The sequence below is a fragment of the Herbidospora sp. RD11066 genome, assembly GCF_054661255.1.
Genome location: NZ_BAAGDO010000002.1, coordinates 165,549 through 1,088,294 on the forward strand (window position 1 = coordinate 165,549; position 922,746 = coordinate 1,088,294).

The following is a 922,746-nucleotide window of genomic DNA, read 5'->3' on the forward strand; positions in this document are numbered from 1 at the left end:
GAACTGACGCTCACCGAGGTGCACCCCGGGGTGGACCCCGGCCGGGCCGTGGCCGCCACCGGCTGGCCCCTGGCCGTCGCCGCCGGCCTCCGGGTCACCGAACCACCCACGGAGGCGGAGCTCACCGCGCTGCGCCGCCTCACCCAAGGAGCACCCGATGCCTGACCCGCAGGACGTGATCTCCCGCGAGATCGCCGAGCTCGCCGCCAAGTCCGACGGCGCCGACCACCCCTCGCGCGACTACCCGCCCTACCGCTCCAGCGGCCTGCGGCACCCGCACCGCGCGCTCGTCGCCCCGCCCGAGGCGTACGCCGAACTGCGCGGGCCGGTCTTCGGCGCGACCGACGTCACCCCGCTCGACGCCGACCTCACCCGCCAGCACGCCGGCGAACCGCTCGGGGAGCGCATCACCGTGACCGGCCGGGTGGTCGACCGCGACGGGCGCCCGGTGAGGCACCAGCTCGTGGAGGTCTGGCAGGCCAACGCGTCGGGCCGCTACCCGCACCAGCGCGACCAGCACCCCGCGCCGCTGGACCCCAACTTCAGCGGAACCGGCCGCTGCCTCACCGACGCCGACGGCCGCTACAGCTTCACCACGATCAAGCCCGGCGCCTATCCGTGGAAGAACCATGTCAACGCCTGGCGCCCGGCCCACATCCACTTCTCGGTGTTCGGTACGGCCTTCGCCCAGCGGCTCGTCACCCAGATGTACTTCCCGGGCGACCCCCTGTTCCCGTACGACCCGATCCTCCAGTCGGTCACCGACGAGAAGGCCCGCGAACGGCTCGTGGCCGCCTACGACCACGACCTCTCGCAGCCCGAGTGGAGCCTGGGGTACAGATGGGACATCGTCCTCGACGGCCCGTCGGCGACCTGGATGGAGGAAGGCCGATGAGACCCACCCCCTCACAGACCGTGGGCCCCTTCTACGGCTACGCGCTCCCGTTCCGCGACGGCGGCGACCTGGTGCCCCCGGGCCACCCGGGCGCGATCTCCGTCCACGGATACGTCTACGACGGCGCCGGTGACCCCGTCCCCGACGCGCTGCTGGAGTTCTGGCAGGCCGACGAGGCCGGGAAGCCCGGATCGATGCGCCGCGACGAGGTCGACGGCTCGTTCGCCGGCCGCGACGGGGTGACCCTGACCGGTTTCGGCCGTGTTGCCACCGACCTCGACGGCCACTGGGCCGTCCGGACCGTCCGGCCGCGCGAGGTCCCCTACATCGCCGTGTGCGTCTTCGCGCGCGGGCTCCTGCACCACCTGTACACCCGCATCTACCTGGAGGACTCCGGCGACGCACTGCTGGAGTCGCTGCCCGGCGACCGCCGCTCGACGCTCGTCGCTCGTTCGGAACGCGACGGCGTGTACCGGTTCGACATCCGCATCCAGGGCGACGCGGAGACGGTCTTCCTCGACCTGGGCTGACACCCCGGAGGTTCTCTTGATCGCGGCTGACGGCCTACTCGGCCCGGCCTGGGCGGGCACCGCCGCCGACGAGGCGACGGCCGACCGGGCCGTCCACCGCGCCCTGCTCGACGCGGAGGCGGCCCTGGCCCGCGCCCAGAACCGCCCAGACCTGGCGGCGCGGATCACCTCGATGGCGGAGTCCGGCGGCGAGGGCCGGACTCGGCACAGCGGTGGGAATCCGGTGATCCCGCTGGTCAGAACGCTGCCCGAAGGTGCCCACGACGGCGCGACCAGTCAGGACATCCTGGACACCGCGCTCATGCTGGTCGCCGCCCGGACCCGGCGGGTCATCCTGCGTGACCTGGCCGCCACAGCCACGGCGCTCGAAGCCCTGGCCCGCACGCACCGGGACACCCCGATGCCCGGCCGCACCCTGACCCAGCACGCCGTGCCGACCACGTTCGGGCTCAAGGCCACGGGCTGGCGGTCGCTGGTGGTCGACGCCCACGAGCGGCTGGCCGAGGTGACCCTGCCCGCGCAGCTCGGCGGCGCCGGGGGCACGCTGGCCACGCTCTCTGTCCCGCTCATGGAGCGGTTCGCCCAGGAGGCCGGGCTGGCCGCGCCGCTGCTGCCCTGGCACACGCTGCGCACCCCGGTCGCCGACCTCGCGGGCGCGCTGGCGTTCTGCTGCGGAGCGCTCGGCAAGATCGCGGCCGATGTCCTCGTCCTGTCCCGTACGGAGATCGCCGAGGTCACCGAGGGCGACGGCGGCGGCTCGTCGGCGATGCCGCACAAGAGCAACCCCGTCCACGCCACCCTCATCGCCGCCTGCGCCCGCCAGGCCCCCCAGTTGGCCGCCACGCTCTACGGCGCCCTGGCCGCCGAGGACGAACGCCCCGCCGGAGCCTGGCACGCCGAATGGGAACCCCTCCGCACCCTGCTCCGCCTGAGCGGGGGAGCGGCCTTCCACGCTCGAGCCCTGGCGGAGGGCCTCCAGGTCCACCCGGCCAGGATGCGGGAGAACCTGTCCCTCACCGGCGGCCTGATCGTCGCCGAACGCGTCCTGAGCGAGCTGTCCCGGAAAATCGGCAATAAGGCTGCGCGAGACATTCTCGAAACCGCGTCCCGTGACGCCGCCCGGTTGCGGATGCCGCTGATTCAAGCCCTCGACGCCGATCTCGATCCCGCCCTTTTCGATCCGACCGGCTATTCCGGCGCGGCAGGGGAACTCGTCGACCGTGCTCTCGACCGGCCCCTCAAGGAGATCGCCGATGTTGAACTTCCGCGTTGACGGCCCCGCGCACGCCCCCGTCCTGCTCCTCGGCCCGTCCCTGGGCACCTCGCTCCGGGTCTGGGACGCGCAGGCCGTCGCGCTGTCGCGCCACTTCCGGGTCATCCGGTACGACCTCCCCGGCCACGGGTGGTCGAAGGTCGTCCAGGGGGCGACCACGATGGAGGCCCTGGCCCGGCTCGTGATCGACATCGCCGACGAGACCGGTGCCGACACCTTCCACTACGCCGGCATCTCCCTCGGCGGCGCGATCGGCGCCTGGCTGGCCCTGCGCCACCCCGGCCGGGTGCTCTCCCTCACCATGGTCTGCTCCGCCGCCAAGTTCGGCACGGAGGAGAGCTGGCACGAACGCGCGGCGCTGGTCCGCGACCAGGGGACCGCCGCCCTCGAAGAGGCCACCCGGGGCCGCTGGTTCACCCCCACAGCCGACGAGACCGTCGTCCAGGCCATGATCGACGACCTGCTCGCGGCCCGGGACGAGGGCTACGCCGAGTGCTGCGAGGCCCTGTCGGGCTACGACATCCGCGCCGAGCTGCCGAACATCACCACGCCCACCCTGGTCATCGCCGGCTGCGACGACCCGGCGGTCACGCCCCCGGTCGCCCGCGAACTCGCCGACGGCATCCCGGGCGCCACGCTCGTCGAACTCCCCGGCGCCGCCCACCTCGCCCCGGTGGAACGGCCCGACGCCGTCGTGGCCGCGATGCGCTCCCACCTGCCGGAGACCGACGGCCAGACCGTGCGCCGGGCCGTGCTCGGCGACGACCACGTCGACCGGGCGGTCGCCAACACCACCGACTTCACCGCCGACTTCCAGGACCTGATCACCCGCTACGCCTGGGGTGAGATCTGGACCCGCCCGGGTCTCGACCGGAAGACACGCAGCTGCATCACCCTGACCGCGCTCGTCGCGGGAGGCCACCACGAGGAGCTCGCCATGCACGTCAAGGCGGCCGTCCGCAACGGTCTCACCCCCGACGAGATCAAGGAAGTCCTTCTCCAGACCGCGATCTACTGCGGCGTCCCGGCCGCCAACGCCGCCTTCGCCGTCGCCCAACGCGCCCTAGGGAGCCTCGAATGACCCACACCACGGTCGCGATCATCGGTGGTGGCCCGGCGGGCCTGCTGCTCGCCCGCCTGCTGCACAACGCGGGCGTCGACTCGGTCGTGCTGGAGAGCCGCGACCGCGACTACGTCGAGCAGCGCCAGCGGGCCGGCATGCTCGAACAGGCCACCGTCGACGCCCTGCGCGAGTGCGGCGCCGGAGCGCGGATGAACCGCGAAGGGCTCCCGCACCGGGGCATCGAGCTGCGGTTCGACCGCCGGGTGGTGCGGCTCGACTTCCCGGCCCTGACCGGCGGCAGCACCGTCATGATCTACGCCCAGACCGAGATCGTGAAGGACCTCGTCGCCCTCCAGTTGGCGGAGGGTGGCCCGCTGCTGTTCGAGGCCCAGGCCACCGGCATCGGCGACGGCTACGTCACCTACCGCCACGACGGCCAGGAGAAGACGCTGACCTGCGACTTCATCGTCGGCGCCGATGGCTTCCACGGCATCTCCCGGGCCCACGTCCCCGGCGCGCGGACCTACGAGGCCGAATATCCCTACTCGTGGCTGGGCGTGCTGGCCGACGTCGCCCCGTCGACCGACGAGCTCATCTACGCCCACTCGCCGCGCGGTTTCGCGCTGCACAGCATGCGCTCGCCCACGGTCAGCCGCCTCTACCTCCAGGTCCCCAACGACACGAACCCCGACGACTGGCCCGACGACCGGATCTGGGACGAACTCGACCTCCGGTTCGCCGTCGACGCCGACTGGAAGCTCTCCCGGGGGCCCATCACGTCCAAGGCCGTCACCCCGATGCGCAGCTTCGTCACCGACCCGATGCGGCACGGCCGCCTGTTCCTGGCCGGGGACGCCGCCCACATCGTGCCCCCGACCGGCGCCAAGGGGCTCAACCTGGCCGTCGCCGACGTGGTGGTGCTGGCGCAGGCGCTCGACCACTGGCGGCGTACCGGGAAGAGCGATCTGCTCGCCTCCTACGCCGACACCTGCCTGCGGCGGGTCTGGCGGGCCGAGCACTTCTCCTGGTTCATGACCACGATGCTGCACCTGAAGCCGGGCCAGTCGGAGTTCGACACCCGGCTCCAGCTGGCCCAGCTCCACCGCATCGCGACCTCCGAGGCGGCGGCGGCGGAGCTGGCGCTCAACTACACCGGAACGGTCTGATCTGGGCCTATACCAGCCCTATACAGGGCCTTCCTAGGTTCGGCCGCATGTCGATGATCAGGAGAGCAGCCGCCGCCCTCGCTGCGGCCGGTTTCGCCGCCGCACTCTTCACGCCCGCTCCCGCCTCGGCGGAGGAGTGCGGCTACGGGTTCTGCGGGAAGGTCAAGAACAACCTCCCCGGCTACTTCACGGTCAAGGTCGCCCGGTTCGGCGTGGGCAGCGAGACCTGCTGGACCTACAACGCCGGGTCGTTCACCTGCCAGACCTACTGGCTGCCCAGCGGGAAGCTGAGCAGCGACATCGGGGTCAAGGACGCCGACGGCTTCATGATCGAGTCGCCGTTCGTCCACGGCTACATCGGCGGCACCAGCCTGCCCGCCTACACCTGGGTCAAGATCCCTTCGAACATCACGGCCTTCTGCAGCCTCCTGAACGGCGCGAGCAAGCCCAACTGCTACCAGTAGGCGCTACTCCGGCAGGAACGCGCACAGCAGCCGGTCGTCGCCCTCCTGCCACAGCGTGCCGATCTCGGTGAAGCCCGCCTGGGTCAGCGCGGTCACGTGGACGGCGAGGTGCAGCGACTCGAAGCCGTGGTGCGCGGCCATCGCGCGGCGCTTCTCGCGGTCCTCGCACAGGGCGGTGAGGCCGGGGTCCTCCTCGACCGCCGCCCACCACGCGGCCCAGTCCTCGGGACGTCCCCCGGGGAAGCGCCGGTCGGTGGCACGGCCCGCGACGGCGCGTTCGAGCGCGGCCAGGCGGGTGCCCTCCGGTGACTGCATGTGGTCGCCGTTGAGGAACACCCCGCCCGGCCGCAGCACCGTGGACAGCTCCCGGTAGACGAGGGACAGGGGCTCTTCCGGGAGCCAGTGGAGCGCGGTCGTACTGACGGCGGCGTCGGCGGGGCGGGGAAGCCCCGCGACCGCGCTCCACCCGGGGACGCGCAGGTCGGCGTCCACGAACCGGATGCCGTCGTAGGCGGCCCCGCCGAGTGCCATCAGCAGCGGGTCGGTGTCGAAGCCGACCACGGTCGCCTCCGGCAGCCGCTCCTTGATCCGGGCGCCGAGCGAGCCGGGCCCGCAGCCGAGGTCCAGGACGAGCGGGTCGGGCCGCCCGGCGCTCTCCACCAGGGCATCGATGAGGGTGGCGAACCGCGCCTCCCGGCTGGGCATGTAGCCCTCCTGCTGGCGGTCCCAGCGGTCGAGCCAGCGTCGGGCGTGGTCACGGGTGAGCGTCACGGCTGCTCCCTTGTGTAACTGTCGTATAAGCTGTCGCCGGTTACCGTAATCTCGAAGAATGTAACTGGTCAAGTGAACTTCAACAGTCACACCGATGCGGTCGTGGCCATGGCCGTGACCCTGGTGAACACGCTGACCCCGGGGGAGCGGCGGGGGCGGCCCTACGACGTGCCGGAGAGGGCCGAGCTGTCGGCCGAGCTCGGCCACGACCTCACCGACGCCGACGTGACCGAGCTGTCCGGCCACGCCGCCGAGCTGCGGGCCGCCTTCTCCGGCGACCTCGACCGCGCCTGCACCACGATCAACCGCCTGCTCGCGGCCACCGACGCCCGCCCCCACCTCACCGGCCACGACGGCGAGCCCTGGCACCTGCACTTCCACGGGACCGGGGGCACCTGGGGCGGCAACTGGACCGCCTCCTGCGCCACCGCGCTCGCGATCGTGCTGGGCGGGGAGTTCCACGACCGTCTGGGTGTCTGTACGGCCGACCGCTGCGACCGCGTCTTCGTCGACGTCTCCCGGAACGGCACCCGTCGCTTCTGTTCCACGGCGTGCCAAAATCGTACGAAAACCGCTGCTTTTCGTGCCAGGACGTGATTTTTCGTCATTCCGGCGTGGTAACGACGACAGGAACGTTCCCAAAAGGGCGATACCGTCATTGCATGCGACTAGGTGTCCTCGATGTCGGGTCCAACACGGTGCATCTCCTCGTCATGGACGCGCACCGGGGGGCGCGGCCCCAGCCGGCGTTCTCCCACAAGGTCGACATGAAGCTCGCCGAACACATCGACGACCACCACCTCTCCGCCGAGGGCGCCGAGCAGCTCACCGCCTTCGTCCGGGAGGCGCTCCAGTTCGCCGAGGACAAGGGCTGTGAAGACCTGGTGGCCTTCGCCACCTCCGCCGTCCGCGAGGCCCGCAACGGCGAGGCGGTGCTGGCCGCGATCAAGGGGGAGACCCAGGTCGACATCCAGGTCCTCTCCGGCGCCGACGAGGCCACCCTGACCTTCCTGGCCGTCCGCCGGTGGTACGGCTGGTCGTCCGGCCGCCTCCTGGTCCTGGACATAGGTGGCGGGTCGCTGGAGATCGCCTCGGGCATCGACGAGGCCCCCGACGCCGCCGTGTCGCTGCCGCTGGGCGCCGGGCGGCTGACCCGCGACTGGTTCACCCAGGATCCGCCCACGCCCGAGGAGATACGGGCCCTGCGCCGCCACATCCGCACCGAGATCGGCCGCCGGGTCGGCGACGTCACCCGTTACGGGCCGCCCAACCACGCGGTGGCGACGTCCAAGACCTTCAAGCAGCTCGCCAGGATGGCGGGCGCCGCGCCGTCGAGCGAGGGCTCCTACGTCCGCCGCAACCTCACCCACGAGGCGGTGTCCACGTGGGCGGCCCGCATGGGCGAGATGTCCACCGACCGCCGGGCCGCGCTGCCGGGCGTGTCGGCGGGCCGGGCGGGCCAGCTGCTGGCCGGAGCGCTCGTGGCGGATGCGACGATGGACCTGTTCCAGGTGCCGACGCTGGAAATCTGTCCCTGGGCACTGCGCGAGGGTGTGATCTTCCGGCGCCTCGACGGCCTGGGGGGTTCTGACCTCGCCCCTGAGTAAGGAATGAGAATGGTCATTACGGGCAAAACGGCCCCATGATCGAGCTACTGGGTATCGGCGCCATGCTCGCTTCGATCCTCGCGATGGTGATCGCGGCGCTTCTTATCGTCTCCGTCCTGATGATCGTGGGCCTGGCCCTCATGGCGCTGAGTACCTTCCTCCCGAAGCGCCGCGCACATCAGGAAATATCCGAACACCACTTGAAACCGGCGGAAAACAGTAGGTTCTGGGGAAGCCGACCTGACAGGAGCTCCGGTGAGCAACCCCAAAATCGACACGACCGTCCCCCATTCGGCCCGGATGTGGAACTACTGGCTGGGCGGCAAAGACCACTACGAAGTTGACCGCGTCGCCGGCGACCAGTTCGCCGAGGCGTTCCCCGACATCGTGGCGATCGCCCGGCTGTCGCGTTACCTGCTGTCCCGGGTCGTGCGCCACCTCAGCGTCGAGGCCGGGGTCACCCAGTTCCTCGACGTCGGCGCCGGCCTCCCGACCGTCGACAACACCCACGACCTGGCGCAGCGGATCAACCCCGCGGCCCGGGTCGTCTACGTCGACAACGACCCCCTCGTGCTCGCGCACGCCCGCGCCCTGCTGGTCGGCACACCCGAAGGCCTGACCGGCTACATCGACGCCGATCTGCAGGACCCCGAGCGGATCCTCCAGGGCGCGGAGAAGTCCCTCGACTTCGAGCGCCCGGTGGCGCTGATGCTGATGGGCATCCTCGGCTACGTGGCCGACGCCGAGGAACCCGGCGAGATCGTCAGGAAACTGATGGAGCCGCTGCCCTCCGGCAGCTACCTGGTCATCTGGGACGGCTCCAACGTGGTGACCGGCGAGGCCCTCGACAAGGCCCAGGAAGAGCTCAACGACGGTCCCGCCGTGCCCTACACGCTGCGGAACGCCGAGGAGCTCGGCCGCTTCTTCGACGGCTTCGAGCTGGTCGAACCCGGGATCGTGCCGATCACCCAGTGGCACCCCGACCCCGACCCGTTCGGCCCGCCGTCTCCGGTCGACGCCCTGGTCGGGGTCGCCCGTAAGCCGTAGCCGGTGCCTGCGGCCGGCCGGGGCCCGCCGCGGGCCCTTAGAGGGCGTCGATGCACTCCCGGAGGATCTCGCTCGTCGAGGTCGCCGGTTCGGCCTGGGCGGCCGTCTCGTTGAGCAGGTGAAGATAGGGCTGGACCTCGGTCTGCTTGGTCAGATACTGCGCGTCGGCGAGCCGCTCCAGGTAGACGACGTCGGGCAGGGCACTCTGCGCGAACCGCAGCAGGGTGACCGGCCCGATGCCGCGCGAGACGTAGTTGGAGTCGAGCGGCACGATCTGCACGGTCACGTTCGGCAGCCGGTTCATCTCGTCGAGGTGGCGCAACTGGGCGCGCATCACGCCGGGGCCGCCGACCACGCGCCGCAGCGCCGCCTCGTCGACGACCGCCCACAGTTTGGCCGGGGCCGCCCCGGCCAGGATGCGCTGCCGCTGCATCCGCAGCTCGACCCGGCGGTCGATCTGGGCCTGGTCGTTGATCCGGTGGGCGTGGGAGACGACCGCGCGGGCGTAGTCGGGCGTCTGGAGCAGACCCGGGACGAACTGGATCTCGTACGTGCGGATCAGCTCGGCGTCCGGTTCGAGGCCGAGGCACGCCTCGAACCAGGAGGGCACGATGTCGCGCAGCGGGTGCCACCAGCTCGGCTGGTTGGCCCGCCCGGCCAGAATCATGAGCGCCTGCCGTTCCTTGTCATCGGTCACCCCGTAGAGGGTGAGCAGGTCGGCCACGTCACGCGGCTTGAAGGTGGCCTGGCCCGTCTCCATGCGGCTGATCTTGGAGGCGGAGGCCCGGATGGTGAACGCGGCGTCCTCGCGGCTGATCTCCCGCGCCTCGCGCGCCTCGCGCAGCTGCGCGCCGACGAGCAGTCGCAGGGCGGTCGGACCGGGAGTACGGAGATCCTGACCGGCTCCGTGAACAGGCATTGCGTGAGCTCCCAGATACTTACCGACACAAGTGGACCCGGCGATAGTGCCATGCGAATCCACCTTTGGCATGTCATTTCGTGGCATTGTCTAATCGCGTCGATAATCTGGCCATGCACTTAATCGCCATTGTTTCGTCCTATATTCGCCCTATACAGGTGTGGCCGTAAATCAGCGCCGTGGAGTTTCGCCTGCTCGGCCCCGTGGAAGTTCTGACGCACGGCGCGGCCGTCCCCCTCGGCGGGGCCGAACCCCGGACCCCGCTCGCCGCGCTGCTGCTGGAAAACGGCCACGTCGTGCCGACCACCCGGCTCATCGACGTCGTCTGGCCCGACGATCCGCCCAACAGCGCCCACGCCACCCTTCAGACCTACGTCAAGACCCTCCGGCGCTCCCTCTCCCGGCAGGGCTCAGAAGAGGTCATCGTCACCCGCACCCCCGGCTACCTCGCGCTGGTCCCCGACGGCTCGCTCGACACCGCCCGCTTCCACGACCTGGTCACCCGCTCGCGGGCGGCGGCGACGCCGCAGGAGGCGGCCGGGCTGCTCGACGCCGCCCTAGCTCTGTGGCGCGGCCCCGCGCTCGTGGGCCTGGAGGAGACCCTGCTGGCGGGGGAGGCCGCCCGGCTCAACGAGCTCCGGCTGACCGCCACGGAAGACCGGATGGCCGCCGGGCTCGCCCTCGGCCAGCACGGCCGCCTGGTCTCCGATCTGGCCGCGCTGGTCGGCAGCCATCCGGCCAACGAGCGGCTGCGGGCGCAGTACATGACCGCCCTCTACCGGCTCGGCCGCCAGTCGGACGCGCTGGCGGTCTTCCGCGAGGGCCGCGACGTGCTCGCCGAGGAACTCGGCGTCGACCCGGGCCCCGAGCTCACCGAACTGCACCACGCGATCCTGCGCGGCGACCCCCGGCTCCAGGGCGGAGAGCCTCCCCGGGTGGTCCCGGCACAGGTGCCGCCCGCCCCGGCCGACTTCACCGGCCGCCACGCCGAGACCGAAGGACTGGTCGCCGTTCTCGGCACCGGAACCGTCCAGGTGATCGCGGGGCGCGGCGGGAGCGGCAAGTCGGCGCTGGCCGCCCACGTCGCCCACCGGGCCGCGGGGGCGTTCCCCGACGGCTTGCTCCACGCCGACCTGCGCGGGCTGGGAGACACCCCGGCCGACCCCGGCGAGGTGCTCGGCCTGTTCCTGAAGGCGCTGGGCGCCGAGCCGGTGCCGGAGGGCCCGGGGGAGCGGGCCGAGCTGTTCCGGCGGCTGGCGGCCGGGCGGCGGATGCTGGTGCTGCTCGACGACGCCGCCGACGAACGGCAGGTCCGCCCGCTGCTGCCGGGAGGGGCGAGCGGGGTGCTGATCACGTCCAGGAACCGGCTGGGCGGGCTGAGCGGCGTCGGGCGGACCGATCTCGACGTGCTGGAGCCGGGCGAGGCGGTCGAGCTGCTCGACCGCATCGTCGGCGCCGGACGGGTCGCGGCCGAGGAACCGGTCGCGCGTGAGATCGCCGAGCTCTGCGGGCGGCTGCCGCTGGCGCTGCGCATCGCCGGGGCGCGGCTGGCCACCCGGCGGCGCTGGCCGCTGCGGCTGCTGGCCGACCGGCTCGCCGACGAACGCCGCCGCCTCGACGAACTGGCCATCGCCGACCTGGAGGTGCGCGCCGGGTTCGAGCTCAGCTACCGGGCGCTCGACCCGGCCGCCCGGCGGGCGCTGCGCGGGCTCGGCCACCTCGGCACCCCCGAGTTCGCCCCCTGGGTCGTCGCCTGGCTCACCGGCGAGGACGGCCGGGCCGCCGAGGACACCGTCGAACGCCTCGTCGACGCCCAGCTCGTCGACTTCGCCCGCGTCGACGGCCTCGGCACGCCGCGCTACCGCGTCCACGACCTGGTCCGCATCTACGGCCGGGAACGCGCCGAGGCCGAGGAGCCGGGGGAGGAGCTGAAGGCGGCCGTCGGCCGGGTGCTCGGCGGCTGGCTGACCCTCGCCCGTCACGTCGCCTCCGACGAGATCGCCCGCCCGTCCACCCCCGGCCCGGACGTGCCGGTCTCAGCGGAGCTGGTCGCGCAGGTGGTGTCCGCGCCGCACGACTGGTTCGACTTCGAGCAGACCGCCCTGGTCACCGGTCTCGAACGGGCCGCCGCGCTCGGCCTGCACGAGCTCGTCTGCGCGTTCGCCTCCGCCCGCCTCGGGCCCTCGTTCCTCGGCGTCAACCGGTTCGTCTCCCGCGAGCGCATCACCCAGGCCGCCCTGTCCGCCGCCCGGCAGGCCGGGGACCCCCACGGCGTCGCGACGATGCTGGCCGAGCTCGGCCGCCTCCGCTACGACCAGGACCGCTTCGCCGAGGCCCGGCAGGTGCTCGACGAGGCGCTCGCCGGCTTCCGCGACCTCGGCGACCCGCGCGGGCAGGCGGTCGCGCTGGCCACGCTCGGCGTGATCTGCCGGGAGACCGGCCGCCTGGTGGAGGCGCTGCACTTCCTCGACGCCGCCCGCGGCCTGCTCGGCGACGACCCCGCCGCCCTCCATCCGCTCCGCCTCGCCGCCTCCGTGCGGCTCGAACGCGGCGACTTCCCCGCCGCGTGGGCGGGCCTCCAGGCGTGTCTGTACGGCCACCGCGAGGCCGGCACCCTCAGAGGCGAGGCCCTGACCCTGCGCACGATCAGCCTGCACCACCGCGCCACCGGCGACCACGAACAGGCCGTGGAGACGGCGGAGGCCGCCCGGGTGATCTTCGCCCGCCTCGGCGACCCCCTCATGGAGGCCTACTCGGTGCGCGCCCGCGCCAAGGCCGAACTCCGCCTGGGCCGCCTCGGCACGGCGCTGCCCGCCCTGGAGGAGGCCCTCGCGGTCTGCCAGGCCATGGGCGACCGCTGGGGCCTGGCCGCCACCCTGCGCACCCTCGGCGAACTCCACCTGGCCGCCGGACGGCTCGACGACGCCGAGGCCTGCCTGACCACCGCCCTCCAGGTCTGGGACGAACTCGACGTGCTGGTCTGGAGAGCGCGTACAGAAAGGGACCTGGCCCTGCTGCACGACGCCAGAGGCGACCACGACGCCGCCCGCCTGACCCGCGACCGGGCCCTGAAGGTCTTCCGCGACCAGGGCGCGCGGGAATTCGGGGAGATGAACCGCTGAAACCGGCCGGTCCGCGCCCTTCCATCGAAGTTCCAGCGGGCCGGCCGAACCTTCCAGATGTCACCCCGGCACCACCTGGAAGGGCATCACGAAAATGCGCGTTCTCTCCCGCTCACTCGGCGTCCTGGCCGCCCTGGCGATGGGCCTCACCGGACTCACCCTGACCACCGCCCCGGCGCACGCCGACTCGGCCGCCGGCGGCCAGATCACCCGGTCGGAGGTGCTCGCCCGCGCCCAGAACTGGGTCGACCGGCAGGTCCGCTACAACCTGACCCGAGTGCAGAGCAGCCTGACCACCGACGCCGACGGCGGCCACCGCTACGGCCCCGACTGCTCCGGCCTGGTCTCGATGGCCTGGCACATCACCGCCAACTCGGGCAAGGGCGGCAACAGCACCGACGACTTCGAGACCTGGGGCGGCAAGCACTTCCTCGCCAGCCTGCACGACCTCAAGCCCGGCGACGCCATCCTCACCGACGGCCACATCGAGCTGTTCGCCCGCTGGAAGGACACCGGCGACCACACCAAGGGCGCCTGGACCTACTCGCTGAACGGCGGCGCCGACCCCGACGGCGACGGCTGGCGCGACGACTGGGCCAAGGGCCCCACCCCCAACTCGCGGGGCCGGGTCGGCGACGAGTCGTGGTCGAGCATGACGGCGAACTACCGGCCGATCCGCTACAACAACATCGTCGACGACACGGTCACCCCGTCGCGGCCCGTGGTCGACCCGCAGGCCCGGCGCCTGGTCGACTTCGACGGCGACGGGAAGCCCGACTTCCTCGGCCTCGGCACCTCGGGCGACGACCTGTGGTTCATCCCGAACACCAGCACTCCCGGCTCCCCGTCCCGGGGCGGCAGCACGAGGCTGTCGACCGGCTGGAAGACGGTCACGAGGTACTGGCTGGCCGACTACGACGGCGACGGCAGGACCGACCTGCTGGGCCTGAACGGCACCGACCAGATGCTCGTCTGGCGGAACACCAGCACTCCGGGCGCGCCGTCGCTGGCCGGTTACGTCGGTCTCGGGACGAACTGGTCGACCCTCACCAAGCTCGTCATCGCCGACTTCACCGGTGACGGCAGGGTCGACATCGCGGGCTTCGACTCCGGCCTCGCCGACACGTTCTGGGTCGTCCCGAACACCTCCTCGCCCGGGAACCCGTCGCGGGGCGGCAGCATCCAGGTCTCCTCGGGCTGGAAGACCGTGACCCGCTTCTGGGTCGCCGACTACGACGCCGACGGGAAGACCGACCTGCTGGGCCTCAACGGCACCGACCAGATGCTCGCCTGGCGCAACACCGCCACGAACAACACGCCGTCGTTCGCCCCCTACGCCGACCTCGGCTCCGCCTGGTCGACCCTGACCAAGCTCGTGATCGGCGACTTCACCGGTGACGGCAAGGTCGACCTCGCCGGGTTCGACGCCGGGAGCGCCGACGCGTTCTGGGTCGTGCCCAACACCTCGACCGCCGGGAACCCGTCGCGGGGCGCGAGCTTCCAGGTGTCGACCGGCTGGCGGACGGTCACCGAGTTCCTCGTCGCCGACTACGACGCCGACGGCAGAACCGACCTGCTCGGCCTGAACGGCACCGACCAGATGCTCGCCTGGCGCAACTCCCCGGCCGGAGGCCGCCCGGTCTTCGCGCCCTTCACCGGCCTCGGCACCGCCTGGTCGACCCTCGGCCACCTCCCCACCGCCCAGTAACCCCCCGGCCACCTCAGCCGCCCGGTCACCCCGACCGGGCGGCTGCCCGCGTATCGAAAGGACGACCCATGCTCCTTCTCTCCGACCCCGTCGTCGCCCGGACCCCTGTCCGGGAGTCGGGCGAACCGCTGATCGATCTGCGCACCGTCCCGGCCCTGCGGGTCGACCCCCGGATGGCCGGGACCGGCCCCGGCCACGCCCACCTGCGCCACGGCGTGGTCGACCGGCTGGTGAGCGCCCAGACGTTCCTCCCACCCGGCCTGTTCTTCCTCGTCGTCGAGGGCTTCCGGCCCGTCGAGCTCCAGACCCGCTACTTCGACGCCCACGTCGACCGCCTCCGCGCCGCCCATCCGGGGGAGGACGAGCACTGGTATCACGAGCGGGCCGCCCGTTACATCTCCCCGCCGGAGGTGGCCCCCCACGTGGCGGGCGCGGCCGTCGACCTGACCCTCTGCGACGTCGACGGCCGGGAACTCTGGCTCGGCACCGAGGTCAACGACACCGACACCGAGGACTGCCACACCGCGAGCACCGGCCTCCATGAGGAGGCGGCGCGGCTCCGGGGGGTGCTGACGTCGGCGCTGACGGCGGCCGGGTTCGTCAACTACCCGACGGAGTGGTGGCACTGGTCGCACGGCGACCGCTACTGGGCCTGCGTGACGGGAACGGAGCACGCCCGCTACGGACCCGTCCCGAGTTGACACCCGGTTGAGCTTGCCCGGACCCCCGCCCGGGGAGGTCGGCAGCATGGAGGAACAGCGGCGGGACATCTGGGTCGTCATCGGCGCGCTGATGCTGTCGCTGCTGCTCGCGGCGCTCGACCAGACCATCGTCTCGACCGCGCTGCCCACCATCGTGCGGGAGTTCGGCGGGCTCGACCACCTGTCGTGGGTGGTGACGGCGTACCTGCTGGCCTCGACCGTCTCCACCCCGCTCTGGGGCAAGCTCGGCGACCAGTACGGCCGCAAACCCCTCTTCCAGGCCGCCATCGTGATCTTCCTGGCCGGTTCGGCGCTGTGCGGCCTGGCGGGGAACATGACCGAACTGATCGCCTTCCGGGCGCTCCAGGGGCTCGGGGGCGGCGGGCTGATCGTCCTGGCGATGGCGATCGTCGGCGACGTCGTCCCGCCCCGGGAACGCGGGCGCTACCAGGGCTACTTCGGCGGCGTGTTCGCCGTGGCCAGCGTGGTCGGGCCGCTGGCGGGCGGGCTGTTCGTCGACCATCTGAGCTGGCGCTGGGTCTTCTACGTCAACCTCCCGATCGGGGTGGCCGCCCTGGTCGCGGTCGCGATGACCCTGCCCGCCAGGCCCGGCCGGACCCGCCACGTGATCGACTACCTCGGCGCGGTCCTGCTCACGGTCGCGGTCGGCTGCCTGGTGCTGGTCACGACCTGGGGCGGAACCGTGTACGAGTGGAGCTCACCCCCCGTGCTCCTGCTGGCCCTGGCGGCGGTCGTCTTCGGGGCCCTGTTCGTCGTGGCCGAGCGCCGGGCGGCGGAGCCGATCCTGCCGCTGCGCCTGTTCCGGCTGCCGGTGGTCGCCGTGACGTCGGCGATGGGCTTCGTCGTGGGCTTCGCGATGCTGGGCGGGCTGGCCTACCTGCCGCTGTTCCTCCAGGTGGCGCACGGGGTGTCGCCGACCCTGTCGGGGGTGTACCTGCTGCCGATGATGGGGGGCCTGCTGGCGACGTCCATCACCACCGGGCGGGTGATCAGCCGGACCGGCCGCTACCGCCGCTTCCCGATCGCGGGCATGGCGATCATGACGGTGGCGATGCTGCTGCTGCGCACCCTCGACGAGACCACGTCGATGTGGCTGGTCGGGACCTACCTCTTCACGCTCGGCGTCGGCATCGGGCTGGTCATGCAGGTGCTGGTGATCGCCGTCCAGAACGCGGTCGACTACGCGGACCTGGGCGTGGCCACCTCGACGGCGACCTTCTTCCGCTCGATCGGCGGGTCGTTCGGCGTCTCGGTCTTCGGCTCGATCTTCGCCGGGGAACTGGCCGCCCACGGCGGCACCGCCGCGGGTCCGCACGGCTACGCCGAGTCGATCGCCGCCATCTTCACCTGGGCCGCGCCGTGGCCCTGATCGGCTTCGCGCTGTCGCTGTTCCTCAAGGAGGTCCCGCTCCGTGCGACCACCGGCGCCACCGCGACCGAGTTCAGCCCCCACCCGAACTCCGCCGACTCCTCGCAGGCCGAGATGGAGCGCGCGCTGACGCTGCTGATGCGCCGCGACCCCTGCGCCCGCGACCTCTACACCGACCTGGCCCACCGGGCCGGATACGACTTCTCCGCCGGAACCGCCTGGGTGCTCTGCCGCGTCGCGCGCGACGGCCGGGTCTCCCGCCGGACCCTGGCCGAACGCGCGGGCGTGCCGGTCGACGGAGGCACGCCGTACACGCAACCGCTGGTCGACCGGGGCCTGATCGAACGCTCCGGCGACACCCTGACGATCACCGAGGCGGGCCGGAGGGCCGCGCGGCGGCTCGTCGGCGTCCGCAGGGCCGCGCTCGCCCGGCACCTCGACGGCTGGAACCCCGACAGCAACCCCGAACTGACCGCCCTGCTCACCCGCCTGGCCGCCGAGACCGTCGGCGACGACACCGGGGCGAAATCCCTCTAATCATCCTCCTCGGTCAGCGCCTCCAGCATTTCGGTGAGGTGGGCGACCTGGTTCTCCAGCCCCCTGACCCGGGCTTCGAGCTCCGCGACTGTCACCTGCTGGTACGCGCTGGCGATCTGCCTGCTCATGGTGCCTCCGGCGGGCGGAATATCGAGTCGCACGCCCAAGCGGCGCGCCATTCAAGCCTCACTTCCCTGTATATCCCGGTTCGCACCTCGGGCGGGTAAAGTCTCACGCCGCAGTAACCTGCGGGGATGAACGTCTGGCAGGTCCCCACCAAAATCGTGGCCGGAAAGGCCGCCGGGACCCTGATCTGTCTGCTCCTGATCGTCTACGGCTGGCTCGCCGGCGACTACCGGCTGGTGATCCTGGTGACGGTCGCCGCGATCGTGCTGGCCGCCTTCACCGCGCGTGACCTGCTCGCCCGGGTACGCCTGGTCGCCGACCCCAGTGGTCTCATCGTCGTGGCGGGCTTCGCCGGGCGCCGCCGCATCACCTGGGGCGAGATCGAACGCATCCGGGTCGACGAACGCGCCCGCTACGGCCTGCGGTCGGCCCTCCTGGAGATCGACACCGGCGACGACGTCCACCTGTTCAGTCAGTTCGACCTCGGCGAGCCGGTGGTTCCGGTGGCCGAAACCCTCATCAGAATGCGACCGTAAGTCACGGATTGTCGGTGATCGCCCACGGTCCGCGCGCCGGTGAGGTATGCCGGAGGCATCCCCCTACGGAAGGACCCCAGGATGCTGGCGGAGACCCTCACGGCGCTGGCCGCCACGGCCGGGAGCGCCGTCGTGACGGCCATGGCGACCGACGCGTGGGAAGACGTGAAGGCCCGGTGCGCGAAGCTCCTCGGGCGCGGCGACGAGACGGCGGGCGAGCGGCAGGCAGAGCGCCTGGAATCGGCCCGCGCCGAGCTGCTGGCCGCGGACGACCGCGAGCAGACGGCCGGGGCGCTGGAGGCGGCGTGGACCGTCCGGCTCCGCGACCTGCTCGAAGACCACCCCGACGCCGAGGGCTCGCTGCGTGAGCTGGTGGAGTTCGCGCGGGCGCAGTCCCCGGTGAGCGCGGCCGGTGCGGTCCAGGTCAACGCCACCGCCCACGACCAGGCGCAGCAGGCCGTGCAGGGGCAGGGCGTGCAGCACAACACCTTCGGGCCGCCCCGCTGATGACCGGGGGCAGCGGGGGTGAGGTGCACGCCTCCGCCCACGGGCACGCCCAGATGGCGGTGCTCGGGCAGGGCGTGCAGAACATCTACTTCCAGAACGGCTCCCGCCCCGAGGCGGCGCAGCGCGCTCTGGTCGCCCCGCCCGAGATGGTGGGCCGCGACCGCGAGATCGCCGATCTGGTCGCCAGGCTCCGCGGCGACCGCGAGGCGGGCCGTCCCGTCGTGATCTCGGCGCTGCACGGCATGGCCGGGATCGGCAAGACGGCGCTGGCCCGCGCGGTCGCGGCCGAGATCAAGGACGACTTCTCCGACGCCTGGGTCGAGGTCGACCTCTACGGCCACACCCCGGGCCTGCGGCCCGCCGACCCCGAGACGATCCTGGCCGAGCTGCTGTCGTGGGCTGGCTACCAGGGCGCCGACATCCCCGCCGGGGCCGACGCCCGGATGCGGCTGTGGCGCGGCTGGCTCTCCTCGCGCCGGGTCCTGCTGATCCTCGACAACGCGCGGTCGGCCGACCAGGTCCGCCCGCTGCTCCCGCAGCACGCCCCCGGCTGCGCCACCCTGATCACCAGCCGCGACGACCTGTCCGACCTGCTCGACGCCGACCACATGAGGCTCGACACGCTGGCGCCGCCGGACGCGGTCGACCTGCTCCGCCGGCGGGGCGGCCGGGCCGTGGCCGACGCGGTCCTCCACGAGATGGCCCTGCTGTGCGGGCATCTGCCGCTGACGCTGGAACCGGTCGGCCTGCTGCTGGCCCGGCAGTCGCCGGAGTTCGTCCTGCGGGCGTTGCGCGGGGCCCGCGCCCAGGGCAGGGAGCGGTTCCAGCACCTCCCCGACCTGCGGCAGAAACTCCACGCCGCGTTCGCGGTCTCGTTCGAGGCGCTGGACCCCGACCGGCGGGAGACGCTGCTGTGGTGCGCCCGTCACCCGGGGCCCGACTTCGACGCGACCTCGATCGGCGCGATGGCGGAGGCGCCCGACTACGTCGTCGCCTTCCGGCTGGAGGACCTGGCGGCCAAGGCGCTGCTCTCCCGGCTTCCGCAGGGCCGCTACACCTTCCACGACCTGTTCCTGGAATGCACCCGCGCCCGGGACACCGACGCGGGCGCCGGGCGGCAGGGCCGGACCCGCCTGGTCGCCCACCTCACGGCGCGCGTCGGCGGAGCGGCCAATTTCCTCCTGTACGGCCGATCGGCCCCGGCCGGCTTCACCCGCCTCGAGGCGGCCCGCGAATGGCTGACGGCCGCCAACGGCGAACTCGGCGAGGCCCTGAAGGTGGCCCGCTCCGGCCGGTTCGCGGCCTTCCACGGCCTGGTGAGATCGCTGGTGAGCTGGCTGCGGGTCAACGGCCAGTACGCCCGCGCCGAGGCGCTCTACCGGGAGGTCCTCGACCTCGCGCGGGGGGACGTGCCGGTCGAGGCCGAGGCGACGGCCGGTCTGGCCGCGATGGCCTCCGCGCGCGGCGACGACGCGCGGGCCGTGGAGTTCTACGACCGGGCCCGGGTGCTCTACGCCGACATCGGCGACCGGTCGGGCCTGACCGCCGCCCTGCTGGGCCTGGCCGAGGTGGCCTCCGGCCGGGGCGACTACGAGCAGGCGGCCCAGCGCTACGGCCAGGCCCGGGTCCTGCTGGAGGAGACGGGGAACCGCGAGAGCCTGGCCCACGCCGTGAAGGGCCTGGCCGACATCGCGTCGTGGCAGGGCGACCACGCCGAGGCGCTCGCCCGCTACGACGAGGCCAGGAGCATCTACCGCGAGACCGGCAACCGCCGCGGGCTCGCCCACGTCGCCAAGGGATTCGGCGACCTGGCCGACTCCCGGGGCGACCGGGAGATCGCCGACGAGATGAACGAGCTCGCCCGGTCCCTCTACGAGGAGATCGGCGACCGCCACGGCGTGGCGAGCACGATCAGGAGCCTGGCCGACCGCGCGTTCTCCCGGCGCGAGTACGACCGCGCGGGCGACCTCTACGACCAGGCCCGCGTCATCTTCGAGGAGATCGGGAACCGGCGCGGCCTGGCCCACACCCTCCTCCTGCTGGGCGACACCGCCGCCTACGGCCCCGGCCGCGGCTCGCCGTGGGGCCTCTACGAGCGGGCCCTGGCGGAATACGAGGCCATGGGCCACGAACAGGGCATGGGCTACGCCCGCCTCGCCATGGCCCGGCTGGCCGACGCGAGCGGAGACCGGGAGAGCGCCCGCCGCGACTACGAGGCGGCGCTGGAGCACTTCGAGACGTCCCGGACGTGGCGCTGGGCGACCTTCTGCCGGTCCAGGATCGCCGATCTCGGCGACGACGCCCCCTGACCGGAACCTCCCGTTGTGTGATCATTGCCACATGCGGATCTCCGACATCGCCGGTACGGAACTGTTCGCCGAGGGCCCACGCCAGATCGTGCGGGTGACCCTCGAAGGCGAGGAGCCCGCCGAGGTGGTGATCACCGGAGACGCGTCGGGCGCCGCGACCGGATCGGGCGTCGTCGAGGTCCCCGTGACGACGGCGAAGGCCCCGGGCGAGACCGCGCACATCGTCGTGACCGCCGGCGGCGAGAGCCTGCCGGGCACCTTCGAGGTCGCGGAGCCCGGCTGGACCGTCTGGATGGTCTCGCATTTCCACTACGACCCCGTCTGGTGGAACACCCAGGCCGCCTACACCACCACGTGGGACACGGCGGGCGAGGCCGCCCAGGCCAGCCGTTCGGCCTTCCAGCACGCCGGGTTCGAACTCGTCCAACTGCACCTGGAAACGGCCCGCCGGGAACCGGACTACAAGTTCGTGCTGGCCGAGGTCGACTACCTCAAGCCCTTCTGGGACGCCCACCCCGAACACCGCGCCTACCTGAAGAGGCTCATGGACGAGGGCCGCGTCGAGATCATGGGCGGCACCTACAACGAGCCCAACACCAACCTGACGGGCGCCGAGTCGACGATCCGCAACCTCGTCCACGGCACCGGATTCCAGCGGGACATCCTCGGCGGCGACCCGCACACCGCCTGGCAGCTCGACGCCTTCGGCCATGACCCCCAGTTCCCCGGCCTGGCCGCCGCCGCGGGGCTGACCTCCAGTTCGTGGGCGCGCGGGCCCTTCCACCAGTGGGGGCCGATGCTGGGCGGCGGCGACCCGAAGCGGATGCAGTTCCCGGCCGAGTTCGACTGGGTCGCCCCGTCGGGCGACGGCGTGCTGACGCACTACATGCCCGGCCACTACAGCGCGGGCTGGTGGATGGACTCCTCGACGACGGTCGACGAGGCCGCCGCCGAGGTCTATACGTGGTTCCTCGCGCTCAAGCAGGTCGCGGCGACGCGGAACGTGCTGCTGCCGGTCGGCACCGACTACACGCCGCCCAACAAGTGGATCATGGACATCCAGCGCGAGTGGAACGCCCGCTACGTCTCGCCGCGCTTCGTCTGCGGGCTGCCGAGGGAGTTCTTCGCCGCCGTCCGGGCCGAGAGTGCCGAGTTCCTGCCGCAGACGCGGGACATGAACCCCGTCTACACCGGCAAGGACGTGTCGTTCATCGACACCAAGCAGGTGCAGCGGCGGGCCGAGGTGCTGGTCGCCGACGCCGAGAAGTTCGCCACGCTCGCGTCGGTGACGAAGGGGGCGGCGTATCCGTTCGCGCTGATGGACAAGGCCTGGCGGCAGCTCGTCTACGGCGCCCACCACGACGCGATCACCGGTTCGGAGTCGGATCAGGTGTACCTCGATCTGCTGACGGGGTGGCGGGAGGCGTACACGATCGGCACGGAGACCCTCGACGGCGCCCTGCGGGTGCTCGGTGCGGGGCTGGGCGGGGTGGTGGTCTGGAACCCGTCGTCGTGGGCGCGCACCGATATTGTTCGTGTACGTTTTTCGCCTCCACCCGGTTGGCGCGGGATCGCCGAGGCGGGGCTGGTCGAGAACGCGGTGCTCGACGACGACGGGTTCCTCGTCGAGGCCGATGTGGTCTTCCTGGCCGAGGACGTGCCGCCGCTCGGCTACCGGACCTTCTCCTTCACCCCGGGCGACAACGCCGGCTGGCTGCCCTCCGGCGGCACCACCATCGCGGGCTCCGGGCACGCCATCACCGCCGACCCCGCGCGGGGCGGCGGGGTGACGAGCTGGAAGGTGGACGGCAGGGAGCTGCTCCAACCCGGGCAGGTGGGCAACGAGCTGGTCGTCCACGACGAATATCCGGCTCATCCGAAATTCCACGAGGGGTCCTGGCACCTGGTGCCCAAGGGGACGAAGGAAGGGTCGTCGGCGCACCCCGCCGAGGTGGTCGCCGAGCGGTCGGCCGCCGGGGAACGGCTGGTGGTGCGCGGGGCGTTCGGGGCGGTCAGGTACGTCCAGGAGATCACCCTCTGGCACGGGCTGTCGCGGGTCGACCTGGTCACCCACCTCGACTTCGACGGGGCCGACCAGCTCGTCCGGCTCCGCTGGCCGGTGGAGGCCGACGGGGCCCTGCCGGTCAGCGAGGTCGGGAACGCCGTGGTCGGACGCGGTTTCGCGCACATCGACGCCGACACCGCCGACCACCCGTGGACCCTCGACAACCCCGCCCACCACTGGTTCGCGCTGTCCACGACGTGCCGCATCGGCGGCCGCCCGATCGGCGTGGCCGAGATCGTCGCCGGGCCCGACGTGACGACGTCACAACTGCGGGCGCTCGCGGTGGCGCTGGTGAAGCAGGGGGTCACGTCCACGGTCTCGCGCGCCGACGGCCCCCGCTACGGGAACCTCGCGGTCGACTCCAACCTGCCCGACGTCCGGATCGCCGTCGGCGAGACGCCCTGGCCGAAAGGGTGGCATCCGGCCGCCAAGCCGCTCACGGAGGTGTGGGTCCCGAGCGCCGACCTCACCGCCGACGATGCGCTCCCGGTCCTGTCGATCGGCGCCGACGGCATCGACGCCCTGATCGACGACCTGGCCGACGCGGTGGTGGAGATCGAGGGGGAGTCGTACGAGCCGTACACGGTCGGGCTGATCAACCGGGGCATCCCCGGCTTCGCGGTCGAACCGAACGGCGCCCTCAACCTCTCGCTGCTCCGGTCGTGCACGGGCTGGCCCTCCGGCATCTGGATCGACCCACCCCGCAGGACCGTCCCCGACGGCAGCAACTTCCAGCTCCAGCACTGGACCCACAGCTTCGAATACGCCCTGGTGGCGGGCCTCGGCGACTGGCGCGCGACCGGCCTGGTGCGCGAGGGCCACGACGTGAACCACCCCCTGATCGCCGTCGACCAGGGTGTCCAGGGCGAACCGGCCGCCGCCTCACTCCTGGAGGTACCCGAGGGCCTCGTGCTGACCGCGCTCAAACCGGCGGGCAACCCCCTCGCGACCGGACGACTGCCGAGCGAGTTCGCCGGGATCACGATGCGGCTGTACGAACCGCATGGGCGTACCGCACAGATCGACCTGCCCGGATGGCGCCGCACCGACCTCCTGGAGACACGCGACGAGCCCGACCGCCCGGTGACCGGCATGGACGTGGTGACCTACACCAAGGACGCCCAGGGCGGCGACGCGCTCCCCGGCGCCGAGCCGTTCCAGCCCGTTTTCACCCGCTACTGGCTGCACAACACCGGCCCCGCCCCCGTCGGCAACCTCCCGCTCGCCGTGCACATCACCCCCGAGACGGTCACGGTCGCGTCGTCGCTGGTGGAGGACATGGTCGCGGGCACGATCACCCTCGACGGCACCGAGACCCGCGACTTCGTCCTGAGACCCGGCTCCTTCGAGACCTGGCCCAACGAGGGCTGGAGCACGGTCAGCCTGAAGTGCTACGGCCAGACCTTCGAAGACCGCCTAGGCGACGCCACCATCGAAGCCACGACGGAGACCCCGCACCTGACTCTTCGCGCGGGCGAACGCTCAGAGCTCGTGATCACCCTGACCTGCGACGTTCCGGTGCAGGCCCAGCTGATCAGCCCGTGGCACACCTACGACCTGCTCCCGCTGTGGAACACCGGCGCGGCCCCGGGAACCACCGAACTCCGCTTCCCCGTCGTCGGCGGCCACCGGCCGGGGACCTGGTGGGCCCTGGTCAAACTCGCCTACGCCGGCAAGGTCCACTACACCGAGCCGGTCACCATCGAGGTCCTCCCATGATCGCCGCGACGGTAGGGGACGAGACCATCTCGGTAGCCGAGGTCGACCAGCGCCTCCAGGACCTGTACGAAGGCCCGCTCGCGCCCCGCCTGCCCCACCCTTCTTCCCCGGAAGGCCGCAACCTGCGCCGCTGGCTGGTCCAGCTCATGACGATGGAACGCGTGGTCGCCCAAGAGTTCGGGCACCTGCGAGTCGGCGGCCACCGCGATCAGGTGAGGCGGATCACGCTCCCCCTCGCCCTGCGCACCGGGGGAGTGGTCGCCTCGGTCCTCGCCACACCCGCAGGTCAGGCCCTGTTCGCCCGCGTCGAAGCAACCGTCCCGCCCGACGAGATCCGCTCCTACTACGACCGCAACCGCGACCGCCACCCCGCCCCGTTCGACCAGGAGAGCGGGGAGATCGAAGCCCGGCTCGTACAGGCAAGAAAGGAAACCCTGTTCGCCCGGTGGCTGGAGGCGCGGCACCGGGAGAAGGTGACGCTGATGCCCGGTTTCGAGCATCCGGGCGACCCGCGTCAGCCCGATGCGACACACCGTCACTGAGTCGTGCATTTCATGACTCGCCCCGGGTCGAGATGGGCAATGATCCCAGCATGGGACGGCAACTCAGCGCGCTCGACGCACAGTTCTTGAACTTCGAAACCGCCACGAACGTGGCGCACATCGCCAGCCTGGCGGTGCTGGAGGACGCGTCGGTCACCCGTGCCGGGATCATCGACCTGCTCCGCTCGCGCCTCCACCTGGCCCCGCCGCTGAAGCGTCGCCTGGTCCGTGTCCCCTTCGGCCTCGACCACCCCTATTGGGATGAGTCGAAGGACGTCGACTTCGACTACCACGTGCGGGAACTGGCCCTCCCGGCCCCCGGCGACGACCACCAGCTCGCCGAACAGGTCGCGCGACTGCACGCCCGCAGACTCGACCGCCACCGCCCGCTCTGGGAGATGTACCTGGTCCACGGCCTGGAGGGCGGCCGCTCGGCCATCTACACCAAGGTCCACCACGCGGCGATCGACGGCATCGCCGGCGCCGAGGTCCTCGCCACCCTGATGGACCTCGCCCCGGAACCCCGCGAGGTCGCACCCCCGGAGGACCTCCCGGTCAGGGCCCCCGAACCCGCGATCATGCTCGGCCGCGGCGTCGAACGCTTCCTCGACAGCCCCCAGGCGCTGCTGAGATTCGTGGCCGGCGCGATCCCCAGGCTCGACGAGATCCCCGTGGTGTCGCAGATCCCCGGCACCGGCATGCTCTCGCGTTTCATCCGCGGCGCCGGCTGGCCCGGCGACACCGGCTCGGTCCTGCCCGACCTGCCGAGACTGACCGTCCCCGCGACCCCGTTCTCCGGCCCGATCTCCGGCCACCGCCGCTTCGCCTTCGGCCGACTGCCCCTGGACGAGGTCAAGAAGGTCAAGAACGAACACGGCGTGACCGTGAACGACGTCGTCATGGCCGTGGCCGCCACGGCCCTGCGCCGCTGGCTGTCCCAGCGCGACGAACTCCCGGTGGAGCCCCTGGTGGTGGGCATCCCGTTCTCGTCGAACATGCGCCCCGACCTGGGCAACCAGGTCCTCCTGGCGACCACGACGCTCCCCACGAACGTCTCCGACCCGCAGACCCGCCTGAGCATGATCAGCGCCAACATGGCGACGGTCAAGGAACGCTTCTCTGTGGCGCCTGCCCGCTGGCTCCTCGACTTCAGCCAGGCGATGCCCGCAGCGCTGAGTGGGCTGGCCGACCGGGCGGCTTTCCGGCTGGCGTCCGGGACGGTGTCGGCGATGAACCTGATGGTCTCGAACGTGCCGGGCCCGCAGCTCCCGCTCTACATCCTGGGCTCCAAGATCGTCGCCCATTACCCGCTGTCGGTGATCACCGACGTGAGCGGCGGCCTCAACATCACGGTCTTCTCGTACGACGGCTTCCTGGACGTCGGCATCGTCGTCGACCGCGACATGGTCCCGGACGTCTGGGACTTCATCGACTACATGAGAGACGCCCTGGCGGAACTGTGAAGACATCGGGATAACCCCGTCGCCGTGCGAGCGCGGCGAGCTTAGGCTCCGAGTGGCCCCGGGTCTCCACTCCAGCGAGGCGACATGACCGACGGAACCGGACGCTCGTTACGAACCACCATCTCCGAGATCGCCGGCATCATCGCCATGCTCACCGGCATCGCCAGTCTCTTCGTCGCCGTGCTGGCGCTTCAGCACGACAAGGAGGTCTCCACGGGGAGTGTCACCACGCCCCCGGGCATCTCCTCGCCACGCCCCCCGGTCGTGCCCGAGACGACGACCCGGGCCCCTGCCACGCCGACGGCGGCCCCGAAGCCGAGCGGCACTCCATCGGCGGCCGCGCCGGACGAGCGCGAGTCGTTCTGGTCGTGGAGCCACCTGCTCCGGCACATCATCCCGTGGGTCATCATCCTCGGCCTGTTCGGCATCGGTGCCCTGCTGGAGATGGTCGGATCGGGAGACTTCTTCTTCGGCCTCGGCGCCGTGCTGCTGGTGATCTACATCTTCATCTACCCGGTCGTCGCCGTGGCGGTGTTCGTGTGGGGGCTCTTCGCGGGCTAGCCCTTGGCCACGCGGTCGGCGGTGCGCTGGAGGTGTTCGCGCATGATGGCGCTCGCCCTGGCCGCGTCCTTCGCCTCGATCGCCGCGACGAAGTCCTCGTGTTCCCCCGCGCCCCGGTGGCCCATCAGCGGCGCGAGCGACTGCGCCTCCTGGAGTGATTTCAGCAGCGGGCCGTGGAAGCTCTGGACCAGCATCTCGATGGCGGCGTTGTGGGTGCAGGCGGCGACCCTCGTGTGGAACTCGGCCGACAGGGTCATCGTGTAGTGGTCGTCTTCGAGGGCCGCGCGCTGCTTGGCGCAGATCTCCTTGAGCGCCGCGATGTCCTCAGGCGTCGCGCGTTCGACGACCATCGGGACGATGCCCAGCTCGAAGACCATGCGGGCCTCGGTGATCTCGGACGAGGTGAGCGGGCTCAGCGTGATCAGGTCGGCCAGGCCCTCGCCGAGGCGGGTGTTGGTCGGGGTGGTGACGAAGGCGCCACCGTGGGCGCCCACGCGGATGTCGACCAGCCCACCCGCTTCCAGGACGCGGAGCGCCTCGCGGACGGTGACGCGGCTGACGCCGAAGCGGGCGCACAGTTCGCGTTCGCTGGGGAGGCGGTCGCCCGGCTTGAGCTTGCCCTCGCGCATCAGGAGGCGGATCTGGTCGACGATGGCCTGGGAGATGCGCGCGAGGCTCACCGGGGCGAACAAGTCGGGTCCCGACTCCGCGGGGGCGGTTCGGGACTTCTTGTCGGCGACCATCAGGCCGTCCTCTCCTGTTGTGGGGCGACTACGCCAGCCGGTGAATAGTGTACGGCGCCACCGGCCTGTGGTCATACCAATAGTCTATTTGCCCACTTCAGGTCGGGTGCGGCGCAGCATCGGGGTCACGGCGAGCGCCGCCCCTGCGGCCGAGACGGCGCCGAGCCAGAGGCCGGCCTCCGGGCCCCACCGTTCGCAGACGAAACCCGTGATCGGGCCGCCGATCGGGGTGCTGCCCAGGAAGACGAGGCTGTGCAGGGCGATGACGCGGCCCTGCATCGCGGGTTCGGCGCCGACCTGGAGAAGGGTGCGGGCCAGCGTGTTGAACATGATGTTGGCGACGCCGAGGGCGACGACGACGAGCAGCGCCGCCGGGAGCCACGGGGTGAGGGCGGCGGCCGCGCTGACCGCCGCGAACACCCATGACCAGCGCAGCAGCGACCAGGCGCTCACCGACCTGCGGGTGGCGCTGGCCAGCGCGCCGATGATCGCGCCCACGCCGAGGGCCGAGGTCAGCCAGCCGTAGAGTTCGGGGCCGCCGCCGAAGGTGTCGCGGGCCAGCAGCGGGAAGACCACGCGGAAGTTCTGGCCCAGCAGGGCGATCACCGCCACCAGGAACAGGCAGGCCAGCAGCTCTGGACGTTTGCGGACGTACCTGATGCCTTCTCTGGCCTGCCCCCGGAGCCTGGTGACCTGCGGGTTGCGGTGGAGCGTGGCGGGGTTCATGCGGGCCAGGCCGTACAGGACCGCCGCGAACGATACGGCGTTCACGGCGAACGCGACGCCGACGTCGACGGCGGCGATGAGGATGCCCGCCAGGGCCGGGCCGACCAGGCGGCCGGTGTTGTGGACGGTCGAGTTGAGCGACTGGGCGTTGATGTAGTCGTCCGGGCCGACGAGGTCGGTGACGAAGGCGTGCCGGGCGGGGGTGTCCAGGACGGTGACCAGGCCCAGGCCCAGCGCGAACGCGTACACCATCCAGAGCCGCACGACCCCGGTCAGGACGATCACCGCCAGCCCCGCCGCGAGCAGGGCGCTCACCAGTTGGGTGACCATCAGCAGGCGGCGGCGGTCGAACCGGTCGGCGATGACGCCGCCCCACAGGCCGAAGAAGAGGGTCGGCAGGAACTGGAGCGAGGAGGAGATGCCCAGGTCGACGGCCGATCCCGACAGGCTGAGCACCAGCCAGTCCTGGGCGACGCGCTGCATCCAGGTCCCGGCGACGCTGACGGCGTGCCCGGCGAAGTAGAGGCGGTAGTTCGGGATGGACAGCGACCGGAAGGCCCGCCGCAACGCGGCCCCGATATCCCATCGTCGCGGCACCACACCTCCCAAATTGGGCTAATGGTATTACATTCACCCGTTATGGAATCAATAGTCGCGGTGATCGGCCTCGGAGCCATGGGCCTGCCGATCACCCGCCACCTGCTGGCCGCCGGGGTGCGGGTGGCCGTACACGACCTCGACCCGGCAGCCGTTCGTGAGGCGGCAGCCCTCGGCGCCCGCCCGGCGGACAGCCCCGCCGACGCCGCCCGAGGCGCGGCGGTCGTGGCCGTCTTCGTCCCCACGGATCAGGACGTGCTCAACGTCTGCCTCGGAGAAAGAGGCGTCCTGGCCGGCATCGAAAGGGGCATGAGTGCGCCAACCGGCGAGAACATAGTCGCCCCCGACCAGGCCACCCCGGCGCACGCCGCTCGTGATCAGGCCGCGCTTCGACGGCGCGGTGCCGAGTCGGGCCCGGTGGTTCTGCTCTGTTCTTCGGTTCGGCCGGAGACGTGTGTTCACGTCGCCCAAGCCGCGCCGCCCGGGGTGGACGTGCTCGATGCGGCGCTCACCGGGGGAGTACGGGGTGCCGAGGCGGGGGCGATCAATCTGCTCGTCGGCGGAGATGTCGAGGTGCTGGAGAGAGTCCGGCCGTTGCTGGCTCCCTGGACCGCCGCCGTGCACCATCTCGGGCCGCTCGGGGCGGGGCAGGTGGGGAAGACGGCGAACAACCTCGTCCACTGGGCGCAGATCTGTGCCGTCACCGAGGCGCTGGAGCTGGCCCGCCGCGCCGGGGTCGATGTCGAGGTTCTGCGTCGCGCTCTGCTGGACGGGCCCGTCGCGTCGCGTACCCTTCGGGAACTCGAATACATGCGGCTGACCTGGCATGCGAAGGACCTGGCCAATGCGGCGAGGCTCGCGGCCGAGGTCGGCATGGAGATCCCGGTCGCGGAGACGGCGCGGCGGGTGATGGCCGGAATCGGCCCGGCCGACGTCGCGCGGCTGCTCGCGAACGGGCCCCTGAACCGCCCCGTAACACTTGAGTAACATCCCGGACCAAAGGTTAGACCTTTAGCCCTATGAGGAGTGTACTCGACCACACACGGCGTTCAGGAGGAATAAAAGTGCGAGATGAGTATCTAAAGGGCGTCCTGGCCAGCGAGAAGAAGAACCGGGACTCCTCGGAGATCGCGGCGCGCGACGAGTTCAACAGGAAGCACCCCCAGATCAAGGGTCTCGTCGTCCCGCACGACCTCCGCACCATGGACCTGCCGGAACGGCCGTGGCGCAACAACCGGGGCCACTACTTCGACCTGGGCGACTACGAGGTGCTCAACGCGCACCTGTCCGAGCTCAAGCCGGGCGGCCAGTCGGTACGCCACCGCCACACCACGGAGGCCTACCTCTACATCGTCAAGGGCAACGGCTACTCGCTCATCAACTACGACGACGACCCCGTCGAAGTGGTCGAGTGGTCCGAGGGCACCCTCTTCGCCCCGCCGCGCTGGGCCTGGCACCAGCACTTCAACCTGGAGCAGGACGACTCCTCGCGCTACCTCGCGATCCAGGACACCGGCCTGCTGCGGACGATGCGGCTGCACAACATCGAGCGCCACTCGGTTCAGCTCACCAAAGAGCAGGGGTTCGAACTCCTGCGCGCGGCGATCGACGACGGCACCGTCCACGGTGGCCGCACCCGCGGCTGAGACGCCGCACACCTCGGGGGAACCGGAACCACGCACCGCAGGAGCTGCACATGCGACACCCCTCGATCATCACGACGGCCGCCACCCTCGCGGCCGCCCTCCTCCTCACGGCCTGCGGCGCGTCCCCGACCGCGACCGGCACCACCCCCGGCGCGCAGGGCGGCGACACCAGCGCGAAGACCGAGGTCTCCGCCAAGGCCCAGGCGGTGTACGACCAGCTCAACGGCCTGACGGGCGAGGAGCGCAAGAAGAAGCTGGAAGAACTGGCCCTCGCGGAGGGCAAGCTCTCCATCTACACCTCCAACACCGACATCGACGACGTGATCTCCGGGTTCGAGGACACCTACGACATCGAGGTCTCCGTCTACCGGGGCAACTCCGAGTCGGTGCTCCAGCGCGTCCTCCAGGAGCAGGAGGCCAACTACTTCGGCACCGACTTCGTCGAGACCAACGGCGGCGAGCTCAACATCATGAACAAGGAGGGGTTCTTCTACCCCTACCTCGGCACCCTGCGTGACTCGGTCCGCAAGGAGGGCCAGGGCGACAACTGGACCGCGACCCGGTTCAACGCCTTCGTGGTGGGCTGGAACACCGACAAGGTCACGCCGGGCCAGGAGCCCGCGGCCTTCGCCGACCTGGCCGACCCGAAGTGGAAGGGCCAGGTGTCGATGGAGGTCGGCGACGTCGACTGGTTCGCCGGTCTCTACACCTACCTCCTGAGCCAGGGCAAGACCGACGCCGAGGTGAAGGACCTGTTCACGAAGGTCGCCGCCAACTCGAAGATCGCCAAGGGTCACACCACCCAGGGCGAGCTGCTGTCGGCCGGCCAGTTCGGGATCACCGCGTCGTCGTACAGCCACACCATCGACAAGGCCGCCAATGACGGCGCGCCGGTGGCCTGGCACAACGGATCGGGCACGCCGGTGCAGCCGATCGTCATCCGGCCCAACGGCATGGCGCTCATGAAGACGGCCACCAACCCGGCCGCCGCGATGCTGTTCGCCGACTACGAGCTCACCGAGGGCCAGAAGGCGCTGGCGGAGTCGTTCCGGATGGGCGCCATCGCCGGCCCCACCGACCCGTTCGCCGGATTCACCGTGGTGACCGTGCCGGAGCAGGACCTGCTCGACAACCCCAAGAAGTGGGACGACCTCTACGAGCAGGTCGTCAGCGCGGGCCAAGAAGTGAAGTGACCGTTCGCACCCGCCCGTCGCAAGGAGAGATGGGGTCATGTCGACGACATCACCCGTTATGTCCGCCAACCGGTCGGCGCCAGTGACGCCACACCGTCGCTGGTGGCCGTCCCCAAAACTGATCGTCATCGTGGCGGTCGTGGGCGTGATCGGCTATCTGGCCCTCGTCCCGCTGTACTACCTGGTCTGGGGCACCTTCTTCGACGCGAACGGCTTCACCCTCCAGGGGTTCGCCAACGCGTATGGGGACGCCCGGATCGGGAGCCTCGTCAGCAACTCGCTCTGGTTCGCCTTCGGGTCCGCGGTGCTGTCGCTCGTGGTGGGCACCGGGCTGGCGTATCTGAACGTGCGGACCGACGTGCCGTTCAAGGCGCTGTTCTTCGCCGCCTCGATCATTCCGCTGATCATCCCGGGCATCCTCTACACGATCTCGTGGATCTTCCTGGCCAGCCCCGACATCGGGCTGATCAACACGATGCTCGAACCGGTCTTCGGGCCCGGGGCCGTGGACGTCTTCACCATCGGCGGGATGATCTGGGTCGAGGGGCTGCACATGTCGCCCATCGTCTTCCTGATGATGGTGGCCGCGTTCCGGTCCATCGACCCGTCGCTGGAGGAGTCGGCGCTGATGTCCGGGGCGACCCGGATGCAGGTGTTCCGCCGGATCACGGTGCCGCTGACCCGGCCGGCCATCGTCGCGGCCGTGCTGGTCATGACGGTACGCAGCCTGGAGAGCTTCGAGGTCCCCGCGCTGCTCGGCCTGCAGAACGGCATCTACGTCTTCACCAGCAAGATCTACTTCGTGCTGCGCACCTATCCGCCCGACCTGGCGGCGGCCGGGGCGCTGGCCATCGGCCTGCTCGTGATCGCCGTCATCGGGGTCGCGGTGTCGAACTTCGCCGGACGGGCGAGCAAGAACTTCCAGACCGTGACCGGCAAGGGCTTCCGGCCCCGCCCGATCGAACTGGGTAAGTGGCGGCCCGTGATGGGCGTGGTGATCGTGGCGTACTTCCTGGTCACCGTCGTGGCGCCGCTGGTCGTGCTGCTCTACACCTCGTTCCTGAAGTTCTACCAGGCGCCCTCACTGGCGGCGTTCCAGTCGATGTCGTTCGACAACTACGCCGCGCTGCTCGACATGGGGAGGACGGCGGGGCGGGCGCTGCGCAACTCGCTGATCCTCGGGCTCGGCAGCGCGACGATCGTGATGGCCATGATGGCCATCGCCGCCTGGATCGTGATCCGGTCGAAGATCCCCGGGCGGCAGCTGGTCGACCAGGTGTCGTTCGTGCCGATGGTCATCCCCGGGCTGGTGCTGGGTCTCGCGCTGTCGTTCGTCTACCTGCGCAGCCCGATCCCGATCTACGGCACGATCTTCATCCTGCTCATCGCGTACGTCACCCGCTACATGCCCTACGGCATGCGCTACTCGCTCACCTCGATGCAGCAGATCGCCTCGGAGCTGGAGGAGTCGGCGCAGGTCAGCGGGGCGAGCTGGTGGCAGACGTTCCGGCGGGTGCTGCTGCCGCTGCTCGCCCCCGGGCTGCTGGCGGGGTGGATCTACATCCTGGTGGTGTCGTTCAGAGAGCTGTCGAGCTCGATCCTGCTCTACAGCCCCGGCAGTGAGGTCCTGTCGATCCTCATCTTCCAGCAGTACGAGAACGGCCAGTTCACCGTGCTCGCCGCGCTCGGCGTGGTGATGGTGCTCACCCTGGTCGTGCTCGTCGCGATCGCCTACAAACTCGGCGCCAAGGTCGGCCTGCAAAATAACTAGGAGGGGTCGCGATGCTTCGCGTCGACAATCTCGTCAAATCCTTCGACGGCGAACGCCGTAAATCCGAGAAGTCCGACCGGGTCTTCGCCGTCAACAACGTCAGCTTCACCGTCACCGAAGGGCAGATGTTCACCCTGCTCGGGCCCTCGGGCTGCGGCAAGACGACCACGCTGCGCTCGATCGCCGGGCTGGAGCGGCCCGACTCGGGCACCATCGAGGTCGGCGGCCGGGCGCTGTTCAAGACGCAGGGCGCCAAGACCCTCAACGTGGCCGCCAACGAGCGCGGCCTCGGCATGGTCTTCCAGTCGTACGCCATCTGGCCCCACATGACGGTCTTCGACAACGTCGCCTTCCCGCTCCAGGTGCGCAAACGCGGGCAGCGTCCCGGCAAGAAGGAGATCGCGCAGCGAGTCGAGCGGGTGCTCGCCACGATGGAACTCGGCGAGTACGCCGGACGCCAGGCCACCAAGCTGTCCGGCGGCCAGCAGCAGCGCCTCGCGCTGGCCCGCGCGCTCGTCATCGAGCCGCCCTTGCTGCTCCTCGACGAGCCGCTGTCCAACCTCGACGCCAAACTGCGGGAGTCGCTCCGGTACGAGCTCAAGAGGCTCCAGCGCGAACTGGGCATCACCTCCGTCTACGTCACCCACGACCAGACCGAGGCGCTCGTGCTCAGCTCGGCCATCGCGGTGATGCGCAAGGGCAACATCGTGCAGCTCGGCAAGCCGCGCGAGATCTACCAGAAGCCCAACAGCCGGTTCGTCGCCGAGTTCATCGGCACCTCGAACTTCATCCCGGCCAAGGTGACCGCCCGCACGGGCGACCGCTACAGCGTGGTCACCAAGGAGGGCCCGCTGGTGCTCGACTCGGCGGCCGGTGTCCCCGCCGGTGGCGACGTGATCGTCTCGATCCGCCCCGAGGCCGTCGAGGTCTCCGGCGAGCCGGGCTCCGGCGTCAACGAGTGGCGCGGCCAGGTGGTGACCCGCGCCTACCTCGGCGAGGCCGTCGACCACGTGGTGCGCGTCGGCTCGACGGAGATCCGGGCGCGCGGCAACCCCTCGGTGTCGATCCCGCCCGGCACCGACGTCGTCGTCCGGCTCGACCCGGGCAAGCTGTCGCTGGTGCCGGTTGACTGAACGCGCGGTCCTGCGCAACCGGGACTTCGGGCTCTACTGGGCGGGTGTCGTCTTCTCCCAGATCGGCACCCGCGCCGCCGTCGCCGCCAACCTCTTCCACGTGTACGCCCTCACCGGCTCGATCGCGCAGACGGGGCTGGTCGGGGCGGCGCAGGCGGTCGCGCTGGTCGTGCTCAGCCCGCTAGGCGGGGCGCTGGCCGACCGGATGGACCGGCGGAGGCTGCTGGCGATCGCGCAGGGCGTCGCGCTGGTGGTGGCCGCCGCGCTGGCCTGGGTGACCCTGACCGGGCGGGTGGAGGCGTGGCACGTGCTGGCCGCCGTGGTGTTCACCACGGCGGCGGCGACGTTCGACCAGCCCGCCCGCCAGGCGCTGATCCCCGCGCTCGTGCCCCGTGAACAGATCGGGCAGGCGATCGCGCTGCTCAATCCGTCCAGGGAACTGGCGGTGCTGGCCGGTCCGCTGCTGGCGGGCGCGCTGATCGGGCTGTCGGGACCGGGTCTCGTGTACGCCGTCGACGCCGCCACCTACGCCGTGCTCGTCGTGGGGCTCGGGCTGCTGCGGATCCCCTCCACCAAGCCGGAGGGCGAACCTCCGTCGATCCTGAGGTCCATCGCCGAAGGCGCACGATATGTCCGGGATCGGCCGCTCGTCGTCAGGCTCATGCTGCTCGACCTGGCCGCGACCGTCTTCGGCGCCTACCGGGTGCTGCTGCCGGCCTTCGCCCTCGACGTGCTCGGGGTGGGGGCCGGGGCCTACGGCGTGCTCGCCGCCGCCCCCTCCGCGGGGGCGCTGCTGGCGGGCTATGTCGTGTTCCGGACCATCAAGAAGAGCACGCGCCAGGGCGCGGTGCTGCTCACGGCCACCGCTCTGTACGGAGTCGCGGTGCTCCTGCTGGCACACGCGCCCCTTTTCGTCTTGGCGGTCGGTGCGGCCGGGCTGGCCGGGGCCTGCGACGCCATGGCCACCACGATCCGCCATGCCGCCGTGCAGCTCGACACCCCCGACGAGCTGCGGGGACGGGTCACCGCGTTCTACCAGATGTCCTCGCGGGGCGGCCCGGCCGTCGGCGACACGCTCATGGGCGCGTTCGCCGGGGTGGTCGGGCCGGTCGCGGCGCTCACCGTGGGGGCGCTGGGTCCCGTGGTCGTCTCCGCCGTGTTCTGGGCGCGGGACGGTGTCGTGAGGTCGTACCGGAACTGAAAAGGGCGGGTGCGATGCGCACCCGCCCTTCGGCGGTGTCTCAGGAGGAGGCGGGCTCGAAGTAGTGGACGTTGTCGTAGCCGAGGTGCTTGAAGACCCGGTTCTGCGCGTTGAACAGGCGCAGAGGAGTGCCGTCGGCGGCGAAGATCTGGCAGATGTGGTTCTGCGGGACGTAGAGGGTGTCGCCGCGGGTGATCTCGTAGCGCTTCGGCTCCAGGGCGACGCGCGCGTAGTACTTCTCCGCGATCTCGGCCTCGACCTCCCACTGGAGGGCGTAGCCGCCGCCGTCGAGGACGTAGTAGACCTCGTCGGCCATCTTCCAGTACTTCCCGCTGCGCCCACCTGCGGGGATGTCGAGCTCGAAGGCGTCGATGCTGAAGATGCGCCCGTCGGTGTGGGCCGGGGAGGCCATCACGCGGACGCGGCCGAGCTCGGTGTCCTCCCACTCGGTGTCGGCGGGGCTGATGACCTTCTTGCGCTCCAGCACACCCGGGGTCCAGATGCGCGACCAGTCCTCCCGTTCGCCGAACTCCGCCGGGCGGTCGATCGGCGCCGACCGGCCCTGCTGGATGAGGCCCATGAACATCCAGGTGCTCTTGGCCTTCACGACCAGCGCGACCGCGCGCTCCAGGTAGGGGTTGAAGTGGCGGTGCACCGAGTCGGTGTGCACGTAGACGAGGTCGTCCTTGGCCCAGTCGTAGCGCTGGTCGTCGTGGATCTCGTAGCCGGCGCCCTCCAGGATGTAGAAGGCGGCCTCGTTCTGGTGGCCGTGCCCGTGGTTGGACGACTCGGGCGGCAGCTCCACGAAGTGGACCTGGATCGTCTGGGTGAGGAATTCCTCGTCGCCGGGTCCGATGCGCCACCAGGTGCGGCTCTTCTCGCTGTCGCCGGAATGGCCCACCTTCGCGTCGTCGACCACGACGCTGTCGTCGCGGACCCGGTTCCACGTCAACTGGCGGTTCCTGAACTCGTTCAGCCCGTAGGTCTGCGACGTCAGGCCGCGTACGAAGACACGTCCGCTCTTACCCAATGTCTTCTCCGTTCCTCGTCTCTCACTGGTCGAATGGTATAACCATTCCACTAGCTATCACAACCTCTCAGAAGGTATTATGGTTAGACCATTGAGAGGACGGTCAGAGTGCCTACGGTCACCTTCATCGCGGTCGACGGAACCCAGCGCACCGCGGACGCCCGTGCCGGAGAGTCGGTCATGGCGGCCGCCGTCCGCACCGGCGTCCCCGGCATCATCGGCGAGTGCGGCGGCAACGCCTCCTGCGCCACCTGCCATGTCTACGTGGACGCCGACTTCGCCGGGCTGGTGGGCCCCCCGAACGACATGGAGGACGACCTGCTCGACCTGGGCGTCTCGGACCGCCGCGAGACGAGCCGCCTGGCCTGCCAGATCAGCCTCACCGACGCCCTCGACGGCCTGGTCGTGACGACCCCCGAGGAGCAGCCGTGACCGCCGGGGTGCTGGTCGTCGGCGCCAGCCAGGCGGGCGTCCAGGTCGCGGTCTCCCTGCGCGACCTGGGCTACGACGGGCCGATCACCCTCGCCGGGGCCGAGCTCCACCCGCCCTACCAGCGGCCTCCGCTGTCCAAGGCCTACCTGAAAGACGCCACCGCCGCCCTCGACCTGCGCGACCCGGCCTTCTACGCGAGCCGCCGCATCGACCTGCTGACCGGAGAGCGGATCACCGGCTTCGCCGATCGGGGCGTCGCCCGCACCGACCGTGGCCACCTCCTCGCGTTCGACCGCCTCGCGCTGACCGTCGGCGCCCGGCCCCGGCGGCTGACCGTCCCCGGCGCCGGCCTCGACGGCGTCCGCTACCTGCGCGACCGCGACGACGCCGAGGCGCTGCGCGGCCACCTCGCCTCGGCCCGTCGCGTCGTGGTCGTCGGCGGCGGCTTCATCGGCCTGGAGATCGCGGCGGCGGCCCGGTCGCGGGGCTGCGAGGTGACCGTGCTGGAGGCCGCGCCCCGTCTGATGGGCCGCGCGGTCGACCCGGTGATCTCGGCGTTCTACCTGCGGGCCCACACCCGGCGGGGCGTTTCCGTGGTGCTGGACGCTCGGCTCGCCCTGATCGAAGGAGACTCCCACGTCACCGGGGTGAGACTGGCCGACGGCACCCGGCTGCCCGCCGATCTCGTCGTCGCGGGCGTCGGGGTGGTGCCGCGCACCGAACTCGCCTCGGAGCTGGGTCTGCTGGTCGACGGCGGGATCGTCGTCGACGCCCGCGCCCGCACCAGCGACCCCGAGGTGGTCGCCGCCGGAGACTGCACCGTCCAGCCGAACCCGCTGACCGGCGCGGGCCGCATCCGCATCGAGTCGATGCCCAACGCCATCGCCCAGGGCCGGGCGGCCGCCGCGACGCTCGCGGGCGCCCCGTCGCCCGCCGCCGACGTGCCGTGGTTCTGGTCCGACCAGTACGACCTCAAGCTCCAGATCGCGGGCGTCGCCGACGGCCACGACCAGGTCGTCGTGCGGGGTGATCCCGACGGGGAGTCGTTCTCGGCGCTCTACTACCGCGACGGCGAACTCCAGGCCGTCAACGCGGTCAACCGCGCCGCCGACTACCTGGTGGTGCGCAGGGCGCTGACCGGGCGCATCCCGCTTCCGGCGGATCTCGCCGCCCGCGCTGACGTGCCGCTGAAGGAGCTGCTCGCCGTGTCAGCACGGTGACCGGGCCGTATCAGGAGGGTCCGCGACCGTAGGACCCATGAACGGAACCGCGATCGCGGCCACGGGGCTGCGTAAGTCGTACAAGGACAAGGTCGTGCTCGACGGCATCGACCTCGACGTCCGGGCCGGCACGATCTTCGCGCTGCTCGGGCCCAACGGCGCCGGCAAGACCACGACGGTCAACGTGCTCAGCACCCTCCTCACCCCCGACGCCGGAACGGTCGTCGTCGGCGGGCACGACGTGACCGCCGAGACCCGGGCCGTGCGCGCCGCGATCGGGGTCACCGGGCAGTTCGCCGCGGTCGACGACCTCCTCACCGGCGAGGAGAACCTGCTGATGATGGCCGACCTCCTGCACCTGCCCAAGGCCGAGGGACGTCGGCTCGTCGCCGAGCTGCTGGCCCGGTTCGAGCTCACCGAGGCGGCGGGCAAGCCCGCGGTGTCCTACTCGGGCGGCATGCGCCGCAAGCTCGACCTGGCCATGACGCTGGTCGGCCAACCGAAGATCATCTTCCTGGACGAGCCCACGACCGGCCTCGACCCGCGCAGCCGCCGGACCATGTGGGAGATCATCCGCGAGCTCGTCGCCGACGGCACGACCATCTTCCTCACCACCCAGTACCTCGACGAGGCCGACCAGCTCGCCGACCGGATCGCCGTCCTCGACCAGGGCCGGATCGTCGCCGAGGGCACCGCCGCCGAGCTCAAGCGCCGGGTCCCGGGCAGCCACATTCGCCTGCGCTTCGCCGACCGGCACGAACTCGACGTCGCCGCCCAGGTCCTGCCCGAGTCGTCCCGCGACGACGACGAACTCACCCTGCGCGTGCCCGGCGACGGCGGGGTGCGCTCGCTCCGCGCCCTGCTCGACCGCCTCGACTCCCGCTCTGTGGACGTCGAGGACCTCTCGATCCACACCCCCGACCTCGACGACGTCTTCCTCGCCCTGACCGGAGGCACCAAGTGACCACCCTCGCCGACTCCACGACCATGCTCCGCCGCAACGTCCGGCACGCCGTCCGCAACCCGGTCGCGGTCATCAACGCCCTGCTGCTGCCCCTCTTCCTGATCTTCCTGATGGTGTACGTCCTGGGCGACGGCTTCGACGTCGGGATCGACTACATCGACTACGTGACCCCCGGCCTGATCATCATGACGATCTGTTACGGCGTCACGTCCACCACGATCGCGGTGAACTCCGACATGACGACCGGGTTCATCAACCGACTGCGGGTCATGGACATCTCGCGGGCCGCCGTGCTCAACGCCCACGTGATCGTGAGCGCGGTGCGCAGCCTGCTGGCCATCGCGGTCGTCGTCGGGATCGCGTTCCTGCTGGGGTTCGACCCGGCCGCCGATCTGGGGCAGTGGCTCGGCGCGGTCGGTGTCATCGTGCTGGCGGTGGTGGCGATCACCTGGCTGACCGTGGCGTTCGGGCTGGCTGCCAAGAACCCGGAGAGCGCGAGCATCATCGCCGTCCCGCTGATGCTGCTGCCCTTCCTGAGCAGCGCGTTCGTCCCGGCCGAGAAGATGGGGCCCGGGGTCGCGCAGTTCGCCGAATACCAGCCCTTCAGCTCGATCATCGACGCCCTGCGCGGGTTGCTGGCAGGGGCTCCCTCGACCGGGTCGGTCGTGGCGGCCGTCGTCTGGTGCGTGGCGATCACGCTGGTCAGCTACGTGTGGGCGCGGGCGACCTTCAGCAAGCGAGTGTGACCTCGGCCAGCTCGCGCCAGTCACGGCGCCTACCCTCGTCGATCGCCTCGGTGAACACCCGTTCGCCGAGGCGATCCTGCGTCGTGGCGGCGATCCTGACGGCGTCGGGCAGCGAGCGGTCGGGGGTGCCGCGCACCGCGTCGGCGGCCCCGAGCAGCCGGGCGGCCTGCTCGTGGTCGCCCTGGCGCAGGGCGAGGTCGGCGAGCCCGACCAGCGCCATGGCGATCATCGGCGGATAGCCGCTCGCCTCGGCGGCGCGGTAGGCCTCGGTGCGGTAGCCGAGGGATTCGGCCAGGTCGTCGGCCAGGTAGCCGTACATGTCCATGGCCGAGGATCGCAGCCAGCCCGCCAGGTCGTCGTCGCCCAGCAGCGTCCCCGCCGTGGCGAGCCGGCGGCGGGTCTCCTCGGGCTCACCCCGCCAGCGGGCGAGCTGGCCCTGCGCGATGGCCAGTTCCGCGAGGACGTTGGGCCAGGTGATGCCCTCGACGAGCCGCTGCGCCTCGGCCGTCGCGGCCGCGCTGGCCGCCTCGTCGCCGAGCAGCCAGTGGAGCTGGGCCTGGCGGGCGCGGAGGCCGACGACGTCCTCGGTCGAACCCACCTCGGTCAGGGCGGTGACCGCTTCGTCCAGGAGCCCGCAGGCGCGGTCGAAGTCGCCGCGCATGGCGAGCCGGTCGGCCAGGAAGGCCAGCGCCGACGAGATGCCCCACCGGTCGCCCACCGCCCGGAACCCCGCGAGGGAGATCTCGACGTCGGCGTCGACACCGGTCGCGTCGCCGCCGACCGTGAGCCGCAGCCGGGCCCGGCTGAGCCTGGCCTGCGCGCTCACCCACGGGTCGTCGTCGGAGACCAGCGGGTCGAACGCGGCCAGGAAGTTCTCCGGATCCCGCAGCATCCGCTCCAGCGGGACGATGAACCCGAGCATCTGGTGCCGGTAACCGCCCTGCACGGCCAGCCGGTGCCCCTCCAGGATCCACCGCTCCGCCTGGTACTGGTCGCCGCCGAGCCCCGAGGTGACGAACATCGTGACGATCATGTACGCCCGCGCCCGCACCTCGTCGGACACTTCACCGGGCAGCGAGGCCGCCGCGACGCTCAGCTCGGTGCCCTCACCCCGGTGCCCGGCCAGATACCAGTACCACCCCGCCGCCGCGGCCAGCCGCATCGCCTCCTCCGCCCAGCCCCCGGCGATGGCGCCGCGCAGGGCGGCGCCGATGTTGTCGTGCTCGGCCTGGAGCGTGGCCAGCCAGACGAGCTGGTCGGCCCGCCGCAGGTGGGGGTCGGCGGTCTCGGCCAGTTCGGTGAAGTAGGCCAGGTGGGCCCGGTGGGCCTCCTCGGTCTCCCCGGCCTCGGCGAGCCGGTCGGCGGCGTACTCCCTGATGGTGCCGAGCATCCGGTAGCGGGGCGTGCCCGTGTCGTCGGCGAGCAGCAGCGACTTCTCCACCAGCGCGGTCAGCAGGTCTTCTTCGCCGCCGACCCGTTCGGCCGCCTCCAGGCCCGCGCCGCCCGCGAACACCGACATCCGGCGCAGCACGCCGCGTTCGTCGTCGGTCAGCAGGTCCCAGCTCCAGTCGACGACCGCGCGCAGGGTGCGGTGGTGGGGGAGCGCCGTGCGGCTCCCGCCGGTCAGCAGGCGGAACCGGTCGTCGAGCCGGTGGGCGAGCTGGTCGACCGACATCGTGCGCAGCCGGGCCGCCGCCAGCTCGATCGCCAGCGGCATGCCGTCGAGCGCGCGGCAGATCCGCTCCATCGCCGCCAGGGCGGTCTCACCGTCGCCGGCGTCCTTGCGCACCAGGGACGCGCGGTCGCGCAGCAGCCGCAGCGCGGCGTCAGGTCCGAGGGGCTCGACCTGCCAGAGCACCTCGCCGGTGATGCCGAGCGGCTCCCGGCTGGTGGCCAGGATCCGCAGGCGCGTGCACTCGCCGAGCAGCCGGTCGGCGAACGCGGCGGCCTCCTCGATCACGTGCTCGCAGTTGTCGAGGATCAGCAGGATCGCCCGCTCCCGGAGGGCGGCGATCAGGCGGTCGACGGGCTCCCCGGCGCGTACACCACCCAGAAGTGCCTGGTCGCGCAGGCCGATCGCGGTGAGCGCGGCCTGCGCCAGGTCGCCGCCCGCCGCCACCGGGGCCAGTTCGACCAGCCAGGCGCCGTCGGGCAGGCCGGCGAGCAGGGTGCGGGCGGTCTCGGTGGCGAGCCGGGTCTTGCCGGTGCCGCCCATGCCGGTCAGGGTGACCAGCCGGTGGTCGGCGGCGAGGGCGGCGAGTTCGGTGACCTCGGCGTCCCGGCCGACGAGGCTGGTCAGCTCGGCGCGCAGGTTCGTGCGGCGCCGCTCGGTGCCCGCCTCGCCCCGCAGCAGGGCGGTGTGCAGCGCGGTGAGCTCGGCCGACGGATCGACACCGAGCTCCTCGGCGAGCCGTTCGCGCATGCGCTGGTAGACCGTCAGCGCCTCACTGCCCCGCCCCGCCTCGGCGAGCGCCCGCATCAGCGCCGCCGTGAACCCCTCGTGCAGCGGATGAGTGGCGACCAGGCCGGTCAGCTCGGAGACCAGCTCGGCGCCGTGACCGAGCCGCAGATCGGCCTCGACCCGGTCGCCGAGCGCGGCGAGGTGGAGATCGGTGAGCCGGGCGACGGCGGCGTCGAAGGTGTCGCTGCCGTGCAGCGCGATGTCGGCCAGGGCCGTGCCCCGCCAGAGCTCCAGCGCCGACCGCAGCAGTTCGGCCCGCGCGGGCGGTTCGGCGGCCCGCGCCCGGGCGACCAGCCGCTCGAACCGGGAGACGTCGACCGCGTCGGCGCCGACCGCCAGCCGGTAACCGCCGGCCTCGGCCGCGATCACGCCGTCGGGCAGCACGCGGCGCAGCCGGGACACCAGCGCCTGGACGGCGTTCACCGAGTCGGAGGGCGGCTGCTCCCCCCAGATCCAGTCGACCAGCCGCGCCCGGGTGACGATCCGGCCGGGTTCGAGGGCGAGCGCGGCCAGCAACGCCCGCAACCGGGCTCCTGGAACCTCCACCACTGACCCATCACCGTGACGGACCTCGAACGGTCCGAGCAAATCAACGCGCACCCGGCTAATAGTGCCGAACCTAGAGCCCTGCCGCGTTCAGCCGGGCGTCGAGACGGGGGTAGACGCGGCGCGCGTTTCCCTCCAGGATCTTCGTTCTGTCTTCTTCGGGGAGATCCAGGTTGTCCATGTAGCGCTTGGTGTCGTCCCAGTGGTGGCCCGTCTCCGGGTCGACGCCGCGGACGGCGCCGAACATCTCCGAGGCGAAGAGGATGTTGTCGGCGTCGATGACGCGGGCCAGCAGGTCGATGCCCGCCTGGTGGTAGACGCAGGTGTCGAAGAAGACGTTGCGCATGACATGGTCGGCCAGCGGGGGACGGCCGAGCCGGTCGGCCAGGCCCCGGTAGCGCCCCCAGTGGTAGGGCACCGCGCCGCCGCCGTGCGGGATCACGAACCGGAGCGCAGGGAACCGGGTGAAGAGGTCACCCTGGACGAGCTGCATGAACGCGGTCGTGTCGGCGTTGAGATAGTGGGCGCCGAGGGCGTGGAAGTTGGGGTTGCACGAGTCGGAGACGTGGATCATCGCCGGGACGTCGAGGTCGACCATGGTCTCGTACAGAGGAAACCAGAACGGGTCGGTGAGCGGCGGCCCGGACCAGTGACCGCCCGAGGGATCGGGGTTGAGATTGAGCCCGACGAACCCGAGCTCCTCGACGCAGCGCCGCAGCTCGGCGATCGAGCCGTCGAGCCCGCCGCCGGGGGTCTGGGGGAGCTGGCAGACGGCGGCGAAGTGCTGCGGGAACAGCTCGGTGACGCGGTGGACGAGGTCGTTGGAGGTCTCGGCCCAGTCACGGGCGATGTTGGGATCGGGGACGTGGTGGGCCATGCCCGACGCCTTCGGCGAGAAGATCATCAGGTCGCCGCCGCGTTCCCGGAGCATCTTGAGCTGGGTGTTCTCGACGCTCTCGCGGAGCTCGTCGTCGCTGATGACCGGTCTCGCCGGGCGGGAACCGGCGAGCTGCGCCTCGCGGAAGGCGGCCAGCGCCGGGGGAGCGGTGGTGTAGTGACCGTGGCAGTCGATGATCATTCGCCGGGCTCCTTGTCGACGTAGACGAGACCCTTGCGGGCCAGCCGCTCCCGCATCCCGCCGACGTCGAGGCTCAGCTCTCCGGCCTGGTAGCGGGCACGGGAGCGGGCCTCCTTGTCCTCACGGGCACGGGAGGCGGCCAGGACGCCGGGCGCCTTCTGGCGCGGCACGACGACGACCCCGTCGTCGTCGGCGACGATCAGGTCACCGGGGTTCACGAGCTGACCGGCGATGACGAGCGGGCGGTTGACGTCACCGAGGGTCTCCTTGACGGTCCCGAAGGCGGAGACGCACTTCGACCAGACGGGGAACCCCATGGCGGTCAGCTCGGCCACGTCCCGGCAGCCCGCGTCGATGACCAGGCCCCTGACCTTCCGGGCGCGGAGCGCGGTGGCGAGCAGCTCCCCGAAATACCCGGCATCGGACGGCGTCGTGGGGGAGACGACCAGCACGTCCCCCTCCTGACACTGCTCGACGGCGACGTGGATCATCCAGTTGTCCCCGGGCGGCACACTGACCGTGACCGCAGGCCCGCAGACATGGGCACCCGCGTAGATGGGCCGCAGCCGAGAGTCCAGCAGCCCGGTCCTTTCCTGAGCCTCGTGAACGGTGGCGACCCCCAGCCCGACGAATCCGTTGACGATCCCGGCCCCAGGCCGAGGGATGTCGCGAACGACGATGCTCATGACCGGCCTCCTGTGCAGGCGGCGACCGTTCCTCGGGCAAGGCGCATGTCGTGGCTTGCTCTGGCTCTCCCGCTGGGCTCTGCGTTGCCCGCTGTGCGAAGGCGGACGGTCGCTGCTCGGGCAAGGCGTGTGTCGCCTGCAGCGATGACTTTCCGTTTAGGCTTCGTCTTTTCCGCTGTCCCAAGGCCAATGATCGCTCCTGGCTTGGGGCGCGCGATCTTTCGTACCGGAAATTTCATGACATGCCTTCGTTCGGCAAAACGGAGACGTGGATGACATCCGGGTCGCCCTCGCCTGCGACCGTTCTGACCGCTTTGTCGACGTCGCGTAGGCCGAACGTGTGCGTGGTGAGGAGGTCGAGCGGGAAGCGGTCGGAGGCCAGTTGGGCCAGGGCGAGTTCGCACGAGCGGAAGCTGTGCCCACGGGCGCTCTTGATGGTGATGGCCTTCTCGGTCACCTTCTTCACCGGGAAGTCGGGGAAGGCGGCCATCTCGCCCTGGATCAGCAACGTCCCGGCGCGGCGCTTGAGGGCGTCGATGCCGAGCAGGACGGGGGTGGTTCCGGCGCCGGAGGTGCAGTCGAGGACGACGTCGACGCCCCGGCCAGCGGTGACGTCCATGATCTGGGTCAGCGCGTCGCCCCGGGTCACGTCGATGACGTGGTCGGCGCCGAGCGTCTTGGCGAGTTCCAGGCGGGCGGTGTCGCGGGCGGTGCCGGTGACGATGATGGTCGAGGCGCCGGCCTGCTTGCACGCCACCGTCTGGGCGAGTCCCTGCTGGCCGGGCCCCTGGATGAGCACGGTCGAGTCGTAGCCGACCTTCGCGTCGAACAGCGCCCACTCGATGCCGTTCGACATGGGCGTCGCGATCCCGGCGCGCTCGGCGGTCACACCGTCGGGGACCCGGTGCAGGATGGCGTTCCAGGGCAGGTACATGTACTGGGCGAAACCGCCCCACAGGTGGAAGGGCTTGTCGGCCGAGGTGTAGCCGTAGCGGCGCGCGTCGGGGTTGGTACGCCAGTCGGTGTTCTCGCAGTGGCGGTATTCGCCCTGGTGACACCATTCGCAGCGGTGGCAGGCCACGTAGTGTTCGACGAAGACCCGGTCGCCCTCCTGGAGCCCCTGCCGTTCCAGGAAGGTCTTCCCGGCGCGGGCGATCACGCCGACGTTCTCGTGGCCCATGATCACCGGTTCTTCGATGACCGGTTTCCGGTACATCTTCACGTCGGTGCCGCAGATCCCTGCCACCTCGACCTTGAGCAGCGCTCCGTCGTCGGGGACGTCGGGCATCGGGTATTCACGGAACTCCGTGGTGCCTGCGGCGGTGCGCACCGCGGCCAGAACATGCTCTGCCATGGACGACACCCTAGCGAAGGTCTATTGGTATTACCATAAGACGTGCTACGGTCTCTCGTCATGGCGCTCTCCATCGTGACCCGCACCCAGGGCAGCAACGAAGCCCTCAAGAGCGGCGCCGTCGTCCCCGACGGCTTCACGCTCGACTTCCACGAGGTGCCCGTGCTCGTCCAGGCGTTCCGCCGGATGGTGCGCACCCTGGAGTGGGACGTGTGCGAGATGGCGTTCACCACCTACCTGTGCGCGAAGGAACACGGCGCCCCGTTCACAGCCCTTCCGATCTTTCTTGTACGCGGCCTCCACCACGCCGCCATCCTCCGCTCCGAGACGGTCAGAACCCCCGCCGACCTGCACGGACAACGGGTCGGCGTCAACCGCGGCTACACGGTGACGACGGGTGTCTGGGCCCGCGGCATCCTCGCCGACGACTACGGCGTCGACCTCGACCAGGTGACCTGGGCGCGCTCGTCCGACGAGCACGTGGCCGGCTACGAACCCCCGCCGAACGTGGTCGACCTGCCGGGGGGATCGGATGTGGCCGCGCTGGTCGCGTCCGGTGACCTGGCCGCGAGCGTCGGCACCGAGTCGGATACCCTCCCGACGCTCATCCCGGACGCCGAAGAGGCGGCCTACGACGCCCTGCTCCGTCGGGGCCTCTACCCGATCAACCACCTGGTGGTCGTCAAGGACGGCCTCCTGGCCGAACATCTCGACCTCGCTCCGGCCTTGTTCGAGGCGTTCTCCGAGGCCAAACGGCGCTATGTCGACCGCCTGGACGCGATCGCCTCGCCTTCGAAGGTCGATCTCCTGCACCGCAGGGTCAGGGACATCACCGGCGAAGACCCGCTGCCCTACGGTGTCGCCCCGAACCAGGCGATGATCGACGAACTGATCCGGCACGCCCTGCACCAGAAGATCATCAAACGGGCGCCCGCCATGGCGGAGCTCTTCGCGACCGTTTAGGGGCCGAAATGCGCATCGCCCTCGCCGCCGACCACAACGGCATCGCCATGAAATCGCGCCTGGTGGCCTGGCTAACCGACCAGGGCTACGAGGTCGACGACCTGGGCTCTCACGCCGGCGATCTCGGCCCTCGCGGCACCGACCTGCCCTCCCATGGCGCCGATCTGGCCTCTCATGGTCATGGCCTCGGCTCTCGTGGGGGCGGCGTGGTTGACTACCCGGCCCTGTGTGTGGCCGTCGCGGGGCGGGTGACCTCTGGCGCTTGTGAACGCGGCATCGTCGTCGGTGGCACTGGTGGCGGTGAGGTCATCGCCTGCAACAAGATCCGGGGAATCAGGGCCGGGCTCGGTCACTCGGTGTTCCTGGCGGAGATCTCCGCCGCCCACAACGACACCAACGTGCTGGTCCTGGGCGCGAAGGTGATCGGCGAGGATGAGGCGCTGCGGATCGTCGAGGTCTGGCTCACCACGCCGTTCAAGGGCGGCGTCCACCAGAATCGGCTCGACCAGATCGCCGCGCTGGAGCGGTAGCCACCTCTGCTATTCAGCGTTACTATGTACTAGTAGCTAGCGACGCTGATTAGCTTCCAAGGGGGTGCGGTGGGCAAGCAGTTGACCGAGATGCTCAAGGGAACGCTCGAGGGCATCGTCCTCGCGATCCTGCTCGGGCGGCCGGCCTACGGCTACGAGATCACCGCCTGGCTGCGCGACCAGGGCTTCTCCGACATCGCCGAAGGCACCATCTACGCGCTGCTGGTCAGGATCGAGCAGCGCGGCCTCGTCGACGTGGAGAAGGTCCCGTCCGAGAAGGGGCCGCCGCGCAAGGTCTACTCCCTCAACGCCACCGGACGGGCGTACCTCGAAGAGTTCTGGAGGAACTGGAGCTTCCTCGCCGAACGGCTCGACCAGCTCCGCGAAGGAGAAGCACGGACATGACGACGGAATCGGGCGAGCAGAAGAACCGCTACCTGAAATACCTGGAGGTCCTCACCGGATCTCTGGCCCAGAAGCGGCAATACCGCGAGGTCAAGGCGCGGATGGAGCGCCTGCCGGCCGGATATCGCACGTCGATCGAGGCACTCCAGCGCTACATGATGTTCTTCGGACCGGGCAAGGCCGACAGCCTGCTGACGATGCTGGAAGATCTCACGGATCTCTTCGAGCAGAGCGCGGCGTCCGGAACCCCGATCCGCGAGGTCGTGGGAGACAACCCGGTCGAGTTCGCCGAGGAGTTCCTCCGCAACTACCCGGAAGGCCAGTGGATCAGCAAGGAACGGGAACGCCTCACCAACGCCATCAACCAGGCTGCGGCCGACCGGTCATGATGTCAGGCCAGTGATGTCGTACCAGTGCGCCATGCCAGTAAAGGCCTAGAGATGCCGGCCTAGAGATGCCGGCCTAGAGATGCCGGGCCAGTCGGTCCGGAGCTCGTGGTGGCCAGTCAGACAATTCGGGCGTAGGTCGTTGTCGGAGAAACTCCGGCCTCTCGTTCTAGGAACTGAGAGGCGCTTTTCGGGCTCGCGTTCGCGGTCTTCTGAGGGATCGCGTTCGAGGTGCTCCGTGGGATGGGGCCCGAGATGGGGTGCTCGCCCGGCTCCACTTGACTCGGCTTGCCCTGCTTGATGCATGGCCCGTTAGGTCTCCTAGCTCAGGAAGGTGAGCAGCCGCTCCGTGACGGCCTCCCTGGTCTGGCCCGCGACAGGCATGTCCCAGTAGTCGGCCTGCGGGAGACATTCCTGCAGGTAGCGGGCGGCAGACGGGGCGTGTGAGGCATCTTCCCCCGGGACGATCAGCGCGGGGATGTCGAGCCGCATCAGGTCCTCCGGCTCGGGTCCCGGCACAGTGTCCCGGTCGAACATCGTCCGTGCCAGACCGGCCACGAGGGCGAGGTACCGGCCCTGGTCCAAGCAGGTGAACGCCTCCGCGAACTCCGCTTCACGCCGCAGAACGGTCACCCACGGCCCCGGCCGAGGGTCCTTCGTGAACCCCGCCGTCGTCGCCAAAGCCAACTCGACCGCACCTGCCAGCCCATGCTCACCGACATAAGCGATATGTCGGGCGAGCCGCTCATGCTGGGCGATCCGGTAGCGCGGACCACCGGCAGGAGAGAAGAGCACCATGCCCTGGGTCGCCGACGGATAGTTGACCGCGAACACGGCCGTGATGGAGCACCCGACACATCCCCCCATCACGTGAGCACGCTCGACCCCGAGATGGTCGAGCAGCCCTTTGCCCTGCCTGGCGTAGTCGAGCCACGTGACCCGCTCCACCCGGCCCCCCGACCGCCCGGCCTCCCGCCGATCGAAGGTGATCAGCGTGAACCGATCCGACAGCTCGTCGAGCAGCCCAAGCCGCTGGTAAATCCCGTGGGACCGCCAGTTGTCCCGCACGGCGTTGAACCCCCCGGGCGAGAACATCAGCAGCGGCGGTCCATCCCCGATCGTCTCGTAATCGGTGACGATGCCGTCGACGAGCACGGTAGGCACGGTGTTCTCCAAACGGTCGCGCTGTTCATGGTGGGTAGTGCGGGCAGTGGAGGTGGACTCACGGCCGACCCGGTCCCCACGTGGGCGTGCTCGGGTTCAGGTGCGTGCCCCGCCCTTGATCTGCTGGCCGGCCCGCACATCGGCCGCGTAAGCGGAGAGGGCGTCGTAGCTGATCTGGGCGACGTTCGCGTAGGTGTCGGCCGGTTTGTCGAGGGAGGAGGCCGCGTAGCCGATCGCCGCGGTGGCCATGCGCATGCGGCCGTCCAGCCACGGACCACCGCCATGCCCGCCGACCACCGGGATCGACACCGCCGCCGCGACCGCGGCACCCGCCACCGGCCCCGAGTTGGTGAAGTTCAGCAACGAAGCCCCAGCGGCTTCGAGCGCGCGGGCCTCCTCGACCAGGGCGTCGGTCATCTCCGGCGGCACCTGAAGGCTCGCACCGGGATCGGACGCATACGCCACCCCGTACCGCAAAGCAGTCTGCGGCGTCACCCCGAACTGGGCGAACACCGGAATCCCGGCCCGCTCCACCGCGCGAACGGCATCCAGGTGGTCAGCGGCGCCGTCGAGTTTCACCAGGTCGACCCCGGCCTCCTTCACCAGCCGGATCGCCGCCCGCACCGCCTCCGCGGGCCCTTCCTGAAGCGGCCCGAACGGGAAATCGCAGGTCACCAGCGCCCGCGACACCCCCCGCCGCACCGCCTGCGCCACCACGATCATCTGGTCGAGCGTCACCTCGAGCGGGTTCGGCTGCCCCCACAGGTTGATGCCGACCGTGTCGCCCACCGACACGATGTCGACGCCCACCCGGTCGACGATGCGGGCCATCTGGTAGTCCCACGCCACCACGCCGACGATCTTGCGGCCGTCGCGCTTCATCCGTCCCAGCGAGGGGATGGTCACCTGTTCCACGTCACGCCCTCAACGCCGTCAGAATCTCGACGACGTCGTCGTCGTCCTCGGTCACCAGCAGGACCCGGGCGTGCGGGCGCAGTGCCGCCACGGCCAGGCGCGTGTCGTGCCCCTCGGCCAGGACCAGCCCGGCGGTCATGATCCCGGACACGGTGCAGGCGTCGCCGATGGCCGAGGCCACCGCCGCGCCGTCGTTGGCGGTGGCGACCATGACGACGGAGTCGACCCCGGTCAGTTCGTCGCTCAGCCACGTGTCCACGCCCTCGACCGATCGCAGCACCACGTCGGCGACCTCACCCGGTGCGGGGGCGGCGCCGGTGTAGAAGCGCGCGGTGTGCCACGGGAAGTCCGACGCGCGCCGCACGACCTCCGCCGCCGCCGGGTCGAGCGCCACCACCCGGGTCGCGCGGGCGGGCACGAGCGGGGCGTCGATGCGGAACCGGGCCTCGGCCGCCGTGGCGGCGCGGGCGCAACTGCTGAGCAGGATGGGTTTCACACCGACGCCTGGGGGACACCCGGCATGACCGTCACCGCGTCGCGGCAGGCCTCCAGGAACGACTCCTCCTTGGGCAGCACGACCGCGGCCGACCGCACCCGGTGGTGCGCGGGGTCGACGCCCGGCGGGGTCACCCCCTGGTCGCGCAGCGCGATGGCCGCCTTGCGCAGCTTCTGCCGTGCCTTGATGATGCCGCTGTCGGCCGCGACCAGGCGTTCCTTGGTCCGGTCGACGATCGGGCCCATGCTCTCCTGCAATGAGGAGTCCTGGATGGCGATGCCCTTGATGCCCGAGTAATCTTCGCCGCGCTTCTGCGCCTCGCGGTCCATCAGGTAGTCGTTGTCCTTGTTGCGGACCGGCCGGTACGTCCCGGGGATGTTCTCGCTGTGCACGCCGAAGCCGTCTTCCATCGCCTGCCGTTCCGCGCCGGTCAGCGCCCGCACGGGGTGGTAGTCGAAGGTGTAGACCCAGCAGTTCTCGTCGTCGATCGGCACCCAGAAGTGGCCGTGCACGGGGTGGTCGCCGCGCGGCGGCACCATCGTGAAGCTCGGCATGATCCAGGGCGTGATGCGCCAGTAGTACTCACCGTCGTCGGCGTTGCGCCGGGCGCCCACGAACAGCCCGCCGTCGGCCTCGGCGACCTCGAAGAACGGCTTCAGGTCGGCCATGTTGTAGCGGTTGCCGCGCGCCCCCTTGAACAGCGGGTCGGTCTTCAGCGAGCCCGAGTGCAGCCAGGAGACGTGACTGGAGTCGATGCCGCCCTCCAGCGCCTGCAACCAGTTGCACTCCTGCCACCGCTTCGAGGTGAACGTCTGCTCGGCGGGCACCTGTGTGAACTCGAACTCGGGCAACCCTGGCTGCTCGGCGGGGTCTCCCATGTACGTCCAGAGAATGTCCCCCACCTTGACCAGCGGATAGGCGGTGAGCTTGACGTTCCTGCAGAAGTTGCCGTTCTCCGGCTCCGACGGCACCTCGAGGCACTGCCCCGTCACGTCGTACTTCCAGCCGTGGTAGCTGCACCGCAGCCCGCCCTGCTCGTTGCGGCCGAACCAGAGAGAGGCCCCCCGGTGCGCGCAGAACTCGTCGATCAGCCCGTAACGGCCCTCGCTGTCGCGGAAGGCGATCAGGCGCTCGGAGAGGATCTTCACCCGCACGGGCGCGCAGTCGTCCTCGGGGAGTTCCTCCGCGAGGAGCGCCGGCACCCAGTAACGCCGGAACAGGCTCCCCATCGGAGTGCCCCGCCCGGTCTGCGTCAGTAGCTCGTTGAGCTCCCTTCTGAGCATCGGCCGTCCTTCCTCTCACGAGCACGTCATCAAGTAAGAGCTAATCATCAGACCATTCGACAATTTACGCAAGACACCGACCAAGCCGGTCGCAAGGTCGCTCCAAGTGGTGATCCCTACCGTCGTGACCATGAGGAAGACACTGATCACCCTGGGACTGGCCGCTCTCGCCCTCGTGGCACCGGCCCCGGCGCAGGCCGCCGCGGGCATCCACTGGGGCCCCGTCGAGTCGACGAACGGCCGCGTCGCCGCCGACGTGTGGATCACGCCGTTCAAGGCCCAGACCTTCGTCGTGTACGGAAAACTGCGCGACAAGGCCCCCGGCTACTGCGCCTACATCCGGACGCGGTTCCACTACACGGGCGGCGGCACTGGCTGGAGCCGGGCGAAGACGACGTGCTCGACGGCGTCGTTCCGGCAGAGCTCGGACGGCTCGATCAAGCGTGCCGACGTGAAGGTCTGCCTGTACCGGGCGAAGACCATCTCACGCTGCTACACCGAGAAGATCACGCCCGAGATCATCGCGAACTGGCCTCAGTAGGCGCTGAAGTAGGACCCGTCGCCCGACTTGCCGGGCACCGCGCCCACACACCGGAAGTAGTGGTCACCCTTCGCGAACGCCTCTTTCGTCGGCGGCAGGATGTCGGGTGACCACCGGTCGGCCGTCACCTTCACCGCCGCCCCCTGACGGGACGCCAGCAACGTCCGCATCGAGCAGAGCTTCACGATCGTGGGGTGCTTGACCAGCTTGTTGGCGTCCCACGTGAGGGCGTCGGTCGGCAGCGGCGCGATCGCGTAGGTCTCCCAGGCGTGCTGTGCCTCGCAGCCCACGCGGGGCGCGGTGACCGACCCCTGGAGGCTGAGGATGCTCTCCCAGCACTCGGGCTCCTGCACGCACGCGGCACCCTTGACCACCTTGGCGGCCGCGCAGTTGTCCGTGTACGTCGCCACACCCGCCCCCACCGCCGCCGGGGCGGCACCGCCCTCGGCCGCGTTGACCTGCAACGGCCCGTCGGTGACGGTCTCGGTGGCCGCCTGGCCCTCGATCACGTAGTAGGCCACGCCGCCGCCCAGTAAAAGGGCGAAGAACACCGCGGCGATGATGAACCCGACCGGCGAGGTCCGCCGCGCGGGCGGGGGAACCGGCGGGCGGTAGGCGGGCCGCTGCCCCGGGTGGGTGGGCGCGTAGTGCTGCACCGGCCCGTGGTGCGGGCTGACCGTGGCGGGCCCCCCGACACGTACATCTTGGAAGGGAGGCCGCAGGGGCGGCGGCTGGTAGGGCGGCGGCGCGGGCACCGGCGGCACCGGCCGCGCGGCGGTCGCGTTGCCGTCGAGGTCGAGCGCGGCCAGCGCGTCGCGGAGCTCGGCGGCGGTCTGGGTGCGCTGCGTGGGGTCGGTGACCAGGGCGTGCCGCAGCACGTCGAGCAGCCCCTGCGGAACGCCGGGGACGTCGGGCACCGGCTGCCGGTGCAGCGCCATGATGACCGCGATGTTGGCCACGCCGTTGGCCGGGAACCGGGGCGGCCGCCCGTTGAGCAGCGCGTAGAAGGTCGCGGCCAGCGAGTAGACGTCGCCCTGGGCGGTCGGCTCGACCAGCTCGAACGCCTCCGGCGGCGCGTAGGCCGGGGTGAGCGACTCGCGGGTCACCGACAGCTCGGCGCCCTCGCCCTTGGACGGCATCGTCGCCAGCCCGAAGTCGGAGAGGGCGACGTGGCCGTAGGCGTTGATGAGGATGTTGGCGGGCTTGATGTCCCGGTGGAGCACCCCGTTGGCGTGGGCGGCGGCCACGGCATCGGAGATCTTGATCCCGATGTCGCGCACCTCACGTACGGAATAGGGCCCCTGGTTCTTCAGCCGGTCGGCGAGCGACCCGCCGGGACACAGCTCCAGCACCATGAACGGGCGCCCGTCGCCCAGGACGCCGGCGTCGTAGACGTCGGCGACGTTGGGGTGTCCCGACAGGGCCCCGGCCGAGGTGACCTCGCGCATGAAGCGCCGCCGGTCACGGTCGTTGACCAGGACCCGATTGTCGATCTTCAGCGCGACCTCACGGCCGACGGCGAGCTGCCGGGCCCGGTACACGATCCCGAACCCGCCCTGGCCGAGGATGCCGCTCACCTCGTAGCCCTGGACGAGCGGGGCGCTCGCCTCACTCATGACCCCGGACATTACCGTAGAAAGTCACTCTCCGAATCGGGACAACCGCCCTTTGGACCGGGCGTGCCGCAGCGTCGCGGAGTAGAGCCACAGCGCCACCCCGACGTAGACGACGTCGAGCCCCATCGCGAGCGCGAGGGTGTCCCACGGAACCGGGGCGCCGCCGAGCACCGCCCGCATCCCCTCGAAGACGTGCGTGGCGGGCACCGCGGAGGCCAGCCACTGGAGCACCTCGGGGAGCACCGAAACGGGGTAGAACACCCCCGCGATCGGCTGGAACACGAACACCAGGCTCCACGCGATGACCTGCGCGCCCTCGCCGAACCGCAGCACGGCGGAGATCGCCACCAGGGCCAGCGCCCACCCGAGCACGAGCAGCACCGCCATGAACGGGATCAGCCCGATGCCGATGGTGAACAGCCCGAACCCGTAGAGGACGTAGGCGAGCATCGTCATGACCGCCAGACCGCCGGCGATCTTGATCAGCGAGAACAGGATCAGCCCGGTGACGTACTCGCCCGGGGTGACCGGGGTGACGTGCAGGTTGATGAGGTTGCGGCTCCAGACGTCCTCGAGGAAGCCGATCGACACCTCGTTCGACGCCCGGTGGAGCACCTGCCACAGGAGCACGGCGCCCAGCAGCATCGACACCACGAAGGGCACCTTGTTGGCCTGGAGGAAGAGGGTGACGTACCCCCATACCACCAGCTCGATCACCGGCCAGAACAGGATCTCGAACACCCGCACCGGACTGCGCCGCATCGCCGCGAGGTCCCGGTAGACCACTCCGGCGATCCGCCGCCACCGGGCGTTGGCGCTGTGCGGCTCGAACGCGATGGCCGTCACGCCGGCACCCCCTCACGCGCGACCTTGAGGAACACCTCTTCGAGATCGACGACCCCGAAGTCGGAGGCCAGCGACGCCGCCGACCCGCTGGCCACGATCCGCCCGGCGGACAGGAAGTGGATGGTGTCGCACATCCGCTCGACCTCCCGCATGTTGTGGGACGTGATCAGCAGCGCCTTCCCCGTCTCCCGAGCCACCCCCACGAGCAGCGCCCGGATCCGCTCACCCGCGTCGGGGTCGAGAGCGGCCGTGGGCTCGTCGAGGATCAGCAGTTCGGGGTCGTTGAGCAGCGCCTTGGCGAGCTGGATGCGGGTGTGCTGCCCTGAGGACAGGTCGGCCGTCCGCCGCTTGAGCAGCGGCCCGATCTCCAGCAGCTCGGTGACGTCGTCGACCCGCTTGCGCGGATCCCGCAGGCCGTAGAGCCGCGCGAACGAGTTGAGCACCTCCCGGACGTGCAGCACCCCCGGCAGCCCGAGATAACTGGCCGAGAAGTTGACCCGGCTCAGCACCTCGGTCCGGTGGCGCTGGAGGTCGAGCCCGAACATCGTGACGCCGCCGGAGTCGGGGGTGACGAGCCCGAGCAGCATGTGGAGGGTGGTGGACTTACCGGCCCCGTTGGGCCCGAGGAGTCCGGTGATCTCGCCCTGCCCGACGGTGAGACTGACCCCGTTCACGGCATGGACCGCCCCGAACCTCTTGGTCAGGGATTGGGCTTCAAGGATGGCCACCGGGCCACGATCCGTTGCAGAACCACCCCGCCGCAACGCATTTTCGCCGCCGTCGGCTTTCCCGCCGCCGCGCGGAGAAGAGCTCTTTTTCTTTACGGCTCCCGCCGCCCCTTCCACCGACCGACCTCACGACGTGGCCGCCACCGGAGTGGTGAGCCCCCCGCGTTCCAGCAGGTGGACGCCCGCCGCGCACCCCAGCCCGAGCAGCGCCAGCGCCGCCCAGACGGCGGTCCCGCCCACCAGCGCCCCCACGCCCAGGTTCCCCAGCGCGATCCCGACCCCCGCGATCGAGTTGTGGAGCCCGTAGTGGGTGGCGACCAGGCGCCCCCCGGACAGCGCCACCACCGTGTCCATCTCGAACGGGAACGCCAGTGCCGTCCCCACCCCGAGCAGGGCCGCGCACACCAGGACCGGCCCGATCCCCGTGGAGACCGTCAGGGGCACGAAGGAGAGCCCCATAAGGGCCAGCCCCGACGTGATCGCCTGCGCCGGGGTGAACCGGCGGCGGGCCCAGGCGGTGATCCACATCTGACCGGCGACGGCCACCCCGCCCGACACCACGAACAGCGACGCCACCGCGCCCGTCGACCCGAGCGTCAGCGGCAGGGCCAGGTAGACCTGGAACGACATCACGTACGACCCCGCCATGGCGGTCGAGAACAGCACGAACGGCCGGTTCGTCAGCACGCTCCGCCAGTCGCCCGTCGTCGGCCTCCCGGTTCCCGGGCACTCCGGCAGCGCGACCACCTGGAGCACGGTGAGCAGCGCGAACACCCCGGCCGCCACCGCGCACACCCACCGGAAGTCGAAGGCCATCAGCCCGAGCCCGATCAGCGGGCCCAGCAGGATCCCCGCCTGGTAGGCCACGTTGAACCGGGCGAACGCCTCCACCCGCCGCTCCCCGGCCGCGTGGGCGAGATAGGCGCGTACGGCCGGATTGAACAGCGCCCCCGCGAACCCGGTCAGCACCGACGCGAGCAGCAGCACCGGCAGCGACGCCGCGAAGCCGAGCAGCGCGAACCCGAAGGTCCGCAGCAGGCACCCGGCGATGATGACGGGGCGGTAGCCCAGGCGGTCGGCGAGGGCCCCGCCGAGCAGGAACAGCCCCTGCTGGCTGAGGTTGCGCACCCCGAGCACGAGCCCGACCGTCCAGGCGGCGAAGCCGAGCCCGCCCGACAGATGCCCGGCCAGGTAGGGCATGAGCATGTAGAACGCCACGTTGATGGTGAACTGGTTGACCATCAGCAGCCGGACGGGGCTCACCGCGTCACCATCCGCGTCCACCGGGTGACCTCGTCGGGTGTCTTGATCTCGTCGGGTTCGTCGGCGGGCGGCCGGTCGAGGAGGCCGTGGCGGGCGCAGTAGGCGTCGTCGTAGATCGTGGCGTGGTAGCGGGCCGGGCCGTCCGGGAAGATCGCGACGATCCGGGTGCCGGGGGGCGTCGTGCGGCCCAGCCACGACGCGACGACGGTGACGGCGCCGACGCTCCAGCCGCCGGTGGTGAAGTGGGTGGCGGCCAGGGTGCGGCAGGCCCAGACCGCCTCGTGGGGCGCCACCCAGTGGATCTCGTCGAACTCCTCGTGGGCGACGTTGCGCGGGTGGATGCTGCTGCCCAGGCCGCGCATCAGCCGGGGCCGCGCGGGCAGGCCGAAGATCGTCGACCCGATCGAGTCGACCCCGACCAGGCTCACCCGCGGATCGAGCGCCTTGATCACCCCGGCCGAATGGCCTCCGGTGCCCACGCTGCACACCAGCACGTCGACCCGCCCGAGCTGCTCGACCAGTTCACCGGCCAGACCTGCGTAGGCCTCGACGTTGTCCGGGTTGTCGTACTGGTTCGGGCAGTAGGCCCCCGGATGCGCGGCCATCAGCGAACGCACCCGGTCGAGCCGGGCACGCTGCCAGCCTCCGGCCGGATGCGGCTCCGGTACCGTCTCGATCCGCACGCCGTAGGCGGTGAGCAGGCGGTGGACGAGTGGCTCCATGCCGGGATCGGTCACCACGGTCACCGGATGGCCGTACACGATCCCGGCCAGCGCCAGGCCGAGCCCGAACGTGCCCGACGTCGACTCCACGATCATCGCGCCGGGCGCGAGGTCGCCCCGGGCGCGGGCCCGCTCGACGATGTGCAGGGCGGCCCTGTCCTTGAGACCGCCGGGGTTCACCCCTTCGAGCTTGGCCCAGAAAGGGCCGAACGGCTCGCCGATCAGGCACACCGGGGTGCCGCCCACCAGGTGAGAAGCCATGGTCACCCAACGTAACAGGCCGACGACACGCCGCTCCGGATGCCGTCGCGGGTGTCGCGACCGGCGGATAATCGATCGCCCCCCTCATGCCGATCAAGGAGGGGCCGTGACCCTGTCACGCCGCGCGATGCTCACCGGCCTGCCGCTGTCGGTCCTGTCGATCCGGTCGATCCAGGCGGCCCCCGCCACCGCCCTCGCCCGGCCGTCCGGGAACGAGTCGTACTGGCAGGGTGTCGCCCGGCAGTTCCGGGTCAGCCCCGACTTCGTCAACCTGGAGAACGGCTACTTCGGGAGCATGCCCGAGCCCGTGCGGCTGGCCTACCACGCCTACGCCGACCTGCTCAACGCCGAGAACAGCCGCCTGCTGCGCACCCAGTACCGGCAGAAGGCGGACGACATCGCCGCCCGCGTCGCCGGACTCCTCGGCGTGACGAAAGAGGAGATCGCCTTCACCAGGGGCGGCACCGAGGCGCTCCAGAACCTCATCACCGGCTACCGCGGCCTGACCCCGGGCGACGCGGTCATGTACGCCGACCTCGACTTCCACACCGGCCAGTCGGCCCTGCGCTGGCTCGCCGCCCGGCACGGCGCCCGCGTCGAACGCCTGGTCATCCCCGAACCGGCCACCCGCGAGGCCGTGCTCGACACCTACGCCGCCGCGCTGGAGACACCGCGCCTCAAGCTGCTCCTGCTGAGCCACATGAACAACATCACCGGCCTGGTCGTCCCGGTGCGGGAGATCGTCGCGATGGCCCGCGAGAAGGGCGTCGACGTGATCGTCGACGCCGCCCACTCCTGGGGCCACCTCGACTTCACCCTGCCCGACCTCGGCGCCGACTTCGGCGTGTTCTCCCTGCACAAGTGGATGGGCGCCCCGCTCGGCAGCGGCTTCCTCTACATCCGCAAGGAGCGCCTGAACGCCATCGACCCCGTCTTCGGCGACGAGTCACAGAAGGCCGACATCCGCTCCCGCGTCCACTCCGGCACGATGGACGTCGCCCCGATCCTGAGCGTCGGCGCCGCCCTCGACTTCCACGAGACCCTCGGCGCCCCGGTGAAGGAGGCCCGCCTGCGCCACCTGCGCGACCGCTGGGTCGGCCAGGTCCGCGACCTGCCGATCGAGATCCTCACCCCCGACGACCCGTCGATGTACGGCGGCATGACCGCCTTCCGCCTCAGCGGCCGCACGTCGGAGGCCGACAACACCGCGATCGTCGACCACCTCTACGACCGTCACCGCATCTTCACGGTCCGCCGGGGCGGCCTCGCGAAGGGCGACTGCGTCCGCGTCACCCCGGCCCTGTTCACCACGACCGCCGACGTCGACCGCCTCGCCGCCGCCCTGCGGGAGTTGACTCAGGGGGTCGGCAGGTCGTCGAGGGCCATCCGGGCCTCGGCCGCGACGTCGTGGCCCGAGTCGGCCGCGACCTGGTAGGCCGCCCGCGCCGCCTCGATGTCGTCGAGGTTCTCGTAACAGATGCCCAGGTAGTAGGCGGCTTTCGGGGCGAAGTGGGGGTGGCCGGAACCGACGGCGAACAGCAGGGCCGCCTCCTCGCCCGCGCTGTCGTCGAGGGAGCCGAGCATCACGCCGAGGTTGAACGCCGCCCACGGCGCCTGCGCCGGATGCCCCGAGTCGATGGCCGCCTGGTAGGCCGCCCGCGCCCCCTCGTGATCACCCTGCTCGTCGAGGACGTACCCGAGGTTGTAGGCCGCCTGCGGGCTGTGCTCGGCGTGCCCCGCCTCGACCGCGCGCCGGTAGGCGGCGATCTCGCCCGCGACGTCGCCCATGTCGCCGAGCAGCACGCCCAGGTTGTACGCCGCCATCACCGACCGATCGGGATCGCCCAGGTCGATGGCGCCCTGGAACGCCGCCCGCGCCCCCTCATGGTCGCCCTGCTCGACCAGCAGGAACCCCAGATTGTTGCCCGCCGCCGACGCGTGACGTACATGACCGGAATCGACGGCCAGCCGGTAGGCGGCCCGCGCCGCCGGGACGTCGCCCAGCTCCCGGTAGACGATGCCGAGGTTGTACGCCGCCATCGGCGCGTAGTCGGCGTGACCCGAGTCGATCGCGCGCCGGTAGGCGGCGATCTCGCCCGCGACGTCGCCCAGGTCACCGAGCAGCACGCCCAGGCTGACATACGCGTTGGGGGTCTCGTCGGGATGGCCGGAGTCGATGGCGGCCTGGTAGGCGGCGCGCGCCGCGTCGAACTCCAGCGCGTCGTAGAGGAGTTCGGCCAGCCGCATCGCGGCGTCGGGAGCGTGGTCGGGATGGCCCGACTCCATGGCCACCCGGTAGGCGGCCCGCAGTCCGTCGGCGCAGCGCTCGTCGGTTGTGCCGGGCCTGGTCGCGGCCAGCACCGCCTCGTCGAGGATCTCGTCGAGGACGTCGGGCGTCAGCGCGAGCAGATCGTCGTCGGTGAGGCCGTCGAGATAGACCAGCCCCGGCCTGCCGTCGGAGAACGGCAGGCCGTCTTCGACCATCGCGGCCAGCGCCCGGCCGGACGCCGGAAGCAGCACCGGGGTGTCGGCCGGAAGGGTCGCGCGGATCGCCTCGAACAGGTCGTGGGCCGCGCCCGGCCCCGAGACCAGCACGAACGGGTAGGTCGGCTCGTCGACGTCGAGCGCGGCACGGATCGCGCCGTCGTCGGACGCGGAGGAGTGGGCGGTGCCCGCGGCGCCGAAGTGGGCGTGGCCCAGTTGCTCCAGACGGGGAAGCATGAGAACCCTCCAGGGATCGGCGCCGAATGGTGCGGGGGTCATGCCTCCACCGGGAGATTAGCCGCGATCCGTCAACGGCAGCGGCGGGAACCGGTATTCCCGCCACAAAGCCCGGGAGACCTCCTCCGGGTAGGCGCCCACCGTCGAGGGCGTGTCGAAGATCCTGGTGAGCCGCCGATCGGGGTCGTAGGCGGGCCAGCCCGGGTCGCCGTGCGCGGCGAAGGCCGTCCACGCCTCCCGGATCTCCGCGGACAGCTCGGCCGCCTCCGGGGAGGGCGGGTCGCCGATCAGCATGGCGGTCTGCCCGCTGCCCAGGTTGCCGAAGACGAGCGGCACGTCCAGCCCGTGGCAGGAGCCGAGCGCGCCGCCCATGCCCGGGGCGGCCCAGGTCAGCTCGTAGAGGTGGGCCCGCCCGCCGCCCGCCACCTGCGCGTCGGCCAGCAGGACGCTCGGCATCCGGAACAGCCAGTCGGCGTTGACCAGCTCGTACACCTCCTCGTCGGAGGCGTCCGGGAACGCCTCGCGGTAGGCGGTGCCGGGGGCGAGGGCGTGCAGGGCGGCCTCGGTCTGCTCGCGGGTGACCTGGCCGAGCACGCCGTCGATCAGGCTGAACAGCCGGTGTTCGTCCCGGGTGTGCCCGACGAGGAGCTCGACGTCCCGGGCGGCGCCGCCGGCCAGCGCGGCCCACGGGGTCGCCGGCAGCACGTCGCCGTCGACGACGGGCGCGTACGGGATCGGCCGGTGGGTGATCCGACCCCAGCGCTCCCGCCACTGATCCATCTTGGCGAAGACCGCGTCACCGGCGACGGGCAGCAGTTCGGGGTCCACCGTCGACAGCCCGGCCACGGTGGGCTCGACCCCGAGTTCGGCCGCGAAGGCGGCGGCGAGGTCGGCGGCCAGCTCGGGGGAGAAGAACGTCCCCGGCACGCTCTGTGCGACCGCCCGGTGGAACAGTCCGGCGGCGCGCGGCATCGCGAGCAGCGCGGCGACCGACCCGCCGCCCGCCGACTGCCCGAAGACCGTGACCCGGCCGGGGTCACCGCCGAACGCCCCGATGTTGTCCCGCACCCACTCCAGCGCCGCGACCTGGTCGAGCAGCCCCCGGTTGGCCGGAGCCCCCTCGATCTGCGCGAACCCCTCGATCCCGAGCCGGTAGTTGAGCGTCACGACCACGGTCCCGCTCGCGGCCAGGTGGGCGCCGTCGTAGTCGGGCAGGCCGGAGTGGCCCATGGCGTAACCACCGCCGGGGATCCACACCATCACCGGCAGCCCGGCGTCCCGGTCCAGTGAGGGCGTCCAGACGTTGACCGTCAGCCAGTCGTCCCCGGTGGTGCTCGACGTGGTGGCGAGCACGGCCGACTGGGGAGGCGGCGGCCCGTAGGCGAGGGCCGGGCGCACGCCGTCCCAGCTCCGCACCGGCCGCGGCGCGCCGAACCGCAGCGCGCCGACCGGCGGTTCGGCGAACGGGACGCCGCGGAAGACCGCCAGTCCCGACTCGCGGTCACCACGAAGGGTTCCGGCCGTCGTGCGGACCTCGGGCGGGGACGTGCTGGATGCGGACATGGCGATGTTCTTCCTCTCGTGTGCCTGTGCGGCCGAGCATCCTCGCGGGCGAGATCGGGCGGCAATCCATTTAGGGCCACTTCGGATGTTCTCATCATCTGGATGGTGGGAGTATTCTCTGGTGCCCATGGAGATGCTGGTGCTCAACACGCTGCGCTGCATGGGCTTCACCACCCTGCCGCGGCTGGCGCAGGCGACCGGGCGCGGCGAGTCCGACGTCCAGTCGGAGCTGATCGACCTGGCCGTGGCCGGGCTGGTGATCTACGAACCGGGCTATTTCGGCGGCTGGGGCGTCACCCCGGCCGGAAAGACCGAGCACGCCGCCCGCGTCGCCGCCGAACTCGACGCCGCCGGTGCCCGGCCCGCCGTGACCGAGGCCCTCGACCGGTTCCTCCCGCTGAACACCGAACTGCTCGACCTCTGCACGGCGTGGCAGACGGGCACGGCCGGCGACGCCCGCGTCCTCTCCCTGCTGGCCGACCTCGACCGCCGCGCCGACACGGTCCTCGCCACCCTGGCGCGGGCGCTGTCCAGGTTCGCCGGATACCGCCCGAGACTCACCGAGGCGCTGACCAGGGCCAACGCGGGGGAGCGGGAGTTCGTCACCGACGACATGGCGTCCTACCACGTCATCTGGTTCCAGCTTCACGAAGACCTGCTGGTCACGCTGGGCATCCCGCGATGAGGTGGATCCACCCGCTCACCTCGGAGGCGCCGGTCGAGCTCCTCGGAGGCAAGGCCCACGGCCTCGTCGTGCTGGGCCGCCTCGGTCTGCCCGTACCGCCCGGCTTCGTCATCGGCACCGACGCCTGCCGCGCCTATCTGCGCGACCGCTGCCTTCCCCCCGGCCTCGCGGAGGAGCTCTCCACCGCCGTGGCGGGCCTTCCCGCAGACAGGGTCTCGGTACGATCCGGCGCGAGCGTCTCGATGCCCGGCATGATGACCACCCTCCTCGACCTCCCTGCTTCTCCGTTGCCGGAGGCGGTGGTCGAGGTCTTCGAGTCGTGGCACACCCCCCGGGCCAGGACCTACCGCGACCTCCACGGCATCCCCCACGACCTGGGCACCGCCGTGATCGTTCAGACCATGGTGTACGGAGACCGCGACCCCCACAGCGGCACCGGCGTGGCCTTCACCCGCGATCCGTCGACGGGCGCCCCGGCTCCGTCCGGCGACGTCCTGTTCGCCCGCCGGGGCGACGCGGTCGTCTCCGGCCGGGAACATCCGTGGGGCCTCCACGACCTGGCCGCCCGCGAACCCGAGGTGTGGGCCGACCTGACTCATGCGATGGCGCGCGTCGAGGCGCACTACCGCGACGCCTGCTACCTGGAGTTCACCTACGAGAGCGGCAGGCTGTGGCTCCTCCAGGTCCGACCGGGCCGCTTCACCGGCACCGCCGCCATCCGCGTCGCGACCGACCTGGCCGACGAGGGCCTCATCGACCGCGCCGAAGCGCTCCGGAGGGTGACCCCCGACGACCTCCGGCAGATACGCACTCCCCGCATCGCCCACCCCGCCGACGTCCTGGCCCGGGGCCTGGGCGCCTGCCCCGGCGTGGCGACGGGACGCATCGCCACCAGCTCGGAGGCGGCCGTCCGCATGGCGGCGGAGGGTCCGGTCATCCTGGTCCGCCCGGAGACCTCCCCGCTCGACCTGCGCGGCATCGCCGCCGCCACCGGCATCGTCACCGCGAGGGGCGGCCCGGCCAGCCACGCGGCGGTGGTCGCCCGCGCGATGCGCAAACCCGCCGTGGTCGGCGTCGCGGGCCTGACCGTGGCGCCCGGCTCCATCCAGGTGGGCGCCCGAGTCCTCGAGGAAGGCGACGTCCTCAGCCTCGACGGCACCGGCGGCGAGATCGTCGCCGGCGAGGTCGCCGTCACGACCTCACCGGCCGAGGCTCACGTCAACCGGTTCCTCGAATGGGCGGCCTGCGCCAGATTCTGAGTTCGGTGTCCGGTAGCCGTTCGGCGAAGTCTCCGTCCGCTGACAGCAGGGCGCGCAGGTCGCGTTCGAAGTCGGCCAGGCGGTCGCCGAACAGGTGGGGGGCGGAGTCGGAGCGGGAGAACGTCCACGCCACCAGGTCGTCGGTGGTGCGGGCGATCAGGTCTCCGGCCGGGACCACGTGGCGTTCGAAGTCCACGAACCCGGCCCGTGCCAGGACGAGATCCTCCCGCCCCGGTGTGCCGTTCACGAGCACGCCCTGGCCCGCCCGCCGCACCGGCCCGAGGTAGCGCCGCACCAGCTCACCGATCCGCTCGTACTGCGGCCGCGGCACGTCTTTCACGTTGCCCACCTGCACGAACGCGCCCCCGGGAGGCAGCATCCGCAGCACGGCGGCGGCGACGGCGTCGCGGTCCACCCAGTGGAACGACTGGGCGAAGATGACGGCCTGGAACCCTCCCAGGTCGCCCGGCAGGTCCTCGGCGCGGCCGGGGACCCAGCGGACGTTGGTCACGCCGCGGCGGGCCGCCTGGCGGGCGGCCTCGGCCAGCATGTCGTCGTCGGGGTCGAGGCCGATCACCTCAGCGGCGAACGGGGCCATGGCGAGGGCCACCGTCCCCGGGCCGCAGCCGACGTCGAGCAGGCGGCTACCGGCGTCCAGGCCGAGAAGGGCGGCCAGGCGTTCGGGGTAGCCGGGGGCGTAGGGGAGCCGGCCGCGCTGGTAGTGGGCGGCGGCTCCCCGGAAGAGCGTGTCGTCCCACTCCCAGCTCATGCCACTGCGGGCTTCGGCGGAACCGGAGCGGGCGCGGGCGGAGGTGGAGGCGGGGCAGGGGGTGACGCGGGCGGGCCGGAGTCGGGGGAGCGGCCCTGGGCGTTGCGGATCAGGGCCACGATCACCGAGGTCACCGGGGCCGCCAGGAACGCGCCGATGATGCCCGCGACGACGCTGCCGACCGTCAGGGCGAGCAGGATCACCGCGCCCGGCAGGTCGAGCGCCTTCCCGTAGATCATCGGGGCCAGCACGTGGCCTTCGAGCTGCTGCACGAGGATCGTCACCGCGATCACGATCACCGCCACGATCCAGCCCTTGGCCACGAAGGCGACCACCGCTGCCAGCAGCCCGGCGAACAGGGCACCGATGACCGGCAGGAACGCCCCCACGAACGTCAGCACCGCCAGCGGCAGGGCGATCGGGACCCCCATGATCCACAGCGCCATGCCGATGAAGAACGCGTCGACGAAGCCGACCGCCGCGACGCCCCGGACGTAGCGCCCGACCACGTCGAACACGATCCGGCTCGTCGTCATGATGTGCGCGCGGCTGCCGCGCGGCGACAGGTCGGCCACCCACCTGACCAGCTGGTCGCCGCCGTGCACGAGGTAGACGGCCAGGATCAGCGCCAGCACCGCGCCGACCATGATCTCGCCGATGGTCTGCAGGCCCGTCCACGCGCCGGAGGCGATCTCCTGGCCGCGGTCGGTCACCCACTTCTGGCCCTCCTGGACCAGCACCTGGATGCGCGCCTCGTCGAAGCCGAACCCGGCCGCCGTGACCTGGAGGTCGGTGATCACCTTGCCGACGCTGTTGCTGAGCTCGGCGAAGCCGTCGATCGTCGGCGGCACGAGCAGCGCGATGAACCCCGCCAGCACGGCCAGCACCCCGACGAAGGCGAGCAGCGTCGACAGCGTCCGGTTCAGCCCCCATTGTCGCAGTCTGCGCGCCGGGGGCATCATCAGCGCGGTGATGAAGATCGCGAACACGACGCTGATCGCGACGGCTCTGACCTGGTAGACGATCCACAGGATGACCGCCGTCAGGGCGATCAGGATCAGGATCCGTCCCGCCGTCGCACTGGCCCTGCGCAGGCCGTCCCCCGTTGGCGCCGGATCTGTCATCGGCGTTCCCCTCCCGCTGCGTTCGGTGCCCGCCGATGATCCCACCGATGGAGGGGAGGGGCTACACGCCGTCGTGGTCGGGGTCGACGTTGAAGGTGATCGCGCCCTGGTAGCCGTCGGCGGCCGCGACGGTCTTCATGACCATGCCGCTCCGGAAGATCGAGTCGTTCTCGTTGCGGGTGTCCCGCTCACCCCGTCCCGTGTACGGCTCCGCCGCCATGACCACGTCGTTCAGGGCCTCGTCGAACATCATCTGGGTGGTGAGGGTCCGGTCCTGCCCCACGTGGACCATGGCATGGATGTGCACGGTACGACCCCGGTACCACCCCGGCCAGATCGTGGTGAACGTGACGATCCCCTCAGCGTTGGTCACCTGCGCCCCGCGCAGATAGCGGTGGTCATCGGTGGGCACCAGATCGCCCGTGCCCCCGCCGCCGGGTCGTCCCGCCGACTGCGATTCGGCGCCCGAGTAGTTGCCGCCCGCGTCGCAGTGCCAGATCTCCACCACCGCGTCCTTCAGCGGCTCGCACGTCTCGCTGTCGCGCACCCGGATCGCCACGTCGAGCCGCTTCCCCGGCCGATCTTCGCGGATGTCCGACCGGATCTTGTCCGCGTCGAAGTAGTAGGGCCCCTGGGTGGTGGAGGCGGTCAGGGTACACGTACCGGAGGATTCGAAGAGTGCCGTCAGGTCACCGGAAGCGGCCTGGGGAGTGATGGTCGCCGTTGATCCGGTGGAGGTCGTCACCGGGGTGGAGCCGCCCGATCCGCACGCCGCGAGCAGCGCGCCCAGGCCGATCGAACCCACCCCGGCGATCATCGTGCGCCGGCTGACCCGTTTGCCTTCGTCGTGGTCTGTCATGACGTTCACGCTAGGAAGCACGGATGAAGACCACGTGAGAACCGCCTTTGAATCTACGATGTAAAGGCGCCGTAAGTTAAGGGGTCGGAGCCACCTCCAGGTCCTCCTTCACCTGAGGGTCACCGGCGTCGGCGGTGTAGTCGGAGGGCGCGGTGCCGTCCACGCCGTCGGCCGACCCGAGACGCCGGGCCAGCAGCGTCGCCACGACGGCGACGACCAGGTTGACCAGCAGCGCCAGGAACCCCGCGTAGATCGTCATCGACGTGTCGAAGCCGAGCTTGCCCAGCGGGAACGCCGAGCCGCCGAAGTGGGCGTGGCCGTTGGCCGGGTTCGAGATGTTGTAGAGCAGCACCATCCCGGCCGTCATCCCGGCCGCCCAGCCCGCGATCAGCCCCACGCGGTGGAACCAGCGGGTGAACAGGCCCAGCGCCACCGACGGCAGCGTCTGCAGGATGATCACCCCGCCGATGAGCTGGAGGTCGATCGAGAACTGCGGGTCGATCAGCAGGATGCACAGCACCGCGCCGACCTTCACGACGAGCGAGGTCAGCTTGCTGACCCTGGCCTCCTGCGCGTCGGTGGCGTCCCTGCGGAGGTACTCCTTGTAGATGTTCCTGGTGAACAGGTTCGCCGCCGCGATCGACATGATCGCCGCCGGCACCAGCGCGCCGATGCCGATGGCCGCGAACGCGACCCCGGTGAACCAGTCGGGGAACATCTGGTCGAACAGCTGCGGCACGACCGTGTTCACGTCGGTCCCGATCGGGGTGACCCCGGCCGCGATGGCCATGTAGCCGAGCAGCGCGATCAGCCCCAGCAGGAGGCTGTAGGCGGGCAGCGCCGACATGTTCCGCTTGATCACGTCGCGCGACCGCGACGCCAGCACCCCGGTCACGCTGTGCGGATAGAGGAACAGCGCCAGCGCCGAGCCGAGCGCCAGGGTGATGTACTGCAGCTGGTTGTTGGCGTTGAGCAGGATCCCGTCACCGGGCGCGGGCGTCGCGGCGAACTTGGCCTCGGCCGCGTCGAAGATCGACCCGAACCCGCCCAGCCGCGCCGGGATGTAGATCACCGCGACGAGGATCACGACGTAGATGAGGATGTCCTTCACGAACGCGATCAGCGCCGGAGCCCTCAGGCCACTCTGGTAGGTGTACGCCGCCAGGATCGCGAACGCGATGATCAGCGGCAGGTCCCCGGTCACCCCCATCGTCTTCAGCACGGCCTCGATGCCGATGAGCTGCAACGCGATGTACGGCATCGTCGCCACGATCCCCGTGACGGCGACCAGCAGCGCCAGGGTCGGCGACCCGAAACGTACCCGCACGAAATCGGCCGGTGTGACCAGCCCGTGCACGTGCGACACCGACCACAGCCGGACCAGCACCAGCATGACCAGCGGATAGACGATGACCGTGTAGGGAACCGCGAAGAACCCCATCGCCCCGGCCCCGAACAGCAGCGCGGGCACCGCCACGAAGGTGTACGCGGTGTAGAGGTCGCCACCCACCAGGAACCAGGTGATCCACGACCCGAAGTTGCGCCCGCCCAGCCCCCACTCGTTGAGCGAGGCCAGGTTGTCGGCCCGCCGCCACCGCGAGGCCACGAAGCCCATGCCGCTGACCAGCAGGAACAGCGCCGTGAAGACGACGATCTCGGTGATGTGCTCGTTCATCGGCGGGTCACCCGGTAGACGATCAGGGTCGCCGCCACGCTGACCAGGATGAAGACGAGCTGGAGCCAGTAGAACAGCGGGATGCCGAGCAGCCGGGGTTCCTCATGGTTGAACAGCAGCGGGACGAGCGGGATGACGACGGCGGGCAGCAACACCCAGTTCCACGGGCTGCGGTCCGATCTGGGGGAGCGTGGTTCCGTCAACGGACTCTCCTTCCGACAAGTTGTCGATTGGAGCGTAAAGTGACCCGTGTCACACCGGTAGATCACCGGGGGAGCTCCCGTCGACAAGCGGCAGACTGGGCGCGCCGAGCGGTCACCCGCCCCCCGACGGAACGGACACGCCGAGTCGCCGCCTGCCCACGCATTTGCCCGACATGCGGGGCCGCGCGTGTTATCGTGTGCGACATGCGAATTCCTCAGCAGCAGTGGTGGCGCCGCTAACGGCGGCCCCTAGCTCAGGTTTCTCGCGAATCGAAACAGGCCGCCCCGGGAATGAGGGCGGCCTTCTGTGTTTCCGCCCCCGGGGCCTCAAGTGGATCAAGGGGCGACAGTGGAGACCAGCGGTTACACCACGGCGGGCGGCATCGGGGTCGAGCGCGTGGTGCGCGCCGTGCCCGAGGCGGCTCTGGAGGAGATCGTCGACTCACTCGGCACCCGCCGGGGCGGGGCGTTCTCCTCGGGCATGGACTATCCGGGCAGATACAGCCGATGGGCCTTCGGCTACGCCGACCCCTGCCTCGAACTCGTCGCGAAGGGCCGCCGCATCTCGGCCCGCGCGCTCAACGACCGGGGCGCCGTCGTGCTCCCCGCCGTCGCGGCCTGTCTCCGCGCCGCCGGAGAGGTCGTCGGCACGCCCACCGACACCTTCACCGAGGTCGAGGTCCACCCGTCCGACGAGTGGCTCCCCGAGGAGATGCGCTCCCGGCGGCCGACGGTCTTCACCGCGATCCGCGAGGTCATCGCCGCGTTCAAGGGCAACGACCCGCACCTCGGCCTGTACGGCGCCTTCGGCTACGACCTGGCCTTCCAGTTCGAACCGATCCGGTACGCACTGGAACGCCCCGCCGACCAGCGCGACCTGGTCCTCCACCTGCCCGACCGCCTCGTGGTGATCGACCGGGTGAAGGAGACCGTGCTGGAGTACACCTACGAGTTCTCCTACCAGGACGCCTCCACCAAGGGCCTGCCGCGCTCCGGCGACTCCGCCGAGCTCACCAAGGCGACCGACATCCCGGCCGACCCGGTCAGGGGCACCTACGCCGACGTCGTCGCCAAGGCCAAGGAGAAGTTCAAGCGCGGCGACCTGTTCGAGGTCGTCCCCGGCCAGGTCTTCCACGCGCCCTGCGACGACCCGCCCGCCTTCTACCGTGGCCTGCGCACCAGCAACCCGGCGCCCTACGAGTTCATCATCAGCATCGGTGAGGGCGAGCACCTGGTCGGCGCCTCCCCGGAGATGTACGTCCGCGTCAGCGGCGAGCGCGTCGAGACCTGCCCGATCTCCGGCACGATCGCCCGGGGCGCCAACCCGGTCGAGGACGCCGAGGCGATCCGCACCCTCCTGTCCAGCGTGAAGGAGGAGTCGGAGCTGACGATGTGCACCGACGTCGACCGCAACGACAAGTCGCGCATCTGCGTCCCGGGCTCGGTCAAGGTCATCGGCCGCCGCCAGATCGAGATGTACTCGCGGCTGATCCACACCGTCGACCACATCGAGGGCTACCTGCGCCCCGAGTTCGACGCCCTCGACGCCTTCCTCACCCACATGTGGGCGGTCACCGTCACCGGCGCCCCGAAGACGTGGGCGATGCAGTTCATCGAGGACAACGAGGCCACCACCCGCCGCTGGTACGGCGGCGCGGTCGGCTTCATCGGCTTCGACGGCTCGATGAACACCGGCCTCACCCTGCGCACCGCCCAGATCAAGAACGGCGTGGCGACCGTCCGGGCCGGCGCGACCCTGCTGTTCGACTCCGACCCCGACGCCGAGGAGCGCGAGACCGAGCTCAAGGCCAGCGCGCTGCTCGGGGCGCTCGCCGCAGTGGGGAAGAGCGAGGAGGTTCTCACCGCCGTCGAAAAAGACCTGCCGGGCGAGGGCCACACGGTCCTGCTCGTCGACCACGAGGACTCGTTCGTCAACACGCTGGCCGACTACTTCCGCCAGCAGGGCGCCACGGTCGTCACGCTGCGCCACGGCTTCCCGATCGCGATGATCGAGGAGATCGCGCCGACCCTGGTCGTCCTGTCGCCCGGCCCCGGCTGGCCCACCGACTTCGGCACCGACGCGCTGGTCACCGCGCTGTATGACCGGAACCTGCCCGTCTTCGGCGTCTGCCTCGGGCTCCAGGCCATGGTCGAGCAGGCGGGCGGCCGGCTCGACCTGCTGCCCTACCCCGAGCACGGCAAGCGCGGCCAGGTCAAGCGCGAGGGCGACAGCGCGCTGCTCGACGGCCTGCCCGAGGCGTTCACCGCCGCCCGCTACCACTCGCTGCACGCCAAGCACCCGGGCGTGCAGGGGTTCACGGTCACCGCGGCGACCGCCGACGGCGCCGTGATGGCGATCGAGGACGTCGTCAACCGCCGCTTCGGGGTGCAGTTCCACCCGGAGTCGATCCTCACCACCGAGGGCGGCGCCGGAGCGAAGATCATCTCCAACGTGCTCAAGCTGGCGCGGTAAAGATCGCACCGAACGCCTGACCGCCCGGCGCCACCGGCCCTAAAGTCCTGACCCTGTTACAAGAGGCCGTAACGAGGGGGACGAAGGAAATGACGCCGGTGTTGCCGGGTCCGGTCCGGGCGGCGCTGGCGGCGCCTCTCGTCGACCACCACTGCCAGGGTGTCCGCCGCGACACCCTGGTCAGGGCGCAGTTCGAGACGCTGATCACCCGGGCGGGTCATTCCGCGCCGCCCGGGACGACCCATTTCGACACCCCCGAGGGCGTCGCGATCCGGCGCTGGTGCGCGCCCGTCCTGGGTCTCGACCCGCACGCGCCGGCCGCCGTCTACCTGGCCAGGCGCGCCGAGCTGGGCGCCGCCGAGGTCAACCGCACGCTGCTGCGGGCGGCCGGGGTGGTCGCGTTCCTGGTCGACACCGGCACCGAGGCCGCGCCCGACCTGCTGTCGGTGGCCGAGACGGGACGGCTCGGGGGAGCGGCCTCCGACGAGATCGTCCGGCTGGAGCGGGTAGAGCAGGAGGTCGCGGAAGAGGGGCTCAGCGCGAGCGGCTACCTCGACCGGCTGCGCGGCGAGGTCGCCGCGCGGGCCTCCCGGGCGGTCGGGCTGTCGACCGTGATCGGCTACCGCTGCGGGCTCAACATCGACCCGGTCCGGCCCGCGCGCGGCGCGGTGCTGGCGGCGGCGGGGCGGCGCACGGCCGAACCGAAGGCCGTCCTGACCGACCCGGTGCTGCTGCGGTATCTGCTCTGGACCGGGGTCGACGTGGCGCGCGAGCGGGCGATGCCGCTCCAGATCCCGTGCGGCCACTCGGGGGTCGAGCTGGGGGTGCTGCACCGGTCCGACCCGACCCTGCTGGCGCCGTTCGTCCGGGCGCTCGGGCCTCTCGGGGTGCCGGTGATCCTGCTGCACTGCTCGCCGTACGAGCGTCAGGCCGCCTTCCTGGCCGCGACGTTCCCGCATGTGCACATCGACGTGCGCGACGGGCTGGCCCAGGTGCTCGACCTGGCGCCGTTCCACAAGATCATGTTCGGTTCCGGCGGATGGGGCGTGGCCGAGACCGTCTACCTGGGGGCGCTGCGGCACCGGACCGTCCTGGCCCGTGAGCTGGCCGCGCGGGTCGAGGCGGGCGACTGGTCGGCGGGTGACGCGGAACGGGTCGCAGGGATGATCGGGTCGGGGAACGCTCGTCGGATCTACCGACTCTAAATCGTCTTCAGGTAGGAGGAATGGATCGATCTTGGCGTAAAGACTTGAAACGCCATGACTGCCATAGAGATCCGGAACCTCAGCAAATCGTTCGGCGCCGTCCGCGCCGTCGACGACGTCTCCTTCACGGTGGAGGCCGGAACCGTCACGGGCTACCTCGGTCCGAACGGCGCCGGTAAGACCACCACTCTTCGCTCCCTGCTCGGCCTGGTCACCCCCGACTCGGGGGAGGCCCTGGTCAACGGCCGGCGGTACGCGTCGCTCTCCCATCCCCTGAACGAGGTCGGTGCGGTTCTGGAGGCCACCAGCTTCCACCCGGGCCGCACCGCCCGCGACCACCTGCGCATCCTCTGCACGGCGGCCGGGCTCCCGGCCACCCGTCCCGACGAGGCGCTCGACCAGGTCGGGCTCGCCGACGCCGCCGCCAAGCGCGTCGGCGGCTTCTCGCTCGGCATGCGCCAGCGCCTCGCCCTCGCGGGCGCGCTGCTCGGCCAGCCGAAGATCTTCATCCTGGACGAACCCGCCAACGGCCTCGACCCGGCGGGCATCCAGTGGCTGCGCGGCTTCCTGCGGCACCTGGCCCGCGACACCGGCGCGGCCGTGCTGGTCTCCAGCCACGTGCTGGCCGAGGTCGAGCAGACCGTCGACAACGTCGTGATCATCGCCAAGGGCCGCATGGTCCGCCAGGGCACCCTCGCCGAGCTCACCGGAAACGGCAACGGCGGCGGCGCGGTCCGCGTGAAGACCAAGGACGACTTCGCCCCCGCCCTGCGCGCCGCCGGAGCCGAGGTCGAGGAGACCGAACCGGGCGTGCTCCGCGTCAAGGGCCTGGACGCCGAGGAGATCGGCCGCCTGGCCCTCGACCAGCGGGTGCTCCTCACCGAGGTCATCCACGAGCGCTCCGACCTGCAGAGCGTCTTCCTCGAACTGACCGGCGAGGAGGTCAAGCCGTGACGAACCTGATCCGCGCCGAACTCCAGAAGCTGTTCACCACCCGCCTGTGGTGGGCGATGGCCCTGGTCATGTTCGCCTTCACCGCGTTCGGCCTGGCGTTCCTGATCGCCTCGGCCGGGTCGGCCCCCGCCAACGGCGCGCCCGGCCTGCCCGCGCTCGACGACCCGGCGTGGCTGCCGCTCGCCCTCAGCTTCGCCTCCGGGGCCAACATCTTCACGATGATCCTGGGCATCGTGCTGATGACGAGCGAATACCGCTACCAGACGATCACCGGCACCTTCCTGACCACTCCCAAGCGGGGCCGCGTCATCGCCGCCAAGCTCGGCGCCGGAGTGATCATCGGGGTGTTCTTCGCGGTCATCTCGCTGCTGTTCACCGCCGTCGTGTCCATCACCGCGGTGCTGATCGGCGGCGGCGAGATCGACCTGACCTCCGGCCGCATCCCGCAGCTCACCATCGGGGTGTTCGCCACCCTGGTCCTGTACGCCCTGTTCGGCATCGGCCTCGGCGCGCTCGTGCGCAACCAGGTCGCCGCGCTGATCGGCGGCATCGTGTGGGCCTACGTCATCGAGTCGATCCTGGCCGCCTTCCCGGCGCTCCAGCCGGTCGGCAAGTGGCTGCCCGGCGGCGCGTCCCAGGCGTTGCTGAGCATCGACATCGACACCGGGCTGGGGCAGTCGAACCTGCTGCCCGCCTGGGGCGGCGCGCTCGTGCTGGTCGGCTACGCCGTGGTGTTCGCCGTGGTCGCCAACCTCACGACCACGCGGAGAGACATCACCTGAGAACCATGGCTAGGCTTCTGGCCCATGGTGAAGTTGCAAAGTGACGTATCCGTTGAACTGGTCAAACACAGCGCGTCCGACTCGGACGTGCTGTGGGCGGCCCGGGTCTCGACGGCCGGTGAACAGTCTCTGGAGGAGATCCACAAGGACCCCGAACGGTCCAAGGGCCTGATCAACTTCCTGATGCGCGACCGGCACGGTTCCCCGTTCGAGCACAACTCGATGACCTTCTTCATCAGTGCGCCGATCTTCGTGTTCCGCGAGTTCCACCGCCACCGCGTCTGGTCGTACAACGAGGAGAGCGGCCGTTACCGGGAGCTCCAGCCGGTCTTCTACGTGCCCGGTCCCGACCGCCAGCTCGTGCAGCAGGGCCGTCCCGGGAAGTACGAGTTCGTCGACGGCACCCCCGAGCAGCACGCCCTCGTCTCCGAGACGATGGAGGAGTCCTACCGGGCGTCCTACGCGGCGTACCAGAAGATGCTCGAGGCCGGAGTCGCCCGTGAGGTCGCGCGGGCGGTCCTGCCCGTGGGCCTGTTCTCCTCGATGTACGCCACGTGCAACGCCCGCGCGCTGATGCACTTCCTGTCGCTGCGCACCAAAGACGACCGGGCCGCCGTGCCGTCGTTCCCGCAGCGCGAGATCGAGATGGTCGGCGAGAAGATGGAGGCGTTGTGGGCGGGCCTCATGCCGCTCACCCACGCCGCCTTCAACGCCAACGGCCGCGTCTCGCCCTGAACCCGGCGCTAGTTGAGCGCGGGCAACACGTAGACCTCGGCGCCCGGGGGGAGCTCACAGTCGAGCCCGCCCAGGCGCCGGGCGTTCTCTCCGCACACGAAGATGCCGATGTGCCGCCGCAGCGCGCCGTATTCGTCGCGCAGCCGCCCCTCCAGATCGGGATGGGTGCGGCGGAGCGTGTCGAGCGCCCCGCCGAGCGTCGGGGTCTCCGACGCTCCGGGGGCGACGGCGAACACCTTGACCTCGGTGTCGTCACCGATCCAGTGGCGCAGGGTACTGGGCAGCACGAAGGTCACCAGCGTGACCGGCCGGGCGTTCATCCGCTTATCGTGCCAGGGCGCGGCCCTGTCGGGGGCATGCTTCAGGGTTCACCCTGAATCGCGTCCCGGTGGATGCTCGCCAGCGGCACCCCGCTGTCGAGCAGCCGCCGCACGGTCGCGTTCACCATCGTCGACGGACCGCACACATACACTTCGTGGCCCGTCCACGAACTGATCCTCGGCACCACCTCGTCGAGGTCACCTCTCATTCCCGTGTACGAATCCTGTTGCGACACCACCGGCAGCACGCTCAGCCACGGGAAGCCCGACTCCATTCGGCGCAGGTCGGGCAGGTCGTAGAGCTCGGCCGCCCGGCGGGCGCCCACGATCATCGAGATGTTGGGCCGCCGCCCCGAGGCGATGACCTGCTCGACGATGGCCTTCAGCGGGGCCAGGCCGGTGCCGCCGGCCACGCAGAGGATGTCGCGCTCGCCCTCGGGCGGCGCCATGGTGCCGACCGGCGGCCCGAGGAGGACCTGGTCGCCGATCTTGGTGTGCTGCGCGAGCGCGGTGCTCACCCAGCCGCCGGGCAGGGTGCGCACGTGCAGCGTGATCGTGTTGTCGGCCCGCGGCGCGTTGGCGATGGAGAAGGTCCGCCAGACGCGGGGCCAGCGGGCGACCTGCACGTTGACGTACTGACCAGGCGTGAAGTCCATGCGCTGGCCGGGCCGCAGCGTGACGACGGTGATGTCGGGCGCGCGGCGGTCGTGGTCGACCACCTCGGCCAGCCACCAGGCGGGGTTCACGCCCGCGTCGGCGTCGGCGGCGCCGATCATGAGATCGGCCGCTGCGGTGTAGGCGGCCACCCACGCCGCCTCGATCTCCGCGTTCCAGATTTCGGCCGCGAAGCGTTTGATGGTCGCCAGCAACGCGTTGCCGACGGCGGTGTAGTGCTCGGCCATCACACCGTACTTACGGTGGTCACGACCGAGTTGTCCCAGATACCCCCCCAGGCTGTCCGGGCTGTCCAGCATCCAGACGATCCGGGTCAGCGAGCCGAAAAGACGGTCTCGCGTGATGTCCATCGCCGGGGGGAACATGCCCCGGAGATGCGGACTCTGCGCGAACAGGCGGCCGTAGAAGTACGCGGCTGCTCGCTCCGCGACAGGCTCGACGACGGAGAAACTCTCTTTGACGAGGCGCGGATTCAACGACATGTATTGGTCCCACCCTTGTGACCGGAATAGGTTCTTCCGGTCTGCCGATCCACCTCCCTGACGGTTCCGGGTGAATGAGCGTGGCGGCCCCCCGGCACATCCGTTCGCTCATTTGGGAGTCTTCCACTCGGAGATGGACGTCACAACTGATTCACCTCAAAGGAGACTGTTGGTAACGGCGACGTGATCCTCCGTAGGCGCCGGGAGCGACATTTTCGGACAAGGAACGCGAACGCGATTCGCATTGCCGGGAGGGGGGTCGGTGAATCTGCTGAAGAAGCGTGGGATACGTGACAAAACCGAAATCATGTGCGCCATGATGGGCATGCCGTCGCGCGCAACCTACTGGAGACTCCATGGCTCGTCCGATCATTGGCATCACCAGCTACCTTGAGGCCGCCCGCTGGGGTGCGTGGGTGCGGGAGGCCGTGGTCTCGCCGCAGGGCTACTCGCGGGCCGTGGAGAAGGCCGGCGGCGTGCCCGTCCTGTTGCCGCCGCTGCTCGCGGCCAATGTCGACGACCATCTGCGCGGCCTCGACGGTGTCCTGCTGGCCGGCGGCATCGAGCTCGACCCGGCGTTGTACGGCGAACCCCGCGAGTCGCGGGTCGACGAGCCCCAGGCCCACCGCGACCGTTTCGAGATCGCCCTGGCCAAGGCCGCCGTCGCGGCGGGCAAGCCCGTTTTGGCCGTCTCGCGTGGCATGCACGTGCTGAACGTGGCTTTGGGTGGTTCGCTGATTCCGTGGCTGCCCGACGTGGTGGCGCACGACCGCCACTCGGGTGCGCGGCACACCGTGATCGTCAGTGTGTCCAGCAAGATCGGCAAGGCCGTCGGCGACCGCATCGAGGTGAACGCGCCGCACCACCAGGCGGTGAAGAAGCTCGGCCAGGGCCTCCTGGCGGTGGCGTGGGGCGACGACCAGATCGTGGAGGGCATCGAGCTCCAGGGCCACCGGTTCTGCGTGGGCGTGCAGTGGCACCCGGAACGCGGCGCCGACAACCGCCTGATGGAGTCCCTGATCGAGGCCGCCCAGCCCTTCTGACGACGACCCGGCCGGATGCGCCCGGATCCGACCGGGAGTAAGCCCTACCCGGGGACCTGGATCAGCTGGCTGACGGCGGTGGCGGTGGCGGTCGTGCCGAGGAGGAGCGTCAGCGCGCGTTCCCCGGCGCGCCGGGCCACGGTGGCGCCGAGGAGGGCCCCCGCGATCCCGCCCACCCCGGTCGCGATCCCGATGTGCCAGACGGGCGCGGCCGGTGGCGTGCCGATGTGGAACAGGTCGAACAGGCTGTAGGCGACCAGCCCGCAGACCGACGTCGACAGCGTCGAGGTCAGCGCGAGCGGCGCGGCGGCCTGCACGGTCCGGCGCGCCACCGCGACGAGCACCGGCGCCAGCAGGGAACCCCCGCCGATCCCGATCGCCCCGCCGACCGCCCCGGTCACCAGCGCGAGCACGACCAGCGGCACGACCGGCACGACCGACAGAGGTTGCGGCTCGGGCTCCGCCTCCCGCGCCTTCCGGAAGGACCGCACGAGAAGCTGGACCCCCAGCGGCGCGAGCACCGCGATCACCAGGATGCGGAACCTGGCCGGATCGGCGAACAGCGTCACCCGTCCGTACGCTCCGAGCACCGCCGCGGGCACGCAGGCCGCACCGACGACGACCAGCTCGGCCGACCTGGCCCGCACGCCGGGCGCGCGCAGCAGGGCCAGCGGCGTCGACAGGGTGTTGAAGACGAGGTTGGTCGCGCTGACGGCCGGACCGGTGACGCCGAGCAGGCTCCCCTGCAACGGCAGCAGGAACACCGCGCCGGAGACGCCGACCGGGGTGCCGAGCGCCGCGACCACGAAGCCGGCCAGCAGCCCCAGCAGCACTTCCGTCATGTTCCGGGCTTCCCGGTCGAGTGATATTTCCTTCTATCCTAGTAGGAAATATCACTGATAGGGGTCGGTGATCTCGCGGAGGCGTTCCAGGGCCCGGCGCAGTTCGGTGGCGCCGGGCTCGCCCAGGTGGGCGACCCATTCGGCCTCGACCTCCGCCTCGACCTTCCTGGCGACGGCGACCCCGGCCCAGCCTCGTTCCGACAGCCGGACCAGCCGCGCCCGCGCGTCGGCCGGGTCGGGCACCCGCTCGACGTAGCCGAGCCGCTCCAGCTGGTTGACCAGGAACGTCGCGCTCTGCTTGGTGACCCCGGCCTGCTCGGCGAGGTCGCCGACCCGGGTTCCCTCGGGGCCCACCCGGGCCAGCATCCGCCCCTGGGCGATCGTGAACGCGTACCCCGCCGCCTCGACGGCCGCCATGACGCGGGCCTCCATGGCCCGGTAGGGGAAATAACAGAGCAGCCCGAGGTTCATCCGCGCACCCGTTGACAATAGACAGAGAATCGAACCATATTGGTTCGAGGCTCGAACTATACCAAAGGGGGTCCTCATGGACGCGGAGGCCGTATGGCACGCCATCGACGAGGAGCGCCGCGGGCTGGCCCTCCTCCTCGACGAACTCACCGAGGAGGAGTGGGAGACCCCGTCGCTCTGCGCGGGCTGGCGGGTGCGCGAGGTCGCCGCCCACCTCACCCTGGCCCACACCCGGCCGGTCAGGGCCGTATGGGACCTGCTGAAGGCCGGGGGGAGCTTCGACCGCATGATCCACGACACGGCCGTCCGGGCGGCGCGGCGGCCCGTCGAGACCTACGCCGAGGACATCCGCGCGATGATCGGCTCCCGCCGCAAGGCCCCCGGGATCACCCACCTCGAACCCCTGATCGACGCCCTGGTCCACGGCCAGGACATGGCCGTCCCCCTCGGCCGGGAGCGCCCGATGCCGGTGGAGCCCGCGATGGCGGCGGCCGACCGCGTCTGGACGATGGGCTTCCCGTTCCACGCCCGCAGGACCTTCGCCGGTCTGGAACTGGCCGCGACCGACTGTGACTGGCGGGTCGGCTCCGGCCGCCGCATCGAGGGGCCGATCGCCGGCCTGCTCCTGCTGATCACCGGCCGGGGCACGGTGCACCCCGGCCTGCGGGGGCTGCGACTCTCGGTCGGCGACGGTGTCTGACGGGCGATTCATCGGATGTCTCGTCTAATGTGCGGTACATGACACTGCACGACCGCGCCCGCGCGTACCTGGACCTATTCCCTCCGGCCGTCGACTACGTCCCGCCGACCCTCGCCGAGATCCAGGAGAGCCGTCCGATCGACGGCGACGCCGAGGGCCGGAGCCCGCGCATCCCGCTCCACGAGGTCCTCGACACCGAGATCGCCGGGGTGCCGGTCCGGGTCTTCCGCCCGGCGCCCGGCGACCTGCCGGTCGTCGTCTACATCCACGGCGGCGGCTTCGTCTTCGGCAGTGCCGACGTCGACGACCCGATGTGCCGTGACCTGGCCGTCCAGACCGGCGCGCTGGTGATCTCGGTCGACTACCGGCTCGCGCCCGAGCACCCGTTCCCGGCCGCCGTCGACGACTGCTGGGCCGTGCTGGAGCGGGTGCTGGCCGACCACGAGCGGGTCGCGGTCATGGGCGAGAGCGCGGGCGCCAACCTCGCCACCGTCTGCGCCGCCCTCGCGCGCGACGCGGGCCTGCCCCTCACGCACCAGATGCTCATCTATCCGTGTACGGAGATGCGTACCGACACCCGGGGTTTCGAGGAGGAGGGCCACCACAACCTGGAGACCGCCCGCGTGGCCTGGATGTTCGACCAGTACGCCGACGCCGCCGACCGCGCCGACCCGCGCTTCGCCCCCGCCCTGCTCAAGGACAAGTCGCGGATGGCCCCGGCCACGGTCATCACCGCCGAGCACGACCCGCTGACCGCCGAGTGCGAGCGCTACGCCGCCGACCTCGACGCCGAATACCGCTGCTTCGACGGCTCGCTGCACGGCTTCTTCGGCCTGCCGGGCTTCTTCCCCGAGGCGGCCGAGGCCAGGAAGCTCGCCGCCGACCGCCTCAGGGCGTCGTTCTAGAACGACCGGGGCAGCCCCAGCACCTGCGTCGCCATGTAGTTGAGCAGGAGTTCCTCGGTCACCGGCGCCACCAGCCCGATGCGGGCGTCGGCCAGCAGCCGGGCCACCGGATACTCCAGCGAGTAGGCCATCCCGCCGTGCGTCTGGAACGCCGCGTCGGCCGCCTCCCAGAACGCCTGGGAGGCGGTCAGCTTCGCGATGTTCGCCTCGGTCCCGCACGGCTCGCCCCGGTCGAACAGCCAGGCCGCCTTGTAGAGCATGAGCCGGGCCAGTTCGATCTTCGCCTTCACCCGTGCCAGCGGGAACGCGATGCCCTGGTTCGAGCCGATGGCCCGCCCGAACACCTCACGCTGCTTCGCGTAGTCGACCCCGACCCTCAGCGCGACCTCCGCGCCGCCGAGCGCGGAGGCGCCGAGCAGGATGCGTTCGGGGTTGAGGATGTCCCACAGCACGACGGCCCCGGCGTTCACCTGACCGACGACGTTCGCGGCGGGTACCCGCAGGTCGTCGAAGAAGACCATGTTCGAGGGCGTCGTGTTCGCGCCCATCTTGGGGATCGGCCGGTAGGTCAGCGTCCCCGCCGCCACCGCCTCGGGCACGTTGACCAGCAGCACGGTCATCCCGCTGGTGCGGGGCCTGGCCTCCTCGGCCGGGATCGTGCGGGTGACCAGCAGCATCCACGTGGCCCGCTGCACCCCGGTGATCCAGATCTTCTGCCCGTTCACCACGAACTCCGACCCGTCGAGCCGGGCCGAGGTGGTGATGGCCAGCGAGTTGGACCCCGCGTCGGGCTCGGTCAGCGCGAAACACGTCTCGATCTCCCCGGCCGCCAGCCGGGGCAGCAGATCGGCCCTCTGTGCCGGGGAGCCGTGCCGGGCGATCGTCAGAGCCCCGAATCCGGGCGTCAGGACATAGGTGAACGCCGACCCTCCGGCCGACCCCGACGCCGACAGCGTCTCGGTCGCCACCGCGAGTTCGAGCAGCCCCTGCCCGCCGCCACCGAACTCCTCGGGAACGGCGAGGCCGAGCCAGCCACCCTTGGCCAGCTCGGCCCAGACCTCTTCAGGCCACTTCTTCTCGGCCTCGCACCGCTCCCAGTAGGACATGTCGTAGTGGGAGCAGATCTCCCCGATGCCGTCCTGTACGGCCCGCGCGCTCTCCGGCAGCCTGAAATCCATGCCGCATTCTAGAACGTGTTCTTCCGGGGCCGGCGGGCGTGGTAGACGAACGCCGGAGGCAGGTTCGGCCACACGGTCCGCCCCATCACGACCTCCTCGAACGAGCTGAACAGCGTCCGCCGGATCCGCAGCGCCGGGGGCAGCAGCATCGCGTGGACGTAGGCGAACATCGTGAACGCGCCGCCCGGGTTCAGCGAGCCGAGGATCGCCTTCATCAGGCTGTCCTGCAGTTTCGGCGAGAACGCGGCCCACGGCAGGCCGCTGATGATCACGTCGGCCTGGGCCACCCCCCGGTCGGACAGCAGCGTCGGCAGCCCGCACGCGTCGTCGACGACGACCTCGACCCCCGGGTGGCGGTCGGACAGATGGGCCGCCAGCTTCGGGTTGAGCTCGACCGCCAGGTGCCGTCCCCGGCCGCCCAGCCGGCGCTGGATCTCGGCGGTGAAGGGACCTGTTCCAGGACCCAGCTCGACCACCACGGGGTCGCCCTGCTCCGGGATCGGCACGCACACCTGCTCGGCGAGCCGCCGGGAACTGGGGGCGATGGCGCCGACGGAGGCGGGGGAGCGCAGGAACTGCCCGAAGAAGAGGGCTGATTCGTTGGCCATACCTGGAACCTAGGCGGCCGAGGGGGGTGAGCGTGCCGTCCTACCGGCCGAGTGACCGGCCACTTGGCGGAGGCGAGACGGGATCCGCTGCCCATTTGGGCCGCTACCGTGCATTCATGTCATACCTCCGGTGGCGCGTCACCTGGTGGCCGGACCTCGTCCTGGCCGCCTCCGGTGCCGCGCTGTCGGTGCTCGCGAGCGAGTCGTGGACGGGCGCGCCGACCCCGCACGGCTACCAGGTGATGCTGATCGCGGTCTGCACCGGCCTGCCGCTGGCGTTCCTGCGCCACCGGCCGATCGCGGTCGCGTTCGCGCTCGCCGGGCTGCTCCTCGTGTTCGACAACGTGGGGTCGGGGCTGGTCGACGGCGTGCAGATCCTGCTGCCGATAGTGGTCGGCGTGGTCGCCCGCCGGCGCACCCTGGCCTGGACGGCCGTCGCCGCCGTCGCCGCGTGCCTGGCCACCGCGGTCAACCTGGCCGATCCGGGCGTCGCCTTCACCAGGAACTACTGGTACTACGTCGTCGGCATCGTGCTGCTGCCGGTCCTCATCGGGCGCTATCTCCAGGGCGCGGCCGACCGCCGCGACCGGGGCGAGGAGGCCGCGCCGCTGCTCGACGTGCTGTTCGCCGCCGGGGGAGTCGCCTACGCCGTCCTCGGCACCTGGTCCTACTGGGACGGCCACGACCTGCGGGTCGGCGGCGTCGGCCTGCTGGCGGTGCTGTCGGGGCTGGCGCTGGGGGCGATCCGGTGGCTGCCCGGGGCGGTGCTGCTGTTCGAGAGCGCGCTCGTGCTGGTGGCCGACAACCTGGTGCCGCCGGTCGCCGACAGCCTCCGGGTCGTGCTGTTCGTGGCGCTGGCCGTGTTCGCCAGCCAGGCCACCTGGCGCTGGCTGGGCGCCGGATACCTGCTGACCTGCGGGGTCACCCTGGCCACCGTGATCGACTCCCGGAGCGACGTCACCGGGCTGACCTACGGGGTCGTCGCGACCATGGTGGTGGCTCCGGCCGCGATCGGGGCCTATGTGGGCGCACGGCGTACAGCCGCGAGAAGAGAAGAGGAGCTGCGGGCCGAACGGGCCCGCAGCGACCGGCTGGCCGAACGCGAGCGGATCGCCCGCGAGGTCCACGACATCGTCGCCCACCACGTGGGCGCGATGGTGCTGCGGGCGGGCGCGGCCCAGTACGCCGGGGCGGGCGGACCGGCCGCCGAGGCGCTGGCCGACATCCGCGACACCGGCCACCAGGTCCTCGACGACCTGCGCGGCCTGCTGGCGGTGCTGCGCGACCCCGGGCCCGGCGGGATCTCCGGCGCGACCCTGCCGGTGGCCGACCCCGACGAGGTCATGCGCGACGCCGCCGCCCGGGTGACCGCCGCCGGGATCGAGGTGGTCCTGGAGATCGCCCCCGAGACCGCCCGCGCCGCGCTGGTGGCCCGCGCGTCGGCGGCCCGGATCGTCCAAGAGGGACTGACCAACGTGCTCAAGCACGCGGGAGAGGGAAGCCGGGCGACGGTGAGCGTCACGGCCGATGAGAAGGAGCTCGTCGTAGAGATCCGCAACACCCCGGGTACGGCTCCGATGGAGCTGCCGTCGTCGGGGCACGGTGTGGCCGGCATGCGCGAACGCGCGCGCGCCCTCGGCGGACGGCTGACCGCCGGTCCGCTGCCCGACGGCGGCTGGCGCCTGGTGGCCACCTTCGGGGTGGTGGCCCGATGATCCGCGTCGTGGTCGCCGACGACCAGGCGCTGGTCCGGGCCGGGGTGCGCATGATGCTGGAGGCCGCCGGAGACGTGGCGGTCTGCGGCGAGGCCGCCGACGGCGTCGACGCGGTGCGGGTCGTGGAACGCGAACGGCCCGACGTCGTCCTGATGGACCTGCGGATGCCGCGCGTCGACGGCCTGGAGGCCACCCGCCGCATCCTGGCCGCCCACCCGTCGGCCCGCGTGGTCGTGCTGACCACCTTCGCCGAGGACGAGAACGTGTACGCCGCGCTGCGGGCCGGCGCGATGGGCTTCCTGGTCAAGGACGACCCGCCCGACCGCATGGTCGACGCCGTCCGCCGTGCCGCCCACGGCGAGCAGCTCCTGGCCCCCTCGGTGCTGCGCCGCGTGGTCGCCCGCGCCCTAGCCGCCGAAGACCAGCGCGCGCCCGAGCGTCCCTCGTTCCTGACCGACCGCGAGACGCAGGTGCTCACCCTGGTCGGCACCGGCCTGTCGAACCAGGAGATCGCCGCCCGGCTGCACGTCGGCGTGACCACGGTGAAGACCCACGTCGCGGCGCTCATGGAGAAGCTGCGGCTGCGCAACCGCACCCAGGTCGCCGTGGTCGCCCACCGCCTCGGCCTGGTCGGCCCCGACTTCCGCCCGGCGGACGGCTTCGCGCAACCGCCGCGCATGTAGGGTCGGGGTCGTGACTACCGGCGAAGACCGGATCTGGACGATCCCCAACCTGCTGAGCTTCCTGCGTCTGCTCGGCGTCCCGGTCTTCCTGTGGCTGATCCTCGGCCCGAAGGCCGACGGCTGGGCCATCGCCCTGCTGATGGTGGCGGGCTTCTCCGACTGGCTCGACGGCAAGCTCGCCCGCGCCTGGAACCAGACGAGCAAGCTCGGCCGCCTCATCGACCCGGCGGCCGACCGCCTCTACATCCTGGCCACCCTCGCGGGCCTGGTGCTGCGCGACATCATCCCGTGGTGGCTGGCCGCGCTGGTCATCGGCCGCGACGTCCTGCTGCTGTTCACCGTGCCGTTCCTGCGCCGCATGGGCTACGGCTACGCCCTGCCCGTCCACTTCCTGGGCAAGGCCGCCACCGCCAACCTCATGTACGCCTTCCCGCTGCTCTTCCTGGCCGCCCACCAAGGGTGGTATGCGGAGATCTCGGCGATTTTCGGGTGGGCGTTCGTCATCTGGGGTACGGGTCTGTACTGGTGGGCAGGGGTGCTTTACGTGGTGCAGGTGCGGCAGCTCGCACGCGTTTCCTGAAGAGGGTGATCATCCCGTGAAGGCCGTGGTGATGGCGGGCGGGGAAGGAACCAGGCTGCGGCCGATGACCGCCAACCAGCCCAAACCCCTCCTCCCCGTGATCAACCGGCCGATCATGGAACACGTGCTCCGGCTGCTCAAGCGCCACGGCTACACCGAGACCGTCGTGACCGTCCAGTTCCTGGCCGCGCTGATCCGCAACTACTTCGGCGACGGCGACGAGCTCGGCATGACCCTCCACTACGCCACCGAGGAGAGCCCCCTCGGCACCGCGGGGAGCGTCAAGAACGCCGCCGACCGGCTGCGGGAAGACCGCTTCCTGGTCATCTCGGGCGACGCCCTCACCGACATCGACCTGACCGACATGCTCCGGTTCCACCGCGAGCACCGGGCGCTGGTCACCATCGGCCTCAAGCGGGTGCCCAACCCGCTGGAGTTCGGCATCATCATCGTCGACGACCACGGCCGCATCCAGCGCTTCCTCGAGAAGCCCACCTGGGGCCAGGTCTTCTCCGACACCGTCAACACCGGCATCTACATCATGGAACCGGCCGTCCTCGACGAGGTGCCGGCGGGCCGGTCGGTCGACTGGTCGTCCGATGTGTTCCCCAAGCTGCTGGAGCGCGGCGAGCGGCTGTTCGGCTACGTCGCCGACGGCTACTGGGAGGACGTCGGCACCCACGAGAGCTATCTGAAGGCCCAGGCCGACGTGCTGGAGGGCCGCGTCAAGATCGACTTCGACGCGTTCGAGCTCTCGCCCGGCGTGTGGGCCGCCGAGGGCGCCTCCGTCGACCCCGAGGCGGTGCTCAAGGGCCCCCTGTTCATCGGCGACTACGCCAAGGTCGAGGCTGGCGCCGAACTGCGCGAGTACACCGTGCTCGGCAGCAACGCCGTCGTCAAAGAGGGGGCGTTCCTGCACCGCGCGGTCGTCCACGACAACGTCTACGTCGGCCCGGCGGCCAACCTGCGCGGCTGCGTGGTCGGCAAGAACACCGACGTCATGGCGGCGGCCCGCATCGAGGAGAACGCCGTCGTCGGCGACGAGTGCGTCATCGAGGCCGAGGCCTACGTCTCCAGCGGCGTCAAGATCTACCCCTTCAAGACCGTCGAGGCCGGCGCCGTCGTCAACACCAGCGTCATCTGGGAGTCCCGGGGCCAGCGCAGCCTGTTCGGCCCGAGGGGCGTCAGCGGCCTGGTCAACGTCGAGATCACCCCCGAGTTGTGTGTACGCCTGGCCAGCGCCTACGCCACGACCCTCAGCAAGGGCGACACCGTCGTCACCAGCCGCGACGGCTCCCGGGCCGCCCGCGCCCTCAAGCGCGCCGTCATCAGCGCCCTCAACGCCAGCGCCATCAACGTGGTCGACCTCGAGGCCGCCGCCATGCCGGTGGCCCGCTTCCACACCTCCCGCGAGACCGTGAAGGGCGGCATCGCCCTGCGCACGACGGCGGGCGACCCCCAGAGCGTCGACATCGTCTTCATGGACGAAACGGGTGCCGACCTCTCCCAGGCCGCGCAGCGCAAATTGGAACGCGTCTTCTCCCGCCAGGAATACCGCCGCGCCTTCCCCGGCGAGATCGCCGAACTGTCCTTCCCGGCCCGCGCCCTCGACACCTACTCGCGCGACCTGGTCCGCTGCGTCGACATGACCGGCGTGAAGGACGCCGAGATGAAGGTCGTCGTCGACTGCGCCGGCGGCACCGCCTCGCTGGTGCTGCCCAGCCTGCTCGGCCGCGTCGGTGTGGGGGTTCTCACAGTGAACAACCGGCTCGACGACGCCTCACCCACCGAGACCTTCGCCGAACGCCGCCGTGACCTGCAACGGCTCGCCGAGCTCGTGGCCTCCTCGCGGGCCGCCTTCGGAGTCCGTTTCGATCCGGTGGGGGAGCGGGTCTCCCTCGTCGACGAGAAGGGCCAGCTCATCAGTGAGGAGCGGGCCCTTCTGGTAGTGCTCGACCTGGTCGCCGCCGAACGCCGGGGCGGCCGCGTCGCCCTGCCGGTGACCACGACCCGCGTCGCCGAGATGGTCTGCCGCTTCCACGGCGTCCACGTCGACTGGACGGCCACCAGCACCGACGCCCTCACCACCGCCTCGCGCCACCCGGAAATGGTGTTCGCCTGCGACGGCCGGGGCGGCTTCATCGTGCCCGAGTTCGGCCCCACGGTCGACGGCCTGGCCGTCTTCCTGCGGCTGCTCGGCCTGGTCGCCCGCACCCGCCTGTCGCTCAGCCAGATCGACGCCCGCATCCCCGAGACCAAGCTCCTGCGCCGCACCGTCCCCACCCCGTGGGCCCACAAGGGCGCGGTCATGCGCTCGGTCGTCGAGGCCGCCGAGGGCGACCGCATCGACACCACCGACGGCGTGCGCGTCGTCGGTGAAGACGGTAGCTGGGCGCTGGTGCTGCCCGACCCGTCGGAAGCCGTCACCCACCTGTGGGCCGAGGGTCACGACATGGACACCGCGCAGTCGCTTCTCGAACGATGGGCCGACGTGGTCGAGCGGGCCGCCGGTTCGGCATGAAACGATAGCCTGACCCGAAACGGTGATCACATGTGGTTGGTGTGGCGCCATGGACCGTGGCCGGTGCCTGACGATAGCGTTGGGTGGCCATTGTCCGGCGCGTCTGCCTTGACCTATGTGCCTGATCAGCGTAAGTTTCGGCATTCGCAAGTTTGAGCTAGTCGTGAGAGAGGCCGAGCCGTTCGATGCCCAGCGTCTACTGCACGCAGTGCGGTCACCCCAACCCCGAGGATGCCCGTTTCTGTTCGCGATGCGGTTCGCCGCTGAGCCCACCGGCACACACCCAGGCTCCTCCCAACCCCTATTCGACGGGTCAGGGCTTCGTCCCCGACAACACCTCGACGATCTCCCTTGAGGCCATCGAGGAGGCGACCGGCCAAGGCCTGCTTCCGGACCGTTCCGCGATCGAGCAGCTGCCGCCCGGCACCGCCCTCCTCGTCGTGATGCGCGGCCCCAACGCCGGCAGCCGGTTCCTGCTCGACAGCGACCTCACGACGGCCGGCCGGCACCCCGAGAGCGACATCTTCCTCGACGACGTCACCGTGTCGCGGCGGCACGCCGAGTTCTACCGGCGCGGCGGCCAGTTCACCGCCCGTGACGTCGGCAGCCTCAACGGCACCTACGTGAACCGGGAGCGCATCGAGGAGTTCCCCCTCGCGGGGGGGGACGAGGTGCAGATCGGGAAGTTCCGGCTGGTGTTCCTGACCCGGGGCTGATCATGGGCGCCGAGGCGGCCAGGGCCTTCATGAGCATCGGGGAGGTGCTCGCCCAGCTTCAGGGCGAGTTCCCCGACGTCACGATCTCCAAGATCCGGTTTCTGGAGGGCGAAGGGCTCATCGAGCCCGAGCGCAGCCCCTCCGGCTACCGCAAGTTCACCCCGGGCGACGTGGAGCGGCTGCGGTTCATCCTGACCGCCCAGCGCGATCGTTACCTGCCGCTGCGCGTGATCAAGACCCAGCTCGACGAGTCGTCGCGCCCACGGGGGGTCGACAGCGAGCCGGTGGCCGTGCGGCTCAGCAGGGAAGAGCTGCTGGCCGCGGCCGAGATCGACGAGGAGACGCTGGCCGAGCTCGAAGACTACGGCCTGATCACCTCGACGGCCCGGTTCTACGACGAGGCGTCCCTCGAGATCGCCCGCAGCGTGGGCGCGCTGGCCTCCTTCGGCCTGCACGCCCGGCACCTGCGCACGGTCAAGGCCGCCGCCGAACGCGAGGCGGGCCTGGTCGAGCAGGCCGTCGCACCTTTGCTGCGCCGCCGGGCCCCGGGGGCCATCGACCATGCCGGGGAATCGGCACGGGAGATCACCGGGTTGTTATTACGTATCCACGCCGCGCTGCTGGAAGGGGCCGTCCGCGGCTCACTCGGCCGTTGACGCGGGTCCGGCGCGTGGGTGTTACGTTGAATGCCTGGTGAGTTGAATACCTGGTGAAATGCCGCATCCCGGAGAGTGAGCGCCTGTGTTGCAGATGGAGTTCGTGGGGGTCCGGGTGGAGATGCCCTCGAACCAGCCGATCGTCCTTCTCAAGGAGGCGAACGGCGACCGCTACCTGCCGATATGGATTGGGATGACCGAGGCGACGGCGATCGCGCTCGCCCAGGCGGACGAGCCACCGCCCCGACCGCTGACCCATGATCTTTTCCGCAACGTGCTGGGCGCGCTCAAGGTCTCACTCGAACGCGTCAACATCGTCGCGTTGCGTGACGGCATCTTCTACGCCGACCTGGTGTTCTCCAACGGCGTAGAGGTAAGCGCACGTCCTTCCGACTCCATCGCCCTGGCCCTCCGGACCGACGCGTTGATCTTCGCCAGCGAAGACGTGATGCGGGAGAACGGCGTCAGCATGGCCGATGACCAGGAGGACGAGGTCGAGAAGTTCCGGGAGTTCCTGGACAACATCAGCCCCGAGGATTTCGGCCGTGCGGGTTGAGTTGAGGGGTTATCTCACCTTCACGACGCGCCGGGGGCGGTCGTTGACTGTGCCTTTCCCCAGTCCTACGGTGCAAGTGAATCCACGGTTGTAGTTCGCGTACCCCCAGATCAGACCGTGGGATGAGAGAAAGCCGGAGGTCCGCAGTGGCGGTCAGCAGCGGCGAGGGTAACAAAGCCGACCAGCACGACGCGGTTCAGCGTGAGTCGGCGCGGGAGCGCGCCGGTGAGCAGGGCCTGCTGTTCGACGAGCGGCCCGCGGCGGTGCGTGACGACATCGGCTACCGCGGTCCCACGGCGTGTTCCGCCGCCGGGATCACCTACCGCCAGCTCGACTACTGGGCGCGCACCGACCTGGTGCAGCCGACGATCCGGCCCGCCCAGGGCTCCGGATCCCAGCGGCTCTACAGCTTCCGCGACATCCTGGTGCTCAAGGTCGTCAAACGGCTCCTCGACACCGGGGTCTCCCTCCAGCAGATCCGCACCGCCGTCCAGCACCTGCGCGACCGCGGGGTCAACGACCTCGCCCAGATCACCCTCATGAGCGACGGCGTGAGCGTCTACGAGTGCACCTCCGCCGACGAGGTCATCGACCTCCTCCAAGGAGGGCAGGGGGTCTTCGGCATCGCCCTCGGCCGGGTCTGGCGCGAGGTCGAGGGATCACTCGCGGAGCTGCCGGGGGAACTCGCGGTCGGCCCCGACAGTGACGAGGCCGACCACCCCTCCGATGAACTGGCCCAGCGGCGGAGGGCTCGGAAGACCGGTTGAGACCCCAGCTCAGGGGTACGGGTAAGGTGGTTGTAGCCATCGACCCTGCGCGGGAGAGTCCCCATCTGCACTGAATGGGGCGCCGAAGGAGCAAACCTCCCCGGAATCTCTCAGGCACCCGTACCGCCAGGCGAGGCAGCTCTGAAAAGCAGGTCCGCCGTCCAGGCGGCGCCTCACCGAAGGGGAAAACCGGCCGTCGTCGTCCGGTGAAGCTCTCAGGTTCCATGACAGAGGGGGAGACCGCCCGGTCTCGCCTGCCCTGGAGTTCCCTGTCATGACCGACCGCACACCGCTCCGTGACCTGGACGCCCCGCCGTTCGCCACCCGCCACATCGGTCCTTCCGACGCCGCCCAGGCCCGCATGCTGGAGGCCGTCGGCTACGAGACCGTCGCCGACCTGGTCGCCGTGGCGGTCCCCGACTCGATCCGCACCGCCGGGGCCCTCGCCCTGCCGCCCGCGCTGTCCGAGCCCGAGACGCTCGCCGAACTGCGCGCGCTGGCCGCCCGCAACACCGTGCTGACCTCGATGATCGGCCTGGGCTACCACGACACGATCACGCCGGGCGTGATCCTGCGCAACGTGCTGGAGAACCCGGGGTGGTACACGGCCTACACGCCGTACCAGCCGGAGATCTCGCAGGGGCGCCTGGAGGCGCTGCTCAACTTCCAGACCGTGGTCAGCGACCTGACCGGCCTCGACGTCGCCGGCGCCTCCCTCCTGGACGAGGCCACCGCCGCCGCCGAGGCGATGACGCTGGCCCGCCGGGCCTCCAAGGTCAAGGCCGACGTGTTCGTGGTCGACGCCGACGCGCTCCCGCAGACCAAGGCGGTGCTCGCCACCCGCGCCGAGCCGCTCGGCATCACCCTCGTCGAGTCCGACTACACCGGTGAGCTGCCCGAATGTTTCGGGATCCTGGTGCAGTATCCGGGGGCCTCGGGCCGGGTGGCCGACTTCCGGGCGCTGGCCGCGAGCGCCAAGGCGGCCGGGGCGGTCGTGACCGTGGCGGCCGACCTGCTCGCGCTGACCGTGCTGGAGGCGCCCGGCACCCTCGGGGCCGACATCGCGGTCGGATCGTCGCAGCGCTTCGGCGTCCCGCTCGGGTTCGGCGGTCCGCACGCCGCCTACATGTCGGTACGTGAGGGCCTCCAGCGGCAGATGCCCGGACGCCTGGTCGGCGTGTCGATCGACGCCGACGGCCGCCCCGCCTACCGGCTGGCGCTCCAGACCCGCGAGCAGCACATCCGCCGCGAGAAGGCGACCAGCAACATCTGCACCGCCCAGGTCCTGCTGGCGGTGATCGCGTCGATGTACGCCGTCTACCACGGCCCCGAGGGCCTGCGCCGGATCGCCCTGCGGGCCCACCGGCACGCCGCCGTGCTGGCCGCGGGGCTGCGCGCGGGGGGCGTCGAGGTCGTCCACGACGAGTTCTTCGACACCGTGACCGCCCGCGTGCCGGGCCGCGCGGCCGCGGTCGCGGCGGCGGCCCGGGACCTCGGCGTCAACGTCCGCGAGGACGGCGACGACCACATCGCGGTGGCCTGTGACGAGAAAACCACCTCCGCGCACCTGAGCGCCGTCTGGACGGCCTTCGGCGTCGACGGCCCCTCCGTGGACGATCTCGACATCTCCACCGACGACGCGCTGCCCCAGGGCCTCCAGCGGACCACCGGCTACCTGACCCACCCCGTCTTCCACGACTACCGGTCGGAGACGGCGATGCTGCGCTACCTGCGCAGGCTCCAGGACAAGGACATCGCGCTCGACCGGTCGATGATCCCGCTCGGGTCGTGCACGATGAAGCTCAACGCGACCACCGAGATGGAGCCGATCACCTGGCCCGAGTTCGCGTCGATCCACCCGTTCGCGCCCGCCGAGCAGACCGACGGCTACACCGACCTGATCCTCAGCCTGGAAGACTGGCTGGCCGAGGTGACCGGCTACGACGCCGTCTCCATCCAGCCCAACGCCGGGTCGCAGGGCGAGTTCGCCGGCCTGCTGGCCATCAGGGCCTACCACCGTGCCGGGGGCGACCACGAGCGCGACGTCTGCCTGATCCCGTCGTCGGCCCACGGCACCAACGCCGCCTCCGCCGTCATGGCGGGCATGCGGGTCGTCGTGGTCGCCTGTGACGCCGACGGCAACGTCGACATGGCCGACCTCGACGCCAAGATCGCCAAGCACGCCGACCGGCTGGCGGCGATCATGGTCACCTACCCGTCGACCCACGGCGTCTACGAGCAGACCATCGTCGACCTGTGCGCGAAGGTCCACGAGGCCGGCGGGCAGGTCTACGTCGACGGCGCCAACCTCAACGCCCTCGTCGGCCTGGCCAAACTGGGCGAGTTCGGCGCCGACGTGTCCCACCTGAACCTGCACAAGACCTTCTGCATCCCGCACGGCGGCGGCGGCCCCGGCGTCGGCCCGGTCGCGGTCAAGGCCCACCTGGCCCCGTTCCTCCCGGGACGCGGCGTCGTCGGCCCGGTCTCGGCCGCGCCGTTCGGATCGGCGGGCATCCTGCCGATCTCGTGGGCGTACGTGCGGATGATGGGCGCCGACGGCCTCAAGGCCGCGACCGAGCAGGCGATCCTGTCGGCCAACTACCTGGCCCGGCGGCTCGCCCCGCACTACCCCGTCCTCTACACCGGGCGCGAGGGCCTGGTCGCCCACGAGTGCATCATCGACCTGCGCGCCATCACCCGCGAAACGGGGGTGACCGTCGACGACGTCGCCAAGCGCCTGATCGACTACGGCTTCCACGCCCCGACCATGTCCTTCCCCGTGGCCGGGACGCTGATGATCGAGCCCACCGAGTCGGAGGACCTGGCCGAACTCGACCGCTTCGCCGACGCCATGATCGCGGTGCGCGGGGAGATCTCCAAGGTCGCTTCGGGCCTGTACGACGCCAAGGACAACCCGCTGCGCAACGCCCCCCACACGGCCGACGTGCTGACGGCCGACGAGTGGGACCACCCGTACACCCGGACCGAGGCGGCCTACCCGGTGGCCTCGCTGCGCGACCAGAAGTACTGGGTGCCGGTCCGGCGCATCGACCAGGCTTACGGCGACCGCAACCTGGTCTGCGCCTGCCCGCCTCTTTCGGCCTACGAGGACTGAACCGGCTGACCCTTCCCTGAAGGGGGAGACAGAAACCCATCACCTTCCGCATGTCTGCCGCCTAATGGGGGACCCGGTCGTTAGGATCTTCGCAATCCCTTTCGGCCCGGTTCCCTGGAGGCCCCCCGAGATGACGGCCATCGACTCCGGACGGCAGATCGACGAGGCCCGGCGCCTCTATGACGCCGGGGACCTCGACGCCGCGGCGGCGATCTTCGCGACGCTCGCCGCCGACACGGCGGCCCCCGACCAGGCCAGCGCCGCGGTCGGCCTGTCGGTCACGGCCGAGCGCATGGCCCAGATCCTGCTGGAGGAGAACGCCCCCGCCGAGGCGGCCGACCTCCTGCTCCAGGCCCTGGCCGTCCCGGGCGTCGCCGACGCCGCACGGCTCCGTGTCCTGCTGGGCATCGCCCACCTGGAGATGGCCTGCGCCGAGTTCGAGGTCGCGGTCGAAGCGGGCCCGGACGCCGACACGGCCGCCCTGGCGATCGAGCTGCTGGCCCGCACCCTGCCGCTGCGCGGGCGGGACGCCGACGCGGAAACGGTCTGGACCTACGGCCTCGACCACGAGGACGCCGACTTGGCCGCCCAGGTGGAAATGCGCCGAGGCCGGGCGTAGCCCCGCAACGGGAAATGGCGCCGAGGCGGATCGCCGTCGGCGCCGGGTGGCGCGGAACCTAGTTGCGCTTGCGGCGGATGGCTGCGGCCATGTTGACCAGGACGATGCCGCCCCAGGCCAGGAGCAGGCCGAAGCTGCCCGCCTGGGAGGCGGCGATGGCGGTCAGCGGGATGCCGATGCCGAGGGAGCCCAGGGCGATGGGGATGTGGCTGTTGTCGGGCTTGGGGGGCTTGACGTCCCCTCGCCGGGCCACCTCGGCCTGGACGCGCGCGGTGATCTCGTTGTCGAGTTTCTCGATGAACGAGTCGACCAGGGCGTCTTCGTAGGCCGGGCCCAGGTCGCGGCGGGCCGCCAGGGTGGCGCGCAGGTCTTCATGCGGAAGAGATGTGTCAGGCACGTCCCCAAATCTGGCACACCCCCTCCGAGGCGTCATCATCCATTCGGATGACACCTCGGTCATGCGGTGGAGGGACCCGCGATAACGTGCGGTTATGGAGATCGACACACCTCACGGGCCGGGTCGGGCGGAGATCGACGACCCGGGCCGGGCGGGCATGGTGCTGCTGCTGACCCACGGCTCGGCCGGGGGAGTGGACGCGCCCGACCTGCTCGCGGTGCGCGACGCGTGCGTGGGGGAGAACATCGCCGTCGCCCGGATCACCCAGCCGTTCCGCCTCAGGGGGGCGCGGGCGCCGGGGTCGGCGGTCCGGCAGGACGAGAGCTGGATCGCCATCGCCACGGCGATCAAGGAGCGCTTTCCGGGACTGCCGATCGCCCAAGGGGGGCGGAGCAACGGGGCGCGCGTCACCTGCCGTACAGCCAAGGACGTGGGTGCCGTCGGGGTGGTGGCGCTGGCGTTTCCTCTGCATCCGCCCGGTCACCCGGAGAAGTCACGGGTCGCCGAACTGCGCGGCGCGGGGGCGGGGGTACTGGTGATCAACGGTGACCGTGATCCGTTCGGGGTGCCTGATGAGGCGGACGCGGAACGGCTGGTCGTGCTACCCGGAGAGAATCATGATCTCCGTAAGAACCCCGCCCTGATCGGGGCGGAGGTGGCGCGCTGGCTGCTGGCGCGCCGGTGATCCCCCGTGAGTCGCCGCGTCAGGCGGCGGTGATGGCCATGTCGGTCGGCCGGTGCGGAGCGATGATCGCGCCGTTGGGGAGCAGTTCGCCGGTGTCCTCGAAGAGGACGACGCCGTTGCAGAGGAGGCTCCACCCTTGTTCGGGGTGGGCCGCCACTGTGCGGGCGGCTTCGCGGTCCTGCGCTTCCGCGTGAGGACAGCAGGGCTCATGAGGGCACATCGCCGGGGCTCCGTGTCTTTCTCTTGTCGCTCGTGACGTGGATCCGCCCAGCGAAGTGGGGGACGAGCGGTATGGGGTTTAGTTGACGCAAATTGGCCTACACCACGTGTTGGCCTACACCAGTGTGCGCCAGGTCACTCCACAAGGACATAGCCCGTTCGGACGATTTCGCCCACACCCTGGTAGGGGGGTGTGATCATGTGTGTGACCTACGACACAAGGGTGCCCGATGCACGATAACACCCCAAGCGCGACACGCCGTCACTTCGGTAAACGAGCCGTTACGAGCTCTCCAAACCGGTGAGCACCGCCGTCAATCCGCGCTCGAAATCGGCGTCGCCCGTGGCCACCCGCGCCTTCTCCACCTCGGCGTCGGGATCGGCCCAGCCGGAGGCCTGCATCTCGACCGCGACCGCCCCGTAGACGTAGGCGCGCAGAGTCTGCACCGCCTCCTGGGGCCGGCCGAGACCGGCGTCTCTCAGCTGTTCGACCTGACTCGACATGGCCAGCAGGGCCATGCCCTTCGGGGGTTTGGTCAGCGCCAGCGACAACACCCCGGGATGCTCCATCAGGGCGGCCCGCGCGGCGCGCGCCCAGTCGCGGGCGATCTCCTGCCAGGAGGCCTCCCTCGGCTCGACCTGGACGGCCGTCACGTGTTCCGCCAGCGCGTCCATCAGCGCCTCCTTGCCCCGAGGGAGGTGGTGGTAGATCGCCATCGCCTCGACCTGGAGCGCGTCGCCCAGCCGTCGCATGGTCAATCGGCGCAGGCCCTGCCCGTCGGCGATGTGGAGGGCGGCGTCGATGATGCGTTCGCGCGAGAGCGGTGTGGGAGGGCGCTTGGCAGGCATGCGATCATCCTGCCATCCCGGCCGGACAGGGGAGGGTCTACGCTGTCGACCAGTGCGTTTCAATCAGGACTGAGGGGTTGACGATGGCGTTTTTCCGTCCGCGGGTGAGCCGGGAGGCGGAGGTCAGGTTCCACGCCGACCAGGAGATCTCCAAGAGCTACGGTGACCTGCTCGACAAGGCCCGCCAGGCGGAGGCAAACCTGCGCGCCCGCCGGGCCGCCGGTGCCTCCGAGGCCGAGCTGCGCGAGGCCGGGATCGGCTACGACCAGGCGCTCACCGCCGCTCTGCGGGCCGCCGAGGCGGCGCAGCGGGCGGTCTTCGGCGTGAAGGCCTACGACGACCGCATCCGCCGCCGCAAGGGCCGGGCGACCCCCGACGGCGCCAAGTGGACCACCGAGGTGAGCAAGCTGCGCACCCTCCGCGAGGAGAACCGGCTGAGCGGTATCGTCCGCCTGCCGCGTCCGGTGCCCGCCGCGGCCCGCTGATCCGGGTGAAGAAGTGCGCCTGACGCGGCCCGGCGGTCGCGTCGGCGCATGGACGCTTGGTTAAGAAATACCTACCGGGAATATCCGGGGCGTCAACGCACCGGCACGCTGCGCCGTCTAAGGATTACCTTGGGGTCAGGGAGGCCGGAGAGATGCCCGGACGGGTGAGATACGCGGCGGGCCGGCCGTGCTGGGTCGAGGTCGGCACGGCCGATCTCGCGCTCAGCGAGCAGTTCTACCACGGCGTGTTCGGCTGGGATTTCGAGCCGCGCGGGCGCAGCGCCTCCACGGCGCTCCTGCGCGGCGAGCCGGTCGCCGGGCTGGGCCCCGCCCGTCCCGGCGGGCCGGCCTGGCTGGTCCACATCGCGGCCGACGACATCGACGAGTCGACCCGCCGCGCCGACGACGCCGGAGCCCAGGTCCTCACCGGCCCCGAGCGGATCTACGACGAGGGCCGCGAACAGGGCTGGCGCAGCATCCTGGCCGACCCTTCGGGGGCCGAGTTCGCGTTATGGGAGCCCGTGGCGCTTGAAGGTGCGGGCGCGCGCGGGGTTCCGGGTGCCTTCTGCTGGACGGAACTCGCAGCCCGCGACGCCGACGAGGCTTCGGCCTTCTACGGCAGGGTCTTCGGCTGGAACGGCCGCCGGGCGCCCTTCCTGAGCGGCAGCGGCAGCTACACCGAGTTCGACCTGAAACGGTCGAAGACCACGGTTGCCGGAATGGTCGAGATGACCGACTCCTGGCCCCCGGAGATCCCACCCCACTGGATGGTCTACTTCGCGGTGGCCGACTGCGAGGAGTCCTGCCGCGTCGTGGCCGACCTGGGCGGGACGGTCCAGGTCCCGCCGTTCGACCTGCCCACCGGCTGGGCGGCGGTCGTGGCCGACCCGGCGGGCGCGGTCCTGTCCCTCATCGAACTGACCTCATAGCGGTCTGCCGGAGCCGGTTGCGAGCGGGTCAGAGTCCGAACTGGAGCTTGACGCCGCCGATGAAGGTCGCGTCGTCGGTGGCGGCGCGGGTGGCGATCAGGTCGGCCGCGTACGGCCCCGCGGTGTAGCGGAGCCGGTCGGTGCCGTCGGTCACCGCCTGGTAGACGGTCTCGGCGACGACCTCGGGTTCGTCGCCCCCGGTGCTCATCTGCCCTTGGGCGGCGAAGAACGCGCCGACGAGCTTCTGGTATTCGGTGAGGGTCTCGTCGTTGGTGAAGTCGAACGAGCGCCCGCCGAAGTCGGTGTTGACGAAGCCGGGCTCGACGATTTTGACCTTGACGCCGATCGCGGCCAGTTCGTAGTGGAGGGCCTCGCTCAGCCCTTCGACGGCGAACTTGGTGCCGTGGTACAGCGTGCCGAGCGGGAAGGTGACCTTGCCGCCGATGGAGGAGACGTTGACGACCGTGCCGCCGCCGTTGGCGCGCAGGTGCGGCAGGACGGCCCTGGTCGTCTCCAGCAGGCCCAGGACGTTGACGTCGAACTGACGGCGGATCTTGTCCATCGGGGTCGCCTCGAGCAGGCCGTAGGCGCCGTATCCCGCATTGTTGAGCAGGACGTCGATCCGGCCGAACCGCTCCAGGCCGGCGTCGACGGCCGCGGTGATCGAAGAGGAGTCCTGCACGTCGAGCCGGGTGACGAGCACGTTCTCCAGTTCGGTGAGTCCGGTCTCGCGCTCGGGGTCGCGCATGGTGGCGATGACGTTCCAGCCCTGCTCGTGGAAGTGCCAGGCGGTCGCCCGGCCGATGCCGCTGGAGCTTCCGGTGATGAGGATCGTGCCGGTCATGATGGTCTCCGTCTGTTCGCGCCGCCCGCCGCTGCGGTGGCCGTGTCCCCAACGTTAGGGTCGGCGGCGCGTCAGGGAACTAGCGGATGACGCCTTCCTTCTTGCCGTTCGCGCCAACTGAAGATGGCGCCTTCGGCAAGCCGGATGGCGCTTCCGGCATGTCCGCCGTGGACGCGGAGACCTAGCATGGGCTGATGGCCTCAGAGCGGTTCACCCTCGACCCGGGCACGCGTGCGCTCCTGCACGACCTCGGGATCTCCGTCGCGCGGGTGCTGCGGCGGGCCCGGTTGCCGGCCGGGGTCTTCGCGCAGGGCGCGGTCACCCTGACGCCCGCCGAGTACTACCGGTTCTGGGACGCGGTCGACGCCGAGGCGGCCGATCCCGACCTGGCGGCGAAGATCGGAGGCGCCATCTCGGTCGAGGCGTTCAACCCGCCGATCTTCGCGGCGCTGTGCAGCGCCGACCTGCGTACCGCGGCCGAACGCATCGCCGCCTTCAAGCCGCTCATCGGCCCGGTGCACCTCGACGTCACCACCGGTCACGACGGGCTGGCCATCACCTTCCGCTGGCCCGACGGGCCGCCGCCACCACGGCTGCTGGTGGCGGGCGAGTTCGCGTTCTGGGTCGCGCTGGCGCGCATCGGCACGCGGCGGGAGGTGCGGCCGACCCGGCTCGCGATGCGCGGGGCTCCGCCGCCTTCGGCCGAGATGACCTCCTATTTCGGCTCGCCCATCGTCGAGGCCGAGGTCGACGGCCTGACGTTCTCCGCCGGGGACGCCGCGCTGCCGTTCCTCACCGAGGACGAGTCGATGTGGACCTTCTTCGCGCCGGAACTGCGCCGCCGCCTGTCCGAGATGGAGGCGTCCGCCACCACCGCCGACCGGGTGCGCGCGGCGCTCCACGAGCGCCTTCCGGCCGGGGAGAGCTCGATCAACGCCATCGCGGCCCAGCTCATGCTCAGCCCGCGCACCGTCCAGCGGCAGCTTCAGGCGGAGGGGACCAGTTACCAGGCCGTGCTGAGCGACACCAGGGAGAGGCTCGCCCGCGGCTATCTGGCCGACCGGTCCCTCACCACGGCCCAGATCGCCTATCTCCTGGCCTACGACGACGCCAATTCCTTCTACCGCGCCTTCCGGCGCTGGACCGGGCTCACCCCCGAGGCGGCACGCCCCTGAGGGTCACGTTTTGGCTGGCCCGGTCGAGCGGAGTGTAACCGGGCCAGCGTCGGGGACGGTGCGGGTCGGGAGTGACCCCCGTACCGGGAGGTTCTAGCTCGCCCAGTCGAGCAGTGGGCGGGCGTTGCTCGGGTGGCGGAGCTTGGAGAGGGATTCCTTCTCCAGCTGGCGGATGCGCTCTCTGGTCAGGCCGAGGTGCTTGCCGATCTCGTCGAGCGTGTGGGGCTTGCCGTCGGCCAGGCCGAAGCGCAGGGCCATGATCTTGGCCTCGCGCGGCGACAGGTTGTTCAGCACGCCCTTGAGCTGCTCGGCCAGCAACTGCCGGTCGACCACCTCGGAGGCCTCCAGAGAGTCGACGTCCTCGATCAGGTCGCCGATGCGGGTCTCGCCGTCCTCGCCGATGGTGCTGTCGAGGCTGATCGGCTGGCGGCTGGTGCGGAGCAGGTCCTCGATCTGGTCGGGGGTGCGGTCGAGCTCCGTGGCCAGTTCCTCGGGCGTGGGTTCGCGGCCGAGGCGCTGGTGCATGTCACGCTCCACGCGGGACAGCTTGGAGAGCATCTCCAGCACGTGGACCGGGAGCCGGATCGTCCGGGCCGAGTCGGCGAAGCCGCGCTGGATGGCCTGCCTGATCCACCACATGGCGTAGGTCGAGAACTTGAAGCCCTTGGTGTAGTCGAACTTCTCCACGGCCCTGATGAGGCCGAGGTTGCCCTCCTGTACGACGTCGAGCAGGGCCATGCCCCGGTCGGTGTACTTCTTGGCGACCGACACGACCAGCCGGAGGTTGGCCTCCAGCATGTGGTCCTTGGCGCGGCGGCCGTCTTCGATGACCCATTCGAGGTCCTCGCGGGCCAGCGCGGAGAGGCGCTCGCCGCTCTCCTCGGCCGCGTCGAGCTTGTATTCGGCGTACAGACCGGCCTCGATGCGGCGGGCGAGCTCGACCTCCTGGGCGGCGGTGAGCAGCGTACGGCGGCCGATCGACTTCAGGTAGGTGTGGACGGAGTCGCCCATCGCCGAGGAGTTGTCGTCGAGGTCGCCGGCGGCCTCGATCTCGGCCTCGGTCACCTCGTCGTCGTCCTTGACAGGGGACGTACCCTTCGTGGTGTCTTCGGCGGTTTCTGCGAGGCTCACCCCGGCCTCGGTCAGGCCGCGCAGGATCCCACGGGCCTTGGTCGCGCTCACGCCGGCGTTCACGAACGCCTCGCGCAGCTCGGTCAGGGAAAGGCGACCCTGCTTCCGGCCCCGCTCCAGGAGCTGGTCGAGAGTCGTCGGAATGGCCTCGCGCGCGGGCGAGGTAGACGCCACGGCGGTTCGGGGCATGAGGACACCTCCTCCTTCGCGGAGATCAAATTTTCGTCGTCAATGAGTTCTCGGCAATGCCGGGGCGCCCATGCGCCACCACGGCTGCCTTAGTAAGAACGCCAACGCCGGATATTTGTTCCCGTGTTACCTAAACCGCACAAAAACCGGCGCAGTCGTCAGTTGAGGGTGACCTCGACGCGGGGGATCTCCATCGGCTCGGCCTGCTCGAGGTTCTCGGGGGTCCAGTAGCCGCTGACCTCTTCGGGGTCGGACTCCAGCTCCCTGACCACCACGTTGGAGGGGACGGGCTCGGGCGTCGGCGTCGCGACGTCCTTGCTGCCCTCGACGGTCTTGAGCAAACGCTGCTGCTCGATCTGGAGCCGGCCGTCGGCCGCGGCGGCCGCCACGGTCAGGCCTCCGACGACGATGACACCGACGATCCCCGCGGAGATCAGCGTCTTCGGGGTCGGGATCATGGGAGTGGTTCCTTTCGTCAGGACTACCTGATCGTAAGACGGATGATTGTCACACTTGGTTCCGTATGGCGACCATATCGGGTTTGCCGTTGGGGAGCAGGGGAAGCGCTGTGACCTGCACCAACACCTTCGGTGCGGCGTACGCGGGCAGTTCCGATTTGGCATGGCTGCGCAGTTCCTCGAGCGTCGCCTCGCCCGCCACGACGGCCACCACGACCTGGCCCCATTCGGGGTCGGGGCGGCCGATCACGACGACCTCGCGCACCTTGGGATGGGTCGCCAGGATGTCCTGGACGACCCCGGCGACGACCTTCTGGCCGCCGGTGTTGATCACGTCGTCGGCGCGGCCCAGGACCTTCAGGCGGCCGCCGGAGAGGTCTCCGAGGTCGTTGGTGGTGAACCACTTGTCCGTGTGACGGGGGCCGAGGCGCAGGCCGTTCATGAGCGTGGGACCGGCGATCATGATGCGGCCGTCGGGGGCCAGTTGCAGATCTACATTGTCAAGGGGGCGGCCGTCGTACACGCAGCCACCGCAGGTCTCCGTCATGCCGTAGGTGGTGAAGATCCTCGGATGGCGGGCCAGCAGGTCGGGGGTGGCCGCCGCGCCGCCCAGCAGGATCGTGGCGAACGCCGACACGTCGGGCAGGCGGCGGAGCTGGGTGGGCACCAGCGAGACGTGGTCGGCGCCGGAGGCCATGACGTCCACGGGATCGAAGCTGTCGTGGACGATCGGGTCGGTGCCGCACAGGAGCGCGCGGGTGATGACCTGGAGCCCTGACACGTGGGAGGGCGGCAGGCAGCACAGCCAGCGGTCGCCCGGCTTGGCGCCGATGCGGTCGAGCGAGGCCCGCGCCGAGGCCAGCAGGGCCCGCGCCGACAGTTCGACGCCCTTCGGGACGCCCGTCGAGCCCGAAGTCGCGATGATCACTGCGGTGTCGCCGTCGGCGGGGACGCCCTCCGGGAGCACGGTCGTGCCCTCGGATGTGGTGACATGGGTCGGCCGCAGCGTGTCGAACAGGGCCCTGACCGCCCGATCGGGCAACGATGGCGCGATCGGCAGGACCGCCGGACCGGAGCCGTCGAGCGCGGCGCCCACGGCGTCGGCGAGGGCTGGGCCTGGCGGCAGGATGAGTGCGTGCACCGGACGATCGACCACGTGGTCAGGGTAGCCGGGCCGGTGCCGGAGAGCGGGGAGGGTGGCGTGGAGCTGCGGGTGTTCCGGATTCCCATGGTGGTCCGGTTCCGGGGGCAGACCGCACGGGAGGGCATCCTGATCAGGGGCCCCTACGGCTGGGGGGAGTTCTCGCCGTTCCCCGAATACGGCCCGGCCGAGAGCGCGCGCTGGCTGGCCTGCGCGCGGGAGGCCGCGTTCGAGGGGTGGCCACAGGGGCTGCGGGAGGCGATCCCGGTGAACACGACGGTGCCCGCGGTCGGGCCGGAGAAGGCCGCCGCGATGGTGCGCGCCTCGGGCTGCTCGACCGCGAAGGTCAAGGTCGCCGAGACGGGCCAGACGCTCGCCGACGACCTCGCCCGGGTGGAGGCGGTCCGCGACGCGCTGGGTCCCGGAGGACGGGTCAGGGTCGACGCCAACGGCGGCTGGGACGTCGATCAGGCCGTCCACGCGATCAAGGAACTCGACCGGTTCACGCTGGAGTACGTCGAGCAGCCGTGCGCCTCGCTCGGCGAACTGGCCCGGGTGCGGCGGCGGGTCGAGGTGCCCGTCGCGGCCGACGAGTCGATCCGCAAGGCGGAGGACCCGCTCAAGGTCAGGGCGGCCGGGGCGGCCGACATCGCGGTGGTGAAAGTGCAGCCGCTCGGCGGGGTGCGGAACGCTCTGCGGGTGGTCGAGGCGTGCGGCCTTCCGGCGGTCGTGTCGTCGGCCGTGGAGACCTCGGTGGGCCTGGCGGCGGGGCTGGCGCTGGCCGCCGCGCTGCCGGAATTGCCGTACGCTTGCGGACTCGGGACCATGTCGCTTCTGGCTGGAGACGTCGTCGCCGATCCGCTCGTCGAAGAGCGAGGGGTCATCCGTGTCCGGCGTCCTCAGGTTGATGACGACGCCCTGGCGCGTTTTGAGATCGAGTCGCCGGAGTGGATTCGGCGGATGGAGGGGGCCGCCGTGTGAACCCGGCTACCGCACTGGCGACCGTACTCGTTGACGAGCTGGCGCGGTGCGGAGTCTCCGAGGCGGTGGTCGCGCCGGGGTCCAGATCGGCGCCCCTGGCCCTGGCGATCCACGACGACCCGAGGATCCGCCTGCACGTGCGGACCGACGAGCGCTCGGCCGGATTCCTCGCACTGGGGCTGGCCAAACGGCTGGAGAAGCCGGTCGTCGTCGTCACGACGTCGGGCACGGCCGCCGCGAACCTGCATCCGGCCGTGATCGAGGCCGGTGAGGCGGGCGTGCCGCTGCTGGTGCTCACCGCCGACCGGCCCCCGGAGCTGCGCGGCACCGGCGCCAACCAGACGATCGACCAGGTGAAGCTGTTCGGCTCGGCCGTGCGGTGGTTCGCCGAGATCGGCGTGCCCGAGGAGCGCCCCGGGCAGGTGGCCTACTGGCGGTCGCTGGCCTGCCGCGCCTTCCAGCGCGCCGAAGGCCCCGGCGATCCCGGTCCGGTGCACCTCAACGTGGCGTTCCGTGAGCCGCTCGTCCCCGACGGAAACGACGACTGGCCCGAGACGCTGGAGGCGAACGGGCCGTGGGTGCGGGCCAGGGTGGCGCCGCCGTCGTCGGCGCTGCACATCCCGGCGACCCGGCGCGGGGTGCTGGTGGTCGGCGACGGCGCGACCAACGTGCGGCGCTACGTCGCGGCGGCCGGGATGGCCGGCTGGCCGGTGCTCTCGGAGCCCAACGGCGGCGGCCGCTACGGCGACACCGCGATCTCGACCTACCACTTCCTGCTCGGCACCCCCGGCTTCGCCGAGGCGCACCAGCCCGACGTGGTCGTCACCCTCGGGCGTCCCGGGCTGTCGCGGCCGCTGCTGGCCTGGCTGAAGCGGGCCCAGGAACACGTCGTGGTCGCCCGCGACCTGACCCGGTGGCCCGACCCGACCCGGTCGGCCACGCAGGTGGCGCAGGCCGTGGAGATACCGGTGGCGGCGGGCGGCGACCAGTGGCTCAACGCGTGGCGGCGGGCCGAGATGGCCTCCCGGCACGCGATCGACGACGTGCTCGACGCCGGTGGGCTGAGCGAGCCCCGGCTGGCCCGCGACCTGGCGGCGATCATCCCCAACGGGTCGCTGCTGTTCTGCGGCTCCTCGATGCCGATCCGCGACCTCGACCAGGCGATGCGGCCCCGGCGCGGGGTGCGGCTGATGGCCAACCGGGGGGCGTCCGGGATCGACGGCCTGGTGTCGACGGCGGCCGGGGCGGCGCTGGCCCACCACGGGCGCGCCTACGCCCTGCTGGGCGATCTGTCCTTCCTCCACGACCAGAACGGCATGGTCATCGGGCCCAGGGAACCCCGGCCCGACCTGTGCGTCGTGGTGGTCAACAACGACGGCGGCGGGATCTTCTCCCTGCTGCCGCAGTCGTCGCTGGGCGGCTCCTTCGAGCGGATCTTCGGCACCCCCCACGGCGTCGACCTGGGATATCTGGCGGCGGCGACGGGCACGCCCTACAGCGTCGTGTCCGATCCCGACGACCTGGAGAAGGCGATCCGGGGTGAGGGGCCCCGCCTGGTGGAGGCCCGCACCGACCGGAACGCCAACGCGGCGGTCCACGTCGCGATGCGCGACGCCGTACGGGCGGCGATCAGCTAAGGAAGTCGCATGCACCTCGAACAGTGGCTGGAGCAGATCCCGGACGTCTGGGTCTACGTGGTCGTCGGTCTCGTCGTCGGGATCGAGAGTCTCGGGATCCCGTTGCCGGGGGAGATCGTGCTGGTCAGCGCGGCGCTGATGGCGGCGAAGGGGTTCGTCGACCCGCTGCTGGTCGGGGTGTGCGCGACCGGCGGGGCGATCGTCGGCGACTCGATCGGCTTCTACATCGGCCACCGGGGCGGCCAGGGGCTGTTCGACCGGCTGGGACGGCGCTTCCCCCGGCATTTCGGGCCCGATCACGTCGACCGGGCCAAGGCGCTGTTCCGGCGCTGGGGCGTGTGGGCGGTGTTCTTCGGCCGGTTCGTGGCGCTGCTGCGGATCCTGGCGGGGCCGCTGGCCGGGGCGCTGCACCTGCCCTACTGGCGGTTCCTGGTGGCCAACGTGCTCGGGGCGATCGTGTGGGCCGGGGGGACCACGGCGGTGGTCTTCTATCTGGGCATCGTGGCGGAGAAGTGGCTCAGCCAGGCGTCGTGGGTGGCGCTGGTCGTGGTGGTCGTGTTCGGCGTGGTGAGCATGGTGTGGGTTCGGCGGCGAGCCCGGTCGTAATCGGTCGATCCGCTCCGTAAGCGGACACGACCATATTCCCTACTATATTGACAGGTTTTAGGGGTATTTCTACGATGAGGAGAACTGATCGAGAGGAACCCCATGTCAGCGAAGCGGTTGCTTTTCACGCGGGTCCGGGTGACGGCATGACCGCCCTTTCGGATTTCCCCCGCCCCCGGCTCGGCGGGCGTCGCCCCGAGACGCCGGAACCCCCTGGAGATGGGAACATGTCGGTCTCTCCTGAAGCCGGAACGGACATCCGCGACCTCTTCCGCAGTGCCTTCCGCCGGCACGCCGCCGGGGTGGCCGTGGTCACCACGGCGGGCCCGGTCGGGTTCACCGCGACCTCGCTCGCCTCGGTCTCGGCGGAGCCTCCGCTGGTCACCTTCGGCATCGGGCTCGGCTCGTCGAGCTGGCCCGCGATCCGCGACCAGGACAGTTTCGTCGTCCACATCCTCGGTGAGTCCCAGCGCGACCTGGCCGCCCTGTTCGCGCGCAGCGGGGCCAACCGGTTCGGGCCGGAGACGGCCTACACCTCGCTGCCCACCGGCGAACCGGTTCTGCACGGCGTCGCCGCGTGGTTGCGGTGTGAGATCAGGGAACGTTTCGTGGCGGGGGACCATCGGCTGGTGGTGGGCCTGATCACCGAAGGGGAGACCATCCCCGGGCGCCGGCCGCTGCTCTACCACGACGGAACCTTCGGATCTTTCGCATAGGGGGCCCGGGTTGTCCTTTCACGAACCGCTGCACCACGTCGTGCCCGCCGGGCTGTCCGACGAGACTGCCCAGTCGTCCGGGATGCACCGGCGGGCGGCCATCAGCGGGCCGACCGTCGGGGCGGCCAGGCTCTGGATGGGGCAGACCCACGTCGCCCCGTCCACCCGGTCGGCCGACCACCACCACGGCGACTCCGAGACGGCGATCTACGTCGTCAGCGGGCACCCGTCGTTCGTCTTCCTCGGCGACGACGGCGAGGAGGTGCGCCTCGACACCTCGCCGGGTGACTACGTCTACGTGCCGCCGTTCACGCCGCACCGCGAGGAGAACCCGTCGCCCGACGAGGAGGCGGTGGTGGTGATCGCGCGGTCGTCCCAGGAGGCGGTCGTGGTGAATCTGCCCTCCCTGAGATCGGGATAGCCTGGCGCGGTGCCGTACAAGACCCTCGACAACGTGGTCGAACACGAGACCGAGGTGCGGCGGTCGCGGTTCGTCTGCGCCGTCGCCCCCGCCCCCTCGGAACAGGCCGCCCGCGAGTTCATCACGGCCCACCGCGCGCTCTACGCCGACGCCACCCACAACTGCACCGCCTACGTGATCGGCACCGGAATCCGCCGCTCCGACGACGACGGCGAACCCGGCGGCACGGCCGGCACCCCCATGCTCGACGTGCTCCTCAAACGCGGCTTCGCCGACGTGGTCACCGTGGTGACCCGCTACTTCGGCGGCATCCTGCTCGGCGCCGGAGGTCTCGTGCGCGCCTACGGCGGCGCGGTCGGGGAGACCCTCGACCGGGTCACACCGGTCACGATGGTCGAGGCCCACCTGGTGACGGTGTCGATCGACCACGCCCACGCGGGCCGTCTGGAAAACGATCTCAGGGTCCGTTACGACGTGCGCGAGGTCGCCTACGGATCAGAGGTGGCCTTCGACGTCGCGGTGACCGACTTCGGCGGGTTCGAAGAGTGGCTCGCCACCGCCACGGCCGGGCGGGCGAAGGCGTCAGCCGGCGGCACGCTGTTCGTGCGGGCGGAAGACGCCTGAACAGAAGATCACGATGATCCCCGCGACCGGCACGACCAGCAGCCCGACCCGCAGCGAACTCGCGTCGGCGATGAGCCCGACCAGCGGGGGCGTGAGCAGGAACCCGGCCCGCAGCAGCCACGACAGCAGCGTCAGCCCGGTGCCCGGCCGGAAGCCGGGAAGCTGGTCGGCGGTGTGCATGGCGCCCGGGATGAGCGTGGCGCTGCCGAACCCGGCCAGGCCGAACCCGGCGATGGTGCCGGGCACGCTCGGGAACGCCAGCGCGAGCCCGAAACCCACCGCGATGAGCAGCCCGCCGACCCGGGCGACGGCACGCTGGCCGTAGCGGTCGACGAACCGGTCGCCCAGCGCCCGCCCGACGAACTGCGCCCCCACGACGGCGACGAGACCGAACGCCGCGATGCCGGGCGCGGCCCCCAGCGACCCCGACAGGTAGACGGCCGCCCAGGTGCCGCCGGCGTCCTCGACGGTGGCGCCGCAGATCGCGATGACCGCCAGCAGCGCCAGCGCGCCGTAGGCGATCGACCTGACCGGCAGTGCGGGTCCCTCGGTGACCGCCTCGACGATCGGATCCTGCGGCTCGGGGCCGGGGAGCAGGAACCGGTAGGCGACCAGGTTGATGATGACGAACGTCACCGCCGAGATGCTGAGGTGCAGCCCGAGCGACATGCCGAGCGCCGCCGCGCCGCCGCCCATGAGCCCGCCGAGCACGGCGCCCAGGCTCCAGATGGCGTGGAAGGAGTTGATGATCGACCGCCCGTAGAGCCGCTGCACGCGCAGGCCGTGGGTGTTCTGGGCGACGTCCACGACCGAGTCGAGCGCCCCGACGACGAACAGCGCCCCCGCGAACAGCGCCCAGCTGGGCGCGAGCCCGGCCAGCAGCACGAACCCGCTGGTGAGGATCATGCCTCCGACGGCGACCCGTGACGACCGCAGGCGCCTGATGAGGATGCCCGCGAGCAGACCGGAGGCCAGCGACCCGGCGGGCACGGCGGCGACCGCGAGCCCGAACTGGGCGTTGGAGAGCTCCAGGGCGTCGATGATGGCGGGGTAGCGCGGCATCAGGTTGGCGAAGATCGCCCCGTTGGTGAGGAACAGCAGGGCGACGGCGATCCGGGCACGGCGATCGGCGGGGGAGATCAGAGGTCGGCCCTCCAAGGGGGCGGCGGAATGTCGGGGGCCGGGTCAGCCTTCGAGGGCGTATTGCATCGCGCGGAACTTCGACTGGGCCTCCGCGAGTTCGGCCGCCGGGTCTGATCCGCCCATGATGCCGCATCCTGCGAAAAGGCGGGCGCGGGGGCCGTCGAGCTGGGCGCAGCGCAGGGCGATGCCCCACTCACCGTCGCCCCGGGCGTCGATCCAGCCGACCGGGCCGGCGTAGCCGCCGCGGTCCATGTTCTCGAGTTCGGGGATCAGCCCGACCGCGACGTCGGTCGGGGTTCCGCCCACGGCGGCGGTGGGGTGGAGGGCGGCGACGACGTCGAGGACCGACGCGCCGTCGCCGAGCTTTCCGGTGACCCGGCTGGCGAGGTGTTGCACGTTGGGCAGCGAGAGGAGCTCGGGTTCGGCCGGTACGTCGAGTTCCGCGCACAACGGCTTGAGCGCGGCCTCGACCGACGCGACCGCGCAGGTGTGCTCATAGCGGTCTTTGGGGGAGTCGAACAGGGTCGCCGGATCGGCGCCGCTGGGGATGGTGCCGGCCAGCACGAGCGACTCGATGGCCGACCCGGTGTGCCGCACGAGCAGTTCGGGGGTGGCGCCGATGAGGCCGCCGACGGAGAAGGTGTAGCACTCGGGGTAGCGCGCCGCGAGCCGGGCCAGCGGCACGCGAGGGTCGATGTCGGCGCCCGCGGTCGCGATGAGATCCCGCGCCAGGACGACCTTCTCCAGCCCGCCCGAGGTGATGTGTTCCACCGCCCTCGCGACGGCGTGTTCCCAGCCGGGGGCGGTGAGGGCGCCGTCGGAGTAGCGGATGCGGCCGGGCGGCACGGCGGGCGTGACCAGCCCGAGGTTCTCCTCGCCGACCGTGGTCAGCCAGGCCTGGCCGTCGCGGCGGGCGACCACCACTTTGGGCACGACGAGAACCGACCCCGGCGAGGCGGGGTCGAAGGTGAAGCTGCCGAAGGCGACGGGCCCGGAGCCCGGTCTGCCCACCCGGTCGTCGACGTCGGCGTGGCCGAACGCGGTGGCCAGCCACTCGCGGGCCCACGCGAACCGGCCGGGCCCCGGCGGTATCGTCACCCGCAGCGCCTCTCCCCAGGCCACCATGCCGTCGCCGTGGTGCACCCACGTGTAGGAGGCGGGGCCGGGCAGCAGGGAGATGAGGTCACCGGGGTCGCGCACCGGGACCGTGCGGACCACGAGCGGGGGATGGAGTCCGAGGGCGACGCTCACCTCACCCACTTTACGCAGAAACTGAACGTGTTCGACATTTGGGGCTCCATTCCCGTACGTGTGTGTCAAGGCCCGATAGCAGCTTGGTCATGGAAGAGACGCCTGCCGCCTCGGTAATAGAGCCTGGCCGTTCGTGATCTCTACCTTTGGCTCCCGGAGGTGTCCATGATCAAGAAGATCACGCCGGTGGCGGCGGCGGCCGCGCTGCTCGTGTGGCCTGGAACGGTCCAGGCGGCGGCCGCCGAGCCCATCACGATGGCGGCGCTCGGCGACTCGATCAGCGCGGGCTTCAACGCCTGCGGCTGGTACGTCGCGTGCACGTCGCGCTCGTGGTCGGCCGGCGACCACAAAGACGTCGACAGCCACTACCTGCGGCTGCTGGACGGCGGGGCCGACGTCAAGGGCCGCAATCGCAACTTCGCCTACAACGGCGCGACGAGCGAAGACCTGATGGAGCAGACGGAAGAGGCCATCGCGGCCAAGGCCAACTACGTGACGATCCTCATCGGCGCCCAGGACGCGTGTGTGCGGACCGAGCAGCAGATGACCCCGGTGGCCACTTACCGGGCGCGGGTCGACGCGGCGCTGGCCAAGCTCGCTCCCACGGGCGCCCAGGTGCGCATCGTCAGCATCCCCGACCTGAAGCGCCTGTGGAAGGTCGGCAAGGACAACGCGATCGCCCGCGCGTTCTGGGGCATCGCCCGGATCTGCCAGACGATGCTGGCCAACCCGACCTCGACCGCCCAGAAGGACGAGGACCGCCGCGACCGGGTGCGGGCGCGCGTGATGGCGTACAACAACGAGATGGCCAAGGCCTGCGCCGCCTACGGCGCGAACTGCCGCTATGACAACGGTGAGGTGTTCAAGTTCCCGTTCACGCTCTCGATGGTGAGCAAGTGGGACTACTTCCACCCCAACGCCGTGGGCCAGCGGACGATCGCCCGGCTGTCGTTCGACGCCGTGGAGGTGCCGGTCTAGAGCCAGCCGTTCTGCCGGGCCACTCCGGCGGCCTCGACCCGGTTGCGGGTGCCGGTCTTGCCGATGGCCGACGACAGGTAGTTGCGCACCGTGCTCTCCGACAGGTGCAGCCGGGCGGCCAGGTCGGCGATGGCGGCGCCGTCCCCGGCGATGGACAGGATCTCCCGCTCCCGTTCGGTCAGCGGGCTCGGCCCGGCCGACAGGGCGGCGGCGGCCAGCGCGGGGTCGACGACGCGTTCGCCGCGCAGCACCCGGCGGATGGCGTCGGCGAGGTCCTCGACCGGGCCGTCCTTGACGAGGAAGCCGCGCGCCCCGGCGTCCATGGCGCGGCGCAGGTAACCGGGGCGGCCGAACGTGGTGAGGATGAGCACCCGGCAGGAGGGCAGCCGGTCGCGGAGGTCGGCGGCGGCGTCCAGGCCGCTGCGGCCGGGCATCTCGATGTCGAGCAGGGCGACGTCGGGGCGGGCCTCCAGCGCCGCGGGCACCACCCGCGTGCCGTCGCCGACCTGGGCGACGACCTCGATGTCGGGTTCGAGCCCGAGCAGCAGAGCCAGGGCGCCGCGCATCATGCCCTGGTCTTCGGCGAGCAGCACGCGGATCACGGTGTTCCTTCCTCGGGGACGGCCACGGTCAGCCGGAACCCACCTTCGGGGAGACGTCCGGCGGTCAGGCGCCCGCCCGCCGCCTCGACGCGTTCGCGCAGGCCGTCGAGCCCGTTGCCCATCGGTTGGGCCGCGCCGACGCCGTCGTCGGTGATCTCCAGGCCGCCGGCCTTCACCGTGACGGCGCACGTGCGGGCGGAGCTGTGCCGGATGACGTTGGTCACACCCTCGCGGACCGCCCAGCCGAGCAGCGCGTCGGTCTCCGGCGGGAGGTCGGTCTCGTCGGCCTCGACCGTGAGGGCGATGCCCGCCGTGCCGAGAGCCTCACGGGCGCCGTCGAGCTCCGCCTTCAGGCCCCTGCCCCGGTAGCCGGTGACGGCGGCGCGGACCTGGGTGAGGGCCTGGCGCCCGATCTCCTCGATGTCGGCGGCCTGCCGGGCGGCGGCCTCGCCGTCGCGGGGCGCCAGCCGCCGGACGACCTCCGCCTTCACCACCATCACCGACAGCGTGTGGCCGAGCAGGTCGTGCAGGTCACGAGAGAACCGCAGCCGCTCCTCGGAGACGGCCACCCGGGCGAGCTCCTTGCGGGTGGCCTGGAGCTCGGCGATGGTGTCCCAGAGCTGGACGATTATCCACGGCACCAGCCCGGCGACGAACACCCCCCAGGCCGAGAACCCGACGAGCAGCCCGCCGACGCCGGTGCGCAGGCTCGCCGCCACGGCCACCGCCGTGAGCGGGATCAGCAGCAGCACCCCGGGAAGCTTCCTGACGATCCCCCCGGTGGCGACGGCGGTCATCGTGAGGGTGAACGTCCAGGCCCCGCCGAAGGCGAGCGCGCCTCCGGCGGCGGCGAGAGTGAGCAGGGCCAGGCCGAGGTGGGTCTGCGCCCGGACGGTCCACACGTAGAGGGCGGCGATCGCGGCGAGCAGGACCCAGGCCACGAGGGTCGGCCGGGTGAGGGTCTCGAGGACCGGGAAGGCCATGAGCAGGACCCAGACGGTGAATCCGCCTGAGCGCGTTCTCATGAGGTCCTCCCGGCGCGGCGAAAGCCGTACACAGCGTAGAGCGTGAAGGCGGCGCTCCAGCCCAGCAGAGTGAGCAGCGACTGCGGCGAGGGGGCCTCGCCGAACAGGACCGCGTAGGGCAGCTTCGCGTAGGCGGCGACCGGGCTCCACTCGCTGACGGCCCGGAGCCAGTCGGGGAAGCCCTCGATGGGGAACCACAGGCCGCCGAGGATCGACAGCGAGAGATACCCGGCGAGGTTGGCGGCGGCGGAGTTCTGCGGGCTCAGCAGGTAGGCGTTGCCGAGCGCGAACAGGCTGAACGGGAGGGTGCCGACCCAGAGCAGCAACGTGATCGCGACCCACTCGAACGGGGTCAGCGGCACCCCGTTGACCAGCCCGCCCGCGGTGAGCACGAGCAGGATCGACGGCACCACGATGATCGCCCCCGTCGCGGCCTTCCCGGCGATCACCCGCCAGGGCGGGATGGGTAACACGGCGAGCTGGGCCAGCCAGCCGAGCGCCTTGTCCTCACTGGTCCCGGTCCCGTTGCTGAACGCACCCCCGAGCGCGCCGTAGGCGGCCATCCCCACCATGCTCCACGCGGCGGCCGCGGCCTGGGCCTCGGCGGTCTGGGCGCCGAGCGCGAGGTTGCTGAACAGCAGGTACATGACGACCGGCAGGGTCAGGCTCATGACGATGAACCCGTGGTCGCGGAGCATCTTGCGAACTTCGAGCCGGATATAAGCGGTCATGCGGTTCTCCTTGGGAAACGAAAGGGCGATTTATCGGGAGTTATGCGTTGGGGTTCCGGGCGAGTTCAAGGGGCGCGGTTCGGGTCAGGCCAACCTTCCGCTGACCAGGGCGAGGAAGGCGTCTTCGAGGTCGCCGCCCTTCTTGATGGCCTCGCCGGTGCCGTCGGCGACGATCCGGCCGTGGTTCATGACGACGATGCGGTCGGCGAAGCGGTCGGCCTCGTCGAGGTAGTGGGTGGAGAAGACGACGGTGCGGCCGGCGGCCGAGAGGCCGTCCCAGAACTCGCGGCGGGCCTCGACGTCGAGACCGGCGGTGGGTTCGTCGAGGACCAGCAGCTTCGGGTCCCCGGCCAGGGCCATCGCGAAGCGCACCCGCTGGCGCTGGCCGCCCGACAGCCGGTCGACGCGCTGCCGGTCCAGGCCGGTGAGGCCGGTCTGGGCGACGATGTCGTCGTAGGGGAGGGGCGCGGGGTAGACCGCGCGGGCGAACCGGATCAGTTCGCGGACGGTCACGCGGGGCGGCATCCCGATGTCCTGCTGCATGACCCCGACGAGTCCGGCGCGCAGCGCCGGGCGGGGGTCCTGCCCGAAGAGGGCGGCGGTGCCGGCGTCGGGCGGGAGCAGCCCGAGGAGCACGTTGATGGTGGTGGTCTTGCCCGCGCCGTTGGGGCCGAGCAGGGCGAGGTGCTGCCCCTGGGGGACCGTCAGGCTGAGGCCGTCGACGGCGATGACGTGCCGGTAGGCCTTGCGCAGGCCGTGGATGACGATGGCGTCGGTCATGGAGACGACGCTATTTCCGGCGGTGGCGCGGCTGTAGGGAGCCGAATCCCGGGTTCGGCGGTACAAAAGTCCTGTTGGAAATCTACTTTGTAAAGGCGCCGGTTCGAGAGAAAACGATCTTCAGCGCAAAACCAGGACCTTCGACGGTCGGGGAAGCCGGGTTTGCCCGGGCGCGGTCAGCGCGAGCGAGGACCTTAACGGCCGAAGAGCCCGAGCTGCTCCGGCTCCGGAGCCTTCGCCTCGGGCGGAGGGGCCTGTCGCACCATGCGCTCCCTGATGCCGTGTTTGCGGGCCAGTTCGGCCACCTGGGTGCTGATGCGCTGCTGGTAGGCCTTCGGGGCGTAGGCGCCACGGCCGTAGAGCTCCTGGTAGCGCGGCACCAAACGGGGGTGTTCGCGGGCCAGCCACTGGAGCCACCATTCGCGCGCCCCCGTGCGCAGGTGCAGCACGAGCGGGGTCAGCCCGGTCGCGCCCGCCTCGGCGATCTCGCGCACGGTCGCCTCCAGCTGGGCGGGGGAGTCGGTGAGGTAGGGCAGGATCGGCGCCATCAGCACCGAGCAGGGCACACCGGCCTCGTTCAGGGTCGCGACGGCGTGGAGCCGGGCGCGCGGGCTCGGGGTGCCGGGTTCGGTCGCCCGCCAGGCGTCGGGGTGGGTGGTCCCGATCGACATGGCGGTCGAGACGCGGGTGCGCGCGGCCGCCTCGGTGAGCAGGTCGAGGTCGCGGAGAATGAGCGTGCCCTTCGTCAGGATCGAGAAGGGGTTCCGGTGGTCGGCGAGGGCCCGGATGATGCCCGGCATGAGCCGGTAGCGCCCCTCGCACCGCTGGTAGGGGTCGACGTTGGTGCCCATCGCGATCGGCTCGCCCCGCCAGCGCGGCCCGGACAGCTCCCGGCGCAGCAGCTCGACCGCGTTGGTCTTCACGATGATCTTCGTGTCGAAGTCGTGGCCGGCGTCGAGGTCGAGATAGGTGTGGGTGTTGCGGGCGAAGCAGTACACACACGCGTGGGTGCACCCCCGATAGGGGTTGAGGGTCCATTCGAACGGGACGCGGCTGGGGCCGGGCACGCGGTTGATGATCGATCGGGCCTGGATCTCGTAGAAGGTGACGCCGCGGAACTCCGGTGTGTCGATGGTCCGGACGACCGCACCCTTGGTGATCAGGGCATTGTCCGGTTGGTCGGGGATGAGTTGCAGGTTGTCCCAGCGCATCCCATGATTGGAACACCTGTTCGATCATGATCGCAACGGAAAGCGGAGGCAAATCACGCGTCACCAAACGGCTAACGATCTTCTTTCGGGGGAACGACCTCCGCACACACCTTGCATCCCTGGGAGGTGCGCCATGGCCTGGTCGCAAGACGAGGAGCGGATGCTGGCGATGATCGAGCGGCACCTCACCGATGAGGATCCGAGGCTCGCCGCCCGTTTAGAGTCGTTCAACGAGCGGGTGGTGCGAGGCGAGCGCAATCGCCGCCGCACCGACAAGAAGAAGCGCCGGTGGCGGCGGTCGACGGTGGTGATCGCGGTGAGCTGGTTGCTGATCGCGACGTTGATCGCGACGCTGCTGGTGATGGCATTCCACAACGACGCGGCGGCGGTGCCCTTCTAGCTCCGCTGCCGTGCGCGGGTCCGGTCCGGTGCTCCTCTCGCCGTGCCGTCCATAAAGGCTTTCTTCCGTTACGGCTCCGCCCACCCCGCACTGACCGCCGCCCCCGGTCCCCACCGCCTCCGGCGCCCGGCACCGCCCCCCGGATCCCGCCGTCACGACTTCCGGACATCCCTCTTCCGACTTACCGGCCTAGCCCCCAGACCTGGAGCCCTTGGTGCCCGTGGTCCGGCTCCATAGCATCGCCGGGTGGAAGACCCGCGAGTCCGATTCGCCCGCCGGATGCGGACACTGAGAGAGGCCACCGGCGTCTCCCTCAACGGTCTGTCGATCGCCAGCGCGGCGACCCCGCGCCGCCGTCCCGGCCAGGAACGGATCAGGCTGCACCGCAGCACCATCGACGGCATGACCAGCCTGAAGCGGCCCGCCCGTCCCGAACGCCACAACTTCGAGGTCTTCGTCGACACCTGCCTCCGGCTCTGCGCCGAACGGGGCGTGGAGGCGCCCGGCGACCGCGACTCCTGGGACGCCGCCTACCGAGAGCTGCGCGACGAGACCGACGACCGCAGGCCACCGCGCCCGACGCCGGTCACACCCGACCCGCCACGCTCCCCCTACCAGGGCTTGGCCGCCTTCGGCGCCGACGACGCCGGTTACTTCTTCGGCCGCGACCGGCTGACCGCCGCCCTGCTCGACCGGATCTCCGGCACGGGCGGGCTGCTCATCGTGATGGGCCCCTCGGGGTCGGGGAAGTCGTCGCTGCTGCGGGCCGGTCTGGTGCCCGCGCTGATCAGGTCGGGCGTGCCCGAGCCGGTCGTCGTCACCCCCGGCGCCGTGCTCGGTGAACCGGTCGCCCGGCTGCGCCGCCGCTGGGCGGGCCGGCCGGTGATCATCGACCAGTTCGAGGAGGTCTTCACCGAGGGCGTCGACCGCGACGCGTTCGTCGAGGTCGTCACCGCGCTCGGGGCCGAGGGGCCGATGGTGGTCGTGCTCGGTGTACGGGCCGACTTCCTCGGCCACTGCGCCCACCATCCGGGCCTGGTGCCCGCGCTCGAACGTCCCGTCGTGGTGACGCCCATGAGCCGCGACGAGCTGCTGGCCGCCATCGAGGGCCCGGCGAAGGTGGCGGGCCTGACCGTCGAAGACGGCCTGTCGGGCCAACTGCTGGAGGAGCTGCGCGGCGACGGCGACCACGCGGGCACGGTCGGCGTGCTGCCGCTGCTGTCCCACGTGCTCCGGGAGACCTGGATCCACCGCGACGGCGACGTCCTCACCCTGGCCGCCTACCGCGCGACCGGTGGCGTCGTCGGCGCGCTCGCCCAGACGGCGGACACCGTGGTCAACGAGCTCGACCCGGCGGCGCGGGTGACGGCCCGCCGCCTGCTGACCCGGCTCGTGCACCTCGGCTCCGACACCGCCGACACGGCCCGGCGCATGCCGCTCACCGACCTGCCCGCCGAACCGCCGGTCCAGCGGGTGCTCGACCGGCTGGCCCAGGCCCGGCTGGTGACCGTCGACGCCAAGAGCGTGCACCTCACCCACGAGGCCCTGATCCGGGGCTGGCCCCGGTTGCGCGTCTGGATCGAGGAGGACCGCGCCGAACTCGTCGTGCTGCAGCGCCTCGACACCGACGCCGCCTCCTGGGACGCCGGGGGACGCGACCCCGGTTACCTCTACCAGGGTGCGCGGTTGAGCTCGGCGCGGGCCGTCCACGAGGCGACGGCCGGGAGTCATCCGGCCGCCCACGCCTTAGCCGCCGCGTTCCTCGCGGCCTCCGCTGCGGCGGAGGTCCAGGGGAAGAGGTCGCGGGTCCGCCGCCGACGGCTGTCGCGCGCGGCGGTGGCGGTGGTGACCGTCCTGGCCGTGGTGGCCTCGGTGGCCGGGGTGCTGGCCACCCGGTCGGCGACCCGGGCGGAGGCCCAGCGGAGGGAGGCGCTGTCGCGTTTGCTGAGCGCGCGGGCCGACGTGACCAGGCCTTCCGATCCGGTCCTGGCGGGGCTGCTCGACGTGGCGGCGTCTTCGTACCAGCCCACCGACGAGACCAGGGCCGGTCTGCTGGCCTCTCTCACGACCCCGCTGCGGACCGTTCTGCACCATCCGTCGGAGGTGACCGCCGTCGCCGCGTACGGCGGAATGGTCGCCACGGGTGGGACGAACGGGGACGTCCAGATGTGGGACGACGACGGGCGGCGCCTCTGGGGACCACTCACGGATCACGCATCGAGCGTCCACCCCCTGCGGTTCAGCCCGGACGGGAGGATCCTGGCCTCGGGGGACGACGTCATGCTGGTCCGTGAGGCCGCCACCGGAAAACTGCTCGCGCCGCCGCTGACCGGGCATCGGGGCGAGGTGACCAGCATCGTCTTCAGCGCCGACGGGGCCACGATGACGACCGCCGACGCGCACTCGATCGTGCAGCGCTGGGAGACCGCGACCTGGCGGCGGCTCGGCCCGGTCCTCGGGCCCTTCCGGGACGGCCCCGAAGGCTGGTCGGTCCTCAGCGCCGACGGCTCGACCGTGGCGGTGCGGCACGACCGCTTCGCGCGCAAGTCGTCGTGGCAGGTCTGGAACCTGGACACCGGCCGCCCGAAGGGCCCGCCGTTCGAGGCGGGCGAACTGGCCCTCAGCCCCGACGGGCGGACCGCCGTCACCGCCAACCACAACCTCGGCGACGCATCCGGCCTGATCCAGCGATGGGACCTCGCCGAGGGCGAGCCGACCGGCGACCCGTTGCGCATCGGGCAGTCGGTCTACGCGATCACCTACCACCCCGACGGCCGGACGGTCGCCCTCGGCACCGCCGACGGCGGTGTGCGCCTCGTCGAGGCCGCCACGCTCCGGCCTGCCGGCGGTCTCCCGCCGAGACACGGCACCGGCGTCGAAGACCTGGCCTACTCGCCCGACGGCACCCGCCTGGTGACCACCGCGCGCGAGTCGAACGCCCTGATCTGGGAGCCGGAGATGTGGACGAGGATCCCGGGCCCCGCACCCGAACCCGGACCGGGCCGGGTGATCGCCGCAGCGGTGATCAGCCCCGAGGCCCAGGTGACGACCGTCGAGATCCGGGTGGGCGACCTCGACGACCGGACCGGCGGCACGATCCGCCGCCTCGACCCGCCGGGCGAGATGGCCCTCCCACCAGGCGCATCCCGGGTCTTCGCCCCGCCCCTGGGCGCCGCCCTCGACACCTCCGGCCGCTTCCTCGTCGTCGCCCTCGTCCTCGCCCGAAGTGGACCGGACGCCCTACCAACGGGGGCGAGGCTGGCGGTTCTCGACCGGGCGGACGGCCGCCAGATCGCCGTGCTGGACGACTCGCCCGAGGTGGCCCGAGGCGCCGCGTCGGGCGGCATCGGCTGGATCGGCGCGATGGCGACCGGCGCCGGGGTCGTCGCCACCGCCCGCGTCCAGCAGCGGGACATCACCCTCAGAGACCTCCACGACCTGCGGACCATCTCGACCTCACCTCCCCAGCCCGTGGCGCCGGAGGCGCTGGCCGCGACCCCCGACGGCAAGGCGATCCTGATCGCCGAGAACCTCGAATCCGGCCAGGGCGGCCTGGTCCGGATGGTGGCGGTCGAGGGGTGGGCCCAGATCGGCGAGGTGTTCTTAAGCCCGGTGCCGGTGACCGCGATGGCCGTGAGCGCGGACGGCGCCGTGCTCACGACCGCGGGCGACGACGGGTCCCTCCGTCTGTGGGACGTCCCGTCCCGGCGCCAGATCGCGGTCACCCCGGCGGTGGAGGCCGCCGAGGCGCCCGCCTACGTGACCTTCGGCGCGGGCGGCACCTCGGTGCTGGCGATCACCGACGAGGGCGCCACCGTGCGGTGGCCGATCGCCAGGCCGGCCGATCCGGTCGCCCGGATGTGCGCGGTGGCGGGCCGGTCCCTCACCGAGAAGGAGTGGGAGGAGGTCCTGCCCGCCGACGAGCCGTACCGCGACACCTGTCCCTGATCAGCCGCAGTAAGGGTCGTCCGCCGAGACCGCCCCGAACTTGATCGGGACCGTGAACCCGATCTTGGCCTGGACGACGAAGCACCCGCCCATCGCGGCCGCGTTGGAGATGTGCCGCTGGGCCCGCGTGTACGGAATCCCCACGGCCACCCCGCAGGCGACGCGCACGAACGGGTTGGGTATCCGCACGCAGACCAGCTCGACGAGCGCGGGCGCCACCCACCCGACCCGCTCGCCGGCCTGGACCATGGAGGCCGTCCGGGCCTGGGAGAAGTAGAACCGGCACGAGAACCCCGAACAGGCCGACCGGACACTGGGCGAGGTGGCGGCCTGTGCGGGCGGAGCGGCCGAGACGAGGGTGGTGGCCGCGATCAGCAGGGCCGCGGCGGCGAGGGAAAGGCGCATGGATGCTCCAGGAGGATGCGTCTGATGGACGCCTCCGACCATCGGCCGCCGCCCCGCCGTCCGGCCACGTCCTCCGGACGGCTTCCGGTTTCCGCCCGGCGAAGCCCAGCTCAGCGGCCCCGCGAAAGTGTCCGGAGCCGCCGGACGCCGTTAAATGCTTTGTCTCACCGATGGCCCTCTGCATAGGGTGCCGCGCATGGCCTCCAACTTCTGCTGCCCCGTTTTCATTCGCATCCGCACCAGCCGGGCTCTGGCCCGCTAGCGGACGCGATCATTCTCTGATCCAGGGCATTTCGCGTCCCCGGCGCGCCCAGGGCCCCTTCGAGAACCGTTTCGTCTCGAGGACCCTGAAAGGGCAGTGCTGTGGCGCAGAATTTCGCGCACGGAAATTATTCGCATACCCAGAAGAAGGTCGGGAACAGTGGCGGCCGCACGCCCGCCGACAGGGCGCGGCGTGAGCTGTCGCAGAACTTCCTGGCCGACCGGCACGCCGTCGAACTGATGGTCAAGGCCGCCGCACCCGAGGGGCTCGTGCTCGAGCCGGGTGCGGGGGAGGGAGCGCTCACCTTCGCGTTGGCCGAAGCGGGGGCGCGGGTGGTCGCCTACGAGATCGATCCCCGGCTGGCGGGGATTCTCGCATCCCGTACAGAAACCAACGAGAACATCGATGTGGTCAGAGGTGATTTCACGCGTGCGCGGGTACCACGGGAGCCGTTCGCGGTGGTGGGGAACATTCCGTATTCGGTCACTTCGAAAATCGTCGAATGGTGTCTACGGGCGGCGGATCTTTCGTCGGCGACGCTCCTGACGCAACGCGAGTACGCGCGCAAACGCACCGGTGACTTCGGCCGGTGGAGTCTGGTCACCGTGGAGTCGTGGCCGTGGTTCGACTGGCGGCTGGGGCAGACGATCGGCCGGGAGGCGTTCCGGCCGGTGCCGTCGGTCGACTCGTCGATCCTGCGGATCGAGCGGCGGGCCGAGCCGCTGGTGTCCGACCGGCGGTCGTACCGGGAAATGGTCGGCCTCGCGTTCCGCGGGGTCGGCGGGTCGGTGCGGGCGTCGCTGAAGCCCCGTTACGACGGGGTGGACGCCGCGCTGGCGGCGGCGGGGGTGCCGCGTGACGCGGTGGTGGGATACGTCCACCCCGACCAGTGGGTGATCCTTTGGCGGCTGCTGTGCTGATCAGGCCAGCCAGATCGAGGCGAGCTGGCGGGCCGCGAGGGCCGGGGGCGTGGCGCGCAGGAACGCGTCGCGGACCCAGGCCCCCGCGCCCGTCCGGGTCGTGACCCGCGACTGGCGGGCCGAGGCGGCCATGAGTTTGTTGGCCCTCGGGCGCCGTTCGGCGTCGTAGCGGCGCAGCCGGTCGGCCGCGTCGCCGGGTCCGGCGCCGTTCAGGTGCCGGACCAGCGCGGCGGCGTCCTCGAAGGCCTGGCTCGCGCCCTGCCCCAGGTCGGGGGTCATGCCATGAGCGGCGTCTCCGAGGAGAGCGACGGTCCCGGTCGTGTACGACTCCAGCGGCCTCGCCAGGCAGGTGATGGGGTCGACGTGGATGTCGGCGACCGGGGTGGCCCGCAGGATCGCGGGCACCGCCGGATGCCAGCCGGCCATGAGCTCGATCATCTGGTCACGGGCCTGCTCAGGGTCCGGGACGGTCGCGGGCAGCTTGGAGTCGGTGAACCAGTAGAGCCGGGAGACGCCCAGCGGGAACAGCCCGAACATGGCGCCGCTGTGCCGGTCGATGAGGATCGCGGTGCTGAGTTCGTCGACGCCGGGGATCCGGTCGAGGGTGCCGCGCAGGTCGAGGCGGCCGGTGCGGTGGGTGCCGGGGTGGTCCGGGAAGAGACGGGCGCGCAGGCGGCTGTGGAGACCGTCGGCCACGACGATCGCGTCGGCACCGACCGCGGCGAGGTCGTCGACCGGGGTGCCGGTGCGGATCCGGTCGGCGGGCAGTCCGGCGCGCAGCATGCGGTGGAGCACGGCCCGGTCGATGACGATGGTCGGGCCGTAGCGTTCCTGGGCCTTGGCGGCGTCGGTGACCAGCAGCGGGCGTCCCTTCCGGTCGCGCAGCCCGCCCTCGGCGGTGGGGGCGGCGTGGTCGCGGATGCCGTCGGCGAGGCCGAGGGAGTCGAGGGCCTTGAGGCCGTTGGGCATGACGACGATGCCGGTGCCCGTTTCGCGCAGGTCGGGGGCGCGTTCGTAGAGGGTGACGTCGTGGCCGGTGAGGTGGAGGCCGGTGGCGGCGCTGACGCCGCCGAGCCCGGCGCCGATGATCGCGATTCTCATGGGGGTCCCCGTCATTCACTACGGTCGTACTACTACGTCTATTGGTAGCATGGCCGGGTGCCGCCCACCAATCCGGACCGCCGCCGCGCCCTGACCGACGCCGCGATCGCCCTGCTGGCCTCGTCAGGGGTCCACGGCCTGACCCACCGCTCGGCCGAACGCGCGGCCGGGCTGCCGACGGGAACGGCCTCCAACTACTTCCGCAACCGCGAGGCGCTCCTGGTGGCGGCGGCCGAACGCGTGGTGGAACTCCACCTGGAGGACATGGACCTGGCGGCCGCCCGCCAGGTGGGCGAACCCGACCTGATCGCCCTGCTCACCGAGTCCCTGTTCGACGCGGCCACCGTCCTGCGCGGCCGCTACCTGGCGATCTTCGAACTCCGGCTGGAGGCGGTCCGCCGCCCCGAACTCAACAAGGCCCTGGAGGGGTTGCAGGCGGTTGCGACGGTCTTCACGGCCGGGCACCACGCGCAGCTCGGGCTGGCCATTCCTCCCGAGAACGTGCCCGGCTTGATGGCGCTCTACGGGGGAGCGCTGTTCACCCTGGTCACCGCACCGCCGGAGATGGTCACGAGGGAGGGCGTGGAGATGATCGTGCGGGCGATGGTGTCCGGCGGAGCGCCGACCGCCGTATAAAGCTTCTGCGCCGTCGCCGGCTTCGAAGGCTCTTTTCCTTTCATCTGGTCACGAAGACCACGACCCTGGTCGTCAACGGGGCCGGCATCCCCGCGCCTGCGGACATCGCTGTCGTGAAGACGGATATGACCCCATATCCAGCGGCGCCGTCTTCGGCTGGGACATCTTCTTCCTGCCGACCTCGCAGCCGACTGTCATACCCGGCGGCACGGATATCGTGGAGAAGCTGCACTATGACGAGGCGGGTCGCGAGATCGAACGGCGGATGCCCGCCTCCTCGGGAACCGACGAAGACCACGTACTACACAACGGCCGACAACTCGTCGATTCCGGTCTGCGGCGGCAAACCTCAGTGGGCGGGACTTCTCTGCCGCATGGGGCCTGTGGGGACAGTGGCCCGTCGCCACGGCGAGCACGAGCGCGTCTGCCACTGAGGTGGACGCCTGCGCAGAACAGACCGGATTCGGGCTCGATCGCGTGAGTAACCCCAACGACCGCTACGAATGGCTGGGAGGCGCCCAGCGAGCGAGCGACATGCTTGGCGACTTCGTGCTCATAGGTTCGCGCTTCTAGAACCCGATGACCGGGCGCTTCCTGCAGGTGGACCCGGTCATGGCCGGCAGTGCGAATGATAACGAGTACTGCAATGGGGATCCCGTGAACTTCTCTGATCCGTCGGGGAGGCGCCGTATCGCACATGGTTCGTCGAGCGGACCAGGAACTATGGTTGGACCAACATCGGCTGCGTCCCCATAGAGGTCCAGGACAGTACTCCGGTACAGGCGCTTGATCTCGTCATCAATTTGGCCTCCGTGCTAGTTACCGCCTCCGACTGGTAGTACCCGTGGAATCTGCAACGACGGTTCCTGGTGAAGCGCTGGAAATACAGATGGGTTGAGTACTACTGCGGCTCTCGAAGGGTCAGCCTGGCAACCATGCTCTGCCTCGGCCTGAAGTTCCCCAAGACCGTGATCAAGGCCAATACAAATACTCCCTGACCCCCCAGTTCCGTGCCTGGGCCATCGCCAACGGAAGAGTAAGGATTACCAAGAAGCGAAAGAAGCTGTTCGGCCAATGGGTGTACTCGGGGACCACGGTCACCTGGCATACCTCCAACCCGCATGGCTGATGTCGACCACCAGGGCGGGCTCATTCGCTCGCCCTGGTCCCATGACCAACAGGAGCAGCGAAGTATGGGGTCTCAGAACTCGTCGGCCGTCACTTCGAGCCGGCCGCTGGCGGACGGCGAGAGCCCGCCGCGGGGGCGATCGCAACGGCTGGCCCGCACCCTGCTCTTATGGATCCCGCTGATTCTCGGGCCGGTGGCATTGGACCGTACTCTCGCGTTCGCCTTGGACGTGAGCTCGCTGAACACGGCGCAGCTGGTCGCTCGCGATCTTCTTATCGCGTTGCCCATCATTCCCATGTTGCTCATCGCGCGGCGGGTGTCCTATCGCCGACGTGACTGCCTCATCTACGTTCTCGTGCCGATCGGCATGGTCTTCGCGTTCATCCTGTTCTGGCGACTGTCCTTCCTTCCGTATCGGGATTGGAGTCCCCGACCGGACGAGGCTGCTGACTGGGAGCGCGTGGAGCTCGAGGGGAGCGACCAGACCCTTTTCAAGAACAGAAAGTGAAGCTTTCGCGTTCCTTCTGATTCAGAGCGCCGGAGACTTTCAAGGTGCAACCGGCCTTCGCTCGTTGTGGTGAAGAGAGTTGGCCATGAGGCCATCCACCCTGAAGCGGTCCGGGATCAGTGGAGGGTCTGGTGTTCCCCGGCTTCCCGGCAACCCGAGAGGTCGCCGGCCGATCCAGCAGGTCCTCACCGTCGCCGACCGGGTCGACCGGGACTTCCACCGGGACGCACCCGACACGTCATGGGTCCCGGAATCACCGAGCACCTCACCCGAGAAGGCAAGGTCTACTGCTGCGTCGTCCTGGACGTCTACTCCCGCCGCGTCGTGGGCTGGTCCATCGACTCGACCCAGACCGCGGCCTTGGTGACCAACGCGCTCGGAATGGCCATCCACAACCGCGCGCCGCAGCCGGGCGCTCTGACCCAGTCCGATCACGGGATGCAGTTCACCTCATGGGTGTTCACCCGCCGTGCCGGCGAATCCGGGCTCGTCACCTTCATGGGATCGGTCGGCGACTGCTCCGACAACGCCGTCATCGAATCCTTCTGTAGCCACCTCCTCGGCCAGGTGGTCGCGGATCAACAGCACCTGCTTCGCTCGTAGGAGGGCAGGTCTCCAGAGCCCGTCAAGAAAGGTAAGAAATTCGATCCGTGCCTGCCGGTCGGACGGCGTACAGGAGACGATCAGGGCTCTTGGCGGGTGATGGACGGGTGTAGCGCGATGACCACCCGATGATCGCGGCCCCCCGGGGCCTGGTCGTCGTGGTAGCGCGAGACCAGGGACGCCACGGTCGCCGACAGTTCTTCGGCGAAGGCCGCTCGGTCGTGGGCGTTGGCGAAGCGGATGGTGCCGTCGACGGCGAAGGTGGCCACCTTCTGCTGGGCGCGCTCCGACCGGGTGATCAGGGTGCCGACGTCCTTCACGAGCTGGGCGGCCAGGGCCAGCAGCCACGCCGCCGACAACCGGTCGGGGCGCCTGGCGGGGTCGGGTTCGACGGCGGCCAACGCGGCGGGGGAGATGACGTAGGCTCCGGCGGTCGCGCGCATCACGCGCTCGGTCACGTTGCCCTTGCGGCGTTCTTCGACCAGCTCGACCAGGCCGTGCTTCTCCAGCGTTTTGAGGTGGTAGTTCACCTTCTGCCGGGGCAGGCCGATCTTGACGGCGAGCGTGGTGGCCGAGCCGGGCTGGGCGAGTTCCGACAGGATGCGGACGCGCACCGGGTCGAGGGACACCTCGGCGGCCGCGGGGTCGTCGATCACCGCCACTTCGAGCATGGCGCCAGCGTCCCACCGACAATAATATTTGTCAAAGAGGTCAGAAGCCGCGCAGGAAGTCCGCCGCCACCGGGGCGGCCACCTTGCCGCCGCCTCCGCCGCCCTCCACGACGATCGCGAACGCCACGTCGCCCCGATAGCCGTGGAACCACGCGTGGGAGGGCAGTTCGGGGCCGCTGCCGTATTCGGCGGTGCCGGTCTTGCCGTAGGCGCCGCTGGGGAGCCCGGCCGCCTTGGCGGTGCCCTTCGACACCACGGCGTGCATCATGCCGCGCAGTTCGTCGGCCACGCCGTCGGGCAGCGGCCGCTCCTCGGCCTTCTGCTTCAGGCCCGGTACGAGGGTCGGCGGGCGCCAGGTGCCGTCGGCGATGGCGGCGGCGACCGAGGCCATGATCAGCGGGCTGGCGATGATCTTCGCCTGGCCGAACGACTCGGCGGCCAGCTCGGCGTCGGAGGTCGCCTTCGGCATGCTGCCCTTCGAGGCCGGGACGCCGATGTTCAGCGGCTGGTTGAACCCGAGGTCGCCCGCGGCCTTGTAGAGCCCGTCGGCGCCGAGGTGCTCCTGGGCCAGCGGCGCGAAGGTGGTGTTGCAGGAGTAGGCGTAGGAGTCGCTGAAGCTGATCGTCCCGTATTCGGCGTTGTCGCTGTTGCGGATCTTCAGCCCGCCGACGTTGGCGTTCTCGGGGCAGGTCACGCTCTCGGTGGGGCCGACGCCCTTGGCCAGCAGCGCGGCGGCGGTGACGGTCTTGAAGGTCGAGCCGGGGGCGTACTGACCGTTCAGGGCGCGGTTGAAGTCGCCCCGGTTGTTGGCGATGGCCAGGATCTCGCCGGTCGCGGGGCGGATCGCCACCAGCGAGGCGGGCTTGTCGAGGTCGCGGATCGCGTTGGCGGCGGCGTTCTGGACGGTCATGTCGAGACTCGTCTTGACCGGCTCGCCCTTCTTGCCCTTGATCGACTCAAGCGGCGTGTCGCCGGCCATGACGTCGGTGGTGGGCGTCCCGGCCAGGCGCTTCTGGAAGGTCTCCTGGAGGCCGCCGCGTCCGATCGCCTGGTTCTTGCGGTAGGCGGGGCCGAGCTTGGCGATGTCCTTGGCGGTCGCCTTGTCGAGGAACCCGGCCAGCTGCTGCACCGAGCCGCCGACGTCGGTGCCGTCGATGCGGTTGCCCTGGGCGTCGGTCAGCGCGGCCCGCTCGGGCCAGGTGGTCTTCAGCGCCAGCTTGGACGTGCCGTCGATGCCCGGGTGGAAGGTCTGCGGTTTCCAGTCGACCTTCCACTGCCGGTCGAACACGACCAGGCCGAAGGTGCCCTCGTACGTCCAGGGCCCCACGTCGGCGATCTCCAGCGTCGCCGTGTAGGACGCCTCGTAGCGGTCTTCGCCTGCGGGCGCCACGTTCCCCAGCTTGACGTCCTTGAACGTCGCCTTGAGGTCCTTGGCGATCGAGGAGCTGACGGTGTCGAAGGCCGCCGGCACCGGAGTGACCAGCTGTGTCTTCATCGCCGTCAGATCGCCCGCGGCCCAGGCCGCGGTGTACTGCCGGGCCGTCTCCTGAGGGGTGCCGCGCGTGTGCAGCACCCACCAGGCTCCGGCGCCGCCGCCGCCCGCGGCGGCGACCACGCCGGCCACCGAGATGATCGCTATCGTTCGTCCCCGCACGCGGACGAGCTTAGCGAACCCCATTCGTTACAAAGTGGGATTTGTTACGTGCTGGGACGTTTGGCGTAGCTGGGCACGTACTCCTGGCCGGAAAGTTCGCGGATGGCGTCCATGATCTGGTCGGTGACCTCACGCCGGTCGCGCGCCTTGGACGCGTCGCCCTCGAACGTCATCGGCTTGCCGATCTTGACGCTGATGCGGTGGATGCGCGGCACGGTCGCGCCGGTCGGCAGGACCTTGTCGGTGCCCTCCAGGGCCACCGGGATGACGGGCGCGCCGGTCGTCAGGGTCAGCCACGCCACGCCGATCTTGCCCTTGTAGAGGCGGCCGTCGGGGGAGCGGGTGCCCTCGGGATAGATGCCGAACAGGCCTCCGTCGCCGAGGATCCCGGCGGCGGCGTCGAGCATCGCCTGGGCGGCTCCGGCGCTCTCACGGTCGATCGCGATGTTCCCGCTCATGATCATGCGGGTGATCGGGTTGCCGGTGAAGTATTCGTTCTTGGCGACGTAGGTGACCGGCCGGGGAAGCAGCGCGGGCAGGAAGAAGGAGTCGAGCGCGGACAGGTGGTTGGCGGCGATGATCGCCGGGCCGGTGTGCGGGATGTGTTCCATCCCCTCGACACGGGGCCGCCAGACGACGTGCATCACCGGCACGCTCACGACCTTGGCGACGCGATAGAACAGCGACGACAACGGGGGCTCCTCCCTCGGTTGACCGCTCCAAGCCTAGGTGTCGCCGCGGCCCGGACACGACGATGCCCCGCGCGGTGGCGGGGCATCGTGGCGAACGCTTTAGGCCGGTGTGGTGGTCGCCTCCTCGGCGAGATGCACAACACGGTTCCAGCCGAACGGTATTCCGTGAAGGCGGTATATGCGGCCCGGGGGACACATCCACACCGGCACTACGTAGTTAACCACACGCGGGGGCCCGCTGTTCCCGGGCCCGTAGGCTGGCGGCATGGCGATCACGATCCGTGCCCTCAATCGCGCCCTGCTGGCCCGGCAGGGACTGCTGGAGCGGATGGCGCTTCCGCTGCCCGCGGTGGCCGAACGGATCGGCGCGTTGCAGATGCAATACTGGCCCGCGCTGGGCCCGGCCCTCTGGACCCGCACGTTCGCGTGCCCGCCCGAGTCGCCCTGGCAGGCCCACGAGACCGGCGATCTGGTGACCGGCACCCTGCTGCGCGGCACCATCCACACCGTCACTCCGGGTGACTATCCGGCCTACGCGGCGGTGGCGGCGGCGTCCAAAGTGGGGTCGTTCCGGGCGGGTCCCGAGCCGGAGATCGGCGACCTGCTCGACATGCTGCGCGAACTCGGCGACACGCCGAGGCCGGGCGCCGATCTGGTGTCCGCGATCGACGTGTGGGTCTCCGAGCACCCGGGCGTGTTCTCCGACCGCGAGATCGAGCTCCAGCGCCTCTACAGGTGGACGTCGGTGGTGATGCGGGTCGGCTTCATCCGCGTCCCGGCCGAGGGGGCGTGGTCGCGCCGCACCCCGGTCCTCTACGCGCGCGGCCCGGCCAAGGACTTCCCGCCGCTGCCGGAGGCGCTGGAGTTCGTGCTCCGCCGGCATCTCGGCGCGTTCGGCCCGGCCGCCGCGGAGGACGCGGCGTCGTGGATCGCCTGGAACATCACGCCGGTACGCGCCGCGCTGGAGGCCATGCCCGATCTGGTGCGCCTCACCGACGAGACCGGCCGCACCCTCTACGACCTGCCCGGCGCCCCCCGCCCCGGAGAAGACGTGGAAGCGCCGGTGCGGCTGCTGCCGTGGTTCGACAGCACCCTGCTCGCCTACGCCCCCGGCCGCCGCACCCGCATCCTGCCCGACGCCCACAAAGACGACGTCTACGTGAAGGCCAACGGCCAGATCAAGCCGTCGTTCCTGGTCGACGGCCAGGTGGCCGGGCTGTGGACGATGACGTCCACCAGGGCGGGGGCGGCGCTGATCCTGACCCCGCTGGAGGCGGTGCCGATCCTGGCCAAGGCCGAGCTCATCGCCGAGGCCAAGCGGCTGCTGGAGTTCGCCCACCCCGACGCCGCCTCCCACGAGGTGGTGTTCCGGGGTTAGAGCCCCAGGGCCATGCGCCGCCTGCCCAGATGGAGGCCGACGGCGGCGGTGATGACGGCCGCGAGGGCGCCGTACAGGACCGGGGTTTCGAGGAACCCGCCGGTGAACAGGGCGCGTTCGGCCTCCACGATGTAGGTGACGGGGTTGATCGAGGCGGCCACCTGGAGCCAGCCGGGCCCGTTCTCGACCGGCAGCAGCACCCCCGACAGCAGGAGCAGCGGGAACATGACGATCTGGGTGACGCCGTAGAACAGCTCGCCGCCGGGCGCCGAGATGATCGCCAGCACGAACGAGATGCACCCGAGCCCGATCCCGAACACGACCAGCAGCGCCAGCCCGGTGAGCACCCCCGGTACGTGCAGGTCGAGGCCGAGCGGGACGGCCAGCCCGATGATCAGCGCCGCCTGGACGAGCAGGACGACGAACTCCTTGAGCGTGCGGCCGATCAGCAGGGCGGTCCGGCTGACCGGGGTGACCAGCAGGCGCTCCATCGAGCCGCCTATGAGGTCGATGAGAAGGAAATATCCGGACATCAGTGGCCCGGACAGGCACATCATGATCAGGATCCCCGGCACGAACCACTGCCAGGCGGGGCCGGGCGTGGCGGTGCCGCTCTCCAGCAGCGGGCCGAACAGATAGAGGAACAGCAGCGGCTGGGCCATGGTGAAGACCATCGAGAGGGGGTCGCGCCAGACGGGGGCGAACTCGCGGGAGAAGATCGTGGCGGTGTCACGGAAGAAGGCCATGGGGGCTCCAAAGGGGTAGGGCCGTTTGTCCAGCAGATCTCGGACAAAGATTCAGGCGTCTTCCTCCCGGATCGTCCGGCCGGTCAGGGCGAGGAAGACGTCGTCCAACGTCGGACGGGAACTTTCGGCGGTGTCGACCTTCAGCCCGGCCGCGTCCAGCACCCGCACGAACTCGGGCAGGGCCCGGTCGGCGGCGGCCACCCGCAGGGTCAGCTTCGGCCCGTCGGGGGTGACGTCGGCCGCGCCGGGCAGGCCTTCCGCGAGGTCGGCCGCGCGGGGGATGTCCGCCGCGTCGTGGAGGGTCACGGTCAGGCGGTCGCCGGCCAGGTCGGCCTTCAGCTGTCGGGCGGTGCCGTCGGCGATGATGCGGCCCTGGTCGATGACGATGACGCGTTCGGCCATCGCGTCGGCCTCGTCGAGGTAGTGGGTCGTCAGGAACAGCGTGGTGCCGTGGTCGGCCCGGAGCTGGAGGATGTGGGCCCAGATGTCGGCGCGGCTGGCCGGGTCGAGGCCGGTCGAGGGTTCGTCCAGGAAGAGCAGGGGTGGGCGGTTCATCAGGCCGAGCGCGATGTCCAGGCGGCGGCGCTGGCCGCCGGACAGGGTGCCCGGCTTGCGGGCGAACAGGCCGTCGAGGCCGACCACGGTCAGCAGCTCCTCAGCGCGGGCCTTCGCCTCGCGCCTGGGCATGCCGTGGCAGCGGCCCTGGGTGACGAGCTCGTCGCCGATGCGGAAGGTCTCACCGGCGCCGTTCTTCTGGCCGATGTAGCCGATCCGGGCGCGCACGGCCGCGCGCTCGGTCGTGACGTCGTGCCCGGCCACCCGGGCGGTCCCCGACGTCGGCGGGAGCAGGCCGGTCAGCATGCGCAGGCAGGTCGACTTGCCGGCGCCGTTCGGGCCGAGGAAGGCCACGAGCTGGCCGGGTTCCACGTCCAGGTCGACGCCGCGCACGGCCTCGACGGTGGTCTTCTTGAGTGTGTACGTCTTGGTCAGGCCACGAGCGTGGATCACGAGTGCTCCTTCTGCGGGCATGCCGAAAAACCCCTGGTGGGGGGCGGGAAGGGATCGCTCCATGGTGACCCGCCCGGAGCTTCCCGGCAAACGTGAAATGTACGTTCACGTTCGCTCTGACCTGCGGAAACGCCGGAGGGTACTGATGACGTACATAGGGTGAAAATGGGCGTTGAGCTGCGCGGCAATCACTTTTTGAAGATTTTTTGATCGGGGGCGATACGGTCGGATCCATGAAGTACGCGTTGATGATCTACGGCAACCAGGCGGGGTGGGCGGCGTTCTCTCCGGAGGACTTCCAGACCCTCGTCGATCGTCACGACGCCTGGATCGCCAAACTTCGCGAAACCGGCGAACTCATCCAGGCACAAGGGCTGGAAGGGGAGGAACAGGCCAAATCCGTAAGGCTGCGCGACGGCGTCCCGGTGGTGACCGACGGGCCGTTCGTCGAAGCCAAGGAGTTCCTCGCGAGCTTCTACATCGTCGAGTGCTCACCCGAGCGCGCGATCGAACTGGCGGCCATGCTGCCGGAGGCCGAATTCTCGGCCGTGGAGATACGGCCGGTGTTCGAGGGCCCATGACCGGTCTCGACGCGGTGACCGACCGCCTGCTGCGCGAGCTGGCGCCGCAGGTGCTGGCGGTGCTGGTCCGCCGCTGGGGCCGCTTCGACGCCTGCGAGGACGCCGTCCAGGAGGCCCTTCTCGCGGCGGCGCTCCAGTGGCCCATGGACGGCATCCCGGCCAACCCGAAGGCGTGGCTGGTGACGGTCGCCTCCCGGCGCCTGGCCGACGAGGCGCGCTCCGAGCAGGCCCGCGAACGCCGCGAGGAACGCGTCGCGGCCATGCCCGGCCCCGGCGACGACGTCGAGCGCCACGACGACACCCTCACCCTGCTCTTCCTGTGCTGCCACCCGACGATCTCGCCGTCGTCGCAGGTCGCCCTCACGCTGCGGGCGGTCGGCGGCCTGACGACCGGCCAGATCGCGCGGGCGTTCCTCGTGCCCGAGGCGACCATGGGGCAGCGCATCAGCCGCGCCAAGCAGTCGATCAAGGGCGCCGGGGCCCGGTTCGAGCCACCGGCGCCGGAAGAGTGGGAGTCGCGGCTGGCGGTCGTCCTCCACGTCCTCTACCTGATCTTCAACGAGGGCTACGCCGCCAGCGCGGGGGCGGGGCTGCTCGACGTCCAGCTGACCGCCGAGGCGATCCGGCTGACCCGCCGCCTCCACCGCCTGCTGCCCGACGACGGCGAGGTGGCCGGGCTGCTGGCCCTGATGCTCCTCACCGACGCCCGCCGCCTCGCCCGCACCGGCCCCGGCGGCACCCTCATCCCCCTCGCCGACCAAGACCGGTCGCGCTGGAACAAGATCCTCATCAGCGAGGGCATCGCCCTGATCACCGACACCCTCCGGTCGGCCCCGCTGGGCCCCTACCAGGTGCAGGCGGCCATCGCGGCCGTCCACGACGAGGCCCCCACCGCGGGCCAGACCGACTGGGAACAGATCCTGGTCCTGTACGAAGCCCTCCAGCGCCTCTGGCCCGGCCCCATGGTGTCCCTCAACCACGCCGTCGCGGTGGCCATGGTCGACGGCCCCGCCGCCGGGCTCGACCTGGTGACCGCCCTGGAGGAGGACGCCCGGCTGAAGGGCCACCATCGGGTGGAGGCGGTCAGGGCCCACCTGCTCGACATGGCCGGAGACCGCGACGGCGCCCGCGTCGCCTACGCCAAGGCCGCCCGGCAGACCGCGAGCCTGCCCGAACGGCGCTACCTGGAGCACAAGGCACGCCAGGCCGACCCCAGAATGGACTGGTGACACGAGAACTCGCCGGCCTGGTCGGCGACGGGGGCGTGGTCGTCCTCAGCGGAGCGGGCCTGTCCACCGAATCGGGCATCCCCGACTACCGGGGCGAGACCGGCCGCGCCCGCAAGGCCGACCCGATGACCTACCAGACCTTCACCACCAGCGCCACCGCCCGCCGCCGCTACTGGGCCCGCAGCCACGTCGGCTGGCGCCACATGGGCCGCGTCGAACCCAACGCCGGCCACCACGCCGTGGCCCGCCTGGAGCATCTCGGCCTGCTCGACGGCGTGGTCACCCAGAACGTCGACGGCCTCCACCAGGCCGCCGGCAGCCGCCGCGTGATCGAACTCCACGGCGGCCTCGACCGCGTCGCCTGCCTGTCCTGCCGCGAACGCACCCCCCGCACCGACCTCGACGCCCGCCTGAAAGCCGCCAACCCCGGCTTCGACGCGGCCGTCGGCCCCATCAACCCCGACGGCGACGCCGTCCTCCCCGACGACCTGGTGGCCGGGTTCACCGTGGTCGACTGCACCGGCTGCGGCGGCCTGCTCAAACCCGACGTGGTCTTCTTCGGCGAGAACGTCCCCCAGCCGAGGGTCGACGAGTGCTTCGCCCTGGTCGCGGCCGCCCGCCTGCTCCTGGTCCTGGGCTCGTCCTTGGCCGTCCGCTCGGGCCGCCGCTTCGTGGACCGCGCGGAGACCCTCGGCATCCCGATCGCCATCGTCAACCAGGGCCCCACGGGCGGCGACGCCCAGGCGCTCCTGAAACTCGACGCGCCCCTCGGGAAGACGCTGACGGAGCTGGTTCAGACCTGACCGGCCTTCGCGCGCATCGTCGCGAACGTCTCGACCGGGTCGCCGTAGACCTTCCACGGGTCCTCGGTGACCACGTCGCCCAGCAGGGCGAAGGTGGTGCGGGCCGATTCGTGGTCGCCCGACATGACGAACGCCAGAGCGAACCACGACAGCGACAGCGGCCTGACCGGGCCGCCGAGGCGGGCGGGGTGCAGGACCGAGGCCAGGGCGGCGGCGCGGAGTTCCGAGACCACCTCCGGGGTGCGCAGCGTGTCGGCGTCGCCCGACCACAGATGGTCGAGGTGGGCCATCGGGATCAGGGCCGGAAGGTGGGTGCCCGCGCGGGCCGACTCGCGGGCGAAGGCGAACATCTCGGCGTGGCTGCCGCCCCACGTCGCGCTCAGGTTGCGCAGCCGGGCGACGTGCGCCTCGTGGAGGCCGGGTTCGCGCTTGAGCGCCTCGTCGAACCGATGGGTGGCCTCGGCGCGGTCGAGGCCGCGGCCGGTGGCGGTGCCGAGCAGCCACGTCCAGGGGAGCGGGTCGTCGACGTCGGCCTCGGCGGCGCGGGTCAGGTGGCCTTCGGCGGCCTTCAGCCGGGCGGCGAACGCGCCCTGGCCCTCGGCGGGCCGCGCCCGCCAGGCGGTGATCACGTCATGTGCGCCCCTGAGCAGTGACGACGCCGCGTCGTCGTGGCGGCCGAGCAGGTCGGGAAGGTCCGGCCGGGCGGCGGCGACCCGGACGGTGAACGCGCGGACGTCCGGACCCGCCCCTGCCAGCGTCGCGCGGGCCGAAGGCCAGTCGCGGCGGTCCAGCGCGGCCGTGACCTGGGCGGTGATCGGCTCCCCCAGCGCGGGGTCGAGCACGAGGCGGGGGATCATGGGGCGGGATGTTAACGGCCGTACATCTCGACCGTATTTCAACACTTCGGCCGGGTCTGACGTCTAGGTCATGTGAGCCCTGACCCCGACTTCGCCGCGTTCGCCGCCGAACGCGCCGACGCCCTCTTACGGTACGGCTACGTCCTGAGCGGCAACCCCCACGACGCGGCCGACCTGACCCAGGAGGCGCTCGCGCGCCTGCACCGGGCGTGGCCGCGCGTCCGGCGTCGCAGCGACCCGGAGGCCTACGTACGGGTCACGATGGCCCGCCTGCACATCAGCGTGTGGCGGTGGCGGCGCCGCGAGAATCTGGCCTGGGAACCGCCCGACGCCGCGTGGGACGACGACCGTCCCTCCGACCGCGAACAGGGGCTCTGGCAGGCGCTGGCCGGACTGCCCCGGAAGCAGCGCGCGGTCCTGGTGCTGCGCTACTACGAGGACCTGACCGACGCCGAGATCGCCCACCTGCTGGGCATCTCCCGGGGCACCGTACGCAGCCACGCCAGCCACGGCCTGGCCCGCCTGCGCGCGATCGTCGGAGACACCGAGACCGACAGGAGCCTGCGATGACGCTCGAAGACGACCTGCGCACCACCCTCCGGCGGGCCGCCGTCCGGGCTCCCCTCGCCCCGCCCGGACTGGTGGCCGGAGTCGAGCGGCGCAGCCGCCGTCGTGCCCGCGTCCGGGTGCTCGCGTCGGCGGTCGCCGTGGCGGTGATCGCGACCGGGACGGTGCTGGCGGTCCGGCGCGACACGGCCGAGCCCGTGGTGGTCACCCCGCCCCTGCCCGCCATCACCCGGGAGCGCGTGGGCTCCTCGCCGCCGATCGAGGAGGTGTGGCCGGGCGCGGTCCGGACCGTCCCGATGTCCCTGGACGACGGCACCAGGCTCCGCCCGCTGATCATCGCTGACGACCGGACCACGCTCATGTCCGGCTGGTCCGTCCCGGACGTCGTCTACGCCTACGACCACGTCACCCGGACCTTCCGTACGGTCGTCGACCTCCCGGCGCGGAAGGGATGGGTCCCCGGTCACTTCCTGGTCGCGGGCGACCATCTGATCTGGGATCTCGGCAGCGACACCGGGACGACCCTGTGGCGGGCGCCGCTCGCGGGAGGTGAGGCCCGGCGGATCACCGACGAGCTGCCCCACACGACCATGGCCCTCGCCCTCGCGGGCGACCGGATCGTCTACTCCGCGGCCGGAGGCGGCGTCTACACGATCCCGGTCACGGGCGGTCTCCCGGCACCCGTGCCGGGCGGCGACGGCCTGTTCCTGCTCGAGTGGCCGTGGGCCGGAAGCCCGTACATGCCCAAAGGCCCGGACGACGCCCGCTACCGGCGCCTGGTCGATCTCGAGACCGGCGTGGTCTCCGACGCCGTCGTCCACCTCGGTGAGAAGGAGGTGGTGTGCGGGGTGACCACCTGCGTCGGAGAGCGTCCCGACGGGCGGGCGTTCGTTCGCGGGCGCGACGGATCGGCCGAGCGCCCCCTGCCGGAGCTCCCGTCCGGCCTGGGCGACGACCGGTTCATGGGCCTGCTCGCCGAACGTTCCGGCCGGACCGAGCAGTACCTCGTCGACGTGTCCACCGGCCGGTCCGGGAGCCTGGGGACGGACGGCCGGCCGGAGAATCGGCGGTTCCCGCTCAGCGTGCTCGTCGAGTCGCGGACGCAGATCACCTACCAACGTGGGCATGACTACGTCTTCGTCGATCTGCGGCGGATACCCTCGGGCTCGTGATGGACGCGATCGGCGCCCTGGTGGCGCGTCATCTGGGCCGTCCGGCCGGCTCGGTGGTCAAGCTCGGCGAGGGCTGGGACAACGTCGCCTTCGAGGTCGACGGCGACCTCATCGTGCGCGGCAGCAAGGAGGGCGGCCCCGAGGAGGTCCGCCGAGAGGCCAGGCTCCTGGCCGTCGTCGCCGAGGTCTCGCCGGTGCCCACCCCCGAGGTCCTGTTCGTGGACGAGGACGCGGGTGTGATGGCGTACCGGAAACTGGCGGGGGAACCCCTCGACAGCCGGCTCGGGATCGCGGTCGCCGAGCCACTGGGGGCCTTCCTCGCCGCCATGAACGCGGTGCCCGCCGACCGGGTCGCGGGTCTGGTCGAGGTCGACGACGACCCGTTCTACGCCTGGCTGGCCGGGACGATCGAGGAATACCACGAGACCGTGCGCGACCACGTGCCCGACGACCTGCGCGGACCGATCGAGAAGTTCCTCCGCGCCGACCCGCCGCGCAACGACGCGAAGCGGCTGGCGTTCTGCCACAACGACCTCGGCTGCGAACACGTGCTGACCGACGGCACCACCGTCACCGGCGTCATCGACTGGACCGACGCCGCCATCTCCGACAGCGCCTACGACCTCGGCCTGATCCTGCGCGACCTCGGCCCCGACGTCTTCGCCGAGACCCTGCGCCGCTACCGCGACCACGGCGGCGACGCGGGCCCCGACGTGGAGACCCGCGCCCGCTTCTACGCCCGCTGCGCGATCATCGAGGACATCGCCTACGGCCTCACCCAGCCCGGCGCCCACCACTACGCCGAGGAGGGCCTGTCCCACCTGGCCTGGACGTTCGCCAGCTGACGCAGCACCCGCACCGTGTCGTCGGCGCGGTCGGGCGGCACGAACAGGTGGTCGTGGAAGTAGGCCGACACCACGTTGGAGGGGATCCCCTCGTCGGCCAGCGCCGCCGCGATCACCGCCAGCATCCCCACGGCCGCGAGCGACGAGTGCACCCTGAGCGTGATCCACCGGCAGGGGAACACCCCGTCGGCCTGACCTTCGGGCACCACGAGGGTCAGGCCCTCGGGCTCGGCGAACGTCAGCACCGGCGTGACCCCCGGCGGCACCTCCGGAGCGGTCACGAAGACGTAGGTTCCGTCGTGCAGCACCGGATCGAGGCTCGCCAGCAGCGTCGCGAGATCGCGCTCACCCGGGGTCATCCGATCACCGCCGCGACGATCTGCGACGGGTCGCGCTCCAGGTTGTCGCGGCTGTGGATGTAGATGTCGGTCGTCGACGAACTGGCGTGCCCGAGCGCCTGCTGGAGCTGTTTCACCGACGCCCCCCGATCACTGGCCACGGTCGCGAACGTGTGCCGCAGCGCGTGCGGCGTGACCTTCGACTCCAGCCCGGCGGCCTTGGCGACCTTCACCACCAGCCGATAGGCGTCGGCCCGGTCGAGCGCCCGCCCCCCGGCGGTCGCGAACAGCGGCCCCTTCAGCTGCTCCCTGGTGATCTCGGCGAGCCGGGCGCGCTCGTCGAGGTAGACGTCGAGCGCCGCCGCCGTGGCCGGAGGCAGGTTCCTGACGCGGGTCTTCTGCCCCTTACCCACGATCTTGAGTGTACGGTGGCCACGCTGATGCCCCAGGTCGTCGATGGTGGCCGCCAGCGCCTCCGACACACGCGTGCCCAGCTCGATCATCAACCGCACGAACGCGGCCGTCCTCTTGGCGGTCGGCCCCGTGGCGGCGTCGGCGGCGGCCACGAGGGCACGCGCCTCGTCTTCGGTGAGGCCGACCGTCTCCGACTGGAAGCGTTCGACCTTGGGGCGGCGTACCCGCGTGAAGGGGTTGGCCTCCAGGAGGCCCTCGTCGGTGGCGTAGGCGTACCAGGAGGAGATGGCGGACAGCTTCCTGGCGAGGGTGCGCGGGGAGACGGGTTCGAGCCAGCGCGCGAACGCGTCGCCGTGGACCCGGATGACGCGGAGCGGGTGGATCTCGTGGCGCTCACAGAAGGCCAGCCATTGGGCCAGGTCGGAGGCGTAGGCGGAACGGGTGTGAGGTGAGCCGAACGAGAGGAGCCAGGCCTGGGTGAGCCGGTCGAGCACGGCCTGCCCGTCCCGGGCTATGACACCGTCGATCACACGTTCGGGCACACTCATGATCGCCAGAATACTCCGCGGCGGGCATCGATCAGCGAGTCTGCAGGGGGCGCTGCGCTGATCGGTTCGGGTTGGTTGAAGTGGTCAGGCCGGGTTGTGATCGTCAGGGGGTTTCGGCGCGGTTGAGGAGGAGGGCTCGTTCGCGTTCGTTTCGGGTGAGGTCGGCCGCTTTGCGGAACTCGGCTTTGGCCTCTTCGGTGCGGCCCAGTTTGGCCAGGAGGTCCCCTCGGACGCTGGGGAGCAGGTGGTAGCCCTCCAGGGCGGGATCCTCGGTCAGTTCGTCGACCAGGGGCAGGGCGGCATGGGGGCCGTAGGCCATCGACAGGGCCACCGCGCGGTTCAACTCGATGACCGGCGACGGGACCTCTTCGGCCAGCCGTTCGTACAAGGCCGCGATGCGGGGCCAGTCGGTCGCCTCGGCGGTCGCGGCACGGGCGTGGCAGGCGGCGATGGCGGCCTGGAGGGCGTAGGGGCCCTGGCCCGCGCGTTCGAGGGCGGTCAGGCCTGCGGTGATGCGGGACTGGTCCCATTTCGTACGATCTTGGTCGAGGAGTAGGATCGGGTCGCCGGCGGCGTCGGTGCGGGCGTCCAGGCGTGAGGCCTGGATCTCCAGGAGGGCTCGCAGGCCGTGGATCTCGGGTTCCTTCGGGAGGAGGTCCTCCAGGAGGCGGACCAGACGCAGCGCCTCCTCGCACAGGTGGGGGCGGATCCAGTCGCCGCCCGCGGTCGCGGTGTAGCCCTCGTTGAAGATCAGGTAGATGACCTCCAGCACCGCCTCCAGCCGTTCGCCCAGTTCCTCGCGGGGCGGAACCTCGAACGGGATGCGTTCCTTCGCGAGGGTCTTCTTCGCACGGGAGATCCGCTGCGCGAGGGTGGCCTCCGGGGTGAGGAAGGCGCGGGCGATCTCGTCGGTGCTCAGGCCGCCGAGCAGGCGCAACGTCAACGCCACCCTGGTCTGGGTGGTGAGCACCGGGTGGCAGGAGATGAAAACCAGGCGCAGGACGTCGTCCTCGATCACGTCGGGATCCGGCTGTTCCTCGACGTCCGTGACGCGCCGGGCCAGTTCGGCGAGCTTCTCGTCGTGGCGTTCCCGGCGGCGGAACTGGTCGACGGCGCGGCGTTTGGCGACCGTGGTCAGCCACGCCCCCGGATTGTTCGGGACGCCGTCGCGGGGCCACTGTTCGAGGGCGGTCACCAGGGCGTCCTGAGCCAGTTCCTCGGCCAGGCCGACGTCGCCGGTGAGGCGGGTCAGACCGGCGATGACCCTGGCCGCCTCGCTCCGCCAGACCTCTTCCGCAACGTGGTGCGCCTTGTTGCTCACCGGGACATTCCACCAGACTGGGCGGATGCGATTCATGATCATGGGCCGGGGGAGCGAGGCCAGCGAGGCCGGGGTACTGCCCAGTGACGACCTCATCGAGGCCATGCGCGCCTATAACGCGTCGATGACGGAGGCCGGGGTGCTGCTGACCGCCGAGGCGTTGCACCCGATGTCGACGGGGGCGCGGATTTCGTACCGGAAAGGAAAGGCCGTCGTCATCGACGGCCCGTTCACCGAGACCAAAGAGGTCATCGCCGGGTTCTGGATCATCGAGGTGGCCTCGAAGGAGGAGGCGGTGGCTTGGGCCTTGAAGATGCCCTACGTCCAGGACGGCGAGGAGGGCATCGAGATCCGCGAGGTCTTCGAAGTGCCTGAACTGGACGAACGCGTGGCGGGGGAGCGCGAGCGAGGGGAACGCTAAGAGCTCCTGGCGAAAGGAAGCTGGCTGAATTTGGCACCTCGGGCCGGTCTCGGCGAGGCGGCCGTCTATGACCAGACCGCAGACCGCCGGTGATTACCTGGTGCGCTCAGTGCGGTCGTCGTACTCTTCGCGGGCGGTGATGACTTCTTCGATGTGCAGCACGGACCACTCCGTGAGCGCCTTCAGTGGTTCCCGTAGCGTCTGGCCGAGCGCGGTCAGCTCATACTCCACGTGCGGCGGCACCTCTGGGTAGACGGTCCGGCTGACCAGCCCGTCGCGTTCGAGGGTGCGCAGCGTCTGGGTGAGCATCTTCTCGCTCACGCCCGCCAGCGCCTGCCGGAGATGACCGAACCGGGAGGTCCCGTTCCGGCCGAGTTCGCCCAGCACGAGGACCGCCCACTTGCTGCCGATCTGGTCGAGCAGGTCCCGCGACGGGCAGCCGCGCTCGTACGGATCGAATGACGGCATGGGCCCGGCTCACCTCGATGCTTTCGCTGTGGTAAGTACCGTACTAGAAGGTGGCTACTCCCCAACAGAGAGTGTTCAGGTCATTCTGTGTTCCATCCCGCGGCGGACGGACCGCGGCAGGCGTGCGAGGCACGCGCGGAAGGAAGGAATGACCATCATGCCGATCGTCGTCACCGGAGCCGCCGGCCAGCTGGGCAGGCTCACCGTCGAGGCACTGCTGCGGCGCGGGATCCCGGCTGCGGACATCATCGCGACCGGCCGGGACATCGCCGGGATCAAGGATTTGGCCGACCGAGGCATCACGGTACGCCGCGCCGACTTCGCGGACACGGATGGCCTGGCCGAGGCGTTCGCGGGGGCGGACAGGCTGCTGCTGATCTCGGCCTCGGTCCCCGTGGGCGAGCGGGTCGCCAACCACCGCCGCGTGATCGACGCCGCGGCATCCGCAGGCGTGTCGCTGGTGGCGTACACGAGCACGACGCACGCGGACACGGCCACCACCGTCATCGGTGTCACGCACGGCGAGACCGAGGCGTATCTGCGGGACCGCGGAATCCCCAGCGTGCTGCTGCGCAACGGCTGGTACCTGGAGAACTACACCAGCCAACTGCCGCAGATCCTGCAGAACGGCGTGGTCGTCGGCGCTGCGGGCGAGGGGCGGATCAGCGCCGCGTCCCGCGCCGACTACGCCGAGGCCGCAGCGGTCGCCCTCACCACCGAAGGCCACACCGGCGCCGTGTACGAGCTCGGCGGCGACGAATCCTTCACCCTGACCGAGCTCGCCGCCGCGATCTCCGCTGCGGCCGGAAAGCAGGTTACCTACGCTGACCTCCCGGTCGCCGACTTCGCCCAGGTACTGGACGCCGCGGGCCTACCCGCCGAGCTGGCGGAGGTCCTCGCCGACGCTGACCGCGGTATGAACCGCGGCGAGATGTACACCGACTCCGGCGACTTGCGCCGCCTGATCGGCCGCCCGCCCGTGACCCTGGCCGAGGCACTCGCGTCCGCCCTGCATCACTGAGGTCGAACTCGTGATGTGGCGGCGTTGCTCAGGTAGGTCTGATTGCCAGGCCGGTCTCGGCGAGGCAGCCGTCAATGCGTTCGCTGCGGTACTGGATGTGCCGTAGGCCGCGCCGGATGCGCTGGACGAGCCGGCCGCGTCGCAGGAGGGAACAGATCCCCTCGACTGGGTTGAGGTCGGGTGCGTAGGGCGGCAGTCCCGGGCCTCGGCGAACTTGTGCAGGTCGGCGGCCTTGTGGACGTTGAGGTTGTCCCAGACGAGAACGATCGGGCCACCGAGCTGCTGGTGTGCTGTGATCAACAGGTCCCGGTAGTCGCGCCAGGAGAAGCTCTTGCGCCCATCGCGACGGCCGTCGTCATGGCGGGGCCGGTAGATGAGCTTGGCGCGGCGACCGGGTTTGTAGCAGCTCGGCGCGGCGATGGAGATCCGTCCGCGGGAGCGGCCGCAGACCTGCACCACCGGGGTCCGGCCGCGCTGTGACCAGGTCTTCGCGCGCGGCGGCGTCATGGAGAATCCGGCTTCGTCCGCGAAGACGAGCCAGGCTCCACGGGCCGCCGCGAGTCTTCCGCGCAGGGCCACACCTCCTTGACCAACTCCGGCCACCACCCCGTCGTCCCGCTCCATGGCCCGTCGGGCGAGAGGCCGAGGGGGCGGCGTAGGTAACCTGTTTTCCGGCCGCAGCGGAGATCGCGGCGGCGAGCTCGGTCAGGGTGAAGGATTCGTCGCCGCCGAGCTCGTACACGGCGGCGGTCGTGGCTTCGGTGTGCGGGCGGCCGGGTGGCATTGGCCCGGCGGACGACGGGGACGAGGGTGGTCGCCGAGCATCGCGGCTCGTCCGGCCCCGCACCGGCGACCCCAAGACCCCGCACCCCCTAACCTGCCCGGCTGACCACTGCGGTCACCCCGGCGACACCGGGCGACCGGCACCGTCGTGGATCCCGTGGGCGTTAATCGGTGGGAATCGGGCGTTGGGCCCGGCATCGTTGGTCGTATGTTCGATGATCGTCTGGCTGAAGGTGCCGCGGTACCCGTCGATGGATGGGATTTCTCCTGGTTCGACGGGCGGGCCACCGAGCAGCGGCCCTCGTGGGGATATGCGCGGCTGCTCGCCGACCGGGCCGCGTCGGCGAAAGCGCTGCTCGACGTGCAGACCGGTGGGGGTGAGGTGCTGGCGTCGGTTCCGGTTCTGCCGCCGGTGGTGGCGGCGACCGAATCGTGGGAGCCCAACCTGGCCATCGCCCGGCGGAACCTCGGCGGGACCGTCGCCCATGTCGCCGACGACGCCGACCTGCCCTTTCCCGACGGCCACTTCGACCTGGTCGTCTCGCGGCATCCCGTCACCACGCGATGGGACGAGGTCGCGCGGGTGCTCACGCCCGGTGGACGATATCTGGCCCAGCACGTCGGGTCGGGGTCGGTGCGTGACCTGACCGAGTTCATGATGGGACCCGTCACCGGAGGCCGCCGCGCGGCGGACCCGCTGACAACGCATTCCGGCGTCGACGTCGTCGGGCTCGTGACCGCCGCCGAGCGTGCCGGGCTCACCGTGACCGACGTGCGGCACGAGGCGCTCCGGATGGAGTTCTTCGACGTCACCGCCGTCGTGGTGTTCCTCAGGAAGGTCATCTGGACGGTCCCCGGATTCACGGTCGAGGCCTACCGCGACCGCTTGAAGATCTTGGACGGCTTCATCGAGCGGCACGGCCCCTTCGTGGCGCACTCGCAGCGGATGCTCATCGAGGCGGTTCGCTGATCAGACCGGCGTCGTGGACGAGCAGGGCGATCTGCACCCGGTTGTTGAAGCCGAGCTTGGCCAGGATGCTCGACACGTGGGTCTTGACCGTCGGGACGCTCAAATAGAGCTCGGCGCCGATCTGGGCGTTCGACCGGCCGTGGCCGACCGCGACGGCGACCTCACGCTCGCGGGCGTTGAGGGTCTCCAGCCTCCCTGTGGCGACTGCTTTGCGCCGGTCGGGGCCGGTTTCGGCGACGCGGTCCATGAGACGCCGGGTCACCTGCGGCGACAGGACGGGGTTGCCGCGCGCCACCTCTCTGACCGCCTCGACGATCTCGGCCGGTGGGGTGTCCTTCAGCAGGAACCCGGCCGCGCCCGCCCGTAACGCCCGCAGGACGTGTTCGTCGGCGTCGAACGTGGTCAGGACGATCACCTCCGGCGCATCGGGCCGGGCACGAAGGAGCTCGGTGGCGGCCAGGCCGTCCATGACGGGCATGCGGATGTCCATCAGGATCACGTCGGGCGCCAGCGTGTCGACGAGCCCGGCGACCTGGGAGCCGTCTGCGGCCTCACCGGCGATGCGCAGGTCGGGGGACCCGCCGAGCATCATCGTCAGGCCGGCTCGGACCAGGGGGTCGTCGTCGACGATCAGCACGGCGATGGTCATGTCGGCCAGGGTAACCAAGCCGCCAGCACCCAGCCGCCGCCCGACCGCTCACTGTGGATAAGCCTGCCCCCGGCCAGCGCCACCCGCTCGGCCAGCCCCACCAGACCCTGCCCGCCGGAGTGGACGGTGGGCCCGCCGGGCGCGCGGCCGTTGCGGACCTCGACCGTCAGCCCCAGCCCGGCGGCGCCGGTGACCTCCACCTCCACGGCCGCGCCGGGGGCGTGTTTCCGGGCGTTGGTCAGGCCTTCCTGGACGATGCGGTAACCGGTGCGCCCGATCAGCCCGGGCACCTCACCCTCGATCTTCTCGGTCAGCGTCACCGCCATACCCGCCCGCGCCGACTCCTCGGTGAGGCGGCCGACCTCGGCGAGGGTCGGCTGCGGAAGCTCCCGTACGGGGGCGCGCAGGACACCGATCACATCGCGCAGATCCTGGAGGGCCTGATGAGCGCTCTCTCTGATGATCTTGGCGGCACGGGCGACGTCTTCCGGCGGCGCGTCGGGACGGAACTCCAGCGCGCCCGCGTGCACGCTGAGCAGCGACAACCGATGACCCAGGACGTCGTGCATCTCCCTGGCGATCGCCTCACGGGCCTGCATCTGGGCCTGCTCGGCCCGCAGCCGCACCTCCGTGGCCATCTGCGCCTCCCGGTCGCGCCGGGACACGACGAGCTGCCGCCGGTGGTGGATCACCATGCCCCAAGCGGTGACCATGCCGTAGATGGACGCACCCAGCGAGAACACCACCAAGGCGGGATCACTCGGTTCGGGGCGCAGGATGGCGTAGGCGACACACGACAGCAGGCTGAGCCCGAACACCGCTCCGGTGATCCGCGGTGGACGGTGCACGGCGACGTTGAACAGCGCCACGATCGTCGCCCCGGCGATCAGCTCCGACCACGACCCGATCACGACCGTGACGAGGGCCAGCTCGACCGGGAACCGGCGACGCCACCAGACGGCCGCACATCCCAGCACGCCCAGCACCTGGTCGAGGTGGAACAGGACGGGGTGCAGGAGCTGGTGGCCCGTCGTGATCCGTCCCCAGGCGGCGGCCAGGCCGAACGCGACCGCGAAGCCGAACAGCAGCGAGTCGACGATCCAGTCACGGGTGCGGCGGGGGGAGGTGTTCATCGCGTTCGAGCGTAACCACCGTGGCTTTTCCGCGGCCATGCGCCGATGGTCGCTCACGCGCCGACTTTGGTCGTGGCGGACCTCGCGGCGAGGACGGAGGCGCCGGCGGCCAGTACGAGGCAGGCGGCGATCACGCCCAGGATGAGCGGCCAGGGGATCACGAGGGGGACGTCCGCGCGCATGGCCGTCGCGAAGGCGCCGCGGATCCCGAGCAGGGCGGGCAGGGCGACCACTGCTCCCAGCCCGGCGCCGAGCAGCACCACCAGCACCGACTCGGCCGCGAGCGTGCCGCGCACCTGCTGGGGCGTCGCCCCCGAGAGCCGCAGCACCTCGAGGTCACGGCCCCGACCGGCGGCCGACATGACCATCGTGTTCACGATCGCCACCCCCGCGTAGGCGGTGGAGACCACGACCAGGAGCAGGGTCGCGATCCACACCAGCCGGTCTTCTTCGGCGTCGGCTTCGGCGGCGAAAGCCGTGACGTCCACGACCCGGGTTCCCGGGCCGGGCGCCGGGGCGGCCCCGACGACGAACGCCTCGTCGGCGAGGACGGCCGGGTCGTGCCGCCGGAGCAGATCCCGGGAGATCAGCACGTCGGCGCCCGCGTCCTGGACGGTGCCGGCGACGGTCAGCCGTGCCGAGGTGCCGTCTTCGAAGGACACCGGCAGGGTCGAGCCGATCTGCAGACCGCGGTCTTCGGCCAGCCAGTCGGCCACGAGGATCCGGTCGTCGCGTCTGAGCTCCTCGAGCGGACCGGTCGTGTTACCGGCGAGTGACAGGAGTTCGGGGGTCGCACCGATGGCGCTGAGAGGGTCGCCGTTCGGTTCGAACAGCGCGCTGAACAGGGACGACTCGCCGCTGGACGCGTCGGTCAGGCCGGGCGTGCCGTCGGGCACGATGACCGCGTCGGCCCGGATCGTGGTGGCGCGGACGGCGGCGAAACCGGCGGCGGTCGTCTGCACCATCCCCGTGATCAGCACCGCGCAGCCCACGGTGACCAGCACCGGCGTGGCCGTGGCGGCGGTCCGGCGGACCGAGGTCCGGGCGTTCTCCCGCACGAGCATCCCGATCGCCCCCCGGCCTCTGGTAAGCGGCCACGACAGGACCCGCGCCAGCGGCGGGACCACGACGGGGGACAGCAGCGCCAGGCCCGAGATCACCCCGATGGCGGCCACCAGGCCCGACATCACGAATGCGCCCTCGGGGTCGGAACCGGCCGCCGAGGCCACGCCCAGCGCGCACAAGGCCAGCCCGATGATCCACCGCACGCGCGGCATCGGACGGTCGTCCACCTCGGCCTCCCGCAGCGCCTCCAGCGGGGCGACCTTCGCGGCCCGCCGGGACGCCGACCACACCGCCACCAGGGTTCCGGCCACTCCGGCGGCGAACGACCCCGCGATCGGGAGGGGCGACAGCGCGACGGTGAAGCCCTCCGGCTCGAAACCGACGTCGACCAGTACGGCGCCTAGCAAGGGGGCGAGCAGCGCACCGGCCGCCACGCCCGCAGCTGTTGCGGCGACGCCGACCACGAGAGCTTCGCCGTACACCATGGCCCGAACCTGGCGCGGTGTCGCGCCGATGGCCCGGAGCAGCCCGAACTCACGCCGTCGCTGCGCCACACCCACGGCCAGCGTCGACCCCACCACCAGAACCGACACGAGCGCCGACAGCACGGCCATCCCGGTGAGAACCTGAAGCCCGATCCACCGGGTCCGCTCGTCGTCCTGCGGCTCCAGAGCGCTGCGGTCATCCCCGGTGAGGACGACGGCGACTGCCAGCGGCTCGGTTGCGGATCTCCTCTCATGAGCGGTAACGGCGATGCTCGCTCCCGGCTTTCCTATGGTCGGCCTCTGCTCGCTGATCCCCTTGGCAACGGCCATTGTGGTGATGCTTGCTTCGGAGCTGGAGTCACTGCCACTGGGCAGCCGCTGCTTATCGGCCAGATCTGAATCGCCTCCCTCAACTCCATCCGAGGAGCCGACGTCAGCTCCTGATGTCCCAGACATCTCAGTGGTCGGCTGCTGCTCGCCGCCTTGGGCTCGGTGCTTGGAAGCGGTGTGAGTTTCTGGGGCTCGAGCCGAGCCGGTCTGGCTCCCAGTGGCGGGTGGCTGCTTGACGATCAGGCCGGAGTCGTCGCCATGTGCTCCGCGCATCGAAGCGAGGTCAGTTTCTGCACCCTGGGCTTGGTGCTTGGAAGTGGTGTGAGTTTCTGGGGCCCGAGCCGAGCCGGTCTGGCTACCAGTGGCTGGTAGCTGCTTGACGATCAGGCCGGAGTCATCGCCATGGGCTCCGCGCATCGAAGCGACGTCAGTTTCTGCTGACCGAGCCGTGCCAGCTTCGCTGCCAGAGGCTGGCAGGTGCTTGCCGCTGAGATCGGAGTCGTACCGTTCGACTTGATCCGTTGAAACGACGGCTCCTCCGCGATTCCCCGCCCTGATGGGGTGACCGCCCACGGTTGCCGCTTCGGAGTTGCTGCCCGCGATCGGTCGATGCTCGCTGATCAGACCGGAGTTGTTTCGCTCTGCTTTGGCAATGCCTGCACTTGATTCCCAAGCTGGCGCGGAGACACGTCTCGCCGCATCCGCGATCGATGGGATGTTCGCTCCTGGTGCCGTGATCAGGCCGATCGCGCGGATTCCGGCCGAGATGCGGGCCGCTTCGGAGTCGTTCAAGTAGACGCCGGGGCCGTCGACCGTGCCGGACACGGTGTACGTCGCCGGGCCGTGCACGGTCAGCACGGATACCTGTGCACCCGGAGCGAGACCCAGGGACCGGTTCAGAACCACCTCGCCCTCGCGAGGGGCCGCGCCCGCTGTAAGCGGGTAGGGCGCGAGCATGGCCGTCGACCAGGCGTGGCCTCGCTCGGAGGGTGCGGGGCGGCCTTCGATGATCGGTTGTGCGTAGAACGTCTGGTCGGGGATGGCGTGGGTCACCTCGGGGATCGACTTCAGTTGGTTCAGTAAGGCCGTTACCTGCGCGGGTGACCAGGGGCGGTCGGGCGCGAAGTTGCCGTCTGCCCGCTCGGTCTTCGGCACCGTGACGAACACTGGGGTCCCGGCCAGCCGGTCGGGTACGCGTGGCCCTGCCGAGGCCAGGGCCAGGACGCTCATCGAGACCAGGGCCGTGCCGAGGAACAGGACGACGAAGCCGCCGGCGAAGGTGTGCCAGCGCTCTCGGACGGTCGCGAAGCTCAACATGTGCCCGCCATCCGGGCCGCGATGCTCTCGGCGGTGAGGGTGCCGGTGAATTCGTCGACCACGCGACCGTCTTCCAGGTAGAGGACCCGGTCGGCGTAGGAGGCCGTCACCGGATCGTGGGTCACCATGATCATCGTCTGTCCGTGATCGTCGACCAGGCCGCGCAGCATGCCGAGGACCTGGCGTGAGGTGGCGGTGTCGAGCTGGCCGGTGGGTTCGTCGGCGAAGACCACGGCGGGGCGGGTGATCAGCGCCCGGGCGATGGCGACCCGCTGTTGCTCGCCGCCCGACAGGCCGTTCGGCCGGTGGCGGGCGCGGTCGGCGAGGCCGACCTCCGCCAGGGCCCGGTGCACGAGGTCGGGGGAGGCCGGGCGACCGGCCAGGCGCAGGGGCAGGGCCACGTTCTGTTCGGCGGTCAGCGCCGAGACCAGGTTGAACGCCTGGAAGACGAAGCCGACGCGCTCACGCCGCAGCACGGTCAGGCCGTGTTCGTTGAGCGAACCCAAGTCGGTGCCGTCGATGACGACCGTTCCCTCGGTCGGGCGGTCGAGACCGGCCGCGCAATGTAACAGGGTCGACTTCCCCGAGCCGGACGGACCCATGATCGCCGTCAGGGTGCCCGCGTCGAAGGCGGACGTCACGCCGTCGAGCGCCGTCACCGTGCCGTAGGTGCGGCGTACCGCTTCCAGTCGAACTCTCATGGCGTCCAGCGAACTCCACCCGCACCGGCCGGCGCATTGGTGCTGCGGCGAGGGACGACAGTAGTCCTGGCACTACCGTGCCCGCCCGGCCTGATCGGTTACGGTCGGGGCGTGCTGATCCGAACCGCCATGTCGGCGATGACGCTTCGGCCACTGGCTTTCCTCAGCTCGTCATGGCCGTGGCGTTCCCTCGCCTATCTGCTGTGCAGTGCGTTCTACGCGGTGACCGCGTGCCTGCTGATCTACACGGCCTACCTCTATGGCACGGGGGTGGCGACCCTCGCCGCCGTGCTCGTCCTGGTGGTGCTGGCGCTGCCGGCGGCGGCGTTCGAGCGGTGGCGGCTACGGCTGGTCGACCGTGTTCCCGCAGGCCGGCCGCATGTGAAGCCGCCGAAGAAGGGTCTGCGGGCCTGGTTCTCCACGCGGGCGCGGGAGCAGGCCACCTGGCGGGATCTCGGGTTCACGGTCGTCGCGTTGACGGTGCTGTGCTGGATGGATCTGGGGTTGGTCTCCTCCGCATTCTGGTTGCCGCTGTTGCTGATGTCGGGGCCGTTCCAGCCGAGCATGCACTGGACCGACGGCCTGCCGCTGGCCTTGGCCGGGGTGCTTCTGGTGCCGCTCTCGGCTTACATGCTGACGGCGTGGGCGGGCACCCGGGCCATGATCACGCGGGCGGTGCTCGCACCCGGCGACGCCGAGATCATCCGCTCGCGGGCCCGGCTGGTCGACGCGTTCGAGGCCGAACGCCGCCGCATCGAGCGCGACCTCCACGACGGCGCCCAGCAGCGGCTGGTCTCCCTCAGCATGAAACTCGGCCTGGCCCGGCTCGACCTGCCGCGTGGTTCGCCCGCCGAGAAGCAGATCGCGGAGGCTCACGAAGAGGCCAAACGCGCCTTGGCGGAGCTGCGGGAACTCATCCGTGGCATCCACCCACAGGTGCTCACCGACCGGGGGCTGGGTGCGGCCGTGGAGGACGTGGCGGGGCGGGCGCCCATCCCCGTCGACGTCGACGTCTCGCTTTCCGGCCGGTTGCCGCCGCCGGTCGAGGTCACCGCCTACTACGTCGTCTCCGAAGCGATGACGAACATCGCCAAGCACAGTGAGGCCCGCCAGGGCTTCGTGTATGTCCGGCTCCACGATGGTGTGCTGGTGCTGGAGGTCCGCGACGACGGAGTGGGCGGCGCCGACCCGGCGGCCGGATCGGGGCTAGCGGGTCTGGCCGACCGCGTCGCCGTCACCGACGGCGTGATGACCCTGTCGAGCCCGCGAGGCGGCCCTACTTCGCTGCGGGTGGAGATTCCATGTACTGTCTCCGGCTAGCCCGGCGGCGATCATGCCTCCATGCCGGGGAGCGACGTCAGACGAACCCGGTGGAGATCCCGTGCCGCGCCTTCGAGTAGCTCTGGCCGAAGACGACGTGCTGCTGCGCGAGGGGCTCGTCGGGCTCCTCGCCCGGTTCGGTCATGACGTCGTCGCCTCGGTCGGCGACGGCGACGCGCTGGTCACCGCCGCGACGGAACACGAACCCGACATCGTCGTCACCGACGCCCGCATGCCGCCCGGCTTCAGCGACGAAGGTCTGCGGGCCGCGCTCGCCCTGCGCGCCGCCCGCCCACGGATGGCGGTCCTGGTGTTGAGTCAGTACGTCGAACAGACCTACGCCGCCGAACTGCTCGACTCGGGTGGCGGCGCGGGCATCGGCTACCTGCTGAAGGACCGGATCGGTGACGTGAGCGAGTTCGTCGACGCGGTCGAACGCGTCGCCGCCGGGCACACGGTCGTCGACCCCGAGGTGGTGCGGCAACTGCTCGGCCGCCGCCGCGAGCCGCTCTCCCGGCTGACCCCGCGCGAACGCGAGGTTCTCGGTCTCGTGGCTGAGGGGCGGTCGAACGCCGCCATCGCCCGTGCTTTGGTGGTCACCGAGGCGGCGATCGCCAAGCACATCGCCGGCATCCTGACCAAGCTCGACCTTCCCCCTGCCGAAGACGACCACCGGCGCGTGCTGGCCGTGCTCGCGTACCTGAGAAGACGCTGATCAGAGGAAGCGGCTCGGGCACCGGATACTCCGCAGCTGGCATCCCGAGGTGTTCGCCGAGTCGGCGTTGGGTGGAGCCCGGGCCTCCGCCGAGCTGAAGCGGGCCGGTGTGAGGCATCGGCTCACGATGGGGGTGTCAGCTCGAAACCAGCCTCTGTGCGTGCCGATTCGGAAGCAGGTTCGGAAGCGAGAACGATCCGCTACTTGTCCGGCTGTCCGTCCAAATGGGGTGGCGGCCGGGACAAAGCATGGCGATCTGGTGCTGGCGGGTTTGGCTGTCCGGCTGCCGGAGGGTTAGGCCGCTCGCGCGGTGGGCTCGGCACGAAGATCCACCTGGCGGTCGACGGCCGATGCCGCCCCTTGTCGTTCCTGCTCACTGAGGGGGCAAACCGGTGACAGCCCGCAGGCGAGTGCGGTGCTCGACCGCATCCGGGTGCCGCTCATAGCTGCAAGCCCCGGCCCAGGACCCGCCCGGTCAGCGTCGCGGCCGACAAGGCCTACAACTCCCGGGCCAACCGCTTCGATCTGCGCCGCTACACCATCCGGCACATCATTCCCGCGCCCGACGACCAGAAGGCGCATCGCCGCCGGCAGCGGGTCGGTCGATGGCCGTCCGCTGGTTTCGATCCGGTCCGTGACGTGGGCCGCGACATGGTCGAGCGGGCGATCAACCGGCTCAAGCAGTTCCGGGCCGTTGCGACCCGCTACGACAAACGATGTACACATAGACCGGCCCGCTCAACCCCGCGAAAGCGCGATGCAGGTCCGCGACCGCATATCGCCGGATGCCATGTTCCACCAGGTAGTCGTGCTCGGAGTCGGCCCCGGCCCGCTCCCCAGCGATGATCACCTGTTCAGGTCTCAGGGGCCGGGCAGGCACCAGCCCCGCTGGCCCGTCGTCCAGCAGCGCCCGGACGACCATCCCGTGAAACGTCCCCGATGGAAGCGCAGAAGGCCTGTACACATCAGGGTGCGCGTCGATCCACAACACCGTGAGCAGTAAAGGGCATGCGCAGCAGCGACGCAGTCCCCGCCTACGGCGAGGACGCGATCGTCGATCTCCGCGAGCATCTCGACGGTCCGTTGGTGGATCTCGATCAGGGTGTCCCGGGCGCGGATCCCACCGGCCTTCGGCGAGGTCCCCGGCACCGTGACGACGGGCATCCCGGTCGGAGCCGCAGTCCTCCGCCAGGCGAAACGCCCAGTCGGACGCCGAGCCTGCGGTACGCACAGAACCGTCGCCATCCAGGATTTCCCATCCCAAAGTCGAGCCGCCCGGCGACCTTCGGCCGAGCCCCCGTGACCGGTGCCACCCCTACCGTCGACCCATGCGTAAAGTCCCCCGGCTGCTCGGTCTGCTGCTGTTCGTCATGGGTGTCAGCGGCACGATCGACCATCTCGCCGTCCAGCCGTTCATGGGCATTCTGTTCAACGCCCCCAACCGGTGGATCTTCGAGCGGCTGGAGTTCTTCGAGGGCCGTGAGATCTTCGCGAACCTGTCGCTCGCGTTCGTCGGGGTCATCTTGGTCGCCTTCTCGCTCCGGCGCTAACCTTCCCTATCGTTCCCTATAATGGGGAAGATGCAGCCCTATTCCGTCGAGCAGGTCGCCAATCTTCTGGGTCTTCACGTCAAGACCGTTCGCAACTACGTGCGTGACGGGAAGCTGAAGGCGGTCCGCATCGGCAAGCAATATCGCATCACCCGCGACGACCTGGAGGCGTTCACCGGTCAGCCGGTCGTTCCCGAGACGGTGCGGCGGCAGCGGGGGGTCGAGGTGTCGGCCGTCGTCCAGATCGACGCGATCAGCCGGGATCGGACCGATCGGCTCTCCAACGCGCTGATCGCGGTGGCCAACTCCGGTGGGGAGCAGCAACTGCGGGTCGAGACCATCTACGACGAGGTCAGGGCCACGTTGAAGATCATCGTCATCGGGGGCGCGGCCGACACCGCCGCGCTGCTGACCATCATCGACACCCTCTCCAAGGACTGACCGTGCACTACGTTCTCCCCGCCGACGGGCCCCTGATCGCCACCGAGGCCGACGCGCTCGACGTCATCGGCGCCACCTTCGGACAGGACGTCACCTGGGTGGTCATCCCGGCCGAGCGGCTCGCCGACGCGTTCTTCTCCCTGCGGACCGGGCTCGCGGGTGCGATTCTGCAGAAATTCGTTCAGTACGGCTTCCGCCTCGCCGTCGTCGGAGACGTCTCCCGCCACATCGAGGCCAGTGACGCCTTCCGCGATCTCGTCCGGGAGAGCAATCGGGGGAACCAGACCTGGTTCCTGCCGACGCTGGAGGAGTTCCAGGTCAGGGCACCCCGATGAGACGCAGCAGGGCCGTGGTCGCGGCCGCCGCGATGACGATCACGGGGAACGGGGCCTTCCGCAGGGCCAAGACGCCTGCCACGACCACCCCGGCGGGGCGGGCGTAGCCGCCGAACGACGACGTCACGACCAGGGCGAACAGCAGCACCAGTGCCGCGGTGGACAGCAGGGCCTCGAGGCGGGGCGGAAGACGTACACGATCACGGAAAAGGGGGCCGGCCAGCCGGAACGCGAGCGTTCCGGCGGCGAGGGCCGCGATGGCGGCGATCGGCATGTCCATCTCAGGACTCCTTGGGGCGGGCCAGCAGGCCCAGCAGCGAGAGCAGGACCGGCACCCCGGCGGGGAAGACCGCCGAGGCGGCCAGGGCGATGACGCCGCCGGTCAGCACGGGGATCCGCACGCCCTTTTCGGTCAGGGCGGGCATGATCAGGGCGACCAGGACGGCGGGGAAGGCCGCGTCCAGGCCGAACGCCGCCGTGTCGCCGATGACGGTTCCGGCGAACGCGCCGACCACGACCGAGGCGTTCCAGGCGGCGAACAGGGCGAGACCGCTGGTCCAGAAGTAGTCGTGACGTTCCCTCGCGTCGCGGCCCTTCAGGGCGAACGCGACCGTTTCGTCGGTGATCAGGTGGACGCCCGCAAGACGGCCCTTCACCACGTCGGCGACGGCGAAGCCGAAGGGGAGCAGCCGGGCGTTCAGCACCAATCCGGTCGCGACCGCCGCGACGATCCCGCCGCCGCTCATGACGATGCCAATTGCGGCGAACTGGGCGCCTCCGGCGAAGACGATCAGGGACATCACCACGGGCACCCACGGGTCGAAGCCGCCGGAGACGGCGATCGCGCCGAAGGAGGCCCCTACGATGGCGTCGGCCACGCAGACCAGGGTGATGTCGCGCAGGGCCGTTCGCGATATCGAACGCATGGCCATTAGAATGAACACAACGGACATCGTTCGTCAAGGCGAACAATCGGACTCGTGGAGCGAACGCTTGGACACCTCCGCCGCGTTGATCACGCTCATCGCCGCGTCGATCCGCCGGGAACGCGAACGCACCGCGCTGTCGCTGACCGAGCTGGCCAAACGCGCCGGGATCGCCAAGTCGACACTGTCACAGCTCGAATCGGGCGCCGGGAATCCCAGCGTGGAGACCCTGTGGGCGCTCGCGGTCGCGCTGGACGTGCCGATCAGCCGCCTGATCGATCCGCCCCGGCCGCATGTGCGGGTGATCCGCGCGGGGGAGGGGCCGGTCACGCACTCCGAGCGGGCCGACTACGCCGCGACGCTGCTGGCCTCCTGCCCGCCGGGGGCGCGGCGCGACCTGTTCCGGATCGACGCCGAACCGGGGGAGGCGCGCACCTCCGACCCGCACAATCCGGGCACGATGGAGCACGTGATCGTCGGACGGGGACGGGCGCTGGTCGGGCCGAACGAGGGGCCCGTGGAGCTCGGACCGGGCGATTACATCACCTACCCTGGCGACGTGCCGCATGTCTTCCGGGCACTGGAACCCCAGACCACCGCCGTGATCGTCATGGAGCACGTGTGACCGACCTGCACGCCGACTGCGGCTCCTGCGCAGGTCTGTGCTGCGTGGAGCTGCCGTTCACCAAATCGGCCGATTTCGCCGTCGACAAGCCGGCCGGGAAGCCCTGCGCCCACCTGGCCGGCGACTTCCGCTGCCGCATCCACGACCGGCTGCGCGAGAGCGGCTACCAGGGCTGCGTGACCTTCGACTGCTTCGGCGCCGGTCAGCGCGTCACCCAGGCCCGGCTCGACGTCGCGCTCTTCCCGCTGATCCGCCAGCTGCACGAGCTGCTCTGGTACCTCGAAGAGGCTTCCCGGTACGGCTACGCCGCCGACCTGCACAAAGAGACCGAAGCGCTGGCGGCGTCCCCGGTGATCGACCCAGCACAGATCGGCGAGTTGCGGGGCCGGGTCGGGGTCCGGCTGGGGGAGATCAGCGAGCAGGTACGCGGCCGGGTCAAGGAGATGCGGCGTGATCTCGTGGGGGCCAAACTGCGAGGTCAGGACCTGCGGAACGTGAGCCTGCGCGGGCGTCTGCTCATCGGGGCCGACCTGCGCGGCGCCGATCTCCGGAAGGCCGACCTGCTGGGCGCCGACCTGCGCGGGGCCGATGTGCGGGGAGCGGATCTGCGGGGCGCGCTGTTCCTGACCCGCCCTCAGGTCGCCGCCGCCCGAGGCGATCAGGCGACCCGGCTCGACCTCGAACGTCCCGCGCACTGGGTCTGAACCTTACTTTGTTAAGGACTCGGCCGGGGTGAGCGGCGCCGATCTCATCTCCCGCCATTCCGGCCGCAGCCCCGTCAGTGTCGTCGTCAGGAAGTACGCCACCCCGCACGCCACCAGCACCGGAACCAGCCCCGTGGCCGCAACTGCGGCACCGGCCAGCAGTCCGCCGAGGGGGATGCCCGACCACGCCACCGCGTCGCTGAGCGAGTTGACCCGGCCGAGCATCGCCCGGGGGACCCGTTCGAAGTAGATCGCACCGATGATCGGGTTGAGGAAGCCGCCGCCGAAGCCGCCGATCGCGAAGACCGTGATGACCGCCCACAGTGGCACGTCCACGGCCAGGATCAGGAACCTCGGGGCGCCGATGACCAGGAAGCCGAGGAAGAACACCAGCCGCCGGGGCAGCCGGTGGGCCACCATCGCCGCGATCAGCGCGCCCGCCACCGCCGAGATGCCCATGGCGCTGGAGGCCAGGCCGATCGCGGCCGGGCCGCCGCCGCTCTCCTTGGCCCAGACCGGGAGCAGCAGGGAGCTGAACGCGGCGTCGAGCAGGTTCGTGACGCCGACCATGATCGTGATGGTCAGCATGAGGCGCTCGCCTCGCAGGAACGCGAAGCCCTCGCCGAAGCGGCGCCAGTAGCCGGTCCGCGGGCCCGTTTCCGCGGGTCGGTGGCCCATGTCCCTGGGCAGGACGGTCGCGACGATCACCGAGCCGAGCGCGAAGCAGACGGCGTTGACGACCAGGCCGACCATCGGCCCGGTCAGTGCCACGAGCACGCCGGCGACGGCGGGGCCGACCGTGGAGGCCAGGCGTTCGGCGACGCCAGCGAGCCCGGCGGCCCGTTCGAGGGGGATGCGGCCGCGTTCGGCCGCCTCGGGGACCATGATCTCTTTGGCCAGGTCGCCGGGGCCGCGTACCCCGCCGATGACCGCCACCAGGACCAGCAGCAGCGGGAACGACAGTAACCCCGCGACGTGCAGGGCCGGGATCGTGGCGGCCGCGGCGGCGCTGACGGCGTCGGCCCGCCAGGAGATCTTGCGTGGCCCGACCCGGTCGACCACTGGGCCGGAGAGGGCTTTGACCAGCACGTACGGGGCCATCTCGCAGAACGCGACCAGGCCGGTCTGGGCGACGCTGCCGGTGGTGACCAGCACGAACCAGGGGATCGCGATCGACGAGACGCGGGTGCCGGTGAGCGCGACGAGGGAGGCGGCGAACAGGCCCGCGACCGGGCGCCAGGTGCGGGTCATGACGGCTCCGGCAGGGAGTGGATGACGATCACCACGCGCTCGGCGTCGTCGGGGGCGGTCGCGCCGTCTTGGCGGTAGCGGCGGACGACGGCGTGGAGCTCTTCCATGAGGCCGTTGGCCTCCTCGGGGGTGACGCGAAGCGACCAGTCGCTGAGGTCGAAGATGTCGCGCCACTCACGGGGCATCGTCTGGTAAGCGGCCAGCGTGCGCTCGGCGCGCTGATGCTGAGTGGTGGCGACCGACTGGAGGTACATCAGCGCGGCCTCGGGCTCCTGGTCGGCGAGGTCGCGGTCGGTGAACTCGGTACTCCAGTGGACCGCCCGCCACCAGCGCTCGCGGCCGTTTCCGCGGTTGACGTCCTCGTCGACGAACCCCGCCGCGGCGAGTTGCCGCAGGTGGTAGCTGGTGGCGCCGGAGGTGAGGCCGAGGCGGTCGGCCAGACCCGTGGCGGTGTGGGGGCCGTAGAGCCGCAGCAGGCCGAGCAACTGCACCCGCAGCGGGTGGGCGAGCGCGCGGAGGCCCTTGGCGTCGAGCGAGACGGCATCGTTCATGCGGACCACCATAAACCGCAAACAACTCTTTGCAAAGAACTCTTTGCGGTCGAGGTGCGGCGCCGCTCGCGGTCTCTTCTTTGCTCCGTTACGGCTCACGCCCACCCCGGCACCGCCCGCCGCGCCCGGCCCGCTTCGTATCCGGCGCCAACCGGTCGCGGTCGGATCAGCCCGAAACGGGTATTCGTGTGCGCAAATAGGAGCATGCGCGCATTCGTCATCACAGGGCCGTTTCGGGGCGAGGTTCAGGACGTCGAACCGCCCGTCCCGAAACCCGGAGAGGTGATCGTCCGGGTCGAGCGGGCCGGGGTGTGCGGGACCGACGCCGAGTTCTTCACCGGTGAGATGGCCTACCTGCACGACGGGCAGGCCCGCTACCCCCTCCGCATCGGCCACGAGTGGTGCGGCGTGGTGACCGCCCTCGGCGCGGGCGTCTCCGGCGAGTGGCTCGGGCGCCGGGTCACCGGGGACACCATGCTCGGCTGCCAGAAGTGCGCGAGGTGCGATGCCGGCCGGCAGCACCTGTGCGCGGAGAGGTTCGAGATCGGGATCCGGTACGGCTACCCGGGTGCCCTGGCCGAATTCCTTCCCGTCCCGGTCTTCGCGCTGCACGCGCTACCCGACAGCGTTGGGCCGACGCTGGGCGCGCTGGTCGAGCCGGGCGGGAACGCGCTGCGCGCCGTCCGGGCCGCCCAGGTGAGGCCGGGCCGGCGGCTGCTGATCCTCGGGCCGGGGACGATCGGCCTGCTGGCGGCCATGTTCGCGGTGGCCGAAGGCGCCGAGGTCCATCTGCTGGGCCTGTCGGCCGGGTTCGCCCGCTCGCTCGGTTTCACCTGCCACACCGAGGTGCCCGACCTGCCGTTCGACGCCGTGATCGACGCCTCCAACGCCGCCGCGCTGCCCGCTCTGGCCGTCGACGTGGTCGAGCCCGGTGGCAGGGTCGTCTTCATCGGCCTGGCCGGGGAGCCCAGCCTGGTCGACACGCGGGTGATCGCGCTCAAGGACCTGCGGGTCACCGGGGTGCTCAGCGCGTCGGGCGGCCTGTCGGGCACGATCGACCGCTACGCCTCCGGCGCCGTCGACCCGACACCTCTGGTCGCCGCGACCGTCGGCCTCGACGACGTGGCCGGGGTACTGGACGGGGTGCTGGCCGGGAAGCCGCACCCCGACCGGCCACCCAAGATCCACATCGACCCGGTCAGTCGTTGACGGACCTCTTCAGCAGGCGCAGCAGCTTCGGGTACGTCGGCAGCCGCCGGACCTCGGCCAGCGCCGCCCGGTATTCCGGGGTGGCCAGCAGCGGGTCGAGCGCCGGGTCGAACGGCGACTTGGGGTCGACGTTCCGTAGGTAGGTGCGCAGGTCGGCGCCGTCGATCCGGATCGACTTGTACTCGTCGAGCAGCCGGGGCAGCGACGGTTCGATCATGGTCGCCCGCCCCGACAGGGCGAGTTGCCGCAGGAAGTTGAGCTTTCCGGCTTTGACCAGGTAGTAGGCGGTCTGTCGGTCGGGTGCCGGGCGGGCCTCGGCCGATGCGGGGGAGAGCACGGCGGAGACGGCGAGCGGCAGGATCGCGATGGCCAGTCGTCGCAGCGTAGTCCTCATGCGGCCGACCCTAGGGACGCCGGCCCCGTGGAAGCGCGCGACAGGACGGCGGCTTTCTCAAATCCACACGGAACGATCGTCCACATAAGGGGCGAGCAGCCCCGCCATCAGAGGGTCGCCCTCGCCGTGCAGGTCGTCGGCCGCGATCCCGCGCGCGATGCCCGCCAGCAGGTCGGCCACCTGGATCCGGGCGTCGAGGTGCGAGTCCTCAAGGCGGAGTTCGGCCAGGGGACCGGCCTGTTTGAGCAGGTCGATGCGGGCCTCGGTGAGGGTGGTCTGGCGGTCGTGCACGATCGTCACCGGGCGTCCACCGCCCCAGTATTCGACGGCCCGCACGATCGCCGGCAGCAGCGGATCGAGCGGCGCGGCGGTGGCGGGGTTGCGGGCCAGCCGGGTCCGCAGGTCCTCGACCTGCGGGCGGGCCTTGCCCAGGCGGCGCATCAGGTCACCGGCCTCGCCGGGGATCAGGGACAGTTCGTCGACCAGCGCGAACACCTCGGCGACCGGCCGGTCGGTGTAGGGGCGCATGAGATCGTTGAACCCCTCCAGCAGCTCCTTCCATCGGCCGCCGAACGCGGCGGGGCCGAGCAGGTAGAGCCGGTCGCCCTCGTCGCCGAACAGGTCGGCGATGCGGCGGGTCATGTAGAGGGTCTTGTCGGTCAGATGGACCCGAGCGTGGCCGTGGAGGGGCCCGGTCGGGCCGAGCAGCCACTGGAGCGCCAAGCGGTGTTTGGCCCGGCGGATGACGAACGACTTGTACTCGGTGATGGGGGAGGGCGCGCGGTGCCGGACCTCGTCCATGCAGGCGGCGGCCTGGTCGAGGGTGAGCGCGACACCGGCGTGGGCGAAGACGTCGGTCACCCCGCCGATGAGCTTCTCGCCCTCGGCGCCCGACTCGTCACACCCGATCTCCATGTCATCAATTAGACATGACGGGCATTACGGTGCAGTTCATGGAGCAACCCGAGTGGTGGAGACTCGAACGCAGCGCCGCCCGCGCCTGGCCGGCCGCCCACTCCGAGGAGCGCGACGGCTGGCTCCTCCGCAGCACCCCTGCCGTGGCCCGGCGCCGGACCAACTCCGCGCTGCCCCTCCACGGAGCCACCCCCTCGATCGACGCCGTCGAGCGTTACTACCGCGACCTCGGCCTGGCGGTCTGCGTCCAGATCAGCCCGGCCGACGCCCACACCGAACTCGACGGGACGCTGGCGGGCCGGGGCTACCGCCGCGACGCCCCGACGCTGATCCTCACCGCGCCGGCCTCGGGCTTCGCACCCGGCGAGGCCGCCGCTCACATCGACCGGGACCGCTGGCCCGAGATCTTCCACGCCCTCGACGACCGGTCCACCACTCTGGGGGTCATCCTGCGGATGCCCGAGCCGGTCGCGATGTTCGCCGCGACCGTCGAGGGTGAGGTCGCGGGGATGGGCGTCTTCGCCGCCGATGGCGACTACGCCGGGGTGTTCTGCATGGTCACCCATCCGCGTCACCGCCGGAAGGGGGTCGCCTCGGCGGTGCTGGCGGCGGGGGCGGCCTGGGCGGGGAAGCAGGGCGCCCGGTGTCTCTACCTTCAGGTCGAGGAGGACAATCCGGGCGCCAGAGCCCTCTACGCGCGGCACGGGTTCACCCTGTCGCACGGATACCACTACCGGATCCTGGCTACCGGCTGAAGACCTCCGACAGCAGCCGCTCCACCGCCTTGTGGAAGGGGGCGGCCAGCGACATCTCGGCGTCGTCGACGTAGGTGACCGAGGCGGTGAGGGTGGTGGCGGCGTCGGGCGTGCTGTACATCAGGGTCGCGTAACCGGTGAGGCCGCCATTGTGGAACAGCAGGGCGCCGTCCTCCTGCACGAACAACCCGAGGCCGTAGCCGATCTTGGGGTCGGGGGTGCGCATCTCGTCCAGCAGAGCCTCCGGGAGGAGCCTCCCGGTGACCAGGGCGGAGATGAACGTGTGGAGGTCCGCGGTGGTGGAGATCATGTCGCCGCCGGTGGCGACCCACGAGGGGTTCTGGCGGGTGACGTCGACAATCGTCTCCCGGCCGTCCTCCTCGTAGCGGTAGTAGGCGTGGGCGTGCGGGCCGGGGATCTCGGTGCCGGTGCCGGGGAGCGAGGTGCCGGTCAGGCCGAGCGGGGCGATGATCAGGCGGTCGGTCTCGTCGGCGAGGGAGCGGCCGGTGACGTGCTCGACCAGCAGCCTGGCCAGCACGTAGTTGCTGTTGGAGTAGCTCCAGCCGGTGCCGGGCTCGAACCGGGCGGGCTTCGACAGGGCCAGCCGGGCCAGTTCTTCGGGGGTGTACGTCGTGAAGCGCGCCTCCACCCACTCCTTGCCGAGCACGGTGATCCCCGGGGCGATCGTCCCGTCGTCGTAGACCTCGCCGGTGTGGCTGAACACGCCGCTCGTGTGCTGGAGCAGCATCCGCACGGTGATCCTCGGGTCGAGGTCGAAGCCGGGCAGGTGGTCGGCCACCGAATCGTCCAGGCCGAACCGGCCCTCGGCGACGAGCTGGAGCACCACGGTCGCGGTGAAGGTCTTGGTGACGCTGCCGACCCGGAACAGGCCGTCGGCCGGGGGTTTCTCGGTCCCGCCCAGCTCGCGGACCCCGGCGGTGCCGGTCCACGCGCCTTCCGGGGTGGTGACGCGCAGCTGCATGCCGACGAAGCCGGTCTCGACGATGTCCTCGATGGTGCTCTGAAGGTCCATGGGGCAACCGTCGCCGACCGCGCTGACACCGGGCGGACACGGCGCTGACACGACTACTCCGGCGGATGTATTCCGGTGACCCTCCCGCGCACGACGCGGCGCGCGCCGGGCCCCGCGACGCTTGCGACGTTGACTTTTCACGTGGGGAGACCACCGATGAACACGGCTTATCTGGGCGCGCGGCGCATCCTGGCGATCGTCCTCGCCGCCACGCTGCTCATTCAGGGCATCACCGCCGGCCTGCTGCTGGCCACGCCCGGCGGGCGGGGCATCCACCGCGCCACCGCGATCCTGGTGGTGCTGGCGGTGATCGGCTCACTCGTGGTGGCGATCATGGCTCGCGACCGGAAGCTCATCATCCCCGCGGTGATGATGCTGCTCTTCGTCTTCCTCCAGATGTACTTCGGATTCGCCCACTTCAAGGCGTTGCACGTGCCGATCGGCATGATCATGTTCGGGGGCGCGGTGCACGCGCTGAGCACCCTCTACCCGGCCAGGCAGCACGTCCCGGCATGAGGCTCACCCGACGCGAGGCGCTGGCCACGATCGGTTTGGGCGGTTTCGCCCTGGTCACGGGGTGCTCGCTGCTCGCGGGCACCCCGGTGCCGCAACTGCTGCGCAGCACCGCGAAGCTGCCGCAGCCGTTCGCCGTGCCGCTGCCTCTCCCGCCGTTCGCCCGCCCCACCCGGCGCGGCGATGCCGACCACTACGACCTCACCGCACGCCAGGCCGTCGCGAGCATCGTCCCCGGGCTGCGCACGCCCATCTGGGGTTACGACGGCCGCTTCCCCGGGCCGATCATCGAGACCCGCCGGGGCCGCCGGACCGTCGTGCGGCTGACCAACGGGCTGGGTGAGCCGACCGTGCTGCACCTGCACGGAGGCCACACGCCGGCCGCCTCCGACGGCGATCCGACCGATCTCGTACGACCGGGGGAGACCCGCGAATACGACTTCCCGATGACGCAGCGGGCCGCCACGCTCTGGTATCACGACCACCGCATGGACTACACCGGGCCGCAGGTCTGGCGCGGCCTGGCCGGGATGTTCCTGGTCCGCGACGACGAGGAGGACGCGTTGCCCCTCCCGAAGGGCGAGCGCGAGATCCCCCTGGTGATCTGCGACCGCTCCTTCGCCGCCGACGGCACGATGCCCTACCCCGGCCAACCGGGCAGACCCGGTGCGAAGGAGGCCTACATGGGCGGCGTCCTGGGCGACGTCACCCTGGTCAACGGCGCGCCGTGGCCGGTGCTGAAGGTCGCCCGCGCCCGCTACCGGCTGCGCGTCGTCAACGCCTCCAACGCCCGCCCCTACGAGCTGTCGACCGGTGGCCCGATCGTCCAGATCGGCACCGACGGCGGCCTGCTGCCCGCTCCGAGAACCCTCGATTCCGTACGCCTGTCGCCGGGCGAGCGGGCCGATCTCGTCGTCGACTTCGCCGCTCACCGCATCGGAGCACAGGTGGAACTGCGTGACCTCGCCGACGACGGCCGGGTCATGCGGTTCGACGTCGACCGTGACGAGCCCGACGACTCGTCGATCCCGCCGGTCCTGGCGAAGGTCGACCGGATCGACCCCGCGACGGCCACGGTGACCCGCGACTTCGAGTTCACCAGCGGCAACCTGCACGGCGGCACCGGCTGGCTCATCAACGGCAAGCCCTACGACGCCAGCCGGGTCGACGCCACGGTGAAACTCGGCGCCACCGAGATCTGGCGCTTCACCAGCGACGTCAGCCACCCGATCCACCTGCACCTGGCCCACTTCCAGGTGATGACCGACGGCACCCCCGACCCGGCCTGGAAGGACACGGTCGAGCTCCGGGAGGCCCAGACGATGGAGGTGATCGCGAAGTTCGACGGCTATCCCGGCCGGTACGTCTTCCACTGCCACAACCTCGAACACGAGGACATGGCCATGATGGCCACCTTCGAGGTCATCCCCTGAACCGGGGCACCACCAGCCCCGACTCGTAGGCGGCGACCACGGCCTGCGTCCGGTCGCGCAGGCCGAGCTTGCCCAGCACCCGGCTGACGTGGGTCTTCACCGTCTCCTCGGTCACGGTCAGCCGCGCGGCGATCTCCGGATTCGACAGCCCCTCGGCGAGCAGCCGCAGCACCTGCGTCTCGCGGGGTGTCAGGCCGTCGACCGAGACCTTGGGCCGGAGCTGGGCGAACTCGCCGATCAGCCGCCGGGTGACGGTGGGCGCCAGCAGCGCCTCCCCGGCGGCCACCACTCTCACGGCGTCGAACAGGCGCTCGGCGGTGACGTCCTTCAGCAGGAATCCGCTGGCTCCGGCGCGCAGGGCGTCGTAGACGTATTCGTCGAGGTCGAAGGTGGTGAGGATGAGCACCCTGGTCTCCGGGGACAGCCGCCGGGTGGCCTCGATGCCGTCCATGACGGGCATTCGCACGTCCATCAGCACGAGATCCGGCGTGGTCGCGGCGCAGACGCGGACCGCCTCCGCGCCGTCGGAGGCGGTGCCGGCGACGATGAAGTCGGACTGGGTGGCCAGCAGGTCGGCGAACGCCGACCGGACGACGGGGTGGTCATCGGCGATGACGATCCGGATCATGCCGTCCTGCCCGGAAGAACCGCCTCGACCATGAAACCTCCACCTCTCACCGCTCCGGTCCGCAACGTCCCGCCCACTGCGGAGGCGCGTTCGCGCATGCCCACCAGGCCCAATCCGTCGGCCGGACTCTCCACGGCGGGCCCGTTGTCCCTGACCACCACCCGCAGCGTGTCGTCTCCGTAGGAGAACTCCACGTCGACCGCCGCGCCCGGCGCGTGCCGCCGCGCGTTCGTCAACGCCTCCTGGACGATCCGGTACGCCGCCAGTTCCGCCACCGGATCGAGCGCGATCGGCGCTCCGCGCAGGATCAGCCGGGTCGCCCCGCCGGAGGCCTCGCGAGCGGTGTCGACCAGGGCGACCAGCTCGCGCAGGCCCGGCTGAGGGGCGCGTTCGGGCTGGTCGGTGTCCTCGCGGAGCACGCCGAGCAGGCGCCGCATCTCGGTCAGCGCGCTGCGCGCCGTGTCACCGATCGCGCGCAGCCGGTCGGCCCCGGCGGGCGGCAGACCGGGGGTCGCCAGGCGGGCGGTCTCGGCCTGGACGGCCACCATCGAGATGTGGTGGGCCACCACGTCGTGCAGCTCACGCGCGATCCTGGCCCGCTCCCCGGCCGCGCTGCGGCGCAGCAGGCTCTCCTCGACGACGTCGCGGGCGGCGGCGCTGACCCGGGCCTTCCTCCTGGCCTGCCAGGTGATCCCGGCCATCGCGGCCGACGGCGCCAAGGCCAGCACCGGCGCGTGGACGATCAGCGCCAGGCACGGGACCGCGCAGGCCAGCGCCACCCGCTCGGAGGTCTCGCCCAGGCGGAACAGCGCGATCATGGTGGCGGCCAGACCGGCGTACGCCGGATCGCGGAACGCCGTCAGCGCCAGCACCGTGGCGACGGTGACGAGCACGGCGGCGGCCGTACGCTGCGGCCAGAGCAGCACCAGTGGCAGCGTCGTCGCCAGGCCCACCAACCCCAGGGCCATCGACGTGGACACCCCCAGGACGAAGGCCGCCACCACGAGGACACCTGCGACGGCACGTCCGTTCACGCAGGTCATTCTGCCCGGTGCGGGGTGAACGGACATCCCTCGTACGAGCTAGGTGAAGACCGCTCCCAGGCGCGACGCCGTGCGGAGGCCCCGAGCCTAGGGTTCCGGAGCATGGACGTGACTGTCACCGGGCTCCGCAAACGCTTCGGGCCCACGCAGGCTCTCGACGACATGACCTTCACCGTGAAACCGGGCACGGTCACCGGGTTCGTCGGCCCCAACGGGGCGGGGAAATCGACCACGATGCGGGTCGTCGTCGGTCTCGACCGGCCCGACGAGGGGTCGGCGCTGGTGGGCGGGGTGGCGTACACCAGCCTGAAAAGGCCGTTGACCCACGTCGGCGCTCTGCTCGACGCGTCGGCGCTGCAGCCGAGCCGGACCGCGCGCAACCACCTGCTCTGGCTGGCCCAGTCGCAGGGCCTCGGGGCGCGCCGGGTCGGCGAGGTGATCGGCCAGGTCGGCCTCGGCACCGCCGCGCGCCGCCGGGCGGGCGGCTACTCCCTCGGGATGCGGCAGCGGCTCGGCATCGCGGCGGCCCTGCTGGGCGACCCGCCGGTACTGCTGTTCGACGAGCCGTTCAACGGCCTGGACCCCGACGGGATCGTGTGGATCCGCGGCCTGCTGCGCTCACTGGCCGCGGAAGGGCGGGCGGTCCTGGTGTCGAGCCACCTGATGAGCGAACTCCAGGACGTCGCCGGCCACCTGATCGTGGTCGGGCGGGGCCGGGTGGTCGCCGACCGGAGCGTGGCCGACCTGATCGCCGCCGCCTCCGACGGCCGCATCACCCTGCGCACCACCGCGCGCGAGGACGCCATGGAGGCGCTGGCCCGAGCGGGCGCGACCGTGACCGTGACCGGCGCCGACGCGCTGACCGTGTCGGGGCTGTCCGGTGCCGAGACCATTGCGCTGCTGACGGCGGCCGAAGTGGCGTTCGCCGAGGTCAGCGCCCATCGAGCCACCTTAGAAGAGGCCTACATGGAGCTGACCCGAGAGAGCGTGGAGTTCCGGTGATCCCCGTCCTGAGGTCCGAATGGACCAAGTTCCGCACGGTTCGCGGCTGGGTCGCCGGATCGATCGTCGCCGTGCTTCTCACGGTCGGCGTCGGGCTGCTGGGCGCCGCCGGTACGGTCCGCTCGTGCGAGGGCCCCCAGGGGAACGTCTGCCCGGAGACCCCTCTCGGGCCCGGCGGGCAGGCCGTCAACGACCGGTTCTCCTTCTACCACCAGGCACTCTCCGGCGACGGCTCCATCACGGCCAAGGTCGCCGAGGTCAGCGGCGTGATCACCTATCCGCCACCCGACCACGACAAGATCGTTCCCGGGGTGGTGCCCTGGGCGAAGGTCGGCCTGATGGTCAAACAGGACCTCCGGCAGGGGTCCGCCTATTCGGCCGTCATGGTCACCGGCGGGCACGGCACCCGGGTCCAGGACGACTTCGTCAACGACCACGCCGCCGGACGTGACCCCTGGCTGCGGCTGACCCGGACCGGCGCCACCCTCACCGCCTCGACCTCACCCGACGGCACATCATGGCGGGTCGTCGCCGAGAAGACGCTGTCCGGACCCGCGCTGATCGGCCTGTTCGCGGCCTCCCCCTGCGACGTCACCCTCTCCCAGGGCGCACTCGGCGGGACCATCGGCGCCTGCCGGCTCACCAACGTCACCGCCGCGTTCGACGACGTGACCGTCGAGGGGGCGTCCGGCGGATGGACCCACGACGACGTCGGGGGCGAGCCCGGGGCACCGTCGCTGTCAGTCGGTTCGGCGCGGGCGTGGGGGACCACGATCCAGCTCACCGGTTCCGGGGACATCTCACCGGCGGGCATGGAGGGCGGCGCGGTCGTCGAACGCACGCTGACCGGCGCGTCCATCGGCCTGATCGCCGTGATCGTCGTCGGGGTGCTGTTCATGACGGCCGAATACCGGCGCGGCCTGGTCAAGGCGACCATGGCCGCGACCCCCGGACGGACCGGGGTACTGCTGGCCAAGGCCGCCGTCATCGCGGCGGTGACGTTCGCGGGCGGGCTGGTCGCGGCGGCGGTCGCGGTCCCGGTCGGGATCCGCCTCATGCGGGACAGGAACAACGACATCGCGCCGATCACCGCCCTCACCGAGGCCCGCGTGATCGTCGGCACCGCGGCCCTGCTGGCCGTGACGGCCGTGCTGGCCCTCGCCTTGGGCGCCCTGTTCCGGCGCAGCGCGGCGGCGGTCATCACCGCGATCGCCCTGGTCCTGCTGCCCCAGCTCCTCGCGACCGCGTCGGTGATCCCGTCGTCGGCGGCCCAGTGGCTGCTGAGGGTGACCCCGGCGGCGGGATTCGCCATCCAGCAGAGCATCCCGGCGTATCCGCAGGTCGAGGACTACTACATCCCCGCCCTGGGCTACTACCCGCTGCCCCCGCTGGGCGGCTTCGCGGTGATGTGCGCCTACGCGGCGGCTGCGCTGGTGGCGGCGATCGTGCTGCTGAGACGGAGAGACGCATGATCGGCTCGGGCCGGGTCTCAGCGGCCAAGTCAATGTCCGGTATCGCACTCGAAGCAGAGGCCGGCGCGGCCCTCGCCGAAAGGACGCGTGATGACCCGCGCACCCTTCATTTGTCCGAGGGATTTTGGACAAATATTTCGGGCGGAATGGACGAAATTCCGTACCCTCCCCGGTCTCCCTTGGCTCGTCTTCCTGCTGGTCGTGCTGACCGTCGGCACCGGTGCGGCCGCCACCGCTCTCGTTCCCTGTTGTGACGTGCTCCCCTCGCGGGTGTCGCTGGCCGGGGTGCAGGCCGGGCAGATCGGCGCCGTGGCGCTGGCGGTGGGGGTGATGGCGGGGGAGTACTCCAGCGGCATGATCCTTGTCAGCCTCCTCGCGGTCCCCGGAAGGGGGCTGTTGCTGGCGGCCAAAGTGCTGATCGTCGGAGGTGCCACGCTGGCCGGGGCGGTCGTCGCGGTGTCCGTGTCGGCGCTGATCGGTCCGGGCGCCACGGCGACGGCGTTCTTCGGGTCGATCGCCTATCTCGTGCTGGTATCGCTGCTGGCTCTGGGGGTGGCCGCCGCCGTGCGGGACACGGCGGTCGCGATGGGGGTCACGCTCGGGATCCTGTACGGGTTTCCGTTGGTCATCCGGATGCTGGGAGACCCCGTCTGGCAGGAGCGGCTGGCGTGGATCTCGCCGATGGAGGCGGGGATGGCCGTCCAGGGAGGAGTGCCCCTCATCGGGCCCTGGGCCGGGCTCGCGGTCGTGACCGGCTGGGTGGTGGGTGCGCTCGTGATCGGCAGGCTCAGAGTGGGCCGAAGTGTCGGAGCCGTCGTCTAGGCTCTCCGACCGTGCTGAATTCCCCCAACGCATCGCTCGCGGCCGACTCCCACAGCATGATCCAGGTGCGTGGGGCCAGGGAGAACAACCTGGCCGACGTCTCCCTCGACATTCCCAAGCGTCGCATCACCGTCTTCACCGGGGTCTCCGGGTCGGGCAAGTCGTCGCTCGTGTTCGGCACCATCGCGGCCGAGTCACAGCGGATGATCAACGAGACCTATGCCGCGTTCGTCCAGTCGTTCATGCCCTCGCAGAGCCGTCCCGACGTCGACGCGCTCCACAACCTGAGCGCGGCCATCGTCGTCGACCAGGAGCCCATGGGCGCCAACTCGCGCTCCACGGTCGGCACCGCGACCGATGCGTACACGATGCTGCGGATCATCTTCAGCCGTCTCGGGCAGCCCCACATCGGGCCGTCGACGGCGTTCTCGTTCAACGTGCCCGACGGCATGTGCCCGAACTGCGAAGGGCTCGGGCACGTGTCGACGGTCGACGTCGACCAGCTCGTCGACCGCGAGCTGTCCCTCAACGAGGGCGCGATCACGGTCCCGCAGTTCCACGTCGACAGCTGGTATTGGCAGGTCATGGCCCATTCGGGCTTCTACGACCCCGACAAGAAGCTGAAAGACTTCACCGAGGAGGAGTGGGAGACCTTCCTCCACCAGCCGGTCACCAAGGTCAAGGTCGGCACGATCAACGTCAGCTACGAGGGCCTGGTCGTCAAGGTCAACCGCATCTACCTGACCAAAGACCGCGAGTCGATGCAGGGCGCCATCAAGGCGTTCGTCGACCGCGCCGTGGTGTTCGCCCAGTGCCCGGTGTGCGAGGGCACCCGCCTGACCCAGGCCGCGCTCTCCTCGAAGATCAACGGCGTGAACATCGCCGAGTGCTCGTCGATGCAGGTCAACGACCTGGCCGCGTTCCTGCGGGGCATCGACGACCCGGCCGTCGGCCCGCTGCTCACCAACCTGCGCGAACTGCTCGACTCCCTGGTCGGCATCGGCCTGGGCTACCTCAGCCTCAACCGCTCCTCGGGCACCCTGTCGGGCGGCGAGGCGCAGCGCGTGAAGATGGTGCGCCACCTCGGCTCCAGCCTCAGCGACGTCACCTACGTCTTCGACGAGCCGACCGTCGGCCTGCACCCCCACGACATCCGGCGGATGAACGAGATCCTGCTGATGCTCCGCGACAAGGGCAACACCGTCCTGGTCGTCGAGCACAAGCCCGAGGTCATCGCCATCGCCGACCACGTCGTCGACCTCGGCCCCGGCGCCGGCGAGAACGGCGGCCACCTCTGCTACACCGGCGACGTCCCCGGCCTGCGCGCCTCCGGTACCCTCACCGGCCGCCACCTCGACCACCGGGCCAAACTCCGTGATCGTGTACGCACCCCGTCAGGCCACCTGTCCATCTCCGGCGCCACGCTCCACAACCTGAAGAACGTGTCGGTCGACGTGCCGATGGGCGTGCTGACCGTGGTGACCGGCGTCGCCGGTTCGGGCAAGAGCTCCCTCATCCACGGCTACCTGTCCGGCCGCGACGGCGTGGTCGTCGCCGACCAGTCGGCGATCAGGGGCTCGCGCCGCAGCAACCCCGCCACCTACAGCGGCCTGCTCGGCCCGATCCGCACCGCCTTCGCCAAGGAGAACGGCGTCAAGGCGGCCCTGTTCAGCGCCAACTCCGAAGGCGCCTGCCCCGGCTGCAACGGCATCGGCCTCATCTACACCGACCTCGCGATGATGGCCGGGGTGTCGTCGGTCTGCGAGCAGTGCGAGGGCCGCCGCTTCACCGCCGAGGTGCTCGGCTACACGCTGCGCGGCAAGAACATCCACGAGGTGCTCGGCATGTCGATGACCGAGGCCCGCGACTTCTTCACCACCGGCCAGGCCCGCACCATCCTGGCCCGCATGGTCGACGTCGGCCTCGGCTACCTGCGCCTGGGCCAGCCCCTCAACACCCTGTCGGGCGGCGAACGCCAGCGGCTGAAGCTGGCCATCCACATGGCCGAGAAGTCCTCGATCTACGTCCTCGACGAACCGACGACCGGCCTCCACCTGGCCGATGTCGACCAGCTGCTGAGCCTGCTCGACCGCCTGGTCGACGACGGCAACTCGGTCGTCGTCATCGAACACCACCAGGCCGTGATGGCCCACGCCGACTGGATCATCGACCTGGGCCCGGGCGGCGGCCACGACGGCGGCGAGGTCATCTTCACCGGCACCCCGTCCGACCTGATCACCACCGCCGACACCCTGACCGCCCAGCACCTCAGGGAATACGTGGCCTGATCTTTTGGACCTTCGCGTTGGGGACATATCGTGACGGGCGGAGGTGGCGTCCATGTTCCGGAAGCGGCCCAAGCCGGAAGCCGTCATGCGTGAGCTTCTCTATGGCGATGTCCCGCTGGAGAGGTGGGCCGAGAACGATCCGGTGTTCTCGGCGGTCCGGGGTTCGGTGGCCGTGGGCGACGGGGCTCAGGCTCGGTCGGTGCTGCACTCGATCCTGGCCAGCCCCGATCGGCCGTCCCGCGACCATCTCCAGGCCTGGCACGTGCTGCGGCTGCTCGGCGAGGAGCCGGATGATCCCGCGTATGTCCATGGCGTCGTCGTGGACATGCCGGTCGGCAAGGGCCTCGACACGCTGGCCGTCTACCGCGACGGGACCTGCCGCTACCTGAACCACTCGGGCAAGATCCTGGTCTGGGAGGCGTCCGACGCCGGGATCGACGCCCTGGCGGCAGACGTGGTGGCCGCCGGTGCCGCGATCGCGTCGCGCATCGGGCCGTGGATCGGCCCCCGGCCGCCGTTGCCGCAGGGGGTGCTGCGGCTGAGCATGCTGTGTTCGGGAGGTCTGTACTTCGGTGAGGGTCCCGCGTCGGCGCTCATGGCCGATCCGATGGCGGGTCATCTCGTCAACGCCTCGGTACGACTGCTGGAGGCGCTGACCAGCCGAGCGGGTGCGTAGGCTCTACCGGTAGTCCTTGAGGGTGATCGCGGTCGCCGCCTTGCGGATCGGCTCGGTCACCCGCTTGATCATGCTGTTCTTCCCCGGCAGGTGGGGCATCAGGCGCAGCATGAACATCTGCACCCGGATCTGGCCCGCCGACTTCATCACCATCCCCTTGAGGTTGGCCTCGGCGAGCTTCTGGTTCTCCTCGACGAAGTGCCGCATGTCGTGCTCGTAGGCGGCGAACGCGGCCCGATGGTCCCCGGCCGCCGCGGCGAGCGACCCCGCCAGGACGTACGCCCCCACCAGCGCCAGGCTGGTCCCCTGCCCCGAGGCCGGCGAAGGCCCATAAGCGGCGTCACCAACGAGGACCACCCGACCCGACGACCACCGGTCCATCCGGACCTGGCTGATCGAGTCGAGGTAGAAGTCGGGCGCGTCCGCCATGGCGTCCAGGAGCCGGGGCACCTCCCAGCCCTGCCCGGCGAAGACCTCGGCGAGGAGTTTCCGCTGCTGGGCGGAGTCGCGGCGGTCGTAGGCGAGCGGGGGTGAGGAGAAGAGGAACATCGCCTTGGCGGCGGTGTCCTGGCGGGTGCTGTACATGCCCATGCTGCGGCCCGGCGCCGGGTGCATCATCTCGGTGCGGTCGAGGCCCAGGTGGTTGGGCACGGTGAAGATCGAGATGTAGTGGCCGAGGTCGTGGATGTACGGCGACTCCTCCCCGAACGCCAGCGACCGCACGTTGGAGTGCAGGCCGTCGGCGCCGACCACCAGGTCGAAGGTCCGCTCGGGGCCGTTCTCGAAGGTGACCCGCACGCCGTCGGCGGTCTCGGTCAGCGCGGTGACGGAGTCGTCGAAGAGGTATTCGACGTCGTCCCTGGTGGCGTCGTAGAGGATCCGGGCCAGGTCGCCGCGCATGATCTCGATGTCGTCGCCCTCGCGGCCGCCGAACAACTGGGCGCTCATGGTCGCCAGCTGCTTCCCGGTCGCGTCGACGAACCGGGCCACCTGCATGTCGGTGCCATGGCGGGCCACCTCCTCACGCAGGCCCATGCGGTCGACGACCTCGAGGGCCGCGCCCCGGACATCGATCTTGTAGCCGCCGGTGCGCAGCTCGGGGGCGCGCTCCACGACGGTCGGGGTGAAGCCGTGGCGGCGCAGCCAGAAGGCGAGGGCGGGGCCGGCGACGCTGCCGCCGGAGATCAGGATGTTCGTCATGTCCCAGACTGTACAAACGTCTCATTCGATTGTCTAGGACGTTTGTGCAAGACATCTGTACGACTCTCCGATACGCTGGTGAGCATGGGAAATCGTGAAGATCTGCTCGCCGGCGCGAAGCGGTGCCTGATGGAGAAGGGCTACGCGGGCACCACGTCCCGCAACATCGCCGAGGCGGCGGGCACCAGCCTGGCCGCGATCGGCTACCACTTCCGATCGACGAAGGCGCTGCTGAACGAGGCCCTCATCGAGGCGATGGACGACTGGGGCAAGGAGATCGAGCAGGCCCTCACGACCGAGGCGCCGCCCGGCGCGACCCCGTTGCAGCGCTTCGAGGCGATCTGGACGCAGATCATCGCGTCCTACGTCAGGCTCCGGCCCCTGTGGGCCATCCAGTTCGAGCTCATCGCCCAGATGGACCGCCTGCCTGAGGTACGCGAGGCCTTCGCCAACGCCAACCGCCAGGCCCGGCTGGGCCTGGCGGCGCTGTTCGAGAACCTCGACCCTGCCGCCGACGAGAAGCAGGCGCTGGCCGTCGGCGCGTTCTACCAGGCGCTACTGGCCGGGCTGGCGACCCAGTGGCTGGTCGACCCCGACAGCGCCCCCACGGCCCAGGACCTCGTCCAGGCCCTCCAAACGATCACGACGGGCCGCGACGCGTGAAACGTCAGGGGATGCGCGTGCCCAGCACGAGGGCCGAGCCCGCCACCAGCATCCCCGCCAGCACGGCCGCGATGATGAACCGCTGGGTGATCTCCTGGTGCACGACCCGGTAACCCAGGCTGGTCCCGATCTGGGCGTACACGTCCCGCAGTTCGTCGCCCGACTCGGCGGTGTAGGCGCGCCCGTTGGTCCCGTCGGCGAGTGACTGGAGGGTCTGCTTGTTCACCGGCACCTGCACGCTCCGCCCGTCGATCGCGACGGTCCCCTCGGGTGTGCCGTAGGCGATGGTGGAGACGGGAACCTTGCCCCCGGCCGCCGCCTCGACGGCCTCGTTCACCGATCGGCCCGAGGTGTTGTCGCCGTCGGAGAGCAGGACGATCGCGGCGGGCGGGGGGTCGGTGACGGCCTGCTGGTCGAAGGAGCGGATCGCGTCGAGGGAGTTGAAGACCGCCTCGCCGATCGCCGTACCCGGGCGGGTCGTGAGGTTGCGGATCGTGTTGATCACCGCGGCGTGGTCGGTCGTCGGCGGGATCGCGACGGCGGCCGAGCGGGCGAAGGACACCACGCCGACGTTGAAGCGCTCGGGCAGGTCCTGGACGAACCGCTCGGCGGCCTGACGCGCGGCGACCATCCGGGTGGGGGCGACGTCGGCGGCCTCCATCGACAGCGAGATGTCGACGGCGATCATGATGGTGGCGCGGTCGCGCGGCACCCGCACCTCGTCGGCGGGGCGGGCGGCGCCCAGCACCAGCAGGCTCATCATGGCCAGGAACAGGCCCGCCGTCAGATGGCGGCGCCAGCCGGGCCGTTCGGGCGCGACCAGTGACAGCAGCGCCAGGTTGGTGAAGCGGACCGCGTAGCGGCGCCGGATGTACTGCATGACCACGTAGAAGACGGCCAGTGCGACCAGCGCGGCGAACAGCCAGAGCCACGCGGGGGACAGGAAGATCATGCGCGGGCCCTCCGGGCCATCAAATGGGCGGTTCGGCGCTGCCGGAGTACGAACTGGGCGATGTCGGTCATCCAGTCGCGGTCGGTGCGCAGGACGAGGTGGGCGGCGCCGGCCCGGCGCAGCGCCGACCGGTTGTTCTCCCGCTGTTCGGCGGCGGCCTCCGCGTAGCGCTCGCGGATGCGGCGGGTCAGGTGGATGTCGCGGTAGCGGCCGGTCTCGGGGTCGAGCAGGGTGATCTGGCCGACGTCGGGCAGCTCCAGCTCCCGCGGGTCGATCACCTCGATGGCCAGCACCTGCTGGCGGGCGGCCAGCCTGCGGATCGGCCGTTCCCAGTCGCCGGGGTCGTCGAGGAAGTCGGAGACCACCACGCGCATGCCGCGGCGCCGGTGGGCGGCGGCGAGCATCTCGACGGCGCCGCCCAGGCTGCTGGTCCCCTGCGAGCGCGGCGCGTCGGTGAGCGACTGGAGCAGCCCGAACAGGTTGGCCCGGCCGGGCCTGGCCGGATAGCGGTGCACCTCCTCGCCGTGCAGCACGTAGGCGCCGAACCGGTCGCCGACGCGGCTGGACAGGAAGCCGAGCGCGCCCACGGCGTGGATGACCAGGGTGCGCTTGTCCATGTCGGCGGTGCCGAAGTCCATGCTCGCGGTCAGGTCGACCAGCGCCCACGTCTCCAGCTCGCGGTCGGAGATCAGGTCCCGCACGTGCGGGACGGTGGTGCGGGCGGTGACGTTCCAGTCCATCCGCCGCGTGTCGTCCTCGCCGGGGACGTACACGCGGGTGTCGCCGAACTCGCTGCCGGGCCCCGGGAGCAGGCCCAGGTGCCCGCCCTGGAGGAGACCGTCGAGCTTGCGCACGACGGTCAGCTCCAGTTTGCGCAGCGCGGAGTCGGCGCCCTTCATCGCTGGCCCTGATTCCAGACCACGAGGGGCGGCGGCACGGAGTGCAGGATCTGCTTGACGACGTCTTCGGGCTCGATCCCGTCGGCCAGCGCGTCGAAGGTGAGCATCAGCCGGTGGGACATCACGTCGACGGCGACGTCGCGGATGTCGTCGGGCAGCAGGTAGTCGCGCCCGCGCAGCAGCGCCAGCGCCCGCCCGGCCGAGACCAGGCCCAGGGTGGCGCGGGGGCTGACCCCGATCTCGATGGTCTCCTCCAGGTCGCGCAGCCCGTAGTCGCCGGGCGCCCGGGTGGCCATCACCAGGCGCACGACGTAGTCGGCGACGAGCTGGTGGACCGACACGGCCTCGGCCGACTTCTGCAACGCGAGCAGGCGCGGCGCGTCGAGGACCGGGTCGGGCGTCGGCGGGGTCACGCTCATGCGGTGCAGGATCTCCAGCTCCTCGTGGGCGCTGGGATGCTCGACGCGGACCTTGAACAGGAACCGGTCGCGCTGCACCTCGGGCAGCGGGTAGACGCCCTCCGACTCGATCGGGTTCTGGGTGGCCAGCACGATGAACGGGCGCGGCAGCGGATGCGTCACGCCGGCGAGCGAGACCTGGCGCTCGGCCATGACCTCCAGCAGCGCCGACTGCACCTTCGCCGGGGCGCGGTTGATCTCGTCGGCCAGCAGGAAGTTCACGAACACCGGGCCGAGCTCGACGTCGAAGCGCTCGGTGCCGGGGTGGTAGACGCGGGTGCCGACGATGTCGCTGGGGACCAGGTCGGGGGTGAACTGGATGCGCGCGAACGTGCCGCCCACCACCGTGGCCAGCGTCGAGGCGGCCAGCGTCTTGGCCACGCCCGGGACGCCCTCCAGCAGGCAGTGCCCGCGCGCCAGCAGCGCGACCAGGAGCCGCTCGACCATGTGGTCCTGCCCCACGATGACCCGCCGGACCTCCGCCAGGGCGTCGCGCAGCGCGCCCATGTCGGCATCGGTGGAGGCGCCGCCACCTGCGGTCATCTTCGCCGGGACGACGGACGTCCCCGGCCCTTCATCAGCAACCATCATGCGTGTTATTCAATCGTGACTTGGCGGGAAAGACCATGGTCTCACCCTGCCCGTTGCGATCGCCGGAAACACCCTGTGTGTTTTGATGGGGTGTGGCCACTCCTCTCCAGTATGGCGACCCGCCGCGACTGGGTCCGTTCGTGTTGCAGGCGCGCCTGCAGTCGGCCCCCGCCGGACTGGTCTACCTGGGGCAGGCGCCCGACGGCCGGGCCGTCTCCGTGGTCGTGCTGACGAGGGGCGCCGCGCTCGACGCCGCGGCCCGCGACCGGTTCGTCACGGGGATCAGGGAGGCCGAGGCCGCCCGCACCGGCGTGCGGGGTCTTCTCTCCCGTGTACGCCTGGCGAACCCCGCCACCCCCTATGTGGTGGCCTGGGACGGCGGCGAGGCCCCGTGGGCCGCCACGCCCTATCTGCCGGGCGGTCCGGGGGCGGAGAAGTTCCTCGAACCGGTCATGGTGTCCGGGATGCTGATCGGCGACCGCCTCGGCCCCGACTTCGTGCCCTACTGGCTCGGCGACCGCAACCCGGCCCTGCCCGCGCCGCCCCCTCCGGCTCCGCCGCCCACGGCGACGCCCCGTCAGGTCGCGCTGGCCTCGGCGGCGCTGGCCGTGCTGGTGCTGCTGCTCATGGTCATGGTGTGGATGTTCCTGTTCCGCGGTGACGGTGACGCCGAACCGGCGCAGCCGCTGCCGCCGACGATGTTCGTGCCGACCCCGCCGCCGGTGCCCGAGCAGTCGGAGCCGACCCAGCCCTCGCCGTCTCCGGGCCAGAGCGAGGGCGGCCCCTCGCCGACGCCGATGCCGGGTGGGTCGGAGGATCCCGGCGACGCGATCTGAGCAAACGCTTAGTAGTCTGCTCGTCATGGAACTCTGGGACACGGTCGAACCCCCGGCCGCGCGCCGCCTGGTCGCGGGCGCGGTCGACCTGTTCGCCGAGCGCGGTTTCGGCGGCGCCTCGACGCGGGACATCGCCACGGCGGCCGCGCTGAGCCCGGGGGCGATGTACGTCCACTTCCCCTCCAAGGCCGAACTGCTGACCCGGATCGTGCTGATCGTCCACGAGGCGGCCTACCGGGTGGTGAGCGGCGCCGCTGAACAGGCGGAGGGCCCTGTCGCGAGAACCCGCGCCCTCGTCTACGCACTGGCCCGCTTCCACGCCGCCCACCAGCGCGGATGCCGGGTCGTCCAGAACGAGCTCGGCGCCCTCGCCCCCGAGGACTGGGCGCGGGTCCGCGAGGAGCGCCGCCGGGTCGACGCCTTGTTCCGCGACGAGGTGGCCGCCGGGGTCGCCTCGGGCGCCTTCGAGGTGGCCGACGTCGCCGGTACCACCCGCGCGATCGTGTCGATGTGCGTCGACGTCTCCCGCTGGTACCGCCCCGGCGGCACCGACACCCCCGAAGACGTCGGCGCGCTCTACGCCCATCTGGCCCTGCGGATGGTGCGGGCGCTACCCTGCTAAGCGATCGCTTACCAGGAGGTGGCCATGCGGCGGACGATCTACGCAGCCGATCACGAGGCGTTCCGCGAGTCGGTCCGGGAGTTCGTCACCCGCGAGGTCACCGAACAGGAGGTCATCGGGCCCGACGTGTGGCGCGCCGCCGGACGCCAGGGACTTCTCGGGCTGGAGATCCCCGAGGAGTACGGCGGCTCGGCGGCCGGTGACTACCGGTTCAACGCGGTGCTGCACGAGGAGCTGGCCGCCCACGGCATGGCGCTGGCCTCCGGGTTCGGCATCCACTTCGACATCGTCGCCCCCTACCTGGTCGACCTGACCACCGAGGAGCAGAAGAAACGCTGGCTACCGGGCTTCTGCTCCGGCGACCTGGTCACCGCGATCGGGATGACCGAACCCGGCGGCGGCTCCGACCTGGCGGCCCTGACCACGAGCGCCGTACCCGATGGGGACCACTGGGTGCTCAACGGCTCCAAGACCTTCATCACCAACGGCCACCAGGCCGGGCTGGTGATCGTCGCGGCCCGCACCAGCCCCGGCAAGAAGGGCATCACGCTGTTCGGCGTCGAGGCCGGAATGCCCGGTTTCGAGCGCGGCCGCAGGCTCGACAAGATGGGCCAGCACGAGACCGACACCGCCGAACTGTTCTTCCGCGACCTGCGGATCCCCGCCGGGAACGTGATCGGGCGGGTCGACGGCGGGTTCGTCGCGATGATGGAGCGGCTGCCGCAGGAACGGCTCGGCGCCGCCGTCGCCAACCTCGCCCACGCCGCCTCGGCCCTGCGCGAGACCCTCGCCTACGTGAAGGAGCGGCGGGCGTTCGGGCAGCCGGTCGGGTCGTTCCAGTACAACAAGTTCACCCTCGCCGACCTGGTCACCGAGCTGGAGGTGACCCGCGCCTACGTCGACCAGTGCGTCGCCGCCCACGCGATCGGGGAACTCACCCCGGTCGAGGCGGCCAAGGCGAAACTGTGGTCGTCGGAGGTGCAGGGCCGGGTCCTCGACGCGTGCGTCCAGCTGTTCGGCGGATACGGCTACATGCGCGAATACCGGGTGGCGCGAGCCTGGGCCGACGCGCGGGTGACCCGCATCTGGGCCGGTTCGAACGAGATCATGCGCGAGATCATCGGCCGGGACCTGGGGCTCTGAATGCGCTACGCCCACTGGGACGAGATGCCGACCCGCTGGCGGGACAACGACGTCTACGGCCACCTCAACAACGTCGTCCACTACGAACTCATGGACTCGGTGATCAACCGCTGGCTGATCTCCGAAGCGGGCTTCGCGCCGCTGACCAGCGTCGCGATCGGACTGTGCGTCGAGTCGCGCTGCTCCTACAAGGCCGAGGCGGCGTACCCGTCGGTGATCCGCGTCGGGCTGCGGATCGGGAAACTCGGAAACACCTCGGTCCGGTACGAACTGGGCCTGTTCGAAGGAGAACGGCTGCTGGCGGAGGGGGAGTTCACCCACGTGTTCGTCGATCGGGTCACCCGCCGCCCCGCCCCGATCGCCGGGGGGATGCGGGCGGCGATGGAGAGGCTGGTGATCGCGTGAAGGTCCGTTCGGCCGTGCTCGTGGAGTCGGGGAGATCATTTCCGTACGCCCTGAGCAGGCCCCTCGACGTCCGGGAGCTGACGCTCGACCCGCCGGGCAGCGGGGAACTGCTGGTCAGGATCGAGGCCGCCGGGCTGTGCCATTCCGATCTGTCGGTGATCGACGGCTCGCGCCCCCGTCCGCTGCCGATGGCGCTCGGGCACGAGGCGGCCGGGGTGGTCGCCGCGTCGGAGTCGCCGGAGTTCGCGCCCGGTGACCACGTGGTGCTCACGTTCGTGCCGGCCTGCGGCTCGTGCGCGGCGTGCACGGGAGGGCGGCCCGCGCTGTGCGGCCCGGGTGCGGTGGCCAACCGGGCGGGGACCCTGCTCGGCGGCGGCAACCGGCTCGGCGGGGTGTTCCACCATCTGGGGGTGTCGGCGTTCTCCGAGTACGCCGTGGTGTCGGCCCGTTCCGCCGTGAAGGTGCCGGCCCACCTGCCGTTCGAGGTGGCGGCGCTGTTCGGATGTGCGGTGCTGACCGGCGCCGGGGCCGCGCTGCACGCCGCCGGGGTCGGGCCGCGGGACAGCGTGGCGGTGTTCGGGCTCGGCGGGGTCGGGCTGTCGGCGCTGCTGGCGGCGAAGGCGGCCGGGGTGACCACGCTCATCGGGGTCGACCTCGTCGCGGGCAAACGTGAACTGGCGCGTTCGCTGGGGGCCTCCCAGGTCGTCCACGGGGGAGAGGACGCCGTCGAGCGGGTCAGGGAGCTGACCGGCGGGGGAGCGGTGAAGGTCGTCGACACGACCGGGGTGGCGGCGGTGCTGGCACAGGCGTATGCGGCCACCGCGCCGGGCGGCGTCACCGTCACGGTCGGGCTGCCCGCGCCGTCGGCCGCGCTGACGATCCCGGCGCTGTCGCTGGTCGCGGAGGAGAAGACGCTGCGCGGCAGCTATCTGGGCTCGTGCGTGCCGCGCCGCGACGTGCCCCGCTTCATCGGCATGTACGAGGCAGGGGTGCTGCCCGTCGACCGGCTGCTGTCCGACCGGCTGACGCTCGACGAGGTCAACGAGGGGTTCGACCGGCTGAAGACCGGTGAGGCGGTCCGGCAGGTCGTGTTCATGCGTTGAGCCTGACGTTACGTCGGACATCGAGAGCGCGCTGCTGCGCGCCTGGGACCACCAGGTCGCGGCGGTGCCGGGCATCAAGGCCGCCGACACCGTGAACGTGCTGCTCGTTCTCGGCAACCCCGACGACGCCTACTTCATGCAGACCGGCCACGGCTACCTCGGCATGGGCGGCATCCCCGGCTGGATCCACCTGACGATCTGGCCGACGGAGGAGGCCCTCGCCGGGATCGTCGGCTGCGCGGTGCACGAGTTCCACCACAACGTCCGTTACGCCAACGTCGTGTGGGACCCGCCCACGGTCCGGCTGGGTGAGCAGATCGTCTCCGAGGGGCTGGCCGACGCCTTCGTCGCCGAACTGGGCGGGGCTCCCGGCTACTGGGCCGGGCCCGTCTCCGAGGAGGCGTACACGACGATCGTGGGGAACCTGTCGCTGACCGGGATGCACAACTTCGCGGCCTACGTCCTGGGCGACGAGGCCGCTACGCGGTTCGGCGGCACACCGGCCGGGCTGCCGCCGATGGCCGGATATCCGGTCGGCCGCAGGATCGTCGAGGCCCATCTGGCGGCGACCGGGCTGACCGCGGCGCAGTCGACGGCGCTGCCCAGTGCGGAGATCATCGCGAACGCGGGGCTATAGTTCTCGCCCGTGACCGGGGGACAAATCGCACTTTTGCTGCTGGCCGCAATGGCGGCCGGATGGGTCGACGCCGTGGTCGGCGGCGGCGGGCTGCTGCAACTGCCCGCGCTGCTGCTGGCCGGGCTCACCCCGGTCGAGGCCCTGGCCACCAACAAGAGCGCCTCCGTTCTCGGTACGGCCAGCGCCGCCTACACCTACGCCCGCCGCACCGGGGTCGACCGGCGGATCGCGATCCCGGCCGGGGTGGCGGCCACCCTCAGCGCGGCCGGGGGAGCCCTGCTGGCCGCGCTGCTGGATCCGGCGTTCCTCAAGCCGCTGATCATCGTGATCCTGGTGGGGGTGGCGGCGTTCGTGGCGCTGCGGCCCTCGTTCGGCGCGGTCGCCGATTTCGGTCGGCGGACCCGCGCCCGGATCGTCGCGGTGGTGCTGGTGGCGGGCGGGCTGATCGCCTTCTACGACGGGCTGATCGGGCCCGGCACCGGCACCTTCCTGATCATCGCGTTCACCTCGATCATCGGCATGGACTTCGTGCACGCCTCGGCCACCGCGAAGATCATCAACATGGGCACCAACATCGGCGCCATCACCGTCTTCGCCCTCCAGGGGCACGTGGTGTGGGCGCTGGGGCTGGCGATGGGCGTGGCGAACATCGCCGGCGCCCAGCTCGGCGCGCGGATGGCGCTCAAGCGGGGCGCCGGCTTCGTCAGGGTCGTTCTGCTGACAGTGGTGTCGGCGCTGGTGCTGCGGCTGGGCTGGGACCTGATGTAGGCCGCAGCGCCCCCGCCGCCAGCGCCACGAACAGGGCCATCACCGCCGGGACGCCCAAGGCGAACGGCAGCCCGGTGAGCTCGGCCAGGCCGCCGATCAGCACCGGACCGGCGAGCAGACCGGCGTACCCGAGGCTGGCGACCCGGGCCAGCGCCCGGCCGCTCGTGGCCGGGTCGCGGTGCCCGGCGGCGGAGAACACCTGCGGGATGATGCACGACAGCCCCGCCCCGAACAGGCCGAACCCGATGACACCCGCCACCGGGTGGCCGATCAGCAGCGCGACCAGCAACCCGGAACCGGCCAGCGCGCCGCAGCAGCGCACCAGCACGACCGGGCCGAGTCTGGCGGCCAGCCAGTCGCCGGCGAACCGCCCGGCGGTCATCATGATCGAGAAGGCGGCGTATCCGGCGGCGCCCACGCTCTCGTCGGTCAGCAGGTCCTCCACCAGGTAGACCGAGCTCCAGTCGGCCATCGACCCCTCGCCGACCAGGCAGCAGAAGGCCAGCACGCCCAGGAACAGCACCCACCCGGCCATCGCGTTGCCGGTCTTGCCGGGCGTCTGCTGCGCGGGGGCGCGCGACAGGTCCAGCTCGTCGGGCAGCGCCAGGCGGGCGCAGACGATCGAGACGAGGAGGATGACCGCGCCGACCGTCCCGAACGTCACCGGCACGCTCGCCCCCACGTGGGCGAACAGGCCGCCGGTGGCGGCGCCGAGGAAACCGCCGACGGAGAAGACGGCGTGGAAGGACGACATGATCGGGCGGGCGTAGTGACGCTCGACGATGACGGCGTTGGCGTTCATGGAGACGTCCAGGACGCCGTGCACCACCCCGAACGCGAGCAGCGCCGCCGCGAGCCCGATCAGCCCCGGCGCGACCGAGGGCAGCACCAGCACCGGACCCTGGAGCAGCGCGACGGGGATCATGACGCGGCGGGAGCCGTAGCGGTCGACGAGCCGGCCGACGGCCTGCATGCCGGCGATGGCGCCGGTGGCGATGCCCAGCAGGGCCAGGCTGAGCTCACCGTCGCCGAGATGGAGGTCGGCCTTGATGGCGGGGATGCGGGAGGTCCAGGTGCCGAGGGCGACACCGGAGACGAGGAACAGTCCGTACACGGCGATACGGGCGCGCAACAGCATGTGAGCCTGCTTTCAGGCGGTGTGGGGACGGGGTGGGGCGACGCTCGCGCCGTGAGACGTCGTTTCGTGCGGTTGTTCTCAGGCGGTGATGACGGTGACGCCCGCTCCGGTGAGGGCGTCCTTCTCGTCCGGCGGGATGCCGGTGTCGGTGACGACGACGTCGAGCCCGGTGAAGGAGCAGACGGCGCCGAAGGCGGTGCGGGTGAACTTGCCGGAGTCGCAGGCGACGATGACCCGGCGGGCGGAGGCGATGGCGGCCTGTTTGACGGCGACGTCCTCCAGGTCGTGGGCGGTGACACCGTTCTTGGCCGACAGGCCGCAGCAGCCGATGACGGCCGTGTCGAACCGCAGCGCTCTCAGGGACGCCTCGGTCAGCGGGCCGACGAAGTTGAGCTCGACCGGCCGCACCTCGCCGCCCGGCAGGACGAGCTTCACCCGGGGTGCGGTGGCGAGTTCGTCGGCGCAGCGCAGCGCGAGGGGGAGCACGGTCAGCCTGCGGTCGTGGACGGCTCTGGCCACCTCCAGCAGGGTCGAGCCGCCGTCGAAGACGACCGCCTCGCCGTCGGCGAGTAACGCGGCGACGGCCTGGGCGATGCGTTTCTTCGCCTCGACGGCCTCGCGTTCCCGGACGCCGTAGGGCGGCTCCTCGCCGCGCAGCAGCAGGCTGAGCGCGCCGCCCCGCACCCGCCGCACGACGCCCTGCTGGGCGAGTTCGTCGAGGTCGCGGCGGATGGTCATCTCGGACACACCGTGGTGCCCGGCCAGCTCGGTGACCGTCACGCTGTCGGCGGTCCGGAGCCGGCTCATGATCGCGTTGAGCCTGTCGGCACTTTCCATGTGTTCATTTGAACATGGCTTATGTTCGATGAGCAATATGGGACAGACTGGGACGCATGCGTGCCAGCCGGTTGCTCTCCCTTCTCCTGCTGCTGCAGACCCGGGGACGGATGACGGCGGCGGAACTCTCCGCCGAGCTGGAGGTCTCGATCCGGACCGTCTACCGCGACATGGACGCGCTGTCGTCCGCCGGGGTGCCCGTCTACGCCGACCGGGGGCCCGCCGGCGGCTACCAGCTCCTCGACGGCTACCGCACGAAACTCAACGGCCTCACCGAGGCCGAGGCCTCCTCCCTCTTCCTCGCCGGGCTCCCCGGCCCCGCCGCCGACCTGGGCCTGGCGGAGGTCGCCGCGGCGGCCGAACTCAAGCTGCTGGCGGCGCTGCCCCCCGGCCCCCGCTCGCAGGCGGCGCGGATGCGCGAACGCTTCCTCCTGGACGTGCCCGGCTGGTATCGCGGGGCCGAGGACGTGCCCTTCCTCGCCGAGGTGGCCGCCGCCGTGTGGGACCAGCGGCCCCTGCGGCTGACCTACCGCCGGTGGGGGCCCGCCGACGTGATCCGGGACGTCGAGCCGTACGGGCTCGTGCTCAAGGGCGGGTCCTGGTATCTGGCGGCCGAGTGTGACGGGTCGATGCGCACCTACCGGGTGTCGCGGATCCTGTCGCTGACCGGGCTGCCGGGGCGGTTCGAGCGGTCGGCCGACTTCGACCTGCCGGCGTTCTGGGAGCGGTTCTCGGCCGAGTTCGCGGCCCGCCTGTACACGGGGACGGCACAGATCCGGCTGGCGCCAGGGGGTGAGGGGCTGCTGACGTACACGATCGGGGAGGAACGGACGGCCCCCGCACTCGCGGAGGCGGTGCCCGACCCGGAGCGGCCGGGGTGGAAGATACTGGAGATCCCGGTCGAGGGGCTCAACGGCGCGCGGTGGACGTTGCTGCGGCTGGGGGCGCTGATCGAGGTGCTCGGGCCGGAGGACCTGCGCGAGATGATGGCGCAGTCGGTGCGGGAGATGGCCGTGATGTACCGCTGAAACTTACTTTGTAAAGCCGCTGGCTTGTTGGCCTTAAATCGTTTGCTCCCACCCCGGCCCGCTCGCGACCATGAGCGGGGGCGCTCTGCCACGGGGGCTGGAGCGCCCCTTGATCATGTCTGGAGACATCGTGGGTGTGTGGTTCGAAGAGGCGGGGGCGGGAGCCCCTGTGGTACTGCTGCATTCGAGCGTCGTCGACGCGCGGATGTGGGATCCGCTGTGGGAGGGGCTGACGGCGCGCCACCGGGTGGTGCGACTGGATTTCCGCGGGTTCGGGCGCAGCCCGTGGGCGGCGGACAAGCCCTACACCGACGCCTCTGACGTGGCCGACGTGCTCGACTCGCTGGGCGTGTCGGGGGCGGCCGTCGTGGGTGCCTCCCACGGCGGGCGGATCGCGCTGGAGCTGGCCACCGCGCGCGCCGACCTGGTCGGGCGGCTGGTGCTGCTGTGCGCGGGGATGGGCCTGCCGCCCACGCCGGAGCTGAAGGCCTACGGTGAGGCCGAGGGTGCGCTGATCGAGGCGGGGGACGTCGAGGGGGCCGTCCGGCTGAACGTCGACACCTGGCTCGGGCCCGCGGCGGGGGAGCGGGAGCGGGTCTGGGTGGCGGACATGCAGCGCAACGCGTTCGAGCTGCAGCTGGCCGCCGACCCGGAACCGGAGGCGGGGCATCTGCCGCTCGACCTGGCGGCGATCGCGGCGCCGGCCGTCGTGGTGGCGGGGGCGCACGATCTTCCGTACTTCCGGGAGAGCGCCCGCGTGATCGCGGCGGGGCTGGCGTCGGCCGAGCTGGTGGAGCTCGACTGGGCCGGGCACCTGCCCTCGATCGAGCGGCCCGAGGAGATCGCGCGGCTGCTGCCGGGGTGGCTCGGCGACTGAAGCCGTTTCTAACTTACTTTGTAAAGCCGGTGGCTCTTTTCACTACACTCACAGGACACTTCAACCCCCGCAACGACGGGTGAGCCGATTTTGTCGGTGGCGGGGTGCACTATGGCGGGCATGGCCACGTGGCAGGAGCTCGAGAACGACGCCCCAGAGTTCGCAGCACGCTTTCTGAGGCTGTTCGATGGCGGTAAGCACAAGACGATGGCGACGCTGCGCCGAGACGGCTCGCCGCGGATCAGCGGCACGGAGACCCAGTTCAAGCAGGGGGAGCTGTGGCTGGGGTCGATGGCGGGGGCGGTGAAGGCGGCCGATCTGCTGCGTGACGGGCGGATGGCGATCCACGGCCCGTCGACCGATCCGGGCGTGGAGGGCGCCGGCACCTGGCCGGGTGAGGCGAAGCTGTCGGGGCGCGCGGTCGAGGTGACCGATCCGCTGGTGGTGAAGGCGGTGGTGGGGGCGGATCCGGATGGGTCGCATCTGTTCCGGGTGGACATCGCGGGTGCGGTGATCACGCGGGTGGAAGAGGCGATGCTGGTGGTCGAGAGCTGGGCGCCGGGCCGTGGGGTGAGTGTGGTCCGTCGCCGCTAGTGCCCCATCGGCCGCCCGTTCTTCCCCCTCCGGCGGGCGGCCGATGGGTACGGGTGGCGTCGTTTCGATGCCGGGGATACCGGGTGGACTCGCTGGGGTCGCGTGGAGCCGGCCACCGTGCGCTCCGACCGCATCCGTTCGGAGGCCGAAGACGGCGTCGCCAGTGCCGAACGCCGGGTCGAGGGCGCCGGGGCTGCCGGCCGGCTGGCTGGGAGAACTCGCCACCCGCCTGACCGTCGGTTGGCCGGAGAATCCTCGTTACGTGGCGAAGCCAGGCGCGGCCGGTTGGCGTTCGGCTGCGGCGCGGGCCGGAGACGGCGGGCGGTGCCGGGTGGGCGGAGCCGTAACGGAAGAGAAGAAAAACCCATGAGCGGCGCGGAAAGCTGCCTGCCGCACCGGAACCCGGGCGGCGGTCAGCTGATGGAGAAGCCGCCGTCGACGCAGATGGTCTGGCCGGTGACGTAGGCGGCGGCGTTGGAGGCGAGGTAGACGGCGATGCCGGCGAAGTCTTCTGGGTGGCCGTTGCGGCCGATGGCGGTGCGGGCGGCGAGGGCTTCGACGCGGCCGGGGATGGCTTGGGCGGCTTGGGTGAGGGGGGTGAGGACGAAGCCGGGGATGATGGTGTTGGCGGTGACGCCGCGTCGGCTCCAGGCTTCGGCCTGGGAGCGGGAGAGGCCGCCGATGGCGGCTTTGCTGACGCCGTAGGCGCCGCTGTTGCCGAAGGCGCGGTGGGTTTGCTGGGAGCCGATGTTGATGATGCGGCCCCATCCTCGGTGGGCCATGCGGGGGGCGTGGTGCTGGCCGAGGCGGTAGGGGGCGGTGATGTTGACGGCCATGGTCTGGTCGTAGTCGGTTTCGGTGAGGTCGCCCATGGGGTGGCGGATGTTGTTGGCGGCGCTGGTGATGAGGATGTCGACGTCGGGGACGGTGGCGCACAGGCGGGTGACGTCGTCGGGGTTGCTCATGTCGGCGCTGATGGCGGTGGCGGTGACGCCGTGGCCTCGGAGGCGGGTGAGGGCCTGGTCGAGGTCGTATTGGCGGCGGGCGGCGATGGTGATGTGGGCGCCGGCGCGGCCGAGGGCCTGGGCGATGGCGTGGCCGATGCCGCTGCTGCCGCCGGTGATGAGGGCGGTGCGGCCGTGGAGGCCGAACAGGTCAGTGAGGTAGGTGGTCGCCGCATCGCTCATGGTCGGACAGCCTATCGTCGGATGATCCCAGTTCTTCGTCGATGGCGTCGCGGATTCGTTGCATGACGCGTTGCATGTCGCGCAGGGTGTCGAGGTCGAGGCGGGTGAGGAGCTGGCGCCAGTTGGCGGTGCCGGCGTCGAGCATCTCGTCGGTGAGGGTGCGGCCTTCGGGGGTGAGGGTGAGGCGGCGGACGCGGCGGTCGGTGGGGTCTTCGCGGCGGGTGAGGAGGCCGTGGGCGACGAGGCGGTCGACGATGCCGGTGAGGGTGCCGAGGCCGATGCCGAGTTCGCGGGCGAGTTCCTGGCCGGAGGCCGATTCGTGGAAGGACAGCGCGACGATGACTTTGAGTTGCTGCATGGTGAGGGTGGTGGCGAGCAGGGGGAGGGAGCGGTCGCGGGCGAACAGGCGGCCGAGGCCGCGCTGTGTGTCGGCGATCCAGTCGATCAGGTGTGCTCGCTCGTCGTCGTTCACCGGTGTCCTCAGCTGGCTGTCGCAAACCTGAGAAGGTTATCAGGAACGCCATGCCACATTAAATATTCGTGCGAGGCGAAGTGTTAGGGTGAGGCGCATTAATCTTCCGGCCCTCATCTGTCAAGGAGCCCTCGCGCCATGACCTTCCTGGCCAGGCTGAGCCTCGCCAACCGCACTCTTGTGATCATGATTGCGGTGGTGGCCAGCGCTTTCGGCGCCTTCGCCATCCCCTCGCTGAAGCAGCAGCTGTTCCCGTCGCTGGAGTTCCCGGGGGCGTTCGTCGTGGCGCCGTATGCCGGTGCGGCGCCCGACATCGTGGAAGACCAGGTCGTCAAGCCGATCGAGAGCAGCTTCCAGGGTATCGCCGGGGTGACGCAGGTCAGCTCGACGTCCCGTGAGGGCATGGCCTCGATTCAGGTGGCGTTCGAGTTCGGCACCGACATCGACGAGGCCATCGGCCAGATGCAGCAGGCGATCTCGCGGATCGATGCGCAGCTGCCCTCCACGGTCGACCCGCAGGTGATCGCGGGCAGCACCGATGACATCCCGGTGGTGGTGCTGGCGGCCTCGGGTGGCGATGAGGCGACGCTGCTCGACCGGCTGGAGCAGACGGCGCTGCCGTCGCTGCAGGGGATCGAGGGGGTGCGGGAGGCGGAGGTCACCGGTGCCCGCGGCAAGCAGGTGACGATCACGCCCGACACCGAGGAGCTGGTGAAGAAGGGGCTGTCGCCGGCGGCGATCCCCGAGGTGCTGCGCGCCAACGGTGTGGCGATCCCGGCCGGGTCGGTGACCGAGGACGGGGTGAACCTGACCGTCCAGATCGGTGACCGTGTCGCGACGGTGGAGGATCTGAAGAATCTCTACCTGACCCCGCCCGCCGCCCCGGCCGTTCAGCCGCAGGCGCAGCAGCCGCAGGTGCCGGGCCGTCCGGTGGCGGCGGTGCGCCCGCCGGCGCCGCCCAAGCCGGTGACTTTGGGGTCGGTGGCCGATGTCGAGGTGGTCGACGCGGCGGCTTCGACGCTGACGCGGACCGACGGCAAGCCGAGCCTGGGTGTGTCGATCACGATGAAGCCCGACGGGAACGCGGTGGCGATCTCGCATGCCGTCCGTGACCGGATTCCGGAGCTGACGACGGCGCTGGGCGCGGGGTCGGCGCTGACGGTGGTGTTCGACCAGGCGCCGTTCGTCGAGCGGTCGATCCACGACCTGACGACCGAGGGCCTGCTGGGCCTGACGTTCGCCGTGATCATCATTCTGATCTTCCTGCTGTCGATCCGCTCGACGCTGGTGACGGCGGTGTCGATCCCGCTGTCGGTGGTGATCGCGCTGATCGCGCTGTACGTCGGCGACTACTCCCTCAACATCCTGACGCTGGGTGCGATGACGATCGCGGTGGGCCGGGTGGTCGACGACTCGATCGTGGTGCTGGAGAACATCAAGAGGCATCTGGGGTACGGCGAGCCGAAGAAGGAGGCGATCCTCAACTCCGTCCGTGAGGTGGCGGGCGCGGTGACGGCGTCCACGCTGACGACGGTGGCGGTGTTCCTGCCGATCGCGTTCGTCGGCGGCATGGTGGGCCAGCTGTTCTCGCCGTTCGCGGTGACGGTGACGGTGGCGCTGCTCGCCTCGCTGCTGGTGTCGCTGACGGTGATCCCGGTGCTGGCCTACTGGTTCCTGAAGGCGCCGAAGCTGTCGCCGGAGGAGGCGCTGCGGGTCCGCGAGGAGGCGGAGGCGAAGGAGCTGCGGTCGCCGCTGCAGCGCGCTTACCTGCCGGTGCTGCGGTTCGCGACCCAGCGCCGCTGGATCACCCTGGCCATCGGCCTGGTGATCTTCGCCGGGACGATGGGCCTGGCCGGGGGGTTGAAGACCAACTTCCTCGACTCGGCCGGCATGGACAGCATCAACGTCACCCAGCGGATGCCCGCGGGCACCAACCTCGACGTGACCGACGCCGCCGCCCGCAAGGTCGAGGAGGTCATCGCGGCCGAGCCCGGTGTCGCCTCCTACCAGGTGACCGTCGGCGGCGGCAACCAGTTCATGGGCGGGGCGGGCGGCAGCGCCGACCGCGCCTCCTTCTCCGTCACCCTGGATGAGGACGTCGACGCGACGGCGGTGCAGGACGTCCTGCGCGGCAAGCTGACCGCGCTGGGTTCGGGCGTGGGTGAGGTCGTCGTCGGTGGCGGTGGCGGGGGAGGGCTGTCGGGCAGCCAGCTGCAGGTGATGCTGCAGGGCCCCGACGTCGACCAGCTGCGCACCGCGTCGGCCACGGTCGCCGAGGCGCTGGCCACGGTGCCGGGGCTGCGTGACGTCGCCTCCAACCTGGAGGACAGCGCCGAGCGGATCGAGGTCCACGTCGACCGCGAGAAGGCGGCCGAGAAGGGCCTGACCGAGGCCGGGATCGGCCAGCAGGTCGCCCAGGCGTTCCGCGGCGCCCCGGTGGGGTCGATCGACATCGACGGCCGCTCGGCCGACATCATCCTGCGCACCGGCGACGCCCCTGAGGACCTGGCCGGGGTCCAGGATCTGGAGCTGCCGACCGCGACCGGCATGGTGAAGCTGACCGACGTCGCCGAGGTCGTCAAGGAGGGCGGCCCGACCCAGATCAGCCGTCTCGACGGTGAGCGCACCGCGACCGTCTCGGGTGACGCCGACGCCTCCAACCTGGGCGCCGTCACGACGGACGTCCAGGCCAAGCTCGACACGCTGAAGCTGCCCGCCGGGATCACCGCGACCGTGGGTGGCGCCTCGGCCGACCAGGCCGACGCGTTCGCCGACCTGGGGCTGGCGATGGTGCTGGCCATCGCGATCGTGTTCATGATCATGGTGGCGACGTTCTCCAGCTTCGTCCAGCCGCTGATCCTGCTGGTGTCGATCCCGTTCGCGGCGACCGGCGCCATCGGCCTGCTGCTGATCACCGACACCGCGCTGGGCGTGCCCGCGCTGATCGGCATGCTGATGCTGATCGGCATCGTGGTGACGAACGCGATCGTGCTCATCGACCTGATCAACCAGTACCGCGAGCAGGGGATGGGCATCGTCGAGGCCGTCCTGGAGGGCGGCCGCCGCCGCGTGCGCCCGATCCTGATGACGGCGCTGGCCACGATCGGCGCGCTCACGCCGATGGCGGTCGGCCTGACCGGCTCGGGCGGGTTCATCTCCCAGGCGCTGGCGATCGTGGTGATCGGCGGCCTGGTGTCCTCCACGCTGCTGACGCTGGTGCTCGTCCCGACGCTGTACGTGATGGTCGAGCGGGTCAAGGAGCGCTTCCGCCGCACCCCCGGGCCGGAGCGCGAGCTCGAGGTGTACGACGAGCAGACCCTGGCCCCCACGCGGTAACCCGGGTGACGTGGGGGGATGCGCGGCTTCGATAAACTCGGGGAACGTGACCGACAAGCCGCGCATCCCCAACGTCCTGGCCACCCGCTACGCCTCGCCCGCCCTGGCCCGCCTGTGGTCTCCCGACCACAAGGTGGTTCTGGAGCGGCGGCTGTGGGTGGCCGTGCTCAAGGCCCAGGCCGACCTCGGGATCCCGGTCCCCGCCGACGTGATCACCGCTTATGAGAAGGCGGCCGACACCGTCGACCTGACGTCGATCGCGGCCCGTGAACGCGTCACCCGGCACGACGTGAAGGCGCGCATCGAGGAGTTCAACGCGTTGGCCGGCCACGAGCACGTCCACAAGGGCATGACCTCGCGCGACCTGACCGAGAACGTCGAGCAGCTCCAGGTCCGCGACAGCCTCCTGCTGGTCCGCGACCGCGTCGTCGCCCTCCTCGCCCGCCTGGCGCACCTGGCGGGGGAGTACTCCTCGACCGTGATGGCCGGGCGTTCCCACAACGTCGCCGCCCAGGCCACCACCCTCGGCAAGCGCTTCGCCACCGCCGCCGACGAGCTGACCGCCGCGTTCGAACGCCTCGACGACCTGATCGCCCGCTACCCGCTGCGCGGCATCAAGGGCCCCGTCGGCACCGCCCAGGACATGCTCGACCTCCTCGGCGCCGACCACCTCGCCGACCTGGAGGACCGGGTCGCCGCCCACCTAGGGTTCTCCCGCCGCTTCACCAGCGTCGGCCAGGTCTACCCGCGCTCCCTCGACTACGACGTGCTCACCACGCTCGTCCAGCTCGCCGCCGCCCCCTCCTCCCTGGCCAAGACCATCCGCCTCATGGCCGGCCACGAACTGGTCACCGAAGGCTTCCAGGAGGGCCAGGTCGGCTCCTCCGCGATGCCGCACAAGATGAACACCCGCTCCTGCGAGCGCGTCAACGGCCTGACCGTCATCCTGCGCGGCTACGCCTCCATGGCGGGCGAGCTGGCCGGTGACCAGTGGAACGAAGGCGACGTGTCCTGCTCGGTCGTCCGCCGCGTCGCCCTCCCCGACGCGTTCTTCGCCTTCGACGGCCTGATCGAGACGATGCTGACGGTCCTGGACGAATTCGGCGCCTTCCCCGCCGTCATCGAGGCCGAACTCGACCGCTACCTGCCCTTCCTCGGCACGACCAAGATGCTCATGGCCGCCGTCAAGGCGGGCCTGGGCCGCGAGGTGGGGCACGAGCTCATCAAGGAACACGCCGTCGCCGCCGCCTTGGCGATGCGCCAGGACGGCGGGGGCAACACCCTGCTCGACCGGCTCGGCGCCGACGCCCGCTTCCCGCTGTCCCGCGCCGACCTCGACGCGCTGCTCGCCGACCGCGTCTCCTTCACCGGCGCCGCCGCCGACCAGGTCGCCGCCGTCGTGGCTCATGTGGCGGAGATCACGGGCCGTTTCCCCGAGGCGGCCGCGTACCGGCCGGGCGCCATTCTGTGAGAGAACTGCGCCACCTGGACGAGGTCGTCACCGCCACCGGGGGAGACGACCTCGTCGTGTGGACCGCCCAGCGGCTTCCCCACGGGGGAGCGCGGGCGTGGGCGCTGGGGGACGCGGTGGTGGTGGCGTGCCCGGCGGTGTCCAAGCATGATCGCCTCGCCGTGTGGGGGGAGGCGGGGGACCGAGGTCTGGCGCGGCTCGTCCGGGAGGCGTGGCGGGAGCTCGGCACCGGATACCGGCCGTTCGGCGACCGGGAGGTCGTTCACCGGCTGGTGGAACAGATGCGGGGTGAGCTGGGACCGGCGGGGAACTTCACCTGGATGACCGTGGATCCGGGCACGGTCCGGCTTGGGGTCACCGAGCGGGAAACCGCGGGTACCGGCCGGTCGCGGGACGAGGAGGGAGCAGGAAACCTCGGTGGGTCCCGCCCGGCCGCCTCGGATCAGAGAGCATTCACCCGGCCGGACCGGCTCGATCCACACCGTCCTGGCGCGGGTGGGGAGTCGCCGGGTCCCGTTTCCCCTGCCGCCGGGACCGCGGGCGGAGGGCTTGACGTCGGTGCGGTAGCGCCGGGTCCTGCTGCTCCCGCCGACGGAAGGCTTGGCGGCGGCCCGGTGTCACCCGATGCCGCCTCACCTACGTTCGGACTCGCGGGGGAGAGAACCGGCGCGACTGCGCATGACGGCCGAGTGGCCGAGACCGGCACCGCATCACCAGTGCCATCTTCCCGGCCGTCCTCCCTGTTGTCTTCTCAGTTGTCTTCTCTGCGGCCGAGGACAGGGCCGCCCGGATCGCCGGTGAACGGGTCACTCTCGGTGGCCGCCGACGTCAGGTGGCTGGAGGCGGGCGCCGAGGCGGAGGTCGCGCGGGTGCTGGCCGTCGCCAACCCCGACGCCTACGCCCGGCCCGGGATGCCCGGCGTCACCCGCTGGGCCGGGATCCGCGACACCACGGGCCACCTGGTCGCGGTCGGGGCCGACGCCTGGTCGGCGCCCACCGTGGGATTCGTCGGCGGCGTCGCGACCCTCCCGCAGGCGCGGGGGAGCGGCCTGGCCGGGACGATCTGCCGGTTCCTCACCGCCACGCTGCTGGAGCGGCACGGCCGCGTCTCGCTCATGGTCGACGACGTCAACGCCGCCGCGCTAGCGGTTTACCGGCGGCTCGGATACGCCCGCAGGCTCGTGGCGGCGACAAGAGTACCCGACGCATAAAACCAGGTGAGCGGCGCGGCAACACCATGCACAGTGAAGGAATGATGTCCGCTTTCGTTCCCGGCCTGGAGTTGTCCCGCGCCTACTACCACGACGTGGTGCGGCCGCTCCTGGACGACGTCCCCCATAGCTCCGCCCTCATCGGGCCCGGCTCGGAGGTGCTCGGCTTCGACACCGCCCGCTCCGCCGACCACGACTGGGGCCCCCGCGCGCTGGTGTTCGTGCCGTGCGGCCGCGCCGAGGAGATCCGCGACCGCGTGTGGAACCGGCTGCCCGCCGAATACGGCGGCTTCCCGACCGCGTTCGGTTCCGACATCCATCCGGTACGCCCCGGCGTCACCATCACCGAATTCACCCCCTGGGCCAGACAGCAGCTCGGCTTCGACCCCAGAGACCCCATCAGCGTGGACGACTGGCTGTCCGTCCCCTGGCAGCGCCTCGCCGAATTCACCGGCGGCGACGTCTTCCACGACGGCCTGGACGTTCTGTGCGCCGCCCGCCGCCGCCTGCGCTGGTACCCCACCGACATCTGGCGGTACGTCCTGGCCTGCCAGTGGACCCGCATCGCCCAGGAGGAGAGCTTCCCCGGCCGCGCCGGAGAGGTCGGCGACGACCTGGGCTCGATCCTGGCCACCGGCCGCATCGCCCGCGACCTGATGAGGTTGACCCTGCTCATGAGGCGGCGCTATCCGCCGTACACGAAGTGGCTCGGCAGCGCCTTCAACCGCCTGTCAGGCTCGGCCGAACTCGGCGACGCCCTCAGCGGAGCGCTGCGAGAATCGACGTGGCAGGGCCGCGAACGCCACCTGTCGGCCGCCTACCTTCGCGTGGCCGCCCTCCACAACCGTCTCGGTCTGACCGACCCCGTCGATCAGGGCCTGCGCCCCTACCATGATCGGCCTTTCCAGGTGCTCGGCGGCCACCGCTACGCCCGAGCCCTCATGGACTCCGTCACCGACCCCGCCATCGCCCGCCTCGACCTCATCGGCACCGTCGACCAGGTGGCCGACAACACCGACGCCCTCACCCACCCCTGCCGCGCCCGCAACGTCGCCGCCGCAGTCCACCTCAAAGCCGCATGACCCGAACAACGACCCGGTCATGATCGCGGGGCCGGACCGGGAGTCCCGGGGGAGCGCCACGGCGTCTCCCGGACGAAACCCACCACCGGCCTCGCCCCCGAAGCCCGCCGACCTCATCCGTGGTCGACGTTGTGCAGGCGCGTGCAGGTGAGGCCGAGGTAGCCGATGACCTGTGTATGGCCACAGACCGATGCCGAACCGGTCGTCACGCTGCGCGGCGATGGCCAGCGGCGTCCATCGTGCGGCCCTGGCTTTCCGAGCGGAAGCGACCGGGACAACCGCCGCATGCCTGTGCGTTGGCGCTTTGAAGGGGAACGGACGCGGTTGTGAGGGCGGTCTGCCGTGTTCCGATCGTCGCTGGTCCGGCGGTGGACACGCCTACGGCTGTCAGGAGAGCCGGGGGGCGTGCGTAGGGAAAGCCAGGCAGATGACCGACCCGACAGACCTCAAAGATCGTTGACGTCCGCCAATGTCATGGGCTGGGCGGGCGTGCGCAGCTGAGACAGGGGCGGCAGCCGTTCACCAGCGCCTGGAGTGAACCACACCCCGTCCAGCGGAAACAGAATCAGACCAGCGCCAATGGACGCACCGACGCCAGCGCCGGCAGCAGCGCCGGGAGCTCCAGAAGGGTCCGGATCGCCGGGACCCCCGCCGGGGCGGGAACCGAGCCGTAGCGGTCGAGCCAGACGCCGTGCATGCCCGCCCGGGTCGGGCCGATCGCGTCGAGGTTCAGGTTGTCGCCCACCAGGACGATCTCGGCTGGGTCCAGCCCCAGCTTCGACGCCGCAGCCGTGTACACCTCGGCCGACGGTTTGAAGTTGCCGCCCAGCGCGTCGGGGGTCAGCACCGGGTCGAGCCGGTCGAGCAGGCCCAGGCGGCGCAGCTTCGCCTCCTGCTGCACCGGCTGCCCGTTGGTCAGCACCCCCAGCGTCACACCTGTGCCGGAGAGCTGGTTCACGACCGTGGTGGCGTCGGGAAACGCCGTCCACGCCTGCTCGTAGAGGTCGAGGAACTCCGCGTAGGCGCCGTCGAGATTCATCGGGACCGCCAGGCCCAGCATCCGGCAGTAGTCACGCAGCCGGCGCCGCCGCTGCTCACCGAAGGAGCACTCGCCCCGATGCCAGGCGGGGAGGTGGACGTCCTCCAGCCGTAACCACAGGCCCGGCCCCTCGGCCAGCAGCGGATGGAACGGAGACCGCTCGGCCGTCCACGCCGTCACCGCGTGCGCCACCGCCGCCCGATGATCGAACAGCGTCTCGTCCAGGTCGAAGAGAATGGCCCTGATCATGCCGCCCATCCTCCGGAACCCCTATTACAACGGCGTTTCCACGATGTGAAAGGGGAAACCGGGCTTACCCACAACCAGTCACGCCCATCATGACAAAGATCACACAACCCCGCCCGGAAAACCGAAAAAACCGCCAAACCGACAAAACCCAAGCCGAGCAGACCCCACCACCTCGAAGAACCAGGCATCCACCAGCGCCCACCCCACCTGCCGAGAGCTCTCGGAATGCGGGCTGAACACCGAAAAGAGCCTCCAGCCCGGCCGGTCCACCGACACGGATCTCCTACACCCCAACGTGAAAGAATCATCGATTCCACGCCCGGCCTGACCAAGAAGGAGGCGATTGATCGATCGGCCCGGATACCTGTCGCGGAGGAGATCGCATGATCGGCAGACGGATAGGCCTGATGCCTTGGAGGCCCAAACAAAATGGCTCCGATGCCCGGCAACTCGCCTTTGCCAGGTGCCGCCGATGCAGGTGACACACCTCGCCGCACCGGCGCCGGGCCAGCTAGCTTCATTTTGTTAGGAGCTCTTGACCGGCCGATGTGGGGGAGAGGGGACAACCCCGCCACACAGCAGTCCCATGCCGGTCGCGGTCGGCAGCTCCAGGTCCTGGACCCCGGCCAGGTCTAGTCAAAGAGCACCATCCTCGTGGCCGAAGCCCCTACGGAACGGCTCGATCGCGCCACAGTCCATCGCTGCCCAACACCGCCCATGCACGAGACGCACTTCGCCGCACCGGCGCAGACTTCAGAGCGCCACTAACGGACACTGAAGCCTCCCCAGCGGAGCAGACGGTGGCGGCCGTCGAATCCCGACGCAGCACCGGCGAAGTTCGACTCAGCACGAATGAGCGCATCCGGCGGGCTTCCAAGTGCGAACGGGAGTAGTGACACCTGCGTGGTGGGTGACCCGCAGGCGGCAGGGGCGGCTCCGTTGTCGGCAGAGCCAAACGATCCCCAGCTGGCCTTCCATCGCGCGAGATGCGGTCGCGGCTCGCTGCACCAACCTCCGGCGTCGTCACCGCCCCGCCGACCGGCCACGCGTGGAGCGGAACCCGGGGGAGGCCGCTACCGGTTGGCTCCGGCGTTGGCGGTGATCGAATCGCGGATGTAGGTCGCCAGACCCTCGGCCACCGCCTCGTAGTTGCGGGCGAACCTCTCATCGGCCACGTACATCTCGCCCAGGCCCACATGGATCTCATACGTGCACGTGTAGAACCACCGGCTGATGTGCTCCCGGTGACGCTCCGCCACCCTCGTCGCCTCCGCCGACTCCGCGGGCACGCCCCCCGCGAACAGGCCCGCCCACTCTTCCACCAGCCCGCCGGCCTCCGACTTGATCCGCTCCCAGTCGGCCTTCCCGTACGACGACGTGCGACGGCGGCTCTCCGTCCACGCCGGCGTGCCGCCCCACCTCTGCTCGGCCTCCTCCGCGTGATCCTCCGGGCGGAACTCACCGAACACCTCGTAACGCTCCTGCGGCGTCAACGCGACCCCCATCCTGGCCGCCTCCAAAGCGACCTCCACCGCCACCACCAACGCCTCCAGCCGGGTGATCCGCCGACGCAGCAGCTCATGCTGACGCCGCAGATGCGTCGCGGCGTCCACTCCCGGATCATCGAGGATCGTGGTGATCTCCTCGAGGGGGAAACCCAGTTCCCGGTAGAACAGCACCTGCTGCAGACGCTCCAGATCCGGGTCGGCGTAACGCCGGTAACCGGCCGCCGTGCGCTCACTCGGCGACAACAGGCCGATCTCGTCGTAATGGTGCAGCGTGCGGACCGTCACACCGGCGAACGCCGCCACCTGACCCACCGACAAACCCGCCATGATTCCCCCTCCTCTCCTGACGCCGACCAGCCTGTGGCCTCCCGTTACGTGAGAGTCAAGCCTTATACGGGTCTCTACCGCCCCGCCTAGACACCCGTATCGTGGGCAAGCGGATGGGCGCGCATCGCCGCCTCCAGCTCGCCCGGCAGCTCATCGCGATAGCGCCCCAGCGTCGTCAGGTCACTGTGGCCCAGGACTCGCCGCACGGCGTCCATGTCGGTGCCGCCCGCCAGCAGATGCGTCGCCGTCGTATGCCGCAGCCCATGAGGCGTCACCGAACGCCGCCGCTCCGGATCGACCCGCGCCTGCACCCGGTCGATCACCCCCTGCACGTCACCCCGCGCCAGCCGCCGCCCCCGCCACGACAACAGCAACGCCTTGTCATCACCCTGCCGCACCTCCAGATAGGCGGCCAGGACGTCGGCCACCAGCCGGGGGAGCGGCACATCCCGCGTCTTCCCGCCCTTACCGAAGATCCGCCAGTAACGATCACCGTCGTTGGTGTAGAAATCCTCCACATTCGCCCGCACCAGCTCCGACACCCGCGGACCCACCAATGTCAGCAACAACACGATCAACGCGTCACGGACCTCCGTCCGCTGATCACGCCGCCCTCGCACCTCCTCGGCCGCGGCGGGAGAGGCGGCCGCGCCGATCAACCCCTGCGCCTGCTCCTTCGTCAGCGCCCGACGCTCCGCCCGCAACCCGCCGCGCTCCTTGGCCACCACCGTCGCCGACGCCATCGGATTCAGCTGCACCCACCCCGCCAGCGCCGCATGCTTGAACAACGCCGACACCGACCGCCGGAACCGCGCCTGCGACGCCGCACTCTGCAACTCCGCCCCACCCGCCGGCTCCCTGCGCCGCTCATCGGGCTTACGGGCGAACGCCAGCAGAACGGCGTCGACATCGTCACCCGCCAGATCATCGAGCACCGCCGACAGACCACACGCCCGCGTCAGCCGGACGAACGTCTGCACATCACGCGCATACACCTCGGCTGTCGCCCGAGACAGACCGCCCGTCACCACCTTCGCACGGACCAACTCCACATAACGATCCGCCGCCTCTTCCACCGACAACCGATTCAGCTCCGCGGGACGCATGACCCCAGACCCTAACCCCGCCCACCGACAATCCCAGCTCAGTGGCATGATCGAAAACATGACATATCCGGAACCGCGCTACCTGGGGGACGCCGGGGACATCAACGCCACCTACCTCCCCGCAGGCGCCCCACCCGACATCACCTACCGCAACGGCGGCAGCTGCACCTACCTCGCCACCGGCGCCACCACCGACGGCAAATTCGGCCTCTACCGCTGGGACATGGGCGCCCAGCCCAGCGGCCCCGCACCCCACTTCCACCGCAGCCTCACCGAATCCTTCTTCATCCTCACCGGAACGGTCCGCATCTATAACGGCCAGGAGTGGATCACGACCGCGCCAGGCGACTTCGTGCACGTGCCCGAAGGGGGGATCCACGGGTTCCGCAACGAGTCGGGGGAACCGGCCAGCCTGCTGCTGATGTTCTCGCCGGGGGCACCACGAGAGGGGTACTTCGAGGGGATCGCCGAGTGGGCCTCTTCCGGACGAGCGGCCGACGACCAGGACTTCTTCGTCCGCCACGACACCTTCTGGGTGGACGAGAAATAGGGCCGCCACGGGGGAGATGGCCCAGCGGGTCAGACGGCGCTTCTTTGAGGTCCTAACAAATGACCCCGGCACTCGGGCCGCTCGCCGTTGCCTTGCGCCGAGAGGAGTTCGTGTCCTTGAGAGCCGCTACGCGGACAGGTCGTTGAATGCAGGCATTCGGGGAAGCCGCAAGATCACGCGGGGCCTCGCCGTAGGGGAGCGGCGGCCATCGGGCAGGTACGATCTCGACACCCGAGACCCAGTGCCTCGCCGAGCGAGGTGTGGAAGCGGGTGAGCGAGCCCTCGTCGCGGAGTGGAGGAGCCCTCCAGGGGTCGGTTCGCGTGGTCACCGTGCTCTCGGTGGCCACGCGCGATGGTGTAGTCGGTCGCCTCGTTGGCGGAGGTGGTCCGTTCAAGGACGGCTTCGATCACGGAGGGCCGACTCCACCGCAGTGATCAGGTAGGGATCGCGCAGGAGCTCGAGAACGACGCCCCAGTTCGCAGCACGCTTTCTGAGGCTCTCAACGTGTGGTCGCGTCGCACGGCATCCATATCCATGTCGGTGCCGCCCGCCAGCAGATGCGTCGCCGTCGTGTGCCGCAGCCCATGAGGTGTCACCGAACGCCGCTGCCCCGGAGCATGGCAATGGCGAGCGGTCTTCGTTTCCGGGGGAATGTGGATGGATCGCTGTCAGACGGGATTCTCTTGCCCGGGCCTCGTTGCCCGGCGAGCCGGGCGCCGCTGGTTGGCGCCGGGTGCGGGGCGGGCCGGAGGCGGCGGGCGGTGCCGGCCACGCGAAGCCGTAACGGAGCAAAAATACCATGAACGAGGCGGAAAGTAGCAAGGCGACCACCAGCATGCGCCTGCGCTCTTTGGCTGCTCGCCGACGAGGGGGATCGTGGGGCCGGGGACAAGTGTGCTGACCAGCGGATTCGGTCACCTGACGGTCAAGAGAAGTGCATCCGATACCAAACAGAATCCACCTTCTGTCTGGTATCGCCATCTTTTGCCCAAATGACCGCTTAGATGAGGCCGACGAAGCCTTCGGCCTGTTCCTGGTTCATGCCGGTTTCGCCGCGCACCAGGAAGATCGCTTGTTCGGTCCGGCCCGCCTCCTTGAGCTCGCGGACCCTGGTCGCCAGGTCGGGGCCCGTCTGGAGGGCGCGTTCGGTGCTGGTGGGCAGGTAGCGGCCGGCGATGATCGATTCGGTGACGAATTTGGCGTCGCGCAGGCCCAGGCCGGTCTCCTGGCGGACGACCTTGATCGCTTCGACGAGGCGGTTCTCCGCTCCGAGTTCCCGCACGCGTTCGCGGACGGGTTCGGCGATCTGCGGGATGACGCCGGGTGCCCAGTAGGCGACTTGTGCGCGGGGTCGTCCGCCGGCGGCGCGGACCGCCAGCAGGATGATGCCGGCGATGGCGCCGAGGATGATCAGCAGGATGATGAGTTCGGTGCCGCCCATGGCTGTGATCTTACGGTGGCTTTGCCTGCTTGATAATGAACATTATGTCAAGTTGGCTGGGCGGGGTGAACGGTTCACCGCCCGGGCCTGTCCCCTGCCGTGCGGTTGTGCTGGTGGGTGCGGGTTCGGCGCGGGTCGTGAGCGGGTCTCGGGGTTGACCGGTGCGGGGGTGGTCGCCGAGCATCGCGGTTCGTCCGGTTCGGCGGGCGTGTGATTGTGGCGGGTTCGGGTGGCTTCGGTGTGCGGGTGGCTGGGCGCGGCGGTGCCGGTCGCCTGGAATGTCGCCGGGGTCGCCGCGGTGGTGGGCCGGGTGGGTTACGGCGGTGGCCTGTGCCTGGTTCGTCCCCGTCGCCTGCTGGGGCCGGTGCGTGTCGGGGGGCCTTCTTCTTGTCGTGTACGGAAGGGGGCCCCTCCCCTCTCCCCCGGTGTGCCGGCCCGGGGTGTTTAGGCTCGTGCCGTGCGTTCGGATCTTGATCTTCGGATGGTGCGGTATTTCGTGGTGGTCGCGGAGGAGCTGCATTTCGGGCGGGCGGCGGCGCGGTTGTTCATCGCGCAGCCGAGTCTGTCGGCGCAGATCCGCCGTTTGGAGGTGCAGTTGGGGGCTCCCCTGCTGGTGCGGACGTCGCGGCGGGTGGAGTTGACGGCGGCGGGGGCGCGGTTTCTGGAGGTGGCGTATCGGCTGCTGGCGGTGGCGGCGGAGGCGCGGGAGTCGGTGTGGGAGCGGCGGCCGGTGCGGGTGGCGACGATCGTGGATGGTTTGGACACGTTGCCGCTGGTGTTGCGTGAGTTGAGGCGGGTGTCCCCCGGTGTGGGGGTGCGTCAGGGGTTGGCGGGGATGCCGGCGCAGGTGGCGGGGGTGCGTGCGGGGTCGCTGGATGTGGCGTTGGGGCGGCGGAGTGTGCTGGCGCCGGAGTTGGCGGGTGAGGTGGTGCGGGCGGATCCGGTGCGGGTGGTGTTGCGGGCCGATTCTCCGTTGGCGGTGAGGGATCCGATTCCGCTGGTGGAGTTGGCGGGGGCGCATTGGGTGTTTGGGAATGCGGAGCATACGCCGGATTGGGTGGATTTCGTGGTGGGGTTTCTGCGGCGGGCGGGGATCGATCCGGGCCCGGTGTCGTCGGGGCAGGTGCCGTTGTCGGCGATGTTGGAGCAGGTGGTGGAGGAGGCGGGTGTGGCGGCGTGGCCGGATTCGTGTCCGCGTCCGGGGGCGGGGCTGGTGGTGCGGTCGATCGTGCCGGAGCCGGTGTTCGTGTGGGAGCTGGTGTGGTTGCGGGAGTCGGCTGGGGAGCCGGTGGTGGTGGCGTTACGGGAGGCGGCGCGGGCGGCGGCGGAGCGTCATGGGTGGCTTACCAGGGAAGTGGGGCCGGTGGCTGAGGGATGAGGCCGCCGGTTTTTTCGATGGCGTCGAGGAGGTGGGCGTGGGAGGCGTCCAGGAGCGGGATGTGGTGGGCGGGGTCGGCGAGGAGTTTGCCGTGGCGTTTGAGGATGCGTCCGGCGACCAGGACGGTGTCGACGTTGCCGGTGTGGGCGTGGAGGGTGACGGCGGCGACGGGGTCGTTGACGGGGAGCATGTTGGGGGCGTCGGCGCGGATGACGATGAGGTCGGCTTCTTTGCCTGGGGTGAGGGTGCCGATGCGGGTGTCGAGGCCGAGGGCGCGGGCGGCGTTGATGGTGGCGCCTTGGAGGTGGGACAGGGCGGTGGGGGTGATGTGGTCGGGTCCGTGGTGGTCGTCGAGGTGGATGGCGTTGCGGCGCATGCGTTCGGTTTGGAGGGCGAGGCGGAGTTGGGGGAACAGGTCGCCTGAGTTGTTGGAGATGACGTCGCAGCCGAAGGTGCATTGGCCGCCGGCGTCCATGAAGCGGCCGTGGGCGGGGGCGCCCATGCCCATCTGCATTTCGGTTTCGGGGGTGGTGGACAGGGAGCCGCCGGTGTCGGCGACGAGGCGGAGTTCGGCGTCGGTGGTCTGGTTGAGGTGGACCCAGAGGAGGTCGGGGCCGAGGAGTCCGGCGTGGTGGAGGAAGGCGACTTCGGAGACGGGTTGGGGGAACATGACGGCGTTGGCGTGCAGGGTGATGCGCAGGCCGAGGTCGCGCGAGGCGGCGACTTCTTCGGTGACGCGGTCGATGCCGGCGACGAGGACGTCGCTGAGGCTGATGCCCATGGTGATGAGGGCGGTGTCGGAGGACAGGTCGCGGGTGCGGAGGGTGCGGGCGTGGTCGAGGCGTTGGGTGAGGGTGGTGAAGGTGGCGCCGGGGGCGTCGTTGAGGCCGAGGGCGTAGACGGAGCGGATGCCGGTGTCGCGGGTGCCGTCGAGGGCGGCTTCGGCGTGTTCGGGGGTGTTGATGCAGTGGGAGAAGTCCAGGACGGTGGTGATGCCGGCGTCGAGGGCTTCGAGCATGCCGAGGTGGTTGCCGGCGTACATGTCGGCGGGGCGGTAGTGGGTGGCGGCTTGGAAGCGGATGGCGCGGATGTAGTCCTTGAGTGACCAGTCGTGGGTGACGCCGCGGAGTTGGGTCTGCCAGACGTGGCGGTGGGTGTCGATCATGCCGGGCATGACGATGCAGCGGGTGGCGTCGATGGTGTGGGCGTCGGGGTGGTCGATGGTGGGGGCGATGGCGGTGATGCGGGTGTCCTCGATGAGGATGTCGGCCGGGTGGGGGGTGGCGCCGGGTTCCATGGTGAGGACGGTGCCGTTCTTGACGACGATGCGGTTGCGCATGGGGTCAGGAGATCACCGGGGTGGGGCGGGGGTCCAAGACGTGTGGGGGCGGGGCCGATAGGCGGTGCCTATGGGTCAGGGCAGCCGGTAGTCGAGGGTGTAGTGGTGGCCGTCGTCGTTGATGATCTGGCCGGTGCCGGTGATGCCCGCCAGGTCGCCGGTTCCTGAGGTGGCGACGATTTCCCAGCGCATCCAGGGGGTGCCGTCCGCTCCCCCGCCGGCGCTGTGGGCCAGGACGAAGGTGCCTGTGCGGCCGTGGAGGGTGGCGTCGACGTGTTCGATGCCGGTGTAGGCGGCGGGTCCTTCGGGGGTGGCGACGGTGAGGATCTCGGTGGTGGAGGTGCCGGTGAGGTCGCCGGTGAAGGTTTTGGTGAGCCGGTGGCGGGTGATGGTGGTGCCGGTGTGCTCGTGGGTGTCGAGGGTGGTCCAGGTGGTGATGTCGAAGGTGCCGGTGGCGTTCATGGGGGTGAGTGTGGCGGGGGTTCCTGCCAGGTTCTGTCAGGTGGTGTACGTGGTGGGTAGGGAGTGGGCATGAGTGTGCGGTTGACGGTGTCGGCGGAGGCCGATGTGCCGGCGGAGCGGTTGTTCTCGGTGATGACCGACTGGCCTCGGCATCGGGAGTGGATGCTGCTCACGGATGCGAAGGTGACGCGGGGTGACGGCGTCGGGGTGGGGACGCGGTTGTCGGCGTTCACGGGGGTCGGTCCGGTGGGGTTCACGGACACGATGGAGGTGACGGCGTACACGCCGGGGTCGAGGGTGGAGGTCCGTCACACGGGGGCGCTGGTCCGGGGCGGCGGGGTGTTCCATGTGGAGCCGCTGCCGGAGGGGCGGAGCCGGGTGGAGTGGGTGGAGGACCTGGAGTTGCCGTTCGGCGCGCTGGGCCGCCTGGGGTGGGTGGTGGCGCGTCCGGTGTTCGCGGCGGCGCTGAGGGTGTCGCTGGAGCGGCTGACGCGGCTGGCGGCGAAAGGTTAGAGGGCGTCGGTGGTGCGGGCGCGGAGCTGGGCCTCACCGGCGGGGTCGGTGTGGAGGGTCAGCTGGAGGCCGGTGCGGGCGGCGACGGCGAAGATGTCCAGCAGGGTGGCGTACTGCTCGGGGGGTTCGGCGCTGAGGAGTTCTTCGGCGTGGACGATGGCGAGCAGGGTGGTGCCGGCGCGGAGGGCATCGCCGAGGGAGTCGGCGAAGGCGTCCCAGTTGCGGCCGAAGTAGGCGGGGAAGCGCAGGACCCGCGCCGTCTCGTCGAAGAGGGCGGCGCGGGTGCGGCAGGCGCGTGCGTCGATGACCGCCGGCGCCGGGCCGGTGGAGATGGTGAGCCAGGTCGGCAGCGGGCGGGCGGTCATGGTGGTCTTCCCCGGTTTTCTAGAGGCGGTAGAAGTTGGCGTAGTGGTCGGGCGTGAACCAGGTGGCGCCGGTGCTCTTGTTGACGACGATGCGGTAGGCGTCGCGGGCGGCGCCGCGGTTGCGCGGGTAGACGTCGTATTCGTAGTAGGTGGCGTTGGTGGGCAGCTGGCCTTCGCGGTTGTAGTGGCGGCCGCCGGCGTAGTTGTACTTGCCGCCGCTCCAGGTGTACCAGCCTGCGGTGGTCGGGTAGCCCTTGCCGCGCCAGGTGGTGTTGGCGGTGCGGGCGTCGGCGCAGCGGGTCTGGGTGCAGCTGCTGTAGACGGCGGCCTGGGCCGGGGCGGGGGCGGCCACGGCGATGAGGGACACCAGGGTGGCGGCGATGAGGGTCAGGCGGGCCGACCAGGCGAGCCGGGGGCGATGCGGGGTGTGCACAGGGCCTCCTTGGGGAGCGTGAACGGTCATCCGGAAGGATCACTTTCGGATGCAGTCAAGTGCAATGTAAGACGATCAACAGGAAGATGAACAGTTGGAGGCGTTTCCGGCGCGGTTTCGCCGGTGGCGGTCTGACTGGTTTCGGATGGGTTGTCAAGGCGTACAGGCGACGAAAACGGGGGTGGGAATAGGTCAGGTCGCGGGGCGGGGAAAACGGGTTGCAGAACTGTCGGTGGGCGGGGCTAGGGTCGGGTCTCGTGGCTGAGGAACCGTTGATTTACGCCCGCGGGCTGGTCAAACGCTTCGGTGATTTCACGGCGGTCGACGGGATCGACGTGTCGGTGGAGCGGGGTGAGGCGTTCGGGTTCCTGGGCCCCAACGGGGCGGGGAAGTCCTCGACGATGCGGATGATCAGTTGTGTGTCGGCGCCGACGGCCGGTGAGCTGCGGATCCTGGGGATGGATCCGGTGCGTGACGGGGTGGCGATCCGGGGGCGGCTGGGGGTGTGCCCGCAGCTCGACAATCTCGACGCCGATCTGTCGGTGTTCGAGAACCTGACGACGTATGCGCGGTATTTCGGGTTGTCGCGGGCCGAGGCGCGGCGGCGGGCGGCGGAGCTGCTGGAGTTCGTGCAGCTGGCCGACCGGTCGGCGGGGAAGGTCGAGCCGCTGTCGGGGGGGATGAAGCGGCGGCTGACGATCGCGCGGGCGATGGTGAACGACCCGGAGATCATGCTGCTCGACGAGCCGACGACGGGTCTCGATCCGCAGGCGCGGCATCTGCTGTGGGAGCGGCTCTACCAGCTGAAGCAGCGGGGGGTGACGCTGGTGCTGACGACCCATTACATGGACGAGGCCGAGCAGCTGTGCGATCGGCTGGTGGTGATGGACGCGGGGCGGATCGTCGCGGAGGGGTCGCCGCGTGAGCTGATCTCGCGGTATTCGACGCCCGAGGTGGTGGAGCTGCGGTTCGCGGGCGGGGCCGACGTGGCGGCCAAGCTCGACGGTGTGGGTGAGCGGGTCGATCCGCTGCCCGACCGGCTGCTGGTCTACGCGCGTGACGGGGATGCGGCGGTGGCCGAGGTGCACCGGCGGGGGTTGGAGCCCTCCAGTGTGCTGGTGCGGCGTTCCACGCTGGAGGATGTGTTCCTGCATCTCACGGGCCGGACGCTGGTGGAGTGATGGCGTTCTCGGCGGTGGCGGTGCTGGAGCGGCATCTGACGCTCTACCGGCGGCTGTTCTGGGCGTCGGCGTTCTCCTCGTTCCTGCTGCCGGTGCTGTTCCTGGTGAGCATCGGGCTGGGCGTCGGCGGCTATGTGGGTGACCTCGACGGGGTGACGTATCTGCAGTGGATCGTGCCGGGGGTGATGGCCTCGACGGCGTTTCAGATGGCGCTGGGTGAGACGACGTTCCCGGTGCTGGGTGACTTCAAGTGGACGCGCGGCTATCACGCGATGCGGGCCACGCCGGTGCGGATCGGCGACATGATCGCCGGTCAGGTGCTGTTCCTGATGGTGCGGGTGCTGCCGCAGACGGTGGTGTTCCTGCTGGTCGTGCTTTTGTTCGGCGGGCTGCGGTCGTGGTGGTCGGTGGTGACGCCGCTGGTGTGCGCGGCGGTGGTGGTGGCCTCGGCGCTGCCGGTGATGGGGTACGCGTCCCGGATCGACAACGACGGCTATTTCGCGCTGCTGTTCCGGTTCGTGATGATCCCGATGACGTTGTTCGCCGGGGTGTTCTTCCCGGTCGACCAGCTGCCGGTGGCGGCGCAGTGGCTGGCGTGGGTGTCGCCGCTGTGGCACGGGGTGGAGTTGTGCCGGTCGGCGACGCTGGGGGTGGCGCCGCCGTGGCCGATCTGGGCTCACGTGCTGTGCCTGGTGGCGTGGTCGGCCGGGGGCGCCTGGTTCGCGATGCGCGGGTTCGCCCGCCGGTTGGCGGTGTAGAGCCGATGATGACGGTGATGGTGGCCGGGCGTGCGGTCCGGCGCGGGGTGTCCCCCGCGCGGGTGGGTGCGGTGGTGAACCGGAACGTGGGGGCGCTTCGGTCGGGGCCGGCCTATTGGCTGGTGTTGTTGTCGGGGTTCTTCGAGCCGCTGCTGTATCTGCTGTCGATCGGGGTCGGCGTGGGGGCGCTGGTCGGGCAGGTGCCGGCCGGTGGGCGGATGGTCGACTACGCGGTGTTCGTCGCCCCGGCGATGCTGGCGGTGTCGGCGATGTCGGGGGCGCTGGCCGAGACGACGTTCAACGTGTTCTGGAAGTTCAAGTACGCCAAGACGTATGACGCGGTGCTGGCGACGCCGGTGCGGCCGCTGGAGATCGCGCTGGGTGAGCTGACGTGGGCGCTGGTGCGCTGCCTGTGTTACACGGTGCTGTTCCTGGTGGTGATGGTCGCGCTCGGGCTGACGTCGGTGGGTGGGGCGCTGGCGGCGTTCCCGGCGACGGCGCTGGTCGGGGTGGCGTTCGGGGCGACGGGGATGGCGATCTCGACGTTCCTGCGCGGCTGGCAGGACTTCGACCTGCTGACGACGGGCCAGTTCACGCTGTTCCTGTTCTCGGGGACGTTCTCGCCGGTGCAGGACTACCCGGTGGTGTTCGAGGTGGTCGTGTCGCTGACGCCGCTGTATCACGCGGTGGAGCTGGTGCGGGGGCTGGCGGTGGGTCCGGTCGGGTGGACGCTGCTGGTGCACGCCGGCTATCTGCTGGCGATGGCGGTCGGTGGGTTGTGGGTGGCGTCGCGGCGGATCGAGAAGCTGCTGCTGGTCTAGCGGTCGGCTGTCGCGCGGACGGCTGCGGCCATGAGGGCGAGGACGGCGGCGACGATGGCGGCCTGGCCGATGAGGTTCGGGGTGGTGGACTTGCCGGTGATGGCCAGCAGGTAGAAGCCGGTCCAGAGCGGGGTGACCGCTGCTCCGGCGGCCAGGCAGGTGATGTGGTGGCGCGACCAGCCCTGGCGGGTCGACCAGTGGGCGATGACGGCGGTTCCCGCGGCCAGGACGGCGACGCCGAATATGAGGCCGGGCCAGGTTTCGGGGCGCAGGGTGTAGGCGGTGATGGCCAGGGCGGCGGCCAGACCGGCGAGCCAGGGGCGGGGTGCCGGCCGGAGCGCGGGGCGCGGTGAACCCGGCGGGGTGTCCACGTCGCGTGGGGTCGGTGAGTGCGGGACGGGTCCCCCAGGAAGGCGGGCTTCGCGGCTGGGGGTTCCGGGGCCCTGGGTGTCGAGGCCGCGGCTATTGGCGCTGTGGGTTTGGCGGCCGTGGGTTTCCCCACTTCGGGGTTCCACGCTGCGGGGTCCCGCGCTGTGCGATTCCGCGCTGTGCGATTCCGCGCTGTGCGATTCCGCGCTGTGCGATTCCGCGCCACGGATCTCCAGGCTGCGGGTTTCCGCGCTGCGGGTTTCCCGGCCGTGAGTTTCCGCGCCATGAGTTTGGGGGCCGTGGGTGTCCATGCTGCGGGTGTCCGCGCCGTGGATCTCCATGCTGTGGATTTCCCGGCCGCGGGTTTCCAGACCGCGGGTTTCGGCGCCATGGATGGGGTGCCGCTCCCCCACCATCGCGTCGGCGGGCTCGGTCTCTGGGTGGCGGGTGCGGGGGAAGCTGAATGCGGCCACGACCAGCAGGGCGACCACCGCGGCGGAGACGCCCAGCTGCGCCGGGCTGGTGTGGAAGCCGCTCTTCTGGAGTTCCCGGTAGATGATCCAGGATCCGGCGGTGAACAGCAGGGTCGTCACGATCAGGCCGGGGATACGCAGCCAGGGTTCGGTGGCGCGTTGGCGGGCCAGGGCTTCCATGAGGACGATCGGGATGGTCAGGCTCGTGATGGTGTGGCCGACGGTGAAGGTGACGAGCAGGCCGGGGTCCATGCCGAGGGCGGTCAGGTAGGTGGGGGCGGCGGTGAAGTCGTGGCCGTCGAAGGACGGGTTGAACAGCGACTGGTCGATGATCGAGGGCTGGAGCAGGCCGTAGGCGGCGGCCAGGGTCACCAGGGTGGGCCAGCCGCGTCCGGTGCGGAGGGTGAGTTCGCGGATGAGGAGGGCGGCGCCGCCGTACATGGGGGCCAGCACGATGATGGCGGGCAGTTCGGCGGCGGGGACGTTGCCGATGAGGTACTCCCCCATCAGCGGGGCCAGGAAGAACAGGCCGGCGGCCAGGGCGATCCGGGTCATGTCGGCACCGTATGAGCCGGGTGGTGGCGGGCGGATCGGGCGGGAGGCTGGGGCGGGCCGACTTTGGTCGGGTGGTGCGGCGACTTTGGTGGGCGGGGTCTACAGTGGTGCGCCGTATGTACTCATCTGATTCTGGCCCTGTTGGGCGATTGGCGGCATTCGGTAACCAGCTCGTCGAGGTGCACCTGTGGTTGCGCGACGAGCTCGATCGGCTGGTGGACGGGGATCACGACCCTGAATCCGCGGGGCGTGACCTGCGGGCCCACTGCCTGGCCTTCTGTACGGCGCTGGAGCGCCACCACGTCGGGGAGGACACCCTCGGGTTCCCCGCTCTGGAGAACGACTTCCCCGAACTCGGTCCGACGCTGGAGTTGCTGCGGCGCGACCACGACATGATCTCCGGCATCCTGTCCCGGCTGGCCTCACTGGCCGAGCAGACCGATGACGCCGGGGAGGCGCGGTTCGCCGGGGAGGTGGCGGGGCTGGCGGCGATCGTGACCTCGCACTTCGCCTACGAGGAGCGCACGATCGTCGCGGCGCTCAACCGGCTCGACATCCCCGAGTGGCGCGACAATCCCCCGGACTTCCTGCGGCAGTTCGACTAGAACCGCCACGGCCGGGCCGGGACCGGGATTCACGGCGGGGTGGGTCTGCAGACTTGTCGCGCCGCCCGCCTCGCCGCTGAGGAGCCCCAACCGACACCTGTGAGGAGCCCCGGCCGACACCTGGCTGGCACCTGGACGCGCCGGATGGTCCGGCAAGACCAGATGGCCCGGCAAGACCAGTGGCAACTCACCTGGCTCGAGTTCGCGTCGATCCGCCCCTTCGCCCCCGCCGAGCAGACCGACGGCGCCGGACCTCCCGGCAAGACCGGGTCGCTGGGGTGACCTACGCGTCATCGCCCATCGGCCGCCCGTTCTTCCCCCTCCGGCGGGCGGCCGATGTGCAGGCGGAGCTATCAGGGCGCACGGTGGCGGTGACCGATCCGGCCACCGCCTTCACCACCAGAAACGGTGCCGCTCGCCCGGATGGCTGGGCAGTGGTCGGTGGTCGCCGCCCCGATGGGCACCCGGCTGCGTGACTTCGACGCACTGGCCACCGTGCTGTGCGGGAACACGGGATCGATCCTGATGGGCGGCCGGCGGGGGTCAGGTGTCGGAGTTGGTGAGTTCGCGGGCGCGGTCGGCGGGGTCGGCCGGGTCGGTTTTGGCGGGCCGGGAGCGGCGGTGTATCACGTACCGGACGATTTCCACGATGGACGTCACGGTCAGGGCGATGCCGAGGCCGAGCAGGAGGCCCTTGAAAGGGTTGTCCTCGAAGGCGGCGCCGCCGAGGTAGCCGATCAGCGCCGAGTAGCCCGCCCACGACAGGACGGCGATGCCGTCGAAGAAGGCGAAGCGGTGCAGGGGGTAGCGGACGACGCCGGTGGTGAGGGTGACGGCGGTGCGGCCGCCGGGGATGTAGCGGGCGACGACCAGGAGCAGGCCGCCGCGTTCCTCGAAGGCGGCGTGCGCCCAGACGATGGCTTTGCGGTGCTGGATGCGGGTGCCGGCGGCGCGGCCGATCTGGTAGGAGATGTTGTCCCCGATGAAGGCTCCGGCCGCCGCCGCCGCGATCACCAGGCCCAGGTGGAGGGCGCCTTCGGAGGCGGCGAACACCCCGGCGGTGATGACGGCCGTTTCGCTGGGGACCACGGGGAAGAAGGCGTCGATCACCGAGATGCCCAGCAGGGCGATGTAGACCCACGGGGATGTCATCACATCGTGCAGGAAGGTCATGATGGCATCGGTCATGGCAGCCGACCCTAGGGAAGACGTCGGTGGGGGCGCCCCCGGCGATGGTCGCCTCGCAGACCTGTCTTTCGGCAGGGGTGGTGTGCGACCTGGGGATGAGGCCGGGTGGTGCGGGCGGCGGTAGCGTGCTGGGGTGCCCCGTCTGAAGGACCTCGCGTTGTGGCTGGTGTTGTGTGTGCCGGTGGTGTTCGCGCCGGTCAACCCCTACGACTGGCGGCCGCAGGCGGGTAACACGCTGGTGGTGGCGGTCGCCGCCGGGTGCCTGATTCTGGCGGGTGCGGTGGCGGTCGCGCGGGCGCGGCCGCTGGTGGCGCTGGTCGTGGCGCTGGTGATGGGGCCGTGGGCGTCGAGTGAGGCGCTGGCGACGGTGCAGCTGTGGCCGATGAACCATTCGGCGAAGATCGGGCCGTTGAACGGCTTCACCCCGGCGGTGATCACGCTGAGTTATCTGGCGGGGTTGCGGATGGAGCGGGCCCGTCCGGCGGTGTGGTTGTACGGGGTGATCGTCGTGGTGGGCGGGGTGTGCGCGGCGATCTCGACGCTGGGGCCGGCGCCGTCGCTGGAGCCGAACGTGTGGGTGTCGGGGTTGTCGGGGGTGCTGATCTGCAGCCTGCTGCCGTGGACGGTGGGGCGCAGCGTCCGGCATCGCGGCCAGGGGCGGGTGCGGGAGCGGCGCATGGTGGAGGAGCAGGCGCGGTTGCGGGAGCGGGCCAGGATCGCCCAGGACGTCCATGATTCGCTCGGGCATGAGCTGGCGTTGATCGCGTTGCGGGCGGGGGCGATGGAGATGGCGGCCGATCTGCCGTCCCGGCATCGGGAGGCGGCCGCGGGGTTGCGGGAGGCGGCGGGGGATGCGACGGAGCGGCTGCGGCGGGTGATCGGGATGCTGCGGACCGAGGACGAACCGGCCAGCCTGCTCCCCCACGCGCGGGCGGGCGGGATCGCCGACCTGGTGGCGCGGGCCCGCGCGTCGGGGATGACGGTCACCCTGGACGGCGACGCCGATGGCGGTGATCCGCTGGGTGCTGCCTATCGGGTGGTGCAGGAGGGGTTGACGAACGCGGCCAAGCATGCGCCGGGCGCGCCGGTCGTGGTGCGGCTCGACCGGCGGGAGGGGCGGATGACGGTGACGATCCGTAATGACGTCGGGCCGGGTGGCGAGGTGGCGGCGCCGGGGACGGGCCTGGTCGGGCTGTCGGAGCGGGTGCGGCTGGCCGGGGGGACGTTCCAGGCGCGGGCGGAGGGCGGCATGTTCGAGATCACCGCCGGGATCCCCGACGAGGCCCCGGCATGACGATCAAGGTGCTGCTCGCCGACGACGAGATGCTCATCCGCGCCGGGGTGAAGGCGATCCTGGACGCCGATGCGGGGATCGACGTGGTCGCCGAGGCGTCCAACGGGCGGGAGGCGGTGGAGCGGACGCTGGCGCACCGGCCCGACGTGGTGCTGATGGACATCCGGATGCCGGTGCTCGACGGGCTGGCGGCCGCAGCCGAGATCCGCAAGGTCGCGCCCGCGACCGGGGTGGTGATGCTGACGACGTTCGGTGAGGACGAGTACATCGCCCGTGCGCTGAAGGTCGGGGCGGGCGGGTTCCTGCTGAAGTCCGGCGATCCGCGGGAGCTGCTGGCCGGGATCCACGCGGTGGCGGGCGGGGCGGCGTATCTGTCGCCGAAGGTCGCGGCGCGGGTCATCGCCGAGCTCAACAACCGCGACTCGGGGCGGGCGGCGGCCGCGCGGGGGCGGGTGTCGGCGTTGACGCCGCGGGAGCGTGAGGTGCTGGAGCTGGTGGGGGCGGGGTTGTCGAACCAGGCGATCGCGCGGTCGCTGCGGCTGACGGAGGGGACCGTGAAGACGTATGTCAGCGCGATCCTGACCCGGCTGGGGGTGACCAACCGGGTGCAGGCGGCGATCGTCGCCTACGAGGCGGGCGCGGTGTCCTTCGACGACTGAACGCGACTGAGCGCGGCTGCGCGGCCGGTCGGCGTTCGGCTGCGGCGTGTGCCGGAGAGGCCTCCGAGGAGGATCGAACCGGATTTTGGCGGTAGGGAAATGAAGGCGACGGAGTGCTCCGGCGCTTCGCAGAAACGGTCCATTCTGCGACCCCGGCCGAGGTCGAACGGCAGCCGTGCCCCCGATGCGACGTCCAACCCGGATCGCCCTGCAGATCCCGATCCGGTGCAGTCGCCGGGACTTATCACACACGGCTGCGGGCACCTCCCACTTGGCGTTCGGGGCCGGTTTTCGCTGCTCATCCGCAGGATCAGTTCGGCGCGCCGCTACGGCTGGCTCGGGGCCTGCCTCCACTCGGCGGAGACCTTCGACGCGACCGTCCTGATCGGCGTCCGCCTCTACGACCCGGGGCCTGTGCCGCTACCGCCAGCCCGGCCCGGCGGCCAACCCCTACGAATCCTGGTCCGGCGACACGCTGAACCAGCGAAATAGATCCGATATACATCGTGCTCGGAAACTCGCCCTATGACACTCATCGGTAAGACGGCCCGGAGAGCGGCCACCGCGGCGGCGGGGGTCGCCCTGCTCCTCGGCGGGCTGGCGGCCACCGCGACGCCGGCCGACGCGGCCGAGCCCTGCGGCATCTACAACCTCATCGGCGGCAAACTCACCCCGCACACGCTGGGTGGATATCGCGTCTACCTGTGCTACAGCGACATCGCCCCCGGCCCCTACTTCCCCTTCGCCCCGTTCACCGCCTGGGCCAAGGCCAAGGGCCTGCCCGCGGGCGCGATCCTGTCGATCGACCGCAGCAAGAGCGCCATCACCAACACGGAATGGCCGACGACCAGCCAGGTCAGCGCGTCGGGCGGCTGGACGTACAAGGAGAGGACCAGCGCCGGAGGCGCCGGCACCTGGACCGAGGTGGGGGAGATGGAGGCGTACAAGAACGCGGTGCGCATCTGCCTGCGGCTGAGCGGCACGCTGTACTGCCAGAGCACCTGGTTCGCCGACCAGGACTACTGACCGTGAGAGCGGGCGGGCCCGATGGGCCCGCCCGCTTCCTGCTCAGAAGTAGGGATTGAAGCGCTGGTTCCAGTCCCCGTGACAGGGATAGTTCTGCAGGACGACGCCGTTCCCGTAGCCGTAGCCGCGGGCATCCAGGCAGGTGTTCCATTGCACGCTGACCAGCTCGACCCAGTTGCCGTTGATGGTGGACACCCGCACGGCCCGCCACTTCTGGCTGGCGCTGGAGTCGCAGGTGTACTGCCGGACGGTGTTGTCGCCCAGCGCGCTCGGAGGGCCGGCGGTGAGGCACTTCCCGGAGTGCACGTTCTGGAACGTGAACTGGCCGAAAGGCGCGGAAAGGGAGGTGGTCTGGGTGATGCGCCACCGCTGGTTGTTACCGGTGCTCCACAGCCACAGCTGCGCCGCGCCGCCGTTGGCCATGGAGTAGTCCTTGATGTCGATGACCACCGGTCCGATCCCACTGGGAGTGGGCGGATTGAGGATGCTGACATAGGTGGTGTACGTAGAGGCGAACGCCGGCGTCGCCGGCACCACGACCAGGGCCGCCATCGTGGCGAGTCCCGCCACCATGGCGGCGAGTTTTCGTCCCATGCGCATGGAGCTTCCTTCTCGTTCATCCCAGATGGAGCGATTCGGGCGAAGCGTCGGATACGGCTGTATACGTTCGGTATAGGCACTGGTAGAGCGGACAGTCCAGGTCGCCACCCCGCCGCCGCCGACCTGGCCGAGGCCCGCGACTACAGCCCCCAGCTCGTCGCCACCAACGCCGCGGTCAACACCGCACTGCCCGTCGCCTACGCGATCGACCGCGGCTGGCACCTGATCACGGCGGCCCCGGCCTACTACCGCCGCATCGACGGCCTGCGGTTGGAGATCCTGCCGTAGGCCGAGCCCGATCACGGCCCGCCGACCGGACCTCACCAGCAGGTCCTTCTTCCTGCCACTCGGCCCATGCCGCAGGCGTACATCTGGAACGGTGCGAACGCCTCCAAATCGGCGTCGGCCAGCTGCCGCGCCCGCCACTTCCGGTGGCCGTCCACCCAGAGGAAGACCTGGTCGAGGTCGGGCACGCCGTAGCCGCCGGCCAAGTCGACCAGACAGCCCCATCGGCCGTGCCGCCGCCATTCTCACCGCCGGCACCGCTCCCGCGCCCAAGGCTCCGATCTCGTGCCTTCTTCGGAGGAGTACGTAGCCGCTTCAGCTCCGAGACCCGTCTTCCCTCGGGCGCATCAAGCAGACCGGTCAGCTGCGCTCGCAGCTGACCGGCACGCTCGGCGAGCAACCGGTACAGCCACGCGTTTCCCCGGCCACGTACCTCGCTGATCAACCGGGTCAGGGTAGTGATCCCGGCCGGGAGCAGGATGCCCGCGCTCAGCATGTGCACCACGGCCCGGTCGAACAACGCCCTCGGTCCCTCCACAGTCGACCCCACCCGCGCGGCCAGGTGGTCGCGCATCGGTCAGGAAGGTGCCGAGCATGCGCACGGTGCCCCACTGCACCGCCCACCCCAGCTTCGCGGCCGGACGGCGCTCACCGGCTGGCACCTCCAGCGCTCGGGCATCCAGGTCGACACCTCGCCACGGAACCGGCGGTAGCGGGCCACCTGCTCATCCAAGAGGAAATCCACAGGCACGAGAAGGGACGCTATGACGGCCAACCAGGGCAAATATCCGCCGCCACCGAATCGTCGTCAAGATCACGTTCCTGCCGTCAAAATCCGGTCCGATCCTCCTCGAAGGCCGAGACGGCGGGCGGTGCCGGCCACGCGGAGCCGTAACGGAAGAAGGAGCTCTTAGGTTTGGAGGCTGAACGGGGTCACCGCGGCCACCGCCGGGACCGGGAGCGGGCCGTAGATGTGCGGGAACTGCTCCGCGGTGCCTTCCGGGGACTCCAGGACGACCGGGACCGACAGTTTCGACTCGTCGATGTGCAGGAGCAGCAGCGGCTCGGTCACCTCGGAGTAGAAGCGGGCCGCGACGGTGCGGGCCTGGGCCAGGTCGCGGGAGGCGTGGATGAAGCCCTCCTCGTCGAGGGTGCGTCCCAGGGTGGAGATCCGGTATTCCCCGTCTTTCTGGGCGTGGGCCCAGTCGGAGGCCAGCGCGAGATGAAAGATCACACCTCGACCCTACTTCAGTGGCTTCCGGACAGGTTCAGCAGGACGACCCCGCCGATGATCAGCGCGATGCCGCCCGCTTTGACCAGGGTCATGGTCTCACCCAGGAAGACCGCGCCGATGGTCGCGATGACGGCGGTGCCGACCCCGGCCCAGACGGCGTAGGCGACGCCGACCGGCATCTGGAGTTTCAGCGCCCGCGACAGCAGGGCGAACGAGGCGACGTAGCCGATGACGACGACGATCGACCAGAGCTTGTGGGAGAAGCCGTTGCTGAGTTTCAGCGCGGTCGTGGCGAGCACCTCGGACACGATGGCTCCCGCCAGGAAAATCCACGCCACGGCCGTTCCTTCCGACTTTTTGCTGGTTTGTGACACGGTATCGGTGCGCGCGTCCGGGTGGCGAGGAGGGTCGAATGCGTGTTCTACTGGCTGTATGCGTTGGGACGCACCCACCCTGCACGAGCCTGGGCCCGCGCGCCCCCGGGTCGAACGGCAGGCGATCACCCGCGAGTTCGGTGACATCACCTGCTACGAGGTGGCCGCCCGCACCGCGATCGAGGCCGTCCCCGCGGCCGCCGAACTGCCTTATGCGTGGGCGGTCAGTCCCTACCGCGGCTGCCAGACGGGGTGCCGCTACTGCGCCGCGCGCCGGGGGCACCGCTATCTGGGGCTCGACACCGGCGACGACTTCGACACGAAGATCGTGGTGAAGACCAACCTGGCCGACCGGCTGCGGCGCGAGCTGGGCGCGCCCAAGTGGCGGGGCGAGAGCGTGGCGCTGGGGCTCAACGGCGACTGTTACCAGGGAGCCGAAGAGGTCTACCAGCTCATGCCGAAGATCATCAAGGCGCTGGCCGACGCCGCCAACCCCTTCACCGTTCTGACCAAGAGCCCGCTGATCCTGCGTGATCTGCCGCTGTTACGGGAGGCGGCCAAGGTCACGCGGGTGTCGGTGGCGGTGTCGGTCGGGTTCGTCGACGACCGGCTGCGGCGCGGCCTGGAGCCGGGGGCGGTCTCGCCGCAGCGGCGGCTGGAGATCTGCGCGGCTTTGAACGAGGCGGGGGTGCCGTGCGGGGTGCTGATGGCGCCCATCCTGCCGCTGATCACCGATTCGGCCGATTCCCTGCAGGCGACGGTGCGGCGGGCGGCCGAGGCGGGGGCGACGTCGCTGGTGCCCGGGGTGCTGCGGCTGCCGGCGGGGGCGCGCGATCCGTTCATGGCGTGGCTGGGGCGTGATCATCCGGGGCTGGTGCCGCGCTATGAGGAGCTCTACGGCGCGGGGGCGCTGACCCCGGCCGACTACCGGGCGCGGATCGCGGCGCAGGTGGAGGCGCTGGCGGCGGCTTATGGGATCGGGCGGGCGTCCAAGCAGTGGAAGCGCCGCCGCTCCCCCGACCGGCAGCTCACCCTCGTCTGAGCCGGGTCCGCCGGACCTCCCGGTCGACCGCCCAGGCGTCCGCCACCGGGCCGAGATGGCCGAGTTTGTCGGGGTTGATCACCGAGCGGATCGCCTGGATCCGCCCGCCGGTGATGTCGAGGGTGATGTCGAGGGTCAGCACGTGCAGGATCCGGCCGTCGCGGTCGCGGAAGATCGCGCCCGGGAGGCCGTTCACCTCGTGGGGGGTGAAGGTCACCCCGGCTCCGGTCATCGGCGGGAACACCGCCGCCAGCAGGCGGGCCACCTTCTCCGCGCCGACGAGGGTCCTGGCCAGCTGCGGGGCCTTTCCGCCGCCGTCGCCGACCATCGACACCTCGGCGGCGAGCAGGTCACGCAGCCCGTCGACGTCGCCCTCGCTCAGGGCGGCGAAGAAACGGGAGGCCAGCTGCTCCCGCTCCTCGCGGACGGGGGCGAACCGGGGGCGGCCCGCCTGCATGTGCCGCCGCGCCCGCACCACCAGCTGGCGGCACGCCGCCTCCGACCGGCCGACGGCCTCGGCGACCTCGTCGAAGCCGAAGCCGAACACCTCCCGCAGGACGAACACCGCCCGCTCCAGCGGGCTGAGGCGTTCCAGCAGCAGCAGCGCCGCCATCGACACCGAGTCGGCCAGCTCCGCCGCCCGGGCCGGATCCTGGTAGGGGTCGCTCAGCAGCGGTTCGGGGAGCCACGCCCCCGCATAGGTCTCCCGCCGCACCCGCGCCGAGCGCAGCACGTCGATCGAGATCCGGGTGACCGTCGTGGACAGGAAGGCCTTGGCGGACACCGGCGGTTCCCGGAGGGCGGCGAAGCGCAGCCAGGTCTCCTGGACGGCGTCCTCGGCCTCCCCCACGCTGCCCAGGACGCGGTAGGCGATCGAGAACAGCAGCGGCCGCAGCCCCTCGAACTCCTCGACTCTGGTCACACCGCATCCTCTCCTGCCGGCCCGTCACGGAAGAAGACGATCAGTGGACGTGGCCCGGCACGTAGTCGCCTGCCGGCTGGCGGGTGATGATGTTCAGCCGGTTGGCCGCGTTCATGAACGAGATCAGCAGCACCAGCGCGGTGAGCTGCTCCTCGTCGTAGTGCTTGGCGGCGTGCTCCCACACCTCGTCGCCGACCCCGCGGGGCAGCGTGGTGCCCGCTTCGGCCAGGGCGAGCGCGGCCCGCTCGGCTTCGCTGTAGACGGTGGCCTCGCGCCAGGCCGCGACCAGGTGCAGCCGCACCGGCGTCTCCCCGGCGGCCGCGGCGTCCTTGGTGTGCATGTCGAGGCAGACGGCGCAGCCGTTGAGCTGGCTGACGCGCAACGCCACCAGCTCCTGCGTGGCGGCCGGAAGCGGCGACTCCTTCAGGGTCCGGCCGGCCGCCATGAGGTGGCGGATGGCGGGGTGCCGGGTGAAGACCAGGCGTGCGTCCATGGTGGGGCTCCCTCATCGGTGGACTGTCGCCCTCTGAGACGAGACGGCCCGGCGCCCTGTGACACACCGGGCGATAAATGGTTGGTCGGCGCGGGCGGATCTGAGTACCGTCGCGGCCATGTCCGCGCCCTTCTCCGCCGCCGATCTCGACGCGTTCGCCCGTGACGGCTTCCTGAAGCTGCCCGCCATCGTCCCCCGCGAGGTCGCCGACGGCGCCCGTGACATCCTGTGGCGGCAGATCGCCCTGTCCCCCGACGACCCCGCGGGCTGGACCCGGACCGTCGTGTGGACCGCCGACCCCGCCGGGTTCGGGCCGTTCGGGCAGATGATCGGCTCGCCGCGCCTGGCCGCCGCCCTCGACCAGATCGCCGGACCGGGCCGCTGGGGCAGGCGCACCACGCTCGGCAACATCCCGGTGCGTTTCCCGAACCTGCCCGACGCGGGCGACACCGGCTGGCACATCGACCTCAACGCGGGCGCCGACTGGTCGAAGATCGCCGTGCGGTCGCGCAGCCTGCTGCTGCTCACCCTGTTCTCCGAGGTCGGCCCCGACGACGCCCCCACCCGCATCCGCGCGGGCTCCCAGCGCGACACCGCCGCACTGCTCGGCGACGACGAGGTCGACCTGATGGCCTACGGGGCCCGCCTCGACGAGGCCAGCCGCGACCGGGCCGTCGCCCATGCGACCGGTGAGCCGGGCGACGTGTACATCTGCCATCCGCTGCTCGTCCACGCCGCCCAGACCCACCGGGGGACCAGGCCGCGGTTCATGTCCCAGCTCCCGATCACCCTCGACCCGCTGCTCGACCCGGCCGAGGACACCCCGCTCGGCGCCGCCCTGCGCTAACTGCATTTTCTTCCGTTACGGCTCCGCCTACCCTGGCCCCGCCCGCCGCCGAGGGCGCGCACCGCAACCGAACGCCGACCGACCGCGCCCGCCCGCGCCGCAACGGCGGGCGCGCTAGTGGCGGCCGGGCGCGAACACCCCTTCGGGGTCCAGCGCGTGCTTGATCCGGCCACGCACCACCCCGTCACGTCCCGGAGCCGGATGATCCACGTCATACCGATACGGGTGATACCGGGCGGCGGCGAACTCGGTATGCAGCACCGACAGCGTCTCGTGAGCGGCGGCGGCCGCCACCTCGTCACCGGGATCGAACCCGATCGACACCAGGTGGTCGAGGGTGTCGGCGTCCAGGACGTTCATGATGACCCCCGGCCGCCCGATCGGCCCCCGCGCCGCCCCGGACGCCAGCGCCCCCGCCCGCACCGCGTCCACCCCCGTGAACGGGATGAGCGGCAGGAACAGCAGCAACCCCCGCCCGTCGACCGCCTCGGCCCCACCCGCCGACTTCCTGGCGAAGAACGTGTCGTCAGGATCGGGCAACCCGGAGTAGGCGGCCCGCACCGCCTCCCCCGCAGCCGCCGGAGGACCGGGCGCCAGCCAGGCAGGAGCGAGCGACGCGAGAATCCCCGCCACGGCCTCCACCAGCGCCGACGCCCCGCTCAGGCAAACCTGCGCCAGGCACGACCCGTCGGACACGTACCCCCGCGCCGTGACCGGGTTGTAGATCTTGGAGCAGGGCGGCACGAGCCGCTGCGCCGTCCACTCCCGCAACAGGTCGACCGCGTCGGCCAGCCGTTCCTCCGGAAACGTGAACGGCAGAATCCGCACCGCCTCAGGCCGAGGCGGCAACCGGACGACCGCGGCCGTGACCACCGCCAGATCCGACTGCGTGAACAGGTGGTTCAGCGACGGCCCCACCCCGTGCGGATACACCGCGGCGGGATGCGCGGTGTCGGGCCACCAGCCCACCCGGGCCACCGTCCCGTCGGCCAGCACCACCTCGAGCCCGGCAAGGTCCTCGGTCCGCTGCCGGTGGAGGCCGACCCCGCGTTCGACGAGGTTCCCCAGCACGCTCGTGCTCAGCGAGGCGCCGGTCAGGTTGGGCATCCGCCCGGTCCCGGCCAGCGCCGCCGCGAGCGCCTGTTGCGTCACCCCTGGTTCGACGATCGCGTACCCCGCCCGGACGTCGACCTCCCTGATCTGGGAGAGCCCCGACAGATCCAGCAGCGCCGTGCCGTCGGCCACCGGCTCACGCGACCCGAGCCCCCAGTTGCGGCCGGTGCTGACCGGGTGCAGCCGCAACCCGCCGGCCCGCGCGGCGACCACCGCCGCCACCGTCGAGGCGACATCGGCCGGACGCAGGACGGCCGTGATGTCACGCTGCCGGAACCGGCCCGCGTTGGGGCCCAGAAGCAGAGTCATCGGGGTCAGTCCCGCGCGATCAGGCGCAGCCGCTGACGGGCGAGCTTCTCGGCCGAGGCGACGCCCGTCTCCGGTGTGGACGCCTGCTCCATGAGCAGGCTCGGCCCCTCCGAGCCGCCGAACCGGTCGCACACCCACAGATGGGCGTCGTAGAGGTCGGTCATCGCCGCGTTCAGGGCACGTCCGGTCGCGGGGGTGAGGGCGTCGATGACGCCGTCCTTCTTCAGCCGCCGCAGCGCCACCACCAGCGCGTGATGGTCGCGGGTCTGCAGCCCGCTGAACCCGGCGTTGACCGCCGGAGGCGTCATCGTGTCGCGCACGATCTCGTACAGGGCGGCGGGGAAGTCGGCGGCGTAGCGCATCGACAGCGCCGCGCTGCGGCACAGCCAGCCGAACGTCTGCACCGTCTCGGCCTGCCGCATCGCCGACTCCGCCCCGTGCAGCTGCCGCACGACCACGACCAGCAGCTGCAACTGCACGAAGAACCGCTGATGCCCCACCAGCCAGCGGTGGTCGGCCGCGGCGACGTCGTCGGCGGCGCCCCAGGGCGCGACCTTGGCGGCGGGCGTGATCAGACCGGTGAGGAACCCGGTCACCCCCAGCAGCATGTTGTCGGGGTCGGCGTCCAGAGTGCTGCCGCTGGAGGCCAGGTCGTCCATCACCAGCAGGTCGCTGACGAGCAGCGCCCCCGCCAGCAGTTCGGCGGCGTCGCCGGCGGCGCGGGCGACGTGGAAGAACCGGTCGTGGACGCCGCTCCCCCGGGCCTCGGTGTCGCCGGGATCGCCGCCCTGCCCGAGATGGCCGCCCGCCCAGGCGAGCAGGTCGGCGCGGATCCGCGCCGCTTCGGGGCCGGTCGTCATGGCCGCGTCGTAGTCGTGCGGCAGCGCGCCGAGCAGATCGCGCAGCCGGGCCTCCACCTCCGGCAGCTCCGACGGCAGCGCGTCGGGCATCGGCAAAGTCAGCCCTGATTCCATGGTCGGCGGCCACTCCAAACGTAACTAAGAGTAATGACAGCGATACTATAAGTCACCATGACGGATTCACTGGTGCCCACCATGACGTTGACCCCGATCCCGCTCATGGACCTGACCACGGGCTTCTGGCGCTTCAAGGTCCTCGCCGCGGGCGTCGACCTGGGCCTGTTCACCCTGCTGTCCCGCCACCCCGACGCGACCGCCGCGAAAGTCGCCGCCCAACTCGGCCTGCACCCCCGCCCCGCCCGGATGCTCCTCAGCTCCTCGACGGCGCTCGGCCTGCTCGACAAGGACGGCGACACCTACCGCAACTCACCGATGGCCGAGGAGTTCCTCGTCACCGGCCGCCCCGCCTACTTCGGCGGCTTCGTCACCTACTCGGACGTCTACGGCTACCCGGCCTGGCACCGCCTCCAGGAGGCCCTGCACACCAACCGCCCCACCACCTGGGATTCGGCCGCCCAGGAGAGTGCCTTCGTCACCCAGGACCCCGGGATCCTGGACAGCTTCTGGAAGGCGATGTTCACCCTGTCGTCCTTCACCGCCGACGCGCTCGCCCATGCCCACGACTTCGCCCGTCACCGCAGGCTCCTCGACGTCGGCGGCGGCGCGGGCCCGTTCCCTGTCGGGCTGTGCCGCGCCTACCCGCACCTCACCGCGACCGTCTACGACCTGCCGAGCGTCGCCGCGATGGCCCGCGACCGGATCGCGGAGCTGGGCATGTCCGACGCGATCACCGCCGTCGACGGCGACTTCCACGCCGACGGCCCCCTCCCCACCGGCCACGACGTGGTGCTGCTGAGCATGATCCTGCACGACTGGGACGAACCGGCCTGCCGCCGCCTGCTCCACAAGGTCTGGACCGCCCTGCCCGAAGGGGGCGCCGTCATCATCTGCGAACTCGTCCTCGACGACGACGAAACCGGCCCCGCACCGGCCGCGATGATGGGCATCAACATGCTCATCGAGACCGCGGGCGGCTACAACTACACCTACGCCGAATACCGCACCTGGCTCCTCGAAACGGGCTTCACCGACATCCGCACCCTCCCCCTGGAAGCGGCCGGCGCCAACGCGGCGATCGTCGCCTACAAACCCCACCCCGCCGAAGGCTGAGCAACGCGGGAAAGCGCGGCGCCGTCGCCGGAGTTTTTCTTTCTTCTCCCGTTACGGCTCCGCCCACCCCGGCACCGCCCACCGCACCGGGTTCCGCACCGTATCCGGCGCCAACCGGCCGCGCCACCACGCCCCGCGACGCCGAAGGTATCGGCGAACAGCAAGACCCACGCCCGGCGGATCGGGTGCACCTGCCAGACGGGAGGCGAACTTGAGAACGTTGCTCCCACTCTGCGAGGACGAACGTAACACGAGGATGGTTATCTCTTTGTTCCGTTCGAAAATAACAAGATTTGTGTGGGCCCGGAAAATCCGCACCCTCATGATGGGTAAAACGGTTTTGCAGTAGGTTGGAGGTGTGGCGCGGACGACGATCGGCGAAGAGCCTGTGGGCGGGCCGGTGGAGACCGTGCTGGGCTTCGTGAACTCGCGCGCCGACGGCACGGGCCGCACCGAACGCTTCGGCAGCGCGGCCGACTTCTCCGCATGGGCTCGCGAACGAGGGCTGATCGGCGACGAGACCGTCAGCGAGTCCGAAGCGGTGGCCGCGCGTGAGCTCCGCGCGGCGCTGCTGATGATGCTCCTGGCACACTCCGCCCACCAGGAGGCCACCCCGGAGCAGATCATGGCCGCCGAACGCCAGCTGACCCACGCAGCGGGCCTCTACCCGGTGCGCATCGCCATCTCGGCGGCCGGATCCACCGTCACCGGCCACAACCGCGGCGCGGCCCACGTGTTCGGCGACGTCCTGGCCGCCGCGAACGAGATCATCCAGCGCGGCGACTGGCACCGCATGAAGGCCTGCTGCAGCCATCCCTGCCGGCACGGCTTCATGGACCGCACGAAGAACGGAGCCCAGATGTACTGCGGCTCCACCTGCTCCTCCCGCGCCGCGATGCGCACCATGCGCGAGCGCCGCCGCACGCAACAGGACACGTCGCCTACCGGCACCTGATGACGGGCGGTCACCAGCAGCGCATCGGGCGTCAGAACAGGGTCGCCTGTTGCGGGGGGTCGGGCCGGCCGCGGCGGCCGTGCAGGGCGAACTTGTCGTCGGTGGCCCGGTCCGGCAGCGGGATCCCATACCGGGTCAGGAGCGGGAACAGGCGGGACCGGACTTCCTCGCGGTAGGCGGGCTGAACTTCCGAGCCGTGCGAGTACAGCCGCGTGTAGGTCTCGACGAGTTCGGGATGGTGGGCGCGCAGCCACGCCATGAACACGTCTTTCACGCCCGAGGCGAGATAGAGCGGCGTCCAGTGCACGCCCGTCGCGCCGGCCTCCGCCACCGCCCGGACGATCTCCTCCAGCTGCTCGGGGCCGTCGCTCAGTCCGGGCAGCACAGGAGCGAGGAAGACCGTGCAGTCCAGGCCCGCCTCCCGGATCGCTCGCACGGTGTCCAGCCGAGCCCGGGTGGTCGCGGTGCCCGGCTCCACGGACTGCTGCAGCTCGGGGTCCGGCAGGGAGACCGAGATGCCCAGGTGCACCGTCGTCACGGCGCTCGCCTTGACCAGCAGGGGGAGGTCCTGCCGGATCAGGGTGCCCTTCGTCAGGACCGAGAAGGGCACCCGCGCGGCGGTGAGCGCCTCGATGATGCCGGGCATCAGCCGGTAGCGGCCTTCGGCGCGCTGGTACACATCGGTGTTGGTGCCGAACGCGACGCGCGGCGGCAGCTTCCGCTTGCGCGCCAGCTCACCCTTGAGCACCTCGACGATGTTGACCTTCACGATGATCTCGCGGTCGAAGTCTTCGGCCATGTTCAGGGCGAGATGGGTGTGGGTGGGCCGGGCGAAGCAGTAGCGGCACGCGTGCGAACAGCCCCGGTAGGGGTTGAGCGTCCATTCGCCCGGCAGCATCCGCGCGTCGTCGGGAACCTTGTTCAGCGCGCTCTTGGCCAGGACCTCGTGGAAGGTCACCCCCTGGAACTCCGGCGTCCGCACACTCCGCACCAGGTTCGACATGCGGGCCAGCCCCGGCAGCGCGGCCTCGTCGACGGCATCGGTCCGCTGACGATCCCACCGCATCGGCGTGCCCGCACCACCAGAGGAGCGCCCACCATTCGGAGACGTCGTCATACCCTGCACCTCCGCCTTCGATCGACCCGACCACACCGCACCAAGAGCCCTTGCCGGTACGGAGAGATTCACCGACTTCCGGTCCAGCATGACCTAAACCGTTTCGTCCATCACGAACACGTCGCCCAACCCTAATCGCTCCACTCATGTTACCTGCAAAGGCGAATTTGAGCCTAACCGGCCCTGCATAAAATGCCGGGAAGGAGGGAGATTCCATGCCTGTGGTCACCGGCGCGGAGTTTGGCCCGTCTCGCGCAGGATGGCCTCCACACGGTGCTTGCCGCCGTGTTCGGCCCAGCCGAGTGGGGTCGCGTTGAAGCGCGTGTCCCTGATCGTCGGGTCGGCGCCGAGATCGATCAGCGCGGTGACCGTGTCCACGTCGTCGTTCCAGGCCGCGTCGTGCAGCGGCGTGGACTGGTGGAGGTGGTCGACGTCGAAGCCCAGTGAGGCCAGCAGCCGCACCGCCGCCGTCTTCCCCTGCCCCGCCGCCCGGTTGATCAGCTCCGGATGAAGCGCGAGCGCCCGGGCCGACAGCTCCGTGCCGAACCCGGTGACCGCCTCGGCGTCGGCACGCATGCACGCGGCCGTGAACGCCTCCATCTCCCCCAGCTCCGCCGAGGCACCAGCCTCAAAGAGGAGGTCGGCGACCTCGGTGTGCCCGTTGAGCAGGGCGAGCTCATACGGAGTCCGCCCGCCAAAGGCCGGATGCGCGCCCACCGCGTCTATGTCCACCCCATGCGCGAGAAGCAGCCCGGCCCGGCGCGGACCACCCCGGAGCGCCGCCGTCGCCAGTTCCTCACGCAACAACCGTCCCGGAGACTGGATCGTCGGACCGAGCCTGGCCTGCCACGGCCCCCGCCGGTCGCGTCCCAGCCCGAACTCCAGCAGCAGGTCGAGATGCGCGGTGTCATCGGTGAAGGACCCGCCGAGCCCCAGGTTGTAGAGGGTCTGTCCGTCGTTGGGATCGGCGCCCGCCTCCAGCAGCACCCGCGCCAGCGCGAGCCCCTGCGGATGCGCCGGCTGGTCGCCTTCTCCACCTCCGAACGCCCCGGTCAGCGCCGTGAACGGCGAGGTCAACCCGTCCCACAGGAACCCCGCGTCCGGGTCGGCGCCGTGCCGGAGCAGGAGCCGGGCCGCCTCGACGGACCGGCCGGGGGCCTGGAGGCGGGCGTAGGTCAGGTAGAGCAGCGGCTCCCAGTCGAACGGGCCGCCCTGCGCGCGGGCGAGCGCGGGATCGGCGGCCAGCGCGTCGGCCAGGGCGTCGGAGGAGCCGGTGGCGGCCATGGTGAAGACGTTCGCGGTGGCGAGGTCCGGCTGGCGGGCCAGCAGCAGGTCGGCCTGCCCGGTCCGGCCCGGATGGTCGGCGCCGTAGGTGAGGCAGGCCAGGCGCAGGAACTCGTCGGGGAGGTCGCCGCGGGGCTCGACCAGGTGCGGGGAGCGGGAGTAGCGGGCCACGGTGCCGAGGTGGTCGCGCAGCCGGGGCCAGCTCGCGAAGCCGTAACTGCGGGCGGTGACGAGCTGGGCGTCGGCCAGCTTGAGGGCCTGCGGCGGCCGGGGGTGGAACGCGGCGACGAGCCCGAGCGCCTCGGGGTCACCCGCCTTCGCCGACCGCAGGAGGGTCTTGGCCTGCTTGCGCAGCCATTCGACGCTGGGATTGTCGGGCAGATGGCGCAGGGACACCGGAACCTCGTTTCCATCTGGCCTGGCATCCGCAGTGATCAGGCCGGAAAAGAGGTCGGGCCGGGTCGTTCGAGGAACATCAGGTGGGCTCGGCCCTTCCCGCGGATCGGTCGCGCCCTGAGCGCGCCACCCAGCCTACGCCTATCCGCCCTTGGTGATGTTCGCAGCGGGCAGCGACTCCTGGAGTGCCGCCTCCGACCCGACGACGGCGTTGAGACCACCGTTGACGACCTGCGCGGCGGCGTCGCCGGAGACGAAGGGTTTCGAGGTCTGACCGTCGACTCTGATCAACATCCTGGTGGGGGTGCAGAAGAGGGAGACCTCACTCTGCATGGACGTGGCCGCCGCCGATTCCAGCGGACCGGAGAACCCGTTCTCCCGTGTCGTCTGCCCCTCGGCCTTGGTCAGGTCGATGTTCATGCTCCAGTCGGAGCCGGCCAGCCCGCACAGACCGGAGGGGTGGATCCACGCGATCAGGTCGTGGGAGCCGACTTTGATCCGCGCCAGCGCCCGCTCCGCCTCGTCGGGCAGCTGTTCCGGCCGGTCGGCAAAGCCCGTCAACCGGGCCAGCGGCCACTGGGACGGGTCTTCCAGCAACGGTTTCACGTCGGGCTCGGAGCACGCCGCGAGGACCGGTAACGAAAGGAAAGTGAGCACGGCGAGCGCGATGCGACCGATCACTGCGATTCCCCGTTCGTGCGATCCAGCCCCCGCCCAAGTCTACGAGCCGTTGTCGAGGCCGCGGCGCTCCTGCTCGGAACACCATACCCGCCATAGTGCACCTCGCCACCGACAAAATCGGCTGCTGCCGCTGCCTGATGTGCGCGGCCACGAGGAAGCGCTCGGGCGGTTCGGCGCTGCGCCGGTTCAGGAGACGGCCACGTCGAGCTCATGGGGATCGTGGGCGCTGAACACACGTACATCGGCGGGAAGTTCACGGAGCCGCGCCACGTTCTCCAGGCGCTGCCGGTGGTCGTTGGCGATCACGCGCTGGGTGAACGACAGGGCGCGCGGGCAGTGGGGCGGTGAGGCGACCTCGCCGTGGAACCAGTAGGCGTCGCCCGCGTGCAGCAGCCAGCCGTCCCCCGTGTCGACCGCCACCCCCGAATGGCCGCGCGAGTGCCCCGCCAGCGGGATCAGCGCCATGTGGGGAAGGTCGTGCAGGGGGCGGATCGCCGACAGGCCGAACAGGGTGTCGCCGCCCCGGTCGTCGTAGGTCATCCAGTCGACCCCGTGCTCCCACTGGCGCGACCGGTACCGCCCCTTGTCGGCGGAGTTGGTCGGCCGGGTCGCCGCCGCGTGTTCGGCGGCGTGCAGGTGGACGCGGGCCCACGGGAAGTCGCGCAACCCCCCGGCGTGGTCGACGTCGAGATGGGTCACCACGATGTCGCGGACGTCGCGCGGGTCCAGGCCCAGCGCGATCACCTGGTTGAGGGCCGCCTCCGAGTCGGCCAGCACCGGGCGGACGAGCGGCCGGTAGTAGCCGGGCAGGGCGCCGAACGTCGCCTCTCCGATGCCGAAGCCGGTGTCGACGAGGCACAGGCCACGGCTGGTCTCCAGGAGCAGGCAGTGGCAGACGATGGTGAAACCGCCCGGGGGGCGCATCGTGCCGCAGTTGAGGTGGTGAACCTTCACCGACCCATAGTGGCGGCTAAGGGTAACGTTGGGGCCATGTTTGCGCGTAAGCCCCTGGAAGAGCGGATCGCCGACCGGGTGGCCAAGCGGCCTCCACTGAAAGAGGGCCGGCACTTTGAGCACCGGCCCGCGTTCATCGTCTTCTGCGTCGTGATCAGCGTCGTCGTGATCAAGTTCGTGGGGGCGTTCTTCCTGATGAAGATCGGAGTCCGTTAGGCCACCTGTTACGCCTCCAGGGCGCTGCCCTGCTTCCACTTGGCGAACGACATCTGCCAGTAGCCCCAGCCGTTGTTCCACTCCAGCTCACGGTTGGTGCCGGTGATGTCGACGACGTCACCGCGCTGGAAGTGGTCGTAGAACCACTTGGCCTGCGTCGGGCTGGCGTTGATGCAGCCGTGGCTGACGTTGGCGCGGCCCTGCGAGCCGACCGACCACGGCGCCGAATGCACGTACTCGCCCGAGTTGGAGATCCGCACCGCGTGGTTGACGATCTCCTTGTAGTAGCCGGGATCGCCCTCCTTCTTACCGGGAGAGATCATGATCTCGGGGTTGTGCCGCGACATCGTGAGGTGCACGCCGCTGGTGGTGGTGTATTCGCGGGTGTCGCCCTTGCCGGCGCTGATCGGCATGCGCAGCTTCACCTTGCCGTCGACGCGCACGACCATCTGGTGGGTGCGGGTGTCGACCTTGCTGATCTGCGAGGCGCCGATCTTGATCGACTGGGTGTACGACTTGGTGCCCCACATGTCGCCCGCGCCGCGCACCCCGGCCAGGTCGGCGGTGAAGACGACCTTCTGGTGGGCCGGCCAGTATTTGGCGGTGCGATACATGACCACCCGGTCGGAGATCCACCGCCACGCGCCCACGGCCTTCTTCTGCGACTCCACGACCAGGGCGGCCTCGACGGCGGCCTTGTTGGTGACGTCGTTGTTGAAGGTGACCGTGATCGGCATGCCGACGCCGACGGTCTCCCCCTTGATGCCGGGGGTGATGTCGATGACGGCCAGTTCCCGCTTGGGCTTCAACGTGGTGAACTCGCTGGTCAGAGCGGCCGGGCCGCCCGCACCGGTCGCCTTGGCCGACACCGTGTAGGTGGTGGAGGGCTTCAGCGGCTTGTTGGAGGTCCACTTGGTGCGGGTGGCGTCGAGTTCACCCTCGATCTGCGCGCCCTGCGACTGGACGGTCACCTCGTCGAGTTCGCCACCGGCGGCCACCACGACGACCTTCTTGTCGGGGCGGACCTTCACGGCCCCCTCCGCGGGTGACACCTTGAGCGTCGGCGCGGCCACGGCGGGCTTGTCGCCGCCGCCCTCGGCCGTGCCGCCCCCCGGCGTCGTCGGCGTGGTTCCCCCCGAGCATGCCGTCAGTACCGCCGTCATCACGACGGCGGCCGTGACGAAAGGCAGTTTCCAGCGACTGGTCTTGCTGTTCACAACTACTCCCCCACAGTGGCAAAGCGCATACAAAACCCTATTAGGGCTTACCTGGCTTGTGAGCCACTTTCACCTGACTTGACTCACAATTCGGTAGCGATGCCACAACTGGGTCCTGACCTGCGGGTAAGACCCGGGTCAGAGCAGCCGGTGAGTGAGCCCGGTGTGCCGGCGTCCGGCGCCCTTCACGCGAACCGCCTGGCCGAGCGCCCGGCGCGAACCCACCACGACGACCAGGCGCTTGGCCCGGGTGATCGCCGTGTAGAGCAGGTTCCGCTGCAGCATCATCCATGCGGAAGTCGCCAACGGTATGACCACCGCCGGATATTCCGACCCTTGAGACCTATGGATGGACACGGCGTAGGCGTGGGCGAGTTCGTCCAGCTCATCGAAGCTGTAGTCGACGCTCTCGTCCTCATCCGTCAGGACGGTCAGCTTGCCGTCGTCGGGCAGGATCGCGGTCACCACGCCGACGGTGCCGTTGAAGACCCCGGCGGCGCCCTTGTCGTAGTTGTTGCGCAGCTGGGTGACCTTGTCGCCGACGCGGAAGACCCGCCCGCCGTACCGGCGTTCGGGCATCCCTTCCCTGTACGGGGTGAGCGCCTCCTGCAACGCCCCGTTGAGCGCCCCGGCTCCGGCCGCACCCCGGTGCATCGGGGCTAGGACCTGGACGTCGCGGCGCGGGTTGAGGCCGAATTTGCCCGGGATGCGCTTGGCGACCACGTCCACGGTGAGGGCGGCGATCTCGTCGGGGTCCTCGGCGGGGAACAGGAAGAAATCGGGGAACTCGCGCACCAGCGGCATCTGGCCGCCGTTGACGCGGTGGGCGTTGACGACCACGCCCGACTGCTGGGCCTGGCGGAAGATCTGGGTGAGCCGCACGCGTGGCACGTCGGGCGCGGCCAGCAGGTCGCGCAGCACCTCACCGGCGCCGACCGAGGGAAGCTGGTCGACGTCGCCCACGAACAGCAGATGGGCGCCCGGAGCGACCGCCTTGGCCAGTTTGTTGGCCAGCAGCAGGTCGAGCATCGAGGCCTCGTCGACCACGACCAGGTCGGCGTCGAGCGGGTTGTCGCGGTCGAAGGTCGGGTCGCCGCCGGGCCGCAACTGCAGCAGGCGGTGGACGGTGGTGGCCTCGTGCCCGGTCAGCTCGGCCAGCCGTTTGGCGGCGCGGCCGGTCGGGGCGGCCAGGATGACCTTGGCGCGCTTGGCGCGGGCCAGGGTGACGATCGAGCGGACGGTGAAGCTCTTGCCGCAGCCGGGCCCGCCGGTCAGCACCGCGACCTTCTCGGTCAGCGCCAGCCGCACCGCCTGGTCCTGCTCCCGGGCCAGGTTGGCGCCGGTCTGGGTCTTAAGCCAGGTCAGCGCGGTCGTCCAGTCGACGTCCTCGAAGACCTTCAGCCGGTCGCGGGAGGAGTGCAGCAGCCCCAGCACCGTGGTGGCCAGCGAGCGTTCGGCGCGGTGGAAGGGCACCAGGTAGATCGCCGGGACGGTCCCCTCGGTCACCGGGATCTCCTCGCGGACGACCCCCTCCTCGACGACCAGTTCGTCGAGGCAGCGGGAGACCAGATCTGGCTCCAGGCCGAGGATCTTGACGGCGTCGGCGACCAGGTTCGGCGCCGGAAGGTAGACGTGGCCGTCGTCGGCGGCCTGGGACAGGGTGTAGCGCAGGCCCGCCTTGACCCGCTCGGGGCTGTCGGCCGCGATGCCGACCGCCTGGGCGATGGTGTCGGCGGTCTTGAAGCCGATGCCCCACACGTCGTCGGCCAGCCGGTAGGGCTCGGCGCGCACGACGTCGATGGAGGTGTCGCCGTACTCCTTGAAGATCCGGACCGCGATGGACGTGGAGACGCCCACCCCCTGCAGGAAGATCATCACCTCTTTGATGACCTTCTGCTCCTCCCACGCGGCCGCGATCAGCTTGGTCCGCTTGGGCCCCAGCCCCGGCACCTCGACCAGGCGCTTGGGCTCCTCCTCGATGACGCGCAGGGTGTCGACGCCGAAGTGGATCGTGATGCGCTCGGCCATCTTCGGCCCGATCCCCTTGATCAGCCCCGAGCCCAGATAGCGCTGGATGCCGGCGATCGTCGCCGGGAGCACGGTGGTGTACGACCAGACCTCGAACTGCCTGCCGTACCGCGGATGGGCGGTCCAGCGGCCGGTCAGCCGCAGCGACTCGCCCGGCTGCGCACCCAGCAGCGGGCCCACCACCGTGAGCAGGTCGGTGCCCGACCGCTCGGTGGCCACCCGCGCGATGGTGTAGCCGGTCTCCTCGTTGGCGTAGGTGATCCGTTCGAGGACGGCTTCGATCACGGAGCCCGATTCCACGCGCCAGAGCGTAGACCATAGCCTGACCCCATGGTCTTGGAGAGTACGGCGCGTGCCCTCGCGCTACGCGTGGCCACCGAGCAGGCCACCGCGCGCATCCCCGCCCTGGCGGTCGTCCTGACCCGCGGCGGAGAGCTGATCTGGTCCGGCTACCGGGGCCGCGTGGGGGACGCCCCACCGACCGCCTCCACCCAGTTCAGGATCGGGTCGATCACCAAGAGCATGGTCGCCGTCATGATCATGCGGCTGCGCGACGAAGGGCTCCTCGACCTGCTCGACCCCCTCGACAAGCACCTGCCGGGCACCCCGTCGGGCGAGGTGACGATCGCCCAGCTGCTGTCGCACACCTCCGGCCTGACGGCCGAGCCGCCAGGGCCGTGGTGGGAGCGCACCCCCGGCGTGCCGATGGCCGACCTGGTGGCCATGCTCGACCCGATGACCAACCGCCACCGCCCGGGGCGGCGCTTCCACTACTCCAACATCGGTTTCGGCTTCCTCGGCGAGGTGGTCGCGCGCAAGAGGGGCCGGGGGTGGGCGGACATCGTCCAGGAGGAGGTTCTGCATCCCCTGGGCATGCGCGACACGACCGAGCGGCCGCGCGCCCCGCACGCGACCGGATACGCCGTGCACCCGTGGGCCGACGTGCTGCTGCCCGAACCCGAGCACGACGCCGTCGCGCTGGCGCCGGCCGGGCAGTTCTGGTGCACCCCGGCCGACCTGGCCCGCTGGGCGGTCTTCGTCGGCGGCGACGGCGCCGGGATCCTGCGCCCGGCCACGATGGCCGAGATGCGCGAGCCCGCCACGATCGAAGACGGTCCGGCGTGGACGTCCGGCTACGGCCTGGGATTGCAGGTGCGCCGCCACAACGGGCGGCGGCTGGCCGGGCACACCGGGTCGATGCCCGGCTTCCTGGCCACCGTCTACACCGACCCCGGCGACGGGGTGGGCGTGCTGTTCCTGGCCAACACCACCAGCGGCGTGCGCGGCAACGCCCTGACCGGCGACCTGCTCGACATTCTCGACGCCCACGAGCCGCCGCTGCCGGCCGAATGGCGGCCCGCGCCGATCGACGACGACCTGCTGGCCCTCACCGGCCCCTGGTACTGGGGACCGGCCGCCTACGTCATGCGCGCGCTGCCCGGCCGGGGCCTGGCGCTGGCGCCCGTGGGCGAGACCGGCCGCGCCTCCCGGTTCGCCGCGCTCGCCGACGGCACCTGGCTCGGCCTCGACGGCTACTACGCCGGCGAGACGCTGCGCGTGGTCACCACCGGCGAGGGTGTCCACCTCGATCTCAACACGTTCGTCTTCACCCGGGAGCCCTACGGGCCGCCCGGTCCGGTGCCCGGCGGCGTCGACCCCGACGGGTGGCGCTGACGTTACTCCCCCACTGAGTTGATTGTCCAAGTTTGACCGTTTTTAGGAGTTGTACTACCTTCTGGGGAACTCGAGGCGGTGTGACCTGCATAACTGCAGGTCGGCCGCCTAAGGACGACAACTAGAGATCGCCGAATCCGCGCGCCCCGCGCGGAACCGGGGAACCAGCGAGGACCCGGTGATCCCTCTCCCGATCACCAAGCACACACCGGGTCCTCTGGGGTGAATCGGCCTGAACCTCCCCTCAGGACAGGCCGTAGGGCGGCTTCCACGCCCGAATCCGTCAGCTAACCCGGTAGGCGCATGGAAGCAAGGAGTCAACCCCACCCATGCGAGCCCCCAAACCTGGAATTCGCGCTGTCCTGCTCTCCGGCGTACTGACGTCGACCATGGTCACCGGCGGCACCATCGCCGCCGTCGACCTCACCCCCGCCGTCGCCCACGCCGAAGCCGCCGCCCCCGCGGGAGCGGCACCCGGAGGTGTCGCCCTGGCCTACAGCCCTCTGCTGGAGGTCGCCAAGCGACTGCCGAAGGTCAGCGCCCAGCAGGTGCTCCACCTCGCCAAGAGCCAGGTCGGCGTCAGCGAGAACATGTACGGCGGCGGAACCAAGTTCCACGACTGGTACATGAACTCCGAGCGCGCCGGCGAGACCGTCCTGCGGGACGGCGGCAACCGCTTCGCCTATGCGAACGCCCCCTGGTGCGACATGTTCGTCAGCTGGGTCGGCGACCAGCTCGGCATCAGCCCCGTCATGGGCGAGGACGCCTACACCGTCCGCCACGCCGAATGGTTCGAGCAGAACAACCGCTGGGGCACCGCCCCCGTGCCCGGCGCGGTCGTCTTCTTCGACTGGAACGGCGGCAAGAACATCCACGACATCCAGCACGTCGGCTTCGTCGTCAAGGACAACGGCGACGGCACCATCGAGACCGTCGAGGGCAACACCGGCAACGGCGCCGTCGAAGTGCGCGAACGCCAGTCGGCGGACGTCGTCGGCTACGGCTACCCCGTCTACACCGGCTAAATCGACACGGGCTAGATCGACCCCAGCCAGCTCTGCCAGGCCGCCACGGCCTGAGCCTCGGGAATCTCCCCGGGAAACGCGTGGTGCTCCGCGACGACGGCGTCGCGGTAGCCGTGGACGAGCGTGAACAGCGACGTCGCGGTCACCACACACAGGAACCCCGCCTCGGCGAACACGACCTGCGCGTCGTCGGGGTTCAGCCCGGGAACGCTGACGCGGCCCTTCTCCGGTGGCTGCCCCAGGGAGAAGGCGTCGAGAAAGGCCGCCCACATCCTCGCGGCATCGGGGGTGGGGCGGCCGATCTCGAACAGCGCGTAATCGGCGGTCACGCCCGGGAAGTGCGTCAGATAGGCGTGGAGTTTGCGCAGGTAGAGGCCGTCGCCCACGGACAGGGCGTCGTACTGGTCCTCCCAGTCGCCGGTCAGCACCCCACTGTGGACGAACCGCAGGACGGTGCTCCCGCCCTCGCGGCCCTCCAGCAGATATTCGAACGCCATGAACGACCCGTCGGCGGCCTTCTCGCTCTCGTAGGCCAGCCGCTCACCCGGCTCCCATCCGGTGACGGCCGAATGGGTGGTGAACCCGGCCACCGTCAGCCGCCCCGCCCCGCCGACGCCCGGCTCCAGATCGTTGGCGCCCATGAACCACGAGTCGATGCCCGGGCCGGTCGCGATCGCCTCCCACACCTCATCAGGAGACGCGGGCAGGACGATTTCCTCACGGACTTCGAACTCGTGTGACATACCGGTCAGCCTAACGAGAGGGGATGGTCCCACCCGGCCCGACCGGAACACTCCTTCAATTAGACCGGAACACGGAGCCCGGTAACGCCGGTGGGGGCTGGGGCGGATATGGCGGTAGGCACCTGCCCCACGCGAAGAAAGGGCAGCCCATGACCCGCGCAGTCACCCGACCCGACCTGTCCGGACAGAGAGGAGGCGTGCTGGCCTGGGCAGTGCTCGACTTCATCAAGACCCTGCCCGGCCCGGACGCGGCCATCGGCCCGATTTCCCACGCGCCGCAGAGCTGGCGCTCTCCTCAGGGGATGTGCTTCGCCGGGTGGACCGCCGAGCTGGCCGGTGGAACCTGGTGCACCGAAACCGGCAACTGGCTCAACGACTACCTGGTCGCACGCCCCGACGATCCGCCGCTGTCCACGCACCTGGCCCGCCTTCTGCCTGTAATGGGCAAACGGCTTACGTCCATTGTCCGCTGGCAATTGACGATCATGGATGTGGACGAGACCCAAGGGGCGCGGCCTGTCCCGGACGCACAGCAGCCGATACGTATCATCCACGCGTCCAAACGCGCGGCGCACGCGCTCGAACTCAACACGGACGACCCCCTGCACCATCCCTTGTTCGCCTGCTTCACCACGACAGAGAGCCTGGAATACCAGCTTGAAGGCCTGTACGGCCCCCGCACTGGCGGCACCTAACGGGACAGGTTCCGGTAGGCGCGGACCGACAGCGGCGCGAACACCGCCGTGATCACCAGCGGCCAGGCCAGCGCCAGTTCGACCGCGTGCGCCGCCGCCCACGTGTCGTTGGCCCAGCCCGGGTTGCCGAACAGCTCCCGGGTCGCCGCCGCCGTCGACGACAGCGGGTTCCAGTCGGCGATCACGCCCAGCCAGCCCGGCATCGTCTCCGGTGAGGTGATCGCGCTGGACAGGAAGCCGATCGGCCACACCAGGATCTGGATCGCCATCACGGCCTCCGGGTTGCGGATCTTCAGCCCGAGCCAGATGCCCATCCAGAGCAGCGAGAAGCGCAGCCACAGCAGCAGCCCGACCGCCGCCAGGGCGTCGCCGAACCCGTTGTGCGCGCTCCAGCCGACGGCCAGCCCGCAGACGATCAGCACCGCCAGCGACAGCACCGAGGTCAGCATGTCGGCCGCCGCCCGCCCCGACACCACCGCGGATGAGGCCATCGGCAGTGAGCGGAACCGGTCGGTGACGCCCTTGGTGACGTCGTTGCCGATCGCCGTGAACGTGCCCTCCAGGCCGAAGACCATGGTCAGGGCGAACATGCCCGGCATGAGGAACTCGCGGTAGCCCCCGCCGGGGACCTCGATCCCCCCGCCCAGCAGGTAGGCGAACAGCAGCACGATCATGACGGGGAACAGCAGCCCGGCGATGAGCGTGCCGGGGCGGCTGGTCCAGTGGGTGACCTCCCGCCGAGTGACGGTCCATCCGTCGGCGAAGGCCCAGGTCAGACGGTTCATGCGTGACTCCTCGTCGAGGGGGAGGCGGAAGCGGATGAGGAGCGCCGGATGCGGCGGGAGGCGGGGGCGGCGGGCGGTGCCGGCCACGCGAAGCCGTAACGGAGAAGAAGGAATGTCACGCGGCGGCCTTGGTCAGGTGGAGGAACACCTCGTCGAGGGTGGGGCGGCGGATCGCGATGTCGTCGGCGGTGATCCCGGCCTTCTGCAGGTCCTGGACGACCGTCGTCAGGGTCGCCATGCGGTCGGGGGCGGGTGCGCTGACGCGCCGGGTGTCGGGGTCGGTCTCGGCGTCGGGGCCCAGCAGTGCGGCCGCGGTCGGCAGGTCGGCGGGGTCGTGGACGACGATCTCCACGCGGTCTCCCCCGACGATCTTCTTCAGTTCTTCGGGGCTTCCTTCGGCGACCTGGCGGCCCTCGTTGACGACGCTGACGCGGTGGGCGAGCTGGTCGGCCTCCTCGAGATACTGCGTGGTCAGCAGCACCGTGGTGCCCCGGGCGACCAGGTCGCGGACCGCCGCCCACACCTCGGCCCGGCCGCGCGGGTCCAGGCCGGTGGTCGGCTCGTCGAGGAACAGCACCGGCGGCGACAGGATCAGCCCCGCCGCCAGGTCGAGACGGCGGCGCATGCCGCCCGAATAGTCCTTCACCGGCTTCTTGCCGGTGTCGGCCAGGCCGAACTGGTCGAGGAGTTCCCCGGCGCGGGCCTTGGCGGTGCGCAGGTGGGACAGGCGGCCGAACATCTCCAGGTTGGCCCGGCCCGACAGGGCCTCGTCGAGGGCGGCGTGCTGGCCGACCAGGCCGATGTGGCGGCGGACCGCGCCGCCGTCGCGGAGCACGTCGAACCCCGCCACGCGGGCGGTGCCGGCGTCGGGGCGCAGCAGGGTGGTCAGCACCCGGACCGCCGTGGTCTTGCCGGCCCCGTTGGGGCCGAGCAGGCCGTGGACCGTCCCCTGCGGGACGGCCAGGTCGAACCCGTCGAGGGCGGCCCGCGCGCCGTAACGCTTGACGAGCCCGTGCGCCTCTATCGTGTACGTCATGCCGTACAGCGTACCGTACGCCGTACGGATAAGTGACGTGAGTACGCTGAGCGCCATCATGACCACGGAATACATCGGACGAGGCGACCCGGCCCGCACGCTGGCGCTGCTGTGGCGCGACCCGTCCCGCGCCAGGGAACGCGCCCCCCGCAAAGGCCGCACCGACCTGACCGCCGACCGCGTCATCGCCGCCGCGATCGAGGTCGCCGACGCCGAGGGCCTGGCCGCGCTGTCGATGCGCAAGGTCGCCGACCACCTGGGCGTCGGCACGATGTCGCTCTACACCCACGTCCCGGGCAAGGCCGAACTGCTCGACGTCATGCTCGACACCGTCTACAAGGAACCGTGGACCTCCGCCGAGACGCCGGAGGGCTGGCGGGCCCGCGTCGAGCTGATCGCCCGCGACAACCTGGCGATGTACCGCCGCCACCCGTGGATCCTCCAGGTCGCCGTCAGCCGCCCCCCGCTCGGCCCCGGCACGCTGGGCAAATACGAACACGAGCTGTCCGCCCTCGACGGCATCGGGCTGACCGACCTGGAGATGGACAACGTCCTGACCCTGCTGGCCGCCTACGTCCACGGCGCCGCCCGGGGCGTGATCGAGGCCGAACGCGCCGCCCACGAGACCGGCATGACCGACGAACAGTGGTGGAAGGCCCACGAGCCGTTCCTCGCCGCCGTCGGCGACTTCTCCGGCTACCCCCTCGCGGGCCGCGTGGGCACCGCGAGCGGCGAGACCTACAACGCCGCCGGCGACCCGGCCGGCGCCTTCGAATTCGGCCTGGCCCGCCTCCTCGACGGCATCGCCGTGCTCATCGAGGGCCGCCGGGGGCGATCACCGGAGGCACCCGCACGGCCAGCATGACCAGGTCGTCGACGTTGCCCTCCGGGCCCGCCGCCTCGTCGAGCAGGGCGCCCAGCGGCCGTCCGGCGTGCCCGGCCAGGGCCGCGATGAGACGGTCGGTCGCGATGTCGGTGTCGGTGCCGGGGGTCTCGATCAGGCCGTCGGTGAACATGATCAGCAGCGTGCCGGGGGTCAGCAGGCGGCGCGACTCGGTGCGGGCGGCCTGGCCCTCGGGCAGCAGGGTCGGGAAGAACATCAGGTCGTGGGTGGTGAGCTCCTCGGCCCGGCCGCCCGGGTGGAACAGGATCGGCGGCGGATGGCCGGCGTTGGTCCAGACGAGCTCCCAGCCGTCGGCGCCCGGGATCAGATGGCCGTGCACCAGGCTGCCGGTGGCCTGCGGCAACACCAGACGGCACGCGTGTTCCAGCGCCGCCAGCGACTTGGCCGGGCCCCCTCCGGCGAAGTCGGAGTCGGCCTGGCGCAGCATGCTGCGGACCTGGCCCATCAGCGCGGCGGCGGCCATGTCGTGGCCGGTGATGTCACCCACCGTGACGGCCAGGGCGCGCGGCCTCATCGGGTCACGCCGGTCGGGGAGCTCCAGGAAGTAGGCGTCGTACCAGTCGCCGCCGACCAGGTCGGCCGTCCGCGCCGGGCGGTAGAGCGCGGCCACCTCCAGGCCGGGGACCTCGGGCAGGTCGGTCAGCATCGCCCGCTGCAGCCGCTGGGCGACGGTGACCCGCTGCTGGAGCAGCTGGGTGCGCTCGACCGCGCGGGCGGTGTAACCGGCCACCGCGACCAGGATCTCCCGCTCCTGCGCGTCGATCGCGTGGGGCCGGTCCCAGCCCAGGACCAGCACCCCGACCGGGCCCGCCACCCCGGGCAGCGGCAGGCACACCGCCGACGCCAGGCTCAGGGCGTCGAACGCCGACAGGGCGGCGTCGTCGTAGTCGTCGCGCAGCAGGTCGGCGGTGACCTCGATCACCTGCCGGCGCTGGTAGCAGTCGAAGGTGGGCCAGCCGGGGCCGATGTCGTATTGGCGGGCGAAGGTCTCCACGGTGCGGGGGATCTCGTCGTCGATGATCCGGCGCAGCCGCCGGTCTTCGGCCAGGACCAGGCCGACGTAGACCGGTTTCAGGTCGGTGGCCAGCAGGTCGCGGACCCGGCGGCGGATGTCGACCAGGTTGGTGGTGTCGGCCAGGTCTTCGGCCACGCGCAGCAGCAGCGCCACCCGCCACAGGGCGCTGTCGAGCCGCCCCGCCTCGTCGTGCCCGTCCCGCGCCACCTGCCGACTCCTTTCCCGATCATCCTCCCCTACCCGGAATCGGGCTCAGGTCGCCACGCCCATGGCATGGCCGATGGTCGAGGGTTGGTCGATCATCGCGAGCATGGCCGCCGCCACGTCGGCGCGCGAGATCGTCAGGCCGCGGGGCAGGTTCCGGTCGGGGGCGGTGCGGTAGCGGCCGGTTCCGGGCTTGTCGGTCAGGCGGGGCGGGCGGACCGCCGTCCAGTCGAGGCCGCTCTCGCGCAGGACGTCTTCGGCGGCCGACAGATCGGCGTACACGGTCGGCAGGACCCGCTTGATGATCGGGGTCAGCAGGTAGCGGGTGATCGGTCCCTCGCCCGGGTCGTGCTTGGGGGCGTCGGGGTTGCCCGGAGTGGGGATGGTCGAGACGGGGGCGGCGCTGACGATGATGATCCGGCGGGCGTGGGCGGCGTGCATGGCCGCGGCGATCACGCGGGTGGCGGCCGTGACCACCCCCCGGTCGTGCTTGGGGGAGCGCGGGCCGATGCCCGACAGCACGGCGTCGGCGCCCTCGCAGGCCAGGATCAGCTCCTTCTTGTCGGGGGCGATGCGCAGGTCGGCGACCATGACGTGGTGCGGCTCCAGCGACAGGCGGCCGGCGTCGCGCACGACCACGGTGACCTCGTGGCCGGCCTGCATGGCCAGCCGCAGGCACTCGCTGCCGATTCCGCCGGTGGCGCCGAATATCGTGATCTTCACGGGTTCCTCCGAAACGCGAATAGTATGAGAGTCGTATTATATGGTTTCCATACCTTCCATCCAGGATGCGCTACGCGCGTTGACCGCCCAGGTCTCGCTGCTCAACCAGCAGGTCGGCGGGCGGCTCGACCTGCGCCCGGTCGACCGCGACTGCCTCTACCTCATCGCCCGGCACGGCCCGATGACCCCCTCGGCGCTGGCCAGGATGACCGGCCTGCACCCCGCGACGATGACCGGCGTGCTCGACCGGCTGGAGAAGGGCGGCTGGATCGCCCGCGAACGCGACCCCCGCGACCGGCGCGCGGTGCTCATCCGGCCGCTCCATGACCGCGTCCCCGAGATCGTCTCCCTGTACGCCCCCATGACCCACTCCATCGACGCCATCTGTGACGGCTACTCCCCCGAGGAGCGCGCGCTCATCCACGACTTCCTCACCAAAGTCACCGATGCCGCATTCATGGCGAAAGAATCCCTATGACTCCCTATCAAAGGGAGTGATACGGTGTCTTCATGGACATCTTCGTTTCCCCCGACGCCGGGCGCGCCCTCCTGGCCCGCTACAGCGACCTGCTGGACACCTGGCCGGTCCCGGCCGAGCGGCTGACCGTGCCGACCACGCTCGGCGACACCTTCGTGGTGGCGTCCGGGCCGCCCAACGCGCCGCCCGTGATCCTCGTGCACGGCGCGATGGCCAACTCCCTCACCTGGTTCGGCGACATCGCCGCCTGGTCGGAGTGCCACCGCGTCTACGCGGTCGACATCCCCGGCGAGCCCGGCCTGTCGGCCCCCAACCGGCCGCCGATGGGCGACTATCCGGGCTGGCTCGGCGAGGTCATGACCGGCCTCGGCATCGAGGCGGCCACGCTGGTCGGGCTGTCGCTGGGCGGCTGGATCTCCACGGGACTGGCCGTCCGCGACCCTCACCGGGTCGAGAGGCTCGTGCTGATCTGCCCGGCCGGCATCGGGAAGGTCCGGCGCGGGATCCTGCTGCTGGCGCTGCTCCTGCTGGCGGTCGGGCAGCGCGACCGGTCGCAGCGGCTCATCCTGGGCGCCGACCTGAAGGGAACGGGGTGGTTCGGCGAGTTCTTCGACCTGATCAACCGCGACTTCAAGCCCCGCCGCTCCGACCTGCCGATCTACGGCGACGCCGAGCTGGCCCGGCTGACGATGCCGCTGCTGGTCATCGCGGGCGACCGCGACGCCCTGATCAACGGTCCCCAGACCATCCGGCGCTTCCGCGCGAACGTGCCGAAGGCCGACGCCCGGCTGCTGCCCGGCGTCGGCCACCTGGTCACCGGGCAGACGGCCACCATCGGGGAGTTCCTGAACTCCTGACCAGATCGGTGTGTCCAGCGGCCACGACCACCAGCAGGGGCACGGCCGCCCACCACCAGCCCGACCCGATCTCCGACCAGGTGCCCACCCCGGTGGCCAGCAGCGGCGCGGCCCCCGCCAGCGCCACCGCCCTGCCCTCAGCGCGCCGCACCGCCCACCCGGCAGCGGCCAGTGCCAGCAGCAGAGCGGCCAGCGCTTCCCCCGCCAGGCCACCCGGCGCCACCTCCGGCACGTCGGCCAGCCACCATGCCAGCGCCCACGTCACGACCGCCACCACGGCGGCCATCAGCGTGCGCGTCCACTGCCGCACCCAGCGCGGCACCGGCGTGGCGGCGGTCGACGCGGCCATACCGTCGACCAGCGCGAACGCCGTCGCGGCGGCGAGCACCGCCCCCGCCAGCCGCAGCACCGCGACGGCGAACTCGGCGGGGATCAGCCAGGCCCCGACGAGCACGAGCGGGACCGTGACGGCCAGCGGCGCCCAGTCGATCGCCCTGGCCAGCGGGATCAGCAGCGCCCTCATCGGGTGACCGGTTCCGGGCAGGGGTGGGCCGAGGTCACCGGGTCGATGCCCAGCAGCGGTCCGGCTTCGACGGTCGTGGTGGCCGGGTCGGTCAGCGTGGCCCAGTGCGCCCTGATCCGGTCACCCGCGGCGGAGTCGCGGAGCAGGGCGCGGGCGTTGGCCAGGTCGGCGCCGTCGTAGACGGTCCCGTTCAGTCGTCCGATCACGTCGCGGGCGTTGCCGCTGTCCGACATCGGAATCTTCGACCAGCCTTCGGAGGGCGCGGGGGCACGCGGGTCCCACACCGTCGGGGCCGACTGGTCGTGCGGTACCACCAGGCCGGTCAGCCACAGTGCCACGACCGTCTGCGACCGGCCGCACGCCCGCGCGGAGTCGAGCCCCGCCACGCTCACGGCGACCTCACCGGCGAGGGCGCGCTCGCTCACCCCCGTCAGCCAGACCTGCGGCAGCGCTCCGTGGGAGTCCTGGCTCAGCTCCGGAACCCGGGCCAGTGCCTCCGGCGGCACGGCCGAGGTGATCGGGCGCAGCGCCGCCGCCCACCGCTCGACCCACGGCTCATATCCGGTACGCGGGCAGTAGGTCAGCCCCTCTGCTTTCTGGCAGGGCACCGGCGGGGGTTTGGGCAGGTGGTCGGCCTGGGCGATCACCGGGACCGCGACCGCCAGCGACACGGCGGCCACGCCCACCGGGATCAGACGGAGGCCGTGCCGGAGCAGCGCGACCGCGCCGAGGGCGACCGCGACCAGGGCCAGATAGGGCAGGTGGGCCGCCGACGGGCGCGGGCCGAGGGTCACGTCGTGCAGGGGGACCCACGGCAGGGCCCAGCCGCCGTATTCGCCCGCGCCGTTGACGAAGATCAGCGCCAGGAACGCGAAGATCACCAGCACGGGCGTGAACGGCCACGGGATCCAGCGGGCCAGCGCCGCGCCCAGCGTCGCGGCGAACGCCGCCAGGGCCAGGCCGTTCAGGGCCTCCCAGCCGTCGAGGTATCCGGCGGCGGGGGCGCGGAGCAGGCCGTACACAACCAAGGGAACGATCACCGCGGCGGCGGCGAGCATGCCGACGAGCGGCGCGGCGAACAGGACCGCACGGGTGCGGGACGGCGCGCGGCCGGGCAGCGCTTCCAAGGTCTCCGGGAAGCGCCGGTCGCGTGCGGCGGCGAGGTTGGCGACGACCAGCACGGCCCCCGCGACCAGCGACGACGCGGTCACCGCGTGCAGAGTGACGTAGGTCAGGTCGGGCCACCACTGCGCGGCCTGCAGCCCCTCCAGGGCGATCGCGGCGACCACGGCGGCCCAGATCAACGGGTTGCGGAGCATCCGGCGCAGCTCGAACACGGTGAGCGTCACGCGGTCACCTGCTCCCGGCCGAGCAGCAGCAGATAGCCGTCCTCGACGCCGGGCTCGCCCGGCACCGCCCCGGGCGGCGGGGAGCCGAGGGTCCGGTAGCGGCCGTCGGGGGTGCGCCAGAACGTCCCCTCCGGCGGGGCCGTCGTCAGCCACACCTGCCCGGCCGCCACCCCCGCGAGCTCTCCGGGGGTGCCCTCGAACACCACCGAGCCGGACTTCATCACCACGACGCGTTCGCACAGGGTCGCGACGTCCTCGGTCTGGTGGGTCGACAGCAGGACGGTCCGGGTCGCGCCCAGTTTCGACAGCAGCGCCCGGAACCGCATCCGCTGCTCCGGATCGAGCCCCACGGTCGGCTCGTCGAGGATGATCAGGCCGGGGTCGCCCAGCAGGGCCTGGGCCAGGGCCAGCCGCTGGCGCATGCCACCCGACAGTTTGCGCACCTTCGTGCGGGCGCGGTAGGCCAGGTCGACCTCGGCCAGCACCCGCCGCACCTCGTCGTGGCGGGCCCGCCGGTCGTCGAGCTCCTTCAGGATCGCGACGTACTCCACCAGCTCGAACGCAGTGAAGTGGGGATACACGCCCGGGTTCTGCGGCAGGTAGCCGAGCCGGCGGCGGATCGCCGTGCGCTGCTCGCGGTCGGCCGGGTCGAGCCCGAACGCCCGGATGCCGCCCCCGTCGGGTGCCAGCGTGGTCGCCAGGATCCTGATCAGGGTGGTCTTCCCGGCCCCGTTGGGGCCGAGCAGCCCGGTCACGCCCGTGCCGAGCGACAGTGACACGCCGTCGAGGGCGGTCCGGCGGCCGAACCGCCGGGTGAGGTCGTGGACGGTCAGAGTCGGTTCCATCGTCGTGCCCCCAGATAGATGAACGGAAGAAGGGCCAGCGCGTAGACGGCCTGGGCGGGCGGCCCGAACACGGCCTCTCGCGCCGACAGCACCGCCACCAGCCACCCGGCGGCCAGCAGCGCCGAGGCGCGGTGCGGCGCGATCCACGTGCCCAGAGCGAGCGCGGCCCCCGCCAACGCCAGCGCGGGGAGCAGCCAGGCCGCGGTGAAGCCCGGCAGCGCCGGGGTCGCCGCCCCGGTGATCACGACCGCCGCCACCAAGACGGTCAGCGCGCGCAGCAGCAGAACCCGGGTGCGCCTGATCGGGGCGGCGCCGGTGAGTTCGTACAGGGGATCGACACGCGCGCCGTAGGCGGCGGCGATGCCGAGCAGCGGCAGCACCGGCGCCACCGCCAGGAAGACGATCATCGACCGGTCGGCGGTGTGCGCGGCGAACACCGCGAACCCGAGCGCCGCCGCGACCGCCAGCAGCCACGAGCGGGTCAGTCCGGGAGTCGCCGACAGCAGCACCGCGACGTGCTCCCGCACCCCGAGAGCGGTGAGGAACCGGGTCAGCGGGCGCGGCCGGGGCCGGTCGACGATGTCGGCGATCGCCGCCCAGCTCGCCTCCAGCCACGGTTCGTCGGCGGGGAAGGCGACCTGGCAGGCGGGGCACGACTCCACGTGGGCCTCGACCGACATGGCCGTCGGCTCCGGCAGGTCCCCGCTCAGGTAGGCCGCCCGCAGATCGTCGGGCACATGCCAGCCGTTCATGTCAGCAGCTCCCTGAGCTGGGCCTTGGCCCGCATCACGCGGGTCTTCACGGTGCCTTCGGGGATTCTGAGAAGGTGCGCGGCCTCTTTCACGGTCAGGCCGTCGAGGATCGTGGCCTGGATGGCCGCCCGCAGTTCGGGTGAGAGGCGGGCCAGGGCGGTCCCGAGGTCGCCGTGCTCGACGGCGCGCAGCACCACGTCCTCGGCCGATTCGGTCACCCCGGCCTCGGCGGTGACGGGCAGCGGTCGGCCGCGCAGCGCGCTGACCAGCTTGCGGATGGCGATCGTCCACAACCACGCCCCGGCCGCGCCCTCGGAGGGGCGGTAGCGGCCGGCGTCCCGCCACACCGCCACGAAGGTGTCCTGCACCGCCGTGACGACGAGATCGGGGTCGGCGCACCGGCGGGCCAGCCGGGCCCGGATCCACGGCGCGTGCCGGTGATGGAGGATGCGGAGCGCCTCGACCTGCCCGCCCGCCACGGCGGCCAGTAAGGCGTCGTCGCTGTCTGGGCTCATGTCTCCTCTATCGCGAGCAGAGGAGCGAACGGTTCCCTCAGACGGCGAAGCGGCCCCGGCGCCACTGCCAGTGACGGCCCGACTGAAGATGGTCGATGATCGCCCGTTGGAGCACGGTGCCGCGCGGCAGCCGGTCGAGCGGTGTGGTCAGGCTGCGGAAACCGAACCGCAGCATCTCGACGTCGGCGTCGATCCCCTCGGGCTCCTCATAGGGGTCGAGCTCGAACCTGCTCTGGAAGCGGACGATGTTGGAGTCCTCAGGCAGGTACTCCCGCAGTTGCGGGTCGAGCAGCCACGACCCGCAGGCGAACGCGGTGTACGTCTCACCGGGGAAGTGGCGCGGGAAGAACGCGCGGGCCCGGTTGAGCGAGGCGTCGATGGCAGCGGGGGTCATCGGGCCCGACTCGGGGATGTGCAGGTCGAGGCTGGTGCCGCCGCGGTGGAACTGGAGACGGCCCAGTTCGTAGATGGCGCCGCGGGCGTGCAGGGTCAGCCACGCCTGCATGACCGGCCAGCCCTCGCGGTTCATCCGCCGGTCGACGGCGAGGTTGCGGCCCAGGTCGGCCAGGCTCCGCCACGACACGTCGTCGGGCACGCCGTGGGCGCGGTGGTAGCGGGTGACGATGTCGAGCAGGGCCAGGTAGGCGTACACGTAGAGGTGCCGCCAGGCCGGGCCCCGGTCGCGCGGCAGTTCCGGGCCCGGGGGCAGCCACAGGTGGCCGCCGAGGTCGGCGCGGACCAGCGCGGTCGAACGGTCGAGCAGCCAGCGCAGCTCCGGCGTCCACAGCGGGGAGTCGGGGTCGGGCCAGCCCTCCAGGATCTCGGCGGCGTCATCCGGCCGCACCGCGAGACGGTCGAGGAGCGCGGGGGCGTCCTCTCTGGCGGGCGGCGGGGCCGACGGCAGGTCACCAGCGAGGCGGTGCACGCGGTCGACGTCTTCGACGGGCACCCCGAGGCGGGTGGCGATCTCGTCCAGATCCACGGACACGATGCTACGTGTGATCTGACAAATCAGGTGAAGACCGGCACCCAATCCCGCTACCTTCTTGATCGTGACCAAGCTCAACCAGATCCTCGCCGTGGAGAAGGGCGTCAAGTCCGACGTCCAGCGCAAGGTGACGGACGCCTACCATCTGATCCAGAAGGCGCCGCTGCTGTCCGGCATCTCCCGCACCTACCAGCCGATCGACGACGAGGGCGAGACGCTCCCTCCGGAGTCGACCCGCGTGCAGGTGCAGGCCGAGCAGGTGCTGAAGGACGTCGCGGTCACCCTCACCCGGCTCTTCGACGTCACCGCCACTAAGGACGTCGCCAACTGCACCGCGCGCGCCGACGTCGTCGTCGACGGCGACGCGCTGCTGCGCGACGTGCCGGTGACCTACCTGCTGTTCCTCGAGAAGCAGCTCACCGACCTGCACACCCTCATCGGCAAGCTCCCCACGCTCGACCCGTCGGAGACCTGGTCGCTCGACGGCAACACCGACACGTGGCGGACCGAGCCGGTGAAGACCACCCGGACCAAGAAGGTGCCGCGCAACCACGTGCTCGCCGAGGCGACCGAGAAGCACCCCGCCCAGGTGCAGGTCTTCACCGAGGACGTCGTGGTCGGCTACTGGACCCGCATCGTCTTCTCCGGCGCGCTGCCGCAGCGGCGCGTCAACGAACTGCTCGGCCGCCTGACCAAGCTCCAGGAGGCCGTGAAGTTCGCCCGCGAGGAGGCCAACGGCACCGAGATCACCGACCGGAAGATCGGTGAGGCCGTGTTCGGCTACCTGCTCGCGTAGGTGGCACCCCACAGACCCCCGCTCGCAAGAGCGGGGAGCGCGATGAGCGCAAGCTGAAACTGAAGCAGTAAGACTGAACAGCGGTGACAGCGCAGGTTCGACTCCTGCCCCTCGCACCCATCACGCGAGGGTGGCCCAACCCGGAAGAGGCAACCGTTCAATCTCAGGCTCTCGCTCCAGACTCAGCATCGCCGCCGGTCACCGGATCGACCGGCCACAGACGAAAGTCATCAGGTTGCGGGTTCAAATCCCGCCGGGTGCTCTCCCTGCGCCCGTGGCTCAACCGTAGAGCGGGTGACATGATCATGATCTGTGGCCTTAAAAGCCGCCGGTGACGCGATATGGCGGCATTACGGCCCCCAGGATTTAGGGCATTTCCTGGGGGCCACCGCCATTTCTCAGGGCCTCGATCCGCCGGGCGGTCTTGGCCCGCCAGACCGGGTCGACGTCGGGGCCCAGCCGGTCGTGACACGCGGTGAAGTGCCGCAACGCCAGTTCGGGATCGCCCTGGCGGTGGTGGATCTGGCCCAGGACGTAACTGGTCAGCGCCTCGCCCTGCACGTCGCCCGACCGCGCGAACATCTCCGCGCACTCCGCCAGCATGCGCAGCGCCTGGTCGTCGTGGCCGAGCGCGGCGGTCGCCTCGCCGAGCCGCCGCAGCGCCATCCGCTCCCCCTTGGGCCAGCCGATGGCGCGGCTGATGGCCAGGCTCTCGCGGTAGCAGGCGATGGCCCTCTCGGGGTGACCGGTGTCGAAGTGGCTGATGCCGAGCAGGCGCAGGATCCAGGCGCGGCGCAGCGGATGCTCCTCCCCCGCCGCCTGGAGCGCGGTGCGGCAGGTGGTGACGCCCTCGTCGTAGCGGGCCAGGTAGACCTCGGCGGCGGCGAGCACCGTCCAGGCCACCAGGCGCGGTTCCAGGTGTCCGGCCAGCAGACCCACGGCTCTTTCCGCTTCTGTACGTGCCGACTCCAGATCCCCCCGCTGGAACTGGCAGGTGGCCAGGCCGGCCAGCGCGCGACCGGCTTTCACGTGGTCGCGGCCGTCGAAGTGGTCGAGCAGGACGCGGAACTCCCTCTCGGCGACGGTGGTGCGGCGGCGGTCGACCTCGGCCTCGGCGCGGTGCAGCCGGGCGGTCATGTCATCGGGCCGGGCGTCGATCACGGCGTCCAGGGCGAGGCGGGCGTCGTCGTGCAGGCCGTACACGACCAGATGAGGAGCGGTCGCGGCGGCCAGGGCGGCGGCCTCGGCCGACAGGCCGCGCTCGGCGGCGGTCGTGACGGCGGCGGCGAGGATCTCGCGTTCGGCCAGGATCCACGTGCGGTCGGCCGCTCCGATCCGCTGGACGGCGGCCGTCACCAGGCGCCGCACGGCCGCCTGCGGGTAGGCCGCGACCTCGGCGGCGTAGCGCAGCAGCAGGCTGTGCATGCGATAACGGGTCTGACCCGCGGCGTCCCACTCTCCGGCGGTCACCAATCCGGCGGCGGTGAGCTCCTCCATGGCGAAGTCGACGGCCCGTTCCGGCTCACCCAGCAGCGCCGCGATCGACCAGGCGGCCAGGCCGTCGACCCCGAGGTGCCCGAACGCGCGGAACGCCCGCCTCGCCTCCTCCGACAGGGCGGCGTAACTCATCGAGAACGGGCTGCGGATCGACAGCCGCCCCCAGCGCAGCTCGTCGAGGTGCGCCCCGGTCAGCCGCCGCGCGAGCTCGGCCGCGGGCCAGGCCGGACGGGTCGTCAGCCGGGCGCCCGCGATCCGCAGCGCCAGGGGTAATCGCCCGCAGGCCCGTACGATCGCCTCGGCCGCCACCGCGTCGGCCGCCACCCGCGCGGCCCCCGCGACCTGCGCGAACAGGGCGTACGCATCGGCGGGCGGCAGGACGTCGAGCGGCACCGGCGTCGCCCCGGCCAGCAGGGGCAGCGGTCCCCGCGAGGTCACCACGACGGCCGAGCGCGCGGTACCGGGCAGCAGCGCCTGCACCTGGGCCTCGCTCCCGGCGTCGTCCAGGACCACCAGCACCGCCCGGTCGGCCAGTCGGGCCCGGTAGAGCGCGGCCCGCTCGTCGGCGGTCGGCGGCAGCGCCGCGCCGTCGACACCGAGGGGCCGGAGCAGCTCCGCCAGCAGCGCCGCCGGGTCACGCGGCGCGGCCGAGGCGCCGTCGAGACGGACGAAGAGCTGGCCGTCGGGGAAACGCGCCCGCAGGTCGTGGGCGACGCGCACGGCCAGCGTGCTCTTGCCGACCCCGGGCGGCCCCGACACGACCACGATCTGAGGCGCGCCCCCGGTCGTGCGCAGCGCCTCGGTGATGAGACCGGCCTCCCGGCGCCGCCCGACGAACCCCGCGATGTCCGGCGGCAGCAGGCACGGGCCCTTCCGCTTCTGCGGCTCGTCGAGGGAGCTGTCGAGCAGCGCGGCGTGCAGGCGGCGCAGCTCCGGGCCCGGCTCGACGCCCAGTTCGTCGACCAGCGCGGCACGCGCCCGCCGGTAGGTCTCCAGCGCCTCGGCCCGGCGGCCGGCGCCGTTGAGGGCGCGCATCAGCTGCAGCCACAGGCGCTCGCTCAGCGGAGCGGCCTCCACCAGCGTCTTGAGCTCGCCGACCAGGTCGCTGTGGTGACCGGCGCGTAATCGCAGGTCGATCCAGTCGAGCCGGGCGGCTGCGGCCTGCTCCTCCAGTTCGCTGACACGCGGCACCACGGCCGCGCCCAGCGCGACGTCCTCGGCCGGGCGCCCCCGCCACAGGCCGAAGGCGTGCCCGAACAGCCGGATCGCCTCGGCCGGATCGTCGCCGCTGCTCTGCCGGGCCCGCCTGACCGAGTCGGTGAAGGCCAGCAGGTCGAGACGGGCCGAGTCGAGCGGCAGCCGGTAGCCGCGCTCGTGTGTCTCGACCTCGATGTCCTCCTTGCGGAGCAGCGAGACGTAGCTCTGCAGGTTGGCCATGGCCGATGCGGGCGGTTCGTCCCAGACGCACATCATCAGACGGTGCTTGGACACGATCGCGCCCGGATGGAGTAGCAGTGCGCCCAAGACGGCCCGTGCCTTGGGCGGCAGACTGATCGGCTCCCCCGATCGCAGGGCACGTACCGGCCCCAGAATTCCGAAATCCACTCACGCCCCCGTGAGAAAACCCGAATATGGCTCCACTATAGAGAATCTGTGCTTATGCCAGGAATGATGCTTTTGGATGACTCTCTACATGGATGACGCATCCAGCCGCCCCCGCAATGCCTGCGCCAGCTCACCGGCCGAGGCGATCTGATCAGGGCTGAGCGCGTCGACGAACAGCTCACGGATAGCGCGCAGGTGCGGAACGGTGGCCCTCCCGAAGGCGGAGGCCCCCTCCTCCGTAAGGACGACCTCGGCTCCCCGGTTGTCCGAGGTGCAGTTCTCCCGCCGGATCAGTCCGCGCCTGTCCATGCGGCCCAAGTGGTGGGACAGGCGGCTGCGCTCCCAGCCGATTGTGGCGGCCAGGTCGGAGGAGCGCAGCCTGCCGCCGTCGGCCTCGCTCAGCGCGAGCAGGACGGCGTAGTCGCCGATCGACAGGGCCGAGTCGCGCTGGAGCCGCGCGGCCATCTCGGCCCGCAGCGCGTCGGTGGTCTCGATGAAGTCGCGCCAGATCCGCAGTTGCTCCCGATTCGGTAGCTGGGTCACCGCGTCGCCTCCGGAATATAATTGACATGTCAATCATTCTCCAGTGTATGACCGACCTCACCTTTGGGCTCGACACCTTCGGCGACGTGCCGCAGGACGACACCGGAGTCCCCGTTTCCCACGCCGCCGCGATCCGCCAGGTCCTCGACGAGGCCGTGCTCGCCGACGAACTCGGGGTCGACGTGATCGCCCTGGGAGAGCACCACCGGCCCGAATACTCGATCTCCTCGCCCGAGACCGTGCTGGCCGGCATCGCGACCCGCACCTCCCGCATCCGCCTGGCCTCCGGCGTGACGGTGCTGAGCTCCGACGACCCCGTGCGGGTGTTCCAGCGTTTCGCGACGGTCGACGCCCTGTCGAACGGCCGGGCCGAGGTGATCCTCGGGCGCGGCTCCTTCACCGAGTCGTTCCCGCTGTTCGGCTACGACCTGGCCGACTACGACGTGCTGTTCGAGGAGAAGATCGAGCTGTTCGCGGAGCTCCTGAAGGAGAAGCCGGTCACCTGGAAGGGCACCGTCCGCGCCCCGCTCGACAACGCCGACGTCTATCCCAAGACCGAGTCGGGCCGCCTCACCACCTGGGTCGGCGTCGGCGGCTCGCCCCAGTCGGTCATCCGCACCGCCCACTACGACCTGCCGCTGATGCTCGCCATCATCGGCGGCGCCCCCGACCGGTTCGCCTCCTACATCGACCTCTACAAGCGGGCCGCCGACCAGTTCGGCACCACCGCCCACCCGGTCGGCATGCACTCGCCCGGCTTCATCGCCGACACCGACGAGGAGGCCGCCGAGGGCTTCTGGCCCGGCTACAAGATCATGCGCGACCGCATCGGCGCCACCCGGGGCTGGCCGCCGATCCGCAGGTCGGAGTACGACGCGGAGATCGCCCACGGCTCCCTCTACATCGGCTCCCCCGAGACCGTCGCCCGCAAGATCGCGGGAGCCGTCGACCGCCTGGGCGTCGCCCGGTTCGACCTCATCTACAGCGTCGGCCCGCAGCCGGCCGGCGCCCGCCTCAAGGCCGTCGAACTGTACGGCTCCAAGGTCATCCCCATGGTCCGCGACCTGCTGAGCGAGCGGTCATGACGACCATCGGCATCCTCGGGGCGGGCAAGGTCGGCACCGTCCTGGCCCGGCTGGCGCTGGCGGCCGGATACCGCGTGCTCATCGCGGGCTCCGGCGACCCCGCACGGATCGCCCTCATCACCGAGGTCATCACCCCCGGCGCCGTGGCGGTCACCTCGGCCGAGGCGGCGGCCGGAGCCGACGTGGTGATCCTTGCGCTCCCTCTCGGCAAATACCGGACGATCCCGGCCGGGGCGCTGCGCGGCAAGCTCGTCGTCGACGCCATGAACTACTGGTGGGAGGTGGACGGCGTCCGCGACGACCTGGGCAACTCCAGCGAGATCGTCCAGGAGTTCCTGACCGGCGCGAGGGTCGTGAAGGGCTTCAACCACATGGGCTACCACGACCTGGAGGACGGCGCCCTCCCCGCCGGAGCCCCCGGACGCCGCGCGATCGCCGTCGCCGGTGACGACCCCGATGACGTGGCGGCCGTCGCCGGGCTCGTCGACGCGTTCGGCTTCGACCCCGTGCCCGCCGGGCCACTCGCCGAGGGCGTGCGCATGGAACCCGGGACCGCGGCCTTCGGCGCGAACGTCGAGGCGGACGAACTCCGCGCGATGCTGGCCGCATCGCCCGGAAATGTTCGCCATCATGAGAGACAACGGGAGGGGACAGGTTGACCCTGGGGGTTCCGGCCGCGGAAAGCACGGCCGACACGTTGAGTTATCCGCCGGGCGCGCTGGTGATCCTGACGGGTCTGCCGGGTGCCGGGAAGACCACGCTGCTGCGGCGGCTCTACGACCTGCGCGGCGACGAAGTGCGGCCGGTCGACCGCAACGGGCTGACCGTCATCGACAGCTACCAGTCGCGGCTGCGCTGGGCGGTCAAGCTGGCCTGGGCCCCCAAGCCGATGAGAACCGCCGTCGTGTGGTTCACCCACATGTCCCGCATCTCCCGGGCGATGCGCACTGGCCCGGTCATCGCCCACAACCGGGGGTGCGCGACCCTCATCCTGCACATCCTGTCGTGGCTGGCCGTCCGGCGCGGCACCCGGCTGCACCTGCTGCTGCTCGACACCCCGCCCGAGCTGGCGGTGGAGGGGCAGCAGACCCGCGGGCGGGTGGTGCCGAAGGCCGCCTTCGGCCGGCATCTCCGCAGGTGGGGGAAGCTTCTTGGCCGCGTACAGGCAGGAGACCCCGCGCCCGCCCTCACGGCACACGTGATCACGCGGGCGGGGGCCGACCGGCTCAGGCAGGTGCGGTTCGACCGTTGACGATCTCCAGGTAGTGGCGGTTGTACATGATGCCCAGCACGTTGCCGAAGGGGTCGGTGACCGCCGCGGTGACGAAGCCGTCGCCGCGCTCGGTCACCGGCATCAGGACGACGGCCCCCAGTTCCACCAGCCGGTCGAGGGTCTTCTCCACATCGGACACCGCCCAGTGCACGACCGCGCCACCCGGGCCCTCGCCCAGGTCGCCGGGGGCGTAGCGGCGGTCGGCGATGCCCAGTTCGGTCTGGTAGTCGCCGATGCGGAACTCGATATAACCGGGGACCTCGAAGTAGGGCTCCATCCCGAGCAGCTCGGTGTACCAGCTCTTCGCCGCGGGCAGGTCAGCGGCCCAGAACATGATCGTGGCCGGTCCTCGAAGCATGCGCGTCTCCCTCAGCTGGATTTCCAGGCGTCCACGGTCGCCTCGGCGATCATCTCGACGCGGCGGCCGTACGCCTCGTGTCCGTCGGAGACGAAACTCCCATCGATGACGGGCAGCCCGCTGAAGGATTCTCGAAAACGCCCGGGGATGTTCGTCGGCAGAGGGTCGTACTTCTCGAACGGCGCCAGGTCGTAGCCCTGCCGCCGGTTCCGCTTCCTCTGATAGGCCGCGACCCGCACCACCGCGTCGATCCCCTGGTCGATCAGCAGTTGCAGCCAGCGGAACTGCACGTCGAGATACTTCTCGTGGACGTCGCCGGGATGCTGGAGCAGATAGGCGCACACGACCGGCGCGTGCCACGGCCACATGGCCGGGTCGCGCTGCTCCTCCGACAGGATCGCGTGGTAGTAGTCGGCGCACCCGCCCAGCGGGCCCGGAGCCGCCCCGCACTCACAGGTCATGGCCGGTCATGGTGTCACGATCACCCCGCTTCGCGCATGGGGAAAACCCTCCCGAACCTGTAGGGGCGGCACCGATGATCGGGCACCCCCGGTTTCCTAGCGTGATGGTCAGCAACGACCAACAGGAGGAACCATGCTGAAGAAATCGGGCGCGCTGCTGGCCGCCGCACTGTTAGCGCTTCCCGCCCTCGCGGCGCCCGCCTCGGCCAGAGCCGCGGTGACCGCCGGAACCTGCGCTCTGGGGACGGGCGGCCTCGCCACCTACACGGCCGCGCCCGGCATCGCCAACGACCTGACGATCACCCAGGTGGGTGACGGCATCCGGCTGGAGGACGAGGCCGGGACGATCACCGGCTGCGTCGCCGAGAGCCCGACCACCGTGGTCGCCCAGCTCGCCACCAGGATCAAGATCGTGGTCGGCGACGGGGACGACGTCGTCGTGGTGAACCTCCCGGCGCTGGGCAGGCCGGTGGCCGTCTTCGGCGGCGACGGTGACGACGAGCTGCGCGGCAGCGGCAACGCCGACGACCTGCGCGGCGGGAAGGGCGACGACACCCTGCGCGGCAACGGCGGCGACGACACCCTCCGGGGCGACGCGGGCGACGACGAACTGCGCGGCGGAGCAGGAAACGACGAGCTCAACGGCGGCGCGGGCGGCGACGACCTCAGCGGTGGAGCCGGGACCGACGAGCTCAACGGCGGCAGCGGCGACGACGAACTACGCGGAGACGCCGACGCCGACGAACTCAACGGGGGCACCGGCGCCGACGAACTGAACGGCGGCCCGGGAGATGACAGCTGCAACGGCGGCCCCGGCACCGACACCACGACGCGGTGCGAGTAGTCAGCCGACGGTGGCGGAACCCCGCGCGTAGAACGACCACGGGGTGCGGACCGGCGGGAAGTTGTATCGCCGCAGGTCGACGATGGTGAACCCGGCTCCCTCCACGGCTGTCACGATGTCCCGCGAGGTGTGGCAGCCACCCGCGAGAGGGGGCCAGACGGTGGCGTCGAGGGCGCGCTGGAAACGTACGAGACCAGCGGAATCGGCCCTTCCGTGCTCCAGGAACCTGATCTGACCCCCCGGCTTCAGCACCCGCCGGGCCTCGGCGAGGGCCGCGTCGATGTCCGGGACCGTGCACAGGACCAGGCAGAACACGACGGTGTCCACGCCGCCGTCGGGAGCGGGGAGCCTCCCCGCCGACGCGTCGCTCACCTCGACCGAGACGGGCGCCCTGGCCGCCGCCTCGGCGGCGAGGTTGCGTAACCTCGGCTCGGGCTCGACCGCCAGGACCCGGGTGACGGTCGGCGGATAGTGCGCGAAGTTGGCGCCGTCACCCGCCCCGACCTCGAGGACCTGCCCGGTGAGGCCCGCCAGCAGAGCGCGACGGTGGTCGGTCATGCCACGGCGGTCGAGGGTCTGCCGCATCCGGGGCCACATACGGGCGAAAATCGACGAGGTCACCCTTTCATCATGGCCTTGAGCCGGGCCGCCTGAGCGATCAGATAGTGGCGTTCCGGTTCGCTCGTGGTCCTGGCGGCGGCCGCGCGGTAGTGCGCGGCGGCGGCCTCGGTGTCGCCGAGCAGGTCGAGCAGATGGGCGCGGACGGCGTCGAGCCGATGATGACCCGGCAGCCGCTCCCCCAGCGGTCCGAGCAGGTCGAGCCCGGCCCGCGGCCCGTGCACCATCGCCATGGCGACGGCCCTGTTCAGGGTCACCATGGGATTGCCGGTCAGCCGTTCGAGCAGGCCATAGAGGCCGAGGATCTGCGGCCAGTCGGTGTCGGCCGCGCTCCCGGCGGTGTCGTGCAGCACGGCGATCGCCGCCTGCAACTGGTATTCACCGACGACGCCACCCGCCATCGCGGTCGCGGCGAGCCGCACCCCCTCGGCGATCGCCGCCCGGTCCCACCGTGAGCGATCCTGGTCGGCCAGCGGCACGAGCTCGCCCCGCTCCCCGGTACGCGCCGGCCGCCGCGCGTCGTTGAGCAGCATCAACGCCAGCAGCCCGGTGACCTCCCCCTCTTCGGGCAGCATGGCGTGCACGAGCCGGGTCAGCCGGATCGCCTCCCCCGACAGGTCGGCGCGATGAAGCTGGGTGCCGCCGCTGGTGGCGTACCCCTCGTTGAACAGCAGATACAGCACGTGCAGCACCGACCCCAGCCGCGCCCCGAACTCGCCGGGCGTGGGCATGCGCACCCCCGCACCCTTGATCTTCTGCTTGGCCCGGCTGATCCGCTGCGCCATCGTCGTCTCCGGCACCAGGAACGCCGCCGCGATCTCCGCCGTGGTCAGCCCCGCCACCGCACGCAACGTCAGCGCGATCGACGAAGCGGGCGTCAGCGCCGGATGACAGCACATGAACAGCAGCAACAGGGTGTCGTCGTGCTGCACCGGCTCGGCCCCCGGCACCTCATGCGACGCGACCGACTCCTCGCGCCGCCGCCGCGCCACCTCGCTCCGATACTGGTCGGTCAGCCGCCGCACCGCCGTCTGGATCAGCCACCCCCGCGGATTGTCCGGCAGCCCTTCGGCCGGCCAGTGCAGCGCGGCGGCCAGCAACGCCTCCTGCACCGCGTCCTCCGCGGCGTCGAAATCGCCGTAACTCCGCACGACCGCGCCGAGGACCTGCGGCGCCAGCTCACGCAGCAGGCCCTCGATCCGGTCAGAGGTCATCGCTGGAGAACCCGCCCATGACCTGCCGGACCTCGATCCGCTGCCGCAGCGGCACACCCCCCGGCCCCGGCGCCGCCGACACCAGCGCCGCGATCTCCACCGCCCGCGCGTCGTCCTCGACATCGACCATCTGGTAACCGGCCAGCACCTCCTTGACCTCGGTGAACGGCCCGTCGGTGACGACCCGGCCCTGGTCTCCGCCCGCCATGACAACCCTGGCCATCTCGGGCCCGGTCAGCGCCCTCACCTCGACGAGCTCGCCGTTCTCGATCAGGGCCTGGTTGAGTTTCCGCAGGTAGTCGAGGTGGGCGTGCATGTCGTCAGGGTCCCAGGTGGACATGGGGCCGACGCCGAGGTCGTCGTCGTATTTGGTCAGCAGCATGTACCTGGGCATTTCAGCTTTCCTTCCGGGACGCGAGCATGAGGTCTTCGACGGCTTTGGGGATCGTTGTTTCAAAGTCGAGGAGTTTGGCCCAGTCAGGTTCGATGGTGATGATGACCATCTGGTGGTACAGAGCCCGAACCCCGTGCTCCCACCCGTCGAAGTGCTCGACGGGAACCACCTTCCTGGACGCCTCGATGTACTCCTCGGGGACACCGTCGACCAGCTCCAGGCTTGCCGCTCCGCGGATGAGGAGCACCCTGGGGGGCCAGGCGTCTTGGGTGTCGATGGTGAGGGCGACCCTGGGATTCTGCCGCAACGCTCTGACCTTCGCCGATTTCGGGACGGTGGCCATGACGATGTGGCTGCCGGTCCACCAGAAGCCGATCGGGATGGCGCGGGGGTCGCCGTCGAGGGCGGTGTAGGCGAGGCGGGCGGGGATCGAGGATGCCAGCAGGTCTTTGGAGATGGGTTTGGTCAGTTCTTCTTCGACGTTCATGGGCGTCTTCCCTCCTTGGGGGCGCGTTCATGAGTCAGACGGAGCCGACCGGACGTTCTCGACATCGCCACCGGCATGGATTTCAAAAATTGTTGGAACTCGCCGCGCCCGGCTGCGACCGGCGGGTCGACTCTGGCCGCTGGCCTGGGTGATCAACTGCTCCGGCCCGTGACCACCCGGATGTCTTGCTCCACTCCAAAGGGCCATTCCATGCCATGACGGGCCACCTAGTTGTGGGCATGCCCATCCTGTCGAAGGCAGTCGGACGGGCCGCATCGCGGCGTCGACATCAAGGCAGGGACTGTCGTCTTGCTTGTCTTGGGGACAGCAGTAACCCAACGACGGCGGCACGCTTCAGCCGTCGGATCGCTTTGGTACCGAATCCGCCGCAGGGGCGACCAAAAGCTTGCCCGCCTGGCAGCCACATCGACGTCAGCGGTTTCCAGTGGTGGCCACTATCAAGAGGCGGAGCTGGCTAGGGATCTCCAAGAGAGTGGTTCAGATGTCGGCGGGCCGTACCGCAAGACGACACCAACGTCGCTGAAGGTGTCGCCGCAGAGGGATTGCCATCGCCACCACTTCCCGCGCTCAGGCGCCTGAGGGCTGGCGACATCGAAGGAATTGAGCGAGTGCGCTGTCCGTAGTCCGGCCTGACCAACTGGCCAAGTGCCACGGCGCGACCTTGTTCGCCTGTGTTGGAGCCAACCGCACCTGGGAAGACCTGCACAAAGTTGTTCTCAGATGCCGTCATGATCTCCACCTGAGCCCTCCTAGCCACCTTCGTCGAGAAGCGGTGCGGCTCGCCACCGCCGGAGGTGAAGCGACAAGACCGCCAATGCGCCGATGAAGTCTTCATACGCGGGCAGTCGCTGGCTTCGGGACTTTGAGGTCCTAACAGAATGACGCGCGGCCTTGGCGGCCCATCGATGTTGAGCGCCGACTCCGCAGGTGACGAACTGCGCAGCACCAGCGCCGGGACCAGCCAAGTTCATTTCGTCAACCGCTCTTACAGGCCCTAGCAAAGTGGCTCCGGTATCCAGCAACTCGCCGTTGCCGAGCGCGGCCGATGCAGGTGAACGCATCTCGCCGCACCGGCACCGGGTTCAGCTGGCTTCATTTGTTAGGAGCTCTTAGGTGGTTCCTGAGCGCCCGCTCGTAGCTCGGCCGCGACCGCCCTCTCCCGCAGGACCGCCGCTTCTGTACGTGCCGACTCCAGTTCCCCCCGAAGATCGCTCAACCGAGCCCGCTCCAGCGCGAGCTCCGCCCGAACCGTGGCCAGGGTCTCCTGCCCGGCCGCACGCTCGGCCCGAAGCTGCGCCACCTCACCCTGAGCCGCTTCCCCGCTGGCCTTCAACACCGCCCCCTCACTCTGGCTGACCTGCAGAGCAGCCGCCAGCGTCTCCCGCTCGGCCTGCGCCGCAGCCGCCGTCTGCTCCGCTTTCGTCAGCAGCCCCGTGAGCCGCGCGGCCTCCGTCTTCGCCTCGGCAGCCGCCGTAGCGGCCTCGGCCCGGGCGTGATCGGCCACCTCCGCCCGCGAGGTGGCCCGGTCGCGCTCGGATTCGGCCGCGTCGGCGCGGGCCGTCGCCGCCGCTGTCTCCTTCTCCGCACCGGCCAGCTCTTTCCGAGCCTCCTGTACGTCCTTCTGCGCCGCAGCCGCCTTCACCTCCGCCCGACGTGCCTTCTTCTCCGCCTCGGTAGCAGCCACACGAGCCGCCTGCGTCTCAGACTCGGCGTGGTCCCGCCGGGATTCAGCCTGCTCAGCCCGGCGCCGAGCCTCGTCAGCCGCCTGCTTGGCCACCCGCTCGGTCGCGGCAGCCTCCCGGAGGGCGGCCAAGGCCTGCTCCCGAGCGCTCTCGGCGTCGGCGAACGCGGTGTCCCGCTCGGCCTCCGCCTCCTCGGCCCGCCGCCGCGCCTGCTGAGCGCTGTCACGAGCCTCCTCGGTGGCGGCCCGCGCCATGCGTACCTGCTCGAAGGCCTGCTCCCGCTCCGCCCGCGCAACCGCGACCCGCGTGTGCGCCTCGGCCTGCACCGCGGAAAGCCGCGCCTCGACCCCAGCGGGCGACAGCTCGTCGGCGAGCACCTGCGCCAGCGGGGCGATCGCGGCGGACAGGCCTTTCTCCATGCGCTCGTAGAGCTCCTCGGCCCGGGCTAGCGATCCGTCGAGGCCGGGGGTGGCACGGCGCAGCTCCCGGGATTTTTTGGCGGCGGCCTGACAGTCGCTCTCGGGACAGTACTCCTTGGGGCGGCCCCGTCCCTGCCGTAGTTCCAGGGCCCTGCCGCAGTGCTTGCACGTCACGAAGATCACCCTAGCATTTTCGATTTTCTGGAAACAGAAAATCGAAAATAGGGATCCGTTGCGTCGGAAGGTTAGATGATCTTCCAACATAATCCTCGTTATGTTGATGGAAGCTCAATGTGACTCGAAGTATCCGAGTCGTCACTTGTCCTGGCCCAGTTGTTGAACGCGAACTTTTCGACACTGGATGCGCGGACTTACTGACACCGCGAAGCCGCGGTTGACGGCGTTGAGCCTGCCTGGACCATGGATCGCGCCTGCTTCTCTCATCAAAGCCCGACGTTGCGCATGGCGTTGTCGCGCCAGCGGTCCACGGCGCGGATGTAGCCCAGAATCACCGGGGAGTTGGGTGCCCAGCGGCCGTGTGCGGCGATGACGGGGACGCCGACGGCGTAGGCGACGGTCGCTCCCCGGCGCGCAGGCTGTGCGCGGTGACCGCCTCAGCGTTGGGAACCCCGGCGCGGACGGCCAGGTCGCCGACGATGACGTTCACTGAATCGCCGGTGAGCGAGGGGCCGATCGCGCCGTGCCGATTGACGCGGCGGAGCAGCTTCCCGCTCTTTTGACGGCTGTCGTCGCCCAGGCCCTGTTCCGCTTGATTCAGGACGTGGAGCCAGTCCTGCCAGGCGGCGGAAGGCTCGGTCAGCGGGATGGCCACGATCTGCCCGGCTGAGTCCTTGTCGGTCTTGGAGGTGCCGATTCGCACTTCAAGGCCGTCGGTGACCTCACGGACGTCAGCGCGGGTGAGTGCGACCAGTTCACTGCGTCGGCCCATGAGCGCCAGGCCGAGTACCAGCAGCAGCCGGTCGCGTAGCCCGATCACGACAGGTCGCGCGGTAGGGCTCGGTGGGGATGTACTCCCGCCACTCGGCCGCGGTGAGACCCTCGCCCGCGAGATCGCAGACGGCTTCTGCCAGGTCGGCGGGCACGGCCACGTCCCAGGTCCGCACCACACTGTCGTCGGAGAGACTGACCAGGTGCTTCCCGTCGCCGGTGAAGGCGACCGATCGCACCATCGTGGTGGGTCCGGTCAGGGGCAGCCCCAGCGGGCGGCCGGTCGCAACGTCCCACATCCGGATCGAGCCGTCCTCGGAGGCGCTCGCCAGGCGGGAGCCGTCGGGGCTGAACGCCAGTGAGGTCACCACTTTGGTGTGGCCGACAAGTGGCGGCCCGATCGCAGTGGCGGTGGTGACGTCCCAGAGCTGGACCGCACGGTCGTAGCCGCCGCTCGCCAGCAGAGTCGAGTCCGGGCTGAACGCGGCGGCCGACACGCCACCCGGGTGCCGGCCGACCTGTTTCCTGGCGCTGCCGGTCCACAGGGTGAGCGCGCCGTCGTCCCCGCCGCTGAGCAGGCGGTCACCCGAGGGGTCGAAGGTCAGAGACGTCACATTCGCCGGTTGCGTGCCCAGGGTCCGCGGGCGCCCGCCCGACACGGAGACGAGCACGTTGTCGTCGGCGACGATCAGCCTGCCGCCGTCCGGGCTGAGGGCGATCGCCGCCACCCGGCGTTCCGAGGCGGGATAGCGGAGCACGGGCGGGGTGCCGGTCGTGGAATCCCACACGACGACCGACCCGTCCAGCCCGGCGGCGGCCAGGTAACGGCCGTCAGGGGTCGCGGTGACGGTGGCGTCGGCGACGGTCTTGAAGGACGCGGTGACCGCCGTCGCCGAGCGCAGATCCCAGATCCGGACCAGGCCGTCAGAGGTCGAGTCGACCATGTGGACACCACCGGGGACCAGGCTTCCGCCGGCCCAGCGGTCGACGTGAGCGGTGAACGGAAGACCCGCCTGACGGTGCCGGGCCATGTCCCACACCCGGACGGTGCCGTCGTAACCGGAACTGGCCAGACGCCTCCCCGCGGGGTCGAACTCCAGGGTGGTGATCACGCCCGCGTGGGCCGCGATCGGGGCGCCGGTCTGCGGGCCGCCGGGAGGGTCCGCCATCCACCGCGCCCCGGACCGCGCGCCGGCCGCGCCGGTCTGCCGGCCGGTGGCCAGATCCCAGGTGCGGATCACCCCGTCGCTGCCTCCCGTGGCCAGCCGGGTGGTGTCGGGACTGATCGCGGCCGAGGACATCTGACCGGAGGGTACCTCGATCGGGGTGCCGATCTCGCGGCCCGATTTCAGGTCCCAGGTCCGGGCCGTGTCGTCGAAGCCCACGCTGACCAGCCGGGCACCCGTCGGATCGAAAGCCACCGCGACGATGCTCTCGGTGTGAGCACGCAACGCGGGTCTGCGGGGCCGGCCGGTCCGGCTGTCCCACAGGCGCACGGTCCCGTTCCCGCCGGCGGTCGCGATCGTACGATCATCGGGGCTGAAGACGATCGAGTCGACGTACCCCTGGTCGCCCTTCATGGGCCCGCTCACCAGGCGGCCGGTCGCCGCCTCCCAGACCCGCACGACGCCGACGACGTCGGCCGCCGCCAGCAGCGTGCCGTCGGCGCTGAAGGCCAGCGCCGAGACCTGGCGCGTCCCGCCCCTGTAGGTGGTCATCCGCCGGCTGAGGAGATCCTCGACCTCGGCGACGGGTTCGCCTCCTCGCGCCAGTCGGCGGCCGTCGGGGCTGAAGGCCAGCGCGACGCCCTGACGCACCCGCCCGAATTGGGTCCGGCCGCCGGTCGCCAGGTCCCAGATCTCCACCGGCCCCTGCTGCCTGGCGACCGCCAGCCGTCGGCCGTCGGGGGCGAACGCGACCGACCAGGACGGGTCGCCCAGGCCGCTCAGCGTGCCGCGGCCGGGCTGGCTCAGCAGGGCGGCCAGGCTCCAGCGCGCCTCCGGGGTCTGGGCGATGGATCAGGAGGCCGCCGCAAGGCGGGCGGCGGTCATGGGCGCGTCGTAGCGGGAGGGGGTGTCCAGGGCGACCTGGCGGGAGACGGCCTGGGCGCCGGCCGTCCGGGCGTCCTGGCCGAAGCGGACCGCCGTGACGGCGGTGATCAGCGCGATGACCGTCAGCACCGCCAAGACCGTGGTGACCGTGCGGTTACGCCTGCGGGCCTGGGTGGCCGCCCTGGAGCCTGCGTGGAGGAAGGCCGTGGCCGCCGGTGGGGGTTCCAGGCCAGGGTAGCGGGCGGGGTCGGATCGCCAGCGGGTGACGGCCTGGGTGACCTCCTCAAGTCGTACACCCCGATAGAGGAACGACGGGTCGTGGTGGCGGACCGACCATTCGGCCGCGTCCTGGACGAGTTCGCCGTGCACGATCCGGTCGGCGCGTCCGGCCGCGAGCCAGGTGCCCAGGCGGGGCCAGGCGGTGAGCAGGATGTCGTGGGCCAGTTCGGCGGTCTGCTCGTCGGTGACCATCAGGCGGGCCCGGGTGAAGACCTCGACGACCGGTCCGGCCAGCTCGCCCAGAGGGACGCGGCGGCGCGACACCCGGCCCTCCGCGCCGGTGACCGTCATCGCCGTGATCGTCTGACGGGCCTGTTCACGCAGGTCGCGCGGCAACGACCGGTAGGTCTCCTCGGCGGCGTGCCGCACGGCCGAGGTCACCCCGCCCGACCGGTCATAGCCGGTACGGGTCAGGCGGCCGCCTTCGCGGTTGTCCCAGGTGCGGACCATGGCCATCGACAGCAGCGGCAGCGCGCCGGCGCCGGTGGCCAACTCGCTGACGATCAGTTGCGGCAGGCCTGTCTCGAACCCGAGCCCGGCCGCCGCCGCAGGACCGGTGATGGTGCGCTGGAGTTCCTGCTCGTTCATCGGCCCCAGGACGAAAGCGCGCGCCTGGAGCGCTCCAGCCAGCGCCGGATGATCGGCGCACCGGTCGACGTAGTCGCCGCGGACCGACACCACCACCACGGCCTGACCGGCCAGCGCCTCAAGAAGAGGGACGAAAGCCTCACCGGCGCCGGACAGCGTGAACAGCTCCTCGAACTGGTCGACCACCACGATCAGATGACGGGCCCGGTCGTTGCCGACCCGGTCGGCGGCGACGACCTGACGGGCGCGTGCGGCCGGGTCGGTGAGCGGGGCGTCGGGGTCGGCGCCGACCCGCAGGGCGAGCTGGGCGGTGAGTTCCCTGACCGGGTCGGGCCCGGGGGTGAAGGTGACGGCCACCCACTCACCGGAACGGGTCAACCCGGGCAGCAGACCGGCGTGCAGGACAGACGACTTCCCCGCGCCCGACGAACCGGTGACCACGATCAGCCCGCCATCGCGGTGGGCGGTGACCAGCTCACGCAGCCGCGCTGTCGCCTCAGTACGGCCGTAGAACACCCCGGCCTGCGCCGCGCCGAACGGGGCGAGGCCCTGATAGGGGCACTCCCCTTCCCAGGTGGACGCGCCGGGCAAGCCCCGGCAGGAAGGCAGCCGGTCCAGGATCTCGGTCAGCAGGACCGTCTGTTCACGGTTCTCGTTGAACTGGCGGCGAACCGAGAACAGGATGTTCTCCAGCCGGGTGTCGACGCTGCCGAGGAAGCCGCTGTCGAGCGTCTCCTCCATGACGACCCGGGTGACATCGGCCCGGTCCAGCAGGTCGGTCAGCGTGTCGGCCAGCGCCGCGTCCTTCTCCAGCGCCTTTTCCAGCAGGCGGGCCAGTTCCGCCTCCAGACGTTCGGGCGGCGCGGTCAGCGCGGCGCCGATGATGCCCGACAGCAGGTTGGCGCCCACCGAACCGACGATCCCGAACACCGCCGCGACCACCGCCGCCCCCGGCTCGGTGACCGCCAGCGGCGCCAGCGCACTCGCCGACAACGACGCCAGCAGTGCCGTCCGGGTCGCCGGCCACGCCCCCCGCCGCACCCACGCCCGCACCCCCTCTTGGGCCGCCGCCCGCTGCTCGTCCTCCACGCCACCCCTCAAGCCGGGCATTCACGATTCGTAATCAACCGGTTGCAGATCGGTAAAGCCGTACTCTACCGGGGGCGTTTCGGCACCTCTGGGTTGCGGAGCTTCAGGCCGAGCCAGATTCCCGTCCAGAGTTCCCGGGTCGCCGCCGACGAAGACGGCAGGTTCGATGGCCTTCAGCCCCGACGACCATCGCCAGGCCGCCCGACATGGTGGCCGACATCGACCGCCAGACCGGCTACCGCACCATGCTGCGCGACTCGGGCCTCCGCTCGATCGATCACCGCCAGTTGGTCGGCCAGCAACCGGATGTCGGTCGCCTGCCGGTACTGCAGCTCCACCGACACCCGAAGGCCTGCGCCGGTCTCGTCCATCTGGGCCCGGATCCGCCGCAGCTGCTCCGCCATCTCGGTCGCCACGAACCCGAATTCAGGAACCGTTCGCCCACCTCCGCCAGCTCCGTGGCCAGCTCTGCCTGCAACGGCCGATCACCGCTGACCACGGCCTGCTCGATGGCCACCCCGATCTGGTCGTGGTCTCGGATGACAACCGCGAGTTCGGCCCACGGCAGCTCGGCTCTCTCACCTCCGTAAACTAACGTGCCCATCGCTCCGGCTCTGACCGAAGCGGCGGGGGCCTCCGACAAAGTCGCGCTCACCAGCGGGACCCTCTCTCCCTCGGTGAAAGCCAGCCCAACTCCGACACCAGAGTCTTGGGCGTCGATCACATGCCTTACAAGATCACATTGCTTCTGACCTGCGAGAAGAACTCATTAACCCAGATAACGATGGTGCCGACGGCGTTCGGCTGACCGCTCACCAGGTACGCCAGGGCGCGGCTCAAGCTGCTCGCGCCACTCCGGTCGTGGTACTGGCCGGGCTGAGCGCCGCCGCGCTGCCCCGGTGAGGCCCTGGCCCAGCCTCTTACGTTCGCGCCACGCCACCTGGTCGAATGCCACGGCGAGCGTCTCACGAACTGACCAGGGTGGCTGATGCGACAAAAGTGATATGTGCACTTACCGCAGTGTGTACGATCCACTACGGTTGGTGGGGATCCTCCGGGCCGTCATGAGCGCGGCTCCCCCGGCCAACATGGCGATCGGGCAGGGTCCGGCGAGAGGTAGCGGGTGCACGTCAAGTCATTCCACATTCGCAATTTCCGCAGGCTGAAGCACGTGAGGGTCGACCTTGAAACGGCGACGACCATCTTCGTGGGCGCCAACAACAGCGGGAAGACCTCCGTCTCCCATGCTTTGCAGTGCTTCCTCAACGGCAGGGAGACGTTCTCCCTGTACGACTTCACCGCCAGTTGCTGGCCCGACTTCAACGCCCTCGCGGAGCAGACCTCGCTTGGGGAACAGAGCTTCCCGCGGATCTCACTGGACATCTGGTTCACCGTCGATGTCGACAGTCTCCACCTCGTCAAGCATCTGATTCCGACTCTCGACTGGAGAGAGACACCGGTCGGCATCAGGCTGGAGTACGGCCCCAGAAGTGACACGTCCCTCATGGACAACTACCGGGCGGCGAAGGCGGCAGGCTCGTCCCAGGGGGCGACCTACAAAGCGTGGCCTCAGAGCATGACGGCCTATCTGGAAAAACGCCTGCGCAGCGAGTACGAGGTCCGCTATTCGATCCTCGACCGCACCCAGCTTGGCGACGACGACGAGTTTCCCGAGGACTATCAACCAGCCTCGTTCGCCTCGGCCGCCGAAGGCCAGCGGGTTCTGGCGTCACTGCTCCGAGTCGACTTCATGGACGCCCAGCGACATCTGTCCGACGCGTCCTCGCAGAGCCGCGCAGAGGATCTGTCCAGGAAGCTCGGCAGTTTCTATCGGCGCAATCTCGACAAGTACGAGATCGACCCCGATGCGCTCAAAACTTTCGCGGAATCCGAGGCCAGCCTCAACACCCACTTCGCCACGGTCTTCGACCCCACTCTCAACGACATCAGGACGCTCGGTTATCCGGGGTTCTCCAACCCGGAGATCGTGGTCAAGACCTCACTCAGGCCGGAAACGCTGGTGCAGGAGAACACGGGAGTTCATTACGTGTTGCCGGGCGTACCGCAGAGTTCCGACGGTCAACCGGCGACACTGCCCGATCGATACAACGGCCTGGGCTTCAAGAACCTCATCTACATGGCGATCGAGATCCTCGACTTCCACAAGGCCTGGAAGGAAACGGAGGACGATCGCCCGCCCGTCCATCTGGTGATGATCGAGGAACCAGAGGCGCATCTGCACGCCCAGCTCCAGCAGGTCTTCACCAAGAAGATCCGAGCGATCTTGCCGGATCCTCCGGGCGGCAACACGCAACTGGTGCTCAGTACACACTCGGCACATGTCATTTACGAGAGCAGCTTCCGCCCCATCCGCTACTTCCAGCGCCGCGATGACGGCACCGGCGTCCCGGACACGGACGTCAAGAACCTCTCGCGTTTCTGGGAGGACGAGAAAACGACCCGCGACTTCCTGTTCAAGTACTTCAAGCTCACTCACTGCGACCTGCTCTTCGCGGACGCGGCCGTCTTCGTCGAGGGCAACGTGGAGCGTCTACTGCTCCCTCTCATGATCGAGAAAGACGCTCCCGAGTTGAAGTCGCGTCACCTGACGCTTCTGGAAGTCGGTGGAGCCTTTGCGCACAAATTCGAGAAACTCATCGAGTTCCTGGGACTCACCTCCCTGATCATTACCGACCTCGACAGCGTCCACCCCAAGGCGACAACCCCCTCTGAGAACACCGCCGACGTTGACCCGGAGGTCGCCACGCGGGTGCCACAGCCTTCAGGCGCGCCCTGCCGGGCCGGAACCCCCGATGCGCTCACCGACAACCCGATCCTCACCACATGGGTACCGCGACTGACCTCGATCACCGACCTCTTGGCGGCATCAGACGAGGAGAAGCTCGCCAAATCCCTGTCGTACGTGAGAGTTGCCTACCAGACACCCGCCGCGACGGAGTGGCAAGGTAAGAGCGAGATCACCACGGGCCGGACTCTGGAGGAGGCCTTCGCTCTCCAAAATCTCGAATGGACTCAGGACAAGGCCCAGAAGGATCTCGGGCTGAGAGTCGTCACGCGCAACGAGGCGCCAGCCGAAATCAGCGAGATGCACCGGCGAATATTCGAACGGGTACGCCATCTCGACAAGACCCGCTTCGCCATGAATCTGATGACCGCCGACCCGGCGGCCTGGGTGACACCCACCTACATCGCCGAAGGGCTCCGGTGGTTGTCATCGCAATTAGGTGCCGAACTTGTCGCCGAGACCTCCGGCCTCACCGTAAGCACCGACGCATGACCTCTCGGATCGCCTCACCCGACACCGATGCCGACCGGCGTCTACGTGCACTCCTCGATCAAAGACCTCTGCGGTGCTTCCAGGTCATCGCGGGCGCGGGCTCCGGTAAGACCACCACCCTGGTGAAAGCGCTCGCTCACGTCGCCGCCACGCATGGCAAGTCCCTCCGCGCGAGATCGCAGAAGATCGCCTGCATCACTTACACCGAGGTCGCGGCCGACGAGATCCGCTCAGACGTCGAGCACGGCTCCATCTTCCATGTCTCGACCATCCACACCTTCCTCTGGAATCTGGTCAACCCATACCAGCACGACATCGGTCTGTGGGCGGCGGAGCGGGTCCAGGAAAGGCTGAAGAAGGAAATCGAGACGCAGGGTTCCTTCAACGACCGCACGAAGGCCGACAGGCGCGAGGACACGAGAAACCGCATCGAGCGTTACCAGCAGCAGGTCAAGGAGCTCGAATCCGTCCGTCGCTTCACCTACGGCACGGGCAGCAATTACGGCAAAGGCATCTTGGGGCACGACGATGTCATCAGAATGGCGACCGCGATGGTGGAGCGCCACCCGCTCTTGGCCCGATTAGCAGTCGCCGAGTACCCCTACATCTTCGTCGACGAGAGCCAGGACACCTTCCCTGGCGTCGTGAAGTCCCTCAAAACGCTCGCGCTCACCCACAAAGGCAAGCTCTGTCTCGGCTTCTTCGGTGATCCCATGCAGCGGATCTACACGACGGGCATCGGTCCCATAGGTCTCGAGAAGGACTGGCAGACCATCGAGAAGCCCGAGAACTTCCGCTCGCCCCTGCGGGTGCTGACGGCGATCAACGCGATCCGCTCAGGTGGCGACACCTTGGTTCAGCAATCGGGACTCTCCGTCGAGAGACAACGCGACGGCGACGTCACCGTCATCGTCGCCCCCCGCTCCGAGGACAGCCTCACAACGCTGGCTCACGTTCGGAACTGGTTGGCCGACCGGTACGGATCCCGTGCCTGGCTGAGCGATGGCGCCGAGTCGGCGCTCAAGGTACTCGTCATCACTCACCGAATGGCCGCCCGGCGACTCGGCTTCGAAGCCCTCTACGCCTGCTTCCACGACAATGCTCCAGCCGGCCTGAGTCAGGCTTTCGACGAGGGTACGGCCTGGCCGCTCACGCCCTTCCGCACAGCGATCCTGGCCATGGCGGCAACCCCTGTGAGCTCCTCCGAGGCCATGACATTGCTCCGCGCCCACTCTCCGCGGCTTCAGAACATCCAAGCCGGCGACGATCTCGCCGGCGTCCTCGCCTCTCTCAAGAAGGGCCTCGCCGAACTCACACGCGTCGTCGCGGAGGGCGGCCCGGACTCCGTCGAGAAGGCCCTCCGGATCGTCTTCGACTACGAACTCGTCCAATTGGACGAACGCTGGAACCAGCATCTGACCGGCAGCGGCGATGGGCACGTTCTCGACGCCTTCCTGACGTGCGACATCCATGAGTTGAGCGGCTATTTCACCTACGTCAACCGGGAGTCGCCCTACTCCACGCAGCACGGGGTGAAGGGCACCGAGTTTCCCAATGTCCTGGTCGTTCTGGACGACGCCGAAAGCACCCACACTCAGTTCTCCTATGACAAGCTGTTCCGCTTGCGGGGGCTCTCCAGAGCTGACGAGAACGCGCGCAAGGAAGGTCGTGACAGCGTTCTGGAACGAACTCGCCGCCTGCTCTACGTCTGCTGCTCCCGCGCCACCGAAACTCTCACCGTTCTGCTCTACGCGGATGACGTGCCCGATGCACTGGACGCGCTGCGACGATCCACGCTTGCCTCGGCCGGTCAGATCATCGACTTCGCTGACATAGAGGTCATGCCTTCACCTTGACCGAACTGCCTCGCGCCGACGCGCCGGAAGGTCCTTGAGCCATGTGGGAAGGAAGCGGTCGATCAGCAGGCAGGTGGCCACCAGCGCGGCGGTGACGAGCGCCGGGTAGAGCACCACGACGACTGCGGGCGCCCCGCCGAGCCAGCCCGACAGCCCCGTGTGCAGCAGAGCGAGCAGCGGCATGTGGATCACGTAGATCGGCAGGGTGCGCCGCCCCAGCCAGGCTGATCCCCACGGAGGGCACCCGGATCCCGGACGCGTCGTCTCCCGACAGCAGCACGACCACCCTCCGCTCGTCGAACTGGACCCACCAGACTTCGCCACGGTGCACAAGTCCTCCAGACACAGGACGGCAGACAGACGCCGCGCGAGCCTGACACGCTGTGGAAGACGGGTGCGACCAGCGTTGATCATTGGTGTGTGAAGACTGAAGATCAACAGTGGCCGCAGTTCACAGCGTAAGCCCTGCCCACTGGCGGAGGCGTTCGAGGGCCTGATGAGCCGGATAGCGGGACGGTTCACGCGGGTCGAATCTCGGCACCGAGACCGGAAGCTGGTACTCGGCCCGCTGTTGGACCTACCGCGCAAAACCGCTGGACCATCGCCGAGTGGGCGTTCCTGGACCTCCTGTCCCGACCGCTGCCGGGCCGCCGGACTCGGTGCTATCTGCGAGACCCGGCCGGTGGCGACCTCAGCCTGCTGCTGCTGGTCGGCGGCGGCGCCGACGTCCAACGAGCTTGCGCAACCTGGAAGGGGAACCGCTTGTCAATCTCGTCATCTGATTACAACCTTGCGCGCAGCCAAGGCAAAGCCGGGCCGAATGCACAGGAATTCTCGGGTTATCCGCAGGAAAACGCTTCATGATCGACGCACGCGCCGAGAGTCCTCCATTGCCGTGCCCAGGCTCGGGGTGCCATGTCGGCGCCGCGGGCATCGCCGAGGCCTACGAGAGGTAGGCCCCGGCTCCCTGGGACGCTATCCCGTTGGCTCGACGACGGTGACCACGTGATTGGTGCTCGTTCCCTTGACGGTCGAGCTCCCGACCAGCGTGACCGTGTAGGTGTGCGTCCCGGCCGTGGCCGGCGTGTCGGTGAAGGCGAACGTCCCGTCGGTGGTGGCGGCCAGCTTCTGACCCTTGGTGGTGACGGTGCCGTCCGGCGCGACGGCTCTGCGGCTGACGGTGACGGTCGTGCGCGGGTAGACGACGCCCTCGGCGGCGAAGGAACCGCTGAACTCAAGCAGCTCGCCGACTGCGCCCGTCGCGGGCCCGGTCACCGTGAGCGCCGGTTCGTACCTGGCCACCGTGACGGTCGCCGTCGAGTAGGCCCCGTAGTACCAGGAGTTGCCCGGCCAGTACAGGCGATACCTGAACGCCCCGATGCCTGGTGGGATGTCGGTGAACTCGTAGGTCCCGTCCGCCGCTGTGGTGACCTCCCGGAAGGGTCGGTCGGTGCCGTCGGGGAGCCAGCTGTGCATTTCCAGCGTCTGCACGCCGGGGGTCGCCCCGGTGCTGAGCGTGAGCCGTCCGCTGATGGTCAGCGGCTTGAGCGCGTTCGCCTCGGCGGGCGCCGTCAGGGTCAGGGCCGAGGAGTGGTAGGGCGCGGACGGCAGCCGCCATAGGTGCATACGCCCGGTGCCGGGCTCCTTCAGTACCGCGAAGGTGTAGATGCCGTAAAAGCCGATGCTGCCCGGCACCAGCGCCTTTCCCTGGTGGCCGGCTGCGTAAATCACCTCTCTCGTGGTCGCGTCGTAGACCACGAGCTCCGCCGCGTCACCCAAGGCGGAGTTCCAGCCGCCCACGACGTAGTAGCCGTTCTCGCTGGCCGCGACGGTGGCGGCCAGGTCGTGCCCGGCCGGCCCCTTCTCATCGTAGGCCTGGGTCCGGTCGAAGGTCGTGGTGTCCCAGGCGTCGAAGCGTTGGGCGCCGGACGGCACCGGCAGCACCGCCGACCCTTGGTAGGCGAGGGCCAGGTCCTCCAGGGGCGGCAGCCCGTTTGCGTCGCCGAGGATCTCGCCGAGCGGGTTGCCCGGGTCGCTGTTGACGTCGTACAGCCTGACGGTGGCGGGGCTGACTCCCGGCTCCGACACGGCGAGGAAGGCGCCGGCGACCGCGACCAGCGGAGGCCTGGTCGTGGCCGGCCCGACCTTGGTGAGGATGGGGGTGGCCCGCACCTCGAGCGCGACGACCCCTCCCTCACCCGGCCCTCCGCAGCCGTACCCGATCCACAGCCGGTTGTGGGCCTGCGCCAGCGTGGACGGGCATGGATAGGCGGACAGATCGATGCGCCGGGTGACGGCGACCGTGGCGGTGTCGATCTCGATCACCTCATGCGTGCCGCTCAGCGTCGCGTACACCTTCCTGGCGCCGTCCGGCGCGGACAGGGCGGTGACTCCGGACAGGCCGCCGATCGTGGTGACGGCCTCGCCGTCGATGCGCGTGACCACGATCCGGTCGTCGGCGGCGACGAAGACCTTGCCGTGGCCGGCCACCAGGTCCCCGCCCATGCCCGCGACCCCGAGGTCGGCGATGAGATCGGCGGCCGCGGCGGGGGCTGGGACGGCGAGCAGGCTCGCCGCCAGGAGCAGAGCCCCGGCCGAGGCGGCTAATCGGCTGATGCGTTCAGAGGCTGAAGGACGCACATGCACTCCGTTCCGAAAGACGATCTTCTTTATTCGAACGTATATTCGCATTTTGTGCCATCGTCGTGAAGGGCCAGTCGCCGAGTTTCTGAATGCGGTCCTTAACCAGGGTGGTCGCGATGGCCGCCTTGTGCGGCTGCCCCTTGAGGAACGCCCGGGCGAAACTCTGGCCTGGTCGGGGCCCTGGGTCGTTCCGGACCAGGGGCGGCCGCGAGCGCCGTCACGAGGCGGCGCTGTTCTTCCTGGTCAGTGGCGTCGGCTTGGTGCTCAGCTCTGCGCCGCTCTGGATCTCCCGGTACGTACTCGACCTGGAGACCCCGGACGTGAGCGTGGTGACCCAGGAGATCGCCGACTCATAAGCGCACAGATCGTCGGCACGCTAATCGCCATGATCTTCCGCTTCTGGGCGCTCAGGAAGTGGGTCTTCCCCGACGAGAAGCCCTCAGTCCGACAGCGTGCGATTGGCTCCCGCTCCCGGCTCCACGGACGAGGCGGCTTGATGACAGCGAATCCAGAAGCCGTTTCGGCGGATGGACTGCTTCATGCCGCTGATCCGGAAGGATCGACCTTCGGCATCCTCGTCGGCGGGCAAGCTGCTCGTGGTTCTTGCCGAGCTGGGTGATCGCGGTGGTCTTCCCCGTTCTGGTGACACCGGAGACGATCAGCCCTCGGCGGGCCGAGCGCTGGTGCCTATTGAGCAGGATCCGTTGTCGGCCGGTCGCGGTGACATGCCGGACGGTCGGCGTCGAGACGATTACGAGTTGGGCATGGTAGTCCTCCAAGGTCGTGTAGTAGTCGGCGCGTTGGGGCTCGGTCAGGTTCTGCAGCGCCGAGGGTGACAGCAGCGCGGGCGGGAGCGGGTGTTCGTCGACGAACGTTCGCCATCCTTCCTTGCTTGTCAGGGGGTAGTGCGCCTGCGGGTCCTCGGGCAGGTCGATGGTCAACGGCTTCCTTCGGTGAAGGCGTCGAAGACTCCGAACGGGGCGACCTGTCCGAGATCGGCTTGCTCAGCCTGGAGCTCGTCGCTGTCTTCGGCCGGGGGTTGGTGGTCGGGGCGGAGTGGTAGCGCGCTGACGGCACGGGTGCGTGCGATGATGCGCTGACCTGGGCCCTTTCCGACGCGCGACAGCAGGTCCTCCACCACCACGGCAATGGGGTTCTCGTCGGTGTCGTCGGCGCCTCGGGAGGCCAGGATCGAGCAGGCGTGCCGCCAGGTGAAGTCGGCGAACGGTCCCGATACGACGTTGCGGCGGGTCCACGGGACGGTGATCCAGCCTCCGGCACGGTGGTCGCGCACCCATACGTGCGAGAGGTCATAGGGATCGTGGTGCACCTCCCACAGGCCGGCCTTGAGTTCGATCCCTGACGATTGGCGCCGGTAAGGGCGCAGCTCACGGCAGCCGATCTGTATCCCATACTCGTTGATCGCACGCCACTCCACCGGCAGCAACTCCAGATAGTCCTCCCCGCTCAGGCGCACCGGCAGGTAACCGGTGCGGGCGACAGCGCTCTTTCCGGCAGGAGCGGGCTGCGCAGCCCGTCATGCGGCCGGTTCTGCCAGCAGGCGATCACCCACTCCTCGAACAGATCGGCCAGCTCCTGGATGGTCCATACCGCTTGGACATCCTGGCCGCGCATGGTGACGTTCGAGCCCACGTAACCGGCGACGTGCTGGCAGAACAGCGTGTTGATCGAGGAGAAGGTCCGCTCGACCACGCCCTTATCGGTGGGAGTGGCCGGCCGGGCGGGCTGGACGGAGTGCCCAACGACCGGCACGCGCCGATGAACGTCGAGGACAGGAACACCTTGCCGCGGTCGACCACGATGGTGTCCGGGACGATGACCGGCTTGGCCACAGCGTGCCGAAGCCGGGCATCGATGCTCATCAACCGGGCATGCGGAATCGGCGACGCCGACATCCACAAGGCCTCAGCCCAGCCAGGCCGCATCGGCTCGGGCACCAGCGTCCGCGCGAGTAACAGCGCCGCGTCCACCGCCTTGGTGCCCGCCGGCCGCAGCACCGCCGCGCAGATGGTCCGGGTCGCGACATCGACTGCAATGGTCAGCTCCACGCGTCCGGTGACGCCGTCATCCAATATCGCCAGCACGTCCAGCGGCGTGGTGTCGATCTGGACGACCTCACCCGGCCGTGCCGCCGCCGATGGCGTGAACGGCGCCTCGGGCTTTCGAGCCCGAGACCGGCGTGCGGTCGCCGAAGAAAAGGTGTACTTGCCCTGCGTCAGTCCGCCCACCAGCCGATAGAACGTCGCCCGGGAGAGGGTGGCCGACAACCGTTCACCCAGCGTGCGCCGGCGCGGGTCGTACTCCGGCTTGGGCAGCGTGCCCTCGGCCGCGTCCGGCAACAGCCCGGTCTCGACCTCGATGAGGTGCCGCTCCAGCAGTCGGGCCTTGCGCAGCGCACCCTCCGGCACCGTGTCCAGGCGCCCGAACGGCGGAAGCCCTCCCCACCCGGTTCAGAGTCCAGCAGTTCGAAGCTATCGCAGGCCATCAGATGGGAGAACAACACCAGCGAGGCGACTCCCAACTCGTGCAGCGCGCCGCGCTTTATGGAGTGGTAGCGTCGTGGAGAGTTGTCGATCTTCCTGATAAGCGGCCGGAGCCCTTCATGAGCCTGGCAAGTGTCGACCTCAACCTGCTCGTCGCGCTGGACGCGCTGTTGACCGAGCGCAACGTCACGCGGGCGGCCAAGCGGACGTCGGTCGGGCAGCCTGCGATGAGCGCCTCGCTGGCGAGACTGCGCAAACATTTCGGTGATCCGCTGCTGGTGCGGGAAGGGCGGAGCCTGCAGCGGACGCCGCTCGCCGATACGCTGGTCGGGCCGGTGCGGGAGGCGCTGAGCGCCGCCGAGGCGGTTTTACTTCGCTCGCCCGGCTTCGACCCGGCGAAGGACAAGGCCGCGTTCACGATCATGGCGGCGGATTACGTCACGATAGTGCTCCTGGGCCCGCTGCTGGAATCGATCGCCGGTACGGCGCCGCACATTCGGATCTGCATGCGTCCGGTCGACGCCGACTTCGCCGACCAGCTCCGCTCCGGAGCGGTCGACATGGTCATCATCCCGACCAAGCTCGCCGACCGGAAGCTTCCCTTCCCCCACGAGCCGCTGTTCACCGATCGCTACGTGCTGGTGGTCGATCGGAACCACCCTGACGTGCGCGATTCGGTGACACCCGAACAGGCCACCGCACTCCGGTACGTCGCCTTCAGCGGGGGAACCGTCTCACCGATCACCAACGTGGATCTGGAGGCGCTGAATGTGCACATTCCGGTGGAGCTGACGACGGAGAGCTTCGCGGTGCCGCTGCTCCTGCTCACCGGAACCCGGCTGGCCACCATCGCGCCGGAACGTCTGGCTCTCAAACTGGTCAGCGTGGCACAACTGCGGATCGTGGAATATCCGTTGTCGCTGAGCGCCATCCAGGAAGCCATGTACTGGAACCCTCGCGACAACGACGACCTCGCGCACCAGTGGCTCCGCCGCCGGCTCATCGACACGGCTCGCAGCATCTAATCTCTCAACGATTCTCCTCCGCCCACGGGAGGATCACCTTCTCAAGCGCGTTCAGACCGTAGAAGAGAACGATGCTGATGACGCCGAGCAGGGCCATGGCGGCGAAGGCCAGCGGGGTGTCCGCGCTCGCGCCCGACTGCACGATGACGAAGCCGAGTCCGGCGTCGGCACCGACGAATTCCGCGATGACCGCACCGATGACCGCCAACGAGATCGCCGTCTTGAGACCCACCATCACCTGCGGCAACGCGTACGGAAAACGGACTTTGAAAAACACCTGCAGGCGGCTGGCGTCGTAGGAGCGGACCAGCTCGGTCAGCTCGGCGGGAGTGGATTTCAGGCCGGTGGCCGTTGAGATCACGATCGGGAAGAAACAGAGCAGGAACACCATGACGATCTTCGGAAACTGCCCGAAGCCCAGCCAGACCACAAGGATCGGCGCGATCGCAATCTTCGGTACGGCATTCACCGCGAGCAGCAGCGGATAAATCATCTTCTCAAGTAACCGCGAACCGGCGATCGACATCGCCGTGGAGATTCCGACGACGACCGCGACCGCAAACCCCTGCACCGTCTCCAGCAGGGTCACCCAGGTCTGCTCCAAGAGGAAGCCGGGCTGGCCGATGAAGGCCTCGATCACGTCGTCCGGCGCGGGCACCAGGAACCGCTCGATCGAGAAGACGATCGTGGCCAGCCACCACAGGGCGACCAGGACGACCAGGGCGATGACGGGGAGGCCCCAGTCCACCAGACGCCGCGTCGCCCTGGAGCCGATCCGCCGCGTCCGCGGCACGGCGGTCATCCGGCGCCCTCCGACGCCATGGGCGCCGGCATCAACAGCTCGTGCAGTTCGGCGCTGACCTCGGCGACTCGGTCCGCGTACGCGTTGCGCCCGAGTGTGCGCGGGCGTGGGATGTCCACGTCGATGATCTTGCGGAGCCGGCCGGGCCGGGGGCTGAGCACCGCCACCCGGTCGGCGAGCAGCACCGCCTCCTCAATGGAGTGGGTGACGAAGACGATGGTCATCTCCCGCTCCATCCGGATGCGTTGCAGCTCTATCGACAGCTCCCCCCGGGTCAGCGCGTCGAGCGCGGAGAAGGGCTCGTCCATGAGCAGGACGAGGGGATCCTGGATCAGCGAACGGCACAGGGACGCGCGCTGCTGCATGCCGCCCGACAACTCGTGCGGCAGCCGCTTCTCGAAACCGGCGAGACCGACGAGTTCCAGCAGCTCATGTGCCCGCCGGCGCTTGGCCGCCCGGTCCAGGCGGAGAATCTCCACCGGGAGCAGGACGTTGTCCAGCACCGTACGCCACGGCAGCAGGGCCGCACGCTGGAACATGAAGCTGACATCCTGCCGGGGTTTGCCCACCGGCTCACCGGCGACCGTGACCGTTCCCGACGAGGGCCGCAGCAGCCCGGCGACCATCCGCAACATGGTCGACTTGCCGCAGCCCGAGCGGCCCACGAGCGTCACCAGCTCGTTGCGGCGCACCTCAAGGGTGATGTCGTCCAGCGCGTGGACCTCACCCTGACGTCCGGCGAAGACGTGCGAGACGTGCGTGAGTTTGATCATGCCGCCTCGCCTAGCCCTGCGGCGTCAGGGACAGGTCGATGACCTGCTCGGGAGTCATTCCGGCCGGGATCGCACCCGAATCGGTGAGAAGCTTGATGTTCGCCTCGACCTTGGCCCTGCTGACCGCGCCGATCGTCTGGCCCCGCGCGGTGACGTAGGGAGCCATCGCCCGTACCTCCGCGGCCGCGACCTCCGCGTTCTGGGTGGGCTGGTACTTCTTGAGGATCTCGCCGGATTCCTCGGGGTTGGCGATGGAGTACTCCAGGCCCTTGAACAGGGCGGCGGCGAACCTCTCGACCACCTCGGGCTTCTCACTGGCCATGGTGTTCGAGGTCAGCAACGCGTTGCCGTACAGGTCGGGCAGGACCTCGCCGTACGAGAGGACGACGGCTTTCTTCCCCTGTGCGGCCTTTTCGATGAGCCCTCGGCCGACGACGAACTGGCCGATCGCGTCCACCGAGCCGCTCGCCAGCAGCTGTGGCAACGCGGGCGGGGCGCCCGGGACGAACGTGACCTTCGACGCGTCGACGCCGGCGGCCTTGGCGTAAACCGGGAAGGTCACCTGGACGGTGGAACCCGGCTGGTCGCCGATGGTCCTTCCCTCCAGGTCCTTCGGCGTTCTGATCCCGCCCTCCTCCAGCGCGATGATCGCGGCCAACGAGTTCTGGTGCACCATGCCGACGGCGACGACGGGCAGCTTCTCCTTGGCCATCGTGATCAGCGTGCCGGTGAAGTCGCCGATGCCGAAGTCGGCCCGGCCACCGGCCAGCAGCTTCATCGCGTCGACGGTGCCGGTGCCCGGCTTGATGTCGACGTTGAGCCCCGCGTCCTTGAAGTAGCCCTTCTCCAGCGCCACATAGGCGTACGCGTCGCGACCAAAAGTGTTGAACGAGGTCAGATAGCGGACGGTGTCGGCGGCTTGACCTTCGTCGCCTCCTCCGCCGCCGCACGCGGCGACCATGAGCACGACGCCGGCGGCCCCGGCGAAGCGGGTGAACCAGGTGGCCTTCATTGTTCCTCCTTGTCGTTCTCTCCCAGGCACTTGAGTTCGACCAGACGGCAGCGGTAGCGGCCCTCGCCACGGTTGGTGAGCATGTGGATCTCGCCGGGATCGCGGTAGACGACTCCCCCGACGGGCTCGTGCACCAGACGCGGGTCACCCCCGTGGATCGAGTCGATGCGGTTGTCCGCCGCCTCCAGGGCGATCACCAGGTACGGGTTGAGGTGGTGGTGCCACGGCTGCGATCGGCCGGGCTCCAGCTCGATCTCCCAGACCCGCACCTGCTCGTTCTCGAAAACGATCTCCTGGCCGACGGGGCCCAGTTCGACGGGCTGCCCGTCGGGGCCGGGCACGGTCTTGGCGCTGGTCATGCCTTCTCCCCGAACTTCTCGAACTTCTCGAAACGGATCGGAGCGCATCCGGTGATGCGCTGATAAACGGCCGCGGCGACGTCCTCATCCGACGTGGGAGTGAAGGGCAGGATCGCGGCCACGTGCGCGTCGGGCCTGAGCAGGACAACGGCGTCGGTGTCCACGCCGAACCGGCGGCGCACCCGGTCGGCGGGGTCGAACAGGGCTCGCCCACGCAGCCCTGAGTCGTGCGGCGCGTCCCAGCGGGAGACCGCGAAACGCCGCAGTGCGGGACTGTCCTGAGCGGGCACCTGCGGGCGTCGCCGGGTGTCGGTGAAGTAGAGCGCGACGAAGGACTCGGCGGTGAGATCGTGCAGGTGAACCGGCCCTTCGAGGCCGAAGAGCGGCAGGTCGGGAGCGCGGTCGCCGGTGCGTACCGGCAGCGGGGCCGAACCGGTCCTGACCATCGACCAGTCGCCGGTGCCATCGACGTCGAGGCGGACCCCGAGCAGACCGCGCGTGAACGCGTTGCCCCAGTTGCCGTCGGTCATCGCCGTGACGGCCCCGCCCACGGTATCGCCCTGCCGGCTCATGGCGGCGCGGGCCGCTTCGGCCATCTGGCCTGAACCCTTGATCGCGACTGGGGCCTGCTCCACCTCGTAGCCGGCCAGCAGCGTCTCCTCCGCCCAGCCGCGCAGCACCCAGGCGAGCCGCCACGGCAGGTTGCACGCGTCGAGCACGCCGGTGTTGAGGCCGAGCGCCCACATCGGAGTGATCAGGTGCGCGGCGTCGCCCATGAGGAACACCCGGCCCGTACGCCACCGCCCGGCCACGCGGTGGTGGACGGAGTAGAGGTTGGTACCGAGCACCTCGATGCCCTCGACCTCACCGATGAACCGGTTGGCCTTGTCCCGCAACTCCTCGTACGTCGGCTCGGCGGCCTCCTTGGGCAGGGGGTAGAGGAAGCGCCAGCAGTGCGGCTGCCGGACCAGGACCACCCACTCGGAAGGGTCGGAGAAGTAGGCCAGGTAGGGGTAGTCGCGCGGGTTGGCGATATCCAGATCCACCTTGAGGTCGACCAGCACGTAGCGCTCGTCGAGCGTGTGCCCCTCCACCGTGATACCGAGCCGCTCACGTACCCGCGAGCGGCCACCGTCGCAGGCCAGGAGATAGCGGGCCTTGACGTGCCGCTCGCCGTCCGGGGTGTCGAACGTCAACTCGACGTGGTCGGCGTGTTGTTCGAAGGTGGTCAGCCGATGCGCCATGTGCAGGGTCGCCAGTTCACGCGCCACGAGGCGGTCACGCAGGACCGGTTCGAGTTGGTGCTGGGGGATGTTGACGACGAAGGGGAAGCGGGTGTCCTCGGTGAGGTCTCCCGTACGCACGCTCAGCGTGGGTTCGTTGGTGGCCCGGTCGATCTCACCGATCTCGTCGATACGCAGTGAGGCGCGCAGCACGTCGGGCAGCACCCCGTACCGGTGCAGCACCTCCAGGGTGCGGGTGAGCACGGTGCCGGCCTTGGTGTCCAGCGAGAGCCGGTCGTCTTCCTCGAAGACGGCCACCGGCACGTCGTACCGGGTCAGTCCGAGGGCGGTGATCAGGCCGACCGGGCCCGCGCCCACCACCGCGACGGGAAGGGTCTCCCCGGTGGCGTCGACCCCGGCTCTCATGCTGCGACGCCTCTCCCGAATGCCCGGCGGTCGCATAACCAGTCGTGCCGCCGCGTCAGACCAATCACCGATTCCCCCAAACTGCTGCAGCGGACGACGCCTCTCTCAGGTGAAGGCGCGTCCGCCGTTGACGAAGAGGTTCTGGCCGGTCACGAAGTCCGAGCCGGGCCCGATCAGGTAGAGCATCGTGCCCACCAGGTCGTGCTGGGTCATCTCGCGTTTGAAGGCCCGCTGGTTGATGATCGCGGCGCCCATGGCGTGGTCCTGCCTGGCGACGTACGAGGCGTCGTGGGGCACGTAGCACGGTGAGATGGTGTTGACCGCGATGCCGTACCGCGCCACCTCGTGGGCGAGGGAGCGGGTGAGACCGACGATCGCCGACTTCGACGCGACGTAGTGCAGGAACATCGGCATCGCGGTCGCCACCACCATCGAGGACGTGTTAATGATCTTCCCGTAGCCCTGTTCGCGCATGACGGGAAAGACGGCCTTGCAGCACAGCCAGGTGCCGAGAACGTTCACGCGGAACGCCTTCTCCCACTCCTCGGCCGTGAGTTCGTGGAACGGCGCCTTCCGTACTGCGGTGAAGTAGGCGGCGTTGTTGATGAGGCCGTCGATGCGGCCCCACCTCTCGGCCACCTGCCCGGCCATCGCCTCGGCCGACTCCGGCGAGGCGACATCGACGTCGACCGCGAGGGCCTCGCCACCGTTGTCCAAGATCTCGGTGACGGTGTCGGAGGGGTCGGCGATGTCGGCGACAGCCACCCGGTAACCGGCGGCGGCGAGAGTGTGGCAGTAGGTGCGGCCGATGCCCTTGGCACCACCGGTGACGATGACGACTTCACCATTCGGCTTGTTCAATGCGTTCTCCAAGAACCTGCCAGAGCGCATGCGTGTGACGTTCTGTGCGTACAGCGAAGTGCGTGCAGCGGTCGCTCAACCGATGATCCGGAAGCGTTTACCTGGCGAGCTGAGAAATGTGCCCCTGCGGTGAACCTATGCGACGACGGGGAAGCACCGGAAACGATTGTCATCGATGGATGTCATCGCTGTGATCGATAGGCTCAGCCGTCTTTCACGTCCCATTCGATTTCGAGCCTCTTGAAGCCGCGCGCGAAGAAGATGGTGTCGCGCACGGCGGTGTCCTCGCCCGCGGCCACGCGGAGATTCGGCAACCGCTCGAACAGCCGGGGTAACGCGATCTTCAACTGCAGGCGGGCGAGCGGGGCGCCCAGGCAGGCATGGACTCCCTTTCCGAAGGCGACGTGGGTGGCCATGGAGTCGCGGGTGACATCGAAGACGTCGGACTCGCCGAAAACCCGCTCGTCACGGTTGGCCGACGCCCAGTGGACCATCAGGTGAGCGCCGGCCGGGATCGCCACGTCATTGAGCACGGTGTCCTTGCGGACGGTACGGAAAAGTCCCTGCGCGGGTGACTCGAAGCGCAGGATCTCCTCCACCATGGCCGGCACCAGGTCCGGGTCGTTCAGCACGGCCTGAAGCTGGTCCGAGTGCGCCAGCAATGTGGTGAGACCATTGCCGATGCTGCGGGTGACGGTCACATGTCCGGCGATGAGGAGGTTGATCGTCACGCGCATGGCTTCCTCATGCCCGATGGGCTCGCCATCGGCCACGCGGGCGTCCAGCAGGCTCGACATGAGGTCCTCTCCCGCCTTGCCCACCCGCGATTGAAGCGCGTCCATGAAATACCGCTGCATCGCCACGACGTCGTGCGCGCGGGTGACGAGTTCCTCGACGCCGTCGGTCGCCTGCAGGATGCGCAACCAGCTGACGCTCCACCGATGCAGGGTGGGGATGTCGTCGCGGGGGATACCGAGCATGTCGGTGAGGGTGAACATCGGAAGATTCCACGCGAACCTCTCGATGATGTCCGCGCGGCCGTCGCCGGCGAACTCGTCGATGAGAGCGTCGACGTTCTCCCTGATACGGCCTTCCAGCTCGGCGACACGCTTGGGGGTGAACGCCTTGCTGACCAGCAGGCGGAGCCTGCGGTGAACCTGCCCGTCGCTGTCGGTGAGCGTCGGCGCCATGGGCCGGCCCGTGGCGAGGACGTCCAGCACCGGCTGCGGAAGCGGTCGTACGGAGGCACGGACCGCGTTCTGGGAGGAGAAGGTCTCCGTGTCGCGTACGACCGCGAGCACGTCCTCGTACCGGCTGACGACCCACAGCCCGTGCGCCTCGGAGTAGAAGACCGGGGCCTCACGTCGCAACCGAGCGTAAAGCGGATACGGATCCGCCAGTTGCTCCGGCGAGAGCGGGTCAAAGAGGATTGGGCAACTGGTCATGACGGACGCCACCTCCGATGTGACGGCATTCCTGGCAGCGCGGTGTTGAACCAGCCTATGTACGCGGGATCGATCTCCAGAAACGACTGTTGTCAATGGGGTTCATCGATGGCTTCGATCCATCGAGCCGGTGGCGGCTTTCGTGTGGGTCGCGGATGATGTGTGCCATGCGGTTCCAGATCCTGGGTGACACGCGGGCGTGGCGTGACAACGGGAGCGAGGTGCTCGAAGGCGCGCGAGTGGCGGATCTGATGGAGGCCTGATCTCTTAGGAAGATCGGGTCGTGGTGCGTCAGCCGTCCGGTGTGCACTGTTGGTTTCAGTATTCCATCCAGGTCACTTCAGCGCCGGGCGCGAGTCGTTCGGTGATCGCCTTCCACATCCGGACACGCTGATAGGGGTTGTTGAGCTGGGCTTCAGCCGCGGTCAGTCTGAGCGAGTTGGTGACGATGAACTGACAGCACCAGGCGACATCCTCCGGCGTCGTCGAGGGTGTCTGGCGTGAGATTGCCGAATCGTCGAGCTGCTGCAAAGTCGATGCTCACCAAGGCGAACGGGATGCCATTCGCATCGGTGATCAGGTGTTGCTTGCTTCCGATCCGGCCGCGGTCGACAGGGGGCCGGCACCGCGATCAGAACCCGCCGGCCGGGCCTCGATCTGTTCACCCGCCCATCGCTGCCAATTTCACGACTTTCCGTCAGCGGGTGTACCTGGTCGTGACGAGACCGACCCCGGCCGAGAACCCCTCAGCGGCGCCCATTCGCGCCATGGATGCTTGGCGGTAACACTGGGGCCTGCGAACTGGTGCTCTCCTGGCAATTCGCGGTTTACGCTACGGTTCAGTGAAACTGGCAAAAAATGATCGCGAAGCGAGGCGATCCGAAGATTGATCCTCGGTCTGCCCAAGCCGTGACGCGCGGTGCGCTGCCCTGCAGAATTCTCCTATGACGCGTCAGCCAGAACTCGCTGAGCTCTACCCCGAAGTCGGCGCGGCCGGGACCCTGGTGGCCGCGTTGCAGCGCGCGCTCGACGAGGCGGGCCATCCGCTGACCGTGGTTCACGAGTCCGCTCCCGGGTGGCGGCAGACGGCGGCTCAGCTGACTGACGGGAATCGGTCGGTGAGCACGCATCTGGCGATCAAGGAGCGCGCGTTCTTGCTGTCGTTTTGGGAGCGGAACGTGCAGATGGCCCACGGGATCACCACCGATCTGGCCGATGTCGCGGGCGCGACCGCGACATGGCAGTCGGGAGCACGGGTCGCGGACCTTGCATCCGCCTGGCCGTTCGTCGGCTACGACCCGATGTCTGAAGCCTACGAGAGCGGCGATCCTGTCGCCATGCAATGGCAGTCCTATCGTGAGCGGCCGAACCTCGACCATGACCTGATCGAGGCCGCCTACGCGGAGTCTGCGCTGCGCATGCTGTTCCCCTTCAGCAGCGTGGGGACGTTGGCCTGGAGCCGCTGCACCCGCTACCCCTACGCAGCTGTCATGGTCGCCGTCGATCCCCGTCGCGACGGGGTCTACCGGGTGCATCTCGGTTCGGGCGCATTCGCATACGCCACAACGCCCCAGGAAGCGATCGCGCTCGTCGTGGCCCACCTACCCCCAGACCTGGGCCCGGCGATCGACGGAACAGCGGACGATCTGCCGACCTAGAAATCGTCCATAAAACATGTCCACCTCTGGCGTCATCGCGGTCGTGGGAGGTGCGGCCAGTGGCACTCTGGCCGCCGTCCACCTGCACGTCGTCCTGATCGACCGGGACGTTCACTGATGCCGAGAAGCTCGAAGCCGCGATCCTGTTCGCGCCCGTCCTCGACCGTGGCCGTCATCCGCCTGAGCAACGTCCCGGTGACTACGACCAGCACCTGACCGTCGAGAACGATGCTTTACTCGTCCGACAAAGCAGACAACGCGCTCAGAGACTTGGCCAGGGCACTAATCGAACGAGGCCGCGGTGTCGCATATCGCGCCTTGCCCACGGCTACGACGCTGGCCTGGGCGTACGTGGGGATCCATCTACACCAGGTCGCTCGTGACCCGTTCGGTGACGGCACGGCGGCCGTCCGGCTGGGCGGCCTGTACGCGCTGGAACGTCCGACAGTGACGGCAAATTGAATGTACGTCCGGAGCGGCTCACACTCGGGTCGAAGAGGCCTGACCCCTCGATTCTGGAGCCGCAATGGACCGTAGGAAATCGGTGCTCCGGCGTGTCACATCCGCCGGAGCCGCCATCCTCGCCCTGGCATTCCTCGGCGTGCCGCCCGCCACCGCCGCGGCCGCGCTGCCGAGCCCGAAGATGCTGACGGCGTACCTCGACCTGGAATGCTTCAGGACCAACGCCTACCAGCCGCCGCCCACCACGCTCATGCTGCGGCACATCAACCCGGTGCTCGCCAACCTGCCCACTGAGATCGTCACGCTCGGCCTGCGCGACCAGTTGTGCGTCCCGGTCGCCAAGAACGACCAGCAGCCCCCGCCGCCCGCGCTCGACTTCATCAAGTTCATCGACCTGGCCTGTTACCGGATCTCCGGCAGCAACGTGGGCATCGGGTTGGTTCTCAGCCACCTCAACCCGCTGTTCCAGAACTTCCCGCGCACCCAGGTATCGATGGGCGGCCCGCAGCAACTCTGCGTACCGGTGATCAAGAACAATGTGGTCCCGCCGGCCGAGGTGCTGGCGCTCGTCCGGCACATCGACCTGAAGTGCTACGGCGTCTTCCCCAACACCCCGATGGGTGCGCAGATCAGCCTGCGCCAGCTCAACCCCGTGCTGGTCCCGCAGATCCCGAACCACCCTGTCCGGGTCGGCCCCGCCCGGCAGCTCTGCGTTCCCGTGCAGAAGGCCGGCGACGTCATCCCCGACCAGATCCTCGGCATCATCCGCTGGATCGACCTGGAGAAGTTCGACCTCGACGTCGCCGCCACGCCCCAGGTCACGCTGACCCTGCGGCACATCAACCCCGTCCTGGCCGGACTCCCGCAGGAGCAGGCCATTCTGACCGGCTCCGGCCAGCTGGCCCTGCCGGTCGCCAAGAACGGCGCCCTCCCACCGGGCTGACCTTCTAGGGATGGGTGGCAACCTGGAATCCCGACACATCGGGAGACCTCAAATGGCATCTGGTCGTCCCTGGGCCCGGCAGAATCGAGGCTCTGCCGGGTCGACGCACGTGCCATCGACGAATTCGGGAGTGGTCAAGCAGGACGTCCACCACTGGGCGTGGGCGTCCGTTTCGACGCAGGTGTCTCCCGACCAGAGGTAACCGGCGTTGGGGTCGATGTAAATCGAAACCACGGCCAAGGGCGAAGTAAACCGCTACTTCCGCTGTGGACGTGGCGAGTACGGTGTGGCTGTGGCCGGTGATCGCGTGCAGCGGCGGGTTACGAGACAGACGCGCGGACGTGAAGGAGCCGATGGTGCCAGGCGCTGTACTGCGAGGCGTGACTCTGGACTGTGCCGACCCGCAGACGCTGGCGGCCTTCTACGGTGCACTGACCGGGATGCGCGAACTGTTCAGTACAGACCAGTTCGCCGCTCTGACGGACGACTCCGGCTGTGATCTGGGGTTCCAGAGGGTGGATGGATACCGGGCTCCCCAGTGGCCAGGCCAGAACGTGCCACAACAGTTCCACCTGGATTTCCGCGCTGATGACCTCGATGCGACGGAAGCGCTGGCCCTGGAACTCGGCGCGGCCAAACCCGACCATCAGCCCGGCGACGGACGCTGGCGGGTACTCCTGGATCCGGCCGGCCACCCCTTCTGCCTGACCTCTTCCTGACATCACCGACCTCAACGGCGACCGCCGGGCTGACTACCTCGTCCACGACACCCTGGGCGGTCAAGGCCTGGTTCAACAACGCCGCCGACTCCGGCCCGGGCAGCACCCCTTGCACGACCGGAACCATGGGCTAGAACGTCGCAGGGCACAGTGCTCGGACGGCTCCAGCGAGTATTGCTCCCGCACCTGGTGCGTACCGACCAATCCGTTCTCATCCCCCTGTAGGAAGAACGGACCGTGGACGCGCCGCACCAACTCGACCCCGACCAGGGCGGCGAGCACGGCGATGGCGAGGGAGATCCAGTTCCCTGCTTCCCTCAGACGAAAAGGCCCGGCCGCGACGGGCGACCGAGCCGTCACGTGATCCCGCTAGTCGACCCAGCCGCCGCAGTTCCAGCCGGATCCGGGTTCACCGTCGTTCGGCCCGGTGAACGCCCAGCAGGCGTGGAATCGCTCGTCGCCGTCCGAGGGCCGTGAGGGGACCGTCCCGGTGTCCATCTCCCTGTACGCGGTCCAGAGGGTGGAGGCGGACGCCTTGTTGGTGGTCAGCCAGCCGTAGCTGCCCCACAGTTGCCGCTCGACCTTCACCCAGATCTTGGGGCAGCAGCTCTCGAAGTTGCTGAGGGTGAGGTGGCCCCTGCGGGTGCTGCAGCTGGTGCCGCGGACGTGCACGCTGAGATTGCCCGCCCACTGGTGGCTGCCGGAGACCTGGCTGGAGCACGCCCGGGCGCTCGCGGGCTGGCTCACGGCAAGCGGGAGGACGATGCCGGCGAGGAGGGCGACCGCCGCGAAGATTGATCGTTTGATTCGCATGGCCGTAGCGTCGATCACGTTTCTTGACATGACCTTGCCAGCGCCGGTCGTGCCCGGAAAAAGGGGTTCTACCTGGCTCTATACCTCATCTATACCCCTGTGTCCGACGCTCGCGATCATGCGGATTCGAGGTTGGGAGTTCCGGCTGCTGGGGCCGGTCGAAGTCGGGCAGGGGAACACGGCGATCACACTCTCCCGGCGCGCGCAGCGCTGCCTGCTGGGCCTGCTGCTGCTGGACGCGGGACACGTCGTCCCGGTCAACCGGCTGCTCGACCTGTTGTGGGACGACACGCCACCGGACAACGCCAGGGCCATCCTGCACAGCCACGTCGCCCGGCTGCGCGGCACGCTCGATCCGGACCGGACCGGTTCGCGGGGGTTCCGGCTGCTGCGTCAGGGCGACGGCTATCTGGCCGCCACCGACATCGGGGCGATCGACCTGTTCCGGTTCCGTGACCTGGTCGGGCAGGCCCGTCGGTCGCCCGGGCCCGGGGCCCGCTCGCGGCTGCTGACCGACGCCCTGGCCTGCTGGCGGGGGCCGCTGCTCGCCGACGCCGCGTCCGATCGGCTCCGGGATCGGCTGGGGGTCGGGCTGGAGGAGCTCCGTCTGGGCGCGATCGAGTCGCGGGCCGAGGCTGAACTCCAATGCGGGCGGCATCGGGAGCTGCTCCCCGAGCTCGCCGATCTGGTGCTGCTGCATCCGCTCAGGGAGCGCCTGATCGGGGCGTACATGATCGCCTTGTATCGCGACGGGCGGCAGCCCGACGCGCTGGCGGGCTACCGCAGGGCGCGCGGCGACTTCGTGCGGGAACTCGGGCTCGAACCGACCAGAGAGCTGCACGAGCTGCACGACCGGATGGCCCGCGCGGACCCCTCGCTCGACTACGAGCCGGTCAGGGCGTCCGCGCGGCGCTGGTCCTGGCGTTACCAGCCGGTGTAGTTCACCTCAGGGCTGGTGAGGTGGTTCTTGAACACGGCGGCGAACTCCTGCGCCCCTCTCTGGGTGGGATGCAGGGATGACCGGCTCGCGCACCGGCCCCCGTCGGCCATGCAGCCGTCCCAGAAGTCGGTGAAGTCGCCGGGACCGGTCTTGGTGAACATCACGGGGTTGACCCACGGGCCGGCGTCGCATGCCCCGTGACCGGCGAACGCCGGCAGGGAGTCGGCGAAGGACACCTCGTTCCCGGCGTCGCGCAGCACCCGTACCGTGTTCTTCGCCTCGGTGACGAAATGAGCGCTGAGCCGTTGCAGCATGCCCACCTCGTCCTGGTCGAAGCGCGAGCAGACCGTGGAGCCGACCACATTCGGATAGCCCATGAGAACGATCTTCGCCTTCTTCCCCCGGCTCCCGTCCTTGTTCTTCGTCTTCTCCTCGATCCGCTGGAGGATATCGGCGACGTTGGCCGGGAGGCCGAACTCCTGTTTGGTGTTGAGGACATCGGTGATGCGGGCCCTGAGCTGGTCCTCATAGGGACTGCCGCCGGCTTTGCAGTTGATCAGGTAGCAGCCGCCCAGGACGTTGGACCAGTCGGCGTCGTTGGCCCCGAGTGACAGGGCGACCAGGGTCGTGTTCTTGGTCAGGAAGCCGCTCTCCAGCTGCGCCGCCTCCCTGAACCGTCCCTCGGCCTTGCCGCGATAGTCTCCCCAGGAGTTGATCGGCTGTCCCGTGTACGAATACTCCGGCACCCACACGTCCCTCGAATCGGCGCCGGAACAGGCCACGAACGCGAAGTCGAGCCGCGGGTCGAAGGAGTCGGCGAGCTGGCCCACGGTCTGGGTCTCACCCGGCAGGACGGTCTGCCGGATCCAGGAGTAGGAGCTGCGGCGGCAGGCGTTCCAGCGCGGCGTCTGGTAGCCGAAATCGGTCTCCGGGGCGTAGTTCCCGACCCCCTCACCCGCGGTGATCGAGTCGCCCATGGCCACGACGAAGTGCTTGGGCCTGTTTCTCAGCACCTGGAAGGCGACCGCGTCCCACGAGATGGCCGCCGAGCCGTCGCCCTCCAGATTCAGGTTGGTGAGCGACACCTCCGGCCGTCCGGAGAACGGGAAGACGCCCAGGTTGTACCAGGCGTTCTGCTCGCGGCTCTGGCTCAGGTAGCGGGTCTCCCGCACGTTGTTGCCCAGATTGATCGTGTACGGGGCCTGCTGGGTCTCCGCGCGCCGCTTCGGTATATGGACGAGCACCCGGGCCCACCCGTTGATGTCCTCGTTCGGCTTCCAGGTGCCGGTCACCTGCATGGTGTTGCCGTTCCTGGCGCTGGTGCGGGTGTAGCCGAACCAGCTGTGCCCGCCGAACCCGTTGCCGAGCTGCTGGAAGTCGGCGCGGGCGGGCACCCGGCCGGCCGAGTCCTGGGCGAAGTCGAACGTCAGGGTGCCGCTGTTGGTCCACTGGCTGTTGTCGCAGCCGCCGCGGACCGCCGGGACGGTCGTGTCGTCGACGATCAAGACCTTCGTCGTGTCCCCGCCGACCACGGGCAGCCCGGCTGTTCGGCATGTCGTCCACTGGTCCTGGGGTTCGGCCCTTTCCGTGCCTCCCCAGGTCGAGTCGTAGCGCAGGGACGCCTCGTGCCCGCACGCCGACGCGCAGTCCTTCCATGCTTTGGAGAAGTGCCACCAGCACTTGAAGTCGGCCCGTTGGCAGGTGCCGCGGCTGTTCCCCGTCACCGGCGGCTGGCACTCGCTGCCCGGCGCGCAGAAGGCGTTGTTGTCGACGATCCCGGTGTTGGAGACCGTCGGCACGATCATGGTGCGGTAGCCCTCGGTGGTCCACCACGCGTAGTTGTAGCCGCCCTCGGCGAGGGTCTTGTTCTGGACCGGGTCCCACCAGGTCTTGGTGATCGGCCACGCCGCCCAGCCGAGGACTTTCTCCTGGTAGGGCCAGTCCTGCGGGTGCGCGGCGTCGGAGTAGTTGTTGTTGTCGAGGAACGGGCGGCGGTCCTGCCGGTAGTTGGAGTTGGCGGGGTTGTTCGTCCAGCCCACGCCCCACGCGCCGTTGTTCGGGGTGCCGTTGTTGTCGTTCTTCCAGGCGTCGGCCTGGGCGTGCCAGCCCGAGTTGTACGCCCACACGGCCATGTACCAGTTCTCGATCTTCGACGGGTCACCGTCGTGGATCTTCGCCGACCCGCCGGTGTCGTTCCAGATCTCGTTCCACTTCTGGGCCAGGGTCGACATGCCGGCCGCGATGTTGGTGACGTAGTCGGTCGCCACCCGCTTCTGCTTGTTCGCGCTCCACTGGGACGCGTCGCCGCGCATGTTGTCGGTCTGCTGCGAGATGCCGTAGCCGCAGTCGGCCTTGGTGAAGTCGACGTCCCAGTCATTGGCCGGGTTGCTGTCGTAGATGTTGACGCCGTAGAAGTTGCCGACCAGCGGATTGCCGGTCTCGCCCTCCAGGACGCTGCGCTGGGCCTGCCACAGGTTCGACTCCTGCGCCAGGATGCCGAACATGACCGACACCGGGATGCGGCCGCCGCCCTGCAGGTCCGGGACGGGGAACTCGCTCTGCGGGTTCCATCCCGGCAGGCCCGTCAGGCCCTTCCAGCCGGCCGGCCGGGACACGGTCAGCCGGTTCTTGAAGACGAGCTGGTCGACGGCCCACTCCACCTGCCGCCAGTGCGGCTGGTAGACCTGGATCGACGGGTCGTTACGCGGGATCGCGCACCGGTAGCCGGTGTCGACGGTCCCGGCGACGGAGGTGGTCACGGCCGGGCCGACCGGTCTGAGGGCCAGCGCCAGCTTGGGGTTGGTGACACGTCCCGAGGCGGCCAGCGGGAGCAGGTCCGCGCCCGGCTGCACCTCGAAGCCGACGTCCATCCTGGTCGTGACGACCTGGGCGGTGATGTCGACCGGCTCCGCGTCGGGCACCTCGGGACTCACTCCACGTTGGTCGTCGCCCAGAACCGACGCGTCCGGCGGTCCCGTGGGCGGGGCGCCCGGCCCCGCGCGCAACCCGCGCGCCGCCGCGCCGGTCACCGCGAGGCCGCCCTCGGACGAGATGTCGGCCGCCGCCGGGGCGTCCAGGAGCGACACGCCCTGCGGCAGTGTCGCCGTGCTGCCGGCCTGGCCGACGAGGAAGACGCGGCCGTTCACGCCCGACTGGACCGTCAGGTCGCCCAGGCGGCCCGCGGCCAGTTCGCGGGTCGTGCCGCCCAGGTACTGCCGGACCTTGACCGACTCGCCGTCGCGGGTGGCGAAGGCGACGCCGCCGTCGGCGGTCGCGCGCAGGTCGAACGGCACCGAACCGGTCGCCGCGAGTTCGGCCAGCTCGCCGCCCGCCTTGACCTCGACGAGCCGGGCCCCGTCGGCCGCCACGACCGTGTCGCCCACGGAGACGGCCGAGGTGAGCTGGCCGCGCGCCACGACGGTCCGGGTCACCCGATTGGCGGCGGTGTCGACCGTGAGCAGACGGGTGGTGGCATGCTTCTCGCTGACGCCCTGGGTGAGCGCGACCGTGTCACCGGCGCCGCAGCCCGGGTTGAAGTAGGCCAGCGTCACCTGGTCACGGAGCTTGGTGACGGCGCCGGTCTTAGTGTCGATGATCGCGGCGAAGGCGCCCCGGCTGAACAGCCAGTCGCGGTTGGTGAAGTGGCGCGGCGCGTAGACGGCCACGATCCTGGAGCCGGATCCGGTGAGGCAGGCGTTGCCGATCCACTGGTCGGTGTCCATGCCAGGCTCGGTGAGCGTGGCGACGGTCCGCCACTGGTAGCCCGAGGCGGCCGACGCGGTGAACACGTGGAATCCGGTCGCGTCGCCGGCCGTGGTGAGAGCCACGTCGGCGGACTTCTGCCAGTTCGCGCCCAGCACCCGGTCGCGTAACTCGGGCTGCACCGACGACGGTTCGAGGGACGGCGGTGGCTCGGCCAGCGCGGGACTCGCCGGGGTGATGACAGGGCTGATCAGGGTGGCCAGGAAGGCGGCGATCAGCAGGAGCCGCCGGGAGGGTCTCATTCCCGGAGCATCCGCAGGCCACCTTGACACGGCCTTGCCACTGACCGCCTGACGCCGAGATCGGTGAGGACGTCACGCGACCGGGCCGACTCGACGGCGAACCAGTCGTGGAAGTCGGGGCCGTCGAGATAGATAGGCGTCCAACGGCGGCGGCAGGTCGCCGACCATTCGGCCGACGCGCTGACCTCCCGGCAGATGCCGAGCAGGTGGGCCCGGTCGGCGTGGACGTGACGTACACCCGATTCCAGCAGGGTCGGCGCGTCGACGTCCGGCAGGCGCTGGGGTGACGCGACGGCGAGCGCTCTGATGCGGCCCGCGCGGATCTGCGGGGCGAACTGCGCGACCCCGCCGACCCCGGCCGCGACTGCTCCTCGATCAGCGCGTTGGGCAGCCCGTCTTTGCCGGGGAAGGCGGCGTAGTCGACCAGCCGGGCGTCGACGCCCAGGCCCTTGGCGATCAGCCCGCACAGGACGTGGTCGGCGCCGCCGTAGGTCCAGACGCCCATCAGGATCGATCCCGTGTTCGCACGCAGCGCGGCGGCCAGCGCGTCAAAGCAGATCCCAGCGCTGGGGCCAGATCGAGCCCAGCACCAGTACCGGAGCACGCGAGCGATCGGCCAGCAGAGTACGCCACGCGGCCGCGACCCGCTCCCTGGCTTCGCCGGGACCATCCGGGTAACGCTGGGTCTCATTCAGCCACACAACCGTCCGAGGGCCCACCGGTGCCAGTTGCGTGAGCACAGCCTCGGGCCGGGTCGGATCAAAAGGGTGCCAAAACTGCCATCCACCTGCCGACCGCAACACGTTCAGGGCCTCCCATCAAGCCCGAGTCTTGCCGGTGGAGGAGCCGCCGACCAGCACCGCCATGCCGCTCCGGCCCGCCAACTCCTGGACAACCACTTCACCCAGCCGCCGGTCATGAGCGCGCGGTCCGCCCGCCGCAGCCCAGCCGGTGCCGGGCCGGAGCCTGGCCGCGCGTCAGGTAGCGGTCGGCGGCCGGGTTACCCGTCGGCGGGAGCGGCACCACGGGGACTTGGCCGCCCAGCGGCCGTACGCGGCGATGACCGAGACCGGCAGGCCCGCGGCATGTGCGACGGTCGCTTCCCCGCGCGCAGACTGTGCGCGGTGACCGCCTCGGCGGTTCGGAACGCCCGCCCGGATGGCCAGATCGCCGACGATGACATTCACCGATTCGCCCGTCAGTGAGAGCCGATGGTGCTGTGCCGATCAACCCGGCGTAGCAGCTGCCCGCCGCCTTGTTCTTTGTCATTCGTCATGCCGTCCGGTACCAGGCTGATTGGCCTGGTCCCGTCGGCATCGGCGATGGCGGTGACGGGGTTGCCGAGCACGCGGGTCGTGATCACCCGGCAGCTGCGCGACGGAATCCTGTGAATCGAGGTGACCGACAACGGCCGGGACGGAGCCGACGGCCGATGCGGAAGCGGCCTGAAAGGCCTGGTCGACCGGTTTTCGATGGTGAACGGACGGCTTCCTTTTCCTGCTCACAGCCCGGTGGGCGGCGGCACCCAGATCCGAGCAGAGATCCCATGCGAGTGATGCTTGCCGACGACGCCGTCCTGTTACGGGAGGGCACCGCACGAATACTCACCGAAGCGGGCTTCGAGGTCGCCGACCAAGCCGGGGACGCAATCGGTCTGCTCGACCTGGTGCGCCGTGACCCGCCCGCCGCCGCGATCATCGATATCCGCCTGCCGCCGGGCCACTGCGCCGAAGGCATCGAGGCCGCGGCTGAGATCCGCAGCTCGAGCTGGTGAGTTGCTTCACGAGAAAGGTAGTTCGTGCGCCCACTTGTTCGAGCTGGAGTTCCAACGATATTCGTCCTCGGTTCGCCAAGGCCTATTCGGCGAATCAGGTTCGCTTCTAACCCATCGGATCGGCCGTTCGATCGAGCCGAGCACGATCTCTTCAGGCACGCCGTTGATTTTCGCCGTGATGACGAGTGACCCTTCGTAGAGGAAGTACGGCTCCGAGGCGAGAACGATCTGCCCCGAGGCTGATTCCTGACCGCTGAGCTTGAGCGATCCTGGCGGGATTGAGAAGCGAAGATCCTGATTGAACTCGTGCACCTCTGTTTTTAGGCTGCGGGTGTCGACAGCAGCCCTGAAACCAGCGTCTCCGCCCGAGCCGAACTGGCAGCGGAAGATGGTGCTGTCTTTCGGCAGAGGCTTGCGGTTGAACACCTTCGGCTCGATCGAAGTGATCGCCACTACCTCTGCCTCGCCCGAGGTCATGCCGACCTCGATCGCCGGATTGATGCCGTAGACCCGAGGCTGGGCAGCCAGCCAGTCGGCCCATACGTCACAGTGGCCCGAAAGATCGTCTGGACCGAAAGGTGGCGGCGTTGGCAATGCGGAGACCGGCCCAGCAAAGAGGTAGTACGACGCGTAGGGCCAAGCGATCGATACATCGCCCAGGCGGGCAGGTGTGGTAGGCAACACCGTGCAGTTCGCGGTAGCACCAATGCCCTGGGCATTGCACTTGTTGCCGTCGCCGCTGATCACATTGTTCTGTACCGTGATCGGCTGCGGAGGATCGTCCTGAAGGATCGCGACGGCAACGGTCACCCCCACTGACAGGACTCCAACAATCGCGGCCACACCCTGCCACCACGGACGACCGAGAAAGAGCTTCATGCGGGCAGAGTATTGTGACGTGAGTAGATTCAGGACGAGTTTCATCGTGCGATATAGAGGTGTGATCCACGGTGGTTTAGTTTCGGTCTGTCTCAAGGTGCTAAATTTTGCATGGCGATGACTAGGAGCTGTTCGAGATTCGGATCTAGGTAAGAGCCGGTGGCAAACTGGTATGGCTGATGGAACCCGCATGTGGCGCGTTTTGATGTGACCGATACCGAGTGGGTGCTGATCGAGCCGTTTCTGCCGGTGGCGGCCACCGGACCGCTGCCCCGGTGGATGCGTGATCAGATCAACGGGATCCTATGGCGGTTCCGCACCGGGTCGGGCTGGCGTGACGTGCCGGAACGCTGTAGGCCCTGGTCCACGCTCTACTCCCGCTTCAGCAGCTGGGCCAAGGCGGAGGCGCTCCAGGAACTGATGGATAGCCTGATCGCCGAGGCCGCCTCGCGGGGGCAGGTCAGGCTAGAGCTGGTCAGTGTGGATTCCAGAATCGTGCGGGCGCATCAGGACTCGTCCGGACTGGCGGTGGCCAGGGAGACCATGGACGCGCTGGAACAAGCCCTGACCGAGGAAAGGGGACTCCGTTGGAGGAGCAGCCCCCGTGCTGCGGGTGATGCGCCGCAGGTCACACCCGGCGAAGGAGAGCAGGCGGATGGTGGGGCTGCGCCGGGCGATGCGGACATAAGCCAAGATCGTGCAATCGCACGGCGGCGCCGCAGAACTCCTCGCGATAACAGAAATGCTGCGCCGCTGTGCCAAGATTCTGCGTCCTCGATCGAGGAGTCTGCCTGGATCAGTGCACCTTTCCGCTGGTCAGACCGGTAGAAAGCATGCGTTCGTGTCGCCAACCCACGGAAGGCGATCGCGGTCGAGGGGATGAGTCAGGGTGTTGAGAGCGCGAGCGGGGGAACGGGACGTGCGCGGGGGTCAAGGTGTCGCAGGTTCAAACCCTGTCGTCCCGACCAGATTTCCGGCTGGTCGTGCGGGCGGGAGGGCGGTCCCGAGAGGCCGATTCAGTTCCCGGCGAACGGCGTTCAATCGGATGGCGAGGTCCTGGTCGACGGCCTCGATCGCGCCGAGAACGCCGCGCCGTAGAAGTACCTGGTTCCAGAGCACACCACGGCCGAACTCAAGCAGTTCTACGGCGGAGTGTCTTCTGCGGGCCTCGATCGCGGCGGAGGCGGCGACAACGGTCGTACCGCCCCTCCTGACCAGTTGGGCCTCCTGGGTGGCACGGTCAAGGCCCGGCCAGGTGAGTTCGGGCAGCAGCCGCACGGCGGCGGCATATCCGTCTGCGGCGATCTCGTCCAGTTCACCGGCCTCCGCCATACCTCCCCAGGCGAGTGCCGCTTCCATCCGCAGTTCCGGTGGAGCGGCGACCAGTTCGACGATCTGCCGGCGAAAGGTGAGGACGTCGGCGAGGTCCTGACGGTCGTGGGTGAGTGGAAAGCGCCCGAGCAGGGCGTTGCTCAGCACGGCGAGCGCCGCCGCACGGCCCGGGTGCTCCGTGGGGAATCCGGCGACCGCAAGCCGGGCCTGGTCCACCGCCTCGTCGGCGTCGGCCCGGTCGGAGGTTCGGCTGAATCTGCTGGTGAGCGCGGCGGCCAGGTTGGAGCGGTAGACCGGCCGATTCGGCGAGTCCGCCGCGACCAGTCGGCGCCCTATGTCGATGGCCTCGTCCAGCGCGCCCGGAACCCGCCGGGAGATCGGTTGGTCCAAGATGGCGGCGAGGTTGGCGAGGAGGCCCGGTACCCTGCGATGGCCGTCTGGAAGTGACGTGACCGCCGCATAGGCGGTCGCCACGGCCTCTTTCCAGACCTGCGCGCCGCCTGTCCGCTGATAGTCGCGCAGCAGGCAGTTCGACAGGTTCGACAACACGACCGTCCGGGCTGGATGGCCGGTCGGTGTGGCCCCGAGTGCGTCGCGGGCGGCCCCGGTCGCCTGGTCGAGGTCGGCGGCAACCTGGTAGAGGTCGAAGCGCAGCCGCAGCAGTTCGCTGAGGTTCGACGAGATGCCCGGCCGGTCGGGGTGATCGGGTGTCAGGCCGTCGACCGCTTGCCTCGTGGCGGTGATCGCCTGGTCGAGGTGGATGCGTTCGCCCGTGGCGGTGAACCGGTCGGCGGCGACGTTGGCCAGGCCGACCAGCCGGTGTGATCGCTCGGGATCATCCGGGGCGGTGGCCCGCACGGCCCGCTGGGCATGGGTGATCGCGGTGGCGAGGTCCTCATCGTGGCCGAGCGCGGCGAACCGGGCGCGCAGCAGCGACGCGAGGTTCACGGCATACCGCGCACTGGCAGTGCCCGACGCGGGGGCCGTGAGCAGCGCCTCCTCGGCGGCCTCGATCGCTGCGGCGAGATCGGGGGTTGCACTGGTGGCGTCGTACCGGGAGGAGAGCGCCGTGGAAAGCGCGGCAAGACGCTCGGGGCGGGCGGGATGCCGCACCGGGGTGTCCTGTGCGGCTTGACGGCACACGACGATCGACTCGTCGAGGACGTCGCGGTCTCCGGTGCGTTCGTACCATTGTCGTAGGCAACTGCCGAGTGCGGACAGGTGCCGAGCCCGGTCCGGATCGTTCCGGTCGCTGTCGTCGACCGCGAGGCGAGCGGAGCCGATCGCCTCCTCCAGATCGGCGTCCGAGCCGATGAGGCGTGCCCGGTCAGCCAGTGCCAAAGCCAGATTGGAGCGGTAGAGAACTCTCTGCTGGCCGGCGAGGGCCGCGGAAACCGCCTCTCGGGTCAGGTCGATGGCCTCGTCCAGATCCGTCGGATCGCCGGACGACGTGAAGCGGGTCCTCAGCGCAGCGGCCAGGTTAGACAGATGTCCGGCCCGATCCGGCGCGGGCTCCGCCACCGCGCGGCGCCCGGCCTCGATGGCGCGGTCGAGATCGGCCTGGACGGAGGTGCGTCGGAACCGGATCGCCAGTGCGGAGGCGTGGTTCGACAAATAGACGGCGAGGTGACGGTGCCCCGGGCCGGCGGCGTCGACGGCCGCCCCGAATCGATCGATCGCCGCCGAGAGCGCGGAGGGATCGCCGGTACGACCGTAGTCGTCCATATGGGCCAAGGCTTCGTCGGTGGCGACCGCGGAGGGATCCGGATGTGCCATGGCGAACTCCTTCGCTGGACGCACGTCCACCTTAACCAGGATCGGCCGTCGCCATCGGCGGACGTTGGAGTGCGGCGCCGACGCGCTCCAGAGCCGATGCCAGCGCGGGGTCGGCGGCGCGAACCCGGTCGAGGTCGCCGCGGGTCTGCAACGACATCGTCCAGAGGACCGCCCGGCTGCGTTCGAGCATCGCCGCCGCCGTGCCGGGCAGGCCGATGCCGAGGCAGGCGGCGGCAGCCGCGCCGGGCACTCCCCGATGTCCGGCGAGCAGCCGTTCCCGGTCGGCACGAGCGACGCCACGCCAGGCGAGCAGTGGAAGCAGGTCGATCACCGCATCGTAGGCGGTGACCGCGTCCTGGCCTCGACCGGTGCGGACCGACAGCTCCGCCCATCGGCGCCCAGCGGCCACCCGGTTTCCCGCTGGCGAACCGGACTCCGCCACCGCGGCGGACCATGCCCTCACGGCCAGGTCACGCTCTCGCTCGTCACCCGTACGGTCGAACAGAGACTCATGGACGATGCCGATGTTCAGCCCGGCCGCCGCCCGAAGCGGGTGGCCCGCCGGCAGGACGGACAGCGCCGCTTGGGCGTGGGTCAGTGCTGATGCGACGTCGTCGGTGTTCCGGGCCTGCCGATGCAGGGCGATCGCGAGGTTCGACTCGTAGGTCGCGTGGCCGGGATCGCCGGCATGGGCGTCCTGCCGGGCTTGTCGCAGCATCATGACCGCACGGTCGAGGTCGTCGGGTGACTCGGTGAGTTCGTGTCGGCTCAGCAGCGCCATGGCGGCGTTCGACAGCCGGCTCGGCCGGGCGTTATGACCGCTGGGGGTGGCCGCGACGGCCAGCTCACCACAGGCGACCGCATCGTCGAGATCCGGCCCGGCGCCGTCGTGGCCCAGCTCGCCCCGGACCCGGAGCATGAACCCCAGGTTGGACAGGTACATCCCTCGATAGGGGTCGTCGGCACCCGCGCGTGTCACCGCCTCGGCAGCCCTTTCGATGGCCTGGTCGAGATCGGTGGCATCACCATGGCGTACGTATCGGGTCTGGAGCGCGCTGGCCAGGTTGGACAGGCGCGTTGACCGGTACGGGTGGTTCTGTGGCGTATGCACTGCGGCGTCGCGGCAGGCCGTCAGCGCCGCGTCTAGATCGGCATTGCTGCCGGACCAGTCGGCGCGGGCGGCCAGCGCACTACCCAGGTTCGCCCGGCAGGTCGCGAAATGCGGGCTCTCCTCGAGCGCATGATCGGCCGCCGACCGGCAGTTCGCCACGGCCGCGTCGAGGTCGTCCGGGTCGCCGGCCAGGAAGAACCGGCTCAGCAGCGCCGAGCCCAGGGAAGTTCGCAGTACTGCGGCCGCCGGGTGACGGCGACCGACCTCGGCCGCCCTGCGGTGCAGGCCGATCGCCTCGTCGAGGTCGGTGGGATCGCCGAAGCGTTCGAAGCGGCTGTGCACGGCGTCGGCGCAGGTGTTGAGGTAGGTTGCGGCGTCGCCGTCATCCGGCCTGGTGGCGTCGACAGCCCGGCGGGCTGCGCGGATCGCGTCGTCGAGATCGTCGGTCGACCCGCTTCTGTCGGCGCGGAAGCGCAGCGCCAGCGCGAGATTGGACAGCCTTCCGGCCCGGTCGGGGTGATCGTCGTCGGTGCGCTCGGCGGCCCGGGCGAGGACGTCGATCGTGTCGTCGAGCAGGTCGGCGCCAGCGGTGGACTGCGCGGCCGTCAGCAGGGCCGCACCTCGCTCGGCGAGCAGGTCGGCGTCGGAGGCCTCCGCGGTCAGCTGGTCGACCAACGCGGCCGGAACCAACCCGGGATCGACCTCGCCGACGGCGTCGAAGATGGCCCTGGCGGCGACCAGTTCCGGCTGTGCGCCGGTCGCGGTGTAACGGCAGAGGCGGAGAAATCCGACGGTCAGGGCCGTATCCACGGGCACCCCACCGTTGGGCGAGGTGTCCAACAGGAGCTGGGCCAGGTGAAGCGGCTCGTCGCCCAGGATGACGGCGCCGTCGCGCGTCTCCAGGTAGGTGGCGATCAACGTGAGCAGGCGGTCGCTGGACAAGGACCCATCGTATCCACCCCGCCCGTCGGCAGGGCGGAGTAGAAAGGCCTCGGGGAGTCAATGGCGGACTGTGAAGGGGCAGCGATATGACGGACACGGATTTCGGTGGGAACCCAGACGAATCGAGGCTGGTCGACCGGCGGATCCGCCTCGCCCGCGAGTGGGAGGAACTCGTCGAGAAGGTCCGCGACCTGGGCCCCGACTTCGCCGACTTCCTCCGCCCTCTGCCGCTGGAGAAACTGTTGCCCGCGGCGCACGACGGACCGGTGGCGATCATCAACGTGAGCCGGATGCGGTGCGACGCGCTGCTGATCACCGCGGGCGAGGTGCAGGTCTGCGAACTACCCGGCCTTTCCGCCGAGAGACTGGAGCAACGGGTCGGCGAGTATCTGGAGATCTTGCGTAAGGTCGACCTCCGCCGCGCCGAGTTCGCCGGATCGGCGGACGCCGTTGCCCGGGAAGCCCTAGACGAGGCCGAACTGCATGCCGAGAGCGCCCTACGGGTGATTCTGCGCTGGCTTTGGGAGACCATCGCCGAGCCGGTTCTGACGAAGCTGGGTTTCGACCGGACGCCCGCCGACGGTGAAGTGTGGCCACGCCTGTGGTGGTGTCCCACCGGACTGCTGACCCTGCTGCCGTTGCACGCGGCCGGAGACCACGAGGCCGGTGGCCCGAACCGCCCGACCGTGCTGGACCGGGTGGTGTCGTCGTACACGCCGACGCTGCGGGTCCTCGTCGAGGCCCGCAAGCCGCTGCCGGTCGACGGCCCGCCGGAAAATTTGGTGCTGGTCACGGTCGCTGAGGCGCCGGATGCGCCGACCCTGCGGATGGTCGATGAGACGCGCGACCGGTTGTCCGGGCGGTTCGGCGCCGGCTGCACCGAGCTGTCCGGTCCGGAGGCCACGCGGGAACGCGTTCGCGAGGCCCTGGCCCGTTACCGCTGGGTCCACCTCACCTGCCACGGCATCCAGAACCTCGACGATCCATCGCAGGGAGGGCTGTGGCTCGCCGACGGCCTGCTGACCATCGCCGAGATCGGCGCGGGCGACCATCAGGCCGAGTTCGTGTTCCTGATGGCGTGTAAGACCGCCACCGGCGGTGTGGCCCTCGCCGACGAGGCGATCACGTTGGCCGCGGCGTTGCACTACACCGGCTTCCGACACGTCATCGGGACGCTGTGGACCGTCTACGAGGGCGCGGCGCTGCGGATGGCCACGGAGATCTACGGCGACGACCCGGACCTGCCCTTCGAGCCCGGCCGGTCCGCGTCGCTGTTGCATCGGGCCCAGCGGGAGATGCGCGAGAGCGAGCGCCTGACCACATGGAGCCCGTTCATTCACATCGGTCCGTGACCGGACGGGTCCGGCAGCTGGCCGGACCGGCGGCACAGGGCGTCTAGTACGGTCAGCAGTGTGGAGCGGGCCGCCCCGCTTCTGGTTTGCGTGTGCAGAAGTTCCGCGACGACGTTCGCCGACCGATGGGGGTCCTGCCAGCTCCCCGACCTGCCCCAGCTGAGGACGGCGTGCCCGGCGGCGGTGTGCAGACGCGGCTCGGCGCCGTCCAGCCCGGCGAGCAGGGGGCCCGGGTCGCCGAGGTAGCCGAGCGCGATCAGGCGTCCGGCGGCCACACTCGGGTGCAGTCCCGTGGGGTCGAGGTCCTCGATCCGGGCGGCCACGGCCGTCGCGGCCTCGATCGACGACGGGTTGGTGGCATCGAGCGCCGCACGGGCGAGGAAACCGGCCGCAGTGAGTACCTCGGAGAGCCCGGCCAGCGACAGGACGCCAAACCGGCTGTGCGGGACGGTGCGCACCATGGTGGCGAGCTCGGCCTGATCAAGCAGATCCAGGACGAAGTCGAGGGAGTCCACCAGACGTGCGGTGGCGCACGCCCGGACGAACTCGACGGCCGCCCACGTGGCCTCCGGCGCGGGCCGAGCCGCGCGCAGCACCTGACGGCCAGCTTCGGTGGCGGTATCGGCCGGTGGCGGCGAGGCGTCCAGGTGGAATCCCTGTGTGGCGAGCGCCTCGATCGCCAGGGCCCGGGACTCCGGATCGGCGGACGACAGCAGACCTTCCCGTACGAGTGGTGATGGCGTGCTCTTCGCGATGGCGACACTGATCGGCCAGAACAGACGGCGAGGGTCGTCGGCTGCGAGCATCACCGCACGTACGTGACGGGCGAGATGGGCCCCACGCGTCTCGTTGAGACGGGAGACGGTCCAGATCAGGGCGGCGAGCGGTTCGGTCCGGGTGTCGTCCGCCGGCTGGGCGGCCAGGGCCCGGGCGAGATCCTCCAAATAGGGCAGGACTGTCGGCCCGGCCACCATGCCAGCCGAGGCGGCGGCCAGCAGGCGGGCCGGTCGGTCGGTCGGCGTCACGTCGGCCACGAGTGCGTCCGCCCGGTCGGGATGGAACGCGAGCAGGGCGTGAGCGGCGGCCGTGGACACCCGCTCGTCTCCGTCACCGAATCCGGCCAGCAGCGCCGCCACATCGGCGGAAGGTCGGCCGGACGCCTGTTGCAGCACCTCCCCGACCGCCTCGTCGAGATCGAACCCGAACCGATGACGCAGCAGGCGCTCGTGGTCGTCGCCGAGGATACGGGTGATGATCTCCTCGCGGTCGCGTTGCGCGGAGTCGATCTCGTCCCAGCTGGTGAGTCCCGGCAGAATCCGGGTCGCCTCGTCGAGACGCCGCCGGGCTGCGGCCCGGCGTTCCTCGTCGATTTTCGGCGACGGGGTGACACCCATCGAGACGAGGGCGGTGTGCGCCGCGCGGATGTACTCCCACGGCGCGTCGGCATCACAGCCGTCGGCGATCAGCACGGCGAGCCGCGTGGCCCGCAGCTGTCCCGCCACCGTGACGGCCGCGACACGCAACTCGGCGGGCTCGGCCGGGCCGGTCAGCATGTCGCTCAGCAGCCGGAGCGCCTCGTCCGAGGCAGATCCGGCCGATCCCAGGGCCCGCAACGCGGCGAGCCGGGCGATCGGGTCATAACGGTTGTCGGCGGCGACGACACACAGTAGCCGGTGCCCCGAGGCGCCGAGGGAGAGCAGGGCGGCGGCGGCCCTGCCGACCGCGACGGCGCCTGCCTGAGGGTCGGCGAGCACGGCCCCACGTCGCCCGACGAACGACCTGGTCGATTCGTGGTCGACCTCGGGAGCGGCGTGCAGGAGCCGTCCGGCGAAAACCGGGTCGGCCGCGTCGACCAGGGGGAGCAACGCCGCGAGCAGCCCACCCGGTGACGCCCGCCGGGACATGGCGATCCGTAACGGCTCCTGCCAGGCCAGTCGCCGGGCCCGCCGCGGCATCGACTCCGCGCGGATGGTCGTGGCCGCGAAGTAGTCGCGGTAGATCGGCCGGGTGAAGCCCGTGCCCGCGGTCGTCCGGTGCAGCACCTGCCGGTCGATCAGCAGATCCCGCAGTTTGGGCCAGTCGGCTCCGTGGGGCCAGGCCGCATCGTCGGCGGCGTCCGCTTCGTGGTCGACGAGGTGGGCGGCGAGGTCTCCGGCCACTCGTCGCGCCCGACCCCAGGCGGCGTCGCCGTCGGCGAAGTGGCGGTCGAGAAGATCGCCGATACCGGGTGCGGGCACCTCGGGGCGTAGATTGTCAGCCAGGAGCCGCAGCAGCATCGGCAGGTGGAGCAGCTCGTCGGTGCGCCGTGCCACCGGGCCGGTGAGCAGACGGCGAACGGCCGACACCGGGATGCCCCGGTGGGCCGCCGTCTCGGTGAGGAAGCCGATCGCCTGCGCGGTGGTCGGGGCGAGCAACCGGATCACCGTGCCCGCGACGGCTTCGCCCTCCGGTGCGCTTCCGGTGGCGACCAGGATCGGTGTGCGGGGATAGCGCCGGCGTACCGCAGCGGCCCGGGCGAGGACGTCGACTTCGTGGTCGGCCTCGCCGTCGACGAACAGGTGCAGGCACCCGGCACGCAGCAGATCACGAGCCGTCGGAGCGGGAATCAGGTCGACGGCGTTTTCGATCCCGTCGCCGTCGGCGGTCAGCGCCGAAGCCGGGATCAGCACCGGCAGCCGGTGCCATTCCACATCGGTAACGTTCCCGGGCAGGCGTGCCACAGCTGTCATCCGGGCAGCCAGTTCAGCTATGACGGTGCTCTTACCCGACCCGTACGGCCCGGCCAGTACGGCGAAATCGTGTGTGACGATCGCGGTCAGGGCGCTGTCGCGGGTGGTCGCACCGTCTGCGGTGACCACTTCGGCCAGCAGGTCGAGGAACGGTCGCACCTCGGCCTGGGCGGGCCAACGGCCCGCCAGACCGGCGGCCACCGCGTTGGCGGCCTCCACGAGAGTGCCGACGGACGGCGTGCCGGGCGCCGTACGGCGGTCGGTCTCGGCGCTCAGCATGCCGAGCAGCCGGGCGCCGCCAGCCCGGCCGAGGAATCCGGGGGCGCTGGCGGCCAGGGCAGTCAACTCGTCGTCGGTCCAGTGCCGCAGGGCGTTGTCGGTGTCCAGCCATTCGCCGGCCACCGAGGCGACCGCGGTCGATGCGGTCCAGCGTGCACGGGTCTGCATGGGATCCGGCCACTTGAAGGTGCGGTGCGCCGCCATCACCAGATGCCGCTGGTAGTCGGTGAACCAGGTGTTCCGGGCGGCCTCCGGGCAGGTGATGAAGGACTCCCACCGCAGCCGGTGAAGCACCGGCCAGCAGATGGCTAGCCCCTCGGAGCCGGCGCGCAGGTGCTCGGTCAACGTCTCCGGGACGGCCCCGGGTCCCGGACCGGTCGCCCAGGGGAAGAGCGAGGCGGTCGCGGCCAGGAAGCGCTGGAGCCGTACGTGTCCGCCCAGCCCGGGATCTCCCTGGATCGCCCGTACCAGATTGATCTCCAGCCAGGCGAAGTCGGACAGCAGCGAGCCACCGGTCCGTGCGCGGGCATAGTCGATCAGATAGGGGTCCGTGGACGGCGTCTCGTCGACCAGCAGGATGTTGCGGGAGTTCAGATCGCCGTGAACGGCGCTGACGATCGCGGGGAGACACGTGTCGAGCGCCGGTCGTAGCGCGGCCAGGGCGCGTCGCACCTGCGGCTCGTGGACCGGGTCGCCGAGGTGCCGCAGAATCCGCTCGCGTGTCGTCTGAGGCCGGGTGGCGACTACGCGCCCGCTGAACGGGATCACCGCCGGACCGGGCGCGGGCAGTATCTCGGCCGAGACGTGCTGGGCGTCGCTCACCGCGAGCCTGATGCCGTCCTTGTCCCGAGCCTCGAAGCTCTCCAGAACGATGAGGTCACCGGAATGCGGCACGTCCGGGGTTCGCGGCTCCCAAGGATCGGCGGTTCCCGCGTTGAACAGATCCCCCGGCCAGCGTGGGGTGTGCGCCTGCGTCGCCGCGCCCGGCTCGACGGTGATGTCCGGCCCGAGTCTCGTGTTCTCGGCCCGCAGCGACGCCGGTAAATCGCCGACGTGGCGTGCCAGGTACAACGATTGCCGGGCGAGGGCGAACAGTTTCGTGATCGCGGCCGTGGTTCTCTTCGCGGAGTCGGAGTCTCCGAGCGACGCCGCGGCGAAGATGTCCTCCAGAGTCGTCACCGGGGCTCCGGCCGCCCCGGTGTATTGACCGACGTCCTGATAGACGACCGCCTCGGTCCGCCGGACGTCGGCCGGAGCGGCCTGGGCGCGGGCATTGGACGTGGCCGTCTCGATCGGCGTGAACAGGATGCTGCGCTCCGGCATCGCCACCGTCTCGTGGGCGTGGTATTCCCGGTGCATCTCCTCGGCCAGGCCGATCTTGACGACGCGCAGGGCGGGCGGGGAATGCCAGTACACCGCGATCTGCAGCACCAGGCCCCCGCCGAAACCAGACAGGCGGCTCAACACCTCGATCCAGCCCGGCGAAATGCGCCAGCGCTGCGGACCTTCCGGATCGACGAGCCGGTTCAGCGCGTCCTCCAACCGGGGACGCTCCGACGCGGGTATCTCCCCGGTCTTCCACCTGATGTCCATCGGATTCCTGTCGGGGTCGGCCAGCCGGATGCCCATCGGCGGCGAACGTACTCCGGGGATGCCGGTAGAGCGACCATACTGTTTCGCGGCGCAGCGCCTCTGGTCTTCGCCGGGCGCGCGGCAGCACATTCGAGCGGAGGAGCGATGGACGAAGCTGGCCAGTGGCGGCAGATATGCCTGAGGTTCCACGACCTGCGCCGGGGCGCCCGCAGGTCCGGCCTCGGCGCTCGCTTCGACGCCCTGGACAGGGACCCCGACAGTCGCCTCACCGACTGGCTGGAACTGGCCGAGCAGATCCGGGCCAAAGAGGTGCAGACCCTTGGCGTGGCCATGCCGATGATCGATCTGGCCGCCGCGCTGTCCCGGCAGGGCATCGGCCATGGTGACGACCGGCCACGGGACTACGTCTGTCCCGACCGTCGTTGCGTCCGACGGGAAGAGCCCCTACTTGGTGAGGCGCCACGCTGTGACCTGCGCAACGACAAGATGATCAAGGACGACGACCCGCCCGCCTGACTCAGCGCAGCGCCGGCAGGTCCTCATGGATGCGCCGATCGCCCAGCAGGAACGCCGCCGGCGGGGTGATCAGATGCGGTCCGGAGCGCCCCTCCTGGATGTCGGTGGAGCTGGCCCGCACGATGTCCGGCTCGGTCGCATCGCGGGCCAGCTCGTGCAACCGGCGCAGCAACTCCACCGCCGCCGGCGTGTCCGCCACCACGTCGAAGACGGTGAACACCCGCAGGGTCCGGTAGGGCTTGTTGGGCGTCGGCCGAGCTCCTTCGCAGACGTTTCGGACGAGGTCGAACCGCAGGTCGTCGGCCAGCGGAGCCAGCTCCGAGTGCCCTACCTCGACGAGTTCCTCCCGCAGTTCACGGCGGAGACACTCTGGCGCCGACTCGCGGTCGGCTTCCCGGTCGTACCAGTGAAGAAAGGCGATGCCGCGCCGGGCCGGAATAAAGCCACGAAGATCGCGGTACATCGTCGCGTCCCGTTGTGCGATGCGCTGCTCGACGAAACCCAGCTCGTCGAGGGTCCGGCGTGCTCCGTCGGTGTACTTCACGACACCGCCCGGAGGTCCGTACGTCTGCGGCCGATGAGGGTGGTGGAATAGGACGTAACCGTCGTCGTCCTTGACGCGCAGGATCACGGCCACCGAAACGCGCAGTCGCCGCCCGGGAGGCACGGCGGCCCACAGCAGCCCCAGGTTGCGGCGGTAACGCCAGAGCAGGGCACCCGCAGCGAGCATGGCTGCGGTGATCAGGCCGGCGACGATGTTCTCAAGCACGCGACACCTCCAGGGGCGGAGACCGTGGTGACCGGACGACGTCCGCGGGAACGTGACATCATTGATGTTTTCCGCTGATGTCCAGGTCCGTCAATCAGCCTTGGCCGCATACTCGTCTCGCGCCGCCGCCAACGTCGAAGCAGCCCTGGAGATGACCATGACCGTTGCGCCCGCAGCCGTGTCGCAGCAGAAATACCTCGAGACCGGTGACCTCGCGCACCTCGAGGCGGCGATCATCCACAGCCGGGCCGACCTGGCGCCCCACGACGTGGAGACCCCCACGGCGGCGATCCACCTTTCACGACTGAGCAATGCGCTGCGGATGCGCTACCAACGTCTCGGCCACGACCGCGACCTCGACGAGGCCGTCGAGACCGGCCGCCTGTGCGTTCGTCACACTCCTGCCGATCACCACTTCCGGGCCCAGCGGCTTTCCAACCTCGGATTCGCCCTGCGCCTGCGCTACGAACGATCGGGCCGTCCCACCGACATCGAGCAGGCGGTCAGCATCGGCGAACAGGCGGTGGACGCGGCGGGCGACGACGACCCCAACCTACCCATGATGGTCTCCAATCTGGCCGTGGCCCTAAGGGTCCGCCACGAGGTCAGCCTCGACCCCGACGACCTGGCCAGGGCGATCAAGGCCGGAACATACTGCCTGCGAGCCACCCCACCAGACGCCTACGAACGCCGCGGCATGCTTAACAACCTCGGTCTGGCCTTCTTTGAGATGTTTGAGTCGACGCGGGACCCGGCAGACCTCACCAAGGGAGAAGCGCTGCTGCGCCTGGCCGTCGACGTCACTCCGCACGACGATCCGGACTGGCCGACGTACACACTCAATCTGTCTGTCGCGATGCGTACCGTGGCCACGGAGTCGAACTCGGCCGTCGCCGCGGACCAGGCGGTGGAGCTGGCGGAGCAGGCCCTGCAGTTTCTTCCGGTGGGGCACCCGGAGCGGGCCTTCGCGCTGTCGGAGCTCGGCCGCGCCCACCGGACCCGCGCCGTCGGCAGCGGTGACCCCGCCGAGCGCCGCCTCGCCGTCTCCTACCGTCGTGAGGCGGCGGGTGATCCGATTGCGTCACCCCTCACCCGCGCGCTCGCCGCCACGGCCTGGGGCGAATGGTCGCATGCCGACGGAGACCTTCTGGAGGCGGTCGCCGGCTTCTCCGCCGCGATCGACATGCTCGGTCTCGTCGCCTGGCACGGCCTCGACATCGTGGCCCAGCAGCGGCATCTGAGCCGATGGCGGAAACTCGCCCCGGTTGCTACGGCCACCTGCCTCGACGCGCGGGAACACACCCGGGCGGTCGAACTGCTCGAACGGGGCCGCACCGTGCTTTGGAATCAACTGCTGGACCGGCGCGCCGACGTCGACCGGCTCCGCGCGGCGGACAGCGATCTCGCCGACGGCCTTGAGTACATCCGCGCCGAACTCGACGCCGACCGCTACCGGGAGGCACTGGCCGGACGGTCGCAGGAAACGTAGCCGATCACGGGTGACCGCCGACGGCGGACCCGGCCCGAGCTCAAGGCCTTGGCGGCCTCCAGCTGACCGGCCGACAACCAGCAGCTCGATATCTTGGCCGGACGCGGAGGCGTACGACTCAAAACCAGGTTGGGGAGACAGGTGGGTCGCTAGGCTTTCGCGGGTCAGCAGTGACTCGCGGAAGGCGTCCGGGTGCAGGAGATCGAGGTCAAGTACCGTCTGTCCGACCTGGAAGCGTTGGAGCGGGCGCTGGCGGAACTCGGTGTGCGGTTGTCGGCGCCGGTCCACCAAGACGATCAGGCGTACGCGCAGCCCGGCTGGAGCTACGGCCAGCCGAAGGTCGGGGTGGCCTTCGCCCGGCTGCGCACCACGCAGGACGGCCGTCACCTGTTCACGGTCAAGACGCCGCTGGCCAACGAGATGGCGTGCCTGGAGCACGAGACCCCGGTCGAGGATCGCGACCAGATGCATCACGCGATCGTCCAGATGGGCTTCCAACCGACGGTACGGATCGTGAAGATCCGACGTACTGCGCGTTTCGCCGATGTAGCGGTGTGTGTGGACGAGGTCGAGCACGCCGGATGGTTCCTAGAGCTGGAGACCGTGGCGGCTGCCGATGAGCCGGGGGTGGCCGCACAGGAGCGGCTGGATGGGCTGGCGCGTTCGCTTGGGGTGGCGTTGGAGCGGGTGAGCGACACCTACGACTCGTTGGTACGGGCGGCGCTAGCCACCACGTGACCGGGCGCCCGGTCAAAACAGGGTGGCTTCCGCAGGCTCGTTGAGTTCGGTGGTGACAACCGCTTCGGCGTCGATGCGGAGGTCCATGGTGACGGCAGCGTGGTCGGTCAGTCCCTGAGCGCGGGTCTCGTGCAGGTAGGAGCACCCGGTCAGGCGCTCGCTAAGTTCGGCGCCGCAGTGGAGGTAGTCGTAGCGGTAGCCGTCGTTGGTGCGGCCGATCCAGCTGTGTGGCTGTGCGTCCGGGTGCAGGTGGTCGTGGGCGTCAACGAGGCCGAGTTCGGCCAAGCTGTCGAGGAGGCCGAACTCCCACGGGAAGAATCCCTTATGGGCCGGCTGATGATGGCGTGGGATCACGTTGTAATCGCCGCCCAGCACCAGTCGCTGGCGTACCTCGGCGGGGAGTTCGCCGAGCGCTTTAACTAGGGAGGCGATGAACGTCTCCTTTCGCACGACTTTCGCCTCGCTGCGGTCCCGTGAGGGCACGTACACCGCCGCGACCGTGATCCGTGGCCGGGTATCCAGGACGGCGGCCGCGACGCGGCCGGGAATGGAGACCGGCGCCAGGTCGACCGACTCAATGATGGGGATGCGACTGACCAGCGCGGCCCCCCGGTCGCGTTCGACGTCGGGAGTCTTCGCGACCCGCCACCCGGCGGACGCGAATCGGGCCAGCAAGTGGGCGGTGCCATCGCCGGAGCTCGTTTCGGTCAGAAGGATCACCTGCTCGGGGCGGGTGGCCAGCCACTCGAGCAGGCGGCCCGCCCGGTCGAGGGAGGTGGCTCCGATGTTGACCGTGAGCACCGACATCATGGTGAGGGCTTCCTCTCGGGTCAGTCCATGGGCAGCTCCAGGTGGTGGAGCATCTCTGCGACGAGTTCGGCCGGGGTCTTCTCCCGGCAGTCGATCCGGATCTGCCGCCAGCCTCGGGCGGCCAGGAACTCGTGCGCCTGGTCGTACAGGTCAAGTTCCAGTCCCGGTGAACCGACACGTTCCAGCCGTGACTTGTGCAGGCGCTCATTCAACCGGGCGTCGATGATCTGCGGGTCGGTTTCGAGGTAGAAGGTTAGGTCTGCCGGGAGGGCGAACGCGTTATAGGTCCAGATCTCGTCGATGTCGAGCCCATCCAGGCGCTGGAGCACAAGCGATGAGGGCAGGTAGCGGTCGCTGATCACGTGCCGTCCTGCCGCAAGGGCCGGTTCGATCACTTCGGAAAGGTGCCAGGCGCGGTCGGCGGCGATCGCCAGCGCCATCACTCGCCCGGTCAGCGCGGCTTCGGCGGCGCGGGCGACCGTGCCGATGGGCCCTTTGGACGGTTCGCTGGTCAGCAACGTGGCCGTGCCGACGGTGTTCAGGTGGTCGGCTAGGGCGGCGGCGCTGGTGGTCTTGCCGACGCCGTTGGGGCCCTCGACAACGATGAAGGCGCCCCTGGCGCTCATGCGGGCCTGCTGCCGATCTGCAGCAGCGCTGGTCCGGCCGGGCCCGCTTTCGGGCACTGTTCGGCGTCCAGTTCTCCGATCCTCAACCCACGCGAGATGACGGCGGCCGGGCAGCCCTTGCCGCAGCCGTCGTTCATTCCGCAACCGGTACACGTCGCGTTGGTCCCCATGGCCAGGGCGCGGGCAAGGTCGAAGGCGTCCAGGGTGGCCGCCACTTCCTGGTCCAGAATGTTGCCGACCAGGAAGTCGGTATCGGGATATCGGGAGTGGGGGTTACGGGCGGCGAACACCAGGTAAGGGCAGACGGCCGTGGCGCCGTCGGCGAAGACATAGATGAGTTTGCCGGCGTCGCATCCGGCCAACGGTTTGTCGTCGTTGGGGAATCGGATATGGACCAGGTCGATGCCACGTGGCCGGAATCGTTCGGTGACGTCCTGGATGGCGCGCATCGTGCTGGCGCCGGCGGCCATCCGCCCCTGGCTCAGGACGCCGCGTCCCATCGACGACAGCGGGTTCATCAGGACGTAGTCCGCGCCGACCTCGACGGCGAATTCGCATAGGTCGGCGAACTCCTCGACCGAGGTGAGTGTGTTCGGCGTGGACAGCAATCCCTGCAGGAGCCCGGCGTCGGCGAACTTGCGGATGGTGGCCACCGTCGTATCGAACGAGGCACGGTCACCACGGAACTTGCCGTGGCTTTCCCGCCGGAACCCGTCGAGGCTGACGTTGATGTGGACATTGCCCAGGCCGGACAGGCGGGCGATCTGCTCGTCGCTGGTTTGGGTGGCGTTGGTGCAGATGCCTACGGGAAGTCCGAGCGCAGCCAGGTGTTCGCACAGCACCATCAGGTCGGGGTGGACGAACGGTTCCCCACCGGTCAGGGTGATCCTCTCGACCCGGCTGGCCAGCAGTCGCGGAATGACCCGGCCGGTCAACTCCTCCAGGGACAGGTCACGGCCTTCCTTGACCGAGGAGACGAAGCAGTGGGCGCAGTGCAGGTTGCACCGCTCGCTGATCTGGATCAGGGCTTTGCGTCCATCGCCGGCGACCGAGGTCCGGAAGTAGCAGGACGCTGCGGCGTTGTCGACGATCAAGGATTTGTGCACGATCGCCCTCTCGAAGAGGTGGCAGGTTCCCTGGAACACCATCGGAGCGCCCCGGGTTGTGCGGTGAGAAATCGCTCGATCTGGTGTCATCGTCGCCTCCGATACGCGGGGAAGCCAGAGGCCCGGTGCGACGGCCGAGCTTGGGGTCGGTGGCAGCTCGCGGTGAAACTTGTAGATCCTGCGCTGACCGGACAGACGACCGCCCGGCCAGGTGATACGGCGCCTCCTAATGCACGCCTGCACGGCAAAGGCGACCAGGTCCGCACCGTCCCAACTGCCCGCCCCGGCCCGCGAGCGCATCCCCGCCTGGCTGCTGGCCCGCGCCGAGATGCTCGTCAGCAAGCCCCGCCTGGCCGAGGCCGCCGGACGGCGCGCTGTGCATCGGCAAACGCGGCGTGCTCACTGTCGACATCATCACCGACGTCGTCCTGGCCGTTAGCACCGTGGCTGGCCTGAGCCGTCGACGACCGCTACTTCCGGCCCTCTGAGGAAGAACTCGCCGCCCTCGTCGATCGAGCGCTCGACTACTAGCCGTCGCTCATTGTCGGCCTGTAGCGATGTGTGCGGGCATGTCGATAGGAAGCTTTGGCGGATGGGGATCGGCGCGTGCGGGCGCGCACCCGCAATGCTGGCGGCGTGCTGCTGTCAACGTATTGCTGGCGCGTGATCCCGCCGCCCACGCCACCCTCGATGACCCCTACGCCGTATCCGAACTGTTGGATGCGTTGAGGAAGATCGAGGCCCGCGACCGAGTCGCGCTGCTTACTGAACGACTTCCCGCCGGGAGAAGATTCGATCAATTCATGGAGACGGTTAGAAACTCAGCGTGGTTCAAACTCAGGTGAGAACCGAACCGCAGTGCACCGGGACTACCGCCCAAGTCTCCTCGGTCGCCATCTCCCAGATGGTGCTCGGCTGTTCAGCACCAGGAACGACCTAACGGTATGGATCTGGGAACCTCGCTTCCAAGCAATCATCATCCGGCCGTATGCGGCGTGGACGGGTCAACATCACCAACAGGTCGACAGCTCGGGCACGTTCGCGCCGCAAGACGAGGCTGCTGTCATCGCAGGTGGTCAAGATCTCCTCGACGCCGGGCTGCAGATGGGCGTCGATCTCGAGCCTCTTCTCCTTGCACTGCGGTGCCCGCCGATGGTCATCATCGGAAAGGTTAGCGAGGGAGTGACCGTGGTGGGGCGCGGTGCGTCCTCGCCTTCGATCAGAAGCCGCAGAGTGCCCGCAACCTCAGCGGTGACAAGGGGTTGTCAGTCCGGCGAGAACGAGGGCTGCGCCACGCAGAGCGATGCGATGAGCTTGCGGCCCGTAACCTCAACCTTGAGCGCGGTCACCCTGGGCGTTTACGCCTCGGCTGGTTGGAGGAAATCGGGGGCACCAAATCCCATCCAAATGGCACTACAGCATTTTCTGATGAATAATGGAATCGCATCGCGGATATATAACTTTCCGAATTCGTGCTTGGCTTTCCGATATTTCATCCCGTATGTATGGCATTCGGGGATTGCCCCCGAACTACATATGTCCCTCAGGGAGTCCGTGTTGACTTCGGGCGTCAGATCAACACTCGCCGCAGCGATGACGTTCGCATTACTGCTGGCCATGACCGTCATACCAACGCACACGGCGACCGCCGCCGCACAGACCTGTGAATCCCTCACCGCCACCGTCGTCGGCACGGAGGGCCCCGACACACTCGTCGGCTCCCCCGACCGTGACGTCATTGTGGGCTTAGGCGGCGACGACGACATCAGCGGCCTCGGCGGTGACGACGTGATCTGCGGCGGCGCGGGTGATGACGTCCTGCGCGGCGGCGACGGCGATGACCGCTTATCGGGCCAAGACGGCGACGACGTCCTCGCTGGCGGGCCTGGTGGCGACACCGGGGCGGGTGGCGCCGGTGAGAACCTGTGTCAGCAGCTCACCCAGCACAGCGGATGTCGCGCGGTGCCCGACCGCGGGCTACGGGCCACCGGGCCCGAGCGGACCGCCTCGCCGAGCGCGGTCGTGCGCGGTTTCGCGCCGGTCGGGGCGATAGTCCGCGTGTTCGGTGGGCTCGCGCCGGTGAGCGCGGAGGCCGACGCCGACGGCGTCTTCCGGGTGGTCGCGGTGATCCGGCCCGGCAAGTCGAGCGAACTTGAGGCCCGGATCCGCGTCGGGACCCAGGTTCTGACGCACGAGGTGACGATCAGGCAGGAGGGGGTCTCAGGGTCCGAGACAGTGAGGGGGCGGGTGGTGAACCCCGACGGCGAGCCGGTTTCCGGGGCGCGGGTCGCCTACGACGCGAAGTCGGTGGTATCTGGAGCCGACGGGACCTACACGCTCAGCGGGTTACCGGCGGGGCTGGTGTCGTTCCGGGCCACCCGGGCTGGCTTTCTCGGCGGTCTGGTCACGGTCGAGACCACGGGAGACGCCCAAGCCGACATCATGATCCAGCCGCTGGCCGCGCCTGTGACGGTGGGACCGCAGGGTGGAGCCTTCGAAGGAATGGGATATCGGGTCGTCGTTCCCGCCGGAGCGGTCACGGCTCTGACGAGCATGAACATCACGCCGCTGGTGATGAGCGGGGACAAGGACGCGTTCGGCCTCCCCATCGTCGACCTGTCGCCCAGCGGCCTGCGGTTCCGGACGCCGATCACCGTAGACCTCGATCCGGGTGTCGTCGACGTGGCGGCGGCCGACGCCGAGGTCACCGGCCTGAACCCCGACACGGGCGAGGTCTGGCCGCTCCCCTCGACCGTCGTTGACGGCCGTTTGCGGGTGACCCTGCGCGAGCTGAACGGAATGGAGCTGCGGCTCCCGTTCGAACCCGAGGCCCTCGGGAAGGAGTGCACTCCCTACAATCCGGTGGTCGCGTACAAAGTGCGTGAGTTCTACCAGGCGACATTGCCGCCGTTCCTGCTCGCCAACATGGGACTCGACTCGGCCATTCTGTGGGGGATCTACCTCCAGGGCGGCAAGCCGTCTACGCGTCGGTACACACTGACGGGAGGCGGGCTCAACGCCTTCAAGAACCACCCGAAGACGGTGGCGGAACGCCGGAAGGCGGTCGACGGGCTCGAAGGCGCCCTGCTTGGCACGGCCGGTGTCCCGGTGCTGAGGCCGCCCGCCACACCGGCGGTCCGGCAGGTCAGGGACTTCGGTGTGGGCCAGGGACTGGAGATCAACTATTCGGACCCCTATTCAGTCCCGGGCAACCTGGCGGGCGGGATCAGCGAGTCGTCGGAGGCTCTCGGATCAGTCAAGGACACCAGAGAGATCGACGGTCCGGTCCGCTTCGTCCCGTCCGCGACGGGTCGCGGCGTGCTCACCCAGGTGAAGGCCGAGGCTGATCTCACGTTCACGGTGAAGGACAGCGTCGATCTCTGCCCTGGCGGCATCGGCGCCCATGACGAGCAGTACGCGACGATCGGGCTCAGCCGCCTGGAGAAGACCGGGATCCCGCTCATCGGCGGCACCTTCACAATGCCGTTGTTCTTCATCGCCGATCCCGACCTCGGCTCGGAGACCTTCGACGTGACCCGCCGCTATCCCACCAACGACCCCGACCACGACGCCGTCCCGGACCGGCAGCCCTGGGAGGGCGGGACCTTCACTCTCGACAACTGCCCTGCCGCCGCCAACGCTGACCAGGCCGACCTTGACGGCGACCGGGTCGGCGATGTCTGCGACGAAGATGACGAGCAGCCCAGTCCCGGGACGGGCAGTCCCGCCTCTGCGGGCTCGTTCGGCGATCCCCACCTGTTCACATTCGACGGCGTGGCCTATGACTTCCAGGCCACCGGCGACTACGTCGTCGCGGAGGACGTCACCGACGGGTTCCAGATCCAGGCTCGGTACGCGCGCAACTCCGACGGACCGACCACCGTCTCGTACAACAGAGGGGCCGCCGCGAAGGTCGGCGGGTCGGTCATCGCGTTCGGCGACGATGCGGCGACCGCGTACATCACCCCGATGGCGGCGACGCTCGACGGTGTGCCGCTGACGGTCACCGCGACGCCCACGGATCTGCCGGGTGGGGCCACGGTCCGGCTGGACGGGATCGAGCAGGTAGTGCGCTGGCCCGACGGCACCGAACTGCGGGTCGGGACCGAGTCGGCCTTCGGCCAGATCTACATCCGGCTGGCCCAAGCGCGGGAAGGGAAGGTCCGCGGCCTGTTCGGCGACGCCGACGGCGATCGCCGCGACGACCTCGCCGCCCGGGACGGCACCCTGGTCGAAAACCCGCGCGATCCCGCTCAGATCTACGGGAGCTTTGGCACGAGCTGGCGGGTCGAGGGTGAGGAGTCGCTGTTCCGGACCCCGCTGCCCGACCTCATCGGGCTGCCGGTGCTGCCGACGAGCGTCCCATCGATCGCGCAGCTGTCCACGCAGGCGCGGGTCGCGGCCGAGGAGGCGTGCCGGGCGCGGGACTTGGAGTCGGGCGCGGGGCTCGAACAGTGCGTTCTGGACGTCGGCCTCACTGGCGACACCGCCTTCGCCGACGCCGCCGCCGGGCAGGCCGACCGGCTGCGTGACTCGGTTGACGCCTCGGCCATCAACCCCGAGGCGCAGACCACGACGCCGATCACCCTCGGAGACCGGGTCGGCGGAACGCTGCGGGCTCCGTTCGCGGTCGACGTGTTCACCGTCGAGCTGACGGAAGGCGACGGCGTCAGCATCGGCGACGTCCTCTGCCTGGCGGTCGGCACGTTCGCCGTCACCCTCGTGTCACCCTCCGGCGAGCCGCTCGGCCGGTCGGGCGGCGAGGGGTGCGGCTCGCTCAAGGTCACCGACCTGCCCGAGTCGGGCACGTATGAGCTGCGAGTGCAGGACGTCGGCGGCTTCACCGGCGACTACGCCTTCTACGTCCGGGTGGCCGACCTCGGCATCTCGTGCCAGGCCAACCAGGTCGCCCCGAACGACGACAGCTCCTCGGCGGAGATCGATATGCCGTTCCCGATCGAGTTCTACGGTCGGGACTTCTCCTCGGTGTGGGTTAACAACAACGGGAACGTCACTTTCGACGGCCCGCTGGCCGACTACACGTCCGGACCGCTCCGCGACGTCCGGCGGGCAATGGCGGCGGCCTGGTGGGCTGACGTCGACACCCGCGGCAGCGGGAAGGGCCAGGTCCGCTACGGCCTGGGCGAGGTGGGCGGCCGGCAGGCGTTCTGCGTCGACTTCGAGGAGGTCGCCTACTTCGGATCCTCCGACGATAAACGCAACTCCTTCGAGCTATACATCGTCGACCGGGGCGACGTCGGGGAAGGCGCGTTCGACATCGTCTACCGCTACCAGAAGCTCCAATGGGAGACCGGCAACGCCTCTGGCGGCGTCGACGGTCTCGGCGGTACCTCGGCCACCGTCGGCTACTCCAACGGCACCGGCACCTCTGAGACATACGAGGAGCTGGACGGCTCCCGCGACAACGGCGTCTTCCTCGACGGCGGGGAGGCGAGCCTGGTGACCTCCTCGTCAGGCAACACCGACGAACCGGGGGTGCACATCTTCTCGATCCACTGACGACGACCCCGCCGGTGCCAGAGGGTTCTCCGGCACCGGCGGCGTGGTCAGTTCACCCACAAGACGCAGACACCGGCCGTGTTGTTAGGCATCGGACCGCCCGGCTACGCCGCTGACATCGCCCGCCGGTGAGGCTGACTGGACAGCGATCTGGGCGGGATCCATATCAGGCTGCCCCTCGGGCCAGGACGATTGATCGCGGGATCGCATGCGAGAAGCGCCCCTACACCGCTGACCTGACTCAACTCTGCAAGTCCACCTGAGCAACAGCCACCAGCCATAAGCGGCGGCTGACCCGCATCAGCTAGGCTGACCGACCCTCCTTCGGAAACGATCCGGAGGCAGGTTTTCATGCGTCAGGATTCGCCTCTAACTGACACTCCGCCCCTTCACCGGGCCTGCACGATCTCCTCGGTGCTGCGCGAGGCTGGTGCGCCGCCTGTCATCGGTGGAGCCTGGACCCAGCAGGCTCGGAGCTGGCTTTGTTGTAGAGCCTCCCATGGGGGAGTTTTTCCGTGTCCTCATCGTGGAACATGACGGGGTGCCGCAGGTCCTGGCCGGAAAGCCCACCGATTTAATTATGACCTGCGTTACGTGGGTGTTCAGCGCTATCTCAAAGGCCCACGGCTTGGGCCGTATCATCAGCACAACGCCAGGGTGATCAGTGCGGCCTGAATTCTGCCGACGTGCTCACCTCGCGCACCTGGTACGACATGGTGGGGATCAGATAGCAGGCGTCGTTGTAGCGCCATGTCATCTCGAAACAGCTTTGACGGAACCCGTAGACGCCGTAGTTGTCCAGATGGACGCGGGTGATCTCCTTCCTCAGTTCCGCATCATCCCGCAGCGCACGGGCTGAGGGCAGGCGACCGGCCGCTGCGGAGTAGGTGCTGGTGGCGATCTTCAACCCGTGGCCGGTCAGGACACGGCAGATCGGCTCAACCCCGAACACTTCTCTGAACTCGTCGATGAACGCTACGAGCGCTTGGACGGCCGGTTGAGCTCGGCCGCGTAGAAAGCCGACGCCGCCTTCAAGATCTCCTTGGCCCGCTTCAGTTCGGCCTTCTCCGCCCGCAGTCGCTTGATCTCGGCCGCCTCCTGCGACGTTGTTCCTGGTCGTTGGCCCGCGTCGATCTCGGCTTTGCGCACCCAGGTCCGGACCGTCTCGGGCGTTTTGACGCCCAGTTTGGCCGCGACGGCCTTAATCGCCGCCCATTCGGTCGAGTAGTTCGGGCGGACCTCGGCGACCATGCGCACCGCACGCTCACGCAGCTCAGGAAGGTAGGGGGACAGACGTGCCCTGGCTCGATCCTCTCAAGGAATCGAGCCTCCATCAGACCCGGACCGCTTCAGAGACCGTGGACGCAAGGTCGTCTACCTCAAGGCGCCCCAGATGCTGTTCCTAGAGGTCGAACGGGATATCTTAACGGTGCGATGACTGTCGCTTGCGCCCGCTCACTCCGGGGCCGCCTCATGCCGGTGGTTGGCCTATTTCTCGATAGGGTCGGTGAGAGCCATGATGGTGCGGCCTGTGACTACCTGCCACAGCGTGACCGAGACGACCGGAACATTGAAGGTGAAGCCGCCACCGGCAAGGATCTTGCCGTCGGGGCTGAACACCGTTCGCTGCACAGGCTTGCTTCTGTCGGTGTGGAGAATGTTGCCGACCGGCTGACGGGTGGCGACATCCCACAGTTGTACTGTCTGCCTACCTGCGGCTGCGAGGGTTGTGCCCGTCGAGGTGGTGTCGCTGTATCCCTTGATCTGGCCGACGCTCGGCGCCGTAGGCACCCCGTCGCCGAGCCGGGGGCACCGCGCTCGTCAATGACAGCGGAAGGATCTGCGACCTGACCAGTTCAAGGTTTTTGGCGACCTCGGCGGCCAGGATCATTTGCCTGTGGTCCGCGTGCGCAACTGGGTCGATCGCGAGGGGACCGGAACGGCCGTCATGACGCCGGGCAAGCTGGTTCAGCACGGCTGCTGCCAGTGCCAGCCCACGAAGAAGCTGAGCACACTCTCCCGGGCGTCGTTGACTTCCAGGCCGTCACCGGCCATTCGCCAGATAACGGCCCCGCCGAGCACCAACGAGACAATGAGGAGTAACGCCCACGACCCTCGCCGCGGATCGGGAATCACCGGCCGCGTTCTGCCGTTGTGAGGACAACGGGTGCGATTCCGGGCCCGTCCGGACGAGACGCGCCGTACCCGGTCTGCCAAGACGACGCTCCGAAAGGAGCCGTCATGGCATGGATCCTGCTCGTCGCCGCCGGTCTGTTCGAGATCGCGATGGCCTACTCCCTCAAGCTGAGCGACGGGTTCTCCCTCCCCGTCCCCACCGTCGCCTTCGCCGGGTTCGCGGTCCTGAGCTTCGGGCTTCTCGCGGTCGCGCTGAAAAGCCTCGACGTCGGCACCGCCTACGCCGTCTGGACCGGCATCGGCGCCGTCGGTACGGCCACACTGGGCATGATCGTCCTTGGCGACTCCGTCAGTCCGGTGAAGGTCGTCTCGATCCTGCTCATCCTGGCGGGCGTGGTCGGCCTTCACCTGGCCGGGCACTAAGGGGTTGGGCCCGGCGGGAATCAACGTAGTGGTCAGAAGCAGCATGACCGCGGTGGGGAAACTGACTCGAAGTGAGCGAGTTCGCATGAGAAGTTCATTCCGGCTGGATACAAACCTGACCCAGGGCCCGTTCACCGCTCGCAGGGTACATGAGCAGCCCTTCTACTCATCGTGAAGGGGTCATTCGCGACAGCCGGACCACCGCCGCCCGCCACGCTGGGACCGTGTGGTTCTGGATCCGGCGCGACGCTCGCGCGCGCTTCGGTCTCATGTTCCTGACCGCGTTGACCTGATACGTCATCATTGCTTCTTTCCGGAGCAATGGAGGCACATCGTGTGGTCGGTCGTGATGGCGGCGGTGCTGGCGGGAGCGGCCTCGGTGGGAGGGGCGTCGACGTGGCGGTCGGCACCGCTCCCGCCGAAGGCGGGGCACGACTCCTTCGCCCACGTGGCGGCGACCGGCGCGAAGGACATCTGGGCGGCGAGCGGCGCGGGCGGGACCTTCGTGTCCGGGTCCACCGCTCCGGCGCTGCTCGAACGCTTCGACGGCAGGCGCTGGCTGTCGATGCCCCGGCCATCCGGCGTGATCACCGCCCTGTCCGCCTCGGCCTCGGGTGAGGTGTGGGCGCTCACCTCCGGCCGGGCCCACCAGTGGGACGGCAAGGGCTGGCGGGCCATGCGGTCGTTCTCCACGTCGGCCCACGTGCTGCTCGCCGCCGCCCCCGGCGGGGCCTGGCTGTCTGAGCAGGGGAAACTGAGCCGGTACGACGGCAAGCGTTGGCGATCGGTGCCCGTCGCGGCCAATTTCGAGATCGGCGGGTTACGCGTCCAGGGACGCGAGGTCTGGGTGCTCGGCCGGTACAGGTCCGGTAAGGCCATCTACGACACGATCCAGGGCGGCACCCCCGCCGCGCTGCGCTGGACCGGCCGGACCCTGACCCGGGTGCCCGTCTCCGCGCCGGCGAACCTCCGCGCCCACCTCCAGCTCGACGACGTGGTCACCGGCAGGGGCGGTGACCTGTGGCTCGCCGGTCGTTCGGTCATCGACGGCGACCGCCTGCCGGTCCTGCAGCGGCGCGGCTCGAAGTGGACGACCCTGACTCCGGCCCGCACCCGCCCGCCGGAGACCATCGAACCCGACGGGGCCGGCGGCGTCTGGTTCGACTACGGCCTCGACGAGCCGCTCTGGCGCAACCGCGCCGGGAAGTGGACGAAGGTCGCCGCCCCCACGCCGCCCACCGGCCGCCGCTGGGGCCTGTTCACCCACTTCGGCGCGGCCGTCACGGCACACATCCCCGGAACGACCCTGCTGGTGCGGGCGGGCGCGACGTCGGTCCCCGCCCCTGGGAACTCGTACAACCCGGAGACCAGCAAGAAGGCCCACGAGTCGGCCGACCGGGTGGTCATGACCGGCCCGCACCGGTGAGCCGGGGCCGACATCGACCTGGTCAGAGGCCTGGAGCATCACGGAGGTTCTGCCGATCCAGCCAGGTGGAGATCGCTGCGGCGATCGATTCCGGCTGGTCTTCGGAGGCGTGGTGACCGGCTGGGCCGCAGTGCTCGACCTGGAGGCCGGCGATGTTGTCCTTGCACCAGGCGGCGAGTTCCGGGGTGAGGAGCAGAGTCGGTGAGGAGTCGAAGGTGAGCAGGAGTTTGGGAACGTCGTCGCTACCGGCCAGCCAGGCGCCGTAGTCCTCGATGAGGGCGGTCACGTCGGCGGGGTCGCCGTCGATCGGCAGCGAGCGGGTCCAGTGCAGCAGCGGGCGGCGGCTCTCCCTGGTCGGGTACGGCGCCCGGTAGCGGTCGAGTTCCTCCTCGCTGAGCGGGTTCAGCACACCCCCGGTGTAGGCGGTTTCGACGAGGAAGTGCGAATCGAGCACCAAGGACTCACCCTCGGCGGTACGCAGCTTGGCGGCACGGGCGCGCGCCTGCTCGGAGAGTTCATTCGAGCTGACCGGACGCACGATCGTCTCGAAGAAGGCGAGACCGCGCACCCGATCAGGGTGGCGTGCCGCCCAGTCGAAGGCGAGCGAGCCGCCCCAGTCATGGCCGACGAGCACGACCTCGTCCAGGCCGAGCGCGTCGAAGAACGCGTCCAGGTAGCGGGCGTGGTCGGCGAAGCGGTAGTCGCCGACGGGTTTGCCCGAGCGCCCCATGCCGATCAGGTCGGGAGCGATCAGCCGTCCCTCTCCTACCAGGGGCAGCACCTTGCGCCACATGTGCGAGGAGGAGGGGTTGCCGTGCAGGAAGACGACGGCGGCTCCGCTGCCGTGGTCTTCGTAGTGAATGGTCGAGTCGAGAACGTCGATCGTGGGCATGGGCGAATTCCTTGTACGAGATGAGAATTTCAGGTGTCACCTGGGACTGCTGGGGCGGGGGGCCGCACGCCTGTTCCCTGGCCTTCCGGAGATCAGTTCTCGCGGGTCCAGGCGGGCATGATCCGCTGCTCACGGAATCGCCAGCCTGCCGGCGTCCGCACCACGGTGCCCGCCAGGCGCAGGCCGCCCGTGAAGTGGGGCGCCTGTCCGTCGCGGTAGTAGAACACGAGCGAGTAGGCCGAGGCGGCCGCCTGATCGCCGTCGACATCCACCAGCAGATCGGTGGTCAGGTGCTGGGCCTGCTGCCCCTCGACCTCACCCCGTCGCATGAAGCCGACGACTGAGTCGATGCCGCGGAGTTCACCCCCGCGCGGCGAGTGCACCACCACATCGTCGGCGAAGACGGTGCCCGCATCTTCCCAACGCTTCTCGTCGAGCAGACGTGCGAAGCGGGCGAACAGGTCGCCGATCTCAGTACGGTCGGCGATCGAAGTATCCGTGGACACAGTGCCCTCTTTTCATTCATTGGCGGAACGTTCGTGCGTCTAACGTTTCTGACATGAACGAACCTACATCGTTAGTCGGACTAACGCAACGAGATAGGATCGGCGGTATGAGCAGCAGACCCGACGCCGCGGACATGCCGCACCAGACGAAGACACCGGACAGACTGCGCCGACGGGCCAGCCGCCTGCTGTCAGGCGTCGCCGCACAGTCGGACCGGCTGATGAACGATGGCCTGGCCCAGATCGACGCCCGCAAGTGGCACTACGCCGTGCTCGCCTCGTTGTACGAACACGGCCCGGGCAGCCAGGCGACGCTGAGCCGACGCACCGGCATCTACCGCAGCGACATGGTCGGCGTCCTCAACGAACTGGCCGAGCGCGACTTCGTCGGACGGGAACCCGACCCCGACGACCGCCGCCGCAACATCATCACCATCACCGCCCAAGGCCGTCGTCAGCTACGCCGCCTCGACAACGTCCTGGACGACCTCCACGACGAGCTACTCGCCCCGCTGACCCCTGCCGAACGCGACCAGTTCGTGCAGTTGCTCACCCGCCTGCTGGACCACCACACCCAGAAGGCCCAACACTCCCCCATCTCCTGACACGAAACCGGCGCGCAGCCTACGAGGACACCGGGCCGGGGTCGCTCGCTACTCGCGCCAGGCGACGTAGGAGATCGTCAGCGGCGCGTCACCTTCTGGCACGGCGTGAATCTGGACGGCCACCACGTTGTCCTCCGCGGTGCGCGCGCGGGCCCAGTCGCCGGCCTTCATCTTGCCGACCTCCACGTGGTCGTAGCCGCGGGTGGCGAGTGCGTCCATGCAGGCGACCTCGGACCGTGGAAGGTGCCGAACGAACGGATCGGCTGGCTGGCCGTGATCACCGCGCTGCACGGCGACGTCGAGACGGCCCGCTCCGCGATCGACAAGGCCTACCCGGACGGCGAAGACCAGTTCGCGATGTCGGCCTGGGCCTACTACCACACCATGGCGGCCTCGATGGCCGGTGACGCGCGATGGGCGATGTGGGCGGCCGAGCGGTGGGTCTCGGCCGGCGCCGACCGCTCCGGCGTCGCGCAGGAGCACTACATCCGGCTCGACTGGCACTGGGCCCGCGCACTCACCGGCGACGACCCCGCCGGCAGGGCGGTGGAGGCCGAACGGCTGCTGGCCGCGACCCTCCTCGACCCGCCGCGATGGGGCATCGCCTACCACTACGGACTGATCGCCGAGATGTGGCTGGCCGCCGGACTGCCCGACGCGGCCGCGATCGCCCTCGATCGCGCCGACCGAGCGCTCACCACCCACGGCCAACGCTACGCCGAAGGGCTGCTGCTGTTGCTGCGCGCACACCTGCTGCGGGCCCGCGACGAACCCGCCGACGTCGTACGAGCCGCAGCCGAAGCGGCCCGCGCCCGATCGGCCGAACGCGGAACCCACCTCTTCGCGCGCCGCGCCGAGCGGTTCCTGGCCGAAATCGCCATGTGATCGCGCACTGTCCGGTCCGCTGACTCAACTCGTTTGGCCGCTCGCGTCGGGGAGCATCGGCGGGCAGGTGCCGCCTGGGCTGGTCGCCAGCTCGAAGTGCCAGATCTCGTTCGCGTACGTCTGGCAGAGGCCGTACTTCGCGCCGTTTCTGTTCAGCCAGTCGTCGGCGGCGGTGGGGCCGACGTCGACGGCGTCGCCGGTGACGTGGCGGGAGCGGTCGGGGGTACTGACGTAACGGCGGGCCTGCTGTTCGCCGCCGTATTTGGTGATCGCCTCTTCGTACAGTCGCCGCTGGTAGTGCTCGCTGCGCCAGGCGGTGGTCAGGAACAGGGGGACGCCGTCGGCGGCGGCGGCGCGGGATGCTTCCTGTACGGCTCGCAACAGGTCGGCGTCCAGGTTGGCTATCGCGGGCAACCGCGTGTCGAACGGTGAGATGTGCGCTCCGTCGGCCACGAATCCGTCGTCCACGCCGACGGCGTCGCCAGGGAGGGTCGTGAGGGCCAGGGCGAGGGCGGCGAGTACGGTCATCGGCCATCGGTACATGGGGGACTTCCGTTCCTGATCGGCATCGGACTGATGCGTTCAGGCTGGTCGGCGCAGGTGTCGAGGCCGCGGAGGCCGGGTATCGGCCGCCGCTCGCGCGTGTATCAGTCCAGCCGCACGGTGGCGACCGCGCCGCCTTCCGGATGGTTGCCGAAGGTGAGCCGGGCCCCGATGACGGCGGCCTGCCCGGCGGCGATGGTCAGCCCGAGTCCGTGCCCGTGACCGCGTTCGCTCGCCCCGGTGTGGAACCGCCGTGGTCCCTCGGTCAGCAGCGACTCGGGGAACCCGGGCCCGTGGTCGCGGACGACGATCGTGGTGCCGGCGATGCGTACCCCGACCGGGGCCCGTCCGTGGCGGTGGGCGTTGACGATCAGGTTGGCGAGGATGCGGTCGAGACGGCGGGGGTCGGTCACCGCGACCGGATCGCCGTGCACGGTCACCTCGGCCGTCAGGCCCGTGCGGTGGACGCAGTCGTCGGCGAACCGGCCCAGCGGAACCCTGACCCGGTCGGCCGATTCGGCGCCCGCGTCCAGGCGGGAGATCTCCAGCAGGTTCTCCACGAGGGTGCGCAGCACCTGAACCCGGTCGCGGACCAGGTCGGTGGCCTCCCCCTCCGGCAACAGTTCGGCGGAGGTGACCAGGCCCATCAGCGGGGTGCGCAACTCGTGGGCGACGTCGGCGGTGAAACGCTGCTCGGCGCGCAGGCGGTCGTGCAGGGCTGCGGCCATCGCGTCGACGGCGGTCTCGATGCCGGTGATCTCGTCGCCGGGACGCCTACGGGTGGACGTGCGGGCCTCCAGGTCGCCTTCGGTGATGCGGCGGGCGGTGCGGGCGACCCGCCGGAGACGGCGGTTGGGCAGTTCGGCGGCGAGTGCGGCCAGCGGCACGACCACGCCCAGAACGCCCAGGGAGGCGAGCACGATGTGGCGGTCGAGGGCTTGGAGGTTGCGCAGGTCGTTGCCCATGTCGATCTTGACGGTCCTGGTGCCGGTGGCCGCCCACATCCAGGGGATGCCGGGGTTGCGGTCGTCGTACCAGGTGGCGTAGGCGTTCGCGCCGTCGATCTGGGCGAGCAGCTCGGCCGGGGGTGGCTCGGAGTAGGGCGGGTCCGTCTCCAGGGCGGCCAGGGCCCGGTCGGCGCCCAGGCTCAGTGAGCGTTCCCAGGTGCTCTGGTGGACGAGGATGCCGACGGCCAGTGCCACCACGCCCGACGCCACGGCGACCAGGGCGGCGATCTGCCAGCGCAGGGATCTCCAGCGGGGCATGTCAGCGCCGCAACTTGTACCCGAAGCCGCGGACCGTTTCGATCCGGTCGGCGCCGACCTTCCTGCGCAGCCGCTGGACGCACAGGTCGACGACGCGACTGTCGCCGTCCCAGCCGTAGTCCCAGACGTTGCGCAGGAGCGTCTGGCGGTCAAGGACGAGGCCGGGGTTCGCGACGAACTCCAGCAGCAGCCGCAGTTCGGTGGGGGCCAGCGAGATCTGCTCCCCCGCCACGTACACCTCCAGAGCTCCCGGGTCGACGGTCAGGTCACCGAAGACCAGACGAGGGGCGTCGTCGGGTGCGGGGGTGGCGCGGCGCAGCAGCGCCCGGATCCTGGCCACCAGCACGGAGGTGTCGGCGGGTTTGACGACGTAGTCGTCGGCGCCGGCCTCCAGGCCGGACACGACGTCCAGGGCGTCGCCACGGGCCGACATCATCAGGATCGGGACCAGGCTCGACTCGCGGACCCGGCGGCACAGCCCGATGCCGTCCAGGCCGGGCAGCATCACGTCGAGCAGGAGGAGATCGGGGTTTCCGGCGCGGAAGAGTTCCAGGCCGGTCAGGCCGTCGGCGGCCGGGACGACGTGGTAGCCGTAGCGCTCCAGGGCCATGCCGACCGTCTTGCGGATCACCTCGTCGTCCTCGACGAGCAGTACCGAAACCGACATGGATCTCCAATGGAACATGAACCGGACGTACCAGAGAATATGTGCGCTGCTCAGCGGCCCTGCCTCATCGGCGGGGTCGTGGCGTCGTAGATCCAGCTGTTGATGTACGCGGTCAGGTCCTTCCCGCTCACCCGGTTCGCGACGTCGATGTAGTCCTGGGTGGCGGCCGAGCGGTGGCGGAACTCGTCGAAGAAGGTCTTCTCGATCTTTCGGAAGGTGTCCTCGCCGACGATCTCGCGCAGGCCGAAGAGCATCAGCAGTCCTGCCTGGTTCGTGCCGACCAGCACGTCGCGGGCGTGTTTCATCTTCCCCGGAGGGCCCGACTCGGCCCGCTTGTCGCCGTCGAACAGGTAACGGGCCCGCAGACCGCGATCGGGGTCGTCGAGGTCGCGGTAGCCCATCTCCGCGGCCCACAGGAGCTGGTAGAACTCGGCGTGGCCCTCGCTGATCCACATCTGGTTCCAGTCGCGCACGGCGACGGCGTCACCGAAATACTGGTGCGCCAGCTCGTGCATCATGGTGATCGCGTCGCCCTCCATGTCCTCCTTGGTCACGCGGCCGTTCCGGTCGGTGCCGGTGAGGGCTTCGACGGCGTAGGTGGAGACGGTCGCGGCCTCCAGCGCGACGCTGTTGTAGTCGCCGGGTACTCCGAGCACGCCATAGGTCTCGAACGGGTAGGGGCCGAGCTGCTCGTCCAGCCAGGCCATCTGGGCGGGGATGCCTCCGACGAGCTGGCGTGTTCTCTTGGCCTGGTCGGTGGCCACGTAGCTGCGCAGCGGAAGGCCCCGGGGGCCCTCGTCCTCGACCAGCGTGAACCGGCCGACGGCCGCCTGGACGACATGGGTCGGGATGGGGTCGCGTGTGGAGAAGGTGTAGGTGACGCGGCCCGCCTTCTCGACGCGTGAGCGGAGGGTGCCGTTCGCGACCGCCTGGAGCTCCTTGGGAGTGGTGATGCGGAAGGTGACCTTCGCCTTGTCACCGGGGTGGTCGTTGCTCGGGAAGTACAGGTGGGCGCGGTCTGGCTGGCCCATGACCGCGAAGCCGTCCTTCTTGTTCACCCAGGCCGTGCGGTGCGGCTCTTCGTCTTCGGGGAAGGCGGGCGACTGCGGGTTGGCACTGCGGTCCACCCGGAAGGAGACGTCCACCTGGAACGGCCGTCCCTTCGGGAGGAACCGCTCCGGCGTGATCAGCAGCTTCTCACCGGCGACGCGGAAGTGGGCCGGGCGCCCGGCCACGGCGACCTTCGTGATCGTGTCCATCGCCGCGTCCAGGCTGAAGGACGACAGGGCCTGGGTCGCGGTGGCCGTGATCTTCACCGAACCGTCCATCTTCGTGGTGCCGCTTCGGTAGTCGTAACCGACGTCGTAGGAGCCGACGTCATAGCCGCCGTTCCCCAGGTAGGCGAAGAGCGGGTCACCGGCACTCCGCGCACCGGGCTCGGCCGCTGCGGTGACGCCGCATGCGGTTGTCGTGGTCAGAACCATGGTCATCGTCAGTGCGGCCAGCGCACCGGGCGTTCGAGGAGAGAACATGGCCGCCATCGTGTGCGCCCCCGGTATCGGCCACCGTCGAGGCCGCGTATCGGCCGGCACTCAGCCGTGTATCAGGTGGACGGCAGGAGCGGCGTTAGGGTTCGTGGATGTTGCTGACAGTCCTTGGCGGATGTGGTGCGTGGCCGGGAGCGGGCCAGGCCTGCAGTGGTTATCTCGTGGAGCACGACGGGTTCAGGCTCCTCGTCGACCCCGGGTATGCGACGGTGCCGCGGCTACTGGAACGGGTCACCGCTGATCAGGTCGACGCCGTGTTCGTCAGTCACGGACACCCCGATCACTGCGCCGATCTGAACCCGCTGTTACGAGCGCGTGCGTTCCGTGCCGATCCGCCGGCTCCCCTGCCGGTGTACTCACTGCCCGGCGCCCTGGACGCGGTGCTCGCACTGGACCGCCCCGGAATACTGACCGATGCCCTCGCCCTACGCGAGTTCACCGCCGGCGACCAGCTCGACATCGGCCCGTTCCGCGCGCGTACGCGTCTGCTTCCGCACTCGGTGCCCAATGCCGGCGTACGCCTGGCGGCGGGCGGGCGGGTGCTCGCCTACACCGGCGACACCGGCCCGAGCCCCGAGGTGGTGGAGTTGGCGCGCGGAGCCGACCTGTTCCTGGCCGAGGCCACCTATGTGGACCGGGTCCCGGAGGGTTCGCGGCGCAACCTGTCGAGCGCCCGCCAGGCAGGCCGGCAGGCCAAGGAAGCCGACGTGCGGCACCTGTCGCTGACTCACCTGCAGCCGGATACGGACGCCACAGCGGCGCGAGCCGCCGCCGGGGCCGAATACGACGGCGAGATCGGCATCGCCACCGCCGGTCTCACCACCGATCTTTCCTGAGCAAGGCCTCGTCGGCTCGTACGGGTTAAGCAAGCGATGACCATCGCGGTGGCCGACCGGCGCTCAAGGACAGGCCGATGGCCGGCAGCGGGCCGAAGATGGCGCCGAGACTGTCCATCATCCGTTCAAAGCCGTAGGCGCGGCCATAGCTGGAGGCCGGGTCGACGGGCTTCAGGTCGATCCTGGTGCTTCCGGCCGGGTCGGCGGGTACGCCGATCTCGACCCGGACGCTGTTCAGCTTGTCGGTGAAGGTCGCCCCGGTCGGAAGGTCGGTGCGGGCCCAGCCTTCGGGCACCTTGACCTCGTATCCCTGACCCGGTGGCCGGAAGGGAAGGAAGACGGTGTCGTCAGGGATGTCGCCGACGGGGTTGGTCTCCGCCGCACGCTCCGGCGGTGATCATCACGCCTATGAGCAGCGCAAACGCCATGTATCGCACTTTCATGGGCCCACAGTAGGAAGATCCCTGTCAGCGCCCGCTGAGCGATGGGCTAGCGCCTCGTTCACCTTTCGCCGCTGAACGTCTCCTGGTAGTGCTCGGCCAGTACCTTGGCCGTGAGCTCGGCCCGGCTGCCGACGCCGGTCTTGTCGAAGATCGACTTGATGTAGTCGCGCACGGTGTGGGCCGACAGGAACAGTTCGGCCGCGATGTCGGCCGTCGACAGGCCGCTCGCGATGCCGCGCAGCACCTCGCGCTCGCGGGCGGTCAGCCCGTAGGCCTCCACGACGATGGGGGCGACCTCGGCGCTCTGGGCCGCCTCGACGACGACCGCGATGGGGCTGGCCGGGTCGGTCTCGTCCATGTGGGAGGCGTGCATGACCACCCATCGGCCGGCCCGGTCGCGGCAGCGCATCCGGGCCGGGCCGTCCTGGAAACCCCGGGCGACCGCGCGGGCCTGGGAGATCAGTGAGTGGACGAGCGCCATCGCCTCGGCCCGCTGCGCCTCGGTCCCGTGGGGAGGGTTCGCCGACAGCAGCAGCCACGGTTCGTCGCCGAAGGCGGGGCCGTAGATCTGCCGCAGCCACATCTTGGCGTGCATGTTGGCCGAGAACAGCAGCCCGTTCACGTCGAACAGCAGCACCCCGGGGGCTCGTAGCGACTCGATGGCCCTGGCCACTGGCGACTCCAGCACGTTTCTCGCACGTAGGGCGACCCCGACCGTCCGCGACGCCGCCGTCAGCAGCCGCAGCTCCCCCGGCTCGAAGGACGCGTGGCCCCTCTCCCGGAAGATCGCGGCGACACCCCAGGTCGTACCGCCGGTACGGAAGGCGATCCGGGCCTCGTCGTCGTAGCTCATCGGCCGCATGATCTCCCGGTAGCGGTAGCTGCGCATGGGCCGGTCGCCGGTGGCCAGGCGCAGCGACCCGACGGGGTCGGCCTGCCGGGCCAGGTCGCGGAACTGCACGACGTCGTTCTCGTGGAACTCGGCGCGCCAGAACGGCCAGCACAACGACGGGTCGAGGTTCTCGACCCGGCCCGAGGCGGCGGCCAGCAGCGTGGCGGGATCGACGCCGAACCAGACCGCGCCGTCGAAGGGGACCGCCTTGCGCAGCGTCAGGCTGACGGCGCCGAAGAACTCGTCGAGAGAGGCGGTGTGCGCGTCGGCGTCCCGGATCGACGCCGCCAGTCGCTGGGGGGTCATGGCTCGGATGGTAGGCGCCTCCGTTTCGCGGGACATCCCCCCGATTGGGGGGAGTCCGGTGGCCCGAAGCCCCCCGGACGCGGGATGCCGGTGACCCCCTCCCCGACCGCACAGTTGTGGCCATGACGAAGAAGATCCTGGCCGCGACCGCCGCCGCCACATTAGTCCTGACGCTCGCCCACGCCCCGTCGGCCGAGGCCGCCGTCCCGTGCAACGCCATCGACAGGTGGTGCGAGATGGAGTCGTACACCAACCTCGACCCCCTCCGGGCGCTGGAGCCCGAGCTCGGCTGCAAGAGCTGGGCGCCCTACCCGACCCGGTTCCGCTATCAGAACCGGGGCTCGGTCTCCGCGATCGTCCAGCCGTTCCCGATGTCCAACGGGACGGGGATGCGGGTGCGGCTGGAGAACACCCACAAGACCCAGAGGCACCTCGGGTACATGTGGTGGTACTGCTCCGGCACCCGCTCCGACTTCTCGATGGAGCGGCGGGAGATCCTTCAGCCGAACCAGTCCACAACGCTCCCGCTGGTCTGCCCCACCGGCTTCACCCCTGGTCAGAGCGCCTGGAGCGCGGAGGACGGCGAGGTCACCGGCCAGGTGACGGACATCGCCGGCGGTGTCTCCGGCGGCTTCAGCAACGGGGGCGCCTCAGCCGCGACGGTCTCGCTGACGCTGAACTGCCTCCGCCCCGCCTGACCACGCACGTACTCGAGGCACGCACGGGCCGCGAACGGCGGCGGCCCTCTTGGAGCACCAGCGGATGGACCTCGAGCACCGGCCGGCAGGCCGCCACCGCAGAGCCAGGTGCCGGTGCCCTCCTCCTTCTTAAGCCGTCTCACCACTACGCCGGATCTCGCCGGTGAGCGTGACGCTCTCAGAGACGTCGCCCGTGTACGTTCCAGCCCATCGAGGTCGTGTCGAAGCAGGACGCATTGGTGATGAGGCCGAGCGCGGTGTCGCGGTAGTCGCTAATGATCATCTCGATGCCGTCGCGGGGAGATCGCCATAACGGTGGCCCGCGCCAGGGTGCGGCCTAGACCATCGCGGTCAGAACGCCCCCGTCGGCTCGTACCGTGGCTCCGTTGGTGGCTGCCGACAGCGGGCTGGCCAGGTAGAGCGCGAGCTGTGCGATCTCGGACGGTTCGATGAAGCGTTGCAGGAGCGTGGTCTGGTTGGCGCCGATGATCGCGGCCTTCATCTCGTCGGCCGGCATGTTCCGGGCCTGGGCGATGCCGGCGACGGTGTCCGCGACGCCGTCGGAGTAGGTGGGTCCGCCGAGGATCGTGTTGACGGTGACCTCGGTTCCCCGGGTGAGCTTGGAGAGGCCGTTGCCCAGGGCGATCATCGCCGCCTTCGTCACTCCGTAGTGCACCATGTCGGCGGGGACGTTCACGCCCGATTCGCTGCTGATGAAGATGATGCGGCCCCAGTTCCTGTCGAGCATGCCCGGCAGGAACCGGCGCGAGAGCCGGACGCCGCTCATGACGTTGACGTCGAAGTAGCGCTGCCACTCCTCATCGGAGACATCCTCGAAGCGGTCGAGGCCGAAGACGCCGACGTTGTTGACGAGGATGTCCAGATCGCCCAGTGATCCGAGCAGCTCCTGGACCTGAGCGGCATCGCCGAAGTCGGCGACCCGTCCGGAGACCTGCGCGTCGGGCAGTTCGGCGCGGAGCCGCCGCAGGGCGTCCTGGACGCCGCTCTCGCTGCGCCCGTTGATGACGACCGTGGCGCCCTCTGCGAGCAGCGCGCGTGCTACGGCGAAGCCGATGCCTTGGGTCGAACCGCTGACGAAGGCGGTCTTGTCTTTCAGTCGCAGGTCCATGAGTCTTCTCGTTCCTGTGGGGCTTTGACTTTCCTGAGCAAGTGAAACTAGACCGGGATGACTTTCCTGGTCAAGTCATCGGGGATAGGCTGGGGCCATGTCACGACTCAGCAGCGACGACCTCGAAACCTGGTCCGCGCTGGCCACCGTCCTGGAATGGCTACCGGCCGCCCTCGACACGCAGCTGCTGCGGGACGCCGCGCTGACACACTTCGAATACGGCGTGATGTTCGCCCTCGCCCATGCCGATGACCGCACCCTGCGGATGAGCACCCTGGCCGGTTACTCCAACAGCTCCTTGTCGCGCCTTTCGCGCGCGGTGGCCCGCCTGGAGACCAAGGACTGGGTACGCCGGGCACCCGACCCGACCGACGGCCGCTTCACCCTCGCCACCCTCACCGATGCCGGCGAGCGGAAAGTAGAGCAGGCCACCCCCGGCCACCAGGCCACCGTCAACCGGCTGGTCTTCGACTCCCTGACGACAGCCCAGGCGCGGCAACTACGCGAGATCAGCCGGCGCATCATGACGGCCATCCGCACCGAAGACGGCTGGACACCGCCCACCAAGGCCACCCCTTAAGCAGGTCGCCGTCCAGATCGTCAGGGCGAGCCGGCCGGGCGCAAGACGGAACCGCGATCGGGCCGGCGGGGGTGGAAAGATGCCCAGATCGTCAGGGTGAGCCGGCCGGGCACGAGACGGAACCGCCGCCGAATCCCGGAAGCCCATGATCACCGGCTTGGCGTTAACCGCTGTACCGCTGTGCCCCAAGGCCGTAGTTGAACAAGGCGCGGCCTCGACGGGTCCGAAGAGCTCCAGCAGCCGCTACTGCCCGGATTTCGAGTTCGCGCTTACGTCCCCGAGGTGCTGTGGAAGCCGGGATTCGGGCTGGGCCTGGCCGCCGCGCTCGCCGTCTGCGTGATGTCTAGGCATGCGTTCGTGCGCTGTCCGGCGTTGCCCGTCTGGACACGCTCGTGGGACGTGATGTGGCGGCTGAGCCGTTTCCTGCTCTGGGCGTGCGACGCCAACCTGCTACGCGTGGCCGGAAGCGCGTACCGGTTCCGCCATCGCGACCTGCGGGACCGTCTCGTTCACGGTGCCTACAGGGCTTAGGTCATCGCCTAATGGTGTTAGGCATATGATGACGGCATGAAGGCAGCCCCTTTGACGGTGGCCTCGATCGTCGAGGCGGCCGCGGACCTCGCGGACGCGACGGGATTCGACTCGGTCACGCTGTCCGCCGTCGCCCGTCGGCTCGGAGTGCGGAGCCCCAGCCTGTATTCACACGTGAAGGACCGCGACGCGCTGCTGGAGGGCGTGACGGTCCTCGCCCTCACCGAACTGGCGGGCCGGGTGTCGGTCGCCGTGGCGGGACGGGCCCAACGACCGGCCCTTGAGGCGCTGGCCGACGCGCATCGTGACTACGCGCGCGAATCGCCGGGCCGCTGGGACGCGTTGCAGCGCCCCGTGGGTGAGGAAGCGGCCCGGTCGGCGGGCGCGCGCGACATCGTCGCCCTGACCGCCGCGGTCCTTCGAGGCTATCCGCTGCCGGAGAGCGAGCACGTCCACGCCGTGCGGTTCATCGGCGCCACCATCAACGGCTATCTCCGCATCGAGCGCAACGGCGGCTTCGCGCACAGCCTGCCGTCCGCCGCCGTCTCCTGGCATCGGATCATCGACGCGCTCGACGCCGCTCTGCGGGCCTGGCCCGCGCCTTCCGAAGGAGAACGACCATGATCACCACCGCCTTCGACGACCGGCTCGTCCGGGGGGTCGCCGAGCTCGAACGGACTCCGCGAGGCGTCCGGCTCCACCGGCTGCCCCGATGGGTGCGTGATCAGTTCCCGGATCCGCAGCTGTCGATGATGGAGGCGCAGCCCTCCGGCGCCCGTCTCGCGTTCACGACCGAGGCGCGGACGATCGAGCTGGTCGTGCATCCCACCCGGGTCGCCTATCGGGGCGCGGATCGGCCGCGCGGAGGGATCGATCTCGTCGTCGACGGAGAACTGGTCGCGCAGGTGCGACTGGCCGACGGCGATCTCGTGGAGGTCGACCTCGAAACAGGGGCGACGCGGTTCCGGCCGGGTCCCTCACAGACGGTGTCGTTCCAGCGTCTGGGCCCCGGCGACAAGGACGTCGAGATCTGGCTGCCGCACAACGAGGGGCTCGAGCTCGTCGAGTTGCGGACGGACGAGCCCGTCCGTCCCGCCGACGCGAAGGGCCCGTTGTGGGTCCACCACGGCAGCTCGATCAGCCACGGCTCGAACGCGAGCGCGCCCACGCAGATCTGGCCCGTCGTCGCGGCCCGCCGTGCCGGCGTCGAACTGCGCAGCCTCGGCCTCGGCGGAAGCGCGCTGGTCGACCCGTTCACCGCCCGCGTCATCCGTGACTCAGCGGCAGACCTGATCAGCGTCAAACTCGGAATCAACGTCGTGAACCTCGACGCCATGCGGCTGCGGGCCTTCGTCCCCGCCGTGCACGGCTTCCTCGACACCATCCGCGACGGACACCCTGACACACCGCTTCTGGTGGTCTCCCCCATCCTGTGTCCCATCCACGAGGACACCCCGGGACCGGGAGCCGTGGACCAGGCGACGCTGGGCACCGACCAGGTCCGCTTCACCGCGACCGGCCGTCCGGGAGATCGTGAGCTGGGGCGCCTCACGCTCCGGGTGATCCGCGACGCCCTCGCCTCCCTGGTCGAGCGGCGTGGTGACGACCCGAACCTCCACTACCTCGACGGGACCGAGCTTTACGGAGAGGTGGACGCCGCCGAGCACCCCCTCCCCGACGCGCTCCACCCCGACACCGCCACGCATCAGCTGATCGGCCAGCGGTTCGCCGACCACGCCTTCGCCCCGGGGGGTCCCTTCGTCTCCCGGTAGAAGCCGTAACCGAGCCCAGTGCGCGTTCCTAGCCTCGCGATGTGACCGTCGACAGGACCTGGGTGCCGGCGGGGTTCGTCTGCCTGGTCGTCCACAAGGACCGAACCGGCGATGGCCGGCAGCCGGGATGGCCTGCCTGGGCGCGGCGGTCGGCTTCGTCGACGCGTTCTTCATCGGCAAGGCGCTGTGGATCCTCGGGGTGCCGATCGCGCTGCCGCTGGCCGTGCTGACGTTCGTCGGAGCGTTCCTGCCGGTCGTCGGGGCGCTGTTCGCGGGCCTGCTGGCGTTCGTGGCCAAGGGGTGGATAGTGGCCGTGATCGTGATCGCGGTGACGATCCTCGTCCAGCAGCCCGAGGGGCACCGATGATCTACGGCAAGGCGCTCGACCTGCCGGGCGCGGTCATCCTGCTCGCGCTGACGGTGGGCAGCGTCGTCGCGGGGATCATGGGCGCGTTCCCGGCGGCTCCGGTGGCGTCGGTGATCGTGGCCCTCATTCGCAACGCCCAGGGCTGCTCCCCCGACTCCGGCCCGCCCGCCGAGCCCGCTGTGGCCTGAACGGGCTACCAGGTGGGGTGGATACGTTCGACCTGGTCGCGGCGGGTGTACATGTCCCAGTAGACGTCGGCCAGGTCGTCGGGGTCGACGACGGGGAAGGCCGTGGGGTCGAACGTGTGGCTCCCTGTCGAGGCGTTCTCCAGCACCTTACTGCGGGCGATGGCGGCGGCGACCGACAGCGTGCCGACGTAGACGCCCTGACCGGTGAGTTCGGCGTTGAGGGTGTGGACGTGGTTGCGGGCGGCGGCCATCACGACACCGGGCCCGCCGAGGCCGGCCATCGGGTGCACCGCTGAGACACCGGTGGTCATCAGGATCGCGCCGTCGCCGCGTTCGATCATCTCCGGTACGACGGCGTGGAAGATCTCGACCGGGGTGAGCAGAAGCAGTGGGATCAGCCGCTGCAAGGCGGCGGCGTCCAGCGCGGTGGCGGCGGTGAAGGACAGGTTGGCATCTACTGGGCCGTATTCGACGACGTCGATCCGGCCGAACCGCGCGCGGACCGCCTCGACCAGGCCGGGCGCCTGGTCGGGGTCGCCGAGGTCGGCGGGGAAGGCCTCCGCCTCGATCCCCTCGGTGGACAGCTGCTCGACGAGGGCGTCCAGACGGTCCTTGCGGCGGGCGACCAGGGCGACGCGGTGGCCCTCGCGGCCGAAACGGCGGGCGACGGACAGGCCCAGGCCGGTACCCGCGCCGAAGACGGCGATCACTTTGGACATCTGCTGCTCCTCTAAGTTGACCATAGGGTCAGGTTGATGGGGCTTCAAGCTAGCAGTAACTTGACCCATGGGCCAAGTTATCTGGACGGCTAGGATCGGAGCCCTGAAAGGAGACCGGATGCGGGCCGACGCACGACGTAACGCCGAGAAGCTGCAGAGCGCGGCGGTCGAGCTGTTCCGCCAGCGCGGGCTCCAGGTGCCGCTGAAGGAGATCGCCCGCCACGCCGGGGTGAGCCACGGAACCCTCTACAACCTGTTCGGCAGCCGTGAGGCGATCATCAACGCGGTGGTGGCCGACCTCGCCGTCGACCGCCTCGACCGGGTGGCCGAGGAGGCGCTCGCGCGCATCGACCCCTGGGACGGCTTCGCCTACTACGTCGAGAAGGTGTGCGAGCTCCAGGCCACCGACCCGGCGATCAGCGACGTGGTCACCGGGCGGTATCCCGACGCCGAACTCCTGATGGAGGTCTGCGGACGCGGCCAGGTCGCCTCCGCCCGCCTGATCGCCCGCGCCCAGGAGGCGGGCGTCCTCCGCGCCGACTACACGGGCCAGGACCTCGTCTTCATTTTCGGCACCAACGCCCTCGTAGCCCGCGCCGCCGCCGAAACCGCCCCCGAAGCCTGGCGCCGTGGGGTCGCCCTCATGCTCGACGGACTACGCACCGAGGCCGCCCACCCGCTACCCGCCGAACCCCTGACCATGGACCAGGCCTACACAGTGATGGGCCGCCTGGCCGCCGGAACCTAGCCACGGCACTACGAGCGAGACGGGCACCCCGCTGGCCTCCCCCGCACCGCAAAGGGAACGGACATCTGGCCGCCGAACCTGCCCCGCGCCACGAGTGAAGCGGGCATCTCACCGCCGGAACCCGCCCCGCACCGCAAATGGAACGGACATCTCGCCGCCGAACCTGCCTCGCGCCACTAGCTAGACGCTGGTGAAGCTGGTGGCGATGGTCATCGTCGCCCACCACTCCGGGGCTGGTCCGGCTTCGACGGTAAGGGTGTCCCGAAATCAAGCCCGGAGCGCGGTCATCCGACTGCCCGTCGAACCGTGGGCCTGGGGTCGCCCTTCTGCGTGATTCCGTGAGCATCACCGTCTGCCGGCCGCGACGGCCCGTTCCCGCCGGGGCGGAGCCCGGTGGCGGCGGGCCAATCCGGTCGCGTGAACTGCAACCGGCCCGAACACGGCGGCCCTACCGCCCGGCATGCCCGCCTGGCAGGCCGGCCGGGCTCAGACCCGCTGACGATCGAGAAGGCCCGGGAACTGATCACCGTGATCACCCGCCGATGGGTGGAGAACCTGCCCTGATCTGAGCCAGCCGCCCCGGCCCTTTGGCCCGCTGGTCATCGGCCCGTTCGCAGAGCGGCGAAGGCGGCGTGAGCCTGCGCGAGGACCTTCCGGTGGCTTCGTACGGAGGCCTTCAGCCCGCTTCGCAGAATGGACCGTTTGTGCGAGGAACTGGTCGACTTCGGGCCCCGGATCCGACCCGAGGCTCGGCAGAAGACGCGGACCTCTACCGCCAATTTCTGCACTCAGACTCCTCGAAGGCCTTCCTCGCCTCGCGATGTGACCATCGACAGGACCTGGGTGCCGGCGGGGTTCGCCTGCCTGGTCGTCCACAAGGACCGAACCGACCGGCGGCCGGGGATCTTCTTTCTGGTGGCGTTCGCGGTGATGGTCCTGTACTGGACCGGCCGGTTCGTCCTGCAGGGGCACACCCTGGTCTGTGGGGACCGAAAGTCCAGGGTTAACGGATCTCCCGGCGGCCCGCAGAATGGCGGTGTCGTCGACAAGGAGCTTGGTCATGCGCTCAGCACTCCCGCGCGCCCTGATGGCAGTGGTCGTCGCCCTCGCGGCGGTTCTCGTCCCGGCCGGGCCCGCGTCCGCGGGGATCTGGCAGCTCTCCGACGGCTTCGAACCGGCGTCGAACCCGGCCAGCCGGTGGACGTTCACCGATCAGGGCGACTGCGACGCCCCGTACTTCCAGAGCGTCGGAGTCGCCTCGCCCCATACGGGCGCCGGCATGGCGGGCCTGCGCGTTTCCAACACCGGTGGCTGGTGCTCGATCGGGCGGACGATCTTTCTCACGCCGGTGCCCGCGCACCCCGGTGCCCGCTGCAGCGCGGGTGTCTGGCTGGACCTGCGCAACGCTGCGGCGAGCTTCAACCTGGAGGTCATCAACCCGGCCAACTGGACCTACATCGCCCTGAAGACGGTGCCGGTGGACCAGACGACCGACCCGGGCTGGCGCCTGCACTCGGTGAGCTGGACCGCGCAGCGCTCCGATGTCGTGCTGCGGCTGACCGTGGGAAAGGCTTTCAACCACCTGTTCGCCCCACGCGCCGAACTCGACGACGTCGTCGTCCAGTGCGCCTACTGACCGGCGGCGCCCGCTAGGAGACGCGCCAGAGCGTGGCGTTGGCGCCGGGGTCGTCGGGGTCGCCCACCGGCGAGGTGAACCCGGAGCCCCAGACCTGTGAGGTGCCCGGCCGGCGCGCGACGGCGGCCAGTGAGGCGTCGTAGCCGGTGGGTCTGGGCAGTGGTGTGCTCGTCCAGCTCGTGCCCTTGACCTGCCACATCTGCGGGTTCCAGCCGCTCTGTGCGATCCACACGCCGCCCTTGCCGTCGGGTTCCACTTCCGTGTACGGCTGTCCCTGCGTCGTCCCGAGCGTCATCCGCCACCGGGTGCCGTTCCAGTGCATGGCCAACGGGCGGGAGAAGGTCACGTCGTCGCCCTCGGCGTTCGCTCCCTCCCAGCTGACCCCGCCTACGGCCCACACGTTGCGCGCGCTGACGACGGCGACGTCGATGAAGGTGGCGGTGGCGTCCTCGGCCGGCAGCGGGATCGTGGGCAAGGTCACCTTGCGCCAGGCCTTGCCCGACCACTGGAAGACGCCGCTCCCGGCGGCCCAGACCTGCCCGCCTCCGGCGTCCACGGCGAAGGCGGTGCCGGGGAGGGGGTGGCGTTTCCACGACGACCCGGTCCAGCGCCGCGAGGTGTTCCCGCCGACGGCCCAGATGTCGCGGGCGGAGACGGTCTCGGCGTCGGCGGCGTGGAAGGTGCCGAGCGACCACGACGACCAGGCGCGCCCGTTCCAGGCGTAGGCCCGGTTGGGTCCGAAGGCCCAGACCCGGCTCGTGGTGGCGGCGACCGCCGACAGCTCGGGCAGCCGTCCGGGCAGCGTCTTCCTGGCTTTGCCCTTGAGTGACTGGACGAACCCCTGGCGGCGCCCGTTCAGATAGCGGTGCCCGGCGGTCCAGACGGTGCCGTCGGCCGTGACCGCGACGTCGGCGAACACGTCGTCGCCCGGGGTGTGGACGACCTGGGCGACCTGCCAGGGGGAGGCGGTGGCCGCCAATAAGACCGCGATGATTGCCCTCATCCGTCCACGATATTTCCTACGGCGCCCTCAGCCGCCGGTGAACCAGACTTCCACCGAGATGCCGGTGGAATCGCTCATCGGCTGGGCCAAGAGGGTGGCGACGCGTCCGTCGGAGAGGGTGACGTCCAGCACCGCGTAACGGCCCTGTGCGACCAGTCGTACGGCGGCGTCCTCCAGGGCGAGCCGGTCGCGGCGGCACAGGTCCTGGGGCGGGCACCTCGGCACGGTGGGTCCGGGCCTGAAACTCCTCGCCCGGAGGAACTCCTCCATCAGGGCGCGCTCGCGTTCGCTGCTCAGTTCGAGGAGCCGCTGCTCGACGCCGGCGGCCGACCGCTGGGCCAGGGTCGCCATCTCCTCGCTCGCCCTGTCGGTCGGGCAGGTGATGCTGATGACGCCCGCCACGCGCCCGCTGAGCGGATCGCGGATCGGGGTGGCCACGGCGGTGAGCCCGTGGAGGCCCGCCGAGAAGTGCTCGTTGCCCGCGACCCGGCAGATTCGCCGTTCCACCAGCGCCGAGCCGAGGGCGGTGGTGCCGATGTCCCCCTCGGCGTAGCTGAATCCGGGCGCGGCGCCGACCGCGTCCAGGATCCTGCCCTGGGATCTCTCACCCACGTTGCGCAGGAACACCACGCCGCTGGCATCGCCCAGGAACATGCCCGCCGGGGTGCCCTCGACCACGGTCTCCAGCCGCTCGAACACGGGCCGCGCAGCACGGACCAGTTCACAGTCGAAATCCAGATCGTTGAACAGGCGTGGCCGGGCGGTGTCGGGGGTCAGTCCCGCCTCCTGACACCGCTGCCACGAATTCAAGATCGGAGTGCGAACCTCGCCCCCTGCGAGCTTTCCGTCCAGGAACCGCTCCAAGATCTTGTCGGCATGCTGCTGTCTCGCGTCCAAGACACCTGCCATTCGACTCGCTCCCAAAGCTCCCTCCTGCGCTCAGCGCGTCTCCAACGATATAGACAAACAACACGATTCTTCTCATTGCCGGGCAAAAGGTGATCGATTTTCCGTTGCGCTGGGTTCGACCAGGCTCAGAGGCTGGGCCAGGTGCCGATGAAACGGGGCCGCGGGGTTGAATATCGCGCCGTGGCCACGGCCGCCATGGTCCCGACGACGGTGGCCAGCACCACGGCCACGACGCTGGCCTGGGCGTACGTGGGGATCCACCCGGCGCTCCAGGCCTCGAACGGCGCGATGATCACCAGCCAGACCAGCCCGGTCGTGACCGGAGCGACCAGCCAGATCCACGCCGGCGGCCGGGCCATGACGGCGAAGAACGCCATCAGGACGAAGGCCGTCGCCGGCAGGACGAACAGGGCCAGCAGCAACACGGGAGGCGGGTACAACGGGGGGTAGCCTCCCGTCAGAAGGTCGAAGAACTCCTGACGGGGAGCCAGCCAGTACCACGCGGCGACCCAGCCGACCGCCACACCGGCGGTGAACCCGATGGAACGCACGCCCGTGCCGAGCGCGAACAGCCCGGCCACGATCCCGATGAGCAGCGCGTTCTTGGGGAGCAGATCGCTGTAGAGGCCGGGCGCGTCCACGGACACGGTCGCGGACGGGTCGAGTTCGTAGTCCTTGATGCCGACCCGGCGCCAGGTCCCGGCGGCGTCGCGGACCGCGACCCCGTCGGCCCCGTTGGCGACGACGACCACGCCGGGGATCGCCGAGACACTGAGCGACTCGACCGGCTGGACGTCCTGCGGCAGGTCGGGCGGATAGGCCCTGACCAGCCGGTCCTGTACTTCCGGGGAGAGCTCCCACGCCGTCGTCCAGGGCCCGTTCGCCCTCGACTCCTCGACCTTCAGCCGCCCGGGGACGATCCGGAAGCACCGGTCGTCGGCGCAGGAAGTGGACGCCGGGATGGGGGTGACCGCGCCCTCCCACTCCTCCCAGCTGAGCCCGTCGCGGGTGATGAAATGCCTCGGCCGGTTGTATTCGCCGTCGTTCCCGACATGGGCGATGATCCCGCCGTCGCGCACCTCGGTGGCGAAGGCGATGGGCGGCACGTACGGGATCTCCGGGCCGGTCGCCGTGATCGCGAGGACGGCGGCCGGGGTCAGCAGGATGACCACGGTCCTCCCGGCGGGGACCGGGTGCCTGGCGGCGTGCCATGCGACGTACAGGGCGGGTAAAGCGAGCAGGTCGGTGAGGTCGGCGCGGATCAGCGACGGCCCCCAGGCCAGCGACCACGCCTCCGAGGCCAGCCAGGCGCCGGTCTCGGAGGCCTTGACCAGGGTGAACCCGATCCCGGTGATCGCGATCGCCGGAAGCGGCCGGCCGATGACCAGGCCGAGCAGGGGCGGCAGGACGATGAGCCCGGCGACGTCGCTGAGCTTGCCGGTGACGAAACCGGGCCAGGTGTACTTCAGCAGGTGGTCGTTGACGACGAGCACGACCAGGGCCACCACGGTCAGCGGATGGCCGATCCACGAGGCACGGCTCAACGGCCAGGTTCGTCGCACTCCCCCAGGGAAACCGACATGCCGCCGGGATCCGAGACCTCGTGATCACTCTGGAACCGGATCGTGTGATCACCGATGCGCCGGTCAGGCGGTGAAAGTTTCGCGTCCCGGCGGCATACGCGCAGATCGGCGAGCGGGCACGCGCCCAATGATTGCCCCGGGCGCGGACGGCGTTTTCCATGGGGACGAGCCGGTAGCCCCGTCCCGCCCGGGAGCGTGTGATGCCCAAGCACCTGTCCTCGGCACTTTCCGTCATCCTGTGCGCCGTGATCGCCGCCACGGCGCTCGTCGTGACCCAGCCCGCCGCCGCTGGTACAGGCGGGTTCGACTTCTCCCGGGCACAGGTCGCCGCGGTGGGGCTGCGGGTGCCGTGGGGTTTGGCCTTCCTCCCCGACGGCAGCGCCCTCGTCTCCGAACGCGACACCGCGATCATCGCGCGGGTGCGTCCCGGCACCTCGCCCGTGTACGCGGCGACGGTCCCGAACGTGTACCCCACAGGCGAGGGGGGCCTGCTCGGCATCGCGATCTCTCCCACGTACGCGCAGGACCAATGGGTGTACGCGTACATCAGCTCCGCCTCCGACAACCGGGTGATCCGGTTCCGGCTCGGCACGCCGCAGATCCAGCAGGTGATCGTCCCCGGCATCCCCCGGGGCCAGTACCGCAACGGCGGGCGCATCGCGTTCGGCCCCGACGGCATGCTCTACGTGGCCACAGGCGACGCCGGCTACCCCGCGAACGCCCAGAGCTCGAACCTCGCCGGCAAGATCCTCCGCATCACCCGCGACGGCGCGGTCCCCACGGACAACCCGTTCTCCGGCTCACCGGTCTACAGCTACGGCCACAGCAACGTTCAGGGGCTCGCCTGGGACGAGGCCGGTCGGCTCTACGCCACGGAGTTCGGCCAGAACCTCACAGACGAGATCAACCACATCCGGCCAGGACACAACTACGGCTGGCCTGCCTGCGAGGGCGTGTGCAGCAGCCCGAGCTTCACCAACCCCATCGCGACCTGGATCGGCACCGAGGCGTCCCCCAGCGGCCTGGCGTACGCCAACAACACGCTCTTCGCCGCGGCCCTCGCCGGAAAGCGCTTGTGGACGGTGCCGGTCAGCGGCGGCAACAGGGTGGGCACGCCGGTGGCCGAGCTGGAGGGAATGCTGGGCCGGCTGCGCACCGTGACGGTCGGCCCGGACGGCTGGCTCTGGGTGACCACGAGCAACCGCGACGGCAGGGGAACACCGGGCCCCGGCGACGACCTGATCATCCGCATCCCGCCCGTCGGCCCCTCCGGCCCGTCGCCCTCACCCTCCGGCCCGGGGACCTCCCCTTCGGCGAGCCCGTCACCGGGCGGCCCCGACCCATGCCCTTCCCCTTCGTCCAGCCCTTCACCATCACCGAGCCCCTCACCGTCACCTAGTCCGTCGCCGTCTCCCAGCCCATCGCCCAGCCCATCGCCATGCCCCTCACCGTCCCCTAGTCCATCGCCATCACCGTCACCCAGCCCGTCACCCAGCCATTCGCCGAGCCCTTCGCCGAGCCCCTCGCCCAGTCCGTCGCCCAGTCCGTCGCCGTCCGCGGGTACGCGCTCCTGCGAAGCGACGGTCCGGTTCTTTCTCCAGTGGTCGACGGCCTCCTGGGGCGAACTGACGGTGCGCAACACGGGAACGTTGCCCATCACCTCGTGGACCGTCAGTTTCAAGGTTCCCAACGGGCTGACCTACCTTCAGCTGGGCGGCTACAACCCGCCAGGAGCGACCGTGACCTTCACCCAGAGCAGCGGACTGCCGCCGGGCGGTTCGGTGACGATCCCGTTCGCGGTCGGCTGGGCCGGTGGAAATGTCACGACTCCGTCGCCCATCACCTGCACGGCCAGATAGCGTCGCGGCTTCCGTGAGCGCCGACGACCTAGGGTCCAGGGCGGGAAAGACCAGGGTCCACAGGCCCTCACGTCACTCCCACACTGGGCTCATGCGCTTACGTTCGAGGTTGTCCCGCGCGCTCGTCGCGGTCACCGTGGCCGCCGCGGTGACGCTGGCCCCGGCCGGGCCGGCGTCCGCCGGGATCTGGCAGCTCACCGATGGGTTCGAGCCCAGTACGAACCCGGAGTCCCGGTGGTCGTGGGAGGCGGAGGGCTTCTGCGGGGGGCCCAACTACACCAGCACCCTGTGGACGCCGCGTACCGGGACGGGGGTCGCCAACTTCAAGGTCTCCTACGTCCCCGACTGGTGTGCGATCGGGCGGACCATCCGGCTCACGCCCGTGGTGACCCATCCGGGGAGCACGTGCACCGCGGGCGTCTGGGCCCGGCTGAACGACCAGAGACCCCAGCTGAACGTCGAGGTGATCAACCCGTCCACGTGGACGTACCTCGCGTTGAAGAAGGTGACCTCTTCGGGGTCGTGGACCTTCCACTCGGTGAGCTGGACCGCGCAGCGTCCCGACGTGGTGGTGCGGTTCGCCCTGGTGGCCAGAAGCAACGGGCCCTACTTCGCCGAGGTCGCACTGGACGACGTCGTCGTGCAGTGCGCGTACTAGTCGGCGAACTCGTAACGCAGGCCGGTGGCCTGCTCCGACAGGTGCCAGAGCGCGGCGGCGGTGGTGTCGTCCGTCGCCGCGGGCGGCAGGGAGACGGGGCCGGGGGCGCCGCGGAGTTCCCAGCGTCCCGTGGGGGCGAAGAAGTCGCCGGGTTTCACGTCGGGGCGGGTGGCGGCGTACAGGGTCGGGAGGACGGCCTGTTCGGGGGTGTGGCCGATGAAGCGCTCTATGGCGAAGTCGGCGATGATCCGGAGCAGGCGGGAGGTGTGGCGCTGGATTTCGGTCATGCTGGTGCCCGGGTGGACGGCGATGGCGGCGAGGCCCGTTCCCGCGGCGCGCCGGGCCAGTTCCCGGGTGAAGATCACGTTGGCGAGCTTCGATTTGGCGTAGGCGCGCATGGGGGCGTAGTCGCGCTCGCTCTGCGGGTCGTCGAAGGTGATGCCCCTGAGCCGGGCCGCCATCGCGCTGACGGTGACGACCCGTGATCGGGCGGGGCGCAGGAGCGCGGGCAGGAGACGTCCGGTGAGCGCGAAGTGCCCGAGGTGGTTGGTGCCGAAGGTCAGCTCGAAACCGTCTGCGGTGAGGCGCCGCTCGGGGACGGCCATGACGCCGGCGTTGTTGACGAGCAGGTCGAGCGGCTCGCCGCCGGACACGAGGGTCCGCGCGGCCTCGGCGATCGAGGTGAGGTCGGCCAGGTCCAGGCGGAGCGCGCGGGTCCGGGCGAAGGGGATGTCGCGGGTGATCGTCTCGCGGGCCGTCTCGATCTTGGCGAGGTCGCGACCGGCGAGCCAGACCGTGGCCCCGGCGCGGGCCAGGGCGAGCGAGGTCTGGTAGCCGATGCCGCTGTTGGCACCGGTGACCAGCGCGAACCTGCCCACCTGGGACGGCACGTCGAACGCGGCCATAGTGATCCTTCCCTATTTCGTACCGCCGGTCTCTTCGGCTGCCAGAACCGTAAAGTACCGACGGTCTGATGTCAAAGGGCCGGTGGTCTGTAATATCGGGGGGTGACGTTCCAGCGCGCCCGCAGTGAGGAGCAGCGGACCATCCGGCGACAGGTGATCCTGGACACGGCCGTGGCGATGCTCGGGGAGATGCCGGTCGGCGAGGTCAGCCTCAACGAACTGAGCCGCCGGGTGGGCCTGGCCAAGTCCAACGTCCTGCGCTATTTCGAGTCCCGCGAGGCGGTTCTGCTCGAACTGCTCGACCGCGCCTGGAAGCAGTGGACCATCGACCTGTCGGCGCAGCTCGCCGCGGGTGTCGACCGGTCGGCGCCGGTGGAGGTGCGCGGCGAGCAGTTCGCCGCCGTGCTCGCCGCCTCCGTGATCGGACGCGAGATCCTCTGCGACCTGTTCAGCGCTCAGGCCGGCGTCCTGGAGCACAACGTCTCACCGCAGGTGGCCGCCCGCTACAAGCACGCGGCCCTCGCCAACGTCGGTGACCTCGCGGCGCTGACCCGCCTCCACCTGCCCGAACTGGAAGTCGGAGCCGACCGGCTGTGCGCGGCGATGATCATGTCGATCGGCGCGATCTGGACCCACTCCCGGCCGTCGCAGGCGGTGCTCGCCGCCTACGAGGCCGACCCGTCGCTCGCCGCGATGCGCATGGACCTCCCCGCCGACCTGCGGGAACTCCTGGCCACGCTGGTGGCGGGCATGCTCACCCGCCGACGAATCACTGCCGCGGACGGATGACGAGGACCTGCGCCGCCTCCTGCCCCGTGTTGGTGAGCGACCGGAACGTCCCGGCGGCGACGTGGACGGTGTCACCGGCGGACAGGTGATGTTCGGCGTTCTGCAGCGTGAGGTTCAGGTCGCCGGAGAGCACGACGTACACGGTGTCGACGGCGACCTTCGCCCACGCGGCCGTTCCGCCGACGTGGTAGGTCGATCGGACCACCGCCCACGGGCAGGCGTCGTCGTCGAGCCCGAGAACCTGGACCGGCGAGACGTCGAAGTGCAGGGGCGGATCGATCGCACGACCGGAGCCGGCCCTGCGGACGGTGACATCCGCCATCACGTTTCCTCCCGAGTGCATGATTCCAAGAGTTCGACCACGTGCACGTAGTTCCGGCCGGTGGCGCGGGACATACCGATCTCGCACGTCCGGTTCGTGGAGACGTACACCTCCGCATCCAGAAAATTGGCCGCTTCCGCCTCTCGCCGAGAGGCGGAAGCGGTCAGTTCCGGGAAGAGCAGGCCGCGGTCACCGGCGAACCCACAGCAGCGCCATTCGTCGGGGACGGTCACCTCGTCGGCGACGAGGGAGCAGAGGTCGAGGAGCGTCGGGTCGAGGCCCAGTCGCGTCGAGGAGCAGGTCGGATGGACGACCATCGACCGGAACCGGCGGTCGATCTTCAAGCGCGGCACCAGGACGTCACGAGTGAACTGGAGGACGTCGACCACCGGAGCGTCTCCGAGGACGCGCTTCAGCCCCTCGGTGCACGACGTCGCGTCGACAACAATCGGCTTGTCCCGGTCGTTCAGCACGTGCTGCAGACGAGCGGTCATCGACTCGTGCCCGGACGTCAGTCCCTTCGACGACCAAGGGGTGGCGCAGCACAGGGAGTCGATCTTCGAGGGGGTGTCGAGGATGACTCCGGCACGCTCACACAGAGCCCGGAACGCATTACTGACGCCCTCCGCAGGCCCGAAGATCGAGTTGGTGCAGCTCGGGAAGAAGACGGCGTCGGCCTCACCCGCCGCCCGTCCCGTACGACGACTGCGCCCACCGCGCGGCAGGTCAGGCGACCACAGAGGCACGTTGGCAGCGCCGAACGCCCTCCGGGCGACCCGGTTCACGGCCAGGAGCGCCGACCTCGGCAGCCGGGTCGAGACGCTCAGCGCGACGCGGGCGAGGGTCACGAACCCCCGCCAGTGGCGGGCCGCCAAACGCCAGAAAAGCGAGGTCGCCCTGCCCGCGTCCTGCGCGCGCAGCTCTTTGACGAGGTCACCCGTGTTGATGCCGACGGGGCAGGCGACGCCGCACATCCCGTCGACCGCGCAGGTGTCGACCAGCTGATAGCGCGCCAGGGCGCGGTCGCCTCGGGAGAGGTCGCGGTGCAGGGCGATCCGCTGGCGAGGGGTGACCGTGAGGTCCTGGCTCGGGCAGACGGGCTCGCAGAACCCGCAGTCGACGCACTTTCCGACGATGGGGTCCGCGTCGGCGCTCGGCTTGATGCTGCGGAGGTGGATCCCGGGATCGTCGCCGACGATGATCCCCGGGTTGAGGACGCGGGCCGGGTCGAAGAGATGCTTCACGGTACGCATGGCCTCGTAGAGTCCCGGGCCGTACTGGCGCTCGACGAACGGGGTCATCATGCGGCCGGTGCCGTGTTCGGCTTTGAGGGTGCCGCCCAGCGAGAGCACCAGGTCCACCAGCTCTTCGGTGAACCGCTCGTAGCGTCGCGGTACGCCGTCCGAGAACGACTCGTTCAGCATGAAGTGCAGGTTGCCGTCCTTGGCGTGGCCGAAGACGACGCTGTCCTGGTAACCGTGGGTCGCGAACAGATCCTGCAGCGCCGAACAGGCGGTTCCGAGCCGGTCCATGGGCACGGCGATGTCTTCGAGCAACGCGGTCGTTCCCTGGGCGCGCGCGCCGGCCACCGTCGCGTAGAGGTCCTTTCGCATCTTCCAGAGCGCCGCACGCTCCGCGCCACCCACCAGCGGTATTCCGAGATGGCGCAGCTCGTCCTCGCTGTCGGCGCCGTACTCGACGAGGAGCGCGGCGTGCCTCACGACGTCGAGGTCCCGGACGACGCCGGGAACCGCGGGGAAGGTCTGGGCGACCGCCAGCGACCGCGCGTCCATGAGCTCCACGGCGCTCGGGCCCGACTCCACCAGGCGAGGCAGGAGCGCGACCGCTTCGTCCAGGTCGTCGAGGAGCAGGAGGCCGGTCGCGAGGTGCGGCTTGACCTTGACCGTCCGGAAGGTCGCCCTGGCCACGAAGCCGAGCGTGCCCTCGCTGCCGACCAGGAGGTGGAGCAGGATGTCGAGCACGCTGTCGTGGTCGACGAAGGAGTTGAGGCCGTACCCCATCGTGTTCTTGATCGCGAAAGCCCGGGTGATCTGGTCCACGGTCGCGGGGTCGGAGCGCAGACCGTCGCGGAGCGCGCAGAGGCCCGTGTACAGGCCCGGTTCGAGGTCGTGCAGCCGATCGAGGGCGCCTTCCGCGGCGGTGTCGATGATCGTGCCGCTCGGCAGGACGACGATCGCGCTCTCGATCGTCGCGTAGGCGTTCTGGGTCGTTCCGCACGTCATGCCGCTGGCGTTGTTGGCGATGACGCCGCCGATCGTGCAGGCGATCTCGCTCGCCGGATCGGGCCCGAGCCGCCTGCCGTGGCGGGCCAGCCGTGCGTTGACCTGCCTGAGGGTGGCTCCCGGTTCGACGGTCACGCGCGCGCCCTCGTCGTGGACCTCGATCTTCCTGAAGTGCCGCCGGGTGTCGAGCAGCACCTGGTCGGTGGAGGCCTGGCCGCTGAGGCTCGTGCCGCCCGACCGGAAGGTGACGGCCGCCCCGTGCCGGCCGCTCAGTCTCAGCGCGTCGGCCACCTGCTGGGCGGTCTCCGGGCGCGCGACCAGGCGCGGCCGGAGCAGATAGTGCGAGGCGTCCCGCGCGATCGCGATCCGCTCCACCGCGCCGGTGGTGGCGCCGGCGATCCCGGCAGCCAGCATCTCGTCCCGGAGGGCTTTCATGATCGGTACTTTGACGCCGGGCGCCAGACCTCGGCGGGCAGGCCGATTCGGTTCTCGAGCCGCCCGAGCCGGTCGACGTCGAGGCGGACCCGGCTTCCCGGCTTCAGCCGTTTCCCGATCTCGAGCCCGGAGCCGCCGTTGCAGGTACCCGTACCGAGGACCGCGCCGGGCGGGACCACCTCGCCGGAACTGGCCCAGGCCACGATCTCCGCGAGGTCCCAGATCATCTCGCCGCTGTTCGCGTCGGTCCACTCCTCGCCGTCGACGACGGCACGCATGCGCAGGCCGGACTCGGGGATCTCGTCGAGCGTCGCGATCCACGGTCCGATCGCGGTGGCGAAGTGCTTCCCCTTGGACGGCCCCAGAAGCGCGGCCATCTCCTCTCGCTGGATGTCGCGTGCGCTGAAGTCGTTCAGGATCGTCACTCCGGCCACGCAGTCGAGCGCCGTGTCGGGCCGGACGTCCCGTGCGGTCCGCGCGAGGACGATGCCGAGTTCGAGTTCGATGTCGAGTTCGTCGGTGTAACCCGGGCAGGGAATCGTGTCGCCGGGGCCGAACACGGCGGAGGCGTTCCCCATGTAGGAGATCGGGAAGTCGTACAGGACCCGCGGGACTTCCTTGCCTTGCCACTTGTAGCCCGAGGAGAAATGCTCCTCGAAGACCATGAAGTCACGGAAGTAGGCGGGGTCGACGGGACAGCCCAGAACCGGATCGGCCACGAGGCCGTCGCCCGATGTGCTCTCCAGGGCGTGCCGCGCGCTGTCCCAGAAAGCGTCCCCGAGTTCCAGCGCGGCGGTCATGCTCGCCGGCACGGCCGCCGCGGCGAGTTGCGCCGCGGCGGTGGCCGTCGCACCGCCGCGCTCCAGACGGAGGCGGGCCACCGTCCGGACGTCGCTCCAGAGACCGGATCCGGGATCGCTGGAGACGATGATCCGATGGTCCGGCCCGTCCGGAGCCGCCACCTTCCTGCGTGCGAGGTACATCAGCGTGCGTATTCGGGGAGGTCGTCCTGGGGGACGGGGAAAGCGCCGTCGATGAGCTCGACCCGGTTCCCGTCGGGATCGCCGAAGAAGGCGACCAGCACCTCCGGGCGGCCACCCGGGTGGAACGGCGGACCCTCCGGCCGGATCCCCATCCCTTCGAGCCGGGCGACGGCGCCGTGCAGGTCGGTGACGGTGAAGGCGAAGTGCCCGCTCCCGGTGGCGGTCGACCAGTTCGGGTCGGCCTCCTCCTTGACGGACAGCTCGACGACCGAGGAGTCACCCGGCGACCCGAGGTAGATCGTGTGCATTCCCGGCATCCGCATGCAGCCGACGACGTCGATCCCCAGCGCCCGGTAGAAGCGCAGGCTGGCGGCCGGATCTTGGGGACGGATGTTCACATGGTGGAAGTTCGCCATGATCGCCTTCTCGTTCGGAAAACTCAATGGGGTGTGTCGGCGACGCGCCTGGCGATCTCGTGGAACACGCCGGTCGAGGTCAGCCCGCCGTCGACGGTGAAGTCCTCTCCGGTGATGAACCCGGCCGCGTCGCTGGCGAGGAACATCACGAGCTCCTGGACGTCGATCGGATATCCCGTGCGCGCCAGCGGGGTCAGGCTGATGACCGCCTCGGGGAACGCCGTGTCCCCGGGGACGATCGGGGTCTCGATGAGACCCGGGTTGACCGCGTTCACCCGCACGCCGAACCGCGCGAACTCGAGCGCCGCCGTCTTGGTGAGACCACGGAGCGCCCACTTGCTCGCCGAGTAGGCCGACGTGTGGTGTCCGGTCAGGCCGGCCATCGAGGCGATGTTCACGATCGCCCCGCCGTTCGCCTTCATCAACGGGACCAGGTGCTTCATCCCGAGGAACGGTCCCGTGACGTTGATCGCCATGACCCGGTTCCAGTCGTCGACCGAGGTCGCCTCGATCCCGTGCCGGAAGGCGACCCCGGCGTTGTTGACCAGCACGTCCAGGCGGCCGTGGTCCTGCTCGATCCGGCGCGCGAGCGCGGCCCACTGATCGACGTTGGTGACGTCGAGATGCGCGAACCACGCCCGCTCGCCCAGCGAGGCGACGACGTCATTCCCGAGGTCGTCGAGCACGTCCACGATCACCACGGTCGCCCCTTCGGCGTGGAAGGCCCGCGCCTCGGCTTCGCCCTGGCCGCGTGCCGCTCCCGTGATGAGGACAACCTTGCCGGTGAATCTGGACATCGTCTCTACCTCACTTAGTGTGTTCAGTCGGCTTGCTTGACATTAGTGATGTCGAAGTCGGCTTCCTTCGCCATGGGCCAGTAGTCGTGGCACGCCCACGATTCGAGGCCCTGGCCGAAGGTGAGCTCCTTGGTGAACAGCTCACGCCACGGCTGGATGAGGAGCGACCGCGTGACGCGCCGCTGGATGCGGTTGCGGGCCATGAAGATCGTCCGCGCGATCTCCCAGGCGCGGTCGAGCAGTTCGGCGTGCGGCACGACCTCGCTCACCAGACCGAGCTGCAGAGCCTCCTGCGCGCCGATCTCCTGGCCGGTGAGCAGGAAGTACTTGCCCCGGTTGTGTCCCAGCAGCTCACGGAAGAGCGTGTGGACGCCGTCGCCGGGGACGATGCCCATGCCCGTGTAGTGGGTGTCGCGGAAGCTGGCCGTGTCGGAGGCGATGACGATGTCGTTCAGCAGGGCGAGCTCGGCGTGGATCAGCAACGGGCCGTTGACCGCGGCGATGACCGGGATCTCCAGGTTGAGCAGCGAGAACGGCTCTTTGGTCTGGTCGAAGTAGAAGACGTCGTAGCCGTGGCGGTGCTCGAAGGGCTCACGGAAGCCGTTGCGGTCCCAGGACGACTCGTCGAAGGAGGCAAGGAAGCTGTCGCCCGTCCCCGTGAGGATGATGCACTCGTTCTCGGGGTCGTGGTGGATGTCGGCGAAGGCGGGAATGAACGCGCGGTGCAGTTCGAGGTCCCACTGGGCCTCCTTGCCGTCCGTGTGCATCGCGACTTCGAGAATCCCGTTCTCGCGCTTGAACTTGAAATAGTCCGACCAGCGCTCGGCGTAGTCGTCGAGGTGGGTGCGGTACATCGAGGTGCGGCTGTGCGGCATGTCGGCTCCTTAGGGGTTGTTGGGGGAATCGTCGTCGGCCCGGCGCAAAGAACCGCGAAATCGGGTCACGGCCGGAGATTGACCAGGAGCCGTCGCGTGGACGCGGCGGGGGTGGCGGCGATCTCGGCGAGGACCTTCGCGCACTCGCGGTACAGGCGGATGACGCGATCACCGTGGCCGATCGCCGCCGCCGCCCTCATCCGGAGCTGCCAGGCCTCCTCCCGGAACGGATCGTCACGGAGCACCTCGCCCGCGACCTCGTCGCACAGCGCGTACTGCGCGGCGTCGAAGGCGGCCTCGGAGCACGCCTGCCGGAGATCGAGCACCAGCGTCTCCCACTCGCGCCGGCGGGAGGCGACCCATGGGGAGCGGCCCAGCGGCAGGTACTCGCCCGGAGGTAGCGCGTCGAGCACCCGCCGCGCCTCGGCCAGCCGCGCGTCGCCGCCCAGCGTCGCCAGGCGGACGGCCTGGGCCGTGAACTGGGCGAAGTCTCCGGTGATCTCTCCGGCCCAGGAGATCTCGTCCTTTCCGCTGGTCAGGAGGTCGCCCAGGGAGCCGAGGCTCGTCCGGGTCTTGCTGATCGTGGTTCGCAGGTAGGAGTAGGCCGACGGGCTGTTGCGGCTCGGGAAGAGCGCGGTGACCACGGCGTCCTTGCGCGCGTGCCCGTCATGTCCGGCCAGGAAGGCCATGAGTTCCACGCACTTGACGAGCGGCAGCTCGTAGTGGCGGCTCCCGACCCGGAGGGCCGGGCGGCCGAACTCCACGACGTGGAGGGCGTCCGCGTCGACGACGCCCGCCGGTCGCGAACCGGACAGGAGAGCACGTCCCATCGCGCGCCAGGGACCGTGCGGCGACTCCTCGACGGTGAGGCGCCGGGACAGCACCTCCGGGAACTCGCGCAGGACCTGGAGCAGTTCGTGCCGGGTGCCGGTGGCGTCCGCCGTCCGCATCGCCAGCGCGGCCGCGTCGTCCGCGGCGGCGTCGTTGCCGCAGCGCCACTCGGCCTCGGCCAGGTAGACGGCGGCGCGGGGCAGGAACAGCAGGCGGTCCCAGCGCTGCATCAGCGCCACGGCCTCGCGGAGCAGCGTGACCGCTCGTTGACGCCGGTTCTCGATCAGGGCGATGAGACCGCGCCACAGGAGGAGCTGTTCGACGATGCGGACCCGCCGGCCGGAGGTCGGCTCGTGTTCCACGGCGTTCAACGCCGCGTCCGCGAGAGACGTGTTCCGTCCGTAGCGGAGCGCGAGACGCGCCTCGGTGAGGAACTCGAACATCCGGAAGAGGTCGGCCTCGGAACGGTGGAGGTCCTGGCGCCCTTCCAGCAGCAGCGCCCAGGCGTCCGCCGGTCTGCCCCGTTCCGCCGCGAACTCGCTCCTCAGCCGGATCGGGGTCCACCCGCGGGGGTGCCGGCCGGGTTCGTGGAGCCGGGCCTCGTCCAGCCGCCCCGATCCGACCAGCGCGCCGAACCGGGTGACCTCGATCGCCGCGCTGGTCTCACCCAGATGGATGACCCGGTCGAACCGGCCGTGGGCCAGGTCGACCCGGGCGAGCATCGCGTCGAACGGGGTGCCCGACTCGGCCGGACGGTCGCGGTAGTGCGTGGGGTCGTCGACGAGCTCCACCCCGATCGCGAACCGCATCACGTCGGTCGGGGGCGAGGAACCGGCGCGGTCGAGCAGGTCCACCGCCTCGTCGATCCTTCCCACGGCGAACAGGCACCAGGACATCGAGGCGACGACGTCCGGCGGGAGTTCCGTCACCTGGGAGACCTCCGCGAGGAGCAGGTCGGCGCAGGCCGCTCCGACTCCGAACTCCTCCCGATCGAGGGCGACCCTCAGCCGAGCGGCCAGCACTACTTCACCAGCACTCCCCCGTCGACCGGCAAGGCGACGCCCGTGATGTAGCGCGCCTCGTCGGAGACGAGGAAGAGGACCGCGTTGCTCACATCGATCGACTCGACCCACGGGATCGGGTAGAGGATGGTGTCGCCGGACGCGACGGCGAAGTCCTCACGTGTGGGGTGTTCGAGATGGGGGCTGAACAGCTTCCACATGTCCTCGTTCTGGACCATGTCGGTGTCGACCTGGGTCGGGTTCACCGTGTTCACCCGGATGTGGTGCTGCGCCAGCTCCTGGGCCATGGTCTTCATCAGGCCGACCACACCGTGCTTGGCCGCGACGTAGTGGCCGACACCCGGGTAGGACCGGATTCCGGCGACCGACGACGTGAGCACGATGGCGCCACCGTCACCCTGCTCGATCATCTGGGGGATCACGGCCTTGGCCGTGCGCCAGACACCCGACAGGTTGATGTCGATGAGCTCGTCCCAATGGGTGTCCGGGAGTTCGTGCACCCCGAACCCGAAGGAGTTCACGCCGGCGTTCGCGATCACGATGTCGATGCGGCCGAAGGCGGCGACACCCGCCGCGACCGCAGCCTGGAGGGACTCGAAGTCACGGACGTCCGCCACCGCGGTGACGATCCGGCCGCCCTTCGCCTCGACCAGGCGCACGGTCTCGTCCATGTCGGCCTGGGTCGCCATCGGGTAGCGAATGGTGGCCATGTCGACGAGTGCGTCGACCGCGATGATGTCGGCGCCCTCCTCGGCCAGGCGCACGGCGTGACTGCGGCCCTGCCCTCGGGCCGCTCCGGTGATGAAGGCGACCTTGCCTTCCACACGTCCACTCATGATCTTTCTCCTTGCTTGAGCCTCTATTTGATGAGGACGCCCGCGTCGATGGGCAGCGCCACTCCGGTGATGTAGCGGGATTCCTCCGAGGCCAGGAACAGGACGGCGTTGCTGACGTCGACCGGGTCGAGCCACGGGATCGGAAGCGTGTGCATCGCCTGGGAGATCGGCGCGAACTCGGCCCTGCCCGGGTTCTCCAGGTCGGGGCAGAAGAGTTCGTACATCGGCCCGTTCATGATCATCGGGGTGTCGACCTGGGTCGGGTTGACGCTGTTGACGCGGATGTGGTGCTCCGCGAGCTCCTGGGCCAGCGTCTTCATCAGGCCGTTGACGCCGAATTTGGCCGCCGTGTAGTGGGCGATGTGCGGGTAGCCCTTCAACCCCGCGGCGGAGCTGGTCAGGACGATCGATCCGCCCCGGCCACCGGCGATGATCAACGGGACCGCGGCCTTCACCGAGTGCCAGACACCCTTGAGGTCGACGTCCAGGACGGTGGTCCACTGCTCCTCGGTGAGCTCGTGCACCGCGCCCGGAGAGTTGACTCCCGCGTTGGCGGACACGATGTCGAGCCGCCCGAAGTATCCGGCCCCCGCCGAGACGGCGGCGTCGAGCGCCGCGAAGTCCCTGACGTCGGCTTCGAACGTGATCACTTCGCCCCCGGCGGCCCTGACGGCGGCGGCGGTCTCTTCCAGCTCCTCGCGCGTGCCGAGCGGGTAGGGCACCACGGGGATGTCCCGGCAGGCGTCGACCGCGATGATCGCCGCCCCCTCCTCGGCCAGCCGGACGGCGTGACTACGACCCTGGCCGCGCGCGGCGCCGGTGATGAGCGCGACCCTGCCCGCCAGGCGGCCCGGCGTCATTTGATCACCCCGTAGCGGCGGCGGTCGATGGTCAGGGCCACCGCGGCGATCACGACGACACCCTTCACGATCAGCTGGGTGTAGGGGCCGACGGACGTGATGTCCATGCCCGAACTGAGCAGCACGATCACCAGAGCGCCGAGCAGCGTGCGGTGCGGCCCGCCCACTCCCCCGGACAGAGCGGTGCCGCCGACGACGATCGCGGCGATCGAGTTGAGCAGGCTCGGGTCGGCGCCCAGGGGCACGCCCACGCTCGCCTGGCCGGTGAAGATGATCCCGGCGACCGCCGCGAAGCCCCCGGAGAGGGCGAAGACCGCGATCTTGACGCTCCGGACCCGCACCCCGCTGAGCGCCGCCGCGCGCTCGTTGCCGCCGACCGCGTAGACATGGCGGCCGAACGAGGTCGCGAAGGCGGCACCCGTCGCGAGCGCCACCAGCAGGAACGCGATCAGCGCGCCGTTCGGGATGTTCGGGATCGTCGAGTCGTTGATCAGGCTCTGCAGGACGCCCGACTGGAAGGAGACCGGCCCGCCGTCGGAGATGGTGTTCGAGAGCCCGTTGAGGATCGACATCACCCCGAGGGTCACCAGGAACGACGGCACCCTGAGCCGGGTCGTGACGAGCCCGTTCAGCAGGCCGACCGCCATGCCGATGAGGATCACCAGCGGAATCGCCAGCAGCCCGCCCATGGTGTCGATCCAGCTCGCGATCAGGATGCCCGCCAGGGTGGCGTTGGCGGCGACGGAGAGATCGATGCCGCCGATCAGGATCACGAACGTCCCGGCCAGGGACAACACCGAGAGGAACGCGGTCTGACGAAGGATGTTCTGCGCGGATCCGGCAGAGATGAATTCGGGTGCCTGTGATTGGAAGTACACGACGACCACCACGACGGCGACGAGGGGGACCGCGATGTTCCGGTATCGCTCAAGGAGATCCCGGACGCCGACACCTCTTATTACTGCACTCAATTCTTCCTCACATCATGAGCTGGACGAGGTCCAGTTCAGTGGGTTTCGCATGGACGGGTGACGGCACCTCGGCGCTGACGACGCCGTCACGCAGGATCAGGATCCGGTCGGACATGCCGATGAGTTCCTCGAGCGACTCGCCGCAGAGCAGGATCGCGATCCCCCGGTTCGCGGCCTCGCGGACCAGGCCGTAGATCTCCTCACGGGTGCCGACGTCGATCCCTCGGGTCGGGTCGTTGAGGATCATGACGGTGGTGTCGCGGTCGTACCACCGCGCGAACACCGCCTTCTGCTGGTTGCCGCCGCTCAGTTCCCCGATCGGGGCCGACAGGGACGACGTCTTGATCTGGAGCCGGTCACGCAGTTCGGCGGCACGCGTGCGTTCCGCGCGCAGCCGGAGGACCCGCAGGAAGGGCACCCGCAACAGGTCGAGGATGCCGATGGTGATGTTCTCGCGGACCGAACTGACCGGGAAGACGGAGTCGTGCGCGCGCTCAGGGGGGACGTACACGACACCCGCGGCCACGGCCCGCGGCACCGACCAGCGCCGGCGCGTTCGCCCGGCCACCTTCAGCTCGCCCGAGGTCAGCCGCAACTCACCCGCGGCCGCGGCGGCCACCGACGACTTGCCCGATCCGATCACCCCGGCGAGGCCGACGATCTCGCCCGGCCGCAGCCGGAGGTCGACCCCGGCGAACTCACCCTCCACTCCGGCACCGCTGAGTTCGAGCACGGGGTCCGCGTCGCGGGCCCCCGCCTGCTCTTTCTCGTGGTAGTAGTCCGAGCTGCGCTCCGCCCCGACCATCAACGCGTGCAGGCGGTCGGGCGAGATGCCCTCGTTGGCGAGGGTCTCGACCGTCCTTCCGTCCCGGAGGACGAGGAGACGGGTGCTGATCCGCAGGACGTCCTGGAGGATGTGGGAGACGAAGATGAACGACACCCGGTCCTGCCACCGCTTGATCAGGTCGAAGAGGATCTCGACCTCGTGCTCCGTGAGTGAGCTCGTCGGCTCGTCCAGAAGGATCATCGGCGCGGTGGCGCTCGCGTCCGCCTGTGAGAAGGCCTTGGCGATCTCCACCAGCTGCCGTTGCGGATAGGTGAGGTTGGCGACGACGTCGTTGGCGTCGACGCCGCCGATGTGCAGGTCCAGGAGGAGCTTCTCCGCCTCGGCCCGCAGACGCCGCCGGGCGAGCGGGCCGCCACCGCCGACCTCACGCTCGCGTCCGAGAAAGATGTTCTCGAACACGCGCAGGGAGTCGACCAGCGCCTGCTCCTGTACGAGGACGGAGATCCCCAGAGCGCGGAGCGCCCGGGGGTCGCCGACCGGCGCCGGTTCGCCCCGCACGGTCATCTCCCCCGAGTCGGGACGGACGGTGCCGCTGAGCACGCCGATCAGGGTCGACTTGCCGGCGCCGTTCTCGCCGATGAGGCCGAGGACCTCTCCGGGACGCACCTCGAGAGACACGTCCCGGAGCGCGTGAACCACTCCGTAGCGCTTGGACACGCCGCGGATGACCACGCTCGGCTGGGGCTCGTTCACACCAACGCGTCCTTGAAGGCCATGAGCGGGCCCGACTTGAAGGCGTCCTTGTACTTGGCCGTCGCGTCGGCGAAGTCGACCTTCTCCCAGGCCGGGTTCAGCCGGTAGTCCTCCTGCGGGAAGCCTTCGAAGTAGGGCTTCGGGTCGATCGGGGTCAGCAGCGTCTGCGGGTCCCAGCTGTCCGGGTTGAGCGCGCGGCTCATCTTCGCCCAGTCGAACGGCAGCTCCTTCTTGTACACGGAGCTGAGCACCTGGGACGCGTTCTCGGGGTCGACCATCACCGCGCCCTGCGCCAGGAAGCGCTCCGGCAGGGTGAACTCGATGCCGTTGAGGGCGTCGAAGACCGCGATGCCGAGAAGGCCCGCGGTCAGCCCGCCGACCGTGGCGCTGGTCAGCAGCTGCTTGCCGTCGGCGATGTACTCGACGTTCTGCTGGTTGCCGTCGAAGCCGGTGACGACCTTGCCGGTGATCTTCTGGGCGTCGAGCGCCGCGATCACGCCCGCCGCCTCGGAATCATTCTGGGCGAAGACCCCGACGAAGTCCTTCACCTTGGGCAGGACGTTGTTGAAGGCGTTGCGCGCGTCCTCGGCGACCCAGTTGCCGGGCGAGGTCGTGACGATCTCGATGCCCGGGTAGTCGGCGAGCGCCTTCTGGAGGCCGGCCGTGCGCTGGACGTCCGACGACGCGCCCTTCTGGCCGGGGACGTGGATGATGGTGCCCGAACCGCCGACCTTCTCGAACAGGGCCCGCGCGGTCGCTTCGGCGATCTTGGTCGACTGGGGCGTGATGAACTGGACCCAGGCGTCGGAGTCGGCGGGGGTGTACCAGGCGGGCGCCGTGTAGGCGTTGGCCCACAGGATGCCGCCCGACTCGCAGGCCTTCGTCACCGCCGCGGCCTCGGCCTCGGAGGCGGCGATACCGAAGATCGACTTTCCGCTGACCGCCCGAACGTTGCCGATCTGGCTCAGGGCGGTGTTGACGTTCGCCTGGTCCTCCAGCACGTCCATGCTGACGCCGAGGCCCTGCATGGCCTGCTTCGCTCCGTCGGCGAAGGCCACGAAGTAGTCGTTCGTCAGGGTCGTCACCAGACACCAGGACTTGTCGCGCTTGACCCCCGGGCTACCGGGACCGGCCGCCGCCGGCTTCGGGTCCGCGCCGCCGCACGCGGCCACGCTGACGGCGATGCCGGCCGCGCCCGCGGCCGCCAGGAAGGCGCGCCGTGACACCGGACTGGGGAAATACGCGTTCTGAGCTACGTCCACGATTCGGGACTCGAGAGAAGGCATGACTTTCGTCCTTCCTTACTGCCTTGCTGTGTTACTGGGGGGTCGCGTGACCCGGCAGCAGATGCCGGGTGAACCACGCGGTGGCGTGCTCCGCAGCGGCGGCGAGCTTGGCCCGGTCGCTGTAGAGCGTCATGTGGGTGGTATGCGGAAGGACCACGAGTTCCTTCTTGGCGGTGGGAATCGCGTTGAAGGTCGCGATCTCCAGGTCCCACAGGGTCAGGTCGTCGCCTTCGGCGACGATCATCAGTGAGGGCGTGTCGTAGATGCGCCCGGCGAAGTAGTTCACGTCGTAGTCGAGCAGCAGGTCCACGGACTCGACCGTGCTCAGGTTCTGGTACAGGGGCGCCTCGGTCGCCTGCAGGGCGGCGAACGTCTGCTTGGTCTCCGGGAACGGCCAGGCCGAGAGCTCGGTGTCCGGATGCTCCGAGGCGTGCGCGAGATACAGGCGGTGGCCCGGGTTCTCGTAGCGCAGCCGGCGATCCTCGAGGATCGCCGACCAGAGGCGCCGGAAGCCCATGGTCCCGTGCACGCGGCGCATGTTGCGGTAGCCGTCGACCACCGGGATCTGGCTGACCACCGCGCGCACCCGGGGATCGGTCGCCGCGAGGACGAGCACGTGGCCACCCGAGTACGAGATGCCCCAGGCGCCGAGCCTCTCGGGGTCGATGCCGTCGGCGCGCTCCAGGAAGCTCAACGCCGCCTGGTAGTCGCGGATCTGCGCCCTGGGGTCGAGGTGCTGCCGCGGCTCGCCGTCGGACACCCCGAGGTTGCGGTAGTCGAAGACGAGCGCCGCGATGCCGGCTCGCGCGAAGGCCTCCGCGTAGTACGGCATCACCAGCTCCCGCACGTAGCACCAGCCTCCTGCGAGGACCACCGCCGGAACGTCCGCCGTGGCCCCGTCGGGCCGGTAGAGCCAGCCCCTGACCACGGTTCCGTCACTCACGAACTCGACGTCTTCACGGTTCACAGCTGGCTCCTTTCGGCGGTGTCCAGTAATACTGGTCATTCCGTCGCCTGTCCCGTAATGTGACACCCGACACAGTCAGTGTCAAGTATTACTGGACAGTTGCTTCGGCGATGGGAGACCCACATGACTGACGAGGCGGCCGGTCGGCCGTCGCTCGGGGGCCTGAGCGCGTCCGTCGGCCAGAACGTCCGGGCCGAACGGCAGCGGCAGGGCATCTCGATCCGCGCCCTGGCCAAGCGTCTCGGCGTGTCCCCGTCGTTCCTGTCGCAGTTCGAGCTCGGTCAGTGCAAGGCGGCGGTGAGCACGCTGTTCGCCATCACGTCAGAGCTGAACATGTCTCTGGACGAGTTGCTGGAGAAGTCCGCGCCCGGAGAGGGGCCGCGCCCCGGCCACTCGGGCACGACCAATCAGGGGGCCGACAACCCGGCCGACTACCTCACGCTGCAGAGCGGCGTGCGCTGGAAGCGCCTCGCGGACACCGGTCCGGGCCACCACGTCCAGTTCCTGCTGACCGAATACGACCCGGGATCCGATTCCGCTCCCCGCGGCGCTCCACAGGTCCACAAGGGCGACGACTACGGCTACGTCCTCAAGGGCACGCTGACCATCGAACTCGACGGTGAGACCAAGACGCTGCACGCCGGCGACTCGATCCAGATCCGCGGCGACATCCCCCACCGGCTCCGCAACCTGGGCGACGAGGTCGTCCAGGCGATCTGGTGCACCGTCGACTAGTGACGCGACCTGCGGAGGTCCGGCAGGAGCGCCTGCGGTGAGCGGCCCCTGATGGCCCCCCACCAGACACCGGCGCCGTACGCGGCGTCGTCGAGGCGGCGGGCGAGGGCGTAGCTGAACGGGTCGAGGTGGGCCCCGGTGCGGCGGAGGTCGGCGACCGAGTCGAACACGGCGGCGGCGGCCACCGCGCGGCGCAGTCTCCTGGAGAAGACGCATCCCACGGCGGCCAGCGGCCACCAGTGGCGGAGCAGCAGGGCGGTGGTCTGCCACACGGCCCCCACAGCCCGGTCGGAGGTCAGGAGCAGCGCCAGCCTGACCGGATCGTCGCTCCCCTTGACCTTGGCCGACATCCGTACGGCGGCCCCCGCGAAGATCAGCGCGGCGACCGGCAGAGACCAGCGCCGCTGGGCGAGCAGCGTGAGGGCGAAGGCCGCGCTCCAGGGGGTGAGCACGGCGGGCGCCACGGCGCGGCCGTGCTTCTGGGCGAGCAGATGCGCGCCGGTGCCGTAGAAGACCTTGCGCCGCAGCCAGTCGGAGACCTCCACGCGGTGCTCGTGCCGCACGACCGCTTCGGGCTCGTAGCGGACCCGCCACCCCTCCTCCGCGAGCCGCCACACCAGGTCGACGTCCTCGCCGACGCGCATGTCCGCGCTGAACCCGGCGCCGAGCGCGTCCACCCTGGCCAGCAGGAACGCGCTGGGCACCCAGGAGACGGGCGCGCGCGGGCGGACGATGCCGGGCTCCACGCCGAGGTCGAGGGAGGAGCGCGCGTCCTCGTAGCGGCGGATCCACCGGTCGTTGCCCGGCATGCGCAGCCCCAGCACCCGCGGGGCCGCCATCGCCACCTTCGGGTCGGCGAAGTGCCGGAGCAGGATCGCGAACGCCTCGGGTTCGGGAACCACGTCGGAGTCCACGAAGGCCACGAAGGGGGTGCGGACCCGGCGCAGTCCCTCGTTGCGGGCCCCGGCGGGTCCGATGTTCCGCGCCAGCGGGACGAATTCGGCGCCGTGCCCGGACGCCACCCGCGCGTTGGCGGCGGGGTCGGCCGAGGCGTCGTCGACCACGATCACGTGATGCCGGTCGCCGACGGCGGCCAGCAGCCTCGCCAGCGCGTCGGGCCGGTCGCGGACCGGGACGACGACCGTCACCCGGCCGAGGTCGAGGTCGGGCAGTTCCGCCGCGATCGGGTCGGCCATGCCGGTCTCCAGCAGCCGGTCGGCCAGCAGCGCCGAGACCCGGTCGCGGACCCGCAGCGTACGCCCGGTGAGGACGCCTCGGGCCTTGTCGGTGAGGTGGATGACCCTCGTCGGCGCGCCGCCGACGAGGGTGCGCCCGCCGTCACGGACGCGGACGCGCCGGTTCAGCCGGATGGCGAAGCCGTCGGGCAGGGGGGCGGTGGTCATGGGGTGAACCCTCCGTCGGCTGAGACGACCGATCCGTTGAGCACGCCTCCCGCCGGAGAACAGCAGAACGCGATGGTCTCGGCGATCTCGTCCGGGTCGAGCAGGCGGCGCAGGAGTTGCGACCGCGCGAAGTCCTCCGGGCTCTCCAGGTCGTACACGTCGGCGGTGGCGGTGAGCATGGGGGTGCGGGTCGAGCCCGGGGAGACGGCGGCGGCGGTCACGCCGGTGCCCACCAGGTCGGCCGCGAGCCCGCGCACCAGTCCGACGACCGCGTGCTTGGCGGCGTTGTAGGCCGACAGGCGGAACAGCCCGTGCGAGGCAGCGGCCGAGGCCACGGCGACGAACCGGCATCCACCCGGATCTGGCCCGGCGAGCATGGGCGGCACGCACACGGCGGCGGTGTTCCACACCCCGAGCACGTCCACGTCCCAGAGGGTGCGCAGGTGTTCCTCGGGGGTCTCCCACAGCGGAAGGCCACCGAGGATGACCGCCGCGGCGGCCACGGCCGCGTCCAGCCGCCCGAACCGGTCGAGCGCCAGGGCGGCGGCCGCGGCCAGGGCCTCGCGATCGCGGACGTCGGCGACGAAGGGCACGACCACGTCGCTCGCCAGTGACTCCAGCTCGGCCCTGGTCGCCAGAGGGTAGGTCAGGTCCGGACCACTCCCCGCGCACGAGTCGACCGCGACCACGCGATAGCCCTGGGCGCACAGGGCCCGGACGGTGGCCGCGCCGATCCCCCGGGCCGCTCCGGTCACCAGGGCGACCCGATCACTCATGTCGCACCAGCCTGCCCGTGTGGTCGACCCGTCCGGCCCGGATGCGGGTGGCCACGTCGTCGGCCATCCGCTCGAACAGGCGGTCGCCCTCCTCGGCCGTGGCCGTGGTGGGATCGCCGAGCACACCGGACGGTGACACGGCGGCCACGCCCTTGGCCGTGATGTCGGGCATGAGCTGGGCGATCGGGGTGAGGTTGCCCGGTTCGGCCCGGGTCATGTCCACCAGATGCGGGGCCAGGCGGAGCATGAGTGAGGTTTCGGTGTGGCCGGCATGGGCGTCGGCGTTCTCGGCCGTGCAGGGCGCCCAGGCCACGTCGTGCCCTTCGTGCCGCATCTGCACCATCGCCGCGACGAGTCCGGCCAGGTTTCCGCCGTGCCCGTTCACGATGACGACCCGCCCGGACCAGAGGGACAGCGACCGGACGAGCTCGACCAGCAGGAAGGTGAGGGCCTCGGTCCCGATGGACATGGTGCCGGGGAAGCCCTGGTGCTCGCCGCTCGCCCCGTACGCGATCGGTGGCGCCACGAGCACGGACTCGCCCAGCCGGAAGGCGGCGGCGTGGGCCACGGCCTCCGCGATCGCCGTGTCGGTGTGCGGCGGCAGGTGGGGGCCGTGCTGCTCGGTCGATCCGAGCGGCACCAGGACCATCGGCCGTGACAGGTCCACATTCATGAACCGGTGAATCCGGGCGGCATCACCACGTCGCCTGGCTCAAGATCGTGGACGGAGGCGCGGCCGAGTCCGAGGAGCGCCGAGTCGATGCCGCCCCGCATGATGTCGAGCACGTTCTCCACGCCCGCCTGGCCGTTCGCCGCCAGGCCCCACAGGTAGGCGCGTCCGATCATGACCGCCCGCGCGCCGAGCGCGAGCGCTTTGACCACGTCGCCGCCGCGCCGGACGCCGCCGTCGAGCAGCACCTCGATCTCGTCGCCGACCGCCCCGGCGATGGCCGGCAGGAGCCGGATGGTGGCGGGCGTGCCGTCGAGGTTGTTGCCGCCGTGGTTGGACACCGAGATAGCCGTGGCCCCCGTGTCCACGGCGCGGCGGGCGTCGTCGACACGGCCGATGCCCTTGAGCATGAACGGGCCCGCCCACTGCTCACGCATCCACTGCACGTCCTGCCAGCTCGGCGGCGGTGTCTGCATCCATTCGCCGTACGCGCCGAAGAACGTCGGGGCCTGCTGACCCGCCTCGGCCACGTTGGGGACGGTCAGGTCGGGGAGGCGGCCGGTTCTGGCGAAGTCGAGCAGCCACCGGGGCCGGGACAGGCCCTGCGGCGCGAATTTGACCATCGCCCTGAGGTCGAGCCGGTCGGGGATCCACGGGCTGCCCCAGTCCCGGCCGTGGGAGAAGGTCCAGTCGAGGGTCACGATCAGGCCCTTGACCCCGGCCGCCCGCGCCCGCTCCATCTGCTGGATCATGGCGTCCCGGGTGCCCATCCAGTACATCTGGTAGAAGGTCGCCGGGTTGGCCGCCACGACCTCTTCGACGGGCTTGCTCGCGAAGTTGCTCAGCCCCATGGCCGTGCCACGCGCCGCGGCGGCCCGCGCCACCGCCACCTCGCCGTCCGGGTGCACCGCCTGGACCCCGGTCGGCGAGATGAGCACGGGCAGCGAGATCTCCTGGCCCATCACCGTGGTCGCCAGGTCCCGCTTCGCGGGCAGGTCAGCGACGTGCGGTGAGAACCCGAGCGCCGCGAAGGCATCCAGGTTGTCCTGGTACGTCCTGCCGCTCTCCGACCCGGCGAGCAGCGCCGCGTACACCGATTTGGGCAGGCGGCGCCGGGCTCTGCGCTGGGCCTCCGCCACCGTTTCGAACCATGCGTTGGCCATCAGAACCTCCCGGCCAGTGGGCTTTCGGCGCACGCGCGCACCGGCGGGGCGGCGGGAGCGGGGCGGCGTCCGATGCTCACCGGGACCGGCTGCCTGCGGGAGTGATCCTTGCTCTGCTGCGGGATGGTGCGTCCGGCGGCCAGCGCATCTTGCGCGTGTCCCTGGACGCACTCCGGGTCGGGCCCGTCGAGCGGCAGGCCGGTGAAGAACTTCGCGGCCATACAGCCGCCTCGGCAGGAGTCGAAGAAGCTGCACTTGGTGCAGGCGCCGGAGGTCTGCGGCGAACGCAGGTCAGCGAACAGCTCCGACTCGCGCCACACCCCGGCGAAGCCTCCATCGGAGAGCACGTTGCCGGCGAGGAAGCTGTCGTGGATCGCGAACGGGCACGCGTAGACGTCGCCGACGGGGTCGATCAGGCAGACGACCCGGCCCGCTCCACAAAGGTTCAGGCCCGGCAGCGACTCGCCGTATCCGGCCAGGTGGAAGAAGGAGTCGCCGGTGAGCACGTTCTCGCCCTCGCGCAGCAGCCATTCGTACAGTTCGCGCTGCTGGGCCGCCGTCGGATGCAGCTCGTCCCACACGTCCGCGCCGCGTCCCGAAGGGCGCAGCCGGGTGAGCCGGAGCGTGGCGCCGCGCGCGTCGGCGATCGCTTTGAACTCGTCGAGCTGGCCCGCGTTCTCGCGGGTCACGACCACCGACAGCTTCGCGTTCTTGAAGCCGGCCTCGGCCAGGTTGTCGAGCGCTTTGAGAGCCATCGTGTACGACCCCGCGCCGCGCACCCGGTCGTTGACTTCGGCCGTGGCGCCGTCGAGCGACACCTGCACGTCGACGTAGTCGTTGGATGCGAGATACCGCGCACGGTCCGGCGTGATGCGCACGCCGTTGGTGGAGAATTTCACGCCGACCTGGTGGTCGACGGCGTACTCCAGCAGGTGCCAGAAGTCGGGGCGCACGGTCGGCTCGCCGCCGCCGATGTTGACGTAGAAGACCTGCATGGCCTGGAGTTCGTCGATCACCGCCTCGCACTGGGCCGTGGTCAGCTCGCGCGGGTCGCGGCGTCCCGACGACGACAGGCAGTGGACGCAGGACAGGTTGCAGGCGTAGGTGAGTTCCCAGGTGAGGCAGATGGGAGCGTCGAGGCCGTATTCGAACCGCTCGACGAGCGATCCGCCCCTGGCCTGACCTGCGAGGGCGGGGCCGCGGGGCGGGGTGCCGGGCGTGCGCGACCTGATCATGTCCGTGGCGGCCAGACCGCGCAGCGCGGCGGCGTACGCGGGCCACTGAGCCGCGGGCACTCCGGTCATGGCCAGAGCGGTGCGGGCGTCGGGGTGGTCGGCGAGGGTGCGGACCACGGAGACAAGCTCCGGGCGCTTGAGGAAGTTCAGGCGCCGGTTGCCGAAGTGGTAGGCGAGCGCCCCGAACGACTCCGGTCGCAGGGCCACCGCGGGAGACAGCTCCCAGGCCTCGTCGAGCGGGTTCATCAGTAGACGCCGCACATGCCGTCGATGGAGACCTCTTCGATCAGCGTCTCCACCGTGAGCTCTTCCGTTGTGTCGTCCATGGCTACTCCTTGGTGAGTTATTTACGGCACCGAGTGCAATAAAGATATTTAATGGCACTGAGGGCCAAAAAGGAAGGGCCTGATCCCGAAGCTGCTAGATTCTGGTGGTGGTGACCAGCCGACCGACGCGGGGGCGCCGCGCCACGACCGATCACGCCGCGATCGAGCGGGTGGCGTTCCGGCTCTTCGCCGAGCGGGGGTTCGAGGAGACGTCGGTCGACGCCATCGCCGAGGCCGCAGGCATCGGGCGGCGCACGCTCTTCCGCTACTACCCCTCCAAGAACGACATCCCCTGGGGACGGTTCGAGTCGGGTCTGGAGCACCTGCGCGACTACCTGCTGGCCATGCCGGCCGACATCCCCGTCCACCAGGCGGTCCACCAGGCGGTGCTCGACTTCAACCACCTCGACGAGACCGCGGTCCCGCAGCACCGCGAGCGCATGCGGCTACTCCTCACCACCCCCGCGCTGCAGGCCCACTCCGCGCTCAAGTACGCCGCCTGGCGCCGCGTCATCGCCGAATACGTCGCCGGCAGGTACGGCCTGTCGCCCGACGACCTGCTCCCCCGGACGGTGGGATACGTGAGCCTGGGGATGGCGCTGTCGGCGTACGAGCAGTGGCTCGAACGGGGAGACGCCTCGCTGCCCGAGCTCCTGGACGCCGCCCTGACGGGCCTGCGCCACTACCTGTCCGACCCGCTGACCAGCTGATATAGCCCGTATATAAGCCGGTGGACCAGGCTGATCAGCGGCAGGTCACCTCACGGGGAAGCCCGGCGGCGTAGGTGTCCCACTCGTGGGGAGCGAGGTCGCGTCCGGACGCCCGGCACAACCGGTTGGCCGCCTCGGTGGGGTCGAGTGACCAGCGGATGATGCGGCCGGAGTCGTCACCGCTGATCAGTTCGCCCGCCGGGGTGAAGGTGAGGGCCTTGATCGGCAGGGTGGGGCCGGTCAGCCGGGCAAAGGGGCGCCGGCTGGCCAGGTCCCACACGATGATCGTGCGGTCCTCCCCGGCGGAGGCCAGCAGCCGTCCGTCGGCGCTGAAGGCGACGGCGTGCACGGGGGCGGTGTGGCCGGTCAGGGTGTCGAGGGTCCGCCCGGACGGGTCGTGCAGTTTGACGGTGCGGTCGGAGCCCGACGTGGCGATCGTCCCTCCGTCGGGGCTGAAGGTGACGTCCAGGATCGACCCGTGGCCCGGCCGGACCCGGGAGATCTCCTTGTCCGTGGCGGTGTTCCAGAGCAGGAGCAGGTCCGACGGGCCGACCGAGACCAGCAGCGGGTCGCGCGGGCTGTAGGCCACCACCGTCGAGAGGTACGCCGAACCGCCGAACGGGACCTGCACCGGCTTGGCCGGGTCGGTGACGTCCCAGCGGAACCGGGAGATCGCGGTCGCCACCAGCACGCGGCCCGAGGGGTCGAACGCCACGCTGGTGGTGGCCCCCACGCCCGCGTAGCGGGTCTCGCTCAGCCGCCGCCGCGCCGGGACGTCCCACAGGGTGAGGCTGTGGTCGCGCCCGACGGCCGCCAGGACGCGGCCGTCGGGGCTGAAGGCGATCGACCTGACCTGGTCGGAATGCCCGTCGAGGATGGCGAGGGGATGTCCGGTCAGGTCCCAGAGGCGGACGGTCCGGTCGCTTCCCGCCGAGGCCACCGTCGTCCCGTCGGGGCTGATCTGGAGGTCGTTGACGGCCTGGCTGTGGCCGTCGAACAGCGGGATCGCCGGTTCGCGGACCACGATCGACCTGCCCATCCCGCCCGAGGCGAGCCGGGAGCCGTCGGCGCTGAGGGCCAGGGCCCGGGTCTCGGCCCGGCTGCGGTCGAGGTAGGTCTCCACGGGCTGCCTGCGGGTCAGGTCCCAGATGGTGATCATCCCGTCTTCGTCGGCCACCGCGACCCGGTCACCCGCCGGGGCCGACACCTCCCAGGCGTAGGGGCCGCCGGTGGGCAGGGTGAACTCGGCGGTGACCTCGTCGCGGGTCAGCGTCCAGAACCGGGCGCCTCCGGCGTCGGAGGCGGTGACCAGGGTCTCCCCGGAGACGATCACCCGGTGCACGTGCCGGGTGGGCACCGTGGCGTGGCGGCGGCCGGTGCGCACGTCCAGGACGACCGGTTCGTCCGGTCCGGCGGCGACCAGCAGCGAGTTCTCGGCGCCGAAGGCCAGCGAACCGATCTTCGGCCCGCCGGTGTCGATCACCCGGCGGGTGCGGGCGGGCAGCGTCCACATGTCGATGGTGCCGTCGTCGTGGCCGACCGCGACCATGCGGCCGTCGGTGGAGAACGCCATGGCGGGGGTCAGGTCGGTGAGCCGTTCGGTGAAGACGGCCTTCATGGTGGTGGTGTCCCAGACGACGAGGGAACCGACCGCCTTCTCGGCGACCGGTTCGCGGGCGGTCGAGGCGAGGTAGCGCCCGTCGGCGCTGAACGCGACGGTCCTGACGTAGAGCGTCACATCGGTCGGATGGTCGGTGAGGGTGGCGATCCTGCGGTGGTCGCGGTCCCACACCCCGACCGTGCCGTCGACCCCGGCGGCCGCCATCATGCCGCCGTCGGGGCTGAAGGCCAGCGCGTAGACGCCGGAGCCGCCGGGCTGGATCTCCACACGCCGCCGGGCCGCCGCCGCGACGCTCAGCACACCGCCGACCGTCTCGGCGTCGGAGGTCAGGCGGTGGGCGGCGACCGCGAGCAGCCCCGCCAGAACGGGGTCGGTGTCGAGCAGGAACCTGGCCGTCAGCGACAGCCGGCCGGAGGCCGCCGTGTGCTGCTGGCGCTGGGCCTCACGCCCTTGGCCGATCGCGACGCCGCCGCTGACGAAGGCCAGCAGGAGCAGCACCGCGATCCCGGCGACCATCCGCTTCAGCGTGCGGTTGCGGCGCCGCACCGCGTCGAGTTCGTTCTGCTCGGCCGCCCGGGACGCGGTCAGGAAGGCGGTCTCCAGGGCGTTCGGCTCGCCGGGGTGCTCCTCGGACCAGGTGCGGGCCGACGACAGCCGCGCTCCCCGGTAGAGCATGCCGGGGTCGCGGCCCTGGCCGTCCCAGAGCCGGGCGGCGTCGGTGACGCCCCGGTGCACCAGCAGCGCCGCGCGGTCGTCGGTGAGCCAGCCGCGCAGCCGGGGCCAGTTCCGGATCAGCGCCTCGTGGGCGACCTCGGCCGAGCCGTCTCCGAGGGTGACCAGCCTCGCGGCGGCCAGCCGCAGCAGCACCCCGGTGACCACCGGTTCGGGGGCGATGCCGACCAGTTCGGCGCTGGAGACCGGGCGGCGGGTGTCCTCGGTGCCCTCTCCCAGGGCCGACAGCCGCAGGAAGATCCGGCGGGCGACCTGGCGTTCCTCGGGGGCGAGGCCGGCGTACACCTGCTCGGCGGTCTGGGCGATGGCTCCGGCGACGCCGCCGGTGCCGTGGTAGGCGTCCAGGCTGAGCAAAGTGCCTTCGCGGGCCCGCCAGGTCTCCAGCAGGGCGTGCGAGACGAGCGGCAGTCCGCCCGGTTCGGTGACGGCGGCGGCGACGATCTCGGCCAGCATCTCGGGCTGCACCCGCAGCCCCGCCCGTGCGGCCGGGCCGACGACGATGTCCCGTAACTCGGCCGTCGACGGCGGCCCGACCAGTAACTGGGCCTCGCCGCCGAGCGCCTCGACGAGGTCGGGATAGCGGGTCAGCCGCCCCAGGAAGTCGGCCCGGACGCCCAGCACCACCCGCCGTCCGGGTTCCAGCAGCCGGGCCACGAACGCGCGCCGCTCCGCCTCGTCGGCGCAGAGCGTGAAGACCTCCTCGAACTGGTCGACGACCAGCAGCGCGCCGGTCTCCTCCGGCACCTGGGCGAGCGGGTGCTCCCCCGGCGTGACCAGCACACTCTCCGGCCGGGCCCCGACCAGGCCGGCCCGCAGCAGCGACGACTTGCCGCTGCCGGAGGCGCCGAACACCGCCACGAGCGGCAGCCGGTCGGACAGTTCGACCAGCCGGTCGCGCAGCGCCTCCCGCCCGAAGAACCAGGCGGCGTCCGCCGCCTGAAAGGCCGCCAGTCCACGGTACGGACACTCGCCGCTGTCGGCCGGAAGGGGGATCAGCTCCTCGTCCCCCCGCAACATCGCCTCGTGCAGCCGCCGCAGTTCGAGGCCGGGCTCGATGCCGAGCTCGCGATCGAGCACCTCCCTGGCCTCGTGGAAGCTCTCCAGCGCCTCCGCCTGGCGACCGGATCGGTAGAGCGCCAGCATCAGGCGGCCGCGCAGCCCCTCGCGGAAGGGGTGCCGCCGGGCCAGCTCGGTGAGTTCGGCGACGCTGTCCCCGGGACGACCGGCGAGCAGCATGGCCGCCGCCCACGACTCGGCCGAGGCGAGGCGGGCCTCGTCGAGGGCGCGCGCCACCTCGGCGACCGGCGGGCAGTCGGTGAACTCCTCGAACGCCTCGCCCCGCCACGTCCGCAGGGCCTCGCCCAGCCTCTTGACGGCCAGTTCGGCCTCGCCGGCCGCCAGCGCCGCCTCGCCCTGGGCGGTCAGGTCGCGGAAGCGCCGGGCGTCGAGCGCCGACGCGTGGAGGGTGTAGCCGCCGGGCCCGCGCGTCAGCACGTCGTCGCCCAGCATCCGGCGCAGCCGGTGGACGTACAGGTAGAGGTTGTGCCGCGCCGACGCGGGCGGCCGGTCGCCCCAGACCGCGTCGACCAGCGTCTCGGCCGAGTGCGGCCGCCCCGCCCCGGCCAGCAGCACGGCCAGCGTCAGCCGCAGCTTGCGCCCGTCCCCGAGCGCGACCTCGCGCCCGTCCCGGATGACCTGCAACGTCCCCAGCACGTTGAACTCCACCGGGTTCATCAAAGCCGATCCGCGAGTCGGTGATCAAGAGCCGGGCGTGCCGGGCCGGGACGGTGATCTGCGCGAGTGACAGAATTCCGGCCTTCGAATTGTCACTAATTCGGGGTTCCACACGTCGATTGACTGGGCTGTCAAATGTTCACCATCGCGAGGCCGCATGTTTGCGGCGGGCTCGCTGTGCGCCTGATGACACTTCCGTGAGCCCGCGGTCAGCATGGTCGCGGGCCCGTCCCGTACCTCGACCCGGAAGGTCTCCTGCCGATGAAAATCAGGCTCCGCGCGCTCTCTGGGGCACTGGCCGCCGCCATGGCGCTGGCCACGCTCACCACCCTCCCCGCGGCGCAGGCCGCCACGGTTCCGTCGCAGGGATCGGCGACGCAGCTCGACGTCGGCAACTGGAACATCGAATGGTTCGGCTCGACGGGCAACGGCCCGACCAACGAGGCGCTTCAGCAGCAGAACGCCCGCGACCTCATGGCGGGCGCCGGGATGGACGTGTGGGGCCTCGGTGAGATCGTCAGCACCTCGGCGTTCAACACGCTGGTGGCCGGGATGTCCGGCTACACCGGGGTCGTCGCCAACGACTCGCGGGTGACGAACGGCGCGCAGTACTACTCGGACTTCAGCAACGCCGAGCAGAAGGTCGCCCTCGTCTGGCGCTCCAGCATGGCCACCCTGGTGGGCGCGAAGGTCATCCTGACGAACCAGAACAGCAACTTCGCCGGTCGTCCGCCGGTCGAGTTCACGCTGCGCGGCACGTTCGACGGTGTCACCCGCGACCTCATCTTCATCGTCCTGCACGCCAAGGCCGGGTCGGACCAGGCCGCCTACAACCTGCGCAGCCCCGCGTCGCAGGCGCTGAAGTCCTACCTCGACACGACGTACCCGACCCAGAACGTCTTCGTCATCGGTGACTGGAACGACGACGTCGACACCTCCATCACGTCGGGGAACGCCTCGCCCTACGCCAACTTCGTGAACGACTCGGCGCGCTACACGTACCCGACGCGGGCGCTGTCGCTGGCGGGCGTGTCGTCGACGGCGGGCTACCCCGACTTCATCGACCACCAGCTCGTCAGCAACGAGGTGCAGGCGAAGTACGTCGCCGGTTCGGCGAAGGCCTTCCAGCCCCAGGCCTACATCTCGAACTACGCGTCGACGACCAGCGACCATTACCCGGTGTTCGCCCGCTACAACTTCGTCCTCGGCGGTGGCGGCGGCGGGAACCAGGCGCCCACGGCGGCGTTCACGAACTCGTGCACCGCTCTCAGCTGCTCCTTCACCGATGGCAGCACCGACTCCGACGGCACGATCGCGAGCCGCAGCTGGAACTTCGGCAACGGCCAGACCTCGACGGCGACCAACCCGAGCGTGACCTACGCGTCGGCCGGAACCTACACGGTCTCGCTGACCGTGACGGACAACGGCGGGGCCACCAACACCACGACCAAGAGCATCACCGTCGGTAGTGGCGGCGGGGCGGCCAACGTCATGATCAACGAGGTGCTGGCCAACGAGGCCGGCAGCAGCACCGCCAGCGAAGCGGTCGAGATCGTCAACACGGGCGGCTCGGCGATCGGCATCGGCGGCTGGACCCTGCGCGACGGATCGGCCCTGCGGCACACGTTCGCGTCCGGCACGACGCTGCAGCCCGGCAAGGCGATCACCGTGTTCGGCGCGTCCTCCGCGATCCCCAGCGGCGTGGTGGGGGTGGGTGCCAGCACGGGCGACCTCAACCTGTCCAACAGCGGTGACCAGGTGATCCTGCGGGATTCGTCGGGGGCGACGGTCCAGTCGGTGACCTACACGTCGAGCCAGGTGAACACCGACGGGGTGTCGCTCAACCGGAGCCCCGACGGCTCGGCGACCGGCTCCTGGGTCAAGCACAACACGATCAGCTCGTCGTCCAGCTCGCCCGGCCGCCGCGCCAACGGCACGGCCTACTGACCCGCCCTGCGGGCGGCCGACGCCCAGGCGAAGATCACCGGCAGGAACGCCGCGCCCATCGCGATGACGCTGCTCAGCAGGACGAACAGCGGAATCCAGAGCACGAGCAGCCAGCCGGTGATCTTCGGCCGCAGACCGCGCCGTAACCAGAGCACACCCAGCGGCAGCCCGCCGAGCACACCGAGCAGCAGGCCGGGCATGCCGAGGAACGTGAACGACTGGTCGATCCACGGCGTGTAGTAGTCGCCGAAGACGGCCAGGGTGCTGAGGCCGAGACCGGCGAGGCTGACGATCCAGGCGGCCTTCTCGAACCCGGCCGGAGTGCGGGCCCGATAGGCGGCCACGGCGCACAGGCCCGCCGCGACGAAGATCGGGAACCAGACCTTGCCGTAGGTCAGGTAGACGGTGTCGGGGTCGGACCAGTCGAGCAGGATCCGCAGCCGTTCGGCGGCCGGCTCGGCCCAGGCGCGGACCACCCCCGACTCCAGGTCGATCTTGCCCTGCTCGGTCGCGAAACGGGCCAGGGCGTGGACGGGTGCCAGGACGACGCCGGTCCAGGCGGCGATCCAGCCGATCAGGGCGATGTGTCGGTTCATGGCCGGAACGCTAGGAACCGCGCTCCGCGAGGTCGTCAAACCACGGGTGGACGCCGCCCCCCACTCCCCCGCTTACGCTCGGGCCATGAGACCAACGGCCGGGGACCTCGCCCTGCCCGCCGTGCTGGCACTGCTGGGTGCGGTCGAGCTGGTGTCGCTGGAGGTCGCGAACCTGGCCGCCTCGATCGCGGTGGAGTCGGGGGCCTGCCTGCTGCTGGTGTTCCGCCGCCGGGCCACACTGGTGACCTGCGTGCTCGCGGGCGTACTGGTGATCATGCTGCCGTATCTGGGGTCGGAGCTGAACGAGCCGACCCTGCCGATCCTGATCACCGGGCTGGGCTCGTTCGCGCTGGCCCGGCACCTGCCCCCGACGTGCAGCCTGCCGGGGCTGGCGGTGATCGCACTGGCCCTGTTCACCGCCCAGCGGGTGACCATGGACCCGCCGCCCGGACTGACCGACGTGCTGTTCATCCTGGTCGTCGTCGCCTCGCCCTACGCCTTCGGCTGGATCATGCGCACCCAGACCCGACTGCTGCAGGCCCGCCAGGAGGCCGAACGCCGCGAGGCGGTCGCGGAGGAGCGGGCCAGGATCGCCCGCGACCTCCACGACGTGCTGGCCCATTCGATCAGCGCGATGGTCGTGCAGGCCGAGGTCGCCGCCGAACTCGTCCACCACCAGCCGGAGAGGGCGGTGGCCGCGCTGGGCCAGGTCACCTCGGCCGGCCGCGAAGCCCTGGAAGAGACCGGGCAGGTCCTGCGGCGATTCCGGGACGACGGCGGCGAACTGGGGCTGACCTCCCGGCTCGACCGTCTCGACGTCCTGCTCGCGCGCTTCCGGCAGGGCGGCCTGACGGTCGACCTGACCGTGCGCGGCGACCTCGGCGGACTCCCGGCCGACGTCGACGAGGTCGCGTTCCGGGTGGCACAGGAGTCGCTGACGAACGCGCTGAAGTACGCCGGTGACCGGGTGGTGAGCGTCAGGCTGTGCCGTACGGAAACCGAACTGACCCTCACCACGACGAACCGGACCTCGAAGCAGGTCAGGACCTCCGGCGGGCTGGGCCTCACCGGAATGCGCGAGCGGGTGGAGGCCATCGGCGGACGGCTGAGCGCCGGCCCCGACGGCGACCGGTTCGAGGTGCGGGCGGTGCTGCCGTTATGACGAGCGTGGCCATCGCCGACGACCAGGCGCTCGTGCTGTCGGGCCTGCGCCTGCTGCTGGAGGCGCGCGGCCTCACCGTCACCGGCGAGGCGTCCGACGGCCGCGCCGCCGTCACGCTGGTGCGTGACACGCGGCCCGACGTGATCCTGATGGACGTCCGCATGCCCGTCCTCGACGGCATCGCCGCCACCAGGGAGATCGCGCGATCGGGCCTGCCGACCCGGATCCTCATCCTCACCACCTATGACCTCGACGAATACGTCTACGGCGCGCTGAAGGCGGGCGCGTCGGGGTTCCTGCTGAAGGCGACCCGCCCCGACCGCCTGGCCGAGGGGGTCAGGACCGTCGCGGCGGGCGACACCCTGCTCGCCCCCGCGATCACGCGGCGGCTGATCGAGCGGCACCTGCGCCCCGCCCGGCTGCCCGATGCGCTGACCGGCCGGGAACGTGAGGTGCTGCTCCACATCGCCCGCGGCCTGACCAACCCGGAGATCGCGGCCACCCTGCACATCACCGAGGCGACCGTGAAGACCCACGTCAACCGGTTGCTGGACAAGCTCGGGCTGCGGAGCAGGGTGCAGGCGGTGATCCTCGCCTACGAGTGCGGGCTGGTCAGGCCGGGCGCGTGAGTCAGGTCAGGACGTGCCGCGTCCGGTCGCCCGTCCAGGCCGCTTCCAGGATCGCGGTCAGGCTGGCGGTGTCGGCCGGGCCCGGATGGTTCTGGATCAGGCGGGTGACGCCGCTCGCCATCTCCGCGAAGCGCGGGAGGTCGGCGCGGGCCACGCCGATGTCCGCCAGGGTGGCGGGGATGCCGATGTCGGCGAGGAGCCCGACGAGCCAGGTGATGAACGTGTCCGCCGCCTCGGCGTCCGAGGCGCCGGTCACGTCGAGTCCGCACGCCCCGGCGAGGGCGGCCAGCCGGTCGCCGACGGCGTCCTTGGCCGCGTCCAGCGCGTAGGGCAACAGCAGCCCGACGCCCAGGCCGTGGGGGGTGTGGGTGGCCGCGCCGATGGGATATTGGAGGGCGTGCGGGGCCCCGTTGCCCGCGTGGGAGAAGGCGAGCCCGGCCAGCATCGACCCGTAGGACATGTCCGCGCGGGCGTCCTTGTCGCCGCCGTCCTTGACGGCACGGGGCAGGCTGCGGGCGATCCGCTCGGCGGCCAGGAGCGCGTAGTGGTCGGTGATCGAGTTGCGGCCGAGGAAGACCTGCTCCACCGGGTCGCGCGGTCCGTGGGGGCGGGGAAGCGCGATGTAGCTCTCCACCGCGTGGCAGAACGCGTCGATGCCGGAGTGGGCGGTGACGGTCGCGGGGCAGGTGTAGGTGAGCTCGGGGTCGACGATGGCGAAGTCGGGCACGATGTGGACGCTGGAGACGCCCACCTTCAGCGCCCGGTCGGGGTCGGTCAGCACCGAGACGGGGGTGAGCTCGGAGCCGGTGCCCGACGTCGTCGGGACCGCGACGAGGGGGATCGTCGGGCCCGGCACCCTCGACTCGCCGTAGAAGTCGCGCGGTGACCCGCCGTGGCGGCGGATGACGCCGACGATCTTGGCGAGGTCGATCACCGTGCCGCCCCCGATGGCGAGGAGGACGTCGGCGTCCACCTCCGCGGCGGCCGCGACGGCCAGGGCGACGTCGTCGAGGGGCACGTCCGGGGTCGCGTCGGCGAACACCCCGACGACGTCGACCTGCTCCCGCACGGCGGCCACGATCCCGGCCACGCCCGGCTGCCCCAGGAGAACCCGGTCGGTCACGATGAGGACTCGTGACCCACACTCGGCCACCACTCGCGGGATGTTCTGCGCGACCCCTTCGCCCACGATCAGCTGGCGTGGTCCGCGGACGGTCTCAAGCATGTCGGCGCCTCTTCTCACGGTAGGTCGATGGCCGCGTAGGTGACGTCGAGGTACTCGAGGATGCCCTCGTGCGACCCCTCCTTGCCGATCCCCGACTGCTTCACGCCTCCGAACGGAGCCGACGGGTCGGAGATGAGGCCCCGGTTGACGCCGACCATCCCCGTCTCCAGCCTCTCGGCGTACCGGAGCGCCCGCTGGAGGTCACGGGTGAAGACGTAGCCGACCAGGCCGTGCTCGGTGTCGTTGGCCTTCGCGATCACCTCGTCGTCGGAGGTGAACGAGATGATCGGCGCCACCGGGCCGAAGATCTCCTCCTCCAGCATCAGCGCGTCGTCGGGCACGTCGACGAGGACCGTGGGCGGGTAGAAGTGACCCGGCCCCTCAGGACGCTCGCCGCCCACCAGGACCCGGGCGCCGCGGTTGACGGCGTCGGTGACGAGCTCGTCGATCTTGGCGACCGAGGGCTCGTCGATCAGCGCTCCGACGTTCACGCCGTCGTCGAGACCATGGCCCATCGAGAGCGCGCCCATCCGCTTGGTGAAGCGCGCGGTGAACTCCTCGCGCACCGGCTCCTCGACGTAGATGCGGTTGGCCGCGATGCAGGACTCTCCGATGTTGCGCATCTTGGCGATCATGGCGCCGTCGACCGCGACGTCCAGGTCGGCGTCGGCGCACACGATCAGGGCCGCGTTGCCGCCCAGTTCCATGGACGTGCGCAGCACGTTGTCGGCCGCCTGCCGCAGCAGCACGCGCCCGACCTCGGTCGACCCGGTGAACGAGAGCTTGCGGGTCCGGCGGTCGGCCAGCAGCGCCGAGACCACCTTGCCGGAACGCTTGGTCGTCACGACGTTGACGACGCCCGGGGGAACGCCGACCTCCTCCATGATGCGGGCCAGCAGCAGCATGGTCAGGGGCGTCTGGGCGGCCGGCTTGGTGACCGTCGTGCACCCCGCCGCCAGCGCGGGGGCGATCTTGCGGGCCCCCATGGCCAGCGGGAAGTTCCAGGGCGTCACGAAGACGCACGGACCGACCGGCTTCGGCACGGTGAGGATGCGGTAGCCACCGTTGGGAGCGGTGTTGTAGCGCCCCTCGACGCGGACCGCCTCCTCGGCGAACCAGCGGAAGAACTCGGCGCCGTAACCCACCTCCGCACGGGCCTCGGCGAGCGGCTTGCCCATCTCGAGCGTGATCAGCCGGGCGACCTCCTCGGATCGCTCGGTCAGCGCCCGGTACGTCGCCATCAGCAACTCCGACCGCTTGCGCGGCGGGGTGGCCGCCCACTCCGCCATCGCCCTGCTCGCCGCGTCCAAGGCGGCGAGCCCGTCGGCGACGTCGGCGTCCGCCACCTCGGCGATGGTCTCGCCGGTGGCCGGGTCCTCGACGGGGAAGGTGGCTCCACCGGAGGCGTCGCGCCAGGCGTCGCCGATCCGGAGCCGCCGATGCTCGGGGGCCAGGGCGTCCATCGGGTCATGCATTGCGTCGTCCTCCTGTGATTTCGGTCAGTGCCAGCCCGGTGCCCGCGTCGAACAGGTGCGCGCGGTCCAGGTCGACCGTGACCTGCAGCCGTTCTCCCGGCGTCCCGGTGACGGTGGGCCGGGCCTTGACCTTGAGGATCTCCGTCCCCACCTGGACGTCGACCAGGGTCCGGTCACCGAGCGGTTCGAGGCCGTAGAGCTCACCCTGCAACGACGCGTCCCCACGCCGCTCGACGGACAGGTCCTCCGCGCGCAGGCCCAGCAGCAGCGGACGGCCGTCCTCGGCCGTGGTCCAGCGGGGCCGCGGCAGCGTCCAGCCCGCCGCCCCGATCAGACGGTCTCCCTCGGCGCGGCAGGCCAGCAGGCTGATCGCCGGGCTCCCGACGAAGCCCGCGACCCACTGGTTGGCCGGGCGCTCGTACACCTCGGCAGGTGTTCCGACCTGCTGCACCTTTCCCTCTTTGAGGATCGCGACGTAGTCGGCCATGGACAGGGCCTCGACCTGGTCGTTGGTCACGTAGACGAAGGTGCCGCCGAGGCTGCGGTGGATGCGGGTGAGCTCGGTGCGCATCTCGACGCGGAGCTTGAGGTCGAGGTTGGTCAGCGGCTCGTCCATGAGGAACGCGCGCGGGTTGCGGACCAGCGCCCGCGCCAGGGCGACCCGCTGCATCTCACCGCCCGACATCTGCGCGGGCCGACGCTGCAGCAGACGTTCGATGTGCAGCAGGCTCGACATCCGCTCGACGGCGGCGGCGATCTCGCTCGAAGAACGGCGGCGGGCCCGCAGCGGCGAGGCGATGTTCTCGTACGCCGTGAGCCGCGGGTAGAGCGCGTAACTCTGGAAGACCATGGCCAGGTCGCGGTCGGCCGGTGAGTCACCGGTCGCGTCCCGCCCGTCCAGGTGCACCGTCCCGGCGTCGAGTTTCTCCAGGCCGGCGATCGCCCGCAGGGTCGTCGTCTTGCCCGCCCCGGAGGGCCCGAGCACGACGAAGAACGATCCGTCCGGTACGTCCAGCGTCACCCCGTCCAGGGCCTGGACCGCGCCGAAGGACTTGCGCAGCCCGTTTACCTCCACGGTTCCCATCAGGCCACCAGCTCTTCCGTGCTCACGTCGTAGACCGGCGGGGGGCCGCCGGTGTGCCGCAGCCCGACCGGTGCGTCGGCGGCGAACCGGACGGTCGGCGCCATCCGGACCCGTACGTCGCGCTCGCCGCCGTGGTCGACCACGTAGATGATTTCGTCGCCCAGCCACTCGGCCGAGACGACACGGGCCGGGACCGAACCCTCCGTCCCCTGCGCCGTCACCTCCAGTGCCTCCGGCCGGACGCCCGCGACCAGGGAACGGTCACGCGGCAGGCCCGGCGGTGGCGTGAGGGCCAGCCCGCTCTTGCTGCGCAGCATCCCGTCGGCCAGTTCCACCTCGATCAGGTTCATCGGCGGGGAGCCGATGAACGCGGCGCAGAAAAGGCTCGCGGGACGGTCGTAGACCTCCAGCGGCGTGCCGATCTGCTCGACGCGGCCCTTGTTGAGGATGGCGATCCGGTGGCCGAGCGACATCGCCTCGACCTGGTCGTGGGTGACGTAGACCATCGTCGTCCCCAGCTGGCCCTGCAGGTGCTTGATCTCCGTGCGCATGTCCGCCCGGAGTTCCGCGTCCAGGTTGGTGAGGGGTTCGTCCATGAGAAAGGCGCGCGGCCGTCGCACCAGGGCGCGGGCGAGCGCGACGCGCTGCTGCTCACCGCCGGACAGCCGGTGGGGCCGCCGGTCGAGCAGCTCACCGAGCCGCATCAGCCGGGCGGCCTCGGCGACCCGCTCCTCCACCTCGGGCTTGGGCAGCCCTTCGGCCCGCAGGGGGAACGCCAGGTTGTCGCGGGTGTTCAGGTGCGGGTAGAGGGCGTAGAACTGGAACACCATGGCGATGTCGCGATCGGCGGGCGGCAGGTCGTTGACCAGCGTGTCGCCGATGTGGATGTCGCCCGTCGTCTGCCGCTCCAGGCCCGCGATGGCCCGCAGCGTCGTCGTCTTGCCGCAGCCCGAAGGGCCGAGCATCACGAACAGTTCGCCGTCGCCGATCGACAGGTCGACGTGCTCGACCGCGACCGTTCCGTCGGGGTAGCGCTTGTGCAGGGAGGTCACCTCGATGCCCGCCATCAGCGTCGCACCGCCCCGAGGGTCACACCGGCGACGAGGTGCTTGCGCACCAGATAGGCGAAGACGAGCACCGGCAGGGCGAACACCACGGAGGCGGCGGCCACGAGACCCCAGTCGACGGTGGTTCCTCCGATGAGGCCGGCGATGGCGGGCGGGGCCGTCCGCACCTCGTCGCTGGAGGTGAGGAAGATGGCGAACACGAACTCGTTCCAGGAGAAGATGAGCGCGAAGACCGCCGTCGCGGCGATCCCGGGCAGCAGCAGGGGAAGGGTGAACTTCCAGAACGCCTGCAGGCGGGTGTAGCCGTCGAGCATGGCGGCGTCCTCGTACTCCGCGGGCACCTCGTCGACGAACCCCTTCATCATCCAGATCGTGAACGGGACGTTGAAGGCGGTGTAGATGAGGATCAGGCCGAGCTTGGTGTCGATGAGCCCGAACTGGCGGTACATGAGGAAGATCGGGATCACCACCACCACGGGCGGCATGAAGCGCGTGGACAGGATGAAGAACAGCTGGTCCTTCTTGGCCTTCACGCCGAAGCGCGAGTAGGCCCACGCCGCCGGGACCCCCAGCACGGTGGCCAGTGCCGTGGAGACACCGGCGACCACGACGGAGTTGAGGAACGCGGTCGACAGGGACGAACGACCGGCGGAGGAGACGAACACGTCCTTGAAGTGGTCGAGGGTGACCGTGAAGTCGAAGAACTTGGCGGGGATCGCGTAGACGTCCCGGTTCTCCTTGAACGCCGTCTCGATCATCCACAGCACCGGGAAGAGCATCACCACGGCCAGCACGGTCAGCAGCGCGATCTCAAGCACGGAGCGGCCCCGGCCGCTTGCGCGGCGTGCGGAGACGGCCATCAGTCCTCCTTGAGCTTGTTGAGGTAGCGCATGTAGAGCTGCGCGAGGACGATGACGATGAGGACCATGAGGATCCCGTACGCCGAGGCGGTCCCGGTGTTGAAGCCCAGGAACGCCACCTTGTAGACGTGGAACGACAACGTCTCGGTGGAGACCCCGGGACCTCCGCTGGTGAGGATGTAGACGAGGTCGAACAGCCGGAAGGCCTCGATGGCCCGGAACAGCACGGCGATGAGGAGCAGCGGCCACACCAGCGGAAGAGTGATGGTGCGGAACCGGAACCACTCGGACGCCCGGTCGATCGAGGCGGCCTCGTACAGATATTTGGGAACCGCGGTGAGGCCCGCGAGCGCGATGAGCATGATGAACGGCGTCCACTGCCAGGTGTCGACCACGATCAGGGAGATCAGCGCCGTCCGCTGCCGGGTGAGCCACTCGACCGGCCCGATGCCGAGCGAGCCGAGCAGGCTGTTGATCACGCCGAACTGCGCGTCGAGCATGAACTTCCAGAACAGCCCGACCACGACCGGCGACAGCATCATCGGAACCAGGAACAGCGTCGTCAGCAGTCCCCGCCCGTTCGTGCGCCGGGAGATCAGGTAGGCGATGGAGAAACCGAGCACGATCTGCAGGGCGACCGCGCCGACCACGTAGATCAGCGTCGTCAGGGCCCTCATGTGGACCTGCGCCGACGTCAGGATCGCGGTGTAGTTCTCGAACCAGACGAAATGGGCCGACCCCCCGCGCGTGGCGGAGTAGTCGGTGAACGACAGGTACAGCGCCCACAGCAGCGGAAACACCGACATCGCGAGCAACAGCAGCAGCGCCGGCGAGATGAAGGCCAGCGTGAGCCAGCGGTCGCTCAACCGGCGGGACCGCCCCCGTGCGGGCGGCGTCGCGGCCGCCTGCACGGGGTGGTCCTTCAGCGAGACGGGGTCACTCACAGCCCGCCGCCGCCCTTACCGCTGCTGGCGTCGAGCACGGCCTGCTGCTCCTTGGCGATGTCGTCGAGCGCCTGCTTCGGCGGCTTGGCGCCGTTGAGGGCCGCGTTGACGTTGGTGTTCTCGATGTCGACGAGGCGCGCGTACTCGGGCACGTTCCACATGTCCCGCATCCGCGACACCGAGTCGGTGTACACCTTGTTGAACGGCCCGGCGTTGAGGAACTCGGGCGAGTTCAGGGCGTCCGTACGCGACGGAACGCCGCCGGCGGCGGCCCACTTCTTCTGGATGTCGGCCTGCTCGAACCACTTCATGAAGTTGAGCGCCTCAGCCTGGTTCGCCGAGGGCGAGTAGGCCGACACGTGCATGCCCATGCCGCCGAGCGGCACCAGGTCGGTCTTCTGGGTGGGCAGGGTGGCGAAGCCCAGCTTGCCGAGGATCTCCTCCTTCGTGGCGCCGAGCGTCGACTGCTTCGGGTCGAGCAGGCCGCCGCTCGCGGCGATCCAGTTGAACGCGATGCACGCCTTGCCCTGGGCGACCGCCGCGTTCACCTCGTCGATGAACCAGTTGCCGGAGCCCGGGGCGGTCAGCGGCTTCATCTTGTTGACCAGGACGTCCATCGCCTCCTGGCCCGCGGCGTCGTTCATGATGCCGTTGATCTTGCGGGCCTTCGGGTCCCAGAGGTTGCCGCCGTAGACGCCGTTGACCGTGTTGTAGGTGACGGCCGCGGCGTCGGAGCCGTTGGCCTGGTGGAAGGCCAGCCCGCTGACGCCGGGGTTGTCCGTCTGGCACTTCTGGGCGGCCGCGATCATCTCGTCCCAGGTCTTCGGCGGGTTGTCGCCGATCAGGTCCTTGCGGTAGATCATCGTCCAGGTGTCGCCGAGCAGCGGCAGTCCGTAGAGGCTGGCGTTCTCGTCGCGCTTGCCGGTCTCCGCCTGCGGATACTGGCCGTAGGCCGCCAGGAGGTACGGGTTGTAGGCGTTGACGTCGATGTTCTTCTTGACGAAGTCGGTGATGTCGAGGATGTTGCCGTTCGTCACGGCCTCACCGATGTGCTGCGAGTCCAGGATCGGGATGTCGAAGTCGGTCTTGTGCGCCGCGAACTGGGTGAACATCGCGTCGTGCCAGTTCGCGTTCGGTACGGTGTTGACCTTGATGGTCACGTTCGACCGCAGCTTCGTGTACTCCGCGTTCGCGAAGGCCTCCAGCGCGTGGGCGGGGGGCCAGTCGAACCAGATGAAGCTGAGGGTCAGCGGGTCCTTGGTGAGCTCCGGAATGTCCGCCGGTGCCTTGGGGGCGCTGGTCGCGCCGTCGTCCGAGCCGCAGGCCACCAGAGACGTGGCAACCAACAGTGCCGCCGCCGCCAGTTGTCCTATTCGCCGTGGATACCGCATATCTTGCCTGCTTTCTGGGTGTGGACCACTGGTGCCTTACTGCGTACTTCGCCGAGCTAGGGGGGTTGTTCAGGCGTTTTGCCGGCTGTCGCAGGGGCTGACCCGCAGACCGGCGTCACGGGTACGCCGCGACGTATTGGGGCTTTCAATCAGTTCGAGAGGTTCTTCGGTTCCGGCACGGTCGGTGGCGGACCATGCAGGTCGTGGAACATGCTCAGGGGGAGCTCCAACTGATCGAATCGGAGCGGTGGCGCGCGGTTTCGCGTGGGTTAAAGATGGGTGACATCCGCCACCTTTCCTATACGATCCGGGTGGGGGCGTCAACATCCCGCAAAATTTGGACCGACGTCAACAAGTTCTCGTAAACCCAAGAAAGGACCTCACGTCACGATGGACGACGAAGCGGCGATCGCGCGGCGACGGTCGCGCGGGCGGCTCGCCGACGAGGTGTACGACACGCTGCTCGGACAGCTCATGTCGCTACGGATCGAGCCTGGCGCCCGCGTCACGATCGACGTCCTGGCGCGAGAGCTGGGGGTCTCGCAGACCCCGATCCGAGACGCCCTGAACCGCATGGAGGCCGAGGGCCTGGTCGTGCGCGTGCCCCATGCCGGCTACCGGATCCCCCCTCAGATCACCCGGCACCGGTTCGAGGACATGCTCGAGCTCCGCCTGCTCCTGGAGCCGGCGGCGGCGCGCAGATCCGCCGAGCGCGCATCCTCCGCACAGGTCGCCGGCCTGCGGCGAATGCTGGAGGAGATGGCGGAACTGGAGGGGGGCAGCGGGGCCGCGGCCTACGGCGCCTTCGGGCTGCGCGACGCGGCCTTCCACGACCTCGTCGCCCTCAGTGCGGAGAACGAGGTCATCCGCGAGGCGCTCGCCCGCCTGCACACGCACGTGCACCTGTTCCGGCTCGTCCACGACACCCAGGTCACCCACCTGGCCATGGCCGAACACGAGGACGTCCTGACCGCGATCGCCGCGCGCGACCCCGACGCCGCCGCCTACGCCATGCGCCGCCACATCCTGCGGTCGGGCGAGCGGTTCCGGCGTCTGTTCGACGAGGCGAAGGACGCGGACGGAATGACCGTAAAGGCTTGACGGGCGGCCCCCGCCGAGGAATGCTAACCCAACCGGATCGGATTGGATCCGATCCCCCTTACCTGCCCCAGATGCGAGGAGAAGTAGGTGCCCAGAGCGCTGCTTCTGGCCGGCGACGCCGCCGAGGAGCTCGACACCATGTATCCCTACTACCGAGTGCAGGAGGCCGGTTGGGACGTTGACGTCTCGTCACGGACGTTGCGTGACATTCAGCTTGTCATCCACGAGTTCGACCCCAACTGCGACGCCTACGTGGAGAAGGACGGCCGGAAACTGCCGGTGAACGTCCCCTGGTCCGAGGTCGACGTCGAGCTCTACGACGCCCTCATCATCCCCGGAGGCCGTGCCCCCGAGTGGATCCGGGTCGACCCCGACGTCCGCCGCATCACCGAGCACTTCTTCGCGCGTGACCTCCCCATCGCGCTGGTGTGCCACGGTGCGCAGGTGCCCGCGGTGTACGGCCTGCTGAAGGGCCGGAGGGTGGCGTGCTTCCCGCCCATCACCGGTGACATGGAGAACGCGGGCGCGACGGTCATCGATGCCCCCGACGTCGTCGACGGAAACCTTGTCTCCTGCCGCGGCTGGCCGGACATGCCGCAGTTCGGCCGGGCGATGATGGACCTCTTCGCGAAGTCCGTCAGCTCTCGGTGACGACGCTCCGGACCGTCACCGTCGGCGGCTCCGCCGTCCACGTGATGGACGGCGGCACCGGCCCCGCGGTGCTGATGCTGCACGGCTCCGGACCCGGCACGACCGGATCCGGCGCCTGGGCGGCGACCGCGCAGGCGCTGGGCGAGTCCTGGCGCCTGGTGGCTCCTGACCAGGCGGGATTCGGCCTCACCCCGATCCCGCCGGGCTCCAGGGGCGGTCTTCGGCTGTGGACGGAACAGGCCGCAGCACTGATGGACGCCCTCGGCGCCGAGCACTACGCCGTGGTGGGCCACTCGATGGGCGGCGCCGTGGCGCTGGCGCTGGCCGCCGCCCATCCCCGGCGGGTCACCCACGTCGTGGCGGTCTCGACGATGGGCGCCCCGGGGGCGCCGCTGTCCGCCGACCTCGACGCGATCTGGGCCGCCCCCGCCGGCCCGCTCGGCGCGCGCGACATGCTGAGCCGCCTCGTCCTCGACCAGGCGCTCGTGACCGAACCGGCCGTCGCCGCCCGCGCGGCCGCGATGGAAGCGGGGGCGGAGGCGTTCGCGTCGCTGTTCCCTCCGCCCCGGGCACGCTGGGCCGACGACCTCACCCTCTCGGCGGAGACGCTGGCGGGGATCCGCGCTCCCGTGCTGCTCGTCCACGGCGCCGACGACCGGGTCACCCCGCTCGAGACGTCGGCGCTGCCCCTGCTCGGACACCTGGCCGATGTCCGTCTGCACGTGTTCGGCCGCTGCGGGCACGTCCCGGCGATCGAGCACCCGCACGAGTTCAGGCGGCTCCTGTCGAGCTTCCTCGGGTGAACGTCAGGTGGGTGACGCCTGACGGCGTCGAGACCGCTTCGATCGTGTACGTCGCCTCCACCCCCTCCAGCCCGTCCCAGAGCCGGACCCCGCGCCCGAGCAGGATCGGGACCTGCACGACGTGCAGATGATCGACCAGTCCCGCGGCCACGAAGTCGCGAACGACCGTGGGTCCACCGCCGAGGCGCACGTCCAGCCCTTCGGCCGCCTTCCTGGCCTGGTCGAGCGCCTCGGCGGGTGAGGCGTCGAGGAAGTGGTAGGTGGTGCCGCCGTCCATCTCGATCGGCGGTCTCGGCCGGTGGGTGAGGACGAAGACGGGGGTCCGGAACGGCGGGGTCTCCCCCCACCAGCCCCGCCAGGCCGGGTCGTCCTGCCAGCCGGGCGGGCCGAACTTGCCGGCCCCCATGATCTCGGCGCCGATGCCGTCGCCGTTCCGCGCCGCGAACACGTGGTCGGCGCCCGCGGCGCCGTCGTCGTGCCAGAAGCGGGTGGCGAACATCCACTCGTGCAGCCGTTCTCCGGCGTGCCCGAACGGCGCGTCGAGGGACTGGACGTCGCCGGTGGCGAAACCGTCCAGAGAGATCGAGAGATTGTGTACGCGTAGCGCGGACATGTGCGGGCTCCTTTGGTCGGGCTCTCATCGATGAGTCGGAGCCGGTGGCCCGTTTTCTACACACCTCAGGGAGACTGTGGTGGCATGAGCCTCGACATCGCACGGATTCGCGCCCTTTATCCCGCCCTCTCCGACGGATACGCCTGGCTGGACGCCGCTACGGGCACCCAGGTGCCCCGGCCGGTGATCGACGCCATCGCCGCCGCCTACGTCGAGGGCATCGGCAACACCCACGGCGCGTTCGCGGCCAGCGGGCGGTCGGACGCGATCGTCGAGCGGGCGCGCCAGGCCGTGGCGGACCTGGTCGGCGGGGACGCGGGCGGCGTGGTGTTCGGGCCGAACATGACCACGTTGACCTACCGCTTCGCGTACGCCCTGGCGAAGACCTGGGGGCCGGACGACGAGATCGTGGTGTCCCGGCTCGACCACGACGCGAACGTGCGTCCCTGGGTCCAGGCCGCCGCGCGGGCCGGGGCCCGGATCCGGTGGGCGACCGTCGAGGTGCCGAGCGGGGAACTGCCCGCCGAGCAGTACGAGGAGCTCGTGACCGACCGGACGAAGCTCGTCGCGGTCACCGCCGCCAGCAACATCCTGGGCACCATGCCCGACGTCCGGCGGATCACCGCGCGGGCCCACGAGGCCGGCGCGCTGACCTACGTCGACGGCGTGCACGCCACCCCGCACACCCCGATCGACATGGCCGCCCTCGGCGCCGACTTCTACGCGACCAGCTCCTACAAGTGGTCCGGGCCGCACATCGGCGCCGTCATCGCCTCCCCTGAGCTGCTCGAACGGCTCTCCCCCGACAAACTGGCCTCCTCGCCGGCCGAGGTGCCCGACCGGTTCGAGACGGGCACCGCGTCCTTCGCCGACCTGGCGGGGGTGGCCGCCGCGGTCGACCACCTGGCCGGGCTCGACTCCGGCGCGACCGGCACCCGGCGGGAACGGGTGCTCGCCTCGATGGCGGCGGTCGAGGCCCACGAGCAGGCCGAGCTCGCCCACCTGCTCAAGGGGCTGTCGGCGCTGCCCGGCGTCGGCCTGGTCGGCTCGCCCCAGCGGCGGACGGCCACCGCGTTCTTCACCGTCGCCGGCCACACCCCCCGCCAGGTGGCCGAACATCTGGCCGCCCGCCAGGTCAACGTGTGGGACGGGCACTGCTACGCCTGGGAACTCACGCAGGCCTTCGGCATCCGCGACTCGGGATCCGGCGTGCGGGCCGGGCTCGTGCACTACAACGACAGGTCGGACGTGGATCGCCTCCTCAACGCCCTGGAAGATCTGACCGCCTGACGCCTTCTCCTGAGAGCGCTCTCGGGACTAGGGTCCAGAGCGCCTCGACGAGGGAGGGCGAGCAGCGTGAAGCCGACGATCGAAGACGTCGCACGGGCCGCGGGCGTGTCCCGTGCGACGGCGTCCCGGGTGATCAACAACGCCCCCGGCGCGTCCGAGCAGCTGCGGGCGCGGGTTCAGGCCGTGGTCGCGGAGCTGGGTTACCGGCCGGACGAGGCGGCCAGAGCCCTGGCCTCCGGCCGTCGGCGCGCGGTCGACCTCATCGCGGTGACCTACGGTCCCGGCATCGGCTGGCTGGGCACCCATCCCTACTTCAGCCGGGTGCTGGCGGGGATGATGCCCGTGCTCGAAGGCGTCGGGGCGCAGTTGCGGCTGCACGCCGTACCGGAAGAGAGAGCCGTGGAGGCGATCGACGAGATCGCCGCGAACGCCACCCTCGGGGCCGTGCTGGCCGACATCACGCCGGAGCTGGCGGCCCGGTTCTTCCGCCGGTGCCGCCGGGCCGTCTCGATGGTGCCCACCGACTCGTCGGTGCCCCGGATGGAGGCCGACAACGTCGGCGGTGCGTACGCCGCCGTCAAACGGCTGCATGAACTCGGCCGTCGGAAGATCGCGGCCGTACACGGACCTGCTTCGAACCCCTGCGCCATCGACCGGCGTACCGGATATCTGCGCGCGGTCCGGAGCCTCGGCCTGCCGGAGATCGGCGCCGAGGGCGGCTTCCACCGCGACGGCGGCTACGACGCCGCCGCCCACCTGCTCGAACGGCATCCCGACATCGACGCGATGTTCGTGGCCTGCGACCTGGCGGCGGCGGGGGCCGTCCAGGCGATCACCGCCGGAGGCAGGAAGGTCCCCGGCGACGTGAGCGTCATCGGGTTCGACGACAGCGTCGCCGCCGTCTGCGCGAACCCGCAGCTGACCACGATGCGCCTGCCCGTCGAGGAGATGGCGGCGGCCGCGGCCCGCCTCCTCCTGGAAGGCGACGTCACACCGGGATACCGGCAGCGCTTCCCGGTCGACCTCGTCAATCGCGCCAGCGCCTGAATCGCATGCCCGCCTCGACGCTTCACCTGACGGTGGCCTCGCCGCTCTACCGGGGCGCCACGATCGCCCTGTTCCTGTCCGGTCTCGGGTTCTCGGCGGCGGCGCCCCAGATCGCGTCGTTCCTGGTCGAGGACCTGGGCGCCTCGCTCACCGCGGCCGGCCTGTTCTACCTGACCAGCCTGACCGCACCGGTGGCCGGATACCTGGTCGGCGCCCGGTCCGACCGCACCGGCGGACGCCTCGGCCTGTTCCGGTTCTGCGCCGTCGCGGGGTTCGCGGGCTGGGCCGCCATCGCGTACTCGACGCAGTTGTGGATGCCCTACGTCATCAGCGCTCTGGTGCTCGCGTTCGCGGGCGCGGCCACCTCCCAGCTCTTCGCCGCCATCCACGACGAACTCGAAGCGCGCCCCGGCCCGAACAACGACGGCGTGGTCGCCGTCGTGCGGATGGCCCTGACCGGCGGCTGGGTGGTCGGTCCCGTCGCCGGGGCGTTTCTCGCCGCCCACACCTCCCTGCGCTTCCTGCTCCTGGCGACCGCCGTCTGCACCCTCGCGCAGATCCTCCCGCTCGGCGCGCTCAGGACCCCGCCCGCCGCGCGCTCGGCCGGGGCCTCGCCGCGCGGCCCCGGAGTGCGGGCGATGCTGCCCCTGCTCGCGTTCACCACTTTGTACGTGTTCGTGTACGCCGGAGAGCCGATCAAGTACGCCTACCTGCCCATCTACATGCGGGAACAGCTGGACTTCCCCGCCGGGCTCAGCGGCGCGATCATCGGGATCCAGCCCTTGGTCGAGATCGTCCTCATGCCCGTGGCCGTGCTGGTGGCCCGCAGGATCGGGATGATGCGGCTCATGGTGGTCGGCGCCGCCTTCGGAGTCGCCGCCAACGTGTGCTTCGCCCTGACCGGCACGGCGGCCGGGCTGTTCGCCGGGCAGATCCTCATGGGCGGCGTCTGGGGGATCTTCGCCGCACTCGGCATCATCGTCGCCCAGCGCCTTCTCCCCACGGCCGTCGCCACCGCCTCGGCCATCTTCCTGAGCTCCACCGCCCTGGCCTCGGCTCTGGGCGGAGCCGCCGGAGGCGTGGGAGCGGCCGTCGTCGGCCTGCCCCTGGTGTTCCTCGCCCCGGCGGCCCTCGGGCTCCTCGCCGTCCTCGGCCTGGCCGTCATGACCAGCCGGCGGCTCTAGTCGGAGGAGGTGTACGACACGAACGACGCCCGGTCGGCGGGTGTCACCCCGGTCCAGCACTTCGTCCGCACCGCGGCGGCACCGCCCGTGGTCGTCCACACCGACTGCAGGTTGCAGTGGTCGGGGTCGGCCCCGTACGCCGTCACCTGCACGTGGTCGATCGCGAGCCCGACCAGGGGGAAGGTGACCACGCGCAGGCCCGGACCGCCCGACCGCACCGTGTTGACGCCGCTCCACGAGTTGTAGCTGATCCCGCCCGCCGGCGCGTAGGGCCCGGGGTTGCCCGGCGCCTGGTCGAAGGTGTATCCGAGCCTCGTCGGCTGCAGCCACCGCCCGTTGACGTTGCGCTCCCGCTGGTAGGTCAGGCTCCAGCCGGAATGCATCGGAGTGTTCGCCGAGTCGAAGCACCGTACGAGGATCTGCTGGTTCGCCGTCCCGTTGACCGTCGAGGGGACCCAGGTCGCGACCTTGCACCTGGCCTGGGCCAGGTCGTTCTGCGCCGTCACCTGGATGCCGCCGACGAAGACGGTGGAGCCGAGACCGTTCAGGTCGACCCTGTAATGGCCCACGCCCAGAGTGGCGACGGTATTGGTGCCGGACGCGGAGTTGTACGAGGCGACGACCCCGGCGTTGTAGTGCACGTACCCGAACCCGCCGATCCCGACGAGGGGAGGCGTGCTCTCCGACCACGTCACCGTGAACGGCGTGGTGACCGGCGTGCCGCCGAACCTGTGACACCTGACCACGACGATCTGGTCGGGGCCGACCGGCATCCACGTGGCGACCTGGCAGATGTCGGGCCCGGTGGACACCGCCGTGGCGTGCGCGACACCACCGGGCCCCGCGACCTGCGGGAACCGGACGATCGTCTCGCCGGGCACGCCCGGAGTGACGCTGACCGTGAACCCGCCCGGCCAGCTTCCGTGCTGGTGGACGGGGCTGGGGACGCCGGAGGTGACGTCGACGTAGGCGTAGCCCCAATGGTTCGCGATGGCGGCCCGCGCGGGGGCCACGACGACCTGCACGAGCCCGACGGCGATCACGGCCGCCATCAGGATCCTTGATAATCGCGTCACGGTTGACCTTCCGACGTGAGGGTTGTCACGCCGTTCATAAACCGGGAACGCGTTGGTGAGAAGCGGTCAGGACGTGATCTCGCAGATGACGGCTCCTGCGGTCACCGTCGCGCCCGCTTCTGCCGACAGGCCGGTGACGGTGCCGGATTTGTGGGCGGTGAGGGGCTGTTCCATCTTCATGGCCTCCAGGACCACGACCGTGTCGCCCGCCGCGACGGGGTCGCCCTCGGCCACCAGGACCTTGACGATGGTGCCCTGCATCGGGCTGACCAGCGAGTCTCCCCCCACCGCTTTGGCCGCTCCCCCACCACGACGACGGGTCGCAGGGGCGGCCGTCCGTTTCGCGGTGCCCACGCCGAAACCTGCCGGGAGCACGACCTCCAGCCGCTGCCCCGCCACCTCGACCGTGATGCGCTCGCGTTCGCCAGGCTCGGCGGCAGAGGCGGCCGGGCCGTCGTAAGGAGGAATCGTGTTGTCGAACTCGGTCTCGATCCAGCGGGTGTGGACGGAGAACGGTGAGCCGGTGAAGGCGGGGTCCTCGACGACGGCGCGGTGGAAGGGCAGGACGGTCGGCATGCCGTCGACCTCGAACTCCGCAAGGGCGCGGCGGGCCCGCTGGAGGGCCTGGTCCCGGGTCGCGCCGGTGACGATCAGCTTGGCGACCAGCGAGTCGAAGGAGCCCGGGACGGTCTCGCCCTGTTCGTAACCGGAGTCCATACGGACGCCGGGGCCGGAGGGGGCGCGCCAGAGGGCGATGGTGCCGGGGGCGGGCAGGAAGCCGCGGCCGGCGTCTTCGGCGTTGACGCGGAACTCGATCGAGTGGCCCCGCGCGATCGGGTCGTCGTAGCCGAGGGGCTCGCCTTCGGCCAGGCGGAACATCTCGCGGACCAGGTCGATGCCGGTGACCTCCTCGGTGACCGGGTGTTCGACCTGGAGGCGGGTGTTGACCTCCAGGAACGACACGGTGCCGTCCTGGCCGATGAGGAACTCGCACGTCCCGGCGCCCAGGTAGCCCGCCTCGCGCAGGATCGCCTTGGAGCTCTCGCGGAGCAGCCGCTCCTGCTCCTCGGTGAGGAAGGGCGCGGGGGCCTCTTCGACGAGTTTCTGGTGGCGGCGCTGCAGGGAGCAGTCGCGGGTGGAGACCACGACGACGTCGCCGTGGGCGTCGGCCAGGCACTGGGTCTCGACGTGGCGGGGGCGGTCGAGGTAGCGCTCGACGAAGCACTCGCCCCGGCCGAACGCGGTCACCGCTTCGCGGACCGCCGATTCGTACAGGTCGGGGATCTCCTCCAGCGTGCGGGCCACTTTCAGGCCGCGGCCGCCGCCGCCGTACGCCGCCTTGATGGCGATCGGGAGGCCGTGTTCGGTGGCGAAGGCGACCACTTCGTCGGCGCCCTCGACGGGGTCGGGGGTTCCCGCGACCAGGGGGGCGCCGACCTTCTGGGCGATGTGGCGGGCCTGGACCTTGTCGCCCAGCGCGGTGATCGCGGCGGGTGGGGGGCCGATCCAGGTCAGGCCGGCGTCGATGACGGCCTGGGCGAAGGCGGCGTTCTCGGCCAGGAAGCCGTAGCCGGGGTGGACGGCGTCGGCGCCGGAGCGGGCGGCCACCTCGATGATCATCTCGATCGACAGGTAGCCGTCGATGGCGAAGGCCTCGTCGGCGGTGCGGGTGTGCAGGGCGTCGCGGTCCTGGTCGGCGTAGACCGCCACACTGGCGATCCCGGCGTCGCGGCAGGCGCGGAACACGCGCACGGCGATTTCGCCGCGGTTGGCGACCAGCACCTTGCGGATGGTGCTCACAGACGTCCTCCAAGACTGCCGCGCAGGGCGGATCGGCGCGCGGCCTCGCGCCAGGCCGACCGGACCGGCCCGGCCGGCGGCGTGGGGGTGGTGCGGGACACCGAGAGCAGGGCGACCACCAGCGCGGCCAACTCTTCGGGTGTGGGATCGCCCTTCACGACGTTCACAGCGGGATGTTCCCGTGCTTCTTGGGCGGGAGCGTCTCGCGTTTGCCGCGCAGGACGCGCAGCGCGCGGACGATCTCGCGCCGGGTGTCGCGCGGGGCGATGACCGCGTCGACGTAGCCGCGTTCGGCGGCCAGGTAGGGCGTGGCCAGGGTGTCCTCGTATTCGCGGACCAGTTTGGCGCGCAGTTCGTCGGGTTCCGCGGCCTCGGCCAGGGTCCGGCGGTGCAGGATGTTGACCGCGCCCTGGGCGCCCATGACGGCGATCTGGGCGGTGGGCCAGGCGAGGTTGACGTCGGCGCCGAGGTGCTTGGAGCCCATGACGTCGTAGGCGCCGCCGTAGGCCTTGCGCGTGATCACGGTGACCAGTGGCACGGTGGCCTCGGCGTAGGCGTACAGGAGCTTGGCCCCTCGCCGGATGATGCCGTTCCACTCCTGGTCGGTGCCCGGCAGGAAGCCGGGCACGTCGACCAGCGTCAGGACGGGGATGCCGAACGCGTCGCAGGTGCGGACGAACCGGGCGGCCTTCTCCGAGGCGTCGATGTCGAGCGTGCCGGCCATCCGCATGGGCTGGTTGGCGACCACGCCGACCGAGCGGCCGTCGACGCGGCCGAAGCCGACCACGATGTTGGGTGCGAAGAGCGCCTGGACCTCCAGGAACTCGCCGTCGTCGAGGAGGGCGGCGATGACGTCCTGCATGTCGTAGGGCTGGTTCGGGGAGTCGGGCAGGAGACGGTCGAGCGACTCGTCGGGGGCGCCGATCTCCGCCTCGTAGGCGGGAGGGTCGTCGACGTTGTTCTGCGGCAGGTAGGCCAGCAGGGCCCGGACGTAGTCGAGCGCGTCGTCCTCGTCGTCGGCCAGGTAGTGGGCGTTGCCGCTGCGGCTGTTGTGCACGCGGGCGCCGCCGAGTTCCTCGAAGGTGACGTCCTCGCCGGTGACGGTCTTGATGACGTCGGGTCCGGTGACGAACATGTGGGACTTCTCGTCGACCATGACGGTGAAGTCGGTCAGGGCCGGGGAGTAGACGTGGCCGCCCGCGCACGCGCCCATGATCAGCGAGATCTGCGGGATCACGCCCGACGCGTGGACGTTGCGGCGGAAGATCTCGCCGTACAGTCCCAGGGAGACGACGCCCTCCTGGATGCGCGCGCCGGCGCCCTCGTTGATGCCGACGATCGGGGCGCCGATCTTCACGGCCAGGTCCATGACCTTGCAGATCTTCTGGCCGTAGACCTCGCCCAGGCTGCCGCCGAGCACGGAGAAGTCCTGCGAGAACAGGCACACCGGACGGCCGCCGACCGTGCCGTGACCGGTGATCACGCCGTCGCCGGGGATGCGGTGCTCGCCCCGGCCGGTGGCCAGGGCGTCGAGTTCGGTGAAGGATCCGGGGTCGAGCAGGCGCTCGATGCGCTCACGGGCGGTGAGCCTGCCCTTGGCGTGCTGCTTGGCTGAGGCCCGTTTCTCGGCGAGGTGGACGGCTTCGTCCATGCGCTCCTCGAAACGGGACAGGTGGCCCGCGGTGCCGCGCGGCTCCATTGATCACCATCCTTCATGACACTGAGTTCCGCCGGAACGATACTCAGTCCTTTTGTCGGACACAACAAGGGGTCCGGGAGAATGGCCGTATGGCCACGCCCTCCATCAGTCACCGCCTCGCCGAAGCGGCGGTGTCCCTGTTCGACGAGAACGGGTACGACGAGACCACCGTCGACGACATCGCCGCCCGTGCGGGCGTGAGCCGCAGCACGTTCTTCCGCTACTACCGGTCGAAGGAAGACGCGATCTTCCCCGACCACGACAGCCTGCTCGCCGCGGTCGACGCCCGGCTGAGGGCCTCGGCCGCCGACACCGCGATCGCCGCCGTGACCGACGCCGTCCGCATCGTGCTCACGCACTACGTCGACGACGCCGAGGTGTCGCTGCGCCGCTACCGCCTCGTCGGAAAGGTCCCGGCGCTGCGCGCCCGCGAGATCGCCAGCGTCGCCCGCTACCAGCGGCTGTTCCGCGAGTTCATCGGCACCTGGCTGGCCGGTTCGCCCGACGCCGACCTGCGCGCGGAGCTCATGTCGGCCTCGGTCGTCGCGGCCCACAACCAGGTGCTGCGCGGGTGGCTGCGCGCGGGCGGCACCTATGACCCCTCGGACATCCTCGACCACGCCCTCCGCTATGTGATCGCCACTTTCCAATATGCCGAACAGCCGAAGAACGACCAGGTCGTGGTCGCGGCCTTTTCTCGTTCGGCCTCGCCCCAGGCGATTATGGAGGCCCTGCAGATCCATTTCGCGACCGAAGTCGAATAAAGCGCTCCTATTGAACGGTGCGCTTTACGGAAATGTCGGCCGTCCGCGAAAATCAATTCATGAGCACTCCATCGGTTGCGGTCGAAGCAAATGTTAGCTTTCCCGCATGAATGTCTCCACGGTGTCCACAGAAGTGGCGGATCCGCCTCAGTCCACGATCGCCCCGGTGCCCTGGCGAATGGTGCTGGGCATGGCCGGAACACTGGGCGTGATTCTGGTCGCCCTCAGCGCGCGCTACGGCTTTCACGGCGACGAGTTGTACTTCCTGGTCGCGGGACAGCACCTCGACTGGGGATATCCCGACCAGCCTCCGCTGGTCCCCTTGGTCATGCGGTTGATCACCGAGCTGTTCGGCCCCTCGATCGTCGCGGTGCGGGTCGTGGCGGCGGCGCTGGCCGTGGCCGGCGTGGTGGTCGCGGCGCTGACCGCCCGCGAGATGGGCGGCGAGCGTAAGGCGCAGCTGCTCACCGCCGGGGCGTACGCCGTCACGCCGTTCACGGTCGCCGACGGGCACAGCCTCTACACCTCCTCGGTCGACCTGTTCGTCACCACCGCCCTGGTGTGGGTCGTGGTCCGCTTCGTGCGCACCCGCGACCAGCGGCTGCTGCTCGCGGCGGGGGCGATCGCGGCCGTCGCGTTGCAGGTGAAGTACCTGGTGGTGGTCGTGCTGTTCGCGATCGTGGCCGGGGTCGTGATCAGCGGGCCGCGCGAGGTCTTCCGGCGGCCGCTCTTCTACGCGGGCGCCGCGATCGCGGTGGCGGCGGCCGTGCCGGGAATCCTCTGGCAGCAGCGTTACGGGTGGCCGCAGCTCGACATGGTCCGGACGATCGCGGCGGCGGAGGACTACGGCGGCCCGATCGGCTTCGTCATCAACGAGATCCTCATGACGGGGATCGTGCTGTCGGTGCTGCTGGTCTGGGGTGTGTGGGGGCTGCTGCGGGCGCCGGAGCTGCGGCCGTTCCGGTTCCTCGCGTGGGCGTTCCTGCTGCTGAACGTGTTCTTCATGGCCACCGGCGGCAAGCCCTACTACCTCGCCGGGCTGTGGGCGGCCATGTGGGCCGCCGGGGCGATCAGGGTCGAGCGGCGCCAGGGGCGCTCGCGCGGGCGATGGGTGACCTCCCGGCCGGTGTTCGTGGTCACCGCCCTCGTCTCCGCCGTCTTCGCGCTGCCGATCTACCCGGTCGACTCGCTGGCCCGCAGTCCGCAGCCGATCCTGAACCCCGACGCCGCCGAGACCGTCGGCTGGCCGCAGGTGGCCGACCAGGTCACCGGCGTCTACCAGGCGCTTCCCCCCGCCGACCGGACGAACGCGATCATCCTCGCCGCCGACTACTCGCTGGCCGGCGCCCTTGAGGTGTACGGCCGCCCGCAGGGCCTCCCCCGCGTCTACAGCTCCCACACCGGGTTCTGGTACTTCGGCAGCCCCGTCGCCGACGACGGCGTGACCGTCGCGGTCGGCTTCGCGAAGGCCGACGTCGACCGGATGTGGGCCGAGTGCACCCGTTCGGCCGTCCTCGACAACGGGGTCGGCGTGCTCAACCGCGCCCAGGGCAAAGAGGTGTGGACGTGCCGGGGGCAGCGTTTCCCCTGGACCGTGCTGTGGCCCCATCTCAAGTCGCCTGCCGACGCCTAGGACTCGTACCGACGAAAAAGCCGCCGTGGGCACCGGGCCCACGGCGGCTCTTCCTTTGGTCACTCCGCCACGTAGGTGTGCCGGGCCCACTCGAAGACCCGCAGCTCACGGTCGTCGACGAGGGTGGTGTCGGCGCTGGCCTCAAAGTGCTCGTAGCGGTTGCCGCACAGGATCTTGAGCGTGGTCACGGTGAGGTCGGGTAGGTAGCGCAGGCGGTCGTCCTCGGCGAGCACGGAGGTCGAGCCGCCGCGGAGGAACACGTTGGGGATGTCGTTGCCGGCCATGGTCTGCCTCGTCTCAGGAGTCTCAGAGCGGGATGTTGCCGTGGGCGCCACGGCGGTAGGACGAGGCGGCGAGGACCTCCGCCACCGCGGCCCGGGTCTGGGCGGGCTCGATGACCTCGTCGATCACCCCGAGGGCGAGGCCCCGGTCGACGCCACCGGCGATGCGCTCGTGCTCCTCGATGAGCACGGCGCGCAGCGCCTCGCGCTCGTCCTCCGCCACCGCCGCGAGCTTCTTGCGGTGCAGGATCCCGACGGCCGACTCGGCGCCCATCACGGCGACCTCGGCGGCGGGCCAGGCGAAGACCCTGGTGGCGCCCAGGGAGCGCGAGTTCATGGCGATGTAGGCGCCCCCGTAGGACTTCCGGGTGACGACCGACACGCGCGGGACGACCGCCTCGGCGTAGGCGTAGAGCAGTTTCGCGCCGCGCCGGACGACGCCGCCCCACTCCTGGCCGACACCCGGCAGGAAGCCGGGCACGTCGATCACGGTGACCAGGGCCACGCCCATGGAGTCGCACATCCGCACGAACCGCGCGGCCTTCTCCGCCGACAGCGAGTCGAGGCAGCCGCCCTTGCGCAGCGGGTTGTTGGCCACCACGCCCACGGCCTGGCCCGCCAGCCGGCCGAGGCCGGTCACGACGTTGGGCGCCCACTTCGCGTGTAACTCCTCGAAGGACTCCTCGTCGAGCAGAGCCCTGACCAGGGGGTGGACGTCGTAGGCTCGCCGGGCGCGGGCGGGAAGCAGTTCCCGCAGGTCACGCGGCGCGCCGACGAGCTCCAGGTCGGCCTTGCCCGGCACGGCGAGCAGGGCGGTCACGTTCCTGGCCCGGATCAGCGCCTCCTCCTCGGTGGCGGTCACGATGTGCGCCACGCCGGACTTCACGCCGTGCGCCTCGGGGCCACCCAGCCCCTCCATGTCGATCTGCTCGCCGGTCACGCTGCGCACGACGTCGGGGCCGGTCACGAAGACCCGCCCGGCCGAGGCCATGATCACGACGTCGGTCAGCGCGGGCCCGTAGGCGGCGCCACCGGCGGCCGGGCCGAGGACCACGGAGATCTGCGGAATCCTGCCCGACGCGCGGACGGTGGCCGCGAAGATCCGGCCGATGCCGTCCATCGCCTCGATGCCGTCGGCGAGTTTGGCGCCGCCGGAGTGCCACAGCCCGATGACCGGGCAGTTCTCCTTGTGCGCGAGGTCGATGGCGTCGGCGATGCGGGCACATTCGGTGAACCCGATCGCGCCGCCCATCACCCGGGCGTCGGTGCAGAAGGCGACGACCCGCACCCCGTGGACCCGTCCGAGCACCACGGTGGTGCTGATCTCGTCGTCGCCCCGGTGGAGGGTGAGGGTTCCGTCGTCGAGCAGTCTCGTCAGCCGGACCAGCGGGTCACGGGTGGGCTCCATCATGCGAATCCCTTTCAAGAACTCACGCGAATTGCCGGTTATAAAGGTCGTGATAGAAACCACGGCGGTCCAGAAGTTCCAAATGGGAGCCCTGCTCGACGACCCGGCCCGCGTCCATGACGACGATGGTGTCGGCCGAATGAATGGTCGAGAAACGGTGGGCGATGACGAAACTCGTGCGCCCGGCCCGCAGCCGCGCCATGGCCGCCTGGATCATCGCCTCGGTGCGGGTGTCGATATTACTGGTCGCCTCGTCGAGAATGAGGATACCGGGGTCGGCGAGAAACGCCCTGGCGATGGTCAGCAATTGTTTCTGGCCCGCCGAGATGGTGGACGCCGCACCGTCGAGCACCGTGTCGTAACCGTCGGGAAGCGCCCGGACGAATTCGTCGACATGGGCCGCGCGGGCCGCCGCGACGATCTCGTCGTGGCTCGCGCCGTCCCTGCCGTAGGCGATGTTGTCGCGGATGGTGCCGTGGAACAGCCACGGGTCCTGGAGGACCATGCCGAAACAGCGGCGCACCTGATCGCGGCTGAGGTCGCGGTAGTCGATGTCGTCCAGGACGATCCGGCCCCGGTCGATCTCGTAGAACCGGACGAGCAGGTTGACGACGGTGGTCTTCCCGGCGCCGGTGGGGCCGACGATCGCCACGGTCTCTCCTGGGGCCGCTTCGAGGGTGAAGTCCTGGATCAGCGGGATGGCGGGGTCGTACCGGAAGCAGATGCTCTCCAGGCGGAGCCGGTGGGCGCCCTGCGTGGCCGCGAGGGGGCCGGTCGGCTGGGCGGCGAGCTCGGGTTCCTCCTGCGCGTCGAGGAGGGCGAAGATCCGTCCCGCCGAGACGGTCCCCGACTGGAGCACGTTCAGCTGGCCGGCGATCTGGATGACCGGCGAGGTGAACTGCTGCGAGTACTGGATGAACGCCTGCACGGCGCCGAGCGAGATCGCTCCGGCGGCGACCTGGTAGCCGCCGAACGCGGCGATGACGACGTAGTTCAGGTTGCCGACGAACAGCACCGCGGGGAAGATCGCGCCGGACAGGAACTGGGCGGAGAACGCGGCCCGCCTCAGCCGCTCGTTGCGGTGGCCGAACGCGGCGGCCGTCGTCTCGCGCTGACCGTAGGCGAGCACCAGGGCGTGCCCCGCGTAGGTCTCCTCGGCCACGGACGTGAGGTGGCCGGTCTCCTCCCACTGCGCGGTGAACCCGGTCTCCGACCGGCGGGCGAGCAGGAACGTCACCGTCATCACGATCGGGATGGTCGCCAGCGACACCCCGGCCAGCAGCGGGGAGATCCAGAACATGACGCCCAGGGTCCCCAGGAGCGTGAGCGCCGAGGTGGTCAGCTGGCTGAGCCCTTCCTGGAGGGCGGTGTTGAGATTGGCGGCGTCGTTGACGGCCCGGCTGAGGATGTCGCCGCGCGGGTGGCCGTCGAAGTAGCGCACCGGCAGGCGGGTCAGCTTGTCCTCGATCGCCTCCCGCAGCCGGTACATGGTGCGCTGGGTGACGCCGGTCAGGACGCGGGCCTGGATCCAGCTCAGCAGGGCGCTCAGCACGTACACCAGCGCGACCGCGGCGAGCAGCGGCGCGAGCCGGCTCACCCCGTGGCCGTCGAAGAGGACGTCGGTGGCGGCGCCGAGCAGCGCGGGTCCGCTCACCAGGAAGCCGATCGAGAACACCGTGAGCAGGGCCACGGTCAGCAGCCGGAAGCGCTCGGGCCGGAGCAGGACCGACAACCGGCGGACGACCTCGCCCGGACTGTTCATGCGTGCTGTTCCCGTCCGAGCTGGGTGGCCACGATCTCCTGGTAGGTCGGGCATCCGGCCATCAGTTGCGCGTGGGTGCCGATTCCGGCGATGCGGCCCGCGTCCAGGACGACGATCTGGTCGGCGTTCATCACCGTTCCCACCCTCTGGGCCACGATGACGACGGTGGCGTCGGCGGTTTCCGCGAGGAGCGCGGCGCGCAGGCGGGCGTCGGTGGCGGCGTCCAGGGCGGAGAAGCAGTCGTCGAAGAGGTACAGGCTCGGGCGCCGGACCACCGCCCGCGCGATCGACAGCCGTTGCCGCTGCCCGCCCGACAGGTTGGCGCCGCCCCGCTCGACGGGGGCGTCGAGCCCTTCGGGCAGGCCCTTCACGAAGTCATGGACCTGGGCGATCTCCAGGGCCCGCCACATCTCGTCCTCGGTGGCGTCCCGGCGGCCGAAGCGGAGGTTGTCGGCGATCGTCCCGGCGAAGAGGTGAGCGGTCTGCGCGACCAGTCCGATGCCGGCGCGCAGCGGCTCGGCCGACTGGGCCCGCACCGCGATCCCGTTGACGAGCACCGACCCCGTGGTCGGGTCGAGGAAGCGCGGGATGAGGTTGAGCAGGGTGGTCTTGCCGCTGCCGGTGCCGCCGAGGACCGCGTTCGTCCGCCCGGGGCGGAAGGAGAAGGTCAGGTCGGTCAGCACGGGCCGCTCACTGCCGGGGTAGCCGAACGTGACGTGCCGGAACTCGACCGCGCCGGTCACCGTGGCCGGGACGACCGGTCTCGGCGGGTCGGCGAGGGCGGGGACGGTGTCGATCACCTCGCGGACGCGTCCGGCTCCCGCGAGGGCGCGTGGCAGCAGGATGAGGACGGTCACGCCGACCACGACGTACGTCATGATCTGCAGGATGTAGAGCAGGAACGCGGTCAGGTTGCCGATCGGCATCGAGCCGTTGGCGACGAGCTCGCCGCCGAACCAGAACACCGCGACGCTCGACAGGCTGGTGACGCCCATCATCAGCGGGATGACCAGGGCGAAGACCTGCCAGGCCCGGAGCGTGGCTGCGGTGATGGCGGTGTTGGCCCGCCCGAACCGCTCCCTCTCCCACGCCGTGCGCAGGAAGGCCCGGGTCACCCGGACGCCGGAGATCTGCTCGTCGAGCACCTGGTTGACGCGGTCGGTGCCGACCTGGACGGCGTGGAACATCGGCAGCAGCCGGATCACGACCCAGCCGGTGACGACCATGATGACCGCCAGCGTGCTCACCAGGAGGAAGGCCAGCCCGGGTCCCTGCCGCACCGCCAGGACCGCCGCACCAAGGGTCGTGACGACCGAGGTGCCGAGCAGGCTGAGCGCCACCTGGAGGAAGAGCTGCACCTGCTGCACGTCGTTGACGGTGCGCGTGGTCAGCGACGAGACCCCGAACCGGTGGACCTCGATGACGGAGAACGACTGCACCCGCCGGTGCACGGCGGCCCGGACGTCGGCCGCGACCGACATCGCCACCCACGCCGACTGGTGGAGCGAGACGAGCGAGGCGAGGCAGAGCGCGACGGTCACGGCCAGCATGAGGCCACCGGCCCTGCCGATGTAGTCGAGGTCGGCCCTGACGACGCCGTTGTTGATGATGTCGGCCGTCATGCTCGGGAGGCTGAGGTTCCCGGCGGCCTGGAGCACCTGCAGGAGGGCGATGACGCCGAGCCTGCCGAGGTGGGGCCGGAGGAAGCTCCCGGCCGGGCCGGTCAGTCGGCCCTGTGCGATCGCCATCGCGTTTCCTCCGTCCTGACCTGTGGAAACGGCGGGCCGTCTCCCTCGGGAAACGGTCCGCCGTGTCGTCATCGAGCCGTCAGGCCGCCGACGTCTCCGGCTCGGCGATCTGCTCGGCCTCGCCCTCGGGCTTCTTCACGGCCGGAACCGTGAGCCCGGGGACGGTGAGATCGGGAACGTTCTTGACCGCTGCGAGAGCGGCCTCGATCGCCTCGGCCAGCGACGGGGACACCGTGTCGTCGAAGTCCAGCTTCGTGACCGTGATGTCGGCGTTGGTCGGCAGAGAGTCGGTACCGAACGCGGCTTCGGCGCAGCCTGCTTCCCGCAGGACGGCCGACTCGTCGTCGGTAATCTCCCGGCTGAGAACAAGAGAGAACACGTGGCCCAACGGTCGTCACCCCTTGAATTGCTGTCAGATGAATTAATTCGAATAACGGTGACGGATTATCACCAGCCCGCAGAACGGTAACCGGACCCCTTGTCGCGATTCAACCCGATCCCGCCACGGGCAGGTGTCCGACCCGTCTGAACTGCGTCGATGTCGTTCGACTGCTGATGTTCAGCAGTTGAACAATTCAGTTCTGGAAATGCTGGTCGAGAATCTTGATGACGTCGTCGACCTGGTCACTCAGGAAGAAATGGCCGCCCGGGAACACCTTCACCTCGAATGAATCGGAGGTGGTGTGGCGGGCCCAGGCGTGGGCGTCGTCCAGGGAGGTCTTCGGGTCGCGGTCGCCGGTGAGGACCGTGATCGGGCAGGAGACGGTGACCTCGGGGCCGCGCCGGTAGAGCTCCGCCGCCTGGTAGTCGGCCCGGATCGCCGGCAGCGCGGCGGCCATCAGTTCGTCGTCGTTGAACAGCAGCGCCGAGGTGCCGTCGAGCCTGCGGATCTCGGAGAGCAGCCCGGGGTCGGGCATCCGGTGGAAGTTCTCCTCGCGGAAGACCGACGGTGCCCGCCGTCCGGACGCGAACAACCGCGCCGGGACGCGGCCGTCGACCTCCATTCGCTGGGCCACCTCGAAGGCCAGCGACGCACCCATGCTGTGCCCGAAGAAGGTCACCGGCAACTCCGGCTGCCGCTTGAGGATGTCGTGGACGTGGTCGGCGAGCTCGCCCAGATCGGTGAACGGCCGCTCGGCGCGCCGGTCCTGCCGGCCCGGGTACTGGATGGCGACCACGTCGACCTGCGGGCTGAGCGCCTTGGACACCGGCAGGAAGAACGGCGCCGAACCGCCCGCGTGTGGCAGGCACACGAGCCGGGCGGTCGCCGTATAGGTGGGCCGGTAGCGACGGCACCAGAGGTCCTGGTCGAGAGAGGGGTGAGACATGCCGCTCCAGAAGAATTGTCTATTAGCGAGAAATGGACCGAGACAAAACGACAAAGGGCCTGGCACCGCCCATGGTGTCACCGTTCAACTGCGTTGGTTCCGCAGTTGAACGGCCGTCGCCGATCGGTGCGAATCGAGCGCCAGGCGTGATCCCCTAACAGTCACGGCAACCGCGGGTACAGGCAGATGAAGCCTGCGCAACGGCTGATGAAACCATTAGAAAATCTCATTGTCAGTGCAATATCTCAAGAGTTATAAAGAGGGCGCCCAGGCGGTCTGCCCGGATTTGTATCCCCGCTCGAAGCTCCCTACGGCAATACGTGAGGTTCTGTCACGAATTCATGTTCGCGTATTGAGGAAACAATCTTCGTCGCCCGGTCATCCCATGTTTTAACCAAGTCATTTACATGACTGAAACGCCTGCCGCCGACTCTTAAAGAAAGCGCACCGCGATGACCCTGAAAACCGCACCGCACCACCACGCAGCAGAGCCCGCCGTCTCCAAAAAGCGGGTATACGACTCGGCGGACGAGATCGATCGAATCCCGGTCCAGTACCTGCCGTTGAGCAGACTGGAGCCGGGGGTTTTCGTCCGCGGCACCGGCACGGACCAGACACACGTCCGCATGCTGGCCGAGGCCGCGAGCTTATCCGCCTTACCGGCGATCCTGGTCCAGGAGAGCAACTCACGGATCGTCGACGGCATGCATCGATTCGAGGCGGCGAAACTCCGCGGCGAAGAGACCATCCAGGTACGACTCATCAACTGCACCGACGAGGACGCCTTCATCCTGGCGGTCAAGGCCAACACCTGGCACGGACTGCCTCTGAGCAGGGCCGACAGGATGGCCGGGGCCAGGCAGATCGTCGAATGGCACCCTGACTGGTCCGACCGCGCGATCGGCGCGGCCACCGGACTGAGCGCCAAGACGATCGCCGGCATCCGCCGCCAGACCGCCGCCGCCGACGACACGCCCCAGCTCGGCAAACGCCTGGGCAGGGACGGCAAGCGCCGTCCGCTCACGGCCGCCGAGGGCCGGCGCCGCGCCGCCGAGTACATCGCGCTGAACCCCAACGCCTCGCTGCGGCAGATCGCCCGGGAGGCCGACGTGGCCCCGGCCACCGCCCAGGACGTGCGGGCCAGGATCCGGCGTGAGGCGGAGGCGGTCGCCCTGCGCGCCGGTACGCAGCCCGGAGGCGAGCGTCCCGGCACGCTGTCGCCGATCAGCCCGTGGCCGCAGGAGGAGAACCTGCCCACGTCGCGCGCAATACGGACAGAATCCAGTCCGATAACCTGGTCGGCGCTTTCTCCGAAACTGGCCAACGACCCCTCGTTGAAATACTCCGAGCGCGGCCGGGCCTTCATCGGCTGGATGGCGATGCACGTCATCAATACCGGAGAATGGAAGAACTTCATCGACGCGATTCCCGCGCACTGGACGTGGGATCTGAGCGTCGTCGCCGACCAGACCGTGCAGGACTGGATGGCGTTCGCCGAAGAACTGCGCCGGCGTCAGGGAATACTCGACTGAGCCGGTGACATCCCCGGAAATTTCCGGGGCGTATTACGTCTTCTGGTGTTCATTGATTGTTCACGATGATCGAAGTGAAATGGGAATCCCCGTGAAAAGACATGTGAAAGCAGCAGCCGCGTTGATCAGCCTGCTGGTGGGCTGCGCGACGCTCTCGCCCTTACCGGCCCAGGCGGAGCCGGACCAGGCGGGCAGGTGGGGCCACCAGCACGGCGGCGCCACCGAGACCCCCTACAACCCGCCGCCCATCGCGTGGGCGCCGTGCACGAACGGGCTGCAGTTCCTCGGCGGTGAGTGCGGCTTCCTCGAGGTGCCGCTCGACTACTCCCGCCTCAACGGCAAGAAGATCAAGGTCGCGGTCTCGCGGATCAAGCACACCTCCGACGAGGCCTCCTACCAGGGCGCCCTCGTGGTGAACCTGACCTGGCCCGGCGGCTCCGGCCTCGGCCAGGCGTCGGTGGGCAAGCTGCTGCCCGAGTTCGTCAGCGGCACCTACGACTGGATCGGCTTCGACCCGCGCGGCGTCGGCGCCAGCGAGCCCAAGCTGAGCTGTGACCCGGGCATCAACGGCTACGACCGCATGGCCTACGAGCCGTCGTCGCAGCGCCACCTGAACGCCCAGATCAAGGTGGCCAAGGACTACTCGGCCGCCTGCGCCCGCACCCGCAGCGACCTGCTGAAGAACGCCACCACCACGCACACGGCCAACGACCTGGACAGCCTGCGCAAGGCGCTCGGCCAGAACCAGCTCAACTACTACGGCTACGTGTACGGCGCCTACCTCGGCGAGGTCTACAGCACCATGTACCCGACCCGGGTGCGCCGGATGATCATCGACAGCGCCGTCGACCCGCGCCAGGCCTGGTTCGGCTACAACCTCGGCCAGAACTACCCGCTCGACCAGAACTTCGGGGCGTTCGCCGCCTGGACGGCCAAGTACGACGCCATCTACCACCTCGGCACCACCGAGGCCGCGGTCAAGAAGAAGTACTACGACACGCTCGCCAAGCTGGCGAAGAAGCCCGCGGGGGGCGTCTTCGGCCCGGCGGTGTGGACGGACGTCTTCCTGCTGGCGTACAACACCAACCACTGGCAGGAACTGGCCACGCTGTTCTCCGCCGTCGTCAACGACGGTGACACCACCCTGCTCAAGCAGGTGTACGACATCAACTACCCGACGGTCACCGACAACCTCCAGGCGATGGCGCTGGCGACCATGTGCACCGACGCCAGTTGGCCGAAGGACTGGAACACCTGGCTGCGCGTCACCGAGCGCGACTACCGGAAGGTCCCGTTCGCGGCCTGGCCCGACATGTGGTTCGTCGCCTCGTGCCAGTCGTGGCCGGTGCCAGCGCAGAAGCCGGCCGACATCGGCGGGCACAGGACGCCGCCGGTCCTGATGGTGCTCGACCGCACCATCGACCCGAGCTCCACCTACGAGGGCAGCCTGGCCGTGCGCAAGCTGTTCCCGAAGGCCGTGCTGGTCGAGAGCGGCCCCACCCCGGCCGAGACGACCACCCCCGAGTCGTGCTCCCCCGGTAAGTCGATCGTGGAGTACCTGTTCAACGGCACCCTGCCGGCCCGCGTGCCCGGCAACACCTCGGACCTCAAGTGCCCGGCGCTGCCGCTGCCGAATCCGGCCGCCGCGACCGCCAGGTCGGCGACGCCCCCGGTGTCCGGATTCAGCGCGGCCCTCGCGGCGGCCACCGTCCAGTAACCCCCTGATCTGAGGCAGCCGGGGTCATCCGACTCCGGCTGCCGTCGTTTCCCGCTTCGTGATTGGACGTGACCATGACCGCTCCGAGCATGCGCGACGACCGCAAGTCGGCCGCCCTGGCCGCCGAGCGCATCACTATTGGCCCCGAAACACGCGTCGTCGGCAGCCTGGCCTTCGCCCGCGAACTGCTCCGGGGCACCTCCACGCGTCAGTCGGGCGCCGGGGCCGCCGACGAGATCACCGGCGACCCGGCGTACACCTCGGTGTTCTTCCTGGATGGTGAGCCGCACAAGCGCAAGCGGCAGGCGATCGTCCGGTTCTTCACCCCCAAGGCCATCAACACCCGCTACCGGACGGTCATGGAGAAGGCCACCGACGACCTGCTGGCCCGGTTGCAAGCCCGCGGCGAGGGCCGGCTCGACCAGATGAGCTTCGAGCTCGCGGTGACCGTGGCCGCCGACATCGTCGGGCTGACCGAGAGCGACCAGGCCGAGATGGCCGAACGGATCCAGAACAACCTGATCGGCCTGCGCCTGCCGCTGATGAGCCGCTGGAAGCGCCCCTTCGGGCAGCTCGCCGCCACCTACCACGGGATCAGGTTCCTGCTGAACGACGTGCGGCCGGCCATCCGGGCCCGGCAGGCCCAGCGCAGGGAGGACGTGATCTCGCACCTGCTCGACGAGGGCTACCCGGAGAAGGCGATCCTCGTCGAGTGCATGACCTACGCGGTCGCCGGGATGATCACCACCCGGGAGTTCGTCGTCATGGCGGCCTGGCACCTGTTCGACGACGACGCGCTGCGCGAGCGTTTCCTGAACGCCGACGACACCGACCAGGTCGCGATCCTGGAGGAGATCATGCGGCTCGACCCCGTCGTCAACATGATCGCCCGCCGGGTCACCGCCGACACGGTGACCGACTCGGGCTCGGTGACCAGCGGCGAGAACCTGGTCGTGGACATCCGCGCCGCCAACCTCGACGAGGCGGTCGTGGGCGAGTGTCCGTACACTCTGGATCCCGACCGGGCCCGGCGGGTGAAGACCGCGGGCTCCTACCTGAGCTTCGGCGACGGCAGCCACCGCTGCCCCGGCGCGCAGGTGGCGCTCAACGAGACGCGGGTGTTCGTCGACCGGCTGCTGCGGGTGCCGGGCATCCGGCTGGCCCGCCGTCCCGACCTGATGTGGACCGACGAGCTGATGGGTTACGAACTGCGCAACGCCGTCATCACGTGCCACCGGTCCTGAGCAAGAAGGCGCTCCCGATCAGCTGACCGGGAGCGCCTTCGGCGTGTGTCAGGGCATCGAAACGGTCATCAGGCCGATGCACATCTCGTCGCTGGTGCCGTCGCCGTAGACCACGTAGCGCGGCGGGAGCTTCTGCAGCGCCGGGAGCATCGTGCGCAACTTGGCGTCGTGGGTGCAGGTGATGCGGACCGTGTCCCCCGGCTTGACCTTCACGGGGGTGGCCAGCGGCACGTGCTGCTGGTCGTCGAAGTTGAACTCAGGCACGTCGAGGAGGACCTGGGCGGCGGGGGTGCCGGGGTTGAGCTCGACCTTGATCGAGCGGCCCAGCAGGTGCATGTGGCCGCGTCCGGCGTAGATGGTCATCTCGGTCGGGATCGGGGTGTCGCACTGCTGGGTGTCCCCCGGCTTCGGGGTGCCGCCGTTGCACGCCGTGACCAGCTGGGTCTCGGTGGCGGCGACTTCGGGGCCGAAGCGCTTCTCCACATCGGCCAGTGAGGCCGCGCGGTCGCACAGGGGGCCCGACTCGCCGGGGGCGCAGGGCAGCTCGATCGGCGCCATCAGCGGGACCGCCGTCAGCGCCTTCGTGTCGCCGTCGCCCTCGGTCAGCCGCAGCCGGACGCTCGACTGGTCGAAGGCGCCGGGCTTCCCGTCGGTGGCGAGCAGGTTGTAGTGGATCTGCAGGACGACCAGGCTGCCGGGCTCGATCCGGTAGCCGAGGTTCCCGTCGAGCAGGGTCTCCCTGGCGCCGGGCGTCCAGGTGTCGACCCAGGCCGAGGGCGGCTGGGTGTCCAGGCCGTCGGTGCCGAAGCACGTCCAGCCCTGGCCGGGGCTCGCGGCGTCCTTCTCCAGGGCCTTGGCCGCGTTCTCCGGGGCGACCACGTAGATGTTCGCGTGGTGCGCGATGCCGGCGTTCGAGGGCGCGAACTGGCTGCCCGTCAGGAACGTCGGCTTGAGCAGGCCGGGATCGATCACCAGGCAGCGGTACTCGTCGGTGCCGCCGCTCGGCGGAAGCGGGATGTACGGCTTCTCCATGGGGAGGGTGAGGAACTGCTCACCGGCCCGCAGCGGGAGCGCGTCGGCCGGCATCGAGGAGGTCGCGTGGTGGCCCCCCTTCCCGCTCGTCAGCGCTCCGCCGGTGGCGGCGGTGGAACTCGCCCCGCACGCGGCGACCACGATCGCCATCGCCGCCGGAGCCAGCGCCCGCAGCGGACTCGTCCGTGTCGTCATGATGTCCTTCCCTATGGGAAAAGGCTCTCAGGCCGCAATTATCCGAGAGGATAATAAGAGCCGGGAAGCCGCGTTCAACTGCGCGCGGTCAGCAGTTGGCCACCCGCTTGTCCCTGGTCAGAGCACCTGTTAGCGTTTTCGGGAATTCGATTTCCGCGAAATTCACTTTCCCGCGATGCGACGACTCCGCAATAGCTCCATCACGACGAACCGACGCTTTCTTGCATCGTCGCGATCGCCATGCACCGGCGAACAGGAGCATTCGGTGAAAACCTTGGCCATGCCGTACGAACGGCAGATGACCCCGATCGAATGGCTCTATCTCGGCATGGGGCCCAACGTCATCCAGCACGTCTTCGAAGGCGACGGCGATCTGGGCGTCGAGGCCCTCACCCACGCGGTCACGGTGGCGGCCGAGGCCTGCCCCGGCATGCGGCTGCGGCAGAAGGGACGCCGCTGGATCGACAGCGGGGTCGCCCCAGAGGTCCGGGTCCTGGACCTCGCCCCCGACCGCGACCTGCTGTCGGAGCCCGCCCTGCAGACGACGCTGTACGACGGCGGCCCGACCTGCGAGGTCCTGCTCGTCCCGCGCCGCGCCGGGCGGCCGGTCACCCTGGTCTTCCGCGCCTTCCACGGCGTGACCGACGCGCGCGGCCTGCTGCTGTGGGTCGCCGACGTCTTCCGGGTCCTGCGCGGAGTCGACCCGGTCGGCGCCACGTCCGACTGGAACAGCGACGACCTCCTCAAGCACCTGCACCCCGGCGGCCTGCCGCCCATCCCGCCCGCCGAGAAGGACCTCGGGCACGCCACCTCGATGGCGCCGGTCCCTCCCGGGCAGCACGGTCTGATCTGGCGGCGCCGCAGCATCGACGGCATCTGCGCCGCGCCCACCGCCCGGGTGATCGCGGCCGTCGCCGCGACCGCCGACCCGCCGGTCCCCGGCCGGTTCCTCATCTCGGTCGACCTCCGCCGCCACCATCCCGAACTGCGCTCCACCGCCTGGCTGTCGCAGATCCTGCCCCTCACCGTCGAGCCCGACGGCGACTGGGAGGGCGTGCACCAGGACCTGCTGACCGGCCTGGCCGAACGCCGCGAACTGCTCAGCCGCACCAGCCCGGCGATGCGCAGGCTGCCGGGGAAGATCGTGCGCGAGATCTTCACCCGCTACGAGGCGTCCGCCGTCAAGAAGCACCGCTATCTGGCCTCGGCCATCGTCACCAGCCTCGGCTTCGTCGACCTCGCCGACTACAGCGCCCCCGGCTTCCGGGCCGGGGTCATGTACACGCTCGGGTCGCTTGTCTCGGGCGCCCCGGTGAGCCTCGACATCGTCGAGACCGCAGGCCGCACCGAGCTCATCGTGACCTGGCGCGACGTGCCGGGCGCGGCCGAGCGGATGGACGACCTCCTCGACCTGCTCACCGAGGCGCTGTCCCCGCAGGCCGACCGCTACCACGCCGCCAACGACACCTGGCGGCCCTCGGCGACGACGTCGCTGCTGGAGCTGTTCCGCCGCCAGGTCGAGCTGACCCCCGACGCACCCGCGCTGACCTGGCCGGAGGGCGAGGTCAGCTACGCCGAGCTGAGCCGCCGCGCGGACGCGGTCGCGGCCGGGCTGCGCGCCCGCGGCGCCGGCCGGGGTGACGTCGTCGGGGTCCTGGCCGAACGCACCCCCGCCGCGATCGCCGGGATCTGGGGCATCCTCCGGACCGGCGCCGCCTACCTGCCCCTCGACGTGCTGCACCCCGACTCGCGGCTGGCCGATCTGCTCTCGGACGCGGGCGCCAAGCACTGCCTGGTCCAGGCCCCGCACGACACCCGCGACGGCTTCCCGCCGGGCTGCACGGTGATCGACCTCGACGACACCACGACGGCGGCGGCCGACGAGGTGCCCGACCCGGAGACCCGGCCCGAGGATCTGGCCTACGTCCTGTACACCTCCGGCTCCACCGGGAAGCCGAAGGGCGTCCAGATCGAGCACGGGAGCCTGCTCAACTACCTCCACTGGGGGATCGAGGAGTTCGGGGTCGACGCCGACACCCGGCTGCCCCTGCTGACGTCGCTGTCGTTCGACGTGTCCGGGACGTCCATCTTCATGCCGCTGATCACCGGTGGCAGCGTGGTCCTGGTCCGCGACCAGCCCAACCACCTGACCCTGCGGCGGCTGCTGACCGAGTCGGGCGCCACCATGCTCAACCTCACCCCGTCGCACCTGGAGCTGATCGGCCGCCTGGAGATCGCGCCCACCGGTTTCCGCAGCATCGTGGTGGTCGGGGAGCAGTTACGGGTCGAGGTCGCCGCGCGGGCCCAGGAGATGTTCGGCCCGGACTGCCGCATCATCAACGAATACGGCCCGACCGAGGCCACCATCGGCTGCACCGCCCACACCTTCGACCCGGTCGTGGACGGCAGTCGCAGCACCGTCCCGATCGGTGTGCCGGCCCACAACACGCAGGTCCACCTGCTCGACCCGACCCGCCGGTTCGTCCCCGCCGGGGAGGTCGGCGAGATGTACCTTGCCGGTGTGCAGCTCGCCCGCGGCTATCTCGGGCGGCCCGACCTCGACGAGGAGCGCTTCCCGCATCTGGCCGACGGCACCCGGCTCTACCGGACCGGCGACCTGGCCCGCCGCCTGCCCGACGACGGTCTCGAGTTCCTGGGCCGCATGGACGACCAGCTCAAGATCCGGGGCCACCGGGTCGAGCCCGCCGAGGTGGCGGCCGTGCTGGAGGAGCACCCCGGCGTCGACCGCGCCGTCGTGGTGGCCCGCAGCAGGCCGGGCGGCTCCAAGGCGCTGTGCGGTTACGTCCTCAGCGGGGCCGGGGTCGAGGTGGCGGACCTGCTGGCCCACGCCACCGACCGGCTGCCGTCGTACATGATCCCGGCGGCCGTCTTCGTCGTCGAACAGATCCCCTACAGCATCAGCGGCAAGGTCGACGTCCGCGCGCTGCCCGACCCCTTCACCGGCCCGGCGAACGTCGCGGGCCCCGCCCGCGCGGACGACGAACCCGCCAAGGACGGGCTCGAACCCGAGATCACCCTGGTCTGGGCGCGGGTCCTGGGGGTCGAGGCCGAGCGGATCGACCCCCACGCCGACTTCCACCACCTCGGCGGCGACTCCGTCGCCCTGCTGAACATGCTGGCCGGGGTCTGCCGGGAGGTCCTCCCCCCGGCGCTGGAGGCCGACTTCATGAACCGGCTCGGACGCGTGATCGCCCAGCCCACCGTGGCGAACGTCGCCGCGATCGCCCGCGAGGTCACCGAGGCCTGACACACCCATCAAAAAAGAGCGGCCGGGTCATCCCGGCCGCTCTTTTCGTTTCCTTCTTAGATGCCCAGTTCGCGGTCGATCAGGGTGAACATCTCGTCGTCGCTGGCCACGGACAGGTCCTGGTAGGCCGTCGCGTTGTCGGCGGTCCGGGCCCGGAAGTCCGCGAGCAGACCTTCGAGGCGGATGACGATCTCCACCCGCCGGTCGCTGTCCTGGTCGACCTCGGCGAGCTGGGCGGCCAGCCGGTCGAGGCCGTCGAGGACGGGCGGCGCGGTCTCCACCGGGACGACGTTCGCGCACAGGTATCCGGCGAGTGCGGCCGGGGTCGGATAGTCGAAGATCACGCTGGCCGGGAGGGTCAGACCAGCCACGCGGCTCAGCCGGTTGCGCAGCTCCAGGGCGGTCAGGGAGGTCAGGCCCAGGTCGAGGAAGGACCGTTCGGCGTGCACCGCGTCGGCGCCGGACATGCCGAGAACCTGGGCGGCCTGGGCCCTGACCAGTTCCCGTACGGCGCGTTCACGGGCGGGCGCGGGGAGCGCGGCCAGGCGGGCCGCCTCACTTCGCGCGGGCGCGTCGGCCACGCGCCGGGCGGTCCGGCCCGTCCTGTTGAAGAGACGCAGGGCGCCGCGGTCCAGGTGGGCGGGGATGAGCAGCGGCGCCCCCGGGGCACTGGTGATCAGTGCGTCGAGCTGGGCCAGGCCGTCGGCGCCCTCGATCGGCCGCAGGCCGTTGCGGGCCATCCTGCGCCGGTCGGCGTCGTCGATCCGGTCGGCCATGCCCTGTCCGTCGAGGTCCCATGGGCCCCAGGCCAGGGAGATGGCTGGGAGACCTGCGGCGCGGCGGTGGGCGGCGAGGGCGTCGAGGAAGGTGTTGGCGGCGGCGTAACCGGCCTGGCCCGGGTTGCCCCAGATACCGGCCAGGGAGGAGAACAGCACGAAGTCGTGCAGGTCCAGATCCTTGGTCAGTTCGTGCAGGTTCCAGGCGCCGTCCACCTTCGGGCGCATGACGGCGTCGACCCGGGCGGGGGTGAGCGATTCGATGATGCCGTCGTCCAGGATGCCAGCGGCGTGGATCACGCCGCGCAGCGGAGTGGCGGCCGGGACACCCGCCAGCACCGCGGCGAGGCCGTCGCGGTCGGCGGCGTCGCAGGCGGTGACGCGTGTGGTGACCCCGTGTCCGGCGACCTCGGCGGCCAGCGCGCCGAGTCCCGCCGCCTGGGCTCCGCGCCGGGAGAGGAGTTCGACCCGTTCCGTCCTTCCGGCGGCGGCCAGGCCCCGGGCGACGAGCCCGCCGAGCGCTCCGGACGCACCGGTGATCAGCAGCGTTCCCCCGGAGGCGGAGGTGGTCGTCGCGGTGGGAGTCGACGGGACCAGCCTGGGGACCAGGAGGCGGCCGTCCCGGACGGCGACCTGCGCTTCGCCCGAGCTCAGGACGGCCGGGAGCACCTGGTCGAGGTCGGCAGACGGGTCCAGGTCGAGCAGGACGATCCGGCCGGGGTACTCCGACTGGGCGACCCGGACCAGGCCCCAGATCGGCGCGCCGGCGACGTCGACCGGGTCGGATCCCGTGTCCACCGCCTGGTGGGTGACCACGACGACGAACTCTTCGGCCGCCAGCCGTTCCCGCAGCGTGGCCAGGGTCGCCACCACTCCGGCTCGGGCCGCGACGTCGGGCGGGCCCTCCGGCGGGCGCCCGTCGACGACGCTCACGTCGGAGACGGGCACCGACCCGGAGGGGGCCGGGACCCATTCGAGGGCGAACAGCGCGTCGGTGGTCTCGGCGGGGAGTTCGTCCGGAGTGAGCGGGCGCAGGCTCACCGAGCCCACGGTGGCCACCGGCCTGCCGGTCCCGTCGGACAGGGTCACCGACATCGCGTCGACGCCGGGCACGGGCGCCAGCCGGACCCGCGCCTCGGTGGCGCCGGTGGCGTGCACGACCACATCGGTCCAGGTGGCCGCCAGCATCGACGGTCCGATCAAGGGCAGGACCGCGTCGAGGAGAGCGGGGTGGAGGGCGAAGCCGGTGACGTCCAGGCCGTCGTCGAGGCTGATCTCCGCGTAGAGCTCGGGTCCGTGCCGCCAGACAGACCTGATGTTCCGGTACGTCTCGGGCTGCGGTTGCGCGCCCGGCGGTGGCCATTCGGCCGTCGCGTTCTCCGGTTGGGCGGTGACGGCGGTGAGGACGGCGGTGGCGTTGCGGGTCCAGGCGCCGTTCTCCGGACGGGAGTGGATCGCCACCTCCCTGCGGTCGTCGTCCTTATGGGAGACCACGACCTGGATCTGGAGGGCGCCGGGGTCGGGGATGACCGGCGGGACGTGGACCTGGAGTTCGCTCAGGCGGGAGTGTCCCGTCTCGTCGCCGGCGCGGATCGCCATCTCGATGAGGGCCGTCTCCGGGACGACGATGTGACCGGCGGTCTGGTGATCGGCGAGCCAGGGCTGCGCGGCCAGGGACAGCCTGCCGGTCAGGACCAGGCCGCCGTCACTGGCCAGGTCGACGGCCGCGCCGAGGAGCGGGTGCCCGGCCACCGACTGGCCCAGCTCGGCCGCGTCCATTGGGGTTCGGCCTCCGCTCAGCCAGAAGCGCTCCCTGGTGAAGGCGTAGGTGGGGAGGTCGACGCGGCGTGCGCTGGTTCCCGCGTAGAAGCGTGACCAGTCGACGGTCGCGCCTCGGGCGTGCAACTCTCCTACCGCCGTGACGAGGGCCTGCGCCTCGCTCCGGTCGCGGCGCTGGGTGGGGATCCAGGTCTCGTCGGCGGTGAGGACGGCGTCGGGGCCGATCTCGACGAAGGTTCTGATGCCGTTTTCGCGCAGCGTGGTGACGGCGTCGGCGAAGCGGACGGGTTCGCGGACCTGGCGGACCCAGTAGTCGGGGTCGGTCGCCTCGATGGGCTGGCCGGTCACCGTGGACACGAGCGGGATGCGGGGTGGTGCGTAGGACACGGACTTGGTGACCTTGGCGTATTCGGCCAGCATCGGGTCCATCAGTGACGAGTGGAAGGCGTGGGACACGTTCAGGAGTCGCGTTTTGTCGAACCGTTCTTGCATGGCCTCTACTGCTTCGGCGGGTCCGGAGACCACGACGGCGTCGGGGCCGTTGACCGCGGCGATGTCCACGCCCTTGGTCAGAGCGGCACGGACCTCGTCTTCGCTCGCGCGGATGGCGAGCATCGCGCCGCCGGTGGGCAGTGCTTGCATCAGGCGACCGCGTGCGGCCACCACGGCGCAGGCGTCGGCGAGTGACCAGACTCCGGCGACGTGGGCGGCGGCGAGTTCGCCGATCGAGTGCCCGGCGACCATCGATGGAGTGACGCCCCAGGACTCCAGCAGGCGGAACAGCGCGACCTCGACGGCGAACAGTCCGGCCTGTGTCCACATCGTCTGGTGCAGGGCGTCGCTGTTATGGACGACGGCCGAGACCGATCCGTCGAGGTGTTCCTCCAGTCCGGCGCAGACCGCGTCGAAGGTCTGCGCGAACACGGGATAGGCCTGGTGCAATTCGCGGCCCATGCCGATGCGCTGTGCACCCTGGCCGGTGAAGACGAAGGCGACCTTGCCCGCTGAGGCGGTGCTCGCCGTCGTCGGGTCGGCCAGACGGGCGAGGAGTTCGGTACGGTCGGCGCCCACGACCACGGCGCGGTGGCTCAGGTGAGCGCGGGTGGTGGCGAGGGACCATCCGACGTCGGTCGGGTCGAGTTCCGGGTGGGCGATCAGGTGGTCACGCAGTCGTCGGGCCTGCGCCGCCAGCGCCGCCTCGGTCCGGGCGGAGACGAGCCAGGAAATGACCGGCATCCCGCTGCGGCCGTCGGCGGTCGCGGGAAAGTCGCCGGTGACCGGCACGGCGCCTTGGCCGTCGCCGGAGGTCGGTTCGTTCGGCGCCTGTTCCAGGATGACGTGGGCGTTCGTGCCGGAGAAGCCGAAGGACGAGACGCCCGCCCTGCGGGGGCGGCCGGTGTCCGGCCATGCTGTCGCCGCGGTGACCAGTGTGACGGCGCCTGATTGCCAGTCGACCTGGGCGGAGGGGGCGTCCACGTGCAGGGTGGCCGGGACGACGCCGTGGGCCATGGCCTGGATCATCTTGATGACCCCCGCCACGCCGGCCGCTGCCTGGGTGTGGCCGATGTTCGACTTCACCGAGCCGAGGAGTACCGGGGTCTCCCGGTCCTGGCCGTAGGTGGCGAGGAGGGCTTGGGCTTCGATCGGGTCGCCCAAGCGGGTGCCGGTGCCGTGGCCTTCGATGACGTCTACTTCTCCGGCGGTCAGGCCCGCGTTGGCCAGGGCGGTGCGGATGACCCGTTGCTGGGAGGGGCCGTTGGGGGCGGTGAGGCCGTTGGAGGCGCCGTCCTGGTTGACGGCGGTTCCGGCCACTACGGCCAGCACGCGGTGGCCGTTGCGGCGGGCGTCCGACAGGCGTTCTACGACCAGGACGCCGACTCCTTCACCCCAGCCGGTGCCGTCGGCGGCGTCGGCATAGGCTTTGCAGCGGCCGTCGGCGGCCAGGCCGCGCTGGCGGGAGAAGTCGACGAAGATGCCGGGGGTGGCCATCACGGTCACTCCCCCGGCGAGGGCCAAGGTGCACTCCCCGGAACGCAGTGCTTGGACGGCCAGGTGCAGCGCCACCAGGGACGACGAGCAGGCCGTGTCGACGGTCATCGCCGGGCCCTCCAGGCCGAGCGCGTAGGCAACGCGGCCGGAGGCCACTCCGCCGGACATACCCGTGCTGACGTAGCCTTCGACGTCACCGGGGACGGCGCCGCCGGAGCCGTAGTCGTGGTAGATCAGGCCGGTGAAGACGCCGGTCTGGCTGCCGTGCAGGGCGCTGACGTCGATGCCCGCGTCCTCCAGGGCCTCCCACGACGTCTCCAGGAGGAGTCGCTGCTGCGGGTCCATCGCCAGGGCCTCGCGTGGTGAGACGCCGAAGAACGGGGCGTCGAAGTCGGCCGCGCCGCCGAGGAACGCGCCCTCGCGGGCGTAGCTCTTGCCCAGCGCCTCGGGGTCCTCATCGAAGACGCTCCCCCACTCCGGGCCGCGATCGGTGGGGAAGCCCGACACCGTGTCGGTCCCGGAGGAGAGCAGGGTCCAGAAGTCGGCGGCGGAGGCGACGCCGCCGGGGAAACGGCAGCCCATGCCGACGATGACCACCGGGTCGTCGGCGTCCACGGCTCTTGGCGCGCCGGGCAGGGCGGCGTCGGTGATCCGGCCGCCCAGTTCGGTGAGGATGTACGCGACCAGCGCGGACGGCGTCGGGTGGTCGAAGACGAGGGTGGCCGGGAGGCGCAGGCCGGTGGTCTCGCCGAGGCGGTTGCGCAGTTCGACGGCGGTCAGCGAGTCGAAGCCCAGTTCACGGAAGGACCGGCCGGAATCCATCGTGTCCAGGCCGGGCATCCCGAGGACCAGAGCCGCTTGGGCCAGGACCAGGTCGCGGACGGTCTCCTCGCGCTCGGCCGCGGGCACGCCCGCCAGGCCATCGGCGATTCCGGCCGGTCCCGCCGTGCGCCGGGCGGCGCGGGGCGCCGTGGTGACCAGGCCCGACATCAGGGCGGGGACGTCGCGGCCCCGTCGCTGGAACACCTTCGGGTCGAGCCGGGCCGGGATCACGAGGGCCGGGGCCATCTGTACGGCGTCGAGCAGGGCCAGGCCGTCGTCTTCGGAGAGGGGCCGCATTCCCTGGGCGGCCATGCGCTGCCAGTCGGCCGGGGTGAGGTGCTCGGTCATCCCTCCGGTAGCGGTCCAGGGGCCCCAGGCCAGGGAGGTCGCCGGGAGTCCTTCGCTTTGGCGGTGGGCGGACAGGGCGTCCAGGAAGGTGTTGGCCGCTGCGTATCCGGCCTGGCCGGGGTTGCCCCAGACGCCGGCGATCGAGGAGAACAGCACGAACATGCTCAGGTCGAGGCTTCGGGTCAGTTCGTGGAGGTGCCAGGCGCCGTCGACCTTGGGGCGCATGACGGCGTCCAGCGCGGCCGGGGTGAGCGAGCCGATCAGACCGTCGTCCAGGACACCGGCGGCGTGGACGACACCGCGCAAGTCCGGAATCCCGGCAATGACGTTGGCGAGCGGGTCGCGGTCGGCGACGTCCACCGCGCACACATCAACGTGGACGCCTCGGTTGGCGAGTTCGGCGGCCAGCGCGCCTGTCTCGGGGCCTCGCCGGGAGAGAAGGACCAGGCGGTCGGCCTTGTCGGCCAGGTGGCGGGCGACCAGACCGCCGAGCGCACCGGATGCGCCGGTCACGAGAAGCGTGCCGGTCAGCTCGGGCGTCGGCATGGTCAGCACGACCTTGCCGACGTTGCGGGCCTGGCTCAGGTGGCGGAACGCCTCGGGAGCGCGGCGCACATCCCAGCAGGTCACGGGCAGCGGCTTGAGGATTTTTCGGGCGAACAGCTCGGTCAGGACGGCCAGCATCCGGCCGATGCGGTCGGGGTCCAGCTCGAGTAGGTCGAACGCCTGATATTTCAGGCCTTTGTGGTCACGGGCGACCTGTTCCGGGTCCCGGATGTCAGCTTTGCCCATCTCCACGAACCGGCCCTGCGGGCCTGCGGCCAGCCGGAGCGAAGCATCGACGAACTCTCCAGCGAGGGAGTCGAGGACGACGTCCACCGCTTGGAAGGTCGTTTCGAAGTCGAGGGTGCGTGACGACGCGATGTGCGACAGACCCAGGTCCCGCAGCACCGGCCACTTCGAGGGACTGGCGGTGCCGAACACCTCCGCGCCCAAGTGGCGGGCCAGCTGCACTGCCGCGATGCCGACACCACCCGCAGCCGCATGGATCAGGATCGATTCGTTTCTCCGCAGGTCGGCCAGCTCGACCAGCGCGTGGTACGCGGTCAGGAAGACCACGGGGGCAGCCGCCGCTTCGGCGAGTGTCCAGCCGTCGGGGACCGGTGCCAGCAGGCGTTGATCGGTCACCGCCTGGGGGCCGAAAGCGCCGGTGAACAGGCCCATGACCAGGTCACCCGGCTTGACACCGGTCACCTCCGGGCCGATCTCCAGGACCACACCCGCGCCTTCGAGACCGAGGCGGCCCGCGTCGCCGGGATACATGCCCAGCACGTTCAGGACATCGCGGAAGTTCACGCCACCGGCTCGCAGGCCGACCCGCACCTCACCCGCCTGGAGCTGCGGGCTGTCTTCCGGGCGCAGGGTGAGGTTCTCCAGGGTGCCGCGATCGGTGAAGTCGAGCCGCCACGTGTCCGTGTTCGCCGGGACCGCCAGAGCGGCCGACGGCTTCATCCTCGCCAGGCGCGGGACCAGCAGGCGGCCCGATCGGACGGCGATCTGGGGCTCACCGGTGGCCACGGCCGCGCGGACCAGATCTTCGGCGCCGTCGGCGGAGAGCGGGACGTCGAGGTCGACGAGGACCAGTCGGCCGGGGTTCTCAGCGGCGGTGACGCGGACCAGCCCCCAGACGGCGGAGCCGGTCACGTCGATCGGGACTCCGCCGGAACCCGTGTCGACCGCGCGCTCGGTCACCACGACCAGCGGCGACCCGGCCGCGAGCCCCTCCTTCACCATGTCGAGAGCTCGGGCCGCCGTGGCACGAGCCCGATCGCCGGCGTGCGCGCCCCCGGGCGGTTCCGGGCACGCGATGACCACGGCGTTCTCCGACGCGCTGACCTGCACGGATGCGCTCGCGGGGATCCAGTCGAGGGTGAACAGCGCCTCGCCGACGATAGGGGCGGCCACCTGAGCCGTAGGGAGGGGGCGCAATGCCAGGCCGCCCACGGTCGCGATCGGCGCGCCGGTTTCGTCGGCCAGGGTCAGGGAGACGCCGTCGCCGGTCGGGGTCAGCCGCACTCTGGCCGCGCGGGCGCCGGTCGCGTGCACGACGACGTCGGTCCAGGCGAAGGGCAGCAGGGGGCCGTCCTGGCCCGAGGCCGTGCCGGTGGCGGAGATGGGGTGGAGGGCGGCGTCGAGCAGGGCGGGGTGCAGGGCGAAGCCGGTGACCTGGGTGTCGTCGGCGAGGGCGATCTCGGCGAAGATCTCGTCGCCGCGTCGCCAGAGGGTGCGTACACCCTGGAAGATCGGCCCGTAGTTCAGGCCGGCCTCGGCCAGTGCGGGGTAGAAGGTGTCGAGGTTCTCGACGGTCGCCCCGGCCGGGGGCCAGGAGTCGAACGGGGTTTCCGGGGTGACGGTTTCGGCGAGGGTGCCGGTGGCGTGGCGGGTCCAGGTGCCCGCCGGGTCGTCGTGCTCGGGCTGGGAGTAGATCGCGAGGGCGCCGTCGTCGGCCGTCACCTGGACGCGGATGCCGCCTCCGGACGGCAGGACCAGGGGCGATTCGATGATCAGCTCGGCGAGCCGCGGTCTGCCGGTCTCGTCTCCGGCTCGGATGGCCATCTCGACCAGGGCCGCGCCCGGGACCACCACCTGACCGGCCACGACGTGGTCGGCCAGCCACGGCTGGGCGCTGACCGACAGGCGTCCGGTGAGGACCAGGCCGCCGCTGGCCGGAAGGTTCACCGCCGCGCCCAGCAACGGGTGGCGGGACGGGCCGAGTCCCAGGCCCGCCGCGTCGCCGTAGGCGCCCGGGGAGGTCAGCCAGTAGTGGCGGCGGTCGAAGGCGTAGGTGGGGAGGTCGACGCGGCGTGCGCCGGTCCCTTCGTAGAAGCGGGGCCAGTCGACCGTGCCGCCGAGGGTGTGCAGCCGCCCGATCGCCTCGACGAAAGTGCGCGCCTCGTCGCGGTCACGGCGCTGGGTGGGGATCCAGGTGTCGTCGGCGCCCAAGGCGGTGAGGACTGCGTCGGGGCCGATCTCGACGAAGGTCCTGATGCCGCTTTCGCGCAGGGTGGTGACGGCGTCGGCGAACCGGACGGGTTCGCGGACCTGGCGGACCCAGTAGTCGGGGTCGGTCGACTCGACGGGCAGGCCGGTCACTGTGGACACCAGCGGGATGCGGGGCGGTGCGTAGGAGACCGAGGCGGTGACCTTGGCGTATTCGGCCAGCATCGGGTCCATCAGCGAGGAGTGGAAGGCGTGGGAGACCTTCAGGAGGCGGGTCCTGTCGAACCTCTCTTGCAGGGCTTCCACTGCTTCGGCGGGTCCGGAGACCACCACGGCATCGGGGCCGTTGACCGCAGCGATGTCCACACCGTCGGTCAGAGCGGCACGAACCTCGTCTTCGCTCGCGCGGATGGCGAGCATCGCGCCGCCGGTGGGGAGCGCTTGCATCAGGCGGCCTCGGGCGGCCACCACGGCGCAGGCGTCGGCGAGTGACCAGACTCCGGCGACGTGAGAGGCGGCGAGTTCGCCGATCGAGTGTCCGGCGACCATGGACGGAGTGACGCCCCACGACTCCAGCAGGCGGAACAGCGCGACCTCTACGGCGAAAAGTCCCGCCTGAGCCCACATTGTCTGGTGCAGGGAGTCGCTGTTGTGGACGACGGCCGAGACCGATCCGTCGAGGTGCTCCTCCAGTCCGGCGCAGACCGCGTCGAAGGCCTGCGCGAACACGGGATACGCCTCATACAGACCCCGGCCCATGCCGATCCGCTGCGCGCCCTGGCCGGTGAAGACGAAGCCCACCTTGCCGACGCCAACGACGGCTCCCGGCGTGGTCTCGTCGGCGAGGCTCGTCAGATTGGCCAGGAGTTCGGCGCGATCACCGCCTACGACGACGGCGCGGTGGGACAGGCCAGAGCGGGTCGTCGCGAGGGACCACCCGATGTCGACCGCCGATTCGGGCCTGGCCGTGACGAACTCGGCCAGGCGGGCAGCCTGGGCGGCGAGACCGGCTCGACTGCGGGCGGAGATGAGCCAGGGAATGACCGGCATCCCGCTGCGGCCGTCGGCGGTCGCGGGAAAGCTGCCGGTGACCGGCACGGCGCCTTGACCGTCGCTGGGGGTCGGTTCGTTCGGCGCCTGTTCCAGGATGACGTGGGCGTTCGTACCGGAGAAGCCGAAGGAGGAGACGCCTGCTCTTCTGGGGCGGCCGGTGTCCGGCCATGCCGTCGCCTCGGTGACCAGCGTGACAGCGCCCGACTGCCAGTCGACCTGGGCGGAGGGGGCGTCCACGTACAGTGTCGCCGGGACCATCCCGCGCGCCATCGCCTGGATCATCTTGATGACACCCGCCACGCCAGCCGCCGCCTGGGTGTGGCCGATGTTCGACTTCACCGAGCCGAGAAGGACCGGGGTCTCCCGGTCTTGGCCGTAGGTGGCGAGGAGGGCTTGGGCCTCGATCGGGTCGCCGAGGCGGGTGCCGGTGCCGTGGCCCTCGATCACGTCGACGTCGGCGGCGGTCAGGCCCGCGTTGGCCAGGGCGGTGCGGATGACCCGTTGCTGGGAGGGGCCGTTCGGGGCGGTGAGGCCGTTGGATGCGCCGTCCTGGTTGACGGCGGTTCCGGCGACGACGGCCAGCACTCGGTGGCCGTTGCGGCGGGCGTCGGAGAGGCGTTCTACGACCAGGACGCCGACACCCTCACCCCAGCCGGTGCCGTCCGCCGCGTCGGCGTAGGCCTTGCAGCGGCCGTCGGCGGCCAGACCGCGCTGGCGGGAGAACTCCACGAAGGTGCCCGGGGTGGACATGACGGTCGCCCCACCGGCCAGTGCGAGGGAGCACTCGCCCGAACGCAGCGCTTGGACCGCGAGGTGCAGGGCCACCAGGGACGACGAGCAGGCCGTGTCGACGGTCATCGCCGGACCCTCCAGGCCCAGCGCGTACGCCACCCGGCCAGAGGCGACTCCGCCCGAGTTGCCGGTGCTGACGTAGCCTTCCACGTCCTCGGTTGCCGGGCCGCCGGTGCTGTAGTCGTGGTAGATCAGGCCGGTGAAGACGCCGGTCTCGCTTCCGTGCAGCGAGACGGGGTCGATGCCGGCGTCTTCCAACGCCTCCCATGAGGTCTCCATCAGCAAGCGCTGCTGGGGATCCATGGCCAGGGCCTCGCGGGGCGAGATGCCGAAGAACGGGGCGTCGAACTGTCCGGCGTCGTGCAGGAAACCGCCGGTGCCCGCATAGGTCTTGCCGGACGCGGCAGGGTCGGGGTCGACGACGCCCTCCCAGGCCGGGCCCCGGTCGCGGGGGAAACCGGTCACGGCGTCGGTCTCCGAGGAGAGCAGGTCCCAGAATTCGTCCGCCGATCCGACGCCGCCGGGGAAGCGGCAGCCGACGCCGACGATGACGACCGGGTCGTCGTCCCGCGCGCCGGTTCGCGCGGTGGGGGTCGCCACCGCGCCGCCCAGCACCTCGGTCAGGATGTACGCGACCAGCGCCGATGGCGTCGGGTAGTCGAAGACGAGGGTGGCGGGCAGGCGCAGGCCGGTCGTCTCGCCGAGGCGGTTGCGCAGTTCGACGGCGGTCAGGGAGTCGAAGCCCAACTCACGGAAGGACCGGCCGGAGTCCATCGAGGCCGTCCCCGCCATACCGAGGATGACGGCCGCCTGGCTGAGCACCATCTCGCGGATGGTCTCCTCGCGTTCGGCCGGGGACAGGCCGGTCAGCTTGGCGGCGAGGCCGGTTCCGCCCGCGGTGATCGACCCTGCGGTGCGGCGGAGGTTCGTGGCGGGGATCAGTCCGGACAGCAGCGGAGGCGTCGCGGGGCCTCGGCGGCGCAGGGTCGCGCGGTCGATCCTGGCGGGGATGAGGAGGTCTCGCGGGAGGTCCGTCGCGGCGTCGAGGAGGGCGAGGCCGTCGTCTTCGGAGAGGGGCCGCAGGCCTTGAGCGGCCATGCGCTGCCAGTCGGCCGGGGTGAGGTGTTCGGTCATTCCTCCGGTGGCGGCCCAGGGGCCCCAGGCCAGGGAGGTCGCCGGGAGTCCTTCGCTCTGGCGGTGGGCGGACAGGGCGTCCAGGAAGGTGTTGGCCGCCGCGTATCCGGCCTGGCCGGGGTTGCCCCAGACGCCGGCGATCGAGGAGAAGACCGCGAACAGGGCCAGGTCACGGGTTCTGGTCAGCTCGTGGAGGTGCCAGGCGCCGTCGATCTTCGCCCGGAGCACCGCGTGGGTTCGGGCGGGGGTGAGCGAGCCGATCAGACCGTCGTCCAGAACACCGGCGGCGTGGACGACCCCGCGCAAGTCCGGAATCCCGGCGATCACATGAGAGAGCCGCTCGCGGTCGGCGACATCCACTGCGCACACATCAACGTGGACACCCCGGTTGGCGAGTTCGGCGGCCAGAGCGCCTGTCTCGGGGCCCCGTCGAGAGAGCAGTACAAGACGGTCGGCCTTGTCGGTGAGGTGGCGGGCGACCAGACCGCCGAGGGCGCCGGACGCGCCGGTCACCAGCACAGTGCCGGTCAGCTCCGGAGCAGGCATGGTCAGCACGACCTTGCCGACGTTGCGGGCCTGGCTCAGGTGGCGGAACGCTTCGGGAGCGCGGCGCACATCCCAGCAGGTCACCGGCAGCGGGGTGAGCGATCCTGCGGCGAACAACTCCGACAGCACGGCCAGCATCCCGGCGATCCGGTCGGGATGCAGCTCAAGCAGGTCGAACGCCTGATATTTCAGGCCATCGTGGTCACGGGCCACCTGTTCCGGGTCACGGATGTCAGCTTTGCCCATCTCCACGAACCGGCCCTGCGGGCCAGCCGCCAGCCTCAGTGAAGCGTCGACGAACTCTCCGGCGAGTGAGTCGAGGACGACGTCCACCGCTTGGAAGGCCGTTTCGAAGTCGAGGGTGCGCGACGACGCGATATGCGACACGCCCAGGTCCCGCAGCACCGGCCATTTCGAAGGACTCGCCGTGCCGAATACTTCGGCGCCCAGATGGCGGGCCAGTTGCACCGCCGCGATGCCGACACCACCGGCGGCGGCGTGGATCAGGATCGATTCGCCCTTCTGGAGCTCCGCCAGCTCGACCAGCGCGTGGTACGCGGTCAGGAAGACCACGGGGGCAGCCGCCGCTTCGGCCAGAGTCCAACCTTCGGGCACCGGTGCCAGCAGGCGTTGATCGGTCACCGCCTGGGGGCCGAAGGCGCCGGTGAACAGGCCCATCACCAGGTCGCCCGGCTTGACGCCGGTCACTTCGGGGCCGGTCTCCAGGACCACGCCTGCGCCTTCGAGTCCGAGGCGGCCCGCGTCGCCGGGGTACATGCCCAGCACGTTCAGGACATCGCGGAAGTTCACGCCACCCGCCCGCAGACCAACCCGCACCTCACCCGGCTGGAGCTGCAGGTTTTCGGTGGCGCGCAGGGTCAGGTTTTCCAGGGTGCCGCGATCGGTGAAGTCCAACCGCCAGTTGTCGGCGGGAACGGTCAGCGCCCCAACGGGCCGGGCCAGACGGGGAACGAGCACCTGCCCCTGCCTAATCGCGAATTCGGGTTCGCCCGAGGCCACGCCCGCTCGCAGCAGGGGGCCCGCAGAGGTCAGGTCGTCGACGGAGGCCAGGGCCAGCCTGCCGGGGTTCTCGGCGGCGGCGGTCCGCACCAGACCGGTCACCGGGGATTCGCGCAACTCCGGTCCGGTGACGACCAGCAGCTTCGCGTCGGCCAGGTTCTCGGCGGCCAGCCACTCCTGGATCACGCCGAGCACATCGACGGTGAGCGTCCGGGCGGCCTCCGGCAGGGCACCGGCGACCAGGTCCGGGCGGTAGCACACCACCGAGGGGCGGTCCACGGCGGCCAGCAGTCCGGTCAGGTCGGGATGGTGGACGGCGCCCGGGAGCTCAGCACCGATCACGGCCCACGGCGTGTCGTCGGCTGCGGCCGGAGGGGCGGGAACCCAGTCCAGCGCGAACAGGGAGTCTGCGGTGTTCGTGGCCAGGTCGGTGGAGAGCGGCTGGAGCGCCAGCGCCGCCACCGAGGCGATGGGCTCGCCCGATTCGTCGGCGAGGGTGACCGTGACTCCGTCGCCCTTCGGGGCGGGGGCGATGCGGACCCGGGCGGTGGTGGCGCCGGTGGCGTGGAGGACGACGCCCGTCCATGCGAAGGGCACCAACGGCGCGGTGGTCGCCCGGCCCGCGGCGAGGCCGTGGAGGGCGGCGTCGAGCAGGGCGGGGTGCAGACCGAAGCCGGTGACGTTCACCCCGTCGGGCAGTGCGACCTCGGCGAAGATCTCCTCGCCGCGCCGCCACAGGGCTCGTACACCCTGGAAGGTGGGGCCGTAGGCCAGTCCGGCGGCGGCCAGGGCGGGATAGAGGTCGTCCAGGACGGTCTCGACCGCTCCGGCGGGCGGCCAGGAGGTGAGGTCGGTGACCGGTTCGGCGTCGGCGGGTTCGAGGACGCCGGTCGCGTGCCGGGTCCAGCCGCCGGTGACGTCGTCGTTCTCGGCCTGGGAGTAGATCGCGACCGTGCCGCCGTCGACCGTCACCTGGACGCGGATCCCGCCTTCGGGCGGCAGGACCAGGGGCGATTCGATGATCAGCTCGGCCAGCCGGGGCATGCCGACCTCGTCACCGGCCCGGATCGCCATCTCGACCAGCGCCGCCCCCGGGACGATCACCCGCCCAGCCACTGTGTGATCGGCGAGCCAGGGCTGCGTGTTCACCCCGAGGCGACCGGTGAGCATCAGGCCGCCGCCCGCCGCGAGGCTGACGGTGGCGCCGAGCAGCGGATGCCCGGCCGCCGACTGGCCCAGGCCGGTGACATCGGTGGCCCCGGAAGCGGGGTCGATCCAGAACCGCTCGCGGGCGAAGGCGTAGGTGGGCAGGTCGACCCGCTGGGCGCCTTCGTAGAACCGCGTCCAGTCGACGGATCCGCCTCGGGTGTGCAGTCGCGCCACCGCCGAGACCAGAGTGGTGGCGTCGTCGCGGTCCCGGCGGAGAACCGGGATCCATGAATCGTCACCCAGCGCGGTGAGGACCGCATCGGGGCCGATCTCGACGAAGGTGCGCACGCCGTTCTCGCGCATCGTGGTGACGGCGTCGGCGAACCGGACCGGCTCACGCACCTGGCGGACCCAGTAGTCAGGATCGGTCGCCTCGACAGGTAGGCCCGTCACCGTCGATACCAGTGGGATGCGGGGTGGTGCGTAGGAGACCGATGCGGTGACCTTGGCGTATTCGGCCAGCATCGGGTCCATCAAGGACGAGTGGAAGGCATGCGACACCTTCAAGAGTCGCGTGTTCTCGAACCGTTCTTGCAGGGCCTCTACTGCTTCGGCGGGTCCGGAGACCACCACGGCATCGGCGCCATTGACCGCCGCGATGTCCACGCCCTCGGTCAGCGCTGCGCGGACCTCGTCTTCGCTCGCGCGGATCGAGAGCATGGCGCCGCCGGTGGGAAGCGCTTGCATCAGGCGACCTCGCGCCGCCACCACTGTGCAGGCATCGGCGAGTGACCACACTCCGGCGACGTGGGCGGCGGCCAGTTCACCGATCGAGTGCCCGGCCACCATCGACGGGGTCACACCCCACGACTCCAGCAGGCGGAACAACGCCACTTCGACGGCGAACAGCCCGGCCTGCGCCCACATCGTCTGGTTCAGAACGTCCGGGTCCACGACCTCATTCACCGGCAGGTCCAGGCCCGCGCAGACAGCGTCGAACGCCTCCGCGAACACCGGATACGCGTCGTAGAGACCCTTGCCCATGCCGATCCGCTGCGCGCCCTGACCGGTGAACACGAACCCGACCTTGCCGCCAACGGCCGACCCGCTCGCGAACTCGGCGGAGAGGAGTTCGTCCCGGTCGGCACCGACGACGAAGGCCCGATGCGGCAGGCTCGACCGCGACTCCGCCAGCGACCGGCCGATGTCGGCCGGGTCCAGCTCCGGACGGCCCTTCAGGAACTCGCGCAACCGGCCGGCCTGCGCGGTCAGTCCGTCGGCGCTCCGGGCCGAGATCAGCCACGGCACCACCGGTGGCCTGCCGGTGCTCACGGGCTCTCCGCCGGGCGCCTGCTTCGGCACGACGCGCGCGTTGTCGAAAGGCACGGGCTCCTCGGCGGGCGCCTGCTCCAAGATGACGTGCGCGTTCGTACCGGAGAAACCGAAGGAGGAGACCGCGGCCCGGCGCGGGCGGCCGGTGCCGGGCCACTCCGTCGCCTCCGTCACCAGGTCGATCGCGCCCGACGTCCAGTCGACGTGGGAGGAGGGGGCATCGACGTGCAGGGTGGCCGGGACGACGCCATAGTCCATGGCCTGGATCATCTTGATGACACCCGCCACCCCGGCGGCGGCCTGGGTATGGCCGATGTTCGACTTCACCGAACCCAGCAAGACCGGATTGTCCCGATCCTGCCCGTAGGTGGCCAGCAGCGCCTCCGCCTCGATCGGGTCACCCAGACGGGTGCCCGTGCCGTGGCCCTCGATGACGTCGACCTCCCCGGCCGACAGCCCGGCTCCGGCCAGGGCGCTCAAGATCACCCGCTGCTGGGAGGGGCCGTTCGGAGCGGTCAGGCCGTTCGACGCGCCGTCCTGGTTGACCGCGCTGCCACGGAGCAGGGCCAGGATGCGGTGGCCGTTGCGGCGGGCGTCCGACAGTTTCTCCAGGACGAGGACACCGACGCCCTCACCCCAGCCGGTGCCGTCTGCCGCCTCCGCGTAGGCCTTGCAACGGCCGTCGGCGGCCAGACCGCGCTGCCGGGAGAACTCGACGAACGTCCCCGGCCGGGCCATCACCGTGACGCCTCCGGCCAGCGCGAGCGAGCACTCCCCCGACCGCAACGCCTGCGCGGCCAGGTGCATCGCCACCAGCGACGACGAGCACGCCGTGTCGACCGTGACCGCGGGACCTTCCAGGCCCAGGGTGTACGCCACCCGGCCCGACGCGACACCGCCCGAGATGCCGGTGCTCACGTAGCCCTCGACGTCGCCCACGCCACCGGCGGCGTAGTCGTGGTAGATCAGCCCGGCGAACACGCCCGTGGCGGTGCCGTGCAGCGAGACCGGGTCGATGCCGGCGTCCTCCAGCGCCTCCCACGACGTCTCCAGCAGCAACCGCTGCTGCGGGTCCATCGCCAGCGCCTCACGCGGCGAGATGCCGAAGAACTCGGCGTCGAAGTCGGCCGCCCCGTCGAGGAACGCGCCCTCACGGGCGTAACTCTTGCCCACGGCCTCGGGGTCCTCGTCGAAGACGCTCCCCCACTCGGGCCCGCGATCGGCCGGGAACGGCGCGACCGTGTCGGTGCCCGCGACCAGCAGCGACCAGAAGTCATCGGGAGAGGCCACCCCGCCGGGGAACCGGCAGGCCATGCCGACGACGGCCATCGGTTCGAGCCGCTCCTCCTCCAGTTCGCGCAGGCGCGCGCGTGTCTGGTGCAGGTCGGTGGTGACCCGCTTGAGGTAGTCACGAAGCTTTTCCTCGTTCGCCATTTTCGACGACCTTTCCCCGCTAGACGCCGAGCTCGTTGTCGATGAAGTCGAAGATGTCGTCGTCGCCCGCCGCGTCGATGCGGTCGGCGACCGAGATCTCCTCGGTGGTGTCCGCCGGGCGCAGCGCGGCGAGCAGGCCTTGGACCCGCGCCGTCACCCGGCTCCTGGCGGCGTCGTCCTGCAGGATCCCGGCCAGCGCCGATTCGACCTTCTCCAGCCCGGAGAAGGCGGCCAGGACGCTGTTCTCCTCGGCGGCGGATCCGCCCAGTTGCCTGCTGATGTGGGCGGCCAGCGCGCCGGGGGTGGGATGGTCGAACACGACGGCCGCACCGAGCCGCAGCCCGGTCGCCGTGCCGAGCCGGTTGCGCAGTTCGACGCCCGTCAGGGAGTCGACGCCGAGCTCGCGGAACGACCTGACCGCCTCCACGGCCTCGGCTCCGGGCAGCCCGAGCACGAGGGCGGCCTGGGTGAGCACCAGCTCCGCGACCGCCTTCTCCCGGTCGTCGGGCCCGAGGGCGGCCAGCCGTGCGGCGAAGCCGTTCTGCCCGGCGTCGGGCGAACCGGCCGCCCGTCGCGCCGGTCCGGACACCCGGGCCGCGATCAGCCCGGCGGCCACCGGCGGCAGTCCCTCGCCGTCGTGGGCGCGCAGGGCGGTGCGGTCGAGGCGGGCCGGGACCAGCAGGGCTCTGGACGACCCCCTCGCGGCGTCGAAGAGCGCGAGCCCGTCGCCGGCGGTCAGCGGGGCGAACCCCTGCCGGGCGAGGCGGCGGCGGTCGGCGTCCGAAAGGGTGCCGGCCATGCCGCCCGCGTCGAGTTCCCACGGTCCCCACGCGAGCGAGACGGCCGCCAGCCCGGCGCGCCGCCGCTGGGCGGCCAGGGCGTCGAGGGCCGTGTTCGCGGCGGCGTAGTTGCCCTGGCCCGGGTTGCCCCAGATTCCGGCGATGGACGAGAACAGCGCGAACAGGTCGAGATCCAGGCCGGCCGTGAGTTCGTGCAGATTCCGGGCACCGTCGACCTTCGGGCGCATGACCGTTGCGAGCGCCGACGGGGTCAGCGAGCCGATGACGGCGTCCTCCAGGACACCCGCGGCGTGGACGACACCTCGCAGCCCGTCGACGCCTCCGATCACGGCGGCGAGCCCCGGTCGATCGGCGGCGTCACCGGCGACGGCCCGGACCGTGACCCCCGACCCGGCCAGTTCGGCCGCCAGCCGGGCCGCGCCCGGAGCCGACGGGCCACGACGAGACAGCAGCACCAGAAGGTCAGCCGACAGGTGCCGGGCCATGAGGCCGCCCAGCGCGCCCGACGCGCCGGTGACCAGCACCGCGCCGCCCCGACGCGCGGACGGCATCGTGAGTACGACCTTGCCGACGTTGCGGGCCTGGCTGATGTGGCGGAACGCCTCCGGCGCCCGGCGCACGTCCCAGCAGGCCACCGGCGGCGGCTTCAGCACCCCTTGGGCGAACAGGCCGGACAGGGCCGCGAACATGTCCGCGATCAGGTCCGGCTCGCAGTCGAACAGGTCGAACGCCTGGTAGCTCAGGCCGTCGTGGTCGTGGGCGACCTGTTCCGGGTCGCGGACGTCGGTCTTGCCCATCTCCACGAACCGCCCGCCGGGACCGGCGGCCAGCCGCAGTGACGCGTCGACGAACTCCCCGGCGAGGGAGTCGAGGACGACGTCCACCAAGGGAAAGGCCGTTTCGAAGTCGAGGGTGCGCGACGACGCGACGTTCGTGGCGGGCAGCCCGAGGTCCCGGAGCACCGGCCACTTCGACGGGCTCGCCGTACCGAACACCTCGGCGCCCAGGTGGCGGGCGAGCTGCACGGCCGCGATGCCGACACCTCCGGCGGCGGCGTGGATCAGCACCGACTCGCCCCGGCGCAGCCCGGCCAGCACCACCAGCGCATACCAGGCGGTGAGGAAGACCACCGGGGCGGCGGCCGCCTCGGCCATCGTCCACCCGGCCGGGACCGGGACCACGCGGCGGGCGTCGGTGACCGCCTCCGGGCCGAAGGCGCCGGGGAACAGGCCCATCACGCGGTCGCCCTGTCGCAGGCCGGTCACTCCGGCGCCGACTTCCAGGACGATCCCGGCGCCCTCCAGGCCCATCGGGCCCGGGTCGCCCGGATACATCCCGAGCACGTTGAGCACGTCGCGGAAGTTCACCCCGGCCGCCCTGATGGCGACCCTGACCTCACCCGGGCCCGGCGGCCGGACCTCGGCGGGCACCAGGGTCAGGTGCTCCAGGGTGCCCCGGCCGGTGCAGTCGAGCCGCCAGTCCTCGGCGGTCGTCGTGAGGCCGGCGGTCGCACGGGCGAGCCGCGGCACCAGCGCCTGACCGGCTCGGACGGCGACCTGCGGTTCGTCCACGGCGAGGGCCGCGCCCAGGGCGGTCATCGGGTCGGTCTCCGACTCGAGGTCGACCAGGACGATCCGGCCGGGGTTCTCGGCGGCGGCGACCCGGCCGAGACCCCAGACGCCCGATCCCGCCAGGTCGACGGGCACCACTCCGGCGTCCACCGCCCGCCGGGTGACCAGCACCAGCCGTGCACCGGCCGGGTGGTCGGCGGCCAGCCACGACCGCACCTCCGCGAGGGCGTGCTCGGTCACCTCCTGGACCGAGCCGCCTTCGAACCCGCAGAGCACGACCGCGGTGTGCGCTTCGGCGTCCTGGTGGCGGTCGGCCACTCCCCGGGCGGGGACCCAGTCCAGTTCGAATAGCGCGTCTTGGACGAGTTGGGCGTCCTGCGCCGGGAGGGCGCGAAGGATCAGCGATCCGACGGAGGCGATGAGGCCACCGGTCTCGTCGGCCAGGGTCACCGAGACGCCCTCGCCCTCGGGTGCCAGCCGCACCCTCGCGGTGGTCGCGCCGGTCGAGTGCACCTCGACGTCGCTCCAGGCGAACGGGAGCATCGGCGCCGGGTTCTCCCGGCCCATCAGGTGCAGGGCGGCGTCGAGCAGGGCGGGGTGCAGACCGAATCCGGCGACGTTCACGCCGTCGGGCAGGGCGATCTCCGCGAAGAGCTCCTCGCCGCGTCGCCAGGCTTTTCTGACTCCCTGGAAGCGCGGTCCGTAGGTCAGGCCCGACTCGGCCAGGGCCGGGTAGAGGCCGGTCACGTCCTCCTCGGTCGCGTCCGGCGGCGGCCAGGCGGTCAATTCCTCGGCCGGGTTCGTCCCGGAGGTGAGGACGCCTTCGGCGTGGGTGGTCCAGGCGCCGGGGTCGTCCTCGCGGCGGGAGTGGATGGTGATCTCCCGGTCGCCGTCGGGGCCCGGGGCGGCCACGGTGACCTGGATCAGGACCGCGCCGTCGCGGGTGAGCTCCAGCGGTGTCTGAAGGACCAGTTCGGAGAGCAGGGTCAGGCCCGTCTCGTCACCGGCCCGGATCGCCATCTCGGCGAGCGCCGCGCCCGGCACCACGACCCTGCCCGCCACGACGTGGTCGGCCAGCCACGGCTGGGCGCTCAGCGACAGCCTGCCGGTCATGACCACGCCGCCGCCGGTGGACAGGTCGAGGGCGGCACCCAGCAGCGGGTGGTCGGAGGAGGCGAATCCCCGTCCGGTCGCGTCGGCCGGGGCCGGGGTGAGCCAGTAGGTCTGGCGGGTGAACGCGTGGGTGGGCAGCTCCACCCGGCGGGCGCCGGTGCCCTCGTAGATCCGGGTCCAGTCGACGACCCCGCCTCTGACGTGGACGCGGCCGACGGCGGAGACGACGGTGACCGCTTCGTCCCGTTTGCGGCGCAGGGCGGGGATCCAGGCTTCGTCGTCGGTGGGCCGGGGGTTCAGCGCGGACAGGACGCCGTCGGGGCCGATCTCGACGAACGTCCTGACGCCGCTCTGGCGCAGGGTCGTGACGGCGTCGGCGAACCTGACCGGTTCGCGGACCTGGCGGACCCAGTAGTCGGGGTCGAGGACCTCTCCGGTCACCGCGGCCCCGGTGAGGGTGGAGACGAGGGGGATGCGCGGGACCTCGTACGAGACCGAGTGGGTGACCTCGGCGAATTCGGCCAGCATCGGGTCCATCAGCGACGAGTGGAACGCGTGCGAGACCTTCAGGAGCCGTGTCTTGTCGAACCGCTCTTGCAGGGCCGCCACCGCCTCGGCGGGCCCGGAGACCACGACCGCATCCGGGCCGTTGACCGCCGCGATGTCCACACCTTCGGTCAGCGCTGCGCGGACCTCGTCTTCGCTCGCGCGGATCGAGAGCATCGCGCCACCTGAGGGCAGCGCCTGCATCAACCGGCCTCGGGCCGCCACCACGGCACAGGCGTCGGCCAGCGACCACACTCCGGCGACGTGGGCGGCGGCGAGTTCGCCGATCGAGTGCCCGGCGACGACGGCCGGGGTCACCTTCCACGACTCCAGCAGGCGGAACAGCGCGACCTCGATGGCGAACAGTCCCGCTTGGGCCCACATCGTCTGATTCATGACGTCGGGATCGGTGCCGTGGACGACTTGGGAGACGGATCCGTCGAGGTGCTCCTCCAGCCCCGCGCAGACCGCGTCGAAGGTCTCCGCGAACACGGGATAGGCCTGATGGAGGCCCCGGCCCATGCCGATCCGCTGCGCCCCCTGGCCGGTGAAGACGAAGCCGACCTTGCCGACGCCGCCTGCGATGCCGACCACGGCTCCCGTCGGGAGCGGCGTGGTCTCGTCAGCGAGCGACCCGGCGAGGCCCGTAAGGCCGGCCAGGAGTTCGGCGGAGTCGCCGCCGACGACAATGGCGCGGTGGGACAGCCCCGATCGGGTCGTCGCGAGGGACCACCCGATGTCCGCCGGATCCAGCTCGGGCCGGGCTGAGGCGAACTCGGCCACGCGAGCCGCCTGGGCGGCGAGACCGGACCGGCTGCGGGAGGAGACGAGCCAGGGAATGACCGGCATCCCGCTGCGGCCATCGGCGGTCGCGGAAGAGTTCGGGACCAGCAGGGCGCCGGGGCCGTCGTCAGGTGCGGGCGGGGCCTGTTCCAGGATGACGTGAGCGTTCGTACCGGAGAAACCGAAAGACGAGACGGCGGCGCGGCGCGGGCGGCCGGTGTCCGGCCAGTCCGTCGCCTCGGTCACGAGGCGGATCGCGCCCGAGTCCCACTCCACGTGGGAGGAGGGGGCGTCGACGTGCAGCGTCGCCGGGACCACGCCGTGGGCCATGGCCTGGACCATCTTGATGACCCCCGCCACGCCGGCCGCCGCCTGGGTGTGGCCGATGTTCGACTTCACCGAACCCAGCAGTACCGGGAGTTCCCGGTCCTGGCCGTAGGTGGCGAGCAGGGCCTGGGCCTCGATCGGGTCGCCCAGGCGGGTGCCGGTGCCGTGGCCTTCGACCACGTCGACGTCGCCCGCCGTCAGGCCCGCGTTGGCCAGGGCCGCCCGGATGACGCGCTGCTGAGAGGGTCCGTTGGGGGCGGTCAGGCCGTTGGAGGCGCCGTCCTGGTTCATCGCGCTGCCTCGCAGGACGGCCAGGATGCGGTGGCCGTTGCGGCGGGCGTCCGACAGCCGTTCCAGGACGAGGACGCCGACGCCCTCGCCCCAGCCGGTGCCGTCGGCGGCCTCGGCGTAGGCCTTGCAGCGGCCGTCTGCGGCCAGGCCGCGCTGGCGGGAGAACTCGACGAAGGTGCCGGGGGTGGCCATCACGGTCACGCCACCGGCCAGGGCCAGCGTGCACTCCCCCGACCGGAGCGCCTGCGCGGCCAGGTGCATCGCCACCAGGGACGACGAGCACGCCGTGTCGATGGTGACGGCGGGACCTTCCAGGCCGAGCGCGTAGGCGACGCGGCCCGAGGCGACACCGCCGGAGGTGCCGGTGCTGACGTAGCCCTCGACCTCGCCGGAGGTGCCGCCGCCGAGGCCGTAGTCGTGGTAGATCAGGCCGGTGAACACGCCGGTCTCGGTGCCGTGCAGCGATACCGGGTCGATGCCGGCGTCCTCCAGGGCCTCCCACGACGTCTCCAGGAGAAGGCGCTGCTGCGGGTCCATCGCGAGCGCCTCACGGGGCGAGATGCCGAAGAACTGCGCGTCGAAGTCGCCCGCGCCGTAAAGGAAGGCGCCTTCGGAGGCGTAGCTCCGCCCGCTCGCGTCCGGGTCGCGGTCGACCACGTTCGCCCACTGCGGGCCCCGGTCCTGCGGGAAGGCGGACACCGTGTCGGTCCCGTCGGCGAGCAGCCGCCAGAACTCCGCCGGGGACGCGACGCCGCCGGGGAAACGGCAGCCGATGCCCACGATGACCAGGTCGTCCTCGGCCGAGGAGACCCGGACGGGGAGGTCCGGCACGACGGCGGCGTCGCCGAGGAGTTCGGCCCGCAGGTGCGCGGCGAGCGAGGCCGGGGCCGGATAGTCGAACAGGAGCGTGGCCGGCAGTCGCAGCCCGGTGACGGTGTTGAGGCGGTTGCGCAGTTCCAGCGCGGTCAGCGAGTCGACGCCCAGGTCCTTGAACGTGTCGCCCGCGTGCACCGACTCGGCCCCGGGCAGGCCCAGGACCAGCGCGGCCTGAGCCAGGATCAGGTCGAGCAGGGCCGTCTCCCGCTCGGTCTCCGGCATCGCGGCCAGCAGTTCGGCCAGCGCGTTCCCGGTGGGGACGGCCACGCCCGCCTTGCGCCGGGACGCGCGCCGGACGATCGACGACAGCAGCGGGGTGACGTCGGCCGCCGTGGGGTCGAGATGGGCGGCGACCAGCAGGGACCGTCCGGCGGAACCGGCGGCGTCGAAGAGGGCGAGGCCCTCCTCACGGGTCAGCGGCAGGGTGCCGGAGCGGGCGAGCCGGTCCCAGTCGGCCTGGCCGAGCGCGGCGGTCATCCCGTCGCGCCAGGGGCCCCAGGCGAGGGAGACGGCGGGCAGTCCGTGGGCGCGGCGGTGGGCGGCCAGTGCGTCGAGGAAGGTGTTGGCCGCCGCGTAGCCGCCCTGGCCTGGATTGCCCTGGATTCCGGCGATGGACGAGAACAGGACGAACCGGTCGAGGTCGAGGTCCCGGGTCAGTTCGTGCAGGTGCCAGGCGCCATCGACCTTGGGGCGCAGGACCGCGTCCACGCGCTCGGGGGTCAGGGAGCCGAGCACTCCGTCGTCCAGGAACCCGGCCGCGTGGACGACCCCGCACAGATCCGGCGCCCCGGCGACGACGGCGGCCAGCCCGTCGCGGTCGGCGACGTCACCGGCCGTGATCCGCACGGCCGCACCCCGACCGGCCAGGTCGGCGGCCAGCGCGGCCGCGCCGGGCATCTGCGGGCCGCGCCGCGACAGCAGCACGAGCGACCCCGCGTCGCCACGGTCGGCGAGGTGCCGGGCGACCAGCGTGCCGAGCGCCCCGGGCGCGCCGGTGACCAGCACCGTCCCGGCCCGGTCGGGGGAAGGCATCGTCAGGACGACCTTGCCGACGTTGCGCGCCTGGCTGAGGTGCCGGAACGCCTCCGGCGCCCGGCGCACGTCCCAGCACGCCACCGGCGGCGGCTTCAGGACCCCTTGGGCGAACAGCTCCGACAGGACCGCGAACATGGCCGCGATCCGGTCGGGCGGGGTGTCGAACAGGTCGAACGCCTGATATTCCAGGCCGTCGTGGTCTCTGGCGACCTGCTCCGCGTCCCGGACGTCGGTCTTGCCCATCTCCACGAACCGCCCGCCGGGACCGGCGGCCAGCCGTAGGGAGGCGTCCACGAAAGGACCGGCCAGGGAGTCGAGCACCACGTCGACCCCGGCGCCGCCGGTCCCGGCCCGGAAGGCGTCTTCGAAGTCGAGCGTCCTGGACGACGCCACGTGCGTCTCCGGCAGCCCGAGCTCCCGCAGCACCGGCCACTTCGAGGGGCTGGCGGTGCCGAACACCTCGGCCCCCAGGTAGTGGGCGAGCTGCACGGCCGCGATCCCCACACCACCGGCGGCGGCGTGGATCAGCACGCTCTCACCGCTGCCGAGCCCGGCCAGGTCGACCAGCGCGTGGTAGGCGGTGAGGAAGACCACCGGGGCGGCGGCCGCCTCGGCCGGGCTCCAGCCCGCCGGCACGGGGGCCAGCAGCCGTGCGTCGGTGACCGCCACCGGGCCGAAGGCGCCGGTGAACAGGCCCATCACGTGGTCGCCCTGGCTCAGGCCGGTGACGCCGGGCCCGGTCTCCAGCACCGTCCCCGCGCCTTCGAGGCCCATGATCCCGGCGTCACCGGGATACATGCCGAGGACGTTCAGCACGTCGCGGAAGTTCACCCCGGCCGCGCGCAGCGCCACCCGCACCTGACCGGATTCGAGGGGCGCGCGCCCGCCGCCGTCCGGGATCAGGACCAGGTTGTCGAGCGTGCCCTGCCCGGTGAAGTCGAGCCGCCAGTCGTCGGAGCCCGCGGGCACCGGCAGGGCGTCGGCGGGTCGGCCGAGCCTGGGCAGCCGGACCTCCCCCTGGCGGACGGCGAACTCCGGCTCCCCGGTGGCCACTCCGGCGGCCAGGAGCGCCCGGACATTCGTCACCTCGTCGACGTCGGCCAAGAGGAGACGGCCCGGGTTCTCCGCCATCGCCACCCGGAGCAGTCCGTGCACGGTGGCCAGGGCGGGATCGGGCGCCACGCCCGGCCCGGCGTCGACGGCCCGCCGGGTGACGACCAGCAGCGGGGCCGACTCCGTGGCCAACCACTCCTGCACCCTGCCGAGGGTGGACGTGGCCAGCGCCCGCGCAGCGTCCGGGGTGTCCGCGCCCGGCGGGGCGTGCAGAACGGGCAACACGGACACGCCGGGCAGGTCGAGCGAGAGCTCTCCGTCGTCGGCCAGCACGGCCTCGACGGGGGCGGCGGGGATCCAGGCGACCTCGTACAGCGACTCCGTGTCGAAAGCCGTGTCGTCGCCGAACCCGGTCGCGGGCAGCGCCCGCAGCACCAGCGAGCGCACCGAGACGACCGGTGCGCCGCTCGGGTCGGCCACGGTGACCGACAGGCCGTCGCCCTCCTCGGCCGGGGCCAGCCGCACCCTGACCGTGTCGGCGTGGGTGGCGTGGACGACGACGTCGGTCCAGGCGAACGGGAGCAGCGGGCCGGATTCCGCGCCGTCGGGCAGGCCCTTCAGATGCAGGCAGGCGTCCAGAAGCGCGGGGTGGACGCCGTATCCGGCCACCGCCGTCCCCTCGTCGAGGGCGACCTCGGCGAAGACCTCGTCGCCACGCTTCCACGCCCTGCGGACGGCGCGGAACGCCGGACCGTAGTCGAGACCCGACTCGGCGAGGGCCGGGTAGAGGCCACGAAGGTCCTGTTCGGCCGCTCCGGCCGGGGGCCACGCGGTCAGGTCGACGTCCGAAGCCGAGGGTTCCGACGGGGCGAGGACGCCGGTGGCGTGCCGGGTCCAGCGGGCCTGTTCCTCCGGCTGGGAGTAGACGGCGAGAGCGCTGCGCCCGGTCTCGTCGGCCGCTTCGACGGTGATCTGGATCCGGGCGGGCAGGACGAGCGGCGTCTCGATGACGAGTTCGGCGAGGCGGGGCTGGCCCGTCTCGTCGCCCGCTCGGACGGCCATCTCGACCAGGGCCGCGCCGGGGACGACGACGCGTCCGGCGACAACGTGGTCGGCCAGCCACGGCTGGGACGTCGGCGACAGCCTGCCGGTCAGCGTCAGGCCGCCCGCGGCCATGGCGATACTCGCACCGAGCAGCGGGTGGGCGGCCCCGGCCTGGCCGAGCCCGGCCGCGTCGAGCCAATAGCGCTGGCGGGTGAAGGCGTGGGTGGGCAGGTCGGCCCGCCGGGCGCCGGGGTAGAAGCGGTCCCAGTCGACGGTCCCACCACGGGCGTGCAGCTGAGCCACCGCCGAGACCAGGGTGACGGCGTCGTGGCGGTCGCGGCGCAGGGTCGGGATCCACGCATCGTCTCCGCCCAGCGCGGTGAGCACTGCGTCGGGGCCGATCTCCACGAACGTCCGCACACCGCTTTCGCGCATCGTGGTGACGGCGTCGGCGAACCGGACCGGCTCACGCACCTGGCGGACCCAATAGTCGGGGTCGGTCACCTCGACAGGCAGGCCGGTCACCGTCGACACGAGTGGGATGCGGGGTGGTGCGTAGGAGACCGATGCGGTGACCTTGGCGTATTCGGCCAGCATCGGGTCCATCAAGGACGAGTGGAAGGCATGCGACACCTTCAGGAGCCGCGTCCTGTCGAACCGCTCTTGCAGGGCCTCCACCGCCTCAGCGGGTCCGGAGACCACCACGGCATCGGAGCCGTTGACCGCCGCGATATCCACGCCCTCGGTCAGAGCGGCGAGGACCTCCTCCTCGCTCGCCCGGATCGAGAGCATCGCGCCGCCGGTGGGCAGTGCCTGCATCAGGCGGCCTCGGGCGGCCACCACGGTGCAGGCGTCGGCAAGCGACCAGACTCCGGCGACGTGGGCGGCGGCGAGTTCGCCGATCGAGTGCCCGGCGACCATCGACGGGGTGACACCCCACGACTCCAGCAGGCGGAACAGCGCCACTTCGACGGCGAACAACCCGGCCTGCGCCCACATCGTCTGGTTCAGAACGTCAGGGTCCACGACGTCACTCACCGGCAGGTCCAGGCCCGCGCAGACCGCGTCGAACGCCTCCGCGAACACCGGATACGCGTCGTAGAGACCCTTGCCCATGCCGATCCGCTGCGCGCCCTGACCGGTGAACACGAACCCGACCTTGCCCAGTGAGCCCGCTCTGCCGGTCACCACTCCCGGCGGCAGGTCACCGGCCGCCAGCGCGGCCAGCCCGGAAAGCAGTTCCGCCCGGTCTGTGCCCACCACGACCGCGCGTTCGGGCAGTGCCGCTCGGGTCGTCGCCAGCGACCAGCCGACGTCGACCGGATCCGAGGCCATCATCTTGCCGAGGCGGGCCGCCTGGGCGGCGAGGCCCTCGGTGGTCTTCGCGGAGATCGGCCACAGGAGGACAGGGGCGGTGGCCGGGGGAACCGGGTCCTCGGCCGGGGCCTGCTCCAGGACGACATGCGCGTTCGTACCGGAGAAACCGAAGGAAGAGACCGCGGCCCGGCGCGGGCGGCCGGTCACCGGCCACGGTGTCGGCTCGGTCACCAGGCGGACCGCGCCGGCGTCCCAGTCCACGTGTCCGGACGGCTCGTCGACGTGCAGGGTGGCCGGGACGACGCCGTGCGCCATCGCCTGGACCATCTTGATGACACCCGCCACCCCGGCGGCAGCCTGGGTGTGGCCGATGTTCGACTTCACCGAACCGAGCAGCGCGGGGAACTCCCGGTTCTGGCCGTACGTCGCGATCAGCGCTTCGGCCTCGATCGGGTCGCCCAGGCGGGTGCCGGTGCCGTGGCCCTCGATCACGTCCACCTCCCCCGCCGTCAGGGCCGCGCTGGACAGGGCGGCGCGGATGACGCGCTGCTGCGACGGTCCGTTGGGGGCGGTCAGGCCGTTGGAGGCGCCGTCCTGGTTGACGGCCGTTCCGGCCACGACGGCGAGCACGCGGTGGCCGTGGCGGCGGGCGGCGGTCAGCCGTTCGACGACCAGGACGCCGACGCCCTCGCCCCAGCCGGTGCCGTCGGCCGATCCCGCGTAGGCCTTGCAGCGGCCGTCGGCGGCCAGGCCGCGCTGGCGGGCGAACTCCAGGAACGTGCCGGGCGTCGCCATCACGGTGACGCCCCCGGCCAGCGCGAGATCGCACTCCCCCGAACGCAGCGCCTGAACGGCCAGGTGCAGGGCCACCAGCGACGACGAACACGCCGTGTCCACCGTCATCGCGGGCCCTTCCAGCCCGAGGGCGTAGGCCACCCGGCCCGAGGCGACACCGCCGGAGATGCCGGTGCTGACGTACCCGTGGACCTCCTCGGGCAGCGCCGCGCCGGAGCCGTAGTCGTGGTAGATCAGCCCCGCGAACACGCCGGTCGCGCTGCCCTTGAGCGAACCCGGGTCGATGCCGGCGTCCTCCAGCGCCTCCCACGACGTCTCCAGCAGCAACCGCTGCTGGGGATCCATCGCCAGCGCCTCACGCGGCGAGATGCCGAAGAACGGCGCGTCGAAGTCGCCCGCGTCGTGCAGAAAGGCACCCGCTCTCGTGTACGGCTCCGCCTCGAAGACGCCCTCCCACGAAGGCCCGCGGTCCTCGGGGAAGGGCGACAGCGCGTCCGTACCGGTGGAGACCAGGTCCCAGAACTCGTCGGCCGACCCGATCCCGCCCGGGAACCGGCACCCGATCCCGACGATCACGATCGGGTCGTCGTCCGCGGCCTTGGTCGTGGTCGTCGCGGTGGCGGCGGGGGTCGCGCCGAGCAGGGTCGTACCGAGGAAGGCGGCCAGCAGGGCCGGGGTCGGATGGTCGAAGACGACACCGGCGGGCAGTCGCAGAGCGGTGACCGCGTTGAGGCGGTTGCGCAGTTCGACCGAGGTCAGCGAGTCGAGACCGAGGTCCTTGAACGATCGGGTCGCCTCCACCGCTTCGGGCCCGGACATGCCGAGGACCAGCGCGGCCTGCGTCCTGACCAGGTCGTGGACGGCTTCGGCGCGGTCGGCCTCCGGGAGCGCTGCCAGCCGGTCGGCGAACCCTCCTTGGGTCTGCGCGGGGCCGGCGGTGCGACGGGTGCGTACCGGGGCCGTCAGTCCCGAGAGGATCGAGGGAAGCGCCGGGCCGGAACGCAGGTCCAGCTTGGCGGTGACGAGCGTGGCCTGGCCGAGGGTCGCGGCGGCGTCCAGGAGACCGAGGCCGTCGGCTTCCGTGAGCGGGGCGAGGCCCTGGCGGGCCATGCGGAGCCAGTCGGTCTCGGTCAGGTTTCCGGCCATTCCGCCGGTCTGCCAGGGGCCCCACGCCAGGGCGGTCGCCGGGAGCCCGGCGCGGCGGCGGTGCGCGGCGAGGGCGTCGAGGAAGGTGTTGGCGGCGGCGTATCCGGCCTGGCCGGGGTTGCCCCAGAGGCCCGCGACGGACGAGAAGAGCACGAACCGGTCGAGGTCGAGGTGCCGCGTGAGCAGGTGCAGGTTCCACGCGCCGTCGACCTTGGGCCGCATGACGGCGTCGGCCCGGTCGGGGGTCAGCTCGTGAATGACGCCGTCGTCGAGGATTCCGGCGGCGTGGACGACTCCGCGCAGGTCAGGAACGCCATCGAGAACAGCGGCGAGCTGGTCGTGGTCGCTCACGTCGGCCGCGACCAGCCGCACGTTCGAACCGAGGGTGGCCAGATCGGCGGCCAGGGCTGCGGTTCCCGGGGCGTCCGGGCCGCGCCGGGAAAGCAGCAGCAGATCGCCGGGCGTGAGGTGGCGGGCGACCAGGCCGCCCAGGGCGCCGGAGACACCGGTCACCAGCGTGGTGCCGTGCGACCGCGCGGGGGCGGGCATCGTGAGGACGACCTTGCCGACGTTGCGGGCCTGGCTCAGGTGGCGGAACGCGTCGGGGGCTCGGCGCACGTCCCAGCAGGCGACCGGCGGCGGTGTGAGCACACCTTCGGCGAACAGGCCGGACAGTATGGCGAACATCCGCGCGATCTCGTCGGGGTCGAGTTCCAGCAGGTCGAAGGCCTGGTAGGCGAGACCGTCGTGGTCGCGGGCGACCTGCTCGGGGTCCCGGATGTCGGCCTTGCCGATCTCGATGAAGCGGCCTCGCGGGCCTGCCGCCAGCCGAAGCGAAGCGTCGACGAACTCTCCGGCGAGGGAGTCGAGGACGACGTCCACTCTTGGGAAGGCCGATGCGAAGTCGAGGGTGCGCGACGAGGCGACATGGGTCTCCGGCAGGCCGAGCGCCGACCACTTGGAGGGGCTGGCGGTGCCGAACACCTCGGCGCCCAGATGCCGGGCGATCTGCACGGCGGCGGACCCGACACCACCCGCGGCGGCGTGGATCAGGACGGATTCACCGGTACGCAGCCCGGCCAGACCGGCGAGAGCGTGCCAGGCGGTGAGGAAGACGACCGGCGTGGCCGCCGCCTCGGCGAGCGTCCACCCGGCCGGGACCGGCGCCAGCAGTCGCGCGTCGGTGACCACTTCCGGGCTGAAGGCGCCGGTGAACAGGCCCATCACGAGATCACCGGGCCGCAGGCCGGTGACATCGGGCCCGGTCTCCAGGACGACGCCCGCACCTTCCAGGCCGAGCGGTCCGGGGTCGCCGGGGTACATGCCGAGGACATTGAGCACGTCGCGGAAGTTCACTCCGGCGGCACGCAGACCCACCCTGACCTCGCCCGACGCCAGCGGCCGGTCACCGGTGGGTTGGAGAACGAGGTCGTCGAACGTGCCGCGCCGGGCGCACTCCAGCCGCCAGCCACCCGCCGGGACGGCCAGTCCGGTGTGGACGCGGGTCAGGCGCGGCACCAGGAGCGCGTTCCCGCGCACGGCGACCTGAGGCTCGCCCGCCGACACGGCGGTGACCAGTGCTTCCGGGTCGTCGAGATCGGCGAGGACGATGCGGCCCGGGTGCTCCGACTGGGCGACCCGGACCAGGCCCCACACCCCGGCGGCGGTGACGTCGACCTCGACGTCACCTGCGTCCACGGCTCTCTCGGTCAGCACCGTCAACCGGGCCTCGGCGAGTTCCTCGGCGAGGAGGAACTCGCGCACCACCCGCAGGGCGTCCAGAGCCGTCTCACGTGTGCGGGCGGCCACGTCGTCATGAGGCAGGGCGCCAGGGCGGAACACCACGGTGCCGGGGACGGGCGCGCCCGCGTCGATCGCGGCCACCAGCTCCGCCACGTCGGCGTATTCGGCGCCCAGCGTGACCCGGTGGCCCATGTCCACGGAGCCGGTGCCGGTGATGGGGACCCAGTCCAGTTCGTACAGGTCCTGCTTCGTGCCGGAATCCGGGAGGGGGCGCAGGACCAGGGACGCGACGGTGGCGATCAGGCCACCGCTCTCGTCGGCCAGGGTCAGGGACACGCCTTCGCCGGTGGCGGAGGGCGCGATCGCGGCGCGGGCGGTGGTCGCGCCGGTGGCGTGGACGACGGCGTCCGTCCAGGCGAACGGCAGCAGCGGCCCTTCCTGGGCGTCCGCGGCGGTCAGGTGCAGGGCGGCGTCGAGCAGGGCGGGGTGGAGACCGAACCCCGTGACGTCGGCGCCCTCGTCGAGCCCGACCTCGACGAAGAGCTCCTCGCCGCGCCGCCAGGCCCGGCGGACCCCCTGGAAGGCGGGGCCGTAGGGCAGGCCGGTGCGGGCCAGCGCCGGGTAGAGATCGGCGAGATCCTCGGCGACCGCGCCGGGGGGCGGCCAGGGCAGCAGGGCGGCGTCTTCCCGTGCGGGTGCGTTCGCTGGGGCCAGGACGCCGGTGGCGTGGGTGGTCCAGGGGCCGGTGCCGTCGTCTCGGCGGGAGTGGACGGCCAGGTCCCTGGCGCCGTGCTCGTCGGGGTCGCCGACCGTGATCCGGACCTGGAGGCCCCGGGTGACGGGCAGTTCCATCGGCGCCTGGATGATCATTTCGGCCAGGCGTTCGCAGCCGGTCTCGTCCCCGGCCCGGATCACCATCTCGACCAGAGCGGCTCCCGGAACGACGACGCGATCGGCCACGACGTGGTCGGCCAGCCACGGCTGGGCGGCTACGGACAACCTCCCGGTGAGCACCAGGCCACCGCTCGCGGGCAGCTCGACCACGGTGCCGAGCAGCGGATGCCCCGACGCCGTCAGGCCGGTGGCCGGAGGGGTCAGCCAGTAGCGCTGCCGGGAGAAGGCGTAGGTGGGCAGGTCCACCCGCTTGGGCGCGGTGCCCGCGAAGAAGCGCGACCAGTCGACGTCGAGCCCGGACACCGCCGACACGAGGGTGCGCACCTCGTCGTGGTCCCGGCGCAGCACCGGGATCCACGTGTCATCGCCGCCCAGCGCGGTGAGGACCGCGTCGGGGCCGATCTCGACGAAGGTGCGCACGCCGTTCTCGCGCATCGTGGTGACGGCGTCGGCGAACCTGACCGGTTCGCGGACCTGGCGGACCCAGTAGTCGGGGTCGGTCGCCTCGACGGGTGAGCCCGTCACCGTCGATACCAGCGGGATGCGGGGTGGTGCGTAGGAGACCGAGGCGGTGACCTGGGCGTATTCGGCCAGCATCGGGTCCATCAAGGACGAGTGGAAGGCATGCGACACCCGCAGAAGCCGCGAGTTCTCGAACCTGGCCCTGATGCGCTCCACTGCTTCGGCGGGTCCCGAGACCACCACGGCATCGGGGCCGTTGACCGCCGCGATGTCCAGGCCCTCGGTCAGCGCTGCGCGGACCGCGTCTTCGCCGGCCCGGATCGAGAGCATCGCGCCGCCGGTGGGAAGCGCCTGCATCAGGCGACCCCGGGCCGCCACCACCGTGCAGGCGTCTTCGAGTGACCAGACCCCGGCGACATGGGCGGCGGCCAGTTCACCGATCGAGTGACCGGCGACCATCGACGGGGTCACGCCCCACGATTCCAGGAGACGGAACAGCGCGACCTCGATGGCGAACAGCCCGGCCTGCGCCCACATCGTCTGATTCAGAACGTCCGGGTCAGTGCCGTGGACGACCTCACGCACCGGCTGGTCAAAGCCTGCGCAGACCGCGTCGAACGCCTCCGCGAACACCGGATACGCCTCATAGAGACCCCGGCCCATCCCGATCCGCTGCGCGCCCTGGCCGGTGAAAACGAAGCCGACCTTGCCTGCCGAGGCGATGCTCGCCGTCGTCGTGACGGCCAGACCCGCGAGGAGTTCGTCCCGGTCTGCGCCCACTACGACGGCCCGCTCGGTCAGCCCGGTCCGGGCCGTCGCCAGCGTCCAGCCCACGTCGACGGGATCCAGCTGCGGCCTGGCCAGCAGATACTCCCGCAGCCTCCGCGCCTGGTCCCCGATCCCGGCCGCGTCACGCGCCGCCAGAATCCACGGCACCAACGGCGGCCGCCGCTCCGAAACCCCGCCGGAAACGGCACCGTGGGGCACCGCACCATCGGGGACGACGCCACACGGCACATCACTATCGGAAGGGGCGCCGTCAGGGACGGCACTGTTGGGCACGGCACTGTTGGGCACGGCACTGTTGGGCACGGCACCGTCAGCGACGCCGTCACTCGGCACATCACCGTCGGAAACGAGGCCGCTCGGCGTGGTGCCGTCTGGCACGGCGCCTTCGGGGGCCTGTTCCAGGATGATGTGGGCGTTCGTGCCGCTGATGCCGAAAGCCGACACTCCGGCCCGGCGGGGGCGGTTGCGGTCGGGCCAGGTGGTCGGTTCGGTCAGGAGGCGTACGGTGCCCGGGGACCAGTCCACGTGGGGGGACGGTGTGTCGGCGTGGAGGGTGCGGGGCAGGCGGGCGTGGCGCAGGGCGAGGACCATCTTGATGATCCCGGCCGCTCCGGCCGCCCACTGGGTGTGGCCGATGTTCGACTTCACCGTGCCGAGCAGCAGGGGGCTTTCGGGGTCGCGGTTCCGGCCGTAGGTGGCGAGCAGGGCCTGGGCCTCGATGGGGTCGCCGAGCATCGTCCCGGTGCCGTGGGCCTCGACCGCGTCGACGTCGTCGGGTCCGAGCCGGGCGCCGGTCAGAGCCGCCCGGATGACCCGCTGCTGGGCCGGGCCGTTGGGCGCGGTCAGGCCGTTGGAGGCGCCGTCTTGGTTGACGGCACTCCCGGCCACGACGGCCAGCACGGGGTGGCCGTTCCTGCGGGCGTCGGACAGGCGTTCGAGCAGGATGACGCCCGCGCCCTCGGCCATGCCCATGCCGTCGGCGTCGGCCGAGAAGGCCTTGCAGCGGCCGTCCGAGGAGAGGCCGTCCTGCCGGGTGAACCAGGTCAGCCACGACGGGGTGGCGTGCACGGTCACGCCGCCCGCGAGCGCCAGCCCGCACTCCCCCGACCGGAGCGCCTGGACCGCCAGGTGCAGCGCCACCAGGGACGACGAGCACGCCGTGTCGACGGTGACCGCCGGTCCCTCGAAGCCGAAAGTGTAGGAGACCCGGCCGGACAGCACGCTCGTGGCGCCGCCGGTGCGCAGGTGTCCTTCCAGCTCCACCGGGCCGCCGTCGCCGTAACCGGAGGAGGCGGCGCCGACGAAGACGCCCGTGGCCGAGCCGCGCAGTCCGGGGATGTCGGCACCGGCGCGCTCCAGGGCCTCCCAGGAGACCTCCAGCAGGAGCCGCTGCTGCGGGTCCATCGCCAGCGCCTCACGCGGGCTGATCCCGAAGAAGGCGGGGTCGAATCCCGCGGCGTCGGACAGGTAGCCGCCGCGTCGCGCCCGGCGGAACTCGGGGTCGTCGAGGTCCCAGCCCCGATCGGCGGGGGCGTCGCCGATCGCGTCGCCGCCCGCTTCGAGCAGCTCCCACAGACTCTCCGGGTCGTGGACGCCCCCGGGGAACCGGCAGCTCATGGCCACGATCGCGATCGGCTCGCCATCGTGGGAACCGGCGGCGGAGACGACCGGTGCCTCGGCGGCGCCGAGCAGTGTGGCCCGGACGAACGCGGTCAGGGCGGCCGGGGTGGGATGGTCGAAGGTCAGCGTGGTCGGCAGCGCCAGCCCGGTGGCGACGGTGAGCCGGGTGCGCAGCTCCACCCCCGCCGCCGAGTCGAATCCGGCGTCCTTGAACGTGCGGGTGGGGTGCACCGCCTCGGGCGTGGGCTGCCCGAGCACGGCGGCGGCGTGCGCGCGGATCAGGTCGAGCACGACCTGGGTCTGTTCGGCGGCCGGAAGCCCGGCGATCCGCTCTCGCAGCCCGGTGGCGGCTGGTCCCTCGTCGAGCGGTGCCACGGCGGCGGCGTGAGGGGCGAGACCGGCGTCGAGCCAGAAGCGCCGGTGCTCGAAGGCGTAGGTGGGCAGGTCCACCGTGCGGGCCACCGGCAGCACCGCCGACCAGTCGACCGGGACACCCCGGACATACGCCTCGGCCAGCGAGGCGAGCACCCGATCCTGACCACCGGCGTCCCGGCGCAGTGTCCCGATGACGACCGGCGCCGGACGCAGCGGATCACCCACGGAACCGGGCACGGCCCCGGACGACGGGCCGACAGCGCCCGTCTCGGCTCGGCGGCGGGCATGGTCCAACGTGGTGTTGATCGCCCCGGTCAGCACCGGGTGCGGGGAGATCTCGATGAAGACGTCGTGGCCGGTGCGGCCGAGGGTCTCGACGGCCTCGGCGAAGCGCACCGGGCGGCGGAGGTTCTCGTACCAGTAGGCGGCGCCGGCCGTGGTGCCGTCCAGGAGATCGGCGGTGACCGAGGAGAACATCGCGATCGGGCCCGCGGCGGGGGTGAGGTCGGCGAGGGCGGTGAGGAGGTCGTCGCGGAGGTCGTCGACCTGCGGGCTGTGGGAGGCGTAGTCGACGGGGACCGCCTTGGTCCGGACGCCGTCGCGCGCGCACTCGGCGGCGATCAGCTCCAGGGCCGCCGGGTCGCCGGTGACCACGGTCGCGTCGGGGCTGTTCACGACGCCGACCGTGACCTGGTCCCCATAGGGCGTCAGGCGGGCGTCGACCGCCGAGGCCGGTTCGGCGATCGACAGCATGCCGCCGCGTCCCGCCAGCGCTCGGACGGCGCGGCTGCGCACGGCGGTCGCCTTGGCCGCGTCCTCAAGTGACAGGACACCGGCCACGCACGCCGCCGCGAGTTCGCCCTGGCTGTGGCCGACCACCGTGTCCGGCACCACGCCGGCCGCCTGCCAGACGGCGGCCAGGGAGACCATGACCGCCCACAACACCGGCTGCACCACGTCGTCGCGGTCGAGCGGGGAAGCGTCGGCCAGGACGTCGGACAGCGTCCAGTCGACGTGGGGAGCCAGTGCCCGCTCGCACTCGGCCAGCCGGGCGGCGAAGACGGGTGACGTTTCGGCCAGCTCGCGGCCCATGCCGAGCCACTGCGAGCCCTGGCCGGGGAAGACGAACGCCACCCGGCCCGGCCGCGTGACCTCTCCCACGACGACCGAGGCCGACGGGTGGCCGGCGGCGAGGGCGTCCAGGCCCGCTGTGAGCTCTTCCGACCCGGTGCCGACCACCACCGCGCGATGGTCGAAAGCGGTCCGGGTGGTGGCCAGTGACCAGGCGACGTGGGCCGGATCGACGGACGCGGGCACGCCCGATTCGGCCAGGCGCGCGGCCTGCGCGCGGAGGGCGGTGGCGGAACGCGCCGAGACCGGCCACGCCACGGGGCCCTCGGTGGGGACGGCGATGTCAGGTCGTACGGGAACAGGAGCCTGTTCAAGGACGGCGTGGGCGTTGGTGCCGCTGATCCCGAACGACGAGACCCCGGCCCGGCGGACCCGGCCGGTCTCGGGCCAGGGACGGGTCTCGGTGAGCAGCCGCAGCTCAGAGGAGAGGTGCGCGAGGGGGGCGCCGACGTTGAGGGAGGCCGGGAGCACGCCGTGCCGCAGGGCCATCACCGTCTTGATGAACCCGGCCACTCCGGCCGCCGCCTGGGTGTGGCCGATGTTCGACTTCAGCGAACCGACGAACAGCGGATGCTCCCGCCCGAGCCCGTAGGCGGCGGCGAGCGCGCGGGCCTCGGTGCGGTCGCCGAGCGGGGTGCCGGTGCCGTGGGCCTCGACGGCGTCGACGTCGATGGCGGTCAGCCCGGCGGCGGTGAGGGCCTGGGCGATGACGGCGGCCTGGGCCTCGGCGTTCGGCGCGGTGAGTCCGTCACCGGCGCCGTCGGAGTTGATCGCGGTGCCGCGCACGAGGGCGAGCACGCGATGGCCGTTGCGCAGGGCGTCGGAGAGGCGTTCCAGGACGACGACGCCGACACCCTCCGACCAGACGGTGCCGTCGGCGTCGGCGGAGAAAGGTTTGCAGCGGCCATCGGGGGCCAGCACGCCCAGGGCGCCGAGCGCGATGAAGTTCGCCGGGGTGGACATCACGGACACCCCACCGGCCAGCGCCAGGGAGCACTCGCCGTTGCGGAGCGACTGGGCGGCCAGGTGCAGCGCGACGAGCGACCCGGAGGCGGAGGTGTCGACGGTGAGGGCGGGACCGCGCAGCCCGAGCGAGTAGGCGACGCGCCCGGACAGCACGCTGGTCGCGGTGCCGGTGAACAGGTGGCCCTCGACGCCCTCCGGCGCCTCGGACAGGCGCGGGCCGTATTCGCGCGGCTCGCCCCCGACGAAGACCCCGGTCCTGCTCCCCCGCAGGGTCAGCGGGTCGAGACCCGACCGTTCGACGGCCTCCCAGGCGACCTCCAGGAGCACCCGCTGCTGCGGGTCCATCGCCTGGGCCTCGCGCGGGCCGATGCCGAAGAAGCCCGGGTCGAAGCCCGCGACGTCGTCGAGGAAGCCGCCCCGGTCGTGGCGCAGGGACGGTAGGTCCCAGCCCCGGTCGCGGGGGAACGGCGAGAGGACCTCGCGCCCGGTGACGGCGACCTGCCACAGGTCCTCCGGCGAACGGACGCCGCCGGGGTAACGGCAGCTCATGCCGACGACGGCCAGGGGATCGTACTCGCTCATGTGTGCTCCACAGTCCGTGCCGAAGGGGCCGGTTTCAGATGGTCAGATCGGGAGAGACGAGCCGCATCGTGGTGGGCCCCTCCCGGCGCGCGGTGACCAGGTGCAGGCACTGGACGTCGCTCTCGCCCCCGCCGATCCCGGCGAGGCAGTCGCACGGGTCCTGGGTGAAGCCGGCGAACCGGTAGGCGATCTCCATCATCCGGTTGCGGTCGGTGGGCCTGAAGTCGGCGGCCAGATGGACGCCGGCCTGGGCGGCCTGGTCGACCAGCCAGTTCAGCAGCACCGTCCCGGCGCCGAAGGTGACCACCCGGCAGGAGGTGGCGAGCAGCTTGAGGTGCCAGACAGCGGGGTGACGCTCCAGCAGCAGGACGCCGACCGCGCCGTGCGGGCCGAACCGGTCGGTGAGGGTGATGGTGAGGACCTCGTGGGCGGGGTCGGCCAGCAGTCCGCGCAGCGTCGCGTCGGAGTAGTGCACGCCGGTGGCGTTCATCTGGCTGGTGCGCAGCGTGAGTTCCTCGACGCGGGACAGATCCTCGTGGTCGGCCCGGCCGATCTCCATGACCAGGTCGAGGGAGCGCAGGAAGTCCTCGTCGGGGCCGTCGAAGGAGTCCTTCTCCTCGGTGCGCAGCGCGTTGGCCTTGTACATCTCGCGGCGGCGGCGGGCGTCGACGGTGACGACCTCCGGGCTGAACTCGGGCCGGTCGACGAGGGAGAGCACGTCCGCGTCGGTGTAACAGCGCACGTCAGGGGCGTGGTAGGTGACCTCGGCCCGCTCGGTCGGGGTGTCGTCGACGAAGGCGATCGTGTTCAGCGCGAACTGGAGGTCCTGCGCGATCCCCATCACGGCGTCGGACTTGCGGCCCCAGCTGATGCGCGGGACGAGGAAGTAGTCGGCGACGCCGAGTTCCTCCAGCCGCTTCCAGGCCATGTCGTGGTCGTTCTTGCTGGCGATCGACTGGAGGATGCCCCGCGAGTCGAGTTCGACGATGACGGCGCGCACCTCGTCGGACAGGTGGACGTCCGTGTCCTCCAGCAGGGTGCCCTGCCAGAGGGTGTTGTCGAGGTCCCAGACCAGGCATTTGACGAGGGTCATGACCGGGTTCCCTGTGGTTGGGAGAGGGCGTGGCCGGCCAGGATGAGCTGGCTGATCTCGTTGCTGCCCTCGATGATCTCCATGAGCTTGGCGTCGCGGTAGGCGCGGGCGACGACGTGCCCGTCCGTCGCCCCGGCCGAGCCGAGGACCTGGACGGCGGCGGCGGCGCCGTCTGCGGCCTGCCGGGCGCTGACGTGCTTGGCCAGCACGGTGGCGATCCCCATGTCCGGGGAGAACGACTGCCAGGCCGCGCTGGCGTGCTCGCACACGCGGGTCGCGATCTGCTCCGACACGAGGAGCTCGGCGAGGTGGCGGGCGACGAGCTGGTGCTCGCCGATCGGCTTGCCGAACTGCTCACGCTCCCTGGCGTGGTCGGTGGCCGCCTTCAGGCAGGCCCGGACGATCCCCGTACACCCCCAGGCGACCGAGATCCGGCCGTAGGACAGGGCGGTGGTGAACAGCATCGAGAGGTCCTGGCCACCCCCGCCGAGCAGGTGGTCGGCCGGGAGCCTGACCTCGTCCAGCCGCACGTGCCAGTGCCCGGCGGCGCGGCAGCCGAGCACGGGGGTGGCGATCGGCACCAGTTCGACGCCGGGGGCGGTCACCGGGACGGCGACGACGCCGCCCGCGTCCCCCATGCGGCCGAGGATCATGATGTGGTCGGCGTACCGGGCGCCGGTCACCCACTTCTTCTCACCGGTGACGACCACACCGTCGCCCTCGCGCCGGATCCGGGTCCGCATCGCGGCCAGGTCGCTGCCGGCGGCGGGCTCGCTGAAGCCCACGGCGGCCAGGCGGCCGCTGGTGAACTCCTCCAGGTAGTCGCGCCGCTGGTTCCGGTCGCCGAAGCGGGACACCATCCAGGCGGCCATCCCGTGCGAGGTCATGATGCTGCGGGTGGAGCTGCACAGGCTGCCGACGTGGGCGGTCAGCTCGCCGCTGCGCAGGCTGTCGAGGCCGAGACCTCCGAACGAGGCGGGCACCTCCGCGCACAGCAGGCCCAGCGCGCCGAGCTTGCGCAGCAGCTCGATCGGCAGCTCACCGGACAGGTCCCACTCTTCGGCCTGGTCGCCGATGAGGTCGCCGACCAGGTCGCGCTCGTCGATCAGGGTGGCCGTGTCAAGCATCGCCGGTCCCCCCGTCCTGCGACAGGCGCAGGACCAGCGCGGCCATCACCTGGGCGGTGCGGAAGTTGTCGATCTTCAGCTCGGGTCCGATGATCGCGACGTCGTAGGTCGACTCGAGGTGGACGACCAGCTGCATGGCGAACATCGAGGAGACCAGGCCGGAGGCGAAGACGTCGTCGCCTGGCCCGACCTCGGTCTTGGTCTTCTCCGAGAGGTAGGCGGTCAGCTCGCGCTCCAGGGCGGCGGCCGTCAGGGTGGTGGTCTGGTCGGTCATGAGGCCACTTCCGCGTAGTCGTAGAAACCCTGGCCGGACTTGCGGCCGAACTTTCCGGCGCGGACCAGGTCGAGCAGGAGGTCACAGGGCTTCGAACCGGGGTCGCCGGTCCGGGCGTGCAGCACGTGGAGCGAGTCGACGAGGTTGTCCAGGCCGATGAGGTCGGCCGTGCGCAGCGGACCGGTCGAGTGGCCGAGGCAGCCTTCGAGCAGGCCGTCGACGACCTCGACCGGGGCGACGCCGTCCTGCACCAGCCGGGCCGCGCTGTTGATCAGCGGGTGCAGCACCCGGTTGATCACGAACCCCGGGGCGTCGTTCACGACCAGGCAGGTGCGGCCGAGGACACCGAGGAAGTCGGTGACCGCCGTCATGGCCGCCTCGCCCGTGCGCGGGCCGCGGATCACCTCGACCATCTCGATCATGTACGCGGGGTTCATGAAGTGCACCCCGACGAGCTCCTCGGGCCGGGCCACCGACGACGCCATCTCGTCGATCGGGATGCACGAGGTGTTCGAGATCAGCAGCGTCCCGGGACGGACGATCCCCGAGACCTCGGCGAGCACCTTGGCCTTGGTCTCCGGGATCTCGACGACGGCCTCGACCACGGTCGTGGCGTCGGCCGCGTCCATGAGGGAGACGCTCGTGGTCAGCTTCGCCGCGCGGCGCCCGGCCGGGAGCCTGCCCATCAGCTGGGCGTGCCGCAGCTTGAAGGCGATCGTCTCGGCCGCCTTGGCCAGCACCTCCTCGCTGACGTCGACGAGCACGACGGGGACCCCGTGGCCGAGGGCCAGCGCGGTGATGTTGGTGCCCATCACCCCGCCGCCCACGACGGCCAGGCGGTGGTCGTGTGGATGGGGGCTCATGTACGACTCCTTCACAAATCGGCAAGCCACTGGTTGATCGTTTCCGCGGTGGTCTCCGCGTGGTCGCCCATCATCGAGAAGTGGTCTCCCGGCACGTCGACGACGGTGGTGGGGCTGGAGAAGAAGGTGGCCTCGGGCGGGGCGATGACCGGGAACCCGTCCGGGGTGTCGGCGGCCCGCAGGTGCAGCAACGGGGTCGCGGTCGGGGGCAGGTCCTGCCAGCGCAGGTCGAGGTAGTGGACGGTGGCGGTGAGCCAGGTGTCGTCCTTCGCGTAGTCGGCGGTCAGCGCGAGAGTGGTGTCGAGGAAGCCGGGCCACTCGCCGGAGAACCCGTCGGGGCCGACGGCCGGGGTGTCCAGCAGCACGATCCCCTCGGGCGCCCTGCCTTCCTTCTCCAGGTGGGTGGCCAGCGCGTAGGCGACCAGTCCGCCGGTGGAGTGCCCGGCGAGCGCGAACGGCCCGTCGGGCAGCTGTCCGGCCAGGACCGCGACGAGGGCCTCGACGTCGGCGGGGAGCGGTTCCGTGCCGAGGAACCCCGGTTCCCGCAGCACGGTCACGTCGCGCACGCCCTGGAATCCGCCGGCGATCCGGGCGTACTCGCGCACGCCCGACCGGCCGAAGAACGAGGTGAGGAAGACCAGCCCGGGGGCGGCCGGGCCGCGGGCGACGTGGAGTGCGTCCGGCGGGGTGCCGGCGTCGGCGGGTCCGTGGAAGGTCGGGCGGAACGTGGCGAGCCCGGTGATGAGTTTCACCGCTTCCGCCGACCGGCCCGCGCGGGCCGCCTCGGCGTACAGGCCGCTGAGCGAGGTGCCGGGGTCGGCGGCCGGGGCGGTGACGGCGAGTTCGGTGCGCAGGTGGCGGGCGAGCAGTGCGGGGGTGGCGTGGTCGAAGACGATCGAGCCGGGCAGCCGCAGGCCGGTCAGGGCGTTGAGGGTGTCGCGGAACTCGATCGCGGTCAGTGAGTGGAAGCCCTGCTCGATGAAGCCGAGGTCCATGTCGATCGCGTCCGGCGAGTCGTGCCCGAGCACGGTGGCGGCCTCGGCCCTGACGAGGTCGGCGAGGATCCGGTCCTGTTCCGCCGATGAGGAGGCGGCCAGGCGCCGGGCCAGCGAACCGTCCACCGCCGCCTGGGCGGGGGCCGCGGGGATCCGCTCGCCGATCAGCGGGCTCGGGCGGCGCAGGGTGAAGATCGGCGCGAACCGGGCCCAGTCGATGTCGGCGACCGTGAGCAGGCCCTCGTCACCGTCGATCGCCTCGGCCAGGTGGCCGATCGCGAGGTCCGGATCCATCGGCCGCACACCCATGCGCTCCATCTGGACGGCGGCCTCACCGGCGCCCATCCCGTCGCCGCCCCACACACCCCAGGCGACCGACGTCGCCACCAGCCCTTGGGCGCGGCGTCGCGCGGCCAGGCCGTCGAGGTGGGCGTTGGCGGCGGCGTAACCGGCCAGCAGGCCGCTTCCCCAGGTCGCGGAGCCGGAGGAGAACAGGACGAAGGCGTCGAGGTCGGTGGTGAGTTCGTCGAGCAGATCGGCTCCCACGGCCTTGGGGCCGAGGACGTGGGCCAAGTCCTCTACGCCGAGGTCGCGTACCGTGCGGTCGAGCGAGACACCTGCGGCGTGGAAGACGGAGCTCAGGCCGGGGATCCGGGCCAGCACTCCGGTCAGGTCGGCGCGGTCGGCGCCGTCGCAGGCGAACACCTCGACCGTGGTCCCGAGGGCGGCCAGGTCGGCGGCCAGCCTTGCCACGCCCGGCGCGGCCGGGCCGGAACGGGAGGTCAGCACCACTCTCCGCGCGCCCCGACCGGCGACCCATCGGGCGACCCGGGCGCCGATCGAACCCGTACCGCCGGTGACGAGCGCGGTTCCCCGGGGGTGCCACGGTTCGCCTTCCGGAGAGGGACCGGCCGGGACCATCCGCCGGGCCAGGACGCCCGCGCTCCGGATGGCGACCTGGTCCTCGCCGCGACCGGCCAGCACCGCGCACAGCCGGGCGCCGGTTCGTTCGTCCACGACTTCGGGCAGGTCGATCAGGCCGCCCCACTGGTCGGGGTGCTCCAAGGCGACGACCCGGCCGAGACCCTGGATCTGGGACTGGAGCGGACTCTCCTGGGTGAGCACCCACAGCGGGACGCCTACCCCGGCGTCGGTCAGGGCTTGGGCCAAGGCGAGAGTGCCCGCCAGGCCGGCGGTCACGGGTGAGCCGGGCAGCGGCGTCTCGTCCAGGGCGAGGAGCGAGACGACGCCGGTCACCCCGGCGGGCAGGCCCTTGGCGGCCAGTGAGGTGCGGTCGAGTTCGTCCGGGGTGACCTCGACGACCGTCACCTCAGCCCCCGCCGCGATCATCGCGTTCACACAGCCGTTCGCGATGTCGCCTGCGGCGTGCGCGGCGGGGACCACCACCAGCCACATCCCGTGGAGCGCGGCGGGCTCGGTGTCGGGCAGCGGTGCCCAGGTGACGCGGTAGCGCCAGGACGGCGTCGGTGGTTCCACCCGCTCCGGGAGCAGCCAGTAGGGGCGGCGCTGGAAGGCGTAGGTCGGCAGGTCGACGTGGGTTCCCGCTGGCAGGACCCTCGTCCAGTCGACCGGGACGCCGCGCACGTGGAGACGGGCCAGCGCCGCCGTGACGGCGGCCGGGGCGTCCTGGTCGGGGCGGAGCATCGAGATGAACGCCGCCTCCTGGGTGAGGGCGGCGGCTCCCAGTGCCGACAGGGTCGTGTCGGGGCCGATCTCGACGAAGGTCCGCACTCCTTGGGCGGCCATGGTGGTGACGGCGTCGGCGAACCTGACCGGGTGCCGGGCCTGGTCGGTCCAGTAGCCGGGGCCGGGGTCGGTGACCGGGGTGCCGTGCAACGCGCCGATCCAGGTCGTGGCAGGGGCGGAGTGGCGCAGTCTGGCCGCGACCTCGCCCAGTTCCGCGAGCATCGGGTCCATGTGCGGGGAGTGGAAGGCGTGGCTGACCCGCAGGCGGCGCACTCTCCTGTTCTTCAGGCGCCAGGACTCCATGACCGCGTCGACCGCGTCTGCGTCGCCGGAGACGACGACCGACGTCGAGCCGTTGACCGCAGCCAGGGAGACGTGCTCCAGGTCGATCTCGTCTTCGCTCGCCTCGATGGCGGCCATCGCGCCGCCGGGGGCGAGCGACTGCATCAGCCGGGCCCTGACCGCGACCAGCGCGCAGGCGTTCTCGAGGGTCAGCACCCCGGCCGCGTACGCTGCGGCGATCTCGCCGACCGAGTGACCGGCGACAGCGTCGGGGACCACACCTGCGTCGGCCAGCAGGGCCAGCAGGCCGGCCTGCACCGCGAACAGGCCGGTCTGCGCGTACACCGTCTGGTCGGCCCGCTCGTCGGCTTCGCGGCCCAGCACCACATCCCTGATCGAGAGTCCCAGCATGACCTCCAGCAGGGCGGCCGCCTGGTCGAAGGACCGCGCGAACACGGGGCTGGCGGCGTACAGCTCACGGCCCATCCCGGCCCGCTGCGCGCCCTGACCGGCGAACACGAACCCGACCCGGCCCCCACCTGCCGAAGTACCGGCGACGACCGATGGGGAGGTCCGGCCTCCTTCGATGGCGGACAGTCCCGCGAGCAGTTCGTCGCGGTCGCCGCCCAACGCCACCGCACGGTGCCCGAAGGCCGAGCGGGTGGTGGCCAGCGACCATCCCACGTCGCTGGTGCCGAGGTCCCGGCGGGTCCGCACGTGCGCGGCCAGCCGGGACGCCTGCGCGGCCAGGCCGTCGGCGGTGCGCCCAGAGAGCGGCCACACCGACGGCCCCCCGGTCAGAACCGGCACGTCGGATGCGACGGCGTCAGAGCTCGAAGGGGCCTCCTCGATGATCACGTGGGCGTTGGTGCCGCTGATCCCGAACGCCGACACCCCCGCCCGGCGGACCCGGCCGTTGGCCTTCCACGCCACCGGCTCGGTCAGCAGGCGCACGTCACCGGCGGACCAGTCGACGTGCGGCGACGGGACGTCGGCGTGCAGGGTGGCGGGCAGCAGGTCGTTGCGCAGCGCCAGCACCATCTTGATCACCCCGGCGGCGCCCGCTGCGGCCTGGGTGTGCGCGATGTTCGACTTCACCGACCCGAGCCACAGGGGCCGTTCCCTGTCCTGCCCGTACGCCGCCAGCACCGCCTGCGCCTCGATCGGGTCGCCCAGGACCGTGCCGGTGCCGTGCGCCTCGACCACGTCCACATCCGCCGGGAGCATCCCCGCGTTGGCCAGCGCCGCCCTGATCACCCGCTGCTGTGAGGGGCCGTTCGGCGCGGTGAGGCCGTTGGAGGCGCCGTCCTGGTTGACGGCGCTGCCGCGCACCACGGCCAAAACCGGGTGGCCGTTCCTGCGGGCGTCCGACAACCGCTCCACGACCAGCACACCGGCGCCCTCGCCCCAGCCGGTCCCGTCGGCTCCGGCGCCGAACGACTTGCACCGGCCGTCACCGGCCAGGCCCTGCTGGACCGCGAACTCCGCGAACGCCGCCGGAGTGGCCATCACCGCCACACCCCCGGCCAGCGCCAGCGAGCACTCACCCGCCCGGAGCGACTGGACGGCCAGGTGCAGCGCCACCAGCGACGACGAGCACGCCGTGTCCACCGTTACGGCGGGCCCCTCCAGGCCCAGCGAGTAGGAGACCCGGCCCGAGATCACGCTCATGGCGTTCCCGGTCATCATGAAGCCCTCGGTGCCCTCCGCCGCCGCGCCGAGCCCGTATCCCGAGGCGGACGCCCCGGAGAACACGCCCGTGCGGCTGCCGCGCAGCGACTCGGGGTCGATCCCGGCCTGCTCCAGCGCCTCCCACGAGACCTCCAGCAGCATCCGCTGCTGCGGGTCCATCGCCAGGGCCTCACGGGGGCTGATGCCGAAGAAACCGGCGTCGAACTCGGCGGCGTCGTACACGAAACCGCCCTCTCCCGCCGACAGGTCCCAGCCCCGGTCGGCGGGGAACCCGGCGACCGCGTCGGTACCGCTGACCAGCAGCTCCCAGAAGTCCTCGGGCCGCCGGACCCCACCGGGGAAGCGGCACCCCATGCCCACGACGACCACCGGATCGGCGGCGTCGACCGGCCCGGCCGCGACTTCGGCCCGGACCTCCGGCAGCACGCCCAGCAGCTCGCCCCGCAGGAGAAGCACGGCCTCACGGGGGCTCGGGTGGTCGAAGACCAGGGTGGCCGGGAGGGTCAGGCCGGTCGCCGCGTTGAGCCGGTCGCGCAGTTCGACGGCCGACAGGGAGTCGAAACCGAGGTCCCGGAACGCCCGGCCCGGCTGCACCACCTCGGCCGCCTCGGCCGGGTCGTAGCCCAAGACGGCGGCGGTCTCCGCCAGCACCAGCTCCGTCAGGATCCGCTCCTGCTCCAGCGGCGGGACGCCGGACAGCCGCTCGCCCAGAGGACCGCGAGCCGTCGCCGTGACGACGGCCGGGACCGCCGCCTCGGTCAGACCGGCGATCAGTGGGCTGGGACGGCGCAGCGTGAAGACAGGGACGAACGTCTCCCAGTCGATGTCGGCCACGGTGACCACGCCCTCGTCGGCGTCGAGCGTCGCGGCCAGGGCGGCGATCGCGCGGTCGGGGTCCATCGTCCGGACACCGCGCCGCGCCATCTGCGCGCCGGTGGCGGCGTCACGGGAGCCGAGCCCGCCGCCGCCCCACAGGCCCCAGCTCACCGACGTCGCGGTCAGGCCGCGGGCGCGCCGGTTCTCGGCCAGGCCGTCGAGGTGGGCGTTGGCGGCGGCGTAGGCCGACTGGTGCCCGCTGCCCCAGATGGCGGCGATCGAGGAGAACAGCACGAACGCGTCGAGGTCAAGCCCGGCGGTCAGTTCGTCGAGGTGCGTCGCACCGGCGGCCTTCGGCGCCAGCATCGCGGCGAGGTCGTGCGGGCCGCCGGTCTCCAGGGCGTTGCCTTTTTCGGTTCCGGCGGTGTGGAAGATCGAGGTCAGCGGCGTGCCGATCCGGGCCAGCAGCCCGGCCGTCTCGGCCCGCTCGGCGGTGTCGCAGGCGATCACCTCGGCCCGGGTTCCGGCCTCGGCCAGCTCCGCGGCCAGCCTTGCGGCACCCCGGGCCGCGGGGCCGGAACGGCTGGAAATCACCACATGCTGAGCGCCGCGTCCGGGCAGCCAGCGCGCCACCCGGCCGCCGATCGCGCCGGTGCCGCCCGTCACCAGGACGGTGCCGTGCGGTTCCCACCGGCGGTCACCCGTCGGCCGCGCGCTCCGGACCAGGCGCCGGGCCGTGATCCCCGACCCCCGGATCGCGACCTGGTCTTCGCCGCACCCGGCGAGCACCGCGCCCAGTCGCGCCACGTCCCGTTCGGTCAATTCTTCCGGTACGTCGACCAGACCACCCCACCGGTCGGGATGCTCCAGCGCCGCCACCCGTCCCAGACCCCAGACCTGCGCCTGGACGGGATCGGTCACCGCCCCGGTCACGACCCACAAGGGGGCGCCCACTCCGGCGTCCCCGAGCACCTGGATCAACCCCTGGGTGGCGGCCAGCCCCGACGGCACCGACGGATGTCCCGGCAGCGGCGCCTCCTCCAGGGCCAGCAGCGACAGCACCCCGCTGAACGCGGTCGACCGGTGCCCGCCGAGCAGCGCGCCCAGCGACTCCCGGTCCACGTCGCCCGCTCCGGCGACGACCTGGATCACCGTCGCGCCCCGCCCGGTCAGCGCCCGCACGCACGCGTCGGCCCGGCCGAGTCCGGCCGCACCGGTCACCACCAGCCAGGTGCCGGTCAGCGCGACCGGTTCGGGATCGGCGATCGGCTCCCACGACACCCGGTAGCGCCAGTCGGCGACCGCCGACGCCTCCCTGTCCCGCCGCCGCCAGGACGCCAGCAGCGGCACGACCTCGCTGAAAGGACGCTGCGCGTCCACGTCGAGCGCCCCGGCCAGACCGGTCAGGTCGCCGTGCTCGACGGCGGCCCAGAACCGGGCCTCGGCCTCGGTGCCGCCGCCGGTCTCAAGCTTCGCGGCCGTCTCCTGGGGCCAGAACCACTGGTGCTGGAAGGCGTAGGTGGGCAGTTCGGTCCGCCTTCCGGCGGGCAGAACGGCCTGCCAGTCGACCTTCACGCCCCGGACGTGCGCGTGGGCCAGCCCGGTGAGCACCGCCTCGGCGGCGGGGAGGGCCGGGTTGAGCATCGGGACGAAGTGCGCGTCGAGGACCGCTCTGCCCATGGCGGACAGGGTTCCGTCGGGGCCGATCTCGACGAACACCGTGACGCCCTGGGCGGCCATCGTGGTGATCGCGTCGGCGTAGCGGACCGGGCGCCGTGCCTGGCGGGCCCAGTATCCGGCGTCGGGCGCGGCGAGCTGCTCACCGGAGAGCGCGCCGATCCACGTCGTGGCGGGGGCGGAGTGCCGTAGTTGTGCGGCGACCTCGCCGAGGTCGGTCAGGATCGGGTCCATGCGTGCGGAGTGGAAGGCATGGCTCACCCGCAGGCGCCGCACTCTCCTGTCTTTCAGGCGCCATGACTCGACGACGGCGTCGACCGCGTCTTCGTCGCCGGAGACGACGACCGACGTCGGGCCGTTGACCGCTGCCAGGGAGACGTGCTCCAGGTCGATCTCGTCTTCGCTCGCCTCGATGGCGGCCATGGCGCCGCCCGGCGGGAGGTCCTGCATCAGGCGGGCGCGGGCGGCCACCAGGCGGCAGGCGTCCTCCAGGGTCAGCACGCCTGCGGCATGGGCTGCGGCGATCTCGCCGACCGAGTGGCCGGCGACCACGTCGGGCACCACTCCGGCCGCCTTGAGCAGGGCGACCAGGCCGACTTCCACCGCGAACAGGCCGGTCTGCGCGTACAAGGTCTGGTCGGCGACATCGGGACCGGCGTCGCGGATCGGCAGGCCCAGTTCGGCCTCGATCAGGTCGGCCGCCCGGTCGTAGGCCGCCGCGAACACCGGGGAGGCCGCGTACAGCTCCCGGGCCATGCCCGCGCGCTGGGCGCCCTGACCGGCGAAGACGAAGCCGACCCGGCCCGGCCTTCCGGCGGGGACCTCGCCCGTGACCACGCGGCTCGCCGGGCGTCCCGTCGCGAGGGAGTCCAGGTCGTCGCCGAGAACCGCCGCGCGGTGTTCGAAGGTCGATCGGGTGGTGACGAGTGACCAGGCCACGTCGGCGGGGTCGAGTTCCGGCCGGGCGCTCAGGTGCGCGGCCAGCCGGCCGGCCTGCGCGGCCAGGCTCTTGGCCGACCGTCCCGACACCAGCAGCACCGGCGGTCCTTCTGCCAGAACCGGCACGTTGGACTCGACGGTCTCCGGAGCGGGCGGGGCCTCCTCGATGATCACGTGGGCGTTGGTGCCGCTGATACCGAAGGCCGACACCCCGGCCCGGCGCGGTCGGTCGCCCGCGGGCCAGGACTCCTGCTCGGTCAGCAGCCGGATGTCACCGGCGTCCCAGTCGACGTGCGGAGACGGCTCGGCCGCGTGGAGGGAGACCGGGAGCAGGCCGTGCCGCAGGGAGAGCACCATCTTGATCACCCCGGCGGCGCCCGCGGCGGCCTGGGTGTGGGCGATGTTCGACTTCACCGACCCCAGCAGCAGCGGCCTGCCCTCCGGCCGGTTCTGGCCGTAGGTGGCGAGGAGCGCCTGGGCCTCGATCGGGTCGCCGAGCACGGTGCCGGTGCCGTGCGCCTCGACCACGTCCACGTCGGCTGCGGTCAGGCGGGCACTGGCCAGGGCGGCCCTGATGACCCGCTGCTGCGAGGGGCCGTTGGGGGCGGTCAGGCCGTTGGAGGCGCCGTCCTGGTTCACGGCGCTGCCGCGTACCAGGGCCAGCACCGGGTGTCCGTTGCGCCGGGCGTCCGACAGCCGTTCCAGCACCAGGACGCCGACGCCCTCGGCCCAGCCGGTGCCGTCGGCGTCGGCCCCGAACGACTTGCACCGGCCGTCGGAGGCCAAGCCCTGTTGCAGTGCGAAGGCCGCGAACGGCGCCGGGGTCGCCAGCACGGTCACGCCGCTCGCCAGCGCCAGCGAGCACTCACCCGCCCGGAGCGCCTGAGCGGCCAGGTGCAGCGTCACCAGCGACGACGAACACGCCGTGTCCACCGTCGCCGAAGGTCCTTCCAGGCCCAGCGCGTAGGAGACCCGGCCCGCGAGGACGGCCCCGGCGGTGCCGGTGAGCAGGAAGCTCTCCGAGCCGCTGCCCTCCAGCCCGGCGCCATAGCCGGTGGGGGTGCCTCCGGCGAAGACGCCGGTCTGGCTGCCGCGCAGCGAGCGCGGTTCGATGCCCGCCCGCTCCAGCGCCTCCCACGAGACCTCCAGGAGCATCCGCTGCTGCGGGTCCATCGCCAGCGCCTCGCGCGGGCCGATGCCGAAGAACGCGGGGTCGAAGTCGCCCGCGCCGTACACGAAACCGCCCTGACCCGCCGACGACTCGGTGCCCCAGCCTCGGTTGGTCGGGAAGCCGGAGACCGCGTCGGTGCCCGAGACCAGCAGCTCCCACAGCTGGTCGGGGCTGTTCACGCCGCCGGGGAGGCGGCAGCCCATGCCCACGATCGCGATCGGGTCGTCGTCCGTCCCGGCGATCGGCGCCGCAGGTGCGGCCGGGACATCGGCCTCATCGCCGAGGAGTTCCGCCCTCAGGTGACGCGCCAGCTGGTCGGGCGTCGGATAGTCGAAGATCAGGGTCGCCGGGAGCCGCACCCCGGCGATCGCGGAGAGCCGGTTCCGCAGCTCCACCGCGGTCAGGGAGTCGAACCCCAGGTCGCCGAACGCGCGGTCGGCCTCGATCGTGTCCGGCGAGGGATGGTGCAGCACCGCCGCCGCCTCGGCCCGGACCACGCCGGTGATGATGTCGTGCTGGTCGGCCGCCGGTCGGCCCGTCAGTCGTGCGGCGAGCTCTCCCACCGGGCGCGCCGCCACCGCGCCCACCTGGACGAGCGCCCGCACGTCGGGCAGGTCCCTGAGCAGCGGGGCCTGGTCGGGGTCGGTCAGGCCACCGGCGATCTGGGCCCAGTCCATGTCCGAGACCGTCAGCGTGGCCTCGCCGCCGTCGAGCGCCTGGCCCATCACCTGCAACGCGACGTCGGGGTCGAGCGCCCTGGTCGGCCCGCTGCCGACCCGGTGTCGCACGGTGTCGTCGGAGGCGGCCATCCCGCCGCCCGCCCACGCGCCCCAGGCCAGTGACGTCGCGGCCAGCCCTCGTGCGCGCCGGTTCTCGGCGAGGGCGTCGAGGAAGGCGTTGGCCGCCGCGTAGTTGCCCTGCCCGCCGCCGCCGAAGGTGGCCGCCGCAGAGGAGAACAGCACGAACGCCGACAGATCCAGCCCGGCCGTCAGCTCGTCGAGATGCGCCGCCCCACCGGCCTTCGCCGCCAGGACGCCCTCCAGCCGGGCCGGGCTCATCCGGTCGAGCACGCCGTCGTCGAGCACCCCCGCCGTGTGGACCACGCCGGTCAGCGCCGGCCCGATCCACCTGACCAGCCCGGCGACGTCGTCCTTCCTGGCCACGTCGCCGGACACGACCGCGACGGCCGTGCCCTGTTCCGCCAGTCGCGCGGCCTGGTTCGCGGCGCCCGCCGCTCCCGGCCCCGACCTGCTCCACAGCACCACCCGCGCCGCGCCGCGTCCGGCCAGCCATGCGCCGGTGTGCCGCCCGAGCGCGCCGGTCCCGCCGGTCACCAGCACTGTTTCGGGTACGACCTGAGCACTCCCCCCGATCCCGCGAGGCGCCCGCACGAGCCGGCGGGCCCGGATCCCGGCGGCCCTGATGGCCACCTGGTCCTCACCGCATCCGGCGAGCACCCCGGCCAGCCGGGCCCCCGTCCGGGAGTCGAACGTCTCCGGCAGGTCGATCAGACCGCCCCAGCGGTCGGGGTTCTCCATGGCCGCGACCCGGCCGATGCCCAGGACGTGCGCCTGCACCGGACGCGTCAACGCGTCGTCGGCGCCGACGGACACGGCACCCCGGGTCACCATCCACAGCGGCGCACCGATGCCCGCGTCCCCCAGCGCCTGGATCAGTCCCACCGATCCGGCCAGCCCGACCGGCACGCCGGGGTGACCGGCCAGCGGCTCCTCGTCGAGGGCCAGCAGGGACAGCACACCCGCGAGCGGGGTGTTCGGCAGCAGTTCTCTCAGTGCCTCGCGGGAGACGTCGTCCCCGGCCACGACGACCGTCGCGCCCAGCACTTCGGCGCAGCGTCCGGCCAGTTCGGTTCCGGCCGGTCCGGTCACCACGAGCCACGGTCCGATCGGCCGGGACGGCTCGGGATCGGGGATCGGCACCCACGAGATCCGGTAGCGCACGTCGGCGGAACGGGCCTCCTCACGCTCCCGCCGCCGCCACGACGCCAGCACCGGCAGCACGTCGCCGAAGGGACGGTCGGCGTCCACCTCCAGCGCGCCGCTCAGCCCGGCCACGTCGCCCCGCTCGACCGCGGCCCAGAACTGGGCCTCCATCGCCGAACCGGAACTCACCGCGGCCGGGCCTGGCACCGGCCAGAACCGCTGGTACTGGAAGGCGTAGGTGGGCAGGTCGACGCGCCGTCCGGCCGGAAGAACCGCCGCCCAGTCGACCGTCACGCCCAGGACGTGCGCCTGGGCCAGCCCGGTCAGGACGGCCTCGCGCGCCGGAAGCGCCGGGTTCAGCATCGGGACGAAATGGGCGTCGAGCACCGCCCCGCCCATCGCCGACAGGGTTCCGTCGGGGCCGATCTCGACGAAGACCGTCACCCCGAGACCGGCCATCGTGGTCACGGCGTCGGCGAACCGGACCGGGCCCCGGGCCTGACCGGGCCAGTAGCCGGGCTCGGGCGCCGTCATCAGCTCACCCGTCGACGTCGAGGCCCACGGCACGGTCGGCGCCGCGTACGTCAGCCCGGCGGCGACCCGGCCGAGGTCGTCCAGGACCGGGTCCATCCGCGCGGAGTGGAACGCGTGGCTGACCCGCAGGCGTCGTACTCGCCGGCCTCTCGAACGCCAGGACTCCACGACGGCGTCGACCGCGTCTTCGTCACCGGAGACGACGACCGACGTCGGGCCGTTCACCGCAGCCAGGGAGACGTTCTCCAAGTCGATCTCGTCCTCGCTCGCCTCGATCGCGGCCATCGCGCCGCCCGGCGGGAGGTTCTGCATCAGCCGGGCGCGGGCGGCCACCAACCGGCACGCGTCCTCCAGGCTCAGCACGCCTGTCGCGTGGGCTGCGGCGATCTCGCCCACCGAATGACCGGCGACCACATCCGGCACCACACCGGCCGCCTTGAGCAGGGCGACCAGGCCGACTTCGATGGCGAACAGGCCGGTCTGCGCGTAAAGGGTCTGGTCGGCCAGGTCGGGGCCGACGTCGCGGATCGGCAGGCCCAGTTCGGCCTCGATCAGGTCGGCCGCACGGTCGTAGGCCGCCGCGAACACCGGCGAGGCCGCGTACAACTCCCGGCTCATTCCGGCGCGCTGAGCGCCCTGACCGGCGAAGACGAAGCCGACCCGGCCCTCGCGGGCCTGTCCCGAGATCACGTCGGCCGATGAGCGGCCCTCGGCCAGTGCGGTCACTCCGGCGAGCGGCGCTCCCAGGACGACCGCCCGATGGTCGAGCGTCGCCCGGGTCGTGGCCAGGGACCAGGCGACGTCCACCGGATCGAGGGTCGCGGAGGCGCGGGCCAACCGGCCCGCCTGGGCGGCCAAGGCGGTCTCGGTGTGCCCGGAGACCAGCCAGACCGGGGAGGTTCCGGTCAGCACCGGCAGGTGTTCGGCCGTCGGCGCGTCGTCGTCGAGAGGGGGCGCCTCCTCGATGATGACGTGGGCGTTGGTGCCGCTGATCCCGAAGGCCGACACGCCCGCCCGGCGCGGCTCGCCGGTCGACGGCCACGGCACCGGCTCGGTCAGCAGCCGGGCATTCCCCGCGCTCCAGTCGACGTGCGGCGACGGCTCGTCGGCGTGCAGGGATTCGGGCAGCAGGTCGTGCCGCAGCGCGAGCACCATCTTGATCACTCCGGCGACGCCCGCCGCCGACTGGGTGTGCGCGATGTTCGACTTCACCGACCCCAGCCACACCGGGCGGTCCTCCGGCCGGTCCTGGCCGTACGTGGCCAGGAGCGCCTGTGCCTCGATCGGGTCGCCGAGCACGGTGCCGGTGCCGTGGGCCTCCACGACGTCCACGTCGGCGGCGGTCAGGCGGGCGCTCTCCAGCGCGGCGCGGATCACCCGCTGCTGGGAGGGGCCGTTCGGGGCGGACAGGCCGTTGGAGGCGCCGTCCTGGTTGACCGCGCTGCCGCGCACCACGGCGAGGACCTGGTGGCCGTTCTTGCGGGCGTCCGAGAGCCGTTCCAGCACCAGGACGGCGGCGCCCTCACCCCAGCCGGTGCCGTTCGCCCCGGCGCCGAACGACTTGCACCGGCCGTCGGAGGCGAGGCCCTGCTGGAGGGCGAAGCCGATGAAGGAGCCGGGCGTCGCCATCACGGTCACGCCGCCCGCCAGGGCCAGCGACGACTCGCCCGACCGGAGCGACTGCACCGCCAGGTGCATGGCCACCAGCGACGACGAACACGCCGTGTCCACCGTCACCGCGGGACCTTCCAGGCCCAGCGAGTAGGAGACGCGGCCCGAGATCACGCTGGCCGCGGTGCCGGTGAGTAGGTAGCCCTCCGAACCGCTGCCCTCCAGACCGGTGCCGTACCCGAGGAAGCTGCCGCCGGCGAAGACGCCGGTCCTGCTCCCGCGCAGGGACCTCGGCTCGATGCCCGCCCGCTCCAGCGCCTCCCACGAGACCTCCAGCAGCAAGCGCTGCTGCGGGTCCATCGCGAGCGCCTCACGCGGCGAGATGCCGAAGAACGCCGGGTCGAAGTCGCCCGCGTCGTGGATGAACCCGCCCTGGGCCGCCGACGACGTGGCGCCGTCGAGCCCGAGGGCGCCGAGCATGGCGGTGTCCCAGCCCCGGTCGGTGGGGAAGGCCGAGACGGCGTCGGTGCCGGAGGCCAGCAGCTCCCAGAAGTCCTCCGGGCCGCGGACACCGGCGGGGAACCGGCAGCCGATCCCGACGATCGCGATCGGCTCGCGCAGGGACGCCATGAAGCGCTTGTTCTGGCGGCGCAGGCGCTCGTTGTCGACCAGCGATCCGCGTAGCGCCGCGACCAGGTCTTCCTTCTCAGATGCCACCGTGGCTCCCGTTTCCGTCTCTCAGCAGTGGATGGTCAGAGGGAGTCGTCGGCCCGGTCGCGGGCCATCCTGATGAGGTCGGCGACGTCCATGTCCTGGATGCTCACCGCCTCCTTCGCCGGTTCCGGCGCGGCGTCGGCGGCGCCGGCCAGTTCGAGGATCGATTCGAGGAGCCCGGCGCTCCGCAGCAGGCCGAGCGGGACCGACGACAGGACCTTCCTGATCTCGGCCTCTTCCGCCTCCTCCGGGCTCTGTTCGGCCGCCGACGGGAGGAGTTCCGACCGGAGGAACCGGGCCAGCCCGGCGGGGGTCGGATAGTCGAAGACCAAAGTGGCGGGCAGCCGCTGCGCGGTGACCATGGACAGCCGGTTGCGCAGTTCGACCGCCGTGAGGGAGTCGAAGCCGAGGTCCTGGAACGCCTGCCCGGCGCCGACGGTGTCCGGGGAGTCGTGCCCGAGCACGGCGGCGACCTCGGCCCTGACCAGGTCGGTCAGGATGCGCTCCTGCTCACCGGCGGGCTGGGCGGCCAGCCGGGTGACGAGCTCGGCCGGGGCGACCGGCTCGGGTCCCGCGCTCGGGGCCGGGACGAGCGTCCGCAGGTCGGTCAGCTCGCGGAACAGGGGCACGTGCCGCAGGTCGCCCATCGCCGAGGCGGCCTGGGCCCAGTTCATGTCCATCACGCTCATCGCGGCCTCGCCGGTCTCCAGCGCGGCGCCCAGCGCCCGCAGCGCGAGCCGGGGGTCCATGGCCTGGAGCGGACCGCGCCCGACCCTGCGGCGGACCGCCGCGTCGGCCTCGGCCATGCCGCCACCGGCCCAGACGCCCCAGGCGACGGAAAGAGCGGCCAGGCCGCGTCCGCGCCGGTTCTCGGCGAGCGCGTCGAGGTAGGTGTTCGCGGCCGAGTAGTTGCCCTGGCCCGCGCCGCCGAACGTCGCCGTGGCCGAGGAAAACAGCACGAAGGCCGACAGGTTCAGATCGGCGGTCAGTTCGTCGAGGTGGGCGGCTCCCCCGGCCTTCGGCGCCAGCACGCCTTCGAGCCGCGACGGGCTCATCCCTTCGAGGACGCCGTCGTCGGTCACGCCCGCTGTGTGCATCACCCCGGTCAGCGCCGGGCCGTCCGCCATCCAGGTCAGCATCCCGGCGACGTGGTCGCGGCGTGCGACGTCACCGGCCAGCACCGCGACGGCCGTGCCGCGCTCGGCCAGCCGTGCGGCCCGCTCGACGGTTCCCGGCGCCGTCGCACCCGAGCGGCTCCACAGCACGACCCGGGCCGTGCCGAGGTCGCCGAGCCAGTCGGCGACCTGCCCGCCGATCGCGCCGGTTCCGCCCGTGACCAGCACACTTCCTTGTACGAAGCTCTCGGCGACGGAGGCGTCCCGCTGACCGAGCGGGCGGCGGGCGCGCACCAGGCGGCGGCCCAGCACCCCCACCGGCCGGATGGCCACCTCGTTCTCACCGCACCCGGCCAGCACCCCGGCGAGCCGGGCGGCGGCCCGGTCGTCGAGGACCGGCGGCAGGTCGACCAGGCCGCCCCACCGGTCGGGATGCTCCATGCCGACGACCCGGCCGAGGCCGACGGCCTGCGCCTGCACCGGCCGCGACGGCGTCTCGTGCGGACCGGCCGCGACCGCGCCGCGCGTGAGCACCCACAGGGGCGCGCCCACGGCGGCCGCACCGAGCGCCTGCACGAGGGCCACCGTCGCGGCCAGGCCCGACGGCACCCCGGGGTGACCGGGCAGCGGCGCCTCGTCCAGCGCGAGCAGGGACAGCACCCCCGCGACCGGCATCTTCGGGAGGACGGCTGTCAGGTCCTCCCTCGTCGCCCCGGCTGGGACGGTGACGAGGGTGATCTCGGGCAGAGCCTTGACGCACTCTTCGGCCAGGCTGTGGCCGTCGGGGCCGGTCACCATCAGCCAGGTGCCCGTCAGCGGCACCGGCTCGGGGTCGGGGATGGCCGTCCAGGAGATCCGGTAGCGCCAGTCGTCGACCGCCGCCTCCTCACGGAAGTGCCGCCGCCACGACGCCAGCACCGGCAGCATCTCGCCGAAGGGGCGATCGGCGTCCACGTCCAGGTCGCCCTGTTCGACGGCGGTCCAGAACGTGGTCTCGTCGCCGGTCGCCGTGTCGGTGGGGATGGCCATGGGCTCGGCCCAGAACCGCTTCTTGGAGAAGGCGTAGGTCGGGAGGCCGACGCGGCGTCCGGGGCGCAGGACGGCGGGCCAGTCGACGTCTACCCCACGCACGTGGGCACGGGCGAGCGCGGTCAGGACCGAGTCGGCGGCGTGGGTCTTGGGGCGGAGCACCGGGACGAAGTCCTGGTCCTCGGGAGCGGTGAGCGCCGCCGAGCCCATCGCGGAGAGGGTGCCGTCGGGGCCGATCTCGACGAACATCGTCACGCCCAGCCCGGCCATCGCGTTCACCGCGTCGGCGAAGCGGACCGCCTGCCGCGCCTGCGCGGGCCAGTATCCGGCCTCGGGGGCGGTGACCGGCACGCCCGTCAGGGTGCCGACCCACGGCACCGCCGGGGCGCGGTGGGTCAGACCTGCGGCGACGTGGCCGAGTTCGTCCAGGACCGGGTCCATCAGGGCCGAGTGGAAGGCGTGGCTCACCCGTAGGCGCCGCACCCGCCGTCCCCGTTCGCGCCACCGCTCGACGACCGCGTCGACCGCCGCCGCCGCGCCGGAGACGACCACCGACGACGGGCCGTTCACCGCCGCCAGCGACACGGTCTCCAGGTCGGCGGCGATCTCCTCCTCGGTCGCCTGGACGGCGGCCATCGCGCCGCCGAGCGGGAGCCCCTGCATCAGCCGGGCCCGCGCCGCCACCAGCGCGCAGGCGTCCTCCAGGCTCAAAACCCCTGCCGTGTACGCAGCCGCGATCTCCCCCACCGAATGCCCGGCCACCACGTCCGGCACGATCCCCGCCGCCGCCAGGACCGCGACCAGGCCGACCTCCACCGCGAACAGCCCCGTCTGGGCGTACACCGTCTGGTCGGCCAGGGCCGTCTCCAGCGGGTCGCCGTGGTGCACGCCGTTCAGGCCGGACACGTGGGGGACGCTGAGCACGACGTCGCGGATGGCCAGGCCGAGTTCGGCCTCCAGCGCCGCCGCGACCCGGTCGAACGCCGCCGCGAACACGGGGCTGGCCGCATACAGCTCCCGGCCCATCCCGGCCCGCTGGGCGCCCTGCCCGGCGAACAGGAACCCGACGCGGGGCGTCCGGGCACCCTCGCCGACCAGCACCCCGGCCGTGCGTTCGCCCGCCGCCAGAGCGCGCAGCCCTGCGGTCAGCTCCTCGGTGTTCTCGCCCAGCACCACGGCGCGGTGCTCGAACCGCGTCCGGGTGGTGGCCAGCGACCAGCCGACGTCGACCGGGTCGAGGTCGTCGTGCACCCGGCCCGCGAGACGGTGGGCCTGCGCGGCCAGCGCGTCGGGCGTCCTGGCCGAGAGCGGCCACGCCAGCGGGGCGCCGCTGAGCACCTCCGGCCGGTCGGCGGGAATGTCCGCCGGGGCCTCGGGCGCCTCCTCGACGACGAGGTGGGCGTTGGTGCCGCTGATCCCGAATCCCGACACACCGGCCCGGCGCGGGCGGTCGCCTACACGCCAGGGCGCCGGGTCGGTCAGCAGCCGGGCGTGGCCCGCGGTCCAGTCGACGTGCGGGGACGCCTCGTCGGCGTGCAAGGTGCGGGGCAGGACCTCGTTCTCCAGCGCGAGCACCATCTTGATCACTCCGGCGACGCCCGCCGCCGCGCCCGTGTGGGCGATGTTCGACTTCACCGAGCCCAGCCACACCGGGCGGTCTTCCGGCCGGTCCTGCCCGTACGTGGCCAGGAGCGCCTGCGCCTCGATCGGGTCGCCCAGAACGGTGCCGGTGCCGTGCGCCTCGACCGCGTCGACGTCGCCGGTCCGCAGCCGGGCGTTGGCCAGGGCGGCCCTGATCACCCGCTGCTGGGAAGGACCGTTGGGGGCGGTGAGGCCGTTGGAGGCGCCGTCCTGGTTGACCGCGCTGCCGCGGATGACGGCCAGGATCGGGTGGCCGTTGCGCCGGGCGTCGGAGACCCGCTCCAGCAGGAGCATGCCGGCGCCCTCGCCCCAGCCGGTGCCGTCCGCCGTGGCGCCGAACGCCTTGCAGCGGCCGTCGGAGGCGAGGCCGCCCTGGCGGGAGAACTCGGTGAACAGTCCCGGGGTCGCCATCACGGTCGCGCCGCCCGCGAGGGCGAGCGCGCACTCGCCCGAGCGGAGCGCCTGGGCGGCCAGGTGGATGGCCACCAGCGAGGAGGAGCAGGCCGTGTCGACGGTGACCGCCGGGCCTTCGAGGCCGAGGGCGTAGGACACCCGGCCGGAGATGACGCTGCCCGCGCTGCCGGTGATCCCGTAGCCCTCCTGGCCGATGCCGTACCAGGAGCCGCCGTATCCGCCCGCGAAGACGCCGGTCGCGCTGCCGCGCAGGGTCGCCGGGTCGATGCCGCCGTGCTCCAGCGCCTCCCACGAGGTCTGCAGCAGGAGCCGCTGCTGCGGGTCCATGGCGAGGGCCTCCCGGGGGCTGATGCCGAAGAAGGCGGGGTCGAACTCGGCCGCGTCGTAGAGGAACCCGCCCTGCCGGGTGGTCGAGGTCGCACCGGAGTCGGCGGCGTAGACGGTGTCGGTGTCCCAGCCCCGGTCGGCGGGGAATCCGGCGATCGCGTCGGTGCCGGTGCTCAGCAGCTCCCAGAACCGCTCGGGGGTGTCGGCGCCGCCCGGGAAGCGGCAGCCGATGCCGACGATCGCGATCGGCTCGTCCGGCGCCGCCGAGGCGACGGCCGGGAGGTCGGGGGTGAGGTTTCTGGTCCCGCCCCGGCGCTGGAGTTCGGTGCGCAGGTACGCGGCCAGCGCACTCGGCATCGGATGGTCGAAGACGAGGGTCACCGGCAGTTTCAGCCCGGTGGCGGCGGCCAGCCGGTTCCGCAGCTCGACGGAGGTCAGCGAGTCGAACCCGGCGTCCCGGAACGCCCGTCCCGCCTCGATGACGTCGGCCGGGCCGTGCCCGAGCACCGCTCCGGCGTGGGCGCGGATCAGGTCGGTCAGCGCGCGGTCGGCCTCGGCCGGAGACAGGCCCGCGAGCCGCGCCCGGAGGGCCTCCCCGGCCGCACCGCCCTGCCCGGCCGCCCGGTTCACGCCACCGGACAGGGCCCGGAGCAGGGCCGGGACCATGGCGTTGGTGCCCGCCTGGGCGACCTGGGCGCGCAGCGCCGCCACGTTGAGCCGGGCCGGGACGAGCAGGGCGTCGTCCAAGGTCAGCGCGAGGTCCAGCAGCGCCAGCCCCTCGTCGGCGGGCATCGCGCTGACGCCGCCCCGGGTCATCCGGTCGCGGTCGGCGGCGCTGAGGTGGCCGGTCAGGCCGCTGGTGTCGGCCCACAGTCCCCAGGCGAGCGAGACGGCGTCGGGGCGGTGGGTGGCCAGAGCGTCCAGGAAGGCGTTGCCCGCCGCGTAGTTGCCCTGGCCCGCTGCGCCGAACGTCGCGGCGGCCGAGGAGAACAGTGCGAAGAAGTCGAGGTCCAGATCGGCGGTGAGCCGGTGCAGGTGCCAGGCGCCGTCCACCTTGGGACGCATCACGGCGTCGACGCGCGCGGCGGTCAGCGACCCGACGACGCCGTCGTCGAGCACACCGGCGGTGTGGACGACCCCGGTCAGCGGACTGCCTTCGGGGATCCCGGCCAGCAGTGCGGTCAGGGCTCGTGGGTCGGCGACGTCGCAGGCCACGACGTGGACCCCGGCCCCGGATCCGGCCAGGTCGGCGGCCAGCGTGGCGACCCCGGCGGCGAGCGGGCCGCTCCGGCCGGACAGCAGCAGGCGCGACGCGCGACCGGTCACGGCCAGATGCCGCGCGACCAGCCCGGCCAGGGTCCCGGTACCACCGGTGATCAGCACGGTCCCGGCGCGGGCGGTGGCTTCGGGGGTGCGGTCGGATGCGGTGGCGCGGACGAGCCTGCGGCCATGAGCCTTGCCGTGACGGATCGCGAGTTCGGGTTCGCCCGACCCGAGGGCGGCGGCCAGCGCGCCGATCGCCGGGGTGAGCTCCGGCGGATCGACCGGCAGGTCGGCGAGGACCAGCCGGTCGGGGTTCTCCGACTCCGCGGAGCGCACCAGTCCCCACGCGGCGGCGGCCGCGAGGTCGGTGACCGTCTCGCCACGCCCGGCGGCGACGGCGCCCCGGCTGACGACGACCAGCCGCGCGTCATCCGGGGTGTCCAGCGCGAGCCACCGCTGGACCAGGTCGAGCACCTCGGCGGTGGTCCGGCGGGCCGCCTCGGCCGGGTCCTCCTCGGAGCTGGAGGCCTCACCAACGAACGCGAGGACTGTTTCGAAGCCCAGATCATCGAGGTCGGCGCGGGTTTCGACGTCCACTCCGGCCGCAGCCAGGGAGTCGGCGAGGTTGAGCGGGTCGGCGCCGACGACGGCCCAGCGTCCGGCCGAGGCCGCCACAGGGACCGGGACGGGCACCCAGTCGACAGTGAACATCGCATCTCGTGTACGTGTCGCGGAGGCCCGCACCTGCTCCAGCGGAACCGGCCGGAGCGTCAGGGACTCCACCGACACCACCGGATCGCCAGTGGCGTCGAACCCGACCAGCGACAGCCGCCCGCCGGACCGGCCGAGGCGGACGCGGAGGGTGGTGGCACCGGCGGCGTACAGGGACATCTCGGTCCAGCCGGACGGCAGCAGGACGTCGGCGGGACCGGCGGCGGGCCAGCCGTTCCCGGCCAGCGCGACCGCGTCCAGGACCGCTGCCAAAAGGGCGGGGTGCAGGCCGTAGGCCGATGCCTCGTCGGGGAGGGCGACCTCGGCGAGCAGCTCGTCTCCGTCGAGCCAGGCCGCGCGGAGGGTGGCGTCGGTGGTCTCGTCCACGAGAGGTAAGGCGTCGGTGGGCGGCCAGGTCGCCGGAAGCGGCGTCGCGGCGGCCGGGCGGTCGGGGCCGACGGTGCCCCGGGCGTGGCTGGTCCAGGGGTCGTCGGACCGGGCGCGGCGGGCGTGGATCTCGACGGTCCGGTTCCCGTCGGCGTCCGGGCCACCCACGGCGACCTGGATCTGGACGGGCGTCCCGGCCTCGACCGTCAGCGGCGACGACGGGACCAGCTCGGCGACGCGGGGACACCCGGCCTGGTAGCCCGCCACGACCGCGAGTTCGGCGAGGAGGGTCGCGGCGGCGGCCGGTTCCGCGAGCCAGGGCTGGTCGGTGAGGCTGAGGCGTCCGGTGACGACCAGGCCGCCGCCGTCGGCGAGTTCGACCGCCGCGCCGAGCAGCGGGTGGCCGACCGGGTCGAGCCCGGCCGAGCCGACGTCCGCGCCGGAGACCGACGACCGGTACCAGTACGGCTGGTGCTGGAAGGCGTAGGTCGGCAGCGCGATCCGGCGCCCGGCCGGGAGCACCTTCGGCCAGTCGACGGCGACACCGCGCGTGTACGCCTCGGCCAGCGCGGCCAGGACCCGACCCGAGCCGCCGTCGTCGCGGCGGAGGGTCCCGGTGACCACGGGCGGCCGGTCGGGCACGGCCTCGTCGAGGGTGGCCAGGACGGCGGTGGTCAGCACCGGATGGGGAGAGGTCTCGACGAAGACGCCATAACCGGCGTCGCCCAGCACCCGGACCGCGTCCGCGAACTGGACCGGGGCGCGGAGGCTGGCGTACCAGTACTCGGCGCCGGCCTCCGACCCTTCGAGGATCTCGCCGGTCATGGCCGAGGCCATCGGCAGGCGGCCGGGCCGGGGGGTGATCGGCGCCAGCAGCGTGAGGATCTCGTCGCGGAGCTCCTCGACCTGGGGGCCGTGGGAGGCGTAGTCGACCGGGAGGCGGCGGGCCCGGACCCCCGCGGCCTCGCACACGGCGGCGAGTTCGTCGAGGGCGCCGGGGTCGCCGGAGACGACGGTCGCGCCGGGGCCGTTGACGGCGGCGACGTCCAGCCTGCCCGTCCACGGGAGGAGACGTTCCTCGACGGCGTCGGCGTCCTCGGCGATCGAGAGCATGCCGCCGCGCCCGGACAGCGCCGTCAACGCCTTGCTGCGCAGCGCCACGACCCTGGCGGCGTCGTCCAGGCTGAGGATCCCGGCGACGACCGCCGCCGCGATCTCACCCTGCGAGTGGCCGAGCACCGCGTCCGGGTGCACTCCGGCCGCCTCCCACACCGCCGCGAGCGACACCATGACCGCCCACAGCGCGGGCTGGACGACGTCGACCCGATCGAGGTCCAGCTCATCGTCCAAAGACCAGTCCGTGTACGGCTTCAAAGCCTTGGCGCACTCGGCCATCCGCGCCGCGAACACCGAAGACGACGCGGCGAGCTCCCGGCCCATCCCGGCCCACTGCGAACCCTGACCGGGGAACACGAACACGACCGGTCCCGCGTTCCCGCCGGTGGGAACCGCCCCCGTCACGGCCTGGGCGGACGGCTCACCCGTGGCGACCGCCGTCAGCCCGGCCAGCAGTTCCTCGCGGGTGCTCCCGAGAACGACGGCGCGATGCTCGAAAGCGGACCGGGTGGTGGCCAGCGACCACGCCAGGTCGGCCGGATCCTGCTCGTGGTCGGCATGGGCGAGCAGGCGCGCGGCCTGGGCGGCGCGGCCTTCGGCGGTGCGGCCGGAGACGAGCCAGGCGGTGGCGTCGGACAGAACCGGAGAACCGGTCGGCTCGGGGGTCTCCGGGTGGGGGGCGGCCTCCTCGATGATGACGTGGGCGTTGGTGCCGCTCATGCCGAACGAGGAGACGCCGGCCCGCCGGGGACGGCCCTCGGCCACCCACGGCCGCGCCTCGGCCAGGAGCCGGACGTCCCCGGCGGACCAGTCGATGGTGCCCGCGGGGTCGTCCGCGTGCAGGCTTCGGGGCAGCTCACTGTGCTGGAGGGCCAGCACGATCTTCATCACGCCCGCCGCACCGGCCGCCGCCTGGGTGTGCGCGAGGTTCGACTTCACCGAACCCAGCCACACCGGACGGTCCTCCGGCCGGTTCTGGCCGTAGGTGGCCAGCAGCGCCTGGGCCTCGATGGGGTCGCCGAGCGTCGTGCCGGTGCCGTGGGCCTCGACGGCGTCGACGTCGGCCGCCGTCAGCTTCGCGTTGGCCAGGGCGGCCCTGATCACCCGCTGCTGCGAGGGGCCGTTGGGCGCGGTCAACCCGTTCGAGGCGCCGTCCTGGTTGACCGCGCTGCCGCGGATCACGGCCAGCACGGGGTGCCCGTTGCGGTGGGCGTCCGACAGGCGCTCCAGCAGCAGCATCCCGGCGCCTTCGGCCATGCCCATGCCGTCGGCGGTGGCGGAGAACGCCTTGCAGCGTCCGTCTTGGGCCAGGCCGCGCTGTCGGGAGAAGCCGACCAGCGCGCCCGGCGTCGCCATCACGGTCACACCACCGGCCAGGGCCAGGGAGCACTCCCCCGTCCGCAGCGCCTGGGCCGCCAGGTGCAGGGCCACCAGCGACGACGAGCAGGCCGTGTCCACGGTGACTGCCGGGCCTTCGAGCCCCAGCGTGTACGACACCCGTCCCGAGATGACGCTGGTCGAGGCGCCGGTCATCAGGTGCCCCTCGGAACCGCCGCCACCCGAGGCGCCGTAACCCCACGACGACCCGCCCGCGAAGACACCGGTGTGCGAGCCCCGCAGGCTCACCGGGTCGATGCCGGCCCGCTCCAGCGCCTCCCAGGAGACCTCGAGCAGCAGGCGCTGCTGCGGGTCCATCGCCTGGGCCTCACGGGGGCTGATGCCGAAGAAGCCGGGGTCGAAGTCGGCGGCGTCGTGCAGGAACCCGCCCGAGCGGGCGTAGGAGGTGCCGGCCTTGTCGGGGTCGGGGTCGTAGAGGGCCTCGAGGTTCCAGCCCCGGTCGCCGGGCAGGTGGGTGATCGCGTCCCGGCCGTCGGAGAGCAGTTCCCACAGCCCTTCGGGGTCGTGGATCCCGCCGGGGAAGCGGCAGCCCATGCCGACGATGGCGATCGGCTCCCCGGCCGCCGCCGCGCTGACGGCCGCGACGGAGGCGTCCCCGACCAGGACGCCGAGCAGTTCGGCCCCCAGGTGCGCGGCCAGGACGGTCGTGGTCGGGTAGTCGAACACGAGGGTGGCGGGCAGGCGCAGTCCGGTGGCCTCGTTGAGGCGGTTGCGCAGGTCGACCGCGGTGAGCGAGTCGAACCCCAGGTCGCCGAAGGCCCGGCCGGGCTCGACCGCGTCGGGCGAGGCGTGCCCCAGCACGGCGGCGACGTGGGTACGCACGAGCTGGACCAGCGTCCGGTCGCGTTCGGCCACCGGCATCCGGGCCAGCCGCTCCCGCAGCGCCCCCGACCCGGCCCCGGCGTTCACCGCCGCCGTCACACCCGCGCGGATCGGCCCCGACAGTTCGTGCAGCAGCGGCGGCAGCGCACCGCCGCGCGCGGCCACGGCCCGGAGCCCGGCCACGTCGAGCCGGAAGGGCACGAGCAGCGCCTCGTCCCTGGCGAGGGCCCGGTCGAGGACGGCCAGCCCCTCCTCCGCGCCGAGTTCGTTGCCGCCCCCGCCGGTGGCCCTGGTGAGCATGCCCGCGCTCAGGTTCCGGCCGATGCCCTCACCGGCGACCCACGCGCCCCAGGCCAGCGACAGACCGGGCAGCCCGTTGGCGCGGCGGTGCGCGGCGAGGCCGTCGAGGAAGGCGTTGCCCGCGGTGTAGTTGCCCTGGCCGCCGCTGCCGAAGGTGGCCGCGGCGGAGGAGAACAGGACGAACAGGTCGAGGTCTGTGGTGAGTTCGTGCAGCAGCCAGGCGGCATCGGTCTTGGGCCGCATCACGGCGTCGACCCGTTCGGGCGTCAGCGACCCGATCACACCGTCGTCCACGATGCCCGCCGTGTGGACGACACCGGTCAGCCGCTCCCCGGCGATCAGCGTGGCCAGGGTGGCCCGGTCGGTGACGTCCCCGACGACGACGCGCACGTCGCCACCGGCCTCGGCGACACTCGCCGCAACGGCGGCGGCCCCGGCGGCGGCCGGACCCGACCGGCTCACCAGCAGCAGCCCCCGCGCCCGGCCGGTGGCGGCCAGGTGGCGCGCAGTCAGCCCCGCGAGCGTGCCCGTCCCACCGGTGACCAGCACCGTTCCCGGAACCCGCTCCGGTACGAAACCCTCAGACCCGTCGGCCTTGCCGGATTCAGGCGATTCGCCGGACTGATCCGTCGCGCTGGCCGGGCTGACCGTGCTGGCCGGGCGCACCAAGCGGCGCCCGTGGACGCGCCCCTCCCTCACGGCCAGTTCCGGCTCCGCCGAACCGAGCGCGCCGAGCAGCACCCGCAGGCTCTCTCCCAGATCCCCATGCGCGGGCAGGTCGGCCAGCACGAGGCGGCCGGGGTTCTCCGACTGGGCCGACCGCAGGAGGCCCAAAGCCGCAGAAGAGGCCAGGTCGGTCACGTCCTCTCCCGGTTTGGTGGCGACCGCGCCTCGGGTGACGACGACCAGACGCGACTCCGTCTCCAGCGCCAGCCACTCCTGGAGCAGGGCCAGGACCTCGTTGGTCACCCGCCGGGCCGCCCGGCCCTGGTCGGGATCGCCGACTCCGCCGACGGTGACCAGCACGTGATCGGGGATCGGATCGCCCGAGGAGGTCAGCGCGGACAGATCCCGGTGCGTGACCGAATCCGGCCAGTCGCCGATCAGCGCGTGCCGCTCCGAGGCCGGTTTCACGCTCGGGACCTGCACCCAGTCCACGCCGAACAGGACGTCTCTGGCGGTGGGGGCCGCAGTCATCGGGCGCAGTGCCAGCGATCCGACGCCGATGACCGGTGCGCCGGAACCGTCGACGGCGAGCATCGACACCGCGCCGTTCGGGTCCTGGCGGAGGCGGGCCCGGAGCGTCGTGGCGCCGGCGGCGTACAGGGTCACGTCCGACCAGGCGAAGGGCATCCGGGCGCCCGTGTCGGCCGACGCGGTCAGCCAGGTCGCCTGGAGCGCGGCGTCGAGCAGAGCGGGGTGCAGGCCGAAGGTGGCCGCGTCGGTGCCGGTCTGCTCGGGCAGGGCCACTTCGGCGAAGACGTCGTCGCCCCGGCGCCAGGCGGACTCCAGTCCCCGGAAGGCGGGGCCGAAATCCTGGCCTGCCGCCGCGAGGGCCTCGTACAGGCCGTCGAAACCGAGCGGGGCCGCGTCTTCCGGCGGCCAGACGGCGAAGTCGGCGGTGTCCACCTCGGCGGCGGAGGCGGCGGGGCCGACGCGGCCCGCGGCGTGCCGGGTCCAGGCGGTGCCGGTGTCCTGCGAGCGGGCGAAGATCTCCAGGTCGCGCAGGCCGGTGGCGTCGGGGCCGCCGAGGGTGACCTGGACCTGGACCTCCTCTTCGGGGGGCAGGACCAGCGGGGCGGCCAGGGTCAGTTCGTCGATCCGGGTGCACCCGGCCAGGTGACCGGCGACTACGGCCAGTTCGACGAAGCCGGTGCCGGGGAACAGGGCGGTCCCGCCCACGACGTGGTCGCCCAACCAGGGCTGGGTCCGCGCTGAGAGGCGTCCCGTGATGACCATGCCGTCGCCGTCGGCCAGTTCGACGGCCGCGCCGAGCAGGGCGTGCCCGACCGAGCTGAGACCGGCCGAGCGCAGGTCCCCGGCGCCCGCCGCCGAGGGCGACGGCCAGAAGCGCTGGTGCCGGAACGCGTAGGTGGGCAGGTCGATCCGGGCACCGCCGCCCAGCACCCTGGCCCAGTCGACGGCGACCCCCCGGACATGCACTTCGGCGAGGGAGGCCAGCAGGCGGGTGGCGCCGCCGTCGTCGCGGCGGAGCGTCCCGGCCACGACGGGTGCGGAGCCGGAGGTCCCGAGGTCCTCGATCGTGGCGCCGATGGAGGCGGTCAGGACGGGATGGGGCGACACCTCGACGAAGACGCCGTGGCCGCCCTCGCGCAGGATCCGGGTCGCGCGATCGAACTGGACGGGTTCGCGGAGGCTCGCGTACCAGTAGCCCGCATCGGCCTCGGGGCCGGTCAGGTGCTCACCGGTCATCGCCGACACCATCGGAATCCGGCCGGTCTGGGGCGTGACGCCCTCCAGGAGCGTGAGGATCTCCTCGCGCAGTTCCTCGACCTGAGGGCCGTGGGAGGCGTAGTCGACGGGCAGCATCCGCGCCCGGACACCGTCACGTTCGCACTCGGCCAGGAGCGTGGCCAGCGCCTCCGGATGACCGGAGACCACCGTCGCGGCGGGACCGTTCACCGCCGCGATCGACACCCGATCACGTGACGACCCATCGCGGCCTGCGGTCTCGGCGGCCGGAGACTTCTTGCGGCCCCGCTTCTTGGGCTCCTGCTCGGCCGCCATGCGACCGGCCAGCGCCTCGACCCGGCTCCGAACTGCGGCGACCGGCTCTGCGATGGACAACATCGCCCCGCGCCCCGACAGCGCGGTCAACGCCTTGCTCCGTAGTGCGACCACCTTGGCGGCGTCGTCCAGGGAAAGGATCCCGGCGACGACCGCAGCGGCTATCTCACCCTGCGAGTGGCCCACCACTGCGTCTGGCCGCACACCGGCCGCCTCCCACACGGCGGCCAAGGAGACCATGACCGCCCACAGCGCGGGCTGCACCACGTCGACCCGGTCGAAATCCAGGTCGTCGTCGTTCAGAGACCAGTCGGTGTAGGGCTTCAAAGCGTCAGCGCACTCGGCCATCCGCGCCGCGAACACCGGAGAAGACGCAGCAAGATCACGGCCCATCCCGGCCCACTGCGACCCCTGACCAGGGAAGACGAACACGGTTCGCCCTGGCGCGGCGGCCGTTCCGGTGGCGAGGCCGGGGGCCGGGTGGCCTTCGGTGACGGCGGTCAGGCCGTCCAGGAGGTCGGTTCTGGTGGCGCCGACCACGACGGCGCGGTGGTCGAAAGCGGACCGGGTGGTGGCCAGCGACCAGGCCACGTCGGCCGGATCGTGCTCCGGCCCGGCCTGAGTGAGCAGGCGCGCGGCCTGGGCGGCCAGACCGTCGGAGGTGCGGGCGGAGACGAGCCAGGCGGTCGCATCCGACACCAGCGGAATCCGATGTTCGATCTCGGCCGGGAGGGGCGCCTCTTCGAGGATCAGGTGGGCGTTGGTGCCGCTGATGCCGAAGGAGGAGACGCCCGCGCGGCGGGGGCGGCCGTTGGCAGGCCACGCCACCGGTTCGGTGAGCAGCCGGATGTCGCCCATCGACCAGTCGATGTGCGGGGAGGGCTCGGCCGCGTGCAGGGTGGCCGGGAGTTCGCCGTGCCGCAGGGCGAGGACCATCTTCATCACCCCGGCGACGCCCGCGGCCTGCTGGGCGTGCCCGATGTTCGACTTCACCGAGCCCAGCCACAGGGGGCGTTCCCTGTTCTGCCCGTACGTCTCCATCAGCGCCTGCGCCTCGATGGGGTCGCCGAGGGTGGTGCCGGTGCCGTGCGCCTCGACGGCGTCCACGTCGGAGGGGGCCAGACCCGCACCCGCCAGCGCCGCCCTGATGACCCGCTGCTGCGAGGGGCCGTTGGGCGCGGTCAGCCCGTTGGAGGCGCCGTCCTGGTTGATCGCGCTGCCCGCGATCACCGCCAGTACCTGGTGGCCGTTGCGTTGCGCGTCCGAGAGCCGTTCCAGGACGACCATGCCCGAACCCTCGCCGAGCGCCATGCCGTCGGCGGCGGCGGCGAACGCCTTCGACCGGCCGTCGGCGGCCAGCGCCCCCTGCTGGGTGAAGCTGAGGAACTCGGCCGGGTCGACCATGATCATCACGCCACCGGCCAGGGCGAGCGAGGACTCCCCTGTCCGCAGCGAGGCGGCGGCCAGGTGCAGCGCCACCAGGGACGCCGAGCAGGCCGTGTCCACCGTCACCGCCGGGCCTTCCAAACCCAGGGTGTACGAGACCCGGCCGGAGATCACGCTGGGGATGTTGCCGGTGAGCAGGTGCCCTTCCGCGCCGTCACCGGACACGCCGAGCGCCGAGTATCCGGACGCGGCGGCGCCGACGAAGACGCCGGTCATCGAGCCGCGCAGCGAGGCCGGGTCGATGCCGGCGTTCTCCAGCGCCTCCCAGGAGGTCTCCAGGAGAAGCCGCTGCTGCGGGTCCATCGCGAGGGCCTCGCGCGGGCTGATCCGGAAGAACGCCGGGTCGAAGTCGCCCGCGCCGTCGACGAAGCCGCCTTCGGTCGCGGACGACAGGTCGAGGGTGTCCCAGGCGTCCCACCCACGGTCGGCGGGGAAACGCGAGATCGTGTCGACGCCCTCGCTGAGCATGCGCCACATGGCGTCCGGGCTGTCGACGCCGCCGGGGAACCGGCAGCCCATGCCGACGATGGCGATCGGGTCACCGGTCACCGCCGCCGCGACCGGCGTGACCGCCCGCGCGGCACCGGCGAGCTGCTCGCCGAGGTGGCGGCAGAGCGCCTCGGGGGTCGGGTAGTCGAAGACGAGGGTGGCGCCCAGCCGCAGGCCGGTGGCCTCGTTCAGCCGGTTGCGCAGGCCGACGGCGGTCAGCGAGTCGAACCCGAGCTCGGCGAACGTCCGGCCGGGCTCGATCGCGTCCGGGGACTCGTGCCCGAGCACGGCGGCGATGTGGCCGTGGACGATCTGCGCCAGCACCCGCTCGCGTTCTGCGGCGGGGACCCGGGCGAGCTTGCGGTGCAGTGCGCCCGACCCGGCGCCGGTGTTGACGGCCGAGGTCACGCCGCGTGTCGGCCCGGCGAGCGCGTGCAGGACCTGCGGCAGGGTGGCGCCGCGGGCGGCGGCGGTCCGCAGGCCGGGGACGTCCAGGCGGAAGGGCACGAGGAGGGCGTCGTCGCGGCCGAGGGCGAGGTCGAGCAGGGCCAGGCCCTCTTCCGCGCCGAGTTCTGCGGTGCCGCCGCCGGTGGCCCGGGACAGCAGGCCGTGGCTGAGGTTGCGGCCGATCCCGGCGCCGGTGACCCACGATCCCCAGGCCAGCGACAGACCGGGCAGGCCGGAGGCCCGGCGGTGGGCGGCCAGGCCGTCGAGGAACGCGTTGGCGGCGGTGTAGTTGCCCTGTCCAGGACCGCCGAAGGTGGCGGCGGCCGAGGAGAACAACACGAAGAGGTCGAGGTCGGTGGTCAGCTCGTGCAGGATCCAGGCCGGATCGGTCTTCGGCCGCAGCACGGCCTCGACCCGCTCGGGGGTGAGCGACGCGATCACGCCGTCGTCGATGATCCCCGAGGTGTGGACGACCCCGCTCAGCGGTTCCCGGGAGATCAGCCCGGCCATTGCGATTCGGTCGGCGGCGTCGGCGGCGACGACACACGCATCGGCACCCGCTTCCGCGAGGTCGGCGGCCAGCAGGGCGGCCCCGGGGGCTGCCGGTCCCGAACGGCTGACCAGCAGCAGCCGCCGGGCCCTGCCGGTGGCGGCGAAATGCCGCGCGGTCAGCCCGGCCAGCGTTCCCGTACCTCCGGTGACGAGGACTGTGCCCGCGACCCGCTCGACGGGTTCGGCGACGGCTGACGGGCGGACCAGCCGGCGCCCGTACGCGCGCTGGTCGCGGATCGCCAGTTCGGGCTCCGCCGATCCGAGTGCCCCGGCGAGCACGCCCACCGGCAGGGCCTCGTCGCGCAGGTCGACCAGGACGGTACGGCCCGGGTCCTCCGACTGCGCCGAGCGCAGCAGCCCCCAGACGGCGGAGGCGCCCAGGTCGGTCACGTCCTCGCCGGGCAGCGCGGCGACCGCGCCCCGGGTGACGACGACCAGACGGCTGCCGGGCAGCGGCGCCGCCAGCCAGGTCTGGGCCGTCTCCAACGCTTCGACGGTGAGCCGCCGGGCCGACCGCGCCCGGTCGGCGTCGGCGGTGCCGTCCAGTCCGACGAGCACCACCTCGGGCACGACATCGCCCGACTCAGTTGCCGCCGTGAGCGCGGCCAGGTCGGGATAGAGGACGAGGTCGACCCCGGCCCCGGACAACGCGGAAGCCAGGCCGAGGGGGTCGGCACCGACGACGCCCCACCGGCCGACGGGCGCCGCCGACACCGGCACGGGCAGCCATTCGACGGCGAACAGCGCGTCCCTCAGCACGGGCGTGGCCGTCGCCTCGACCGGGCGCATGTCCAGCGACCCGACGGAGACGACGGGGGTGTCCGCGCCGTCGACCGCCAGGAGCGAGAGCGTGCCGTCGGGGTGGTTCCGCAGCCGGGCCCGGACCGCCGTCGCGCCCGCCGCGTAGACCGCGACGTCCGTCCAGCGGGCGGGCATCTGGGGCTGCCACGCCGCCTGGAGCACGGTGTCCAGGACGGCGGGGTGCAGGCCGAAGGAGCCGGCTCCGGCGGCGGTCTGCTCGGGCAGGCTGACCTCGGCGAAGACGTCGTCGCCGCGCCGCCAGACCGCCTCCAGGCCCTGGAACGCCGGGCCGAACTCCTGTCCGGCCTCCGCGAGGGTCTCGTACAGGCCGTCGAGGGCGATGGGTTCGGCGTCGTGTGGGGGCCAGGTCTCGAAGTCGGTGACGTCCACGTCGGGAGGGGTGACCGGGCCGACGTGGCCGGAGGCGTGCCGGGTCCATTCGGCGCCGCCGTCCGCCGGGCGGGCGAAGATCTCCACGTCGCGCAGGCCGTCGGGGCCGGGGCCGCCGAGGGTGACCTGGACCTGGACCTCCTCGTCGGGGAGGAGCGTCAGCGGTTCGGCCGGGGTCAGGTCGGCGATGCGGGTGCAGCCGGCGAGGAAGCCCGCGACGACCGCGAGTTCGACGAGACCGGCGCCGGAGAAGGTGGCCGTCCCGGCGATCCGGTGGTCGGCGAGCCAGGGCTGGGCGCGGGCCGAGAGGCGTCCGGTCAGCACCAGTCCGTCGCCGTCGGCGAGTTCGACGGCCGCGCCGAGCAGGGGGTGACCGACCGAGTTCAGCCCGGCCGCGCGCAGGTCGCCCACGCCACCGGCCAGCGACGGCGGCCAGAACCGCTGGTGCTGGAAGGCGTAGGTCGGCAGGCAGACCGGGGAACCGGTGGGCAGCACGGTGGTCCAGTCGACGGCGACCCCGCGCACGTGCGCCTCGGCCAGGGAGGCCAGCATGCGGACGGGCCCGCCGTCGTCGCGGCGGAGGGTGCCGGTGACGACCGGCGCGTCGTGGAGAGTGGCGGCGATCGCGGTCGCCAGCACCGGATGCGGGGAGACCTCGACGAACACGCCGTAGCCGTCGCGGCCGAGCCGCTCGACGCCCTCGGAGAACCGGACGGTGGCGCGCAGGCTCGCGTACCAGTACTCCGGGCCCGCCTCCGCGCCGTCGAGGTAGTCGCCGGTCATCCCGGAGACCATGGGGATCGTCGCGGGGCCGGGGGTGATGCCGTCGAGGGCGGTGATGATCTCGTCCCGGAGCTCCTCGACCTGCGGGCCGTGCGGCGCGTAGTCCATCGGGACGAACCGGGCCCGCACCCCGTCGCTCTCACACTCGTCGGCGAGCGCCTGGAGGTCGTCGACCGCGCCGGAGACGGTGATCGCCTCGGGACCGTTGACCGTCGCGACCGCGAGGAGCGCGTGCCGGGCCAGCCGGGTCTCGACCGCCTCCAGGGACGCGGCGATCGACAGCACCCCGCCCCGCCCGGCCATCGCCATCATGGCCCGGCCGCGGCGGGCGACGACCCGCGCGCCGTCCTCCAGGGACAGCACCCCGGCGACGACGGCGGCGGCGATCTCGCCCTGGCTGTGCCCGATCACCGCGTCCGGACGGACGCCCGCCGCCTCCCAGACCGCCGCGAGCGACACCATGACCGCCCACAGCGCCGGGTGCACGACGTCGATCCGCGACAAATCGGCCCCTTCGGACAGCACGTCCATCAGGTCCCAGCCGACGTGTGGCGCGAGGGCCCGGCCGCACTCGGCCAGCTTGGCCGCGAACACCGGGCTGTGCAGGGCCAGCTCACGACCCATGCCGACCCACTGGCCGCCCTGACCGGGGAACACGAACACCTTCGGCCCGGCCCCGCCACCTGCGGGGATCGCGCCGCTGACCACACCTGCCGAAGGTTCGCCGGCGGCGAGTGCGGCCAGGCCGCCGGTCAGCGCGCGGCGGTCGGTGCCGACGACGACGGCTCGGTGCTCGAACGTCGCGCGGGTGGTGGCCAGCGACCAGCCGATGTCGACCGGGTCCTGTTCCGCCGCCCCGGCGCCGAACGCGGCCAGCCGCCCGGCCTGCGCCGTCAGCGCCGACGCGGTGCGCGCCGACACGAGCCAGGCCATGGCCGGGCCGGTGAGGACCTTGGGCTTGCGCGGCTCCTCCGGTTCGGAGACGGCCTCCTCGGCCGGCGCCTCCTCGACGATGACGTGGGCGTTGGTGCCGCTGATGCCGAAGGCCGAGACGCCGGCCCGGCGGGGGTGGCCGTTCGTGGTCCAGCCGACCGGCTCGGTGAGCAGCCGCACGTCACCGGCGGTCCAGTCGACGCGCGGGGTGGGTTCGTCCACGTGCAGGGTGCGGGGCAGTTCCCGGTGCCGCAGGGCCTGCACCATCTTGATCAGACCGGCCGCGCCGGCGGCGGCGCCGGTGTGGCCGAGGTTCGACTTGACCGAGCCGAGCCAGAGCGGGCGGTCCGGGGTGCGGCCGCGCCCGTAGGTGGCCAGGATCGCCTGGGCCTCGATCGGGTCGCCGAGCACGGTGCCGGTGCCGTGCGCCTCGACGGCGTCGACGTCGTTCGGGGAGAGCCGGGCGTTGGACAGCGCGGCCCTGATGACCCGCCGCTGGGCGGGGCCGTTGGGTGCCGAGAGGCCGTTGCTGGCGCCGTCCTGGTTGACGGCGCTGCCGCGGATCACGGCGAGTACCGGGTGGCCGTTGCGGCGCGCGTCGGACAGGCGCTCCAGCAGGAACATCGCGGCGCCCTCGCTCCAGCCGATGCCGTCGGCGGCCCCGGCGAACGCCTTGCAGCGCCCGTCGGCGGCCAGGCCTCCCTGCTCGGCGAAGTCGGCGAACGAGTCGGGGTTGGCCAGCACGGTCACCGCCCCCGCCAGCGCCATCGAGCACTCCTCGGAGCGCAGCGACTGGCAGGCCAGGTGCAGCGCGACCAGCGACGACGAGCACGCCGTGTCCACCGTCACGGCCGGTCCTTCGAGCCCCAGCGTGTACGCGATGCGGCCGGAGATCACGGCGGTCAGCCCGCCGGTGAGCATGTAGCCCTCGGTGCCCTCCAGCCCGGCCACGCTCACGCCGTAACCGGAGTTGGAACCTCCGGCGAAGACGCCGGTCTTGGAGCCGCGCAGCCCGGCCGGGTCGATGCCCGCGTGTTCGAGCGTCTCCCAGGCGACCTCCAGCAGCATGCGCTGCTGCGGGTCCATGGCCAGCGCCTCACGCGGGCTGATGCCGAAGAACCCGGGGTCGAACATCGGGGCGTCCTGGACGAACCCACCCGTCTGCACGTATTTCGTCTCGGTGCCCGAGACCACGGCCTCCCAGCCACGGTCGTCGGGGAACCCGGTGATCGCGTCACCGCCGTCGGTCACGAGGTCCCAGAGTTCCTCCGGGTTGGTCACCCCGCCGGGAAAGCGGCACCCCATGCCGACGATCGCGATGGGCGCCCAGGACGCGGCGCTGAGCTGCCGGTTGCGCTGGCGCAGGCGGTCGGCTTCCTTGAGGGAGGCCCGCAGCGCGTCGAGAACCTTGTCCGCCGGCATGGTCATTACGACAACCTCCACGCGTCACTGAGCATCAGAAGTCAGCACTTTCGGAATCCAGCGCCATCCGGACCAGGCTCTCGGCGTCGAGCGCGTCGATGTCCCCAGCGGTTCCGCCGCCGGAGTCCGGGGCCTCGCCGTCGGGGTCGGCCAGCCGGAGCAGGGCGTCCAAGATGCCCGCGTCGCGGAACCGGGACAGGGCGGTGGTGGCCAGCACGCGCCGGAGCGTCTCCTCCTCGGCGTCGGCGCCGTCGGCGCCGTCCAGAACGAGCCGCTCGCGCAGGTACTCGGCCACCGCAGCGGTGGTGGGGTGGTCGAAGACGACCGTGGCGGGCAGTTTGAGGCCGGTGGCGGCGTTCAGCCGGTTGCGGAGCTCGACCGCGATCATCGAGTCGAACCCGAGGTCACTGAAGGCGCGGCGCGGCTCGATCGCCTCGGGCGACGCCTGGCCCAATACGGCGGCCACGTGTGCCCGGACCAGCGTGAGCAGCGTGCGTTCCTGGTTCTCGGGCGACAGCGCCGCCAGGTCGCGGCGCAGCGCCTCGGTGACCTCGGCGGCGGTGTCGTCGGCCAGTTCCGCCGTGGCCGGGGCTCCGGCCAGGGCGCGCCAGACGGGCGCGGCGTCGGTCTGGCCGCGCAGCCGTGCCAGGTTCACCTTCGCCGCGACCAGGACGTCCTCGTCGCGCTCCAGCGCCAGGTCGAGCAGGGCGAGCGTGTCGTCCTCGTCCAGGTCCGGCCCCCAGGCCAGGGAGACGGCCCCGTGGGCGGCCAGCGCTTGGAGGCGGCCCGCTCGGGCGCTCGCCTCCGCGTCGGCGGTTCCGAGGGCGGCGTCCAGAGTGGTGAAAAGGAAGGACATGCTCGCCGGGACGGCCACGTCGCCGGCGACGATCGTGACGTCCACGGTGGCCGCCAGGTCGGCTGCCAGGGCGGCGGCGCCGGGCGCGGCGGGACCGAGGTCGGTCGCCACGGTCACGGCGGTGGCCCGGCCGGTCGCGGCCAGGTGGCGGGCGGCGCAGGCCACCGGCGTCCCGGGTCCGCCGGTGACCAGAACAGCCCCAGGCAGGTTCTTGGACGAATTCGCAGGGCCGGTCAGGCGGGTCAGCCTTCGGCCATAGACCGTGTCGCCGCGCAGGGCCAGTTCGGGTTCGTCGGAGGTCAGGGAGGCGGCCAGCATGCTCAATCGGTCGTCCGCGCCCCCGGGCAGGTCGGCCAGGACCAGGCGGCCGGGATGCCGGGACTGGGCCGAGCGGACCAGCCCCCAGGCGGTCGCACCGGCCAGATCGGGCGCGGAATCGCCGGGGCCGGTCTGCACCGCGCCCTTCGTCACCAGCACCAGACGGGCGGCGGCCAGGGGTTCGAGCTCCAGCCACCGCTCGACGAGAGCGCTCGCCTCGTCACCGGTCGGCAGGTCGGTGACCGCGAACTGCGGGACCGCTTCGCCGTCACCGACGGCGGCGGCCAGGGAGGCCAAGTCGGGGTGGGCGGCCACGGTGGCGCCGATCGCGCGGAGCCCGTCGCCGAGCCCGGCGGAGTCGGCGCCGATCACCGCCCACGGTCCGGTGACCGCGATCGTGGGGTCGGGGACCGGCTGCCAGGTCAGGCCGAACAGGGCGTCGCGCAGAGTGTTCCCGGCGAGCCTGAGCTGGGTGGCCGTGACCGGGCGTCGTACCAGCGCGTCGACCGAGACGACCGGCGCGCCGGTGCCGTCGGCGGCGGTCAGCGACCAGCCGCCGTCGCCGCGCCGGAGCCGGACCCGCAGCCGGGACGCGCCCGGCGCGTGCACCGAGACACCGGACCAGGAGAACGGGAGCCAGGCCGCCTCGCCGGTCTCGCCGTGGTCGGGGAAGAGCGCCGTAGTCTGGAAGGCGGCGTCGAGCAGGGCGGGGTGGATCCCGAAGACCCCGGCCCCGGCGGCGACGGGCTCCGGCAGCGCGACCTCGGCGACGACGTCGTCACCGTGCCGCCACGCCGCCCGCAGGCCTCGGAAGGCAGGGCCGGTGGCCGCCAGGTCGTCGAGGCCGAGCGGTTCCGCGCCGGTGGGCGGCCAGACGAGGAAATCCCTGGCCAGGGCCGGTTCGGCGGCGCGGGCCGGGGTCAGCACGCCGCTCGCGTGCCAGGTCCAGGCGGGGTCGTCGGGGCCTTCCAGACGGGCGTAGATCTGGACGGTCCGCCTCTCGTTCTCAGGGGCGCCGATGGCGATCTGGACCTGGGTCGGGCGGTCGGCGTCTAGCACCAGCGGGGCGGTCAGGGTGAGCTTCTCGATCCGGGGGCAGCCGGCCTGGTGCCCGGCGACGACGGCGAGTTCGGCGAGCACCGTACCGGGCAGGACGGTGATCCCGCCGACGGTGTGGTCGGCGAGCCAGGTCTGCGCCTTCGCCGACAGCCGCCCGGTGACGACCAGCCCCTCGCCCTCGGCGAGTTCGACACTCGCGCCGAGCAGAGGGTGGCCGACCGACGCGAGCCCGGCCGAGGCGACATCCCCGGCCCCGGACGCGACCGGCGCGGGCCAGAACCTCCGGGACACGAAGGCGTAGGTGGGCAGGTCGACCCGCTCCGCCTCGGCGAGAACCGAGGTCCAGTCGACGGCGACACCGCGCACGAACGCCTCGGCCAGCGAGGCCAGTGCCCGCGCCGGACCGCCGTCGTCGCGGCGCAGGGTGCCCGTGACCACGGCCGAGTCGTCGAGCGTGTCCATGACCGCGGCCGTGAGCACCGGGTGGGGAGAGCTCTCGACGAACACGCCGTAGCCCGACCGGCCCAGCACTTCGATCGCGCGGGAGAACTCGACGGGGGCGCGGAGGCTGGCGTACCAGTATCCGGCGTCCATTTCGGGCCCGGCCAGGAACTCGCCCGTCATCGCCGACACCATCGGGATCCGCCCCTGCCGGGGCGTGACGCCAGCCAGAAGCGTGAGGATCTCCTCGCGCAGCTCCTCGACCTGAGGGCCGTGCGAGGCGTAGTCGACGGGCAGCATCCGCGCCCGGACACCGTCACGGTCACAGTCGGCGAGTAGCGCGGCCAGCGCCTCGGGGTTACCGGAGACCACGGTCGCGGCAGGCCCGTTCACCGCAGCGATGGAAACCCCATCACGTGACGACCTCTCGTGGCTTCCGCCGCTGGATGCCGATGCGGCGGCCGACGGCTTCTTGCGCTTTTTGGAACCCGGCTCGACGGTCGGCGTTTCGATCCGGCTCTGAACCTTGGCGACCGGCTCGGCGATGGACAGCATCGCGCCGCGTCCCGATAGCGCGGTCAGCGCCTTGCTTCGTAGGGCGACCACCTTGGCGGCGTCGTCCAGGGAAAGGATTCCGGCGACGACCGCAGCGGCGATCTCGCCCTGGGAATGGCCGACCACCGCGTCGGGCCGGACACCTGCGGCTTCCCAGAACGCGGCGAGTGACACCATCACGGCCCACAGGGCGGGCTGCACGACATCCACCCGGCCGAGGTCCAGGTCGTCGTCGTTCAGCGACCAGTCGGTGTAAGGCTTCAAGGCTTCTGCGCATTCGGCCATTCGTGCCGCGAACACCGGGCTGCTTTGTGAGAGCTCGCGGCCCATGCCGACCCACTGCGAACCCTGGCCGGGGAAGACGAACGCCACCCTGCCGGTGCCGCCGCCCGCCGGGACCTCGCCGGAGACGAGTCCGGCGGCCGGAAGACCGGTGGCGAGTGCCGTCAGGGCCGACGACAGGTCGGTGCCATCAGCGCCGATGGCCACGGCGCGGTGTTCGAAGACCGAGCGGCTGGTGACCAGCGACCAGGCGACGTCCTCGACGTTCAGGTCGGGGCGTTCCGCCACGAGGGCGGCCAGCCGGTGCGCCTGGCCCGACAACCCGGCGCGGGTGCGACCCGACAGCGGCCACGCGGTGACCGAGCCGGTGAGGACCGGCACGGTCTCGACCTTGCCCCGAGGCAGCGGCGCGGGAGCCTCTTCCATCAGGACGTGGACGTTCGTGCCGCTGATCCCGAACGACGACACACCCGCCCGGCGGGTCCGCCCGTTCACCGGCCACGGTCGAGCCTCGTCAAGCAGCCGGACGTCGCCTTCGGTCCAGTCGACGTGGGTGGACGGGTTCTCGGCGTACAGAGAACGAGGAAGTTCCTCGTGCTGGAAGGCCAGCACCATCTTGATCACGCTGGCCACGCCGGCGGCGCACTGCGTGTGCCCGATGTTGGTCTTCACCGAGCCGAGCCACAGAGGCCGGTCCCGATCCTGCCCGTAGGCGGCCATGAGCGCCTGGGCCTCGATCGGGTCGCCCAGTTCGGTGCCGGTGCCGTGCGCCTCGATCACGTCGATGTCGGAGGGCGACAGCCGGGCGTTGGCGAGGGCGGCCCGGATGACGCGCTGCTGGGACGGGCCGTTCGGCGCGGTGAGGCCGTTGGAGGCGCCGTCCTGGTTCATCGCGCTGCCGCGGATCACCGCGAGCACGGGGTGGCCGTTGCGCTGGGCGTCCGAGAGCCGTTCGACCACCAGCATGCCGACGCCCTCGGACATGCCCATGCCGTCGGCCGACGTCGAGAACGCCTTGCACCGCCCGTCGTGGGCGAGGGCCTGCTGCTGGGAGAAGCTGACCAGGCCGCCCGGCGTCGCCATGATCGTCGCGCCGCCCGCGAGCGCCATCGTGCACTCCCCCGCCCGCAGCGCGGCCACGGCCACGTGCAGCGCGACCAGCGACGACGAGCAGGCGGTGTCGATGGTGACGGCCGGTCCTTCGAGCCCCAGCGTGTACGAAATGCGGCCCGACATCACGCTCGCGGCGGTGCCGGTCATCATGTGCCCGGCGAGTTCGATCGGGAGCCCGGCACCGTATCCGGAGAACGCCGCCCCGACGTAGACGCCGGTGGCGGAGCCGCGCAGGACCGCTGGGTCGAGCCCGGCCCGCTCGATCGCCTCCCACGAGGTCTCCAGCAGCAGGCGCTGCTGCGGGTCCATGGTCAGGGCCTCACGCGGGCTGATCCCGAAGAAGTCGTGGTCGAAGTCGGCGGCCCCGGCGATGAACCCGCCCTGGCCGGTGCTCGTGCCTGCGGTGTCCCAGCCCCGGTCGCCCGGCAGCGGCGAGATCGCATCGGTGCCGGCCTTCAGCAGCTCCCAGAACCCCTCCGGGTCGTGGACGCCACCGGGGAAACGGCAGCTCATCGCCACGATCGCGATCGGCTCCCCGGCCGCGGCGACCACGGCCGGAGCGGCCGCCACCGGGACGTCGTCACCCAGCAGCCTGCCCCGCAGGAGTTCGGCGAGCGCCGACGACGAGGGGTGGTCGAACACCACCGTGGCCGGGAGCCGCAGGCCGGTGGCGGTGGACAGCCGGTTGCGCAGCTCGACCGAGGTCAGGGAGTCGAACCCGAGGTCGCGGAAGGCCCGGCGCGGTTCGATCGCCTCGGGCGAGGCGTGGCCGAGTACAGCGGCGACATGGCCTCTGACCAGGTCCAGAAGCAGCCGGTCACGGTCGGGCACCGAGCTGCCCGCGAGCTCACGGCGCAGGGCCTCCCCCGCCGATCCGCCCGCCGCGCCCAGGGCGGACGCCATCGGCGGCCGGGCCGGACCGCCCGCAAGGGAACGCCAGAGCGGGGCGAGGTCGGCGCCGAGCGCGGCCTGCGCCCGGATCCCGGCCACGTCGAGCCGGGCCGGGACCAGGAGCGCGTCGTCGCGGGTCAGGGCCAGGTCCAGCAGCCCGAGCCCCTCATCGGCGGAGAGAGCGGCCACGCCGCCCTGGCGGATGCGGTCGACGTCCTGGGCGCTGAGGTTCCCGGTCATGCCGCTGGCCTCGGCCCACAGGCCCCACGCCAGCGAAACGGCGGGCAGTCCTTCGGCGTGGCGGTGGGCGGCCAGCGCGTCGAGGAAGGCGTTGCCCGCCGCGTAGTTGCCCTGTCCGGCGGCGCCGAAGGTCGCGGCTCCGGCGGAGAAGAGGACGAAGGTGTCGAGGTCGCTGTTCCTGGTCAGTTCGTGCAGGTTCCAGGCGGCGTCGGCCTTGGGCCGCAGCACCACGTCGATCCGGGCGGGGGTCAGCGACTCGATCACGCCGTCGTCGAGCACACCAGCCGTGTGGACGACGCCCGTCAGCCGCTCCCCGGCCAGGAGCGCGGCCAGCCCTGCCCGGTCGGCGGCGTCACCGGCGACGATCCGCACGTGGAGCCCGGCCGTGGCCAGATCCGCGGCGAGGGCGGCGGCGTTACGGGCGGCCGGTCCCGACCTGCTGGTCAGCAGCATGCCTGAAGCGCGTTCGGTGGCGGCCAGGTGCCGGGCGACGAGGCCGCCCAGCGTTCCGGTGCCGCCGGTGACCAGGACCGTGCCCGGCTCGCGAGCGGGGGCGGGGACGGTCAGCACGATCTTGCCCACGTGCTTGGCCTGGCTCATGAACCGGAACGCCTCCGGCGCGCGGCGGACGTCCCAGACCCGCATCGGGAGCATCGCCAGGGTGCCGTCCCTGAGCAGGCCGGTGGCCTCGGCCAGGATCTCGGTGAGGCGTTCGGGGGCGGCCTCGCCGGTGACGAAGGGCCGGTAGTCCACGCCCGGGTGGACGGCGGCGACCTGCTCGGGGTCGCGGACGTCGGTCTTGCCCATCTCCAGGAACATCCCGCCGCGTGGCAGCAGGCGGAGCGACGCGTCGGTCAGGTCACCGGCCAGGGCGTTGAGGACGATGTCGACGCCCTCGCCGCCGGTGGCGTCCAGGAAGGCGGTTTCGAAGTCAGCGGTACGGGAGGAGGCGATGTGGTCGGCGGGCAGGCCCATCGCCCGGAGCGCGGGCCACTTGGCCGGGCTGGCGGTGGCGTACACGTCCAATCCCAAGTGCTTGGCCACCGCGACGGCGGCCATGCCGACACCACCGGCGGCGGCGTGCACGAGCAGCCGCTGCCCGGGGCGGGCGGCGGCGAGGTCGGCCAGCGCGTACCAGGCGGTGGAGTAGGCGATCGGCACGGTGGCCGCCGCGGCGAACGACCAGTCGGCCGGCATCGGGGTCAGCAGCCGCGAGTCGGCGACGGTGAGCGGACCGGCGGCGCCGGACGCCATCCCCAGCACCCGGTCCCCCGCCTTGAGGCGGGTCACGCCGGGGCCGGTCTCGGTGACGACGCCCGCGATCTCGGTGCCGACGAGCGCGTCGACGGGATACATGCCGAGGGCGATGAGGACATCGCGGAAGTTCAGCCCGACCGCCCGGACGGCGACCCTGACCTCCCCCTCGCGCAGCTCGGCGGCGGCCTCTTCGTTCGGGACGAGGGCCAGCCCGTCGAGCGTGCCCTTCTCGACGGCGTCCAGCCGCCAGAGGGCGGTGGGCGGCGGGGTCAGCGGCGGCACGGCGGAGCGCACGAGGCGGCGCCCGCGCGCGACGTCGTCCCGGACGGCGAGTTCGGGTTCACCGGAGCCCAGCGCGGCGGCGAGCACGCCGAGACCGTCGCCGGACGCGGGCAGGTCGGCCAGCACGATCCTGCCGGGGTTCTCCGACTGCGCGGAGCGGACGAGGCCCCAGACGGCGGCGGCGGCCAGATCGGCGATGGTCCCGCCGGGCTCGGTGGCGACGGCCCCACGGGTGACGATCACCAGCCGGGCCGGAGTGTCCAGGGCAAGCCACTCGTGGAGAAGCCCGAGCACCTCCCCGGTGAGCCCCCGAGCGGCCTCAGCCGGATCGCCGTCATTCGTTCGACCGAGGCCACTCGTGGTGACGCCTGTCGTGGTGATGCCAGGTCCGGTGTGGCCGATCGTGGTGGGGTCGGTTCCAGTTGGGCCGGTCGTGGTGATGCCGGTTCTGGAATGGCCGGTCATGGCGACGCTGGTTTCGGTGGACCCGGTCGTGGTGAGGCTGGTTGCGGTGGAGCCGGTTCCAGTAAGGTCGGTTGCACTGGGGGCCATTGCGGTGATGCCGACGAAGACCAGGTCGGCGGGGGTGGCGGCCTCGGCTAGGGCGGTCAGGTCGGCGTGGGTCTCGGCGCCGAGACCGGCGGCCAGTCCGAAGGGGTCGTCCCCGATGACGGCCCAGGCGTTTGGGGTGGCGCTCGGGCCATCACTGGAACCAGCGGGGCGGCTCCTAGGGACCGAGGTGGCGGCGATCGGGGTCCACTCGACGGCGAATAGGGCGTCGTCCAAGGGGTTCCCGGCGGCCGGGAGGGCTCCGGCGGTGGCCGGGCGCAGGACCAGGGAGTCGGCGGAGACCACGAGCGTGCCGACGGGGTCGGCGGCGGCGAGGGCGATGCCGGCGCCGTCGGCGTCGCGCCGGAGGCGGACCCGGAGGCGGGTCGCGCCGGCCGCGTGCAGGGACAGGCCGGTCCAGGCGAAGGGCAGCAGGACCTCCTGCCCGCCGCTCGGGAAGACGCCTTCGACCAGGCCGGCGGCGTGCAGGGAGGAGTCGAGCAGGGCGGGGTGCAGGCCGAACTCGGCCGCGTCGTCGGCGGCGTCGTCGGGGAGGGCGACCTCGGCGAAGACGTCTTCACCGCGTCGCCAGGCAGAGCGCAGACCCCGGAAGGTCGGCCCGAATCCGTAGCCGCCCTCGGCTTGGGCCTCGTAGCGGCCGGTGAGGTCGACCGGCTCGGCGCCCTCCGGCGGCCAGACCTGGAAGTCGGAGGCTTCGGTTGGCACGACGGCGGGGGCGAGCAGGCCGGCGGCGTGCCGGGTCCAGGTGCCGTCGGCGTCCTCGACCTGGCCGTACACCTCGATCGCGCGGTGGCCCCGCTCGTCGGGGGCGCTCACCGAGACTTGCACGCGGACCGCGCGGTCGGCGGGGAGCGCGAGCGGCGCGGCCAGTGTGAGTTCTTCGAGGCGGGGGCAGCCCGCCTGGTATCCCGCCCGGACGGCGAGTTCCACGAACGCGGTCCCCGGCAGCAGCACGGTCCCGGCGATCGTGTGGTCGGCCAGCCAGGGCTGGGCACGCAGGGAGAGGCGTCCGGTGAACAGCAGGCCCTGGCCACCGGCCAGGTCGACGGCCGCGCCCAGGAACGGGTGGCCGACCGGGCCCAGGCCCAGGGCGTCGGCCCCGGCGCCCATCGCAGTGGTCGGTTTCGGCCAGTAGCGCTGCCGCTGGAACGCGTAGGTCGGCAGGTCGACGCGCTTCCCTGCGGGCAGGACCGAGGGCCAGTCGATCGCGCCGCCGTGGACGTGCACCTCGGCCAGCGAGGTCAGCAGCCGGGCGGGGCCGCCGTCGTCGCGGCGGAGGGTCCCGGTGACGATCGGGGCCTCGGCCTCCAGAGTGGCGGCGATCGACGTCGTGAGCACGGGATGCGGGGAGACCTCGACGAACACGCCATAGCCGTCGCGGCCCAGACGCTCGATACCCGGCGCGAACCGCACGGTGGCGCGCAGGCTCCGGCACCAGTAACCGGCGTCGGCCTCGGTGCCGTCGAGGTAGTCGCCGGTCATCCCGGAGACCATGGGGATCAGGGCGGGGCCGGGGGTGATGCCGTCGAGGGCGGTGATGATCTCGTCCCGGATGTCCTCGATCTGCGGGCCGTGCGGGGCGTAGTCCATCGGTACGAACCTGGTCCGGACGCCGTCGCGCTCGCACTCGTCGGCGAGCGCTTGGAGGTCGTCGACCGCGCCGGAGACGGTGATCGCCTCGGGGCCGTTGACCGTGGCGACCGCCAGGTGCTTGTGCCCGTCGAGCCGCGCCTCGACCGCGTCCAGCGACGCGACGATCGAGAGCACGCCGCCCTGACCGGCGATGGCCGTCATGGCCTGGGCGCGGCGGGCGACGACCCGGGCGGCGGTGTCGAGGGAGAGCACCCCGGCGACGCACGCGGCCGCGATCTCGCCCTGGCTGTGCCCGATGACCGCGTCCGGGTGGACCCCGGCCGCCTCCCAGACGGCAGCGAGCGACACCATGACCGCCCAGAGAGCGGGGTGGACCACATCGATCCTGGACAAATCAGGCGCACCAGGAGCCTGTGCCAACACTTCTGCGAGGTCCCAGTCGACGTGCGGCGCGAGCGCCCTGCCGCATTCGGCCAGCCGGGCCGCGAAGACCGGGCTCTTCTGGGCCAGCTCATGGCCCATTCCGGCCCACTGACCGCCCTGACCGGGGAAGACGAACACCACCGGCCCGGCGGCCCCGACGGCGCCGGTGACGAGCCCGGCCGAGGGTTCACCGGCCGCGAGCGCGGCCAGCGCGGCCATGAGGTCGTCGCGGGTGTCACCGCGCACCACGGCGCGGTGCTCCAGCGAGGTGCGGGTGGTGGCGAGCGACCAGCCGATGTCGGCGGGGTGGAGTTCGGGGCGAGCCTCAAGGTGAGCGACCAGCCTGCGCACCTGCTCGGTCAGCCCGGCGGGAGTGGCTCCGGACACCAACCAGGCCGGTGCCCCACCGACGAAAAGCCCGGACCCTTCGGCGTAAACGGCCGCCCCGGAGTCGTCGCGCTTCTCAAGATCGGCGGACATCTCGGAATCGGCGGACATTCCAGAGTCGGTGCGGGTCCCAGAGTCAGTGCGGGTCCCGGAGTCGACGTGGGTTCCGGAATCGGCGGGCAAGGCGTGGGCTGTGGGCGCTGCGGGAGGTTCTTCGAGGATGACGTGGGCGTTGGTGCCGCTGATGCCGAAGGACGAGACCGCGGCCCGGCGGGGGCGGGAGTCCCCGGAGGCGGGCCAGGCGGCTGCTTGGTTCAGTAGCTTGACGTGTCCGGCCGTCCAGTCGACGTGCGGGGACGGCACCTCGGCGTGCAAGGTAGCCGGGACCAGGTCGTGCTGGAAGGCCAGGACCATCTTCATGACCCCGGCGGCACCGGCCGCCTGCTGGGCGTGGCCGATGTTCGACTTCACCGAGCCGAGGAGCAGCGGCCGGCCGGTGGGCCGGTCCTGCCCGTAGGTGGCCAGGATGGCCTGGGCCTCGATCGGGTCGCCGAGCGCGGTGCCGGTGCCGTGGGCCTCGATCACGTCGACGTCGCCCGGACGCAGCCCGGCGGCGGCCAGGGCGGCCCGGATCACCCTCTGCTGCGACGGGCCGTTCGGTGCGGACAGGCCGTTGGAGGCGCCGTCCTGGTTGACCGCGCTTCCCGCCACCACGGCCAGGACCGGGTGGCCGTTCCTGCGGGCGTCCGACAGGCGTTCCAGGACGAACGTGCCAACACCCTCCGACAGGCTCATGCCGTCGGCGTCGGCGGAGAACGCCTTGCAGCGGGCGTCGGCCGCGAGGGCGCCCTGCTGGGAGAAGCCGATGAACTCGGTCGGGTCGGTGATCACCATGACGCCACCGGCGACGGCCAGGTCGCACTCGCCGCCGCGCAGTGCCTGCGCGGCCAGGTGGAGCGCGACCAGCGCCGATGAGCAGGCGGTGTCGACCGTGACGGCCGGTCCTTCGAGCCCGAGTGTGTACGACACCCGCCCCGAGATCACACTCGTCAGGTTGCCGATCATGAGATGGCCCTCGGAGCCCTTCACCCCGGCCCCGAAACCGGCCTGCCCGGCGTATCCCGACGACGACGCCCCGGTGAAGACGCCGGTCAGCGAGCCCCGCAGTGTCGCCGGGTCGATCCCGGCCCGCTCCAGCGCCTCCCACGACGTCTCCAGCAGCAGCCGCTGCTGCGGGTCCATGCCGAGCGCCTCGCGCGGGCTGATCCGGAAGAACCCCGGATCGAAGTCCGCCATCCCCGTGATGAAACCGCCCTCAGGCCGGTACGACGCCCCTCCCGGACCCGACTCCCAGCCACGGTCGGCGGGGAAGGGCGAGATGGCGTCCGCCCCGGCCACCAGCAGGTCCCACAGTGACTCGGGGCCGTCGGCGCCGCCGGGGAAACGGCAGCCCATTCCCACGATCACGACCGGGTCGGCCGACGACACCGGCGTCACCCTCGACGGGTCGGGCGCGAGCACGGCGGAGCCGGTCATCTGGTCGAGGATCTGCCGCGCCAGCACGACCGGCGACGGATAGTCGAACACCACGGTCGAGGGCAGCCGCAGGCCGGTGGCCTCGTTCAGCCGGGTGCGGAGCTCGACCGCCGTCAGCGAGTCGAAGCCCATGTCGCGGAAGGCCCGGGTGGCCTGGACGTCGTCCATCGAGCCATGCCCGAGGACGGCGGCGGCGTGCCCGCGCACGAGTTCGGTCACGATGCGCTCGCGCCGGGCCTGCGTCACGTCGAGCAGGCTCGCGAGCAGCCCGGCCGCCTTACCCGACACCGCGACGGCCGAGGTCTCGGCGACGGCCTGGCGGGCCTCGGGGATCTCGTCCAGGAGCCGCCACGAGCGGGCCGCGTTGAACACGGCGGAGAACTGGGCCCAGTCGACGTCGGCCACCGCCAGCGCGGTCTCGTCGGCGGCGAGCACCTGGCCGAGCGCCGCCAGCGCCCGGTCGGGGCCGAGCAGCCGGAGACCCTGCCGCCGCAACCGGTCGGGCACAAGGCTCTGCGGCAGCCATTCGGCGTGGCCGGGCTCGTCCGGCGACCCGGACGGCGCGGGGGTCTCGGCGAACCGGCCGCCCGAATCCCAGACGCCCCAGGCGACCGAGGTCGCGGGCAGGCCGCGGGAGCGGCGGTTCTCGGCCAGCGCGTCGAGGTAGGCGTTCGCGGCGGCGTAGGAACCGTGGTCTCGGACGCCCCAGGTGGCGGTGATCGACGAGAACAGGACGAACGCGTCGAGGTCCAGGCCGGAGGTGAGCTCGTCGAGGTGGGCGGCCCCGGCGACCTTGGCGCTGGAGGCCAGGGCCAGCTCGTCGACGTCGGTCTCGTGCAGCGGGGTCAGTTCGACGGCCACCGCGGCGTGGATGACGACCTTCAGCGGCGGGGCGACCTGCGGGATCCAGTTGAGCAGCCCGGCCATGGCGTCGCGGTCGGCCACGTCGCACGCGGCCATGGTGACGGCGGTGCCGGCCTCGGCCATGGCGGCGGCCAGGGTCGCGGCGCCCGGGGTTCCGGCGCCCGGGGTTCCGGCGCCCCGGCGGCTGGCCAGGATCGCGTGCGGCACGCGGGAGCCGGACAGCCAGGTGGCCAGGTCGGGACCGATCGCGCCGCTGGCGCCGGTCAGCAGCACGCTGCCGGTGGTCGTCCACTGCGGGCCGGTCGCACGGAAAGCCGAGCGGACCAGGCGGCGGGCCTTGACGCCGCCCTGCCGGATCACGACCTGGTCCTCACCGCATCCGGCCAGCACGGCGCAGAGGCGTTCGGCGCCGCGTTCGCCGAGCACTTCGGGCAGATCGACCATGCCGCCCCAACGGCCGGGGTGTTCCAGCCCGGCGACCCGGCCCAGGCCCCAGACCTGCGCCTGGATCGGGCGGGTCAGAGCCTCGTCGGGCGCGGCGGCGACCGCGCCCCGGGTGAGCAGCCACAGCGGGGCCGCGATCCCGGCGTCACCGAGCGCCTGCACCAGGGCGAGTGTGCCCGCCAGGCCACCGGCCACGACGGGGTGCCCGGCCAGCGGCGACTCGTCCAGCGCCAGCAGGGAGACCACCCCGGCCAGGGATCCGGCCGCCGTGATCTTCCGCGCGAGCGTCTCGCGGTCGTACTCGTCGGGGGCGACCCGCAGGGTCACGACGTCGGCGCCACGGGCCGACAGGGCAGCGGCGATCTCGCCGTCGCCGGGTTCCGACGAGGGGACCAGCACGAGCCAGGTTCCGGGCAGCGCCGCCGGAGCGGGGTCGGCGACCGGCACCCAGGCCACCCTGTACGACCAGTCGGCCACCGCCGACCGGTCACGGTCCCGGCGGCGCCAAGAGGCCATCGCCGGGACGACGTCACTGAACGGCCAGCCGCCCTCGACCGAGAGCGCGTCGGCCAGACCGGACACGTCGTCGGCCTCCACGGCGGCCCAGAACCGGGCCTCGCCCTGCGACAGGGGATCCGCGGCGACGGCCGCTGCGGCCGGGGCGGGCTTGGGCCAGTAGTGCCGCCGCTGGAACGCGTAGGTCGGCAGGTCGACGCGCTCGCCCTCGGTCAGCACCGACGGCCAGTCGACGGGGACGCCCCGGACATACGCCTCGGCCAGGGACGCCAGCACCCGGGCGGGCCCGCCGTCGTCGCGGCGCAGGGTGCCCGACACCAGCGGCGCGAGCGAAGCGGTCTCCAGCGTGGCGGTGATCGCCGTGGTGAGGACGGGGTGGGCGGACACCTCGATGAAGGCGCCGTATTCGTCCCGGCCCAGCGTCTCGACGGCGCGGGAGAACTCCACCGGCGCCCGCAGGCTCGCGTACCAGTAACCGGCGTCGAGTTCGGGACCGACCAGATGCTCACCGGTCATCGCCGACACCATCGGCAGCCGGGCAGGCTTCGGGGCGATCCCCGCGAGCAGGCTCAGCACCTCGTCACGAATGGCCTCGACCTGGGGGCCGTGGGAGGCGTAGTCAACGGGCAGCATGCGCGCCCGGACACCGTCGCGTTCACAGTCGGCCAGCAGCGCGGCCAGCGCTTCGGGGTCACCAGAGACCACGGTTGCGGTAGGCCCGTTCACCGCCGCGATCGAGACCCCCGCCGACACTCCATCACGTGACGACCAGTCGCGGCCCGCGGACTCGGCAGCCAACGCCTGGCCACCGGACGACTTCTCATGGCCCACAGACTGGACGGCTGACGCCTGGCCACCCGACAACTTCTCGCGGCCCGCGGATCCGGCAGCCGACGGCACCTCGTGGCTTCCGCCGCCGGATGCCGATGCAGCGGCCGACGGCTTCTTGCGTTTTTTGGAATCCGGCTCGGCGTTCGGCGTCTCGATTTGGCTTCGGACAGCGGTGACCGGCTGGGCGGCCGGCGCCTCGATCCGGCTTCCGACATTGGCGATCGACTGGGTGGCCAGCGCCTCGATGCGGCTTCGAACCGCCGCGGCCGGCTCGGCGATCGACAACATCGCGCCGCGTCCCGAAAGGGCGGTCAGCGCCTTGCTTCGCAGGGCGACCACCTTGGCGGCGTCGTCCAGAGAGAGGATTCCCGCGACGACCGCCGCCGCGATCTCACCCTGCGAATGGCCCACCACTGCATCGGGCCGCACCCCGGCGGCCTCCCAGAACGCGGCCAGCGACACCATCACGGCCCACAGCGCGGGCTGCACGACATCCACCCGATCGAGGTCCAGATCGTCGTCGTTCAGCGACCAGTCGGTGTAAGGCCTTAAGGCTTCTTCGCACTCGGCCATCCGCGCCGCGAACACCGGGCTCTGCGAAGCCAGCTCGCGGCCCATACCGACCCACTGCGACCCCTGGCCGGGGAAGACGAAGACGACGCGAGGGGAGCTCTCCGCGACCCCGGTCACGACCGAGGCCGACGGGGACGGGGCGGCCAGCGCCGCCACCCCCGCGACCAGCTCGTCACGAGTACCACCGAGCACGACGGCCCGGTGCCCGAGCGCCGGGCGGGTGATGGCCAGCGACCAGGCCACGTCCACGGGAATCGCCTCGGGATGCGCGGCGAGATGCGCGGTGAGCCGCGCCGCCTGAGCCCGCAGGGCGTCGGCGGTATGCCCCGACACCAGGAAGCCCACCGGCCGCTTGACCGACTGGCCCATGTGCTGTTCCACCGGTTGGCCCGTCAGCTGGTCCACCGGCCGCTTCAACGGCTGGCCCGTCAGCTGATCCGCCGGCCGCTCGACCCTCTGGTCCATCAGCCGGATCCTCGGCTGGTCCTTCGCGTCGCCGAGAAGAACCGCCGGCTTCGTCGGCTCCTCCGGCTCCTCAAGGTCGTCGGGGTCCTCGGCGGTGGGGGCCGGGGCCTCCTCCAGGATGATGTGGGCGTTCGTACCGCTGATGCCGAAGGCGGAGACGCCCGCCCGGCGGGGCCGGTCACCGGCGGGCCACGGCACCGGCTCGGTCAGCAGCCGGACGTTCCCCGCCGACCAGTCGACGTGCGGTGAGGGTTCCTCGGCGTGAAGAGTGCGCGGCAGCAGGCCGTGCCGCATGGCGAGGATCATCTTGATGGCCCCCGCGATACCGGCGGCGGCCTGCGTGTGGCCGATGTTCGACTTCACCGACCCGAGCCACAGAGGCAGGTCCCGATCCTGCCCGTACGTCGCCAAGATGGCCTGCGCCTCGATCGGGTCGCCCAGCACGGTGCCGGTGCCGTGTGCCTCGACGGCGTCGACGTCCGACACGGTGAGCCCGGCGCCGGACAGCGCCGACCAGATGACCCGCTGCTGCGAAGGTCCGTTGGGGGCGGTCAGCCCGTTGGAGGCGCCGTCCTGGTTGACCGCGCTGCCGCGGACCACGGCGAGCACGCGGTGGCCCTTGCGGCGCGCGTCCGAGAGGCGTTCGACGACGAGCATGCCGGCGCCCTCGCCCCAGCCGGTGCCGTCGGCGGCGGCGGCGAACGCCTTGCAGCGGCCGTCGAAGGCGAGGCCGCCCTGGCGGGAGAACTCGGCGAAGGTGCCCGGCTCCGCCATCACGGTCACGCCGCCCGCCAGCGCCAGAGTGCACTCGCCCGAACGCAGCGCCTGGACGGCCAGGTGCAGCGCGACCAGCGACGACGAGCAGGCCGTGTCCACGGTCACGGCCGGGCCTTCGAGCCCGAGGGTGTACGCCACCCGCCCGGAGATCACGCTGGTCGCGTTGCCCGTGACGACGTAGCCTTCCGCGTCACTCGCGGGGACGGCCGCGCCGTATGCGGTGAACCCGGCTCCGGCGTACACACCGGTGGCGGTGCCGCGCAGCGAACTCGGGTCGATGCCCGCCTGCTCCAGCGCCTCCCACGACGTCTCCAGCAAGAGTCGCTGCTGGGGGTCCATGGCCAGGGCCTCACGCGGGCTGATCCCGAAGAACCCGGCGTCGAAGGCGGGGGCGTCGTACACGAACCCGCCCTGGCGCGTCTGCGACGCCTCCGCGCCGGGGACCGCCGCGTAGACGCCCTCGGCGTCCCAGCCGCGGTCGGCCGGGAAGCCCGAGATGGCGTCCACGCCGTCGGCGAGCACCTGCCAGAAGCCGTCGGGATCCGCGGCGCCGCCGGGGAAACGGCAGCCGATGCCGACGATCGCCACCGGTTCCTGGTCACGAGTCTCCAGTTCCCGCACCCGTCGGCGGGCCTTGCGCAGATCGGCTCCGGCCCGCTTCAGGTAGTCGAGAAATTTTGCTTCGTTGTCCATGGAAAACGGCTCCTCATTCGGCGAGCTCGTTGTCGAGAAGATCGAAGATGTTCTCGACCGTGGCTGCTTTGAGATCGTTGTCGTCCGCGTGGTCCGCAGCCGTTTCACGGCCGCTTTCCAAGGTGAGCAGTAGGGCTTTCACTCGGGCCGCCAGAACGGTTCGCGCGTCGTCGTCGAGGGAAATTCCCTTGACCATCTTCTCGAGTTTCCCGACCTCACCCAGGGCCGCTGAACCGGTGCTGGCCTGGGTGTATCCGATTTCCTTCTTAATGAATTCGGAGAGTACGGACGGTGTCGGGTAATCGAATGCGAGGGTCGCGGGCAGTTTCAGTCCCGTGGCGGCGTTCAAACGGTTGCGCAGCTCCAGTGCGGTCAGCGAGTCGAAACCCAGATCCTTGAATGCCCGGCCGGCTCCCACGGCTTCCGCCGAGGAATGGCCGAGAACGGCGGCCGCGTTTGTGCGAACCAGCGTCAGTAATATCCGGTCGCGGTCCGATTCGACCACCGCGTTCAACTGCTCCCGCAGTGAGCGGGCCGCATCCGCGCCTCCGGCGGCCGCCGCGGACCGCAGCGAATGCCCGGCCAGCGCCCGCCAGACGGCGGCCATCGGCTCGCCCCGGGACGCCTGGGCGCGCAGGGCGGCCACATTGAGCCGGGCCGGGACGAGCAGGGCCTCGTCCCTGGCCATGGCCAGGTCGAGCAGTGCCAGGCCGTCGTCGGCGGTGATCTCGCTCATGACGCCCCTGCTGGCCCGCTGACGGTCGTCGGCGTCGAGGTGCCCGGTCATCGAGCTGGCCCCCGCCCACAGTCCCCAGGCGAGCGAGACGGCGGGCAGGCCCTCGGCCCGGCGGTGGGCGGCCAGTGCGTCGAGGAAGGCGTTGCCCGCCGCGTAGTTGCCCTGCCCGGGAGCGCCGAAGGTCGCGGCGCCCGCCGAGAACAGCACGAAGGCGTCCAGGCCCTCGGTGAGCTCGTGGAGGTTCCAGGCGGCGTCGGCCTTGGGCCGCATGACCGCGTCGATCCTGGCGGGGGTGAGCGATCCGATGACGCCGTCGTCCAGGACACCGGCGGTGTGCACGACGGTGGTCAGCCCCTCGGTCCGGGCGAGCACCCCGGCCAGCGCGGCCCGGTCGGCGGCGTCGGCGGCCGTGATCCACACGTCCACCCCCGACTGGGCGCAGTCGGCGGCCAGAAGCGCGGCCCCCGACGCGGACGGGCCGGACCGGCTGAGCAGCAGCAGCCGCTCCGCCCTGCCGGTCGAGGCCAGATGCCGGGAGACCAGCGCGCCCAACATGCCGGTGCCACCGGAGACCAGGACCGTGCCGGTGGTCCGACTCAGGTCCGCGGTCGGCTCGGGGCCGCTCGACAGGCGGGTCAGTCTTCGTCCGTGGACGGCCCCCTCGCGGATCGCCACTTCCGGTTCCTCGGACGCCACGGCCTCGGCCAGGTGCTCGATCCCGCCATCCGCGGGGAGGTCGATCAGGAGCAGGCGGCCCGGTTCCTCCGACTGGGCGGAGCGCACGAGACCCCACGCCGAGGCGGCGGCCACGTCGGTCACCGGCTCGCCGGTCCTGGCCGCGACCGCGCCCCGGGTGACGATGGCCAGCCGGGCGTCGGACAGGGCCGGGAGGGTCAGCCAGTGCTGGACCAGGCTCAGAGTGTTCGTGGCGATCAGCCGCGACGCCTCGGCCACGCCCGGGGTCGCGGATCCGACTTGGGCGAAGACCACGTCGGGGGCGGGCCGTCCGGCCTCGATCGCCTCGGCCAGTGCGGCCAGGTCGTCGTGGGCATCGGCGGCGATCCCGAACAGGTCGGTACCGATCAGCGCCCAGTCGGAAGTGAACGCCACTTCAGCGCCGCCGACCGGGATCCACTCGACGCCGAAGAGGGCGTCGCGCAGACCGCTACCGGCTTGCTGAAGGGCACCGGCCGTGATGGGCCGCAAGATCAGCGACTCCACCGACACGACGGGGCGCCCGGTGGGGTCGGCCGCGTCGAGGGTGAGGCCGCCCGCGCCGTCCCGGGCGAGCCGGACGCGCAGGGTGGACGCCCCGACGGCCTGGAGCGACACGCCGGTCCAGGCGAAGGGCACCCGGACCCCGCCGTCCTCGCCCGTGCCGGGGAGCAGGGCGGCGGCGTGCAGGGACGCGTCGAGCAGGGCCGGGTGGAGGCCGAAGCGGGCGGCGTCGGAGGCGGCGCTTTCCGGCAGGGCGATCTCGGCGAAGACCTCGGCGTCACGCCGCCAAGCCGCTTTCAGTCCCTGGAAGACGGGGCCGTAGCCGTATCCGCCCGCGGCCTGGATCTCGTACAGGTCCGTGACGTCGACGGGTTCGGTGTCCTCGGGCGGCCACACCACGAAGCCGGCCGAGCCTGCGGGGCGGTCGGGGGTGAGGCGTCCAGTGGCGTGCCGGTTCCAGAGGCCGCCGTCCGCGTCGTCCGGGCGGGCGTAGACGTCGACGGTCCGGGAGCCGTCGGCGTCCGGGGCGGCGACCACGACCTGGATCTGAACGGCGCCGGTCGCGGGCACGACCAGCGGCGACGCCAGGGTCAGTTCGGCGACCCGGGTGCAGCCGACCTCGTAGCCGGCCCGCACGGCGAACTCCACGAACGCCGTGCCCGGCAGCAGCACCGTCCCGCCGACGGCGTGGTCACCGAGCCAGGGCTGCGCGCGCAGGGACACCCGCCCGGTCAGGACGACGCCCTCCCCGCCCGCCAGCTCGACCGCCGCGCCCAGGAGCGGATGACCCACCGCGCCGAGCCCGGCCGACCGCACGTCCCCTGCGCCGCCGACGGACATCCGCGACCAGTAGCGGCGGCGTTCGAAGGCGTAGGTGGGCAGTTCGACCACATCGGCCTTGGGCACGACGGAGGCCCAGTCGACCGGCACACCGTGCACGTGGGCCTCGGCCAGCGAAAGGAGCATCCTGGCCGGGCCGCCGTCGTCGCGGCGCAGTGTCCCGGTCACGACGGGCGTCCGGGATTCGAGGGTGGCGGTGACGGCCGTGACCAGCACCGGATGCGGGGACGATTCGACGAACACGCGGTACCCCGCCTGCCCGAGCGTCTCGATCGCCGCCGAGAACCGGACCGGCGCGCGCAGGCTGGCGAACCAGTAGCCCGCGTCCAGCTCGGGTCCCTGGAGGAACTCGCCGGTCATCGCCGACACCATCGGGATCCGGCCGGAACGTGGGGTGACGCCCTCCAGCAGGCGGAGGATCTCCTCGCGCAGCTCGTCGACCTGGGGGCCGTGGGAGGCGTAGTCGACGGGCAGGATCCTGGCCCTGACGCCCTCCCGCTCACACTCGGCCGCCAGGAGCTCGACGGCCTCGGGGTCGCCGGACACGACGGTGGCGTCGGGCCCGTTGACCACGGCGACCGTCAGCCTGCCGTCATAGGCGGCGAGCCTGGTCTCCACGGCGTCGGCCGGTTCGGCCACGGAGAGCATCCCGCCACGCCCGGCCAGCGCCGTCAGCGCCCTGCTGCGCAGCGCCACGACCTTGGCCGCGTCCTCCAGCGACAGGACCCCGGCGACCACCGCCGCCGCGATCTCGCCCTGCGAATGCCCGACCACCGCGTCGGGCTCCACGCCCGCCGCCTGCCACACCGCCGCCAGCGACACCATGACCGCCCACAGCGCCGGCTGGACGACGTCCACCCGGTCCAGGTCCAGCTCATCGTCCAAAGACCAGTCCGTGTACGGAGCCAGCGCCCTCCCGCACTCCGCGAGTCTGGCCGCGAACACCGGGCTGTGCTCAGCCAGCTCCCGGCCCATCCCGGCCCACTGCGACCCCTGACCGGGGAACACGAACACCGCCCGCCGGTCACCGGCCGGCACGGCACCGGTCACGACCCCGGCGGCGGGTTCACCCGAAGCCACGGCACCCAGCCCGGCGACCAGCTCACCGGCCCCGGCCCCGATGACCACGGCCCGATGCTCGAACACGGCCCGGGTAGTGGCCAGAGACCAGGCGACGTCGCCCAGAGCCTCGGCACCGGGCAGGGCTTGAGCGCTGTCACCGACAAGACGCGCGGCCACGCGATCAGCCGCAGCGTCGTCGCTCAGGCCGTCGACGGTCGTCTGGCCGGGGTCGGTCAGCTGGTGCTCGGCCAAGCGGTGGGCCTGGCGGGCCAGTCCCTCGGTGGTCTTGGCGGACACCAGCCAGGCGGTGGGCCCGCCGGTGAGGACCGGGAGGGCGGGCTCATCGTCGGAATCGTGCGGGTCGTCGAGGGTGGGGGGCTCCTCCAGGATGATGTGGGCGTTGGTGCCGCTGACGCCGAAGGACGACACACCCGCCCGGCGGGGCCGGGCGGTCGCGGGCCAGGCCACCGGCTCACTCAGAACCCTCACGTAGCCCGTGGACCAGTCGACGTGCGGGGACGGCTCCTGCGCGTGCAGGCTGGCCGGGAGCACCTCGTGCCGCATCGCCAGGACCATCTTGATGATCCCGGCGACACCCGCCGCCGCCTGGGTGTGGCCGATGTTCGACTTCACCGAACCGAGCCACAGAGGCCGGTCCCGATCCTGTCCGTAGGTCGCCAACAAAGCCTGGGCCTCGATCGGGTCGCCCAGTACCGTGCCGGTGCCGTGGGCCTCGACGGCGTCGACGTCGGTGGGGCGGAGCCCGGCGTCGGCCAGAGCGGTCCTGATCACCCGCTGCTGGGAGGGGCCGTTCGGGGCGGTGAGGCCGTTCGAGGTGCCGTCCTGGTTGACCGCGCTGCCTGCGACCACGGCCAGCACGCGGTGGCCGTTCCTGCGGGCGTCCGACAGGCGTTCGACGACGAGGACGCCCGCGCCCTCGCCCCAGCCGGTGCCGTCGGCGCCGGACCCGAAGGACTTGCACCGGCCGTCTCCGGCCAGGCCCTGCTGGAGGGCGAACTCGGCGAACGCCCCGGGGGTCGCCATCACCGTCACGCCACCAGCCAGCGCCAGCGACGACTCGCCGGAGCGCAGCGACTGGCAGGCCAGGTGCAGGGCGACCAGCGACGACGAGCAGGCCGTGTCCACGGTGACCGCCGGGCCTTCGAGCCCGAGCGTGTACGCCACCCGGCCGGAGATCACGCTGGTGGCGCTGCCGGTGAGGAAGTAGCCCTCGGTCCCGGCGGAGTCGGCCGACGGTTGCAGGCTCATGCCGTAGCCGGAGGACCAGGCGCCCGCGAACACACCAGCCGGGGTGCCGCGCAGAGACGCGGGGTCGATCCCGGCCTGCTCCAGCGCCTCCCACGAGGTCTCCAGCAGGAGCCGCTGCTGCGGGTCCATCGCGAGCGCCTCGCGGGGGCTGATCCCGAAGAACGCGGGGTCGAAGTCGCCCGAGTCGTACACGAAACCGCCGACCGGGGTGAACGCGCTCTCGTCGCCGTCGGCGGGGGCGAAGGCGTCCCAGCCGCGGTCCGTCGGGAACGCGGAGATGGCGTCGGTGCCGGTGGACAGCAGCGTCCAGAAGTCGCCGAGCGTGCCTGAACCGCCGGGCAGGCGGCAGCTCATGCCGACGATGGCGATCGGCTCGTCCGACGACGCGGTCGTGTGGACGGGAACGTCGGCGCCCGCCTGCTCGCCGATCAGGTCGGCGCGCAGGTGCTCGGCCAGCGCGGCGGGGGTCGGGTAGTCGAAGACCAGCGTGGCCGGGAGCCGTCGTCCGGTGGCGGTGTTGAGCCGGTCGCGCAGTTCGACGGCGGTGAGGGAGTCGAAGCCGACGTCCTTGAACGCCCGGGTGGCCTCCACGGCGTCGGGCGAGGAGTGCCCGAGGACGAGCGCCGCCTCGGCCCGGACCAGGTCGGTCAGGATCCTGTCCTGTTCGGCCCGGGAGAGGCCGCGCAGCCGCCGTTCGAGCTCGGACGCCGCGCCGGTGGCCGGTCCCTCGGCGTCGGCGGCGGGTTCGGCCAGCGCGAGCCGCACCTGGGGCAGGTCGCCGATCAGCGCGCTGGGCCGGTGCAGGGTGAAGACCGGGGCGAAGCGGGCCCAGTCGAAGTCGGCCACGGTGACCGGGCCCTCACCGCGGTCGAGGATCGCGGCCAGCGCGCCGATCGCCGGTTCGGGGTCCATCTCCCGCAGGCCGAGGCGCTGGAGCTGGTCGCCGCCTTCGCCCTCGCCCATCCCGCCGCCGCCCCACAGACCCCACGACACCGAGGTCGCGGTCAGGCCCCGGGCGAGCCGGTTCGCGGCGAGCGCGTCGAGGTAGGCGTTGGCGGCGGCGTATGCGGCCTGCATCCGGCTGCCCCAGATGGCGGCGCCGGAGGAGAACAGGACGAACGCGTCGAGGTCGCGGTCTTCGGTGAGCGCGTCGAGGTTCGCGGCCCCGGCCGTCTTGGCGACGGCGGCATTGGCCAGGTCGGCGACCGTGGTGTCGTACACGAGCGAGGCCTGCGCGACGCCGGAGGCGTGGAACACCGACCGCAGCGCGGGCCCGCTCCGATCGATCCAGCTGAGCAGCCCGGCCACCTGGGCGCGGTCGGCCGTGTCACAGGCGACCACGGAGACGGCGGTGCCCTCGGCGGCCAGTGACGCGGCCCGTTCCGCGATCCCGGAGGCGCGGGCGCCCGATCGGGAGACCAGGACGACGTGGGGGACGCCGCGTCCGGCCAGCCAGCGGGCCACCCGGCCGCCGATCGATCCGGTGCCGCCGGTGATCAGGGCGCTGCCCGATGACGTCCACTCGCCGGTTCCGAGGGGGCGCGGCGCCGGAAGGAGGCGGCGGCCCAGGATCGCGCCGTCGCGGATCGCGACCTGGTCTTCGCCCGGGGCCAGTCCTCCGGCCAGCACGGAGGCCAGGCGGGTTGCGGCAGGTTCGTCCAGGATCGGGGGGAGGTCGACCAGACCGCCCCAGCGGTCGGGGTTCTCCAGTGCGGCGATCAGTCCCAGGCCCCAGACCTGGGCCTGCACCGGGCTGGTCACGGTGCCGACCGCTCCGGATGTCGCGGCCCAGACCGGGGCGTGGACGTCCAGGAGCGCGAGCGTCTGGATCAGGTGCAGGGTGCCGGCCAGACCGGCGTTGACGGCGGGTGAGTCGCTCAGCGGCGTCTCGTCGAGGGCCAGCAGCGACAGCACGCCCGCGACCGGCTCCGGTGCGTCGGCGAGTGCCGATTCCACCGAGGCTGCGCCGTTCTCGGCGAGCACCACCAGGGCGCCCGCGCCGGTCAGGGCCTCGACGCAGGCGCGGGCGAGGTCGGTGGTCCCGGCGGGGGCGACGACGAGCCAGGTGCCGGTCAGCGACGCGGGGGCCGGGTCGGGCAGCGGGGTCCAGGCGACGCGGTAGCGCCAGTCGGCGGTCAGCGACTCCTCCCGGTCGCGCTGGCGCCAGGAGGCCAGGGCGGGGAGCACCTCGCTGAAGGGGCGTTCGCCGTCGACGTCGAGAGCCCCGGCCAGCCCGGCCAGGTCGCCCTGTTCCACGGCCGTCCAGAAGCGGGTCTCGGCCTCGCTGCCCGCGTCGATCGCGGCGGGGAGCGGTTTCGGCCAGAAGTATTCGTGCTGGAAGGCGTAGGTGGGCAGGTCCACCTGCCGTCCGGACGGAAGGATCGCGGGCCAGTCGACGTCCACGCCCCGCACGTGGGCGCGGGCGAGGGCGGTCAGCACTGCCGTGGCCGCGTCGGTGTCCGGGCGGGCCGTCGGGATGAACGTGGCGTCGGCGTTGGCGGCCCCCATCGCCGACAGGGTTCCGTCGGGGCCGATCTCGATGAAGATCGTGACGCCCTGGGCGGCCATCGTCGTGACCGTGTCGGCGAACCGGACCGGCTGCCTGGCCTGGTCGGTCCAGTAGCCGGGTTCCGGCCAGATCACCGGCTCGCCCGTCAGCGCGCCGACCCAGGCGACGGAGGGAGGCGCGTGGTTCAGACCGCCCGCCACCGCGCCGAGTTCGTCGAGGACCGGATCCATCAGGGCCGAGTGGAAGGCGTGGCTGACCCGCAGGCGTCGTACTCGTCGGCCCTTCGAACGCCATGACTCCACCACGGCGTCGACCGCGTCGTCATCGCCGGAGACGACCACTGACGACGGGCCGTTCACGGCCGCCAGGGAGACGTTCTCGAGTTCGGCGACGATCTCGACTTCGCTCGCCTCGATGGCGGCCATCGCACCGCCCTCGGGAAGGGCCTGCATCAACCGGGCGCGGGCCGCGACGAGGCGGCACGCCTCCGGCAGGGTCAGCACACCGGCCGCGTGGGCGGCGGCGATCTCCCCGACCGAGTGACCGGCGACGACATCGGGCACCACGCCCGCCGCCTTGAGCAGGGCGACGAGCCCGACCTCGACCGCGAACAGCCCGGTCTGGGCGTAGAGCGTCAGCGTGGCCCGAGCGTCGTCTCCAGCGGGGGCGTAGCGGGTCTGCGAGGCCGGGGAATCGCCCCCGGCGGTCTGGGGAGCCTGGGAGTCGTCCCCTGCGCCGAGCACCACGTCCCGGATAGGGAGGCCGAGTTCGGCCTCGATCAGGGCGCAAGCTTGGTCGAACGCCTCAGCGAAGGCGGGCGAGGCCGCGTACAGGTCGCGGCCCATCCCTGCCCGCTGGACACCCTGACCGGCGAAGAGGAAGCCCACCCGGCCGGGCCCGCTTGCGGGGACCGTGCCCTGGATCACGCCGGGGGCGGAGGTGCCCGCCGCGACGGCGGCGAGGCCGCCGGTCAGGTCGCCTAGGACGACCGCCCGGTGTTCCAGCGTCGCCCGGGTCCGGGCCAGCGACCAGCCGACGTCGGCCGGGTCGAGGTCCGGGAGCGCGGTGAGGTGCGCGGCGAGCCGCCCGGCCTGAGCCGCCAGACCGGTGGCCGATCCGCCGGACAGCGGCCATGCCAGCGGTGCCGGGTCCAGGACCTTGCGCGGCGCGGGAGCTTCGACGCGTTCGACATCCGGCGCCTCTTCGATGATCACGTGGGCGTTGGTGCCGCTGACGCCGAACGCCGACACGCCCGCCCGGCGGGGGCGGCCGTTCACCGGCCAGGCCACCGGCTCGGTGAGCAGGCGAACGTCACCGTCGGACCAGTCGACGTGCGGAGACGGCTCGTCGGCGAACAGGGTCACCGGCAGGGTGCCGTGCCGCATCGCCAGCACCATCTTGATCACGCCCGCCACCCCGGCCGCGGCCTGGGTGTGGCCGATGTTCGACTTCACCGACCCGAGCCACAGGGGCCGGTCCCGATCCTGCCCGTACGTCGCCAGGATCGCCTGCGCCTCGATCGGGTCACCGAGGACGGTCCCGGTGCCATGCGCCTCGACCGCGTCCACGTCGGCGGCGGTCAGCCCGGCCCCGGCCAGCGCCGCCCGGATCACCCGCTGCTGCGAGGGCCCGTTGGGGGCGGTGAGCCCGTTCGACGCGCCGTCCTGGTTGACCGCGCTCCCGCGCACGACCGCCAGGATGTGGCGTCCGTTGCGCTGTGCGTCGGAGAGCCGTTCGAGCACCAGGACTCCGGCGCCCTCGCCCCAGCCGGTGCCGTCGGCGCCCGCGCCGAACGACTTGCACCGGCCGTCACGGGCCAAGCCCTGCTGGCGGGCGAACTCGGCGAACGCGCCGGGGGTCGCCATCACCGTGACGCCCGCCGCCAGGGCGAGCGAGCACTCCCCCGCCCGCAGCGCCTGCGCGGCGAGGTGCAGCGCCACCAGGGAGGAGGAGCAGGCCGTGTCCACCGTGACCGCCGGGCCTTCCAAACCCAGCGTGTACGACACCCGGCCCGAGATCACGCTGGTCGCGTTGCCGGTGAGCATGTAGCCCTCGGTCCCGGCCTGGTCGAGCCCGGTGCCGTAGGCCGACCACGAGGCCCCGGCGAACACGCCGGTCTGGCTGCCGCGCAGCGAGGCGGGGTCGATGCCGGTCCGCTCCAGCGCCTCCCACGTGGTCTCCAGCAGCAGCCGCTGCTGCGGGTCCATCGCGAGCGCCTCACGCGGGCTGATGCCGAAGAACGCGGCGTCGAAGCCGGTGGCGTCGTACACGAACCCGCCCTCGGCGCCGAAGTCGCCGTGGACGCCCCAGCCCCGGTCGGTGGGGAAGGCGGAGACGGCGTCGGTGCCGGTCGACAGCAGGTTCCAGAAACCGTCGGGGGTGACGGCGCCGCCGGGGAAGCGGCAGCCGATGCCGACGACGGCGATCGGCTCGCCCGGGTCGGCGACCACGACGGGCGTCACCGGCGCGGCCGATCCGGCGGCGCCGAGCAGCCCGTCCCGCAGGAACGCGACGACCGCCGCCGGGGTGGGGTGGTCGAAGACGAGCGTGGCGGGGAGCTTCAGCCCGGTGGCCGCGTTGAGGCGGGTGCGCAGGTCGACGGCGGTGAGGGAGTCGAAGCCGAGGTCCTTGAACGCCTTCGCGGCGGGCACGGCGTCGGCGGACGCGTGCCCGAGCACGGCGGCGGCCTCCGCCCTGACCAATTCCGTGAGCACCCGATCCTGCTCGGGCCGGTTCAGGCCGCGCAGGCGGCGGCCCAGTGCGGTCCCGGCCTCCCGGTCGTCGCCGCCAGGGGCGTCGTCGAGGGCACGCTGGGCGTCGGGCAGGTCGGCCAGCAGCGGACTGGGCCGCTGCACGGTGAAGACGGGGGCGAACCGGGCCCAGTCGATGTCCGAGACGGCCATGAGGGGCTCGTCGGCGTCCAGGATCCCGGCCATCGCCGCGATCGCGGGCTCCGGGTCCATTTCCCGTACACCCAGGCGTTGCAGGGCTTCACCGGCCGGGCCTTCGCCCATGCCGCCGCCGCCCCACAGCCCCCAGGCGATCGAGGTCGCGGCCAGCCCGCGCCCGCGCCGGTCCTCGGTGAGGGCGTCGAGCGCCGCGTTCGCGGCCGCGTAGCCGGACAGCTGCCCGCTGCCCCAGGCGGCGGCACCGGACGAGAACAGGACGAACGCATCCAGATCGGTGGTGGCCTCGTCGAGGAAGCGGGCGCCACCGGCCTTGGCCTGCGACACCTCCGCCAGCTCAGGCACGGTGAGGTCGGCGACCAGACCGCCCAGCCCGGCCCCGGCGGCGTGGAACACCGAGGTCAGCCGGGGGCCGGTCGCGTCGATCCAGTGCACCAGTCCAGTCACCTGCGAACGCTCGCCGACATCGGCGGCGACGACGGACACGTCACTTCGAAGAGCCAGTTCGGCGGCCAGCGCCGCGACTCCGGCGGCGGAGGGGCCGGAACGGCTCGACAGCACCAGCCGGGCGGCGTCGCGCCCAGTGAGCCAGCGGGCCACGTGGCCGCCGACACCACCGGTGCCACCGGTGACCAGCACGCTGCCGCCCGGCACCCACCGGCGGTCGGAGCGGGGCCGGGGCGCGCGGGTCAGGCGGCGGCCCAGCACTCCCCCGGCGCGGATCGCGACCTGGTCCTCACCACATCCGGCCAGGACGGCGGCGAGCCGTCCTGCAGTGCGGGCGTCCCAGGTGGCGGGCAGGTCGATCAGGCCGCCCCAGCGGTCGGGGTGTTCCAGCCCGGCGACCCGGCCGAGCGCCCAGGTCTGCGCCTGCGCCTGTCCGGTGGGGACCTCGCCCGCACCGGCGGCCATCGCGCCCGAGGTCAGCACCCAGAGCGGGGCGTCGATACCGGCCTGGCCGAGGGTCTGGATCAGTGCGGTCGTCGCGGCCAGCCCGGCGGGCACGACCGGGGCCTCCGGCAGCGGCGACTCGTCCAAGGCCAGCAGGGAGACGACTCCCGTGAAAACGGGTCCGTCTCCGAGCGGGGCCATAAAGGGGTCATCGACGCGCATCACGTTCGCGCCGTGGGCGGTCAGGGCCTCCGCGCACCGTTCCCCGTCGGGGCCGACCACCAGCCACGTCCCGGACAGGGTCGCGGAGGACGGCACCGTGACCGGGGCCCAGGTGATCTTGTAGCGCCAGTCGGCGGTGACGGCCGCGCCGTGTTCGCGGCGGCGCCAGGCGGCCAGGGCGGGCAGCACCTCGCGCAGGTGCGCCTCGTCCACGGACAGGGTCCGCGCCAGGCCGTCGAGGTCGCCGCCTTCGACGGCGGTCCAGAACTCACCGCTCTCGGTCGGAGGGATCTCCGCGACCGACCGCTTGGGCCAGTAGCGCTGCCGCTGGAACGCGTAGGTCGGCAGGTCGACGGGCGCCACCGCCGCCAGCACGGCGGTCCAGTCGACGAAGACGCCGTGGGCGTGCAGATGGGCCAGCGAGGCCAGGACCCGCGAGGGGCCGCCGTCGTCACGCCGCAGGGTTCCGGTGACGATCACCGAGTCGTCGACGGTGTCCGCGACCGCGGCGGTGAGCACCGGGTGAGGGGAGGCCTCGACGAAGACCCCGTAACCGGCGTTCCCCAGCGTCTCGACCGCGCGGTGGAACTCGACGGGGGCGCGCAGGCTGGAGTACCAGTAGCCGGCGTCCATCTCGGGGCCTTGGAGGAACTCGCCGGTCATCGCCGACACCATGGCGATGAGGCCGGGCCTGGGCGTGACCGGCGCCAGCACGGTCAGCAGTTCGTCGCGGACGGCCTCGACCTGCGGCCCGTGCGAGGCGTAGTCGACCGGCAGCATCCGCGCCCGGATCCCGTCGCGCTCGCACTCCGCGAGGAGCGCGGCGAGCACCGAGGGGTCACCCGAGACGACGGTGGCCTCCGGGCCGTTCACCGCCGCGACGGACGCCCGGTCGCCCACGAGGACCCTGATCCGGTCGGCGGACGCGGCGATCGAGAGCATCCCGCCGTGTCCGGCCAGGGCGAGCAGGGCGCGGCTGCGCAGGGCCACGACCCTGGCGGCGTCCTCCAGGGACAGGATCCCGGCGACCACGGCCGCCGCGATCTCGCCCTGCGAGTGACCGAGCACGGCGTCCGGGATCACGCCCGCCGACTGCCAGAACTCGGCCAGCGAGACCATGGTCGCCCAGAGGGCGGGCTGGACGACGTCCACGCGATCGAGGTCGAGGTCGTCGTCGTCCAGCGACCAGTCGACATAAGGCTTCAAAGCCTTCTGGCACTCGGCGAGACGGGCCGCGAACACCGGGCTGGTGGCGGCCAGCTCGCGGCCCATGCCGATCCACTGCGAGCCCTGGCCGGGGAACACGAACACGACCGGCCCGGTCCCGCCCGCGACACCGGTCACGACTCCGGCGGCGGGTTCGCCCGAGGCCAGCGCGCGGAGTCCGGCCGTCAGGTCGTCGCGGGTGGTGCCGGTGACGACGGCGCGGTGCTCGAACAGCGACCGGGTGGTCGCCAGCGACCAGGCGACCCCGGCCGGGTCGAGCCCGGGGTGGGCGGCGAGGTGGTCGGCCAGCCGCCGGGCCTGCTCGACCAGGCCGGACGCGGTCTGACCGGACACCGGCCAGGCCGTCGCGCCCGACAGCGCCGGGGCCTGCTCGACGGGCGTGATCCCGGCCGGGAGCGGTGCCTCTTCGAGGATGACGTGGGCGTTGGTCCCGCTGATCCCGAACGCCGACACACCGGCGCGGCGGGCGCGGCCGTTGGCCTTCCACGCCACCGGCTCGGTGAGCAGCCGCACGTCACCGGTGGTCCAGTCGACGTGCGGTGAGGGGACGCCGGCGTGCAGCGTGGCGGGCAACAGGTCGTTCTGGAGGGCCAGCACCATCTTGATCACACCGGCCACACCGGCGGCCTGCTGGGCGTGCCCGATGTTCGACTTCACGGTGCCGAGCCACAGCGGCCGGTCGCGGTCCTGGCCGTAAGTGGCGAGGATCGCCTGCGCCTCGATCGGGTCGCCCAGGACGGTACCGGTGCCGTGCGCCTCGACGGCGTCCACGTCGGCGACGCCCAGACCGGCGGAGGCCAGCGCGGCGTGGATCACCCGCTGCTGCGAGGGACCATTGGGGGCGCTGAGCCCGTTGGAGGCGCCGTCCTGGTTCACCGCGCTGCCCGCGATGACGGCCAGCACGGTGTGCCCGTTGCGGTGGGCGTCGGAGAGCCGCTCCAGCACGATCATGCCCGCGCCCTCGGCCAGGCCCATGCCGTCGGCCTCGGCGGAGAACGCCTTGCAGCGCCCGTTCTGGGCGAGGGCGCCCTGGACCGAGAAGCCGATGAATTCGGCGGGGTCGGCGATCACCATCACGCCACCGGCCAGCGCCAGGTCACACTCACCGGCGCGAAGGGCCTGCGCGGCCAGGTGCAGCGACACCAGCGCCGACGAGCAGGCCGTGTCCACGGTGACGGCCGGCCCTTCAAGCCCCAGCGTGTACGAGATCCGGCCCGAGATGACACTGGTGATGTTGCCCGTGAGAAGGTGCGCCTCCGCGCCGTCGAGGTCGGCGCCATAACCGGTCTGCCCGGCGTAACCGGAGGCCGCCGCGCCCGCGAAGACGCCGGTCAGCGAGCCGCGCAGCGACACCGGGTCGAGCCCCGCGCGCTCCAGCGCCTCCCACGAGGTCTCCAGGAGAAGCCGCTGCTGCGGGTCCATCGCGAGGGCCTCGCGCGGGCTGATCCGGAAGAAGCCCGGGTCGAAGTCGGCCGCCCCGGCGACGAAACCGCCTTCGTTCGTGTACGAATCCAGCGCCCCCTCGGGGATCTCCCAGCCCCGGTCGAGCGGGAACCCGGCGATCGCGTCGCCACCGTCGGCGAGCAGCCGCCACATCGCCTCGGGGCTGTCGACGCCGCCGGGGAACCGGCAGCCCATGCCGACGATCACGATCGGGTCGGCGGCCGAGACCGGGGTGACCCGCGATCCCGCCGCCGTCAGCTGCTGGGCGCCCATGAGCTGGGTCACGATCTGCCCGGCCAGCAGAGCCGGCGACGGATAGTCGAACACCACTGTGGACGGCAGCCGCAGGCCGGTCGCCTCGTTCAGGCGTCCGCGCAGCTCGACGGCGGTCAGCGAGTCGAAGCCGATGTCACGGAAGGCCCGCCCGGCCTCCAGGGCCTCGCCCGAGGTGTGTCCCAGCACGGCGGCGGCATGCCCGGCGACCAGGTCGGTGACGATGCGTTCCCGCTGCGCGGCCGACACCCCGGCCAGCCGTTCCCGCAGCGCGGCGGCCTCCGCCGAGGTCACCACGGCGGCGCCGGTCGAACCGGTGTCCTGCTGGCGCGCCTCGGGGATCTCGTCCAGCAGCGGCCACGACCTGACCGCGCCGAACACCGCCGAGAAGCGCGCCCAGTCGACGTCGGCGACCGACAGCACGGTCTCGCCGTCGGCGAGGACCTGGCCGAGCACGGTCAGCGCCCGTCCCGGGTCGAGCAGCCTCAGTCCCTGACGGCGGATGCGCTCCGGCACCAGGCTCTGCGGCCGGTCGGCGCCGTTGGCGTCGTCGAAGCGGCCGCCGGAGCTCCAGACGCCCCACGCCACCGACGTCGCGGGCAGGCCGCGAGCGCGCCGGTTCTCGGCGAGAGCGTCGAGGTGGGCGTTGGCCGCCGCATAGGTGCCGTGCTCGCCGACGCCCCAGGTCGCGGTGATGGACGAGAACAGCACGAAATCGTCGAGGTCGAGACCGGCGGTCAGCGCGTCGAGGTTGGCCGCGCCGGCGACCTTGGCGCTCAGGGCCAATGCCAGCCCATCGACGTCGGTCTGTTCGAGGTTCGCCAGTTCGACCGCGACCGCCGCGTGGATCACCGTGGACAGCGGCGGGGCGACCGTGGGAATCCAGGCCAGCAGCCCGGCCAGCGCGTCGCGGTCGACGACGTCGCAGGCCGTCATCGTGACGCCCGCACCCGCCTCGGCCAGGAAGGCGGCCAACACCGCCGCACCGGGCGTGCCCGGCCCACGACGGCTGGTCAGCACGGCGTGCCGGGCCCCGGCGTCGGCCAGCCAGGCGGCCAGGTCGGGGCCGATCGCCCCGCTCGCCCCGGTCAGCAGGACGGTTCCGCGCGGCCGCCACACGGCGTCGGCGTCGCGGCGCGGTGTGGCGCGCACCAGGCGGCGGGCCAGCACGCCACCGGTCCTGATGGCGACCTGGTCCTCGTTCCCCGCGGCCAGCACTCCGGCGAGCCGGGCCGCGGATCTGTCGTCCAGGACCGGAGGCAGGTCGATCAGGCCGCCCCACCGATCGGGATGCTCCACCCCGGCGGTACGCCCGAGGCCCCACACCTGCGCCTGGGTCGGGCTGGCCAGTACGCCGCCGTCGCCCGTCGCCACGGCGCCCTGGGTCAGCACCCACAGCGGGGCGGTCAGCCCGGCGTCGCCGAGCGCCTGCACCAGGGCCAGCGTCCCGGCCACGCCCGACGGCACCTCTGGCCGGTCGGCCAGCGGAGACACGTCCAGGCCCAGGAGTGAGAGCACCCCGGTCACCGGGCCTTCGAGCGCGGAGATCGTCTCGCCGAGGCCGAGCCGGGTCACGTCGTCGCGGTCGACCTCGACGACCCGCGCGTCGGCGCCGCGTTCGGTCAGCGCGCGCAGGCAGGCGTTGGCCAGGCCCTCGCCCGCAGGGGCGATGATCAGCCAGGTTCCCGGCAGTGTCACGGAGGCGGGTTCGCGGACCGGCACCCAGGAGATCCGGTAACGCCAGTCTGCCGTCGCCGACTCGTCGCGCTCGCGCCGCCGCCATGACGCCAGAGCCGGGACCAGCTCGTTGAGGGTGGTCCCGTCGACCGAGAGCGCCCGGGACAGGTTGTCGACGTCTCCGGCTTCGACGGCGGACCAGAACCGGGCTTCGGCGGCCGAGCCGGTGCCGCCGCCGGTGGTGACGGGGATCTGGATCGGCTTGGGCCAGTAGCGCTGGCGCTGGAAGGCGTAGGTGGGCAGTTCGACCTGGTCTGCCTTGGGCACGACGGTGGTCCAGTCGACGTGGACACCGCGCACGTGCGCTTCGGCCAGCGAGGCCAGCAGCCTGGTGGGGCCGCCGTCGTCGCGCCGGAGAGTGCCGGTCACGATCGGGACCGACGAGAAGGCGCTCTCTTCAGCGACCTTTTCGAGGGTGTCGGCGATCGCGTTGGTGAGCACGGGGTGGGCGGAGCTCTCGACGAAAACGCCGTAGCCGGAGCGGCCCAGCACTTCGACCGCGCGCGAGAACTCGACGGGGGCGCGGAGGCTGGCGTACCAGTAACCGGCGTCCATCTCGGGGCCCTGGAGGAACTCGCCGGTCATCGCCGAGACGACGGGGACCCTGCCCTCTTGCGGCGCGATGCCTTCGAGGAGGTTCAGGATCTCCTCGCGCAGCTCCTCGACCTGGGGGCCGTGGGAGGCGTAGTCGACGGGCAGTATGCGCGCCCGGACACCGTCACGCTCACAGTCGGCGAGCAGCGCGGCCAGCGCTTCGGGATCGCCGGAGACGACCGTCGCGGCGGGACCGTTGACCGCCGCGATCGACACCCGCTCGCCCGTCGGCTTCTTGCGGCCTCGTCCCTTGGGCTTCGCCAGGGCCTCCACCCGATCGCGCACGGAGGCGACCGGTTCGGCGATGGAGAGCATCCCGCCCTTGCCCGACAGCGCGACCAGCGCCCGGCTCCGCAACGCCATGACCTTGGCGGCATCGTCCAGAGACAGGATTCCGGCGACGACCGCCGCCGCGATCTCGCCCTGGGAGTGGCCGACGACCGCGTCGGGTTCCACGCCCGCCGCCTGCCAGACCGCAGCGAGCGAGACCATGATCGCCCACAGCGCGGGCTGCACCACGTCCACGCGGTCGAGATCCAGATCGTCGTCGTTCAGCGACCAGTCGACATAAGGCTTCAAAGCCTTGTCGCACTCGGCCATCCGGGCCGCGAACACCGGGCTTTTCGCAGCGAGCTCCCGGCCCATGCCGATCCACTGCGAGCCCTGGCCGGGGAACACGAAGGCCACGCGGCCGTTGCCGGTGGCGGGAACCGCTCCCGTCACGACTCCGGGGCCGGGCTGACCGGTGGCCACGGCCGCCAGGCCCGACAGCAGGTCGTCGCGGTCGCCGCCCAGGACCACGGCGCGGTGCTCGAACACCGAGCGGGTCGTGATCAGCGACCAGGCGGTTCCGGCGACGTCCATGCCGGGGCGGTCCTGCGCGAACTCGTTCAGCCGGGCGGCCTGTGCGGCCAGTCCGGCCGCGCTCCGGGCCGAGATCGGCCACACCGGGACCGGCCCGGTCAGCACCGGCAGTGCGGCGGCCGTGCGCTCCTCGCCGGTGGCGTCAGGTGCGTCGTCATCGGGGTCGGGATCGTCGGCGAGGGCGGGCGCTTCTTCGATGATCGCGTGGACGTTGGTGCCGCTGACGCCGAAGGCCGACACGCCACCGCGACGGGGACGCCCGTTCGACGGCCACGCGACCGGCTCGGTCAGCAGGCGCACGTCACCGGCGGTCCAGTCGACGTGCGGGCTGGGCTCCTCGGCGTGCAGGGTGCGCGGCAGCTCCTGGTGCCGCAGCGCCAGCACCATCTTGATGACGCCGGCGATACCGGCGGCGGTCTGCGTGTGGCCGATGTTCGACTTCACCGAGCCCAGCCACAGCGGGCGGCCGTCCTCGCGGTCCTGGCCGTAGGTCGCGAGCAGCGCCTGCGCCTCGATCGGGTCGCCGAGAACCGTGCCGGTGCCGTGCGCTTCGACCGCGTCCACCTGTTCGGCCCGCAGGCCGGCGTTGGCCAGCGCGGTGCGGATGACCTTCTGCTGCGACGGGCCGTTGGGTGCGGTCAGGCCGTTGCTGGCGCCGTCCTGGTTCATCGCGCTGCCGGCCACCACGGCGAGCACCGGGTGGCCGTTGCGGCGGGCGTCCGACAGCCGCTCCAGCAGCAGCACCCCGGCGCCCTCGCCCCAGCCGATGCCGTCGGCGTCGGCGGCGAACGCCTTGCACCGGCCGTCGAAGGCCAGGCCCTGCTGCTTGGAGAACTCGGCGAACGCCGACGGCGTCGACATGACCGCCACGCCGCCCGCCAGCGCCATCGAGCACTCACGCGACCGCAGCGCCTGACAGGCCAGGTGCAGCGCGACCAGCGACGAGGAACAGGCCGTGTCCACCGTGACGGCCGGGCCTTCAAGCCCGAGCGTGTACGAGATCCGGCCCGAGATCACCGAGGTCAGGCTGCCGATCATCAGATAGCCCTCGGAGCCGCCCTCCTCGGCCAGACCGTGACCGTAGGCGCCGAAACCTGCCCCGGCGAAGACGCCGGTCGCCGAACCCTTCAGCGACAGCGGGTCGATCCCGGCCCGCTCGATGGCCTCCCACGCCGTCTCCAGCAGCAACCGCTGCTGCGGGTCCATCGTGACCGCCTCACGCGGGCTGATCCCGAAGAACCCCGGGTCGAAATCGGCCGCGTCATAGAGGAAGCCACCGACGCGGGTGGTCGACTCGGCGTCGCCCGCCCCGGCGTACAGGCCCTCGGGGTCCCAGTTCCGGTCGGACGGGAATCCGGAGATCGCGTCGGTGCCGTCGGCCAGCAGGTTCCACAGATCCTCCGGCTCACGCACGCCGCCCGGGAACCGGCAGCCGATACCGACGATCGCGATCGGCTCCCGGTCGCGGTCGCGGAGCCGCTTGCGGGTCCGGCGCAACGTGGTGGTTACCTGCTTGAGGTAATCGCGAAGCTTGTCCTCGTTATCAACCGCAGCCATGGTGGCCTACCCCTAAGAGTCTTGTGATCAGTCGAAGTCGGCGGCGCGGAGCTCTTGCTCGACGAAGTCGAACATCTCGTCGTCGGTCGCCGAGTCGAGCTCCTGATGGGCGACCTGCTCGTCGCCGTCGTGCTGGACGCGCAGTTCCTGGCCGATCGACTCGAGCCGGGAGGTGAGGTCGAAGCGTTCCTCGCGGTTCCAGGTGATCCCGGCGAGGACGGCCTGCAGCTTCTTGAGTTCCGCCACGGCGATCGCGTAGTCGGTCTGTTCGTTGACGGCCTTCGACCGGATGAAGTCGGCCAGGACCACCGGAGTCGGATAGTCGAAGACGAGCGTGGCCGGGAGCTTGAGCCCGGTGGCGGCGTTCAGCCGGGTGCGCAGGTCGACGGCGGTGAGCGAGTCGAACCCGAGGTCCTTGAACGCCCGTCCGGCCGGGACCTCGTCGGCCGAGCCGTAGCCGAGGACGGCCGCGGCCTCGGCCCGCACCAGGTCGGTGAGCACGCGCTCCTGCTCGGGGCGGGCGAGCCCGTCCAGCCGCCGGCTCAGCGCCGTCCCCGCCTCGGCGTCGTCGCCGGTGGGTTCGGCGCCGGCGATGGCCTGCCGGGCCTCGGGCAGGTCGGCCAGCAGGGGGCTGGGCCGCTGGACGGTGAAGATGGGGGCGAACCGCTCCCAGTCGATGTCCGAGACCGCGACCAGGGCCTCCCCCGCGTCCATGGCCGCCGCCAGCGCGCTCACGGCCGCCCGGGGCTCCATCTCCCGGACGCCCAGGCGTTGCAGCATCTCTCCGCCGAGCCCGCCGCCCATGCCGCCGCCGCCCCACAGACCCCAGGCGATCGAGGTCCCGGTCAGGCCGCGGGCCCTGCGGTTCTCGACCAGCGCGTCGAGGGCGGCGTTGGCGGCCGCGTACGCGGACAGCTGGGTGCTGCCCCACGCGGCGGCGCCGGAGGAGAACACCACGAAGGCGTCCAGGTCGGTCGTGAGCTCGTCGAGGTAGGCGGCGCCACCGGCCTTGGCCTGCAGCGATTCGGCCAGGTGGGCCGTCACCACGCCGTCGAGGGGACCGGCCAGACCGGCTCCGGCGGCGTGCATGACCGAGCTCAGCGCGGGTCCGTGGGTGTCGATCCAGGTCAGCATCCCGGCCGTCTGGTCGCGGTCGCCGACGTCACCGGCGAGTACGGCCACGTCGGTTTTCGCGGCCAGTTCGGCGGCGAGCGCCGCGACCCCGGCCGCGCCCGGACCCGACCGGCTCGACAGCACCACCCGAGGCGCGTCGCGTTCGGTCAGCCAGCGGGCGACGTGGCCGCCGACCCCGCCGGTGCCGCCGGTCACCAGCACGCTGCCGCCGGGCCGCCACTCCTGCGCCGGCCGGTTCAGCCGGGCCGCGCGCACCAGGCGCCGCCCCAGCAGCCCGCCGGAACGGACCGCGACCTGGTCCTCGCCACACCCGGCCAGCACCGCGACGAGCCGCTCGGCCGTACGGGCGTCCCAGGCCGGGGGCAGGTCGACGAGACCGCCCCAGCGGTCGGGGTGTTCCAGCGCGGCGACCCGGCCGAAGGCCCATGTCTGCTCGGGTACGGGACTGACGGGCACCTCACCGTCGAGGGCCGCGACGGCGCCCGAGGTCAGCGTCCACAGCGGGGCGGTGAGCCCGGCGTCGCCGAGGGCCTGGACCAGCGCCGCCGTCCCGGCGAGACCGGTGGGGACGATGGGCGACCCGGGCAGCGGCGACTCGTCCAGGGCCAGAAGCGACACGATCCCGGCCGGGGCAGGTTCTTTCCCGACCTGTGCGGCCAGCGAGGTGCGGTCGGGCTCGCCGGGGGCGATCTCGGTGACCTGCACGTCGGCGCCGTGGTCGGCCAAGGCTTGTTCGACGCGGGCGGTCAGCTCCTCGCCTGCGGGGGCGACGATCAGCCAGGTGCCGGACAGGACCGCCGGGGCGGGTTCGGCGGCCGGAGCCCAGGTGATCCGGTAGCGCCAGTCGCGCGCCGAGACCACCGGGGTGGTCGCGACCGTCTTGGGCCAATAGCGCTGCCGCTGGAAGGCGTAGGTCGGCAGGGCGACTCGCTGAGCGGCGGGCAGCACGGCGGCCCAGTCGACGTCGACGCCCCGGACGTGAACCGTGGCGAGCGAGGCCAGCAGCCGCTCCGAGCCGCCGTCGTCACGGCGCAGGGTTCCGGTGACCACGGCCGAGTCGTCGAGCGTGTCCATGACCGCGGCCGTGAGCACCGGGTGGGCGGAGGTCTCGACGAAGACCCCGTAACCTGCCTGGCCCAGCCTCTCGACCGCGCGGGAGAACTCCACGGGGGCGCGCAGGCTGGCGTACCAGTAGGCGGCGTCCATCTCAGGGCCTTGCAGGAACTCACCGGTCATCGCCGACACGATCGGGATCCGGCCCTGCTGCGGAACGATGCCCTCCAGCAGCCTGAGGATCTCCTCGCGTAGTTCCTCGACCTGGGGGCCGTGCGAGGCGTAGTCGACGGGCAGCATCCGCGCCCGGACGCCGTCACGTTCACAGTCGGCCAGCAGCGCGGCCAGCGCCTCCGGATCACCGGAGACCACGGTCGCGGCAGGCCCGTTCACCGCCGCGATCGACACCCCGGACAAACCGTGGGAATCCGCCAAGGATGCGGCATCGAGCTTCCCGCTGGAGGCAGACTGGGCGACCGGCGGCTTCTTGCGGCCTCGCTTTTTGGAATCCGGCGCGGTGGCCCGCGCCTCCAACCGGCTTCGCACCTCGGCGGCCGGTTCGGCGATCGAGAGCATGCCGCCCCGGCCCGACAGTGCGGTCAGTGCGCGGCTGCGCAGGGCAACGATCTTGGCGGCGTCGTCCAGGGACAGGATTCCGGCGACGACGGCGGCTGCGATCTCGCCCTGCGAGTGGCCGACCACCGCGTCGGGCTCCACGCCCGCGGCCTGCCAGACCGCCGCCAGGGAGACCATGACCGCCCACAACGCGGGCTGCACCACATCGACCCGATCGAGGTCTAGGTCGTCGTCGTTCAAAGACCAGTCGGTGTAGGGCTTCAAAGCCTGTGCACACTCGGCCATCCGGGCCGCGAACACCGGGCTGGTCTGGGAAAGCTCCCGACCCATCCCGGCCCACTGCGACCCCTGACCAGGGAAGACGAACGCCACCGGACCGGAGGCGTCGGCCACGCCACCGACCACGTTCGCAGCCGGTCGGTCGGTCGTCAGGGCCGAGAGCCCGTCGGTGAGGTCCGCGCCGACGACCACAGCCCGGTGCTCGAACGCCGACCGAGTCGTCGCCAGCGACCACCCGACATCGGCCGGGCGCAGCTCCGGATGCGCGGACACGTGACCCGCCAGCCGGGAGGCCTGCGCCTTCAGACCGGCCGGGGAATGCGCCGACACCGGCCAGGCGGTCGCGTCCGACACCACCGGCACCCGGGTCTCCACCTGGACATCGGCAGGCAGGGGTGCCTCTTCGAGGATGACGTGGGCGTTCGTACCGCTGATCCCGAACGCCGACACGCCCGCCCGGCGGACCCGGCCGTTGGCCTTCCACGCCACCGGTTCGGTCAGCAGCTGAACCTCACCCGCAGTCCAGTCGACGTGCGGCGAGGGAACATCCGCGTGCAGCGTGGCCGGGAGGAGGTCGTTCTGGAGGGCCAGTACCATCTTGATCACACCGGCCACGCCCGCCGCCTGCTGGGCGTGCCCGATGTTCGACTTCACCGTGCCGAGCCACAGCGGCCGGTCCCGGTCCTGTCCGTAGGTCGCGAGGACCGCCTGTGCCTCGATCGGGTCGCCCAGGCGCGTGCCGGTGCCGTGGGCCTCGACCGCGTCCACATCGCTCGGCCGGAGCCCGGCGCTGGTCAGCGCGGCGCGGATCACCCGCTGCTGAGCGGGTCCGTTCGGGGCCGACAGGCCGTTGGAGGCGCCGTCCTGGTTGATCGCGCTGCCCGCGACGACGGCCAGGACCGTGTGGCCGTTGCGGTGGGCGTCGGAGAGCCGTTCCAGGACGATCATGCCCGCGCCCTCGGCCAGGCCCATACCGTCGGCGTCGGCCGAGAAGGCCTTGCACCGGCCGTCGGCGGCCAGCGCGCCCTGCTGCGAGAAGCCGATGAACTCAGCGGGGTCGGCGATCACCATCACGCCGCCCGCGAGCGCCAGGTCGCACTCACCGGCGCGCAGCGCCTGCGCGGCCAGGTGCAGCGACACCAGCGCCGACGAGCAGGCCGTGTCGACCGTCACCGCCGGGCCCTCAAGACCGAGGGTGTACGAGATCCGGCCCGAGATCACGCTGGTCACGTTGCCGGTGATCAGATGGCCGGCCGACTCCGCGTCGAAGCCCGACTGGCTGGCGTAGCCCGACGCCGCCGCGCCCGCGAAGACACCGGTCAGCGAACCGCGCAGCGACACCGGGTCGAGCCCGGCCCGCTCCAGCGCCTCCCACGAGGTCTCCAGGAGCAGCCGCTGCTGCGGATCCATCGCCAGCGCCTCGCGCGGGCTGATCCGGAAGAACGCCGGATCGAAGTCCGCCGCCCCGGCGACGAAACCGCCTTCGTTCGTGTACGACCCCAGCGCCCCATCGGGGATCTCCCAGCCCCGGTCCAGCGGGAAGCCGCCGATGGCGTCCTCACCGGCCGTCAGCAGGTCCCACATCGCCTCGGGGCCGTCCACCCCGCCGGGATAGCGGCAGCCCATGCCGACGATCACGATCGGATCGGTGGCCGACACCGGGGTGACCCGCGAGGCCGTCGTCTCCTGTGCGCGGGTCCCCATGAGCTGGGTGACGATCTGCCGGGCCAGCAGCACCGGCGACGGGTAGTCGAAGACGATCGTGGAGGGCAGCCGCAGGCCGGTCGCCTGGTTCAGGCGTCCGCGCAGGTCGACGGCGGTCAGGGAGTCGAATCCCATGTCGCGGAAGGCGCGGGCCGCGTCCACCGCGTCGGACGACCCGTGGCCGAGCACGGCGGCGGCGTGCCCGCCGACCAGCTCGGTGACGATGCGTTCCCGCTGCGCGGGCGACACCCCGGCGAGCCGTTCGAGCAGCGCCGCGCCGTCGCCGGAGGTCGCGGGCGTCGCCTCCTCGCTCTGGCGGGCTTCGGGGATCTCGTCCAGCAGCGGCCACGAGCGGGCCGCGTTGAACACGGCCGAGAAGCGCGGCCAGTCGACGTCGGCGACCGACAGTACGGTCTCGTCGTCGGCGAGCACCTGGCCCAGCACCGCCAGGGCCCGCTCCGGGTCCAGCAGCCGCAGCCCTTGGCGGCGGATGCGCTCGGGGATAAGGCTCAGCGGCCGGTCGGGCCCTTCGCCGGAGTCGTCGAAACGGCCGCCGGAGCTCCAGACGCCCCACGCCACCGAGGTCGCCGGGAGGCCGCGGGCGCGTCGGTTCTCGGCGAGGGCGTCGAGGTGGGCGTTGGCGGCGGCATAGGTGCCGTGCTCGCCGACGCCCCAGGTCGCGGTGATGGACGAGAACAGCACGAAATCGTCGAGGTCGAGATCGGCGGTCAGTTCGTCGAGGTTGGTGGCGCCGCCGACCTTGGCGCCCAGCGCGAGCGCGAGGTCGTCGACACCGGTGTGGTCGAGGCTCATCAGTTCGACCGCGACCGCCGCGTGCATCACCGTGGACAGCGGCGGGGCGACAGACGGGATCCAGGCCAGCAGCCCGGCCAGCGCTGCGCGGTCGGTGACGTCACAGGCCACCATCGTGACCGGCGAACCGGCCTCGGCGAGCTGCGCGGCGAGCGCGGCGGCGCCGGGCGTGCCCGGTCCCCGGCGGCTGGTCAGAACGGCGTGCGGCACCCCGGCCCGGGTCAGCCAGGCGGCCAGGTCGGGCCCGATCACCCCACTCGCCCCGGTCAGCAGGACGGTGCCGCGAGGAGCCCACGCGGTGGAGTCGGCCGGGCGCGGGTTGGCGCGGACCAGACGGCGCGCGAACACACCGCCGGCCCTGATGGCGACCTGGTCCTCTCCCCCACCGGCCAGGACCGCGGCGAGGCGGGCCGTCGAGCGATCGTCCACGACCTGAGGAAGGTCGACGAGGCCGCCCCAGCGGCCGGGATGCTCCACCCCGGCGGTACGCCCGAGGCCCCAGACCTGCGCCTGGATCGGGTTGACCTCATCGGCTCCGGCGGTGACGGCTCCGCGCGTGACCACCCACAGCGGCGCGGTCACGCCGACGTCACCGAGGGCCTGGACGAGCGCCAACGTGCCCGCCACCCCCGCCGGGACCACGGGCCGGTCGGCCAGCGGCCTCTCGTCGATGCCGAGAAGGGACAGGACACCGGCGGGCGCCGGGCCTTCGCCGATCAGGTGAGCGAGCGTGTGCCGGTCGAGACCGGTCGCGGGGACCTCGGCGACGACGACATCGGCCCCCCGATCGGTCAGGGTGCGGCGGCAGGCCTCGGTGAGGTCGTCGTCGAGACCGGCGGGGGCGACGACCAGCCAGGTGCCGGACAGCACGGCCGGGCCGGGGTCGCGCACCGGGAGCCAGGAGACGCGGTAGCGCCAGTCGGCGGTCAGCGACTCGTCGCGTTCGCGCCGCCGCCAGGAGGCCAGGGCGGGGAGCACCTCGCCGAGGTGCCGCCCGTCGACGGCGAGCGTCTGGGACAGTCCGTCGAGGTCACCCGACTCGACCGCGCTCCAGAACCGGGACTCGACGGCCGTGGGGTCGCCGTCGGCGGAGACGGGGGTCGCGGGGAGCGGCTTGGGCCAGTAGCGCTGGCGCTGGAACGCGTAGGTCGGCAGTTCGACGACTTCGGCCCTGGGCACGACGGTGGTCCAGTCGACGTGGACACCGCGCACGTGCGCCTCGGCCAGTGAGGCCAGCAGCCTGGCCGGGCCGCCGTCGTCGCGCCTCAGAGTGCCGGTCACGACCGGGGCCGGCAGGAAGCCGTTCTCCTCGGCGAGGCTTTCGAGAGTGTCGCCGATCGCATTGGTGAGGACGGGGTGCGCGGAGCTCTCGACGAACACGCCATAGCCGGAGCGGCCCAGCACCTCGACCGCGCGGGAGAACTCCACGGGGGCGCGCAGGCTCGCGTACCAGTAGCCCGCGTCCAGCTCCGGGCCCCGCAGGAACTCACCGGACATCGCCGACACCATCGGGATCCGGCCCTGCTGCGGCGCGACGCCTTCGAGCAGCTTCAGGATCTCCTCGCGCAACTCCTCGACCTGGGGGCCGTGCGAGGCGTAGTCGACGGGCAGCATCCGCGCCCGAACACCGTCGCGTTCACAGTCGGCCAGCAGCGCGGCCAGCGCCTCAGGCTCACCCGAGACGACCGTGGCATTGGGCCCGTTGGCCGCCGCGATCGCCACCCGGGTCCACGGGTCGAAAGCGGCTGGTTTGGCCCATGTCTCCACCCGGGTGCGCACCGCCGCGACGGGCTCGGCGATCGAGAGCATGCCGCCCCGTCCAGACAGCGCGATCAGCGCCCGGCTGCGCAGGGCCACCACCTTGGCAGCGTCCTCCAGCGAGAGGATCCCGGCCACGACGGCCGCTGCGATCTCGCCCTGGGAATGGCCGACTACCGCGTCCGGCCGCACACCGGCCGCCTGCCACACGGCGGCCAGCGAGACCATGACCGCCCACAGCAGCGGTTGCACCACGTCGACCCGGTCGAGGTCCAGGTCGTCGTCGTTTAGAGACCAGTCGATGTAGGGCTTGAGAGCGTTTCCACACTCGGCCATCCGGGCCGCGAACACCGGGCTGCTTTGGGCAAGCTCCCGGCCCATGCCGACCCACTGCGAGCCCTGGCCGGGGAAGACGAACACCACCCGACCTCCGCCGCCACCGGCCGGAACCGCACCGGTCACGACACCGGAACCCGGCTGACCGGCCGACACGGCGGACAGCCCCGCCAGCAGTTCGGCCCGGTCCGCACCGACCACGGCCGCCCGGTGCTCGAAGGCTGACCGGCTCGAGATCAGCGACCAGGCGACATCGGCGGCGTCCAGTCCGGGACGAGCCAGCGTGAACTCGCCCAACCGGCCCGCCTGCGCGGCCAGCCCGCTCGCGCTGCGGGCCGACAGCAGCCACACCGGCACCGAGCCGGTCAGCACCGGGGGCGCGGCTTCCGGCTGGTCTTCAGGAGCGTCGTCGGCGACCGGCGGGGCCTCTTCGATGATGGTGTGCACGTTGGTGCCGCTCACGCCGAAGGCCGACACGCCGCCGCGACGAGGCCGCCCGTTCGCGGGCCAGGCGACCGCATCGGTGAGCAGACGCACGTCACCGGCGGTCCAGTCGACGTGCGGGCTGGGCTCCTCGGCGTGCAGGGTGCGCGGCAGCTCCTGGTGCTGCAGGGAGAGGACCATCTTGATGATCCCGGCGATACCGGCCGCCGTCTGCGTGTGGCCGATGTTCGACTTCACCGACCCCAGCCACAGCGGCCGGTTCTCCGGCCGGTCGCGCCCATAGGTCGCCAGCAACGCCTGCGCCTCGATCGGGTCGCCGAGCACCGTGCCGGTGCCGTGGGCCTCCACGACGTCGACCTCGTCGGCCCGCAGCCCGGCGTTGGCCAGCGCGGTCCTGATGACCTTCTGCTGGGAGGGGCCGTTCGGGGCGGTGATGCCGTTGGACGCGCCGTCCTGGTTCATCGCGCTGCCCGCGACGACGGCGAGCACGGTGTGCCCGTTGCGGCGGGCGTCCGAGAGGCGTTCCAGGACGATCATGCCCGCGCCCTCGCCCCACCCGATGCCGTCGGCGTCGGCCGAGAAGGCCTTGCACCGGCCGTCGAAGGCGAGACCCTGCTGCTTGGAGAACTCCGAGAACGCCGACGGCGTGGCCATGACCGCCACGCCTCCGGCCAGCGCCATCGAGCACTCGCGCGACCGCAGCGCCTGACACGCCAGGTGCAGCGCCACCAGGGCGGAGGAGCAGGCCGTGTCCACCGTGACGGCCGGGCCTTCAAGCCCGAGCGTGTACGAGATCCGCCCCGAGATCACCGAGGTCAGACCCCCGATGAGCGTGTAGCCCTCGGAACCCTCCTCAGGTGCCAGCCCATACCCGTACCCACCGAAACCCGCGCCGGCGAAGACGCCGGTCGCCGAACCCTTCAGCGACGCCGGGTCGATCCCGGCCCGCTCGACGGCCTCCCAGGCCGTCTCCAGCAGGAGCCGCTGCTGCGGGTCCATCGTGATCGCCTCACGCGGGCTGATCCCGAAGAACCCGGGGTCGAAGTCGCCCGCGTCGTAGATGAAACCGCCGACGACGGTCGTGGAGGAGACGCCGTCGTCCATCCCGGCGTAGAGGCCGTCGGGGTCCCAGCCCCGGTCCGTGGGGAAGCCGGAGATCGTGTCGATCCCGTTGGCCACCACGTCCCAGAGGTCCTCGGGTTCCCTGACCCCGCCGGGGAACCGGCAGCCCATCCCGATGATGGCGATCGGCTCGCCGAAGTCGGCGGCCGTACGGTCCGCGATCGGCGCCCCGGAGTCGAGGATGCCCAGCAGTTCGGCCCGGAGGAACGCGACGACCGCCACGGGGGTCGGGTGGTCGAAGACGAGCGTGGCCGGGAGCTTGAGGCCGGTCGCGGCGTTGAGGCGGGTGCGCAGGTCGACGGCGGTGAGCGAGTCGAACCCGAGGTCCTTGAACGCCCGTCCGGGCGGCACCGCGTCGGCCGACACGTGCCCGAGCACGGCGGCGGCCTCCGCCCTGACCAGATCGGTGAGGATCCGCTCCTGTTCGGCCTGGTCGAGGCCGGTCAGCCTGCGGCCCAGTTCGGTCCCCGCGACCTTCTCCGCCACGACGGGCCGCACGTCGGCGAGCGCCCGCTGGGCGTCGGGCAGGTCGGCCAGCAGCGGGCTGGGCCGCTGCACGGTGAAGATGGGGGCGAATTTCTCCCAGTCGATGTCCGAGACGACGACCAGGTCCTCGTCGGCGTCCAGAATCCCGGCGAGCACGCCGATGGCCAGGCCCGCGTCCATCTCCCGCACGCCGAGCCGCTGCAGCACCTCTCCGGCGAGCCCCTCACCCATGCCGCCGCCGCCCCACAGACCCCAGGCGACCGAGGTTCCGGCCAAGCCACGGGCTCTGCGGTCCTCGGCGAGAGCGTCCAATGCCGCGTTCGCCGCCGCGTAACCGGCCAGCCGGGCGCTGCCCCACGTGGCCGCGCCGGAGGAGAACCCGACGAACGCGTCCAGCTCCCGATCGGCGGTCAGCTCGTCGAGGTGGGCGGCTCCGTCGGCCTTGGCCCGCAGCACCTCGGCCAGTTCGTCCGGGGTCATGTCATGGATGGGCCCGCCCACACCAGCCCCGGCGGCGTGCATGACCGAGCTCAGCGCGGGTCCGTGGGTGTCGATCCAGGTCAGCATCCCGGCCGTCTGGTCACGATCACCGACGTCCCCGGCGAGCACGGCCACATCGGTGCCTGCGGCGGCGAGTTCGGCGGCCAGCGCCGAGACGTTCGCGGCGCGAGGTCCGGAACGACTGGTCAGCACCACCCGGGGCGCGTCCCGCTCTGCCAGCCAGCGGGCCACGTGCCCGCCGACGCCACCGGTGCCGCCGGTCACCAGGACGCTGCCGCCCGGCTTCCAGCGTCGTCCACCGAGAACGGGGCGCGGAGCGCGCACCATGCGGCGGCCCAGAACGGCGTGGGAACGGATCGCGACCTGGTCCTCACCGCACCCGGCGAGGACGGCGGCCAACCGGCCCGCCGTGTGGTCGTCCCAGACGAGCGGCAGGTCGATCAGACCGCCCCAGCGGTCGGGGTGCTCCAGCGCGGCGACGCGGCCGAAGGCCCACGTCCGCGCCTGCTCCCCATCGGCCGGGACGTCGCCGTCGGCCACCGCGCCCGACGTCACCATCCAGAGCGGCGCGCCGATCCCGGCGTCACCGAGCGCCTGGACGAGGGCCACGGCCGGAGCCAGGGGCAGGAGGGACACGACACCCGCGAGCGGGGAGTCCGGCAGCAGTTCCCTGAGCGTCTCCCGGTCGGGCTCACCCTCGATCAGCAGGACGTCGGCGCCGTGGCCGCTCAACGCGTGGCGGATCTCATCGGCGCCTCCGGCCGGGGACACGACCAGCCAGGTGCCCGTGAGCGTCGCGGGGGCGAGCGGTGCGAGCGGCGTCCAGATGATCTTGTAACGCCAGTCCGCGGTACGGGATTCGAGCACGCCGGCGGCCGTCTTGGGCCAGTAGCGCTGCCGCTGGAACGCGTAGGTCGGCAGGCCGACCCTGTCGCCTGCGGGCAGGACCGCCGCCCAGTCGACACCGACCCCGCGCACGTGCGCCTCGGCCAGCGACGTCAGCAGGCGTGCCGGTCCGCCGTCGTCGCGCCGCAGGGTTCCGGTGACCACGGCCGACTCGTCGAGCGTGTCGATGACGGCGGCGGTCAGCACCGGGTGGGCGGAGGTCTCGATGAACGTCCCGTAACCGGCCGCGCCCAGCACGCCGATCGCCTGGGAGAACTCCACTGGCGCCCGGAGGCTCGCGTACCAGTAGGCGCCGTCCATCTCGGGACCCTGGAGGAACTCGCCCGACATCGCCGACACCATCGGAATCCGGCCCGGCTGCGGCGTGACGCCTTCGAGCAGGTTCAGGATCTCTTCGCGTAGCTCCTCGACCTGGGGGCCGTGCGAGGCGTAGTCGACGGGCAGCATGCGGGCCCGGACACCGTCGCGTTCGCAGTCGGCCAGCAGGGCGGCCAGCGCCTCGGGATCACCGGAGACCACGGTCGAGGCAGGCCCGTTCACCGCGGCGACCGACATAGCGGACCACCTGGCGAGATCCGCATCAGCCACCGATATGGCCGACGCCTCCGGACCGCCGGAGATCAATGACACGGCATCGCTCGAGGACACCGTGCTGGGCTTCCCGGCGGGCCGCTTCACCTGGTCCGTATCGGCTTTGCTCGACGCGGCGGTGCCTCTCGCCCGACCCGGGCGGTCGGCCCACGCCTCGATTCGGCTTCGTACAGCGGCGACCGGCTCGGCGATGGAGAGCATTCCGCCCCGGCCCGACAACGCGGTCAGCGCCCGGCTTCGCAGCGCGACGATCTTGGCGGCGTCGTCCAGAGAGAGGATTCCGGCCACCACGGCCGCGGCGATCTCGCCCTGGGAGTGGCCGACCACCGCGTCGGGTTCCACGCCCGCCGCCTGCCAGACCGCGGCCAGGGAGACCATGATCGCCCACAGGGCGGGCTGCACCACGTCCACCCGGTCGAGATCCAGCTCGTCGTCCAGCGACCAGTCGAGATAAGGCTTTAAAGCCTTATCGCACTCGGCCATCCGCGCCGCGAACACCGGAGACGACGCGGCGAGCTCCCGGCCCATACCGATCCACTGCGACCCCTGGCCGGGGAACACGAACACGACCGGCTGGGCCGTCTCGGCCACACCGCTCACCACGTCGGCGACCGGGCGACCGGCCGCCAGGGCCGACAACCCGCTAAAAGGTTCTGCGCCGACGATCACGGCCCGGTGCTCGAACGCCGACCGGGTCGTCGCCAGGGACCATCCGACGTCGACCGGGTCCAGGCCCGCGACGGCCTCGGTCAGCCGGGCGGCCTGGGCCCGCAGTCCCTCGGGGGACCGGGCGGACACCGGCCAGGCGGTCCCGCCCGACAGCACCGGAGTGTGGTCGACAGGTTCGGGCTCCGCCGGAAGGGGGGCCTCTTCGAGGATCATGTGGGCGTTGGTGCCGCTGATGCCGAAGGCCGAGACGCCGGCCCGGCGCGGATGGCCGTTCGTGGCCCAGCCGACCGGCTCGGTCAGCAGCCGCACGTCACCGGTCGTCCAGTCGACGTGCGGGGACGGCACGTTCGCGTGCAGCGTCGCCGGGAGCAGGTCGTTCCGCAGCGCCAGCACCATCTTGATCACACCGGCCACACCCGCCGCCTGCTGCGCGTGCCCGATGTTCGACTTCACCGAACCCAGCCACAGCGGCCGGTCCCGGTCCTGCCCGTACGTCGCCAGCAGCGCCTGCGCCTCGATCGGGTCACCGAGCCGGGTGCCCGTGCCGTGGCCCTCGACCGCGTCGACGTCGCTCGGCCGAAGGCCCGCACTCGTGAGGGCCGCGCGGATCACCCGCTCCTGCGAAGGACCGTTCGGCGCCGACAGGCCGTTGGAGGCGCCGTCCTGGTTGACCGCGCTGCCCGCGACGACGGCCAGCACCGTGTGACCGTTGCGCCGGGCGTCCGACAGTCGCTCCAGGACGATCATGCCCGCGCCCTCGGCCAGCCCCATGCCGTCGGCGTCGGCCGAGAACGCCTTGCAGCGGCCGTCGGCGGCCAGCGCGCCCTGCTGGGAGAACCCGACGAACTCGCCCGGATCCGTGATCACCGTCACGCCACCGGCCAGCGCCAGATCGCACTCACCGGCGCGCAACGCCTGCGCGGCCAGGTGCAGCGACACCAGTGCCGACGAGCAGGCCGTGTCCACGGTGACGGCCGGGCCTTCAAGACCCAGCGTGTACGAGATCCGGCCAGAGATCACACTGGTCACGTTGCCCGTGATGAGGTGACCGGCCGACTCCTCGTCGAACCCGCCGTGCCCCGCGTACCCGGACGACGTCGCCCCCGCGAACACGCCGGTCATCGAGCCGTGCAGGGAGACGGGGTCCAAGCCCGCGTTCTCCAGCGCCTCCCACGACGTCTCCAGCAGCAGCCGCTGCTGTGGGTCCATCGCCAGCGCCTCGCGCGGGCTGATCCGGAAGAACGCCGGATCGAAGTCCGCCGCCCCGGCCACGAAACCGCCCTCACTCGTTGACGACGTCAGCAACCCCCCGAGGTCCCAGTTCCGATCGGCCGGGAAGCCGGAGATCGCGTCTCCCCCGGTCGACAGCAACCGCCACAGCGCCTCGGGGCTGTCGGCGCCACCGGGGAACCGGCAACCCATGCCGACGATCACGATCGGGTCGGTGGCCGACACCGGGGTGACCCGCGAAGCCGCCGAAGCGATCGGACCGGAGCCGACCAGCTGCGTCACGATCCGCCGCGCCAGCACCACCGGCGACGGGAAGTCGAACACCACCGTCGAGGGCAGCTGCAGGCCGGTCGCCTGGTTGAGCCGCCCGCGCAGCTCCACCGCCGTCAGCGAGTCGAAGCCCATCTCCCGGAAGGCCCGGCCCGCCTCGACCGCGTCAGGGGAGGCGTGCCCGAGCACGGCGGCGGCGTGCCCGCGGACCAGGTCGGTCACGATGCGTTCCCGGCGGGCCTGCGGCGCGTCCACCAGGCGGCCGAGCAGTTCGGCGACCTCGCCGGACGTCACCACGGCGGTGTCGGCAGGGCCGGGCTCGGACTGCCGGGCCTCGGGAATGCCGTCCAGCAGCGGCCATGAGCGGGCCGCGTTGAAGACCGCGGAGAAGCGCGGCCAGTCGACGTCCACGACCGCGAGCGCGGTCTCGTCGTCGGCGAGCACCTGCCCGAGAACCGACAGCGCCCGGCTCGGGTCCAGCAGCCGCAGGCCCTGACGGCGCAGCCGCTCGGGGATCACGCTGAGGGCGCGGTCGTGCTGGGCGGACTCCTGGCCGGTGTCCCACACGCCCCACGCCACCGAGGTCGCCGGGAGGCCGCGGGCGCGCCGGTGCTCGGCCAGCGCGTCGAGGTGGGCGTTGGCGGCGGCGTACGCGCCGTGCTCGCTCACGCCCCAGGTCGCCGCGATCGATGAGAACAGTACGAAGGCGTCGAGGTCCCGGTCGGCGGTGAGCTCGTCGAGGTGCGTCGCGCCGACGACTTTGGCGCCCAGGGCGAGGTCGAGCTGGTCGACACCGGTGTCGGCGAGGGTCAGCAGCTCCACGCCCAGGGCGCCGTGGATCACCGTCGACAGCGCGGGGCCGGTGCGGTCGATCCAGGTCAGCAGGCCCGCGACGGCGTCGCGCTCGGTGACGTCGCAGGTCGCCAGGCTGACGGCGGTACCGGCACCGGCCAGCTCGGCGGCCACGGCGGCCGCGCCAGGAACCATCGGCCCGCGTCGGCTGACCAGCGTCAGGTGCGGGGCTCCGGCCTCCGAGAGCCAGCGGGCGAGATCGGGGCCGATCTCCCCGCTCGCCCCCGTGACCAGCACGGTGCCGCGCGGCCTCCAGGTGCGCTCGCCCCGGGACGGCCCGGTCCTGACCAGCCTCCGGGCGACGATCCCCGCCGGGCGGATGGCCACCTGATCCTCACCACACCCGGCGAGCACGGCGCCCAGACGCTTGGCGGCCCGGGAGTCGAGCACGGGCGGCAGGTCGATCAGTCCGCCCCAGCGGTCGGGGTGCTCCAGGCCCGCGACCCGGCCCAGACCCCAGACCTGCGCCTGCGCCGGACGCGTCGGCGCCTCGCCGGGGGCGGTGCCGACCGCACCCGACGTCAGAATCCACAGCGGCGCGGCGATCCCGGCCTTGACCAGGTCGAGCGTCCCGGCCAGGCCACTGTTCACGTGCGGCCGGCCGGGCAGCGGCGTCTCGTCGAACGCGAGCAGCGACACGACTCCGCGCAGGGCGGACCCGCCGTCGACCAGTGCGGCCAGTTCGGTGAGCCCTTCGGCGAGCACCACGTCGGCGCCGCGCCCGGTCAGGGCCTCAACACAGGCGGCGCGCAGCTCCCCGTCCATGCCGGGCGGGGCCACGACGAGCCAGGTGCCGTCGAGGGTCGCCGGGCCCGGATCGGCCACCGGCACCCAGGAGACGCGGTAACGCCAGTCGTCCACAGAACGCTCGGGAACCTGGACGGGCTCGGGCCAGAAGTGCTGCCGCTGGAACGCGTACGTGGGAAGTTCGACCCGCTCACCGGCGGGCAGCACCGACGACCAGCCGACACCGACACCCCTGACGTGGGCCTCGGCGAGGGAGGTCAGCATGCGGGCGGAGCCGCCGTCGTCGCGGCGCAGGGTTCCGGTGACGACCGCCGAGTCGTCGAGCGTGTCCATGACCGAGGCGGTGAGGACCGGGTGGGCGGAGGTCTCGACGAAGACCCCGTATCCGGCCTGGCCCAGCGTCTCGACGGCGCGGTGGAATTCGACGGGGGCCCGGAGGCTGGCGTACCAGTACTCGGCCCCGAGCTCTGGACCGGTCAGCGTCTCACCGGTCATCGCCGACACCATCGGGATCCGCCCCGGCTGGGGGGTGACGCCCTCCAGGAGCGTGAGGATCTCCTCGCGCAACTCCTCGACCTGGGGGCCGTGGGAGGCGTAGTCGACGGGCAGAATGCGCGCCCTGACACCGTCGCGTTCACATTCCGCCAGCAGCGCGGCCAGCGCCTCCGGATCACCGGAGACCACCGTCGCGGCAGGCCCGTTGACCGCCGCGATCGACACCCGATCACGTGACGACCCGTCGCGACCTGCGGATTCGGCAGCCACCTTCTCACGGCCCCGCTTCTTGGAATCCGGCTCGGCAGCCGGCGTTCGATCGGCCCAGGCCTCGATCCGGCTCCGAACTGCGGCGACCGGCTCGGCGATCGAGAGCATCCCACCCTTGCCCGACAGCGCGACCAGTGCCCGGCTCCGCAGAGCCACCACCTTGGCGGCATCCTCCAGCGACAGGATCCCGGCCACCACCGCCGCAGCGATCTCTCCTTGGGAATGGCCGACCACCGCATTGGGCTCCACGCCCGCCGCCTGCCACACCGCCGCCAGGGAGACCATGACCGCCCACAGCGCGGGCTGCACCACATCGACCCGGTCGAGATCCAGGTCGTCGTCCAGCGACCAGTCGGTGTAAGGCTTTAAAGCCTTCGCGCACTCGGCCATCCGCGCGGCGAACACCGGACTTTTCAAGGCCAGCTCGCGGCCCATCCCGGCCCACTGCGACCCCTGGCCGGGGAACACGAAAACCACCCGGTCACGGCCCCGACCGGCGGGGACGGAACCACTGACCACACCGGGGGCGGGTTCGCCAGCGGCCAGCGCGGTCAGGCCCGCCAGCAGTTCGTCCCGGTTGTCGCCCCGGACCACCGCGCGGTGCTCGAACACCGAGCGGGTCGTCGCGAGCGACCACGCGACGTCGGTCAGGTCAGGGGCCTCCGCGCGGGTGAAGTCGGCCAGCCGCGCGGCCTGGGCCCGCAGGCCGTCGGCGGTCCGGGCCGACACCAGCCAGGCCGTGCCGTCGGACAGCACGGGATCCGCCACCGGAGCTGCGGGGGCGTCCTCCGCCGGAGGGGCTTCCTGGACGATGACGTGCACGTTCGTACCGCTCGCCCCGAAAGCCGACACACCGGCGCGACGGGGCTGCTCGCTCGCGGGCCAGGGCACCGCCTCGGTCAGCAGCCTGACATCGCCGGCCGACCAGTCGACCTCCGGCGTGGGCTCGTCGACGTGGAGGGTGGGCGGCATCAGGTCGTTCTGGAGCGCCAGCACCATCTTGATGACCCCGGCCACGCCGCCCGCCGCCTGCGTGTGCCCGATGTTCGACTTCACCGAGCCGAGCCACAGGGGCCGGTCGCGATCCTGCCCGTACGTCGCCAGCAAAGCCTGCGCCTCGATCGGGTCGCCCAGGATCGTGCCGGTGCCGTGTCCCTCGACGACGTCCACCTGGTCGGGCCGGATCCGGGCGTTGGCCAGGGCCTCGCGGATCACGCGCTGCTGGGAGGGGCCGTTCGGGGCGGTCAGGCCGTTCGAGGCGCCGTCCTGGTTCACGGCGGTTCCGGCGATCAGGGCGAGCACCGGGTGGCCGTTGCGGCGGGCGTCCGAGAGTCGTTCCAGGACGAGCACGCCGGCGCCCTCGCCCCAGCCCATGCCGTCGGCGGCGCCCGCGTAGGCCTTGCTGCGGCCGTCGGCGGCCATGCCCGACTGCTTGGAGAACTCCGCGAACGCCGCCGGAGTGATCATGACCACGACCCCGCCGGCCAGCGCCAGCGAGCAGTCACCCGAACGCAGCGCCTGCGCGGCCAGGTGCAGCGCGACCAGCGACGACGAACACGCCGTGTCGACCGTGAGCGCCGGACCCTCCAGCCCGAGGGTGTACGCAACTCGTCCAGAGATCATGGCGGTCTGACTGCCGGTCAGCAGGTAGCCCTCGGAGCCGGAATCGGCCTCGACGAGGCCCTCGCCGTAACCGGCGAAGCTGGCGCCGACGAACACACCGGTCGAGGAGCCCTTCAGCGACCTCGGCTCGATCCGCGCCCGCTCCAGCGACTCCCACGCGATCTCCAGCATCATCCGCTGCTGCGGGTCCATCGCCAGCGCCTCACGCGGGCTGATCCCGAAGAACCCGGCGTCGAACTCCGCCGCGTCGTGGACGAAACCGCCCTGGTGCGCGAAAGAGGTGTCCACACCGTCACCGGCGGCGCGGCGCAGCGCCTCCCAGCCGCGGTCGGCCGGGAACCCGGCGATCGCGTCCGTGCCGGAGGCCACCAGGTCCCAGAAGGTGCGCGGATCGTCGATGCCGCCCGGATACCGGCAGCCCACGCTCACGATCGCGATGGGCTCCTGTTCGGCCTCCTCCATCCGGCGCAGCCGCTTGCGGGTCTCCTGCAGCTCGGCCGACGCCTTCTTGAGGTAGTCGAAAAGTTTTTCCTGGCTGTCCATGACGACTCCCGGAAGCGAATGAGCGGGTCAGTTGGTCTGCGGCGTCGACCGCGGTAGCCCGAGTTCCTGGTCGAGGAAGCTGAAGACCTCGTCAGGCGTGGCCGATCGGAACTCGATGTCGGCGCCCGCGGGTTGGTCCGCGCGGTGGGCGTCCAGCCAGTTCGACAACATCCCGCGCAGCAGCTTGGTGACGTCGTCGCGGGTCTCGAAGTCGGAGGTGAGGCCGGAGAGGGTGGCCGCGAGCCGTTCGATCTCGGTGATGACCGACGGTTCGGCGTCCTCCTCGTCCGGTCCGAGGGCGGTCCGGACGTGGCCGGCCAGCGCCTCGGGGGTCGGGTAGTCGAAGACGAGCGTGGCCGGGAGCCGGATGCCGGTGGCCCGGTTGAGCCGGTTGCGCAGTTCCACGGCGGTGAGCGAGTCGAAGCCGAGGTCCTTGAAGGCCCGGTCGGCCTCCACCTCGTCGATGGAGGCGTGCCCGAGGACGGCGGCCGCCTCGGCCCGGACCAACTCGGTCAGCATCCGGTCCCGCTCGTTTCGGGACAACCCGTTCAACCGCTGCGCGAGCCCGTCGTCGACCGGTTCTGCGTCGTCCTGCCGGACTTCGGGGAGGTCACCGATCAACGGGCTGGGACGGTGGAGCGTGAACACCGGGGCGAACCCGGCCCAGTCGAGGTCGGCGACCGTGATGGTGGCCGTCTCTCCGGCCTCGTCCATGATCGCGGCCAGTGACTCGATCGCGCGGTCGGGGTGCATCGCGCGCAGGCCCATGCGCTTCAGGCGGTCGCCGTCCTGACCCATGCCGCCGCCGCCCCACAGTCCCCAGGCGATCGACGTCGCCGCCAGGCCCCGGGCGCGGCGGTGCTCGGCCAGGCCGTCGAGGTAGGCGTTGGCGGCGGCGTATCCGGCCTGCTGGCCGCTGCCCCAGATCGCGGCGCCGGAGGAGAACGTCACGAAGGCGTCCAGACCGCTGGTGAGTTCGTCGAGGTGCGCGGCGCCGTCCGCCTTGGGCGCGGCGACCTCGGCCAGCCCGGCGACGGTGAGATCGTCGAGCGCGACGACCTGTCCCGTCCCCGCGGCGTGGAAGACGGCGGTCAGCGCGGGGCCCGACCGGTCGATCCGGGCCAGCAGCCCGGCGACCTGGTCGCGTGCGCCGGTGTCGCAGGCGACGACCTCGACGGCGGTGCCCGCCTCGGCGAGCCGGGCGGCGAGCGCGGCGGAGCCTCGGGCCTCGGGCCCGGAGCGGCTGGTCAGCACGGTCCGCGGAGCGTCACGCCCGGCCAGCCAGTCGGCCACGCGTGCGCCGATGGCGCCGGTGCCGCCCGTCACCAGGACGGTGCCCCGCGGGCTCCAGCGCCCGGACCGACCCGTCCGGGGTGCCCTGACCAGACGGCGGCCGTGGACTCCGTCGGCGCGGATCGCGACCTGGTCTTCGCGCCCGTCGGCCAGAACTCCGGCGAGCAGGGTCGTCGCGTGGTCGTCCAGGACCTCGGGAAGATCGATGAGGCCGCCCCAGCGGCCGGGGTGTTCGAGTGCGGCGGTACGGCCCAGACCCCACACCTGTGCCTGCGCAGGCGCACTCTCACCGGCGACCGCGCCCCGCGTCAGCACCCAGAGCGGGGCCTCGATCCCTTGGTCGCCGATGGCCTGGAGCAGCGCGAGTGTCGCGGCCAGACCGGTCGTGACCGTCGTGGCGCCGGGGAGCGCCGACTCGTCCAGGGCGAGCAGGGAGACCACACCCGCCGCCGGTTCGAGCCGGTCGATCTCACCGGGGCCGACCTCGATGTGGACGACCTCAGCGGTCTTCAGTGCCCGCGCGCACTCGGCGGCGAGGTCGCGCTGGGCGGGTGTGGCGACGATCAGCCAGGTCCCCGTTGGTGTCGCCGAGCCGAGGTCGGGCAGCAACGGCCAGGTGACGCGATAGCGCCAGTTCTCGGTGCCGCCGCGTTCCCGCTGCCGCCAGGAGGCGAGTGCGGGGACGACCTCGCTGAACGGGCGGTCGGCGTCGAGGGCGAGCGTGTCGGCCAGCCCGGCTAGGTCGCCGTTCTCGACGGCGTCCCAGAAGCGGGTCTCGGCCGGGCCCGCGCTCTGGGGCTTGGCTGTCTCGATCCAGAACCGGCGGTGCTGGAAGGCGTAGGTGGGCAGCTCGACCTGCGCTTTTCGGCGCAGGACCGTGGTCCAGTCGATCGTGACCCCGTGGACGTGTGCCTCGGCCAGTGACGCGAGAAGCCGGGCCGGGCCGCCGTCGTCGCGGCGCAGGGTGCCCGTGATCACTGCCGGACCGTCGAGCGTGTCGGCGATCGCCGCCGTGAGCACCGGGTGGGCGGAGGTCTCGACGAACACGCCGTAACCGGCATTTCCCAGGGTTTCGACCGCGCGGGAGAACTCCACGGGGGCGCGCAGGCTGGCGTACCAGTAGGCGGCGTCCATGGCGGGCCCCTGAAGGAACTCCCCGGTCATGGACGACACCATTGGGATCCGCCCCTGCTGAGGCGTGACTTCCTTGAGGAGCGTGAGGATCTCCTCGCGCAACTCCTCGACGTGAGGGCCGTGCGAGGCGTAGTCGACGGGCAGCATGCGCGCCCGAACACCGTCGCGTTCACAGTCGGCCAAGAGGGCGGCAACTGCCTCGGGGTTACCGGAGACCACGGTCGAGGCGGGACCGTTGACCGCCGCCACCGACACCGACGCGGTATCGCCCTGCGACTCCGAGCCCCGCGTTCTTGAACCCGGCCCAGCGGTCCGATCGGCCCACGCCTCCACCTCGGAGAGCGGCTCGACTGCCTTCTTGCGGCCCCGCGTATCGGATCCCGGCTCGTCGGCCAATGCCTCGATTCGGCTTCGAACCGCGGCGACCGGCTCGGCGATGGACAGCATCGCGCCCCGGCCCGACAGCGCGACCAGTGCCCGGCTGCGCAGCGCCACGATCTTGGCCGCGTCGTCCAGGGACAGGATTCCCGCGACCACGGCCGCTGCGATTTCGCCCTGGGAGTGGCCGACCACGGCGTCGGGTTCCACGCCCGCCGCCTGCCAGACCGCGGCCAGGGAGACCATGACCGCCCACAGCGCGGGCTGCACCACGTCCACCCGGTCGAGATCCAGTTCGTCGTCCAGCGACCAGTCGGTGTAAGGCTTCAAAGCCTTCGCGCACTCGGCCATCCGCGCCGCGAACACCGGGCTTTTCAAGGCCAGTTCGCGGCCCATCCCGGCCCATTGCGACCCCTGACCAGGGAACACGAAGGCCACCCGGCCGTTGCCGGCCGCCGGGATCACTCCCGTGACCACACTTGGGTCCGGTCGACTGGACGCCACCGACGACAACGCCGCCAGCAGCTCGTCACGGTCCCGGCCCAGCACCACCGCGCGATGCTCGAAGTCCGGCCGCGTCGTGACCAGCGACCAGGCCACCCCGGCCGCGTCCAGCGAGGGTCGAACCGGTACGAACTCACCCAGTCGCCCCGCCTGCGCCACCAGCCCGGCAGCGGACCGGCCCGAGACCGGCCACACCGGCACCGACCCGTCCAGCACCCGCGGACCGGCATCCGTATCGGCCTCACGCGTCACCGGCGGCGCCTCTTCAAGGATCACGTGGGCGTTGGTGCCGCTCATTCCGAAAGCCGACACACCGGCCCGGCGGGGGCGGGCGCCGACCGGCCAGGGCTGGGGTTCGGCGAGGAGGTCGACGTCGCCGGACGTCCAGTCGATGTTCTCCGCCGGTTCGGCGGCGTGCAGACTGCGGGGCAGTTCCTCGTGCTGGAGGGCCAGGACCATCTTCATCACACCGGCCACGCCGGCCGCGCTCTGGGTGTGGCCCAGGTTCGACTTCACCGAGCCCAGCCACAACGGCCGCGCCCGGTTCTTCCCGTACGTCGCCAGCACCGCCTGCGCCTCGATCGGGTCACCGAGAACCGTGCCGGTGCCGTGCGCCTCCACGACGTCGACGTCCCCGGCCGTCAGCCGCGCGTTGGCCAGCGCGGCCCGGATCACCCGCTGCTGCGAGGGCCCGTTGGGGGCCGTCAGTCCGTTGGAGGCGCCGTCCTGGTTGACCGCGCTGCCCCTGATCACCGCCAGCACCCGGCGCCCGTTGCGCCGCGCGTCGGACAGGCGCTCCAGCAGGAGCATCCCGGCGCCTTCGGCCATCCCCATCCCGTCGGCCGAGGCCGAGAACGCCTTGCAGCGGCCGTCCTGGGCCAGGCCGCGCTGACGGGAGAACCCGACCAGCGCGCCGGGCTGTGCCATGATCGTGACGCCGCCGGCCAGCGCGAGCGAGCACTCCCCCGCCCGCAGCGCCTGCGCCGCCAGATGCAGCGCCACCAGCGACGACGAACAGGCCGTGTCGATCGTGACGGCGGGCCCTTCCAAACCGAGGGTGTACGACACCCGTCCGGACAGCACACTCGTCGAGCCGCCGGTCATCAGGTGACCTTCGGAGCCGGTGGCGTCGAAGAGGCCGTAACCCCAGGTCGTACCGCCCGCGAAGACCCCCGTCTGGGAGCCCCGCAGGGCGACCGGGTCGATGCCGGCCCGCTCCAGCGCCTCCCAGCTGATCTCCAGCAGCAACCGCTGCTGCGGGTCCATGGCCAGCGCCTCACGCGGACTGATCCCGAAGAACCCCGCGTCGAAGTCGGCCGCGTCATGGACGAACCCACCCGAACGCGCATAGAACGAACCGGCCTTGTCGGGGTCCGGGTCGTACAACCCCTCGATGTCCCAGCCCCGATCACGGGGCAGCTCGGTGACCGCGTCGCCCCCGGCGGCCAGCAGCTCCCACAGCGACTCCGGGTCCCGGACACCGCCGGGGAACCGGCAGCCCATCCCCACGATCGCGATCGCCTCACCCTGCTCGACCGGCGCGGCGGCCACCGGTTCCGAGGTCTGGGCGCCGAGCAGCTCCGCGCCCAGATGACCGGCCAGGATCGCGGCCGTCGGGTAGTCGAACACCAGCGTGGCGGGCAGCCGCAGCCCGGTGGCGGTACTCAGCCGGTTGCGCAGGTCGACGGCGGTCAGCGAGTCGAACCCGAGGTCGGTGAACGCCCGGCCCAGCTCGACCGCGTCGCCCGAGGCGTGCCCCAGCACGGCGGCCACATGGCCGCGCACGAGATCCGTCAGCACCCGGTCACGCTCGGCCGGAGTCACCCCGGCGAGCCTGCGGCGCAGTCCGTCCGCCGCGTCGTCCTGACCGGCGGTCGCGGCGGCTGACAGCCGGACCGGCCCCGCCAGCCCTCTCAGCAGCGCCGGAACCCCGGCGCCCCGCGCCGCCTGAGCGCGCATCCCGGCGACGTCGACCCGGATCGGCAGCAGCAGCGCCTCGTCCCGGGTGAGCGCCAGGTCGAGCAGCGCGAGCCCCTCGTCGGCGGACAACTCGGCGGTGCCACCGCCGGTGACCCGGTTCAGCAGCCCCTTGTTCAGATTCCGCCCGATCCCCTCACTGGCCACCCAGGCTCCCCAGGCCAGGGAGATGGCCGGCCGCCCCTCGGCGCGGCGGCGGGCGGCGAGCGCATCGAGGAACGCATTACCGGCGGCGTAGTTGCCCTGCCCGGCCGCACCGAACGTGGCCGCCGCCGAGGAGAACAGGACGAACAGGTCCAGATCGTGGCCCAGGGTCAGCTCGTGGAGCGCCCAGGCGGCGTCGGCCTTGGGCCGCAGCACGGCGTCGACCCTGGCTGGAGTGAGCGATCCGATCACCCCGTCGTCGACGATCCCGGCGGTGTGGACGACTCCCGACAGCTTGGGCAGCCCGCTCAGCAACCCGGCCAGCGCATCCCGGTCCCCCGCGTCACAGACGGCGACCGTGACCTCCGCTCCAGCGGAGGCGAGGTCGGCGGCCAGCACGGCGGCACCGGCGGCCGATGGCCCTGAACGACTGACCAGGATCAACCGGGTGGCTCGGCCGGTCTCGGCCAGGTGCCGCGCGGTGAGCCCCGCCAGCTTGCCGGTTCCACCCGTGACTAGAACCGCACCAGGAACACGCGGCGGATGGTCCGCATTTGGCGCGACGACGGGCGGGCGGGTCAGGCGGCGGCCGTAGACGGCGCCGCCACGAGCGGCGATCTCCGGCTCGTTCACGTTCAGTACCGCGACCGGATCCCCATCGGCGGACAGGTCGGCCAGGATGATCCGGCCGGGGTTCTCCGACTGCGCCGAGCGGAGCAGGCCTAAGGCCGCCGCGGCGCCCAGGTCCGCGATCCCCTCACCGGGTTCGACCGCAACCGCGCCCTGGGTGACGACGACCAGCGGAGCCGACGAGTCGAGCGCCAGCCATTCGCGCGCCAGCTCCAGCGCCAGCCCGGTCACCCGCCGGGCGGCGGCGCCCTCATCGGTGCCCTGCTGGAGTTCCGGGTCCGGCTGAACTTCGGCGTCGCCACGAACGTCCGTGTCCGCCTGAACGTGTGCGGCTCCCCCGAGGGCGGCCACGACCGCGTCCGGGGCCGTCGCCTCGGCGGCCAAGTCGGCGAGATCCGCGTAGGCCGTCGCCTTGACCCCGGCCGCGACCAGGCGCTCGGTCAACCCCAGGTGATCAGGCCCGACGACCGCCCAGTGGCCGCCGGACACGGGTTCCGGAACGGGAACGGGCGCCCATTCCACGCTGAAGAGGGCATCCCGCAGCGCGGTTCCCGCCGGGGCCGCCACGGGACGCAGGACCAGGGACTCCAGCGACGCGACCGGTGCACCCGTCGCATCGGCCGCGACCAGCGACACCGCGCCGGTCGGCGACTGGCGCAGGCGGGCCCGGAGCACCGAGGCACCGACGGCATACAGCGACAGACCGGACCAGGAGAAGGGCATGCGCGCGCCGCCGTCGCCCGATCCGGCCAGCCAGGTGGCGCTCAGGGCCGCGTCGAGCAGGGCGGGGTGAAGGCCGTAGTCACCGGCGTCACCGGCGCCCTCGGGCAGAACGACCTCGGCGAAGACGTCGTCGTCACGCCGCCAGACCGCGCGCAGACCCTGGAACACGGGCCCGAGCCCGGCGGCCGCCGCGAGTTCCCGGTGCGCACCGTCCATCGGGACGCTCTCGGCCCCGGTGGGAGGCCACACGCCGAAGTCGAGGCCCTCGGTTGGGCGGGCGGGGGCGATCCGGCCCGTGGCGTGCCTGGTCCACGGGAGACCCGCGTCGACCGGGCGGGCGAAGATCTCGATGTCCCGCCGGTCATCATCTCCGGGGCCGCTCACGGTGACCTGCACCTGAACGGTGCCGGTGGTCGGCAGCGCCAAGGGGGCGGCCATGGTCAGCTCGTCGATCCTGGTGCACCCGAGTCGTGCTCCGGCGACCATCGCGAGCTCGGCGAACCCGGTGCCGGGGAAGAAGACGGTGCCGCCCAGCGCGTGGTCGGCGAGCCAGGGCTGTTCGGCGAGGGACAGGCGCCCGGTGAAGACGAGGACATCACCACCAGCCAGTTCGACCACGGCACCGAGCAGCGGATGCCCGACCGAACCCAGCCCCGCCGAGGCGACGTCGGCCGCCCCGGCGACAGCATCGGGCCAGTAGCGGAGCCGCTGGAAGGCGTAGGTCGGCAACGGCACCCGGCGCCCTGCGGGCAGGACCGCCGCCCAGTCGACGGCGACACCCCGCACATACGCCTCGGCCAGAGAGGCCAGCAGGCGGCGCGGACCACCGTCGTCGCGACGGAGGGTCCCGGTCACGACCGCGTCCTCGACGGTGGCGGAGACGGCGGCGGTCAGCACCGGGTGGGCGGAGACCTCGACGAACACACCGTGGTCGGCGCCAAGCGTTTCGACCGCCCGGGAGAACTCCACGGGGGCGCGCAAGCTGGCGTACCAGTAGGCGGCGTCCATCTCCGTGCCTTGCAGGAACTCACCGGACATCGCCGACACCATCGGGATCCGACCCTGCTGCGGAACGATGCCCTCCAGCAGATCCAGGATCTCCTCGCGCAATTCCTCGACCTGAGGACCGTGCGAGGCGTAGTCGACGGGCAGCATCCGCGCCCGGACTCCATCACGCTCACAGTCGGCCAGCAGCGCGGCCAGCGCCTCGGGATCACCGGACACCACGGTCGCGGCAGGCCCGTTCACCGCCGCAACCGACACCCCGGCCACAGACGCCGCATCGCCCAATGCGCTGCTCTCTCCGCCAAGTCCCGGCCGGTCGGCCCACGCCGCCACCCGGCTGCGCACGGCGGCGACCGGCTCGGCGATGGAGAGCATCCCGCCTCGGCCCGACAATGCGGTCAGCGCCCGGCTCCGCAGGGCCACGATCTTGGCCGCGTCGTCCAGGGACAGGATCCCGGCGACCACGGCTGCTGCGATCTCGCCCTGGGAGTGGCCGACCACCGCGTCGGGTTCCACGCCCGCCGCCTGCCAGACCGCGGCCAGGGAGACCATGATCGCCCACAGGGCGGGCTGCACCACGTCCACCCGGTCGAGATCCAGCTCGTCGTCAAGCGACCAGTCGGTGTAAGGCTTTAAAGCCTTATCGCACTCGGCCATCCGCGCTGCGAACACCGGGCTGCTCGCAGCGAGCTCGCGGCCCATGCCGACCCACTGCGACCCCTGACCAGGGAAGACGAACACCACTCGCCCCGGATCACCAGCGGCCGGGACCGTCCCGCTGACCACGCCGTCGGCCGGTTCGCCGGCGGCGACCGCGGTCAGTCGCGTCGTCAGTCCATCCCGGTTTTCGCCGATGACGACCGAGCGGTCCTCGAACGGCGATCTCGTGGTCGCCAGGGACCAGCCCACGTCCACCGGGTCGAAGGTCTGCGCGACCTCGCTCAGCCGTTCCGCCTGGACGGCCAGCGCGCCAGCGCCTCGGGCTGAGAGCGGCCAAGCGGTGATGCCGCCGGTCAGTACCGTCGGCGCGTCGGTGGTTTCCGATGCAGGGGCGGGGGCCTCTTCGAGGATGACGTGGGCGTTGGTGCCGCTGACGCCGAAGGCCGACACCCCCGCCCGGCGCAAACGGTCGCCCACCGGCCAGGTCACCGGCTCGGTCAGCAGGTGCACGTCACCGGCGGACCAGTCGACGTGTGGCGACGGTTCGGTGGCGTGCAGGGTCGGCGGCAGCAGGCCGTGCTGGAGTGCCAGCACCATCTTCACCACCCCGGCCGCCCCGGCCGCGGCCTGGGTGTGGCCGATGTTCGACTTCACCGAGCCCAGCCACAGGGGCCGGTCGCGATCCTGCCCGTACGTCGCCAGCAACGCCTGCGCCTCGATCGGGTCACCGAGAACCGTCCCGGTCCCGTGCGCCTCCACCGCGTCCACGTCGGCGGCGAACAGTCGCGCGTTCGCCAGAGCGGCGCGGATCACCCGCTGCTGGGAGGGGCCGTTCGGGGCGGTGAGGCCGTTGGAGGCGCCGTCCTGGTTCACGGCGCTGCCTCTGATCACCGCCAGCACCGGGTGGCCGTTGCGGTGCGCATCCGACAGGCGTTCCAGTACCAGAACGGCGGCTCCCTCGCCCCAGCCCGTTCCGTCGGCGTCGGCGGAGAAGGCCTTGCAACGGCCGTCCTCGGCCAGCCCCTCCTGGCGGGAGACCTCCGAGAACGCCGAGGGCACGGCCATCACGGTCACGCCCCCGGCCAGCGCGAGCGAGCACTCCCCCGACCGCAGCGCCTGACCGGCCAGGTGCACCGCCACCAGCGACGACGAACAGGCCGTGTCCACCGTGACGGCGGGACCTTCCAGCCCCAGCGTGTACGCCACCCGTCCCGAGATGACACTCGGCGCCATCCCGGTGAGCTGGTAGATGCCGGCGCCGGGGGCCGCGTCGGCGGGGTAGCCGGAGAACGTGCCGCCGGTGAAGACGCCCGTGGACGTCCCCTTCAGCGATCGCGGGGTGATGCCGGCGCGTTCGAGCGCCTCCCACGAGGTCTCCAGCATGAGCCGCTGTTGCGGGTCCATCGCCAGCGCCTCACGCGGGCTGATCCCGAAGAACCCGGCGTCGAAATGGCCCGCGTCGTCGACGAAACCGCCCCGGCACATCGACGAGTCCTGGTCGATCTCGATGCCGGTCTGCCAGCCTCGGTCGGACGGGAAACCGGAGATCGCGTCGCCGCCCCGGACCAGCAGGTCCCAGAAGGTCTCGGGACTGTCGGCGCCGCCCGGGAGACGGCAGCTCATCCCGACGATCGCGACGGGCTCCGGTTCGCCGGTCTCGAATTTCCGCAGGCGTTCCCGCGTTTCGTACAGCTCGGCCGAGACCTTTTTCAGGTAGGCGACGAGTTTTTCATTTTCTACCATCGGAAACCCCGAGTTCTTTTTCGATGAAGTCGATGACCTCGTCGGCGGTGGTCGCGGCCTGGAGTTTTCCGGCGGCCTCGTTCTCCTTCGGGGTGTCGCCGGCGCCGATCCATTTCGACAGGACGGTCTGCAGGCGGACCGTGATGTCGGCGCGGAGGTCGCTGTCCGCGGGAATGGCGGAGAGAATCGATTCCAGCGTGTCGATTTCGGTGAGAACCGGGGGCGCGGCGTCTTCGTCCGGGCGGAGGTGGGCGGCCAGCGCCGCGGGGGTCGGATAGTCGAAGACGACGGTGGCGGGCAGTCGGCGGCCGGTGACCTCGTTCAGGCGGTTGCGCAGTTCGACGGCGGTCAGCGAGTCGAAGCCGAGGTCCCGGAAGGCCCGGCCCGCGCCGACCGATTCGGCCGACGCGTATCCCAGCACGGTCGCGGCCTCGGCCCTGACCAGGTCGACCAGGATCCGCTCCTGTTCCGCCTTCGGCCGTCCGGCCAGTCGTTCCGCCAAGGCGGTGACGCCTGCATCAGGAAGGTCCGGGACGTCGAGCGCGGCGCGGACCTCGGGCAGGTCGGCGATGAGCGGGCTGGGCCGCCGCAGCGTGAACACTTCGGCGAACCGCGACCAGTCGACGTCGGCGACGGTCACCACTCCGCCGCCGCCGTCCACGACCGAGGCCAGGGCGCCGATGCCCCGGTCGGGGTCGAGGAAGCGCAGGCCGCGCGACTTCAGGGCGGTGGCCGCGCCGTCGCTGCCGGCCATGCCGCCGCCGCTCCACGGGCCCCAGGCCACCGAGGTTCCGGTCAGTCCTCTGGCCCGCCGGTTCTCGATCAGCGCGTCGAGGAAGGCGTTGCCGGCGGCGTAGCCGGGCTGGTGGCCGCTGCCCCAGGTGGCGGAGATCGACGAGAAGACGACGAAGGCGCTCAGGCCGGAGGTCAGTTCGTCCAGCCAGGTCGCTCCGCCGACCTTGGCGGCCATGACGGCGGCGAGTCCGGCCGGGTCCGCGTCGTTGACAAGGGTGGCCTCGGGGCTTCCGGCGGCGTGGAACACCGCGTCGAGCTTCGGCCCGGTGGCGGCGATCCGGTGGAGCAGTCCGGCGACGTCGGAACGGACGCCGATGTCGGCGGCGAGCACGGCCACCTCGGTTCCGGACGAGGCCAGTCCGGCGGCCAGTTCCGCCATACCCGGCGAGTGCGCGCCGGAGCGGCCGGTCAGCACGATCCGCTCCGCGCCGCGACCGGCGGCCCAGCGGGCGGTGCGTCCGCCGAGGGCGCCGCCGCCTCCGGTGACCAGGACCGTCCCGGCGGGTGTCCAGGGTGAACCGCTCCTGGTGGGCGCGGCCCTGACCAGCCGCCGGGCCAGGATCCCGGAGGGCCGGATCGCCACCTGGTCTTCACGGCCTGAGGTGAGCACTCCGACGAGGCGGGAGATCGCCGGTTCGTCCAGGACGGCAGGCAGGTCGATCAGGCCGCCCCACCGGTCGGGGTGTTCCAGGCCGACGACCCGGCCGAGGCCCCAGACCTGGGCGGCCATCGGTCGCACGCCGCCGACCGCGCCACGGGTCAGCACCCACAGCGGCGCCGCGATCTCCAGGTCTCCGAGCGCTTGGACGAGTCCGAGCGTCAGGGCCGTCCCCTGCTCCTCGTCGAGCGCCAGCAGGGAGACGACTCCCGCGACGCCCGGGACCAGCCGGGCCGCGATGGCCTTCCTGTCCAGGTCGTCGTCGGCCAGTTCGACGACGACCGTCTCGGCGCCGTGCGCGGTCAGCGCGTCGGCGTAGGCGTCGCCCTGGCCGGGGCGGGAGATCACCAGCCAGGTCCCGGTCAGCTGGGCGGGGGCCGGGTCGGGCAGCGGCGTCCACGAGATCGCGTAGCGCGAGTCGGCGATGACCGCGTCCTCCCGCTCCTTGCGGCGCCAGGAGGTGAGCATCGGCAGGAGGCCGTCGAGCCGGTCCCGGTCGTCGACGTCGAGCGTCTCGGCCAAGGCGTGGACGTCGCCCTCCTCGACGGCGGCCCAGAAACGCCGCTCCTGCGCACTTCCCGTGGCGTGGTCGACGGGCCCGGGGGTCAGCCAGAACCGTTCGTGGTCGAACGCGTAGGTCGGCAGGTCGACGTGGCGTCCCGGCGGCAGGATCGCGGGCCAGTCGACGCCGACGCCGTGGACGTGGGCCTGGGCCAGCGCCTCCGTCACGCGCCCCCGCACGGGGATGAACGCGGCTTCGTCGAGGACGCCCGCGCCCATCGCCGACAGCGTCCCGTCGGGGCCGATCTCGATGAACACCGAGACGCCCTGGGCGGCCAGCGTGGTGAGGGCGTCGGCGAACCGGACGGTCCCGCGTGCCTGCCCGGCCCAGTAGCCGGAATCCGGGTCGGTGATCACCTCGCCGGTGAGAGCGCCCACCCAGGTCACCGAGGGTGCCGCATGTTCAAGGCCGGCCGCGACGGCGCCGAGTCCGGGGAGCGCCGGGTCCATCAGGGACGAGTGGAACGCGTGGCTGACGCGCAGGCGGCGCACCCGCCGGCCCCGCTCCCGCCAGACCTCCACGGCCTTCTCCACGTCGGCCTCGGTGCCGGAGATCACCACCGATGTGGGTCCGTTGACGGCGGCGATCGTGACCCCGTCGTCCAGTTCGTCCTCGCGGGCCTCGATCGCGGCCATCGCCCCACCTGAAGGAAGCTCCTGCATCAGCCAGGCCCTGGCCGCGACCAGCCGGGCCGCCTCGGGCAGGGTCAGGACGCCCGCCGTGCAGGCGGCGGCGATCTCGCCGACCGAGTGACCGGCGACCGCGTCAGGGACGACCCCGGCCGCCTTCAGCAGTGCCACCAGGCCGTATTCGACGGCGAACAGGCCGGTCTGCGCGAACACCGTCTGGTCGGCCCGAGGGTCGTCCTCGTCTAAAGCGAGCACGACCTCCCTGACGGGCAGACCGAGTTCCGTCTCCAGCAACGCACACGCCTCGTCGAAGGCGGCGGCGAAAATCGGCGAGGCCGCGTACATGTGACGGCCCATTCCGGCCTTCTGGGCCCCCTGACCTGCGAAGAGGAAGGCGACGCGCGGCCGCTCGACCGGCGCGGCGCCGCGCACCACACCGGGTGCCGACGCGCCGGAGGCCACCGCCGCCAAGCCCGCCGTCAGGTCCCCGGTGACGACGGCGCGATGCTCGAACGCCGCCCGTCCCGTCGCCAGCGACCAGCCCACATCGGCCGGATCGAGCTCCTTCGCCGCGCTGAGGCGCCGCGCCTGTCCGGCCAACGCGCCGGAAGTGCGCCCCGACAGCAGCCACAACGGCTGCGGGTCGGCCAGAACGGCCGGTCGCGGCGGCTGAAAGACCTCGTCGGGGGCTTCTTCGAGGATCACGTGGACGTTGGTGCCGCTCATCCCGAACGCCGACACACCCGCTCTTCTCGGGCGTTCACCCACCGGCCAGGCCACCGGCTCGGTCAGCAGCCGGACCTCGCCCGACGACCAGTCGATGTGCGGGGAGGGCTCGTCCACGTGCAGGGTTCTGGGCATTTCCCGGTGCCGCAGTGCCAGCACCATCTTGATGACGGCGGCCATCCCGGCCGCGGCCTGCGTGTGGCCGATGTTCGACTTGACCGAGCCGAGCCACAGAGGCTTTTCCCTGTTCTGCCCGTACGTCTCCAGCAACGCCTGCGCCTCGATCGGGTCGCCCAGAGTCGTCCCGGTCCCGTGCGCCTCCACCACGTCGACGTCGTTCGCGGTCAGCCGCGCGTTGGCCAGCGCCGCGCGGATGACCCGCTGCTGCGACGGGCCGTTCGGCGCGGTCAGGCCGTTGGACGCGCCGTCCTGGTTGACCGCGCTGCCCCTGATCACCGCCAGCACCGGATGCCCGTTGCGGTGGGCGTCGGAGAGCCGCTCGACAACCAGGACGCCCACGCCCTCGGCCATCCCCATGCCGTCGGCCCCGGCCCCGAAGGCCTTGCACCGGCCGTCGGAGGCGAGCCCGAGCTGCTCGTTGAAGCCGGTGAACATCACCGGGGTGGCCGCCACGAACGCGCCCCCGGCCAGCGCCAGCGAGCACTCGCCCGACCTCAGTGCCTGGGTGGCCGTGTGCAGGGCGACGAGAGACGACGAGCAGGCCGTGTCCACCGACATCGCCGGGCCCTCCAGGCCCAGGGTGTAGGAGACGCGCCCGGACAGGACGCTGCTCGACGTGCCGGTGAGCAGGTGGCCCTTGTCGCCGCCGGTGCCCTGGTCGAGGCCGTACCCGGACCAGGAGGCGCCGACGAACACGCCGGTCGCGGAGCCGCGCAGGAGCCCGGGGTCGATGCCCGCGCGCTCCAGCGCCTCCCAGGAGGTCTCCAGGAGAAGTCGCTGCTGCGGGTCCATGGTGAGCGCCTCGCGCGGGCTGATCCCGAAGAACCCGGGGTCGAAGAGGCCCGCGTCGTACACGAATCCGCCGCGCGGCGGGCGGCCGGGACCGGCCGCGTCCTGGATGGCCGCCAGGTCCCAGCCCCGGTCGGCGGGCAGGTCGGCGACGACGTCGGCGCCCGCGGAGAGCAGCCGCCAGAAGTCCTCGGGGCCGCGGACGCCGCCGGGGAACCGGCAGCCGATGCCGACGATCGCGATCGGCTCGTCGGAGGCGGCCGCCGTGGTGACGACGACGGTGTCGCGGTCGCCCAGCAGGCGGGTGCGCAGGAAGCCGGCCAGGGCCGCCGAGGTCGGGTAGTCGAAGACCAGCGTCGCCGGGAGGGTGGTCCCGGTGGCGGCGTTCAGGCGGTTGCGCAGGTCGACGGCGGTCAGCGAGTCGAAGCCGAGGTCCTTGAACGCCCGCCCGGCCGCCAGCGCGTCGGGGGACGCGTGCCCGAGCACGACCGCGGCCTCGGTCCGCACCAGATCGGTGAGCGTCCGGAGCTGGTCGGCCCGGTTCAGCCCGGCCAGGCGGCCCGCGAGCGCGTTGCCGGAGGGTGCCTTCTCCTCGGTCAGTGCGAGGCGGGCCTCGGGCAGGTCGCCGATCAGCGGGCTGGGCCGCTGCGCGGTGAGGACGGGCGCGAATTTGGCCCAGTCGACGTCGGCGACCGTGATCAGGCCCTCGCCGTGGTCCAGCGCCTGGGTCAGCGCGCCGATGGCGAGGTCGGGGTCCATCTCGCGCAGGCCCATCCGCTGCAGCATCTCCCCGGCCCGGCCGTCGGCCATCCCGCCGCCGCCCCACAGGCCCCAGGCGACCGACGTTCCGGCCAGCCGGCGTGCGCGGCGGTCGTCGACCAGGGCGTCGAGGTAGGCGTTGGCGGCGGCGTAGCCGCCGAGGTGGGAGCTGCCCCAGGTGGTGGCGCCGGAGGAGAAGGTGACGAAGGCATCCAGATCGGCGGTGAGTTCGTCGAGGTGGGCCGCGCCACCGGCCTTGGCCGCCATCGAGGCGTGCATACCGGCCACGTCGAGCGTGCGCAGCGGGTCGCCGCCGCCCACCCCGGCGGCGTGGAACACCGAGGTCAGCCGGGGAGCCCCGATCCCGTCGACCAGGGCCGCGACCTCCGACCGGACGCCGACGTCGGCGGACAGCACCGCGACCGGCGTACCGGCCAGCGCGAGATCGGCGGCCAGTGTGGCGGCCCCGGCGGCGGCCGGGCCCGAACGGCTGGTCAGCACGACGCGGGCCGCTCCCCGGGAGGCCGCCAGGCGGGCCAGCCGGGCGCCGATGGCCCCGGTCCCGCCGGTGATCAGCACGGTGCCGCCCGGTGTCCACGGGTTCCGGCCCTGCGGCTGCGGCGCCCGGACCAGGCGGCGCGCCCGCACGCCCGTGGCCTGGACGGACACCTGGTCTTCGGTCTTCTGGGCGAGCACGGCGACGAGGCGGGCCGCCGCCTGTTCGTCCAGGACGGAAGGAAGGTCGATGAGACCGCCCCACCTGTCGGGGTGTTCCAGGGCGGCGACGCGTCCCAGCCCCCACACCTGGGCCTGCGCCGGACTGTTTCCGGAGGTCAGGACCCACAGCGGGGCGGTGGTGGCCCGGATCAGGTCGACCGTGGCGGCCAGACCGGCCGGGACGGCGGGATGACCGGGCAGCGGCGTCTCGTCCATGGCCAGGAGCGAGACCACCCCGGCCAGCGGGCCGGTGGTGTCCGTCTCGTCGAGTACGACGTCCGCCCCGTGGGTGGTCAGCGCTTCCACGACGGGGGCCGCGTCGATGCCCTCGGAGGTGACCACGAGCCAGGTCCCGGTGAGCGTCGCCGGGCGGAGGTCGACCGGGGCCCAGGTGATCCGGTAGCGCCATTCGCCGGTGTGCGATCGGGTGGGCGCCCCGAGCAGGCCCCTGACCCAGAAGCGTTCGCGGGTGAAGGCATAGGTCGGCAGATCCACCGGACGTCCGGGCGTCAGCACCGCCCGCCAGTCGACGTGCACGCCCTGGACGTGGACCTCGGCCAGCGACCGCATGACCCTGGCGGGCCCGCCGTCGTCGCGGCGCAGGGTGCCGACGGCCACCGGCTCGGGCCCGTCGTCCGGGCGCCCGTCGAGGGTGGCGGTGATCGCGGCGGTCAGCACGGGGTGCGGGGAGACCTCGACGAACACGGTGTGCCCGTCGTCGTGCAGCTTCTCGACGGCCTGGGAGAACCGCACGGTGCCGCGCAGGCTCGCGTACCAGTAGCCGGGTCCGGCGTCCGTACCGGAAAGGATCTCGCCGGTCAGCGAGGACACCAGCGGGATCGAACCCGGGCGCGGAGCGATCCCGTCGAGGGCGGTCAGGATCTCCTCGCGCAGGGACTCGACCTGGGGGCCGTGCGAGGCGTAGTCGACGGGCAGCAGGCGGGTCCGGACGCCCGCGCGTTCGCACTGGGCGGCGATCTCGGTCAGCGCGGCGACGTCGCCGGAGACGACGGTGGCCTCCGGCCCGTTGATCGCCGCGACCGACACGCGGCCGTCCCAGGCGCCGATCCGCTCCTCGATGACGTGCACCGGCTCGCCGATCGAGAGCATGCCGCCCCCGCCCGACAGCGCGGTCAGCGCCTTGCTGCGCAGCGCCACGACCTTGGCGGCGTCGTCCAAGGAGAGGATCCCGGCGACGACGGCCGCAGCGATCTCGCCCTGCGAGTGCCCGGCGACCGCGGCGGGACGCACCCCGGCGGCCTGCCACACCGCCGCGAGCGACACCATGACCGCCCACAACGCGGGCTGGACGACATCGACGCGGTCGAGATCCAGGTCGTCGTCGTTCAGCGACCAGTCGGTGTACGGCTGCAAAGCCCGTGCGCACTCGGCCATCCGCGCCGCGAACACCGGGCTCTCCAAAGCCGTCATCCCGGCCCACTGCGACCCCTGACCGGGGAAGACGAACACGGCCGGGCGCGCCGGACCGGCCACACCGGTCACCACTCCGGCCGTCGAGCGGCCGTCCGCCAAGGCGGGCAGGTCGTCGGGGTCGAGGACGACGGCGCGGTGCTCGAACGTCGTCCGGGTGGTCGCCAGCGCCCAGCCCACGTCGAGCTGGTCGAGGTCGGCGACGGCGTCCAGCCGCGCGGCCTGGGCCGTCAGCGCCTCCCCGGTCCGACCCGAGATCAACCAGGCCGGGACGCCGGGCAGCACCGGAAGCGCGCCGGGCTCATCGTCGGTGACGTCGGTGGGAGGCGCCTCTTCGAGGATGACGTGGGCGTTGGTGCCGCTCATGCCGAACGACGACACGCCCGCCCGCCGGGGCCGCCCGGTGGCGGGCCACGGCACCGGTTCGGTCAGCAGTCGGACCTTCCCCGCCGACCAGTCGACGTGCTCCGACGGCTCGTCGGCGTGCAGCGTGGGCGGCAGCAGGTCGTTCTGCAACGCCAGGACCATCTTCATGACCCCGGCCACGCCCGCCGCCGACTGCGTGTGCCCGATGTTCGACTTCACCGACCCCAGCCATAGGGGCTTCTCCCTGTTCTGCCCGTACGTCGCCAGCAACGCCTGCGCCTCGATCGGGTCGCCCAACGTCGTCCCGGTACCGTGCGCCTCGACGACGTCCACATCGGAGGCCGACACATCGGCGCCGGCCAGCGCGGCGCGGATGACCCGCTGCTGCGAAGGCCCGTTCGGCGCGGTCAGGCCGTTGGAGGCGCCGTCCTGGTTGACGGCGCTGCCGCGCATCACGGCCAGCACCCGGTGGCCGTTGCGCTGTGCGTCGGACAGCCGTTCCAGCAGGAGCACTCCGGCGCCCTCGGCCCAGCCGGTGCCGTCGGCGCCCGACCCGAACGCCTTGCACCGGCCGTCGGAGGCCAGCCCCTGCTGCCGGGAGAACTCGGAGAAACCGGTCGGCACCGCCATCACGGTCACGCCTCCGGCCAGGGCCAGCGAGCAGTCCCCCGACCGCAGCGCCTGCGCGGCCATGTGCAGCGCGACCAGCGACGAGGAGCAGGCCGTGTCGACCGTGACCGCCGGACCTTCGAGACCGAGGGAGTAGGAGACCCGACCGGAGATGACGCTGGCGGCCATGCCGGTGAGCTGGTAGCCCTCCAGCCCGCTGTCGGTCGCGCCGACGCCGTAGCCGGAGAAACCCGCCCCGGCGAACACGCCGGTGTCGCTGCCGCGCAGCGAGCGCGGTTCGATGCCGGCCCGCTCCAGCGCCTCCCAGGAGGTCTCCAGCAGGATGCGCTGCTGCGGGTCCATCGCCAGCGCCTCGCGCGGGTTGATACCGAAGAAGGCCGGGTCGAAGTCGGCCGCGTCGTGCAGGAAGCCGCCCGCGCGGGCGTTCGACGTGCCGGACAGGCTCTCCAGGTCCCAGCCCCGGTCCGCCGGGAAGTCCGACACCGCGTCGGTGCCGGTGACGACCAGATTCCAGAACCCTTCAGGGTCGTGTACGCCCCCGGGGAAGCGGCAGGCCATCGACACGATCGCGATCGGATCGCCGTCCACGGCGACCGGGCCGCGCGCCCGATCCGGAGTGTCGTCGTCGCCGAGCAGTTCCGCCCGCAGGTACCCGGCCAGGGCGCGGGGGGTCGGATGGTCGAACACCAGCGTCGCCGGGAGGCGCAGCCCGGCCAGGCCGGACAGCCGGTTGCGCAGTTCCACGGCGGTCAGCGAGTCGAACCCGATGTCGCCGAAGGCCCGGTCGGCGTCGACCTCCGACGACGACGCGTGCCCGAGCACGGCGGCCGCCTCGGACCGGACCAGATCGGTGAGCGCCTGCTCCCGCGCCGCCCGGTCGAGCCCGGCGAGCCGCCGCGCGAGGTCGGTCGTCGTGCCGGGCGTCTCCTCGGCCGGGAGGGCGCGGATCTCGGGCAGCTCCTGGACGAAGGGCAGGTGCCGCAGTTCGGCCATTCTGGACACCGCTTGGGTCCAGTCGACGTCCATGACGGTCAGCGCGCCGCCGTCGTCCATCGCCGCGCCGAGCACGCGCAGGGCCAGGTCGGGGTCCATCGCGCGCAGGAGGCCCCGGTCGGTGCGCTGGCGGGCCGCGTCGCCCGACTGCGCCATGCCGCCACCGGCCCACGGGCCCCAGGCCAGCGCGACACCGGGCAGGCCGAGGCCGCGCCGGTGCTGCGCGAGCGCGTCGAGGTAGGCGTTGGCCGCCGCGTAGTTGCCCTGGCCGCCGCCGCCGAACGTACCGGCCGACGACGAGAACAGGACGAACGCGTCGAGATCTTCGGTGAGTTCGTGGAGGTGTGCCGCGCCGCCCGCCTTCGCGGCCAGCACCGTGGCGAGGCGGGTGGCGTCCAGCCGGTCGAGGACGCCGTCGTCGAGGACACCGGCGGTGTGCACGACCGTCCGCAGCGGCGGCCCGCCTGCGGCGATCGCGGCCAGCAGGCCGGCGACGTCCCGGCGTTCGGCGACGTCGGCGGCGAGGACCGTCGCGATGGTGCCGGTCGTGGCCAGGTCGGCCGCGAGCCGTGCGACCCCCGGGGCTCCGGCGCCCGAGCGGCTCGACACCACGACGCGTTCGGTGCCGCGTCCGGCCAGCCAGCGGGCCACGCGTGCGCCGATCGCGCCGGTGCCGCCGGTCACCAGGGCCGTTCCCCTGGGCGTCCACTCCTCGGCGGACGGCGCATCGGCCCGGACCAGCCGTCGGCCCAGTACGGCGGCGTCGCGGATCGCGACCTGGTTGTCGCCGATCCCGGCCAGGACCGACACCAGGCGGGCGCCCGCCCGTTCGTCGAAGACCGGGGGCAGGTCGATGAGCCCGCCCCAGCGGTCGGGGTGCTCCAGCTCGGCGACCTGTCCCAGGCCCCAGACCTGCGCCTGGACCGGATCGGCCGGCGCGTCGCCCACAGCCCCCTGGGTCACGGCCCACAGCGGGGCGGTCGATCCCAGGTCACCGAGCGCCTGGAGGAGCCCCAGCGTGCCGGTGACCTCCAGGAGCGACAGCACGCCGTCGAACGCGCGCTCCCCGATCGTGGCGGCGATCGACTCGCGGTCGAGGCGGTCGACCTCGACGACTTCGGCTCGGGCGCCGTGAGCGGTCAGTGCCGCGGCGCATTCCCGGGCCATTCCCCCGCCCACCACCAGCCAGGTTCCGGTCAGGCGAGCGGGCCGGTCGTTCAGGGGTGTCCAGGACGTGCGGTAACGCCAGGACGCCGGGTTGGGCGCCACCGCGCCGGGGCGCATCACCTGCGGGCCGCCCGGCCAGAAGTGCTGGTGCTGGAAGGCGTAAGTGGGCAGCTCGACACGGCGCCCGGCGGGCAGGACGGCGGTCCAGTCGACGTCGACCCCGTGCACGTGGGCCTGGGCCAGCGCCTCGATCGGACGGGCCCGCACGGGGATGAACCGGGCTCCGTCGAGGACGGTCATGCCCATCCCCGACAGCGTCGCGTCGGGGCCGATCTCGATGAACACCGACATGCCCCGGGCGGCCATCGTCGTCACCGCGTCGGCGTACCGGACGGGGTGGCGGGCCTGCTCGACCCAGTAGCCCGCTTCCGGCACCTCGACGACGTTGCCGGTCAGTGCTCCGACCCAGGTCAGGGTGGGGGCCATCTGTTCAAGACCGGCGGCGACGTGGCCGAGTTCGTCCAGGACCGGGTCCATCAGGGCGGAGTGGAACGCGTGGCTGACCCGCAGGCGGCGCACCCTCGTGTTCTTGGTACGCCACGACTCGACGATCTCGTCCACGGCGGATTCGTCACCCGAGATCACCACCGAGGACGGCCCGTTCACCGCCGCCACCGACACGCCCGGGCGGCCCTCCAGCGTGGCCAGCATCTCGGCCTCGGTCACGGCCACCGCCGCCATGGCGCCGCCCTCGGGCAGCGCCTGCATCAGCCGGGCCCGCGCGGCGACCATGCGGCAGGCGTCCTCCAGGGTGAGCACCCCGGCCGTGTACGCCGCCGCGATCTCCCCCACCGAATGCCCGGCGACCGCCTCGGGGACGACCCCGGCGGCCTTCAGGAGCGCGACCAGGCCGACCTCGACGGCGAACAGCCCGGTCTGCGCGAAGACCGTCTGATGGGCCCGCGCGTCGTCCTCATCCGTGCCGAGCACGACCTCCCTGATCGGCAGACCGAGCTCCGCCTCCAGCAGTGCGCAGGCCTCGTCGAACGCGGCCGCGAAAACCATCGAGGAGGCGTGGAGTTCACGGCCCATACCCGCCTTCTGGGCACCCTGACCTGCGAAGACGAATCCGATCCTGGGTTTTCCCGCCGGAACCACACCGGTGACCACGCCAGGTTTTTGCTCTCCTGCGGCCAGCGACCGCAGACCCGCGAGGAGGTCGTCCCCGGCGATCACGGCCCGGTGCTCGAACACCGAGCGGGTAGTCGCCAGCGACCAGGCCACATCCGCCGCGTCCAGATCGGGACGGGCGGCCACAAAAGTGGCAAGCCGATCGGCCTGAGCGGCGAGACCGGCGCCGGTCCGGGCCGACACGAGCCACAGCGGCGCCGGGGCGGTCTCCGTCGTTGGCGCACGGAGTTCCCCGGCTTCGCCGCCATCGACGACGGGGCGATCAGTGCCCGGCTCGGGTGCCTCTTCGATGATCACGTGGGCGTTCGTACCGCTGATGCCGAAGCCCGAGATCCCCGCCCGGCGCGGGCGCCCGTTCGCCGTCCACGGCTCGGCTTCGGAGAGGAGCCGCAGGCCCGAATCGGCCCAGTCCACGTGGGGTGAGGGCTCCTGCGCGTGCAGAGTGCGCGGCAGTTGCTCGTGCCGCAGGGCCAGGACCATCTTCATGATTCCGGCCACTCCGGCGGCGGCCTGGGCGTGCCCGAGGTTCGACTTCACCGAGCCGAGCCACAGCGGCCGCTCGGGGTCGCGGTCCCGGCCGTAGGTGGCGGCGAGCGCCTGGGCCTCGATCGGGTCGCCGAGCACCGTGCCGGTCCCGTGCGCCTCGACGGTGTCCACGTCGGCGGCGGTCAGCCCGGCGTTGGCGAGCGCGGCCCTGATCACGCGCTGCTGCGAAGGGCCGTTGGGGGCGGTCAGTCCGTTGGAGGCGCCGTCCTGGTTCACCGCGGTGCCCCTGATCACGGCGAGGACGGGGTGGCCGTTGGCGCGGGCGTCCGAGAGGCGTTCGAGCACGAGCACGCCCGCGCCCTCGGCCATGCCCATGCCGTCGGCCTCGGCGGAGAACGACTTGCAGCGGCCGTTCCCGGCCAGGCCACGCTGTTTGGAGAACCCGATGAGCTCGGCCGGGGTCGCCATCACCGTCACACCGCCCGCCAGGGCGAGACCGCACTCCCCCGAACGCAGCGCCTGACCGGCCAGGTGCACCGCGACCAGCGACGACGAACAGGCCGTGTCGATGGTCATGGACGGCCCCTCAAGGCCGAGCGTGTAGGAGACGCGGCCGGAGATGACGCTGCCGGCGTTCCCCGTCACCATGTGACCCTCCAGCCCGGAGGTCCCGGCCGGGGCGAGTTGCAGCCCGACCGCGTACCCGGAGGAGTAACCGCCCGCGAAGACCCCGGTCGCGGAGCCGCGCAGCGAGCGAGGGTCGATCCCGGCCCGCTCCAGCGCCTCCCACGAGGTCTCCAGCAGCAGCCGCTGCTGCGGGTCCATCGCCAGCGCCTCGCGCGGGCTGATTCCGAAGAACCCGGCGTCGAACCGCCCGGCCTCCCGCAGGAACCCGCCGGCCTGGACGTAGGCCGTCCCGGGGGTGTCGGGGTCGGGGTCGAAGAGGTGGTCGACGTCCCAGCCACGGTCGAGCGGGATCCCGGAGATCCCGTCGCCGCCGGACTCCAGCAGCTCCCACAGGCTCTCCGGCCCGGTGACCCCGCCGGGGAACCGCCCGGCCATCCCGACGATGGCGATCGGGTCGTCGTCGAGCGGCGCCACGGCCGCCGTGACCGGGGCCGCAGCCAGGTCGCCCAGCAGTTCGCTGCGCAGGTGGGCGGCGAGCACGAGCGGGGTCGGGTAGTCGAACAGCAGGGTCGCCGGGAGCCGCATCCCGGTGGCGGCGCCGATCTGGTTCCGCAGCTCGACGGCGGTCAGCGAGTCGAACCCGAGGTCGCTGAAGGCGCGGGCGGCGTCCACCTCCTCCACGGACGCGTAGTTCAGCACGGCGGCGGCCTCGCCCCGGACGACGTCGACCAGGAGCCGGTCCTGCTCGGCGCGGGACAGCCGCGACAGTCGCCGCACCAGCTCTCCCTCGATCGGTACATCGCCTGCCGGACCGTGGGCCGACCGGGAGATCTGTGGCAGGTCACGGACAAAGGGGATGGTGTGCAGGTCGGCCATGCCGGGCGCGCCGGCCATCTGCGACCAGTCGACGTCCATGACGGTCAGGGCGGTGTCATCACCGTCGATCGCCTCGGCCAGCGCCTGGACGGCCAGCGCGGGGTCCATCAGGACCTCCCACCGGTTCCGGTCGAGCCGCTTGACGGTCGCCTCGGCGGCCTGGGCGACGCCGCCACCCGCCCACGGACCCCATGCCACCGACAGCGCGGTGCGCCCGAGGCCACGGCGGTGCTGGGCGAGTGCATCGAGATGGGCGTTGGCGGCGGCGTAGTTACCCTGCCCGCCGCCGCCGAAGGTCGCGGCGGCGGAGGAGAACAGCACGAACGCGTCGAGCTCCCCGGTCAGCTCGTCGAGCAGGGTGGCGCTGGTGGCCTTGGCGGCCAGGACCGTCGCCATCCGAGCGGGGTCGAGCCGGTCGAGCACGCCGTTGTCGACGACCCCGGCGGTGTGCATGACGGACGACACGGCGGGCCCGGTGGCTGAGATCCGGTCGAGCAGCGCGGTCATGTGGTCGCGGCGGGCGACGTCGCAGCTCACCACGTCCACGGTGGTCCCGGCCTCGGCGACCTGGGCGGCCAGCGCGGCCGCACCGGTCGCGGCCGGGCCGGAGCGGCTGGTCAGCACGACGCGGGCGGTGTCACGGGTGGGCAGCCAGCGGGCCACGTGGCCGCCGATCGCCCCGGTGCCACCGGTGATCAGCACGGTCCCGCCGGGACGCCAGCGCGCGCTCTTGTCCCTAGCCGGGGCGGGCACGAGACGGCGTCCGAGAACACCCCCGGGCCGAACGGCGGTCTGGTCCTCGCCGGGCGTCCCGGACAGGACGGCGCACAGCCGGTCGGCCGCCCGCTCGTCGAGCACCTCCGGCAGGTCGACGAGGCCGCCCCACCTGTCCCGGTGCTCGAAGCCCGTGACCCGGCCGAGCGCCCAGACCTGGGCCTGCACGGGCGAGGTCAGCACGTCCCCGGGTGCCGCCGCGACGGCTCCCCGGGTCAGGATCCATAGCGGGGCGTCGATCCCGCGCTGGATGAGTTCCAGCGTGCCCGCGACCCCGGTGGCGACGTCGGGGTACTCCGCGTTCGGAGTCTCGTCCAGGGCCAGCAGCGAGACCACTCCCGCGAGGGGCGTGTCCGGCATCGCCCCGACGACGTGGGCGCCGCGGTCTTCCAGGACGCGCCGCATCCTCTCGGTGAGGTCGTGGCCCGGGACTCCCACCAGGAGCCAGGTGCCGAACAGCCGTGCCGGAGCCGGATCGGGGATCGGCGTCCAGGAGACGCGGTAGCGCCACGACTCGGTGGCGAAACGGGCCCGCTCACGTTTCCGCCATGCGGTCAGCGCGGGCAGCACCTCGTCGAGCGGCCTTTCGGGGGTGGCCAGGAGACCGGAGAGTTCGCCCAGGTCGGCGCTCTCGATCGCGGCCCAGAACCGGGCCTCGGTCTCGCTGCGCCACTCACCCGGAACGGGCGCGGGGGCGGGGGCGGCCGGGGCCAGCCAGTAGCGGTGCCGGGCGAAGGCGTAGGTGGGCAGTTCGACGACGGATCCGGCGGGCAGCACCGCCGTCCAGTCGACCGGCACCCCGCGCACATGGACGCGGGCCAGAGCAGTCAGGAACCGCCGCGCGCCGGCGTCCTCGCGGTCGAGCGTCCCGGTGACCAACGGCGCGTCATCGTCGAGGGTCTCCGCGATCGCAGTAGTGAGCACGGCATGCGGGGACACCTCGATGAACGTGCGGTGCCCCTCCTGAGCGAGCGCCAGCACGGCATCCTGGAAGCGGACCCGCTCCCGGACGTTGGCGTACCAGTACCCGGCATCGATGTCGTCGCCGTCGTGGCGCCGCCCGGTCACCGCCGAGAACAGCGGAACCCGGCCTGTCTGCGGCCGGATCCCGGCCAGCTCCGTGACCAGCGCCTCTTCCAGCTCGGCGACCCGGGGCGAGTGAGCCACGAAGTCCGTGTCCGGAATGCGCCAGCGCATCACGCGCTTGGCGGACAGTTCGCGTTCGAACGCGTCGAGGGCATCGAGATCGCCGGACACCACGGTCGTCGCGGGCCCGTTCACCGCGGCGACGGTCAGGTCGTCGTTCCCGGCCAGCAGTTCCTCGACGGAGGCGACCGGCATGACGACCGAGAGCATCCCGGCCGACGCCTTCAACCCCGAAAGCCCCCGGCTACGCGCCGCCACGACATGGGCGGCATCCTCCAGCGACAGGATCCCGGCCACGGTCGCGGCGGCGATCTCACCCTGACTGTGCCCCGCGACCGCGTCCGGCCGCACCCCCGCGGCCTCCCACGCCGCCGCGAGTGACACCATCACCGCCCACAGCAGGGGTTGGACGACATCGGCGCGCTCGATTCCCGGCGCGCCCTCGCGTCCATGGAGCACATCGTCCAGAGACCAGTCGACATGCGGCGCCAGCGCGGCGCCGCACTCAGCCAGCCGCGCCGCGAACACCGGGCTACTCTGCGCGAGCTCCCGTCCCATCCCGGCCCACTGCGTCCCCTGACCAGGAAAGACAAAGACCTTCTTTCCGCTACGAGTAACAGCCCCGGCGACCACACCCAGGTTCCGCTCGCCTGCCGCGAGGGCCTCGAGCCCAGCGGTCAGCTCCTCTTCGTCGGCGCCGAGCACCACGGCCCGGTGCTCGAACGTGGACCGTGTCGTCGCCAGCGACCAAGCGACATCCACCGGATCCGGGACAGCAGCGCGGTCATCGGACATGGAACCCGTGCTGTTCCCGGCGAACGCGGCCAGGCGCCGGGCCTGTACGGCCAGACCGGTTTCCGAGCGGCTCGACACCAGCCACACCGGTGGAGCGTCGGAGAAGAGGTCGAGCGCAGGCTCGGCGGGGATCTCGCCCGAGGTCTCAGCGGGGGTTCCGGCGGGAGTCTCCGCGTCGGCGGGACCGGCCGCCGGTTCCTCCGACAAGATGATGTGGACGTTCGTGCCGCTCATCCCGAACCCGGACACGCCCGCCCGGCGGGGACGCTCGCCCGGTTCCCACGGCGTCGCCTCGGTCAGCAGGCGGACATGGCCGGCCGACCAGTCGATGTGGGACGAGGGGCGGTCGGCGTGCAGGGTGCGTGGCAGCAGTCCGTGCTGGAGCGCCAGCACCATCTTGATCACTCCGGCCATCCCCGCTGCCTGCTGGGGGTGGCCGAGGTTGGCCTTGATCGAGCCGACCAGCAGCGGCCGGTCCTCGGGACGCTCCTGGCCGTAGGTCGCCAGGAGTGCCTGGGCCTCGATCGGGTCGCCGAGCGAGGTGCCGGTGCCGTGGGCCTCGACGGCGTCGATGTCGGCCGGGGTCAGCTTGGCGTCGGCCAGCGCGGCCCTGATCACGCGCTGCTGGGCGGGGCCGTTCGGGGCGGTCAGGCCGTTGGAGGCGCCATCTTGGTTCATCGCGCTGCCGCGGATCACCGCGAGGATCCGGTGCCCGTTGCGGCGGGCGTCCGACAGGCGTTCCACGACGACGATCCCGGCGCCCTCGGCCACGCCCATGCCGTCGGCGCCCTCGCCGAACGCCTTGCAGCGGCCGTCGGCGGCCAGGCCGAGCTGGGCGCTGAAGTCGGTGAACATGACCGGGGTCGACGCCACGAAGACGCCTCCCACCAGGGCGAGCGAACATTCCTGGGCGCGCAGCGCGCGGGCGGCCAGGTGCAGCGACACCAGCGCCGACGAGCAGGCCGTGTCGACCGTGACCGCGGGGCCCTCCAAGCCGAGGGTGTACGCGATCCGGCCCGACAGCACGCTGCTCGCGGTGCCGGTGACCAGGTGACCTTCGAGTTCGGTCTGTGTGCCGAGCCCCCAGCCGTAGCCGGTCGACGACGCCCCGGCGAAGACGCCGGTCGAAGTGCCCCTGAGCGTCGCCGGGTCGATGCCGGTCCGCTCCAGCGCCTCCCAGGCGACCTCCAGCAGCATCCGCTGCTGCGGGTCCATCGCGACCGCCTCACGCGGGCTGATGCCGAAGAATCCGGGGTCGAAGTCACCGGCGCCGTCGACGAACCCGCCCGCGCGGACGTGCGAGGTGCCCTCGGAGCCGGGCCCGGTGCCGAGCAGCTCCTCCAGGTCCCAGCCGCGGTCCTGGGGGAACCCGCCGATCGCGTCGACGCCGCCCTTCAGCAGCTCCCACAGATCCTGCGGGCTCCGGACCCCGCCGGGGAAGCGGCAGCCCATGCCGACGATCGCGATCGGCTCGCTCGCGGCCGCCTCGATCTCGTCGAGCCGCTGACGGGTCTCGTGCAGGTTGGCCGTCACCCGCCGGAGGAAATAGCGCAGCTTGTCGTCGTCGCTCACCTGCGGAACCCCATTCATGTCAGTGAATTCCGAGCTCTTTTCCGATGAAGTCGAAGACCTCTTCATCGGAGGAGGAATCGAGCTCCTCGGCGACCGTCGCCGTCCGGCTTCCGGCGGCGGTCTCCTTCCATCGGGCGACGACGGCCTCCAGCCGGGCCGTGATCCGGGCCGCGTCGTCGTCCTCGCCGACGAGGGCGGAGAGCATGGTGTCGAGCTTGTCGAGCTCGGCGAGCACCGGCCGGGCCGGAGACATCCCGTCGGGCACGAGGATCGTGCGCAGGTGACCGGCCACCGCGACGGGCGTGGTGTGGTCGAACAGCAACGTGGCGGGCAGCCGCAGCCCGGTGGCGGCGCCGAGCCGGTCGCGCAGTTCGACGGCGGTCAGCGAGTCGGCGCCCAGGTCACTGAAGGCCCGGTCGGCGGGGATGTCGTCGGACGACGGATAGCTCAGCACCCCGGCCGCCTCGGCTCTGACCAGTTCGACCAGGAGCGCGTCCTGTTCGGCCCGGGGCAGGGCGGCCAGTTTCCCGGCCAGGGCGCCGCCGGCCGGGTCGCCGGGTTCGGGCGCGTCGCCGGTGAGGGCCGCCGCGACCTCGTCCAGGCTCTCGATCAGAGGGCTCGGGCGGCGCAGGGTGAAAGTGGGCGCGAAGGCGGCCCAGTCGACGTCGGCGACCGTGAGCAGGTCCTCACCAGCGTCGAGCGCCTGGGCCAGGGCCCTGATCCCGAGGCTCGGGTCGAGGAGCCGCAGTCCGCGCCGGACCATCTGGGCCTTGCCCTCCTGGTCGCTCATCCCGTCGCCGTCCCACGGACCCCAGGCGACGGAGGTCGCGGCGAGGCCTCGGGCGCGGCGGTTCTCGGCCAGGGCGTCGAGGAAGGCGTTGACTGCGGCGTAGCCGGGATGCAGGCCGCTGCCCCAGATCGCGGAGACCGAGGAGAAGAGCACGAACGCGTCGAGGTCGCCCGTCAGTTCGTCCAGGTGGACGGTCCCGGCGGTCTTGACCGCGGCGAGGTCGGCCAGTTCGTCCAGGGTGGTGTCGCACAGGGCGGTGGCCTGCGCCGCTCCGGCGGCGTGCAGGACGGCGGTCAGCGGCGGACCGGCCGCGTCGATCCAGCCGATCAGCCCCGCGACGTCGGCACGGCGGGCGATGTCGGCGGCCACGACGCTCACCGAGGTCCCCGCGACGGCCACCTCGGCGGCGAGCGCGACGGCACCGCGCGCGGCCGCTCCCGACCGGCTCGACAGGACGACGCGCGAGGCGCCGCGACCGGCCAGCCAGCGGGCCGCGTGCCCGCCGATCGCGCCGGTCCCGCCGGTGATCAGCACGCTTCCGCGCGGCTTCCAGGTCTGCTGGTCGCGCGGCCTCGGGGCGCGGGTGAGCCGTCGTCCGTGGACTCCCGACTCCCGCACGGCGACCTGGTCCTCGCCGCACCCGGCCAGCACCGCGCACAGGCGGTCGGCGCTGAGATCGTCCAGGAGGGGTGGCAGGTCGACGAGGCCGCCCCAGCGGCCGGGATGTTCCAGCGCGGCGACCCGCCCCAGCCCCCAGGCCTGGGCCTGCACCGGCCGGGGCGGCGGATCGCCCGCGTCGGCGGCGACGGCCCCGGAGGTGAGCACCCACAGGGGCGCCTCGATGCCGGCCTCACCGAGGTCCTGGATCAGGCTCTGGGTGGCGGCCAGTCCGCCGGCGAGCGTGGGGTGGTCCTTGGACGGGGTCTCGTCGAGGGCCAGCAGGGAGACCACTCCGGCCAAAGGTGTGGTCGGGAGTTTCTCGACGACGAGCGCGCCGTGACCTTCGAGAACCTTCCGGAGCTCTTCGGTACGCTCTTGGCCCGGCCCGGAGACCAACAGCCAGGTGCCGGACAGCCGTCCCGGAACCGGCTCGGGAACGGGCGCCCACGTGATCCGGTAGCGCCAGGTGTCGGTGGCCGAACGGTCGCGTTCGCGGCGGCGCCAGTCGGCCAGCACCGGCAGCAGGTCATCGAGCCGCCGATCGTCGACCGCGAGCGTCTCGGCCAGGGACGACCGGTCGCCCGACTCGACCGCGGCCCAGAGCCGGGCCTCGGCGTGGTCGTTCCCGTCTCCGGCCACCGGCCCGAGCCGTAACTTGTGCGGGCCCAGCGCCCAGAACCGCTGCTCCCGGAAGGCGTAGGTCGGCAGGTCGACCGGCTTCCCCGCGGGCAGGACCCGCGTCCAGTCGACCGGCACCCCGCGCACGTGGACACGGGCGAGCGCGCCGACCACGGAGTCGGCGGCCGACGTCCTGGCCCGCGACAGGGGGACGAAGACCGGCGGGTCGGCGTCGGTCACGGGCACGGCGGCCGGGCCCATCGCCGAGAGGGTGCCGTCGGGGCCGATCTCCAGGAAGACCGACACTCCCTGGGCGGCCAGCGCGGCGACGGCGTCGGCGAACCGGACCGCCCCCCGTGCCTGGGCGGGCCAGTAGCCGGGCCCCGGGTCGGTGAGGATCGTGCCGTCACAGGCTCCGGCCCAGGTCACCGCCGGGATGCGGTGGTCCAGTGTGGCTGCTGCGTGGGTGAGTTCGTCGAGGATCGGGTCCATCAGCGCGGAGTGGAACGCGTGACTGACCCGCAGGCGACGCACCCGCCTGCCCTTGGCGCGCCAGGTCTCCACGACGGCATCGACGGCGTCCTCGTCGCCGGAGACGACGACCGAGGTCGGTCCGTTCACCGCCGCGAGGGACACGTTCTCCAGGTCGATCTCGTCTTCGCCCGCCTCGATCGCGGCCATCGCCCCGCCTGCGGGAAGGGCCTGCATCAGCCGGGCCCGCGCGCCGACCAGGCGGCAGGCGTCGGTCAGGCTCAGCACTCCGGCGGCGTGGGCGGCCGCGATCTCCCCGACCGAGTGCCCGGCCACCGCGTCGGGCTCGACCCCGGCCGTTTTCAGGAGGGCGACCATGCCCACCTGGACCGCGAACAGCCCGGTCTGCGCGTAGAGCGTCTGGTCGGCCCGCTCGTCGTCCCCGTCACCGAGCACGACCTCCCGGATCGGCACCGCGAGCTCGCCTTCGAGCAGCTCACCGGCCTGGTCGAAGGCGGCGGCGAACACCGGCGAGGCGGCGTACAGCTCCCGTCCCATCCCGGCCTTCTGCGACCCCTGCCCCGCGAACAGGAACCCGACCTTGGGCCGCCCGGTCGCAGTCCCGCTCACCACCGACGGCGCGGAGGAACCAGCGGCAAGCGCCCTCAAGCCAGCGGTGAGCTCCACCGCCTGATCTCCGGTCTGAGCCCCGGCCCGGTTCCCCGCCTGGTCGCTCGCCTGGTTCCCCGCCTGGTTCCCCGCCTGGTGGCTCGTCTGGTGGCTCCCCTGGCGCCTCACCGCTTCCGCCGCATCCGGGGCTTCCGCCTCCGGCATCTCAGGCTGATCCGCTACCGGAACCGCCGTTGAACCCGTTGAGGCTGTTGGCCCAGCCGTCAGCGGTGACCTGTCCGTGGCCAGAACCACGGCTCGGTGTTCGAACGATGTCCGGGAAGCGGCCAGTGACCAGCCGATGTCCGCCGGGTCCCGATCCGGATATTGCGCGACAAACTCAGCCAAGCGTTCGGCCTGGGCCGCCAACCCATCGGGGGTTCGTCCCGATACGAGCCACGCCGGTGCCGCCCCCTGCAGCACGGCCAATACGGGCGCCTCGTCCGGAGCGGGGGGCGCCTCTTCGATGATCGTGTGGGCGTTGGTGCCGCTGATGCCGAACGCCGAGACGCCCGCCCGTCGCGGCCGCCCGTTCACCGGCCATTCGACCGCTTCGCCGAGCAGCCGCACCTCGCCGCCCGACCAGTCCACGTGCGGAGACGGCGTCTCGGAGTGCAGGCTGCGCGGGAGCAGCCCGTGCCGCAGGGCCAGCACCATCTTCATCACCCCGGCCACCCCGGCCGCGGCCTGGGTGTGGCCGATGTTCGACTTGACCGACCCCAGCCACAGAGGCGTCCCGTCCGGCCGTTCGCGTCCGTACGTCGCCATCAGCGCCTCGGCCTCGATCGGGTCGCCGAGGGGGGTGCCGGTGCCGTGGGCCTCGACGGCGTCCACGTCGGCGGGGGTCAGCCGGGCGTCGGCGAGCGCGGCCCTGATCACCCGCTGCTGCGAGGGACCGTTGGGCGCGGTGAGCCCGTTGGAGGCGCCGTCCTGGTTGGTGGCGCTGCCGCGGATCACGGCCAGCACGCGGTGGCCGTTGCGGTGGGCGTCGGAGAGCCTTTCCAGCACGAGTACGCCCGCGCCCTCGGCCATCCCCATCCCGTCGGCGTCCGCGCCGAACGCCTTGGACCGCCCGTCGGGGGCCAGCCCGCGCTGCCGGGAGAACACGACCAGGTCCCAGGGCGTGGCCATGATGGTGACGCCCCCGGCCAGGGCGAGCGTGCACTCCCCGGCGCGCAGCGCCCGCGCGGCCAGGTGCAGGGCGACCAGGGACGACGAGCAGGCGGTGTCCACCGTGACGGCGGGCCCCTCCAGCCCGAGCGCGTAGGAGATCCGGCCGGAGATCACGCTGGTCGCGTTGCCGGCCATCAGGTGGCCTTCGAGGGCGTCCGCACCCTCCGCACCGGTCTGCCGCCCGACCGAGGCGTACCCGGAGCTGTAGCCGCCGACGAACGCCCCGGTCCGGGATCCGCGCAGGGACGCCGGTTCGATGCCCGCGCGCTCCAGCGCCTCCCACGAGATCTCCAGCAGCAGCCGCTGCTGCGGGTCCATCGCCAGGGCCTCGCGCGGGCTGATGCCGAAGAACGCGGGGTCGAACAGCCCGGCCTCGTGGACGAAACCACCGGCCCGCGCATAGGTCGTCCCGCTGTGACCCGGATCGTCGTGGTGGAGCCGGTCGAGGTCCCAGCCCCGGTCGTCGGGGAAGGCGGAGATCGCGTCCCCACCGGAGGCCAGCAGGTCCCAGAGCTGGTCGGGAGTCCGTACACCACCAGGGAATCGGCAGCCCATGCCCACGATGGCGATCGGCTCCCCGTCGTCGGCCGCCACCACCGGCGCGGCAAGGGCCGGGGAGGCGGCGCCGAGCAGTTCGGCGCGCAGGTGCACAGCCAGCGCGGCGGCCGTCGGATGGTCGAACAGCAGCGCGGCGGGCAGCCGCAGGCCGACGGCCGCGCTGAGCCGGTTGCGCAGTTCGACCGCGGTCAGCGAGTCGAAGCCCAGATCGCTGAAGGCCAGCCCGGCCTGGACCGCGTCGGCCGACGGATAAGCCAGCACTTCGGCGACATGGCTCTGCACCAGCTCGACCAGCGCCCGTTCCTGCGCCGCCACGGGCAGGGCGGCGAGCCGCCCGACCAGTTCGCCGTTCGACGCCGCCGGCGCGACCGCCATCCGCTGGACCTCGGGCAGGTCCCGCAGGAACGGCGACCTCTGCATCTCGTGCTCGCCCCCGGCGGAGGCGATCAGCTCCCAGTCGATGTCGATGACGGTCAGCACGCTGTCGGCACCGCGCAACGCCTCGGCGAGCACCCCGACGGCGGGCCCGGGGTCCATCAGGACCTCCCACCGGTTGCGGCTCAGCCGCAGGCGGGTGGCCTCGCTGGCGGACGCGACACCCCCGCCGGCCCACGGGCCCCATGCCACCGACAGCGCGGGCCGGCCGCGCGAGCGCCGGTTCTGGGCCAGCGCGTCGAGGTAGTGGTTGGCGGCGGCGTAGTTGCCCTGGCCACCGGCGCCGAAGGTCGCGGCGGCCGAGGAGAACAGCACGAACGCGTCCAAGTCGAGGCCGGACGTCAGTTCGTCCAGGAGCGCGGCACTACGTGCCTTCGCGGTCAGGACCGACGACAGCCGGGCCGGGTCGAGCCGGTCGATGACGCCGTTGTCGACGACACCGGCGGTGTGCATCACCCCGGTCAGCGCGGGGCCGGTCGCGGAGATCCGGCCGAGCAGCCCGCTCAGGTCGGATCGGTCGGCGGTGTCACCGGCCAGGATGTCGACGGCCGTACCGCGGGTGGCGAGTTCGGCGGCCAGTGCGGCGCCGCCCGCCGCGCTCGGGCCCGACCGGCTGACCAGCACTACCCGGGGGGTGTCGATGGCGGCCAGCCAGCGGGCGACGTGCCCGCCGATGGCGCCGGTGCCGCCGGTGATCAGGACGCTGCCGTCCGTGGTCCACGGCGTGTCATCGCCGGTACGAGGTGCGCGGACCAGCCGCCGCGCCAGGATCCCGGAGGCGCGGATCGCGACCTGGTCCTCGCCGCATCCGGCCAGCACGGCGGCGAGCCGCCCGGCCGATGCCGCGTCGAGATTGGTGGGCAGGTCGACGAGCCCGCCCCACCGGTCGGGGTGTTCCAGCGCCGCGACGCGGCTCATTCCCCAGGTCTGCGCCTGCGCCGTTCCGGTCAGAAGCTCGTCCGGTACGGTCGCCACCGCGCCCGACGTGGCGACCCACAGCGGCGCGGTGGTCCCCGCGTCGCCGAGCGCCTGGATCAGGGTCAGGGTGGCCGCGAGCCCGGTGGGCACCGACGGCCATCCGGGCAGCGGTGCCTCGTCCAGCGCCAGGAGGGACAGCACGCCCGACACCCGCCGCTCGCCCGCTGCCGTGCGGATCCGGTCGGCCAGTGTCTCGCGGTCGAGGTCGCCGGTGAGGGTGACGACGTCGGCGCCGTGCCGGGTCAGCGCGTGCGTGATGTCGTCGGCCGGACGTCCGTCGGTGACGAGCAGCCAGGTGCCGTTCAGCCGGGCGGTGGCGGGGTCGGCGATGGGGGTCCAGGTGACGCGGTAGCGCCAGTCGTCGGTCGCGGTGACGGTGTGGCGTTTCTTCGTCTTGAGCCAGTACTTCTGCCGCTGGAAGGCGTAGGTGGGCAGGTCGACGATGCGTCCGGCGGGCAGCACCCTGGCCCAGTCAACCTTCACGCCGCGTAAGTGCAGGCGGGTCAGCGACGTCTGGAACCGGGCGGGGCCCGCGTCCTCCCGGTCGATCGTGCGGGTGATCAGCGGATCCGGGGTGCCGGTCTCCTCGAGGGTCTCGGCGATGGCCGTGGTCAGCACCGGGTGCGGGGAGACCTCGACGAACGTCCGGAACCCGGCCCCGGCCAGCGCCACGGTGGCGTCCTGGAACCGCACCCGCTCGCGGACGTTGGCGTACCAGTACCCGGCGTCCAGGTCCGTGCCCTCCATGCGCGCCCCGGTGACCGAGGAGAACAGGGGCACCCGGCCCGTACGCGGCCCGATGCCCGCCAGGTCGGTGGTCAGGCCGTCGCGTAGTTCCTCCACTCGTACGGAATGAGCCACGAAGTCCGTCTGCGGGATCCGCCACCGCAGCACCCGCCGCGCCGACAGGTCGCGTTCGAAGGCGTCGAGCGCGTCGAGGTCGCCGGAGACCACTGTGGCGGCGGGACCGTTCACCGCGGCGACGGACAGGCCCGGCCTCCCGGCCAGCAGTTCCTCGACGGAGGCGACCGGCATGACGACCGAGAGCATCCCGGCGGGCGAGGCCAGCCCGGACAGCGCGCGGCTGCGCAGGGCGACCACCTTCGCGCCGTCCTCCAGCGACAGGATCCCGGCCACGGTCGCGGCGGCGATCTCACCCTGACTGTGCCCGGCGACCGCGTCGGGCCGCACCCCGGCCGCCTCCCACGTCGCGGCCAGCGACACCATCACGGCCCACAGCAGGGGTTGGACGACATCGGCGCGCTCGATTCCCGGCGCGCCCTCGCGTCCTTGCAGCACGTCGTCCAGGGACCAGTCGACATACGGTGCGAGCGCCCGGCCGCACTCGGCCAACCGGGCCGCGAAGACCGGAGAGGCCAGCATCTCCCGGCCCATCCCGGCCCATTGCGTCCCCTGACCGGGGAACACGAAAGCGATCTTCCCGGTGGGGGCGGGCGCCGTGGCGGTCACCGCCGACAGGTCGGTTCCGACGACGGCGGCACGGTAAGGGTGCGCGGTCCGGGACACGGCCAGCGACCAGGCGACGTCGGCGGGGTCGAGCTCCGTACCGGAAACATGGAGCGCGAGCCGTCGCGCCTGGGCGGTCAGCGCGGCCTCCGACCTGGCGGACAGCAGCCAGACCGGCGGCGCCGTCGGCAGCACCGGCTCCGTCTCGGGGACGACCGGTTCGAGCTCGGGGGCTTCTTGCAGGATGACGTGGGCGTTGGTGCCGCTGATCCCGAACGCCGACACCCCGGCCCGGCGCGGCCGCTCGCCCCGGGGCCACGGACGCGCCTCGGTCAGCAGCCGCACATCACCGGCGGACCAGTCGATGTGCGGAGAGCGCTCCTCGGCGTGGAGGGTGCGCGGCAGCAGCCCGTTCTGCAGCGCCAGCACCGTCTTGATCAGCCCGGCCACCCCGGCCGCCTGCTGCGCGTGCCCGATGTTCGACTTCACCGACCCGAGCCACAGGGGCCGGTCCCGATCCTGCCCGTACGTCGCCAGCAACGCCTGCGCCTCGATCGGGTCACCCAGCGGCGTCCCGGTCCCGTGCGCCTCGACCGCGTCGACGTCGGCGGCGCTCAACCCGGCGTTCTCCAAAGCGGCACGGATCACCCGCTGCTGCGAGGGCCCGTTGGGCGCGGTCAGCCCGTTGGACGCGCCGTCCTGATTCATCGCACTGCCGGTGACCAGCGCGAGGATCGGGTGCCCGTTCCTACGGGCGTCCGACAGACGCTCCACCACGAGCACGCCCGCGCCCTCGGCGACGCCCATGCCGTCGGCCCCGGCGGCGAACGCCTTGCACCGCCCGTCGTGCGAGAGCCCGAGCTGACGGCTGAAGTCGGTGAACATGAGCGGGCTCGCCGTCACGTACGCCGCCCCCACCAGCGCCAGCCCGCACTCACCCGCGCGCAGCGCCTGGGCGGCCAGATGCAGCGCGACCAGACCGGAGGAGCACGCGGAGTCGACCGTGAGCGCCGGCCCCTCCAGGCCGAGCGCGTAGGACACCCGGCCCGACAGCACGCTGGTCGCGGTGCCCGTCACGAGCCCGCCGTCGAGTTCGCCCTCGGGCAGGTCGGCGCCGTAGTGGGAGAAGGTGCCGCCGACGAACACGCCGGTCCTGCTGCCGCGCAGCGACGACGGGTCGATCGAGGCCCGCTCCAGCGCCTCCCACGAGGTCTCCAGCAGCAGCCGCTGCTGCGGGTCCATGGTCAGCGCCTCACGCGGGCTGATGCCGAAGAAGGCGGGGTCGAACTCGTCGGCCGCGTGCAGGAAACCACCGGCCCGGACGGGGGTCGCGTCGTCCCCGGTGTCCCAGCCCCGGTCGCGCGGGAACGCGCCGATGACGTCGGTCCCGGCCGCGAGCAGGTCCCACAGCCCTTCGGGGGTGTCGGCGCCGCCGGGGAACCGGCAGCCGATGCCGACGATCGCGATCGGCTCGCCGGGATCCCCCACCGGGAGAAGCCGGGAGCCGCCGACCGCCGCGGCGTCCCCGGTCAGCTCGGCGCGCAGGAACCGCGCCGCCGCCAGCGGGGTGGGGTGGTCGAACACGAGCGTGGCGGGCAGCCGCAGCCCGGTCGCCGCGGCGAGCCGGTCACGCAGTTCGACGGCGGTCAGCGAGTCGAACCCGAGGTCACTGAAGGCCCAGTCCTCCTGGACGTCCTCGGGCGACAGATGGCCGAGCACCCCGGCGATCCTGGCTCTGACCAGGTCGAGCAGCAGGCGGATCTGCTCCGCCTCGGGCAGCCCGGCCAGCCGCCGCCCCAGCGCAGTATCGGGCACCGGCTCGTGCCGGACCTCGATGAGCCCCGCGATCAGAGGGCTGGGCGGGCGCCGGGCCCAGTCGACGTCGGCGATCGTGACCGACGTGTCGCCGTCGTCGAGGGCCTGCTCCAGCGCCCGGACCCCCGGGGCCGCACCATCCCAGCGGTCCCAGGCGATCGACGTGGCGGGCAGGCCCAGGGCACGGCGGTTGGCGGCCAGCGCCTCGCAGACGGCCCCGGTGGCGGCCGCCGCCGACCGCCCGGCCTCTCCCCAGGTCGCCGAGGCCGAGGAGAACAGGACGAACGCGTCGAGGTCCAGGTCGCGGGTGAGCTCGTCCAGCCACCTGGCAGCGGAGTCGTCCTCGTCCGCGACGTGGAACACGGCGGTGAGGGGCGATCCCCCCGCAGCGATGTGGTCGAGCAGCGCCGCGGTTTCCGCACGGTTGCTGAGGTCGGCGGCGAGAACGGTCACCGAGATCCCGGCGGCGGCCAGCCCCGCCGCGACGTCCGCATCCAGCGCGGCACACCCGGCAAGAACGACATGGTCGGCCGACCGGTGAGCCGCCACCGCACCGATCGCGCCGGACTCGCCGCTGATCAGAACGGTGCCCCGTGCGGGACTGCCGCCGGTCCGGTCCTGGACGAGCGGAGCCCGCACCAGACGGCGCCCGAGGATGCCGCCGCCACGGATCGCGATTTGGTCTTCACCACATCCGGCCAGCACCGAGGCCAGCCTCGCGGCCGCGGGTTCGTCGAGGACGGCGGGCAGGTCGACGAGCCCGCCCCACCGCTCGGGATGCTCGATCGCGACGACCTGCCCCAGCCCCCAAACGCCCGCCTGCTCGGGCCGGACCGGCGCCTCCCCGGCCCGCGTCGCCACGGCCTCACAGGTCAGCACCCAGAGCGGAGCGCGCACACCGCTCTCGCCCAGCGCCCGCACCAGCTCCGCCGTCGCCTGCCACTCGTCGCCGCCGAGCGCCAGCAGCGACACGACCCCGGCCACCGGCGTGTCCGCGACCTCGGTGAGCTGCAAGGGGTCGACGGTGACCGTTTCGGCGCCCCGGGCCCGCAGGATCGCCCCGATCTCGGCCTCCCGGCCGCCCGGCCGCCCGACGACGAGCCAGGTACCCGACAGCCGGGCCGGCTCCGGATCGGACACGGAATCCCAGGAGATCCGATACCGCCAGTCGGCGGTCACCGCCCGCGCGCGCTCGCCCTGCCGCCACGACCACAGGTCGGGCAGCACCTCGTTCAGTGGACGGCTGCCGTCGACGGCCAGCGTCGCCAGGTCGCCGGATTCGACGGCGGCCCAGAACCGCCGCTCGGTCTCGGACAGCGCGCCGTCCCCGTCGGCCGGAGCGGCCAGCGCCCAGAAGGGCCGGCGCGCGAAGGCGTAGGTGGGCAGCGCCACCCTCCGCCCCGCCGGAAGAACAGCGGACCAGTCGACGCCCACGCCGTGGACGTGCGCCCGCGCGAAAGCGGTCAGGACCGATTCCGGCACAGGCGTCCCCGGCCGCAGCACTGGAATGAACTCGGCAGGCTCGGCCAGCGCGGCCGCACCCATCGAGGACAGGGTCGCGTCGGGCCCGATCTCGACGAACACCGACACCCCCTCGGCGGCCAACCGCTCGACGGCGTCGGCGAACCGCACCGGACGACGCGCCTGCTCGGTCCAGTAGCCGGGTCCGGGTTCGGTGACCGGGGTGCCGTCCAGGGCACCGATCCAGGTCGTGGCAGGGGCGGAGTGCCGCAGCTTGGCCGCGACCTCGCCCAGTTCCGCCAGCATCGGATCCATGTGCGCGGAGTGGAAGGCGTGGCTCACCCGCAGCCGTCGCACCCTCCGGTTCCTGGCCCGCCACGACTCGACGACGGCGTCGACGGCGTCTTCGTCGCCGGAGACGACCACCGACGACGGACCGTTCACCGCAGCCAGGGACACGTTCTCCAGCTCGATCTCGTCTTCGCTGGCCTCGATCGCGGCCATCGCCCCGCCCGCGGGGAGCGCCTGCATCGACCGGGCCCGCGCCGCGACCAGCGTGCAGGCGTCGGCCAGGTTCAGCACTCCGGCGGCGTGGGCGGCGGCGATCTCCCCGACCGAGTGCCCGGCCACCGCGTCGGGCACGATCCCGGCGGCGGCCAGCATGGCCACCAGCCCCGCCTCGACGGCGAACAGCCCGGCCTGGGCGAACACGGTCTGGTCGGCGCGCGGGTCCTCGTCGGGAGCGAGCACGACATCGCGGATGGGCAGTTCGAGTTCGCGTTCCAGCAGCTCACAGGCCTGGTCGAAGGCGGCGGCGAAGGCAGGTGAGGCCGCGTACAGCTCCCGGCCCATCCCGGCCTTCTGCGCGCCCTGCCCGGCGAACAGGAACCCGACCTTGCGGGTCCCCCCGGGCGGCACGACCCCGGTCACGACGCCGTCCCCCGGCTCACCGGCGGCCACTGCGGCGAGCGCCCCGTGATCGGCCCCGAGGATCACCGCGCGGTGCTCGAACGTGGACCGGGTCGTCGCGAGCGACCACGCGACGTCTCCGGCTTCCAGCCCGTCGGTGAGGAAGGCCGCCAGCCGCCCGGCCTGCGCCGACAGTCCCGCGGCGGACCGCCCCGACACCAGCCAGGCGACAGGTGCCCCCGTCAAGGCTTGAGGGGCCTCGACCGGATCGGCGTCCTCCGGGAGGCTTCCCTCCTCCAGGATCACGTGGGCGTTGGTGCCGCTCATCCCGAACGACGACACTCCGGCCCGGCGGGGCGCGTCACCGGCGGGCCAGTCGACCGCCTCGGTCAGCAGCCGCACCCCGCCCGACCAGTCGACCAGCGGAGACGGCTCCTCGGCGTGCAGCGTGCGCGGCAGGACCTGGTGGCGCAGCGCCTGCACCATCTTGATGACCCCGGCGATCCCCGCCGCGGCCTGGGTGTGGCCGATGTTGGACTTCACCGACCCGGTCCACAGCGGCCGTTCGGGGTCCCGGTTCTTCCCGTACGTCGCCAGCAGGGCCTGCGCCTCGATGGGGTCGCCCAGTTCCGTGCCGGTGCCGTGCGCCTCGACCGCGTCGACGTCGTGCGGCGAGAGCCCGGCGGCGGTCAGCGCGGCCTGGATCACCCGCTGCTGGGAGGGCCCGTTGGGCGCGGTCAGCCCGTTGGAGGCGCCGTCCTGGTTCACGGCGCTGCCCCGGATCACGGCGAGCACCTCGCGCCCGTTGCGGCGGGCGTCGGAAAGTCGTTCGAGCACGAGCATGCCCGCGCCCTCGGCGAGCCCCATCCCGTCGGCGTGCGCGGAGAACGCCTTGCACCGCCCGTCGGGCGCGAGCCCCAGCTGACGGCTCCCCCACACGAACCAGGTGGGGCTGGCCAGCACGGTCACGGCACCGGCGAGCGCCAGCCCGCACTCGCCCGCGCGCAGCGCCGCCACCGCCATGTGCAGCGCGACGAGGGACGACGAGCAGGCCGTGTCCACCGACACCGCCGGCCCTTCGAGCCCGAGGCTGAAGGCGATCCGCCCGGAGATGACACTGTTGGCGGTGCCGGTGAGCAGGTGTCCTTCGAGGCTGTCGTCGGCGTCCTGGAGCGCACTCCCGTACCCGGAGAAACTGGCCCCCGCGAACACCCCGGTCGGCGACCCCTTCAAGGTCCCGGGGTCGATGGCGGCCCGCTCCAGCGCCTCCCACGAGGTCTCCAGCAGTAAGCGCTGCTGCGGGTCCATCGCCAGCGCCTCACGCGGGCTGATCCCGAAGAACCCCGGGTCGAAATCCCCCGCGTCGTGGACGAACCCGCCCGACCGCACGTGTGAGGTCCCCGGATGGGCGGGGTCGGGGTGGTACATGCCGTCGAGGTCCCAGCCGCGCGAGCCCGGCAGCCCGGAGACCGCGTCCGCGCCCGCCGTCAGCAGCGCCCACAGCTGTTCGGGGTCCCGCACTCCGCCGGGGAACCGGCAGCCCATGCCGACGATCGCGATCGGCTCCCGGCTCTGCTCCTCCACTTCGCGCAATCGGCGGCGCGTCTGCTGAAGATTGGCGGTGACGAGCTTGAGATAATCGCGGAGCTTTTCCTCGTTAGACATTCAGCAGCCATTCCCTGATCCGGTCGGCGCGACGAGACAGCACTGAACAGACATGCACAAGAGTTTTCCGGAAAGGCGCCCAGGCCTATGAACGCGGAAATCGCGATCGGCAGGATGCTAACCGGCTCGTCAGAAGCCGTGCAAACACTCCCGGCGCGTTCGTTCAACTGAGGAATCAGCGTTTTGAACAGGCCCGACGCCCCAAATGAGCGGCTCATTCCACCGCCCGGAGAGGCCGCCGACCAGCCGATTCCGGCCCGGACCGCCGCACCGCCCGCGCCCGCCGGCCCCGCTCTCTCCGGAAGTCCCCAAGGGGCGGCCTCGGCGGAATCGGTTACCCTCGCCCAGCGGCCGACGTTCCCGAGCACCAGCCTTCCCGCAGAGGATTCCGCCATGATCGAGCCGATCCTGCCGCCCTACGTGGTGGCCGCCGACACCTGCGAGGACTTCCTCGACGGCCCCCTGTTCCCCGAGGAGGAGGCGATCATCTCCCGCGCGGTGGACCGGCGCCGCCGGGAGTTCACCACGGCCCGCGTGTGCGCCCGCGACGCCCTGCGCATGCTGGGCAGACCGGCCTCGCCCATCCTCCCGGGGGTGCGCGGCAACCCGCTGTGGCCGGAGGGGATCACCGGGAGCATCACCCACTGCGCGGGCTACCGGGGCGCCGTCCTGGGCCCGAGAACCGACGCCGCCGCGATCGGCATCGACGCAGAACGGAACGACCCGCTGCCCAACGGCGTCCTGGACGCGATCGGGTTACCGCAGGAAGCACGGCACATCCGCGACCTGCTGGACGCGTATCCGTCGATCCGCTGGGACCGGCTGCTGTTCAGCGCGAAGGAGGCGGTCTACAAGGCGTGGTTCCCGCTGGTGAACAACCGACCCGGTTTCGAGGACGCGCTGATCGACATCGACCCGATGGCGGGTGTTTTCACGGCCCGGTTACTGGCCGGCGGACCATTCGTGAACGGGCGGCGACTAACGACGATATCCGGGCGATGGTTGGCGAAGAACGGACTCATCCTGACCGCGATCGTCATTACCGCCGCAGGACATTCGGAGAGGTCCGACAATTCTTCTCCCGTCTCCTCCGGAGGGTCGAAGGTTCATAAAATAACGGGCTGGAATCCTTGACCCGCCGGATGGGATGGGGGTCCGTGGAAACGACACCTGCCTAGGCCGATCGAAAGGGGACGGACATGGCGATGATCGTCGCCGGTGTCGACGGATCCGCATCCGCCCTGACCGCCGTGGAGTACGCGGCGGCCGACGCCGCCCGCAGAAGCGCCTCACTGCGCATCGTCCACGTACGCAAACTCTGGACGGGGGTCCTGCCCGACCGGCTCAACGCGGCCGCGACCTCCTACGGCGAGGAGATCCTGGCCGACGCCCGGCAACGCGCCCACGCCTGTGAACCGGGCGTCGCGACCACCACCGACATGGCCACGGGTGACGTCGTCACCTGGCTGAAGGAAGAAGCCGTCAAGGCCGAGACGACCGTGATCGGCAGCCGCGGCATCGGCGGCTTCGCGGGCATGCTCGTCGGATCGGTCGGCCTGGGCCTGGCGGGGCATGCCCAGGGCCCGGTCGTCGTGGTCCGCGAGCCCACGACCCGCACGACCGGGCGGATCGTGGCCGGCTACGACGGCACCGAAGAGGCCGACACCGCCCTGGACTTCGCCTTCGCCGAGGCCGGGCGCCGCGGCGCCCGCCTCAAGGCGATCTTCTCCTGGCAGCCGCCGCCGTTCTCGTCGGTGAGCACCATGTACGACAACCTGATCCACTCCGTGTACGAAGAACGCACCACCTTCGTCGAACAGCGCTTCGCGACCTGGCCCGACAGGTACCCGGGCGTACCGGTCGAGTACACGCACATCTACGGCCACCCCGTCCAGGTCCTCTCCGAGGAGTCCGCCGCGGCGGACCTGGTGGTCGCGGGCTCACGGGGCCTCAACTCCTTCGGCGCGGCCGTCCTCGGCTCGGTCGGCCACGGGCTGCTCCACCACGCCCGGTGCCCCGTCGCGATCGTCACCGCCACCGCGTGACCCGCGCCGGGCTATGGGACGGACGCCGAGGCGGCGAAACGGGCGGTCAGCCAGACCGGGTCGACGATGGCCGAGCCGACCACGACGGCGTGCGCGCCGGCGTCCATGGCCGCGCGGACGTCGGCGACCGCCGCATAACCGCGCTCGGCGACGACCGGCACCCCGGCTCCGGCCACCAGGGTCGCCACCAGCCCGAGATCGGGCAGCGGGCCCGTGTTCGCCTTCGCGGGATACCCCATGGTCGACGAGCTGACCATCGCGGCGCCCGCCCGGACGGCGGTGCGCGCGTCCTCCAGCCCCGGCACCCCGGCCTTGACCGGCACCCCGAGCGCGGCGAACGAGGAGATCAGCTCGAACAGGTCCTGGCCGTCGTGCCGGCGCGCCGCCGCGTCGGCCTCCAGCTCCACGACGTCGGCTCCCGCCTCGACGAGGGCGGCCGCGTGGGCGAGCGCCGGCGTGATGCGCACGACCCCGCCGTGGGAGTCGTCGATGAAAACGGCGAGCACGGGAAAGCCGGGGACGGCGCGTTTCACCGCGCGCACCGCGTCCGGCCCGTCGACCTTGACGGCGACGGCGCCTCCGGCCCGCGCGGCCGCGGCCAGCCGGACGACGTCGTCCACGTCCTGCCAGGGCGACTGCGGGGAGGGGGTGAGCGAGACGATGAGCCCGCGGGGAAGGACGTTCACGCCGTGAACTCCTCTCCGCCGACGAGCACGCGGTCGACGTCGAGGTTCTCGTCGGTCACCACGAGGTCGGCCGGTCCGCCGAGGGTGAGCTCGCCGACGCCGGTGAGGCCGAAGAAGCGGGCGGGTGCGCGGCTCGCGAGGTTGGCGGCGCGGTCGACGGGCCAGTCGTGCTCGACGAGCTTGCGGACCTGCTGCAGGAGCGTCACCGTGCTGCCCGCGAGCGTGCCGTCGGGCAGGCGCGGCACCCCGTCGGTGACCGTGACGGTGAACCCGCCCACGGTGAAGACGCCGTCGCCGGCCCCTGCGGGTGAGGCGGCGTCGGTGACGAGCATGGTGCGGTGCTCGGCGGCCTTCAGCGCGAACAGCGAGGTCTCGCGCGACAGGTGGATGTCGTCGGCGATGAGCTGGATGGCGACGTCCTCGCGGGCGAGCGTCGCGCCCGCGATGCCCGGAGCGCGGTGCCCGAACGGGATCATCCCGTTGAACAGGTGGGTGACCGCGCGGGCGCCCGCGTCGAACGCGGCGTGGGCGGTCGGCGCGTCGGCGCCCGAGTGCCCGGCCTGCACGATCACCCCCTGCCGGGCGGCCCAGGCGATCAGCTCGGTGGCGCCGGGCAGTTCGGGGGCGACGGTGATCGTGCGGAGCGGGCCCGCGTCCAGGAAGTGCCGGACGATGCCGATGTCGGGGTCGCGCAGGTGTTCGGGGCGGTGCACGCCGCGGTGGTGCGGGGACAGGAACGGTCCTTCGGCGTGGACGCCGACGACCTTCGCGCCGCGCGGCCCCGCCTCCTGGAGTTTCTTCAGCACGCGCAGCTGACCTGCGACGTTCTCCTCGGAGTCGGTGATGATGGTGGGCTGGACGTGGAAGACGCCGTCGCGGGTGAGCGCCGCCAACGCCGCCTCGAATTCGTCGGCCGTCGCGGCGTTGAAGTCGACCCCGGCGTACCCGTTGACCTGGAGGTCGACGAGGCCGGGGAGCACGTACCCCGGCCCGGTCGACGGCAGCCCGGCCCGGATCAGCCGCCCGTCGTCGACCTCGACGTCGCCCTTGACCCAGGCGCCGCCGATCACGGCGCCACGTGCGGAAACTCTCATCTGTACAACCTCGCTAGATCTGGGATGACGCGGCCCGTCGCCTCGGCGGCCGCGCGAGGGCGCGGACGGCCCGAAGTGCCGGCCGCGCCCTCCAGGGCCGCCCGGAAGCGGTAGCGGTCGCCGCGGTAGACGCTGCGGCACCACTGGACGACCCGGTGGTTCTCATCGAATGTGGTCTGGACGATCTCCAGGACGGGGTCGCCCGGGGGGAGGCCGAGGCTTTCGGCGATCTCGGGGGCCGCGCCGCGCGCCTCGATGACGCAGTCGGCGGAGACCGCGTTCAGTCCGTACTGCTCGGCGAGCGTGCCGTACAGCGACGTCGTCGTGAAGTCGAGTTCGCCCAGCCCCGGCGCCAGCGCCTCGGGGATGAGGGAGAAGTCGATCAGCGTGGGGATGCCGTCGAGGTGCCGCAGCCGGACGAGCTCCACGACGGGGGCGCCCGGCGCGACGCCGAGAAGGTCCGCCTCGTCCAGGGAGCTCGCGCGGGTCACGCACTTCAGCACCCGCGAACTGACCGTCAGCCCGTTGGCCTCCGCCAGGTTCGAGAAGCTCACGAGCCCGGTCGCGCCCTCCTCGATCGACTCCGTCCCGGCGACGGCCGGACGGACGGTGACCAGGCCGGACGTCTCCCGCCGCACCCACCGGGCGCCCGCGACGACCTCGACCAGGCCGTCCTTCTCAAGATCCTTCAACGCCTGGCGGACCGTCACGCGACTGACGTCGAACTGCTCGGCGAGCACCCGCTCGGACGGCATGCGCGCCCCGGCCGCGATGACCCCGGACTCGATGCGTTCTCTGAGGTGCTGCGCGACCATACGGTGCAGGACTGACGAACTAGACATAACCCCGATTGTGTCCGTTAGAAGTGTCGTGGATGAACTCACTCGCCGTCGTCGAGCTTGGTGCCGGTGTCGAGGAACAGGAACTCGTCGGGGTCGATGCCCCGGGCACCCGCCGAGCGCAGCGCCACCTCCTGCAGCAGCACCGCCACGAAGATCGGCACCTCCAGACCGCTGCGCGCCTCGATCGGCACGACCAGGGTCTTCTCGTCGTGGGTGGCGGGCCCCCGGCGGAACTCGACGATCCGCCGGCCGAGCGGCCCGAGCGCCCGGACGACCTGGCCGTCGTCGGCGCCGTCCAGCATGACGTGCAGGGTCGTGGGGTTGGTCGACTCCATCAGCCCGTGCAGGTACTGCCGCGTCTCGAAGGGCGCCACCGGGACCCGCGTCACCTCCCGCAGCAGCAGCGCCCCGGCCTCGGCGACGCCGATCTGGTCGGCCGGCGCCACCAGGTCGATGACGGACGCCTCCGCGAGCAGGCCCGCGATCTCCTCGGCCTCCGCGGAGCGCGCCGCGCGGAACTCCGCCAGCCGCTCCCCCAGGCTCAGCCAATCCGCGGACGGCTCGCCGCCGGTCCAGATCTCGGCGAGCATCGAGACGGCCATCGCCGAGGCGGTGAACCCGATCGTCGAGGCCAGGCTGTCGGGCAGGTCGCCGAGGGTGAGCACCGCGTCGGCGGCCTGCGCCATCGGCGAATCGGTGACATTGACGACCGCGAGCCTGCGTCCGGTGGCGGCGCGCATGACGTCGACCGTCTCGCGGCTGCGGCCCGACTGCGACAGCGCGATGAGCGTCGCGCCGTCGCCGGAGGTCCCCGCCTCGGCCGCGTTGAGCCTGATGCCGGGGATGCCGTGCGCCGACAGATGGGCGACGGGCGCGGCGAGCGCGGCCAGGCTCGCCCCGATGCCGATGAAGGTGGGCCGCGCGGGCCTGCCGATCTCGGCCGCCGCCGCCAGGGCGCGCTCCCGCAGCAGCGGGGCGGCCTCGGTGAGCCTCCCGGTCTCCTGCGCCACGGCCTCACCGAACGGGATGAACCCCTGTCTGAGAAACGCCTCGACACTCATCTGCCGCTTGCCACCCTTCCTCGTCGTGCGAGGGAATCGATCACGACGGCGGCGACGAGTACCCCGCCGGTGATGATGTACTTCACGGCCGAGGTCTGGTTGAGCAGATCCATGCCGTTGGAGACCGCGCCGATGACGAGCATGCCGAGCAGCGCGGAGTAGGCGCTGCCACGGCCGCCGAACAGGCTCGTGCCGCCGATGACGGCGGCGGCGATGGCGTTCAGCAGGATGTCGCTGCCGCCGCTCGCCTGGTTGACCGCGAACAGGCGGGAGGCCGCGAGCACGCCGCCGAAGGCCGCCAGGGACGAGGCGATCGTGAAGGCGATCACCTTGACGGTGCCGACCTGGATGCCCGCGCGCCGGGCCGCCTCGGCATTGCCGCCGACGGCGAACAGCTTGCGGCCGAACGTCGTACCGCGCAGCAGCACGTCGACGACCACGACCAGCCCGACGAAGATGACGAGCGACAGCGGGATGCCGTGCCACTGCGCGAAGACGATCGTCGCCGCGAGGATCACCACCGTGATCACCCCCGCCCGCACCAGGCTCCCGGCCAGCGGTCGTGGGGCCAGCCCGCGCTCGCGCCGCCACCGGCCGGTCAGGAAGGTCACGGCCGTCGCGCCGACCGCGTACACGACCGCGATCACGAAGCCGATCCACGCCGGGAGCGTGGTGTTGGCGAGCGCGGCGATCGCGCCGTCGTAGGGGAGGTTCATCGTGCCCTGGTTGCCCAGGACGAGAAGCTGGACGCCCTGCCAGGCGAGCAGCCCGCCCAGCGTCAGCACGAACGACGGAACGCCGAGCTTGGTGAACACCGCCCCGTGGAACAGGCCGATCGCGGCGCCGAAGACGACCGCGAGGACGATCGCCAGGACCGGCGGCCAGCCCGCGTTGATGTTCAGCACGGCCATGGCGGCCGACGTCACCCCGCTCACCGACCCCGCCGACAGGTCGATCTCACCGATGACCAGCACGAACACGACGCCGAGCGCGATGACGCCGGTCGAGGCGATCTGCTGGCTCAGGTTGAAGATGTTCTGCGGGGAGAAGAAGCGGTCGTTGGCGAGCTGGAAGACGAGCGAGATGACGACGAGCCCGAGGATGACGGGCACCGGCCCGAAATCGCCGGTACGCAGCCGCTGCAACCGCCCGTGGAACCAGCTTTCCCGGGGGGCGATGCCCGTGGCCGTGCTCACGATCCCTCCTCCGTCCTGCTGCGGCGCCGCATCCGGCGCTTCTGGGCGCTGCTGTCGGCGACGCCCGTGATGGCGGCGACGACCTGCTCTTCGGTGGTCCCCTCGACGGGGAACTCCGCGACGCTGCGGCCGAGCCGCAGGCAGACGATCCGGTCGGCCACGTCGAAGACGTCGGCGAGGTTGTGGCTCACCATCAGCACCGCGTGCCCTTCGGCGCGCAGCCGCTCGATGAGCTGGAGGACCTCCGCGGTCTGCTCCACGCCGAGCGCCGCCGTGGGTTCGTCCAGGATCACCAGCGCCGGGTCGCCGAGCAGGGACCGCGCGATGGCCACCGACTGCCGCTGCCCGCCGGACAGGGACGAGACGGGCGCCCGCAGATCCTTGATCTTCACCGACAGCCGCTTGAGCAGCCCGACGGCGACCTGCTCCATGGCCAGGGCGCTGATGAACCCGCTGTGGTTCTTCTCGCGCCCGAGGAACAGGTTGGCGACGATGTCGAGGTTGTCGCACAGCGCGAGGTCCTGGTAGACGGTCGCGATGCCGAGGCGGGTGGAGTCGACGGGCCTGCGCGGGGACACCGGCTCGCCGTGGACCGCCATGGTGCCGCCGTCCCGGGGGTGCGCGCCCGCGATCGTCTTGATCAGCGTGGACTTGCCCGCCCCGTTGTCGCCGACGAGCGCGACGACCTCCCCGGTGCCGACGTTCATGCTGACGTCGCTCAGCGCGCGCACCGCGCCGAAGCTCTTGCTGATGTGCTGGAGTTCGAGCACGGGTGGCGGCCCGGTTGCCGTCATCGCCGTCTCCTTTCTTCCTGGTCATGTACGTGGGGTTCGGCGAGATCCCACACCGCCGCGCCGAGCAGCCCGGCGTCGTCGCCGCACCGGGCGGGGCGCACCTGGACGTCCCACGAGACGTGCGAGGCCGCGGTGTCGTGGACGCGCCGGTCGATCTCGTCGAGCAGGGCGGTGCCGGCGGCACGGGCGAGCCCGCCGCCGACCACGAGCACGTCCGGCGAGCCGACGTGGCACAGCAGGATCGCGGCCGCCGCCGCCGCGTCGGCGATGTCGGCGAGCGCGCGGCCCGCCGCATCGTTTCCGGGGGCGATCTCGGTCAGGGTGCGGTAGTCGGCCTCGGTGCCGAGGTCACGTGCGGCCTCGTGGACGCGCTGGCCCGAGCCGATAAGTTCGATCATGGGGCGGCCGGGGCCGAGCAGGTGCAGGAAGCCGATCTGCAGGCCCGACACGCGGCCCGCCAGCACCCGGCCCTCGCTCACCATCGCCGCGCCGATCCCGGTGGAGATGGTGAGATAGGCCGTCGTCCCGGTCCGGGACCCCGCGCCGAAGTACGCCTCGCCCGCCGCGGCCAGCTCGGCGTCACCCGCCAGGCGTACCTGGAGGCCGGTGGCCCGGCCGAGGTTCTCGGCCGACAGGGCGGCGAGATCGGTGGCGGGGAGGTTCCTGGCCACGTGCAGGCGGCCCCGGATCCGGTCGACGCGTCCGGGCAGCCCGACCACGGCGGACACGGCGCCGCTGCCGTCCGCGATCCGGGTCATGAGGTCGGCGACCTGCTCGTGCGCGGCGCCGTGCCGGACGGGTTCCCTGAGCCGGGCGGTCACGACGCCGTCCGGGCCCAGGAGCGCCGCGCGCGCCGTGGTGCCGCCCAGGTCGACCGCGACGATCTGGGCGCCACCACCGGTGGAGAGAGGAGACACCTACTGCAGTCCCGCCTTGGCGCACGCGTCCGCGTAGTCGGCGGTGCAGATCTGCGCGACCGTCAGGTAGCCGCTGTCGAGGAGGATCTCCTTCATGTTGTCCATGGTCACGGCGATGGATTCGAGCAGGTACGCAGGCACCTGGCTCGTCCCGTCGTCGATGGTGCCGTTGAGCAGGTCACCGGCGGGCGCTTGGCCCATCGCGAGCGCGGCGGCGGCCTTGGCCCCGATCTGCGCCTCGGTCTCGACCGGCAGGTAGGTGCTCTCGTACAGGTCGCCGGCGACCATCTTCTGGATGGCGTCGAGCTGGGTGTCCAGGCCCGTGACGGGCGGCATCGGATCGACGCCCGCGCTCTTGAGCGCGGCGATGACCCCGATGGCCATGCCGTCGTTGCCGGCGTAGACGCCGTCGATCTTCCCGGCGCCGATCTTGGTGATGGCCTGCTGCATCTGGTTCTGCGCGTTCGCGGCCGACCAGGCCTTGGTGTCGTACTCGGCGGCCACGGTGAAGCCGGAGCCGTCGACGACGCTGTGCGCGCCGTCCTTCTCGGGCTTGGCACCCGAGTCGACCGGGTCGCCGTTCATCATGACGATGTTGCCGGAGGTCTTGCCGTCCGCCTTGAGCTTGTCGACCAGCGCCTGCATGCCGACGGCGCCCTGCTTGACGTTGTCGAACTTCACCCCGTAGTCGACGCCCGCCTTGTAGATCACCCGGTCGTAGCTCATGACCTTGGCGCCCTGCTGGCGGGCGGCGGCGACCATGGCACCGGCGGCGTTGGAGTCGACGGGGTCGATCACCAGGACCTTCGCCCCCTCGGTGAGCGCCGACTCGGCCTGGCTGAGCTGCTTACTCGCGTCCCCCGCCGCGTTGAAGTACTTGAGCTGACACGTCGGGCAGCTCTCGGCGAGCTGCTTCTCGAACGTCGGCTTGTCACGTGCCTCGTAGCGGGCGGTCTGGTTCTCCGGGAGCAGCAGCGCGACGATCGGGGCGTCGCCCCCGGATGCGGCCGAGGGGTTGGCCGCCGGGGCGGAGTCCGGGGCGGAAGCCCCGCCCGAGCCGCAGGAGGAGAGCAGGAGAGCCCCGGCTGCGGCAAGCGCCGTGACGGCCATGAGGCGGCCGCGTGAAGGGAGGTTTGAGTTCATCGTGTTGGTCCACCTCTGGCCCGTTGGAGCATCGTGAGGTGAACCAAGCTAGAACTGGTTCGAACCACTGGTCAACGATTTGGTATCACAGGTATGTAACACGGACAAACCACTGGTATTAACTTCCTTGCACACGGAGATCACCAGACTGGGGGTCCGTGACCTTCCTCCTGGCGCCACCGGCCGCGTTTTTCCAAGGGCGGCCGGGGCGAGTCGGCCGTCACTGTGATGACGCGGGCGATGAACAGGCTGTTCAGGGTGTTCGTCCCCGTCGGCGCATCCACCTTCCGCGCGGCCGGCCAGGAGGTCTGGCGCGATGCCGGCCACCGCCCAACCGATCGGCCGACCGGACAGGCGGTGCGCACTCACGAGAGCGTGGACGCCCTACCCGCCGGAGGCCCGGCGCCGGCTACGAGCGCCGGACCATCAGGCGGCCCGGCCGGTGGACCAGCCCACTGGTCCAGGGAATCTGATCCGCTGGTATGGCCAGGCGCAGGCCGGGCAGCCGGGTCGCCAGCGCGCGGATCGCCTCGGTCAGCTCGACCCGGGCCAGGGCGGCGGCCAGGCAGCGGTGCGGGCCGTACCCGAAGGCGACGTGCGGGTTGGGCGTGTGCCCGGCGAAGCGGTGGAGGTCGAACCGCCCGGGATCCGGGAACGCCTCGGGGTCGTGGTTGGCCGCCAGCAGGTCCGGCATGACCACCGTGCCCGCCGTGACCGGGCAGCCGCTCGGCAGCGTGAGATCCCGGGTGATCCGTCGCATGAAAGCGCTGGCCGGAGGCCCGTCGTACCGCAGCACCTCCTCGACCGCGGTCGGTGTCAGATCCGGATCGCCGACCAGCTCGGCCCAGGCCTTCGGGTGCAGCAGCAGCCGCAGCACCCCTTTGGCGATCATCGAGGCGGTCGTCTCGTGCCCGGCGGTGATGAGGGAGAAGACCGTGTTGACCAGCTCGCCCTCGGTCAGCCTGTCGTCTTCGTCGCGGGCCGCCACCAGCAGGTCGATCAGGTCGTGGCCCGGGTGGGCGCGGTGCTCGGCGACCAGTTCGGCGCAGTACGCCATGAACTCCGTGTAGCCCCGGTAGCGCGTCATCTCGTCGGCCGTGGAGGTGGTGAGGAACATGTCCGTCCAGGCGAGGAACTGGTCGTACCTGCCCAGCGGCACACCGAGCAGCTCACAGATCACCCGGCACGGGATCTGCACCGCGAACGCGCTCACCAGGTCGAACTCCTCGTCCACCCCGTCGAGCAGCTCGTCGGCGATGGCCGTGATCCTCGGCCGCCACCGCTCGACCTGGCGGGGCGTGAAGGCGCCCTGCATGATGCGCCGGTAGCGGGTGTGCTCGGGCGGATCCTGGTTCACCAGGGCGTCGGGATCGTCGTCGATGCCGAGGCCCGCCACGAACCGGGGTAACCCCGGCATCCGCAGGTTACGGCTCGACGCCGGAGAGGCCAGCAGGGTCCGGACGTCCTCATAACGCACGGCCACCGGCACCTGATCGCCGCTCGGCATCGGCGCGACGCCCATCGGGTCGTGCTCACGGCGCCGGGCGTAGTCGGGGGACGGCGTACCCAGCGGACCCGGGCTGATCTCTGCGGTCATCACAACCTCCCGACGGAACGTAACACCCTGAGCGCCGTGAGCAACCCCCGCCGCTACATGTCGAGGGTGAGCTTCTGCCAGTCCGACCAGCCCGACTGGAACGCCCCGCCGTACGCGCCCACCCGCCACATGACCTGCCAGCCGCCGCCGTCGAGGAGGCCGTCAGGGATGGTCACCACCGCCTGCCCGCCCGAGGGCACGTCCAGGACGGTCTCCTCCCAGATCAGACCGGTTCCCTGCAGCGGCGCGTCCGGGTCGTAGGCCAGCTGGAACACCACCCGCGTCGCGTCGAGCAGCGGATGCGTCACCGTGGCCCGCAGTTCAGGGGTAAGGCTCATGCTCACCGTCGAGTCCGGGCTCTCATACGACGGCACGACCTGGCGCGCGGTGATCTGGGAGACGTCGGCGGCCACCGTGCCGGAGCTCCACGCCGACCAGCCGGAGACCGTCCCGGCCGTCACGTTGTGGGCACGCACCCGCCACCGGATCCGCCAGCCGTCCTGGAGAAGACCCGCCGGTACGACCACCGACGGCCTCCCGAAACTGGACGCCGGAGCCGAGGTGGCCGCCCAGATCCGCCCCGCGCCCTGACCGGGGACGGCGGGATCGTGCTCGACCTCGAACTCGGCCGCCAGGCCGCCACCGGCGGGGTCGACCACCTGCGACTGGATGCGCGGCGTCAGCCCCGCCACCCAGGTGCCGGCGCCGTCCACATGGGTCGCGATGGACGCCGCCCTCGTGGCCGGAGTGGACGGCACGTCCATGGTGACCGTGACGACGGGAATGCTCCCCGTCGGGTGCGTCCACGCGGCGAAGGTCCACAGACCGTCGTCGGTGCTCTCGTCCGGAGACTGGAGCACCAGACCGTGGTTCTCCGCACCCCCGGCCCAGGCGCCGACGATGCCGGTGATCGGCCACTCCACCTGACCGGGGACGGCCGCGCACTGCGGGACGGTGATCTGGGCGTCCTCGCCGGTCGAATCGGGCGTGTTGCCCCAGTGCAGGAAGTCGTCCGACCACGGTTCGGTGACACGGCGCACCTGGACGCCCTCCCCGGCCGCGGGCCCGCAGTCGGGCGCGCCGAGCCCGGTGAGCCGCAGCGTGGCCGACCGGACGACGCCCTCGGGCAGCTGGGACAGGTCGAACTTCAGATAGCTCCGGGCCGTCAGGCCGCCATCGGTGCCCGACAGGAGCGTCTCGTCGAGCCAGTCCGCGGGGGAATCCTCATCGTGGTCGGTGGTGACGTGGATGTTGTTCCTCAGCTGGAGTTCCTGCACGACGACGAGCGTCGGCACATCGGCCGAGGCGGTGGACGGGACGGCGGCCGGGACGGCCACCGCCACGACAGCGGTCATCAGGGACAGTGCCCTCCTGCGCAGGAGGGGCGGCGCGGAAATGATCATCACGCAGGGAGGTTAACAAATCATCTGACAAATCAAAATATTGACATTTTCAAACGCCATTTGAAATGACCGACATAATCCGCCTATTAGTCATGCGAACTACCGGCCCTGACGGAGAGAGGCTTCGGAGTGCCCGGCAACAACCCTGCGCACGTCGCCACGCCCGACCGGCACTCCGATCTCCGACGCGTTCGTCGAGCCCTCAGCGATAGAGCCCGCCGTCGGCCACCCCGCCCTGCCTGATGGCGTCATCCTGCCGCGCGTCATGCGCCTCCTGCCGCAGCCGCCGCTCGGTGTCCTCGTCCTCCCGCTGCTCGGCCTCGGTCGGCTTGAAGAGGCGTCGGGCCACCTCCCACAGCCTCTCGTGGGTGACCTCGGACAGGTCGGATCGGCCCTGCCCGCCATCATTCCCGTCGGGGTGCCGTCGCCGCCGGTGTGAAAGAGGTTCCTGTTGCGCTCTGGAGAATCCACGCGAAGAAGAACATGTAATTGGGGTCGCTCCGACGTCAGCGCACTGATGTCCAGGGCGTAAAGGACCCACCGGCATTCGTCGCCCGGAAGCCATCGCGAGATCACCGGTCTGCGCCACGTCGTACGTGAAAAGACGATTCAGCTTGAAAATGACGTGGGCGCTGGTCACCCTTTCATTTCCGTCGTTGCTCTGAAGCTCGAAGAGTAACCGGTCCGCCTTCGTGGCGAACCGGCCGACCGAGACGGAATGATCCGGCAACTCCAGATGGCGGCTGCGCCCCGCGGCCGCCAGCCGGTTCACCAGCGACTCGTGAGACGCCTCCACGACCCCGGTGGCCGCCGTGGAGACCACTCGACCGTACGTATTGAAGTGTACGAAACAGTATCGTACAGTTCGGTCATGGACACCCCGCCCCGCTCTCGCATGAAGCCCGAACGCCTCGCCGAACTGTACGAGGCCGTCCGCGCCCTCCTGCTGGACGTCGGCTACGAACGCCTCACCTTCGACGCCGTGGCAGCCAGAGCCCACACCAGCAAGGCGACGCTCTACCGCCACTGGGGAGGAAGCAAAGCCGACCTCGTCATGGCCGCCCTCACCCAGCACCGCCCCACCCTGCCCGACCACACCGCAGCGACCTCACTCGACGAGGTCTTCACCCAGATGGCCCGCACCGACGGCATGCCCACCGCCGACCTGCGCATGGGCCTCATGCTCCTCCACGCCGCCACCACCGACCCCGACTTCGGCACCGCACTACGCAAAGAGATCATCACCCCCATCCTCGACACCCTCACCGCGATCTTCGAAGCCGCCGCCGACCGCGACGAGATCACCCGCGACACCCCCCTGTTCCGACGGCTCGCCCACCTGATCCTCGCCGACCTCGCCATCTCCCCCCTGCTCAGCGGCCACGAAGAATCACGCCAGGACCTGTTCCTGACGATCATCCGCCCCGCACTCACCTTCACCCACAGGAGAGAAACACCATGAAGATCCTCGTGTACGGCGCCGGAGTCGTCGGCAGCCTCCTCGCCGCCCGCCTCCACGAAGCCGGACACGACGTCGCACTCCTGGCCCGAGGCGACCGCCTGACCTCCCTCCGCCAGCACGGCGTACAACTCGCCGAAGCAAACAGCAGGGACATCACGCGAATCCCGGTACCCGTGGTCGACCACCCCTCCAACGGATACGACCTGACCACCGTCCTGGTCCGCACCCACCAGATCGACCCCGTACTCACCTCACTCGCCGACCTCGACGGGGACGTCCTCTTCCTGACCCACTGGGCCGCCGGACCACACCCCCTGGGCGCCGTAATCGGCCACGACCGCGTCCTGCTCGGCACCCCCACCGCCGCCGGCACCATGGACGGCGACATCATCCGCTACCGCGCCCCCAACGCCCTCACCCGCCGCGTCGCCATGCCGATCGGCGAACCCCACGGCCGCACCACCCCCCGCCTGGAACGCATCGTCAAAGCGTTCCGCACCGCCGGAATCAACGCCAGGCCAGAACCACAGATGGACGCCCGCCTCAAAACCCACGCCGCCTTCGCCGTCCCCCTCGGCCAGACCGTCCAAGCCGCAGGCGGCCCAGCCGCCCTCGCCGACGACACAGACGCGATCCGCACCATGCTCCACCTCATGCGACAGAACCTCGCCGCCCTCCCCACACCCCCGACCCCCCGCAGCTTCACCGCACTGCGAACCCTGCCGGAAGGACTCCTCGTAGCGGCCTTGCGACGCTTCCTGCGAAGCCCAACCGCCGTCCACAGCGGACTCAGCAACACCTCACCCGCCGAAAGAGACGAACTCGAGCGCCTGGCCGCACAAATACGAGCCCTCACCATCAACGCCCGCTAAGAGCGCGGTTAGCCCCTCCCTAACCTCCCACCTGCAACGATGCCAACATGACACGGGAGGGCACACCGCTACGCCACCGCGCGCTCGCCGCGATCGTCGCCGTCACCGCACTCGCGGTCCTGCTCTTCGCCGGACCACTCGCCGTCCTCGTCGACCGCCTCTACCGCGACCAGGCAACCGCCGCCCTCCAACGCGACGCCGTATGGATCGCCGCCACTATCCCCGACGACATCGGCAAAAACCCCAACCTCCCCTTCACCCTCCCCGCCGACATCTCCACCGAACTCACCGTCGGCGTCTACACCGTCCAGGGAAAACGCCTCCTCGGCGCCGGACCACCCACCTCCACCCTCGCCGCCACCAGCGCAGACGGCCGCACCCACCAGCAGATCGCCGACGACCAGATCGCCGTCAGCGCGCCCATCCCCTCCGACGAAGGCATCACCATCACCGTCCGCGTCGCCACCCCCTACGAAGAAGCACAAGAGAAAATCCACCAAGCCTGGCTCCTCCTCGGCCTCCTCGCCGCCATCGCCCTCGGCGCCGCCGCAGCCATGGCCGTCTACCTCGCCCGCCGCCTCGCCACACCCCTCGAACGCCTCACCCGCGCCGCACAGGACCTCGGCGACGGCGACTTCACCGTACGAGCCCCCAGATCCGGCCTCCTCGAAGCCGACCAAGCCGCCGTCGCCCTCGAAACCACCGCGCGGCGACTCGGCGACGTCCTCGCCCGCGAAAAAGCCTTCAGCGCCGACGTCTCCCACCAACTCAGAACCGGCCTCACCGGACTCCTCCTCGGCCTCGAATCAGCCCTCGCCCGCCCCACCACCGACCGCACCGAAGCCATCGCCAACGCCCTCGCCCGAGGCGAACGCCTCCAGACCATCATCGAAGACCTCGTCACCCTCGCCCGCGACACCCACGGCACCAACCCACCGCTCAACCTCCCCACCCTCATGGACGAAATCCGCCAAGACTGGCACGGCCTCCTCGCCGACCAAGGCCGCCGCCTCACCATCCGGCACGAAACCGACCTCCCCGTCGTCCGCGTCTCCCCCGCAGCCGTACGCCAGATCCTCCTCGTCCTCCTCGACAACGCCCTCCGCCACGGCGCCGGAGAAGTCCTCGTCACCATCACCGACGTCGGCCCCGGCATCGCCCTCAACGTCAGCGACCAAGGCCCCGGCATCACCGAAGGACAAGACATCTTCGGCCGCATCCCCCGCGACGGCCACGGCATCGGCCTCGCCCTCGCACGCTCCCTCGCCGAAGCCGAAGGCGGCCGCCTCCTCCTCCACCGCGAACGACCACCGACCTTCAGCCTGCTCCTCCCCGCCACACCCTGATCACCGCTCGAACCGGTAACCCCGCCCACGCACCGTCGTGATCCGCGGCACCCCACCCGGCTCCTCCAACTTGCGCCGCAACGCGAACACGTGCACATCCAAAGTCTTCGTCGAACCGAACCAGTTCTCATCCCACACCCGATCCATCAACTCCTCCCGGGTGACCACCTCCCCCGCCCTACCCGCCAACACCGCCAGCAGATCAAACTCCTTCGGCCGCAACGCCACCTCGACCTCATCGAGGAACACCCGCCGCGCCGCCAGATCAAGACGCAACGCCCCCACACTCAGCACCCGCTCCTGCGGAACCACCGCCTGCCGCCGCAGATGCGCCCGCAACCGCGCCAGCAACTCCGCCATCCGGAACGGCTTCGTCAGATAGTCATCCGCCCCCGCCTCCAGAGCCACCACCACATCAAGCTCATCGGTACGAGCCGTCAACACCACGATCACCGCATCAGGCGCCGCCAGCCGCAACCGACGGCACACCACCACGCCATCGAGCCCCGGCAACCCGAGATCCAGCAGCACGAGATCAGGCGTCGTGACCTGAACGCTGCCGATCGCCTCCTCGCCGCTCCTGGCCAACGCGGGCGCGTAACCGTTGACGTCCAACGCCTCGGCCAACTCCGCACCGATCACCGGATCGTCCTCGACCACCAGGACATGCGTACCTGCCATGCGCCCGAGCGTAGGCACGCCCCCGACCCGGCGACATAAAGCGAACAACCGCGCGCGGCAACGAAGAGTTAACCCTCAGATAGGAGAGCGCGAGCCTGACGCTGTCCGACGTTTCCGCAGGCTGGGACCCGTCAGAACACACCGAACACACGGAGCCGACTCCATGCGAAAACCCGCCGTCCTCGCCGGCCTGGCCGCGACCGCCCTCCTCATCGCCGGCGGCAGCGCCGCCGCCTTCGCCTCAGCCGGGACCCCGACCCCCGCTCCGCCCCAGACCTCGACCAGCACTCCCGCCGACACCGCCCCGGAGGCGAACGAGGCCGCCGAGGGCCCGGAAGACCAGGAAACCAACGACGACAAGGGCCAGGCCGACACCGACAAAGAGACCCAGGACGACTGAGCCAGGCTGACCCAGTGGGGTGGCCGGTGCGTTCTTCTTGTACGCATCGGCCACCCGAACCCGTCAGAGAGCGCCCTGGGAGCTGTGGCGGATGCTTGTCGATCTGCTCTGGACGACTCCTCCACCGGAATCAAGGCCCCCGTGTCGTTGGGGGTTTTTGTTTCGGTGGAGGAGAATGCAAACAACCGGGCGCCTTTACAAAGTAGATTTCTAAACGAGACTTCTCCTCGATCAACGACTGGACCTACTCAGGTGGTGTCCGTCCATCCCTGAACGGCGGGTCCCAGAGACGCCGCGCGCGCCCTGAGCAACATCCGGTCCGGACGCCAGACGTCTCGACGCTGTTCTCCCCCATCGGGGTCCCGATCCGGAGTCGAAAGGGACTCCCCTACCGCGAAGCCACCGCCACGACGAAAGTCCCGAGGAAAGCGGCGACCCCGCGCAGATGTGCCCTTGCAGCTTGAATGCCCATGGCCCGAAAGGGCGTCGGGCGTGGTCGACATCGACGACCTGCGGGATGCCGATGGGAACCGACATGGACATCGCGCCGGCGGATGGTGATCGACACCGACGGCGTCATCGTGGACACGCTGGCAGTACGCCGCCGACGAGTTCATCGGCCGACTCCCGCAGATACGTCGCCGCCGGAAGGGCTGAACTTGGCCGGGTTTCGGGAAGGTGCTGTTCCTGGTGGCGCGAGTGCCGCCGCACCACCTGGTTGCGCGACGAGGGCAGCCCGCTTCCGGTGGGTCACACGCTCGTCGGTGCCGTGCGTTCTCTCCGGTTACGGCTTGACGGGTTTGGACCCCGCGTGGTCCGTCTTGTCTCTGGGCTCGGTCTCGATCTGGTCCTGTGGCGGCGCCTCGACCGAAACGTCCGTACCGAAATCGAGGAAGTCGATCGCGGTCGTGTGGTCGTCGGCGAAGGTGATCTCCAGGTGGCGGATGCGGTCCTGGGCGTCGATGTCGACCACCCCCGACACCCCTTCGGCCAGGGTGAAGACGTAGCGGGTTCCATCCGCGACCGGCCCCTGTTCGGTCACCTCGGTGGCCGCGCGCAGTTTCGCCAGGGCCGCAGGCGGGTCGAGGGGCAGGAGTTTCACCAGCCCGGCCGAGGCCGGTGCCTGCTTGAGCTCGTCGTCGAAGCGCGGCCCGGCGTACCACTTCGGGTCGCCGGGGTCCTTGCCGTACACCGTGTCGCCGACGAACCGGGTCTCGGCGCCGTCGTTTCTGACGACCACCCCGACCCGCTGTTCAGGGTCGAAGGCGCCCGTGAACGTCTTGTCCCCGGACACCGTCTCGATCCGGTAGCTCTCCGCCGAGGTCGTCTCCACGGCCGCCGTCACCTGGGCGTTGGCGGAGGGGGTCGTACCGGGCAGGATGAGCACCAAAGCCGTCGCGGCCGCCGCGGCGGCCGCGACCGGCAGCCACATCCGGCGGGGCCTGCGGGCGACCGGCATAAGCCGGATGTCCGGCGGCCGGTCGGCGCTGGCCTGGACCAGCAGGGTGCGTAGTTCGTTCTCCGGCATCAGATCCTCCTCGTGTCGGTTGTTCACCGGAGCACACTCCCTTCGTCCTCGGTCCGGTTGACGAGCTGCCGCATCGCCCGCAGGCCTCGATGTACGTGCACTTTGACGGTCCCGGCCGTACACCCCATGAGATCCGCCACCTCGGCCTCGGGCAGATCGGCGAAGAACCGCAGCACCAACGCGGTCCGCTGCCGAGCGGGCAGCCGCCTGAGCGCGGCCCGCACCTCCTCGGCCACCGCGCTGCCCTCCGACAGGTCACCGGAGGCGGCCACCTCCGGCAGTTCGGCCCGCGGGATCTCCCGCCGCCACCGTGCCCGCCACCACGACCGATGCGTGTTGACCATGATCCGGCGCAGATAGGCGTCCGGCTCGGTGGCCGTGTCGAGCCGGGGCCAGGCCGTGAGCAACTTGCCGAGCGAGGCCTGCACGAGATCCTCCGCCGCGTGCCAGTCGCCGGTGAGCAGCACGGCGGTCCTCAGGTGGTGATCGCCCCGGCGACGGACGAAGTCCGCGAAATCCGCGTCCACCCACGCTCCCTTCTCAGTCCGGATGTCTGCCGACACTGGACACGCCGCGTCACCCGCTCCGGGTTGACCCCAACGGGAGGCTTTTCCACCCATGCTGGAGGTGAAGGGGGCAGATTCGTGATGACGTTCCCCGAGACAGAAGGAGTCGCGCTGACGGGAGGTCGGATGACGAGAGGGATCATGCGTGTCGGCGCATCCGTGCGTCGGCCCGCAAGCGCTTCCTCGGAGTTCGTGGCGGCGCTTCTCGCCCTGTTCGAGCAGCGAGGTTTCGGCGGTGCGCCCCGGTATCTCGGCCGGGACGGCGATGCGGATCTGTTCGGCTACATCCCCGGCGAGGTCCCCTCGCGTTTTCAGGTCTGGGACGACGCCCAGATCGCCGCCGCCGGTCGCCTGCTGAGATCGATGCACGATGCCACACGTGGATCCGCTCTGGTCGGGCACCGGCCGGTGGTGTGTCACCACGACGCCGGACCCAACGACGCCGTCTTCCAAGTCGGACTGCCGGTGGCCTGGATCGACTTTGACACCGCCGCTCCAGGCGACCCTCTCGAGGATGTGGGGTATGCCGCCTGGACCTGGTGCATCTCGTCCAAGAAGACGCAGTCGGTAGAGCGCCAAGCCGCGCAGGTACGACTCCTCGCGGACGCCTATGGGCTCGACACCTCAGGCCCGCAACGCATGCTTCTGGGCCGAGATCCAGTCGTCCAGAGCGACACTCGTCGACGCCGGCACGATCGCGGGCGAATCGCGTGGAGCCTTCGGGAAGCCGCGTTCACCGCGGAACACCGCGAGGCCTTCGAGGCAGCCCTCACCTGAGCGTCACGGCTCGTTTCAGAGCGTCGTCGCCGCGACCGCGACGAGTACGAAGGCGGCGACGATGATCGCAACGCGGACGTAGTGCAGCCGGTCCCAGCGCTGGTGCTGCTCACGCCAGTCGGCGGGGTGGTCGTCGGCGGTCCACGTCTTCGACCGGTTGTTGATCGGCACCAGCAGAACGATCGACATGACGACGCTGAGCGCCAGCAGCACAGCGGCGACGAGGGCCGTCGTGGCGGTCGCCGTACCCCAGGTGACCGCGGCGAGCGCGGCGGTGAGGATCAGCGAACCGATGTACCAGAACGGCATCGCGCGCCCCAGCATGCGCCCACCATCAGCCCGGGCGGCGAGCGACGCACCAGCGGGGAGACGCAGCACGATCGGGTTGATGACGAAGGCCACCGCGCACTCGACCCCGACCATGAGGCCGACGACGGTGGTGGCGATGACGGCGAGTCCGGATGTCATGGGAATTCTCCTCAGGTCTAGCGGCGCTAGAAAACCTAGCAGTGCTAACATAGATCCGGAACACAGACACCGCAAGGGGAGACCCGATGGCAGACCAGACGCCACGTCAGCAACGCACCGACGAACGGCGCCGGCGCATCCTCGACGCCGCCCGCGAGCGCGCCAACGCCGATGGTTGGGCCGCGGTGACGACCCGGCATCTCGCCGACACCATCGGCTACACCCAGCCCGTGCTCTACAGCCACTTCCCCGGCGGCAAGTCGAAGATCATGCTCGCGGTCGCCATGGAGGGCTTCGTCGAGCTGACACGGCTGTGCCGTGCCGCCCTCGGCGGCAGGCAGGGGCGGGATGCGATCGAGGCCGTCGCCGTCGCCTACCTGGACTTCGGCAGTGAACACCCAGCCGTGTACGAAGCCATGTTCCAACTACCCATCGAGGCACGATTCGCCGAAGACGACACCGACGCCGACCTCCGCGCGGGATTCGCGGTCCTGGCCGAGACCATCGGCGACGAGGGCGACGGCACCGCGACCGAACTCTTCTGGGGCGCCCTCCACGGCATCAGCCTGCTGGAACGCGCCGGACGCATGCGCCCGGAACACCGCACCCGCCGCGTGACCGAACTCGCCACCCGCTTCGGCAGCCAGGCCGCCGGATGATCCGGGATGGCCGGGTAGCGCAAAAACAGAAGGCCCCCTGCACCAACAGGAGACCTTCCGCACCGCCAAGAATCCGGGCCTTTCAGAGCTCCTAACTAAATGAGCATCACCGATCTCGGCGCCGGTGCGGCGAGGTGCGTCACCTGCATTGGCGGCGCAAGGCAGCGGCGAGCAGCCCGAGTGCCGGGGGCATTTTTGTTATGACCTCTTAAGCTCAGTGGCGCTGCGACTAGAGCCGCTTCTCGTACCAGCCGTAGTAGAGGTAGGTGCTACCGGGCCCTGTCATCGTGCCGTAGACCTGCCAGAAGCTGTTCGGAGCGAGCGAGTAGTGGAAGACCTTGTCACCGGGCCGGTCGTCCACGAAGGTGGTCTGCGTGCCGTTGTTCCAGATCCGCACTTCGATCGTGAACGTCGAGGTGTCCGGGATGTCGAGGCAGATCTCGTAGTCGTACGTGAACGCGCCACCGATGTTGTAGCTGCGCCCGTCGATGGCCCCTCGCTGCATGTTGGTGGGGATGTAGCTGTTGTACACCCGCGTGTACCCGCCAGCGGAGCAGTCGGTGGCCGCGGACACGGGATTGATGCCGGTGAGCATGGCGCCGAGGACGCCGATGAGTACGAAGATGGTGCGCTTCATGCCTCTCCTCATCCGTGCAGGTGAGCCTCCGACCAGTTAGTTGAAGACTGAACCGATTCTGATGAGGCCGCCGTAGCCGGACAAGGCCGGGCAGGAATTCCCACGAACTCAAGTCAAGGGGGCCACGTTGAGCTGCACCGATGAAATCGCCCTCCTTCCTTGGGCTGAAATTAGGCTGAAAGCCGCATGTCAGCAGCCTCGTCGACCATCAACTCACTGAACGTTGATCCAGCCTCCCGAGCCGGCGGAATCGCAGCAGTTGGAGTCGCCGGCGGCGGCGCGAGCCTCCAGCCAGTCGACATCACCACGCGGGGCAGCGTGCCCATCGCCAGCGCGACTACGAGCAGCGGGCTGACACCTACGTCGCAGCGGATACTAGAACTGCTCCCGGCGTGGTGCGGCCGGATCGATCGAATGCGGAAGTACAGGGCATGACGACGTCCCCGAACCCGACCACAGGCCTCGGCCACGGGGGCCACATGCGCCCGGATGGCTTCGGTGAGAGGACGAGTCGCCGCAGCCTCTCGTCAGCGAGTGCCCATCCGATTGAAATAAGGCACGCTGCTCTGAGCGGATCCGCCGCAGGCGGATCGGGTCGATTTCGCAGCGGGCGGCCTCACATGATGGACGCATGAGCGAAGAATCTAGAGCCCCTTTGTTCGACGCACATTTGCGGCGTCGGCTTTACGAGCAGCGAACGCTCGTTCTCGACGGACCTCTCGACGACGACAACGGCACCCTTCTCACCACCCAGCTGATCACCCTCGCCACCGAGGACCCTTCGGCGGATATCGCCTTGTGGATCCATTCACCGGGTGGGTCGGTTCCATCGATGCTCGCGATCCGTGACGTCATGCGGCTGATCCCATGTGATGTGTCGACGCTGGTGCTGGGCATCGCCTACAGCGCCGGCCAGTTCCTGCTCTCCTCGGGTGCCCGGGGCAAACGCCGCGCCCTCCCCCACGCGCGCGTGCTGATGCACCAGGGGTCGGCCGGGATCGGCGGCACCGCCGTCGACATCGAACTGCAGGCCAGCGACCTGCGCCACACCCGCGACACGGTCCTCGGCCTCATCGCCGCAGACACCGGCCAGCCCGTGGAGCGCATCTTCGACGACTCCCTCCACGACCGCTGGTACACCGCGCAGGAGGCGCTCGACTACGGCTTCATCGACTCGATCGTCAGCGACTTCGGCGAGATCGCGCCACTCGCCCCCCATCGACTCGGTTTCGGCGTCACCGAAGGAGCGGCCCGATGAGCAGCTACACGATTCCCAATGTCATCGCCCGCAATTCACGTGGCGAGCGCATTCTCGACGTCTATTCACATCTACTAACCGAGCGAATCGTCTATCTGGGCACCGCGATCGACGCGGGTGTCGCGAACGCGCTCATCGCGCAGATGATTTTCCTGGAGTCCGACAATCCCGACGCCGACATCCAGTTCTACATCAACTGCGAAGGCGGCGACCCGAGCGCGATGCTCGCGATCTACGACACAATGCGCTACATCCGCCCGAAGGTCGCCACAACCTGCGTCGGCCAGGCCATCGCGGTGGGCGCGGTGCTCCTAGCGGCGGGCGCCGAAGGGAAACGGTCCGCCCTCCCCCACGCACGGGTGGTCCTGCACCAGCCGGCCGCCTCGGGACGCGGCGCGATCCCCGACCTCATCCTGCAGGCCGACGAGGTCGTCCGGGTCCGGGCCGACATCGAGCGCATCCTGTCCCGCCACACGGGCCAGACCGTCGAAACGCTACGCGCCGACACCGACCGCGACCGGGTGTTCACCGCGACGGCGGCGATGGAATACGGCCTCCTCGACCAGATCGTCGAGGAGAACTCACGCACCTGAAAGAGGGAAGGCCCGCTGCGGAGTCCAGGCCGCCGGGCCGCGCTGAGAACTCCTAACAAAATGAGCATCACCGGTCTCAGCGCCGCCTTGCGGCGAGGTGCGTCACCTGCATGGTCGGCGCAAGGCAACGGCGAGCAGCCCGAGTGCCAGGGTCATTTTGTCAGGACCTCTTTGGACTCTTAACAAAATGAAGTCGGCTGAATCCGGCGCCGGTGCGGCGAAATGCATCACCTGCATCAGCGGCGCTTGGCAACGACGAGTTGCCGGGCACCGGAGTCAGTGTGTGAGGACCTCTAAGCGGCCAGCAGCGTGGCCCCCGCAGCCGGGCCGCCCTGGGCCACCCGCAGGTTGTCGGTCACGGCGGAGGTGAGATCGATCAGGGTGACCCCCAGGGCTCCGGCGACTGCGGCGATCATCTCGCTCGACGGCTCCTTGACGCCCCGTTCCATCTCGGAGAGGTACTGCGGCGAGACCCCGGCGCGGAGCGCCGTCTCGGCGAGTTTCTCGCCCCGCTCGTGGCGGATCTCCCGCAGGCACTCACCGAGCGCCTGTCGCCATAGCGGCTCACGTGCGGGCTCTTGCTCGCTTCGATCGCTCACCCGCCGCAGCGGCGTAACAGAGGAGGCCATGCCTCACCATAAACAGCCATCGCCCAGCTGTCGCGGTGGCTTCGCGCACAGCACAACCGCTACCGCCGCCGTACGACGATGGCGGGTCACGGCCACAAGGCACTGCTCAGGCAGAGCCAGTTCAATGAGCCGCTCAAGCGCGTCGACGATCCACGAGAAACCTAAATGATCATGGTCATAGCTCGTTCAGGACGGCGTCGGCCGCACGTCGCCCGGATACCAGCGCTCCCTGAATCGACCCCGTGTCCCGGTGGTCGCCGCAGACATAGAGCCCCTCCTCCAGACGGACGCGACGGCGCAGGGGCATGGGCGGCGGCATCGACGGCAAGGCCTCGGCGATCGCATAGGTGGCGAGGTAGCGCCACTTCTGGACGTCCGTACGGTAGATCTCCCCCAAACGTTCCCGCACGCGCGGCTCGTCGTCGTCACCGGCCACGCCCAGGACCGACGTAGCGATGAGCGCCTCACCCGTGGTGCTGTACTCGGGCGCCGCGTCGGTCATGACCAGCGTGTCGACGATGACGCCGTAGGCGTCGATCACCAGGGTGGCCTCTCCGAGCGGAGACCGGGGCGCGGCGTGGTAGAAGGTGGTGACAGATCGCATGGCGGGTGTGCGCAGGTCAGGAAGCAACGTCGCGGCAGTGCGCGGGTCGGTGGCCACCACCACTGCGGCGGCGGGCAGCTCGCTGTCGTCGTCCAAGATCACGCCTGTGCCGTTGACCTCCCGCACCGGGCATCGCAGGCGAAGGGCCCGCGCGGGCAGACGGCTCGCCAGCTGCGCCGGGATCTCGCCCATGCCCAGCGCCGGCACGGCGATGGTGCCGCGTGCGAACGACCGCCAGATCAGGTGGAAGACCCTGCTGGAGGTCTCCAGCTCCCGTTCCAGCAGCACCCCGGCCAGGAACGGCCGGATCAACCGCTCGACCATCACCGGCGACATGCCCCAGTGGCGGAGGTCGTCGAGGGTGGTGCGCTCAGTTCCCGCACGCAGCATCTGGGCGGGAAAGGCCAGGTCGCGTGCGGTCATGGCGGCCAGGACGGCCTTGTCGACCGGGGTGCCGAGATCGGCGGTCAGACCGGCGAGGGTGTGGCGCGGGTGCTTCCACGGCAGCATGATCCTTTCCCTGCCGCCGTCCGTACGGAAGACCAGCATGCCGGAGGTGAAGGCACGCAGCCGGAGAGCCTCGAGGTCCAGCACGCGGGGCACCTCGGGATAGCCGGTGTTCAGCACCTGGAAGCCGCGATCGAGCCGGAAGCCGTCGACCATGTCGGTGCGCATCCTGCCGCCCACCCCGTCGGACGCTTCCAGCACCGTGACGGGCACGCCCGACCGATGCAGCCGCACCGCGCATGCCAACCCGGCCAGTCCCGCACCGACCACGATCACCGGTCGCGGGTTCACGACGATCGCCGATGTTGATGTGCCATGAGCTGCTCGTACCCGAGAGGATGCCCATGAACGCTTCGATGCCGAGCGCCCGGCAGCGGTCGCTTTGATCACCTACCTGGTCTCGGGTAGCTCAGGCTGCAGGCGGGTTGAGTCGTCCGAAGCCGTGAGGCCTGCAACGACGGCTCCTCATGCTCGACTCGGCAATCCGGCGAGACGACGCCGTCCAGACCGAGTGGCCGGTCACGCCACCTCGCTGCGGCGTCCACGATGTCGGCGCCGCACCGATGAGCATCTTGGTCGTGCCGAGAAAGGCGGCATCGGTCGGGGGTGCGCGGCGGCAGAGTAGTGAATTGAAGTTTTAGAGGCCCAGACAAATGGCTCCGGTGCCCCGCAACTCACCGTTGCCAAGCGTCGCCGATGCAGGTGACACATCTCGCCGCTCCGGCACTCGCGCTGCTCGCCGTTGTCTTGCGCCGACTATGCCGGTGACACACCTCACCGCACCGGGCTGAGGCCGATGAGGCTCATTTTGTTAGGACTTCTTAGCCGGAGCCGGCCGGTCAGTAGCAGCGGGTTCCATCAGCCTGCCGGTCCTGCGCGCTGAACCGGCGGGGAGCCGCTGCGGGCACCGCGCTGATCCCACCGGGCGCCGACGATCGGGCTTCGTTCGTGCGACTGTCGCCGACCGTGGTGTTCCGAGCCGCTCTGCTGGCGTGCGGAGGATTCGTTGAGGTGATCTGCAGGACCAGCTAGTCGGCAGGGGCGGGGACCACATGGCGGAAGATCAGGGTCTCGGCCTCCATCGCGGCCCATCTGATCCGCTGGGCTTCCTCGCCCTCGTAGAGGTGGCTGGCCGAATCGATCCAGGAGAAGAGTCCGACCAGCGCGTTCACCGCGGACTTGGGCAGGTGGTTCTCCGCCTCCCAAGCGGCACCGAAGGCTTTGATCGCGTCCGTCAGCCGGGTATAGGCGATCTCGTCCATCCCTTGGGCGAGCCGGAGTGCGCCGATGAACTCGTCGGCGGCGTCCTGCAACTCCTGTCCGGCCTGAGCCTGCTCCTCGTTACTCATGAGGCGGCCCGCGCAGATCGACCTTGGTCGGTGCCTTCGCGGCGGCCGGAGATTCGCTCATGATTCGCCATGAGCCCACCGCTCCCAGTCGCTCGGAGGCTGCTTCTTCAGCTCAGTCCATCGCCTCCTGGCCTCAAAGGGATCGGTGCGTAGCACGCCGGCCAGTCGTTCGGCGTTGCCTCCCGCGGCCATGAAGGCGCGGATGGCGGCGACCCGGATGCCGTCCAGACGCGCGGGAAGCCGTTCGGCACTGTGCAACGCGCTCGCCCAGTCTCCTGGAATGGGTGGAGGAGAGCCTGGATCGCGAGAGTTGCTCCCCGTTCGGAGCATGCCCAGGGCCCACAGGTAAGTGTCGAACAGTTCCGCCATCAGTGGCGCCTCGTCGGCTTCGGCCGCCGTCAGCTTGATGGTGATCTCTAGGCCGCCATCGTCGCAGGGCCGCGTGAATACGGTCATCGTTCCTCCACGGGAGGTTTTGACACTAGACGCGAATCACCATTCTCACGTCCCAGTGCGCGGGAGGAGGCTCTATTCGGCTCCCATCCCAGACCTTCCGCCTGGATGGGGCGAGGCCGAGGAATCGTTCCTCAGATGGGCGCGCGACGAAGGCGGGGAGGAGGTCGGCTCCTGCTCCGAAGGGTCTCCGGCCCTGCACCCTTCGGCCGGACCGCCACCGTGGGTGCCTCATAGTGCGCCTACTCCGCCCGGCAGGTTCTCACCGCCGACCAGGGCTCTGCCGCGACGCCATCGGAGAGGCCCGGCCCTACGGGAAGGCAACACCGATCGCCGGGAACACAGCCGGACTCACCGTCCAGCGGCGTCGAGGCGGAAGCGGTTCGCGGGACGGCCGTGGGGCAGGCCGTCCTCGGCGAAGACCGCACCCGCCGGACCGGCCGAGGGCAGGCCGTAGGCAGCAGTGGTGACGAACAGTTTCCTGTCGGTCAGGCAGACGCTGGTCGGCTGCGGGGTGGGTACCCGCAGCACCCGGTCGAGACGGCCATCGGGAGCGTACCGGCGCACCTCGCCCGCGCCCCAGATCGCCACCCACAGGTGATCTTCCACGTCCACGGTCATGCCGTCGGGGCTGCCCTCCGGAACCAACGCGAACACGTCCAGGTCGCCGTCGTGCCGGTAGATGCGGCCTTCGGCGCTGTCGGCCAGGTACATGGTCCGGCCGTCCGCCGTGAACGCGGGGCCGTTGGGGATGGTCAGCCCCGTGAGGACCTCCGTCACCCGCAGGTCCGGGTCGACCCGGTAGAGCGCGCCCGCACCCGGCGTCGCGTCGTAGGACATCGCCCCCGCCCAGAACCGCCCGGCCGGGTCGCAGACCGCGTCGTTCATCCGCGAGGTGGGCGGGAGTGGCCGGTCGATCCAGTCGACGGCCCCGGTCGCCTCGTCGAGAAGCGCGAAGCCCTGGCCCGCGGCGGCGATCCAGCGTCCCGGCCGCCCCTCGAGGGGGGCCACCGCGCCGAGCGGGACGTCCAGCCGGAAGAGTTCCTCGGCTAGGCCGGGGCGGTCGGCGGAGGTGGTGAGCAGCCGTCCGGCGAGGATGTCCACGAAGATCAGGCGCCCGTCGACCCAGCGCGCGCCTTCGCCCAGTTCGCAGCCGGTGTCGCTCCAGACTCTCATCAGCGCAGCACCGATCCGGGCAGCGTGTCGAGCAGGCCGAGTTCCGCCCGGGTGGGCAGGCCTTCCCAGTCGCCGGTGGAGGCCACGGCGAACGCGCCCACGGTGACGGCCCGGTCCAGGCGTCCGGTGAGGTCGAGCCCGTCGAGGTCGCCGGAGAGGTATCCGGCGACGAACGCGTCCCCGGCGCCGACCACGTCGGCGACGCGCACACTCCTGGCCGCCACGTCAACGGACTCCCCCGCCGTGTGGCCGCTCGCGCCGTCCCGGCCGCGTTTGACGATCACATCCCGCACGCCCGCGTCGAGCAGAGCGGCCACACGGTCGTGCTCCGTCGACGCGGAGGCGGGGGCGATGAGGTCGAGTTCGTCGTCGGAGGCGATGACGACGGACACCGATGACGCCAGCGGGCGCAACATCGCGGCCGCCGCCGCGCGGTCCCAGAGACGGGCCCGGTAGTTGACGTCCAGGCAGACCCGGACACCGGAGGCCACCGCCGCCCGCACGGCATCAGCCGGGTTCGGGCCTAGGGCGGGTGTGATGCCGGTGACGTGCAGCAGGTCCGGTGCCGGTGAGAGGGCGGGCAGGACGTCATCGGGCGACAGGTGGGAGGCGGCCGAGCCCGCCCGGTGGTAGATCACCCGGGTCAGTTCGCCCACCCGGCGCTCGAACAGGACGAGGCCGGTGGGGCCCCGCTCATCGGATCGGGCATAGGTCAGGTCGACGCCTTCGGCGCGCAGCGTGCGCAGCACGAGTTCCCCGGTCTCGTCGCCACCGACCAGTCCGGCCCAGCTCGCCCGGTGCCCCAGCCGGGCGAGACCGATCGCCACGTTGGACTCCGCCCCGGCGATCGACAGCCGCATCGTGCCGCCGAGCCGGATCGGGTCGGCCGCCCGCAGGGAGGCCATCGTCTCCCCGAAGGTCACGACGTTCACAGCACCTCCCGCAGCCGCCGGACTCGGGCGCGCAGTCCGTCGAGGTCTCCCCCGGTGACCGCGTCGCCGACGAGAGGCGAGCCGACGCCGACGGCGACCGCACCGGCCGCCAGATATTCGACGGCTTCGGCCACGCCGACCCCGCCCACCGGAACGAAGGGCACGTCAGGGAAGGGATCTCGGAGCGCGCGCAGGTGGCGTACACCACCCAAAGAGGCGGGGAACAGCTTGATCGCCGTAGCTCCGAAAGCCCGAGCGGCCACCACCTCAGTAGGAGTGAGCGCCCCGGCCAGCACCGGCAGGCCCAGCGCCCGCCCGGCCGCGACGCCCTCGCTCACCGCCGGGGTGACCAGGAAGGACGCACCCGCCTCGGCCGCCGGCCGCGCGTCGTCACCGGTGACAACGGTGCCCGCGCCCAGGAAGGCATCGGGGCCCAGGGCGGCCCGCGCCTCGCGGATCACCTCCAGCGCCCCGGCGGTGACCAGGGAGACCTCGATCAGCCGAACGCCTTCTTCGGCCAGGGTGACGACCGTGCGCAGGGCCGCGCCGGGGTCCGGGCCGCGCACGATGGCCAGCAGCCGATGGTCGGCCAGTGCTCGCAGGAATGCGGTCATCAGGTCATCCGTTCCGCGGCCAGCACCAGCCGCCAGGTCAGTTCTCCCGAGGCCGGGACCTCGGCGGCGTCGCCGGGACCGGCCTCCGTCAGGTCGAAGACGGTGCCGAGCATGGGTTCGACGCCGATGCTCCGATAGGGGGTGTCGTCGGGGAATCCCCCCAGGTTGCGCCACAACGCGGTGCCCACCGGCACGCCCGGTGGCGCTTCGACGCGCAGGTCGAGCAGGTCGATCTCGTCCTCGACGCGGACCGACGCGCACCGCAGCACCGCCCCGGCGGCAGAGCCGTCGGCGGGGCCGAGCCGGTTGAGCTCCACCCCGAACGGGTCCGGCCAGTGCCCTTCCAGGTAGGGGGTGCCATCAGGCCACGGGGTGTTGAGCAGCGGCGCGGCCTCGGGATAGATCCGCACGGGGGTGCCCTCGGGAGCCACCAGCCGGGCCTTCTCACTGAGGTCGAGCAGGGCGTGCGCCGACCAGACGAAGCGGAAGCCCGGGTCGGCCGACAACCGGTAGGTGGCCACCACCGCCCCGGCCTCGTCTCCGATCGTGCGGATCAGGTCGAAGCCGTCACACGTAACCGTCGCGCGGGCGGGGGTGCCGGTCCAGGGTCTGCTCCAGGCGTCGCCGTGGTCGGGCACGCCACGGACCGTCGGGACGCATTCCTCCAGACCCCCCACGTCCACGAACGCCGACCCCGGAACGACCACCCCGCGTGCGGGATCGTGGCGGGACCACAGCCACTCCCGCCCTCCGCCCGACAGCGACGTCCACCGGCCCCCGAGAGAGAGGTCGAAGCCGGCCGACAGCGGGATCACCATTCGGCCACCGCGCCGTCCTCGTGCCGCCAGACCGGGTTGCGCCACGCGTGACCGACCTTGTCGACGCGCCTGACCTCGGCCTCGTCGATGTCCACGCCGAGTCCGGGCCCGAGGGGGCGGGCCACGTAGCCGTCGGTGAAGCGGAACACCTCGGGGTCGGTGACGTAGTCGAGCAGGTCGGCCTCCTGGTTGTAGTGGATGCCGATGGACTGCTCCTGGATGAGGAAGTTGGGGGCGGCGAAGGCAACTTGGAGGCTGGCGGCCAGGGCGAGCGGGCCGAGCGGGCAGTGCGGGGCGAGCTTGGCGTCCCACACCTCGGCGAGGGCGGCGATGCGCCGCGTCTCGGAGATGCCTCCGGCGTGCGACAGGTCGGGCTGCACCACGGCGACCCCGGCCTCCAGCACCGGCCGGAAGTCCCACCGCGAGTACAGCCGCTCGCCCACCGCCACCGGCACACCGCTCGCCGCCACCACACCCGGCAGCAGGTGCGGCCGGTCGGGCAGCACGGGCTCCTCGGCGAACAGCGGATGGAACTCCGCGATGAGCGGCAGGATGCGGCGGGCGTCGGCCGCGCCGATCCGTCCGTGGAAGTCGACCGCCAGGTCACGGCCCGGACCGAGCGCCTCGCGCGCCACCGCGATCCGGTCGACGACGCCCGCCACGTCGCCGGGACCGGCGAGCGCGGGCATCCGCCCGGAGGCGTTGATCTTGACGGCGGTGAACCCCGCCTCGACGCGGGCGGCGATGCCGTCGGCGAGTTCCGCGGGTTCGTCGCCGCCGGTCCAGGCGTAGACGCGGGCGCGGTCGCGGACGTGCCCGCCGAGCAGGGCGTGCACGGGAACGCCGTAGGTCTTCCCCGCGATGTCCCACAGCGCCTGGTCGAGACCGGCCAGGGCGCTGGAGAGCACCGGCCCGCCCCGGTAGAAACCGCCGGTGGACATGACCTGCCAGTGGTCCTCGATGCGCAGCGGATCACGGCCGACCAGATACTCGGCCAGCACGTGGACGGCGGCCCGCACGACCTCGGCCCGTCCCTCCACGACCGGCTCGCCCCAGCCGACCACGCCGTCGTCGGTCTCCACCCGGCAGAACAGCCAGCGCGGCGGCACCAGGAACGTCTCGATTCTGGTGATCTTCACGCCGAGTCCTTCACCGCGGTCCAGCCGCCGTCGACGACCAGGGTGGTTCCGGTGATGTACGAGCTCTCGTCACACGCCAGGAACACCACGGCGGCGGCCACCTCGTCGGGGCGGCCGAACCGGGCGGCGGCGGTGGCCGCGGCGCTGCGCCTGCGGTCCTCCTCGCCGACGCCCTCCCAGGCGGGGGTCAGGATCGGGCCGGGCAGCACGGTGTTGACCCGCACGTCGGGGCCGTACTCCACGGCGAGCTGACGTCCGAGCGACACCAGCCCGCCCTTGGCGGCGGCGTAGGCCGGATGCCGGGGCATCCCCACCAGGGCGTGCACGGAGGAGGTCAGCACGACGGCGCCCCTGCTCTCCCGAAGCAATCCGGCGCATTCGTGGACCGCGAGATAGGTGGCCTTCAAATTGACCGCGATCTGCCGGTCCCAATCCTCTTCCGCCAGTTCGTGCGCGGGGGCCCGCACCACCGTGCTCGCGTTGCTGAACAACACGTCAAGGCGGCCGAACTCGGCGCGGGCCAGGTCGGCCACCCGCCGCCAGGTCGCCGCCTCGGAGACGTCACCGGTGATCGTCGGCGAACCGGCCACGTCCACGGCGATCACCTGGGCGCCCTCACACCGGAACCGCTCGGCCACCGCCGCGCCGATCCCCGACGCGGCGCCGGTCACCACGGCGACCTTCCCCGACAACAGTCCTCGTCCCATGCCTTCAGTCAACAGGTGCTCCTAGCAGTGCGGAATGTTCGAAATATGTGATGGCCTGGACGATCCGACGTACCTGGCATACTGGGCCGATGCCGATCCAGGAGGGGTTCCGCAACCAGCGGCTGACCGTCGTGCCGCGCCGCGTGGTGGCCGAGGCCAGCGCCCGGCCGGTGACCCGCCGCCTCATGGTGACCGACGCCGGCTACTACCCCGAGGCGGCGGACCACCTGATGAGACGGCCGCGCGGCATCGAGGAGGCCGTCTTCATCCTGTGCACGTCGGGGCTGGGATGGGCGAACGTCGGCAGCACCCCTTACCGTGTCGGCTCGAACGCGGCGCTGGTCATCCCGCGCGGCGTGCCGCACGCCTACGGCGCCTCGGTCGAGGCACCCTGGACGATCTGGTGGTGCCACCTGCGCGGCAGCGACCTGCCCGAGCTGCTGGAGGAGATCGGCGCGGGGCCCTCCAGGCCGGTGGTGTCGATCCGGCGGCTCGACCGGGCCGTGGCCCTGCTCGACGAGATCGTCACCGTCCTGGGGCGCGACCACTCGCCCGCCAGCCTGATGGGCGCCGCCGGGTCGGCGTGGAAGCTGATCACCCAGATCGTGGTCGACCGCGCCATGCCCGAGCCGGGCGACCCGTTGCAGCGGGCGATGGCCTACCTGGCCGAACGGCTCGACACGACCGTGCGGGTCGCCGAGCTGGCCGCGCTGGTCGGGGTCTCGCCGTCGCATCTGAGCGCGCTGTTCCGCCGCGCCACCGGCGGCGGGGTGCTCGCGCACCACACCGCCCTGCGGATGGCGCAGGCCCGCAGCCTGCTCGACACCACCGACGCCACGATCGCCGACATCGCGCGTGAGGTCGGTTACCCCGATCCGTTCTACTTCTCCCGGCACTTCCGGCGCCTGCACGAAACCAGCCCGACCGAATACCGCAACCGCGCCAAGGGCTGACCCGGTTATGCCGCCACCACCCGGAGCAGCACCGACCGGTCGACGTCCAGCGACGGCGCCTCCACGCCGACCAGCCGCAGCGCGCGGCCGGGCAGGGTGACCCCGGTGAGCTGCCACGGCGGCAGCACCCCGCCGGGGACCGAGCCGGGATAGACCGCTTCGACGCGGTAGGTGCGGGCGTCGTCCAGGCCGGGAAGACGGATGCGGCCCGGCGGCCAGACGGCGGGGCGTTCGACCACGCTGAAGGCGAACAGGGCCTCGGAGCGGTCGGCCGCGACCACGCCCTCCAGCCGGAAGGCCGGGTCGGGCAGGTCGGCGTGCACGACGTCGCCCGAGTGCAGCAGGTCGCGGTGCTCCTTGTGGAAGGCGACCCAGCGCGCGAGCGCCGCCAGGGTCTCCTCGTCTGCGGTGAGCAGGTTGACCTCGACGCCGAGGTGACCCCACAGCGCCTTCTCGGCGCGGTAGTCGAGGGGGTGCACGCGGTGGGTGGTGTGCGATTCGGCGGCGCCGATGTGGGTGCCCTGCATCTCCGGCGGGACCAGCAGCCCCGTCCAGCGCTGGATCTCCAGCCGTTCGTGCGGGTCGTTGCAGTCGCTGGGCCAGATCCGGTCGGTGAACTCCAGCACGCCGAGGTCGACGCGCCCGCCGCCGCTGGCGCACGACTCGATCTCCAGCCCGGGGTGGGCGGCCTTGAGCTCGGCCATCAGCCGGTAGACCTGCTCGACCTGCCGCCGCACGCCCGGCCGCCGTCCGGCGTCGAGGAGGTAGCGGTTGTGGTCCCACTTGATGTAGGCGATCTCCAGCGCCCCGATGAGCGCGCTCATCCGCTCGAACACGTGGGCGTAGGCGCCGGGGTGGCCGAGGTCGAGCACGTGCTGGTGCCGGGAGGGCAGGCCGGGTCCGTGCCCGGCCTCGAAGACCCAGTCGGGATGAGCGCGGGCCAGGTCGGAGTCGAGGTTGACCATCTCGGGCTCGAACCAGAGCCCGAAGTCCATGCCGAGCTCGCGCACCCGCTCGGCCAGCGGCCCCAGCCCGTCGGGCCAGACGTCGGGGTCGACGGTCCAGTCGCCGAGGGAGGTGGTGTCGTCGCGGCGGCCCAGGAACCAGCCGTCGTCGAGCACGAACCGTTCGGCACCCAAGGCGGCACCGCGTTCGGCCAGCGCGACAAGGGTGTCGAGATCGTGCCGGAAGTAGACGGCCTCCCAGGTGTTGAGCACCACAGGCCGGGAAGAGCGTGGCCGCTCGCGCAGGTGACGGTGGAACCGCCCGGCGAGCTCGTCGAGGCCGACACCCCACGATCCGTACTGCCACCGGCTTTGGAACGACTCGCCCGGCCCGAGCACCACCTCGCCCGGCAGCAGGACCTCACCGGCCGCCAGGTGGCGGGTGCCCGCCGGGGTCAGTTCGGCGGCGAGCACCTGGTTGCCGCTCCACGCCAGGTGGGTGGCCCACACGAACCCGTCGCGGAACCCGAAACCGCGCTCCCCCGCGACCAGCAGCAGGGTGTGCTCCAGCCCCGGCTTGCCGCCGCGCGAGGCCCGCACCCACTCGCCGACCTGGAACGGCCGCCGCTGCGGCACCCGCTCCAGCGCCCAGCGCCCGGTCAGGTCGAGAAGCTCGGTCGCCTCCGGCGGCAGGGGCAGCGCCAGCTCCAAAGCAATGATTCTGTACGGCTCCGCCTCCTCGTTCACGATGCGAGCCCGCTGCCGCAGCAACCCGCCGACCGAGAGCACCTCGATCTCGACGTGGAGGGTGAGCCCGAACTCGGGATCACGGGCGGTCGACCGCAGCGTCGTACCGTCGACGGTGTGCACGGCGTCCCGGAAGTAGGGCGCCCAGCGTCGCCCGTCGCTGTCGCCGACGAGCCCAGGGCGGCCGAGCCAGCCCTCGTGGAGCTGCGGCAGCACCGGCACGGGCTGCGGATAGGTGACGGCGCTGTCGCCGATGGCCGGGAGCGCGGCCCGCTGAAGGTCGGCCAGAGCCTCGGGCCCCAGGTCACTGAGGTCGGGACCCCAATGGAGGATGCGCGGCAGCCGCCCGCCGTCGACGGCGACGACCACGCTGGTGCCGCCCGCGCGCAGATGGATCGGGTACATGATTCCTATCCTTTGAGTCCGCTGCTGGCGATGCCGCGGAAGAACTGGCGCTGCAGCACCAGGAAGACGAGCACGAGCGGGATCGAGCAGACGAGCGCGCCGGCCATCAGCGTCGGGTAGTCGGTGCCGAATTGGCCTTGCAGCCCGGCCAGCCCGACCGGCAGCGGCCGGTTCTCCCCCGACGGCGAGACGATCAGCGGCCAGAGCAGGTCGTTCCACGAATAGAGGCCGGTCAGCACCGTCAATGCCGCGAGTGTCGGCTTGGCCATCGGGAGCATGACGTACCAGAAGACCTGGAAGGGGTTGGCGCCGTCGAGGCGGGCCGCCTCCTCGAAGTCCTGCGGCATGTTCATGAACGCCTGCCGCATGAGGAAGGTCCCGAACGCCGAGAACATGCCGGGAATCGCGAGGGCGGGGAGGGTGTCCAGCATGCCCAGGTCGCGGATCAGGCCGTACTGGCCGATGAGGAACAGCTGGCTGGGCACCATCAGCATCGCGATGAACAGCCCGAACAGCAGGTTCCTGCCGGGGAACGGCAGCCGCGCGAACGCGTATCCGGCCAGCGCGGCGACCGCGACCTGACCGACCACCCGCAGCAGCAGCGAGCCGGTGGAGACGGCGAACATCGACCAGAACGGCACCGTCGAGAAGAACGTCTCGAAGGAGTGGAGGCTGAACTCCTGCGGCAGGATCGTCGGGGGCACCCTGGCCACCTCGGGCGTCGTCTTGAACACCGTGAGGATCTGCCAGGCGAACGGCACCACCATGATCACCGAAGCCGCGACCAGCGCCAGGTGGATCGGCCACGTGCGGCGCTCACCCATAGAACACCCACGATCTCTGGAGACGGAACTGCAGCGCCGTCGCGATCATGATCACGACCAGCAGGACGATCGCGATCGCGGCGCCGTACCCCTGCTGGAACTGCACGAACGCCTTCTCGTAGAACAGGTAGACGATCGTCTTGGAGTCGGCCAGCGCGGTGTTGTTCACGCTGCGCAGCATGATGAAGATCAGGTCGAACATCTGGAGCGCGGCGATCACGGTCAGGATCGTCACGAAGAAGATGCTCGGGCTCAGTAGCGGCACCGTGATGTGGAAGAACTGCCGCACCCGGCCCGCGCCGTCGAGCGACGACGCCTCGTACACGGCCTTCGGAATCGCCTGGAGCCCGGCGCCCAGGATGATCAGGTTGATGCCCAGGCCCATCCAGATGCCGACGGCGGCGAAGGCGTAGATGGTGAACCGGGGGTCGGCCACCCAGTAGTGCCCGTCGATCCCGAACCACGACAACACGTAGTTGAGCAGCCCGAAGTCACCGTTGTAGATGAACCGCCACACCATGCCGACGGCCACCGGCAGCGTCACGACCGGCAGGAAGAACAGCACCCGGTAGACCGTGCGGCCCCGGCTCACCTGCTCGATCAGCGCCGCCAGCACCACCGCCAGCGGGATGCCGAGCAGCACGAGCACGGTGTAGAGCGCCGAGTTCCCGAACGCCTTCCACACCTCGCCGTCGCCGACCAGCTCGACGTAGTTGTCCAGCCCCGTGTACGTCGCGGGCCCAAAGGCCGGGACGTCCTGGAAGCTCTTGACCAGCGTCGACAGGAACGGCCAGAGATAGAGCGCGACCAGGCCGACGGTCGCGGGCGCGATGAACAGCAGCGCCCACCCCAGGCTCGGCCTGTTCGCGTTCCGCGTGGACGATCTCATTGCTTGGCGAGCACCTCGTCGACGGCGGCCTGGTATTCGGCGGCCGCCGCCTCGACCGGCTTGGCGCCCTCCCAGGCCGGGGCCAGGTACTGCGCCGCCAGGCCCTGCCATTCGGCGGTGTTGCCGGCGACCGGCAGCGGCACGCTGTAGTCGATGGCGTCGATGAAGACCTGGAGCTTGAACTCCGGCATCGAGTCGAGCCACGGCTGCTGGGTGCCCTTGTAGGCGGGGAGCACGGTGCCGGTGGCGGCCTGGATCTCGGCCGCCTTGGTGCCGCCGAGGAAGGCGAGGAACTTCTTCAGCTCCTCGGGGTGCTTGCTGCCGGCGTACCCGGCGTTGCCGATGCCGCTGGTGACGGTGGCCCGCTTGACGCCCTGCGGCAGCGGGGCGACGTCGACCTTGCCCTTGAGGTCGGCGTTGTTGTGGAAGCGCAGCGCCCAGTAGGCGCCGGAGAAGTACATGGCGACCTTCTGGCTCTCGAACATCGACACCGCCTCGGTGTCGGACAGCTGCTTCAGCGTCGGCGAGGATCCGGCCTTCTGCAGGTCGGCCCAGAACTTGAGCCCGGCCACCGCCTCGGGCCCGGCGAAGTCGGAGGCGGTGCCGCCCGGCTTGATGATGCTGCCGCCCGCCTGGAGGATCGTGTTGTAGTAGCCGCCCTGCGCGTCGATCGGCGCGGCGATCCCCCACACGCCCTTGGCCTTGTCGGTCAGCTTCTCGGCGGCGTCCTGCACCTGCTGCCAGCCCCACGTGTCGTCGGGGTACGTCACGCCCGCCGCGTCGAACAGCGCCTTGTTGTACCAGATGCCGTTGGTGTCGAAGTCCTTCGGCAGCGCGAAGATCTTGTTCTCGTACGTGTAGGAGTCGGACACCGCCTTGGGGTAGGCGGTCATGTCGATACCCGACGACTTCACCGTGTCGGACAGGTCGATCAGCGCGCCGCCCTTGGCGTACTCACGGAAGTGGTCGGCGAGCATCCAGAACGCGTCCGGCGCGGTCCCGCCCGCCGCGCCCACCTGGAGGGTCGACCAGTATTCGGGCCAGGGCAGCGTCTGGACCTTGATCGTGATGTTCGGGTTCTCCTTCTGGAACTCGGCCGTGATCTGCTCCATCGCCGGAGCCTGGTCCTCGCTCCAGTTGGCGTACGTGAGGGTGACCTTCTCGGCCGGGGCCGCTGCCTCGCTCGAACCGCTGGAACAGGCGGTGAGCAGGGTCGCCGCCACGGCCAGAGCGGCCGTCCAGGTGTGCTTCATGGTGTCCTCTTCTTCAGGGGGGTTAGGAGACGTGGACGGTGGTGTCGACCCAGTCGACGTGGACGCCGGACTCAGCGGTCTCGCTCGTGAGACGGAGGGTGTGGACGCCGTGGATCGCGAGGTCGAAGGCGACGGCGGGTTTCCCGGCCTCGATCTCGGCGGTGAAGATCTCTCTGTCGTCGGCCAGCACGGTGACCGTGGCGCGGCCGGTGGACTCGTCGTCGACCCCGACGGCGCCGGACAGGCGGGCCGCGTGGCCGCCGAGGTGGAAACGGGCCTCGGAGCCGGGTGCGGTGCCGAGCCCGTGGGCGTACTCCTGGCCGGCGACCCGCAGGGGGCCTCCGTCGCGGGGGTTGCCGCCGCCGTTGGACATGTCGCGCTCGACGGGGCCGTCGGCGTTGACGAACGCGATCATCGGTAGTCGGGACAGCGGATGGTCGCCTGGGGTGAGCGGGCGCACGATCCGGGCGTGGGCGACGACGGGGACTCCGTCGTCGCCGTCGCGTTCGACGGTGACCACACCGAGCTGCCCGGGGCGCAGACCGGCCGATGGGCGAATCGTCCAGGTGGTCCCGGTTTCTGACGTGGCGGTCCAGCCTGGGGGAAGCCGCAGGCGGGCATCCGGGTCGGTGGTGATCTTTGCGGTGTTGTTCGGGCCTGCCTCGGCGACCTGCGGATGTACGCCGGGCGGGGCCTGGTGGGGCCGAGGCTGGGCGCGGAAGATCTCCGTGCCCGCCGGGGCGACGATGGCGGCGAAGCCTCCGTCTCGGGCCACGGTGATCTCGATGGCGTCCGTGGCGGTGGTGGCCGTCTCCTCGAGAGCGTCGCCGACGATCCAGATCTGGGCGTCCGGCCCGGCGCCGAGTGGCGTTAGTGGCACGTGGACGACCTGGGGGTCGCCGGTCGCGATGCCGCCCAGGAACCAGCGGTCTCCGGCACGGCGGGCGATGACGGCGTGGGTGTCGGGGTCGCCCGCGAGCAGGACGGTCTCCTCCCAGACCGGGGCGAGCTCGGCCAGGAAGCGGGCCGCGAGCGGGCGGGCGGTGTAGGCGTCGACGTGGTCGGCGAAGTGGGTGATCCCGCATTCGAAGGCCACCGACAGTCCCAGTTCGTGGCCGTCGCTGGTGGTGCGTCCTTGAGCGCCGAAGGCGACCGGGGTGGCGTCCATCGCGCCGACGATGTTGCGGGTGAAGGGCTGGATGACGTTGTGGGAGGCCGTCAGCGCCTGGTTCTCGAAGAACACGTAGTATTCGGCGCCCTGGATCGCCTCGTAGCCGATGACCTGAGGAAAGGTCCGCGCCCAGCCGCGCGGGATGACCGAGCCGTGGAAGTTGACCATGAGCCCGAGGCGGGCCGATTCGGTGAGGATCGTGTCGTACCAGCGGTAGCGGTCCTTCGACTCCGACTCCATGAAGTCGACCTTGATCCCGGCCACGCCCCACGACCGCCACAGCGCCAGTCTGCGCAGGTCCTCCGGGCTGTTGAGATCGCGCCAGATCGTCCAGAGATGGACCTGGATCCCCCGCAGGCTCGCGTAGGCGACGATCTCCGGAACCCAGGTCTCCTCCCAGCCACAGTCGATGAGCAGGTGCTCCCAGCCCAGGTCGGCGGCGACGTCCACGAAATGCTTCTGCTTGTCGAGCTGGGCGCCGGAATAGAAGTCCGACCACCACGACCAGGCCGCCCGGCCCGGCCGCACCCAGGCCGCCTCCGCCAGCTCGGGCGAGACCGCGGGCGCCAGTTCCTCGACGAACAGGGAGGCGACGAGCTCGGCGAGCGTCCCGACGAGCAGCACCCGCCACGGCGTCACCACACCCCGGGCGACCTCGACGGCGTCGTCGGCGAGCGTGAAGTGCAGCGTGTGGCCCTCGGCCCGCACGTGCGCACCGGCGAAACGGCCGTCGATGCCGGATTCGGTGAGGAGAAGGTGGGTGTCGCCGTCGAGGCGGGTGAGGAAGGGCAGGCCGTAGGCACCGCTCGCCAGATCGGCGGTGTCCACGCCGAAGCGGGGGGTTTCGTACCAGGTCTGGTAGTCGAGGACCCAATTCCGCGACCCGGCGGGCAGGGCGAGCGAGGTGTGATCACCGGTGACGTGGGCGGTGCCGTCGAGGGCGGGCAGCGCGTACCGCACCGCCACACCGTGATCCCCGGCCCGCACGATCGCCTGCCACTCGACGCCGCCTTCGCGGAAGGTGTGAACGGTCTCGTGGTGCTCATAGTCGTGATCACCGGCCGCCTTGCCCGACCGCAACGTGAAACGATCACGGACCACGCGGTCGACGGTGTGCACCGGCTCGGGCTTCAGCCCCAACCGGACCCCGCCGAGGGAGAAACCGAGCTCGATCCCGTCGAGGACCGCGGTTCCGCCCCGCGTCACGGTCAGCCGGACGCCCGAGTCCGTGGGGTGGATCCGGGCGTGCACGTTCGTCGTTTCCTCGCTCAACGCGGTCTCCATCACATGCCATCGGGGTCTGCCGAGCATAAGTCCAGGTCAGCGCTGGTATGGCAGGGGCGTGGGGCCATGTCTGCCGTGGTGGCCGGTCACCTCCCGCCGAGTGCTTCACTAGACAGATAAACGCTGGTGAGGCAAAACTATGGGCCCCGCTGAGCGCGGCTGGAATGGTGGAACCGTTCGAGCACCTGGACATTCCGACTCTTGGCGACGCCCACGAACACCCGCGGGATCACTCTCGGTGCACTTTCCCCCAGATGCCACCTGCCGTTCCGCATGCTCCCCGAACCGAAAGCGCGGTACTGAGCGGTTCTCCGTACCCACCACGGATGTGGCCCGGGCACGCCCCGGGATTGACTGGCCGGAGTCGATCCCGGAGAGAGGACACATGCTGACGATCAGGCTGCTCGGCCGGCCGGTTCTGGAACGCGACGGCGAGCGACTGCGCCCGCCCCGCGGCCGGAAGACCTGGGCGCTGCTCGGCTACCTGCTGCTCGCCGAACGCGCGCCGAACCGCGTCCACCTGGCCAGACTGCTGTTCGACAACGCCGCCGACCCGCTGGCCGCCCTCAGATGGACGCTCGCCGAACTCCGCCGTGCCCTCGGCCTGCCGGGGGTGCTGAGCGGCGATCCGCTGACCATCGCGCTCGGCGCGGAGGTGGAGGTCGACGTCCACACCCTCACCGAGGGACCCACCGACCCGGTGTCACTGCTGCGGGTCGGCGGCGACCTGCTGGAAGGCGCGGAACCGGCGGCCAGCACCGAATTCGACCACTGGCTGCTGATCGAACGCCACCGCATCGCCTCCATCGTCGAAGAACGCCTGCGCCGGACCGCCGCCACCCTCCTGCGCGACGGCCGCGCCCGCGAAGCCGTCGTGTACGCGGGCCGCGCCGTCGCCCGCAATCCGCTGACCCAGGCCAATCAGGAACTCCTGGTACGAGGTCTGGCCACATCCGGCGACCACGCGGCGGCCCTGCGCCAGATCGGCCTGTACGAGCGCACCCACCGGCTGGAACTCGGTGTCGACGCCCAAGCCGACCTGCGCGCGCTGGTCACACCTGCGGCCTCAGGATGATCGGCCTCGTCCAGGAGGCCAGGGCATGGCGGTCGCGCCCATCACGGCGAGCGCGGCCTCGCCCCGGTCACGGTGTGCCCCGCCCATGGCCACTAGGGTGCGCGCCCACTGGTAACGGCATCCCGCGGCCTCCAGCGCGGCGGCAGCCGGAGCCAGTCCGGCGCCGTCACCGGCCAGGGCCTCGGCCCGGGTCACGATGGCCGCGGCGATGGGGTTGTCCCGGGCGGCCACGCGGGCGCGGCGGATGCGGTCAGCGGTGTCGGGGTGCCCGCTGACCACGGCCGCCTCGGCCCAGACCGCCGCGTACCACGGTCGCCACATGCCGCTGTACCAGGTCCGCAGATCCTCCGGAGGCGTGTGGAGGAGGTCGAGCGCCGCTTCGCCCTCGCCTCGGTGCAGCAGCAGAAGCGCGTCGAAGAACTCGCCGAAATGGATCGCCGACAGCGGCCTGCCCGGAGTCGACAGGCCGTCGACGACCTCCAGCCAGGCGTCCCGAGCGTCGTCGTCGCCGCGCAGGCCGTGCACCGTCGCCGCCGCGTAGGGGGCGCGGGTGAGGTTTCCGGCACGTGGACGCCCCGCCTGCTCCCATCCGTCCCGGAACCGCTCGGCCAACGCGACGGTCTCGTCCCAGTCACCGGCCAGAGCCGTGACGACGATCAACCGGGACGTCGCCAGATGGCCTTCCTCACGATGGAACGGCAGCTCACGGATCCGCTCGGACATCACCCTGGCCGTCCGCAGGTCACCGACCGTGACGGCACACTCGGCGGCGATGTAGAGCGAGTCGAAAGCCTCAAGACCGGACACCGCCGTCACCCGCAGCCCGTCGAGGATCTCGGTACGCCGCAGCGCACTGGCCAGCGCCGCACCCAACTCGCCACGGGTCAGCTGGATCGCGGTCAGCCCGTCCAGCGCGGCACTCTCGGCCAGCGGATCTCCCGCCTCGCGCGCCAGTGCGATGGCCCGCTCGGCCGAGGCCGGATCGGTGTCGCCCGACCAGGACTCGGCGATCAGCAGCCGGCACTCGGCGACCACACTGCCATCGGACAGCGCCAGCCCGCGAGCGAGCAGCTCGTCCGCCAAACCCTCCGGAGGCGCCGTCGCCATCAACCCCAGCGCACGGCGGCACAACTCGGCGGCCTGGGCCAGGTCGGCGGCGGCGCCCGCCCGGTCGCCCGCCAGGACGGCCGCGTCGGCCGCGGCCACGTGCAGCCGGAGCGCGTCGTCGCCGAAGTGCCGGGACAGGGCCGCACCCGCAGCGAAGCGCAAAGCGGCCACGGCCTCGCCCGCGTCGGCCGCCAGATCCGCGGCCTGCTCGTACCGCGCCTGCGCCTCGCCGGGCAACCCACGCGCGAAGGCCATCTCGGCCAGCCTGATCGCCAGCAGGTACGCCTGCGGGCGATGCGACCCACTGCCCGCTGCCCAGCGCAGGGCGGCGCGGAGCTCGTCCGCCACGTCATCGAACCGGCGGCGCCACACCGGGTCGTCACCGGTGGGCAGCCCGGCGGCGACGGCGGTGTCCAGGCACCACGCCAGGTGACGGGGGTGAGCCTCGTCCTCGCCGGTCAGGCGGGCGGCGCCGTACTGCCGGATGGTCTCCAGTGCCCGATAGCGGGTTCCGGACTCGTCCACGACCGCGACCAGAAGGCTCTGATCGGCGAGCCGGGCCAGCGCGGCCGGGGCAGTCCCGCCGCACACCGCCTGCGCCGCCGCCGCGGTGAAAGGCGCCGCGAACACGGAGAGCCTGCGCAGCACCGCCTGATCGGCGGCGTCCAGCAGGGCGTAACTCCAGTCCAGCGCCGACCGCATCGAACGGTGCCGGTCGTCCGCACGCGGGCCACCGGCCAGGAGGTTCATCTGGTCGGCCAAGCCGGCCTCGATGCCGTCCAGGCCGAGCGACGGCACCCGGGCGGCGGTGAGCTCGATGGCCAGCGCCATACCGTCGAGCGCACGGCAGATCTCGGCGACTTTCCCTGCGTCGTCCCCCAACCGGCTCCCGGCCGCGGCCGCGCGGGCCACGAACAGCTCCACGGCGTCACCCGCCTCGATCGACAGGCCGGGTACCGGGACCACCTGCTCGAACGGCACCAGCAGCCGGGCCCGGCTCGTCAGCAGCATCGACAACCGGGGACAGCCGGTGAGCAGCCGCTCGACCAGAACCGGCATCCCGTCGAGCAGGTGCTCACAGTTGTCGAGCACCACCAGCGCCTGCCGGGACCCCAGCCAGCCCAGGACGGTGTCCTCACTCGACCGGCCCTGCCGCTCCCCCAGACCGAGGGCCGCCGCGATCGCCGGCGCGACCATCGACGGGTCCGTCACGGGGACGAGATCGACATACCAGGCACCGTCGGCATATCGGTCGGCGACATCGAGGATGACGTTCAGCGCCAGACGCGTCTTGCCGACCCCGCCCGGTCCCACTGCGGTCACCAGCCGGTGGGCGCCGAGTGCGTCGGCCAGGACGGCCCGTTCGGTCTCCCGGCCGATGAACGAGGTCAGCGCCGTGGGCAGCTTCGGGGCTCCCGTACCTGCGGGTCTCCCCGCGGCCGCCAACGCCCTGCGATCTTCGACCTGGAGCTTGCGGAGCAGGGAGGAGACGTGGCTCTCCACGGTGCGGACCGAGATGAACAGGCGTGCGGCGATCTCGGCGTTCGTCAGGCGCTCCCCCAGCGCGGCCAGAACCTCCGCCTCACGTGGCGATATGACGGCCGTGGAGGCCGCCGACCCGGCACCCGTCATCAGACTCCCCGCATGCCCGAACCGCTGTGCCCTTATGGAGTTCCCTACCGGTGCGTAGCGTACCGGGCACAGAACCGGCCGAACACCGACTTACGCGCTGCGGCAGGAGAGTGAGTTCGGTCCTTCCCCGCGGCTCGGAGATCGCCAAGGTCGAGGCTGCCCCGACCGCTCTCGGCACGGAGACTCAGAGCTCGGACAGGCGGTCACGCCGATCGATCGTTGAGGGTTGTGATGTCGGCGCGAAATTTTCGCACCAACCCGACGCCTTTACAAAGTAGATTTATAAGCAAGCAGTGCGCGTTCGGCTGCGAACCTCTTGCTGAATACGGTGCGCGGCAACGGCGATGGGCTTTGCCCGCGCTCTTTTCAAGCTCGAACGCCGCCCTCCCCCGCTACACGAACCACGCCCCCACTGAGGGCGGACCCCTACTCGGACAACTCGCGCAGAACGGCCGAGGCGAGGGCCGCGTCGAGCGCGCCGACTCCCGTCAGGTCGGCGACCGTGATCGCGTCGGCCGGACGCTCGACGGGCGTTTCGAGCAGGAGGCCAACAGGTGTGTCACCGGTCTCGGTGGTGGCGCCCGCGCGGACCGCGTGACCGAAGTCGCCGTGGTCGAGGCACTGCCGGTGGTCGTCGGTGGCGATCAGAGCCGCTCGGGCGAAGAGGGCGGGCGGCAGTTCGTTCTTGTGCGGCATGTCGGTGCCGATGCCCGTGACATGCGCCCCCGCGCGGACATCATCGGCCCGCAGAACCGGAGCCGTCGCCGGCGTGGCGGTGACGATCATGTCGGCTCCGGCCGCCTCGTCGGCCGACGCGGGCCGGGCGTACAAGCCGAGGGCATGGAACGCCTCGCACAACGATCTCGTCCTGTCCCGACTACGGCCGTGGACGAGCACCGTGTCGATCGGGCGCAGTCTGGCCAGCCATTCGACCTGAAGACGAGCCTGTTCCCCGGTGCCGAACACGGCCAGGGTGACGGCATCGGACCGGGCCATGGCGTGGGTCACCAAGGCGCCCACAGCGGCGGTACGCCAGGCGGTGAGGAGTCCCCGGTCGTCGAGGATCGCGCGAATCTCCCCGGTTCGGGCGCTGACGACGCACACCAGGCCTTGGTTGGTGGACAGACCGACGGCAGGGTTGCGGTAGAAGCCGGTGGCGATCTTGACGGTGAAGTCGGGCGTCCCGGTCACCCAGCCCGCCTTGACGTGACAGTCGCCGTCGGCGTCGGGAAACAGCAGGTGGAGCGGTGGCGGCACGGTGGTGCGGCCATGGGCATGCGCGATCATCGCATCGCGAACGGCACCGAAAACCAGCTCCTGAGTGGCGACCCGCTCGATCTCGGCGGCATCGAAGATAGAAGGACTCAACGGCTCGTTCGCAGCCACTGGGCGAAGGCGGCCAGGCCCTCCTCGGGCTTCGCCCGGCCGACCCCGATACGGAACCGGTCGGCCGGGGTGGGGGTGAGCTCGGAACGGTAGATGCCGGCCGGCAGCAACAGGACGCCGGACTCCTCGACCAGGCGGGTGCAGAACTCGTCCACTCCCTCTGGGCCGAGATAACGGGGGTAGGCCACACAGCCGCCATCAGGACCCCGCCACTCGAAGAGCTCGGGGAACTCGGCGAAGAAGGCGTCGAAGAGCGGCAGGTTGCGGGCGATGAGGGCGCGGTTGCGGTCGAGGATCGTGGTGCGGGCCTTGAGGGCGATGCGGGCCAGGACCTCGCTGGGCGCGGAGTTGCAGATCGTGGTGTAGTGCTTGGCCCTCTCCAGCCGGGACAGCACTTCCCGATCGCGGCAGGCGATCCAGCCGATGCGCAGGCCGGGCAGTCCGAGCGATTTGGAGGTGACGTTCAGCGACAGGGCGCGGTCCGACAGGTCGGCGGCCTGCGGGAGGGTGCGGGCGGGGTCCTGTTCCAGGCCGCGGTAGACCTCGTCGCTGAACAGGTGGATGCCGCGCTCGTCGCACAGCCGCGCCAGCTCGGTGAAGTCGGCCACGCCGATGACCTTGCCGGTCGGGTTGTTCGGGAAGTTCACCGACACGACCCGGGTGTTCGGGCGGATCGCCGCCTTGACCGCGTCGAGGTCGAGGGCCCAGTCGCGGTCGGGGTCGAGGGCGACGCCGGTGACCTCGCACAGGGCGAGCGGGACCGTCTCGGCCGCCTGGTAGTTCGGGGTCACCACCACCGCGTGGTCACCCTCGTTGAGCAGCACGTTCATCGCCAGGTAGAGGCCCTCTTCCGCACCGGCGAAGCAGATGACGTCGGCTGCGTCGACCTTCTCGTACATGCCCGCGATCGCCTCGCGCAGGGCCGGGTCGCCGTAGGTCTCGGTGTAGCCGAGCGACAGGTTCTCGTAGGCGGCACGGTCGTGGTCGTCGGCGAGGGCGAGCAGGTCGCGGAGGGTCATGGTCTGCGCGTCGGAGGCGGTCAGGTGGTGGCAGGCGGTGAACTCCCACCGGGAGAAGTACGTTTCCAGGCGGAAGTCGGGCAGGCGGGTCATGGTGTACCTCGGAGTTCGGCCAGCAGGCCGTAGAGGGTGGATCGGGAGACGCGCAGCGCACTAGCGACCACGGGGGTGGCGCGGCGCACGGTGAAGATCTTGGCCTCGTCCAGGCGGGAGAGGACGGTCAGCCGGTCGGCGCGGGTCAGCCGCTCGACGGGGCGGCCGCATTCGCGGACGTAGGTGCCGACGATGTGCTGGACGCGCTCGTTCCAGTCGTGCTCGAACAGCGGCTCCGGCCTGGACGTCGTGGGCGCGCCGAACGCGGACAGCACGGCCGCGGCCTGCTCCAGCGGGGTGCGGTCGAGGTTGACGCACAGCACCGCGGCGGCCTTCCCGTCGGGCTCCCGCAGGATCGCGCTGACCGACGACAACCGGCGGCCGTCGGCGAGCAGCTTTCCGTAGGGCCCGAACACGTCGCGCGCGGACGGGTCGAGCGTGTCCAGCTCGCCCAGTAACGACGGGTCCCCCGGGCCACGGGAGCCCATCGGGTTCCAGATCGCCAGGATCCGGTCGGTGTCCGGGTCGTGCAGCACCACCTCGGCATAAGGGCCGAGCAGCAACGCGACGGCCTGGCACACGGGCGCCCACATCCGGACTCGGCCATCCTCCATGCCTGGACTATAAGTCCGTATTGGACGAACAGTCCAGCACGGGATAATGGATCTCCCATCGACGAACCGACAGCAGGTGCCCGTCCGTGCTGATCACCCGCCTGACCGCCCGGGAACTCCCCGACTCCTGGTGTGCCGACCTGCCCGCCGTGCGGCATCTCGCCGACCACGGGCTGCCGCTGACCGTCCCCGTGACGTTCCTCGTCGGCGAGAACGGAACCGGGAAGTCCACGATCATGGAGGCGATCGCCGACGTCAGCGGGATCAACTCCGAAGGAGGCAAGGCAGGCACGAAATACGCCAGCACCGGCCCGGCCACCCCTCTCGGTGAGGTCCTCGACGCCGATCTCACCGTCGCCGGAGGACGCCTGCTCCACGGTCCCCGCCTGAAACGGCGCGCGTTCTTCTTCCGCGCCGAAACGCTCTTCAACCTCGCGCGGGGCGTCCTCACCAAGGAGGGCAAGGGCTTCTGGGCGGACAACCTCACCACGCAGTCCCACGGCGAGGGCTTCTTCACCGTCCTCGACTACATGGTCAACGGACCGGGCCTCTACCTCCTGGACGAACCGGAGGCCGCCCTCTCGTTCACCTCCTGCCTGCGGCTCGCGGCCCTGATGCACCGGGTCGCGGGCGAGGGCGGCCAGATCATCTGCGCCACCCACTCCCCCATCCTCACGAGCCTGCCCGGCGCCCAGATCATCGAACTGGGCGACCACGGCGCCAGGGTCGCCGAGTGGGCGGAACTCCCCCTGGTCGACGACTGGCGCCGCTTCCTCGCCCGCCCGGACCTGTACATGCGCCACATCGTCGATCAGGACGTCTGAGGGTGGTGCTGTTCGGGATCGTCGCGGTGGGTGCGTCGGTTCAGCGGCTCGCCGGGGTCGGGTTCGCGCTGGTCGCGGTGCCCGCGCTGGTGCTGCTGCTCGGCGCGGGTGAGGGTGTGCGGCTGGCCAACTGCGGCGCGCTGGCGATCAGCGCCGCCGGACTCCTGACCACCTGGCGATCGGTGCGGCCGGCCGCGATGGTCCCGTTGGTGGTCGCGGCGGCGGCGACCGTACCGGCGGGGGCCTGGGTGGCGCGGACCCTGCCCGAACCCGCGCTGCTCGTCGCGACCGGAGCGCTGGTCAGCGGCGCCGCGCTGCTGGTGATGAGCGGGGTCCGGGTGCGGTCATTGCGCGGGCGCCGGGGCGCACTCGCGGCCGGTGCCGCGAGCGGATTCCTCAACGCCTCTGCCGGTGTCGGCGGGCCCGCCGTTTCCCTGTACGCGGTCAACGCCGGGTGGACGGTCCGCGAGTTCGTCCCCAACGCCCAGTTCTACGGCGTGGTCGTGAACGTCCTGTCCATCGCCGCCAAGGGACTCCCCCAGCTCAGCGCCCCGACCTGGGCGCTGGCCGGGGTCGGTGTCGCGGCCGGGCTGGCCGTCGGGTCGGTGCTCGCCTCCCGCGTACCGGAAGGACCGGCGAGGCGGATCGTGCTGGCGCTCGCACTGGCGGGCGGGCTCACGACGCTGGCGAAGGGGCTGTGGAGCTGACCGTGGGCGAGCGCGTCCCGTTGGGGGCGGGGCGTCTCATCCGGGAGAATGAAAGCGATGCCGAACAAAACGATCTACGTCTCCGACGACGACCTGCCGATCTTCCAGCGTGCCCAGGAACTGGCGGGTGGCAAGCTGTCGGCCGCGATCAGCATCGCGCTGCGCCGCTATGTCGAGATGGCCGACGACCGGGAAGAGGGCTACGACGAGGTCGTCCTGAAGGTCGGGCAGGGCACGGCGGTCCGTAAGCAGCGCTTCTCCGGCATCCTGCTCGGCGAGTGGGGGCGCACGACCGGCCGGCGCGACGAGAAGTTCCGGGTCTACCGCTCCCGTAAGGGCAAGTTCGTGCTCCACGTCGAGCGCTCCCCCGAATGGACCGACAGCCTGACCCGGGGCGCCGACAACTGGGTGTCGGGGCTGTTCTCCCGTGAGGCGCTGCGCACCTATCTCGGGCTGGCCGACTCCGACTGGGGGTTCGTCCAGGGCGAGGCCACCCTTGAGGTCTTCGACACCTTCGACCAACTCGGCGGCCGGATCCCCGAGGAGTTCCGCACCCTGCTCACCGAGCTCGACCGCGATCCCCCCGTCGAGGATCTCGACATCTGACCGCGTGGGTTCGCCGTAAAGAACGTCTTCACTCGCATATAAAAGCCATCAAGAACTCATAAACAGCTCAAAACTACCGTTTTCCTGTACGTACATCCGCTTAGGAAATCGGCAATAGGAGCTGTGAGCAAGAGATGGGTGACCTCATCTTCGTCGCCCTGACGATCGCGATCTTCGTGATCTTCGGGTTCGTGGTCAAGGCGGTGGAGCGCCTGTGAGCGCGATCAACGCCGCCGGACTGGTCGTCGCCATCGGCCTGGTGATCTTCATGGTCGCCGCCCTGCTGTTCCCGGAGCGGTTCTGACATGGGCTGGCTCTTCATATTGTCGCTGATCGTGGCCCTGGCCCTGGTCTACAAGCCCCTCGGCGACCACATGCACCGCGTCTACACCGGCAGCAGGCACAACGCCGTCGAGCGCGGCGTCTACCGGCTCCTCGGGGTGCGGCCCGACGCCGAGCAGCGCTGGGGTGTCTACGCCCGCAGCCTGCTGGCCTTTTCGATCGTCTCCATTTTCTTCGTGTACGCCCTCCAGCGCGTCCAGGACAAACTCCTGCTCTCCCTGGGTTTTCCCGCGGTGCCCGACCACATCGCGTGGAACACCGCCATCAGTTTCGTGACCAACACGAACTGGCAGGCCTATTCCGGCGAGAACACCATGGGCCATCTCACCCAGATGGCCGCGCTCGCCGTGCAGAACTTCGTCTCGGCGGCCGTCGGCATGGCGGTGGCCATCGCGCTGGTGCGCGGGTTCGCGCGGCGGAACAGCGAGACGATCGGCAACTTCTGGGTCGACCTGGTGCGTGGCACGCTGCGCATCCTGCTGCCGATCGCGTTCGTGGGCGCGCTCGTGCTGGTGGCGGGCGGGGTGGTGCAGAACTTCGTCGGGCCCCACGAGATCACCACGCTCACCGGCAACGTGCAGAACGTGACCGGCGGGCCGGTGGCGAGCCAGGAGGTCATCAAGGAGCTCGGCACCAACGGCGGCGGCTTCTACAACACCAACTCCGCGCACCCGTACGAGAACCCGACCGCCTGGACCAACTGGTTCGAGATCTTCCTCATCCTGCTCATCCCGATCGCCCTCACCCGGACCTTCGGCAGGATGGTCGGCCAGCTCCGCCAGGGCTACGCGATCCTCGCCGTGATGGGCGTGATTGCGATCGCGAGCATCGTGCTCACCAACGTGTTCGAGCTGGCCGGGGACGCGACCGTCCCGCAGGCCGTGGGCGCGGCGATGGAGGGCAAGGACGTCAGGTTCGGCGTCGCCAACTCGGCCACGTTCGCGGCGGCGACCACGCTGACCTCGACCGGCGCGGTCAACTCCTTCCACGATTCGTACACGCCGTTCGGCGGCATGATGACGCTGTTCAACATGATGCTCGGCGAGGTCGCGCCCGGCGGCGTCGGCGCGGGCCTCTACGGCATGCTGGTGCTGGCCGTCATCACGGTGTTCGTCGCGGGCCTGATGGTCGGGCGCACACCCGAATACCTGGGCAAGAAGATCGGGTCCCGCGAGATCAAGCTCGCGTCGCTGTACTTCCTGGTCACGCCCGTGCTGGTGCTGGTCGGCACCGCGGTGGCGATGGGCAACGAGGCGGGCCTGGCCGCGATGCTCAACAGCGGTCCGCACGGATTCTCCGAGATCCTCTACGCCTTCACCAGCGCCTCCAACAACAACGGCTCCGCGTTCGGCGGCGTCACGGTCAACACGCCCTGGTACGACGTCGCGCTCGGCCTGTGCATGGTGCTGGGCCGGTTCCTGCCGATCATCTTCGTGCTCGCCCTGGCCGGTTCGCTGGCGAAACAGACGCCGGTGCCGGAGTCGGCCGGGACGCTGCCCACCCACCGGCCGCAGTTCGTCGGCCTGGTCGTGGGCGTGACGATCGTCCTGGTCGCCCTGACCTTCCTCCCGGCGCTGGCGCTGGGTCCCATCGCAGAAGGACTGTTCTGATGGCCGCGTTCGAACCCCGGCAGCTGATCGCATCGCTGCCCGACGCCGTCAAGAAGCTCAACCCGGCCACGCTGTGGCGTAACCCGGTCATGCTCATCGTCGAGATCGGCGCGGCGTTCACCACGGTCCTGGCCGTGCTGGAGCCGAACCTCTTCTCGTGGGCGATCGTGGTCTGGCTGTGGCTGACCGTGCTGTTCGCCAACCTCGCCGAGGCCGTCGCCGAAGGGCGCGGCAAGGCGCAGGCGGCGACGCTGCGCGCCACCAAGCGCGACACGACGGCGGTGAAGGTCTCCGGCGAGAGGGTCGGCGCCTCCGAACTGCGGCAGGGCGACGAGGTCGTGGTCGTCGCCGGGGAGACCATCCCCGGTGACGGCGACGTCATCGAGGGCATCGCCTCGGTCGACGAGTCGGCCATCACCGGTGAGTCGGCGCCGGTCATCCGCGAGTCGGGCGGCGACCGCTCGGCCGTCACCGGCGGCACGAAGGTGCTGTCGGACCGGATCGTCGTCAGGATCACCCAGAAGCCGGGCGAGAGCTTCATCGACCGGATGATCGCCCTGGTCGAGGGCGCCAACCGGCAGAAGACCCCCAACGAGATCGCCCTCAACATCCTGCTGTCCGCCCTGACGATCATCTTCCTGGTCGCCACGGTCACCATGCAGCCGATGGCCGTCTACGCCAAGGGCGTCAACCCCGGCATCCCCGACTCGCTGGCGCTGACCGGCGACGGGGTCAGCGGCATCGTGCTCGTCTCGCTGCTCGTGTGCCTCATCCCGACCACGATCGGCGCGCTGCTGTCGGCCATCGGCATCGCCGGCATGGACCGTCTGGTGCAGCGCAACGTCCTGGCGATGTCCGGCCGCGCCGTCGAGGCCGCCGGGGACGTCTCGACGCTGCTGCTCGACAAGACCGGCACCATCACGCTCGGCAACCGCCAGGCTTCCGAGTTCGTCCCGGTCGCGGGGGTGAGCGAGTCGGACCTGGCCGAGGCCGCCCAGCTCTCCTCCCTCGCCGACGAGACGCCCGAGGGCCGCTCGATCGTGGTCTTCGCCAAAGAGCGCTACGGCCTGCGCGAACGCGAGATGCGCGACGCCGAGTGGGTGCCGTTCACCGCGCAGACCCGTATGTCGGGGGTCGACTTCCACGGTCGCGAGATCCGCAAGGGCGCCGCGACGGCGGTCATGAAGTGGGTGCGCGACAACGGCGGCCGCCCGACCGACCAGGTCGGCGCCATCGTGGACGCCATCTCCGGCAGCGGCGGCACCCCGCTCGTCGTGGCCGAGAAGGATCAGGTCCTCGGGGTCGTCCACCTCAAGGACGTCGTGAAGTCGGGCATGCGCGAACGCTTCGACGAGATGCGCCGCATGGGCATCCGCACCGTGATGATCACCGGCGACAACCCGCTCACCGCCAAGGCCATCGCCGACGAGGCGGGCGTCGACGACTTCCTCGCGGAGGCCACGCCGGAGGACAAGCTGGCGCTGATCAAGCGTGAGCAGGAGGGCGGCCGCCTGGTCGCCATGACCGGCGACGGCACCAACGACGCCCCCGCCCTCGCGCAGTCGGACGTCGGCGTGGCCATGAACACCGGCACGAGCGCCGCCAAAGAGGCCGGGAACATGGTCGACCTCGACTCCAACCCGACCAAGCTCATCGAGATCGTCGAGATCGGCAAGCAGCTCCTCATCACCAGAGGCGCCCTGACGACGTTCTCGATCGCCAACGACATCGCCAAGTACTTCGCGATCATCCCGGCGATGTTCGCGGCGGTCTACCCGGGCCTCGACACGCTCAACATCATGCGTCTCGACTCGCCGCAGTCGGCGATCCTGTCGGCGGTGATCTTCAACGCGGTCGTCATCGTCGCCCTGATCCCGCTGGCATTGCGCGGCGTGAAGTACCGCCCGTCGAGCGCCTCGAAGCTCCTGAGCCGGAACCTGCTGGTCTACGGCCTGGGCGGCATCGTGGCCCCCTTCGTCGGCATCAAACTGATCGACCTTCTGATCATGGGAATCGTGTGATGAACCGTCTACCGAGCTGGATCAAGCAGCATCTGGCGGCGCTACGCGCCGTGGTCGTGCTCACCGTGATCCTCGGCGCGATCTATCCCCTGGCGACCATGGGAGTGGCCCAGGCCCTTTTCAACGGCAACGCCAACGGCGACCCCGCCCTCATCGGCCAGAGCTTCACCGACGCCGACGGCGACCCGGTCGCGAAGTACTTCCAGTCCCGCCCGTCAGCGGGCGGCTACGACATGCTCGCCACGGCGGCCAGCAACCTCGGGCCGGAGGACGTCATCGACACCCCCGACCGAGCGAGCCTGCTCACCCAGGTGTGCACGCGCTCCAAGGACATCGGCGCGCTGGAGGGCGTCAGCGGAGCCCGTCCCTACTGCACCCCCGACGGCGTCGGCGCCGTCCTGAAGGTCTTCACGGACCGGGCGGTCAGCGTCAACCAGGCCTGCCCCGCGCAGCCGTTCGTCACGACCTACGAAGGCGTGCCGGTCGAGTGCGGCAGGCCCGGGGAGGACTACGCGGCCGGGCGGACCGTCCCGATCAGGGGCGATGCGACGGCGGTCGTCCCGCCGGACGCCGTGACGGCGAGCGCCTCGGCGCTCGACCCGCACATCTCGGTGGCCTACGCCGAACTCCAAGCGCCTCGTGTGGCCAAGGAGCGTGGTCTCCCCGTCGACCGGGTGAACACGCTCATCGCGCGGTACACCACCGGCCGTCCGCTCGGCTTCATGGGCGAACCGGCAGTGAACGTGCTGGAGCTCAACCTGGCCCTCGACAAGGGGTGACGACGTGCCGCGCGGCCGACTGAGGGTGTATCTGGGCGCGGCGCCCGGAGTCGGTAAGACCTTCGCGATGCTCGGTGAGGGACGCCGGGCGAAGGAGCGCGGCCGGGACGTGGTCGTGGGGATCGTCGAGACCCACGGCCGCGTCCAGACCGCCGCGCAGCTGGAGGACCTGGAGGTCGTCCCCCGGAAGCTCATGGACTACCGGGGCGGTGCCTTCACCGAACTCGACGTGGACGCCGTCGTCGCACGCGCGCCCAAGGTGGTGCTGGTCGACGAACTGGCCCACACGAACGTCCCGGGTTCCCGCAACGCCAAGCGCTGGCAGGACGTCGAGGAACTGCTCGACGCGGGCATCCATGTGATCACCACGGTGAACATCCAGCACCTGGAGTCGCTCAATGACGTCGTACAGGAAATAACGGGGGTCCCCCAGCAGGAGACCGTTCCGGACGAGGTGGTCAGGCAGGCCGACCAGATCGAGCTGGTCGACATGTCGCCCGACTCGCTGCGGCGGCGCATGGCGCACGGGAACATCTACGCCCCCGAGAAGGTCGACGCCGCGCTGTCGAACTACTTCCGCGTCGGCAACCTGACCGCGCTGCGCGAGCTCGCGCTGCTGTGGGTGGCGGGGAAGGTCGACGAACAGCTCGACCGCTACCGCGCCGAACACGGCATCCAGGGCACGTGGGAGGCGCGGGAGCGGGTCGTGGTCGCGCTCACCGGCGGCCCCGAGGGCGACACGCTGATCCGGCGCGCGGCCAGGATCGCCGACCGCAGCAAGGGCGCCGACCTGCTGGCCGTGCACGTCGTCAGCGCCGACGGCCTCACCGGCGGCGACCCCGGCAACCTGACCCGGCAGCGCACGCTGGTCGAGTCGCTCGGCGGGACCTACCGCCAGGTCGTCGGCGACGACATCCCCCGGGCGCTGCTCGACTTCGCGAGCGGGGTCAACGCCACCCAGATCGTGCTCGGCGCCTCCCGGCGGGGGCGCTTCGCGCAGCTGCTCTCCCGGGGGGTGGGGGTCGAGACGACCGCGCAGTCGGGGTCGATCGACGTCCACATGATCACCCACGCGGAGGCGAAGCAGGGCCGCGCGCGCCGCCAGCGCTCGCGGGCCGCGCTGACGCGACGGCGGCGGATCGCGGGCTGGATCCTCGCGGTGCTGGGCATGCCGGTGCTGACGGGGGTGCTGCTCCCGTTCCGGGAGGATCTGTCGCTGCCGAGCGAGATCCTGTTCTTCCTGATGCTGACCGTCGGCGTGGCGCTCGCGGGCGGCACCTGGCCCGCCATCACCGCCGCCGTCGGCGGCTCGCTGCTCCTGAACTACTTCTTCACCCCTCCCCTGTACGAATTCACGATCAGCAACCCGGAGAACCTGTTCGCCCTGGTCGTCTTCGTCATGGTCGCGGCGGCCGTGGCCGCCATCGTCGACCTCGCGGCCCGGCGGACCCGGCAGGCGGCCCAGGCCAGCGCGAACGCCGAGATCCTGTCGGCCCTGGCCGGGCACGTGCTGCGGGGCGAGTCGGCGCTGCCGTCGCTGCTGGCGCGGCTCCGCGAGACGTTCGGGCTCATCTCCGTCACGCTCCTGGAGCGGCGGCCGGACGGCGGCGGGGTGCACGAGCGCTCCGACCCCTCGGCCTGGACCATCGTCGCCACGACCGGAGGGCCGCCCTGTATCACCCCGTCGAGCAGCGACACCGACGTCGTCATCGACGACGACCTGGTGCTCGCGGCCTGCGGCGACCTGCTCAACGCCGCCGACCGCCGGGTGCTGGAGGCCTTCGCGGCCGAGATCGCCGTCGCGCTGCGCCAGCAGCGCCTGACCGAGGCTGCCGAGCAGGCCAAACCGCTGGCCGCCGCCGACAAGATGCGCACCGCGCTGCTCGCCGCCGTCAGCCACGACCTGCGCACCCCCCTGGCCTCGGCCAAGGCGGCGGTCGAGTCGCTGCGCAACACCGAGATCGCCTGGTCGGCCGACGACCGCGCCGAGCTGCTGGCCACCGCCGACGAGTCGCTGGTCAAACTCGACCGGCTGGTGGCCAACCTGCTCGACATGAGCCGCCTGCAGGCCGGGGTGCTGGGCGTCACGCTCGTGCCCGTCGGGCTGGAGGAGATCGTGCCCCGCGCGGTCGACGACCTCGGACCGCTGGGTGACCGGGTGGAGACGTACATCTCCTTCGACCTGCCCGAGATCGTCGCCGACGCGGCGCTGCTGGAGCGGGTGCTGGTCAACCTCATCTCCAACGCGGTCCGCTACAGCCCGCCGGGAGCGAAGGTGCTGGTCTCCGCCAGCATGCACGACGACCGGATGGAGATCCGGGTGATCGACCGCGGCCCCGGCATCCCGCCGGACGCGCACGAACGGGTCTTCCAGCCGTTCCAGCGGCTCGGCGACCGTGACAACCACACCGGTGTCGGCCTCGGTCTCGCCCTGTCGAAGGGCCTGACCGAGGCGATGAACGGCACCCTCACCCCCGAGGAGACCCCTGGAGGAGGCCTCACGATGATCCTCACCATGCCGGTCAGGGAGCAACCGTGACCAGGGTCCTCGTCGTGGACGACGAACCGCAGATCCTCCGCGCCCTGCGCATCAACCTGGCCGCCCGGCGCTACGAGGTGCACGAGGCCGCGACCGGCGCCGCCGCCCTGCGCGTGGCCGCCGACGCCCGCCCGGACGCCGTGATCCTCGACCTCGGCCTGCCCGACCTCCCCGGAGTGGACGTCGTGCACGGGATCCGGGGCTGGAGCACGGTGCCGATCCTGGTGCTGTCGGGCCGGACCAGGAACCAGGACAAGGTCGAGGCGCTGGACGCCGGGGCCGACGACTACATCACCAAGCCGTTCAACATGGAGGAACTCATGGCCCGGCTGCGGGCCGTGACCCGCCGGGTCAGCGTGGAGAAGCCGGGATCGACGCGGGTGACGGTCGGCGGCCACGTCGTGGACCTGGCGAACAAGACCGTCTCCGGCGACGTGAAGCTGACGCCCACCGAGTGGCACCTCCTGGAGATCCTGCTGCGCAACCCCGGCAGGCTGGTGGGCCAGCGGCAGCTGCTGATCGCGGTGTGGGGCGAGCGGTTCGTGAAGGAGACGCACTACCTGCGGCAGTACATGGCCCAGCTGCGGCGCAAGCTGGAGCCGGACAGCGCCCGTCCCGTGCACCTGATCACCGAACCCGGCATGGGCTACCGCTTCCAGCCCTGAACCCGCACCGATGAGTTTTCCGAGCCCCGCCCGTCTGTATGGGAAACCGACTCACGGAAGGCCCGAACGATGCGGAAACTGATCTTCGCCATGAGCGTGACCCTGGACGGCTACACCGCCGCACCCGGCGACGACCTCGGCTGGAGCGGCGGGGATGGACCCGACTCGTCGTCGAGCGACGAGCTGTTCCAGTTCTGGTCCGATCGGGTGGCGGCGACCGAGCTGTCGCTCTACGGGCGCAGGCTGTGGGAGGCGATGAGCCCCTACTGGCCGACCGCCGACCAGCGGCCGGGCGCCACCCCGGCGGAGATCGAGTACTCCCGCCGCTGGCGGGACCTGCCGAAGGTGGTGTTCTCCTCGACGATCGACAAGGTCGACTGGAACTCCCGCCTGGTCACCGGCGACGCCGTCGCCGAGATCACCCGGCTCAAGGCCGAGGACGGCGGCCCGATGGACATCGGCGGCGCGACGCTCGCCGCGGCGGCCATGCGGGCCGGGCTGATCGACGAGTACGTGCTGGTCACCATGCCGGTCCTGGTCGGCGGCGGCACCCCGTTCTTCACCGCCCTGGACTCCTGGGTGAACCTGAAACTGGTCGAGACCCGGACGTTCCCCGGCGGCGTGCTCCTGACCCGCTACGAGACGAGGCGATGACGACCGCCTGATCACAGCGTCGCGGGCAGGCCCAGCCAGGGCTTGCCCGCGGCGTCGAACCCGGTGAGCTCGGCGATCCTCCCGTCGACGACGTGCAGGACCGCCATCGTGTAGAGACGGTATTCGGGGTCGCCGGGCGTGCGGAGGTACAGCGCGGCGGCGGGCATGCGGTTGACCGTCGTCGCGACGCCGCGCCAGTCGTCGTGGCCGGGCCGGAAGAGGCCGCCGGAGACCCAGCCCTCCACCGACTCCTTGGCCGTGACGACCAGGGCGTTCGCGTCGGGCAGCATCGCGAAGCGCAGGTCGTCGCGGAGCAGGGCCGTCAGCGCGGCGAGGTCGTTGCGCTCGTGGGCGTCCATGTACGACCGCACCACGCCGCGCTCCTCGTCCGACAGCTCGTGCGTGGCGGGGCTCCGCCAGTCGAGGCGCCGGCCGGGCAGCTGCTCGCGCATCGTCACGCGCGCCCGCTGGAGTGCGCTGGTCACCGAGGCGACGGTCAGCTCCAGGACGTCGGCGGCCTTCGGCGCCGGCCAGCCGAGGACGTCGCGCAGCACGAACACCGCCCGCTGCCGCGGCGGCAGGTGCTGGACGGCGACGATGAACGCCAGCTCGATCGTCTCCCGCGCCACCACCGACTCCTGCGGGTCCTCCGGGAGCATCCGGTCGGGGTAGGGCTGGAGGTGGACCGGCAGCTCGGCGGGCACGGGCGTGCGGTCGTCGCGCTTCTCCAGGAAGTCGAGGCAGGCGTTCGTGGCGATCCGGTAGAGCCAGGTCCGCACCGCGGCGTGGCCCTGGAACGACTCTCGCTTGTGCCAGGCCCGCAGGAACGTCTCCTGCGTCAGGTCCTGGGCGTCGTCGTAGTTCGCGAGCATCCGGTAGCAGTGCACCTGCAGCTCACGCCGGTAGGGTTCCGTGACGAGCGCGAACCGCGCCGGATCGCCCGGCAGCCTGGCGTCGGTCATGGTCGTCGCTCCTCACACCTCGATCTGCGAACCCATGATGACCGTCCGCTCGCGGGGCAGGCCGAAGTATCCGGCGGCGTCGGCGGTGATGTACGAGGTGGCGATGAACAGGTGCTTGCGCCAGGTCGTCATCGTCTTCGCGGGGCCGCGCCGGAGTTCGATCTTCGACAGGAAATAGGACGTCTGGCCCCGCCGGGCGTCGAGGCCGGCCAGGACGCCGGGCACGTCGGGGACCTCCATGTAGCCGTAGCGGGCGGTGACGTGGACGATCCCGTCGTCGGCGTAGCCGAGGTCGTCGACGGTCACCCGCTCGGCGGGCGGGACGCGGGGCACGGGTTCGGTCTCGATTGACATGATCACGACGTTGTCATGCAGCACGTGGTTGTGCTCCACGTTGGCCCGGAGGGCCAGCGGCGCGGTCTCCTTGCCCCGGTTGAGGAAGACGGCCGTGCCCGGCACCCGCCGCGTTCCGGCCTCGGCGCCGTGCAGGCGGTCGATGAACTCGCGCAGGGAACCCTCGTGCCGTTCGCGTTCGGCGGTGACGATCGTGCGGCCGCGCTGCCAGGTGATCATGACGGTGAACGCGGCGACGCCGATGGCCAGCGGCAGCCAGGCGCCGTGCACGAGCTTGGTCAGGTTGGCCGCGAGGAACGCCAGGTCGACCAGCAGCAGGAGGGAGCCGAGGCCGATCAGCCAGCGCGGGGTCCCCCACATCCAGCGGGCGACGACGAGGAACAGCAGCGTGGTGATGGTGATGGTGCCGGTCACCGCCATGCCGAACGCGAAGGCCAGCGCCGCGGAGCTCTGGAAGGCGAACACCAGTGTGAGCACGGCGACCAGCAGCAGCCAGTTGATCCACGGGACGTAGATCTGGCCGACCGTCGACTCGGAGGTGTGGGCGATCTTGAGCCGGGGCAGGTAGCCGAGCTTCGCGGCCTGCGCGGCGACCGAGAACGCGCCGGTGATCACCGCCTGCGAGGCGATCACGGTGGCGGCCGTGGCCAGCAGGACCATCGGCAGCCGTCCCCACTCGGGCACGAGCAGGAAGAACGGCCCGGCGATGTTGGCCGGGTCGTCGAGGATCAGCGCGCCCTGGCCCATGTAGCTGAGGACGCACGCCGGGAACACGAGGAACAGCCAGCCGCGGGTGATCGAGCGGCGGCCGAAGTGGCCCATGTCGGCGTAGAGCGCCTCGGCGCCGGTGACCGCCAGCACGATCGCGGCCAGCGCGAAGAAGGCGATGCCGAAGTTCCCGGCCAGGAAACCGATCGCGTACGTCGGCGACAGCGCCTTGAGGATCTCGGGGTGACCGGCGATGCCGACGACGCCGAACGCGCCGATGGCGGTGAACCAGGCGATCATCACCGGCCCGAACAGCCGCCCGACCGCCGCCGTCCCCCGGCTCTGCACCATGAACAGCGCCACGATGATCACCGCGGTGATCGGCACGATCCAGGTCTCCAGCGACGGCTCGACGAGCTTGAGCCCCTCGACCGCCGACAGCACCGAGATCGCCGGAGTGATCATGCTGTCGCCGAAGAACAGCGACGCCCCGAAGATCCCCAGCGCCGCCAGCGCGAATGTGTTCCGGCCGCTCCGCCGCACCAGCGTGATCAGCGCCATGATGCCGCCCTCGCCGTCGTTGTCGGCGCGCATGGCCAGCAGCACGTAGGTGACCGTGACGATGATCGTCACCGACCAGAAGATCAGCGACACCACGCCGTAGACGTTGCCGGTGCTGACCGGGACCGGATGCGGGTCGGCCGGATTGAACACGGTCTGGATGGTGTAGATCGGGCTGGTTCCGATGTCGCCGAACACCACTCCGAGAGCGGCGACCACCACGGCGAGCCGCACCGGATTCCGGTCGTGAGTCACGACTCGGACGATACCGGCCCCGAAGGTCGTCACCGCGAGAGCGGCATGCGGAGGAATCGGTCGGCTCGGCTTGTCGGCGGCCCGCTCATATACGTATGCTTATGCGTATATCGAGGAGGATGGATGATGCCGAACAAGACGATCTACGTCTCGGACGACGACCTGCCGCTCTTCCAGCGGGCCCAGGACCTGACCGGCGGCAAGCTGTCGGCCGCCATCACCACCGCCCTGCGCCGCTACGTCGAGACCGAGGAGGGCCGGGCGGAGGGCTACGACGAGATCACCCTGAAGGTCGGGCGGGGCGGCGCCGTCCGCAGGCAGCGCTTCTCCGGCGTGCTGCTCGGCGAGTGGGGCCGCACGGTGGGCGGACGCGACGAGCAGTACCGGGTCTACCGCTCCCGCCAGGGCAAATACGTTTTGCACGTCGAACGCGGGCCCGAATACACCGACAGCATGCCCCGGGACGCCGGCGACTGGGTGTCGGGCCTGTTCTCCCGCGAGGCGCTGCGCGTCTATCTCGGCCTGGCCGACTCCGACTGGGGCTTCGTCCAGGGCGAGGCGACCCTCGACGTCTTCGCGACGGTCGAGGAGCTGCGCGGCCGGGTGCCGGCCGAGTTCTACGACCTCATCACCGACCTCGGCCGGAGGCCCACGGTCGAGGACCTGGACATCTGAAGCCTTCGCTATTCAGCATTGCTATATACCGGTAGTCGGTGTTACTTTGTAGTGGTAGCTAGCGACACCAAGTAGCGCGTTAGCGAGACCCCCATTCACAACCAGCCGGTCGGCGCGTGGATCTCCCATGCCCTCAGTCGCCGGACCAGACAGGAGAGCCCGATGAGTCAAGCGATCCAAGTGCGAGGCTTGGAGAAGTCGTACAAGGAACTGAAGGTCTTGAAAGGCGTCGACTTCGAGGTGGCGCGCGGCAGCATCTTCGCGCTGCTCGGCTCGAACGGCGCCGGGAAGACGACCGTGGTGCGCATCCTGGCCACGCTGCTCAAGGCCGACGCGGGGACCGGGGTCGTCAACGGCTTCGACGTCACCGCCCAGGGCGCGAAGGTCCGCGAGTCGATCAGCCTGACCGGGCAGTTCGCCGCCGTCGACGAGATCCTCACCGGGCGCGAGAACCTGGTGATGGTCGCCCAACTGCGGCACCTCAAGAACCCCGGCAAGATCGCCGACGACCTGCTCGCCCGGTTCTCGCTGACCGACGCGGGCGCCCGCAAGGTCGGCACCTATTCGGGCGGCATGCGCCGACGCCTCGACATCTCGATGAGCCTCATCGGGAACCCGCCGGTCATCTTCCTCGACGAACCCACGACCGGCCTCGACCCCGAGGCCCGCCTGGAGGTCTGGGCGGCGGTGAAGGAACTCGCGAGCCAGGGCACGACGGTCCTGCTCACCACGCAGTATCTGGACGAGGCCGAGCACCTCGCCGACCGCATCGCGATCCTGCACGAAGGCAGGATCCTCGTGAACGGCACCCTCTCCGAGCTCAAGCAGCTCCTCCCGCCCGCCAAGGTCGAGTACGTCGAGAAGCAGCCGACCCTGGAGGACGTCTTCCTCTCCCTCGTGAGCACCGGTAAGGACCGATGATGACCAGGTATTTCTTCGCCGACACCAGTGTCCTGCTGGGGCGCTCCCTGCGTCACATCTCCCGCAGCATGGACACGATCATCACGACCACGATCACGCCGATCCTGTTCCTGCTGATGTTCGTGTACGTCTTCGGCGGCGCGATCCAGACCGGTTCGGACTCCTATGTGAACTACCTGCTGCCCGGCATCCTGATCATGACGGTCGCCTCGGGCATCGCCTACACCGCCTACCGGCTGTTCCTCGACATGCAGGGCGGCATCTTCGAACGCTTCCAGTCGATGCCGATCGCCCGCTCGGCCGTGCTGTGGGCCCACGTGCTGACCTCGCTGGTCGCCAACATGATCTCGCTCGTGGTCGTGGTGCTCGTCGCGCTGCTCATGGGCTTCCGCTCGTCGGCCGGACTGGCGTCGTGGCTCGCGATCGCCGGCATCCTGATCCTGTTCACCCTGGCCCTGACCTGGCTCGCCGTCATCCCCGGCCTCACCGCCAAGACCATCGACGGCGCCAGCGCCTTCTCCTACCCGCTCATCTTCCTGCCGTTCCTCAGCTCGGCGTTCGTCCCCACCGACACCATGCCGACCGTGGTCCGCGTGTTCGCCGAGAACCAGCCGGTGACCTCGATCGTCAACGCGATCCGCAACCTCTACACCGAGCAGCCGGTCGGCACCGACATCTGGATCGCACTGGGCTGGTGCGCCGGCATCCTGGCCGTGACCTACTTCTTCGCGATGGCGGCGTACCGCCGCAAGATCTCCTAGCGGTACGCGCGGCTCAGTATCGCCACAGGTGCGCGGCGACGATGTCCTCGACGGACTTCCCCTCGGCCCACGCCTGGTCGGAGGCCCGGACGGCCGCGAAGGCGCCCAGGAGTTCGTCTCCCAGGACCTCGCGGATCCGCGCGGAGCCAAGCAGGGCCGCCCGCTGCTCGTCGGGGGTGGCCGGCAGACGATGGATGCCCAGCTCTTCGCGACGCTCCTCGGTCCAGCCGCCCGGGTTCTCCTGGACGGGCGGCGGCGGGGTGAGACCCTCCGCGATCCCCGCCAGGCCCGAGGCGATGACGACGGCCAGGGCGAGGTAGGGGTTGGCGGAGGCGTCGGACGGCTTCAGTTCGACGTTGGCGTGGGGCGCCCCGAGCAGCTCGGTGGACGGCACGAACCGCAGGGCCGCCTCCCTGTTCTCGACACCCCAGAAGGTGTAGGCGCTGGAGAAGTAGCCGGGCCGCAGCCGGTGCAGCGACGGCACGCTGGGGGCGGTGATCGCGGCGATGGCGGGCAGGTCGCGCAGGAGCCCGGCCAGGTAGGCGGCTCCGTCGGCGGTCAGGCCGTGGAGGCCGTCGCCGCCGGAGAGCAGGTTGACGCCGTCGCGGGAGACCGAGGTGTGCAGATGCCAGCCGTTGCCGATCTCGGCGGCGTCGACCAGGGGCGCGAAGGCCGCCCGCAACCCGTGGGCGCGGGCGGCGGCGTGGATGGTCTGCCGGGCCAGCAGCTGCCGGTCGGCGGCGGTCATCGGGTCGGCCGGCGCGATCGCGAGCTCGAACTGCGCGGGCCCGACCTCGGCGTGGAACTGCCCGACGGGAATGCCGTGGTCACGCAGATCGCGGAGGAGCTGGGCGGCGAATTCGTCCACTTCGAGAAGGATCCGCGGCCCGTATGCGGGCCCCTGGACGGCGAGCGGGCCGTCTTCACGGCTCAGACGGAATTCCAGTTCGTAGCCGGCCCGGAACTCCAGCCCCGCTTCGGCGGCCAGCGCGACCTGGCGTTCGAGCACTCCCCGCTGGTCGTAGGGCCAGGGCGAGCCGTCGGCGGCGATCTGGCGGCCGGGCGCCCACGCGAACCCGGGCTGCCCGGCCAGCCGGACCTGCCGGTCGAGCACCGGGACGAGCCGGATGTCGCCGGACGGGGTGCTCAGCCCTTCGTGCGCGAAGGTGATGCCGTCGTGGGAGTCGAACACGGCGAACAATGTGGAGACGCCGACACCGATCCTGGCCGCGTCGGCGGCCTGCTCGATCGGAATGGTCCGCGAGCGCGGAATGCCGTTGTTGTCGGCCCAGGCGATGATGAGGCCGACGACGTCGTCTTCCCTCGTCGCGTTCTCTGCCATGAATCGTCTCCCCCCGGAACGACCGAGATTACCGCGCGAGACGGCAGGGGAACGCATTGTCATCGCATGTCACGGCCAAGTTCTCCGCGTTCATCGGCGACGGGTCAAGGGCGTCACGATGAAGTACTCGGCCACCAGCACGTTGCCCAGGATGGACGCCCACACGGCCGAGGTGTAGATCGCCTCGAACCCCAGCGACGGGGCCAGCTGCAGACCCGCGAGCAGGTAGATCCGCAGGGTGACCGCCGCGAACGTCAGCGCGTAGTTCCGGATCATCCACATCCGGTGCGCCTGCACCTCGCCCCGGCGGATGCACCGGTAGGCCATGGCCACGGTGTACAGCCAGGCCGCCACCAGGATGAAGAACGCGACCTGCACCGCGAAGCCGCTGATCGTCACCACCGCGTTGACCACGGCCGCGATCGACGCGACCACGATCGAGATCATGTAGATCCGGCCGATGACGCGGTGCAGCTTGGGCCGGCTGGTGCGCAGGCGCTTGACGAACTGGAGCGGACCCAGTGCCAGGGCGAGGCCACCCGGGACGGCGTGCACCATCAGGGACAGGTAGTGCAGCGCCACGTCCGGGTTGAGCGGCAGCGGGGCGTCGGCCGCGTCTCCGGTCAGGTAGGGCGGCACCGACCCGACGGCGAAACCGGCCGCGGACAGCGCCATCAGCCCCCACAGCGCCCACCACTTCCGGTTGCGGGTGGCGCGTGCTCTCGTCGGGTCCTTCACGGTCTCGGTTGACATGCACCTCAACGTAGAAGCGGCCGGTCTCGGCGGACATGCGCCCGATTGCGGTCGATCGATCAGTTGTTGCGGTAGGCCGAGGGGCGGAGACCGGTGTGGCGCAGGAAGGCCGTCGACAGCGCGCCCGGGGTGGCGAATCCGCACCTGGGGGCGATCTGCTCGATGCTGAGGGACGTGGTGGTCAGGAGGTGCCGGGCGCGCTCAATGCGTAATCGGGTGAGGTGGCGGTGGGGTGTCTCGCCGGTGGCCTGCCGGAAGACCCGGACGAAGTGGTAGACGCTCAGATGGACCTCGGCGGCGATCGCGGCCAGGGTCAGGGGTTCGGCCAGGCGGTCGCGCATGACGGCGGCGGCCACCCGGACGGCGGCGTGCTCGGGGCCGGGCAGGCGGGCGTACCTGCCTAGTGTCAGGACGTGGGTCGAGAGGAACGCCCCGGCCGACTCCGCGTACAGGTCACCGGCGCTTCCGGCGCCGGGGAGTGCGCGGAGCACCTGCTCGACGACCGGATCCCCCGCCTGGAGGGCGGCGGACAGACCCTCGAAGTCGGGGTCACGGCCGCCCAGCGCACGGGCCGCCTCACTGACGGCGGACGAGGGGATGTGCACCTGGACGGTCTTCAACCTCGACGTCGCCCGGTAGGTGAAGCGGGTGGCCCGCCCGGGGACCATGAGCTCCAGGTGGCCCGGCACCCATCGCCGCTCGACGGGCCTCCCGCCGGCGTACAGCCGGACGTCGGCGTTGCCCCCCACGCACAGCACGAGGTGCAGGTCGGAGACCGCGGGCAGCGGAAGGTCCTCGGCCTCGGTCGCGTGGTCGAAACTCTGCACCAGCAGCGACCGCCAGCCCGCGGTGTCCCAGCTGTTGTACGTGTGCCGCACATACGCCGGTGTGTCGAAATCGGCGTACGACGAGGTATCGAAGTCAGGCGAATCGAACACACCACGAGCCTAGTGCGGCCGTCTCGCCGGAGCCGTTGCGCCGGACGAGCCAGGCATCGGTGATGTGGGTGAACATCGCCTCGGCGGCGCCGTCGGGGTCACCGGCGGCGATGCGCTCACAGATGCGCCGGTGGCCGAGGTTGGAGGCGACGCACAGCGATCGGTCGGTGCGGCCCTTGTAGCGGGCGGTGGTGACCACCTGGTTCTCCAGGGAGCGCACGACCGCGCGGGCGATGCGGTTGCCGGACGACTGCATGATCGTGTCGTGGAAGGCGCGGTCGTGGACGACGTAGGTGGCGGGGTCGTCGACGAGTCCGTCCATGCGGTCGACCAGCGCGCGGAGCCTGGCGACGGTCTCGGCGGTGGTGATCCGGGCGGCGACGTGGGCCATGTCCGACTCCAGCAGGCGCCGGGTGACGACGAGGTCGTCGAGCACCACGATGCCGTCGTCGTGCTCGATCGTCGCGGCGAGGACGAGTTCGTCGAGCATGTTCCACTCGGTGGGCGGGGTGACGATCGTGCCGCTGCCCTGGCGGATCTGCACCAGGCCCTTCTCCTGGAGGATCTTCACCGCTTCACGGACCACGGTCCGGCTGACGGAGAACGCCTCGCACAGCGCCGGTTCGGGCGGGAGCGCGGTGCCCGGCGGGTGGACGCCGCGGACGATGCGCCCGACGAGCTCGCCGGTGAGCGCCCTGGCCAGGTTGGCCGGACGTTTCGTCCACGTGGGAGACGCCTCGTGAGATGCGGACATACGTCAATAATACGTCACACGTCATACGATTTGGCGGCATCGAGGGCCTCGCGGGTCAGCATCAGCAGGGGCTTTCCGGTCGAGGCCGCCAGGCTCGCCAGGTCCTCATACTCCGGTTTGACGCCCCAGGGGCCCTGTTTCATGCGCACGGTCCGGCCGTACAGCTCGATCGTGCGGACGCTTCTGGGGAGGGTGACCTTCTCCACCTGGCTGCGGCGCAGCCCGAGGGTCCCGGTCTCGGCGAACAGGAGGTTCTCCAGGCGGTCGGCGATCTCCGTGGCGACGAGCACGTGCAGGACGTGGGCCGGACGGCCCTTCTTCATGATCGCGGGGGTGACCCAGGCGTCGGCGGCACCGGCCTGCAGCGCCCGCTGGATGACGTGCCCGAGCAGCTCTCCGGTGACGTCGTCGAGGTTGGTCGACAGGACGATCTGGTGCTCCGGCGCGGCCACGGGACGGCCCAGCACGGCCACCACGACGTTGGGCCGGTCGGCGAGCCGCCGGGTTCCGGCGCCGTAACCGACGGAGCGCACCTCCATGGGCGGCGCCGCGCCGTAGACGGTTCCGGCGGCGCGCAGCAGCGCGGCGCCGGTGGGGGTGACCGACTCCTGCTCGCCGCCGCCGCGCACCTGCGCGCCCTGGAGCAGGGCGAGCGTGGCGGGGGCGGGCACCGGCAGCACTCCGTGGCGGGTCTCGACGCTGCCGCCGCCGAGCGGAAGCGGCGCGCAGTACACCTGCGTCACGCCCAGGTCGGCCAGCGCGGCGGCGCAGCCGACGATGTCGATCAGCGTGTCGTGTCCGCCGAGTTCGTGCAGGTGGACGTCGGCGGCGGGCACCCCGTGCAGCGCGCCCTCCACCTTCGCGATGGCCCTCAACGCCTCCACGGCGACGGTGAGATCGGTGCGGGCGGCCATCTCGATCAGGGTCGCGGCCGGGCGCTCCGTCGCGTCGTCGTCGACGTCGATCCGGACGCGCACCGCCATGAGCGCGCCGGTGCGCACGTCCTCGGTCTCGAGCCGCCATCCGGTCAGGCCGGTCAGGGTGACGGCCCGCCGGACGGCGTCCTCCGAGGCCCCGGCGGACAGCAGCGCGCCGAGCAGCATGTCCCCGGCCAGGCCGGTGAACGGGTTGAGGTAGAGGATCAACGGTGCCTCCGGGTGAGACGGTAGGCGGCGAGCGCGGCGCCGAACCCCGAGTCGATGTTGACCACGGTGATCCCGGCCGCGCAGGAGGTCATCATGGCGAGCAGCGCCGTGACGCCCTCCAGGGCCGCGCCGTAGCCGGTGGACGTGGGGACCGCGATCACCGGCGTCTCGACCAGACCGCCGACGACGCTGGCCAGCGCACCCTCCATCCCGGCGACGACGATCACGCTGTCGGCCGCCCGGAGGGTGTCGGTCTCGGCGAGCACCCGGTGGACGCCCGCCACCCCGACGTCCCTGATCACGGTCGTCGTCAGGCCGAGGGCGGTCGCGACGGCGGCGGCCTCGGCGGCCACCGGGCCGTCGGCGGTCCCGGCCGTCACCACGGCCACCGTGTGCCCGATCGGCCGGGCCCCGCGCCACACCATCAGCCGGGCGCCGGCGTCGTGGGCGCCGCCGGGGACGAGCGCGAGCACCCCGGCCGCGGTCCCGGGCCCGGTCCGCGTCACCAGGACCGGGCCGTCGTTGCGGTCGAGCAGGACGCGCACGATCCCCGCGATCTCGCGCATCTTCTTGCCGGGCCCGTAGACGATCTCCGGCACGCCCTGACGGGCCTGTCTGTCGAGGTCCACCCGGGCGTAACCGAGGTCCACGGCTACTCCCCCGCCAGGTACGGAATCGTCATCGGACCCTCCGGCAGCACGCACACCCGGCCGGGAAGGTCCCGGACAGTGGCCGCGATGTCGTGGGTCTGCTCCAGATGAGCGGCGGCCAGATCGGCGTCGCTCAGATGGGAGGTGTGGACGATGACGCGCGCGTGGCGCTGGATGCGCGCCTGGATCTGCACCTGCCACTGGTCGGGGACCGTCCGCGCGCGGCCGGAGATCTCCTCGAACAGGGCGTCGGGTGAGGCGGCGGAGGTGAGCGTCTCCCGGTAGGGGCCGTGGTCGGGGAACCCGTCACGGCACTCGGCCGCGCAGATGATCACCCCTCCGGGCCGGACGATCTGGGCGGCGGCGCTCATCCCCTTCACCGCCTGGTAGAGGTTCTGGTCGAGCGGGAACCCGGCGTTGGTGGTCACCACCACGTCGAAGGGCGCGGGCACCGGCCGCATCGCGGCGGAGCGGGCGGCGGCGATGGCGGCGGCGTGCATCGGCAGGAGGTCCCCGCCGAACGCCTGGACGATCTTCTGCTCCCGGTTGAGGACGACGTCCAGGGAGAAGGTGACGCCGGTCCCCTCGGCGATGGCCCGGACGTCGTCGTGGACCGGGTTGCCCTGGGTGATGCCCCAGGCGGCGCGGGGGTCGCCGATGCGGGCGGCGTCGTGGAGGGTGAGCACGGTCTCCAGCGCGGCGAGGCCCGGCGCGACGAGTTTCGGGCCTCCGGAGAACCCGGCGAAGAAGTGCGGCTCGACGAAGCCGGTGGTGATGCGCACGTCGGCGTCGGCCCATGCGCGGTTGAGCCAGACGGGCACGTCCTTGCCGAAGCGGCCCATCCAGCGCAGCGAACTCTCGTCGCGGGCGTCGTGGTTGACGATCCGGACGGTGTCCACGATGTCGTCGCCGAACATGGCGCGCAGTTCGGGTTCGGTGTTGCCCCGGTGGGTGCCGGTGGCGACCAGGATGACGACGTCGTCGAGGTCGACCAGGCCGTCGAGCTCGTCCAGGATCGCGGGGATCATCAGGTGCCGGGGCTGCGGCCGGGTGCCGTCGCACGCGGAGATCGCCACCGTCCGCCCCCGGCGCACGCGCTCCCGCAGGGGCGGTCCGGCCACGGGTTCTCGCAGGGCGCGCCGCAGCTCGGCCATCTCATCCGCCGCCGGGGGCCGGGTCACGGGGGTGACCACGGTGGTGCGGTCGTCCGGGAAGTCCACGGCGAGGCCATCGGCGCCGTAGGCGAGGTCGACGCGCATCACGGCGTCCTCGGCCGGAGGCGGAGTGCGGCCATTCCCCCGTCGACGGGCAGTTCGATGCCGATCGTCGATCCGGAGGCGGGACCGGCGAGGTAGGCGACGGCCTGCGCCACCTCCGGCGCGCTGACCAGGCGGCCGTGCGGCTGGCGGGCGCACAGGGCGGCCCTTTCGGCCTCGGGGTCGGGGGCGGCGTCCAGCAGGCGGCCGACCCAGGGGGTGTCGACGGTGCCGGGGGTGACGCAGTTGACGCGGACGCCCTCGCGCACGTGGTCGGCCGCCATCGCCCTGGTCAGCGCCAGCACCGCTCCCTTGGACGCCGAGTAGAGCGCCCGCTGGGGCAGCCCGGCCGTGGCGGCGATCGAGCAGACGTTCACGATGGCCGCGTGCGGGGATTTCCACAGGTGGGGCAGGGCCGCCCGGCTGACGCGGACGATCCCGAGCACGTTGAGGTCGAGCACGCGCAGCCACTCGGCGTCGTCGTTGTCGGCCACCGTGCCCTGGGCGCCGATGCCGGCGTTGTTGACCACCACGTCGATGCGGCCGTACCGCCCGGCGACCGCCTCGACGGCCCGGCGCACGGCGGCGTCGTCCGTCACGTCGCAGAGGAAGTCGGTGCCGGTGACGTCCAGGACCGCGACCTGGGCGCCCCGGGAGGTCAGTTCCTCGGTCACCGCGCGGCCGATGCCGGAGGCGCCGCCGGTGACGACGGCGACCAGGCCGCCGAATTCGCCGCTCATGCCTGTCCCATCCTCTGGCGCTGACGGCCGAGGCCGTCGATCTCGACCTCGACGACGTCGCCCGCGCGCAGGTACGCCTGCGGTCCGCGGCCGAGGGCGACCCCGGCCGGGGTGCCGGTGTTCACCACGTCGCCGGGTTCCAGGACCATGAACCGGCTCAGGTACCAGATGACGTGGTGGACGCCGAAGATCTGGTTCTTGGTGCCGCCGTTCTGGCGCGGCTCACCGTTGACCCACAGGCGCAGGCCGAGGTCCTGGGGATCGCCGACCTCGTCGGGCGTGACGAGCCAGGGTCCGAGCGGGTTGAACGTCTCGCACGACTTGCCCTTGTCCCACTGGCCGCCGCGCTCCAGCTGGAACTCCCGCTCGGAGACGTCGTTGGCGACCGCGTACCCCGCGATCACCCCCGCCGCCTCCTGCGGCGAACTCAGGTAGCGGGCCGTGGCCCCGATCACCACCGCGAGCTCCACCTCGTAGTCGGTCTTCACGCTGCCGCGCGGCACCAGGACCTCGTCGTCGGGGCCGACGACGGTGCCGGGCGCCTTGAGGAAGACCACCGGTTCTGCGGGGATCGCCGCTCCGGTCTCCTCCGCGTGGTCGGAGTAGTTGAGGCCGATGCACACGACCTTCCCCGGCCTGGCCACCGGTGCGCCGACTCTCTCGTACGCGCCCACCTCCGGCAGCGCGCCCGCGGCGAGGGCGGCCCGCACCCGCTCGACGCCTCCTCCGGAGAGGAAGGCACCGTCGATGTCCGCCGTCAGCGACGACAAGTCCAGCACCCGCCCCGCAGAGTCGATGACACAGGGCTTCTCTTCGCCCGGCCGACCCACCCGGCACAACTTCACGTCCCGCCTTCTTTCGTTCGAGGATCCGTGGGTCCCCGGGGCCGGCGCCCTCCCAGACGCCGGCACCGGGGAGGTCTGTCAACTCACGGTGAAATCACTGAAGTTGAACTGGCCCGTCACGCCCGCCGCGTGGGAGGTGGCGATGAGCCCCGTGTCCTGGCGCTCGGCGATGCCGGGCAGGGTCGCGGTCGGACCGACCTTGGTCCACGTGGTGCCGTTCTTGGAGTAGTAACCGGCGACCGTGTTACCGGCCCGGACGAGCCGGACCCAGACCGGGGCGGTGACCCCGGAGGCGCCGCTGAACGAGTCGAGGTAGCCGTTGCCGTTGGCGTCCCACTGGAAGGCGACGCCGTTGCCCGGGGTGGCGACCATGACCGCGTACCCCGGCGAGGTCCCGGTGCCGGTGGCGTCGTTGCGCAGGACGACCCCCGCCTTAGCCCAGGCGTTGGTGTTGTCCATGCGGGTGACCTGCGCGGTGACGGTGGACGTGGCGCCGGCCGCGTCGTCGCGGTAGATGGCGCCGAACTCGTCGAACGAGCCGCCGGCGTCCTGCCAGATGTCGGTTCCCGCGGTCATGACGACGAACTGGGAACCGAACTCGGCGAACTGGCTGGGCACCGAGGCGTGGCTCTTCATCGACGTGAGCGGGTTCAGCGCCGTGATCGTCAGCGACCGGTCGACCTTGAGGTCGGCCTGGTCGGCCCGTCCGGTCAGCGCCGCCTTGATCTCGGCGCGAGCGACCGGGGCGGGCACCGAGGCGGGGGCGGTGACCTTCCACGTCTCACTGCTGGAGACGCCGGAGTCGATGCCGTACCGCACCGGCTTGCCGACCCGTTCGGCCTGCCAGCCGTCGGGGACGGTCAGGTCGACCGCCAGCTCCGAGGCCCGGCGCTCGCTGAAGTTCCGCACGGTGACCGTGACGGTCGTCGACCCTCCACCCTGCACGACCAGCGGATCGGCGGTGAGGACGGCGCCCACGGCGGGCCGCTGGGGGTCGGTCGTGCCACCGGGACCGGCGTTGTAGACCACCCGGCTCGCCTCCAGCGGAAGCGTGGCCTCGGTGACGATCTGGTTCCCCCGCACGACGTTGCCCCGCTGGCCGTTGACGAGGCCGGTGATGCCGGAGTTGGTGGCGACGTTGTCGATCAGCGTCAGGTCGCCGGTGCGGTTGCCGTTCTGGTTGTTGGCGTGCGCCCACTGGCCCGCGGTCCTGACCAGCACGTTCCTGCTGGCGCTGATGTAGCGGGAGCCCTCGTCGAAGTAGAGCCCGAGCTGGCCGCTGTTCTCGCAGTAGTTCTCGTCGATGACGCTGCGCGGCATGGCCGAGAGCGTGTAGATGCAGCTCGCGTCGAAGAGGGTCTGCACGACGTTGCGCACGTGGTTGCCGACGACGCGCACGTCACTCAGGGTCGTCGGGGTGTCGAAGACGGGCTGGAAGTCGTACAGGCCCCGGGGGACGTACTCCGGGTTGCCGCCCGGGTCGTTGGCGCCCCAGCCGTAGCCGAGCCCGATGCCGGTGTAGGGCAGGTCGGCCACGTAGTTGTGCTCGAGGGTGAGGCGGGTGATGTAGCTGGCGAAGATGCCGGCGTTGTCGAGGTAGTCGAGCGCGGTCGCGTGGACGCGGTTGCCGCGGAGCGTGATGTCGCTGTTGACCATGCGCGGGTCGGAGGGGTGGTGCGCGTCGGGGCGGACACCGCCGACCATGATCCCGCCGCCGGCGCTGGCGGTGAAGGTGCTCCCCGTGACCGTCACCCGGTGGGCGCCGAGCCCGACGCCGCTGGCGTGGGCGTTGGCGTCGTTGCCGATGCCGAGCGCGATGGAGCCGAGGTTGACGAAGGTGCTCCCGTCGATGGTGACGTCCTCGGCCGCCGAGATCTGGACGGCCGAGGCCATCTGGGCCCATCCGTTGCGCGAGCCCTCGAAGCCCCGGCAGCCGAACGCGCAGGAGGTGAAGGCGTCGGCGGGGCGGTTGGGCTGGACGCCGCTGATGAACACGCCGGTCTGCTGGTTGGCGTACCCGTCGTTGGTGCTGGGGTGCAGCCAGGAGGTGCCGGTAAAGGTCAGGTTCTCGAAGCGCAGGTTCTGGGCGGGCTCGTCGTAGGTGCCGCCGACCTGGAGCAGCGACTCCAGCTTCGGCAGCTCGACCTTGGCCTGCGCCATGTCCTGGCCCGCGAGCGGCTTGTAGTAGAGCACGCCCGCGGTGGTGTCGAGGTACCACTCACCGGCTTCGTTGAGGAAGCTCTTGGAGTTCTGCAGGAAGAACGTCGCGGGGCGCAGCGGCTGCTGGATGGTGTCGTAGCCGTAGGTGTTGTTGTTCCACGCCGGCTGCTGCATCACGACCGTGGTCCCGGTGATGCTCTCCACCGGGGTGAACCGGTTGGTGAACGACAGCATCGCCCGGAGCTCGATGCGCTTCTTGTCCGGCAGCCCGGCGAGGTAGGCCAGGGAGGCGTTGTTGAGGGTGAAACCGTTGGCGTTCAGCGTGATGTCGCTGCGGTTCAGCCGGAGCTGGGCCCGCTGGGCGAGTTTTCCGTCGACGTAGAGCTGGCGGGTGTCGAAGCCGGTCCCCACCGCGGCCTTGTAGACGCCGCTCGCGGCGTCGTCGAGTTCCCAGCCGGTGATCGGGGTGGCACCGCTGATCACAGGCTTGGCGTCTCGGGCCGCGGTCCAGGTGACCGTGGTGCCGTCGGCGGGAGAGTCGGCGGCGTCCAGGCGCAAGGGCGAGGTCAGCCGGTGGACGCCGTCGCCGAGTTCGACCGTCACGTTGACGTCGCCCTTGGCGATGGCGGCGCGGACGCGTCGCTGCGCCTCGGCCAGGGTGGCGAGTGGTTCGTCCCTGCGGCCCGAACCGTCGTCGTCGGCACCGGCGGTTCCGGTGGCCGCGACCACGATCGTCTGGCTGACGGGGGCGGCGTGGGCGGGGGCGGTGAGCAGCCCGGCGAGCAGGAAGGCGGAGACGAGTAAGGAGACACGGGGCATGGGTAGGGGAGACACGGCGGGTGGTTCCTTTCTTCCAGCACGAAACGCTGGTCGTGCAGGTCCTTAGAGTTCGGCCAGCAGGCGCAGGCCGGCCCTGGCCGGGCGGATGGCGGTGGTGCCCCTGCCCGCCCGGCCCGTGAACGCGTTGATCGACTCCTCGTCGATCGTGATACCGGCTCCCGGCGCGTCACCCAGGATGAAGGCGCCGTCCTCGACGGTCGCGTCGAACGTCAGGCCGAGGGGTGGCCGGAGGTCCTGCAGTTCGCTGGCCAGGTGGTTGGGGACCGCCGTCGCGGCGTGCAGCAGCCCGAACGGAGTGGTGCCGATCGGGCTGACCGGCAGATCGAAGGCGTGGGCCAGCATCGCCACCCGCAGGAAGTGCGTGACACCCCACACCGCCGCCGTCTGCACGATGTCCACCGCCCCGGCCGCGATGAGCGGCCGGAACTGCTCCAGGCCGGTGAGGTTCTCCCCCGTGGCGACGGCCGCGCGGACACCCCGGCCGACCGCGGCCAGTCCGTCGGCGTCCCAGCGGCGGACGGGCTCCTCGATCCAGGTCAGATCCAGGGTGCGTTCGAGATCGGCCACGTGACGGACCGCCTGTTTGCGTGACCAGGCCTCGTTGGCGTCGAGCATCAGGCCGGGCCGGGCGCCGTGCCCGGCCTCGGTGAGCACCTCACGCACGAGGGTGAGACGGTGCCGGTCACGGTCGACGTCCAGCCCGCCCTTGAGCTTGGCCGCGCGCAGACCGCGTTCCGCGTATTCCTGGTAGGCGGCGACCAGCGCGGCGTCGTCCAGGCCGATGTCCAGGCCGGAGGCGTAGGCGGGGACTTTTCTGTCGCGTCCGCCGAGCACGCGCCACAGGGGCTGGCCCGCGGCTTTGGCCTTGATGTCCCACAGGGCGGTGTCGAGGGCCCCGATGGTGCCGAAGACCACGCCCGCGTGACCGGCTTTGAACGCGCGCCGCAGCATGCGGTCGTAGAGCGCCGTCACGGCGCGCGGGTCCTCCCCTTCCAGAGCGGCGAAGATCGATTCGATCTCGACGTGTGGTCCCATCCCGACGCCGGTGATCCCCTCGTCGGTCTCGACGACGACGAGGGAGACCGGAACCACGCCGTCGGTGAACTGGCCGTTGGCGTCGCCGACAGGCCGGCCCCAGTCGTGGACGGTGGTCAGTGCGCGATACCCCGAGATGCGCATGTCAGCCCTTCGTGGAACCGGCGGTGACACCGTCGGCGATCTGGCGCTGGAGGAAGAGATAGACCAGCAGGACGGGTATGGCGGCGATGAGTACCCCCGAGGCGAAGGTGGGGATGTTGTCGGTGTACTGCCCGCGCAGCGAGGTGACCCCGACCATGAGCGTGCGGTGGTCGGCCGACGGCATCATGAGCAGCGCGATCAGCACGTCGTTCCAGCAGAACAGCGCGTTCAGGATGCCGACCGACAGCAGCGCGGGCCGTCCGATGGGCACCATGATCCGCCGGTAGACGCCGTAGACGGTGTTGCCGTCGATCCGCGCCGCGTCCACGATCTCCCGGGGGACCGACCGGTAGTAGCTGGTCATCAGGAAGACCGTGAACGGCAGGAACTGCGCCACGTACGCGAGGATCAGCCCCGGATAGGTGTCGATGAGGCCGGTGTCGGCCATGACCCGCGAGATCGGCACCATGATCACCTGGAACGGGATGAACAGCGCGGCCAGGCAGCCGATGAACAGGGCCTTCGACCCGCGGAACGGCAGCCTGCTCAGCGCGAAGCCCGCCATCGAGCCCAGCCACAGCAGCAGGAACACCGACGCCGCGACCACGAGGAGCGAGTTGGCGAAGTAGCGGGCCATGCCGACGCTGTTCCACGCCGCGGCGATGTTCTCCCACTGGAGCGTGTCGGTCAGCGAGAAGCGGTCGAGGACGTACTCGCGCCGCGTCTTCATGGCCACGTTGGCCGTGAAGATCAGGGGATAGATCGTGGCCAGGGCCAGGATCGCCATCGGAACGGCGACCACCCACTTGGCGATGCGCCGCATCAGTCCTCCCGTCCCGCGCGGCGCAGCACGCTGATCTGCAGCAGGCCCACCACGAGCATGATGAGGAACAGGACCGTGGAGGCCGCCGAGGCGAGCGCGGGCCGGTTCATCTGCCCCTGCTGAATCCAGATGTAGTACTCGGGCAGATAGGTCGAGCCCTCGGGCCCGCCGCTGGTCATCACGAAGAGCAGGCCGAACATCGAGGTCAGCATGCCGATCATCGTCGTGACGAAGACGAACTGGATCGTCTGGCTCAGGCTCGGGATGATGACGTGCCAGATGCTCTGGCGCAGCGAGGCGCCGTCGACGCGGGCCGCGTCGAGCAGCGAGGCGTCGAGGGTGGCGAAGCCGGCGAGGAACACCACCAGTGCCATGCCGAACGTCGCCCAGATCTGCACCCCGACGACGGCGAGCTTCGCCACCGTCGGGTCTCCCAGCCAGTCGACCGGGCCCAGGCCGATCGCGCCGAGGAGTTCGTTCAGCGGGCCGTCGAAGGCGAGCATCAGGTTGAAGATCGCTCCGACGATCACCGGTGACAGCACGGCGGGGAAGAAGTAGACGCTGCGGAAGAACCGGTGGCCCGGCACCTTCAGGTAGATGAACGTCGCCAGCAGCCCCGGGATCGCGACGGCGACCGGCAGGAGCAGCACCAGCAGCCCCACGTTGGCCAGCGCGGTCTGGAACAGCGGATCGTCCAGCAGCTCCAGGTAGTTGGCCAGGCCGACCGCCGTGCCGTTGGCGTCGCCGTCTCCGGTGAAGGAGAAGTTGACGCCCAGCGCGAGCGGGTAGAGCCGCAGCGCCACGATGATCAGCACCGCCGGGGCGATCAGTACATACGGCGCGAAGCGTTCGGAACGCCCCCGGCGGCGGGCCGCGCCGTGACGGGCCCGCTCCTTCTTCGTCTCTCCCTCGGCGGTCCGCCCGGAGTCATCCGGGCGGACCGCCGGTGAGGTGTTCCTCGTCGGCACCGGCTCAGTTCTCCTGGTCGGAGGCGGCCAGTTCCTCCACCGCCTCGTCGACGGTGGCCGAACCGCTCAGCAGCTTCTGCGACAGCCGACCCATCAGGTCGATGGTCTTGGAGTCCATCGCGACGTGCAGCGCCGGCTTGCCCGCCTTGAGCTGTGCCACGATCTCGCCGACGACGGGGGCGTCCTGCGGCGCGGAGATGGTGGTGTCGGAAGCGATCGCGCCCGCCTCGGCGGAGAAGGACGACAGGGCGTCGGTGGTGGTGAGCGAGCGGATCAGGTCGGCCGCGGCCTGGGGGTCCTTGGTCCACTTGGCCGCCGCGTAGCCGATGCCGCCGTCGTAGGGCAGGCTCGGCGTGGCGCCTTCGGTGACGACCGGGGCGAGCATGATGCCGACCTTGTCGGGGCCGATGAACTCGCCGAAGTCCTTCCAGTGGCCGATGTCGGACATCAGGCCGATGATGTGGGCGGCCTTGCCGGTGTTGAACACCGAGAAGATGTCGGTGAACATCGCCGTGGAGTTGGCGCCCTCGTTGTTGAGCTTCTTGTCCCCGGTCTCCTTGAACATCTCGAAGATCTTCTTGACGTGGGGGGACTTCCAGTCGCGCTTGCCGGCGATCCAGTCGTCGTACTCGGCCGGCGTCAGGACGCCCGAGCCCATCCCGGAAAGCCAGAACTGCGGCCCGATGCCCTCCTTGTTGCCGAGGGCGAAGCAGGCGGCGCCGGTCGCCTTCTTGAGCTTGTCGCAGTTGGCGAGGAACTCGTCCCACGTCGTGGCGGGGGCGGCGATGCCGGCCTTCTCGTAGAGGGCCTTGTTGTAGTAGATCGGGTGGCCCTGGAGGGTCACCGGGGCGCCGTAGGTCTTGCCGTCCTTGGCGAAGGCCTCCCAGCCGGCCAGGCGCGACCTGTCTTCTGCGACGTACTCGTCGAGGGGCAGCAGTGAGTCGGCCCGATCGCGGATCTGGCCGCCGCCGTTGAAGAGCATGACGTCAGGGCCGGTCTTGGTCTGCATCGCCGCGCCGAGCAGGGTGTAGTACTGCTCGAACGGCTGAGGCACGAACTCGACGGTGACGTTGGGGTGCTTCTTGGCGAAGTCGGCCTTCGCCTTCTCTATGTACGTCTTCGCATATGGCTCACCGGACTTCCAGTCCCAGACCACGAGTTTGGTCGGGGCGGCCGCCGCTCCCGACTCGGTCGGAGCCGTCGACGCGGGCCGGCTGGCGCTACCACAAGCGGCGACGGCCACGGACAGCACCGCGGCCATCGCCCACAGGGTTGGCTGCTTCATCGTTGTTCACCCTCCACGCGGAGACCGGCTGCCCCGGCCATCCATGTGTGGGGAACGTAATTCGTATGACGTCTTACGTCAATAAGTACGACACATTCTGATTCTCAATCGTGGTCCGGGAGGGAGGCCCTAGAGAAGGGGGAGCAGGGCGTTGAGGCGTCCGGAGGCGAACCCGGACAGGTCGAGGGAGCAGAAGGTGAATCCGGCCTCGCGTACCGAGGCGTCGATGGACTCCCGCAGGTCGGCGGCCCTGGGGAGGTCGGCCTTCGGCACCTCGACCCGGGCGAGCGTGCCCTGGGAGTGGGCGCGGACCCGGCAGACGGCGAAGCCGAGATCGTGCAGGGCCCGCTCGGCGAGCTCGATCCTTCGCAGGATCTCGGGCGTGACCGGGTCGCCGTAGGTGACCCGGGAGGCGAGGCAGGGCGCCGCCGGTTTGCCGGCCGTGGTGAGGCCGAGTTCGCGGCTGAGCGCGCGGACGTCGGCCTTCGTCAGACCGGCGTCGACGAGCGGGGCCACGGCGCCGCGTTCGGCCGCCGCCCGCTGGCCCGGCCGGTGGTCGCCGAGGTCGTCGAGGTTGGTGCCCAGCGCGATCCGGGCACCGAGGGCCTCCGCGAGCGGGGCGAAGGCGTCGAAGAGGGCCGATTTGCAGTGGTAGCAGCGGTCGGTGCCGTTCGCGACGTACGCGCTCCGCTCGGCCTCGTGGGTGCCGATCTCGACGTGGGTGAGGCCGTGCTCGCGGGCCAGCGCGCGGGCGGCGGACAGCTCGGAGGCGGCCAGGCTGGGCGAGACGGCGGTGGCGGCCACGGCCCGTCTCCCCAGCTCCCGGGCCGCGACGACGGCCAGTAACGCCGAGTCGGCGCCGCCGGAATAGGCGACGACGAGGGCGCTCTCCTGCCGCAGCCGTTCGGTGAGCCGGTGCATCGCGTGGTTCATCGGGGGTCTCCCTGCGAGGGGTGGAAAGGACGCCCCCGAAGGTAGTCCCTCACGCGTCGCGGACGAGCTCCGCGTGGTGGTGCACGATGGCCCAGCCTGTCGCCGACCGGCGCAGGACGTCGGTGACCCGGGTGTGCTCGGGCCCGGCGCCCGGCGCGACCGCCACCAGCACGTACCTGGCCACGGCGGTGTCGCCCCACACGTCCACGCGCATCTCCTCCGCGGTCAGCGAGTCGAGCGAGGGGCGGGCTCCGGCGGCGTCGCGGCGGGCGCGGTAGGCGTCGAGTTCGGCTCTGGTCCGCAGCGGACCCGGCAGGTGGGTCTCCCAGGTGGTCACGTCCGGATGGAGATACGTATCGAAGCGGGCGCGGTCTCCCGCGAGGAATGCGTCGTACATATCCTCGATGGCGGCGGCGACCTCGTCGTAGCCGGTCATGCGTCGTCACGGACGACGCGTCCGCCCTTCATCACCCAGCGGACGCCCCGGAACGCCGACGCCGACTCCAGCGGATCGGCGTCCATGGCGATGAGGTCGGCGAATCTGCCCGCCTCGACGGTGCCCAGATCGGCCTCCGCGCCGAGCCACCGGATGGGGCCGAGGGTCGCGGCGTGGAGGGCGCGGGCGGGGCCGAGACCGGCGTCGGCCATGTGCTCCAGTTCGCGGACGGTGGCGTTGGTGCCCTCGAAGTCCCAGAACGGGGGCATGTCGCTGCCGAGCAGCACCTCGACCCCGGCGGCCAGGGCCAGGGCGTAACTCTCCAGGTGGCGGGGGCCCGCGCCGAGCGAGCGGCGCTGCATCCACTCGGGCACGCCGAGTTCGTCGAAGAACGCCTTGCAGCGGGTCACCAGCAGGGTCGGCACCAGCGCGGTGCCCCTGGCGGCCATCGCGGCGACCACGTCGGGGGTGAGCTGGTAGCCGTGCTCGACGCAGTCGAGGCCCAGTTCGACGGCCTCGGCGATGACCCCGGCGGGGCCCGCGTGGGCGGTGACCTTGCGGCCCCAGGCGTGCGCGGTCTCGATGACGGCGGCCAGTTCGTCGGTGAAGAGCTGGCGGGTGTGGATGTCCTCGTGCTCGCCCGCGATGCCGCCGGAGATCATCACCTTGATGAGGTCGGCGCCCGCCTTGACCTGGTTGCGCACGCCCCGGCGGAAGCCGTCGGCGCCGTCGCACTCCAGGGTGTCGGTGCCCTCGTGGCCGTGGCCGCCGGTGGAGACGAGCGCGCGCCCGGCCGTGAAGATGCGCGGGCCGTCCACCCGGCCGGCGGTGATGGCGCGCCGAAGTGCGAAGTCGGCGTGGTCCTTCTCGGCGACGCAGCGGACGGTGGTGACGCCGCAGTGCAGGGTGCGGCGGGCGCCGTCGGCCATGTAGTAGGCCAGGTCGTGGGGGCTCAGGTTCTTGACCGCGTCGCCGCCCTCGCCGGGCAGCGACAGGGACAGGTGGGTGTGCATGTTGACCAGGCCGGGCGTCAGGAAGGCACCGTCCAGGTCGATGCGGCGGTGGTCACTTCCGGCCTCGGCCAGGATCTCGCTCGCGGGGCCGACGGCGGCGATGCGGTCGCCGCGCACCCACACCGCCGCGTCGTGTACGGGGGTGAGGCGGGCGTCGACCACGATGCAGCCGGTCAGGACGGTCGAGGTCATGCCGGGCCGGTCCCTTCGCCGGCGCGGAGGGCCGGGAGGACCTCGCCGCCGAGTTTCTCCACGGCCTCGCGCAGGTCGGGGCCGAGCGGGGGGCCGAACGACAGGTGGGTGGCGCCCGCCGCGCGCAGCCCACGGCAGCGGTCGACGACGTCGGCGGTGCCTCCGGTGATGCCGAGCGACAGCATGCGGTCGTCGACCAGTCGCGCGGCGGCGTCCAGGCCGTCGCGCTCCAGGACGGCGGTGATCGGGGCGAAGTCCTCGACCGCGAGACCGGCCCTGCTCAGCAGGTACGGCGCGAACGACGGACCGTAGTAGGCGATCTTGGCGGCCATGGCGAGCCGGGCCTGGTCGTCGTCGCCGCCGGTCGACACCCAGAAGCAGGCCGGGATGTCGAGCTCGTCCACGGAACGCCCTGCCTCCTCGGCGCCCTTGGCCACCTCGGACCTCGCGGTGGTGAAGTGTTCCGGCGGGTAGAGCAGCGGCAGCACGCCGTCGGCGAGCCGCCCGGCCATCTGGAGCATCTTGGGGCTCATCGCACCCACGTACACGGGAATGGGATCGCCCGGCGGCAACCGCAACTCCGAGAGCGGGCCGAACCATTCCGGCAGGTCACCGCGCTGCTCCTCGGCACCGAGCAGAGTGCGCAGGACGGTGACCGCCTCGGCGGTCCTGGACAGCGGGCGCGGACGGTCGATCCCGGCCCAGCCGAGGAACTCGGCCGATCCGGCGGCGACGCCGAGCAGGAACCGGCCGCCGGTGGCCTCGCGCATGGTGGCGGCCATCATCGCGATCTCCGACACGTGGACGGAGTAGGGGTTCATGATGCCGACGCCCAGCTTGATGCGGTCGGTCTTGGCGGCCAGCAGGCCGAGGAGGACCGGGGCCGAGCGGAGGAACAGGTCGTTGGAGACCCAGAGCTGGTCGAAGCCGTGCCGTTCGGCCCGCTGCGCCAGGTCGACCAGAGTCGGAATGTCCAGGTCGTTGTTGACCCGCAGGGAGTACGTCACGTTCCGACCGCCTTCGCGTCGATCTCGACCTCGACCAGGAAACCCTCGCCGATGAGGGCGCCGACCACGTAGGTGCTGTTGGCGGGGGCCACGTCGCCGAACACCTCGGCGTGGGCGCGGGCGGCCTCCTCCCAGTCGGCGTCCGGGGTGAGCAGCAGGCGGGTGCGGTAGACGGTGGTCCGCGCCCCGCCCAAAGCCTCGACCGCCTGAACAGCGCGACGCAGGCAGTGGAGGGTCTGCGCGTAGGTGTCGCCGGGATGGAGGGCGGCGCCGTCGTCGGCGTGGGCCGTGGTACCGCTCACCGCGATATCGCCGCCCTGACGGGCCGCGCGTGAGTAGCCCGCCCGTTCCTCCCAGCCGGAGCCGTCCTTGTACCTCGCCCCCGCCGGTTCAGGGATCGAGCCCTGACTGGGGTCGGTGTACTCCTCGATCCGAGTGACCTGGCCGTTCCGCACCTCGACGCGCATCATCGCGTCGGCGGCCATGCCCTCGCCGCGGTAGACGCAGCGCTGAACATAGCCACCCGGCACCGGGTCGATGCGCACGTCGGTGGCGTGGAAGCCCTTGATCTCCGCGTCGATGCGGCGGATCGCGTCCAGGCTCTCGGCCTTGTCGCGTTCGACGCCGTCGTAGTTGTGCCAGATGCGGATGTCGTCGGCGTACAGGCGGTCGAGGCGGGCGACGTCGCCGGAGGTGATGGCGTCCAGAAGCTCGGCGGCGAAGGCGCGGATATTTCCGGATTCGGGCGCGGCCTCCCCGAAAGTCTCCGCGAGTGCGTCTGCCTTCTCCAGTTCCCCTGCGTCGCCGAGCAGTTGCAGGCGCTGCACGGCCAGCGGGAGGTTGCCGTCGGACCACAACGCGTCGTGGAAAGCGCGCAGGTCGAAGCCCTCGCGGTCGCGGCGGGCGGCGTCGGCCAGCAGGCGGGTGACCTGGACCTTCCCCACCTGGTACGACAGACCCAGGCCGGGCGCGGAGGCGAAGAAGGCGGCCTCCTCCCTGGCGGTGCCGAGGTCCATCGGCACGAGTTCCTGCAGCGCGCGGGCGGCGCCGTCGATGTCGAGCTCGCCGAGCGCGAGGCGCACGTCCACCTCGGCCCTGATCGCGCGCAGCCGCATGAAGTTGTAGACGATGGCCCGGGTGAGCGGCGCGTCCTCGAACAGGCCGGTCTGGAGCATCATCTCCTCGTTGTAGAAGGCGATGCCCTCGTTCGGCACCGAGTCGTAGAACCGCCGGTGGGCCGGATCGGGGTGCCGCCAGGTCAGCGCGAGCTGCTGGTAGTGGACGCCCTCGTGAATGATCCCGGCCCGGGGGTCGGCCGCGTTGGCCCGGTAGAAGTAGGGCAGGTCGGGGCCCGGCACGGGAACGTAGGCGATGCCGTCCTGATCGAGCCGGTGCTCGTCGGTGAGGTCGTCGCTGACGCCCAGCCAGTACAGCGGCTCCAGGTAGCCGGGCCGGGGCAGGTTCCGGTAGTGCCGCAGCTCCGGCGGCTGGGACAGCAGGCCGCGCTGCTCGTAGAAGGCGCGCACCTCCAGCTCGGCGGCGCGCTCGGCCGCGCACTGCTCCTCGGCGCTCGAAGGGGGCGGCGGCCACTCGGGCGGGCCCGATCTGGCCCGCTCGAACAGCTCGAACGCCTCGGCGCGGTCGCGTTCCTGAGCCGCGAGGGCGAGGATCTCGTCGGCCGACCAGGGCAGCAGCGCGACCCGGTGCAGGAAGAAGCCGAAGCCCTCCGCGCCGACGGGCCGGTGCGGGGCGAGGCCGGGCAGCCTCTCGGTCAGCCAGGCCCGCCAGTCGGCGAGTGCCTCCGCCGCCTCGTCGGCGGCTTCGATCGCGGCCTCCCGGACGGCCGGGTCGAGATGCGGCGCGAGCAGGCCGATCGAGGTCCGGAGCTGGCCCGACACGTCGGCGCTGTCGGTCAGGGCGAGTTCGGCGAACTCGCGGGTGGCGGTGCCGTCGAGGTTGGCCTTGGCCGTGGCGAGGGTGCCGGGGATCCAGCGCAGCCGTTCGACCAGGTCGGCGCTGCGGGCCGGGTCGAACGGGCCGGGGGCGAGCAGCGCGTCGTAGATGTGGCCGACGGTCTGGTCGAGGTAGAACCAGGGGTCGCGCCGCCAGTTCTGGAGGACGTCCAGCTCCCAGCGCACCCGCGCGGTCGCCGAACCGAGCAGCCGGCGCGGCACCTCGATCGCGGGGTCCTCCGAGGGCGCGATCTCCGCCAGGTCGCTCTCGATCGAGGCCAGGAAACGCCGGTCCTCCTCGACGGTGACGGCGTCCCACTCCGGGCGCCACCCGGCGGGCCGGACCACCCGGGGGATGTCGTCGCGGCTACGCGGGGTGGTGGCCAGCCGCCAGGCCCAGAACCGCCGGGTCAACTCGTCGAGCACGTCGTGTCCTTCCATGAATCACTCCGCCAGGACGCAGGCGGCCGACCGGCCGTCCCGCAGGATCCTGAGCGGCGGGTCGTCGTGCGCGCACGAAGGCAGGGCGACCGGGCAGCGCGGATGGAACCGGCAACCGGCGGGCGGCCGCGAGGGGTCGGGCACGTCCCCCGGCAGCTCGACCGGCAGCACGCCCGCGCCGTCGGCGCGGGGCACCGCCGAGATGAGCGCTTTCGTGTACGGATGAGCGGGCTCCGACCACACCTGCCGCGTCGGGCCCACCTCAACGACGCGGCCCAGGTACATGACCGCCGTCCGGTCGGCGATCTGCCGCACCACCGACAGGTCGTGCGAGATGAACACCAGCCCCATGTCGAGCTCGCGCACCAGCTCCACCAGCAGGTTCGCCACCGACGCCTGCGCGGAGGCGTCGAGCGCGCTGATCGGCTCGTCGGCGATGATGCAGCTCGGCTCGGCGGCCAGCGTCCTGGCGATCGCGATGCGCTGCCGCTGCCCGCCGCTGAACTCGTGGGGATACCGCTTCACCGAGTCGGCCGGGAGGCCGACGCGTTCGAGCAGCTCACCGGCCCGGCGCCGGGCCTCCGCCTTGGACGTCCCGCCGAGCAGGTACCCGTCGCCGACCTGGTCACCGACCAGGCGCCGGGGGTTGAGGGAGGCGTACGGATCCTGGAAGACCATCTGCAGCCCGCGCAGACCGGCCGGGCGGCGCCGCAGCCCCAGCGGCGCGACCGGACGGCCGTCGAAGCGGATCTCCCCGGCGGCGGTGGGCTGGAGCCCGACGACCGCGCGGCCCAGCGTCGACTTGCCGCAGCCCGACTCCCCGACCAGCCCGAGGATCTCGCCCCGGGCGAGGGTCAGGTCGGCGTGGTCGACCGCCCGGAGCGGCGATGCGCCCGTCCGGTGATACTCGACGGCGACCCCGGTCGCCTCCAGCAACGCGCTCACGCGGCACCTCCCAGCGGGTCGGGCGGACAGGCGGACAGATGCCCGGCTCCGACGAGCACCGGCTCCGGGCGCTCCGACCGGCACGAGTCGACGGCGAACGCGCATCTCGGGTGGAACGGGCACCCGTCGGGCACCGCGCCCAGCGACGGCGGCCCGCCGGGGATCGGCCGCAGCGTCGCCGCCCCGCCCTCCGGGTGGGGCAGCGCGTCGAGCAGCCCCCGGGTGTAGGGGTGCCGGGGACGGGTCAGCACGGTCTCGCGCGGGCCGACCTCGGCGGTGCGACCTGCGTACATGACGCAGATGCGGTCGGCCACGGCCGACATCACGCCCAGGTCGTGGGTGATCACCACGACCGCGAGGTCGCGCTCCAGCCGCAGCCGGTGCAGCAAACGCAGGATGCCCGCCTGCACGGTGACGTCGAGCGCGGTCGTCGGCTCGTCGGCCAGCAGCAGCCGGGGTTCGCACGCCAGCGCGACGGCGATGGCGATGCGCTGGCGCATGCCGCCGGAGAACTGGGCCGGGTGGGCGCGCAGGGCCCGTTCGGGGTCGGGGATGCGTACCGTCGACAGCAGTTCGACCGCCCGGCCGCGCGCCTCCGACTTGCCGATCCCCAGGTGGTGGCGCATGTGCTCGGTCACCTGGGTCTCGATGCTGAGCATCGGGTGCAGGCTCGTCGACGGGTCCTGCGACACCATCGCGATGCGGCGCCCGCGCACGTCGCGCAGTTCGCGGGGCTTCATGGCGAGCAGGTCGCGGCCCTCGAAGACGGCCCGGCCGGTGGTCCTGGCGGCGTGCGGGAGCAGGCCGAGCAGCGCCATCGCGGTCATCGTCTTGCCGCTGCCGCTCTCCCCCGCGATGCCGAAGACCTCGCCGGCGTCGACCCGGAACGACAGTCCGTCGACGGCCTTGCGGGGGCCGTTCCTGGTGGCGAGCCACACGGTGAGGTCCTCGACCTCCAGTAGCGTTCCCATGGTCACCCCCTGATGGCACGCGCGGTGCGCGGATCGAGGGCGTCCCGCAGCGTGTCTCCGACGAAGTTGAAGGCGAGCACGACGGTCAGGATGGACAGGCCCGGATACAGCCACAGCCACCACAGGTCGAAGTAGTCCATCCCCGACACCACCATCGAGCCCCATTCGGCCATGGGCGGCTGCGCGCCGAGCCCGAGGAACGACAGGCCCGACAGCAGCAGCACGGCGTTGCCGACGTCGAGCGCCGCCATGACCAGCACCGGCCCGGCGACGTTCGGCCGCAGGTCGACGATCATCGTGCGGACCGAGGAGGATCCGAGCAGCCGCCCGGCGGCGACGTACTCGGAGTTGCGGGCCGACAGGACCAGCCCGCGCACCAGCCGGGCGTACGACGGCCACGACACCACGACGACCGCCAGAACCGCGTTGCGCAGTTCGGGGCCGAGGGCGGCGGCGACCGCCATCGCCAGGATGATGCCGGGGAAGGCGAACACCAGGTCGGCCAGCCGCATGAGCGTGCCGTCGACCCAGCCGCCGAAGAACCCGGCCACCGCGCCGACGACCGACCCGATCACCGCCGACAGCGCCACCAGCAGGAACGCCAGCGGCAGCGACACCTGCGCGCCGTAGATCACCCGGCTGAGCACGTCGCGGCCGAGCTGGTCGGTGCCGAACAGGTGGGTGGCCGAGGGTTCGAGCAGCTTGTCGGCGATCTGGTCGACCGGGCCGTAGGGCGCGAGGACGGGCGCGAGCAGCGCCACCAGCACCCAGAGCACGACGAAGGCGGCGCCGACCAGAGCCAGGGGCTGCCGCCACGGGGTGCGGGATCCAGTCGTCATGTGAGCCTGATCCTCGGGTCGATGACCCCGTACAGCAGGTCGACGAGCAGGTTGATGAGGATGTAGACGGCGGCGACGACGATGCTGACGCCCATGATGCCGGGCAGGTCGAGGTTGACCGCGCTGCGGTAGGCGTACTGGCCGACGCCGGGCCAGGAGAAGATCTTCTCCACCAGCACGGCGCCCGACAGCAGGCTGCCGAAGGCGACGCCGGCCACCGTGATGATCGCGACCATCGCGGGGCGCAGCACGTGGCGCACGATGACGACGCGTTCGGGCAGGCCCTTGGCCCGGGCCGCGCGCACGTAGTCGTTCCCGAGGATCTCCAGCACCGACGCGCGGCTGAAGCGCATCAGCATGCCCACCGTGTAGACGGCCAGCACGAAGGCGGGCAGCACCAGGTGGCCGAGCGCCGACCACATGACGTCCCACTGTCCGGCCAGCGCCGCGTCCACCGAGTAGAAGCCGGTCGTGTACGGCGGCGGGCTCATCACCGGATCGAGCCGCCCGGTCCCCGGCAACAGGTCGAACTTGAACGACAGCAGGTAGAACGCGACGAGCGCGACCCAGAAGGTCGGCATGGACACCCCGCCCAGGCTGACCACCCGCAGCACCTGGTCGGGCCAGCGGTCGCGGTTGACCGCGGCCACCACGCCGAGGGCGACGCCGACCAGCAGCGACACCACGATCGCGAACAGCGCGAGCTCGATCGTCGCGGGCACGAACTCGGCGAGGTCCTCGGCCACCGGCCGGTGACTCTGCTGCGACATGCCCAGGTTCCCCTGGAACACGTTGCCGATGTACGTCAGGTACTGCACCGGAATCGGCTGGTCGAGCCCGTATTTGGCGCGGAACGCGGCCACCGCCGCCGGGTCGCCGATCGCCTGCTGCCCCAGGTTGGCGGCGGCGGGATCGCCCGGGACCAATTGGGTCAGGGTGAAGGCCACGAGGGTGATGCCGACGCACAGCAGCAGGGCGGCCGCCAGCCGCCGGGCGAGGAACCGCAGCAGCACCCCGCCGGGGCGCGAGGCCCCGGCGGTGCCGCTTTTCGGCTTAGCCGAGCTCACGGACGTTGACCAGCCAGAGGGCGTTCGACTGCAGGTTGGTCACCGACTTCGCGGCGACCAGGATCTGCGCCGGCTGGATCAGCGGCATCATCGGGCCCGCCTCGTTCATCTTGTGCTGGATGTCGACGTACAGCGCCGAGCGGGCGGTGTCGTCGACGGTGCTGCGGGCCTTGGCGCCCAGTTCCTCCAGTTCGGGGGCCGAGCCCTCGGCCCATCCGGCCCGCAGGCCCACGAGCTGGCCGGGCAGGAAGTTGAGGTAGTTGCTGGGGTCGGGGAAGTCGGGGCCCCAGTACCACAGGCCGAGCTCCTCGGTGCCGCCCCGGTAGGACTCCAGCGCGGTCTGCACCGACGCGGGGGCCAGCTCGACGTTGATGCCGACCTCCTTGAGGTTGGCCTGCACGCGGGCCGCGAGGTCGCCGAACTGGAGCCCGTTGACCTGCACGTCACTCGGGTAGTTCAGCTTGACGGTCGGGTTCTGCAGGCCCGACGCGGCCAGCGCGGCCTTGGCCCTGGCGACGTCGCGCTTGATCCCGTCGGCGGCCGGGAGCGCGCCCAGGAAGACCGAGGGCACGACGCCGGGCGCCTGCACGGCGCCCTCACCGGCCAGGTCGATCAGTCCCTGGTAGTCGACGCCGTAGCGGACGGCCTCCTGGAACTTGGGGTTGGAGGAGATCTTGGAGATCTCCGGATTGTTGTTCGTGAACAGGAAGAACAGGTTCGGCGAGGCGCCGTTGACGACCTGGAGGCCGGTCATGCCCTTGGCCTGCTCGGCCGACAGGTCCACCGCGATCTGCGACTCGCCCTTTTGGACGTTGAGCCGCTGCACGTTGGCCTGCGTGTTGCGCACGACGACCTTGGAGTAGACCGGCTTGGTGCCCCAGTAGTTGGGGTTCGCGGCCAGCACGACCTGCGAGGTGGTGCTGTAGCTCTCCAGGATGTACGGGCCGCTGCCGAGCGAGGTCTTGTTGAAGAACGCCTCGGCGGTGTCGGCCTTGTCGGCGCCCTCGGCGTCGCTGGCGCCGTTCTTCTTGGCCACCGCCGAGTTGACGATGCCCAGCGCGGGGTTCGGCAGGATGAACGGGATGGCGGTGTTCGGCTCCTCGCTGGCGATCACGACGGTGGTCGCGTCGGGCGCGGTGACCGTGAGGCCCGCCATCAGGAACGACGGGTTGCCCTTGACGTTCTTCACGCGGTTGAGCGAGAAGGCGACGTCGGCCGAGGTGACCGGGGTGCCGTCGGAGAACTTCGCCTCGGGGCGAAGCTTGAAGGTGAAGGTCTTGGCGTCGTCGGAGGCGGTGAACGACTCCGCGAGCGCCGGAACCGGCTTGGTCACGTCGCCGCCCTTGAAGGTCAGCAGCGTGTCGTAGATCGTCTGGTCGATCAGCAACCCCGAGGGCTCGAACATGCGGGCCGGGTCGGTGGTCTTCAGCTGGAACGCGGTGTCGATGACGAGGGTCTTCCCGGCCTGCCCGCCGGGCGAGGACGGGGCGGCGGAGTTGCCGCCGCCACAGGCGGCGAGCAGGCTCAGGGCCACTGCTGCGGTGAGCGCACCGGCAGACCGGCGGATCTTCATGGGGGTCTCCAAGGCCGGGCTACGAACAAATGTGGGGCGACGTGCAGCCTTACTGCACGTTGACCGGGCACGCTAGGCCGTCGGCAGGGAGCCCGTCAAGACCGGTTACCGCAGATCACCTGCTCACAACTGTCTGTTGACGGCGTCTGCCCGCACCCCTACCGTGCTGCCACGCGTGTAGTTAACCTGCACGTGACAACTCGATGGTAGGAAAGGACGGCGTGGGTGATCGGAGATCGCTTGCACGAGTTGCGCACCGAACGGGGGATGAGTCTGCGCGCCCTGGCCGAGCAGGCCGGGGTCTCTCCGACGCTGCTCAGCCAGATCGAGCGGGGCATCACCGAGCCGAGCCTGTCGACCCTGCGCCGCCTGGCGGGGGTGTTCGGCGCGTCCATCGCCTCGCTGTTCGAAGACCCGGCCGCCCCCGCGGTGTGGATCAGCCGGCCCGGTGAGCGCACCACCCTCGGCGCGCCCAACGGCCAGATCCGCTACGAGCGGCTGACCCCCGGCAACGGGCAGCTCGAAGTGCTGCACGCCGTGCTGGCGCCCGGCGAGGTCTCCAGCGAGGAGCTGTGGAGCCATCCGTCGCTGGAGTGCGTGTACGTCGTGTCGGGCACGCTGACCGTCCAGGTCGAGAAGTCGGTCTACACCGTCACCGCCGGCGAGAGCCTGACCCTCGACTCCAACCGGCCACACCGCTACCTGAATGACTCTGCGACCAACACGGAGATCGTTTTGGCCATAAACCCCCCGACGCCATGACCGAACCCGACATGGAGCTCTACGACCTCCGGGTCACCGTCGACCGCATCGAGGGCCGGTCGGTCTGCGGCATGAGGGTCGGCGACCACTTCGACCTCACCAACAGCGCCCATCTGACGTTGCCGGAGGGGCGGCACTTCTGCGTGTACGCCCTGGCCTCCGTGCTCCCGTTCCTCGCGGCCAAGCAGCGTGACCTGGCGTCCGGCGACTGGCTGGCCCAGGACAGCGAGTTCGCCTGCCCCGACCCGGAGGAGCGCCTGATCATGCGGGTCTCCCGCACCGGCCGCCGCGGGATGAACTCGGCAGATCTGACATGAGTACCGTCGAGATCGGGCTCGGCCTCCAGAGCGACAAGGGCGCGGGCGACTACGCGCGGCTGGCCCGCACCGCCGAGGACCTCGGCTTCGACGTGCTGACCGTCTTCGGCGACCTCATGTACCAGCCGCCGATCTTCCCCCTGCTGGAGATGGCCGCCGCCACCGAGCGGGTGCGCCTGGGCGTCGCCTGCCTCAACCCCTACTCGCTGGCCCCCTACGAGATCGCGGGCCAGATCGCCGCCCTCGACCTGGCCTCGAAGGGCCGCGCCTACCTGGGCCTGGCGCGGGGAACCTGGCTGGGCGCGGTCGGCATCGACCAGCAGCGCCCGCTGGCCACCCTGGAGGAGTCGGCGCAGGTCGTCTACCGCCTGCTGCGCGGCGACGCGAGCGGCTTCGAGGGCCGGGTGTTCCGGCTGGCCCCGGGCACCACGCTCCGCTACCCGGTGCACCGCCCCGATCCCCCGCTGCTGCTCGGCGCGTGGGGCGCCAAGGGGGCGGCGCTGGCCGGGCGCATCGCCGACGAGATCAAGGTCGGCGGCAGCGCCAACCCGGCGATGGTGAAGGTGATCCGCGAACGGCTCCGGCCCGGCGCCGAGGCCGCCGGACGGAACGCCGACGACGTCGGGATCGTGCTCGGCGCGGTCACCGTCGTCGACACCGACGGTGCGGCGGCCCGCTCCCGGGCACGCGCCGAGGTGGCCATGTACCTGGCGGTCGTGGCCGACCTCGACCCCACCCTGGAGATCCCGGCCGACCTGGTGACCCAGGTGAAGGAGCTGGTCGACGCCGGCCGTCACGAGGAGGCGGGCCGCCTCATCCCCGGCGACCTGCTCGACCTGTTCGCCTTCGCGGGCACCCCCGACCACGTCGCCGCGCAGGCGCAGGCGCTCATCGACGCCGGAGTGCGCCGGGTCGAGTTCGGCACCCCCCACGGGCTGAGCGACCGGCGCGGGGTGGAACTCCTGGGGTCCGCGGTGCTGCCCGGACTCAGGCGGGCGAGGTCCGGGGCGGCGTGACAGCGTGCCACGGCAGCGGGGTCGACAGCACCATCGTGCTCGACGGCTGGCCGTAGGGCGCGAGCCGGTCGATGACGTGCTCGAAGGCGTCCATCGTCTCGGCGGCGACCTTGACAATGCAGCAGGCGTCGCCGGTGATCCGGTGGATCTCCAGCACCTCCGGCCACTGGGCCACCGACGGGTCGCGCAGCATGCAGTTGGGGCCGTAACAGGACATCCGGATGATCGCCATCACGGGCCAGCCGGTGCGGGTCAGGTCGACCCGGGCGTGGTAGCCGGAGATGACGCCCGTCTCCTCCAGCCGCCTCACCCGCTCGGCCACGGCGGGCGGCGACAGGTGCACCCGGCGGGACAGCTCGCTGAAGGACAGCCGCGCGTCGACCTGCAGCTCGCGCAGCAGCGCCCAATCCATATCGTCCATGGCGACCTTCGGTTCGTTAAGCGGTTGACCGGTTTGGCCGTGAAACCACAGGCCAGGGGCGCAGCGTACCATTAAGTGCTCCTTCTCGGCAGATGACCGTTTGGTGGAGCATGAGGCCCGTGGAGAGCACGAACAGCACACGCGCGGCCAGGGCCGCCGCCAACGGCGGGAACCCCACTCTGGAGTTCGCCGACGGTCTGCCGTACGACGTCTACGTGCACGCCGGCACCCTGCACTCGCTCCAACGGACCATCAGCAAGGACCCCGGCGAGATGTCCTTCCTCATGGTCAGCCAGATCATGGAGCTCTACTTCGGCCTGACCTGCTTCGAACTGCGCGAGGCCCAGCGGCTGCTGCGCGACGACGACGTCTGGGGCGCGCTCGCCCCGCTGAGACGCGCCACCCTCGACGTCCACGGCCTCAACGCCGCCTGGCGCGGGCTCGACTGGATGACGGCGGCCGACTTCAACCGCTTCCGCGACCAGCTCGGCGAGGCCTCGGGGTTCCAGTCGGCGATGTACCGGCACCTGGAATTCCTGCTGGGCCTGCGCAGCGCGACGCTGCTGCGGCCCTTCCAGCGCCAGCCCGAGGTGTACGCCTCCCTCCAGGACACCCTGCGCGCGCCCAGCCTGTGGGACGACGTGATCGCGGTGCTCGCCCGCCAGGGCTTCGACCTCCCCCGTGACCTGCTGGAACGCGACGTGACCTTCGAGCACGAGAGCCACCCCGCCGTCGAGGCCGCCTGGGTGGAGGTCTACCGGGAGAACACCCCCGGCAACCACCTCTGGTCGCTCGGCGAGGCGCTCACCGACCTCGCCGACGGCTTCGGCGACTGGCGCTGGCTGCACCTCAAGGCGGTGCAGCGGACCATGGGCGAGAAGCCCGGCAGCGGCGGCTCGGCCGGGGCGAACTGGCTGCGCCGCAGCCTGGCCCGCGTCGTCTTCCCCGAGATCTGGTCCGCACGGACCCACGTCTGAACCCCGGAGCCGGACCATGTTCACCGAAGACGACGCCCTCGCCCGCGACACGGCCGATCCCGGGCACCGCGACCTGTTCCACGTCCCCCCGGCCGAGGGCGGCCGCTACGCCGAGACCGCCTACCTGGCCGGGAACTCCCTGGGTCTCCAGCCCAAGGCGACTCGGGGCGACCTGCTCGACGACCTCGACGCCTGGGCGCGGCTCGGCGTCGAGGGCCATCTCGACGCCGCCCGGCCGTGGCTGCCCTACCACGAACTCCTGACCGGCACCGCCGCGCGGCTGGTCGGCGCGCTGCCGGAGGAGACCGTGGTGATGAACTCGCTGACGGTCAACCTGCACCTGCTGATGGTGTCCTTCTACCGTCCCGAGGGCACCCGGACGAAGATCGTCATCGAGGACACCGCCTTCCCCTCCGACGGCTACGCGGTCCGCAGCCAGGCCCGCTTCCACGGCCTCGACCCCGACGAGACGGTGGTCCGCCTCGACCCCGCCGACGTGCTCGGATACCTCGAACGGGAGGGTCACGAGGTCGCGCTGGTGCTGCTCGGCGGGGTCAACTACCTCACCGGCGAGCTCATGGACATCCCGGCGATCACCAGGGCCGGGCACGAGGCCGGTGCGCTGGTGGGCTGGGATCTGGCGCACGCCGCCGGGAACGTCCCGCTCGACCTGCACGCGTGGGGGCCCGACTTCGCGGCCTGGTGCTCCTACAAGTACCTGAACGCGGGTCCTGGCGCGCTCGGCGGCGTGTTCGTGCACGAGCGGCACCTCGGCGACCCGGCCGTGCAGCGGTTCGAGGGCTGGTGGAGCACCGAACCGGCCACGCGCTTCGAGATGACGCCCGTCTCCCGTCCTCCGGCCACGGCCGACGCCTGGCAGATCTCCAACCCGCCGATCTACGCGATGGGCCCGGTCCGCACCTCCCTGGAGATCTTCGACCGGTACGGCATGGCCGACCTGCGCGCCCGCGGCATCCGCCTGACCGGCTACCTGGAATCGCTGCTCGACGAACTCCCGGTCACCGTGGTCACCCCGCGCGACCCCGCCCGCCGGGGCAGCCAGCTCTCCCTCCGCATCAGCAGCGGCAGCGCCCATGAGCTGGCCAAACGGCTCCGCTTCGAGTTCGGCGTCATCACCGACGCGAGGGAGCCGGACATCGTCCGGGCCGCGCCGGTCCCCCTGTACTGCACCTACCACGACTGCTGGCGTCTGGCCGACGCCCTCGCGCACGTCATCGAGGAGGACCGATGAGCGACCCGGACGAGATAGCCATCGTCGGCGCCGGCCTGGCCGGTTGCCTGCTCGCCTGCTTCCTGGCCAGGCGCGGCCTGCGGGTCGCCCTGTACGAACGGCGTCCCGACCCCCGCACCGGCACCGTCGAACGTGGCCGCTCGATCAACCTCGCCCTGTCCGAGCGGGGCCTGGACGCGCTGCGCCGCATCGGCCTGGACGAGCAGGTCATGGCCGACGCCCTGCCGATGCGCGGCCGGGTCATCCACCCGGTGAAGGGCGACCTCGACTTCCAGCCCTACAGCCACGACGGCGAGCGGGCGATCAACTCGATCAGCCGCTCGGCCCTCAACAACGCCCTGCTCAGCGCGGCGGCGGAACACCCCGGTGTCCGCATCGCCTTCGACCACAAGCTGACCGCCCTCGACCCGCGCACCGGCGACATGACCTACGAGACCCCGGCAGGCACCACCCGGGCCAGGGCCGCCGTGGTGCTCGGCGCCGACGGCGCCGGTTCGGCGGTGCGGGCCCAGCTGCTCGCCCACGCCGGGCTGACCGAGAGCCTCGACTTCCTCGACTACGGCTACAAGGAGCTGCGCATCCCGCCCCGCGACGGCGAGTTCGCGCTGGCCCCGGACGCCCTGCACATCTGGCCGCGCGGCACGTCCATGATGATCGCCCTGCCCAACCCCGACCGCTCGTTCACCTGCACCCTGTTCTGGCCCACGAGCGGCACCAGCAGCTTCGCCTCGATCGGCAGCCCGGCGGCGATCCAGCGCCACTTCGCCGAGCACTACCCCGACCTGATCGAACTGGCACCCACCCTCGTCGAGGACTACCGGCACAACCCCGTCGGCCCGCTCGGCACCGTGCGCTGCACCCCGTGGCAGACCGGCGGGAAGGTGGCGCTGATCGGCGACGCCGCCCACGCGATCGTGCCCTTCTACGGCCAGGGCGCCAACTGCGCCTTCGAGGACGTCGTCGAACTCGACCGCCGCCTCGACGAGACCGGCGGCGACTGGACGCGGGCGCTCCCCCTCTACGAGGAGCGGCGCAGAGACGACACCGAGGCCATCGCCAAGATGGCCCTGGCGAACTTCGTCGAGATGCGCGACAAGGTCGCCTCGCCGGTCTTCCAGCTCCAGAAGAAGGTCGAACACGCCCTGGAGCGGGCTCTGCCCGGCCGCTACGTCTCCCGCTACGAACTGGTCTCCTTCTCCACCGTCCCCTACGCGCAGGTGTGGCGGCGGGTCCGCCGCCAGCATCGGGTGCTGGGTGCGGCCGCCGCGGGAGCGCTGGTTCTAGGCGTTCTGATCAGCGCGGGGAGGCGAAGCGCATGACCTTGTGGACGCCGGAGCTGATGTCCGGCCGCCCGTCCGGCGAGCCGGGCCTGCTGCGCAACTTCGTCGACGGCCGGTTCATCGCAGGCGGGAGGACGTTCGCCAAGGTCAGCCCGGTCACCGGCGAAACGGTCTTCGAGGTCGCCGAGGCGGGCGCCGACACCGTCGACGCGGCGGTCCTGGCCGCCCGCCGCGCGATGCGCGGACCGTGGGGCCGCATGGACGAACGCGAGCGGGCGAAGGTCCTGAACGCCGTCGCCGACGAGCTCGACCGGCGGTTCGACGACCTGGTCACCGCCGAGGTCGCCGACACCGGCAAACCGATCTCGCAGGCCAGGACCCTGGACATCCCGCGCGGCGCGGCCAACTTCCGGGCCTTCGCCGAGATCGCCGCCACCACCCCGACGGAATCGTTCGTCACGGGCGGCCGGGCGCTCAACTACGCGGTCCGCAAGCCGGTCGGCGTCGTGGCGGTCATCGTGCCGTGGAACCTGCCGCTGCTGCTGCTCACCTGGAAGGTCGCCCCCGCGCTGGCCTGCGGCAACGCGGTCGTCGTCAAGCCGTCGGAGGAGACGCCCGCCTCGGCGACGCTGCTGGCCGAGGTGATGGCGGCGGTCGGCGTGCCCGACGGGGTGTTCAACCTCGTGCATGGCTTCGGCCCCGGCTCGGCGGGCGAGTTCCTCACCACCCATCCGGAGGTGGACGCGATCACCTTCACCGGCGAGTCGGCCACCGGCGGCGCGATCATGCGGGCGGCGGCCGACGGCGTGAAGGCCGTCTCGTTCGAGCTCGGCGGCAAGAACGCGGGCCTGGTCTTCGCGGACGCCGACCTCGACGCCGCCGTGGAGGGCTCGGTGCGTTCCAGCTTCACCAACGGCGGCCAGGTCTGCCTGTGCACCGAACGGCTCTACGTGCAGCGGCCGGTCTTCGCGGAGTTCGCCGAACGGCTGGCGCGGCGGGCCGCCGAGCAGGGGTTCGGCTGGCCGTCCGACCCGGCGACCGGCACGATGCCGCTGATCTCCCGGGCGCACCGCGAGAAGGTGCTCGGCTACTACGACCTGGCCCGCGAGGAGGGCGCGACCGTGCTGGCCGGAGGCGGCGTGCCGGTCTTCGACGACGTGCGGGACGGCGGCGCCTACGTGCGGCCGACCGTGCTCACCGGGCTCGGCCAGGACGCCCGCACCAACCGGGAGGAGATCTTCGGCCCGGTCTGCCACGTCGCCCCGTTCGACGACGAGGAGGAGGCGTTCGCGCTGGCCAACGACAGCGCCTACGGCCTGGCCGCGACCGTCTGGACCCGCGACGTCGGCCGCGCCCACCGTTCGGGCGCCCGGCTCGACGCCGGGATCGTCTGGGTCAACACCTGGTTCCTGCGCGACCTGCGCACCCCGTTCGGCGGGGTCAAGGCGTCGGGGGTCGGCCGCGAGGGCGGCGTGCACTCGCTCGCCTTCTACTCGGAACTCACCAACGTCTGCGTGGACCTCTCATGACCGACATCCGGCGCGCCGCGACGCTCCTGCGCGACGCCTACGACACCGGCACCCCGTGCCCTCCCCTGCGCGGCGACCTGCTGCCCGAAGGGGACGTCGCCACCGCCTACGCCGTCCAGCAGGCGCAGGTCGACCAGTGGATCGCCGAGGGGCGGCGGCCGGTCGGCGCGAAGATCGGGCTGACCAACCCCGTCGTCCAGAAGGCCCTCGGCGTCTTCCAGCCCGACTTCGGGGTGCTGTTCGCCGACATGGCGGTGCCCGACGGCGCCGAGGTCGCCGCCGGGCGGGTGCTCCAGCCCCGGGTGGAGGCGGAGATCGCGTTCGTGCTCGGCGACGGCCTGCCCCACGAGCAGGTCACGGTCGTGGACGTCATCCGCGCCACCGACCACCTGCTCCCGGCCATCGAGATCGTCGGCAGCAGGGTGGCGAACTGGGACATCTCCATCGTGGACACCGTCGCCGACAACGCCTCCAGCGGCCTGTTCGTCCTCGGCACCAGCCCCAGGCGGATCGCCGACGTGGACCTGCGGCTCTGCGGCGCGGTCCTCGAACACGACGGCGAGCCGGTCTCGGTCGGCGCGGGCGCGGCCTGCCTGGGCAACCCGGCCCACGCCGTGGCCTGGCTCGCCGGGACGCTCGCCCGCGCGGGCCGCCCGCTCCAGGCCGGTGACGTGGTGCTCTCCGGCGCGCTCGGCCCGATGGTGCCGGTGACGCCGGGCGCCGCCTACGAGGCGCGGATCTCCGGCCTCGGCTCGGTCAGAACCTGTTTCGGAGGTGGCGAGTGAACGCCGGAGTGGCGGTGATCGGGTCGGGCAACATCGGCACCGATCTGATGATCAAGGTGCTGCGCCTGTCGAAGACACTGCGCATGGTCGCGATGGCCGGGATCGACCCCGCCTCCGACGGCCTCGCGCGGGCCCGGCGCCTGGGCGTGGCCACCACCGACCAGGGCGTCGAGGGCCTGGTCGCCATGCCCGAGTTCGCCGACGTCGAGGTGGTCTTCGACGCCACCTCGGCCGGAGCCCACCGGCACAACGACGAGGTGCTCCGCGCCCACGGCAGGCTCGTCGTCGACCTGACCCCGGCGGCGATCGGCCCCTACGTCGTGCCGCCCGTGAACCTCGACGAACATCTCACCGAACGCAACGTCAACATGGTCACCTGCGGCGGCCAGGCCACCGTCCCGATCGTGGCCGCCATCGGCAGGGTCACTCCGGTCGTGTACGGAGAGATCGTCGCCTCCATCGCGTCGAGGTCGGCCGGGCCGGGCACCCGCGCCAACATCGACGAGTTCACCGAGACCACGTCCCGGGCGATCGAGGTCGTCGGCGGCGCCGAACGCGGCAAGGCGATCATCGTGCTCAACCCGGCGGAGCCCCCGCTGCTCATGCGCGACACCGTCTATTGCCTGTGCGCGGACGCCGACCGCGACGCCATCACCCGCTCGGTGACCGAGATGGTGGCCTCCGTGCAGGAGTACGTGCCCGGCTACCGCCTCAAGCAAGAGGTGCAGTTCGATCCCGTGGACGCCGGCCTGCAGGTGTCGGTCTTCCTGGAGGTCTCCGGCGCCGGGCACTACCTGCCCGCGTACGCCGGCAACCTCGACATCATGACCTCGGCGGCGCTGCGCACGGCCGAACGGATGGTGGCCCGGTGAACCGCCTCTACATCCAGGACGTCACCCTGCGCGACGGCATGCACGCCATCGCCCACCGCTACACCCCCGACCAGGTGGCCACGATCGCCGCCGCCCTCGACGCGGCCGGGGTCGACGCCATCGAGGTCGCCCACGGCGACGGCCTGGCCGGATCGAGCGTCAACTACGGCCACGGCGCGGCGACCGACGCCGAGTGGATCGAGGCCGCCGCCTCGGTGATGACGCGGGCCCGGCTCACCACCCTGCTCCTTCCGGGCATCGGCACCATCGCCGACCTGAAGGCCGCCCGCGACCTCGGCGTCACCAGCGTGCGCGTCGCCACCCACTGCACCGAGGCCGACATCTCCGCCCAGCACATCGCCTGGGCCAGGGACAACGGCATGGACGTGGCCGGTTTCCTGATGATGTCCCACATGGCCGACCCGGCGACCCTGGCCGGACAGGCCAAGCTGATGGAGTCGTACGGCGCCCACTGCGTCTACGTCACCGACTCGGGCGGCCGGTTGCTCATGCGGGAGGTCGCCGAACGGGTCGACGCCTACCGCCAGGTGCTCGACGAGACCACCGAGATCGGCATCCACGCCCACCACAACCTGTCGCTCGGCGTCGCCAACAGCGTCGTCGCCGTCGAGCACGGCACGACCCGGGTCGACGCGTCGCTGGCCGGGATGGGCGCCGGAGCGGGCAACGCCCCGCTGGAGGTCTTCGCCGCCGTCGCCGAACTCCACGGCTGGCCGCACGGCTGCGACGTGTTCGCCCTGATGGACGCCGCCGACGACCTGGTCCGGCCCTTGCAGGACCGCCCCGTGCGGGTCGACCGCGAGACGCTCTCGCTCGGCTACGCCGGGGTCTACTCCAGCTTCCTGCGCCACGCCGAACGCGCCGCCGACCGCTACGGCGTGGACGTGCGCGCCATCCTGGTCGAACTGGGCCGCCGCCGCATGGTCGGCGGCCAGGAGGACATGATCGTCGACGTGGCCCTCGACCTCGGAGGAACCCGATGATCACCGAACTCGCCACCCGCCTCGACCACGCGGCCCTGACGGCCACCGCCATCCCCCGCCTCGCTGCCGGCCTCGACCCTTCCCGGGCCTACGAGGTGCAGCGCGCCCTCGTCGAACGCCGCCTGGCACGCGGCGAACGCCTCGTCGGCGTGAAGATGGGCCTGACCAGCAGAGCCAAGATGGCCCAGGTCGGCGTGGACGAGGTCATCTGGGGCCACCTGACCGACGGAATGAGGATCGCCGACACGGTCGACCTCTCACGGCTGATCCACCCGCGCGCCGAACCGGAGGTCGCGTTCCTGGTCGACCGCTCGGGCATCGCGGCGGTCGCTCCCGCGCTGGAACTGATCGACTCCCGCTTCGAGGGCTTCGACTTCTCGCTGCCCGACGTGATCGCCGACAACACCTCGGCATCCGGTTTCGTCGTCGGCCAGTGGCGCCCGGTGCCCGAGGGGCTGGACAATCTCGGCGTGCTCCTGGAGGTGAACGGCCGCGTCGTCCAGACGGGCTCGACGGCCGCCATCCTCGGCGACCCCCGCAGAGCCTTCGACGCGGCGGCCCGCCTGGCCGGAGGCCGGGGCGTTGACCTCCGCGACGGCTGGATCGTCCTCGCGGGCGCCGCCACGGCGGCGGTGCCCCTGAACCCGGGCGACCACGTGCGCGCGGTGGTCGAAAAGCTCGGCACAACCTCATTCAAGGCGGCCTCATGATCGCCACCCCGCGCGGCCGGTTTCCGCATGTGAAGATCGCCGGAGGGTTCGCGTTCGTCTCGGGCACCTCCAGCCGTCGTCCAGACAACACCATCGCCGGAGCCGCAGCCGATGCGATGGGGACGACCTCGCTGGACATCCGGGTGCAGACCCGGGCGGTGATCGAGAACATCGGTGAGATCCTCGCCACCGCCGGGGCGGGGCTCGCCGACCTGGTGCAGGTGACGACCTACCTGGTGAGCATGAACGACTTCGGGGGCTACAACGAGGTCTGGGCCGAGTACTTCGACGAGACCGGGCCCGCCCGCACCACCGTGGCGGTGCACCAGCTCCCCCACCCCCATCTGCTGATCGAGATACAGGCCGTGGCGCTACTGCCGGAAGGAGTCGAGAAATGACCGACATCACGGAGCCGGTGAACTTCCCTGGCTGGATCGAGGGGAACCAGCACCTGCTGAAGCCGCCGGTCGGCAACAAGGAGATGTTCCCGGGCGGGTCGGACTTCATCGTGCAGGTCGTGGGCGGCCCCAACCAGCGGACCGACTTCCACGTCGACCCCTACGAGGAGTTCTTCTACCAGGTCAAAGGCAATATGCACGTCAACCTGATGACGCCCGACGGGCCCCGGACCGTCCACATCCGGGAGGGCGAGATGTGGATGCTGCCGGGGAACGTGCCGCACTCGCCGCAGCGGCCGGAGGCCGGGTCGATCGGCATGGTGGTCGAGCGGGTGCGCGAGGAGGGCACGCTGGAGAGGTTCCAGTGGTACTGCCTCGACTGCGGCACGCTGCTCCATGAGGTCGAGCTCCAGGTGCGCGACATCGTCCAGGACCTGCCGCCGGTGTTCCAGGCGTTCTACGCCGACGAGGCCGCCCGCACCTGCGGGAACTGCGGCGCGCTCCACCCGGGCAAGGGCTGATGGCCTCGCCCGTCGTCGACGTCCACACCCATCTGGTGCCGAAGGGGTGGCCCGACCTGGCCGCGCGGTGCGGCGGCACGGACTGGCCCTGGCTGCGCGTCGACTCCGAACGCGCCGCCATGATCATGGTGGGTGAGACCGAGTTCCGCCCGATCGGCGCCCAGGCCTGGGATCCGGACACCCGGCTGGCCGACATGGACGCCGACGGCGTTGACGTGCAGGTCGTCTCGCCCACTCCGGTCTTCTTCTCGTACGAGCGCCCGGCCGACCAGGCGGTGAAGGTGGCGCGCATCTTCAACGACCTGACCCTGGAGATGGCCGTACACGACCGCTTCGTGCCTTTCTGCCAGGTGCCGCTCCAGGATCCGGAGGCGGCGTGCGAGGAGCTCGACCGCTGTCTCGCCAACGGCCATGTGGGCGTCGAGATCGGCAACCACGTCGGCGACCGCGACCTGGACGATCCGGGGATCGTGATGTTCCTCCGGCACTGCGCGGAGGTCGGGGCGCCGGTGTTCGTGCACCCGTGGGACATGCCGGGCGGCCCCCGGCTCGACCGGTGGATGGCGCGCTGGCTGACCGGCATGCCGGCCGAGACCCACCTGTCGGTGCTGGCGCTCATCCTCGGCGGCGTGTTCGACGCGGTGCCGCCGACGCTGCGGCTGTGCTTCGCCCACGGCGGCGGCAGTTTCCCGTTCTGGCTCGGCCGCGCCGACAACGCGTGGCACCGCCGGGGCGACGTGGTGCGCGGCCGGTCGGAGCATCCGCCGAGCCACTACGTCGACCGGTTCTCCGTCGACAGCGTCGTGTTCGACCCGGCCGCCCTGCGCCTGCTGGTCGACACGATGGGCGACGACCGGGTGATGGTCGGCAGCGACTACCCCTATCCGCTGGGCGAACGCCCGGCCGGGAAGGTGGTGCGCGACGCCGATTTCCTCGACGCGGCACAGCGGGACAAGCTGCTGTCCGGCAACGCGCTGCGCTTCCTGGGCAGAACGGAGGGCGATCGATGATCGTCGTAGCAGACGGTTTCGACGCGGAGCTCGTCCGGCGGATCGCCGAGGAGGAGTTCCGGCGGCTGGGGGTCGAGGGCCGGGTGACGACCGGGTTCGAGGAGGCCGAGACGGTGGTCGCGCTGGGCGCACCGGCGCCGCACCCCGCTCCCGTCGTCTGGTACGACCCCGCCGGCACCGGCCCCGTCGAGGTCTCCTCGGGGTCCGCCCATCTCTACGGCCGCGGCCTGGGTGGCCTGATCTGGGCGATCCGCCATGCCGTGCACCGGCGGCGGCACCCGGCCGAGCGCATCGCCTACGGTCCCGGCGACGAGCAGTGGGGCGAGCTGCGCCTGCCGCCGCACCACGACGGAGGCCCACTGACGCTCGCGGTGCTCGTCCACGGCGGCTACTGGCGCTCGATCTGGGCCGCCGACCTGATGGACGCCCTCGCCATCGACCTGGCCGAGCGCGGCTACGCGTCGTGGAACCTGGAATACCGCCGCCCCGACCGGCACGGCTGGCAGGCCACCGTCGCCGACGTCGCGGCGGGGATCGGGCACCTCGACTTCGATCGCGTCGTGGTCTTCGGCCATTCGGCGGGCGGCCAGCTCGCCCTGCGGGCCGCCGCCGACGACCCCCGCATCGACCTGGCCGTCTCCCTGGCCGGGGTGGTCGACCTCGCCGAAGGCGAGCGCCGCCGGGTCGGCACGGGCGCGGTCGCCCGCGCCCTCGGCGGTTCCCGGACCGAACTCCCCGAGGTGTACGCCGCCGCCGACCCGATGGCCCGCCTCCCGCTCGGCGCGCGGAGTCTCCTCGTCATCGGCCACGACGACGACCCCGACCTGATCGACTTCAACCGCCGCTACGCCGCGCGCTCCGACGACGTCACCCACCTCGAACGTCCGGGCGACCACTTCTCGGTGATCGACCCGGCGTCCGAGATCTGGGCGGCGACCATGGAGGCTATTCGAGGGTGAACGTGGCGCTGCTCCGGAAGGCGGCGGTGCCGTCGTTCTGCTCGACAAAGATCAGCCCCGACCGGTGGCGCAGGAAGTAGCCCGGGAAGTTGACCGACTCGTACGAGACCCCGCCGCCGGTCAGCCCCGTGCGCCGGTAGAAGGTCGCGTCGGAACGGAACAGCGTGGAGCCGTCGTTGCGCTCGACCCAGGCCTCGTGGTTGCGGTGCCGCAGGAAGTAGCCGGGGAAGTTGGTCGACTCCAGCGACACCGTCCCCGACCCGGTCAGGCCGGTGACCTGCCGGAACTGGCTGTCGGCCAGCGGGGTGACGTTGGCTTCGAGCCGGGCGCGGTACTCCCAGTGCCGTATCGCGAGATTTCCGGACATGATGCGCACCGGCGTGGCGCCGTCGGGCACGGGGATCCCGAAGTCGGGCGTGCCGTCGGACCGCCAGTAGATCTTCTGGACGCGCGTGCGCCGGTTCGGGTCGTTGAGCGGGTCGCCGGAGATGTTCTGGTACGACCGGTCGTGGTAGACCAGCAGGTCGCTCTGGCCGTCCTCCGAGACCGTGAACGAGTTGTGCCCGGGGCCATACTGGCTGGTCGCGGCGTTGGAGACGAACACCGGGTTGGCGCTCTTGGTCCACGACGCCGCGTTGAGCGGGTCGGCGCTCGCCGAGGCGGTCAGCAGGCCGAGACAGTAGTTGGCGTCGGTGGCGCTGGCTGAGTAGGTCAGGAACAGCCGCCCGTTCCGCTGGATCACCGACGGGCCCTCCGCCACCCGGTAGCCGCGGGTCTCCCAGGCCAGGGTGGGGATCGTCAGGCGGGTGGTGGCCCCGGTGATCTGCCACGGATTGGCGCCCATCCGGGCGATGTAGAGGTTGGAGTTGGTGGAGATGCCCGGTTCCGACTGGGCCCAGATCAGGTAGCGGACACCGTTGTTCACGAAGGTCGAGGCGTCCAGCGAGAAGGTGTCCCAGGGGGTGGAGATGCGCCCGCGTTCGGTCCACGTGCCGGTCAGGGGGTTGGCCGCGGTGCTCTCCAGCACGTACATGCGGATGCGCCAGATGTCGTCGGTGCGGCCGGCGGCGAAGTAGACGTACCAGCGGCCGTTGATGAAGTGGATCTCGGGCGCCCAGATGTGCGCGCCCATCTCGCCGGAGGTGTGCCTGCGCCAGATGACGGTCTCCGGGGCAGTGGCGAGGCCCTGGATCGTGGTCGCGCGGCGCAGCACGATGCGGTCGTATTCGGGCGCGGTGGCGGTGAAGTAGTAGTAGCCGTCGCTGTGCCGGAAGATGTGCGGGTCGGCGCGCTGCGCCGCGATCGGGTTGGTGTACTGCACGGCCGGGCTCGCCCGCGCGGGCAGCGGGGTCAGCAGGAGCAGCGTCGCCACGGCGACGACCAGGCGTAACAGGCGCATGATGGGGTCCCCTCAGGATCCTTCTGTTATCGCTAACATCAGATCTCATGGCTAACCCGGCCCCTCACCCGTGTCAACGGGCGCCCGCATCGGCGCAGGAGCCGCGCCCGCACCACTGAAAGGTTCGCGGAGTGAGGCCGTAAAAGGGCGCGGTGCGGGAGCGCGGGCGAGCTCACAGTGCGGGGACGGGACGCCCTCTCCGACAGGCGGGGAACGGCTCCCGCCAGGAGGGGTCCACATGAACATCCCCGCATTACGCATCCGAGCGGCTGTGCCGCTCCTCATCGCGCTGGTCGCCGGCGTCACGCTGACGGCCACCGCGGCGTCGGCCGACGTCCCCGGCCGTGTGGTGGTCAGCGACACCAGCGACAGCAACTCCAACGACAAGGGCGCCGAGATCGCCTGTCCCGACAACAAGCGGGTGATCGGCACCGGAGCCGAGATCATCGGAGACGTGGTCGGCGGTGTGGTCGGGAAGGTGATCATCGACGAGGTGATCCCGACCGGCACCTCCGTCAGCGCCTACGGCGTCGAGACCCTGGCCGGCACGGGCTCCCCGTGGCGGATCAAGGTGTGGGCCGTGTGCGGGAACCCGCGCGGGGGCACCACCGTCCGCTCCCTGATCACCGGCCTGCACCCCAATCCCAAGGACCTCGACGTCTCCTGTGACGAGGGCGACTGGCTGCTCGGGTCGGGCTACCAGATGGAGGGCGCGCGCGGGAACGTGAGCGTCACCGACATGATCCCCACGCTCGACTCCGTCTCGGTGCACACCAAGGAGAACCACCGGGGTTACGGCGGGAACTACTCGCTGCGGGTCTTCGCGATCTGCGCCGAGGAGCGGCCGTTCGGTCTCCAGGTCGTCCACGAGGAGACCGAAGAGGACTCGGACGACAAGGGCACGGTGGTGTTCTGTCCCGAAGGGAAGGTGGCGCTCGGCGGCGGATTCTCCATCCCCGGCGCCGCCGGTGAGACCGTGCTCTTCGAGTTCCTACCCTCCACCCACACGACCAGGGCGAGCGCGGGCGAACTGAGCACCACCACCAGGGAGTGGAGCGTGATCGCCTACGCGACCTGCGCCTTCGAGTAGGACGGCGGCTGGAGCCGGGTCGCTTCCCCGGCCCGGCTCCAGGACTACGTCAGGAGCGGGTCCACCTCTGGTTGGTGGCGCCGCTGCAGGTCCAGATGCGGGCCTTGGTGCCGTTGGCGGTGCCGTTCACCTCCAGGCACTTGTTCGCACCGACGGCGGTGATGCTGCCGTTGGAGTTGAGGGTCCACTTCTGGTTGTTCTGGCCGTTGCAGTCCCAGATCAGGACGGCCGTGCCGTTGGCCGTGCCCGCGCCGCTGACGTCGAGGCACTTGCCGCCGTAGACCCGCAGTTCGCCCGACGACGTGGCCGTCCACTGCTGGTTCGACTGGCCGTTGCAGTCCCAGATCTGGGCCAGCGCGCCGTTGGTCTGGGAGGCGCCGTTGACGTCCAGGCACCGGTTCGACGCCACCCCCCGGACGGGGGCGGCCGTGGGCGTGGTGGTGGTCAGTTCCTTGATGCGGATGTTGCGGTACTGCACCACGTCCGGGGATCCGTGGTTCTGGATGCCGATGTAGCCCTGGGTGAGCGAGCGGTTGGCGTCGGTGTTGGTGAAGTCGTTGATCTTGGCGCCGTTCAGGAACACCTGGAGGCGCTCGCCCTCCACCAGCAGTTCGTAGGTGTTCCACGAGCCCGGCGGGTTGAGCGCGGCGTCGCGGGCGGTCTGGTCGGCCGCCTTGAAGCCGTAGATCGCGCCCGTCGTCTTGTCGGAGCTGTCGGTGGCGTCGATCTGCACCTCGTGCCCGGTGTCGAGCGCCCCCTGGGCGCTGCCCGGGGTGGGGAAGCCCACGATGACGCCCGAGTTGGAGTCGCCGGTCAGTTTCCAGTCGAGCTTGAGCGAGTAGGACCCGAACTGCTTGGTGCCGTACCAGAGCATGCCCATGCCGCCCGAGGAGGTCAGCGTGGCCGAGCTGTTGGAGAACGACCCCGCGCCGACCTGCTGCCAGCCCGTCGTCGAGCCGTTGTAGAGGGCGGTGTACCCGGTCTCCGGGCGGCAGTCGGCGTGGGCCGCCTTGGCCGCGTACCTGATGCCGCCGAGCAGCAGCGTGCGGAAGTTGGAGTCGGAGTAGGACTCCTGGGTGTGGCCCAGGCCGGTGTAGAACGCGCGCCCGGCCGACTGCGGGTGGCACCACGTGATGGGGTGGTCGCCCATGCCGCCGCCGCTGTAGGTGCTCTCGTCGAGGTTCTGCAGGACCTTCACGTTCGCGCGGGGGTTGCTCCGGTAGCTGTACCACTCGTCGGTACGCGACCAGGTCGTCCCCAGGTGCGCGGTCGCGGCGTGCGCCCGGTCCTCGTTCCGTACGGTGGCCTGCTGGATCGAGGGGTGGCTGTTGAACCAGGCCCCCACGAGCTGCCCGTAGTAGGACCAGTTGTACTCGGTGTCGGCGGCCGCGTGGACGCCGACGTAACCGCCGCCGCCGTCCACATACGACTGGAAGGCCGACTGCTGGGTGTCGTTCAGCACGTCACCGGTCGTGCTGAGGAACACCACCGCCTTGTACTGGGACAGGTTGGAGGAGGTGAAGGCGCTGGAGTCCTCGGTGGCGTCGACGGTGAAGTCGCCCGCCGACCCGAGGTCGCGGATCGCCTGGATCCCGACGGAGATCGAGTCGTGCCGGAACCCGGCCGTCTTGGAGAAGACCAGCACCTTGTAGCTGGCGGCCTGGGCGGGGACCGCCGGGAACACCGTCACGGCGGCGGCGGTGGCCAACGCGACCACGGCAGAGGTCAGATGTCGCAGCATGGGTCGTCCTTTCGTGGTCAGGTACGGGTCCATCTCTGGTTGGTGGCGCCGCTGCAGGTCCAGATGCGGGCCTTGGTGCCGTTGGCGGTGCCGTTCACCTCCAGGCACTTGTTCGCGCCGACGGCGGTGATGCTCCCGTTGGAGTTCAGCGTCCACTTCTGGTTGTTCTGGCCGTTGCAGTCCCAGATCAGCACCGCGCTGCCGTCGGCCGTGCCGGCGCCGCTGACGTCGAGGCACTTGGAGCCGTACACCCGCAGCTCGCCCGACGACGTGGCGGTCCACTGCTGGTTCGACTGGCCGTTGCAGTCCCAGATCTGGGCCAGGGCGCCGTTGGTCTGCGAGGCGCCGTTGACGTCCAGGCACCGGCTCGACGCGGAGCCGCGCAGGGCGCCCGCGGACGAGGTGGTGAAGGTGAAGGCGTCCAGGTCGAACAGGTAGCCCGAGCCGGTCGAGCCCCGGAAGACGAGGTAGAGCGTCGTCGAGCCGGACGGCGCGCCGCTGAGGTTCGCCGACACGTCGGCGAAGGTCTCCCAGCTTCCGGTACTGCCGACGGTCGCCGTGCCGAGCAGCGTGCCCGTGGCCGAGCCCGCCCGGACCTCGATCCGGCCGCCCGCGCCCGCCGAGGACACCCGCGCGGTGAAGCTCGTGGCGTTGCTCAGGTTGTACGGCGTGAACGACACCCAGTCGCCGTCGTCGATGAAGCCCACCGTCCTGCCGCCCTCGGCGGTGGTGTGGTCGGCGAGCTGAACGCCCTGCTGGGCGCCGTAGTGCTCGCCCTGCCGGTGGCGCGGCTGGAGCGTCCGGGTGCTGGTCGACGTCAGGCCGCCGTTGTCGGTGTAGGAGGCGGCGAAGACGCCGAAGATGTTCGCCGCCGAGTCGTGCTCGCCGTCGACCGGCACGGTGATGGACCCGCTGCACCCGGTTCTCGAGGTGATCTGGTGGGCGTGGCTGTCATGGCCGAGCGAGTAGGTCAGCGTCACCTTGGAGCAGTCGATCGTGCCGTCCTCCGGATCGCTGACGCTGATCTGGAAGGGCACCGTGTCGCCGAAGGAGAACAGCTGGCCGTTGCCGGGGCTGGAGAGCGTGACCGACGGTGCGGTGTTGCCGACCGTGATGTTCACGCTCGCGCTTCCGGTCAGGCCCTGCGGGTCGCGGACCGTGAGCGTGGCGGTGTAGGAGCCGTTGGCGGAGTAGGTCTTGCTCGGGTTGGCGCTGGTGGACGAGGTGCCGTCGCCGAAGTTCCACGAGTACGACAGCGAGCCGCCCTCGGGGTCGGAGCTGCCCGACGACGAGAAGCCCACCGTCAGGGGCGCCGCCCCGGAGGTCTTGTCGGAGGAGGCGCGGGCGATGGGGTTGCGGTTGGCCTGGCCGATGTACTCGATCCGGTAGAGCGCCTGGTTGTTGTTGCCGGTGCCGTAGTCGAGCACGTACAGGGCGCCGTCGGGGCCGAAGGCCATGTCCATCACCTGCGTCCCCGACCAGGGGAAGGAGGAGATCTCGCCGTAGCCGCCGGAGGAGGTGACCTCGATGGCCTTGATCCAGCGGCGGCCGTACTCGCCGGCGAAGAAGCGGCCGTTGAGCGCCTGCGGGAACTTGACCGAGGAGTTCAGGTTGGCGTCGTAGCGGTAGACCGGGCCGCCCATCGGCGACTCGGAGCCGGAGCCGAACTCCGACGGCGAGCCGGAGTCACCGGCGTACCTGATCCACGCGGGCTTGGCCGCGGGCAGGGTGGTCAGGCCGGTGTTGCGGAAGGAGTTGTTGGTCGCGCCGCCGGAGCAGTTGTACTTGTTGCCGGTGCTGTTGCTGGAGAAGTTCCACTCGTTGTAGGTCTCGGTGCTGGAGTTGCTTCCCGTGCAGTAGGGCCAGCCGTAGAAGCCCGGACCGGTGACCCGGTTGAACTCCACCTGGCCGCTCGGGCCCCGGCTGGAGTTGGTCGATCCGGCGTCCGGCCCGTAGTCGCCGAGGTAGACGACGCCGGTCGCCTTGTCGACGCTCATCCGGAACGGGTTGCGGAAGCCCATCGCGTAGATCTCCGGGCGGGTGTTCGACGTGCCCGGCGCGAACATGTTGCCGCTCGGGATGGTGTAGGTGCCGTCGGACTGCGGGGTGATCCGCAGGAGCTTGCCGCGCAGGTCGTTGGTGTTGGCGGAGGTGCGCTGGGCGTCGTACTGCGGGTTGCGGTTGGTCCGCTCGTCGATCGGGGCGTAACCGCTCGACTCGAACGGGTTGGTGTCGTCGCCGGTGGTCAGGTAGAGGTTGCCCTGGGCGTCGAAGTCGATGTCGCCGCCCACGTGACAGCACTGTCCCCGGTCGTTGGCGACCTTCAGGACCACCTTCTCGCTGGACGTGTTGAGGGTGTCGTCGGAGTTGAGGGTGAACCTGGACAGGTACAGCTCACCCTTCCACGCGTCGAACTGCGACGAGGAGCCCGTCGAGGGGGCGTCGCCGCTCGATGTGCTCAGCCGGGGCGAGTAGTACAGCCAGACGTACCGGTTGGTGGCGAAGTTCGGGTCGACCGCCACCCCCTGGAGCCCTTCCTCGTCGTGGGAGTAGACGTTGAGGCGGGCGGCCACCTTCGTGTTGCCGCTGACGTCGGTCACGCGGACCGTGCCGTCGCGGGAGGTGTGGATGACCGATCGGTTCGGCATCACGGCCAGCGACATCGCCTCGCCCAGCTCGTTTCCGCCCGACGCGAGCGAGATCTGCTGGTAGTCGGAGGCCGAGATGGTCAGCGCGTTCGCCGGGGAGGCGGAGAGTGCGACGACCCCCGGCGTGATGAGCGCCATCGTGGTCAGCAATGCGAGCCACGGACGTCGGGACATGCGGTGTTCCTTCCTGACATGGGAGCTCAGCCAGGGCAAGGCGCGCGCCGCCACGCTGTTGCCGGGTAGTGCGGGGTAGTGGGGATCCGTGCCCGGAGGTGTGCCGCCTCGGGAGCATCGCTACCTATTACGATCAGGCCGCCGCTGATCGTCAAGGCCTTAAGTCCGCTTATTTCTTTTCCCGCACACGGCGAGGTTCGCCGCGGTTGGCCGCTCACCATCGTTGAGCTGTGAGGACATCGCCACCGCGACGAACTCGCGGCGGCAGCGCAAATGAATCATTCAGATGTTTCGTACTGATCGGCGCCGGGAGACCATGGCCGACGGCCCCCTTCAGTCGTACTCTTGCGGACGACCACCTCCGTCGAATCGATTCGCTAGCCCTCCAAGGAGCTCGGCAATGCATCCCTCCCCCATCCCGTTACCGGGCCGCAGGGCCCTCGTCGCAGCGGTCGTGGCGGTGCTGACCGCGCTGCTGGCCACCACCCTGACCTGGTGGACCCCGGCGACCGCCGCGACCACCCCGCTGATCGGGACCGCGTCCGGCAGATGCCTGGACGTGCCCGGCGTCTCCCAGGTCAACGGCGTCCAGACCCAGATCTGGGACTGCAACGGCCAGTCGAACCAGCAGTGGACCACCACGAGTTCGAGCGAGCTGCGGGTGTACGGCTCCAAGTGCCTCGACGTCAACGCCGCCGGCACGGCCGACGGAACCGCGGTGATCATCTGGGACTGCAACGGCCAGAACAACCAGAAGTGGCGGCTGAACTCCGACGGCTCGATCACCGCCGTCGGCTCGGGCAAGTGCCTCGACGTGTCCGCCTACGGCACCGCCAACGGCACCAGGATTCACATCTGGACCTGCCACGGCGGCGTCAACCAGAAGTGGTCGACCGGCACCCAGCCCACCCCGACGCCGAGCCCGAGCCCGCCGCCCAGCGGCGCGCGCCCGTGTGACATCTACGGTTCCGGCGGCACCCCGTGCATCGCCGCGCACAGCACCACGCGTGCGCTCTACAACGCCTACAGCGGCAACCTCTACCAGGTCAGGCGCTCCTCCGACGGCACCACCAGGAACATCGGCGTACTGACCACGGGCGGCGTCGCCAACGCCGCCGCGCAGGACTCCTTCTGCTCCGGCACCACCTGCGTCATCACGGTGCTCTACGACCAGTCGGGCCGGGGCAACGACCTCTGGTACCAGGGATCCAGCGTGGTCCCGGGCTCCCCCCAGAGCAGGCCGGCGGTCGCGACCACCGAGTCCCTCACCGTCGGCGGCAACAAGGCCTACTCCCTCTACATCAACCCCGGAAACAGCTACTGGCGGGACGGCCACCTGACCGGCGTCCCTACGGGCAGCGCACCCGAGGGCATGTACATGGTGACCAGCGGCATCCACGTCAACGGCGGCTGCTGCTTCGACTACGGCAACAGCGAGACCACCAGGAAGGCCGACGCCGCCGGCGCCATGGACGCCATCAACTTCAGCACCCAGTGCTGGTTCGGCGGCTGCTCGGGGAGCGGGCCGTGGGTCCAGGCCGACCTGGAGTGGGGCCTGTTCCCGGGCGGAAGCCAGTCGTGGAACACCAACCAGCGGGCCTTCACCAGCAAGTTCGTGACCGCCACGCTGAAGAACAACGGCACGACCCGCTTCGCCATCAAAGGCAGCAACGCCCAGTCGGGCAGCCTCTACACGCTGTACGACGGGGCGCTCCCCAACGGCTACAGCCCGATGAAGAAGCAGGGCGCCATCATCCTCGGCAGCGGGGGCGACTGCTGCAAGCCCGACGGCGGCGCCAACGCCAGCGCGGGCACCTTCTACGAGGGCGCCATGGTGGCCGGTTATCCGAGTGACGCCACCGAGAACGCCGTCCAGGCCGAAGTGGTCAGCGCGGGCTACCGCTGATCGTGCCGTCTCCCGGTTCGGGTGTCGCGGTGCTCACCAGGTTCTCCCGTAGCCAGGTCTCGGTCGTGTTCACGTGCATGAGCGCGGCGGCCTGGGCGAGCACCGCGTCGCCCTGTTCCAGGGCCCGGAAGATGGCGACGTGTTCGGCGACGGTGCGACCGGCCACGTTGCCCTCGATCACCCCGCGCCAGACCCGGGCCCGGACGGTCCGGCTGGCGATCCCCGCGAGCAGGGCGCACAGCGACCGGTTGCCGGTCGCCTCGAAGACGGCACGGTGGAAGGCGTCGTCGTGGTGGGTGAGCCGTTCGACGTCGTCCTGGTCGGCGATCATGGCGTCGAGGTGCTTCCGGAGCTCCGCGAGCTGGCCGGCCGTGATGCGCACGGCCGCCAGGCCCGTGGCCACCGGCTCGAACAGCCGCCGCACCTCCGTGATCTCCAGCAGGTCGTCTCCCTGCATCATCTCGACCGCCACGCCGACCCCCTCCAGCAGCAGCGCCGGGTCGAGCGAGGTGACGTAGGTGCCGTCGCCCCGCCGCACCTCGAGGACGCGGGTGGTGACCAGCGAGCGGACGGCCTCCCGGAGGAGGTTGCGGGACAGGCCCAGCAGTGCCGCCAGGTCCTGCTCGGGAGGCAGGCGGGCTCCGGGAGGGAGCGTCCCGTCCTTGATGAGCTGCCGGATGCGGACGATCGCCTGCTCGGTCAGAGACATAGGTGCATCCTGCCACCTAGGCAGACATGTGATGTCTAGGCGTTCTTCGCCTCTTTCCGCTCTCAAGTGCGCAGGCTCTAGACATCATGCCGGGTGTAGTCGTAGAAAGACATCCCATGTCCTAAAAGGAGTGACGATGAGGACCACACGCTTACCCGTCGCCGTGGCGTTGTCGACGGTGGCCTGTCTCCTGACGGCGTGCGGCGCGGACGACCCGCCCGGACAGACCACCAGCGCCCCGGCGAAGCCGGTCATCGGCGTCGACTACCCCCGTTCGGACACCGACTTCTGGAACTCCTACATCAGCTACGCGCCGAAGTTCGGCGGCGAGATCGGCGCCGACCTAAAGACCACCAACTCCCAGAACGACATCGCGAAACTCACCGCGAACGTGCAGAGCCTGGTCGGTCAGGGGATCCAGGGCCTGGTCATGGCGCCGCAGGACACCGCGGCGGTGGCCCCCACGCTCCAGCAGCTCGAAGGTAAGAAGATCCCCGTCGTCCTGGTGGACACCCGGCCCGACACGGGCAACGCCTTCATGGTCGTGCGCGCCGACAACCGCGCGTACGGCGAGAAGGCCTGCCGCTACCTCGGCGAGAAGCTGAAGGGCGCCGGCAAGGTCGTCATGCTCCAGGGCGACCTGGCCTCCATCAACGGCCGCGACCGCACCGAGGCCTTCAACGAGTGCATGGCGCAGAACTACCCCGGCATCAAGGTCTTCGGCGAGGCCACGAACTGGGACGGGGCGGTCGCCTCGCAGAAGTTGTCGACGGTGATGACCGCCAACCCCGACGTCAAGGGCGTCTACATGCAGTCGAGCTTCGCCCTGGCCGGCACCCTCCAGGTGCTCAAGCAGCGTGGCGTGCTGGTCCCGCCGACCGACCCGAAGCACGTCTTCGTCGTCTCCAACGACGGCATCCCCCAGGAACTCAAGGACATCGCGGCGGGCAACATCGACGCGACCGTGTCGCAACCGGCCGACCTCTACGCCAAGTTCGCGCTGGAGTACACGAAGGCGGCGATCGAGGGCAAGACCTTCGCCCCCGGGAAGACCGACCACGACAGCACCATCATCGAGGTCCGGCCGGGTCTGCTCGAAGACCAGCTCTCCGCACCGCTCGTCACGCTCGACGGCGGCACCTACGGCGGCATCCCCAGCGTCAAGCACGACGACAAGTCGCTCTGGGGCAACAACCTGAGCTGAGAGGCACGACGATGGGCACTCCCCCGAGCCCTCCCGCCGTCTCGGAGGCGGCGCGCATCACCAAGAGATACGGCGAGACCGTGGCGCTGGACGGCGCCCACATCACGATCATGCCGGGCGAGACGCACGCCCTCGTCGGCCGCAACGGCGCGGGCAAGTCCACCCTGGTCTCGATCCTGACCGGCCTGCAGGAACCCGACGAGGGCGAGGTGCGCTTCTCCGGACGGCCCGCACCCCGCCCGTCGGACCGGAACGCCTGGCGGGAGCGGGTCGCCTGCGTCTACCAGAAGTCCACGATCATCCCCGAGCTGACCGTGGCGGAGAACCTCTACCTCAACCGGCACGACCACAACGGCCTGCGCCTGGTGAGCTGGAAGAGCATGTGGCGGAAGGCGGCCGGCCTGCTGGAGGCCTGGCACGTCGACGTCGACGTCCGCCTGCCGGCCAAGGACCTCGGCGTGGAGCAGCGGCAGTTCGTGGAGATCGCCAGGGCGCTGTCCTTCGGCGCGCGGTTCATCATCCTCGACGAACCGACCGCGCAGCTCGACGGCGCGGCGATCACCCGCCTCTTCGACCGGATGCGGGCGATGCGCGAACAGGGCGTCACCTTCCTGTTCATCAGCCACCACCTCCAGGAGATCTACGAGATCTGCGACACCGTCACGGTCTTCCGGGACGCCCGGCACATCCTCACCGCGCCGGTCGCGGACCTGCCCCAGGGAGACCTGGTGGCGGCGATGACCGGCGAGGCGGCCGGGCTGCGGGACCGGAAGACCCGTCCGGCCGTCCCGCCGGACGCCGACGTGATCCTCGACGCGCACGGCCTGACCGACGGCGACCTCTACACCGACGTGGCCCTGCGGGTCCGGGCGGGCGAGATCGTCGGGCTGGCCGGTCTCGGCGGCAGCGGGAAGACGGAGCTGGCCGAGACCCTCGCGGGGCTGCGGGCCCCCGGAGAGGGCACGGTCGAGGTCGCCGGGCTCCGGCCGCGCGCCGGCAGTGTGGCCGACTCGCTGGCGGCGGGGGTCGGGCTGGTCCCCCGCGACCGCCACCACCAGGGGCTGATCCCGTTGATGTCGATCGCCGACAACACCACGCTGACCGTGCCGGAACAGCTCGGCACGGCGGGGTTCGTCAGCTCCCGCCGCAGAGACGGGCTCGCCCGGCAGATGATCACGAACCTGGCCATCAAGACCCCCGGCCCCGGCCTCCCGGTCATGGGCCTGTCCGGCGGCAACCAGCAGAAGGTGGTGATGGCGCGGGCCCTGGCGAGCGATCCACGGCTGCTCGTGCTCATCACGCCGACGGCGGGCGTCGACGTGCGGTCCAAGGAGTTCCTGCTCGCGAAGGTGGAGGAGATCGCCGGGAAGGGCACCGGCGTGGTGATCGCCTCCGACGAACTCGACGACCTGCGGCTGTGCGACCGGGTGCTGGTGATGTTCCACGGCCGGGTCACCACCGAACTGGCCGCCGGCTGGCACGACCACGAGATGGTGGCGGCCATGGAAGGAGTCGACCTCGATGCCTGAGACCACCGCCGCCCCCGCGGAGACCGGGCGGCCCGCGCCGAAGGCGCCGGGGAGGTCACCGGCCGGGCTCCGCCTGGCCCGGTTACGGGACCTCGCGCTCGTCCCGGCGATCATCGCGATCGCGGTCGTCGGGCAGATCGTCCACCCGATCTTCCTGCAGGCCGACAACCTGATCAACATCCTGCAGACCATGTCGGAGATCTCGCTGCTGGTCCTGGCGCAGGCGCTGGTGCTCATCGTCGGGAAGATGGACCTGTCGCTGGAGTCGACCTTCGGCCTGGCGCCCGGCGTGGCCGCCTGGCTGACGGTCGCGGTGGGGACCGGCTCGGGGCTCGGGCTGCTGCCGGGCTTCTGGGCGATCCCGATCACCCTGGCGGTCGGGGTGGTGATCGGGATGGTGAACGCGTTGTTCATCGTCCGCTTCGGGCTCAACGGCTTCATCGTCACCCTGGGCATGCTGATCGTGCTGCGGGGCCTGCTCACCGGTATCTCCGGCGGGCAGACCTTCTTCAACCTGCCCGAATCGCTGACCTATCTGGGTTCGGCGATGTGGCTGGGCGTGCCCGCCTCGATCTGGATCTGCCTGCTGCTGTTCGCGATCGGCGTCGTGGTCATGGGCTTCACCGGGTTCGGCCGCTCGCTCTACGCGATCGGCGGCAACGTCGAGGCGGCCAAGGCCGCGGGCATCCGGACCGACCGGGTGCTCTGGATCACGTTGATCACCGCGAGCGTGCTGGCGGCGATCGGCGGGCTGCTGCTGACCGGCAGGCTGGCCTCCGTCGCCGCCGCGCAGGGCGACGGGGCGATCTTCACGGTGTTCGCCGCCGCCGTCATCGGCGGGGTCAGCCTCAACGGCGGCAAGGGGACGGTGTTCGGCGCGTTCACCGGCATCCTGCTGCTCTACATGATCCAGAACGTCCTCACCCTCGCCGGTGTCCCGGCGCAGTGGATCGAGGCGCTGAACGGGGCGATCATCCTCACCGCTCTCGCCCTCTCCCGGCTCACGGGAGGCAAGACGCAGGAATGAGGCGCGGGTCCGCGTCCGGAGCCTATGACGGGGGCCCGGACGCGGGCCCGCACAGACTCTCCTCGACCCCCAGGACGTGGATCGCCGCGTGGATGCGGGCCCGCTCGGGATCGCGCGCGAGCAGCGCCCGGTAGACGGCGCGGTGTTCTCCGAGCGTGCGCTGCACCGCCTCCGGGTCGGTCATCCCCCGCCAGATCCTCGCCCGGATCGTCCGGCCGGACATGTTCCTGATGACGGCGGCCAGCACGGCGTTGCCGCAGTGGGACGTGATCAGCGAGTGGAAGTCCTGGTCGAGGGCGACGAGCTTGCCGTGGTCGACCTCGGGCCCGGCGGCCAGGCGCTCGGCCTCCTCCAGGATGACGCCGAGGGCGGCGAGGTCGTCGTCGGGGATGCGGACGGCCGCCAGCGCCGTCGCCTCCGCCTCCAGGATGCGGCGGACGTGCAGGAACTCCCCCGCTCCGGCGTGCTGGTGGATGTCGGCGACGAAGCTCATGCCGTCGAGCAGCAGCTCCGGGGACAGGCTGGTGACGTAGGTGCCGTCGCCCTGGCGCGTCTGCAGCACCCGCATGGCGATCAGCGCGCGCACGGCCTCGCGCAGGGTGTTGCGGGCGATGCCGAGCTGGTCGGCGAGCTCCTTCTCGACGGGGAGTTTCTGACCGGGACGCAGCTCGCCGTCGACGATCATCTGCTTGATCGTGTCGATCGCGCTCTCGATGACTCCCACGTCACCCCTTCCTACGCGGCCCTACCGCGGGGCCCACTGAGGGCCATCAGGGTAGCGGTAGCCGTCGACGGTGCCGTCGTGCATGCGGGCGCTGTACCCCGGCGCCTCGGGGAGGCGGTAGCGTCCCCGTTCCACCCTGACCGGGTCGGTGAAGTGCTCGTGCAGGTGGTCGACGTACTCCAGCACCCGCCCGTTCAGGCTGCCGCTCACGCAGACGTAGTCGATCACCGACAGGTGCTGGACGATCTCGCACAGGCCGACGCCCCCGGCGTGCGGGCAGACCGGCACGCCGAACTTCGCGGCCATGAGCAGGATGGGGATGATCTCGTTCACCGAGGCCAGGCGGCAGGAGTCGATCTGGCAGAAGTCGATCGCCTCCGCCTGGAGCAGCTGCTTGAACATCACCCTGTTGTGGGCGTGCTCCCCCGTGGCCACCCCGACGGGGGCGATCGCCTTGCGGATGGCGGCGTGGCCCAGCACGTCGTCGGGGCTGGTCGGTTCCTCGATCCACAGCGGCTCGAAATCGGCCAGCCGGTTCACCCAGGTGATGGCGTCCGGCACGTCCCACACCTGGTTGGCGTCGATCATGAGGTGGCGGTCGCCGAGCTCCTCGCGGGCGATGGCCAGGCGCCGCCGGTCGTCGTCGACGTCCGCGCCGACCTTGAGCTTGACGTGCGTCCAGCCGTCGGCCACCGCCTCGCGGACCAGCCTCCGCAGCTTGGCGTCGTCGTAGCCGAGCCAGCCGGGCGAGGTGGTGTAGGCGGGGTAGCCGTGCTCGGCCAGTTCGGCGACGCGTTCCTCGCGGGTGGGGTGGAGCCGCGCGAGCATCTCGACGGCCTCGGCCGGGGTGAGCACGTCGGACAGGTAGCGGAAGTCACACGCCGCGACGATCTCCTCCGGCGACATGTCGGCCACCAGACGCCACAACGGCTTGCCGGCCCGGCGGGCGGCCAGGTCCCAGGCGGCGTTCAGCACGGCCGCCGCGGCGAGGTGCACCACCCCCTTCTCGGGCCCCAGCCAGCGCATCTGGCTGTCGGCCATGATCTCCCGGTAGAGACCGCCCAGATCGGCGGCGAGCTCATCGACGTCCCGGCCGGTCAGCCGCGCGCCGATCTGGCGGGCGGCGGCGACGCAGAGGTCGTTGCCTCGTCCGATGGTGAAGGTCAGGCCGTATCCCGTCAGGTCGCCGTCGTCGGTGCCGAGGACCACGTAGGCGGCGGAGTAGTCGCCGTCCGGGTTCATCGCGTCCGAGCCGTCGAGGGTGGCGGAAGTGGGGAACCTGACGTCGATCACGTCCACTGAGGTGATCGTCGGCATGGGCGGTCTCCAATTGATCGGATGAATATGACCTAAACGGTAGGCCCAGACGCATCCGAGGTCAACAAACCGGTCTCCCCACCTCCACTTAACCCGATGAATACTCCGCTACCGACCCCACAGCCGCCAGGTCTGGTTCAGCGGGCTCCCCTGCGACGCCGCGACGCACGTCCACTGGTGGACCGCCGCCCGGGGAGCGGTGGAGACCGTGCTCACGTCCACGCACTTGCCGCTGTGGCGGGCGACGAGCTGGTAGTCGTGGGCGTCGTTGCCGCTGTAGGTCACCTTGCGGAGCGCGAACTGCTGGTTCTGCGCGCCGTTCGCGCAGGTCCACTGGATGACGGGGGCGCCGTCGGCGGTCGAGACGGCGTTGACGTCCAGGCACTTGCCGCTGTGGCGGTTGACGACCGTGTAGGTGCCGGAGACGCCGCTCACCGGGCGGAAGTCCCAGAGCTGCTGGTCGCCGCCCTCGCAGGAGAACTGCTGCTGGACGGTGCCGTCGGCGGTGGCCGAGTTCGGGTCGTCCAGGCACTGCTGGGAGTGCTGGGCCACGGCGACCGAGGTGAAGCTCCCATCCGAGGGCGGCAGGAGCGTCACGGTCAGGGCGTCGGCGATGACATTGCTGGGCAGGTTGAGCGTGACGGCGTTGCCCGACAGGGTGACGACCGAGTTCTGGATGGTGATCGGCCCCTGCACCGCGCCGCCGCTGTTGTACGGGATGCGCTGCACGACCGCCCGCACCTGGTTGTTCTGCACGATGCCGCTGGTGGTGTCGAGCCGCTGGAGGTTGACGGCGAGGTTGCCCGTCGTGTGCCCGCCGCCGACCAGCATCTTGGCCGACCCGGAGTCCTTCGTGGCGTAGGCGTCGTAGGAACTGCTCGGCGTGACCGCCACCGACTGCCCGGTCTGGGAACCGTAGAAGCGGTAGACCCACCACTCGCCCTTGGGCTGGTGCTGCCCGGCGCCGTTGCGGACCAGCAGGTTGGCGATGTCGTTGTGCAGGTTGCCGCCGCCGCCCCAGTGGGCGCGCAGGCCGTCGGCGCCCGCGCGTTCCAGGCGGGAGATGTACCACGCGCCGTCGCCGGGGTTCTGCTCGTCGGGCGCGCCGTACTCGTTGATCTGGTACGGCCTCGGGTGCGCGATGCCCCGAGAGTTCAGCGTCGTGTTGGCGGCGGCCACGTTGGCGACCGGGTCACCCGGCAGCGAGTGCCAGCTGATGATGTCCGGCACGACGCTGTTGGCGCGGATGTAGTCGAGGTACGCGTTCCAGAAGGAGTGCGAGGTGGAGGGCACGCACGCGCAGCTGGGCCCGACGATCAGGTGGCCGGGGAAGGCGGCGCGGACCCTCTGGTAGCTGCGGCGCCACAGCTCGAAGTACTGGGACTGCGACCGGTTCCAGAACAGGGTGATGTTCGGCTCGTTCCACAGGTCCCACTGCACGGTGATGCCGGCCGAGCGCACGTCGTCGATGACGCGCGTCAGGAAGTTGTCGTAGTCGGTCCAGTCGCCGTTGTCGCCCGGGAAGCGCGAGATCCCGGCGCCGTCGGCGCCCCACAGGTCGTGCGGGAGCAGGATGAACTGGCCTCCGAGGGCGATCGTCCGGCGGGCCTGGGCGAGGGTGGCGTTCCACCGCCGGTCGTACCCGCCCGACACCCAGCCGCCGCCGGAGAGCTGGGCGCCCCCGGCGCGCATGGCGCGGAACTTCACGTCGCGGTAGAAGTGGTCGGCCGGGCCGCTGCCGTTCTCGGTCATGCCGTAGATCCAGCCCGAGGCGCGATACGAGGGGCTCGCGCCCGTGGTGGCGAAGTTGACGGTGATGGCCTCGTCGCCCGCCAGCGCGGGGGCGGCGGGCACGACCAGTCCGGTGATCGCGAGCGCGCAGGCGGCGATCAGGGTCGTTAATCGGGTACGCATCGGGCCACTCCTGAGCACGAGGGATGAGTAGCGAATCGATTCGACCGCAGATTAGGCAGGGTTACGAGACCATGTCAACGGCGTGACAGGGGTGTGAAACGAACCGGTTCGCGCCTACGACCGCGCCGGGCCGGTCGTGGCGCGCAGTGAGATCGGCGGGGCGACCAGCAGATGGCGGTGCGCGACGGAGGGATCCGCGATGCGCCGCAGCAGCAGGTCGACGGCGTGGGCGCCCAGTTCGACGGCCGGGACGTCGGCCGCGGTGAGCGGCGGATGGAGGTTCTCCGCCCAGTGGCGGGCCGCCACGCCCACGATCGAGAAGTCACGGGGGACCTCGCGCCCCGTGCGGGCGAGGGCGTGGTAGATCCCGGCCGCGGCCGCCTCGTTCACGGTGGCGATGGCCGTCAGCTCCGGATGCTCCGCGAGCAGGTGTTCGGTGCAGGCCTGCCCGGCCTGGGCGTCGTCGGCGCAGCAGACGGCCACCCCGCTCAGGCCGCGCTCCGCGACCGCCCGGTCGAAGCCGGCCCGCGCCCGGTGCCCGGGGCCGTATCCGGCGGCCACCAGCTCGGCACCCCGGTTGACCAGGGCGATGTGACGGTGCCCCAGGTCGGCGAGGTGGTGGACGCACCGGGCGATGAGCGTCTCGTAGTCGAGGTCGACCCAGGACATGCCGTTCGGGTCGCGGGTGCGGCCGATGCCGACGAAGGGCAGGCCACTGGCCATCAGCCGTTCGACCCGGTCGTCTTCGAGCCGTATCTCCATGACGATCACACCGTCGACCCGCTGGCCGGTGACGACGCGCTCGAAGGACCGGTCGTGCTCGCCTCCCGAGGGGGACAGCAGCACGTCGAGGTCGGCGCGGGCGGCGGCGTCGACGACACTGGCCACGAAGCCGAGCTGCATGTCGGTCAGCCGCGTGCTCGCGGGCGGGATGACGAGGCCGATGGTGCGGGTGCGGCCCTCCTTGAGCGCGCGGGCCGCCGCGTTGGGGCGGTAGCCCAGTTCGTCGATGACCGCCTGGATGCGCTGTTTGGTCTCCGGCGAGACCGGGCGGCGACCGGTGAGCGCGTAGGACACGGTGCTGCGGGACACGCCCGCCCGCTTGGCGATCTCCCCGATGTTCACCTGAGCATCGTAGTCGAATCGTTCCACAATCCACCTCCCGAAAGCCCGTTGACGTCCGGGACGAACGCGCTTATCTTCGGTCGAACCGATTCGACGAATCGGTTCGACCGAGGAGGTCACCCCCCGATGAGATCTTCCTTATCCGGCCGTCTCGCCACCGGCCTCGGCCTGGCCCTCCTGGCCGCCTGCGCCACCCCCGCGGAAACCCCCTCCGAAGTGGGGGACGCCCCGGCCGCGTACACGATCTGGGACCCCTATCCCCAGTACGACGGGACCTCCGACTGGGTGCGCCTGCTGGAGGCGTGCGGCACCCAGGCCGGAGCCGAGGTCGAGCGCACCGGCTACGACACGAGCGACCTGACCAACAAGGCGCTGCTGGCCGCGCAGCAGGGCAACCCGCCGGACGTGCTGATCGTCGACAACCCGGTCGTCTCGACCCTGGCCGAGGCCGGCGTGCTGACGACGACCGAGGAGAACAAGCTCGACGTCTCGGCCGTCTCGCCCAACCTGCTCGGCGCCGGCCAGAGCGGCGGCAGGACCTTCGGCGTCCCCATCGGCGCCAACACCCTGGCGCTCTACTACAACAAGAACGTGCTGGACAAGGCCGGTGTCGACCCGGCCACGGTCACCGACTGGGCCGCGCTCACGGCGGCGCTGGAGAAGGTGACGAAATCGGGCGGCAAGGGCATCACGTTCTCGGCGATCGGCACCGAGGAGGGCAGCTTCCAGTTCCTCCCCTGGTTCTGGGGCGCGGGAGCGAACCTGACCACGCTCGACTCGCCCGAAGGGGTCGCGGCGGTCACGCTGTGGACCGACTGGCTGAAGAAGGGCTACGCCCCCAACTCCGTCATCAACAACACCCAGACCACGAGCTGGCAGGAGTTCGCCACCGGCGACTACGCCTTCGCCGAGAACGGCACCTGGCAACTCGCCAACGCCAAGGAGGCGGGGTTCCCCTACGGCGTCATCCCGATCCCCGCCAAGGGCGGCGGCCCGGCACCGGCGCCGACCGGCGGGGAGTTCGTCGCCATCCCCGTCCAGCAGGACACGACCCGATACGCCACGTCGCAGAAGCTGGTGGCCTGCCTGACCAACGGCGACAACTCGCTCAAGACCACCACCACGCTCTCCTACATCGCCCCGACCGAGGCGGTGCAACAGCGGCAGGTCGCCGACAACGCCGACCTGGGCGTGTGGGTGGAGGCGGTCAAGGTGGCCAAGGGCCGGACCGGCGACGACCTGGGCACGAAGTACCCGAAGATCTCCGAGCCGATGTGGGGAGCGGTGCAGGCGGCGCTGAGCGGATCGACGCCGCCGCAGCAGGCGATGACCGCGGCGCAGAGCGCCGCCGCGAACGCCACGCAGTAGGGCCGGCACATGACCCTCACCACCCCCGCCCGGAGCCGCGGCCGCACCCGTGAGCCGGGACCGCCCCGCCGGGCGCCGCGCCGTACCTCCGGGCGGTGGGCGGCCTGGGGGTTCCTCGCCCCGGTCGTCATCTACCTGCTGGTCTTCTACGCCTATCCGCTCTACCGCAACGTCGAGCTGAGCCTGCGCGACTACACCGTGCGGTCGTTCGTGCGGGGGGACGCGCCCTTCGCCGGGTTCGCCAACTACGTGAAGGTGTTCACCGACCCCACGTTCGCCCCGGCACTGGGGCACACCGTGGTCTTCACGGTGGTCTCGCTGGTCTTCCAGTTCACGATCGGGCTCGCCCTGGCGCTGTTCTTCGTGAAGAACTTCCCGCTGTCGGCGACGCTGCGGGCGCTGTTCCTGGTGCCCTGGCTGCTGCCGCTGATCGTCTCGGCCTCGACCTGGTCGTGGCTGCTCAACAGCGACTCCGGCGTGGTCAACGCGGCGCTCGGGATGGCAGGGCTCGGGCCGGTGAACTGGCTGACCTCGCCCGACTGGGCGCTCTGGTCGGTGATCATCGCCAACGTCTGGATCGGCGTCCCGTTCAACCTGGTGGTGCTGTACTCCGGCCTCCAGGCGATCCCTCCGAGCGTGTACGAGGCCGCGGCGATCGACGGAGCCGACCGGCGCCAGCGGTTCTGGCGGATCACGCTCCCCCTCCTGCGGCCGGTGTCGGCGATCACGCTGCTCCTCGGCCTCGTCTACACGCTGAAGGTGTTCGACCTCATCTGGATCATGACCAGGGGTGGCCCGAGCGGGGCCTCGACCACCTTCGCCACCTGGTCGTACCGGCTGGGCTTCGGCAACCTCGTCCCGTCGTTCGGGCCGGGCGCGGCGGTGGGCAACCTGCTCATCGTGACGGCGCTGGTCTTCGGGCTGGTCTACATCCGCACGCTGCACCGGCGGGTGCCGGGATGAGGCGGGTGAAGACCGCGGTCGGGGTGGTGCTGACCGCCGTGATGCTGTTCCCGGTCTACTGGATGGTCAACGTCTCGTTCACCCGGGACGCCGACCTGCGCCGCAGCCCGCCGAACTGGTTCCCGGTCGACGGCACGCTCGACGGATACCGGGCGGTGTTCGACCGGCAGTTGCCCTACCTCGCCACCAGTCTCGTCATCGGGCTCGGCACCGTCGTGCTGACGCTCGTGGTCGCGGCCCCGGCGGCGTATGCCCTGGCCGCGCTGCGGCCCCGGGGCGGCGGCGCGCTGAGTTTCCTGCTGCTGATCGCGCAGATGATCCCGGGGATCATCATGGCGATGGGCTTCTACGCCGTCTTCCTGTCGGCGGGGGTGCTCAACACCGTGCCCGGTCTCATCGTGGCCGACTCGACGCTGGCCGTGCCGTTCGCGGTGCTCGTGCTGACCGCGTTCATGTCCGGCCTGCCGGAGGAACTGCTCCAGGCCGCCCGGGTCGACGGGGCCGGGACGGTGCGGACCTTCCGGTCGATCGTGCTGCCGCTCAGCCGCAACGCGCTCGTCACGGTCTCGCTGTTCGCCTTCCTGTGGGCCTGGTCGGACTTCGTGTTCGCCTCGACCCTCGACCAGGGCGGCGACCACCAGCCGATCACGCTCGGCATCTACCACTACATCGGCCACAACAACCAGGAGTGGAACGCCATCATGGCCACCGCCGTGGTCGCGTCGGTCCCGGCCGCCCTCCTGCTCGTCATCGCCCAGCGTTACGTCGCCGCCGGGGTCACCGCCGGCGCCGTGAAGGACTGACCTCTAGGAGAAGGGCCCCCTCCGTGTTCTCCCTACGGGACATCCCGTTCAGCTATCGCGGCTCCTGGTTCGGCTTCTCGCCGGTGATCGCCGAGAAGACGTACGCCCGGGAGGTGCACCTGGTCTCGCACCAGACCGGGATGCACGCCGTCCTGCGGCTCGTGATCGACCCGGGGGCGGCCCTGACCGCCACGCCGCAGCGGCTCCTCTGGGAGCACGGCGAGGGCCGCGTCGAACTCGCCTACGAGAGCGCCGACACGGTGCGGATCCGGGGCCGGGGCCTCGACCTGGGCCTGCTGGCGGCCGATCCGCTGCTCACCCCGTTCAGCGGCCCCTACTTCTACCGCGACCCGTGCGACGGCTCCTACGTCTTCACGCTCTACCAGACGGGCCGCCGCTACCGGGTCACCGTGCTGCGCGGCACGGCCGATCCCGTGGGCGCGCAGTCGCTCGGCGACGCCGGGCGCGGGGTCGCCCTGACCGGCGAGTGGGAGGTCGCCGTCGAGGAGTACGAGACCGCCCGCGCCCCCTACTCCGAGGTGGACACCTTCGAGCAGGTGGTCAAGGCGGCCCGCGCGGAGTTCGACGCGTTCGCCGCGGCGGTCGCCCCCTGGCGCGACGGCACCACCCCGGCCGCCGAACTGGCGGCCTACGTGCTCTGGTCGGCGACCGTCCGCCCGGCGGGCTTCCTCACCCGTCCCGGGGTGCTGATGTCCAAGCACTGGATGGACAAGGTGTGGAGCTGGGACCACTGCTTCAACGCAATCGCCCTGGACGAGGGGCTCCCGGAGCTGGCGTGGCACCAGTTCCGGCTGCCCTTCGACCACCAGGACGACGCGGGCGCGCTCCCCGACTCGGTGACCCACTCGGAGATCCTCTACAACTTCGTCAAACCGCCCATCCACGGCTGGGCCCTCGGCCGCCTCGGCCGGCGGACCGAACCCGACGAGACCTACCGGCTGCTGGAGCGGTGGACGAACTTCTGGCTCGACGCCCGGCGGGTCCCCGGCCACGAACTGGCCCACTACCAGCACGGCAACGACAGCGGGTGGGACAACGCCACGACCTTCGACCCTGAGCGGGTCGTCGAGACCGCCGACCTGGCCGCCTTCCTCGTGCTCCAGATGCGCGAGCTGGCCCGCCGCGCCCCCGGCCCCGCCGAGGCGGCCCGCTGGGACGCCGCGGCCGACCGCATGAAGGAGGCCCTGCTGTCGGAGTTGTGGACAGGGGAGCGGTTCGTCGCCCGGAGCGCGCTCACGGGCCGGACCTGGCACAGTTCCAGCCTGCTCGACCTGATGCCCATCGTCCTCGGCGAGGAGCTGCCCCCGGAGGTGAGCGCGGTGCTCGCCCGCCGGATCGGAGCACACCTGACGGAGTTCGGACCGGCCACCGAACTGCCGTCGTCCCCCCACTACCAGGACGACGGCTACTGGCGCGGCCCCATCTGGGCCCCCTCGACGATCCTCATCGAAGACGGGCTGCGCCGCGCCGGGCACACCGGGCCGGCCGATGAGATCAGTGACCGGTTCCGTCGCCTGTGCGAGAGGTCGGGGTTCGCGGAGAACTTCGACGCGCGCACCGGCGAGGGGCTGCGCGACCGCGCGTACACGTGGACGGCGAGCGCCTATCTCATCCTCGCGGCGGCACGGCGGAGGCGCGGCTGACATCAGGACCGCGGGCGTCCGGTGCTTCCCCTGATCATCAGTTCGGTGCCGAGCTCCACGCGCCGCTGGAGGAGCGGCTCGCCCTCGGCGAGGTTGATCAGCATGGTGGTGGCCGTCGCGCCCATCTCGATCAACGGCTGACGGACGGTCGTGAGCGGCGGAATGGCCGCTCTCCACGCGGGCATGTCGTCGAAGCCGACCACGCTGAGGTCCTCGGGAATGCGCAGCCCCAGCTGGTGGGCGGCGTGGTAGACGCCGATGGCCTGACCGTCGTTGGCGGCGAAGACCGCCGTCGGCGGCCGCTCCAGTTTCATCAGCCGGCGGGTGTGGAGGTTGCCGTCGTCGAGCGCGAACGTACCGTGGCAGATGAGATCCGGGTCGACGGGCACACCGGCGGCGTCGAGGGCGGCCCGGTAACCGTCGAGGCGGGCGCGGCTCGACAGAGCGAAGTCGGGGCCCGTGATCATGGCGATCCGCCGGTGCCCCAGTTCGAGGAGATGGCGGGTGGCCTCCAGCCCTCCGCTCCAGTTGGTGGCCCCGACCGAGGGCACCCCCCGGCCGGGATCTCCCGCCGGGTCGAGCACGACCAGGGGGACCTCACGGGTCGCGAGCAGGAGCCGCTGTTCCTCGGTGGGCCCGGAGAAGACCGTGATGACACCGGCGGGACGGCGGCTGAGCACATCCTGGATCCACTGGTGATCAGGCACGTGCCGGCCGCCGAGCTCCGAGATCACCACGCTCAGGCGGTGCTGCCCGGCCACCGACTTGACGCCCTTGATGATCTCGATCGGGTAGTCACCGGCCAGTTCGTGGAAGACGAGCTCCACGAGGCCCGCGGGTTTGACGCGGCGGCGCTGCCGCCGGAACCCGTGCTCGCGGATGAGGCCTTCGACCAGCTCGCGGGTGTCGGGCCCGACCTCGGAGCGGCCGTTGACGACTTTGGAGACGGTGGCCACCGACACCCCTGCCATCTCGGCGAGCTGGGCGAGGGTCAGGGCTTCAGCCGGACCGGCATGGGGGGCATCGTCGGTCGAGGTCATACGGGAATTCTATGGGTGTTTTCGGACGCCACGTGAGGTCGTTTCCGCTGCTGTCCCCCGGTCCGGTGATTCCGCCTGAAGACCACCGGCCGAAAATTTTCTCTACGTTTTCGAAACTTTTCTGAGTCGCGATTGACCCACCCTCTGACCTCCTGACGAATCACCGCCGAAATCTACGGTTGCCAACAGGTAACTTCTGTGAAATTTTCACAGGCACGGACCGAAAGGTGCAGTCCCTCTCGAGGCGAAAGGGCAGGCCGGGCGACATCCCGATGCCAATGCGCAGCTCAGCGAGGGTGACGGTGCGTTGACGCCGAAGCGGCAGTTGGGTGTACTCGGGCGACCACGAATCCACACGGGAGTTGACCATGCCCCTCCGTAACTCCGAATGTTAGCGGTAACAACTTTCGGAGACCGTCCGACCCCATGGTGAACCGCGATTCTCCGAGGGCGCTTCCCGGGCGCGAAATGTTACCGCTAACAGCATTCCGGACCGCCACCCGTCCCGACCCTCTGCAAGGAGCTCCCCCCATGTCCTTGAGCCGTCGCCAGCTGTTCCGGGCCGCGGGCGCGACCGTCGCGTTCTCGGCCGCAGGCCAGGTGATCGGTACCTCCTCCGCCCAGGCCGCGCTCCCCTGGGCGCGGGCCGACATCGGTGCCGCCGCCTACGAGTTCGACCTCGGCCAGGTGCGGCTGACCTCGGGCCGCTGGCTCGACAACCAGAACCGCACCCTCGCCTACCTGCGCTACGTCGACGTCGACCGGTTGCTGTACGTCTTCCGCGCCAACCACGGCCAGTCGACCGCCGGCGCCTCGCCCAACGGCGGGTGGGACGCCCCGAGCTTCCCGTTCCGTTCGCACATGCAGGGCCACTTCCTCACCGCCTGGGCCCAGGCGTACGCCGTGCTCGGCGACACGACCTGCCGGGACAAGGCGAACTACATGGTCGCCGAGCTGGCCAAATGTCAGGCGTCCAACGGCTACCTGTCGGGTTTCCCCGAGTCGGACATCACGGCCGTGGAGAACCGCACCCTGTCGAACGGCAACGTGCCCTACTACTGCGTCCACAAGACCCTCGCGGGCCTGCTCGACGTGTGGCGGCTCATCGGGAACACCCAGGCCAGGACGGTGCTGCTGAACCTCGCGGGCTGGGTCGACACCCGCACGTCGCGGCTCTCGTCGTCGCAGATGCAGTCGATGCTCGGCACCGAGTTCGGCGGCATGAACGCCGTGCTGACCGACCTCTACCAGATGACCGGCGACTCCCGCTGGCTCGCCACCGCCCAGCGGTTCGACCACGCCGCCGTCTTCAACCCGCTCGCCTCGAACCAGGACCAGCTCAACGGCCTGCACGCCAACACCCAGGTCCCGAAGTGGATCGGCGCCGCCCGCGAGTACAAGGCGACCGGGACGACCCGCTATCGCGACATCGCCGCCAACGCGTGGAGCCTGACCGTCAACGCGCACAGCTACGTGAACGGCTCCAACAGCCAGGCCGAGCACTTCCGCGCCCCCAACGCCATCGCCGGTTATCTGAGCCGGGACACCGGGGAGGCGTGCAACTCCTACAACATGCTGAAGCTCACCCGCGAGTTGTGGCTGCTGTCGCCGACCCGGGCCGACTACTTCGACTTCTACGAGAACGCGCTGATCAACCACCTGATCGGCCAGCAGAACCCCTCCGACAGCCGGGGGCACGTCACCTACTTCACGCCGCTGAACCCCGGCGGGCGGCGCGGCGTCGGCCCGGCGTGGGGCGGCGGCACGTGGAGCACCGACTACACCTCCATGTGGTGCTGCCAGGGCACCGGCATCGAGACCAACACCAAGCTGATGGACTCGATCTACTTCCACAACGGCACCACGCTGTTCGTGAACCTGTTCGCGCCCTCCACCCTGAACTGGTCGCAGCGCGGCATCACGGTCACCCAGACCACCTCCTACCCGGTGAGCGACACCACGTCGTTGCAGGTCACCGGCAACGTCTCCGGCACCTGGTCGATGCGGATCCGGATCCCGGCCTGGACCCAGGCCGCGACGATCAGCGTCAACGGCGTCCAGCAGAGCGTCACCGCCACCCCCGGCTCCTACGCCGACCTCAACCGCTCCTGGACCTCCGGCGACACCGTGACCGTGCGCCTGCCGATGCGCGTGGTCATGAAGGCCGCCAACGACAACGCGAACCTCCAGGCGATCACCTACGGCCCGGTCGTCCTGTCGGGCAACTACGGCGACACCTCCCTCTCGGCGGCCCCGGCGCTGACGCCGTCGACGATCACCCGGACGAGCACGTCGTCGCTGGCCTTCACCGCCAACGGCTCGGTCAACCTCGGGCCGTTCCACGACGCCCACAACCACAACTACGTCGTCTACTGGAACACCGGCGGCCAGGGCGGAGGCGGCGGCGACGCGAGTTTCCGGCTGATCAACGCCGCGAGCGGGCTGGCGCTCGGCATCCAGAACATGTCGACCGCCGACGGCGGGCTCGCGCTGCAGTGGACCGACAACGGGACCGCCGACCACGACTGGGTGCCGATCGTCGACGGCAACGGCCTGCGGTTCCACAACGTCAACAGCGGCAAGGTCCTCGGCGTCGAGAACATGTCGACGGCCGACAACGCCCGCGTCCTCCAGTGGGCCGACAACGGCACCGCCGACCACCGCTGGACGATCACCGACAACGGCGACGGCTCGGTGCTGATCCGCAACGCCAACAGCGCCAAGCTCCTGGGCATCCTGAACGGTTCGACCGCGAACGGCGCCCAGGCCGTCCAGGGGCCGCAGGCCGGCTGGCGGTTCGTGCCGAACGGCGGGCGGCGGATCCAGAACGTCGGGACCGGCATGGTCCTCGGCGTCACCGGCATGTCGACGGCCGACGGCGCGCTGGTCGTGCAGTGGAGCAGCACCGGCACCGCCGACCACTTCTGGACGGCGGTCGTCGACACCGGCGGCTACCTGCGGTTCCGCAACAACAACAGCCAGAAGGTGCTGGCCGTCGAGAACGCCGGCACCGCGGCCGGCTCCCGGATCCTCCAGTGGGCCGACACCGGTGCGAACGACCATCGCTGGCGGCTCCGCTACGGCTCGAACGCCGCCTTCCGCATCCAGTGCGCCAACGGCGGCCGGGTCCTCGGCCTGTCCGGCACATCCCAGGGAGCCCAGGTCGTGCTGGCCGACGACAGCGGCTCGAACAACAACCTCTGGAGGTTCGTGTGAGACGCCTGCTGGCGGTCTTCTCCGCGTTACTGCTGGTGGGGGTGTTCGTCACCACCCAGCAGGCGTCGGCCGCGACGGTCGACACCAACGCCTGGTACGTGCTGGTCAACCGCAACAGCGGCAAGGCCCTGGACGTCTACAACCTCGCCACCAACGACGGCGCCCGCATCACGCAGTGGACCCGCAACAACGGCAACCAGCAGCAGTGGCAGTTCGTCGACTCGGGCAGCGGCTACTACCGGATCAAGTCGCGCCTCAGCGGCAAGGTCCTGGACGTCTCCGGCGTCTCCACCGCCAACGGCGCGGCGGTCGTGCAGTGGGCCGACCTCAACGGCTCCAACCAGCAGTGGCGGCTGGCCGACAGCGACAGCGGCTACGTGCGCTTCATCGCCCGCCACAGCAGCAAGGCCCTGGAGGTGCAGAGCGCCTCGACCGCCGACGGCGGCAACATCGTCCAGTACGACGACTGGGGCGGCGCCAACCAGCAGTGGCAGCTCGTGCAGGTCGGCGGTGCCACCCCGACCCCCACGCCCACCCCCACACCCACGCCGTCCGGCGGTAGCTACACCAACCCCGTGGTCTGGCAGGACTTCGCCGACGGCGACATCCTCCGGGTCGGCGACGCCTACTACTACTCGGCGTCGACCATGCACTACTCCCCCGGCGCCCCGATCCTGCGGTCGTACAACCTGGTCGACTGGGAGTACGCCGGGCACTCGGTCCCGAGGTTGGACTTCGACTCCAACGCCTACGACCTCAACGGCGGCCGCGCCTACGTGAAGGGCATCTGGGCCTCGACCCTGAACTACCGGCCCAGCAACAGCACCTACTACTGGTACGGCTGCACCGAGTTCAACCGCACCTACGTCTACACCGCCTCCGCCGTCGACGGCACGTGGACCAAGCGCGCCCGCATGAACCAGTGCTACTACGACGCCGGCCTGCTGGTCGACACCAACGACACGATGTACATCGCGTACGGCAACAGCACGATCAGCGTCGCCCAGCTCTCCTCGGACGGCCTCAGCCAGGTCCGCGCCCAGCAGGTCTTCCAGACCCCGTCGAGCGTGGGGACGCTGGAGGGCGCCCGCTTCTACAAGCGCGGCAACTACTACTACATCTGGCTCACCCGCCCCGCCAACGGCCAGTACGTGCTGCGTTCGACCAGCCCGTGGGGCCCGTACGACATGCAGCAGGTCCTGCTCAACATGCCCGGACCGATCTCCGGTGGCGGCGTGCCGCACCAGGGCGGGCTGGTCCAGACGCAGGGCGGCGCCTGGTACTACATGTCGTTCGTCGACGCCTACCCCGGCGGCCGGGTGCCCGCGCTCGCGCCGATCAGCTGGGTCAACGACTGGCCGGTGATCCAGACGGTCAACGGCGGCTGGGGCGTCAACTACACCAGGCCCAACATCCAGACCAGCCGCACGGTCGCCTCGATGATCGGCCCGGACACCTTCACCGGCAGCACGCTGGGCCACCGGTGGGAGTGGAACCACAACCCCGACACCAGCCGGTTCTCCACCGGCAGCGGCCTGCGGCTGCAGACCGCCACGGTCACGGGCGACCTCTACAACGCCCGCAACACGCTGACCCACCGCATCCAGGGCCCGACGTCCACGGCGACGATCGAGCTCGACTACTCGTCCATGGCCAACGGCGACCGCGCGGGCCTGGCCATGCTGCGCGACCAGTCGGCGTGGATCGGGGTCAGGCGCGACAACGGCGCCTACCGGGTCTCGATGACCAACGGCCTGACCATGAACAGCTCGTGGGCGACCACCGGCACCGGCAGTGAACAGGCGGGCGCGACCATCTCCGGCGGCCGGATCTGGCTGAGGGTGAACGCCGACATCCGGCCGGGATCGGGGCGGGTGGCCCGCTTCTCCTACAGCACCGACGGGACGAACTTCACCACCCTCGGACCGGCCTTCACCCTGAACAACGCCTGGCAGTTCTTCATGGGCTACCGCTTCGGGATCTTCAACTACGCCACCTCGGCCCTCGGCGGCGCGGTGACCGTCCGCCGCTTCGACCTCACCACTCCCTGAAAGGCATGCTCCCGTGAAACGACTCTTATCCGTGGTCACCGCGGCGCTGCTCGGCGCCGGCCTTTCGGTGGCACTGACCGGGCCCGCCGAGGCGGCCTCGACCCTGGGCGCCTCGGCGGCCGAGCGCGGCGGGCGCTACTTCGGCGCGGCCATCGCCGCCGGCCGGATGGGCGACTCGACGTACATGAACATCCTCAACACGGAGTTCAACCAGGTCACCGCCGAGAACGAGATGAAGTGGGACGCCACCGAACCTTCGCGTAACAGCTTCAGTTTCAGCAATGGCGACCGGATCGCCAACCACGCCATCTCGCGCGGCATGAAGATCCGCGGGCACGCCCTGCTCTGGTATCAGCAGATGCCGAGCTGGGCGCGCTCGATGGAGGGTTCGGACCTCCGCAGCGCCATGATCAACCACGTCACCCGGGTCGCCTCCTACTACCGGGGCAAGATCCATTCCTGGGACGTCGTCAACGAGGCGTTCGCCGACGGCAACAGCGGCGGACGCCGCGACTCCAACCTCCAGCGCACCGGCAACGACTGGATCGAGGCCGCCTTCTACGCCGCGCGCAGCGCCGACCCGAACGCCAAGCTCTGCTACAACGACTACAACACCGACGGGATCAACGCCAAGAGCACCGGCATCTACAACATGGTGCGCGACTTCAAGTCGCGGGGCGTGCCGATCGACTGCGTCGGTTTCCAGTCCCACCTGGGCACCTCGCTCTCCAGCGACTACCAGGCCAACCTGCAGCGCTTCGCCGACCTCGGGGTCGACGTGCAGATCACCGAGCTCGACGCCACCGGCGGTTCCAACCAGGCCAACGTGTTCGCCTCGGTGACCCGGGCCTGCCTCAACGTGGCGCGGTGCACCGGCATCACCGTCTGGGGCATCCGCGACAGCGACTCGTGGCGCGGCAGCGACAACGCGCTGCTGTTCGACTCCTCCGGCAACAAGAAGGCCGCCTACACCGCGGTCCTGAGCGCCCTCAACAACGGTGCCACCCCGACTCCCACCCCCACGTCGGGCGGGGGCATCGACACCAGCGCCTGGTACGTGCTGCTCAACCGCGGCAGCGGCAAGGCCCTGGACGTCTTCGGCCAGTCCACGGCCGACGGCGCCCGCATCACCCAGTGGAGCCGCAACAACGGCACCAACCAGCAGTGGCAGTTCGTCAGCTCCGGAAGCGGCTGGTACCGGCTCAAGTCCCGCCTCAGCGGCAAGGTCGTCGACGTCTCCGGCGCCTCCACCGCCAACGGCGGGGCGGTCATCCAGTGGACCGACGGCAACGGCACCAACCAGCAGTGGCGGGTCGCCGACAGCGGTGGCTACGCCCGCTTCATCAACCGCAACAGCAGCAAGGCCCTGGAGGTGCAGGGAGCCTCCACGGCCGACGGCGCCAACGTCGTCCAGTACGACGACTGGGGCGGCACCAACCAGCAGTGGCAACTCGTCCGCGTCGGATAAATCGGAGCAAACGTGAAATTCAAACCCATCGCCATCATCGCCGCCCTGATAGCGGCCCTGTTCGTGGCCTTACCCTCGGCCAACGCGGCCACCGTCGACACCAACGCCTGGTACGTCCTGGTCAACCGCAACAGCGGCAAGGCACTCGACGTCTACAACCTGTCCACCGCCGACGGCGCCCGCATCACCCAGTGGACCCGTAACAACGGCAACCAGCAGCAGTGGCAGTTCGTCGACTCCGGCAGCGGCTACTACCGCATCAAGTCCCGCCTCAGCGGCAAGGTCCTAGACGTCTCCGGCGTCTCCACCGCCAACGGCGCCGCGATCATCCAGTGGAGCGACGGCAACGGCACCAACCAGCAGTGGCGCCTGGCCGACAGCGACAGCGGCTACGTCCGCTTCATCGCCCGCCACAGCAACAAGGCGCTCGAGGTCCAGGGCGCGTCCACGGCCGACGGCGGCAACATCGTCCAGTACGACGACTGGGGCGGCGCCAACCAGCAGTGGCAGCTCGTCCAGGTCGGTGGCGGCACCAACCCCACCCCGACCCCCACCCCGACCCCCACGCCGTCACCGTCGCCGACGGGTTCGTGCAACCTGCCCACGACCTACCGCTGGTCGTCGACCGGCGCGCTGGCGCAGCCGCGTTCGGGCTGGGCGTCGCTGAAGGACTTCACCGTCGCCCCCTACAACGGCCAGCAGCTCGTGTACGCCACCACGCACGACTTCGGGTCGAGCTGGGGTTCGATGAACTTCGGCCTGTTCAGCAACTACTCCCAGATGGGCTCGGCCAGCCAGAACCAGATGAATTCGGCCACGGTCGCGCCGTCGCTGTTCTACTTCGCCCCCAAGAGCATCTGGGTGCTGGCCTACCAGTGGGGTGGCCCGGCCTTCTCCTACCGGACCTCCACCAACCCGACCAACGCCAACGGCTGGTCGTCGGCGCAGACGCTGTTCTCGGGCAGCATCTCCAACTCGGGCACCGGCCCGATCGACCAGGCGCTCATCGGCGACGACCAGAACATGTACCTGTTCTTCGCCGGTGACAACGGCCGCATCTACCGGGCCAGCATGCCGATCGGCAACTTCCCCGGCAGCTTCGGCACCAGCTACCAGACCATCATGACCGACAGCACGAACAACCTGTTCGAGGCCGTCCAGGTCTACAAGCTGGCCGGCCAGCAGCGCTACCTGATGATCGTCGAGGCCATCGGTTCCCAGGGCCGCTACTTCCGGTCCTTCACCGCCACCAGCCTCGGTGGTTCGTGGACCGCCAACGCCACCAGCGAGAGCAACCCCTTCGCCGGCAAGGCCAACAGCGGCGCCACCTGGACCAACGACATCAGCCACGGTGAGCTCCTGCGCACCAGCGCCGACCAGACCATGACGGTCGACCCCTGCAACCTGCAGCTCCTCTACCAGGGCCGCAGCCCCAGCTCCGGTGGTGACTACGGCCTGCTGCCCTACCGGCCGGGCCTGCTGACCCTCCAGCGCTGACCCCCTGAACAGGTCCCGGGCGCGAATTCGGGAGCGCTCATCGCGCCCGGGACCCTCCCACCCCCCTCACCTCGACCGCCGGAAAGGGATGATCAGGTGAAACTCCTGGTCCTGTGCGCGCTTCTCCTCACGGTGCTGATGCCGACGTCGGCGCGGGCCGACAACCCCGTCGTCCAGACGATCTACACCGCCGATCCGGCGCCGCTCGTGCACAACGGCCGCGTCTACCTCTACACCGGCCACGACGAGGACGGCTCCACCTACTTCACGATGCGCGACTGGCGCGTCTACTCCTCCTCCGACATGGCCAACTGGACCGACCACGGCTCGCCGATGAGCCTGGCCACCTTCTCCTGGGCCGACGCCAACGCCTGGGCCGGTCACGTCGCCCACCGCGACGGCAGGTTCTACTGGTACGTCCCGGTCCGCCAGCGTTCGACCGGCCGCATGGTCATCGGCGTGGCCGTGGCGAACAGCCCCACCGGGCCCTTCACCGACGCGCTGGGGCGGCCGCTGGTCGACAACAACGAGATCGACCCCAACGTCGTCATCGACGACGACGGCCAGGCGTATCTCTACTGGGGCAACCCCCGGCTGGCGTACGTGCGCCTCAACGCCGACATGATCTCCTACTCCGGCGGCATCAATTACGTCTCGCTCACCGCCGCCGGGTTCGGCGCGCGCAGCGGCAACGCCCAGCGGCCGACGCTCTACGAAGAGGGGCCCTGGGTCTACAAGCGGGGCGGCCTCTACTACAACGTGTTCGCCGCCGAGTGCTGCTCGGAGTTCATCGGCTACTCCACGGCTCCGAGTGCCACCGGGCCGTGGACGTATCGGGGAACGGTCATGCCGCGGCAGGGCGGGAGCTTCACCAACCACGCGGGAATCGTCGACTTCGCGGGCGGGTCGTACTTCTTCTACCACAACGGCGCGCTGCCGGGCGGTGGCGGTTTCACCAGGTCGGTGGCGGTGGAGAAGTTCACCTACAACTCCGACGGCACCATCCCGACCATCAACATGACCACCGCCGGGCCTCCCCAGGTGGGCACGCTCAACCCCTACGCCCGCCAGGAGGCCGAGACGTCCGCCTGGGCACAGGGCGTGGAGACCGAGACGTCCACCGAGGGCGGGATGAACGTCGGTTTCATCGAGAACGGCGACTACCTCAAGGTCAAGGGTGTGGCCTTCGGCAACGGAGCGACCTCCTTCACCGCGCGGGTCGCCTCGGGCACCAGCGGCGGACGCATCGAGGTCCGGCTCGGCGGCGCGACCGGCACGCTCGTGGGCACCTGCACCGTGCCCGGCACCGGCGGCTGGCAGACCTGGACGACGGTCACCTGCCCGATCTCCGGCGCGACCGGCACCCGCGACCTCTACCTGCGCTTCGCCGGGAACAGCGGCTACCTGTTCAACCTCAACTGGTGGCAGTTCACCGGCGGCGGCATGGGCGGGGAACTGCTGACCAACGGCACGATGGAGAACGGCACCACCGGCTGGACGTCCTCCGGCGGCACACTGTCGTCGGCGACCAACGTCGCCCACGGCGGCAGCCGGTCACTGCTCACCTCCGGTCGTACCGCCTCCTGGCAGGGCCCGCACCAGAACGTGACCTCGGTGCTCACCAGCGGCAGGAGCTACACCACGAGCGTCTGGGTCCGTTCGCAGAGCGGGACCCCGAGCGCGAAGGCGACGCTGACCCTCACCGCGAACGGCACGACGAACTACGTCCAGCTCACCCCGGCCCAGACGGTCAACGCGAACGGATGGACCCAGCTCACCGGCACCGCGACCGTCTCGTGGTCCGGCACGCTGACCAACGCCTCCTTCTACGTCGAGACGTCCTCCGGCACCGACGGCCTCTACGTGGACGACGCCTCCCTCCAGTGACAGGAACTCCCATGAGCAGGAAGACGACCCGGGCGCTACTGGCCCTGACGGTGCTGGCGGTGACCTTCACTCCCATGACGCAGGCGCAGGCGCTGAACAACGGCGTGGGCCGCACCCCGCCGATGGGCTGGAACACCTGGAACACCTTCGGCTGCAGCATCAACGAGACCCTGATCAAGCAGACCACCGACGCGATGGTCGCCAACGGCATGCGCGACCTCGGCTACCAGTACGTCGTCGTCGACGACTGCTGGATGGACCAGAACCGCGACTCCTCCGGCAACCTCCAGCCCAACCTGTCGAGGTTCCCGAGCGGCATGAAGGCCCTGGGCGACTACATCCACGCCCGCGGCATGAAGTTCGGCATCTACCAGGCCCCGCTCGACCGCACCTGCGCCCAGTACTTCGGCGCCTACCCGGGTGCGACCGGCAGTCTGGGCCACGAGGCCCAGGACGCCCGGCAGTTCGCCGCATGGGGCGTCGACTACCTCAAGTACGACTGGTGCTCGCCCACCGGCAGCATCAACGACCAGATCACGGCCTTCGCCAAGATGCGCGACGCGCTCGCCGCGACGGGCCGGCCGATCCTGTACAGCATCAACTCCAACAGCATCCACGACAAGACGGGGCCGCGCCGTAACTGGGGCGACATCGCCAACATCTGGCGCACGACCGAGGACATCACCAACACCTGGAACTCGGGCCAGACCAACGGCTACCCGATGGGTATCCAGAACATCGTCAACGTCAACGCGCCGCTGTCGGGCTACGCCGCGCCCGGCTCGTTCAACGACCCCGACATGATGGTGGTCGGCCGGGGCGGCATGAGCGACACCGAGATGCGCAGCCACTTCGCCCTGTGGGCGATCATGGCCGCGCCGCTGATCGCGGGCAACGACGTGCGCAACATGGACGGCGCGACGTCGACGATCCTGAAGAACGCGAACCTGATCGCCATCAACCAGGACTCCCTCGGGCTCCAGGCCGGCCAGATCGTCAGCGACGGCACCCGCCGCATCCTGGCCAAGCGCCTGAGCAACGGCGACGTCGCGGTGGCGCTGTTCAACCAGAGCGGCAGCACCCTCACGATCAGCACCACCGCCTCGGCGATCGGCCTCAGCGGGAGTTCGTTCTCGCTGCGCGACGCCTGGAGCAACGCCGTCACCTCGACGAGCGGGACCATCTCGGCGAGCGTGCCCGCCCACGGCACCGTCGTCTACCGCGTCAGCGGCGGCACGCCGTCGACCTCGACGAGGATCCAGGGCGCGGCGTCGGGGCGCTGTCTCGACGTCACCGGCGCCGCCCAGGCCAACGGCACCGCCGTGGTCCTGTGGGACTGCAACGGCCAGGCCAACCAGCAGTGGACCGCCACCTCGGCCGGTGAACTGCGGGTCTACGGAGGCAAGTGCCTCGACGTGAACAACAACGGCACCGCCGACGGCACTGGCGTCCTCATCTGGGACTGCAACGGCCAGAACAACCAGAAGTGGCGCCTCAACTCCGACGGCAGCATCACCGCGATCGGTGCGAACAAGTGCCTGGACGTGTCCGGCAACTCCACCGCCAACGGCGCCAGGATCCAGATCTGGACCTGCACCGGCGGCAGCAACCAGCGCTGGACCAGGGGGTAAGGGAATGTCCGACTACTCACGCAGGCAGCTGTTCCGCTTCGGCGCGGCCGGCGCCGGGGCCGCCATGCTGCCCTTCCAGTGGACGGCGGTCGCCCGCGCCGCCGCCGCCCCGCCGTCGGAGGCGAACGACCTCGCCCTCTGGTACGACGAGAGCGCCGGCACCGACTGGCTGCGCGCCCTCCCGATCGGCAACGGCCGCCTGGGCGCCATGGTGTACGGCAACGTCGACACCGAACGGCTCCAGCTCAACGAGGACACGGTCTGGGCCGGCGGGCCCTACGACCAGAGCAACACCCGGGGCGCCGGGGCGCTGAGCCAGATCCGCCAGGCGGTGTTCCAGAACAACTGGAGCACGGCCCAGAGCCTGATCGACTCCAACATGCTCGGCCGCCCCGCCGGTCAGCTCGCCTACCAGACCGTCGGCAACCTGCGGCTGTCGATCGGCAACACCAGTGGCGTCTCCAACTACAACCGCTACCTCGACCTGACCACGGCGACCACCGTGACCACGTACACGCAGAACGGGATCGGTTACCGCCGGGAGATCCTGGCCAGCGCGCCCGACCAGGTGATCGCGATCAGGCTGACCGCCGACCGGTCGGGCTCGATCGGTTTCTCGGCGACGTTCGACAGCCCGCAGCGGGTCACGCGGTCGAGCCCCGACGGCTCGACCGTGGCGCTCGACGGCATCTCGGGCGACTTCGAGGGCATCTCGGGCCAGGTCCGGTTCCTGGGGCTGGCCCGCGCCGTCATCGACGGCGGCAGCGTCAGCAGCTCCAGCGGCACGCTCACGGTCAGGTCGGCCAACAGCGTGACCGTGCTGGTGTCGATCGGCTCCAGCTACAAGAACTACCGCGACGTCAGCGGCGACTACCAGGGCATCGCGCGCGGTCATCTGAACTCCGCGGCGTCCCGTTCCTGGGACGACCTGCGGTCGCGGCACGTCGCCGACTACCAGCGGCTGTTCAACCGCACCACGCTCGACCTGGGCCGGACCTCGGCGGCCGACCAGCCGACCGACGTGCGGATCGCGCAGCACAACAGCGTCAACGACCCGCAGTTCGCGGCGCTGCTGTTCCAGTTCGGCCGCTACCTGCTGATCTCCTCCTCCCGGCCGGGCTCGCAACCGGCCAACCTCCAGGGCATCTGGAACGACTCGCTGGCGCCGTCGTGGGACTCGAAGTACACGATCAACGCCAACCTGCCGATGAACTACTGGCACGCCGACACCACCAACCTGCCGGAGTGCTTCGACCCCGTGTTCGCGATGATCAACGACCTGACGGTCACCGGCGCCCGGACCGCCTCGGTCCAGTACAACGCCGGAGGCTGGGTCACCCACCACAACACCGACGCCTGGCGTGCCACCTCGGTCGTCGACGGTGCCTTCTGGGGCATGTGGCAGACCGGCGGCGCCTGGCTGGCCACGCTGATCTGGGAGCACTACACCTTCACCGGTGACCTCGACTTCCTGCGCACCTACTATCCGGCGATGAAGGGCGCGGCCCAGTTCTTCCTCGACACGCTCGTCCAGGAACCGAGCCTGGGCTATCTGGTCACCAACCCGTCGAACTCTCCCGAGCTGGCCCACCACAGCGGGGTGAGCGTCTGCGCCGGGCCGACGATGGACAACCAGATCCTGCGCGACCTGTTCAACGGCGTCGCCCAGGCCAGCCAGACCCTCAGCGTGGACGCCTCGTTCCGCAGCCAGGTGCTGGCCGCCCGCGACCGGCTCCCTCCGATGAAGACGGGCGCACGCGGCAACATCATGGAGTGGCTGTACGACTGGACCGAGACCGAGCAGTACCACCGCCACGTCTCCCACCTCTACGGACTCCACCCCAGCAACCAGATCACCAAGCGCGGCACCCCGGCCCTCTACACCGCCGCCAAGCGCACACTCGAGTTACGCGGCGACGACGGCACCGGCTGGTCGCTCGCCTGGAAGATCAACTACTGGGCGCGGCTGGAGGAGGGCGCCCGCGCCCACACCCTGCTCCGCCTGCTGGTCACCACCTCCCGCCTGGCCCCGAACATGTTCGACCTGCACCCGCCGTTCCAGATCGACGGCAACTTCGGCGCCACCTCCGGCATCGCCGAGATGCTGCTCCAGAGCCACAACGGCGAGCTGCACGTGCTCCCCGCCCTGCCCTCGGCCTGGCCCGGCGGCAAGGTGGCGGGCCTGCGCGGACGCGGCGGCTACACCGTCGGCGCGACCTGGAGCTCGGGCCGGGCCACCGAGATCCTGGTGAAGTTCGACCGCGACGGCACCGTCCGGGTGCGCAACGCGGTGTTCACCGGCACCGTCCAGGTGGTCGACGTCTCGACGGGCGGTTCGGTCACCGTCACCAAACCCGAGTCCGACGTCGTCGCACTCACCGGGCAGGCCGGCCGCACCTACCGCCTCACCGGAACGGGCACGCCCTCCACCTGGGTGAGGATCGCCAATGCCACCACCGGGCTCGTGCTGGACAGCGGCGGCAACGTCGCCACGGGCTCGGTGGTCAAACAGTGGAACTACGACGGCTCGACGAACCTGCAGTGGCAGCTCGTCGACCTGGGAAGCGGGTGGTACCGCATCGTCAACCGCACCAACGGCATGGTGATCGACAGCTGGGGCGTCACCACCAACGGCGCGAGCGCCCGCCAGGCGGCCTGGAACGGCGGCGTCAACCAGCAGTGGCGGCTGGCCGCCACAAGCAGCGGGCGCCACCAGATCGTCAACCGCGGCACCGGCACGTCACTTGACGGCATGGGCAACGCCACCGCCGGTTCGACCGTGGCCCTGTGGGCGCCGAACACCAACACCAACAACCAGTGGACCCTCACCACGATCTGACCCTTCCCACCCGCGGTCCCCGGGACAGGTTTCACGCCTGTTTCGGGGATCTTGCTGTGAGCCCTTGTCTGGAGTGGCGCGCCACTTTACAGTTTGGGGCGAAAGGTTCAGAAAATAGTCCGAAAATAACAGCCGTCCTCTTTGACCTCATGTCCGGTTGAGGCGCTCCGCCTCCCGCCCATCCGAAGGGTCTCGCGTGTCCTGATCGAATCCCCGGCCTGGTTCGCCGCCCACTTCTGTTAGCGATAACAGGCCGGGCACGTATCCGATCCCCCTCCCCGCCGTTCTCCACACGCTTGGAGCGGAAATTAACGAACGGCTTCTCGCATCGAAATGTTAGCGATAACAGATTGATGGACGCGCCGCCGTGTCTGGAGTTCGTCATGCCCTTTTTCCCCCGCCTACGCCCACCGTCCGGAACCACCGCCTCCCGGTTAGGGAGAATCGCCGTCGCGCTCGGTTGCGTCGGCATGCTGATCCCCGGCGCCGCCAACGCCGCCCACGCCGACGATGCGTGGTCGCCCGCCTCGTCGTACACCTCGACCGACAGGGGTGACGGCACCTACAGCGTCCCGCTGCTGCGCTCCGACGTGCCGGACATCGGTGTCGAGCGGGTTCCGGCCGCCGAGAACGACGAGGGCCGCGACGTCTATTACATGATCAGCACCACGATGCACATGAGCCCGGGTGCGCCGATCATGAAGTCGTACGACCTGGTGAACTGGGAGACCGTCAACTACGTCTTCGACCGGGCGGGCATCGGAGACGCGTTCTCCCTGCGCAACGGGCAGAACTCCTACGGCCAGGGGCAGTGGGCGTCGTCGCTGCGCCACCACGACGGCATGTTCTACGCCGTCTTCAACACCAACAACCTGGGCGGCGCGTACATCTACCGCACCGACGACATCGACGACGGGAAGTGGGAGCGCACGGCTCTCGGCCGGGGCCTGCACGACCCCTCGCTCTTCTTCGACGTCGACGGCACCCCCTACATCTTCTACGGCTCCGGCGGCACGAGCGCGGTCCGCCTCAACGCGGGCCTGACGGCCATCGCGCAGGACTACCCGAACATCTTCACCGCGAACGACTACGCGGGTAGGCCGTACATCGGCGGTCTGTTCGAGGGCGCGCAGTTCTACCACATCGACGGCTGGTACTACGCGGTCATCATCACCTGGCCGTCCGGGCAGGGCCGTCAGGTCGTCATGTTCCGGTCGAAGGACCTGCTCGGCCGCTACACCTCGGCGGGCGGCGTCAACACCTACGAGGCGCGCGGGGTGCTCAACTCGGGCGGCTTCGCCCAGGGCAGCCTGGTGCCGATCGCGCGTGAGGGCGGCCTGACCGACTGGTACGGCATGTTCTTCCGTGACACCTTCCCCGTCGGCCGCATCCCCGCGCTGATCCCCGCCACCTGGCAGGACGGCTGGCCCACCTTCAGCCCTGCTCAGGTCGACGGCGTGTACGACAAGCCGATCCGGCTCACCCCCGAGCAGGAGACCTTCGAACGGCAGAAGAGCATCGTCGCCTCGGACGACTTCGCCAACGACGCCCCCCGCAAGGCGTTCACCGACGAAGAGTGGACGGTCCCGCCACCGCCCGCCATCGACGAGTCTCTCATCGGTGTCGAACTCGTCCAGAACCCGGGCTTCGAGGCCGAGGCCACCACGCCGTGGGCGGCGCAGTTCGGCGCGGTCCTCAGCCGGGACACGACCGGCCCTGCAGCGGGCGCGGCGGCGCTGAAGGTCGGCAACCGCACGCTCAACGGCTCGGGCCCCCACCAGTTCCTCAACGGCAGGATGCAGCACGGCGTCACCTACACCGTCTCCGCGAAGATCAAGTACACCTCCGGCCCGAGCAGCATCCGGTTCAACCTCGCGGCCGACTGGGGCGCCGGCGTGCAGGTCATGACGTTCGGGAACGTGCCGATCGGCCAGTGGACGACGGTCTCCGGCCGGTTCACCGTGCCGACCACGGCCAACCTGAACAACTTCAAGTTCGCCGTGGAGACGCCCTGGGCCAACCCGCAACCGGCCTCCTCCAGCGTCGAGTACCTGATCGACGACGTCTCGATCGTCGGCCTCCCGCCGACGGCCGAATATCCCACCGAAGAGGAGATCGCCCCCAACGGGTCGCGGCTCGACCTGGCCTGGGAGTGGAACCACGCCCCCGACAACCGCCTCTGGTCACTCACCGACCGCGACGGCTGGCTCCGCCTGACCACCGGCAAGCCCGTGACCGGCCAGTACGTCTACACCAAGCTCTCCAACCGGGCCGAACTCGCGTGGCTGGAAGAGGCCCGCAACACCCTGACCCAGCGCACCTTCGGGCCGCGCCAGTCGGTGGAGACCCGGATGGACGTCTCCGGCATGAAGAACGGCGACGTCGCCGGGCTGGCCGCCTTCAACCGCGGATTCTCCTACGTGGCGGTCAAGCGCAGCGGCGGCGTGAACACGCTGGGCGTGGTGAACCGGCCGCAACCGTTCGGGGTCGACCTCGACCAGGCGTCGCTGGAGGCCTTCGTCCCCGGCACGACGGTGCCTCTCGGTGACGCCGCCCAGGTGTCGGTGAAGGCCGACCTCGACTTCGCCGCACCGGTCGGCCAGCTCTGGACGACCTTCTACTACAGCCTCGACGGCCTGACCTGGACCCGGCTGGGCAACCGCGTCGGCCCGCAGACGCTCGACGGCAGCCTCGCCCACTTCATGGGCCACCGGGTCGCCCTGTTCACCTACGCGACGCAGGAGAAGGGCGGGCGGGTCGACTTCGACCACTACCTGCTCAGCGACACCCTCACCGCGCAGAACCTGCCGCTCGACACCGCCGATCTGGACGCCGCGATCGCCCACGCCGGCACGCTCGACGAGTACTCCTACCCGGCCGCTGCCTGGGCCGACGCGCAGAAGGCGCTCACGGCGGCGAAGGCCGCACGGGCCGGCGCGTTCGGCACCCAGAACCAGATCGACGCCCCGGAACGGGCGCTCGCCTACCAGCTCGCCCAGCTCGGCGTGCTCGAGATCGACGTCTCGGTCGAGCACATCGCCGCCCTCATCGACCGGTTCGTGGCGGAGGGCGGGACCAACGCGAGCAGCGGCGTCCGCCTGCACAAGGAACTCGACCGCGTCGTCGCGGCCATCGAGAAGGACAAGGACCCCAAGAAGATCATCAAGGTGATCGAGAAGTTCAAGAGCGGGGTCATGGACCACCGCGTCGAGGCCGACGACATCGTCCGCACCACCCTGCTCCGCGCAGCCGACGCCCTGATCGTCCACTGGGGCGGCACCCCGAGGAACAAGGAGAATCTCTCGTGAAATTACGCTCGCACCTCGCCGCGATCGTGACCGCCATCGCGATGCTGGGCACGCTGCCCGCGGCGCCCGTCCAGGCCGCAGGTCCGGACCTCATCGTGAACGGCGGCTTCGAATCGGGCCTCACCGGCTGGTTCCCGAACAACGGGAACGCCGCCGACACCGCCGCGCTGAACCCGACGACCGACGCCTACTCCGGGTCGGCGGCCGTCGCGGTCACCCAGCGGATGACGACCGGCTCCGGCCCGATGCAGGACCTGTCGGGCAAGGTGCAGGCGGGCAAGACCTACTCGGTCACGGCCCGGGTGAAGTACGAGAACCCGAGCAGCCCGGCGACCAAACAGTTCTTCGTCACCATGCACTACGGCGGGGGGACGTACACCAACCTCGGCACCGTCACCACGCCGCGCGGGCAGTGGGGCCTGATCCAGGGCACGTTCACCATCCCCGCGGCGCAGAGCGTGACGACCGCGCGGATCTTCGTCGAGACCCCGTGGACGCAGACGCCGTCGGCGGCGCCCGCCACACACCTCATGGACTTCAAGGTCGACGACGTGACGCTCCGCGAGTTCGTCCCGTCGACCACGATCGAGGTGCTCGGCAAGAACCCCGGTGAGGGCAACCCGCTCATCTCGCACAAGTTCGGGGCCGACGGCAACGCCTTCGTCCACGACGGCCGCGTATACCTCTACATGACCAACGACACGCAGGTGTACAACCCGGGCCCGAACGGGATCTCCCCGACCAACACCTACGGCGGCATCAACACCATCACCGTCATCTCCTCCGACGACCTGGTGAACTGGGTCGACCACGGCGAGATCCCGGTCGCCGGGTCGAGCGGGATCGCCAAGTACGCCGGCAACTCCTGGGCTCCGGCGATGGAGAGCAAGGTCGTCGACGGCAAGGAGAAGTTCTTCCTCTACTTCGCCAACAACGGCGCCGCCACCGGCGTCATCGTCGGCGACTCGCCGGTCGGCCCGTGGCGCGACGAGCGCGGCAGCCTGCTGATCACCGGTCAGACGCCGGGCGCCTCCAACGGCGTGAACTGGCTGTTCGACCCGGGTGTGTTCATCGACGACGACGGCCAGGGCTACCTCTACTTCGGTGGCGGCGGCGACGACAACTCCGACAGCTACGAGAACACCAACCACCCCAAGTCGACCCGGGTGATCAGGCTCGGCGAGAACATGACCAGCACCGTCGGCTCGGCCGAGGTCATCGACGGGCCGCTCATGTTCGAGGCGGGCCACGTCTTCAAGCGCGAGGGGAAGTACTACTACTCGTACTCCTCGAACTTCGGCTTCGGCGGCCCGATCGACCCCGCCGGTCCGCCGACCGGGGCGATCGCCTACATGGTGGCCGACAACCCGATGGGGCCCTGGACCGCCGACACGTACAAGGGCGTGATCTTCCGTAACCCCGGCAACTTCTTCGGCGCCGGGGGCAACAACCACCAGTCGGTGTTCAAGCTGGGCGACGACTACTACTTCACCTACCACGCCCAGACGCTCAACCGCCGCATCACCGGCGGCGCGACCCAGGGTTTCCGCAGCCCGCACATCGCCAAGCTCGACTTCAACGCCGACGGCACGATCAAGGAGGTGCTCGGCACCTACGACGGCGTCGAGAAGATCCGCGACCTGGCCCCCTACCGGGTGATCGAGGCCGAGACCATCGCGTGGCAGCAGGGCATCGCCACCAAGAAGGTCGACGGCTCGTCGGCGGAGTTCGGCGCCCTGGCCCCGAACCTCGTGCTGCACGACGTCGACAACGGCGACTGGACCTCGCTCGCCTCGGTCGACTTCGGTGAGAAGGGTGCCACCGCTCTCACCGCGAAGGTCAGGCCGCTCGTCGCCGGCGGCAGGATCGACGTCCGGCTCGGCAACCGCACGGCGCCCGTGGTCGCGACGATCCCGGTCGACGCCCCGCTCAACGCCTGGACCGAAATGACCACCGAGGTCAGCGGCCTGACCGGCGTCCACGACGTCTACTTCACCTACGCCGGACCGGCGAACGCCGATCTGTTCGAGGTCGACTCGTGGGCCTTCGAGAGCAAGACCGTTGACGAGACCGCTCCGGCGATCGAGATCTCGGGCGTGGCCGACAGCGGCGACAGCGCGGATCTGCAGATCGGCTGGGAGGCCACCGACGACGAGTCGGGCGTCGCCACGACCACCGCGACCCTCGACGGGCAGCCGGTCCAGCCCGGCACGCTCACCCTCTACACGCTGGCCCTGGGTGAGCACGTGCTGACCGTCACCGCCGCCGACAACGCCGGGAACCAGGCGGAGAAGACGGTCAGGTTCACCGTCACCACCTCGGTCGCGGACCTCTCGGCGCTGATCGACCGGTTCGCGGCGGAGGACAAGACCAACGCGAGCAGCGCGGTCCGTTTGCACAAGGCGCTCGACCGGGTCATCGCGGCCATCGCCGAGGAGAAGGACGACAAGAACGTCGTCAAGGCGATCGAGAAGTTCAAGAGCGGGGTGAAGGACCACCGCGTCGAGGCCGACGAGATCGTCCGGACCACCCTGCTCCGCGACGCCGACGCCCTGATCGTCGGCTACGGAGGCACGCCCAGAACCTAGGCGAGCCGGGTGCGGTGGCCGTCGAGCCGCAGTCTGAGCATGGGGGCCACCGTGCCGCCGAAGTGGGCCCGGTCGACCGGGCCCCGGTAGTCGAGGAAACCGACCACCCGCAGGTCGTCGAGCACCATCCAGGCATAGGCCTGGTCGGGCTGGGCCTGCGGGTTCCCGATGACCAGGCCCGACCCGTTGAGCGGTTCCCAGGGTCCCTCCAGTGAGGGCGCGACGAAACCGTAGAGGCCGGTCGGGGCGGCGTCCGCCGGCTCGAACGACTGGCGGTGCGTGCAGAAGAACAGGTAGAACAGGCCGCCGTGGACGACCACGTGGGGGCGTTCGATCTCGCGGTTGATCCCGTCGGCGACCAGGAGCGGCCGGTTCTCCGAGCCGGGGCCCGTGAGGGCGATCGCGCCCATGTGGCGCTCGCCCCACGGCACCGAGGCGGCGATGACCAGGCGGCCCCGGATCCAGGCGGGGTCACGCCACGCCCGGATCCTCCCGGGTCCGCCTTCGATGTCGTCGGCGGGCAGGAAGTATCGCGCGTCCGGGCGCGCGATCTCGTGGTGGACGCCGTCCCTGGCCTCGAACACGCGCTGGACGAAGGTGGGCCGTTCCTCGCCCCGGTATCCGCTCGCGGTGTAGAAGACCGAGATCGTGCCGTCGGCGCGGCGGATCGCGGTGCCCGACCACTCGCGGCTGCCGGGAGACTCGCCGTCGGCGAAGACGTCGCCCAGGTCGATCCACTTGCCGTCGTCGAGGGCGAGCTTCCTGATCCGGGCCACGTCGTGACGGTCCTCCGGATGGCCGACCACCGGGGCGGCCAGGCCCATCCAGAGTTCGCGGCCGTCGAAGAGGGCGGTGGCACCGTCCTCTTCCTGGATCGGCCACATGTCCCACAGGTCGAAGCCGGGCAGCGCCGGTTCGACCGGGCCGGTGATGAGGGGCGCGGTCGTCGCGGGGTCCTCGGTGATCAGGTCGAGGTGACGGCGGGTCCACAGAGTGGTCACGGTCATCCCTTCAAGGAGCCCTGGAGCAGGGCGGTGACGAAGCGTCGCTGGAAGATCAGGAAGACCAGGAGCGTGGGGGTGAGGATCAGCAGCGAGCCCGCGCAGAGCAGCGGGATGTCGGTGCCCCACTGTCCCTGGAAGGCGCCGAGCGCGCCCGACATCGTGCGCTGCAGCGGGTCGTCGACCAGCACGATGGCGAGCAGGAACTGGTTCCACGTCCACAGGAACAGCAGGATGGCCAGCGACGAGGTCGCCGGGGCGGCCAGCGGCACGTGTACCTTCCAGAAGAGCTGCCAGGTGCCCGCGCCGTCGATGCGCGCGCTCTCGGACAGTTCCTCCGGCATGTTGACGAAGTGCGCCCGCATCCAGAACACCGAGAACGGCATGAACAGCCCGATCAGCGGCAGGATGATCGCCCACCGGGTGTTCAGCACGCCCATGTCGCGCACCAGGTAGTAGAGCGGGGTGATGATGCCCTCGAACGGCAGGGTCAGGCCGAGCAGGAACGCCACGAACACGATGCGCCGTCCGGGGATGCGCAGGTGCCCGATGGCGAACCCGGCCATGGTGGCCACGACCAGCGAGATCGGCACCACCCCGAGCACGATCAGCGCGCTCGACTTCAGCAGCTCGACCATCCGGGCCGCCGTGAACGCGGTGGCGAAGTTGCCCCACTGCGGGTCGTCGGGCCACTCCAGGCCCAGCGGGTAGGTGCCCGAGGGGTGGAGCGCGGTGACGAAGAGGCTGAGGAACGGCATCAGCGTGGCCGCCATCAGCACGATCAGCAGCACCCGGCCGGTCCAGGCCTCACGGCGAGCGAGTTTCATGAGTTCCGGTCCCTGGTGAGCCACTGGATCGGCAGCGCGCACGCGATCACCAGCACGGTGAGGACCACCGCGAGGGCCGAGGCGAGGCCGACCTGCCGTTCGGAGAAGGCCAGGTAGTAGATCTCCAGGCCGGGCACCATGCTGGCGTTGCCGGGCCCGCCCTGGGTGGAGACGTAGACGATGTCGAAGCTGGCCAGCGCGGCCACGACGGTGACGGTGACGCAGACCCCGACCTCCTGCCGCAGGCTGGGCAGGGTGATCGAGACGAACTCACGCAGCGGGCCCGCCCCGTCGAGGCGCGCGGCCTCGTACAGAGCCGGATCGATCTTGCTCATGCCGGCCAGCAGCAGGAGCGTGCAGAGCCCGAGAAGCACCCAGGCGCCGATCACGCCGACCGCCGGGAGCGCCGTGTCGAAGTCGCCGAGCCAGGCACGGGTGATCTTCTCCAGCCCGATCAGCGTCAGGAGCTGGTTGATCATGCCGGTGGACGACAGCAGCCAGCTCCAGGCGATTCCGGCCGCGACCAGCGGGATGACCTGCGGCAGGAAGATGACCGTGCGGGCCACCAGCGCGAGACGGCTGGTGGCGATCCGCCGGATCGTCGCCGCGATGGCCAGCCCGAGCACGACCGGGACCGCGCTGAAGAAGGCGATCAGCTTGATCGCGTTGAGGATGGTGGCGAACAGGTCGGGGTCGGTGAAGACCCGCGTGTAGTTCTGGAACCCGGCCCAGGTGGACACGCCGATGCCGTCCCACTTGTAGAGGGAGTACTGCACCGTCATGAACAACGGCTGGACCACGAACACGACGTAGAACGCGGCCGCGGGCAGCACGAACAACCAGCCGGCCCACCTCGACCCGCTCCGCCGCTTCACGGCCGCCTTCACGTCAGCCTCCCTTGACCTGGGACTCGTAGTCGGCCTGGACGCTCTTGAGCAGGCCCTCGGGGGTCTGCTCGCCGCCGACGAGTTTCTGCAGGCCGGGGGTCCAGCTCTTGGCGTAGATCGCGCCGGTGGCGTTGGCGATGAAGTCCATCGACCCGTTGTCCTCGGCGATCTTCGCGCCCGCCGCGAGGGTGCTCTCGGTGACGGTACCGGGGGCGACCGGAGGCATCGGCGCGTCGGCCGGGCCCATCGGGTGGGAGCCGCCGACCTGGACGCCGATCGTGCGCGCCTGGGCGTCGGTGGCGACCCAGTCGAGGAAGAAGGCGGCGCAGTCGGCATTCTTGGCCTTCTCGGCGATGCCGAAGGTCAGCGGCGCCGACATGGCCGCGCGCTTGCCGCCGGCCTGGGCCGGGGGCATCAGGAAGAACCCGGCCTTCCCGGCCATCTGCTTGTCGAGGTTGCCCGACTCCCAGTCGCCGTCGAACATGAACAGGCCGTCGCCCTTGATGAAGCGGCTCATCATCGTGGCGTAGTCGACCGCGTTGACGTCCTTCCAGAAGTAGCCCGCCTTGATCCACTTCTCCAGGTGCTGGGCGGCCTGGAGGTTGGACGGGGTGTCGATGGTCGCGCCGGGCTTCTGGTAGATCCACTCGTTGATCGGCGCCGACGGGCCGTAGGAGGCCATCAGGTTCTGGAGCGGGAAGGCCAGACCGCCGGTGGCGCCGCCGTTGAACTGGGCGATCGGGTTCAGCCCCGCCTCCTTGGCCTTGGCCAGGGCGGCGTCGAGGTCGGCCAGCGTCTCGGGCGCGGTGGTCATGCCGATCTTCTCGGCCTGCTCCTTGTTGTAGAACACGCCGGTCATGGAGAAGTTCAGGCCCATGGCGTAGAGGGAGCCCTCACCCCGGACCGCACCGCCGGGGGCCATGCGCATCTGCTCCAGCTGCGAGGCGGGCCACTGGTCCCAGCCGAAGGCCTTGGCGTAGCCGTCGAGGTTCTTGAGGAGGTTGTTCTTGACCAGCTCGGAGACCTGGGGCAGGCGCATGAGGTCCGGCGGGTCGTCGGCCAGCACGCGCGGGGCGTTCTGGGTGATCACCGCGAACTGGTCTTCGCGGATGTCCCAGGTGACGTTGGGGTGCTGCTTGGTGAACTCATCGGTGAGCGCCTTCGCGATCGGGAAGCCCGTTTCGAAGTAGCCCTTGAGCGTGACCGGCCCGGTGCCACAGGTCGGCGCGGACGACAGCGCGGGAGCCGACGACGCGGCGGCCGTCGGCTGGGCGTTGTCGCTGCCCGGCGCCGAACACGCGGCGGCCAGGCTTCCCCCCAGGATGACCACCATCGCCACGCGGCTCCGGCGGGAGTGAACTCGACGAGACATGGTGCGTCTCCCTTTGCTAAATCGGATTAGCGATGCGATAGTCTCACCGTACGTATCCGACCGTGTCAAGGCCCCGTAACTGGGTTGAAATATGGAGGTCTCCCCGGTGAGTCGACGTCGGGTCACCTTGGCCGATCTGGCCGAGGCGGCCGGAGTATCCCGCACGACCGCCTCGCTCGTGATGACGGGCAGGGGCCGTGAGCTGCGCATTTCCCACGACGTGGAGCAGAGGGTACTGCGTGCGGCCGACGAGTTGGGCTATCGCCCGAACGCGGTCTCCGTCGGGTTGCGCACCGGCACGAGCCGTACGATCGGCTTCGTCTCCGACACCGTCGCGACATCCCGCCTCGCCGGCGACATGATCAAGGGCGCCCTGGAGGCGGCCCGCGAACGCGGCGTGATGCTGTTCATCGGTGAGAGCGAGGGCGATCCCGAACTGGAACGCAGCCTGCTCCACGCCATGCAGGACCGCCAGGTCGACGGCATCATCCTGGCCTCCATGTTCACCCGGACGATCAAGGTCCCCAAGGACATCGGCCCGGCCGTCCTGCTCAACGCGCTGCCCCGGCCCGCCTCGGGCCTGGCCTCCATCGTGCCCGACGAGATCGACGCCGGGCGCTCGGCCGCCCGGGTGCTCCTCGACGCCGGGCACCACGAGGGGGTCTACGTGATCGGGGCCGGTCCGCGCCTGCGCGACGGGCCCGCGGGCAGCGTCGCGGCCGTGGAACGCCTGATCGGCATCCGGGAGACCGGGCTGAAGATCGCCGGTGCGGTGGCCTGCTCCGACTGGCGGCCGGAAGACGGGCTGGCCGCGACCCAGGCGCTGCTGGCCGACCACCGTCCCCGCGCGCTGATCTGCCTCAACGACCGGGTGGCCTTCGGCGCCTACCAGGCGCTGGCCGACGCCGGGCTGTCGGTCCCCGGCGACGTGTCGGTGGTGTCGTTCGACGACCACCCCATCGCCTCGTGGATGCGCCCCAAGCTGACGACCGTGGCGCTGCCCCACTACGAGCTGGGCCGCAAGGCGGTGGAGGTGCTGTTCGCCCAGATGGGCGGGGAGGTGGAGCCCGGTCAGGTGTTCCGGGTGGCCATGCCGGTCAGCCACCGCGAGTCGGTCGCCGCGGTCTCATGAGACCGCGGCCGCTCAGCGGCGCAGGCGCACCGGTTCTCCCGGACCGCCCCGGCGCACCAGCCACGCCTCGGTGATGTGGGTGAACATCGCCTCGGAGGCGCCTTCGGGATCGCCGAGGGCGACGCGTTCGTAGATGCGCCGGTGGCCGAGGTTGGAGGCCACGCACAGGGCGCGTTCGGTGCGGCCGGTGTAGCGCGAGGTGTTGATCACCTGGCTCTCCAGCTGGCGCACGACCGCCCGCGCGATCCGGTTGCCGGAGGCCCGCATGATCGTGTCGTGGAAGGCCCGGTCGTAGTCGGCGTAGGCGACGGGGTCGCCGACCAGTTCGTCCATGCGGTCGACGAGGGCGTGGAGGCGTTCGATGGTCTCCTCGTCGGCGACGCGGGCGGCCACGTGGGCCATGTCCGATTCGAGCAGTCGCCGGGTGACGACCAGGTCGTCGAGGACGGTGATGCCGTCGTCCTGGGCGATGGTCGCGGCCAGCACGAGTTCGTCGAGCATGTTCCACTCGGTGGGCGCGGTGACGATCGTGCCGCTGCCCTGGCGGACCTGGACCAGCCCCTTCTCCTGGAGGATCTTCACCGCCTCCCGGACCACCGTCCGGCTGACCGAGAAGGACTCGCACAGCGCCGGTTCGGGTGGGAGCGGCGTGCCGGGGGCGTGCACGCCGCGGACGATCCGGTCGACGAGTTCGGCCGTGAGCGCCTGGGCGAGGTTGGCCGGCCGTTTCGTCCAGTCGGGTGCTTTCTGAGATGCCGCCATGTCCCCTCCAGGTGTGTGACGAGTCTAGGGTCAGAGGCGGTACACCCGCTCCGCCGTCCCGCTGAAGATCGCCTCCTGCTCCCCCGCCGGGAGCCCCGCGAGCAGGTCGCGCACCGTGTCGGTCCATTCGGGCAGCGATCCGGCCAGCAGGCAGACGGGCCAGTCGGAGCCGAACATCAGCCGCTCCGGGCCGAACGCCTCGATCGCGACCTCGACGTAGGGCCGCAGGGTGGCGGCGTCCCACCGTTCCCGGTCGGCCTCGGTGATCAGGCCCGAGAGCTTGGCGGTCACGTTGGGCTCGGCGGCGAGCTCCCTCAGCAGGGCGGCCCACGACCAGAACTCCCCGGCGGCGATCGCCGGTTTGCCCAGGTGGTCGAGGACGAAGCCCAGGTCGGGCAGGGCGCGCACGGTCGCGATCGCGGCGGGAAGCTGGTGGGGCGCCACGAGCAGGTCATAAGTGAGCCCGGCCGAGGCCACGTGGCGGAGGCCCGCGCGCACGTCGTCGCGGGCCAGCCACTCCGGGTCGGGTTCGCCCTGCACGAGGTGGCGGATGCCGCGCAGCAGGCCGCCACCGGGTGAACCGGCCAGCACGGCGAGCTCGTCCGGGAGGTCGGGCCGGGTGAGGTCGGCCCAGCCCACCACGGCCGCGATGATCGGCGCCCGGGCCGCCGTCACGAGGAACTCGCGCGTCTCCTCGGCGTCGGCCAGGACCTGCACCAGCACCGAGCGGCTCACCCCCGCGGCGGCGGCCGTGGCGGCGTAGTCGTCCGGGGTGAAGTCGCGCAGCAGGGGCTTGGTGTCCGGGGAGGTCAGCCAGTCGTGGGGGCGACGGGACAGATCCCAGAGGTGGTGGTGGGCGTCGATGACGGCGGGACCGCTCACGTTCTGTCTCCTGTTCCGGGACCGGCCGGGTTGTCGCGGACGACGTTGCCTCGGCTGCCGTCGGCGACGCCGGTGACGGCGGGGTTCGTGGTGTGGTTGCCGACCAGGGTGAGGTCGCCGGTGTGGTTGCCGTTCTGGACGTTGGCGTGCGCCCACGCGGCGGTGGGGTTCACGAAGACGTTGTTCCTGACGGTCAGGTGGCGCGAGGCCTCGTCGAAGTAGATGCCGTACCGGCCGCTGTTCTCGACGTGGTTCTCCTCGATGACGCCGCCCGGGATCGCCGAGAGGGTGTAGAGGCCGCCCCCGCCGGTCATCGCCTGGGCGACGTCGCGGATGTGGTTCCCGGTGACGTGGACGTCGCGCATCGTCGTGGGCGTGTGGTGGACGGGGCGGAAGTCGTACAGGCCGCGGGCGAGGTAGTCGGGGCTGCCGCCGGGGTCGTTGGCGCCCCAGCCGTAGCCGAGGGCGATCCCCGAATAGGGCAGGTCGGCGAGGTGGTTGCGGGCGATGGTCAGGCGGGTGACGTAACTCGCGAAGATCCCGGCGTGGTCGAGGTACTCCTGCGCCGTCGCGACGACGCGGTTGCCGCTGATCACGATGTCGCCGGTGACCATGCGCGGGTCGGAGGGGTGGTGCGCGTCCGGGCGCACCCCGCCGACGACGATGCCGCCGCCCGCGTTCGCGGTGAACGTGCCGCCGGTGACCGTGATCCGGCGGGCGCCCAGCCCGACGCCGGTGGCGTGGGCGTTGGCGTCGTTGCCGATGCCGAGCGCGACCGAGCCGAGGTTGACGAAGGCGCACCCGGCGAACGTGACGTCGGCGGCGGCCGACACCTGGACCGCCGCGGGGACCTGGAACCAGCCGTCGCGGGAGGCCTCGAACCCCGCGCAGCCGGCCGCGCACGAGGCGAACGCGTCGGCCGGACGGTGCGGTTGGGACCCCGCGATGAAGGCGCCGGTCTGCTGGTTGGCGTACCCGTCGATCGACGGGCGCAGCCAGGTGGTGCCGGTGAAGGTCAGGTTCTCGAACCGCAGGTCGTGGACGGGTTCGTCGTAGGTGCCGCCGACCTCCAGCAGCGATTCGAGCAGCGGCAGCCCGACCCGGGCCGTGGCGAGGTCCTGCCCCGGGAGCGGCCGGTAGTAGAGCGTCCCCGACGCGGGGTCCAGACACCACTCGCCGGGCTCGTCGAGGAAGCTCCGGGAGTTGACCAGGAAGAACTCCTGGGCGCCGAACGGCGCCTGGACGGTGTCGTAGCCGTAGGTGTTGTTGTCCCACGCGGGCTGCCGCATGACGACCTCGGTGGCGGTGATGCGCTCGACCGGGGAGAACCTGTTGGTGAACGCGGACCGCGCCTGGAACTCGACGCGCCCCTGGTCGGGCAGGTCGGCCAGCCACGCCAGGGCGGGATCGTCCAGGGTCAGTCCCGTGGGGGTCGGCGTGACGGCGCCGGGTGCCAGCCTGATCCGGGCCCGCCGGGCGAGCCTCCCGTCGACGTAGAGCTGGCGGGTGTCGGCGCCCGCCCGCACCTGGGCCCGGAAGACGCCGTGCCCGTCGGGCTCCCAACCGGTGACGGGCACGGCGCCGCTGATCACGGGTTCGGCGCCGGGCGCCGCCCGCCAGATCACCGGGTGGCCGTCGCGACCGGAGTCGGCGGCGCCGAGCCGCAGCGGCTCGGCCAGGCGGTGCACGCCGCCGAGGAGTTCCACGGTCACGTCGGAGTCGCCCCAGGCCAGGGCGGCGCGGACCCGCCGCCGGGCCTCCCGCAGGGTCGCGAGCGGGTGGTCCCGGCTGCCTGGTGCGGAGTCGTCACCGGTGTCGTCACCGGCGACGGTCAGGGATGGCTTCACGCGTTTCCTTCCAGCTGTGAACCGGAAGGTAATTCGTATGACGTCTTACGTCAAGATCTCATTCGCCGGAGAAGAGCCGCTGCTGGATCTCCCTGCGGTAGTCCTCCAGCGTGTTGTCGATGTGCGCGGCGGCCGCCTCGGCCGCCGCGTCGGCGTCGCCGACCCGGATCGCCCGGTGGATCGCCTCGTGCTCCTCGACCGCCTTGGCCGCGTGGCCGCCGATCGAACCGCGCAGCCCGATCAGGCTCGACTGCGCCTGGAGTCGCCGGGCCTCACCCACCGCCACCTGCAGGAACATGTTGTGGGAGGCGGTCGCGACGGCCGCGTGGAAGGCGTCGTCGCCCTCGTTGAACAGGTCGGCGCGACCGGTGTCGAACCCCTGGCGGCACAGCCCGGCCGCCCTCTCGATCTCGTGCAGCTCGACGGGCGTGGCCCGGCGCGCGGCCAGGCGGCTGGTCTCCATCTCCTGGGCGCGCCGGAACTCGAACAGCATGTAGACGTGGTCGAGGTCGGCCGGGAGGAAGAAGGGCGTCCACCGGCCGGCGCCCAGCATGCCCTCGTCGTCGGCCACGTAGAGGCCCCGGCCCTTCTGCGCCCGCACCCGGCCGAGCGCCGAAAGGATCTTCACCGCCTCCCGCACCACCGTGCGGCTGGTGCCCAGGCGCTGCGCCAGCTCCATCTCCGTCGGCATCCGGTCACCCGGCCGCAGCCCTGATTGGCCGATCAGCTCCAGCACCTGTTCGGCCGCCACCTCGTATCCGGGCCGGTAAGGGCCCGCCGCCTGCTCTGCCACGCCCCAAGAGTACGACTCATCCCTCGCTAGCTCCGCATGGTCCAGCGCTGGTCGGCGCCGGCGTGGCAGGTCCAGAGCACGAGCTGGCCACCGGGCGAGCTGTGGGCGATCTCCGAGCGGGTGAGCGTGATGTTGCTCGCGCCCAGGCCGACGCCGCTGGTGTGGGCGTTGGCGTCGTTGCCGATGCCGACGGCGGTCTGCCCCGGCCATGTCGTACCGGTGAAGGTCAAACCGGAGAACGTGACGTGGTGGGCGGGCGCGTCGTAGGTGCCGCCGACCGCCACCAGCGACGGGAGCACCGGCGGCTCGACGCTGACGCCGCTCATGTTCTGGCCGGACGCCGGGATGGAGGAGAGGACGCCGGTGCCGGGGTTGAGGTACCACTCCCCCGCGCGGTGGGGGCTGGTGAAGGTGACGCCGGTGCCCACATTGGCCCGCCAGATGTTCCTGAACGAGTCGGCGACCGTCCAGCCGGTGACCGCCCTGGCCCCGGTGATCACCGGGCGGGTACCGGAGGCGGCCTGCCACCGCACGGTGTGGCCGTTGTCGCCCGAGTCGGCGGCCGTCAGCCGGAGCGGCGCCGTCAGCCGGAGCGGCGCGGTCAGCCGGTAGGTCCCCGCGGTCAGACCGGGCGCCGCGGTCCCGGGGAGGAGCCGTCTTCTCAGAACGGGGAGCATGGAACCTTTCCTTCGTGAAAGGGCGGCCCGGCTGACGACCGGAGTGGCACCACCGAGCATCAGCGAGGGCCGCCAGGAAATCTGGGGACATGTGTCGGTCTTATCTGGCCTCCGGAAGACCGTCTTCTCGTCGACGAGTCCTTGAAGGGATGCGGCGTGCCTCCCTGGACGATGTCGGCGATCACCGATATGTGAGCGTTAACAGGCCCACCTGTCCCCGCTGCTCCTCTCTCTCGGAAGGACCACCCAAAACAGGTCTTGCGTAGCAAACAACAGCCGATATGGCGCCGTCAAGAGTACGAAACATTCCATGAACAAAGCCGGGTCTGGGTGATGACCCGACATCACCCAGACCCGGAAGTGGACTCAGGCGTTACCGCTCCGGGTCCACCGCTGGTTGGTCCCGCCGTGGCAGGCGTAGAGCTGGACGCGGGTGCCGTTGCCGGTCCCGGCCGCGTCCAGGCACAACCCCGACTGCACGCCGGTGATGGTGCCGTCGGTGTTCACCCGCCACTTCTGGTTGGTGCCGTTGTGGCAGGAGTAGATCTGGACCCTGGCCCCGTTGCCGGTGCCGGCCGCGTCGAGGCACTTGTTCCCGTAGACGCGCAGCTCCTGCGCCGAGGTGAGGGCCCATCTCTGGTTGGTACCGCCGTGGCAGTCCCAGAGCTGGATCTGGGTGCCGTCGCCGGTGCCGGAGCCCGGGACGTCCAGGCAGCGTCCGGACGCCACGCCCCTGACCTGCCCGTCACCGGCCGTCGGTGTCGGGGTCGGTGTGGGGGTCGGAGTGGGGCTCGGCGTGGGGGTCGGAGTCGTGCCTCCGTCCAGGCCGAAGAACCTGATGGCGTGGGCGGCCATCCCGGTGTGCGGCAGGTTGTGGCCCGCTCCGGTGATCGTGTAGGCCTCGACCTGGCCCGAGCCGTAGACCCGCCGCGTCCAGCCCGACTGCGGGCTGGTCGTCGACGTGGGCGTCTGGCTCACGCCGTGGACGTTGGTGAACTGGTCGACCTCCTTCTGCAGCATGGTGAAGTTGAGGACGTCGTCCGCGGTTCCGTGCCAGGCCATCAGTCTCGGCCTGGCGCCGGTGTAGCCGGAGAAGGCGCCCCGCACCAGGTCACCCCACTGCTGGGGGGACCTGTCGCCACAGCCCGGAGCGCCGAGGCAGCCGAAGGGCACCCCGGCGAAGGGGGCCCCGGCCCGGAACACGTCGGGGTAGGTGGCGAGCAGGTTGACCGTCATCATCGCGCCCGAGGAGAACCCGGTGGCGAACACCCGGGAGGCGTCGCCGTTGTACCGCTGCACGACGTAGTTCACCATCGACACGATGGAGACGGGGTCGCTGCCGCCGTCGTGCCGGAGCGCCTCGTTCGACCAGACGTCGTAGCAGTTCGACAGGCCGTTGACGCTCTTGTTGGCCTGCGGGTAGATCACCACGAATCCGTACCGGTCGGACAGGGACCGGAACTCCGTCTGCTGGAAGAAGTCGGTCGCCCGGCCGTTGCAGCCGTGCATCGCCACCAGGATCCCGGGGCGCGGGGCCACGGTGTCGGGCACGTACAGGTGCATCTGGATGTTGCCGGGGTTGTTCCCGAAGCCGGTGATCTGCGTGAGCGACGCGGCCTTCGCGGCGGGTGCCTGGGTCACGAGACCGGCCAGGATGGCGACCAGGGCCGCGATCACCGCCGCGATCGGCACCCCGATCGGCACCGTCCGTGACGGGGTCACGTGCGCGACCACCTCTGGTTGGCGCCGTTCCAGCAGGAGTAGAGCTGGATCAGGGCGCCGTTGCCGGAGCCGGCGGCGTCCAGGCACAGGCCCGACTGCACGTTCCTGATCGAGCCGTCGGAGTTGAGGGTCCACTTCTGGTTGCTGCCGCCCCAGCAGGAGTAGATCTGCACCTTCGCGCCGTTGCCGGTGCCGGCGGCGTCGAGGCACTTGTTGCCGTAGACGCGCAGCTCCTGGGCCGAGGTGTAGGTCCACTGCTGGTTGGAGTTGGTGTGGCAGTCGTACAGCTGGACCTGCACGCCGTCGGTCGTCGAGGCGCTCGGCACGTCGACGCACCGGTTGGACTGCTGGCCGCGGATCTGTGTCCCGGTACCCGTGGTGGGCGTGGGGGTCGGGGTGGGCGAGCCGGTCGGCGTCGCCGAGGGCGACGGGTTGGGGGACGCGGAGTTGAGCGCGTTCAGGACCGAGGTGTAGGCCGACTTCTTGTTGCCCGAGGAGTCGAACAGCAGCGGGCTGGTGTTGGCGCCCAGCCAGGAGTCGCTGTCACGCACGCCCCACACCGTGATGCCGGTGCAGCGCGCCACCGCGAGACAGTCGTTGACGACGGCGGCGTAGGTCTGGGCCGAGCCGCCCTGGATGTCGAGCTCGGTGATCTGCACGTCCACGCCCAGGGCGGCGAAGCTCTGGATGGTGGTGCGGTAGTTGCTGTTGTACGGGCTGTTGGAGTTGAAGTGGGACTGGAGGCCGACGCAGTCGATCGGCACGCCGCGCGACTTGAAGTCGCGGACCATGTTGTAGACGCCCTGGGTCTTGGCCCAGCTCCAGTTGTCGATGTTGTAGTCGTTGTAGCAGAGCTTGGCGTTCGGGTCGGCGTTGCGCGCGGTGCGGAACGCGACCTCGATCCAGTCGTTGCCGGTGCTCTGGAGGTTGGAGCTGCGGCGCCCGCCGGAGTTGCCGTCGGCGAAGGCCTCGTTGACGACGTCCCAGGCGTAGATCTTGCCGCGGTAGTAGCCCATGACGCCGTTGATGTGGTCGATCATGGCCTGGCGCAGGTTGGAGCCGGAGAGCGACTGCATCCAGCCCGGCTGCTGGGAGTGCCAGGCCAGGGTGTGGCCGCGCACCCGCTTGCCGTTCTGCACGGCCCAGTTGTAGACCCGGTCGGCGTTGCCGAAGCTGAACTGCCCCCGGTTGGGCTCGGTGGCGTCGATCTTCATCTCGTTCTCGGCCGTGACCATGTCGAACTCACGGTTCGCGATCGTCGTGTACTGCGAGTCGCCGAGCCGGCTCGTGCTGATGGCCGTGCCGAAGTAGCGTCCGCTCTCCCGCGCGGCGGCGGCCAGCGTGCTCCCGGCGGCGTCCGCCGGGATCGACACCATCAGCGCCGCGCCCACGATGCCGACGACGCTCACCACCCCGGCGCCGAAGACCCTGCGGAGGGCGGATGCGGGTAATGCTCTCAAACCCATGCCTGACTCCATAACTGAAATCGCCGAAAGGGGATCCGGGCGGTCCCTCCGATCGCCAATTCAGGCCGGTCCGACCGCCTCGGAGACTTAGTTTGGAAACGCCTCCGAAACATGTCAACACTGTGGCGAAATTTTCGGTGACCATCCAGCCAGGCACGACACCCGACGAAAGCCTCGACAGCGGGGCGGGACAAGGCACTTCAGGCAGGGATGACGTCGAAATTTACGGGAAATTGGGGGCTGTAACTTTCACGTTCTTGGCGTAACTTACGGGGACCGACTCCGCTCGTCAGGGCACGGATGCGGCGCCGGGAGACCCCCGACCCCCTTGACGCCCTCCTGCCAGCTGTATTTACTCACGCAAGCACCACCGACGCCGGGATGCCGAAGGGAGGTCGCACTACGACGTGCTAGCGCTAACAGAGCCGAGTCTGTATGGCGCGACGTCGTAGGGCCTGGGTGGCACCAACACTCCCGGCTCCCCGTGTCCGCCGCTCTGCCTCCGCTGCCGGGAGGCAGAGCGGCTCCGGTGCCGACCGCTCCCCCGCACCCGCTGACGATCAGCTGGGCCGTAGTCCGAGAACCCAGGAGAGCACCCGCGCCACGCCGCAGCGAGGCCGCGGGCGATCTCCCCTGCCCACAATCGCCGCTGGAGGCGTGGATGTCGGCGTCACCACAACGCCTGGAACGTACCGACCCCTCGCGGGTCATCCTCCGGATGGAGGGGATCGGCAAGTCCTTCCTCGGTGTCCGGGTCCTCCGGGACATCGACCTGTCCGTCACGGCCGGAGAGGTGCACGCCATCGTCGGCGAGAACGGCGCCGGCAAGTCGACCCTCATGAAGATCCTCGCGGGGGTGCACCAGCCGGACGAGGGCACCGTCGAGATCGCCGGGGAACGCCGGGTGTTCGCCCATCCGGTGCACGCCCAGCGGGCCGGGGTGGCGATCATCTACCAGGAGTTCAACCTGCTCCCGGCGCGGAGCGTGGCCGAGAACGTCTTCCTCGGCCGCGAGCCCCGCGGGCGCGGCCTGGTCGACCGGGCCGCGATGGAGGCCGCCACGATCGCCCTGCTCGACGAGCTCGACGAGCACTCGTTCGGGCCGAAGGTCCTGGTCGGGGACCTGTCGGTGGCGCAGCGGCAGGTCGTGGAGATCGTCAAGGCGCTGAGCGTGGACGCGCGCATCGTCGTGATGGACGAACCGACCGCCGCGCTGGCCGAGCACGAGGTGGAGCTGCTCTACCGGCTCGTTCGCCGGTTGCAGGAGCGCGGCATCGCCGTGCTCTACATCTCCCACCGGCTGCGCGAGGTGTTCGACCTGGCCGACCGGGTGACGGTGCTCAAGGACGGCGCCTGCGTCACCACCGTGGAGACGGCCGGCGTCAGCACGGCCGAGCTGGTGCGGCTCATGGTGGGCCGGGAGCTCGACTCCTACTTCCCGCCCCGGGCCGGACCGTCGGCCGGCGGGGAACCGCTTCTCACCGTCGTGAACGGCGGCAACGGCAAGCTCGACGGCATCGACCTGGAACTGCGGGCGGGCGAGATCGTGGGCGTCGCCGGGCTCCAGGGGTCGGGCCGTTCGTCCCTGGCCAAGGCGATCTTCGGAGCCGAGCCGTTCACCCGCGGGGAGATGACGCCGCGACGCCCGCGTTCGGTGCGCGAGGGGGTGGCCGCCGGGTTCGGGCTGGTCACCGAGGACCGGAAGGCCGAAGGGCTGGCGCTGCACCAGCCCGTCCGCGACAACGCGCTCCTGGTGGCGCGTGCCGTCGGCCACCGCGCCCGGGCGGGCGTCGCGGGACTGCTCAACCGGGTCCGGCTGTCGCCGCCGCGTCAAGACACCGAGGTGCGGTTCCTGTCGGGCGGCAACCAGCAGAAGGTCGTGCTGGCCAAGTGGCTGACCGTCGGGCCGAAGGTGCTGCTGTTCGACGAGCCGACCCGAGGGGTGGACGTGGGCGCCAAGGCGGCCATCCACGACCTGATGCGGGAGCTCGCCGACGACGGCACGGCCATCCTGATGATCTCCTCCGAGCTGCCCGAACTGATCGGCATGAGCGACCGCATCGTCGTCCTGCGCGACGGCCGGGTGGCCGGGCACCTGCCCTCCGGCGCCACCGAAGAGGCCGTCATGGCGCTGGCCGCCGCCGACGGGACCGCCCGATGAACGCCCACGTGGCCCGGCTGGTCGCCACGCCGACCCGCGCCGTGTACGCCGCCCTCGTCGCCACCCTCGCCATCGGCTGGGCCCTCGTCGCCTTCGACGGCGGCACCTTCACCCTCAACGACCTCGTCGGCATCCAGCAGCGATCCGCCGCGCTCGGCATCGTCGCGGTCGGCCAGACCCTGGCGATCCTGGCCGGGTCGCTCGACCTGTCGGTGGCGTACCTGATCAGCCTGGTCTCCCTCGTGGCGGCCGAGACGATGGCGGGACAGAGCTCCAACGTCCTGACCGCCGTGTTCGTGGCTCTCGGGGTGAGCGCGCTGGTCGGGCTGGTCAACGGGGTGGTCATCACCCGGCTGAAGGTGCACGCCTTCATCGCCACGCTCGGGGTCGCGCTGGTCATCCGGGGCGTGCTCGACCACCTCTACGACGGGCCCGCGGGCGCCGTGCCGACGAGCTTCCAGCAGCTCGGCTACAGCCGGATCGGGCCGGTCCCGGTCGCGGCGCTGCTGTGGGCGGCGGTGGCGGTGGCGGTCTGGTTCCTGCTGCGGCGCACCCGGCTGGGCCACCACGTCTACGCCGTCGGCGGCGACGTCGAGGTGGCCCGCATGTCGGGCGTGCGCACCGACCGGGTCGTCATCGCGACCCACGTGATCTGCTCGCTGTGCGCGGGGGTGGCCGGGCTGCTGCTGGCCGCCCGCCTCGGCGCCGGAGCCCCCACGGTCGGCACCGACGGCGGCTACGACCTGGAGTCGATCGCGGCCGTGGTGCTCGGCGGCACCGCCCTGGCCGGTGGGCGCGGCGGCGTCGCCGGAACGGTCGGCGGGGTGCTCCTGCTGGCCGTCCTCGATTCGGTCTTCAACCAGCTCGAGGTGAACTCCTTCTTCAAGGACGTCGTGCGCGGCGTCGTCATCGTCGTCGCGGTCGCCGTCTACGCGCGCCGGACCACCCGGAGGGCGAAGTGAGACGCGCGCTGCCCATCTTCGTCGTGCTGGCCGGGCTGCTGGTGGCCATCGCGGTGGCCAACCCCTTCTTCCTGGAGCCGGCCGGGTTCCTGGCCTTCCTCAAGCGGGTCGCGCCGCTGGCGATCCTGGCCGCCGGGCAGTACTTCGTGATCGTCTCCGGCGAGTTCGACCTGTCGGTCGGCTCGCTGGTGACCGTCGAGGTGGTGGTCGCGGCGCGGCTCATCGACGGCGACGAGGCGGCGACCTGGCCGGTGCTGGCGCTGCTGATCGTCATCGGCCTGCTGGTGGGCCTGGTCAACGGGCTGGTCACCACGAAGCTGAAGGTGCCCTCGTTCATCACCACGCTCGGCGCGATGCTCATCCTGTCCGGAGCCGTCTTCCTCTGGACGGGTGGCGCCCCGCGCGGCGCGCTCTCGCAGGGGTTCCGGGTCTTCGGGCGCGAGGGCGTCTGGTCGGTGCTCATCCTGGCGGTCGTCGTCACCGGGGCTGTGCTGCTGATGCGGGCCGACTTCGGCCGCACCCTCGTCGCCGCCGGGGACAACGAGAGGGCCGCCCACCTGTCGGGGGTGCGGGTGGACCGGGCCCGGATCATCGCCTTCGCGCTGTCCGGGCTGTCGGCGGCGGTGGCCGGGATCCTGCTCGGCGGCTTCGCGGGGGTGTCCGCGCAGGTCGGCCAGAGTCTGGAGTTCCAGGCGATCACCGCCGTCGTGCTCGGCGGCGTGGTGCTCGGCGGCGGACGCGGCTCGGTCGTGGCCGCCATCGCCGGGGCCTTCACCCTGGAGGCCCTGTTCACCCTGCTCAACCTGCACGGCATCTCCGGAGCTCTGGAGTATGCGGTGCAGGGCGTGATCATCATCGCGGCCGTGGCGGCCGGCGGGCTGCGCCTGCCGGTCCTGTGGCCGCAACCCTCGAAAGTGTAAGGAGTACTGCCCATGCGTCGATTACTGGTGGCGGTCGCCGTGCTGACCCTGTCGGCTGCGGGATGTGCCAGTGATCTTCCCCCGACCGGTGCGAGCGCCGCTCCGACCACCGCCGCGAGCGCCGCGCCCGCCGAAACGGCCCCCACGTCGGCCGGGACCGGCGAGCAGTCGAAGTTCTTCGTCCAGGCCGACTACGACGCGCAGCTCGCCATGCGCACGCAGACGGCCGAGGGGCCCGCCGACAAGCCGTGGGAGCAGGCGATCGCCCCGCAGATGGTGGACACCGCGAAGTACAAGAAGGACGGCCCCTACCACCTGTGCTTCTCCAACGCCGCGGTCAACAACCCGTGGCGGCAGGTGGGCTGGACGACGATGCAGGCCGAGGTGGCCCTGCACAAGGACATCGAGAAGTTCACCGCCCTGGACGCCGAGGGCAAGGACGACAAGCAGATCTCCGACATCGCCGACCTCCAGGCCAAGGACTGCGACGCGCTCATCATCTCCCCCAACACCACCGCGACCCTGACCCCGGCCGTCGCCGGGGCCTGCCCCGAGGTGCCGGTCATCGTGTTCGACCGGGGCGTGGAGACCGACTGCCCGGTCACCTTCATCAAGCCCATCGGCGGCTACGCCTTCGGCGCCGACGGCTCCGAGTTCCTCATCGAGAAGGTGCCGGCCGGGGGCAAGGTGCTGGCGCTGCGCATCCTGCCGGGCGTGGACGTGCTGGAGAACCGCTGGGCCGCCGCCAAGGTCGCCTTCGACAACAGCCAGCTCGACGTGGTGGGTGTGGAGTTCACCGACGGCGACGCGGCCAAGACCAAGTCGATCGTGAGCGACTACCTGGCCCGGCACGGCAAGCTCGACGGCATCTGGATGGACGCCGGGGCGACCGCCGTGGCCGCCATCGAGGCGTTCGAGGACGCCGGGGTGCCGGTGCCCCCGATCGTGGGCGAAGACCAGCAGGACTTCCTGCAGAAGTGGAAGGACGGCAACCTCACCGCCGTCGCCCCCACCTACCCGACCTACCAGTGGCGTACTCCGGTCATCGCGGCCCTGAAGATCCTCAAGGGCGAGCAGGTCCCCAAGATGTGGAACCTGCCCCAGCCCAAGATCACGCAGGACACGCTGGGCACCTACCTGCAGCCGGACATGCCGCTGCTGCACTACGCGCTCTGCGGCTGCGAGTCCATGCCCGGCTTCCCCGGGAAGTGGGGCGGGAAGTAGATGTTCCCCATCGGCGTCAACACCTGGGTCTGGGTGTCGCCGCTGACCGACGGCGACCTGGCGGCGCTCGCGCCCCGGGTCGCCGGCTGGGGGTTCGACGTGCTCGAACTCCCCGTGGAGAACCCGGGCGACTGGGATCCCGGATGGGCCGCCGACGTCCTGGCCGAGAACGGCCTGACGGCGTCGGTGGCGCTGGTGATGCCCCCGGGCCGCGAGCTCGTGGACGCCTCCGCCGACGTGATCCGGGAGACCCAGGACTACCTGCGCCACGTGGTCGACGTGGCGGTCAGAGTCGGGGCCCCGGCCATCGGCGGCCCCGCCTACGCGTCGGTCGGCCGCACCTGGCCGCTCTCCGCCGACGAGCGCCGGGCCGCCTACCGATCATTGAGAGAGAACCTGACGCCCGTCGTCGACTACGCCGCCGAACGTGGCGTGCGGGTCGGGGTCGAGGCGCTGAACCGGTACGAGACCAGCCTGGTCAACACCATCGAGCAGGCACTCGACGCCATCCCGGACCACTGCGGGATCATGCTCGACTCGTACCACATGAACATCGAAGAGAAGAGTCCCGCCGGGGCCGTGCGCCTCGCCGGTGAGAGGGTCGCGCACATCCAGGTGTGCGGGACGGACAGGGGAGCGCCCGGAGACGACCACTTCGACTGGAAGTCCTTCATCGACGCGGTGACCGAGATCGGTTATTCGGGACCACTCGTGATCGAGTCGTTCACCGCGGAGAACCGCACGATCGCCACGGCCGCCTCCATCTGGCGGCCCCTGGCCCGGAGCCAGGACGCCCTGGCAACCGACGGGCTCGCTTTCCTCCGGGCTCTCTGAATCATCCCGCACCCTCCCAGGGAGCGACATGCGCAGGTACCTCATCGCCCTCCTATCCCCGCTCCTACTTTTGTTAGCGCTACCAGCACCGGCGGCGGCAGCGCCCGTCTTCCGGGCGCTGCTGTTCACCGAGACCGCGGGCTACGTGCACGACTCGATCTCCGCGGGCGTCACGATGGTCAACAACATGGCCGCCGCGAACAACTTCGAGGTCGTCCAGAGCAACAACTCCAGCTCGTTCACCACGTCCAACCTGGCCACGTTCGACGTGATCATCATGCTGCAGAACTCCGGCATGGTCTGGGACAACGACTCCCAGCGCCAGGCCCTGCAGAGCTACGTCGAGAACGGCGGCGGCGTCGTCGCCATCCACAACGCCACCGACATGGGGATCGAGTCGTCCTTCCCCTACTGGGACAACCTGATCCAGGCGGGCGCCCACATGCCCGCGCACTCCAACATCGTCCAGGGCACCGCCAAGGTGGCCGACGACGTCCATCCGTCCACGTCCGGGTTGCCTGACCGCTGGACGCGGACCGAGGAGTGGTACAACTTCGACCGCAGCATCCGGGGTGACGCGCACGTCCTGGTCACCGCCGACGAGACGACCTACTCCCCCGGCGGCAGCGCCATGGGGCACGACCACCCGATCTCGTGGTGCCGTGAGGTCGGCCAGGCCAAGGTCTGGGCGACGGCCATGGGGCACACCGCCTCGACCTACAGCGAGGCCTACTTCCAGCAGCACGTGCTGGGCGGCATCCGGTGGGCCGGCGGCGAACTGCCCGGCGGCTGCGGCGGCACGGTCTGGAACCGGTTCCAGAAGGTGTCCCTCGACTCGGCCCCCAACCAGCCGATGGAGCTGGACATCGCGTCCGACAAGACGGTCTTCTACATCAGCCGGGCCGGTGAGCTGAAGCGGATCAACCCGTCGAACGGGCAGATCTCGACCGTGCACACCCTCAGCGTCTACACCGGCGGTGAGGACGGCCTGGTCGGCATGGCGCTCGACCCGTCGTTCGCCTCCAACAGGTACATCTATCTCTACTACTCGCCATCGGGCAGCAGTTCGATCGTGCGGGTGTCGAGGTTCACGTACACGGCCGCGAACGCGCCGAGCGCACTGAGCAACGAGCAGGTCCTGCTCACCATCCCGGCCGAGCGCATCGACGAGCCGGGGCACACGGGCGGTTACCTGACGTTCGGCCCGAACGGCAACCTGTACATCGGCGTCGGCGACGACGTGAACCCGAACGCCTCGTCCGGCTACGCGCCGATCGACGAGCGCTCGGGCCGCGCCCACTTCGACGCGCAGCGTACGGCGGCCAACACCAACGACCTGCGCGGCAAGATCCTCCGCATCCACCCCGAGTCCAACGGGACGTACTCGATCCCGAGCGGCAACATGTTCACCCCGGGCACCGCGAACACCCGCCCGGAGATCTACGCCATGGGCTTCCGGAACCCGTTCCGGTTCTCGGTGAACAAGGAGAACGGCTGGATCTCGATGGCCGACTACGGCCCCGACGCGGGTTCGGCCAACTCCAGCCGCGGCCCGGCCGGAATCGTCGAGTACAACCTGATCAAGTCGCCGGGCTTCTACGGATGGCCCTACTGCATCGGCAACAACACCCCGTACAACGACTACAACTTCTCCACCGGCCAGTCGGGCTCGCAGTTCAACTGCTCGGCGCCGACCAACACCTCGCCCAACAACACCGGCCTCCAGACGCTCCCGGCCGTACGGGCGGCGAACGTCTGGTACTCCTACAGCGGCAACACCGCCTGGCCCGAGATGGGCAACACGGGCGGCGCGGCCCCGATGGGCGGCCCGTTCTACCACTTCGACCCGAACAACACCTCGGAGACGAAGTTCCCGCAGTACTTCGACGACACCCCGTTCTTCTACGAGTGGAGCCGGAACTACCTCGCCGAGATGCGCCTCGACAGCTCGGGCAACATGCTGAAGGTCAACCGGTTCCTGTCGTCGATGCAGTTCCGGTCGCCGATGGACATGAAGTTCGGGCCCGACGGCTCGCTCTACATGATCGACTGGGGTAGCGGTTTCGGTGGCAGCAACACCGACGACGGCGTCTACCGCATCGACTACATCAACGGCTCCCGGGCCCCGCTCGCCAAGGCGTCGGGGACGCCGACCTCCGGCCAGGCCCCGCTCGCGGTGCAGTTCTCCTCGTCGGGTTCGGCCGATCCCGACGGTGACGCGATCACCTACGCGTGGGACTTCACCGACAACGGCTCGGTCGACTCCACGTCGGCCAACCCGAGCTTCACCTACACCTCCAACGGCAACCACACCGCGCGGCTGACCGTGCGGGACGCCGGCGGCAAGACCGGCACTGCCACCGTGCCGATCGTCGTGGGCAACACCGCGCCGACCCTCCAGTTCAGCGCGCCACCGAACGGAGGCGCGTTCAACTTCGGGGACACGATCTCGTACACGATCACCGGTAGCGACCCCGAGGACGGGGCGATCGACTGTTCTCGGGTGCAGGTCATCGTGGCTCTCGGACATGACACGCACAGCCACGACACCGACCAGCGCACCGGCTGCTCGGCGACCATCACGACCGGTGAGTCGGGGCACGATCCGACCCAGAACGTGTTCTACGTGTTCTCGGCGACGTACACCGACAGCGGCGGTCTCACCAAGGGCGCCGAGCTGATCCTCCAGCCGAAGCAGAAGCAGGCCGAGCACTTCACGGCCAGTTCCGGGGTGAGGGTGGCCGACGTGTCCGGCGCCGAGAACGGCAGCCGCATCGCGGACATCTCCAACAACGACTGGATCTCGTTCGCACCCATGTCGACCCAGGGCGTGACCGGCATCTCCTACCGACTGTCGTCGATCAGTTCGGGCGGCTCCATCGAGCTGCGCGCCGGATCGGCAAGCGGCACCCTGCTGGCGACCACCAACGTCCCGAACACCGGAGGCTGGGACACCTACGTCACGACCTCGGCCACCTCGGTGACCGGGATCAGCGGCAGCCAGACGTTCTACCTGGTGTTCAAGAATTCGGCCGTCAACCAGTTCGACCTCGACTCCTTCACCCTCCAGGGGCAGGGGGTCGGTGGTGGCTCCTCCAGCAGCGGACCCGTGGCCGGAGGCGTCTACCAGCTCGTCAACGTCGCGGCAGGCAAGGCCGCCGACGTCGAGGGCGCCTCCTCCACCGACGGGGCCAGGATCGTCCTGTGGCCGTCCGGCAGCGGCACGAACCAGCGCTTCCGCATGGTCGACGCGGGCAACGGGAACTTCCGCATGCAGGCCGTCCACTCCAGCAAGTGCGCCGACGTGAGCGGCCAGTCCACCGCGTCCGGGGCGCTGGTCGCCCAGTGGACGTGTCACACGGGCGCGAACCAGTCGTGGCGGTTCACGGCGCAGGGCTCCGACTGGCGGGTCCAGGCGGTGCACAGCAACCTCTGCCTGGAGGCGCCGTCGACGGCCGACCTGACGCAACTGCGGCAGGCGACGTGTTCGACGGCGAGCAGCCAGACCTGGCGGCTGACCCGGATCAGCTGACCGCAGGCCGGCCCCCGGTGACCACCGGGGGCCGGTCCCTGCGGTGAAAGGTTCAGGGCTGACCTGCGGGTTCGCCCGACCGGGTTGCCGGGGGCGGGCTTTCCGGGGTGACGATCGGGGGTCGGTCTCCGCGTCCGGGAGGTGCCATGAGGCTCCTGCGCGTGCTTGTCGGGGTTCTGCTCGTGTTCGTCGTTCTTCCGGGGGTGGCGTGGGCCGCGCCGGGATGCGTGGTGACCTACGGGGCGAACTCGTGGCCGGGCGGGTTCACCGGGTCGGTCACCGTCAGGAACACCGGGGACCGGGTCGACGGCTGGACGCTGCGGTTCGACTTCACCGCCGGGCAGACGATCACCCACGGCTGGTCGGCGCGGTGGAGCCAGTCGGGCGCCCGGGTCACGGCCGTGAACGAGACGCACAACCGGGTGCTCGCCCCGGGCGCGACGGTGAACCTCGGCTTCAACGGCCGATGGACCGGCACCAACCCCCCTGCGGTCGGCTTCACCGTGAACGGCACCCCCTGTGGCAGCCCGGCGTCGCCATCACCCAGTCCCTCTCCTTCTCTTGTGCACGTGGACAATCCGTACGTCGGGGCGCGGGGTTACCTGAACCCCGACTACGTCGCGCGGGTCGATGCGGCCGCGACCGCCGCGGGTGGTGCGGCCGGGACCGCCATGCGGAAGGTGGCGTTCCAGCCGACCGCCCTCTGGCTGGATTCCGTGGCGGCGATCTCGTCCGTCAGGGGTGGCATGGGGTTGCGGCAGCATCTGGAGCGGGCGCTCGTCCAGGCCCTGTCGCAGGGGAACGCGGATCCCGTCGTGGTGACGCTCGTGCTGAGTGACCTGCCGGGGAAGGACTGCTCCTCGTGGTGGCCCACGGCGGAGTTCCCGATGACGGCCGACGGAGTGGCGGCGTACCGGAACCAGTTCGTGAACCCCATCGCGGCCATCCTGGCCGACCCCCGTTACGCCCCGCTCAGGATCGTCACCCTCGTCGAGCCGGAGACGCTGGGCAGCATGGTCGCCGGGAACCCGGAGCCCGAATGTGTGGAGGCGCGCACGTCGGGGGTGTACGTCCAGGGCGTCAGGCAGGCACTCGCCGCCCTCGGGCCGATCCCGAACGTGTACGTCTATCTCGACGCCGCCCGCTCCTCGGTCGCCGGGTGGGCCGAGGTCTCCGGGCCGCTGGTCGACGTGCTCAGGCAGGCCGTCGAGGGGACGCGGGGAGTGGACGGGTTCGTCACCAACGTCGCCGACTACGTCCCGGTGGACGAGGTCTTCCTCCCGGACACGAACAAGCTGGTCGGCGGCGCCCCGCTCTACTGGACCCGGTGGGTCGACTGGAACCCCCACATCGACGAGGACGACTACACCCGTTCCCTGCGCGCCGCCCTCGTCCAGGCGGGCTTCCCCGCCCACATCGGCATGCTGATCGACACCTCGCGCAACGGCTGGGGCGGCACCGCCCGCCCGACCGCCGTCAGCGTCTCCTCCGACGTCAACACCTACGTCGACCAGTCGAGGCTCGACCGGCGGGCCAACCGTTTCAACCGGTGCAACCAGCTCGAAGCGGGCATCGGCGAACGTCCCGCCGCCGCCCCGAGGCCCGGCGTCGACGCCTACATCTGGGCCCGGCCACCGGGCGAGTCGGACGGCGCGAGCGACGGCCCCAACCGCTGGTGCGACCCCACCTTCGCCCCTCCGATCGGGTCGTACCGTCCCTCGGGCGCGACTCCGGGCGCACCGGCCTATGGGATCTTCTGGCCGTCCTACTTCGGGACCCTCGTCCGCAACGTGTATCCGCCCCTCTGACCCGGCGATGCTCGGGTTCACAGATCGTTCAGTCCGTGGGAAGTCCGTTCCGGCAGGCTCGCGGCATGGGTGAAGTCGAGGATGCCGACGTCGTGGTGATCGGGTCGGGGATGGGCGGTCTCGCGGCGGCGCGGGCGATCGCGCAGTTCGGCGGGAAGCGGGTGCTCGTCCTCGAACAGCACTACACGCTCGGCGGCATGACGCACGAGTTCTCCCGGGCCGGACGCTTCCAGTTCGGCACCGGGCTGCACTACATGAGCACGGACGCCGGTCCGTTCCTCGACTTCATGACCGACGGACGGGTGCAGCTCTCGCCGCTGCCGGACGACTACGACGTCCTGCACTTCCCCGACTTCGACTTCGCCGTCCCGGCCACGAAGGAACGGTTCCGGGCCCGGCTCGCCGAACGCTTCCCGGCGGAGACCGGCGCCGTCGACGGGTTCCTGCGGTCGATCCGCCGGGCGATGGCCGGGCTGGCCGCCCGCAACATCCTCGCCGCGTCGCCTGCTGGAGTGCGCGTCGTCGAGCGGTTGTTCCCGGGGGCGTTCCGGACGTTGCGCGATCAGCTGACCCGCAGCTTCCGGGACCCACGGCTGCGGGCGGTGCTGGCGGCGCGCTGGGGGCTGTACGGCACGCCGCCGTCGCAGAGCGCGTTCGGCTATCACGCGGCGGTCCCGCTGACCTTCTTCATGAAGGGCACCGCTCATCCGGTGGGCGGGCCGAAGGAGCTGGGCCGGATCGTCCTGGAGATCCTCCGCCGGTACGAGGTGGAGCTGCGGCCCCGGCAGCGCGTCGAGCGGCTGGCCGTCGAGAAGGGGCGGGTGACCGGGGTCGACGTCGAGGACACGGCCACCGGGCGGCGCTACCACGTGCGGACGGGGACCGTGGTGTCGGCGGCGGGGGTGCGCAACACGTACAGGCTGATCGGGCGGGGTGAGGAGCTGGCCGACCTTCCGGCGGAGCCGTCTGCGCTCGTGCTGTTCCTCGGGATGGACCGCTCACCGGCCGAGTTCGGGCTGCGCGGCGAGAACCACTGGTTCATGCCCGACCTCGAAGGGACCCACCGCCCGGCGGGGGAAGGCGTCCTGTACGTCTCGTTCGCCTCCCTCAACAACCCGGCGGCCCGGTCGCACACGGTCGAGGTCGTGGAGCTCGTCGATCCGGGGATGGTCGACGAGTGGCGCGGGATTCCCGAGGGTGAGCGGCCGGAGAGTTACCGGCGGCTCAAGGAGGAGCTGACCGAACGGCTGATCGGCCGCCTGGAACGGCAGTGGCCCGGGTTCCGGGACGCGATCGCGTTCGCCGAGCTCGCGACGCCGCTGTCGTTCGAGACCTTCCAGCACAGCGTGCTGGGCTCCTTCTACGGCCTGTCGGCCACGCCGCAGCGGATGCGGTCGTCGCGCGCCGGATCTCGTACACCGATCAAGGGCCTGGTCGTGGCCGGGCAGGACGCCTGGGGACCCGGAGTGGTCGGGGCGCTGGCCGGTGGGCTGCTGGCGGCGAAGCGGGTGCTCAAGCAGCGGCAGCTCGGGACGATGTGGCGGACCATCCTGTCCAGGAAAGTGGCCGGAGACACCCCGTGGCAGGGGTATCTGCGGGTGGCCGCGATCGAGGCGCTGTCGCCGGCCGTGCGGCGGATCCGGCTCGAACCGCTGGCCGGTGGTTCGATGCCGTTCTCGTTCACGGCCGGGCAGTACGTCAAGGTCGAACTGCCGGTCGCGGTGGAGCCGATCGAGCGGTCCTACTCGATCTGCAGCGGCCCCGGCGAACGCGGCTTCGCCGAGATCGCGGTGAAGCACGAGCCGGACGGCCTCGGCTCCACGTTCCTGCACGAAGAGCTGGCGGTCGGCGACGCGCTGAGGGTCAGCGGCCCGCACGGCGACTTCACCTGGCGCCCGGCCCCGGGAGGACTGCTGCTGATCGGCGGCGGGGTCGGGATCACCCCGCTGATGAGCGTGCTGACCGCGGCGGCGGAAGAGGGACACACCGGCCGCATCGTGCTGCTCGCGGCCTTCCGAACCGAGGCCGACGTGCTGTTCCGGCCGGAACTGGAGGCTTTGCGGGAGCGGCTACCGGGGCTCGAAGTGTCGATCTTCGTGTCGGAGCTGACCGGATGGATCGGCGCGGAGGCGATCCGGCCCTTCGCCGAAGGGGTGCGCCGTGTGCATCTCTGCGGCCCGGCGGCGATGATGCAGGACCTGATCGGCCACCTGACGGACCTCGGCGTGCCCCGGGAGGCGATCCGCACCGAGGCGTTCGTGTCGGGCCGCAGCACGGAGACCCGCAGGGAACGGGCCCACGTCATCGCCCTCGCCGCCGCGGCGGCCGGTGTCACCGCGTACAAGATCGGCATGACCGGCGGCGAACCGGGGTTCGTCTGCCTGCCCGGACAGTCGGTCCTCGACGGCGCCAACGCCGCCGACGTCCCGCTGCCACAGTCGTGCGGCGAGGGCGCGTGCGGCACGTGCCGGGTGCGGGTGCTCTCCGGCACCTACGAGACCGACACGCGCGGCATGTTCTCCACGGCCGAACTGTCCGAGGGATGGCGGCTGGCCTGCCAGACCCTGCCCACCGAGGATCTGACGATCGGGCGCTGAAGAGATGGGCAGCCCGCTCCCTCAGTGTTTGACGGCCTTCTCGGCGATCACCGTGTCGGCCGGGGGCGGATTGACGATGACCTTGATGCCCCAGTTGTAGAGGCGGGTGTCGGAGGTGTAGTCGACGACGGTCCCGTCGACCGGCATCCGCAGCTTGACGCTGAGACGGGTGACGAGCCCCTCCTTGTTGAGCGAGAACGTGTAGGTGATCTTGGACGTCTTGCCCGCGGTCCCGAACTGCTTGCGGAACACCGGCGAGAGCGCCGCCATCTTCGCGCTCGTGGTGGCCCCCTTCACCACCCCGCCCCGGTTCGACGTCGCCTTGGCGATCAGCGTCTTGACGGTGTTCGGCTCGAACACGTCGATGATGATCCCGCTGGGAACCGGCGGCAGCGGCTTCGTCTTCCGCACCCAGTACTTGCCCGCCGGCAGCCCTTCCCCGGCCCGGGGCCCCTGCACGTAGGTCACCTTCGGCAGCGTGATCACCCTGCCGGGGCTCTCCAGCTTCTTCTGCGTGTCACGCTGCTCCTCGCTGAAGAAACCTCTGTCATAGCGGGTCTTCTCCGTGAGGTCGGAGGCGTTCGCCCCCTTCGGCCCGAACTGCACCGATCCCATCTCCTGGGTGACGGTCCCCTTCCCACCCTTGGGCTTCACCTGCAGCACCGTCTTGAGCTTGACCCCCCGCCCGGAAACGAACTGCGCCTTCAGCGCGGCGATCGGATCAACAGTGGCGTGCGCCGGACTCACGGGCACCAGTAAGGCACCGAGCATCACTAACGTCCCGACCATGGCTCGCTTCACGCGCGTTTCCTTTCGTCATCTTTTGCGCGCGAAAGTCTGGTCTCACCAGATCACACTCTGATCACGACCAGCGTGAACCCGCAGCCCCACGGGGGTGCCGAGGCCCGAGTCGACGCGAAGGCCGAGCCCGAGCCGGGTGACGCGGCCGCCTGCGGAGGTGTTGCCACGGGGTCGCGCGGTGCTGCGGCAGGGCGGACATCTGCTCAGTGTGGTCACGCACCCGATACAGCCGGACGGCTCCAGCCGATCCTCAACCTCGGTGAGGTTACGGTGGGGGCGTGGCGCAGATCTGGAACGACGACGACGGCGAGCGGTGGGCCGCCGATGCCGACCGGCGCGATCGCGTGCTGGCCTCGGTCGGGGAGGCCGTGCTGGCGGCGGCCGGGTTGAAGCCGGGCGAACAGGTCCTGGACGTCGGCTGCGGGTGTGGAGCCACCACGCTCCTGGCCGCCGACCAGGTCTCCCCCGGCGGAACGGCCACGGGCCTGGACGTCTCGGCGCCCATGCTGCGGGTGGCGCGCGCCCGTCAGGAGGGCGGGGCGGCCAATGCGGGGTTCGTCCACGCCAACGCGGAGACCGACCCGCTGCCCGGACCGGTCGACGTGGTGATCAGCCGGTTCGGCACGATGTTCTTCACCGACCCCATCCGCGCCTTCACCGCGATGAGCGGCGCTGTGCGGCCGGGCGGGCGGCTGGTCCTGGCGACCTGGCAGCCTCCGGACGTCAACGCCTGGCTCACCGTCCCCGGCGCGGCGATCATGCGGCACGCCGACGCACCCGTCGACCTGCGGGACCGCAGCATGTTCACCCAGTCCGACCCCGCCGTCGTCGAGGAGCTGCTGACGCGGGCCGGGTTCGCCGACGTCCGGCTGGAGGACGTGCGGGTGCCGCTCCACATCGGGGCGGATGTGGCGGAGGCGGCCGGATACCTCGCCGGCACCGGACCCGTCCGGGCTCAGCTGGCGGCCGTGGCCGACCTCGACGCCGCGCTCGGTGACGTGCGGGCCGCCCTCGCCGAGCACGCGGAGCCTGACGGGGTGCGGCTGGAGGCCGCGATCTGGATGGTCACGGCGTCGAGGTAGCCGCCCGGAGTGCCCGCGCCAGCCACTGGTAGTCGGGGGCCGTCGTCGGCCGGGGCTGTTCGCCCCGGATGCGCGCCAGCAGTTGCCAGTAGCGTTCGGCCTGCGCGTCCAATCCCGCTTCGAGCCGCTCCAGGACCTCGGCGCGGCGCGCGTTCGTACCGAGGAGTTCGTCGAGGACCCCCTCGGCCTCGGCCGACTCGGGGGCGACGCCGCGCTCGCGGGCGGGACCGACGAGGAGGGCGACCTTCTTGGCGAAGAACAGGTAGGCGCCGGGCCGGCGTCCGGGGCCCGGCTCGGCGCGGCCGGTGGCGTTGTGCCGGATCATGTCGCGCATGCGGCGGCGGAAGTCGGGGTCGGTGACCAGTTCGGCCAGTTCGATCCACGCGTCGGCCTGGTCCGAGGTGGGGTCGTCGGGCAGGCCGGGCAGGGTGGCGCGCATGCGTTCGTGGAGCTGCGGGTCGGCGTCCAGGCCGCTGAAGACCTCGTCGGCGAAGTCCTCGATGATGGCGGCGCGTTCCTGGGCGGAGAGTCTCGCGAGTCTGTTCATCAGTTCCATCTCCTCGGTGTCGGATTTCCGCCTGGCCACCGTGCTCAGCACGGCCCGGCTCAGGCGCAGGGCCCTGATCCGGGCGTCGAGGGCCCGCGCGTGGACGGCCGCGACGTCCGCCAGGGTCGTCTCGCGCTGGATCACCCGGCGCACCTCGCCATGGCTGAGGCCCAGTTCGCGCAGGGTGCGGATCAGCTGGAGCCTCGCGACGGATTCGGTGCCGTAGAGGCGGAAGCCGGAGCCGGTACGGGCGTCCGGGGGCAGGACCCCGATGTCGGACCAGTAGCGGATGGTGCGTACCGGCAGCCCGGTGCGCTGGGAGAGCTGCCCGATGGTGAGCAGTTCGTCGTTCACATGAGGAGTGTGGACCTTCCAGCCGCTGGAGATTCAAGCGCTTCCGCGCCTACCATGCCGCGTGGGAAAGCGTGGATCTTCAGGTCTGACGATGCTCGTCGCCGTGGGCGTCACCGTTCTCGTCTTCAATCCGGGCATGTACTGGCTGGGCGCCAGGGTCGAGGATCTGCTGGGAGTCGTCCGGCCTCACGACGAGCCTCCCCTGGTGGGGCTCCTGATCCTCGGCGCGCTGATCGTGGCCGGAGTGCTGGTCTACCAAGCGGTCAGAGTGCGGCGCGGCGGTGACGAGGTCGGCCCCGCCCTCCGGCGCTGGTGGGCAGGGTCGCGCGAACGCCATCTCACCCGGCCCGGCACGCTCGCCGCCTCGGCGACGGTGTTCGCGGCCTGGCTGTGCTTCGTGCCCGCCGTCGTCACGGTGTCGCTCGGCTTCGGTGTGCTGGACGAGGGGGTGCCGCCCGATCCCGGCGCGGCGGGCCTCGCGGCCGTCGTCGTCGGCGTGCTGCTCGTGCTGCTCTGGGCGGGGCTGCGGTGGTGGCTCGGCCCGGGACAACCACGGCGGTTCCTCGCCGCCAGCATGCTGCTGAGGATCTATCTGCCGATCACCGTCGGCCTCATGGCGGCGACCATCCTCATGGCGGCCGTCCAGGTGACGGACGAAGCCGCCTGGACGACGGTCAGCGTCCTCCACTTCGCCTGGATCGTCGCGGCCTTCGTCCCGCTGTTCAAGGTGAGGGATTCGCAGACCGGCAGTAGAGCGAGTTGATACTCTCCGTAGTCGCCAACGCGATCAACATAAACGGAGAGTGACCAAATGAAGAAGACTTTCGTCGTGGTTCTGCTCGCACTGGGTGCGGCCGGGATCGCCGCCCCCGCCCACGCGGCCGACGGTCCCGGGCTGCTTTTCGACGACGTCATCTCCATTCCGGGGAACCTGATCCAGGTCAACGTCCTGCCGATCTTCCCCGCCGGGGGCTGACCGCGTGAGGCCCGCGCCTCGGGGGCGCGGGCCGTCCGCCGGGGCCGGGTTCATCGTCAGGGACTGACGACCACCGCCACCTTCCCCCGCACCCCGCCGCCCGACTTCAGCGCGCGCAGCCCCTCGTTGATCGCGTCGACATCGCTGTCGATGGTCCGGCCCACGTGTGGGACGACCAGCCCTCGCTCCGCCCACTCCATCGCCAGTTCCATGCCGCGCCGGAGGAAGTCACGTGCCTGCTCGTCGAGCAGGGCGGGTTCGGAGAAGTAGCGCAGCAGGTTGACGTTCACCTGCTGAGCGCCCCGGTCCGCGAGGATCGCGTCGACCGGGCTTTGCGTCTCGGCCACTCGGGTGGTCCTGCCGGGGCCGACGCCGAGGACGATCCAGCTTCCGCCCTTGCGGACCGTGGCCGCGGTCTCGGCGAAGCCCCGCTCGCTGTACGTCGCGTCGAAGACGACGTCGGCGCCGCGTCCACCCGTCAGTTCGTCGATCTCGGCGGCGATGTCGTCGCGCTTGTAGTCATAGACGTGGTGGGCGCCCGACTCCCGCGCCAGGCCGATCGACTCCGGGGTGCTGCCGCTGCTGACGACCGTTCCGGCCTCCAGGGTGCGGGCCGCCATCTGCACGGCCAGGTGCCCGACGCCTCCGCCGCCGCCGGGGATGTAGACGGTGTCGCCGGGCCGGACCCTTCCGTACAGGCCCGCGAACGCGGACAGGAAGCACATCGGCAGCACGGCGGCGTCGCGGAGGCTCAGCGGCGGCGGTCTGCGGACGGTGAGGAAGCGGCGCGCGACCGCGAAGGAACCGCCCTCGCCCGCCGCCCAGCCGCCGTCGCCGTTCAGGTCGGCCATGGCGACCACCTCGTCGCCGACGGCCAGGTCGGTCACGTCGCCGCCGACCGCGGCCACCACTCCGGCGAGGTCGAATCCAAGGGCGACGGGAGGGGTGCGTCCCAGGAAGTTGAGCTCGGCCAGCTTGTATTCGAGCGGGTTCAGCGACGACGCCGCGACCCTGATCAGCACCTGGTCGGCCACCGGCTCGGGAACGGGCACGCGCACCGCCACCAGCGGCAGTCCGGCATGGTCGTGGACGTAGCCGACCCCGAGGAACGTCTCTTTCATGATCCGATTCCACCGGGGTCACGTTCGGGATCACGGCGCGCGACGCGCGGGTTTACCGCTCCATGGCCCGAAACGAGGCTTCCGGCCACGGCCACGAAGACGGCGGCGACGGCCGGGATGAGCAGCGCGGTCTGGAGGGAGGCGACCTCCGCGACGTATCCGATCATCGCGGGCCCGGTCAGGGCGCCGCCGAAGCTGATCGCGGTGACCGCCGACAGGGCGCGCCCGGGACGGCCGGCCATCGCGCCGACCGTACTGAAGATCACCGGCACGACCGTGGCCATGCCGGACCCGACCAGGCTCCACCCCGCGATCGCGCAGGCGAGCGCCCCCGTACCGGCGAACGAGGCGGCCAGGACGAGCGCGTAGCCGAGGGAGGCGACCGACCCGGCGAGCCGCATGGTGCGGGCGGGCCCGAGCCGGGCGCGCAGCGGGTCGCCGAAGAACCGGGTCACGGTCATCGCCGCCGCGAACGCGGTGTAGACGACGGACGCGGTGGCCGGTTCGGCCCCGAGTTCCCAGCGGGCGTGCACGGCGGCCCAGTCGGTGGCCGTCGCCTCGCTGAGATAGGCGGCGAAGACCACCGACCCCATGAGCACGATCGCGCCGGCCCCCAGCACGGCCGGCGCGCCCGGGTCCGCGACCTCGTCCCGGACCGGCGCGGAAGCGCTCAGCAGGTGGGGCCCCGGGATCAGCGACGCGACGATCATCGTGACCGCCACGGACACCATCAGCGTCCGCACGTCCGCGCCCGCCGCCAGGGCCGCGGTGATCACCGCGCCGCCGACCACCCCGCCCAGGCTCCACACCCCGTGCAGGCTGCCCATGACGGGTTTGCCGAGGTGCCGTTCCACCTCGACGCCCTGCACGTTCAGCGCGATGTTGACCACGCCCGTGACCGCCCCGAGCGGCACGACGGCGACCGCCAGCATCCCGTACGACGGCGCGAGCGCGACCCCGACCAGCACGAACGCGCACAGCGGCGCGGCGACCCGCAGCAACCGGCGGCTCCCCCACCGATCGACCGACCGCCCGGCGATCGGCAGCGTGGCGAGCGCCCCCACCGCCATGAGGAGCAGCAGCGTGCCGATCCGGCCCGGACCGAGGCCGAGCCGCGCGTCGACGGCGGGCAGGGTCGCCACCCACAACGCGTTGAGAACCCCCGACAACCCGTAGAAGACGGATAACGCCACCCGCATCTCGTCCACCCCCCTATTTTGTTCTAGGCGAGAGCATAATCAGGAGATGACGGCTGCCACAATGGGAGGCGTGCACGCGCCCACGACCAGCACCGAACTGCGGCTCCACAACCTGACCCGGCTGCTGCGCGCCGTGCACGCCGGAGGCGGGGAGCTCACCCGCTCCCAGCTCACCCGTGACCTCGGGCTGGCCAGAGGCACCGCGACCGTCCTGACCGGTGAGCTGGCCGCCGCCGACCTGGTGCGGGAGCGCCCCCTGGCCGACCGGCCACGCGGACGGCCGACCCACCAGGTGGGCCCCCACCCGCGAGGCCCGCTCGCCCTCGCCGTCGACCTGCGCGAGGACTCCTGGGCCATCTCGGCGGCGGCGCTCGGCGGCACGTCTGAGCTGCTGGAATGCCGCCACCACACCGCCGGGCTGGCCACCGACGTGCTGGCCGACCTGTCCGGCGAGCTACGGCGCCGCATGGCCGAGCTCACCGGCCGCGTGGTGGGCGTCGGCATCTCGGTCCCCGCCAGCGTGCGCGACGGCCGTTTCGTCGACGCGGTCCATCTCGGCTGGCACGACGTCGACCTGATCTCCCTGCTGGGCCTCGGCGAGGATCCCCTGGTCAGGTTGGGCAACGACGCCAACCTCGCGGCGCTCGCGGAGGCGCGCCGGGGCGCCCTGCGCGGTGTCGGTCTCGGCCTCCACCTGCACGTCTCCCTCGGCGTCGGCGGCGCGCTCGTCGTCGCGGGCCGCCCGCTGACCGGCGCTCACGGCATGGCCGGGGAGTTCGGCCACCTGCCGCTGGCGGGCGACCGTCACGGCCCGTGCGCCTGCGGCTCGACCGGCTGCTGGGACCTCGACGTGGGCGCGAACGCGCTGATCCGGCACCTCGGCCACGACGTCCCGGTGCACCGCCGCCTCCACCACGCCGGGCGGCTGATCGCGGAGGAGTCCACCGGCCCGGCGGTCGGCGCCGTCGCGCGGGCGCTCGGCCGGGGCATCGGCGCCCTCGTCAACGCGCACGACCCCGAGGTCGTGACCCTGTCCGGCCTGGGAGCCCGGCTCTACGAAGTGGCCGCCGACCCTGTGGAGGCGGGGTGCGCGGAGGCCCTCATGGCGTTCCGCCGCCCGGCCCCGATCACGGCCTCACTGCTGGGCGCCGAGGCCCCCCGCGTCGGCATCGCGGAAATGGTCTTCGACGCCTTCCTGACGGCGGAGGGCCTGCGCGCCTGGAGCTCTAGACCTCGGGAAGCGAAGGGTCCGGCGTCCACGGGGACGGCGCCGTGATGGCCCAGCGCTGGTGGTCGCGCCACGCCCCGTCGATGAAGAGGTAGTCGGGCGACAGCCCTTCATACCGGAAACCGAGGCGCCGGACCACGGCCAGCGACGCCGTGTTCTCCGGCTGGATGTTCGCCTCCAGCCGGTGGAGCCGCAGCTCCTCGAAGCCGTGCCGCAGCGCGAGGGTCAGCCCCTCGGTCATGTACCCCCGCCGGACCGACGTGGCGAACGCCGCGTAGCCGATGGACGCGCCCTGGTAGCGGCCCCGGATGATCGAGTTGATGTTGACCGTGCCGACGGCGGCGCCGGTCTCTCTGAGGCGGATCAGGTAGCCGCGGTTGGTGCCGTCGGCGAATCGGCCCATCCAGGTCCGGAAGGCGTCCGGGGTCGCGGGCAACTGCATCCACGGCATGTGGAGGTCGATGCTGGCCTCGACGAGGGAGCAGAACTCGTCCTGGTCGGCGAGGGTGAGCGGGGCCAGCTCGACCCGTGGGGGCATGTCGGACATAGGCCGACCCTAGGGCCTGTTCGTACCGCGCACACCGGCGGCAGTGGCTCTCGCCGGGCGTTCCTCCTGCCCGTTTCCTTGAGTGGACGGGGTTCGTCACAGACAAGGAGAAAAGACATGTCCTGGCCACGGGGGCTCATCGCGCTGCTGTTAGCCGGCGCGCTGGGCATATCGGCCACACCGGCGCAGGCCGCGCCGGACACCCAGGCGAGATCGTGGGGGCTCAACGAGTTCGGCCAGCTCGGCAACTCGTTCATCGCGCCCTACCCGAACGCCTACCAGGTCCGCGTGCACGACGGGGAGAGCTTCGTCCAGGTCGCCACCGGCAGCCTGTACGCCCTCGGCCGCGACGAAGGCGGGCGCATCTACCACTGGGGCCGGGCCTACGACCCCGACACCAGTAGCGTCCGCAACCTGATCAAGCCGCAGTTCCTCTTCCAACTGCCCGGCACGACCTCGATCGCCGCCGGCTACTCGTGGGGCATGGCCCTGCGCGACGACGGCACGCTGTGGACGTGGGGCTTCAACGGCGAGGGCCAGCTCGGCACCGGCGACCGCCTGAACCGCTACTTCCCGACCAAGATGACCGGCCTGCCGCCGATCTTCCGGATCTTCGCGGCCGAGAACCGGGCGTACGCGATCGACGTGAACAACCGGCTGTGGGCGTGGGGCGACAACACCCTCGGCCGTCTCGGCGACGGCACCGCCGTCGACCGCACCCGGCCGGTGCAGCTCAACGTGCCGCGGATGTCCCGGGTCTCCCCCGGCGCCAACCACACGCTGGCCGTCGCCGCCGACAACACCGTGTGGGCGTGGGGCGAGAACGGCAGCGGCCAGCTCGGCACCGGCAGTACCGTCGACAAGACCGTCCCGGTGCCGGTCAGCGGTCTGACCAACGTGAAGATGACGGCGGTCGGGGAGGCGCACAGCCTGGCCCTGCTCAACACCGGCGAGGTTCGGTCGTGGGGGCTGAACAACGCCCTGCAACTGGGGGTGACGGGCATCGTCTCCCGCTCGACCCCCGGCCCGACGCCGTCGAGGTCGGTGACCGACATCGGCGCCGGGAACGTGAGCAGCCACCTGCTCGTCGACCGCCAGCTGTTTAGCTTCGGCTCACCGGAGCTGTGCGGGCTGGGCAACTGCACCCTCACCCAGCCGACCGCCACGCCCGTCGCGATGCCCGGGATGAGGGGGATCCTCCAGTTCGACGTGGAGAACTGGCAGGGGCTGGTCGTCAGGGACACCACGGCCGGTCTCGGCGTGTTCGCCCAGAGCGACGTCGTGCACCCGGCGGAGGCGGTGATGGTGACCAATGACACGACCGACACCCGGACCTTCACGGTGGCCGAGCTGCCCGACGGGGTGAAGGTGACGTTCGAGCCCGACGTCGTGCCGTCGAAGGGGCAGACGAAGGTGACGGTGACCGGGGACGTGCGGGAGCCCACGCCGGTCGTGATCCAGGCCACGGCCGACAAGTCGGCCGACCCGGTGCTGCTGGTCACGCTGGTGCTTCAGCCCGGAGAGTGAAAGGACATGGCCGGCCCGGGTGCGATCCCGGGCCGGCCACGTCACGTTACGGCGCGGAGATCCCGTCGAGGATGCCCACCGCGTCGGTGCCCGGCGTGACGACGAGCTTGCGGGTCAGGGTGTACGACCCGCCCGCCGGCACGTCGACGTTGAACCGGCTCATCACCCAGTTGCCCGCCGCGTACACGTCGAAGGCGCTGGCCGGGGTGCCGTACACGAGGCCGAAGACCTGCGGGTCGGTGCCGGTCATGCCGATGTACGGCCTGGTCGGCACATAGGCCTGGTTCGTGCCCGGGACCACGATCCCGGCGCCCGGGATCACGCTGGCCTGGCCGGCCGCGTCGTGGTCCATGGCGTCGCCGGTCCACACCTTGAGGGCCGCCGCGCCGGAGTTCTTGAGCTCCGTCGCGACCGTGGCGAAGTTCTCGCCGGGCTTCAGGGTGTACGTCGTCGCCGCCGTCAGGCCCGCGATGCCGCTGACCGGCCCGGACACCCGGACGACGGCCTTGTCGCCGGTCGCCTGGACGATCTCGACACTGGTCGCCGCCACCGTGCGGATGTCCCACGCGCTGCCGCCGGTCGGCTGGGTCGCCGAGACGTAGGGCAGGTTGATCCAGTCGAACTGGTCGGCCATGCCGCGTACCGCGACGTCGACCGGCTTGCCGCGCGTGCCGCCGGAGATCTGCGCGTCGTTGTAGGCGTCGGCGATCGCCATGGAGAGCCTGTCGTTCTCCAGCATGACGTCACCCGCGCCCGCCTCGACCAGGCCGGAGGCGATCTGCTTGCCGTAGCCCGCCTCGACCGTGACCGGGCTCAGCGTGAAGTCGGCGGTGCCCGGCACGGTGACCGTACCGGTGGCCGACTGGTGGCCCAGCTTGGAGACCCGGACGTCGTACTGACCGGCCGGGGCCTCGATGCGGTATTCGCCCTTGGCGTCGGTGCTCGTGGTCGCGACCACCGCGCCCGACTTCTCCAGGACGACCCGGACGCCGGAGACGGCGGCGCCGCCCGCGGTGACCTTGCCGCTCGCGCGGGGGACGTCCGGGACGGCCGGGTCGTAGAGGTCGAGCTCGCCGGCCCACTTCGCGATGTTCAGGGTGGGGTCGCCACCCGCCGTCGCGTAGTCGGTCAGGTGGTAGAAGCTGAACTGCTTGCTCGCACCGGCGGTGAGCGTGGCGTCGTAGTAGAGGCCCTCGACGTAGCCGTACGCGCCGACGGCGGCCGGGGTGTCGAGCGCCCAGGCGAGGCCGTGGGCGGCCTGGCCGTTGGTGGTGGCGGTGTCGGCGCCGACGTAGACGTACTTGCCGGTCCAGCCCGTGGTCTTGATGCCCGGGTTGGTGCCGGCGAAGCCGGGGATCCGGCCGTTGTCGGCCGAGCTGTCGGGGTCGATCATGTAGTTGAAGTAGCCCTGGTAGCCCGTCGCGCCGGTGTTGGTCAGCTTGACCGTCATCTTCACGATCGGGGCGCCGGGCAGGGTCTCGTACCGGACCTGGGCCTTGATCGCCGCGTTGGCGCGGTACTGGCCGTTGCCGACCACGGCGGCGCCGTCGACGGCGAGGTCGGGGAAGTCGAGCTGGTCGGCCGGGCGGTCCCACGAGTCGGGCGGGGTGAGGCTCGGGCGCAGCAGCATCTCGCCCCAGTCGAGGGTCTCGGCGCCGTTGGTGTCGTTGAGCATGAGGTCGGACAGCGCGCCGACGCCGAGGCCGCCCGCGCCGTTGTTGGCGGCGGTGTACGGCGTGATCGACGCCCGGATCCGGTCGTTGGCCAGGTAGTAGTACTCCTTGCCCGCGACGAAGTCGGTGCGGGTGCTGCCGTTGCCGTAGTCGGGCGTGTAGACCGACTTGCCGGCGACCGGGTGGGTGACCTTGATCAGCTTCAGGTCGGCGGTCACGGTGCCGGTGGCGCCGACGGTGACCGAGGTCGCCGACTGGTCGTCGGCGATCAGGCCGCGCTTGGCCGCCGTGACGTTCCACGTGGCCGCCGCGAGGCCGAGGGTGTAGTGGCCCTTGGCGTCGGTGCTGGTCACGGCGGTGTCCTGACCGGCGGCGACGGCGGTGACCTTCGCGCCGGCGATCGGGTCGCCGGTCTCGGCGTCCTTCACGACGCCGGTCACGGTCGCCCAGCGCTGCGCGGACTCGCCGCCCGGCACGTAGGCGTAGAGGTTGCCGTCCCAGGCGCCCGCGACGACGGTGTTGCCGCTGACGGCCGGACCGGCGCCGACCCAGGTGCCGATCTCGTGGTTCCACAGGATCTGGCCGGTGTCGGTGGCCAGGGCGTAGAACCGGCCGTTGTTGGCGCCGACGAACAGCGTGTCACCGGCCACGACCGGGCTGGACATGACGCCGCCGTGGTAGACGTCGCCGGGCAGCGGGCGCTCCCAGAAGACGTTGCCGGTCTGGGCGTCGAGGGCGACGACCGCGCCGCTCGGGAAGCCCATGTAGACGACGCCGTCCTTGACGGCCGCGGCGCTCGGGGTCGAGCCGCTCGACACGAGGGCCGAACGCGGGCTGGTGTAGGTCCACAGGGTGGCGCCGGTCTTGGCGTCACGGGCGACGATGCCGTTGTTGGCGCCGATGAAGACCTTGCCCTCGGCCGCCGTCGGCACGCCGTCCTGCCAGCTGCCGAGCGCCTCGGTGCCGGTCCACTTGCGGGCGCCGGTCGCGAGGTCGTAGGCGAGCACGCGGTCGGCGGTCTCGTTGCCGACGAACACGGTGCCGTCCATGACGGCGGGGGTGCCGTCGCTCATGGTGGCGCCGGACATCGGCGAGGCCCAGATCTGCTTGCCGGTACGGGTGTCGAGCGCCTTCAGCACGCCCTGGCTGCCGATGCCGAACCGCGTCTGGTACGGCCAGAGCACCGTGTGACCCGAGACGGCGGGCGAGTAGTAACCGTAGGTGCGCTGGTTGTTGGGGGCCGGGGCCTGCTCGGGCACGGCCTTCCACTTCACGTCGCCGGTCTCGGCGTCGACGGCGTAGAGCTCCGAGCCGAGGGTCGGCGCGAAGATCAGGCCGTCACCGTAGGCGAGGCTGCCGTGGATCGACTGCGGGACCTCGACGTTCCACAGCTCGCGGCCGTTCCTGAGCCTGATGGCGTGGATGCGGCTGTTGCCGTCGCCGTTCTCGTCGCGGGTGCCCGCGTAGACGACGCCGTCGTGGATGACCGGCGAGCCGGTCAGGAAGGTGCCCTCGCTACGGAAGCTCCAGGCCAGGCGGCGGCCCGGGTCCTGGGCGGGGGCGACACCGGAGTGGCCCTGGTCGCCGTGGTGCTGCGTCCAGTCGTCACCGGCGACCGTCTTGAGCTCGGGCTCGTCGGTGAGGGTGAAGTCGGCCGACTTCGTCCAGACCTTGCCCGCGGCGTCGGTGACCTGCACGTCGATGCGGTGGGCGCCGGGGGTCTGCTGGCTGTTGGGCAGGTTGCCGTGCCAGGTGAACTCGCCGCTCTTGTAGAGCGGGCGCCAGTTCTTGTCGCCCGCGATCTGGAAGCGCGCCGAGACGACCTCGTCGCCGGTGTCGTAGGCGTTGATCTGCACGTCCGGCATCCCGGCGGCGGGGACCTTCGAGCCCGGGGCCGGGTTGACGATGGTGATGTGCTCGTTCTCGCCGTACATGCGGAACGGGTTGTCGAAGCCGGGGCCCGCCATGTGGATGTAGCGGAAGCCGCGCGGCGCGTTGTCGATCGTGTACGAGCTCGACACCGTCTGGATGTGCTTGGCGGTCGAGGCGAACGCCGACTTGTTCTCGACGTGGTTGGAGTGCTCGTGGCCGACGAGGATGAGCTGGGCCTTGTACTGCTCCAGCACGTCACCGAACTCGTCGTAGGTCGACGGCGAGCCGAACGGCACGTTCATCGGCTGGTGCGTGAGCACCACGACCTCGGTGTCGTCGTTGGGGACGGCGGCCGCGAGGTCGGCCTTCAGCCAGGCGAGCTCCTCCTCGAAGGGGGCGGAGCCGTTGTTCTCCAGCACCACGAAGTGCCGGTTGCCGTAGTCGAAGGAGTACCACTCCGGCCCGACGTTCTTCCGGTAGTTGTCGATCCGGTCGGCGTAGGCCGAGCCGCTCGCGTACTCGTGGTTGCCGACGGCCGGCCACACGCCCACGGTCGACTGCTGGGTACCGCGACGGTAGGTGTCGAACTGCGCCTGGCTGGCGTCGTTGGTGAGGTCGCCGCTGACCGCGATGAAGCGCAGGTCGGTGCCGGTGGAGTTGATCTCGCGGATCTGGTCGGGCAGCTGCGCGTTGACGTGCGGGTCGGCGATGTTGGCCCAGGAGAAGGTGTCACCGTCGGAGAGCTCGTCGCGGACCAGCGCGAAATCCGCGACCGGCGTGGCGTCGTCGGCGAGCTCGCCGAGGTTGGCCCAGAACCTGGGCTCCTTGTACTGGTCGAGGCCGAACCGGTAGCCGCGGGGCTGACCGGCCCACACGATGTCGGTCCTGCGGCGGTCGGTGGAGATCGTCAGGGCGTAGGAGCCGTCGGCGGCGGTCGCGGTGGTGACCGTGCCGTCGGAGACGCGGACGCCTCCCAGGCCGGCCTCGCCGGTGTCGCGCCTGCCGTCGCCGTTGGCGTCGACGTACACGACGCCTCGGACGGTGGCCTCCGGCGGGTCGATGGCTTCGGCGGCATATGTGGTGAGCGGACCCGCCACAACACTGAGGGCGAGCCCCAGCGTGACGGTGTACAGGACAACGCGCGCCCTATTTAACGCGAACAATTCAGGATCTTTCAGGTGAGGAGCGGGGATCGTTCGACGAACCAGACGAGACCGGCCCCGGCGACGACGACGGCCGCCGCGACGGTCCCGAGCATGAAGACGCGGGCGGTGACCACCCTGCGGAGGAACAGCAGCGCCGGGAAGGCGACCGCGATGAGCAGCAGCTGGACGAGTTCGATGCCGACGTTGAAGGACAGCAGGTTGACCAGCGTCGACAGCGAGGCGGGCCCGTCGACGCTGAGCGCGCCCGCGAACCCGAGCCCGTGCATCAGCCCGAAGGCGAAGACCACGGGCAGCCGGTGGCTCGATTTGGGCGAGAGCAGGTTGTCGAGGGCGACGAAGGCGATCGACAGCGCGATGAGCGGCTCGACGATCCACCCGGGCACGCTGACCCAGCCGATCGCGGCCAGCACCAGCGTCACCGAGTGGGCGACCGTGAAGGCCGTCGCGACCTGGACGACGTCGCGCAGCCGCTTCGCGCCGAGCAGCAGCGCCAGCAGGAACAGCACGTGGTCGAGCCCGAAGAGCAGGTGCTCTCCCCCGAGCACGACGAAGGCCGGGACCCCGCTGAACAGGCCGCTCTCCCCCACGGTGACGCCGGTCCTTTCGGCGTCGAGCAGCGTGGAGCCGCGCAGGCCGTCGACGTCGTAGGCCACCATCGTGCGGATGTCGTCGACCACGCCGTCGGAGGCGCGGAAGATGTCGCTGCGGACGGTGAGCGCGCCCGACGCCGGGCACTCGTAGGCGAGCGCGACCCGCACCGCGCCGGAGTCGGCGAGTTCGACGCGGGCGCCGTCCTGCGGCGTGCAGGCGATCGAACTGCGGCTCAGCCTCAGCCCTTCGCCGACGTAGGCGGCCACGTCGGCCGTGTGCGCGTCGAGCGAGGCGCGCCGCACCTCGGCCGGCACCTCAGGGACGGCGCCGTCGGGGTCGGGGGTCGCGACCCCGTCGAGACCCAGCAGGCGGCCCAGGACGTCGTACTCCACGTCGACCACGGCCGCCACGCCGTCACCCTGGCCGCGCAGGTCGACCGCGACCGAGGTCGTCCGGACGTGCGCCTGCGCCGGAGCGGCGGTCAGGAGCAGGACGGCGAGAGCGGAGAGGAAGCCGAGTAGACGCACGTCTACAACCTCCAGTGATCGCTCCGCGGGGGGCAAGACGCGCGAATTCCTATTCATCGATCTTTCGGCCGGCGGTCACCGCCCCGACCCCAGGGTTTCCGGCCGGAAAGACCAGGGTCCCCAGATCACCGGGGCGCTCCCACACTGATCGCATGCGCTTACGTTCGACGTTGTCCCGCGTGTTCGCCGCGGTCACGGTCGCCGCCGCCGTCGTGCTCGTCCCGGCGGGCCCGGCGTCCGCCGGGATCTGGCAGCTCACCGACGGGTTCGAGCCCTCCACCAGTCCGGAGACCAGGTGGGGGGTGGACGGCGAGGGAACCTGCTGGGGGCCCTACTACACGAGCACGACGAGGTCCGCCCGCACCGGGACCGGATTCGCCCACTGGCGGGTCCTCTACCGCCCCGACTGGTGCTCGATCGGGCGCACCATCCAGCTCACGCCGGTACCCGGCCGCACGGGCGTCCGGTGTACGGCGGGCATCTGGGCGAAGCTCCGGGGCGGCGGTCCCCAGCTGAACGTCGAAGTCATCGACCCCAGCACATGGACGTACATCGCGCTGAAGTCGGTGCCGTATCCGGGCTGGACCGAGAGCTGGACCCTCCACACGGTGAGCTGGACCGCGCAACGTTCCGACGTCGTGCTCCGCTTCGCCCTGGGCGCCACGGACAACGGCCCCTACCCCGCCGAGATCGAACTGGACGACGCGATCGTCCAGTGCGCCTACTAGCTTCCGGTGATCACGCCGCAGGCGATGCGGGCCCCGGAGTCGCCGGCCTTCAGGGTCTCGGCGTCGGGACCGTGGACGCCCTGCGCGTTCTGGTAGCGGTCGGGGATGTTCGCCATGTTGTCGGCGAGCGCGTGGATCATGATGGAGCTGCCGTCGGCGTCGAGGAGCTGGGCCACCCTGAACCGGTCGGTGACCGATGAGGCGGTGCCGGTGCCGTCGTCGCCGACCAGCAGGTTGGGCAGGTCGCCGGTGTGGTGGTCGTGCGAGTGCCCGCCGACGTCGAAGTGCCCGCCCGCGCTGAAGAACGGGGTGCCCGACGCGGGGTCGATCGACTTGGGGTCGCAGACGCCCTTCGCGTGGACGTGGAAGCCGTGATATCCCGCCGGCAGGTCCTTCACGTTGACCGTGATCCTGGACTTGCCGGTCCCGGCGTCCTCCAGCTGGAACGTGCCGATCGTCTGGCCCGCGACGTTCTTGATCTCGGCACCGGCGGGCGCGCCGCCCCGCCCCAGCGCGAACGCCCCGAGCGCGGAGGCGCCGACCATGAGGACTCCCAGAGGGGCGACCAGACTCAGGCGCGCTTTGCGAAGCATTGATGGTCTCCCGATGTGGCGACTTATACCGATGACGTCGCCACTGAGATTCCCCTCGAATTACCCGCTTCCTCAATGCCGCAGGCAAAAGTTCGGCGGAGCCCTTCCCGGGAAGGAAGGGCTCCGCGTTATTCATTCGGGTCAGCCCGGCGGGAAGGCGCCGTTCTTGGCGACCGGCAGGGCGAGCTGGCTGGCGCCGGTCAGCACGACCTGCTCCTGCGGGAGCCCGGCCAGCACGGGGTTGATGTGCCGGATGACCAGTCCGACCTGAGGCGTGGCGGCGACGTTGATGTCGAACTTCTCCAGGTCGATCCAGCGGACGATGTTGAGGACCGAGTCGGGGATGACGTCACCGGCCTTCTGCACCGGCACGCAGAGCTGCCGGGCGTAGGTGACCTGGGCCGCGTGGTTCGGGATCAGCGGGACCAGGACCGGGTTGAGCTGCCGCAGGCCGATCTGGGCGCCGAGCGGGTTGTTCGGGGTGATGGCGTAGCACTTCAGGTCGATGTGCCGGACGAACGCCAGCACCTCGGACGGCGGCACCACGTTGTTCTTGATCACCGGCACGCAGAGTTGCTGCGGGACCGTCATCGTCACCTGGGTGCGCGCGGCGCCCTGGAACAGCGGGTTGAGGTGGCTGAGAACCAACCCGGTGCCCACGTTGAGGCCGGAGATGCGGTAACAGGCCAGGTCGATGTACCTGATGAAGTCGAGCGCGGGCGACGGCGGCTGCTGGTTGTTCTTGGCGACCGGGACGCACAGCTGCTCACGCGGGCCGAGCTGGACGGTCTCGATGGGCAGGTTCGCCAGCACCGGGTTGAGGTGACGCAGCGTCAGCGTGGTGGCCGGCGGCTGGTACTGGTTGGTCTTGTAGCACTCCAGGTCGAGGTACGCCGTCAGGTCCTTCGGGGTCGGCAGGGCGACCGCGGCGGTGGCGGGCGGCACGCAGAGGAATGCCAGTGCGAGGATGGCGGCTCCGGCGGAGGTGATACGCCGGAGCACCGATTTCCTTCGGTCCATTGCGGCTCCAGAATCGAGGGGTCAGGCCTCTTCGCCCCCGAGTGTGAGCCGCTCCGGACCTACTTTCAATTTGCCGTTCCAACTTTTTTCCGCGGCGAAATTCCGGACCGCCGGTCCGGCGATTTAACTTCGCGCGAAAAGCGCTTGTTAGCTGTTCAACAATTTAATTCTGGAGAAATTCAGGAACCGACCGGCTCCCAGCGGCCCGACTTCATCGACAGGTAGCAGGCGTCGATGATCCGGTTGACGACCACGCCGTCGTCGAAGGTCTCCAGCGGGGTCTCCCCCGCCCTGAAGGTGTCCACGAAGTGGCGCATCTGCTGCGAGAAGCCGTAGGCCCTGGTCTCCTCGGGCACCGGGTAGACCCAGCCGGTCTCCGCGTCGGCCTTCTCCACCAGATAGCCGACGGGCTGGGTGATGAAGCCCCAGACGGGCGTCGAGGCGGTGTCGGTGACCAGGCGGCCCGCGCTGCCGACGAACTCGTGGCGCAGCTGCATGCCGCCCTTCTCCACCCATGACGACTCGATCGAGGCGACCTGGCCGCCCGCGAACTTCAGCAGCGCGATGGCGGTGTCCTCGCCGGTGGTCTTGTCCTGGTGGGCGAGGGTGGCGCCCCAGGCGAAGACCTCGACGACGGGGTTGTCCTTGCCGAAGAAGTGGCGGGCCGACTCGACCGTGTGGCAGCCCATGTCCAGCAGCGCGCCGCCTCCGGCGGTCTCGGCGTCCCAGAAGTGGGGGGCGTGCGGGCCCGAGTGGCCCTCGCGGGCGCGCATCCACAGCACGTCGCCGATGCCGCCGGCCTGGACGATCTCGTGGGCCTTGGCGATGTTGGGCGAGAAGACCGAGCTCTCGGCGTAGCCGTGCCAGATCCCGGCCTCGGTGACCACGCGGAGGATCTCCTCGGCCTCGGGGCCGGTGCGCGCGAGCGGTTTGGTGCACACGACGCCCTTGCCCGCGGCGGCCACGAGGCGGACCGCCTCCAGGTGCACCTCGTTGGGCAGGGCCACCACGACGAGGTCCACTTCCGGGTCGTCGCAGAGATCCTTCATGGTCTCGTGTGGTCTCGTGTTGCGTCCCGGTCGGGCGGCGAAAGCGGCGGCCCTCTCGGGGGATCGGGAGTAGTGCGCGACGAGCTGCGCGCCCTTCACGTCGTCGAGTGCGTCGGCGTAACACTCACCGATAAACCCTGCACCGAGCAGGCCGACACCGATCATCTGGTCCTCCGGACGCGGTTCGCGGCGGCAAGGGGCACGCCGTGGTTCGAAAGGTAGCATCACCGTAAACCAAAGCAATACCTCTTGTTACCACCGCGTTCGCATGTGTACGCTGCCGCATCAGGCGCTGGCCTCCGGGGGAGCCACGCGATGACAACGATGACGAGAGGCAACCCCATGCATGCAATACGTGCATCCGTTGCGTTGGTCGCGGCAGCGGCTGCCGTCCTGACCTCGGCCTGCGCGCCGTCGGCGACACCGGTGACCACCACGGGCGGGACCACCGCCCCCTCCGCCGCCGCGGCGGGCGAGAAGGTCGTGCTGACGCTGGGAAGCTGGCGCACCGAGGACCTGGCCATGTGGGAGGACGAGATCCTCCCCGCCTTCGAGAAGACCCACCCGAATATCGACGTCAAGTTCGCCCCGACGAACACCAACGAGTACAACGCGGCGATCCAGTCGCAGGTGGACGGCGGCACCGGGCCCGACCTCATCACCTGCCGGCCCTACGACGTGAACCGCTCGTGGATCAAGAAGGGCTACTTCGAGAAGCTCGACGGCAAGCCGATGCTCGACGCGTTCGAGCCGCTCGCGCTCGACCCGTGGTCGGACGACGCGGGCAGCCGCTACTGCCTGCCCACGGCCGCCGTGCTGGCGGGCTTCTACTACAACAAGGACATCTTCGCCGAGCTCGGCCTCCAGGTGCCGACCACCCAGGAGGAGTTCCTGGCGGTGCTCAAGAAGATCAAGGACGACGGGAAGTACACCCCGCTCGCGGTCGGATCGTCGGAGTCGTGGCAGCTCGCCTACAACGGGCTCTACAGCATCGGCCCGGCCTACTGGAAGGGCGAGGAGGGCCGCCAGGGCCTGATCAAGGGCACCAAGAAGGTCACCGACCCCGACTTCCAGCAGGCCTTCGACGCGTTCGCCGCGTGGAAGCCGTACCTGCCGAAGGGGTTCGAGAGCCTCAAGTACCCGGACATGACGCAGCTGTTCACGCTCGGCAAGGCCGCGATCCTGCCCGACGGCTCCTGGAACATCAACCAGGTCGCCGTCGACGGCCTCAACGTGGGCGTCTTCGGCCCGCCGGCCGCCACCGCCGGAGGTGACCGCTACCTCCAGGAGATGCCCGACATGGCCATCGGCGTCAGCGCGGGCAGCAAGAACAAGGCCGCCGCCGAGGAGTTCCTGGCCTGGACCGCCACCCCCGAATTCCTGGACGTGTACGTCAACAAGGTGCCCGGCTTCTTCTCGATGGCCAAGACGCCCGTGACGTACACCAACCCGCTCGCGCAGAGCTTCGCCGACCTGAAGCAGGGCGCGAAGCTCACCCCGCGCCTGGGCCTCGACCGCCTCAGCGCCGGCACCCCGCCGTTCGACGACGAGGTGTGGCGGGTGCTCCAGCTCATGCTCAACGAGGACCTCAGTACGCAGAAGGCGACCGAGGAACTCCAGAAGGGCCTGGCGAGCTGGTACACGCCGCAGCAGTGAGCACCGTGCCGGGCCCACGTCACTGGGGCCCGGCACGTCTCTGCGATTCGAAAGGCACCCCTTGAACCGGGCCCACTACCGCTACTTCCTCGCGTTCACGCTGCCCGCGCTCGTGGTCTATGTGGTCTTCGCCGCGCTCCCGCTGGTGAACTCCATCTGGTACAGCCTGTACGACACCGACACGGGCGTCGCCAGGTTCGTCGGCCTGGAGAACTACGTCTACCTGTTCACCAACCCGACGACCAGCGAGCGTTTCTGGAACGCGCTGACCAACAACCTCGAGTTCTTCGCCATCCACCTGCTCGTGGAGGTGCCGCTCGGCCTGCTGCTGGCCGCGCTGCTCACCTCCGGCACGCTGCGCAGGTCGACCGGCCTCTACCGGACGTTGCTGTTCATCCCGACCACCCTGTCGGTGGTGATCGTCGGCTTCGTCTGGCGCCTGATCATCAACCCGCTGTGGGGCCTGGTCGACTTCCCGCTCCTCGGCGACGAGCGCACGGCGCTGCCGACCATCTCGCTGATGTCGGTCTGGCAGTACGTCGGCATCCCGATGATCTTCCTGTACGCCGCCCTGCTGGCCGTCCCCAACGACGTGCTGGAGGCCGCCAGGGTCGAGGGGTCCGGAGCCTGGTCGACGTTCTGGCGGATCAAGTTCCCGCTGATCGCGCCGCAGTTCGGGCTGATCGCGATCCTGACGTACATCTGGACCTTCAACGGCTTCGACCTGGTCTTCGCCCTGAACGGCTCGGCCCCCGGGCCCAACTACAGCACCGACATCCTCGGCACGCTGTTCTACCGCACCTTCTTCGGATCGAGCGGGCAACTCTCCGACCTCGACCTCGGCGCCACCGTGGCCAGCGTGATCTTCCTGATCATCCTGATCGTCACCGCCGCCTATTTCGGGCTGCTGCACCGCCGGCTCAGGAGCTACGAACTATGACGTCCCATCGCGACCGCGCGGGCGCGCTCGTGACGCACGGCCTGCTGATCTTCTTCGCGCTGCTGGCCGTCGCGCCGATCCTGGTGATCGTGGTCAACTCGTTCAAGACCACCCCGGGCATCTTCGGCGAGCCGTTCGCGCTGCCGAACGCCGACACCTTCAGCCTCGGCGGATACGAGCGGGTGTTCACGCGCGGGCAGTTCGTGACCAACTACCGCAACAGCCTCATCGTCACGGTCGGGGCCACGGTGGCCACGCTCGTGCTGGCGACGCTGGCGGCGTTCGCGCTGACGGAGTACAAGGTCCGGTTCGCGCCGCTCGTCGGCGGGTTCTTCGTGCTGGGCATCATGCTGCCGATCCGCCTGGGCACCGTGCCGATCATCAAGACGATGATCTCCTGGCAGCTCATGGACACCCTCGTCGCGCTGATCCTCGTCTACACGGCGATGAGCCTGCCGCTGGCGATCGCGCTGCTCATGACGTATTTCAAGGCGGTGCCCACGGCCGTCAAGGAGGCCGCGCGCATCGACGGCGCAGGTGAGCTGCGCACGCTGTCGATCGTGCTGCCGATGGTCCGGCCCGGTCTCGCGGCCGTCGCGTCGGTGACGATGCTGCCGATCTGGAACGACCTGTGGTTCCCGCTGATCCTGGCGCCGAGCCGGGAGAACCAGACGGTGACGCTCGGCGTGCAGCAGTTCGTGGGGCAGTTCCTCAACGACTATCCGGCGCTGCTCGGCGCGCTGACGCTGGGCGCGGTGCCGCTGATCGTGCTGTTCGTGGTGTTCTCGCGGCAGTTCGTCCAAGGCCTGAGCGCGGGCATCGGCAAGTGAGGACCCCAGTGGTCGACGTGTCAGCGCTGGAACGACGTGCGCAACCGGTAGCGGTCTCCCCGGTAGCAGACCATCGAGGAGAACAGCGGCGCGTCGGCCGCGCTGAACACGAGCTGGCGCATCACCAGCACCGGCTTGCCCACCTCCAGTTGGAGGTGACCGGCCAGGTAGTCGTCGGCCTCGCGGGCCTCGATGGTGGCGTTGGCCTTGACCGGGGCCAGGCCCACGGCGGCGATCTGCTCGTAGAGCGAACCGGCGGAGAAGTCGAGGTCGGCGAAGCCGGGCACCAGCGCGGCCGGGACCTGGGTCAGGTCGACCGCGGTCGGCACGCCGTTGAGCAGGCGCACCCGCTCCAGCGTGAACAGCGGGGTGCCGGGCGCGATGGAGAGCTGCTCGGCCTCGTCGAGATTGGCCGGCACCACGTCGTGGCGCAGCACGGTCGAGCTGGGGGTCAGGCCCATCTGGCGGGCGGTCTCGGTGAACGACTCGAGGCTGTTGGGCCACTCGCGCGCGGGCGCTCCGGCGCTCGGCGCGACGTACCAGCCACGCCCGTGGGAGGGGCTGAGGATGCCCTCTTCGACGAGGGTGCGCAGCGCCTTGCGCAGGGTGACGCGGCTGATGCCGAGCCGCTCGCACAGCTCGCGCTCGGGAGGGAGCCGGCCGCCCGGCCGCAGCACCCCGGCGCCGAGCTGGTCTTTGATGAGGTTCACCGCCTGGATCCACAGCGGCTCGGGGTGATCGGCGTGGATCGACGTCGGTGTCGGGGCGTTCACGCTCGCATTATCGCGGAACCACCCTCCGATATGCAAACCACAGAAGACCAGATGAGTCCTGGTTTATCCCGGTCAGAATTTCGGACGAACGCGTAGACAAGGGCGGAAACAGGCAGGTCGGCCTGCCTTTTCGGCCGCCCGAATCGAAACATTCACGACAGTACTGGTATGGCGTGGTCTATATTTTGGTACTACTCTGGTTATGAGAGGAGTCATCGTGAGGGATAACAGCACACTCCGCGCCGAGGAGATATCGGCGGCGCGCGAGATCCTCGTCCGCGAGGGCCTGCTGAACGAGACGACCCACGTGTCGTACCTGGGCCTGAAGGAGCGGGACAAGCGTGGTCCTGTGAAAGCGAGGACCTTGCGCGCGATGCTCGTCGACATGGCCGACGGCCGCTCCCACGACGTGGTGGTGTGCCCTTCTTCGGCGGAACTCGTGTCGAAGGTCGAACTCGATCCGGCCGTGGACGGCCAGGTGCCGGTCATCATGCTCGAGTTCGCGATGGTCGAGGCGATCGTGCACGCCGACGAGCGCTGGCTGGAGGCCATGCGGCGCCGTGGCCTCACCGACCTGTCGAAGCTGCGCGTGCAACCGCTGTCGGCGGGCCGGGCGATGACCGAGGACGAGCAGGGCCGCCGCCTCCAGCGCACCCTGACCTTCCTCCAGAAGGACGAGCACGACCTGCCCTGGGCCCACCCGGTCGACGGCGTCGTCGCCTATGTCGACGTGATCGCGAAGACCGTCGTCGACGTACTGGACAACGCGATCCTGGACGTCCCCCAGGAGGACGGCAACTTCCACCTCGCCGATTTCAACGGACCTCTGCGTGAGGGCCTGAAGCCGATCGAGATCACCCAGCCGCACGGCCCCAGCTTCACCATCGACGACGACCACGTGCTCGACTGGCTCGGCTGGAAGGTGCAGGTCTGCTTCGACTCGCGCGAGGGCCTGGTGCTGCGCGACCTGTCGATCAACGACCGCACGGTCGTCGACCGCGCCTCGATCGCCGAGATGGTCGTCCCGTACGCCGACCCCAGCCCCCAGCGCTGGTTCCAGACCTTCTTCGACGGCGGCGAGTACCTGCTCGGCAACTTCGCCAACTCCCTCAAGCTCGGCTGCGACTGCCTCGGCGAGATCACCTACCTCGACGCCGTGGTCGCCGACAACGCCGGCAACCCGCGCGTGATCCCCCAGGCGATCTGCATCCACGAAGAGGACGCCGGGGTGCTGTGGAAGCACACCAGCCACTTCACCAATTCCAGCGAGGTGCGCCGCAACCGCCGCCTGGTGATCTCCTTCTTCGTCACGGTCGGCAACTACGATTACGGCTTCTACTGGTACCTCTACCTCGACGGCACGATCGAGCTGGAGGTGAAGGCCACCGGGGTGGTCTTCACCTCGGGCCACCCGAACCCGGGCGGCGACTACGCCTACGCCACCGAGGTCGCCCCCGGACTGGGCGCCCCGCACCACCAGCACCTCTTCAGCGCCCGCCTGGAGATGGCCGTCGACGGCCCCGCCAACTACGTCGAGGAGATCGACGCCGTCGCGGTGCCGCGCGGGCCGGAGAACCCGACCGGCACCGGCATCACCCAGCGGATCACCCGCCTCCGCAAGGAGAGCGACGCCCCCCGCCTCGCCGACGGCCGCAGCGGCCGGGTCTGGCGCGTGGGCAACCCCGAGGTCCAGAACAGGCTCGGCAGGGACGTCGCCTACGTGCTGCACCCGGAGGGCATGCCCGTGCTGCTCGCCGACACCGAATCGGACCTGTACTCGCGGGCGGTGTTCGCGAGCGGCCACCTGTGGGTCACCGCCTACGACCCCGACGAGCTCTATCCGGCCGGTGACCTGGTCAACCAGCATCCGGGCGGGGCGGGGATGCCCGCCTGGGTCGCCGCCGACCGCGACATCGACGGCGCGCCGATCGTGCTCTGGCACACCTTCGGCATGACGCACTTCCCGCGCCCGGAGGACTGGCCGGTCATGCCGGTGGACACCACCGGTTTCAAGCTCAAGCCATCCGGCTTCTTCGGCCGCAACCCGACGCTGGACATCCCGGCGTCCGGCGGCGCCACGCACTGCCACTCGTGATTCATCGATATCTGGGGAAGACATGTCAACGCCGAAAGAAGGTCACATCTCCTTCGCCTCCGCGCGAGCCGGTCAGGCCGACGCGCTGCGGGCCGCGATCGAGCGGCTGAGCAGGGACGTCACGGTCCGGCAGGCCGAGGGCTGGTTCCGGGGAGACGGCCCGATCTTCGTCGCCATCGGGGCCAGCCACGCCGCGGCCTGCGCGCCGGTGTGGACCCTGCGCGACCGGGGGGTGCACTCCTGGCGGCTGAGCGCGGGCGACCACCCGCTGCCGTTCCCGCGCAGCGTCCACCCGCTGGTCGCGGTGTCGCAGAGCGGGCGCAGCGCCGAGACGCTGGCCGTGCTGGGCACCGTCGACCCCGAACTCCGGTACGCCGTCACCAACGCCGCCCCCTCGCCGATCTCCGACCTGGCCGGGCGCGGGGTGTCGCTGGGCGGGATCCCCGACAGCTACGCCTCGACGATCGGCTACACCGCGACCGTCGTGGCCCTCGGGATGATCGCCGAAGCCTGGGACGGCGGGACCGTCGACCCCTCGTGGCACCTGCTGGCCGATCACGTCGACGCGCTGGAGAGCGCGCTGGCCGACCGGGCCGAGGCGCTGGCGGCGCCCTTCGCCGCGGCGCGGGCCGGTGACTTCGTGGGCGGCGGGCCCTCCGCCGGTTCGGCCGAGGCGGGGGCGCTGCTGTTCCGCGAGACCGTACGGCTCCCGGCGGCGGCGATGAGCACCCGCCAGTACCTGCACGGCGCGATGGAGTCGGCGGGCGACACCGTGCACGTGCTGTTCGGCGACGACCGCGAGATCACCCTCGCCCACACGCTGGCCTCGGCCGACCACCCGGTGATCCTGGTGACCTCGGCCGACGTCGAGCCCGGCCCCTCGTTGCAGGTGGTGCGGCTGCCGCAGGTCTCGCCGAGCCAGCGGGCGGTGCTGGAGGCGTTCGTCCTCCAGGCGCTCGTGGCCAGGACGGCCGACGACGCCGGCATCGACATCGAGGAGTTCGTGTTCGACAACACCGACACCAAGGTCGGGGCCGCGCTGTGACGGTACTCGTCGGCCTGGACATCGGCGGGACCAAGACCCACGTGCGGTTCGAGACCCTCGACGGCCGGGTGGTGGCCGACGTGGTCGACCCGACCGACACGTGGTCGGCCGCGCCCGTGGAGTCGGCGGCCCGCTGGATCGCCGGCCTGGTCGGCCGTCACCGCCCCGAGGGTGCCACGCTCGGGGCGATCGCGGTGGGCGCGCAGGGCTGCGACGACGAGCACCACTGCGCCGAACTGTCGCACGCGCTGTCGTCGGTCGCCGGGGTCCCGTCGGCGGTCACCAACGACGCCGCGCTACTGGTCCCGGCGGCCGGGCTGACCTCGGGCATCGGCGTCATCTCCGGCACCGGCTCGATCGCCGTGGCGGTGCGCCCGGACGGCGGGCTGATGTTCGCCGGCGGCTGGGGTTGGGTCATCGGTGACGAGGGCAGTGCGCCCGCCCTCGTCAGGGAGGCCACGCGGGCCGCGCTGACCAGGAACGACACCGGCGACGGTTCCGACGTGCTGCTGGCGCTGCTGGTCGAGGCGTTCGGGGTGCCCGACGCGGTCGGGCTCGCCCGCAGCGTCAACGACCTCCCGACCGCCGAGCACTGGGCCCCGAAGGCCCCGGCCGTCTTCGAAGCCGCCGCCCGGGGTTCCGCCGACGCCCGCGCGACGATCCGGGCGGGCGCCGAGAGCCTCGCGTCCCTGGTCGGCGTGCTGGCCGCCAGGGGCGCGGGCGTCACCGACGTGGTCGCGGCGGGCGGGGTCATGACCGGCCAGCCCGATCTCTTCTCGGCCTTCCGGGACGCGGTCGTCCGCGACCGTCCCGGACTGACCGTGCACCTGCTCAGCGAACCCCCCGTCACCGGCGCGATCGCACTCGCCCGGCGTCTCCGACCTGAGGAGCGGACATGATCTCCACCGACAAATCGACCGGCGAGACCCTGGGCACCGTCACCGAGTCGACGGTCTCCGACGTCGACGCCGCGGTCAGACGGGCCGCCGCCGCGCAGCCCGGGTGGGCCGAGCTGCCGTACACCGAACGCGCCGCCGCGCTGCGCGGCGCCGCCGCGAAGCTGGAGGCCAAGGCCGCGACGGTACGCGACCTGATCGTCCGCGAGACCGGCTGCATCCCCGGCAAGGCCGACTACGAGATCGGCGCCGCCATCGGTGAGCTGCACGCCGCCGCCGCGCTGGCCGCCCGGCCGACCGGCGAGGTGCTGCCGTCCAACCACGCGGGCCGGTTCAGCCTGGCCGAGCGGCTGCCCCTCGGCGTGGTCGCCGCGATCACGCCGTGGAACTTCCCGCTGGTCCTGGGCATGCGGGTGGTCGCGCCCGCGCTCGCCCTGGGCAACGCGGTCGTGCTGAAGCCGTCGCCGGAGACCCCGCTGAGCGGCGGCGCGCTGTTCGCCGAACTGTTCGACGGCGACGTGCTCCAGGTCGTGCAGGGCGGGCCCGAGGTCGGCGAACGCCTCGTCACCCACCCCGACACCGCGATGGTGCACTTCACCGGCTCGACCGCCGTCGGCCGGGCCATCGCCGCGCAGGCGGGCGGGCTGCTGAAGAAGGTGTCGCTGGAGCTCGGCGGCAACAACGCCCTGGTCGTGCTCGACGACGCCGACCTGGAGCAGGCCGCGATGATCGGGGCCTGGTCGAGCTTCCACTACCAGGGCCAGACCTGCATCACGGCCGGGCGCCACATCGTCCAGGCGGGCATCGCCGACGCCTACGTCGCCGAGCTGACCCGGCGGGCGGCGGCCATCAAGGTCGGCGACCCCTTCACCGGCGCGGTCGGCCTCGGCCCGATGATCAACGAACGCCAGTTCACCCGGGCCGCCGGCATGCTGGCCGAGGCCGTGGCGGCGGGCGCGTCGGTGCTCACCGGCGGTCCCGATGAGGCCCCGTTCTTCCGGCCCGCGGTCGTGACCTCGGTCGACGAGGGCATGCGGCTCTGGCGCGAGGAGATCTTCGCCCCGGTCGCCCCCGTGCTGGTCGTCGCCGACGAGGAGGAGGCGGTCCGGGTCGTCAACGACACCGAATACGGGCTGGTCAACTCGGTCGTGACCGCCGACCTGCGACGCGGCCTGGCGGTCGCCCGGAGGTTGCGCGGCGGCATGGTCCACGTCAACGACGCGACCCCGCAGGACGAGGCGGGCGTGCCGTTCGGCGGCGTCGGCCAGTCGGGGCTCGGCGGGCGTTCGGGCGGTGACGACAACCTGGAGGAGTTCACCACCCGCCGCTGGCTGACCACGACCGACCTGCCGGTGCACTACCCCTACTGATCGTCGGGGCGCGGGGCCGGGAGGGACCCCGGCCCCGCGTCTCCGATCAGGTCGTCGGCGAAGGCGGCGACGTCGGGGCCGATGAGCTCCGTCACTCCCCGGCCGGAGGCCGCGCCCTCCTCGAAGAACTCGAGGATCCCCCCGAGCGGCCGCCCGTCTTCCAGGTCGATCGCGCCGACCTTGAAGTAGTAGCGCTGGATCTCGTTGTAGACGATCTGGTAGTCGGGCGGCAGCGCCTTGATCCGGGCGACGTGCGCCCGCCACTGTCTCTTGCCGTCGATGATGTCGCGGATGCCCATGTCAGCCTCCCAGCCGGGCCAGTTTCCTGGCGACGTTCCTGTTCAACTGCTCGCGCCACCGGTCGCGGTAGCTGCGGGCGCCCTCCCCACCGGCGAGCGCCGCGCAGAAGCCCTGGATGTCGTCGCCCAGCACCTCGCGCACGCTCTGCCCTTCGGCCGAGGTCTCTTCGAGCAGGCCGAGCACGCCGTCGAGGATCGGCATCAGGTTGCGGCCGGTGAAGCTTCCGTAGGGGAACGCGTGGCACTGGACCTGCTCCCACGCCGCCCGGAAGTCGGGCGGCAGCGCCGCCGCCCGCGCCTCGAACGCCTGGTAGTCCCTGGTGAGATCGTTGCCGGTGATGGTGTCCCAGAAGTTCATCTCCCACCTTCCCTGAGCTTGTCGAGGCGCGACGTGATGTAGGCCCACTTCGCCCAGAACGTCGCGAGTTCGTCGCGCCCCGCGTCGTTGAGCGCGTAGAACTTGCGCGGCGGCCCCTTCTCGGACGGCCGTTTCGTCACCTGGACGAGCCCGTTCTTCTCCAGCCGCAGCAGGATCGTGTAGACGGTCCCCTCGACGACGTCGGCGAAGCCGAGTTCGTTGAGGCGGCGCGTGATGGCGTAACCGTACGTCTCCTCGCCGCCGATGATCTCGAGCACGCAGCCTTCGAGGGTGCCTTTCAGCATCTCCGTGAGGTCGTCCATCGTGGTCCTTCCTAGTACTCGGTGGCACCAAGTACTAGTATAAAGTACCACAGAGTAGTGAACCTTTCAGAGACGACCTGGGATTCTTCCGCCCGCAGGCGTCGTCGCTGGCCAGGCCGCGAATACGGGCGGACCATCCGGCCATGAAGCCGCGCCTCGCCCTGGTCGCTGGAGCCCTGCTCGCGATCTGCCTCCCCGCCCCCGCCCTCGCGGCCGCCGACACCCAGCCGCCGACCCAGCCGGCGAACGTGCGGGACGGCTGCCTGTGGGACTTCCCCGGCACCGCGTTCTGCTGGGACAGGTCCACCGACGACGTGGCCGTCACCGGCTACGACGTCTACCGGCAGCTCGCCGACGGAAGCTGGCTCAAGGTCGGCAGCGTGGTCGGCAACTACACCTTCTTCAGCGAGGGCGGCCTGGTCACGGGCCAGTACTACACCTACACCGTGGCCGCGAAGGACGCCGCCGGGAACATCAGCCCCCGCTCCCTGCCCGCCCGCATCCTGGCCCGGCAGGGCCTGCCCACCCCCTCGCCGTCCCCGACGCCGACGGCCGGCGCGTGCGAGGTCGGGTACAACTCGTCGGCCTGGCCGACCGGGATGGGCGTGTGGATGAGCCTCAAGAACACCGGCACCGTGGCCGTCAGCGGCTGGACCCTGGCCTTCGACTTCCCCGACGCCGGTCAGCGGTGGGTCTCGGGCCACAGCGCGACCTGGTCGCAGTCGGGCCGCCGCGTGACGGCGCGCAACCTCTCCTTCAACGGCACCATCAACCCGGGCGCGACGGTGACGATCGGCTTCAACGGCGCCCACACGGGCGCGAACCCGTCGCCGACGGCCTTCACCATCAACGGCCTGACCTGCACGATCAAGCCCTAGACAGGCACAGAGCCCGGCGTGCCGTGACGGCAGCCGGGCTCTGTGTGACGGGGTTATGCGAAGGGCAGGCGGATGACGCTCTGGTTGCCGATGCCGAGGTTGGTCGTGGTGGAGCCGATCGCGCTCCAGACCTCGACCCGCACCGAACCATTGGCCAGGTTGCCGAGGGCGCCGGTCGCCGTCTTCACGCCGGCCGCCTGGGTGTAGTGCTCCCAGCCGGCCACCGGGTCGGTGGCGAAGTAGGTGTAGGTCTCCACCCGGTCCCAGCTGCCGTTGCCGGTCAGGTCGTAGCTGACCCTGACCTGCGTGGCGTTGCCGACGTTGGTCCCGGCGTCGACGAACACGTCGAACGTGGTGGCCGCGCCGCTGTAGGTGGCGGTCAGGCCGGTGGCGTTGTAAACGGCGGCGTTGGTCGGGACGCCGTCACGGTTGCCGTTGGCGGCCGCCAGGGTGACGCTGCCGGCCGTGCCCGTCGTACCCGGCAGGGTGCCGTTCGACTGCGGGTAGCGGTTGGCGGCGAAGTTGCCCGGCGGGGGTGAGGGGGAGGGCGACGGGCTGGTGGGGCAGCCGCCTCCGTACACCTTGAACTCCCAGAGCGAGTAGCCCCAGGCGGTGCCGCGCGCCGTGCCGTAGACCCGAACGTAGCGGCCCGAACCGGACACGGTCAGGTTGTCCGTGCCGCCGTCACCCGTGGTGGTGGTGTAGACGTCGGTCCAGGTCGTGCCGTTGGTGGAGGTCTGGATCTGGTACGACCTGCCGTACGCGGCCTCCCAGGTCAGCTGCACCGAGGAGATGCTCTGCACGGAGCCGAGGTCCACCTGGATCCACTGCGGGTCGGCGAACGCGCTGGCCCAGCGGGTGGCCGCGTTGCCGTCGACCGCGAGGTTCGCGGTGTAGGCGGCCTCGACGCTCGACGCGGTGGCCGGGCGGCCCTGCGAGAGCAGCGTGGTCGCGCACGGACTCGGCGAAGGCGACGGGCTGGGTGACGGGCTGGTCGGCGGGTTGCTGGTGCCGTTGGCGTTGCCGCCGCTCCAGGTGAACAGGCCAGAGGTGACGGTCTTGCCGGCCGGCGCGGTCAGCGTCGTGCCGTTGGAGAAGGTCACCGTGATCGGGCTGTTGGTGATGTTGGAGGCGACGTAGGTCCGGGTGCCGTTCTTGACGAAGACCTTCGCCAGCGGGTGGCTGGCCGTCACGGTGGTGTCGACCGTGCCCAGCGAGGCGAGGTTGCGCAGCCAGTGGAAGGTGTGCGCCTTGCTCTCGCCCTCTTCCGAGGTGAAGTTCGGGTTCGCCTGGAAGGCCGCCAAGGCGGCCGGTCCGTCGGCGAGGGCCCGGAACTCCTGGATGATGTCCTGCCAGACGGTCGGTGGGCCGCCGTTGTTGGTGACCAGCTCGTTGTAGTTGATCAGCACGTTGGCCGGCCACTCGCCGAGGTAGAAGTGGCCGCCGGTGATCGGCAGCATGTTGATGCCCTGGATCATCTCGGGCTCGCCGCTGAACCAGGTGGCGTAGGCGCCGCCGGAGCCCCAGACCATGCCGACCGTGTTGTGGCCGAAGGTCGACGGGAAGTTCTGGTTACGGACGTCGAACCAGTACTCCTGGATCGCCGCGCTCTGGGTGGCGTAGATGAACACGCCCGCGTCGCGGACGGCGGTGTTGCCGGTCGCCTGGCCCCACTGGATCAGGGCGTTGGCGAAGTTCATGCCCTCCGACGACGACTCCTGGTTGTTGCCGGAGCCGAACGCGCCGTGCCCGGCCGCCCAGTCGTGGCCCGCGTAGATGTCGAAGTCACGCAGGTAGGGGAAGCGGGTGTCGTTGCGGTCGTAGTTGTTGGCGTCGCGGATCAGCAGGTCGACCATGCCGCCGTACTGGGCGTTGGTGGCCCAGGTCGGGTCGAACTTGGCCAGCGTCGCGGCGGCGGCGATGTAGTAGCCGTAGTGGAAGTGGTGGTCGTTGAGCTCCTGGTCGGAGCCGTAGGAGGCGGGGTAGCCGATCAGGGTGCCCCACTGCTGGTTGTAGTAGAAGACCCGGCTGGTCTTGCCCGCGCTCGCGGTGAACCAGTCGTTCAGCCTGGTCCTGATCCGGTTGAGCGCCGAGTCGCGCACGGCCGTCAGGTTGAGCTGGTCGGCGATCTCCGCGATGCGCGCCGCCCGGCCCAGGCCCTTGCCGGTCCAGTAGGTGTCGTCGCCGAGACCCGCCGTCGGGTCGCCCAGTTCCGCGTTGAGGTAGTTGGTGATGGTGGTCAGGTCGCCGCCGGAGCTGTCGCCGACGGCCGGGATCTCGGGCAGCACGCCCTGGAACTTCATCGTGGTGCTGAACGAGGTGCCGGTGACCACCTTCATCTGGCCGCGCGCCGAGATGTAGGTCTGTGCCAGCGGAGTGGAACCGGTCAGGTAGTTCCACTGGTGCGGGTACAGGGCGATCACGGTGCCGCTGGCGCTGCCCTCACGGGCGGTGGTGGTGAAGGTGTACGTGGTGCTGACGTTCGAGTTGCTGGGGTTGTACGAGTAGGACACCCGCGTTCCGGTGACATGGGCGTGGGCGTACTGCCCGTAGGTGCTCGCCAGGCTGGTGCGGGTGGCCGCCGGGGTCGACGGCGTGGTCGGCAGGACCGCGACCGAGAAGTAGTTCTGGCCGTTCAGCGTCGAGGAGATGCTGGTGCCGGAGACCGTCCAGGTCGAGCCGCTGGGGGCGAAGCCGAGGTAGTCCTTGCCGTTGACGGTGAACCCGATGGTCCCGCCGGTGTTCGACCACACGGTTGGGGTGCCGCTGGTGGTGATCTGGGCGTTGCCGCCGGTCTTGGTGAAGTAGGCGAACGGCAGGCCGTGACCGATGGTGGCCCGAAGGGTCCGCGTGCCGTCGCTCCAGTAGGGGGAGACCGTCCAGTCGGTCCAGCCGTCGACCTTGGCGTCAGGGGAGTTCAGGCCGGTCACGCCGACCAGGATGTCCTGCACGTACGGGTAGTGGTACTCCCCCACGCCCGTCGCGGTGCCGCTGATCGCGGCGACGGTGTTGTAGGAGAAGCCGAGGCCGCCGGCCGTCGTGTCGTAGGAGATCGGGTGGGCGTGCAGCGGCTCGCTGTAGGCGCAGTCGAACTTCTTGAACAGCAGCGACGACCACCAGTCGTTGGTGGGCACGGCGCCGGCCGGGGCGTTGGCGGTGACGTAGGCGCGCGGGTTGGTCGACAGCGATCCACAGCCGACCGGCAGGGCGCGCCCGGCGGGCAGGGTCTCGGTGTACGACCCGGCGCCGACCGTGGCGGCCTGGGCGGCCGGGGTGCCGGCCACGAACGCGAGCATCGCGGCGATCATCGCCAGCACGACGCCGACGACGACCGGGCGCGAGACGGGTCGGCCGGGCGGCGAGGTGCCGGGTAACTGAGCCCCAGTGGGCTGGTCCATTTTTCCTCCGTGGGGGGACGACCGGGGGGTGACGGGAGTCGGGGGTTCGGACGGATCGGGGCCACAGCGGGACGGGTTCATCCCCTCCCAATGAGAGCGCTCTCTCAGCGCGGAAACTAGTGCCCGGAACACCTCTCGTCAATGTTTCTGACTGATTGCCCGGAGGTTAATCCCACTCGTGCAGGTCAATGCGGTGCGGTGTCGCCGCGCGAAATCCGGCACAGCGCCCGTCGGGGGACACCGCCCGCACGGACGGAGGCGCTCCCCCATTGCCCGGCGGCGGATCGCCGCTTACACTGCGAGAGCGCTCTCTTTTGGCCGGAACAAAAATCCGGCCCACACCCCTCGGGTGCGAGCCGGATGATCGGGCGGTCAGGTCCAGTTGCGCAGCCTGATCGACGTGACGCAGTTGCTCGACCACGCCTCCAGCCGGTACTGGTGGCCGATGCTCAGGCCGTTGACCTTGAACGTCGTGCTGCTGGTGGCCAGGGCCTTGACGCCGCCCGCCGCCCAGGCCCAGTTGTTCGTGATGTCGTAGAGCGTCCAGGTGACATGGCAGATCAGGGCGCCCGTGGGGTTGAGCTTGACCTCGAGCCAGCCCTGCGAGCTGTGCGGCTCCAGCGTGCCCGCCCCGCACGTGATGAACGGAGGGGCGGTGTTGCAGGTGCGCGTGCCGTACGGCTCCGCCGAGGCCGGTCCGGCCGCCAGCATCGTTCCCACCAGGAAGACCGCCACGGTGATGACCGCCGTGACCAGCCGTCGGAATGACAGGTGCGTTGTCACATCGTCTCCTTGTCCGTTTCGCCCCATCGGGGACGTCGGCACGAGGATCGGAGACGGCGGTATAGGTCCGGTATAGGCCCTGGTGAGGTCCGTCAGGCGGGGTGGGGGTCGCCGAGGTACGGGAACCGGTCGAGCGTGTCGGTGTGCGGCGACAGCCCGGTCGGCGGGGCCTCGTTCTTGGTCAGGAACGCGACCCGGATGTCGATGACGTCCTCGACGAAGGTCCGGCCGTTGGGATACGCGGCGGGCCTGGCCGGGTCGAAGCGCAGCACGTCGGGCAGGATGCCGTGCTCGTCGAGCGCGGCGATCGCCTCCTCCCGGGAGTAGCCGCCGGTGTGCCCCAGCAGGTGGACGAACTGGTCGGTCCATCGGGCCCGGTCGTTGACCGGCTCGCTGGCGTTGTACTCCTCCTTCGTGTCGTCGGTGTTGAAGAAGCTGCTCACCGACGGGTGCCCGGCCCGGTCTGCGTGGACGAGCTCGCCACCCTGCAGCACGCTGCACCGGCCCCAGACGTTCAGCGCGGGCCGGGGCGAAAGCTCCGCCGTCGGCAGCTCGATGGCCATGGAGAAGACGTTGGCCGTGGCGTTGGAGTCGTAGCCGGTCCAGGGCGACTTCCCGCTCAGGTGCGGGGCGGTGAAGTTGCGGTTGCCGCTGGTGTCGAACAGGTTCTGGATGCCGTCGAAGTCGAAGAAGAACGCGTCACTGCGGCTGCCGGCGGCCACCTTGTAGTCACCGCTGGAGATCACGTTGGCCCGGGGGCCGAAGGAGACGGCGGCGTCCGCGACGATCTCGGTGCCGGTCGCCTCGGGGTTGCGCGAGTCCGCGCCGGTCGCCATGAAGACGCTGTAGGTCTGGGAGCCGTCGGCCGCCGGAGGCGAGAAGACCCAGCTGAAGGCGACGTCGGTCAGGTAGTCGCCGTCGTTGTCGATGTTCAGCCGGTAGACGGCGTCGGGGTGCAGGGCGTCCGCGTTGGGATTGGCGTTCAGGATGAGAACGGTCCTGGTGGGATCGCCGGGGGCCGTGAAGGCGTAGAGGTCGCACAGGTCGAGACGCTGGTCGCCGAGGGGCGGCCCGAGGCTGAGGCCGGTGAAGTGGTTGGACATTTCCGCAGGTTAAGCGGCTGGAGTCCGCCCGATCGGCATCCGTCCGATTCACCCCGATACGGTGAGCGCGTCGCGGCCGGAGGCAGAAGCGGATCATGAGCGGGGCGAGGAAGGCCATCTCGAACAGGCGCAGGCTCTGCACGCTGGAGATCAGCGGCAGGTTGGCGTGCGCGGCGGAGGCGGCGGCCAGCACCGCGTTGATCCCGCCGGGCGTGGTGGCCAGATAGGTGTCGCCGAACGGCAGGCGCGTCATGGCCGAGACCGCCCAGGCGAGCAGCGCGCAGGCCGCGCTGACGGCCACGACGCAGCCGATCGCGGCGGGCAGGATCCGCCGTAGCCGCCACACGGTGTGCCGGGAGAAGCGCAGCCCGACGTCCAGGCCGATCATGGTGAACAGCAGCGACCGCATGATCCCGTCGGGGGCGAAGCCGTGGGCGAGCCCGGTCGCCGAGACCACGGCCGACACGAGCATGGCGCCCATCATCGCCGAGCTCGGCAGCCGCAGCCGGGGCCCGATCAGCACCCCGAGCAGGGCGACCAGCCCGAGCACGACCAGGCCCCCCAACTGGCCCGGCCCGGTCACCAGGTGCCAGGCGCTCCCCTCCCGCGCCGGGGCGCCCCCCGCCGCCGCGGGCAGTACCAGACCGAGCAGCAGCGGCGTGCTGGCCACGACGAAACCCAGCCGCAGGTACTGCATGAACGCCACCTGGCGGCCGTCGGCGTCCAGATCCCCGGCCGAGGCCACGGCGGCGGCCGACCCTCCGGCGATCATGCCCAGGGTGGCCGTGGCCCGGTCGACCCCGCCGAACCGCACCATGGCCCACGCGGCGCCCTGGCAGACGACCAGCGTCAGCAGCGTCACCACGACGAGCGGCACGATCGAGGCCGCCACCTGGCCGAGCGCCGTGACGTCCAGATAGGTCCCCATGAGCACGCCGAGAAGCGCCTGCGACCCCCTGTTGAGGACGGCGGGCGGCGACCGGCGCACGAGCCCGGTCAGCGCCGCCGCCAGCCCGAGCAGGAGCGGGATCAGCATGTGCGGGGAGGGCAGCAGAGGCTCGCCCAGTTCCCCGGCCACGATCAGCACCGGCAGGATCAGCACCCACCCGGCGAGTTCGCGGACTCGCTGCGGAACGCGCATGCCCCTGACGCTAGTTCCGGCGAGGACATCGCCAGGTTAGAGGGCTCTTACCTGCGGGTTAGGGCCAGGAACTCGGTCCGGCCGAGGAAGAACGCGGCCCGGACGTTGTCGGCCCCCACCCGCCGTTCAAGGTCGGTGACCCCCGGGGAGACGGGACCGGCGGAACCGCCCATCGCCACGACGACCTGGGCCGCGAGCAGCTCGACCAGCCCCTCGGCCAGCCTCGGATCCACCCCGGCGATCAGCCCGGGATGGGCCAGCCGGTGCACCAGGCCGTGCGCCAGATCGGCGAGCAGGCGGGACCGCCCGTCGGCCGGGACGGTGAACGGGACGTACACGGCATCGACGGAATGGGAGACGGAGTTCAGGATGACGTGCCGCACCCGCTCCGACAGCCCCGGATCGCCGGTGAGATCGCGGCGCAGCACCTCGGGGTCGGCGCCGGTCCGCCGGTGGAGCTCCTCGGCCTGGGCCCCGAGCCCGGCGGGGCGCTCTTCGGAGCTCAGCAACCCGGTGGCGAGGTCGTACCCGCCGGTCAGAGGGCCGTGGGGGCGGGCCGTCGGGTAGGGGCCGAAGCCCGCGGCCAGGTGATCCTGGACCTGCCCGGCCAGCTCGGCCACCCGGAGGGGATCTTCGGCGGCCAGGGTCACACCCGGCGGACGCAGCGCCAGGTCGGCGGCGAGAGGCCGATCGTCGACGCGCACCTCCGGCCCGGTCGCGGGGATCCGGAGCCGGGCGGGCAGCGCCTCCGCCCGCCAGCCGCTCACCGCCAGCACCTCGGCCTCGAACGCCTCCCCGGAGCCCGGTTCGGTGGCCCGGCGGGTGGTGTGCCGGACCAGCCGGGCCAGCGCCGCCGCCCGGTCGAAGCCGGGGCCCGCCTCGGCGGCCCGGCCGCGCAGCAGGTAGGCCGCGTGGATCAGCCACGACCGCTCGACCAGCGACATCGCCGCCACCGTCGGCCCGTGGGACATCGCTTGGGACATCGCCGGCCCGGCCCCGGCCCCGGCCAGGGCCGACTCCAGGGTCAGGAACGCCTTCTCCGCGCCGTCGCGCAGCAGTTCGTCGAGACCCTGCTCCGGCCCGGTCACGCGCTTGCTCTTGGTCAGCGGCACCATCGGGCTCACTTCCGCTTCTTGAGGCCGGCGAAGGACACGCCGCCGAGGAAGAAGGCCGCCAGGACGTTGTCCATCCCGACGATGTCCGCGATCTGCTGCGCCTTCGCCCCGGCCTCGTCGTATCCGACCTTGAACAGGTCGTCGTCCGGCCTCTCGAACGCCACGTCCGGCCCGAGGATGCTCCGGCAGATCCCCGGGTCCCCCTCGGCCGCCTCGACGAGCGCCTTGAAGATGTGCAGGGCGACGAGGTCGGTGAAGCCCTCCTGGAGGATCTGGTCGTGCTCCACGAACGTGGCCGCCGCCAGCAGGTCGGGGTGGCTGAGCCGGTGCATGAACTCGTGGATCATCGTGCGGACCAGGCTCCAGCGCCTGGCCGCCACGGAAAGGGACGCGCCGAAGACCGGGCAGAGGTAGATGAACCCGGCATCCCTGTCGTGGCGGCCGGTGACCCTGATGAGGATCTTCACCGACTTCACCAGTTCGGAATCGGCCAGCATGCCCTGGAGCACCTGCTCGAGGATCTCCCGGTCTCCGGGCCGTCCGGGGTGGTATCCGGCGGTCTCGAAGGGTTTGCCGACCTTCGCGCTCCAGCCGATGAGCTCCGCCCGGTTGCGCAGCATGCCCAGGACGGAGGCCTCGCCGATGTCCAACGTCAGGGTGCTGGCGACTGTCTCGGCATAGGGAAGCAGGGTGAAGAACGGCCCGGTGGCGTCGGCCGACGGGAACGGGCCCACGCTCTCGTAGACGAACCGCTCGACGACGCCCGCCACCGCCTCGACGTCGGTCCAGGGGATCTGCGTGCGGTCGGGCCAGGCCGCCACGACATTGGCGGCATGGGTGTTGAGAATCTTGGTGAGGGTCGGGACGAGCGCCTCGGTGAGCTTCTGCCGGTCGACGAGGCCGTCCGGGACCTCGGGTTCCGGCCCGTCTTCTCCTTCGACGAAGACGAAGGCCACGGGCATCGGGTCCAGGGCGACCGTATAACTCGGGTTGCAGAGATTGTGGACGCGCACCCGCTCCAGATCGGTCGGCCGTCGCCGCGTGCTGAGCAGGTGGCAGGACAGCCAGCCGCTCGCTTTGATCACGTCCAGTTCGAACCCGGGGTTGTTCCTCGGCACGGCGCGGAGGGACAGGCACCGCTTCACCAGCCGAAGGAACACCTGGCTCTTGACGAGCCCCGCGCCCTCGGCGGCCGTGAGGTTGCCGAGGATGATCGACAGGGCGTCGACCAGCCACCGGATCTGCGCGGGCGAGAAACGGCCGAGGATCTGCGGGACGGCGTCCGCGCTCGCGAACAGCAGCAGCCGGGCCGCCTTCTGGATGAACTCCGGCCGGTCGTTCACTCCCAGGACGGCGAGCTTGGCGTAGTCGACCGTCGCGGTCAGGCCGGCCACCGTGACGGTCTGGTGGGTCATCGTCAGCGCGGAGGCCACGGTCGGCTGGGCGGTCGGCTGGACCGCCGTGCGCGGGAGGGTGACCATGGTGAGCTGCGGAGCCGACTCGAGCGTGCCCTCGCCCTTCGTCTTCTCCAAAGGGGCGCCCGGTTCGGAGGTCACCTCGACGGACTTCCGATTCTTCCTGCCGGATTTGCGCACGGGTCCCTCCTCTGCCGCGTTGCACGAGGAGGGAACGTTCCACTCCCAGGGCGTACGGGATCTTGGGTTCATGCTCCAGCACAGGCGGGGGTTGGCCAAACTAACCAAACCGCCACATTGTCGCGCGGACCCTCAGCAATCGATGGAGGCCGTGGTCAGAGGCCGGCCCGAATCGGGGTGCAGCGCGATGGGGATCGTCCGCCCGTCGCCCACCCGGATCCGTACGGAGTTCGGCCCCGTCCACGTGATCGAGTCGAACGAGTCGTCGGGGACGTCGTTGTTGAAGCAGGCGAGAGGCCATTCCCTGCTGAGAAGCCCGTCGTCCTCGCGGAGGCTGAGCCATGTCACCGCGTCCGGTCCGATCCCCGCCATCGTCAGCTCGACGCGGACCCGGTAGGGACCCGGTCCGTCGACGAAGCCCGCTTCTCCGATGGGCGAGAACAGCAGGGCGGTCATCCCCGCGAACAGTGCGGCGGTCGCGCACATCACGGTGTAGACGACGGCCAGGGCGCGCAGCCACATCAACTGGACCCCGGCGGCGGCCAGTCCCGCCAGGAGGCAGGCCAGCGCGCAGAACACGAAGGGATGGTTCAGATGCTCCCGCAGGAGCACCAGTTCGAAGGCGTCGACGTACCCCAGGACCGCGAGCCCGACCAGGCCGAGCGAGAGGAGCAGCAGCACGAGTGAACGAGTCGGCATGGTGGGGATCCCGTCGGTGAGGCGCCGTCAAGATCATGGCGGCACCGCCTGGCCACACCCGGACCGTGCACGGAACCTCGACAGAGCCCGCATGAAGACCTTGCGTCCTGCACTACGACCACACCGATCAAAGCGCCGGACAGCGGCCTCTAACGGTCTCCTCTCCGGAGCCAGAGCAGCGCCCCCGCCAGCAGCACGGCGCCGCCCAGCAGCCAGGGGGCCGGGCCCGGCGGCAACGCGCCGGCGATCAGGCCGATCAGGGCACCGAACAATTGCAGGGCGAGGGACTGCACCGACAGCGCGGTGGCCCGGCCCGCGCTGGTGACGCGGCGGTGCAGGAGGTCGTTCTCGTTCGGGCCGGCCGCGCCCAGGCCGAGGTAGACCACCCCGTAGCCGGTGGCCGCGAGCACGGCGGCGGGCACGCCGGTGGTCGTCACGGTGACGCCGAGGAGCAGGAGGCCGAGGGCGCTCGTGCCGAGGCTCGCCAGGACCGCGCGTTCGCTTCCTCCAGTGATCGTGGCGACGCGCGGGGCGAGGGCGCTGCCGAGGCCGGAGCAGAGGAAACCGGCGCAGGCCAGGGCGGCGTAGAGGACGGCGCCCGTCTCCGACGTGCCCGCGAGGGTCGCGGCACGCCCGGGGGTCAGCAGTTCGATCGAGGCCAGGGCGCCGCCGGTGGCGGCCGCGCTGAGGAGGACGCGGCGGACCATCGCGTCGCGGGTGCCCAGCCGCAGGCCGCCCCCGACGGTGGCAGGGACGTCGCGCAGCACGCCCCTCAACGTGGCCGCCGGGCGGGGGAGTTCGCGAATGCCGACCACGACGTACACGACGAAAAGGATCTCGACGGCGGCGCCGAGCAGGAGCGGGACCGACAGCGGCAGGACCGGCCCGGAGGTCGCGGGGCCCAGGAGCCAGGGGATGCCGCCGCCGAGCAGGGTGCCGGCGGCCAGGGCGAGGGATGTCGCCGAACCGCCCCGGGCCAGGCCGGTGCGGAGTTCGGCTTCGGGGCCGGAGTGCGCGTGGACGGTGTCGACGTACCAGGCCTCGGCGGGGCCGCTCGACAGGGCCCGGCCCGCGCCCATGAGGACCATCCCGGTGACCAGCACCCACGGCACGGTGCCCAGACCCAGGAGGGTGAACGCGGTGAGGTTCAGCAGCCCGGCGGCGGCCAGGACGACGCGGCGGCCGAAGACGTCCGACAACCCGCCCGTGGGGAGTTCCAGCGCCGCGGCGGTGAGGGAGTGCGCGGCGATGAAGCCCGCGACGGCGGCGAGCGCCAGGCCGCGCTCGGTGAGGAGCAGGACCAGGGGCGCGATGGTCAGCCCCAGCGGAAACCAGAAGAGCGCGCAGACCGTGACATAACGGCGCCGTGCCTCACGTGGGGTCATGACGCGGGCGAGGCCAGCGGCAGCCCGGCGGCGACGAACACGACCTTCTCCGCGCGGGGATCATCGGCGTCGCGGGCGACGAGCTCCTTGAGCGTGTGGTCGAGTACCTGCCACAGCTCGGTGAGCGACTCCGGCGTCAGCGCGGGGAGGGAGTCGGTGATCCCCGAAGGTTCCACCCATTCCGGGCCCAGGCGGCCGCTGGTCATGTCGTCTTCGTGCCGGACCAGGGACGCCTCCAGGTGTTCGATCTGGCGGCGGCGGGCGAGGCCGACGAAGGCGCGGCTCCCGGCGAAGGCCTCCATGGCCGTGTTGCTCCACGACGTCACCAGGTGGACCGCCCGCCAGCGGCGTTCCCGCCCGTCGCGGTGCTCGGCCTCGGCGACGAAGGCGTGCCGGGCCAGCACCCGCAGGTGGTAACTGGCGGAGGCGGAGGTCTCCCCCGTCTTGGCCGCCAGTTCGCTCGCGGTGGCGGGCCCGTCCTGCCGGAGCAGGCCGAGCAGCCGGATGCGCAGCGGATGCGTGAGCGCCTTCAGCGCGGCGGCGTCGTGCTCCGGATCGAGGACCCGCTTGTGCTCATCGGTGACCATGCCAGCACTCTAGGTTTCCCAAAGTATTTTTGCAAAACTTCTTTGGGAAAATCGCGGCGATCTGCTTTACCGTGGATCTCGTGGAAGAGCCTGTGTTCCTCCGGCGGGCGGACGTCATCGACGCCGACGCCGTACGTGAGGTTTTTCTGTCGGCCACGGCCGGCAAACCCCATCTCCTGGCCGACGAACCCGACGCGGGCCGCCCGGAGTGGATCGCCGCCTTCCTCGACTGCGGCTACATGCACGAACTGTGGGTCGCCGAGGTCGACGGCCGGATCGTCGGCTTCGCGACGCTCGCCATCGACCAGCTCGGTCACCTGTACGTCGCGGCCGAGTTCCAGAACCGGGGCGTCGGCTCGGCGCTGCTCCGCAACGCCCAGCGCGTCAGGCCGGAGAAGCTGACCCTCTACACCCACCGGCACGACGTGGACGCGCGCCGGTTCTACGAGCGGCACGGCTTCACGGTGGCCGAGATCGAGGACGACGAGGTCTTCTACACCTGGAGGCACCGCTCACCGAATTGAGTTGCGCCCCACCTGATCTTGACGACACCCTTCGGGATCATGCAGCGTCTTTTCGCCCTCTTCTTAGCCGTGCTCGCCGGCGTGACACTCGTCGCGAGCCCCTCACCGGCCACCGCCTCGGCGGCGGGCCAGATCAAGATCAACTGGTCGAACAGCGACTCCGCCGACCTGGGCAGGCTGCGGATCTCGGTCACGTCCACCCTGCCCATCGCCGCGCTGAAAGCGCACATCATCGCCTCCGACGGCACCGAACTCGCCACGGCCGACGACTTCGCCCTCACCTCGGGCACCACCGTCAACGGCGTCTGGACCACCGTGTCCCGGATCCAGATCGGCCGGCTGGGCTTCTTCCGCGTCGACGTCGAGGCGACCGACACCGAGGGCACGCACGTGCGGACCGACCGGGCGGGCAACCTCAGCTACTACGTGGCGACCGTCTTCGAACCGCTCCGGTCGACCCCCTCCGCTGTCAAGTACGACCGCAGGGAGGTCACCGTCAAGGGCAGGCTGCTGGGCCGCCACCCTGGAACGGGGCAGCTCACCTCCTTCGCCGGAGCACCCGTCTCGCTGAGCATCGCCTTCCGCAACAGGATCGGCGGGTACGACGGATTCGCCAACGCCGAGGTCACCACCGACGACCGGGGCCGGTTCGAGTACACGCGCACCCTCCCCCAGGGCACCGAGTTCACCGCCACCTACCCCCAGAACAACGCGTTCCCCGGCTACCTGCGGGGCACCTCGGACAGGCTCGTGGTCCTCGTCGACCCGGCGCGCACCCAGGTGAAGGTCGACACGGACACCGCCCAGATCGCCGAGGGCTCGGCGGTGCGGATCTCCGGCCTCGCCCGCTGGCGTTCGCCCGACGACGGCTGGCAGCCGCTGGCCGGCAGCCGCCTGGTCGTCTTCGTCGACTACGGCGCCAGTGGAAGCGGCTCCCCCGAGTCCGTCACCACCGGCCCGGACGGCCGCTACTCCATCGACCTCACCCTGTACCGCAGCGGAACCGTCATCGTGAACTTCCCGAGCGACGACCCGTTCAAGGCCGACGCGAGGGAGACGGTGGCGGTCACCGTGCTGCATCCGGCGGCCTTCACCGAGTTCACCGCGGGCCGCGCGGGCGCGAACGTGAACGTCTCGGGCGAGATCGACTACCCGGGCAACACGAGCGCCTACAGTGCGGAGTTCGCGGTCGAGTTCTCGGCCGACGGCCGGACCTGGACCCGGCGCGCACTCCTCCCGGGCGAGCAGGCCGGGCGCGGTTTCTCCTTCACCACGTCCATCCCCGAAACGGCCGCCGGGTACTGGCGCGCCACCTACAGCGGCGCCCCCCACTTCCAGGACGCCGCGAGCCCGGCGGTCGCGGTGAGCGCCGTCCCCTAGTGCGTGGGGCTTCCGTTAAGAGAGCGCTTTCTTCGTCCGTAGGCCGTCACCTGCGGGTTCGAGGATGCCAAGTCGTTATCCGGCCGAGGGGTGCATGATCCAAAACGCCGTGTTACAAAATGCGTGATCGTTTCCGTGACGACTGTCCGGGCGGACGACTCGGGGCACCACCCCGGGTCGCGGGACGGGTGGCACCCCGTTCCGTCGCCCGGTCGTGTCACGGCCGAGAGCTCCGGGTGCGGCGTCCGCGGCACCTCATCGGGCAGCGGTCCCCGACCTGGCATCATGCGCGGCGGCGCGCGCCTTGCCTGACTTACCCCTCAGTCAGGAAGGTCACCATGTCACCTCGTCTCCGGCGATGGGCAACGCTGTTATCCGTGGCGGCCCTGGCGATCACGGGCACCGTGGTCGTCTCCGCCCCCGCCCAGGCCGTCGACATCCCCGCCGCCGACTACCAGCAGGTTCCGCTGGCCGTCGGCAGCGCGAAGCTCGGCGAGGCCATGTCCCTCGCCGTCCTCCCCAACAGGAACGTCGTGCACACCGCGCGTGACGGCTGGGTGCGGGTCACCACTCCGGCCGGCATCACCAAGAACGCGGGCAAGCTGAACGTCTACACCCACGACGAGGAAGGTCTCCAGGGGGTGGCGGCCGACCCTGAGTTCGCCACCAACCGGTGGATCTACCTCTTCTACTCCCCCCGCCTCGACACCCCCAACGGCGACGCCCCCAAGGACGGCACCGCCGAGCAGTTCGAGGCGTGGAAGGGTCACCTGAACCTGTCGCGGTTCACGCTCAACGCCGACGACACCCTCGACCTGGCCAGCGAGAAGGTGATCCTGGAGGTCCCGAACGACCGCGGCCAGTGCTGCCACGTCGGCGGTGACATCGACTTCGACGCCCAGGGCAACCTCTACCTGACCACGGGTGACGACACCAACCCGTTCGAGTCGGACGCGTACACCCCCATCGACGAGCGCACCACGCGCAACCCGCAGTTCGACGCGCAGCGCTCCTCGGGCAACACCAACGACCTGCGCGGCAAGGTGCTGCGCATCACGCCGCAGGCCGACGGGACGTACACGATCCCGAGCGGGAACCTGTTCGCCCCGGGCACCGCGAACACGCGGCCCGAGATCTACGCCATGGGGTTCCGCAACCCGTTCCGGATGAGCGTCGACAAGGCGACCGGCGTCGTCTACCTGGGCGACTACGGGCCGGACGCCGGTGGGCCGAGCGCCAGCCGCGGGCCCGCCGGGCAGGTGGAGTTCAACCGGATCACCACGCCGGGCAACTACGGCTGGCCCTACTGCACCGGGACGAACACGAGCAACGAGGTGTACAACGAGTACACCTTCCCGAGCGGTCCCTCGGGCTCCAAGTACGACTGCGCCGGCGGCCCGGCGAACAACTCGTTCCGGAACACCGGGCTGGCGACCCTGCCTCCGGCCGTGCCCGCGTGGATCAAGTACGGCTTCGAGGGCTCCCCGACCGAGTTCGGCGGTGGCTCCGAGTCGCCGATGGGCGGGCCCGTCTACCGCTACGACGCGGACCTCGAATCGAACGTCAAGTTCCCGCAGTCGCTCGACGGGCGGTTCTTCGCCGGTGAGCTCGGCCGCAAGTGGATCAAGGCCATCGAGGTCAAGGCCGACGGCACCCGCGGCGAGATCGCGCCCTTCCCGTGGACCGGCCAGCAGGTCATGGACATGGCCTTCGGTCCCGACGGCGCCCTCTACGTCCTCGACTACGGCAGCGGCGCCGGTGACCAGGCGATCTACCGCATCGACTACCTGGCCAACAGCAACCGCAGCCCGGTGGCCCGGATCGTGACCGACCGCATCTCCGGCGTCGAGCCACTGACGGTGCAGTTCACCGGCACCACCTCCTCCGACCCGGAGGGCAGCGCGCTCACCTACGCGTGGGACTTCGGCGACGGCGGCACCTCCACCGAGGCGAATCCGACGCACACGTTTGAAGACGAGGGCGTCTTCGACGTCGTGCTGACCGTGACCGACCCCGACGGCGCGACCGGCAGCACCAACATCACGATCCACTCGGGCAACACGCTGCCGGTGGTCACGCTGAAGTCGCCGATCGCGGGCGCCCTGTTCGACTTCGGCGACACGATCCCGTTCGAGATCGAGGTCACCGACCCCGAGGACGGCGACATCGACTGCTCCCGGGTCGAGCTCGACTACTCGCTGGGCCACGACCAGCACGCCCACCTGATCACCTCGCGGACGGGCTGCACCGGCACGATCGTGGTCCCGGCCGACGGCGAGCACGACGCGGCGGCCAACCTCTACGGCGTCTTCACCGCCCGCTACATCGACGAGGGCGGCCTGGAGAACACCCAGACGATCACCCTCCAGCCGAAGCACCGCCAGGCCGAGCACGCCGCGCAGATGCAGGGCGTGCAGATCACCACGCCGGGCGGATCGCAGGGCGGCCGGGCCACCGGCCACACCGACAACAACGACTGGATCATGTACGAGCCGTACGCGCTCGGCAACGCCACCAAGATCACCGTGCGCACCGCATCCGGCGGCGTGGGCGGCACGATCGAGGTGCGCGCGGGCTCCCCGACGGGCACCCTGCTCGGCTCGGTCGCCGCGCCGAAGACCGCGGGCTGGGACCAGTGGGTGGAGAACACCGGCGACCTGGCCAACGCCCCGGCCGGGACGACCAAGCTCTACCTGGTCTTCAAGGGCCCGAGCGGCGCCCTGTTCGACCTCGACTGGTTCGACTTCACCACGACCGGTGAGCTCGACGCCACCACGGTCGAGGGCGAGTCGTTCACCTCGACGCTGGGCGCCCAGGTCTCCTCGCACGCCCCGGCCAGCGGCGGCAAAGCGATCGGCTACACCGACCCGGGCGACTGGGCCGGCTACGCGCCGATCAACCTGACCGGCGCCACCACGTTCAACGCGCGGATCGCCTCCGGCGGCCCCGGCGGCACCCTGTCGATCCGGCACGGTTCGGCGACCGGCCCGCTCATGGGCACCATCACGGTCGCCAACACCGGCGGCTGGGAGAACTACATCGACCTGTCGACGCCGCTCACCAACGCCCCCACCGGGAACGGGCAGATCTTCCTGGTCTTCGACGGCCCGTCCGGGCGGGGCGCGCTGTTCGACGTCGACTACTTCACCGTCGTACGCGGCCCGGTGGAGCCGGAGCCGGAGGACAAGATCCTGGTGTTCTCCAAGACCGCCGGGTTCCGGCACGGCTCGATCGGCGTCGGCGTCCAGGCGCTCACCCAGATCGGCGCGGCCAACGGGTTCGAGGTCGTCAACTCCGAGGACGGCGGCGACTTCACCGCGGCGACCCTGTCGCAGTTCAAGGCGGTCGTCTTCCTCAGCACGACGGGTGACGTCCTGAACGACACCCAGCAGGCGGCCTTCGAGGAGTACGTCGACAACGGCGGCGGCTACGTGGGAATCCACGCCGCGGCCGACACCGAATACGGCTGGTCCTACTACGGCGGCCTGGTCGGCGCCTACTTCAAGGGTCACCCGGCCACCCAGCCCGCCAAGGTCGTCACCGAAGACCACGACCACCCGGCGACCGCGCACCTTCCGGCGGAGTGGACGCGTACCGACGAGTGGTACAACTACCGCACCAACCCGCGCGGCTCCGTGCACGTCCTGCAGACGCTCGACGAGAGCAGCTACACGGGCGGCGACATGGGCGCCGACCACCCGATCACCTGGTGCAAGACGCAGGGTGAGGGCCGGTCGTTCTACACCGGCCTGGGCCACACCGACCAGTCGTACAGTGAGCCGGCTTTCCGGCAGCTGCTGCTCGGCGGTGTCGAGTACGCCATGGGCCGCGAAGAGGCGAACTGCGCCGCCGACGCGACCGGGCCGACGGTCTCCGCCGTCACCACCCCGGCCGCTCCCGACGGCGCGAACGGCTGGTTCACCTCCAGCGTGACCGTGACGATCAGCGCCGACGACCCCTCGGGCGTGGAGAAGACGGAGTACCGCCTCGACGGCGGCGCGTGGACGACCTACACCGACCCGGTGAGCGTCCCGTCCGACGGCACCCACACCGTCGACTACCGCGCCACCGACACCGGCGGCAACACCACGACCGGGACGCTGCAGGTCAAGAAGGACGCCACGGCGCCCCTCACGACCGCGCAGTTCGCCCCGGCCAACGACGACGGCTGGCACAACGGCGGTGTCCCGGTCACCCTCACGGCGACCGACGCCACCTCTGGCGTCCAGAAGGTCGAATACTCGCTCGACGGGGGTGCGTGGACCTCGTACACCCAGCCGGTCGACGTCAGTGGAGAGGGCACGCACGACCTGCTCTACCGGGCCGCGGACAAGGCCGGGAACGCCGAGACGGTGAAGTCGGCCGTCATCAGGATCGACGGCAGCCGGCCGACGGTCCTGATCTCCGGCATCGCCGACGGCCAGATCTACGGCGACAGCCAGGACCTGCGCATCACGTGGCAGGCGGTCGACGCCACCTCCGGCGTGAAGACCCTGGTCGGTGAGCTCGACGGCACCGCGATCCAGTCGGGCCTCCTCCGTCCCCTGTACGAACTGGGTCTGCGCACCCACACCCTCAAGGTCACCGCGACGGACAAGGCGGGCAACCAGACCGTCGAGACCGTCGTCTTCGGTGTCACCACGTCCACCCGCGACATCGGCAACCTCATCGACCGCTTCACCGCGACCGGCCGCCTCACCCAGAGCCAGGCCGGAAAGCTCCACAAGGAGCTGACCAAGGCGAAGAAGGCCGAGGCCGACGGCGACGACGCCAAGACCGTCAAGGCGCTGACCGACTTCAAGGAGGAGGTCGCCGGCACCGCCACCGAGGCCGAGATCCGCGACGTCCTCACCCGCGACGCCGACGCCGTCATCGCCCGCCTGGGCGGCGCGGAGCCGGAACCGGGCGAGACCGCCTGCACCGCCACCTACCGGGTCACCCAGACCTGGAACGGCGGCTTCGGCGGCGAGGTCGCGGTCAAGAACACCGGCGGCAGGAAGCTCACCGGCTGGACCGTCACCTGGACCTGGCCGAACGAGCAGGTCGTCACCAAGCTCTGGAACGGCACCCACACCCAGACGGGTGCGGCCGTGACCGTGGGCAACGCCGCCTACAACGGCGCCCTGGCGGCGAACGCGCAGACGACCTTCGGGTTCAACGCGTCGTACCAGGTGCTCAACGCGACACCTGAGCCGACCTGCACGGCGGTCTAGAACACGGGCCCGGCCTCCCGACGGGAGGCCGGGCCTCTCACGTGCCCAGGTAGTGGAGCACCGCCAGGACGCGGCGGCTGTAACCGGTCGTGTGCGACAGGCCCAGCTTGTCGAACAGCGCGTTGACGTGCTTCTCCACCGCACTCTGCGAGACGTGCAGGGCCTGGCCGATCGACGCGTTGGTCAGGCCCTGCGCCATCAGCTCCAGCACCTCCCGCTCCCGGGCGGTCAGCCGGGTCAGCGGGTCGGCGTGGCTGGTGCGGGCCAGAAGCTGCCGCACCACCTCGGGGTCGAAGGCGGCGCCACCGGCGCCCACGCGTTCGAGGGCGTCGAGGAAGTCGCCCACCTGCGCCACCCGGTCTTTGAGCAGGTAGCCGACGCCCTCGACATCGGAGCTCATCAGCTCGGTGGCGTACTTCTTCTCGACGTACTGCGACAGCACCAGCACCTTCACCTCGGGCCAGCGCCGCCGGATCTCCAGGGCGGCGCGCAGTCCCTCGTCGGTGTGGGTGGGCGGCATGCGCACGTCGACCGTCACCACGTCGGGCCGGTCGGCGGCCACCGCCTCGATCAGGGCGGCGCCGTCGCCGACGGCGGCGAGGACCTCGTGGCCCTCCTCGGCCAGCAGCCGAACCAGCCCCTCGCGCAGCAGCGTCGAGTCTTCGGCCAGGATCACCCGCACGGCAGCTCCGCCGTGATCGTGGTCGGGCCGCCCGGCGGGCTGGTCACCGTGAACCGGCCGTCGAGGGCGGCCACCCTGCGGGCCAGCCCGGACAGGCCGCCGCCCGTGGTGTCCGCTCCCCCGATGCCGTCGTCCCGTACGCGCACGACGACCATCCTGTCGCATCGCCGCACCTCGACCGTGACCTCGCCCGCGCGGGCGTGTTTGGCCGCGTTGGTCACCGCCTCGCTGACGACGAAGTAGGACGCCGTCTCCACCGGCATCGGCGGACGGTCCGGCAGGTCGCAGACCACTTTCACCGGGACGCCCGCCCGCTCGGCCACCCCGGCGAGGGCGTCGGCCAGGCCGAGGGAGTCCAGCCCCGACGGGTAGACCCGCCAGGCCACCTCGCGCAGGTCGGCGAGCGCCTGCTGCGCCTGTTCGTGGGCGGCCTCCAGCAGTTCGGGGCGGCCTCTGCGGGCGCGGCCGATGAGCAGCGACAGCGCGACGAGCCGCTGCTGGAGACCGTCGTGCAGGTCGCGTTCGATCCGGCGCCGCTCGCCGTCGACGGCGGCCAGGGCTCCGGCCCGGCTCTCGGCCAGTTCGTCGATGCGGCGGCGCAGCGCCTCGGTCGGGTCGGGCGCGAGCAGCCGCAGGGCCAGCCGCCGTTCCAGCGCCCGTACGCCGACCAGGCCCGACAGGTCGAGGAACAGCAGCACGGATCCCGACACGAAGGCGTACACGAGCAGGCCGGGGTTCGGCGTCATGCCGTCGACCGGCAGCCCTCGCGACCATGTCCAGGCGATGGCGACGGCCGCCCCGGCGCCGAGGACGAGCAGGAAGACCACGAGCCCGCCGAGCACCCCGACCGGCACCCGGGCGGCCAGATAGCGCAGCTCCCGCCCCTCGGGGGCGAGCTCCGCCGGGTCGAGCCCCAGGCGGCGGGCCTCGAACGCGGCCAGCCGCCGGGCCGCCGCCCGCACGCCGGGACGGCCAGCGAACGGCGCCGCCCCGAGGAGGAAGACCAGGCCGAGCAGGGCGGTGACCGTACCGAGGAGCACCACCCCGAGCAGCCGCAGGCCCTCAGCGATCAGCCGCATGCCGTCCCTTGCGCCGCTCGATGACGCGGACGACGGCGAACACGAGCACGGCCAGCGCCACCACGGCCAGGACCACCTTCGATCCGACGCCCGCGTAGGTCTCGACCAGCGACCAGTTCTCCCCCAGGGCGTATCCGGCCAGCACGAAGATCGTGTTCCAGACGAGGCTGCCGAGCGTGGTGAGCAGGGTGAAGATGCCGAGCGGCATCCGCTCGACCCCGGCCGGGATCGAGATCAGGCTGCGGAAGATGGGGATCATGCGGCCGAAGAAGACCGTCTTGCGGCCGTGCCGGAGGAACCAGGCCTCGGTCCTGTCGATGTCGGAGAGCTTGAGGAGCGGGATCCGGGCGGCCAGCGCCAGCGTGCGGTCGCGGCCGAGCAGCGCGCCGATCCAGTAGAGGGCCAGCGCGCCGGCGACCGAACCCGCGGTGGTCCACAGCAGTACGTCCAGGAGACGCATCTCGCCCTGGGAGGCGGTGAAGCCCGCGAGCGGGAGGATCACCTCGCTGGGGAGGGGCGGGAAGAGGTTCTCCAGTGCGATCGCCAGCCCCGCGCCGGGCGCCCCGAGGCTCTCCATGAGTCCGATCAACCAATCTGTCATGGGGCCACACGCTACGAATCCTCAGGATAGGGGCGGAATGAGGCGCGTCCCCGGTTCGTCCCTGAGGTAAACCACAGGGCCGGAAAACGCGTTGCCCCATGGGGGCATCGACCGTAAGGTCTTGCGCCCGTGGTCACAGTCGTGGAGAAAGTCCTCCCCGCCCGGCTCGGGCGGGGGTTCCGGTGGTTGCTGGCGTCGAGCTGGCTGACGAATCTCGGCGACGGGATAGCCGCCGCGGCGGGCCCGCTGCTGGTCGCCTCGCTCACGAGCGACCCGCTCATGATCTCTCTGTCGGCGCTGGTGGCCTGGGCTCCCCCGCTGGTCTTCGGGCTGTACGCGGGCGTGCTGTCCGACCGCCACGACCGGCGCCGGATCGTCCTCGTCGCGAACGCTCTGAGAGCGCTGGTACTGACGGCGCTGATCGTGCTCACGGCGACCGGGACGGTGACCGTGGTGACGGCGCTGGCGCTGCTGGCGCTGCGGGCCGTCGCCGAGGTGTTCGCCGACAACGCGACGACCACGCTCACCCCGATGCTGGTCGGCCGCGACGACCTCGTCGTCGCCAACGCCCGCCTGGGCACCGGGTTCATCACGCTCAACCAGCTGGCCGGGCCGCCGGTCGGCGCCGCGCTGTTCGGGCTGGGGCTGGCCTGGCCGTTCGCCGGTCAGCTCCTCATGGTGGTGGCGGCGATCCTGCTGGTCACGCGCATCTCGCTGCCGCCGCGCACCGAACCCTCCGCCCCGCCGAACGCCTGGCGCGAACTCGTCGACGGGTTCCGGTGGACGTTGCGCCACCCGGCGGTCCGCACCCTGTCGCTCACCATCCTGATCTTCAACTTCATGTTCGGCGCCGCCTGGTCGGTGCTCGTGCTCTACACGCAGGAGCAACTCGGGCTCGGCGCCATCGGGTTCGGGCTGATGACCACGATCGGCGGCATCGGCGGCCTGATCGGCACGGGCCTGTACGGCGCCATCACCCGCCGGGTGAGCCTGGGCGCCCTGATGCGGATCGGGCTCGTCATCGAGACGCTCACCCATCTCGGCCTGGCCCTGACCCACTCGCCGTGGGTCGCGGGCGGCATCTTCCTGGTCTTCGGCGCGCACGCCTTCATCTGGGGCACGACCTCGGTGACCGTGCGCCAGCTCGCCGTCCCGGCCGAGCTGCAGGGCCGGGTCGGCAGCGTCAACACCGTCTGCGTGTACGCCGGTCTGGTCGTCGGCTCACTGATCGGCGGCGCCCTGGCCACGGGGTTCGGCGTCGCGGCGCCGTTCTGGTTCGCCTTCGCCGGTTCGGCGGTGTCGGTCGTCGTGCTGTGGCGGCAGCTCCTGCTCATCGCCCACGACGACTGAGCTACCCCAGGACCTTGAGCATGTCTCCGGCCAGCACACTCGCCGACGCGGGGTTCTGGCCGGTCAGCAGGTTGTGGTCGACCACCGTGTACGGCTTCCACGCCGGCCCCTTGGTGAAGTCGACGCCCAGCTTGACGAGCTCGTCCTCCAGCAGCCACTTGGCCATCGACGCGAGCCCGACCCCCTCTTCCTCCTCGTTGGTGAACGCGGTGACCTGGTAGCCGGCGAACGGCGACTCGCCCCTGATCCTGGTCGCCAGCATCGCGGCGGGCCCGTGGCAGACGATCGCGAGCGGCTTCCCGGACGCGAGCGCCGCCGTCAGCAGCCGCCCCGCGTCGGCGTCCTCGCACAGGTCCTCCATCGGACCGTGCCCGCCCGGCAGGTAGACCGCGTCGTAGTCCTCCAGCCGGGCCTCGGAGAGCCGGATCGGCCGCCGCAGCTCCTCGGCGCGCCGGATGGTCGCCTCCAGGTCGAGCGCCTCCTGCGCCCCGCCCGCCATGTCGGGCCGCAGGCTCATCATGTCGACGGTCGGGATCACCCCGCGAGGAGTGGCGACGACGATCTGATGACCCGCTTCGGTGAATATCCGGTAAGGGGCCGCGAACTCCTCGGCCCAGAATCCCGTGGCGTGCCGGGTGCCGTCTTTGAGCGTCCAGTACGCCGCCGCGGGCATCACGAAAAGCAACCTAGCCATGGGCGATACGCCCCCCGTCCGGTGTCGATTCGGCAGGCATAGGTCTTCTACCAGCCACTTTATCCCCGGGCGGGTGGTACGTCACGGGACCAGACCGGTCTCGTACGCGATGATGACCAGCTGCACCCGGTCGCGCGCGTCCAGTTTCACCAGCAGCCGGGTCACGTACGCCTTGACCGTCGCGGCGCCGATGAACAGCTCGGCCGCGATCTCCCCGTTCGACCGGCCGCGCCCGATCAGCGTGAGGACCTCGCGTTCGCGGTCGGTGATCCCCGTGAGGGCCTGCGGGACCGGCCGATCCCCCGTGAACGCGGCGATCAACCGGCGGGTCACCCCCGGCGCGATCAGCGCGTCTCCGGCGGCGACCACGCGGATGGCGGCCAGGATGTCGTCCAGGGCCATGTCCTTGACCAGGAACCCGGCGGCGCCCGCGCGCAGGGCGCCGTAGACGTTGGCGTCGTCGTCGAACGTCGTCAGCACCACCACCTGGGCGGACGCCGACGCCCGAGTGATCCGCCGGGTCGCCTCGATGCCGTCCATGCCGGGCATCCTGATGTCCATCACGACCACGTCGGGGGTGAGTTCGGCGGCCAGCCGCACCGCCTCGGCGCCGGTGCCGGCCTCACCGGCGACCTCCAGGCCGGGCGTGTCGGCGATCACCATGCGGAGCGCGGTCCTGATCAGGGGCTGGTCGTCGGCCAGCAGCACCCGTACGGTCACCGGGCCACCACCGGCAGCCGCGCGCTCACCCGGAAGCCACCCTCGGGCCGGGGGCCCGCGGTGAACTCGCCGTCGAGCAGGGTGGCCCGCTCCCGCATCCCGGCCAGGCCGAACCCCGGCACGATCGGGCCCCGGACGCCCCGCCCCGCGTCGAGGATCTCGACGGCCAGGTCGGCCTCCCGGTAGTCGACGGTCACCACGCACGCCCCGGTCGCGGCGTGCCGGGCGACGTTGGTGACGGCCTCCTGGATGATCCGGTACGCCGCCGCGTCGACCTCCGGCGGGAGCTCCCGCCGCCCGCCGAGCTCCCGGATCTCCACGCTCACCCCTGCCGTGCCGAGCCGGGGCAGGTCGGCCAGCCCGGCGGCGGGGGACGGATCGCCGTCGCGCAGGGCGATGAGCATGCGGCGCAGGCCCGCCAGCACGTCGCGCCCGGCCGTCTCGATCTCGCCGAGCGCCGCCGCCGCTTCGGCGGGCCGGGTCTCGATCACCCGCCGAGCCGCGCCCGCCTGGAAGGCGATCACCCCGATCGAGTGGGCGACCGTGTCGTGGAGCTCGCGGGAGATGCGCAGCCGTTCGTCGGTGACCGCCTGGGCGGTGGTCCAGGTGACGCGGTCTGCCGTGTGCTCGCGGGCCTGCCCGATCGCCCGGCCGAGCAGCCAGGCGATCACCGAGACCAGCACCAGCACGAAGGAGATCCGGAGCGCCGACAGCAGGCAGAGCACCTGCACGACCAGCGCGCTCCCGAGGGCGACCGAGGCGACGCGCAGCGAGGCGGTGGCGGCGATCCGGTAGAGGGCGAAGGCGACCACAACGAACTGGGTGAACGGCAGGGTCCCGACCGAGATGTAGCTCCCGAGCGGAAGGGTGACCAGCAGCACCCCCAGCCCCGGCAGCGGACTGCGGTCCAGCAGCAGCCCGCCCGCCACGACCAGCACGGTCGTGACCGCCAGGACGGCGAGATCCCGGGCGCTCACGGAGCCGCCCCGGGACAGGACGATGACGAGCACCCCCACCGCCCACGGAAGGGCCGTCCAGAGGCCCGCTCTCACCTGGTTCATGGTGCCGATCGTAGGTCGGGGGCGGCCTGCGGGGATCAGACCGTGGTCGTCCACCCCCTGTCCGATGTGTCCCAATGGGGGCGTTCGGCATCGTCCCCGGCATGAAGCGTCTCCTCCTTGTCCTCGTGGCCGTGGCGTTGCCGGTGAGCGGCCAGGGCGTGCCCGCGCCGCCGGGGACACCACTCGGGTTCGGCCCGGCTCACTACGCCCTGACCAGGCAGGCCATCGCCGAGGCCGCCCGGTTCGCGGCGGAGCGGGGGCACCTCACCCGGGCGGCGTCGCTGCGCGCGATGGCCGTACACGACCGGACCTTTCTGGCTTTCGACGGCGAGACGGCGGTCGAGCTGTTCGGCGGGCTCCCGGCGCGGACCGTCGCGGTCGTCGTGCCCGGCGCGGGCACCACGCTCGACGCCTACGGCCGTCTCCGGGGCGGCGCGATGCGGCTCCGGGCCGAGCTGGGCGAGGGGGCGGCGGTCGTCGCCTGGCTCGGCTACCCGACCCCTCGCCTGATCGGTCTCGGGTCGGTGACCACCGCCCGTGCCGACACGGCCGCTCCGCGTCTGCGCGCGTTCGTCACCCGGCTCGCCGCCGCGTATCCGCAGGTCAGGATCTCGCTGCTGTGCCACTCCTACGGCGCCGTCGTCTGCGCGCGGGCCGCGCCGGATCTCCCCGCCGACAACCTCGTCCTGTACGGCACCTCGAGCGTCCCCGCCTTCCGTTCCCCGGCGACGGTCTGGGCCGGGCGTGGCCGCCGCGACTGGATCGCCCACGTGCCGGCCGTCTTCGGTCCCGACCCGCTGGCCCCCGGTTCCGGCATCCGCCGGTTCGACGCCGGAGACGCCGGGCACGGCGACTACCTGCTGCTGGACGTCTCCCTGAAGGCCATCGCCGGGATCGTCGCCCATGCGTGACCGGGGCATCGACGCGCTGCGCGCGATCGCCATCGCGGGAGTGGTCTGCGGCCACTGGCTGGTCACCGCGCTCGTCGCCGACAGCGGCACGATCAGGGTGACGAGCCCGCTGAAACACCTGCCGGGTCTCGCCCCGGTGTCGTGGCTCCTCCAGACGATGGCGCTGTTCTTCCTGGTCGGCGGCATGGTCGCGGCCCAGAGCGCGACACCGGTACGGCTGCGGCTGGCCCGGTTGCTGCGCCCGCTGCCCGCGCTCGCCGGGGTCTGGGGTGGGGCGGTGGCCGTCATGCTGATGCTCGGGACCGACCCGGCGACGGTGGCGGCGCTGGCCAAGCTGGTGTGGGCGCCGCTCTGGTTCCTGCCCGTGTACGCCACCCTGATCGCGCTGACCCCGCTGGTGACGCGGCTGCATCCGGGCTGGCCGGTGGCGGTGGTGGCGCTGGTCGACCTGGCGCGGTTCGGGCTCGGCGCACCCGATTGGGTGGGCTGGATCAACGTCGGGGCGGCCTGGCTGGTGCCGTTCTGCGTCGGGCTGTCGTGGCGGCGGTTCAACGGGTGGGCGCTGCTGATCGGCGGGGTCGTGGCGACCGGTGTGCTGATCGGGGTCGGCGGGTATCCGGCCGCGATGGTCGGCGTGCCGGGTGCGGCCGTGTCGAACCAGTCGCCGCCCACGCTGGCGGCGGTGACGTTCGGGCTGGCGCAGGTCGGGGCGGCGTTGCTGCTGCTCGGGCCGCTGCGCGCGGCGATGCGGCGGCCGGTGCTGTGGGCCGGGGTGGCGGCGGTGAACCTGTCGGCGATGGGCGTGTACGTGTGGCACCAGACGGCGCTGATCGCGGTGACCGCGCTCGCGCTGCCCGCCGCGCCGCTGGCCGGGCTGCACACCGTGCCCGACCACCCCGGCTGGGTGGTGGTCCGGCTGGCGTGGTTGCCCGTGTTCGCGGTCGCCCTTGTATGTACACTTCGGGCATCGCGTTGACTCTCGTCGATGGCTCGGGCGTGCCGATGAACGTCCATGACATGAACGTTTTCGAAGGGGTTCGCCCCCTGGGCCGGTGAGCGGCCGTTCGGTCCGGATCCGGACCCCGAAGGATCTCCGTGGTCAGCGGCGCCGTCGCGCGCCGAACTGCCTCGACCACCTCTACGCCGCACCCCTGTGGCCGCTCCACCACGCCAACCTCGGCACGTTGCTCCGGACCTGCGACGCCGTCGGCGCCTGCCTGGCGGTGCCGAGGCTTCCCTGGGTGCCCGAGGCGCTGGCGCGGGGCAACACCCTGCGGCGGCGGACCTGCGTGCACTGGGTCCGCCCGCTTCCCTGGCTGGCCGAACAGCGGAAGGCGGGGGCGCGGGTGATCGGCGTCGAACTGGCCGAAGACGCGGTCAGGCTGGCCGACCTGCCCGCCGCCCGGCAGCCGACCGTCGCCGTGCTCGGCCACGAGCAGGAGGGCATCCCGCCGGAGGCGCTCGACCTGCTCGACGACGTCGTCGAGATCCCCATGATCGGCACGGGGGCCAGCCTGAACGTCGCGGTGGCCGGGTCGCTGGTGCTCTACAAGCTCGCCGGGATGATCTAGCGTGGCTTTGTCGGTGCCAAGATCTACTGTCTCGGCCATGACGAACCTTTGGGCCGAGATCACTGATCTGGTCGTCCGCAACCAGGTGACCACGTTGACCGACCGGCTGGTCGCGCTCTCCGATGCCGAGCGGGCCGAGATCGGCCCTCGCCTGCCCGGCCTGGTGAAGGAACTGCGGGGCCGCTTCGCCGCCAGGTATCCCTCCTGGGAGGTCGACTCCTGGCTCGACGACCGGACCAGGGCTCTCCTGCTGGTCGGCGTCGGCTGCATCGGCGGCCCGGCCGCGGCCGTGACCTGGGTGACCGGCCGTGAGGTGAACCGCCGGTGGGGCGGGTCCCTCGACGTCGCGCCGGTCGTCCGGGTGGCGGCCTCCCGTTCCGAAGAATGGCGTCGCGACATGTCGGTGCGGCTGGCGCGGCGCATCCGGCGTCCCGCCGACCGCATCGCCCCGCTGGCCGTGGCGCTGCTGCGCGACTCGGGCGCGACGCCGCCCGACCACGATCCGCTGGTGGCCGCCTGGCTGACCGCGCCGAGTGTGGCGGGCGACCCGCTGACGCCGCTGCTGCTGCCGCGCGTCTTCGACGCCGACGGCGCCGGACGCGTCCTTCGCGACGAGCAGCCGAACCCCCGGCCGACCCGCTGGCTGGCCGCGGCCTCGCGCGACCTGCCGAGAGAACGGGCACTCGACGGCTGCGTCAGCCGGTTCCTGAGGGGCGGCGATATCCAGGACCTGCGGTTCTTCGTGCGGCTGCACACGCTGCTCGCGCCCACTCCGGAGGAGTCGTCGTCGCGGTTACGCGACTACCTGCGGCTGCTCCCGTCGGCCCCCGGCACGGTCGCCGAGCTGGCCGCCGGACAGGTGCGCCAGGCGATGCCGCTCGACCCCTTCGACCTGGTGGAGGCGGTCGAGGCGCTGACGTTCCGGGCCGAGGCGAAGCTGGCCGTCACCGGCCTGCGCTGGCTCGACCAGTCGATCAGGTCCGCCCCGGAGACCGCCGCCGACCTCCTGACCGCGCTGACGACCGCCTACGCCCACACCTCGTTCGACGTGCGCACCCGCGCCGCCGACCTCACCCTGAAGCACGCCGACGCCTTCGCCGCCCACACCGACCCGATCCTCGACGCGCTCACCCATCTCGGCCCCGAACTGAGCGCGAAGGTGGCGGCACGGTTCGGCGGCGAGATCCCGCCCGTCGAACCGGAGGAGCAGAAGGAGTTCCCGCCGCTTCCCGACGTGCCCGAGGTGGGCCGTTTTCCGGAGCCCTCGCTCTCCCCCGACGACGAGGTGGGCTGGGTCCGCCGGGAGCGCTGGCTGGCGGCGTTCGTGGCCGGAGTCGCCGACGACCCGTCGAAGGTGCGGCGCGACCTGCGGCCGTGGGTGCGCCAGGAGCCGTCCTACTGGCGGGACGACGAGATCCGCACCGACCTCGACGAGTGGCGGGTCGTCCTGTCGGACGAAGTGGTGAACCCCGCCGGCCTTACCAGCCGGCTACCGGCCCCGGGTGCCGTCACGCCTCCGCACGCGTTCCTCCTCCACCGCCACTTCGAGCTGCTGACCGCGCTCCGCGCCGACGCGCTGCCTCCCGTGCTGCTGGCCACGCCGACCTGGCTCAACGGGCATCTCGACCCCGACGTGCTGGTCACCCGCCTGGAGACGTGCGCCGCCGCCGGTGTGGAGCCGCCGCCCGCCGACCTGGCCCAGGCCCTGATGCGGCTGCCCAGGGGCGGCCACCCGGGTGCCGCCGAGCGCGCCTCGGCGATCGATTCCGACGCCGCCCGCGCGGTGGCGCGATGGTTGACGGGTGGCGGTCTGGCCGACCCGGAGATCGTCCTCGGCTGGACCCGGGGCGACGACGGCCGATGGGTCGCGCTCGGCGACGACGAGACGGTGGAACCCACGAGGGTGCGGCTCAAGCCGGTGCTGCGGGCAGAGCCCACCGGCCATCCGCTGATCGACGAGACCCTGATGGGCCGGCCGCGCGAACGCACCTGCTCCGCCGATTCGCTGGAGACGTGGGCGGCGATGACCCCCTCCCACCGGGAGGTCGCCGCCGTCCACTCCCTCCCGCAGCTGCTGCGCAGCCACTGGAACCGCGCGCGGCAGGCCAATGAGCTGGCGGGGCTGGTCATGGCCGACGGGCCGCTGGGCGAGGCCACCGCGACGATGCTCGGCGTGCTGCTGGCGGAGAACGTCCACCCCGACGTGGTCCCGATGATGCTGCGGCTGGCCGCGAAGGGGGAACTGGCCGCCGAGTCGATCGGACGCCAGATGGCCCTGGCGATCGGCCGCACCTCCTGGCTGGAGATCCGCCCCGCCGTCGCGGCCCTCACCGAACTGGCCGAGGCGGGGGCGCACCACGAGGTGTGGCGGATCGTGCGGGCCATGCTGCCGGGACTGCTGCCCCGCGAGGGGCAGCGCGTCACCGTCTCCCAGACCGAACTCGTCGCCTTCGCCACCGACGTCGCCCGGTGGACGGGCGCGCGGGAGGAGATCCCGGCGATCGCGGAGTTGGCGAGGAGCCGCCGCAAGGCCCGCCTCATCCACGAGTGCCGGCGCCTGCACGCCCAGCTCACGGGGCAGGTCTGATCAGGTCACCCCCAGCCGTTCGGCCACCAGGCAGGCCAGGGCCACATCGCAGGCCGCCACTCCCTGGACGACGGCCAGCACCCGGTCGTCGTCGCTCACCCGGCCCTTCGCCTGGCCGGTGATCACCGCCGGGAGGTCGGCCGTCAGGCGGTCGGCCAGGTCGGCCCTGGTCAGGCCCGTGCGCAGCCAGCCGGCGACCGAACCGACCTCCTGGGCGTAGGCGAGTTCGTCCACGAACAACTGGTCGGCGGACGACAGGGTCTCGGCGGCGATCTCGGGACCGCCGCCGAGGCCGATGACCGTGCCGCCCAGGGCCAGGTGGCGGGCGTGGACGATCGGTTCGATGGCGCTCGTGATCGAGATGATCACGTCGGAGCCGGGGGCGGCCTCGTCGAGGGAGGTGGAGAACGTACCGCCGAAAGGGGTGGCCAGGGCCGCCGCGGATTCCGCGCGGCGGGCGACGACGCGCAGTTCCATGCCGGGGAAGGCCGCCGCGAAGGCGGCGGGCACCAGTTCGGCGATGCGGCCCGCCCCCACCAGCGTGAGCACGCGGCTGTCCGGGCGGGCGAGCAGGCGGGCGGCGACGACGGCCGAGGCGGCGGTGCGCAGGCGGTGCAGCCAGGCTTCGGCCACCCCGACCAGAGGACGGCCCGACGCCGACTCCAGCACGAGGCACCAGCCGTTGCGGCCTCCGGTGTGCGTGGGGAGCACGCGGATGCCCGCCACGCCGTAGCGGTCGAGGATCGCCGCCTTGAGCGCGAACCCCCGGGTGTCGTCGCCGAGCCGGGTGACCTCCGGATCGGACAGGGCCAGACGGCCGGCGCCCAGGTCGGCATAGGTCTGTTCGACGACATTCAGGGCGTCGTCGACCGTGACCACCGAGCGGGCCTGCTCATCGCTGACCAGCGGGAGCGTGTTCATGGCCGGACGATCGCCACGCACAGGCCGCCGCCGTCGGCCGCCTGGTGCAGCGAGCCCGCCGTCACGAACATGCGGCCGTCGCCCAGCACCGAACCCGCCGTTCCGCTGAGCACCGCCCGCACGTGCTTGTCCGGATCGAGATGGCTGGTCAGGACCGTGATCCGGTTCCCGCGCAGGGTGCCGTCGTGGCGGTGCCCGCCCTTGACCAGCAGCGCCGCGACCCGGGAGGGGTCGGCGACCACGCCATCGTCGGTGAAGGTCGCGCCCGCCTCCCGCAGCACGCGGCGCACACCCGGCGCGTCGAGCATGTCGGCGATCGGACCGGTGGCCACCCGCAGCCCCTCACCCGAGCCGCCCAGCACCAGGACCTCGACGAACGTCGCCTCGGAACTGGAGAAGACCATCGTGCGGGAGGAGTACAGCCCGAGATCCCGGCCGAAGGCCTCGGGCACCACCCGCTCCCGCTCCACGTCGCCGAGGGCCAGCGCGGAACCCAGCGCGCCGACCGCCTTGGCGTAGGCGGAGGTGATCCCGCCGAGCGGCGTCTTCACCACGACCAGCGCGACGTCGCCGGCGGTCAGCCCGGCGTCGGCGATCGCCTCCGCCACGGTCCGTTCCACCGTGGCGGCGTGCGCGAGGGTCCCCAGGTCATGGGCCTGGACGACCCCACTGCGCGCCACCCCGACCGACAGCCCCTCCCGGGGGCCGACGTCGGCGATGAAGTAGCCGAACGGGGTGATCGCGCCCTCCGAACCCGTGGAGTGCAGGAACACCGTGCGCTCGGCCAGGTCTTCGCCGCCGTGCGCGACGACGGCCTCGCGGGCCCGGTAGGTGGCGTGTTCGCGGGAGAAGTCGTTGCGGTCGGCGCTGCCCTCGACCTTCACCAGCAGCGCCAGCCGCCGGATCTCCTCGGGGGGATGGGCCTTCAGCAGGGCGATCAGGCCTTCGGTGTCGCCAGGACCCGACGTGTCGAACGCCTCGACCGTGACAGTCATGCGGTGGAGCCTCTTTTCGGGTACGCCGCCCCGTAGGACCGGGCGACGGAGAGCAGAAGACGGTCGGCCCCGAACGGGCCGACGAGCTGGAAACCGATCGGCATCCCCTGCGAGGGGCCGGGGACGCTGATCGCGGGCAGCCCGGTGGCGTTGGCGACACCGGTGAACACCCGCTGGTACGGGGGCGCGAGCTCCTCCGCCCGCCACGGCATGGCGCCCGCGACGGGGGTGAGCAGCAGGTCGGCGCCCTGGAAGAAGGTGGCGAGCTGGGCGTAGTTCGCGCGGAAGGCGTCCAGCGCCGCGACGTAGTCGACCGCGGAAAGGGACTCGCCGTGGGCGACCATCGGGGGGTAGATGTCGCCGACGAGCTCTTCCCAGCCGGGGTGCTCCCTGAGCATCCAGGCCAGCCCGGCGGTACCGATCGTCCGCCAGTGCTCGTCGAACGCCGCGAAGTCGAAGGGCGGCGGCCCTTCCTCGACGTGATGCCCCATCAGCGCGAACCGTTCGGCGACCTCCGCGACGGACGCGGCGATCTCGGGTTCGACGGGATAGTCCCCGAATTGGGGCGTGTACCGAATCCGCAGCGGCCTATCGGATGAATCCAGGTCCGGGAAAGCGGCCAGTGAGCGCCGGTCGCGGAGGTCGGGACCTTCCAGTGCCGTCAGCAGCATCGCCACGTCTTCCACGGTCTGGCCGATGGGGGCGATGACCTCGAAGTCGTGGAGGATCGTGGGGAGGCCGTCGAGACGGGGGATGCGGCCGACCGTCGGCTTCAGGCCGATCAGGCCGCAGTAGCTCGCGGGCCAGCGGATCGACCCTCCGCCGTCGGTGCCCAGGGCGATCCGGCCGATGCCCGCCGCCACCGCCGCCGCGCCGCCGCCTGTGGAAGCGCCGGTGGTCAGAGCAGGGTCGTGAGGGTTGCGGGTCGTGCCGTGGAGCAACGTCGAGACGTTGCCCAGGCCCAGGGTGAATTCCGAGACGTTGGTCTTGCCGAGGATCACGTAGCCCTGGGCGCGGAGACGGGCCACGGCGAGTTCGTCGCTCGCCGCGATCCGGCCCTCGAAGACGCGGCTGCCCCACTCGCAGGGCAGCCCCGCCACGGGGATGTTGTCCTTGATGGTGATCAGCGTTCCGTCGCCCGGGCCGAGGAGCGCGCCGCGAGCCCGCCGCTCGTCGCTGGCCTCGGCCTGGATGAGGGCCTCGGCGAAGGACTCGTGGGAGAAGACGTTGAGGTCCCGGACCGAGGCGGCCACCTGGATGGCCGCCTCGACCGCCTCGACGGCACTCGTCATCGGGAGGGCCCCAGGGCCCAGTACAGGACCACCGGCTCGGGGGTGAAAGTCAGGTTCGTCACGCTCTCGGCGCTCACCATGGTGCGGCCGGTGATGGCGATCGGCAGGAAGGCGGCGTCCTCGGCGACGACCTGCTGGATCTTCTGGTAGGCCGCGTCGCGGTCGGGGCCGGGGGCGGCCATCGCGAACTCGCCCTGGAGCTTGTCGACCTCGGGCAGCTTGCTGCGGCCGAAGTTGACCACGCCGCCCGAGACGCTCCACAGCTTGACGGGGGTCTTGGCGTCCTCGACGTAGGTGGTCAGGGAGAACAGGACCATGCCGTCGGTGGGCGCGCCGTCGGTCTTGGCGGTGGCCCGGCCGATGATGGCGTTGAACATGGCGGCGGAGGTCTGCGGCTCCAGCGTGACGTCGATGCCCAGCGGCTTCAGGGCATCTTTGACCAGTTGGGCGGTGGTCGCGTAGGTGGGGTCTTCGCTCGGATAGCGCAGCTTGGTGGTGATCTTCGGGTTCCCGGCCTGGGCCATCAGCGTGGTCGCCTGGGCCGAGTCGCCGTACGCCGACCACGACGGCGAGTAGCCCGGCGCGGCCTTGGCGACATAGGAGGCGGCGCGTTCGGCCTGGCCGAAGTAGACGTCGGAGATCACCTTGTCGTAGGGCAGCGCGTTGGCGACCGCCCGGCGCACGAGTGGGTCGGCGAACGGGCCGACGTCGCTGGCCATCTGGAGGTAGAGGTAGGCGGAGGTGTCGGCGTGCGCGACCCGGAACCCGGCGGTCTTCAGCGCGCTGGTGTCGCGGGGCGACAGGCCGTAGAGCGCCACGTTGACGCTCTTGCCGCGCAGCAGCGCCGGAACGTTCCCGTCGTTGACGACGCGCGCGGTGACGGCGGCGAACTTGGGGGCGTTGAGCACCGCGCCGGGCACGGCGGCCAGGTCGATCGACTGCCCGGCCTGGCGTGACTTGACGTAGTAGGGGCCGCTTCCGGCGACGTTGGCCTTCAGCCACTCCTTGGCGATCGGGTCGTCGGCCGTGGCGTGCTGCTGGGCGACGGCGCTGTCGATGACGCCGTACCAGCAGGTGCGCAGGGTCGCGATGTTGACCTCGCTCGCCTTGACCGGCTTGCCCGCCGCGTCGGTGTACTTGATGACGACGTGGGTGTCGTCGGGGGCGGTGATCTGCTCGGGCTTGAACACGCCGCTGTTGTTCAGCTCGACCGCGCCGTTGACCTGGAGGGCGCGCTGGAGCGACCAGACGACGTCCTTGCTGGTCAGGGTGTTGCCCGACGGGTGGAACTTGATGTCGGTGCGCAGGGTGAAGGTGACCGTGTCGTCGGCGACGTCCCAGGAGGAGGCGACGCCGGGGACGGAGGTCAGGCCCTGGCTGGTCGCGTGGTCGCCTTCCGCATCGAGCTGGTAGCCCACCAGGTTCTGGTAGACGTTCATCGCCAGCTCTTTGTCCTGGTCGGTCCGCGCGTCACCGGGGTCCATCGTGCTGACGTCGCTGGGCCAGGCGGCCACGAGCGCGGCCGGGGCCGCGGCGGGAGCGGAGGTGGTGCCGTTCTGCGTGGCGGAGCAGGCGGCCAGGGCCGGCGCCGCGGCGAGAACCATCGCCATCAGTGCCAGACGCAGGGTCCGGGGGGTGTCCTTGCTCATCGCTTCGTTCCTTCTCGTACGTGGATCGCATGGGTCACGGGGCACGCGGCGGTGTGCGCCGGGCCGAACGGGAGGAGGTCGGGCCTGGTGGCCGCGCAGTCCGCCACGGCGAGCGGGCAGCGCGGCTCCATCGGGCAGCCGGCGGGGATGTGGAAGGGACCGGGGTTCTCGCCGCTCAGCCGTACCGCGCGGACATGGCCGCGGTAGGCCGCCACGGGGGCGGCGTCGATGAGCGCGCGGGTATAGGGGTGGGCGGGCCGGTCGAGCACGTCGTCGGCGGTGCCCGACTCGATCACCCGGCCCAGGTACATGACGTCGACCCGGTGGGCGACGCGGCGCACGGCGTGCAGGTCGTGGGAGATCAGCAGGTAGGCGACCCGGGTCTCCTTCTGGAGCCGGGCGAGCAGGTCGAGCACGACACCTCGGGTGGAGGCGTCGAGCGAGGCGGTGGGTTCGTCCAGGATGATCACCTTGGGCTCGACGGCGAGCGCGCGGGCGATCCCGATGCGCTGCCGCTGCCCTCCGGACAGCGCGGCGGGCAGCCGGTCGAGCACGACGGGATCGAGTTCCACCGCGTCGAGCAGCTCTCGGATCCTGGTGTCGCGCTGGGCCGCGGGCATCCCGAGGTGCAGTTTCAGGGGTTCTTCGAGGATCGACCGCACCCGCTGGCGCGGGTCGAGCGACGACCGGGGGTCCTGGAAGACCATCTGCACGTCCCGGAACAGATCCTTCCTTCTCTTGTACGACTCCACGGACCGCCCGCCGATCTCGACGGTGCCCGCGCTCGGTTCGACGAGCCGCAGGATCGACCGGGCCAGCGTCGACTTGCCCGACCCGCTCTCCCCGACGACCGCCAGGGTCTCGCCCGCGTCGACCGACAGGGACACGTCGTCGACCGCCCGGAGCACGCCCTTGCCCCGGGCTGTGAACTCGGTGCGCAGGCCCGCCACCTTGAGGACCGGGGTCATGACGCCTCCAGCAGCAGCCGCGAATACGGGTCGGCGGGGGCGCGGAAGAACGTCTCGGTGGTGGCGCGTTCGACCACCCGGCCGTTCCGCATGACGACCACGTGGTCGCAGCTCTCGCCGACCACGCCCAGGTCGTGGGTGACCAGGACGGTGGTCAGGCCCTCGGCCCGGGTGAGGTCCACGACGAGTTCCATGACGTCGGCCTGGGTGGTGACGTCCAGACCGGTGGTGGGCTCGTCGAGCAGGAGCAGCCGGGGCTTGCAGATGAGCGCCATCGCGATCATCGCCCGCTGCGCCATGCCGCCGGAGAACTGGTGCGGATACTGCGCCATGCGGCGGCGCGGGTCGGGGATGAGCACCCGCCGGAGGGTCTCCTCGACGAGCGCCTCAGCCCCTTTTCTGCGAAGGCCGTGGTGGAGCCGGGCGACGTCGGTGAGCTGGCGGCCCACGGTGAGCACCGGGTTGAGGGCGGCGCGGGCGTCCTGGAAGACCATGGCGATCTGGCTTCCGCGCAGCTTCCGGTAGTCCTCCTCGCCGAGGCCGAGCAGTTCGCGGCCCTCGAACCGGACCGAACCCTCGACGCGAAGGCCGGGGGGCAGCAGGCCGAGCACGGTCAGGGAGGTGAGCGACTTGCCGCTGCCGGTCTCGCCAACGATCGCGGTGATGCCGCCGCGCGGCACCGCGAAGCTCACGTCGTACAGGACCTGATTGTCGCCGAAGCGGCCGGAGAGCCCTTCGACGGTGAGGAGGGGGCTCATCGGTGGTCCCGTTCGATCAGGCCGTCGCCGAGCAGGTAGAAGGCGGCCGACAGCAGGAGGATGCCGATTCCGGGGAACAGGGAGATCCAGTAGGCGTCCGGGGCGTCGCGGCCGGCCGCGATCATCGAGCCCCATTCGGGGCTGCCCGGTTCGATGCCGACGCCGATGAAGCCCAGGCTGGAGACCACGATCGCGACCCAGGCCGCGTTGATGGCGGCGTAGGAGACCAGCGGGGTCAGGCTGTTGGGCACCAGGTGCCGGGTCAGCACCCTCGGCCCGGTGTTCCCGGCGAGGATGGCGGCGTCGGCGTATTCAAGGCGTTTGCGGCTCATCACCTCGGCCCGCAGCAGCCGCAGGTAACCGGGCAGGCCGACGAACGCGACCACCACGATCACGTTGAGCAGCCCCGACCCGAGCGTGGTGACCAGCAGCATCGCCAGCAGCAGCGCCGGGAACGACTGGAGCACCTCCGTCACCCGCATGATCACCGCGTCGGCCCAGCCGCCCCAGTATCCGGCGATCGCGCCGAGCAGCCCGCCGACGGCGAACGCGATGGCCACGGCCACCACGGTCAGCCACACGTCGGTCGCGGTGGCGGCGACCGTCTTGGAGAACACGTCGCTGCCGGCGTGGTCGGTGCCGAACCAGTGGACGCCCGACGGCGGCAGGAACGGCGCGCCCGCGCCGCTGGCCTCCGGGTCGAAAGGGGTCCAGATCTGGCCGATGACCGCCACGGCCAGCAGAGCGGTCATGAGCCCGAGGCCCAGCCTGCGCGGGTTCATGAGCGGATCCTCGGGTCGGCGAAGGAGTAGGCCAGGTCGACCAGGGCGTAGAGGACGACGTAGACGACCGCCGCGTAGAGCACGAAGCCCTGGAGCGCGGGGAAGTCCGACTGCTGGACGGCGGTGAGGGCGTACTGGCCGATGCCCGGCCAGCCGAACACGCTCTCGACGAGCACCGCGCCGGTGAACGCGAAGGCGACTCCGTTGGCGACCATCGTGATCACCGGCAGCAGCGCGTTCCTGAGGGCGTAGCGGGCGTTGATGACGCCCCGCCCGAACCCGTAGGCGGCGGCGGTGCGCACGTAGTCGCTGCGCAGCGCCTCCACCATGCCCGACCTGGCCACCCGCGTGATCGGCGCGAAGATGCCGCACGCGAGCACGAACCCCGGCAGCACCAGCTGCAGGAGGGCCAGCCGGGCCGTCTCGAACTGCCCGGACAGCAGTGCGTCGAGGACGTACGACCCGGTGATCCCTTCGGGCGGCGCGACCCCTGCGGGCAGCCGCCCGAGCGGGCCGGGCAGCCAGCCGAGGTTGACGAAGAAGAGCGACAGCAGCATGAGGCCGAGCCAGAACTGCGGCATGGCCAGCGCGGCGACCGTGAAGGCGCGGATCGTGTGGTCGGTCAGTCTCCCCCGGCGGACCGCCGAGAGCACCCCGAGCCCCGTGCCCGCGAGCACCCCGACGATCAGCGCGGGCACCGCCAGCTCCAGCGTGGCCGGGAACCGCCCCATGAGGTCGGCGGTCACCGCCTGGCCGGTGCCGAAGGAGACCCCGAGGTCGCCTCTGAGCAGGTCACCCAGGTAGATGAGGTACTGCTGGAACACCGACCCGTCGAGCCCGAGGTCGGCCCGGACGGCCGCCATGGTCTCGGGGCTGGCGCCCGGCGGCACGAGCAGCGCGATGGGGTCGGGGGCGACCACCCGCGCCACGACGAAGGTGAAGGTGACGACGCCCCACACGACGAGCAGCGCCCCGCCCAGCTTGCGCAGGACCAGCCAGACCGGCCCCGGCACCCTGAGCCGGACGGCGATGTCGGCAGCGACCACGACACCTCCTTTCCATTAATTTCCGTGTGACGGAAACGACGTTTCCATCAGTGCGATTCGCACAGTATTGGGACGCCGTTAAGAAAGTGTCAAGAGTCTTGGCTCGTCACAGGCCTGCCCTTGATAGGGCCATTGACATGCGCGTCAGGCCGACCGGATACTTCGAGGCAACAGAACGGAAATGTAAATTCCGTGTAACGGAAAGGGTTGCCTCGATGGGCGAGAAGCCGATGCACGTCGTGGTGCGGGCGCTCAACGTGCTCAGCCACCTGGCCGCCTACCGGCAGGGCCTGACGCTGCAGCAGCTTCACCAGCAGCTCGACATCCCGGTCGCGACCATGCACCGCCTGCTCGCGACCCTCGAACACGAGGGCTACGTCAGCCGGTCACCGACCACCAAACGCTACGTGCTCGGACCGGATGCTCTGAAGCTCGGCCACGTGGAGGACTACGAGTCGTTCCTGATCCAGCCCCCCGCCGCGCTGGTCGACGCCGAACGCAAGATCGGCGAGAGCGTGATCCTCACCCAGCTCATCGACGGCCGCGTCGTGGCGGTCTCCATCGCCGGCTCGAAGCGTCCGTTGCGCCTGTTCGTGCGGCTGGGCCAGGAGGTCCCCCTCCACGCGGCGGCCTCGGCCAGGGCGATCCTCGCCTACCAGGACCCGGTCTTCGCCGAAGCCCTCCTGGCGTCCTATCCCCGGGCGTCGTTCACGAGCGGGACGGTTCGCGAGCTGAACCGGATCATCGACCACCTGGCGCTGGTCCGCGCGCGCGGCTTCGACGTGTGCAACAACGAACTCGACGAGGGCGTGTGGGCGGTGTCGGCGCCGGTGCGGTCGGGGCTGGGTGGGCGTGTGCAGACGGCGGTCACGGTGTGTGCGGCATGGTCCCGGGTCGAAGACCCTGCTGTCCGCGCCACGGCGACGCGGCACGTGCTCGACGCGGCCGAGCGGTTGTCCCGCGAACAGGGCTACGAGGGCCCGATCGACCCCAACCCTTCCGAGTCGGAACTGACCGAACTGCTGGCGGGGGCACAGGAGTTGTCGCTGGGGAGCAAAGCATGAAATTTCGGTACGAGATGCCTCCGGCGATCAGTCCGGAAAGCGTCCACACGGCGGGGCGAAATCGCGAAATATCGGGCGTGGCTTCCGCGGCCGGGAGGTCGTCGTGACGTTGCCGGGTTTGGGGCGGCCGCCTGCCGATCGGGATGTCGAGTTGGCGGCTGATCTCTTTGCTGCTGGGTCGGCTGTCGAGTGGTTGACCAGGCCTTCTCTCTTGCGGCGGATCGCTGACGGTTTGGCGGCCGCCATTCCTGCTACCACTGATCGGATTCTGGCCACTGGGGTCGGGGCCGCTGCGCTCGGGGCGGCCGTCGCTCTGCGGACCGGGTTGCCGTTCGCCGTTGACGGGCTCGGGGTGGTTCGGGCGGGTGAGGAGGTGGCCGTGGTGGCGGTCGAGCCGGTGGAGGTGCCGGGGGCTCATCACGTGTTCGTGGTGGGTCACATCGTGCGGCGGGACGGCGATCGCCTCGTGCCCGCCGGGCTGGAGGGACACGCATGATCATCGAAGATCCCGTCTCGGTGGAGGGCATCGGCGAGGAGCTCGCGGGGCTGGCCCGCGATCTCGCCCCCGAGGCCGTGGTGAGCTGGGATGACACCGCCGATGTGCTGCTCGCGCATGTCGTGGCGCGGCGGCTCGACGTCGGGCGGCTGACCATCGTCGCCGATCTCGGGCGGCTGAGCGTCGTCGGGACCGGGCGGCCGTCGAGGGTGGTGCTGGTGGCGGCGGCGTTCGACCGGGAGCACGCCGTCGAACCGGCCGTCGCTCTGCTGGCCCGTCAAGGTGCGCAGGTCGTGGCGGTCTGTTCTGCGGATGCCGGGGTCGTGACCCCGTGATCATGCGAGACCGTATCACCGGGCATCTCGACCGGTTCGCCGCGATCAGTGAGCCGGGGGCGGGGTGCACGCGGCTGGCGTACACGAAACTGGAGCGCGACGCCCACGCGGTGTTCGCCGCGCACATGTCCGGGCTCGGGCTCGCCGTGCGCACCGACGAAGCCGGGAACACGATCGCGGAGCTGCCCGGTCACGGGCGGGCGATCGGCACCGGCTCCCATCTCGACACCGTGCCCAGCGGCGGTGGGTTCGACGGGATCGCCGGGGTCGCGGCCGCCATGGAGATCGCCGAGGTCATGGCCTCGCGTGACCATGTCAGGCCGTGGCGGTTCGTGGCGTTCGCGGCCGAGGAGGGCGCGCGGTTCGGGCAGGCGTGCAACGGCAGCCGGGTGGCCGCGGGGCTGACCCGGGCCCGTGACCTGGAGAACTTCACCGACGCGACCGGTACGACCATGGCCGAGGCGATGACCCAGGCTGGGCTCGACCCGGGCAACGCCGACCGCGCGCGGTGGAACCCGGCCGAGTGGTACGCGTTCGTCGAACTGCACATCGAGCAGGGCGAGGTCCTGGAGTCCCGGGGGGTCGGGGTCGGCGTGGTCGATCTGATCTCCGGCAGCACCCGGCTCCGGGTCCGGCTGACCGGGCGGGCCACCCACTCCGGGGGAACTCCCATGCACTTGCGGCACGACGCGCTGGTCGTGGCGGCCGAATGCGTGGTGCTCGGCGATCGGCTGGCTCAGGACCCGGCCCACCACGGCACGCGCGTCACGGTCGGCAGGCTCGGGGTCGAGCCGGGGTCGATCACCACGATTCCGGGGGCGGCCGAGTTCTTCGTGGACGTCCGTGACGTCGACACGGTCCGTCAGCGGGAGACCGCCGAGGCGCTGGCCGACGGCTTCACCCGAATCGCCGAGGGCCACGGGGTGGCGATCACGGTCGACGTGCTGGCCGACACCTCGCCGGTCGTGCTGCCCGCCTGGATAGCCGACCACACGCGCGCCGCCTGCGACGGGCTCGGCCTGCCCTATCGCGTGCTGCCCAGCGGCGCCAGCCACGACGCCCAGCAGCTCAACCGGGTCGTACCCGCAGGGATGATCTTCGTGCCGAGCCGCCACGGGCTCAGCCATGTCCCCGACGAGTACACGACCCCGGAGGAGATCGCCACCGGCACCGAGGTGCTCCTGGAAACCCTCCTGCGCCTGGACGCCGCCGAATGATCATCGAGAACGTGCGCATCCCCGGCCGCGAAGGTGCCTTCGACGTCACCGTCGACGACGGGAAGTACTCCGCGATCATCCCCAGGAGCGGCCCTCATCAGGACGTGCTGCTCCCCGGGCTCGTCGACCTGCACACCCACCTGCGCGAACCCGGGGGCGAGGTGGCCGAGACGCTCGACTCCGGCACCCGTGCCGCCGCCGCGGGCGGCTTCACCGACGTCTTCGCGATGGCCAACACCAGCCCCACCACCGACACCGTCGACCGGGTGAGAGAGGTCCGGCGGCGGGCCGAGAACCTGGCCGCGCGGGTCCACGTGATCTCGGCCGCGACCTACGGCCTCAACGGCGAGGAGGTCGTCGACGTCGACGCCCTGGCGGCGATCGGCGTGCGGCTGTTCTCCGACGACGGGAAGTGCGTCAACGACGACGGCCTGTCGTGGCGGCTCCTCCAGGCCATGGCCAGAAACGGCACGATCTTCGCCCAGCACGCCCAGAGCGCCCCCATCGTCCGCGACGGCGTGATCAACGAACGGGTCGCCGACGACCTGGGCGTGCCGGGCTGGCCGGTCGCGGGCGAGGAGGCGATCATCGGCCGGGACATCGCCCTGGCCGCCGCCACCGGCGGCCGCCTCCACGTCTGCCACGTGTCCACCCGGGGCTCGGTCGAACTGGTGCGCTCCGCCAAGGAACGCGGCCTGCCCATCACCGCCGAGGTCACCCCGCACCACCTGATCCTCACCGACCACGACGCCGCGACCGCCGGCCCGGCCTTCAAGGTCAACCCGCCGCTGCGCTCCCCCGACGACGTCACCGCCGTCCGCGAAGCGCTGAAGTCGGGCGTGATCGACGTCGTCGCCACCGACCACGCCCCACACCCGAGCCACACCAAGACCTGCGGCTGGCGCGACTCGGCCTTCGGCCTGACCTCGCTGGAGACCGCCCTCCCGATCGTCGCCGAAGTGCTGGAGGAGGACTGGACCCTGATAGCCGAGGTCATGTCGTTCCGCCCCGCCGACATCGGCGGCCTGACCCGGCACGAGATCGAGGTGGGCCACCCGGCGACGTTCTGCGTCGTCCGCCCCGAGCCCTGGACGGTCGGCCCCCAGGTCAGCCGCTCGGCCAACACCCCGTTCCCCGCCCGTGCCTTCGGCCACCGGGTAACCCTCACGGTCATGGACGGCCGGATCACCCACCGGGCATAGGGTCGATCAAGTGACGTTGCGACTCGTGCAGGTGAATTTCAAGGCCCGGGACGAAGTGGCGCTGGGCCGGTTCTGGGCAGAAGCTCTCGGCTGGGGGATCGACAGCGAGGGGCCCGGGGTGACCAACCTCGAACCGATCGGTTTCACCTGGCCCGACCCCTCCGCCGTGTGCATCGACCTCGTCCGCGTTCCCGATCCCGAGCAGGTCGACTACCGCGTCCACCTCGATCTGGCCACCACCTCGGAGACCCACCAGAAAGAGCTGGTCGCCCGGCTGATCGAGCTCGGTGCGACCCCCGCCGACATCGGGCAGGGCGACGTTCCCTGGACGGTCCTCGCCGACCCCGAGGGCAATGTGTTCTGTGTGCTGGAGCCCCGGGAGCTCTACCGCGACACCGGCCCGATCGCGGCCGTCGTGGTCGACTGCGCCGATCCGCGTGCGATGGCGCGGTTCTGGGACGAGGCGATCGACTGGACCCTCCACGAGGTGACCGACGACCACGCCCGGCTGCGCGCCTCCGAAGGGGTCGGGCCCTATCTGGAGTTCCTCCGCAGCCCCGGCGGGATCAGGCATCGCATCCACATCGACCTGCGGCCGGACCCCGTCGAGGCCAAACAGGCCGAGGTCGAACGGCTGCTGGAACTCGGGGCGACGCTCACCGACGTCGGTCAGGGCGGCGACGTCCCGTGGACGGTCATGACCGACCCTGCGGGGAACGAGTTCTGCGTGCTGGGTCGCCACTGATCGCCTCGCCGATCGCGCGCAGGAGGTCTGCCGAGGCCATCCCGGCGTGATACCAGTGCAGGTCCCGGGCCTGCCGATACCTCTGGACGAGCTCCTGAGGGTCGGCGCCCAGGGCCTGGACGTAGGCGGCCACGGGCAGCCCGAACCTCGACAACGCCTCGACGCGCCGTTCCCCGTCGGGGCCCCAGCAGTTGGCGACCAGCACGTCCACGCCCTTCGGTGCCTCGACCACCGCCGACGACGGCATCGCCGCCCACGGGTCGGGGTTGGCGTGCAGGGCGATCGGCACCCTGCCGCCGACCACCTCGACGACCTCGTCCCGCAGCCGCGTCGACAGGGACACCCGGATCTCCCGCACCCGGTCGGCCAGATCGCCCAGCGCCTCCTCGGGTGGGAGCCCCGCGTCCACTCCCGCGCGGACCCGCCGCCGCAATTCCTCGGGTTCGGGCAGGACGAGCAGGCAGGCGGCGCAGAAGCAGATCGACAGCAGCGCCGCCTGCACCGGAGTCCAGAACGTCTTGTCGTGGTGTCCAGCGTGGGTCACCCCGAGCGGTCCGCAGGCTTCCAGCAACAGCCCGTCCGGTTCGCCCAGCTCCAGCACCTCCCCGACCAAGGCGCGGCAGTAGGCCCTGACCTCCTCCGCGCTGGGGCACAGCGCGTATTCGTACAGGTCACCGAAGGCGTTGACGACGGCGAGGTCGGGGTGGGCGGTGCCCAGCGCCGACGAATGAGTGAGGACCGTCCAGGCGTGGACGGGCAGGCCCCGGAGCCGGGCGCGGGTCTCCGCGAAGGCGTTGCGCGAGGTCCAGGTCGGTTCCGCAGGGACCAGCCTGGCGTACTTCTCCCGGCGGACCGGCACGTAACTCGCCGCGTGCGGCGCCGTCACGTGCCGGTGGGCGGGATGGCGTGGGGTCGCGGCGCGGACCGAGTGGTACGACGCCGCCAGCATCACCCCGTCGACGCCCAGGTCGGCCAGGCCGTCGGTGACGTCCCAGGGATAGAGGTGGACGAGGTTCACCAGCGCGGCCGTTCCGCCGAGAAGCCGGGCTCGACCGACTGGCGGTAGGCGGTGTCGGAGCGGGAACGGACGCCGCAGTGCAGGTAGGCCTCGTGCATGCGGGCCAGCGCGTCGCGGTCGAGTTCGACGCCCAGACCCGGGCCGGCGGGTACCGGCACCGCACCGTCGACGAAGGTCAGGGAGCCGGGGGCGATGACGTCCTGGCCGTCCTGCCAGGGGGTGTGGGTGTCGCACGCGTGGGTGACCGCCGGGGTGGCGGCGGCGAGGTGGGTCATGGCGGCCAGACTGATGCCCAGGTGGGAGTTGGAGTGCATGGAGACCTCGATGCCGAACGTCGCGCACAGTTCGGCGATCCGCTGGGCGCGGACCAGCCCGCCCCAATAGTGGTGGTCGACCAGCAGCACCCCGATCGAGCCCCGGCGGATCGCCGGGGGCAGGTGCTCGGGGGTGACGACGCACATGTTGGTCGCCAGCGGCATCGGCACGCGGGCCGCGACGGTGGCCATGCCGTCGAGGCCGGGCGTCGGGTCCTCCAGGTAGTCGATCACGCTCTCCAGGGCGCGGCCGACGGCGACCGAGGTGTCGACGGTCCAGGCGGCGTTCGGGTCGACGCGCAGCGGATGATCGGGGAAGGCGTCGCGCAGCGCGAGCATCGCGTCGATCTCGACGCCGGGCGGGAACACCCCGCCCTTCAGCTTCAGCGACCGGAAACCGTAGTCACTCACCAGCAAGCGAGCCTGGGCGACCAGGCCGTCGGCGTCGAGTGCGGCGCCGAAACCGTCGTCGGGGGCGCCGGGGTGACCGGCCCATTTGTAGAAGAGGTAGGCGGCGTAGGGGACCGCGTCGCGGACCCGCCCGCCCAGCAGGTCGACGACCGGACGGCCGAGCGACCGGGCGCGGATGTCGAGGCAGGCGACCTCGAAGGGGGCGTACACCCGGTCGGCGGTCTTCTCGCCGGTCCGGCCGGTGACGGTGGTGGCGCCGACCGACCGGACCACCGTTCCGTACATCTCGGAGGTGTGGAGGCAGTCGAGGCCGATCAGGTCCTTGGCCACCGCGCGGACCTTGTCGAGGTGGGCCAGGTCGCCGTAGGTCTCGCCGAGGCCGAGGAGGCCCTCGTCGGTGATCACCTCGACGATCGTGCGCAGGGCCCAGGGTTCGTGGACGCCCGACGCGTTCAGCAGTGGCGGGTCCCGGAAGGCGACCGGCGTCACCACGATGTCCTGGATCCTCATGACACGATCTCCAGGCCCCGCTCGATCAGCCGCTCCAGCTCGGCCACGTGGTCCTGTGAGGCGTCCACGAGAGGGGGCCGGACCCCGCCGACGTCGAGACCGCGCAGACGTACACCCGCCTTGACCAGCGCCACCGCGTAGCCGGCCTTCCGCGCGCGCAGTTCCACGAGCGGCCGGTAGAACTCCCCGAGCAGCCGCTGGGCGAGCATCTCGTCGCCGCCGACGACGGCCTTGTGGAAGCCGAGCGCGATCTCCGGCGCGAAGCAGAACACGGCCGAGGAGTAGAGCCCGACCCCGATCGCCCGGTAGGACAGCACGGTCATCTCGGCGGTCGGCATGCCGTTGAAGAACGTGAAGTCCTTCTCCGCGCCGGAACGCACGGCCAGCACGATGCGCTGCATCAGGTCGAGGTCGCCCAGCCCGTCCTTGAAGCCGGTGACGGTGGGGATCTCCGCCAGCGAGACCGCCGCGTCAGGCGTGAACCGGGCGTTGCCGCGCTGGTAGACGATGACGGGCAGGTCGGTGGCCGAAGCGGTGTCGGCGACGTACCGGACCAGCCCTTCGACCGGCGCGGTCACCAGGTAGGGCGGCAGCAGCAACAGTCCGTCGGCACCGGCCTCGGTGGCGGCCCGCGCGCAGGAGCGGGCGAACGGCAGCGAGCCGCCCGCGCCCGCGACGACGGGCACCCGGCCGCCGGTGGCCTCCACGGCCACCTCGATCACCCGCGTGTACTCATCGAGGCCGAGGGCGTTGAACTCGCCGGTGCCGCAGGCGGCGAAGACAGCCCCGGCCCCCGCCCCGACCCCGGCGTCGATGTGCCGGGCCAGGGACTCCTCGTCGACGCCGGAGGAACCGAACGGCGTGACCGGGAAGAACAGGACTCCATCGAGTCTCACTACGGCTTTCACCCCTTCACCGCGCCCGCGACCAGCCCCGAGAGGAAGGTGCGCTGGAAGGCGAGATAGACGATCAGACTGGGCAGCAGAGCGAGCAGCGATCCCGCGAGCAGCGCGCCGGGCCCCACCGAGGGGTCGGAGCGCAGCGACGCGAGCGCCACGGTGAGCGTGTAGTCGTCGGGGGTCTCGGCCACGATCAGCGGCAGCAGGTACTGGTCCCAGATCATGTTGAAGCCGAAGATGACGATCACCCCGATCGCCGGACGGCAGAGCGGCAGGATCACCTGGCCGAAGATGCGCATCTCCGAGGCGCCGTCGACCCGGGCCGCCTCTTCGAGTTCGCGGGGGATCTCCTTCATGAACTCGCTCAGTACGAAGATCGAGAACCCCCACCCGCCCAGGGGCAGGATCACCCCGAGCAGGGTGCCGCGCAGGTCGAGCCCGAGCAGCGGCAGATCCGAGATGACCAGCGACAACGGGATCGCGATGACCTCTTCGGGCAGCATCATCGTGGCCAGGATCGCCAGCAGCACGAACGCCTGCCCCCGGAACCGCTTGCGGGCCAGGGCGTAGGCGGCGAACACGCTGACGGCCACCTGGAGCAGCAGCGCTCCCCCGGCGACGATCAGCGAGTTGGCGAAGAACCGCCAGAGCCCCTGCTCGGCCGCGATCTCGAAGTTCTCCAGAGTCGGTCTGGACGGCACCAGCGACAACCGGCTCGGATCGGCGGCCTCGTCGAACGCGCCGGAGAACACCGCCAGCAGCGGGCCGCAGAAGACGACCACGACGACGGCGTACAGGAGAACGCGCAGGCCGGTGGCGACGGGATGGCGGCGGCCCCAGCCCCAGCCGAGTGCGGAGTCGAACATCTCAGAGCTCCTTCCGGCGCCGGTAGAGGGTGACCGCGACGGTCAGGACCAGCGTGGTGGTGAACAGCACGACCGACCCGGCCGAGGCGAACCCGAGGTCACCGGCCTCGAAGCCGAGGGCGTAGATGCGGGTCATCACGACGTCGGTGGCCCCGGCGGGCCCGCCGCCGGTGAGCACGAAGACCTCGGTGAACACCCGCAGCCCCCGGATGCAGGCCAGCGTGACGAGGATGGTCACGACCGGCCGCAGCGCGGGGATGGTGATGAAGCGGATGCGCTGCCACAGCCCGCAGCCGTCGAGCGCGGCCGACTCGTAGAGCTGCCGGTCGATGCCCGCGAGCCCGGCGAGGATGATCATCATGTCGTACGGCGCGTGCTTCCAGATCCCGACCACGATCACCCACCAGAGGGCCTGGTCGGGGTCGTCGAGGAAGCCGGACGGCCCGAAGCCGAGCGCGGTGAAGACGCTGTTGAGCATGCCGTGCTCGCCCGGGAAGTAGAGCATCCGCCACACCTCGCCGACCACGGCGACGGCGGTGACGACCGGCAGGAACGCCGCCGACCGCACAATCCACAGCGTGCGCGCCCGGCCTTCGAGCAGCAGGGCCAGGACGAACCCGATGGCCATCGCGCCGAGCGTCTGCGACCCGGCCAGGATGACCGTGTGGCCGATGGCCGACCGGAACGACTCGTCGGTGAAGACCTTGCGGTAGTTCTCCAGGCCGATCCACTCGTCGCCGAGGAACGGCTGGACCTTGAAGAAGCTCATCCACAGGCCGCGCGCCATCGGGATGTACTTGAAGTACAGGAAGACCAGCAGCGCGGGGACCAGGAACAACCATGGGATCAGGGCCCGGCCGAGCGGCGCGCGCGGGCGGGCCCGTTTTCCCACGCTCACCCGGCGACCTTCTGGCCGTCCAGTTCGGTGCGGAAGTCGCCGGCGAGCTTCGTCAGAGCGCCCTGGACGTCGCCGTCACACGTCGCGAACAGGCTGTTGAGCGTCTCCGAGGCCTTCTGGCGGAACGGCTGCCAGTTGGGGACCTGCGGGAACAGGCGCCCGGAGTCCTGGTAGATCTTGGCGACGGTGGCCCAGCGTTCGTCCTTGCGCTCGGCCATCATGTCGACGCCGTTGTTCACCGGGATGCGGACGACGGGATTGGGCGCGGTGCCGTTCATGCCGATGCGCTGGCCGGCCGGGCTGATGAGGAACTCGGCGAGCTTCTTGCGGTCGGCCTCGTGCTTCGACCCGGCCATCCAGTAGATGTTCTCGCCCTCGCCGAGCACGGCCTGGCCGCCGGGGCCGGGCGGGTTGGCGATGACCTCGTACTTGTCCTTGCCCAGGCTCTCGTCGAAGCGGCCCATCATCCAGGGACCGGTCAGGTAGATCCCGGCTTGGCCGTTCTCGAAGAAGGGGTGGGCGTCGTCGGTGATGAGGGTCAGCGCGCCCGGGACGACGACCTTCTCCTTGCAGAACAGGTCCTGCAACCAGGTGACGGCCTGCACCGACTGGGCCGTGTCGATCGCGGGGGTGAACTTGCCGGGGCCCTGCGGGGTGAGGAAGTCGCCGCCGCCCTCCCAGATGTAGGAGGCGGCCCACCAGGCGGTGTAGCCGCGCTGGGTCGAGCCGGGCACGAGCATGCCGTAGGTGTCGGCCTTGCCGTTGCCGTCGGGGTCATTGGCCTGCATGTCCTTGGCCAGGGCGACCAGGCCCTCCCACGAGGTCGGCACCTCGTGGCCGAGTTTCTCGCGCCAGTCCTTGCGGATGAACGTGGCCATCGCCTGGACGGAGAACGGCACGCCGTACTGCTTGCCGTCGGCGGCGGTGGCCTGGTTCCAGGCGCGTTCGAGCAGGTCGCCCGACCCGGCGATCGACGCCTTGTCGACGGGGGTGAGCAGCCCCTGGCTGACGGCGTTGCCGAGGAGGCTCACGTCGGTGATGACGGCGTCGGGCAGCTTCTTCGCGGCGGCGGCCTGCTGGATCTTCTGCTCGAAGTTCTCGTAGACCGGGACGTAGGTGACCTTCACCCCGGACGTCTTGGTGAACTCGGCCAGGATCTTCTCGTAGACCTTGGCGGAGGCGGGTGTGGACCTCGTCCACAGGGTCAGGGGCTCGTCGGATAAGGCGGTCTCACCGGACGAACACGCCGTGGCGGCCAGTGCCAGCGCGGCGAGTCCGGCGATGAAGCGGCGGGGGGTGGGCATTCCGCGTTCACCTCGTTCATGTATATGAATGATGGTCAGATTTGTGAACGATGCCCGCAAACTGTAAGAATCGGGGATCGGCGCTGTCAATAGCGCCGTCTCACAGTCGGGAATGGAGCGCGTTAATGCCTGACAGCCGGCCCGCCGAGGCCGAGGGCCGCAAGAGCCCGGTCAAATCCGCCGACCGGACCGTCGAACTCCTGGAGGCGCTGGCCCGCGCCGAACGATGGCTCACCCTCGCCGAACTGCAACGTGAGCTGGGCTATCCGAAGTCGAGCCTCTACATGCTGTTGCAGACGCTCATGGGGCGCGGCTGGGTGCAGGCCGACCCGACCGGTTCCGCCTACGGCATCGGGGTCCGCGCCCTGCTCGTTGGAACGTCCTACCTCGACCGCGACCCGATCGTGCGGGTGGCGGCGCCGATATTGGAGCAGGTCAGGGCCGAGATCAACGAGACCGTCCACCTGGCCAGGCTCGACGGTTCCGACATGGTCTACCTGGCCAGCCGCGAGTCGCAGCACCACCTGCGCTCGACCTCGCGGGTCGGCCGCCGCCAGCCGGCCTACGCCACCGCGCTCGGCCGGGCGGTGCTGGCGATCAGGCCCGACGCCGAGGAGCACATCCCCGCCGAACTGGCCCCGATCACCCCGCAGACCATCGTCGACCCGACGCTGCTGCGGGCCGAGCTCGACCTGACCCGGCTCCAGGGCTACGCCCACGAACGCGAGCAGAACGTGACGGGGCTGTGCTGCTTCGCGGTGGCGCTGCCGTACACGTTCCCGGTGACCGACGCGCTGAGCGTGTCGGTGCCGGTGGTCCGCCTCGACGACGACCACGCCGCGCAGATCGTGGCCGCGCTGTCGAACGCCGCCCACCGGATCGGCGACCTGCTGCGCACCGGCGCGGTCACGTGAGCACGCTGCTGGTGACCGGCGCGGCCGGGAAGGTGGGCTCGCTGCTGCGCCCGCTGCTGGCCCGGCCCGGACGCACGCTGCGCCTGCTCGACCTGGCCGAGCTCACCCCCGGCGACGGCGAGGAGGCGATCAGGGGCGACCTCACCGACCCCGCCGTGATGCGGACGGCGCTGGCCGGAGCGGACGCCGTCGTGCACCTCGGCGGCCTGAGCCGGGAACGCGACTGGGCCTCGACGGTGGCGATCAACATGACCGGCACCCAGATCCTCCTGGAAACCGCCCGTGACCTGGGCGTCAAGCAGGTCGTGCTGGCCGGGAGCCACCACGCGGCCGGGTTCCTGCCGCGCCCCGAGGAGGGCGAACTGCCCGACGGCCTCCCACCCCGGCCCGACACGTTCTACGGCGTGAGCAAGGTCGTCATGGAGGCGCTCGGCAGCCTCTACCACGACCGGTTCGGGCTGAACGTGGTCGTGATCAGGATCGGCTCGTGCGCTCCACGGCCGCCCGACGTGCGGGGGCTGGGGACGTGGCTGTCCCCCGGCGACTGCGCCCGGCTGGTCGAGGCGGCGCTGACGGCGACCGGGTTCCACGTCGTGTGGGGCGTGTCGGACAACACCCGGCGCTGGTGGTCGCTTGAGGCGGCGCGGGCCATCGGCTACGAACCCCTCGACGACGCGGAGGACTACGCGACCGAACCGCCCGAGGCGACGACGGATGTGAGCGAGCTGGTCGGCGGCCCGTTCACCACTCGTGAGCTCGGTGGGGCCTGGTAGGCGAATTGTCCGTTCACATACAGGAACATCATTCACCTACTTGACTGGAGTTAGTTAAGGAACCTACCTTTCGGACACCGCGGTAGTGAGCCATCCGCCGCCCCGCACCCGGAGTCGCCGACGCCGTCGCTCCGGGGCGGGCCGTTCCGCAAGGACCCCACGATGAGGAAAACCCTGATCATCACGGCGGCCGCCGCCATAGTGGCCACCCTCTTACCCGGGGCGGCCGGAGCCGCCGTCCCCGACCTGACCAGTGCCAACCGGCGTGTGCCACTCGCCGGACTGCCCGACTGGAGCAAGGCCGGATACCGCGGCGGCGTCGCCCTCCCCACCGACGCCCAGGTCACTCCCGACGAGAACTGCAAGATCACCCCCGCCGAACTCTCCTCCGTGTACGGCGTCCGCCCCGACGACGGCGCCGACGACTCCACCGGCCTCCAGCGGGCCATCGACTTCGTCCGGACCTCGTGCGCCGGAAACTACTCCCGGTTCTCCCTGATCACGCTGCCCGCCGGGCGGATCGACGTGACCAGGCAACTCGGCCTCGACGCGGACCACCTGATCGTCCGCGGCGCCGGGGCCGACTCCACCCGGCTGGTCTTCCGCCCCGACGTCAACACCCGTTACGACGCCCTGACCGCCGACGGCGGCGACTGGGACGAGGACGGCATGGTGTCGGGACGCGGCAAGGGCGGCTGGACCTGGCCGGGGCGCGGCCTGCTGCGGGTGCAGACCCGTGAGGTGGCGGCCACCTACGCCGCCGAGTACGCCGCCGCCCCGGCCAACCGGAAGGACATCTTCGAGGGAAGCGTCAACCAGCACTGGGCGGGCGGGGTGCCGCTGCGGGCCGCCTCGGCGACCGGGTCGACCACGATCTCGCTGGCCACCAGCGCCGACATGGCGCGGTTCCAGGCCGGCGGCTTCCTGTGGGTGGGCGCCGCCAACTCGGTGAAGTTCTACCAGCAGCAGACCGCGACCGACTCCTCGAAGTACCTCAACCAGCACATGCGGCAGCAGATCTTCCAGATCTCCTCCGTGAACGCCTCGACGCGGACCCTCACGATCGACAAGCCGCTCGAGTTCGACGTGCCGGTCGACTCGACCTCCGACGGTTCGGCGGCCATCGCCGGCACCGTCTACCCGAGCCGGGTGACGCCGCTCAAGGTCGTCCAAGGCGTCGGCATCGAGAACCTGACCATCTCCCAGGAGATGACCAACCTGCCCAAACTCGGCGGCGGCACTTACAACCTCAACACCGCCGCCGCGAAGTTCAACTACGGCAACATGGCGCCCGAGTACGAGATGCACGGCATCGTCCTGAAATGGGCGGCCAACTCGTGGGTGCGGGGCGTGAAGACGTCGATGACGGGGTCCCACCCGATCGTCACCGAGAGCGCCAAGAACATCCAGGTCCAGGAGTCGACACTCGACGGCTCGTGGAACAAGGGCAAGGGCGGGAACGGCTACTTCCGCGGGTCGCGGGTGTGGGACTCGCTGTACGCGTACAACACCAGCCGGAACCTGCGGCACTTCACGTTCCAGTGGTCGGCGTCGAACAACGTGGTGCTCGGCAACGACTTCGACTCCGACCTCAACCTGCACGGCGGCTGGGAGCGCCGCAACCTCTTCGAGGGCAACGTGGTCAACGTGCCGTTCGAGCACGCCTCGAAGAACTGCGTTTCCAACTGCGGCGAGGAGGGCGACACCGGCGGGGCGCCGGTCGACAACTCGACCTGGTATCCGATCTGGTGGGGGGCCGGGCCGAAGGCGCTGAAGTGGTCGGGGTCGTCGGGGCCACAGAACGTCTTCTACAACAACACCCTGCGCAAGCAGCTCACGGCCGGTGGTCCCTTCACCGACTACGCGCCCTATGCCGACAGGCAGCGGATCTACCAGTTCGGCAGCTCGGCGAGCAACCCGGCGCAGTTCCAGCACCTGTCGTCGGGCGGGACGACGATCCCCGACTGGGCGTCACGGGAGACGCTCAACTACACGAACGCGGGGGTGAACGCGTCGCGCACCGAGACGTCGGGTTCCCTGTTCCTCCGGACGGGCGGCCCGCAGCCCTCGCCTTCTCCTTCACCCTCGCCGTCGCCTCCGACGGGCAACCTGGCGTGTGGGAAGACCGCGACCGCCTACTCCAACTCGGCTCAGGCCGGGCTGGCGGTCGACTGCACCGTCTCGACCGCCTGGCAGTCGAGCAGCGCCAAGCCCAACTGGCTGACCGTGGACCTCGGCACCGCACGACGGGTCACCCGCATTGTCGTGAAGTGGGGTTCCGCCTACGCCACCACCTACAAGTTCCGCAGCTCCGCCAACGGCACGAGCTGGTCGACCTTCGCCAACGGGAACGCCTCCGGTGAGGTCGCCACGGATGAGACCGCCCGCTACTTCCAGCTCTACCTGAGCAAGGACTCGGCGGGCACCGGCTTCAACGTGCGGGAATTCGAGCTCTACTAACAGGAAGGCCACGATGGACGTCCGGCAGGCGACCGCCCCCGACCAGATCCCCACGCTGACCACCGACGGGCTCCGCGCCCGCTTCCTGGCGGAAGACCTGTTCCGTCCGGGCGAGGTCGGCCTGGTGTACACGCACGAGGACCGCATGGTCGTCGGCGGCGTGTGGCCTGACCGGACGCCCCTCGCGTTACCCGACCCGCCCGGACTGCGATCGGCCTTCTTCCTGGAGCGCCGCGAACTCGGCGTGATCGCGCTGGGAGAGGGCCGGGTGAACGGCCACGACCTCGCGGAGAAGGAGTGCCTGTACGTCGGCCGGGGCACCCCGGAGGTGATCTTCGAGGGCGGGCCGTTCTATCTGGTGTCGACGGCGGCGCACCAGACGTACCCGACCATGAAGTCGAGCCTCGACGACGCCGAGCCGGTGCGGCTCGGCGGGCGGGCGGGCTCCAACGAGCGGACCGTCTACAAGCACATCCACGCGGGCGGGGTGCGGAGCTGCCAGCTGGTGCTCGGGGTGACCGTGCTGGAGCCCGGATCGATGTGGAACACCATGCCGTGCCACACCCACCAGCGGCGCACCGAGGTCTACTTCTACTTCGGCCTGCCCGCCGGCGCCCGGGTCTTCCACCTGATGGGCGAGCCTTCAGAGACCCGGTCGCTGGTGGTGGCCGACCGGCAGGCGGTGATCTCGCCGCCGTGGTCGATCCACTGCGGGTTCGGTACGGCCGGGTACACGTTCGTGTGGGCGATGGGCGGCGAGAACCAGGCCTTCGAGGACATGGACCACGTCGCCATGGAGACCCTGCGATGACCCCGTTCTCCCTCGCGGGCCGCACCGCCCTGGTGACCGGGGCCCGCACCGGCATCGGCCGCGCCATCGCCGACGCCCTCTCCGAAGCGGGCGCCACGGTGATCCGGCACGGCCACCGGCCCGGTGACGAGTGGGTGCTGGACCTCGGCGTTCCCGGGGACATCCCCGCCGCGGCCGAGCGACTGTTGCGGGAGCGGCGGGTGGACGTGCTGGTCAACAACGCCGGCATCATCCGGCGGGCGCCCGCCCATGAACACTCCTACGACGACTGGCGGGAGGTGCTGACGGTCGATCTGGACGCGGTGTTCCTGCTCTGCCGGGCCTTCGGCGGGCCGATGCTCGAACGCGGCGACGGGAAGATCATCAACATCGCGTCGATGCTGAGCTTCCAGGGCGGCCTCACCGTCCCCGGCTACGCCGCCGCCAAGCACGGCGTGGCCGGCCTGACGAAAGCCCTCGCCAACGAGTGGGCCGGGCGGGGCGTGAACGTCAACGCCATCGCACCGGGCTACATCGAAACCGCCAACACCGAGGCCCTCCGCGCCGACCCTGACCGGGATCTGGCCATCAGATCCCGCATCCCGGCGGGCCGCTGGGGCCGCCCAGAAGACCTGGCCGGCGCGGCCGTCTTCCTGGCCTCTTCAGCGGCCGACTACGTCCACGGCCACGTGCTGGCGGTGGACGGCGGCTGGCTGGCCCGCTGACGTGTACCGCAACCCACCACTGCCCCGTCTACCACTTACCCGATCTACCGCTGGGCCGTTCACCCACTCCTCTGCTCGCTCTCCGGCCCGTCTGCCCACTGGCCCGTTCATCCAGTCTCCGGTTATCTCCTCCCCCACTTGCTCTCTGGACGCCGGCCCGTATGCCCGTTGACCTGCGGATCCCTTGGCCTGTGGATCCGTTGATCGGCAAAACCGTTTATCCGCTGACCGTTCTACAAGGAGACCTCACATGCCCAACATCACCGTCGAGCTGCTGTCCGGACGTTCCCCTGACCAGCGGCGGGAGTTCGTCGCGGCCGTGACCGAGGCCGCTGTCGGCATTCTCAAGGCGAAGGAGGCGGCGGTTCGCATCGTGTTCTGGGAGATCGAGAAGTCCGACGTGGCCAACGGCGGCATTCTGGAATCCGACCGCTAGAACGCCCTCGTCAGCCCGCATCGGAACCCTCGGTGCGGGCTCACGTTTCGAAGGTCTGCACGTGGTCGATGGCGGCTGTCAACGCGTCGCGGAGGGGGGCCACGCCGCCTTCGATCTGGGCGAGCAGCATGCCGCCCTGCATGGCGGCCAGCAACAGGGTCGCCAGTTGCCCGGGGTCGGCGTCGGGGCGGAGGCGGCCGGTGTCGCGCATGCGCTGGAGGCCGGCGCGCATCAGGTCCTTCCAGCGGGCGAAGTCGGCGGCGAGCCGGTCGCGGACGTCCAGGTCGGCTTTCACGATCTCGGCCGCCAGCGAGCCCAGGGTGCAGCCCTCCTGGCAGACCCGCTCGTGGGAGACGTAGAAGGCCGCCCATTCGCGCAGCGCCTCGATGGTGTCGAACCCGGCGAAGGTCGATCCGGCGTGCAGGTCGAGGATCTTCTCCGTCTGCCATTCGATCACCGCGCGGACGAGGCTCTCCTTGTCGGGGAAGTAGTGGGTGAGCTGGGATCCGCTCACTCCCGTCGCCCGGCGCAGCAGCTCGTTGCTGGTGCCGTGGACTCCGTGGGTGTAGATCAGCTCCGCGGCGTGCTCGATGATGCGCGCCCTGGCCGCGAGCCCCTTGGCCGTGAAGCCCCTTTGACCACCCATGACACTGAGCGTACCCCGATATTGGGTTTGACAGCCCAATCCGGGGGCTGCTTGACTGACACTGAGTGGGCTGACCAGCCCATAAATGTCGAGAGGGCAGGAACCATGTCCGGTAACACGTCGCGCGATCGCTACGAGGCCTTCGCCGCACTGCACGCCCAGAACGACACGTTCGTCATGCCCAACGCCTTCGACGGCCTGTCGGCTGCGGTCTTCGCCGACGCCGGGTTCAAGGCCGTCGCCACCTCGTCGGCGTCCTTCGCCGCCACCCTCGGCCGCCTCGACGGCCGCCACGCGGTGAGCCGCGACGAGCACCTCGCCCACGCCCAGGTGCTGGCCCGCACGAGCGGGCTCCCCGTCAACGGTGACTTCGAAGACGGCTACGGCGAGACCCCCGACGACGTCGCCGCCACCGTCGAGGCCGCCATCGCGGCGGGCCTGTCGGGCATCGGCGTCGAGGACACCTCGGCCAACCCCGCGAAGCCGATCCGCGACTTCGACGAGGCCGTCGAGCGGGTCCGCCGTGCCGCCGAGGTGGCCAAGGGGCGGATCGTGCTGACCGGCCGCACCGACAACTTCATCCAGGGGCGGCCCGACCTCGACGACACCGTCCGCCGCCTGACCGCCTTCGCCGAGGCGGGCGCCGACGTGCTCTTCGCCCCCGTCCTGCCCGACCTCGACGCCGTCGCGCTGGTCGTCAAGGCGGTCGCGCCCAAGCCGGTGAACGTGCTGCTGGGCTGGTCGTCGGGTAAGTACACCCTCGACGAGATCCGGAGCACCGGGGCCCGCCGCATCAGTCTCGGCGTCGAGCCCTACCTCCACAGCCTGAGCGCCCTGCGCGCGGGCGCCACCAAACTCGCCGGCGGCGACCTGGCCGCCTTCTCGATCACGATGGGCTTCGACCTGCTCAAGGAGTCATAAGTGCCATGCCGGGCCGACTCGCGGACATCCTGGCCGACGGCCTGACCGCCGTCTTCATCGGCATCAACCCCGCCCCGGCGTCGGTCGCGATCGGCCACAGCTTCGCGACCCCGGGCAACCGCTTCTGGCCCGCCCTGCACACCTCGGGTTTCACCCCGACGCTGCTCCGGGCCGAACAGGAGCGCGACCTGCTGTCGTTCGGCCTGGGCCTGACGACCATCGTGCGCCGCCCGACCCCGCAGGCCGCCCAGCTCACCCGGGCGGAACTCGCCGAAGGCGGCCGCGACCTGGCCGAACGCCTCGCGGGCCTCCACTGCTCGTGGGCCGCGTTCCTCGGCGTGACGGGCTACCGCGCCGCGTTCGACGCCCCCCAAGCGCGCCCCGGCCTGCAACCCGGCACGATCGGCGGCGCGAAGGTGTGGGTGCTCCCGAACCCGAGCGGCCGCAACGCCCACTACCCGCCCACCGCCCTGGCCGCGGAATTCACCCGCTTCCGCCGCGAAACGGGACTGCCGGACCAGCGGCCTTAGAAAAGGAGGCGGGCGCCCGCGCCCTCTTCGCTCAGGGTGTCGTCGGGGTTGATCAAGGCGCATTCCTTGAAGGACAGGCAGCCGCAGCCGATGCAGCGGGTGAAGCGGTCGCGCATCTGTTCCAGGCGTTCGATGCGGCGGTTAAGTTCCGTGCTCCAGCACTCTGATGCGCGTAGCCAGAACTCCCTGGTCGGGGCCTGGTCGTTGGGGAGCATGGCGAGGGTCTGGCCGACGACCGACAGCGGGATGCCGAGCGCCTGGGAGGCGCGGATGAACGCGACCCTCCGCAGGGTCTCGCGGGCGTATCTGCGCTGGTTGCCGGTGGTGCGGCGGCTGTGGATGAGGCCCTGGCGCTCGTAGAAGCGCAGGGCCGAGGCGGGCACGCCGCTGCGTTCGGCCAGGTCGCCGATGGTGATCTCCGGCGGCAGTGAGGTCATGCCGGCCAGCCTAGCTTGACTTAAACCCTTGTTTAAGTTTCAGGATGGGGCCGTACCCGAGGGAGAAGGAGATCGGCATGCGGCTCGCGGTGATCGTCGGCAGTACCCGGCAGGGCAGGTTCGGGCCGACCGTGGCGCGGTGGTTCGCGGAGCATGCGGAGCGCAGGAGCGGCCTCACAGTCGATGTCGTCGATCTGGCGCACGACAACGATCTGGATACCCGCTTCACCGAGGCGGACATGTTCGTGGTGGTCACGCCCGAGTACAACCACAGTTTCCCCGGCCCGCTGAAGGAGGTGATCGACCGCTTCATGGTCCCGTGGGCGGCCAAACCGGTGGGGTTCGTCTCCTACGGCGGCCTCTCCGGAGGGCTGCGGGCGGTCGAGCAGCTCCGGCCGGTCTTCGCCGAACTGCACGCCGTCACGGTCCGCGAGACGGTCAGCTTCCACCAGGCGTGGGACCGCTTCGGGCCCGACGGGGCGCCGATCGATCCGCTCGGATGCGGCGAGGCCGCCGAGCGCCTGCTCGACCAGCTCACCTGGTGGGGGCGGGCCCTGTCCGCCGCCCGCGCCACCACGCCCTACGGAGCTCCCGTTGCCTGACACGATCCTCATCGCCGAATCGGCCACTCCGTGGGAGCCCGCGCCCTGGCCTGAGGGGCTGCTGGAGTTCCGGGTGTACGCCACCGACGACGTCCACCTCGCCTACACCCGCTGGAGCGTCCCCGACCCCGTCTACCTGCGCGGACTCACCGGTTCCGAACCGGTCGCGTTCCACCCCTACCGGAGCGCCCGCCGCGACGACCCGCCCGAGGCGGGGTGTCTGGTCCTGGTCGATGTGCGGTTCGACGGCCCCGATCCGGCCAGGCTCCGCCGCTGGATCGACGCCGTCTTCACCGCGCTGGAGGCCGAGACCGAGCCCCATCCGGGCGGCATCTCGGCCGACTTCCTGGTCTCCGCCGACGGCACCCGCGTGCTCAACTTCGCCGAATGGACCAGCGCCGAAGCGCACGAAAACGCCGTGGCCGGGGGGAACGGCATCGGCCGCAACCCCGAATGGCGGCACGTCCACGACTTCCCCGGAGTGACCGGCAGCGGCTTCCGCCGGTTCCGCACCCCGGTCGGATAGTCAATTCGTTGAATAGGTATGGTGTTGGGCATGTCTCTGCGCCACGCCGTCATGGCCGCCCTGCTGGAGGGTGAGGCCAGCGGTTACGACCTGGCCAAGGGCTTCGACGCCTCGGTCGCGAACTTCTGGATGGCCACGCCCCAGCAGCTCTACCGCGAGCTCGACCGCATGCACGAGGAGGGTCTCGTGCATGCCCGGGTCGTCCATCAGGAGCGGCGTCCCAGCAAGCGCCTGTTCTCCCTCACCGACGACGGACGCCGCGAGCTGCACGCCTTCACGCGGGAGCCGACCCGGCCCGGGGCGATCAGGGAAGACCTGTTCGTGCAGGTCCAGGCGGTCGACGTGGGCGATGCCGCCGCCGTGCGCGCGGCGATCGAGGAGCGGCTCGGGTGGGCCGAGGCCAAGATCGCCCGGTACGACCGCCTCCGGGCCCGCCTCCTCGACGGCCGTACCGAGGAGGAGTTCCTCGACCACGCCGACCGCATCGGGCCCTACCTCACGGTCACCCGAGGGCTGGCCTTCGAACGCGAGAACCGCCACTGGTGCCAATGGGCCCTCAAGGCCCTCGACCGCAGAACGGCCAGATCACGATGACCTACCTGCGTTACGTCGCCATCGGCGACAGCCAGACCGAGGGCCTCAACGACGGAGACGAGATCTCCGGCTACCGGGGCTGGGCCGACCGCCTGGCCGAACACCTCGCGGCGGCCGATCCCGACGTGCGCTACGCCAACCTGGCGGTGCGCGGCCGGCTCGCCGGGCAGATCCGGGCCCAGCAGGTGGCTCCGGCGCTCGCGCTCAAGCCCGATCTGGTGTCGGTGATGGCGGGGATGAACGACATCCCGCGTCCGGGGAGCGATCCGGCCGTCGTCGCCGGGGAGGTGGAGGAGATGATCCGCGCGTTCACCGCCACCGGCGCGACCGTGCTGACCTTCACGTTCCCGAACATCGCGGTGATCGCGCCGATGGCCCGGCGCTTCCTGCCCAAGGTCCTCGACTTCAACGACCGGCTCCGCGACGCCTCGAAGCGGCACGGCGCGATCGTGGTCGACACCTTCCCCTACCCCGTCTCCACCGACGCGAGGTTGTGGAGCCGCGACCGGCTCCACGCCGCTCCCCTGGGCCACGAACGCATCGCCGCCGCCGCAGCCCACGCGCTGGGCCTGCCCGGCAGCGACCTGGCCTGGGCCGGGGAGCTCCCGCCGGTGCGCCGCCCGAACGCCCTGCTGCGCACCGGCGCCGAGGTGCGCTGGGCGGCGGCGTTCCTCGGACCATGGGCGATCCGCCGGATCAGGGGCCGCTCCTCCGGCGACGGCCGGACCGCCAAACGCCCTGACCTGCTGCCGGTCGTCAGAGCAGGGTCGACAGCTCCGCCTTGGTGAAGGTCAGCTGGGCGACGCGGGTCTTGGGTTCCTTCAGGAACTGGACGTACGCCGCCAGGTAGAAGGGGTCGTTCACCACGAGGTCCTTCACGTGGTCCTTGCCGGGCGAGGTGGCGCGGTGGCGCGCGAACCACGGGTCGATGACGAAGCACAGGTCGCCCCACTGGTCGACCTTGTCGGCGTCGCCGGTGCGGTCGCGGCCGACGACGGCGAAGGCGTGCCCTGGGCTCTTGTCGATGTGGGCGAACAGCTCGACGACGCCGTCTTCTGGGAGGAGATCGGCGTGCTCGGCGACCCAGCCGATCGCGCCGCAGGTGAACATGGTGCAGACGCCGCCCTTCATGTCCTTCAGCAGCTGACGGCCGTAGGTCAGGTACTCCTTCTTGGTCTGGACGCGTAACTTCTCGACGATCTCGTGGGTCATCTGCCCCCAGGTGCCTTCGAGATCGAGGAGCCCGGCCTTCTTCGCGAACGCCACCAGGTTGAGTTTCTGCTGGCCCGGCGCGGCGTAGGTGATCTTGTCGGCGACGAACTCGGGCACCCCTGAGACCCCGGAACCACCGGCGAACGGCGGGGCCGACTCCTCGGTGATCGACTTCGAGGCGTTCCACACTTTGGCCTTCGCGAGCGGGGTGAGCAGCAGCCCTTCGTTGATCGACGCCATCGCGTTGGTCTTGGCCTGTGCGGGGGTGGTCATGAATCCTCCAGGTTCGCCGGAAACGCCTGCGCAGCTTCTCACCCGGGCCGCCACGCGACAAGGACCGTTCCATTCCCGGATGATCTCGGTTTGTCGGTGGCAAGATCTAGTGTCCCGGCCATGACTTCAGCGACGCAGGCGTACTCGTACGCCGCGCCCTCCTCTCTTGTCGACGGTCGTCTCGGATTGGCGACCTCCGGCGGCCGGGCCCTGTCCGGTCCGGCCGTGGCCCCCCGGTTCTTCAGCGGGGTGGTGACGCAGACGGCACCCGCCGCGGCCGCCCTGCTCGGCGTCGCCGATGTGGCGCTGGCCCGCTACCACCAGCCGCAGGCGCGGCCCGGCTGGGTGCGCGACCCGGTGGTGACGTGCAACGGAGACCGGTTGCGGTTCGAGTCGTTCTCGGCCTGCGGCGGCGTCTACGCCCGGCTCGATCTCCTGCAAGGCGCCCTCGACGGCGAGGTCTTCGACCGGGGCACCACCAACGTCGACGTGAACGCCCCGCTCCGCGAGGCGCTGGCCCGCATCGGCGCGCGCGACCCGATGCACCTGGGCGTCGGGCTCGACGAACTGGTCGTGACCACGATGGACGGCGCCGTCGTGGAGAAGAAGGTGCCGCTGCCCGAGCGCTGGCTGCGCGGCTTCGCCGAGGTGCAGGTCATCGCCTCGGGCATGGACCAGCGCGGTGAGCTGACCGGGATGGCGGCGGTGCGGTTCCTGCGCGGGCTGCCCAGGAAGGGCACCGTGTGGGTGGCCCAGTCGGGGCGCGACCTGAAGGTCACCGACCGCCACGTGCCGGGGTCGGTGCAGCTCGCCGGTCCGAACCGGCTCGGCACCCTCCTGCCCCTGCTTCGCTTCGCGAAGTCCCTTCGTGTGTACGGCCCGAGCGACGCCGCCTCCAGCGCGTGGGAGCTGGAGCTGCCGGGCATGCGGTACACCCTCACCCTCTCCCCCGAACGCTGGCGCGGTTTCTCCGGCGAGGGCGCGGTGCTCGACGACCTGGCCACCGACGAGGCCGAGAACGACGCCGACGTCGTGGGCATGCTGCTCAACTTCGAGCCCGAGGTCGAGATCGGCCTGCTGGCCGACCGCGCGGGCATCCCCGCCGACCGGGTGCGGGCCGCGCTGACCCAGCTCGGCGCGGCCGGCCGGGTCGGTTACGACCTCTCCGAGGCCGCCCACTTCCACCGTGAGCTGCCCTACGACAAGGACAACGTGATCCTGCTCAACCCCCGGCTGGCCAAGGCGCGCAGGCTCGCCGACGCGGGCGCCGTGCGGCTGGAGGGCGAGCTGGCCACCGTCCGGACCGATGGCGGGATCCGCCGGGTCTCGCTGTCCGACGGTTCGTGCACCTGCGAGTGGTGGTGGGACCATCGCGGTTCGCGGGGGCCGTGCAAGCACGTGCTAGCCGCCCGGATCGTCAGCCGCACCGCCGTGGCGGTGCCGCGATGACCCTCTGGACGGAGATCCGCGACCTCGTCACCGGCGAGCGGCTCGGCCCGCTGGCCGACCGGCTCGTCGCCCTCACCGACGACGAACGCGCCGAGCTGGCCGAGAGGTTACCCGGCCTGGTCGAGGAGCTGCGCGAGGCCCGCGCCGAGCAGACGCGCCTCACGTATCCGGACGAGTTCGAGGAGATGGTCTCCTGGGAGATCCGCGACATGCTCGACGAACTGGCCAGCGCGCTGCTGCTGGTCGGGGTCGGCGTCATCGGCGGCCCGGCCGCCGCCGTGACCTGGATGATGGGCCGCGACGTCAACCGCCGCCGGGCCGAGACCATCGACGTCGCCCAGGTGTGCCGGGTGGCGGCCACCCGCCCCCTCGAATGGCGGCGCGACGTCGCGGTCCGGCTGGCCCAGCGGATCCGCGTCTCCGGCGACCGCGTCGCACGACTGGCCGTGGCGCTGCTGCGCGAGTCGGGCGCGGTGCCGCCCCACCACGACCCGCTCGTGGCGGCATGGCTGACCACACCGCCCGTGGCCGGCGACCCGCTGGCCCCGGTGCTGCTGCCGCGTGTCTTCGGCGCCGAGGGCGCGGGCCGCGTGCTGCGCGACGAGCGGCTGGAGCCGGAGCCGACCCACTGGCTGGCCACCGCCGCCCGCGAACTGCCCAGGGACGAGGCGCTCGACGGGTGCGTGAGCCGGTTCCTGCGCGGCGGTGAGGCGCAGGACCTGCGGTTCTTCGTCCGGCTGCACACCCTGCTCGCCCCTTCGCCCGAGGAGTCCGAGCCCCGGCTGCGCGACTACCTGCGGATGCTGCCGTCGGCCCCGGGCCCGGTCGCCGAACTGGCCGCCGGGCAGGTGCGCGGGGCGGCGCTCGACCACGCCGACGTGGTCGAGGCCGTCGAGGCGCTGACCTTCCGCGAGGAGGCCAAGTTCGCCGCGATGGGCCTGCGCTGGCTCGACCAGACGATCCGGGCCACCCCCGAGGTGGCCGCCGATTTCGTTCCGGCGTTGACCACTGCGTACACGCACAAGTCGTTCGACGTGCGCAACCGCTCGGCGGAGCTGACCCTGAAGCACGCCGCTCTGTTCGCCGGCCACAGTGAGACGCTCCTCGACGGCGCCCGCCACCTGCCCGCCGAGCTCGCCGCGAAGCTGGCCGAGCGGTTCGGCGGCGAGGCCCCGGCCGAGGAGTTGCCGGAGGCCAGGGAGTTCCCGCCGCTGCCCGAGGTGCCCTCGCCGGAGCCGTTCCCCCAGCCGTCGCTCCTCCCGAACTACCACGAGCGGTGGATCGGCTGGGAGCGCTGGATGGCGGCGTTCGTCGCCGGGGTCGCGGAGAACCGCACGAACCTGCGCCGCACCCTGAGGCGGCACCTCGACCAGCAGCCGCGGCACGAGCGGAACCGGGATCAGATCACCGACCCCGACGACTGGCAGACCGTGCTGACCGAGGAGATCGTCACGCCCGGCTCCCTGCCGGAGATCCCTCCTCGTGGCCCGGAGAAGTTCTGGGACGACGCGAGCCATTCGGTCTCGGTCCGCGCGGTCACCCGGGGCGAGGAGCTCCGGCTGGAGCCGCCGAAGCGGCGGATCACCGTGGCGGGCCGCTGGCGTCCCGGCCGCTACCTCGACGACGACACCCCGCTGCGCGTCATCTTCATCACCTGGACCAGCGACGACGGCCCGGCCGGAGCCGTGGCCGTCGAGCGCGGCGAACGCGTCCCCTTCGCCAACGGCCGCGTCCACCTGTACGGAAGCCCCTCCGACGACGTTCCCGAGCCGACCTACGACGAGTTCGACGAATACGACATCGACGAGGAGGACGACGAGGACTTCGACGAGGTACCCCGCGAGCGTCACCCGGTCGAGCCCGGAGTCCTCTACGACGACTCGGTGGAGGCCATGCCCGGGCACGCCCTGTACGGCGTCTGGGAGCGCATGGCCGAGCTGGGCGTCAGCCCGGCCCGGATCCACGCCATGAAGAGGGGCCTGCCTGCGCCCCCGCCCGGCCCGGACGAGCCGCTGGTGGCGGTCACCGTCGGCTTCGTCCCTCCCCGGTTGCGCTCCTTCCAGCCCGCCGAACTCCCTCCTCAGCACGAGTGGCGCCGACGGCACCGGCTTCCGCACCCGGAACACCTCTCGCCGCCGTCCGACTTCCTGGTCAACCGCTACGCGGAGCTGTACGAGGCGCTGATCGCCGGAACGCTGCCGCCGGTGCTGCTGGCCACGCCGACGTGGATGACCGGACACCTCGACGCCGACGTGCTGGTCGACCGGCTGGAGACCTGCGCCGGCGCGGGCGTCGAGCCGCTGCGGGCCGACCTGACGCAGGCGCTGCTGCGGCTGCCCCGGGGTGCCCACCCGGCCGCCGCCGACCGGGCCGCGAAGGTCGATTCCGCAGCCGCGCGCAGGGCGGCCGCCTGGCTGGCCGGGCCGGGTATGCCCGACCCGGAGGCCGGTTTCCAGTGGACTCACATGGACGGCGCGTCGATGGTCCCGTTCGGTGACGACGAGCCCGAACACTTTCACGAGGTCCGGCTGACGCCGGTGCTGCAGGCCACGTCCACCGGCGACGAGCTGATCGACGAGGTCCTGCTGCGGCAGCCGCCCGACTGGGCGAACGAGGAGCTGGGCAGCGGACTCGAGGGGTGGCCGTCCATGCTGCCCTCGCACCGCGAGGTGGTGGCGGTGAACATGCTGCCGTTCCTGCTCCGCGACCGCTGGTACGCGAGGGTGACCACGCGCGAGCTGTCCCGCCTGGCCGCCTCCGACGGGCCCATGGGCGAGGCGACCGCGGTGATCTTCGCCTACCAGCTGGCGGGCCGCGTGCCCGGGACGATCCCGGTCATCCTGCAGATGGCGGCCAGGGGCAACCTGCCCGCCGAGGCGATGGGCCGCCAGCTCGCGCTGGTGATCCGGCGCACCTGGATCGAGACCCGGCCCGTCATCGCGGTGCTCACCGAACTGGCCGAGGCCGGTGGTCACCACGTGGTCTGGCGCATCCTGCGCGCCCTGCTGCCCGAGCTGCTTCCGGGCGAAGACCAGCGCATCACGGTCACCCACTCCGATCTGGTCGCCTTCGCCGCCGACGTCGCGGTGTGGTCGGGCGCGCGCGACGAGATCCCGGTGATCACCGAGTTCGCCGCGAGCCGCCGCACGATCCGCTTCATCCGTGAGTGCAAGCGTCTGCACGCCCAGCTCACCGGAGCCACGTCATGAGCCCGGTCTGGGAGGAGATCAAGGGTCTCGTCCAGAAATGTGATCTTGACGGGCTCGCCGCCCGGCTGCCCGCGCTGACCGGCGACGAGCGCGCCGACGTCGCGGCCCGGCTGCCCGGCCTCTTCACCGACGGGACCGCCTGGCCGCTGCTGAGCGGCTCGTTCACGTTCGGCGAGGTCGACTGGGTCGGGACGGAGGACGTTCCCGGCGGCACCGAGGCCCTCATGACGGTGGGCGCGGCGACCATCTCCGGGGCCGCCGCCGCGGTCACCTGGCTGATGCGGAGCGAGTTCCACCGCCCGTGGTCGCCCACGCCCGACGCGCGGCGGCTGAGTGCGGCGATCTCCGGGCGTCCGGAGAAGTGGCGGGCCGATCTCGTGACGCGGCTGGTGCGGCGGATCCGCCGGACCGACGACGATGGAGTGCCGCTGGCCCTCGGGCTGCTGCGCGAGACGGAGGTGGTGCCGCCCGACCACGAGCCGCTGCTCGCCGCGTGGCTGGCGGCCGAGGTGGTCGTCGGCGACCCGCTGACGCCCCGTCTGCTGCCGCAGATCTTCGAGGCGGCGGGGGCGGGGCGGGCCCTCGTCGAGGAGACGCTCACCCCGGAGCCCTCGTGGTGGCTGGCCCTGACCGCCCGCGCGCTGCCCCGCGCGACCGTCCTGGACGGGTGCGTGAGCCGGTTCCTGCGCGGTGGCGAGCCTGCGGACCTGCGGTTCTTCGTCCGGCTGCATCACCTGCTCGACCCCTCGCCCGAGGAGTCCGCGCCCCGGCTGCGCGACTATCTGCGGCTGCTGCCGTCGGCGCCCGGCCCGGTGGCCGACCTGGCCGCCACGCAGGTGCGGCGGTCGATGCCGCTGGAGCACGCCGACCTGGTGGAGGCGGTCGAGGCGCTGACCTTCCGGCCCGAGGCGAAGATGGCGTCCTCCGGGCTGCGGTGGCTGGCGCGGTCGATCCGCACGTCGCCGGAGACGGCGGGCGATTTCGTGGGGGCGTTGACGACGGCGTACGCGCACACGTCGTTCGACGTCCGCGACCGGGCGACCGGGCTGACCCTCAAGCACGCCGACCTGTTCGCCGACCACGCGGAGACGATCCGCGAGGCGATCCCGCTGCTGACCGCCGACCATGGGGCGCGCCTGGCCGCCCGGTTCGGCGGTGAGGCCCTCGTCGAGGCGAAGGAGTTCCCGCCGCTGCCCGAAGTGCCCGAGATCGGCCGGTTCCCCGCGCCGACGCTGTTCCCCGACGAGCCGGAGAGCTGGGTCGGGCGGGAGGGCTGGCTGGCCCGGTTCGTCGAGGAGGCCGCCACCGATCGCGATGCCCTCCGGTCCCGGCTCGACGTGCCGCCGGACGACGGATGGTACGGCGACGGGTCGCGCATCCGCATCGGCCAGTGGCAGGCGTTGCTGGCCACCGAACTCGTGACGCCCAGCGCGCGACCGGAGGTTCCCCAGGCCGAGCCGCAGCGGTACTGGGAGGGCGGAAGCTACTCGACCCTGGTCCGACCTGCTGTGCGCGGCGAGGCCGAGACGGAACAGGCGGATTCGATCCAGACGGTCCTGAGCAGCGGCACCTGGTTCGAGCGCGGCCACTTCCTGGAGGACGACGCCCCGCTGCGCACCATCGTCGTCACCTGGACCAGCGACGAGGGCCCCACCGGTGCGGTCGCCCACGAGAACGGCGAGCCGGTGCCGATGAAGATCAAAAACTGGCACCCCCACCATGGCTTCCGCACCCCTGGGACCGACGACCAGCAGCCCGATTCCGACCTGGGCGAACTGCTCGAAAAGTTCTACTCCGGGCCCGAGCAGGGCTCGGAGATCGCCATCGACATGGGCGCCGACATGGGCGAGCTGATCGAGTTCGGGCCCGACGGGGAGTCGGAGATCTCCTTCGGTACGAGTGAAGCCGAGGGATTCAGGGGCGAAGTCGGCCCGGACATCGACATGAGTGCTGGGCGTGTCATGCGTGGTGCCGGGTTCCCCGCTGAGGAGATCATGCCGCTGTTCGTCCTGGACGACATCTGGGAGGAGCTCACGAATCTCGGGGTCCGCCCCGACCGGGTCGCCGCGATGCGGGCCGGTGCTCCGGTGCCGCCGCCCGGGCCCGGGGAGCCGTTCGCCAGGGTCACCGTCGGATACCATCCGCCGCGGCTGCGTTCCTTCCAGCCCGCGCCGCCGCCTCCCGACGAGGAGCGGCGCCGCCGGAACCGCATGCCGTACCCCGGCCAGGTCTCGCCGTGTCACGAGTTCCTGATCCACCGCCATCTCGAACTGCTGGAGGCCCTCCGTGACGGCAGGCTGCCGCCGGTCCTGCTGGCCACGCCGACCTGGCTGAACGGCCATCTCGACCCCGACGTGCTGGTCGACCGGCTGGAGGTGTGCGCCGCCGCCGGGGTCGAGCCCCTGCCCGCCGACCTGGCGCAGGCGCTCCTGCGCCTCCCCCGGGGCGGTCATCCGGCCGCCGCCGAGAGGGCCGCGGCCATCGGGTCGGCGGCGGCGCGGTCGGCCACCGTGTGGCTGGCCGGAGAGGGGATGCCCGATCCCGAGGTCACGCTCAGGTGGACCTACGTGAAGGGCGGGAACGCGGTCGAGTTCGGGGAGGCCGACTCCGGCGCGTTCGATCACATCCGGCTCGAGTCGGGGATGCGGGCGGCGCCCACCGGCCATCCGCTGATCGACGACCTGCTGCTGCGCCCGTCGCGACCCTGGCGGGACGACTACCACGGCGGCGCGGCCGGAGGGTGGCCGTCGACGCTGCCGTCGCACCGCGAGGTCGTGGCCGCCCACTTCCTGCCGTTCCTGCTCGGGGCCCGATGGGGTGGCAGCCTCGACCCGGTCTTCCTCGACCTTCTGACCATGGCCGACGGCCCGGTCGGTGAGACGACCGACGTGATGGTGGCCGTGCTGCTGGCCACGGCGCCCGCCGGGACGATCCCGCTCGTCCTGCGCATGGCGGCGGCCGGTGACCTGCGCGCCGAGGGGGTCGGCCGGCAGCTCGCGCTGCTGGTCCGCCGCACGTGGATCGAGACGCGCGCGGTCGTCGCGGCCCTCACCGGCCTGGCCGACCAGGGCGGCCACCGGCAGGTGTGGACGATGCTGCGCGTCCTGCTGCCCCAACTGCTGCCGCGCGGAGGCCGCCGCGTCACCGTGGCCGACGCCGAGCTGGTCGCCTTCGCCGCCGAGGTCGCGGCCTGGACCGGCGCCCGTGAGGAGATCCCGGGGATCCGGGAGTTCGCCGGTAGTCGACGCAAGAGCCGATTCGTCCACGAGTGCAGGCGCCTGCACGCCCAGCTCACGGGAGCCTCCGCATGACCGGCATCTGGGACGAGATCAGAGAACTGATCGTCCAGCAGGATGTGCACGGCCTGTCGTTCCGGCTGCCGACGCTGACCGAGGCCGAGCGGGCCGAGGTCGCCGCGCCGCTGCCGGGACTGCTCCGCGAGGTGCTCGAAGACGACGATCAGGACGCCTTCTGGTTCGAGGACGACACCGGGTGGATGACCGACCATACCGAGGCGTTCATGATGACCGGGGCCGCGACCATTTCAGGCGCCGCGGCGGCGGCGACGTGGCTGGCCCGGCGCGACTTCCAGCGGAGCTGGTCGGCGCGGGCCGACCCGGCCCGGATGGTCAGGGTGGTGTCGGGCCGTCCCGTGGCCTGGCGGGCCGATCTCGCGGTGCGGCTGGCGGGGCGGATCCGCCGTCCCGGCGACCGGATCGTGCCGGTGGCGCTGGCCCTGCTCCGGGACAGCGGCGCCGAGCCGCCCGACCACGAGCCGCTGGTGGCGGCCTGGCTCGCCGACGGACGCGTGGCCGGAGATCCGCTGACGCCGCACCTGCTGCCGAAGATCTTCGAGGCGGCCGGGGCCGGGCGGGCCCTCCTGAACGAGAGCCTCACCCCCGCGCCCACCCCGTGGCTGGCCCTGGCCGCCGGGGCGATGCCGCGCGAGCAGGTCCTCGACGGTTGCGTGCGCCGGTTCCTGCTCGGCGGCGACGCGCTCGACCAGCGGTTCTTCGTCCGGTTACACCGGCTGGTGGCGCCCACGCCCGAGGAGTCGTCGGGGCGGGTGCTCGACTACCTGCGGCTGCTGCCGTCGGCTCCGGGCACGGTGGCCGAACTGGCGCTGGAGCAGCTCCGCGGGGCCGGGCCGCTCGACGAGCACGACACGGCCGAGGCGATCGACGCGCTGACGTTCCGGCCCGAGGCGAAGCTGGTCGTGAAGGGCCTGTCCTGGCTCGACCGTGAACTGAAGGCCCACCCGGAGCTCGGCCCCGGCTACCTCACCGCCCTGACGAATGTGTACGGCCACACGTCGCAGGACGTACGGGACAAGGCCGTGACCCTCACCCTCAAACACGCCGCGCTGTTCACCGACCCCGAGCCGATCCTGGCGGCGGCCGACCTGCTGACCCCGGCCCTGGCCCGGCCCCTCGTGGCGCGCTTCACCGAACTCCCCCTGCCGGAGGGCGGCTTCTCCCCCGGCGCGCTGCCCGAGGTGCCGCCCGCGCAGCCGCTCCCCGTCTCTCTTCTGGACGAGGGCGCCCACGAACTCCACCGGTGGGCGGCCGTGGAGTCGTGGCTGGCGGCCTTCGTGACGCTGGCCGCCACGGACAGGGAGGAGCTGGTCAGGCGCCTGTCGCTGCGGTTCGGGAACACCTTCCGGACCCACTTCTACGAGCAGGACACCTGGCGTCGCCCCTTCCACTGGTGCGCCGCGATGGCCAGGGAGATGGTGCGCCCCGGCGACGACATGCGGATCTCGCGCGTCGACCCGGAGCACGTCGTCCACGCCGACATGGCGAAGGAGGCGTTCCCCGGCCTGTCGCAGGAACTCCAGATGGGGCTGTACAGCTCCATGCAGAGCATGGCGACGATGGCGATCCGGCTGTTCCCCGGCTTCCGGACCCTGTTCCCGCTGGAGGAGCTGCCCGAGTGGATGCGCACCGAGATCGTGGCGGCGGTGAAGGCCGACACCCTCGGCTGGGCCCGTGGGCACACCCTGACCTCACGGCTCCCATCGCCGGAGACCTGCTCCCGGCCCGACCACCTCCTGCTCTCCCGCTTCGACGAACTGCTCACCGCGACGAGGAACGGCGCCCTGCCCCCGGTCCTGCTGGCCACCCCGACGAACACCGATGGCCATCTCGACCCGGAGGAACTCGTCCACCGCCTGGAAACCTGCGCGGCGGCGGGCCGCGAACCCCTGGACGCCGACCTGGCGCAGGCGCTGTTGCGACTGCCGCCCGGCCCGCACCCTTCGGCGGCCGAGCGGGCGGGACGGATCGGCTCGGAGGCGGGGAAGGTCGTGGCCGACCTGCTCCGAGGCGGCGGCGTGCCCTCCCCGGAGGCGCGGGCGACCTGGGTGAGTGGCTCGGTCACCGTCGGGTGGCAGGCGCCCGAGCCGACCGGGGTGCCCCACCTCGACGCACTCGTGAAGCCGCCCGTCGCCTGGGCGGACACCGCTCGGGAGCATTCGCGGGACTGGTGGCCGCGCATGCTGCCGTTCCACCGGGAACTGGTCGCCGCCACCATGGTGTCCGGTCTGACCGACCCGCACACGCCTCCGGACCTGACCGAGAACGACCTCCACCGGCTGGCCCGTGCCGACGGCCCGGCGGGTGAGGCGATGGGGCTGCTGGTGGCGGGCCTGCTGACCACGCGCGGCAACACCGTGGTCCCGCCGCTGCTGGAGATGGCGGCGCGCGGGATGATCCCCGCCGATCACGTGGGCCGTCAGCTCGCCCTGCTGGTGCGGCGCACCCGGCTCGAAGCGCCGCCCGCGCTGTCGGCCCTGGAGAACGCGGCCCGGCGCGGCGCGCACGCCGAGGTCTGGGCGATCCTGCGGCACTTCCTGCCGGGCTACCTGCCCGCGCCGGGTGAACGCGCCACCCGCGCGCACACCGAGGTGGTCGGCCTGGCCGCCGACGTCGCCACCTGGGCGAACGCGAAGGGAGAGATCCCGGAGGTCGCCGTGCACGCCGGACGGCGCGGTTCCAGCGGGTTCCTCCGCGCGTGCAAACACCTGCACGCGCTGCTGACCTCAGCGTGACCCTCCCGGTCGCCCGCCCCCGCCGCGCAGGGCGAGGGCGAGCGACCGGGCCCACGGCTCGGTGAACGAGGGCTCCTCGGCGAGGATCCGGGCGATCCGCTCCCGGACGTCGGGCGTGCGCCCCCGCTCGACGAAGCCGATGGCCTGCGCGAGCGCGTCGAGGGTGGGATCGTCGTGCGCCGGGGAGGTGACCGCCTCGTCGGCCCAGCGGGTGCGCCGGAACGAGGCGGTCAGTTTGGGCTGGTAGTTGCCCAGATAGTCCCAGGCCCGGGGGGCGATCGACACGTTGGTGACGTTCCTGCGGGGCAGGTCGGCGGTCCAACCGGCCTCCTGCCACCAGCGCCAGGTGTTCGGGCTGGTCTTCTTCGCCTCGGTGATGCCGAGGAAGCGCAGCTTGAGGCGGATCACGTCCCACGATTCGCGCTCGTCGGCGATCCAGTCGCGCAGGAAACCGTAGAGGTGGGTGAAGGTGTGTCCCTCGTAGACGAGGTCGGCCAGCACGAAGGGGGTCTTCCTGCGGGCCAGCGCGTGGGGGGTCAGGCCCAGGGCCGCCATGTTGGCGCGCAGCTGGCGGATCTCGTGCGGGCCGAGCGGCTCCTCCCAGCGGTGGGAGTAGGGCAGCAGCCGGACCCGCCCGGGACGGCCGGTCGCCGACAGGGCGCCGGAGAGCAGGTCGAAGACGCTGTCGGCCGACCGCCCGACGAAGTGGACGTCACCGTCGCCGCTGCGGGCCAGCACCTTCGCCCCGCACTCGACGATGGTGTCGAGATAGGGCAGGTAGGGTTCGGGGCGCCCGTCGAGCAGGGCGCCGAGCTGATCACGGCGGATCAGATCCCACCGGAACGGGAGATTCGGGGTGGTCATACTCCGGCAAAGTAGTGGCTTTCCTTGAGGTCGGCGGTCAGGGTCGGGCGGGTCGGCTCCCAGCCGACCAGCTCCCGGGTGATCCGCGCGGAGGCGGGCCCGTCGATCCCCCAGAAGCCGCCGAGCCAGCCGAGGTGGTCACCGGCCTGATCGGGGGTGACGGAGACGGCCGGGATGCCCAGGCGGGTGGCGAACGCCTCCGCGACCTCGCGGATCGGCACACCCTCCTCGCCGACCGCATGCAGCACCGACCCGGCCGGCGCCGATTCCAGCGCGAGCCGGAACAGGCGCGCGGCGTCGTCACGGTGGACGGCGGGCCAGCGGTTGGCGCCGTCGCCGACGTAGGCCGCCGCCCCCTTGGCGCGGGCGAAGCCGATCGCCGCCGGGATGAACCCGTTGTCGCCGTCGCCGTGCGTGGCCGGAGGGAGCCGTACGACCGAGGAACGGACACCGCTGTCGGCGAGCGCGAGGGTGTGGCGGGCGTTGTCCATCCGCCCCTGGCCACCGGCGAGCGGGCTGTCGCGGTCGCCCGCGTCGGCCAGCCCGTCGCGCTCGGTCGCGACCACGCCGGGCGGAAGCCCGAGCACGCCGAGGATGCCGGACGCGATGACGAAGGGCTTCCCGGTCAGGGCCGCCCCGAGCGCCTCGATCGCCGCGCGGTCGGCGGCGGACGCCGCCGCGTAGTCGCCGGAGAAGGCGAGGTCGTGCTTGAACGCGAGGTGGACGACGCCCTCGGACGCGGCGGCGGCCTCGTGCAGCGTGGCGAGGTCGTCGGGACGACCCGTGGACCATCGGCGGCGGGCCGACCTGCTCGACGCGGTGGTCGACTACACCGTCGAACACGGCTTCTCCGACCTGTCGTGGCGCCCGGTCGCCGCCGCGCTCGGAGTCTCGGCCACCACCCTCGTGCACCACTTCGGCGCCAAGGAACAGATGCTCGAAGCCATCCTCGGACGGCTGCGCGAACGCATCGTCGAGGCCACCCGCGACCCGTCGGGGGCGGCCCCCGACCTGGCCACGGCGGCCCGCACGGTCTGGGCCCGCACCTCCGCCCCCGAAAGGGAACCGGAGTTCCGCCTGTTCTTCGCCGTCTACGGCCGCGCCCTCCAGGCCCCGGCGCAGTTCACCGGCTTCCTCGACCACGTCGTGGCCGACTGGATGCGTTCCCTGATCGAGGCGCAGGGCCCGGCCGCCGATCCGGCCGAGGCGGCCCGCCGGGCCACCCTGGTGATCGCGACCATTCGCGGCCTCCTCCTCGACCTCCTCGCCACCGGCGACCGGGCCCGGGTCGGCGACGCCGCGGAGACCTTCCTCGCCACCCTCAGGCGGTGAAGCCGAGTTTGCGCAGGAGGTCCTGGTGGGCGAACTGGCCGTAGTACTCCAGCATGTGGGCGATGCGGCCGTCGCGGAAGGTGACCCGGATGATGAGGCGGTTCTCGTAGTGGTCGCCGTTGAGGAGTTCGGCGACCATGCGCTCCTCGACGATCGCGACGTCGGGGTCGTCGGTCTGGTGGAAGCGCACGTCGTGCACCTCGATGCTCTTCGCCGCGGCGACCAGGCCGGTGAAGGTCGCGTGGAGCGCCTCGTGGCCGGTGACGACGGGCGGCAGGCCGGGCACCGGGAGGGCGGCCTCGTAGCTGGCGTCCTCGCACCACGTGTCGACGAAGGCGTCGATGTCGCGGGCGTAGAGGTGGCTGCTGGAGCGGCGCCAGGCGTCCTCGTTGCGGGCGCGGGCGTCGGTGATCTGGATGGTGGTCATGGCAGGACTCCTTGGCTGGTGATGACGCCGACGCCTCGCGGCGGCGTGGGGGTGCCGTGGACACGGCGGGCGTAGCGGCGGAACGCGCGGCGACCCAGTGGGGGCAGCAGGCGGCGCAGGGGGGCGGGGACCTTCCGCAGTTCGAGCGCGATGGCCTCGGGGTCGCCCTCGTAGATCATCATGCCGAAGCCGAGGAACATGAGGCGTTTCGGAATCGACGCCATGCCCCTTTCGGTGAACTCCGCCCACTCCCCCGGCGTGATGTGCCTGGCCATGAGGGGGAGGAGGTGGGTCTCCTCGGCGTGCAGGTGCTCGAACAGGGCCGTACACAGATCCGACAGGACGACGGCGAGGGCCTCGCCGTCGGGCGCCGACGCGGTGCGGCGCCACTGCTCCACGCCCGCCCGTGCTCGGGCGAGCAGGGTCTCGACCTGTTCGTGCTGGCTCTGCATCACCTGGACGAGCGGGGCGAGCTCGCCCGGGATCCGCTCCAGGAGGGCGGCCCACAGCATCTCGTCCTCGATGGTGTGGTGGTGGTGCAGCAGCGACAGGAACAGGGTGGCGTGGTCGGCGACGATCGCCGTCCGGCGGCGGTCTCCGCCGGGGACCGCGCGGATCGCGGCCGGTGACAGGCCCAGTTCGCGGCGGAAACTGGAGTGTGCCACCCGCATCATCCGGACGTCGGTCATTGCGTCTCCCTTCTTCGGTACGCACAGCCTGCGGTGCCCTACTTGGATGTCATGCGGGCCGGACTTGGACGGGACTCACGCGCCCGTTAGCTTGGCCGGGTGCGGTTTCAGGTGCTGGGCCAGGTCGAGGTTCTCGACGTCGAAGCGGGAAGCGGTCCGGCGCAGCTCGGCGGGCAGAAGCAGCGCGCGCTGCTGGCCCTGCTGCTCGCCGCGGGCGGGCGGATCGTCTCGGTCTCCCGTCTCGTCGACGAGCTGTGGGGTGAGGAGCCGCCGCCGAAAGTGCTGTCGTCGGTGCAGGCGTACATCTCGAACCTCCGGCGGACGCTCGAACCCGACCGGGCGGCGCGGGCGCCCGCCCGGGTCCTGCTGACCCGGCCGCCCGGCTACGCGCTGGCGGCCGAGACGGTCGACGCCGTCACCTTCGAACGGCTGGCCGCCGAGGGGCAGAAGGTCCTCGCGGCCGACCCCGCCCGAGCGCTCGACCTGCTCCAGCAGGCGGCCGGGCTGTGGCGGGGCGAGCCCTACGAGGACGTCGCGGCGCTGGCCCCCGGGCTCACCGCCGAGGCGGCCCGGCTGACCGAGGTGTGGCTGCTGGCGACCGAAGACCGGTTCAGGGCCGAGCTCGCCCTCGGGGTGCACCGGCGGGTGGTGGCCGAGATCGAGCAGCTGGTCGCGGCGCATCCGCTGCGCGAGGCGGGCTGGGGGCTGCTCGCGGTCGCCCTCTACCGCTCCCAGCGGCAGGGCGACGCGCTCGACGCGCTGCGCCGGGCCCGGCGGGTGCTGGCCGACGAACTCGGCGTCGATCCGGGGCCCGAACTGCGGCGGCTCGAAGCGGCGGTGCTGAACCACGAACCGTCGCTCGACGCCATGCCCGCGCCGGTGAAGGCGGTTCCGGTGCCGGTCGTCCAGCAGGCCGACGGGCTGGTCGGCCGCGACGACTGGCTGGCCCGGCTGACCGGGCACCTGGTCGACACCTCGGCGGGCCGGGGCACACTCGTGCTGGTGACGGGGGAACCCGGCGTCGGCAAGACCGGGCTGGCCCGCGCGCTGACCGCGACCGCCGCCGCGATGGGCCTGCGCACCGGCTGGGGCCGCTGCGAGGAGTCGGCCGGTGCGCCGCCGCTGTGGCCGTGGTCGCAGGCGCTGGACACGACCGACCTGCTGCCCGGTGCCGACGGCACGGCCGCCGACCTCGACACGGTCGCCTTCCGGCTGGCCGAGGCCACCGCCGCCCTGCTGCGCGAGGGCGGCCCCGCCCTCCTGGTCCTGGACGACCTCCACTGGGCCGACGGCGACACCCTCCACCTGGTCCGCCGCATCGGGCCCATGCTGGCCACACTGCCGGTCGTCCTGCTGCTGACCAGCCGCGACGCCGAGGCCGACGTGTCGCCGGAGCTGGCCGAGGCGCTGGCCGACCTGGCCCGTGCCGACCTCGTGCGGGTGGGGCTGCGCGGGCTCGACCAGGAGGGGGTGCGCGACTACGTGGCGCGGCGCCACGGCGTGGAGATCCCCGACGAGGTGGCGGCGGCGCTGCGCGAGCGGACCAACGGCAACCCGTTCTTCATCGGCGAGCTGGTCCAGCTTTTGGCCGAGGAGCGGCGTCTCACCGATCCGGGCGCGCCCGCCGCGCTGCGCGTGCCCGATGGGGTCCGCGACGTCGTCCGGCGCCGGATCTCCCAGCTGCCCGACGACGTCGAGCCGCTGCTGTCGATGGCCGCCGTGTACGGCCGGACCTTCGACGCCGACCTGGTCGAGGCGGCGTCGGGGCTGACCGGCGAGGCGGCGATGACCGCCACCGAGGCCGCCCTGCTCGCGGGCCTGATCGAGGAAGAAGGAGAAGGCCACCGGTTCACCCACGCGCTGGTCCGTGAGGCCATCTACGCCCGGCTGCCCCCGGGCCGCCGCCGTCTCCTGCACGCCGCGCTCGCCAGGGAGATCGAGGCGCGCTCCGCCCGGACCCGCTTCACCGAACTTGCCCACCACTACGGCCGGGCGGGCACCGAACACGCCCGCGCCGCCTGGACCTACGCGACCCGGGCGTCGGCCGTGGCCGCCCGGCAACCGGCCCCCGCCGAGGCGGCCCGCCTCCAGGAGGCCGCGCTGGCGGCGCTGTCCCGCGACCGCACCGCCACCGACGCCGACCGCCACGAGGTCCTGCTCGACCTCGCCCTCGCCCGCAAGCGCGCCGGTTACGAACGCCAGGCCTGGGAGGCCGCGCGCGAGGCGGCCGAGGTCGCCCTGGCGGGCGGCGACGTGGTCGCGGCGGCCCGCGCGGCGGTCACCACGACCACCGACGCGATCTGGAGCTGGCGCGAATACCAGGTGGTGGACGTCGCCGCCACGGCCCTGTTCGAACGGCTCGCCCGGGAGCTCCCCGCCGGACACGAGCCGCTGCGAGCCCGGCTCCTGGCCGCCCTCGCGGGCGAGATCTACTACGGCCCCGGCACCGCCGACCGCTCGGTGGCCCTGTCGACCGAGGCCGAGACCCTGGCCCGCGACCACGGCACCAGAGCCGACCTGGCCCGCGTGCTCGAACTCCGCCACGTCGCCTACGAACGCCCCCAGCTGCTCGACGAACGGCTCGCCGCCTCCCGCGAACTGGTCGAACTCGCCGAGACGGCCGACGACCCCGCCGCCCGGGCCCGCGCGCTGGTCTTCCGCGGCCGCGACCAGCTCGAACACGGCGACGTCGGCGCCGCCCTGCGCCACTACCGCGCCGCCCGCGAGCTCGCCGAGCGGCACGCCCTCGCCCCCGCGCTCGTCGTCCTGACCTGGGCCGACGCGATCCTCGCGGTCGCCCGCGGCCGGTTCGCGGAGGCGGAGAAGGCCATCGCCGACGCCAGGGAGTTCCATTCCGGTACGACCGTCCCCGGCGCCACCGAGATCCCGTTCGCCCTGACGGCGACCCTGAACCTGGCCCGTGGCACCCTCCCCGCGATCGCGCCCCTGCTGGCCGGAGGCGCCGAAGCGACCGGCCTCCCGCTGCTGCGCGAGTGGCACGCCCTGGCCCTCCTGCGTGACGGCCGCGCCGACGAGGCCCGCGCCGCGCTCGGCCCGTGGCGGCAGCAGCCGGAGGTGCCGCGCAACTACATGTGGCTGACGCACATGGCGATCCGGGCCGAACTCTGGTCGGAACTCGGCTCCCCCGACGCCGTCCACGACCTCTACGCCGACCTGTCCCCCTACGCCGACCGCATCGTGATCGGCGGCACCGGCATCACCTTCGCCGGCTTCGCCGGACACCACGTGGGCCTGCTGGCCAGGGCGGCCGGCGACCGGGACACCGCCGTCGACCTCCTGAGGGCGGCACTCCGCCACAACGAGGACGCGGGCTTCCGCCCCTTCGCCTCGGCGACCGCCCGCGAACTGGCCACCACCCTGACTCCATAGGTACGACCTTCCGGATATGGCAGTTCGGGATGACGTTCGTGCCGCTGTCGCGGCGGCCGGGCGGGGTGCAGGCGTTCAAGATGGTCATCCCGGCGGCGCCGGTGCCGCTCGTGCCGGCCCCGCAGACCCACGACGGGTTCGAGTGGCTCTACGTGCTCAACGGGAACCTGCGGCTGATCCTCGGTGAGCGCGACCTGACGCTGCCGCCCGGGGAGGCGGCCGAGTTCGCGACGTCCTCGCCCCACTGGCTGGGCAGCGCCGACGGTGGTGTGGTCGAACTACTGATCCTGTTCGACCCGCAGGGGTTGCGGAGCCACGTACACTGAGCCTTCAGTAGCCAAATTTGGCTAGTCAAAGGAGAAGCGTGGCCAACGAGAGAACCGTCCCGTTACTGCCCTGCCGGTCGATCGACGAGATCGCCGAGTTCTACGGCGCGCTGGGCTTCAAGCAGATGTACCACCAGACCCGCCCCAACCCCTACGTGTCGATGAAGCGGGAGGACCTCCAGCTCGACTTCTTCGGGATGCCCGACGGCTTCGAACCCGCCGATTCCTACGGCACGTGCCTGGTGCTGGTGCCCGACACGGGCGAGCTGTTCGCCGCGTTCGCCGAGGGGATGCGGGCCGCCTACGGCAAGATCCTGGTGTCCGGGATTCCGCGGGTCACCCGGCCGCGCAAGAGGAAGAACACCGACGACCTGACCGGGTTCTCGATCGTCGACCCGGGCGGCAACTGGATCAGGATCTTCGCCGAACCGTCCGGGCCTTCCACCCCGGAAGCGGCTCCGGGCAAGCTGGCCGTCGCGCTGCAGAACGCCGTGGTGCAGGGCGATTCCCGGGGCGACCACGCGCAGGCGGCCAGGATCCTCGACACCGCGCTCCGCCGCGAGCAGGACACCGCGCCGCCGGCCGATCTGGTGGAGGCGCTGACCTACCGGGCCGAGCTCGCCCTGCGGCTCGACGACCACGACCGCGCCCGCGAGCTCATCGCCCAGGCCCGTGAGCTCGCGTCGTCCGACGCCGAGCGGGCCGCACTCGACGACCTGTCCTGAGAGGACCTGCTCACATGTCCGTGGTCCGGCTGCTGGTGCTCGGCGCGATCCGGAGGCGGGGGCGCTCCCACGGCTACCTCGTCCGGTCCGACCTGGAGACCTGGGGGGCGCACGAGTGGTCGAACGCCACGTCCGGTTCGATCTACCACGCCCTGAAATCCCTGGCCGGGGAGGGGTGCCTGCTCGTCCACGAGACCACTCCCAGTGAGGCGGGCGGGCCGCCGCGCATGGAATACGAGCTGACCGGCGACGGCGAGCAGGCCTATTTCGCGCTGCTGCGCAAGGCGCTCTCGAGCCGGGACCCCCGGCTCGACCTGCTCGCGGCGGCCGTCGGGCTCATCGACGACCTCCCCCGCGCCGAGGCGATCGGCCTGCTCAAGAAACGCGCCGAGGCGATGGACCGGTGGCGCGACAGCGTCACGCGGGAGATCCCGCCCGGCACCGACCTCGACGACTGGGGGCCGGTCGGCGCCGTGCTCGAACTGTGGCTGCACACCGCCGACAGCCGGACCACCTGGACCCATCGAATGATCAACCGCCTCGAACAGGGCGCGTACCGGATGGCCGACGACGAATCGTGAGCTACTGTTCTAGAACAGTAGCTCACGAGAGAAGGCGATCATGGACGTGATGACCGACCCCGGGACCACCGGGAGGTTCGGCGCCTACGGCGGGCGATTTGTGCCGGAGTCGCTGATCCCGGCGTGCCAGGAGATCGAGGCGGCGTTCCGGGAGGCGTGGGCCGATCCCGGGTTCCGCGAGCGACTCGGCCTCCTGCTCACCGTCTACGCCGGGCGGCCCACGCCGCTCACCCCGGCGTGGCGGCTGTCGGAGGAGCTCGGCGTCACGCTGCTGCTCAAGCGCGAGGACCTCACCCACACCGGCTCCCACAAGATCAACAACGTGATCGGCCAGGCGCTGCTCGCGCAGCGGATGGGCAAGACACGGATCCTGGCCGAAACCGGCGCGGGCCAGCACGGCGTCGCCACCGCCACCGCCGCCGCGCTGCTGGGCCTGCGGGCGACCGTGTTCATGGGCGAGCGCGACATCGAACGGCAGGAGCTCAACGTCCTGCGGATGAACGTCCTCGGCGCGGAGGTCGTCCCGGTCACGACCGGGAGCCGCACCCTCAAGGACGCCTGCAACGAGGCCATGCGGAACTGGGTGTCGGCGGTCGACGACTCCTACTACTGCATCGGCTCCGTGATGGGCCCGCACCCCTACCCGTGGATGGTGCGCGAGTTCCAGCGGGTGATCGGCACCGAGGCCCGCGCCCAGTGCGCAGAGGTGCCCGACTACGTGGTGGCCTGCATCGGCGGCGGCTCCAACGCGGTCGGCACCTTCGCCGGGTTCGTCGACACCACCGCCCGGCTCGTCGGGGTCGAGGCCGAGGGCGGCGCGGCGGCGACCTTCGGCCGCACCGGCGTGCTGCACGGCTTCCGCTCCCTCGTCCTCCAGGACGAACACGGCCAGGTCACCGAGGCCCACTCGGTCGCGGCCGGCCTCGACTATCCGGGCATCGGCCCCGAACACGCGTTTCTGCGCGACGACGGCCGCGCCCGCTACGTGACCGTCAACGACATCGAGGTGGTCGCGGCGCTGCGGCGGCTGGCCCGCACCGAGGGGATCCTGGCCGCGCTGGAGTCGTCGCACGCCCTGGCCTGGGTGATCAGGGCCGCCGAGTCGGGTGAGATCGCGCCGGGGTCGACCGTTCTGATGACCCTCTCCGGCCGGGGCGACAAGGACATCGCGTCCATCAGGGGGCTGCTGTGACCACGTCACTGGAAGAGTTCCTGGTCGCCCGCCGCGACGCGGGCCGGTCGCTGCTGGTGCCCGGCGTGACCGCCGGGGTGACACCCCGCTGGCTGGACGTCGCCCGCGCCTACGCCGACGCCGGAGCCGACGCCATCGAGGTGGTGTTCCCCTTCTCCGACCCCATGCTCGACGGGGTCACGATCCAGGAGGCCTCCGACCGCGCGCTCGCGGCCGGGACCACCGTCAGCGGGATCCTCGACGAGCTCGCCACGCTCGACGTGGGGGTGCCGCTGGTCGCGATGGCGTACGGCAACCTGGTCTTCCAGCGGAGCGGCGCCGCGTTCTGCGCGGCGCTGCGGGCGAGCGGGGTGGGCGGGCTGATCGTGCCCGACGCGCCGCTCGACGAGGCCGGTGAGCTGGCCGACGCGGCGAAGGCCGAGGGGGTGGATCTGGTCCTGCTCGCCGCGCCGTCGGCGTCGCGGGAGAGGCTGCGCGCGATCACCGCGCGCAGCAGGGGTTTCGTGTACGCCGTGACCCGCATGGGCACCACCGGCGAAGGCGGCGGCATCTCCGAACAGGCCGCCAGGCTGGGCCGCGAGCTGAAGGAGCTCACCGACCGGCCGGTGCTGTTCGGCTTCGGCGTCGCGGGCCCGGCGCGGGCGGCCGAGCTGGCGGAGCACGCCGACGGCGTCGTGGTGGCCTCCGCGCTGATGCGCCTGCTCCTCGACGGCGGCGGCCCGAGCGAACTGGGAGAATACGTGGCGAGCATTCGACGCGTCCTCGACCAGGGAGCCAGATGGGCAGTACACCCCGCTACCGCGCCATCGCCGACGACCTGACCAGCAAGATCAGGTCGGGCGTCTACCGCGCGGGCGAGGCGCTGCCCGCGCAACGCGAACTCAGCGCCTCCTACGGCGTGACCATGATGACGCTCCGCCAGGCGCTCCAGGTCCTCAGCGGCGAGGGCCTGATCGTCCAGCAGGCCGGCCGCGGCACGTATGTGGCCCCGGCCAGCGCGGAGTATCCGCTCGACACGCTGCGCAGCCTCGGCGACGACCTGCGCCGCCAGGGCTACCCGCTCCGCACCGAGGTGCTGTCGGCCGCCCTGCGCCCGGCGCCGCGCTCACTTCCAGGCGGCGGCCGGGCTCTGCGGCTCGTTCGGGTACGCCACCTCGTGGGCCGCCCCGCCGTGCATCAGATCTCCTGGATCGCCGAGCCCCACGCGTCGGCGATCAGGGAGACCGACTTCACCGAGACCCCGCTCTACACCGCCCTCACCGGCGCGGGCGCCCGCGTGCACCGCGCGACCGAACGGGTCAGACCGGCCCTGCTCACCGCCCAGGTCGCGGCCCTGCTGAACCGGCCGGAGGGCGACCCGGTGTTCGTCAGCGAACGGGAGACCTACGACGACCGGGGCGCCCTGCTCGTCGTCGACCACGCCACGATCCTCGGCGAGTGGCTGGAGATCAGAACCGAACGGAAGGCCACCGACCTGTCCCTCGCCTGGGAATCCACCGCGACCTAGGCGACCTTCGCCGGGCTCGCCGTCCAGGTGTTGCAGGCTCCGGCCTTGCCCGACTGGTAGCCCTTCTTGATCCAGTAGAGGCGGTTGGCGGGCTTGCCGTTCCACTTGTAGCGGGAGTACTCGGCAGGCTCCAGCCCCGCGACGAACGCCTTGACGTCGGTGACCTTCCGGCCCAGGCCCTTGGCGGACACCCCGGCCAGGCAGTCGCTCTGCAGGAAGTAGCGGTGCGTCTGCTCGTCGACGTCGGCGTCGGTCCGGTCGTTGGGCAGGGCCCAGTAGGCCTGACCGATCCCGGTCTGGCCCTGGACCACTCCGCTCCACGCCTTCATGACGGCCGCGAACGCCTTCACGTCGCTCTTGGCCTTGATCCAGTCGTTCGCCAGCCGGACCTTGACGGTCGTGCCGCAGATCTCGGCGAAGGACCCGGCCATGTCGACCCCGCTCGCGCACGACTCCTTGTCGGTGGTGAACGTGACCGGTACCGCCTGGAAGTCGTCGATGGTGCCCTTCCAGGCGGAGTTCAGGCAGGAGACGAGCTTCTTGACGTACTTCTCCGTCGAGGACTTGGTGGTGCCCTTGGCGGTCTTGCAGGTGACCTTCGGTAAGGCGGGCTTCTTGTAGATCGCGTTGTGGGTCAGCGTGGGCTCGCCCTTGATGGGGGCGGCGTGGGCGGTGCCGGCGAGCAGGGCGAGGGCCGCGGCGGCGGTTCCCAGGGATCGGATGATCATGGATCGGGAGAATAGCGCGACGGTCTGGCAAGATCAGGAACTGCTCAGTCTCCACACAGAACCTCCCCAACCGGAGGCCGCCCGATGCTCACCTATGCCGCTTTCGTCGACCTCGCCACCGCCGACCCGGCCGTCGTCGGTCTCGTCCTCAAGGGCTCCCACGCCCACGACGACATGGTCACCGAGCATTCCGACCACGACCTCTACGTCGTCGTCGCCGACGGTGCGACCACGGATCTCGTCCGGTTCACGGGCCACCGCTCGCCCTACCTCGACCTCGTCGTCCTGTCCCTCGCCGAGTTCCGGGAGGTGCCCGCCTTCGAGCGGTACGCCCTGGCCCGCGCCCGGGTCGTGCTCGACCGGCTCGACGGAGGCATCGCCGGCGTCTTGGCGGCCATCGCGCGGGTCGGCCCCGATGAGGCCGGTCAGTGGCTCGACGCCTACGCCAACTCCCTCTACCGCTCGGTCAAGAACGACCGCGACGGGCACGCGCTCGCCGCCCGCCTCGACGCCGCCGACGGCATCCGCTTCCTGCTGGAGGCGCTGTTCGCCCTCGACGGCCGTCCCCGCCCCTACAACAAGTACCTGACCTGGGAACTCGCCCGATATCCGCTGCCCGGCTGGGACACCGCCGCGCTGCTGGAGGCCGTCGGCCACATCTCGGCCACCGGCGACGCGCTCGCGCAGCAGCGGCTCTTCGCCCAGGTCGAGGCGGCGGCCCGGAGGGCGGGGCACGGCGCGGTGCTGGACGCCTGGGGCGACGACCTCGACCTCATGCGACCGCCGTAGCCGACGCCGCACGTCACAGGGCTTGACCTCAGACGAGGCGGGCCAGCGCCACCAGCAGGATCAGCAGGGCGAACACGGTGATCAGGATGGGGGTGCGCAGGCGGCCCGCGTACACGATCGCGGCTCCCGAGACGGCCCCGGCCACGAGGCCGCCCGCGTGGGCCGCGACCGACATGCCGGGCAGGGCGAAGGTGGTGACGATGCCGAAGGCGAGGAGGATCAGCGGGACCCAGAGCGCGAGTTTGCGCTGGATGCTGACCACCAGCAGGGCGGAGAACAGGCCGAAGACGGCGCCCGACGCGCCGGCGGTCAGCACGTCGTGGGCGGTGTAGTAGACGGCCACGCTGGCGGCCAGGCCCGACAGCCCGTAGGTGATGAGGAAGTCGGTGGTGCCCACCGCCGGTTCCAGGATGCGGGCGGCGACCCAGAGCATGATCATGTTGGCCAGCAGGTGGAGCAGGCCGTAGTGCAGGAACAGGGTCGTGACGAGCCGCCAGTACTCCCCGTCGTCGACGGCCGCGCCGCTCATCTCGCCCCATTCGTGCAGCGGGCTGACGCCGTCGAGGAGGATCAGGCCGGGGTCGAAGCCGTCGGCGGCGGCGATCAGCACGCTGGCGACCAGGGCGATGAGGACGTTGACGGCGATCAGGGCGGTCGTGGCGGGGTGGCGGAGGCGGGTGGCCACGTTCGTGTCGGTCATGGCTTCTCCTGACGGGGCTACATGGGGAGGCGGAGGCCGGCGTCGTTGCGCAGGGCGACGTCCTCGACGGCGCGGCCGAGGGCGATGTCCAGGACGGACATGCCGAACGGGTTGCTGAGGACGACGTCGTCGGGGTGGGCGCGGCCGGGGTGGGCGCCGGTGAGCAGCGCGCCGAGGGTGGTGTCGACCGGGCGGGCGTGGTCCCGCGCGGTGACGCCGGGGCGGGTGGTGCCGTCGGGGGCGAGCAGTTCGCCCGAGCGGTACATGCGGCCGAGCAGGCGGCGGGGGTCCTGGCTGACCAGGTCCCAGTCGTCCACGACGACCAGGTCGGCGCCGGTGACGACGTCGGGGAGCACGTCGTCGAGGGAGACGTGGGCGACCAGCGCGCCCGGGGACAGCCAGGCCATCGGCAGCCAGCCCTCGGTCACGGTGGTGACGGTGATGACCAGGTCGCGGTCGCGCACGCACGACTCGGCGTCGGCGGCCACGCTCACGTCGAGGTCGTCGGCCACGGCGTCGGCCAAGGCGTTGGCGCGGGCCTGGTCCAGGTCGTACAGGACGACGTTGTCGACGGGGAGCAGCGCCAGGTGTGCTTTGGCGAGGGTGCCGCAGCCGACGACGGCGGCGCTGGAGAGGCCGGGGCGGCCCAGCAGGCGGGCGCTGACGGCGGTGACGGCGGCGGTGCGCATCGCGCTCAGGTAGGCCGATTCCATGATCGTGCGGGGCCAGGCGATGTCGGGGTCGAACATCATCAGCAGGCCCTGCGAGCGGGCCAGGCCGAGGGCGGGGTTGCCCAGGCTGGCGTTGATCGTCTTCAGGCCGAGCGTGAGGGTGTCGCCGTCGCGGAGCGCGCCGGGCATGGCGAGCGCACGGGCCGGATCGCCCTTTCCGGTCTGCCAGCCGAGGTAGGCCTCCTCGGGGAGGATCGTCTGGCCGGAGCCGTGCCTGACCAGGGCGTCCTCGACGACGGCGGGCAGGTCGATCTCGGCGCAGCACTCGATGACGGTGGCGCGCGGCAGGTAACGCAGCTCGGTGGCGGGGTACTCGGTGAACAGCGTCATGCGTAGGCGCCTTCCAGGTGGAAGCGGACGCCGTCGGCGCGGAACCGGGCCTCGGCGGCGGTGGTGGGGCCGATCAGTCCGTGCGCGGTGAGCCAGCGGTCGTCGTAGAGGGTGTCGGCGTAGGCGACGCCCGAGTCGGGGCACAGGCACAGCGGGCGGCGGGGCGGGTGCGGGGCGAGCAGGTCGCGCAGGCAGGCCGCCACGACGCTGCCGCTGGAGCCGCCGAGCGCCATGCCGGTGTCGGTGCGGAACAGGCGGCAGGCCGCCGTCGCCTCGGCGTCGGGCACCCGGTGCGCGCGGTCGTAACTGCCGGGGGTCAGGAACGCCGAGGGGCGGCTGGCGCCGATGCCGCTGATCAGGCGGGGGCCCGCCGACGCGCCGGTGGCGAGCGAGCCGACGGCGTCGACGGCCACGACATCGATGCCCCGGCCGAGTCCGTGGAGGTGGGCGGCCACGCCCGCGAGGGTGCCGCCGGTGGAGACGGCGACGTAGACGGTGTCGAGGCCGGGGTGGGCGGCGATCTCCGGGCCGGTCGTCTCCTGGTGGATCTTCGGGTTGGCGGGGTTGTGGTACTGGTCGGTCCAGCGGTGGCCGGGGTTGGCGTCCAGGATGCGGCGCACTTCTCTCAGCCGGGTGAGGAGGTAGCCGCCTCGGCCGTCGGGCTCGGTGACCTCGTGCAGCTCTCCCCCGGCGGCGGCGATGGTGCGGCGGGTGGCGCGCGGGGTGTTGGGGTCGACGACGGCGATGAACCGGCAGTCGAGCCTGGTCAGCAGCCGGGCCAGCGCGAGGCCCAGGTTGCCCGAGGTCGATTCGACCACGACCATGCCGGGCCGCAGCGGGCTCTCGGCGTCCAGGGCCATCAGGAGTCCGGCGGCCGTCCGGTCCTTGATGGAGCCGGTCGGGTTGCCGCTCTCCAGCTTCAGCAGCACCTCGTGCGTACGCCCGCGGACCGAGACCTCCGCGACGACGACGGGGGTGCCGGGGATCGCCGAGCGGAGCACCTCCTGCGCGGTCGTCGTCATGGCGCGTCCCTCCACCGGCAGGATCGGGGCCGGGGCGGAGATCGGGAAGAGCGGTGGCGAGTTGTCGCCAGTGATGACTCACGTTTCTGACGAAGGTTGACACTGAGCGTCACTTTGTCGCGAACTCTTCCCTTTTCGGTCGCGATTCGTCAGTAATTGATCACGTGAGTCGCATAGCGTTCGGTGCGCTCGGGCCGCTGGAGGTCGTCGTCGACGGCCGCGTCCGCTCCCCAGGTGGGGGTACGCAGCGTGCGCTCCTCGCCGTCCTGTTACTGAACGTGGGACGGGTGGTGCCGGTACGCGAGCTGATCGACGCCCTGTGGGAGGAGCCGCCGGACACCGCGCTCGGCCAGGTCCAGACCCGGGTGTGGCGGCTGCGCACCCTGCTCAACAGCGGCGCGGCCGACCCCTCCGCAGGTGCCGAGCTGGTCACCCGGCCGGGCGGCTACGTGCTGCGGGCCGAGCGGGCCGCCCTCGACTTCGCCCGTTTCGAAGACGGCGTGGGCCGGGCCAAGGCGCTGCTGACCGAAGGCGGCACCGCCGCGGCGGCCGATCTGCTGGCCGAGTCGCTGTCGCTCTGGCGCGGGCCCGCCTTCAGTGACGTGGGGGTTCCCTCTGTACGATCCGCCGCCGCCGGACTGGAGGAGCTGCGGCTGCTGGCCGTCGAGGAGCGCATGGAGGCCGCCCTCACGCTGGGCCGCCACCGAGACGTGGTGCCCGAACTCCAGGACTGGGTGGCCAGGTCGCCGTTCAACGAGCGGCTGCGCGGCCTGCTCATGCTCGCCCTCTACCGGTCGGAACGCCAGGCCGAGGCGCTGGAGACCTACCGGGAGGGCCACCGCCTGATCGTCGCCGAACTGGGCGTCGAACCGCAGCGCCCGCTGCGCGACCTGCACCGCGACATCCTCACGTCGTCCCCGCGCCTGGACCGGTCCGCGCCGCCGGGCCCCGTGCAGGCCACCCGGCCGCAGCGGCCGCGCGAGCTGCCGCCCGACATCGCCGGGTTCACCGGGCGCGCCGCCGTCGTGGAGGAGATGGCCGCGCTGCTGTCGGACCCGGGTCCGGTGCCGGCGGTCGCGGTGGTCTCGGGGCGGGCCGGTACGGGCAAGACGGCGCTGGCCGTGCACGTCGCCCACCGGGTGCAGGAACGGTTCCCCGACGGCCAGTTCTTCGTCGACCTGCGCGGGCTCGGCAACTGCCCGGCCGACACCTCCGTCGTGCTGGCCCGGCTGCTCCACCGCCTCGGCGTCGAAGACGAGGACGGGCCCTCGGCCGGGAGCGACGCGGCCGACATCTCCGAGCGCAGCGCCCTCTACCGCGCCCACATGGCCGACCGCCGCGTGCTGCTCGTGCTCGACAACGCCGCGGGTGAGGCGCAGATCCGGCCGCTGCTGCCGGGCGGGCTGGGCAGCGCGGTCGTCGTCACCGGGCGGCGCCGGTTCGGCGGCCTGGAGAACGCCCGCTCCTTCGACCTGGACGTGCTGACCGAGGACGAGGCCGTCGACCTGCTCGTGCAGACCGTCGGCCCCGACCGGGCCGCGCGTGGCGAGGAGGCCCGGCGCATCGTGGGCCTGTGCGGCCGGTTGCCGCTGGCGATCCGGGTGGCCGGGGCGCGGATGCGCGGCCGTCCGCACTGGCGGCTGTCGCGGCTGCTCGACCTGCTCGCCGACGAGCGCAGCCGCCTCGACACCCTGCACGCCGGGGACATCGGGGTGCGCGCCAGCGTCGCCCTCAGCTACGAGGGCATCGACGAGGACGCCGCCCGGCTGTTCCGCCTGCTCGGCATGCTGGCCGCGCCGACCTTCGCCGGATGGGTGGCCGGGCCGCTCCTCGACCTGCCCGACTGCCGGGGCGAGGAACTGCTGGAGACCCTGGTCGAGGCCCGCCTGGTCGACGTCGCCCACGTCGACGAGGACACCGGCGCGATCCGCTACCGCATGCACGACCTCCTCCGCCTGTACGCCCGTGACCGCGCCCTGGCCGAGGAGTCGCGCGAGTCGCTCGACATCGCGCTCGGCCGGGTCTTCGGCCGGTTCCTGTTCATCGCCGAACACGCCCAGGCGGGCCTCCCCCGGGGCGGCTCGCCGCTGGCCTGGGGCACCTCCCCGCGTGTGCCGCTCCCGGAGGCGGAACTGGCCCGGCTGACCGCCGACCCGCTGGCGTGGTTCGAGGCCGAACGCCAGGCCCTCGTGGCGATCTGCGCCCAGGTCTGCGCCCGCGGCCTCGACGAACTGGCGTGGGAACTGTGCTGCTGCGTCAGCCGCTTCCTGGAGGTCCGCTGGTATGTGGACGTCTGGCTGAGCGTCAACAAGCACGCCCTCGACACCGTCCGCCGGGCCGGGAACCGGCGCGGCGAGGCCCACCTGCTGCGGTCCCTGGGCGAGCACTACCTGGAACTCGACCGCTATCCCGAGGCGCTGGAGTGCGCCGAGGGCGCCGCGACCATCTTCACCGACCTGGGCCTGCTCGGTTTCGCCGCGCACGCGAAGGTCCTGGCCGGGCTCGCCTACGGCCGCGTCGGCCGGCTCGGCACCGCGCTCCGGGCGCTGCGCCGCTCACTGGCGGTCTTCACCGATCTGGACGACCAGGCCGGCGTCATCCGCACCCTGCGCGCCCTCGGCATCGTCCACACCGATCTCGGCCGGTACGACGAGGCGCTCGACTGCTACCGCCGCTGCCGCGACGGCTACACCGAACTCGGCGACCGGGTCGGCGTGGCGATCTCCGACCGGTGCATCGGCGCCCTGCACCTGGCCAAGGGCGACCTGGAGGCGGCGGGCCCGCCGCTGCGCCGCAGCCTGGAGGAGCTGCGGGCCTGCGAACACGACGTCGGCGAGGGCTTCACCCTGGTCCAGCTCGGCGCGTTGCACGGCGCTCTCGGTGACAAAGATGCGGCCCGACGGGCCCTGGCCCGCTCTCTGGAGATCTTCGTCGCGACCGGGGATCGGTATGGGCGTGCACTCACACTTCACCACCTCGGCGTCCGATATGCCGAGGAGGGCGAACGGGTGCGGGCCCGCGACTGCCTCGACCAGGCGGCCCGGCTGTGGGCCGATATTGGAGTGGCGTTGTGGGAGGCCCGCACCAAACAGGCCATCGACGAACTCTGACCGACCATTAAGGCATGCCGGGCTCTACCAAGGCAGTTCACCGTTTTCGTCGGAGAAGGTCCCGGTCGGGCCGTCGAGGGTCGCCAGTCTGACCACGGTTGCGGCACTCTCCTCCGGTGACCGGCCGCCGCCGAAGTCCTTGGTCAGGTCGGTGGCGGTGAAGCCGGGTTCCAGGGCGTTGAACCTGATGCCCGGGTGCGCTTTGGCGTACTGGAGGGTGAGCATGGTGGCCGCGGCCTTGGAGGCGGAGTAGAGCGCGGTCGTCAGGTGGAACTCCGGCCGGTCGGGGTTGGTCACCGCCCAGAACGACCCGGCGCTGCTCGACACGGTCACCACGGCCGGGTTCGCCGACCTGCGCAGCAGGGGCAGCGCCGCTTCGGTGACGCGCACGATGCCGACCGCGTTGGTGTCGAAGACGCGGAGCGCGGTCGGGCCGTCGAGGGTCGCGTATTCGAGGATGCCCGCGTTGTGGACCAGGACGTCGAGCCTGCCCTCGGCCGCGTCGATCGCCGCCAGTGCTTCGCGCACGGACGCGTCGTCGGTCACGTCCAGCTGGACGAATCTCGCGCCGAGCTCCGCCGCGGCCTTCTCGCCCCGCTCGGCGTCGCGGGCGCCGATGTAGACGACGTGGCCCAGCTCCAGCAGTTGTCTGGCCGTCTCGAAGCCGATGCCCTTGTTGGCCCCGGTGATCAGCGTGATGGTCATGGGTTCCCCTTCAGGGTTCTGTAGCGATCGCTACAGAACTGGACTGTAGCACTTCTGTAGCGATCGATGCGGAAGCGGTAGGGTGAGGGGGTGGAGACGAAACAGGGCGGGCGTCCGCGCGGCTTCGACGCCGACGCGGCGCTCGATCGGGCCATGCTGGTCTTCTGGGAGCACGGCTACGAGGGGGCCAGCCTCGCCACGCTGACCCAGGCGATGGGCATCTCCACCACCAGCATGTACGCCGCCTTCGGCAACAAGGAGGAGCTGTTCCGCCGCGCGCTGGAGCGCTATACCGACGTGCCGAGCGCCTACCTGGTCGAGGCCCTCGCCGAGCCGACCGCTCTCGGCACCGCCACGGCGATCCTGGCCGGGACCGTCCGGACGACCACCCAGCCGGACAACCCCCACGGGTGCATGGGCGTTCAGGGCGCATTGGCCGTCGGCGACGCCGGGCAGGCGGTCCGCGACCTGCTCATCGCCTGGCGGCAGAACGGCTACGCCCAGGTCAGGGCACGCTTCCAGCGGGCGGTCGACGAGGGGGAACTGCCCGCGGAGTGCGACCCGGGGCTGCTGGCCCGCTATGTCACGACGCTGGCCTACGGCATCGCCGTCTCGGCCGCGACCGGGGTCTGCCGCGAGGAACTCCAGGCGCTGGCCGACGCCGCTCTCCGCGCGTGGCCGATCCTCTGAAAGTGGTGAGAGCGGGGCGAGAGCGAACGTAGAGGACATGGGTGATCAGCGCGCATACGGTACGCCGTATGGGCCACTTGTACCCTCGTGAATTCGCCGGCAGACCCCTTCCCGAGCACCTTCGACTGGTCCTCGTCCAACTCCTCAGCGGCGCCACCGACCAGGCCGCGAGCAACCGCCTGGGCATCTCCGCCCGAACGTACAGCCGCCGGGTGTCCGAACTGCTCGACCACATGGGCGTGCAGAGCCGCTTCCAGGCCGGGGCGGAGGCCAACCGGCGGGGCTGGGTCTAGGCCAGGCAGTCCTGGGGGCGCCAGCGTTCCACCTGGTTGCTGTCGTAGGCGTTGACCTCGTGGGTGTCCATGACGTCGAAGACGGCGGGCAGGCCGCGCAGGTCGTGGATGTACTCCGACGCGAGCCTTCCCGGGTCGAGCGCGAGGTGGTAGGCGGCGCCGATCGGTCCGGGCCTCAGGCGGGGGCACTTCTCCATACGGGCGTAGACCTCCCGGCGGTGGTCGGCCGGTTCGAAGTAGATCGCTCTGACGCCGGTCAGGGTGCGCAGCTTCGCCTCGATGGAGCGGCGTTCGTCGTCGGTCACCTGGCCCCGGTCGTCGCAGGGGAAGGTGTTGTTGTTCCTGGCCGGGCAGACCAGGATCGTGACGTCGGCCTTGTCGTGCCAGAAGGAGGTCCGCTCCACTCGGACGGCGGAGAGGCCGGGCACCGCCGCCAGGCTGCGGCGCGTCGCCACCACGTCCAGGCCGGGGGCGAGCTCCAGGTTGTAGCTGGCTCCGTTCGGCGGGGTGCCGGGATGTTCCGCGTCGAAGCGGACGTCCACCACATGGGGCAGGTTCCGCATCGTCTCTTCGATCTGTTCCCGGGGCGGGCAGATGTCGCCCTCGCCGCAGATCTCCACCGTCGCCCTGAGGGTCTGGGGCCAGGGGCCGTCGGGTGGCGGGTGGATGTCGCCTTCCCCGCTGCAGGCGGCCAGGGTGGTGACGGTCAGCAGCGCGGCGAGCAGCTTCCCGATCATGCGGGGAGGCGCTTGAGGAACTCCACCAGCACCCGGTTGACCAGCGCCGGGCGTTCCAGGAAGCCGTAGTGGCCGCAGCCGGGGATCTCCGTGTACGTCGCCCCGGGGATCGCCTCCGCCACCTCGCGGCCCATGAACGGGGGCATCAGCAGGTCTTCGGCGAAGGCGACCACCAGGGCCGGGCAGGTGATGCCGGTCAGGGCCTTGCGGCGGTCGCCCGCGACGGTGGCCTCGTATTGCAGGGCGGGGCCCTCACCTCGTACGGGGAAGGCGGACATCAGGTCGAACCAGTCGGCGGCGACGGGTTCGTCGGCGAGGGTGCGGGCGGAGAAGAGCTGGATCATCATCGCGACCGGGTCACCGGCCGCCGAACGGACCCGGGCGGCGCTCGCGGCGGTCATCTTCTCGCGGAAGAAGTCACCACGGGCGCGGGTGCCGAGCAGGGCGATGCCGCTGACCAGCGACGGATGCGCGAGGGCCAGCTCCTGGGCGACCATCGCGCCCAGCGAGGCCCCGGCGACCGCGACCGGGCCGAGGCCGAGCGACCCGATCAGACCGGCCGTGTCGTCGGCGAAGTCGGACAGGTCCCAGGGTCCGGGCGGGCACGACGACGGCGCGGTGCCCCGGCTGTCGAAGGTGATCACGTGGTGGCCGGCCTCGACGAGCGCGGGGACCTGGTGGAGCGACCACATCCCCGACGACGACGCCGCCGGGTTGATCAGCAACACCGGCGGGCCGGAGGGGTCCCCGTGCCGCTCGTAGGCCAGGGTGATTCCGTTACTGCTCGTCGTCGGCATCGTCCATGCTCCCCGTCTTGCTCCAGAGGCCCGTGTCGAGGCGGGTGATCGCGATGACGAAAAGTATGACGATCATGGCGGCGCCCACCAAAACGGGCGTGCGCAGGCCGAACTCGCGGCTGCCGCCGACGCTCTCCCCCACGGTCACCAGCAGGCCGCCGACCGCCGCGCCCAGCGGGAGCGGGCCCCAGGAGATCAGGCGGTAGATGCTGTTCACGCGGCCGAGGAGCCGTTCCGGGACGATCCGCTGGCGGTAGCTGATGGTGATGATGTTCCAGGCCAGGCCCAGCCCGGCGCTCACCGACAGGGCCAGGGCGACCACGATCCCGCTGCTGGCGAAGCCGACGACGGTCAGCGCCAGCGCGCTTCCGGCCAGCGACAGGAGCAGGACCTTTCTCGGGCCCAGCCGGGTCTCCAGCCACGGCGTGGCCTGGGCGCCGACCATGCCGCCGACGGCGCCGACCATGAACAGCAGGCCGTACTGGAGGGCGGACAGACCGAGGATCTCCTGCGCGAACAGCACCTGGGTCGCGATGGCGATGGCTCCGGCCACGTTCAGCGCCGACAGCAGCAGGCCGAGGGCGCGCAGCGGGCGGTGGTCCCAGAAGAACCGCAACCCTTCGGCGACCTGGGCGCGCATCGGACGCGGGTCGTCGGGGATCTCGGCGCGGGCGACCGGGAGCAGGGAGACCAGCAGGCCCGACAGCAGGAACAGGCCCGCGTCCACAGTGAACGGGATGGCGAGCGCGACGCCGACGAGCAGGCCGCCGACCCACGGGCCGACGAAGACCCCGGCCACCGTGTCGGCCACGGTGAGGCGGGCGTTGGCCCGCTGGAGCTGACGCCTGCTCACCAGGCTCGGCAGGATCGTCTGGGCCGCGTTCTCGTTGGCGACGGTGAGGGTGCCGAGGGCGAACGCGACGACGTACAGGACCGGAAGAACCATGTGCCCCGTGTAGAGGGCCGCCGCTACGGCGCCGACCAGGACGGCCCGGCCCCAGTGGGTGACCGCCAGGACGCGGCGGTGGTCCGCGCGGTCGACGATGGCGCCGATCGGGAGGCTCAGCAGCAGCCACGGCAGGTCGGCGGCGACGCCGATCAGGGCGATCAGCATGGGGTCGCGGGTGAGCGAGGTGGCCAGCCAGGGGAAGGCCACCGAGCCGATGCCGGTCCCGAGGTTGGCGACCAGGAAGCCGGTCCAGAGCAGCCAGAACCGGCGGCCGAGCCGATGGGACGTGATCGGAGAGGTCACCACGGTCGCCAGCGGACCGCGCCGCGCACCCGCCCGTCAACGGCGCTGGCGACTTGTCGCCAACGGCCTTGCCCCTGCTCGCGGCGTCTCCCAGCCTGGTCCTTGCCGGTGCCCGGATGATCACATCAGGAGCGCACGTGGAAGACACGACCAGACATCACATCGCGATCGTCGGCATGGCCGGGCGGTTCCCCGGTGCGCACGACATCGAAGAGTTCTGGCAGAACCTGGTGGCCGGGGTCGAATCGATCACGTTCTTCACCGACGACGAGCTGCGCGCCGCGGGCACGCCCGACGACCTGCTGGCCTTCCCCAACTACGTGCGGGCCGCGCCGATCGCACCCGGCACGGAGGACTTCGAGCCGGCCTACTTCGGCATGTCGACCCGCGAGGCCGAGATCCTCGACCCCCAGCACCGCCGCTTCCTGGAGGCCTCCGACGCGGCGCTCCAGCACGCGGGCTACGACCCGGCGCGCTACGAGGGCCGGATCGGCACGTTCGGCGGGGTCGGCATCAACCGCTACCGCGAGCTGAACGTCATCCGCAACAGCGACGCGATCAGGCTGATGGGCCACTTCGCCATCGACCTGTCCAACACCAGCGACTACGTCGCCACCCAGACCGCCTACCGCCTGGGCCTGCGCGGCCCCGCCCTGACGACGCTGACCGCCTGCTCCACCTCGCTCGTCGCGGTGCACACCGCGATCCGCTCGCTGCTGGCGGGCGAGTGCGAGATCGCCATCGCGGGCGGCGTGGACGAGCCGCTGCCCAAGGTGTCGGGCTACTTCTACGAGGACGGCGGCATCTTCTCCCCCGACGGCCACGCGCGCGTCTTCGACGCCAAGGCCAAGGGCACGATCTTCGGCAGCGGCGTCGGCATCGTCGTGCTGAAGCGGCTGGACGACGCCCTCGCCGACCGCGACACGATCCACGCGGTCATCCGGGGCTCGGCCATCAACAACGACGGCTCGGCGAAGGGCGCGTTCGCGGCGCCCAGCGTGCAGGGCCAGGTCCGGGTGATCACCGACGCGCTCGCGCGGGCCGGGGTGAGCGCCGACGACATCGGCTACGTCGAGGCCCACGGCACCGGAACCCTCGTCGGCGACCCGATCGAGGTCAACGCGCTCACCGAGGCCTTCAGGGCGTTCACCCGGAAGACGGGAGAGATCCCGATCGCCTCGGTGAAGTCGAACGTCGGCCACCTCGGCGCGGCGGCCGGGGTGACCGGGCTGATCAAGACCGTGCTGTGCCTGTCGCGGCACGCCCTTCCGGCCAGCCTCAACTACGAGGAGCCGAACCCGGCGATCGACTTCGCGTCGTCGCCGTTCTACGTCAACAGCGAGCTCGCGCCGTGGAAGCGGAACGGGCATCCGCTGGTGGCCGGGGTCAGCTCGTTCGGCGTGGGCGGCACCAACGCGCACATGATCGTCGAGGAGGGGCCGACCCGGCCTGCGGCGTCGTCGGAGGGGCCGTACCGGCTCATTCCGCTCGCCGCCCGCACGCCCACGGCGCTGACCGAGCTCGGGGCGCAGGTCGGGCGGCATCTGGAGGAGCGACCCGGCGACCTCGCCGACGCCGCCCACACGCTGAGCGTCGGCCGCACCGCGCGGGCGGTGCGCGGGTTCGTCGTCGCCGACGATCCGGGCGCCGCCGCCGAACGACTGGTCGCCGGGGTCGCGGCATCGAACCCGGCGCTCACTCCGCCGCGCGGCGGGGCGCGCGAGATCGCGTTCCTGTTCCCCGGGCAGGGCGCGCAGTACGCCGGGATGGGCCGGGACCTCTACGACACCGAGCCGGTCTTCCGCGCCGAGATCGACGCGCTGGCCTCGCTCGTCACCGAGTGGGACCTGCGGGAGAAGCTCTGGGGCGGCGAGGGCCTCAGTGAGACGTCCGTCACCCAGCCCGCGGTCTTCGCGGTCGAGTTCGCGCTGGCGACGCTGCTCCGCTCGTGGGGGCTGGAACCGGCCGCGATGGTCGGGCACAGCATCGGCGAGTACGTCGCCGCGACCCTCGCCGGGGTGTTCACCCGCGACGAGGCGATGAGGCTCGTGCTCGCGCGGGGCGCGCTGATGCAGGCGCTGCCGCGCGGCTCGATGCTGGCGGTGCCACTGACCGAGGAGCTGCTCACGCCCCTCCTCACCCCGCAACTGGACCTGGCCGCCGTCAACGCGCCCGACCTGTGCGTGGTCTCCGGGCCCGACGACGAGATCGCGGAGCTGCGCGCCGTGCTGTCGCTCCAGGGCGTCGAGGGCCGTCCGCTGCACACCTCGCACGCGTTCCACTCGGCGATGATGGATCCGATCCTGGACGAGTTCAGCGCCGCCGTCGCCGCCATCGGCCCCCGCGCTCCGGAACTGCCCTACATCTCCAACGTGACGGGGACCTGGATCACCGCCGAGCAGGCGACCGATCCGGCCTACTGGAGCGAGCACCTGCGCCGATGTGTGCGCTTCGGCGACGCGGTGGCGGTGCTGACCGAGGGGCGCCGCCGGGTGCTGGTCGAGGTCGGGCCGGGGACGACGCTGACCACGCTGGCACGGCGTCGGCTTGACGCCGAGATGGCGGGGCTGGTGGTGCCCGCGATGCGGCATCCGCAGCAGCGCACCTCCGACGTCGCGGCCCTGCTGACCGCCGTGGGGCAGGTGTGGCAGGCGGCCGGTGCGCTCGACTGGGACCGGTTCTGGGCGGGCGAGGAGCGGTCGCGGATCCCGCTGCCGGCGTATCCGTACGAGAAGCAGCGCTGCTGGGCCGAGCCCGACCCGGGCTCCGCTCCCCAGACGGCGGGGCCGGTGGACACCGGGCCCTACTACGTGCCGGTGTGGCGGGAGACGCCACTACCCGCTCCGGCGCCCGCCGACGAGCGGACGTGGATCGTGTTCTCGCCCGGTCATGGTGTGGCCGAGGAACTGGTGAAGCACCGTCGTGCGGCCGGACTGCCGGTGATCTCCGCAGGGCCTCAGGATGACATCACCGACACTTTGGCGAAGGTGTCCGGCGAACGGTTGATGATCGTGCACGCCCTGTCGGCGGCCGACTCCGCCGATGGGCCGCAAGGCTGGCTTGACCTGGGGTTCTACAGCGTTCTGAGCCTCCTTCAGGCCATCGCCCGGCGCCGGAGCGGGGCCGAGGCCGACCTCGTGCTGGTCACGACCGACATGAACGACGTATCCGGAAGTGATCCGGTCGAGCCCGCCAAGTCGGCGCTGCTCGGCCTGCTCAAGCTGGTGCCGAAGGAACTGACCGGCGTCACCTGCCGGGCCGTCGACTTCTCCGGCACCGGGAACGCCGCCGCCGACGCCCAGAGACTCACCGCTGAGATCACGGCCCAGGAAGAGGATCAGGTCTCCTACCGGGGCCGCAAGCGCTGGGTCTGGGGCTACGACCAGGTCGACCTCAACGCTTCGGGAGCCGGCACGGGACTGCGCGAGGGCGGGGTCTATGTCATCACCGGCGGACTCGGCGGGCTCGGTCTGGTGCTGGCACGAGACCTGGTCTCCAAGGTCGACGCGAAGGTGGTGCTCGTCGGGCGACGCGGGTTGACCGAGGATCGGGCTCAGGTCGTACAAGAGCTGGGAGACAGCGCGCTCGTGGTGGCCGCCGATGTCGCCGATGTCGAGGCGGTCCGGGAGGTGCGGCGGCAGGCGGAGGAGCGGTTCGGGCCGGTCAACGGGGTCTTCCACGCGGCCGGTGTGTCCGGTGGCGGCATGCTGGAGACCCGTTCCCCGCTGGACGCCGCCCAGGTCTTCGCCCCCAAGGTCGGTGGCCTGTACGCCATCGAGGAGGTCTTCGGCGACTCCCTCGACCTGCTGGTGCTCTACTCGTCCATCGCGGTCATCTCGGGCGACTTCGGTCTCGGTGACTACTGCGCCGCCAACGCGGTCATGGACGCCTACGCGCACGCCAAGGCGAACGGCCCCACGCGGGTCCTGTCGATCAACTGGCCGATCTGGTTCAACATCGGGATGGCGCACGACACGTACGCCCCGGCGGTCCTGACCGACTTCGAGCGTGGCGACCGCTACGAGCCGGTCGAGCACCCGCTGCTCGACAGCCGCCTCCACCAGCTCTACTCCGACGAGATCGTGTTCGTGAAACGGCTGACGGAGGCCGACTGGACGGTCGACGAGCACCGTCTCCAGGGCCTGCCCACGATGCCCGGCACCGGCCTGGTGGAGATCATCCGCGCCGGGTTCGAGCTGGGCACCGGCGTCGCCGACGCCGAGATCCGCGACGTGATCTTCATGCGCCCGCTGACGTTCGAGCACACCCGCAACATCCGCGTCGTCTACCGGCCGGACGGCGAGGGCGGCTTCCACGTCAGCGTCGGCGACGCCGAAGAGGGCCCCGAGCAGAACGAGTACACCCGGGCCAGGGTCCGCCGCGCCCCGGCCGAACCGGCGCCGACCCACGACCTGGGCATGCTGAAGATCCTCTGCGACCGCGAGGACACCCCGGCGTACGACCCGGTGATCGGCGGCCTGACCGTCGGCGCCCACTGGGACAACATCCGGGGCCGCTGGCGCGGTGACGACGCCGAGCTGGTGCTGGTCGAGCTCCCCGACGCCTTCCGGCACGAGGCGGCCGACTACGGCCTGCACCCCTCGCTGCTCGACAGCGCCAACGCGCTCGGCCAGAGCATCGCCGCCGACGCCCGTTTCCTCCCGTTCGGCTACGACCGCATCGTCGTCCGCGGACGTTTCCCCGACCGCGTCTACAGCCACATCCGGCACCGCGACGACACCACCGGCGACATGACCCGCAGCGACATCACCATCGTCGACGACGCGGGCCGCGAACTGGTCGCGATCGAGGGCTTCACCCTGCTGGCCTACGACACGGGCGGCCAGGCCGAAGCGGTCCCCGACGCTCCCGTCCTGACCGCGGGGCCGTCCGCCGCCGCGGACCTGGAGCTCAGGCTGCTGCGCGAGGCCGACCTGGAGTTCGGCATCCAGCCGGAAGACGGCTCGGCGGCGCTCTGGGAGATCCTCGGCAGCGGCGTGTTCCCGCAGCTCATCATGTGCCCCGACGGCCTGGGCGAACGCCTGCGCCGGGCGGCCGGGGTCACCCGGGAGGCGCTCCGCGAGCAGATCGCCCAGGCCCCGCAGCGGGCCGCCGCCGTCACCGCCCGCAACCTCGCCACCCCGTACGTCGCCCCGGCGAGCGCTTCGCAGCGCGCACTGTCGGGGTTCTGGCAGGACTCGCTCGGCGTCGACCAGGTCGGCGTGGACGACGACTTCTTCGACCTCGGCGGCAACTCGCTGATCGCCGTGCAGCTCGTGGCCCGCATCCGCGAGCACTTCAGGACCGAGCTCGCGGTCGCGGTGCTGTTCGAGTGCCGGACGGTCCGCAACCTCGCGGGCGACATCGAGGACACGCTCGCCGAGCGGGTCGCCGGAATGACCGACGAGGAGGCCGCCGCCCTCCTCGCCACCCTGGAGTAGGGAGACCACGTTGTTCGAGGACGACGACGACCGCGACTACACCGTCGTGATCAACCACGAGGAGCAGTACTCCATCTGGCCGGTCCAGCGGGCGGTGCCCGCCGGATGGTCCGAGGTGGGGCGGACCGGGCCGAAGGCCGACTGTCTGTCGTACATCGAAGAGGTGTGGACCGACATGCGGCCCAAGAGCCTGCGCGAGCGGATGGGCGGCTGAGCGTGCCCGCGCCGGGGACCGGAGTGGTGATCCACGGGCAGGACCTGCCCGTGGCCGAGATGCTGGAGCGGGCCGCCCTCGCCGAGAAGATCGGCGTGGACGCGGTCTGGCTCGTGCAGCTCCCCAGCCTGCGTGACAGCGCCGCGGTGCTGGCCGCGCTCGCGGTCGTCACGTCCCGGGTCACCCTCGGCGCCGGCGTGCTGCCCTTCTACACCCGCCCTCCGGTGACGCTGGCGCAGACCGCGCTGACGGTCGACGAACTGTCGGACGGCCGGTTCGCGCTGGGCGTCGGCAGCGGGCACCGGATGACGGCCGAGTGGATGCTCGGCGTACCGATGGGCCCGCCGGTGGATTCCATGAGGGAGTACCTGTCGGTGGTGACGTCCCTGATCCGCGAGGGGGAGGTCTACCAGACGGGTTCGTGGTTCAAGGCCCATGCGGTGTACGCAGGTGCGCGCCGCCCTGACCTGCCCGTCTACCTGGGGGCCTTCGGGCCGCGCATGGCCGAGCTGGCGGGCGAGAGCGCCGACGGGCTGATGCTCTGGATGTGCACGGCGCCGTACGTGCGAGAGGTCGTGATGCCCGCCCTGAAGCGCGGGCTGGCGCGGGCCGGGCGGTCGCTCGACGGGTTCCCGGTGATCGTGATGGTGCCCGGAGCGGTGAGCACCGACCTCGCCGGGGACCGTGAACTGCTGCGGCGCTACCTGGCGGCCTACGCGCGGGTGCCCACCTACCGGACCATGTACGAGCGCAGCGGCTTCGGCGCCGACCTCGCGTCGGGAAAGGTCGGCGACGCGATGCTCGACGGCATCGCCGTGCTCGGCGACGAGGGCGCCGTGGCCGAGATGGCCGACCGGTACGCCGAGGCCGGGGCGACCCAGGTGGTCATCACGCCGATGGCGTCGGCCCACAACGACCGGGCGCTGTTCGTTCGTACCGTCGAAGCCCTGGTGAACCGGTGAGGACCCTCCACGAGCCGATCGTGGCCCGCGCCCGGCGCCAGCCGGACGCGGTGGCGGTGCGCTGCGGCGACGACGTTCTGACCTACGGCGAACTCCTGGCCCGGTCGGCGGCGGTGGCGGGGTTCCTGCGCTCGGAGGGCGTCGGGCCGGAAGACGTGGTGGCCGTCCGGATGCCGCGTGGGGTCGGGTTGCCGGTGGTCCTGCTCGGGGTGCTGCGGGCGGGGGCGGCCTTCCTGGCGATCCCCGTCGGCGTGCCGTACGGCTCGGGGGCTCGTCTGACCTTGGAATCCGAGGTCGGCGGCCCCTTCCAGGAGGTCGACGTCGACCCGCTGACCTCCGCCTATGTCGTGTACACCTCGGGGTCGACCGGGGAGCCGAAGGGTGTCGTGGTGCCGCACGAGGCGGCGGCCGGGCACGTCGCGGCGATGCGGCGGTGGTTGCGCCTGCGGCGGGCCGACCTCGTGCTCCAGTACGCGCCGGAGGGCGTGGACGTGTTCGTCGAACAGCTCTTCTGCGGGCTGGCCGCCGGGGCGACCGTGCTCATGCGCGGGGCCGAACCGTGGGGGACGGCGGAGGTGCGCACGGCCTTCGCGGCCGGGGTGACCGTGGCCGACCTGCCCGCCGCGCTGTTCGCCGAACTGACCTCGGGACCGCTCGACGGGCCCGCCCCTCGCGTGCTGACGGTCGGCGGCGAACGCATGCCCGCCGAGGCGGCCCGGCGGTGGGTCGAGGCGGGGCACTCCCTGGTCAACGCCTATGGGCCGACCGAGGCGGTGATCACCGCGAGTGCGCATCGCGTCCGGTCTCCGGGGTCGGCGGTGCCGATCGGGCGGGCGGTCGGGCGGCGCCGGCTGCGGGTCGTGGACGGGGAGTTATACGTCGGGGGCTTCGAGCTGGCGCGTGGCTATCTGGGGCGTCCGGCGGCGACGGCGGAGCGGTTCGTACCGGATCCGGATGGGGCGCCCGGTTCGCGCATGTACCGGACCGGAGACCTGGTGACGGACTCCCCCGACGGGCTGGTGTTCGTCGGGCGGACCGACGACCAGGTCAAGATCAGCGGGTATCGGGTCGAACCCGGCGAGGTCGAGGCCGTGCTCGGCGCGCATCCCGGGGTCACCTCCTGCCGGGTCACGGCGGTCGACGGCCGGTTGATCGCTTTTCTCTCCGGTTCCGTGGACGTCGCATCGTTGCGCGACCGGGCCGCGGAACGGCTGCCGGCGTGGATGGTGCCGTCGGCGTGGCACGTACACGACCGGCTGCCGGTGACCGCGGCGGGGAAGGTCGACGTGGCCGGGCTCCGGGCCTCGTGGGACGACGACGTCCACCGTCGGGTCGCGACCCTGTGGGAACGAGTGCTCGGCACCGGACCGGTCGGGCCCGACGACGACTTCTTCGGCCGGGGCGGGACCTCGCTGGCCGCCATCCGGGTGATCGCCGCACTGCGCGCCGAGTTCGGCTGCGAGCCCGCCCTGCGCGACTTCTACGCCGCTCCGACCGTCGCGGGGATCGCCCGCCTGCTGGCCTCCCGGCCGTCGACGGCCGCGCCGATTCCGGTGGTGGACGACGTGTGCGCGCCGCTGTCCCTGATGCAGGAGCAGATCTGGTTCCTGGAGCAGCTCGAACCGGGAAACATCGCCTACAACGCCCCGACGACCTTCCGGTTCGAGGGTCCGCTCGACGCCGATCGACTTTCTGCGGCCATCACCCGGCTGGTCGAACGGCACGAGATCCTCCGCACGACCATCGAGACCTCCTCGGACGGGACGCCGTTCCAGCGGGTGCACCCGCCCTATGTGGTGCGGCTCCCCGTGGTCGAGACCGTCGACCCTGAGACGGTCGTGCTGGCCGAGTCGCGGCGGGCGTTCGACGTGTCGGTGCTGCCGCTGGCCCGGTGGACATTGCTGCGGCTGGCCCCTGACCTGCACGAACTGGTGCTCGTCGAACATCACCTGATCCACGACGGCTGGTCGTTCGCACTGCTCGCCGAAGACCTGGCGGCCTTCTACCGGGGAGCACCGGTCTCCGCTTCCGGGGCGCGCTACCGGGACTTCGCGCGGTGGCAGCGCGACAACCTCGCCGCCGGGCAACGGGCGTACTGGACGGAGCACCTCAACGGCGCCGACGACGCCCTCGACCTGCCCCAGGACCGCGCCCGCTCCGCCGAACACACCTTCGCCGGCGGCACCCACCGGGTCGAACTCCCGGCGGACCTGTGCGAGCGCGCGCGTTCCGCCAGCCGGGCCGCCGGAGTGCCGCTGTTCGCGACCCTTCTGACCGCTTATGTGGCGTTGCTGCATCGGGCCGGTGGGCGGCGGGACCTTTGTGTGGGCTCGGCCTTCGCCAACCGGCGGGTGCCCGGGACCGAGGCGACGGCCGGCATGTTCGTGAACCCGGTGACCCTGCGCTTCGACCTGCCCCCTGGGATGACGTCTTCGGAGCTGTTGACCCAGGTCGCAGCGGTGGTGCGCGACGCCCAGGAGAACCAGGAACTCCCCTTCACCCGGGTCGTCGAAGCCCTGTCTCCGGTACGTGTGCCCGGCCGCAACCCCCTCTTCTCCGCCATGTTCAACATGGACGACGCGCCCCTCGGGCCACTCGACTTCGGCGACGTGTCGGCGAGCTACCTGGAGCGGCACAACGGCACCGCCAAGCTTGACCTGTCGGTCCTCGCGGTCCCCCGGGCCGAACGCCAGAGCACCCTCCCGGAAGCCGACCGCGACCGCCGCATCACGATGATCTGGGAATACCGCGCCGACCTGTTCGACCCCTCGACCATCGCCCGCCTGGCCACCCAGTACGCAACCCTCCTGTCGGCCCTCCTCACCGAGACGACCCCGATAGAGGAACTGTCCCTCGCCGAGCGGCGCCCAACGGCCGAACCTCCCCTCACCGAACCTTCTCTACCTGGCCGCTTCTCCGAGGTGAGCCTTCCCGCCGCCCGGTCGACGGCCCGACTCACGGAGCCCGGCCTGGCCGAGGATGTCGTCACCCTGTTCCTCCGGCGTGCGGCCGAGGCCCCCGAGTGGATCGCGGTCCAACTCGCCGGAGGTCCTTCGCTCAGCTACCGGGAACTCGATCGGCGGACCGGTGTCGTGGCGGGGCTGCTGGAGGGGATCGGGCCCGAGGATGTCGTGGGGGTGTGCGTCGATCGGGGCCTCGACCTGCCGGCCTTCTTCCTGGGGGTACTCCGGTCCGGGGCCGCCTACCTCCCGGTCGACCCTGCGTGGCCCACGGCGCGCATCGCGGAATTGCTGTCGGCCGCAGGAGCCAAAACGGTCCTGACGACCGCGCTCCACCGCGACCGTCTGGAGACGACGTGGGCCGCCGAGCCGCCGTCACCCGCCGATCGAGTCCGAGTCGTTGCGCCTGGCCGAGACCGGAAAATCGTCGCGCCGGATCGCGATCGGAGGGTCGTTGTACCGGACTGGGATCTGGAGGTCATCGCCCCGCCGGTCGTGGTGCCCGGTCCGGAGGTGGCGGCGTACATGATCACTACCTCGGGGTCGACCGGGGAGCCCAAGCGGGTCGTGAGCACGCGAGGGGGGCTCGCCGCCGAGTATTCCGCCTGGGAAAAGGCGTATCGGCTGGAGCCCGGAGGGCATGCGCAGGTCGCGTCGGCGGCGTTCGACGTGTGTACCGGGGAGATCGTGCGGGCGGCGGCGAGCGGGGGGACGCTCGTGGTCTGTCCGCCCGAGGTCGTGCTCGATCCGGCCGCGTTGTATCGGGCGCTGCGGGAGCACGACGTCCACTACGCCGAACTGCTGCCCTCCGTCGCCCGCTTGCTCGCCGACCACTGCGCGACCGCTGGGGACTCGCTCGGGTTCATGCGGCTGATCGCCGTCGGTGGCGAGCCGTGGACCGCCGCCGAACACGCCGCGCTGGTCCGGGTCGCCGGGGCGTCGACCCGGGTTCTCAATGTGTACGGCGTCACCGAGGCCACCGTCGGCAGCACCCTGTGGGAGCCCGCCGGACCTCCCGTCGAAGGCTGGCTGCCGATCGGCTCGGGGCTGCCCGGCGTCGGGGCGCGGGTGACCGACGCGGCGCTGTCCCCCGTTCCGCCGGGGATCGCGGGGACGATCTGCCTGTCCGGCCCCACGCTCGCCCGCGGCTACCACGGCGATCCGGCCCGCACCGCCGACCGGTTCCGCCCCGACCCGGCGGGCCCGCCCGGTTCCCGCCTGTACGCCACCGGCGACCGGGGCCGCCTCCGCCCCGACGGCGCCATCGAGTTCCTCGGGCGGGACGATCGCCAGGTCAAGGTGCGTGGCTTCCGGGTCGAACCGGGCGAGGTCGAGGCCGCGCTGCGGGGAGCACCGGGAGTGCGGGACGCGGTCGTGGTCCCCGCCCGCGACGAATCGGGCCGGGTTTCCCGGCTGGCGGCCTTCGTGCTCACCCGGTCCGAGGGCGTGGACCTGCTCGGCTGGGTCAGGGAGCGGTTGCCGGCGCATCTGGTGCCGGGCTCGGTGACGGTTCTTGAAGCGTTCCCCCGGACGGCCACCGGCAAGATCGACCGAGCCGCGCTGGCCGCCACCGCACCGGTCCGCAAGGTCGAATATGTCGCGCCCCGGGACTCCGCCGAGCAGGTGATCGCCGGGATCCTCGGCGAGGTCCTCGGCGGGGTGCAGGTCGGCGCGTTCGACGACTTCTTCGCGCTCGGCGGGCACAGCCTGCTGGCGGCGCGGGCCGCCGTCCGGTTGCGGGAGGCGCTCGGGCGGCACGTGTCGGTCCGTGACCTGCTGGCCGCACCCAGCGTCGCCGCCCTCGCGCTGAGGCTGGCCGCCGCCGCGCGACCCTCCGCGGGCCCGGGGCGGGCCGATCGGAGCGCCTACCGGGTGGACGCGGCGGCCTTCGACGACGCCGGGGAGGTGGCCCGATGACGTCGGTGGTGGCGGTGCCCGCGTCGTACGCACAGGAACGCCTCTGGCTGGCGGAACGGCTGGTGGGAGGGCGTGCTCATTACGTACACACGGCGGTGGAACTGACCGGACCACTCGACGTGCCGGCCTTCGCGACGGCGGTGCAGCGGGCCGCGAGCCGGCACGAAGCCCTGCGCACGACGCTGCGTCCCATCGACGGCCGCCCCCACCAGCTCATCGCCGACCACCTCACCCTGCCGACGCCCGTCGTGGAGACGGCGAGCGAGGTCCGGCTGGACCTGGCGGGCGGGCCGGTCGTGCACAGCGAGCTGGTCCGGGTCGGCGCCGACCGTCATGTGTGGCTGCTGACCGCTCATCACGCGGTCTGCGACGGCTGGTCGCTCGGTGTCCTGCTCGACGAGATCGGCGCCGCGTATCGGGGCGAGCCACTCGCCGAACCGACCCTTCAGTACGCGGACTACGCGATCTGGCAGCGCGACCTGGGCGACAACGGCGGCCTGCACGAGGGCCTGGCCCACTGGGCGCATGTCCTCACGGGTGCTCCTGCCGCCCTCGACCTGCCCACGGACCGAACCCGCCCCACCGACCGCACCCTCCAAGGCGCGCTCCTGCCGCTCCCCCCACTACCTGTTGGCCTCACGGCCATGGCGGAGTCGGAACGGGTGACACCCTTCGCGGGCGCTCTGGCCGCTTTCGCCCTGCTCCTCCACCGCCTCACCGGCGCGGAAGACCTGGTCATCGGCACCACCCACGCCGGACGCGACCGCCCGGAGACCTTAGGTCTGGTCGGCTGTGTCGCCAACACGCTGCCGTTGCGGATCACCGTGAACTCCCGGATGACCTTCCGCACCCTGCTGCACCAGGCCGGAGCCGCCGTCCTGGCCTTGCACGACCACGCGGATGTCCCGTTCGACCGGATCGTCCACACCCTCAATCCGGACCGTGCACCCGGCTGCCACCCGATCTTCCAGGTCATGCTCGACGCCGAACCCCCCTCGTCCGACCGGCTGCGCCTCCCGGGCATCACCGCCAGGGCACTCCCCGCCCCCGACCGAGGCGTGTCCCTGTTCGACCTGAGCCTGACCCTGGGCCGAGACGGCGGCCCGGTCCTCGAATACAGCACCGACCTCTTCGACGCGGAAACCGCCCGCTCCTACGCCACCTGCCTGACCACCCTGACCCAATCAGCGATCACCACCCCTGACCTGGCCCTACGCGACCTGCCAGCCATCGCAAAAGCAGACCGAACCCGCCTCGCCCAGACCACCCCCTCGACCGCATCGCCCCTCGTTCCGGAGTTGATCGAGGCGGCGGCTCTGAGGCACCCGGATGCCCCTGCCGCTGGGGAGCTGACCTGGCGGGAGTTCATGGGCCGAGCCGCGTGGGTGCAACGGGAGTTGGCGCGACGTGGGGTGGGGCGCGGTGATGTGGTCGCCCTGGTGGCGGAGCGGTCACCGGAGGCGATCGCCTGGATTTGCGGTATTCATCGTGCCGGAGCCGCCTATCTCCCCCTCGACCCTGCGCTCCCCGATGCCCGGCTGGCGGACCTGCTGTCCCGGATCCGCCCCGCCGCCATCGTCGGCGGCAGCGCGGGTGGCTCGATCGTCCCGGGGAACCGCACAGCCACCATCAGCCCGGCGGTTGCCATTGAGCCGATGGATCTCGCCTATGTCATGTTCACCTCAGGGTCGACCGGGGAGCCGAAGGCGGTCGAGGTGACGCACGGTGGGCTCGCCGCTTATGTGGCCGCCCACCTGGAGCTCTACGGGCTGTCGCCCGAGGACAGGGTGCTCCAGTCGGGATCGTTGAGCTTCGATCTCAGTGCGGAGGAGATCTTCCCGTGTCTCGCCGCCGGGGCGACGCTGGTACCGCGTACCGACGACATGCTCGAAGGACCCGACGCGTTCCTCGCGGGCCTGGACCGGCTCGGGGTCACGGTCGCCCATCTGCCCACCTCGCTGCTGCCCCCGCTCGACGGGCCTCCGCCCTCGGCGCTCCGGCTGGTGGTGGTCGGCAGCGAGCCCGCCGATCCCGCCCGGCTCCGGCCGTGGGCCGTCGCGCCGGGGGTCAGGCTCGTTCACGTGTACGGCGTCACCGAGTCCTCCATGGTCTCCACCGCCGCCTTCCTGGACGACCTCCCCGACCGCACCCGCCCGACCATCGGTCACGCCATCGCGGGAACCGAAGTCCACGTCCTGGATGCCGCTCTCGAACCGGCCCCCGACGGCGTGCCGGGAGAGGTCTACATCGGCGGCGCGGGTCTGGCCCGTGGCTACCGGGACGACCCCCGCCGGACCGCCTCCCGGTTCATCCCTCATCCCCTCGTCCAAGGGCGGCGTCTCTACCGCACAGGCGACCTGGCGCGGCGGAGACCGGACGGCTCGCTGGAACACCTCGGCCGCCGCGACCGTCAGCTCAGCCTGCGCGGATTCCGCATCGACCCGCTGGAAACCGAAGCCGCGCTACGCCGCCACCCGGCCATCGCCGACGCCGCCGTCACGGTACAGGGCGACCAATTGGCCGGATATGTCGTCGCACACAGAGAACCCGCCAAAGCGCACGAACCGCTCACGCCCCTGGCCGACGCGTCGGGGCCCGTAATGGCTCACGAGCCGCATGCCCACCTGACCAGCGCGTCGCCGCGTGCAAAAGCGCACGAGCCGCAGGGCCGCCTGGCCGGCGCATCGCCGCCTGTAAACGCGCAAGAGCTGCGCGACCACCTGGCCGACGCGTTACCACCCCACCTCGTTCCGAGCGTGTTCGTCTGGCTGGACGCGCTCCCCCGAACCGGCAGCGGCAAGATCGACCTCGCCGCCCTCCCGGCTCCACCCCGCGAGCAAGCCGTGGCCACACGCCCGTTGACCGGCGCAGCGCAGATCGCCGTCGCGGAGGTCTGGCGGGCCGTCCTCGGCGTCGACACCGTCGGTCCCGATGACGACTTCTTCCAGCTCGGTGGCCACTCGCTCCTCGCGGGCCAGGTCGCGGCCCGGCTGCGCCGTCACTTCGGGGTCGCGGTCGCGATGACCCTGATCTTCCGGCATCCCCGTCTCGGCGACCTCGCCGCCGCCGTCGACCGCCTCACCGCCAAGACCGCGCCGTCGTTCGGGCGACGCACCGACACGGCCGGCGCACTCCGGGCGGCCGTCGGGGACAGCGGAGAGCTCGCGGAGCTCATGCGCGATCTGGGGGTGGGACGTGACTGAGACAGCGAAGATCGTCCCGGTCTCGCGCGGGCAGCGGCGGCTCTGGTTCGTCGATCGGCTGGCGGGCGGCGCGCGGGAGTACAACGTCGTGCTCGCCCTCCGGCTGCACGGCAGCCTCGATGTCGACCGGCTGGTCGAGGCCGTCTCGGGGGTCGTCGCCCGGCAGGAGGCGCTGCGGTCGCGGTTCATGGCCGTCGACGGCGAGCCTGTGATGATCGTCGATCCGCCCGGGCCGGTCGCCGTCGAGCGGGTGCGCGGCGATCTCGATCCGGTGCTGGCCGAGGCGGCCAACGGGGTCGATCTGTCGGTCGGTCCCATCGCCCGGTTCTGGCTGGTCGAGCCGGAGAACACGCTCGTCGTCGGGGTGCATCACATCGTATTCGACGGCTGGTCGGCGTCGGTGTTCGTCGACGACCTGGCCGATCTCTACTCGGGCGCGGAGCCGCGTGACCTGGCGGCGGGGTTCGCCGACTACGCCGTCTGGCAGCACGAGTCGGGTCTGTCCCCCGACGGGCTCACCTTCTGGCGGGACACTCTGCGCGGCGCCCCGGCCGTGCTCGACCTGCCGCTCGACCGGCCGCGCCCGGTGCGGCGGACCGGCGCGGGCGAGCGCATCCCGCTCACCATCACCCCGGACGTCGCGGAACGCCTGGCCACCGTCTGCCGCGACCACGGCGCGACCACGTTCATGGGGCTGCTGGCCGCGCTCAACGTCGTCGTCGCCCGCTACTGCGGCACCCCCGACGTCGTGGTGGGCACGCTCACCTCCGACCGGGTGCTGCCCGAACTGGAGGATCTGGTCGGGTTCTTCGTCAACACGGTCGCGCTGCGGACCGACCTGTCGGGCGACCCGGGGTTCGGTGAGGTCGTGGCGCGGTCGCGGGTCACCGCGCTCGACGCGTTCGGGCACCAGGACGTGCCGTTCGACCGGGTCGTCGAGGAGCTCGCGCCGCCGCGCGCGGCGGGGGTCACGCCGTATGTGCAGGTCGCGGTGGCGCTGCAGAACGTGCCCGAGCCGCAGACGCGCCTCGGCGGCGGCGTGACGGCGACGCCCGTCAAGGTTCCGGTACGTGTTGCGGCCTTCGACCTGTCCGTCCAGGTCTGGCCGGAAGACGGAGGGCTGACCGGGTTCGTCGAATACGCCACCGAGTTGTTCGACCGCCCGACCGCCGACGGTGTCGTCACCGCCTTCCTGCACGCCCTCGACCAGGGCACCGCCGACCCGGCCACCCCGATCTCCCACCTCACCCTGACCACACCCGACCCCCCGGCCGCCGACCCGCCGACGGCCCGCTGCCTCCACGACCTGGTCGCCGACGTCGCGGCCCGCACCCCGGACGCCACCGCCGCGACCTGCGATGGGGCCGAGCTCACGTACCGGGAACTGGATCTGCGCGCCCGCGCCCTGGCCGGACGCCTGCGCGCCCGAGGCGTGGGTCCGGGTTCGATCGTCGGCGTCTGCCTGCCCCGCTCGCTCGACGTGCCGGTCGCCCTGCTCGGGGTGCTGCACGCCGGGGCGGCCTACCTGCCGCTGGAGGCCGACTATCCGGCCGAGCGGCTGGCCTACATGCTGTCCGACTCCGGCACCACGGTCGTGATCACCGACCGGACCGACCTGCCGGGGACGGCGATCGCGCCCACCGGCGACGCCGAACCGGCCGTGCTCGCACCCGTCGACCCCGAGAGCCTGGCCTACGTCATCTACACCTCCGGCTCAACCGGGCGCCCGAAGGGCGTCGGGGTCGCGCACTCCGCCGTGGCCTGCCGGGTGCACGAACCCGCGTGGCTGCCGCTGGGCGCGCACGAGGTGTTCATGCTGGCCACGCCGCTCTCCTTCGACGTGTCGGTGCTGGAGCTGTTCGGCTGTCTCGTCAACGGCCACACGCTGGCGATCCTCCCGGCCGGCAAGGCGCTGCCCGAACGCGTGGCGACCTTCCTCGCCGACGAGCCGGTCACGGTCACCTGGCTGACGGCGGCGCTGTTCCATGCCGTCGTCGACTGCGCCGAACGCCCCTTTCCGACCGTGCGGCACCTGATCGCGGGCGGCGACCAGCTCTCGGCCGACCACGTCACCCGGGCCGCCGCGCTGGTCCCCAACGGCCAGGTCATGAACGGCTACGGCCCCACCGAGGCCACGATCTTCACCACCACCCACGCCATCCCGCGCCACCACTCCGGCCGCGTTCCGATCGGGACCGCGCTCCCGTTCACCGGGACGCACATCGTCGGGCCCGACCTGACCCCGGTCCCCCCGGGCGTCATCGGCGAGCTGCTCGTGTCGGGCGCCGGGCTGGCGCGCGGTTACCTCGGCAGGCCCGCCCTCACCGCCGAACGCTTCGTGCCCGCGGAAGGCGGCGGGCGCCTCTACCGAACCGGTGACCTGGTGAGACGCCGGGGAGACGGGCTCATCGAGTTCCTCGGCCGGGCAGACCAGCAGGTCAAGATCCGCGGGTTCCGGGTCGAGCTGGAGGAGATCGAGCAGGTTCTCCGTCGCCATCCCGGCATCAGGGACGTCGTCGTCATCGCCCCCGAGCACGACGGCGACCGCCGGGTGATCGCCTACGTCGTGCCGCACGGTGACGGGCCCTCGCTCGCCGAGATCCTGCGCCACTGCCGCGAGGAACTGCCCGACTACATGGTCCCGGCGCTCGTCGTCACGCTGGCGGCGCTGCCGGTCAGCCCCAACGGCAAGGTCGACAGGGCCGCGCTCCCCCGCCCAGCCTCCGAACGGCCCGCGCTCGACGGCTACGCGCCGCCGCGCGGGCATGTGCAGCGGGCGCTGGCCGAGCTCTGGACCACCCTGCTCGGCCTCGACCGGATCGGCGCGCACGACCACTTCTTCGACGTCGGCGGGCACAGCCTGCTGGCCAGCCGTCTCCTCGCCCGGGTGCGCAAGACCTTCTCCTGCGAGGTGCCGCTGGCCGACTTCCTGGCGACGCCGACCGTGGCGGCGCTGGCCGATCTCGTCCAGGACCGGTTGACGGCGGCCGACTCGGTGACCAGGGGGCGTCCGGCGCTGGCGCGGGCCGCGCACAACGGAACCGTGCCGGTCTCGCCGGGGCAGCGGCGGCTGTGGTTCGTCGACCGATTGGCCGGGGGCGCGCGGGAGTACGAGGTCGTGCTGGCGCTGCGGCTCTCCGGTGAGGTGGACGTCGACCGGCTGGTGGCGGCGGTGTCGGGGGTGGTGGCGCGGCAGGAGGCGCTGCGGTCGCGGTTCATCGAGGTGGACGGCGAGCCCGTCATGGTCGTCGACCCGCCCGCGCCGGTCACGGTCGAGCGGGTGCACGGCCCGGTCGAGCCGGTGCTGGCACGGGCCGCCGCCGGGGTCGACCTGGCGGCCGGGCCGGTGGCCCGGTTCTGGCTGGTCGAGCCGGAGAACACCCTGGTCGTGGGGGTGCACCACATCGTGTTCGACGGCTGGTCGGGGTCGGTCTTCCTGGACGACCTGGCCGCCCTCTACGCCGGTCGCGACCTGCCCCCGCTGACGGCGGGGTTCGCCGACTTCGCCGTGTGGGAGCACGAGTCGGGCGTCTCCCCCGAAGCCCTCGACTTCTGGCGCGAGACGCTGCGCGACGCGCCGCCGGTGCTCGACCTGCCGCTCGACGGGGCCCGTCCGGCCCGGCGGACCTGGGCGGCCGACCGGGTGCCGGTCAGGATCCCGGCCCGGGTCGTCGCGGCGTTCCGGCGGGCCGGGGCGACGCCGTTCATGGGGGTGCTGGCCGGGCTGAACGTGGTGCTGGCGCGGGCCTGCCGGACCTCGGATGTCGTGGTGGGCACGTTCACCACCGATCGGGCCGCGCCCGAACTGGAGGAGCTGGTCGGGTTCTTCGTCAACACCGTCGCACTGCGGACGGATCTGTCGGGCGATCCCGGGTTCGGTGAGGTGCTGGCCCGGTCGAAGGCCGTCACGGTGGCGGCGCTGGCCCATCAGGGGGTGCCGTTCGACCGGGTCGTGGAGGAGGTCGCGCCGCCGCGTGCCGCGGGGGTCACGCCGTTCGTGCAGGTCGCGGTGGTGGTGCAGAACACGCCGGAGGCGCCGGTCGAGCTCGCTCCCGGGGTGCGGATCGAGGCGGTCCCGGTGCCGGTCACGACGTCGGCGTTCGACCTGTCGCTCCAGCTCTGGCCCGAACCGGACGGCGGGATGACCGGGTTCGCGGAGTACTCCACGGAGCTGTTCGACCGCGCGACCGTCGAGAGCGTGGTCACCGCTCTGGACCGGGTTCTCGGCCAGGGAACCGCCGATCCCACGCTGCCGGTGGCCGAGATCTCCCTTCACGCCGAGCGCGGACCGGCCGAGGTGATCGCCGCGCAGGCCGCCCGGACCCCGGACGCCGTCGCCTTCCGGGCGGGGGCGGGCGTGCTGACGTACCGGGAGCTGGATCGCCGGGCCCGCGCGGTGGCCGAGCGCCTGCGCGCCCGGGGTGCGGGCGCGGAGACGGTGGTCGGGGTCCGGCTGGCGCCCGGACTGGAGCTGCCGATCGCGGTCGTGGGGGTTCTGTACGCGGGTGCGGCCTATCTCCCCCTCGATCCCGCCCACCCGGCCGAGCGGCTCGCGGCGCTGGCCGACGACGCGGGCGCGCTGCTGGTGATCACCGAGGTCGGCGACGAGAGGTCCGATGCGGCGATCACTCCGGCCGATCCCGAGAACGTCGCCTGTGTCATCTTCACCTCCGGGTCGACCGGGCGGCCGAAGGGCGTGGCGCTCACCGGGAGGTCGCTGCTCAACCGGCTGACCTGGATGCGGCGGGCGGTGCCGTTCGCGGCCGGTGAGGTGTCGTGTGTGAAGACGCCGATCGCGTTCGTCGACTCTCTGTGGGAGCTGCTCGGGCCGCTGACCGGCGGGATGCCGAGCGTCGTGCTGAGCCCGGAGGCGGTGCGTGACCCGGTGGCCCTGGTCGGCGAGCTGGCCGACGCGGGGGTGTCGCGGGTGCTGATCGTGCCGTCGCTGCTGCGGGTGCTGCTGCGGTCGGTGCCCGATCTGGCCGGACGGCTGCCGAAGCTGACCACGTGGGTGAGCAGCGGCGAGCCGCTGACGCGTGACGTCGCCCGGCTGTTCGCCGACCTGCTGCCGGGGCGGCTGCTGCTCAACCTCTATGGATCCTCCGAGGCCTGGGACTCCCTCTGCCCCGACGGCTCCCCCGACCCGCGCGAACCTGCCTCGGGGCTGTCGCCCGGAGTTCCGGTCGGGCGGCCGATCGACGGAGTACGGGCGGTGATCCTGGACGAGGGGCTGCGGCCGGTTCCTGACGGATTCCCTGGCGAGCTCTACATCGGCGGGCGGGCCTTGGCGCGCGGCTACCTGCACAAGCCGGGGCTGACCGCCGAGCGGTTCGTGCCCGCAGAAGGTGGCGAGCGGCTCTACCGGACCGGTGACCTGGCCAGACTCAGGGCCGACGGGCGGTTCGAGGTGCTGGGGCGGACCGACCACCAGGTCAAGATCAGAGGCGCCAGGGTCGAGCCCGGCGAGGTCGAGGCGGCGCTGGAGGAGCTCGCGGGCGTCCGGCAGGCCGCCGTCGTGGCGGCCGGGGGCGAGCTGGTCGGGCATGTCGTCGGGTCGCGTGAGCCCGTCGAGCTGCGGCGGGAGCTGGCCGGGCGGCTGCCCGCGCATCTGGTGCCGGCCCGGATCGCCGTCCACGACGCGCTGCCCCGGACGGCCACCGGGAAGATCGACCGGCGGGTGCTGGCGGCGTACCCGATCGAGATCGAACCGGAGACGGCGCCGATGAACGGGCTGGAGCGGCGGATCGCCGCGATCTGGGCCGAGGAGCTCGGGCGCGAGGTCGGGCCGCACGACGACTTCTTCGACGTCGGCGGCCACAGCCTGCTGGCGCCCGTCCTGGTCGGGAAGCTGGCCGCCGAGCTGTCGGTGGAGCTGCCGCTGAGCTGGTTGTTCGACCATCCGACCGTGCACGCCATGAGCATGTCCCCGCAGCTCACGGGAGGACCGCATGAGTGATCCGAGGAACCCGTGGCTGGCCCGGCTGCGCCCGGCGGCCGACGGCGACGTGACCCTGGTGTGCCTGCCGCACGCGGGCGCGGGCGCCGCCGCCTTCCGCGACTGGGCCGCCGACCTGCCCTCGGGCGTCGACCTGTGCGGCATCCGGCTGCCCGGCCGGGAGAGCCGCCTGCGGGAGCGGCCGCACACGCGGCTGTCGGAACTGGTCCCGGTGCTGGCCGACGCGCTGGCCACCGTCGTCGACCGCCCCTATGCGCTGCTCGGCTACTGCTCGGGCGCGCTCACCGCCTATGAGCTGGCCGATCACCTGATCGCGGCCGACCGGCGACCGCCCGAGCTGCTGGCGGTGTGCGCGTTCCCGGCGCCCGCGCTGGTCGAGCCCACGATGGTTCACACACTGCCCTCCGACCAGCTCGCCGGGCACCTGAAAGGGCTGGGCATCGTGCCCGACGCGATCCTCGCCGACCCCGCCCTGTTCGGCATGTTCGAGCCGGGGGTGCGGGCCGACTACGAGGTGCTGGAAACGTGGCGGCACCGGGCCCGGCCGCCGCTGCCGATCCCGATCTCGGTGTACGGCGGCGACACCGACCCGAGCGTGACCGTGGAGGAGCTCCAGGGCTGGCGGGCCGCCACCTCGGGCACCTTCACGCTGCGCGTCTACCCCGGCGGCCACGGGTTCTTCACCGCCGACCGCAGGGCGATCGCCCAGGGCGTCGCCGCCGATCTGGCGGTGCTCCGATGACCTCGCCCCCGATGTCGGATGTCAAGCGGCGGCTGCTCGCCCGGCTCGCCGCCGGTTCGGCCGGTCCGCCTCCGCCCCGGGTACCGCGCCGTTCCGGGACGGGCCCCGTTCCTCTCTCGTACGCCCAGGCGCGCGTCTGGCTGATGGACCGGCTGGCCGGGGAACTGCCGTTGTTCAACCTGGTCATCGCCGGGCGGCTGCCGATGGACGTCGACCGCGAGGAGCTGACCCGGCGCCTGGCGGTGATCGTCGGGCGGCACGACGCGATGCGGATGTCGGTCACCGAGGTCGCCGGGGAGCCGTTCCTGCACGTCGCCGAGCAGGTGCCGGTCGACATCCCGCTGGTCGACCTGTCGGGGGTGGCCGCCGGGCAGGCGGAGGAGATGGCGTTCCGGCACGCGTACGAGACCGGGATGCGGCCCTACCGCCTCGACCGGGCACCGCTGTGGCGGGTCGAACTGGTCAAACTGGGACCGGCCGACCACGTGCTCGTCATCGCCGCCCACCACATCGCCGTCGACGGCACCTCCCTGACGCTGATCCTGCGCGAGCTGGCCGGGTTCGACGAGCCGGACCTTCCCGTCGGGTACGCCGACTTCGCCGCCTGGCAGCGCGGGGCAGGGGTGGCCGAGCAGGACAAGGGGCTGGCCTACTGGACGGAGCGGCTGGCCGGGCTCGAACCGCTCGACCTGCCCGCCGACCGGCGGCGACCGGCCCGGCCGACGTATCGGGGCGACTCGCTCCAGGTGGTGCTGGATCCGGCGCTGGTGGCTTCGCTGACCGGGATCGGGCGGGTGGCGGGGGCCACGCCGTACATGACCGTGCTCGCGGCGTTCTGTGTGCTGCTGCATCGGTACACCGGGGTAGGGGACGTGTCGGTCGGGGCGTTCGTGTCGGGGCGGACCGAGCCGGAGCTGCACCCTCTCGTCGGCATGTTCAGCAACATGATCGTCGTCCGGGCCGACCTGGGTGGGGGACCGGGGTTCCGGCAGGTGATCGAGCGGGTCAAGTCGGCCCTGCTGGGGGCGATGGCGCACCAGGACGTGCCGTTCGAGCGGCTCGTGAGGGAGCTGGGCCATCCGGGTGGCGGGGACCGGTCGGCGCCGCCGCTGGTGCGGGTCGCGTACAACATGCCGGCCGAGGCGGGCGCGCTGCCGCCGATCGGGTCGTCGCTACCACTCGACTTCACCCATCGGGGGTCGCAGCTCGACCTGACCCTGCACATGATCGAAGAATCCGGGACGATCCGCCTCACCTTCGAATACGCCACCGACCTCTTCGACGCCGCGACGATCGACCGCCTGAGCGGCCACTTCTGCACCCTCCTCGCGGGCCTGGCCGCCGATCCCGACGCCCCGATCGCCCGAGTGGCCATGACCAGTCCGGACGAGGACCGGCGTCTGGCCGCCTACGAGCAGGGCACCCCTTATGACAGCCAGGTCGTGATGCCTGTCGCGACAAATCACCTTCACATGAGCAAATCGGCCACTTCTGGCAGTGGCTTCCAGGCGCTCCACGAACTGGTCGCCGAGCAAGCCCGGCGCACACCGGACGCGGTGGCCGTGGCCGGGGCGTGCCGACCGCGCACCTATGCCGAGCTGGAAGACGACTCCGACGCCATCGCCCACCACCTGCGCGAATCCGGGGTCGGTCCCGAAACGCCCGTGGGCGTCTTCCTGCGTCGAGGGGCCGCGCTCCCAGCCGCGCTCCTGGCTGTCTGGAAGGCGGGCGGCGCCTACGTCCCCCTCGATCCCGCCCATCCCCGCGACCGCCTGGCCACGGTCACCGCCGACTGTGGTGTGCGGGTCGTGGTCACCACGCCCGACCTGGCCGGACGCCTCCCCGACGGCCTGACCACCGTCTCCGCCGACGACACCGTTCTGCCGGGGGTGTTCACGCCCGAACCCGGTGACCCCGACCGGGCCGCCTACGTCATGTACACCTCCGGCTCCACCGGCCGCCCCAAGGGTGTCGTGATCAGCCACGCTGGGATCGCCAACCGGGTGCTCTGGACCGTCGCCGAGCACGGTTTCCACGCCGGTGACCGCGTCCTGCAGAAGACGCCGCTGACCTTCGACGCGGCAGGCTGGGAGTTCTTCGCGCCACTGGTCTCCGGTGGCACGGTCGTGCTGGCCCCCGAGGGCGCCGAACGCGACCCCGGTGCGATCGTCGCGGCCGTGGGCGATCATGACGTGACGGTGCTCCAGGTCGTCCCGGCGCTGCTGCGGCTGCTGGTCGAGGAGCCCGGCTGGGAGCGCAACCGCGCCCTCCGCCTGCTGTTCTGCGCGGGCGAACCCCTGCACGCCGACCTGTGCGCCCGCCTGCGCGAGCTCAGCCCGGCCAGGATCGTCAACACCTACGGCCCCACCGAGTGCTCGATCGACGTCACCGCCCACGAGGTCGGCCGCGAGACCGGCCCGATCCCGATCGGACGCCCCATCGGCGGCCTGCGCATCCGCGTCCTGTCCGACGGCGAACGGGTGCCCGAGGGCGTGGTGGGCGAACTGATGGCCGGCGGCGCCGGAGTCGCCCGCGGCTACCTCGCCCGCCCGGCGCTCACCGCCGAACGCTTCGTCCCCGACCCCCACGGCCCGCCGGGCTCCCGCCTCTACCGCACGGGTGACCTGGCCCGATGGACCGGCGCGGGGGTCCTGGAGTTCCTCGGCCGCACCGACGACCAGATCAAGATCAATGGTGTACGAGTAGAGCCCGCCGAGATCGAAGCGGCACTGGCCGCCTGCCCCGAGGTCGGCGCGGCCGTCGTGACCACCCGGACAATGCCGTCGGGCGGGATCCAGTTGGTCGCCCACGTCACCGCACGCACCGGCCCCCTAGTCGTGGACGCCCTCCGCGAAGCGGTCAGAGCCCGTCTCCCCGAGGCGATGATCCCCGCCGCGATCGTCGAACTGCCCTCCTTCCCCCGCACCACCAGCGGCAAGATCGACCGCCTCGCCGTCGCCGCCCTGCCGGTGACCGTCGACGACGGCCCCCGCACCCCACCGAGAACCGCCACCGAGAAGACCGTCGCCTCGGTCTGGACGACCCTGCTCACCCTCGACCCCGGCACCGTCGCCCTGGAAGACGACTTCTTCCGCCTCGGCGGCCACTCGCTGCTGCTCGCCCGCCTGGCCGCCCGCCTCGCGGAGACCACCGGCCGGGCCGTACCGCTCCCGGAACTGTTCACCCGAACGACGGTCCGCGACCAGGCCGCCTACCTCGACGGCCCGGCCCGCCAGGCCCCGCCGCCGCTGGTCCCGGTGCCGCGCACCGGACGGCTCCCGCTCTCGTTCGGCCAGCGCCGCCTGTGGTTCCTCGACCGCCTGCGCCCCGGCTCGGCCGAATATGTCGTCCCGCTGGTCGTCCCCGCGCCGGGCACCTGGGAGGCCACCCGCGAACGTCTCCTGGACGTCGCCCGCGCCCACGACATCCTCCGCACCCGCTACGCCCCCGGCGCCGGCGACCCCTACGCGATCGTGGACGACGAACCGGCCGTCCTCCTGGAAGAGGCGTCGGCCACCTCCGCCGCCGAGGTGACCGCACTGATGGCCGCCGAGCTGGAGCGCGGGTTCGACCTCGAACGCGGCCCGGTGTGGCGGGCGTTGCTGGTGCACGTGCCCGACGGGGCCGACCTGCTGCTGGTGACCGTCCACCACATCGCCTGCGACGCCCGCTCGATGCGGGTTCTGGCCAGGGCGCTCAGCGGCGACCCGGCGGCCCCCCGGCTCGGCTACCCCGACTTCGCCGAATGGCAGCGCCGCACCCTCACCGGGGCTTACCGGGACAGGCTGGTCGCCCACTGGAAGGACCGCCTGGCCGGGCTCACCCCGCTCGACCTCCCCTCCGACCGCCCCCGCCCGCCGATCCGCGACGCGCGCGGCGCCATGCACGCGTTCTCGGTCCCCGCGCTCGGCCTGCTCGACCGGGGCCGCCGGGCCGGAGCGACGGCGTTCATGACGGTACTGGCCGCTTTCGCGGTGTTCCTGACGCGGCACACCGGCCGCACCGACCTGCCGATCGGCGTCCCCGTCGACGGGCGGGACCGGCCGGAGCTCGACGACGTGCTGGGCTTCTTCGTCAACACGCTCGTCCTGCGCGCCGACCTGTCGGGCGACCCCGGCTTCGACGCCCTCCTCACCCGCATCCGGGAGACCGCCCTCGACGCCTTCGCCCACCGCGACCTCCCCTTCGAGCTCCTGGTGGACGAACTGCGCCCCGACCGCGACATGTCCCGCCTCCCGATCACCGACGTCCTGTTCGACCTCCAGACCGGCGACGACGACCCGTGGTCGGGTGACGAGGGGTCCCTGACCGCCTGGCACACCGCCAAGGCCGACCTGACGCTGATGGCCCACCTGTCCAGGAACGGCACCCTGACCTGCCGTTTCGAATACGCCACCGCCCTCTTCGACCCGGCCACGATCACCGCCTTCGCCGACCGCTTCACGTGCCTCGTCACCGCCCTGGCCACCCCCACGGGGAACGCCGACCTGCTTCCGCCGGGTGAGAGCGCGGCCCTGTCGGGCTACGAGTCGGGTGGTCCCAAGGGCGCGCCCGGCACGCTTCACGATCTGGTCGCCGCTCAGGCCGCCGCCACTCCCGGCGCGCTCGCCGTGACCGCGCCGGGTGCCGCCGGGCTCACGTACGGAGAGCTGGAAGAGCGGGCGGCGAAGCTGGCGGCGCGGTTGCGGGCGGCGGGGACCCGGCGGGGTGACGTGGTGGGGGTCTGCCTGGAGCGCGGGCCCGAGCTGGTCGTGGCGCTGCTGGCGGTGCTGAAGGCGGGGGCCGCCTATCTGCCGCTCGACCCCGACGACCCGCGCGAGCGGCTGGCCTGGCTGGTCGCCGACACCGACGCCGCCGCCGTGGTCACCGTGTTCCCCGACCGGCTCCCCTCGGTCGTCCCGCTGCTGGCGCCGACCGGCGAGAGCGGCCCGGAGATCGAGGGGGACCAGGCCGGGCCCGGGGATCTCGCCTACGTCATCTACACCTCCGGGTCGACCGGCACGCCGAAGGGCGTGATGATCGAGCACGCCGGGATCGTCAACCGGATCCGCTGGATGCAGCGCCGCTATGGGCTCCGTGCCGGAGACAGGGTCCTGCAGAAGACCCCGGCCACGTTCGACGTGTCGGTGTGGGAGTTCTTCTGGCCGCTGATCACCGGCGCGACGCTGGTCGCCGCCCCGCCCGGTGCGCACCGCGACCCCCGCGCCCTCGCCGAGGTGATCGCCGGCGAGGGGGTCACGCATCTGCACTTCGTCCCGTCGATGCTGGAGGCGTTCCTCGCCGTCGTCCCGGCCGTCCCGGACTGTGTGCGGGAGGTGTTCGCGAGCGGTGAGGCGCTGACCGCGTCGGCCGCGCGGGCGTTCCACGCCGCCGCACCGCGCGCCCGGCTCCACAACCTGTACGGCCCCACCGAACTCTCCGTCGACGTCACGGCGATCGAGGTTTCCCCAGGTCAGGCCGATCCGGTGCCGATCGGCGCCCCCATCGACGGCATGCGCGTCGTGGTCGTCGACTCCCAGGGCCGCCGCGCCCCCATCGGCGTGCCCGGACATCTGCTGGCGGGCGGCATCGGCACCGCGCGCGGCTACGTCAACCGCCCCGGCCTGACCGCGGACCGCTTCACCCCCGACCCCGACCGGCCCGGCGAGCGGCTCTACCACACGGGGGACCTGGCCCGCTGGACCCGTGACGGCGTCCTGGAATTCCTGGGCCGCGCCGACGACCAGGTCAAACTCCGTGGTGTACGAATCGAGCCCGGCGAGATCGCCGCGGTCGCGACCACGTTGCCGGAGGTGCGCGAGGCCGTGGTGACCGTCGCCGGAGACCGCCTGGTCGGCTACTACGTCCCGACCGGACAGCCGCCCCACGACCACGACATCGTCGCCCACTGCGCCCGGCGGCTGCCCGCCGCGCTCGTCCCGGCCGTCTGGATCGGGCTCGACCGGCTGCCGGTCGGCCGCAACGGCAAGCTCGACCGGTCGGCGCTCCCGGCCCCCGGCCCGGCCGCCGTCGAGGGCGACCGCCCGCCGGAGGGCGTCGCCGAGGAACGCGTCGCCGCCGTCTGGGCCGAGCTGCTCGGTGTCGAACCCGGCGCCCACCAGGACTTCTACGCCCTCGGCGGCCACTCCCTGCTGGCCGTGCGGGTCCAGCACCGCCTGGCCGAGGAGTTCGACGTCGACCTCCCCCTGCGCGCCCTGTTCGAGGCGACCACCGTCGCCACCCTGGCCGAGGCCGTCGAGACCGCCCTGTCCGCCCAGATCGACGACCTCACCGACTCCGAGGTCGACCGCCTCCTCACCGAAGACAGCGGACGGAGCCAGACATGACGCATGACACGGCCGCCGAGAAGCGGCGGGAGCTGCTGCGCCGCCGGCTCGCCGGGGCACGCGGCACATCTGCGAGGCTGCCCCTGGCCGACCGATCGGGCCCGCTGCCGCTGTCGCCCGCGCAACGGCGCCTCTGGTTCCTTGACCGCCTCGAACCGGACGGCGTCGCCTACGTGGTGCCCCTGGTGCTGCGCTTCGCCGACCGGGTGCCCGCCGCCCGGCTGCGGGAGTGCCTGTCGGAACTGGCCGCCCGGCACGAGGCCCTGCGCACCCGGTTCGTCCCCGGCGACGACGAGCCCCGCCAGGTCGTGGACGCGCCGTCGACCGTGAAACTGACCGTGCTCACCGCCGCGCCCGAGGAGGTCGACGGGGTGGTGGCCGACCTCGTGTGGCGCCCATTCGACCTGGCCGGCGGGCCGGTCTGGCGTGCCGCGCTCGTCGAGGTCGAAGGCGGCGGATGCGTGGTGGTGCTGGCCGTCCACCACATCGCCTGTGACGGGATCTCGCTGGAGATCATCTCCCGTGAGCTGCTCGCGTTGCTGGCGGGAGGGGAGCTGCCGCCGCGCCCGCGCGTGCAGTACGCCGACGTCGCCGCCTGGCAGGCGTCCCGCCCGGCGGCGGGCCCGGAACTCGACTACTGGCGGGAGCGCCTGGCCGACCTGTCGCCCCTGGAGGTGCCCACCGACCGCCCCCGCCCCGCCGTGCGCGGCACCGCCGGTGGCATGGCCCTGTTCGGGGTGCCCGCCGAGGTGGCGGAATCGGTGGCGGCGTACGGGCGGAGCCGGGGCGCGACGCCCTACATGACCCTGCTCGCGGCCTGGGCACTGCTGCTCGGCCGCCACGCCGGACGGCTCGACGTCGCCGTCGGCACCCCGGTGGCCGGGCGGAACACCCCCGAGGTGGCCGATGTGGTCGGCTGCTTCGTGAACATGCTGGTCATGCGCCTGGACCTGACCGGGAACCCGACCTTCGGCGACCTGCTCGACCGCGTTCGGCAGACCGCGTTAGGCGCGTTCGCGCATCAGGACGTCCCCTTCGAACGGCTGGCCGCCGACCTCGAACCCGGCCGCGACCTGACCAGGAACCCCCTGTTCCAGCACGTCTTCGCCTACGAGGAGGACCCCGAGGGCGAACCGGCCCCCGTCGAGGTGCTGCCCCTGGCCTCGGTGAGCGCCAAGTTCGACCTCCAGCTCACCTTGCGCAGGCAGTCCGACGGCGCACTCACCGGCGTCGTCGAATACGCCACCGACCTCTTCGACCACCCGACGGCGGAGGCGATGGCCACCCGCCTGACCCGCCTCCTGGCGGCGATCGCCGCCACTCCCTGCGCACGGATCGCCGACCTCCCGATCCTGACCCCCGCCGACCGCGCCACCCTGCTGACCTGGAGCACAGGAGGACCGGAACCGGACGGCCACGCAGTCCCGCCAGAGCCGGACACCGTGCCGACCTCGATCCCGGGGGCGGCCGAATCCGATGACCGCACGCACGACATCGTCGCGCGTTTTGAGCGGCAAGCTCGTTCGCGCCCAAATCGGATCGCCCTGGTCGCGGGGAGCGAGCGCCTCACCTACGCCGGCCTCAACGCACGCGCCGACGCGCTGGCCCACCGGCTGCGGGCCGAGGGCGCGGGGCCCGAGGTCCGGGTGGGGGTCCGGCTCCCGCGCGGCGCCGACCTGGTGACGGCGCTGCTCGCGGTCGCGAAGTCCGGTGCCGCCTACGTCCCCCTCGACCCCGGCCATCCCGAGGCCAGGCTCGCCGGGATCGCCGAGGACGCGGGGATCGTGATCACCCTCGATCTCGTCCGTCCCGAGGTCCGGCTCGCCCGGATGGACGTGAACGCGGGAGCCGTTCTCGATCCCGCCCGTCCCAAGGCCAGGCCCACTCCGATCGCCGGGATCTCGATCACCGTCGAGACCCCCGGAACCGCGCCCGCCACCGAGCCCACGGTGGACCGGCTCGCGTACGTCATCTACACCTCCGGGTCCACCGGGCGCCCCAAGGGGGTCGAGGTCGCCCATCGCAACCTTGGGCGGCTCGTCACCGCCGATCGGGACCGTTTCGGGTTCGGGCCGGACGACGTGTGGGCCATGTGTCACTCCCCCGCGTTCGACTTCTCCGTCTGGGAGATGTGGGGTGCGCTCGCCCACGGCGGGCGGCTCGTCGTGGTGCCGCACGACGTGGCCCGTGACCCCGAGGCGCTGGCCACGCTGGTAGCCGAACAAGGCGTCACTGTGCTCAACCAGACGCCGACCGCCTTCGCCGGGCTCCAGGTCGCGATGCCGGTGCCGCCGCCCGCGCTGCGGATGGTCGTCTTCGGCGGAGAACGCCTCGACGCCGCCACGCTGCCGCACTGGCCGGGCGTCGAGCTGGTCAACATGTACGGGATCACCGAGACCACCGTCCATG

Annotated in this window: 690 protein-coding genes, 5 pseudogenes and 4 riboswitches (2 of these 699 running past the window's edge); of the genes and pseudogenes, 330 read left to right on the plus strand and 365 right to left on the minus strand. The window is 71.2% G+C overall.

The features are described 5' to 3' along the window. The 7 genes in view from ACYQ78_RS07165 to ACYQ78_RS07195 are tightly spaced (at most 47 nt apart) and all read left to right on the plus strand, a layout consistent with a single transcriptional unit that may run on beyond the window. A protein-coding gene (locus tag ACYQ78_RS07165) for a CoA-transferase subunit beta (protein ID WP_459799925.1) crosses the window boundary here: on the plus strand, window positions 1-165 show its end. 600 nt of this gene lie to the left of the window's left edge; 165 of the gene's 765 nt are visible here — the last part of the coding sequence; the start codon falls outside the window, past its left edge; the stop codon is at window positions 163-165. Continuing rightward, window positions 158-895 carry a protocatechuate 3,4-dioxygenase subunit beta gene (gene pcaH, locus ACYQ78_RS07170; protein ID WP_459799926.1) on the plus strand — a complete coding sequence of 246 codons (738 nt, stop codon included), beginning with the start codon at window positions 158-160 and terminating at the stop codon, window positions 893-895. Before ACYQ78_RS07165 ends, pcaH begins: the two co-directional genes overlap by 8 nt. Further along, window positions 892-1,425, plus strand: coding sequence for a protocatechuate 3,4-dioxygenase subunit alpha (gene pcaG / locus ACYQ78_RS07175; RefSeq protein ID WP_459799927.1), 534 nt, complete (start codon window positions 892-894; stop codon window positions 1,423-1,425). The genes pcaH and pcaG overlap by 4 nt, the downstream gene beginning before the upstream one ends. A 16-nt stretch (window positions 1,426-1,441) precedes the next feature. After that, window positions 1,442-2,698 (plus strand): lyase family protein, encoded by a 1,257-nt coding sequence (locus ACYQ78_RS07180; protein WP_459799928.1) that lies wholly within the window; start codon window positions 1,442-1,444, stop codon window positions 2,696-2,698. Further along, entirely contained in the window at window positions 2,679-3,779 is a 1,101-nt protein-coding gene (gene pcaDC, locus ACYQ78_RS07185; RefSeq protein ID WP_459799929.1) for a bifunctional 3-oxoadipate enol-lactonase/4-carboxymuconolactone decarboxylase PcaDC, read from the plus strand. Before ACYQ78_RS07180 ends, pcaDC begins: the two co-directional genes overlap by 20 nt. Further along, complete coding sequence (locus ACYQ78_RS07190) at window positions 3,776-4,927, plus strand: 4-hydroxybenzoate 3-monooxygenase (protein WP_459799930.1); 1,152 nt, start codon at window positions 3,776-3,778, stop codon at window positions 4,925-4,927. Before pcaDC ends, ACYQ78_RS07190 begins: the two co-directional genes overlap by 4 nt. Before the next feature lie 47 nt (window positions 4,928-4,974). Beyond that, window positions 4,975-5,391, plus strand: coding sequence for a hypothetical protein (locus ACYQ78_RS07195; RefSeq protein ID WP_459799931.1), 417 nt, complete (start codon window positions 4,975-4,977; stop codon window positions 5,389-5,391). Window positions 5,392-5,394: 3 nt separating this feature from the next. On the opposite strand, the gene ACYQ78_RS07200 is transcribed toward ACYQ78_RS07195, so the two are convergent. Continuing rightward, complete coding sequence (locus ACYQ78_RS07200; RefSeq protein ID WP_459799932.1) at window positions 5,395-6,162, minus strand: class I SAM-dependent methyltransferase; 768 nt, start codon at window positions 6,160-6,162, stop codon at window positions 5,395-5,397. A 72-nt stretch (window positions 6,163-6,234) separates the two neighbouring features. Here ACYQ78_RS07200 and ACYQ78_RS07205 point away from each other — a divergent pair, with 72 nt between their 5' ends. The 3 genes from ACYQ78_RS07205 (at window position 6,235) to ACYQ78_RS07215 (ending at window position 8,816) form a co-directional block, all read left to right on the plus strand. Continuing rightward, window positions 6,235-6,759: a CGNR zinc finger domain-containing protein gene (locus tag ACYQ78_RS07205; RefSeq protein WP_459799933.1), complete on the plus strand. Its 525-nt coding sequence runs from the start codon at window positions 6,235-6,237 to the stop codon at window positions 6,757-6,759. Between the two features lie 65 nt (window positions 6,760-6,824). Beyond that, window positions 6,825-7,769 carry a Ppx/GppA family phosphatase gene (locus ACYQ78_RS07210; RefSeq protein ID WP_459799934.1) on the plus strand — a complete coding sequence of 315 codons (945 nt, stop codon included), beginning with the start codon at window positions 6,825-6,827 and terminating at the stop codon, window positions 7,767-7,769. Window positions 7,770-8,024: 255 nt separating this feature from the next. Beyond that, window positions 8,025-8,816 (plus strand): SAM-dependent methyltransferase, encoded by a 792-nt coding sequence (locus ACYQ78_RS07215; protein ID WP_459799935.1) that lies wholly within the window; start codon window positions 8,025-8,027, stop codon window positions 8,814-8,816. 37 nt (window positions 8,817-8,853) lie between these two features. On the opposite strand, the gene ACYQ78_RS07220 is transcribed toward ACYQ78_RS07215, so the two are convergent. Then, window positions 8,854-9,735 (minus strand): helix-turn-helix domain-containing protein, encoded by an 882-nt coding sequence (locus tag ACYQ78_RS07220; RefSeq protein WP_459799936.1) that lies wholly within the window; start codon window positions 9,733-9,735, stop codon window positions 8,854-8,856. 203 nt (window positions 9,736-9,938) lie between these two features. Here ACYQ78_RS07220 and ACYQ78_RS07225 point away from each other — a divergent pair, with 203 nt between their 5' ends. From ACYQ78_RS07225 to ACYQ78_RS07245, 5 genes are all read left to right on the plus strand, one after another. Beyond that, on the plus strand, window positions 9,939-12,857 hold the full coding sequence (locus ACYQ78_RS07225) for an AfsR/SARP family transcriptional regulator (protein ID WP_459799937.1): 2,919 nt from the start codon (window positions 9,939-9,941) through the stop codon (window positions 12,855-12,857). Window positions 12,858-12,951: 94 nt separating this feature from the next. Beyond that, entirely contained in the window at window positions 12,952-14,565 is a 1,614-nt protein-coding gene (locus tag ACYQ78_RS07230) for an FG-GAP repeat domain-containing protein (RefSeq protein WP_459799938.1), read from the plus strand. Between the two features lie 68 nt (window positions 14,566-14,633). Continuing rightward, window positions 14,634-15,266 (plus strand): M15 family metallopeptidase, encoded by a 633-nt coding sequence (locus tag ACYQ78_RS07235; RefSeq protein ID WP_459799939.1) that lies wholly within the window; start codon window positions 14,634-14,636, stop codon window positions 15,264-15,266. Window positions 15,267-15,312: 46 nt separating this feature from the next. After that, window positions 15,313-16,656, plus strand: a complete 1,344-nt coding sequence (locus tag ACYQ78_RS07240; protein ID WP_459799940.1) for an MDR family MFS transporter — start codon at window positions 15,313-15,315, stop codon at window positions 16,654-16,656. Then, window positions 16,647-17,192, plus strand: coding sequence for a MarR family winged helix-turn-helix transcriptional regulator (locus tag ACYQ78_RS07245; protein ID WP_459799941.1), 546 nt, complete (start codon window positions 16,647-16,649; stop codon window positions 17,190-17,192). The genes ACYQ78_RS07240 and ACYQ78_RS07245 overlap by 10 nt, the downstream gene beginning before the upstream one ends. Here ACYQ78_RS07245 and ACYQ78_RS07250 read toward each other — a convergent pair. After that, on the minus strand, window positions 17,189-17,320 hold the full coding sequence (locus ACYQ78_RS07250; protein WP_459799942.1) for a hypothetical protein: 132 nt from the start codon (window positions 17,318-17,320) through the stop codon (window positions 17,189-17,191). The two genes, ACYQ78_RS07245 and ACYQ78_RS07250, sit on opposite strands and share 4 nt — an antisense overlap. A 126-nt stretch (window positions 17,321-17,446) precedes the next feature. Between ACYQ78_RS07250 and ACYQ78_RS07255 the strand changes: the two genes are divergently transcribed. The 7 genes from ACYQ78_RS07255 to ACYQ78_RS07285 all read left to right on the plus strand — a co-directional run bounded on the left by ACYQ78_RS07255 (window position 17,447) and on the right by ACYQ78_RS07285 (window position 27,020). After that, the gene (locus tag ACYQ78_RS07255; RefSeq protein WP_459799943.1) at window positions 17,447-17,854 is read left to right on the plus strand and encodes a PH domain-containing protein; all 408 of its coding nucleotides are present in this window, start codon (window positions 17,447-17,449) and stop codon (window positions 17,852-17,854) included. Window positions 17,855-17,935: 81 nt separating this feature from the next. Continuing rightward, window positions 17,936-18,361: a hypothetical protein gene (locus ACYQ78_RS07260; protein WP_459799944.1), complete on the plus strand. Its 426-nt coding sequence runs from the start codon at window positions 17,936-17,938 to the stop codon at window positions 18,359-18,361. Continuing rightward, window positions 18,361-20,670 (plus strand): tetratricopeptide repeat protein, encoded by a 2,310-nt coding sequence (locus tag ACYQ78_RS07265; RefSeq protein ID WP_459799945.1) that lies wholly within the window; start codon window positions 18,361-18,363, stop codon window positions 20,668-20,670. Before ACYQ78_RS07260 ends, ACYQ78_RS07265 begins: the two co-directional genes overlap by 1 nt. 31 nt (window positions 20,671-20,701) lie before the next feature. Next, window positions 20,702-24,454 carry a glycoside hydrolase family 38 N-terminal domain-containing protein gene (locus tag ACYQ78_RS07270; RefSeq protein ID WP_459799946.1) on the plus strand — a complete coding sequence of 1,251 codons (3,753 nt, stop codon included), beginning with the start codon at window positions 20,702-20,704 and terminating at the stop codon, window positions 24,452-24,454. Beyond that, window positions 24,451-24,996, plus strand: a complete 546-nt coding sequence (locus tag ACYQ78_RS07275; protein WP_459799947.1) for a DUF7158 domain-containing protein — start codon at window positions 24,451-24,453, stop codon at window positions 24,994-24,996. Before ACYQ78_RS07270 ends, ACYQ78_RS07275 begins: the two co-directional genes overlap by 4 nt. Before the next feature lie 50 nt (window positions 24,997-25,046). Continuing rightward, window positions 25,047-26,459: a WS/DGAT/MGAT family O-acyltransferase gene (locus ACYQ78_RS07280; RefSeq protein WP_459799948.1), complete on the plus strand. Its 1,413-nt coding sequence runs from the start codon at window positions 25,047-25,049 to the stop codon at window positions 26,457-26,459. Between the two features lie 84 nt (window positions 26,460-26,543). Beyond that, entirely contained in the window at window positions 26,544-27,020 is a 477-nt protein-coding gene (locus ACYQ78_RS07285; protein ID WP_459799949.1) for a hypothetical protein, read from the plus strand. Here ACYQ78_RS07285 and ACYQ78_RS07290 read toward each other — a convergent pair. Both ACYQ78_RS07290 and ACYQ78_RS07295 read right to left on the minus strand, forming a co-directional pair. Beyond that, window positions 27,017-27,838 carry a FadR/GntR family transcriptional regulator gene (locus tag ACYQ78_RS07290; RefSeq protein WP_459799950.1) on the minus strand — a complete coding sequence of 274 codons (822 nt, stop codon included), beginning with the start codon at window positions 27,836-27,838 and terminating at the stop codon, window positions 27,017-27,019. The two genes, ACYQ78_RS07285 and ACYQ78_RS07290, sit on opposite strands and share 4 nt — an antisense overlap. Window positions 27,839-27,847: 9 nt before the next feature. Next, the gene (locus ACYQ78_RS07295; protein WP_459799951.1) at window positions 27,848-29,086 is read right to left on the minus strand and encodes an MFS transporter; all 1,239 of its coding nucleotides are present in this window, start codon (window positions 29,084-29,086) and stop codon (window positions 27,848-27,850) included. 42 nt (window positions 29,087-29,128) lie between these two features. Here ACYQ78_RS07295 and ACYQ78_RS07300 point away from each other — a divergent pair, with 42 nt between their 5' ends. From ACYQ78_RS07300 to ACYQ78_RS07325, 6 genes are all read left to right on the plus strand, one after another. Further along, a complete protein-coding gene (locus ACYQ78_RS07300) occupies window positions 29,129-30,073 on the plus strand; it encodes an NAD(P)-dependent oxidoreductase (protein ID WP_459799952.1) in 945 nt (314 codons plus the stop codon). A gap of 77 nt (window positions 30,074-30,150) precedes the next feature. Beyond that, on the plus strand, window positions 30,151-30,732 hold the full coding sequence (locus tag ACYQ78_RS07305; protein ID WP_459799953.1) for a cupin domain-containing protein: 582 nt from the start codon (window positions 30,151-30,153) through the stop codon (window positions 30,730-30,732). Window positions 30,733-30,782: 50 nt separating this feature from the next. Continuing rightward, window positions 30,783-31,925 (plus strand): ABC transporter substrate-binding protein, encoded by a 1,143-nt coding sequence (locus tag ACYQ78_RS07310; RefSeq protein WP_459799954.1) that lies wholly within the window; start codon window positions 30,783-30,785, stop codon window positions 31,923-31,925. 82 nt (window positions 31,926-32,007) lie between these two features. Continuing rightward, complete coding sequence (locus tag ACYQ78_RS07315; RefSeq protein ID WP_459799955.1) at window positions 32,008-33,696, plus strand: ABC transporter permease; 1,689 nt, start codon at window positions 32,008-32,010, stop codon at window positions 33,694-33,696. 11 nt (window positions 33,697-33,707) lie between these two features. Continuing rightward, the gene (locus tag ACYQ78_RS07320; RefSeq protein ID WP_459799956.1) at window positions 33,708-34,829 is read left to right on the plus strand and encodes an ABC transporter ATP-binding protein; all 1,122 of its coding nucleotides are present in this window, start codon (window positions 33,708-33,710) and stop codon (window positions 34,827-34,829) included. After that, window positions 34,822-36,030 carry an MFS transporter gene (locus ACYQ78_RS07325; protein WP_459799957.1) on the plus strand — a complete coding sequence of 403 codons (1,209 nt, stop codon included), beginning with the start codon at window positions 34,822-34,824 and terminating at the stop codon, window positions 36,028-36,030. Before ACYQ78_RS07320 ends, ACYQ78_RS07325 begins: the two co-directional genes overlap by 8 nt. A 40-nt stretch (window positions 36,031-36,070) precedes the next feature. Here the strand turns inward: ACYQ78_RS07325 and ACYQ78_RS07330 are convergent, their stop codons facing one another. Next, complete coding sequence (locus ACYQ78_RS07330; protein ID WP_459799958.1) at window positions 36,071-37,060, minus strand: cupin domain-containing protein; 990 nt, start codon at window positions 37,058-37,060, stop codon at window positions 36,071-36,073. Window positions 37,061-37,168: 108 nt separating this feature from the next. Here ACYQ78_RS07330 and ACYQ78_RS07335 point away from each other — a divergent pair, with 108 nt between their 5' ends. From ACYQ78_RS07335 to ACYQ78_RS07350, 4 genes are read left to right on the plus strand one after another with little or no spacing between them, the layout of a single operon-like run. Further along, complete coding sequence (locus ACYQ78_RS07335; protein ID WP_459799959.1) at window positions 37,169-37,492, plus strand: 2Fe-2S iron-sulfur cluster-binding protein; 324 nt, start codon at window positions 37,169-37,171, stop codon at window positions 37,490-37,492. Next, a complete protein-coding gene (locus ACYQ78_RS07340) occupies window positions 37,489-38,712 on the plus strand; it encodes an NAD(P)/FAD-dependent oxidoreductase (RefSeq protein WP_459799960.1) in 1,224 nt (407 codons plus the stop codon). Before ACYQ78_RS07335 ends, ACYQ78_RS07340 begins: the two co-directional genes overlap by 4 nt. A gap of 37 nt (window positions 38,713-38,749) precedes the next feature. Beyond that, entirely contained in the window at window positions 38,750-39,676 is a 927-nt protein-coding gene (locus tag ACYQ78_RS07345; RefSeq protein WP_459799961.1) for an ATP-binding cassette domain-containing protein, read from the plus strand. Further along, complete coding sequence (locus ACYQ78_RS07350) at window positions 39,673-40,422, plus strand: ABC transporter permease (RefSeq protein ID WP_459799962.1); 750 nt, start codon at window positions 39,673-39,675, stop codon at window positions 40,420-40,422. The genes ACYQ78_RS07345 and ACYQ78_RS07350 overlap by 4 nt, the downstream gene beginning before the upstream one ends. Here ACYQ78_RS07350 and ACYQ78_RS07355 read toward each other — a convergent pair. From ACYQ78_RS07355 to ACYQ78_RS07370, 4 genes are all read right to left on the minus strand, one after another. Further along, window positions 40,406-43,429, minus strand: coding sequence for a BTAD domain-containing putative transcriptional regulator (locus ACYQ78_RS07355; RefSeq protein ID WP_459799963.1), 3,024 nt, complete (start codon window positions 43,427-43,429; stop codon window positions 40,406-40,408). The two genes, ACYQ78_RS07350 and ACYQ78_RS07355, sit on opposite strands and share 17 nt — an antisense overlap. Before the next feature lie 73 nt (window positions 43,430-43,502). Next, window positions 43,503-44,507 carry an amidohydrolase family protein gene (locus tag ACYQ78_RS07360; protein WP_459799964.1) on the minus strand — a complete coding sequence of 335 codons (1,005 nt, stop codon included), beginning with the start codon at window positions 44,505-44,507 and terminating at the stop codon, window positions 43,503-43,505. Next, entirely contained in the window at window positions 44,504-45,193 is a 690-nt protein-coding gene (locus tag ACYQ78_RS07365) for a 4-carboxy-4-hydroxy-2-oxoadipate aldolase/oxaloacetate decarboxylase (protein ID WP_459799965.1), read from the minus strand. The genes ACYQ78_RS07360 and ACYQ78_RS07365 overlap by 4 nt, the downstream gene beginning before the upstream one ends. A gap of 235 nt (window positions 45,194-45,428) precedes the next feature. Further along, window positions 45,429-46,547, minus strand: coding sequence for a zinc-dependent alcohol dehydrogenase (locus tag ACYQ78_RS07370; RefSeq protein WP_459799966.1), 1,119 nt, complete (start codon window positions 46,545-46,547; stop codon window positions 45,429-45,431). Window positions 46,548-46,607: 60 nt separating this feature from the next. Between ACYQ78_RS07370 and ACYQ78_RS07375 the strand changes: the two genes are divergently transcribed. From ACYQ78_RS07375 to ACYQ78_RS07390, 4 genes are all read left to right on the plus strand, one after another. Continuing rightward, window positions 46,608-47,510, plus strand: coding sequence for a substrate-binding domain-containing protein (locus ACYQ78_RS07375; protein WP_459799967.1), 903 nt, complete (start codon window positions 46,608-46,610; stop codon window positions 47,508-47,510). 8 nt (window positions 47,511-47,518) lie between these two features. Continuing rightward, on the plus strand, window positions 47,519-48,040 hold the full coding sequence (locus ACYQ78_RS07380; RefSeq protein WP_459799968.1) for an RpiB/LacA/LacB family sugar-phosphate isomerase: 522 nt from the start codon (window positions 47,519-47,521) through the stop codon (window positions 48,038-48,040). 69 nt (window positions 48,041-48,109) lie between these two features. After that, complete coding sequence (locus ACYQ78_RS07385; RefSeq protein ID WP_459799969.1) at window positions 48,110-48,445, plus strand: PadR family transcriptional regulator; 336 nt, start codon at window positions 48,110-48,112, stop codon at window positions 48,443-48,445. Beyond that, entirely contained in the window at window positions 48,442-48,834 is a 393-nt protein-coding gene (locus ACYQ78_RS07390) for a DUF1048 domain-containing protein (protein ID WP_459799970.1), read from the plus strand. Before ACYQ78_RS07385 ends, ACYQ78_RS07390 begins: the two co-directional genes overlap by 4 nt. A gap of 318 nt (window positions 48,835-49,152) precedes the next feature. On the opposite strand, the gene ACYQ78_RS07395 is transcribed toward ACYQ78_RS07390, so the two are convergent. The 4 genes from ACYQ78_RS07395 to ACYQ78_RS07410 form a co-directional block, all read right to left on the minus strand. Then, entirely contained in the window at window positions 49,153-49,995 is an 843-nt protein-coding gene (locus ACYQ78_RS07395; protein ID WP_459799971.1) for an alpha/beta fold hydrolase, read from the minus strand. A 96-nt stretch (window positions 49,996-50,091) separates the two neighbouring features. After that, entirely contained in the window at window positions 50,092-50,910 is an 819-nt protein-coding gene (locus ACYQ78_RS07400) for a 3-methyl-2-oxobutanoate hydroxymethyltransferase (RefSeq protein WP_459799972.1), read from the minus strand. A gap of 1 nt (window position 50,911) precedes the next feature. After that, window positions 50,912-51,406 (minus strand): hypothetical protein, encoded by a 495-nt coding sequence (locus ACYQ78_RS07405; RefSeq protein ID WP_459799973.1) that lies wholly within the window; start codon window positions 51,404-51,406, stop codon window positions 50,912-50,914. Continuing rightward, entirely contained in the window at window positions 51,403-52,689 is a 1,287-nt protein-coding gene (locus ACYQ78_RS07410) for an aromatic ring-hydroxylating dioxygenase subunit alpha (protein ID WP_459799974.1), read from the minus strand. Before ACYQ78_RS07410 ends, ACYQ78_RS07405 begins: the two co-directional genes overlap by 4 nt. A 130-nt stretch (window positions 52,690-52,819) precedes the next feature. Here ACYQ78_RS07410 and ACYQ78_RS07415 point away from each other — a divergent pair, with 130 nt between their 5' ends. Continuing rightward, on the plus strand, window positions 52,820-53,230 hold the full coding sequence (locus ACYQ78_RS07415; RefSeq protein ID WP_459799975.1) for a hypothetical protein: 411 nt from the start codon (window positions 52,820-52,822) through the stop codon (window positions 53,228-53,230). On the opposite strand, the gene ACYQ78_RS07420 is transcribed toward ACYQ78_RS07415, so the two are convergent. The 5 genes from ACYQ78_RS07420 to ACYQ78_RS07440 form a co-directional block, all read right to left on the minus strand. Next, window positions 53,224-54,846 carry a serine/threonine-protein kinase gene (locus ACYQ78_RS07420; RefSeq protein ID WP_459799976.1) on the minus strand — a complete coding sequence of 541 codons (1,623 nt, stop codon included), beginning with the start codon at window positions 54,844-54,846 and terminating at the stop codon, window positions 53,224-53,226. The two genes, ACYQ78_RS07415 and ACYQ78_RS07420, sit on opposite strands and share 7 nt — an antisense overlap. A gap of 24 nt (window positions 54,847-54,870) precedes the next feature. Then, window positions 54,871-55,692: an ABC transporter permease gene (locus ACYQ78_RS07425; RefSeq protein ID WP_459799977.1), complete on the minus strand. Its 822-nt coding sequence runs from the start codon at window positions 55,690-55,692 to the stop codon at window positions 54,871-54,873. Next, a complete protein-coding gene (locus ACYQ78_RS07430; protein ID WP_459799978.1) occupies window positions 55,689-56,420 on the minus strand; it encodes an ABC transporter ATP-binding protein in 732 nt (243 codons plus the stop codon). Before ACYQ78_RS07430 ends, ACYQ78_RS07425 begins: the two co-directional genes overlap by 4 nt. A gap of 126 nt (window positions 56,421-56,546) precedes the next feature. Further along, window positions 56,547-57,683, minus strand: a complete 1,137-nt coding sequence (locus ACYQ78_RS07435) for an MFS transporter (protein WP_459799979.1) — start codon at window positions 57,681-57,683, stop codon at window positions 56,547-56,549. Next, complete coding sequence (locus ACYQ78_RS07440; protein ID WP_459799980.1) at window positions 57,680-58,666, minus strand: PLP-dependent cysteine synthase family protein; 987 nt, start codon at window positions 58,664-58,666, stop codon at window positions 57,680-57,682. The genes ACYQ78_RS07435 and ACYQ78_RS07440 overlap by 4 nt, the downstream gene beginning before the upstream one ends. A gap of 106 nt (window positions 58,667-58,772) precedes the next feature. Between ACYQ78_RS07440 and ACYQ78_RS07445 the strand changes: the two genes are divergently transcribed. Next, window positions 58,773-60,101, plus strand: a complete 1,329-nt coding sequence (locus tag ACYQ78_RS07445) for an aminotransferase class V-fold PLP-dependent enzyme (RefSeq protein ID WP_459799981.1) — start codon at window positions 58,773-58,775, stop codon at window positions 60,099-60,101. Here the strand turns inward: ACYQ78_RS07445 and ACYQ78_RS07450 are convergent. Both ACYQ78_RS07450 and ACYQ78_RS07455 read right to left on the minus strand, forming a co-directional pair. Then, entirely contained in the window at window positions 60,023-61,387 is a 1,365-nt protein-coding gene (locus tag ACYQ78_RS07450; protein ID WP_459799982.1) for a tetratricopeptide repeat protein, read from the minus strand. The genes ACYQ78_RS07445 and ACYQ78_RS07450 overlap by 79 nt on opposite strands. A 57-nt stretch (window positions 61,388-61,444) precedes the next feature. Continuing rightward, window positions 61,445-62,950 (minus strand): carboxylesterase/lipase family protein, encoded by a 1,506-nt coding sequence (locus tag ACYQ78_RS07455; RefSeq protein WP_459799983.1) that lies wholly within the window; start codon window positions 62,948-62,950, stop codon window positions 61,445-61,447. A 127-nt stretch (window positions 62,951-63,077) separates the two neighbouring features. On the opposite strand from ACYQ78_RS07455, the gene ACYQ78_RS07460 reads away from it, so the two are divergent. Both ACYQ78_RS07460 and ACYQ78_RS07465 read left to right on the plus strand, forming a co-directional pair. After that, window positions 63,078-63,635 (plus strand): transcriptional regulator, encoded by a 558-nt coding sequence (locus tag ACYQ78_RS07460; RefSeq protein ID WP_459800739.1) that lies wholly within the window; start codon window positions 63,078-63,080, stop codon window positions 63,633-63,635. Beyond that, window positions 63,632-64,894: a PEP/pyruvate-binding domain-containing protein gene (locus ACYQ78_RS07465; RefSeq protein WP_459799984.1), complete on the plus strand. Its 1,263-nt coding sequence runs from the start codon at window positions 63,632-63,634 to the stop codon at window positions 64,892-64,894. The genes ACYQ78_RS07460 and ACYQ78_RS07465 overlap by 4 nt, the downstream gene beginning before the upstream one ends. On the opposite strand, the gene ACYQ78_RS07470 is transcribed toward ACYQ78_RS07465, so the two are convergent. The 5 genes from ACYQ78_RS07470 to ACYQ78_RS07490 form a co-directional block, all read right to left on the minus strand. Further along, on the minus strand, window positions 64,854-65,663 hold the full coding sequence (locus ACYQ78_RS07470; RefSeq protein ID WP_459799985.1) for a class I SAM-dependent methyltransferase: 810 nt from the start codon (window positions 65,661-65,663) through the stop codon (window positions 64,854-64,856). The genes ACYQ78_RS07465 and ACYQ78_RS07470 overlap by 41 nt on opposite strands. After that, window positions 65,660-66,787: an AI-2E family transporter gene (locus tag ACYQ78_RS07475; protein ID WP_459799986.1), complete on the minus strand. Its 1,128-nt coding sequence runs from the start codon at window positions 66,785-66,787 to the stop codon at window positions 65,660-65,662. The genes ACYQ78_RS07470 and ACYQ78_RS07475 overlap by 4 nt, the downstream gene beginning before the upstream one ends. 61 nt (window positions 66,788-66,848) lie before the next feature. Beyond that, window positions 66,849-67,646, minus strand: a complete 798-nt coding sequence (locus ACYQ78_RS07480) for an intradiol ring-cleavage dioxygenase (RefSeq protein WP_459799987.1) — start codon at window positions 67,644-67,646, stop codon at window positions 66,849-66,851. 76 nt (window positions 67,647-67,722) lie between these two features. After that, entirely contained in the window at window positions 67,723-69,321 is a 1,599-nt protein-coding gene (mctP, locus tag ACYQ78_RS07485) for a monocarboxylate uptake permease MctP (RefSeq protein WP_459799988.1), read from the minus strand. After that, window positions 69,318-69,524, minus strand: coding sequence for a DUF3311 domain-containing protein (locus ACYQ78_RS07490; RefSeq protein ID WP_459799989.1), 207 nt, complete (start codon window positions 69,522-69,524; stop codon window positions 69,318-69,320). Before ACYQ78_RS07490 ends, mctP begins: the two co-directional genes overlap by 4 nt. 349 nt (window positions 69,525-69,873) lie before the next feature. On the opposite strand from ACYQ78_RS07490, the gene ACYQ78_RS07495 reads away from it, so the two are divergent. The 5 genes from ACYQ78_RS07495 to thyX all read left to right on the plus strand — a co-directional run bounded on the left by ACYQ78_RS07495 (window position 69,874) and on the right by thyX (window position 75,673). Beyond that, a complete protein-coding gene (locus ACYQ78_RS07495) occupies window positions 69,874-71,997 on the plus strand; it encodes an anthranilate synthase component I (RefSeq protein WP_459799990.1) in 2,124 nt (707 codons plus the stop codon). A gap of 89 nt (window positions 71,998-72,086) precedes the next feature. Then, window positions 72,087-73,202 carry an amidohydrolase family protein gene (locus ACYQ78_RS07500; RefSeq protein ID WP_459799991.1) on the plus strand — a complete coding sequence of 372 codons (1,116 nt, stop codon included), beginning with the start codon at window positions 72,087-72,089 and terminating at the stop codon, window positions 73,200-73,202. A gap of 54 nt (window positions 73,203-73,256) precedes the next feature. Further along, window positions 73,257-74,156: an ABC transporter ATP-binding protein gene (locus tag ACYQ78_RS07505; RefSeq protein WP_459799992.1), complete on the plus strand. Its 900-nt coding sequence runs from the start codon at window positions 73,257-73,259 to the stop codon at window positions 74,154-74,156. Then, window positions 74,153-74,938 carry an ABC transporter permease gene (locus ACYQ78_RS07510; RefSeq protein WP_459799993.1) on the plus strand — a complete coding sequence of 262 codons (786 nt, stop codon included), beginning with the start codon at window positions 74,153-74,155 and terminating at the stop codon, window positions 74,936-74,938. The genes ACYQ78_RS07505 and ACYQ78_RS07510 overlap by 4 nt, the downstream gene beginning before the upstream one ends. A 24-nt stretch (window positions 74,939-74,962) precedes the next feature. Beyond that, window positions 74,963-75,673 (plus strand): FAD-dependent thymidylate synthase, encoded by a 711-nt coding sequence (thyX, locus tag ACYQ78_RS07515; RefSeq protein ID WP_459799994.1) that lies wholly within the window; start codon window positions 74,963-74,965, stop codon window positions 75,671-75,673. Between the two features lie 8 nt (window positions 75,674-75,681). Here the strand turns inward: thyX and ACYQ78_RS07520 are convergent, their stop codons facing one another. Both ACYQ78_RS07520 and ACYQ78_RS07525 read right to left on the minus strand, forming a co-directional pair. Further along, the gene (locus ACYQ78_RS07520; RefSeq protein WP_459799995.1) at window positions 75,682-75,993 is read right to left on the minus strand and encodes a ubiquitin family protein; all 312 of its coding nucleotides are present in this window, start codon (window positions 75,991-75,993) and stop codon (window positions 75,682-75,684) included. A 41-nt stretch (window positions 75,994-76,034) separates the two neighbouring features. Next, window positions 76,035-77,150 (minus strand): FAD-binding oxidoreductase, encoded by a 1,116-nt coding sequence (locus tag ACYQ78_RS07525; protein WP_459799996.1) that lies wholly within the window; start codon window positions 77,148-77,150, stop codon window positions 76,035-76,037. A gap of 356 nt (window positions 77,151-77,506) precedes the next feature. Between ACYQ78_RS07525 and ACYQ78_RS07530 the strand changes: the two genes are divergently transcribed. Beyond that, complete coding sequence (locus ACYQ78_RS07530; protein WP_459799997.1) at window positions 77,507-78,193, plus strand: gamma-glutamyl-gamma-aminobutyrate hydrolase family protein; 687 nt, start codon at window positions 77,507-77,509, stop codon at window positions 78,191-78,193. 44 nt (window positions 78,194-78,237) lie between these two features. On the opposite strand, the gene ACYQ78_RS07535 is transcribed toward ACYQ78_RS07530, so the two are convergent. Then, a complete protein-coding gene (locus ACYQ78_RS07535; RefSeq protein WP_459799998.1) occupies window positions 78,238-79,035 on the minus strand; it encodes a TSUP family transporter in 798 nt (265 codons plus the stop codon). 51 nt (window positions 79,036-79,086) lie between these two features. After that, a complete protein-coding gene (locus ACYQ78_RS07540) occupies window positions 79,087-79,506 on the minus strand; it encodes a MarR family winged helix-turn-helix transcriptional regulator (RefSeq protein WP_459799999.1) in 420 nt (139 codons plus the stop codon). Window positions 79,507-79,582: 76 nt separating this feature from the next. On the opposite strand from ACYQ78_RS07540, the gene ACYQ78_RS07545 reads away from it, so the two are divergent. Further along, the gene (locus ACYQ78_RS07545; protein WP_459800000.1) at window positions 79,583-80,206 is read left to right on the plus strand and encodes a maleylpyruvate isomerase family mycothiol-dependent enzyme; all 624 of its coding nucleotides are present in this window, start codon (window positions 79,583-79,585) and stop codon (window positions 80,204-80,206) included. 38 nt (window positions 80,207-80,244) lie between these two features. Continuing rightward, on the plus strand, window positions 80,245-81,111 hold the full coding sequence (locus ACYQ78_RS07550) for an alpha/beta hydrolase (RefSeq protein WP_459800001.1): 867 nt from the start codon (window positions 80,245-80,247) through the stop codon (window positions 81,109-81,111). Here ACYQ78_RS07550 and ACYQ78_RS07555 read toward each other — a convergent pair. Then, window positions 81,108-82,289: an acyl-CoA dehydrogenase family protein gene (locus ACYQ78_RS07555; RefSeq protein ID WP_459800002.1), complete on the minus strand. Its 1,182-nt coding sequence runs from the start codon at window positions 82,287-82,289 to the stop codon at window positions 81,108-81,110. The genes ACYQ78_RS07550 and ACYQ78_RS07555 overlap by 4 nt on opposite strands. 8 nt (window positions 82,290-82,297) lie before the next feature. Continuing rightward, entirely contained in the window at window positions 82,298-82,897 is a 600-nt protein-coding gene (locus tag ACYQ78_RS07560; RefSeq protein WP_459800003.1) for a class I SAM-dependent methyltransferase, read from the minus strand. Window positions 82,898-83,013: 116 nt separating this feature from the next. On the opposite strand from ACYQ78_RS07560, the gene ACYQ78_RS07565 reads away from it, so the two are divergent. The 10 genes from ACYQ78_RS07565 to ACYQ78_RS07610 all read left to right on the plus strand — a co-directional run bounded on the left by ACYQ78_RS07565 (window position 83,014) and on the right by ACYQ78_RS07610 (window position 94,825). Beyond that, on the plus strand, window positions 83,014-84,612 hold the full coding sequence (locus tag ACYQ78_RS07565; protein WP_459800004.1) for a sensor histidine kinase: 1,599 nt from the start codon (window positions 83,014-83,016) through the stop codon (window positions 84,610-84,612). Next, window positions 84,609-85,295 (plus strand): response regulator, encoded by a 687-nt coding sequence (locus tag ACYQ78_RS07570; protein ID WP_459800005.1) that lies wholly within the window; start codon window positions 84,609-84,611, stop codon window positions 85,293-85,295. The genes ACYQ78_RS07565 and ACYQ78_RS07570 overlap by 4 nt, the downstream gene beginning before the upstream one ends. A 10-nt stretch (window positions 85,296-85,305) precedes the next feature. After that, complete coding sequence (locus ACYQ78_RS07575) at window positions 85,306-85,875, plus strand: CDP-alcohol phosphatidyltransferase family protein (RefSeq protein WP_459800006.1); 570 nt, start codon at window positions 85,306-85,308, stop codon at window positions 85,873-85,875. 16 nt (window positions 85,876-85,891) lie between these two features. Further along, window positions 85,892-88,396, plus strand: a complete 2,505-nt coding sequence (locus ACYQ78_RS07580; protein WP_459800007.1) for a sugar phosphate nucleotidyltransferase — start codon at window positions 85,892-85,894, stop codon at window positions 88,394-88,396. 185 nt (window positions 88,397-88,581) lie between these two features. After that, complete coding sequence (locus ACYQ78_RS07585) at window positions 88,582-89,112, plus strand: FHA domain-containing protein (protein WP_459800008.1); 531 nt, start codon at window positions 88,582-88,584, stop codon at window positions 89,110-89,112. Between the two features lie 2 nt (window positions 89,113-89,114). Beyond that, complete coding sequence (ftsR, locus tag ACYQ78_RS07590; RefSeq protein WP_459800009.1) at window positions 89,115-89,768, plus strand: transcriptional regulator FtsR; 654 nt, start codon at window positions 89,115-89,117, stop codon at window positions 89,766-89,768. Window positions 89,769-89,853: 85 nt separating this feature from the next. Then, entirely contained in the window at window positions 89,854-90,324 is a 471-nt protein-coding gene (locus ACYQ78_RS07595) for a bifunctional nuclease family protein (protein ID WP_459800010.1), read from the plus strand. Between the two features lie 146 nt (window positions 90,325-90,470). Continuing rightward, window positions 90,471-91,091: a MerR family transcriptional regulator gene (locus ACYQ78_RS07600; protein WP_066369875.1), complete on the plus strand. Its 621-nt coding sequence runs from the start codon at window positions 90,471-90,473 to the stop codon at window positions 91,089-91,091. 40 nt (window positions 91,092-91,131) lie between these two features. Further along, window positions 91,132-91,227, plus strand: a riboswitch (glycine riboswitch). Continuing rightward, window positions 91,228-91,329: riboswitch (glycine riboswitch) on the plus strand. A gap of 36 nt (window positions 91,330-91,365) precedes the next feature. Next, a complete protein-coding gene (gene gcvP, locus ACYQ78_RS07605) occupies window positions 91,366-94,206 on the plus strand; it encodes an aminomethyl-transferring glycine dehydrogenase (protein WP_459800011.1) in 2,841 nt (946 codons plus the stop codon). A 130-nt stretch (window positions 94,207-94,336) separates the two neighbouring features. Continuing rightward, a complete protein-coding gene (locus ACYQ78_RS07610) occupies window positions 94,337-94,825 on the plus strand; it encodes a hypothetical protein (RefSeq protein WP_459800012.1) in 489 nt (162 codons plus the stop codon). A 58-nt stretch (window positions 94,826-94,883) separates the two neighbouring features. On the opposite strand, the gene ACYQ78_RS07615 is transcribed toward ACYQ78_RS07610, so the two are convergent. Then, the gene (locus ACYQ78_RS07615) at window positions 94,884-95,222 is read right to left on the minus strand and encodes a hypothetical protein (RefSeq protein WP_459800013.1); all 339 of its coding nucleotides are present in this window, start codon (window positions 95,220-95,222) and stop codon (window positions 94,884-94,886) included. A 94-nt stretch (window positions 95,223-95,316) separates the two neighbouring features. Between ACYQ78_RS07615 and ACYQ78_RS07620 the strand changes: the two genes are divergently transcribed. After that, window positions 95,317-95,907 (plus strand): alpha/beta hydrolase family protein, encoded by a 591-nt coding sequence (locus tag ACYQ78_RS07620; protein ID WP_459800014.1) that lies wholly within the window; start codon window positions 95,317-95,319, stop codon window positions 95,905-95,907. A gap of 19 nt (window positions 95,908-95,926) precedes the next feature. On the opposite strand, the gene ACYQ78_RS07625 is transcribed toward ACYQ78_RS07620, so the two are convergent. Both ACYQ78_RS07625 and ACYQ78_RS07630 read right to left on the minus strand, forming a co-directional pair. Then, window positions 95,927-96,127 (minus strand): DUF5999 family protein, encoded by a 201-nt coding sequence (locus ACYQ78_RS07625; RefSeq protein WP_459800015.1) that lies wholly within the window; start codon window positions 96,125-96,127, stop codon window positions 95,927-95,929. A 281-nt stretch (window positions 96,128-96,408) separates the two neighbouring features. Then, window positions 96,409-96,975 carry a TetR/AcrR family transcriptional regulator C-terminal domain-containing protein gene (locus ACYQ78_RS07630; protein ID WP_459800016.1) on the minus strand — a complete coding sequence of 189 codons (567 nt, stop codon included), beginning with the start codon at window positions 96,973-96,975 and terminating at the stop codon, window positions 96,409-96,411. Window positions 96,976-97,058: 83 nt separating this feature from the next. On the opposite strand from ACYQ78_RS07630, the gene ACYQ78_RS07635 reads away from it, so the two are divergent. Together ACYQ78_RS07635 and ACYQ78_RS07640 are read left to right on the plus strand one after the other, a co-directional pair. Then, on the plus strand, window positions 97,059-97,460 hold the full coding sequence (locus ACYQ78_RS07635; RefSeq protein WP_459800017.1) for a hypothetical protein: 402 nt from the start codon (window positions 97,059-97,061) through the stop codon (window positions 97,458-97,460). 152 nt (window positions 97,461-97,612) lie between these two features. After that, window positions 97,613-98,389 (plus strand): VOC family protein, encoded by a 777-nt coding sequence (locus tag ACYQ78_RS07640; protein ID WP_459800018.1) that lies wholly within the window; start codon window positions 97,613-97,615, stop codon window positions 98,387-98,389. Between the two features lie 28 nt (window positions 98,390-98,417). On the opposite strand, the gene ACYQ78_RS07645 is transcribed toward ACYQ78_RS07640, so the two are convergent. After that, complete coding sequence (locus ACYQ78_RS07645; RefSeq protein WP_459800019.1) at window positions 98,418-99,233, minus strand: SDR family oxidoreductase; 816 nt, start codon at window positions 99,231-99,233, stop codon at window positions 98,418-98,420. A 194-nt stretch (window positions 99,234-99,427) separates the two neighbouring features. Here ACYQ78_RS07645 and ACYQ78_RS07650 point away from each other — a divergent pair, with 194 nt between their 5' ends. Further along, complete coding sequence (locus tag ACYQ78_RS07650; RefSeq protein ID WP_459800020.1) at window positions 99,428-100,408, plus strand: AraC family transcriptional regulator; 981 nt, start codon at window positions 99,428-99,430, stop codon at window positions 100,406-100,408. Between the two features lie 93 nt (window positions 100,409-100,501). Here ACYQ78_RS07650 and ACYQ78_RS07655 read toward each other — a convergent pair whose 3' ends face one another. The 3 genes from ACYQ78_RS07655 to ACYQ78_RS07665 form a co-directional block, all read right to left on the minus strand. Continuing rightward, a complete protein-coding gene (locus ACYQ78_RS07655) occupies window positions 100,502-101,728 on the minus strand; it encodes an RNA polymerase sigma factor (protein WP_459800021.1) in 1,227 nt (408 codons plus the stop codon). A gap of 158 nt (window positions 101,729-101,886) precedes the next feature. After that, on the minus strand, window positions 101,887-102,186 hold the full coding sequence (locus tag ACYQ78_RS07660) for a hypothetical protein (protein ID WP_459800022.1): 300 nt from the start codon (window positions 102,184-102,186) through the stop codon (window positions 101,887-101,889). A gap of 49 nt (window positions 102,187-102,235) precedes the next feature. After that, on the minus strand, window positions 102,236-103,342 hold the full coding sequence (locus ACYQ78_RS07665) for an AMP-binding protein (protein ID WP_459800023.1): 1,107 nt from the start codon (window positions 103,340-103,342) through the stop codon (window positions 102,236-102,238). Between the two features lie 51 nt (window positions 103,343-103,393). Here ACYQ78_RS07665 and ACYQ78_RS07670 point away from each other — a divergent pair, with 51 nt between their 5' ends. From ACYQ78_RS07670 to ACYQ78_RS07695, 6 genes are all read left to right on the plus strand, one after another. Continuing rightward, complete coding sequence (locus ACYQ78_RS07670) at window positions 103,394-104,308, plus strand: o-succinylbenzoate synthase (protein ID WP_459800740.1); 915 nt, start codon at window positions 103,394-103,396, stop codon at window positions 104,306-104,308. Further along, entirely contained in the window at window positions 104,305-105,945 is a 1,641-nt protein-coding gene (gene menD, locus ACYQ78_RS07675) for a 2-succinyl-5-enolpyruvyl-6-hydroxy-3-cyclohexene-1-carboxylic-acid synthase (protein ID WP_459800024.1), read from the plus strand. Before ACYQ78_RS07670 ends, menD begins: the two co-directional genes overlap by 4 nt. A gap of 9 nt (window positions 105,946-105,954) precedes the next feature. Continuing rightward, window positions 105,955-106,551 (plus strand): DedA family protein, encoded by a 597-nt coding sequence (locus tag ACYQ78_RS07680; protein ID WP_459800025.1) that lies wholly within the window; start codon window positions 105,955-105,957, stop codon window positions 106,549-106,551. A 146-nt stretch (window positions 106,552-106,697) separates the two neighbouring features. Continuing rightward, window positions 106,698-107,267 carry a flavin reductase family protein gene (locus ACYQ78_RS07685; protein WP_459800026.1) on the plus strand — a complete coding sequence of 190 codons (570 nt, stop codon included), beginning with the start codon at window positions 106,698-106,700 and terminating at the stop codon, window positions 107,265-107,267. A gap of 10 nt (window positions 107,268-107,277) precedes the next feature. Continuing rightward, complete coding sequence (locus tag ACYQ78_RS07690; RefSeq protein WP_459800027.1) at window positions 107,278-107,688, plus strand: cupin domain-containing protein; 411 nt, start codon at window positions 107,278-107,280, stop codon at window positions 107,686-107,688. Window positions 107,689-107,697: 9 nt separating this feature from the next. After that, the gene (locus tag ACYQ78_RS07695) at window positions 107,698-108,312 is read left to right on the plus strand and encodes an IMPACT family protein (protein WP_459800028.1); all 615 of its coding nucleotides are present in this window, start codon (window positions 107,698-107,700) and stop codon (window positions 108,310-108,312) included. On the opposite strand, the gene ACYQ78_RS07700 is transcribed toward ACYQ78_RS07695, so the two are convergent. Together ACYQ78_RS07700 and ACYQ78_RS07705 are read right to left on the minus strand one after the other, a co-directional pair. After that, a complete protein-coding gene (locus ACYQ78_RS07700) occupies window positions 108,271-109,470 on the minus strand; it encodes an MFS transporter (RefSeq protein WP_459800029.1) in 1,200 nt (399 codons plus the stop codon). The genes ACYQ78_RS07695 and ACYQ78_RS07700 overlap by 42 nt on opposite strands. Window positions 109,471-109,497: 27 nt before the next feature. After that, the gene (locus ACYQ78_RS07705; protein WP_459800030.1) at window positions 109,498-110,706 is read right to left on the minus strand and encodes an isochorismate synthase; all 1,209 of its coding nucleotides are present in this window, start codon (window positions 110,704-110,706) and stop codon (window positions 109,498-109,500) included. A gap of 165 nt (window positions 110,707-110,871) precedes the next feature. Between ACYQ78_RS07705 and ACYQ78_RS07710 the strand changes: the two genes are divergently transcribed. Continuing rightward, window positions 110,872-111,684: a GDSL-type esterase/lipase family protein gene (locus ACYQ78_RS07710; protein WP_459800031.1), complete on the plus strand. Its 813-nt coding sequence runs from the start codon at window positions 110,872-110,874 to the stop codon at window positions 111,682-111,684. Here the strand turns inward: ACYQ78_RS07710 and ACYQ78_RS07715 are convergent. The 5 genes from ACYQ78_RS07715 to ACYQ78_RS07735 form a co-directional block, all read right to left on the minus strand. After that, entirely contained in the window at window positions 111,681-112,286 is a 606-nt protein-coding gene (locus ACYQ78_RS07715) for a response regulator (RefSeq protein WP_459800032.1), read from the minus strand. The two genes, ACYQ78_RS07710 and ACYQ78_RS07715, sit on opposite strands and share 4 nt — an antisense overlap. After that, a complete protein-coding gene (locus ACYQ78_RS07720; RefSeq protein ID WP_459800033.1) occupies window positions 112,283-113,311 on the minus strand; it encodes a sensor histidine kinase in 1,029 nt (342 codons plus the stop codon). Before ACYQ78_RS07720 ends, ACYQ78_RS07715 begins: the two co-directional genes overlap by 4 nt. After that, window positions 113,308-114,042, minus strand: a complete 735-nt coding sequence (locus ACYQ78_RS07725) for an ABC transporter permease (RefSeq protein ID WP_459800034.1) — start codon at window positions 114,040-114,042, stop codon at window positions 113,308-113,310. The genes ACYQ78_RS07720 and ACYQ78_RS07725 overlap by 4 nt, the downstream gene beginning before the upstream one ends. 84 nt (window positions 114,043-114,126) lie before the next feature. Then, window positions 114,127-114,822, minus strand: coding sequence for an ABC transporter ATP-binding protein (locus ACYQ78_RS07730; RefSeq protein WP_459800035.1), 696 nt, complete (start codon window positions 114,820-114,822; stop codon window positions 114,127-114,129). A 194-nt stretch (window positions 114,823-115,016) separates the two neighbouring features. Further along, window positions 115,017-116,033, minus strand: coding sequence for an Rv2578c family radical SAM protein (locus ACYQ78_RS07735; RefSeq protein ID WP_459800036.1), 1,017 nt, complete (start codon window positions 116,031-116,033; stop codon window positions 115,017-115,019). A 133-nt stretch (window positions 116,034-116,166) separates the two neighbouring features. Here ACYQ78_RS07735 and ACYQ78_RS07740 point away from each other — a divergent pair, with 133 nt between their 5' ends. Both ACYQ78_RS07740 and ACYQ78_RS07745 read left to right on the plus strand, forming a co-directional pair. Continuing rightward, entirely contained in the window at window positions 116,167-116,433 is a 267-nt protein-coding gene (locus tag ACYQ78_RS07740; RefSeq protein WP_066369817.1) for a DUF3040 domain-containing protein, read from the plus strand. Window positions 116,434-116,679: 246 nt separating this feature from the next. After that, a complete protein-coding gene (locus tag ACYQ78_RS07745) occupies window positions 116,680-120,381 on the plus strand; it encodes an nSTAND1 domain-containing NTPase (protein ID WP_459800037.1) in 3,702 nt (1,233 codons plus the stop codon). Here ACYQ78_RS07745 and ACYQ78_RS07750 read toward each other — a convergent pair whose 3' ends face one another. Then, window positions 120,382-120,786, minus strand: coding sequence for a hypothetical protein (locus ACYQ78_RS07750; protein ID WP_459800038.1), 405 nt, complete (start codon window positions 120,784-120,786; stop codon window positions 120,382-120,384). A gap of 363 nt (window positions 120,787-121,149) precedes the next feature. Between ACYQ78_RS07750 and erm the strand changes: the two genes are divergently transcribed. After that, window positions 121,150-121,968 carry a 23S ribosomal RNA methyltransferase Erm gene (gene erm / locus ACYQ78_RS07755; RefSeq protein ID WP_459800039.1) on the plus strand — a complete coding sequence of 273 codons (819 nt, stop codon included), beginning with the start codon at window positions 121,150-121,152 and terminating at the stop codon, window positions 121,966-121,968. Here the strand turns inward: erm and ACYQ78_RS07760 are convergent, their stop codons facing one another. Further along, complete coding sequence (locus ACYQ78_RS07760) at window positions 121,969-123,069, minus strand: FAD-dependent monooxygenase (RefSeq protein ID WP_459800040.1); 1,101 nt, start codon at window positions 123,067-123,069, stop codon at window positions 121,969-121,971. It abuts the gene before it with no gap. 57 nt (window positions 123,070-123,126) lie between these two features. On the opposite strand from ACYQ78_RS07760, the gene ACYQ78_RS07765 reads away from it, so the two are divergent. From ACYQ78_RS07765 to ACYQ78_RS07780, 4 genes are all read left to right on the plus strand, one after another. Continuing rightward, window positions 123,127-123,705, plus strand: coding sequence for a TetR/AcrR family transcriptional regulator (locus ACYQ78_RS07765; RefSeq protein ID WP_459800041.1), 579 nt, complete (start codon window positions 123,127-123,129; stop codon window positions 123,703-123,705). A gap of 579 nt (window positions 123,706-124,284) precedes the next feature. Continuing rightward, window positions 124,285-124,461, plus strand: coding sequence for an RHS repeat-associated core domain-containing protein (locus ACYQ78_RS07770; protein WP_459800042.1), 177 nt, complete (start codon window positions 124,285-124,287; stop codon window positions 124,459-124,461). Between the two features lie 365 nt (window positions 124,462-124,826). Next, window positions 124,827-125,342, plus strand: coding sequence for a hypothetical protein (locus ACYQ78_RS07775; protein WP_459800043.1), 516 nt, complete (start codon window positions 124,827-124,829; stop codon window positions 125,340-125,342). Window positions 125,343-125,582: 240 nt separating this feature from the next. Next, entirely contained in the window at window positions 125,583-125,945 is a 363-nt protein-coding gene (locus ACYQ78_RS07780; protein ID WP_459800044.1) for a transposase, read from the plus strand. Between the two features lie 80 nt (window positions 125,946-126,025). On the opposite strand, the gene ACYQ78_RS07785 is transcribed toward ACYQ78_RS07780, so the two are convergent. From ACYQ78_RS07785 to ACYQ78_RS07795, 3 genes are read right to left on the minus strand one after another with little or no spacing between them, the layout of a single operon-like run. Next, entirely contained in the window at window positions 126,026-126,616 is a 591-nt protein-coding gene (locus ACYQ78_RS07785) for an ArsR/SmtB family transcription factor (protein WP_459800045.1), read from the minus strand. A 40-nt stretch (window positions 126,617-126,656) separates the two neighbouring features. Continuing rightward, window positions 126,657-128,270 carry a penicillin-binding transpeptidase domain-containing protein gene (locus ACYQ78_RS07790; RefSeq protein WP_459800046.1) on the minus strand — a complete coding sequence of 538 codons (1,614 nt, stop codon included), beginning with the start codon at window positions 128,268-128,270 and terminating at the stop codon, window positions 126,657-126,659. Between the two features lie 44 nt (window positions 128,271-128,314). Next, entirely contained in the window at window positions 128,315-128,962 is a 648-nt protein-coding gene (locus tag ACYQ78_RS07795) for a lysophospholipid acyltransferase family protein (protein ID WP_459800047.1), read from the minus strand. A gap of 265 nt (window positions 128,963-129,227) precedes the next feature. Here ACYQ78_RS07795 and ACYQ78_RS07800 point away from each other — a divergent pair, with 265 nt between their 5' ends. Continuing rightward, the gene (locus ACYQ78_RS07800) at window positions 129,228-130,340 is read left to right on the plus strand and encodes a winged helix DNA-binding domain-containing protein (RefSeq protein ID WP_459800048.1); all 1,113 of its coding nucleotides are present in this window, start codon (window positions 129,228-129,230) and stop codon (window positions 130,338-130,340) included. Here ACYQ78_RS07800 and ACYQ78_RS07805 read toward each other — a convergent pair. Next, complete coding sequence (locus ACYQ78_RS07805; protein WP_459800049.1) at window positions 130,337-131,086, minus strand: ABC transporter permease; 750 nt, start codon at window positions 131,084-131,086, stop codon at window positions 130,337-130,339. The two genes, ACYQ78_RS07800 and ACYQ78_RS07805, sit on opposite strands and share 4 nt — an antisense overlap. Before the next feature lie 51 nt (window positions 131,087-131,137). Beyond that, a complete protein-coding gene (locus ACYQ78_RS07810; protein ID WP_459800050.1) occupies window positions 131,138-132,094 on the minus strand; it encodes an ATP-binding cassette domain-containing protein in 957 nt (318 codons plus the stop codon). A 233-nt stretch (window positions 132,095-132,327) separates the two neighbouring features. Between ACYQ78_RS07810 and ACYQ78_RS07815 the strand changes: the two genes are divergently transcribed. The 3 genes from ACYQ78_RS07815 to ACYQ78_RS07825 are packed head-to-tail and all read left to right on the plus strand — an operon-like array spanning window position 132,328 to window position 134,707. Beyond that, window positions 132,328-132,675, plus strand: a complete 348-nt coding sequence (locus ACYQ78_RS07815; protein WP_459800051.1) for a YciI family protein — start codon at window positions 132,328-132,330, stop codon at window positions 132,673-132,675. Beyond that, the gene (locus ACYQ78_RS07820) at window positions 132,672-133,904 is read left to right on the plus strand and encodes an RNA polymerase sigma factor (RefSeq protein ID WP_459800052.1); all 1,233 of its coding nucleotides are present in this window, start codon (window positions 132,672-132,674) and stop codon (window positions 133,902-133,904) included. The genes ACYQ78_RS07815 and ACYQ78_RS07820 overlap by 4 nt, the downstream gene beginning before the upstream one ends. Further along, window positions 133,901-134,707, plus strand: a complete 807-nt coding sequence (locus tag ACYQ78_RS07825) for an NAD-dependent protein deacetylase (RefSeq protein WP_459800053.1) — start codon at window positions 133,901-133,903, stop codon at window positions 134,705-134,707. Before ACYQ78_RS07820 ends, ACYQ78_RS07825 begins: the two co-directional genes overlap by 4 nt. Here the strand turns inward: ACYQ78_RS07825 and ACYQ78_RS07830 are convergent. Next, on the minus strand, window positions 134,698-135,564 hold the full coding sequence (locus tag ACYQ78_RS07830) for a hypothetical protein (RefSeq protein ID WP_459800054.1): 867 nt from the start codon (window positions 135,562-135,564) through the stop codon (window positions 134,698-134,700). The two genes, ACYQ78_RS07825 and ACYQ78_RS07830, sit on opposite strands and share 10 nt — an antisense overlap. 72 nt (window positions 135,565-135,636) lie before the next feature. On the opposite strand from ACYQ78_RS07830, the gene ACYQ78_RS07835 reads away from it, so the two are divergent. Genes ACYQ78_RS07835 through ACYQ78_RS07845 form a run of 3 tightly spaced genes read left to right on the plus strand, consistent with a single transcriptional unit; the run spans window position 135,637 to window position 138,148 of the window. Next, a complete protein-coding gene (locus ACYQ78_RS07835) occupies window positions 135,637-136,134 on the plus strand; it encodes a SigE family RNA polymerase sigma factor (protein ID WP_459800055.1) in 498 nt (165 codons plus the stop codon). Continuing rightward, window positions 136,131-137,303, plus strand: a complete 1,173-nt coding sequence (locus tag ACYQ78_RS07840) for a hypothetical protein (RefSeq protein WP_459800056.1) — start codon at window positions 136,131-136,133, stop codon at window positions 137,301-137,303. Before ACYQ78_RS07835 ends, ACYQ78_RS07840 begins: the two co-directional genes overlap by 4 nt. Then, window positions 137,303-138,148 carry a phosphotransferase family protein gene (locus ACYQ78_RS07845; protein ID WP_459800741.1) on the plus strand — a complete coding sequence of 282 codons (846 nt, stop codon included), beginning with the start codon at window positions 137,303-137,305 and terminating at the stop codon, window positions 138,146-138,148. The genes ACYQ78_RS07840 and ACYQ78_RS07845 overlap by 1 nt, the downstream gene beginning before the upstream one ends. Here the strand turns inward: ACYQ78_RS07845 and ACYQ78_RS07850 are convergent. The 3 genes from ACYQ78_RS07850 to ACYQ78_RS07860 all read right to left on the minus strand — a co-directional run bounded on the left by ACYQ78_RS07850 (window position 138,100) and on the right by ACYQ78_RS07860 (window position 140,769). Then, window positions 138,100-138,507 carry an ACT domain-containing protein gene (locus ACYQ78_RS07850; protein WP_459800057.1) on the minus strand — a complete coding sequence of 136 codons (408 nt, stop codon included), beginning with the start codon at window positions 138,505-138,507 and terminating at the stop codon, window positions 138,100-138,102. The two genes, ACYQ78_RS07845 and ACYQ78_RS07850, sit on opposite strands and share 49 nt — an antisense overlap. Then, complete coding sequence (locus ACYQ78_RS07855) at window positions 138,504-139,448, minus strand: tyrosine-type recombinase/integrase (protein WP_459800058.1); 945 nt, start codon at window positions 139,446-139,448, stop codon at window positions 138,504-138,506. The genes ACYQ78_RS07850 and ACYQ78_RS07855 overlap by 4 nt, the downstream gene beginning before the upstream one ends. A 103-nt stretch (window positions 139,449-139,551) precedes the next feature. Beyond that, window positions 139,552-140,769 carry an RNA polymerase sigma factor gene (locus tag ACYQ78_RS07860; protein WP_459800059.1) on the minus strand — a complete coding sequence of 406 codons (1,218 nt, stop codon included), beginning with the start codon at window positions 140,767-140,769 and terminating at the stop codon, window positions 139,552-139,554. Between the two features lie 25 nt (window positions 140,770-140,794). Between ACYQ78_RS07860 and ACYQ78_RS07865 the strand changes: the two genes are divergently transcribed. Then, on the plus strand, window positions 140,795-141,190 hold the full coding sequence (locus ACYQ78_RS07865; protein ID WP_459800060.1) for a YciI family protein: 396 nt from the start codon (window positions 140,795-140,797) through the stop codon (window positions 141,188-141,190). 93 nt (window positions 141,191-141,283) lie between these two features. On the opposite strand, the gene ACYQ78_RS07870 is transcribed toward ACYQ78_RS07865, so the two are convergent. Continuing rightward, window positions 141,284-141,658: a winged helix-turn-helix transcriptional regulator gene (locus tag ACYQ78_RS07870; protein WP_202609808.1), complete on the minus strand. Its 375-nt coding sequence runs from the start codon at window positions 141,656-141,658 to the stop codon at window positions 141,284-141,286. Between the two features lie 148 nt (window positions 141,659-141,806). Between ACYQ78_RS07870 and ACYQ78_RS07875 the strand changes: the two genes are divergently transcribed. Continuing rightward, entirely contained in the window at window positions 141,807-142,679 is an 873-nt protein-coding gene (locus ACYQ78_RS07875) for an SDR family oxidoreductase (protein WP_459800061.1), read from the plus strand. A gap of 210 nt (window positions 142,680-142,889) precedes the next feature. On the opposite strand, the pseudogene ACYQ78_RS07880 reads toward ACYQ78_RS07875, so the two are convergent. Next, window positions 142,890-143,303, minus strand: a pseudogene (locus ACYQ78_RS07880) (transposase); the annotation flags it as partial. Between the two features lie 367 nt (window positions 143,304-143,670). Between ACYQ78_RS07880 and ACYQ78_RS07885 the strand changes: the two are divergent. After that, entirely contained in the window at window positions 143,671-144,432 is a 762-nt protein-coding gene (locus tag ACYQ78_RS07885) for a class I SAM-dependent methyltransferase (RefSeq protein WP_459800062.1), read from the plus strand. On the opposite strand, the gene ACYQ78_RS07890 is transcribed toward ACYQ78_RS07885, so the two are convergent. The 4 genes from ACYQ78_RS07890 to ACYQ78_RS07905 all read right to left on the minus strand — a co-directional run bounded on the left by ACYQ78_RS07890 (window position 144,413) and on the right by ACYQ78_RS07905 (window position 150,112). Then, window positions 144,413-145,081 (minus strand): response regulator, encoded by a 669-nt coding sequence (locus ACYQ78_RS07890; RefSeq protein ID WP_459800063.1) that lies wholly within the window; start codon window positions 145,079-145,081, stop codon window positions 144,413-144,415. The two genes, ACYQ78_RS07885 and ACYQ78_RS07890, sit on opposite strands and share 20 nt — an antisense overlap. Continuing rightward, window positions 145,078-146,214 (minus strand): sensor histidine kinase, encoded by a 1,137-nt coding sequence (locus ACYQ78_RS07895; RefSeq protein WP_459800064.1) that lies wholly within the window; start codon window positions 146,212-146,214, stop codon window positions 145,078-145,080. Before ACYQ78_RS07895 ends, ACYQ78_RS07890 begins: the two co-directional genes overlap by 4 nt. A 53-nt stretch (window positions 146,215-146,267) precedes the next feature. Next, complete coding sequence (locus tag ACYQ78_RS07900) at window positions 146,268-148,094, minus strand: FtsX-like permease family protein (RefSeq protein ID WP_459800065.1); 1,827 nt, start codon at window positions 148,092-148,094, stop codon at window positions 146,268-146,270. A 1,310-nt stretch (window positions 148,095-149,404) separates the two neighbouring features. Beyond that, entirely contained in the window at window positions 149,405-150,112 is a 708-nt protein-coding gene (locus ACYQ78_RS07905; RefSeq protein ID WP_459800066.1) for an ABC transporter ATP-binding protein, read from the minus strand. A gap of 111 nt (window positions 150,113-150,223) precedes the next feature. On the opposite strand from ACYQ78_RS07905, the gene ACYQ78_RS07910 reads away from it, so the two are divergent. The 3 genes and pseudogenes from ACYQ78_RS07910 to ACYQ78_RS07920 form a co-directional block, all read left to right on the plus strand. Continuing rightward, the gene (locus ACYQ78_RS07910) at window positions 150,224-151,432 is read left to right on the plus strand and encodes a sensor histidine kinase (RefSeq protein WP_459800067.1); all 1,209 of its coding nucleotides are present in this window, start codon (window positions 150,224-150,226) and stop codon (window positions 151,430-151,432) included. 13 nt (window positions 151,433-151,445) lie between these two features. Then, window positions 151,446-152,147, plus strand: coding sequence for a response regulator (locus tag ACYQ78_RS07915; RefSeq protein WP_459800068.1), 702 nt, complete (start codon window positions 151,446-151,448; stop codon window positions 152,145-152,147). Between the two features lie 291 nt (window positions 152,148-152,438). After that, window positions 152,439-152,864 (plus strand): annotated as a pseudogene (locus ACYQ78_RS07920) (IS5 family transposase); the annotation flags it as partial. Here the strand turns inward: ACYQ78_RS07920 and ACYQ78_RS07925 are convergent. Next, complete coding sequence (locus ACYQ78_RS07925; RefSeq protein WP_459800742.1) at window positions 152,824-153,378, minus strand: arginase family protein; 555 nt, start codon at window positions 153,376-153,378, stop codon at window positions 152,824-152,826. The pseudogene ACYQ78_RS07920 and the gene ACYQ78_RS07925 sit on opposite strands and share 41 nt — an antisense overlap. 97 nt (window positions 153,379-153,475) lie before the next feature. On the opposite strand from ACYQ78_RS07925, the gene ACYQ78_RS07930 reads away from it, so the two are divergent. From ACYQ78_RS07930 to ACYQ78_RS07940, 3 genes are read left to right on the plus strand one after another with little or no spacing between them, the layout of a single operon-like run. Further along, window positions 153,476-153,697: a hypothetical protein gene (locus ACYQ78_RS07930; protein ID WP_459800069.1), complete on the plus strand. Its 222-nt coding sequence runs from the start codon at window positions 153,476-153,478 to the stop codon at window positions 153,695-153,697. A 30-nt stretch (window positions 153,698-153,727) separates the two neighbouring features. Next, on the plus strand, window positions 153,728-154,138 hold the full coding sequence (locus tag ACYQ78_RS07935) for a helix-turn-helix domain-containing protein (protein WP_459800070.1): 411 nt from the start codon (window positions 153,728-153,730) through the stop codon (window positions 154,136-154,138). Window positions 154,139-154,140: 2 nt separating this feature from the next. Then, a complete protein-coding gene (locus tag ACYQ78_RS07940; protein ID WP_459800071.1) occupies window positions 154,141-154,473 on the plus strand; it encodes a DUF4180 domain-containing protein in 333 nt (110 codons plus the stop codon). Here ACYQ78_RS07940 and ACYQ78_RS07945 read toward each other — a convergent pair. Beyond that, complete coding sequence (locus tag ACYQ78_RS07945) at window positions 154,457-154,753, minus strand: AzlD domain-containing protein (protein ID WP_459800072.1); 297 nt, start codon at window positions 154,751-154,753, stop codon at window positions 154,457-154,459. The two genes, ACYQ78_RS07940 and ACYQ78_RS07945, sit on opposite strands and share 17 nt — an antisense overlap. Window position 154,754: 1 nt before the next feature. Beyond that, a complete protein-coding gene (locus ACYQ78_RS07950) occupies window positions 154,755-155,399 on the minus strand; it encodes an AzlC family ABC transporter permease (protein ID WP_459800073.1) in 645 nt (214 codons plus the stop codon). A 67-nt stretch (window positions 155,400-155,466) separates the two neighbouring features. Between ACYQ78_RS07950 and ACYQ78_RS07955 the strand changes: the two genes are divergently transcribed. Both ACYQ78_RS07955 and ACYQ78_RS07960 read left to right on the plus strand, forming a co-directional pair. Continuing rightward, the gene (locus ACYQ78_RS07955) at window positions 155,467-156,024 is read left to right on the plus strand and encodes a helix-turn-helix domain-containing protein (RefSeq protein WP_459800074.1); all 558 of its coding nucleotides are present in this window, start codon (window positions 155,467-155,469) and stop codon (window positions 156,022-156,024) included. Continuing rightward, entirely contained in the window at window positions 156,021-156,728 is a 708-nt protein-coding gene (locus ACYQ78_RS07960; protein WP_459800075.1) for a pentapeptide repeat-containing protein, read from the plus strand. Before ACYQ78_RS07955 ends, ACYQ78_RS07960 begins: the two co-directional genes overlap by 4 nt. A gap of 3 nt (window positions 156,729-156,731) precedes the next feature. On the opposite strand, the gene ACYQ78_RS07965 is transcribed toward ACYQ78_RS07960, so the two are convergent. Together ACYQ78_RS07965 and ACYQ78_RS07970 are read right to left on the minus strand one after the other, a co-directional pair. After that, a complete protein-coding gene (locus ACYQ78_RS07965; protein ID WP_459800076.1) occupies window positions 156,732-157,979 on the minus strand; it encodes an MFS transporter in 1,248 nt (415 codons plus the stop codon). Beyond that, entirely contained in the window at window positions 157,976-158,530 is a 555-nt protein-coding gene (locus tag ACYQ78_RS07970) for an ArsR/SmtB family transcription factor (protein WP_459800077.1), read from the minus strand. Before ACYQ78_RS07970 ends, ACYQ78_RS07965 begins: the two co-directional genes overlap by 4 nt. Window positions 158,531-158,734: 204 nt before the next feature. Between ACYQ78_RS07970 and ACYQ78_RS07975 the strand changes: the two genes are divergently transcribed. Beyond that, complete coding sequence (locus ACYQ78_RS07975; protein WP_459800078.1) at window positions 158,735-159,739, plus strand: zinc-dependent alcohol dehydrogenase; 1,005 nt, start codon at window positions 158,735-158,737, stop codon at window positions 159,737-159,739. On the opposite strand, the gene ACYQ78_RS07980 is transcribed toward ACYQ78_RS07975, so the two are convergent. After that, window positions 159,729-160,133: a hypothetical protein gene (locus ACYQ78_RS07980; RefSeq protein ID WP_459800079.1), complete on the minus strand. Its 405-nt coding sequence runs from the start codon at window positions 160,131-160,133 to the stop codon at window positions 159,729-159,731. The genes ACYQ78_RS07975 and ACYQ78_RS07980 overlap by 11 nt on opposite strands. Window positions 160,134-160,190: 57 nt before the next feature. Next, window positions 160,191-161,048, minus strand: coding sequence for a hypothetical protein (locus ACYQ78_RS07985; RefSeq protein ID WP_459800080.1), 858 nt, complete (start codon window positions 161,046-161,048; stop codon window positions 160,191-160,193). 38 nt (window positions 161,049-161,086) lie between these two features. On the opposite strand from ACYQ78_RS07985, the gene ACYQ78_RS07990 reads away from it, so the two are divergent. Then, on the plus strand, window positions 161,087-161,803 hold the full coding sequence (locus ACYQ78_RS07990; protein ID WP_459800081.1) for a GNAT family N-acetyltransferase: 717 nt from the start codon (window positions 161,087-161,089) through the stop codon (window positions 161,801-161,803). On the opposite strand, the gene ACYQ78_RS07995 is transcribed toward ACYQ78_RS07990, so the two are convergent. After that, window positions 161,793-162,836 carry a serine hydrolase domain-containing protein gene (locus ACYQ78_RS07995; RefSeq protein WP_459800082.1) on the minus strand — a complete coding sequence of 348 codons (1,044 nt, stop codon included), beginning with the start codon at window positions 162,834-162,836 and terminating at the stop codon, window positions 161,793-161,795. The genes ACYQ78_RS07990 and ACYQ78_RS07995 overlap by 11 nt on opposite strands. Window positions 162,837-162,992: 156 nt before the next feature. Here ACYQ78_RS07995 and ACYQ78_RS08000 point away from each other — a divergent pair, with 156 nt between their 5' ends. After that, a complete protein-coding gene (locus ACYQ78_RS08000; protein ID WP_459800083.1) occupies window positions 162,993-163,352 on the plus strand; it encodes a hypothetical protein in 360 nt (119 codons plus the stop codon). Continuing rightward, on the plus strand, window positions 163,349-164,782 hold the full coding sequence (locus ACYQ78_RS08005) for a multicopper oxidase family protein (protein WP_459800084.1): 1,434 nt from the start codon (window positions 163,349-163,351) through the stop codon (window positions 164,780-164,782). Before ACYQ78_RS08000 ends, ACYQ78_RS08005 begins: the two co-directional genes overlap by 4 nt. Here the strand turns inward: ACYQ78_RS08005 and ACYQ78_RS08010 are convergent. Then, window positions 164,772-165,410: a response regulator gene (locus ACYQ78_RS08010; RefSeq protein ID WP_459800085.1), complete on the minus strand. Its 639-nt coding sequence runs from the start codon at window positions 165,408-165,410 to the stop codon at window positions 164,772-164,774. The genes ACYQ78_RS08005 and ACYQ78_RS08010 overlap by 11 nt on opposite strands. Then, window positions 165,407-166,444 carry a sensor histidine kinase gene (locus tag ACYQ78_RS08015; RefSeq protein ID WP_459800086.1) on the minus strand — a complete coding sequence of 346 codons (1,038 nt, stop codon included), beginning with the start codon at window positions 166,442-166,444 and terminating at the stop codon, window positions 165,407-165,409. Before ACYQ78_RS08015 ends, ACYQ78_RS08010 begins: the two co-directional genes overlap by 4 nt. A 111-nt stretch (window positions 166,445-166,555) precedes the next feature. Here ACYQ78_RS08015 and ACYQ78_RS08020 point away from each other — a divergent pair, with 111 nt between their 5' ends. From ACYQ78_RS08020 to ACYQ78_RS08040, 5 genes are all read left to right on the plus strand, one after another. Continuing rightward, window positions 166,556-167,455, plus strand: a complete 900-nt coding sequence (locus tag ACYQ78_RS08020) for an ATP-binding cassette domain-containing protein (RefSeq protein ID WP_459800087.1) — start codon at window positions 166,556-166,558, stop codon at window positions 167,453-167,455. After that, window positions 167,452-168,927: a DUF1349 domain-containing protein gene (locus ACYQ78_RS08025; RefSeq protein ID WP_459800088.1), complete on the plus strand. Its 1,476-nt coding sequence runs from the start codon at window positions 167,452-167,454 to the stop codon at window positions 168,925-168,927. The genes ACYQ78_RS08020 and ACYQ78_RS08025 overlap by 4 nt, the downstream gene beginning before the upstream one ends. 201 nt (window positions 168,928-169,128) lie before the next feature. Beyond that, complete coding sequence (locus ACYQ78_RS08030; RefSeq protein ID WP_459800089.1) at window positions 169,129-169,749, plus strand: ABC transporter permease; 621 nt, start codon at window positions 169,129-169,131, stop codon at window positions 169,747-169,749. Window positions 169,750-169,805: 56 nt separating this feature from the next. Beyond that, window positions 169,806-172,037 (plus strand): ATP-binding cassette domain-containing protein, encoded by a 2,232-nt coding sequence (locus tag ACYQ78_RS08035; RefSeq protein WP_459800743.1) that lies wholly within the window; start codon window positions 169,806-169,808, stop codon window positions 172,035-172,037. A gap of 52 nt (window positions 172,038-172,089) precedes the next feature. Further along, a complete protein-coding gene (locus ACYQ78_RS08040) occupies window positions 172,090-172,713 on the plus strand; it encodes a hypothetical protein (protein WP_459800090.1) in 624 nt (207 codons plus the stop codon). Between the two features lie 3 nt (window positions 172,714-172,716). Here the strand turns inward: ACYQ78_RS08040 and ACYQ78_RS08045 are convergent, their stop codons facing one another. Next, the gene (locus tag ACYQ78_RS08045) at window positions 172,717-173,913 is read right to left on the minus strand and encodes an FAD-dependent monooxygenase (protein WP_459800091.1); all 1,197 of its coding nucleotides are present in this window, start codon (window positions 173,911-173,913) and stop codon (window positions 172,717-172,719) included. An 84-nt stretch (window positions 173,914-173,997) separates the two neighbouring features. Between ACYQ78_RS08045 and ACYQ78_RS08050 the strand changes: the two genes are divergently transcribed. Next, complete coding sequence (locus tag ACYQ78_RS08050) at window positions 173,998-174,576, plus strand: TetR/AcrR family transcriptional regulator (RefSeq protein WP_459800092.1); 579 nt, start codon at window positions 173,998-174,000, stop codon at window positions 174,574-174,576. A gap of 4 nt (window positions 174,577-174,580) precedes the next feature. Here ACYQ78_RS08050 and ACYQ78_RS08055 read toward each other — a convergent pair whose 3' ends face one another. From ACYQ78_RS08055 to ACYQ78_RS08065, 3 genes are read right to left on the minus strand one after another with little or no spacing between them, the layout of a single operon-like run. Beyond that, a complete protein-coding gene (locus ACYQ78_RS08055) occupies window positions 174,581-175,528 on the minus strand; it encodes a VWA domain-containing protein (protein WP_459800093.1) in 948 nt (315 codons plus the stop codon). Next, a complete protein-coding gene (locus ACYQ78_RS08060) occupies window positions 175,525-176,427 on the minus strand; it encodes a DUF58 domain-containing protein (RefSeq protein ID WP_459800094.1) in 903 nt (300 codons plus the stop codon). Before ACYQ78_RS08060 ends, ACYQ78_RS08055 begins: the two co-directional genes overlap by 4 nt. Further along, window positions 176,424-177,428, minus strand: coding sequence for an AAA family ATPase (locus ACYQ78_RS08065; protein WP_459800744.1), 1,005 nt, complete (start codon window positions 177,426-177,428; stop codon window positions 176,424-176,426). Before ACYQ78_RS08065 ends, ACYQ78_RS08060 begins: the two co-directional genes overlap by 4 nt. Window positions 177,429-177,616: 188 nt before the next feature. Between ACYQ78_RS08065 and ACYQ78_RS08070 the strand changes: the two genes are divergently transcribed. From ACYQ78_RS08070 to ACYQ78_RS08100, 7 genes are all read left to right on the plus strand, one after another. Further along, the gene (locus tag ACYQ78_RS08070) at window positions 177,617-178,312 is read left to right on the plus strand and encodes a hypothetical protein (RefSeq protein ID WP_459800095.1); all 696 of its coding nucleotides are present in this window, start codon (window positions 177,617-177,619) and stop codon (window positions 178,310-178,312) included. Window positions 178,313-178,337: 25 nt separating this feature from the next. Continuing rightward, on the plus strand, window positions 178,338-178,934 hold the full coding sequence (locus ACYQ78_RS08075; protein ID WP_459800096.1) for a TetR/AcrR family transcriptional regulator: 597 nt from the start codon (window positions 178,338-178,340) through the stop codon (window positions 178,932-178,934). 24 nt (window positions 178,935-178,958) lie between these two features. Then, window positions 178,959-180,077: an acyl-CoA dehydrogenase family protein gene (locus tag ACYQ78_RS08080; RefSeq protein WP_459800097.1), complete on the plus strand. Its 1,119-nt coding sequence runs from the start codon at window positions 178,959-178,961 to the stop codon at window positions 180,075-180,077. Next, window positions 180,078-180,482 carry an acyl-CoA thioesterase gene (locus ACYQ78_RS08085; RefSeq protein ID WP_459800098.1) on the plus strand — a complete coding sequence of 135 codons (405 nt, stop codon included), beginning with the start codon at window positions 180,078-180,080 and terminating at the stop codon, window positions 180,480-180,482. It abuts the gene before it with no gap. Continuing rightward, window positions 180,479-181,585 carry a zinc-binding dehydrogenase gene (locus tag ACYQ78_RS08090; RefSeq protein ID WP_459800099.1) on the plus strand — a complete coding sequence of 369 codons (1,107 nt, stop codon included), beginning with the start codon at window positions 180,479-180,481 and terminating at the stop codon, window positions 181,583-181,585. The genes ACYQ78_RS08085 and ACYQ78_RS08090 overlap by 4 nt, the downstream gene beginning before the upstream one ends. 64 nt (window positions 181,586-181,649) lie before the next feature. After that, window positions 181,650-182,222: a DUF2268 domain-containing putative Zn-dependent protease gene (locus ACYQ78_RS08095; protein ID WP_459800100.1), complete on the plus strand. Its 573-nt coding sequence runs from the start codon at window positions 181,650-181,652 to the stop codon at window positions 182,220-182,222. A 48-nt stretch (window positions 182,223-182,270) separates the two neighbouring features. After that, window positions 182,271-182,990 carry a TSUP family transporter gene (locus ACYQ78_RS08100; protein WP_459800745.1) on the plus strand — a complete coding sequence of 240 codons (720 nt, stop codon included), beginning with the start codon at window positions 182,271-182,273 and terminating at the stop codon, window positions 182,988-182,990. On the opposite strand, the gene ACYQ78_RS08105 is transcribed toward ACYQ78_RS08100, so the two are convergent. Both ACYQ78_RS08105 and ACYQ78_RS08110 read right to left on the minus strand, forming a co-directional pair. Then, window positions 182,926-184,128, minus strand: a complete 1,203-nt coding sequence (locus ACYQ78_RS08105) for an MFS transporter (RefSeq protein ID WP_459800101.1) — start codon at window positions 184,126-184,128, stop codon at window positions 182,926-182,928. The genes ACYQ78_RS08100 and ACYQ78_RS08105 overlap by 65 nt on opposite strands. Window positions 184,129-184,206: 78 nt before the next feature. Next, complete coding sequence (locus ACYQ78_RS08110) at window positions 184,207-184,965, minus strand: DeoR/GlpR family DNA-binding transcription regulator (RefSeq protein WP_459800102.1); 759 nt, start codon at window positions 184,963-184,965, stop codon at window positions 184,207-184,209. Window positions 184,966-185,021: 56 nt separating this feature from the next. On the opposite strand from ACYQ78_RS08110, the gene ACYQ78_RS08115 reads away from it, so the two are divergent. The 3 genes from ACYQ78_RS08115 to ACYQ78_RS08125 all read left to right on the plus strand — a co-directional run bounded on the left by ACYQ78_RS08115 (window position 185,022) and on the right by ACYQ78_RS08125 (window position 187,464). Then, window positions 185,022-185,993 (plus strand): helix-turn-helix transcriptional regulator, encoded by a 972-nt coding sequence (locus tag ACYQ78_RS08115; protein ID WP_459800103.1) that lies wholly within the window; start codon window positions 185,022-185,024, stop codon window positions 185,991-185,993. Between the two features lie 169 nt (window positions 185,994-186,162). Next, entirely contained in the window at window positions 186,163-186,870 is a 708-nt protein-coding gene (locus tag ACYQ78_RS08120) for an alpha/beta fold hydrolase (RefSeq protein ID WP_459800104.1), read from the plus strand. Between the two features lie 120 nt (window positions 186,871-186,990). Continuing rightward, window positions 186,991-187,464 (plus strand): pyridoxamine 5'-phosphate oxidase family protein, encoded by a 474-nt coding sequence (locus ACYQ78_RS08125; RefSeq protein ID WP_459800105.1) that lies wholly within the window; start codon window positions 186,991-186,993, stop codon window positions 187,462-187,464. 413 nt (window positions 187,465-187,877) lie between these two features. On the opposite strand, the gene ACYQ78_RS08130 is transcribed toward ACYQ78_RS08125, so the two are convergent. Together ACYQ78_RS08130 and ACYQ78_RS08135 are read right to left on the minus strand one after the other, a co-directional pair. Continuing rightward, a complete protein-coding gene (locus tag ACYQ78_RS08130) occupies window positions 187,878-188,651 on the minus strand; it encodes an SDR family NAD(P)-dependent oxidoreductase (protein ID WP_459800106.1) in 774 nt (257 codons plus the stop codon). Further along, on the minus strand, window positions 188,620-189,123 hold the full coding sequence (locus ACYQ78_RS08135; protein ID WP_459800107.1) for a MarR family winged helix-turn-helix transcriptional regulator: 504 nt from the start codon (window positions 189,121-189,123) through the stop codon (window positions 188,620-188,622). The genes ACYQ78_RS08130 and ACYQ78_RS08135 overlap by 32 nt, the downstream gene beginning before the upstream one ends. A 138-nt stretch (window positions 189,124-189,261) precedes the next feature. Here ACYQ78_RS08135 and ACYQ78_RS08140 point away from each other — a divergent pair, with 138 nt between their 5' ends. The 4 genes from ACYQ78_RS08140 (at window position 189,262) to ACYQ78_RS08155 (ending at window position 196,223) form a co-directional block, all read left to right on the plus strand. Further along, a complete protein-coding gene (locus ACYQ78_RS08140; protein WP_459800108.1) occupies window positions 189,262-192,459 on the plus strand; it encodes an efflux RND transporter permease subunit in 3,198 nt (1,065 codons plus the stop codon). Between the two features lie 46 nt (window positions 192,460-192,505). Further along, a complete protein-coding gene (gene purB / locus ACYQ78_RS08145) occupies window positions 192,506-193,930 on the plus strand; it encodes an adenylosuccinate lyase (protein ID WP_459800109.1) in 1,425 nt (474 codons plus the stop codon). A gap of 797 nt (window positions 193,931-194,727) precedes the next feature. Further along, a complete protein-coding gene (locus ACYQ78_RS08150) occupies window positions 194,728-195,141 on the plus strand; it encodes a GNAT family N-acetyltransferase (protein ID WP_459800110.1) in 414 nt (137 codons plus the stop codon). 44 nt (window positions 195,142-195,185) lie between these two features. After that, window positions 195,186-196,223: a DUF4037 domain-containing protein gene (locus ACYQ78_RS08155; RefSeq protein WP_459800111.1), complete on the plus strand. Its 1,038-nt coding sequence runs from the start codon at window positions 195,186-195,188 to the stop codon at window positions 196,221-196,223. Between the two features lie 565 nt (window positions 196,224-196,788). Here ACYQ78_RS08155 and ACYQ78_RS08160 read toward each other — a convergent pair. The 3 genes from ACYQ78_RS08160 to ACYQ78_RS08170 all read right to left on the minus strand — a co-directional run bounded on the left by ACYQ78_RS08160 (window position 196,789) and on the right by ACYQ78_RS08170 (window position 200,452). Continuing rightward, window positions 196,789-197,511, minus strand: a complete 723-nt coding sequence (locus tag ACYQ78_RS08160) for an HAD family hydrolase (RefSeq protein ID WP_459800112.1) — start codon at window positions 197,509-197,511, stop codon at window positions 196,789-196,791. A gap of 1,073 nt (window positions 197,512-198,584) precedes the next feature. Beyond that, the gene (locus tag ACYQ78_RS08165) at window positions 198,585-199,346 is read right to left on the minus strand and encodes a MerR family transcriptional regulator (protein ID WP_459800113.1); all 762 of its coding nucleotides are present in this window, start codon (window positions 199,344-199,346) and stop codon (window positions 198,585-198,587) included. Between the two features lie 86 nt (window positions 199,347-199,432). Further along, the gene (locus ACYQ78_RS08170) at window positions 199,433-200,452 is read right to left on the minus strand and encodes a tyrosine-type recombinase/integrase (protein ID WP_459800114.1); all 1,020 of its coding nucleotides are present in this window, start codon (window positions 200,450-200,452) and stop codon (window positions 199,433-199,435) included. Between the two features lie 58 nt (window positions 200,453-200,510). On the opposite strand from ACYQ78_RS08170, the gene ACYQ78_RS08175 reads away from it, so the two are divergent. Then, window positions 200,511-201,002: a cupin domain-containing protein gene (locus ACYQ78_RS08175; protein ID WP_459800115.1), complete on the plus strand. Its 492-nt coding sequence runs from the start codon at window positions 200,511-200,513 to the stop codon at window positions 201,000-201,002. 1,001 nt (window positions 201,003-202,003) lie between these two features. Here ACYQ78_RS08175 and ACYQ78_RS08180 read toward each other — a convergent pair. Then, window positions 202,004-202,444 carry a hypothetical protein gene (locus ACYQ78_RS08180; protein ID WP_459800116.1) on the minus strand — a complete coding sequence of 147 codons (441 nt, stop codon included), beginning with the start codon at window positions 202,442-202,444 and terminating at the stop codon, window positions 202,004-202,006. Window positions 202,445-202,901: 457 nt separating this feature from the next. On the opposite strand from ACYQ78_RS08180, the gene ACYQ78_RS08185 reads away from it, so the two are divergent. After that, window positions 202,902-203,822 (plus strand): LysR family transcriptional regulator, encoded by a 921-nt coding sequence (locus ACYQ78_RS08185; RefSeq protein ID WP_459800117.1) that lies wholly within the window; start codon window positions 202,902-202,904, stop codon window positions 203,820-203,822. Here the strand turns inward: ACYQ78_RS08185 and ACYQ78_RS08190 are convergent. Together ACYQ78_RS08190 and ACYQ78_RS08195 are read right to left on the minus strand one after the other, a co-directional pair. After that, window positions 203,788-205,161 carry an amidohydrolase family protein gene (locus ACYQ78_RS08190; protein ID WP_459800118.1) on the minus strand — a complete coding sequence of 458 codons (1,374 nt, stop codon included), beginning with the start codon at window positions 205,159-205,161 and terminating at the stop codon, window positions 203,788-203,790. The two genes, ACYQ78_RS08185 and ACYQ78_RS08190, sit on opposite strands and share 35 nt — an antisense overlap. Before the next feature lie 75 nt (window positions 205,162-205,236). Further along, window positions 205,237-205,623 carry a DUF3224 domain-containing protein gene (locus ACYQ78_RS08195; RefSeq protein ID WP_459800119.1) on the minus strand — a complete coding sequence of 129 codons (387 nt, stop codon included), beginning with the start codon at window positions 205,621-205,623 and terminating at the stop codon, window positions 205,237-205,239. A gap of 69 nt (window positions 205,624-205,692) precedes the next feature. Here ACYQ78_RS08195 and ACYQ78_RS08200 point away from each other — a divergent pair, with 69 nt between their 5' ends. Next, entirely contained in the window at window positions 205,693-206,136 is a 444-nt protein-coding gene (locus tag ACYQ78_RS08200; protein ID WP_459800120.1) for an SRPBCC family protein, read from the plus strand. Here ACYQ78_RS08200 and ACYQ78_RS08205 read toward each other — a convergent pair. Further along, on the minus strand, window positions 206,133-206,501 hold the full coding sequence (locus tag ACYQ78_RS08205; RefSeq protein ID WP_459800121.1) for a barstar family protein: 369 nt from the start codon (window positions 206,499-206,501) through the stop codon (window positions 206,133-206,135). The genes ACYQ78_RS08200 and ACYQ78_RS08205 overlap by 4 nt on opposite strands. Before the next feature lie 19 nt (window positions 206,502-206,520). Next, window positions 206,521-206,934, minus strand: a complete 414-nt coding sequence (locus ACYQ78_RS08210; RefSeq protein WP_459800122.1) for a ribonuclease domain-containing protein — start codon at window positions 206,932-206,934, stop codon at window positions 206,521-206,523. A 257-nt stretch (window positions 206,935-207,191) separates the two neighbouring features. On the opposite strand from ACYQ78_RS08210, the gene ACYQ78_RS08215 reads away from it, so the two are divergent. The 3 genes from ACYQ78_RS08215 to ACYQ78_RS08225 are packed head-to-tail and all read left to right on the plus strand — an operon-like array spanning window position 207,192 to window position 209,694. After that, on the plus strand, window positions 207,192-208,115 hold the full coding sequence (locus ACYQ78_RS08215) for an ABC transporter ATP-binding protein (RefSeq protein WP_459800123.1): 924 nt from the start codon (window positions 207,192-207,194) through the stop codon (window positions 208,113-208,115). Next, complete coding sequence (locus tag ACYQ78_RS08220) at window positions 208,115-208,873, plus strand: ABC transporter permease (RefSeq protein WP_459800124.1); 759 nt, start codon at window positions 208,115-208,117, stop codon at window positions 208,871-208,873. The genes ACYQ78_RS08215 and ACYQ78_RS08220 overlap by 1 nt, the downstream gene beginning before the upstream one ends. Before the next feature lie 5 nt (window positions 208,874-208,878). Further along, window positions 208,879-209,694 (plus strand): ABC transporter permease, encoded by an 816-nt coding sequence (locus tag ACYQ78_RS08225; protein ID WP_459800125.1) that lies wholly within the window; start codon window positions 208,879-208,881, stop codon window positions 209,692-209,694. Here ACYQ78_RS08225 and ACYQ78_RS08230 read toward each other — a convergent pair. After that, the gene (locus tag ACYQ78_RS08230; protein ID WP_459800126.1) at window positions 209,691-211,091 is read right to left on the minus strand and encodes a hypothetical protein; all 1,401 of its coding nucleotides are present in this window, start codon (window positions 211,089-211,091) and stop codon (window positions 209,691-209,693) included. The genes ACYQ78_RS08225 and ACYQ78_RS08230 overlap by 4 nt on opposite strands. A gap of 149 nt (window positions 211,092-211,240) precedes the next feature. Between ACYQ78_RS08230 and ACYQ78_RS08235 the strand changes: the two genes are divergently transcribed. Both ACYQ78_RS08235 and ACYQ78_RS08240 read left to right on the plus strand, forming a co-directional pair. Further along, on the plus strand, window positions 211,241-211,696 hold the full coding sequence (locus ACYQ78_RS08235) for a hemerythrin domain-containing protein (RefSeq protein ID WP_459800127.1): 456 nt from the start codon (window positions 211,241-211,243) through the stop codon (window positions 211,694-211,696). 144 nt (window positions 211,697-211,840) lie between these two features. Beyond that, complete coding sequence (locus tag ACYQ78_RS08240; RefSeq protein ID WP_459800128.1) at window positions 211,841-211,978, plus strand: hypothetical protein; 138 nt, start codon at window positions 211,841-211,843, stop codon at window positions 211,976-211,978. A gap of 261 nt (window positions 211,979-212,239) precedes the next feature. Here the strand turns inward: ACYQ78_RS08240 and ACYQ78_RS08245 are convergent, their stop codons facing one another. Next, window positions 212,240-212,884 carry a DedA family protein gene (locus ACYQ78_RS08245; protein ID WP_459800129.1) on the minus strand — a complete coding sequence of 215 codons (645 nt, stop codon included), beginning with the start codon at window positions 212,882-212,884 and terminating at the stop codon, window positions 212,240-212,242. A 133-nt stretch (window positions 212,885-213,017) separates the two neighbouring features. On the opposite strand from ACYQ78_RS08245, the gene ACYQ78_RS08250 reads away from it, so the two are divergent. From ACYQ78_RS08250 to ACYQ78_RS08265, 4 genes are all read left to right on the plus strand, one after another. Further along, a complete protein-coding gene (locus tag ACYQ78_RS08250; protein WP_459800130.1) occupies window positions 213,018-214,178 on the plus strand; it encodes a sensor histidine kinase in 1,161 nt (386 codons plus the stop codon). Beyond that, on the plus strand, window positions 214,175-214,837 hold the full coding sequence (locus tag ACYQ78_RS08255) for a response regulator (protein ID WP_459800131.1): 663 nt from the start codon (window positions 214,175-214,177) through the stop codon (window positions 214,835-214,837). Before ACYQ78_RS08250 ends, ACYQ78_RS08255 begins: the two co-directional genes overlap by 4 nt. A gap of 113 nt (window positions 214,838-214,950) precedes the next feature. Next, on the plus strand, window positions 214,951-215,316 hold the full coding sequence (locus tag ACYQ78_RS08260; protein WP_459800132.1) for a zinc finger domain-containing protein: 366 nt from the start codon (window positions 214,951-214,953) through the stop codon (window positions 215,314-215,316). 46 nt (window positions 215,317-215,362) lie between these two features. Next, the gene (locus tag ACYQ78_RS08265) at window positions 215,363-215,863 is read left to right on the plus strand and encodes a hypothetical protein (protein WP_459800133.1); all 501 of its coding nucleotides are present in this window, start codon (window positions 215,363-215,365) and stop codon (window positions 215,861-215,863) included. A 42-nt stretch (window positions 215,864-215,905) separates the two neighbouring features. Here the strand turns inward: ACYQ78_RS08265 and ACYQ78_RS08270 are convergent, their stop codons facing one another. After that, window positions 215,906-216,463, minus strand: coding sequence for an RICIN domain-containing protein (locus ACYQ78_RS08270; protein ID WP_459800134.1), 558 nt, complete (start codon window positions 216,461-216,463; stop codon window positions 215,906-215,908). A gap of 320 nt (window positions 216,464-216,783) precedes the next feature. After that, window positions 216,784-216,954, minus strand: coding sequence for a hypothetical protein (locus tag ACYQ78_RS08275; protein WP_459800135.1), 171 nt, complete (start codon window positions 216,952-216,954; stop codon window positions 216,784-216,786). A gap of 273 nt (window positions 216,955-217,227) precedes the next feature. Here ACYQ78_RS08275 and ACYQ78_RS08280 point away from each other — a divergent pair, with 273 nt between their 5' ends. After that, window positions 217,228-217,461, plus strand: coding sequence for a hypothetical protein (locus tag ACYQ78_RS08280; protein WP_459800136.1), 234 nt, complete (start codon window positions 217,228-217,230; stop codon window positions 217,459-217,461). A gap of 197 nt (window positions 217,462-217,658) precedes the next feature. Here ACYQ78_RS08280 and ACYQ78_RS08285 read toward each other — a convergent pair whose 3' ends face one another. Together ACYQ78_RS08285 and ACYQ78_RS08290 are read right to left on the minus strand one after the other, a co-directional pair. Then, the gene (locus ACYQ78_RS08285) at window positions 217,659-217,982 is read right to left on the minus strand and encodes a DUF952 domain-containing protein (RefSeq protein ID WP_459800137.1); all 324 of its coding nucleotides are present in this window, start codon (window positions 217,980-217,982) and stop codon (window positions 217,659-217,661) included. A gap of 14 nt (window positions 217,983-217,996) precedes the next feature. Next, complete coding sequence (locus tag ACYQ78_RS08290; RefSeq protein ID WP_459800138.1) at window positions 217,997-218,320, minus strand: DMT family transporter; 324 nt, start codon at window positions 218,318-218,320, stop codon at window positions 217,997-217,999. A 94-nt stretch (window positions 218,321-218,414) separates the two neighbouring features. Between ACYQ78_RS08290 and ACYQ78_RS08295 the strand changes: the two genes are divergently transcribed. Then, entirely contained in the window at window positions 218,415-219,398 is a 984-nt protein-coding gene (locus ACYQ78_RS08295) for a radical SAM protein (RefSeq protein WP_459800139.1), read from the plus strand. On the opposite strand, the gene ACYQ78_RS08300 is transcribed toward ACYQ78_RS08295, so the two are convergent. Next, window positions 219,385-220,320, minus strand: coding sequence for an RNA polymerase sigma-70 factor (locus tag ACYQ78_RS08300; protein WP_459800140.1), 936 nt, complete (start codon window positions 220,318-220,320; stop codon window positions 219,385-219,387). The two genes, ACYQ78_RS08295 and ACYQ78_RS08300, sit on opposite strands and share 14 nt — an antisense overlap. 40 nt (window positions 220,321-220,360) lie before the next feature. Continuing rightward, a complete protein-coding gene (locus ACYQ78_RS08305) occupies window positions 220,361-220,813 on the minus strand; it encodes a carboxymuconolactone decarboxylase family protein (protein WP_459800141.1) in 453 nt (150 codons plus the stop codon). 118 nt (window positions 220,814-220,931) lie between these two features. Between ACYQ78_RS08305 and ACYQ78_RS08310 the strand changes: the two genes are divergently transcribed. Beyond that, window positions 220,932-221,660: a phytanoyl-CoA dioxygenase family protein gene (locus tag ACYQ78_RS08310; RefSeq protein ID WP_459800142.1), complete on the plus strand. Its 729-nt coding sequence runs from the start codon at window positions 220,932-220,934 to the stop codon at window positions 221,658-221,660. A 114-nt stretch (window positions 221,661-221,774) separates the two neighbouring features. Here ACYQ78_RS08310 and ACYQ78_RS08315 read toward each other — a convergent pair whose 3' ends face one another. Beyond that, complete coding sequence (locus ACYQ78_RS08315) at window positions 221,775-223,082, minus strand: FAD-binding oxidoreductase (protein WP_459800143.1); 1,308 nt, start codon at window positions 223,080-223,082, stop codon at window positions 221,775-221,777. Between the two features lie 5 nt (window positions 223,083-223,087). Beyond that, the gene (locus ACYQ78_RS08320; RefSeq protein ID WP_459800144.1) at window positions 223,088-224,056 is read right to left on the minus strand and encodes a hypothetical protein; all 969 of its coding nucleotides are present in this window, start codon (window positions 224,054-224,056) and stop codon (window positions 223,088-223,090) included. Between the two features lie 57 nt (window positions 224,057-224,113). Here ACYQ78_RS08320 and ACYQ78_RS08325 point away from each other — a divergent pair, with 57 nt between their 5' ends. Both ACYQ78_RS08325 and ACYQ78_RS08330 read left to right on the plus strand, forming a co-directional pair. Continuing rightward, complete coding sequence (locus ACYQ78_RS08325; RefSeq protein ID WP_459800145.1) at window positions 224,114-225,172, plus strand: methyltransferase; 1,059 nt, start codon at window positions 224,114-224,116, stop codon at window positions 225,170-225,172. Window positions 225,173-225,530: 358 nt separating this feature from the next. After that, a complete protein-coding gene (locus tag ACYQ78_RS08330) occupies window positions 225,531-226,127 on the plus strand; it encodes an ABATE domain-containing protein (protein ID WP_459800146.1) in 597 nt (198 codons plus the stop codon). Window positions 226,128-226,158: 31 nt separating this feature from the next. On the opposite strand, the gene ACYQ78_RS08335 is transcribed toward ACYQ78_RS08330, so the two are convergent. From ACYQ78_RS08335 to ACYQ78_RS08350, 4 genes are all read right to left on the minus strand, one after another. After that, a complete protein-coding gene (locus ACYQ78_RS08335) occupies window positions 226,159-227,244 on the minus strand; it encodes an Rv2578c family radical SAM protein (protein WP_459800147.1) in 1,086 nt (361 codons plus the stop codon). Window positions 227,245-227,469: 225 nt separating this feature from the next. Then, entirely contained in the window at window positions 227,470-228,924 is a 1,455-nt protein-coding gene (locus tag ACYQ78_RS08340) for an ankyrin repeat domain-containing protein (protein WP_459800148.1), read from the minus strand. A 141-nt stretch (window positions 228,925-229,065) separates the two neighbouring features. Then, window positions 229,066-229,605 (minus strand): hypothetical protein, encoded by a 540-nt coding sequence (locus ACYQ78_RS08345; RefSeq protein WP_459800149.1) that lies wholly within the window; start codon window positions 229,603-229,605, stop codon window positions 229,066-229,068. 186 nt (window positions 229,606-229,791) lie between these two features. Then, window positions 229,792-230,559, minus strand: a complete 768-nt coding sequence (locus ACYQ78_RS08350) for an MBL fold metallo-hydrolase (protein WP_459800150.1) — start codon at window positions 230,557-230,559, stop codon at window positions 229,792-229,794. A 36-nt stretch (window positions 230,560-230,595) separates the two neighbouring features. On the opposite strand from ACYQ78_RS08350, the gene ACYQ78_RS08355 reads away from it, so the two are divergent. Further along, complete coding sequence (locus tag ACYQ78_RS08355) at window positions 230,596-230,775, plus strand: hypothetical protein (RefSeq protein ID WP_459800151.1); 180 nt, start codon at window positions 230,596-230,598, stop codon at window positions 230,773-230,775. Window positions 230,776-230,783: 8 nt separating this feature from the next. Here ACYQ78_RS08355 and ACYQ78_RS08360 read toward each other — a convergent pair whose 3' ends face one another. Beyond that, window positions 230,784-231,992 (minus strand): L,D-transpeptidase, encoded by a 1,209-nt coding sequence (locus ACYQ78_RS08360; protein WP_459800152.1) that lies wholly within the window; start codon window positions 231,990-231,992, stop codon window positions 230,784-230,786. 138 nt (window positions 231,993-232,130) lie between these two features. After that, window positions 232,131-234,320 carry an SF1B family DNA helicase RecD2 gene (recD2, locus tag ACYQ78_RS08365; protein ID WP_459800153.1) on the minus strand — a complete coding sequence of 730 codons (2,190 nt, stop codon included), beginning with the start codon at window positions 234,318-234,320 and terminating at the stop codon, window positions 232,131-232,133. A 30-nt stretch (window positions 234,321-234,350) separates the two neighbouring features. On the opposite strand from recD2, the gene ACYQ78_RS08370 reads away from it, so the two are divergent. Both ACYQ78_RS08370 and ACYQ78_RS08375 read left to right on the plus strand, forming a co-directional pair. Continuing rightward, window positions 234,351-235,694, plus strand: a complete 1,344-nt coding sequence (locus tag ACYQ78_RS08370) for a serine hydrolase domain-containing protein (RefSeq protein WP_459800154.1) — start codon at window positions 234,351-234,353, stop codon at window positions 235,692-235,694. Window positions 235,695-235,813: 119 nt separating this feature from the next. Next, window positions 235,814-236,011: riboswitch (cyclic di-AMP (ydaO/yuaA leader) on the plus strand. A gap of 12 nt (window positions 236,012-236,023) precedes the next feature. Next, window positions 236,024-236,719 (plus strand): CHAP domain-containing protein, encoded by a 696-nt coding sequence (locus tag ACYQ78_RS08375; RefSeq protein ID WP_459800155.1) that lies wholly within the window; start codon window positions 236,024-236,026, stop codon window positions 236,717-236,719. 11 nt (window positions 236,720-236,730) lie between these two features. On the opposite strand, the gene ACYQ78_RS08380 is transcribed toward ACYQ78_RS08375, so the two are convergent. Next, window positions 236,731-237,462, minus strand: a complete 732-nt coding sequence (locus ACYQ78_RS08380) for an SRPBCC family protein (protein WP_459800156.1) — start codon at window positions 237,460-237,462, stop codon at window positions 236,731-236,733. Between the two features lie 149 nt (window positions 237,463-237,611). Between ACYQ78_RS08380 and ACYQ78_RS08385 the strand changes: the two genes are divergently transcribed. Beyond that, entirely contained in the window at window positions 237,612-238,157 is a 546-nt protein-coding gene (locus tag ACYQ78_RS08385; RefSeq protein WP_459800157.1) for a hypothetical protein, read from the plus strand. Here ACYQ78_RS08385 and ACYQ78_RS08390 read toward each other — a convergent pair. Next, window positions 238,154-238,942, minus strand: a complete 789-nt coding sequence (locus ACYQ78_RS08390; protein ID WP_459800746.1) for an ABC transporter permease — start codon at window positions 238,940-238,942, stop codon at window positions 238,154-238,156. The two genes, ACYQ78_RS08385 and ACYQ78_RS08390, sit on opposite strands and share 4 nt — an antisense overlap. A 115-nt stretch (window positions 238,943-239,057) precedes the next feature. After that, window positions 239,058-239,978 carry an ATP-binding cassette domain-containing protein gene (locus tag ACYQ78_RS08395; RefSeq protein WP_459800158.1) on the minus strand — a complete coding sequence of 307 codons (921 nt, stop codon included), beginning with the start codon at window positions 239,976-239,978 and terminating at the stop codon, window positions 239,058-239,060. Between the two features lie 37 nt (window positions 239,979-240,015). On the opposite strand from ACYQ78_RS08395, the gene ACYQ78_RS08400 reads away from it, so the two are divergent. After that, window positions 240,016-240,843, plus strand: a complete 828-nt coding sequence (locus ACYQ78_RS08400) for a TetR/AcrR family transcriptional regulator (protein WP_459800159.1) — start codon at window positions 240,016-240,018, stop codon at window positions 240,841-240,843. Here the strand turns inward: ACYQ78_RS08400 and ACYQ78_RS08405 are convergent. Together ACYQ78_RS08405 and ACYQ78_RS08410 are read right to left on the minus strand one after the other, a co-directional pair. After that, on the minus strand, window positions 240,791-242,104 hold the full coding sequence (locus ACYQ78_RS08405) for a PP2C family protein-serine/threonine phosphatase (protein WP_459800160.1): 1,314 nt from the start codon (window positions 242,102-242,104) through the stop codon (window positions 240,791-240,793). The two genes, ACYQ78_RS08400 and ACYQ78_RS08405, sit on opposite strands and share 53 nt — an antisense overlap. Window positions 242,105-242,149: 45 nt before the next feature. After that, a complete protein-coding gene (locus ACYQ78_RS08410; RefSeq protein WP_459800161.1) occupies window positions 242,150-242,824 on the minus strand; it encodes an NAD(P)-dependent oxidoreductase in 675 nt (224 codons plus the stop codon). 79 nt (window positions 242,825-242,903) lie between these two features. Between ACYQ78_RS08410 and ACYQ78_RS08415 the strand changes: the two genes are divergently transcribed. Next, window positions 242,904-243,302, plus strand: a complete 399-nt coding sequence (locus ACYQ78_RS08415; protein ID WP_459800162.1) for a MarR family transcriptional regulator — start codon at window positions 242,904-242,906, stop codon at window positions 243,300-243,302. A 32-nt stretch (window positions 243,303-243,334) separates the two neighbouring features. Next, a complete protein-coding gene (locus ACYQ78_RS08420) occupies window positions 243,335-244,159 on the plus strand; it encodes an alpha/beta fold hydrolase (RefSeq protein WP_459800163.1) in 825 nt (274 codons plus the stop codon). Here ACYQ78_RS08420 and ACYQ78_RS08425 read toward each other — a convergent pair. Genes ACYQ78_RS08425 through ACYQ78_RS08450 form a run of 6 tightly spaced genes read right to left on the minus strand, consistent with a single transcriptional unit; the run spans window position 244,116 to window position 249,125 of the window. Continuing rightward, window positions 244,116-244,682, minus strand: a complete 567-nt coding sequence (locus ACYQ78_RS08425) for a hypothetical protein (RefSeq protein WP_459800164.1) — start codon at window positions 244,680-244,682, stop codon at window positions 244,116-244,118. The two genes, ACYQ78_RS08420 and ACYQ78_RS08425, sit on opposite strands and share 44 nt — an antisense overlap. Then, window positions 244,679-246,031, minus strand: coding sequence for a hypothetical protein (locus ACYQ78_RS08430; RefSeq protein ID WP_459800165.1), 1,353 nt, complete (start codon window positions 246,029-246,031; stop codon window positions 244,679-244,681). The genes ACYQ78_RS08425 and ACYQ78_RS08430 overlap by 4 nt, the downstream gene beginning before the upstream one ends. After that, window positions 246,028-246,876 carry an ABC transporter ATP-binding protein gene (locus ACYQ78_RS08435; protein WP_459800166.1) on the minus strand — a complete coding sequence of 283 codons (849 nt, stop codon included), beginning with the start codon at window positions 246,874-246,876 and terminating at the stop codon, window positions 246,028-246,030. Before ACYQ78_RS08435 ends, ACYQ78_RS08430 begins: the two co-directional genes overlap by 4 nt. Then, entirely contained in the window at window positions 246,861-247,628 is a 768-nt protein-coding gene (locus tag ACYQ78_RS08440) for a zf-HC2 domain-containing protein (RefSeq protein WP_459800167.1), read from the minus strand. Before ACYQ78_RS08440 ends, ACYQ78_RS08435 begins: the two co-directional genes overlap by 16 nt. Then, window positions 247,625-248,143, minus strand: coding sequence for an RNA polymerase sigma factor (locus ACYQ78_RS08445; protein WP_459800168.1), 519 nt, complete (start codon window positions 248,141-248,143; stop codon window positions 247,625-247,627). The genes ACYQ78_RS08440 and ACYQ78_RS08445 overlap by 4 nt, the downstream gene beginning before the upstream one ends. 37 nt (window positions 248,144-248,180) lie before the next feature. Continuing rightward, window positions 248,181-249,125, minus strand: a complete 945-nt coding sequence (locus ACYQ78_RS08450) for an acyltransferase domain-containing protein (protein WP_459800169.1) — start codon at window positions 249,123-249,125, stop codon at window positions 248,181-248,183. A gap of 70 nt (window positions 249,126-249,195) precedes the next feature. On the opposite strand from ACYQ78_RS08450, the gene ACYQ78_RS08455 reads away from it, so the two are divergent. Continuing rightward, the gene (locus tag ACYQ78_RS08455; RefSeq protein WP_459800170.1) at window positions 249,196-249,927 is read left to right on the plus strand and encodes a DUF7873 family protein; all 732 of its coding nucleotides are present in this window, start codon (window positions 249,196-249,198) and stop codon (window positions 249,925-249,927) included. Between the two features lie 366 nt (window positions 249,928-250,293). Here ACYQ78_RS08455 and ACYQ78_RS08460 read toward each other — a convergent pair whose 3' ends face one another. Further along, complete coding sequence (locus tag ACYQ78_RS08460) at window positions 250,294-253,029, minus strand: AfsR/SARP family transcriptional regulator (RefSeq protein WP_459800171.1); 2,736 nt, start codon at window positions 253,027-253,029, stop codon at window positions 250,294-250,296. Window positions 253,030-253,113: 84 nt separating this feature from the next. Beyond that, a complete protein-coding gene (locus ACYQ78_RS08465) occupies window positions 253,114-253,572 on the minus strand; it encodes a MarR family winged helix-turn-helix transcriptional regulator (RefSeq protein ID WP_459800172.1) in 459 nt (152 codons plus the stop codon). A 47-nt stretch (window positions 253,573-253,619) separates the two neighbouring features. Between ACYQ78_RS08465 and ACYQ78_RS08470 the strand changes: the two genes are divergently transcribed. The 3 genes from ACYQ78_RS08470 to ACYQ78_RS08480 are packed head-to-tail and all read left to right on the plus strand — an operon-like array spanning window position 253,620 to window position 255,909. Then, window positions 253,620-254,657 carry an LLM class flavin-dependent oxidoreductase gene (locus ACYQ78_RS08470; RefSeq protein WP_459800173.1) on the plus strand — a complete coding sequence of 346 codons (1,038 nt, stop codon included), beginning with the start codon at window positions 253,620-253,622 and terminating at the stop codon, window positions 254,655-254,657. Beyond that, entirely contained in the window at window positions 254,654-255,316 is a 663-nt protein-coding gene (locus ACYQ78_RS08475) for an NADPH-dependent F420 reductase (protein WP_459800174.1), read from the plus strand. Before ACYQ78_RS08470 ends, ACYQ78_RS08475 begins: the two co-directional genes overlap by 4 nt. Then, window positions 255,313-255,909: an AAA family ATPase gene (locus ACYQ78_RS08480; RefSeq protein WP_459800175.1), complete on the plus strand. Its 597-nt coding sequence runs from the start codon at window positions 255,313-255,315 to the stop codon at window positions 255,907-255,909. Before ACYQ78_RS08475 ends, ACYQ78_RS08480 begins: the two co-directional genes overlap by 4 nt. On the opposite strand, the gene ACYQ78_RS08485 is transcribed toward ACYQ78_RS08480, so the two are convergent. Together ACYQ78_RS08485 and ACYQ78_RS08490 are read right to left on the minus strand one after the other, a co-directional pair. After that, window positions 255,884-256,288 carry a VOC family protein gene (locus ACYQ78_RS08485; protein WP_459800176.1) on the minus strand — a complete coding sequence of 135 codons (405 nt, stop codon included), beginning with the start codon at window positions 256,286-256,288 and terminating at the stop codon, window positions 255,884-255,886. The two genes, ACYQ78_RS08480 and ACYQ78_RS08485, sit on opposite strands and share 26 nt — an antisense overlap. 11 nt (window positions 256,289-256,299) lie before the next feature. Further along, entirely contained in the window at window positions 256,300-256,749 is a 450-nt protein-coding gene (locus tag ACYQ78_RS08490; protein WP_459800177.1) for a DUF5946 family protein, read from the minus strand. 133 nt (window positions 256,750-256,882) lie between these two features. Between ACYQ78_RS08490 and ACYQ78_RS08495 the strand changes: the two genes are divergently transcribed. After that, window positions 256,883-257,593, plus strand: a complete 711-nt coding sequence (locus tag ACYQ78_RS08495; protein WP_459800178.1) for a calcium-binding protein — start codon at window positions 256,883-256,885, stop codon at window positions 257,591-257,593. On the opposite strand, the gene ACYQ78_RS08500 is transcribed toward ACYQ78_RS08495, so the two are convergent. The 9 genes from ACYQ78_RS08500 to ACYQ78_RS08540 form a co-directional block, all read right to left on the minus strand. Beyond that, a complete protein-coding gene (locus tag ACYQ78_RS08500) occupies window positions 257,594-258,214 on the minus strand; it encodes a class I SAM-dependent methyltransferase (protein WP_459800179.1) in 621 nt (206 codons plus the stop codon). Then, window positions 258,211-259,425: an RNA polymerase sigma factor gene (locus ACYQ78_RS08505; protein ID WP_459800180.1), complete on the minus strand. Its 1,215-nt coding sequence runs from the start codon at window positions 259,423-259,425 to the stop codon at window positions 258,211-258,213. The genes ACYQ78_RS08500 and ACYQ78_RS08505 overlap by 4 nt, the downstream gene beginning before the upstream one ends. Continuing rightward, on the minus strand, window positions 259,415-259,819 hold the full coding sequence (locus ACYQ78_RS08510) for a YciI family protein (RefSeq protein ID WP_459800181.1): 405 nt from the start codon (window positions 259,817-259,819) through the stop codon (window positions 259,415-259,417). Before ACYQ78_RS08510 ends, ACYQ78_RS08505 begins: the two co-directional genes overlap by 11 nt. A gap of 1 nt (window position 259,820) precedes the next feature. Further along, entirely contained in the window at window positions 259,821-260,306 is a 486-nt protein-coding gene (locus ACYQ78_RS08515; protein ID WP_459800182.1) for a pyridoxamine 5'-phosphate oxidase family protein, read from the minus strand. A gap of 1,120 nt (window positions 260,307-261,426) precedes the next feature. Then, complete coding sequence (locus ACYQ78_RS08520) at window positions 261,427-262,602, minus strand: hypothetical protein (RefSeq protein WP_459800183.1); 1,176 nt, start codon at window positions 262,600-262,602, stop codon at window positions 261,427-261,429. Window positions 262,603-262,936: 334 nt separating this feature from the next. Continuing rightward, entirely contained in the window at window positions 262,937-263,377 is a 441-nt protein-coding gene (locus ACYQ78_RS08525) for a site-specific integrase (protein ID WP_459800184.1), read from the minus strand. Next, entirely contained in the window at window positions 263,361-265,241 is a 1,881-nt protein-coding gene (locus tag ACYQ78_RS08530) for a WD40 repeat domain-containing protein (RefSeq protein ID WP_459800185.1), read from the minus strand. The genes ACYQ78_RS08525 and ACYQ78_RS08530 overlap by 17 nt, the downstream gene beginning before the upstream one ends. A 153-nt stretch (window positions 265,242-265,394) precedes the next feature. Beyond that, window positions 265,395-267,404, minus strand: a complete 2,010-nt coding sequence (locus tag ACYQ78_RS08535; protein WP_459800186.1) for an ATP-binding protein — start codon at window positions 267,402-267,404, stop codon at window positions 265,395-265,397. A gap of 152 nt (window positions 267,405-267,556) precedes the next feature. Next, a complete protein-coding gene (locus ACYQ78_RS08540; RefSeq protein ID WP_459800187.1) occupies window positions 267,557-267,799 on the minus strand; it encodes a hypothetical protein in 243 nt (80 codons plus the stop codon). 707 nt (window positions 267,800-268,506) lie between these two features. On the opposite strand from ACYQ78_RS08540, the gene ACYQ78_RS08545 reads away from it, so the two are divergent. Together ACYQ78_RS08545 and ACYQ78_RS08550 are read left to right on the plus strand one after the other, a co-directional pair. Then, window positions 268,507-270,681 (plus strand): ATP-dependent nuclease, encoded by a 2,175-nt coding sequence (locus ACYQ78_RS08545; protein WP_459800188.1) that lies wholly within the window; start codon window positions 268,507-268,509, stop codon window positions 270,679-270,681. Beyond that, entirely contained in the window at window positions 270,678-272,537 is a 1,860-nt protein-coding gene (locus tag ACYQ78_RS08550) for a UvrD-helicase domain-containing protein (protein ID WP_459800189.1), read from the plus strand. The genes ACYQ78_RS08545 and ACYQ78_RS08550 overlap by 4 nt, the downstream gene beginning before the upstream one ends. Here the strand turns inward: ACYQ78_RS08550 and ACYQ78_RS08555 are convergent. Beyond that, entirely contained in the window at window positions 272,529-272,720 is a 192-nt protein-coding gene (locus ACYQ78_RS08555) for a hypothetical protein (RefSeq protein WP_459800190.1), read from the minus strand. The two genes, ACYQ78_RS08550 and ACYQ78_RS08555, sit on opposite strands and share 9 nt — an antisense overlap. A gap of 257 nt (window positions 272,721-272,977) precedes the next feature. Between ACYQ78_RS08555 and ACYQ78_RS08560 the strand changes: the two are divergent. Next, window positions 272,978-273,152: pseudogene (locus ACYQ78_RS08560) on the plus strand (IS701 family transposase); the annotation flags it as partial. Between the two features lie 360 nt (window positions 273,153-273,512). Here ACYQ78_RS08560 and ACYQ78_RS08565 read toward each other — a convergent pair. Beyond that, on the minus strand, window positions 273,513-275,177 hold the full coding sequence (locus tag ACYQ78_RS08565) for a hypothetical protein (protein WP_459800191.1): 1,665 nt from the start codon (window positions 275,175-275,177) through the stop codon (window positions 273,513-273,515). 119 nt (window positions 275,178-275,296) lie between these two features. On the opposite strand from ACYQ78_RS08565, the gene ACYQ78_RS08570 reads away from it, so the two are divergent. Further along, complete coding sequence (locus ACYQ78_RS08570; RefSeq protein ID WP_459800192.1) at window positions 275,297-275,536, plus strand: hypothetical protein; 240 nt, start codon at window positions 275,297-275,299, stop codon at window positions 275,534-275,536. Between the two features lie 51 nt (window positions 275,537-275,587). On the opposite strand, the gene ACYQ78_RS08575 is transcribed toward ACYQ78_RS08570, so the two are convergent. From ACYQ78_RS08575 to ACYQ78_RS08585, 3 genes are read right to left on the minus strand one after another with little or no spacing between them, the layout of a single operon-like run. After that, a complete protein-coding gene (locus tag ACYQ78_RS08575; protein ID WP_459800193.1) occupies window positions 275,588-276,121 on the minus strand; it encodes a hypothetical protein in 534 nt (177 codons plus the stop codon). After that, complete coding sequence (locus tag ACYQ78_RS08580; RefSeq protein WP_459800194.1) at window positions 276,118-276,657, minus strand: hypothetical protein; 540 nt, start codon at window positions 276,655-276,657, stop codon at window positions 276,118-276,120. The genes ACYQ78_RS08575 and ACYQ78_RS08580 overlap by 4 nt, the downstream gene beginning before the upstream one ends. Next, window positions 276,648-276,953: a hypothetical protein gene (locus tag ACYQ78_RS08585; protein ID WP_459800195.1), complete on the minus strand. Its 306-nt coding sequence runs from the start codon at window positions 276,951-276,953 to the stop codon at window positions 276,648-276,650. The genes ACYQ78_RS08580 and ACYQ78_RS08585 overlap by 10 nt, the downstream gene beginning before the upstream one ends. 6 nt (window positions 276,954-276,959) lie before the next feature. Between ACYQ78_RS08585 and ACYQ78_RS08590 the strand changes: the two genes are divergently transcribed. Together ACYQ78_RS08590 and ACYQ78_RS08595 are read left to right on the plus strand one after the other, a co-directional pair. Then, on the plus strand, window positions 276,960-277,439 hold the full coding sequence (locus tag ACYQ78_RS08590; protein ID WP_459800196.1) for a hypothetical protein: 480 nt from the start codon (window positions 276,960-276,962) through the stop codon (window positions 277,437-277,439). A gap of 364 nt (window positions 277,440-277,803) precedes the next feature. After that, window positions 277,804-278,709, plus strand: a complete 906-nt coding sequence (locus ACYQ78_RS08595) for a LysR family transcriptional regulator (RefSeq protein WP_030454792.1) — start codon at window positions 277,804-277,806, stop codon at window positions 278,707-278,709. Window positions 278,710-278,713: 4 nt separating this feature from the next. On the opposite strand, the gene ACYQ78_RS08600 is transcribed toward ACYQ78_RS08595, so the two are convergent. The 8 genes from ACYQ78_RS08600 to ACYQ78_RS08635 form a co-directional block, all read right to left on the minus strand. Beyond that, entirely contained in the window at window positions 278,714-279,511 is a 798-nt protein-coding gene (locus ACYQ78_RS08600) for an ABC transporter permease (RefSeq protein WP_459800197.1), read from the minus strand. Next, window positions 279,508-280,284, minus strand: coding sequence for an ABC transporter ATP-binding protein (locus ACYQ78_RS08605; RefSeq protein WP_459800198.1), 777 nt, complete (start codon window positions 280,282-280,284; stop codon window positions 279,508-279,510). The genes ACYQ78_RS08600 and ACYQ78_RS08605 overlap by 4 nt, the downstream gene beginning before the upstream one ends. A 10-nt stretch (window positions 280,285-280,294) precedes the next feature. Further along, window positions 280,295-281,296 (minus strand): ABC transporter substrate-binding protein, encoded by a 1,002-nt coding sequence (locus ACYQ78_RS08610; protein ID WP_459800199.1) that lies wholly within the window; start codon window positions 281,294-281,296, stop codon window positions 280,295-280,297. After that, a complete protein-coding gene (locus tag ACYQ78_RS08615; RefSeq protein ID WP_051760537.1) occupies window positions 281,293-281,655 on the minus strand; it encodes a cupin domain-containing protein in 363 nt (120 codons plus the stop codon). Before ACYQ78_RS08615 ends, ACYQ78_RS08610 begins: the two co-directional genes overlap by 4 nt. Continuing rightward, entirely contained in the window at window positions 281,652-283,304 is a 1,653-nt protein-coding gene (locus ACYQ78_RS08620; RefSeq protein WP_459800200.1) for an FAD-dependent monooxygenase, read from the minus strand. Before ACYQ78_RS08620 ends, ACYQ78_RS08615 begins: the two co-directional genes overlap by 4 nt. A 105-nt stretch (window positions 283,305-283,409) precedes the next feature. Next, entirely contained in the window at window positions 283,410-284,165 is a 756-nt protein-coding gene (locus ACYQ78_RS08625) for an SDR family NAD(P)-dependent oxidoreductase (protein WP_459800201.1), read from the minus strand. A gap of 203 nt (window positions 284,166-284,368) precedes the next feature. Further along, the gene (locus tag ACYQ78_RS08630; RefSeq protein WP_459800202.1) at window positions 284,369-285,622 is read right to left on the minus strand and encodes a cytochrome P450; all 1,254 of its coding nucleotides are present in this window, start codon (window positions 285,620-285,622) and stop codon (window positions 284,369-284,371) included. 306 nt (window positions 285,623-285,928) lie between these two features. Then, a complete protein-coding gene (locus ACYQ78_RS08635) occupies window positions 285,929-286,141 on the minus strand; it encodes a hypothetical protein (protein ID WP_459800203.1) in 213 nt (70 codons plus the stop codon). A 413-nt stretch (window positions 286,142-286,554) separates the two neighbouring features. On the opposite strand from ACYQ78_RS08635, the gene ACYQ78_RS08640 reads away from it, so the two are divergent. From ACYQ78_RS08640 to ACYQ78_RS08650, 3 genes are all read left to right on the plus strand, one after another. Further along, window positions 286,555-287,268 carry a DUF6193 family natural product biosynthesis protein gene (locus tag ACYQ78_RS08640; RefSeq protein WP_459800204.1) on the plus strand — a complete coding sequence of 238 codons (714 nt, stop codon included), beginning with the start codon at window positions 286,555-286,557 and terminating at the stop codon, window positions 287,266-287,268. A 526-nt stretch (window positions 287,269-287,794) separates the two neighbouring features. After that, window positions 287,795-288,673, plus strand: coding sequence for a hypothetical protein (locus ACYQ78_RS08645; RefSeq protein WP_459800205.1), 879 nt, complete (start codon window positions 287,795-287,797; stop codon window positions 288,671-288,673). 272 nt (window positions 288,674-288,945) lie between these two features. After that, window positions 288,946-289,392: a VOC family protein gene (locus tag ACYQ78_RS08650; protein ID WP_459800206.1), complete on the plus strand. Its 447-nt coding sequence runs from the start codon at window positions 288,946-288,948 to the stop codon at window positions 289,390-289,392. A gap of 369 nt (window positions 289,393-289,761) precedes the next feature. Here the strand turns inward: ACYQ78_RS08650 and ACYQ78_RS08655 are convergent, their stop codons facing one another. Next, entirely contained in the window at window positions 289,762-290,205 is a 444-nt protein-coding gene (locus ACYQ78_RS08655; RefSeq protein WP_459800207.1) for a hypothetical protein, read from the minus strand. A gap of 118 nt (window positions 290,206-290,323) precedes the next feature. Here ACYQ78_RS08655 and ACYQ78_RS08660 point away from each other — a divergent pair, with 118 nt between their 5' ends. Continuing rightward, window positions 290,324-291,145, plus strand: a complete 822-nt coding sequence (locus ACYQ78_RS08660) for an AfsR/SARP family transcriptional regulator (RefSeq protein ID WP_459800208.1) — start codon at window positions 290,324-290,326, stop codon at window positions 291,143-291,145. On the opposite strand, the gene ACYQ78_RS08665 is transcribed toward ACYQ78_RS08660, so the two are convergent. From ACYQ78_RS08665 to ACYQ78_RS08675, 3 genes are all read right to left on the minus strand, one after another. Then, the gene (locus tag ACYQ78_RS08665) at window positions 291,130-295,149 is read right to left on the minus strand and encodes an SGNH/GDSL hydrolase family protein (RefSeq protein ID WP_459800209.1); all 4,020 of its coding nucleotides are present in this window, start codon (window positions 295,147-295,149) and stop codon (window positions 291,130-291,132) included. The two genes, ACYQ78_RS08660 and ACYQ78_RS08665, sit on opposite strands and share 16 nt — an antisense overlap. Beyond that, complete coding sequence (locus tag ACYQ78_RS08670) at window positions 295,146-295,616, minus strand: hypothetical protein (RefSeq protein ID WP_459800210.1); 471 nt, start codon at window positions 295,614-295,616, stop codon at window positions 295,146-295,148. Before ACYQ78_RS08670 ends, ACYQ78_RS08665 begins: the two co-directional genes overlap by 4 nt. 731 nt (window positions 295,617-296,347) lie before the next feature. Beyond that, on the minus strand, window positions 296,348-296,512 hold the full coding sequence (locus ACYQ78_RS08675; RefSeq protein WP_459800211.1) for a hypothetical protein: 165 nt from the start codon (window positions 296,510-296,512) through the stop codon (window positions 296,348-296,350). Between the two features lie 192 nt (window positions 296,513-296,704). Here ACYQ78_RS08675 and ACYQ78_RS08680 point away from each other — a divergent pair, with 192 nt between their 5' ends. Continuing rightward, a complete protein-coding gene (locus tag ACYQ78_RS08680; protein WP_459800212.1) occupies window positions 296,705-296,923 on the plus strand; it encodes a response regulator in 219 nt (72 codons plus the stop codon). 6 nt (window positions 296,924-296,929) lie between these two features. On the opposite strand, the gene ACYQ78_RS08685 is transcribed toward ACYQ78_RS08680, so the two are convergent. Next, the gene (locus tag ACYQ78_RS08685) at window positions 296,930-297,802 is read right to left on the minus strand and encodes a hypothetical protein (RefSeq protein WP_459800213.1); all 873 of its coding nucleotides are present in this window, start codon (window positions 297,800-297,802) and stop codon (window positions 296,930-296,932) included. Window positions 297,803-297,994: 192 nt separating this feature from the next. Between ACYQ78_RS08685 and ACYQ78_RS08690 the strand changes: the two genes are divergently transcribed. Continuing rightward, entirely contained in the window at window positions 297,995-298,630 is a 636-nt protein-coding gene (locus tag ACYQ78_RS08690; RefSeq protein WP_459800214.1) for a transposase, read from the plus strand. A 102-nt stretch (window positions 298,631-298,732) separates the two neighbouring features. Here ACYQ78_RS08690 and ACYQ78_RS08695 read toward each other — a convergent pair whose 3' ends face one another. Continuing rightward, a complete protein-coding gene (locus tag ACYQ78_RS08695; protein WP_459800215.1) occupies window positions 298,733-300,910 on the minus strand; it encodes a hypothetical protein in 2,178 nt (725 codons plus the stop codon). A 31-nt stretch (window positions 300,911-300,941) separates the two neighbouring features. After that, window positions 300,942-302,963, minus strand: coding sequence for a tetratricopeptide repeat protein (locus tag ACYQ78_RS08700; RefSeq protein WP_459800216.1), 2,022 nt, complete (start codon window positions 302,961-302,963; stop codon window positions 300,942-300,944). Window positions 302,964-303,049: 86 nt separating this feature from the next. Between ACYQ78_RS08700 and ACYQ78_RS08705 the strand changes: the two genes are divergently transcribed. Then, window positions 303,050-304,315: a CHAT domain-containing protein gene (locus ACYQ78_RS08705; protein ID WP_459800217.1), complete on the plus strand. Its 1,266-nt coding sequence runs from the start codon at window positions 303,050-303,052 to the stop codon at window positions 304,313-304,315. On the opposite strand, the gene ACYQ78_RS08710 is transcribed toward ACYQ78_RS08705, so the two are convergent. Beyond that, window positions 304,300-308,952 carry a hypothetical protein gene (locus ACYQ78_RS08710; RefSeq protein WP_459800218.1) on the minus strand — a complete coding sequence of 1,551 codons (4,653 nt, stop codon included), beginning with the start codon at window positions 308,950-308,952 and terminating at the stop codon, window positions 304,300-304,302. The genes ACYQ78_RS08705 and ACYQ78_RS08710 overlap by 16 nt on opposite strands. Before the next feature lie 108 nt (window positions 308,953-309,060). Here ACYQ78_RS08710 and ACYQ78_RS08715 point away from each other — a divergent pair, with 108 nt between their 5' ends. Then, window positions 309,061-309,432 (plus strand): hypothetical protein, encoded by a 372-nt coding sequence (locus ACYQ78_RS08715; protein WP_459800219.1) that lies wholly within the window; start codon window positions 309,061-309,063, stop codon window positions 309,430-309,432. 1 nt (window position 309,433) lies between these two features. On the opposite strand, the gene ACYQ78_RS08720 is transcribed toward ACYQ78_RS08715, so the two are convergent. After that, window positions 309,434-310,201 carry an SMODS-associated NUDIX domain-containing protein gene (locus ACYQ78_RS08720; protein WP_459800220.1) on the minus strand — a complete coding sequence of 256 codons (768 nt, stop codon included), beginning with the start codon at window positions 310,199-310,201 and terminating at the stop codon, window positions 309,434-309,436. 151 nt (window positions 310,202-310,352) lie between these two features. Between ACYQ78_RS08720 and ACYQ78_RS08725 the strand changes: the two genes are divergently transcribed. Together ACYQ78_RS08725 and ACYQ78_RS08730 are read left to right on the plus strand one after the other, a co-directional pair. Then, window positions 310,353-311,690 carry a tetratricopeptide repeat protein gene (locus ACYQ78_RS08725; protein ID WP_459800221.1) on the plus strand — a complete coding sequence of 446 codons (1,338 nt, stop codon included), beginning with the start codon at window positions 310,353-310,355 and terminating at the stop codon, window positions 311,688-311,690. Window positions 311,691-311,882: 192 nt separating this feature from the next. After that, window positions 311,883-312,428, plus strand: a complete 546-nt coding sequence (locus tag ACYQ78_RS08730; protein ID WP_459800222.1) for a class IV adenylate cyclase — start codon at window positions 311,883-311,885, stop codon at window positions 312,426-312,428. 12 nt (window positions 312,429-312,440) lie between these two features. On the opposite strand, the gene ACYQ78_RS08735 is transcribed toward ACYQ78_RS08730, so the two are convergent. The 3 genes from ACYQ78_RS08735 to ACYQ78_RS08745 are packed head-to-tail and all read right to left on the minus strand — an operon-like array spanning window position 312,441 to window position 315,312. Next, window positions 312,441-313,238, minus strand: coding sequence for an endonuclease/exonuclease/phosphatase family protein (locus tag ACYQ78_RS08735; protein WP_459800223.1), 798 nt, complete (start codon window positions 313,236-313,238; stop codon window positions 312,441-312,443). Between the two features lie 20 nt (window positions 313,239-313,258). Then, the gene (gene tmk / locus ACYQ78_RS08740) at window positions 313,259-313,864 is read right to left on the minus strand and encodes a dTMP kinase (RefSeq protein WP_459800224.1); all 606 of its coding nucleotides are present in this window, start codon (window positions 313,862-313,864) and stop codon (window positions 313,259-313,261) included. Continuing rightward, window positions 313,861-315,312, minus strand: a complete 1,452-nt coding sequence (locus ACYQ78_RS08745; RefSeq protein ID WP_459800225.1) for a radical SAM protein — start codon at window positions 315,310-315,312, stop codon at window positions 313,861-313,863. Before ACYQ78_RS08745 ends, tmk begins: the two co-directional genes overlap by 4 nt. Window positions 315,313-316,563: 1,251 nt before the next feature. Here ACYQ78_RS08745 and ACYQ78_RS08750 point away from each other — a divergent pair. Beyond that, window positions 316,564-320,490, plus strand: a complete 3,927-nt coding sequence (locus ACYQ78_RS08750; protein WP_459800226.1) for a nidogen-like domain-containing protein — start codon at window positions 316,564-316,566, stop codon at window positions 320,488-320,490. Between the two features lie 832 nt (window positions 320,491-321,322). Here the strand turns inward: ACYQ78_RS08750 and ACYQ78_RS08755 are convergent. Together ACYQ78_RS08755 and ACYQ78_RS08760 are read right to left on the minus strand one after the other, a co-directional pair. Then, a pseudogene (locus tag ACYQ78_RS08755) lies at window positions 321,323-321,741 on the minus strand (IS3-like element ISMyma3 family transposase); the annotation flags it as partial. 237 nt (window positions 321,742-321,978) lie between these two features. Further along, window positions 321,979-322,281: a hypothetical protein gene (locus ACYQ78_RS08760; protein ID WP_459800227.1), complete on the minus strand. Its 303-nt coding sequence runs from the start codon at window positions 322,279-322,281 to the stop codon at window positions 321,979-321,981. Between the two features lie 380 nt (window positions 322,282-322,661). Next, a riboswitch (guanidine-III (ykkC-III) riboswitch) is annotated at window positions 322,662-322,718 on the plus strand. Between the two features lie 13 nt (window positions 322,719-322,731). Here ACYQ78_RS08760 and ACYQ78_RS08765 point away from each other — a divergent pair. Both ACYQ78_RS08765 and ACYQ78_RS08770 read left to right on the plus strand, forming a co-directional pair. Continuing rightward, entirely contained in the window at window positions 322,732-323,049 is a 318-nt protein-coding gene (locus ACYQ78_RS08765) for a DMT family transporter (RefSeq protein WP_459800228.1), read from the plus strand. 334 nt (window positions 323,050-323,383) lie between these two features. Then, on the plus strand, window positions 323,384-324,475 hold the full coding sequence (locus ACYQ78_RS08770) for a hypothetical protein (RefSeq protein WP_459800229.1): 1,092 nt from the start codon (window positions 323,384-323,386) through the stop codon (window positions 324,473-324,475). A 22-nt stretch (window positions 324,476-324,497) separates the two neighbouring features. Here the strand turns inward: ACYQ78_RS08770 and ACYQ78_RS08775 are convergent, their stop codons facing one another. Beyond that, window positions 324,498-325,367, minus strand: a complete 870-nt coding sequence (locus tag ACYQ78_RS08775) for a haloalkane dehalogenase (RefSeq protein ID WP_459800230.1) — start codon at window positions 325,365-325,367, stop codon at window positions 324,498-324,500. 92 nt (window positions 325,368-325,459) lie between these two features. Further along, the gene (locus tag ACYQ78_RS08780; protein WP_459800231.1) at window positions 325,460-325,873 is read right to left on the minus strand and encodes a nuclear transport factor 2 family protein; all 414 of its coding nucleotides are present in this window, start codon (window positions 325,871-325,873) and stop codon (window positions 325,460-325,462) included. Between the two features lie 107 nt (window positions 325,874-325,980). Between ACYQ78_RS08780 and ACYQ78_RS08785 the strand changes: the two genes are divergently transcribed. Continuing rightward, window positions 325,981-326,478 (plus strand): MarR family winged helix-turn-helix transcriptional regulator, encoded by a 498-nt coding sequence (locus ACYQ78_RS08785; RefSeq protein WP_459800232.1) that lies wholly within the window; start codon window positions 325,981-325,983, stop codon window positions 326,476-326,478. Window positions 326,479-326,526: 48 nt separating this feature from the next. On the opposite strand, the gene ACYQ78_RS08790 is transcribed toward ACYQ78_RS08785, so the two are convergent. Then, a complete protein-coding gene (locus ACYQ78_RS08790; protein WP_459800233.1) occupies window positions 326,527-326,697 on the minus strand; it encodes a hypothetical protein in 171 nt (56 codons plus the stop codon). A 24-nt stretch (window positions 326,698-326,721) separates the two neighbouring features. Here ACYQ78_RS08790 and ACYQ78_RS08795 point away from each other — a divergent pair, with 24 nt between their 5' ends. Further along, window positions 326,722-327,363, plus strand: a complete 642-nt coding sequence (locus tag ACYQ78_RS08795) for a hypothetical protein (RefSeq protein WP_459800234.1) — start codon at window positions 326,722-326,724, stop codon at window positions 327,361-327,363. Window positions 327,364-327,387: 24 nt separating this feature from the next. Here the strand turns inward: ACYQ78_RS08795 and ACYQ78_RS08800 are convergent, their stop codons facing one another. The 4 genes from ACYQ78_RS08800 to ACYQ78_RS08815 form a co-directional block, all read right to left on the minus strand. After that, window positions 327,388-327,891 (minus strand): M15 family metallopeptidase, encoded by a 504-nt coding sequence (locus ACYQ78_RS08800; RefSeq protein WP_459800235.1) that lies wholly within the window; start codon window positions 327,889-327,891, stop codon window positions 327,388-327,390. 119 nt (window positions 327,892-328,010) lie between these two features. Beyond that, window positions 328,011-329,171: a sensor histidine kinase gene (locus ACYQ78_RS08805; protein ID WP_459800236.1), complete on the minus strand. Its 1,161-nt coding sequence runs from the start codon at window positions 329,169-329,171 to the stop codon at window positions 328,011-328,013. Between the two features lies 1 nt (window position 329,172). Further along, window positions 329,173-329,838 (minus strand): two-component system response regulator CseB, encoded by a 666-nt coding sequence (cseB, locus tag ACYQ78_RS08810; protein ID WP_459800237.1) that lies wholly within the window; start codon window positions 329,836-329,838, stop codon window positions 329,173-329,175. 50 nt (window positions 329,839-329,888) lie between these two features. Continuing rightward, complete coding sequence (locus ACYQ78_RS08815) at window positions 329,889-331,370, minus strand: M1 family metallopeptidase (RefSeq protein WP_459800238.1); 1,482 nt, start codon at window positions 331,368-331,370, stop codon at window positions 329,889-329,891. A gap of 107 nt (window positions 331,371-331,477) precedes the next feature. Here ACYQ78_RS08815 and ACYQ78_RS08820 point away from each other — a divergent pair, with 107 nt between their 5' ends. After that, entirely contained in the window at window positions 331,478-332,221 is a 744-nt protein-coding gene (locus tag ACYQ78_RS08820; protein WP_459800239.1) for an MBL fold metallo-hydrolase, read from the plus strand. A 25-nt stretch (window positions 332,222-332,246) separates the two neighbouring features. Here the strand turns inward: ACYQ78_RS08820 and ACYQ78_RS08825 are convergent, their stop codons facing one another. Then, the gene (locus ACYQ78_RS08825; RefSeq protein ID WP_459800240.1) at window positions 332,247-332,516 is read right to left on the minus strand and encodes a hypothetical protein; all 270 of its coding nucleotides are present in this window, start codon (window positions 332,514-332,516) and stop codon (window positions 332,247-332,249) included. Window positions 332,517-332,722: 206 nt separating this feature from the next. Then, a complete protein-coding gene (locus tag ACYQ78_RS08830; protein ID WP_459800241.1) occupies window positions 332,723-333,862 on the minus strand; it encodes a helix-turn-helix transcriptional regulator in 1,140 nt (379 codons plus the stop codon). A 122-nt stretch (window positions 333,863-333,984) separates the two neighbouring features. On the opposite strand from ACYQ78_RS08830, the gene ACYQ78_RS08835 reads away from it, so the two are divergent. Next, the gene (locus ACYQ78_RS08835; protein WP_459800242.1) at window positions 333,985-334,560 is read left to right on the plus strand and encodes a hypothetical protein; all 576 of its coding nucleotides are present in this window, start codon (window positions 333,985-333,987) and stop codon (window positions 334,558-334,560) included. Between the two features lie 337 nt (window positions 334,561-334,897). Here the strand turns inward: ACYQ78_RS08835 and ACYQ78_RS08840 are convergent, their stop codons facing one another. Next, the gene (locus ACYQ78_RS08840; RefSeq protein WP_459800243.1) at window positions 334,898-335,689 is read right to left on the minus strand and encodes an SDR family NAD(P)-dependent oxidoreductase; all 792 of its coding nucleotides are present in this window, start codon (window positions 335,687-335,689) and stop codon (window positions 334,898-334,900) included. 97 nt (window positions 335,690-335,786) lie between these two features. Between ACYQ78_RS08840 and ACYQ78_RS08845 the strand changes: the two genes are divergently transcribed. The 5 genes from ACYQ78_RS08845 (at window position 335,787) to ACYQ78_RS08865 (ending at window position 339,127) form a co-directional block, all read left to right on the plus strand. Then, the gene (locus ACYQ78_RS08845; RefSeq protein ID WP_459800244.1) at window positions 335,787-336,269 is read left to right on the plus strand and encodes a MarR family winged helix-turn-helix transcriptional regulator; all 483 of its coding nucleotides are present in this window, start codon (window positions 335,787-335,789) and stop codon (window positions 336,267-336,269) included. A 567-nt stretch (window positions 336,270-336,836) separates the two neighbouring features. Then, window positions 336,837-337,424 (plus strand): TetR/AcrR family transcriptional regulator, encoded by a 588-nt coding sequence (locus ACYQ78_RS08850; RefSeq protein ID WP_459800245.1) that lies wholly within the window; start codon window positions 336,837-336,839, stop codon window positions 337,422-337,424. After that, window positions 337,421-338,572: a GDSL-type esterase/lipase family protein gene (locus tag ACYQ78_RS08855; RefSeq protein ID WP_459800246.1), complete on the plus strand. Its 1,152-nt coding sequence runs from the start codon at window positions 337,421-337,423 to the stop codon at window positions 338,570-338,572. The genes ACYQ78_RS08850 and ACYQ78_RS08855 overlap by 4 nt, the downstream gene beginning before the upstream one ends. Window positions 338,573-338,699: 127 nt before the next feature. Then, window positions 338,700-338,939 carry a hypothetical protein gene (locus ACYQ78_RS08860; RefSeq protein WP_459800247.1) on the plus strand — a complete coding sequence of 80 codons (240 nt, stop codon included), beginning with the start codon at window positions 338,700-338,702 and terminating at the stop codon, window positions 338,937-338,939. Next, entirely contained in the window at window positions 338,936-339,127 is a 192-nt protein-coding gene (locus tag ACYQ78_RS08865) for a hypothetical protein (RefSeq protein WP_459800248.1), read from the plus strand. The genes ACYQ78_RS08860 and ACYQ78_RS08865 overlap by 4 nt, the downstream gene beginning before the upstream one ends. Before the next feature lie 5 nt (window positions 339,128-339,132). Here ACYQ78_RS08865 and ACYQ78_RS08870 read toward each other — a convergent pair whose 3' ends face one another. Then, a complete protein-coding gene (locus tag ACYQ78_RS08870; protein ID WP_459800249.1) occupies window positions 339,133-339,846 on the minus strand; it encodes an SDR family NAD(P)-dependent oxidoreductase in 714 nt (237 codons plus the stop codon). 118 nt (window positions 339,847-339,964) lie between these two features. On the opposite strand from ACYQ78_RS08870, the gene ACYQ78_RS08875 reads away from it, so the two are divergent. The 3 genes from ACYQ78_RS08875 (at window position 339,965) to ACYQ78_RS08885 (ending at window position 342,230) form a co-directional block, all read left to right on the plus strand. Next, window positions 339,965-340,594, plus strand: coding sequence for a TetR/AcrR family transcriptional regulator (locus tag ACYQ78_RS08875; RefSeq protein WP_459800250.1), 630 nt, complete (start codon window positions 339,965-339,967; stop codon window positions 340,592-340,594). 417 nt (window positions 340,595-341,011) lie between these two features. Continuing rightward, window positions 341,012-341,158 carry a hypothetical protein gene (locus ACYQ78_RS08880; protein ID WP_459800251.1) on the plus strand — a complete coding sequence of 49 codons (147 nt, stop codon included), beginning with the start codon at window positions 341,012-341,014 and terminating at the stop codon, window positions 341,156-341,158. A gap of 496 nt (window positions 341,159-341,654) precedes the next feature. After that, on the plus strand, window positions 341,655-342,230 hold the full coding sequence (locus ACYQ78_RS08885; RefSeq protein WP_459800252.1) for a hypothetical protein: 576 nt from the start codon (window positions 341,655-341,657) through the stop codon (window positions 342,228-342,230). 13 nt (window positions 342,231-342,243) lie between these two features. On the opposite strand, the gene ACYQ78_RS08890 is transcribed toward ACYQ78_RS08885, so the two are convergent. From ACYQ78_RS08890 to ACYQ78_RS08900, 3 genes are all read right to left on the minus strand, one after another. Continuing rightward, window positions 342,244-343,233 carry a hypothetical protein gene (locus ACYQ78_RS08890; protein ID WP_459800253.1) on the minus strand — a complete coding sequence of 330 codons (990 nt, stop codon included), beginning with the start codon at window positions 343,231-343,233 and terminating at the stop codon, window positions 342,244-342,246. Between the two features lie 27 nt (window positions 343,234-343,260). Further along, window positions 343,261-344,043, minus strand: coding sequence for a GAF domain-containing protein (locus ACYQ78_RS08895; RefSeq protein ID WP_459800254.1), 783 nt, complete (start codon window positions 344,041-344,043; stop codon window positions 343,261-343,263). Between the two features lie 224 nt (window positions 344,044-344,267). Further along, on the minus strand, window positions 344,268-345,704 hold the full coding sequence (locus tag ACYQ78_RS08900) for a hypothetical protein (RefSeq protein ID WP_459800255.1): 1,437 nt from the start codon (window positions 345,702-345,704) through the stop codon (window positions 344,268-344,270). A gap of 221 nt (window positions 345,705-345,925) precedes the next feature. Between ACYQ78_RS08900 and ACYQ78_RS08905 the strand changes: the two genes are divergently transcribed. After that, a complete protein-coding gene (locus tag ACYQ78_RS08905; RefSeq protein ID WP_459800256.1) occupies window positions 345,926-347,584 on the plus strand; it encodes a PQQ-dependent sugar dehydrogenase in 1,659 nt (552 codons plus the stop codon). 91 nt (window positions 347,585-347,675) lie between these two features. Then, window positions 347,676-348,242: a hypothetical protein gene (locus ACYQ78_RS08910; protein ID WP_459800257.1), complete on the plus strand. Its 567-nt coding sequence runs from the start codon at window positions 347,676-347,678 to the stop codon at window positions 348,240-348,242. On the opposite strand, the gene ACYQ78_RS08915 is transcribed toward ACYQ78_RS08910, so the two are convergent. Continuing rightward, window positions 348,239-349,147 carry an oxidoreductase gene (locus ACYQ78_RS08915; protein ID WP_459800258.1) on the minus strand — a complete coding sequence of 303 codons (909 nt, stop codon included), beginning with the start codon at window positions 349,145-349,147 and terminating at the stop codon, window positions 348,239-348,241. The genes ACYQ78_RS08910 and ACYQ78_RS08915 overlap by 4 nt on opposite strands. A 102-nt stretch (window positions 349,148-349,249) precedes the next feature. Between ACYQ78_RS08915 and ACYQ78_RS08920 the strand changes: the two genes are divergently transcribed. Beyond that, window positions 349,250-349,936 carry a TetR family transcriptional regulator gene (locus tag ACYQ78_RS08920; protein WP_459800259.1) on the plus strand — a complete coding sequence of 229 codons (687 nt, stop codon included), beginning with the start codon at window positions 349,250-349,252 and terminating at the stop codon, window positions 349,934-349,936. Here ACYQ78_RS08920 and ACYQ78_RS08925 read toward each other — a convergent pair. The 13 genes from ACYQ78_RS08925 to ACYQ78_RS08985 form a co-directional block, all read right to left on the minus strand. Further along, a complete protein-coding gene (locus ACYQ78_RS08925) occupies window positions 349,917-350,258 on the minus strand; it encodes a cupin domain-containing protein (RefSeq protein ID WP_459800260.1) in 342 nt (113 codons plus the stop codon). The two genes, ACYQ78_RS08920 and ACYQ78_RS08925, sit on opposite strands and share 20 nt — an antisense overlap. Continuing rightward, on the minus strand, window positions 350,258-352,936 hold the full coding sequence (locus tag ACYQ78_RS08930; protein ID WP_459800261.1) for an FAD-binding and (Fe-S)-binding domain-containing protein: 2,679 nt from the start codon (window positions 352,934-352,936) through the stop codon (window positions 350,258-350,260). The genes ACYQ78_RS08925 and ACYQ78_RS08930 overlap by 1 nt, the downstream gene beginning before the upstream one ends. Further along, entirely contained in the window at window positions 352,933-353,919 is a 987-nt protein-coding gene (locus ACYQ78_RS08935; protein ID WP_459800262.1) for a fumarylacetoacetate hydrolase family protein, read from the minus strand. Before ACYQ78_RS08935 ends, ACYQ78_RS08930 begins: the two co-directional genes overlap by 4 nt. Next, complete coding sequence (locus tag ACYQ78_RS08940; RefSeq protein WP_459800263.1) at window positions 353,919-354,335, minus strand: VOC family protein; 417 nt, start codon at window positions 354,333-354,335, stop codon at window positions 353,919-353,921. Before ACYQ78_RS08940 ends, ACYQ78_RS08935 begins: the two co-directional genes overlap by 1 nt. Window positions 354,336-354,358: 23 nt before the next feature. Next, complete coding sequence (locus tag ACYQ78_RS08945; RefSeq protein ID WP_459800264.1) at window positions 354,359-355,132, minus strand: SDR family NAD(P)-dependent oxidoreductase; 774 nt, start codon at window positions 355,130-355,132, stop codon at window positions 354,359-354,361. 23 nt (window positions 355,133-355,155) lie between these two features. Further along, window positions 355,156-356,007 carry an enoyl-CoA hydratase/isomerase family protein gene (locus tag ACYQ78_RS08950; RefSeq protein ID WP_459800265.1) on the minus strand — a complete coding sequence of 284 codons (852 nt, stop codon included), beginning with the start codon at window positions 356,005-356,007 and terminating at the stop codon, window positions 355,156-355,158. Between the two features lie 65 nt (window positions 356,008-356,072). Further along, window positions 356,073-357,860 (minus strand): AfsR/SARP family transcriptional regulator, encoded by a 1,788-nt coding sequence (locus ACYQ78_RS08955; protein WP_459800266.1) that lies wholly within the window; start codon window positions 357,858-357,860, stop codon window positions 356,073-356,075. Further along, on the minus strand, window positions 357,860-358,696 hold the full coding sequence (locus ACYQ78_RS08960) for a mycofactocin-coupled SDR family oxidoreductase (RefSeq protein WP_459800267.1): 837 nt from the start codon (window positions 358,694-358,696) through the stop codon (window positions 357,860-357,862). Before ACYQ78_RS08960 ends, ACYQ78_RS08955 begins: the two co-directional genes overlap by 1 nt. Before the next feature lie 23 nt (window positions 358,697-358,719). Next, window positions 358,720-359,556, minus strand: coding sequence for a mycofactocin-coupled SDR family oxidoreductase (locus tag ACYQ78_RS08965; RefSeq protein ID WP_459800268.1), 837 nt, complete (start codon window positions 359,554-359,556; stop codon window positions 358,720-358,722). Beyond that, window positions 359,553-360,527: an ABC transporter permease gene (locus tag ACYQ78_RS08970; protein WP_459800269.1), complete on the minus strand. Its 975-nt coding sequence runs from the start codon at window positions 360,525-360,527 to the stop codon at window positions 359,553-359,555. Before ACYQ78_RS08970 ends, ACYQ78_RS08965 begins: the two co-directional genes overlap by 4 nt. A gap of 7 nt (window positions 360,528-360,534) precedes the next feature. After that, complete coding sequence (locus ACYQ78_RS08975; protein WP_459800270.1) at window positions 360,535-362,067, minus strand: sugar ABC transporter ATP-binding protein; 1,533 nt, start codon at window positions 362,065-362,067, stop codon at window positions 360,535-360,537. Further along, complete coding sequence (locus ACYQ78_RS08980) at window positions 362,064-363,329, minus strand: sugar ABC transporter substrate-binding protein (protein ID WP_459800271.1); 1,266 nt, start codon at window positions 363,327-363,329, stop codon at window positions 362,064-362,066. Before ACYQ78_RS08980 ends, ACYQ78_RS08975 begins: the two co-directional genes overlap by 4 nt. Window positions 363,330-363,384: 55 nt before the next feature. Further along, window positions 363,385-364,320 carry an alpha/beta hydrolase gene (locus ACYQ78_RS08985; protein ID WP_459800272.1) on the minus strand — a complete coding sequence of 312 codons (936 nt, stop codon included), beginning with the start codon at window positions 364,318-364,320 and terminating at the stop codon, window positions 363,385-363,387. A 123-nt stretch (window positions 364,321-364,443) separates the two neighbouring features. Here ACYQ78_RS08985 and ACYQ78_RS08990 point away from each other — a divergent pair, with 123 nt between their 5' ends. Beyond that, the gene (locus ACYQ78_RS08990; RefSeq protein WP_459800273.1) at window positions 364,444-365,055 is read left to right on the plus strand and encodes a cupin domain-containing protein; all 612 of its coding nucleotides are present in this window, start codon (window positions 364,444-364,446) and stop codon (window positions 365,053-365,055) included. Here ACYQ78_RS08990 and mftF read toward each other — a convergent pair. Genes mftF through mftA form a run of 6 tightly spaced genes read right to left on the minus strand, consistent with a single transcriptional unit; the run spans window position 365,052 to window position 370,628 of the window. After that, window positions 365,052-366,458 (minus strand): mycofactocin biosynthesis glycosyltransferase MftF, encoded by a 1,407-nt coding sequence (mftF, locus tag ACYQ78_RS08995; protein WP_459800274.1) that lies wholly within the window; start codon window positions 366,456-366,458, stop codon window positions 365,052-365,054. The genes ACYQ78_RS08990 and mftF overlap by 4 nt on opposite strands. Then, window positions 366,455-367,234 carry a mycofactocin-coupled SDR family oxidoreductase gene (locus ACYQ78_RS09000; protein ID WP_459800275.1) on the minus strand — a complete coding sequence of 260 codons (780 nt, stop codon included), beginning with the start codon at window positions 367,232-367,234 and terminating at the stop codon, window positions 366,455-366,457. The genes mftF and ACYQ78_RS09000 overlap by 4 nt, the downstream gene beginning before the upstream one ends. After that, entirely contained in the window at window positions 367,227-367,901 is a 675-nt protein-coding gene (gene mftE, locus ACYQ78_RS09005) for a mycofactocin biosynthesis peptidyl-dipeptidase MftE (protein ID WP_459800276.1), read from the minus strand. The genes ACYQ78_RS09000 and mftE overlap by 8 nt, the downstream gene beginning before the upstream one ends. Before the next feature lie 2 nt (window positions 367,902-367,903). Beyond that, window positions 367,904-369,067: a pre-mycofactocin synthase MftD gene (gene mftD / locus ACYQ78_RS09010; RefSeq protein ID WP_459800277.1), complete on the minus strand. Its 1,164-nt coding sequence runs from the start codon at window positions 369,065-369,067 to the stop codon at window positions 367,904-367,906. Further along, window positions 369,067-370,563: a mycofactocin radical SAM maturase gene (gene mftC, locus ACYQ78_RS09015; RefSeq protein WP_459800278.1), complete on the minus strand. Its 1,497-nt coding sequence runs from the start codon at window positions 370,561-370,563 to the stop codon at window positions 369,067-369,069. Before mftC ends, mftD begins: the two co-directional genes overlap by 1 nt. Continuing rightward, a complete protein-coding gene (gene mftA / locus ACYQ78_RS09020) occupies window positions 370,548-370,628 on the minus strand; it encodes a mycofactocin precursor MftA (RefSeq protein WP_459800747.1) in 81 nt (26 codons plus the stop codon). Before mftA ends, mftC begins: the two co-directional genes overlap by 16 nt. 107 nt (window positions 370,629-370,735) lie before the next feature. Between mftA and mftR the strand changes: the two genes are divergently transcribed. Continuing rightward, complete coding sequence (mftR, locus tag ACYQ78_RS09025; protein ID WP_459800279.1) at window positions 370,736-371,338, plus strand: mycofactocin system transcriptional regulator; 603 nt, start codon at window positions 370,736-370,738, stop codon at window positions 371,336-371,338. A 34-nt stretch (window positions 371,339-371,372) separates the two neighbouring features. On the opposite strand, the gene ACYQ78_RS09030 is transcribed toward mftR, so the two are convergent. Beyond that, window positions 371,373-375,425: an nSTAND1 domain-containing NTPase gene (locus ACYQ78_RS09030; RefSeq protein WP_459800280.1), complete on the minus strand. Its 4,053-nt coding sequence runs from the start codon at window positions 375,423-375,425 to the stop codon at window positions 371,373-371,375. A gap of 261 nt (window positions 375,426-375,686) precedes the next feature. Here ACYQ78_RS09030 and ACYQ78_RS09035 point away from each other — a divergent pair, with 261 nt between their 5' ends. Beyond that, entirely contained in the window at window positions 375,687-377,372 is a 1,686-nt protein-coding gene (locus ACYQ78_RS09035; RefSeq protein WP_459800281.1) for a lamin tail domain-containing protein, read from the plus strand. On the opposite strand, the gene ACYQ78_RS09040 is transcribed toward ACYQ78_RS09035, so the two are convergent. Continuing rightward, window positions 377,366-377,968 carry a hypothetical protein gene (locus ACYQ78_RS09040; protein ID WP_459800282.1) on the minus strand — a complete coding sequence of 201 codons (603 nt, stop codon included), beginning with the start codon at window positions 377,966-377,968 and terminating at the stop codon, window positions 377,366-377,368. The two genes, ACYQ78_RS09035 and ACYQ78_RS09040, sit on opposite strands and share 7 nt — an antisense overlap. Before the next feature lie 85 nt (window positions 377,969-378,053). Here ACYQ78_RS09040 and ACYQ78_RS09045 point away from each other — a divergent pair, with 85 nt between their 5' ends. Both ACYQ78_RS09045 and ACYQ78_RS09050 read left to right on the plus strand, forming a co-directional pair. Continuing rightward, window positions 378,054-379,130, plus strand: coding sequence for a sensor histidine kinase (locus tag ACYQ78_RS09045; protein ID WP_459800283.1), 1,077 nt, complete (start codon window positions 378,054-378,056; stop codon window positions 379,128-379,130). Then, the gene (locus ACYQ78_RS09050; RefSeq protein ID WP_459800284.1) at window positions 379,127-379,759 is read left to right on the plus strand and encodes a response regulator; all 633 of its coding nucleotides are present in this window, start codon (window positions 379,127-379,129) and stop codon (window positions 379,757-379,759) included. The genes ACYQ78_RS09045 and ACYQ78_RS09050 overlap by 4 nt, the downstream gene beginning before the upstream one ends. A gap of 1 nt (window position 379,760) precedes the next feature. Here ACYQ78_RS09050 and ACYQ78_RS09055 read toward each other — a convergent pair whose 3' ends face one another. Genes ACYQ78_RS09055 through ACYQ78_RS09085 form a run of 7 tightly spaced genes read right to left on the minus strand, consistent with a single transcriptional unit; the run spans window position 379,761 to window position 387,760 of the window. Further along, window positions 379,761-380,984, minus strand: coding sequence for an iron-containing alcohol dehydrogenase (locus ACYQ78_RS09055; RefSeq protein WP_459800285.1), 1,224 nt, complete (start codon window positions 380,982-380,984; stop codon window positions 379,761-379,763). A 14-nt stretch (window positions 380,985-380,998) separates the two neighbouring features. Further along, window positions 380,999-382,459: an NAD-dependent succinate-semialdehyde dehydrogenase gene (locus tag ACYQ78_RS09060; protein ID WP_459800286.1), complete on the minus strand. Its 1,461-nt coding sequence runs from the start codon at window positions 382,457-382,459 to the stop codon at window positions 380,999-381,001. Beyond that, window positions 382,452-383,543: an ABC transporter ATP-binding protein gene (locus tag ACYQ78_RS09065; protein WP_459800287.1), complete on the minus strand. Its 1,092-nt coding sequence runs from the start codon at window positions 383,541-383,543 to the stop codon at window positions 382,452-382,454. Before ACYQ78_RS09065 ends, ACYQ78_RS09060 begins: the two co-directional genes overlap by 8 nt. Further along, on the minus strand, window positions 383,543-384,610 hold the full coding sequence (locus ACYQ78_RS09070; RefSeq protein WP_459800288.1) for an ABC transporter ATP-binding protein: 1,068 nt from the start codon (window positions 384,608-384,610) through the stop codon (window positions 383,543-383,545). Before ACYQ78_RS09070 ends, ACYQ78_RS09065 begins: the two co-directional genes overlap by 1 nt. Beyond that, window positions 384,610-385,470: a carbohydrate ABC transporter permease gene (locus ACYQ78_RS09075; protein ID WP_459800289.1), complete on the minus strand. Its 861-nt coding sequence runs from the start codon at window positions 385,468-385,470 to the stop codon at window positions 384,610-384,612. Before ACYQ78_RS09075 ends, ACYQ78_RS09070 begins: the two co-directional genes overlap by 1 nt. Further along, window positions 385,470-386,414: a carbohydrate ABC transporter permease gene (locus ACYQ78_RS09080; protein ID WP_459800290.1), complete on the minus strand. Its 945-nt coding sequence runs from the start codon at window positions 386,412-386,414 to the stop codon at window positions 385,470-385,472. Before ACYQ78_RS09080 ends, ACYQ78_RS09075 begins: the two co-directional genes overlap by 1 nt. After that, window positions 386,411-387,760 carry a sugar ABC transporter substrate-binding protein gene (locus ACYQ78_RS09085; RefSeq protein WP_459800291.1) on the minus strand — a complete coding sequence of 450 codons (1,350 nt, stop codon included), beginning with the start codon at window positions 387,758-387,760 and terminating at the stop codon, window positions 386,411-386,413. The genes ACYQ78_RS09080 and ACYQ78_RS09085 overlap by 4 nt, the downstream gene beginning before the upstream one ends. Window positions 387,761-388,195: 435 nt before the next feature. Between ACYQ78_RS09085 and ACYQ78_RS09090 the strand changes: the two genes are divergently transcribed. The 3 genes from ACYQ78_RS09090 to ACYQ78_RS09100 all read left to right on the plus strand — a co-directional run bounded on the left by ACYQ78_RS09090 (window position 388,196) and on the right by ACYQ78_RS09100 (window position 390,360). After that, window positions 388,196-388,906, plus strand: a complete 711-nt coding sequence (locus ACYQ78_RS09090; protein ID WP_459800292.1) for a GntR family transcriptional regulator — start codon at window positions 388,196-388,198, stop codon at window positions 388,904-388,906. An 87-nt stretch (window positions 388,907-388,993) separates the two neighbouring features. Then, window positions 388,994-389,557 (plus strand): DJ-1/PfpI family protein, encoded by a 564-nt coding sequence (locus ACYQ78_RS09095; RefSeq protein WP_459800293.1) that lies wholly within the window; start codon window positions 388,994-388,996, stop codon window positions 389,555-389,557. Continuing rightward, entirely contained in the window at window positions 389,554-390,360 is an 807-nt protein-coding gene (locus tag ACYQ78_RS09100) for an alpha/beta fold hydrolase (protein WP_459800294.1), read from the plus strand. Before ACYQ78_RS09095 ends, ACYQ78_RS09100 begins: the two co-directional genes overlap by 4 nt. On the opposite strand, the gene ACYQ78_RS09105 is transcribed toward ACYQ78_RS09100, so the two are convergent. Next, window positions 390,329-390,973, minus strand: a complete 645-nt coding sequence (locus tag ACYQ78_RS09105; protein ID WP_459800295.1) for a dihydrofolate reductase family protein — start codon at window positions 390,971-390,973, stop codon at window positions 390,329-390,331. The two genes, ACYQ78_RS09100 and ACYQ78_RS09105, sit on opposite strands and share 32 nt — an antisense overlap. 84 nt (window positions 390,974-391,057) lie before the next feature. Here ACYQ78_RS09105 and ACYQ78_RS09110 point away from each other — a divergent pair, with 84 nt between their 5' ends. The 3 genes from ACYQ78_RS09110 (at window position 391,058) to ACYQ78_RS09120 (ending at window position 394,494) form a co-directional block, all read left to right on the plus strand. Further along, window positions 391,058-392,263 carry a cysteine desulfurase-like protein gene (locus ACYQ78_RS09110; RefSeq protein WP_459800296.1) on the plus strand — a complete coding sequence of 402 codons (1,206 nt, stop codon included), beginning with the start codon at window positions 391,058-391,060 and terminating at the stop codon, window positions 392,261-392,263. Window positions 392,264-392,329: 66 nt separating this feature from the next. Then, a complete protein-coding gene (locus ACYQ78_RS09115; protein ID WP_459800297.1) occupies window positions 392,330-393,310 on the plus strand; it encodes a LacI family DNA-binding transcriptional regulator in 981 nt (326 codons plus the stop codon). A 5-nt stretch (window positions 393,311-393,315) separates the two neighbouring features. Beyond that, window positions 393,316-394,494, plus strand: coding sequence for an MFS transporter (locus tag ACYQ78_RS09120; protein WP_459800298.1), 1,179 nt, complete (start codon window positions 393,316-393,318; stop codon window positions 394,492-394,494). On the opposite strand, the gene ACYQ78_RS09125 is transcribed toward ACYQ78_RS09120, so the two are convergent. The 4 genes from ACYQ78_RS09125 to ACYQ78_RS09140 all read right to left on the minus strand — a co-directional run bounded on the left by ACYQ78_RS09125 (window position 394,491) and on the right by ACYQ78_RS09140 (window position 399,069). After that, window positions 394,491-395,546 (minus strand): hypothetical protein, encoded by a 1,056-nt coding sequence (locus ACYQ78_RS09125; protein WP_459800299.1) that lies wholly within the window; start codon window positions 395,544-395,546, stop codon window positions 394,491-394,493. The two genes, ACYQ78_RS09120 and ACYQ78_RS09125, sit on opposite strands and share 4 nt — an antisense overlap. A 90-nt stretch (window positions 395,547-395,636) precedes the next feature. After that, a complete protein-coding gene (locus tag ACYQ78_RS09130; protein WP_459800748.1) occupies window positions 395,637-397,361 on the minus strand; it encodes an acetyl/propionyl/methylcrotonyl-CoA carboxylase subunit alpha in 1,725 nt (574 codons plus the stop codon). Between the two features lie 5 nt (window positions 397,362-397,366). Then, window positions 397,367-397,537 (minus strand): acyl-CoA carboxylase subunit epsilon, encoded by a 171-nt coding sequence (locus ACYQ78_RS09135; protein WP_459800300.1) that lies wholly within the window; start codon window positions 397,535-397,537, stop codon window positions 397,367-397,369. After that, a complete protein-coding gene (locus ACYQ78_RS09140) occupies window positions 397,534-399,069 on the minus strand; it encodes an acyl-CoA carboxylase subunit beta (RefSeq protein ID WP_459800301.1) in 1,536 nt (511 codons plus the stop codon). The genes ACYQ78_RS09135 and ACYQ78_RS09140 overlap by 4 nt, the downstream gene beginning before the upstream one ends. A gap of 89 nt (window positions 399,070-399,158) precedes the next feature. Between ACYQ78_RS09140 and ACYQ78_RS09145 the strand changes: the two genes are divergently transcribed. Together ACYQ78_RS09145 and ACYQ78_RS09150 are read left to right on the plus strand one after the other, a co-directional pair. Next, a complete protein-coding gene (locus ACYQ78_RS09145; RefSeq protein ID WP_459800302.1) occupies window positions 399,159-399,833 on the plus strand; it encodes a TetR family transcriptional regulator in 675 nt (224 codons plus the stop codon). 166 nt (window positions 399,834-399,999) lie between these two features. After that, window positions 400,000-401,466, plus strand: a complete 1,467-nt coding sequence (locus ACYQ78_RS09150) for a glycosyltransferase family 39 protein (protein ID WP_459800303.1) — start codon at window positions 400,000-400,002, stop codon at window positions 401,464-401,466. 59 nt (window positions 401,467-401,525) lie between these two features. Here the strand turns inward: ACYQ78_RS09150 and ACYQ78_RS09155 are convergent, their stop codons facing one another. The 6 genes from ACYQ78_RS09155 to ACYQ78_RS09180 all read right to left on the minus strand — a co-directional run bounded on the left by ACYQ78_RS09155 (window position 401,526) and on the right by ACYQ78_RS09180 (window position 407,993). Next, the gene (locus tag ACYQ78_RS09155; RefSeq protein WP_459800304.1) at window positions 401,526-401,750 is read right to left on the minus strand and encodes a DUF5988 family protein; all 225 of its coding nucleotides are present in this window, start codon (window positions 401,748-401,750) and stop codon (window positions 401,526-401,528) included. A gap of 22 nt (window positions 401,751-401,772) precedes the next feature. Then, complete coding sequence (locus ACYQ78_RS09160) at window positions 401,773-403,158, minus strand: acyl-CoA carboxylase subunit beta (RefSeq protein WP_459800305.1); 1,386 nt, start codon at window positions 403,156-403,158, stop codon at window positions 401,773-401,775. A 19-nt stretch (window positions 403,159-403,177) separates the two neighbouring features. Beyond that, entirely contained in the window at window positions 403,178-404,917 is a 1,740-nt protein-coding gene (locus ACYQ78_RS09165) for an ABC transporter ATP-binding protein (protein ID WP_459800306.1), read from the minus strand. Beyond that, the gene (locus ACYQ78_RS09170) at window positions 404,914-406,665 is read right to left on the minus strand and encodes an ABC transporter ATP-binding protein (RefSeq protein WP_459800307.1); all 1,752 of its coding nucleotides are present in this window, start codon (window positions 406,663-406,665) and stop codon (window positions 404,914-404,916) included. The genes ACYQ78_RS09165 and ACYQ78_RS09170 overlap by 4 nt, the downstream gene beginning before the upstream one ends. Before the next feature lie 79 nt (window positions 406,666-406,744). Further along, complete coding sequence (locus ACYQ78_RS09175; protein WP_459800308.1) at window positions 406,745-407,044, minus strand: hypothetical protein; 300 nt, start codon at window positions 407,042-407,044, stop codon at window positions 406,745-406,747. Between the two features lie 196 nt (window positions 407,045-407,240). Then, window positions 407,241-407,993, minus strand: a complete 753-nt coding sequence (locus tag ACYQ78_RS09180; protein ID WP_459800309.1) for a thioesterase II family protein — start codon at window positions 407,991-407,993, stop codon at window positions 407,241-407,243. Between the two features lie 563 nt (window positions 407,994-408,556). Between ACYQ78_RS09180 and ACYQ78_RS09185 the strand changes: the two genes are divergently transcribed. The 3 genes from ACYQ78_RS09185 (at window position 408,557) to ACYQ78_RS09195 (ending at window position 412,486) form a co-directional block, all read left to right on the plus strand. Continuing rightward, window positions 408,557-409,525, plus strand: a complete 969-nt coding sequence (locus ACYQ78_RS09185; RefSeq protein ID WP_459800310.1) for a hypothetical protein — start codon at window positions 408,557-408,559, stop codon at window positions 409,523-409,525. 91 nt (window positions 409,526-409,616) lie between these two features. Further along, window positions 409,617-411,242, plus strand: coding sequence for an alpha/beta fold hydrolase (locus ACYQ78_RS09190; RefSeq protein WP_459800311.1), 1,626 nt, complete (start codon window positions 409,617-409,619; stop codon window positions 411,240-411,242). Window positions 411,243-411,316: 74 nt separating this feature from the next. Then, the gene (locus tag ACYQ78_RS09195; RefSeq protein ID WP_459800312.1) at window positions 411,317-412,486 is read left to right on the plus strand and encodes a cytochrome P450; all 1,170 of its coding nucleotides are present in this window, start codon (window positions 411,317-411,319) and stop codon (window positions 412,484-412,486) included. A gap of 48 nt (window positions 412,487-412,534) precedes the next feature. Here ACYQ78_RS09195 and ACYQ78_RS09200 read toward each other — a convergent pair whose 3' ends face one another. Beyond that, window positions 412,535-413,713 carry a monooxygenase gene (locus ACYQ78_RS09200; protein WP_459800313.1) on the minus strand — a complete coding sequence of 393 codons (1,179 nt, stop codon included), beginning with the start codon at window positions 413,711-413,713 and terminating at the stop codon, window positions 412,535-412,537. A 265-nt stretch (window positions 413,714-413,978) separates the two neighbouring features. Between ACYQ78_RS09200 and ACYQ78_RS09205 the strand changes: the two genes are divergently transcribed. Further along, window positions 413,979-416,981 carry an amino acid adenylation domain-containing protein gene (locus ACYQ78_RS09205; protein ID WP_459800314.1) on the plus strand — a complete coding sequence of 1,001 codons (3,003 nt, stop codon included), beginning with the start codon at window positions 413,979-413,981 and terminating at the stop codon, window positions 416,979-416,981. 56 nt (window positions 416,982-417,037) lie between these two features. Here ACYQ78_RS09205 and ACYQ78_RS09210 read toward each other — a convergent pair whose 3' ends face one another. Genes ACYQ78_RS09210 through ACYQ78_RS09275 form a run of 14 tightly spaced genes read right to left on the minus strand, consistent with a single transcriptional unit; the run spans window position 417,038 to window position 589,831 of the window. Further along, window positions 417,038-434,155 carry an SDR family NAD(P)-dependent oxidoreductase gene (locus ACYQ78_RS09210; protein ID WP_459800315.1) on the minus strand — a complete coding sequence of 5,706 codons (17,118 nt, stop codon included), beginning with the start codon at window positions 434,153-434,155 and terminating at the stop codon, window positions 417,038-417,040. Window positions 434,156-434,174: 19 nt separating this feature from the next. Then, entirely contained in the window at window positions 434,175-455,414 is a 21,240-nt protein-coding gene (locus ACYQ78_RS09215) for an SDR family NAD(P)-dependent oxidoreductase (RefSeq protein WP_459800316.1), read from the minus strand. 34 nt (window positions 455,415-455,448) lie between these two features. Beyond that, the gene (locus ACYQ78_RS09220; RefSeq protein WP_459800317.1) at window positions 455,449-456,507 is read right to left on the minus strand and encodes an HAD-IIIC family phosphatase; all 1,059 of its coding nucleotides are present in this window, start codon (window positions 456,505-456,507) and stop codon (window positions 455,449-455,451) included. After that, window positions 456,504-457,634, minus strand: coding sequence for an acyl-CoA dehydrogenase family protein (locus tag ACYQ78_RS09225; protein ID WP_459800318.1), 1,131 nt, complete (start codon window positions 457,632-457,634; stop codon window positions 456,504-456,506). Before ACYQ78_RS09225 ends, ACYQ78_RS09220 begins: the two co-directional genes overlap by 4 nt. Continuing rightward, window positions 457,627-457,908, minus strand: a complete 282-nt coding sequence (locus ACYQ78_RS09230; protein WP_459800319.1) for an acyl carrier protein — start codon at window positions 457,906-457,908, stop codon at window positions 457,627-457,629. The genes ACYQ78_RS09225 and ACYQ78_RS09230 overlap by 8 nt, the downstream gene beginning before the upstream one ends. After that, window positions 457,905-458,771, minus strand: coding sequence for a 3-hydroxyacyl-CoA dehydrogenase family protein (locus tag ACYQ78_RS09235; protein WP_459800320.1), 867 nt, complete (start codon window positions 458,769-458,771; stop codon window positions 457,905-457,907). Before ACYQ78_RS09235 ends, ACYQ78_RS09230 begins: the two co-directional genes overlap by 4 nt. Window positions 458,772-458,782: 11 nt before the next feature. Next, the gene (locus tag ACYQ78_RS09240; RefSeq protein ID WP_459800321.1) at window positions 458,783-472,855 is read right to left on the minus strand and encodes a type I polyketide synthase; all 14,073 of its coding nucleotides are present in this window, start codon (window positions 472,853-472,855) and stop codon (window positions 458,783-458,785) included. A 35-nt stretch (window positions 472,856-472,890) separates the two neighbouring features. Beyond that, a complete protein-coding gene (locus tag ACYQ78_RS09245) occupies window positions 472,891-493,392 on the minus strand; it encodes a type I polyketide synthase (protein WP_459800322.1) in 20,502 nt (6,833 codons plus the stop codon). A 28-nt stretch (window positions 493,393-493,420) separates the two neighbouring features. Beyond that, window positions 493,421-510,352 (minus strand): beta-ketoacyl synthase N-terminal-like domain-containing protein, encoded by a 16,932-nt coding sequence (locus ACYQ78_RS09250; RefSeq protein ID WP_459800323.1) that lies wholly within the window; start codon window positions 510,350-510,352, stop codon window positions 493,421-493,423. Between the two features lie 13 nt (window positions 510,353-510,365). Further along, window positions 510,366-529,700 carry a type I polyketide synthase gene (locus tag ACYQ78_RS09255; RefSeq protein ID WP_459800324.1) on the minus strand — a complete coding sequence of 6,445 codons (19,335 nt, stop codon included), beginning with the start codon at window positions 529,698-529,700 and terminating at the stop codon, window positions 510,366-510,368. 27 nt (window positions 529,701-529,727) lie between these two features. After that, window positions 529,728-548,102, minus strand: a complete 18,375-nt coding sequence (locus ACYQ78_RS09260; RefSeq protein WP_459800325.1) for a type I polyketide synthase — start codon at window positions 548,100-548,102, stop codon at window positions 529,728-529,730. 27 nt (window positions 548,103-548,129) lie between these two features. After that, complete coding sequence (locus tag ACYQ78_RS09265) at window positions 548,130-558,293, minus strand: beta-ketoacyl synthase N-terminal-like domain-containing protein (protein ID WP_459800326.1); 10,164 nt, start codon at window positions 558,291-558,293, stop codon at window positions 548,130-548,132. Next, a complete protein-coding gene (locus tag ACYQ78_RS09270) occupies window positions 558,280-576,162 on the minus strand; it encodes a type I polyketide synthase (RefSeq protein WP_459800327.1) in 17,883 nt (5,960 codons plus the stop codon). The genes ACYQ78_RS09265 and ACYQ78_RS09270 overlap by 14 nt, the downstream gene beginning before the upstream one ends. A gap of 19 nt (window positions 576,163-576,181) precedes the next feature. Next, window positions 576,182-589,831 (minus strand): type I polyketide synthase, encoded by a 13,650-nt coding sequence (locus tag ACYQ78_RS09275; RefSeq protein ID WP_459800328.1) that lies wholly within the window; start codon window positions 589,829-589,831, stop codon window positions 576,182-576,184. Between the two features lie 393 nt (window positions 589,832-590,224). Here ACYQ78_RS09275 and ACYQ78_RS09280 point away from each other — a divergent pair, with 393 nt between their 5' ends. Further along, on the plus strand, window positions 590,225-590,965 hold the full coding sequence (locus tag ACYQ78_RS09280) for a 4'-phosphopantetheinyl transferase family protein (RefSeq protein ID WP_459800329.1): 741 nt from the start codon (window positions 590,225-590,227) through the stop codon (window positions 590,963-590,965). A gap of 65 nt (window positions 590,966-591,030) precedes the next feature. Further along, window positions 591,031-591,876, plus strand: a complete 846-nt coding sequence (locus ACYQ78_RS09285; RefSeq protein ID WP_459800330.1) for a universal stress protein — start codon at window positions 591,031-591,033, stop codon at window positions 591,874-591,876. An 11-nt stretch (window positions 591,877-591,887) separates the two neighbouring features. Here the strand turns inward: ACYQ78_RS09285 and ACYQ78_RS09290 are convergent, their stop codons facing one another. The 11 genes from ACYQ78_RS09290 to ACYQ78_RS09340 form a co-directional block, all read right to left on the minus strand. Next, window positions 591,888-592,562 carry a hypothetical protein gene (locus ACYQ78_RS09290; RefSeq protein ID WP_459800331.1) on the minus strand — a complete coding sequence of 225 codons (675 nt, stop codon included), beginning with the start codon at window positions 592,560-592,562 and terminating at the stop codon, window positions 591,888-591,890. After that, window positions 592,559-593,656, minus strand: a complete 1,098-nt coding sequence (gene nagA, locus ACYQ78_RS09295) for an N-acetylglucosamine-6-phosphate deacetylase (RefSeq protein ID WP_459800332.1) — start codon at window positions 593,654-593,656, stop codon at window positions 592,559-592,561. The genes ACYQ78_RS09290 and nagA overlap by 4 nt, the downstream gene beginning before the upstream one ends. Beyond that, complete coding sequence (locus ACYQ78_RS09300) at window positions 593,653-594,498, minus strand: GntR family transcriptional regulator (protein WP_459800333.1); 846 nt, start codon at window positions 594,496-594,498, stop codon at window positions 593,653-593,655. The genes nagA and ACYQ78_RS09300 overlap by 4 nt, the downstream gene beginning before the upstream one ends. Window positions 594,499-594,536: 38 nt before the next feature. Continuing rightward, the gene (locus ACYQ78_RS09305; protein WP_459800334.1) at window positions 594,537-595,559 is read right to left on the minus strand and encodes an SIS domain-containing protein; all 1,023 of its coding nucleotides are present in this window, start codon (window positions 595,557-595,559) and stop codon (window positions 594,537-594,539) included. Next, entirely contained in the window at window positions 595,556-596,755 is a 1,200-nt protein-coding gene (locus ACYQ78_RS09310; RefSeq protein ID WP_459800335.1) for a sugar ABC transporter permease, read from the minus strand. Before ACYQ78_RS09310 ends, ACYQ78_RS09305 begins: the two co-directional genes overlap by 4 nt. Further along, complete coding sequence (locus tag ACYQ78_RS09315; RefSeq protein ID WP_459800336.1) at window positions 596,752-597,549, minus strand: ATP-binding cassette domain-containing protein; 798 nt, start codon at window positions 597,547-597,549, stop codon at window positions 596,752-596,754. The genes ACYQ78_RS09310 and ACYQ78_RS09315 overlap by 4 nt, the downstream gene beginning before the upstream one ends. Then, window positions 597,546-598,466, minus strand: a complete 921-nt coding sequence (locus ACYQ78_RS09320) for an ROK family protein (RefSeq protein ID WP_459800337.1) — start codon at window positions 598,464-598,466, stop codon at window positions 597,546-597,548. The genes ACYQ78_RS09315 and ACYQ78_RS09320 overlap by 4 nt, the downstream gene beginning before the upstream one ends. Then, on the minus strand, window positions 598,467-599,609 hold the full coding sequence (locus ACYQ78_RS09325; protein WP_459800338.1) for a substrate-binding domain-containing protein: 1,143 nt from the start codon (window positions 599,607-599,609) through the stop codon (window positions 598,467-598,469). It lies immediately after the preceding gene. 409 nt (window positions 599,610-600,018) lie between these two features. Next, a complete protein-coding gene (locus tag ACYQ78_RS09330; protein WP_459800339.1) occupies window positions 600,019-601,206 on the minus strand; it encodes a cytochrome P450 in 1,188 nt (395 codons plus the stop codon). 53 nt (window positions 601,207-601,259) lie between these two features. Continuing rightward, a complete protein-coding gene (locus ACYQ78_RS09335) occupies window positions 601,260-602,609 on the minus strand; it encodes a DNRLRE domain-containing protein (protein ID WP_459800749.1) in 1,350 nt (449 codons plus the stop codon). 202 nt (window positions 602,610-602,811) lie between these two features. Then, window positions 602,812-603,381: a hypothetical protein gene (locus ACYQ78_RS09340; RefSeq protein WP_459800340.1), complete on the minus strand. Its 570-nt coding sequence runs from the start codon at window positions 603,379-603,381 to the stop codon at window positions 602,812-602,814. A gap of 99 nt (window positions 603,382-603,480) precedes the next feature. Here ACYQ78_RS09340 and ACYQ78_RS09345 point away from each other — a divergent pair, with 99 nt between their 5' ends. Genes ACYQ78_RS09345 through ACYQ78_RS09355 form a run of 3 tightly spaced genes read left to right on the plus strand, consistent with a single transcriptional unit; the run spans window position 603,481 to window position 606,289 of the window. After that, window positions 603,481-604,071, plus strand: a complete 591-nt coding sequence (locus tag ACYQ78_RS09345) for a TetR/AcrR family transcriptional regulator (RefSeq protein ID WP_459800341.1) — start codon at window positions 603,481-603,483, stop codon at window positions 604,069-604,071. Next, a complete protein-coding gene (locus ACYQ78_RS09350; RefSeq protein WP_459800342.1) occupies window positions 604,068-604,943 on the plus strand; it encodes a ketopantoate reductase family protein in 876 nt (291 codons plus the stop codon). Before ACYQ78_RS09345 ends, ACYQ78_RS09350 begins: the two co-directional genes overlap by 4 nt. A 47-nt stretch (window positions 604,944-604,990) precedes the next feature. Next, window positions 604,991-606,289 (plus strand): HAMP domain-containing sensor histidine kinase, encoded by a 1,299-nt coding sequence (locus ACYQ78_RS09355; RefSeq protein WP_459800343.1) that lies wholly within the window; start codon window positions 604,991-604,993, stop codon window positions 606,287-606,289. Here the strand turns inward: ACYQ78_RS09355 and ACYQ78_RS09360 are convergent, their stop codons facing one another. Then, window positions 606,290-606,970, minus strand: a complete 681-nt coding sequence (locus ACYQ78_RS09360) for a response regulator transcription factor (RefSeq protein ID WP_459800344.1) — start codon at window positions 606,968-606,970, stop codon at window positions 606,290-606,292. A gap of 163 nt (window positions 606,971-607,133) precedes the next feature. Here ACYQ78_RS09360 and ACYQ78_RS09365 point away from each other — a divergent pair, with 163 nt between their 5' ends. Then, a complete protein-coding gene (locus ACYQ78_RS09365) occupies window positions 607,134-607,370 on the plus strand; it encodes a hypothetical protein (RefSeq protein ID WP_459800345.1) in 237 nt (78 codons plus the stop codon). A 784-nt stretch (window positions 607,371-608,154) separates the two neighbouring features. Here the strand turns inward: ACYQ78_RS09365 and ACYQ78_RS09370 are convergent. Both ACYQ78_RS09370 and ACYQ78_RS09375 read right to left on the minus strand, forming a co-directional pair. Then, window positions 608,155-608,925: a hypothetical protein gene (locus ACYQ78_RS09370; protein WP_459800346.1), complete on the minus strand. Its 771-nt coding sequence runs from the start codon at window positions 608,923-608,925 to the stop codon at window positions 608,155-608,157. After that, window positions 608,922-609,425 carry a SigE family RNA polymerase sigma factor gene (locus tag ACYQ78_RS09375; RefSeq protein WP_459800347.1) on the minus strand — a complete coding sequence of 168 codons (504 nt, stop codon included), beginning with the start codon at window positions 609,423-609,425 and terminating at the stop codon, window positions 608,922-608,924. The genes ACYQ78_RS09370 and ACYQ78_RS09375 overlap by 4 nt, the downstream gene beginning before the upstream one ends. Window positions 609,426-609,545: 120 nt before the next feature. On the opposite strand from ACYQ78_RS09375, the gene ACYQ78_RS09380 reads away from it, so the two are divergent. Next, window positions 609,546-610,241 (plus strand): phosphotransferase, encoded by a 696-nt coding sequence (locus tag ACYQ78_RS09380; protein ID WP_459800348.1) that lies wholly within the window; start codon window positions 609,546-609,548, stop codon window positions 610,239-610,241. A gap of 15 nt (window positions 610,242-610,256) precedes the next feature. Here the strand turns inward: ACYQ78_RS09380 and ACYQ78_RS09385 are convergent, their stop codons facing one another. Continuing rightward, the gene (locus ACYQ78_RS09385) at window positions 610,257-610,709 is read right to left on the minus strand and encodes an anthrone oxygenase family protein (RefSeq protein ID WP_459800349.1); all 453 of its coding nucleotides are present in this window, start codon (window positions 610,707-610,709) and stop codon (window positions 610,257-610,259) included. Between the two features lie 86 nt (window positions 610,710-610,795). Between ACYQ78_RS09385 and ACYQ78_RS09390 the strand changes: the two genes are divergently transcribed. Next, complete coding sequence (locus tag ACYQ78_RS09390) at window positions 610,796-611,368, plus strand: TetR/AcrR family transcriptional regulator (RefSeq protein ID WP_459800350.1); 573 nt, start codon at window positions 610,796-610,798, stop codon at window positions 611,366-611,368. 229 nt (window positions 611,369-611,597) lie between these two features. On the opposite strand, the gene ACYQ78_RS09395 is transcribed toward ACYQ78_RS09390, so the two are convergent. Then, window positions 611,598-612,005: a hypothetical protein gene (locus tag ACYQ78_RS09395; RefSeq protein ID WP_459800351.1), complete on the minus strand. Its 408-nt coding sequence runs from the start codon at window positions 612,003-612,005 to the stop codon at window positions 611,598-611,600. A gap of 670 nt (window positions 612,006-612,675) precedes the next feature. On the opposite strand from ACYQ78_RS09395, the gene ACYQ78_RS09400 reads away from it, so the two are divergent. Beyond that, complete coding sequence (locus tag ACYQ78_RS09400; RefSeq protein ID WP_459800352.1) at window positions 612,676-613,263, plus strand: ClpP family protease; 588 nt, start codon at window positions 612,676-612,678, stop codon at window positions 613,261-613,263. Beyond that, window positions 613,260-613,856 (plus strand): ClpP family protease, encoded by a 597-nt coding sequence (locus tag ACYQ78_RS09405; protein WP_459800353.1) that lies wholly within the window; start codon window positions 613,260-613,262, stop codon window positions 613,854-613,856. The genes ACYQ78_RS09400 and ACYQ78_RS09405 overlap by 4 nt, the downstream gene beginning before the upstream one ends. Window positions 613,857-614,149: 293 nt before the next feature. On the opposite strand, the gene ACYQ78_RS09410 is transcribed toward ACYQ78_RS09405, so the two are convergent. The 10 genes from ACYQ78_RS09410 to ACYQ78_RS09455 all read right to left on the minus strand — a co-directional run bounded on the left by ACYQ78_RS09410 (window position 614,150) and on the right by ACYQ78_RS09455 (window position 622,784). Continuing rightward, the gene (locus ACYQ78_RS09410) at window positions 614,150-614,485 is read right to left on the minus strand and encodes a helix-turn-helix domain-containing protein (protein ID WP_459800354.1); all 336 of its coding nucleotides are present in this window, start codon (window positions 614,483-614,485) and stop codon (window positions 614,150-614,152) included. Between the two features lie 175 nt (window positions 614,486-614,660). Continuing rightward, the gene (locus ACYQ78_RS09415; protein ID WP_459800355.1) at window positions 614,661-615,887 is read right to left on the minus strand and encodes an NAD(P)/FAD-dependent oxidoreductase; all 1,227 of its coding nucleotides are present in this window, start codon (window positions 615,885-615,887) and stop codon (window positions 614,661-614,663) included. Between the two features lie 737 nt (window positions 615,888-616,624). Then, window positions 616,625-616,945 carry a hypothetical protein gene (locus ACYQ78_RS09420; RefSeq protein ID WP_459800356.1) on the minus strand — a complete coding sequence of 107 codons (321 nt, stop codon included), beginning with the start codon at window positions 616,943-616,945 and terminating at the stop codon, window positions 616,625-616,627. 57 nt (window positions 616,946-617,002) lie between these two features. Continuing rightward, window positions 617,003-617,401 carry a hypothetical protein gene (locus ACYQ78_RS09425; protein ID WP_459800357.1) on the minus strand — a complete coding sequence of 133 codons (399 nt, stop codon included), beginning with the start codon at window positions 617,399-617,401 and terminating at the stop codon, window positions 617,003-617,005. A 348-nt stretch (window positions 617,402-617,749) separates the two neighbouring features. Further along, window positions 617,750-618,574, minus strand: a complete 825-nt coding sequence (locus ACYQ78_RS09430; protein WP_459800358.1) for an SMP-30/gluconolactonase/LRE family protein — start codon at window positions 618,572-618,574, stop codon at window positions 617,750-617,752. Continuing rightward, window positions 618,574-619,506, minus strand: coding sequence for a sugar kinase (locus ACYQ78_RS09435; protein ID WP_459800359.1), 933 nt, complete (start codon window positions 619,504-619,506; stop codon window positions 618,574-618,576). Before ACYQ78_RS09435 ends, ACYQ78_RS09430 begins: the two co-directional genes overlap by 1 nt. Next, on the minus strand, window positions 619,503-620,120 hold the full coding sequence (locus ACYQ78_RS09440; RefSeq protein ID WP_459800360.1) for a bifunctional 4-hydroxy-2-oxoglutarate aldolase/2-dehydro-3-deoxy-phosphogluconate aldolase: 618 nt from the start codon (window positions 620,118-620,120) through the stop codon (window positions 619,503-619,505). Before ACYQ78_RS09440 ends, ACYQ78_RS09435 begins: the two co-directional genes overlap by 4 nt. Beyond that, entirely contained in the window at window positions 620,120-620,938 is an 819-nt protein-coding gene (locus ACYQ78_RS09445) for a hypothetical protein (RefSeq protein WP_459800361.1), read from the minus strand. Before ACYQ78_RS09445 ends, ACYQ78_RS09440 begins: the two co-directional genes overlap by 1 nt. After that, a complete protein-coding gene (dgoD, locus tag ACYQ78_RS09450; RefSeq protein ID WP_459800362.1) occupies window positions 620,932-622,077 on the minus strand; it encodes a galactonate dehydratase in 1,146 nt (381 codons plus the stop codon). Before dgoD ends, ACYQ78_RS09445 begins: the two co-directional genes overlap by 7 nt. Continuing rightward, the gene (locus ACYQ78_RS09455; RefSeq protein WP_459800363.1) at window positions 622,074-622,784 is read right to left on the minus strand and encodes an SDR family NAD(P)-dependent oxidoreductase; all 711 of its coding nucleotides are present in this window, start codon (window positions 622,782-622,784) and stop codon (window positions 622,074-622,076) included. The genes dgoD and ACYQ78_RS09455 overlap by 4 nt, the downstream gene beginning before the upstream one ends. An 89-nt stretch (window positions 622,785-622,873) precedes the next feature. Here ACYQ78_RS09455 and ACYQ78_RS09460 point away from each other — a divergent pair, with 89 nt between their 5' ends. Next, complete coding sequence (locus ACYQ78_RS09460; RefSeq protein WP_459800364.1) at window positions 622,874-623,737, plus strand: AraC family transcriptional regulator; 864 nt, start codon at window positions 622,874-622,876, stop codon at window positions 623,735-623,737. A gap of 5 nt (window positions 623,738-623,742) precedes the next feature. Here ACYQ78_RS09460 and ACYQ78_RS09465 read toward each other — a convergent pair whose 3' ends face one another. The 5 genes from ACYQ78_RS09465 to ACYQ78_RS09485 are packed head-to-tail and all read right to left on the minus strand — an operon-like array spanning window position 623,743 to window position 631,242. Beyond that, the gene (locus tag ACYQ78_RS09465) at window positions 623,743-625,833 is read right to left on the minus strand and encodes an alpha-galactosidase (protein ID WP_459800365.1); all 2,091 of its coding nucleotides are present in this window, start codon (window positions 625,831-625,833) and stop codon (window positions 623,743-623,745) included. Between the two features lie 5 nt (window positions 625,834-625,838). After that, on the minus strand, window positions 625,839-626,657 hold the full coding sequence (locus tag ACYQ78_RS09470; protein WP_459800366.1) for a carbohydrate ABC transporter permease: 819 nt from the start codon (window positions 626,655-626,657) through the stop codon (window positions 625,839-625,841). Next, window positions 626,650-627,546, minus strand: a complete 897-nt coding sequence (locus ACYQ78_RS09475) for a carbohydrate ABC transporter permease (RefSeq protein WP_459800367.1) — start codon at window positions 627,544-627,546, stop codon at window positions 626,650-626,652. Before ACYQ78_RS09475 ends, ACYQ78_RS09470 begins: the two co-directional genes overlap by 8 nt. Continuing rightward, window positions 627,543-628,799, minus strand: coding sequence for an ABC transporter substrate-binding protein (locus tag ACYQ78_RS09480; protein ID WP_459800368.1), 1,257 nt, complete (start codon window positions 628,797-628,799; stop codon window positions 627,543-627,545). The genes ACYQ78_RS09475 and ACYQ78_RS09480 overlap by 4 nt, the downstream gene beginning before the upstream one ends. A 22-nt stretch (window positions 628,800-628,821) precedes the next feature. Further along, the gene (locus ACYQ78_RS09485; protein ID WP_459800369.1) at window positions 628,822-631,242 is read right to left on the minus strand and encodes a glycoside hydrolase family 97 catalytic domain-containing protein; all 2,421 of its coding nucleotides are present in this window, start codon (window positions 631,240-631,242) and stop codon (window positions 628,822-628,824) included. A gap of 397 nt (window positions 631,243-631,639) precedes the next feature. Here ACYQ78_RS09485 and ACYQ78_RS09490 point away from each other — a divergent pair, with 397 nt between their 5' ends. Then, a complete protein-coding gene (locus ACYQ78_RS09490; protein WP_459800370.1) occupies window positions 631,640-632,329 on the plus strand; it encodes an AfsR/SARP family transcriptional regulator in 690 nt (229 codons plus the stop codon). Here the strand turns inward: ACYQ78_RS09490 and ACYQ78_RS09495 are convergent. The 4 genes from ACYQ78_RS09495 to ACYQ78_RS09510 form a co-directional block, all read right to left on the minus strand. After that, on the minus strand, window positions 632,321-635,068 hold the full coding sequence (locus tag ACYQ78_RS09495) for an ATP-binding protein (RefSeq protein WP_459800371.1): 2,748 nt from the start codon (window positions 635,066-635,068) through the stop codon (window positions 632,321-632,323). The two genes, ACYQ78_RS09490 and ACYQ78_RS09495, sit on opposite strands and share 9 nt — an antisense overlap. Window positions 635,069-635,494: 426 nt before the next feature. Next, window positions 635,495-636,436: an ornithine cyclodeaminase family protein gene (locus ACYQ78_RS09500; protein ID WP_459800372.1), complete on the minus strand. Its 942-nt coding sequence runs from the start codon at window positions 636,434-636,436 to the stop codon at window positions 635,495-635,497. Then, window positions 636,433-637,566 carry an aminotransferase class I/II-fold pyridoxal phosphate-dependent enzyme gene (locus ACYQ78_RS09505; RefSeq protein ID WP_459800373.1) on the minus strand — a complete coding sequence of 378 codons (1,134 nt, stop codon included), beginning with the start codon at window positions 637,564-637,566 and terminating at the stop codon, window positions 636,433-636,435. The genes ACYQ78_RS09500 and ACYQ78_RS09505 overlap by 4 nt, the downstream gene beginning before the upstream one ends. Beyond that, entirely contained in the window at window positions 637,563-638,180 is a 618-nt protein-coding gene (locus ACYQ78_RS09510; RefSeq protein ID WP_459800374.1) for a helix-turn-helix transcriptional regulator, read from the minus strand. The genes ACYQ78_RS09505 and ACYQ78_RS09510 overlap by 4 nt, the downstream gene beginning before the upstream one ends. An 86-nt stretch (window positions 638,181-638,266) precedes the next feature. Between ACYQ78_RS09510 and ACYQ78_RS09515 the strand changes: the two genes are divergently transcribed. The 10 genes from ACYQ78_RS09515 to ACYQ78_RS09560 all read left to right on the plus strand — a co-directional run bounded on the left by ACYQ78_RS09515 (window position 638,267) and on the right by ACYQ78_RS09560 (window position 648,927). Beyond that, window positions 638,267-639,004: an AAA family ATPase gene (locus ACYQ78_RS09515; RefSeq protein ID WP_459800375.1), complete on the plus strand. Its 738-nt coding sequence runs from the start codon at window positions 638,267-638,269 to the stop codon at window positions 639,002-639,004. Between the two features lie 2 nt (window positions 639,005-639,006). Then, window positions 639,007-639,711, plus strand: coding sequence for a TSUP family transporter (locus tag ACYQ78_RS09520; protein ID WP_459800376.1), 705 nt, complete (start codon window positions 639,007-639,009; stop codon window positions 639,709-639,711). A 57-nt stretch (window positions 639,712-639,768) separates the two neighbouring features. Then, on the plus strand, window positions 639,769-640,317 hold the full coding sequence (locus ACYQ78_RS09525; RefSeq protein ID WP_459800377.1) for an EXLDI protein: 549 nt from the start codon (window positions 639,769-639,771) through the stop codon (window positions 640,315-640,317). Window positions 640,318-640,531: 214 nt separating this feature from the next. Next, window positions 640,532-640,621 carry a K(+)-transporting ATPase subunit F gene (gene kdpF, locus ACYQ78_RS09530; RefSeq protein ID WP_034385538.1) on the plus strand — a complete coding sequence of 30 codons (90 nt, stop codon included), beginning with the start codon at window positions 640,532-640,534 and terminating at the stop codon, window positions 640,619-640,621. A 1-nt stretch (window position 640,622) separates the two neighbouring features. Next, the gene (gene kdpA, locus ACYQ78_RS09535; RefSeq protein WP_459800378.1) at window positions 640,623-642,269 is read left to right on the plus strand and encodes a potassium-transporting ATPase subunit KdpA; all 1,647 of its coding nucleotides are present in this window, start codon (window positions 640,623-640,625) and stop codon (window positions 642,267-642,269) included. Next, entirely contained in the window at window positions 642,269-644,290 is a 2,022-nt protein-coding gene (kdpB, locus tag ACYQ78_RS09540; RefSeq protein ID WP_459800379.1) for a potassium-transporting ATPase subunit KdpB, read from the plus strand. The genes kdpA and kdpB overlap by 1 nt, the downstream gene beginning before the upstream one ends. After that, a complete protein-coding gene (locus tag ACYQ78_RS09545) occupies window positions 644,290-645,069 on the plus strand; it encodes a potassium-transporting ATPase subunit C (protein WP_459800380.1) in 780 nt (259 codons plus the stop codon). The genes kdpB and ACYQ78_RS09545 overlap by 1 nt, the downstream gene beginning before the upstream one ends. Before the next feature lie 4 nt (window positions 645,070-645,073). Beyond that, the gene (locus ACYQ78_RS09550; RefSeq protein WP_459800381.1) at window positions 645,074-647,608 is read left to right on the plus strand and encodes a DUF4118 domain-containing protein; all 2,535 of its coding nucleotides are present in this window, start codon (window positions 645,074-645,076) and stop codon (window positions 647,606-647,608) included. Next, entirely contained in the window at window positions 647,605-648,273 is a 669-nt protein-coding gene (locus tag ACYQ78_RS09555; RefSeq protein WP_459800382.1) for a response regulator, read from the plus strand. Before ACYQ78_RS09550 ends, ACYQ78_RS09555 begins: the two co-directional genes overlap by 4 nt. 69 nt (window positions 648,274-648,342) lie before the next feature. Further along, entirely contained in the window at window positions 648,343-648,927 is a 585-nt protein-coding gene (locus tag ACYQ78_RS09560) for a dihydrofolate reductase family protein (RefSeq protein WP_459800383.1), read from the plus strand. Between the two features lie 11 nt (window positions 648,928-648,938). Here ACYQ78_RS09560 and ACYQ78_RS09565 read toward each other — a convergent pair whose 3' ends face one another. Both ACYQ78_RS09565 and ACYQ78_RS09570 read right to left on the minus strand, forming a co-directional pair. After that, window positions 648,939-649,889: an RNA polymerase subunit sigma-70 gene (locus tag ACYQ78_RS09565; protein ID WP_459800384.1), complete on the minus strand. Its 951-nt coding sequence runs from the start codon at window positions 649,887-649,889 to the stop codon at window positions 648,939-648,941. A gap of 12 nt (window positions 649,890-649,901) precedes the next feature. Beyond that, on the minus strand, window positions 649,902-651,767 hold the full coding sequence (locus ACYQ78_RS09570) for a potassium transporter Kup (RefSeq protein WP_459800385.1): 1,866 nt from the start codon (window positions 651,765-651,767) through the stop codon (window positions 649,902-649,904). A 123-nt stretch (window positions 651,768-651,890) separates the two neighbouring features. On the opposite strand from ACYQ78_RS09570, the gene ACYQ78_RS09575 reads away from it, so the two are divergent. The 3 genes from ACYQ78_RS09575 to ACYQ78_RS09585 all read left to right on the plus strand — a co-directional run bounded on the left by ACYQ78_RS09575 (window position 651,891) and on the right by ACYQ78_RS09585 (window position 654,124). Continuing rightward, complete coding sequence (locus ACYQ78_RS09575; protein ID WP_459800386.1) at window positions 651,891-652,442, plus strand: EXLDI protein; 552 nt, start codon at window positions 651,891-651,893, stop codon at window positions 652,440-652,442. A gap of 162 nt (window positions 652,443-652,604) precedes the next feature. After that, window positions 652,605-653,363 carry an ABC transporter ATP-binding protein gene (locus tag ACYQ78_RS09580; protein WP_459800387.1) on the plus strand — a complete coding sequence of 253 codons (759 nt, stop codon included), beginning with the start codon at window positions 652,605-652,607 and terminating at the stop codon, window positions 653,361-653,363. After that, entirely contained in the window at window positions 653,363-654,124 is a 762-nt protein-coding gene (locus ACYQ78_RS09585) for an ABC transporter permease (protein WP_459800388.1), read from the plus strand. The genes ACYQ78_RS09580 and ACYQ78_RS09585 overlap by 1 nt, the downstream gene beginning before the upstream one ends. 13 nt (window positions 654,125-654,137) lie before the next feature. Here ACYQ78_RS09585 and ACYQ78_RS09590 read toward each other — a convergent pair whose 3' ends face one another. The 24 genes from ACYQ78_RS09590 to ACYQ78_RS09705 form a co-directional block, all read right to left on the minus strand. Next, window positions 654,138-655,466 (minus strand): type I glutamate--ammonia ligase, encoded by a 1,329-nt coding sequence (locus ACYQ78_RS09590; RefSeq protein WP_459800389.1) that lies wholly within the window; start codon window positions 655,464-655,466, stop codon window positions 654,138-654,140. 90 nt (window positions 655,467-655,556) lie between these two features. After that, window positions 655,557-656,219, minus strand: coding sequence for a DUF2306 domain-containing protein (locus tag ACYQ78_RS09595; RefSeq protein WP_459800390.1), 663 nt, complete (start codon window positions 656,217-656,219; stop codon window positions 655,557-655,559). 59 nt (window positions 656,220-656,278) lie between these two features. Continuing rightward, window positions 656,279-657,157, minus strand: coding sequence for a helix-turn-helix domain-containing protein (locus tag ACYQ78_RS09600; RefSeq protein ID WP_459800391.1), 879 nt, complete (start codon window positions 657,155-657,157; stop codon window positions 656,279-656,281). Continuing rightward, window positions 657,141-657,911, minus strand: coding sequence for a FadR/GntR family transcriptional regulator (locus ACYQ78_RS09605; RefSeq protein ID WP_459800392.1), 771 nt, complete (start codon window positions 657,909-657,911; stop codon window positions 657,141-657,143). The genes ACYQ78_RS09600 and ACYQ78_RS09605 overlap by 17 nt, the downstream gene beginning before the upstream one ends. 14 nt (window positions 657,912-657,925) lie before the next feature. Further along, window positions 657,926-659,056, minus strand: a complete 1,131-nt coding sequence (gene larC / locus ACYQ78_RS09610; RefSeq protein WP_459800393.1) for a nickel pincer cofactor biosynthesis protein LarC — start codon at window positions 659,054-659,056, stop codon at window positions 657,926-657,928. Next, window positions 659,053-659,706 (minus strand): nickel pincer cofactor biosynthesis protein LarB, encoded by a 654-nt coding sequence (gene larB, locus ACYQ78_RS09615; protein ID WP_459800394.1) that lies wholly within the window; start codon window positions 659,704-659,706, stop codon window positions 659,053-659,055. The genes larC and larB overlap by 4 nt, the downstream gene beginning before the upstream one ends. Before the next feature lie 2 nt (window positions 659,707-659,708). Further along, entirely contained in the window at window positions 659,709-660,965 is a 1,257-nt protein-coding gene (gene larA, locus ACYQ78_RS09620) for a nickel-dependent lactate racemase (RefSeq protein ID WP_459800395.1), read from the minus strand. Further along, entirely contained in the window at window positions 660,965-661,702 is a 738-nt protein-coding gene (locus ACYQ78_RS09625; RefSeq protein WP_459800396.1) for an SDR family NAD(P)-dependent oxidoreductase, read from the minus strand. The genes larA and ACYQ78_RS09625 overlap by 1 nt, the downstream gene beginning before the upstream one ends. After that, window positions 661,699-662,547, minus strand: coding sequence for a fumarylacetoacetate hydrolase family protein (locus tag ACYQ78_RS09630; protein ID WP_459800397.1), 849 nt, complete (start codon window positions 662,545-662,547; stop codon window positions 661,699-661,701). The genes ACYQ78_RS09625 and ACYQ78_RS09630 overlap by 4 nt, the downstream gene beginning before the upstream one ends. A 78-nt stretch (window positions 662,548-662,625) precedes the next feature. Continuing rightward, on the minus strand, window positions 662,626-665,526 hold the full coding sequence (locus tag ACYQ78_RS09635) for a hypothetical protein (protein WP_459800398.1): 2,901 nt from the start codon (window positions 665,524-665,526) through the stop codon (window positions 662,626-662,628). Between the two features lie 63 nt (window positions 665,527-665,589). Continuing rightward, window positions 665,590-666,726 (minus strand): mandelate racemase/muconate lactonizing enzyme family protein, encoded by a 1,137-nt coding sequence (locus ACYQ78_RS09640; RefSeq protein ID WP_459800399.1) that lies wholly within the window; start codon window positions 666,724-666,726, stop codon window positions 665,590-665,592. Between the two features lies 1 nt (window position 666,727). Further along, window positions 666,728-667,549, minus strand: coding sequence for a carbohydrate ABC transporter permease (locus ACYQ78_RS09645; RefSeq protein WP_459800400.1), 822 nt, complete (start codon window positions 667,547-667,549; stop codon window positions 666,728-666,730). Continuing rightward, window positions 667,549-668,517, minus strand: coding sequence for a carbohydrate ABC transporter permease (locus tag ACYQ78_RS09650; protein WP_459800401.1), 969 nt, complete (start codon window positions 668,515-668,517; stop codon window positions 667,549-667,551). The genes ACYQ78_RS09645 and ACYQ78_RS09650 overlap by 1 nt, the downstream gene beginning before the upstream one ends. A gap of 4 nt (window positions 668,518-668,521) precedes the next feature. After that, on the minus strand, window positions 668,522-669,802 hold the full coding sequence (locus tag ACYQ78_RS09655; protein ID WP_459800402.1) for an ABC transporter substrate-binding protein: 1,281 nt from the start codon (window positions 669,800-669,802) through the stop codon (window positions 668,522-668,524). 129 nt (window positions 669,803-669,931) lie between these two features. After that, entirely contained in the window at window positions 669,932-670,735 is an 804-nt protein-coding gene (gene larE / locus ACYQ78_RS09660; RefSeq protein WP_459800403.1) for an ATP-dependent sacrificial sulfur transferase LarE, read from the minus strand. A gap of 49 nt (window positions 670,736-670,784) precedes the next feature. Beyond that, window positions 670,785-671,171, minus strand: coding sequence for a DUF4440 domain-containing protein (locus ACYQ78_RS09665; RefSeq protein ID WP_459800404.1), 387 nt, complete (start codon window positions 671,169-671,171; stop codon window positions 670,785-670,787). Then, window positions 671,168-672,376 (minus strand): amidohydrolase family protein, encoded by a 1,209-nt coding sequence (locus ACYQ78_RS09670; RefSeq protein WP_459800405.1) that lies wholly within the window; start codon window positions 672,374-672,376, stop codon window positions 671,168-671,170. The genes ACYQ78_RS09665 and ACYQ78_RS09670 overlap by 4 nt, the downstream gene beginning before the upstream one ends. Beyond that, complete coding sequence (locus ACYQ78_RS09675; protein ID WP_459800406.1) at window positions 672,373-673,383, minus strand: LLM class flavin-dependent oxidoreductase; 1,011 nt, start codon at window positions 673,381-673,383, stop codon at window positions 672,373-672,375. Before ACYQ78_RS09675 ends, ACYQ78_RS09670 begins: the two co-directional genes overlap by 4 nt. After that, the gene (locus tag ACYQ78_RS09680) at window positions 673,380-675,776 is read right to left on the minus strand and encodes a DUF885 family protein (RefSeq protein WP_459800407.1); all 2,397 of its coding nucleotides are present in this window, start codon (window positions 675,774-675,776) and stop codon (window positions 673,380-673,382) included. The genes ACYQ78_RS09675 and ACYQ78_RS09680 overlap by 4 nt, the downstream gene beginning before the upstream one ends. Before the next feature lie 3 nt (window positions 675,777-675,779). Next, window positions 675,780-676,721 (minus strand): ABC transporter ATP-binding protein, encoded by a 942-nt coding sequence (locus ACYQ78_RS09685; RefSeq protein ID WP_459800408.1) that lies wholly within the window; start codon window positions 676,719-676,721, stop codon window positions 675,780-675,782. Continuing rightward, window positions 676,718-677,692, minus strand: a complete 975-nt coding sequence (locus ACYQ78_RS09690; protein WP_459800409.1) for an ABC transporter ATP-binding protein — start codon at window positions 677,690-677,692, stop codon at window positions 676,718-676,720. The genes ACYQ78_RS09685 and ACYQ78_RS09690 overlap by 4 nt, the downstream gene beginning before the upstream one ends. 2 nt (window positions 677,693-677,694) lie before the next feature. Next, window positions 677,695-678,531 carry an ABC transporter permease gene (locus ACYQ78_RS09695; RefSeq protein WP_459800410.1) on the minus strand — a complete coding sequence of 279 codons (837 nt, stop codon included), beginning with the start codon at window positions 678,529-678,531 and terminating at the stop codon, window positions 677,695-677,697. Further along, complete coding sequence (locus ACYQ78_RS09700; protein WP_459800411.1) at window positions 678,528-679,598, minus strand: ABC transporter permease; 1,071 nt, start codon at window positions 679,596-679,598, stop codon at window positions 678,528-678,530. The genes ACYQ78_RS09695 and ACYQ78_RS09700 overlap by 4 nt, the downstream gene beginning before the upstream one ends. Further along, window positions 679,585-681,171, minus strand: coding sequence for an ABC transporter substrate-binding protein (locus ACYQ78_RS09705; protein WP_459800412.1), 1,587 nt, complete (start codon window positions 681,169-681,171; stop codon window positions 679,585-679,587). Before ACYQ78_RS09705 ends, ACYQ78_RS09700 begins: the two co-directional genes overlap by 14 nt. Window positions 681,172-681,396: 225 nt before the next feature. Between ACYQ78_RS09705 and ACYQ78_RS09710 the strand changes: the two genes are divergently transcribed. The 3 genes from ACYQ78_RS09710 to ACYQ78_RS09720 are packed head-to-tail and all read left to right on the plus strand — an operon-like array spanning window position 681,397 to window position 683,266. Then, window positions 681,397-681,933 (plus strand): helix-turn-helix domain-containing protein, encoded by a 537-nt coding sequence (locus ACYQ78_RS09710; protein WP_459800413.1) that lies wholly within the window; start codon window positions 681,397-681,399, stop codon window positions 681,931-681,933. After that, complete coding sequence (locus tag ACYQ78_RS09715; RefSeq protein ID WP_459800414.1) at window positions 681,930-682,250, plus strand: TIGR04076 family protein; 321 nt, start codon at window positions 681,930-681,932, stop codon at window positions 682,248-682,250. Before ACYQ78_RS09710 ends, ACYQ78_RS09715 begins: the two co-directional genes overlap by 4 nt. Next, the gene (locus ACYQ78_RS09720) at window positions 682,247-683,266 is read left to right on the plus strand and encodes an LLM class flavin-dependent oxidoreductase (RefSeq protein WP_459800415.1); all 1,020 of its coding nucleotides are present in this window, start codon (window positions 682,247-682,249) and stop codon (window positions 683,264-683,266) included. Before ACYQ78_RS09715 ends, ACYQ78_RS09720 begins: the two co-directional genes overlap by 4 nt. On the opposite strand, the gene ACYQ78_RS09725 is transcribed toward ACYQ78_RS09720, so the two are convergent. Continuing rightward, window positions 683,238-683,687, minus strand: coding sequence for an Lrp/AsnC family transcriptional regulator (locus ACYQ78_RS09725; RefSeq protein WP_459800416.1), 450 nt, complete (start codon window positions 683,685-683,687; stop codon window positions 683,238-683,240). The two genes, ACYQ78_RS09720 and ACYQ78_RS09725, sit on opposite strands and share 29 nt — an antisense overlap. A gap of 119 nt (window positions 683,688-683,806) precedes the next feature. Here ACYQ78_RS09725 and ACYQ78_RS09730 point away from each other — a divergent pair, with 119 nt between their 5' ends. Genes ACYQ78_RS09730 through ACYQ78_RS09785 form a run of 12 tightly spaced genes read left to right on the plus strand, consistent with a single transcriptional unit; the run spans window position 683,807 to window position 694,984 of the window. Beyond that, window positions 683,807-684,664 carry a tryptophan 2,3-dioxygenase gene (locus ACYQ78_RS09730; RefSeq protein ID WP_459800417.1) on the plus strand — a complete coding sequence of 286 codons (858 nt, stop codon included), beginning with the start codon at window positions 683,807-683,809 and terminating at the stop codon, window positions 684,662-684,664. Between the two features lie 16 nt (window positions 684,665-684,680). Continuing rightward, window positions 684,681-685,916: a kynureninase gene (gene kynU, locus ACYQ78_RS09735; RefSeq protein WP_459800418.1), complete on the plus strand. Its 1,236-nt coding sequence runs from the start codon at window positions 684,681-684,683 to the stop codon at window positions 685,914-685,916. Further along, complete coding sequence (locus ACYQ78_RS09740; RefSeq protein ID WP_459800419.1) at window positions 685,913-687,235, plus strand: FAD-dependent oxidoreductase; 1,323 nt, start codon at window positions 685,913-685,915, stop codon at window positions 687,233-687,235. The genes kynU and ACYQ78_RS09740 overlap by 4 nt, the downstream gene beginning before the upstream one ends. Continuing rightward, window positions 687,232-688,725, plus strand: a complete 1,494-nt coding sequence (locus ACYQ78_RS09745) for a 2-hydroxymuconic semialdehyde dehydrogenase (RefSeq protein ID WP_459800420.1) — start codon at window positions 687,232-687,234, stop codon at window positions 688,723-688,725. The genes ACYQ78_RS09740 and ACYQ78_RS09745 overlap by 4 nt, the downstream gene beginning before the upstream one ends. After that, window positions 688,722-689,510, plus strand: coding sequence for a 2-keto-4-pentenoate hydratase (locus ACYQ78_RS09750; protein WP_459800421.1), 789 nt, complete (start codon window positions 688,722-688,724; stop codon window positions 689,508-689,510). Before ACYQ78_RS09745 ends, ACYQ78_RS09750 begins: the two co-directional genes overlap by 4 nt. Then, complete coding sequence (locus tag ACYQ78_RS09755; RefSeq protein WP_459800422.1) at window positions 689,507-690,382, plus strand: acetaldehyde dehydrogenase (acetylating); 876 nt, start codon at window positions 689,507-689,509, stop codon at window positions 690,380-690,382. The genes ACYQ78_RS09750 and ACYQ78_RS09755 overlap by 4 nt, the downstream gene beginning before the upstream one ends. Beyond that, complete coding sequence (gene dmpG / locus ACYQ78_RS09760; RefSeq protein ID WP_459800423.1) at window positions 690,379-691,386, plus strand: 4-hydroxy-2-oxovalerate aldolase; 1,008 nt, start codon at window positions 690,379-690,381, stop codon at window positions 691,384-691,386. The genes ACYQ78_RS09755 and dmpG overlap by 4 nt, the downstream gene beginning before the upstream one ends. Further along, window positions 691,383-692,096, plus strand: coding sequence for a 2-keto-4-pentenoate hydratase (locus ACYQ78_RS09765; RefSeq protein ID WP_459800424.1), 714 nt, complete (start codon window positions 691,383-691,385; stop codon window positions 692,094-692,096). Before dmpG ends, ACYQ78_RS09765 begins: the two co-directional genes overlap by 4 nt. Next, on the plus strand, window positions 692,093-692,494 hold the full coding sequence (locus ACYQ78_RS09770) for a RidA family protein (protein WP_459800425.1): 402 nt from the start codon (window positions 692,093-692,095) through the stop codon (window positions 692,492-692,494). Before ACYQ78_RS09765 ends, ACYQ78_RS09770 begins: the two co-directional genes overlap by 4 nt. Continuing rightward, window positions 692,491-693,015, plus strand: coding sequence for a 3-hydroxyanthranilate 3,4-dioxygenase (locus ACYQ78_RS09775; protein ID WP_459800426.1), 525 nt, complete (start codon window positions 692,491-692,493; stop codon window positions 693,013-693,015). The genes ACYQ78_RS09770 and ACYQ78_RS09775 overlap by 4 nt, the downstream gene beginning before the upstream one ends. Next, on the plus strand, window positions 693,015-694,025 hold the full coding sequence (locus tag ACYQ78_RS09780) for an amidohydrolase family protein (protein ID WP_459800427.1): 1,011 nt from the start codon (window positions 693,015-693,017) through the stop codon (window positions 694,023-694,025). Before ACYQ78_RS09775 ends, ACYQ78_RS09780 begins: the two co-directional genes overlap by 1 nt. Continuing rightward, a complete protein-coding gene (locus ACYQ78_RS09785) occupies window positions 694,022-694,984 on the plus strand; it encodes an alpha/beta hydrolase family protein (RefSeq protein WP_459800428.1) in 963 nt (320 codons plus the stop codon). Before ACYQ78_RS09780 ends, ACYQ78_RS09785 begins: the two co-directional genes overlap by 4 nt. Here ACYQ78_RS09785 and ACYQ78_RS09790 read toward each other — a convergent pair. Beyond that, window positions 694,971-696,383 (minus strand): family 43 glycosylhydrolase, encoded by a 1,413-nt coding sequence (locus ACYQ78_RS09790; protein ID WP_459800429.1) that lies wholly within the window; start codon window positions 696,381-696,383, stop codon window positions 694,971-694,973. The genes ACYQ78_RS09785 and ACYQ78_RS09790 overlap by 14 nt on opposite strands. A 238-nt stretch (window positions 696,384-696,621) precedes the next feature. Here ACYQ78_RS09790 and ACYQ78_RS09795 point away from each other — a divergent pair, with 238 nt between their 5' ends. Beyond that, a complete protein-coding gene (locus ACYQ78_RS09795) occupies window positions 696,622-697,473 on the plus strand; it encodes a hypothetical protein (protein WP_459800430.1) in 852 nt (283 codons plus the stop codon). 49 nt (window positions 697,474-697,522) lie between these two features. Here the strand turns inward: ACYQ78_RS09795 and ACYQ78_RS09800 are convergent, their stop codons facing one another. Both ACYQ78_RS09800 and ACYQ78_RS09805 read right to left on the minus strand, forming a co-directional pair. Continuing rightward, window positions 697,523-699,214 (minus strand): ThuA domain-containing protein, encoded by a 1,692-nt coding sequence (locus ACYQ78_RS09800; protein WP_459800431.1) that lies wholly within the window; start codon window positions 699,212-699,214, stop codon window positions 697,523-697,525. A gap of 17 nt (window positions 699,215-699,231) precedes the next feature. Continuing rightward, a complete protein-coding gene (locus ACYQ78_RS09805) occupies window positions 699,232-702,036 on the minus strand; it encodes a carbohydrate-binding protein (protein WP_459800432.1) in 2,805 nt (934 codons plus the stop codon). A gap of 400 nt (window positions 702,037-702,436) precedes the next feature. Between ACYQ78_RS09805 and ACYQ78_RS09810 the strand changes: the two genes are divergently transcribed. Next, on the plus strand, window positions 702,437-703,942 hold the full coding sequence (locus tag ACYQ78_RS09810; RefSeq protein ID WP_459800433.1) for an arabinofuranosidase catalytic domain-containing protein: 1,506 nt from the start codon (window positions 702,437-702,439) through the stop codon (window positions 703,940-703,942). Here ACYQ78_RS09810 and ACYQ78_RS09815 read toward each other — a convergent pair. Then, window positions 703,923-704,651, minus strand: a complete 729-nt coding sequence (locus ACYQ78_RS09815; protein ID WP_459800434.1) for a FadR/GntR family transcriptional regulator — start codon at window positions 704,649-704,651, stop codon at window positions 703,923-703,925. The genes ACYQ78_RS09810 and ACYQ78_RS09815 overlap by 20 nt on opposite strands. A 136-nt stretch (window positions 704,652-704,787) precedes the next feature. Between ACYQ78_RS09815 and ACYQ78_RS09820 the strand changes: the two genes are divergently transcribed. The 3 genes from ACYQ78_RS09820 to ACYQ78_RS09830 are packed head-to-tail and all read left to right on the plus strand — an operon-like array spanning window position 704,788 to window position 708,411. Next, window positions 704,788-705,855, plus strand: a complete 1,068-nt coding sequence (locus ACYQ78_RS09820) for a sugar ABC transporter substrate-binding protein (protein ID WP_459800435.1) — start codon at window positions 704,788-704,790, stop codon at window positions 705,853-705,855. A gap of 11 nt (window positions 705,856-705,866) precedes the next feature. Beyond that, on the plus strand, window positions 705,867-707,384 hold the full coding sequence (locus ACYQ78_RS09825) for a sugar ABC transporter ATP-binding protein (protein ID WP_459800436.1): 1,518 nt from the start codon (window positions 705,867-705,869) through the stop codon (window positions 707,382-707,384). Then, entirely contained in the window at window positions 707,377-708,411 is a 1,035-nt protein-coding gene (locus tag ACYQ78_RS09830; RefSeq protein WP_459800437.1) for an ABC transporter permease, read from the plus strand. The genes ACYQ78_RS09825 and ACYQ78_RS09830 overlap by 8 nt, the downstream gene beginning before the upstream one ends. 22 nt (window positions 708,412-708,433) lie before the next feature. Here the strand turns inward: ACYQ78_RS09830 and ACYQ78_RS09835 are convergent, their stop codons facing one another. The 4 genes from ACYQ78_RS09835 to ACYQ78_RS09850 form a co-directional block, all read right to left on the minus strand. Beyond that, complete coding sequence (locus ACYQ78_RS09835) at window positions 708,434-709,135, minus strand: FadR/GntR family transcriptional regulator (protein WP_459800438.1); 702 nt, start codon at window positions 709,133-709,135, stop codon at window positions 708,434-708,436. A gap of 21 nt (window positions 709,136-709,156) precedes the next feature. After that, entirely contained in the window at window positions 709,157-710,452 is a 1,296-nt protein-coding gene (locus ACYQ78_RS09840) for an enolase C-terminal domain-like protein (RefSeq protein ID WP_459800439.1), read from the minus strand. Between the two features lie 108 nt (window positions 710,453-710,560). Further along, on the minus strand, window positions 710,561-712,366 hold the full coding sequence (locus ACYQ78_RS09845) for an RICIN domain-containing protein (RefSeq protein WP_459800440.1): 1,806 nt from the start codon (window positions 712,364-712,366) through the stop codon (window positions 710,561-710,563). 114 nt (window positions 712,367-712,480) lie between these two features. Next, window positions 712,481-713,491, minus strand: coding sequence for a LacI family DNA-binding transcriptional regulator (locus ACYQ78_RS09850; protein WP_459800441.1), 1,011 nt, complete (start codon window positions 713,489-713,491; stop codon window positions 712,481-712,483). Window positions 713,492-713,617: 126 nt separating this feature from the next. Here ACYQ78_RS09850 and ACYQ78_RS09855 point away from each other — a divergent pair, with 126 nt between their 5' ends. Genes ACYQ78_RS09855 through ACYQ78_RS09870 form a run of 4 tightly spaced genes read left to right on the plus strand, consistent with a single transcriptional unit; the run spans window position 713,618 to window position 718,289 of the window. Beyond that, a complete protein-coding gene (locus tag ACYQ78_RS09855; RefSeq protein WP_459800442.1) occupies window positions 713,618-714,859 on the plus strand; it encodes a sugar ABC transporter substrate-binding protein in 1,242 nt (413 codons plus the stop codon). A 9-nt stretch (window positions 714,860-714,868) separates the two neighbouring features. Next, window positions 714,869-715,822 (plus strand): carbohydrate ABC transporter permease, encoded by a 954-nt coding sequence (locus ACYQ78_RS09860; protein ID WP_459800443.1) that lies wholly within the window; start codon window positions 714,869-714,871, stop codon window positions 715,820-715,822. Next, window positions 715,819-716,625, plus strand: coding sequence for a carbohydrate ABC transporter permease (locus ACYQ78_RS09865; protein WP_459800444.1), 807 nt, complete (start codon window positions 715,819-715,821; stop codon window positions 716,623-716,625). The genes ACYQ78_RS09860 and ACYQ78_RS09865 overlap by 4 nt, the downstream gene beginning before the upstream one ends. A gap of 23 nt (window positions 716,626-716,648) precedes the next feature. Next, complete coding sequence (locus tag ACYQ78_RS09870; RefSeq protein WP_459800445.1) at window positions 716,649-718,289, plus strand: amylo-alpha-1,6-glucosidase; 1,641 nt, start codon at window positions 716,649-716,651, stop codon at window positions 718,287-718,289. Between the two features lie 2 nt (window positions 718,290-718,291). Here ACYQ78_RS09870 and ACYQ78_RS09875 read toward each other — a convergent pair whose 3' ends face one another. Then, the gene (locus ACYQ78_RS09875; RefSeq protein ID WP_459800446.1) at window positions 718,292-719,329 is read right to left on the minus strand and encodes a LacI family DNA-binding transcriptional regulator; all 1,038 of its coding nucleotides are present in this window, start codon (window positions 719,327-719,329) and stop codon (window positions 718,292-718,294) included. 531 nt (window positions 719,330-719,860) lie between these two features. On the opposite strand from ACYQ78_RS09875, the gene ACYQ78_RS09880 reads away from it, so the two are divergent. From ACYQ78_RS09880 to ACYQ78_RS09920, 9 genes are all read left to right on the plus strand, one after another. Beyond that, on the plus strand, window positions 719,861-722,545 hold the full coding sequence (locus ACYQ78_RS09880; RefSeq protein ID WP_459800447.1) for a beta-L-arabinofuranosidase domain-containing protein: 2,685 nt from the start codon (window positions 719,861-719,863) through the stop codon (window positions 722,543-722,545). Continuing rightward, window positions 722,542-724,596, plus strand: coding sequence for an RICIN domain-containing protein (locus ACYQ78_RS09885; protein WP_459800448.1), 2,055 nt, complete (start codon window positions 722,542-722,544; stop codon window positions 724,594-724,596). The genes ACYQ78_RS09880 and ACYQ78_RS09885 overlap by 4 nt, the downstream gene beginning before the upstream one ends. A gap of 13 nt (window positions 724,597-724,609) precedes the next feature. Beyond that, window positions 724,610-726,064 (plus strand): endo-1,4-beta-xylanase, encoded by a 1,455-nt coding sequence (locus ACYQ78_RS09890; protein WP_459800449.1) that lies wholly within the window; start codon window positions 724,610-724,612, stop codon window positions 726,062-726,064. 12 nt (window positions 726,065-726,076) lie between these two features. After that, on the plus strand, window positions 726,077-727,561 hold the full coding sequence (locus ACYQ78_RS09895) for a non-reducing end alpha-L-arabinofuranosidase family hydrolase (protein WP_459800450.1): 1,485 nt from the start codon (window positions 726,077-726,079) through the stop codon (window positions 727,559-727,561). 96 nt (window positions 727,562-727,657) lie between these two features. Then, window positions 727,658-729,448, plus strand: coding sequence for a family 43 glycosylhydrolase (locus ACYQ78_RS09900; RefSeq protein ID WP_459800451.1), 1,791 nt, complete (start codon window positions 727,658-727,660; stop codon window positions 729,446-729,448). 11 nt (window positions 729,449-729,459) lie between these two features. Then, window positions 729,460-731,079: a glycoside hydrolase family 27 protein gene (locus tag ACYQ78_RS09905; protein WP_459800452.1), complete on the plus strand. Its 1,620-nt coding sequence runs from the start codon at window positions 729,460-729,462 to the stop codon at window positions 731,077-731,079. 4 nt (window positions 731,080-731,083) lie between these two features. Next, complete coding sequence (locus ACYQ78_RS09910; RefSeq protein WP_459800453.1) at window positions 731,084-733,918, plus strand: glycosyl hydrolase family 95 catalytic domain-containing protein; 2,835 nt, start codon at window positions 731,084-731,086, stop codon at window positions 733,916-733,918. 470 nt (window positions 733,919-734,388) lie between these two features. Continuing rightward, the gene (locus tag ACYQ78_RS09915; protein ID WP_459800454.1) at window positions 734,389-737,226 is read left to right on the plus strand and encodes a family 43 glycosylhydrolase; all 2,838 of its coding nucleotides are present in this window, start codon (window positions 734,389-734,391) and stop codon (window positions 737,224-737,226) included. Then, window positions 737,223-739,814: a family 43 glycosylhydrolase gene (locus ACYQ78_RS09920; protein WP_459800455.1), complete on the plus strand. Its 2,592-nt coding sequence runs from the start codon at window positions 737,223-737,225 to the stop codon at window positions 739,812-739,814. The genes ACYQ78_RS09915 and ACYQ78_RS09920 overlap by 4 nt, the downstream gene beginning before the upstream one ends. On the opposite strand, the gene ACYQ78_RS09925 is transcribed toward ACYQ78_RS09920, so the two are convergent. Genes ACYQ78_RS09925 through ACYQ78_RS09940 form a run of 4 tightly spaced genes read right to left on the minus strand, consistent with a single transcriptional unit; the run spans window position 739,811 to window position 743,901 of the window. Continuing rightward, window positions 739,811-740,815, minus strand: coding sequence for a glycoside hydrolase family 68 protein (locus ACYQ78_RS09925; protein WP_459800456.1), 1,005 nt, complete (start codon window positions 740,813-740,815; stop codon window positions 739,811-739,813). The two genes, ACYQ78_RS09920 and ACYQ78_RS09925, sit on opposite strands and share 4 nt — an antisense overlap. Before the next feature lie 2 nt (window positions 740,816-740,817). Continuing rightward, entirely contained in the window at window positions 740,818-741,642 is an 825-nt protein-coding gene (locus ACYQ78_RS09930) for a carbohydrate ABC transporter permease (RefSeq protein ID WP_459800457.1), read from the minus strand. Beyond that, window positions 741,639-742,529 (minus strand): carbohydrate ABC transporter permease, encoded by an 891-nt coding sequence (locus ACYQ78_RS09935; RefSeq protein WP_459800458.1) that lies wholly within the window; start codon window positions 742,527-742,529, stop codon window positions 741,639-741,641. Before ACYQ78_RS09935 ends, ACYQ78_RS09930 begins: the two co-directional genes overlap by 4 nt. 1 nt (window position 742,530) lies before the next feature. Next, the gene (locus ACYQ78_RS09940) at window positions 742,531-743,901 is read right to left on the minus strand and encodes an ABC transporter substrate-binding protein (protein ID WP_459800459.1); all 1,371 of its coding nucleotides are present in this window, start codon (window positions 743,899-743,901) and stop codon (window positions 742,531-742,533) included. A gap of 106 nt (window positions 743,902-744,007) precedes the next feature. Here ACYQ78_RS09940 and ACYQ78_RS09945 point away from each other — a divergent pair, with 106 nt between their 5' ends. Then, window positions 744,008-745,033, plus strand: a complete 1,026-nt coding sequence (locus tag ACYQ78_RS09945; protein ID WP_459800460.1) for a LacI family DNA-binding transcriptional regulator — start codon at window positions 744,008-744,010, stop codon at window positions 745,031-745,033. A 12-nt stretch (window positions 745,034-745,045) separates the two neighbouring features. Here the strand turns inward: ACYQ78_RS09945 and ACYQ78_RS09950 are convergent, their stop codons facing one another. From ACYQ78_RS09950 to ACYQ78_RS09980, 7 genes are all read right to left on the minus strand, one after another. Continuing rightward, window positions 745,046-745,795: a FadR/GntR family transcriptional regulator gene (locus ACYQ78_RS09950; RefSeq protein WP_459800461.1), complete on the minus strand. Its 750-nt coding sequence runs from the start codon at window positions 745,793-745,795 to the stop codon at window positions 745,046-745,048. Between the two features lie 30 nt (window positions 745,796-745,825). Then, complete coding sequence (locus ACYQ78_RS09955; protein WP_459800462.1) at window positions 745,826-746,677, minus strand: amidohydrolase family protein; 852 nt, start codon at window positions 746,675-746,677, stop codon at window positions 745,826-745,828. Beyond that, entirely contained in the window at window positions 746,674-748,524 is a 1,851-nt protein-coding gene (locus tag ACYQ78_RS09960) for a right-handed parallel beta-helix repeat-containing protein (RefSeq protein ID WP_459800463.1), read from the minus strand. The genes ACYQ78_RS09955 and ACYQ78_RS09960 overlap by 4 nt, the downstream gene beginning before the upstream one ends. Before the next feature lie 58 nt (window positions 748,525-748,582). Next, entirely contained in the window at window positions 748,583-749,317 is a 735-nt protein-coding gene (locus ACYQ78_RS09965; protein ID WP_459800464.1) for a FadR/GntR family transcriptional regulator, read from the minus strand. Between the two features lie 26 nt (window positions 749,318-749,343). Then, window positions 749,344-749,994 carry a hypothetical protein gene (locus ACYQ78_RS09970; RefSeq protein ID WP_459800465.1) on the minus strand — a complete coding sequence of 217 codons (651 nt, stop codon included), beginning with the start codon at window positions 749,992-749,994 and terminating at the stop codon, window positions 749,344-749,346. A gap of 366 nt (window positions 749,995-750,360) precedes the next feature. Further along, a complete protein-coding gene (locus ACYQ78_RS09975) occupies window positions 750,361-751,716 on the minus strand; it encodes an extracellular catalytic domain type 1 short-chain-length polyhydroxyalkanoate depolymerase (protein ID WP_459800466.1) in 1,356 nt (451 codons plus the stop codon). Then, window positions 751,713-753,182 carry an endo-1,4-beta-xylanase gene (locus ACYQ78_RS09980; RefSeq protein WP_459800467.1) on the minus strand — a complete coding sequence of 490 codons (1,470 nt, stop codon included), beginning with the start codon at window positions 753,180-753,182 and terminating at the stop codon, window positions 751,713-751,715. The genes ACYQ78_RS09975 and ACYQ78_RS09980 overlap by 4 nt, the downstream gene beginning before the upstream one ends. A 661-nt stretch (window positions 753,183-753,843) precedes the next feature. On the opposite strand from ACYQ78_RS09980, the gene ACYQ78_RS09985 reads away from it, so the two are divergent. The 8 genes from ACYQ78_RS09985 (at window position 753,844) to ACYQ78_RS10020 (ending at window position 767,220) form a co-directional block, all read left to right on the plus strand. Beyond that, a complete protein-coding gene (locus tag ACYQ78_RS09985) occupies window positions 753,844-755,343 on the plus strand; it encodes a sugar ABC transporter ATP-binding protein (RefSeq protein ID WP_459800468.1) in 1,500 nt (499 codons plus the stop codon). Beyond that, window positions 755,340-756,305: an ABC transporter permease gene (locus ACYQ78_RS09990; RefSeq protein ID WP_459800469.1), complete on the plus strand. Its 966-nt coding sequence runs from the start codon at window positions 755,340-755,342 to the stop codon at window positions 756,303-756,305. The genes ACYQ78_RS09985 and ACYQ78_RS09990 overlap by 4 nt, the downstream gene beginning before the upstream one ends. Then, entirely contained in the window at window positions 756,302-757,225 is a 924-nt protein-coding gene (locus ACYQ78_RS09995) for an ABC transporter permease (RefSeq protein ID WP_459800470.1), read from the plus strand. Before ACYQ78_RS09990 ends, ACYQ78_RS09995 begins: the two co-directional genes overlap by 4 nt. A gap of 12 nt (window positions 757,226-757,237) precedes the next feature. Further along, window positions 757,238-758,449, plus strand: coding sequence for a substrate-binding domain-containing protein (locus ACYQ78_RS10000; RefSeq protein WP_459800471.1), 1,212 nt, complete (start codon window positions 757,238-757,240; stop codon window positions 758,447-758,449). Then, window positions 758,450-759,283 carry a sugar phosphate isomerase/epimerase family protein gene (locus ACYQ78_RS10005; RefSeq protein WP_459800472.1) on the plus strand — a complete coding sequence of 278 codons (834 nt, stop codon included), beginning with the start codon at window positions 758,450-758,452 and terminating at the stop codon, window positions 759,281-759,283. A 28-nt stretch (window positions 759,284-759,311) separates the two neighbouring features. Further along, window positions 759,312-762,815 carry a ThuA domain-containing protein gene (locus tag ACYQ78_RS10010; protein WP_459800473.1) on the plus strand — a complete coding sequence of 1,168 codons (3,504 nt, stop codon included), beginning with the start codon at window positions 759,312-759,314 and terminating at the stop codon, window positions 762,813-762,815. 146 nt (window positions 762,816-762,961) lie between these two features. After that, complete coding sequence (locus tag ACYQ78_RS10015) at window positions 762,962-764,623, plus strand: glycoside hydrolase family 6 protein (protein WP_459800474.1); 1,662 nt, start codon at window positions 762,962-762,964, stop codon at window positions 764,621-764,623. Between the two features lie 65 nt (window positions 764,624-764,688). Next, entirely contained in the window at window positions 764,689-767,220 is a 2,532-nt protein-coding gene (locus ACYQ78_RS10020) for an FAD-dependent oxidoreductase (RefSeq protein ID WP_459800475.1), read from the plus strand. 21 nt (window positions 767,221-767,241) lie between these two features. Here ACYQ78_RS10020 and ACYQ78_RS10025 read toward each other — a convergent pair whose 3' ends face one another. Further along, the gene (locus ACYQ78_RS10025; RefSeq protein ID WP_459800476.1) at window positions 767,242-768,021 is read right to left on the minus strand and encodes a hypothetical protein; all 780 of its coding nucleotides are present in this window, start codon (window positions 768,019-768,021) and stop codon (window positions 767,242-767,244) included. A 278-nt stretch (window positions 768,022-768,299) separates the two neighbouring features. Between ACYQ78_RS10025 and ACYQ78_RS10030 the strand changes: the two genes are divergently transcribed. Further along, complete coding sequence (locus ACYQ78_RS10030) at window positions 768,300-769,103, plus strand: class I SAM-dependent methyltransferase (RefSeq protein WP_459800477.1); 804 nt, start codon at window positions 768,300-768,302, stop codon at window positions 769,101-769,103. Here ACYQ78_RS10030 and ACYQ78_RS10035 read toward each other — a convergent pair. Beyond that, window positions 769,087-770,004 (minus strand): helix-turn-helix domain-containing protein, encoded by a 918-nt coding sequence (locus tag ACYQ78_RS10035; protein WP_459800478.1) that lies wholly within the window; start codon window positions 770,002-770,004, stop codon window positions 769,087-769,089. The two genes, ACYQ78_RS10030 and ACYQ78_RS10035, sit on opposite strands and share 17 nt — an antisense overlap. Before the next feature lie 91 nt (window positions 770,005-770,095). On the opposite strand from ACYQ78_RS10035, the gene ACYQ78_RS10040 reads away from it, so the two are divergent. Further along, window positions 770,096-770,767 carry a hypothetical protein gene (locus ACYQ78_RS10040; protein ID WP_459800479.1) on the plus strand — a complete coding sequence of 224 codons (672 nt, stop codon included), beginning with the start codon at window positions 770,096-770,098 and terminating at the stop codon, window positions 770,765-770,767. A gap of 48 nt (window positions 770,768-770,815) precedes the next feature. Continuing rightward, window positions 770,816-770,980 carry a hypothetical protein gene (locus ACYQ78_RS10045; protein ID WP_459800480.1) on the plus strand — a complete coding sequence of 55 codons (165 nt, stop codon included), beginning with the start codon at window positions 770,816-770,818 and terminating at the stop codon, window positions 770,978-770,980. Between the two features lie 56 nt (window positions 770,981-771,036). Here the strand turns inward: ACYQ78_RS10045 and ACYQ78_RS10050 are convergent, their stop codons facing one another. Together ACYQ78_RS10050 and ACYQ78_RS10055 are read right to left on the minus strand one after the other, a co-directional pair. Continuing rightward, window positions 771,037-772,101: a quinone oxidoreductase family protein gene (locus ACYQ78_RS10050; protein WP_459800481.1), complete on the minus strand. Its 1,065-nt coding sequence runs from the start codon at window positions 772,099-772,101 to the stop codon at window positions 771,037-771,039. Next, on the minus strand, window positions 772,098-773,309 hold the full coding sequence (locus ACYQ78_RS10055) for an MFS transporter (protein ID WP_459800482.1): 1,212 nt from the start codon (window positions 773,307-773,309) through the stop codon (window positions 772,098-772,100). The genes ACYQ78_RS10050 and ACYQ78_RS10055 overlap by 4 nt, the downstream gene beginning before the upstream one ends. Before the next feature lie 37 nt (window positions 773,310-773,346). On the opposite strand from ACYQ78_RS10055, the gene ACYQ78_RS10060 reads away from it, so the two are divergent. Beyond that, entirely contained in the window at window positions 773,347-774,576 is a 1,230-nt protein-coding gene (locus tag ACYQ78_RS10060; RefSeq protein WP_459800483.1) for an ROK family protein, read from the plus strand. On the opposite strand, the gene ACYQ78_RS10065 is transcribed toward ACYQ78_RS10060, so the two are convergent. Beyond that, on the minus strand, window positions 774,527-775,075 hold the full coding sequence (locus ACYQ78_RS10065) for a GNAT family N-acetyltransferase (RefSeq protein ID WP_459800484.1): 549 nt from the start codon (window positions 775,073-775,075) through the stop codon (window positions 774,527-774,529). The genes ACYQ78_RS10060 and ACYQ78_RS10065 overlap by 50 nt on opposite strands. A gap of 117 nt (window positions 775,076-775,192) precedes the next feature. Here ACYQ78_RS10065 and ACYQ78_RS10070 point away from each other — a divergent pair, with 117 nt between their 5' ends. Then, window positions 775,193-776,602: an RCC1 domain-containing protein gene (locus tag ACYQ78_RS10070; protein ID WP_459800485.1), complete on the plus strand. Its 1,410-nt coding sequence runs from the start codon at window positions 775,193-775,195 to the stop codon at window positions 776,600-776,602. Between the two features lie 46 nt (window positions 776,603-776,648). Here the strand turns inward: ACYQ78_RS10070 and ACYQ78_RS10075 are convergent, their stop codons facing one another. Next, window positions 776,649-781,244 (minus strand): outer membrane protein assembly factor BamB family protein, encoded by a 4,596-nt coding sequence (locus tag ACYQ78_RS10075; RefSeq protein ID WP_459800486.1) that lies wholly within the window; start codon window positions 781,242-781,244, stop codon window positions 776,649-776,651. A gap of 77 nt (window positions 781,245-781,321) precedes the next feature. Then, window positions 781,322-782,431 carry a HupE/UreJ family protein gene (locus ACYQ78_RS10080; RefSeq protein WP_459800487.1) on the minus strand — a complete coding sequence of 370 codons (1,110 nt, stop codon included), beginning with the start codon at window positions 782,429-782,431 and terminating at the stop codon, window positions 781,322-781,324. A 152-nt stretch (window positions 782,432-782,583) separates the two neighbouring features. On the opposite strand from ACYQ78_RS10080, the gene ACYQ78_RS10085 reads away from it, so the two are divergent. Further along, a complete protein-coding gene (locus tag ACYQ78_RS10085; protein WP_459800488.1) occupies window positions 782,584-783,159 on the plus strand; it encodes a hypothetical protein in 576 nt (191 codons plus the stop codon). Here the strand turns inward: ACYQ78_RS10085 and ACYQ78_RS10090 are convergent. The 3 genes from ACYQ78_RS10090 to ACYQ78_RS10100 form a co-directional block, all read right to left on the minus strand. Further along, window positions 783,156-783,752, minus strand: coding sequence for a superoxide dismutase family protein (locus tag ACYQ78_RS10090; protein WP_459800489.1), 597 nt, complete (start codon window positions 783,750-783,752; stop codon window positions 783,156-783,158). The two genes, ACYQ78_RS10085 and ACYQ78_RS10090, sit on opposite strands and share 4 nt — an antisense overlap. 141 nt (window positions 783,753-783,893) lie before the next feature. Further along, complete coding sequence (locus ACYQ78_RS10095; protein ID WP_459800490.1) at window positions 783,894-784,754, minus strand: hypothetical protein; 861 nt, start codon at window positions 784,752-784,754, stop codon at window positions 783,894-783,896. A gap of 197 nt (window positions 784,755-784,951) precedes the next feature. Beyond that, a complete protein-coding gene (locus ACYQ78_RS10100; protein WP_459800491.1) occupies window positions 784,952-785,986 on the minus strand; it encodes a Gfo/Idh/MocA family protein in 1,035 nt (344 codons plus the stop codon). A 204-nt stretch (window positions 785,987-786,190) separates the two neighbouring features. On the opposite strand from ACYQ78_RS10100, the gene ACYQ78_RS10105 reads away from it, so the two are divergent. The 3 genes from ACYQ78_RS10105 to ACYQ78_RS10115 all read left to right on the plus strand — a co-directional run bounded on the left by ACYQ78_RS10105 (window position 786,191) and on the right by ACYQ78_RS10115 (window position 789,247). Next, the gene (locus ACYQ78_RS10105; protein ID WP_459800492.1) at window positions 786,191-787,477 is read left to right on the plus strand and encodes an ABC transporter substrate-binding protein; all 1,287 of its coding nucleotides are present in this window, start codon (window positions 786,191-786,193) and stop codon (window positions 787,475-787,477) included. A 61-nt stretch (window positions 787,478-787,538) separates the two neighbouring features. Beyond that, window positions 787,539-788,417, plus strand: coding sequence for a carbohydrate ABC transporter permease (locus ACYQ78_RS10110; protein WP_459800493.1), 879 nt, complete (start codon window positions 787,539-787,541; stop codon window positions 788,415-788,417). Further along, entirely contained in the window at window positions 788,414-789,247 is an 834-nt protein-coding gene (locus ACYQ78_RS10115) for a carbohydrate ABC transporter permease (RefSeq protein WP_459800494.1), read from the plus strand. The genes ACYQ78_RS10110 and ACYQ78_RS10115 overlap by 4 nt, the downstream gene beginning before the upstream one ends. Before the next feature lie 20 nt (window positions 789,248-789,267). Here the strand turns inward: ACYQ78_RS10115 and ACYQ78_RS10120 are convergent, their stop codons facing one another. Next, window positions 789,268-790,020: a GntR family transcriptional regulator gene (locus ACYQ78_RS10120; RefSeq protein WP_459800495.1), complete on the minus strand. Its 753-nt coding sequence runs from the start codon at window positions 790,018-790,020 to the stop codon at window positions 789,268-789,270. 217 nt (window positions 790,021-790,237) lie between these two features. On the opposite strand from ACYQ78_RS10120, the gene ACYQ78_RS10125 reads away from it, so the two are divergent. Genes ACYQ78_RS10125 through ACYQ78_RS10140 form a run of 4 tightly spaced genes read left to right on the plus strand, consistent with a single transcriptional unit; the run spans window position 790,238 to window position 795,426 of the window. Next, window positions 790,238-792,115: a primary-amine oxidase gene (locus ACYQ78_RS10125; RefSeq protein WP_459800496.1), complete on the plus strand. Its 1,878-nt coding sequence runs from the start codon at window positions 790,238-790,240 to the stop codon at window positions 792,113-792,115. 22 nt (window positions 792,116-792,137) lie between these two features. Beyond that, window positions 792,138-793,160 (plus strand): SIS domain-containing protein, encoded by a 1,023-nt coding sequence (locus ACYQ78_RS10130; RefSeq protein ID WP_459800497.1) that lies wholly within the window; start codon window positions 792,138-792,140, stop codon window positions 793,158-793,160. Beyond that, window positions 793,157-794,059: a BadF/BadG/BcrA/BcrD ATPase family protein gene (locus ACYQ78_RS10135; protein ID WP_459800498.1), complete on the plus strand. Its 903-nt coding sequence runs from the start codon at window positions 793,157-793,159 to the stop codon at window positions 794,057-794,059. Before ACYQ78_RS10130 ends, ACYQ78_RS10135 begins: the two co-directional genes overlap by 4 nt. Next, the gene (locus ACYQ78_RS10140) at window positions 794,056-795,426 is read left to right on the plus strand and encodes an aldehyde dehydrogenase family protein (RefSeq protein ID WP_459800499.1); all 1,371 of its coding nucleotides are present in this window, start codon (window positions 794,056-794,058) and stop codon (window positions 795,424-795,426) included. The genes ACYQ78_RS10135 and ACYQ78_RS10140 overlap by 4 nt, the downstream gene beginning before the upstream one ends. On the opposite strand, the gene ACYQ78_RS10145 is transcribed toward ACYQ78_RS10140, so the two are convergent. Genes ACYQ78_RS10145 through ACYQ78_RS10155 form a run of 3 tightly spaced genes read right to left on the minus strand, consistent with a single transcriptional unit; the run spans window position 795,420 to window position 796,406 of the window. Further along, entirely contained in the window at window positions 795,420-795,725 is a 306-nt protein-coding gene (locus ACYQ78_RS10145) for a DUF1048 domain-containing protein (protein WP_459800500.1), read from the minus strand. The two genes, ACYQ78_RS10140 and ACYQ78_RS10145, sit on opposite strands and share 7 nt — an antisense overlap. A 1-nt stretch (window position 795,726) precedes the next feature. Continuing rightward, window positions 795,727-796,083: a DUF1048 domain-containing protein gene (locus ACYQ78_RS10150; protein WP_459800501.1), complete on the minus strand. Its 357-nt coding sequence runs from the start codon at window positions 796,081-796,083 to the stop codon at window positions 795,727-795,729. Beyond that, a complete protein-coding gene (locus ACYQ78_RS10155; protein ID WP_459800502.1) occupies window positions 796,080-796,406 on the minus strand; it encodes a PadR family transcriptional regulator in 327 nt (108 codons plus the stop codon). Before ACYQ78_RS10155 ends, ACYQ78_RS10150 begins: the two co-directional genes overlap by 4 nt. A 143-nt stretch (window positions 796,407-796,549) precedes the next feature. Between ACYQ78_RS10155 and ACYQ78_RS10160 the strand changes: the two genes are divergently transcribed. Next, on the plus strand, window positions 796,550-797,284 hold the full coding sequence (locus tag ACYQ78_RS10160) for a cellulose binding domain-containing protein (protein ID WP_459800503.1): 735 nt from the start codon (window positions 796,550-796,552) through the stop codon (window positions 797,282-797,284). Between the two features lie 53 nt (window positions 797,285-797,337). Here the strand turns inward: ACYQ78_RS10160 and ACYQ78_RS10165 are convergent, their stop codons facing one another. The 9 genes and pseudogenes from ACYQ78_RS10165 to ACYQ78_RS10205 all read right to left on the minus strand — a co-directional run bounded on the left by ACYQ78_RS10165 (window position 797,338) and on the right by ACYQ78_RS10205 (window position 809,090). Further along, on the minus strand, window positions 797,338-800,682 hold the full coding sequence (locus tag ACYQ78_RS10165; RefSeq protein WP_459800504.1) for a glycosyl hydrolase: 3,345 nt from the start codon (window positions 800,680-800,682) through the stop codon (window positions 797,338-797,340). A gap of 372 nt (window positions 800,683-801,054) precedes the next feature. After that, entirely contained in the window at window positions 801,055-801,465 is a 411-nt protein-coding gene (locus ACYQ78_RS10170; RefSeq protein WP_459800505.1) for a hypothetical protein, read from the minus strand. A 92-nt stretch (window positions 801,466-801,557) separates the two neighbouring features. Then, a complete protein-coding gene (locus tag ACYQ78_RS10175) occupies window positions 801,558-802,568 on the minus strand; it encodes a DUF4331 family protein (RefSeq protein ID WP_459800506.1) in 1,011 nt (336 codons plus the stop codon). Window positions 802,569-802,665: 97 nt separating this feature from the next. Further along, window positions 802,666-803,709: pseudogene (locus ACYQ78_RS10180) on the minus strand (AbrB family transcriptional regulator); the annotation flags it as partial. Between the two features lie 47 nt (window positions 803,710-803,756). Next, a complete protein-coding gene (locus ACYQ78_RS10185) occupies window positions 803,757-804,833 on the minus strand; it encodes a hypothetical protein (RefSeq protein ID WP_459800507.1) in 1,077 nt (358 codons plus the stop codon). Further along, the gene (locus ACYQ78_RS10190) at window positions 804,830-806,419 is read right to left on the minus strand and encodes a hypothetical protein (protein ID WP_459800508.1); all 1,590 of its coding nucleotides are present in this window, start codon (window positions 806,417-806,419) and stop codon (window positions 804,830-804,832) included. Before ACYQ78_RS10190 ends, ACYQ78_RS10185 begins: the two co-directional genes overlap by 4 nt. 132 nt (window positions 806,420-806,551) lie before the next feature. After that, the gene (locus tag ACYQ78_RS10195; protein ID WP_459800509.1) at window positions 806,552-807,118 is read right to left on the minus strand and encodes a hypothetical protein; all 567 of its coding nucleotides are present in this window, start codon (window positions 807,116-807,118) and stop codon (window positions 806,552-806,554) included. Window positions 807,119-807,267: 149 nt separating this feature from the next. Further along, window positions 807,268-808,503 (minus strand): MFS transporter, encoded by a 1,236-nt coding sequence (locus ACYQ78_RS10200; protein WP_459800510.1) that lies wholly within the window; start codon window positions 808,501-808,503, stop codon window positions 807,268-807,270. Further along, window positions 808,500-809,090 carry an ArsR/SmtB family transcription factor gene (locus ACYQ78_RS10205; protein WP_459800511.1) on the minus strand — a complete coding sequence of 197 codons (591 nt, stop codon included), beginning with the start codon at window positions 809,088-809,090 and terminating at the stop codon, window positions 808,500-808,502. Before ACYQ78_RS10205 ends, ACYQ78_RS10200 begins: the two co-directional genes overlap by 4 nt. Window positions 809,091-809,170: 80 nt before the next feature. Between ACYQ78_RS10205 and ACYQ78_RS10210 the strand changes: the two genes are divergently transcribed. The 3 genes from ACYQ78_RS10210 (at window position 809,171) to ACYQ78_RS10220 (ending at window position 816,207) form a co-directional block, all read left to right on the plus strand. Then, window positions 809,171-809,614 carry a GNAT family N-acetyltransferase gene (locus tag ACYQ78_RS10210; protein WP_459800512.1) on the plus strand — a complete coding sequence of 148 codons (444 nt, stop codon included), beginning with the start codon at window positions 809,171-809,173 and terminating at the stop codon, window positions 809,612-809,614. 39 nt (window positions 809,615-809,653) lie between these two features. Then, entirely contained in the window at window positions 809,654-810,994 is a 1,341-nt protein-coding gene (locus ACYQ78_RS10215; RefSeq protein ID WP_459800513.1) for a hypothetical protein, read from the plus strand. A 377-nt stretch (window positions 810,995-811,371) separates the two neighbouring features. Next, the gene (locus ACYQ78_RS10220; RefSeq protein ID WP_459800514.1) at window positions 811,372-816,207 is read left to right on the plus strand and encodes a ThuA domain-containing protein; all 4,836 of its coding nucleotides are present in this window, start codon (window positions 811,372-811,374) and stop codon (window positions 816,205-816,207) included. Window positions 816,208-816,244: 37 nt separating this feature from the next. On the opposite strand, the gene ACYQ78_RS10225 is transcribed toward ACYQ78_RS10220, so the two are convergent. Genes ACYQ78_RS10225 through ACYQ78_RS10235 form a run of 3 tightly spaced genes read right to left on the minus strand, consistent with a single transcriptional unit; the run spans window position 816,245 to window position 818,569 of the window. Beyond that, window positions 816,245-816,889 carry a response regulator gene (locus ACYQ78_RS10225; RefSeq protein ID WP_459800515.1) on the minus strand — a complete coding sequence of 215 codons (645 nt, stop codon included), beginning with the start codon at window positions 816,887-816,889 and terminating at the stop codon, window positions 816,245-816,247. Then, on the minus strand, window positions 816,880-817,968 hold the full coding sequence (locus ACYQ78_RS10230; protein WP_459800516.1) for a sensor histidine kinase: 1,089 nt from the start codon (window positions 817,966-817,968) through the stop codon (window positions 816,880-816,882). Before ACYQ78_RS10230 ends, ACYQ78_RS10225 begins: the two co-directional genes overlap by 10 nt. Then, complete coding sequence (locus ACYQ78_RS10235) at window positions 817,952-818,569, minus strand: DedA family protein (protein ID WP_459800517.1); 618 nt, start codon at window positions 818,567-818,569, stop codon at window positions 817,952-817,954. Before ACYQ78_RS10235 ends, ACYQ78_RS10230 begins: the two co-directional genes overlap by 17 nt. 129 nt (window positions 818,570-818,698) lie before the next feature. Between ACYQ78_RS10235 and ACYQ78_RS10240 the strand changes: the two genes are divergently transcribed. Further along, window positions 818,699-819,919 carry an MFS transporter gene (locus ACYQ78_RS10240; protein WP_459800518.1) on the plus strand — a complete coding sequence of 407 codons (1,221 nt, stop codon included), beginning with the start codon at window positions 818,699-818,701 and terminating at the stop codon, window positions 819,917-819,919. Between the two features lies 1 nt (window position 819,920). Here the strand turns inward: ACYQ78_RS10240 and ACYQ78_RS10245 are convergent, their stop codons facing one another. The 3 genes from ACYQ78_RS10245 to ACYQ78_RS10255 form a co-directional block, all read right to left on the minus strand. Then, the gene (locus ACYQ78_RS10245; protein ID WP_459800519.1) at window positions 819,921-820,613 is read right to left on the minus strand and encodes a type 1 glutamine amidotransferase domain-containing protein; all 693 of its coding nucleotides are present in this window, start codon (window positions 820,611-820,613) and stop codon (window positions 819,921-819,923) included. A gap of 81 nt (window positions 820,614-820,694) precedes the next feature. Then, entirely contained in the window at window positions 820,695-821,333 is a 639-nt protein-coding gene (locus ACYQ78_RS10250; protein WP_459800520.1) for a response regulator, read from the minus strand. After that, window positions 821,330-822,394, minus strand: coding sequence for a sensor histidine kinase (locus ACYQ78_RS10255; RefSeq protein ID WP_459800521.1), 1,065 nt, complete (start codon window positions 822,392-822,394; stop codon window positions 821,330-821,332). Before ACYQ78_RS10255 ends, ACYQ78_RS10250 begins: the two co-directional genes overlap by 4 nt. Before the next feature lie 101 nt (window positions 822,395-822,495). Here ACYQ78_RS10255 and ACYQ78_RS10260 point away from each other — a divergent pair, with 101 nt between their 5' ends. The 4 genes from ACYQ78_RS10260 to ACYQ78_RS10275 all read left to right on the plus strand — a co-directional run bounded on the left by ACYQ78_RS10260 (window position 822,496) and on the right by ACYQ78_RS10275 (window position 827,463). Beyond that, on the plus strand, window positions 822,496-823,305 hold the full coding sequence (locus ACYQ78_RS10260) for an alpha/beta hydrolase (RefSeq protein ID WP_459800522.1): 810 nt from the start codon (window positions 822,496-822,498) through the stop codon (window positions 823,303-823,305). Then, window positions 823,298-824,281, plus strand: a complete 984-nt coding sequence (locus tag ACYQ78_RS10265) for an acyltransferase family protein (RefSeq protein WP_459800523.1) — start codon at window positions 823,298-823,300, stop codon at window positions 824,279-824,281. Before ACYQ78_RS10260 ends, ACYQ78_RS10265 begins: the two co-directional genes overlap by 8 nt. A gap of 76 nt (window positions 824,282-824,357) precedes the next feature. Further along, window positions 824,358-824,876, plus strand: coding sequence for a TrmH family RNA methyltransferase (locus ACYQ78_RS10270; protein ID WP_459800524.1), 519 nt, complete (start codon window positions 824,358-824,360; stop codon window positions 824,874-824,876). Window positions 824,877-824,913: 37 nt separating this feature from the next. Next, a complete protein-coding gene (locus tag ACYQ78_RS10275) occupies window positions 824,914-827,463 on the plus strand; it encodes a hypothetical protein (RefSeq protein WP_459800525.1) in 2,550 nt (849 codons plus the stop codon). On the opposite strand, the gene ACYQ78_RS10280 is transcribed toward ACYQ78_RS10275, so the two are convergent. From ACYQ78_RS10280 to ACYQ78_RS10315, 8 genes are read right to left on the minus strand one after another with little or no spacing between them, the layout of a single operon-like run. Next, window positions 827,464-828,384, minus strand: coding sequence for a hypothetical protein (locus ACYQ78_RS10280; RefSeq protein WP_459800526.1), 921 nt, complete (start codon window positions 828,382-828,384; stop codon window positions 827,464-827,466). It lies immediately after the preceding gene. After that, entirely contained in the window at window positions 828,381-829,379 is a 999-nt protein-coding gene (locus tag ACYQ78_RS10285; protein WP_459800527.1) for a ring-opening amidohydrolase, read from the minus strand. Before ACYQ78_RS10285 ends, ACYQ78_RS10280 begins: the two co-directional genes overlap by 4 nt. Next, the gene (locus ACYQ78_RS10290; RefSeq protein ID WP_459800528.1) at window positions 829,376-830,671 is read right to left on the minus strand and encodes an amidase; all 1,296 of its coding nucleotides are present in this window, start codon (window positions 830,669-830,671) and stop codon (window positions 829,376-829,378) included. Before ACYQ78_RS10290 ends, ACYQ78_RS10285 begins: the two co-directional genes overlap by 4 nt. Further along, window positions 830,668-832,320, minus strand: a complete 1,653-nt coding sequence (locus ACYQ78_RS10295; RefSeq protein ID WP_459800529.1) for an ABC transporter substrate-binding protein — start codon at window positions 832,318-832,320, stop codon at window positions 830,668-830,670. Before ACYQ78_RS10295 ends, ACYQ78_RS10290 begins: the two co-directional genes overlap by 4 nt. Continuing rightward, window positions 832,317-833,288: an oligopeptide/dipeptide ABC transporter ATP-binding protein gene (locus ACYQ78_RS10300; RefSeq protein ID WP_459800530.1), complete on the minus strand. Its 972-nt coding sequence runs from the start codon at window positions 833,286-833,288 to the stop codon at window positions 832,317-832,319. The genes ACYQ78_RS10295 and ACYQ78_RS10300 overlap by 4 nt, the downstream gene beginning before the upstream one ends. After that, the gene (locus ACYQ78_RS10305; protein WP_459800531.1) at window positions 833,285-834,046 is read right to left on the minus strand and encodes an ABC transporter ATP-binding protein; all 762 of its coding nucleotides are present in this window, start codon (window positions 834,044-834,046) and stop codon (window positions 833,285-833,287) included. The genes ACYQ78_RS10300 and ACYQ78_RS10305 overlap by 4 nt, the downstream gene beginning before the upstream one ends. Further along, window positions 834,043-834,828 carry an ABC transporter permease gene (locus ACYQ78_RS10310; RefSeq protein ID WP_459800532.1) on the minus strand — a complete coding sequence of 262 codons (786 nt, stop codon included), beginning with the start codon at window positions 834,826-834,828 and terminating at the stop codon, window positions 834,043-834,045. The genes ACYQ78_RS10305 and ACYQ78_RS10310 overlap by 4 nt, the downstream gene beginning before the upstream one ends. Next, window positions 834,825-835,874 (minus strand): ABC transporter permease, encoded by a 1,050-nt coding sequence (locus ACYQ78_RS10315; RefSeq protein WP_459800533.1) that lies wholly within the window; start codon window positions 835,872-835,874, stop codon window positions 834,825-834,827. Before ACYQ78_RS10315 ends, ACYQ78_RS10310 begins: the two co-directional genes overlap by 4 nt. A gap of 215 nt (window positions 835,875-836,089) precedes the next feature. Here ACYQ78_RS10315 and ACYQ78_RS10320 point away from each other — a divergent pair, with 215 nt between their 5' ends. From ACYQ78_RS10320 to ACYQ78_RS10345, 6 genes are all read left to right on the plus strand, one after another. Continuing rightward, window positions 836,090-836,938 carry an IclR family transcriptional regulator gene (locus tag ACYQ78_RS10320; protein ID WP_459800534.1) on the plus strand — a complete coding sequence of 283 codons (849 nt, stop codon included), beginning with the start codon at window positions 836,090-836,092 and terminating at the stop codon, window positions 836,936-836,938. Window positions 836,939-837,263: 325 nt separating this feature from the next. Beyond that, a complete protein-coding gene (locus ACYQ78_RS10325) occupies window positions 837,264-837,434 on the plus strand; it encodes a hypothetical protein (protein ID WP_459800535.1) in 171 nt (56 codons plus the stop codon). Further along, window positions 837,431-837,769 carry a hypothetical protein gene (locus ACYQ78_RS10330; RefSeq protein ID WP_459800536.1) on the plus strand — a complete coding sequence of 113 codons (339 nt, stop codon included), beginning with the start codon at window positions 837,431-837,433 and terminating at the stop codon, window positions 837,767-837,769. The genes ACYQ78_RS10325 and ACYQ78_RS10330 overlap by 4 nt, the downstream gene beginning before the upstream one ends. A gap of 2 nt (window positions 837,770-837,771) precedes the next feature. Then, window positions 837,772-838,986 (plus strand): hydantoinase/carbamoylase family amidase, encoded by a 1,215-nt coding sequence (locus tag ACYQ78_RS10335; RefSeq protein WP_459800537.1) that lies wholly within the window; start codon window positions 837,772-837,774, stop codon window positions 838,984-838,986. Next, window positions 838,983-840,188, plus strand: a complete 1,206-nt coding sequence (locus tag ACYQ78_RS10340; RefSeq protein WP_459800538.1) for a dihydroorotase — start codon at window positions 838,983-838,985, stop codon at window positions 840,186-840,188. Before ACYQ78_RS10335 ends, ACYQ78_RS10340 begins: the two co-directional genes overlap by 4 nt. Before the next feature lie 10 nt (window positions 840,189-840,198). After that, window positions 840,199-840,933, plus strand: a complete 735-nt coding sequence (locus ACYQ78_RS10345) for a VOC family protein (RefSeq protein ID WP_459800539.1) — start codon at window positions 840,199-840,201, stop codon at window positions 840,931-840,933. On the opposite strand, the gene ACYQ78_RS10350 is transcribed toward ACYQ78_RS10345, so the two are convergent. The 6 genes from ACYQ78_RS10350 to ACYQ78_RS10375 are packed head-to-tail and all read right to left on the minus strand — an operon-like array spanning window position 840,884 to window position 847,153. Beyond that, window positions 840,884-841,951 (minus strand): hypothetical protein, encoded by a 1,068-nt coding sequence (locus ACYQ78_RS10350; protein ID WP_459800540.1) that lies wholly within the window; start codon window positions 841,949-841,951, stop codon window positions 840,884-840,886. The genes ACYQ78_RS10345 and ACYQ78_RS10350 overlap by 50 nt on opposite strands. Beyond that, a complete protein-coding gene (locus tag ACYQ78_RS10355; protein WP_459800541.1) occupies window positions 841,948-843,186 on the minus strand; it encodes an enolase C-terminal domain-like protein in 1,239 nt (412 codons plus the stop codon). Before ACYQ78_RS10355 ends, ACYQ78_RS10350 begins: the two co-directional genes overlap by 4 nt. Next, window positions 843,183-844,082, minus strand: a complete 900-nt coding sequence (locus ACYQ78_RS10360) for a 5-dehydro-4-deoxyglucarate dehydratase (RefSeq protein WP_459800542.1) — start codon at window positions 844,080-844,082, stop codon at window positions 843,183-843,185. Before ACYQ78_RS10360 ends, ACYQ78_RS10355 begins: the two co-directional genes overlap by 4 nt. An 8-nt stretch (window positions 844,083-844,090) precedes the next feature. Beyond that, window positions 844,091-844,951 (minus strand): carbohydrate ABC transporter permease, encoded by an 861-nt coding sequence (locus ACYQ78_RS10365; RefSeq protein WP_459800543.1) that lies wholly within the window; start codon window positions 844,949-844,951, stop codon window positions 844,091-844,093. Between the two features lies 1 nt (window position 844,952). Beyond that, window positions 844,953-845,849 carry a carbohydrate ABC transporter permease gene (locus tag ACYQ78_RS10370; protein ID WP_459800544.1) on the minus strand — a complete coding sequence of 299 codons (897 nt, stop codon included), beginning with the start codon at window positions 845,847-845,849 and terminating at the stop codon, window positions 844,953-844,955. Then, complete coding sequence (locus ACYQ78_RS10375) at window positions 845,846-847,153, minus strand: ABC transporter substrate-binding protein (RefSeq protein ID WP_459800545.1); 1,308 nt, start codon at window positions 847,151-847,153, stop codon at window positions 845,846-845,848. The genes ACYQ78_RS10370 and ACYQ78_RS10375 overlap by 4 nt, the downstream gene beginning before the upstream one ends. 125 nt (window positions 847,154-847,278) lie before the next feature. Here ACYQ78_RS10375 and ACYQ78_RS10380 point away from each other — a divergent pair, with 125 nt between their 5' ends. The 6 genes from ACYQ78_RS10380 (at window position 847,279) to ACYQ78_RS10405 (ending at window position 853,251) form a co-directional block, all read left to right on the plus strand. Beyond that, on the plus strand, window positions 847,279-848,067 hold the full coding sequence (locus ACYQ78_RS10380) for an IclR family transcriptional regulator (RefSeq protein ID WP_459800546.1): 789 nt from the start codon (window positions 847,279-847,281) through the stop codon (window positions 848,065-848,067). After that, window positions 848,064-848,840 carry an NAD-dependent epimerase/dehydratase family protein gene (locus tag ACYQ78_RS10385; protein ID WP_459800547.1) on the plus strand — a complete coding sequence of 259 codons (777 nt, stop codon included), beginning with the start codon at window positions 848,064-848,066 and terminating at the stop codon, window positions 848,838-848,840. Before ACYQ78_RS10380 ends, ACYQ78_RS10385 begins: the two co-directional genes overlap by 4 nt. A gap of 162 nt (window positions 848,841-849,002) precedes the next feature. Next, on the plus strand, window positions 849,003-851,300 hold the full coding sequence (locus ACYQ78_RS10390) for a discoidin domain-containing protein (protein WP_459800548.1): 2,298 nt from the start codon (window positions 849,003-849,005) through the stop codon (window positions 851,298-851,300). A 13-nt stretch (window positions 851,301-851,313) separates the two neighbouring features. Then, a complete protein-coding gene (gene kduI / locus ACYQ78_RS10395; RefSeq protein WP_459800549.1) occupies window positions 851,314-852,111 on the plus strand; it encodes a 5-dehydro-4-deoxy-D-glucuronate isomerase in 798 nt (265 codons plus the stop codon). Beyond that, window positions 852,108-852,815: an SDR family oxidoreductase gene (locus ACYQ78_RS10400; protein ID WP_459800550.1), complete on the plus strand. Its 708-nt coding sequence runs from the start codon at window positions 852,108-852,110 to the stop codon at window positions 852,813-852,815. The genes kduI and ACYQ78_RS10400 overlap by 4 nt, the downstream gene beginning before the upstream one ends. Window positions 852,816-853,065: 250 nt before the next feature. Continuing rightward, window positions 853,066-853,251, plus strand: coding sequence for a tautomerase family protein (locus tag ACYQ78_RS10405; protein ID WP_459800551.1), 186 nt, complete (start codon window positions 853,066-853,068; stop codon window positions 853,249-853,251). A gap of 40 nt (window positions 853,252-853,291) precedes the next feature. Here ACYQ78_RS10405 and ACYQ78_RS10410 read toward each other — a convergent pair whose 3' ends face one another. Beyond that, window positions 853,292-853,897 (minus strand): TetR/AcrR family transcriptional regulator, encoded by a 606-nt coding sequence (locus tag ACYQ78_RS10410; protein WP_459800552.1) that lies wholly within the window; start codon window positions 853,895-853,897, stop codon window positions 853,292-853,294. A 105-nt stretch (window positions 853,898-854,002) separates the two neighbouring features. On the opposite strand from ACYQ78_RS10410, the gene ACYQ78_RS10415 reads away from it, so the two are divergent. Next, window positions 854,003-854,818, plus strand: a complete 816-nt coding sequence (locus tag ACYQ78_RS10415; protein ID WP_459800553.1) for an isocitrate lyase/PEP mutase family protein — start codon at window positions 854,003-854,005, stop codon at window positions 854,816-854,818. Between the two features lie 5 nt (window positions 854,819-854,823). Beyond that, window positions 854,824-855,348, plus strand: a complete 525-nt coding sequence (locus ACYQ78_RS10420; RefSeq protein WP_459800554.1) for a mismatch-specific DNA-glycosylase — start codon at window positions 854,824-854,826, stop codon at window positions 855,346-855,348. On the opposite strand, the gene soxR is transcribed toward ACYQ78_RS10420, so the two are convergent. Further along, window positions 855,345-855,785, minus strand: coding sequence for a redox-sensitive transcriptional activator SoxR (soxR, locus tag ACYQ78_RS10425; RefSeq protein WP_459800555.1), 441 nt, complete (start codon window positions 855,783-855,785; stop codon window positions 855,345-855,347). The two genes, ACYQ78_RS10420 and soxR, sit on opposite strands and share 4 nt — an antisense overlap. A 44-nt stretch (window positions 855,786-855,829) precedes the next feature. Between soxR and ACYQ78_RS10430 the strand changes: the two genes are divergently transcribed. Genes ACYQ78_RS10430 through ACYQ78_RS10445 form a run of 4 tightly spaced genes read left to right on the plus strand, consistent with a single transcriptional unit; the run spans window position 855,830 to window position 858,295 of the window. Then, a complete protein-coding gene (locus tag ACYQ78_RS10430) occupies window positions 855,830-856,387 on the plus strand; it encodes an NADPH-dependent FMN reductase (RefSeq protein ID WP_459800556.1) in 558 nt (185 codons plus the stop codon). Then, complete coding sequence (locus ACYQ78_RS10435) at window positions 856,380-856,913, plus strand: antibiotic biosynthesis monooxygenase (RefSeq protein ID WP_459800557.1); 534 nt, start codon at window positions 856,380-856,382, stop codon at window positions 856,911-856,913. Before ACYQ78_RS10430 ends, ACYQ78_RS10435 begins: the two co-directional genes overlap by 8 nt. 30 nt (window positions 856,914-856,943) lie before the next feature. Next, on the plus strand, window positions 856,944-857,507 hold the full coding sequence (locus ACYQ78_RS10440; protein ID WP_459800558.1) for a PadR family transcriptional regulator: 564 nt from the start codon (window positions 856,944-856,946) through the stop codon (window positions 857,505-857,507). Then, window positions 857,504-858,295 carry an SGNH/GDSL hydrolase family protein gene (locus ACYQ78_RS10445; RefSeq protein WP_459800559.1) on the plus strand — a complete coding sequence of 264 codons (792 nt, stop codon included), beginning with the start codon at window positions 857,504-857,506 and terminating at the stop codon, window positions 858,293-858,295. Before ACYQ78_RS10440 ends, ACYQ78_RS10445 begins: the two co-directional genes overlap by 4 nt. Here the strand turns inward: ACYQ78_RS10445 and ACYQ78_RS10450 are convergent. After that, window positions 858,264-858,992: a hypothetical protein gene (locus tag ACYQ78_RS10450; protein WP_459800560.1), complete on the minus strand. Its 729-nt coding sequence runs from the start codon at window positions 858,990-858,992 to the stop codon at window positions 858,264-858,266. The genes ACYQ78_RS10445 and ACYQ78_RS10450 overlap by 32 nt on opposite strands. A gap of 120 nt (window positions 858,993-859,112) precedes the next feature. Here ACYQ78_RS10450 and ACYQ78_RS10455 point away from each other — a divergent pair, with 120 nt between their 5' ends. The 4 genes from ACYQ78_RS10455 to ACYQ78_RS10470 are packed head-to-tail and all read left to right on the plus strand — an operon-like array spanning window position 859,113 to window position 869,699. Beyond that, window positions 859,113-860,441, plus strand: coding sequence for an SWIM zinc finger family protein (locus ACYQ78_RS10455; protein ID WP_459800561.1), 1,329 nt, complete (start codon window positions 859,113-859,115; stop codon window positions 860,439-860,441). Beyond that, entirely contained in the window at window positions 860,438-863,650 is a 3,213-nt protein-coding gene (locus ACYQ78_RS10460) for a hypothetical protein (RefSeq protein ID WP_459800562.1), read from the plus strand. The genes ACYQ78_RS10455 and ACYQ78_RS10460 overlap by 4 nt, the downstream gene beginning before the upstream one ends. After that, window positions 863,647-866,961 (plus strand): hypothetical protein, encoded by a 3,315-nt coding sequence (locus ACYQ78_RS10465; RefSeq protein ID WP_459800563.1) that lies wholly within the window; start codon window positions 863,647-863,649, stop codon window positions 866,959-866,961. Before ACYQ78_RS10460 ends, ACYQ78_RS10465 begins: the two co-directional genes overlap by 4 nt. Further along, on the plus strand, window positions 866,958-869,699 hold the full coding sequence (locus ACYQ78_RS10470; protein WP_459800564.1) for a hypothetical protein: 2,742 nt from the start codon (window positions 866,958-866,960) through the stop codon (window positions 869,697-869,699). Before ACYQ78_RS10465 ends, ACYQ78_RS10470 begins: the two co-directional genes overlap by 4 nt. On the opposite strand, the gene ACYQ78_RS10475 is transcribed toward ACYQ78_RS10470, so the two are convergent. Both ACYQ78_RS10475 and ACYQ78_RS10480 read right to left on the minus strand, forming a co-directional pair. After that, entirely contained in the window at window positions 869,691-870,563 is an 873-nt protein-coding gene (locus ACYQ78_RS10475) for a hypothetical protein (RefSeq protein WP_459800565.1), read from the minus strand. The genes ACYQ78_RS10470 and ACYQ78_RS10475 overlap by 9 nt on opposite strands. Further along, window positions 870,560-871,150, minus strand: coding sequence for a Rossmann-fold NAD(P)-binding domain-containing protein (locus ACYQ78_RS10480; RefSeq protein ID WP_459800566.1), 591 nt, complete (start codon window positions 871,148-871,150; stop codon window positions 870,560-870,562). The genes ACYQ78_RS10475 and ACYQ78_RS10480 overlap by 4 nt, the downstream gene beginning before the upstream one ends. 121 nt (window positions 871,151-871,271) lie before the next feature. Between ACYQ78_RS10480 and ACYQ78_RS10485 the strand changes: the two genes are divergently transcribed. Beyond that, the gene (locus ACYQ78_RS10485; protein WP_459800567.1) at window positions 871,272-871,895 is read left to right on the plus strand and encodes a TetR/AcrR family transcriptional regulator; all 624 of its coding nucleotides are present in this window, start codon (window positions 871,272-871,274) and stop codon (window positions 871,893-871,895) included. Here ACYQ78_RS10485 and ACYQ78_RS10490 read toward each other — a convergent pair. Together ACYQ78_RS10490 and ACYQ78_RS10495 are read right to left on the minus strand one after the other, a co-directional pair. Next, complete coding sequence (locus ACYQ78_RS10490; protein WP_459800568.1) at window positions 871,885-872,322, minus strand: nuclear transport factor 2 family protein; 438 nt, start codon at window positions 872,320-872,322, stop codon at window positions 871,885-871,887. The genes ACYQ78_RS10485 and ACYQ78_RS10490 overlap by 11 nt on opposite strands. Further along, a complete protein-coding gene (locus tag ACYQ78_RS10495; protein ID WP_459800569.1) occupies window positions 872,319-873,011 on the minus strand; it encodes a hemerythrin domain-containing protein in 693 nt (230 codons plus the stop codon). Before ACYQ78_RS10495 ends, ACYQ78_RS10490 begins: the two co-directional genes overlap by 4 nt. Before the next feature lie 99 nt (window positions 873,012-873,110). On the opposite strand from ACYQ78_RS10495, the gene ACYQ78_RS10500 reads away from it, so the two are divergent. The 7 genes from ACYQ78_RS10500 to ACYQ78_RS10530 are packed head-to-tail and all read left to right on the plus strand — an operon-like array spanning window position 873,111 to window position 880,732. Beyond that, the gene (locus ACYQ78_RS10500; protein ID WP_459800570.1) at window positions 873,111-876,401 is read left to right on the plus strand and encodes a BTAD domain-containing putative transcriptional regulator; all 3,291 of its coding nucleotides are present in this window, start codon (window positions 873,111-873,113) and stop codon (window positions 876,399-876,401) included. Window positions 876,402-876,430: 29 nt separating this feature from the next. After that, a complete protein-coding gene (locus ACYQ78_RS10505) occupies window positions 876,431-876,727 on the plus strand; it encodes a cupin domain-containing protein (RefSeq protein WP_459800571.1) in 297 nt (98 codons plus the stop codon). 38 nt (window positions 876,728-876,765) lie between these two features. Next, window positions 876,766-877,452, plus strand: a complete 687-nt coding sequence (locus ACYQ78_RS10510) for a VOC family protein (RefSeq protein ID WP_459800572.1) — start codon at window positions 876,766-876,768, stop codon at window positions 877,450-877,452. A 14-nt stretch (window positions 877,453-877,466) separates the two neighbouring features. After that, a complete protein-coding gene (locus ACYQ78_RS10515) occupies window positions 877,467-878,033 on the plus strand; it encodes a PadR family transcriptional regulator (RefSeq protein WP_459800573.1) in 567 nt (188 codons plus the stop codon). Between the two features lie 40 nt (window positions 878,034-878,073). Then, window positions 878,074-879,225, plus strand: a complete 1,152-nt coding sequence (gene trpB / locus ACYQ78_RS10520) for a tryptophan synthase subunit beta (protein ID WP_459800574.1) — start codon at window positions 878,074-878,076, stop codon at window positions 879,223-879,225. Further along, a complete protein-coding gene (trpA, locus tag ACYQ78_RS10525; protein ID WP_459800575.1) occupies window positions 879,222-880,046 on the plus strand; it encodes a tryptophan synthase subunit alpha in 825 nt (274 codons plus the stop codon). Before trpB ends, trpA begins: the two co-directional genes overlap by 4 nt. Then, a complete protein-coding gene (locus ACYQ78_RS10530; protein WP_459800576.1) occupies window positions 880,004-880,732 on the plus strand; it encodes a GntR family transcriptional regulator in 729 nt (242 codons plus the stop codon). Before trpA ends, ACYQ78_RS10530 begins: the two co-directional genes overlap by 43 nt. On the opposite strand, the gene ACYQ78_RS10535 is transcribed toward ACYQ78_RS10530, so the two are convergent. Then, window positions 880,729-881,460, minus strand: a complete 732-nt coding sequence (locus ACYQ78_RS10535; protein ID WP_459800577.1) for a hypothetical protein — start codon at window positions 881,458-881,460, stop codon at window positions 880,729-880,731. The genes ACYQ78_RS10530 and ACYQ78_RS10535 overlap by 4 nt on opposite strands. Window positions 881,461-881,544: 84 nt before the next feature. Between ACYQ78_RS10535 and ACYQ78_RS10540 the strand changes: the two genes are divergently transcribed. Beyond that, window positions 881,545-882,249: a hypothetical protein gene (locus ACYQ78_RS10540; protein WP_459800578.1), complete on the plus strand. Its 705-nt coding sequence runs from the start codon at window positions 881,545-881,547 to the stop codon at window positions 882,247-882,249. Window positions 882,250-882,277: 28 nt separating this feature from the next. Here the strand turns inward: ACYQ78_RS10540 and ACYQ78_RS10545 are convergent, their stop codons facing one another. Genes ACYQ78_RS10545 through ACYQ78_RS10555 form a run of 3 tightly spaced genes read right to left on the minus strand, consistent with a single transcriptional unit; the run spans window position 882,278 to window position 885,032 of the window. Next, complete coding sequence (locus tag ACYQ78_RS10545) at window positions 882,278-882,949, minus strand: rhomboid family intramembrane serine protease (protein ID WP_459800579.1); 672 nt, start codon at window positions 882,947-882,949, stop codon at window positions 882,278-882,280. A 17-nt stretch (window positions 882,950-882,966) separates the two neighbouring features. After that, window positions 882,967-884,010 carry an ornithine cyclodeaminase family protein gene (locus ACYQ78_RS10550; protein ID WP_459800580.1) on the minus strand — a complete coding sequence of 348 codons (1,044 nt, stop codon included), beginning with the start codon at window positions 884,008-884,010 and terminating at the stop codon, window positions 882,967-882,969. Then, on the minus strand, window positions 884,007-885,032 hold the full coding sequence (locus tag ACYQ78_RS10555) for a pyridoxal-phosphate dependent enzyme (protein WP_459800581.1): 1,026 nt from the start codon (window positions 885,030-885,032) through the stop codon (window positions 884,007-884,009). The genes ACYQ78_RS10550 and ACYQ78_RS10555 overlap by 4 nt, the downstream gene beginning before the upstream one ends. 164 nt (window positions 885,033-885,196) lie before the next feature. Here ACYQ78_RS10555 and ACYQ78_RS10560 point away from each other — a divergent pair, with 164 nt between their 5' ends. Beyond that, on the plus strand, window positions 885,197-888,142 hold the full coding sequence (locus ACYQ78_RS10560) for an AfsR/SARP family transcriptional regulator (RefSeq protein ID WP_459800582.1): 2,946 nt from the start codon (window positions 885,197-885,199) through the stop codon (window positions 888,140-888,142). Window positions 888,143-888,166: 24 nt separating this feature from the next. Here the strand turns inward: ACYQ78_RS10560 and ACYQ78_RS10565 are convergent, their stop codons facing one another. After that, window positions 888,167-888,847, minus strand: coding sequence for an SDR family NAD(P)-dependent oxidoreductase (locus ACYQ78_RS10565; protein WP_459800583.1), 681 nt, complete (start codon window positions 888,845-888,847; stop codon window positions 888,167-888,169). A 90-nt stretch (window positions 888,848-888,937) separates the two neighbouring features. On the opposite strand from ACYQ78_RS10565, the gene ACYQ78_RS10570 reads away from it, so the two are divergent. Together ACYQ78_RS10570 and ACYQ78_RS10575 are read left to right on the plus strand one after the other, a co-directional pair. After that, a complete protein-coding gene (locus ACYQ78_RS10570; protein ID WP_459800584.1) occupies window positions 888,938-889,537 on the plus strand; it encodes a TetR/AcrR family transcriptional regulator in 600 nt (199 codons plus the stop codon). Between the two features lie 68 nt (window positions 889,538-889,605). After that, window positions 889,606-889,830: a helix-turn-helix domain-containing protein gene (locus ACYQ78_RS10575; RefSeq protein ID WP_459800585.1), complete on the plus strand. Its 225-nt coding sequence runs from the start codon at window positions 889,606-889,608 to the stop codon at window positions 889,828-889,830. Here ACYQ78_RS10575 and ACYQ78_RS10580 read toward each other — a convergent pair. From ACYQ78_RS10580 to ACYQ78_RS10590, 3 genes are read right to left on the minus strand one after another with little or no spacing between them, the layout of a single operon-like run. Continuing rightward, on the minus strand, window positions 889,827-890,567 hold the full coding sequence (locus ACYQ78_RS10580) for a hypothetical protein (RefSeq protein ID WP_459800586.1): 741 nt from the start codon (window positions 890,565-890,567) through the stop codon (window positions 889,827-889,829). The two genes, ACYQ78_RS10575 and ACYQ78_RS10580, sit on opposite strands and share 4 nt — an antisense overlap. After that, window positions 890,564-891,364: an alpha/beta fold hydrolase gene (locus ACYQ78_RS10585; RefSeq protein WP_459800587.1), complete on the minus strand. Its 801-nt coding sequence runs from the start codon at window positions 891,362-891,364 to the stop codon at window positions 890,564-890,566. Before ACYQ78_RS10585 ends, ACYQ78_RS10580 begins: the two co-directional genes overlap by 4 nt. Next, window positions 891,345-892,619 (minus strand): MFS transporter, encoded by a 1,275-nt coding sequence (locus tag ACYQ78_RS10590; RefSeq protein ID WP_459800588.1) that lies wholly within the window; start codon window positions 892,617-892,619, stop codon window positions 891,345-891,347. Before ACYQ78_RS10590 ends, ACYQ78_RS10585 begins: the two co-directional genes overlap by 20 nt. Window positions 892,620-892,753: 134 nt before the next feature. Between ACYQ78_RS10590 and ACYQ78_RS10595 the strand changes: the two genes are divergently transcribed. The 9 genes in view from ACYQ78_RS10595 to ACYQ78_RS10635 are tightly spaced (at most 10 nt apart) and all read left to right on the plus strand, a layout consistent with a single transcriptional unit that may run on beyond the window. Continuing rightward, on the plus strand, window positions 892,754-898,057 hold the full coding sequence (locus ACYQ78_RS10595; RefSeq protein ID WP_459800589.1) for a type I polyketide synthase: 5,304 nt from the start codon (window positions 892,754-892,756) through the stop codon (window positions 898,055-898,057). 10 nt (window positions 898,058-898,067) lie between these two features. Next, window positions 898,068-898,271 carry an MbtH family protein gene (locus ACYQ78_RS10600; RefSeq protein WP_459800590.1) on the plus strand — a complete coding sequence of 68 codons (204 nt, stop codon included), beginning with the start codon at window positions 898,068-898,070 and terminating at the stop codon, window positions 898,269-898,271. Between the two features lie 2 nt (window positions 898,272-898,273). Continuing rightward, window positions 898,274-899,233: an LLM class flavin-dependent oxidoreductase gene (locus ACYQ78_RS10605; RefSeq protein ID WP_459800591.1), complete on the plus strand. Its 960-nt coding sequence runs from the start codon at window positions 898,274-898,276 to the stop codon at window positions 899,231-899,233. Next, window positions 899,230-904,110: an amino acid adenylation domain-containing protein gene (locus ACYQ78_RS10610; RefSeq protein WP_459800592.1), complete on the plus strand. Its 4,881-nt coding sequence runs from the start codon at window positions 899,230-899,232 to the stop codon at window positions 904,108-904,110. Before ACYQ78_RS10605 ends, ACYQ78_RS10610 begins: the two co-directional genes overlap by 4 nt. Further along, the gene (locus ACYQ78_RS10615) at window positions 904,107-907,313 is read left to right on the plus strand and encodes a non-ribosomal peptide synthetase (protein ID WP_459800593.1); all 3,207 of its coding nucleotides are present in this window, start codon (window positions 904,107-904,109) and stop codon (window positions 907,311-907,313) included. The genes ACYQ78_RS10610 and ACYQ78_RS10615 overlap by 4 nt, the downstream gene beginning before the upstream one ends. Beyond that, complete coding sequence (locus ACYQ78_RS10620) at window positions 907,306-913,269, plus strand: amino acid adenylation domain-containing protein (protein WP_459800594.1); 5,964 nt, start codon at window positions 907,306-907,308, stop codon at window positions 913,267-913,269. Before ACYQ78_RS10615 ends, ACYQ78_RS10620 begins: the two co-directional genes overlap by 8 nt. After that, the gene (locus ACYQ78_RS10625; protein WP_459800595.1) at window positions 913,262-914,011 is read left to right on the plus strand and encodes a thioesterase II family protein; all 750 of its coding nucleotides are present in this window, start codon (window positions 913,262-913,264) and stop codon (window positions 914,009-914,011) included. Before ACYQ78_RS10620 ends, ACYQ78_RS10625 begins: the two co-directional genes overlap by 8 nt. Continuing rightward, entirely contained in the window at window positions 914,008-920,337 is a 6,330-nt protein-coding gene (locus ACYQ78_RS10630) for an amino acid adenylation domain-containing protein (RefSeq protein WP_459800596.1), read from the plus strand. The genes ACYQ78_RS10625 and ACYQ78_RS10630 overlap by 4 nt, the downstream gene beginning before the upstream one ends. Beyond that, on the plus strand, window positions 920,334-922,746 hold the 5' end (the start) of the coding sequence (locus ACYQ78_RS10635; RefSeq protein ID WP_459800597.1) for an amino acid adenylation domain-containing protein. The gene runs 6,920 nt beyond the window's last position; the window shows 2,413 of its 9,333 coding nt (coding positions 1-2,413); the start codon lies at window positions 920,334-920,336; its stop codon lies off the right edge, out of view. The genes ACYQ78_RS10630 and ACYQ78_RS10635 overlap by 4 nt, the downstream gene beginning before the upstream one ends.

Bases quoted from the DNA above. Each gene is read 5' to 3' on its own strand.
- ACYQ78_RS09280 (WP_459800329.1), top strand. From the start codon at position 590,225: ATGATCGAGCCGATCCTGCCGCCCTACGTGGTGGCCGCCGACACCTGC.
- ACYQ78_RS07255 (WP_459799943.1), top strand. From the start codon at position 17,447: ATGAACGTCTGGCAGGTCCCCACCAAAATCGTGGCCGGAAAGGCCGCC.
- ACYQ78_RS09575 (WP_459800386.1), top strand. From the start codon at position 651,891: ATGATGCCGAACAAGACGATCTACGTCTCGGACGACGACCTGCCGCTC.
- ACYQ78_RS07970 (WP_459800077.1), bottom strand. From the start codon at position 158,530: ATGAACGATGCCGTCTCGCTCGACGCCAAGGGCCTCCGCGCGCTCGCC.
- ACYQ78_RS08750 (WP_459800226.1), top strand. From the start codon at position 316,564: ATGACGTTCGCATTACTGCTGGCCATGACCGTCATACCAACGCACACG.
- ACYQ78_RS09275 (WP_459800328.1), bottom strand. From the start codon at position 589,831: ATGTCTAACGAGGAAAAGCTCCGCGATTATCTCAAGCTCGTCACCGCC.
- ACYQ78_RS09525 (WP_459800377.1), top strand. From the start codon at position 639,769: ATGCCGAACAAAACGATCTACGTCTCCGACGACGACCTGCCGATCTTC.
- ACYQ78_RS07735 (WP_459800036.1), bottom strand. From the start codon at position 116,033: ATGCGCTGGGACAACCTGCAACTCATCCCCGACCAACCGGACAATGCC.
- ACYQ78_RS10565 (WP_459800583.1), bottom strand. From the start codon at position 888,847: ATGACCATCACGCTGATCACCGGGGCCAACAAGGGCATCGGCTTCGAG.
- ACYQ78_RS07475 (WP_459799986.1), bottom strand. From the start codon at position 66,787: ATGACAGATCCGGCGCCAACGGGGGACGGCCTGCGCAGGGCCAGTGCG.
- ACYQ78_RS08525 (WP_459800184.1), bottom strand. From the start codon at position 263,377: ATGGGCCGACGCAGTGAACTGGTCGCACTCACCCGCGCTGACGTCCGT.
- ACYQ78_RS09170 (WP_459800307.1), bottom strand. From the start codon at position 406,665: ATGGCGATCGCACAGGGCCGACTGACCGGCCCGGCCGGGAGCTTCCTC.
- ACYQ78_RS07375 (WP_459799967.1), top strand. From the start codon at position 46,608: ATGGCGCTCTCCATCGTGACCCGCACCCAGGGCAGCAACGAAGCCCTC.
- ACYQ78_RS09230 (WP_459800319.1), bottom strand. From the start codon at position 457,908: ATGACCGACCAGACCACCACCCTGACGGCCGCCGCCCTGGAGCGCGAG.
- ACYQ78_RS10100 (WP_459800491.1), bottom strand. From the start codon at position 785,986: ATGATCGGTGTCGGCCTGCTCGGTGCAGGGTTTATCGGTGAGTGTTAC.
- ACYQ78_RS09655 (WP_459800402.1), bottom strand. From the start codon at position 669,802: ATGAAGCAGCCAACCCTGTGGGCGATGGCCGCGGTGCTGTCCGTGGCC.
- ACYQ78_RS08225 (WP_459800125.1), top strand. From the start codon at position 208,879: ATGATGACGGTGATGGTGGCCGGGCGTGCGGTCCGGCGCGGGGTGTCC.
- ACYQ78_RS08075 (WP_459800096.1), top strand. From the start codon at position 178,338: ATGGAACTCTGGGACACGGTCGAACCCCCGGCCGCGCGCCGCCTGGTC.
- ACYQ78_RS08640 (WP_459800204.1), top strand. From the start codon at position 286,555: ATGACGCGTCAGCCAGAACTCGCTGAGCTCTACCCCGAAGTCGGCGCG.
- ACYQ78_RS09770 (WP_459800425.1), top strand. From the start codon at position 692,093: ATGATCGCCACCCCGCGCGGCCGGTTTCCGCATGTGAAGATCGCCGGA.
- ACYQ78_RS10580 (WP_459800586.1), bottom strand. From the start codon at position 890,567: ATGATCGGGAAGCTGCTCGCCGCGCTGCTGACCGTCACCACCCTGGCC.
- ACYQ78_RS09780 (WP_459800427.1), top strand. From the start codon at position 693,015: ATGGCCTCGCCCGTCGTCGACGTCCACACCCATCTGGTGCCGAAGGGG.
- ACYQ78_RS07545 (WP_459800000.1), top strand. From the start codon at position 79,583: ATGGACGCGGAGGCCGTATGGCACGCCATCGACGAGGAGCGCCGCGGG.
- ACYQ78_RS07440 (WP_459799980.1), bottom strand. From the start codon at position 58,666: ATGGCTTCTCACCTGGTGGGCGGCACCCCGGTGTGCCTGATCGGCGAG.
- ACYQ78_RS07265 (WP_459799945.1), top strand. From the start codon at position 18,361: ATGACCGGGGGCAGCGGGGGTGAGGTGCACGCCTCCGCCCACGGGCAC.
- ACYQ78_RS08645 (WP_459800205.1), top strand. From the start codon at position 287,795: ATGGACCGTAGGAAATCGGTGCTCCGGCGTGTCACATCCGCCGGAGCC.
- nagA (WP_459800332.1), bottom strand. From the start codon at position 593,656: ATGAGAGTTTCCGCACGTGGCGCCGTGATCGGCGGCGCCTGGGTCAAG.
- ACYQ78_RS09665 (WP_459800404.1), bottom strand. From the start codon at position 671,171: ATGACCGGCTACGACGAGGTCGCCGCCGCCATCGAGGATATGTACGAC.
- ACYQ78_RS08115 (WP_459800103.1), top strand. From the start codon at position 185,022: ATGCGTGCCAGCCGGTTGCTCTCCCTTCTCCTGCTGCTGCAGACCCGG.
- ACYQ78_RS10005 (WP_459800472.1), top strand. From the start codon at position 758,450: ATGTTCCCCATCGGCGTCAACACCTGGGTCTGGGTGTCGCCGCTGACC.
- mftA (WP_459800747.1), bottom strand. From the start codon at position 370,628: ATGGACGACACAACGGAAGAGCTCACGGTGGAGACGCTGATCGAAGAG.
- ACYQ78_RS10265 (WP_459800523.1), top strand. From the start codon at position 823,298: ATGCGTGACCGGGGCATCGACGCGCTGCGCGCGATCGCCATCGCGGGA.
- ACYQ78_RS07420 (WP_459799976.1), bottom strand. From the start codon at position 54,846: ATGAGTGAGGCGAGCGCCCCGCTCGTCCAGGGCTACGAGGTGAGCGGC.
- ACYQ78_RS07570 (WP_459800005.1), top strand. From the start codon at position 84,609: ATGATCCGCGTCGTGGTCGCCGACGACCAGGCGCTGGTCCGGGCCGGG.
- ACYQ78_RS09255 (WP_459800324.1), bottom strand. From the start codon at position 529,700: ATGGCTGCGGTTGATAACGAGGACAAGCTTCGCGATTACCTCAAGCAG.
- ACYQ78_RS08485 (WP_459800176.1), bottom strand. From the start codon at position 256,288: ATGCTTCGAGGACCGGCCACGATCATGTTCTGGGCCGCTGACCTGCCC.
- ACYQ78_RS09990 (WP_459800469.1), top strand. From the start codon at position 755,340: ATGAACGCCCACGTGGCCCGGCTGGTCGCCACGCCGACCCGCGCCGTG.
- pcaH (WP_459799926.1), top strand. From the start codon at position 158: ATGCCTGACCCGCAGGACGTGATCTCCCGCGAGATCGCCGAGCTCGCC.
- ACYQ78_RS08130 (WP_459800106.1), bottom strand. From the start codon at position 188,651: ATGAGCGATGCGGCGACCACCTACCTCACTGACCTGTTCGGCCTCCAC.
- ACYQ78_RS07685 (WP_459800026.1), top strand. From the start codon at position 106,698: ATGACCGCCCTTTCGGATTTCCCCCGCCCCCGGCTCGGCGGGCGTCGC.
- ACYQ78_RS10335 (WP_459800537.1), top strand. From the start codon at position 837,772: ATGCGAGACCGTATCACCGGGCATCTCGACCGGTTCGCCGCGATCAGT.
- ACYQ78_RS08490 (WP_459800177.1), bottom strand. From the start codon at position 256,749: ATGACCTGTGAGTGCGGGGCGGCTCCGGGCCCGCTGGGCGGGTGCGCC.
- ACYQ78_RS07630 (WP_459800016.1), bottom strand. From the start codon at position 96,975: ATGCCTGCCAAGCGCCCTCCCACACCGCTCTCGCGCGAACGCATCATC.
- ACYQ78_RS08830 (WP_459800241.1), bottom strand. From the start codon at position 333,862: ATGACCCCCCAGCGACTGGCGGCGTCGATCCGGGACGCCGACGCGCAC.
- ACYQ78_RS07855 (WP_459800058.1), bottom strand. From the start codon at position 139,448: ATGAGTGTGCCCGAACGTGTGATCGACGGTGTCATAGCCCGGGACGGG.
- ACYQ78_RS10205 (WP_459800511.1), bottom strand. From the start codon at position 809,090: ATGGTCACCGATGAGCACAAGCGGGTCCTCGATCCGGAGCACGACGCC.
- ACYQ78_RS09825 (WP_459800436.1), top strand. From the start codon at position 705,867: ATGGGCACTCCCCCGAGCCCTCCCGCCGTCTCGGAGGCGGCGCGCATC.
- ACYQ78_RS10155 (WP_459800502.1), bottom strand. From the start codon at position 796,406: ATGGACGACCTCACGGAGATGCTGAAAGGCACCCTCGAAGGCTGCGTG.
- ACYQ78_RS08325 (WP_459800145.1), top strand. From the start codon at position 224,114: ATGACGGATTCACTGGTGCCCACCATGACGTTGACCCCGATCCCGCTC.
- ACYQ78_RS07895 (WP_459800064.1), bottom strand. From the start codon at position 146,214: ATGAACACCTCCCCCCGCCGCACCCGTGACTGGATCGTCGACTCGCTG.
- ACYQ78_RS09345 (WP_459800341.1), top strand. From the start codon at position 603,481: ATGGACACCCCGCCCCGCTCTCGCATGAAGCCCGAACGCCTCGCCGAA.
- ACYQ78_RS10230 (WP_459800516.1), bottom strand. From the start codon at position 817,968: ATGCGGCTGATCGCTGAGGGCCTGCGGCTGCTCGGGGTGGTGCTCCTC.
- ACYQ78_RS09795 (WP_459800430.1), top strand. From the start codon at position 696,622: ATGAACATCCCCGCATTACGCATCCGAGCGGCTGTGCCGCTCCTCATC.
- ACYQ78_RS08010 (WP_459800085.1), bottom strand. From the start codon at position 165,410: ATGATCCGGATCGTCATCGCCGATGACCACCCCGTCGTCCGGTCGGCG.
- ACYQ78_RS07210 (WP_459799934.1), top strand. From the start codon at position 6,825: ATGCGACTAGGTGTCCTCGATGTCGGGTCCAACACGGTGCATCTCCTC.
- ACYQ78_RS08945 (WP_459800264.1), bottom strand. From the start codon at position 355,132: ATGTCCAGATTCACCGGCAAGGTTGTCCTCATCACGGGAGCGGCACGC.
- ACYQ78_RS08535 (WP_459800186.1), bottom strand. From the start codon at position 267,404: ATGCCCGGCTTGAGGGGTGGCGTGGAGGACGAGCAGCGGGCGGCGGCC.
- ACYQ78_RS07310 (WP_459799954.1), top strand. From the start codon at position 30,783: ATGCGACACCCCTCGATCATCACGACGGCCGCCACCCTCGCGGCCGCC.
- ACYQ78_RS08125 (WP_459800105.1), top strand. From the start codon at position 186,991: ATGGCCACGTGGCAGGAGCTCGAGAACGACGCCCCAGAGTTCGCAGCA.
- ACYQ78_RS08775 (WP_459800230.1), bottom strand. From the start codon at position 325,367: ATGCCCACGATCGACGTTCTCGACTCGACCATTCACTACGAAGACCAC.
- ACYQ78_RS09785 (WP_459800428.1), top strand. From the start codon at position 694,022: ATGATCGTCGTAGCAGACGGTTTCGACGCGGAGCTCGTCCGGCGGATC.
- ACYQ78_RS08805 (WP_459800236.1), bottom strand. From the start codon at position 329,171: ATGCCCCGCTGGAGATCCCTGCGCTGGCAGATCGCCGCCCTGGTCGCC.
- ACYQ78_RS08190 (WP_459800118.1), bottom strand. From the start codon at position 205,161: ATGCGCAACCGCATCGTCGTCAAGAACGGCACCGTCCTCACCATGGAA.
- ACYQ78_RS09480 (WP_459800368.1), bottom strand. From the start codon at position 628,799: ATGAAGCACACCTGGACGGCCGCTCTGGCCGTGGCGGCGACCCTGCTC.
- ACYQ78_RS08665 (WP_459800209.1), bottom strand. From the start codon at position 295,149: ATGAGACCCTCCCGGCGGCTCCTGCTGATCGCCGCCTTCCTGGCCACC.
- ACYQ78_RS10085 (WP_459800488.1), top strand. From the start codon at position 782,584: ATGCGCTTACGTTCGACGTTGTCCCGCGTGTTCGCCGCGGTCACGGTC.
- ACYQ78_RS09075 (WP_459800289.1), bottom strand. From the start codon at position 385,470: ATGGCCGTCTCCGCACGCCGCGCAAGCGGCCGGGGCCGCTCCGTGCTT.
- ACYQ78_RS07830 (WP_459800054.1), bottom strand. From the start codon at position 135,564: ATGATCCCCCGCCTCGTGCTCGACCCCGCGCTGGGGGAGCCGATCACC.
- ACYQ78_RS08020 (WP_459800087.1), top strand. From the start codon at position 166,556: ATGGACGTGACTGTCACCGGGCTCCGCAAACGCTTCGGGCCCACGCAG.
- ACYQ78_RS08140 (WP_459800108.1), top strand. From the start codon at position 189,262: ATGACCTTCCTGGCCAGGCTGAGCCTCGCCAACCGCACTCTTGTGATC.
- ACYQ78_RS08615 (WP_051760537.1), bottom strand. From the start codon at position 281,655: ATGACCAGCGCCAAGACCGTGCCCGGCCCCGACGGGCAGCCCGTCGAA.
- ACYQ78_RS10630 (WP_459800596.1), top strand. From the start codon at position 914,008: ATGACCTCGCCCCCGATGTCGGATGTCAAGCGGCGGCTGCTCGCCCGG.
- ACYQ78_RS10040 (WP_459800479.1), top strand. From the start codon at position 770,096: ATGCTCGTCGCCGTGGGCGTCACCGTTCTCGTCTTCAATCCGGGCATG.
- ACYQ78_RS07270 (WP_459799946.1), top strand. From the start codon at position 20,702: ATGCGGATCTCCGACATCGCCGGTACGGAACTGTTCGCCGAGGGCCCA.
- ACYQ78_RS07870 (WP_202609808.1), bottom strand. From the start codon at position 141,658: ATGCCGTCATTCGATCCGTACGAGCGCGGCTGCCCGTCGCGGGACCTG.
- ACYQ78_RS07760 (WP_459800040.1), bottom strand. From the start codon at position 123,069: ATGAGAATCGCGATCATCGGCGCCGGGCTCGGCGGCGTCAGCGCCGCC.
- ACYQ78_RS08610 (WP_459800199.1), bottom strand. From the start codon at position 281,296: ATGAAGGCCACCTGGTTCACCCGCTTCGCCGGGGCCGCCGGCGTCGTG.
- ACYQ78_RS10290 (WP_459800528.1), bottom strand. From the start codon at position 830,671: ATGACGAGTGCCGTCGAGGCGGTCGAGGCGGCCATCCAGGTGGCCGCC.
- ACYQ78_RS07410 (WP_459799974.1), bottom strand. From the start codon at position 52,689: ATGCTCAGAAGGGAGCTCAACGAGCTACTGACGCAGACCGGGCGGGGC.
- ACYQ78_RS09915 (WP_459800454.1), top strand. From the start codon at position 734,389: ATGCTGATCCCCGGCGCCGCCAACGCCGCCCACGCCGACGATGCGTGG.
- ACYQ78_RS07995 (WP_459800082.1), bottom strand. From the start codon at position 162,836: ATGGACCTTCAGAGCACCATCGAGGACATCGTCGAGACCGGCTTCGTC.
- ACYQ78_RS07845 (WP_459800741.1), top strand. From the start codon at position 137,303: ATGGACGCGATCGGCGCCCTGGTGGCGCGTCATCTGGGCCGTCCGGCC.
- ACYQ78_RS10295 (WP_459800529.1), bottom strand. From the start codon at position 832,320: ATGAGCAAGGACACCCCCCGGACCCTGCGTCTGGCACTGATGGCGATG.
- ACYQ78_RS09365 (WP_459800345.1), top strand. From the start codon at position 607,134: ATGCGAAAACCCGCCGTCCTCGCCGGCCTGGCCGCGACCGCCCTCCTC.
- ACYQ78_RS07275 (WP_459799947.1), top strand. From the start codon at position 24,451: ATGATCGCCGCGACGGTAGGGGACGAGACCATCTCGGTAGCCGAGGTC.
- ACYQ78_RS10415 (WP_459800553.1), top strand. From the start codon at position 854,003: ATGTCCGGTAACACGTCGCGCGATCGCTACGAGGCCTTCGCCGCACTG.
- ACYQ78_RS10235 (WP_459800517.1), bottom strand. From the start codon at position 818,569: ATGACAGATTGGTTGATCGGACTCATGGAGAGCCTCGGGGCGCCCGGC.
- pcaG (WP_459799927.1), top strand. From the start codon at position 892: ATGAGACCCACCCCCTCACAGACCGTGGGCCCCTTCTACGGCTACGCG.
- ACYQ78_RS07660 (WP_459800022.1), bottom strand. From the start codon at position 102,186: ATGATCCCGACCCCGAAGACGCTGATCTCCGCGGGGATCGTCGGTGTC.
- ACYQ78_RS08335 (WP_459800147.1), bottom strand. From the start codon at position 227,244: ATGACGACGTCTCCGAATGGTGGGCGCTCCTCTGGTGGTGCGGGCACG.
- ACYQ78_RS09605 (WP_459800392.1), bottom strand. From the start codon at position 657,911: ATGTCCGCATCTCACGAGGCGTCTCCCACGTGGACGAAACGTCCGGCC.
- ACYQ78_RS10140 (WP_459800499.1), top strand. From the start codon at position 794,056: ATGATCTCCACCGACAAATCGACCGGCGAGACCCTGGGCACCGTCACC.
- ACYQ78_RS10535 (WP_459800577.1), bottom strand. From the start codon at position 881,460: ATGATCATCCGATCCCTGGGAACCGCCGCCGCGGCCCTCGCCCTGCTC.
- tmk (WP_459800224.1), bottom strand. From the start codon at position 313,864: ATGAGCGCCAGGGGCGCCTTCATCGTTGTCGAGGGCCCCAACGGCGTC.
- ACYQ78_RS07500 (WP_459799991.1), top strand. From the start codon at position 72,087: ATGACGCCGGTGTTGCCGGGTCCGGTCCGGGCGGCGCTGGCGGCGCCT.
- thyX (WP_459799994.1), top strand. From the start codon at position 74,963: ATGGTGAAGTTGCAAAGTGACGTATCCGTTGAACTGGTCAAACACAGC.
- ACYQ78_RS08590 (WP_459800196.1), top strand. From the start codon at position 276,960: ATGAACGTCGAGGACAGGAACACCTTGCCGCGGTCGACCACGATGGTG.
- ACYQ78_RS08505 (WP_459800180.1), bottom strand. From the start codon at position 259,425: ATGACCTCTGACCGGATCGAGGGCCTGCTGCGTGAGCTGGCGCCGCAG.
- ACYQ78_RS07820 (WP_459800052.1), top strand. From the start codon at position 132,672: ATGACCGGTCTCGACGCGGTGACCGACCGCCTGCTGCGCGAGCTGGCG.
- ACYQ78_RS07620 (WP_459800014.1), top strand. From the start codon at position 95,317: ATGGAGATCGACACACCTCACGGGCCGGGTCGGGCGGAGATCGACGAC.
- ACYQ78_RS09225 (WP_459800318.1), bottom strand. From the start codon at position 457,634: ATGCTTGACACGGCCACCCTGATCGACGAGCGCGACCTGGTCGGCGAC.
- ACYQ78_RS09645 (WP_459800400.1), bottom strand. From the start codon at position 667,549: ATGCGGCGCATCGCCAAGTGGGTGGTCGCCGTTCCGATGGCGATCCTG.
- ACYQ78_RS08445 (WP_459800168.1), bottom strand. From the start codon at position 248,143: ATGAGCCCAGACAGCGACGACGCCTTACTGGCCGCCGTGGCGGGCGGG.
- ACYQ78_RS09105 (WP_459800295.1), bottom strand. From the start codon at position 390,973: ATGTCCGCGCTACGCGTACACAATCTCTCGATCTCTCTGGACGGTTTC.
- ACYQ78_RS08065 (WP_459800744.1), bottom strand. From the start codon at position 177,428: ATGACCGCAGGTGGCGGCGCCTCCACCGATGCCGACATGGGCGCGCTG.
- ACYQ78_RS07720 (WP_459800033.1), bottom strand. From the start codon at position 113,311: ATGAGAACGCGCTCAGGCGGATTCACCGTCTGGGTCCTGCTCATGGCC.
- ACYQ78_RS08370 (WP_459800154.1), top strand. From the start codon at position 234,351: ATGGTCTTGGAGAGTACGGCGCGTGCCCTCGCGCTACGCGTGGCCACC.
- ACYQ78_RS10145 (WP_459800500.1), bottom strand. From the start codon at position 795,725: ATGGGCATCCGCGACATCATCGACGGCAAGAGACAGTGGCGGGCGCAC.
- ACYQ78_RS09330 (WP_459800339.1), bottom strand. From the start codon at position 601,206: ATGACCGCAGAGATCAGCCCGGGTCCGCTGGGTACGCCGTCCCCCGAC.
- ACYQ78_RS10115 (WP_459800494.1), top strand. From the start codon at position 788,414: ATGACGTCCCATCGCGACCGCGCGGGCGCGCTCGTGACGCACGGCCTG.
- ACYQ78_RS09805 (WP_459800432.1), bottom strand. From the start codon at position 702,036: ATGTCCCGACGTCCGTGGCTCGCATTGCTGACCACGATGGCGCTCATC.
- ACYQ78_RS08270 (WP_459800134.1), bottom strand. From the start codon at position 216,463: ATGCGCATGGGACGAAAACTCGCCGCCATGGTGGCGGGACTCGCCACG.
- ACYQ78_RS08870 (WP_459800249.1), bottom strand. From the start codon at position 339,846: ATGTCCAAAGTGATCGCCGTCTTCGGCGCGGGTACCGGCCTGGGCCTG.
- ACYQ78_RS10050 (WP_459800481.1), bottom strand. From the start codon at position 772,101: ATGAAAGAGACGTTCCTCGGGGTCGGCTACGTCCACGACCATGCCGGA.
- ACYQ78_RS07220 (WP_459799936.1), bottom strand. From the start codon at position 9,735: ATGCCTGTTCACGGAGCCGGTCAGGATCTCCGTACTCCCGGTCCGACC.
- ACYQ78_RS08380 (WP_459800156.1), bottom strand. From the start codon at position 237,462: ATGTCACACGAGTTCGAAGTCCGTGAGGAAATCGTCCTGCCCGCGTCT.
- ACYQ78_RS10330 (WP_459800536.1), top strand. From the start codon at position 837,431: ATGATCATCGAAGATCCCGTCTCGGTGGAGGGCATCGGCGAGGAGCTC.
- ACYQ78_RS10010 (WP_459800473.1), top strand. From the start codon at position 759,312: ATGCGCAGGTACCTCATCGCCCTCCTATCCCCGCTCCTACTTTTGTTA.
- ACYQ78_RS09950 (WP_459800461.1), bottom strand. From the start codon at position 745,795: ATGGCGGCATCTCAGAAAGCACCCGACTGGACGAAACGGCCGGCCAAC.
- ACYQ78_RS08110 (WP_459800102.1), bottom strand. From the start codon at position 184,965: ATGGAAAGTGCCGACAGGCTCAACGCGATCATGAGCCGGCTCCGGACC.
- ACYQ78_RS10375 (WP_459800545.1), bottom strand. From the start codon at position 847,153: ATGCCCACCCCCCGCCGCTTCATCGCCGGACTCGCCGCGCTGGCACTG.
- ACYQ78_RS08050 (WP_459800092.1), top strand. From the start codon at position 173,998: ATGGGAAATCGTGAAGATCTGCTCGCCGGCGCGAAGCGGTGCCTGATG.
- ACYQ78_RS08865 (WP_459800248.1), top strand. From the start codon at position 338,936: ATGATCTACGGCAAGGCGCTCGACCTGCCGGGCGCGGTCATCCTGCTC.
- ACYQ78_RS09680 (WP_459800407.1), bottom strand. From the start codon at position 675,776: ATGGAAGGACACGACGTGCTCGACGAGTTGACCCGGCGGTTCTGGGCC.
- ACYQ78_RS09250 (WP_459800323.1), bottom strand. From the start codon at position 510,352: ATGGACAACGAAGCAAAATTTCTCGACTACCTGAAGCGGGCCGGAGCC.
- soxR (WP_459800555.1), bottom strand. From the start codon at position 855,785: ATGACCTCACTGCCGCCGGAGATCACCATCGGCGACCTGGCCGAACGC.
- ACYQ78_RS09765 (WP_459800424.1), top strand. From the start codon at position 691,383: ATGATCACCGAACTCGCCACCCGCCTCGACCACGCGGCCCTGACGGCC.
- ACYQ78_RS09545 (WP_459800380.1), top strand. From the start codon at position 644,290: ATGAACCGTCTACCGAGCTGGATCAAGCAGCATCTGGCGGCGCTACGC.
- ACYQ78_RS07260 (WP_459799944.1), top strand. From the start codon at position 17,936: ATGCTGGCGGAGACCCTCACGGCGCTGGCCGCCACGGCCGGGAGCGCC.
- ACYQ78_RS08085 (WP_459800098.1), top strand. From the start codon at position 180,078: ATGCGCTACGCCCACTGGGACGAGATGCCGACCCGCTGGCGGGACAAC.
- ACYQ78_RS09745 (WP_459800420.1), top strand. From the start codon at position 687,232: ATGACCTTGTGGACGCCGGAGCTGATGTCCGGCCGCCCGTCCGGCGAG.
- ACYQ78_RS10280 (WP_459800526.1), bottom strand. From the start codon at position 828,384: ATGAACACGCTCCCGCTGGTCAGCGATGAGCAGGCCCGCTCGGTGGTC.
- ACYQ78_RS09065 (WP_459800287.1), bottom strand. From the start codon at position 383,543: ATGGGAACCGTGGAGGTAAACGGGCTGCGCAAGTCCTTCGGCGCGGTC.
- ACYQ78_RS10260 (WP_459800522.1), top strand. From the start codon at position 822,496: ATGAAGCGTCTCCTCCTTGTCCTCGTGGCCGTGGCGTTGCCGGTGAGC.
- ACYQ78_RS07585 (WP_459800008.1), top strand. From the start codon at position 88,582: ATGCCCAGCGTCTACTGCACGCAGTGCGGTCACCCCAACCCCGAGGAT.
- ACYQ78_RS07625 (WP_459800015.1), bottom strand. From the start codon at position 96,127: ATGTGCCCTCATGAGCCCTGCTGTCCTCACGCGGAAGCGCAGGACCGC.
- ACYQ78_RS08100 (WP_459800745.1), top strand. From the start codon at position 182,271: ATGGCGGCCGGATGGGTCGACGCCGTGGTCGGCGGCGGCGGGCTGCTG.
- ACYQ78_RS09800 (WP_459800431.1), bottom strand. From the start codon at position 699,214: ATGCTGCGACATCTGACCTCTGCCGTGGTCGCGTTGGCCACCGCCGCC.
- ACYQ78_RS10405 (WP_459800551.1), top strand. From the start codon at position 853,066: ATGCCCAACATCACCGTCGAGCTGCTGTCCGGACGTTCCCCTGACCAG.
- ACYQ78_RS10300 (WP_459800530.1), bottom strand. From the start codon at position 833,288: ATGACCCCGGTCCTCAAGGTGGCGGGCCTGCGCACCGAGTTCACAGCC.
- ACYQ78_RS08045 (WP_459800091.1), bottom strand. From the start codon at position 173,913: ATGACGAACATCCTGATCTCCGGCGGCAGCGTCGCCGGCCCCGCCCTC.
- ACYQ78_RS08440 (WP_459800167.1), bottom strand. From the start codon at position 247,628: ATGAACGGCTGGCATGTGCCCGACGATCTGCGGGCGGCCTACCTGAGC.
- ACYQ78_RS09430 (WP_459800358.1), bottom strand. From the start codon at position 618,574: ATGAGAGTCTGGAGCGACACCGGCTGCGAACTGGGCGAAGGCGCGCGC.
- ACYQ78_RS07455 (WP_459799983.1), bottom strand. From the start codon at position 62,950: ATGTCCGCATCCAGCACGTCCCCGCCCGAGGTCCGCACGACGGCCGGA.
- ACYQ78_RS07900 (WP_459800065.1), bottom strand. From the start codon at position 148,094: ATGGCCGTTGCCAAGGGGATCAGCGAGCAGAGGCCGACCATAGGAAAG.
- ACYQ78_RS09725 (WP_459800416.1), bottom strand. From the start codon at position 683,687: ATGGACGATATGGATTGGGCGCTGCTGCGCGAGCTGCAGGTCGACGCG.
- ACYQ78_RS07635 (WP_459800017.1), top strand. From the start codon at position 97,059: ATGGCGTTTTTCCGTCCGCGGGTGAGCCGGGAGGCGGAGGTCAGGTTC.
- ACYQ78_RS10540 (WP_459800578.1), top strand. From the start codon at position 881,545: ATGCTCACCTATGCCGCTTTCGTCGACCTCGCCACCGCCGACCCGGCC.
- ACYQ78_RS08550 (WP_459800189.1), top strand. From the start codon at position 270,678: ATGACCTCTCGGATCGCCTCACCCGACACCGATGCCGACCGGCGTCTA.
- ACYQ78_RS09070 (WP_459800288.1), bottom strand. From the start codon at position 384,610: ATGGCGGGCATCGAGGTGACCTCCCTGCACAAGCGCTACCCCGACGGA.
- ACYQ78_RS08715 (WP_459800219.1), top strand. From the start codon at position 309,061: ATGGACGAAGCTGGCCAGTGGCGGCAGATATGCCTGAGGTTCCACGAC.
- ACYQ78_RS08080 (WP_459800097.1), top strand. From the start codon at position 178,959: ATGCGGCGGACGATCTACGCAGCCGATCACGAGGCGTTCCGCGAGTCG.
- ACYQ78_RS10615 (WP_459800593.1), top strand. From the start codon at position 904,107: ATGACGTCGGTGGTGGCGGTGCCCGCGTCGTACGCACAGGAACGCCTC.
- ACYQ78_RS08885 (WP_459800252.1), top strand. From the start codon at position 341,655: ATGCGCTCAGCACTCCCGCGCGCCCTGATGGCAGTGGTCGTCGCCCTC.
- ACYQ78_RS10090 (WP_459800489.1), bottom strand. From the start codon at position 783,752: ATGCTTCGCAAAGCGCGCCTGAGTCTGGTCGCCCCTCTGGGAGTCCTC.
- ACYQ78_RS09845 (WP_459800440.1), bottom strand. From the start codon at position 712,366: ATGCGTACCCGATTAACGACCCTGATCGCCGCCTGCGCGCTCGCGATC.
- kynU (WP_459800418.1), top strand. From the start codon at position 684,681: ATGTTCACCGAAGACGACGCCCTCGCCCGCGACACGGCCGATCCCGGG.
- ACYQ78_RS09325 (WP_459800338.1), bottom strand. From the start codon at position 599,609: ATGAACTCAAACCTCCCTTCACGCGGCCGCCTCATGGCCGTCACGGCG.
- ACYQ78_RS08960 (WP_459800267.1), bottom strand. From the start codon at position 358,696: ATGAGTGGACGTGTGGAAGGCAAGGTCGCCTTCATCACCGGAGCGGCC.
- ACYQ78_RS07380 (WP_459799968.1), top strand. From the start codon at position 47,519: ATGCGCATCGCCCTCGCCGCCGACCACAACGGCATCGCCATGAAATCG.
- ACYQ78_RS07465 (WP_459799984.1), top strand. From the start codon at position 63,632: ATGAGGTGGATCCACCCGCTCACCTCGGAGGCGCCGGTCGAGCTCCTC.
- ACYQ78_RS10380 (WP_459800546.1), top strand. From the start codon at position 847,279: ATGCCTGACAGCCGGCCCGCCGAGGCCGAGGGCCGCAAGAGCCCGGTC.
- ACYQ78_RS10045 (WP_459800480.1), top strand. From the start codon at position 770,816: ATGAAGAAGACTTTCGTCGTGGTTCTGCTCGCACTGGGTGCGGCCGGG.
- ACYQ78_RS08435 (WP_459800166.1), bottom strand. From the start codon at position 246,876: ATGGAACCGACTCTGACCGTCCACGACCTCACCCGGCGGTTCGGCCGC.
- ACYQ78_RS09810 (WP_459800433.1), top strand. From the start codon at position 702,437: ATGCATCCCTCCCCCATCCCGTTACCGGGCCGCAGGGCCCTCGTCGCA.
- ACYQ78_RS09380 (WP_459800348.1), top strand. From the start codon at position 609,546: ATGACGTTCCCCGAGACAGAAGGAGTCGCGCTGACGGGAGGTCGGATG.
- ACYQ78_RS09265 (WP_459800326.1), bottom strand. From the start codon at position 558,293: ATGGTAGAAAATGAAAAACTCGTCGCCTACCTGAAAAAGGTCTCGGCC.
- ACYQ78_RS08245 (WP_459800129.1), bottom strand. From the start codon at position 212,884: ATGACCGATGCCATCATGACCTTCCTGCACGATGTGATGACATCCCCG.
- ACYQ78_RS07655 (WP_459800021.1), bottom strand. From the start codon at position 101,728: ATGCCCCGAACCGCCGTGGCGTCTACCTCGCCCGCGCGCGAGGCCATT.
- ACYQ78_RS08800 (WP_459800235.1), bottom strand. From the start codon at position 327,891: ATGACCGTACTCGCCGCCCTCGCCCTGGCCCTCACGACCCTCCCTGGC.
- ACYQ78_RS09865 (WP_459800444.1), top strand. From the start codon at position 715,819: ATGAGGCGGGTGAAGACCGCGGTCGGGGTGGTGCTGACCGCCGTGATG.
- ACYQ78_RS10495 (WP_459800569.1), bottom strand. From the start codon at position 873,011: ATGACCGACGTCCGGATGATGCGGGTGGCACACTCCAGTTTCCGCCGC.
- ACYQ78_RS10200 (WP_459800510.1), bottom strand. From the start codon at position 808,503: ATGACCCCACGTGAGGCACGGCGCCGTTATGTCACGGTCTGCGCGCTC.
- ACYQ78_RS07950 (WP_459800073.1), bottom strand. From the start codon at position 155,399: ATGCGTTCGATATCGCGAACGGCCCTGCGCGACATCACCCTGGTCTGC.
- ACYQ78_RS08170 (WP_459800114.1), bottom strand. From the start codon at position 200,452: ATGCGTCCCGCGGAGCTGAATCGGTTGTCGGTGGAAGAGGCGGCGGAT.
- ACYQ78_RS09420 (WP_459800356.1), bottom strand. From the start codon at position 616,945: ATGAGTAACGAGGAGCAGGCTCAGGCCGGACAGGAGTTGCAGGACGCC.
- ACYQ78_RS08935 (WP_459800262.1), bottom strand. From the start codon at position 353,919: ATGTACCTCGCACGCAGGAAGGTGGCGGCTCCGGACGGGCCGGACCAT.
- ACYQ78_RS08680 (WP_459800212.1), top strand. From the start codon at position 296,705: ATGCTTGCCGACGACGCCGTCCTGTTACGGGAGGGCACCGCACGAATA.
- ACYQ78_RS09740 (WP_459800419.1), top strand. From the start codon at position 685,913: ATGAGCGACCCGGACGAGATAGCCATCGTCGGCGCCGGCCTGGCCGGT.
- ACYQ78_RS10450 (WP_459800560.1), bottom strand. From the start codon at position 858,992: ATGACCACCCCCGCACAGGCCAAGACCAACGCGATGGCGTCGATCAAC.
- ACYQ78_RS09050 (WP_459800284.1), top strand. From the start codon at position 379,127: ATGACGAGCGTGGCCATCGCCGACGACCAGGCGCTCGTGCTGTCGGGC.
- ACYQ78_RS09820 (WP_459800435.1), top strand. From the start codon at position 704,788: ATGAGGACCACACGCTTACCCGTCGCCGTGGCGTTGTCGACGGTGGCC.
- ACYQ78_RS08950 (WP_459800265.1), bottom strand. From the start codon at position 356,007: ATGCCGCACAGCCGCACCTCGATGTACCGCACCCACCTCGACGACTAC.
- ACYQ78_RS08040 (WP_459800090.1), top strand. From the start codon at position 172,090: ATGTTCCGGAAGCGGCCCAAGCCGGAAGCCGTCATGCGTGAGCTTCTC.
- ACYQ78_RS07250 (WP_459799942.1), bottom strand. From the start codon at position 17,320: ATGAGCAGGCAGATCGCCAGCGCGTACCAGCAGGTGACAGTCGCGGAG.
- ACYQ78_RS09905 (WP_459800452.1), top strand. From the start codon at position 729,460: ATGAGCAGGAAGACGACCCGGGCGCTACTGGCCCTGACGGTGCTGGCG.
- ACYQ78_RS07645 (WP_459800019.1), bottom strand. From the start codon at position 99,233: ATGACCGGCACGATCCTCATCACCGGAAGCTCCAGCGGCATCGGCCGG.
- ACYQ78_RS09695 (WP_459800410.1), bottom strand. From the start codon at position 678,531: ATGACGACTGGATCCCGCACCCCGTGGCGGCAGCCCCTGGCTCTGGTC.
- ACYQ78_RS10015 (WP_459800474.1), top strand. From the start codon at position 762,962: ATGAGGCTCCTGCGCGTGCTTGTCGGGGTTCTGCTCGTGTTCGTCGTT.
- ACYQ78_RS10420 (WP_459800554.1), top strand. From the start codon at position 854,824: ATGCCGGGCCGACTCGCGGACATCCTGGCCGACGGCCTGACCGCCGTC.
- ACYQ78_RS09335 (WP_459800749.1), bottom strand. From the start codon at position 602,609: ATGATCATTTCCGCGCCGCCCCTCCTGCGCAGGAGGGCACTGTCCCTG.
- ACYQ78_RS08845 (WP_459800244.1), top strand. From the start codon at position 335,787: ATGTCACGACTCAGCAGCGACGACCTCGAAACCTGGTCCGCGCTGGCC.
- ACYQ78_RS08990 (WP_459800273.1), top strand. From the start codon at position 364,444: ATGACTGACGAGGCGGCCGGTCGGCCGTCGCTCGGGGGCCTGAGCGCG.
- ACYQ78_RS09445 (WP_459800361.1), bottom strand. From the start codon at position 620,938: ATGGTGATCCCGCTGTCGGCCGGCTTCGACCTCTCTCTCGGGGGCCGG.
- ACYQ78_RS09840 (WP_459800439.1), bottom strand. From the start codon at position 710,452: ATGCCGACGATCACCTCAGTGGACGTGATCGACGTCAGGTTCCCCACT.
- ACYQ78_RS08390 (WP_459800746.1), bottom strand. From the start codon at position 238,942: ATGAACCGTCTGACCTGGGCCTTCGCCGACGGATGGACCGTCACTCGG.
- ACYQ78_RS07470 (WP_459799985.1), bottom strand. From the start codon at position 65,663: ATGAGCTGGGAGTGGGACGACACGCTCTTCCGGGGAGCCGCCGCCCAC.
- ACYQ78_RS07480 (WP_459799987.1), bottom strand. From the start codon at position 67,646: ATGACAGACCACGACGAAGGCAAACGGGTCAGCCGGCGCACGATGATC.
- ACYQ78_RS07915 (WP_459800068.1), top strand. From the start codon at position 151,446: ATGCCTCCATGCCGGGGAGCGACGTCAGACGAACCCGGTGGAGATCCC.
- ACYQ78_RS08035 (WP_459800743.1), top strand. From the start codon at position 169,806: ATGATCCAGGTGCGTGGGGCCAGGGAGAACAACCTGGCCGACGTCTCC.
- ACYQ78_RS08310 (WP_459800142.1), top strand. From the start codon at position 220,932: ATGTCCGCGCCCTTCTCCGCCGCCGATCTCGACGCGTTCGCCCGTGAC.
- ACYQ78_RS09875 (WP_459800446.1), bottom strand. From the start codon at position 719,329: ATGACCTCGACCGACGATGCCCCCCATGCCGGTCCGGCTGAAGCCCTG.
- ACYQ78_RS09670 (WP_459800405.1), bottom strand. From the start codon at position 672,376: ATGACCTCGACCGTCCTGACCGGCTGCATCGTGGTCGACGCCCGCCTC.
- ACYQ78_RS08230 (WP_459800126.1), bottom strand. From the start codon at position 211,091: ATGACCCGGATCGCCCTGGCCGCCGGCCTGTTCTTCCTGGCCCCGCTG.
- ACYQ78_RS09625 (WP_459800396.1), bottom strand. From the start codon at position 661,702: ATGAGCGGCGAATTCGGCGGCCTGGTCGCCGTCGTCACCGGCGGCGCC.
- ACYQ78_RS09455 (WP_459800363.1), bottom strand. From the start codon at position 622,784: ATGGGACGAGGACTGTTGTCGGGGAAGGTCGCCGTGGTGACCGGCGCC.
- ACYQ78_RS08785 (WP_459800232.1), top strand. From the start codon at position 325,981: ATGAGCAGCAGACCCGACGCCGCGGACATGCCGCACCAGACGAAGACA.
- ACYQ78_RS10390 (WP_459800548.1), top strand. From the start codon at position 849,003: ATGAGGAAAACCCTGATCATCACGGCGGCCGCCGCCATAGTGGCCACC.
- ACYQ78_RS10070 (WP_459800485.1), top strand. From the start codon at position 775,193: ATGTCCTGGCCACGGGGGCTCATCGCGCTGCTGTTAGCCGGCGCGCTG.
- ACYQ78_RS08470 (WP_459800173.1), top strand. From the start codon at position 253,620: ATGACCGACCTCACCTTTGGGCTCGACACCTTCGGCGACGTGCCGCAG.
- ACYQ78_RS10455 (WP_459800561.1), top strand. From the start codon at position 859,113: ATGACTTCAGCGACGCAGGCGTACTCGTACGCCGCGCCCTCCTCTCTT.
- ACYQ78_RS07965 (WP_459800076.1), bottom strand. From the start codon at position 157,979: ATGACCCGCACCTGGCGCCCGGTCGCGGGCCTGTTCGCCGCCTCCCTC.
- mftF (WP_459800274.1), bottom strand. From the start codon at position 366,458: ATGACCACCGCCCCCCTGCCCGACGGCTTCGCCATCCGGCTGAACCGG.
- ACYQ78_RS09715 (WP_459800414.1), top strand. From the start codon at position 681,930: ATGACCGAACCCGACATGGAGCTCTACGACCTCCGGGTCACCGTCGAC.
- ACYQ78_RS09510 (WP_459800374.1), bottom strand. From the start codon at position 638,180: ATGGAGGATGGCCGAGTCCGGATGTGGGCGCCCGTGTGCCAGGCCGTC.
- ACYQ78_RS10060 (WP_459800483.1), top strand. From the start codon at position 773,347: ATGACGGCTGCCACAATGGGAGGCGTGCACGCGCCCACGACCAGCACC.
- ACYQ78_RS09775 (WP_459800426.1), top strand. From the start codon at position 692,491: ATGACCGACATCACGGAGCCGGTGAACTTCCCTGGCTGGATCGAGGGG.
- ACYQ78_RS09030 (WP_459800280.1), bottom strand. From the start codon at position 375,425: ATGAACCCGGTGGAGTTCAACGTGCTGGGGACGTTGCAGGTCATCCGG.
- ACYQ78_RS07725 (WP_459800034.1), bottom strand. From the start codon at position 114,042: ATGACCGCTTATATCCGGCTCGAAGTTCGCAAGATGCTCCGCGACCAC.
- ACYQ78_RS08265 (WP_459800133.1), top strand. From the start codon at position 215,363: ATGACACTCATCGGTAAGACGGCCCGGAGAGCGGCCACCGCGGCGGCG.
- larE (WP_459800403.1), bottom strand. From the start codon at position 670,735: ATGAACCACGCGATGCACCGGCTCACCGAACGGCTGCGGCAGGAGAGC.
- kdpB (WP_459800379.1), top strand. From the start codon at position 642,269: ATGGCCGCGTTCGAACCCCGGCAGCTGATCGCATCGCTGCCCGACGCC.
- ACYQ78_RS08600 (WP_459800197.1), bottom strand. From the start codon at position 279,511: ATGACCGCCGTGCCGCGGACGCGGCGGATCGGCTCCAGGGCGACGCGG.
- ACYQ78_RS08165 (WP_459800113.1), bottom strand. From the start codon at position 199,346: ATGGCGGGTTTGTCGGTGGGTCAGGTGGCGGCGTTCGCCGGTGTGACG.
- ACYQ78_RS08940 (WP_459800263.1), bottom strand. From the start codon at position 354,335: ATGGCGAACTTCCACCATGTGAACATCCGTCCCCAAGATCCGGCCGCC.
- cseB (WP_459800237.1), bottom strand. From the start codon at position 329,838: ATGTCGGTTTCGGTACTGCTCGTCGAGGACGACGAGGTGATCCGCAAG.
- ACYQ78_RS07360 (WP_459799964.1), bottom strand. From the start codon at position 44,507: ATGATCATCGACTGCCACGGTCACTACACCACCGCTCCCCCGGCGCTG.
- ACYQ78_RS07650 (WP_459800020.1), top strand. From the start codon at position 99,428: ATGGCCTCAGAGCGGTTCACCCTCGACCCGGGCACGCGTGCGCTCCTG.
- ACYQ78_RS09980 (WP_459800467.1), bottom strand. From the start codon at position 753,182: ATGGGTTTGAGAGCATTACCCGCATCCGCCCTCCGCAGGGTCTTCGGC.
- ACYQ78_RS07530 (WP_459799997.1), top strand. From the start codon at position 77,507: ATGGCTCGTCCGATCATTGGCATCACCAGCTACCTTGAGGCCGCCCGC.
- ACYQ78_RS07815 (WP_459800051.1), top strand. From the start codon at position 132,328: ATGAAGTACGCGTTGATGATCTACGGCAACCAGGCGGGGTGGGCGGCG.
- ACYQ78_RS09815 (WP_459800434.1), bottom strand. From the start codon at position 704,651: ATGTCTCTGACCGAGCAGGCGATCGTCCGCATCCGGCAGCTCATCAAG.
- ACYQ78_RS10160 (WP_459800503.1), top strand. From the start codon at position 796,550: ATGAAGCCGCGCCTCGCCCTGGTCGCTGGAGCCCTGCTCGCGATCTGC.
- ACYQ78_RS09790 (WP_459800429.1), bottom strand. From the start codon at position 696,383: ATGCGCCTGTTACGCCTGGTCGTCGCCGTGGCGACGCTGCTCCTGCTG.
- ACYQ78_RS09490 (WP_459800370.1), top strand. From the start codon at position 631,640: ATGCTGACGATCAGGCTGCTCGGCCGGCCGGTTCTGGAACGCGACGGC.
- ACYQ78_RS10020 (WP_459800475.1), top strand. From the start codon at position 764,689: ATGGGTGAAGTCGAGGATGCCGACGTCGTGGTGATCGGGTCGGGGATG.
- ACYQ78_RS10195 (WP_459800509.1), bottom strand. From the start codon at position 807,118: ATGCCGACTCGTTCACTCGTGCTGCTGCTCCTCTCGCTCGGCCTGGTC.
- ACYQ78_RS08000 (WP_459800083.1), top strand. From the start codon at position 162,993: ATGAACACGGCTTATCTGGGCGCGCGGCGCATCCTGGCGATCGTCCTC.
- gcvP (WP_459800011.1), top strand. From the start codon at position 91,366: ATGACCGACCGCACACCGCTCCGTGACCTGGACGCCCCGCCGTTCGCC.
- ACYQ78_RS07365 (WP_459799965.1), bottom strand. From the start codon at position 45,193: ATGAGCATCGTCGTTCGCGACATCCCTCGGCCTGGGGCCGGGATCGTC.
- ACYQ78_RS07280 (WP_459799948.1), top strand. From the start codon at position 25,047: ATGGGACGGCAACTCAGCGCGCTCGACGCACAGTTCTTGAACTTCGAA.
- ACYQ78_RS08200 (WP_459800120.1), top strand. From the start codon at position 205,693: ATGAGTGTGCGGTTGACGGTGTCGGCGGAGGCCGATGTGCCGGCGGAG.
- mctP (WP_459799988.1), bottom strand. From the start codon at position 69,321: ATGAACGAGCACATCACCGAGATCGTCGTCTTCACGGCGCTGTTCCTG.
- ACYQ78_RS07300 (WP_459799952.1), top strand. From the start codon at position 29,129: ATGGAATCAATAGTCGCGGTGATCGGCCTCGGAGCCATGGGCCTGCCG.
- ACYQ78_RS09940 (WP_459800459.1), bottom strand. From the start codon at position 743,901: ATGTCTCGTCGAGTTCACTCCCGCCGGAGCCGCGTGGCGATGGTGGTC.
- ACYQ78_RS09315 (WP_459800336.1), bottom strand. From the start codon at position 597,549: ATGACGGCAACCGGGCCGCCACCCGTGCTCGAACTCCAGCACATCAGC.
- ACYQ78_RS09405 (WP_459800353.1), top strand. From the start codon at position 613,260: ATGAGCAGCTACACGATTCCCAATGTCATCGCCCGCAATTCACGTGGC.
- ACYQ78_RS07850 (WP_459800057.1), bottom strand. From the start codon at position 138,507: ATGACCCCGGGTGAGCGCGATCTCGCGACGCTGCTGGCGAGCCTCGAT.
- ACYQ78_RS08515 (WP_459800182.1), bottom strand. From the start codon at position 260,306: ATGAACGTCGAAGAAGAACTGACCAAACCCATCTCCAAAGACCTGCTG.
- ACYQ78_RS10365 (WP_459800543.1), bottom strand. From the start codon at position 844,951: ATGTTCGACTCCGCACTCGGCTGGGGCTGGGGCCGCCGCCATCCCGTC.
- ACYQ78_RS09055 (WP_459800285.1), bottom strand. From the start codon at position 380,984: ATGCTTGAGACCGTCCGCGGACCACGCCAGCTGATCGTGGGCGAAGGG.
- ACYQ78_RS08240 (WP_459800128.1), top strand. From the start codon at position 211,841: ATGGTCCGGCAAGACCAGATGGCCCGGCAAGACCAGTGGCAACTCACC.
- ACYQ78_RS08555 (WP_459800190.1), bottom strand. From the start codon at position 272,720: ATGCCGCTGCTCGCTCTGCTGCACACGGGGCTGTCGGGCTGGCTCGGC.
- ACYQ78_RS08660 (WP_459800208.1), top strand. From the start codon at position 290,324: ATGCGGATTCGAGGTTGGGAGTTCCGGCTGCTGGGGCCGGTCGAAGTC.
- ACYQ78_RS07905 (WP_459800066.1), bottom strand. From the start codon at position 150,112: ATGAGAGTTCGACTGGAAGCGGTACGCCGCACCTACGGCACGGTGACG.
- ACYQ78_RS07290 (WP_459799950.1), bottom strand. From the start codon at position 27,838: ATGACCACAGGCCGGTGGCGCCGTACACTATTCACCGGCTGGCGTAGT.
- ACYQ78_RS09720 (WP_459800415.1), top strand. From the start codon at position 682,247: ATGAGTACCGTCGAGATCGGGCTCGGCCTCCAGAGCGACAAGGGCGCG.
- ACYQ78_RS08395 (WP_459800158.1), bottom strand. From the start codon at position 239,978: ATGACGTACACGATAGAGGCGCACGGGCTCGTCAAGCGTTACGGCGCG.
- ACYQ78_RS08155 (WP_459800111.1), top strand. From the start codon at position 195,186: ATGTCCGCTTTCGTTCCCGGCCTGGAGTTGTCCCGCGCCTACTACCAC.
- ACYQ78_RS07775 (WP_459800043.1), top strand. From the start codon at position 124,827: ATGGCTGATGTCGACCACCAGGGCGGGCTCATTCGCTCGCCCTGGTCC.
- ACYQ78_RS07460 (WP_459800739.1), top strand. From the start codon at position 63,078: ATGGAGATGCTGGTGCTCAACACGCTGCGCTGCATGGGCTTCACCACC.
- ACYQ78_RS07345 (WP_459799961.1), top strand. From the start codon at position 38,750: ATGAACGGAACCGCGATCGCGGCCACGGGGCTGCGTAAGTCGTACAAG.
- ACYQ78_RS10470 (WP_459800564.1), top strand. From the start codon at position 866,958: ATGACCGGCATCTGGGACGAGATCAGAGAACTGATCGTCCAGCAGGAT.
- ACYQ78_RS08475 (WP_459800174.1), top strand. From the start codon at position 254,654: ATGACGACCATCGGCATCCTCGGGGCGGGCAAGGTCGGCACCGTCCTG.
- ACYQ78_RS07865 (WP_459800060.1), top strand. From the start codon at position 140,795: ATGCGATTCATGATCATGGGCCGGGGGAGCGAGGCCAGCGAGGCCGGG.
- ACYQ78_RS10545 (WP_459800579.1), bottom strand. From the start codon at position 882,949: ATGACCGACACGAACGTGGCCACCCGCCTCCGCCACCCCGCCACGACC.
- ACYQ78_RS07875 (WP_459800061.1), top strand. From the start codon at position 141,807: ATGACCATCATGCCGATCGTCGTCACCGGAGCCGCCGGCCAGCTGGGC.
- ACYQ78_RS09145 (WP_459800302.1), top strand. From the start codon at position 399,159: ATGGCCACGCCCTCCATCAGTCACCGCCTCGCCGAAGCGGCGGTGTCC.
- ACYQ78_RS07780 (WP_459800044.1), top strand. From the start codon at position 125,583: ATGGGTCCCGGAATCACCGAGCACCTCACCCGAGAAGGCAAGGTCTAC.
- ACYQ78_RS09285 (WP_459800330.1), top strand. From the start codon at position 591,031: ATGGCGATGATCGTCGCCGGTGTCGACGGATCCGCATCCGCCCTGACC.
- ACYQ78_RS07890 (WP_459800063.1), bottom strand. From the start codon at position 145,081: ATGACCATCGCCGTGCTGATCGTCGACGACGACCCCCTGGTCCGAGCC.
- ACYQ78_RS07985 (WP_459800080.1), bottom strand. From the start codon at position 161,048: ATGGAGATCGGGTGTGACGAGTCGGGCGCCGAGGGCGAGAAGCTCATC.
- ACYQ78_RS07800 (WP_459800048.1), top strand. From the start codon at position 129,228: ATGGCGATCACGATCCGTGCCCTCAATCGCGCCCTGCTGGCCCGGCAG.
- ACYQ78_RS09180 (WP_459800309.1), bottom strand. From the start codon at position 407,993: ATGTCTCACCCCTCTCTCGACCAGGACCTCTGGTGCCGTCGCTACCGG.
- ACYQ78_RS08965 (WP_459800268.1), bottom strand. From the start codon at position 359,556: ATGACGCCGGGCCGCCTGGCGGGCAGGGTCGCGCTCATCACCGGCGCC.
- ACYQ78_RS10285 (WP_459800527.1), bottom strand. From the start codon at position 829,379: ATGACTGTCACGGTCGAGGCGTTCGACACGTCGGGTCCTGGCGACACC.
- ACYQ78_RS07990 (WP_459800081.1), top strand. From the start codon at position 161,087: ATGGAGCAACCCGAGTGGTGGAGACTCGAACGCAGCGCCGCCCGCGCC.
- kduI (WP_459800549.1), top strand. From the start codon at position 851,314: ATGGACGTCCGGCAGGCGACCGCCCCCGACCAGATCCCCACGCTGACC.
- ACYQ78_RS09395 (WP_459800351.1), bottom strand. From the start codon at position 612,005: ATGAAGCGCACCATCTTCGTACTCATCGGCGTCCTCGGCGCCATGCTC.
- ACYQ78_RS08695 (WP_459800215.1), bottom strand. From the start codon at position 300,910: ATGGCACATCCGGATCCCTCCGCGGTCGCCACCGACGAAGCCTTGGCC.
- ACYQ78_RS07235 (WP_459799939.1), top strand. From the start codon at position 14,634: ATGCTCCTTCTCTCCGACCCCGTCGTCGCCCGGACCCCTGTCCGGGAG.
- ACYQ78_RS09260 (WP_459800325.1), bottom strand. From the start codon at position 548,102: ATGGACAGCCAGGAAAAACTTTTCGACTACCTCAAGAAGGCGTCGGCC.
- ACYQ78_RS09855 (WP_459800442.1), top strand. From the start codon at position 713,618: ATGAGATCTTCCTTATCCGGCCGTCTCGCCACCGGCCTCGGCCTGGCC.
- ACYQ78_RS10000 (WP_459800471.1), top strand. From the start codon at position 757,238: ATGCGTCGATTACTGGTGGCGGTCGCCGTGCTGACCCTGTCGGCTGCG.
- ACYQ78_RS09385 (WP_459800349.1), bottom strand. From the start codon at position 610,709: ATGACATCCGGACTCGCCGTCATCGCCACCACCGTCGTCGGCCTCATG.
- ACYQ78_RS08495 (WP_459800178.1), top strand. From the start codon at position 256,883: ATGCTGAAGAAATCGGGCGCGCTGCTGGCCGCCGCACTGTTAGCGCTT.
- ACYQ78_RS08705 (WP_459800217.1), top strand. From the start codon at position 303,050: ATGACGGACACGGATTTCGGTGGGAACCCAGACGAATCGAGGCTGGTC.
- ACYQ78_RS09160 (WP_459800305.1), bottom strand. From the start codon at position 403,158: ATGATGGAGCCCACCCGTGACCCGCTGGTCCGGCTGACGAGACTGCTC.
- ACYQ78_RS09635 (WP_459800398.1), bottom strand. From the start codon at position 665,526: ATGCCCCGTGTCTCCTTACTCGTCTCCGCCTTCCTGCTCGCCGGGCTG.
- ACYQ78_RS07370 (WP_459799966.1), bottom strand. From the start codon at position 46,547: ATGGCAGAGCATGTTCTGGCCGCGGTGCGCACCGCCGCAGGCACCACG.
- ACYQ78_RS10245 (WP_459800519.1), bottom strand. From the start codon at position 820,613: ATGGCTAGGTTGCTTTTCGTGATGCCCGCGGCGGCGTACTGGACGCTC.
- ACYQ78_RS10440 (WP_459800558.1), top strand. From the start codon at position 856,944: ATGTCTCTGCGCCACGCCGTCATGGCCGCCCTGCTGGAGGGTGAGGCC.
- pcaDC (WP_459799929.1), top strand. From the start codon at position 2,679: ATGTTGAACTTCCGCGTTGACGGCCCCGCGCACGCCCCCGTCCTGCTC.
- ACYQ78_RS08420 (WP_459800163.1), top strand. From the start codon at position 243,335: ATGGACATCTTCGTTTCCCCCGACGCCGGGCGCGCCCTCCTGGCCCGC.
- ACYQ78_RS08725 (WP_459800221.1), top strand. From the start codon at position 310,353: ATGACCATGACCGTTGCGCCCGCAGCCGTGTCGCAGCAGAAATACCTC.
- ACYQ78_RS08510 (WP_459800181.1), bottom strand. From the start codon at position 259,819: ATGCCCAGGTACATGCTGCTGACCAAATACGACGACGACCTCGGCGTC.
- ACYQ78_RS09060 (WP_459800286.1), bottom strand. From the start codon at position 382,459: ATGCATGACCCGATGGACGCCCTGGCCCCCGAGCATCGGCGGCTCCGG.
- ACYQ78_RS09040 (WP_459800282.1), bottom strand. From the start codon at position 377,968: ATGAACCGACACATCGCCCTGATCGGCTGGATCGCCGCCTGGACCGGC.
- ACYQ78_RS08765 (WP_459800228.1), top strand. From the start codon at position 322,732: ATGGCATGGATCCTGCTCGTCGCCGCCGGTCTGTTCGAGATCGCGATG.
- ACYQ78_RS07535 (WP_459799998.1), bottom strand. From the start codon at position 79,035: ATGACGGAAGTGCTGCTGGGGCTGCTGGCCGGCTTCGTGGTCGCGGCG.
- ACYQ78_RS09355 (WP_459800343.1), top strand. From the start codon at position 604,991: ATGACACGGGAGGGCACACCGCTACGCCACCGCGCGCTCGCCGCGATC.
- ACYQ78_RS08685 (WP_459800213.1), bottom strand. From the start codon at position 297,802: ATGAAGCTCTTTCTCGGTCGTCCGTGGTGGCAGGGTGTGGCCGCGATT.
- ACYQ78_RS07540 (WP_459799999.1), bottom strand. From the start codon at position 79,506: ATGAACCTCGGGCTGCTCTGTTATTTCCCCTACCGGGCCATGGAGGCC.
- ACYQ78_RS09390 (WP_459800350.1), top strand. From the start codon at position 610,796: ATGGCAGACCAGACGCCACGTCAGCAACGCACCGACGAACGGCGCCGG.
- ACYQ78_RS07550 (WP_459800001.1), top strand. From the start codon at position 80,245: ATGACACTGCACGACCGCGCCCGCGCGTACCTGGACCTATTCCCTCCG.
- ACYQ78_RS08915 (WP_459800258.1), bottom strand. From the start codon at position 349,147: ATGGCCGCGTTCGACGTGCCGTCCCAGGTGGGCAGGTTCGCGCTGGTC.
- ACYQ78_RS07610 (WP_459800012.1), top strand. From the start codon at position 94,337: ATGACGGCCATCGACTCCGGACGGCAGATCGACGAGGCCCGGCGCCTC.
- ACYQ78_RS08820 (WP_459800239.1), top strand. From the start codon at position 331,478: ATGTTGCTGACAGTCCTTGGCGGATGTGGTGCGTGGCCGGGAGCGGGC.
- ACYQ78_RS09470 (WP_459800366.1), bottom strand. From the start codon at position 626,657: ATGGGTGAGCGCCGCACGTGGCCGATCCACCTGGCGCTGGTCGCGGCT.
- ACYQ78_RS07450 (WP_459799982.1), bottom strand. From the start codon at position 61,387: ATGCTTCCCCGTCTGGAGCAACTGGGCCACGCCCACTTCGGCGCCGCG.
- larA (WP_459800395.1), bottom strand. From the start codon at position 660,965: ATGCGCGTCGACCTCGCCTACGGCGCCGATGGCCTCGCCGTGGACTTC.
- ACYQ78_RS07285 (WP_459799949.1), top strand. From the start codon at position 26,544: ATGACCGACGGAACCGGACGCTCGTTACGAACCACCATCTCCGAGATC.
- ACYQ78_RS07555 (WP_459800002.1), bottom strand. From the start codon at position 82,289: ATGGATTTCAGGCTGCCGGAGAGCGCGCGGGCCGTACAGGACGGCATC.
- ACYQ78_RS07415 (WP_459799975.1), top strand. From the start codon at position 52,820: ATGAGGAAGACACTGATCACCCTGGGACTGGCCGCTCTCGCCCTCGTG.
- ACYQ78_RS09165 (WP_459800306.1), bottom strand. From the start codon at position 404,917: ATGAACAGTCCGGGCGAGGTCGTCCGCCGGTTGTCGGTCCTGCTCCGG.
- ACYQ78_RS07505 (WP_459799992.1), top strand. From the start codon at position 73,257: ATGACTGCCATAGAGATCCGGAACCTCAGCAAATCGTTCGGCGCCGTC.
- ACYQ78_RS09690 (WP_459800409.1), bottom strand. From the start codon at position 677,692: ATGGGAACGCTACTGGAGGTCGAGGACCTCACCGTGTGGCTCGCCACC.
- ACYQ78_RS07945 (WP_459800072.1), bottom strand. From the start codon at position 154,753: ATGGACATGCCGATCGCCGCCATCGCGGCCCTCGCCGCCGGAACGCTC.
- ACYQ78_RS10165 (WP_459800504.1), bottom strand. From the start codon at position 800,682: ATGGACCAGCCCACTGGGGCTCAGTTACCCGGCACCTCGCCGCCCGGC.
- ACYQ78_RS07640 (WP_459800018.1), top strand. From the start codon at position 97,613: ATGCCCGGACGGGTGAGATACGCGGCGGGCCGGCCGTGCTGGGTCGAG.
- ACYQ78_RS09640 (WP_459800399.1), bottom strand. From the start codon at position 666,726: ATGCGCATCTCGGGGTATCGCGCACTGACCACCGTCCACGACTGGGGC.
- ACYQ78_RS08850 (WP_459800245.1), top strand. From the start codon at position 336,837: ATGAAGGCAGCCCCTTTGACGGTGGCCTCGATCGTCGAGGCGGCCGCG.
- ACYQ78_RS09465 (WP_459800365.1), bottom strand. From the start codon at position 625,833: ATGTACCCGATCCATCTGCGCGCGGGCGGCACCAGCGTGGTCGTCGCC.
- ACYQ78_RS10340 (WP_459800538.1), top strand. From the start codon at position 838,983: ATGATCATCGAGAACGTGCGCATCCCCGGCCGCGAAGGTGCCTTCGAC.
- ACYQ78_RS09350 (WP_459800342.1), top strand. From the start codon at position 604,068: ATGAAGATCCTCGTGTACGGCGCCGGAGTCGTCGGCAGCCTCCTCGCC.
- ACYQ78_RS10130 (WP_459800497.1), top strand. From the start codon at position 792,138: ATGTCAACGCCGAAAGAAGGTCACATCTCCTTCGCCTCCGCGCGAGCC.
- ACYQ78_RS09425 (WP_459800357.1), bottom strand. From the start codon at position 617,401: ATGACCGTATTCACGCGGCCCTGCGACGATGGCGGCCTAGAGATCACC.
- ACYQ78_RS07240 (WP_459799940.1), top strand. From the start codon at position 15,313: ATGGAGGAACAGCGGCGGGACATCTGGGTCGTCATCGGCGCGCTGATG.
- ACYQ78_RS08160 (WP_459800112.1), bottom strand. From the start codon at position 197,511: ATGATCAGGGCCATTCTCTTCGACCTGGACGAGACGCTGTTCGATCAT.
- ACYQ78_RS08385 (WP_459800157.1), top strand. From the start codon at position 237,612: ATGACCCGCGCAGTCACCCGACCCGACCTGTCCGGACAGAGAGGAGGC.
- ACYQ78_RS07840 (WP_459800056.1), top strand. From the start codon at position 136,131: ATGACGCTCGAAGACGACCTGCGCACCACCCTCCGGCGGGCCGCCGTC.
- ACYQ78_RS10400 (WP_459800550.1), top strand. From the start codon at position 852,108: ATGACCCCGTTCTCCCTCGCGGGCCGCACCGCCCTGGTGACCGGGGCC.
- ACYQ78_RS09000 (WP_459800275.1), bottom strand. From the start codon at position 367,234: ATGAGTGATCGGGTCGCCCTGGTGACCGGAGCGGCCCGGGGGATCGGC.
- ACYQ78_RS09560 (WP_459800383.1), top strand. From the start codon at position 648,343: ATGCGGAAACTGATCTTCGCCATGAGCGTGACCCTGGACGGCTACACC.
- ACYQ78_RS08425 (WP_459800164.1), bottom strand. From the start codon at position 244,682: ATGAGGGCGCTGCTGATCCCGCTGGCCAGGGCGATCGACTGGGCGCCG.
- ACYQ78_RS08655 (WP_459800207.1), bottom strand. From the start codon at position 290,205: ATGCGAATCAAACGATCAATCTTCGCGGCGGTCGCCCTCCTCGCCGGC.
- ACYQ78_RS10275 (WP_459800525.1), top strand. From the start codon at position 824,914: ATGACGAACCTTTGGGCCGAGATCACTGATCTGGTCGTCCGCAACCAG.
- ACYQ78_RS10465 (WP_459800563.1), top strand. From the start codon at position 863,647: ATGAGCCCGGTCTGGGAGGAGATCAAGGGTCTCGTCCAGAAATGTGAT.
- ACYQ78_RS09200 (WP_459800313.1), bottom strand. From the start codon at position 413,713: ATGACGACACGGACGAGTCCGCTGCGGGCGCTGGCTCCGGCGGCGATG.
- ACYQ78_RS09195 (WP_459800312.1), top strand. From the start codon at position 411,317: ATGACCGCTCCGAGCATGCGCGACGACCGCAAGTCGGCCGCCCTGGCC.
- ACYQ78_RS09125 (WP_459800299.1), bottom strand. From the start codon at position 395,546: ATGGCGGCCGTGATCGCCGTCGGGCTCGTGCAGGTCGTCGTGGCCCCC.
- ACYQ78_RS10065 (WP_459800484.1), bottom strand. From the start codon at position 775,075: ATGTCCGACATGCCCCCACGGGTCGAGCTGGCCCCGCTCACCCTCGCC.
- ACYQ78_RS08840 (WP_459800243.1), bottom strand. From the start codon at position 335,689: ATGGACCTGCGACTGAAAGACAAGACCGCCTTCGTCAGCGGTTCGACC.
- ACYQ78_RS07730 (WP_459800035.1), bottom strand. From the start codon at position 114,822: ATGACCGACGCCATCGTCATCCACGGCCTGCGCAAGGCCTACCGGCAC.
- ACYQ78_RS10625 (WP_459800595.1), top strand. From the start codon at position 913,262: ATGAGTGATCCGAGGAACCCGTGGCTGGCCCGGCTGCGCCCGGCGGCC.
- ACYQ78_RS07740 (WP_066369817.1), top strand. From the start codon at position 116,167: ATGGCCTGGTCGCAAGACGAGGAGCGGATGCTGGCGATGATCGAGCGG.
- ACYQ78_RS08855 (WP_459800246.1), top strand. From the start codon at position 337,421: ATGATCACCACCGCCTTCGACGACCGGCTCGTCCGGGGGGTCGCCGAG.
- ACYQ78_RS09035 (WP_459800281.1), top strand. From the start codon at position 375,687: ATGAAAATCAGGCTCCGCGCGCTCTCTGGGGCACTGGCCGCCGCCATG.
- ACYQ78_RS09460 (WP_459800364.1), top strand. From the start codon at position 622,874: ATGCCGATCCAGGAGGGGTTCCGCAACCAGCGGCTGACCGTCGTGCCG.
- ACYQ78_RS09300 (WP_459800333.1), bottom strand. From the start codon at position 594,498: ATGTCTAGTTCGTCAGTCCTGCACCGTATGGTCGCGCAGCACCTCAGA.
- ACYQ78_RS08220 (WP_459800124.1), top strand. From the start codon at position 208,115: ATGGCGTTCTCGGCGGTGGCGGTGCTGGAGCGGCATCTGACGCTCTAC.
- ACYQ78_RS09360 (WP_459800344.1), bottom strand. From the start codon at position 606,970: ATGGCAGGTACGCATGTCCTGGTGGTCGAGGACGATCCGGTGATCGGT.
- ACYQ78_RS07195 (WP_459799931.1), top strand. From the start codon at position 4,975: ATGTCGATGATCAGGAGAGCAGCCGCCGCCCTCGCTGCGGCCGGTTTC.
- ACYQ78_RS09235 (WP_459800320.1), bottom strand. From the start codon at position 458,771: ATGAGCCCCCATCCACACGACCACCGCCTGGCCGTCGTGGGCGGCGGG.
- ACYQ78_RS07785 (WP_459800045.1), bottom strand. From the start codon at position 126,616: ATGCTCGAAGTGGCGGTGATCGACGACCCCGCGGCCGCCGAGGTGTCC.
- ACYQ78_RS08860 (WP_459800247.1), top strand. From the start codon at position 338,700: ATGGCCTGCCTGGGCGCGGCGGTCGGCTTCGTCGACGCGTTCTTCATC.
- kdpA (WP_459800378.1), top strand. From the start codon at position 640,623: ATGGGCTGGCTCTTCATATTGTCGCTGATCGTGGCCCTGGCCCTGGTC.
- ACYQ78_RS07390 (WP_459799970.1), top strand. From the start codon at position 48,442: ATGACGACGGAATCGGGCGAGCAGAAGAACCGCTACCTGAAATACCTG.
- ACYQ78_RS08570 (WP_459800192.1), top strand. From the start codon at position 275,297: ATGGCCGCCTTGTGCGGCTGCCCCTTGAGGAACGCCCGGGCGAAACTC.
- ACYQ78_RS10320 (WP_459800534.1), top strand. From the start codon at position 836,090: ATGGGCGAGAAGCCGATGCACGTCGTGGTGCGGGCGCTCAACGTGCTC.
- ACYQ78_RS10430 (WP_459800556.1), top strand. From the start codon at position 855,830: ATGGGGCCGTACCCGAGGGAGAAGGAGATCGGCATGCGGCTCGCGGTG.
- ACYQ78_RS09970 (WP_459800465.1), bottom strand. From the start codon at position 749,994: ATGCTCCCCGTTCTGAGAAGACGGCTCCTCCCCGGGACCGCGGCGCCC.
- ACYQ78_RS07230 (WP_459799938.1), top strand. From the start codon at position 12,952: ATGCGCGTTCTCTCCCGCTCACTCGGCGTCCTGGCCGCCCTGGCGATG.
- ACYQ78_RS10550 (WP_459800580.1), bottom strand. From the start codon at position 884,010: ATGACGCTGTTCACCGAGTACCCCGCCACCGAGCTGCGTTACCTGCCG.
- ACYQ78_RS09410 (WP_459800354.1), bottom strand. From the start codon at position 614,485: ATGGCCTCCTCTGTTACGCCGCTGCGGCGGGTGAGCGATCGAAGCGAG.
- ACYQ78_RS09860 (WP_459800443.1), top strand. From the start codon at position 714,869: ATGACCCTCACCACCCCCGCCCGGAGCCGCGGCCGCACCCGTGAGCCG.
- ACYQ78_RS08295 (WP_459800139.1), top strand. From the start codon at position 218,415: ATGCGTTGGGACGCACCCACCCTGCACGAGCCTGGGCCCGCGCGCCCC.
- ACYQ78_RS09880 (WP_459800447.1), top strand. From the start codon at position 719,861: ATGTCCTTGAGCCGTCGCCAGCTGTTCCGGGCCGCGGGCGCGACCGTC.
- ACYQ78_RS08375 (WP_459800155.1), top strand. From the start codon at position 236,024: ATGCGAGCCCCCAAACCTGGAATTCGCGCTGTCCTGCTCTCCGGCGTA.
- ACYQ78_RS10445 (WP_459800559.1), top strand. From the start codon at position 857,504: ATGACCTACCTGCGTTACGTCGCCATCGGCGACAGCCAGACCGAGGGC.
- ACYQ78_RS08205 (WP_459800121.1), bottom strand. From the start codon at position 206,501: ATGACCGCCCGCCCGCTGCCGACCTGGCTCACCATCTCCACCGGCCCG.
- ACYQ78_RS09220 (WP_459800317.1), bottom strand. From the start codon at position 456,507: ATGACCCTCGTCAAATGCCTGGTCTGGGACCTCGACAACACCCTCTGG.
- ACYQ78_RS08255 (WP_459800131.1), top strand. From the start codon at position 214,175: ATGACGATCAAGGTGCTGCTCGCCGACGACGAGATGCTCATCCGCGCC.
- ACYQ78_RS09930 (WP_459800457.1), bottom strand. From the start codon at position 741,642: ATGAAACTCGCTCGCCGTGAGGCCTGGACCGGCCGGGTGCTGCTGATC.
- ACYQ78_RS09590 (WP_459800389.1), bottom strand. From the start codon at position 655,466: ATGGCAGAGAACGCGACGAGGGAAGACGACGTCGTCGGCCTCATCATC.
- mftD (WP_459800277.1), bottom strand. From the start codon at position 369,067: ATGGCCAACGCATGGTTCGAAACGGTGGCGGAGGCCCAGCGCAGAGCC.
- ACYQ78_RS09120 (WP_459800298.1), top strand. From the start codon at position 393,316: ATGCCCGCCTCGACGCTTCACCTGACGGTGGCCTCGCCGCTCTACCGG.
- ACYQ78_RS09215 (WP_459800316.1), bottom strand. From the start codon at position 455,414: ATGAGCGAGTACGATCCCCTGGCCGTCGTCGGCATGAGCTGCCGTTAC.
- ACYQ78_RS10460 (WP_459800562.1), top strand. From the start codon at position 860,438: ATGACCCTCTGGACGGAGATCCGCGACCTCGTCACCGGCGAGCGGCTC.
- ACYQ78_RS07885 (WP_459800062.1), top strand. From the start codon at position 143,671: ATGTTCGATGATCGTCTGGCTGAAGGTGCCGCGGTACCCGTCGATGGA.
- ACYQ78_RS09305 (WP_459800334.1), bottom strand. From the start codon at position 595,559: ATGAGTGTCGAGGCGTTTCTCAGACAGGGGTTCATCCCGTTCGGTGAG.
- ACYQ78_RS09090 (WP_459800292.1), top strand. From the start codon at position 388,196: ATGGACGACGAAGCGGCGATCGCGCGGCGACGGTCGCGCGGGCGGCTC.
- ACYQ78_RS08930 (WP_459800261.1), bottom strand. From the start codon at position 352,936: ATGAAAGCCCTCCGGGACGAGATGCTGGCTGCCGGGATCGCCGGCGCC.
- ACYQ78_RS10490 (WP_459800568.1), bottom strand. From the start codon at position 872,322: ATGACCACCATCCAGATCACCGACGCCCGCGCCCGCAACGAGGACGCC.
- ACYQ78_RS07750 (WP_459800038.1), bottom strand. From the start codon at position 120,786: ATGCGCCTTTCCCTCGCCGCCGCGGCCCTGCTGATCGCGGCCACCACC.
- ACYQ78_RS07935 (WP_459800070.1), top strand. From the start codon at position 153,728: ATGCAGCCCTATTCCGTCGAGCAGGTCGCCAATCTTCTGGGTCTTCAC.
- ACYQ78_RS10575 (WP_459800585.1), top strand. From the start codon at position 889,606: ATGGGCCACTTGTACCCTCGTGAATTCGCCGGCAGACCCCTTCCCGAG.
- ACYQ78_RS07980 (WP_459800079.1), bottom strand. From the start codon at position 160,133: ATGAGGACTACGCTGCGACGACTGGCCATCGCGATCCTGCCGCTCGCC.
- ACYQ78_RS10410 (WP_459800552.1), bottom strand. From the start codon at position 853,897: ATGGGTGGTCAAAGGGGCTTCACGGCCAAGGGGCTCGCGGCCAGGGCG.
- ACYQ78_RS09705 (WP_459800412.1), bottom strand. From the start codon at position 681,171: ATGAAGATCCGCCGGTCTGCCGGTGCGCTCACCGCAGCAGTGGCCCTG.
- ACYQ78_RS08280 (WP_459800136.1), top strand. From the start codon at position 217,228: ATGCCCGCGCTCAGCATGTGCACCACGGCCCGGTCGAACAACGCCCTC.
- ACYQ78_RS08620 (WP_459800200.1), bottom strand. From the start codon at position 283,304: ATGAGAGCCGGGGTCGACGCCACCGGGGAGACCCTTCCCGTCGCGGTG.
- ACYQ78_RS08835 (WP_459800242.1), top strand. From the start codon at position 333,985: ATGACGAAGAAGATCCTGGCCGCGACCGCCGCCGCCACATTAGTCCTG.
- ACYQ78_RS09910 (WP_459800453.1), top strand. From the start codon at position 731,084: ATGTCCGACTACTCACGCAGGCAGCTGTTCCGCTTCGGCGCGGCCGGC.
- ACYQ78_RS07805 (WP_459800049.1), bottom strand. From the start codon at position 131,086: ATGGCCTTCTTCCGTGACACCGCCACGATCTTCTCCCGCGAGTTCGCC.
- ACYQ78_RS10530 (WP_459800576.1), top strand. From the start codon at position 880,004: ATGGGCAGTACACCCCGCTACCGCGCCATCGCCGACGACCTGACCAGC.
- ACYQ78_RS10555 (WP_459800581.1), bottom strand. From the start codon at position 885,032: ATGACGACGACCGCGCAGGAGGTGCTCCGCTCGGCGATCCCCGGCACC.
- ACYQ78_RS10475 (WP_459800565.1), bottom strand. From the start codon at position 870,563: ATGACCACCCCGAATCTCCCGTTCCGGTGGGATCTGATCCGCCGTGAT.
- ACYQ78_RS08910 (WP_459800257.1), top strand. From the start codon at position 347,676: ATGCGCTTACGTTCGAGGTTGTCCCGCGCGCTCGTCGCGGTCACCGTG.
- ACYQ78_RS10305 (WP_459800531.1), bottom strand. From the start codon at position 834,046: ATGAGCCCCCTCCTCACCGTCGAAGGGCTCTCCGGCCGCTTCGGCGAC.
- ACYQ78_RS09595 (WP_459800390.1), bottom strand. From the start codon at position 656,219: ATGTCAACCGAGACCGTGAAGGACCCGACGAGAGCACGCGCCACCCGC.
- trpB (WP_459800574.1), top strand. From the start codon at position 878,074: ATGGACGTGATGACCGACCCCGGGACCACCGGGAGGTTCGGCGCCTAC.
- ACYQ78_RS09210 (WP_459800315.1), bottom strand. From the start codon at position 434,155: ATGGCGAACGAGGAAAAGCTTCGTGACTACCTCAAGCGGGTCACCACC.
- ACYQ78_RS08055 (WP_459800093.1), bottom strand. From the start codon at position 175,528: ATGATCTTCCTGTCCCCCGCGTGGCTCTGGCTGTTCGCCGCGCTGGTC.
- ACYQ78_RS09045 (WP_459800283.1), top strand. From the start codon at position 378,054: ATGAGACCAACGGCCGGGGACCTCGCCCTGCCCGCCGTGCTGGCACTG.
- ACYQ78_RS08105 (WP_459800101.1), bottom strand. From the start codon at position 184,128: ATGCTGTTGCGCGCCCGTATCGCCGTGTACGGACTGTTCCTCGTCTCC.
- ACYQ78_RS07525 (WP_459799996.1), bottom strand. From the start codon at position 77,150: ATGTCGTTGAATCCGCGCCTCGTCAAAGAGAGTTTCTCCGTCGTCGAG.
- ACYQ78_RS07710 (WP_459800031.1), top strand. From the start codon at position 110,872: ATGATCAAGAAGATCACGCCGGTGGCGGCGGCGGCCGCGCTGCTCGTG.
- ACYQ78_RS07190 (WP_459799930.1), top strand. From the start codon at position 3,776: ATGACCCACACCACGGTCGCGATCATCGGTGGTGGCCCGGCGGGCCTG.
- ACYQ78_RS07320 (WP_459799956.1), top strand. From the start codon at position 33,708: ATGCTTCGCGTCGACAATCTCGTCAAATCCTTCGACGGCGAACGCCGT.
- ACYQ78_RS09440 (WP_459800360.1), bottom strand. From the start codon at position 620,120: ATGACCGCATTCCTGCGAGCACTGGCCGACCATCGGCTGCTGGCCATC.
- ACYQ78_RS10255 (WP_459800521.1), bottom strand. From the start codon at position 822,394: ATGAACCAGGTGAGAGCGGGCCTCTGGACGGCCCTTCCGTGGGCGGTG.
- ACYQ78_RS08710 (WP_459800218.1), bottom strand. From the start codon at position 308,952: ATGGGCATCCGGCTGGCCGACCCCGACAGGAATCCGATGGACATCAGG.
- ACYQ78_RS10355 (WP_459800541.1), bottom strand. From the start codon at position 843,186: ATGAGGATCCAGGACATCGTGGTGACGCCGGTCGCCTTCCGGGACCCG.
- ACYQ78_RS10150 (WP_459800501.1), bottom strand. From the start codon at position 796,083: ATGAACTTCTGGGACACCATCACCGGCAACGATCTCACCAGGGACTAC.
- ACYQ78_RS08355 (WP_459800151.1), top strand. From the start codon at position 230,596: ATGTTTGCGCGTAAGCCCCTGGAAGAGCGGATCGCCGACCGGGTGGCC.
- ACYQ78_RS08180 (WP_459800116.1), bottom strand. From the start codon at position 202,444: ATGGGCGGCACCGAACTCATCATCCTGCTGATCATCCTCGGCGCCATC.
- ACYQ78_RS08005 (WP_459800084.1), top strand. From the start codon at position 163,349: ATGAGGCTCACCCGACGCGAGGCGCTGGCCACGATCGGTTTGGGCGGT.
- ACYQ78_RS08305 (WP_459800141.1), bottom strand. From the start codon at position 220,813: ATGGACGCACGCCTGGTCTTCACCCGGCACCCCGCCATCCGCCACCTC.
- ACYQ78_RS08790 (WP_459800233.1), bottom strand. From the start codon at position 326,697: ATGGACGCACTCGCCACCCGCGGCTACGACCACGTGGAGGTCGGCAAG.
- ACYQ78_RS10310 (WP_459800532.1), bottom strand. From the start codon at position 834,828: ATGAACCCGCGCAGGCTGGGCCTCGGGCTCATGACCGCTCTGCTGGCC.
- ACYQ78_RS09475 (WP_459800367.1), bottom strand. From the start codon at position 627,546: ATGAGATCGTCCACGCGGAACGCGAACAGGCCGAGCCTGGGGTGGGCG.
- ACYQ78_RS07565 (WP_459800004.1), top strand. From the start codon at position 83,014: ATGTCATACCTCCGGTGGCGCGTCACCTGGTGGCCGGACCTCGTCCTG.
- ACYQ78_RS08195 (WP_459800119.1), bottom strand. From the start codon at position 205,623: ATGAACGCCACCGGCACCTTCGACATCACCACCTGGACCACCCTCGAC.
- ACYQ78_RS08925 (WP_459800260.1), bottom strand. From the start codon at position 350,258: ATGGCGGATGTCACCGTCCGCAGGGCCGGCTCCGGTCGTGCGATCGAT.
- ACYQ78_RS08905 (WP_459800256.1), top strand. From the start codon at position 345,926: ATGCCCAAGCACCTGTCCTCGGCACTTTCCGTCATCCTGTGCGCCGTG.
- ACYQ78_RS09505 (WP_459800373.1), bottom strand. From the start codon at position 637,566: ATGACCCGCCTGCCCGACTTCCGCCTGGAAACGTACTTCTCCCGGTGG.
- ACYQ78_RS07930 (WP_459800069.1), top strand. From the start codon at position 153,476: ATGCGTAAAGTCCCCCGGCTGCTCGGTCTGCTGCTGTTCGTCATGGGT.
- ACYQ78_RS09580 (WP_459800387.1), top strand. From the start codon at position 652,605: ATGAGTCAAGCGATCCAAGTGCGAGGCTTGGAGAAGTCGTACAAGGAA.
- ACYQ78_RS07560 (WP_459800003.1), bottom strand. From the start codon at position 82,897: ATGGCCAACGAATCAGCCCTCTTCTTCGGGCAGTTCCTGCGCTCCCCC.
- ACYQ78_RS07680 (WP_459800025.1), top strand. From the start codon at position 105,955: ATGCACCTCGAACAGTGGCTGGAGCAGATCCCGGACGTCTGGGTCTAC.
- ACYQ78_RS07770 (WP_459800042.1), top strand. From the start codon at position 124,285: ATGACCGGGCGCTTCCTGCAGGTGGACCCGGTCATGGCCGGCAGTGCG.
- ACYQ78_RS09245 (WP_459800322.1), bottom strand. From the start codon at position 493,392: ATGACCATGCCGGCGGACAAGGTTCTCGACGCGCTGCGGGCCTCCCTC.
- ACYQ78_RS08060 (WP_459800094.1), bottom strand. From the start codon at position 176,427: ATGAAGGGCGCCGACTCCGCGCTGCGCAAACTGGAGCTGACCGTCGTG.
- ACYQ78_RS09495 (WP_459800371.1), bottom strand. From the start codon at position 635,068: ATGACGGGTGCCGGGTCGGCGGCCTCCACGGCCGTCATATCGCCACGT.
- ACYQ78_RS09140 (WP_459800301.1), bottom strand. From the start codon at position 399,069: ATGGAGCCGCGCGGCACCGCGGGCCACCTGTCCCGTTTCGAGGAGCGC.
- ACYQ78_RS08735 (WP_459800223.1), bottom strand. From the start codon at position 313,238: ATGATGTCGGTGCTCACGGTCAACATCGGAGCCACCTCCCTCGACCGG.
- ACYQ78_RS08890 (WP_459800253.1), bottom strand. From the start codon at position 343,233: ATGAGGGCAATCATCGCGGTCTTATTGGCGGCCACCGCCTCCCCCTGG.
- ACYQ78_RS10175 (WP_459800506.1), bottom strand. From the start codon at position 802,568: ATGTCCAACCACTTCACCGGCCTCAGCCTCGGGCCGCCCCTCGGCGAC.
- ACYQ78_RS09565 (WP_459800384.1), bottom strand. From the start codon at position 649,889: ATGACCGACGCCAGGCTGCCGGGCGATCCGGCGCGGTTCGCGCTCGTC.
- ACYQ78_RS09110 (WP_459800296.1), top strand. From the start codon at position 391,058: ATGAGCCTCGACATCGCACGGATTCGCGCCCTTTATCCCGCCCTCTCC.
- ACYQ78_RS08320 (WP_459800144.1), bottom strand. From the start codon at position 224,056: ATGGAATCAGGGCTGACTTTGCCGATGCCCGACGCGCTGCCGTCGGAG.
- ftsR (WP_459800009.1), top strand. From the start codon at position 89,115: ATGGGCGCCGAGGCGGCCAGGGCCTTCATGAGCATCGGGGAGGTGCTC.
- ACYQ78_RS07520 (WP_459799995.1), bottom strand. From the start codon at position 75,993: ATGAACGCCCGGCCGGTCACGCTGGTGACCTTCGTGCTGCCCAGTACC.
- ACYQ78_RS09155 (WP_459800304.1), bottom strand. From the start codon at position 401,750: ATGGCCGGCAACGACATCCCCAACGTGTTCCTCCGCGGCGGCTCGACC.
- ACYQ78_RS07975 (WP_459800078.1), top strand. From the start codon at position 158,735: ATGCGCGCATTCGTCATCACAGGGCCGTTTCGGGGCGAGGTTCAGGAC.
- ACYQ78_RS08175 (WP_459800115.1), top strand. From the start codon at position 200,511: ATGACATATCCGGAACCGCGCTACCTGGGGGACGCCGGGGACATCAAC.
- ACYQ78_RS09830 (WP_459800437.1), top strand. From the start codon at position 707,377: ATGCCTGAGACCACCGCCGCCCCCGCGGAGACCGGGCGGCCCGCGCCG.
- ACYQ78_RS08875 (WP_459800250.1), top strand. From the start codon at position 339,965: ATGCGGGCCGACGCACGACGTAACGCCGAGAAGCTGCAGAGCGCGGCG.
- ACYQ78_RS10585 (WP_459800587.1), bottom strand. From the start codon at position 891,364: ATGCCGACGACGAGCAGTAACGGAATCACCCTGGCCTACGAGCGGCAC.
- ACYQ78_RS08605 (WP_459800198.1), bottom strand. From the start codon at position 280,284: ATGATCAAACTCACGCACGTCTCGCACGTCTTCGCCGGACGTCAGGGT.
- ACYQ78_RS08315 (WP_459800143.1), bottom strand. From the start codon at position 223,082: ATGACTCTGCTTCTGGGCCCCAACGCGGGCCGGTTCCGGCAGCGTGAC.
- ACYQ78_RS10215 (WP_459800513.1), top strand. From the start codon at position 809,654: ATGCAGCGTCTTTTCGCCCTCTTCTTAGCCGTGCTCGCCGGCGTGACA.
- ACYQ78_RS09985 (WP_459800468.1), top strand. From the start codon at position 753,844: ATGTCGGCGTCACCACAACGCCTGGAACGTACCGACCCCTCGCGGGTC.
- ACYQ78_RS09585 (WP_459800388.1), top strand. From the start codon at position 653,363: ATGACCAGGTATTTCTTCGCCGACACCAGTGTCCTGCTGGGGCGCTCC.
- ACYQ78_RS09750 (WP_459800421.1), top strand. From the start codon at position 688,722: ATGACCGACATCCGGCGCGCCGCGACGCTCCTGCGCGACGCCTACGAC.
- ACYQ78_RS08595 (WP_030454792.1), top strand. From the start codon at position 277,804: ATGAGCCTGGCAAGTGTCGACCTCAACCTGCTCGTCGCGCTGGACGCG.
- ACYQ78_RS10505 (WP_459800571.1), top strand. From the start codon at position 876,431: ATGACGTTCGTGCCGCTGTCGCGGCGGCCGGGCGGGGTGCAGGCGTTC.
- ACYQ78_RS10515 (WP_459800573.1), top strand. From the start codon at position 877,467: ATGTCCGTGGTCCGGCTGCTGGTGCTCGGCGCGATCCGGAGGCGGGGG.
- ACYQ78_RS08815 (WP_459800238.1), bottom strand. From the start codon at position 331,370: ATGTTCTCTCCTCGAACGCCCGGTGCGCTGGCCGCACTGACGATGACC.